An 887,443-nucleotide genomic window follows, 5' to 3' on the forward strand; every position below is an offset into this window, starting at 1 on the left:
CCAAGCGTTGCTGCAAAACCTTTCACCAAGCCCGTCCCGAGGAAAAACAGCGCAGCGCAACTAATCAGCGTGGTGATGTGACCATCAACGATCGAGGAGAAAGCTTGAGAGAAGCCTGTTTCGATCGATCGGATCAAGGTGTTGCCTCGACGTAATTCGTCTTTGATGCGCTCAAAGATCAACACGTTGGCATCCACTGCCATACCAATACTGAGGATGAATCCGGCCGTTCCAGGCAATGTAAGGGTCACTCCGATCAGCTCATAGGCCGCCAGGTTGAACAGGGCGTAAAGACTGAGTGCCAGCACAGCCACGACACCTGCAAGTCGATAAACGAGCAGCATGAAAATGGCGACCAACACCAAACCCGCAAGTGCGGCGATCAGGCTGCGACGCACATTTTCAGCGCCAAGACTGGGTCCAATCGTGCGCACCTCAAGGATTTCTACCGGCAAAGGGAGGGAACCTCCGCGAATTTTGACTTCTAGGTCGCGAGCCTCTTCTGCGGTGAAGTTTCCAGTGATAACAGCGGAGCCTCCTGTAATGCCAGCGGCTTTGAACTGCTCACCCACGCCCGCTTCGCTAATTGAGGACCCATCAAGCACGATTCCGAGCAGACGCCCGGTGCCTGCGATTGAGCGGGTGAGCTCTGCAAATTTGTCACCACCCTCTCGATTGAAAGTGAGCGTCACTTCCCAGCTACTGCCGTTTTGCTGCTGTTGACGCCCAGCAGTGACGAGATCCTTACCGGTGAGGCCCGCCGGCTCGAACCGATCCACAATTTCTTCGTTGGCACGAGCCAGGAGTTGTTCCAGCTGCTCTTGTTCAGAATCAGCAGTTCCTTCAAGACCCAACTCTTTTTGGGCCTTGGCTAACTGCTCAGGGGAGGGGCCATCGTTTTGATCGCCTGAATCAGAGTTGTCCTTGCTTTTGTTCAACTCCAGCACGCTTTCCAATTGAGCTCTTAACTGCATCAATCCACGCAATTCCTCATCAGTGCCAGGTTTCTGCGCTCTGAACTCAAGCAACGCTGTACTTCCAAGAACTTCAGCTGCTCGGGTGGGATCAGTTTCTCCAGGAAGTTGTAAAACCAATTGATTGTCTCCAACGGTTTGGAGAGTCGACTCGGCCACACCCAAGCCGTTGACGCGGCGATCCAGCACGGCCTTCACGGCTTCCAGCTGCTCGGGTTTCACTTTGGTGATTTCACCGGAGGGCTGCACTTCCAAAGTGAGTTGACTCCCACCACGGAGATCTAAGCCAAGCTCTAGAGGAAAACCGGGACTGATAAGGACAGATCCGGCAGCGATGGCCAGAGCGAGGATGAGGGCGAACCACCCTTGTTGACGGGCCATGAATCAGAGCCCCTTGCGCACGATGGCCTGGGCCGTTTCCACGATTTGATGGGGCTGGATAATCGTCAGATTTTCAAGATTGCCGTTGTACGGCGTGGGAATGTCCTGGCTGGACAAGCGAATTGGCCGGGCATCGAGATCGTCGAAGCAGTGCTCCGTGATCAGGGCAATCAATTCAGCACCGATTCCGCCTGTTTTCATGCACTCCTCCACCACGATCACGCGATGGGTCTTCCGGATCGATTTGGCAATTGTTGCCATATCGAACGGCTTAAGACTGATCAGGTCGATCAACTCAACACTGATGCCATCCGCTTCCAGCTGCTCCACCGCTTTCAAGCAATGGTGGCGCATGCGTGAGTAAGTCAGGATCGTGACGTCGCTGCCTTCTTGCACTAGATCGGCTTGATCTAAAGCACAGATGTAATCACCATCTGGCAATTCTTCTGTGAGGTTGTAGAGCAACACGTGCTCAAAGAAGAGCACAGGGTTGTTGTCGCGGATCGCAGCCTTCATCAGCCCCTTGGCATTGGTAGGCGTGCTGCAAGCCACAATCTTGATGCCAGGGACGGCATGGAAATAGGCCTCAAGGCGCTGACTATGTTCTGCTCCCAGCTGACGGCCCACACCGCCTGGTCCACGCACCACTGTGGGAATCGTGAAATTGCCGCCACTTGTGTAACGCAGCATCCCCATGTTGTTGGAGATCTGATTGAACGCCAAAAGTAGGAAGCCCATGTTCATGCCTTCCACGATTGGCCTCAGGCCTGTCATGGCTGCACCAACAGCCATGCCCGTGAAACTGTTTTCAGCAATTGGCGTGTCGAGCACACGCAACTCACCGTATTTCTCGTAAAGGTCCTTTGTGACCTTGTAAGAGCCGCCGTATTGACCGACGTCTTCACCCATCACGCAAACGTGGGGGTCTCGGGCCATCTCCTCGTCGATGGCCTCACGAAGTGCGTTGAAGAGAAGAGTCCCTGCCACGGCTTTTCTGCAATCCCGGCCAAGCCGGCGTGAGTGGCCAAGCTATCTCAGCAACGAAAAAATCAGCCCCCTGCAGCAAACGTCGTGAGCAAGAGCACCGAGAGAAGCAACCCCGGAGAAAGCAGCAGGATCAGCTGACCAAGATCGTGGGGAGTCATTACCAATAACTGCCTATAGCAGTTCAGGACAGTGATCTGAGGCTAGACAGCATCAGCTTCTTTGCCTGTGAAAAGACTGCGAAGAAACACCAAAAACAGGCCAACACCAATAAAAGCAAAGCTGAATGTGGCCAGGAAACACATGCCGGTAAACAGCGTCTTTAGCGCTGAGGTGATGCTTTGAGCGATGGCAGAACTGGACGTTGATGGATGCTTTGCGAAATAGGCCACCATCCCTTTGCTTAGACCCAGGCTGAGCCAGCTCAACATCAAGCTTGTCAACGAGCCCGAAAGGAAACTGATTGGCCCCTTCTTGCGTTCTGAAGGTGCCTCTGGCGTTTGGCTGTCATTGCTGGTCATGGCATCAGCTTGGCGCCATGAGCCACGAATGAACAACTCCATGCATCCAAACCGGCCTCAACGAAGGAATCACGCGCTGCATTCAGAGCCTGATCAGCATCCAAGCGATTTGGGAATAGGGCGAAGCAGCTAGGGCCGGAACCACTCATCGCTGTTCTCAGTTGGCCGGGAAGATTTTGGAGCAAACGCAGTGACGTTTGCACTGAGGCTGTTTGAGGTGCCACAACATCCTGCAAATCATTGCGAAGCGGCGGTGGCTCAGCCGCTCGCAGGGGGTTCAACCACGACGCTGCACGCAGATCCTGCCGCCGTTGTGCAAAAGCCTTTTCACCACTTAAATAGTGGTCGCCCTTGAGACGACGACACTCGCCATAGGCCCAGGGCGTCGAAACACTGACGCTGGGATCTTTCACCAGCACCACCCCTAAAGACTGCGCTGCAGCCGGGACGGATTCCAGACATTCGCCTCGACCGAAGCAGAGCTGAATCCCACCGGCAAGACAAAACGGCATATCGGAGCCAAGTTCAGCGGCCATGGCTCGTAAAGAGTCCTCGGTGTGTCCGAGCCCCCAGAGCGTATTGAGCGCCAGAAGAGCTGCAGCACCATCACTCGAACCTCCGGCAAGACCAGCGCCAATGGGGATCCGTTTGCGCAGATGCAGGTGAGCGCCAAGCTCATTGAAACCAGACCGCTGCCGGAGCAGTTCGGCGGCACGCATCACCAGATTGTCGCTGCCGCAACTGAGTCCAGGCTGATCACAGCTCAGTTGAATCAAGCCATCAGCGCTGTTCGAACAGTCCAGTTGATCAGCGAGGTCGATGCTTTGCATCACCATCGCCAATTCATGAAACCCATCCGAGCGCTGACCGAGCACCTCAAGATGAAGATTGATTTTGGCGGGAGCGGTGACGCGAACGGTGGCGGTCATCCGATCAAGCAGCAGAGTCCAACTGATTCAAACCTTTCGCTAAGGCAACCCAGGCATCTGGTGCCACGTCCTGGGGTCGTTGCTGAAGGCTGATGCCGGCCTCTTCTGCCAACGATTGCAAGTGGTCTGGGGAACACACCGGGGCCAGGGTGTTGCGCAGCATTTTGCGGCGGCTCAAGAAAGCCATCTTCAGCAACCGTTCCACCCCACGGGCTAAGGCAGCGCTGGGCCGCAGCTCAGGAGGAAAGGGATCGATGCAGATCACCTCCGACTGCACTTTGGGGGGTGGCTGAAAGCAGCGGGGGGGCACTGGGCAGACGTGGCTGCACCGTCCCAATAGCTGCATGCGCACACTCAAAGCACTGAAATTGCTATGCCCAGGACGAGCACGAATGCGTTGAGCAACCTCATGCTGAACGAGTAAAACCAGTCGTTGATACGAGGGATCGACGGGACGATCGAGACGACCGATCAAACGATCTAGTAGGGGTCCGGTGATGTTGTAAGGGATATTGGCCACAACTTTGTCGGCAGGAACCCCATCGGATAGGTCCAAGGGAACGGACAACACATCTCCCTCACGCAAGGAGAACTTTGGATGGCGTCCAAAGGTCTGCTGAAGCCCAGCGACGAGGTCACGGTCAAGCTCCACTGCATGGATCGCAGCTGCCGCTGAGGCCAGGAGACGATCGGTCAGAGCCCCGCGACCGGGACCCACCTCAAGGACGCGATCCCCGTCTTCTAGTTCGGCGGCCTCAACGATTCGATCCAGCACTCGCTCATTGATCAGCCAGTGCTGGCCAAAACGCTTGCGGGCCGTGTGCCCTGAAAAAGTCATGACATTCACAGCGTTGATTCACTGTGCCCTATGCAGGATTGATCGACTGGGGCGACGGCGTGATGGCAAAGGTTCCTGTGGTTTGCATCACTGGCCCTTCCGCGGTTGGGAAAACCAGCTTCACCCTGGCCCTGGCACAAGCACTGGGCACTATTGGGCTTGAAGTGCTCGTGATCTGCTGCGATGACTACTACAGGCACCACTGGCGCCCTCACCCACGCTTTGGATTCGACACAGCGGCAGCTATCGACATCGACGCGTTGCGCGCTGAGCTGGATGAGGTCAAGCACCACACTGCAAGCAGCTTGCGCACCTACGACATGGGCACGCGTGATGTAGCGCGCAAACCGCTGAACCAGAGCTACCAGCTTGTCTTGCTCGAAGGAGCCTATGGACCGCAAGAGCTGCTCGACGATGGCTCGATCACAGCACTGTTTTATCTCGAAGCACCCTTGCTGCTGCGCATGATTCGACGGCTACGACGAGATCAACAAGAGCGCGGTCGTCATCCAATTCAGATCATCCAACACATGCTGATGCACATGATTCCTGGTGAATGGAGTTTTATCCGCCCACTGCGATCGGTCTCGGGGCTTGTCATCACCAACCCACGCCAGGGACAAGTGGCTGCGATTGCGCTCATCCAGGCCCTGATGACTGAATCATCAGCAAGGTGATCACCGACTCATGTGATCGAGACCGTCGATGCGGATCCAACGCACGCAATGTCTGTGCACTGGAAGTGCGACGAGAGCCAGCACAACTTCGAAATAGCAGGTCTCACTCCAGGGGTTGGCGGATTGCCAGCAAGACACACTGCGAGCCAGACGCCTCCGTTTGGCTTGATGAAATGCAGCGAGACCCCAGCCATCCAACCCTGAACGGCGACGCGCCTTCACCTCAACAACCAAAATTCGATTGTTCAGGAAAGACTGTTTCAACAAAAGCAGATCAATTTCTCCATACCGACAGCTCCAGTTCTGCTCCAGCAAGCGCCATCCATGACGCAGCAAGATTTCTTTCGCATAGTGCTCTGCTTGAGCTCCTTGCAGTTGAGAGTGAGGCAACAAGGTATGGCAGTACAACGTGCTCTCAACCATTCCCCCGCTCAGCACGATTGAAGGACGGCGCTTGGGGGCTATAACTCTTCAAAGCTAAATCTTCGTATGCGCATTGCGATTAGTGGCACACATTCACAGGGAAAAAGCACATTCGTGCACGACTGGATTAAGCGACATCATCACTACATTCGCGAAGAAGAACCTTTTCGAGCATTGCATAGAGAAGGCTATGATATTCGCTTTCGCCAAGAAAGCACCAGACTTCACAACGGAATCCAGATGTATTACAACATAAGCAGATTGATGCATTACCAGCAGGAAAGTGACTGCGTTATTTTTGATCGCTGCCCAGTTGATTACATCGCATATTCACAATACACAGCCAATCATAAAACCACCGATATCGACAACGATTTTGTTGAATCACTAGCGGCAAGAGTGCGAAACTCTCTTCAACAACTTGATCTAATAATCTTCTTACCGATTACAGAGCATTGGCCAATTGCGATGGAAAATGACGGAATTCGTCCGATTGATCTCCCTTATCGCGACGAAGTTGATTCCATCTTTAAACAAATTTATAGGGATCAGCGGTTTTCTTTGATGCCAAGCAATCATCCACCAGTCTTGATTGAGCTTTGGGGCGCTAGAGACGATCGTCTAGACAGCTTGGATCAGGCGATTCAAGACGAAAAAAACAAACCGATCCAAAAGTCCTAGGCTGAACAACAGTTGGTTCACTCCTAATGCGATTGCGCTTGTTGGCTGCGCTGATGGTTCTTTGGGTCACGCTGGCCCTGCCGATGCAACCGGCATTCGCAGCGATGGATTACGCCAAGCAGGTGTTGATCGGAGCCGATTTTGCTAATCGGGAGATGCAAGGTGTGACGTTTAACCTCACCAACCTTCGAGAAGCTGACCTCTCGGGGAGTGATTTGCAGGGTGCCAGCCTTTATGGGGCCAAACTTCAAGACGCCAATCTGAGCGACACCAATCTCCGTGACGCCACGCTTGATTCAGCGGTCTTTGATGGCACCAACCTCAGTAATGCAGTGTTGGAAGACGCGTTTGCATTCAACACGCGCTTCATCAACGTCACCATTACTGGCGCCGATTTCACCAATGTGCCTCTGCGCGCTGATGCGCTGAAAGTGTTGTGCGCCAACGCTGAGGGGGTGAACCCCGTCACCGGTCGAGACACGCGCGAAACCCTTGGCTGCTCATGAGCTTTGATCCCCGCAGCCTGGAGCGCCTGAAGGAGTTGGGCCGCTCCTTGCCTGAGCCGATTGCGCCGCCCCAACACACCACCAATCGCCCCGTGAAGGCGACCGAGAAGCGCCATCGCATTGAAACCGAAGACAATCCAGAACGCCTGTTTCAAGAGCTGATGAAAGCGAGCAGTGATGGCACTGTTCCCGAGCATTTGATGGCACGGCTCAAGGATGCTGAGCGCCACATTGCGACTCAGAACAAAGTGAAAGCAAACGCGCAGACGCTGCCGTCATCGCAGACTCTCTCCAGACAACCGCTGCGCGGCGGCCAAGGAAAAACCACCCGTCCCACTCGCCCGAATGTGGCGGCTGGCAGCGAAGAAGAATCGCTTTACGTGGCGTTTGGGCAGCTTCTTCTGGAAGATGACGAAGACTGAGTCCGACTCCTGCATGCGTTTGGATCTCCAAGGATGAATCCATCTCGCTGCCGCATTATCGCCATCGGGAAAGTTCGAAAGACCTGGGTTCAGGAAGGAATCGAGCTCTATCGCAAACGCCTTCCTGGACTCACAATCGTTGAGTTGCGGGATGGAAATCCTGAGAAAGAGGCTGACTTGATTCGTCAAACGCTGCGAAGCGATGAATGGCCAGTGATGTTGATGGAACAGGGTGAAACCCTGACGTCGATCAGCTTTTCTGAGCGGCTCCGCAGCCTTGGATCGCAACGACTGGCCTTCGTGATTGGTGGTGCTGATGGATTAACAGCCGAGCTGAAAGCCCTGGCCCATTGGAAACTCAGCCTCTCACCGATGACATTCCCCCATGAGCTTGCAAGACTTCTCTTAATTGAACAATTGTTCAGAGCCCAAGCCATCCAGCAAGGGAGTCCCTATCACCGTGCCTAAGCAAGAGACACCATTGTTGGCCTACTGCTAAACCAAATCATCATGGAGCCAAAAAGTATTTTGTGTTTTGGAGACTCCAACACCTGGGGAATGGCTCCTGATGGAAGTGGGCGCCTGCCATTTGAAACACGCTGGCCCAATCGCCTCCAACAGATTCTGAATCAGCGGAATCCCAATCATCAGCCATGGGTTGTCTTTGAACAAGGCTTGAATTCCAGAACTTGGGTGATGGATGATCCTCTTGGAGCCGTTAATTATGGTGGCGACTACAGCTGCAATGGCAGGAAAGATTTACCCGTGATTTTGCATAGCTGCAAACCCCTTAACGTTGTTATTCTTGCACTTGGATGCAACGATTGCAAAAGCCATCTACATCTTTCTCCAGAAGAAATTACATCAGGAGCAAAAATTCTGATCCACGATGTGCGCATGTCCTATCAATGTGGACCACGCCATTCTAATCAACCCCCCACGATTATTTTAGTCCCTCCTGGAGTGATTCAAACCACACCAGAATCTCTTGATTGGGGCTTTAAAGGTGCACATGAAAAGTCTCGATTGCTTCCCTCTCTTTATTGGAATCTTGCTGAACAAGAGTCGGTGTTCTTTTTTGATATACAAGCTGTTGCGGAAACCTCTCCCCTCGATGGCGTTCACTTCGATGCCGATCAGCAGGACTCCATTGCGTCTGGATTAGCAGATCTGATTCAAGCGATTCCATCCTGAAACCGTTTTCAACGGCCCGTTCAGCCTTCCGCCTGTGACGCCGACACCTCAAGTGCGGTGAATGCAATGGGCTCAAATTTGGCCACGCTCACACTCCAACAGCGTGAGGTGATCGCCAACAGTCCTCGCCGAAAGGCTGGGCTATCCCCAGTGGTGAGCCAGGCCGCTTTAAGCAGGGGCAAATCCTCCGGCAAATGCTCCATGCCTAATTCAGCCAGCAGCAAACTTCCTGGCGCCGCTTCGCGTTGCACAGGTCCCTGATCGCTGCGTTGCCAAACGCGAAGCAGGAGTTCAAAAGCCAGCTCACTCGCCAGCTGTGCAGGAACCCCCCGCTCATCTTGCGTGACATCCTTCGGCAGGGAGCGACCGCCAAGAGGCATGGCTCGTTTCCCATTCTGTGTAAACAGGGCAATGGCGAGGAGGTAGGGAGAGTCGGCCATCAGCAGCAGCTGCAGAGGCAGCCATCTTGATCGATTCGAACTCCATGCCTCGCTTTGGCGCCTGCAGAGAACGCTTACAACTCCAATCAGGCAAGCCAAAACGATGCCCAGAAGCGCTCGATCGGCCTATGGGCGCGGCGAAGATCAAGTCATGGCTTATCTCAGGGCTCATGCCCGCCTGGACGCCACAATCATTGGATTAAGTTAACAATCTCGTTAATTTCTGCAAGCTAATAGTGGAGAATGACGCAAAGCTTCAGCAATATAAAATAAACTTTTATATTGCTTTATGCGCCACGAGCTGTTTACCGCCAAAACTATTGAATAAGCCAATCTTCTCACTTGAAAAAGCCTGAAATCCCCATAAATGAAACGGAACGGCTGAAAGCGCTTAGTGAATACAAAATTCTTGGGACAAAGCCTGAGGAAAACTATAATGACATTACAAAAATAGCTTCCCTTACTTGTGGCACTCCAATTGCCCTTTTAAGCCTTGTTGACTCCAATCGCCAATGGTTTAAGGCCAAGGTTGGTATTGAAGCTGAAGAGACTGTTCGCGATTGGTCATTCTGCGCTCATGCGATTCACTCCTCTGAACCTTTAATCGTTGAAGATGCGTTAAAAGACGAACGATTTTTTGACAACCCCTTAGTTCGAGGAGAGCCTAAAATTAGATTGTATGCAGGCTTCCCGCTGCAAAATGACAAAAACCTCAGAATCGGGACGCTTTGCGTGATCGATAGAGAGCCCCATGGGCTGACTGATAAGCAGTTCAGCATCATGCAATCTCTTTCAAGACAAGCTGTTGCCTTTCTTGAACTGAGGAAGAGATCGATCAATTTAATTGAATCTTATTGCTCACTAGAAGATTCTGGCAATATCATTTCAACCTGTTCTTATTGCCGAAAAGCAAAAGATACTTCTGGCCACTGGTCACACCTAGATCAGTATTTATCTGCACGTACAAACTTAAATTTCAGCCACGGGATCTGTGATACATGCATCGAAGAGCATTTCCCCGACGTCCTCGAGGTCTGGGAAGCAGAAGAGAAGGACAAGGTCCTGCAAAATCCAACTCCATGAAAGAGACCCTGCTCCATGACTGCTTCCATGACCTAACCAAGGAGCAACGGGCCCTCGGGAACCAGCCACAGCACATGCGCTAGAACACTTGTACTATTAAAGGGCCGTCATTGCGCTTCCGTGAGAGTGGATCGGATCTCGCTTCAGCCACCCCAGCCTCTGCGGCTCCAGCGTCAAAGGCTCAGCCTTCCTCTAGCAAGTGACCAGGTTGCCGCAGGGTTCCCCTCCCCTGCCGATGACTACATCGACGTGGGGATCGATCTCAATGAACAACTGATTCGCCATCCAAGCAGCACCTTTTTTCTGCGTGTGAGCGGCGACTCCATGACTGGCGCGGGCATTCACCATGGCGATCTCCTACTCGTCGATCGCAGCCTCGATCCTCGCCCTGGACGAGTGGTGGTAGCCGTCCTGGATGGGGCCTTCACTCTCAAACGCCTCGCTCGCTATCGCGGCCATCTACGCCTGGAAGCGGCCAACCCTGACTATCCCCATTTAGATCTCCATCGTTGCGGAGATGTGCAGATCTGGGGCGTCGCCATTCACGTCATCCATCCGCTCTAGAGCTCAGGTCCTCGCGATGAACCAGGTCACGGCTCTCATTGATGCCAACAATTTTTATGCCTCATGCGAGCAGAGCCTGGATCCGGCCCTGATCGGCAGGCCAGTGGTGGTGCTCTCAAATAATGATGGCTGCATCGTGGCCCGTAGCGCTGAAGCACGAGCTCTTGGCATCGCCATGGGCACTCCCTATTTCAAGGCGAAACGAGATCTGGAACAGAACCATGTTGTGATTCGCAGCTCGAATTACGCGCTCTACGCCGACATGAGTCAGCGGCTGATGAGTTTGTTGGAAAGCCAGGTTGAGGATCTGGAGATTTACTCCATCGATGAGGCTTTTGCCCGGCTCAGCCGCCCATCGGACGGAAATCTGCGTCCATGGGCCCAGCAGTTGCGAACCTTGGCTCGACGCAACCTCGGATTACCCATTGCCATTGGTCTCGGAGCCAGCAAAGGACAGGCCAAGCTCGCCAACCGCCTCGCGAAAGTGGTGCCGGCCCACGCTGGACTCTTTGATCTTGGATTGTGTCGCGATCCCGATCGCTGGCTGGAAACAATTTCGATTGAAGACGTCTGGGGCATCGGCCGCAAACTCGCTGTCTGGTGCCGAATGCGGGGAGTGGTGAACGCACGGGAGCTGCGTGATATGCCCAGCGGATGCCTGCGCGCAAAGGCCGGTGTGGTGGGAGTTCGACTCCAAAGAGAACTGCAAGGTCATGCCTGCCTACCGCTTGATCTCCAACCCTCTGCAAAGCAGGAAACCTGCGTAAGCCGCAGTTTCAGTCATCCAATCACCAGCCTGGGAGAGCTCCGTGAAGCGATAGCGACCTATGTAGTGCGAGCAGCTGAGAAGCTGCGAAAACAGCATCAACGCACAGCGGCTCTCACCATTTATACGCGCACCAGCCCATTCATTCCAGGCTTTTACAGCCGAGCTGCCAGCACCAGCCTTGATCTACCCAGCAACGACACACGCGTGTTGTTGGACGCTGCATTACCCCTAGTGGACCGAATTTTCCAACCGCACCGACCGCTGGCGAAGGCAGGTGTTCTGATGCAACACCTGCAGGGAATCGATCAACTTCAACAGCATCTATGGGTGCCCTGCACAGAGGAAGAGCAACGGAAACGGGAGAGCTTGATGGCAACAGTCGATCGCCTCAATCACCGCTACGGGCGAGGTACGGTGCAATGGGCTGCCTGCGGTCTGGATCCGAGCTGGGCCATGCGACGCGAACGGCTGGGTCGGGCAGCCACAACTCGCCTGAGCGACGTGCCTGTGGTGCAGGCATAAGAAACGATGGAATTGTTCAATGACCAGTCACCATGTCAGTCATGATCTGATTCCATTTCTTCTCTGGCATATTCCTAAACATCCAATCGCGAACCCAGCCTTTGAGATCACCACAAGTGGATAAATCAAGGCCACGTCGTGATTCCTTAATCACCGAATCCGCTGCATGCTTACGCACCGCCTGGAAATCTTGAAAGATGGCAGGAATAGACCGACCAGAACCAATTAAATCGGCAAGGAATGCGGCATCAGCAATCGCTGAACAGGCTCCCATTCCGGCATACGGACTAGTGGCATGGGCAGCATCACCAATCATCAAGACGCGATCACGGTACCAAGGAGACAAGGCCAAAAGATCTCCGGCCTGAGTAGGCACCATTTGATCTTCATCAGTACATTCCAAACAGGACTTGATCATCTCTGGAAGAGGCTTCATACGATTGAAAATCTGATCTTTTTTTGATTCAACTGCACTAGGAATATAATTTTTAAAAGCAACATACCAGCGTGTTTCACCATGCCCAAGATCAGCAACTCCTGCTTTCACACCCGGCTGCCAAAACTCCATTTGAGTGTTTAATGGCAACAAGGGAGGACGTTGATTGATCACTGAGATCCAACCACCAGAGCCAAGCATTCTGAGCTGAACACCTGGATGAATAAACATCCTAACAACACTATTAGATCCATCACAGGCAATCAAAATATCGCCTTGATCTGAGCTACCATCAGCAAAAGTTGCTATCGCTTTCTCCTCAAGACTAGAGACAGAAATACATTCACTACCAAGAATTAAATCATCACCGACCATTCTAGATAGCAATTCAGAAAGGCGATATCGATTGATTTCATAACTATTTGCTCCATGCAATCGCGACACTGAGCCGATTGGCATCTCACAAACAAATCTTCCCTTTCGACCATGGATTTGGAATGATTCGAGGGGCGCACCTACCTCATCAACAGGAATGCCCAAGTCCTGCAAGATTTTGATCGCATAACTCCAAATCAGAAATCCTGTTTGCTGATTTTGGTAATGATCATACTTTTCATGAACAACAACAGGGATTCCGAGTTTCTTAAGGGACAAGGCAAGCGTTAGACCAGCAATCCCACCACCAATAATCAACACCTTCTTCATCATTCAATACCAAAAGAAAAGATGAACCCAGCAGACGAAAGTCGGCTAATCTGAATAATCAAGATTATTTTACAAGCAAAATTATTCAAGATCAACACCAGCAAAAACAACTTAATGCTACCAGCAGCAGCTTCAGCTATCACAATTAAGCATCTGGGCTTACATCCGTTAAAGCAAATATAGATTATGGCAACAGAAAATTGACAGTGCCACTTTTTACGCCTTAAGTAAAGGATCAGAAATAGGCAAAAATGCCAGGATCAATCCTTAAGGCAATCTTTCCAGTCATTGCATACTTATGCATTGGCTACATCGCAAAACGAACCAAAAAATTCGACCCGAGCAATAGCGGAATCTTAATTGGCTACGTCTTAAACATCTCAATTCCTTGCATGATTGTCCTTGACATGACAAGGCAGGACATGTTCAAAGACCTTTCAAAGTATGCTGAATTCTTCGGCGGTTATCTATTAGTATCCGCCATTGTATTCACCATAGCCTATTCATATGCACGGATCGTTAAGCGCCAAAATCTATTGATTGGATCTTACTTTTCCGCTGCCGCTTCCTATTCAAATACCTGCATGATTGCACTGCCAATCCTTGCCATAATGCTTCCAGTTGGCGGTGCAACGTATGGCGTGATTGGAGTAATGGTTTTGATCATTGGATTGCAAACAACATCTATCATCTACGAATACACCTCAGAAGAAAACGCAAAACTAGATGTACGAAAAATACTCATTTCAATCGGCAAAGCCATGAAAGCGAATTACTTCATTGCCATGGTGTTGGGCTTAATTCTTTCTTTCCTAGGTTTCCAATTTCCGAGCGTCTTAAGTACGAGCTTGAACGCAGTGGGCATGACAACAGCACCAGTCGCACTCTTTGCCATTGGAGCTCAGTTGAATTTCACACTTTTCAAAAATCACATTCGCATCGTGAGTGAATGTACATTTTTCAAATTATTCCTGATGCCAGCGCTTGCTTGGTTTATTTGTGACCTCGTGAAGTTACCACCAGCACCTTCGGTTGCCGTGATTCTATGCAGCGCAGTACCTACAGCAAAATGCCAATATGCCGTAGCCCGATCACACGATGTCTATGTTGAAGAAACTGAGTCCATTGTAGCCGGAACAACAATTCTTTCCATGGTCACACTGGCGGTTGTCATTGCCATGCTTGCCAAGGAATACCCAACATTAGTGACCTAAGTTTGCACCAAGCAATAGACATGAATTCACAACGTATCTTGCAAGAGCTGCACTTCTAATTCACGTCGACTGAGCAATAAAACCATGCGATATCCGTGGCTATTAAGACCTGTTTGTTCTCGCACAAGATCTGTATGAGCGAGAGCCAGGCCACAGGTTTCAACGAACAAAACGGGAAGACTGCCGGCATTCCCACTCATGCCTTGAAGATCCAAAGCCTGACGCACTGCTTGCTGTGCTTTCTCAGATCCCAATAGTTCCACAAAAGCGGGCCAGAGGTGGTTCACTGGCGTGTAGGTCGAGAAGTCAATCGTGGAATCAGCCATCAAACAGGCAACTGCTCAATCGCAACTGCAATCATCTGAGGAGTCACCGTAATCACTTCAAGGGCATCTTGATTATCAAGATAGGAGTCAAAGGAGGCGAAACGCTCAATACGAGGATTAGCCCCCTCAACAGCACAGGCCTCGATCCAATCATTATTCTCAGGCTTCACAACCACGAAGGCCTGAAGGGCTTCATCGAGATCGCCGCCATCGCCGATGCCTTCTCCATGCCAGATCGCTTCAAAAAATTCAGACATCTCTGAGGAAAGCTGTTCAGCCATTATCAGCGATGCAAGATCTCCAGGACTATTGCAAGCCCTTCTCAAAGGCTGACGCCATCTGGCCCGCGCTTCCGCTTCCGCCAGACGCCATTGAACTGTGGTGGCGTCGTTGGCTGATTGCCACAGCAAACACGGATGGCAGGTCTCAGTGATCGCTATCAACGCTTGGTGCTTCGGGGTGAATCACCGCAGCCAAAGGACCTTGAGGTTGCTCCACGCTTGCGGGACCCGAAAGGGTTTTCCATCACCATCGCAAACCATCCGTGCGGAGCAAAGCCGGTTCTATCTGTTAGCGATCACGATGACTTTGTGCTGATCATGCGTTGCCTCGCCCATCGCTGTGAACCTATTCCAGTACAAGGAACAGTGCATGCACAAGCTGTTGCAGGCTTGATTCATTGGGGCTTGATCAGAGAGCTCGATGTGAAAGATCGCTGTCAGATCTTGATTCTGCATCGAGCCCCATACAGCAGTCTCTCAGCTTCAAGCATTCCTGGCAGCCCCAGTCTCGATCAATGGATCAAGCAGTCTCAGATCTGGCGACTGGAACATGAGCTAGCCCATATCGCTTGCCGCAAACTTGTAGGGGAAATGAGAATCAACCTTTTCGACGAGTTGCTCGCTGATGCCATTGGCATGAAAACTGCTCTTGGCCACTTTCAGGCAGAATTATTCAGGCAAGGCCTTGGACTGAATCTTGATGGCACAATCCAAGACGATGCCCGTGCTCATATCTATGTTCAACAGTTAGATCCCAATGATCATGTTGCAGCCTGCCAAATGGTGCTGGCACGGGCAAACGAACTTGAACAAATGCTGAATACAAAGCAATTACCCTCTGACTCCATCAAGCTGCTGAAGTCCCTAACAAGGTCAACTCTTGATCAAGCACTTAAATCAAACGTTAAGACTCCCAATACATCAAGATTGTCAAACAAACAACCCTGCTGAAAGCAGGGCTTAAAAACCAAAATTGAGGTATGGGCCGAGAAAAAACTCAGGCTCAACTCCTATCACTTGGACCAGCATTGACTGATGGTCCTATCAGTTGGATTTCTTGTAAGCCTCCACAGCTCTAGCGATGCAGTTTTCATCGGATGCAGTTGCTTGACTATTTCCAGCAACCGCTTCGTTGCAATTCTCAGTAATTTCACTCATGACTGAGTCAGGCACCCCAGGAGCAGCTGTAACAGCAATGGGTGCGGCAAGGGCAACAACAAGTGTGGCGAGCGCAGTTTTCATTGGTCTTGAAGAACACCCTCAAGGTCTAGCTCTAAAAAAATACTGCGGCATCCTCTACCAAGCCAATCGGACGGATAGATAGCTCTGGACTTCATTTTGAACACCTCATCGAATCAAATGACACATTTTCAAAACGGCCTGCATAAGCTGATACAAGAGTGAGGCCCACTATTGTCGCAACATCAAGATCTATAGGTCATTGGGCTAGCACCAATGCATCAAGCCGCAGGAGGAATGGATTCAGGGGGATTAGCAACAGCAACCTCATAGCCAGCACAACGTTGTTGATCAAGATGCTGAATATGCTTCCTCTCGGAGTAATACAGCTCTTGCAATCGAAGGGCATCTGCATTCAACTGTTCAAACATCTCCTGAATACGACCTTCCATATCCACTCCCTCGGCTGTCGCCGTCTGCTCTTGCTCATTCGCAATCAGGGAAGCAATGCACCGTTCCAGAGTCTCAAGCCGTTGACCACCCCATGCCTCTAGTAAGTGACGGCAGCGTTTATGGCTCTTCTGCCGCTCCAAAATGGCCGCGGTACCTCGTAAAACGTCCATAGGACGTGCCAACGCCAAACGCTGCAGTTCTGCAGGCTCTAAAAGTGGCGTCAACCTGGCCACCAACGCGCTGTTTTCGAGCAGCAGCTGGTCGGTGAGCAAACGCGGAAGATCAAGGTCGGCCAACTCATGACCAGGATCTTTCCCCCGACTGATCGCCTCAAGCCGACCGGAGCCGATATTGCCTTCCTCAAGATCGGTGATCGCAGACCACAACAGACGGTGGTGCTGAAGAGCGAAGTCTTCCAACTCCCGTTGGCGTAATTCGCAACGCACCTGCGAGCGATGAATCGGACAGTGCAAGTAAATGCGCAGGATCTCGGCTTCACAACGCTCTCGTTGGCTGACTTCACCAGCCTTTTCATGCCGGGCTGAACGACCATGCCAGCGCTGACCTTGCACCTGTTGGCGCAAATCCTGCTCCAACTGCAACGCCAAACGGCCTTGACCACCGCTTAGCCGCTCCGCGACTTGCTGGAGGTAGTGCGTACGAATTGCAGATTGAGGCAGCTTGCCTAACAGCTCCACCAACCCGCTAACAGCTTGTTGGAACTGATCAGCCTTGGTCAGGTCACGACCTTCCAGCACCTGTTCGATCTGCCAATCGAGCCAAAGCGGTGCCTGATCAAGCAGGGCGCGATAGTCCCCAGCTCCGTGATCCTTGAGGTACTCATCTGGATCCTTCCCGGAGGGTGTATGGAGCACGCGCAGCTCCAGCTGTCCTTGAAGCGCAAGTTGCTCCACCTCGCCGATCGCCCTATTCGCAGCTCGGATCCCCGCACGATCGGCATCAAAATTGAGAACGATGCGCTTGCCGTCACTACACCGGCACAGTTGGGTGATCTGTTGACTGCTGAGGGCGGTACCAAGCGATGCCACAGCGTTGGTGACGCCCGCCGCATGCAAGGCAATGACATCGAAATACCCCTCCACCACCACAGCTCGATCGTCCTTGCGGATCGCATTGGCCGCCTGATCCAGACCGAAGAGGTGCTTGCCTTTTTCAAAGACCTCTGTTTCGGGAGAATTCAGATACTTGGGATCGCTGCCATCAAGGCTTCGACCGCCAAAGCCAATGACCCGTCCCTGCCGATCGCGAATCGGAACGATCACCCGGCCACGGAAGCGGTCATAGAACCCGTTGCCTCCTTTTCTTGGCACGACAAGGCCCGCTGACTCAAGCAGCTCTGGCGATAACCCCTCAACGTGTTGAAGATGCTTGAGCAAACCGTCCCACTGATCGGGGGCATAGCCGAGCTCGAAGGTCTCCATCGTGGCTTCGCTCAAGCCACGCTGATCGCGCAGGTAAGCCAGGGCATCGGCGCCCGATGCACTCTTGAGCTGACTGCGAAACCAACCGGAAGCGAGGGCCAACGCACGATGCAGGTGATCCCGCCTTGAGAGTTGTTGACGGAGACGCTCCTGTTGAGGACCATCAACCGTTTCCACCGGGAGTTGATACCGGCGCGCCAAATCCAGAACAACGTCGCTGAAGCTCTGCCGCTGAAACTCCATCAAAAACTTGATGGAATTGCCACCCGCTCCGCAGGAGAAGCAGTAATAAAACTGCTTCTGCGGCGACACCGTCATCGACGGCTTGCTGTCGTCATGAAACGGGCAGACACCAACGAATTCCCGTCCCTTTTTTTTGAGCACCACGTGCTCGCCCACAACATCAACGATGTCGGCACGCTCCTTAACGGCGTCGATCGTGCGGGGGTGAAGACGGGGCATCGCCATGACGCCATTCTGCGAGCCCCGATGCCGTTCTGGCTGTTCAGCGCGATGCGCCATGGTTGGCAGGTGTCGTCGTGAACCACCATGCAGGGGCTGTTAGGCGCGATACGAGGCAGCCAGTCCACGAAGGAATGGCGAGCCTGCGGAGCCCTGATCGCCTGTGCGTTGGCGTTCAGTTTGATGACCGTTTGCGTGAAACACCTAGGGGGACGGCTGCCCGTGGCAGAAGTCGTGCTGGTGCGCTCCTTGATCAGCATTGCCATCACCCTGGCGATGTTGCGTCGTCTCAAGGTCTCGCCATGGGGCGAACAACGTGGGTTGTTATTGATCCGTGGGGGATTAGGGACGGCGGCCTTGTTGTGTTTCTTTGAGGCTCTCGCTCGGCTTCCACTCGCGGCAGCAACCCTGCTCCAATACACCTATCCAACCCTGACGGCACTCGCGGCATGGCTGCTGTTAGGCGAGCCCATCCGACGCCGAATCGGCATCGCTGTGTTGCTAGGGCTGCTGGGGGTCACATTGGTGGTGCAGCCGGAATGGGTCGGAGGCACGATGGGAAGCCTGCCTGCCATGGCGGCTCTGATTGGCCTAGGCGGTGCGTTACTGACGGCACTGGCTTACGTGAGTGTGCGCCAGCTATCGGTTCAAGAGCACCCTCTGGTGATCGTCTTTTACTTCCCCTTGGTGTCTGTGCCTGCAACCCTGCCCTTGCTATGGGGGCAGGCCACGCTGTGGCCCAATCCAACGGAGTGGGTCTGGCTGATCGGAGTTGGGTTGTTCACTCAGATCGGGCAGATCTGGTTAACAGAAGGCCTATCTGCCCTGCCTGCAGCCCGCGCCACCTCGATCAATTACGTCCAAGTGGTGTTTGCGTCACTGTGGGGCGTGCTCTTTTTTGCTGAGCCAATTACGAGCGCTGTAGTGCTTGGAGCCTTATGCGTCTTGGGGGCAACATTGATCAGCCTGAGCGCCAGGACGGCTCGAAAAGCAGGAGCCTGAATCCTTTCGAGCCTGGAATTCAGAGCGAATCAATCGGCAAAGGATGGGTAATCCAATCTTGAGAGGTGCCATCGCTCGAGCCAACCGGTTGGGCTAGACGCCAGCTTTGGCCGCGTTCACCTCGCTCTAAAAAGAGCTCAAAAGGACTATCAACACGCACGGAATCGGAAGGAAGCCTCCAATCAAAACGCCCGGTGAGATGGATCCCACGTTGCTCTCCGAGGCGAATCGACTCCTGCTCTTCCACCCGCACACGACTCACTTCAGGCACCCCAACAGGCTCTAACTCCAGGGAGCGCGCAATTGCTGTTTGGGTTAATTGAATTTGCAGTCCCAACGCTTTCAGCAACACACCGCGTGGAGGTTGATCGGAGGGACCACATCCAGTTAATCCAAGGTTCAAAAGCAACACCATGCAAACAACAAGCAAATGCCGAACGCTGCGCTTGAGCGGTGTGATCCAAACATTCAGTCTTGGCAGGGCAGGCGGCATGAGCAGCCAATCAATGCTGACAACGATAGTTGCCGATTGGATCCATCTTGTTGGCCATAAAACGAGAGCCGTGAAGGTGCAAAAAAAAATCCGCACAAGGCGGATGGGTGCTGAATCATTGGTGGGGCAGGAGCCAATTACTTTTTCTTGGCAATCCGCACGGATTGAGGATTGAGAGGGCAGGCCAAGGCGTGAAATGGCTTGTGATGACCTTCAAAAATCAAGCTCCCCATCGGTTGAGCATGAGCAGTATGAATTTCCATGAGTGAGTGTTTCGCTGTACTAGTTCTACAAAGGCGCTGAACAAGGTGCGATAGGTAAAACCGCCCATCCATGGGGCTATTGCGACCATGGCAATGGTCGTCTAATTGCATCCTTCGTTGATCCAACAGGATCCAGAGTTGGCACTCAGAAAAGATTGATCAGACGCTGCGAATCACGCGTGTGCCTTTGCGATGCTCTCATCCACAAAAGATTCATCAACGCGTCTTAATAGCTGATGAGGCACGCCATTTCTAATTTCGGTGGTTTTCGCTGTGAAGGCAATGCGCCTTTACACCGATGGCAAGGGTGCGCTGTTGGCACAAACTATGGACATCGAGATCGGAGGCGCTTTTGACAGACGACACTCCACCTGAGTTATCAGCAGAAGCAAGCTGACTTCAGGTCCCTGCTCCAACAGTCTCAACAAGACGTGGGTTGTTCCTTTGGTAGGCAAGGCCTTGCGCGCCACGCCAATCGATGCTCCATCTGCACCGTCTTAGGTGCCCTACGGAGAACACGACCCCACACCTAGAGCCCCGGCCCCAGGTGATCCTGCAGACAGTCGCTTCGCACCACCCTTTCAGTTCACTGTTTTCGATACGAGGTTCAGACTTCAGCGATACAGGTTCACTGATTAATGGTTTGCGATATGCATAAACGAGCGAGTTAGGCCGTCTCTTCCATCCGGGAGGGGCGGCCTCTCTTTATTCATTGGCAATGTTGAAGTACAGCTGCATCAAGTTGTCTTTTCAGCCACTTAACCACCCCGCCGTTCACCTAATACGAGAGGGTTATAAGCAATCGAGACACCGAATTCCTCAGCAAATTCCACCACCCGGCACCAAGCGCGGGCGGTCTGAACAGGGCGATCACTCGTAGGCCTCATGATTCCAGTGAGAATCACAGGAGCATTGCCGGTTTGCAACGACATCTCAAACAATGCCCAGCCCACATCAGCCTGAATGGCATCAGCACGGTAGGTGGGCGCAACATCAAGGGCACCCACTAAAAGCCGCTGCAAACTGGTATCCCAAACATAAGGAATGTCATAACGAGCCAATAGATCAGCCGCTAGAGCCCATGACGTGCCATTCGCATCAATTTGGACAGGTAAATCATCACCACGCGCCTTGATTGTCGTATGACCACGAAACAACAGTGGTTCAAGCTTGTCAGATCTGGTAGTGAAGCCAGCACTTGGTTCACCGCGCATGAGTGCCTGAATACCGGCGCGAAGTTGTTCACCACCATCCGTGGCACCATTCCGCTTCAATTGCAAAAGATCCCAACGCTCGCCGCTGCCACCCCAAATCACCGGTCCATAGTTGTCATGCATTGATCTGCCATCGCGATTGGATGCGGCTTCGGCATGGGTCATCACTGTGGTGATGTTGATATCAGCCGCACTCCAACCCCAGCTCCGAGCGATCGAAGCCGTTTCTGCGCAAAGGCTTTCGAGCTGTGATGGAGTTGGTGGTTGCGTCCAAGGATCAGGGGTACCACCCATGCAGGAGCAAGAGAGGGCAACGGCATTGCTATTGCGCTGCCAGGTGTGAGCTGGCAAATCCACGCTGTAGGAATGCAAACGGTGCACAAGACCATCACCAGTGATGATCGAGTGATAGTGCCCAGGGCGAATCCAGTCGTAGGCAGTGGCGGTCCAATGCAGATAAATCGTGGCGGCCATGCCGATTGCGTCCCATCCGTTCAACTATGACAAGCAGGGATTGTCCGCCAAGTTCTCTGCACTCTCTCGATGCACAAACTTTCGGCAATGAGTGTGTATCGCTACAAACAAAAACACGGACATAGAAGATCCTTTCCCCAGTGGCATCGAGCTGCTGAAAAAGGGAGAGCACGAGCGGCCTGAGAAACCGCTCGTTTTTTTGTCCTGTTATTCCTAACTGATTCCGCAAATTGACGGAATCCGATCAAGCTGCCTTTTGGACCTCAAGACAACGCAAAGCAAAAGAAAACCCCGCCAAAGGCAGGGTTTCTCGGCTTCTCTTTGGGCGTGTTGCCTTGTTTCCACTCCGTGAAGAAGCCCTCCTCACGAATGAATTATGTCTCAGAAATCTTGCTGAGCAAGTCCCCACGTATCAGTTGCTTGACTGATCTACAGAGACCTCATCATCATGGGGGAGGCCAACTCCTCACAAGGTTTGGCTCCTCACACCCCCCGAAGAAGGCTTAGTCGCCTTCTTTTTTTATGCCTTGACTCAACCCATCTCAGATGCACTGCCAGGTTCGAGCACGAAGCGACAATCTCCTAGGCGTTCGCCAAGTTTGCGAACGCTGCCATGACCATGATTGCAATGATCACTGTGCCGCCAAAGAAAGCGATGTTTGGTGATCGGTTCATTTGTAGACCTTGAATTGCGAGAGACTAACCAGTGAACTTTACAAACCGTTACCAAGCTGTTACATTACGCAAAGCGTTCCTTGGACGGGATCTGCGCACGAATGTCGCTTGAGGGAGCGGTCTTCAAATCAATAAAGAAAGGTCTGTGTGGAAGCAGATCTTTTTTTATGCCTTGGCTCAACCCATCTCAGGAGCCCAGCCTGCTGTGCTTTGCCAGGTGGGCGCCCAGAGCTTGCAGGTCTTGGTGAGATGCTGGCCCTGCTGCAGCAATTGCTGCCTGATGTTGCACGCCACCAAGGTGCGGCAGTGCTGATCAACCCCATGCCGAAAGTGCTGACAAGCCACACAAACGCTTGAACATCGGCAGTTGCTCAACTCCCGCTCGTCCACATAGCTCCACTCCTCCACAAACCCTCGGCATTAATACAGCTGTACTAGCAGAGCTTTGTCGACATCGCTGCTCGCAGGGGAATGCTTTAAGAAACCACCTTGTTGCCATGTGCCTCTCAACACTTGGAGGACACTGAATCTGCGTAGGGAGCTGCTGATCGCAATAAGGGCTAATGACGCTAATGGCATCAATCACTGGCCAATTGCACTCGCTTCATCAGCACTCGAAATCATGATCTCGATCGGAATCAGCCATCAGCTCAGACGGATTCCATCTGTAGCCAGGATCATCCAGATCACAAATCACCTGCCTTTAACCCATTATTTTCTGTTACCGCTTCAGCAGGGAGCGTAGGTTCGCTATCGATCAACCAACAAAATACTAATTAACCCCACCAAGGGCGCTACCTTCAGCAACCAATGACAAGAACTAAGGCCAGTCTTCAGGATACTCAATAATTGTCTCTGGCACTTTAGCTTTAGACTGACATTCTTCATTGACTATCCTATCCACAAACCTTCTAGACCATTTTTCGTGTCTCCTAGCGTATGTAGTCTTGCATTCCTCTATATAGTCCTTTTTAGGATCAGAATGTTTCACCTCTGATTTAGTAAGGCACGTATATTGATACTCTCCCTCTATCAAATCGTAAACTTCTCGACTGCATTGCTTGATAGAGCTCTTCAATCCCTGAGAGTTAACCGTACAAGGGATAATCAAAAATGCTAGCAATAGAGCTGTAGCCGCTTTCATCGTTAGCGCAATAGGTGATCAAAGAGTTCTGGGCTTATGGTTGGATTAATCAACTACAAAAACGGAAAAGGCCAAGTGAAGTGAAGTAATGATGAATTATACCCAAAGCCACTGCCACTGTAGACATTTTTTATAACTTCAGCTAGCGTCATAGATCCCTAAATAAAACTCAAACAGCTGGTACTAACCAATACTTAGCCCCGCACGGGCGGAGACTTTGTTTAAGGGTAACTCTTTTACCAGATGCATCCCTCAGCCATCGCAAGCTTCTGAGCCAAAACGCATAATCAGAATCACATGGGATCAAACATATAAACGATGGCACTCTGTCATAATAAAATCACAAATATATTGGGCACAATTAATGGTTAAAGTTGAGCTTCGGGCTGCCAAGATTCCTGGATTGCCTGGCATCTTTGCAGATCATTATTGGCTTCTTGTTCTTCGTGGTGTCGAGAGCAGTCACAACCAAACGTGTGATCGTTGGGAGATATGGCAACATCCTCACCAAAACAATTCTTGCTGGGGGCATCTTCATAAAAACCTCTTGGATCCCTATCAGGGAGTGGGAAATGGACAATCTCGATTAATACAAAAATGGTTAAATGATGATGCTTTATTGATGGTTAAAAAGATTGAATCATCCCCAAGTAATTATCCATTCATTCAAAAATATAGATACTGGCCAGGCCCCAACAGCAACACTTTTGCTCAATGGGTCGTAAGCGATAAAATGGAATTAGGTGCTCGCGCAATTGGCAAAAGCTTTCCTCTTCCAGAATGAGCTAGATGACAATGCGATCAAGGTCTCGCTTTTTTTTCATTGATCTAGAAAGAGTGGCGTCATCACCTGCCCACCAAATGATCGTAAATCAATGACTTCCGTCAATATCCCTGATAGAAGAGGGCATGAATGACCAGCAACAAAACCACTCAACTTGGTCGGGCCGAGTTGGGAGCTAAGCACATCAACTGCTGTCTCGATTCATTGCCAACAGAACGATTAAGCGTATGGGGCAGAACGTTCAAGACACGTCTTGTCACTTGTTGGATTACCACCCAGCTTGGCTATTGACTTATAAAGATAGGGTCAACTCCTGACAAAGGATTGACTCCTCACACCCCCCAAAGAAGGCGTCAAACACCTTCTTTTTTTATGCCAAGCGGGTGGCCTACGTGGCACGCAAACTCTGGAAAACAGCCAAACAGAGCCGATCAACACTCATGTTTGTGAGGGGAGGTCTTGAATGAAAACACCATAAAAGGCGCAGACATCAGTACAACCAAGTCTGTACGTATCAGTTGGTTGACTGAGTGGCACGTGTTTATTAGTCATGGAGAAAGCCATCTCCTCACAAGATTTGGCTCCTCACACCCCCGAAGAAGGCGGATTCGCCTTCTTTTTTTATGACCTGGCATGGCACCAAGCCTGTCATCTGTGTGACCTTGCGATCAATGCATGGCTCTTCGCGGTGGTTGTCGGATGTTGACTCCCGTTCAAGATGGAGCTGTCAGCCATCGGTGGCTTGCCTTGTCTGATGTCTTTCCCCACCACACGCCCCCAGCAGCCTCGATGGGGCCATTAAAAGGATTCGCATGATTGGCTGGCTTCAAGGAGAACGAATCGAACACTGGAGTCAGGGCGGGCGTCAGGGATTGGTCATTGCTTGCGCCGGTGTGGGGTACGAAGTTCAACTTGCGTCGAGGTACTTGCAACCTCTCTCAGCAGGGACAACCTGCACCGTCTGGATTCATCAGGTGCAGAGAGACGATGGCTCGAGTTTATTTGGCTTCCCGGACCGAAGAGAACGGGACCTATTTCGAGTTCTGATCAGCGTGAATGGCGTTGGGCCTCAGGTGGGACTGGCGTTGCTGGAGAGCTGCAGCGCTGCAGACTTGATCGAAGCGATCATCGATGGAGACCTGCGTCGCCTCACCCAAGCGCAAGGTGTGGGCAAACGAACAGCAGAACGCCTTGCGGTAGAGCTTCGCGATCGTCTGAGTGCATGGAGTGCGGAGCGAGAAAGTGATCGTTCCGACCTCTCCCTTGTGGATAGGAGTGATCTCAAATCACTGCCAATTGAACCTGACCCACTGCAGGATTTACAGCTCACCCTCAGCACACTGGGATATGAGGATCTAGAGATCCGTCGCGCGATGCGCGCAGTGGCCACAGGGGCAGAAGTCCCGGCGTCGGATGACGGAGATGGGTGGTTACGCGCCAGTCTGCGTTGGTTGAACCGCCCTTCGGCGTAATCGTGCCCACGACAAGGTAAATTGGTTCTTTGCACAAGTAGGGCCGGACGCTTCGCATGTCGCTCGATACAACTGAAAAGCAGCAACTCATCAACAGTCACCAAACTCATGCCACCGACACCGGATCGGCAGAGGTTCAGGTCGCCATGCTCAGCGAGCGCATCTCCAAGCTCAGCGGCCATCTTCAGCAAAACATCCACGACTTTTCATCCCGCCAGGGTCTCCTGAAGATGATTGGACGTCGCAAGCGTCTGCTTGGTTACGTCCGTGGCAAGAGCGAGCAGCGCTATAGCGATCTCATTTCTAAACTTGGAATCCGCGGCTAAGCAAGCTGCACAGGACTTCAGGAGCCCATGGCTGATCGACGCAACTCTCTGCCCTTCGAGCCGCGCCGGTCAGCTGAAGGAACGAAATCACAATCCAAATCCAAACGAGCTGCTTCTGAATCAGGAAGTAGCCAACCCATTCCCAAGTCGGTGGCCAACCGAATGGCACGACGCGTGGCTATCGCCACAGGAATCCCTTCAATTATGGGGATGGGTGTTTTTGTAGGAAGCTATTTCCTGGTCTCACGGCAAATCATGGATGTTCCGCCAGGGATCACCTTGTTGGGCTCTGGCGGCTTCTTTTTGTTGGGTCTCGGAGGGCTGAGTTATGGCGTTCTATCAGCCAGCTGGGAACAAAATGCCGGAACTTTGCTTGGACTTGAGCACATCAAGCCAAATATTCAGCGCATGCGCGAATCCATTCGGGCTCAAAAGCAGAGTTAACTAATACTGTTATTCACACCGCAATTAATTCAATAGAGGTTCGCTGCATTTCACATTGAAGGCCTTTTCTTGGAGATGAAGAGCGGCAGCTGAAGCATCGCGTACACAAAACTGAGGCCCAAGTCGCACATAGCGAACCGTATTGCCCTGTCGAACGGCAGCAACAACGGGGACTCGAACTCCCAACTGTTCCTGATCTGGACGGAAAGCCTGCAAACATTCACGCAATTTGTGTTGGACGGCCACATCGCTGGCCTGTTCGGGATCAAGTTCCACCATCAGTAGACGCAGATCATCGATGGCTCGGCAGTCATCCACGATCAATTGCACGCGCTCGTCGCGGCGATCCACCGCTGCCCATACCAGCAAACGAGCCTCAGCCATCAAATGATCAGCCAAGCGTGCATAGCTCTTAGGAAAAACCACCGCTTCACAGGATCCAGTGAGGTCTTCCAGAGTCAACACCGCCATTCGATCTCCTTTGCGCGTAGTGACCTGACGCATCTCACTGATCATCGCGATTGCGCTGACCTTGGCTTTATCCGCTTGTTCTTCAAGACTCCCGAGCCCAATGGGAGCTAGAAGCTTCGCGGGAGGAGTGAGCTGTTTTAGCGGATGATCAGAGAGATAGAAACCAACAAGATCCTTCTCCAAACGGAGCTTTTCGGTGGGGTGGTAATCCTTCACCGCAGGAGCCTTTGGCGCCAAGCTGAGGTCGGTTGCCGCGTCATCCGCGCCGTCACTGGATGCCGCCATCAGATCAAACAAATTGCCTTGTCCACTGGCGCGATCTTTAGCCCTTGACGTGGCCCAATCAAGAAGAAGATCTAAATCAGCCATCAGTTGGGCCCGATTCGCCTCGGGCTCAAGAGCATCCATCGCTCCGCAATGGATCAGCGACTCCATACTTCTGCGATTGAGCACTGCAGAGGGAAGACGATCACACAGATCAGCAAGAGATTGGAACGCCCCCTCGGATTCCCTAGACCCAATCACGGCACGGATCGCGCCATCGCCAAGATTACGAACAGCAGACAACCCAAACAAAATGCGATCACCCTTAGGCGTGAAATCGATACCTGATGCATTGATATCAGGAGGCATCACTTCAATGCCCATCGCATTGCAATTGGAGATATAGCGCTGCACTTTGTCGCTGGCTCCAGCATTCACTGTGAGCAAAGCAGCCATATAAGCAACTGGGTAATGCGCTTTTAAATAGGCCGTTTGATAAGTAACAGCTCCATAGGCTGTGGAGTGGCTTTTATTAAAACAATATTCAGCAAACAACACCATCTGGTCAAAGAGTTCGTCAGCAATTTTTTGATCCACACCTCGATCGGAAGCACCCTGCACGAAGATCCCCCGATGTTTTTGCATTTCTGACACTTTTTTCTTTCCCATCGCGCGACGAAGCAGATCAGCTTCACCCAATGAATACCCGGCCATATCTTGAGCAATTTTCATGATTTGCTCTTGATAAACCATAATCCCATAGGTTTCTTGAAGGATCGGCTCAATGGAATGATGCGCAAAATCAATAGCCTCACGACCATGCTTTCGGTTAATAAATTTAGGAATTAATCCCGCATCTAAAGGACCAGGTCGATAAAGAGCCAAAATCGAAGAAATATCCTCCAAAGATGAGGGCTTTAGATCGCGAACGATCTGGCGCATTCCAGTGGATTCAAGCTGGAAGATTCCTTCCAAGTCACCACGGGCAAGCAGGGCATACGTTTCAGGGTCTTCAATTGGAAGCTTGTCTGGATCTATCCTTTCTCCACTCGTGGCAGCAACGAGCTCCAGAGTTTTATCGATCATCGTAAGGTTTTTAAGGCCTAGGAAGTCCATCTTCAGGAGTCCCATGGACTCCACATCTTCCATAAAGTACTGAGTAATAACCTGTCCATCGTTATTTCTCTGCAGAGGAACAAGTTCATCGAGAGGATCCGCTGCGATCACAACTCCAGCAGCATGAACTCCGTATGTTTTGTTAGTCCCTTCAATGCGCATCGCCATATCGACCCAGCGCTTGACGACTGGATCTTTCTTGTACTTCTCGCGAAATTCTGGATTGGGCGATTCCTCACCGATCATCGCTGCCAACTTGGCAGGCTTACCGCGTACGACCGGAATCAGTTTGGCTAGTCGATCAGCATCGCCATAGGGAATATCCAGCACTCTGGCCACATCTTTCAAGACCGCCTTGGAGGTCATACGGTTAAATGTGATGATCTGAGCCACCTTGTCTTCGCCGTAACGGCGGGTGACGTAATCAATCACTTCACCCCGACGTTCGATACAGAAATCGGTATCAATATCAGGCATCGACTTCCGTTCTGGATTCAGGAATCGCTCGAACAAGAGGCCATTACTAACAGGATCAATATTGGTAATTCCAAGGGCATAGGCCACCAGCGATCCAGCCGCTGAGCCTCGCCCAGGTCCAACGGGGATTCCCTGCTCCCTCGCAAAGCGGATGTAATCCCACACCACAAGGAAATAGGTAGGAAATCCCATCTGTTCCATGATCTTTAATTCATGGGACAACCGATCTCCATAGATGGGATCAATGGCTGTTTCGGAATCAATCTCCAAACGATTGCGTAAACCCTGCTCTGTTACTTCCTGCAAATAACTCACCGGAGTGTGTGGCTCTGGAATTGGGAAACGCGGCATCTGATACCGGCCAAGGATGTCGTAATCCTCAACCTTTTCAGCAACTAGAACAGTGTTGCTAATCGCTTCTGAGACCACATCTGGTTCGAGATGATCAGCAAAGAGTCGTGACATCTCCTCTTCACTTTTAAGATATTCAGTGCCTGTATAACGCAACCTTTTAACATCACTAATCAGCTTGCCGGTCAAAACACAGAGCAAAGCATCATGCGCTTCTACATCATTACGCGTGAGGTAATGAGCATCATTGGTAGCAATCAAACGAATTCCTAACTCTTTAGCAATTCGAACAATTTCTACATTGACAATGCGATCTTCAGGTGAGCCATGATCCTGAATTTCCAAGTAAAAGTCATCGCCAAAAGTCTCCTGATACCAAAGCGCCACATCACGTGCCACATCAGGGCGATCACGCATAATCGCCTGGGGAATTTCACCCCCGAGACAAGCGGTGGCCACAATTAAACCTTCGCCATATTGCTTCAGCAACTGTTTATCAACGCAGGCGCGGGAAAAGATTCCTCGTCCTCGCATCCCACGCAAATGGCTGATGCTGGTGAGCTTCACCAAATTGCGGTAGCCAGTGGCGTTCTTCGCCAACACCACGAGGTGATAGCGGCGCTCCTTTTTGGGTTGTGGGTCATCAATCGAACCGTTGATGACGTACATCTCATTGCCGATAATCGGCTTGATGCCTGCTCCTTTGCACAGCTTGAGAAGCTCTACGGCTCCATACATCACCCCGTGATCCGTGAGTGCCAGTGCCGGCATCCCTAATTCTTTGGCACGTTCCACCATCTGGGGAAGCTGTGAGGCTCCGTCCAAAAGGCTGTAGTCGCTGTGGTTATGGAGGGGAACAAATGCCATGCCACCAGCGTAAACGCATGCGCAAGATGTAGGGGTATCAACCCCTGCAAGCACTACATGCAGGGTGATGAGGAGATTTGATGCGGCTTCAAGCGGGAATAAAGCTTCCCTCAGGGCGTCGAGCCATCACATCTGCAGACTGCTCGTACTGATGGGCCACCTGGAGAAGCAAAGGTTCCTCGAGCACGTTGCCGATCAGTTGAACTCCGATCGGCAGCCCCGCGCTATCAAAACCACAAGGCACGTTGATGGCGGGTAGACCGGCCAGATTGGCAGGAATGGTGAGTAGATCCGCCAGGTACATCGCCAGGGGATCGTCTGCATGGGCACCCGCGGCAAAGGCGGTGGACGGAGCAGTGGGAGTGAGCAACACATCCACTGAGGCAAATGCCGTCTCGAAGTCTCGACGGATCAAGGTGCGAACCTGCTGAGCCTTGCGGTAGTAAGCGTCCACATATCCGGCAGAAAGGGCATAGGTCCCGATCAAAATGCGCCGTTGCACTTCACTACCAAAGCCTTCAGCTCGGCTTCGAGCTGTCATCGCAGCAAGGCTGGAAGCATCGTCAGCTCGAAAGCCGTACTTCACGCCGTCGTAGCGAGCCAAGTTGGCTGAAGCTTCGGATGGAGCGATGACGTAGTAGGTGGCAATCCCGTCGTTGAAACGAGGGCAGCTCACATCCACAAGCTCAGCCCCTAGAGACTGCAGAAGATCCGCAGCGGCAAGAACCGAAGCTTTGACCTGAGGATCGAGTCCGTCTTGATCAAAGCACTCACGCACCACTCCGATGCGCAGCCCACTCACCGAGCGACCAAGACGCTCGCGGTAATCGGGGACAGGGGCCTTAAGGCAGGTCGAATCTCGAGGATCTTCCCCAGCGATCGCTTGCAGCAGCTCGGCTGCATCCGACACAGATGTCGCAAAGGGGCCCACTTGGTCAAGCGAACTTGCAAAGGCCACAAGCCCATACCGACTCACGCGGCCATAGGTGGGCTTTAGACCCACCACGCCACAAAAGGATGCTGGTTGTCGGATGGATCCACCCGTATCAGACCCCAAGGACGCCATGCATTCACCCGCCGCAACGGCTGCTGCACTGCCTCCAGAACTCCCTCCAGGCACGTGCTCCGTGTTCCAGGGATTGGCTGTGGGTCCAAAAGCTGATGTTTCGGTTGAGCCGCCCATGGCGAACTCATCCAAATTGGTCTTTCCGATCAAAACAGCTCCAGAACGCCAGAGGCGATCCGTAACGGTGGATTCGTAGGGCGGAACAAAAGACTCCAGCATCCGGCTAGAGCAAGTTGTACGAATGCCTTTCGTGCAGAGGTTGTCCTTGATGGCGATCGGCACACCCGCCAAGGGCGGAAGATCCTCCCCTGAAGCACGAGCCTCATCTAAACGATCGGCATCGGCGCGAGCGCGATCGGCTGTGACCTCCAAAAAGGCATGAACGCTTGAATCAACTGCCTCAATTCGGGCCAGATGATGATCTGTCAGCTCCCTTGCGGAGACTTCACCGCGTTCAAGTTGCTGACGCCACTCGGCAATCGCCATCTGCAGGATTTGGGTTCCAACATTGACGCTATCAGCCGCAGCATCACCCTTGAGCGTTGATGGTTAGAGGTTCGGATCGACGGCAACGGAGAACCGAGTGATCCATCGAGGACGGTGCTTCTGAGGAAAGGTCGTCGAGAAAGGCCGGCAGGACTTGTTCGAGACCATTCTTGGTCACAAAAGGACCGAACCAATACGTGACATCAGGCCCATGAGTTTGGACACGAGCCCACCATGCAAAGCCAAGACCATTGGCGAGACTGCGGAGGGGCCTGATCAAGGGGCTCATGGAAGAGCGGTCGAGGTCAATATATTTTGCACTGCTTCAAGACATTTGCTCGAAATTAGAGATCAATACTCACTGCAAAAGCATCAGTTCCTGACATTTCAGACTCCTGCTCTAAATCAACACTGACCAGTGGACCCTCTGAGGCCTGCTCAGAAACGTGCTCATAAACCGCACCAGAGGGCTTTTCTGAGGGCTGATCAGAAGGCTGATCAGAAGGCTGATCAGAGATCTTGGCGTCGCCAAGCTCTGGAACGACAGGGGCCGTTTCGACAGCTGGACCGGCCAACTTCGGCCTCGTAATTCGTGGCGATGGGTTCTGTCCCTTGAGACCCTTCATCCAGCCGCGACGCGCCACCTCATACACACAAAGGGCCGTAGCAACGGATGCATTCAAGCTGGGGGTCACGCCTCGCAAGGGAATGCGGATCAACTGATCGCAATGACGACGCGTCAACATCGAAAGTCCTTGCCCTTCAGAGCCAGTCACAATCACCAACGGACCATCCAGATCCACCTCCTCAAGGGTGAGATCACCTTCCTCAGCCAAGCCGATAACCCGATAACCAGACGATTTCAAGGTCTCAAGGGAACGGTTGAGATTGACGACCCGAGCAACAGGTAAGTGCTCAAGCGCACCGGCAGCAACCTTCGCGACAGAGCCCGTTAATCCAGCACTTCTTCGCTGAGGAAGCACAACACCATGAGCTCCAAGCGCTTCAGCTGAGCGCACAATGGCGCCCAAATTATGGGGATCGGTTAAACCATCCAGGGCTAACAACAGCGGTGCCTCGTCCAAGGCGCTGCATCCATTCACCAAATCATCAAGGTCAAAGGTTTCAGCTGCGGCAGTTTGCAAAACAATGCCCTGGTGCACAGCGCCACCGGTGAGCTGGCCAAGCCTTGCCCAGGTGACCTCCTCAACCAATACTCCGGACGATTTGGCATCCCTGAGCAGCTGAAGGAATTTCGCGGCACTGCGCAGCTCAGAGGTGCACCAAATGCGATGAATGGGTCTTCCTGCCTCTAAAGCCGCCTGAGTGGCATGACGCCCCCAGAGCAAGTCATCGGCAACAGCCTCCGCGGCATGAGGACTGGACTCACCAGAGGGTTTGTCGTCCAAGCGTGCTGAAAAGCTTTTACCACCGCTGCCGCCCTGACCACGACGCTCCGCAAAACGCGCTCGACGCTCTCCATAGGAGCGATCAGACGAGCGGCGATCAGTAGAACGGCGATCAGAAGAAGGACGACGATCCGTTGAGCCCGAATCTTTAAAACGACGTTCGGAAAAACGTTGATCTGAGAAAGAGCCTTCAGGGGGGCGACTGTCATTGAACCGGTCTGAGGAGGAGCGATCCACTGAGGAGCGATCCCCAGTGGAACGATCTGAGGTGCGATCTGAAGACCGATCAAATGAGGGTCGACGATCGAATGAAGAACGGCGGTCACTCGAGACCGAATCTCTTGAGCGACGATCTGAAAAACGGTTGCCTGGAGAGCGACCCTCAGCGGAGCGACGATCAAAGGAGGGCCTGCGATCAGAAGATTGCCGTTCCGAAGAATATCGATCTGAAGAATATCGATCTGAAGAATATCGATCTGAAGACTTTCGATCCGAAAACTGTCGATCTGAAGGGCTTCGATCGGACGAGCGGCGATCAAAAGCAGGTCGACGGTCCTTTCCATACGCGTCGCCAGAACGACGTTCTGAAAAGCGCCGATCCGAGGGACGACGGTCACTGGAACGTCGCTCGCTGTTTCCGTTTTCAGGACGTCCCCCCCAGCTGTCATCCCGATCGCGACGGATGGGTGGTGATCCATCACGAAACGGACGTCGACCGCGTGAACCTGAGCCGCTGCCAGAGCCAGAGGGAGGGCGGCGATCGAATCGTGAGCTCATAGCAGGGGTGGTTATGACAGGGCGGTGTCGGTCTCCTCAAGTCGATCCAAGAGCTGCGCAAGCCGCGCCGGATTCTGCAAAAAGAGCCAGCCAATCATTGTCTCAAATCCCGTAGCTCTGCCATACACGCCGGCATCAGCTCGCTTGGGTCCACGGCCAGCCCGATTGCGTCCACGCCTTACATAATCGCGTTCCTGATCTGTCAAAAACGGATCCAGTTTCTCTAATGCGGCCGCCTGAGCATCAGCCCTGACGAGAGAAACGACCGCTTGGTGAAGATCCTGGGATCGTCCTGGAGTTTTGCAAAACCTCAGTCTTTGATGCAATTCCCAAACAGCATCTCCAAGCCAAGCAAGCTGTAACGATCCAAGATCACGCTCAGGCTCTTGTGGCAACTGAGAACGAATCCAGTCACTCAAGTTGCCAATTGGCTAACAGCCTTATCGAGATCTTCCGATAGGTGGAGAAACTCCTCAAGTTTCACCAATTTGACGGTTTGAACAACGCGGGCATTGCCAACAACCGCAAAGCGTCGCTTGGAGTCTTTGCATTGTTTGGCAAATTGCACAAGAACACCCAGGCCAGACGAGTCAAGAAAATCAATCTTGATGAGATCAATCACGGCCGGTGACTTATTCGGTTTCAAAACATCAGTCACGTAGGTCAGAAACTGACTCTCGGAATAGGCATCAAGCTGACCGGTGAAATGAAACACCACACAGCCACCCTTTTGCTCGAAGCCACCCCGAAGCGAAACGGTTAATCGCTGCAGTTCAGTAATGGGACTCATCCCCCGAAATTCTGTTGGACAAAATTCTAGGGAGATTGGCTGCTTCTCACCACGATCTGATCAAGATTCAACGGCGATCTGCCATCAAGCCCGTAAAGCGGGCGAAATGATGATCTGCATCATGGGGGCCTGGACTTGCTTCAGGGTGATATTGAACGCCAAACACCGGTTGATTCCGATGGGCAAATGCCGCCACTGTGCGGTCGTTCAAGTTGAAATGAGTCACCTCTATTTTGTCCTCGGGCAATGAACCAGCGTCAAGAGCAAAGCCATGATTTTGGCTTGTGATTTCCACCTGACCGGTGCTGCCACAGGGATGATTAAGGCCTCGATGTCCATAGGCCAACTTGAACGTTGTGCCCCCGAGGGCCAACCCCAGAATTTGATGCCCCAAACAGATCCCAAACATCGGCAGCTGACGATGTTCCAGCAAACGTTGGGCCAGCGTGATGCCTGATTGCACAGCCGCTGGATCACCAGGACCGTTGGAGAGGAAAACACCTTCAGGCTCGTGAGAGAGCACGGTATCGAGATCTGTATTGGCGGGCAAAACAGTTAGGTCACAGCCGTGGCTAACCAATCGCTCAAGAATGGCTCGCTTAATCCCGAAATCGATAGCGACAACCCGATAAGGACGCTCAGGACGCGTTTGAAACCGTTGGTCAAAAGCAACGCTGCAGGACTTGGTCCAGCGGTACGCGGTTGGGGTGGTCACCTGATCAGCCAGGTTGAGCCCTTCCATCGAGGGGGCTTGCTTGAGATCCTCTAAAAGCTCAAGAGGCGGGCGACCGTCGCTGCTGATCACACCATTCATGGGGCCCAATTCGCGCAGATGCCTCACCAGAGCACGGGTATCCACACCATGAATTCCGATCACACCGTTTTGCTCCAGCCATTCAGGAAGAGACTGTTTGCTCCGCCAATTGCTCGCCTGTGGAGCCATCTGCCTCACGATCAATCCACGGGCATGAGGCTGATCCGCCTCTTGATCATCTGGATTAACACCGGTATTGCCGATCTCTGGGTACGTAAAAGTGATGAGCTGACCGGAATAACTCGGATCCGTTAGGACCTCTTGGTATCCCGTCATCCCGGTGTTGAACACCACCTCGCCGATCACGCTGCCGCGCCGACCGCAGGCAAAGCCCTCGAGAACCGTGCCGTCCTGCAGGACCAGACGCGCTGTGAATGGGTTAGGAGCGGTCATTAGCAGAAGCGAGTGTCAGCCATGGCCTCCTCATTCTTCCTTGCGACCTTCCAGGGCATCACGCAGAGACACAAGCCGATGCCACGGCTGACCTTCCCCCAAGCTTGTCAAAGCCTGCTTCACTCCTTCAGACAAATCAGACTGAATGCCTGCAGCCCAAAGGACCAGCGCGGTGTTCAAGGCAACTGCATCACGATGCGCAGCAGGCGCTTCACCCTTTAAGACCGCCTTAAGAATCTGCTGATTGGTCACCAAATCCCCACCCCGCAGTGCATCAAGGGGAGCAGGTGTCAAACCAAAGTCAGAGGCGCTGAGTTGATCGGCATGAACGTTCCCATTCTCAAGAATGCGCACTTGGTTGGGCCCCTCTAGCGAGGCTTCATCCAGCCCTCCTGCACCATGCACCACAACAGCACGGGTGAGCCCGAGCTGTTGCAACGCCTCCGCCATCGGATCCAACAGTTCAGCTTTTGCAACACCGAGAACTTGAGCTTCTGGTGTGAGTGGATTCACGAGAGGGCCAAGCAGGTTGAACACCGTTCGCACCCCCAAGCTGCGGCGAAGCGGAGCGAGATTCACGAGTGCTGGATGCCATGCGGGTGCAAAGAGAAACGTCACTCCAGACGCAGACAAGGCGCCCACCACTGTTTCCAATGGAGCCTTGAGTTGCAAGCCCAATCCCTCAAGAACATCCGCTGAGCCAACCTTTCCACTAGCGCTGCGGTTGCCATGTTTCGCGACAGTGGCCCCACAGGCCGCCGCTGTGAAAGCCACAGCTGTTGAAATATTGAAGGTATTGGCCCCATCACCACCCGTTCCACAGGTGTCGACAAGAGCAAGGTTTGGTTTCGCGTCTGGGAGCGCACACGCCTTGCGCAACACCTGGGCCATCGCAGCGAGTTCTGTGCCCTGAACGTTGCGTGCACGCAATGCAGCGAGGAATGCACCTGTCTGAACTGGCGTGAGCTCCTCCGCCAGCCAAGCCTCCATAAGCGCAGCAGCGTTCTCCTTAGACAGAACGTTTCCAGCCAACAATTGCTCAAGCAGTTGGGGCCAGGACGCTGATGCAGTGACCATGAAAGAAACGCGATTGAATGTGCTGGTCAGAAAAAAGCCCGGTGTGCAAATGCACGCCGGGCCGAGTGATGGGGACTTCTCCACTATCACCCACAAACGAGGCAATGACCAGATCGATAAGTAACCAGCTATGACTCGCGGTGGTGAGGTTGCGAACCAACTTTTGACCAAGACGAATGCCTAGGTTGATAGCTGTTCTGCACCAGGCATGGCCGCCTTCCGTCTCGATTTAATCGGTCGCTATTTGCGTCCGCACCGTCGCACGGTTGTGGTGGGAGCCCTGACTCTGGTCGTGGTGAATATTCTCAGTGTCACGATCCCGCTCGAAGTAAGGCGGGTGATTGATGACTTACAAGACGGGTTCGCAATCTCCGACGTTCTGCGTCAAGCCGGTTTCATCGTGCTGCTGGCCACGAGTATGGGCATTGCCAGGCTGATTTCTCGCCAGTTGGTGTTTGGGGTTGGACGGCAAGTTGAAGTGGAATTACGCCAAAAACTATTTGATCAAATGCTGCTGCAGGAGCCCGGCTGGGTGCAGCAAACGGGTAGCGGCGAAATCATTAGCCGTGCCACGAGTGATGTTGAAAATGTAAGGAGGCTTCTTGGCTTTGCTGTCCTCAGCCTTACCAACACTGTTTTGGCTTATGCCTTCACGCTCCCAGCAATGTTGGCGATTGATCCAGGACTAACCGTTGCAGCAATCGCCCTCTATCCAGTGATGCTCGGCTCAGTGCGCTTGTTTGGCGGCCGGATGATGCGCCAACAGCGACGCCAACAGGAAGATTTGGCTGGTCTGAGTGAGCTCATCCAAGAAGATCTCTCCGGCATCGCAGCGATCAAGATTTACGGACAGGAGGCTCCAGAATTGGACGCCTTTAGCGCTCGGAATAAAAATTACAGGGATTCGGCCATTCGCTTGGCTCGCACCCGCAGCACCCTTTTCCCATTACTAGAAGGGATTTCCTCCATCTCCTTGCTGCTGTTGATTGCCCTCGGAAGTGGGCAGCTTGAGCGAGGGGCTCTCACCATCGGGAGTTTGGTTGCTCTCATCCTTTACGTAGAGCGTCTGGTCTTTCCAACGGCCTTATTGGGCTTCACGCTCAACACCTTTCAAACCGGTCAGGTCAGTCTGGAGCGAGTCGAGGAGCTCCTTTCACGCCGTCCTCGTGTTGCTGATCCATTGGAGCCCGTCGCTGTTAAAGAGCAAATGCAGGGCGAACTAGAAGCAAGAAATTTGCATGTTCGTTATGACGGCAGCGATCAAGACACCTTGAGGGGCCTTTCATTCCGCATTGCACCGGGCGAGTTGGTGGCGGTCGTTGGTCCTGTTGGTTGTGGGAAAACCACCTTGGCCCGCGCCCTTGGTCGGATGGTGGAAGTCCCCGAGGGACAGCTGTTTTTAGATGGCTGCGATCTCACACAACTGCGACTGCAAGACCTCAGAGAACAGATTGCACTCGTTCCACAGGAGGGCTACTTGTTCACCAGCAGCCTTGCCGACAATCTTCGTTACGGAGATCCAGAAGCAGGAATGGATCAGGTGGAAGCAGCGGCAGATCAAGCGCGCCTGCTTGCTGATGTGAAGGGCTTTCCTGATGGTTTTGACACCTTGGTGGGAGAAAGAGGGATCACACTCAGCGGGGGGCAACGACAACGAACGGCCCTGGGCAGAGCCTTGTTGATGACGTCACCGCTGCTGGTGCTGGATGACGCTTTAGCCAGCGTTGACAACAACACGGCCGCAGAAATTCTCGCCTCCGTCCGTCGCCAAACCCAGCGCACAATTGTGATGATCAGCCATCAATTGTCGGCAGCGGCAGCTTGCGATCGGATTCTTGTGATGGAGCGGGGACGCCTCGTTCAGCAGGGGCATCACAACGAACTCATTACCATCAAAGGTCCTTACCGCAGCCTTTGGGAGCGGGAGCAGGCCGCAGAACGATTAGATGCCGTGGCATGAAACATGAAACGCTTATCCATAAAGTCACGACAAATGATGCGTTCGGGGCTTAGCTGGAGCAAAAGGTTTTAGCGATGTCTTCCAGCCCTCCTTTCGCAGTGCGCTGCACCCTCACCTTCGGCGACGTTTACGGCCAAATCTTGGCCTGGATGGCAGTGATTTTTGTGAGTTTGGCCTCTGGTCTGGCTCTCATGGGGTCGTCCAAACCGCTGTTCGCTCTTGTGGGAGTCGGTCTCATTCTTGTGTTGAGCTTGCCTTTTCTGCTGTTCGCCTTTGTGACGACCTTGCTGAATCACATCCAACTGGAACCCAAATCAGTTGCCTAGGGTTTTGGCACTGACTTAATCGCGATGCTGCCCTCCTGGCTTACCGGACAAACAACATCGTCACAGCCGTCCAGCGATCAAGGGCGGCATGTGGTGCTCGGAACTGCACTCAATGCGCCTCTGATGGACGATCAGGAAGAAGCCCTGTTTGGTTGCGGCTGCTTCTGGGGAGCTGAGAAAGGCTTTTGGAGACTTCCTGGAGTGGTTTCAACAGCCGTTGGCTATGCGGGAGGAAACGTCGAAAATCCAACCTACGAACAAGTTTGTAGCGGCCGCACAGGCCACTCGGAAGTGGTGCGCGTGGTGTGGAGCACGACGGCGATTGATTTCAGTGATCTCCTGAAGCTGTTTTGGGAATGCCACAACCCAACGCAAGGGGATCAACAAGGCAACGACAGAGGCAGTCAGTATCGATCCGCGATCTACACGAGCACCGAACATCAAGCAAAGCTGGCAAGCGCAAGCCGTGATTGGTATCAAACAGCCTTAAACCAACAAGACAGTGCCGCAATCACAACGGAGATCGCGGCCGATCAAGTGTTTTTTAAAGCTGAGGAGTATCACCAGCAATACCTAGCCCGACCAGGCAGCCGGCCCTATTGCTCAGCCATGCCCAGCGGTGTCTTGCTTGGCGACTTTGCGGGTGCAAACTACAAGCTTCCTAGTTCTGTTTGGAGCCACTACGACTGGTCCATCAGTCACTGTGTTTTGCGCGGTGACAACAGCCCGATTTCTCTGAAGGCATAAACCCATGAACAACGCCTTGCCAGACAGGGTCGTCATGGCCGCGATTGCTCTCACGCTCGTTTTGGTGTTCGTTTTGATCTTCAGTCTGAGGCCCAATGACAACAACGCCGAGCCATTTCTTTGGAAAGAGCAATCCACCCCTAACGGGAGCTCCTTGGCGATTTGATCACAAACAGAGTTTTGACTGTGAAAATTCGCTTATTTAGATCCATCAAGGCACCTAAAAAAGGTTCGTGAAGCCCTCACCTGACCCACGCCAGCGCCGTCGGCTTCACCCATTGCCTAAGGGATTGGTGGAGCTCTACGGCTTGATTGCCGTTTTGGTTGTACTCATACCTGAGTGGCTAGCGGATGGAACGCTTGCCTTGAACGAGCGTCCTAACCTCTCTGCGATGCCGATGACCAGTCGAGCTTGGCGCACCCTGCCTGAACTCCAGTTGGCTTCGATGACACTCTGTGAGTTGCGTCTCCTTGCAAGGGATTTGCGAGTTTGGGGGTATAGCAGCGACGCCCGCAGCGAATTAACAGACCGCCTGCTGAAACGTTCCACACGCTTCAACAAAACTGGGAATGCGCTGTGATAGTTTCCTTCTGACGGGGCGTAGCGCAGCTTGGTAGCGCACCACTTTGGGGTAGTGGGGGTCGTGGGTTCAAATCCCGCCGCTCCGATTTCAAACAAAAACAAAATCCCTACTCAAAAGCTGGCTTTTTAAAGCCGGCTTTTTTATGGGCAGCACTCTCACTCTTAAAGCCTTGAATCTGCGCTGAAAAGCACAGGTTGCTGTGTCTTCACTCCCAGGTCGCTGTGCAGCGATAGGAGGTCTCGCCACCCATACCGATCTCGATGGAGATGCATGACGTACTAGTCACTTTTTGACCTTGGGGCACTTTGGACAACGCCCTGTTGGTCGCAACCTCTTCATCCATCGCCTCTTGAGTTGCTGATCCGGCAAAAGCAACCCCGCAGGTACCAAGCACCATGGCGGCCGTTGCAAGCGAAAGGATGACTTTCATCGAAAAAAATAGTGATAACCCTCTCTCTAGCAACACATCAACCAGATAACTGGAGGAGCGCCTGTTTGACATTCAACCGACGGCAAAGGAGGGAGCTTATCCAAAAACAAAACATCATCAAGCAAAACCCAAATCGAAGCAAAAACTCTTCGTCAGAACGAATCTAGTCATTGTCTCACAAGCTCTTGCAAAACAATTTTTGGACTGCTCTTAAGAAGAAGACAAGTTAATGAAAACTTCTAAGAATTATTTGGTAACGAATAGCTCTCCTGCCATTGTTTTATAGCGTTTCAACGATGCACCAGGGCGACGCTTACGACTTGGCACACCTTGACCAGGCAAAAGTATTTCTGGCGCAAAATTTACCGGGGGAGCGGTGTCAATTAACTTTTGCGATTCGGCCAGTTCTCGAGCGATGGATTCGGCTGTAGTCAGAGCCTGCTCAGACGCAGCTACAGGAGACTCCGATCCTGTGGCGACAGATTCACTCAGAACTGACGATGGGGATGGCTTGGGAAGTGATGTTGATGTACGAGCCAGGGGGCGTAGAAGCACGACCCCAAGCATCAACACAACAAGAGAGGCCACTGTGCTGGGGAGACCAAGGGAACGACCTAGGAAATTCCAAACAATCCCTGATCCAGCGAGGCCAAACACACCAATTGCCGCAAACAACGGACCGATCAGTTTGAGAAGCAATTTTTTCATGGGAATACCTTGGCAAATTTCGACCCTGCGCCGCGAGTCAGCTCACCAGTCACTGCAATCTCCACAGACAAAGTATCCATACGTCACACAAAAACTTGATCACCAACGCTAAAAAGTTGGTGCAGGTCGACCAGCCGACAGAGAAGAGAAGGCTCCGCCCCCCAGCCTGCAATGCACGCAATAGCAAGTGAGTCATACATCGCGTTGCCTTCAAACATTCATTTGATACTGGACTCTTTTTCTTTTGAATGAAAAGAATCAGATATGTCTCCATATCCTGAGTTATCCGTCACGGATGCATTCATGCACTTGCAGATCGGCAGGCTCAACAGACTCGATCAAATTTCATTGGCCCATCCATGGATTCCCAAGCGCGATTTAATTTTAATACTGCATCACACATTTCACAGATTTGCAGATAAATACTCTGGCCAAGAACTACAGATGCATTTGGATCGATGGACAGACTTAGCGTGCAGCATCTCAGAGCATGAAATGAAGGATTTCATGTCACGGGTCAAAGAATTTGCGGTTTTTAACGATTAATGCTTTTTGCTGGAACCAAAAAGCTACCAATCAATAATTAACTCGTTGAACTCAAAAGACGTCTTCTCAAGCGATTAAAAGCCTGCTCAGCAAGAATGATTTTGCTGGTCTGATTCAAGAAGAACTCCAATCTTGCAAAGACTCAGCGCTGATCAAGTGCTTGTTTCCATCGATCAGCCAATGATTCGATGGCAGATTTTGGTCCACAGAGACTGAGAAGTGGATTGGCCAGATGGCGGGATGCAGCCAAACGCAATGCCTTGCCATCAAGGGTCTCCAAAACCTCCATACAGCGATGGTCGTGATTGTCGGGTAGGCCGAGACCTCTGAGCTGAGCACGACGTTCGGCTCTCTGACCTGTTGTTTGTGAGGCATGAGCCAACTGACCACGAAATTTGGCACGCGCCAGGTTGAGGTCTGCTGCCTCCAGCGTGTGTTCCATCAATTCCTGCCAACTCATGATCAGCAGGTCCAAGGTGGTTAAGGCCTTATCAACTGCAGTGGATGCATGCAAAACAAAAGGTGAGGCCTTCGCTCTTGCTGGATGGTGCACGCCGACGTCGTAGGCCACGCCATGGTCTTCGCGAAGGCGGCGGAATAGCAAGCTGGACATCCCTGTACCCAAATGGGTTTGCAACAAACGAAGGGCAAGGTCATCTGGGTGTCCGTGAGGAAGCGTTGGCTGACCGAGCATCAGCACGACCTGCTCGGTGGACTGCGGGTGGAGATAAACCGTTTGTTCCGCACTCATAGATGCTTGATCACTCAAATCTTTGGCGTCCGGATCAAGATCAGCAGAATTGGATTGAGGGGAAATACCGTCTGCTTGGAGCTGGTCCAATAATCCGGCTGGAATCGAACCCGACAACGCCAAAATCGCTCCTTCGGCGCTGAGGGATTGTGCAATCGGCCGAAGAGATGCTGCGGTGAGTTGCTCCAACTCACCAGCAACTCCCAAGGGGTCATGGCCATAAGGGCCCAGCCCGTAGGCCAGATGGCGCCAACCATCAAAGGCCAGATGGAAGGGATCTTCTCGCTGACGTTGCAGTGCTTGAAGACTCAACTCCCGCTCGAGGTTCACCTGATCGGCTTGCAGATGGGGTTCATGCACCATCGAGGTCAACAAGGGAAGCAATTGAGGGCTATCGAGATCCCTGCATTTCAAGCTGATCAGCAAGCCATCTTCGTTGGTATCACAGCGAAGTCCAGCGCCACAACCCTCAACGAGATCGGCCATTTGCATGGCATCAAGGGAGCCACACCCGCGAGTCAACACGGATGCCAGCAATTGATGTGCGCCCCTCTGGCCGATCGGATCAGCAGCGCTTCCACGACCGATCCACAATTTGGCGGCCAACACCCCTGGTGTCTGAACCGGATCTAAAACCAAATCAGTCGGGCTCATTCAGAGTCCTCCGGTAAGGCCAGAAGCGTGAACGCTTGTTCAGGTTGCAAACGAGGCAAAAGGGACTGTTGCAAGCGCTCAACCGTCCAGGTCTGCAGATGACTGAGCGGAGACAACAACGTTTGGTTGCGCCCCCATAAGGATTGGGATCCAGCAATTGCAGCAACGGATCCTGGTGCTTCCAAGCTGAATCGAAGCCCATTCCCCACCAATTGCTTTGCGCGATGCAGTTCGTCATCACCGATGGCATCCACCGTTGCCCGGTTCAATTCCTCTGCGATCACGGTTTCCACCTGCTCGATCTGGTCTTCAGGGCAGCAGGCCTCCAGCATCACCACACTTCCCTGTTCCATCACCGTGACATCCATATCAATGGATTCCACAATTTGTAGGTCTTCCCTCAAGCGTTGCACCAAACGACTGCGCCTCCCCTCCGCCAGAAGGGTGGTCGCCAGATCGGCTCCCATCACGCTGTCTTGATCATTGGCTGCAGCCATCGGCCACGCCATCAACAAACGAGCTGCTTCCAGGCGAGGAAATCGGATGCTTTGACGTCCGCTGTGAAATGCAAGCGAACGTGAAGCGGATGCGGTTTCGTCCCCCTGATCAAGATTGGCTTCGAGCTCGGCGAGGCGGCTCGAGTGAATCTGCTCCAACAGATTCGATGTCACAGCGCCACTGATGGCCAAACAACAGTTGGGTCCGCGATACCTCCTGTTGTGAAATTGGCGCATCGCCTCTGGAGTGCTGTCGAGCAAACTCTGTTCCCAGCCAAGAATTGGACGGCCATAGGGGTGCTTTCCAAAACCCTGAGAGAGAAGGGTTTGGAACACTTGTTCGTCGGGTTGATCTCGGTACTGGGCAATTTCTTCCAGCACCACATCCCTCTCCATGCCGTAGGCGTCCTCTCTCAGGGCAGGATTGAGCACGAGGTCCAGCAACAGGTCGAGGGCGTTCTGTGCGCAGCTGGACGGCACCAACACGTGAAAGTGCACATCATCGAAACCTGTTGCCGCATTACTGCTGCCACCAAGAGCCTCAATCCGACGATCGAATTCTCCAGCCTGCAAGGTTGCACTGCCCTTAAACACCATGTGCTCTAAAAAGTGGGCAAGACCCTCTTCCCCATGGTCTTCAAAGGTGCTTCCTCCTCGACACCAAAAGTCGAGGCAAGTGAGGTCTGCATCTGGCATCAGTGCACTCACGGTTCGGCAACCGTTTTTCAAGAGCTGATGCTGCAGCTCAGGGCCGGAGGCGATCTCGTTCAGGGTCCCGTGTCAAAGTCCCATTCTGTGTTGTCCCTTGCTGGACTGATGTCCGAATCCACCAACGGTCTTGAATTGCATCCGCTGGTGACCTCATTAGCGGAGCAAATTCGTACGTGTCGGACAGCCCTACCTGACCTGTCTCCTCTGGCTGTAGACCCGGCACTAGAGGCGATCAGCGGAATGTTGGATGGTGAAACGCTCTTCATTCGCAACGAGCTGCATCAATGCCTTGGTCTACGCAAACTGCATCTCGAGATTGCTCGGCTGGGCATGGGATTGCAGATCCTTCACTGCGTTTTTTTTCCAGATCCCAGATTCGACTTACCCGTCTTTGGAGCCGATATTGTTGCCAGCAAAGCTGGAATTTCAGCGGCCATTGTTGATCTCTCTCCCGTATGCGATGCCTTACCTGATGCGGTGAGTCAACCACTCAGTGCGCTGAAATTGCCACCGTTTCAGCAAGTAAGAGACCTACCTGCATGGGGGACCATTTTTTCCCCTTATGTGAAATTCATACGCCCCGTGGATGAGCAAGAGGAGACATGGTTCGTTGGCCTTGTCGCTGACTACCTCAACATTCTTCGCCAGGCAATTCTGGCAACAGCTCCCGATGCTGTTAATGAACTCCCTACGATCAATCGTCAGCAAGGACAACTCTCCTATTGCCGGCAGCAGAAACGCAACGACAAAACTCGACGCGTCTTAGAGAAGGCCTTCGGGAGCGCTTGGGCCGATCGCTACATCGAAGAGATGCTGTTCGACGATCCTCCACCTCTCCCATGAAACAAATCCGTCTCTGGGTGATGGTCGGGGTGCTCGGTGCTGCTGTTGTCGGTGCCGGAGTCTGGGTCACCCGCCGGCCGGCACCAGAAGCCCTACCAGCGGCTGCAGTTCCAAAAGTTCGAGCTCCGGAAGCAGTTGCTGCCCTTGGCCAACTCAAGCCAGCTGGTGAAGTCCGTCGCTTGGCGGCCCCGGCCAGTGGAGTCGGCGGAACGCCGCGCATTGCTGCGCTTCTCGTGAAGGAAGGAGACCAAATTCGCAAGGGTCAGCCCCTGGCCATTTTTGACAACCGACCCCAACTAGAAGCTGAAATCGCTGAGATTGACGCCCAAATCGAATCGACTGCGATCGAAGTGCAACTTCAACAGCGAGAGGTGTCCCGCTATGCAGCCGCGGCCAAGGTAGGAGCCGCTGCGATGGTGGCTCTTGAGGAAAAACAAGATGAACTCAGACGCTTCCAACGCAAAGGCGTCGAGCTGATCGCGAAGCGACGGAGCCTCGAAACGGATCTTGCTGACAGCGAGTTGCTGTCTCCGATTAATGGTGTGGTGCTCAAAATTCACAGTCGCGTCGGAGAACGTCCTGGCAGTGACGGTGTGATGGAGGTCGGAGCGAGCCAAAGCATGGAGGCCTTGGTTGAGGTGTATGAGTCGGATATCAATCGCATTTCAATTGGCCAATCCGTCAGCTTGATTAGCGAAAACGGCGGATTCAAAGGAACACTCGAGGGACGCGTCGAACGCATCACCCCCCAGGTGCGACAGCGAAAAGTGCTTTCAACCGATCCCACCGGTGATGCCGATGCAAGGGTCATCGAAGTGGATGTTGTTCTTACGCCAGAGTCGGCAAAAACAGTGACGCAACTCTCCGGTTTGAAAGTGATTGCCCGCTTCAAGACCCCATGATCCGAGCCTTTTGGCGGAAGCGCAGAATTCCGTTGGCATCCTTGATGCTGATCCGTCAGCCCGTTCGTCTAGCTGTTGCTCTGGCCGGTATCAGCTTCGCCGGAATTCTGATGTTTATGCAGCTGGGCTTCCGCGACGGCTTGTTTGACGCCAGCGTCACCGTGCATCGCCTATTTGATGCAGACATCGTCCTAATCAGCCCACGCTCTACCAGTTCCGTGAGCATGGCCGGCTTCCCTCGTAGACGACTGATTCAAGCCATGGCCTCTCCTGAGGTTGAAGGGATTACTCCCGTCCACTGGAATCTGCTGCTTTGGAGGAATCCAGAAACCCTTGGGACACGATCCATTCTTGCGTTGGGATTTGAACCAGGCCATCCTCTTTTCACCGATCCAACGCTGGCAGAAAAAGCCAAGCTGCTCACACAGAAAGGCCGGGTCTTATTTGACGAAAAATCGCGAGCAGAATTTGGTCCCGTAGCCGAATGGTTTCGTGAGGGACGCACTGTTGAAAGTGAAATCAATGGCAAAAGAGTTCGCGTAGCAGGCCTGATTGGCCTTGGGGCGTCGTTTGGTGCTGATGGCAACTTATTAACGAGCAGCGAAACATTTTTGGATTTAATTCCAAACACCCCCTCGGGAAGCATCGAAGTGGGCTTGGTTCGCCTTAAGCCTGGAAGTGATGCAGAGCAGGTGGCTCAACGCCTTCAATCTCAATTACCAGATGATGTGACCGTGCTGACCAAGCAAGGATTCATCGATTTCGAGCAAAATTACTGGCGTACAAGCACATCCATTGGCTTCATTTTTACCCTTGGTGCCGCCATGGGTTTCGTGGTGGGCTGCGTCATTGTTTATCAAGTTCTGTATTCAGATGTCAGCGATCATTTGCCCGAATACGCCACCCTGATGGCGATGGGTTACAAGCTCAATAGTTTGCTGGGAGTTGTGGTCAGAGAAGGCCTGTTGCTTGCTCTGTTTGGTTACTTACCGGCCTACGCCGCCGGACAGGGCCTGTACCTCTTGGTGCGAAACGCCACCCAGTTGCCAGTGGCGATGAACACGGTTCGAGCCGTGAGCGTGTTCAGCATGATCTTGATCATGTGCATGCTCTCAGCAGGTCTTGCCATGCGCCGACTCGTTGATGCCGATCCCGCGGAGATCTTTTAAAGCAATGGCAACGAGCTCACTCACCATTGATATCCAGGCACTGAGCCATTGGTATGGCAAAGGCTCAACCCGCAGGCAGGTTTTGCAAGGTGTGGACCTGCAAATTTCTGCAGGTGAGGTGGTCTTACTCACGGGTCCGTCCGGCTGTGGCAAAACAACCTTGCTCACCTTGATCGGAGCGTTACGAAAGGTTCAGGAGGGTGATGTTGAAGTGTTTGGACAGCAGCTACGCGGAGCGGCTCGAGGCCAGCGTCAGCGCTTGCGCCGTCGCATCGGCATGATTTTCCAGGGCCACAATCTTTTGCGCTGTCTCACCGCTGAACAAAATGTTCAGATGGGAGCTGATTTGTTGCCGAATCTTGGCTACAGGGCTCGTCGCGATCAAGCACGGGAGTGGTTGCGGTCTGTGGGACTAGAGGACGAATTGGGAAAACTTCCCCATGACCTGTCCGGGGGACAAAAGCAGCGCGTAGCGATCGCCAGAGCTCTTGCAGCCAAACCTCAGCTCCTCTTAGCCGATGAACCAACCGCTGCTCTCGACAGCGGCACAGGCCGAGAAGTTGTTGAGTTGTTGAAGCGCCTCGCGCGAGAACAGTCGTGTTCTGTCCTGATGGTGACGCACGATCCGCGCATCCTTGATGTGGCAGATCGTCTTGTTCGAATGGAAGATGGGCGTCTTTACCAGACGATTAGTTAAGTTGGTCTGAGTTTAAGAATTGGAATTTTCCAAAACGCATGGCTAAGCGCAGAAACCTCAAGAAGGAAAAGCAGGAGCGCAATCGCGCTTACGCCCGCAAATTTAAAAAGCGCAAGCTTCGCAACGATGGCCGTGGTGAAGGTGCTGGTAACGGAGTGACCGGTACGGCAAATAATGGTGGTGCTGCTGATTGAACGCTTTGGCGTGACCCTGCATCGTTTCTATTAAGAGAGGGGGAGACCCCTCTCTTTTTAATGGCTTTAGGCTGAATCCTTAATGCCTCTGTTTCGCGCGGATGTTCATCAGCGTCGTCATCCCCACTTACAACCGGCGCTCCATTCTTGAGAAGTGTCTGCAGGCACTGGAACACCAGGATCCCAGCGGAGAGATCGAGACCTACGAAGTGGTTGTCGTCGATGACGGTTCCAGCGATGGCACTCCCGACTGGTTGCGTCAAAACGCAGCTCACTTCCCCCATGTCCGCCTTGTGGAACAACAACATGGCGGACCTGCTGAGGGTCGTAATCGCGGCGTTGATCATGCCAAAGGAGATGTGATCGTCTTTATCGATAGCGATTTAGTGGTCACATCAAGCTTCCTGGCATCCCATGCCCGAGCTTTAAGTCGACGTTGGAATCAGCAGGACAATCGTCTCTGTTTCACTTACGGGGCCGTCATCAATACGGCCAACTTTGATCAGCCAACGGCAGAACGGCACAAACTGCGGGATCTCTCCTGGGCGTACTTCGCAACAGGAAACGTGGCGATCGACCGTGAGGTTTTGGAACGATCCGGGTTATTTGATCTTGGGTTCCGCCTCTACGGATGGGAAGACCTAGAGCTCGGAGAGCGACTCAGGCAAATGGGTGTGGAACTGGTGAAGTGTCCAGAAGCGGTTGGCTATCACTGGCATCCAGCCTTTCGCCTGGAGCAAATCCCAGACCTGATTCGTGTGGAGCGGGAACGCGCTCGCATGGGATTGGTTTTTTATCGCAAGCACCCCAGTAGGCGGGTCCGCTTCATCATTCAGTTCACCTGGTTGCATCGCGTGCTTTGGTCCTTGCTCACGCTCGGAGGCCTTCTCAATGAACACAGCCTGCGGCCGCTCATGGCTTGGCTGATTCAACGGGGCCAACCATCCCTGGCTTTGGAGTTGCTGCGTCTTCCCCTGAACAGGATTGGTGTTGAGGCGCTGTATCGCGAAGCCCGACAAGCTGGCTTGAACTGAACCGAATGGTGGCAGAGCTGCGTCGGTTACTGATCGAGCCCAAACGATTGGCCGATCGTGATAGCAATGGATGCCTTGTGCTGCGTGATGACGAACGTCATTACCTTCGCCGGGTTTTACGGCTGCGTGCTGGATCACCAGTGGCGGTAGTGGATGGCCGCGGCCATCTTTGGGAGGGATGGTTTCAGGGGGAGGAACAGCTTCTTCTCCCCAACAATTGTGAAACCACAAGCCCAGCCAAAAGCCCTCAGCTCGGTCTTGCGATTGCATTAGTGCGTCGAGGCATGGATGACGTGATGCGCATGGCTTGTGAGTTGGGCGTGGATTGGATCCAGCCCTTGCAAGCAAAGCGATGTACACCCCAAGCGGACTTCAAACCAGAGCGCTGGCAGCTGATCCTCAAGGAGGCAGTCGAGCAATGCGAGCGGCTCTGGATGCCCCAGCTCCTACCACTTGCATCGTCGGATCACTGGTGGTCGATGCCGGGAAACGGCGATACGCGGGCGATTGCCACTACACGAGTAGAGGGGCTCATGGCATTAGAGCCTTGGTTGCAGCGCCAGACCCCTGAAAGCAACTGCATCTGGCTTGCGATTGGTCCGGAGGGAGGCTGGGACCCTCAAGAACAGGCGCAGGCCTTAACCGAAGGATGGTCGCCGGTCAGTCTCAGTGAGGACATTTTGCGCTCTTCCACAGCAGCAATTGCTGGGGTGGCAACGCTCAACAGTTGGCGTCGTACGACGCTGACCACTGAGCCAACCGACTGCTGAGAACAACTGAAGTGGCTTCAGCTACTGAACAGTTCGGAGGCCATGTCCTTGAAACCCTTCAAATTGCGCCCAGGACGACGCGGCTCAGAACGAAGGGCACGACCAGGCTGAAGCATGTCTGGAGCGAAGGTGCTGAGCGTCGCGACAGGACGGGCCGCTTCAGCCTCAGCAAGAGCAGATGCGATCGCTTCCGCCGTGGTCAGGGAGCCTGCTGCAGCTGCCGGAGCCGCTGGAGCTGGTGCAGATGCTGTAACTGGAGTAGCAGCCGTGACTGGAGCAGCAGCCGTGACTGGAGTGCTCACCGCTGAAGCTGGCTTAGCGGTCTCAGCCGTGCCACTTCCATCCGTTGTTTTAGAAATGGCGGGAATCGGCGCAAGAGACTCCTCTTCACCCTCCTCGACAGGGAGATCGCGCACAGGCGCTATCTGAAGCACCTGGTCGGTCGAAGCGCCTTCCTCGAGGTTGAGGAAAAAGCCTTTGCTCTTCAGCGCCATGCCAGGTTCCGGTGAACAACGTGGGCTGATTATCCAACCCAAACAGTCTGAAAGGACTGATGCTTAGGGCAGTGCAACACAGCTCGATGGTTTTGCCCGACCAAAGCATCACGATGTGGGGGATTGCTCTGCTTCTCAATGGCGTGCTGATCGCTATTGCGCAGCGCCTTCCCCTCCTGACACCAAAAGGTTGGGTGCATGCAGGAATCCTGGGAACAATCCTCTGGGGCTGCCTTGGCTGGAGGGGCTGGGTCGCAGTAGTGATCTACCTGGTATTGGGATCACTGGTCACACGCCTTGGCTTTGCCCAAAAACAAAAGCAGGGGCTTGCGGAGGCGCGTGGAGGCCGAAGAGGACCAGCAAACGTTTGGGGATCTGCCTTCACTGGCACGGTGATCGCCCTCTTGATTGGAGCAGGCATCGGCTCCACAACGCTGTTGCTCATTGGATTTGCAGCAAGCTTCGCGGCCAAACTTGCTGACACCTTTGGCAGTGAGATCGGCAAACGCTGGGGACGAACCACCGTTTTGATTACCAGTCTTCGCAGAGTGCCAGCAGGAACGGAAGGTGCCGTGAGCTTGGAGGGCACCCTGGCGAGCGCCGCCGGCAGCCTGCTGATGATGCTGGTGATGGCCGGGCTATCGGTGTTGACCACACCCACGGCAATGATCGTGGTCGCGATTGTGGGTCTGATCGCAACCCTGTTGGAAAGCCTGCTGGGAGCTTTGGCTCAAGAGAAGGTCAGTTGGTTAACGAATGAAATCGTCAATGGGTTGCAAACCGCTTGGGCCGCCGTCTTGGCGATGCTGATCGCGGTTTCTTTAGGACTTGGTGGCTGACGGAAGGATGGGCAGTAGAGGATTGCGCTGCCTGCCGCAAGATGCTTAAAGCCGCGCGAATGGATTGGCGAAGCACGCCTGGCTGAACCTTCTCTCTCAAGGCAAGATCTTTGATTGAAATGTTGTCGACATAACGAGCAAGAAGCCAACAACGCTGTTGCGGCTCAAGGGTCTTCAACGCATCCTGCAACCACAGAAGTGTCGGTTCATCCAGCGATACAGGCATGGAGGAAGGATCCTCGATCTGATCGAGCAGGGAGCTTCTCAGCTCGCCTTCTAAGGCCTGCATGGAAGGAGCAACATCCAGCGATTCCACATGGCCGAAAGCATGAGCGATCAGGGCCTCTCGCCAACGCTGAGGGCTCACTTGGAGGGATGCCGCGAGGCCTTGCTCATCCAGTGGCTCGAGTCCCTGCTGCAAGCGTTGAGCCTGAAGACGCACACCCTTGCTATGCAAGTCCTTCAAGCGCCAAGGAATCCTCAGCGCATGTTGACGATCACGGCGGAAATGCAGAATTTGGCCGTTGACTCTGGTCAACACGTAGGTGCTGATACGAAATCCACGTTGAGGATCAAAGTTGGCCACTCCATGGATCAAACCCACGCGACCTTCTTGGATTAAATCGTCTTGCTCGCCTGGATAGCGAGCCGCTTGATGGATAGCGGCATGGTGCGCCAATCCAAGATGTTCAAGAACAGAATCGTTGCGCTCAAGGATGGGCTTGGGCAACGATCTGCGCTGCTCGCGCCGTCGAAGACTTTGGGTGGAAGGCATGAAGCATGGGTATGTACGACCCTTTCAACGTCGCTTTGTTCGCCGTTTCCACCCTCCTCCTTTTCAATGAAAGGTGCCACTCGAAAGGATGAAAAACAGTTCATCCTTTCGATGCCATTCCTCACACTGGGGAAGATGGATTAATCCATAAGCCCACATACCCCACTTAAACAATGAATCAATGAAAATCCTAGATGGACTCAAAAAAAAGAATTGCACTAATGATAGAATAGCTCTCATCGATTATCTTTTACCTTTTCCATCTTCTTTAGCCATTACTTGCTAGTTCAATTGTTACTGCCCAGGCCAACTAAACTGGCTAATACTTACCAGCCTGCACCAAGAAACATAGCAACACGCCAAAAATAAACCAAAGATGTGTAGCAGTAACCTCTGGTCTTCTCACGGCAACAATGAAGCGAGGAAGGAAAATATAAAAAGAGCAAATAAGATTTGGCGGAATCTCATTACCCTTGTTTTTGGTGCCCGCATATGTTAATCGGCTCTACTTCAACGCTGGTAGTAATCAGCACTAATCCTTGTAGCAAAAAACACCCTTAGCGAGGATTACAGGAATGAAGGGTTCAACAACTAAATAGTGGGTGTGAGCTGACGGTGGGGCTCGAGACCAGCCCAATTGAGAAGGGGCTTCCACCCCTGAAGACGTTGATGAATCCAGTAATGACCAGTGCTGTTGAGATGAATCCCATCGGGTTCCAACCAGGTGAGCCAATCAGGCTCTGCTGCCATCGCTCGGTGCAGGCTTAAAAACGGAACATCGGCCTCCAGGCATGTTTCCTCCAATTGCGCTTCATGGATGGCCACTGCCTCATTGCTGTACCAAAGACAGTCAGCAAAAGGCATGACCGCTTCATCAACAACGCTGAGCCCCATCACCATGACTTGGGTGGCAGGCGTCATCGCCGCAAGCAATTGCTCCAGCCCGAAGCGAAACGCTTCAGCGCTCAATTGCTGCCGTCCATCGAGCCTCCCAACCCGTGCACTGTCATTCAGTCCCACCGAAAGGAGCAGACCATCGGGCTTCTGACGACGGAGTTCACCGCGGCAACTCCACTCTTGCTGCCAACGCTGAGCGACGCGCTCCAGTCCATCCCCACGAATGCCAAGCCCGTACACCACTGGGGCAGAGGGCATCGTCATCCATTGACGCCTCAAGCGTTCACACCATCCACCCCCCTCTGGATCACCCCATCCGTACACACCGCTATCACCAATCACGACAAGCTTGCGGGGCGCTGTTGTCATCACTAGCGGTCACGCAATCCAGATGTCAGCTTTGCAGCCAGAGCGAACGGCAACGATCACTGAGTGACTCCCCAGTGATCGTGAGGGCGCAGTAGCAACAAAGCACTAACACCACCGCGGCCCAATGAAAGGAACTGAGTGATTCCAGCAGCTGCCAGCCCAAACCACTTCCACCGATCACTCCCACCACCACTGTTTCGCGGAGAATCACATCGCTGCGGTAGGCCCCGTAAGCCAGATAACTAGGGCTTTGGGGACTGAGCAGGCCGTACAACCAACTGATCCGCTCCGAACTCCCCATCGCTCTGAGGGCCTCTTGATGCTGGCCACTTTGTTGCTGAAGGCCTTCGAGCAGCAAACGCCCCATCACCCCACTGTTGTGAAGACCAATCGCTAGGGCACCAATCGCCAGGCTCGGCCGATTGCTGAGCAACAGCAGAAGCACCATCAGTGGCGGGGGAATCCAGCGCATGCAAGCCCAAAACATGGAGCAGCATTGATGCCACCTTGGTGACGGCCAAAGGAGCAAGGCCAGAGGTGGGAGTCCAATGGCAATCCCCGCTGCCAACACGGTGAGACCCAGCGTTTCCAAAATCATGCGCAACCAAGGAAGTTCCTGGGCGGCGGCATTCAGTTGGGTCCAAGAAGGAACCTCTAGCCCGAACCAACTGAGCCCTGAAAACTGATCGGGGACGATGTGCCGTAGCCAAAACGTGCCGATCACCCCAAAAGCAATCGCCAATAGTCCAAACAACAGGATTCGACGCTGACCATGCACACCCACTCCGGACCGTTTTCGCCAAAACCTCAACAGCTGCTCAAGAATCAACATCACGGCCGCTAGAACCCACAAACCTGTCCACAGCTCACGGAACTGCAACGACTGCAGGGTGAGCTGCAGTTCGGTGCCAAGCCCTCCCAAGCCAAAAACCCCCAGCAAGGTGGCGCTGCGCAAGGCACACTCGAGCCGGTACCCCCCGTAGCTCATCAAAACGCTGCCCATCCCTGGGTTGAGAGCCGTCATCAGAGCAGACAGCGGATGCACCCCAGCGCTGATGAGGGCATGGAGAGGACGGTGGTCTGCGCTGTCGAGATGATCTCGCCAAATCCTTGCAACCAGAGCGCTGTACGGAATCGCGATAGCAGCGACAGCAACGTAAGGATGGAGCCCAAACACCTGCAGTAGCAACAGTCCCCAAACCAGCTCATGCACGGCTCTTGGGATCGCAAGGCCCCGGCGAAGCCCTATCGCTGGCCAGGTAGGCAGAGACCAGCTTCTCCAAACCACATCCGCACAAACGCTGCCGAGCAGCACGCCAAACAACAAACTGAGACTCCAGCTCAGAAAAGCCGTGGCCATGGTGACGCCAAGACCATGCCAAACCGCATGCAGGACATCGGGATCCAACGATGGATGCAGCGCCCCTGAAAGGAATTGCTGCCAAATCGAGAGCCCGCCTCCATGCAGCCCTGTCCAAGTCACGATGAAGACGGGCACCAGCGCCATGGCAGGCAACAAGGTGAGCAGGGGTGCCGCTGGTTTCAGGAGGTTCATCCGGCCTCGTACAACCTCGACAGGTCAGCAGCATTGAGTTGCTCTGAGGGTTGATCCATCACAAGCTCCCCATTCTGCAAACCGATCACACGATCAAAGCGATGAACGAGTTGGGGTTGATGCAAGCTGATCACAATCGCCTTAGCGCCACAATTCAGCGGCCCCTCTTGCGAACGATTCAGCAAGTGATCCAATAAGTCAGAGGCGATTGCAGGATCCAAATTGGCGATCGGCTCATCGGCCAGGATCAGTTGCGGTTGCTGACGCAGCAAACGGGCAAGAGCCACGCGTTGTCTCTGCCCTCCGGACAACTGGCGGATCGGAGCATCGATCAACCCGCGTTCGATGAGATCGGCATCCAGCCCTGCGCGCTGAAGACAATGCTTGCAAGCCGATTGATCCACGTTGAATAACAGATTGGCCAATCCCCAGATCAAGTTGTGGCGCCCCAAGGCGCCGCTATTGACGTTTTGTCCAACGCTGAGCTCTTCCACAAGCAGCAAGTCTTGCCAGAGCATTCCGATCTCCCTTTTCTTGCGGCGAGGCATGGTGCAAACCGACGCACCGCGCCAACGCACCTCTCCCTGGTCCACACGAAGACTGCCATTGGCGATGGCAAGCAAGGTGCTCTTGCCAGCCCCACTTCGTCCCAACAAGGCAATTCGCTCCCCCTCAAACACCGAGAGGGAAATCGAGCGCAGTCGATCTCCTCTTGGGCCACTCAGGCTTACATTTACCAACTCAAGGAGAGAGGTCAACGGATCTTGCCGAGCTGACGACCCACCTTCTCAATGGGTTGATATTGAGATTCCTGCGCTGGAACAAAACGTTTGGCTGCAAACAACTCCAAAATGGTTTTCTGCCGCTCGTTGGTGGGGGTTAAACCCAAAATGGCCTTTTGGAGTTTGGTGGTGAATCCCTTCCCAAAACGTTGATCAAGATTGGGGCGTACCACCCAGTGGTAATTCCCAAAAGGAGGAGTTTTCCAAATCACTTTCACCTTGTTGGGATCCACTTTCCCGTTCTTAACAGCCACATTCCAAACGGGCTCACTAACAGCACCAGCCTGATAAGAGCCGCTCTGCACCAAAGCGATCGTGGCATCGTGGCTGCCACTGAAGCCTGCTTGTCCTCCAGCGAATTGCTTCGGGGTCACTCCTGCTTGGGCCAGAAAATGCTGAGGCATCAATCGCCCCGACGTGGAGCTTTCTGATCCAAAGGTGAAGCGCTTTCCTTTCAGGGATTTCAAACCATCAATGCTGCTGATAGGTTGTAAACCCGCTGAAGTATTAGCAATAAAGACACTGTTGAACTTTGCGTCGATCGCCCGTTGTGCCAAAACCTGAGCACCTGGTGTTTGAAGACGAGCCTGAATACCTGTGAGCCCTCCGAACCAAACAAGGTCCAAACTTCCGGTCCTAAAAGCACTCACGGCTGCTGGGTAATTGCTCACTGGCACGTACCGCACAGAAACCTTGAGTTGGTCGCTTAATTCAGTGGCGAGTTGGCCGTAACGACGATTTAAACGTTCTGGGTTTTGATCAGGTATGGCCCCGATCCGAAGTGTTGCTTGCGCATTAGCAGGAAGGACCGTTGCGCCTTGACCACAAAAAAGGGCCAAAAGAACAACGGCCCCTTTTTTTCGGACCCGCGTCAAAGGATTGACCATGCTTGACAAATAATGGTGTTAGGGATTTGTCAGCAAACGCTGAAACCGACTCAGTCCCTCTGAAATCGTCTCACGCGAGACGGCACAAGAAAGCCTGACGCAACGATCATCGCCAAAGGCACCACCAGGAACAATCGCCAGTCCCTCCTGCTCGAGAGCACGCTCACAAAAGGCCAGTGAATCGGTAATGGCATCGGGCAAGCGAGGGAACGCATAAAACGCACCTCTGGGTGGCACGAGGGTGATGCCTTCCATCTGTTGCAGCCCCGTACAGAGCTCAGCACGCCGCGTGTTGTAGCTCACAGCCATCGCACGGACGCAGTCCCGTGACCCCTGAAGCGCTGCCAATGCTCCCCGTTGGGCAAAGCTGCACACATTGCTGGTGCTTTGGCTTTGAAGGGCAGCCGCGGCCTTAATCACCGTGCTGTCACCACTGAGATATCCGAGTCGCCATCCGGTCATCGCCCAACCTTTGGCAAAACCATTCACCACAAAACAACGCTCTCTGAGATCTGGCGCGACGGCGGCAAAGCTGTGGTGAGATTCTCCGTCTTCCAATAAATATTCGTAGATCTCGTCGCTCATCACCATCAGGTTTGGATGCTTTCGCACCAGCTCTGCCAAGGCTTCCAATTCACTGAGACACAACACACGCCCCGTTGGGTTACCCGGTGAATTGAGCACCAAAACCTTGGTTGCTGGGGTGATGGATTGTTCGATCAAGTTCAGATCAAGGCCAAACCCATCGCTTGCTGACGACAGAACTGTGACGGGCGTTCCCCCGGCCAAGCGAACAATTTCTGGATAACTCAACCAGTAGGGGGCCGGAATGATGACTTCATCACCTGGGTTCAAAAGAACTTGGAACAGGTTGTAGATCGCCTGCTTGCCGCCATTGGTCACCAAGACCTGATCGGCGGTAGTGGGGATCTTGTTTTCAAGACTCAATTTCTGAGCAATGGCAGCGCGAAGCTCCGGATCGCCAGCAGCGGGGCCGTACCGGGTGATGCCATCCCTGAGGGCCTGGATCGTTGCCTCAACAATGAATTCTGGCGTGCCGAAATCCGGCTCCCCTGCACTCAGGCTGCAAACGTCTACACCCTGCTGCTGCAGAGCTTTTGCTCGGGCGCTGATGGCAAGTGTGAGCGATGGCTGCAGAGCCAAGGCTCGGTGCGAGAGAGATGGGGGGCCTGGCATCAGCACGGCACCCCCTCGATGGATGCTCAGATATGTGAACCAACATCCTGCCTGATGTGGCGTCCGTGACAACACCGATGTGCTGATGACAGCCTGGAACGAAATGTTGACCACGACGAACATGTCAGCTGAAAAGGCCTCTCTGAGTTGGGTGTTGGCGGCCAACAATCCCCAATCGCTGGCTGAGTTTTATGCGAAAGCTTTGGGATGTTCATGCCGTGCAGGACTGTCTGACCAGCACTGGATGGTGTCTCTACCAACCGGAGGAACGCTTCAGATTTATTGCCCTTCTCGTCAACGGCCTTGGCCCGTTCGAGGTGCGGCCCTGTCCCCTTGTTTTCAACGGATCGGAACCGACCATCCAGAGACGGAGCTCGGAGGTTGGATCCAACAACTGGAAGCGTTGGGAGCGCGGCGGCGCGAAGCCGCTCGTCTCGAATCGTTTGGAGCGGAATGCTGGATGGAGGATCCGGAAGGGCAGCCCTTTCTCACCTTGGTGCTGCCGCAAGGTGCCCTGAACTCATAGGGTTTGAGCCGAGCAAGCCAAGCGCGTGTCCTTAGAAGACTTAGAGGCGTCCTGTCTCCAGTGTCAACGCTGTGACTTAGCGAAAGAACGCCAGCATGTTGTGGTCAGTCGCGGGAATCCTTCAGCGCGGCTGATGGTGATTGGTGAAGCACCAGGGGCTGATGAGGATGCTCAGGGGCGTCCCTTTGTTGGGCGTTCCGGCCGACTTTTGGATGCCTGCCTGGCGGAGGTCGGTCTTGATCAAACCGACGACATCTACATCTGCAACTTGATCAAATGCCGGCCCCCTGGCAATCGACGTCCAAGCCCAGCTGAGCTCAAGGCCTGCAGACCGTGGCTGGATCGTCAAATTCTTGAGGTCAATCCGGAGATCCTGTTCATTCTTGGAGCAACAGCCACAGCAACACTGCTCGAATGCCGCACCCCGATTAGTCGCTTAAGGGGGCAGTGGACGGAATGGCAAGGGCGTTATGTGATGCCGAGTTTTCATCCCTCCTACCTCTTGCGCAATCCTTCACGAGACCCTGGCAAGCCCCGCTCGCTGTTCATGACTGATCTAGCCAACGTCAAGCACGCCCTGAACGGGGTTGTGTCAGGGTTAACTCCAGATTCGAGCGATCCTTGATGACCGCCTCGCAGCGTTACGACACCAAGATTCACCGCCGGGTGACGCGCACGGTGATGGTCGGCGATGTTCCGATCGGAAGTGAGCACCCGATCGCGGTGCAATCGATGATCAATGAAGACACGCTTGATATCGACGGATCGGTCGCAGGAATCCGACGTCTTGTCGATGCAGGATGCGAAATCGTGCGCGTCACGACGCCGTCGATCGGACATGCCAAAGCGATGGGGAAGATTCGCTCAGCGCTTCGAGCTCAGGGATGCATGGTCCCACTTGTGGCCGATGTCCATCACAACGGCACGCGCATCGCCCTCGAAGTCGCCAAGCACGTCGACAAAGTGCGCATCAATCCTGGGCTGTTTGTTTTCGATAAACCAGATCCCGATCGCCAGGAGTTCAGCCAAGACGAGTTTGATGCGATTGGAGATCGGATCAAGGACACATTTGCTCCTCTCGTGAAGGTGCTGAAAGAGCAAAACAAGGCCTTGAGGATTGGTGTGAATCACGGCTCCTTGGCTGAACGCATGCTGTTTACCTACGGAGACACCCCCCAGGGCATGGTCGAGTCGGCCATGGAGTTCGTGCGCATTTGCGATTCACTCGATTTTCACAACATCGTGATTTCGATGAAGGCATCCCGTGCACCCGTGATGCTGGCGGCGTACCGATTGATGGCCGACACCATGGATCGGGAAGGATTCAACTACCCACTGCACTTGGGTGTCACCGAAGCAGGGGATGGCGACTACGGCCGCATTAAGAGCACGGCCGGAATCGCAACGCTGCTGGCGGAAGGCCTTGGAGACACCATCCGGGTGTCCCTAACAGAAGCCCCTGAAAAGGAAATTCCTGTGTGCTTCTCGATCTTGCAGGCGCTGGGCATCCGCAAGACGATGGTCGAGTACGTGGCATGTCCGAGCTGCGGTCGCACTTTGTTTAATCTCGAGGAGGTCCTCCATCAGGTCCGAAACGCCACCTGCCATCTCACCGGTCTCGACATTGCTGTGATGGGTTGCATCGTCAACGGTCCTGGCGAGATGGCTGATGCGGACTACGGTTACGTCGGCAAAGGGCCTGGGGTGATCGCGCTCTACCGCAATCGTGATGAGATCCGAAAAGTACCCGAGTCGGAAGGTGTGGCCGCCTTGGTTCAGTTGATCAAAGACGACGGTCGCTGGGTTGAACCCGACTGATGTCGTTAAGGTGCTGAAAAGGTCCTTGTGGACGGCATGCGCGCTAAAAAATTCGGCATCAAAGGATCCCAACGCAGCAGCTGGTTTGTTGCCCTAGGCGCAGGGGCTGTCACAGCGGCAGTGGTGGTGGCCAATCCTGGGTTGGGTTTACCAAGCACGACCTCGTCGTCCATCACCAACAGCCCGAAAGAGGTCATTGATCAGGTATGGCAGATCGTCTATCGAGATTTCCTGGATTCATCCGGGGGTTATGACCTCGATCAGTGGTCCATTCTTCGCAAGGACTTGCTCTCCAAGTCCTATGCCGGAACAGCGGAATCGTATGAAGCGATTCGCGGCATGTTGGCGAGTCTTGATGACCCTTACACCCGATTCCTGGACCCGAAAGAGTTCAAGGAAATGCAAATCGACACGTCAGGTGAATTAACCGGTGTCGGCATTCAAATCTCACTGGACAAAGACACCAAAGAGATCGTGGTGGTGTCTCCAATCGAGGGCACGCCTGCCTCAAAAGCCGGGGTGCAACCCAAAGACGTCATCGTTTCGATTGATGGTCAACTCACCAAAGGGATGACCACGGAAGATGCTGTGAAGCTCATTCGTGGAACGGAAGGAAGTGACGTCGTCCTGGGCTTGCGCAGGAATGGCTCCATCATCGACGTACCTCTTGTGCGGGCTCGCATTGAAATTCAGGCCGTTGACAGTCAGCTCAATACCAGTGCCAATGGCACCAAGGTGGGTTACATCCGCCTGAAGCAGTTCAATGCCAATGCATCCAAAGAGATGCGTGCAGCGATTCGCGAACTGGAGAAGCAAGGATCTCAGGGTTACGTCCTTGATTTACGCAGCAATCCAGGGGGATTGCTCGAAGCCAGTGTCGACATTGCGCGTCAGTGGCTGGATGAAGGCACAATCGTCAGCACAAAAACCCGTGAGGGCATTCAAGATGTGCGCCGCGCCACTGGCAATGCGTTAACCGACCGTCCAGTCGTGGTGTTGGTAAACGAAGGCTCAGCAAGTGCAAGCGAAATCCTTTCAGGAGCGCTGCAAGACAACGAGCGTGGACTTCTGGTGGGCCAAAAAACATTTGGCAAAGGACTCGTCCAATCCGTGAGAGGTCTCTCTGACGGTTCTGGGATGACTGTGACGATTGCGAAATACCTCACACCCAAGGGCACCGATATCCACAAAAACGGCATCCAACCGGATGTTCCGGTGGAGATGAGCGAGAAGGAAATTAAAACCCTCACTGTTGAACAATTGGGGACCAACAAAGATGGGCAATACCGCGTAGCAGAAACCACCCTGCTCAAAGCGTTGCAAGCTCCGAAAACTGGAAGCACCTATCAACCAGGAGCGGCCAACCTTCAGTCGGCACTTCAGCGATAAGGGGCCAATCCAAACCCTTCGCGTTCGCTTTGATTCCCTCCAGAATTGCGGCCTCGGTGCGTTGCAGAAATCGTGGCTGTCCTTCCTGGAGCGGCCTCACGAGCCCTCTGGACAAGAGCATTGCAGCCACCAGCCGATTGGATCGCCTGATCCACGTTGTTCAAAGGAATGCGTTGCCCCCAAGTCCTAGGCCATCCCCAGGTCTTTCCTTGACGTTCCAACAAGGTGATCGCCTCTCCACGCCCGATGGAACCTGATCGCATCAAACAAGTGGTCGTTGCCAAGGTGGCAACCTGAAGATCGACCGCCTGAGTGGAGCGCGTGGGATACACAGGTCGGCTCTGGCGGCTCACTGGGAAAGGCCTCGATGGAATGTTGAGCGGCAATTGAGGTAGTCCACCTCCAGACATTTGCCCAAGGGCTGCCATGGCTAATTGGAGAAGAAGGTTATTCATCAGTCAGTTGGTATTTGTTAGGGAGCGAGATGGTCTTAGACGCGAACTGTTGAGCCGCAGTAGCGATCGAAGAGCTTCAAGACATCTTTGGCAGGAAGCTTTGCCGTATAGCGAGCCTCAAGTTCTGCAAGATGCTGACCACGGGGATACGCCCTAATCGATTTCCATTCCTGTGGTGTTTCCCGTCTCAACACGCGAGACATCATGCGATGTTGGCTCGGAAGTGTGATCGATCCACCGGCGCAGCTTTGCATTCTGTGGGTGGCTTCGTGAGCCAGGGTGTTCCAAACTTGTGCCGCATTGCGGTGCGTACGACACACAATCAAGGTGTCATTTTTTGGGTGGTAAGCCCCTTGCAACCCCGGGGTTGAGCAATCCCGTTGAACCACCCTGACGCCGTGAGACGTGAGCTTGGTGCGTAAGGCATCAACCGCGGCCCAGGATTGCGCGTGGACAGGTGCTGGAACCAGCAGCACTAGAGGTGTGAAGCAAGCAAGCAATGTCCATCGTTTAAAGGGGTCAAGCGGCTGTATTGGCATGGTCCGCCTTCGGGTCACCTCATCAGGGTCGGACATCAATGCATAAAAAAAATCACCCAGATGGGTGATTTGTATGACCAAATGTGAGGGAAGAGCAGCTCAGGCCACGGGCTGCATCAGACCACCACCTGGAGAAGAGTCGTCGTCATCGTTTTCCGTGTCGTTCTGCCACAGAGCAAAAATTCCAAGTGCGGCTGCACCAACCAAACTGCCTAGAAGACTGAGGGAACTTCCCGAAGCAATTGGATCGATGAATTCAGCCACAGGGGTATCACGTCGTAGGCCCACATGGTAACGAAGGATTGCGAATTGTGTTGGACTTTCTCATCTTTCCAGCGCAGGCTTGGGCTCAAACCGTCAAAACAGCCTCGTTACGGTCTTTTTGCTGTCGGTCGCGCTGCTCACGCGTCAGTCCATCCGGATCAGGAATCTGTGATGCCATCTGCTCTAGCCAGCCTTTGAGTTCATCAAGCTGCCTCTCCACAGGCAAGACGCCAAGACCTCGTGCGACGACCTTGGCAACGCTTCCACTTCCCGCCTGATAAACAAGTCGGCCATGAAGATGTTGGGGCAAACCCTGACGAAGAAGACGAAATGCGGGTTCCTCCATCGGCGTTTCGAGCGCAATATTTGGTTTGTCAGGACGAATCCGCGCAAATCCACAGCGTTTCGCAAGCAGCTTGAGGTCCATCAACTGCAGCAGGGATTGAACAGGTCCAGGCAAGGCCCCGTAGCGATCAGCCCAACCAGCAGCCAGTTCCACAAGGGCTTCTGAACTCAGGCACTCGGATGCAGCTCGATACGCAGACATCTTCTCGTCGGCATCCACGATCCAATCCGCAGGAATAAAGGCCGTGACCTGCAGATCCACCTGCGTGTCATCCACTGCGGGAATGTCTTGTCCCTGAATTTCAGCCAACGACTCTTGCAACATCTCCATGTAGAGATCGAAACCAATGGCCTCCATCTGACCGCTTTGCTCCACACCCAACAAGTTGCCCACCCCGCGGATCTCCATATCCCGCATCGCCAATTGATACCCACTGCCGAGCTGGGCGAATTCCTGGATGGCCCGTAAGCGCTGACGTGCCGCTTCACTGAGTGAGGCATCTCCTGGATAAAACAACCAGGCATGGGCTTGGACGCCACTGCGCCCGACCCGTCCCCTGAGCTGATAGAGCTGAGCGAGTCCAAACCGGTGGGCATCCTCAATCAAGATCGTGTTGACACGAGGAATGTCGAGGCCGCTCTCCACAATCGTGGTGCAGAGCATCACGTCGGCTTCCCCTCCGTTGAACGCCACCATCGCGCTCTCGAGCTCACCTTCGGCCATTTGTCCATGGGCCACGAGGAGCTTGAGACCAGGAAGCATTTCACGAAGCTTGCCAGCCACCTCTTCAATCCCTTCCACTCGAGGAACCACATAAAACACCTGCCCACCACGATCAAGTTCTTGGCGGATGGAACTCCGCACCGCCTCATCATCCAGAGCTGCTAGATGGGTTTTGATCGGACGGCGCAACGGTGGTGGAGTGGTAATCAAACTCATCTCGCGCACTCCAGACAAGCTCATGTAAAGGGTTCTCGGTATGGGCGTCGCCGAGAGCGTCAAAACATCCACGTCCTTGCGCAAGGCCTTGATTTTTTCCTTTTGATTCACACCAAAACGTTGTTCCTCATCCACCACCAGCAAACCAAGCTTGTCAAAGGCGGTGTTCTTGCTGAGCAGCTGGTGTGTGCCCACCACCGCATCGATGGTGCCAGCCTTGAGTTCCTCAAGAATTGTTTTGCGCTCACCTGTCGTGCGGAAACGATTGAGCAGTGCCACCTTGATCGGGTAGGGGGCAAAACGTTCTGAGAGCGTGCGCCAATGCTGTTGCGCTAACACCGTTGTGGGAGCCAGCATGGCCACTTGTTTGCCAGCGGTAATGGCTTTAAAAATCGCTCGGATGGCCACCTCTGTTTTCCCGAAACCCACATCACCGCAAACCAACCGGTCCATCGGCTCTGGTTTCTCCATGTCTCGCTTGACATCAACCGTGGCCTTGAGTTGGTCAGAGGTGGGTTCGTAGGGGAAGGAATCCTCGAGTTCAACCTGCCATGGCCCATCGATCGGAAAGGCAAACCCTGCAGCTTGATGGCGTTCGGCGTACAACTTCACCAGATCAAGAGCAACTTTGCGAACCGCCTTGGTGGCCCTCTCCTTCGCCTTCACCCAAGCGGAGCCGCCCATTTTGCTGAGCTGCGGCGGAGTATCACTATTGGCGCGAAACCGACCGAGGCTTCCCAGCTGATCGGCGGCCACCCGCAAGATGCCATCGGAATACTGAACAACGAGGTAATCGCGAACCTCCCCGCTAATCGCTAATTTTTCGAGCTTTTTAAAGCGACCAATTCCATGGTTGCGATGCACCACAAAATCCCCTTGCTGCATCTTGTTGGGATCAACGGTGCGGCTGGCCGCTTTGCGCCGCCTACGCACGTAACCGCTGCTGGTGAGCGACTGCTGTCCAAAAAATTCGCGATCCGTAAGAAGAACCACCCTCCACGCAGGAAGTTGCAGTCCTTCGAGCTCAGCTGTTCCTCGGGTTTTTAAGGCCACAGGTGTGCCCTGCTCAATTAAGCGATCGATCGCTTGCGTATCGGCTGCATTGGGGACAAAGCGCGTGATGCAGTCGTGTTCTTCAAGCAGAGCCACAGCGCGGCTGGGCTGGGCTGACAACAACCAAACAGCCTGACGCTCCCGTTGGTGCTGTTTGATCAATTCACCGAGTTTTCCGAATTGATTGGGATAAGAAGGAACGGGCCGACTGGCGAGATCGAAGGCATTGGGGTGGCTGTCGTGTTCCTGAAGTTCTGCAAGATCGAAACCAGCAAACGCCTCGGCAAGCTCCATCGCCTCCTTGATGGGCCGATGCAAAGAGGGAATGGGAACAGGAAGCTCGGCGTGTTGCTCTTCAGCGTGATCAAGCCACTGCTGCCCATGGGCGCTGCCATGCCGTCGCTCATCGATAGCGATGCAGCAGTCTGCAGGCAAATAATCGAGTAGGGACGCAGGTGCATCCCAGGCCAATCCCATCAATCGACGCATCCCCTCAGGGGTTCCGCCCTCCAGCAGCTCAGTGATCTGCGCCTCATTCAGCAATTGGTCAAGGTCATCAGGCACCTGCTCGCGCAGACGTTCAGCAATCAGAGGACTGAAACCAGTTGGGGTGAGCTTGAGCGTGTCGACGGCATCGAGGGAACGCTGACTAGCTGGATCAAATTCGCGAAGTTTGTCGAGTTCATTCCCAAAGAACTCCAAACGCACAGGAAGCTCACTACTCACGGGATAAACGTCAACGATGTCGCCACGACGACTCCAGGTTCCTTCCTGATCAATCGTCGAGACGCGCTCATAGCCGAGTTGACTCAGGTAGGTCGATAGCTCTTCGAGATCCACAACATCGCCCTTCTTCAAGGCCCGGCAATGCTCTGCAAGTGCCAGCGGAGGTGGCAAGTGGGGCTGCAGACAGCGCTCTGTGGCAACGATCGCCAAATCACTTTTGCTGCGGTCTGTTTGCAGTTCGCTTATCACCTGCAGTTGGCCCCAGGTGATTTCGGTTGTGGAGTCAAAAGGTTCGTATGGAGACCCTTCACTGGTGGGATAAAGCTGCGCACGGGACCAACCCATCAGCTCCAAGAGAGCTGTCCAACGTCCGGCCTCCTCCAACGTGGGAACGACCACCAGCAGCGGCTGATCCATGCGTCGCGCCAATGCACTGGCCACCAACGCCCGAGCGGCTCGGCCAGCGCCGCGCATCAACAGCCTTTGGTCCCGTTCCGCTCGTTCGCACAACTCACCGCTCAGCGCTGAGGTCTGCAACAGACGCACCAAAGAGCTGAGGGGCATGGCGGAACAACTGTCGGCAACGCACGATTCTGTCAAGGACTAGGCCCCAACCGCAGGTTTCTACCCTTTGCCTTTGCCTTTGCCTGCTAATTGAATCCCTGCTTTAAAATAAAAAAGTATTTAGAGGTTTTTTATGCATCCAAAAAATCTATACATCGGCCTACCTCTTCATTAGATATAGAACAGATAAATCATGTTCATAAACTCAAAATTAGCCACGAACGAATCAACAGAAATCAACGAACCATTGGCTTCAAAAGATTCCAACCACACAAAGTTGGCAGCGACGAATTAATCTGTGGCAGCAAGAGATCAGCATCTATAAAATAAACCCATGCCACGTTTTCGCTGCCCAGAATGCTGTTGTGGACCAGCCGTTGTCCTATACCCACCCGCTGGAGCCACGCCAATCTGTGTGCGCTGTGGAACGGTCCTAGAGAAGCAGCCCCTCGTCAAACCGTTGCCCCTCCTCGTGCTGCTGGCCGTTGGTAGCGCCTTGATCACGCTGTCTATTCCGGCACTCTTTACACCGCGTCCGCTTCCGCCACCAACCAATCCACCAGCCGCAACCGTTTAATGAAAAGAACCAAAGCATTAACAATCAACCATGAATGAGCAAATGGCAGAACTTAAAATCAAAAAGAGTCGGAGAGCCCGATTCGAGTCACGTTTTGAACATTTGCTGTGGCGATTCCGATTGGTGACCATCCTGCCTGTCGTGATGAGCCTCCTTGGCAGTGTTAGCTGTTTCATCCTTGGAACCCAAGAGGAGATTCATGCACTCAGTCATTTGTTCAAAGGATCCTTCAATCCAGATCAAAGCATTATCTTGCTTGGCAAAGTGGTAGGCGGAATTGATTACTACGTGATCGGAATTGCCCTACTTATTTTCGGATATGGGATCTATGAGTTGATCATTTCTGACATCGATCCACGACTTCAAGATCTATCAAAAGAGAGGCGAAACATACTCAGCATTACCTCACTTGAATCTCTCAAGCAGAAATTGACAAATGTCATCATCGTCGCATTAATCGTAACAGCATTTAAGCTAATGATTAGCTATGAAGTGCAATCAATATCAGACATACTCCAATACTGTGGATGCGTACTCATGCTTGCGTTTAGTGCTTGGCTTGTTGGCAAAAACCAAAAAAACACATAGGGACTTCATTTCAGCCAGCCAACACCTGAAAAACATACCCCCCACCCCAAAACAGACTCAAACTGAAGACCTTGATCTTTCATTCTTTACATCTCAATATTAGCGCCCTAAACTCATTCAACACATGACCCAGAAGCGATGAAGCTGTACCCAAAAGGCACGGGAGCAGGGATTTCACTATTCATCTTGATTGTGCTCGGCATTTACGCTGTCTCTCAAATCGAAGCCATGAAGCGTGCTGCTTTCAGAGAAGGTTTTAACTGTGCAATCGACGAAACAACCCAAAGCCTTCACTCCTCCTACCAGTGCAGGCATTACAGAAAAGCCTTCAAAGAAAAAATCTAAGACTGAACGGGCGCATCACAGAGCAAGCAAGACAGGCCCTTAACGGCCTAAGGAACGATCGTGGAAGCAAAAATAACGTGCGGTAAATGTTTTCATAAAACCCTCTTTGGGTTCAAACTATCAAGGTCCTTTACCCCTAAAAAAGGCGATTTAAACACTTTCAAGCATTTCACTCGCCAGACGTTCGAAGCAAAAGATGATCCACTCACACAACTGATAGAACCTTGAAATAGCAAAGAAGGTACATCACTTAAAATCATTATGCATTCACCAGTGCATCAAAAAACCCCTGCGATTTGCAGGGGTCATAGAGAAAAGAGTTGGGTCTAAACGAGCAACATTGAATTCCTTGCTAAACGCCAAACAACTAAGGGCGCTTGCTGTTACGGATTCCCTGAATTGCCGCTGCGTAATCGGGTTGGTTGAACACACCAGAACCACTCACGATGGCGTTCGCACCAGCTTCAATCACTTTCCATGCATTAGCACCTTTGACGCCTCCATCCACTTCAATCCATGGATCAAGGCCTTTTTCATCGCACATACGGCGAAGATCACTAATTTTCTTGACTTGATTATCAATAAAGCTCTGACCACCAAAACCTGGATTCACACTCATGATCAAAACAAGATCACAGAGCTCTAAGCAGTACTCAAGCGTGTCGAGTGGAGTGCTGGGGTTAAGCACAGCCCCCGCCATTTTGCCGAGATCCTTAATTTGAGCAAGATTGCGATGCAGGTGAGGACAGGCCTCAACTTGCACAGAAATAATGTCTGCCCCAGCTTTTGCGAAGTCTTCTACATAATTTTCAGGCTGCACAATCATGAGGTGCACGTCCAAAGGTTTTTTAGTTACCGGACGCAAGGCCTCCACAATCAGCGGGCCAATCGTGATGTTGGGAACAAATCGGCCATCCATGACGTCGACATGAATCCAGTCAGCACCCGCCTCGTCAACAGCTTTGACGTCTTCACCCAAGCGGGAAAAGTCAGCAGACAAGATCGATGGAGAGATCACCAGGGGTTTGGTGCTCATGACGGAGTGCGCTAAGGGATAGGCCGATTGTAAAGAGCGCTGATACCACTGATACAGTGAGCCGCGCATCTGAGACAGAAATCCCTGCTGTTGCAGGCTTTCTCCTCAAAGCCTCTCTTTAACCCCCGCAGCACTTACGTGGATCGCACTCTCATCCAGGAAATTCTCGAGATCGTCGAGCAGGCCGCCATCGCTTCCGCCACGCTCTCCGGCAAAGGTCTGAAGGATGAAGCGGATGCATTGGCTGTTGATGCCATGCGCAAGCGCATGAATCAGATCCAAATGCAGGGCCGCATTGTGATCGGCGAGGGGGAACGCGACGAAGCTCCCATGCTCTACATCGGCGAAGAAGTCGGTACCGGCACTGGCCCTGGCGTGGATTTCGCCGTTGACCCTTGTGAAGGAACCAATCTTTGTGCCTACAGCCAGCGCGGCTCCATGGCCGTTTTGGCTGCTTCCGACCGCGGTGGTTTGTTCAACGCTCCCGACTTCTACATGAAGAAATTGGCTGCTCCTCCAGCAGCTAAGGGCAAGGTTGACATTCGCAAATCTGCGACTGAAAACATCAAAATCCTGAGCGAGTGCTTGGGTCTTGCTCCTGACGAGCTCACCATCGTTGTGATGGATCGTGCCCGTCACAAAGATCTGATCACTGAAATCCGCGCCACCGGTGCTCGTATTCAACCCATTTCAGATGGTGATGTGCAGGCCGCTATCGCTTGTGGTTTTGCTGGAACCGGAACGCATTGCTTGATGGGCATTGGTGCTGCGCCTGAGGGTGTGATCTCAGCTGCCGCGATGCGCGCACTTGGCGGACACTTCCAAGGACAACTGGTGTATGACCCAGCCATTGCTCAGACATCTGAGTGGGCAGATATGACGAAGGAAGGCAATCTCGCCCGCCTCGCAGAAATGGGGATTACCGACCCCGATAAGGTGTACGAAGCCAGTGAGCTCGCCTGCGGAGAGCACGTTGTGTTCGCCGGCAGCGGCATCACAGATGGTCTTCTTTTCAACGGAGTGAAGTTCGAAACTGATTGCACCCGCACGAGCAGCTTGATCATCAGCAACCTGAACAACACCTGCAGTTTCACAAACACCATTCACATGAAGGATGGTGCTCAAAGCATCGCTTTGAACTGATTCACGCAGCAACAGAGGGATTTCTCTATGCATATCGCCGTAGTCGGCCTCAGTCATCGAACGGCTCCGGTCGAAGTGCGCGAAAAGCTCAGCATTCCTGAGCAAACCATGGAGGAATCCCTACAAAACCTGCGAAATCATGAGCAGGTGTTGGAGGCATCAATCCTCAGCACCTGCAACCGACTTGAGATTTACACCTTGGTGCGCAACCCCGATTTAGGGATTGCTGCTGTACGTGATTTTCTGAGTGGCCACTCCGGTTTGGAAAGCCGTGATCTATCTCCACACCTGTTCACCTATCACCACGATGAAGCCATCGCGCATTTGATGCGCGTGACGGCAGGACTCGACAGCCTTGTTCTTGGTGAGGGACAAATCTTGTCCCAGGTCAAGAAAATGATGCGCCTGGGGCAAGAGCACAAATCGATTGGGCCCATTCTCAATCGTCTGCTAACCCAAGCTGTCAGCACAGGAAAGCGAGTCCGTTCTGAAACCAATCTCAGCACCGGTGCTGTGTCTGTGAGCTCAGCAGCGGTTGAATTGGCTCAACTCAAACTTGGACAATCTCGCGGCCAGGATGCATTAGTAACGCTTGAAACGGAGCAGATCGCCGTTGTCGGCGCTGGACGCATGAGCCGGTTACTCCTCCAACACCTTCAAGCCAAGGGAGCCTCTGGAGTGGTGTTGCTGAATCGCACGATTGAGCGGGCCTCAGCGTTAGCAACAGACTTCCCAAATCTGCCCATTCAGTGCCGTGGGCTTGATGATCTTGATCAGTGCTTGAGCACCTGTTCGCTGGTCTTTACAAGCACAGCCGCTGATGATCCAATCATCGATGCCAACAGATTGAACGCTCTCAATCGCCGCAGCTCATTGCGACTGGTTGATATCGGCGTGCCTCGCAATATCGCCTCCGACGTGCATGCGGTATCTGGAGTGGAATCCCACGATGTGGATGATCTTCAAGAGGTTGTAGAGCGCAACCAAGAGGCCCGACAACAGGTTGCTCGAGAGGCTGAAGGGTTGCTTCTAGAAGAGAGCCGCCTTTTCCTCGAGTGGTGGGACAGCCTGGAGGCCGTTCCCACCATCAACCGTTTGAGGGCCTCGCTTGAGGAGATCCGAGTGGAGGAACTCACCAAAGCGCTGAGCCGCATGGGTCCTGATTTCTCAGCACGAGAACGCAAGGTTGTGGAGGCCTTAACCAAGGGAATGATCAACAAGATCCTTCACACCCCTGTGACTCAGCTCCGCAGTGCACAGCAACGCAGCGAGCGACAACAGGCTCTTCAGGTCGTTGAAAGAATTTTTGATTTGGAATCTGGAGCGCCCTCGCAAGATTAATTTCCTGCAATCTCCACCATCTGGCCCACGGGTTGGTTTTGAACGCGAAAAATCCAGTAAGTTTACCCGGCATAGCCGAAAGGCGGGAGCGGCATGAAGCGAGTACTGGCAATCATTCTCGGGGGAGGGGCTGGCACCCGTCTCCAACCACTCACAAAGATGAGAGCCAAGCCAGCAGTGCCTTTGGCGGGCAAATACCGCCTGATTGATATTCCAATCAGCAATTGCATCAACTCCAGCATCAACAAGATGTATGTGTTGACGCAGTTCAATAGCGCTTCGCTGAATCGCCATCTCAGCCAGACTTACAACCTCAATGCTGGATTTGGACAAGGGTTTGTCGAAGTTCTAGCGGCGCAACAGACGCTCGATAGCCCGTCTTGGTTCGAAGGAACAGCTGATGCGGTGCGCCAGTACCAAACCCTGTTTAGCGAATGGGATGTTGATGAATACTTGATCCTCTCCGGTGATCAGCTCTACCGGATGGATTACAGCCGTTTTGTGGAGCATCACCGCAGTACGGGAGCAGACCTCACGGTTGCAGCACTGCCTGTAGACGCTGCACAAGCAGAAGCTTTCGGTTTGATGCGTACCGATGAGAACGGAAACATCAAGGAGTTCCGCGAGAAGCCCAAGGGCGATTCCTTGAAGGAAATGGCCGTTGACACATCTCGCTTTGGCCTCAGCGCTGAGTCCTCTAAGGAGCGTCCTTACCTCGCTTCCATGGGCATTTACGTCTTCAGTCGTAAAACCCTTTTTGATCTCCTCGATTCAAATCCTGGACATAAGGATTTCGGCAAGGAGGTCATCCCAGAAGCGCTCTCTCGTGGTGACACCCTCAAGAGCTATGTCTTTGATGATTACTGGGAAGACATCGGTACCATCGGAGCCTTCTATGAAGCCAATCTGGCCCTAACGCAGCAGCCAACTCCTCCATTCAGCTTCTACGACGAAGCGTTCCCGATTTACACACGCCCGCGGTATTTGCCACCTAGCAAGTTCGTGGACAGTCAGATCACAGATTCGATCATTAGTGAGGGATCGATTATCAAGGCCTGCAGCATTCACCACTCCGTCCTTGGTGTGCGTAGTCGCGTGGAAAACAATGTGGTCCTCCAGGATTCATTGTTGATGGGAGCTGACTTCTTTGAATCTCAAAGCGAACGCGAAACCCTGAGAGCGCGAGGCGGTATTCCTGTCGGCGTTGGCGAGGGCACCACTGTGAAACGAGCCATTCTTGATAAGAATGCTCGGATCGGTAAGAACGTCACCATTGTGAATAAGGATCACGTGGAAGAAGCTGATCGTCCTGACCAAGGCTTCTACATCCGTAACGGAATCATCGTTGTCGTTAAAAACGCATCGATTGCCGACGACACAGTGATTTGACGACAAAGTGATTTGAGGATCGGCGCTTCCATCTCTTATCCCTGACAGAGGCGGACCAGTTCGCAGCCGATCTTTGATCCTGTGGTCACACTGACTTCAGTGAATGCAGTTTTTGATGTCCAAGTCTCACTTTGGTCTTATCGGTCTAGGCGTGATGGGCGAAAATCTTGTTCTCAATGCTGAGAGCAACGGTTTTTCGAGTGTTGTTTACAACCGCACTTATTCAAAGACAGAAGACTTTCTGAAAGGTCTTGGTGCCGGTAAAAACATTCAAGGTGCCACCGACCTGCAGGATTTTGTCAACAAATTGGAACGACCTCGCCGCATCTTGATGATGGTGAAAGCAGGGGGTCCTGTTGATGCTGTGATTGAACAGATTTCTCCTTTTTTAGACGAAGGTGATCTCTTGATTGATGGTGGCAACTCGGAATATCACGACACGGAGCGTCGCGTAGCCGAGTTGGAAAGCAAGAGCTTTGGCTTTATTGGCATGGGCGTGTCTGGCGGTGCCAAAGGTGCTCTTGAGGGTCCGAGCATGATGCCTGGGGGCACCAAAGCCTCCTACGACGCCATTGAGAGCCTCGTCACAAAAATGGCGGCCCAAGTCGAAGACGGTCCATGTGTCACCTACATCGGCCCAGGAGGATCCGGGCACTTTGTCAAAACAGTGCACAACGGCATTGAGTACGGGATCGAGCAAATCCTTGCTGAGGGCTATGACCTCATGAAGAGGGTGGGGGGCATGAATGGCACACAGATGGCCGACGTTTTTGCCCATTGGAACAACACAGAGGAGCTCGCCTCTTACCTCGTTGAGATCACAGAAGTCTGCTTGCGTACCAAGGATCCCGAGGATGGGAGCGATCTGATCGAGAAGATTCAGGACAAAGCTGGCCAAAAAGGCACGGGTTTGTGGACTGTGGTGAGCGCCCTGCAGATGGGTGCGTCTGTGCCAACCATCTACGCAGCTCTCAATGGTCGCGTGATGAGTTCAATGAAAGATCAGCGCGTCAAAGCGGAAACCGTCCTCAAAGGCCCCGCCGTCAAGTCCTTTGATTTGGGCACCCCTGCCGATGGAATGGCGCCTCTGATGGATGCGATGGTGCTCGCCTGCATGGCCAGCTACGCCCAAGGGATGGAGCTTCTGCGGATCGCTTCCGCTGAGCATGATTACAACTTAAATATGCCCTCCATCGCTCAGATCTGGAAGGGTGGCTGCATCATTCGCGCGCGACTGCTCAAGCGGATTCAGGATGCATTCACGACCGATCCGCAGCTCAACAATCTGCTCATTGATCCTTGGTTTGCCAATCAAGTCAACACCCGACTTCCTGGCTTAGCCAAAGTCGTTGCAGGAGCCGCAGAAGCAGGAATTCCCGTGCCCTGCCTGAGCAACACCCTCGACTACATCAACAGCTACCGCACAGCTCGTCTGCCTCAAAATGCAGTTCAAGCCATGCGCGACTGCTTTGGCTCACACACCTATCAACGCGTTGATAAAGAAGGCAGTTTTCACACCGAGTGGTTGGATTGATCTGAGCGATGACCTCCTATCGAATCGAACGGGCCCGAGATCCCCAGGATCTAGCTCTGCGGGCCGCTGAATACATCGCCACAGCGATACAACTGGCGCTCGATCAACGCGATCGTGCTCAGATTGCTCTGTCGGGAGGGACGACTCCCTCCAAGGCTTATCAGCGGTTAGGCCAACAACATTTGCCCTGGAATCGAGTGGATGTGTTTCTTGGAGACGAACGCTGGGTGTCTGCTGATGACGAGTCCAGCAATGCCCGCATGCTTCGCTCCACGTTGCTCCTAGCCGGCGAGCCCGCGGCAGCGGCCTGCTTTCATCCTGTTCCAACGGTTGAGCTGCCCTCGCCAGAAGCCAGTGCCGATGCTTTCGCAAAGCTGATAGCCAACAGCTGTAGTGGCGAACCACCCATCTTCGACATGATGGTGTTGGGCCTTGGTGATGACGGTCACACCGCCTCACTCTTCCCCGGCACTGACGCTCCTGAGGTTCGTGATCGCTGGACCACGATTGGACGGGGTAAGGGATTGGAGCGCATCACACTGACTGCACCAGTACTCAGCGCGTCTCGAACCGTGATGTTCCTGGTTAGTGGTGCCAACAAAAGGGAAGCCCTGCGACGCTTGCTCGATCCAGCTGAATCCCCACTACGCACTCCCGCAAAATTGGCCCAACCAGAGGCTGAAATTATTGTGCTCGCCGACGAAGCTGCCAGTGAAGGTCTTTAAATAAGCTTTCCTTGTGCAGGGTTGAGATGACCACCTCCCGCGTCTCATTCGATTCCTGGGCCACGCTCAACGACACGATCATGGGTGGGACAAGCCAAGCCGGCTGCCGCCTCACTCCTGAAGGTCTGTTACTGGAGGGTGAGGTGGTTGCTGATGGCGGCGGTTTTGTGAGCTGCCGTTCCCCCTTATTCAGACCCCCCCTCGATCTTTCGGCTTTCAGCGGCTTGCGCATAGCGATCGAAGCAGAAGGGCGAACTTTGAAATTTGCAGTGGCCTGCTCTGATGGATTGATGGGACTCACAGAAATGATTCCTGGCGGATTGCGCTGGGTGACACCCGTTCCAACAGAGGTGGAAGGAACCACTGTTGTGGAGGTTGCTTTTAAAAATCTTCAGCCCGTGGTCCGTGCCAAACCGGTGGGACTTCCTTTGCGCTTTGATGCGTCAGCAATCACGCGCTTACAAGTGCTCCATTCGCGGTTTGATGAGGCGGGATCCACCAATCCAGGCTTCCGTGCGGGTGCAATCCGACTTCTGATTCATTCGATCGAAGCCTACAAATGATCGATTTAGCAGTTGTGATTGCCCACACGGCTGATCTCTGCCGTAAGCCATACCAGCATGCTGTTGTTCCAATTCACGAGGATGAAGGACCATCCAGCATTGATGATCTCTTTGTTCGCATCGAAACCCGTGATGCGTCTGGATCTCGGATGGAGGACATGGACCTCGAACTCGAGATCTATCGAAGCGGCAGTGATGTGAATCTCATGCTGAGTTGGTGTGATCAAGCTGAGCGCCCCATGCTTTGGCAGGGGCAGCATCCCGTTTGGATGCATGGAGATAACGGCATGCGCTGCACGGCACCAGCCGACGGCCAACCCTTAGAAGCGATGGCACGACGGCTCAGAGCACAACTCGTGAGTCAATCTCGATTGGATTGATCTAACGATCTCAGCTCAAGACAATCCTGCAGCAAACATAGTTCAAACATATTAATGGCGTAGATGTCCATCAACCATGCCACTACTAATGAATCAATTAAAACCCTCCTTAAGAGAGCATTAATCAGGCTGATCTGTCACGGCACCAAGGCTCGAACTCGAAACGAGTCGAGCATATTTGCCAAGAACTCCTGTCTTATATTTAGGCTGATGCCCTGACCACATGCTGCGGCGGCGTTCGAGTTCAATCTCATTCACATTGAGTTGAAGAAGATTTTGATTGGCATCCACTGTGATGCTATCTCCCTCCATCACTAGGCCGATTGCTCCCCCAACGGCAGCCTCTGGTGCCACGTGGCCAACAACTAAACCGTACGTTCCACCGCTGAAGCGCCCATCCGTAATCAGCGCCACCTTATCCCCGAGTCCCTGACCAACAATGGCAGCAGTTGGTGCAAGCATTTCACGCATTCCAGGTCCTCCTACAGGACCTTCCTGGCGAATCACGATGACATCGCCGGCATGAATATGTTTGCCAATAATTGAAGCCAAACAATCCTCTTCGCTTTCAAAAACCCGAGCAGGGCCAGTGAGAACGGGGGTTTTAATACCGCTGATTTTGGCGACAGCTCCCTCGCATGCCAAATTTCCCTTCAGGATCGCCAAGTGGCCTTTCGCATAAAGAGGATCACTCAGTGGCCTGATCACTTCTTGTCCTTCAGGAGGTGTGGAAGGAACATTCGCCAAGAGTTCTTCCAGTGTTTTGCCTTCAATCGTGCGGCAATGGCCATGAAGCAGTCCTGCGTCCAATAGCAATTTCATCACCTGGGGAATACCACCTGCCTGATGAAGATCCACGGTGACAAAACGACCACTCGGCTTGAGATCGCAAATCACTGGCACCCGCTCTCGGATCATTTCAAAATCATCAATACTGAGATCAACGCCAGATGTGCGCGCGATCGCGAGCAAATGCAACACAGAGTTGGTGGACCCGCCCACCGCCATGATCACACTGATCGCATTCTCAAAAGCTTCACGCGTGAGTAAATCAAGGGGGCGAATATTAGATTTAATGGCTTCAACAAGAATTTCACCGGAACGGGCTGCACTCTCTGCCTTTTCCTCATCTTCAGCAGCCATCGTTGAGCTGTGGGGAAGACTCAGCCCCATCGTTTCAATCGCAGCACTCATCGTATTAGCGGTGAACATACCTCCACAGCTTCCAGCTCCTGGGCAGGCATTTTTTTCAATCGCTGTCAGCTGCTCTTCATCAATCTTCCCGCTCGTAATCTGACCTACAGCCTCAAAAGCACTCACAACAGTGAGGTCACAGCCTCCAAGTTTCCCAGGCTTAATGGTTCCCCCATACACAAAGATCGAGGGAATATTCATACGTGCCATCGCCAACATGGCGCCAGGCATATTTTTATCGCAGCCACCAACGGCCAGAACACCATCCATGCTCTGGCCATTGCATGCCGTTTCAATCGCATCAGCGATGACCTCACGGCTCACCAAGGAATATTTCATTCCCTCGGTGCCCATAGAAATGCCATCACTGACAGTGATCGTGCCAAACATCTGAGGCATTCCGCCTGCCTTTCGAGCAGCGTCTTCTGCACGACGGGACAGGGCATCCAATCCCATGTTGCACGGTGTAATCGTGCTGAAACCGTTTGCGATCCCGATGATTGGCTTGCCAAAATCATGATCACCAAAGCCAACTGCTCTCAGCATTGCTCGATTGGGTGAGCGCTGAATGCCTTGAGTAACGGCGTCTGAGCGAAGCATGGCAACGACTGGATCGCAGATGGGGACAAGCCCCAACTTACCGGCCGTGGTGGTTACGACTTGGAGCCGAGGTCTTCAAGCTGACGACGGACATCAGAGATAGCTGAATTGAGCTGCTCAACGCGATGTTCCAGTTGATCGTCACGATCGGCGTATTGATTGGCCTCAAAGGCCTCACTGCCGTCTTGCATCCTTGGCGCATAGAGCATGGAGCGCTGACGCTTGATCCGCTGACGCCGTTCTGCTTCGGTGAGCAGCCACCAACCCACACCTGCTGCCCCAATAAGGGCTCCGCTCAGGAGTGTGAAGAGTGTTCCTGAGGTGGATTCTTGCTGCCTGCTCATCGCCGCCGATGGATTTTTTCAAGCCTAGGTCGAGGGAGCTGTTCTGATTTGCAGCCTTTGAGATGTGTTGCCAATCCCTGGAGAAATCTGCCCATCTGCATTGAGTTCTTCATCAATGCAGGCGGTGTGGATGGTGAGTTCGGGGAATGTTTCACCCAGTCGTTTGAGCCCAGGGCTGGCTGTTAAGGCTGAAATCACACGAAGCCTTCGACTCTCAACACCTTTTGAGACAAGCTCCTCCATCAGCCCGACAAGCTCTTCCCCATCACTGATTTGATCGATCAGCAAAACCAGCCCAGCGTTGGCTTCAATCGTTTCAGGCAAACCACCCAGGCAGAGCTCTGCGTGGGGCAGCACTTGCCTAGCCCCTTCCCAGAGCATCAACCCGCCAGGGAGAGAAGGCACAGCAAGCAAGGGAACACCCGTTTCAATCACAGTTCCTTCCGTGAGCTCTAGGGCGGTTTGCACCTCTTCGCGGCGATGGGGGAGCCAATCCCTCAAGGCCTCATAGGTGAGCCAACGTCCCAACTCCTCAAGCGCTGTTCGGTACAGCGACGGCGGGGTCCCGGCATGGCGCAACATCGTGAGCCAGTGAGCAATCAGTGGATGGGGGGGAACAATCACCCTCAAGGTTTTGGCCATGGCACGTAGCTGGGCAGCTGTCTGCCATAACGTGAAAGTTAAGTTACGGCAGCTGCAACCTGATGCCGGCTGCATCCTTCTCTGATGCCCCTTCCCGATTTGTTCCACAAGCACCTGTTACCCGTTCTGTTCGGGGTGCTTCTTGCGTCGAGCTTGATCTCCCTTCCTCATCCTGTTCAGGCCATTACCGCCCCTGAATTACGTGGTCAGTTCGCGGTGCAAGACATCAGCAACGACATGCATGGCCGGGATTTAAAAGAAAAAGAATTTTTAAAAGCTGATCTCCGCGGTGTTGATCTCAGTGAAACCGACCTGCGCGGAGCTGTGATCAACACCTCTCAACTACAGGGAGCTGATCTTCATGGAGCCAACCTTGAAGATGTGGTGGCGTTCTCAAGCCGATTTGATGAAACCGATCTAAGCGACGCAAACTTCACAAACGCAATGCTGATGCAAAGCCGCTTTGTGGATGCGCGCATTGAGGGAACGGATTTCACCAACGCCGTGATCGATCTCACTCAGATGAAGGCTTTATGCGGTCGTGCCAGTGGCGTGAATAGTGTGAGCGGCGTGAGCACCCGCGAAAGCCTGGGGTGCCGCTGATGTCTGAACGCCTTCCCGTCACCGTGATTACCGGCTTTCTTGGAGCCGGGAAAACAACGCTGTTGCGCCATCTCTTGATCAACAGCGGCCAACGCCTCGCCGTGATGGTCAACGAATTCGGAACCGTGGGCCTGGATGGCGATCTCATCCGAAGCTGCGGCTTCTGCCCAGAGGATGAAATCGAGGGGCGTCTCGTTGAACTGAACAACGGGTGCCTCTGCTGCACCGTGCAGGACGATTTTCTACCCACGATGGAAACGCTGCTCGCTCGCGCTGATCAGCTCGATGGAATTGTTGTTGAAACCAGTGGTTTAGCTCTTCCAAGACCCCTACTTCAGGCCCTCGAATGGCCCGCAATCCGGGCCCGGGTGCACGTGAACGGTGTTGTCACTGTTGTGGATGGGGAAGCCCTGAACAACGGAAGTCCTGTGGGAGATACGGAGGCGTTGGAGCGGCAACGACAGGAGGATCCAAGCCTCGACCACCTCACGGCCATTGATGAATTGTTCGCCGATCAACTTCAATCCGCTGACCTCGTATTAGTTAGCCGTTCAGATTGCTTAGAGCCCACCGAGCTGGACAAGATCCAGCAATCACTGGTCGCCAAGATCCGAACCGGTACAACAGTGATCCCCATGACTCGCGGCCAAGTCGACCCGAGTTTGCTGCTGGGAGTGGAGCGTGAGACGTCTGCCAATCACGAGCATCATGAGCACGATCACCATGACCATGACCATGATGCGCATGATCACCACGATCACACGCATTTAGATGTTGTGGGCGGCAATGTTCGGTTTGAAGGTGTGATTCAACGGTCAGATTTTGAACGGATCCTTCCTGCATTTGTGACTGAACATCAGGTGGTACGCCTAAAAGGACGGGTCTGGTTACCTGGCAAATCCCTTCCTCTGCAAGTGCAAATGGTTGGACCCCGCTTAGAGACTTGGTTTGAAGCTGCTCCTGACCAGGCCTGGACTCCCGAAAGCCGCTCAGGAGTGGATCTGGTTGTGATTGGATTTGATCCAACTGCCTCTGAAAAACTCACAACCCTCCTGCTTGCTTCGGCTGCTTAAGGTAATGAGTGAAAGAAAATTCTCTCAGTGATTGAGCCATTGCAAGACTACTTTTTAACGAATTAATTAATTTAAACTTAGCTAGCTATAACTATAAACAAGTACAGCTTTGACTCGAAAGTCAAAGCTAATTGAGTCCATTTCTTTAGTCTTCAACAACCAATAAGCGCACATCACTGGCTTGAATCAACTGAGATAGTTCGAGTAAGTCATGTTCATGAATCAGTCCAATACATCCCAAGGTGCCGCTATTTCCATTGAGACCCACGCTTGGGTCTTGATGGATCCCAAGCACCCTTCGGCCTGTAATGAAGGTCGGTTCGATGCCGATCCAAACCGGACCTAGTTCTGGATAAGCACCTTTGGCAAGAGGCTCCACTGGCCCAAGGGTGTAACTACCTGTCGGCAGGGGAGCCTTACTGCCCATCTGATCACGGTCCGCATCCTGGCGATGGGCTCGACCGCTAACTGCATCGAAATGACGCGCCGGTTCTCCAGGAATCTCAAGCCGCAAGTCCCAGATGGGATCTCCTGTGGAACGAATCTGTCTCTTAGTGCGGTTAAGGACGAGCTGAGGCTCAGGATCCGGGATGCTGATCGGAGGCTCAAGAATCGCTAAGAGCCTTGAACTGACCTCAACAGGTTGGGGGATGTTCGGCACAAATTCGTTGGCCTGACTTGGGGCGCTGAATTCGAGACCTGCGCAGACAGCACTGAGGAGCAACACGGAAGGCGTCGCTTTGCTTGCCAGCAACTGCAAGGGCGCAGACAGAACCATCCGAAGCGATCAAAAGCGATCTTGTCTTAAGGGGTTTATTTATTGTTTTTGGAAAAAATAAACGGTTGTTCAGCTGGCCCTAATCCTGGCGCCAATCCAAGCCAGGAAGACCGGGAAGGATTGCTGGGGTATTGGAGCGATACGTCAAATAGTCGGGATGGACTCTGCAGAGGCGCTTTTCTTCTCGATGAGCCTTGCCATTGAGCACCGCAACCAAGATCAATAACAGCGCCAGGTGAAGCAGGCTTCCCTTGGCAAGGACCACACCAACGGAGCAAATCAAAACAGCTCGATAGAGAGGGTGCCGGCAATGGCGATACACCCCTGTGGTGATCAAAACGGCATTGGGCTTTGGATCAGGTAAAGGGGAAAGGCTGGGGCCTAAAGCCAGAAAACCCTGCAAGGCCAAGCCAAGCCCAACAGCAAACACCATCAACCCCGTGACATGAAGCACAACAGGCCAACTCCAAGCCTGGAGGAGCTCAGAGGGCCAGGTCGGAAGGATATGAGCGCAGATCAGAACCACTTGAGCCAACAACCACCACTCACCCTTTTGATTGTTGAGCAATCCTGACCAGCTCAGACCCCAACCCTGAAAACTCTCACGCCAATCGCCCTGCTGCCTTGGCTCCTTGAACGGAAGACCTTTGTTGTCCATGGTGATCTGCAGGGGTTAGTCCATCGGCAGGTCGCCTCGAGCGCAGACCTCACCCCAGCAAAGCGCACCCTCCTCACTCCAACTGGCCTGAACACGATTCCAAGCAGAGCGTTCATTCATCCGCATCCGCATCAAACCGCTGCCGTCATGCTCAAACTGAATTCTGTGAGCATTGAATGCCAAATTCCAACGGCTGCCCACCGGATCGGCCACAAAACGGCATGGCTCCCAAGCCTCATGGCTCCAGCGACACTCCACATCAACGGCCACCGGCTCAGCCTGTGCGAGCTGCGCGAAGCCAGGGGCGATCAGCAGAAGTGGTGTGATCAACCTGATTGTGAATCCGATGGATTGGATCACAGAAAAAGGACATGGAGACGTGGTCTGTTTTCAACGTGAATAGAAAGCGCCTGGAACGGGACTGCGGCCTGCGAAGATTTAACAATTCCTGCTCCGAGCCCGTGCCGCGTTATCAAGCTCGTGTTCTGGTGCATCTGCGCCCTTCTGTCCTCGATCCAGCCGGTGAGGCCACGCGTTCAGCTGCCAGCCGATTAGGGGTGGAAGGCATCGAACGCCTACGCATCGGCAAGGCGGTCGAGCTGGAGCTGGAGGCGTCTGACGAAGCTGATGCGCGCCAACAGGTTGAACTGTTGAGTGATCGACTCCTGGCCAACCCTGTGATTGAAAACTGGACCCTGGAACTCAAGTTGTCATGAGCATTGGTGTTGTTGTCTTTCCTGGTTCCAATTGCGACCGGGATGTTCGTTGGGCGACGCAGGGATGCCTTGGCATGCAAACCCGTTACCTCTGGCATGAGGAGACAGATCTCAGCGGCTTAGATGCTGTAGTCCTACCCGGAGGCTTTAGTTATGGCGACTATTTGCGTTGCGGAGCCATCGCCAGGTTTGCCCCAGTGCTGGAATCCCTGATCGATTTCGCGAACAAAGGCGGGCGGGTGCTGGGCATCTGCAATGGATTTCAGGTGCTCACTGAACTCGGCTTATTGCCAGGAGCACTCACGCGCAATAGCGGTCTTCATTTCATCTGCGAAGACACCCCACTCAATGTGGTGAGTGCGCGCACCCCCTGGCTCTCTCACTTAACAGCCGGAAGTGAGCTCCAACTGCCAATTGCCCATGGAGAAGGCCGTTATCAATGCAGCGAAGACACACTAAAAGCGCTTCAAGATAAAGACAGCATCGCACTGAAATACAACAGCAATCCCAATAGCTCCATTGCCGACATTGCCGGCATCACGAATCCAGCTGGCAATGTGCTCGGTTTGATGCCCCATCCTGAACGGGCTTGTGATCCAGTCACTGGATGCACCGATGGACGGAAATTGATTGAAGCTCTGATCCAGTCATCATGACCTGTCCTTATTAGTTTTGAGACAAGACCGGAAGATCGAGAACATCAGCTGATCAACATTTACTGAAGTAAATTCAACCATTGAACATATTCACTGAGCCAATAAAGCAGGACTTTATCCAGTAGATACTGGCGACAGGGCCTCTAAAAAACATAAACTATACCTAACTCCATACATTAATACAAACCTCTCTATTGCAATTTATGTTCTAAATGGGTTTTCAGGAATCACTTAAAGCTTTAACCCGCTCGAATTGGCAGACTAAAGCTCATTAGAGTTGAAGCTCTTTAATGCATCGTCGATCATTTTTAACGTTGGGAGTCCCAACGGCCGTAGCAATAGCCGTTTCATCATCCGCTAGTGGTTTAGCGGCATCGACTCAAAAGAACTCCACTCTTCACTCGTTACAAAAGGGCTCAAGGCTTCGAGCCGTTAATGCCGGAACTTGGCTCGATCCGGAAACAGACTTTGGCCCGTTGGTGGAACGCTGTGAAGCTGAGGGTTGGACCTTAGAAGTCCCAGAATCAGTAAAACGCCAATGGCGATGGTTTTCAGGAACCGATCAGCAACGAGCGGATGATCTTGAGCGTGCCTGGAACAATCCTTCCCTGGATGGTCTGATTTATGTCGGTGCTGGCTGGGGAGGCGCCAGGGTGTTAGAAGCTGGCTTTCGCTTCCCCAAGCGATCGCTCTGGACCCTGGGGTTTTCTGACACCAGCTCGATGCTGATGGCGCAATGGTCAGCTGGCTTGCAGGGCGCCATCCACGGATCCACCGCGGGACCTGATCCACAATGGGAACGGACGGTCCGCCTCCTGAAAGGGGAACTGGTCGCCCCTCTGCAGGGGCGTGCGGTTCGCGCCGGGGTGGCCAGAGGTCCGCTCGTGGTGACCAATCTCACGGTTGCGACCCATTTGATTGGGACACCCTGGTTCCCTGATCTACGCGGATCCATCCTGGTGCTGGAAGATGTTGGAGAGGCTCCCTACAGAGTGGATCGCATGCTGACGCAGTGGCGCAGCTCTGGCGTGCTCCGTGGCCTTGCTGGGGTAGCAACGGGACGATTCAGCTGGAAAGGGGAGGTCGAACCAGGTGATTTTTCAATGGATGGGATCCTCGAGGAGCGACTCTCTGATCTAGGCATCCCCTTGGTCATGAATCTGCCCCTTGGGCATGGACTTCCCAACATGGCTCTCCCCCTTGGTGCAGCAGCAACACTCGACGCCAATCAAGGAACGCTGAAACTCATTCCTGATCGAGCACATGAATGAAGCCATCAAAAAAGGGGGCTGATGCCCCCCCGATTGGTTGGTTTTGACCGAATAATCAGGCAGCAACTGCTGTCTTGGGGTCAAGGGTGCCTTTTGCATAAAGGCCGGAATAGAAGTTGATGTCGCGCTGCTTGATCTTGCTGGCGTTACCCGCAGCCCAGAACTGCTGGAAGCGATCCAAACAAACCTGCTTCATGTACTTACGAGCCGGCTTGTTGAAGTGCCGAGGGTCGAAGTTGGCAGGATCAGCCATGGCTGCTTCTCTTACGGCAGCCGTGAAAGCCAAACGGCAGTCGGTATCGATGTTCACTTTGCGAACACCATTACGGATGCCTTCCTGAATTTCTTCCACGGGAACGCCGTAGGTCTCAGGAATCGCGCCGCCGTACTTGTTGATCATTGCCAACCATTCCTGGGGAACGGAGGAGGAGCCATGCATCACCAGGTGGGTGTTGGGGATGACTTTGTGAATTTCAGCGATGCGGCTGATAGCCAGCACTTCACCCGTGGGCTTGCGGGTGAACTTATAAGCACCGTGGCTGGTACCGATAGCGATAGCCAGGGCATCAACCTTGGTCTTGGCCACAAAATCAGCAGCTTCAGCAGGATCGGTTAGCAACTGATCCTTAGAGAGCTCACCTTCGAAACCATGGCCGTCCTCGGCTTCGCCTTTACCGGTTTCAAGGGAACCAAGGCAACCCAGTTCACCTTCAACGCTCACGCCGATGGCATGGGCAACGTCCACCACTTCCTTGGTGACGTTGACGTTGTAGTCGTAACTCGCAGGAGTCTTGGCATCAGCCTCAAGAGAGCCGTCCATCATCACGGAGGTAAAACCGTTAGCCGCCGCTCCGAAGCATGTTGCGGGGCTATTGCCATGGTCCTGGTGCATCACGACAGGGATGTCGGGATAGGTCTCAACAGCCGCCAGGATCAAATGACGCAAGAAATTCTCGCCTGCATAAGCACGAGCTCCACGTGATGCCTGCAGGATCACAGGAGAGTCAGTCTCGTGAGCCGCCTCCATGATCGACTGCACCTGCTCAAGATTGTTGACGTTGAAAGCAGGGATGCCGTAGCCGTTTTCCGCGGCATGGTCGAGCAGAAGTCGAAGCGGAACGAGCGCCATAGTGAAGTCCTAACGAAGGCAGATAAACGGACATGTGTCCGTAGCCGCGCGACTTTACAGTTGAGTCGTGTGAATGTCACGACACTCCGTGGCAGAAAGCACGCCGGAATGTCAGCAAATGATGGGTCAGTAGGTGTATCCAGCTACAAAAAGCTGCTCGTCCGATGACGGCTGAGAGCCGGGGACGTAACGCCCCTGTGAGGCCTCAGAGTTCGCTTTCGCCCGCGCAAACAACGCTGCCTGGCCTGCCTCTTTGTCCTTACCAGCCCATGCCTTCAGGCAGGAATGCTGCAAGGCACGTCCATAGGAAAAGCCAATATTCCATTGCGCTTTTCTTGAAATTGTATTCATGTTGTTGAGGTACACCGACGCCGCTTCTTCACTCAAACCACCTGATAAAAAGACAATTCCAGGAACACTGGCAGGAACACAACGCTCCAGTGTTCTCACGGTCATTTCGGCAACGATTTGGGGATCTGATTTCTGCGCACAATCGGCTCCTTGAATCGTCATCGAAGGCTTGAGAAGAGTTCCCTCAAGAAGAACTCCGTTGAGCTGACAAGCGAAGTACACCTCCTTAAGGATTTGTTCTTGCACCGCTGACGTGACTTCAATGGAATGATCACCATCCATCAAGATTTCAGGCTCAATGATTGGCACAAGACCTGATTCCTGAACGGAACGTGCATAACGCGCTAGGCCCCATGCATTTTCACGAATGGCCAGATCAGAGGGGCATCCATCAGCCGTGATCTGCAGTACGGCGCGCCATTTTGCAAAACGCGCACCTTGGGCGTAATAATCTGCCGCTCGTTCTACCAAGCCATCCAGACCCGTACAAACGGTTTCTACGGACTGGGCACCAGGCAATGGGCGAAGACCCTTATCAACTTTGATACCAGGAACAATTCCCGCTTTGTTTAACTTCTGAACCATTGTTTCGCCATCGAGATGACTCTGAAACAGGGTTTCTTCGTACAAGATTGCGCCACTAATAAAATCACCAAGACCTACTGTTGTAAACAGCATTCCTCGATAGGCCTGGCGATTAGTCTCAGTATTTTCAACTTGGATTGCGCCTAGTCGCTTACCGATAGTCTTTGTGGACTCATCAACAGCAAGAATCCCCTTCCCCGACACTGCCAAAGAGTTGGCTGTTGCAATTAATTCTTTGGAGTATGTGGAAAGAGACATAGGGACGACGCAACAACAAAGAAAGTCTCAGAATTTTACACACCTAATCGTGGTAAGAAACAAAAACTTATTACCCCAGCATGTATCAAAAACTCTAGAAAATACGATTACTTGTTGGTCAATCTGTTACATCTGATCGGATCATTGAATCGATTGATCACATGCTTGCTGACTGATCAACCCCTCTGAAAGGCCAGGCACCATGGGAGCACCGGTTTGAATGCTGTGAGCCCACCAGCTCTGAATGCGGGCCACCGGTGCCACACGGCCATCACTCCAGGTCGTGGGGAAGATGAACTCAGCGTCCGCTTCAATATTGCGGGTGGGTTCTCCCATGGGCGTATGCCACAGCCCAAAGCCATGGACATAATCCTTTTGGTTCGCGCTACCGAGAGTGAGGCTCCCATCAGATCCGTAGATCTCGAGCCAGCAGCCTCGGCCGTTGCGAGCCACAGACGCCAAATTGACCTGAGCTGGAACCCTCTGGTCCGTGCGGCCCTGCCAATCAAGTTGCATCTGAATCAGGGAAACATCTTCGGCATCAACGGAAGCCATGCCTCCGCTGGGATGAGGACGCTCCTTGATCGACACGCTATTGAGACCTTGGACGGATCGAATCGGTCCGACTAACCAAGCCAGCATGTCGAAGGCATGGGTACCAAGGGCACCCAGCACACCACCACCAGCATCCCGTTGGGAATACCAGCTCCAAGGTCGGGACGCATCCGCACGGCTGCTCATCAACCAGTCGAGTTTCACTAGCCAGGGAGTGCCGACAGCACCTGCCTCCAACATCCTGGCGGCCTGCATGAACAGAGGCACGGCCCGGTACTCATAATCCACCGCAACACTGAGCCGGTTTTGGATGGCGACGCGTTGGAGCTCTGCCACCAATTCAGCCTTGAGAGCAACAGGCTTTTCAAGCAACAAGTGTTTGCCCGCTTTCAGCGCTTGAAGGGCCAAGGCAAAGCGTGGCTCCGGAGGGGTGGCAATGATCACGGCTTGCACGCGAGGGTCGCTGAGCAAAGCCTCCCAATCGTCATAACCAGGGAGATTGTGCTCAAGGCAGGCCTGATCTAAACGTTCCCGACGGGGATGCCAGAGCGCCACCGCCTGGAGATCAGGTTGAGAGGCAAGGGCTTTCAGATGAACCGATTCACCAAAGCCGAGACCCGCAATTGCCACTCCAATCGGGGAAGGGCTTGAGGATGAAAGAGCCATAAGGGAAGCGTTGGGATCAGGAAAGCGACAAAAGCTCGTCCGATGAGCACACACCGGAAAGAACACCGTCGATCAAAGGATCGGAACCAGAAGGTTGCCATTCGGCCCTGAATTGGGGCAATCCATTCTTTTGCTTGTCTCGATACAGCTGCTGGCTGCAGTCGATCTCCATCACGACCAGCGTTCCCAACGCGGGGCTGTCATCCTCCTGACGCAAGCTGTAGCGGCTCAGCACTGACACGGTGCCATCCTTCTTCAGACGCAAACTCCCGGCGTCCCACCATTGCTGTCCCTCCGTACTAGATGGCACTTCGCGCCATTCAACCTGACCCGCAACAACAGGAGCGGTGCAAAGGATCAGAGCTAAAGCAACAGCAGCCAAGCTCCGAAAACATGAAGACAAAACCTGAATCATGAGCTAGCAACCCGAGATTCACAGCCATGCAATCTGAGCAGACTCGCAAGAGTGGAACGCAATTGCGTACGCGGAACAATCGAATCAACGAATCCGTGGTCTTGTAGGTATTCGGCGGTTTGAAAATTATCCGGTAATTTTTCGCGCAGCGTCTGTTCAATCACGCGACGCCCAGCAAAGCCAATCAGAGCTTTTGGCTCCGCCAAAATCAGATCACCAAGCATCGCAAAACTTGCTGTGACGCCCCCAGTGGTGGGGTGAGTGAGTAAGGGCATGTACAACACGCCAGCTTCACGGTGGCGTTCCAAAGCTCCGGAAATCTTGGCCATCTGCATGAGGCTGAGCATTCCCTCTTGCATCCTTGCTCCACCCGACGCACACACAATGAGGAGTGGCAGCTTTTTGGCGGTTGCTGCTTCCACCAAGCGAGTGATCTTTTCACCGACCACCGACCCCATCGAACCGCCCATAAAACGGAAATCCATCACGGCAAGAGCCATAGGAATCCCCTCGACCTCACAGAGTCCAGTGATGACACCATCACGAAGCCCTGTACTGGCCTGCGTTTCGCGCAGTCGATCCGCATAGGCCCGGCGATCTTTAAAGCCCAATGGATCCGTGGGTTGAAGCTCTTGATCCATCGCCACAAAAGTGTTGGGATCCACCAACACCGCAATGCGCTCGGTGCTATCGATGCGGTGGTGATAGCCACAGTTGCTGCAAACGCTGGCGTTGCTCAGCAGATCCTTGCGATACACCACCTGACCGCACTCGGGGCACTTGCTCCACAGGCCATCCCCTTCATCGGGTTCTTGATTCACCTTGCCGACGTACTGACCCTTACGGCGGTCAGCGAACCAGTCGAACAAACTCAAGGTTGATTACTCCTTAATGGCAACAGCAGATCTCAGTTGGCATTGGGGCTTTCGGTTTGTACGAGCGCCACATTGGGGAGATCCGAGGGAACAAATAATCAAGCCAAGGGCCTGAATCTTGCACCAACCACATCAGGCTAGGACAGGGATGTTGCAATCTCTCTGCACAACAGACATTGAGCTGATTTCTGTTCTTTTAAAGGCCACCAAACAGGCTGAACCATTGCTGCCCCCACCACTCAGAACCTCCGATCCAGGTCAGCCAGATGCCAAGGGCAATAAAAGGGCCAAATGGGAAGGGTTGTCTCGGCCCTAAGCGTCCAGAGAGACGTCCAACCGTGCCAAAGAATGCGCCGCTAAAAACGGCGATTGCTAAAGCAACCAAAACACCTCCCAAGCCAAGCCAAGCGCCTGCGACAGCTGCCAATTTGGCGTCACCAAGTCCGAGAGCAGGTTGGCCAAGCATGCGCTCCGCGAGAGCGCTTAATCCCTCGAGCGCCAGCAATCCCGCTGATGCCGCCAACAGATGATTGAGAAGCACGGAACTGGCTTCTGGAGCAGGGATCACCAGATAGAGAGCCCCGGTGAAGGCAAGGCCGAGCAACACGCCGATCCGGCAAAGAGGTTCGGGGAGCCAGAGATGGTCGATATCGATCAACACCAGTGGCAGCAGCACACTGATTAGAACAATCCCCGCCAGCAGATTGAGCAACGCCAGGCCTAATTGATCCGAAGCGGCGAGCAATCCATGGCCCCACAACGCGCTCAACCAAAGGAGGGCGCTAAAAAATTCCACGAATGGGTAGCGGCTTGAGATGCCTTGGTGGCAATCGCGACAACGTCCCCGAAGCCAGACCCAGCCCAACACCGGCACATTGTCGTGCCAGCGCACCGCCTGACCACACTTTGGGCAGTGGCTGCCAGGCCAAACCACTGATTCTTCGCGAGGCAATCGCCAGGCCACCACATTGGCGAAACTACCCACACACGCACCAGCCACCACAAGGATCAGACCCAGCACACTTGTCAAAGCCCAGACCCCCTGGGTCGGTCTCGCCAACCACGCGGACGCCGCAATCGTCGACCGATGAGATCGATGCTGATGAAATGTTCTTGAAGCAACAGTGTGGGGCTTGCGAACACAACCCTGCCCTCATCTAACCGCTCATTCACAACAACACCCATCGGTTCCAGCTGCTGCCCAGACTCAGTTAAGAAGCGGAAGTAGATCCGTCGTGCCAACGCGATCAGACGACGACTATCCACTCTGTCCCAACGCGGTGGAGCAGTTGTTGATCCACTGGCACCTGCAATCTCAAAGGAGGGAGAGGACAAAAAAAGGACCCACCTGATCATTCAGATGAGTCCACGATAGATGTAATCGCTCGATGTGTATCAAGCAAAGCAATCAGGAGAGTTTGCTTTGGTCTTCAATCATGCGATGAATGATGGGGGTCAAGATGAGTTCCATCGCGAAGCCCATTTTCCCTCCATTCACAACAATGCTGGTGGGACTGCTCATGAAGGAGTCATGAATCATGCTCAGCAGGTAGCTGAAATCAATGCCCCACTTCTCACGCGCTCCCTTGCGGAAGTGAATGATCACAAAACTTTCATCAGGCGTTGGGATATTGCGACAGATGAATGGGTTGGAGGTGTCAACCGTGGGCACCCGCTGAAAATTGATGTCCGTGAGGCTGAATTGGGGACAGATGTGATTGATGTAGTCCGGCATGCGGCGCAGGATCGTGTCCACGATCGCTTCGGCTGAATAGCCACGCTCGGCATTGTCACGCTGAATCTTTTGGATCCACTCGAGATTGGTGATCGGAACCACACCTACGAGGAGATCGGCGAGGGACGCCACGTCGTAGCCGTCTCCGACAACGCCACCGTGGAGGCCTTCATAGAACAGGACGTCGGTGCCACCAGGAATGTCTTCCCAGGGGGTGAACTGACCTGGATCCAAGCTCACGCCAAGGCGAGCATTGTGTTCAGCAGCTTCTTCTGGACTGTGGAGGTAATAACGCTTCTGACCTCCACCGGTTGCGCCATAGACGCGGAAGAGCTCTTCGAGCTTGTCGAAGAGGTTGGCTTCTGGACCGAAGTGCGAGAAATTCTCACCCTTCGCAAGCGATTCAGACATGGCGGTCTTCATCGCCATCCGCTCGAAGCGGTGGTAGCTATCGCCCTCCACCACTGCAGGAGTGATGTTCTCCCGAGCGAAGATGTGCTCAAAAGCCCTCTTAACAGTGCTGGTGCCTGCACCTGAGGAACCCGTGACAGCCACGACGGGGTGACGCTTCGACATCGACGGAGGAAGATCTGGCCCGATGAGTTTGGCAGGTCAAAGGGCAAATTCCACATATTTCCTGCCAGGTTGCATCACAGTGTCTTGAGAAGTTCCTCCCCCATCGCCTGACAGCCCAGGGAAGTACAGCCTTCAGACATCAGATCTCCAGTGCGGAATCCGGCTGCCAAAACGCGATCCACAGCATGTTCCAGATCGTCCGCAGCTGCGTTTTGCTTGAGACCAGTCCGCAACATCATCGCTGCGGAGAGCACCATGGCCATTGGATTGGCCTTGTCTTGACCAGCGAGGTCAGGAGCTGAACCATGAACGGGTTCATACAAACCAGGCCCTTCGCTTCCCAAAGAGGCTGAGGGAAGCATGCCGATCGAGCCGGTGAGCATGGCCGAAATATCGCTGAGAATGTCTCCGAAAAGATTGCCCGTGAGCACCACATCGAACTGGCGAGGATCTCTCACCAGTTGCATCGCCGCATTGTCCACATACAGGTGACTGACATACACTGCGGCGTACTCACCTTTCATGCCCTCCACGCGATCACGCCACAGTTGGCTGACATCGAGCACATTGGCCTTATCCACCGAGCAAAGCTGCCCGCGACGCTCACAGGCGAGCTTGAACGCCACCCTGGCGATTCTGTCGACCTCTGAATCCGAGTAGGTCATGGTGTTGAACGCTCTCTCTTCGCCATCGGCCTGCACACGACCTTTCGGCTTCCCGAAATAAATACCTCCGGTGAGCTCCCTCACCACCATCAGATCCACCCCTTCCACAACTTCAGGTCGCAGGCTGCTGGCACCAATCAGGGCTGGAACAATCTTGACTGGACGGAGATTGGCGAAGAGCTCCATTCCAGAGCGCAGGGCTAGCAATCCACTCTCAGGCCGTTGTTCACGTGGCAAGGCATCAAATCGAGGGCTCCCGATCGCTGCAAGCAAGACGGCATCGGCTGCCTTACAAGCTTCAAGGGTGCTCGCCGGCAAGGGTTCACCAGTGGCATCGATGGCAGAGCCACCAATCGGCGCTTCACTGAATTCGAGCGTGAACCCATGTCGAACCGACACGGCTTCCAGGAGCTGCCTCGCCACGGCAGTGATCTCTGGACCAATGCCGTCACCCGGAAGCAAAACAACGCGATGCTGTGGCATTGGGTTTCAGAGGGAGGAACCAGAGAGGCTACTGAGTGGCTTTCTTAAGTTCGCGAATCTGTTTCGCCATCTCAGGCAATTTGCTGAAGGCTGCTGAACAACGCAGCCAAAGCCTGTTGGGAATAGCCGGATAGCCACTCACCACTTCACCGGGCTCCACCTCACCATGAATCCCGCTCTTGGAACTCGCGATCGCACGATCACCAATCACCGCTCGGTTGGCCACACCAACCTGTCCAGCCAAAATCACCCCATGTCCAAGGCGAGCGCCGCCCGCGATACCCACCTGCGAGGCCAGGGCACAGCCCCGGCCGGTGACAACGCCATGACCGATTTGCACGAGATTATCGATCTTTGTTCCCGCACCAATTCGGGTTTCACCTACAGACGGGCGATCAATCGTGCTGCCGCAACCCACTTCAACACCCTCCTCAAGGATCACCAGACCGGTTTGAGGCATTTTTCGCCAACCACTAGCAGTCGGAACAAATCCAAACCCCTCTGAGCCCACCACCGCGTTGGAGTGAACCACGCAATGGTTGGCTAAACGCACTCCTGGGTGAAGCACCGCATTGGCATGCAATTCACAGGACTGACCGACCCTCACATCGCCATAAATCACAACACCGGCATGAATGGTGCTGTTGGCACTGATGCGTGTGTCATCGCCAATACAAACGTGAGGGCCAATCGAGACCCCAGCATCGATCTGAACCCGGTCACCGATCACCGCAGAAGGATGAATGGTTGCTTCTGTTCTGGGCCGAGGATGCAGACGCTCGAGAGCTTCTGCGAAGGCCAAGCGAGGATCACGCATCACGGCCCAAGCCAGACCACGCTGCTCTGCCATGGCCTTGAGGTCATCCTGATTGGGAATCAAAACGGCGCCAACATGGCTGGTTTCTAAGCTCTGAATCAGAGCGTTGCCCTTTTCAAGGAAGCTGAGTTGATCGGCACCGGCTCTCTCCAAAGATGCAGCACCACGGAGCTCAGGATCACTGCTGAGCTGATGCTCCAGCAGACCTGCCTCTCCGTCCTTAAGGACGGCGATTAACTGGCTGAAACGCATCGATTCAGGGGTCTGGTTGGCGGATCGTAGGCGTGCTGAGGACAAGCACGTCTCGATGCACCACAACAGGCGAGCTCCCTTGCCGATCAGTCCGCGCTGGCTCATGAACAAGACGTCGAAGCGCCTCACTGCTCAGGGAGCTCAAGCCACGGGCCATTTCATGGCCTTCCTGATCGAGGATCCGTACGGGTTGATTGGCCTGAAACTCTCCTGTTAAGTGCGTAATGCCAACCAAAAGCAACGAGGCGCCTTTGTCGCAAAGCGCTTGGCAGGCACCACCATCGATGTGAAGGCTGCCTTGGGGTTGCAAGGCATGGGCCAGCCAGCTTTTGCGATGACCCAGGGGCTGAGGATGGGGATGAAAGACCGTGCCTCCACGCCCCCCAGCCAGCATCGTTTCAAGCGTGTGCTGATCATGACCATCCGCCAGATGCACGGTGATTCCACTCGCGGTGGCAATCCGAGCGGCCGCGAGTTTGGTGGTCATCCCGCCGGTTCCCCAACGACCTCCATCTCCTGCGCCCTGTTCAAGCGCCTGCAAGTCTGCTGGGTGATGCACGTCCGAAATCGGACGAGCGGAGGCATCACTGCGCGGATCAGCGGAATAGAGCCGGTCGATATCGGTTAACAGGATCAAATCATCCGCATCAATCGCTGCTGCCACCAAGGCTGAGAGCGTGTCGTTATCGCCAAAACGCAGCTCAGCGGAAGACACCGTGTCGTTTTCATTAATGACGGGTAAAACCTTCCATTCGATCAACTGGTGCAGGGTTGCCGAAGCGTTCTGATAACTGCGACTGTCGGCTAAGTCAGATCGGGTGAGAAGAACCTGCGCAACGGGGATGCCATGGGCGGCCATCGCGTCTTCGTACAGAGCCATCAGATGGCCTTGACCGATCGCCGCGGCCGCTTGAAGACCTCTGAGCGTGGAGGGTCTTGTCTTCAGGCCTAGGCGCTGGCATCCAAGTCCAACCGCACCACTCGTGACTAAGACAACACGATCACCCCGCTGAAGACATTGGGCGAGATTCAGGCATAGAGCTGAAATGGCTTCAGCAGTGCTGCGAGCTTCCGTGCTGCGCAGCAAACTGGTTCCAACCTTCACGACCCGCAGGCTCATGCCTGGCCTGCTCCAAGCCATCGAGCGAGTTGTCGCTCCAACACTTGAACGCGATCGTGACGACAGGGCGTTCCGTCTGCACTTAGGGGTCTCACCAAAACGGTATAGAGACCAAGACGGTTTCCTGCAAGAACATCCGTAAACACGCGATCCCCAACCATTGCGATCTGCTCTGGCTTGAGATCGAGGGTCTCCATCACACGTCGGATCGCACCGCGACGCGGTTTAGCTGCTGAGCTGGTGAAGCCAATTCCAAGCTGCTCAGCCACAGCCCCAATCCGCTCGCGGGAGGGATTGTTACTGATCAAATAGAGATGCGTATGGCGTTGAGCCGATTGGGCCCAGCGAAGGACAGAGGCAGGCAACGCCACATCACGTCCTGGAAGAAGGGTGCGATCAACGTCAAGCAATAAGGCTTTGATCCCTCTGCCAAGCAAGGGTTCCAACGGAAGATGGGCCAGCGTTAAGCCTGGATCCCAATCAGGTCGCAGCCAATCACGACGCATCACTCGGAGAGCTCACGCTCATCAAGCTCAGCCTCGATTCGAGGTTGAATTTGATCGAACTCATCCCCTTCCACCAAAACTGCTGCGCCATCATCCATTCGGGCTACAACAAAGAAGGGATCTAAAGGGATGTAGAGCCCATATTCCAATTCATCGACCAAAAAACTCACCAGCAATTCATAGGTCTCCGATTCATCGTCACCCGCCTCATCCTCATCGAGATCTTCAGGATCGGGCTCATCGAGCTCACCATTCACCGTGAGGGTGACTGCGGAGCGGACAAGGGTGAGGTCATGCTCTTGAAGAACCACATCAGCCACCGAGAGAATCGGTTCATTGCTTGTGATGCTGTCGATGACTTCAGGCTCATCTCCATCCTTCAACCTGAACAAACAGACCGGAGTATCGACAGGGGTCAGTAACGCGTAATCCTTACCATCGAGTGGGATGAGCTGCTCTAGGAAACAAAGAAGATCACGGCCTTCACTGTCTTTAACCAGCAGCGTTGGCACGTCTCCGCTGTTGTTAGGCCCGCTAGAACTCATTGCTAAAGAATCAATACCCTCAGGATCCTTCATCGCCGTCCGTCTTGCTAGCAGACGGGGTCGCCATGTCGACCGGTTCAGGCTCTGGCCCATCAGCGAGCCATTGCTCAAGGAGGAGTGAAGCGGCAGCACTGTCAAGTCTTCCGCTGCGATCCCCTTGCAAGCCATGACGTTCGGCCGCGGCCCAACTACTGCTGTGTTCATTCACGAGCGCCAAAGGCAGTTTTAAAGCCATGGCCAGGCGCTGACCGTAACGCTGGCAATGGGCTGCTTGCTCTGTGAATTGACCTTCTGCATCAAGGGGTAAACCCACAACCAGGCCCTGCACGCGACGGGTCAGGCAAATCTGTTCCAAATGCCCAAGGTCTTGCTTAAACGCTCTGCGTAAAAGAGCTGGGAGGGGGCTCACCGTGATCCCCAGAGCATCACACCCTGCCAAGCCGATGCGCTTGCGCCCCACATCCAGGCTCAACATCGAACGGGGAGATGGACTCACGATGAGCGCTCACGACCCAGTGATGGCGTCGGCAAGGGCGGCTGTTGTGGTTGGAGACGACCCAGCATCGATTCCAGAGGACGGATACCACTGAGCTCTCGGCTACCAAGCTTGCGCCAGAGACTGCGGCCCAGGACGAGTTGGGTTTGCTGCGACTGGAATCCACAACGCTGAACGATGGACTGGAGACGGGCATCATCGTCATCAACCAGGAGTTCAGGGGTTGGTTGAAGTCGGGACAAACGCGCCAAAGCGGGAGGCAAGGCATCCTTGAGGCGATCATCCCAGGCCAAACCTCGCAACAGTTCAAGCCTTGGTCTGGCAAAACCAGAGGGTCTGGCAACAAGTCCTGCCAGCACCTGATTTTGATCGGAATCGATCCGCTCTAAGAGGCCGCAACCCTTCGCGCGTTGATCGACAAGGTCCTGCCATTGGCGATCAAGAATTTGGCGATGATGCGTTGAACAACAGGCTTGCTCGAGAGCGAGCAGTTGTCTTGCGGTGCTCTTGTCGAGAGCGCTCCAACGACAATGAGGTGGCATCTCGGAGGTTGGTATCCCTGAGAGGGAGGAGGGATCAAGCCGCCAAACCCCAAACCTCCTGAGCGGTTGAAATCCCAGTTCACGAACCAAATCAAGCTGGTCTTGATCGTTGCTATCGCAGCGGATCAACCAACTCTGTGAACGGGCGACCCCATCGCTAAGCGCTTCATGAAGCAACCTCCGGATCACAGAAATCCTGCTCGTGCCCGTTGGTTCCTGCCGTTCCTCGAGTTCGAGTTGCCAACAGCTGCTACGGCGGTTTAGAGAGCGCAAAACCACAATAGAGAGCAATCGCTCAGCCCTTGCATCGTCTTGCTCCAGAGCGACCAGCACCCGCAACTTGCGGAGCAGCCAAGCCTGGGGAATCATGGCTTGCGGTTGATCGGCCCATTGGTTCGATGAACTGATCTGAGCAGATGTCAACAGCAAGCGCAAATGGGATGCGTTGAGAGCTTCCACCCGAGGAGAGCTGCCGGATGCTTGATCCACATCGCGTCCGCTGTAGATCATTAATGTATCGCTCACCTCGAGCAGCCGAGGATTTAGGCAGGTCGAACCAACACAAGGGGGGTCCGTTCGTTGGCATTGCCAGCAGGGTTTGGCTTCAGGGCACGGTGAAGCAATGCTTCATCGCAACCACGACTGGAAGCCAGCACTTTGACTCGACCTAGATCATTGACATCAACGATCGCCACCGCAACGCCAAGCGTCTGAGCGGCAGCATTGCAAAGCTCTGCTGGAGAATCCGGACCAAGAACAATGGTTTGGTCATAGGGAGGTGTGGTGCCGGTGATGTCGTCAATCAGTCGTGCTTGGTCACCGGCAAGTCGATAGAACCAACCCTTCTGACCCAAGAGTTTTAAAACGAACCCCACACTCCAAGCCACCAAAACGCGTGTAGGACCAACCTGATCGATCAACGTTTGAAGGCCGCAGGCTGTTGCCAAGCTGCTCGTGGGATGAAACACACGGCACAGCAAGCGGGCAATCCAACTTGGCTGGACCGTGGAGGGATGAGCGTATCGGCCCTGAATCACAGCAACAGGAGTTTCCCCAATCGTGAGGACATCTCCGGGCTGAATCAGACCACCTGCGTAGTGCCTCAGCACATCAACCGTGTCATCTAAGGGACCCAGCAAGTGCGTTTTGATGGGCAAAACCGCGCAGCCATCTCCTTGACGGAAGGAAGCATCAGCCAGCTGGAGCGGTTCGGGTTGACGGGTTGGAACAACCATCCCTTGACGGCGATGTAAGCGGCCAAACGGCCCGTAATTCACCCAGTGCACATCAACCCAAACGCTGTCGACGCGATCGTTGATCGCGACCTCTTGATCCGAACTAAATGTGAGTTGCACCTTCACCTGAGTGCTCTTGCGGCCTTTCACGATGTAAGCGGCCCAATATCCATCCGGGCGGGCCTCCTCATCGGGGTGATGCGGAGTGATTTTGGTCTGAACGTTGACAGAACTCAGGTCGCTATTCCCGAGCAATGTGGGGTCCACTCCAAGCTCTGGAACCATCACTTCCATGCGCTGATGCGGATTCGTGATTGTCAACCAACCCTCAAGAACGAGGCTTTTTGGCGTGTGTTGCACTTGCCAATCGTGGGCGCGTAATTGAAGGGGTGACGAAGGCCTGAGCCTGTGCCGCGCCTCAATCCAAAGCACACCGATGCCGAGCAGGAGCAAGATCAGCAACAGCGTGCACATAGGAAAACGGTCAGCTGACCGGAAACAATCAAGCAGCGTAAGGCGTTCCGGTGGATTGATCAGCGCGACATCACTTCTGTATTGAGCTCGTTGAAACTGATTGTGATGCTGCCCTCGGAAGGTGCCTCAATTCCAGTGGCTGCACTGACGGCAGCATTGATGACTTCAAGAGGAACCTGTCCATCCTCATCGAGCAAAACCGTGCCTTTGCCATCGATGACGACGACCTGCGGAATGGTGCCATGCCAATAGGTCGCTGGATCGGATGGGTCTTGGCTGTCATCTCCCTGAAAGGCATCGGTGGTGAAGGGCAACAGTTCCACCTCTCGCCCCCACAAACGCTGCAGTTCAGACACAACAGGCGCAAAAATCTTGCTGGTACTGCTGTCATCCAAATAGAAGACGATCACGCTGGTGCGTTCTTTCTCTAAAGCGTCCTTCAGGGTTGTAGCGGGTGGGACCAGTGATCCATTGCCTGCATACAACGCAAAAATATTGCCGTCGTAACTATCGGTGTCCCTAGCTGCCTCGGCTGGGCCTGCAATCAGCAGCAAGCACAATCCCGCAGCGAATAGAGAACGCAGGACCGGGCGCATGATGCTGAGCAAAGGCATGGTGCTGAACAGTGGATGCAGCATTCTGACCGCTTGGATCAGCTGCGGTTGAAGCTGCGGCCCATCCCTTGAGCGATACCTCGACCCACCAGTCCGATCGCTCGACCAATCACTTGGGTCAGGACCACCGCTAACAGATCACCCACTCTGCGGACCAGAAGTTGAACCTGAGGAGCCAAGGCATCCCGCGCTTCTAGCAGAAGAGCAACCTGTTGTTGCCACCAGCCGAGACGACGCAACTCTTCGTCTCTGGGTTCCATTAACAACAGCGGTGCGATCGTTCCGTCATTGAGCTGATACAGAAGACGCTGGCTTTCGTACAGGCGAATCGGACGTTGAATCCAAGCTTGCCAGCGAGACTGGGTGTTGAGTTGGTTGCGTAGACGTTCCAGCTCTCGGGTGGAAATCAAGCGTTGATCTAATAAGTAGCGTCTCAACTCAGGCCAGTCTCCGCAAACGCCAAGCAGCTCAGATCCAATCAGTTCGGCTGTGCGCACCAACCAATTGCTCACCAACGTTTCGAGCTGCAGCAACGCGCGGGGATCATCGGCAGGCAGCAATTGCCCATCGACCAAAACGGGCTGATCGTCAAGAAAAGGGGCAAGCATCCGCTTTGGATTCGGCAGTTCCTCATCGATGTCTTCCAGCTCTGTATTCAGAACCAGGTGATCGGCCACGCCGCTGAGTTCCTCTCCCATAGGAAGGCGTACGTAATGGCCCGCCATCGTGCACAACGCCTGCTTGCGCAATTCCGGTTGCAAAGCCTGCCAGTGCTCCGAGAGCGCGCGATCCGACCGCTTTTCAGCGGAAGCCTGCTGATCCAAACGCAACCTTTGCAGCACAGCGTTGAGCTGTCGCAACAGGGCAAGCAAGAGCTCGCGTCGTCGCTCAGGGTGGAGACCTTCAATCGCCAGCATCTGACCGGTGGCGTTGCTTAAACCTCCCGTCACCGCCATTTCAAGGCGTTGATGAATGGCATCCCACACCGCAGCACCATTTCTCTGTTTCAACTGAATCGATGTTCCTGACGGTTCGTTGAAGGGAGACGATTGCTGGAGAGGAAGAGCACCTTCCAGCCCTAATTGCAATGGTCCCCAAAGCCAAAGCAACAGCTGACGAGCACTGTTCAATTCACGACAGCGACCCTCCAGCATGAATCGCAACATCGGATTCTCTGGCGGTGGGTTCAACAGGACCTCAATCATGCGCAGGTCGTGATTGATTTGCTGAAGACCAGTCATCAACAACCAGGGGCCCAGCCCTGGTGACTGAAACGATCCAATCGTCTCGGACGAAGCGTGCGCCGACAGTTCGACCACCCTGCCCCCAGACAGCAACGTTGCAATGCTCAGCTGCAATTGCTCAAGATCAGGATCCTGAAGCAATCCCGCACAATCCAGGGAAAGAAGCTCTGTGGGATCGCAAGGAAGTTTTGCAGGAAGCAACAACAACAGTGGAGCGGATCCCCAACGGCTTTGCAGTTTCAAAACCTCAAGCTGGAGCAGTGCCGGCGATGCAATCGTTTCGATGGACCAGATCACAAGATCAGGTTGTCCATCCAGCTGATTCGCGGAAACAGATATTTCTAACTCTTTGTTGCCAGCGAGCCCCGACAAAAGAGATTCAGCAAGCAGATTCCTTGCGATAAGCAAAATCTTGTTTGGAATCCCGTTCACCGCTGTAATCCATCCCTCACGAATGATCGCAGGGAAATGGTGAAGGAGCAAATGCTCCAGCACGAATCATCGCCGTCCATCTAATGCTGCTGGACGTCCACTGAGTTGAAGGGTGTAGGTCTCAATTGTGTAGCCAGTGCGCTCTTCGATTTCCCGCACGAGTTCATCAGGCAGTTGAACATCGAGGTCCTCGATTCGTCCGCTCTCGAGGCAAGTGAGATGGCTGTGGGGGTCACTTCGATAGCCATAAAGGCGGCCACTCGCCCGATCCAGACATTCGATCACACCAGCTCTCTGGAGAGCCTCGAGATTTTGGTACACCGATGTATGGCCAATCCGTCGCCCCTGATCATTCAATTTTTCAAAAATATCCCGCGCACTTAAATGGCTGGCTTCAGTCCAAAGCAGATCCAAGACCATCCGCCTTTGCTGACTCAAGCGCATCCCAAGTTTTCGGCACAACTCAAAAGTGGCTTGGAGTCCACTGGAAGCAGCGGACAAATCCGAACTTAGATGGGTGCTTCCGACCGCCACTAATGCAACTTTATTAATTGCATCTTAAAACCTTATTCAAGACTTCGTCGCTCTCAAGCTGAAGCGAGCGCTCCAACCAATCCAATTCGTCTCAAGCGATCGTGCGGCACTGATCACTCAAAGGGTCTTGCAGACGGCCATCCGCCATCGCCTGGATCGCTTCATGCAAGTCGACGCGGCCGTCGTAGAGCGCTCGACCCACGATCACCCCCTCCACACCCAGTGGTTCTAGGGCGAGTAGCGATAGCAGATCTGCCATGCAACCCACGCCGCCAGAGGCGATCACAGGAACCTCACTCGCTTGAGCCATGGCGCGCAAGGCATCGAGATTCGGCCCAGCCAACGTGCCATCGGTAGCGATATCGGTGCTGATGATGGCCGCAATCCCTGCGGAACTGAACCGTTGAGCCAGAGCCGTGGCTTCCACGGTGCTCTCCTCAACCCATCCACGGGTGGCGACAAAACCGTTGCGTGCATCGATGCCCACCACAATTTTGTGAGGATGACGGCTGGCAAGCTCCATCACCAACTCGGGGTTCTCGATCGCCACGGTGCCGAGAATGACTCGATCCAGTCCACAGCTGAGCAGCTCTTCAGCCCTCTCCAACGAGCGCACTCCGCCACCAAGTTGCACAGGAATGGAGAGCTCTTTTGCAATCAAGCGCACCGCTTGATCATTGATGGGCTCACCGCTTCGAGCACCATCGAGATCCACTAAATGCAAACGGGTTGCACCCTGCTTGACCCACTGTTGAGCCTGCGCGAGTGGGTCGTCGCTAAAGCGAGTGACCTGGTCGTAGTCACCCTGATGCAAACGAACACAGTTGCCCTGCAAGAGGTCAATGGCGGGAATGATCTCCATGACGCCGGTGGCACCTTTCACTGTCTCCATCCTGCAGGCCGGGGGGCAAGCGTGATGTCTGCTGTGGAATGGCCGCGCTTCAATGGCTGGGTTGAGCGCCTTGCTGATGAAGATTCTCGTAATGGGTGGCACCCGCTTTGTTGGGAAGCCATTGGTGGCAAGGCTTCAAGACCAGGGGCATGCACTCACCCTGTTCACACGAGGTCGACTTCCCTCACCCAAAGGAGTGGAGTCAATCCAAGGAGATCGCAGTGTTGATGCCGATCTCGACCAACTCAAGGGACGTGACTTTGAGGTAATCATCGACAGCTCCGGCCGCAGTTTGGACGACAGTCGTCGCGTCTTAGCGGTAACGGGCACGCCGACGCATCGCTTTCTGTATGTGAGTTCTGCTGGGGTCTATGCCGCCTCCACGCAGTGGCCGCTGGATGAAACAGCTGCGATCGATCCCGCCAGTCGACATTCAGGCAAGGCCGACACCGAACAATGGCTGCAAGAGCAGGGGATTCCCTTCACCAGCTTCCGTCCCACCTACATCGTGGGACCTGGGAATTACAACCCCGTAGAGCGCTGGTTCTTTGACCGAATCGTGAATGATCGCCCGATTCCCCTTCCAGGATCAGGTGAGACCATCACCCAGATCGGCCACGCTGAAGACCTGGCTGAGGCCATGGCGCGCTCGCTTGAGGTGGATGCCGCTAGCAATCGGATCTACAACTGCAGCGCAAGCCGAGGCATCACCTTCCGTGGCTTGATTGAGGCGGCAGCCGTGGCCTGTGGCCGAGACCCCAAGCAATTGGATTTACGACCGTTTGACCCCAGTGGACTAGATCCCAAAGCCCGCAAGGCCTTTCCTTTAAGGCTCAGTCATTTTTTAACCGACACCACCCGCGTCAGGCGTGAACTGGCTTGGGAACCCCGGTTTGATGCCTGTGCCTCCCTCCTTGACAGCTATCAGCGGGACTACAAAGGCAAGCCGACACCCGATCCTGACTTCAGCGCTGACCAGGCTCTGATCGGCGAGGTTTGAGATAGCCCCAGGCTGACCACAACGCCAAAAACAACGAGGGCCAAAACAAACCCACACCAACCCCTCTCAAACCCTGAACCAGTGCTGCATCTCCCCACAGAGGGGGCCAAAGCATGAGCGCAAGGCTGAGAAATTGGAGGATTGTTTTGGCTTTCCCTGCAGCGGATGCTGGTGCCCCATCACTGCTTCCACCACGCCAGCCAGAGATCAGCAATTCACGGGCCAGCAACAGCCAGACAGCCCAAACAGGAAGGGTTCCCTCTGACGCCAACCAGATCAGAGGAGCACTGATCAACAACTTGTCAGCGAGAGGGTCCAGCCGAGCGCCCCACGTGCTGCCACCACCGGCACGTCTCGCCAACCAGCCATCCGCTGCATCGCTCCAGCCTCCAATCAGCAATAACCACCAGGCCAACGCGTCGTAATGCGTCGCCAAGGCAAGCAGAAGCGGGAGCCCCATCAGGGCTCGAGCCAAGGTGAGTCGATCAGCCCAGAGGCGCCAGGGAGAGATCAAGGCTCAGAATGCATTGAGATGCGTGGATTCCATGGTGCTTCAGCAGACGGTCAAAGAGGTGATGTCATCGCCCGTATTGACTGTGACACCAGAAACGGCATTAAAAGATGCCGTGAGTCTGCTGAGCGATCACCACATCAGTGGCCTGCCGGTGGTGGATCAGAACGGACTTCTGATCGGTGAGCTCACCGAGCAAGACCTCATGGTGCGTGAAAGCGGAGTTGATGCCGGCCCCTACGTGATGCTGTTGGACAGCGTGATTTATCTGAAGAATCCACTCAACTGGGACAAGCAGGTTCATCAAGTGCTGGGCACCACGGTGGCCGATCTGATGGGACGTGACCTTCACAGCTGCTCAGAGAGTCTCCCTCTCCCCAAAGCTGCATCGTTGCTGCATGAACGCAGCACCCAGAGACTGATCGTGGTGGACGACAACAAACACCCCGTGGGAGTGTTAACGCGGGGTGACATCGTCCGAGCCTTGGCGTCAGGACAGTCTTAGCGAGAACAGTCTTAGCGAGAAGCGAGTGGCGTGATTCGAATCGCCACAGGCTTGATGAAACGGAACTCCACCAGATCCCCGAGAGCTAGCTCATCGAACACCATTCCAGGCATTCGCTTGCTGACGTCAAGATTGTGAACCTTCCCGAATGGTCCGCGGAGACTCAAGGTGCGATCGGTTCGCGAGATCCTCACCACCTCGGCGCTGCCCGTAGCCATCGCCACACGAGTGCCCTTCGGCACAGGGCCAAAATCTCCAGCAATCTCAACATCCTGGCGCTCAAAACTGAGGGCTTTGCTCGTGGCAGGGCGAAGGTCAACCACCAAACCATCCAAAATATCCATTGAAATCTCTGTGCCTGGACTCAACTTCAAGCTGTTGAGATCCACGGCCGACGTCACAAGGATGTTATGTCCCTCTGGGCCTTCAATTTCCAGCACCTTCTGATCTGGAAGCAGGCGGGTCACGATGGCGTGGAGATGGGTGATCTCAAACGACTCCAGAAGTTCCGCCTTCAGGGTCATTCCAGACCGAAGCAGATCGCTCGCTAAGGGAGGCCTTAGGGCCGAAGGACGGCTCAGCGAACGAGACAGTTTGCGGACATCAACCGCGACGGGCTGGACCAAGCGGAAATCCACGAGGTCGCCAACGTTCAAATCCTTAAGAGGATCATTCTCTGGCGTCACTAACACGTCGAGATTATTGATGCCGCCAAAGGGACCCATCAGGCTCAGGCTTCCATCCTGACGATCGAGCTTGATCACCCTTCCCGTTCCTGAGGCAAGGGCGACGCGCATGCCTTTCTTCAACTTGCCCATATCACTGGGAAGGATGATGTCTTCACGACTAAAGCTCAGATCTTGATCGTCGCTTGGTTCAAGGTCGACCAACAATCCATCGAGAACGGAGAGGCTCACCTCATCTCCAGGTTCTAAGCCAAGCGGCTCTAGATCCAGGCCAACCGTATAAACCTCCGTATGCCCCTCTGGATCCACAATTTCGATCACCTTTTCTTTGGCTAGAGCTTCGCTAACGGTTCCTTTCAGCTCCGTCACCTCAAAACCAGCCAGTTGCTCTTTATCGAATCCAGCAAGAGCACGCTGAGGGCAGAGCACAGCTGAGGCCAGCAAGGTGCAGATCAGCAGCACTCGGCCATGGAGTTGTTGACGGGTCTTCTGGCGCGACGTGCGGATCATTGGTTGGTGATTAAACGTGCAGAGACGGTAGCTCCCTATTCTGATGAGTCAAAATACGCACAGTTTTGCGTGCGGCGCATGTCAAGTTCATGGATGCGCCAGGTGGCGCTTTGCATTGGTGTCGCTGTTGTTGCTTCAGCAACTCAGCTGCCTGCCCGCGCTGAGAAGACGATCGAAATCAGCTTGAAGGATCGCTATTTGAAGCTGCTGGATTCCGGGGTTGTTGTCGCTCGCTTTCCCGTTGCGATAGGCGCTCCTGAATCACCAACGCCCGCGGGGAACTACGCAATCACCCGCATGGAAGATGCGCCGATCTATCACAAGAAAGGGAAGGTCATCGCGCCAGGTCCCAAGAATCCTGTTGGAGTGCGCTACATGGCTTACTTCCAGCTTGGGACTGGTGAATACGCCATTCACGGAACAGCCTGGCCCAACTGGGTCAATCTGAGAGCTGCTGTCAGCCTTGGCTGCATTCGCATGCTCAACAAAGATGTGATCAGCCTGTTCAATCAAGTCGACGTCGGGACGCCCGTCGTTGTGACATCCAAATAACCACTCCATTAAGCCATGCGTTTAAATCCACTCCTTCTGGTTGCGATTTCAGCCTGCATCGCCGCCCCCCTTTCAGCTCAAGGCTCATCAAGCCAAGAGATGCCGGAGCAAAAGTTTTTAGATCAGGTTGAAGCCCCTGGCCATGTGCTGATTACAGCCCGTGGTGCTGATGCGGTGAACGCTGAAGCCCGCCGCAAAGGCCTGAAATTTCCTGCCGTGGGCTATTGGTCTCCAGACAATGTGTGTTTCAGCAATCCTCCCAAAGGTGATTGCAATGGATTGTTCACCCGTTGAAGCGCATCAAGAGAACGATCAGGGCAAAGGTGGAGGAGGGAGCACCGGCGGAGGTGGTGCTCCATAGATGATGCTCTTCTCGTCTTCAGCTGACGACACCGATTCCTCTTCGTTCAGTCCAGGGGTTGGAGGGATGGGCTCAGGCCAGGCTTCAGGATCCTCCGGAAGGATCTGATCCTCCTGAAGCAAAACCGGTGGCGGTAGATCCGGAGGTAAATCGAAATCCCATGGCTGAGTCTCAGCATCTGAGTTGGACAGGTCGTCCTGTTCCCTCTCAACGTCGGACCGTTCTCGGAGCACGAGTGGGTCCGCGGTAATCGGAGGTTCCCGCAGCGGTTGCCTCGTCGGAACGATTTCGGTGACAGGTGTGGTCTGGTTGTAATCGAGGCGTGGTGAGGGCTTAGGTGCCCAGATCATGCGCGCAATCGGCTCAACACCCTGCTCCATCACACGGTTCAAACCAGCCAAAGCACGATCCATGAGTTGCCCCCCATAGAAAAACGCACAGTCAGACGCACCCTCGCAGCGCTGGCTGGTCTCGATGCGTCTGGTCAAATCAGCGATCAACCCTCCTTCCAGTCGGACACGACGCTCACTCAATCGGAGTAAATAGGGAACGTGCACAAAGCTGGTGGCGCCACCACTAATCCAGTTGGCATCTTCTTCTGTGAAACCTTTCACTCCAGGAATGATGAGACGACTCTTCGAGGCGTGATCTGGCATGTAGGCAGCAACAAGACCCCGCCGACGTGCCAGATCCTTTGTTTGCTCGAGAGTGAGGCCGTCTTTGCTCATCAACATTTCGATGCGCCCGTCAGCCTTCAAGCCGTAGACCATGCGAATGCGTGGCAGGTAATAACGAATACGTTGGCCCATGCTGATGCTGTAAGCCCCCTTGTAGCTCTCAGGTGGCTCCTCCAGGTCGTTGTAGATGCTGTGCAGACCCCCAACAAACATGTCGTAGGCCTTGGCACGATCGGGGGTTAATTCTCCATATCCGAAATCAACGGTTCCATCCTTGAGGATGCCAATGAAGGCGCGTTGTCTAGAAGCCGTTCGATTGCGTCCGCGCCAAACTCTGCTGCCGAGTTTCAAATCACCGAGTGGAACAGTAATTTCCTGTCCAAACTCATCAATATGCCGCTCGTACATCGGTCCAGAGACGTAGGCGAGAGCGGCAGTGTCCTCAAAGGCATCCTGCTCACGATCCCAACCTTCAAGGAGGCCTAGCCGCACGTCGCGGGGGTCAAAATCGAGGGCATAGACCTCATCGTCGGGCTGGTAGGCAAAAGGCCCTGCCACAGAATTGGCCAGATCGATTGGCTTGGGCTCTGTCGAAATCTCCCGTTTTTCGGAAGTTCTAGGCGCAAGCGCAATTAAACCCATGAAGACCGTTATCGGGATCACCACAATCAGCCAACGCTTGCGCCAGAGGCTGGAACGCTGGGGGACGGGCTTGGGCTTACGTCTCTTCTTTTGAGCCGGGATGTCTGCAGCAGAAGCTGAAGTCCGATTTCGAATCACCGGACCAGCCTTTTTTTTCGAACGCGGGATTCGGGGTTCTGCCAAGGAACGATGGTGCCCTCAGCCACCAACCATTTGCGGTAAAGCTGACTGCATTCATGCCCTCCCGTCAACTCACCAAAGGCTGGAATCAACAATCTTTCCTCCATAGCGTCGTAGGCAAAACAGGGAAGACGAAGGCGATCACTACCAGAGCTGAGGCTCGCAACCGGGTGAATATGGCCGCAAACGTTAAGCAAATGGGCTTGTTGGCAGGAAAGATCGAATGAAGAATCCGCTGCATGCTCAGGTTCATGACTGAGCCAAAGTTGTCCGAGTCGATAACTCGGCTGCTGGGGCAGACCCAACGTGCGGCAGTGACGATCATGATTGCCACCCACCAGGGTGACGGGACAACCCGCGAGCTCAGGAAGTGCCTCCAGGGTCTCGCGAAGGGTCTCGGTCAAACCAAGGGGACCATGCACCAGATCACCAAGAATGATGAGAGTCTCGGGCTGAACGCGCGCGCAAAGCTCCAACAATGGATTCAACGTGCCGCGATCCCCATCACTGGGCAGAGGGATTCCATGGGCTTGAAACACCTCGGCTTTGCCCAAATGCAGATCGGCAATCAGGAGTTCACGGCCTTTAGGACGCCAGAGAGCCTTCTCCGGGAGAAATTCGAGTCGCTCCTGCCCCCAAGTCCAGGTCAGGCCATAACCAGTGCCCTGAAGATCAGCGCTCGTTGAAGGGATCAACTCTGAACTCAAAAGGTGCTCCCCCAACAACAACCAGACGTCATCAGACCCCTAAAGGACAAAGCAACCGTTTGATTGCCGTTATCACACATACGTTGCTTCGAGAGTTCCTTCCAGACCGCCGCAGTGAGAGTCTTTGACGTAAGACGCATTGGAACGATGACCCTGGCATTGCTACTTGCACTCCTTGGATCGCTGATGGCTATGGGTTTCATTATTCGCCGGCTAGAAAAGGGCTAAACAGGCGGGGATCGTCATGATACGTACGCTTGTACTCACTGGAATCGTTCTGATTTCACTGCCGATTCAGACACTCGCAAAAGAAGTCGCAAACGAGTTGCAGATTGGGGTCAGTGGGTCACCACCATTTGTGATCGAAGAGGATGGTGTGCTGAGTGGGATCAGTGTCGAGATTTGGAAGGACGTCGCAGAGCGTCTCGAGCAGCCTTACAAATTTGTTGTTCAGCCGAACACCAATGCAAATGTAGAAGCTGTCGCTGATGGCAGCGTTGATCTAGCCATCGGTCCAATCAGCATTACGCCAACCCGCCTAGCCAATCCGAAAATAGATTTTACGCAACCTTATTATCACGGATACGAAGGTTTACTGATCCCTCAGAAACCACCTGGACTGATAACGCGGCTTCGCCCATTCATTGGTTGGGCTGCTTTATCATCAGTGGGCATACTGATCACACTTCTGTTTATTTTTGGCAATCTCATTTGGTTGGCTGAGCGACGCAAAAACACCGAACAATTTCCTCGCCACTATTTTCATGGCGTAGGAAATGGAATGTGGTTTGGGCTCGTTACACTCACAACCGTTGGTTACGGTGATCGAGCACCACTATCACGAAGTGGCCGCATCATCGCTGGCATTTGGATGGTGATCTCACTCGTAGCAGTCTCGTCAATCACCGCAGGGCTTGCATCGGCTTTTACATTATCCCTCGCTGAAATAGCACCTTCAGCTATTCGCGAAAAAGCCGATTTAAGAGGTAAAGAAATAGCCGTTGTAGAAGGAACAACGAGCCTAAGATGGGGAAAACTATATGAAATCAACGCCTTCCTCACCAAAGACTTAAACGGAGCAATCAAAATCCTTAATCAAGGAAAAGTAGAAGGCATTATTTTTGACGAAGCTCCGCTTCGACACTATCTCAAGCAAAACAAAAAGAGCAAGCTAAAACTTGCAAACTTTCCATTAGCGATACAAACCTATGGATTCGTACTACCGATGGGAAGTCCATTAAGAAACCAATTAAATATTGAGCTTCTAGATATGGAACGGAACGGAGTCACAGAAAGAATTAAAACAAGATTATTGGATTAAGAGGATATTTATTGAATCACAGTGTGGCGTCGCAACCCATCTTCAATTAGAAATGTTGCCAAGCTGCTACAACTCCTACCTTCCTGAAGTGCTTGCTGCTTAAGCCGACTCATAATGCCAGCGGGAAGTGTCACATTAAGACGCTCCGACGTGGCAGCCTCGGCCACTTGGCCAGCACTAATCGAAGCATCTACAGGAACGAGCTGGTCCTGCAACTCATGCAAAAGACTTTCAAGAAATGACACGGTTAAGTTACGGTACCGTTACTAAGACGTATCTTAGCAGGGGATCCAGCTCCGGTTAGTCTCTTACCTAATAAAGGGAAGACCAATTCGACGAATGGATACGCTGACGCTTCATCTTGAGCCAGGACAAGACCTACTGCTATCGCTTTCAGAGGTAGCCCAAGAGAAGCAGATCAGCGGATTCCTATTAGGAGTCGTGGGAAATTTGTCAAAAGCATCATTTCAATGTCCAGGACGCGATCAACCAACAGTTTTAGAGGGTGAGCTAGAAATCATCACCTTAAATGGAACCTTTGATGCAGACGGAGTTCATCTCCACTTAAGTCTTTCAGATGGCGCATGTCAGGTTTGGGGAGGCCATCTAGAAAAAGGCTCACTGATACTGAAAGGGGCGGATCTTCTTCTGGGAATTCTCAAACAAGGTCAAGCAGCGCGAAGCAGAACCAAAACACGCTTAGAGATTGCGGTCCTTCCTGGATGTCCATGGTGCGCTAGTGCACTCAGGCTCTTAGAGGCTTATAACATTCCTCACCTGGTCATCACTGTTGACAATGACGTCACCTTCCAACAGTGTCAGCAACGTAGTGGGATGAATACCTTTCCACAAGTCTTTATTGATGGAACAACTATTGGCGGCTTCGATAGCCTTGAAAAACTACAACGTTCCGGCGAATTGCTCACACTCAAATGAGCACAACCATTCTCAAAAGCAATCTAACAAAAACGATTTTTACTTCTCTCTAAACTGCTGCTTCTCATGAAGTAGCTCAGTTTCTAGTTGATGAATCAACTTCGTAACAAGCGCCTGAAATTCAGGCTGACAACCACGGAAAGCTGCTTTATGACGAATCGGCTCGTTTCGCGTTCTTAGATCCGTCAGCATCAGCTGCAAGGCATCAATTTTTGCTGAAAAATTCATGGCTGAGTGGGTCTCATCAAATGAGGCTATGACACCGTTGGGTCCTTGAGAAGCATTTGTAACCGAAGCATTGAAACTAGCTCTAGCAAAAGCAAAAAGCATGCAACAAACGATCAAAGAACATTAAATCTCTAAAGCCAAGATCAATGAACGTAGTAAACGACCACAAGATCAGGAATAAATGATCAAGACAATCAACAACCAACCGTTCTGTTAATCAGCAAATCAGGGATTCTAAATAGTATAATTACAAAGTTCAAGTCATACCCATCAGGGATAATAATTTCAGGAGAAACCTGTCAATGTCCATCAGAAGCTGCCCGCGCTGTGGATCAACCTCCATCAGAGCTGATCGCTCCCTTGGTGGACGCTTGGTCTGCATGAACTGCGGTGCAGCAGTTGGGCAGGGACAAACCACGCGAACCAATCAAAATTCAATGCGTCAAGTCAATCGGCAATGGATTTGGTGGGCTATTGGTCTTGGCACACTGCTCATTGTGATCGCCATTCAATCAAGCTGACTTTATTTATTAGGAACGAATCAGAGATTAAAGTTGTACGTATCAAGCAAGACAAAATCCAGGCATCACAACACTCCTAAATTTACTACAAAAAGTGCAAAGAGATTGAAATTTCAAGCAAGATCATAAACATCAAGAGGGTAAGCTATCTGTTCAATGAATAACTCAACCCTAAGACAATTGATAGAAGCACAAAGAATAGTCAAAGGGGAGTGAAATATCTCCATGGAATACCAAACGTCGCAAGTGCATGACCATTATCGCCCAAATCTGCAGGAAAGACGGCTGCAATCGCTAACTCATCATCCTCAAAGCATGTACGAGATTTAACAACAAAACTAGCTAGATCGTCAGCACCCCACATCAAGGTCCCCGCTTTTTTTTCTTCTTGATAGTCCGCAAAAACATCTGCGAACTCATTTCCATGCTGACCATTGAGCATCTCATCAATAGCAGCATCAGGCCCACGGTCTGGGTAAATATCAAACAATTGACGGATTAAGGGATGATCAATTTTAGTTGAAACGCGCAAAACATTTCCCAAACTACCAACTGACGATTGCATCAACACGGGTGGCTCAAGTCGAGCATCGATAACAGCAACTGGAAGGTTGAAATCCCATACCAGACGCTCTCTCACATCAGCAGCTATCACAGTCAGTGGTTGAGAAAACTGCTCCACCAATCGTTTAACGCGGTCTTCTGAAATAGTCATGCATACAAAATAACGCTTAAAAACGACTGCTGTTAAGGCCTATCAAATTGAGAACAACAGAAGTGCTCACGCCAACGAGCCATCGAATTGCTCAACAGCAACCAAAAGCACAAATCCAGTCTCAATACACTCAGATCCAAAAATTGAGATGCAAAGATTAATTCTTCATCAATCAAACATCACAAAGTTGAGAGAATAAAGAGCAATTGTTTAAATGAAGATTCTAAATAAAATCCACTAGCAACACAAGTATGCCCTGGCAGTTTGTTTTAAAAAATCAAACGATTGAATCGGCATACATCCACATGGCTGTCATCACTCCTACAGCAATTGTGATCATCAGTACGCTCATGCTGATGGTATTAAAACGGATTCGCCTTTGAATTTCTGCCATAATTTTTATGCCTAGAGCTTCCATGACAATACGACGAAAAAAAGATTGTGACGAATTCTTATTATTCCTTCGTGAAAGAGTTAACTCAGTGGATCTTATCCGAGCAAAAAACCAGTGAGGCCAACGGGTCTCAGCCATTACAAGCCAGGCCGGATGAGAGGAAACTTGAGCAAAGGCTAGATCCATTGAGCAGTGCGCTCAAAATAGATGGATCAGTAAAGACAGGAACCATCAATGGATCAAACAGTCAATTCAGATTCAGAGCCATTGATCCAATGCCTCTGAATCCATGTTTTAACAGCTAAGTTTGACCGGCCTTCAAATGATGAAACGAATTCTGACTCAAGGACAAGACCAATTCCAAGAGTATGGAATCAATCATCTGTAGAATTTAAAAAGAGACAGCAATGGGATGCAGATTCTCAACCATAAAAATCAGGCCCTCGTAATAGCACTGCTGGCAGGATTAACGGTACTCAACCCTGTATCTGCAGACGATGAACAAAAGGGAGATCAAATTAACATAGGATTATCAGAAGAACTCAGCAAAATCTCAATCAAGAAAATTCGGAAACTGGGAGGTAAAGAGTTTTCCTATCAAAATGCAGACAACAATATCATCCTTGTAAAATGTAATTCAGACATGATCTTGGTAAAATACTGGTATGTCAATAAGCTGGATAGTTCCACCCGGCAAGAAGCTACAAGCAAGATGCACTGGCATAGGGCAGCGCCCAAATCTCAAACACAACGAGAGAGCGAATTATTATGCAGTTCCAACAACAATCAGAGGAAATGAATCCCCCACGCGCTAACAAGTCAAGACAGATTTAAAATACCGAGCAAACAAAAAATATTGATAAAATAGCTTACATTACAATGCAAAGTCCGCATTCTATTCAGATTTAAGCACTTTTCTTGAATTTGAATTACACACAGCCAATCAAGCATGTGGTCAACTCTTAGGCACCAAAGCTGTTATCACATTGTACAAGCCTCCAATCATAATAAAATGCAAAGAATATAGAATCAATCTCATCTAAAATCACAAGCCATGGATATTATTATTTCAAAGCTCCTATCTAAACACATTGCCACCACCCATGTGCCATGCAGCGCAATTAGCAGAAAACAACTGCCCTCCATCATCCACATCTGCAGCAATAGCGAATGAAGGCATCATGAGGCTAAGAAGGGCTACTAAAGCGATTGAACTGATGTGACACATGACAAGACGAAAAAACAGTTGGATTTTTCTCAAATGACAGCTTTTTCAATGCAAGCCGAGTAGAGCTTCATTTTTGTTTTGTAAAGTCGAACCAAAAACCGAACAGACTGGTACAGAACGTTTGATCCACTGAGCCATGATTCGAAATGTGCTGTCTGCACTTTTCGCCTTTGTACTGGTGGCCTGCTTCCTCATGAGTCCTTCAACAGCTAACGCTTGTGTGGAAGGATTGGCCTGGGGTATGCCCCAATCAGAGATCAACGACCACCTCAATGGTGCGGTCAGGCAAGAAGACTTGAACCATCAACGCTTGATCGCTCGTAACATCCATCTCGATCAATTACCTGTTTCTCAGCTCACGTTGGACATGAACGAGCAGGGAGGGCTTGCATCACTGGCCTACGAATTCAGCATGGATGACATGACCGAGGTTCTTGCTGGTTTGAGTGCTCGGCACGGCAAGCCAATCAGCACATCGATCAAAGAAGACCACTATGAGGATCAGCTCTGGGTTTGGAACACAGGTGAGGACCTGATTACAGCCGTAAAACGAACGAGCGGCAATGTACAGAAATTTTTGATTTCCTACCGACCAAGTCGACTCAACCCCAAAACGCTTTAACCCCGGCTTGTTTTGAATCTTTATAGATCGAAGCTGGTTTCGTGTACATCGTTGGAAGCCTTTAAATCATCTAGCAAAGTGCAAAGCCTTGATCAAAAATTCCAATGAAGCGTTTCTTCCCCTGAAAATATTGCTATCACTAGAAAGAAGATACAATTACATCAGCTGATGAGCGATTTTTTTTACTTTCTAGAAAGCTGGAGATGGCCTTTAGCAATCGTTCTTTCCATCTTTTTTGTTAGTCGTGCCCTCATCGTGGTTGCAAGAATTGGAATCCGAGTTGAAATCTTCACGCGTCTACCCATTCTTGTAGGAACTGGAAGCGAGCCGATCCAAGCGGAAGTAGGAAAAGTGCGGATCTAGGAGACACGCACTTAAGACTTTTTCATTTCAGCTCTGCTCGATCTCTCTCTTGATCTCCTCTTCACTAAAGGAGTGTCGATGAGGATGGGTGATTTTCCATCCTTGAATCAAAAGAGCGCCCCCCCAACCGATAAGTGGATAGATCGGCCAAAAAAAGCCAAACCCAGAAAAAGCCCACACCACAATTAAGAGACCATTCACCCAGAGGTAATTGATCACTTGATGGCGATAGGACCTCTTGCGGCTAAGACGGCTGATGGCATGACGCCGAGATTCTTCGTCGATTGTCATCTGGCTATAGAGAATCCTTGGTGCTCTCTATAGCCAGTCATCCCCTTAAAAGCTAAAACTCACACCAGTTCCCACATGATGACTCCAGCCCTTACCCCAGCCTTCTCCACCTGCGGTGCTGTAGATAGGCTTCCAATGGGCAAATAACACCACACTGTCTGCAAGTGGATATTCCATCCCAATCTCGCCGCCCCAATCTGTCCTCTGGGAAAGACCTGAGTAATCACCAGGTGAGTAAAAACGAGGCCCAGCAGTAAGGGTCACATTGAGCTGGTCAACAAAGAAGCCGAATCCAAGCCAGGTATCCGTATAATTTCCAATAAAAAGGCCGTCGGTCTCCCAACCGCTTCGATTTTCAACAGACACAAACACGCCATCTAGAACGGATTCAAGTCCATCTCCAAGGGCAAAGTTGAGATCGCCATCTCCAAAGGCATAAACGAGCTTGGCTCCCACCTCATTTTTCAGACCAACACTGTCTTCACCCTCATTACCGGTGACGTAATAAGGCCACCAAGACAATGACAATTCGAGGCGATCATTCGGTTGATAACGGGCCTGCATAAAGCCCTTGATATCTGTACGACGGAACGGTGCTCCTGATCCATGGCCATGGCCTTCATGTCCAGCATGGGAATCGCCATGACCCTCCTCATGATCACCATGATCATCACCATGATCTTCAGCGTGATCCCCATGATCATCGCCGTGTTCATCGCCATGGCCGCCATGACCTCCCTCCTCAACATGCACGCGACCATAAAAATGCTCTGCTTCTCCCCAAACCAGGGAGGGACCGATCTGTGCTTCGATCGCGAAACTTCCCTTATTGGGTAAGCCCCATTCCAGAACAGCACCGAACTGGCCATCAATGGCGTAGTGCTCTGGACGCCCCTCCAGATTGGTTTCGAAGCCGCCGTGGCCTTCAATCGTGACCACTGGCCGGGCCTTAAATTCACCCGGTTTGAGCTCCTCACCACCACCTCCGTGTGCTCCATGAGCTCGAACAGGATGAAAGGCAAGATCGCCTCCTAATAAAAGTCCTGCAACAGCACCACCTTGAAGAACTCGACGCAAAATTAAATTCATGACAATAAGAAATAGTTAGAAAAGAAGATAGAAATAGTTATTAAATTGCAGCCCAACGCTGCTGAAGTTGAGACGCTCCCTTCTGATCACATTTGCCTCCTTGAGCATTTACAAAAATGCAAACATTGCTCGTTGCCGTTTGCACCAAGCTCTTCCCTGGTGCTTGCCCATCACCAAAAGGTACTTGCTTGGCAATCGGAAGCCCGCTACTCCGACTAATCCGTCGCATCGTTTTAGAAGGAGGAAGTGACTCGGGAAAGATGGCCTTACTTCCAGAAGCTTTGATCGACTTGCTGATTGCAGACAAGCTCGAAGGACGCAATGTTCCCCCCGTGGTGTAATCATCCAGAACGGGAAGTTCACGAACGCCGTAACGCTTAGCCAAAAAATCGTAAGTGCGGTGACCGGTCACAAGCACACGCTGCTTTTCTGGAACGGTGGCAACTTGTTGACCGATCCAAACGCCAAGAGAAGCAAGAACGCGATCAGCCTTCGCGCGGCGCTGGTCAATTTGAGCATCACCGTTGGCATCAAACAAGGGTTTCAATCTCGATGCAACGGTGTTGGCCATTGCAATCACATTGGCTGGGTCATGCCAGATGTGGGGATCTTTTGCGGGGTTGTTGGGGACAGCAATATTTCCAACCTTTACAACGGTGCCTGGAATTCTGATCTTGTTTAACGCCGGCGTGAGGTTGTACCCGTTCAAGAGCACAATTTTTGCTTTCGCAAGATTTTGGCGATCAGCTGGGCGCAATGCCATGGAGTGCGGATCTGTGCCCGGCTTGATCAAACAGATCACTTTTGCTTGATTTCCCACCAAAGTGCGCGTGAGATCGCAAAGAATCCCGTCGGCAGCCACCACGGTGGGAGTTGCCGTATTAGCTGCCGCCAGCAAAACACTTGCAAACGGTAAAGAAGCGATCAGGGGCACTTGCGAGAGGAGAATTTCTAGAAACGATAATCATTCTCATGAAAATGGCTAGGTACTTCTTCTTGCCAATGGGCAAAGCAACACAACGCAAGCCACACCAATCAAAGGACCTGGGGGGAGATTGAGAGGCAAGGCCAAAAGGAAGCCACCGCCACTCAGGGCCAAACCCACAACAGCTGCCTGAACCATTGCGGCACGAAGACTTTTTACCCGGCGTAGCCCTGGAAGAACCGGTGCGCATAGCAAGCCAATCACCAGAATCACTCCCACTGCTGCCATTGCACTGACAATCACCGCAGCAGTAACCGCAGACATGGCAAGCCGTAGACCTCGCACCGGCAGCCCCGCCGCCGCTGCACCCTCTGGATCAACACCCAAATAGACAAGCTGCCTATAGCGAGTGCCAAGAAGCAAGGCCACCGCAAGACACGCCACCAAAACCCGGCATATATCAAGCCAACCCACCGTGAGCAAATCACCAAACAGCAAGGCCTCAAGATCCAGGCGCAAACCCAGCAAAGGGATCAGCAAAACGCCGAGCCCAAGAAAACCGGCAAGCACGGTATTGATCACAGCTTCCTCATTCAGCTTCGAGCTGCGCTGCAATCGTTCCGCCAGCAGGGAACCAAGAATGCCGCTGATGATGCCCCCCACTGCTGGGTCAAAACCAAACGCAACGGATACCGCCAGTCCTGGAAGAACGGCATGGGAAATGAGGTTGGCCTGAAGCACCCGGCGCTGGGTCACTAACAGAGTTCCCATGACAGGACACAAAATCCCCACCAAAAGTGCCATCAACAGAGGCAACAACCAAAAAACGATCTCATCCACAGTGATGATTCCCCGGATTGACTAAACCTTTAAGAGAGCTCCTCACCTCCGCAGGTGGGCCATCAGCAAGAACACGCCGATCAACCACGATCACGCGGTCATAGGAATCGAGCGCCTCACCCCAGTCATGACTACTCACCAGCAAGGTATGACCAGCATCAGCCAATTGGCGCATCAGGAATAACAACTGATCACGAGAGGGCGGATCAATCGCAGCACAGGGTTCATCGAGAAGAAGCATGCGAGAGGGTTGTACCAAAGCGCGGGCCAGCAAAGCGCGTTGCTGCTGCCCACCTGAGAGTGCATCAAGGCGTCTGTTTCCAAGGTCTGCCAGCCCAACCCGTTGCATCGCAGCCTCCCGATCGCAGCACCCAAAGGCTTGACCGTTCATGGCTCCAAGATCCACGAGATCACGAACACTGATTGGGAACGACCAATCAATCCGACTGCGCTGAGGCATCAACACCACCCGTTCGCGGCAAGTTTCGATCGGATCCCCATCGCAATAAACCGAGCCACTTGTCGGACGTAATTGCCCCTTAAGCACATGCAACAGAGTGGATTTACCGGCTCCATTTGCACCAACTAGAGCTGTCAATGTCCCTGATTGCAGCGACAGCGAGACGTTTTCCAAGACAACGTTATCGCCATATTGAACATTCACATCCCTTGCTCTGAGAACTGGCTCTTCCAAAAATTGAAACGTCAAGTTGGCTCAACCTATCGACGGACCTTGGAGAATTCATCCAATTCGCCACCTGCCGGTAACCATCGCGCCAACACAACCTGAGGCTTAAGAAGCTCAAACTCAAGGCTGCTGCCATCAATTAGGGCAGCTCGGCGTTGCACACCATCCCCATCTGTCATCACCGTAAGAAGACGATTCGTGGCGGGATCAACATCAAGAATCGCGCCTGAAGCCAGATACCATCCAGGCAAAGACCTTCGCTTGAGCACTGTTCCAGAGCTGTTCAGAAGCAGTAATTCATCTCGAAGAGTCGGCGATGCATCACGCAGAACAATCCAAATCTTTTCTCCCCGGTTATCGCAAGCCGTTGCCATCACCCCCGCCTCCCCCAACCAAACCTGTCGTGGGGGCTGTCCTGGAATAACGAGCTCTATCGACCGTCGATAATCAGGCCAGTTCCTTAACAACACCGCGCGACCGGAGCCAGTGCAAAACGACTTGAGCTCCCTGCTTCCAGGCAGGCTCTGCGAAGCATTCCTATTTCGATCAGGGTTCATTGGTAAAAGATCAAGCCCGTCGTAAGAGGGAACAACCATTCCGCTTCCATCAGGAAGAAGACGAATTGCGCCTGCAACCTCGAGGTTGAGATCCCGTCGCTTGGAGCTAACCGAACGAATCCAGGTTCGATCGCTACCAGCTTCAATACCACCAACTTGCACGAGTAATTCCCCGCGCTGATTGCTACTTAAGTGGGCAAACAAAAGTGACCCAGATGCCAATGATTGGATGGCACCTGGCAACGGTTCAGCTAATTGTTGCGCTTGATCGCTAATCGCCCTTGGGGTGAGCTGGCGAAGCAACACCTCCAGCTTGGAAGGATCGTTATCGGTCACGAAGGCAACGCCCTCTCCATTGCCAAGCGGCTCAAGCTGAAGAATGCGCTGCTCAATAGACGACAACGGCAACCAACTGCCATCCTTACGACGCAGTTTCAACTGCTCTCCCTCCTCCTCGACCACCACTGCAACGAGAGTGGAACGAGGGTCCCACCAAAGCGAGTGGTTAGGCAGAGCAAGCCCCCGTTGATCATCCCCAGCAAGAACAAGCCTCTGAGGCGAACGAATGAGGGCGCCAGGATCGAGAAGCAAGCGGAACTGATCCTGTTGACCAAACCACTGATGGGGCTGATCGGGGAACAGACCACTATTTTCAGCCACCGACTTGCGGTTCATCGTTCGGCTGAAACGAACGTCAAGTGCTGCAGCACCTGAACGCATGGATTGAATCGCAACGGATCGCAAACGCGGCGGACGACGCAACAAAATCTGCTGCTGAACCAAAGCGACCAGGCCCAAGCCCATCAATGCGACGCTTAAAAGTCGAATCTTTGCGCTCGATGAGCCCAAACCCTTAGAGCTCATGGTTCCAAAGGCCGTTCAGGCCTAGGGATGGATTGAATTGTGATGGGCTTCACCATGTTGATAAGCAGTCCATCCATGGTCTTTGTTGTCATCGTTCCCTCGATAGCCAGCCATTCATCCGGCTTCGGATCCGCGTTTGCAGGCCATTCAATGGGGAGGCCAGCAGGGGTGGCATCAGCCAGACAGCACCGAACCGTGAGACGGGCGAGCTGGGGCTGCATCCCAGGGCGTTGAAGCACAAAACCACTAATTCTCACAGGATCACCCGCATGCAAATTGGGATCGGGCTGACTGCGCAGCAGCCGAACCCATTCCGTCAACGTGCGTTGTTCCGGCGGAAGGAAAAAACTCAATCGCGGCGCCTCAGGCAAGGTTTCGCTGCGATTCGCAGCCAAATCACTGAAAGAAGGTGCGGGGGGAAACAGCAAAACCAACAAGGCCACCGCAACCGAAACCAACCAACTCAAAGGAGTTAGAGGAGTTTTCAAGCGTGGAGCAGAGCGAAGCTGTATGGCTCCGAGCACCATCAGAACAACTCCTGCAATCGCAACCACCGGATGGAAAACCGCATTCAGCAGTAGATCCAAACGAGCCGACACACTGCTCCAAACCAACAACCATCCCCAAAGCAGCAAAACAAGGGGAGGGACGTATCGCGCTTGTCGAATCCGGTTCAGACGTGGCATTGCGTTACAGCAGCACAAGATTGACCCATTGCCCGATCAAGAGAACGAGCAACGATGCTGCAACTGCGGTGATGGCAATGGCTCGCGTTGAAAGAAGCACAGTGAACAAGCCAGCAAGCTTGAGATCCACCACTGGACCAAGCAGCAGAAAGGCCAACAAGGCACCAGGCGTGACCTGGGCGGCAAAGCCAAGCGCAAGAAATGCATCAACGCTGGAACAAACCGAAACCACGAGTGCCAAGAGCATCAGAGCTAGCACCGAAACGGTGGGGCCTGAGCCCAAAGCCAGCAGCCAACTGCGCGGCAACCAGGTTTGCACCGCAGCGGCAAGGGCACAGCCAAACACGAGCAGGGTGAGCAGGCTCAAGAATTCACGCGTGCTGTGTTGGAGCAGCTCCGCAGGCCGAAGCGGCACCTCCTCGAACCGACGTTCAGAAGCATTGAAGCTCACACCAACCAGTCCACTGCCACGTTCAAGCAGTCCCACCCGAGAAAGGGGTTGACTCAGTCTTCTTTCCTCGAGCAAGGCAGACGCCAACAACCTCGACTCAGGCAGCAGCCCCAGCAGAGCGCTGAGCGCGATCGCAATCAGAAAAGCACCGATTGGTCGCCCCCAAAGCAACCAGGTCTGATCAGGGAAGGCAGCCCAAGTGCTCGCCAACACAATCGGATTGAGAACCGGCGCTGCGAACAAAAAACCAAAACCAGTCCCCAACGGCGCTCCGCTTGCAAGCAAACGTCTCGCGACAGGAACGTTCCCACATTCACAAGCCGGCAAAGCGAAACCAAGCAAGGCTCCAACCACTGGCGCCAAGAGTGGATGGCGAGGCAGGCGCTTAATCCAAGTGGACTGGGGGACAAGCCATCTCGCCAGGCCAGCAATCGAAACGCCCAAAAGCAAAAAAGGAAGCGCTTCGATTAAGAGGCCTTGAAAGATGGCCCAGCCTGTAGCGAAGCGTGTCATCAAGCGGTGAAGCTGTTAACTCCAGCCATGGCTGGCTTGATCTTCAACGTAGGCAGCAACATCAGCAATTTCATTCTCACTAAGCACATCCAGGAATGCAGGCATCGCGTTACGCCCATAGGTGACCTGAGCCACGATTCCGGTCTCATGACCAGTCAAGTAGTTAGGAAGGAACGCCTCAAGGTCGGCCTGCCGCAACGTGCGCTCACTCTTCACAATGTTTCCACCGCCGGCATGGCATGCGGCGCAATTGGTATTAAAAATCTGACCGCCCCTAACGGTGTCAGAGGCCATCGCACGCATGGGCATGCTCAAGACCAGCACCAAAGCAAAAACAGCGGATAGCAAAAAACGCATGGTGCCCCAAATCAATTGTCACCATTCTCAGGAGATCTGAAGCACCGGTGGTGACGTTGCTGCAGATCGTTATGGAATGAATCTGAGAGTCGTCAAGCCACCAGGGCAGCCCAGGCGAATGCTCCACCGATACCAATCCAAATCCCTGCTGCCACACGCTTGCCCTCAGCTCCAAGAGCATCCAGCAATCGCTTCGAGGCAAGGCTGACAGCAAGAAGTAAGGCACCTTGGGCAATCAAAAGACCCAAGAAGTAAGTGAATAGAGGCGTGGATTCAGCTCCAACGATCGCGCCACCGAGCAGATATCCGTGCAATCCAATAACCGGCAGCAAGATTCCTGCAGGAATGATGTTGAGAGCGATCAAACCCTCAACCGCCAAAGTCAGTGAAACAAGCACCTCAGCAGCAGGCGCAAGACTGGAGGGCAGAGGAAAGATTTGCGTTAATACCGCCCCTCCAAGGGCGAAAGCCAAAAGGGGAAGAACCCAAGCCACTGGGCGCCTAAGTCCGATCAATCCAATCGCCAGAAGAAAGAGGAGATGGTCAGGTCCGAGCAGGGGGTGGCCAATCCCACTGATCAATCCTTGAAGCGCATTCATGTCACCCCCTTCAGCCATCGCAAAGGGATGGTGGGCAACAGCGGGCCCTGCAAACGTGAGTAACAATCCGGTTACAGCAACAACTCCGAGACCGAAAAGGGCTCTGGTGCTTCTTTTGAACATCAATGGTCGATCCTCGTCGGTTAAAAAATCGGCGGGCGTTCTGACTTCTGCTGATGAATTTCAGCAGTTCACAGCTGCGGGACAGCGACGGATTTTCACCGCTCTTTCCCCGTTACCTCTAGTGACTGAATCCCACTAGAACCGAAATAATGTTCTACCTCAGTTCAAGGTCAGTGCCCTGCACTTGAGCCATGGTTATGAGCGTTGCAAGGCATCCATTTCGCCCCCATCTGGTGGGCCCCCTTGCAGTTGAACAAAGCTGCGGCCTCCTCGGCTTCTGCCTTGGTGTCATACATCGCTTTGATGGGCTCCGTTCCAGCTTTTGATGCGGAAGGCTCCATCTCCATCGACAGCAACGTGTCGCTGTGGTCAGAACCTATCTCGTGATGAGCGATTGCTGGAGTCGTCAAAGCCAGCAAGCCCAAAAGCAGTCCAGCGGAGGGAGAGAGACGCATCTCAGATTTGATTGCAACCAGTTGAGTTTGATGCATCAGGCCGCGCTAGACAGCTGCGCTACACATCAAGCCTCAAATGGTGCTGAAGTGCGATACAAAACGATCCAACCAGTGCAGATCCAAGTCTTAAATCAGGATCTCACCGATTGGGCAAGGTTGAAATGGGCAGCGACGATGCGAATCGATGGCGCAAGATCCCGTGCTTAGGAGCAAAGAGGAAAGCAATCACAAACAAACCTGTCTGGACAAGAACGATGCAACCAGCTGTTGAACTATCAGTCCAATAACTTGTATACACCCCAAGAAGGCTGGAAAGAATGCTGCTGCCAATCGCCAACCAACTCATTCGATCAAAGCGATCGGTTAATAGGTAAGCGGTAGCCCCAGGCGTGACCAGCATGGCCACCACCAAAATGATGCCTACCGTTTGCAATCCAGCAACCGCAGCAAGAGAAAGTACGGAGAGAAGGAGGTAGTGGAGAACACCCGTGTTGATTCCAATCGAGCGTGCATGCGTGGGGTCAAAACAAAACAACAACAGATCACGACGAAACAACAAAAGAACAGCCGTGACCAGAACTGATATCAGAACCGTTTGTTGAATATCAGCAATAGAGATCCCAAGTACATTGCCAAAAAGAATATGGGTGAGATCAATATTGCTACGCGTCTTCGAAACCAACACCAGTCCTAGAGCGAAGAAACCCGTAAACACAAGGCCAATCACCGTATCTTCTTTGATTCGGGATTTCTGCTTCACAAAACCAATCGTGGCGACTGATCCCACACCAAACACAAAGGCCCCAACTGAAAAAGGCAACCCAATGGCATAGGCAAGGATGACTCCTGGCAACACAGAATGAGATACCGCATCACCCATCAGCGCCCATCCCTTGAGGGTCATGTAGCAAGAGAGGAGACCGCAGACGCCACCAACGGTGGCGCTGATTAGCAGTGCCCGCACCATGAAGGCATGCTGAAGAGGCTCGAGCAAAAATGTGGTCAAGCGTCCTCCGAGGAACTATTTCCGGTTAATAAGTCCGGAGGGAGGCCCCCAAAGGCCAAAGAAAGATTTTCCGGAGTGAACACCTCCGATGTTTCACCGTAAGCCAAAACCGTTTTATTGATCAGAACCGTGAGATCGCAGAAGTCTCTGACATGACTGAGATCATGCGTTGAAATCAAAATGGTGCGTCCTTCCGTACGCAACTGAAAAAACAGTTCTGCCATCAACTTTTCCGTACGAACATCCACACCATTGAAGGGTTCGTCCAACAACAAAACCGATGCGCGCTGTGCAATAGCTCTTGCCAAAAATGTCCGTTTGCGTTGACCTCCAGAGAGAGCAGCGATCGGACGATCCCTGAGATCAAGAAGCTCAACGCGCTCAAGAGCATCCCGAACCGCAACCCTGTCTGACTGCCGTGGAATCCGGAGCACATTCATGGCTCCATAGCGGCCCATCATCACCACATCCCAAACAGAGACGGGGAAATCGCAATCGATCCCTTCACTCTGAGGCACATAGGCAACGGCTTGATCGCGCTGAGCCCGGGCAACGCTGCGACCGTTAATTCTGATGTGTCCACGCGAAGGGCGAATGAAACCAGTCAGAGCCTTGAAAAGGGTCGACTTACCGGACCCATTCATCCCTACCAATCCACAGATGCACCCCGAAGGAAGATGAAGAGAAGCGTCGTAGAGGGCAACTGTGCCGTTGTAGTCAACACAGATCTGATCGGCCTCGATCCGCATCAATTCACTTTGGGTCATAAGGACGTTTCGGCGGATGCAGCCAACCCCTGCCTAATAAGTTTCACATTGTGGCGTTGAAGGTCGAGCAGAGTTGGTGCAGGACCGTTGCGTTTTGATAAAGAGTCCACATAGAAGCTGCCACCGAAACGAGCTCCCGAGGCACGAGCCACCTCCCGTTGAGCTTTATCACTCACTGTTGTTTCACAAAACACCGCGGGGACCTGATCTTTCTTCACACGCTCGATTAATCGAGCCATACGTCTTGGAGTGATCTGGCTCTCAGCATTAACCGGCCACAAATAGGCCTCATCAAATCCATAGTCTTGAGCTAAATAAGAAAAGGCCCCTTCACAGCTCACGAGAACGCGCTGCTGCTGGGGAATGACAGCGAGGAGGTTACGTAATTCAGCATCCAGGTTTTCCAACTGGAGCTTGTAGCTATCACCATTGTTGCGATACAACTGGGCTCCCTCTGGATCGAGTTGAGAAAACGCATCCACAAGTCGATCCACATATCCCTGAGCTCTCAGGGGTGACATCCAGGCATGGGGATTGGGCTTACCGGCATAGGCATCACCCTCAATGAGCAATGGCTGCATTCCCTCGGTGAGAGTGACAGTGGGCACATCACCAGCGGATTGAACAAAGCGGCGAGCCCATAGCTCCAAACCCAACCCATTTTCAACAATTAAGTCTGCACCTGAGGCTTGCTCTAAATCCCGCGGTGAAGGCTCATATCCATGAATTTCTGCACCCGGCTTGGTAATCGATCTAACTTGCAAACGATCACCAGCCACCTGACGTGCCATATCAGCGAGGATCGTGAATGTTGTCAGAACAACTGGACGATTATCAGCACTATTTCCTGATTTATTAGACAACGTACCCTGACTTGAGCAGGCAACAGCCATAGGCAAAGCGAGAATAATCGTAGCCACCTGACGCAAAATACGTCTCCCCAATATTCCCGCCAAAAAGTTGTTAATGATGCTCATATTAGCCATATCTGTGATTGGATGAGCTTGTATTCACGAGGATGGTTTTGCTGCAGTGGCTCCGCGCCGGCGCCTGCAGCGCTCAGAGCAGTAACGCACTTCATCCCAAACATCTTTCCATTTACGACGCCATTGGAATGGGCGCCCACAGACGGCACAGATTTTTGTTGGGCGATCCAGTGATGGCGCCATCAGACAAAACATCCCAGGGAACAGCTGATCAGGCATTAAAAACCTGCAGATTGCCACCATAAGGCCGATGACGCTTGATTGAGACTTGTCAAGCGATCAATGAAATCAGCAGTCCACATCTATTGCGTCTTAACTAAACAACAACACCCAACATTTTCTATTGCGAAAAGTGTCTTCAAAATCATCTATGAGAAACATTCATAGCTGCTGCATCACAACCCCAAGCGGCATCCAATTAATAGGACTAAAAGTTATTACCAACGAATGTCCAGGAGTCATCAAAATCTCAGCCGAAATCAAGGGCTGAGCCGAAGGCCCATTCATCATGAGCAAAAATCAGTCGCTTTCAGATTGATCGGTCCAACGTCGCTCAACTTGAACAAACAGGAACCAGGCCAACGACGCTCCTGCTCCCGCCGCCCATTCTGAGCGCAGCAACGAAACCAACGCCAAAGTGCTTGCCCCGATTCGCAAACCCCTTAGGCCAAAACGGCTGTATTGACGCAGGCGATGATCCATAAGCGAAAGATACAAGCAACGGAGTTCAAGCTTCAGCTGAACCGGGACCATCAAGCTGCTGCTATCACTGAGCCGGGGAGAACCGAACGAAAAATTTGCACGCAGTCGCCGATTAAGACGCGTAGCTTTACAGAACTTCATGTCTACGCGTCATGGTTGAGCTTTACTTGGATGCCACCTTGCACAACCAAATCAGTGTTGAGCACTATCGCGAAGTTTTGCTGAACCACGGATTGGATGAACAGGATCAAAAACTGAGGAGCAATCTTTTGAAACGCGTTGAAGCCGGAACGATCCAGCTGTCATCCTGACGGACCTGGTCAGCACCTTCCCATGTTTCAAACAAATGATCCTCGCTTCTGGAAAGCGGTTGCTGGAATCATTTCATTGGTATTGAGCTGCTCACTCGCTTGGCTAATTCTTAAGCTTTGAATCCCTCTATCCATTGCAGCTAGAAGATTCAGTATCAACAGAGTGCACCAACCACGTTTCTAAAAATTTATTATTCAAAAAAGTAGGTACATAATACTCATTATTATCAATCCCATTGTTAAAGCGGATAAAACTGAAAGGAGAATAAGACCACCTCCAGCAATCAAGGCCACTCGTTTAGCTGTTTCTGGGAATAACAAGTAAAAACTAAGTCCTGCCGCAAGTCCCCATAAAGGAGGAATCAGCACACAAACACCTGTCAAAATGATCAAACGCACACGTCTCTGACGTTGCTGTTCGATCACCCTCAACGCTTTGGTCTCCTCCTCTTCCAAAGCCAAACGCTCTTCATCGCTCAGCCAACGTCCAAATTGTTGTGCTTGCTTGAACTCACGTTCAAGTTTGTCCGTACTGGAAGAAGGATCCATATCCCCACGGTATCTCCGTTCTCAACGGGGACTTCGCTCCCATGCCCGTTCCAGTGACTCTCTCATCGCTTTGCTAGAGGGCTCAGCCAGCCCATTGTTTCGACGAAAGGCTGCTGTGATCCGCCAGAAACGTGTTGCGCAAGCAATCGCGACGACGAACCAAGCCAACAAGATCCAGGCAGAACCGTGCACGACAAAGTTGTGAATACCTCCATGATGGTGGCTGCGGAGAATTCGTCGATGAACGGCAAGCTTGTAGTTGGAGCTATTGGACTCTTGGTGGGCGCAGTCGCGATCTATGAATTCCTGTTGTTGAGAGGGTTAGCACCCTCCAGTTGAGCCTCACAGGCATAGGTTTCAATCGACGCTTTCCTTTGGCGGAATTCAGGATGATCCGCATCCTCCACCCGCCACCACCAACGTCCATCGGTGTAGCTGGGTGGTCCAGCATTGTTGGTGCGGGGCAGTTGCAGATTGAGGTCCCGCCAATGCAAAAGGATTCCATCGCCAGGAACCGTTCCATCAGCACTGTTCGGGATCGGTTCCAAAACAGCGCCGATCGCCTCCTGACCCAAATTGGTTCGCTCCGCAGTGAGCAGATCTCCTTCACACCAATAGCTAGTGGCTAGCGCAGGAGAGCATGGCGCAAGCCACAACAACGCCACCAAGCAAAACGAGAGCAGAGAGCGCAAGGCAGGAGAAGCCGTTCACCCCACCCAAGCACCTCACACGACAGAGTGTTGTCAAGAAGGAGCGTTTTGATGACACCGACAAAAGATCAGGTGCTCGCTGCATCAGCTGGCTGGGTAGCGGTTGTGCTGAACGTGGTGCCCGGTCTTGGAGCTGGTTATTTGTATCAGCGACGTTGGAAGGCTTACTGGATCACCTCCCTACTCGCCACGACCTGGTTTGTGGTGGGAGCCGTTTTAGCTCAAAACTCCGCAGCTGAAGCTGAACCACAAAACCAACTCGTTGGGCTCATTGGCTTGATTGCTCTGGCCGCTGTGACCAGCGCGGAAGCAGGCTTGGCCGTAAAGGCAGTGCGTCAAAGCAGCTAATGGAGACCAGGCCGAATGCGGTTCTCCGCTTCTGGTTTCAAGATTGTCGCCCGCACCAATGGTTTCGCAGAAATGCGGACTTTGACACCGTGGTGTTGGACCGCTTCGGCAAGCTCACATGTTCAGCATTGAACGGTGAACTGAGTCACTGGGAGAAGCACCCAACCAGCGCATTAGCGCTGGTTTTGATGATGGATCAATTCACCCGGCAGATCTGGAGACATGAACCCAAAGCGTTTGCAGGCGATCCTTACGCCCTGAGACTGACCCGCCAAGCGATTGCAGAGGGATGGCTCGATGAAGAACCAGAACGGGTGCGTCGGCAGTTCTGGTTGATGCCAATGCTTCACAGCGAGGAGCTGGGGGTGATCCTGGATGCGATCTCGTTCATGGAGCGCTGGAGCGACCCCGCCACGGTTGCAGTCGCTGATCGCAACAAGACCTTGATCCAGCGATATGGACGTTATCCCCAACGCAATGCCGCACTGGGGAGAGACTCCACAAAGGAAGAGTTGAAGTTTTTAAAGGATTGGCACTCCCGTGGCAAACACAAACGATCCCAATCTCATGCTTGTGATCAATGCTCCAGTCACGGGCCCATTCACTACAGAATAAAAATTACAGGCCAACCCAACTGGCAATTTGCATGCCCCAGCTGCTGGAACAAGCTGCAACACCAGCCTGGTTATCAATACGGGGGAACGAGAAAAGAAAATCGTCGTGAACGAAAACGTCGATAAGCAACGAATCACGCATCGCTCAAAACAACAAACAGTGGGACGAGCACTGGGGACGAAAGAAGACGCTGAAGACATGAAGAGCGAGGCATCGTCAAATCGCATCTGCATGAACAAAACGTGGATCGGGCACGTGGGATAAGAGGGAAGCGTGATGGAATTGAAAATCATGAGCCCCATGTTTCAGTGTTTGATCTGCAGGCAAACGATCGAACGTTCCACCCGTACCTACTGGAAACACAAGGGTCATCTGCTTTGCTCGACCTGCAAAGACAACATCGAGGCAGGCGTTGGTCAAAGTAGTCAGCAGACGCCGCCTAGCTCTTGAACCTGCTCCAGATTGTGGCTTTGGTTGCAGGAGTCACAGCTCTAGCGGCCGCGATTGGATTGAGCATCCTTCTTTTAGGCCTACAACGCGTGTTTGCCTCTGCTCCAACGCTCTGGGACAGCAACGATCGGGACATCACGGACACCAGTCTCAGCGTTGTAATCCCAGCCTTCGATGAAGAACAAAACATTGAGGGTTGCCTGACTCACGTCCTGATGTCTGAACGGCCTTGCTCTCGATGGGAGGTCATCGTTGTCGATGATCAGTCCAGCGACAACACCGTCAAGATTGCAGAACAGGCGATTGTTACCGTCGCTGGAGCTGACCAACCTGGTGCAACGGTTCTCCAAGCTGGCCATCGACCAAAAGGAGAGCGCTGGGTTGGAAAAAACTGGGGTTGCTGTCAAGCGATGGAGCAGGTCAACAGCGAGTGGGTGCTGTTCATCGACGCAGATGTGACCCTGGCACCCGATGCCATCCGTCGCGCACTCCATCAGAGCATCAATGAGAACGCCGATTTATTCAGCCTGGCTCCACGCCTGACCTGTGGCTGTCTCGCCGAATGGATGGTCCAACCGATCATGGCGAGCTTGTTAGGGCTTGGGTTTCCGATTCTTGAAGCCAACGACCCTGCCTCAACGGTGGCCTTTGCCGCAGGACCCTTCATGTTGTTCCGCAGGGACAGCTACAACGCGATTGGCGGCCACAGGGCCCTTGCCGGAGAGGTTGTAGAAGATCTCGCGTTAGCGCGTCGGATTAAAGAGGGGGGATTTCGCTTGCGATACGTGCTTGGAATCGATGCAGTCGACCTGCAGATGTACGCCAATCTCCAGGCTCTTTGGGAAGGCTGGAGCAAAAACTGGTATCTCGGTCTTGATCGCAGCATCAGCAAATCCCTTGGAGCTGGCGGAGTGGTGCTGTTGATGTTCACGCTGCCATGGCTGCTTTTGCCAGCCAGCCTGACGATGGCATGTCTGAGCAGCCAGGATCAGATCCTTTGGCTTAGTGATGCTGGTCTCGGATTGATCGCAATCCTGATGCAGCTGAGCGTTCGCCTCTGGACCCGTGCTCGTTTTTCGGTGCCTTTACGCCATTGGTGGCTCATGGGGTTAGGCGGCATGATCATCGGTCTGATCGCACCCACATCCGTTTGGAAGAGCCTTACGGGAAGGGGCTGGACCTGGAAAGGCCGCTCCCTTGCTGATGCACAAGCGCGCTAGCAGTTAGAGCCATCATCCAGACAAAATGAGTGCATCCGTAGAAACCCCATGTACCGACTTGGTGCGCTCCTAGCTTTGTGCCTGGCATTGCTGCTGCCTTCAGCCGTACAAGCGAGCACGATTGAAGTCACGATGAACAGCATCAACGCCGAGGGAATCGGTGAATCCATTGGCACGATCAGTGCCCGAGACACAGACCAAGGGTTGGTGATTATTCCTGAACTCAGCGGCCTGAGCGAGGGCGAGCATGGGTTCCACTTGCATGCTGGAGCTCAGTGTGATCCACAAACCAACGCTGAAGGGGCCTCCATTGCCGGTCTGGCAGCACTCGGACATTGGGATCCTGACCAAACAGACACCCATCTCGGACCTTTCGGCAATGGCCATCGCGGTGACCTCAGCCGATTAGTGGTGGACCGAGATGGAAATACCACCACAAGCGTTGTGGCACCCAGGCTCAAGGCCTCTGACCTGCGTGGCCGTGCCCTTGTGGTGCATGCAGGGGGTGACACTTACACCGACACGCCTCCCCTAGGCGGAGGCGGTGCTCGTATTGCCTGCGGTGTCGGGTCTTGAAGGCAGAACGCTTGCTCCTCATCCATCCCATTGGCGTTGGCTTATCCAGTCGGTTTTGGGATCGTTTTATCACCTGTTGGCGAGCCTCAGACAACACGACAGCCCTGCTCGCTCCAGACCTACTCGGATGCGGTGGGAGCGAGCATCCAAATCAACAGCTTGCCCCTGAGGATTGGGCAGCACACCTCATCGATCTACTGAAAGAACACAACAACGCCCCAGCGGTTCTGGTCTCGCAAGGCGCCTCTCTTCCAATCGCTTTAGCTGTGCTCGAGACCGCACCGGAACTCGTCTCAGGCTTGGTCGCCATCAGCCCACCAAGTTGGCGCATTCTTGAGGAACCTTTTCCAAAAATGCAATCTCAACTGCTTTGGAGATTGCTGTTTCAAGGACCCATCGGTTCTTTGTTTTACCGCTATGCACGCCGCCGTGCATTTTTAAAATCATTTTCAATCAATAATTTATTTGCTAACCACAAAGATGTTGACTCCGAATGGCTCGACACGTTGGGACAAGAAGCAGCCAATATGACAACACGCTGGGCAACATTTTCTTTTTTAGCTGGTTTTTGGAGACGCAACTGGACCAAGCAATGGCAAGACATCAAACAACCGATTTGGCTGTTGTTTGGGCTCAAGGCAACCGGTATCGGCCGTTCCAAGAATTGGGATGATGCTCAAGAACGTATCCACGCCTATGCGCAGCAGCTGCCGAATGCTGTAAGCGCAAGTATTGATGGGCGCAACGTTCTTCCCTATGAATCAACCGATGCGTGCGTGACCCAACTCCAAAGCTGGTTGCTACATCAAGAAACTGCGTCAAGCCGTTTCAAACCACAGTTCGATCCAGCTTCTCGTCTCTAATCATTCGTCTGAAACCCGTTCTTCGACTGAACCACTCCACGTCCAGGTCCAGGTCCAGGTCGAAGGCTCAAGCATTTGGCTTAGCCAACGGGTGACGTGCATGGGCTGAAACATCACGCATGGCCCCAGTTGGATTCAATGAGCGGGCCAGCGCCAACAATCCAGCAGCAAGAACCGTTTCACCTTCAAGCTGCATCATTCGGTGGAGACTGATGACCTCGCTGTAGTCAGCAGCAGCCGTTCCATTGATCAAACCGCGAGCGGTGCATCGGGCCACAGCCAATTGAAGAGAGATCGTCATGTCCCAAAGCTGACTCAAAGCAAGGGCAAAACCAAGGAAACTTCCAGTTTCCAGCTGATTCAGAAACGCGAAGCAGCAAGAAACCCGTTAACGTTTCGTAACAATAGGGTTTTATGTCATGCTTTCTGCGCTTTTCCCCTTGGTCTATGGATCCGTTTTTGTCTTTCTGTTAGTTCAGGCTTTCCGAATGATGCGCTTGAGCTCTGGGCCAGCCAAATCAACGCGTCGCACAGACCGCACAGGCTTGCTGACCACCCATCCTGAACTTCTTGACGCCAATGGCTCCATCACAGGTGAAGACCTTCTGGTTGTCCGTTTCCCAAGCCAGGATCAACCGGAAGTTTCGATCACAGATTGAAGAGCGCCGGGTTGCATTCAGAATGAAGAACCACCTGTAGAGCCCATGACCCTCAATCAATTTTTAATCTTCTTGGTTGTGGGGATTGCGCTTGCAGTCGTAACAAGCGCAACTTGGATTTGGTGGATACTCGCAATCTGCACAACTCTAGTTGTAATCAAACTGTTAAAAAAATAATACCTAGCCTATAATGCAAACCCAACTTACAGCGATTAACTGGGCAAAAGTAATCACGATTGCAGTCATCATTGGTTTATCTTTATTTTTTGGCATCAATGGGCAGAGGCAAATCCTCTACGCATGCATGCACATCAGCTATTGCTTATGGTGGCTCTTAGAACAAAAGATATATCCAGAACGCCGCAAGCAAATTTTCACAGAAAAGGTTGATGCAGCCGGTTTCATAGGTGCAATCATTATCGTGGGCATCTTTTATTCATTACCAGCATTTTTGGCTTTTACAAATCCAACAAAGTTATCAATCGCAGCCACAGCAACAGCTCTTCCACTTTTTTACTTTGGTAGCTTAATCAATACTGCCGCCGACATACAAAAAACAACAGAAAAAACAAGCGGTGTGGGCTTAGTGCGCTCCGGGATCTGGAGTGGGGTAAGGCATGTCAATTACACAGGTGATCTAATGCGCTACCTAAGCTTTAGCGTGGTAGCAGGTTCATTGTGGGCCTTTTTAGTGCCACTTTCCATCTTCTTTTTATACATTCAACGCATTCGAGACAAAGAATCTTCAATGAAATTTAAATATCAAGACTTTTCAGATTACAAATCAAAAAGTTTTTATCTAATTCCCGGAATCTGGTGAGAATGAGAGAATGCTCAAATCTATTCTCAATATTCTTTGGGTCGTCCTTGGAGGCCTGCCGATGGCCTTGGGCTGGTGGCTGGTGGGACTGATCTCAGCCGTCAGCATCGTGGGATTGCCATGGAGCCGATCATGTTTTGTGATTGGTACATTTGCTCTGTGGCCCTTTGGTTTTGAGGCCATAAACCGACGCGACCTCAGCAGACGTGTTGATCTAGGCACCGGCCCGTTAGGACTGATCGGAAACATAATTTGGTTTTTAGTGGCTGGATGGTGGCTTGCAATTGGCCATCTCACCTCGGCACTCGCCTGTTTCGTGACCGTTATTGGGATTCCTTTCGGAATTCAGCACATCAAACTCGCTCTCATTGCCATCGCTCCGATTGGAATGACGATCGTTCCAGCGCATCGCACTGACGAATAGCAAGCAGCTAACCAAGAGGAACTGAAACAATGGATCCAGAAGTACGCCAATTGGTGATCGGTCAACTCCTCGTGATCGTGATCCCGGTTGGGACCCTGTTTGCAATCTGGATCAGCATGCTGCGATGGACAGCAAAACGATAAGGGAAGAGATAAGACAGCTTGCAACTGATGTGGTCCATCAAGACATCCGTTGCCAAACTGCAAACAACGAGCATGCCAATAATCAGAATCGCAATGAACATTCCTAGTGAATTTCAAGCCTTCTCCAACGTCCACGCCATCAGGGATGGCAGCGCTTTCATTAATGTGCTCGGCTGGATGTGGAGCGAGGATAAAGGCATTCAATATCTGGCCTGGGACGGGAGCATCTATTCAGCGAGTTCCATTGACGGAATCAGCCCACAGGCTTCACACCAGATGTATCGAACAGCTAACTCCCTGGAAAAACTTGCGGACCAGTAGGCAGAAGCGCATCAACAAGAAGAAATGCCTGTCAGCTAGATCCCAAAAGGGTTGCAAGGCAAAGGGAAGGGAGCTGTAGGGACTCCGTTGAAAAGCGACAGCTATGCAGCAGTTGATTGGGCACAGAAACCAGGTTTGCAAATTGAAGGCAAGACGTGCCAGAACAAAGGAACGAAAGCCTTTGGCAGATGACCAGCACAGCTCAACGCACGATTCAAGCCACAACAGGCGAAGACATGCTGATTGATGCCTTACGAGGAATCAAAACGAAGCAAGAGCTCATGCTCTTGCAAAGTCGGCTGACCTCGAACCCAGCCAACCCCCCTTTGTTCAATTGGGTTTGCAACTTATTGATCGAACGCAGGATTTCACGAGGTCTAGCCGCGAGGGTTCTATCCCAATTGCACGAGGATGGGTAGGAAAGCTGAGACCAAAAGCAGGTGGATCCAAAGACTTCTATGTTCCTCCTGCTCGCTGTGAGCACACAACCCTCAAGCCAAATGTCATTGGAGTGCCTAACACAAGCTGGATACACAAGAGTCGAGCATCAAATTCACAAAAGAAAATCAAATGAATGCATAGAATTAACTTGAACGGGGAAGCCCATTCAACAATGCTTGAACTCAACCCAGGCGATCATTTCAGCAGCAGACAAGGTTGAGAAAAATTCGGCTCATCCCTGGGATGCTGAAGACATAGAAGAAAGATTATTACTAGAAAAAAACGAAGGCTCAGGTAGCCTCATATTTTATTGAAAGAGTATTGAAAAATTCAACAATGGCTTACTCAAGCAGCCAGACAATCAAAAACCACAACGTATAGAGACCCATCAAACGAACTAGGTCAAACATTTAAAGGTCTGATGCTTGGTTACGACTAAGGAAGTTGATGATGCCAATCCCTGTCGTGCCAAACAATCAAATCAGGCGTTATCCCATTTAATTTTGCCATCAAGGAGTTCCATGAGTTCCTCAAGCTTTTGGTTGGTCACGCGAACATCTGCTGCATCAGGCATGGTGCCCTCCTCAATGAGCACGTTGTAGTGCTCACGACACATATTGCGCAGTTCCTGTAGGCGCTTCTTCGTAATGGTGCGCTTCTCTTCTGCTGTTGCCATGATTGGATCCTTGACCTAAGCCCAGTCTGCCTTACCGACTGCAGCAGTTGACCAGTCTGAGCCAGTTAGGTCATCAACCTAAAACGGAGACGCATCTCGGCAAAGAGCGTACAGGTTCCTCAAGAAACCCACGAAAGATCAATGGAAAGACTGAAGAAACAAAACTGAAAGGAATACATCAGAAGAGACTAACCGCTCAGAGAAAACATCAGTCATTCCACAAAGCCAATAAAGAGTTACTTAAAATGAACGCTTAACAAGCAAATGTATACAACAACAAGGGCGACTAAGCGTATTAATCTTAAAAATCAAGCAATTTCGCAAACAATTTCAATGAAACATAGAAAGAACATGCGCAGGGCTTCATCAATCCGCGAATAAAACAACTGAGTATCGTCTGTCATTGGCCATGACGAGTTGCCCACTTGGCGTGGCGACTGCGACTCTCAATGTCCCAACGACGCCATTCCGTGGACGAGGCAGGCGTAGCAGATGACATCAAGGCTGGATCTGTCCAATAGTCAGGTGAATCGAGAGTGGATTGATGAATGGGGCAGCAGGGTCCATGGTTCACGGCGGAAAACTACATATTTTCTTCATCATGCTCCCCCGAGCTGCCGATGCGCAATGCCCAGGCGATACAGCTCACGCTGCACTCAACAACCCCCACCACCAGAAACCGACGAGCAAGGAGAGAACGCATCAGCTAACAACGAATTACAGAATTTCTGAAGGGCAAAACAAAGGATGAGCCTGTTCTGATTTCAAGATTCAACGTAAGCTCAAATACCTAATCAAATGGTCGATGCCAGCCCCTCTTCAAAAATACGAATTGTCATCAATGAAGTGGGCTTCGAATGGAGAACTCTCCACCCATGACATCCATAAGCTGCTCAACAAAATGAGTCAGGCACAAGCCTTTGATCGCCAAACCAGGTGCCTGGAGCCAATAGAAAGTCCAAAATAATTAGATCACCAGTGTTCAGAAAGCCGTTCAAACTCTTGGCATAAGTGCATGGAGATCAAATCGAAATCAAATAAAAAATAAAGAAACGCGTTGGAACAATTAAAAATGCCTTTGTGATCCCAAGGTTAATCAGTAGATTCCACACTTTTGTCCCATTAGAGGCCAGCATATCCATAACGCTTAGATCTTGATGTACACGATTGAACACCTGTCCGATGAAAACTGGACACCTGAAGTAACCAGAAAGACAGAGTTCAAAGCATTTGTAGATGCTCGGACAAAATGTATGGCTACGGGAAAGATTTACAGAGTTGTAGACGACAAGCAGAATGTAAGATACACAATCACACTCGATACGTGCAAAAAACAACTTTTTTCAAGTCATTAACAGGCATCTCTCTAAAAATCATTGCTGTAAGGCCGGCATAGCCTCTTGAAGCTCAGTAGAAGGCTCAGAATTGCTCACTCCACTGGTCAACTGGATCGCCAAAACGGACAATCCAAGAAAAGCCACAATAATAAGTATACGTAAAATCTTTGTTGGAGTCATAAAGAGCAAAAAATTGAATCAACGATAGAACAATATTAAAACGATAAGACAGCACGTAACCAATCCAATAAGCCAAATTGGGCAAGCACAAAAAAACCGCTCGAAACAAGAGCGGTCATCCGCCAAGTAATCCCCATCACCCGGCCTTTTGCATCACATTGAGATGTGATGAGCAGATCATAGTGACGACTCTTACCAACAGAGCGTGAGTATCGATTCACTCAAGATTGTGACTACGTTGTGTGAAGCCATTGAAGGGAACAATAATCAAGGAGCATGGCGTTCGCACCAACGAATAACCAGTTGGTGGCGAATGCAGCACGAAATAAACTCACTAGCGAAATCCAAGACAACGCAACAACAAATCATTCTCATCACATACTTAGTCTCAACACATCAAAAACAAATCAGCTCGCCCAAGAGCACATAATGTAAACATAGCTCATAAAGTTAATCGGCTGGAAGTTTACGTAAACAGGACAAACAATCAAATAGATACAATTGAGTATTCGATTCTCTCATCTGAGCAGCACAAATCGCCATAATAGCGCTCTAGCTCATCATAAGCGCTATTGTAACAATTGAACTGTAGCTTAGTGATCGCATCTTCCTGAAGATCATCACGAACAATGCGGTACAAAGGAACACTTACGCTCAAATTTTTGAAACCAGATTCTAAAGCTTCAAATGATTCGTTTTCCATATAAGCACACAATGAAAAAATGATTATAGGTCAGCAATAGAGAATGGACAGGATTGCAAACAACATAGTCAAACTAAAAGCACTTAGTACGGTCGTCAAAAAACTACGAATCCACTACGACTAATGGAATAGAACCATGAGCAGAGCGAAGCATTATTCTTAGTACATATTAAAACCAGTAAGACGTAAATTTACAGGCCACCATTTCTTGCTAAAAACAAATGTAGCTCAAATCCATCAAGATATGATGATGCCCTTTCCGGAATAGAAAGCAACCCGATAACGGATGGCTTCTGCGTCAGGCTTTGGTGTCTCATAGCTCCAAGCCACATTGGTAATAATCTGATCATCAGCAATCAAGTCCCAGTAGCGCGCCTTACCCTTCCAACCACACACCGTTGTGTGTCTAGAATCGCGGAAATATTGGTCGTACATTGCTTCACGAGGGAAATAGGGATTTCCATCCACATAGACAATATCGTTGCTTTCAGCAAGAATGTTATCGTTAAAAACTGCTTTCATGGAGAATAGTCTTTTCACCATATTAAGTAGCAATGCGCTGAAGTGTGAACATTGCCGTCATGCATCAAATGGATCGAAGAGAAAGTAGGTAAAGACTAACCAATAAAATGAAGTGGAGACAGCAAATGCTATTGAAAGTGAATCAGTCTCTGTTAATTTCAAATCTGATCAAAAATGTTTTATTCATAAAAGGCATCTCAAGGACAAAGCAAAAGCCACAAAAGGATGGACTAAAGCGAAATAAAAACTAGATAGTCAAACCTATCAGTTCTCGCCACAAAAACTTTATTATGGGGAATAGAAAAATCATCGATTCAACCCAAACAATAAGAGTAAAGCTGGTAGGCATGTCATCAAGATCAAAAGATGAAGCATTGCTCCAAGTCTTTATTCTCTGCAAGAATCTATTTCGATCTGAAAAGGAATAGGTGCAAAACGGGCACAATGCCCCGATGCTGACCTAGACCATGGATAACTGAGTCAATCCAGTGGCCTTTCTCAGCAGAATCTGCGCAACATCCAAGGGTTCAACAATCGATGCCGTTGGAAATGGGAAATATCGAGTTTGTGACAAGCAATTCACATGCTCAGAGGTTGATGGGTTATGGAAAGCTTATGAAATTCTAAGAACTCAGGAGCAACGTGTGAGCTGATAGATGTGTGGCCATCTATGCATTTGAATAGACGGCCACATAAACCAAGCGATTAAGGGAGCAACAATCACAAGAGCAACAAAAAAACAATGACTTTCCACCCAGCTCTTAGGGTCATGGAAACAGTCTAAAAAGCTTTTTTGGTTAAGAGCGGAGTCTGAAGAGAGCGCTTCCAAACTCCAGACTTTGTAACTTCACGAAAGAACCATTCAGTTCATTGTTGATTTCAAATAGCAATAAAAGTGCAATGAAAAGAGTAATCATCATGGATTAGTAACATGCATCACCTTGCTTGAGCTTATAAGCAGCTTCAGGATATGCATTCTTCCAAATAACACAATTCTTCTCTTCTTGAGACAAACTCGTAAATCCATTAGAGGGAGAGGTAGAAGCGGTTTGTTGCTCTTTTTTTCGTAATTGTTGAACGCTCTCTACTTGAGGATTGGAAACATTTGGAATTTCACTATCATGAGCAATCTCACTTAAATAAGGTCTAGAGTTATTGTCGCTGATTTCCTTAGGTGAATCCAGCTGAATTTTACTATTCAATGTGTTTCCCATCAAAAGTGAGCCAATGAAGAACCCAATCAAAGAGAAACCAATTCCAACTAATAATTCTAGTTTCTTCAATGGACGTAATTTTTTCATCAAATTTCACCAATTACGTTATCAATATAGTAAAGATGGAATTAATTTTCAACCAAAGCAGAAGTCAAAAATTAATGCCGTCTCTCAAAAATAAGCAAAATCACCTAAAGATGGATGAAATCGCTTCGTGTGAAGAGACAAAATTCCATTAGCAATAAAATGCAAAATAGATGTACATAATGCCAAAAGCGATTAAAGATTCAGGGCTTCATTCGCAAAAGATAAAATAGTCGACAGACCTGATCAATAATGAGTGAAAAATGGGCAACTTATAAGAGAAAATATAGTTCAAAGGCTGAGCTAATAGTGAGTCAGAAATTGGTATGAGGCTTTGGAAAATGAGCGACTCAGCCTTGCGCTCCTTAAATCAGAGCTATCACTAAACTTGATCTAAAGTAGCGGCATTCGAGTCGCCACACTCAACACTGATCAGCTGTGACGACCGAGTGGTTCAATCCAGTCCACAAGAACCTCCCGATGATGCAGCCAGCGCTTCGAGACACGGCAACCGAGATTGACTTGACCTTCATCCATAAGACGACCCAAGCGAATGGCAGCTGCTTCTTCAGGCCGCGTAAATGTCTGCAGGTGATCAGTTAGCCAAGTGACCTCATCTTCCGTAATCACACCAGTGGAGAGGGTTTCGAGCACGAGTTCGCCAACAGTCATGAGCTTTGTAACGATTTCGTTACATCCTGGCGCCTCCATTGGCCAACCGTGGCCCGCAGTCTCCGTAAAGAGTTTTTAAAGTAGTGAGATCAGCAGGCATTTTTATGCAAGCAACTCTCGCTCAGCAGTTCGAAACCGAGTCAATTAAGCGTCAAATTGACGCCACTACTGACGTTGTGGCGCTTCAAGAGCTTGCGAGGCATCTGGCAGATCTCTATCTCAAGCAACGTGTTGCCACTGCTTGGGTGATTGCAAATAAATGATCCTTCATTTGCCTTGCCTGAAAGAAAGGATCTAATTCATTCCACAATTAATTCAATTTTGAGCTGATTTTTAAAGCTACATATCGAAACGAGCCTATTTTTATCATATTTAACATTCAAACGTCTCGTTAAATATTTAGAGTAAAATTCTCAAAAGCCATAAATATTATTCCGCAATCACGCAGAATATAAATACTTTGAAAGTCTAGACTCAAATATTCAGCTCGAAACCAATACTTAATCCTCATATGCAACTTTGGATATATTCTATGTTGATTATCTACTTTGTGTTCAGCCTTATTTTTTAAAACATGCTGATCTATCTGACCCATTGTGATGCCAGATCACGTATAAACCCGTCGTTTGAACGAGCGGCCTCCGATAAAAAGGAGCAAAGATGGTGAGGTCCTAAGTCCTCGAGTGGCTTCCACTGGTGGAAAACCACCACTGGCTCCATGAAACTCCCTTTGATCAACAGAATGTGACCACTGCTTCTCTACTCAAACTGAGGAGATCATCTGTTGCCAATTTCAAAGTTGAAATACGGTACCCAGCACACTTGCTGGATGCTCAAACTTCTCTGCAGTTCGACGCTCGAGTTGAGCAATCATCACGAGATGAGCCGTAGTGCGAATCGCTGAAAGCAGCGCTAAGCCAATACAAAGCGGACAGTGCGTCAAAGTCATGAACCCAATCTTGGAGCCAGTTCATGCCTCTGGCCCCATTCGTTGCCATTTCTTGACTTAATGGGCGATTCGGCTGGCCATGATCAGAAGCGACAACCCACTTCATGGATTAAGTCGATGCTGTTGGGCCATCGCCGAATGTGCTCGTAAAACTCCATAGCAAGGATGCGGGCCTCCCAAGCGTCAGAGGCATAGAAACAAGCCTCCTGCTTGCTGCCATCAGACATCTTGTAGCGAATCGTGAAATGTTTGTAGTGACTGAAATAAGCCATCGGTTAAGCCACCAATTCGTGATCAGTTTGGATCGCAGTCGATCCAGAGCGGTTCATGATGCAAACCATCTCATCCAAAGGGTTGAGGACTCTCGCAGATTGTCCTTCCTGCTGGCTGAGGGCATGAGCAGCCCAAAAGGCCTCAATTTCAGTTGTTCTGGCTCCATGATCCGTCCAGCCGGAAGAGCTCAGTTCTTGAATTCTGTACATCAATGACGTTTCGTATGTACTCAACTTATGCACCCAACCTGCAAAACATGGTGCAAACCACGCATATACATCAGAAGTCTTCGGGATCAGGCATGATTCATGTGGTGATAAAGACAAATAACCGCGATTTTTCAAGCTTTCAGCACATTCAAGGGAATAACAGACGACGAACAGAAATCCTCCACCATGGATACAACAGACCAATGAAAAGGCCGTAACCCCCCGGCCACGGCCCACGAGACGCATTCATTGGACTTGATCTAAGCCCTTCCCATCGGGCTCTTTCGTTATGGCGCATGCCATCTCTCAGAAACATCAGTGTTTGTACTCAGCAGCTTCACTCAATAACGGTGTGGGTATTCACCAGGATGATCGATACGAACAACCCGCATCCCTGTCAGTGACTTGCCAGATAGCAACAGGAGCTCACTTCCTGAAACGGCGTAACCAAGCTCCTGAGCGATCATCGCAACCTCAGCTGCTGTCATTGCTGACTGGACGCGGCTTTGCAACCGAGCATCGCGTTGCAAGTGTTCCAAAAATGAATGGAGAGCGCTCAAAACAGATAGCCCATGCCCCTTTTCTCCGTTAGTGAATCACGAAAGGAAACCACAATGAGACCCCATGCAAGCGAAACCCAAGAACAGAAATGAGCTGCTGAATCGATCGTGACATGACGTCCAAGCCTCGATGGAGTACGAATCAAGCCATGACACAACACCAATCTCCAGCAATCGCTGGCCGAGAAACCGATCTGCATTCCCTTTTGCAAAATCGCGAGCCTGTCTGGATCCAGCACACAAATCTGCGGATTGAGGGGATCCGCTCAGCGTTCGCCTGTGCGCTGCACATGCATCAGCCAACAATCCCGGCAGGAAGAAGCGGAGAACTGGTTTCCCATCTGCAATACATGGTTGAGAACCAGGGAGAGGGAGACAACCACAACGCGGAACCCTTCGCCCAGTGCTACCGACGCATGGCTGATCTCATACCGCAGCTGATCAGCGAAGGATGCAATCCCCGGATCATGCTCGATTATTCCGGCAACCTCCTCTGGGGAGTTCACCAGATGGGGCGTAAAGACATCACAGACGCGCTGCGCTATCTCGCCTGTGATCCAGACATGCAACGCCATGTGGAATGGCTAGGTACGTTCTGGAGCCATGCGGTGGCTCCATCCACACCAATTCCCGATCTCAAGCTTCAGATCAGTGCTTGGCAGCACCAGTTCGTTGATCTTTTCGGCGAGGACGCGCTCAAACGGGTGAAAGGGTTTTCACCCCCCGAAATGCATCTTCCAAACCACCCAGATACTCTTCATGCCTTCATCCAGGCTCTTCTTGATTGCGGTTACAGCTGGTTGATGGTTCAAGAACACAGCGTAGAAAACCCGGATGGCTCACCTCTTAGCCATGCACAGAGGTACCTCCCCAATCAACTGGTCGCAAGGAGCTCAACAGGAGACACCGCAAGGATCACTGTATTAATCAAGACACAAGGTTCTGACACCAAACTTGTGGGCCAAATGCAGCCCTATTACGAGGCGCTCACCCTTGAACAACAACCGCTTGGAAGCAGGCACATTCCATCAGTGGTGACGCAAATCGCTGATGGCGAAAACGGGGGGGTGATGATGAATGAATTCCCGGAAGCGTTTCTTCAAGCACACCGCAAAGCGCGCCAGCAAAACCCAGTGGGAGAGGGGCACACCCAAACGGTGGCAATCAACGGAAGCGAATGGCTTGAGCTTCTCGAACAGGCAGGAGTAACGGCGACCGATTTCCCCGAAGTGCAGGCGGTGCAGCAGCACCGGCTATGGCAACAGGTAGGAAGCGATTCGAATCGTGAGACTGTCAACGCCGCAATCGAAGAACTCAAAGCCAATAACAATGGCTTCTCAATGGAGGGGGCCTCTTGGACCAACAACCTCAGTTGGGTTGAGGGGTACGACAACGTTTTGGAGCCGATGAACCAACTCAGCGCAGCCTTTCATCAACGTTTCGACCAGCAGACAGAAGAAAATCCATCGTTCACGAAGGATGAGAGATATCAAAAAGCACTTCTGCACCTGCTTTTACTGGAAACAAGCTGTTTTCGCTATTGGGGCCAAGGCACGTGGACTGAGTACGCCCGCAACATTCACAGCCGAGGGAAGGCTTTGCTGAACTAACGCACGTAACGAGCTAATCGCTAATAGAAAGCCCTGCAACACAGATGTTGCAGGGCTTTCTTGCCCCTTGGAACAGCACATTCATAGGAAATACAAGATCCAAGGCCAAAAAATGCTCGATCGGCTGATGCTGATCAAGCATTCCTTTTCTGCTTAACCGGCAGCACGCGAGCGACGACGCACCACGCGACGACCATCCGGTGTTTGCTCCACCTCCGGCTCGCTGTCAGCACTGGTTGTGACATCTTTGCCCTCAGGTTCGTTTTCGGGCGGTTCTTGCTCCGCAATAAGCCCTACAACAACTGCAGCCTGAATTTGATCAGACAGATCGCCAATCACCATCAGTGCCTTGAGGGTGAGCTCCAAACGAGATTCACGAGGCAAGCCGGGGCGGAGCTTCTTGACAGACCCCCACAGTTCCTGTCCGACCTCTTTGAGTAGCTCCTTGTCCGCCATCTAAATTACTGTCAATCACATCAACTTACCGAACGAACGGTTGGAGGGGTTGCTGAAAACGCTGGTTTACGACGGTGGCTGTCCTTTCTGCGAAGCATTTGCCCTGCGCAGCGAACTAAAAGGTGGCATTCCAGATCTAATGATCCGAGACGGAAGGCTCGACGATGATCTTCGCAACGACTTGCGTCGACGGGGATTCAATTTGAGTCAAGGAGCTGTGTTGATCGACGGAGATCAGATCTGGCATGGAAGCGAAGCTATCTCTGTTCTCTGCAGTCAACTCAAACCAAGCGATCATTTGTTGGCTTTACTGAACGGACTCTTTGGTAATAGCAAACGAGCCAGTTTTCTATACCCGGGGTTGCTCGCAGCCCGTCAATTAGCGCTCACACTAAAAGGACTACCTGTAGACCCAGATCGTGCTTGAGCAGCTTGACAGCGCTGCTCCTCAAGATCCATTTGATATGAGAACTCGCGAATCTCTGCCTGCATCTCCAAGAGCATGACCACGAGTGATTGAGCAAGTTCCCTGCTGAAACTATTCTGCATGGCTGAAGCTCGATACAGGTCAAGACTCTTCTAAGTGACTTGAACGACCGTTCGTGGACAAGGTGAGCTTGCTGTTACACAGCTCAATGCTTTTTAATTCAATGGCGATGTAGCTCCAGTAAAAAAGGGCGCGGACATCGCACGAAAAGATGAAATAAAAACACCCGCTAACCTCAACAACTGCTCAAGCCGACTCTCTCTTCACACCGAATTCGATTAGCACAATTCAAAAACTGGCAAGTTCAACCATTGTCTTTTGAAGACAATCTCAAGCCAGGCTCAAATATTGTCTTGATTCCTACAACAACAGCCCATGCTGCGAAGGAGTTTGCTTCGGAAGCTGAAACCGTTCTGGCGAGCGTTGTGGCACAACCCGATAGCGAACACGCACTTGAGTTTTGGATGCACAATACGTGAGCACACCCAGGAGCAACACCACGAAAACACCCCTCACCACACGACGATTCACCCACTCACCTCATAATTCAGGGTTAAAAATCGAACAAAACCACCAATGGTGACTTGGAGCAGGTTATTCAAACAAACCTGGTACTCGAAATTTTAAAGGTTTTTCAGCAAGAAAAAAGCGAACATGTTGCTCGAGGCCGTTCTTCATCGAAAACAAAGGTCATCGCTGTGTGCACATTACAGATTTTAAGAAAACATACAATAAATACAATTTCTGCATCCTGCGATAAGTTATACCCTCAACCCAAGACCTAAAGCCCAAGACTTCAACAATTTGAATTAATAAAATGAATATCACAAAAGATTTGCAACATTCATTTTATTAATGTTTTAACCCATAGACCAGCTAAGTGACTATTTGCGTGATCCAACGATTACGGAAGGCATTCCACCATTGGTGCCAGGCAAACCAGGAACAACTTGAGTCATACCGTCCCACTTATCAAGGAATAATTTGTACAACACACGATCATCAAGACTTTTATTCAAAGTGTCGTAGCGCAAAGCCTCTTGCTCAGCAATAAGCACCTCGGTTTGAGCCCTGAGAAGTTGTTGCTCAGCAATCTGTTTCTGCTCAATCGCTGCACGATATTCTTCGGCAATTTCTAGTCCAGTGAGATCAAGGCCTAACACCTTGACGTAGTCAAATTGATCAAGCTCATCAGCAACCGTTTCTGCTACAAGAGTCGAAATATCATTCCACTCAGATGCGATTGTGACCAATTCATATTGAGAAAACACAGATTTAAGTGCTTTCAGCAAGGAAGGCTGAATAATTCGAGGATAAATATCACGATCACTGCTCGCAATCGTGCTGTAAGCACGACCAGCTTGATCAGCACGCAACGCGTATTTGATTGTGGCCGTGGCCTCAATCACCTGCAAATCCTTTGTGAGAGTTGCAAAATTTTCAGGGCGAACCTGGGTGCGAACACTGAAAGGCCAAACCTGCTGCACCAGGGGAAGCTTGGTGTTCAAACCAGGCTGGCGTGACGAGCCACTGACCTTACCAAGTGTTGTCACAACAGCAACTTCACCAGCTGGCACCACAAATAAAGCCTGAGAAAGCAACAACAAAGCAGCTAAGACGAGACCAAGGATCGCGACCAGTCCTCCTTCAGGCCCGCCTGGGGTCACCGAACGCATCTGAGATGGGGTCTGCATAGGAAATGTTGTCCGCTAGAACTTTTCTGACCCTTCTCTAGCGAAAATGTGCGGACATGAGGCGGTGATCGTGCTCAAAATGCCACAGTGACATTGGAATCGACTGGAGAACGATGTCCCAGCGATTCACCGTTTTTTTCAAACTCACGGGTGAGAGTGTCGGCTCCATCACAGTGTTTGCCTCAGACCATGCAGCAGCTTGGGCTGCAGCTCTTGATGAATTCGGATCTCGAACCATCTCCGTCGTTCGAACCGCTGACGACGACAGCGCCCTATGAGCGCCGATTAAGCGACGCTTTCCATTGGTCCCATAATTTTTGCTGCCAGGGAGTGACATCCGTTGGAATCCGTTCGGCAGATGTTTTCTGCACTTGATCCAGTTGCTCGAGTTCACTGCGCAATTGACGCAGGATCGGGATCAGGGCTAGTGCGGCAAGCAACCCAGCGATCAACATGATCGGCAACAAGATGGGTAGCAACGCCACCATCACCACCAATCCCAAGCCAATCACAAGACCTGAAATAAGTTGTTGCTGCCAACGAGGTCGCGTGCGACCTGGAAGCTGTTTCATGACATCGCTGTCAGCCTGAGCGCACTCTTCCATATCAAGGCTGGATGACCAAGCCTCAACGCACCGTATTGATCACAGGGGCATCCAGCGGGATTGGTAAAGCAACTGCTCAACTCCTCCTCCTTCATGGGTGGAAGGTCATCGCGGCAGCACGGAGAACTGATGAGATGACTGATCTTTGCGCTTCAGGTGCCGAAATCTTTCCCCTCGACATCACGGACATCCAATCAAGGCAATCCCTTGTCACGCATGTTCATGAACAATTTGGAGTTCTTGATGCCCTTGTAAACAATGCAGGGTTTGGAGAGGTAGGACCGATCGAAACCATGCCAATACAATCAGCTCAGAGTCTTTTTGAGGTAAACGTCTTCGGGCTCATCGGTCTCACCCAAATGGTTTTGCCGGAAATGAGGAAGCATGGCAAAGGGCGAATCATCAATGTGTCATCGATTGCCGGACGATTTGTGACCCCTGGGTCCGGTTGGTATGCAGCAAGCAAGTATGCGCTTGAGGCCCTTAGCGACGCCTTGCGTCTTGAGCTTCATCAATTCGGAATCCAAGTCGTCATTGTCGAACCAGGCTTAATTGCCACCGGCTTCGAAAATATCGCTAAGGCATCCATGCTTGAAGCCCAAAGCGATCCGGCTTGGACAGCAATGATGAGAAAAGTGGAGCAAAACTGGATGGAAGGGTTTAGGCGTGCATCTCCAGCGGATGTCGTTGCTAAAACCATCAGAAAGGCCCTTGAGGCTCGCGCACCGAATGCGCGTTATCGATGCGGCCACCGTTCGGAATCTGTCGTTATTCAAAAATTGCTCCCCACCAATGTGTGGGACAGCATCATTCGCAGCCAAATGATTTAGCTCGTACCAAATCAACGTCTCAAGCGCGACCCCAACGATACAGAGTGTTACACTATCTTCATCTTCAGGCGCGGTACTTCCATGTTTACGATCGATAAGGCCGCGCAGATATTCCCAGATACACGTACAGCAGATGCAGTCCCGGCCATCACTGCCCGCTACAAGTTGCTAAGTGCAGAGGATCAACTCGCCCTTATCTGGTTCGCCTATCTAGAGATGGGACGCACGATCACTGTTGCTGCTCCGGGTGCCGCACGAATGGCAATCGCACAGCCAACACTCGATGAAATTACTGGGATGGGTTTCAGCGAGCAAAGCCGCGTGATGTGCGACTTAGCTGGAAAAGTGGATGCTCCTATTTCTACGCGTTATGCCTTCTGGTCGATCAACGTAAAGCTCGGTTTCTGGTACGAACTTGGTGAACTGATGAATCAAGGGAAAGTCGCACCGATTCCCGAAGGTTATAAATTGTCTTCCAACGCCAACGCTGTTCTTGAGTCCGTCAAGAAAGTTGAGCAAGGCCAACAAATCAGTATTCTGCGAAACTTTGTTGTTGACATGGGTTTTGACCCTGACAACGACGATTCAGCGATTGTTTCCGAACCGATCGTTGAGCCCACACCTGCAGAAGCTCGCGTAAAAGTTTTCATTCCTGGAGTCTTGAATCAAACGATTCTGGATTACATGGAACTACTCAATTCCAACGATTTTGACGGTCTGATTAAATTATTCTTATCTGATGGTGCTCTCCAACCACCATTTCAAAGGCCGATCGTTGGAACAGATGCCATTCTCAAGTTCTTCAAGCGGGACTGTCAGAACCTAAAACTGCTGCCTCAAGGTGGTTACGGAGAACCCACGGATGGTGGTTTTAATCAAATTAAAGTCACGGGACAGGTTCAAACTCCTTGGTTTGGAGGAGAAGTTGGCATGAATGTTGCCTGGCGTTTCCTGCTAGACGAAAACGATAAGATCTATTTTGTTGCCATCGATCTCTTGGCATCACCAGCCGAACTCCTGAAACTTGGTGGTAGCTGAATCTGATCAGCAGCGTGATCTCGGATTAGTGTTCGCAGCAGTAATCACAGCGATTTGGCTCATTTCACTCGTGGGATGTCTTTCGTTAAATCTTGATTTACTGCCGATCTCAACATTAATCCCTCTTGTTTTATTGAGAACATTTGTACAGACGGGATTATTCATCATCGGCCATGACGCCATGCATGGAACCCTCTCACCAAACCGTTCTAAATTAAACAACTTCATTGGTACTGCTTCCCTCATTCTTTATGCGGGTCTCAGTTATCAACGATGCAAGAGCAATCACGATCTTCACCATTTAAAGGCTGAAACCGAACGAGACCCTGATTATCTCAATCACCCAGACCATTCAGCCTTGCGCTGGTTCTGGGACTTTCTCAGGCGGTACATGAGTGTTAGACCGCTCACGATTTTGATTTCGTGTTGGTTGGTCCTTATCACTCTCATTCCGTCAACAGGCCAACAAGCCATTTTATCGGTCACGCTTTTCTGTACTCTTCCTCTGATTTTGAGCGCTCTGCAGCTCTTTTTCGTAGGCACTTGGTTTCCCCACCACCTCAACAAGAACAATCCTCATCGTCAAACACCTAGAAGTCTGACGGTTCATCCATTGCTCTCGTTCGCAGCTTGCTATCACTTTGGATATCATCGCGAACATCACCTATCACCGTCCACACCCTGGTTTGATCTTCCGCGTCTGCGTCAACGATCCCCATTGAGTCAGACGGCCTGAACCACCGGCTAACACCATCCCTTTTGATTCTCGTCATGACGCAAGTTGACTGGCCTTCCACCGAAACAGAGATTGCTCGTAAAGCCTTCCTCAAAGGCAACGAGCGCGCTGTGACCGTTTTGATTAGTGCCATCCAAAACAAGAGTCAGTCTCTGAACTCACTCGAATCTGTTTGCTCACTTCACGACTATCTCAGTACGGAGAGATTCGAGTTAGAAGGAAGAATGGATTTCAACTACGACACCATTCTCTTCTCTCTCGCTGAAATGATGAAAAGAGATCTGATCGAAGCCAATGATCTTCAGGGATTAGACCCCAAAAAAGTTTCAAAGATCAAAGCTATGTCTCTCTTTTAAATGTGCAGTCAATTGAAGCGATTTAATTGATAAAAACTATTATTAAAATACTGTTCTCTTCCAACATTTACTGAAGTTCAGCATTGCGAAACTGGCACTTATTAAAATACTATATGGTACTAATTTGCAAATTTGGTTCTTCACCAGTTTCAGGTGAAGGACCTTTTTCAAGTTTGCGTTGAGTTTTTGCAGCTTTCTTCAAGATTTTCTGAGCTTCGTCTCTCGTGAGACACACTTCAGCCTTTGAGAGAAGTTTATGTAACTTGCGATGCTGTTTAGCCGGATTCATTTTTCACCTACTGACTTATATTCTATCCTTTCTAAGGGTCTTGGGGCAACTGCGTGGTTCATACCGCCACTTTTCAACAAAATCAGTAACCATCTGAACGCATCAGCCCCATTGCGACAGCCATTCACAGCATGCTGAGAGCGCACTGGAACAGTCGCCGTGGTGCCTTGGTGGGATATACCGATCTTGATCAGCCTCGGACTCCTGGCAGGAGGCTTGGCTGGATTGTTAGGAATCGGCGGCGGTTTGATCTTTGCTCCTGTTCTGCTCTGGCTCAACCTGCCGCCTCATCAGGCACTCGCTACTAGCAGCTTTGCGATTGTGCCAACCGCTTTAGCTGGGACAATCGTGCACCTGCAAAGTGGAAGCCTGCCAACAAGGTCGGCTTTAGCCATTGGCCTAGCAGGCTTCGGATCAGCGTTGATCTTTGGAGGACTCGGTGGCCTTGCTGCTGGATGGATGCTGTTAGCCATGCAGACAGCGGTGTATGTGTTGTTGGCTTTTTCCATCAAAGAGGCGCCAAAAGCTGAGACAAATGAAGATGCAGAAACAGACGAAGCCGAAGAAAAAATCGAAGACGCAGAGATAGAGCAAGAGCTCGAGAAACCACTCTGCTTGGAACCAGAAGAAACGCCCGCGCCCCTGCTAGCTGGAGTGGGCTGCATCGCGGGCTGGACAGCAGGAATGCTTGGCCTCGGGGGGGGACTCGTTCTCGTACCACTCATGAGTGGGCCTTTTGCAGTCCCTATCCATCGGGCCATTCGCCTGAGCACAGTGGCCGTGCTCTGCTCAGCCAGTGCAGCGTCACTCCAATTTCTGCACGAAGGACGGGGGATTCCCTGGATGGGACTCACTCTGGGCAGCGTTGCGGCAATAGCTGCTCAATGGACTGCGAGACGCCTCGATCTTTTTGATTCATTAGTTTTGGTGCGTTGCTTACGAGGACTAGCCATTGTCTTGGCCATCGACAGCAGCCGCCGCGCGATTCAACTTGTACTGAATTGATCTCATCGATCATATTGAGAACAATAGGAGTGGTTAAAACACATTTTCAATGCAAGGAAGACAAGCTCAAAGGATTGATTCATATATTGGAAAATATCATTATTCATTGGCACTTAATAGAACTTTCAGCCAACTCTAAGATCAAGAAAACATGATTCGGTACGATTATTAGAATGCAATCATACCGATGACGAGTGCAATTAAGGGCTTTCACTATGGCCAATCCAAACACAATGAGCTGCAGCAGCTCATAACCAAGACAATTGTCATAGGTGTGGTTGCACCAGTGCTAGCAGCCGTTGCTCTTAGCCAAAAACTGTCCGCATCTTCTACTGATACAACAAAATTTCAACTCTGGTAAGCAAAATATACTGGAGGCCAAGGGGGGAGATTGCAAATTGCTCGCAAAGAAGAGAGAATGAATCTGCAGCCAGAAACCTCAGATGAGCAACGATTCTGCAAAAGGCAAAGACTATTGGATCGACGAAATTGCCTTCCTGGAAGCACGACTAAATGGAAGTCAGGGGGATATCGATGCGGAGGATCGATCGGCTTGCGAGGTTGCTCTAAAGACAGCAAAAGCAAACCTTTCCTCCTGTAGCAGTGGCTAGAGAACCAGTAATGCCTTCAAATCATCCAATCGTGAGTGCCGTAGTCGCTTATTGTTAAGCCTATTAGAGACTAGGCTTACTATTGCAATATAAAGCAAACATTCTAGCAACTAGCAGATAATCTTTAAGAACTCTCATTTTTCATTGAGCAGATCCTGGTGGCCCTGAAGATTCAAATGTGAAACAAACGAGCCATTGCACTCTCCAATATCAGCAAAGATCAAGGCTGACATAACCAACCAAAAATCCATCATCTCGTGATTGTTAGCTCATGAATAGGCCACTAATCACCCCCAAATAGGGACTAACAAAATCGCCTTACATAGAGCATGCTCCATCCACAGCTCAGTACAAGGGCCCTCTCGAAGCAAAAAAATGACTTTCTCAATGGATGGATGGACGTTCACAATCGTCTTATTAGGTAGCAGGGTCATCCTTGAAGGATGCTGCGGCACAAGGTCCATTAGTTCAGAACTCCACCCACTATCTTTACCTAAGCAAACTGCACATGAACTTCTATCCGAGACTTGCGCATCATGACCACTCCAACATTCAGCACCACTCAAAGCATTTCCGAACTACGTGATCAGCAATCGATCTATTTAAAAGCATTACAAATTCTCATTCAGGATGGATCCTCAATGGAGAAGGCTCAAAAGACTGTTTGCTGGAATCGACTGAGCAGACTCCACGAAGCAATGCCAAACCAATACTTAAATCCAGAACACCTCTTCTTGCAAATGCTTGCCGATACAGCAGCAATTAACCCAAGTAAAAGAAAAAGTCGTTAATCAGAAAGTCATTAGATCTCCCTGAGACGAGTTTTTAATCTCCCAAATCCCTCTGGATAAGACGTAACAAATGCGAAGGAGCCTTATAACGACGAGGGAGAGACAGGTGTAGTGTCTCCAGCCTTTCCCAACACAAAGTTTTCTTCATTTGCAGGGGTGAGCGGCCTTCTGAAAGCAAAAGACGCATCGCCTTGCAATAAAGGGGATACTTTGCTTCTAATTCTCCAATCGTGATTGCTGGGCTCGTGCTCATTAGCTAAGCCTTATTGTGAATCAACTTCACATTGCCTTAGCAAAGGACATCTCTTCGACCCCCATTTGGGGTCAATTCAAAGGTCCCCATCTGGGGGTATCTGCCCAAAGCCGGAAAGCTTTGAATATTGAATGATCATTTGATTTCTATATGGAAAGCATTGAAAACCATATCTCCAAAGACCGAGCAGATCTTGAAAAAGCAAAGAGAGATGGTGATGCTGGCAAACAAGCTCATCTAAAAGAAGAACTTGAAAGGCTCGAGACCTATAAGCGAAACCACCCTGATGAGCATAAAGACCCCTCTCCTTTGGAGTTGCATTGCGAAATTAATCCCGATGCCCCTGAATGCCTCGTTTATGACGACTAAGCCCCCATCGAACCGATGACGTCGTAAATTTTTTGCGAGGATCGCTGAGAACGTTCCTGCGCTTAAAGATGTCCGGACCATGGATCTGACCCCCTATATCCAGAACCAAGAGCAGCGCGAAAATGAAGATCGCCTTCTTACGGTCACGGTGACAGGGAAGGTCGCCCTTGCGATGAAGGGGCGCTTTTTTCTCCGTTGTTTTTGTGATTCATTTCAAGACACAGGATGCATTGGCTGTGCAGTAACTGATGAAGACAGTTGTATTAAATACCTAGAAAAAGAACCCTTTGAGCTTCTGATTTGCACCGATCGGCTGGAAAAGGGAAATGGTTTCGAATTAACTCGCAAAGCACGCGAGCAGCAACCTTCGCTCAAGGTCGTCGTCCTGGCTCTCGGAGATGCCATCCCTGTTGAATACGCCAACGCCTCCTGGCTTGAAGCGGTTGTCGCGGAAGCCGACATCATTGAAGATCGCAAGCCCCTTGAGGCAGCTGTGCTCGCGGTCTTAGGGCACCACTCCTACCGGAGTGCCTCTCTTCGCTCAGGTCATTTGCCCTATTTGAGCTGTCCCAGACTCACGCCGAGAGAATATGAAGTTCTCGATCTTCTTGCACAGGGAATGACAGATCGGGAGATTGCAGAGGCCTTAACCGTGAGTGAACAAACCTCACGGACTTACACCAAGCGACTGCTAAAAATTCTTGGGGTCAACAATCGGGTGCAAGCTGTCCTTAAAGGCATGCGCTGCGGCATGGTGCAGATCTGAACCCCGTCCAAGCCATGATTCAGCGCTCACTTATTTCACTTCTGATCGCAATGTGTTTGCTGATCAGTACCCCCGTTCTGGCAGCTGAACTGCGGTTGAGTGACGTGGCCTTAGCTCCTTGCGATGCCAGTGACCCAGGGGCACAACCAGGACAGGCGCAAGGGAATACGCGCAACAACATCACAAGTCCTGAGGGAGCCAGCTGCTACGTGCTCAGCGGCACAGTCGATAATCCAAGCAAACGCGCTGTTGTCGATACAGATGTTTATGCACGCATTCTTGATCGCAGCGGTGAGCCAGTGCTTCAAAACCGCACACGTGTTGGATCGATTGGAGATGTAGACCCAGGAGCCCATCCATTCGCCCTCCGACTCGCTGTGCCCAGAGGCACTCCAGGCCCTTTTGAGGTCAAGAACCCACGAGCTCGTGGGTTCAATGCTCCTGTTCGTACTCGTGCAAACGACGACGATGAATTACTACCACTCGAACAGAATGTGGTGACGTCAGTGGAGGATTGAAAATGATCTCACCGATTCGGTCTGGGATCACATTGCTGGGCTTGATTGCTTTGATGGCGCTCATCAGCTTGAACCCAAGAACAGCGAATCGAGACGCCCCTCTTCGTTCACTCAAAGACAATCGGATCATGCCCCGCAACAGCATGCGACGCCTCAGGGAGCAACGAATTCGAGATTGATCAGCAAGGAGCGGGGATCACTGGATGTCAAACAGCGAACCCTGGACAGCAGATGGAGATGGTTGGTTCCCGCTCGATTGAATCGGTTCAACAATCCAACCTTGAGGATCCCAACCCATCAGGAGTGGTTCTAAAGCGCGGAGGTCATGGCCATCAGCAACGGCCAGCCATGCCTCTTCCAGACCATCAGGAATCAAAACAGGCATTCGATCGTGCAGCGGCTGAATCAGAGAATTCGGTGCCGTGGTGAGAATCGTGCAGGTGTCAAGTTCACTTCCATCCGAACCAAGCCAGCGCTCCCACAACCCAGCCATCCAAAAGGAACCTTGATCTCGACGGCGAACCAAATAGTTTTTTTCGAAAAATCCAGTGGCTGGAATCAAACATCGCCGGTGGCGCCAGGCTGCTCGAAAGCTCGCTTTCTCGGCAACGGTTTCAGAGCGAGCATTGATGGGGCGAGGTCCTGCGGAGGGGTCTTTCGCCCAGGAAGGAATCAAGCCCCAAAGCATGAGCGCGGCTTCGGTCTTGCACTCCTCACGACGCAATCCCAACACGGGTTCAGAAGGGCGGATCAGTTGCCGTGGTGCATAGCGCGAGAGATGCACATCATCCATTCGCTCCCGAATCGCCGCCGGGAGCTGAAGAGCATCCGCAGTGAGTGAAAAACGTCCACACATGCCATCCATCATCGATGGCGGATGCTCGCGATGGAAGATCTCACAGATGAGAGATCAAACTCGTCAGAATCGGCGAAACCTAAAATGCGAAAAAATGCTTCCTGTTAATCCGTTCTGCCTGATCAATGCCGGCAAGGTGGCTGGCCTCAAAGCCACCATCATGATCTTGATGGTGATGTTGATGAAGTCCAAGCTTCTACGCATCAAGATGTCGCTGCTTGGTTCCTTGATTGGTTTCACCCTGTTGGTTGGATTCCTACTTACCACTGGCGCCCTGACGCTCGTTGCAGGTGGAGCCGTCGTCTATGCGGCTAAGAAGTAAAGCCAAGCCACTCAACCCAATTCCAGACAGGCCAAAGCAAAAACATCAGTTAAATCAACTTCTGGTAAACCACCTCGATACATCCGCATTGTTTCCGATTCAGCCCTAAATCCGAGCGTAAGCATGAGCTCTTTCGCTGCAGAATTAAATCCAGGGGTATCAATCAATAATGCCCCTGGGTGGCGTTGTTGAAGCTTCCGGATAAGATACGCGGCTAAGCCAGGAGAATCAGCGAGGAGTGGACCGATCCGCCAACCTTCTCCATCTTGCAAAAGGCAAGGGCGAATACGGCCAAATCCGTGGCAGTTGCCGTTCTCATCAAGAAGGGCAAGAACCTGACCCGATTGGTGTCCAAGCCAATCGGCAAGAAAGTGGGGTCTGGGGCTTGGCTCCCGCTGAGCGTCATACAGCTGAACAGCTTCTGAAGGCACATCGCTTCCCTCCACCACCTGCAAACCGGGTGGAAGACCGCCCCATAAGTCATCTAATTCACCCTTGTTGAAGCAGCTCCATCGGGTGGTCATTGAAGACGATTCAAATCCCCAGCCCGCATAGTCCAAAATTCGAGCCGGGGCTGCCTCTAATCCGATACAGGTGAGGTCAGCAAGGTGGTCGAGAGCATGCTTCCAAAGCTGTTTTCCATAGCCATGACCTCTCTGATGTGGAACAACGAGATAGAGGCCAATAAATCCATAATCAAGGTTGTAACGAACGCCCGCAATGCAACCAATCGGCTCGCGATCAAGCCAGGCAATCCACAACCCCTGACGATCGGTATGCCGATAAATCTCAATGTCCCCAAGACCTGGAGCAAATCCCTCGCGTCGGGACCAATCGGTCACGATTGGAATCTGGTCTGACTCCAATTCATAGATTTGAAGAGAGCCCATCCAACCAATAGACACGTGACGCGTCCTCAATCATGGGGAAGAACCTGCCTGAGGACTCAGAATTCATTCTTGAATATTCGTTCCAAATCCTTTCGAAACTGTTTGGAGCTCAAGGGTTGAGCTTTTTGACGCGCTGCATTTCTAAACCACAAGGAGCGAATCCACCAGACCTGAAGAACCCCAAAGAAAACCCCCACAATCAAAAGGCTGACTGAGGGGGAATTAAGAGGAATGGTCATTGGTGTCACTGATCAAGCAGGATGGAGGCTGATCGGGACAGAACCTTGCGAGAGATGAGTGTTGGCGAACTGCTACTTCGCAACGTAGGCAAATTTGCTGCAGTGTCAGGGGTGATTGGCGTGGTGATTTGGCTGAGCTGGGTCATGCTCGACGTCAAACATCTCCAGTCCGGCTTCACCCTTCCATGAGACTGACTAAAAGCTAAGCAGCTCCACCTTCTGATACAACTGTGTCGATGGAGCCAGACTGCTCACGCTCTAGCTCAGGACTAAAGCGGCGCACAATCAATTCGTCAATTGCGAACAGTCCTGGGCCTACAGCCAAAATCGCCACGGCGGCCCCGAAGTACAGACCCAGTAGCTCCAGCAAATAGATGTTGAATCCTGCTGTGATGATGGCGTGATAGATGGCAACTGAGATCGTTCCCATGATCGCCAGTGCACCGAAGCGTGTCAGGAAACCCGTAATCAACAGCCAACTACCGATAACTTCAGAAAAAGCGGCTACATATGAGAGAAGGATTGGGAAGGGGAGGTGAAGTGGGCGGACGAATGCGTCAGCAAAATTCTCGATATTGGCCAACTTCTCGTAACCATGGTGAATGAGAAGGGTGCCTGTGACGACACGCAGAATCAGAATTCCGAAATCCGAGAGAAAAGGTTTCGTCGCAATGGATCTCAGCATTTGGTTTACGTTTCTCAACACACCCTAATCAAAACACGCTCCTTTGTGAAGAAGTGCGTAGCTAGGGGCGAGGCAATTAGGAATAATTACTCACTCGCGCACGGCTAGCGGATGCGCCATGATGACATTTGTAACGAATGCTTAACATGTCAAGCGAAGCGTTGATCACAGTCTTCCTCGGTTTTGGAGCTGCCGTGACCAGCCTCACGTTTTGGAAGCTGAGCCAAAGCCGTTCACCCCAAAATTCTTCTACGCGTTGAACCTGCCAGAGCGAGGTCAAATTTGTGCAGCCCCCTAATGGTGATCAATCCACAAATTTCTTATAGAGCCATCTGACGAAACCGCCAAGGACTGGGACTGGACCAAAAGTGGGACCAATAAAATCAAAATAATCCCTGTGGCTGATGACCTTTCCCTCAGCGTTGATCTTTAGCCGAGAAACACCAGGGTATATAAATTCTATTCCCTTAATTTTTAAGCCCATTTCCCATTCAATAAAAGCAATATTTTCATTGACGGATATTGCGCCAGGTACAAGATAAATGTCGTCGCACCGCTTCATCAAACCATCTTGAGCAGCGATGTAGGCATCAATGCCTTGACGCTCCTGAGTTGGATCCTGAAAGAGAACCTGATCGTCATACAACTCTCTCCATTGAGACTCCGTGGGTGCCGACTGTCCATAGGGTTTAGTAAAAAGTGCTTTTAAACGAACAGAGTCCATGGGTTCGGGCCTAAGGGTGTCCCAAGCTTATGAAAAGAAGCTGGATCTCTGCATACAGTCATCGGAGATTTGATGGAGACGATTTGTCACCCCAAAATTTTCAGTACGAACCTTTAGAAGCTTTCGGTGAAGGCCTAACGACGAAACGCCCCTGGAATCAAGGATCCTTGGGCTTTGTTGAACGACTCAACGGAAGAGTGGCGATGTTGGGTTTTATGGCTGCCATCATCGGAGAACTGATTAGTGGTCATGGACCTGCAGGCCAAGTTGCAGATGTGATCCGCTGGTATTTATCTCTATAAATCTCATCACAAAAACATCTTTTACATTTCACTTAAGCTTTATCAGCAACAATAGATTGCAAAAATTCTGCTCACAAAAATTATTCGCATGCAGAAACCAAAACCAGCCAACAAAAAATCTATTTCAACAGAAAGCTTGATGGTCACCCTCACACTTTAGCTTAAAACGATAGTAATTGACCGCCCTAAAGACAGGGATAAATTATTACTTCACTTACTTGTATCAACCTAATCACAGAGATAATATTTACCTTTGCCTAAAGCCTTAAAGCAATCATTAGGTGACAGAGAGATTGTCATGCTTATCACCCTAGACGCATGCGAAAGGAGGAAAAATACAATCTTGATTGATTGCCAGAATAGGCAACAATTAAAGACGTAGGAACATTGGCCACAAGTAGGTCATATGTCTACTTTTAGCCATTCCACAAGGCGCTAAAAAGCAACAAAAACAAAAGAAGAAGGCCAAGTACAGAAGAAGAATAGATCAAATTCAAGCGTTTACTATTAGTCTGCAACCAACCGCTATAACGCTGGCTCAACCATGGCACAAGCCACCAACCCGTTACTGCAACAGTAATGGCATTACTGATTAACATATTTAGCGGCAAGGGCAGAACATCCAAGGTATTCTGACCAATCACAATCAGAATCATCACTGAAGGATAAAGCGCCAACCAAACTAATAAATTAATTTTCCAAATAGGTGTTTGCATACCTTTTCGACAGTTGAGCCACTGATCAAAAGAATGAGGCTCTAACAACGAATAATACTTATAACCAAGTGAAGCCTCTGCCTCATTTAAGATCTGACGACGCTCAGTACTATCCAACCAAGCCAAGCAAAGCTGAAGACTGACAAACGTTACTCTTGCAGTACAAAGGTATCCACTACTTGATGGAAGTGGGGAGAAGCCAAGATCCTGCCCAAGATAACCCTCAAACTTCATGGCAACATGATTAATTTTCTCCTGAAGCGCCTTATAGCCATCGAGCTGAAGCATGGAAATTTCGCTCTTAAACGTATACGTAAACTCCTCTCCAGTAAGCATCGAAACCATTGCTTAATCTCCCTTGAAATTGCCTTAACAGCATCATTGTGCAGAAGTCCAAGCTTCAGGCATACTGCAATTATCTCCACATCCTAAAACACGAAACATTAATTCCATATCATTATCAATTCCGGTTGGCAGTTGACCAGCATGCGCGTCAAAAGAGACGAAATCGGCCTCCTTCCATTGCAAAAATTACCAATCCGACTATCCAGGTCAATCGCTCATGCACCACCAAGCATTGCTGCATAAAAAACACGAACGGCTAATTAGGATCCATGACTTTTCCTACTCTCAATAATCAACTGCCAAAAAAAATTAAACAAACCATAGAAACAGACTGAAGTACCTGCATTCGTAAAGCATCCAGAGTCTGTATTTAAGTCAACCTCGATGTCACGGCGCAACGATGTCTGACATCTCAGGCTGGAGCAACACGTCGCGGGCGTTGTTCAAACGCGTCATCGTTTCGGGATCGCCACCCTTATCTGGGTGATGCTGCACAGCGAGAGCTTTGTGCACCCTCTTCACCAGCTGTTCTGTTAACCGACCCGAGAGAGCCAAGCCCAGGGTCTGCCTCGCGCAAATCGCTTCATAATCAGGATCCCTACCTAAGGGCTGCCGCTCGCGGCCATGGTTGGAGTGACCATGTTTGCGCTTGCTCTTTCTGTTGCGCTTGCTCCTGCCAGCGTTACCGGTTCCGAAACCAGAGCCCGCTTGAGCCTCTTGAGCGCTCGACATAGTGATCTCACATATGAAACCAGCCTGCCGGATCGCGATCACCGGAACAAACGCAAACCCTCACAGGGACAAAAATGGCCTTGGGTCTTGATCAAAACGATGCTCAAAGGGCGGTGGGGCTGATTGAGCCTCACCATCAAGAGCTGCTGTTGCTTCAAGGGCCGCTCTCAATAACCGAGCACTCTGCAGAGGCATATCTCTCGGCACCGAAATTCGATCTCTCAAGTAACGCAGACCGCTTGCAGTGTCAGCATTTGGCTGACAAAGATCACCTGACACTAAAGAGGTCAGTGCAGCCCGCAGAGGCTGATCAAAAGCAGCACCAAGAGGGTTGCGATCCATCAGCGCAGAACGATGGCGCAACACTCTCTCTAGTGCCCTGTAAGAAGACATCACACCGTCGTCATCGATCAGCGCTGACCAGCTTGTTTCGAGTTCAGCGAGACCAGCACCTTGATCCACCGCACGCGCCATCGCTTGCTGTTCAGGACGTCCATTACTCCAACAACCACCCATTTGTGGGGGCAAGTCGTGGGCATGCGTATGGACATCACTCTGGGTACCGCGATAGGTCGAAAGCTGCTCCAAAGCCTTGAACCATCGATCGATGCCTGGATGCTCTTGCCGAAGTGCAAAGCCCTTGAAGTAAGCCAAGGAGGCATTCATCCGCTCCACGTAAGGAACGAACACCAGATCTGCCGTTCCGGGGTGAGCTCCACCCGGACAATCAGGATCAAGCCAATGGCCACCTCCCGCCATGAGAGCCGCCTCCATTTGACGAGCCACAGTCTGAAACTGATCACGCGCTTGAACCTCCTGCCGATTGTTCAGCCTGGGGGTGCAAAGCCACATGCACCAAGCACGAAACAAAAGACGCTCGAGATCGCGCAACCGGCGCACCCGTTGGTCATGCATCCCTGCGCCTAAAGCGCCAAAGGCATGCTCCAACGCTTCCAGGATGCGATCACTTTCTGTGAGGAGCCGTCCATCTAACTCAAGGGCCGGAAGCATTCCTGACGGCACCTTGGCGGTAAACCAGGGCTCCTTCGGCCCGTAGCAGCGCATGGTGACTTTTCGAATCCGATAGGGGACTCGACGAAACTCCAGCCATAGCCATACCTTCTGGCAATAGGGGCACCAAGCATGATGATCACGAAACAACGTGACTCGCACCTGAGACTCAGGCTGTCCAAACAAGCGCAATGTGGCTTGGGCATTCGCTGGGCCTTCACAACGCTCCGCAGGAGCAGGAGCCAAAGCTTTTAGCTGCTCCCAACTCAGGGCAACAGAATCAGCGAGCAAATCGGCCATAGCCCACATTCAGATCTATGCATGATCAAGGATCACCCAGCCTGTGGTGGCTCAGGAGGGCATAGTCCTTAGCCTCGGCCGTGGTGTGCAGCATGGGCTCGCCGCCATTCAACAACCAGAATTCAAGGCGAGCCTCATCGGGCGCCTCAAACAAGTACACCTCAGATGGCATCAAAACTTTTTCACAAAAGAATTGACTTTCGCCAATACATTTGAGGATTAACATTTTTGATGAATCATTCCGATAGCAACATTCACCCATCCAAGAATTCCATTCACGATCGTTAAAACATCCCTTGAAAACCTCTTAAGAGTTGTCTAACTCAACACCAAAACAGAAGCATCTTTAGATTTTTTCAATGCGACGACTCCTTGCTCCCTCCCCGCTCTCATGAACTTCGCCATTCTGAATGTCAGGGAAAAGGCCGTCCGCCTGACAGGCACTGGTCTCAAGAGCAGCGATCTGTTGGGATGCTGGCACTTACAAACGGTTTGGTCGAAGGGAGACCAGAACGCCAATCCATTCAGCAGCTGGATGCTGAGAAGCCTGGATGCCCGCCTGGAGATCGAAGCAGATTTCGAGGGGCAAAGCAGTGAAATACGTCTTTCTAACGCCGTCAACTTTGGACCTCTTGAACTCAAATTCCAAGGCCCAGGTTTCTTGAAAGGAAAGCGCCCACTACTAATCTTTCACTTCGACTCGCTGGCGCTGCGCATTGGTGGCATTGTCTTGCTCAAAAAAGTATTGCCCACGCCAGATCAAAAACGTATGCCTTTTTTTGCTCTTATCGAACGCAACCCTGATGGCTGGATGGCGGCCCGTGGACGGGGAGGCGGACTCGCACTCTGGGTACTCAAGGATTAATCCTTTGTTCTTGCCATTGCCTGGAAGAGGTCCACAACCGTCGCAAATGCGGGTGTGGCTTGAGATCGAGCTGCTCAACGAGGTGCAACGAAATCCGAAGCAGGCGCAAATGCTCTGGCGTAGCTGAATCATCTGACACCTCCTGCGGCCATGGGCCTTGAGGATCAAACGGATCACCGGGAGGAGGCCAAGCCCAGACAGATCGGCCAGAAGCTGGGAGCCGCTTCCAGTGCTGATCCAAATCCACAGAATCCCCTGTGGGAGAGATCATCGTTGCCGTTCCACGAAGGCGAAACTGCTCACGGGCCTTACGAAACAACCAGCACAACTCCACCTCAGGCGTTCTTTCAATCTCTAAGCACTTCTCACTTCGGGCGTCCGTGAGCAGATCTAGCGTCGCCGCAGCACTCCAATCGCGGAACACGAGCGTGCGCACCCTCGGGTAACCATCCACGGAAAGAGTTGCAAGCTGCAACCAGCGACCACCCGGTAAGCGACCTTCTCTCTTACGCGCCGCAGTTAAGAGCGGTCTCCAAGGAGGGAGCGGCTGCTCTGCATCCATTTCAGTGCTCACCTTCAGTCCTCACGATCCAGCCAAGGATCAAGGAAAGTAAGCGGCTTATTCATTGTTTCCGAGAAGCCCAAGATGCCCTTGTCGCGGTGGACGTAGAGAACGGAATCATCCTCATCCAAAAGAAATGTGCCGCCTCGCTGCGTGATGTAGGCGTTGTTGGGGACATAAGTCCCCCACTTCGAGAGCACTTCATTCATGTTGCGAAGACGAACCGTGGCCAGCTCAAATGGCCGTTGGAATCCGCTGCCCCCAGCCAGGCGAAACAGGGAAGAGTCATCAAAACGGGCTGGTGCACTGCGGTCCCCCGTATATCCCCTCAGCACTTCAGCAAGAGTGCCTGGCGAGCCAATCCCTGCACACATCAGCAAAAGGGATGGCCAAGGACCGCCAGCAGCCTGAAGACCGGGTGAGAGACCAACACTGCGATGCAGCTCTGCATCAGGAACCACCCGAAGCTGAGATCTTGGGAATCCGGTAAAAACGCAAAAACGATCAGCACCGGCTTGATCCCCGATCGCGATGCCCAAAGTCTGGATTCCTACCTGCTCCAAATGAGAGAGCGTAGGCACGAGGGCTTGGGCATATTCCATTGAGTCGAAATCACCCAGCTGAGTGAACAGCAACACCAAACGCTTGGAACCTGATTCCATGCCAGGGGTTTGTTGGAGATAAGCGAGTAAGGCTTCTGGTGCTTTCATGTTGGATCGAGCCCTATCAGCGCAATTCGATGCTGAAGATCCAAACCTTAATCAAAATCTGTCCAATGACCTGACCTACAAATTCATGCACCAGCTCAGTGCTGGGAGGGGTAGGGCGAACCCCCATCGATCCATGATTGAGCCACTAAGAGCAATCCAACAAGATTAGGCAAACACCAAAGATTGCTTCCAGGTTTGGCCACATTCGAGCTGAGTCTTCTTTGCGCTATCACGTCGCCTTTGCTCAATCGGTATGGGTCTCCACAACGTGATTAAGGCTCATCACTGCGACCTCCAAAATCGGAGATCATCGACCGGATCGCTTCTTCAATATTTAATTCTTCAAGCCGCCACTGCTTGGAGGGAGCATTTGGCATGTCAATGCGTTTGTAAATGTGACCATCAGTCACAAGGTACTGGCTGGGATCAACCATCTTTTTAGAGGTGACGATCAACGAGAGGTCTCCATCAACAAATCAAATCTGATCGGACCAGGTAGGAAGTCACAAGGGTTTGTCTTGGGGAGCACATCAACAGTGGATGGCCTCTCCCTACCGCTACCACGATCCCAAGCCATCGCGATCAGAAATCCAGGCCTGAGATTCGAGAGCCATAGAGCGATGATGATCCATCTATGAATGCAGCATTCAGCATGAAAACCCAACATCTTTGCCTTCCGATGCTGCTGCTTGCGCTGGGAGTATCCAGCTCAGTTCATGCCAGTTGCGACACCCTTTCAACCAAGCTGAGCAGGATCAATGCTGAAGAGAAAGAGTCCTTGAAAAAAGCACGAAAAAAGCACGTCAAAAAGAAATGCGGATCTCAAAGTCAATCTTGGATTGGAGGAGCAGCAGGTTCCAGACGATTTGAATATCTAAATTGCAAACTCAGCGCACGGAATAGTGAAGAGTTCAAAAACAAGTGGTCTAACGAATCTGCGACTTGGCAGGCCAAGCGAGAGAAATTAGAGACTGAACTCCTCTCCTCTGGTTGTGCTGAATGATGGATTCTGCAAGACCAACCAGACAACCAAGCGCAGACTCAGCCATCCATTAGGCCGTCTGTCTGATCAAGCACGAAGCGGTAACGCACATCACCACGATGCAAGCGTTCAATCGCTTGATTGACCTGATCGAACGGAAGATGCTCCACCTGAGGTTTGATGGCATGCCTCACGCAGAACTCCATCATTTTTCGAAGACTCCCAGGCGACGACGTGGGACTACCCGTGATCGACCGACGAAAGGAAATCAAATCGAAAGCACCAACTTGTATGGGCTGCAAGACGGCTCCCAGCTGATGCAAGCGACCCCGTGGGGCCAGAGATCCCATCACGGCAGACCAGTCGAGCGGTTGATTCGCGGTGTTAATCACGAGATCGAAGCGTCCAGCCAATGCGGGGAGCTCTTCTAAGAGCATCACATTGTGAGCCCCAAACCCCCTGGCCTCATGAGCCTTGGTGAGGTCGGTGGTGAGAGCGGTGACCTCACACCCCCAGGCCTTAGCGAACTGCAGCGCCATATGACCGAGTCCACCAATCCCCACAACCGCCACATGGGCCATAGGCGACACCTGCTCATCCAGAAGCGGAGCAAAAACTGTGATGCCACCGCAGAACAACGGTCCTGCCACGGCAGGATCCATCCCTTTTGGCAGAACAATTGTCCAGTCCTGGTGGGCTTTGACATGGCTGGCAAGCCCGCCCTGGCGGCCCACAATCGTCGCCTCCAGGGACGGACAAAGATTGCTGGTTCCAGCCAAACATTGATCGCAGCGAAAACAACTGCCACTGATCCAGCCCAAGCCACGAATCTGCCCGATCACGCTTGAGTCCACGCCAGCGCCAACAGACACCACCCTGCCCACAACTTCATGGCCAGGGACTAGCGGGTACTGGCTGATGCCCCAGCTGTTGTCGATCATCGACAGGTCGCTATGGCAAAGACCGCAGTGAAGGACCTCTAAAACAAGTTCGTCAGCACCCGGCTCAAGCAGGACTCTCTTGACCTTTTGCAGAGGCGCCGATGCACTCTCAGCTTCCCAGACATCTATATCCACGATGAATCCAGCCAGCCTGATTCAGCCTTAGCCAGAAAAACAAAAAGTGCGTTGACGCACGCGCAGAACTCAACTAGAACATCTGTACCAGCGACAGATTCTTGGCTCCGTGTTCGCCCTACGCCCCTTTCCAGGCTGAAGCGTGGATGCATGACTCTGTCATCAGCCCTCGAAAGACATGCCACACCAGGACTGGATCCAGGATCCAAACTCCACGGACACGAAACGTTTCCACCCCGATGAAAAAAGTTGGAGCCGTGATCCACACGTCTTCGTGGATTCAGGGCGACCTCTTTCAGGTGACCCTCCCCTGTTGAAGACGCGTGTGCATTTGAGCCAGCAAACAGCTGATCAACTTTGGCGCGAGCTCGTACGCGTTGGCTGGAGGCCCTGCGGCCCACAGTGGAGCTCAGACTCAGACATTTGAGCCACCTCCATCACAATCAACGCTTGATTAGGAATGCCTGTTTCGCTGCACCTAACCGAATTGGTAATGCTTACGCACAGGTTGGTGAACTTCCCAAGTGCAGCTCATCCCCTTCGGAAACACAACAAGATCTCCCGCCCCAAATCTCACGGGCTCGCCGCCATCCGGAGTCACCGTCACATCCCCGTCAAGCAACAAGCAAGTTTCGCGCTGGTCATAGGTCCAAGGGAATCTGCTGATGTCGCAGCCCCAAATCGGCCAATCTCGTAAACCAAGAGCCAGGATCGTGCTCTCGGGACAAGGCGATGTGACACTGATCATCGTGGTAATTGAACAGAGCTTCTCAGATTCGCTGATTTCGGGGCGCCTGACCATCCCCAACGAGCAATCCCCGCTGCCAACGAGACGTTTGGCGGAGCGAGACACCACTCAGTGCAGCGAGAGTTACACCCAACCAAAGCAGCCAACTCAACTGACCCGCTCCGATCAACACGGCAGACAGCCACAGCGAACCCCAGAGCCAAGGCCGTAGTGAACGAATCCGTCGCAGAGCAACCGAGCAGCTGCGACAGTGCTTGGTATGACTGTGATATCGATCCATTAAAACCTCTACATCCTGACGCGGCGGCAGCGGCCGGCCAGCGAAGGGGCCACCTCCTTCGCGGTTGACCCAGCGATGTAGCGCCTTGACATACACATCAGCTGATGTGGGAAGGACAAAAGCCTGTTCAGCGGAAGCACTGCCACCAGCGGCTTCAAGGACCCTTTCTTGCCAGTGCAGAAAGACCTGATCGTCCTCTAAGACCTTGTGGTTGCCGATGTGCTGCAACCAGCGAGGCCGCAACCCCACCAAGACGCGAGGAGCAACAGCCTTGAACTGGAAGGGGAACCGAGCAAACAAACGACATTTCCCTCGGCTGATCGGTACGGCATAAACCACCGTCAAAATGCGCGCAAACCCCTTAGCCGTGAGGTCATGCCACATCAACTGGGGAGCTCGAAAATGTGTGTCCTGTGAACCGAGCTTTCCCTTTCGAGGACCCTCCTGCCAAAACGCTTCAAACCCTTGGGAGTCCTCGCGGGTGATCACTGCCTCCACTGGAGAGGCATTCTCCCTTTTGCCCACGGTGCGGTGATGCGTGAAGGGAACATGACTCACATCCAAAACATTCTCAAGGAGGGTGAGAGCATCCATCGGCAAATCGCGGAATGTGTCTTGCACAATCCAGCCATCCGCCCAACCATCTCCCTGCTCCTTCAAAACTGGAACCAAGGGAAGCGCTGCAGGATCAGCAGCTGTAGCCGTGCCGCTCCAGACAAACAACAATCCCTGGCCTATCGCAGTGGGCAAGCTCCCACATTCCGTTCGCTGGGCTTGCGAGCGAGCTCCTTCCCCCATTTGAGGAATCGCCCGACACGTACCCTCCCCGTCAAAACTCCAACCGTGATATGGACATTCCAATTGACCGGCCTCATTGATCCGGCCTTCACTCAATGGAACAAGTCGGTGAGGGCAGACATCTTTAAAGGCTCTCCAGCTGTCGCCAGGAGCATCCCACCACAGCACCAAATCTTGATCAAGAAGCGTGAATCGCTGGGGACGGGTTGGGTCAAGATCGCGCGTATAGGCCACGGGCCACCACTGTTCACTCCAGCTGGGGTGCATGGTTGCTTCACGACTGACACCATGATCGTCGGATCTTGATCCGTATCGTGAGGCTGTACGCCGTACCGAGCAGATTGAACGTTCAGCTCGATGGCCATCGGCTCCCAAACTCACTTGAACAACGCTGAGACAGCTTCCCTATGGTTTTGACCGTTTTTTCAATCCTTCTAGCTCTGTTTCACTTCGTCGGGCCGATGCCCACCGATCTGGGCATCCATCAAGGTCAACTCAGTTCGTGCGAATCACCCGCTCACTGCGCACGACTCGAGTGGGAGCGAAACGATCCAGTCGAAAGCCTAAGGGAACTCGCCGAAGTCATCCAACAAACCCCTCGATCCGAGATCGTCGAACAGCGAGCGGATTATCTCCATGCCACCGCAAGCAGTCAGATTTTCGGCTTCGTTGATGATTTAGAGCTCTACGCGGATTCAGAACGATCTGTACTCCAGGCACGCTCAGTTTCAAGACTTGGAGAATCAGATCTTGGGGTCAACGAACAACGTCTTCGAAGCTTGGAAGCTGCCTTGTCCAATCAAGAGTGAATGAGATCGTGTCGCATTTAACGTTAAGCGTCCACGTAAATCAGTGCAGCTCAAACACATACAAGGGTCATCATCATGCACGCTGGCATGGAGCTGAACAGGGCGATAACTCGGGCGCATGTGTGATCCGCTTTGAACTGTTTTGACGCATCAATGAACCGCTCACCAGGTCTGGCAATCCATTCTGAAATTGTTGTTATCAATGCATCCGCGACCCATCTTTATTCGGTCAGTTGGGCAGCGAGATCAACCGCACTTTGGAGAGCCCCTTCAGCCATGCCAAAACCAGGGCCGGCAATCCAGTCCCCACAAAAGCCAACAGCACTGGGCCCGCACCATTGAAGGGACGTTGGGAGCGGGTAATCCAGGGGCTGAGATGCTCCCCAACGCATGACCCCTAAAGAACGCGCCAGAGGAAGTGCCTGAGCCAACTCTGGCCAAGGCAGCAACAGCTCAGTGAGAGCCTTTCGTTGACGTAATTCCTGCGACACCAACAAACCAGGCTGGCTGTCTGGCGTGATCGGGGACCCGTCATCTAATCCATGGACCACTAAGCCCAGCTTTTGATCCTGCTGACGATGAAGAACGATTCGTTCAATGCCAAATGTTTCTTGAGCTTCAGACGTCAACCAAATTTGCCTAGGGAGATGGTCGGCACATCGAGGGAATTCGAGCATCAAATTCCAGCGCACCGATGCACGCATCTCAGCAATTTGCTCGAGTGCAGCGTCCAGGAAGGGATCCACATTCAACGGAACTGCCGAACGCAAAGGCACATCGCGCCACCCCAACATCGCCAGGGAGCGGGGATGCGCCAAAAGATTTCCAGTGACCACTAAAGAACGCGCACGGTGCTGACCGGAGAAGCACCACCATCCATTTTCCCTACTCAAGCCACTGATTCGTTCTCCAAACACCCCGTGCGTTTTTGAGCCTGCAGCCTGCAGCAAAGCTTCTGGCACCGATGCCATGGTTGGCACACCACGAAAACGAGGGCCCTGCAGCAGTGGGTGATCCGGTGGGTCAACGAGGCAACCCGTCTCATTTAACCCAACAACAATTCCTCGATCAGGCTGGACAATCCCCTTCTCCAGAAGAGGATTCCACAATTCAGCGAGACGACCCTTCGGTGGTTGGCTGAAGCTGAAACAAGGCGCACCATGGTCGAGCCGCCAGAGCAAATCGTCGCGTCGGCGCCGCGACGCGGCTCGACCACCAGGACCTCGACCAGCTTCTAAGAGCAAAATGGTGCCGTCAAAACCGGCTTGACGAAGCGAAGCAGCAAGACCAGTGCCGGCCAGACCAGCTCCGATCACAGCAAGATCAAAATCTGAATGCGGAGAGTCAGCTAATAGGGTCATAAAGCGCCAATGGCCGCGGGATTAAGTCAAAGCGAATCATGGGGAACGCCATGCCAATTAAGTCTGGGACCTACGGCGATCCACCGCGTACAGCTCGACGGGACTATTTCGTTGTTTTGTTGCTGTTGCTGTGGCGTATGCGCTACGACCTCTTGCTGTTGGCGGTGGTTGGCACTCTGATCTTGAGTGACACAGTGCCCACCAATTGGCAACAAAGCGGCAGCGTGGTCTCAATTATGGGAATTACGGTATCGATCTTTATAGGTTTTAGAAATACTCAGGCGATTGGCCGTTGGTGGGAAGCACGGCAATTATGGGGAGCAATCGTTAACCACAGCCGCAATTGGACAGACATTTTAACAAGTCTGCTTCCAGAAGATCACTTAGCGAGTGCAGATGGACGCAACCTAGTGCGTTATCAAGTTGCAATGGTTTGGCAGCTCAATTTTCAGTTAAGAAATTTTTACCATCAAGATCTAAGGCGCTTCCAAGACTACCTCTTGGAGAATCTAGAGATGAAACCAACAACAACACTAAGACAATTAGGGCAGGCTAGAGCCATTGCAGTTCGCAAACTATATGAAAACAAAAGCATCAATGCTCGTGGCAGAGAACAATTAATGAACATTGCCAATGCCACCGTTGACGCAATCGGTGGCCTTGAGAGAATTAGAAATACGCCATTGCCTGCAAGTTACGACGTTTTTGTTCGCATGTTGAGCTGGATCTTCGGGTTTCAGCTCCTGTTGAACTTCAAAACAGATGGGACATCTGTAGTCGGCAGCATCACCGGGATCGTGTTGTTCCTTGGCTTTTTAATGGCCGAACGCATTGGTGCCTACGTTGAAGGTCCATTCGATGGAGATGGAAGCACATTTGCATTGCCTCTCAATGCAATCTGTCTCACGATTAGCCGCGACTTACTAGGGAATGAAACCGATTCATGCCTCCATCATTTCTCCAAAGACCCTGTTCGATGGACGTAAAATAGTTAAAATCAAGGTCACAAGCCCTCATTCGTTAGGGCAAAACATAAGAAAAAATGACACAAGCAAAAGGCCTTAAAGCGGTTAATCCTGCCACCGGAGAAATCATTAACACGTATCCATTAATGGATCAAGTTCAGATCATTCAAGCCATAGAGCAGGCGCATTCTGGATACCAACAATGGAAAACCTCTGCTTTTAGCGTAAGAGCAAAAGCTCTTACTCAGGCCTCACAGGCATTAAAAGCAAACAATATTGCCTTGGCAGAATGTATCACCCAAGAAATGGGAAAGCCTATTCAGCAATCATTAGCGGAGGTAGAAAAATGTGCCTGGGTCTGCGAGTATTTCGCAGCGAATGGTCAACAGCACCTTGCTGACGAAATGATCGATCTGGGTGAGAAGAAGGCCGTCGTAACGGCGCAACCGCTCGGAATTCTTTTTGCAGTGATGCCCTGGAATTTCCCTCTATGGCAAGCCTTCAGAGCAATTGCCCCTGCCTTAATGGCAGGAAATACGCTCCTTCTAAAAGGTGCATCCAATGTGCCGGGATGCAGCAAGGCCATTCAAAAAATCTTTGACAGCTGCGACATCCCTCAAGGGGTCTTCACGAATTTGCCCATTCGATCAACAGATGCACAACTCGTCATTGCGCATCCAAAAGTACGCGCTGTCACCCTTACAGGGAGCGAGGAGGCCGGTCGTGCTGTGGCATCAATTGCAGGCGCCAATCTAAAAAAATGTGTTTTAGAGCTAGGGGGACAAGATCCCTATCTAATCCTTCACGATGCAGATCTTGATTTAGCAGCAGATCGTTGTGCAGCAAGTCGGATGCTTTGCTCAGGACAAGTTTGCATTGCAGCAAAACGCCTGATTATTGTCAATGATGTCTACGATCAATTCTTCAACCTTCTGCAGGAAAAACTGAATTCTTACGTGATGGGAGACCCAATGAATCCCGCATTTAATATTGGACCAATAGCAAGATTAGATCTCCGTCAAAAAATTCATCTGCAGGTTGAAAAAAGCATTAAACAGGGAGCCACTCTTCGCAAAGGTGGGAGAATACCAGAACAACAAGGCTGGTGGTATCCCATCACAGTCCTCGAAGATGTCACACCGGGGATGCCCGCATTTGATGATGAAATTTTTGGGCCAGTGCTTAGCCTTGTCCGTGCAGAAAATGACAAGCATGCGATTGAACTTGCCTCCGAAACTCGCTTTGGATTGGGAGCAGCCATTTTTTCAGCAAACACCGCCAATGCCAAGCGAATCGCAGTCGAAGACATTGAAGCAGGATGCGTGGCAATCAATGATTTTGTAAGAAGTGATCCTCGGGTTCCCTTCGGAGGGATTAAAGACAGTGGCTATGGCAGAGAACTGGGTAAACTTGGTATCCATGAATTTATCAACAGCAAAAGCATTGTAGGAGCTTGATTAAATTAAAAAGCAACAACAACAACCATGGGGCATTAAAAAAGATGGGTGGCGGCCCATCTTCTCAACTTGATTGCAATGATCAGAAGTCAAACTCTGATCACTGATTTATCGCATATATAGAGGACCTGGTCTCTAGGAATCAATACTCAATAATGCTTCGGGAAGAGCGATCAGTGGGCGAGAGGCACTGCTTGTCACTTCAAGAATCTTCCCGATCGAAGCCGGAGTATTCAATGCCTCCACGCAGCAACGGGCAACAAGACGCCTTGGAATGGAATCCTTCTCCTGCTGATTAGGACCTGTCCAATACACCCCCTCTTCCTCCAGTGATTGCTCTCTTTCACTGAGACCACCTGGCCTAATGACCGTCCAATCCAGCCCGCTGTTCTCCAGAGCCTGCTCCCCAATTCGTTTCCAGACAAGAATCAGACCAAACAAGTTCAGGGGGTGACGCCACCGCCCCGCACATAAAGAACTCACGAGAATCACCCTAGACACTCCAACTCTCAAACAACTCTCCACTTGAGAACGTACTCCCCAAGCGTCAACTCGCATCGGACCTAACAAATCAATCGAAGGCCTGGCACCCGTTGCAATCACTAAGGCATCCACACCCTTTAAGGCTGCATCCAAAGCGCTTGGGTCTTGCAAGCTGATCCGAACTTGCTCAGCCTTGCTAAGGGTTTCGGGAATCACCGACTCAGACCTCAGCAACAAACGCGGACAGTCTCCATAAGCCATCAACTCCTCAGCAATCCGAAACCCTGTTTTTCCAGAGGCTCCAGTAATCGCAATTGTTCGCTGACTCATGAGAAGGTGTTATTGCAATAATTCTAAAATTGATGATAAGGGAGATCTAAGGTAAAGCGCACAGCAACGCATCAACATCAACGTCAAAACTGACGCATCAAACCATGAGAATCTCAATAGCTGCAGCAATTCTGGCCCTTATGAGCTTGCAAGCAGGCAAAAGCCAAGCGACAACAGAATGCGAGCTACTCACAAGAATCATGAATAGCCTTGGCTCAAGAATGAGCATCAATCGCTACATCATTTCTAGCAAGGGAGATAGTGAAGCCGCAAAAAAAGCTAGCGATGAGCTATCAGAACAAAACAAAAGCTATCGCAAAGCAAAATCACAATATAAAAAAGCAAACTGCAAGAGTGTGTGGGACAAATAAGGTAAGGTTAAGGTCATTCTGAATACTCAAAATAAAAGCCCGATTGCAATTAAGCAACCGGGCAACAAACTCAATCACCGAAAATGATGACTATGGGAGCTTAGTTACTTGGAGTAACGAACGCCTCGGTAGCTCAAAACTGGATGTTGTTGCATTTCAGCTCTGACCTTTTCACGGCAAGTGTTGTAGTGCTCGTGGCGATAGGTGAGCTCCACACAGGTTTTAGCCGCAGAGGGCTGATGGGCTGCGTAGGACTGACCTCTGTACAGAAGAGTTCTCATGATGTTCTCCGAGAAAACCCAAGTCCCCGTTCCTTGGCTTGGGCTGGTCTGCGCCTCGTAAAAACGAGGTGAACGATGCAATGCGTAGCTGTTGCTACTGCACAAACATAGGGATTGGTCAAGGAGATCGGCGTTCATCACGATACAAAGACACAAATCAGGTCAAAGGAAACCATTGGGATGGGTGTGCTCCACGTCCACCACATGACCGTCACCATTCACACGGCAAAGCCAGGGCGCCTTTGTACGAGGAACATTGACGCGTACTGAAAATCCTCCCTTATACGATTCAGTCCCAACGATCTGGAGGGAATCACGCCTTCGCCCAACCTGATTCGATACCGCGCGAAGACAGGTTGACTCTGCATGCTGGCGCTGATTTCCCCCGCCATGACCAGAGTGACCTTGAATCAAACTTCCGATCAAAGCTCCAGCAAACGCTCCAATTGCAGACCCCGTACTCGTTGAAGAAGAATTGTCATAGCGAGGACTCGGATCATGCGCGGTTTCTAGACGAACAGCAAGGCGTTGCGCTTGACCTCTGTCGTTCCATGCAAAAACATTGCTATTGCCGCCATCACGAAATTGCGCGTTGTGCAAGCCAGAGGATGTTTCAATTTGCAGAGCCTCCTTGGAAGGTCCGCGAAAGCGATAGGTGGAGCCATTGTCAAGCTTGATCACCAACACAGTGTTGCCAGCATTGACCTTTTGTTGACTTACGCAATGCCCCTGAAAGGCAACAGCACCACCACTCATCAATCGGCACACTCCCTGTGCACGAGCAATCGTTTTTGCAGAGACCATTGCAGGACCCGCAAACAATTGCAGGGATGAAATCGTGACTACCCCAGACACCACAACACCAACACGAACCAAATGCTTCATATCACTAAAAAAGAACACCACTTCTTGGTAGCAAGACCTCTCGTTCATAGCCAAAAAACCGACATGAACCGAAGCCGATTATTTAGCAGGTGATCATGCAATACTTAGGTTCAAAACAGCTAGTCCTAAAAAGTCTCAAAAGGTAATGCATGGCTTACAAAGGAGCAAATCATCAAAACTTACCAAAAAACAAGCACAAAAGCCTAACTATAAAAAGTTTTTTAGGTCAAAGCACAGAGAAACTAACAGCAAAGCCATGCATTACAAAGCAACCCTTCACATCATCAAAGGCTTGTTCTTAGCAGCTCCCTTGCTGTTGATCATGAGCTGCGAGCCAGGAATTTCCGCAAAGCAGTCCGCAAGCAAAGATGAAATCAAACGAAGCAATACGCAAAAACCACACAATCTTGATTCTGGCCAAACAGGTCCAAATCCAGCCCTTCTTCAGAGTCATCACGATAGCTTTTCGCTCAAAGCAAGGCGTCTATCCAGCACAGGCGCAGCCAACAATGGCCAATGGCTGGTCGAATTATTTCGAGGAAGCGAACGCCTTGCCCGCTGGCCTGCCATCAGCGGATACAACACGAAGCCAACGGCTGATCGACGCTGGAGTCCAGGAAATGGAGCAGCTCTACCAATTGGAGATTATCTGCTGGGGCAGCCCGAGCCATGGGGAACAGACATCTGGTTGAACCTACAGCCACAATTCAAAACAGACCGAAGCGGACTCGGTATCCATCATTGCAACCCAGGTAGTGGATGCTTATGCATTCCTAGTCGCAATGACCTTGAAGCGATTGCCGCGTGGGTAAAAGCCACTGGGATCGATAAGTTAACCGTTCAGAATTGAGAAAAACTATAATTATAGATTCCATAGACTAATAATACAAATCTTTTTCCGCCCGCAAGCAAGGGTTAAAATTATTAACCGAAAAGACTAGATCAAAAGAGCATATTAAACTAATATACAGTTTCAATGAAGTTCATAGTAAAGACAGATTGCAACCATTGTAAGAACGATTCCCTTTAGAAAGGAAAGCCATAAGAGTTGATACGTTGAGAGGCCAAACTTTCTAATTAATCCATTCAAAATAGACTTATGAAATGCAACAATTCGGCCATTTCCTGCTGTATTGAATTGCTGAAGACTTTTAACTCCAGTTTCTGCTAGCTTGGCCAATGTACCGATTCAATTCACTTGATTGTAGACTCAAACAGACTCCCCAGAGCATTGACTGTCTTACAATCGAAACAATTTATTTTCACAGCGGAATCTCACGACTTATACTCTTAAGAGTCAAAATAGTTTGATAAGTCACCAACGCTGAAAACTCACAATTGATGAGCCAGAATCAGAACTTTTTAAAAACAAATCGCTAGGCCTCAACCATGAGCTGGACTGTTGCTAAATCCTGGACAAGCGTTACGCCCCAGAAGGGCTTCCGCCATTTTCGCCTAATCCTTCAGGGAGGGAAAGGACAATCCCGATGGGTGGAATTAGAAGCAGTGCTTGATTCAAGCGTTCGTCTACGCATCCACTGGAACGAACTCAAGAACCAAGAGCTTTGGACCAGCGGTTGGCAACAGCTTCCACCAGACGAGTGAGGGCTTCGAACTCGCAGGGCAGCCAACAAACTCGCCAAAATACATCGATGGCAGTTCAAATTCTCACTGAAGACCAGCGATACAAGCTCGACCGCGAGCCTGATCGCGTTTTTTATTCAGAACCACGCTTCGTCCAGCATTTAGATGAAGGCTTTAGGACACGTCTCACCAGCTTTTACAGAGAGCACATTCCATCTGGAGCTGTTGTGCTTGATCTGGGATCGTCTTGGGTGAGTCACCTACCAGAAGACATTCATTACGAGCGCGTAATCGGCCATGGCATGAACGAGGCAGAACTCGTGGCCAACCCAAGACTCGACAGCCACTACGTTCAAGACATGAATCTGGAGCCCACGATCCCCCTAAAGGATGCATCCGTTGATGTCTGCCTGGCCGTTGCTGCTTGGCAGTACTGGACACAACCAGAAAATGTCGCGTCAGAGATGCTCCGAGTCACGAGACCCAATGGAACAGCAATCGTTGCATTCTCGAATCGGATGTTTTTTACGAAAGCACCACAGGTTTGGACAGATAACGACGACAAACAGCATCTCGACTACGTGGGCACAGTGCTGCAAGCCAATGGTTGGTCTGACGTACGCGTGTTTGCGGAAGAAACAAAAGCCGCTGGTTTGATGGGAATAGTTGGCGGGAAAGGTGATCCATTTTTTGCAGTTGTTGCGCGCAAAAGTATCGGTTAATTATCATTTAAACCACCAACTCAAGAGAAATCAATAATTAATTAACTTTGCGCATAAAGACAGCGCTGGAGTTAAATAAGGTTTTTGATGTTTGCCCCATGATTAGACATTAAAAGCATAATTGAAGAGCCAACAGCTACAATCTTATGTAATCAAGGATTAAGCCATTTATGCATTTCCTTTCCTGACACATACAAGTATTTTTACCGTTAAAAATTAATCTTTCTGAGTTTTCTATCAACTAACTCCCTAAAGATCTAGTGAGCGAAGCAAGTCCTTCTGAGCCCTGCGACCTGTGATCGCATGCGCTGCCATAGCACCACTCGCAGCAACGGGTGGAATACCAATTCCAGGAAAACAACTCGATCCACATTGCAGCAATCCCTGAACGGGAGTGGTGACCCCAGGAAACAGCCCCTTGGCTGCTGACATTGCAGGGCCATAGCTCCCCTGATCCGTGGATAGGTAATGACGGTGAGTGATAGGGGTCCCCTCCATCACCACTTGGCAACGACTGCGCAGATCGGGAATGCGTTGCTCCAACACATCCCAAAACACCTGACAGCGTTGTCCACGTTTCTCCCGATAGGCCGCAGTTCCCCGCTGGAGATCCGCCCATTCTGACCAGGGCTCATTGGCCGGGGTATAGGCGTGGAGCACATGATGTCCCTCCGGTGCCATCGAGGGATCGAGCACAGATGGAATCGACACCACCACAGCATTGCGATCAGCGTCGATCCCACGTTCCCAGTCTCCGACCCAAACGGTATGAATCGGTAGGTCCTCAAGACCACTCGCATCAAATCCCAGATGAAGATGCAAAAAAGAACGACAACGAGGAGTAGACAGCCTGTCCTGTCTCCAAGCCTTCGCAGCCGTCTCTGGCAAAAGAGCCGCTGTACCCCAGGCATCCGCATTGCTCACCACAACGTCGGCATAAAGCGTCTCGCCATTGCTGAGTTCCACGCCAATGGCCCGGTCACCATCGAGTAACACCTGATGAACCCTTGCGCCAAGCCTCAAGCTGCCGCCATGAGCCTCAAGGCCACGCACGAGTGCATCAACCACGGCCGCACTGCCTCCTTTCGGAAAATCAAGGCAAGATTGAGGGTCAAACCACTCACCAAACAAGGTGGCCATCGCGGCTGCGTTGGTATCAGCCATCGGCATACCGCTGATCAAAAAACAGAGCAAATCCACCCAATGACGCAGGAATGGATCCTGCAAGTGACGGTCCACTAGAGGTCCGAATGCACCACTTAAATGGCGGATGGCTGGAAGATGCTGCACCAGGCGTCCACTCCGTCTCAACAGAGGACCAATCCCATCAACGGATGCTGGCAATGCCAGCAACGGCAAGGCATCTGCGGCGGCTGCGATCGGCTGCAGCACCTCTGTAAAACGCTGCCACTCAGCCACAGCCTCAGGTCCACGCAGCCTTTGCACCACGCGTTCAAAGCCATCGCCTCCCACCCCAACACGGAGATGGCCTTCCGGAAACAAGACATCCCAATCCTTGTAACTCACCACATCCAAGGGCTGATCCAAGGCACGCAGGATCTGGGCGAGCGGGTTACTGCTTGGCCACCGCGACAACCCACTCCATAGGGATGGACCAGATTCAAAGCGATAGCCCTGGCGTTCAAAGCCATGAGCAGCCCCGCCTGGCTGACTATGAGCTTCAAGAACCAAAACCTCCTTACCAGCTCGAGCAGTGAGTCCGGCACAGCACAAGCCGCCAATCCCACTGCCGATCACGATCACCTCAGTGCTTTTTGGCATCAATGACTTATGGGTCTTGATTTGGGTCATAGCCAGTCACAGTTGTGATCGCGAAAAACACATCCCAATCCACAGATCGGTTGGAATGGTTGAAAGTCCAAAGTCCGTGCCAGAACAATCGTCCCCAGGTCCGAACCGGCTTTCACTATGGCGTCGAACGCCTCCTCTGGTGTTGCCGATGCTGGTGCTGAGCTGCGGTCTTGTTGTGGCTGGAGCTGTTGCCGTGAAAGGGATTCGAACCGCAACAGACACCGTGACCGTGACCGGTGCCAGCACCGAAAGGCTTCGTAGCGATTATGCAGATTGGACCGTGACCGTGAGTGGCAACGGTCTAAGCCAGCAGCAGGCCTATCAAAATCTGCAACCTGATTTGAAGCGGACGCTCGCTTTTCTGCAAGATGCGGGCATCCCCGAAAACAGCACCCAACTCACCGTTTTACGGACTGATCGCAACGACATTCGCAACCGTGTTACCGGGATGCTGACCAACACAGAGTGGACAGCACGTCAGTCCATCCACGTTGGCAGCTCAGATGTGGCCTTAATCCGTAAGGCATCAAACACCATTAGCAACCTGATTGGCGACGGAGTGTCGTTAGCAATTCAGCCACCGGCTTATACCTACACAAAGCTGGCTGAAAAACGCGTCGACATGCTTGCCAAAGCAACTGCCGATGCTCGAGATCGAGCGATTGCGATCGCAGGTCAGGCTGGCTCCGGTATTGGAGCCATTACCAATGCAGACACAGGCACCTTCCAAATCACCGTGCCGAACTCCACAAAAATGGGGAGCTATGGCTCCTATGACACCAGCACCATCGACAAAGACATCACCGCGGTGATGGGAGTGACCTTCAGAGTGCAGTGATCCTTCTTCCTTTGGTCCTATTAGGTCTGTCCTGGCTGCAGGAAGGCATCGATCAACTCTTGCTAGGCGGACGATGGAATTTGGCCATGGGGCCTGGAACGCCTTGGTGGACCCTGCTCACCGCACCATTCAGCCATGGAGATCTAGGTCATCTCATCGGCAACAGCATCGTTTTTTTACCCCTCAGCTATCTCGTGCTGTTGAAAAGCCTGCGCGGTTATGTGGCGGTTTGGATTGCCGTCATTCTTCTCGAAATTCCGCTCTGGATGTTTTGGCCTGTGGGCAGCCACGGACTCTCAGGAGTCGTCTATGGACTCCTTGGCTACCTCCTGCTCATTGGGTTCCTTGAACGCAGACCGCTGGCCATCGCATTAAGCGTGATTGCCGTTGCCTTCTACGGAAGCGCCTTACCTGGATTGCTGCCCTGGGCCTCACCTGCAGGAGTGAGCTGGATTGGTCACGCGAGTGGATTCATCGCTGGGCTTTTGGCAGCTGGCGCTGTGTCACGTGAACCCCATCAACCGTCAGCCTGATCCTCAGCTGATTTAAGAAAGCGACCAGACAAGCGAACAGCCAAGACAGAACAAGCGGCTCCATAGCCGACAAATGTGGCCACTTGACCAAAAGATCCCATCTCATAGACCTCTCCGCCTAACAACACCCAATCCACGAGTGATGAGGCGACACCCCACACAACAACCCAAATCGAAACATAGAGAATCCCCCTCACGGCGGTGTTCACGGCAGCTCCTTTTGAAAATGCTTGTTCAACTCGACGCTAGGGCAAGCGTCAATCCAAGTCTTTCAGTGCTGATCAATGGCCGATCAATTACCTGGTCACTGATTCCACTGATGGAGAGGTTTCTTTCAAAGCTTCTTGAAGCAACCTGACAATTAACCGTCACCTCGCTAGGACCTTTGGGTGATCACTTTGATAAAAGCAGAAAGGTCCTCTTATGTCTGAAAACAATCAGCAGCAACCTGTTGTGATCAAGCAAGGAGGCGGCGGCACTGGCATTGGCCTGGTTCTAGCGGCGTTAATTCTTGGCGGTGCTCTGGTCTATGCCGTCACAATCTGGTCAAACACGCAGAAAAAAATGATCGAAGCGCCCAAAGAAGCGATCCAGAAAGGCGTGGACACCCTGAAAAAAGCCATTCAGCCTGGGTCTTAAAGGCAGCCCCCTTCACCCCCCTTCCGCCGATTGCTGCTGGCTGTGATGGCGGTAGAGATCGCTATCTCCATCACTGTCGCTCTCGGCTTTCGCTTGGTAATGGGGACCGGGTCTTGGCTGGGGGGACTCCACTGCCAAGAGATCGTCATCCGAACTCACGCCCTTTTCTTCGCGCGCGATCGCACGCTGATAAGCGGAACTGACGTCTGATAAACCGTCGTTACGAACAGATGTCATGGCCGCAAAAGCAGTGAGGCCATGATGGCAGTCCTGCAACTCGATGACCATTGCTCAAAAAAGAGCGTGCTTCCCACCTGCTCTGCCGCCTGGATGAGCACTATCCAGATCCACCGATCCCTCTGGATCACAGCGACCCTTTCAGCCTGCTGATCGCTGTGCTTCTCAGTGCACAGTGCACCGACAAAAAGGTCAATGAAGTGACTCCGGCCTTGTTTGCAGCTGGACCAACTCCAAGTGCCATGGCGGCCTTAACAGAAGCAGAGATTTACGAACACATCCGCCAGCTCGGGCTCGCCAAAACCAAGGCCCGCAATGTGCACAAACTCGCTCACCTATTGATCACAGTGCACGGAGGGAAAGTACCAAGCAGCTTTGAAGAGCTGGAGGCGCTGCCTGGCGTAGGTCACAAAACCGCCAGCGTGGTGATGGCCCAAGCTTTCGGAGTACCGGCCTTCCCTGTGGACACGCATATTCATCGGTTAGCGCAGCGCTGGGGGCTTAGCAATGGAGACAGCGTTGAGCGAACCGAAAAGGATCTGAAATCCCTATTCCCCCCGAAGAGCTGGAACAAGCTTCACTTGCAAATCATCTTTTATGGACGTGAGCACTGCACTGCTCGTGGATGCGATGGAACCGTTTGCCCAATGTGCCGCGAGCTGTACCCAAAACGAAGACAGCCGGTGATCTGGAGAAGGCCTTAGCCGCAAGACGCTCCAACGTCAAACCTCTGTTACAGTTCGTTTCAATTGAAAGATCATCATGGACCGCACTCCCGCTACCGACACCTGGTTCCAAAGCAAGGCAGCTCGCTCCATTCACGAAGATCAACTCAAGAAAGTTGAACTTTTTAATGGTCGTGCCGCGATGATCGGATTTGTGATCGGGGTGATTACCGAAGGTCTCACAGGTCAAGGAATCCTCCATCAAATCGGCCTCGGCCCCCTTGTTGATGGGTACACAGCTTGCAGCGCTCAGATGCTTCCCTTCTGTTTCTGATCTGACTAGTCAATGCCTGTCAGCCCCCTGGCCTTAGGATTAAGGGCTGACAGTGCAGGCCAATGGCTCGAAAGCGGCGCAAACTCAGCAAAGACATGGAAGCCGAAATCAAAGCGGCCCATAAGAAAGTTGAGTTTATTTCTGCGTTAATTCGAGACATCCGAGAAGAAGATATTCAAAACGAATACGCAGAAGCCTTTGCTCAAGTGCACGCTGCATGCACCCACCTCTCCCAGCTGTACGACGCTGAGGGCATCACTGAGGAAAGCGAAGGCACACTCGTTCTCTACAAAGGTCTTCTCAATCAATTTGAAGAAGATTACGAGCTCTAGGGAATTTTCAAGATCTGGACCTTATCCACTAATTTTTTTCTAAAAATCCGGTAAAACCGGAACGGTATTTAGAAATAGTTTGATGCCAGACAAGAACGATCCGCGCTGGTTCACCCTGGCGATGGCTAGCCGCTGGCCGCTCGCAGTTGTGATTGCGGCGGGGTCAGTTGCCGTGGCTGCGACCCAAATACTCCGTCAACCAATCCCGATCGGACTGCCCCTCGGACAGCCGTTTCCAGTGCGTCTCGTTGGCGGCGTCATTGTTGATGAAATCAAGGAACCTGTAAGGGTGAAGAGTGAGGGTTCGATCGCCATAGAGGCCTCTGAAGCTCTCCCCGTGCAAGGCCAAGTTTCCGTCACCAAGCCCGTGTTGATTGAATCAAACCGATCACTTGACGTGCAAGGACAGGTTTCAGTCAACGAAGTGACAGCTCCCGTCAAAGTGCAAGGGTTGGATGAAGGTCCTGTTCTTGTCGGAACATCCGACGAAGATCAGTTGAACGTCGGTGGAGCGGTAGACGTCACCGAGATCGGCGGTCGGATCAATGTGCGCCTGCGTGATGCGGCTCAATCTGTTCTGCCAATTCCTTAAATGAGATCACTTCCAACTGATCTCACTCTGGCTGTTGTCGGGCATCTCGAGTGGGTTACTTTTCTTGCCGTTAATGAGCTCCCTTCACCTGGGCAGATCAGCCGTGCCCATCGCTCCCTCGAAGAGCCAGCGGGTGCTGGCGCTGTCGTAGCTGTTCAATTGGCCAGGCTGACGGGCCAAAAAGTGGCCTTCTTTACAGCCCTTGGGAAGGATGAAATCGGCGCGCGGAGCGAAGCACGCCTGCATGAGTTAGGTGTCACACCCATCATTGCCTGGCGCGACCAACCCACCCGCCGCGGTATCAGCTTGGTTGATAGCAGCAGCGATCGAGCGATCACGGTCATTGGGGAGCGACTGACACCAGTCGCTCATGATCCATTGCCGTGGGAGCATCTCGCCAATTGTGCCGGGGTGTTTGTCTCTGCAACCGATCCGCAAGGACTCAAGCTGGCGCGCGCAGCCAAAGTTTTAACGGCTTCGCCCCGGCTTCGACTACCCGTTCTTCAAGAGGCCGGAGTCAGTCTCGATGCCCTGATCGGCAGCAATCTTGATCCAGGCGAATGCATCGAAGAGGGTGCATTCACCCCAGCGCCAACCTTGAGGATCGCCACAGAAGGAGAGAGGGGAGGGGTCCTCATTCCAGGAGGACGATTTGAAGCCCAACCTCTGCCTGGCCCTCTTGCAGAAACCTATGGATGCGGCGACAGCTTTGCCGCTGGCGTGACAGCCGGACTCGCTGCAGGATGGTCCACCACTGAAGCGATCAAGCTTGGGGCCCAGTGCGGAGCAACCTGTGCAACACACTTCGGTCCCTACGCCTAGCGCCAAAGGAACTGCGCCCAAACGCTGTGGGCGGAAGTCTTGTCTATGCATAATCTCGAGGAGACAGGAACCAAGCAACACCACTGGCAATCAAAAGTATTGGGCTAATCAGATCGATCTCAAGATCCTGAATCAATACTTTTCCGCCTTAAAAAGGACCGCTTTGTTCGCAATTTCATGAAGACCTGGATCAAAGGGATAAACCTCGATCGCTTTGATTTTCATTGAGCTGCAGTCATCAAATTGTTGAGGAAGAAAGGAAGGCACAAAAAAGCCCCCTCTGTGAGGAGGGGGCTTTCTAGTTCAGTTGATCTGAACTTTGAAGGGGTTCCAGATCAACCGATTGCAGGTGCTTGAAGTGCCACAGGTGTGGACTCAGCAGCTGCCAGGTCGAGGGGGAAGTTATGAGCGTTGCGCTCGTGCATCACTTCCATACCAAGTCCAGCTCTGTTAAGAACGTCGGCCCAGGTGTTCAGGACGCGGCCCTGACCATCAAGGATTGACTGGTTGAAGTTGAAGCCGTTCAAGTTGAAGGCCATGGTTGACACGCCAAGGGCGGTGAACCAGATGCCGACCACAGGCCAGGCTGCAAGGAAGAAGTGAAGGCTACGGCTGTTGTTGAACGAGGCGTATTGGAAGATCAGGCGACCGAAGTAGCCGTGAGCAGCCACGATGTTGTACGTCTCTTCTTCTTGGCCGAACTTATAGCCGTAGTTCTGGGACTCGGTCTCGGTTGTTTCACGAACCAAGGATGAGGTCACCAATGAACCGTGCATGGCGGAGAACAGTGAACCACCGAAGACACCAGCCACTCCAAGCATGTGGAAGGGGTGCATCAGGATGTTGTGCTCAGCCTGGAAGACCAACATGTAGTTGAAGGTTCCAGAGATGCCCAAAGGCATGGCGTCAGAGAAAGAACCCTGACCGAAGGGGTAGACCAGGAACACTGCAGATGCAGCAGCAACAGGTGCGCTGTATGCAACACAGATCCAAGGGCGCATGCCCAAGCGGTAGGAAAGTTCCCACTCACGTCCCATATAGGCGTAGATGCCGATCAGGAAGTGGAAGACAACCAGTTGGAAAGGACCGCCGTTGTAGAGCCACTCGTCGAGTGAGGCAGCTTCCCAGATTGGGTAGAAGTGCAAGCCAATGGCGTTGCTGGAAGGAACAACAGCACCAGAGATGATGTTGTTGCCATACATCAGTGAACCTGCAACAGGCTCGCGGATGCCGTCGATATCAACCGGAGGAGCGGCGATAAAAGCAACGATGAAGCAAGTGGTAGCGGCAAGCAGTGTGGGGATCATCAACACACCGAACCAACCGACATAAAGACGGTTGTTGGTGGAGGTGACCCACTCACAGAACTGCTGCCAGCCGTTAGCGCCGGAGCGCTGCTGGATGGTGGTAGTCATGAGAACGGATATAGATGCCTTAGGAGACGAGCTCAAGAGGCGAAGAAAGACTGGAATCACCCAGTGAACAAAATTTAATTGAGTTGTGTTGCTTTGTGTTGCCCCTGAGATTGCGGCTGGTCATCACGCCCATAAGCCCGGCTAATTAATGGCCTTCTTGCTGGTGTGCTCATACCGTTGGAACGATGCAAACAAGTCGGCGTTACTTTCTGAGGCTGTTAGCAACCACGGCAGTAAGTCGGTGTTTGCTTCATGCCGTTCAAGCAGCGCCCAATCAAAAAACGTTTCACTCAGTGGCAGCCTCAGAGCGGGGAGATCTTCGCCTGGCCTTGATCAGTGATCTCAACGGTCCTTACGGATCAACCCGCTACAGCCCAACCGTGACAGCAGGGATTGATCTGCTTTCTGAACTGAAACCAGATCTGGTGCTTTGCGCAGGGGACATGGTGGCCGGCCAGAAGATCAGCCTGACGGATTCTCAGCTTGAGGCGATGTGGAGCAGCTTCCAATCCACGATTCTCAATCCCCTCCTCCAGCAGGGGATTGGAATGATTCCAACGATGGGAAATCACGACGCATCCAGTCAAACAAAGGCTTCTCAGTACGTTTTTGCAAGAGAGCGCCATCAGGCAGAAGCCTTTTGGGACCATCAGAAGAACCGGCTTGGGCTCAAGTTCATCGATGCGTCGCAGTACCCCTTTCAGTTCAGTGTTAAACAACCTGGCTTATTCGTGGTCGTAATTGATGCTTCATCCGCCACTGTTGATCAAGGTCAACGGCAGTGGCTGGAGCAAGCACTGGCATCAGAGTCCAGATCACCAGACGATTGCTGCATCGTGATGGGACATCTCCCACTCACCGCCATCAGTGTTGGCAGGGATCGTGCCGGCGAGTGCATCGAAGATGCTGTGAACATTATCGATTTGATGCGACGTCATCAGGTTGACCTCTATCTCTCAGGACATCACCACGCCTGGTATCCGGGCGAACTCAAGAGACAGCGCATGCTCAGCCTTGGTGCCATGGGGAACGGACCTCGTCGGTTATTGGGGACGCAACGCACATCTGATCCGAGCCTCACAGTGCTTGATCTTTTTCAAACGACGAGGGTAGTTCGTGAAACCACATTCAGTTTGAAAACATTGGAGTCAATCAGCCTTGACTCCTTGCCAAAGCAGTTGAGCGCAAATTCATTTCCAACCTTGAATCGGCGGGACACCAATTGGTCTTATGGCGCCTAAAAACGCTTCCTGAATTGAAGAAGTTAAGTCTTCTTGATGCTGTCATAAGCGCACAAAAAAGCCCCCTCCGTCAGGAGGGGGGGGGCTTTCTAGTTCAGTTGATCTGAACGTTTAAGGGGTTCCAGATCAACCGATTGCAGGTGCTTGAAGTGCCACAGGTGTGGACTCAACAGTTGCCAGGTCGAGGGGGAAGTTATGAGCGTTGCGCTCGTGCATCACTTCCATGCCGAGACCGGCACGGTTCACCAAGTCAGCCCAGGTGTTCAGGACGCGGCCCTGACTATCAAGGATGGACTGGTTGAAGTTGAAGCCGTTCAAGTTGAAGGCCATGGTTGACACGCCCATGGACGTAAACCAAATGCCCACAACGGGCCAGGCTCCCAACAAGAAATGAAGGCTACGGCTGTTGTTGAACGAGGCGTATTGGAAGATCAGGCGACCGAAGTAGCCGTGAGCAGCCACGATGTTGTACGTCTCTTCCTCTTGGCCGAACTTATAGCCGTAGTTGTGGGACTCGTTCTCGGTTGTTTCACGAACCAAGGATGAGGTCACCAGTGAGCCGTGCATGGCGGAGAACAGTGAACCACCGAAGACACCAGCCACTCCAAGCATGTGGAAGGGGTGCATCAGGATGTTGTGCTCAGCCTGGAAGACCAACATGAAGTTGAAGGTTCCAGAGATGCCCAAAGGCATGCCGTCAGAGAAAGAACCCTGACCGAAGGGGTACACCAGGAAAACAGCCATGGCTGCAGACAGCGGTGCGCTGTATGCAACACAGATCCAAGGGCGCATGCCCAAGCGGTAGGACAATTCCCACTGACGGCCCATGTAAGCCGAAATGCCGATCAGGAAGTGGAAGACAACCAGCTGATAGGTGCCGCCGTTGTAGAGCCACTCGTCGAGTGAGGCAGCATCCCAGATTGGGTAGAAGTGCAAGCCAATGGCGTTGCTGGAAGGAACAACAGCACCAGAAATGATGTTGTTGCCGTACAACAAAGAGCCAGCCACGGGCTCGCGGATGCCGTCGATATCAACCGGAGGAGCGGCGATAAAAGCGACGATGAAGCAAGTGGTAGCGGCAAGCAGACAAGGGATCATCAGCACACCGAACCAACCAACATAGATGCGGTTGTTGGTATCAGTGACCCACTGACAAAAGTTTTGCCAGCTGCTTAAGCGACCGCTGCGAACGGCAGTTGCCATGAGAAAAAATAAGAACGGGATCGATCAATCAATCCTCAAAAGAGGAGCCATGATCACAGTCAACATGATGAAAAGGGGTCCACAATTCAAGCAAAACCAACGGATCTCATTATCTCGACAACATTTTTCATGACAACTTCATGAATGATTCATGAAGTTGTGTCATGCACCGGCGAATTGATTCGTCTTGAGCCATGCCCTGGCCTGATCAGCAAAACCGGGAAGATCCATTCGCTCACGCTCTGCCGCCTTCGCAACCAACAGCGGGGCCTGTCGCTTGAGATCATCGAGGTCAGGCTGGGCAACACCGGCATTAAGGGCCATCCAATCAGCCATTGATGCACCCACTACGCGAGTGAGATAGGCAGCGCTAAGGCCTTGAAGCATCCCTGCCGCCAACCAAGTACCACCGTCAAGTTTGGCCATGCCAAGCAATGCTTGACCACTCCACTCCACAACCCCCTGCCCAAGGGCGGCCGTCCCCAACTGGCGAGCCACAACCTGCAACACCTCAGAGCTCCAGGAGCAGCCCCAAATTTGAGCCATTTCCTTCACCATCAAGCCGTTCACCACAGCCACAGCAAGAAGATCAACGCTTGGGACAGGGGAGGCAATCACCACACCCGCCACAATCCACTGACTCCTTTGAAGCAGGGAACGGAATCGCTCACGACGCAACTGCTCTAGCTCTGCTTGCCAACGGCGATGAAGAGAGGTCAACAAGCGTTGCTTGGTGATCTCGCGGCTCCGAGAAGGCTGAGCAAAATGGCGTCGCACTGGATGCAAGCCTCTCCGTAGATCAGCTGACTCACCACTCCAAAACAACAGTCGATCGCACCATGGCTTGGGTAATTGACAGCTCAAGGCTTGCTGTCGAGCTTCGCGAGAGTCGTGAACAGAATCCTTAATGAGCAACCAAGCGGGGCGATCCGTGGGCAATTGTTCCAATCGCAAAAGATCAGCTGCCCTCAGCGGCATTGGAAGTCCGTACAAGATCACATCAAGCAGCTCAAGCTCCTGAGGCCAGTTCCAAGCATCAGCAACCACTGGCAACGGCTTTGCGATGCACAGCTCAAGTGAATTGGAACCTTCCAAAGCGTTGTGAAGCTCGGAAGTACTCGGATGAGTCCCGCCCTCACTAATTACCACACCCACACTGAGAGGCGCATGCTGAGCTTTCAACAGATCCAACTCCTGTTCGCGAGGACATCGCAAACCATCGAGACCTAACGCCAGCTCGAGCTCAGTGAACTGCGCCAGCACCGCCTCACAACGACGGATCCATCCAGAGATTGAGGACGGCTCTGAAAATTGAGGAGGCCGAGAAGGACGGGACATCCACCAGAAACCAGCTCCCAAGACCAAGAAGCCGGCGCCTCCACCGGGGAGGTGAACCAGGTCGCTGAACAGCCAACTTCCAAAAGCCAGGGTCCCTCCAGCCAGAGCAAGTTTCCCTGCGATGGATGGAATCAGCTTGATGGTGCTGATTGATGGAACCGGCATCAGCACAACAAATCCATAACTTGGGGCTTTCCTAGCTCAACCTGTCTAGTCAGGGCCAGCACTTGCGTACGTATGAAAACTGGCAGCGTCCAGTCCGTCCCTCATAACGAGACCTCTGAACGAGAAATTTATATGGTTAGGGGACCTGTGTCTCACATCGATGGCCCGCGATCGTCGCCATGAGGTCAAACGGGTCCTAATGGTGGCCCTCACCATCAACGTGGCCATGACGTTGCTGAAGATGGTGGTGGGACTAGCCAGTGGATCACTGGCTGTGGTTGCTGATGCAATGCACAGCGCAACCGATGCTCTCTCAAGCTTGACGGGACTGATCACCAATGGGCTCTCGGATCCCAAACCAGACCGAGATCATCCCTACGGCCATCACAAATACGAAGGAATTGGGGCTCTGGCGGTTGCTGGCTTCATCTTTTTCACAGCAATCGAAATCCTGATCACCTCAAGTGAACGCCTTACCGAGGGATTGCCTGAACTACGGATTAACGCAACGGAGCTGTTGCTGCTGCTTCTAGTGCTCGTCTTCAATCTTCTGCTCGCCGGCTACGAGCGACGAGAGGGGCGCCGATTAAACAGTCCACTGCTCCTAGCCGATGCCCATCACACCACGAGTGACATCTGGACCACCGTGATTGTCCTGGTGGGGCTGACAGGGGCCTGGCTGCTCAAGATCAGCTGGCTTGACGTCGCGCTCGCCATGCCCCTTGCCGTGCTTCTGATTCGTGTCTGCTGGCAGGTTTTGCGCGACAACCTGCCCTGGCTTGTGGATCACATTGCGATTGCCCCTGAAGCCATCAACGAACAGGCGTTGGGTGTACCTGGAGTCCTCAATTGCCATGACATCGCCAGCAGAGGGATCCTGGGCCAACAGGTCTTCATTGATATGCACATGGTGGTGGATGTCGATGACCTGATTGCAGCGCATCAGATCACTGAACGCGTTGAAGAGCGCCTTGAATCCCGGTTCGGCCCCGTTCGCTGCACCATTCACCTCGAGCCAAGAGACTATGCAGAACAAGTGATCACCTTCCGTGGAACCCACGGTTAAGCACGGAGATCAAGAAAGGATGCCTCTAGGAGTTCGATGATGCGTCACACTTGCGCCTGATTCCAGGCCTCGGGCCATGACTGATTCCAACAGCGATTCCCGTCAACAGGGCAGACAAGGTGAGGGCGGCGGGGGCTCCCGTGGCGGCCGCAATTCCGGCAACCGAGAGGGGGGCGGATTCCGTATTCGACTCAGTGACAACGAGATGCGTGCAGTGAGAGCCCTCCAAGAGGCTTTCAATCTGCGTTCAACCGTTGCAGTGCTGGGTTTTGCCGTTCGCGCTCTTGCTCAGATGCTGGAGGACGGCCAGCTCACTGAGTTGATCGCTCAGCAACGAGCCCAAGGTGGCGGGCGACGATCCGAAGACGGACGAGGAGAAGGCAATCGGGGTGAACGGAATCGGACACCACGTCCTGATCCTTTTGCACGGCCAGCCAAACCCCAACCTCCTGCCCCTGATCCAGAACCTGCAGCGGAACCAGAACCTGCAGTAGAAGCAGAGGCTTCACCAGAGACAGAAGCTTCAACAGACGCCAGCGCTAGCGATGGGACTTCCACGCCAGCAAGCGACGACAACACCGAGACTGGAGCCTGATCGATGGGGCGGCCGAGGGTTCTCTCCGGCGTTCAACCAACAGGTGCTCTTCATTTGGGCAACTGGTTGGGCGCCATTCGCAATTGGGTGGATCTGCAGCACGACAACGACACATTCTTTTGTGTCGTTGATCTGCATGCCGTCACCGTTCCACACCAACCAAATCGTTTAGCGGAGGACACCCTCAGCACGGCAGCCCTTTATCTGGCTTGCGGTCTCGACCCTGATCAATCCACCGTTTTTGTCCAAAGTCACGTCAAAGCTCACAGCGAGCTGTGCTGGCTCCTGAACTGCGTCACTCCCTTGAACTGGCTGGAGCGCATGATTCAGTTCAAAGAAAAAGCCGTCAAGCAAGGCGACAACGTCTCAGTAGGCCTTCTTGACTATCCAGTTCTGATGGCCGCAGACATCCTTCTCTATGACGCAGACCTTGTGCCTGTTGGGGAAGATCAGAAACAACATCTGGAATTAGCGCGCGACATCGCCCAACAACGCATCAACGCTCGCTTCGGCTCAGAGGATCAACCGCTCCTGCAAGTTCCCAAGCCATTGATCATGCGCGAAGGGGCGAGGGTGATGAGCCTGATGGATGGCCGCAGCAAAATGAGCAAAAGCGATCCGAACGACAACAGTCGGATCACGCTTCTTGACCCACCTGCACTGATCACGAAGAAGATCAAGCGGGCCAAAACAGACCCTCAAATGGGTCTTGAATTCAGCAACCCGGATCGACCGGAAACCGACAACCTCCTCGGCCTTTATGCGCTGCTGAGCGGCAAGGGCCGAACAGCCGTTGCTGAAGAATGCGCAGCGATGGGCTGGGGAACCTTCAAGCCTCTGCTGGCAGAGGCCGCCGTGAGCGCCTTAGAGCCGATTCAAAGCAGATATAGCGAGCTCATGGATGATCGGGCCGAATTAGAGAACGTGCTGCAACAAGGCCGTATCCGGGCTGAAGGCGTGGCAACAGCCACCGTGGATCGCGTACGCAAGGCCATGGGCTTTCTGACGGCCTAATCATTTGGGAGGCCTTTGAAAAGATTCTCTAATACTTAAGGCTTCCTGAGAAGCCTTGACTCCAGATCCAAGGAATGCCAGCAAAAACGAGCAAAAACGGCGCGTCTCGCGAGTCTTGAGGAGAGATTAATTAAGTGTTTCTGCTCATGCACAACTGATACTCAGTCGTCAAGGCCGGTACCAAAGGACTCGCCAAAAGCTTCCCATCCTGACGAAGGTGGCAGTCTCGTTACGGAACGTCACCTTTTGCTGAGCTCCTTCTCCAAGCTGCCCCGCGCCGTATTACCCACTTTCCGTCAAGCCAGTGGTATCGGTGTTGTCAGCATGGGGCTAATGCTTGGCCTAGGACACAGCATTCATGCTGAACGCTCCAGCGAAAGGATTGAACAAGCAGAAAAGTTGGCATTGGCACTCCAACAAGACGTCAATACCGACCAACAAGCATCTCCTTATTCGATCACTCCTGAACGACGCGCCCTGCTCAACACCATTCGCTTCGCAGAAGGGACTTGGAAGGACGGTCACGACCTTGGGTATCGCACCCTCTACGGAGGTGGCCAGTTTGAAGATCTCTCCAAACATCCAGAAAGGGTTGTCGTGAAGCGTTATGTCAGCGCCGCGGCCGGGGCCTATCAATTTTTGCCCACTACCTGGCAAGAGGTTTCAGGCCGATTAGACCTGCCCAGTTTCTCTCCAGAACATCAAGACCAAGCGGCTCTTCATCTGGTCAAGAGACGCGGAGCTCTCAACGAAGTGGATCAGAAAGGTCTCACGGCTGAAGCCATGAATAGCCTCGCCCCGGAATGGGCTTCTTTTCCCACCCACTCAGGACGAAGTGCTTACGGTCAACCCGTCAAAAGCCATGCTGAGCTAGCAAGTTTTTATTCAAAAAATCTTCAGACGCTTCGTCAAGGCGCCTAGAGCGACTTTTTCGCATTCGCCTCCGACACACGAGCTGCGAGACCCCAGATCTCGATCACAAGTTGGTGCCACGGCGTCATCGCCTCCATTGAGATAGCCATTGCCGCAGGGGTGGCACTGACCAGGGCTCTTGTGGCAGCAATCGCCTTAAGGCCCTCGTCAATCCGAACTCCCATCGCCTCACGATCATCCGGAGTCAAGACTGAATCTGGACAGGCCGCCAAAAGCTCCTGACCACGCTTGAACCAGTGGTTGAAGTCATTGAGCAACGAGTCCAACAACGACTCGAGCAGAGCGTTTGCCTCTTGATTCATGACCTGTTCAACGCACCCCAATAGGATGGCGGGCCCTGAACAGGAAACGGTGAGCAGCGTCGCAGCAACCACCCCAGCCCCTACCGCGCCTGTGGTTCTGCCCAAGACCAGCGATAGCGAGACCCTGCTGAAGATTCGCCACTCGATGAGCCACGTGATGGCCATGGCAGTTCAGAAGCTATTTCCTAAGGCCCAAGTGACCATTGGTCCCTGGACTGAATCAGGGTTTTATTACGACTTCGACAATCCGGAACCCTTCACGGAAGCCGATCTCAAGGCAATCAAGAAGGAGATGGGGAAAATTATTGGCCGCAAGCTCCCGTTGGAGCGGATTGAAGTCAGTCGTGACGAAGCAGAACGTCGAATCAAGGCTCAAAACGAACCCTACAAACTGGAAATTCTCGAAAGACTGGTTGAGCCAATCACGCTCTACACCCTGGGTGAGCAGTGGTGGGATCTCTGTGCTGGACCGCATGTGGCCAACACGAGCGAACTCAATCCAAAAGCGTTTGAGCTCGAAAGTGTGGCTGGTGCTTACTGGCGTGGCGACGAAACAAAAGCTCAGCTGCAGCGCATTTACGGGACTGCCTGGGAGACCGCCGATCAACTGTCAGAGCACAGACGCCGCAAAGAAGAAGCACTGCGTCGTGATCATCGCCGCCTCGGCAAAGACCTCGATCTGTTCTCCATCGAAGACGAAGCTGGAGCCGGGCTTGTGTTCTGGCATCCCCGGGGCGCACGCATGCGTCTTCTGATTGAAGATTTCTGGAGGCAAGCGCACTTCGAAGGGGATTACGAGCTCCTCTACACACCACACGTTGCGGATATCAGCCTCTGGAAGACCTCAGGACACTTGGACTTCTATGCAGAGAGCATGTTTGGCCCCATGGAGGTGGATGAGAGGCAATATCAGCTCAAGCCAATGAACTGTCCGTTCCACGTTCTGACCTACGCCAGCAAACTTCGTAGCTACAGAGAACTCCCCATCAGATGGGCAGAGCTAGGGACCGTTTACCGCTACGAGCGACCCGGGGTAATGCATGGGCTGATGAGAGTCCGTGGCTTCACGCAAGACGATGCCCACGTGTTTTGTCTACCCGAACAGATCAGTGATGAGATCTTGCGAATCCTGAATCTCACAGAACGGATCCTGTCAACATTCGATTTCAGCAACTATGAGATCAACCTTTCAACAAAACCAGACAAAGCCATCGGAGAAGACGCTGTCTGGGATCTCGCCACCAAAGGCCTAATCGAAGCCTTAGAGCGCAAGGGCTGGAACTACAAAATTGATGAGGGTGGGGGAGCGTTTTACGGACCCAAGATCGACTTGAAAATCGAGGATGCGATTGGTCGGATGTGGCAGTGCTCAACCATCCAGCTTGATTTCAACTTGCCTGAGCGCTTCGAACTGGACTACATCGCAGCGGATGGCAGCAAACAGCGCCCAATCATGATTCACCGGGCCATTTTTGGGTCACTGGAACGATTTTTCGGAATCATGACCGAAAACTACGCGGGAGATTTTCCGTTTTGGCTCGCGCCTGAACAGATCCGGCTGCTTCCAGTAACTGATGACGTTTTGGGATACGCGGAAGAGCTTCAAAACCAGCTCAAAGCAGCTGGTATTCGCGCCAGCATTGATCGCAGCGGAGATCGACTTGGCAAGTTGATTCGCACGGGAGAACAAATGAAAATCCCAGTGCTTGCTGTGATTGGAGCCAAAGAAGCTGAACAGGGCGCCGCGAGTCTGCGCAGCCGCCGCGATGGGGACCTTGGCGTGATTACGAGGGAACTACTGGTCACGACAGCACAATCGGCCAACCAAGAACGGCTCGCATCACTTTGTTTTGCAGACAGTGGGAGTATCGGGGTATGAGCGACCCAGCAATCACGTCTCTTGCGGATCTCAATCGATTTCGTAGTGCTCCTCAGCTGAGTTCACATGAGCGCAAGGATCTCAAAAACGAGCTCATCGCTGAGATGCGTCACTTTGCCTGGTTCACTGTTGGCGTTATGGCTCCCTCGTCCACTGACGCCATGACATGCCTCCGCGACCTTGAGCTGGCGATGGGTTGGCCTCCCATGAAGTGCGAGGAGGGAACACGCATTGAGAGCGGGGTTTTCCTAAAAGCCAACCAATCCACCGGTTGCATTCGCATCCGAGCAGAGGCGGGGCTGGGTGAAGGCTTCTTAATCAGCGGCCATCAAGCTGAGTCTCAACAATTGGGCCCACAGTCAGGCCCCACATGGGGACCCCTGCCTCTCGACTTTTTTCATGACTGAGTGTTCTAGAGCCTCTTGAAGACTTGTCGATTCCGATCAAAGCCATCAGCCTTCAGCTGAGATGCGCCAATCGATCCAATGCAGGCAACCACATACCTGGCCGGTGATCTCGGTGGCACCAAAACGCTCTTAGCGATCTACAGCGATCAAAACGGCAAGCTGAAACGAGAGTATGTCCAGCGTTACGTGTCGGCGGAATGGACGTCTCTGGACTCCATGCTCAAGCACTTCCTCCAATCACGACCTGACGCCAACTCCACTCCTCAAACCAGCTGCTTCGCAGTCGCTGGACCGGTTAGAGACCGTGCCGTTGAACTCACCAATTTGGGATGGAGTATCAACCAAGAGTCGCTGAAAAAATCTGCCGGTTTGGAGGAAGTCGAACTCGTGAATGATTTCGCTGTCCTGATCTATGGCTTACCGCATTTCAGCGACAGTCAACAGATCACACTTCAAAAAGGATCGAGATTGGCTTCTGATGGCACCCGGTACCAGCAAGGTCCCGTGGCCATTCTTGGAGCAGGGACGGGCTTGGGAATGGCTCGGGGACTTCCCACCAGCACAGGATGGATTGCACTACCGAGCGAGGGTGGTCATCGAGAGTTCGCTCCACGTTGCAACGACGAATGGGCACTGGTGCAATGGCTCAAGCGCGATCTATCCCTAGAGCGAATCTCCGTGGAGAGGGTTGTCAGCGGAACCGGATTGGGGCACGTCATGAACTGGATGCTGCAGCAGTCAGACAATGCGATGCACCCACTTCTAGAGAAGGCCAAGGCCTGGAGATACAACACACCAGATCATCCTGAGTATCACGATCTCCCTGCTTCCACATGCCAATACGCCAAAGCAGGCGACCAGCTCGCGAACGCTGCGATGACGCTTTGGCTTAGTGCCTATGGAGCAGCAGCAGGTGACCTGGCCTTACAAGAATTGTGTAGTGGGGGACTGTGGATCGGTGGAGGAACAGCCGAAAAAAACCAGGATGGTTTGAAGTCCATGGACTTCTTAAATGCCATGCATCAGAAGGGGCGCTTTCAGCCTTTTTTGGAAGGTTTGACGGTGCGTGCCGTGATCGATCCGGAAGCTGGTCTGTTCAGTGCTGCTTGCAGAGCGCGGGAACTGGCTGAGTCGAGTGGGACACTGGCCTGAGTGGAAACGCAGGGATGGCGCAGCCGCGTATCGGCCAAACAGTGGTGGTGGATGTTCCCGCTACCACCGCCAACATTGGACCAGGATTCGACTGTCTAGGCGCTGCTCTGGATCTCAATAACCGTTTCACCATGCGTCGAATCGATGGCGATGGAGAGCGATTTGAATTGATCATCGAGGGGCAGGAGGGGTCTCATTTACGGGGAGGGCCAGACAACCTCGTCTATCGAGCCGCGCAGCGGGTCTGGAAAGCAGCAGGCCAAGAGCCCGTAGCGATCGAGGCTCGAGTGCGTTTAGCCGTTCCTCCAGCCAGGGGGCTAGGCAGCAGCGCCACAGCCATCGTGGCGGGGCTTGTCGGTGCCAATGCCTTGGTGGGAGAGCCACTCAGTCGAGAAAAACTGTTGGAGCTCGCGATCGATATCGAAGGACACCCAGACAATGTTGTGCCTTCGCTACTGGGGGGGCTTTGCATGACAGCAAAGGCTGCGTCGCAACGCTGGCGAGTGGTGCGTTGCGAATGGATGCACAGCATCAAGGCAGTCGTTGCGATCCCAGCCATGCGTCTCAGCACCAGCGAAGCGAGGCGGGCCATGCCCAAATCGGTTCCCATTGGTGACGCAGTGGTCAACCTCGGTGCCCTCACCCTGCTGCTGCAAGGCCTGAGGACCGGAAACGGCGATTTGATCTCAGATGGAATGCATGACCGCTTACACGAGCCCTATCGCTGGAGACTGATCAAAGGTGGACAGGACGTCAAAGAGGCTGCTCTAGCGGCTGGAGCCTGGGGGTGTGCCATCAGTGGAGCGGGGCCAAGCATTTTGGCGTTATGCGCAGAAGAACGAGGGCCAGCAGTGAGTAATGCCATGGTGAAGGCTTGGGAAGCGGCTGGCGTCGCTAGTCGCGCTCCACTGCTTAACCTTCAGACGACAGGGAGCCACTGGCACCCCAAAGACGCTGAGTAGAATTACTCAGCAGGGCCCCAAGGGCTGATAAGTTCAATCACAATCTTGCGAATGCCATGGACGCCAATTTGCCGCTGACGGCTGCGTCTCAGGCAGCGTTCCCCTGGCTATCGCTCATCGTTTTACTACCAGCGGCGATGGCTTTGTTGATGCCATTGCTTCCAGGTGATGACTCGCAGCAATCACCGTTGCCGCGAAATCTGGCCATCGGCGTCCTTCTCGTCGATCTCGTGCTGATGCTGGTGGTCTTCAGCCAGCATTTCGACCCGAGTAATAGCAGTCTCCAGCTCGTTGAGAGAGTCAGCTGGGTTCCATCGATTGGATTGGAATGGTCCCTAGGCGCTGATGGCCTGTCAGCACCACTTGTTGTGCTGAGTGGATTGGTCACGCTCTTATCCGTTGCCGCCAGCTGGAACGTCCAACACAAGACCAAGTTGTATTTCGGTCTCTTGCTCGTTCAGGCCTCCGCTCAGGGGCTGGTTTTCCTTTCCCAGGATTTTCTGCTGTTCTTCCTCGCTTGGGAGCTAGAACTCGTGCCTGTTTATCTCCTCATAGCGATCTGGGGTGGAAGCAATCGTCAATATGCAGCCACAAAATTCATCCTCTACACCGCTGTCGCATCCCTCCTGATTTTGATCAGCGGTCTTGCGCTAGCCCTATCCGGAGACACCTTCACACTCAACCTGACTGAACTCGCTGCACGTTCGCCAGGCGGAACCTTTGGGTTGCTCTGTTATCTGGGCTTCTTGATTGGTTTTGGGGTGAAGCTACCGATGTTTCCGCTTCACACTTGGCTCCCAGACGCCCACGGAGAAGCCAATGCGCCTGTGTCGATGTTGCTAGCTGGTGTGCTCTTAAAAATGGGCGGTTATGCCCTTCTGCGTTTCAACGTTCAGATGCTTCCCGATGCGCATCTCGTTCTTGCACCAGCCCTCATCGTTCTTGGCATCGTCAACATCATCTACGGAGCGCTGAACGCTTTTGCTCAAGACAATGTCAAACGGCGTATCGCCTGCAGCTCAGTAAGCCATATGGGCTTTGTGTTGCTTGGAATCGGTGCGGTAGATGCCCTGAGCCTGAGTGGTGCCATGCTCCAAATGATCAGTCATGGACTGATTGCAGCAGCCATGTTCTTCGTAACAGGCTGTTTCTACGAACGCACCAAAACCCTGTCGATTCCAAACATGGGCGGTCTTGCCAAGGTGCTTCCGATCACCTTTGCTTTCTTTCTTGCAAGCTCCCTGGCCTCCCTTGCCCTTCCAGGCATGAGCGGATTCATCAGTGAAATCACGATTTTCCTAGGAATCACAAGTCAGGAAAATTTCACCACCTTGTTCCGCGTTACCGCTGTTGCCATTGCAGCGATTGGACTCGTGCTCACCCCGATGTACCTCCTCTCAATGTGCAGGAGAGTGTTCTTCGGCCCACGAATTCCAGCTTTGGCCTTCATCGATGACATGCGTCCTCGAGAACTCGTGATCGGGCTCACCCTGATGGTTCCAACTTTGGTGATTGGAATTTGGCCTCGTATCGCCATGGATTTCTACGAAGCAGCCACCGATGCTCTCGCCAGTGATCTCGGCACTCATAGCCTGGTAGCCCTCACAACCCTGCTGCCGGCGGGCTGACAGCGATGACCAACCCAGAACTCTTGCGCGGACAGGGCCTTCCACGCTTCGAGGCCATCGATGCATCCCAGGTAGAAACTCATATCCCAGCACTGATTCAGGACTTGGGAGAACAGCTCAGCGCGCTGGAATCCACGCTGCAACAACGCCTCTCTGACACCACTGCCCTGAGCTGGGATGAGGTGATGACTCCACTGCACAATCTTGGAGAACGTTTGCGCTGGAGCTGGGGAGTTGTAAGTCATCTCAACGGCGTCTGCAACAGCTCCGAGCTGCGCGAAGCCCATGCGGCACAGCAACCGGAGGTGGTGCGCTTTAGCAACCGCGCGGGGCAAAGCCAAGTGATCCACCAAGCCCTGGAAAGTCTTCAACGCAACCCCAGTCATCCGCTTGACTCCACTCAAATCCGCATCCTTGATGCCGAGCTGTTGTCGATGCGCCATCGGGGGGTGGGATTAAGCGGAGCTGCCAAAGAGTCCTTTAACGCAGCCAGCGAACAACTCGCTTCCCTGTCCACTCGATTCAGCAATCACGTTCTCGATGCCACCCAGGGCTGGACCCTGTTGGTGCATGACGCTGAACAACTCAAAGGCATACCGGAACGGGCCCTTCAAGCCCTGGCTGGTGCCGCCAAGGATGCTGGAGATCAACATCGCGATGGCCAAGATCCCACGGCCTTGGAAGGGCCTTGGCGTCTTGGTCTCGATATGCCCCGATACCTACCCGTACTGACCTATGCCGACAAGCGAACACTGAGAGAAACGGTCTACAGGGCACAGGTGAGTCGGGCGAGCTCAGGGGATCTCGACAACACTCCTCTCATCGAGGAGATCCTTGACCTACGCACCCATCAGGCTGCACGCCTTGGCTATCAAAACTGGGCCGAACGAAGCCTGGCCTCAAAAATGGCCGACAACGTAGAAGCTGTTGAACAGCTTCTTGAAGAACTTCGTGCTGCAGCCCTCCCCGTCGCGGAACAAGAGATTGACGAACTGAGGGACTGTGCCCGTCGTCATGGGGCAACAGAAGCGGATGAGTTCAGCCCCTGGGATGTGAGCTATTGGGCGGAGAAACTTCGTCAAGAGCGGTTCAACCTCAATCAAGAGGAGTTGCGTCCATGGTTTCCACTTCCACAAGTGCTCGATGGCCTTTTCCATCTTTGCGAACGCTTGTTCTCCATCGAGATTGAGCCTGCTGATGGCGAAGCACCGATCTGGCATCAGGATGTGCGCTTTTTCAGAGTCAGCGATCAAGAGGGCCAGCCACTCGCAGCGTTTTATCTCGATCCCTTCAGCCGACCCGCCAGCAAACGAGGTGGAGCCTGGATGGATGAATGTTTGAACCGGTCTCGCAATTCTGAGGGTGAGCTCATCCACCCTGTGGCCTATCTGATTTGCAACCAGACCCCACCCGCTGGAGACGTCCCAAGTTTGATGAGTTTTGAAGAGGTTGAGACCCTTTTTCATGAGTTTGGCCATGGGCTTCAACACATGCTCACCACGGTGGACCATCCTCAAGCCGCCGGAATTAACAATGTGGAATGGGACGCGGTGGAGCTTCCTAGTCAGTTCATGGAGAACTGGTGCCTTGATCGCCAGACCCTGATGGGAATGGCCCGTCATTGGAAAACAGGGGAACCATTACCCGAAGAGGACTACAACAAATTGCGCAACAGCCGCACCTTCATGCAGGGATGTGGAACCCTCCGCCAGGTTCATTTCGCGTTGACCGATTTACGACTTCACAGCGCTTGGAGCCCTGATCTTGGTCAATCCCCGGATGCATTCAGGCGCTCGATTGCGGACAACACAACCGTGTTGCCACCGATCCCGGAAGACCGATTCCTCTGTGCCTTCGGCCATATTTTTGCTGGTGGCTACTCCGCTGGTTACTACTCCTACAAATGGGCAGAGGTCTTAAGCGCCGATGCTTTTGCCGCTTTCGAGGAAGTTGGCCTCGATCAAGAAGCGGAGGTACAAGCCACCGGTGAACGCTTCCGCAACACGGTTCTGAGCCTGGGAGGAAGTCAGCGACCAGCTGATGTCTACAAGTCTTTCAGGGGTCGAACAGCCAGCACTGACGCATTAATACGCCATTCCGGACTGGCAGCAGCCGGTCGTTGAGCTTGCAGACATGGATCACGACCTGCTTGCGCTCAGTTCCATCTGGGACCCTTCTCAATCCGATCGATCTACGCATATTCCGCTGGTATCGCTGGAAGAAGCTCTAGAGCACAGCAGTTTGAAAAAAGGGATTAGCCGTAGAGATTTTCTTGCGGAGCTCCTGAAAGATGTTCACCATCAACGCTTGCTTCCTCTGCTCGCCATGCTTCCACGCGGCTGGCGGCAAGAGCCCGCATCACTGCCAGAACAAATAAGAGGCCTAGGGATCTTGCTTGGAGAGGGCCTGATCAGTCCCCTTCTCCTGGCGGCATTCGCTGATGACTTACAGCACCTTCTCCCTCCAACAACAAGCCAAAAGCCCTCAGCATTGGATCTTTGGTGCCAGCGCTCTTACAACGGTGCCGACCGCAACCAATTACCACTTCCTGATGGACTGGAGACATGGAGGTCCCAAGCAACGGCATCCCTCCAATCACAAAACAAACAACATGAACCAAATCCTCGATCAGGGCTAGCCGGACTGACTTCACTCGGAGGAGAGATTGCCTGGTGCAATCACGGACTCTCCTATCTCCAATCCGCAGCGTCCAGAGATCAGAACCAGCAGATGGCTCAAGTGTTCAACGCTCTTGGCAGCAATCTTTTGAAGGGACAGGGCCTCAACATCGAGACATATCGGTTCGAAGGTCAATCCTGCGGAAAAAATCTCATCCACTGGCTTCAAGCCAAAGGTTGGAGTTGCAAGGCAAGAGTGCGGACCAGCGTGGCCAGCTTCGGCCTTGGAGCGAGTACACCCAGTGCTAACAGCAATCAGTGGAGTCAAATCCCCCTCGCCGTTCCTTACCGAACGGGCTTGCAAGAGCCGAACCAAAAAGAGATCAACGCCTTGCTCCCCCATGCCTGCCTGGAGATGGAATTACAACCGCCGGAGGGAGAAACCGTTCTTCTGCAGTACTACCAGGGCACAGAAGGGCTGAATGGCTGGGCCGCAATGAATGACTTGGATCGACCGTGGCAAAACGGACGCTCTAACGGCACCGTCCATTACTCCCCAACGGTCTTTCAAGATCAACAACTAACCGACGCTATTGATCTCTGCGAACTGATGGGCGCCATCCACAACAGCGAGGCAAGCATGGAAAAGCTTCATCTCGGCGGGTACGGAGCGATCGGTTTCTGCATCGACTCCACCGCACTGCTGGAGCAAGCACTGACAGGCAGTACCAGCCTGTTTCCACTCACGCTCGGAGGGTTATGGCGAGAAAGACTCAGTGCACAGCTGAATCATTTACTCGACCACAAAATGAGACCTAATGATGAAGCTGTTGATCGCTATAAGGTGGCAATCGAAGAGATGCCTCAAGACCTCTATCACAATTCAGAGACCCGCAAAGATGCACGGCGGCGCCTTCTAGCTAGTCAGCCAAGACATTCACCTTTCTTACTCATTCAACGCCTCAACCAGGAGAGGAGCTAACCAAACTGCGCTCAAGTTCACGACAAATTGCAGCTACAACCTGCTGACGGAAGGCCACACTAAAAGGACCCGACGAACCGTTATGGCTCATACGATCGATGAGATAACGATGCAAGGAATGCGTTCGCTGCCAACGATTCCAGTTCGTGAGAGGCAATAAGCTCAAGCGACCGGGATAGGCGAGACGACCGAAAGCAGCAACAGGATCCTTACTTCCAACCACCATGGCAACATCCTGGATGCTTTCAAGAGCAGCATTTCCACTAAAGACCCCACAGATAGAAATAACTTGAACAGAGCTACAGCAAAGCTTTTGCAACATTTCTGCTGTACCAATAGCCATTTCAGCCCCGCCGCTATAACCCACTAAAACCACACGGGATGCATGCGAAGGATGAAATCCTAACGCCTCTAATCGTCGTGCAATTTTTAAAGCTAATTCGTAATTCATAACAGGGCCATAACGACGATCGGACGAAATGCCTACCTTGATGACATTATTTGCTTGAATACAAAATGCACAAACAAACTGCACAAAACCGCTAGGGTGATGCTCTTGAAGAGAAAACAACCACTGCCAAAACCATCGAGAGTAAGAAGCAGCACGGAGCCCAACATTCGTGATGGTATAGGCCTCAATTCCTTTTACCAATAGGGAATCATTATCAATTTCAGACTCTAAACAATTCAGAAACTCTTGAACTCTTGGCGGGTGATTCTCTTCACTTTGATGAATGCCATCGAGATACACCAAAAAGTGGCGATGCGATGACTGCTTCTCCTCATTGCCAACAAACAAACCGCTGGCATCTGGAAAACTTTGCATCCAACCTTCCCAGAACACAAAATCAACCATCACCGAATACACACCCACCAAAGCAAGTACAACAACAATCGCCCCTCCTGACACGCCAAGCAGCTCTAAGAGAGACCCTGATTGCAAAAGAGAGGCTGCATCCCGCCGAACCACACCGACACCGATCAACATCAAAATGCCCACAAGAACCAACACGCCAATCAAGACACGTGCCCCAAGGCGAATGCTGTGTCTATGGCCATGAATGACGGCGTTACTTCTAGTCATCGTTGGATTTGAAGTGCAACTTCTTTAGCCAAAGTGTCATAACTCGATCGCCATCTTTGAGAGAACAAGGCCCCTACAAGTAGCAGAGCAATCACATAGCCAGGAAGGCAAACAAAGAGGGCATGAGAGAAAGGGATTCCGTACATTGCATTCACCAAAATCATCATATTGAGATGCATCCACGCCAGAATTGTGACGGCAATCAGATCACTCACATAAGGAGCTGCAACCAGTACGTAAAAAAGGCCTGGCCAAAGTGCCACAGCCATCCGATTACCAAACGTGATGGGCTGCAAGGGAACCCCTTCCATCAAGGCCAGCATCAGAGAATGACAAACAAGGCAAAGCAAAAGAGCCAAGCTAAGGACCAGAGCATCTACCACCATATGGAGCAAGATTTGCCTGGGTGTGAGTCGATTAGCAAGCAGAGAAAACAGGTGGGAGGCAGACATTGAAAAACCAACAGCCACAAGAAGGCCGACACCAGTATCAAGGGCCAGGAGAACCTGGCCCATCGAAACAAGTTGCTCGCTAAGTTGCTGAATCATCAGCTCAGGAGCGCTGAACTTGGGGACGATTTACAATCCAGACCACCATGATTGAAAGCACAGCACAGTAGAAGCACCAAACAGAATTAAATGTTGCGCTATAAGTGATCCAGGTAAGGAAGATCGAGACAAAGATCAATACACCAAATAGTTTCACAGCCTTATCACTCACAGCAACTAGCGGCAGAACAATAAATCCCCAGTAAACAAGCTCACCAACGGGCTCAGTATTGACAAAATTATGGAAAATACTTTGGAGATTAGAGACGTCATACATCAATCGACCGTTGCTAAATACGGAAGGCTGAAGAGCTGGGGGGTTCAGCAGCAGAGGAAGATAGAAAGAGATGCCTAAAACAGTTGCAACAATCGCCACCCATTTCAGACGTCTTTGCAAACCCGTTGAATCTGTCGTTCGACTAATAGACCAGGCACTCCACGGAATCCAAATCATCCAAAAACAATAAGCAAAAAATAGAAATCCAAGGCCAGCCATTGATGTCAATGGCTCAATCTTTCCACCAACGATTCCTGTCCACTCCAACCCCTCTACAAATTGCTGAACACCAAAGAAGAAAGGAACGAGTGCTAACGGTTTGTATCCAGGCCGTTCAGCCTTAGACGCGAGGTGATGGGAATACAGCCCCAATGGCATGAGGACCGCAGACGCAGTGAAACTCGCAGAAGCCGAGAAGCACATGAGCTTTAATTGAAACCAACGAACGACCAAGCTTGGACACGCACGCCAGCATTGTCAGTTAATCAATAAGAAGTGATTCGATCAACAGATCAAGCGACTTGGGATGGGACATCAATTGCTGATGCGTCCAGACGGGCACAGCTGTGCTCTTCCCGATTGGAAGCACGGCTTGCCACCCAGGGCACACCATCAAATCCCAACGGCAGAAGAAGCTCAGGCACTCCACAGACTGCAACTCGGCGTAATCGCCATTAAGGGAGCGCAGCAGGGGACTTCCGCGCTTCATGTCCGCCAAACCAGCGAACAAACAGGCGGGAACGCACTGTGCTGTGAGCGTTCCCTGTTGGGGGCTACCAACGCTAAAGAATCGATGCGTTCGCTTGGCACCATCCAATTCTTGGAGCCAAGTGCGGGCAATGACCCCACCCATCGAAAAGCCAAGAAGGTCAATCGGCGTTTTCGGACCCCAACGTTCTTGAATCAGGCCATCTAGCTGATGAGCGAGCTTGCGGAGCGGAATCGCACCAAAGCGATGGGGCAAATGCGGAGACAACACAGGACGATCTTGTCCTTCAAGGCGACGCTCCAGGCGAGAAAACAACCGGGGCGTATCGAGAAGTCCATGCACCAAAACGAGGGGTCGGTTAGCAGCTTCAGATGGCATCAAAAATCCTGCTGACCTGACCAATTACGCCGCCGCTCGATAGCAACTGTGCCTGTAAAACCAGCGATAGGAGGGTTGCACTTTTGCAAGAGCAAATGCATTGGCAAAGGGCCATAGAGACGTTCCAGCACCTCAAAGACCTCCTCACTGAAACGTTCAATGGTGAGGCAACACAGCTCTCTCACCAAGGCCTGAAGCGCCAGCACTGCCAGGCTGTAATCGGCGGTTGCACTGAGATCATCGGACTTGGCCGATTCACTGAGATCTAAGCCCAATGTGATGTCGAGTTGAAACCATTGACCATCCCGTCGTTCATGGTCCAGCACTCCAACATGAGCCCAGAGGCGCAGATCATGGATATGAATCAAATCTCCAGCTGTCATGTCGTACCGCTGGGTAGGTCGCGATGGCTGAACTGTTCCCGTCCCTCAGCAAAATCAGCAGCGATATGCCCCTCACCGCGCAACCGATAGCGATAGGTCACCAATCCTTCCAGCCCTACAGGCCCACGGGGCGGCACGGTCTGGGTGCTGATACCAACCTCTGCACCAAAGCCGTAGCGAAAACCATCAGCGAAACGGGTTGAGCAGTTGTGGTACACCCCGGCGCTATCCACTGCTCGCAAGAAGCGTTCTGCAGTGGCTTGATTCACCGTTGCAATGGCCTCGGTATGGCGTGAGCCATATCTCCTGATGTGTTCGAGGGCTTCGTCGACATCTTTCACCACTCGCACTGCGAGCACGAGATCTAGATATTCCTGGCTCCAATCATCACTGGTTGCAACCTGCTCCACCCCTAAGCCTCTACTCGCCTCATCGCCGCGTAAGCACACGCCAACATTTTTAAAGGCAGGAACAGCCTCTTTCAGAAAAGTAGAAGCAATCTGCTCATGAACCAGGAGCGTCTCGATCGCATTGCAAGCCGCCGGATATTGGGTCTTGCTATCGATCGCAATGCGCAAAGCCTGGGCACAATCGACCTCTTCATCCACATACAAATGACAAACACCATCGGCATGGCCAAGGACCGGAATTCTGGTGTTGTCCTGAATGAAACGGACCAGCTCGTTGCTACCCCGAGGAATAATTAAGTCCACAAGACCATCGAGCCGGAGTAGAGCCAAGCTCTCTGCTCGGGTTGTAAGCAAATCCAAGGAATCTGCAGACACTCCTGTGCCAGTGAGGCCCTCTTTTAACGACTGCATCACAGCTTGATTGGTGCACTTCGCCTCGCTACCACCTTTCAGAATTGCGCCGTTGCCTGAACGAATCGCCAGTGCAGCGATTTGGATCACAGCGTCAGGCCTCGCCTCAAAAATCACACCTAAAACCCCGAGAGGGACTGTGACGCGCTCCAACACCAAGCCATCGGCAAGCTCGCGATACAACTGCCTCTCTCCCAAAGGATCATTCAGAGCCGACAATTGACGGACGCCATCAATGGCTCCGGCCAGCTTGCTCGCATCCAACTTGAGACGAGCAACCAAGGCAGGAGCTAAGCCATTAGCGGAGGCCTGAGCGAGATCTTCTGAATTCGCAGCAACAATGCGATCCGCATGGGCCTCGAGTGAGGAGGCCATGGACAACAACGCTTGTTGGCGTTCTTGATTTGAACTCTGTCCCAAGCCAACAGCAGCACGCCGAACCGCTGTAGCCAGAAGCAATAGATCTGCTGATGGTTCGGGCACACCTTGACTGGTCATCGTCGCGCGCTTGTTCTTTTGTTCATCATCTCGTTTCGCCTCACGTCAAGCGCTCGATAGCCAGTCGTGCAGCCCCGAGACGACCTGCACCATTACCTAAAGCACAGGCTTCAATGCGCAGCCCTTCCCGACTTACGGCCTGAACCCGTTGCTGAATTTCCTTGCGCAGCGAGGGAAGGAAATGGGAGGCAGCTCCAGAAATTCCGCCACCAAGCAGAACCACTTCTGGCGTGAACATGTACACCAACGAGCTGATTCCGACACCGAGTGTGGTCCCATATCGAGACCACACAGCTTGCGCTTCGGAATCACCATTCGCAGCCAAGGCTGCCAACTCAGCCGGATCTCCATCCCACAATCTCCTCAGCGCCGAAATGCTGGCAAATTGTTCAAGGCTGCCACTATTTCCGCTGTTGCAAGGTGGTCCGTTGGGATCCAGACCGATCAGACCTGGTTCAGCCGCGGCCCCATTGTGCCCCGTGAATAAACGGCCAGACAGCATTACACCACCACCTACTCCAGTGCCGAGAGTGAGCATCACCACATCAGAGCAACCCTGCGCCGCCCCCTTCCACGCCTCTCCGACCAAGGCACAGTTGCCGTCATTGGCAAGGGTGACGCGACGCTGAAGACGGGGCTCCAACCAGTCAGCAAGAGGCACCTCCTCCCAACCGGGCAGGTTGATACAAACCCTTGAAACCCGTGCACTCACATCCATAGGACCGGGCAAACCGATCCCAACAAGCAAGGCGCGGCGATCGGGATCCAAGGCTTCAATCGCTTCTACTAATGCGATACAAACAGCACCTGGTGTTGCTGGCTGAGGAGTTTGTACCTGCTGCTTCTGAAGAAGTTTGCCATCTGCTGAGAAGCGACCAAGCTTGATCGCAGTTCCACCTATATCAACTCCAATCACTTCCGGGAAATGCATGACCTAAAACCGAAAGAAAAGCTGCAGTTGGCTTTGCCAAGTGCCCTGTGCATCAACAGATCCAGAAATACTCAAGTTTGGATCTATTTGATATCCAAGGCTTCCCTGGGGAGGAATATCATTGCGGTTGGGTGCAGCCAGAAAAGACAAATCAAAACGGTCAGTAATATTCACTCCAAAATCAGTCAAAATTGCCAATTGAGGCGGAACACGACCCGAAACCCTTTCACCTTTGTTATCAACAGTAGGCGTCACATATGTGGGGTAGAAAGCAAATTGAAGCCTTTGGTTAAAAGCATCAGTAAACGTACCCAACACAGGCGAAAGCAGTGATTGGCCAAGCACCGCCGCTAGAGCAGTGCCTGCACCTGCGCCAGTAAGTCCAGCCAATGAGTTTCCACCAATCAAACCAAACAATTGAGGCTGAGACATCGGCGGAGAGCTACGAAGCTGAACGCTGTCGGAGAGGCGATTGGCAGGCCCTTCAGCCTGGAGCATCACTTTTACCAAACGCAATTGACCTCCAGCACCAAGGGTTCCTGTGCCATTGGCATCAAAGACGGTTGTGTTCGACGTATTACTACCAATCCCAAGATTCACACTGTCTGAGACCCTCGTCTCCATGGCGATGTCCACGTAAGGCATCAGACCCTGCGAAGGCGTGAAAACTGCCACATTCGGAGCTTTGCGATCCAAGTTAAAGGTGCTCGTAAACACCGAAACACGCCCTGTGAGCAATTGCAGAACACCTCTTAATTTAATGTCTTGATCCAAAGGACCGTTGACAGAGATTAATCCTGCTGTGGTGAAATTAGCCAAGTCAGGCAAATTGGTGACAGGTTTTACTTGAACTTTCAAACCAGGTCCAAACCGAACCCGAAATTCATCAAAAGTGATAAAAGACAACCTGGGGATAGAGGCTTTAAGGCTCTTATTTGGGTCCTCCTCAACATTGGGGCCGAGCAAGACAAGAGGTTCCTTGAAATCCCAATCCTCTTCGAGAAGAGCATTGGCTGAAACTAAAGGTCCGGCAACTAACGGATCATTTGTATCTCCACTCTTTCCATCACTCTTCTTAAATCTTGAGAACAAAGATGGTTCGGGAGTAATCGCCCCATCACTCACCTGAAGATCCCCTTGCAAATCGGGGCTTACAAGTGCTCCATTCACGCGAAGGTCAGCAGCAAGAGCTACATCCGCGGTAGGCACCTTGATTCTCGCCTTCTTAACGGTGATCGCCAATGGAACGTCTTCAGGCGCAGGCTTAAATAATTTCAGAGCGCCACTGGCCTGAATAGTTCCTGAACGACCAATTCGACCCTTGAATTCCTGCACCTCTAACCGATCAAAGTCAAACAAAACGGAACTTTTAACCTTGCTAATAATTTGGTCTCGAACAACAAATTTTCCATCATTCATCACGATGAATCCATTGGCCTCCGGGGCCAGAAGACTGCCGCCAATTAACAAGCGGAGATCGGTATTTCCCTCACTCCAAGCGACCACATCTCTCGAGAATCCAGCCAGGAAGTGAAGACCATCACCATGACTTTCAACCCTGACGTCCAAGGGTCGATCGGACTTCAAGGGGACTTGCCCAATCACCGTCAGCGGCTCCTCAGCCCCCTCTGCCCGCAAAGCCAAATCAAGCTGCAACGTCTCATTAGCAAGCAAAACCTGACCACGATCGAGTGCAATCGGCTCCTGGCCAACACGTGCCTCCTCCAGCACAAGCTCAGTCGTCAGGACCGGTGCCCCTTCACCCAATCGATAGCGACCTGAAAGCCCCAAGGCCCCTTGCAAAGCTGGAGGGACGGGTGCCACCAGCGCAAGAAGACTGAACGGCAAATGTGCCAAAGAAAAGCTTCCTTTACCGGCCTGCAGGGGACCCTTGAGCTCAGCGATGAACGGCTTCACCTGCAGGGCAATATCTTTGTCATCACCATCGATCCAAAGATGACCTCGCGCGGTGAGATCCAGATCGAGGCGATTAAGGCTTGGCCCCTGAACATCAACAACAGCGTCGACTTGCCCCCGTAGATCTTCAGGATGAAACGCTTCTTTCTCTCTACGAAGACGACGGGCATCTGCTAGTGCCAATTGAGATCCTCTAAGGGCCCTCAACTGACCATCCAGCGATCCACCAAAGGTATTCACCAACAAGCTGCCTAGGTCAGTGGCATCGCCCTGATACGGAGGAAGAGACTGAGAGAGTTGCGGGAGGCTGAGCGCACTAGCTGTTAGCCAGCGCGCACTCAGGCCACGGGCCTGAAGCTTGGCGTTCAGTCCAGCGTTTCGATATCCATCCGCCTCAAATGTGATCTGCCCGCTATCGCGAGGCAAAAGCTCGCCGCTGACGTCATACCGATCATTTTTGTACTTAGCCGTCAGCAGAGCTTGGCGCAACTGAATTCCCAGCAATCCTGGTTGCGCGAGCTTCAGATCGGCCGACATGCTCCAAGGCTGCAAGCTCAAATCACCGGAACCACTTAAACGTCCATACACCCCTTCCCAGCGCTGTTTCGGAGGCAACACCAACTCCAAACCATCCATGCTCAGGTCGTTGGCTGTCCAGCGGTAAAGAGCAGGGCTACCACTGATCTGGAGCTCACCGTTCCTGCGCTGCAAGCGAACGCTTTCGGGCAACCAATTACCCCCAAATTGAGCATCTAAGGAGCCAGAAATCACAGCTCCAACGGATGCCATCTGGAGTTGTCCACCACCACCCTGGCGTCCTTCAAAGCGGCCTTCCCAACGTTCAACCAGGCGAATAGCACCTGCACGAGGACTATTAATTTCGAGGTGAAGGTCAGGCTGCAAAGACTGAAGAGGGCCACGGACCTCCCCGTCCGCCGCAATCGTGCCGTCCATCTCCGTCCCAAGGAGGGGCCCAATCCTGCTGAGGGGATAGTCCTGTACACGCACATTGGATTCCAACGCGCCAACCTGCAGCCCACCCTTCCCGATTTGAAGGGGCAAGACAGCATCTGCATTGAGTTGAGGGCTACTGAAGCGATTCAGACTCAACAGTCCCTGATCTGAAGACCAATCGGCCTGTAGAGACCATCGCTCTAGCAAAGGATTGCTGTCTTGCTTGAGCGCCAACTGAAGTCGAGGGGACAGGCTGGGGCCCGACGCACGCAACTCACCATTGAGAGGGGCTTTCGTCCCCAATAGCTCAGGAATCAAAGGCAGTCCCTTCCAGGCCTTCCCCACCAGTTGAAGCTGCTTGGTTTTGATATCAAGCAGCGGGTACAGCGCACCCTCCGCCTTTACCGATACACCAGGAGCCTTTAAAGCCAATGTTTCGAGGCTGGCTTTCCATGCCTTTGCGCGACGCCCATCGCCCCGCACCTGCAGATCAATCGCAATGGGTTGCTCCAGGACATTGGCCTCAGGGAGTCGCCATCGCCCTGAAAGGTTGAAACGGGGCTGAGACCAGTCACCATCAAGGCGCATCGCCAGCTGATTATCCTGATTCAGCTCCTTCAGGGTGGCGCTTAAATCAAAGCTCTGATTCAGATGAAGGCGTCCGCCCAAACTTGCCCGATAGGGGCCATAACGCCACTGACTGCGGGGAATCGAGAGTCGGTCATCATCACATTGGAGACGCAGCTGTCTGGATGCAAGCGCGTGCTGAAGCGGCTTGCCGCTGACCTTCAAGCCCACGACCGACAGTCCACCACCACAGCTGGTTTGACCTCGATTCCATTCGAAACTGAGATCACCACCCACTTGCCCCCTCAACTGGATGGGCTGCTCCATGGGGAGCAACCCTTGCAAGCGGTCCAGGCGAATCCGCTTCAGACGCGTCGCTAGCTGAAATTCAGGACGGTCCCAGTGAGCCCGCCCTTTCAGCGTCACCGAGCCTCGATCAGGAAGACCCATTTGGAAGGCACCATCTGCCCATTTCTCATTGAGACGAAGGCGCGCAGCTCCCGCCAAAGAAAGCTGAAGGTTCGCTGGCTCAACACGGATTTTGGCTGGATCGACAAGCCGAACACGAAGGTCCACGCGATGCAGAAACTCACCGTTTGGCTTTGGTCCTGGCACCCAAAACTGCCCTTGTTGATTGCGGCTTAGGTTGACGGTTGCCCCGTTCAGTCGGGCCACGACCACCAGGCGCAAATGGCGAATGCTGGAGAGAGGATCAATCCCCAAGCTGAGTTTCTGAACACGAAGGGTTGAGGCATCCTTCGTTCCAGGACGAATGCTGATCGGCCCGATCCCGATCCCATCAAGGCCAAGGCCGCGATAAGGGCCGATCTCAATCGGATGCCCCAGAGGTATGGAAAGTTGCTGTTCGAGGGAGGGGCGCAGTCCATTCACAGCCCGTGCAATCAATCGGTCAGCGGTGAGCCAAACCGCAGCTGCAGCCACAACTGTGAGACCTAGTCCAGAGATCATCACTCGTGGAGCCATCGCGCCTTTGCCAGTGCTCCCCATTGATGACCGTCATCCCTGCCAAGGTCGACGCAATATAGAGAGGAGATTTGTCCCTAACCAGCCCATGCCGCTTCCGGAATTATTGGAGGGTTCGAGCAAATGGCTGGCCTGGAGTGGCCTCGGCCTATCTGTTCTGACGGTGATTGCGTTCGTGACCCGTTGGGGACTGCGTTTTCGCCTTGTTGGCGTCAGCAGTTTTACGTTCTTGTTAGCGGTGAGTTGTTGGGCGTTTTCAATCAGCTATTCGCCCCCGGTGCGCGTGGAAGGAGCTTTACAAGTGCCGATTGTGTATGACAACGGCACCGACCTTGTCGTGGCACAAGCTTCCAGTGATTTTGCAGACGGTGCCATTGCACCAACCCTGGACCAGATCGCTGCAAACCTCCGTCCGGGTGGTCGCAATCGTGAAGTGCGCGTTCGACTTCGGCAGCTTCAGGCCGTGAGCGAGGGCACTTCAAGACCTGTTGTGTTGGGAGAAACCAAACGAGACTTCAGCCAGGGATGAACGCGAATGCCCCTCTCCATGCGTTACCCCAAGGTTTTCGCGATGAGCAGCATGATTTAAAACAGGCTGGCATCAGCAACTGGGGGCAGCTCCGTGATCTCACAGATCAAAATCTGAGCCGTCTTGTCGCAACGGGGCGATCCACAGCTCGCAATCTCAAACGCCTACGCGGAATCGCTGAATTGGTGTGCTGTTTGGAACTTGCCCCAGCCGATGCGGCCTTATTAATGCACGCAGGCTTTGCAACGGTCGCAGCGATCGCAACCTCTTCGCCGCAGGAGATTACAAACTGCACAGGGCGCCTGGAACGCCAATTAGGGAGTGGCAGAGCTCCGGTTGTGGATCTTGCGATTGCCAAACAATGGATCATGCAAGCAAAAGCCAGGCAAACCACGAACTGACCGCTCCAAGCTGCAGCCCCGGACTTACTCCTTTGAAATAGTTTCAGTTATTCAAGGAGGAACCTTGCGTCCCCTCCAACAAGGTCTCGTTAAAACTTGGTTTATGCGCCAGCTGACGATTCCATTCCTTTCACTCTCATTATTGATATCCGCTTCACCAGGGTTCGCTCAATCCAGCCTTCTAGAGAGCGTGAAGAGAAACCCAGCGGAAGCCAAAGCGCTCTGCCAGTCGTTCAAAGCCATGAACAACAATGGCCAGTCCGCACTCTCATCTGAAGCCATCAATCAGCTGGCAAATCAACGCAACATGAGTCCAGGTAATGCAGAAATCTTGGCTACTTATGTGATCGGACTGCACTGCTCGGATGTTCGCTGATCAGTGCTTCATAGACGCGAGATTGATCACCCCTGATGGGGTGAGTTTGGTGTCACGCATTTGGACTCCACAGGGCTCTGGTCCATGGCCCACCCTGCTGATGAGACAGCCCTACGGGCGGGCGATTGCTTCCACCGTGACCCTCCCCCACCCGCTTTGGTGGAGCGACCAAGGATTTGCAGTCGTCGTCCAAGACGTGCGCGGACAGGGCAGCTCGGAAGGAACATTTCAAGGCTTTGGCCAGGAAGCCGCTGACACCGCAGCCACCCTGACTTGGCTCCGCGAACGGCCCGAATGCAACGGCCGCATTGGCCTTTACGGATTGTCTTACCAAGGGCTGACCCAATTGCTCGCCCCACCGGATTGCCCAGCACCTGATTGCCTGGCACCAGCCATGTGCGGGTTGGATGAACGGGAGCATTGGAGTTGCGAAGGCGGCGCTCATTGGTGGCACCTCGGCCTCGGCTGGGGCTTGCAGCTTGCAGCCCTGCAAGCCAAGCGCCGCAACGATCCAGGCGGCTGGAACGAGATCCACAGCGCATTGGTCGATGGTCGCTATCTGCGCGAGGGAGTCGGACTCTTGGAGCGACATGACCCCAAGGGGATGGCCTTGCGCTGGTTGCAACAACCTGCTGATCAAGCCAAAGGCTGGACTCTCCATCGCCCAACGGATGCCTGGCTCCGCAAACCCATGCTTCTGATCGGAGGGTGGTGGGATCCCCATCTGCGAGGTCTCCTCGACCTTCTCACAACAGCCCGATCCAGCGGCGGCAATCCAGAACTGCACATTGGCCCCGCCACCCATCTGCAGTGGTGGCCAGAAACCAACCAGCTCCTCCTGGATTTTTTCAATCAACATCTTAAAAATTCTCCGCCCCACAGCCAAGGCAAGACAACAGAGATCAGACTGTGGGATCAAGGCGATGCCACCTGGTCTCGTCAAAGCGGAAGCCAATGGTCCAGTGCCTGTTGGCACCTCAGCAGCCAAGGTTTGGCCTGCCTTGATCCCACAGATGGGCAATTGCTCGATGCAGCCATCCCTGGATCAGGAACCTGCGTCATCGTTCATGACCCGTGGCGACCCGCACCAGCCGTTGGTGGTCATTTGAGTCCTACGGCTGGGCCCTGCGATCGGAGGATCGTGGATCAACGATCGGACGTGGCCGTGTTTAGTTCCGCGCCACTCAAAACGGGGCTCCAGCTTTGTGGTCGCCCTGTTTTGAAATTAAAAGTATCCGCCGATCAGCCAGCCTTTGATCTGTGCGCTGCACTATCAAAACTCCCCGCTGGTGAAGAGGAGGTGCAGCAACTCTCAACAGGTGTGTTGCGAGTGCGACAAGCCACTCACAGCGAGAGCGACAGTGACATCCCATTCATCAACATCACGCTCGAACTACAACCACTGCTTGTGAGCTTCCAACCTGGAGATCGACTAAGGCTCTCGCTTGCGGGGGCCTCATGGCCAGCGATTGCGATCAATCCAGGCGATGGGAAGCAACGCTTTGGCCCCCCCAACAGCGATTGCCGTGTCATCACTCTTTGTTTACAGCTGGATGAGGCGACACTGCAAATGGCGCCACTGCTTGTTCCCCAAGCCGCATGAACTCCGGCAAACTGATTCCATTGTTGCCCCACATTCATGAAGCTCTCCTCCTGCCTTCTGGTCTGCGCTCTCGCGGCACCGATGCTGCAGGCGTTCCCGGTGCCAGCGGCACGAGGTGAACAGCTTTTAGCCCAGGGAGCACTGGCCCCAAGGACACCTTTAAGCACCAGTGAGGCCAGCAAGGCAGCAGATTTTTTACTGACAGCTCTACAAACCCGTAACGCCCAGGCTTTGTTTGATCGCCTGTCCGCCCCACTACAAAACGCAACCACCGTTGAAGCAGTGAAGGGTCGACTAAATCAGGCCCATCGCATCCAATCCACGCGTGTTGTAGCGATTTATCCAGGAATCGATGACACCACCGTAGATGTGATTGCCCAAACCGAGCAGGGGAGCAAGGAGCTGCTGCTCGTTCTTGATGATGAAGGCAAGCTTGTGGCCTGGAAATGGCTGGGTGAAACGCTGCCGATCGAGACAACCGCCCTGACATTTGTTCGCGATCTCGACGCAAAACGCTGGATTGCTGCTCGCTACTACCTGTCGCTTGATTTTCAAAAAGAAATTTCCCCAGAGGATCTGGAACGAAAGTGGAGCAAATTGAGCCGCATCCTCGGTGGAGTGAAGCGGGTTAAAAACGCTGTTGTCTCAAGCAGAGGAGCCGAACAACAACTCGTTTTGGTCACCATTGAATTTGGAACTGTGACCGACAACTTGTTCGTGATTTTCGATGCTCAAGGCCGGATCATCAACGTGGACTTCTCAGAGGATCTGGTCTGATCCCAAAAACTCGAGCGAATCCATGCAGCCATGGCGGCTTTTCCGCCTAAGCTCCCGGCCTAACGAAGACCATCCCCCTGCATGACCGGCGCTGTTCTCGACTGGATGGTTCAGGACAGCCAGAGGCTGGCTGAATGCCGACACGATCATCCCTTCTCTCTTCTGGGGCCCCAACAGCTGGAGTCGGGTCAATGGATTGTTAGGGCTTGGGTTCCAGAAGCAGAAACCGTGGAGATGATCCTCGATGGCGAACGCCTCTCAATGCAAACGCCTCATCACCCATGGGTGTTCGAAGCTCAATGCTCAAGGGATCCAGGGCATAACTACAAATTGAAGATCCGCCGAGGCGGGCTCGAGCACGAGCAATTCGATCCTTGGGCCTTTCGGCATGAATGGATGGGCGAAATGGATCGCCATCTGTTTGCAGAAGGCAATCACCATCACATTTGGCGCCGGATGGGGGCCCACCAATGCCAACAAGGCGGCATCCAAGGTGTGATGTTCTGCCTCTGGGCACCGAACGCCCTCACCGTCAGCGTGATCGGAAATCTCAATTCCTGGGATGGCCGCTATCACCCCATGCAGCAAAGGCTGGGAGGTATCTGGGAACTATTTATTCCTGAGCTTGAGGAAGGACATTTCTATAAATATGAAATCCGTACCCAAGATGGGCACTGTTATCAGAAGGCTGACCCCTACGGCTTTCAGCATGAAGTTAGGCCTGATACCAGCTCGATTGTTAGTCATCTCGACGGATTTCAGTGGAATGATGACGCCTGGATCAGCAGCCGAGACAGACGCAACCCTCTCGATCAGCCGATCTCGGTTTACGAGATGCACCTTGGTAGCTGGATTCACGCCGCCGCCGACGATCCATTCATCGAAGCCGATGGAACGCCTCGCCCACCGGTGCCTGCTGCTGATCTAAAACCAGGTGCCCGCCTGCTCACCTATCCCGAGCTTGCCGATCGTCTGATTCCTTACGTCAAAGAGCAAGGCTTCAGCCACATCGAATTGATGCCAATCACAGAGCATCCCTTCGATGGGTCATGGGGATACCAAGTCACTGGCTGGTATGCACCCACAAGCCGCTACGGCACTCCCGACGAATTTCGCGCCTTCGTGGATCGCTGCCACGCCGAGGGCATCGGGGTGATCATCGATTGGGTGCCTGGCCACTTCCCCAAAGACAGTCATGGGCTTGCCTTCTTCGATGGCTGCCATCTTTACGAACATGCCGACCCACGAATTGGCGAGCACAAGGAATGGGGGACGCTGATCTTCAACTACAGCAGGAATGAGGTAAGAAACTTCCTCGTTGCCAATCTCGTCTTCTGGTTTGACCAGTTCCACATCGATGGCATCCGGGTTGATGCAGTGGCATCAATGCTCTACCGAGATTATTTACGGCCCGATGGTGAGTGGTTAGCCAACGAACAAGGGGGTAGAGAAAACACCGAAGCCGTTCGCTTCCTTCAGCAAGCCAATCACGTTCTGTTCGAGCATTTCCCAGGTGCTCTCTCTATCGCAGAGGAATCCACCACCTGGCCCATGGTGACTCAGCCCACGGAGAACGGTGGACTTGGCTTCAATCTCAAATGGAACATGGGTTGGATGCACGACATGCTCGATTACTTCGAGCTGGATCCGTGGTTCCGCCAGTTTCACCAAAACAACATCACGTTTTCGATCTGGTACACCTACACCGAAAACTTCATGCTTGCCCTTAGTCACGACGAAGTCGTGCATGGCAAGAGCCATCTCCTTCACAAGATGCCAGGCGATGACTGGCAGAAGTACGCCAACACGCGCGCCTTGCTGGCCTACATGTGGACGCACCCAGGCAAGAAAACGATCTTCATGGGTATGGAGTTCGGTCAACGTTCTGAATGGAACGTTTGGGGGGATTTGCAGTGGGATTTGCTGAACTATGAGCCGCACGCGGGTGTTCACCTCATGGTGAAAGAACTCAACGCGCTCTATAAGCAAGAGCCAGCTCTCTGGAAAGACGACTTTGATCAGTACGGCTTCCAGTGGATCGACTGCAATGACAATCGCCATTCCGTGATTAGCTTCATGCGACGGGAAAGCACAAGTGGCTCTTGGTTAGTCGTCGTGGCCAACTTCACGCCCCAAAGCCACTCCCATTACAAAGTGGGAGTTCCAATCTCTGGCTTCTACGAAGAAATCTTCAATACCGATGCTGCCAAATACGGTGGCAGCAACCTAGGAAATCTTGGTGGGAAGCTAAGCGATGAATGGGGAATCCATGGCTATGAAAATTCCTTGGATCTCTGCCTGCCGCCACTCAGCGTGATGGTGTTTAAGCACGATGCCAAGAAAAGTTTGGCTGAAGCCAGCAAAAAAGAGAGTGATTAGGTTCAGGTGATGTGACAAAACTGGCCGAATCGCCGAAAAGCACAGCGTTTTGGTCAGTTTCGTCAGGTAGGTTGCCGCCTGGATCTTCACGCATTCATGAGCGACACCCTGCCCCTACTGCTCCGTGCCGCCCGCGGAGAATCGGTAGAGCGTCCTCCAGTCTGGATGATGCGCCAAGCAGGGCGCTACATGAAGGTCTACCGCGACCTTCGCGACCGCCACCCCAGCTTCCGAGAACGATCTGAAAACCCCGATCTCTCGTACGAGATCTCCATGCAGCCCTTTAAGGCCTTCCAGCCTGATGGGGTGATCCTTTTCTCAGACATCCTGACCCCACTGCCTGGCATGGGGATCGAGTTCGACATTGTTGAGAGCAAAGGCCCTCAAATTGGTGATCCAATCAGGAACCTCAGTCAAGTTGAAGCGCTCAGGCCTTTGCAGCCAGAAGAGAGCATGCCCTTTGTGGGCGAAGTCCTGGGCCGGCTGCGCAGCAGCGTTGGCAACCAGGCCGCAGTCCTTGGCTTCGTAGGCGCCCCCTGGACCCTGGCGGCATACGTCGTGGAAGGAAAAAGCAGCAAGAACTATGCCGTCATCAAAAAGATGGCCTTTCAGGAGCCAGAACTCCTGCATAAACTCCTCGATCACTTCGCGACTTCGATTGCTACCTACCTGCGTTATCAAATTGATTCCGGAGCGCAGGTTGTCCAGATGTTTGACTCCTGGGCAGGGCAACTCAGCCCCGCCGATTACGACACGTTTGCTGCGCCCTATCAGAAAAAAGTTGTTGATCTCGTCAAACAAACGCATCCCGACACCCCATTCATCCTTTACATCTCTGGAAGCGCAGGGGTTTTAGAACGAATGGGTCGCACAGGTGTCGACATCATTTCTTTGGATTGGACCGTGGATATGGCTGAGGGCCTCGCCCGCCTTCCTGACCACATCGGCGTACAAGGCAATGTCGATCCTGGATTGCTGTTTGGCACACCTGAGGCCATTCGCGATCGCATCGATGATTGCGTACGCAAGGCCCGTGGTCGCCGCCACATCCTGAATCTTGGCCATGGAATTTTGCCTGGCACGCCTGAGGAGAATGGCCGCGCATTCTTTGAAGCTGGTAAGACTGTGATGGATCGAATCGGGGAGGGCTGATTGATCCCGTCACCCGCTCGAATCTTGATTACCGGCGCAAGTGGTTGCGTCGGCCAATACACAACGGCTTGGCTCCTGGAAAATTCCGATGCCGAGTTGCTGCTTTGGCTGCGAGATCCAGCCAAACTTTCGGCAATCTCAGCAGATCAACCACGTGTCCGCTTGTTAGTAGGAGATCTGCGTGAAACAGATCGATTTGCGAGCGAACTCTCCACCGTGACCAGGGTGATTCATACGGCTACTGCATGGGGAGATCCTGAGCGTGCCCATCAGGTGAATGTCGTGGCCGTCAAAAGGATGCTGGCCCTTCTGAATCCAGCTGTCGTTGAGCAGATCATCTATTTCTCAACCGCCAGCATTCTCGATCGTTCCCTGCAACCGCTTCAAGAAGCTCTGGCCTACGGCACCGAATACATCCAAACCAAAGCTCAATGCCTAAGGGAGCTTGAACAACATCCATTGGCTGAACGCATTGTGGCGGTGTTTCCAACACTGGTATTCGGCGGAAGGGTAGATGGAACAAGTCCCTTCCCGACCAGTTACCTAACGGAAGGCTTAGCGGAAGCAAGCAAATGGTTATGGCTCGCTCGCTGGCTGAGAGCCGATGCCAGCTTCCATTTCATCCATGCTGCTGACATTGCTGAAATCTGCGGGATCCTGGCTACCACGCCTCACCAACCCAATCCAGAACCTGGGCAGGGACCGGTCCGCAGAATCGTGATGGGACAACCGTGGATCAGCGTGAACGATGCCGTTGCCACGCTCTGTCGCTGGAGAGGTGTGTCGCGAACTCCTGGGATACCCCTTTGGAGCTGGTTAATTGAAGGCCTGATCAAAATCCTTCCCATCGAAATCAACGCATGGGATCGATTTTCAATTCATCAACGTCACTTCGTTCATGATCCCGTTACCCAGCCTGAACGCTTCGGTGGTCGAAGCTATGGACCAGACCTTGAAACAGTTCTGATGAATTCAGGACTTCCACATCGTGGAAGCATCTGAACAGCGTTAAACTCACAACAGTGTTTATGAGCTCATGATCAGCCGTTTGCGTTCTCTCCTCTCAGCCGCGATTGCTTTGGCACTCGTCCTGGGTATCGGTGTTGGTACAGCCAATGCTGCCACTGTTGAAGTGAAGCTCGGTACAGATTCCGGCATGCTTGCATTCGAACCCAGCACCCTCAACATCAAAGCTGGTGACACCGTCAAATTTGTCAACAACAAGCTGGCACCTCACAACGCCGTTTTTGATGGCCACGACGAGCTCAGCCACAGCGATCTAGCGTTTGCTCCCGGCGAATCATGGGAAGAAACCTTCACTGAAGCTGGAACTTTTGACTTCTACTGCGAGCCCCACCGTGGTGCTGGCATGGTTGGCAAAGTTATCGTTGAGTGATCGCTTAGATCAGCAGTTGAACACAAGTCCGGCGAGCGTTTTAACAGATGCTCACCGGGCTCTTTTTTTGTCAACCGAAATGGATAGGGTTGTAGAAATTGAAGTTGGTGGTGATGCTCCATCCCATGTCCCTGTTCGCATTGCTGCTTTGCATCGGCCTCAACCTGTTGGGAGTCTCACCTGCAGTTGCGGTGGCCAGCACTTCTGGCGTTGACGTCGAACATGGTGGGCAACTCTTTTCTGCGAATTGCGCTGCATGCCACATGGGTGGTGGCAATGTGATCAGTGCCTCCAGAACATTGAGTCAAAGGGATCTTCAAGCTCATCTCAATGAGTACGGCGACGATCACATTGAGGCCATCGAGCACCAAATTGAAAATGGAAAGAATGCGATGCCCTCGTTTGAAGGAAAATTGAGCGAACAAGACATCATTGATGTAGCCGCCTACGTAGAACTCAAGGCTGAAAAAGGCTGGCAGCGATGAGCCGAGAGGGTTGGAAAGATTTCTTGCGTGCTGCAGAACGCAGTCCAGCTCTTCAACGGGAACTCAGCGTCTGTATTGAAACAAAAGACATCGTTGCGCTTGGCAAAAGACTAGGTTTCTCATTGTGCCTAGACGACCTCAACCAAGACCCTCAAGCCGAAGCCATCAGCAAATGGTTCGAGCAGAGCACGATCCAATAACCGGACAACCCTCTACATCACGGCGTACATATCTCACCTTTATCCTGATAACTCTGGAGCGACATCAGGCGTTGATCAAAGCAAATGCAATGACTAGCGAACAGTTGGATCGGGTCATTGAGATGGCATGGGAAGACCGCACACCCTTTGAAGCGATTGAATATCAGTTCGGTCTGAGGGAGAAAGATGTGATCAGCTTGATGCGCCAGTCGTTAAAACCAGGATCCTTCCGTAGCTGGCGTAAACGTGTCTCAGGCCGCAAAACCAAGCATGCAGCCACGAGCCATGCCGACCGATTCAGAGCAGCTTGCCACCACTAGGCAACATCGAAAAATCAATCGTCAGATTGGTTGCTCGAGCGGCTCTCAATCTTGGCATCAGCCCAACGTGAGAAGAAATAAACAGCAATAAACATCGGCAAGTAGGCAACCCACATGTTGTCGAGCTGCAGACCACTGTTATTAATGAGAACCAAGCCTCCATAGCCCACAACAAAGTAAATACCAGCCCTGCGAAGAGCTCCAATCTGTTTAGGCTTCATCGAGATCAGTACCATTTTCCCTAAGCTAAGAGATCACTCAGCCGATGGCATCGTTCCGGCTTCGACCTAGATGCAGCAACCGCAATCGGGACAATTCTCACGGATGACATTGTCTCCGTAGCAAATACTGTCATCGAGGAGAGGCTTCCCATAAAAGAGGCAAACAAGCTGCTACAAACAAGCATTCCAAGTTGTAGCTTCATCTATTACCAGCATTACATGTTAAAGATTGCAAGGAACTGTGAAGGCAGGCTCAACAGTACTGATCCGGCATTAAATCTAAGCTGGAGTCACCTAAAGCCTAAGAACTTCAATAATCTGAGGGGAAGATTGGTAGGCAGAAAGAGTCGCCTTGGCAGGATGCCTAAAGTCCACATTCAAGGATTGATCACCCAATCGATGGGCGTAAAACGCAAATTACCTCTTTAGGAATCTCCAACTTTAGTTAGCAACCAACATCCCAAACCATGACACGGATATGGACCGCAAAAGAGTTGAGCACAAACAGAAAAAGAGGGGGGATTATTTTCAGAGTTCCTGGGGAAAGGCGGTAGAACTACGCGAGCAACTGCCAACAAGCACAACAGAGATCACAACAAAAGATGACTAGAATTCGCGCTCCCCATTCCTCAAAGACCTAACAAAACCGCTTTTACATGAAAATGTATTGATGATGACAGCACTACGACCAGAAATGTCAAGCGCGAAAGCTTGATATCAGAATGCAAGGTCTTAACCAACAAATGATCCGCACAAAAGCAAAACACTAGAAACATTCAAGAATAAATACTAAACAATAAAAGCTCTTGCCAAGCAATGAATGACTAAAGTTAGGTTCGCAGAACTAGAAACAAAGAAATGACTGACGTCAACAACCTACCAAGCCCCAGCGAAATGACCTATGCCCAAGCCTGGGAGGAATATCAAAACAATGGAGAGACCTGGAGAACAGAGCATGACGAAGCCCTACAGCAAGTGCGCTTAGAAATGCCTGAGGCCGGCTCTGGAGCCCTTGTCGAGGCAGGACTGATCATGGCAACCCGTCCAATTGGTCAACGCCAAGAGGCACTTAGCCGATGGCACGAATTTTTCGAAAGCGACAAACGAGCAAATGCTTTGAATGGCTATCCATCTGGACATCCAAAATCAATCACATGAGCATATGAAAGCAGAAACTCTATCTAACGAAGAGGTATAGATCAGCACTTTTCAGCTTTCAAAATCTTCGCAGCAACAAATCAGCGCTCTTCGTTCAAGCCAAGAGAGCCATCTAAGCAATTAATCTATTCCGCCAAAAGAGTCACTAACAACTCTATGCTCCCTACAACAAATTGATCTTTTACGAAGTGAATACTGAGAAATACTTCTAGAGCTTAATACACATAATACAGTGCCGCATTCCATAAATCCTCAATTATAGACAATAGAATTATTGCCGGATATTGGTAACGCATCATTTATTGAGACAACTCCCCTGAGTTCCTGAGGGGCCTTCAAATTAACTGCGAACTGCCTCCAGCACCGCAAGATACAGATCCTCGTCGATCTCCCGGATGTCGTATTCCGTAGGCATGGCGCCATGGTGATGTTCATGCACCACGGTCCAACACTTGCGCTCCACATCACTCAGTTCGGCTCCGTACACGGCATGGACACGCTCCACCAAAGCCTTGACCAAAGCTGAATCTGTTGCCATCCCTATCTCCCATTCAACGTTGAGGATCGGCTGACCCTACAAGTGCAGGTCGGGATACCGCATGGTGGCGCAAAGACCGACCGAGCCGGATCGGTTCTCCGCTCTACAAATGCAAAAGATCCACATACGGTTCCAAGCAATAAAACGTAGAAATCGCCATGCAACCCACAGCCGAACTATTCACCGAAAAAGCCTGGTCCGCGATCATGTCAGCCCAGCAGCTGGCGCAAAACCGCCGGCATCAACAGCTTGAAAGTGAGCACCTGTTGCGGGCTTTGTTGGACCAAGAAGGTTTGGCTGGCCGGATCCTCGATAAGGCTGGGGTGTCTCCACCCGCTCTGCAAACGGCTGTAGAGACCTATCTCAGTCAGCAACCCTCACTCACCAACGCCCCAGACTCGGTGTTTCTAGGCAAAGGCCTCAATGCCTTGCTCGATCGCGCTGAAACGCTGAAGCAAAGTTATGGCGATAGCTTTATTTCAATTGAGCATCTGCTGCTGGCCCTCGCCGACGATGGTCGCTGTGGCCGTCAGCTTCTTAGCCAAGCTGGCACCGATAGCTCTCGTTTAAAAACCGCCATTAATGCCGTGCGTGGCAGTCAGAAAGTGACCGACCAAAACCCAGAGGGAACCTACGAATCTCTCGAAAAATATGGTCGAGATCTCACGAGCGCTGCCCGAGACGGCAAGCTCGATCCGGTGATTGGTCGTGATGAAGAAATCCGCAGAACGATTCAAATCCTCAGCCGACGCACCAAAAACAACCCTGTCCTGATTGGTGAACCAGGGGTCGGCAAGACAGCGATTGTGGAAGGGCTTGCCCAACGCATCGTCAATGGGGATGTGCCTCAAGCCTTGCAAAATCGTCAGTTGATCGCCCTCGATATGGGAGCACTGATCGCTGGAGCCAAATATCGCGGTGAATTTGAGGAACGCCTTAAAGCCGTGCTCAAGGAGGTCACCAACTCCGAAGGACAAATTGTGTTGTTCATCGATGAAATTCACACCGTGGTCGGTGCAGGTGCCACCGGTGGCGCCATGGACGCCAGCAACCTGTTGAAGCCCATGCTTGCGCGAGGCGAACTGCGCTGCATCGGGGCCACCACCCTGGACGAGCACAGACAACACATCGAGAAAGACCCCGCCCTAGAGCGTCGCTTTCAGCAAGTGCTGGTCGATCAACCCACCGTTGAAGACACCATTTCAATTTTGCGTGGACTTAAAGAGCGCTACGAAGTGCACCACGGCGTCCGCATTGCAGACAGCGCGCTCGTAGCAGCAGCCGTTTTGAGTAGTCGATACATCGCCGATCGCTTCCTTCCAGACAAAGCGATCGACCTTGTGGATGAATCAGCCGCCAGGCTTAAGATGGAGATCACCTCCAAACCAGAGGAGATCGACGAAATCGATCGCAAAATCCTTCAGTTAGAAATGGAGAAGCTCTCGTTAGGACGCGAGTCTGATGCGGCGAGTCAAGAGCGACTGCAGCGATTGGAACGAGAACTTGCGGAATTATCCGAACAACAAAGCACCCTCAATGCTCAATGGCAGCAAGAAAAAGGTGCCATTGATGAGCTCTCGGCTCTGAAAGAAGAGATCGAACGCGTGCAACTACAGGTGGAACAAGCCAAGCGGAGTTATGACCTCAACAAGGCTGCAGAGTTGGAATACGGAACGCTCGCTGGACTTCAAAAGCAACTGCACGCCCAGGAACATGCCTTGGCAGAAACCGATGACACTGGCGAAAAATCACTGCTAAGAGAGGAGGTCAGCGAAGACGACATCGCTGAGGTGATTGCGAAGTGGACAGGAATTCCTGTGGCAAGGCTTGTTCAATCCGAGATGGAGAAACTACTCAAACTCGAAGACCAACTCCATGAACGCGTCGTCGGACAACACCAAGCAGTGACGGCTGTAGCCGACGCCATCCAGCGATCCAGAGCCGGGCTCAGCGACCCAAATCAACCCATCGCTAGTTTTTTATTTTTGGGACCCACCGGTGTGGGCAAAACAGAGTTGTCAAAAGCCTTGGCAGCCCAATTGTTTGATAGCGAAGACGCCTTGGTGCGCATCGACATGTCGGAATACATGGAGAAACATACGGTGAGCCGATTAATCGGTGCACCTCCCGGATATGTGGGATACGAGGCTGGAGGACAGCTCACAGAAGCGATACGGCGCAGACCATACGCGGTGATCTTGTTTGATGAAGTGGAAAAAGCTCATCCAGACGTCTTCAATGTGATGCTCCAAATCCTCGATGATGGTCGCGTCACCGACGGCCAAGGCCGCACTGTTGATTTTACCAATGCTGTGTTAATTCTCACCAGCAACATCGGCAGTCAATCCATCCTCGATTTAGGAGGTGATGACAACCAATATCAAGAGATGGAGAGTCGGGTCAATGAAGCTCTACGCAGCCATTTCCGTCCAGAGTTCCTAAACCGAATCGACGACACCATCATTTTTCATAGTCTTCGTCGCGATGAATTGCGCCAAATCATTGGCCTTCAAGTAGAACGATTAAGACAACGTCTCAGTGAACGCAAGCTCGATCTCAACATCAGCGAAGAAGCCACCGACTGGTTAGCCAATGCCGGTTATGACCCTGTTTATGGCGCGAGGCCCCTCAAGCGAGCGATTCAGCGGGAACTGGAAACACCCATTGCGAAAGCGATCCTCGCAGGTCGCTACGAAGAAGGCAGCACAGCCCAAGTAGACGTTGAAGAAGAACAACTCAGTATTAACTGAACCTCTACTCAACTCACTGCTTGTGCGAGTGCATTCACAACCAGCTTAAAGTTCGCTTCAATGGTGGCAAAGAAGGTTGAAAGGATGGATTCAGAGGTCAATGGTGAAATCGCATCAACAGGACGCGTAGATCTCAGTGGTTTCTGGGGAACAAATCGGGCAGTTCTCACCATGGCTATTCTCTGTACACAACTAATCTTTCTCCTAACAGACACCATTGGCGTTCCTGACCATCTTTATTCCAGAGGCTACCTGGGAGGTACGCCATACGAGAGCATTTGGTCGGATGCTCTTTTCCTAATTCCTGCGGCTTTAATCATGCCGCTCGTTGGAAACTTACAGCAAAAAGTTGGTCCCAAAGCCATCACAGTTCTTGGCTTTGGATTGTTTGGAATTAGTCTGATAGCCGCATCCATATCAACAGAACAACACGTCTTTAATTTTTTCAGGATCTTGCAGGGCCTTGGAGGAGGTGTCTCGCTACCCATTGCTGGCGGCCACATGGGTGGGCGCATCGGGAAGGCCTACATCCCACTAGGAAAATCGCTTCTCGTCTTTTTCTTTGCCATTGGGGCTACAGGCGGGATCGCCATCTCAGCATTCATCACTTGGAATATTGGGTGGAGATATATTTATGGATTATTCGGTCTATTAATATTAATTTCTTTAGGCGTCATCATCAAACTCATGCCGAGCACGCCTGGTGATACGAGAATTAAAATTGATTGGCTAACGTATAGCTTGCTAGCCGGAGGCTTTGGTCTTTTCAGCATGTCCCTAGTGTATGGCAATCAAAAAGAATGGTTTCAAAGCTCTATATATATCATCGCAGTATGGACTTCAGTTCTGTTAATAGGATTCTTTTTCTGGAGGCTAAGCAAAGGTCCACCTTTGATCAACCCAAGAATATTCAATGATATCAATTACTGCGTCAGCCTAATCAACCTTTCAGTGATCTTATTTTTTGTTTTCATGATTTTCGGCACAGTCCCACATTTCATGATGCAGGTAATGGGAAATACGATTGGAAGTTATTCAATCCCATTTACTTTTTTCTCATTAGGAACTGTTACTGGCACTTTCCTTACCACTCCAATCATAAATCCTTTTTATATAGGCAGAAGCATAATGCAAAAGAAGATAATCTCTAGCCTTGGCATTCTTATCTTTGCAACTGCTGCACTTTGGATCAGTGGAACCAATTCGCACCAAGACAATCAGACCCTCACAAAGCAACTCTTTATGCTTGGATTTGGACTCGGTTTCATCATTATGGAATTACAGCTTTGCTTTAAAACAATGCCTGCAGAACTAATGACTGGAGCAAGCGCCGTTTCTTTTTTCTGCACGAATATAACAAAAGCAATTTCAGGGGGAATCAGCCAAGCATTAATCACAACATCAAGCCAAGGCAGTTGGGATCGATTCCGCTCTCAAATTTTTGAATCAAATAATGCTCTTGAAATCTTCCAAGCACCATTTCTGAATATAAATAGTGGGTTAACCACAGACACATGGTCACAAGCATCTCTTGAGATCATAAATGAAGCAATAAGCAAGCAGGTAGACGTCGTAAGCATTATCAATTTATCGACTACTGCTGGATTGATCTTAATCCCTCTCAGCCTCCTTCCCTTCCTGCACAAAGAAGCCAGTGCAAAAACCTGAGCTAGATGTATCATAAAACAACTAATAAATCTTATCCTACAAAATTTTGCAATGACCAACCCCCAAAAAAAATCAAGCCAAGCTAATAACAATAAGAGGACTATTCTGATTGCATCATGCTCAAGTGGAACCTTAGCGCTGGGAATCTCAGCATTTTTTGTCTATGGCCACTATTATCCAAATACCCCAGACGCATACGTTCACGCTTATACCATCACAGTCGCACCCTATGTCGCTGGTTATATAAAAAACATCCATATTCAACCTAATCAGTTTGTCAAAAAAGGAGAGCTTATATATGAGATTGTTCCTGATTCCTTTCAGGTAATTGTTGATCAAAAAACAAGCAAACTTGAAGCCAGTAAGAAAAACTTAAAAAGCATGCATCAAGAGCTTCAAAAAGCAAAAGACGATCTCAAAAGTAAAAAGGCTTCTCGTTGGCTAGTTGGTTTAAACCAAAAACGCTATGCCTTCCTTTTGGAGAAAGATGTCGTTTCCCTTGAAAAAGAACAAGAGCTCCAAGCTTCCACCATTGAAGCAGATGCAGATGTCACTCGAGCCATAGCAGAGATACGAAGAATTTCGCAAAAGCTTCTCGAGCAGGAATCACTAATTGATGCAAATTCAAGCGAATTAGGAACTGCAAAGATTAACTTCAATTACGCAAAATATCATGCCCCTTTTGATGGTTTCATCAGCAACAAATTCACGATCAGAACAGGGCAGTATGTAAAACCTGGGCAAGCTCTCTTCCAAATCGTCGACAACAGTCAATGGTGGGTTGATGCGAACTACAAAGAATCACAAATTCATCGAATACGTCCTGGCATGAAAGCATCGATCAAGCTTGATATGTACCCAGGCAAGAAATTCGAAGGGACTGTTATTAATATTAGCTCAGGTAGTGGAGCCTATTACTCCCTTCTCCCACCTCAGAATGCCACTGGTAATTGGGTGAAAGTGCCACAACGTTTCCCTGTGCGCATCAAAATAAAGCAATCATCAAATCATCCACTTCGAGCAGGATCTACGGCTCACAGCACGATCAATACGATGCAAGCTGTAAAAAGCAATAGTTCGATGCAGAAAGTTACTTCTCCGGATCAGTAGACTCAAACCAGTGTGGGACTGAATAATATGTTGCTTCATTACTAATATTTTCTCTCGCTTCTACTTTCCAACAACAGGTTCGGCCAAGATCACGTTCATTCAGGAGTTCATTGGCCCAGTTCCACAATAATTGTGCCGTATTTTCCATTCCCACATTTTTCATCACGCGAAGATCGATGGCTCCCTGCTCATGCAGAGAACGCCACTGTTCAAGCAAGGGATCATCATCATTGACCAAAAAAGTGTGATCAAACTGATCTCTCAACTGTTTCTCTAAGGGACGCAAACTTGAGAAATCCACCACAAAGCCACATGCATCAAGCTCCTTAGCGGCAAACCAAAAGGTGAAGCTTCGGCTGTAGCCATGGACGAAATGACAATGTCCTTCGTGTTGCCACTGCCTATGACAGCAGGGATACCCCTCGAAATGCTTGCTGCAGGTGAAGCCGGCGGGAGGCAGAAACATCAGCTCAAAAGAGGGAGCACACTGCGGGAGAATTGACCTTGTCTACATCTAAATGCACCGAGGCCCGATGCCAGCCGCTGATATCGCCTTCATTGACGAACTCCGCTTCAATGAGAAGGGGCTCATCCCTGCGATCGCTCAAGACTGGCTTGATGGTGCCATCCTCATGCAGGCCTGGATGAATCGTGCGGCACTAGAACTCACACTGAGCACCGGTGAAGTGCACTACTGGAGTCGGTCTCGACAAGAGATGTGGCATAAGGGAGCAACCAGCGGTCACATTCAACGTCTCAAGGGCTTTCGCTACGACTGCGACGCTGATGTATTGCTTCTCACGATCGAACAAACCGGCGATGTGGCGTGTCACACAGGAGCACGCAGCTGTTTCTATGACGATGGTCCAGTTCCTAGCCAAGGAGGACACGAGGCATTACCCCCACCGGCCGATGCTTGCACCGAATTGATGCGCGTGATTGAAGATCGCCGCAACTGCCCAGACGAAGGGAGTTACACCAACCGATTGCTTGAAGGGGGTGACAATCGAATTCTCAAAAAAATCGGTGAAGAAAGCGCAGAATTCGTAATGGCATGCAAAGACAACAACGCCAACGAAATCGCAGGTGAAGCTGCTGATTTAATTTTTCACCTCCAAGTGGCTCTAGCCCATCACAACGTCAGCTGGCGAGACGTCCAAGCTGTTCTCGCCAGTCGACGTGGAGCGCCCAGGCGTTCCTAAGGCCTTGCAGGCGCAGGCAAAGGCAGTCCAAATCGAGTGGGCTGCCGTCGCATCCACTCCAGAGTGAGCTGATCACGGGGCGACAGCTTCAACACCGGGGACGCTCCTTGGACAGGTGCCATCGCATCATTCGGCGCCAAGCTATGGGCCCATAGTCCGAACGCATGTCCTAACTCATGAAGCGCTGTGGCCTGTTGAGATTCCGATCTCAACTCAGGTGACACCATCACGGTGACTTGGGGCTCAAGACGCCACACCCCCTGCCGTTGTACCTCCAACACCTGAAGGACGCTTCTGCCATTGCTCGCTCGCCATCCATCAGCCAGACGTCGCCGGGGCGGCCTGCGACGTTCCACTCGGACATGAGCCCGCTCAGGGTCGTCAACCCGGATGATCGGCAAAACAGCAGACCACTCATCAAGAGCACGATCTACAGCGCCGAACCATCGTCTTTCCCAGCGATTGGGCTCAGTGCTTTCAGCTGGCTGAACCCAGACGCACCAGCGCTGCAGCACAGGGAATCCAGATGAGCTAATCGCCAATCTGGAGCCGTACCCTGGCGCATTGGTCAGATCACTAGCTCGCAACGAGTCGGTCCTGATCTGCTGAGCCTGGACTGGGGGACAGGGGTCAACTTGCATGCTTCAAATCACGATGCCGGTAGTCCGACACCACGCGCCATCAGTGTTGCCAACAAGGGCACAAGGGCAAAACCCGCCAACTCAATGTTGACAATCCAGCCCAGGCGAGTAGCGAGCGCTTCAGACACCTTTGGGAGTTCTCCCTTACGCAAAGGAATTGCCCAGAGGATGTAAGTCACTGTTGGGTACAACGACAAGGCACCCACGGATAGGTACAGACCCACCTTCCACCAGAACAAAGGATTCGTCGTGTAAAACTCGCTGCCTTGCCCGAAGTACAAGACACGAAAAATGCCACTCACCAGCAGGGCCAAAGCGGCGATCCCGTAAATGATGTCAGTGATCACCATGGCCGTAGCTGCCCGTCGATCGGGATCTGGACGCAACAAGCGACGCTCCACCACGAGAGCGGCAAAACAAAGCATGAAACTTAGATAGTGCACATAGGCCACACCAGCGCTTTTGGCGATTTCTGGAGTCAGCAAAGTGGCCAGCGGCATAACAAATGATTCAGTGGGGCTGACCGTAGCTGCTGGCTTGCCAGCGCGCTGGCGTAAGGACCACCTGCAGGCCTCTGGCTAACGCGCAACAAAAAGAAATCATGGAGCAATAATGAATAACGATAAAAACATGAATTAAGGTATAAATATAAATTCCGCAGTCTTTATTACGCAATCTGGATAGAAAGACTTTCGCCCTAAGTTCAAGAAAACCAGGAGTCACAGATGGTGAGTTCTCTGAGTGCTTTTCTCGGCGAAATCGGTCGGCATCAACTGTTGACGCCTGAACAGGAATTAACCCTGGGCCGCAAGGTGCAGGCTATGGCAGCTCTGACTGAGCGCTGCACAATCGCAGGTGGCGAAGGAGATGCGTGCGTTTACAACGACGAAGAGAAGCGCACAATCAAACGGGGAGAAAAGGCAAAAAATCAAATGATTACGGCCAATTTAAGGTTGGTTGTCAATCTTGCGAAGCGTTACCAAGGCAAGGGACTTGATCTTCTTGACCTCATCCAAGAGGGCACGCTCGGACTGACCAGAGCTGTAGAAAAATACGATCCCACCCGAGGCCATCGTTTTTCTACCTATGCCTATTGGTGGATTCGCCAAGGCTTGAATCGCGCCCTTTCTACGCAAAGTAGAACGATTCGCATCCCTGTCAATGTCAATGAAAAACTGACGAAATTACGTGCTGCGAAAGCGCGTCTCATGCAAAGCAATGGGCTTGCCCCATCCGCGGAGCAATTGGCCGAAAGCATGAAGTTGCCGATCAGCGAGGTTGAGGACTTGTTGGGCTGTGAACTCCGCAGTGTCACGGTGAGCCTTCAGGGTGTTGTGAAGTCGAAATCCGATCCATCCGAATTGGTGGATGTGCTGCCAAGCGATGAAATCCCACCGATGGAGCGGGCTGAAATCGCTGAGCGCACAGACTCCGCCTGGAAACTGCTCGACAATTCGAACCTGACCCCAAAGGAGAGAACCATCGTCATGCTGCGGTTTGGCCTTGATGGAAGCCACGAGTGGCGCACCCTTGCCGAAGTTGCCCGACAGATGAATTGCAGCAGAGAATATTGCCGCCAGGTGGTTCAAAGAGCATTACGCAAACTGCGTAAAACCAGCATCCAACAGGGCTTGGTGGAACCCGCCTACTAAAAATCCAGCGATTTAAGTGATAGTGGAGGCACCTTGACTGCTCAATGCTGCATCGTTCATGTCTGATGCCTCTTCTTGCACCGATTCCGTTTTTGAAGCTGATGTGATCGACAGCTCCGTCATTGATGAAGGAGTCTTTCAGCGGTTACTCAGGCGTGCTGGAAGAACGATTGCGGCTCCAGCCCTTGAAGCCCTTGAGATGGTGATCGATCAGGCCACTCCTCCTCAAGCCAGACTCACCATGCTGGCAGCGCTCACCTACCTGCTCATACCGACCGATCTCATTCCCGACTTTCTTCCTGTCGCGGGGTTCAGCGATGACCTTGTTGCGTTGACAGCTGTGATCGGTTTATGCAGCAAACACATCACACCAGACATCCGTCTACGGGCACAACGCAGACTGGATCGATGGTTCCCCCTCGGACGCTCATGAATCCCTGGTCTCCAGACGTTGAGGAAGAGCTTGCTCTCGTTCTGAAGGATTGGCTGAAACAACAGGGTCGAACCCAAGCCGATCTTCGCCGTAGCCTTCGAGCAACCTCAACTCGCATGCCCGCTCTGATGGAAGTGCTTGAAAGAGAGCATCGGCTCGGAGGGCTACCCCGTCTCGCTGCGAAGCTTTGCAGCATCGAAGCCGATTGGATCAATAACGCTCCAGCGCATGCCAACGCCTCCGCAGGAGATTTAACAACAGACACCGATCCATTTGGCCAACTCGATCTCCTTCTGCGCGAAATCCGCGACGATCGCGGCAACTGAACGCAATCACAGGCAAAGTGGTTTTAGATGCCTTCCTGCCTTGCGTTTATCCGCTTCCCTCGTCTTCAGCGTTGGACTTATGGCTGGTGCTGGTCTCTGTGTTGGTGCGCCCCAGATCGCGCAGGCTCAAACAGAAACATGGCTGCTTGGTCCCAACAGCCGTTCAGGGCCAGGCAGCACTGTGGTGCCAACTGATTGCGTAACGGGAGACGACGGTTCGATCACCTGTAATACCAAGATCGAAAACCCAGCAGGTACGACCCCTGCCAAGCCTTACTACAACCCATTCACCAACTGATCAGCCGTGCCTCAGGCCCGTCGCAAGCGTCGATCCTTCCTGCTGCTCGTTGACTCCGCAGAGCAACAAGTCGCCAAGCTGCTCACAGTCATCACAGCTGTGGTGATTGTGGCGGCCCTGATCCAACTCACCATTCGCGTCAGCCTTGCGCTGATTTACACCGATCGCAATTCCTACTGGCTCGGCGATGGACTGATCAAAATTCTTGGAGATCTCCTAACCGTCCTGATTGCCCTTGAAGTTCTTCAGAACGTCACCAGCTACCTCAGGAAACATATCATCCAGATTGAACTCGTTCTGGTCACAGCTTTAACGGCTGTTGCCCGAAAAGTGATTGTTTTACCTTCAGGGTCTGAGAACAAACCACAACTGCTCATTGGGCTTGGTGTCGCTTCGATTGCCCTTGCCGGCTCCTACTGGCTCGTCAAACGCTCAACCCCTCTTGATTCAGCGACAAGACAGGAGGACTGGAGTTCACAGGCCAATACAGAGCAAGCCATAACGTTCCAGGGTGCGGATCTGTCCTCACGAGACGGTGGCGACGATGGGCTGGAATCAAGAGCTGATCACCCACACTGAGATCAAAACATTCCTCGGGATCCTTGAATTGCAATCTGGCGCTGCCACGCATCAGGGTCAGCCACTCGTTTTCAGCCTGGTCGTACCAGAACCCTTCAGGGCTGGAAGCCGCGCATGACTCGATCCGCATCAAGCGCCAATCAGGACCTTGGCAAAGCATCCGCTCGTGCTCCTCGCCATCATCTAAATCCTGACCATGAAACAGGTTGTTAAACGGCCTATCAATCGTTTCCCCCTCTCCATCACCCCATCGTCGAGCGATCTCGAACCCCCAGGAACGGGCAAGTTGCACAACTGAGTTGTGATCGTCACAAGCGGCGAGCTGCTCACGTCGCTCAGGATGCTCGTGAAGGGACTGAACCAAGCCATTCAGATGATTCACCTTTTGCAGGAATCGCTGAAGATCCTTTTCGGCCAAGGGGAATGTCCATCAATTCTCTAATCCTGCCAACAATCGAGACAAGCATCAGCACGTCGCCGAACAAGGAAGCAAACTATTGCTCTACCACCCTCTGTGAGCATGATTCGACTCCTCTCATCAATCCTGCTTGCCGTAATGCTCTTGTGGCCTTCAACTGCACTTGCCGTTGAGTCGGGAGCCTCGTTGTTTCAAAACAATTGCGCGAGTTGCCACCCCAATGGCGAAAACATTATTCGTCGAGGACGCACTCTCAAGATCAAAGCGCTATCAAAGCGTGGACTCGATAGCAGTGAGGCCATCGCGCAAGTCGCCCGAGAAGGAATCGGACAAATGAGTGGTTACGCCGAAACCCTTGGTGAGGGTGGTGATGTGATTGTGGGTGAATGGGTTTGGCAACAAGCTCAAAAGGCCTGGACCCAGGGATAAACATCAAGCTGTGTCCAGATCCCTTCACGCCAGTACACGTCTTGCTCAAGTAGGGCACAAACGCTTGCTTTGCTGTCTGATTCAAAAATCGCAAACACGTGCGTACTGCCTTCTGTAGGGCCCAGCGTGATTAATGTTCCCTGTTCTTTGAGCGCACGCAGTCCAGCAAGATGCTCATCTCGAAAAGGCTCACGCTTTTGAAGTGCGCCATAGCAATATGTTCCCCAAAGAACAAAACGTGCCACTAGTCCATCCCCCTTTAAGTATTTTGTTGACAATAGAATGGCATCTTCTGGTTGCACAAACGACTTGTATTCATTGAATCGTTATTAACGATCTGCCTAAGGAACCTTCGATTCGATGCCTTTGCAACAACGGCATCGATCAGCTAGCCAGATCATCCAGCGGCATCCCTAAGTTGCCGACAAAACTCTCCAGCTTCAAGAGCAGCGTTTCCGGGCGAAGCAGCGGCAATTCGTTTAACCAAAGCACTACCAACAATTGCACCATCAGCCCCCCACTGTTTCACTTGCAAAACTTGGTCAGGTCCAGAAATCCCAAACCCAACAGCCACCGGACGGCTGTTACACGCCTTCAAATCGCTAACCAACGTCGCTACGCGATCCTGGAGCTTGACGCGCTCACCGGTCACACCGGTCACACTCACCAAATAAGTGAAACCACGACTGGATTCAGCAATCCTCTGCATCCGATTTTGCGGTGTTGTTGGTGCAACGAGTAAGACCAAATCCAATCCAAACGATGCAGCTAAAGGAGACAATCTCTCTGCTTCCTCTAAAGGAAGATCAGGCACCACTAAGCCTGCCGCACCAGCAGCAGCAGCTTCCGCAAAGAAGCGCTCCGGTCCACGATTAAGAAGAGGGTTCGTGTAAGTGAACAGAATCACGGGCATGCTGAGCTGATCTTTCAAGCCAGCCAACATTTCGATCACTTTCGCTGGCGTGGTCTTTTGCGCCAAGGCCCGAAAGGCAGCAGCCTGAATCACAGGCCCATCCGCTAATGGATCCGTATAGGGGATGCCAAGCTCCACAATGTCAGCGCCATTGGCTTGAAGGCTCAGGAGAACTTCAGCCGTCGCGCTCAAATCAGGATCCCCTGCCATCAGAAACGGCATCAATGCCATCCGTTGTTCCTGAGCCGTTCGGGAAAAAACAGCTTCAATCCTGGAAAGTTGTTCCGTCACAGAAAGCAGAGGGTCTGATTAACGGAGCCTACGGTTCTGTGGTCTGTTCCGATTCAGACTCATCCAAATTGAGAGATGCGAGCAGGGCTTGCTGCTCATCTGGACTCAAAGCATCAAAACGAGCCTGAAGCTGATCGGTTGTGAGTTGGTCGTACTCCTTTCGATAGCGGCGACGCTGCTGCATGTACGTCATCTGCCCCGTCACCACCCTGAAGAGGTAAGAACCTGTCCAGACCACGACAATCACCACCAACACGGCCTCAGCAGCGATTCCTGCTGAAAACCCCTCAAACCCTGCGGCCTTAAATAGCCAAAATCCAACACCCCCAGCGAGTAAGAGACCTAAACCAAGCTTGAGAACACCGGCACGCGTCAAAGACTTAAACCTCCCCTTGACCGCTGAGGCGGAGATTGAGGAATGGTGCGAACACAATCATTCCTGGAAAGAAGAAAAACACCAGCCCATACACAGAGAAGCGCTCAATCTTCCCCATGACATGCCAGCGCCGATTCATCCAAAAGAAGAGTGCAAGTGGCATCACGACTAGGTAGAGGCCACCCAAAGCCGCATAGCCACCGATCACAAGCAGCGTGTCTGACGAGACCGAAGACAGGAGATTATCGATGGACACAGAAGACGACCTGATTGGGGTGAATCTAAGATGTCGGAGCGAGCCTGCATGGCACGCGGGGGCGTGGCGGAATCGGTAGACGCACGCGACTTAAAATCGTTTGGGCAGAAATGTCTGTGGGGGTTCAAGTCCCCCCGCCCCCATCAGTCAAGACATGGTCGTAACAGATCACACATCTAGTTTTAAGAGCTGAAGACAGAGGGAGCCCCTCTGGACCCATTCCGTCAAAGCGTCGAACCTGTTGCAGATCCCTTAAGCCCGACCCATCAAGTCAACAGACCAAGCCAGAGACTCACCGGCATGAAAGAAGACAGGCGCCTCTTCAGAGTCGAATGCTTCGAAACCACCTTGAGGAAGAGTGAGCTGCTGGGGCACAATCTGCGGCTGACGCACCAATGCAATGGTGTCGTTGTTTAAGGGCAAGCCGTAAAAGCGCGGACCGAATTCACTCGCAAAAGCCTCTAAACGATCCAGTGCACCCTCCTGTTCAAACACAGCGGCATAGCTCTCCATGGCATGCATAGCGTTGAAAATCCCGGCACAACCGCAGGCTGACTCCTTACCCGATCGGGGATGGGGAGCTGAATCCGTCCCTAGAAAAAAGCAAGGAAGGCCGCTCGTCGCCGCCTTTACCAGGGCGCGACGATGACATTCTCTCTTGACGACTGGAAGACAATAAAAATCACTTTTCAAACCACCCACAAACATCGCATTGCGATTGAGATGGAGGTGATGGGGCGTGATTGTGGCTGCCAAACGCTGGTCTCCATTGGCGACGTAATCCACGGCCTGCTCTGTAGTGATGTGCTCTAAAACAATCCGCAATCCAGGGTGACGCTCACGCAAAGGGATGAGATGCCGTTCGATAAAAACTGCCTCCCGATCAAACACATCCACATCTGGATCGGTGACCTCTCCATGAATGAGCAAGGGCATATCGATCGCCTCCATCCTTTCCAGCAAAGGCGCAATCAACGCCAGATCGCTTACCCCAGCTGCTGAATTGGTCGTGGCATTGGCTGGGTAAAGCTTCGCTGCTGCAAACACCCCCTCAACAAAACCTCGTTCCAACTCGTTGGGGTCAAGATCATCCGTTAGGTACGCAGTCATCAATGGCGTAAACATCACGCCGTGGTTCAGCGCATCCACAATCCTCTGGCGGTAGCCACGCGCAGCTTCCACAGTTGTGATGGGTGGTCGCAAGTTCGGCATCACCACCGCCCTTCCAAAGACCCTGGCCGTTGCAAACAGCACCGCTTCCAACATGGGGCCATCTCGGAGATGGACATGCCAGTCATCCGGACGACGCATGACCAGACGATCTGAGGCCATCTAAGAGGAGAGCTCCTGTAACTGAGGCAATTGATTGACGGCATGCAACAACACCTCATAGCGATTTGCGCTGACATGGTGTTCTGGGAGGAGATCCAGAAGCTTGAGTTTTTCTAAGCGCTTGCGCGTCGCCCCAGGGAGTACAACCACATACACCAAACGGCCCACTTCAATGGCTTCTTTGATTGCATTTTCAAGTGCTAGGGATGCTGTGACACCCAGGTGAGAAACTTCACTCAGATCAAACAACACAGCCTCACATTCTTCAATCGCGTTGTGCTCTCGATTGATCGTTTTGGCAACACCAAAAATCATTGGACCGGTGAGCTGGAAGAGCAGTAATCGACCGGAAGCCCGATCAAGAAGTTCCTGCTCATAAGGTGGAAGAATCACATCATCATCAGTGGTGCTAATCGTCTTAACGCCCTTGGACTGAAGAGCAGTCATCCGCTCAATCGTTAGAACATTGGCAACAAACACACCAATAAAAACTGCCCAAATCAGATCAACAAGTACCGTGAGGCCAATCACTCCGTAAGTAATACAAGCCGCCTTCATCGACAAATGGTGCGCTCGCCTCAAAAAGCTCCAATCGATAATGTCAAAACCAACCTTCAGGGCAATACCTGCAAGCACCGCCAGGGGAATGCGCGAAGCCAAGGGTGCTGCTACCAAAATAACAAGCATCAAAATGATGGCTCTCACAATTCCCGAAAGAGCAGAACGACCGCCTGCCTGAATATTGACAACCGTTCCCATCGTGGCGCCAGCACCTGGCAAGCCGCCAAAAAGACCAGACACCAAATTTCCCAAACCCTGACCAATTAATTCTTTATTGGAATCATGTTCTGTCCTAGTCAGACTATCTGCCACAACAGAAGTAAGCAGAGCATCTATGCAACCGAGCATTCCTAATACAGCTCCATTCACCACCATTAATCGAAGCAAATCTGGAGTAATTGCCGAAAAAGTAGGAGGCTGAAAACTAGGAAAATCAGCTGAAAACTCAGGGATTCGACTTAAACCCACATTCGAAAACACTGTGAGCGAAAGAATTGTTCCCACAACAAGAGCGAGAAGCTGGGGAGGACAAAAACGCTTCCAATTTTCAGGGGTAAACCAAAGGATTAGCAGAGTAATCAGCGCTAATAAAAACTCAAGTGGTTGTGCACCAGAAATCAATTGAGGCAGGCTGGTCAGCGTCCCAATCACACCACCGGTTGGACTGCTCTGACCTAAAAATGGGGCCAACTGAAGAATGACCAGAATCACACCAATGCCAGACATAAAGCCTGAAATCACGGTGTAAGGCATCATCGTGATGTATCTGCCTAATCGACACAACCCAAAGAGGATTTGGAAAAGGCCTGCGAGCATCACCACCATGAAAGCCAGAGCTAACGCTGTGGCTCGGTCTGGGATTTGGCTGGTGAAATTGAGAATCACGGCAGTAAACACCACCGTCATCGGACCAGTGGGCTCAGAGATCAGCGTGGATGTCCCGCCAAACAGTGCCGCCACCAGGCCAATAATCACGGCACCCCAGAGGCCCGCAGCCGCACCAGCGCCAGAAGCAACTCCAAAAGCCAATGCCATCGGAAGGGCAACCACAGCTGCCGTCAGCCCACCAAAGGCATCACCTCGGAGGTTGCGGGTGCTGATGTAATTCAGGAGCACCAGGGTCTCTCCTTAGAAGTTGGATAATGCTAAGTCTATTCCCCTTTGCAGCCGTCGAGGCCAGCAGGGAAGATAGTTTCTGATAAAGCAAGGAGTCGATGCCTGACTTTCTGATCTCTACCCTCGAGCTCTTGGTGGGAATCGGACTGCTCTTCGGAGGGGGAGAATTATTCGTACAAGGTGCGGTGATTCTTGCCGTCATCCTCGGCGTCCCTCAGCTGGTCATTGGCCTGACAGTGGTTTCGCTTGGAACGAGCGCGCCAGAATTTTTCGTCAGCATCAGTTCAGTGATGCAAGGGGCTGATGCGCTCGCCGTCAGCAACGTGGTGGGAAGCAACATTTTCAATGTGTTGGTCGTGCTCGGCTGCAGCGCCCTAGTTCTTCCTCTGAGAGTCGAAAGCCGCTTGGTGAGAAGGGATGTCCCCCTTCTGCTCGCCGTGTCGGCTGCTGCTTGGGGGATGGCATCTGCAGGACGTGTGACCTGGCAATCAGGCGTTGCTCTGTTGCTGGCCCTTGTCATTAACACCGTCTGGGAGATCCGAACCGCACGGGAGGAACCAGAGGAGATGGAGCCTGCCGAACCAGAGATTGACCTAGAGACAGCTAAAGAGGGTTGGATCAAGGCCATGGTGCGCCTTGTCGTTGGCATTGTTGTTCTCGGATTTGGCGCCAATCTGCTTGTGAATGGAGCCAGTGGAGTTGCCGAGATCCTCAAGGTTCCTCAACCCATCATCGGTCTCACCATTGTTTCTGCAGGCACTTCCATGCCTGAACTGATCACTTCAGTGGTCGCAGCATTGAAAGGAAGAACGGATCTCGCAATCGGAAACGTTGTTGGCAGCTGTCTTCTCAATCTTCTTCTTGTCCTTGCTGGAGGAGCATTGGCTGCTGGATCAGACGGCTTAAGTGTGAGCCAGGATTTAATTCATGACGACATGCCAGTGATGATTCTGACAAGCCTGGCTTGCCTACCAATCTTCTGGACCAAAGGACGAATCAGCAGACTTGAAGGGGGCTTACTGGTTGGCCTTTACGTCCTGTACATCACTGACAACGTTCTTCCCCGCACAGGGCTGTCGTCATGGTCAGACGAATTTCGCCTCATCATGCTTTGCGTTGTACTGCCTGCTGTTGTCGTGCTCATCACGGTGCAGGCAGCTCGCTATTGGAGACAGCTCAAACGAAAGGGCGCATAACGTTCAACAAGGGCTTCTGCTTCTCTTCCGTTATGGAGGGATGACTGCGGAGCAAAAGCTATCCATGCTTAAAGAGCACGATCGGCATGCCGATGATTGGGCTGCTGCTCCCCCCGCTCAACGACAAGAATCTCCCCTGGCTGGATGTCATCCATCCAATCGTGGTTCATTTCGTGATTGCCATGGCGCTGATCACGGTGGTCTTTGACCTGATTGGAGTGCTCACACGGCGGCGCAACCTGTTTGAGGTGAGCTTCTGGAACTTGTTGGTGGCGACCGTGGCCATCTTTGTGGCCATCATCTTTGGGCAGATTGAAGCGGGCTTAGCCACTCCTTATGGAGCTTCAAGAGACATTTTGAATTACCACAGCACGCTTGGCTGGTCGCTCGCCGCGATTCTCAGCCTCCTGACGGGGTGGCGATACGTCGCAAGACAAAAAGACCCCACCGTGCTGCCGCGAGGATTTCTGATTATTGACGCCGTACTTGCAGTGCTGGTGTTCTGCCAGGTTTACCTAGGCGACAAACTCGTTTGGGTGTACGGCCTCCATACGGTCCCGGTGGTGGAAGCAGTCCGTAGTGGAGCACTGTCATGAATGTAATCAGCACGATTCTCTCGCCGGTAAATGAAATTGCCGACCAACTTGGGGCGAATAATCTCCCTTACTCAATCCCGATCCATCCCAATTTGGTGCACTTCACCATTGGCCTATTTGCCATCGGGATTGCCTTTGATTTTGCCGGAGCCTTTTACCCCCTAGAGAAACGAGTTTTTCGTTTCCTGGCACTACCCGCAACACGAAGCGGTTTTCACGATGTTGGCTGGTACAACGTTCTCGCTTGCAGCGTGATCACCTTTTTCACTGTTGCAGCTGGCTTTTACGAAATGCTCTTGGCCGTTCCATTGCCAGGAATTCGCAGCATCATCGGCCAAAATGCAATCGACACCATGTTGTGGCACGCGATCGGAGGGGTCGCACTGCTGCTCATCATTGTGGTGATGACCATCTGGCGGGGATTTCAAAGATTTTTATGGCGTAAAGATTACGGTCGCCAGGTGAGCTGGCTCTATCTGGGATGCGGAGCCGTAGTGCTCCTGGCCATGGGCGTGCATGGAAGCCTTGGCGCCTGGCTTGCGAGTGAATTTGGTGTTCACATCACAGCCGATCAGCTGCTTGCTTCAGGGACGGACCTAAGACAAGTATTGCCATGACATCCACAACCCCTAAACCCAAGAAAGGTCTATCGCTCAGGTTGATACTTATCTTGCTGAGTCTTGTGGGACTGAATCTGCTTGTCAGTCTTCAAATTGCACAATGGTCATTTTCGTGGCTACCTGTGGCTGCCTCTACGGCAGCTCCCTATGTTGATGGGCTCTTCTCCCTAGAAGTAGGGATGGGTGCGTTTCTATTCAACGGTTGCGTCGGCTTCATCTTGTGGTCGGTCATTGCGAATCGTGCGGAGAAATATGATGAGAGCGATGGACTTCCTATCGAAGGAAACACCAAGCTCGAAATTATCTGGACTGTCATTCCATTCATCATCGTGATGGCTCTAGCCATCTACTCCATTGATGTGAATGGAAAACTCGACACGCTGGGGCCTAAGAATAAATACGACATGGCTGTCAATCAGTCAGCAAAAACGGTTGCCAGTCTCGATGGACTGAGCGAGGTAGGTCCGATCGAAGTAATTTCAAGGCAATGGAATTGGGAATTCGTCTATCCAAATGGTGTACGAAGTTCGGAATTGCATTTACCAATCAATCAACGCGCAAATTTCTTACTCACATCAAAAGATGTAATCCACAGTTTCTACATCCCAGCATTCCGGCTCAAGCAAGACATCATTCCGGGAAGCGTCATTTCTTACAGCATCACCCCAACGAGAGAAGGCCGCTATCGCCTTCGTGATGCCCACTTCAGCGGTGCTTACTTCTCTGATAATCAAACCCATGTCATCGTCCAATCCAAAGACGATTACTCAAATTGGCTTCAATCCACAAATGAGAAGCCACTGGTTCCTGGATTGAGTCCGGGAACAGTTCAATACCAAAAAAGGCTCTCCAAAGGAAACAAAGGTTGGGCAACAGTTCCACCTGCACCACCTCCGATGGTCAACGATCCCGGCAACCCTGACGATCCCCACGAAGCCTGACACTAATGACTAGTACAAAATACGATCCACGCATCCTTAAAACACAACATCCGGTTCCTGGAGCGCCGGACAACTGGAAGAGATTTTTCACATTCAACACCGATGCCAAAGTGATCGGCATCCAGTACATGTGCCTAGCTCTGATCTTCCTTCTCATCGGTGGATTATTAGCCATGGTGATGCGCGGAGAATTGATTACACCTCCCGCCGATTTAGTGGACCCCTCTGTTTACAACGGGCTCTACACCATGCATGGAACAATCATGCTGTTTCTCTTTCTGTTTCCCGTCCTGAATGGATTCAACAATTTGTTGATTCCAACCATGATCGGCGCACCCGACATGGCCTTCCCAAAACTAAATGCAGCAGCATTTTGGTTGGTGCCAGTGTTTGCCATCGTTCTTTTGGCCAGCTTTTTTGTACCCGGTGGCCCTGCGTCCTCAGGATGGTGGTCCTATCCGCCTGTGAGCATCCAGAATCCCTTAGGCAATTTCATTAACGGTCAATTTCTATGGATCCTCGCCGTCGCTTTATCCGGTGTTTCATCGATCATGGGAGCGATTAATTTCGTTACCACAATCATTCGCATGCGAGCTCCTGGGATGGGCTATTTCCGGATGCCCGTTTTCATCTGGACTGCATGGGCTGCTCAAACGCTGCAACTGATTGGACTCCCCGCATTAACAGGTGGAGCCATCATGCTTCTATTTGATCTCAGCTTTGGAACGAGCTTCTTCCGTCCAGAAGGAGGCGGTGATCCCGTTCTCTATCAACACTTTTTCTGGTTCTATTCCCATCCAGCAGTTTATGTGATGGTGCTTCCCGTTTTCGGTATTTTTTCGGAAGTGATTACGGTTTATTCGCGCAAACCCCTCTTCGGCTACAAATTTGTTGCCCTTGCTTCATTTATCATCACTTTCTTGGGGCTCATTGTTTGGGTTCACCATATGTTCTATTCCGGAACACCACAGTGGATGCGAAACCTTTTCATGGTGACCACCATGTTGATTGCTGTTCCCACTGGGGTTAAAGTCTTTGCTTGGTTGGGAACTCTATGGGGAGGAAAAATACGGCTCAGTACACCCATGCTATTCGTGCTTGGCGGACTTATAAATTTCATCTTTGGAGGGATTACTGGGGTCATGCTTGGCACCGCACCCATTGACATCCACGTAGGCAATACTTATTTCGTTGTCGCTCATTTCCACTACATCATTTTCAATACCATTGGCTTTGGTATTTTCGCAGGAATTTACCACTGGTTTCCTAAATTTACGGGACGCATGTATTACGAAGGACTGGGCAAAGTTCACTTTGTATTGACATTTATTGGCGCCACACTGAATTGGTTGCCTTTGCATTGGGCAGGATTACTGGGCATGCCAAGACGAGTGGCTTCCTATGACCCGGAATTTGCCATCTGGAACGTGATTGCAAGCATTGGGGCATTCATGCTGGGCGTGGCCTCCATTCCCTTCATTCTCAACATTGTGAGCTCCTGGGCCAGAGGACCGAAAGCACCTGCCAATCCCTGGAATGCTATTGGCTTGGAGTGGTTGTTACCTTCCCCGCCTCCAGCCGAAAACTTCGAAGACGATGTCCCAACCGTTATCAGCGAGCCCTACGGCTATGGCTTGGGCAAACCCTTAGTCGAAGACCAAGCCTTCTACGTCCATCGCTCCATGGAGGCCTGAAGCAATGACCACAACCAATCCCGACTTACCGCTCAATCACCAACCCGGTCACATCAAGCACGATGGGCACAACCTCACAGGTTTTATCATTTTCCTGTGTTCAGAAAGTATTATTTTTCTAGCCTTTTTTATTGGCTTTGCGCTTTTAAAAACCACCGCTCCAGAGTGGCTTCCTGAAGGTGTTGAGGGGCTAGAAACACGCATGCCTTTGATCAACACAATCGTGCTGGTCAGTTCAAGCTTTGTAGCCTATTTTGCAGAGCGCTATTTGCATCAGAAAAACCTTTGGGGCTTTCGAGCCTTATGGCTCCTCACGATGGCCATGGGAGCATACTTTGTTTATGGACAATATGTGGAATGGTCCGAACTTCAATTCGGCCTTAGCAGTGGAGTCTTTGGTGGTACATTTTTTCTTTTAACAGGATTTCACGGCCTGCATGTCATAACAGGCATTCTGTTAATGGGATTGATGCTGATTCGATCTTTCAGGCCAAATAATTATGAGAAGGGGGATATGGGCGTCACATCAGTAAGTCTTTTCTGGCATTTTGTTGATGTTATTTGGATCATTCTTTACCTTTTAATTTACGTCTGGCAACGCACGACCTGATCCATCCGAGTTTTCAGATCTGATCTGCCCTCAATCTTTCCATCATGATCATCGACGACAGCCATTACGACGTGATCATCATCGGCAGTGGTGCCGGTGGTGGAACCCTTGCCGGTGCCCTGAGCCGAAAGGGTCACTCGGTGCTGATGCTTGAGCGAGGAGAGGCCATGGCTCTCGAAGATCAAAATGTGGCCGATGTGGATCTATTCCGGAAAGATCGTTATCACCCAAAAAATGAGCGCTGGTTTGGGCCTGACGGTGATCCATTCGCACCACAAACCACCTACTCCCTCGGCGGCAACACAAAAATCTGGGGTGCAGTGCTGGAGCGCATGCGCGAACAGGATTTTGATGAAGTCCCGCTGCAAGAAGGGGTTTCACCGTCCTGGCCCATCAACTACAACCAGCTCTCTCCTTATTACTCAGCAGCTGAAAAGTTGTACCGAGTGCATGGTCGCTCAGGAATCGACCCCACTGAACCAACCCGCTCTTCCCCTTTTGAGCATGAGCCAAAACCACTGGTTCCTTTTCTTGAGCCCCTACGAGAAGCGCTCAAACGCCAGGGATGTCAGCCCTATGACCTTCCGCTGAGCTGGTCCAACAGCCAGGAAGATCCAAGTGGAGATTCTCAGCTGTATGGCATCGACAATGCCGATCCTTCCAAACTGGAAATCCGAACGCAAGCCGCAGTGAAGCGTTTGCACTTAAATCCTCTCGGCAGCTGCGTAAAGGGGGTGGAAGTTGACGTAGCCGGTGAAGCCTGGCTGTTCAAGGCGGATCTCATCGTGCTGGCCGCAGGAGCCATCAACTCTCCGGCCATCCTGCTGCGATCGCATTCCAGCCATCACCCCCGAGGCCTCAGTAATGGGTCCGACCAGGTCGGTCGCAACCTGATGAATCTGCAACTCACCTCCATCCTGCAGCTCGCAACCGAACGCAACGACGGACGCTATGCCCGATCGCTTGGAATCAATGACTATTACTGGGGAGACAAAAACGTCTCGTTCCCGCTGGGCCACATTCAAGCCGCAGGAGGTGTCTTGCAGGACGCCCTATTTGCAGAGTCACCGCCAGTGCTGTCCCTTGTTACCAAAATGATTCCTGATTTTGGACTGGAGCGACTGGCGTCCCGATCGGTGGCTTGGTGGGCCATGTCTGAAGTCTTGCCCGACACCCACAACAAGGTGTGGCTAAACAACGATCAGCTCCGCATCAACTACATCCATAACAATCGCGAAGCTCATGATCGACTGGTCTATCGCTGGATTGACACCCTCAAAGCGATCGAAGCCGACCCACTCACTCGGGTGGTGAGTACCGCACCGACCCACCCAAGGGGCGAAGCACCTTTAAGCGTTGTGGGCTATGCATGCGGCACCTGTTGCATGGGCACCGATCCAGCGGCCTCTGTGGTCGACCCATCAGGGAAGTGCCATGAACTCGACAATCTTTATATCGCCGACTCAAGTGTGTTTCCTAGCTGTCCCAGCGTGGGGCCGGGTCTGACCACCATCGCCTTAGCCCTGCGATTAGCTGACACTCTCAGCCAGCGCATGACCTGACCCAACAAAAGGCTGAACGGATCAAGCCATCGTCACAAACTCCTCTGAAACCGTCGGGTGCAAGGCCATCGTGCGATCGAAATCGGCCTTGGTCGCCCCCATTCCCACGGCGATAGCAGCCATCTGGATAATTTCTGCCGCATGCTCACCAACCATGTGACATCCGAGCACCTTCCCGCTGTTCAATTCCAAGACCAACTTCAACAAGCAACGGGGACCGTGTTGAGGCAACGCCTGAGCCATGGAGCGAAAACGCGCGCGATGAACCACAACCTGATCCGCACCGAGCTGGGCAATCGCTGCCTCCTCTGATAAGCCCACTGTGGCTAGCTCCGGCTGACTGAACACAGCACTTGCAACCAAGTTGTGATTGACCTGCCGAGGAGTGCTTCCAAACACACTGTCTGCAAAAGCACGCCCCTCATCCACCGCGACAGGGGTCAAGCAAATGCGATCCGTCACATCTCCAACCGCAAAAACATGGGGAAGGTTGGTGACTTGATCGGCATCAACTGGGATTCGATGCCCCTCGACCACCACGCCAGCGGCATCGAGACCCAGGCCTGAAAGGAATGGTTGACGCCCCGTCGCCAACAGGACCCCACCACACGGCAGACGATCACCGCTCTTGGTCACGACAGTCAAATCATTTGATTGACCCTCAATCGCAGCAAGGCCTTGTCCAAAGCGCAGGTCGATGCCCTTGGACTGCATACCCTCCTGCACAACTCCTGACAGTTCGCTGTCAAACCCTCGCAAAAGCTGTTCGCCACGCACCAATTGGGTCACCGCAACACCAAGGCCTCGCAGGATGCCAGCAAATTCACATGCAATGAACCCAGCTCCCACCACTACAACCCGGTCTGGGAAACGCTGCTGCAAAAACATGTCATCGCTGATCCAAGCAAGCTCAGCCCCTGGAATGTTCGGCCGAAAAGGTCGCCCACCCACTGCAATCATCACCCGCTTGGCCTGCAGCACCTGATCGATCTCACCCTCGCGCGCCTTAGACACACCAATGCGATGCGGGTCAAGAAAACGGCCCCAACCTGTGATCAACTCCACTCCAGCTTTGGCCAAAAAATCGATATGAAGTGCATTGAGGCGATCCACCTCTTGACGCACATTGCGCAAAAGCACAGACGTATCAAACGTTGCCCCCGCAACACTCACGCCATAACTCGACGCACCCTCGAGTTGTTCGGAGAGAAGAGAGCCGTACACCAGCAGCTTTTTCGGCACGCAACCACGAATGACACAGGTACCGCCAACGCGATCTCCCTCCACAATCGCCACCTTGGCTCCATAACGGGCAGCACGTTTGGCAGCAGCTAAGCCTCCAGACCCAGCACCGAGAACCACAAGATCAAAGATTTGTTCCATGGGGTTCACTGTTTTCTCACATTTTGCCCGCTGCCTTCGATGCACGAGTACACCAACAATCAGAGCCAAGTCAGCTCAGGAGTGATCAGCGAGTCAATTCACAACTCAACCTCGGCATAGTGGATGGATGCAGCGTTGAGGCCTGCCCTCTGCATCTTCCTGATTACGCCCCAATACCTGATCACAACAAAGGTCTCAAGCTTTTTGAGGTGGCCGTTGCTGACCTTCAGCCCACACAGATGTGTGTGGGGATGGCTGAGGTATGGAACCGGCAACGTGATTTCCGTGAGGAAAGTCCCGAAGAACGTCGCCGGTATCTCAATCGCAAGCCAGTGCCATTGGTACGCAATCAGCTTGGACACCTTTGGATGGTGGATCGACATCACCGCCTCCGAGCCTTGCTCGAAATGGTTCCAACGATTACGACTTACGGCTACGTGATCGACGACCTAACCACTAGCACCAGGGAGGAGGCTCTCCAGGCTCTACACAACAAGGGTTGGCTCTATCTTCAAGACGGCAGAGGCAATGGCCCGTGGCCAGCGAAAGACCTGCCCGCCACATTGCTTGGCCTTCAGGATGATCCTTACCGCAGCCTTGTTTGGAAACTGAAGCAGGAGGGAGTGATCAAGCCACAGCCCTTGATTCCTTATCACGAGTTTCGTTGGGGCCTCTGGTTGCGAACGAGGCCCATGCCTCCTTTTAGCTCAAAACATTTGGATCCAGCCCTACCTGCAGCGCGCAGGCTCGCTCGCTCATCAGCGGCATCCCACTTGGCAGGCTGGAAAGGCAGTGATGCCTGATGATTCCTAGCGACGACGGCGAGAGTCGATTTGCAAAAGATCCTTCACCCTTTGCACCTGACTCGCTAGGTGCGGATCAGTAGCAAGCTTCTTTTCCACTTGTTCAATGGCATAAATCACGGTGGTGTGATCCTTACCTCCGAAGGTGTCGCCGATTCTCGGCAAGCTCAAATCTGTGCCTTGCCGCATCAAGAACATCCCCACCTGACGAGCCTGACTCACCGCTCGCCGTCGGCTGCTGCTGCGCATATCTTCTGCCGTGACGTCGAACACCTCAGACACCTTTTCAATCACTTGCTGCGGTGTGACATCAACACCTTGGCCACTGGGATCAAGCATCGGCGCGACCGATTCAACGGTCATCGGAATTCCTGTGATCGAAGAAAACGCAACAGCCCGAGTGAGCGCTCCCTCAAGTTCACGAATATTGGAGGTAAAGCGGCCAGAGATGTATTGAATTAAGTCGCGAGGAAGAGCAACGCGTTCTTGCTCAGCTTTTTTCTGAAGAATCGCCATTCGTGTTTCCAGATCAGGGGCCTGGATATCCGCGATTAATCCCATCGAGAAGCGAGAAATTAATCGCTCCTGCAGCCGAGGAATTTGGCTAGGAGGCCGATCACTCGCAATCACAATCTGTCGCCCTGCATCGTGCAAAGCATTGAACGTATGGAAGAACTCTTCTTGGGTGTATTCCTTGCCTTCGATGAATTGAATGTCATCAACCAAGATGAGATCCGCGGCCCGATAACGGTCTCGGAAAGCCTGCATACCGTCCTTACGAATCGCAGTAATCAGATCATTCGTAAACGTTTCCGTCGACACATAAAACACGCGCGCTTCAGGATCAATCTCTAGGCGGTAATGACCAATCGCCTGCATTAGATGGGTCTTGCCTAGGCCCACACCTCCACAGATGAATAGCGGATTGAATTCACGGCCTGGGGCCTCGGCTACTGCCAAAGCAGCCGCATGCGCCATCCGACTGTTGGGGCCAACGACAAAACGATTGAACACATAGCGCATGTTCAAGCCGGGGAGCCGACGGGGAGCGGTGCTCGGCGGGGCAGCGACTCCAGCCGTCGTTGGTGCCAAAGCCTGCTGGCTGGAAGGCGACACCCGAGCCTCGAGAGTCGACCCAGGCGCCCCATCTTCATCGTCTTGAGCAAGCACGATCACCTCGATCGGATGCCCCGTGATCTCCTGCGCCACTTCAGCAATGGTGCTGACGTAGTTCTTACGCAGCCAATTGCTAGCAAAACGATTGGGAGCCTGCAGGGTCAGCCTCCGATCTTGGAAGGAGTTACAGCGCGCAGGACGAATCCACGTTTCAAAGGTGGGCTTGCTGAGGTTGCTCTGAAGAGCGTGCTGCACCTTGTTCCAGAGCTCACTGCCCGTCAGCACCACATTCCACCTTCTGCGAATGACGAATCTACGCGCCTTATGCCGAGTGGCCCGTCTTTAATGAAACCAGTTTCAACACGTTTCTGTTCATGGCAGCTGCCGCCTCCCGCGCCCTGGCACGATCCCTGCCCTGGATCGGGATCGGAATCGGAATCGGAATCGTCAGCTTGACGATGGGAGGGTGTGGATCATCCATGCGTCAACGGCTTGGCTTAGAGCCAGAAGCGAAGGCACCCGCAACCCTTCCCGAAGTGAGTGATGGGCCTCGTTCGGCCCCTCTACAACCCGGTCGCAACGTGATCGTCCAAGCCGTTGAACGGGTTGGTCCGTCGGTCGTACGCATCGACACCGTGAAACGGGTATCCAATCCACTAGGCAACCTGTTTGGAGGTGGGCCAACCACCCAAAAACAAGCCGGTCAAGGTTCAGGATTCATCACACGCTCTGACGGCCTGATTTTCACGAATGCGCACGTGGTGGAAGGCGCGGACAAAGTGGCCGTCACCTTGCCTGACGGTCGCAGCTTCAGTGGACGCGTTCTTGGCGGCGACCCCTTAACGGATGTGGCGGTGGTGAGAGTCGTAGCTGAAAAGCTACCTGTCGCACCCCTTGGGAACTCAAACGACCTAAAACCCGGTGAATGGGCCATCGCGATCGGCAATCCGCTTGGGCTCAACAACACGGTCACAGCGGGCATCATCAGTGCTGTGGATCGGACCAATGCCGTAGGAGAAGGCCAGCGTGTCCCCTACATCCAAACCGACGCTGCAGTAAACCCAGGAAACAGCGGTGGTCCCCTCATTAACGCCGCTGGGCAAGTGATCGGCATCAACACAGCGATTCGCCAAGCACCTGGCGCAGGACTGAGTTTTGCCATCCCGATCAACTTGGCCAAGCGCATTGCCCAACAAATCATCAGCACTGGTCAGGCCTCCCACCCCTATATCGGTGTACGACTGCAGAGCCTGACCCCCCAATTGGCCAAAGAAATCAACGCCACGAGCAACCTTTGCACCGTGCCCGAGCTCAACGGCGTGCTCGTGATTGAAGTGGTGGAGGGCAGCCCCGCAGCCAAGGCTGGTATTGAGCCTTGTGATTTAATCCGCAACGTGAATGGCTCCGCCGTCAACGACCCCTCTGAAGTGCAGCTGGCCGTTGACCGAGGACAGGTGGGTCAGGTCATGCCGCTGATTGTGGAACGAGCTGGGGAACAGCAAACCCTGGATGTCACACCTGAGGAGCTACCACGCCAAAGATGATTCAATCACCCATCCCAACACTCGTTGTGATGGCTCGCTGGCCAGCTAGCGGTCGCTGCAAGCGTCGCCTGGCCGTCGACATCGGAAGCGAGCAGGCGGCCATCATTCAGCAACGCCTCACCGCCCATACCTTCGCTGTTTCTGAAGCACTCAACGAGCAGGGTGACGTGGATGTGCAGGTGGCAATGAGCGGCGTGAGTCTGCGATCAGCCCAACGCTGTCTGCCCTCCTTACCGCCCTGCACCCTCGTGGATCAGGGACGGGGATCGCTTGGGGCTCGCATGCTCCGTCAGATTCATCGCGCGCGCTTCAGGCAGCAGAACAAGCCTGTGATCGTGATCGGAACCGATCTTGCAGATCTTTGTCAAAACGATCTGCGCCATGCGATCCAAAAGCTCCAAAACCAACCCTTGGTGCTGGGCCCCTCCGCAGACGGTGGGTATTGGTTGCTGGGGCTGGGCGCTGCATTAACGCAGCAACAGCTCGATGCACTCTTTGCGGCCGTGCCATGGGGAAGCAACAAGGTGTTGGACATCACTTGCGCTCGCGCTCGGGGGCTGGGTCTCACACCCCATCTACTCAGCATGAAAAACGACATTGATTGTCTTGCTGATCTTCATTCATGGCAGCGATGAGCGCTGACCCACTCATGCTCAGCGTGGTGATTCCCTGCCTTAATGAGGCGGAGCGTCTTCCACTTCTCCTCGCTGACCTGCAGCGCTGGCCTCTTCCGATCGAGATCACGGTGGTGGATGGTGGCAGCAACGATCACAGCCATCGCATCAGCGCTCTCGCTGGTGGACGCTTCATCACGGAGCATCCACCTGGTCGAGGCAAGCAACTGGCTGCAGGTGCCCAGCACTCCATCCAGCAAAACCAAGGCAAATGGCTCCTTTTTCTCCATGCTGATAGCCGTCTGCCAAGACACTGGGGCAGCAGCGTGCTGCGTCGGATTCAGCATCCCGATGCACAACGATTCGCATGGTTTTTTGACTTACACATTCACCCCAGCACTCCAGCCCGACGCCTGCTGGAAGGGGTGATCGCTCTTCGTAGTCGCTGGTGCCAACAACCCTACGGAGATCAGGGCCTCCTGCTCCATAGGTCTCTGTATGAACGCAGTGGTGGATACGCAGCCTTGCCGTTAATGGAGGATCTTGAGTTCGTACAGCGACTTAGCCAACTCACACGCTTACGTCCCCTTGGCCTGGCGATCACCACCGATGGCCGGCGCTGGCAGCGGGGAGGCGTGCTGCGCCGCAGCCTTGAAAATGCCTGGTTGCGGCATCGCTGGCGACGTGGGGAATCTCCAGCACGCTTGGCAGCTGAGTACTACGGAAAGCCCTTTTCAACAATTCAATTGGAATACCAAAAACCACAACGGTGACCATTGGGCTCTAGGTCCCAACCAAGACGGTCATAAAAGGGCAGCACCCCTGGATCGGCGAACAGCGTGGCGCGCTCCGTTCCCATCTCTGTTAGTGCATCGAGGATGTAATCCATCAACTGACGACCAAGCCCAGCACCTTGATACAAGGGGTGAACGGCCACATCCCAAACCGTGGCTTCAAGAACACCATCTCCAGTGCAGCGTGCGAAACCCACAAGGCGTGGAATGCGTGGGTCATGGCGCCATAACCCCACCCTGAGCAAGCTGTTATCGAGGGCCTTGCGAACGCGGCGAACTGGCCTGCGACTCCACCCCACCGCCTCTAAGAGCTGTTCCAGCTCAACTAAATCCATTGGACGAGACTGGCTGAATACCAGGCTTAGCTTGGTATTGGCCGTTTCACAGATCCGAGCCTCTTTCCCGTAGGAATGCACCAAAATCTCTTGGGTGAGAGAGGGAGTACTAGTCACCCTGTCCTGCGACGATGCCTTAATCCTGACGCACCGATGACCTCTGATCTGCTGCTGATCGCCGTACACGGTTGGATGCTCAGCCGCAAGGTTTGGGCACCGTTTGAAGAAAGCTGGACACGCTTAGGCACCTCTATCCCTTTGTGGTGTCCTGATTTACCAGGATTTGGACTGGAGTCTCGCCCTCCTCAGCTTCGACCAACCTTGGCGTCCTACGGCCAATGGCTTGCGGAGCAGATTCGAGCTCAAGCCAAGGGCCACCACGTGGTGTTGATGGGTCACTCACTGGGAGGAAGCATTGCCCTGCATGCAGAAACCTATCTACGTCGACAGTGGGATCAGCCTCTCTCGGGTCTTGTGATGTTGGCGGCAGGAGGTGGGATCTACCAACCCAGACCGTTTCGACGCCTCAGGTTTGGAGGGCAATTGATTCTGAAACTCCGTCCCACCTCACTTCCAGGGCCCATCGGCCAGTTGGGGCCATTTCAAGCGGAGCAACGCGCGGCACTGGGTCTGCTGGTGAACAGCACCACACGAGGAGCTGTCAAACAGATTCCAAACCTGGTTGCAGATTTGGAGGCTAAGAACCTGTGGATTAGCGGTGAGCAGGACCGCGTGATGGAACCCGGCTATGTGCAACATCTTGCCGAATACAGCGACAAGCACTGCCTAAAAGAACTCAAACAGTGCGGACATCTGGCCATGCAGAGCCATCCCGACCTACTGGCTCAAACGATCCATCACTGGCTCATCGATCAAAGCCTGGCGAGTCCTCGCTCCTGAAGATCGGCAAGTTCGGCGTACAAACCACCACTGGCACGCAACTGAAGGTGGGTGCCCTGCTCGATCAGGCTCCCTCGACGAAGCACCAAAATCCTGTCAGCCGCCTCAACGGTGGCAAGCCGGTGGGCAATCACCACTGCCGTGCGCCTGTTGAGGAGACGATCTAGGTCCCGCTGCAGGGTGGCTTCCGTAGAAGGGTCCATAAACGCAGTCGCTTCATCCATCACCAGGACCGTTGGGTTGCGAATCGCCACCCTGGCTACGGCTAGCAGCTGTCTTTCCCCAGAGCTGAGATTCCCTCCCCGCTCTCTCAATGCGGTATCCAAACCTTCAGGCAATCGACCGAGCAGGGGATCAAGCCCTAAATCACGGCAAACCTCCTGCAGTTTCTGGTCATCGAGGGGCCGATCCAACCGCAAATTGTCGGCCACCGTTCCACTAAAGAGAAAAGTGTCTTGAAGCACCACACCCAGCTGACGACGCAGCTCTTGCAAAGGCAAGCTGCGGATGTCCTGGCCATCCAGAAGGATTCGTCCACGCTGGGGCTCATACAACCGGCAGAGGAGCCGAATCACCGTAGTCTTGCCAGATCCGGTGGGTCCAACAAGAGCAACATGCTCACCAGGTGCAATCCGGAAACTGAGATCGCGCAGGATCGGCTCATCTTTTCGGTAAGCAAAGTCCACGTCTTCAAAAATCACTTCACCACGAGCTTGTGAAGATGAAGCGTTCTGGAGGAGCGTGGGATCAACCGTTGATCCACCTGTCGAACCAAAGCTTGAACCGCTGGCAGCACCATGGTCAACAATCTCGAGAGGCTCCTCCAGGAGCTCGCCAATCCGTTCCACAGCAGTGAGTCCTCCTTGGATCTGGGTAAACCGCTCAGCCATTTGGCGAAGGGGGTCAAACAGGCGCTGTGAGTAGAGGATGAAGGTTGTGAGCGTGCCAAGGCCCATCGCTCCTGATGTGACCATCCATCCGCCAAGCGCAAGAACGAGGGCAACGGCACCTAACGACACCCACTCCAAAAAGGCAGAGATGCTGCTGTCAAAAAAAATCGTGCCATTCACTGCACTTCGATACGCCAAACCGGTTCTCTGAAACCGATCTCCGTTGACGGCTTCACGGCGAAACATCTGCACAACCTCAAGACCTTGGAGGTTCTCCTGAAAATCAGCGTTAAGTTGAGAAAGCTCCTCTCTCACACGATAGTTGGCCTTTCGATAGCGCCTCTGAAGCCAAACAATCACGAAGGTGACAGGCAGTTGGGTCACGAGCAACAACAAACCCAAACGCCACTCGATCAGCAGCATCGAAACCGCAATCACCAGCAAGCTGACGAGATCTCCGAGCACACCAACGGCACCGCTTCCAAACACCTCGGCTAATGCATCCACATCGCTGGTGAGGCGAGTCAGCAGCTTGCCCACGGGCATGCGGTCATGAAACCGCAGAGACAAACTCATCGCATGGGCAAACAAATCCTTGCGGATGCGAGCGGTGAGCCGCTGGCCGACGGCTTGAATATTGAACGACTGAACTCCCTGAAGAGCCAAGCGAACCAGAACCGATCCCAACAACATCAGGATGATCAGTCGGATCGCAACCGTGCTGTCGAGACCCTGAAAAAGAGGAATCACCGACTCGTTGGCGGCCCCTCCAACACGGCGCAAAACGGCAATCGCCTGCCCAACCAACAGCGGCTGAATCGCGCCGGCAACAGCCACTGGAATGAGCAGCACCAACGTGAGCGTGAGTCGTCGTCGATCTCGACCTAAGTAACGACCAAGCCGCTTAACCCGCTGAAAATCGGAACCAGCCATCAGCTGGTCACCTTGGACACTGGTGTTGTAGATCGCATCGCCTCAACGATCTGGCGCAGATCGCCTTGATCAAGGCGCAATGACAGGGGGTGGCCCACCAAACGAGCCGTCGTAAGGAAAAGATCTTCGATTGCAACTAACCCGTTATCGCGGAGCGTCCTGCCCGTAGCCACCAAATCAACAATCGCTTCAGCGATCCCGGTAATCGGACCTAGCTCCACCGAACCCGTGAGGTGGACAAGTTCCACAGGCAAATCGATGGCATCGAAGTAGTCGCGTGCACAGCGGGTGAATTTGCTTGCCACTCGGCAATGGGGAGGAAGATCCGTCGCCCGCTGATATCCACTGCTGGCCTTCACAGCCACTGCCATACGGCACCCTCCAAAGCCCAGGTCAACCAATTGCGCGACAGGCATCTGGTGCTCCCGCAAAACGTCGTACCCAACCACTCCAAGTTGAGCTTGCCCATAGGCCACGTAGACAGGAACATCTCCGTTCCTCACAAGCAAAGCTCTGGCTCGACCACATGCAGATGGAACCATCAGTTGCCTGTTATCGGGGTCGAGAACTGCAGAAAAGTCGAGCCCGGCCGCCGCAAATCGGGCCACTGAATCTTTCAGAAGTGCTCCCTTGGCTAGGGCAACAGTGATCATGGAATCAAGCGTTGAGCAGAACTTTAACGATGGCGATGGCCTCCACGATTGATGGCATCCACCCAGTAGCCGTCCTCAGCGACAACATCGTCTGGGTTTGGGTGCATGGCAATCAGGCCATCGTCATCGATCCTGCCGTCTCTGAACCCATCATCGACTGGCTCGACACGCGTGGGCTGCAGCTCGTCGCAGTGCTTCAGACCCATCACCACTCCGACCATATCGGCGGCACCCCTGGACTTCTTCAACGCTGGTCATCAGCTGAAGTCGTGGCCGCTGCGGACGACCTAGAGCGCATCCCATTTCAAACGCTGTCCGTCCACGACGGTGACGCCATTGAGCTCCTGGGCAGGCCCGTAAGGGTTATGGATGTGCATGCCCATACCCGAGCTCACATTGCTTACTGGTTGCCAGAGGGAGCGTCCTCAACCTCTCAGACCAGTGCGTTGTTCTGCGGCGACACCATGTTCAGCGGCGGATGTGGACGGCTCTTTGAGGGAACCCCTGCAGACATGCACCGCGCTCTGCAAAGGCTGGGGTCCCTGCCCCCAGACACCTTGGTCTGCTGCGCTCACGAATACACCGAGGGAAATCTTCGCTGGGCCGCGCAACAGGTGCCTAACGATGCCCTCATCACAAACCGACTGCAGGAGGTTCAGGCGAAACGTCGGTCAGGTTCCCTAACCCTTCCCAGCAGCATTGCCGAGGAGTGGCGCTCCAATTTGTTCTTACGGGCGACCAGCGCCGAACAATTGGGACGTCTGCGTCAACACAAAGACAATTGGAGAGGTTGATCACATCAATTCAAAACTTGAAGTGATAGGCACTGAGGATGGAGCAGAACCTCACTGTTTTGTTGCAAAGAAAGCTTGCAGCGCAATCCCCTCTGATGGTCTTCAGCAAGAGGCCTGATGAGCCGCAACTGCTGATCTCCAATCTGAATGCGATACAGCCAGGAGCGACCCAAAAACTCCCGCCCCATCACATAGGCATCTCCTGCAGGATCAGGAGCCAAATCGATCAATGCCGGATCAACTAAAACGGTGGCGTCATCAGGAAGCGCCATAGACCGCTGCCCTTCTGGAATCTCCAGATCACCAAGCAAACAACGGCACAACGACGTGGATCCGTCCCTCCAAACCGGAAGCACATTGCGTTGAAGCACAAACCGGCCCACAAAGGGTGTTGCCGGGACTTCCACGAGCTCACGGGGAGTAGCGCATTGATGAAGTTGACCGTCACGAAGAATGGCAACCCGCCCGCAGATAGCAAGGGCCTCCTCCGGGTCGTGGGTCACCAACAAACCGCTGGCCCCGCACGCACTGAGCACTCCGGGTAGCTCACTGCGCAAGCGCAAACGCACTTCAACATCAAGGTTGGAGAAGGGTTCGTCCAGCAACAAAACAGAGGGCGCAGGCGCGAGAGCCCTTGCGAGAGCCAAACGCTGACGTTGCCCCCCCGATAATTCATGCGGGTAGCGTCCTTTGAGATCGGTCAGCCCCAAAAGTTCGAGCAACCATGAGGCACGGCTGGTGTCCTGTCCACGACGAAGGCCAAAGCATGTGTTCTCCCAAGCGTTGAGATGGGGAAAGAGGGCGTAGTCCTGAAAGACCATGCCCACGCCACGGCGCTCTGGAGCGAGGCGCAAGCGCGACGACGCGACGTCATTCCCATGCAGTCGAACCACGCCCTTGCTGGGATGTTCAAAACCAGCGATCAAACGCAAAAGCGTGGTTTTTCCGCAGCCTGATGGCCCCAGCAAACCCACAAGCTCACCCGTCTTCAACTGAAGATTGATGTCTTTCAAAATCCAAGCTTCATCTGCACCGCCGTAGCGGTGCCAGAGACCCTCAAGCTCAACCGGCCACGACTCCATCAACACGGAACGCGAAAATGAGATTTCATTCTGAGCCGTAACCATGTCATCCACCCCACTTAAGGCTGTCATCACCCAAGAGGCACCAGCTCCAGTGGGGCCTTACAACCAGGCTGTGATCGCCGGTGGTTGGCTGTATTGCTCCGGACAAATTCCGCTTGATCCTGCAACTGGAGCGATGGTGGGAGACGGAAATGTGGAGGCTGAGACCCGCCAAGTGCTGAGAAACTTAAAAGCTGTACTTCAAGAGGCCGGCACCGACCCCTCAAAAGTCGTTCGCACCACAGTATTTCTGGTGGATCTTGGTGATTTTCAAGCCGTCAATGCCATTTATGCCGAGGTATTTGGTGATGGAGTTAGCCCTGCCAGAGCTTGCGTGCAGGTTGCAGCATTGCCAAAAGGCTCAAAAGTAGAAATTGATTGCATTGCCTGGTTGAACTGAGCATGGAATGGGCTCTCCACAAGAGGGGGGGCCCACGGTTTCTTAGGTTGAGACGATGCTGAGAGACCCCATGGCCCAAGCCAAGCTGACCATTGGCGAACTCGAAGCGGGCTACCCCCTGTACTGCAAAGCCCTCCGGAGACTTCTCAAAGAGGGGCGAAGCATTAAGGACATTGAACGAACCGTGTGCTGGGGGCACCTGGAAACACTGAATCGCTGCCTTCCAGGTCGCTACAAAGCACCGTCCTATTTGTTGGCATTGATTCGGCGGGATCTGGATCAACCCAAGCACTGACGGCTCAAGGAGAACCCGAAATCTTTGTCAAGGGCTGAGAAGGATCGCGACCCTCAATTTCACCCTGGAACACGCGACTTGCAAAAACATCTTCTGCTTCGATGGTGGTCAGATCATCACGACTAAGAGATTGATCGAGGCGAGAAAATAACCGATTCGCTTGACGAAGCCTCAGACGATCAAGGGCATTCCGAATGGAACGAGCATTCGCAAAGTGTGGCAACTGACATCTCCTCTTGATGTAAAGGCTGAAGGCATCATGCGCTGATTCGCTGAAGTGGTAATCCTGCTGAGTGAGCAACAACAGGGCAATCGCCATGAGCTCATCTTCGCTGTAATCAGGAAAGTCGATGTGATGAGCCACTCGCGAGGAAAGCCCCGAATTGGATTGGTAAAAACTGGCCATACGATCCTTATAACCAGCAAAAATCACCACAAAGTCTGATCGCTGATTCTCCATATCTTGCAAGAGTATTTCAATCGCTTCGGCCCCATAGTCACGTTCGTTATCAGACTTATAGAGATAATAGGCTTCATCAATGAATAGAACACCACCCAGAGAACGCTTGATCATCTCACGCGTTTTAGGAGCAGTATGACCAACATATTGACCCACGAGATCATCTCGAGTCACGGTGACAACATGTCCCTTTCGCAAATAGCCAAGCCGATAAAGAATTTGCGAAATTCGTTTAGCGACCGTGGTCTTCCCCGTCCCTGGTCTTCCAGTAAACGACATATGTAGTCCGGGAGCAGTGCTTTGCAAATCCAACTGTTGACGGGCACGATCCACCAAAAGCAAAGCCGCGATTTCACGAATGCGCGTCTTCACTGGCAGCAAACCAATGAGCTCCTGGTCAAGCTGGTCAAGAACCTCCGCAACGCCTGACTCGGCATAAGCAGCCGCCAGATCAACAGAAGAGGGCATCAATCTCTAAAGCGAAGCTACGATCATCATCGCTGAGCTGACTATCATCGCCCTCAGCCTCTGGGCGCAGAGTGATGTTCACATAGGTTCGGCCAAAACTAATATCAGGAAATCTCTGTTTCGCTTCGCTGAAATCGCCGAGACGATCAAGAAAATCACGTGTGTCACTGTAGCTTTCAAACTCAAATCGGCGCTCGAGGCAAACTGGCCTTTTGCGCTCATGCCATTGGTCCATAAGACAATCCCTTCATCACCTACAAACCTAGTAGAGAGCGGTCCGATAACCTAACAAATAAATCTTAAAGTTCAACCGACACTCAAAGAGAAAACCAAACGGCTCATCGAACAGAAAAACTGCATAACACAGAAAACAAGAGGAAGACAGGATAAAAATAAACAATCAATCAGAGTTCAAGCACAGTGGCCAGAAAAAAGACAAACACACGGCGCAAGAGAGATGACTATGAAAATCACACCTCACTGCAAAAAAGCAGAATAATCCAACAGCTTGCAAACTTAAAATAGATACACAGCAACGACAATTATGATACAGAATATAAGACACAAGCAAACAGAATTGATGTTGTCAAACCATAAGGTTGTAAAAAATTGGAAATGGAAAACTTAGAAGCATTTCGACAAGCACTCGAGAATCGTCATCGAAAAAACGATGCAAGTCAAGCAATCAATTTAGTAGCCATCAACCTTACAAAGGCAAAATCAGAGTTAAGCCATGCAACCACATCTCTTGCTGAGCTGATGGATATTGCAGATGAGCAAAACTGTAAATCATGCCTTGTATTTCTTGCGGAACTCAGAGCAACAGCAATTTCTGCCTACAACACGATTAATTCAGCAGAAAAAGAACTACAAAACAGAGGCGGCTGTCAGAGCAGCGGAACCTAAGCAAAACCAAGGAAAGGAAACAAATCCATGAAAGAAAAACACATCAGTCTTCTTGAATCATTCATTGAGACCATTGAGTCAAGCAGAATCAATCGGGAGCGCTGGCTTAAAAAGGTTGGACAGAACGGGCTTGAACAAACGCTCGGAGAATACAATGAGTCCATACAAATTAATCCAATAGAAGTATCGTATGATCACAAAACAAGAATGCAATGAACCTGTAAAATCATAAGAATAAACAGCAAACAACATTCAATCGCACAAATCGGGAAGACAAAAACATTGAGAATAGATGCGTCAACGATAACGTCATGGCTTACACCATTTTTTTTGCAACCTCCACAGGAAAGACTGAGGATGTTGCCGACAAACTCAAAGAGCTATTACCAGGTACAGAAAGCAAAGATGTAGACAGCATCGGATCTGCAGCAGAACTGGCTGAAGCAGAGGCACTCATTTGCTGTGTTCCTACATGGAATACAGGGGCAGATGAAGGTCGCTCTGGTACTGCCTGGGATACTTATGCCGAAGAAATACCAAGCATGGATTTCAGCGGAAAATCAGTAGCAATTTTAGGCCTTGGAGATTCATCTTCCTATTCAGATTACTTCTGTGATGCAATGGAAGAGTTATATACTGCCTTCCTACAAGCCGGTGCAAAACTAATTGGAAAAGTACCAACAGACAGCTATACATTTGCAGAATCAAAAAGTGTGATTGACGGAAAATTTTGCGGCTTAGCAATTGACGAAGATAATGAGTCTGATTTAACAGATCAACGCCTAAGTGACTGGGTCAAACAAATAAATTTAGAAGCATAAAAGCCAAAACAAAAGGCGCCCACAATGAGCGCCTTTTGTCTGTCATTTGTGGACCCAATCAACACGAAACTCAGTTCTAGAGTTTAGATATTTATCAATTGACATTGCAGCTATACAACCATCTGAGCACGCAACAACAGCCTGCTTAAAAGGGGTATTACGAATGTCACCTATAGCCCAAACACCTGGAACAGAAGTCATCATATTGTCATCCACATCAACTCCACCATCGGCACGAAGTGGAATAAGTCCATGAAGGAAATCGGTGATCGGAAGCGTACCTGTAGAGTATAAAAAAGCTCCGGTAACATCCAAAGTAAAAGTTACCTTGTCTTTCATGGATTGAACTTTTGCAAAATTCAATCCAGCATCATTCCCGTGAATAGATAATAACTTAGTGCGTTCCCATTGCTTGACATTGGGAAGATCAGTGAGTAATTCAACCCGATTCGTAGATCGACTTGGTTTACCACTGGTAACCCAATGAACAGTGTTGGCGAATTTAGTAAGAACAAGTGCCTCATCAACGGCTTCTTGATTTGAACCATAAACCAAGACATCCTCATTGCGATAAAAAGCGGCATCACAGGTTGCACAGTAACTAACACCGCGACCTAAAAACTCTTTTTCACCGGGAAGAGTCGATGTCCGACCCATCGCGCCAGTCGCTAAAACGATCGTACGAGAACGGAAGACACCTTCCGGTGTATAAACAAGTTTATGCTCTCCAGACAAATCCAGACTAAAAACCTGAGCTCGTATATAGTTTGTTCCATAAGAAGTAGCTTGATCTCTCATCATATCAAGCAGATCAGACCCAGAAATCTCATTAGAGACACCCGGATAATTAGCAATTTTATGGGTAATAGCTAAAGCCCCTACAGATTTATTTTTGTCTAAGATATAGGTCTTCAAGGATGACCTTGATGTGTAAAGAGCACAAGAACAACCAGCCGGACCACCACCAATAATCAAAACATCGGTATCAATAAACTCTGTCATGTTGAAATCTTTCTCGAAAGTGAACTATGAAATTGACTAGGGAAAACAGGTGAAAAAGAAGTTGGAATCATCTCAAGAAAAGAGTTGATCAAGCTTCCATACAGCCTGGGCTGAGTAAAGTGAGAAAAATGATGTCCCCCTGGCAATGAATAGAAGCGATCACCATTCTTCAAATGAGGCTGCCAACGCAAAGAAGAATTCTGATCCACTACAAAATCATCAGAACCATTAATGACCGACATGGGTATGTCAATCGAAGAAAGGTTAGGAAGAAGAGAATGAGAAGCAATTGAACCAGGTATGAAATCAGAATCAAGACATTTTTCAAAAAAACCAGAAAGAGCTAAATTAGTTTGATTGAATTGTTTATCGAACAAAAGTGGCACAATATGGGACAAAATAGAAGATCTTGAGCAGGGTAATTTTCGTCTCATTTCCAAGTAATGACTCGACCATTGATTAGTAGAGATTGGGTCTACAGAAATCAAGGTGAGAGACCCAAATAATGTTGGGAATTGACGCGCAAATAACGAAGCAATAGTGCCACTAAGCCCATGTGCTACAACATGAGGGGGTGAATCTAATTCATCAACAGTTTCCCTAAGAAAATCAAAAATTGTTGACAATGAACAGATCTCATCAAGATCATGCTGAAAAGACCAACGGCGTACATGCCTTGACTGACTTAAAATGCAAGCAAGCTTCTTATTAAAGCAAAAAACAGAAGGCTGCAAATCAATCCAAAAAATTGATGACATGCGTTAATGATGCTTTTACAATAATGCCGTAATAGCGGCTATGACTCGAGTGAAGAGGCACCGAAATAAGGTTAATATGTTACAAAGGAATCAGGCGAATGATCACCATTCATCACAGGAATAACTTGAATGACTCCTTGCCTTACCTTTAATTCTAATGTAGAAATTAATCGATATTCAGCATTGTCCGCTGTTTTCTTTAAAAAAGAAAGCGCATTCAATGCAGAGAGAGGAATCACCATAGAAGTGACTGCTTCAAGATAGATTGCAACAATAGATGAAATTTTCATGGAATAGAAGCAGGAGAGGGGGCGTAATTAGAAGCCAATGAAATAGTGAGTCAATTAGAAGTGATCGCAGAAAGAAGGCATCACCAAAGTTCTTCTTCACAATCAGTCTTGACGATCAAATCAGAAGTGGCATATGATACACATAAGAGTGCATATTTATCTTTAATTTGTTCCTCGTCTAGAAAACTTTGATCACTCTGATCTAATGTTCCTTGAATCAACCGGCCTACGCATGAACTACATGCGCCAGCGCGACATGAGTACGACATATCAATACCCGCTTGCTCTGCAGCATCCAGAATATATTCATCATCAGGACATTGAAATGACACCTCTCCTTGAGGAGTCATTAGCTGAACATTAAAAAATGTCATCACAAGAATAGTCCAACAATTACTTTATTACATTCATCAATGAATTCGAAACAACGATTGGCCCATAATGTATCATAAAGCACTTCTAGCTCAACAACGGTAACAGTCAGTCCGACAATTAGACGCCCTATTCCTCCTTAAAAGGTGCTCAAAGAGATTAATCTGATAGAACGGAGAAGATCATCCTATCAATCAGAAATGGATCTGATTGATAGCCTTGAGGAGTAAATTAAATCACTATGAAAGAAGAAAGATTCTCTCGTTTTCTTGGTTCAGCCAGCGGATGGAGATCCAAGCGCCTAAGGCTTGCAATCGCCCTAAGGAAGCAAGGATGGTCATATCAGCAAATAGGAGATCACCTAAGTACAACCCCACGCTCGATAGGAAGAGATATCAAGTGCTTTGTTATTAAATCAAAAGAGAAGCTGGCCCTACAAATCCAAGCCACGTGAAAGCCTTAAAGTCAAAGCAATTCCCAACAAAAATACAAAGTCTTGTCATCCATCAGAGACGGGAGGATTAGATACTTTTTTTCTGGACTTTTTTATTCATATCAGAATAAAGCTTATTCAATTGAGCATGATCCTCTGATGTTGTGCGATTGATCCAATCTTCAAGGATCTGAGCAGACTCATCAAATCTAGATAAAAATGCAGCATCATCATAAATTCTCATCAAATGGCAATCAGCTATTTAGCAATCATCAACCACTTAAAAGCGAACATACATGCAAATGTTCCACAATGACTGCATTCTTTGATACGGAGAGTACAACGAAATGTAAGATTTAAAAATCAGCATCCCATGCTTTTAGGGTATTCACAGCAGATGATCTCTTTACATAATATTGATTAGAGAAGAGCTCCTCGCTGACATCCCATCAACCGCTCAGACCATGATTCAGCGTAAGCACGATTGGCTTGTTGCTGATCAGCATCTGTCGTATCAAGGGGATGAGGCATGGTGCCTGAGATCGCACCATTCGTGACACAAAACATCGATTTTTGAAAACTGATGCAGATCTGAACATGAACATCATGCATGCCCCTGCCATGCGACATGTACCAATCACTGAGCTCCTCAGGAAGATTTCGGTACATGTCTTGCATGCACAAACTTGGAGGAATCCCCGCTCCCATGCTCGGGATGGGATCTGCGTACAAGGCTCCGTACTTGAAATCGCCGATGTCAGCTGAAATCTGTCGCGCCTGAGCGTTGTAGGACACAGTCCCAAGGAAGGGCATACCCCTAAAAAAGACAGCCTCCACGTAAGGCACCGCCACATCAACCAAAAATGTCAGTCCTGCCTCTGGTGGTAGAACCCAAACCTCTTCATTCCCCACCGTGACTTTGTAAGTCATCGGATCTCCAGCGGCAGCAACTAAACCATCTCTGATGTGATGAACAGCATCATTAACAGACACAATTTCACCATTGCGATATTTACGAGACAGGTCAAGGAAGAGGTCACTCATCACCCGCCAAAACAGACCAAGGGCATAAATGGTGGCCATCGATCGAATGGCCTCAGGCGCAAAGCCTGGATAAAGCCGATGCACCAATGCCAACAATGGATCCCTGCGACTTCGCAAAGCAATGATTTTCTGACAGGTCTCCAGAAAAGGCTCGGAATCGAAATAAGCATCCATTCCGCCAGTACCGTGCCAAAACATTGCTTTCTGGCAATACTCGGCATACTCAAAGTTGATGCGATCACCGCGAAGGTGCTGCCATAAGCGTTCAACACTGAAACCCTCGTGAAAGAATCGCATCACTGGAAATGGATTCAAAAGCTGAGTTTCGCCCTGATTCACAAGGTTGCGGCTGTAGGCATCAAGAACGATCCCGTAGCTATCGAGAACATTAACAATCTGGAGAAGATGATCAGGCGTATCAGCCAATAAAGGTTGGTCAGAAAGCAAGCGACGAATCAGCTCTTCACGATCAGGGAGGGTGGGAATTGTTGGGACATCAGTGATCTTGGAAGCAGTCATGAAAGTCCTCCTGTGATGGGTAAGAGCGCTAATTCGCTGAGACCTGTTGTTGCCGCCTGACTCATTCCAACCAAAAGATCTGGAGCAAGACCCAGGAGCAGCACGATGAAGGACAGTGCAATCGCCGGAAGCTGCTCATGGAGCGGCACAACGGAAAGAATGGTGGGATTAGAGACTCGGCCTGCAGCAATAGCCAAGCGTCCAAAGAAGGCTCGATTCACAAGCAACAAGAAATACACAGCTGTCAAACCTGACCCCACCATGCAAAGCAAAGTGGCGATTGGAAAGGGCTGAAGACTTCCTCTGAAAACAAGGAATTCAGATATAAAACCTGCCATGCCTGGGATTCCAGCACTTGCCATCACACCCACAATCATCAGGGTTCCAGTGAGGGGTAAGCCACGCTGAGGATTAAGGAGTCCCCGAAGAACATTCAGATCTCTTGTGCCTGTTCGTTCATAAACAACACCTACAGCGAGAAAAAGGATCGCTGAAATCAAACCGTGGCTCACCATTTGGAAGAGCGCACCGATCAAACCCAATGGCGTTGCAGCGGCAGCAGCAAGCAAGACGTATCCCATATGTCCCACAGAGCTGTAAGCCACCATGCGCTTCATATCCGATTGAGCAATTGCAGCTAAGGAGCCATACAGCACAGAAATCGCTGCCCAGAGAGCCAACCAGGGGGCTGCAACCTCCCAAGCCTCAGGGAAGAGACCCAGACAAAACCGCAACAACCCATAGGTCCCGAGCTTGAGGAGAACTCCTGCCAAAAGAACCGACACTGGAGTTGACGCTTCAGTGTGAGCATCAGGAAGCCAGGTGTGAAATGGAAAGAGAGGGATCTTGATCCCAAACCCGATCAACAGTGCCCCCATCAGCAACAATTGTGAGGTGAGACCCATCTCTCCCGACAAGATCGGTCGGATTCCAAAATCAACGCTTCCAGTGACGAGTGCAATCCCAAGGAATGCTCCCAAAATCAAGATCCCAGAAACTGCAGTAACAATCAGAAACTTCGTGGACGCATAGGCTCGATTGGCACCACCCCAGATCGCGATCAAGAGCCAAAGCGGGATGAGTTCAAGCTCATAAAACAAGAAAAAGAGCAAAAGATTTTGAGCTAAAAAGGCTCCATTGACAGCGCCACTGATGATTAATAAAAGCGCAAAATAAATTCTTGGACGATTCTCAATCTTTCTCGATGCCACAGCTGCCACAAGACAGAGCACTGCATTCATCAAAACTAAAGGTAGGGAAATTCCATCGATCGCCAGGGAATAGTCGAGCCCAACACTGGGAAGCCACGGCAATTGCTCCTGAAGCTGCAAGCCAGGGTTGCTCGGATCAAACCAGAACAGCACCGCAAAACTGGCAAGGCATTGAACGGAAAGGATGACCAGGGTCAGACGTCTTAGTTGAGCTGGCGTTGATCCTTGAGGCCATAGGGACAGCAACAGAGCCCCGAGGAAAGGAATAACAAGTAGCAGGGTAAGAATCATCATTAATTCAGTTCAGCCACCAGCTCAGTGATGACAAAAGCAACACGATCGCCGCGATGACCGTTAAAAGATAGCTTTGGCTTCGACCACTAATGCTCAACTTCAAGCCTTCAGCACTCTGAAGTGAGAATCGAGCAAGTCCATGGAGAACTCCATCAACAACATTTCGATCGAAGCTATAAGCAAGCTTTGAGAATAAGGCCACTACATTAACGATCGTCAAGCGATAGAACCTCTCTGTATAAAAATCATTTTCAAGAAGGTCCTGGATCCAACGCAGCACGGGATTGAGAGATCGAGACCAGGCTTTGTTGAGGGGGATGAAAGCTCCTACCAACAAGCCAATCAAACCACTCCCCACCACAACACCAGCAGCCCACAGAGGGAACGCAAGCAAACCATCCAGAGACTCCAGGCGAATCAACAACAGCGGAGTTAAGACAACGATGACGGCAAGAGACACCATCGGGAAGGCCATCTGCCAGTTCACCTCTGCCGCTCGACGCGTCTTTGTTAGGGAGCGGCCAAGAAAAACCTGTCGGTAAATCCTGGTGAGATTGAGGGCGGTTAGCGCATTGGTGAGAAGGAAAACTGGTACAAAAATCACTGAGCGAGCTCCCACTAACTCAACGGCTTGCGCCAGGCAAAGGAATCCCCCAAGGGGGAGAAGACCCACAAGCCCCGCACTTCCCACCAAATAAGAACCAGTTGTGGCAGGCATTCTCCCGCCAAGGCCACCAAGCTCAGTGATGTCCTGGCAATTCGTGGAAGCAATCACGCCACCCACACTCATCGAAAGCAGTGCCTTCGAGACAGCATGGGCAAACAGGAGCAGCAGGGCCAGTACGGGCACCTGCAAAGAAATCGCGATGAAAACAAGCCCGAGATAAGCAGTTGTGGAATACGACAGCGTGCGTTTGATATCCACCTGAGCAATCGAGACCAGAGACCCCCCAATCGCACTAATCGTTCCAATCACCTGGAGAACAACGAGTGTGACGGGCGCGTTCTGCAGCAGAGGCATCACCTTCAGCAAAACAAGAGCACCGCAGGTCACAACCACAGAGTTCCGAAGAATCGAGGCTGGGTTAGGACCTTCCATGGCTTCATCAAGCCAGAGATGCATTGGGAATTGGGCGCACTTACCCGTTGGGCCAGCAATCAGGCCTAGCCCGAGCAATGTTGCCGCAAGTGGACTGATTGTGTCTGCAGCAGACCAGGCATAGAGGTCGTCAAAGCTGGTGACACCCGACCACGTTGCTAGGGCAACCATCCCCATCAAGAGCATCACATCACCAACGCGCTTGGTGAGGAATGCATCCCTTGCTGCAGTCACCACGAGGGGTTGGGCGTACCAGAACCCCACCAAGAGGTAGGTCGAGAGCGTGAGCATTTCCAGCAGGAAATAGCTCTGGAACAAGGAGTCGCTCAAAACAACCCCGGACATCGCCCCCTCGAAGAAGCCCAGCAATGCAAAGAACCTGGCTAACGCCCACTCCTTATCGAGATAGCCAAGGGAATACAACTGAGAGAAGAAACTCAAACCAGTGATCAGCTCAAGAGCAGACACATTGGTGAGAGAGAGGCTGAAGCTGATCTCAAGATTGAGATCAGCCACGTTGAGCCATGGAAACGTCAGAAGGGTGGGTCCACCTGCCATAACGTCGCGCAGCACAAGGCTTCCATGGATGAAAGCAAGCAATGTGAGCAGGATGTTGAGGTAGGCCGCAGGGCGATGGGAATCACGACGAAAGACCCCCAAAGCCCAAGGCAGTGAAACCAACATCCCGGCGAACCCATAGAGCGGGATCAACCAGGCGGTTTGCAGAGGCAGCGTTGCAGCTGAAATCAAGAGAAACGGGGCGGTTGCGCCGTTGAAGAGGAATGTTGGGCCGGGAATCTAAACGGAGTTGAACAGAGGTGACGTATTGCTCACATCCGCCGCGTCACGTTCGTACATGAGAGAGCTGGTTCCACTTCATCGTGAGGACGAGCAATGATGTGTGCCGCAACAAGGCCGTCTCCAACCCGTTCACAGGCATCAGCACCTGCGCGCACGGCAGCATTCACCGCTCCGGTCTCTCCACGCACCATCACCGTGACGTATCCACCGCCGACGTATTCACGACTGATCAGCTGCACCTCTGCAGCTTTCGTCATTGCATCAGCTGCCTCAATGGCAGGCACCATGCCTCTGGTCTCAATCATGCCAAGGGCGATACCAAACGGACGTCTCGGAGAAGGGCTCGCAGAAGCCTGAAGGGAGGACCCTTTTCCACTGCCTCCACTTGGTGGTGTCCGTCGGGAGGTGCTGCGAGCAGGGGAGCTCGCTACAGGAGCAGAAGCGCTCTCGACAGGCTTCACATCAACGGTGGCTTTCGCAGCGGCTGAAGTGGGGGTAGCGGCTTTATTCGTTGGGGTTGATGCGGCGGAGTCGGCGCTGGAACGACGACGGGGTGAAGGGGTGGCCATTGGACGGATTGGGTTGAGGTGGGACGGAGAGCAGAACGTGAATTAGTTATCCATCTGGCATCCAGTGGTCGATGATTCCACCGATGGTGAGATCTGTGAGCACCGTGTTGTCAGGACAGGCATGTCGTGCGGCAGAACCACTAGCGGTAAAAACCCAATTGCCTTCTCGAGCGCCAACAGGATCGACAGCAACGAGTTGTTTGCCCTTGTTGTTTTTCAGAATTCGCAGGTGCATATGGTCCAAACCTCCGACGCGGAAGGTACAGACAAGAGTCCCCATCACCTGCATGATTTCCACTAGCTCTTCGCCCCCTTCAATGGAGACGATGGCTTCGGTGGATCGGGATCCCAATGGTCAATGATCCCAACAATGGTGAGATCGCTTGGATACGACTTACTTCCTGCAGCTTCCCTAGCGGCAGAGCTACTGACACAAATCACCCAATCGCCTGGCTTCGCGCCAACAGCATCAACGGCAACCTTTTGGGTGCTGCCGTCTAGAACAACCTGAAGGTGCTTGTGTTCGAAATCAGGAATGCGATTGGTAGAAACCAGTGGCTTAATAACCTTGACGATAAGCATGATCAGTGAGCCTCCTGAACATCTGGATCGAGTGTGGACCCTACAACTTCTGCTGGAGAAGTTTGACTTCGATCTCGGATGGTTAAACAGGTATGAATTAAACCATCACCAACGAGATCTGGGTATCGATTCGCAATAGCCGAATCCACTCTCTGACAATCTGAAATCGCTCGTTCACGCGCACCCGGTACTGAACTGGAGTAATCAAAACGGATTACAACGGGGATAGGTAGATCATGCAAAACATTTAAACCTTTGAAAATTTTCACGCCAACGTCCAAATCTGGAGCCCCTTCTTCGACGGTATCTAGGTGGGCAAAATAAGTGAGATTTCGTAAATGAACTTCTTTAAAACCGATTCCTACACCAATAAAACGTTCCGCATGGCCAGCATCTGGATAGGGACCACCATGAAGCTCAGATACATAATCAATTTGAGAAATATTATTGGCCAATAAGCGAGACAATAAAGACACCATTCCCGAGTCCATCGCCCCGGGAGCACCAGATTCAACAGCTTCAGCGATTTGAATCAAGGCTTGATCGGGAGACATCGTTGACGTTGCCTCATACAGATCTTGAGCTGACACCCAACGATCCAACTGAGTTGAACTATCGCTTGCGGGTGGATGAACCCTGATTGCATCGGTATCGGTATCGAGTCCAATCAATAACAAATCAACGGAAGCACCACAACAAAAGCTATTTTCAACAGCTTGTCGGAAATCAAGCAGTCGCTGATATCCAGCGGAGGCAGCCAATTTGTCATCACTTCCATGGGCAGCACAGCCCTGATGGCTTGGATCCAAGGAGCTGAAGTGATAGGTCACAACCTTGAGATAACGGGTGTCTTGGCTGACAGCGTTAGGGATGGACTCGCGATAACGCCGATGTTCTGTTTTGACCCATCGGTTGACGGTATTTTCAACATCAAACATGGCTCCGGCATGGCTCCGGCGACGCACTGAACTGAACGGAATCCGTAAGGCGTAAGCAATGGAATGAGCCAGCCGACCATCCGCACAAGGTGTCACATCGAGGAGATGGAAACCGCAATCAAGAAGGAAGCGCTCAAACGTCTTTGCCGCTTCACTCCCTGAAGAGGCCGCGAGAGGATCGTTCTGAAAAAAGCAATCACTAAAAACACGGTGCGACTCAAAAACGCACCATGCATAAAGCGCTCTCATATCTAATGGACGTACCCAAGCACGCTCAAGAATGTGCTTGGGCAGGTCAAAACCAAGTTCACGACAGGCTAGTAGCTGTGCCTGATCGATAAAATCAGCGTGATGTTGAAGCGCTGAAATCTTTTGGAGAACAGGAACAATTCTTTCGAAGCGCCCTTTAACTTCCAGCTCGTAAGCCCGTAAATGGTCATTAGCAACCGAATCGGTTAAAGGATGCAGGCGTTTGGAGCCTGGACGGTTGGATGTTGGACGGTTGGATATTGGACGGCTAGACCTTGAGCGATTCGAACTGCTCGACATTGCAATTGACGTCTTTTGATCGCGACGCACCCAGCCGGGCTGTTGCGGCACCGAACGCCTGCTGTCTTGGCTTGTCCTGACGCGACCGGCACCTAGCGTGCCTTGAGCCAAAACAGCTGCCTTGCCCGATGTTGTCAGCGCTCTCCGTCTTTCAAGGGAGGCAGCACGGGCTGAAAGCGAATTGGAATCAGCTTGCTTGGGCTCAGAGGAAACAGAAGACTCAGCTCTCTCTTGTTGCAGCTGACGTCGTGTAGGTGCGGAGGGAGACAGAGGTCGCCCTCCGCGGGAGGGCACAGAGCGGACCATCAGGCGATCAGCCCCGCGCTCCGCCGGAGACGGTAATCAGTGAACCCTTTGAGGTACTGCCACTGGAACCCGTCACACGACTTTCAGGCCATTCAGACTGCTCGTTGCGCTTTCGTTCGAACGGAGGCATAGCTTCCCTCCCACCGGAGCGGCTTGGATTACGACGACGCGCGGAGACGCCTTCCGTACCCGTCACATGCTCGCCCCGATCCCAGTCGTCACCTGTAACTTTGGTGGAAGAGCCTTCTCCGGTGACCCGGGAGGCTGGTTCCTGCACAGCGACTTCAACCTCAGGGGTGGTGGGTTGAAATTGACGCTGGCCTTTGCTTTGGCTGTGACGCTCCTGAAATTCGCGATTATCGAATCGGAATTGTTCCGTGCCGGTGATTTTGCCACCGGCCAAATCAAAAGGGCCTGTTATGCGGCTGCTGTCTTCGTAAGCCGTGCCGGTAACACCTTTGCTGATCTCACGCTGTTGCTGCGCAGCCCGGGCAGGAGAAACCACGCTGAATCGAGTCCAGCTCGACCCTTCTGGCGATTGACCATGCGTCTCTGTTCCTAGAGGTGCCTCAGCACCACAAGCAGATGAGAGCTGATCAGCACCGATATAAGGCGTACCTGTTACGGCTTCACAAGCGCCGCGTTCGCCGCCTGTCATCACCCCTCCAATGCCTGGTTGCAGGCCTGTCATTGGGGAGGAAGGTGTCCCGGGGCGGACAGGAGTCCGTTCGCGGATCGCCTGAACCGCTGAGTTTCCGCAGTAATTGCCGGCTTGCTCGAGACCTGCGTAGGGAGTCCCCGTCACGGCTTTGCACGTACCGGGTTCGTCTCCTGTTACACGCTCCGACCGTCCAGTTTGGGTTCCACTCACTACAAGGTTGCGGTTGGTGACGCTGAAACCAACTTTGGGAGCTTCTGCTTCTTGCTTGGAACCACAGAAAGTAGAGAACTGTTCAGAACTCAGGTACTGATTGCCAGTGACGCGGTGGCAAGAACCAAATTCATCACCAGTTACCGCCGATGACCGGCCAACAAGAGTGCCAGTAACACCTGTACCAGAAAGAGTTTCGGATAAACCAACCTTGGTGGCTGGGCGTCCTTCGGGCAAAGGATCAGACCCGAGATATTGATCACCCGTCAGGCTGCGGTTTGCACCGGCCTCGTTACCAGTGACATTGGAGGACTGGCCAACCATGACACCACTAATGGGTCTGCCCTGTTGGCTTTTGCTGTGACCAACTTTCCGAGGTGATGGGGTCGTGCCACCGCAATAGGCAGCGCTTTGATTCGCCGAGATGTATTCAGTACCTGTCACGCTTTTGCAGGTGCCGGGCTCATCCCCAGTCACTTTCTCCGAGCGGCCAACTTCATTACCTGTGACCCGATTGCCATGGGTGGTGGCAGACACACGAACCTTGGCAGGGGTCGTTGGTGTTGGAGCGCTCTGACAGAAGGTCTGGAACACCTCAGCACCGAGATATTCAGTGCCAGTAATCGAACGACATGTGCTGGCTTCGTTGCCCGTCGTCTTGACAGAACGATTCGCCTGAGTACCGGTCACGGTCTGACCTCCAGTGGTCTCTGACTCACCGACCTTCCAGTGAGCATCAGCGGAGGCGGCTTGCTTGGATCCGTTGCGATTCGGGCCTGTTGGACGTGTGACTCCGGCGCTTTGCTTGCTACGAGCTCCGGACTTCGCACGCAGCTCACGCACTTGCTGAGCCAGCTCCCGGCTGGTGAGATCAGGATTCGCCTGACGGGCTACCGCAGCAGCGCTTGTGGGTTGTTTACCGGCTGTCTTCCCATGTTTAGACATCGCTTCACGACGGGCTAACACGAGAGCGCGGCTGGGATTATCGATGGCACGTCGCTTTGGAGCCTTGCTGCGGCGGGAGGAACTCTTGGTTGAGAGGTCAACAGATACGGCCTGACGACTCAAACGAGTTGGTGTTTCAGCTGCAGCACTACCTCCACAACCACAATCTTTCTGGCTGACTGAGGGGGCTGTTGTGGATGTTGTTGTCGCTGTTTTGCGAGCGACCTCAGCTCGATTTCTATCTTTAGTGGTATCTGCTGATTTCCCACGACGTGAAAGGGCTTCTCTGCGAGCCACCACGAGCTCACGACTTGGGTGACTGACAGGTTTCACCCGAGAACGATGGGAACTGGAAGAAGCGGTCAGTGATTGATGTTTTGGTCGCTGAGTAGCGACGGGGGTTGCGGCTTGAGAACGAGCTGCCGGAATTGGATCTGCGTTGGTGCGCGTCTTACGGGCATCGTCGGCCGACCGAACGCGATTCGCACCTGCTGAAACAGCAACGGATGCCTTTTTGCCAGCAGTCGTGAGGGCCTTACGGCGCTCGAGTGCTAGTTCGCGACTAGAAAGTCTTGCCATGTCCGCCCGAGAATGTCGTCGTGAGTTGAAGGGAGCAAGTCCCTACAGGAAAAGTTGAGCCCTGATCAAGCCAGGGCTCGAAATCGTGAAGCCGAAAGATCAGCGTCCTTCGAAAACCACGAAGCAGGAACCTTGGCCCTGGGTGTAGGCGTCGTAGCCAACGATGCGAACGTGATGGTCGGGGTATGCACGATGGCAAGCCTCGAGTTCACTCACAACAACGTTGAGATCCTTCTCACCGAAGAACGGGAGCTTCCAATAGGACCAGTAAGTGGCCATGGAATTGGAAGGATGGACGTGCTCAACGAGCGGGCTCCAACCTTGGGCAATGATGTAAGCGATCTGGTCATAGATCTCGTCCTGGGTCATCGGCGGAAGGAAGCCGAATGTCTCCAGGGTGGCGACTGTTTGGTAGTCACCCACGGTGCTCTGAAAAGGCATGGGGATCACGCTTTAGAAAAATGTTTTGGCCGGATCAAATATTTCCGGCCGGAGTCATATCGAGGTTCGGTTAAGGGGTGAACAAGTCACCCCTTGCACCGATCACTGAACGTCGTGCTTGTCGACGGTGTCGAACTCAAACTTGATCTCCTTCCAGGTCTCGAGAGCGATGGCCAGCTCAGGGCTGTGCTTACCGGCTTCCATAAGGATGTCGCGGCTTTCTTTCTCGATCTCACGACCCGCGTTGCGTGCCTTGACGCAGGCCTCGAGGGCCACACGGTTGGCAGCAGCACCAGCTGCGGAGCCCCAGGGGTGACCGTGGGTACCACCACCAAACTGAAGGACGGAGTCGTCTCCGAAGATGGCAACCAGTGCTGGCATGTGCCAAACGTGGATACCGCCGGAAGCAACGGCGAACACACCAGGCATGGAACCCCAGTCCTGATCGAAGAAGTTGCCGCGGCTGCGATCTTCAGGAACGAAGGATTCGCGGAGTTGGTCGATATAGCCGAGGGTGGTCTGACGATCACCTTCCAACTTGCCGACCACGGTGCCGGTGTGGAGTTGGTCACCACCTGACAAGCGCAAACACTTAGCGAGAACGCGGAAGTGAATGCCGTGCTTGGGGTGACGGTCAATCACAGCGTGCATGGCACGGTGAATGTGCAGCAACATGCCGTTGGCGCGGCACCACTTCGACAAACCAGTGTTGGCTGTAAAGCCACCAGTGATGAAGTCGTGCATGATGATCGGCTGATTGAGTTCTTTAGCGAACTCAGCGCGCTCATACATCTCTTCGGGAGTGTTAGCAGTCACGTTGAGGTAGTGACCCTTGCGCTCGCCCGTTTCCTGTTCAGCAATCTTGATGGCTTCCGCAACGAATTCGAAGCGGTTCTGCCAGCGCTGGAAAGGCTGAGAGTTGATGTTCTCGTCGTCTTTGGTGAAGTCCAGACCGCCGCGAAGGCACTCATAGACAACACGGCCGTAGTTCTTACCGCTCAAGCCAAGCTTTGGCTTGATGGTGCAACCCAGAAGAGGGCGGCCGTACTTGTTCATCCGGTCACGCTCAACGGCAATACCGTTTGGCGGGCCTGCGCAGCACTTGATGAAGGCAATCGGGAAGCGAATGTCTTCCAGACGCAGGTGGCGCAGAGCTTTGAATCCGAACACGTTGCCGACCAGAGAGGTCAGAACGTTGGTGATTGAACCCTCTTCGAACAAGTCGAGGGGGTAAGCGATGAAGGCATAGAAGGCTTCCTTGTCACCAGGAACGTCTTCGATGCGATAGCAACGCCCTTTGTAGAAGTCGAGATCGGTGAGGAGCTCGGACCACACAGTGGACCAGGTACCAGTTGAAGATTCAGCGGCAACAGCAGCTGCAACTTCTTCTTTGGGGACACCTTCTTGGCCGGTGCACTTAAAGCAGGCCAGCAGGTCGGTGTCTAGGGGAACGTAATCGGGAGTCCAGTAAGTGTCCCTGTACTCCTTGACGCCAGCGTCGTACTTCTTGCTCATGGATTAATTCCGTTAAGTCGGTAAGAGAAATGAGAGGCGCAACCCCATCAAGGGGTTAGCGGCTGATCTCAGTCCTTCTGTCCGAGGAAGTTGCCGTTGCCGAGTGCTGGCTCAACTTCGCGGTGAGGGCGAGCAATGATGTGCGCCGCCACGAGGCCGTCGCCAACACGTTCGCAAGCGTCTGCACCTGCACGCACAGCTGCGTTCACAGCACCTGTTTCGCCACGCACCAAAACTGTGACGTAGCCACCGCCGACGAATTCACGACCAATCAGGCGCACTTCAGCAGCCTTGGTCATTGCATCAGCTGCTTCGATCGCTGGGACCAGGCCGCGTGTCTCGATCATGCCGAGAGCGATACCCATGGTTTCGTTAGCCATTGCCTACCGAGTAAGGGGGGTGGAATGTTCGGGGATGACATTGGTCTGCCAGAGGCCAACTCGTCAAGCGGTTTGGGGGCTTTGCAAGATCATTGTCCATGCTGAACCTCATAAGCAATACTGATCAGCCTTGCCTGGACTGATCTGAAGCCCTGTGCGGGTTCGAGTGAGCACACCAACACAAGCGGTAGGCAAGGGCCCTAAGACCCCATAACTTTCCCCACGAAGCAAAGCTTTCGCGTAAGCGGAGTGGAATGTTCAACCCCTGCTGAGCTTCATTTTCGAATCTGATCGATATTTTTACCCTTACCCCACACAATGGGACTCACTCGATCCCCTTCAGTGCTCAACCTGACGATTGCCAGTGGCAATCCACACAAAGTTGCTGAAATAGAGGAGATGCTCGGGCCTCTCCCTCTCAATGTGCTGAGACAGCCTGCCGAGCTGGACGTTGAAGAGACAGGTACCACCTATCTCGAAAATGCTCTCCTCAAGGCTTCTGCGGCCGCACAGCTAACGGGAAACTGGGCTCTTGCTGATGATTCTGGATTGGAGGTTGATGCGCTTAATGGGGCGCCTGGCCTCTACACAGCACGACTCGCGCCCACGGATAACGAGAAAATATCCAAGTTGCTTCGATCGATGGCTGAGCAGCCTTATCGCAGTGCTCGATTTCGCAGCTCCATGGTTCTTTGTTCCCCTGACGGGGCGTCGATTGAAAGCTCTGAAGGAGTGTGCTGGGGAGAACTCCTCCAACGCCCTGCCTATTCAGGTGGTGGATTGGAGTCACTGTTCTGGCTGCGCGAAACACGATGCAGCTACGGCGAAATGACGGCAGCCCAACTCAGTCGACTGGGAAGCCGCGGAAAAGCAGCAAGAGACATGGCTCCTCGCCTACGTCAGCAGCTAGGGATTCGTTGACCCCCACCTTGATCCTTTGTAAGGATCAGCGGGCTAACCCATCAACGTGACGAACAATTTCGATTGATCGATTCAATCGCGCGCATGGCGGCTGCCGCAGCCTCTTCCACATCACCTTCTCTCCCCGCAAGCGTAAGGCGACCAAACGCTCCAACCGCTTTGACATCCACCAGGGTGATGTTCGAAGACTTCTCAGCCTCATTCGCAGCAATCAGAACATATCCAGCAGGCTCTGTCTCGAGAATGAACATGCTCATTCCGGCTTCGATCATCGAGCCCCTGCGGTTCAGACGATTAATGAGGACGGCATGATCAGGGGTGATGGCACGAATCACTTCGGTCCAACTGACATCGGCGGGGGTTCGTCGGTCGATGGAACTACCAATCGCCTCTAGAACCACATCACCGGAATGAATCACGGTGCTTTGGTCTCGGTGATAAAGAGCCATGGAGCCAAAAGCACGCTCCACCACCATCTGCCCAAGACGAACATTGCTGGCCTTGAGAGCAATATCAGTAACGCGATGCACCGCCATCCCTGGTGAAACTTCCATCCATAAACAGGCATCGCCTGGGATCGGTAAAAAGCCCTGACTCACCGTCCCCATATAGGCAGCGAGTTGGGGTTGAAGAGAATCTAGAAAGACATATGTGCGCAGTTCAATGGACTGCACGTGGCTGTTTTGTCTCAACAACCGTGGGGATTCGCTGTCGGTCGTGACGACACAACTTGCTCCACTCGCCGAGGTGTGTACCTCAGTTCCGGTGACGAGAGCGCTTCCGCCTACTCGCCGCTCCCGGGCATCGAAGCTGGCGAAGCGATTCATTGCGGCGATGTTACCGGAAGGTTGCTCACAAAATTCGTCTCGCGACTTGCATCAGCCAACGGAACCGATACCGTCCGCGCAAATCGGGAGTGCAGCATGGCAGCCAATCAAACCCATAGCCCAGAAACAACCTCCTTGAGTTCTGAGCTCAGCGCCGAGCAAGCGCTGGGAATGATCGGAATGGGCTTAATGCAAAAGCTCAATCAGGAAGGCCCAGGTCGTTGGATTTGGAGCGATGCTGAAGATGGTGGTGCTGCCAATCTTGTTGAGCTGCGCCAGAGACTCGAACTGACATCTCTTGCGATTAAGACAGGGGCTCCACTGAGTACGGCGGAAGTGACCCAATTGCTTGGCATCCGCCCTGGTTCGGAACAAGTTGAAAGGGGAGGCCTACGGGCGAGCCGATTGAGCAGAAACGTGTGGCGTCTCACCCAGATCGGCATGGATTCATCTCAGTCAACAGGTGGATTCGGCGACGATCGTTTCCGTCGTCGCCTTTGAACAGCTCCGTTGATTGCAAGGATTAGGAATCAGCCTTTTCGGGGCCGTCATCCTTTGACGTATCCCGAGAACGGTCATCACTTGAATCCGTTAGCTCTTCAACTTCAAGACAAGCGGTGGTTTCGGCAAGTTGCTCGTGAGCAGCAATCACAGGCGCAGCTTTTGCTTTCAGTTGCTTAGCTGCTTCCTCGAGGGTCATGGTTTTGTTCTGTCTGATCTGACCAACAAACGTTTCGTAAATCGCAACCTGATCGCGATATTCCTTGAGTTGAGCGGTTTGGAGTTCAGTTTCAGCCTGATCAAGCGTGGCGAGAGCTTTTTTTAGCGACGCACCAGCAACCTCAGCGATTGCTTTGCAAACGAGATCGGAGTCTGAGACCACCTCGGCTTGATCTACGACTGCTTTTTTTCCACCGACTGACAGGCCGCCAGTGCCAAACCCAGAGCCAAAACAGCAGGCAAAGCTCGCAAAGACAACATCAGGATATTGGCGTCATTTTCATCGAAATTTAGTCTTCTCCAGCAAATCGGGTCCAACTGGAAATCAACACCGATCCCGAAGAATTTTGTTAAGTCTGAGCACTACGTGATTCTGGCGTCATCGTGATGGATAGGAACCTGGCTTAAAAGCGATGAGCGTGAATCTGCTCAAGGAAACAGGACCACGGGAGGTGTTCTGTGGTCTGACCTCGATCGTCTGGCTGCACCGAAGGATGCCTGATGCATTTTTCTTGGTGGTGGGCTCACGCACCTGCGCCCATTTGATTCAAAGCGCTGCTGGCGTGATGATTTTCGCTGAGCCTCGCTTTGGAACAGCGATCCTGAGCGAACGCGACCTTGCAGGCCTCGCCGATGCTCAAGACGAACTGGATCGCGTCGCTCGTGAGCTGCTGGAGCGAAGGCCCGAGATCCGCACCTTGTTTTTGGTTGGTTCATGCCCCAGCGAAGTGATCAAGCTGGATTTGGCGCGGGCAGCAGAACGGCTCAACGATGAGTTGAGAGGCCGAGTGCAGGTCGTGAATTATTCGGGAAGCGGCATTGAAACAACGTTTACCCAAGGAGAAGACGGAGCACTTTCAGCCTTAGTTCCCCTCCTGCCCTCGACAGATCAACGCCAGCTGTTGATGGTCGGAACGCTCGCCGATGCCGTCGAAGATCGCCTCATTCACCTCTTTGGTCGAATTGGCATCGACTCGGTTTGCAGCTTGCCCCCACGCCAGTCCACCGAACTGCCCGCTGTTGGACCAGGGACAACGGTCTTGTTGACGCAGCCTTACCTCACGACAACAGCGCGCTTGTTGCGCGATCGTGGTGCTCGCGTCCTGACAGCTCCCTTCCCTTTGGGCGCGGAAGGAAGCCGCAGCTGGATGGAAGCCGCAGCGAAAGACTTCCAAATCAACGCTGACCAAGTCGCCTCCGTGCTCGATCCTCTGGTAGCTCGAGCCCAAAGCGCTCTTGCTCCGCATCGAGACATCCTTAACGGCAAACGAATTTTTCTGCTGCCGGAATCTCAACTCGAACTTCCGCTCGCTCGTTTCTTGCAAAGAGAGTGCGGCATGGAACTAGTGGAAGTAGGGACTCCCTACTTGAACCGCGAGCAGATGGCTGAGGAGCTCGCGCTTCTCCCTGAGGGCACCACTGTCATGGAGGGACAGCACGTCGAGAAACAACTGGATCGCGTCCGTGCCACTCAACCCGATCTCGTGGTTTGCGGCATGGGGCTTGCCAATCCGCTCGAAGCGGAGGGAATCGCCACAAAGTGGTCGATTGAATTGGTCTTTAGTCCCATTCATGGCATCGATCAGGCCGGAGAACTGGCCGAGTTGTTCTCCCGCCCGCTCAGACGACGCGAACTCATTCGCCAAGCGCTGAACCCGCCCAGTAGCGCCCCTATCGACTCTGACCCTGTTCACGCTTAAAGCCATGCAACTCACCCTCTGGACATACGAAGGACCACCTCACGTCGGTGCCATGCGCATTGCGGCATCAATGGAAGGTGTCCATTACGTGCTGCACGCGCCCCAGGGCGACACCTATGCCGATCTTCTGTTCACGATGATCGAGCGGCGAGATCAACGGCCTCCCGTCACCTACACCACCTTTCAAGCCAGAGATCTCGGCGGTGACACCGCGGAACTGGTCAAGCGCCACGTCAGAGAGGCCGTGGATCGCTTCCAACCCGATGCCCTTCTCGTTGGAGAAAGCTGCACCGCAGAATTAATCCAGGACCAAGCCGGCGCCTTGGCCAACAGCATGGGATTGAGCATGCCGGTCGTGAACCTGGAGCTGCCGGCCTACAGCAAAAAAGAGAATTGGGGTGCAGCAGAAACCTTCTATCAACTGATTCGGACTCTGCTGAAAGATCAGGCTCCTGCTGAACTCACCCATGACCCCAAGGCATGGCAGCAGCAGGGACGTCGTCCCCGCGTGAATCTGCTGGGTCCTTCGCTGCTCGGCTTTCGCTGTCGAGACGATGTCCTCGAGATTCAACGGCTGCTGAGCATGCATGGCATCGACGTGGGAGTGGTCGCTCCGTTGGGAGCCACGGTGGCAGATGTACTTCGCCTTCCAGAAGCCGACCTCAATGTCTGCCTCTACCCAGAGGTCGGGGAATCCAGCTGCGCTTGGCTTGAGCGCAGTTTTGGAATCCCGTTCACCAGCACCGTGCCGATTGGGATCGGCGCAACTCAAGACTTCCTTGTTGAAGTTCACAATTTGCTGGGGATGACACCACCATCCCCCCAGGCGGGGATTCGTCAGTCCAGACTGCCCTGGTACTCGGAATCCGTCGACTCCACCTACCTCACAGGGAAAAGGGTGTTCATTTTTGGAGATGGAACCCATGCCTTGGCAGCAGCACGGATCTGCAAAGACGAGCTTGGCTTTGAAGTGGTTGGCCTCGGCACCTACAGCAGAGAAATGGCTCGACCCGTGCGAGCGGCAGCAAAAGCGATGGGTCTTGAGGCCCTAATCAGTGATGACTACCTCGCTGTTGAGGCAGCGATGGCCGCAGCTGCACCAGAACTGGTGCTTGGCACCCAAATGGAACGGCACAGCGCCAAACGACTGGGCCTCCCCTGTGCAGTGATCAGTACACCGATGCATGTTCAAGACGTGCCTGCCCGCAACAGTCCTCAAATGGGCTGGGAAGGAGCAAACGTGATCTTCGACAGCTGGGTGCACCCGCTGATGATGGGTTTAGAGGAACATCTCATCGGCATGTTCCGGCACGATTTTGAGTTCGTGGATGGGCATCAAAGCCACCTCGGCCATTCGGGAGGCTCTGGAGCTGTTGCAGAAACGGAGGCGGCGGTCAGCACTCTCAAGGACGAGCTTGTCTGGACTGCGGACGGAGAAGCCGAGCTGAAAAAGATTCCCTTCTTCGTTCGGGGAAAAGTACGCCGAAACACCGAAACATTTGCCAAATCCAATGGGCGAAACCAAATCGACAGCGAAACGCTTTATGACGCGAAAGCCCACTTCAGCGCCTAACCACCAAACAAAGCATTCCTGGCTTTAATTTCTTACCCACAACAAGGCATGATCGGCTGAGTCTTTTTACTCAATGATCCAGCTATTTTCATGCCAATTCACTCAATCCTCGTCAGTATTTCAACACCATCAGTCCTGATGTTTCGATCACGAATTGAAAGCTGACTGTTCAACCTTGCTGAAGTAAAAATGAAAGCAACATCCATGAAGCAGGTCTCTGCATGACCACAACTCTCACCCGTCCGGCGGATGGTGACGGCAGTGTTCAGGTTCATCAGGAACCAGGGACAAAAATTGAAGAGGGAGCTCTTGTCATTGCCGTCTATGGCAAAGGTGGCATTGGCAAATCCACCACCTCATCCAACCTGTCTGCCGCATTTTCAAAATTAGGAAAACGCGTGCTCCAGATTGGCTGTGATCCCAAGCACGACAGCACTTTCACCCTCACCCATAAAATGGTGCCAACGGTGATTGACATCCTCGAGGAGGTGGACTTTCACAGCGAGGAGCTCCGCCCCGAAGACTTCATGTTCACGGGATACAACGGCGTGAAATGCGTGGAGAGCGGAGGGCCGCCTGCAGGAACCGGTTGCGGTGGCTACGTCACCGGCCAAACCGTGAAGTTGCTTAAAGAGCACCATCTTCTTGAAGACACCGATGTGGTGATCTTTGACGTGCTGGGAGACGTGGTCTGCGGAGGCTTCGCTGCACCGCTTCAACATGCGAACTATTGCTTGATCGTGACCGCCAACGATTTTGATTCCATCTTCGCGATGAACCGAATCGTGCAAGCGATCCAAGCCAAGGCGAAGAATTACAAAGTACGCCTGGGAGGAGTAATAGCCAATCGCTCCGTTGGTACGGACCAGATCGATAAATTCAATGAACGTACGGGCCTGCGTACGATGGCTCATTTCCAGGATGTGGACGCTATTCGACGTTCACGCCTGAAGAAATGCACCATTTTTGAAATGGATGAAAACGAGGAAGGAGTGAAAGCTGTTCAAGAGGAATACATCCGCTTGGCCAACAACATGCTCCACAATGTTGAACCCCTAGAAGCCGTCTCCCTGAAAGACAGGGAGATCTTCGACCTTCTGGGTTTCGACTGATCAGAGGCCCACGAGTTTCATCGAAAGCTCCCAAACCCGACGGGCGACATCTGGATTTGTCGCCTTGTCAGACAGTTCTTGACTGAACTGTTTGCCATCTTTCTTTTGACGATTTCCCCAACTCCAATGCACACCTGACTGGCTGAACTCGGCGTTCGCCACCACCATTGCGACGCGTTCACCAGCCAGAGCCTGAGAGACATAACCACCCGTAATCTTTTTCTGAAACCAAGGGAAAATGACTTGAAAGGCCTTAGGGGTGTTTCTAAATAAAGGCGTGTCAGCCACGCAACCGGGGTACAGAGACGTACAGCTAATCCCGGTGTCGTCGTGGATCCGTCGATGCAGTTCCTGGGTGGTGATCATGTTGCAGAGCTTGCTGTCTTTGTACGCCTTGCCTGGCTTAAACACCTGTCCACTCGCCATCGAGACCGGATCTTTAAAGCCAGCTTCGAAACCGGAAAGGTCTCCTAGATCAGCCGGAGCTGGAATAGGAATTTTCCCTCCAAGTTCCTTCGAATTAGCAGTCACAGTGCCAAGAATGACGATCCGTTTTGAGGGATGGCTTGATGCCTTCAACCGGTCAAGAAGCAACTGAATCAACAAAAAATGGCCCAAATGGTTCGTGGCCATCGACAGTTCGTAACCCTGCGGCGAACGCTTCGGCTCTTTCAACTTGGGGTCATAGACCGCTGCGTTACAGACCAGCGCATCCACCCCGCCGGGAAGGCTCTCAACCGCATGACGGACACTCTCTAAATCCCCTAAATCCATGAGGATGTGCTGAAGACGATCACTAGGAATACCAAGCTCATCTGCAGCTCCAGCAGCTCGCTGTGGGTTGCGATTAGCCGTAATCACAGTCCACCCCTGTTGGACCAGAGCACGCGTGGCGTTCAAGCCCACACCGGACGTGGTTCCGGTAATGAGAACGGTTCCGGGTGTTCCCATCTTGATCTGCCTTTATCTGATTCCAGTTTGACCTTTCAAGCGTTGCTGCGAAGACATCGCATAAAACCAAAAGTTCTCAGCGCCAAATAATGCGAAGACGGTTTGGAGCAATCCATTGATCCTGTTCATCCATCAGGCGATCTCTTCCACCGAGAGTGAACAAACGATCAAAACGTTGCTGTAAGCCACGAAGCTTGTTGGTCTCCACAGCCACAACAGCAGCAAGCTCTCCATGGCGGTCTAAGCGCTCCTGGTAAGCCATCGAAAGCCTGACAAGACTGACGCCACCAAGACTAATCAGACCGATTTTCACAGCCAATGCAAGGCCGCTGCACAGCATGTCTCTGCGATCACCCTGATTTTGAATCAGGGCAGCACGGGTCACAGCATCAACCGGTTCCTTAGCGGAGCGATCAGATGACCTGGGTCGTTGTCGTGTTGGCGATGGAGCTGCCTTAGCCATGTCCGCTTTTAACGCAGCGGACAAAGACTGCAAGAGGCCGTCGCTCAATCACGACGTCAGTTTCACGCCCGATACAAGCTCACACAAAGGCGCACAGCCAACACTCCGGCATGGGCAGCCACCACCAAAGCGATGAAAATTTCAGTTTGAGTAATAGAACTGACCATGACGGATTCATAACGCCCCACCATTCTTTCTCCTCAACCCCTCTCCAAGCCATCATTCGCAAAGGCCTGTCACACCCCCATGGATGTCCAAAGTCAAATGCAACCCGTTGTTATCGATGCCGTTGCCATTCAGACGCTTGATCTCAAGGCGCTGAACCCATGGATGGCGCGCTCGATCACAGACCTTCTCAGCGATGGAGCCGGGTTAGAGCTCCAGTACAACTGGCCACGGGATGCCAATGACCCCAGAGAGCTCAGTGAATGTCCGGAGCCCCGTCTTTGGGCCCTAAGGGCAGATGCTGTTCACCCCTGGCTCCCTCTCGTATTGGAACGATCTGGCGGAAGCCTGATCCAACACGTGGCGATGGTGGTTCCCCACGACTTCAGTCCGAGTGAAGGGATTCGCTTCGACCCTCAGGCTCTGGAGATCTGGATCACCCACCGGTTCATGCTGCTCGATCACCTGGGACAACACCTTCCTCAATCTCAGCGGGGGAACTTGCTTCAAATGGCCGCCACCATTGGCTATGAGGTGGATGCAGCGTTCTGGACTCTCCTTGATCAACGCTGATGGAGATCACACCGTGGATGGTGATCTGGTTGCCTCACCGTTGCCCATCAATCAACGAATTCAACCGATGAGCGCAAGCTGAAAGGCTCTCCGAGCACTATCAAAGGCCAACAGGATGGCCAACCCACGCAGCATCCAGGCCAGCCGATCAGCCCTCACGTCATCCAAACGCGATGCGCTCCACTGCGCCCCCACTGCAGCCACTCCACCCAGAATCAGGCCCAGCGTGGGTTGCCCTCTCCCTTCAGAAAGAAACTGAAGAGACGCCGCTGCGGTGGAACAGGCCACTGCCACCGTGCTGAATCGGATCGCGAGTCGAATCGGGACGGCCAACCCCCGCACCATCACGGGCACCATCACGAGGCCGCCGCCTAAGCCCAACATTCCACCGGCAAATCCTGCCAAGCCACCCACGGCGGTCAGTCCTGGCAACGAAAACGTCTGATCCGTATCTGACCCCGAATCATTGGAGCGTGACTGAATCGTGCAAGCCAAAAACAGATAGAGAAGCGCTTGAAGCGCTAACAAATGCCAGCCAGCAACCAAGCGCCCCAAACGACTGAAGATCAACGCCGTCACAAAAGCGGCGATACCAATGGCCAATCCAGCCTGAGCAGGCACAGTTCGAGCGCGAAGGTGCGCTGCCGTGCCGCTGAGCGCCGTTGGCACAATGGCAAAGGTGCTGGTCGCCAGAGCCTGATGCGGGGTTAACCCCATCCAGAGCAACAAAGGGGCAAAAATCAAACCACCTCCAATCCCCAGCAGTCCGGCCAATCCCCCGGCAAGCAGTCCCAGAGGCACTACCAGCAGCCAATCCAAAATCTCCATTCCGGCCATGTCGATACCTGCATCCTGCCGGTCTGAGTTCGGAACCCACGGCCGACTGATCCCAGCTGTCGCCGGCCAAGGTCCAGACCATATGGCCTTTGACGCCCTGTTGCTGGAACAGTGCCAAACCACAAACAACCCTGGCCCCGTGCTCCGCTTTTATCTCTGGGAAGGGTCCTGGTTGTCACTCGGGCGCCACCAGACACCACGGTCGAATCAATGGCTCGATCTGGTAAGCAATGGACGCTTGAAAATGGTCCGACGCCCTAGCGGTGGTGGGGCTGTTTTGCATGGCGGCGGCCTGACCTACGCCCTGATCTGGCCGCATCCACCCCGACAGCGGCGCGAAGCGTATCGCAGGGTGAACGCCTGGATCTCCTCTGGATTAGCGCGACTCGGCCTTGAGCTTCATCCAGGGGATGATCCAGCCCTCGCTGGAAGCCAAAATTGCTTCGCCAGCGCCACCACGGCAGATCTCGTGGATCCTTTGGGGCATAAACGCATTGGCAGTGCCCAGTTTTGGCAAAGGGGCCACCTCCTGCAGCACGGTGAAATCCCCTTGGCGCCGTCCCAACAGCTTTGGGAAGACGTCTTTGGAGCAGCTCCACCTTGCTGGCAGCCCACAGCACCGTCTGCTGCCCGTGTTGAAGCAGCTCTTACCGAGGCGATTGCGGAGCTCTGGCCAGAACTCAGCTGGTGCGTGACGCCAATAAGCGGCAGGGAACAGCAGCTCGTAACGGAACGGGCTGCTGATTATGAGGTCAACGATTCAGCGGTCTCATCCAACAATCCCGAGGCACGCATCGATGTCACCGCCTGGAGAAGCGGCAAGCCGAAGGGATAGTCGTTTCGACGCCTAGAGGCTTCGAGAAGGGGAGCCGGCAATTTGAGGGACAACCCCTTCAAAACCGCTTCGCCCACATCACTGCGATCGAGAGTTCCGGAGGGCAGACCAGCAGCACCAGTCACAAGCAATCGTCCATGCTCACTTTGCTCGAGTGCGAGAACGGCTTTCCAGAGTGGATCTGACTCTTGAAGAGAGGGAAGTTCAGCCAGCGGTCGCATGTGCTCCCCCACGGTCTGTCGATCCCAGTACTGAACGGAGAGGTCTTTGAGTGGCTGATCAGTGACGTATCCGAGCCAGCGCCCAGACCGGCAAACAAGCACCCAGTCGGGCAGGAGATCCGTCTCAGACTCAGCTCCTCTCAGACGCATTTGGCTCAGGCTGCGCAAGCTCTGATCGGCTTCCAACACCCGAAAACGCTTGGAGGACGCAGGGCCAACCGTCAGGCGCATCAAAAGTTGCTGCAACGCCAAGGTCTGGGTTTGTGAACGAGAGGCTCCCATTCCGAACCAGCCCAGCATCACAAGCCAAAGAGCCGTGAACCCACCACCACGAAGGAAGAGATAGACGCCCAGCATGATCGCGGTCAGCGAGAGAAGCCGCCCAGTGGCCGTTGCCACCTGAATCCCGCGGCGTTGGCTACCAGTGAATTGCCAAACCAAGGCTTTGAGAATCAAGCCTCCATCGAGGGGCAGTCCGGGCAGAAGGTTGAATAAAGCCAGAACCAAATTGAGATAGCCAAGTCTTTCAACAAGATTGCCCAGCAAGGGATTCGCATGACCCGCAGCATGCTGACTTGCCAGAAGAAAGCCAGCCAGCAGAAAGCTGACAGCTGGTCCTGCCGCGGCCACCCGAAACGATCCCATCGGCGTGGAGCATTCCCTCTCCACGCGAGCCACACCACCGAGCAGAAAAAGAGTGATGCTGACAACCTTGACGCCTTCTCTAAGCGCAACCAGAGAATGGCCGAGTTCGTGCAACAGCACCGAAACGAACAGTAGAAGGGCAGTGGCCAAACCCAACAACCAGCTCAAACCGGGGGAACCAGATGCACCCGGCAGAAGAGCTGCGTCTTGCTGAAAAACCAGGGTGAACAACACCAAAATGATGAACCAGCTGGGGTGGACCCTTAGCGGAATGCCGCGAATCCGCATCAGCTGCCAGCCATCGCCCATGGGCTCCTCCGTTGGGCACTGCCGTGGCCCGATCGCCCAATCCTAGAAAGGAACCACTCGAGCTCCTCGATCGAATGTCCGAAGCGGCTCTCGCTCTGAAAATCTGTGGGCTCACCGACCGCTCTCAAGCCTGTTCCATCGCTGCTATGGGAGTGCAAGCGATCGGCGTGATCGGCGTGGACAAAACACCCCGTTTCGCCGCGGAGCCGCTCCGACGTGCCATCTTTGCGGAATTGAAAAAGCGGCATCCGGACGTCGAGCGCGTCTGGGTTGTCGCGGATCCCTCCGATCAAGCCATCCAAAGCGCACTTCAAGGCGATGGGGCACCAACGATCGTTCAACTGCATGGATCGGAAACGCCAGAGCGCTGCCTTCAGCTGAAGCAGCAGCATCCATCAGTGCGCTGGTGGAAAGCCCTGAGACTGCGCACAGAACAAGATTTGAGTGAACTGAGCTCCTTTGAATCCCACAGTGATGCCCTGTTACTCGATGCCTGGAGCCCTGATCAACTTGGCGGCACAGGCCATCGCCTGGACCCAAGCTGGTTTACCCACTTGCATGACCAGCTCAAACCCAACACCGTTTGGTGGTTAGCTGGAGGAATCAGCGCTGAATGGGTCCCTGAACTTCTCAGGCTCGTTTTGCCCTACGGACTCGATGCCTCAAGCCGTCTTGAAGTGAAACCAGGAGTGAAAGACCTCAACAAAGTGCGCGCTCTTGTTCAAACCGTTCATGACAACAGACGACTTCGGCAATAAGTTGCGGTCAATTCAACCCATTTCCATGGCCTATCGGGCTGCAGCATCTGTATTGCTTCTCTCATGGATCAGCCTTTTACCTGCAGCAACGCAAGCGCAGGGAATGCTTCCGGGTTGTCGCCTGGAAGGCGGAAGCTTGCAATGCGTGCCTGGGTTAACGGCAGATCCAGAACAACAAATCAACGTTCTCAATCAAGAGATCTCAATAGATGTCCAGAGGGAAGGGAGGTTCACACAAACCATCCAAGGACTCAAGACATTTGTCTTGATCGGAGAGGCAAAGGAAGGAGAACTTCTTAAAGCAAAATTTGATCTCCAGGGAGAGAAAATCAACAGCGTTGATATTCACTGGTACCAACGCCAAGGGGATGGTCATTGGAAATTAGTGTCTAATCGCAGCGAAGAAAACTATCGAATCAGCCAAGCCGATCGTGGTGGATCAGTCATGGCTGTGATGGTTGTCACAACTAATGATGGAGACGTGAAGAGGGTGAGCAGCAACGTAATCGGTCCAATTCGATAACACCGTTTCAATCGTGCTGATCACCGTCAACTCAGCTTATAAATCAGGTGCTGAGCATTGCTTCTTGGTGGCGAACCAACTCAAAGAATTCTTGCTTAAGGCTGGGATCATGACGGAAATCACCACGAACCACTGAGTTCACCATGCTGGTTTGTGGTTCTTTGACACCTCTCCATTTCATGCAGTAATGCTGAGCCTTGATGATGATGCCCAGACCCTGGGGAGCACACAGCCGCTCAATTTCGTCGGCAAGGATCATCACTGCCTCTTCCTGGATATGAGGCCTAGAGAACACCCAATCAGCCACACGGGTGAACTTTGAAAGACCAATCACACGCTCACCGGGCTTGATCCCGATCCAGCAATTCCCCATGATTGGAACGAGGTGGTGGGAACAAGCAGAGCGAACGCTTATGGGGCCAACGGTATAAATTTCGTCGAGTTGCTTGACGTTTGGAAAACTCGCAACTTTGGGTTGATGGTTGTAGCGACCCTTAAACACCTCACGGAGATACATCCGCGCCACACGCTCTGCCGTTTCAGCAGTGTTGTGATCGTTGTCGATGTCAATGACAAGGCTGCGCAGAAGCTCCCTGACTCGATCAGCAACCTCGTGCTCGAGCTCATCGAGCTCACCGGTTTCGATGAAGGCCGCAACGTTGTCATTCGCCAAGAAAGAAATACCCTGATCAACGAGGCGTTGGCGGATTCTCTGTGAAACGGGTTGGACTCCAGCATTAAGTGAAGTCAAAGTCCCGTCTGAGATAGCAGGAATAGTAGAAGTCATGTCAGGGGTGTTTTAAAAGGCACCAGTAGCTGGCATCAAAGTGAGGTCTTCAACAATTTGCGTGGAAGGCTGTTGCGCTAGATGAAGAAGCGTAACAGCAACTTGTTCTGCTGGAAGCATGGCACGGCGGTCGAACGTGCTCTGGACGGTTGGCGAATCCCAAAGTGGCGTATCAACAGCACCGAGGGTGAGCGTGCAGGCACGGATGCTGTGCACCCTTTCTTCTTCAGCGAGACAGCGCGTAAAGCTGGCTAAGGCTGCCTTCACCGTGCAGTAAGCACCCCAATTCGGGAAAGCATTTCGGGCCGCATGACTGCTGATGTTGATCACCAGTCCGCCTGCAGGGCGCATGGCAGGAACCACCTCAGCGCACATTTGAAACACACTGGTGAGATTGAGCTGCATCAACCAATTCCAGCGGTCCAAGGGCATCTCAAGCAACCCTCCTGTCCATGCAGCACCTGCGTTGTTGATCAATACAGATGGTGTAAGCCCCTGACTCAGCAATGTTTTGACCCCAGGAGCAATCTCCTCAGGCTTGGTGAGATCAACGGCTCCGTAAACGATGCGTTGACCTGTCGATGCCAATTCAGTCGCCAGAGATTGGAGAGAGGCTTCGCTGCGTGACAAGAGAATCAAATCCCAGCCAGCTTCAGCAAAAGCGAAAGCAGCACTGCGGCCAATGCCGCGCGATGCTCCGGTAATTAGTACAGAGGGCAACGAGCCTCAGCGATCACGTCGATCCTAAGAAGCTGGATCGGCATTCGACGAGCTCGGATCAATGAAACGGCCCATCGCCCGAAACTTTCCGTAGCGCTGATCCCGCAATTCTTCGGGCGGAAGTGCCAAAAGCTCAGACAGATTCCGTTCGAGAGCTTCCCGCAGGGTTGCTCCCGCCTCAAGGGGGGCCCAATTGTTTCCACCTGATGGTTCCGCAAGCACCTCGTCAACCACACCAAGGCTGAGTAAGTCTTTGCCAGTAATTCGCAATGCCGCAGCCGCTTCCGGTGCTTTGGCTGCATCGCGCCAAAGGATCGAGGCGCAGGCCTCTGGACTCGCCACCGTATAAACGCTGTGTTCAAACATCAGCAGCCGGTCAGCAACACCAATTCCAAGTGCACCGCCAGATCCGCCTTCGCCAATCACCGTGGCAATAATTGGCACTCTCAGGCGGAACATCTCGCGGAGGTTGACAGCGATCGCTTCACCCTGCCCCTGCTCTTCGGCCAGCAAGCCGGCATAAGCACCAGGAGTATCGATAAAAGTAAGAATCGGCAGACCAAAACGATCGGCATGCTCCATCAATCGCAGGGCCTTGCGATATCCACCTGGGGTTGCCATCCCAAAGTTACGAGCCACGTTTTCCTTGGTATCACGCCCCTTTTGATGGCCCAAAACCACCACCGAGCGTTCACCTAAGCGACCGAGGCCACCCACCAAAGCCTGATCGTCGCTCCCACGACGATCACCATGAAGCTCAATCCAGTCATCGCAGAACATCTGAATAAAATCCAGAGTGCTCGGACGATGAGGATGGCGAGCTACCTGAATTTTCTGCGCAGGAGTCAGATTTTGAAAAATCTCTTCGCGTCTGCGAGCAGCAAGAGTTTCCAGCTGAAGCAACTGCTGGCTTACATCGACTTCTGAGTCCCTAGCTAACTGGCGGATCTGCTCAATCTGCTGTTCAAGCTCAATCAGGGGCTTTTCAAACTCAAGCAGGGGGCGACGTGCCATGAAAACCGAATCTGTGAACGTCAGGCAGCGGCAGCCTGAAGCTGCCCCTGAAGATTGAGGGTCTTGAAACCATGCCGCATCGAGGCAGCACCAATGAAATCCATTTTTTCAAGGGTGATGTTGTTCCTACCCCAGCTGAAGTTGGTATGACAAGCCTCAAACTCCAAAAGAATCGCCTCAGCAAAGCAAGCAAACATCTGACGTTGGGGCTTCTCCATCTCAGCAATTTCCATCATCGTCCAGCCGATATCTGATCCAAATTCGACAATGCCTCCCTTTAAGACGTGAACACCACCTTCACCTGCAACCCGCGAATCAAGATTTTTGGGGTAGCCGCCATCGATCATCAAGCAGGGTTTTTGCAAGCGATCCGCATCAATTTCCAAGGTGCGGGGCATGCTTGCCACCCAAACCACAACATCAGCCTCTGGAAGCGCTTCATCCAAGCTGAGGATGCGGCCGCCACCCAATTCCTCGCGTAGATCGGTAAGTGGCTGCTGCTGACGCGCGACCATAAGCAGCTCTTTAATTCCGGTGCGTTGCGTTAACCACCGACAAACTGCACTACCAATATCTCCTGTTGCTCCCACCACAGCAACCCGAGCCTTACTGAGGTCAATACCAAGCAAAGGAGCATTGATTTCAACCTGTCGACTGATGACCCATGCCGTATGGGTGTTTCCAGTCGTAAACCGCTCCCATTCCAGCGTGGTACTGCGAATCGTTTGATGCTTTAGAAGGTTGAAGTTCTCGAAAATAATCGAGGTAAACCCCCCCAGAGCCGTGATGTTGATGCCTTTCTTTTGAGCCAACTCCATGGCGTTCAGCACCTTGCGCCTCGCTGTTTTAAAGCGGCTCAGCATCTCTGGCACAAAGCAGGAATCGATATAGGCCCCTTCGATCGTTTTGCCTGTCAGGCTCGTGACTTCAAGATGCTCTACCAACTGAGGCGGTGCACTGCACCAAACATCTAGATCACCCTCGGCGATGTGATCGAAACCCAGCTCCAAAGCCTTACGCCTAGCAGCTTCAAAACTGGTGGAATGTCCGATCAGACCAAACATGTGCTGCCGACGGTCGTACTTAAAAGTAGAAATCTGAACCGCATCAACCGAATCAGGCGATGGATTTCGCATCCACCTAAGCACGGGTCGGGTTCAGGGTGAACGGACAGGGTGGAAATTGACGCCTGTCAAACCCGACACCATTGGAGGTGAGCGCAGCTAGATCGCCAGTGCGGCTGCTGCCATGCGAGCAATGTCGCGGGAGCTAAACCCAATCTCGTTCAAAGCTTCCTGATAGGCAATCAGAAAATCTTCGATCAGATCTTCTTTTTCCATGTGCAGAACAGAAGCATCAGCAGCCACCTGCTCAAGCATCGAACGGATCAGCGGAAGATTCACTTTGTTCGCTTCCATCAACTCATCGCGGCTTGACTCGAAATTGGCTTTCAACCACTCTTGGCCGTAGTTGAGGTGGGTGTACTCATCCTTGACAACTCCTTCAGTGATTTTGCGGGCGAAGGGGTCTGCGACAGGGATATAAATGTGGTAAGCGGAGATAGCAAAGGCCTCAATCAACAGGGCCTGAATTAGCAGACAGCTGACCACCTTCCCCTCTTTCAGAGCAGATTGGAAATTTCCATGCAGGGGAGCAAAAAACTCGTGGGCGAAGGGCATGTCAGCCACAACGTCAAGGTTTTTTGCACAGGCGGTGAAGCCCTTCATGTGCTTCATTTCCATCTTCGCCAGCTTGGCGAGTTCCTCGGCCTGATCTGGGATCAGCGTGCCTAGGGACAGGTAGTTGTCATGTGCTTCCTGCTCACCTTCGATCACGATGGCATTGATGCGGCTGTAAGCATCCTTATAAGCATCCGTCGTGAAATCAGGTAGCTCTGCCAAACCCTGCTGATCGTCGAGCACAGCTACTGCTGTGGAGTCAAGGGTTGACATGATTCGCTTCCGGTTATCAGCAATGTTGACGACTGTAACCAGGGTTCACCTCAACGGACGTGCTTTAAGGGTCAGTTGCTAACCGCAACAGGTTGAGAAGGGGGCCATTCACTAGCCAACAAACTGCCAAAAAGGTTCAGCCAATGGCTCACCAGGCAGCGTTCCAACGCTTCACCGCATTCGGCACTTGCGGCGCGTGAATCACCGATCACACCACTAGTACTCAAGTCAGTCGTTAACCAAGCCGTAGGAGCCGCTCCTTCAAGACTCCAACCAGGCGGAGGAGTAGCGAGAGAGGAGGGCTGGCGATGGTCACCGTCAACAGGCCTTGCATCACCCACCAACTCCGGCTCAAGCGCGAGCATCAAACTTGTCTCAGCCTGAGCGGCATGCAATCCGCCCCGTAACTCATCCCCAGGAATCAACGCATCCAAACCGGGAACACCACTCCACAAGAAGCAGGGAAGAATCGCCATCGACGGCGATTGAACACGCAGTTCCCTAGCTGCAGCCTGCAGCAATCCGATTTGCCCACCATGGGCGTTGAACAACACCAAGCGCTTCACCCCTTGGGCACACAACTGCGTTCCCACCTCGATAATGAGCTGGGTTAACAATCCAGAGGTCAGGCTCAAGGTTCCAGGAAAACCTGAATGTTCTGGAGAGAACCCGATGGATTGTGAGGGAAGACTCCAAATCGGGGCGTGGGGCGCGAGCTGTGACAACACAGTGTCCAAAATCTGCTCAGCAAACAGAGCGTCTGTGGCAAGAGGGAGATGGGGGCCATGTTGTTCAAACGCTCCCATCGGCCAAACCACCGTTGAACGGGATTGCTGCAAGGCCTTCTCCGCCTCAGGCCAACTCAACCTGTCCAGGCGACGTGTCGCTGAAAGACCCAAGTGAGCTTGTGCAGTCATGAGCCGACATGCCTCCCATTTCCTGCCAGACTGGCTGATCGAGGATATTGAGACCCATGGCGGGATCAGAAAGCCAACATTCCATAGACAGCAAAGGGCAAAGCCCGGCAGCGCAGCCGCCTCGCAAGCCGTTGCAGGTGATGCATATCAGCCGCAAAGACGAACAGGACCGCCTCCATCGTGAGGCGGAAGAAGCACGGGCGGCCGCAGATGTGGCGATGGCACGGGCTGTTGAGTTAGAGCAGGCTGCACAAAGAGCTCAGAACACAACGGCTAGACCTCCAACCGCCCCAACCACGACGGCCAAGCCATCAGCGGTTGATGACGACGCTCGTTTTGGGACCGATGAGCTCAGTGGCATGAGCATGGCCGACCTACTCGGCCCATCCGACGCGAATGGAAAAGCTTCGAAGTCCAAGCCAAGTCCTGCCAAAACCTCAAGTCGAAGCGTCGACGACTTCGACTTTGACGAAGGTGCTTTTCTCGCCGCCCTCGATGCCAACGAACCGGTGGGCACCACAGGGGAAGTAGTGACTGGAACAGTGATCGCGATGGAAAGCGATGGTGTTTACGTCGACATCGGCGGCAAGGCCCCAGGCTTTATGCCCAAAAACGAATGTGGTCTGGGAGTGATCACCAACCTGAAGGAGAGATTCCCTAAGGGCCTCGAGATTGAAGTCTTGGTGACGCGTGAGCAAAATGCTGATGGGATGGTCACCATCAGCTGCCGCGCCCTCGCCTTACGTCAGAGCTGGGACAAGGTCAAACAGCTTGAGAAAGAGGGCAGGGTCGCTCAAGTCAAAGTCACCGGTTTTAACCGCGGTGGTGTGACTTGCGATTTAGAAGGATTACGAGGCTTTATCCCCCGTTCCCAATTGCAGGACGGTGAAAACCATGAAGCCTTAGTTGGCAAAACCTTGGGTGTGGCTTTCCTCGAGGTCAATTCTGAAACGCGAAAATTGGTCCTTTCTGAGAAGAGAGCAGCCACTGCCGCTCGGTTCTCAGAACTAGAAATTGGACAACTGGTTGAAGGCCATGTGGCGGCCATCAAGCCCTACGGACTTTTCGTAGATCTCGGAGGGATCAGCGGGCTTCTCCATCAATCCTCCATTACCGGAGGCAGCATGCGGTCAATGCGTGAAATCTTTGATCAAGGCGATGCGGTGAAAGCTTTAATTACGGACTTGGATCCAGGTCGCGGGCGAATCGCTCTCAATACCGCAATGCTTGAAGGACAGCCTGGTGAATTACTTGTTGATAAAGACAAAGTGATGGCAGAAGCGACCGATCGAGCCAATAGAGCTCGTAACGTCCTGAAGCAACAGGAACAATCAGCTGGATGATCTCCGCCGAACAGACCCAGAACGATGCAAGTGAACGTTCAAGCGGGACTTTTTCAGGCGACTGGGAACTCGATTTCTATTCCAGACCCATCCTCGAACCTGATGGCAAAAAACGTTGGGAGCTGCTGATCATCAGCTCCCCCTGCGAAGGAACGACCGCCAGTTTTCGTTTCGAAAAACGTTGCCCAGCCGGCAGCGTGAACTCCACCTGGTTAACCAGCGCTCTTTCGGAAGCGATTGCAGCTGCTCAACACCAAGGCTGGTCCGCACCCCGAAAGCTGCGTTCGTGGAGAAGCTCGATGCGCACCATGATTCAGAGGGCTGCGTCTGAACTGGGTCTCGAGATGGTGCCAAGCCGTCGCACCTACTCCCTATTCGATTGGATCGCTGAGCGCGAAGAAGATCTTTACCCCAACCAAGAGGGCTATATGGCAGGACCTCTTGCTCCCCCGCCAGTACCCATCAGCACGCCGCCTCGTCCCCTACCCGAATCTGTTCGTGGTGATGCCTGGAATTGGGCCGAACTCCCAGCTTCAGCCTTACGTGAAGCCGCCGGATGGCCCATCGGATTCCGAGGACTGCTGCCAGTTCCCACCACAATTCAGGATGACCAAGTCATCCCAGGATTGCGCCTTTTCAGCAAAACCAGGGGATTAGCCCTGGCTGGTCTCCTCGGTGGGATTGAACCTGTGCGCCTCAGAGTGAGCGGCACCCAACTTCTCCTGGAGGCTGGTCAGGATGACTGCTGGCTTGTAAGCGATCTCAGCGCCGAGGAAGCCACCCATGTTTCAGGACTGATGACACAAACGTCTGAGCGCGCTGACGGGTTGCAGTTCATCGCTGTTCAAACCTCACCGGAAGCTGAGCGTTTTGAAGGGTTTTGGATGTTGCGGGATCAAGCAGAACCATGACCGCTGCTGCCGATCCGTTCCGCCAGCCCGACAATCTGTTCAACACTCTTGAGCATTGGACATGGGTGGGCTGCTACGGCGGTTATTACCTCACCTCGGACGCGATGCAGACCGCAGGGTTCGAGCATGGCTTTTTCACCCGTCTTTGGCAAAACCGCGGGCCTGATGCCTTAGCGGCCTATCTATCTGCGGGAGTGAGTGTCCACCGCCCCCAACAAGTTCACGGCAACCGAGTTCTCGATGCTGGAGAAGCGATCGGTTCTCCCTGGCCTGATGCCGACGGTTTAGTCAGCGACCGTGGTGGGCAAAGTCTCTGGGTTTGCGGTGCCGATTGCACCCCCGTTCTTTTTGCAGACCCCACCAGCGGCAACGTTGCTGCTTGTCATGCGGGCTGGAGAGGGGTCGCCAGCGGCATTCTGCCTGCAGCAATACGGCGTTTAGCCACGCTAGGAGCGAAACCAGACCAACTCATTGTGGCCCTAGGTCCAGCAGTTAGTGGGGTGAATTATCAGGTGGAAACCGACGTAGCGGAGCAGGTAGGACAAGCTCTCCATTCAGATCGATCGTTAGATCTCAGCGAACTGGAGGCCCTGGGCATCCTTTTGCCCGATCCAGCCCCCAACAAGTGTCGCCTCGATATTCGTCTTGCCGCCCTTGAACAGCTGCAATGCTGCGGCATACCAGAGCAACAGATCAATCTCTGCCCTCTCTGCACCGTTTCAGAGCCAAGTCTGTTCCACTCCTGGCGTCGCGATCAGGTAAGAGCAGTGCAATGGAGTGGAATCGTTGGTCAAGCGGCGGACTCCTCAGCGTGAGGAACCCAGCCGCAAGCCCACGGCCTCTGCGACTCGTATCCCATCAATCGCCGCAGACAGGATCCCCCCCGCATAGCCGGCCCCTTCGCCAGCAGGCGTAAGACCCACCGTATTGATCGACTCGAAATGTTCGTCACGAGGAATACGCAGCGGTGACGATGTGCGCGTTTCCACTGCTGTTAGTAACGCATCGGGATGGTCATACCCCTTGATGCGACGAGCAAAACGAGGCAAAGCCTCTTGCAATGCTGCCACCATTGGGGGTGGCAGCAGGCTGCGTAAATCACTTGGTGACACACCAGGTTGGTAAGAAGCGCCGATTGCACCAAGTTCCGTTGTGGAACGTCCAGCCAAAAAGTCCTGGAGCCGCTGCACTGGAGCGCTGTAATCAGCCCCCCCGAGAACAAACGCTTTTTGTTCCAGCGCACGCTGGAAGGCAAGACCAGCCAAGGGATCCCCTGGCCAGGCGGCATAGGCCGCCAGGTCGTCCTCATCCACAGGAACAACCAATGCGGCGTTGGCATTGCGCTCATTTCGTGAATGCTGGCTCATGCCATTGGTGACGACCCGGCCCTTCTCCGAGGTTGCGCCAACCACCAGTCCGCCTGGACACATACAAAAGCTGTAAACACAACGGCCATTTTCAGCATGGTGAACGAGCTTGTATTCCGCCGCCCCAAGGAGTGGATGTCCTGCGTTCAGCCCCCAGCGCGCTTCGTCGACCAAGGCCTGGGGATGTTCAATACGAAATCCGACCGCAAACGGCTTGGCTTCAAGAGCCACTCCAGCCTCCTGAAGCATCTGGAAGCTGTCCCGTGCTGAATGCCCTGGAGCAAACACCACCTGACGGCAACGCAATGAAGTCCCATCCGACAAGGACAGACCCACCACTTGCTGGGACTTACCTGAACCATGAGGTCCAGCGCAAGGTTTGAGCAAGATCTGATCAACCCTGCTGCCGAAACGAACCTCGCCACCGAGAGCCTCAATTTTGGCCCGCAGCCCCCTCACCACCGTGGCCAGTTTGAAGGTGCCGATATGGGGTCGGTGCTGCGTGAGAATCTCGCGATTTGCACCACAGGCCACCAGTTCTTCCAGGACTTTGCAGCCGTAATGATCAGGATCACTGACCTGGCTGTAGAGCTTCCCATCCGAAAATGTTCCTGCACCGCCCTCCCCAAACTGGGCATTGGATTCTGGATTGAACTCAGCTGTTCGACGCCAAAATCCAAACGTATCGGCCGTTCTTTGTTTCACGGGCTGTCCCCGTTCCAGCAACAACGGACGAAATCCCATCTGAGCCAGAAGGAGAGCAGCAAAATAACCACACGGACCAGCTCCGACCACCACAGGCCGCTGCTCGGAGTCCCAGACACTCCCTTCCGGAGCCTGGGCGACATATTTGTAGTGGGTGTCTGGGGTCGGACGAATTCTTCGATCGCCGTGTCTTCGCCGCAACAGCGCTGCTTCTCCATCCAGTGCTACATCCACGGAATAAATCAGCTGAATGCGATCGCGACGACGGGCATCAACACTCCGCTTCACCAACTGACAACGAAGCAGACGCGCCGGTGGAATCTTCAGGCAACGCAGAACCGCTTGCTCCAGATCATCAGGACCGTGATCCAAAGGAAGTCGGAGTTCACTAAGACGCAACACCGGCTTTAAAGACCCCTGCCACGGTTAGACCCCGACTGCGGAGCAATCACCCGGGTAGTCGCCTGTCCCGACGGAATCTGTCCTGGTCTCAACGCCAGATCACTGGCGGCTCCCTCTAAAAGAACAGCCTTGCCTTGCTGACGAAGGGCAATCGCCTGACATAAAGGCTGCACCTCGGCATCCGGATCAAGCCAACCGATGGGGTCACGGAGCCCTTCCGATGACATAGGCGCGGGGGCGAGCGTAGCCAAAGCCACAACACGGGCAGCATCAAAACCAGAGGCCGCCAACAGATCAGGAGCCTGCCCCCAGCGCTGCTGGTAAGACGTCGCGAATGAAGACCAACCGGGACCGTGCGCCTGTTGATCAGGACTCAATTGTGTCCAAGGTCTTTGAGAGACAGCATCAAGACGGGTCACGGGCAACAGCCAAATCCTGGCCGGTGACGCAAGCGAAGCTCCCATCAGCCGACCGTCGTTCTGTGCTTGATCCAACAGCCTCGCCAACTGTCCAGAAGGATCAGCGGCCAGAGCAATGGCAGCAGGACGTTTCCAAGCCACGTCTTGAATCAATTGATTCACAGCGGACGGATCGCCTGCGTTGACCTGCTGCACCAAAGACTTCTCATAGGATTCGACCTTGCCCCCTAATTGCTCGAAAGCCTCCGTATAGGTCACTGCCATGCCTGCAGCGCGGTCAGCCGGATCGGCAACCACCATGATTCTTCGCCATCCCTGCGCAAGCGTATCGATTGCCAGTTGATCGATTTCAGACTGTTGGGAAGGGCTCAAAGGATGCAGCAATCCCTGCGGATCAAGCGGCACCAATTGATTTAAAGACGCACCGCGTTGATACGGAAGGATCACATTGATCTGGTGGTCCTGGGCCAGTCGAGAAAAACGAGAGAGTTCCGTTGCAAAAGGTGCGATCACCACAGAACGCGTTGAACCAAGAAATGGAGCCGGGTCGTCATCGAGACCAATCGTGCGCCACTCCACATCCGCGGGGGAACTTCCACACTCTCGAACCTGCTCTTCCCCGAGAGCAAAACCTTGCCGAAACACAGCATGCGCAGGCATCAACCCGTCTGACAAGAGCGCAAGCACGGGGGCTCTTTCCTGCGTGCTTGCAGCGAGGGCTTGGCATCCCAGCAGACTTGCCACCACGATTAAGCCTTGACCAATGCTGAAACGCTTCCAAAAGTTCCCTAATTTTGAATCAGAAGCACGGTCACTCATGGGGGCCTCAGTTGGAGGGGTCATGAGAGAACCGCTCTTTGTCAAAACCTAGGTAGATGGATCGGTTTCGTCCTCTTTTGTCTCAGGATTTGTCGATGGGATTAACAGGGCCAGCAAACCTGCAGCCAACAACAACCCGCCCAGTCCTAGGGCGAGGGATTGATTCTCTCCTGGCACATCGCCCCAAACCGCCGTACTAAAAAAAGCAGCTGATAGAAGCAAACAGGGCACCATCACAATGCCGGCAGCGAAGCGATTTTTTCCCATCTCAGCTTGCGTTGCAACTTTGCGTAGCCAAGCCGTTGGTGACCAGTGAAAGGCCAAGATCCTGATCGGCATCTAGAGGGGTAACGCGGGCAATCAAAACACCGTCTTCATTTCCCTCTGGACGAAGGTTCACCCGTTTGCGTCGAGGCACTGCTTTCTTTAAAAGATCAACAGCAGCCTCTTCATTGGCGGGATCAACTGCAACACAAGCCAAACGAACGCTGTAATTGCGATTGCGATCTCCAATTTGAAGAAGAGTGGACGAACGCACTTGCAAGACTTCTGCTGCCACAGATGGCAATGGTGAAGCCAGCATCACGACCAACAGAATTAAAAAACTGGAGCCAAGACGGATCAGAGCTGCTCTTCGCAAACGGGGCAGCAATGGGGATTGCTGGCTGTGACGGTGAAGCAGTCCGGGCATGATCATCTGGAATCCTGGGCCAACTCAGGATGGGAGGGGAGACCCACCATCTGCGCATTGCTGGCGCCTGGTGGCACCATCGGGTAACAATTTTCCCCACGTCTGACGTGGACATCAATCAGGGTCGGACGTGGTGATGCAAACGCTTCACTGAGCTTGGTATGAAGATCATCTCGTTCGGTGATCTTGACGCCATCAACGCCAAAAGCCCTTGCTAATGCACTGAAGTCAGGCATGCCGTTGAGCATGTCGGATGCTGAATATCGCTCCTCGTAAAAGCTTTCCTGCCACTGCCGAACCATTCCCTGCCAGTGATTATTCACAATCACAACTTTCACAGGAAGTGAATACTGAGCCAAGGTTCCAAGTTCCTGAATATTCATCAGGATGCTTGCATCACCAGCAATGCAAACCACTTTCTGATCCGGGAACGCCACCTGAGCCCCGAGAGCGGCTGGCATTCCAAATCCCATGGTTCCCAATCCAGCGCTGCTGATCCAACAACGCGGCCCGTTACGCAAGTACTGAGCAGCCCACATCTGATGTTGGCCTACATCTGTCGTGATGATGGCGTCACTGGCCAGATCACGGACAGCCAAAAGCACTTCTTGCGGAAAAATCGCTCCTTCCTTGGCAGGGATGGTGAGTGGGTAAAGCGTCTTCCAAGTCTTGATTTGTTCCAGCCAAGACGAGGTCTTCAACTCGGCGGAATGCGGTCGACTCTGATCAACAAGTTGAGCAAGGCTTAAACCCAAATCACCCAGCACAACCACATCGGGACGTCGGTTTTTACCAACCTCCGCAGGATCAATCTCAAAATGAATAACCTTGGCCTTGGGAGCAAACGTGTCGAGCTTGCCCGTCACGCGGTCGTCAAAACGAGCCCCAACTGCGATCAACAGATCGCAGTCTGTAACTGCAAAGTTGGCATACGCAGTTCCATGCATCCCCAACATGCCTAAGGCGAGTGAATGATTCTCGTCAAAAGCTCCCTTCCCCATCAACGTGGTGGTCACAGGGATCTGGAAGCGCTCAGCCAAGACTTGGAGGCTGTCATGGGCACCTGCGCTGACCGCACCACCCCCCACATAAAAGAGGGGACGACTCGACTCACGAATCAAGGCAAGCGCATCGGTAACCGCATCAACCGCAGGATGAGCCGGCTGCCTGAACCCAGGCGGATGGATCGATCCTGGTTGAACTGGGATGTAATCAAATTCTTCTTGACCTACATCTTTGGGGATATCGATCAATACAGGGCCAGGACGTCCTGAAGAAGCGATCAGGAACGCTTGAGCGACCACGGAAGCGAGATCCGCTGGGTCACGAACCACCCAGGAGTGCTTCACGATTGGCAACGTAATGCCAAAAATATCTGTTTCCTGAAACGCATCAGTGCCGATCGCAGGCCTAGGGACTTGGCCTGTGATGACCACCATTGGAACGGAGTCCATTTGGGCCGTAGCAATGCCCGTGACCAGATTGGTGGCACCAGGGCCAGACGTTCCAAAACAGACGCCAACCCGACCAGTGGCACGGGCATAGGCATCAGCGGCATGGGTGCCACCCTGCTCATGACGCACCAAAATGTGCTTTAGCCAGCCTTCGCTTTCGGCGATGTGCAGAGCGTCATAGATCGGCAGGATCGCACCGCCGGGGTAGCCAAAAATGGTGTCGACGCCATGGAGCCTGAGGGCATTCATCAGGGCGTGGGCGCCGGTGATACGGCGTTGACCGTTCCAATCCAACGCATCCGCGGCCGTGGGAACGGATGTCAGGGTCACGGCTGCCTCATAAGGATCTGACCCTCAAGATTAAGTGGCCATCTCACCAATTGGCACTGTTTAAAGCAAACCAACAGCATGCAGTGGGCCATGGCCGCTGATCAGCTCGAGAAGGAAGGCAGAAAAACCAACCATGGCCAGGCGTCCATTCCACACTTCGGAGCTGTTATTCCAACCCCACTCCCACTTCTCCTGGGGATAGAGCTTCACGGTGGTGGCCAGTTCAGCCGCCTGGTCGAGATTCACTTCTGGACCCTCAAGGCTGGCCTCGACTAAATCAGCCAATCCGGCAATAAAGGGTGGGTAGGTGTCCAGAGCCCTAACGCGACGGAAGTTCACGACACCTGACTCAGTCGCAAGTTCGCGGTATTCGATGTCAATTTCCTCGAGCGTTTCAATGTGCTCACTCACAAAACTGATAGGGACCACCACCAGATCTTGCGTCTTCGCCCGGCCGAGTTCTTCGAGGGCCTCCTCGGTATATGGCTTGAGCCATTCCACCGGCCCAACTCGGCTCTGATAGGCGAGGGTATGGGGATTGGAGTGGCCAACAATGGTCTCCAATTCAGCCATGATCAGAGCCGCGCAAGCTTGAATCTCCTGCTGATAGGGATCGCCGGCCTCTTCCACATAGCTCTTCGGCACGCCATGGGCGCTGAAGAAGATATGGGCTTTTTCGACGTCGTCACTGGCGCGAACTTGCTCGGCGATGAGTTCAGCCATCGAGCGCACATAGCCTGGATGGTCGTACCAACTGCGAATGCAGCGCAAAGGCAACGCCTCAAAGCGTTCGTCCATTTGCCGAAGACGTTGGAGCTCACGGAAGCTCGAGCCGCTGGTACTGATTGAAAAGTGGGGGTAAAGGGGAAGAACGACAACTTCGTCAATGCCATCAGCTTTGAGATCAGCCACAGCCGATTCGGTAAATGGGTGCCAATAGCGCATGGCCACGTAGCTGGTGGCGTCCACCCCACGCTGGCGCAGAAGACTCTGGAGCTCTCGCGCTTGCTGCTCAGTGATTCGGCGGAGAGGAGAACCTCCTCCGATTGATCGATACGCCTCCTGCGACTTACTACTGCGCAACGTGCTGATCAACCAAGCGAGGGGTTTCTGCAGGATCGGGTTGGGCAGCCGAATAATTTCTGGATCCGCAAACAGGTTGTACAGAAAGGGGCCAACATCCTGAATCCGTTCTGGACCACCCAGATTGAGCAGAAGAATGCCAACCCGAGCCATGGAAAATTCTTGATTCTTAGGGGTTGAGCGTAACTCCCATCAACGTCATGGTGACGCTGTCTTTACAGGGTCATGAACTTCGACACCGCGATCGTGGCCGCCAATGCGGCTTTGGCCGAGCAGGGCTGTGGTCTTCGTGTGGAGCGCCGAGGGCAAAAACTCAATCTGCGTGGACGGCTGCCATGCCGTAAGCAACCCAACCACTGGAAAACCCAGCGCCTGAGTCTTGGACTCCTGGCCGACCTGAATGGGTTGAAAGAGGCTGAGCGCATGGCGCAGCTTGTGGAGCTGCAAATAAAGCGACAGCTTTTTGTATGGGACCAGTGGTTACCGAAGCAAAAAGTTCAGCACCACAACACTCCAAATGGCGAAGCCACTTCAGTTGCCGATCCCTTGGATCGCGATCTGGATACGTTTAAGGAGGCATTCTTCGCAGACCCCCGTCGTCGTCGCTCCCCAGCTGGTAGCCGCACCACCTGGAGCGGGGCCTACCAGCCCTACCTGCGACGCCTCAAGGCCTTGGCTCTTGAACAACACTCGCTCCTCACTCCCGACTTATTACTGCTGACGCTGAACAGCTATCCCGATGGAAGCCGAAGTCGCCAGCAGTGTTCCACTGCCCTAGGGGCACTCGCCCGGCATCAAAATCTGCCCCTTCCAGATGCATGGCGTGCAGAGGCGGGGGGATACGGCCTGCACCGCGCTCGTTTTCGGCAGTTACCCAGCGACCCGCAAATTGTTGAGGCCATGCTGCGCATTCCCAATCCGGGTTGGCGTCTGGTTTATGGACTGATGGCCACCTATGGACTTCGCAACCATGAGGTGTTTTTCACGGATGTTTCGGCTTTAGCGGATGGAGGAGACAGGGTCATCCGCGTTCTTCCCACCACCAAAACCGGTGAGCATCAGGTTTGGCCCTTCCATCCGGAATGGGTGGATCGCTTCAACTTGACGCATCTGGCCTCCAATGCCGCGGCCCTCCCTCCTGTTTGCACCGATCTCCGCCACACCACACTCCAACAAGTCGGACGGCGTGTTGCCGAGCAGTTCAGGAGATACGACGTTCCCCTCACGCCCTACGACCTTCGCCACGCCTGGGCCGTACGCACCATCCACATCGGACTCCCCGATACCGTGGCCGCCAGGATGATGGGACATTCCGTGGCGATTCACACCCGCACCTATCACCACTGGATCACCAGACGAGATCAACAACAGGCCGTCGATGCCGCGCTAGCTAGGAGAGAAGCCTGATGACATCACCCCTTCGCCAACTGGCCTACCGCCACCGTTGGATCTACGACACCGTCACCGCGATCTCTGCCCTGAGTGTTGGAGGTGTCGATCGACTGCGATGCCTTGGATTAGCAGCGCTCGATCCTGTTCTGCCAAGGGGGGCCACGGTGCTCGACTTTTGCTGCGGCTCAGGAGAAGCGGCAGCGCCATGGATCGAAGCAGGGTTTCAGGTCACCGGTCTCGATGTCTCACCCAAGGTTCTCGAACTCGCCGCAACCCGTCATCCACTCCTCACTTGCATTGAGGGGCTCGCAGAAGATCCGCCATGCACGCCAGCCAGCTTTGATGCCATTCAAATCAGCCTTGCGCTGCATGAATTTCCTCGAGCCGAGCGGCATCAAGTGTTGTTGTCCTGTTTGAAATTGCTGAAACCAGGCGGATGGCTCGTTGTTGTTGATCTCCACCCCGCTGGTCCTCTCTTGCAACTCCCCCAACAACTGTTTTGCGCTTTGTTCGAGACAGAAACTGCGATTGCTTTGCTTGAGGACAACATCCCCGAGCAATTGCAGCAGATCGGCTTCACCACGGTTGAGCAGTCTGTTTTGGCCGGGGCTGCTCTGCAGCGCATCACAGCAAGGTGCCCCGATAGCGGCATGCTGGAGGGAACTGGGGAGTTGTCATGAGCTCGGATCAAACATCAGCCGCAAAGCCAACACCTGTGAACCCATCATCCTTGGACCAATCGGCCGAATCTCTTGGCATGGGAGGCGATTTAGCCCCAGAGAAAGACGCTGATGCCTACCGAAAGCGCATGGCACGGCGTCAAGACGTGCAGCGCAAACGGGTCTCAGAAAGAAGTGTTGAAAAGGGATTGGTCTTGGTCTTCACCGGCCACGGCAAGGGAAAGACCACTGCGTCTCTTGGCTTGGCCTTACGAACCCTCGGTCACGGCCACCAGGTTGCAGTTGTGCAATTCATCAAAGGGGGCTGGGAGCCTGGAGAAGCCAAAGCACTCAAAGCCTTTGGAGATGCCCTGAGTTGGCATGCCCTCGGAGAGGGCTTCACCTGGGAAACCCAAGATCGTGAGCGTGATCGTCAGTTGGTCCAAGCGGCTTGGGAGACCTCGCTCTCTTACCTCAGAGACCCCAAGCAAAAACTTGTCGTGCTGGACGAAGTGAACGTGGCGTTAAAACTTGGCTATCTCGAACTGGATCAAGTCCTGCAAGGCCTTGATGAAAGGCCTGAACTCACGCATGTTGCCCTCACTGGCAGAGGAGCTCCAGATGGGCTGATTGAAAGAGCCGATTTGGTCACGGAAATGTCCCTCGTCAAACACCCCTTTCGTGAACAGGGCGTCAAAGCACAACAAGGAATTGAGTTCTGAAGGAAGGCAGGGCTTGATCAGAAGTCGATCAGTTCTCCCGATCTCCCAGAAACAGCCTTGCTACTGTCCTACAGATAAGGATATCGAATGGCCTACGCGCGTGCCCTCCTGAAGATCAGCGGTGAAGCGCTGATGGGCAATCAGGGCTACGGAATTGATCCTGAAATTGTTTCGGCCATCGCCACAGATGTTGCCAAAGTTGTTGCCACTGGCACGCAGTTGGCGATTGTCGTCGGCGGCGGAAACATTTTCAGAGGTTTGAAGGGTTCCGCCGCCGGTATGGATCGCGCCACAGCTGACTACGTCGGCATGCTCGCCACCGTGATGAATGCCATCACCCTGCAAGACGGACTGGAGCGAGCCGGAATTCCCACCCGCGTACAAACCGCCATTGAGATGCAAGAAGTGGCTGAGCCCTACATCCGCAGGCGCGCAATGCGACACCTAGAAAAAGGCAGGGTGGTCGTGTTTGGAGCAGGTTGTGGCAATCCGTTTTTCACCACCGACACCACAGCTGCTTTACGCGCAGCCGAAATCAGTGCTGATGTGGTGTTCAAAGCCACCAAGGTTGACGGTGTGTATGACAAAGATCCCCATCAATTCCCTGATGCCGTCCGCTACGACTCCTTGACCTTCCAACAGGTACTCAGCGGCGAGCTCGCGGTAATGGACAGCACTGCCATCGCTCTTTGCAAAGACAACAACATCCCAATTGTTGTTTTTAATTTGTTTGAACCTGGCAACATCGGCAGAGCCGTGGCCGGTGAGCCCATCGGTTCTCGTATCAGCAACTAGTCATCGTCATGTCGCAATCCGATCTCGAAGCCAACATGCGCAAGTCGGTGGAAGCCACCCAGCGCAACTTCAACACCATCCGCACGGGCCGAGCCAATCCCTCGCTATTGGATCGAGTGAGTGTGGAGTACTACGGCGCTGATACACCACTGAAATCACTGGCGAGTCTCTCGACTCCCGATTCACAGACGATTGCCGTTCAACCCTTCGATATGGGATCTCTAGCGCTGATCGAAAAAGCAATCGCCACCAGTGATTTGGGATTCACGCCCAACAACGACGGCAAGGTCATCCGCATCAATGTGCCTCCACTCACAGAAGAGCGCCGTAAAGAGTTCTGCAAACTTGCCGCAAAGTATTCAGAGGAGGGGAAGGTGGCCTTGCGCAGCGTGCGTCGCGACGCCATCGACAAAATCAAGAAACAAGAGAAGGAAGGAGATCTTTCAGAGGATCAAAGCCGAGATGAGCAAGATCAAATTCAGAAAACAACCGATCGTTTCATCGCAGAACTGGAAAAACATTTAGCGGATAAAGAGGTTGAAATCCTCAAGGTTTGAGCACCACTGACGTTGCTGTTATCGGGGCCGGTGCAGCCGGCTCCAGCACGGCTTTCCATCTCGCCCGCTTAGGTCATCGCGTCACCGTTTTGGAACGGGACCGATCAGAGCGGCTGAAGCCATGCGCTGGTGGGATGGCGGCCTCCGTTCAGCAGTGGTTCCCCTTCGACTTACAACCAGCCGTTGATGACGTCATCCAACAGGTGGATTTCAGCTGGTGTCTCACTGATCCTGTGGTCGCGGAGCTTCCAGGCTCTGCACCCTTCTGGATCGTCAAGCGTGAGCGGCTCGACGCACTCTTGCTGGAGCAAGCGATCGCTTTAGGGGCAGAGCTGCGGCAGCCCTTCGAGGTTGTGGACCTTCAGCAGGATGAAAGCCATTGGCTTGTACGCAGCAAGGGCGGGGAGGTGATCGAGGCCAAAGCCGTGGTTCTGGCCGATGGCTCCGGTTCTCCTTGGCCCACACGCTTAGGAATCGGCCCTCGATCTCTGCACATGGCCAAGACGCTCTCTGTTCGCCTCGAAGGAATGGGAAGCTTGCAACCTGGCACCGCCAGGTTTGAATTTGGGCTCGTCCACCATGGTTTCGCCTGGGCGTTTCCACTGGCAAACGGCATCAATGTGGGAGTGGGCACGTTTATTGGACGCCGGGCCAGTGACGCGGAAGCCGTGCTCGAACAACTCCTACCGGATTTAGGGTTTGCCTCCACAGACGGGCTGCGACAAAACTCCGAATTAAGAGTCTGGAATGGCCACACACCCCTCCACGGCAAAGGCGTAGTGGCAGTCGGTGATGCTGCATCGCTCTGCGACCCCTTTCTTGCCGAAGGCCTCAGGCCGTCGCTGATGAGCGGCTGCGAAGCAGCGGCCAGTCTCGATTCTTGGCTGAACGGAACTCAGCCTGACCTTTCCAACTACTCAAAACGGATGCGCGAACGCTGGGGCGATTCAATGGCTTGGGGGCGTCGCATTGCCCAGGTGTTTTATCGCTTTCCAAACGTGGGCTATCAACTCGGCATCAAACGTCCCACTGCTCCGCAGCGCATTGCCCAAATTCTCTCTGGTGAAATGGGATACGGGGACATCGCCCAGAGGGTCATCCGCCGCTTGATGCTGCAAAGGGGTTAGAGATCAAGCGTGAGCTGTTGGGAATCATCGAGCGTAGGGTTTCGCCGTCGCCGGCGGCGACCTTGACCCGTTGGCGCTAAACCTGAACGTCTCGACCCATGGCGCTGCTGAATTCCATCAGCAATAGCAGAAAATCCAGAGCGCTCCCTGATCGCCCAAATCCTCTGCTTCGCCTCCCGAGCTGCAAGCGCAGGTTCCACCATGGGCAGGGGATAGTCCACTCCAAGCTCGAGCCCTGCCTGACGTTGCGCTGCCATCGACAACTTCCACGGCTCATGCACGTAGACATCGGGAACCAGGTGGAGTTCAGGACACCAAGTGCGAATGAATTCACCCTTCAAGTCATGGTCTTGCCCCTGCTTGATCGGGTTGTAGACCCGCACGGTATTGATGGCTGTGCTGCCTGACTGCATTTGGCACTGGCTCCAGTGGATCCCGGGCTCGTAGTCCACAAACTGTCGCGCCAGATGAAGTCCGCTGTCCCGCCACGGCAACCAGAGGTGGTAGCTGGCAAACGACATCAACATCGCTCGCATCCTGAAGTTGATCCAACCGTGGGCCCGCAATGCGCGCATGCAAGCATCCACGAAAGGCACTCCAGTGAGTCCCTCCGACCAGGCAGAGAGTCGCTCATCATCCGCGCAGCGCAGCCCACGCATGAACGGATGAAAATCTTCGAATTCAATCGCTGGCTGCGCTTCTAGCTTTTGGATGAAGTGGCAATGCCAATGCAGGCGTGACTCAAAACTGCTTATTCCACGACCGCTAAAGCCACGGCTTGTTTGGATTACCTCTCGCATCGAGAGACATCCCCAAGTGAGATAAGCAGAGAGGCGTGAACACCCGGTAAACGCGGTGTTGGGGCTGGAGATGGAGCGTGCATAGCCGGACGCCCGATGTTCGAGGAAATCGTCCAGCTCCAGCAAGGCCATGGAACGACCACCGCTTTGACGATGCGGGCATGGATCGGCTGCCAGCTCCGGATGGGGTCGATCAGGAATGATGCCGGCCTCGATCCCCTCGATCGATGGCAGCCCTAACGGGGAAGGCGTGATTGGCTCAGCCATCTGCGCCTCCCAGCGCTTGGCCCATCGATTGCGGGACCGCAGACGGCGGATCACGCCAAATTGGGGAATCTCCTTCCAAGCGATGCCGTGCTGCCGGCACCAGAGAGCGACGCGTTGGTCACGCTGATACGTCCAACCATTTCCGGTTTCTTCATGGCTCCAGAGCCCATCAAGACCAAATTGACGATGGGCACGCTCAAACACCTCCAACACATCACCACGGCGCACCAGCAGCGGTTGACCCAGCTCCGCCAACGCGAGCCGCAAATCCAGCAAAGACTCTCGGCAAAACAACCACTGCCGCTCGGAGACATCTTGCTGCTGCCACAACTCAGGCTCAACGACATAAAGCGGCAGCACTGGCCCCCTAAGCAAGGCCTGCTGCAAGGGCTGGTGATCCTTCACCCGGAGGTCTCGCTTGAACCAGACAAGCTGGAGCGCCATTGCAGCCAACCCCCCTAAATCTCCCGACGAATGACCCTAACGATTGAATATGGACTCAGCGAGCCTCTGTTGCAAGCCACTAAAAAACACGCCTTCACTCCATAGAGCGAGGGCGTGCTTGCTGTCTGGAGCCTTAAACAAGCTCGATCAAACGGCGGTCAAAGACAAGGCGCCACCGAAACCCAAGCGCACATCGTCTGGTGTCAAACGACCGTCATGATCCTGATCTAAGGCATCAAAGACCGCATCACTTCCCAACCATTCATCGCGGGTGATGCAGCCATCACCGTTGAAATCGTTCAGCAGGAAAATCTCTTGAACGGCATGGCTGAACGCAGAGCCACCCTCGATCTGAGCCAAACGGTGAGCAAGTTGCTGCTCGAGAGTTTCAATCGCTTTGCTGAAACCTTTGATGCCTTCACTGAGCTTGTCAGTAGCCATCCGATCCTCAGCCATCATGGAGACGAAGCGCTCCTGATCCACGTTCATTTGCTCTGCAACAGGAGCAAGATTGGAAGGATCTAACTTGCGAATCAGCGAAGCATCACTACTACGCAATTGATCCAACAATTTCGGGGAAATGGTCAATAGATCACAACCTGCAAGCTCAGTGATTTCATCAAGATTGCGGAAGCTGGCCCCCATGATTTCGGTTTTGTAGCCGTATGTCTTGAAGTAGTTGAAGATGCTGGTCACTGAAATCACACCAGGATCTTCTGGACCTGGATAGGAATCGCGCCCTGTATCGGCCTTGAACCAATCAAGAATGCGACCAACAAACGGCGAGATCAACGTGACGCTTGCTTCGGCGCAGGCCACAGCCTGAGAGAAACCAAACAGCAGAGTGAGGTTGCAATGAATGCCATCCTTCTCAAGAACTTCAGCCGCTTTGATTCCTTCCCACGTGGAGGCAATTTTGATCAAGACACGTTCATTACTGATTCCCGAGTCGTTGTAAAGGCGAATAAGTTTCCGACCTTTTTCAATCGTGGCCTCTGTGTCGTAACTGAGGCGGGCATCAACCTCCGTTGAAACACGGCCAGGAACGATCTTCAGAATTTCCTTTCCAAATATCACGCTGATTTCATCGAGCGCTTCATGCACCACTTGCTCCACCGGAGCGCTCTCTCCTAGAAGCCGGCGTGACGAACGCAAGGCTTCATCGATGAGATTCTCGTAAGCAGGAATCTGTGCTGCAGCAAGGATCAGGGAGGGATTGGTGGTCGCATCACGGGGAGTGAAACGCCTGATCGCTTCGAGATCACCCGTATCGGCCACCACCACGGTCATGGCGGAAAGCTGCTCAAGGAGGGTGGCCATAGCGCACTAAAACTCTATGAATTCAACGTAGCGACGATTTTCAAACTGACAGCTCAAGGAGGAGGTGTGTCCGTTTGTGCAGATTTAACCCGACCACTTGGTGGGATTTTTTCAATCACCAGGAGCCCATCAATGATGGATTTAGCCACAGGCAAAGCCACAGTTGAGCCATAGGCGTGCTCCCCCTGTGGTTCATCAACCACCACCAGCACGACATAACGAGGGTCCTCGATCGGAAGCGTTGCGACAAAACTGCAAATCAAGGCCCCAGGGACATACACACCATTCACTGCCTTTTGGGCTGTGCCTGTTTTGCCGCCAATGCGATAACCAGGGGTGCGCACCCCCTTACCGCTGCCTTTTTCCACCACGGATTCCATCCAGTTCAGCACTGTGCGCGTGACCTCTGGGCGAAGCAAGGGTTGCCCCATGCGCTCACCACTCGGAGCCAATGCATGGCCAGCCCGTAAACCACGGGTGATGTGAGGACTCACAAGCCTCCCGCCATTGGCGATCAGTGCATGCAATTGAACAAGCTTGAGAGGTGTCAGCGAGAAGCCTTGACCGAATGCTGCTGTAGCTGGCTCGATGGGCTGCGTCGTGAATTGTTCCTTGGTCTTCAGCTGGCCCGCTACTGCACCTGGAAGGTCTGTGTCCGGCTTCGCATCGAGCCCAAGCCGACTCAACCAGTCCCAATAATTAGAGGGACGCATTTTGCGCATCGCCTGCACCATGCCGACATTGCTTGAAACCTGAAGCACGGTTGCGAAATCCACGACGCCATTGCCCTTGCGGTCGTGGTTGCGAATCGGCCAGCCACCAATTGTGAGGGCCCCACTGTCGTAAACCGTCTCGTTGGGTTGGATCACACCTTCTTGAAGCGCTAAAGCCAAATTGATCGGCTTAAAAGTCGAACCCGGTTCGTAAAGGTCTTGAACAGACCATTCGCGAAAACGCTCTGGATTGAAATCCCAATAGCGATTCGCGTCGTACGTCGGCGTTGAGGCCAGCGCCATTAATTCGCCATTGGTGACATCCATCACGATCGCCACTCCCTTTTTGGCTTTCCAGGTCTTGACCTGTGCCGACAGGGCCTTGGCAGCCAGCTCCTGTAAGCGGGCATCCAAGGTGAGCTGCAATCTCAAGTCATCCCCGAAAAACACGCCTGGCGCGAGGTTGTCTGGCAACGGGGTTCCGTCTGCTCCGCGACGAAGACTCCTGGCCTGTTCGTGACGCTGCAGGTCATCGTCACGACTCTGTTCCAGCCCCGCCTGGGGCTGACGCTCTTGATTGAGGAAACCAACGACATTGGCAAAAAGAGATCCCTGCGGATAGACGCGGTAGGGATAGGGCTCAAGATCGATGCCGCTGATTCCAAGGGAACGAACTGTTGTTGCCGTTTCAGGGTCAACGCCCTCAGCCAACTTGATGCCAGACGCTCTGTCTCCCATCCTTTTGTTGAGCTCGCCAGAGGAAAGGGCCAACACGGGGGAGAGGCGTGCAGCAACCTCTTGACGGTCACGAATGAGCGTCGGCTCGTCGCCAGGAAAGTTGAAGTAACGAGGGTGAGCCCAGATTCGATAACGCTCCTCGTCTAAGGCCACAAGCCTGCCGTTGCGATCCACAATCGGCCGGCGGCTGCCCAGGGGCTTGGTGCGTTGGGTTTGCACCACACGGGCCCGCGCCTCCAACTCGGAGGCTTGAACAATCTGTAACCAGGCCATACGCCCAACCAAACCCAATAAACCTGCACACAGCAGCACAAAGACCACTTTCATGCGACCCGCGGGCACCGGCTCAAGACGAATGACCCTTCGTCGTTCACGACGCGCCTTAGGGGTCGAGCCTTGCCGCTTGGCTGGCATCTGTTTAATACCCGTGATGAATTGAACGATCCATCAAGGAGCCAATGAAAGCGAGATGATCGTGGGAACCACCGGACTCCTCTTCATTGGGACGTTCGAGATACACCAATTTTTCAGCGGTCGTCGGAACCATCGACTTTGGAGTCTGGGTTCGATCGAGGAGATAACGCTCAAGCATTGCTGTGGACTCCGTCAGTCGGTGGCCCACGCCTCGGGTGTCCTCCAAGCGTTCAAAAGCAACCGTCCAGCGATATTGCCAGTGAAGCGTGAGTCCACTGAGAGCCAGAACAGCTGTGAACACCCCAATCAAACTGCCATCAGCCGCACGATGAAGACCGGCAAGCAGGGGAGAGCGGCGTGCAACACGCTTGGCGGACAGTGACCCCTGAATGAGCTCAAAGGCACCAGTGGCAGATGCGTGTTCCTGTGGGGCAGGTTGAGTTTGGGGAACCGCGACCACGTTGAACGATTAGGGCAATGCGCCAGTGAACCACCCGTATGGTCCGCCCGCAAGGCTGAAATGTCTTACAGCATCAGGGAAATCAACTCAAGTTCCCAGCAAGACAAGATTCAGGAAAGTGACACCGTTCCAGAGAGCATGCATCACCACACAAGGAAGGAGTCGACCACTGCTTAAACGCAGCAATGCCAAACCCAAACCAAGAACCAACAAAGGAAGTAACTCACCAATGCTGAGGTGAGCAACCGCAAACACAAGGGCGCTGCCAAAAACGCTCCAACCCCGCCCGAAGGAGCGTCCTAAAACGGGCAACAGCACCCCACGGAACACTGTTTCTTCAAACAGAGGGGCGAGCACAACCGCGGTGATGGCCAGCAGGAACAAGGCCAACGGATCGCTGCCGTTCAGCACCATTTCCAGCAATGGATTACTGCCTCCCTGATCGCCGATAAAGCGACTCATCAGCCAACCGGTTAACACCACAGGCGGCATCACCATCAACCAGGCGCGGCCGCCCTGAAACAGTGCCGTCCACCATGGGCTCACGCGCCACTGAAGCCAACCACCTGCAGGCAGCAAACGCTGATCAAGACCATCAAGCTGACTTTTGAGGATGAGCAACGGCGGCGTCGCGAGAGCGCAATAGCCAATCAGCACAGCCACCGACTGGTTGAGTGGCGCCGCAATGCTCCGAGCCACCAAGGCTGAAAGAGGAGTGACTAAAAGTGGGACCAGCACCTCGCCCAGCACCACAAAACCCCCAGCGATCAGCAGCACCATGTCCACCAAACCAAGGGGTGCGGCTTGCAGTTCAGGCCAGGACGATTGCTTGCGGCGCAGAAGCAACCAAAGCTGACGAACCAGCAGAAGAGAACCCAACAACAGTGCTCCGAGCGGCATCAGCTCACTCAGAACAAGACGTCGAGCCGCGGCCTTGGATGCAGCCTTGGCTGCAGAGCTTTCAAGGCAATCGGACGGTTCACCTCCCAATGCTTGGCACACCAAACGCCGGGTTAAGGGATCAGGACTGTTGTCAGACAACAACTCCTGGTCCTGTGAGGAGAGGTCACGAGGCCGCGGCTCGATGGCCAAAGTTTCCTGAAGCGTCCGAAGGTTTGGGGTTTGAAGTGGAGTCTCCAACAAGGTCTTACGACGCCCTGGATCGTTTTCTAACGATGCAAATAACAGTGTTTGGCGTTCGCTGAGGCTGTCGAGAGGGGTCTCTCTCAACGTTTCAAGCAAGCTTTTGGCAGGATCTTGGCCAACAAGCAGAGGTTTGAGCGATGGCATCAAGGCGGGATCCGCCAACAACGCCAGCTCTTGCTGCTCCAACGACAAAGCGGGAGCCACAGATGGGCGCCCGAGGCTGTCCATCAAGCCGAGGAACCAAACGCTGCAAGCCAGCACCATCGAAACGACAGCTAGAAGGACTTTCCACTTAGGTGCTGCGTTTGAACGTCCGTTCAGCGGGCTGGTCAACAGACGATGCGCAACTGCAAGTGATTCTCTCCGGCGAAGGGCAACCAACGACCGATTTTGACCATTTCGGCGTGATTGGACCGTGCGCCCATACGATGACCGCGCCTTTCCCCCTTGTTGCGGTGTCACTGCGTCTCCTCCTGGTCCGCCACGGCCTGAGCAGCTTCAACATTGAGCGCCGCATCCAGGGGCGCAACGATCTATCAACACTCACAGCCACTGGCGAAGACCAGGCGCGACGCATGGGCGTGGCCTTGGCCGACGTCCCGATTGATGCGGCCTACAGCTCACCTCTTCAACGTGCTGCCGCTACCACAGCCGGAGTGCTGAGCGTGCGTCAAGACGGCCTGGCCCCCGTTCTGGATAACGGACTGCTGGAGATTGATCTCGAGCCCTGGAGCGGGCTAACAGCCGATGAACGGGCGATCCAGGATCCAGAGGGCTACGCCACCTGGCGTCAACGACCGGAAGAGCTAGAACTCACCCGCGCTGACGGCACCCGGTATCAACCGCTAACCGAGTTGATGGTTCAGGCGCGGGCGTTCTTGAAAGGCCTCATGGAACGGCATCCAGTGACTGGCGACGACACCGTTCTGGTCGTGGGTCACAACGCCATTCTTCGCTGCTTAATTCTGGTGTTGTTGGGCGAGCCTCAAGGAGGCTTCAGGCGGCTACGCCTGGACAATGCATCGTTGTCGGTGTTCAACCTCTCTTCCGGGCCTAATGGCTACCAAGTCCAGATCGAATGCTTAAACAGCATTGCCCACTTAGAGCCGGCTCTGCCAGCCAAAGGCACCAAGGCGCGTCTGGTGCTTGTCCGCCACGGTGAAACAGATTGGAACAGGCAGGGGCGATTCCAAGGACAGATTGATATTCCCCTCAATAGCAACGGCCATGCCCAAGCAGAGGCGGCTCGCTCCTTCCTCGAGGCTGTGACTCTGGATCGGGCTTACAGCAGCTCGATGTCTCGTCCAAGAGAAACCGCTGAGGGGATTTTGAAATCGCACGCCGGCGTACCGCTCACCGTGACTGATGGCCTGATGGAAATCGGCCACGGGCTTTGGGAGGGAAAGCTGGAATCAGAAATTCGAGAGGGCTGGGAAGAGTTACTCCAGGCCTGGAAGGACGCTCCCGAGACGGTGCAAATGCCCGAAGGCGAAACGATTCAAGACGTATGGGAACGCTCTGTGGCCTGCTGGAACAGCATCGCGGATGGGCTCGATCCTTCAGAGACAGCCTTAGTTGTGGCGCATGATGCAGTGAACAAAACAATCCTGTGTCACCTCTTAGGCCTTGCCCCCAAAGACATTTGGGCCGTGAAACAAGGCAACGGAGGCGTCACGGTGATCGACATGCCAGAAGATCCAAGCCAACCTGCAGTGGTGAGTTGCCTTAATCTCACCTCCCACCTCGGTGGGGTTCTGGATCGAACAGCAGCGGGAGCACTCTGAACCCATGACTGAGACGATGCTGCTCGACCCCGTGCAGGTTCTAGTCGCAAGCGATCAGCCGCTCCAAGTAGGAAGTGCTGCTCTCTTTGAAGATGATCGTCTTATCGCCCTAGGGGAAGAGGCAAGGCAGCGAGCCGCTGAGCGAGGTGTTTCGGGGCATAACCGGGCCCAGCAACTCCTCGCCCCATGTCTTGTCGACCCACATTCAAGCCTTCCCAGTCCATTTACAGGAAGCGGAGAGACGCTCAAAACCCTCATCAACTCCGCAGGGCGAGCCGGTTATGGACAGCTCGCACTGCTTCCAAACGGTGAATCGGAACGGGATAGCCCAGAACGCTTAAAGGGATTCCAGCCGAGCGATTGCGATCTCAAAATTCACTTATGGGGAAGCTTCACCCATCACGGAGAAGGCGAACGCCTCAGCCTCCACGCCGATCTGCTTGAAGCAGGTGCCATCGGTCTGAGCGCTGGGGAGCAGATGCCGTCTGCCAACCTCATCGACCGCGCCTTACTGCTCGGAGAAATGGATGGAGCCCCTGTGCTGATTGCACCCAATGACTCCAACCTGGGCGGAGACGGAATGATCCGGGAAGGCGTGGAGACACTACGAGCCGGATGGCCTGCAGATCCAACCATCAGCGAAACGCTACCCATGGGGCAGCTCCTGGAATTGCAGCGCCGCCATAGCAATCGCAAGCTTGTGCTCATGAATCTTTCCACCGCTGCTGGAGTGGAGATGTTGAGCCATGCAACGTCATCTCCTCTGGCAACTGTCAGCTGGTGGCACCTCGTGCAGGATCGATCCAGCCAACCAGCTGAAGCGACCCATTGGTTTGTCACCCCTTCCATTGGTGGACAACGTGATCGCTGGGCCTTAATTCAGGCCTTAGGAGAAGGAAAGATCAACGCCGTTGCTGTTCATGGCATTCCTCTCGACGATGAGGAGTGTCTATTGCCTCCCGATCAACGTCCAAAAGGGTTATCCGGTCATCACTTAGTGCTGCCAACCCTCTGGCAGCATCTCGTGGTCGATTTGAACTGGAGTGTGAACCAACTCTGGCAGGCGCTCAGTTTCGGCCCAGCACGGTTGCTTGGACAGGAGGAAGAACGACTGAGCATCGGAAGCAACCGCTGGTTGCTCTTTGATCCTGACCAAATATGGGATCAAACCCGTGCTGCTTCCCAAGCCCCGAGAGCTGCCAACCAGCCTTGGCTCGGCATGCGCATGCGAGGGCAAGTGGTGAGTTGTGGACTCAGGATCCCAACGAACCAAGTCGATTAAATGGCCAGAAACGCCAGACCGCTCGACCAATAATCTGATCTTCAGGCAGGAAGGCTCCACCCGGCCAATAGCGCCCATCCCAGCTGTTACTACGGTTGTCACCAAGAACGAGGACACGTCCCTCCGGAACCGTGGCATTCAGGGTGCGGCAAAGGCTCATACCCCGCTTGTCCAGAGGGCAGTAATTAGTCACATATGGTTCGTCGAGATCAACACCGTTCACACGCACCTGTCCTCGAGGGTTGACGACCACCTGATCACCCGCCACAGCCACAACGCGTTTGATGTAGGCATCACAGGCCGGATGACTGACGCCAGGAATCAACCCAATCAAAGGGATATTTGCGAGAACGCATTGAAAAGGTGGGGGTGACGTTGTTGAGCGCAGTGCAGGATCGAAGGCATAGGGGGAATTGAACACAACAATTTCTCCGCGCCGAGGTTTGCGGCCGCGATAGGTGAGCTTCTCGACAAGCAAGCGATCTTGGATCTGCAAGCCAGGAAGCATCGAGCCTGAGGGAATGAAGCGTGCCTCGGCCAGATAGTGACGAATCCCGAAATAGAGAGCCATCGTGAACAACAACGGGCCCCAAAAATCCCAGAGCGGATGTCCAGAACCTCGTTCCTTTTTTTGATCCTTATGGCCCTCCTGAAGAGTCTCGCTGCTGTTGGGCCGCTCGTCGTCAGAACGACTGTTGTGTTGCTTGTCTACCAACAGGCACCTTGCTTCAATCCTGAAGCTCACGATAGGCGCGATCAGCCTTCGCTTATAGCCTGAAACCAGGCACGGTGATCCATGGTCCGACCCCGCTGGCAGGGCGTGAAACCCCGCACCATCCAATTGTTCTGGAACCGCTGGGATCAGGTCTTAGCCCTGATTGCAGCGCTCAATCTGATCTGGGTGATTTTCGATGTCACCTACATTCCGCTGCGAAATTTCTGGCTGCAGAGAACGCTCTATCCCGTTCCATCGATCAACTTGGCCTTGCCACTGCCGTGGCTGCCAGACATCACACCCCTCTACGACCCGCTGAAGGGCATCGAAGTTCACCGAGACACGATGTCCTACGTCGAGCACTTCCGCAGACTCGAGACCACCGCTTCAACGTTGGGAATTAACAGTCCAGCCGCACGACAAATGCGGCTGGAATTGGTTGTTAAAAACAGCCAATTAGTCGATGAAAACCCGTTCATCAGCTCTGGCAACGTTGGAGCATTCGAAAAGCTCAAGAACCGTCTTAGAGCGAGAGCTGAGATGGATTCAGCCAAACAAGCGGCGGCTTATCTCCTCAGCGACCGCTACTTGAGCAAGCACGACTGGGGGCAAGAGCGTCAGTTTTGGAACACCAAAATTCTTCCGCTAGCGGAGACCAATTACTCACGCGGAATTGATGAAAACGGAATGCCTATCGACCTGTCCTGGCGGATCGACATTCCTTTTCAAATCCTGTTTTTACTGGACATCCTGGTTCGTACGCTTCGACTGAAACGTCGATTTCCTGCGATTGCCTGGAGAGACGCCTTACTCAGACGTTGGATTGATCTTCCACTGTTAATTCCATTTTGGCGTCTATTGCGAGTCGTTCCAGTCACAGAACGGCTGTCCCGCGCTCAGCTTCTCAATCTTGAGCCCCTTCGAGCAGCCGTCAGTCGCGGCGTTGTCGCAGTCCTGGCGCTCGAATTATTTGAAGTGATCACGCTGCGTGTTCTGGATGCCATGCAAGGCATCGTGCGCTCGCCGAATCTTCCCGACAGGATTCTCCGGCTTTGTAGTCATCAATCTGTGGACAGCAGCGAAGAAAGAGAACTCGCGGAGCTGCTTCGGCTCTGGCTCCCTCTCATCCTCACGCAAGTGGGTCCAGGGATGCGGCCACAACTTGTGGCGCTATTCGGCCACGCTCTGCAACGAAATTTGGATGGTCTGGTCTTACCGGCACCGCTGAGGGAGCTGCCTGGAGTGCAAAAGGCGGAATCCGAACTGAGCCGTCAGCTCGCTACGGGAATGGTGGATTCGCTGTTGGGGCTTTCAAAAAGTGCGGCAGACCAACTTGGTCAGAAAGATCAAGTTCTCGAAGATCTTGGGATCCAAACGCTCGATCGGTTTTGGGAGGAGCTCGCTCGCACGCTCGAACAAGGCGTGGTGCTGGAACGGAGCCAGGAACTTTTGGTGGCGTTTCTCGAAGAATTCAAACGCACCAGCATGTTCCAACTTCACACGCAAGGTGGCGTCGATGAACTAATAACCGAGCTCGATGGGCTGAATTTCAACCCAAAAGAGCCTGGTTCCAATCCTCGGTCTTGAAACCCACCAAAAAATCGCCGCTGGGCAAGGCAACAAAAGGGCGTTTAATCAAACGCCCATCTGCAGCCAACGCGGCGAGTGCATCATCGTCATTCATCGCTTTAACAACAGCTGCTCCCAGGGCTCGATAGCTCTGGCCGCTGGTGTTGAAGAGACGTTGACGAAGACCCAAACGCTCGAAGGCAAGAGAAAGAACCTCTTTGGAAGGAGGAGCAGTTGTGATGTCAACAACCTCGTAAGCCAAGTTATTGGCATCCAACCAAGCCAGGGCCTTACGGCACGTTGAACATCGGGAGTAGCTGTAAACCTTGATGGTTGGAGCCAAGCTCAACGTCCAAACAAGTTCTTCACAGCACCAAGCAGGCTGTTTGAACCCTTACCAACGCCTTCGTCAGGGCGAGTCTTGATGGTGACATCGCCATTCACACTTGTGCGGCAGCTCAGGCGATAATTTGCGGGGCGATCCGAGAGATAAACCTCTTCAACATCGCTACGGGGGGAGAGGTTCTGGGCTCCTTCAAGAACCTCGATCACGCAGGTTCCGCACTGGCCAACCCCGCCACAATTATTGAGGTTGTTCAGACCTTTGTATGGGTTGATCCCAGATGACAGGGCTGCTTTGCGTAAATTCGCTCCTTCGATGCAACCGACCTGTTGGCCTTCCTGCTCAAAACGGATGGTGGGCACGGGTCGTTCACAATCTAGGCGCGAACCAACTTACAAGAAGTAAGGCCTCAATAGCGCCCCAATCACAGATCTTGCCCAGAAAAGCTGGATTCAGCTCCATGAGGCCTTAACCACCGGCCGCTCGAACGCATGCCTCCAACAGGGGAGCAACGGCATCAGAGTCACGCCAACCTCCAATCGAAATGACGCGACCATCCATATTTTTGTAAGTACGGAAAAACTCAGCCACATCCTCAAGCTGGCTGGGTGCAATTTGTTGGATGCTCTTAATCCCTGCTTGCCGCGGGTCAGCAACCGGAACACAAAGAATCTTGCCGTCGTAATGCCCCGTGTCGTCCATGTCGAGCACCCCGATCGGCCTGGCTTTGATCAAACATCCCGCAAAGGTAGGTTCCGCCATGATCACCATGGCATCGAGAGGTGAGCCGTCCTCGGCAAGCGTATTGGGAACAAATCCGTAATCAAAGGGATATCGAATCGAAGGGTGAAGCACACGGTCCAGTGCCATCACGCCAACGTCTTCTGAAAACTCATATTTGTTGCAACTACCCGCTGGAATCTCAACGATCAGATTGAGTAGCCCCGGAGAGGGAGAAGGAGGCAGGGACCTCAGATCCATGGCGATCTTGCGCAGTGAGTGGTGTCAAAGAACCCATTGGAGGGCGATCGGTCAATACAGCCGCCAAGGGAATTCCAAGGCTGGTGCAAGCAAGGATGAACCCTAAAAAGGCAAGTGTTGGAGCAGCAACTTGAAACGAGGGTTGCTGAGAAAGTTCGCGGGCAGGCTCGGGGTCCATTCAGGCAGGATTAAGGACATCCGGGAAGGGTTTTGACCCTGCGCAAACCACACCTAATGGCATGAAAAGCTCCGGAAAGGCGTTATCAAAAGGCTAGAGATGATTCTCGCACCATTGCAGCTCTAGGCGGCTGGACGTTCTTGTCGATCGCGACGGGCCGCAAGATCAGACGGTGCTGCAGGAAGGTCTTCAAGGTGCGTTCTGATCTGGCGTAACTCCTCGAGGATGGCGCTTAGAACTTGCTGAGTCGCTGTCGATGGAGAATTGAGAACTTCAACTGTGACCTCCTTAATCCTCAATACATCCTTGGCAAAACGCGCCACTTCGTTCGGATGAAACAGAAGAGGATCTTTTTGATCGCTTCGATATTCGGGATTTAACTTCTTGGGATTAAAAGGAGGATTTAAATTGCGGGAATCAGTATTTGTATAACGATAAACAGATGCTCTGGATCGGTTCAAGGATTTTTGAACATCATCGATTGCAACTAACGCATCTGATTGAGCCATCACCGCGTCAACATCTGTTGTGGATAGAGAGGCATCCTCAGCAACAGAAACGGGACTTTCGATCGACCTAGGAAACATGAGACTGATTTAGGACGCACTGGATTGGGCAGACAGTAGCAGCTGAGAATCAGGATGCCAGCGACGTTCCAGGCGATCGGGACACTTCCTTAAGCGACCATTTTCTCGCAGCGATGGTAGCTTCCAATCTCATTCAACACTTATTGCTATGCGCGTCTCCCGCCTGATGCTGGTGACGCTGCGGGATGTTCCCGCTGACGCCGAAATCGCTTCGCAACAACTGCTAATTCGTGGCGGGTATATCCGACGCGTTGGCTCAGGAATTTATGCCTATCTCCCACTGATGTGGAGGGTCCTTCAAAGGGTGATGAGAATCGTCAGGGAGGAGATGAATCAAATTGGTGCACTTGAAACGTTGTTACCTCAACTTCAACCAGCCGAATTGTGGGAAAAAAGTGGCCGTTGGCAGGGATACACCGCTGGAGAGGGGATCATGTTCCACCTTGAAGATCGCCAGGAACGCTCCCTTGGCCTGGGTCCCACCCATGAAGAAGTGATCACGGAATTGGCCAGTGATCTACTGAAGTCATATCGCCAGCTCCCAGTCACCCTTTATCAAATTCAAAGCAAATTCAGGGACGAGATTCGCCCCCGCTTTGGCTTGATGCGGAGCCGCGAATTCATCATGAAAGATGCCTATTCCTTCCATGGAGATGAAGGAGACCTGGCCAGCATGTACACGCAGATGGAGAGGGCCTACACCCAAGTCTTCCAACGTTGCGGCCTGACGGCTGTCGGAGTTGATGCCGACAGTGGAGCCATCGGCGGCGCCGCATCCCAGGAATTCATGGTGACAGCCGATGCAGGAGAAGATTTGATCCTCATCAGTCCTGATGGTGATTACGCAGCCAATCAAGAAAAAGCCGTCTCAATCGCACCACCTGCTCTGCCCTTACCCAGCGGGAAATCACAGGTCATTGCCACTCCAGGGCAGCTCACGATTGATGCTCTGTGTTCAGCCCATGCGCTTGATCCCAGTCAGGTGGTCAAAGTGCTGCTACTCCTCGCCAAGCTTGAGTCCGGCGATGAACAGCCGGTTCTTGTCTGTCTGCGCGGAGACCAGGAACTCAACGAGGTGAAGCTTGTTAACGCACTCACAAAACAACTCGACAGCCCCGTTCTCGATCTCAACCCGATCAATGCCGAACAACTGAAATATCAAGGACTGGAGCCCTTCCCGTTTGGCTCCATCGGCCCCGACCTCTCAGATCACCTCCTCGCTGGGGCGCGCAGCTGGCGGAACACGTTCTACAAGCTCGCTGACACAACAGCTGCAGAGCTCGACCGTTTTGTCTGCGGAGCCAACACAAGCGACGAACACCGTTGGGGCTGCAACTGGTCTGATCTCGGCGCCATCCCCACGATGGATCTCCGTAATGCCAGAGCAGGCGATCACTGTGTCCATAGGCCAGAACAGAGCCTCGAAGAACGACGCGGGATCGAGGTGGGACATATTTTTCAGCTTGGCCGCAAGTACTCCCAATCGATGGGAGCGCAAATCACCACAAACGAGGGCAAACAGGAGCACCTCTGGATGGGGTGTTACGGCATCGGAATCTCACGACTAGCCCAGGCCGCCGTTGAGCAGCATCACGATGACGCCGGAATGATCTGGCCGCTCAGCATTGCCCCGTTTCAGGTGATCGTGGTGGTGGCCAATATTCAAGATGAGGTCCAAATGGCCCTCGGTGAGGAGATTTACAACGAGCTCCGTGCCTCCGGGATCGATGCCCTACTGGACGATCGTGGAGAGCGGGCCGGGGTGAAATTCAAAGATGCCGATCTCATCGGCATCCCTTGGAGAGTTGTCGTTGGTCGTGCTGCCGCCGAGGGAAACGTGGAACTGGTGCAACGTTCAAAACGAGACGCCAACGTTTTAAGCAAGGCCGACGCCATCTCGTCCCTTTTTAAAGCGATCCCAACCGAGCTTCGGGTCCAGCTCTAACCCGCGTAAAGTCCACCAAATTTCCTCCGGTCATGATCGCCGTACTGAAACGCCTCACTCGCCGTCTAACCAATGTGACCTTGGCCCTTTGCCTTGGGCTTGCTTTGCTCGTGACGGCTTGCGGGAACGAATCGTCCACCCTTACCGGGGACTACGTCCAAGACACCGTTGCTGTAGCCCACACCATTCACGACACTTTGGCGTTGCCCCAGGACGCGGCGAATCGCCAAGAAGCTGAAGGCGAGGCCCGCGACTTGATCACCGAGTACGTCTCTCGTTACAGAGCACGTCCCAAGGTGAACGGCTTGAGTTCATTCACGACCATGCAGACCGCACTCAATTCCTTGGCTGGTCACTACAACAATTACACCAACCGTCCCGTTCCCGATGCGCTGAGAGCCAGGATCGACAAGGAATTGGGCAAGGCCGAGAAAGCAGCAGTTCGCGGCACTTGATCACAAAATCGAACAGCACTTTGACCGCAGGCACGACTGTCTGCGAAAGTGCTGGATTGTGCAGAAATGCGGCTTCGGGCCGCCGATTCTTTGGCCAATGTTGTCGTCATCGGTGCTCAATGGGGTGACGAGGGAAAAGGAAAGATCACCGATCTTCTGAGCCGCTCCGCCGATGTCGTGGTGCGTTATCAGGGAGGCGTTAACGCTGGTCACACCATCGTGGTGGACGGTCGAGTGCTCAAACTCCACCTGATCCCTTCCGGAATCCTCTACCCAGACACCACGTGCCTGATCGGCTCCGGGACCGTTGTTGATCCCAAGGTGATGCTTGGAGAACTCGACATGCTGATCTCCAACGGGATCGACATTTCAGGCCTCAAGTTGGCATCGACTGCGCACGTCACGATGCCTTACCACCGCCTCTTGGATCTGGCGATGGAAAAGCAACGAGGTGAACGCAAAATCGGCACCACCGGCCGCGGCATCGGTCCCACTTACGCAGACAAGTCTCAGCGAAGTGGCATCCGTGTTCTCGACCTGCTCGATGAAGATCGGCTGCGTGATCGGCTTGAAGGCCCGCTGAGCGAAAAAAATCAACTGCTCGAAACCATCTATGGCGAAAAGCCATTGGATGCTGAAGAAATCATCCGTGAATATCTGGCTTACGGAAAACGACTAGCCCCTCATGTGGTGGATTGCACCCGCGCCATCCATGAAGCCGCAAGCGACCGCAAAAATATTCTTTTTGAGGGTGCACAAGGCACTCTGCTCGACCTCGATCACGGCACCTATCCCTATGTGACCTCCTCCAACCCAGTGTCAGGAGGTGCCTGCATCGGTGCTGGCGTCGGTCCGACCCTGATCGACAGAGTGATTGGAGTCGCCAAGGCCTACACCACTCGGGTTGGAGAAGGTCCCTTCCCCACAGAACTCTCTGGAAGCTTGAACGACCAGCTGTGTGATCGAGGCGGAGAATTTGGAACAACCACGGGCCGCCGTCGCCGCTGTGGCTGGTTTGATGGCGTGATTGGGCGCTACGCCGTTCAAGTCAACGGACTGGACTGCCTTGCGATCACCAAGCTCGATGTGCTGGATGAAATGGATGAAATCCAAGTGTCAGTGGCCTACGAGCTTGATGGCGAACGCATCGATTACTTCCCCAGCAGCTCCGAAGATTTCGCTCGTTGCAAGCCAATCTTTGAGACCCTCCCTGGTTGGCAATGTTCCACGGCTGAATGCCGTCGACTCGAAGACCTTCCTGCCCCAGCGATGGCTTACCTACGCTTCCTAGCCGACCTGATGGACGTGCCGATTGCGATCGTTTCCCTCGGTGCCAGCCGAGACCAAACGATCGTGGTGGAGGATCCGATCCATGGTCCTAAGCGCGCTCTCCTCAGCGCCTAAGCGCACTCGCATCGCCCCCTCAGAGCAGCGATCCAACGAACAGCCATACTTTCGCTGTATTAACGACAGCAGAGATGTCCTCCACTCCCCGGTTCAGCACTGCAAGTTCTCTCGACGTGGTGGGCATCGGTAACGCCATCGTCGACGTGTTGGTTCAAACCGAGGACCAGTTTCTGAGCGATCACAACCTCAGCAAGGGCAGCATGGCCCTTGTGGATGAAGACCAAGCCAAAAGCCTCTACGAAGCCAGCGGTCCAGGTCTCGAAACCTCCGGAGGTTCAGCTGCAAACACACTGGCTGGCCTCGCTCAACTCGGAAGCAAGGCCGGTTTCATTGGTCGTGTTCGTGACGACCAACTCGGGACCATCTTTATCCACGACATCCAGTCTGTTGGGACCCGTTTCGAGACACCGGCTGCCGTGAGCGGTGCGAGCACGGCCCGTTGCCTCATTCTCGTGACCTCGGATGCTGAACGCACCATGTGCACCTATCTCGGTGCCTCAACCCAACTGGACCCTGATGATCTTGACCTCTCCATGGTTCGCGACACCAAGGTGCTCTATCTCGAGGGCTACCTCTGGGACAGTCCTGCAGCAAAAAAGGCCTTCATCACAGCCGCAGAAGCCTGCCGGGAAAGCGGCGGGCAAGTAGCCCTGTCGCTTTCCGATGGCTTCTGCGTTGACCGTCACCGTGAAAGCTTTCTCGAGCTTGTTGACGGACATGTGGATGTGCTCTTTGCCAACGAGGATGAGATCAAATCTCTGTACGGAGCAGCTGACTTCGAGAGCGCGCTTGAGCAAGTCAAAGGTCGCTGCAGCGTGGCCGTCTTAACCCGCAGCGCTCAAGGCTCTGTCGTGCTCTGCGGGGATCAGCGCTGGGAAATCCCCTCCTACAAGCTCGGAGATCTCGTCGACACCACGGGAGCCGGCGATCTCTATGCGGGTGGTTTTCTGCATGGCTACACCCATGACTTCCCTTTAGACGTCTGCGGCAAAATGGGGTCCATCTGTGCCGGGCAGGTCGTGACCCAATTAGGACCTCGCTCAAAGGTTTCACTGCCTGATCTGATCGCTAAGCATCTGGATTGATCGACGCCGCGGCCCAAGCGCCATAGGCGTGCGATGGCCGAGCCTGCCAGTGAAGAATCTCGGGGTTGTTGTAGCTGTGGAGCGCCTCAATAGCCCCGAGCACCGCGTTCAAACCGGGTGCCGTGGTCTTGATCAAAAGCTGCACTTCATCGGCACGTTCAACCCGTCCTTCCCAGCGATAGCAAGACTGAATGGCCTGAAAGCTCACACAAGCGGCGAGCTCACGGCTGATCAGCTGCTCAGCGAGTGCAGAGGCTCTCTGTTGATCAGCCTCGGTGGTTAAGACCAACCACAAAGGATCAGGGTGTTGTGCCATTCAGATGCGCCAGAAGCTGGCTCACGCTATGCACGACAGGAACTTCAGCAATGGGTGAAGGTCGGCGCAGGAGCCATAACGCAAACCCCATTTCCATCGAAAGGCTCGCCCAGAGCGCCTCAGTCGCTCCTCCCGACTGCCTACAGACCACGTCTGTGATCGCCCAGCGCCTGCAAACAGCAGCTTCCAGTGCACCTGGCTGGGGACCCTGAAGTGGTCGCACCACCGCTAGGTGTTCTGGTGGAACGCCTGCTGCCGCTGCCTTCATGAGAGACATTGGCGAAGGAAGAACTCGGGCAAACACTGTGGCCCCTGCGTCACGAGCGACCTGCGCTGCTTCAACCAACTGGCGGGCACCAAGGGCCAGGAGAAGTCGTCGTCCCGATAGGCCGTGATCAGCAAGGTCAGCCATGGAGCCGAGTACAACCGCCTTGCCCGAGGCCTCCATCCGCCGTTCGAATCGCACCAACCCCTGGCCCGAGACCTTGCAAGCCTGGTTCAACTGGTCACTGATCCTCAGCGCAAACGGGTGCGTGGCATCCACAACCCAATCCACAGGAATCGTCTGCAGCCATTGAGAAATTCCCTGTGAACCACCCAGAGCACCCACGTGGATCTCGTCCACATCCATTCCTCGATAGGGATGGGCCGCCATGGCGCCCACGACGCTGACATGGACATGCCATCCCTGCGAGATCAAAGCCTCAGCTAAGTGCGGGCCATCACCCGTCCCTGCCAGCAACCAGACAGTCCCCTGGCGATTCTCCTGTCGGTGCATCAGGATGGCGCTCACTGTCATAGCTGAGAATGAACCACTGCGTGCTCGAGGTGGATGTCCTTCAAGCTCCCACCCTGCGATACACCCAAGACAATCAAACGCCCATTGCTGAGATGGACGTGTCCTTCGATGCCCTCAGGCCCGATGACCCCAAAGGGCAGTTGAAAGTGGTGGGATGGGGCAACCTCGCTCAAGACCTTCAAAACCGAGTGCAGGTCGGGCAACGTCTCGTCATTGAAGGCCGACTGCGTATGAATACTGTTCCCCGTCAAGACGGCACGAAAGAGAAAAAAGCTGAGTTCACCCTTTCGCGGCTGCATTCAGTAGGCGCGGCTGGATCCACGACAGCATCAAGCCAAGGCCAGCCCCCTGCCGCAGCGCGCACAGCTCCAGCTCGACCCGTACCAGCTCAAATGCCTCAGTCCTCCGAATCAGCGGGCAAGCCAGCGCCGGCCGGCCAGGATTCAGCGGCTCAGTGGAACACCTCTCCCCTCGTTCCCGAGACCGACGACATTCCCTTTTAAGACCAAGGGGCTGCAAAGTTTTCACTGACTTTTGTCAGAACATTGCTCTGCAGCACGCAACAGCAGCTGACCGAGCTCTCGCTCGAGAGCCGCTAAATCCAGTCTTAACTCTGGCCAGCGGCCGCGATCAATTTGTTCGAGCAACCACGCACGATCGGCCTCCAGCTGAGCAATCAGCTCTCGGCTATCTACAGGCTGCACGGAGGGGATGTTCATGTTTATTGGACTTCTCCACCCATCCTGCAGCCCTCTTGGTCACAATGGCTTCAATGCACGGGCCCCCATGAACGAGCTCATTTCGCCCGGAAGTCTGATCACCATCGCTGGCGGTGTCCTCACCGTGGTTGGTGCACTGGCCTACGGAGCTGGCAATGCCAATCTCAGCTTGCCCACCATTTTTTATGGAATTCCGATTCTTCTCGGGGGTCTTGCGCTCAAATCCTCAGAACTTCCCCCAGCACGCCGGGTGACACCCAAAGCAAAATTTCGCGAGGAACGCGAGGCTGCATCTCCTGAACTGGTCAAGCTGCTAAATGACGTCACGCGCTGGCGCTATGGGCAGAAAGCTCACCTCGAGAGCTCTCTCGAAGCGTTGAAACTCTGGGACGAGGACAAGCCTTCACAGCTGCTGGAAATTGAAGAGATCAGTAGTGAGGGTGGATATGGCCTCAGAATGCGTTTTGCCTGTGAAGCCGTCGGTCTCGAGCGCTGGCAAGAACGCCGCGAGCGCTTAGGTCGTTTTTTCGCTAAGGGTTTAGAGGCGCAAATCCTGCCGTTGGAGAACGATCAACTCGATTTGAAGCTGCTTCCAAAGAGTGACGCCACGACAAGCGAGCATGGAGAGCCCTGAGCAGCTTCAAATGGATGATTCCCTAAGGGTCTCCGTCCTGAGCGAGGCCCTCCCTTACATCCAACGTTTTGCTGGGAGACGGATCGTAGTCAAGTACGGCGGTGCAGCCATGGTCCACGCAGAGTTGCGTGATGCCGTCTTTCGCGACATCGCCTTGCTGGCCAGTGTGGGTGTGCAACCTGTGGTTGTTCATGGCGGAGGCCCAGAGATCAACACCTGGCTGAAGCGGCTCAATATTCCCTCTGAATTTCGTGACGGCTTGCGCGTCACCGATGCCGACACTATGGACGTGGTGGAAATGGTTCTTGTCGGCCGCGTGAACAAACAGATCGTCAATGGACTCAACCGACTGGGAGCAAGTGCTGTAGGTCTCAGCGGTAGTGACGGCCGACTGGTCGAGGCACGTCCCTGGGGTGATGGCAACCACGGCTTGGTCGGCGATGTGGCACGGGTGAATCCAGATGTGTTGGAACCACTCCTGGCACGGGGATACGTTCCGGTGATTTCAAGCGTGGCTGCCAACCCGGAAGGGGAATCTCACAACATCAATGCCGACACAGTTGCTGGTGAGCTTGCTGCCGCACTCGAAGCGGAAAAATTGGTTTTGCTAACGGACACCCCAGGAATCCTTCGCGATCGTGACAACCCCGACTCCCTGATCCGACAACTCCGGCTGTCTGAGGCACGGCAATTGATCCACGACGGTGTTGTTGCCGGTGGGATGACGCCAAAAACCGAATGTTGTATTCGTGCCCTGGCTCAAGGGGTTGCTGCAGCGCACATCCTGGATGGTCGTGTCCCCCACGCCTTGCTCCTTGAAGTGTTTACAGATGCAGGCATCGGAACGATGGTTCTGGGCCGCGGTTAATCGATGACCAATGCACTGGCAGCCGCGGAAGCCGCTCTCGAGCGTGGCGATTACGGCCAGTGCATCGCACTGTTGGAGCCGCTAGCAGAAGCCAACCCGATCACGAACAGTCAAGGGGCTGAGATCCGCATGCTGTTGGTCACAGCTTGGATGGGGAAGGGAGATGAAAGCAAGGCGCTGAGCATCTGCCGACTGCTCACGCGTTGCAAGGATCTAGAGGTGCGCAACAGGGCGCGGCAGTTGCTGGATGTTCTTGAGGCGCCAAGCCTGGCAAGACCTGAGAGCTGGTCGATGCAACTCCCGACTTTGGAGATGGATCCAAGTGTGGGCAAACGTCCAAAGCTGTTGAGTCGCCGCAAGCTGCCGCCGCCGCCGCCATCACCTCCCACCGGTCCAACCAGGGCCCCAGCAGCAGGCTTCGCGGTGCTGGTCATCACCGTGCTGGTGGGGTTAACACTCTTGTTGAGTGGCTGCGTACGCATCACCGCAGACCTCAGTCTCCCTGGACCAGACAGGGTGGAGATGGCTTGGACAATCGACAGCCGCAGTGGCTTACAACTTCCTTGGCAGGACGCATTCAGCCAGGAGTTGAAGGCGAGGCAGCTGCCTTGGAACATTCGAAACGCAGGCAACGGTCACCTTGAGGTGAAAGCACCAACTCAAAACAGTGAAGAGGCCTCTGCACTCCTTAGCCAAACGGTTGCGGCAGCAGGGCGAACCGCCGGCCTTCTCTTGCCGGCACCCACCCTCAAACTGGATGAGCGCAATTGGCTTGTCGGTCTTAAGCAGGAGCTGCTCTTGGAGCTGGATCTCAGCGCTCTTGACAGCCTGAATGAGCTACAAATCGCGGTACGCCTTAGGGACCAAGCGAGCTTGCGCAGCTTGCAAAGCAGCCCTGCCATGGCGAGCAAAAATGCCAAGGGTGAGCTCATCTGGCCGCTCACAATTGGCGTTCAGAATCGTTTGCAGTGGAGTCAATGGCGCTGGAGCCGCCTTGGACTCGGCAGTCTTGCGATCTTGGCGCTGCTTGTGTTGACCGCCGGCCTGCAACGGCTTCGGCTGCTCATGGGTTTCGGCTACCCGGAATTACCGTCTTGAGTTCAGAGCTGCAGTGGGTCTGGATCAACAGCCAGGGCTACACCACTGGGTAAGCCATCCCAGAGAGAGCTCCCGGGTGGCAAAGGCAAAGGCGAAGCTTGTGGACCATGCATTAATAGCTGCCAGCGACTGCGACCAGCAACCCGTGCCACCGGAGCTGGAGCAGGGCCAATCAGCTGCCAACCGGCGTTAATACAACCGGGGCGCAGTTGTTCCGCCAACACAGCTGCTGCTGTTGCCGTTGTAGATGCGGACGTCCCAGACAACCGCAACACGCACGCCCTGGCATAGGGCACCAATCCGGCTTCGCGGCGCTCTTGAGCTTCCTCCTCCAGAAAACGCTCATAACGGCCATCCACTAAATGCAAGATCACCGGATGATCAGGGCTATAGGTCTGAACGAGCACTTGCCCAGGACGCTCTCCACGGCCAGCCCTGCCTGCCAATTGCAACAACAACTGAAGCGCCTGCTCCCCAGCCCGGAGATCGGGACGATGCAACAGGCCATCAGCGGCCAACACGGCGGCAAGCGTGACGCGCGGTAAATCCATCCCTTTCGCCAGCATTTGGGTTCCAACCAAGACATCGGCTTCACCAGCTGCAAATTGATCCAACAAACGCCGATGTCCGTCGCGTCCACCCGTGGTGTCGCGATCAAAGCGCAACAACCTCAGTCCCTCCAACTCAGACTCCAGCTGTTCCAAAACCCTTTGCGTGCCAGCGCCGAAGGGCTTAAAAGCCGACGAGCCACAGTGCCCGCAGTTGGCTGCGACCGGGGCTCGATGATCACACCAGTGGCAACGCAGCCACTGGTGACCGGTGCTTTTCCCATGAACGGTTAACGCCACATCGCAGTGAGGACACTGGACGACCTCACCACAGCTGCGGCAGCTCACAAACGTGCTGTAACCACGGCGTGGCACCAAGACAACCGCCTGCTCCCCCTGTTCGGGAAGTTTCGACAACCGATCCATCAGCGCCCTGCTGATCAAGCGCCGATGGCCATCGGCGAGCTCATGGCGCATGTCAATGATCTGAACCGGGGGCAAAGGTTGAGCCGAGATGCGCTGTTGAAGCCGAGCCAAGGCCAACGGTCCTTCTGGGGCTAGCTGAATCCAGGTTTCAAGGGAGGGTGTTGCACTTCCAAGCAACAGACGACCTCCCTCCCGTTGCACTCTCGCCATCGCGAGGTCACGGGCGTGATAGCAGGGCATCGGGGACTCCTGCTTATAGGAGCTGTCGTGCTCCTCGTCCAACACGATCAAACCCAAGGGGCTAAGCGGCAGAAAGATGGAGGAGCGGGTGCCAACGATGACGAGTGGCTCCTCTGCATCCAGGCTGTTGCGCCAGGTGCGGACCCGTTCTCGTTCCGTGCAACCACTGTGATATTCGAGCACTCGAGAACCAAATCGACTCCGACAGCGATCCACCAGTTGGGGAATGAGACCAATTTCAGGCGTCAGCAACAACACATGCCGTCCTGCAGCCAACTCATCAGCAGCGAGCTGGAGATACACCTCGGTCTTGCCTGAACCGGTGATCCCCCAAAGCAGCACACCCCCACCATCGGGCTGATCTTTAAAGGTGTCGATCGCAACCTGCTGCTCGTCAGTGAGCGTTCTTGGCGCTTCGGTCGCCGCAGCCAAGCCCAGCGACAGCGTGCTTCGTTGCCCATCAGTGGCGAGACGCAACTCACGAACCAGACGCTCTCGGCGCACCAGAGCTTGGACAAGTCCTGCTTGAAAACCTGCAGCAACGAGATCTCGCTGCCACGCGCCTCCTCCTAACTCCTGCAACTTGGCGACCAAGCAGGCCTGTCGCTCAGGCAAGTCAGCCTCCAAACTGGCGCTGCTTTCAGACAAAGACACCCACCACAGCCTGCGTTCCTTCACGGTTGAAACCACGCGCTGCCCCAACCAACCAGGAGGGAGAGCTGCTTTCAACATTCGAAACGGGCTGGTGTGGCAACGCTGCGCCATCTCCTCAAGCCACAACCTCCAGGCCTTTCCGACAGCAACGGGTTGAAGGAGAGCTTCCACCGGCTGAAGCGGGCGATTCTCATCCTCAGGTTGTGTGCGGCAAGCCGTGACCAACCCTTGAATGCGACGACCGCGAAGAGACACCTGAACAAGGTCCCCTAAACGGACATTCAGCTGCTTGCGATCGCAGTAGGTGAAGGTGCGACCATCCCGACCAGCCTCAAGCCAAACATCGACCACCACTAGAACTGGCGGAGGGCGAACGGGGTTTTCTGAAAAATCGGTTATTGGGGTTGCGTTCATGACACCTTTTTTTTAAAATAAAAGGGTTGGACAGCTGAAAGGCTGTTGTTGGAACAAGCAGAGTTCCTTCCAAAGGGAAGATCCGAAGTTCGAGCCATGGGATTCCATGAAGCCGACCGGTCTGAGAATGCCCTTGACAGTTCTGCATCGGACCACTCCAGCTCTCTCAATTTTGCTTAACGCTCCGCGTTTTTCGTTGCGCACCGTTTCTATGACGGGAAGGTGACGCCACAAAAGCATCCGCCCTCATCCGGCCGGGTGCATTGACTGTTGATGACATTCGCTTCCTGTCCCGCTCTCTCCTTCGTTACTGACCGCCATGAGTCCTGCCGCGACCAAATTGGCACAGGCCAAAGCAACACCAGCGCCTTCGATCATGATGCTGGCCGATGAAAACGGTCAAGCAAAGCAGGTGAAGGCCAAAGCAAAGCCTGCCTCGAAAGCCAAAGCAGCAACAAAGGCCACCACCAAAACAAAAGCGAGTAAAATCGCCCCCAAAGCCAAAACCAGCAAAGCCAGCAGCAAAGCAAAAGCCACCACGACTGCAGCCAACCTGGACGCATCAGCGGATCAACTGCTTGCTGCTACGGAGACAACAGCAAGCGCAGCAAAAGCCATTGAAGCGGCTGCAACTAAAGCCAAAGCAGAAGCGAAAGCCAAGGTTTTGGCGAGCATCAAAGTAGGGCCTAAAGGCGTTTACACCGAAGACTCCATTCGGGTTTACCTTCAAGAGATCGGACGCATTCGCCTACTGCGGCCGGACGAAGAGATTGAATTGGCTCGCAAAATTGCGGACCTCCTGCATCTCGAGGAACTCGCTGCACAGTTTGAAAGCGACAACGGAAAACTTCCTGATACCAAGGAATGGGCAGCACTGGTTGAGATGCCAGTGATCCGCTTCCGTAGAAGATTGATGCTCGGGCGACGCGCCAAAGAAAAAATGGTGCAATCGAACTTGCGCCTGGTGGTGTCAATTGCAAAGAAATATATGAACCGAGGCCTGAGCTTTCAGGACCTCATTCAGGAAGGCAGCCTCGGTCTGATTCGTGCCGCAGAAAAATTCGATCACGAAAAAGGATACAAATTCTCGACCTATGCCACTTGGTGGATCCGTCAGGCCATCACCCGCGCCATCGCCGATCAGTCGCGAACCATCCGACTACCCGTTCACCTCTACGAGACCATTTCCAGGATCAAGAAAACCACCAAAGTCCTCAGCCAGGAGTTTGGACGCAAACCAACAGAGGAAGAAATCGCTGAATCGATGGAAATGACCATCGAGAAATTGAGATTCATCGCCAAGAGTGCCCAACTTCCAATTTCCCTCGAAACACCTATTGGCAAAGAAGAGGATTCACGACTAGGCGACTTCATCGAAGCCGATATCGAAAATCCAGAGCAAGATGTTGCCAAGAATCTTCTTCGCGAAGACCTTGAGGGAGTTCTTGCCACTCTGAGCCCTCGCGAGCGGGATGTCCTGCGCCTTCGCTACGGCCTTGACGATGGACGCATGAAGACATTGGAAGAGATTGGACAAATCTTTGATGTCACCCGTGAGCGGATTCGTCAAATCGAAGCCAAAGCTCTGCGAAAATTACGCCATCCCAATAGGAATGGCGTGCTCAAGGAGTACATCAAATAACAAGTCAAGTTTGAGGTTGTATCTCTCCTACCCCCTACCAAAGACAGGGGGTTTTTTAATGCTCCATGGCACGTAGGTCTATATCCACCAAAGCGGTATTAGTCATCGATACCCCTGAGAAAACCTTGCCCGAAAGACGTGCATAAAATCAAACGCAACGGACAGAGCTCTTTCTCGTCAACCATGACATCGATCAGCTCCTCACACTCATACAAAACCTCCTCTCAAAGCAAATGACTATCAACAACATAAACACATCACAAGAATTCCTAGAGGCCCTGGAATCACTTAAGCAAGCAAGACTTGTTACCCACTCATTTATGACGCATGACCACCAATTCAAAGGCCTGACCGAAGCCGAACAGAATGACCTTCAAAACAGCATCACGCCCTTTTTTAATGCCATTTTCGAAATCGAAGACCGGATCCTGTCTTGGTATCGCGAAATACATCCAGAACTCGCAGATGATGACGACTTGATTGAATCAATCGAAGACGAGCTTGGTTATGAAACGCTACTTTCCGAAAAGGGAAAAATAGACTTGGAAAAACTTTTCAAAGAGGACACTGAAAAAAGCAATCAAAACTGAATACAATTTTCTTTAAAAGCATCATCCCGCGCTGCGGCCTATGAAGCATCCTCAATGCATTCAGTAAATTCTTGAAAAGCTCGCTTTAGTCGTTCAACAGGTGTCTCTGAAGGCGGACACTCCTGGGATGTATTGCGTGCATAGACCTGAAGCAGCCGAGGATCAGGGTCAAGAATGGATGCCACTGCAGCTTTGTAAACCACAATATTTTTTTGCGACGTCAAGCCCTCTAAATAAGGCTGCAATTGCCAAGGCTGATCCGAGCTGGCTTGGATCACACTGAGCGGACGGATCAATTGGTACGCCCGTTCGCCATCTGGATCGGTTGTGTTCCTAAGCCGCGCCATCAAGACACCGCCACTGCTCAACAGGATCAATTTGATCGTGCCCTCATTCAAGAGTGGCAAAAATGGGAGGACCTCCTTAGCAGACGTTGCCTGATCCAGAGCAGGCAGACCGTCTTTACGAACTCCGTTAACCACAGGCCCTGGCATGGCATTCACTCAACTATGTTGAATTGTAAATCTGAGCGCTTGTGCAAGGCGACAAACAGCCAGGCCTTTGGGTAGCAAGCGCAACGACCCATGCCAATTTTCATAGACATGCACGTGACGGCGGGGGCACGTTTGCGTAATCTGGCGGATTGAAGTCTCTCAAACATGGCCCTAGAGCATCTGCGCATCGCCTCCCGCCGCAGCCAGCTGGCCATGGTTCAGACCAATTGGGTCAAAGCAGAATTAGAAAAAGCCCACCCCGGCCTTGCCATATCAGTTGAGGCAATGGCAACCCAAGGGGACAAAATTCTCGACGTTGCCCTCGCGAAGATCGGAGATAAAGGCTTATTCACCAAAGAGCTGGAAGCTCAAATGCTGGTGGGCCGTGCCGAGATCGCCGTTCACTCCCTAAAAGACCTGCCCACGAATCTTCCCGAGGGGCTGATGCTGGGTTGCATCACCGAACGGGAAGACCCCGCCGATGCCTTGGTGGTGAACAGCAAGAACGCTGAGTACAAACTCGAGACACTGCCAGAGGGTTCCATCGTTGGAACGAGCTCTCTACGTCGCCTTGCCCAACTGCGCTACCACTATCCCCATCTTCAGTTCAAAGACGTTCGTGGAAACGTCATTACGAGACTTGAGAAGCTCGACTCAGGCAATTACGACTGTTTAATTTTGGCCGCAGCTGGCCTCAGTCGACTCGGCTTCGGCGATCGAATTCACCAAAGCATCCCCGGAAACATCTCTCTTCATGCAGTGGGACAAGGAGCTCTAGGGATTGAATGCGTTTGCGATCGTCCCGAAGTGATGGAGCTGATTCAAGTGCTAAACCATGAACCAACTTCAGCCCGCTGCTTAGCAGAACGAGCATTCCTGAGAGTTCTGGAGGGCGGTTGCCAAGTGCCAATCGGCGTCAATAGCCATATTCAGGGGGACACAATCCAGCTCACTGGAATGGTGGCCAGCCTTGATGGCAAACGACTCATCCGTGACGAGCAAGCTGGCCCCCTAGCCGACCCTGAAGCGGTGGGACGAGACCTCGCCCACAAGCTCAAGGATCAAGGAGCCGGCGAGATCCTTCAGGAGATCTTTGAACAGGAACGAGGCCAGTGATCGCTGGGGGTCAACGCTTAATTTCCACTGCCATCCCCACTTCCACGTGGTCATACAGCTTCTGAACATGCGCATTCAACATGCGTACACAGCCGTTGGATACCGACGCTCTGGTTTTCACCCAATGAGGCCAGGGAGTGCCATGAATTCCGAATTGATTGGGTCCACTTCGCAGGAAACCAATCCAGCGATGCCCCAACGGGCTTTGAAGACCACGTTTGGGATGCAGCTTCCCTGACTTAGTGCTCTGGTACTGAGGGTTCATCATCATGTTCTCGACCTTGAACAGCCCAGAGGGCGTAGGGGTCTTGGGATCACCAATGGCTACCGGCCATGGGCCAAGGGTCTGGCCCTGGCGCACAACGCTGATTTGCCTGCGGCCCAGATCCAAGACAACACGCCCTTGCTCTGGAGGACGAACAGCCATCGACACTTGGATGGGCTGGGCCTGAGACAGCGCTGGAGCCGCCACGAGAAGAGAGGAAGCGAGCAATCCCAGTGAAGACAAAGGAACGCAAGAGGCGCATTTGAGACCCATGGATGGACAACCAAGACTCACTGGTCTCAACGTATGCACTGTGCGAAAAAAAAACCGCACACTGCGAGGAGTGAAACCTTAAGGATTTCAGAAATGTGCTACGCAAGCCCTAATTCATCAAATCTGGAATGAAGAACCAACCGTGCTGGCCCGAAGCAGACGCAAAGCTGTTCTTGCAAGCCATGCACGAAGTGGGCTCCATGGGAGGCATTGCAGACGTTGAGCCCATCACCATCGAAATGATGGAATCCATTCAGAACTTTGTTCTGAAGTCGTCCGTCGACCTGAACCATCTAAAGGGCATCGCACCAGCAGATTTATCAGAAAAGATATCCGATCAAAAGAAACGCGAACAACTCCTTCAAATCCTCATTCTTCTTCCTTATGTTGACATGAAGGTCGACCCGAGGATGGTAGAAACTGTAGATAAATTCGCAGAACATCTAGAGATTCATCCCAATACAATCAAAGACTTACATCGAGTTCGAGACAACCACTTAAAGCGACTTTTACTCGATTATGGACGCAGGAGCTTAGGCGAATTCCTAGGCCTTGATTCAGCACCTAAAGTGATCAAAGGTGTCATCACAATGTTCCATCAAGCCATCGGAGATAGGGGTGTTTCTGAGCGCTACCAGCAATTAGAGTCCTATCCAGAAGGCAGCCTCGGCCACACTGTGTTCCATTGGTACCGGGATAGAAATTGGGCACTACCAGGAGAGAAAAAAAGCACATCTGAATTGCTCTTAAATCACGATTGCTGCCACATTCTTGGAGGATTTAATACGGATGTCCAAGGCGAAATGAATGTAGCAGCCTTTCAGGCTGGGCTTTTTGATGATGGCTTTGGATTTGAATCACTTCTAGAGGTTATTCTCGACTTTCACTTGGGAAAAGCTTTCAGCACTGTTGGAGATATCATTCCACCCTCAACGGGAGCCTTTCACCCTAACGATGCAATGGCAGGATATGAAAAGGGTTTAGCTTGCAATGTAAACCTCGTTAGGGATTTAAACTTCTGGTCAGAAGCAGAACAATCCGTTTTCACTCTCAGAGAGAAGTTTAATATTCCAGCCTCCTCTGGCCCTCTTTTGATTAAGCCCTAAATCAGAGATTAAGCAATAAAAAGCGGGGTATCACCCCGCTTTTACCTACTTGTTCAACGAGAACACGAGGAGATCAGTCAACCAACTTAGGGTCGATGTCAGTCATGTAGCGAGCTTCGCAGCTCTTGATAATCTCCACAGCCTTTTCGGTACCAAAAAATCCATTCACCGTGCAGGTTCCTGGCTTCTTCAAATCCTTGTAGTGCTCCCAGTAATAAGTGGTTTCTTTCTTCCATTGCTCACCAAGATCTTCAAAGCTCTTGATGTGATCAACACGCTTGTCATCGGCCAATACGGCGATCACCTTGTCATCAACCTCACCACCATCATCAAAGGTCATGATGCCGATGATCCTTGCTTCCACGATCGAACCTGGAATTAAGGGTTCGGTCACATTCACGATCTCAATATCAAGAGGATCTCCGTCCTCGTCCCAGGTACGAGGAATACAGCCATAGGCAAAGGGATAAGCCAGAGAGGAGTAACCGACCCGATCCAACTTGAGATGGCCTGTTTCCGTAATGAGCTCGTACTTGTTGATCGTGTTGGAGTTGAGCTCCACGATGGTGTTGAGGCGTAGCTCAGCCTCATCAGCAAAGGCCGGCAGCACATGAAGCAGGTTGGGCATGCTGCGGCTTGGAGCCTGGTCGAGATTGGCCATGGAAGAGGACGATCAGCGCCGGAATCCTACGGGGAGCCAGATCCCAGCAATAAAGCACGCTGGCGCGTCATAAACGTAACTTTTACGTGCCGCCGACTGGGCTCGTCGCTAAAACCCGGTCGAGTTTGTCTTCCAAGTAGCGCAAGAATGGTTCAGGCGTCAGGGCTCGACCACTCACGGACTGAACCAATTGTTCGGCATTCATGGCCCGTCCGACGGGATGCACATGCTGACGGAGCCAGTCCAGCAAGGGTGAGACATCACCCCGACGAACATGGTCCTCGGGGCAACCAATCGCAGCGGCCATTGCCTCGCTCAGCTGAGCACTGATCAGATGTCCAAGCAGATACGAAGGGAAGTATCCAAACAGTCCTTCGCTCCAGTGAACATCCTGAAGGCAGCCCTCTGCATCATTGGCTGGTGTCACGCCAAGAAGCTCGCCGTAACGCCGATTCCATTCAGCAGGAAGCTCCTCCACCGGAAGGCCTTGCTCGAGCAAGGCAATTTCTAGATCCGTTCGAATCATGATGTGCAATCCATAGCTGAGCTCATCGGCCTCCACCCGGTTCAAACCAGGAGCTAAAGGATTCATCGCCCTCCAGAGAGCGTCTGCTGATGGGAGAGGAGCCCCGGCAGCCTCAAACTCCTTCCACCACTGCTGCGCAAACGGTTGACTTCTTGCAACCCGATTTTCCCAAAATAGAGATTGACTTTCGTGCACGGCCATGGATGTCGCCTGCCCCAAAGGCCAGGCGAACCATTGATGTTTCTGATCTGGAAGACCCTGCTCATACAGTGAGTGGCCCCATTCATGGGCCGTAGCCAGGAAACAGGACAGCGGTTGCCCTGGAACAACTCTGGTCGTGATTCTGTAGTCGCTCGGACCAAGCGTGATCGAGAAGGGATGGGGGGATCGCGCAACACAGGTGATCGACGCATCCCGTCCCCAGGAGCTCAACAACGTGTCGCAGAGCTGTTGCTGTGATGGTTCAGGGAGATCCCAACTGAGCTCTCTCTGACGTGGCTGCCCTCCAGCGCGTTGCAACAACTCTGGCAAGCGCTGGCGAAGCGGTGCAAACAACTCCTGCAAACGCTTCAAGGTGAGATCCGGCTCAAATGGTTGAGCCAGTGTTTCCCAACAACTGCGCGGCTCAGCAAGCTGTCGAGCCTGTTCTTGACGCAATCCAATGATGGAGCGCAAGGAGGGAGCAAATAAGCCGAAATCCGATTTGGCACGAGCTTGTTGCCAGTTGTTGTAGCCGTCGGCTTTGGCCGTTGCCAACGCTGCTACCAAAGCAGGATCTAACGCCTGTTGCCGGCCCAGATCCTGCTCGAGCAAGTCAAGATTCCTGCCGCAAGCCAACTTTTCCGTCGTTGAAAGCCCTGACTGGCTCCACTCAACACGAGCTTCCTGAATTAAATCGGCATACTCCCGAGAGCTTTGCCGGGAATGCAATTGAATCGCCAGTAGTGCCAGTTGCTCTCCACGCCAGGAGGCCCCGGCGGAGGGCATGCGCGTGTTTTGGTCCCAGTACAGCGTGCTCGCAATGGAGCCCGTGATTTTGGTCTGATGCAGGTAATCGCCTAACCGATCCCAGGCCGTGGTCCTGGATCCCATCTGGGCTCCAACTCTGGTTAAACCTTATACAGCTCGGTGCTTTGAGGTGAAGACACCCACACATTTCAGCGAAGCAAATTCACCACACCCGTGGTGGTGATTGGATTCAAGGCAGGAGTTGAATCTCCTCTTGCCTTCTGTACGCAGTGGGCACAATCACCAGAAACAACATCCACCAGGCCAAAATTGCCAGGGTGATGGGAAGCGTGATCCAAAGTCGATGTAGGAATTGCCAGCTGCCAAGTGTGATGACAACGCCTGTGAGCACAATGCTCCAGGGCTGACACCACCACGGTTTCAGAGACCAAAAAGCAACTGGCTGTTGATTCACGTTCAGACCTACTTTTTCCTGCAATAACCAGCCCCAACATTCATCCAACCGGAGTCGCAAGCCTCACCATTTGTAGGCCTCATTTGATAATTAATAGGCGAAACGCAGGTGCTACCAAGAGTATTCACATAACCCAACGGGCACTGATCATGACCCTGTGCTTTGGGGATTTTTTTCTGAGCAAGGGCGTCGGTGGGTGCAACCAGAGACAACAACACCCCGAGAGCAAATAAACGGACCATTCGAGTTGAGTTAGCTATCGGCAGCTTAGTGATGACGTTGTTGGGCGTCAGAAAGCAACAACTCATTGTTTGCGGCAATACCCTCCACCCACATCCAGCCATCCAGATGGGCAGGCTCGACCATCGATGGCTTGAACTGTATGAGTCCTCATCCCGAGTGTGCTGCATTTTCCATTGAGCATGTCCACATAGCCCAAAGGGCAACGGCTCTCGATTTTTTCAACAATTCGCTGCGCCGAAGCGGATGGTGCCTGACAGGCCCACAACACAATCGATGCTGTGGCAAGGACAGCACTCACACTCCAGGTCCGCAAAGAGGACGAACGACCAGACAAGGGCGTCATCGCCATCGGCACTCAAAACGCCCTAAAACATTAGTGGTGGTTTTAGCTCTGTTTTGGGTCTGAACCAAACTCCAGACACCTCAAAATCCAGATTCATCTATGTCAAAGCAAGCTGTTTTGCTCGATGACGCGGCACGTCAAAGCCTCTGCTCCTCTTGTCCTTCCTGGACGATTGCAGCTGATGGACTGGAGAGGGAATGGCGCTTCCAATCCTTCATTGAAGCCTTTGGCTTCATGACTCAGGTCGCACTTCTAGCCGAATGCGCCAATCACCACCCTGAGTGGAGCAATGTTTACAACCGTGTCACCATTCGTCTTACGACCCATGATCTTGGCGGACTCTCCAGCCGTGATGCCGAATTAGCCCAAGCGATCGACTCTCTCTCTCCAACCTTTTAAATCCGGCCATGTCAGCGACTGCTTCCAACCAAAGGATTCAGACCAACGGAACTCCTGTCACTATTCTCACCGGATTTCTAGGCGCAGGAAAGACCACTCTTCTCAATCACATTCTCAGCAATCAAGACGGTCTCAAAACAGCTGTTCTGGTCAACGAGTTCGGAGAGATTGGCATCGACAACGATCTTGTGGTGAGCACCAGCGCAGACATGGTGGAACTCAGCAATGGCTGCATCTGCTGCACGATTAACGGCGAATTGCTGGAAGCTGTCGATCGCATCTTGAAGCGCCCCGAACCTTTGGACTATTTGGTTGTGGAGACGACAGGTCTTGCCGATCCACTTCCCGTAGCCATGACATTTCTAGGCAGTGAATTGCGAGATCAGACCAGGTTGGATTCAATCATCACCCTGGTTGATGCTGAAAATTGCAATGCTCGCGTTTTTGAAAGTGAAGTGGGTCGCTCCCAAATTATTTACGGAGACATTCTTCTTCTCAACAAAACAGATTTGGTATCCACAGAGCGTGTCAAAGAATTAGAAGAAAGCCTGCGCAGTATCAAAAAAGACGCTCGCATCCTTCATTCCGTAAAGGGAGATGTTCCCCTGCCTCTCTTGATGAGTGTTGGATTATTTGAGAGTGATCGCGTGGCGACCAAAGCCGATCACGACCATCACGATCACGGGCACGATCACGCGCATGCGCACCACGACCACGACCACGCGCATCATGACCATGCGCACCACGACCATGCGGACCATCTCGACATCGAGGGATACACCTCCCTCTCATTCAGTAGCGATGGACCCTTCTCGCTCCGTAAATTTCAAAACTTCCTCGACAATCAATTGCCCGAGAGCGTCTTTCGCGCCAAGGGCATCCTTTGGTTTAACGAAAGTGAAAAGCGCCATGTTTTTCACTTAGCTGGCAAACGCTTCTCTATCGATGACAGCGACTGGGATGGCGAACGCAAAAATCAACTGGTGTTGATCGGTCAGGAGATGGATCACAGCACCCTCAGGAGGCAACTCCAAGCCTGTGTCGCCAAAGATGCTGGCCAAGGCTTTTCCTAAGCCAACCAACCCATTCCAACGGTTGAAATCCGATTGAGATGTCGATACCGAATCATTCTGATTAGAGTTTCCCCAGCTTTGGGTTGGCGATGTTTGAGCTCACCCTTCTGGGGACTTGTTGCATTCTGATTGGCATCCTCCTTTGGTTTAACGCCAACTCTGACGATGACGACAACAGCGGTGGCGGCTTGATGGAACCCGCACTCGTCCCGATCCCTGTACGGCAATACCGACGCTAATAGCGTGATTTCGGCTCAGTGAACCTCTTAAACAAGGGATTGATTGGGCAGAAGGACCAAGCCAAACAATCCACTCTTGAGTATCGTTCTCAACATGCTCTTGGTGCGAATGCAAGTCAGTAGCAATCCATTGCGTGGACGTGGACCTGACTGCTTCCTCCTTGTGAATGTTCGAGCCCTAGGCCTTCGCTACCACTCATGACAAGCAAGAGCTTGCAAGCCCAGTGGCAGCAAGGGAGGACCCTATTGGCAGTCGTGGCCTGCCTCCTCGCAGCGCTCGCGCTCTTTCCCTTAGGCGGATTAATCGGCGAGGGCGTCAGAGGCCTTCTTCTTGGTTCGGCCAGCCTGGGCGCCGATGGTCTGATCCAAATCCGAGGAACAACCCTCCTGCTGCTTGGCACCGCGAGCCTCGGAGCGATTCTTGGCTCCGCAAATGGCTGGCTCCTCGCCAATTGCCGCTTTCCAGGCCGACGCCTTCTTCGGATTGCCCAGCTTCTCCCGCTCGCCAGCCCCTCGTATCTTCTCGCCGCAACGCTCGTGGATCTGGGCAGCATCCATGGGATCCGAATTTATGGACTGGGTTGGGGTGTACTGGTCATGGCCTTGAGCACCTATCCCTACGTTTTCCTGCTCAGCACTGAAAGCTTCAGCATCTGCGGTCGCCGTCAACTAGAAGCCTGCCGTTGCCTCGGAGTGGGTCCATGGGAAAGCTTTCGACGCATCGCCCTCCCGATGGCTCTCCCTGCCATAGGAGCGGGAATCGCCCTGATGGGAATGGAGGTGGTCAACGAACTTGGGGCCGTTCAACTCCTAGGCATTCCAAGTCTCTCCGCTGGAATTCTCCAAGCCTGGCAACTCGAAGGAAACCCAGCAGGAGCGGTAGGACTTGCCCTAGTCACGCTGATCATCGTGACGGGTCTGTTGATTGGCGAACGCAAACTGCGTCGTCGTAGCCGTCGATGGTCGGAAGGCCTAACGGGTGGAGAATCCCCGAACTGGACTCTCACTGGAACGAGAGCCTTGGCCGCTCAGGCCTTGGGGTTCATTCCACCGTTTCTCAGTCTTGGCACGCCCTTGATCTGGGCCTGCTTGAACCTTGATCAACTTCAAACCGGTTTGCAACCAGAACTGTTGCTGTTGACCTTGCGCAGTCTTGGTCTCGCCCTCGCCGCGGCAGGTTTGGCCTTGGCAGCGGCCTTGCTCCTGGCGATCACAAAACGCTGGACCACGGCCCCTTGGCTGCACAGCCTCACCTTTCTCGCCGGACTCGGATACGCGATTCCAGGTGCGGTGCTCGCCCTGGCCTTACTGCTCATCGGTGGGCCCTGGCAGCTCTCACCCATCCTGCTGTTGCTCTGGGGCTACAGCGATCGCTTCCTTGCCGTTGCCAAAGGGGGACTTGATGCAGGCTTGGAACGCATGTCACCCAGCCTGGACGAGGCAGCCACCGGCCTGGGCTGTCGCTGGCCGGATGTGCTCCGTCGCATTCACATCCCCCTGCTGCGGGGCCCGCTCGCGGTCGGTGCACTGCTTGTCTTTGTGGACACGGTGAAGGAGCTACCTCTCACCTTCGCGCTTCGCCCCTTTGATTTCGACACCCTTTCCGTGCGGGTCTTTCAATACGCGAGCGACGAACGGCTCGCCGCAGCGCTTTGGCCTGCCTTGATGATCCTGGGACTCGGACTCATTGCTGCAGCGGCCCTGATTCCAGGCCTCGATCACACAACTGAGACTTAATCCTTCGGTAATGACCGGCATCGAGGGCTACGGCGCGGAGCCAACAGTCCCACCAAATTTCGCTGAATCAGACTGAAATTATCGTCACTGACGATCACGAGAGTGCGACGCCCATCGTCAAGCTTTGGCCCCCAAGCCAGACCCTCCCAATTTTCGCGAGGAACCTCCTCAGTTGTGAAATCCCAACCCGTGATGGGCTGCAAAGCCAACGGAGACGGACGTGCAGGCCAAGAGAACAATTGAAGCTTGGCCGTCCAATGAAGTGGCCGATGACGACGAATCAGTGCCAACAATGCTGGTGGGCCATCCAATGCAAGAAGTTCGGTGAGTCCCACCGTTTCTTCTGAATCGGTTTCTTCTGGATCTGTTTCTGCTGGATCTGAGTCGCTGGAATCGAGAGGCAAGCGACCACGCTCTTCCAGGACACCTTCCCGGTCCAAATGCGCTAACCGAACGCCATCCGTATCCCCTTGAGCGAGATCCTGAAGCAACGGAGCCTCTGCTGCCAGCACAAGTCCCCCATCGCTGGATCGCGTTAAAGACTCGGGCCCTTGATTCACAGCGAGTCCCTGACCAGGACGAGCTGTCCATGCAGGAGGCAGACGCTTGGTCTCCAATAACCATCCATTGCGAAGCGAAAAGCGCTGAAGACGCGCCTGGTGCCCTGCTTGACGGCGCCCCTCGCTAACAATCCAAACCCCGTGGTTGCCCGTCAGCACCAAACCCTCTGCGTCAAAAGAGGGAGGAAGAGGAGTTCCACTTTGGTCACGCAAAACCAAGCGAGGACCAACCTGCAATGGATCGCCTGTTCGTAATGCTTTTGCAAGAGGGCCAACTGGCAACAAATATCCCCGAGACGCATCACTCACCAACCAAAGCCGGTCATCCGAAGCCTGGTAGGCAGCTGCTGAAAACCCTCCAAGGGACAGCCCGTTATCGGCTCGTTTTGGGAGTTCCCACAGACGAATCAGAGCCCAGCCAGCCTCCAGCGGACAGGGCAAAGCCTCCCAGCGCATTGGGAGTTCAGGGAGCGGCCACACCATCAGAACAGCCGATTAAACGCGAACCTTTGCTGCCATCCAGGCATCACCCTTCACAGCAGCGGCAGCGATCAGATCGGCCAAGGTCACGAGCAATCTGTAACTGAGTGCCACCGCAAGCAACGGCGCCTCCGGCACCATCGTGCCCATACGAAACAACAGAACCACCTCAAACACCCCCAAACCACCTGGAGCAGCAGGAACAACCAGGCCAGCCGTCCAGGCGAGGGCAAAGGCCGCAAGCCAAAGGCCTAGAGGCTGCCCAGCCAGGAGTCCGAACGTCTGCAAGCAGCACCAAAACCCCGCAAATCGACAGAGCACGAACAACAGTTCAGTGACCAGGGGCCACCAGGGGTAAGACGTTCTGCCGCTGCCCAATTCCTCATCCTCAATGGAGGTCGTACTCCCAGGGTCCACGCGATTGAGCTGGCGCAACTTGCTGGTCTCCAGCCGACGCAACAAAGGCTCACGCCAACGCGGCATCAGCAGCGCGGAAGGAAGAACACAGAGCAACGCCAACCCGTTTTGAAACCCACCAAATGGCACCCACAGCAAGGCAGCAACGGCCATCACCATCGGCTCCATCAACACCGACACCAAAGCTTTGCCGCCACCAAGTTGAGGCCTGAGAGCACGAAAACGATCGAGGAAATGCCAAATGCCACCAGGCAGATATTTGAGCAAGTTGCTGCGGAGATAAAGCGGCACCAAGGCCAAGCGTCCAGGCTGATGCCCGAGCCAAACCACCAAGACCTTCCAAGCCAGGGCATTGACCACCAAACTGAGCCAACTCAAGCCAAGCCCCATCAACAACCACCACCATCCCTGTCGGCTAATGGTGAGAGCGCGCAATCCTGTGGCATGGCTTGCCAATGCCACTCCTACAAAGGCGAGGGTGAGCAGGGTGATCCAAAGCCGTAAACCACCAGGCAAAGAAAGCCGTTTCAGCACTGCCAGTCCTCCTCAGGCACAAAAGCATGGGCCTCGAGAGCGAGGCGATCACGAAGCTCCATCACGGTGAGACCAGCCTCAGCAGACACACGCTGGAGCTCGTCTTGCTCCCACTTAAGAGTGAAAGTCCCATCCGGTCGGCGCGTCTGCTTGGCGCGAATCATGCCCCAAGGGGTTGCACTTGCCCCACATCGACGGGGCAGCACCCAGCGACCCTGTTCTCTCTCCCTTAAGCCGATGGTTGGACTATGGCGCCACCACACCTCCCGCAAGGCAGCAGCCTGATCTGGCGTTGTAAGGGCGATCACCGAAGTACCAGGCCTTTGCTTTTTCATCAACACGGCTCCCTGAACCACATCCAACGCGCCAGCCAAACGCAAGTGCTGAGCCAGGCTTGCCAACTCTTCGGCAGTGGCATCGTCAATCCAAGCCTCCTGCACCACAAGCTCCTGCCAACCAGGCTGTGTTCTGCTCGCAGCACGAATGCGGATCAAGCGCAGGAGGTTGGGACGATCCAAACAGCGATGGCCGAGACCAACTCCGACGGCTTCAACCTCCATTCTTGAGGGGCGTTGAAAGTGATCCGCCAACACAGCCACCAAGGCCAACCCGGTGGGTGTGGTGAGCTCAGCAGCAGGAAGATCTTCCCCCGTGAGGAGCGGCAGCTGATGACGCTTCGCCAATTCGAGTACTGCTGGCACCGGAACAGGAAGCACCCCATGGGCCGTTGTCACTCGACCATGGCCGGAGGGAGGGGCTGTGCAATAAATCGACTCAGGGGCAAGGTTCTCGATGCCAGCGCAGACGCCGATCACATCCACCAAGCTGTCGATCGCCCCAATCTCATGGAAGTGAACTTGATCAGGGGCACAACCGTGCACCGTGGCTTCCGCATCCGCCAGGGCCTGGAACACCTGCAACACCTTTGTCTTTAGGGAAGGTGACAGCGAAGCCTCCGAGATCAACGCGCGCAGATCTAACCAGCGACGATGGGGAGGGTTGGCTTCCTCGCTGCTCACCGAGAGCCGAAGCCCCCGCAATCCTCCACTCTGAGATTCCTCAACGTTGAGCCCGTAGGCCTTGGCGAGACCAAGAGCATGCAAGGGCTCATGAACAACCGACTCCGGCACTCCTAAATCCAGGACTGCCGACAACAACATGTCCCCGGCAAGACCGGTTGGACAATCAATCACCAGGGCGCTCATGCTGGCTCTGGAGGCATGCCGTCCAGCAACCTGTTGGCGATCGATTCGAGCTCAGTGCGTCGCAAACGCAACAGCTGCTCCACTTCCCGACGTGCCCGGCGTTGCTCTCGCTGAGCCGTATCAACATCTTGTCCAGACACCCCCCAGATCCGTCCCAACAGAGCCTTGTCATCTTCCCCACCTTGAGGGGGCCCCTCAAGCAGCGTTTCCGCAGCCATTCCGGCCTGAAGAACCCGGCTCCAGCGACGCAAGTCTTCTAGAGACAAACGGGCCCGATCGGGTAGAGCAAATTCGGTGACACCATTGCAACGCAACCCTGCCTGAAGACAACCACGGGTTCCAACAAGAACCCGTTTGACCTCGAGATTTTCCTCTTGAGCAACCAACCAGTGACCAGCCTCGTGAAACGCAACTCTGCGCAATCTGTTGCGTCCTCCGGGCAGTGATTCCGCCAAAAGGTGACCTCCCATCCCGTTGAACTGAGCAGCGTCAACGGTGAGGCCCAAAAGGGCACCTCCCAACCCGAGGGCAATCCATGCAGTCGACAGTCCGATCAATGGTCCAAACACTGCCAAACCAGTAGCGCTAGCCACCGCGACACCGGCAGTGGTGTTGAAGGTGGGGGAAGAGGGCATCAGGTCAGGTTTTGGCAGGTCGAGGACGGGCGCCTCCCTTACCGGATCCCTCCCGACCTTTTCCGCCTCGCGTCGGCATCGGTGCAATCACTTCAACGGACTCAACAGAGAGGATCTGTCCTTGACGGCGCACATCCAAGCTGACGAAATGCCTTAGATGCTCGAGGGACAGTTCTCCTGTGAGCTGAACTTTGAAGGGCAAAGGACGGAATCCATCAGCTCGAGGGAGCTGGCGCACCTTCACGACGAGCTCATTCGCTTCTGGCTTCGTAAAAATCAATTCGCCACGAATCGAGAAGAAGTCGTCACCTTCGGGCAGTTGATCCAGGGAACCCTTGGTCTCTGAGGCTTCGGCATCCACGCTCTCGGCATCCGAGGCCTCAGCTGTCGCCAGCGTGCTCGGCTCCCAAATTCCTGCAATTTGGAGATGCAGCTGATCTGACTCACGGCAGCGGGGATACACCACCCACAGGTGAGGCGTTGACATATCGAGATGACGACGCATGAGGGTGAGCATCCTGCCAAGAACGACAGCCTCTAATTCATTGCCATCGGAATCAATCAAGACCCCCCGGGTCAGCTGATCGTCAGATTCCGGTCGATAGATCCCCCTAACAACACCGATCGCCCGGTACTGGAGGGGTTCTGTAACCGGGGAAATCGGATGGTCGCGCATTGATGTGAGTGGCTTCCATTGGCCTTAAGTGACTCTAGCCAGCTCGGGGGATTCGAATCAGAGTGAGCTGAGCACTCCCCATGCAGATTGCCCGGCGCTAACCGATTACAGGAGGTTCGACATCGATGGATGATGGGGTTGGGACTTCCTTTGGCCCTGATCGCAGGCTGGCTTGTAGCCCAAGCACTGAATCAATATCCAAAAGTCGATCAAAAGGCCGATCAAAAGACCAATCAACAGCAGCTGTCAGGCGTCAAGCCTGTCGAACATCCAGCCAAGAGAAAAGCTCCTCAAGCCATTGAGCCAGAGCAAAGGCTTGAGGAACTCGCCCTCTCCCATCTGCGCGAGTGGCCGTGGCGCATGCTCCTGGCCCAAAGAAAGCTCCAACGCGGTGATCGCGATGGAGCAGGGCGTGAGCTCATCACTCTTCAAGCGCTATGGCCAAATCGCCCAGAAGTGCAGAACCTCCAACTGCTGTTGGATCTGGGAACAAAGCGTCAGGCCACCGCTTTGGAACAGACAAACGATCGTTTTAAGAAAACACCCAAAGGTCAACGACTCACGCTTGGATTACGCCTTGCTGATTTGCAACGCCTCTCCGGACAAGACAACGCAGCCATCGCCACCTACCGCCTCATTGCCGCAGAGTCTCCAAAGGACATGAAACCTCTGCTCGCCCTCGCCCTACTCCATCGAGACAAGGGACAGCGAGAGCTATCGCAAAAGGTATTGCTAAGGGTCAGGAATCGTCTTTCTGTCAGTGAACAGAACAAACAAGCCCTGGATCAGCTAGCGGTGCGCTGGCAACTTGACTCCTTCCGAAAAAGTGAGGACAGAACGGCAAATCGTCGCCCAAACGTGCTGCTCCCTCCTCCTAAGGCGCAGGCTGAGACGACTCCAAAGCCTTAAGCGCCGCATCGATGGCGTCTGCGGGTGGTGTGGCGTCATTCATCGCATTGGCCCTGCGCAACCGATTCATCAAGTCCATGGGATTGGTGGCATCAAGCACCGACTCCTGGTCGTTCTTGCCTGGCACGGTCTGGAACACATCACGCTGCTGGGGAGACTGATAGCCGCTACCCATCGAGCTTTCCTGAGCCAAAACATCGACGGAAATGAGCAGCGACATCGCGCTGATGAGGCCAAGAAGATGAGGTCTAAACGCGGTAAGCGATGGCACGTTCTCAGCTCCCAAATAACGGTTCGATGCTAAGGGTCACCTTCAGAAGCCGCATCATCCGTGCAAATCGCCAGCTGGAATGTCAATTCAGTGCGAACCCGACTGGATCATGTTCTGAATTGGCTTGAACACTCGCAAGCAGACCTGCTGGCGTTGCAGGAAACCAAGGTGGATGATCCTCAATTTCCGCTAGAGCCCTTTCTCCAGAGGGGATATGAGGTTCAGTTTTACGGACAGAAGGCCTACAACGGCGTTGCACTGATCAGTCGCACACCCGTTGAAGACGTGCGCATGGGTTTCAGTGCAGAGCTCATTGACGACGCAGAAGCAGAGGAGCTTAGTGCTCAAAAACGCGTCATCAGCGCACTCATCGATGGCGTTCGAGTGGTGAATTTGTACGTCCCCAATGGATCGAGTCTCAGCTCGGATAAATACAACTACAAACTCAAATGGCTGTCCTGCCTCGAGCGCTACCTCAGGGCCATCCAAACCAGAGACGAACCGCTCTGCGTGGTGGGGGATTTCAATATCGGGCTTGAAGCGCGAGACCTACCTGATCCGGATCGCTTGTCCGGGGGGATCATGGCCTCAGATCGCGAACGGGACGCGTTAAGAGCGGCCTTAGGTCCTGATCTTCAAGACGCCTTTCGTCTGTTTGAACCCAACAGCGGCCATTGGAGCTGGTGGGATTACCGCAGTGGTGCTTGGGACCGAGATCGTGGCTGGCGAATCGATCACGTGTATCTCGATGAAACACTTCGGGGGGTGGCGCGGAGCTGTTCGATCGACAAGCAAGAACGAGGACGGATCCAACCCAGCGACCACGCACCTGTGGTGGTTGACCTGGCCTGGGATTTAGAGGACGACGACGAGGTTGAAGACTAATTTCAATAAACAATCGCTTCTTCGGGAAGCGTTTGCCCTTCAACCTGCAATTGCACGGAACGTCGCATTGACTCGCCACAGCTTTGTGGTGTTGGAAAAATTTTTCCGGGATTGGCACGGCCAAGCGGATCAAAAGCAAGCCGAACCCATTGCATGCTGACCAGATCATCAGCGCTGAACATTTGGTCGAGATAACAGCGCTTATCGCTGCCAACTCCGTGTTCTCCGCTAATGCTGCCGCCCACCTCAAGGCAAAGATGCATGATCGCGCCTCCGAGTGCCTTTACCCGTTCATTTACACCCGGCTCTGATGCGCGATACAGGATTAGCGGATGCAGGTTGCCATCACCGGCATGAAACACATTGGCCACCACCAGACCATGGTCCGCACTGAGTTGATCGATCGCCTTAAGAACCCTGGGAAGAGCCGTACGTGGCACCACCCCATCCTGGAGGTAATAGCTGGGGTATTGCCTGCCAAGCGCTGAGATGGCACTTTTTCGTCCCTTCCAGAGACGGGCTCGATCCTCTTCACTCCAGGCCTCACGGATATCGCCGGCCCCAGCCTCTCGACAAAGGGACGAGGTGACCGTGACGGCTTGCTGGACCTCCGGTTCCTGGCCATCAAGCTCAATCAATAAAACAGCTCCAGCCTCCGGCGGATACTCCTCTTCTCCAAACGCTTCATTCACCGCTTTGATGCAGGTTTGATCCATGATTTCCAACCCAGCCGGTAACACCCCAGCGCGAGTGATCAAGCGCACAGCCTCTCCAGCGGCCTGCATAGATGGGAAATCTGCCAGCAACACACCAACGGCATCGGGAGCACGCAGCAAGCGGAGCGTGATCGCCGTGGCGATTCCAAGCGTGCCCTCACTGCCAATAAACACGCCCCGCAGATCCAGCTCAGCCGCATCGCATAACGAGGTTCCAAGGCGCGTGGGTGTGCCATCCGGCAGCACAACATCCAAGGCGAGCACATGGTTGCTGGTGACGCCGTACTTCAAGCAATGCACACCACCTGAATTTTCAGCGACATTGCCGCCGATGCTGCAGACCACCTGACTCGAAGGATCTGGGGCGTAATAAAAGCCATCTCCAACCACCGCACGGCTCACCCAACTATTGATTACACCGGGCTCCACCGTGATCGTCTGATTCTCGAGATCAATCTGGAGAATTCGGCGCATACGACTGGTCACCACCAAAAGCGCTTCTTGCTCCACCAACGCACCACCTGAAAGCCCAGTACCACTCCCTCGAGCCACAAAAGGAATGCCCTGGCGGTGGCAACACGCCAAAATTTTGGCCACCTGATCGGCCGTTTCTGGCAACACCGCAAGCTTCGGCATGTGCCGATCCATGGTGAGACCATCACAGTCGTAAGTCAGCAATTCCTGCCGCCTCGCGACGACTGATTTGGACGGAAGGAACCCTCTCAACTCCCGCTCAAGCGCTGGCCAGTCGTAGTTCACTGATGACGTGCCGTACTGCCGCAACTTAGGCAGTTTTGTCATCAATTCTTTGGCTTCAAGTACAGAAAAAACACATCGGGCCGATCTTGGGTCAAGATGTTGCACGGTTTGCAACTGCCCTTTGGCTCCCGTCCCCGTGACTGCTTCCACTCTGAACACCAGCCACTCCGAGGCCATCTTCAATGCGGCCAAGGCTCTGATGCCCGGCGGCGTGAGCTCTCCGGTGCGCGCCTTCAAGTCGGTCGGCGGACAACCCATCGTGTTCGATCGGGTCAAAGGGCCTTATGCCTGGGATGTAGATGGCAATAAATATGTGGACTACATCGGCAGTTGGGGACCAGCCATCTGCGGTCATGCCCATCCAGAGGTCATTAGCGCTCTCCAAGAAGCCATCGAGAAAGGCACGAGCTTTGGTGCTCCTTGCGCTTTAGAAAACACCCTGGCGGAGATGGTGATTGAAGCCGTCCCAAGCGTGGAGATGGTGCGCTTCGTGAACAGCGGCACAGAAGCCTGCATGTCGATGCTGCGCTTGATTCGAGCCTTCACGGGGCGCGACAAGATCATCAAGTTCGAAGGCTGCTACCACGGCCATGCGGACATGTTCCTTGTCAAAGCTGGCTCAGGAGTCGCCACACTCGGGCTACCGGATTCACCCGGAGTGCCACGGAGCACGACAGCCAACACGTTGACCGCTCCTTACAACGATTTGGAATCGGTGAAGCAGCTCTTCGCTGAAAACCCCGACGCGATCGCCGGAGTGATTCTCGAACCGATTGTTGGCAACGCAGGGTTCATCCAACCTGAACCAGGATTCCTGGAGGGTTTGCGAGAACTCACAAAAGAAAACGGTGCACTTCTGGTCTTTGATGAAGTGATGACTGGATTCCGCATCAGTTACGGCGGTGCCCAAGCACACTTTGGAGTGACTCCAGATCTCACCACGATGGGCAAGGTGATTGGAGGAGGTTTGCCCGTTGGTGCCTATGGCGGCCGCAGAGAGATTATGGAAATGGTGTCACCAGCTGGTCCTATGTATCAAGCAGGCACATTGAGTGGCAATCCATTGGCGATGACGGCTGGAATCAAAACACTCGAGTTGCTCAAGCAGCCAGGCAGCTACGAGAAGCTCACCGCTACAACAGAACGCTTAATTCAAGGAATCCTGGAAGCGGGCCGCGAGGCTGGTCTTCCGATCACCGGAGGCAGCGTTGGTGCGATGTTTGGTTTCTTCCTCTGCGAAGGTCCAGTCCGAAATTTCGAAGAAGCAAAAACAACCGATGCCGCACGATTTGGCCAACTGCATAGAGCGATGCTCGAACGCGGGGTCTACCTTGCACCATCTGCATTTGAAGCAGGCTTCACATCGCTTGCACATTCCGATGAAGACATCGACGCAACCATCAAGGCATTCCGAGAAAGCTTCGCTGCCATTGCATGAATAGAACGAGATGAAAGCTCAACGTGTCGCCAATGCGATGCTGAGCTTTGGTCTTTGGATCACTGGGGCTCAAGCCAGCGAAGCAGAGCCATCTAGGCCACAAACGGACTGGATTGATTTAAATCTGGATTTCACAGCTCAACCCGTGGTGGGAGTTGCAGGTGGGCAAGATCCATCCTCGAGTAGTTGGTTACAACAAGTTGCCGTAGGGCTCACCCTCGGGACGGGCCTCAACAAAAGCCGGAGCAACTGGACAGGCTTAGATCACTGGCAGATTCAGCTGGAACTGAGCCAGTTCGCAGGCAATCTGAATCTCAGTGAACAATTAGGAACAGAGTATCCGCTGCAAAGCCTGGTCAATCCACTTGGAACGTGGATCACAAATGCATCATTAGAACGAATAGAAGGTGAAAAAAAAATCGACTGGAGCATGAATGCTGGCGTCATTTCGATCGGGAACAATGCCATGGAAATACCTGCCCTGAATTACTACACAAATTACACCTTAAATACACCCTACAACCTATCCGTGATTGGACTTCCAATCACGCCACTTACATCTCTTGGAGCACAAATAGGACTGCATCACAAACAGCTAGGTAGCATTGATTATGGTTATTACAATCTGAACAACGCACACCAAATTGCAGCCTCACTGGGAGTCACACCGTTCACACCAAAGCTCGAAGGCGATCTTCACATTGCCCAGTGGTCGATCAATCCATTGACCAACTCAAAACTACAAAAAATAGATGAATCAGAACAAATTCTGCCAGATCCGCTCATTCAACTAGGAAGCTACATTGCAAGCACAAGCCTAAACATCAATCCAAACAAGAACCTGGGTGATGGCACCAATCGAGGCATTTACGCGACTGTTACTTGGCCATTGCCCTTACTACCCATCGGGAAAGACAACCGGATCTGGATATCCAGCAGCCTCAGCCTCAATACAAACAACAATCCACTAACAAGCTATGCATCTGCTGGACTGCTCAGCCAAGGCGTCATTCCTGGCAGGCCCCAAGACGTACTAGCGCTGGGGTTAAACAGGAGCGGATTCAGTCGAAACATTGCCCCCAGCCAAAGCTACGAAGGGGTCGTTGAACTCAACTACAAGATACAAATCTCTGAACGACTGCAAATACAGCCGCTCATGCAATGGATCATCAATCCCTCTGGAGAAGGGCCTCGGCCAACAATCTGGGCAACAGGTGCGCAATTAAACCTGTCAATATAATGTAAAATAAAAAGCATGAATTAACCCTTCCTCTTTGATAAAATCAGGATTCCTTTCAATCGCCCTAAACGCAACAGCGCTGCTGCTATTAGAAAGTGGAATACGCATCGCTTCCGCAGAAACGATTACACTGACTCTAAGCAATGGCGACAAGATTCAAGGGACATTAGTTAAGAGTGAAAGCACTGATACGGTTACGGTCATTGACCATCCAAGCTTGGGGAAACTTAAAATTCAATCAACAGCCCTGAAAGCCAAAACAAAAAAAAAGCGATGGACAGGAAGCTTTTCAGCAGGAATTACAGGATCAAATACAGATCGAGACCAAGATCTCGACAGCACATCTCAACTCATCACTCAATACAAGGATGAAGTCAACCTGTTTTCCTTTAAAGCCAATACAGAATATGGATTTTCAAAAAGTGTAGGTGAACAAGAAGGGGCTACTGACACGAACCAAGGACAACTAGACCTACGCTATTCGTACACATTTTCAGGAAAAACGAATACTTATATTTCAAATATTTACGACTATGACACTCTGAATCAAGTAGGATCTAGCAATCTCGTCAATTCAATTGGAATTGGATATGACTTCATCAAGACAGATACTATGACCCTTAATGTATCCGCGGGGCCTTCAGTGCAAAGCATATGGGGAGGGGACTTTTGCAAGGCTGACAAGTACTGTGGGAATACATTTGCAGCAAGTAGCGCACGAATTAGCTTTGACTGGGACCCAAACAATTACTTCAATCTTTCACTAAGCAATCAATTCACAGGGGCTTATATAGATGGCTTATCTCCAAGCAATAATTTTTCAGGAACAATCAAAATATACCCTTTGGGAGACAAAAAGCTATTCACGTCTCTGAATGGCCAGCTCATCTATAACTCACTTACATCTCCACAAATCGACAATAGCTTTTCATTGCAGCTCGGCACACAGCTTTTTTAACATTATTCAGCGATTGCAGCACCTTCAGGCCTACGAGGATCGGCAACTCCAAAACTCCCGCCATTTGGTTTGAACTCAACACTATTAGCGGATCCCATCGAACGCGTGAATCGCAACGCATGGCCTCGCTGTTTCAAAAGCTCAAGTGTGTCGGGACTAAGACCCTGCTCAAGCTGCAAAGAATCAGGCCACAACTGACTATGAATCCTGGGTGTAGCGACACTTGTTGCAAGATTGAGACCGTGAATAATCCTATTCAAAAGAACTTGAACAACGGTCGTAATAATTCGACTCCCACCAGGACTACCCGTGGCCAACCAAGAATCACCCTCTTGATTTAGAACAATTGTGGGCGTCATTGAACTGAGGGGTCTTCGACTTGGGGCAACTGCATTTTGCTCTCCTTGCACCAAACCATAGGCATTGGGCACACCAGGCTTCGCCGTAAAATCTGCCAACTCATTGTTCAAAAGAAAGCCAGCACCTGGAACGGCGATTCCATTGCCATAGGCAAAATTCAATGTCGTGGTTAATGCCACCAATGAACCATCACGATCAGCCACAGAAAGGTGCGTTGTATTGACACCAGACGACAGCGGCGCTTGACCAGCCAAATCGACTGCAGAAGTATGCGAGCCAAGATTTAATTGATTGCGCAGGCTATCAATATATGAATGAGAGAGAAGCCTACGAACAGGAATATCAATCTGATCTGGATCTCCTAGGAACTGATTACGGTCTCGATAAGCAAGGTTCATGCTCTCTGTAAGCAAATGAATCGAGTCTGCACTATTAGTACCTAATGATTCGAGATCAAAAGGCTCAATCAGCTTCAAAATTTGAAGGAGGGTAATACCACCACTACTTGGCGGTGGCATGGAAATCACGGTATGATCACGAAAGATTCCCTTCACAGGCTCCACCCAAGGAGCAGTGAAATCAGTTAAATCACGATAGTCAATAAGACCCCCCTGAGACTTCATTAAAGCCACAATCTGATGAGCAGTCGTTCCTTCATAAAAACCCGCGCTTCCCTTAGAAGAAATGAGTTTTAAGGACTGAGCAAGCTCAGGCTGACGCAGCTGTTCACCCGATTGATAAGGAATCCATTGAGGTCCACCATCAGGGAGCTCGACTTGTCGATAAAAAAGTGATCGAGCTGTGGGATCCTTGCTCAGACGTGGAAATGCTCTCTTAAGAGAGTCGGCCAATTGCGGATAAATCACAAAACCTTCATCCGCAAGTTGTATCGATGGGGCCATCACTTCTACCCGACTCAAACGACCAAAACGCTCCTGAGCCTTGAGGAGACCAGCCACACTTCCGGGGACGCCAGTACTTAATAAACTAAAAAATTCCTTGTTCTTACTCACTTCTCCATCAGCATCAAGGAAAAGGTCTCGATGCGCTAAGTGAGGAGCCATTTCACGAAAATTAAGCGCATAGGCCTTGCGCTCCGGTGCATGCCAGAACACAAGAAATCCCCCTCCACCAAGATTTCCAGCCTGGGGCAACGTTACAGATAGGGCAAAGGCCGTAGCGACAGCAGCATCCATGGCATTCCCACCCTTCCGAAGCATGAAGGCACCGACCTCACTCGCCAGTCGCTCCTGGCTACTAACAATTCCGAGTGAGGAATGAACGGGGTGAAACCGCTGACCAGACTCCTGCAGGAGATTTTCGGAGATCGGCCTGGCCAAACGAACTTGTTCAGCACAAACCGAAGATGAGCCTAAGAGAACAGAAATGCCTGTACATAGATTGACAGCAAAAAAAGTCGCAAGCTCGCGAGTCACGAAGGAATCAAACACAGGCTTCACAAGCTTGATTCAGTATCAATAATAACCAATACAAAAAATACAACTATGATTCAGCTAAACAGCCTAAGCCATATTGACATCATCCTGAGAGGCTCAATTCATGACTGACAGATTCTTGCAAAAGAAGACAACCCAGTCCAACTTCCCTCAACAAAGAATCAAAGAAAGTAATTGATACGCTTGCTTGAAGGAAGAGAAAAAATTGATTAAATGATACGATCGTAAAAACAATAGTCTTAGCTTTTGAAGTAAAAGACTTTATGCTTAGCAAGCTATTGAGTAACCCTCCAAAGAGCATACGACCAGAGCAAGTCCTAAGGGAAGGAAGCTCAGAATCCATAATCTACTAGGCGTCAAGCTTTAAACATCAACACCGGAGAGAGAATCTTAAAGATTTAGCGATAGTTTTCAAATTGAAGCGGAACATCTAACTCTTCCTCTTTGCTTTTCACGAGTTGAATCGCTACCTGAAGGTCATCCTTACTTTTACCAGTAATACGAAGACTTTCCCCTTGGATAGCAACCGTGACCTTTTTCAATTCATCACGAACCATTTTGCTCAGCTTTTTCGCAAGCTCTTGACTAAGGCCCTTTCGCAATTGAATAACCTGCTTCACGCGATTCCCACCCACAGCCTCAGGAGTTTGGAAGTCAAAAATCTTTAAAGAAAGATCTCGCTTCGTCGCTTTAGTCCGCAAGATATCTTCGACAGCCTGCAATGTCATGTCACTCGCCGTGGTGATCACCACTTCCGTTTCCGCTAGATCAATTTCTGTGCCGGAGTCCTTAAGGTCATAACGATTTCCAACATCCCTGCGGACTTGATCCAGAGTATTGACCAGCTCCTGGCGGTCAAAATCAGAAACCACATCAAATGAATATGACGCCATAGTGCTGTGCTGCGGTTCCGAACAGGTCTTTGCTCAACTTACTCACGTTGAGCGATCATGGCAGGGTTAATAAACAAACGCACAGCATCACTGCTGCTTTTGGTGCTACAAACCAGAGTGTTTCAAGCCCCCAAGCCGTAAGCAGATGCAACATCCATTCCACAACATCGCAAGCAATGTCACTCGGTAGTAGTCCGACGCAGATCTAAACTATCGAAAAAGTATGAATTAAAAAACTTACAAATGCTTGCTATGAACACAATCTCAAACCTAATTTATAATTAGGAAGGCTTACCAACGCAAAATCCCAGGCTGTTCATGACAACACCACTCGATCAGGCTCGCTTCATTGCCGATGAAATGGAAAACCTTGCTGATCAGCTGAAGCCTGACGTGATTCGAGCAGCTCGAGCTGATGAGGAAGGGCGCAAGAATCTCGATCGTCTTGAATATGCCCTTGGAACGATTGGGAAAGCACTCATCCTTACTGACTACAGCGTAGATGAACAAAAAGATCTCGATAAACTCGAAGCGTTCAGGGAACTGCATGGAAAGCAGTGACGTCCTAAAACATTCTCCTCAGGCTAGTGACCAGGCTATGAGTTAGACCCATCGGATGCAGCTTGCTCTAAATCTTTCCAAGTCAAATCAATCAGGGGCAGCGCTTCATCAATTTCTGTTTTCAAGACTGAGGCCTCATCAGTCAGCCCCTGCTCGATCAGCTGCTGGTATTTCTTGTATTGGTTGACCCAAATCAGGATCGTGGGGGTGCTGTTTGTCATGCGTCTAGTGTGGCGCGACATTTCAAAACATCCCATAGACAGAGGATGTCAGTGAAATGTCATTGAGCATCAAATCAAGACCAAAGCTAATCGATTTATACGCTGGTAAGGCCTGGATGCTCGAGACCTCCCTCATACATGAGCGCGTCAATCCTGACATCAACGAGTGCTGATAACGGATCTCAGCTGAAATGGCGTTCCGATAGCCAATGGAGTCCATCCATCAAAGTGTTTTCAAAGACACAGTTCTGAACCCGCGCAGGCAAAACGTTGAAAGACAATCCAAGACGTCAGAACAATCTGATCAATCAGATAAACAAATCAAAAGCATGAAACAAATTTCAAGCAATCCAACCATTCCTTCCAACATAGTTCTCACTCAAATTCTCATTCAACTGTATTGATTGAGCAAAAAAAACCCCAAACACAACACTAGAAGTCATGTTTTTCCCCCTCAACTACCATCGCAACCAATAAAGGCCAGTAGCGATAACTCGATCGAATCAAGAGGGCCCAAATGAACCAGAGAAGCCAAAAATTCACGCTTTCATCAGCGGCCTGACGGCAGTCCTGCTGCAACCGCTTCGCCACAGAACCTGATACTTGCTCTTGCAAGGAGCGATTCATTGCTGAACACACCCTCCCGACGGGAAGGCGGAATAATTCTGCAGAGAGCCAGGCCGGAGCTAAAGCCACTGGGATAGCAACCAACCATCTACCGACAAATCGCTCTAGAGAACGACTCGGCACGATGCGTCTCGGCTTGGGAGAGGGCATCAAACGCCAATCCAGACGCGCACTGTCCTGAAATTAGAAAAGGCTGGACAACAAGACCAGCGCATTGACATCAAGCGACAACTTTTCCGCCGATGACGCGTTGATGAACCACGCTCCTCAAGGCTTAAGGACTGACTATCACGCAGCTTGATTCGAGAAAGTCAGGATGCTGGCGTCGATAGCTGGCGGCATCCTCTGCCCAAAACTCACTCCAGCCGGCAGTTCCCACGTAATTGGTGTAAAGCCATACGCCGTTTCGCCCGAAGTTCATCCAAGGACTTTCTGGTGTTTGACTGATGGGGCTGAAAAATGTCATTGATCCTCCACTCATGGTGCCTGACCAACGTTGATCGCCATAAACAACGACCGCTTTTGTTGGATGTGCCCTGGAACGATCCACACTCACCTCACCTAGTGATCCGCAGCGATACCTCACCGGCTCCAAGGCCATGGCACGTAAAGGGAGAGTCCATACAACCGCAAGCAATGACCAACGGGCAATTTTGTTCCAAAACATCATTGCCGACAAGAAAGAGACCATCATCACATAAACGATTACCAGTACATTTCCGACTGTTGAGGATATAAATAGGCAACAGTCCCGCAATCAGGACAACAATTTACGCTCCAGAAAGCCAATTAGGACCGCCAAACGAAATCACATTAGCGAACATTCTTGCCCCCAAAATACAATCAGCTTGTGACGCAACTTAGATCACGGAACTTTCTGTCAGGCCGGATTTTTTTATCCATCCATTATGATGTTTTGCGCTTAAATGTATAGCAGCCTCCGTGGTACCCAGTGAAGGGTTGCGCATAGGTAATCAGCTCCCATCCTTGCTGTCCAAGCTCATTCATTAATCCCACCAAAGTGACCTCATGCTGTGGATTCCTGCGAGAGATCAACTGCTTTTCATCAAGCCAAAGCTCTTCTATTTCTCCAGTCCACGACTTTCCTTTCGGAACAAAACGCAATTGCGTGTATTCCCACGTCATTGAGGTCAGCCGAAACCGTGCTGACTGTAAAGCAAGGATCGAGCTGACTAACCATCGAAAGCACAATCGAAATGCAACACAAAGCCGCAACCGCAACTGAAGATCGCGCGACCTTAATCAAACGGGGGCTTTTGCACGAGGCAACATCGCAAAATACGGTTGCCTCAAGGCCGTTCAGACCAGAGCTGGGCGATCAGGCCTCTGCTTCAGCCAACGACAACCATGGCCGTAATAAAGACAGCAGAAATAGCTGCTAAAAAGCTGCCGATACCGGCGGCTTGGATCAAGTTTGGGTTCATCGGAAGTCCTCGATACCCATGGTCTGGCTCAAGCCAAGCCATCACATCAAGCTCTGTCGTGAAATGGAAACGAAAGCGCATCTAAAAGAAGAGAGGCAGCCCCTCCCGGATGGAAGAGACGGCCTAGCTCGCTCGTTTATGCATAGCGCTAACCAAGATCCAGTGAATCTGTATCGGAGAAGCGTGAACCTCGAAACGACAACAGTGAACTGAAGGAGGAATGCGAAGCGTCTGGCGTTTGGCGCCTGGGGCCTGGTTCCTAAGTGGTGAGTGGTTGAACTCCTTAGGGCACCTGATTCGGTGCAGATGGAGTGTCGATCGACGTGGCGCTCAAGAGCTTGCCTACCGAAGGACGGAACTCGCCGTTGGGTGAAAAAACTGTTGGAGCAGGGGCCAAGTGGTCAGGCTGCTTCTTTGATCTGCTGAGGTGGAGTGTCGGCCGTCATGGCTCCTCCGATTTCGATACACAAAGTGTGGCGCAGGCGAGCAAAAAGCACATCAGTGCAATCGCGCATTGCCATCAGAACCAAAACCGACGACATTGGAAATGGCGTGGTTGTGGCTCCCGCTTGAAGGGTTGGGTGGGGTTAGGTAGCGTCCCGACTCAAATCAAACGCACCACGGGGCAAGCGTTCTTTCCAGGGAGCCAACACACATAACAAGAGCAGGGATGGAACGGCCGCCGCAATCGTGAGAGCGAAGAAAGTACTCCAGCCCACCTGACCTGCAATCACTCCTCCAGGTGTGGACAACAGTGATCTGCTGAGGGCATAAATTCCAGTTAAAAGTGCATATTGAGCAGCAGAAAAACGAGGGTTACACAAACTCATCAGAAGTGCCAAAAAGGCACTAACCATCATTCCGCTGCAGAAGTTTTCAACGCTCACTGCCATTAAAAGACCTTTGAATCCTCCCCCAAATCGAGCTAGTGCCCAGTAAGCGAGATTGCTGAAGGCACCGATTACGCCATAGACCCATAGAGCACGATTGAGCCCCAACTTGGAAAAAAAGAGTCCACCGACCGCAGTGCCCGCGATTGCAGCGCCAATGCCCCAGCCTCCCTGAACCGTGCCAATCGTTTCTGGTGAGAACCCGCTTTGGATCAGGAATGGAACGGCCATCAAACCCAAAAGCCCATCGGGCCAGCGATACAGCATCACAAGGAGCAAAATCAGGACTCCACGTTGACGGCCTGTTCGAGTGATGAATTCACGGGCAGGTCCAAGAACGGCTCCCCTGAGGGTTGGAACCGGGTTTTGGATTGCAGGGAGTGTTGGAGCAGCAAGGGTGATGGGAACGATGATCAACATGGCGGTGCCAGCCGTGATGAAAGCTGATTGCCAGCCAAATTGGCCCGCAATCACGAAGCAGCCGGCGCCAATAAACAACATGGCGCCTCGGTAACCGAGTGTTGCTGATGCCGCACCCCCGCCCCGTTCGGGTGGTGCAAGCAGGTCCGTCCGATAAGCATCAACGACAACATCTTGCGATGCACTCAAAATGGCAATTACAAAAGCTGCGAAGCCGATCGCGACAATCTCATTCGTTGAAACTGTTGCTCCGAAACGAGCGAAACTCACCAAGCCAATGCCGATCATCAGCTGTAAAAGTGCGATCCAACCCCTGCGTCGGTCAGGCCAAGGGATGGCCCAATGATCCATCAGGGGCGCCCAAAAAAGTTTGAGCGTGTAAGGCAGTTCTATGAGTCCTAGAAGACCAATCGTCGCAATAGGTATCCCATTAGCGGTTAGCCACCCCTGAAGTAGCGTGCTGACTGACATCAGTGGAAGACCACTAGCAAAGCCCTCCACGCCTACGGCCACAATCCGTTTCCAGCTTGAAGTGCTTCTGTTTTTCTCTCTTGAATTGGACATCTTGGCTGAGAGTTTCTCTGAAAAAAATTAAGCTGATTGCCTTGCTCATGCACGCTAGGCAATTTGTTGTTGGGTTTATATTACGCTAATGTCTGATAAGGAATGATTCAGAATGAATAGGATTGATTCACGTATTTTGATGATTGCTATTCGTATAGAGTACGCAAAATTTACACTGAAAGGAATGAGTCGATTCAATGCCAAGGCTTGCTCGTTTCCTTTGGATTCTGCTTTCTCTGGGTAAAAAGCAGAGAGTGGAAACTTCAAGCACTGCACTTGGTAGATGTATTAGTGGCTATTCATCACTAGGTTTTGATGCTTTTTGCCTCTTCTCTTGGATTTTTTTGGCTCGCTGTTGTACCTCATAGTTGGAATTTCGCGTAAAGGAATAGAAAAAGACCACGAGAACCGCTGCTAGTCCTAGTGCCAAGAAAACAATATAATATCCAGGTAAAATATCTAGCATGTGGGTTATATTTTTCTTGAATCTAGCATGAACGCCGCTATGGCTTAGTGCCCCACCTGTTGTTGCGTTGGAGGCACTTGTCACATCAAAGCTGCTGAATGCATAGGATCCATTATTAATTTTCTTGCTCTTTGGCTGATTTGATTAATGTTGATGTTGAGTTCCTTTGCCCGCTTTGGTTGCAGACGACGTCTCTCATCAGAGCCAGTTCACTGGGGTTGTCTCGATTGAACTCCGAACAGGTCTCTCGATTTGGAGGTCAACCTTTTGAGTGAAGGGCGAGAGATGGAGCTTCGGCCTCTACACCCGTTGGATGAGACTGACTTGTCCAGAGTGATCCGGGCGGCACTTGTTGAATTTGGTGCTGATCGCCCTGGTTTTGCTTGGCAAGACCCTGAGCTAGATGCCATGAGCAAAACTTACGCCGCGTCTGGACGGATTTATTTAGTCGTAGCGGAGGGTGGGAATGTTCTTGGGGGAGCTGGAATTGGCCCCTTAAGTGGTGTGGATGCGACTTGTGAATTGCAGAAGATGTACTTAGCTCCGTCAGCGCGGGGGAAGGGTGTTGGTTGGCGGCTTATGGAGAGCCTGTTGGAACACGCTCGTGTGCTTGGCTATCGCTGGGTTTATCTCGAAACTCTTTCTGGAATGGTGGCGGCTCAACGGCTTTATCGGGCTTGGGGATTCCTAAGGATTGAACAACCTCTTGGTCAAACCGGGCATGGTGGTTGTGACTGCTGGTTCCTCAAGGAACTGCATGGAGCTGGGGGTTCTAGTAAGCAAAGATCTCCTTCTTCTTGATGAGTTGGACCCTGCAAGAGCTTTATTGGTTCTTCTTTGTCTCCTCTTTCAGGTCGATGCCAAGATCTTTCATGGCTGAAATCGTATCGCTTACGGCTGGTACATAAGCAATCTTTCGTCTGACTTTGTCGAGTAGATCCCTGAGTTTAGGCGGCATTAGTGCTCTTGTTTTCATAGGGATTCTCTAATCACAGATGATTTATCTTGAAATTATGGCAAGTTTAGCGTTCTCGATCGCCCGTTGTTAATGTCCTTTATGGAATTTTATTTTGATCTAGGAATCGTGATCGTTCCCCTAAACGGGTGAGGCGAGTGCTGTCTCCTATCACCCGTTTGGGGGAGTCTTTTTGACTGTTAGCGGACGATAGTGATCTCATCCATCACTACCGCCTCGATGCCTGAACTACCAGTTTTTTCAATGAAGAAAGAGCGGAGAGAGCTCGTTGAATTAATGTCTACTCCCTTTAAATGCGAACCCAACTATTGCCAAACGAAGACATCTTTCGTGAAGTTTGTGTCTGAGATGGCAGCACCAACCCTGCTTCACTCTCTCTCTATGATTCGGGGGTAAGGGGCGTTGGATCAAAAGCAACGGGCAGCTGCATATCGATTACTTGCAGCAATAGAAGCCAATGAAATCACTAAAGAAGATGCCATTGCACATGGTAATTGGTATTCATATTTACTTGAGCATCTGAAAGCTGATGAGCAGGAGTGTGATGAATGAACAAACATCGTCAAATAGTGATGCCGTTCAATGTGTTCCTTTTGCGATCTATTCTTAATGGCTTACGTGTTTTCAGCTGTGTCTAGACGGGCTTCTGCAGATGGTTGCTGAGTACTAATTACTGCTAGGGATTGGTCTGGGGATCGGTGAGTACTGTTGTGGGCATCGCTTCCTCTCCTGCATAGAACACAATCAGGTCTACATCTTTAGTTCCCAATGCGTCGCCTTTTTGATAAATTTTTTGGCTGCTATCTTTTAATTTGAGTTCTAATGTTCCCTGCAAAATCACGGCTGCATTGATCACAGGATGGTAGTGCCACGGTAAGGTTGTATCTTTTAGATAAGGCTTATGCTTGATCTTACTCATTATTCGTCGATCGTTAATACAAGTTATTTCTGCCGCTTAAAGAGTATTTGGTGATGTTTGGGAAGGAATTGAACCCGTACGGACAAGGCTAAGGCTCTGCTGGTGGCGGGAGTTCCTTCCTCAGAACTGAGATTAGCTGTAAGCCTTTGCCATTAAGGGACCTGCTTGATCGTCAGTGAGAACGGGCGTCACCTTCCAATCCAAGCACTCAGCCCATTCAGCAGCATGTTCGTAGCAGGCATCTGCATTATCTGCTTCAACCAAAATCCAGCCCTCTAATGATCCAGGAGCATGAAACCGCTTCCATGATTTGCATTCCGGGAATGGAGCACCAGTGGATAAAAACTTCTTAGCCGCAATTGCGTGGTAACCGGTTTTGAATGTCCAATGCATCAAGAATGTCATGAAGTCTGTTCAATGAAGACATCCCTATTCTGCATGGCTTGTTGGAGCATCATGTAGTCTGCGATACCGAAGCTGGTCTCCTCGCGGCATGTTGTGGTATTTGCTTTTGGGTGAAGAGCTATTAAATAATCTGCCTAATGGCCTGAATTTTGCGCAGTTGATGACTTGCGATAAATGATAAGAAGATAGCCATTATTGTTGATCCTAGCCCAAGTATCCAGATGTTTTTGATTCCTAGTGAATAAAAGGTAACCATCGCTCCAGCAAGGAGCGGTATGTGAATTAAATAGGCGCCAAAACTATCCTTTCCTGCTTTGATCAGCCAATGGCTATCCAACTGTTCGTGGGCTTGGCTCCAGGTTAAAACTGCAGCGATAAATCCCCAGCCGATGAGCGGTGTTAAAAATGCCATCAATGGCGAAATAAACTCCCAGGATGTTTTGTTATGACGTGGTATGAGTGCTACATAGTTTGACGCTAGGAGGGCAAGTGTGATCAAAAGAGAGAGGCGTAGCCATGAAAATGCAAACTGCTTGTTAATCCGTTCTAGCCATTGGTGTGATGCTGCTTTGCAGCCAATAAAGAACAAAAATACATAGGTCCATAGATGCATTCCTTGATAGCCAAGTCCATCAAGACTTGAGTCTTTTAAGCCAGCCCAATGTCCAGAAAAGTAACCCATGATCACCTCTAGTGTCCCAAGAACTGCAGCGCTGATCAGCCATGATCGCCAGCCGGGTACGGATTTTGAATTATCGATTGTAAATTGCTTTTTTCGAATGAAAACCCAAAAGCAGTATATTATATTCAATATTATGAGGACTAAAATAAACCATTGTGGGCCAATCCTGTTGAGTGGAAGATCGTTGAAGCCTTGTCCAAAGACATTGCTGTTTGGAATTAGTAGCCCCGCTAATGGGGTGATATTATTAAGCAAAAAAGTTGCAAGAATGAGAGGGATTCCAAGCCGGAGTATTCGTTGCCTGGCGTAGTTAGCGACCCCGCGTTTATGTACTGAGCTCGGTACAAGATACCCTGAGATTAGGAATAGGATATTCATGTAAAAAGTGTTGCAGATCCAGCCAAACCAAAAGCTTATCGCTTCATAGTTGGGTGCTGACTCGATGATCTGCTTGAGATCAGTTGAGAATAGTGTGCCCACTAATATTGTATGAGTGGCAATCACCAGGGCTATCATTATCGCTTTGATTTGATCTAAAAAGACCAGTCTTCTTGTTTGGTGCGTCGCCCTGCTGTGCATGATGTGATCTTGGCTTTCGGTGGCTCGCTGGCTTGTGTGGGGGGAGCGCTCAAGCATGCAGTATGGGCTGTGTGCGTCCCTAATGGGATTGTTGTTGTTTTGGTTTACCCTTACTCCATAACGATAATAAAAGCATTGCGATAAGGATAATCATGAGCGGCACATTCATGATTGCCCCTGGGGCATCGCCAATGGTTGCAATGGGTTTGTAGCTGCCAATATAAAAAGCGCGAAGTCCGTATTCAAGGATTCCAAGGAGATACAGCAGAGGGATGAGTGCTTTGTATTTCAAGCATGCTGCGAGATAAATCAAGCTAATGATGAATTGGGATAGGCCCCAAAGTGCAAATATTCCAATCACTGCTGCTGTCGCCTCTGTTGAATAGGTGTCCAGGGGAATGTTGGCTATCGACTGCGCACCTCCGTCAGCCGCTAGAACATGATGTTGGCTGCGCCAAAGCGTTACGGCAGTCAGCAAGTAAAAGAACCAAAGTGCAATTTTTTTTCCTGAAAAGCTATCATCTATTGTTTTAGGTAAAAGTAAATTAAAATCCAGCATGGATTGGTGTTGTTGGATAAGTTGAAGTGAATGGTAGGCTACTAATGGCTCCTTGAGGGGTTTCGTGATGGCCTATCTTCTGGCCCGCATCTTGGCTTTCGAAGTAGCCGCAAGCGGAGCAATGGATTGATTGATATGCGGCTGAGGTTTGGTGAGATCTTGTCGTTCATCTGTTAGTAAGCATCTCTGTGGCATTAGGGTTGACCCATTAAAACGTTTACATCATCGTGGCAAAGCTCGGCGAGATTAAGCTCAAGCAAATTCAACAGCTTCATACCACTGATAGTCCCCTCCTTATTCGTAAACACAAGGAAGTGCTTAATCTAATGATGAGAACTCTCCAGCTCGATACTTATGGTCTGACTTGGGCTCAATTCTTTAAGGGTGTAGGCATTGGTGGCCTATCTGTGTGGTTTCTAATGCGTTAGTGCTTGGATTGGCTGCTAGATCGTAACTGTGTTCAACGTTTTTTCCCCTTCGTGCAGATCTCAAGCTGTTGTCACGATCTATGGCGAAAGGGATGCTGATTTGATTTTGTTTTGACTTCTCATTTGGGGTTTTGTTCTGTCGATGTTGTGTCATTCATCAACATGTTTATTGGTGGCATGCTTGAACCTTCCTAACCAATAGGCAGCTTCCATGAGTAGTTACTCCAGCCTTAGTGGCATGAATCGCCTCTTGCTTATTAGACAATCCCCATCATTGGGGCCATCCATTCCGCATGCATTGCTGTGAGCATGGACATATTGAACTGATGAACAGCAGGGTTGGTTTTGTCGGCAACCCATAAAAGGCCAAATGGAGCATTTAGGGCCAGTTGCATCCGCCACCGCCAAGTGATGATCTTCCAGATTTTGCTGAACAATGGCTTTGGCACGAGATCGAAATCGTTCATCTTTTTTGCGTCATCGAACGTGACTATGGCGAATCTCGTCCATGGATGGAGCCCTGGGCTGAATGGGGAAGGAGATGGAGGCAGCTTTATCGACCAGTCGAGGTGTTTCCTGCCGGTTTCGCAAGGAGGCGTGGGTTTCATCCCTAATCGAATTGGAGTTCGGTTGATCCGTTATTAGTGGTTCACGATCTGGGAGCTGATGCCAGTTTTCTGATGTTGGCTAGTTTGGTTGATAATTCGATATTAAAAAATGCAGTATCTTGTGTTTCCTCTTGTCACTCTTTTGGCCTGTAGCGGTGCACAATCAATGGCCCATGATTATGAAGGTGGTATTACGGCTGAGCTGGTCAGTCTTCAGCACAATTCTACTTATTTTTCGAAGCAACCTTTCAACTACACATAAGGTTCCCCCAGTATTAATCCTCTTAATGTCATGCTCGATGAGCATGAAGAGACCAGCTGTCACAATTATTCCGTGCCCCCTGTGGATGTATATCACTGAAGGCATTTTCACCGTTGATTACGGCTTCAGAGTTAAAAAATAGTCATCAATAAGGGCATGATCAACCTTCTGACCGCACAGCGTTTCCCGCCAGGCATGGGGTTATATTGTCTCAATAAGAATTATTTAGGGGCCTTGATCTGACTTCTCCATCGGTCCAATAAGAGACTAGATCCGTCAACGCTTACCGCATATAAATCCATCGCGGCGTGCATCGTTCAGATTTGCCTCGCCTAGTGCCGGGATCGACTGACCGGTTCGAAAGCTCCGGAAGGGCCAGCCCGGTCTGGTGTCGCAACTTTCACGGTCACACGTGCAGATATAAGTGTTGGCGTTATTCCCGTTTTCGCGCCATTCGCTGAAGATCAGCGAAAGCGGTACATCTCTTTGCTCAAACGTTTTCGTGGGAGGTTCCTGGGCCTGGGTTGTTGGTACAAGGACCCATTGGATTGCCACCAACGATGCAAGGGGAATGAGGCGAAGGGAACGAGGCATTGGTTCGGGGTGCGCGAGCGCTTTCTGGCAACATCGCATGGAAGAGCGGGCATGCAGGAGCGAAGTCGCACCCAGATGGTGAATCGGTAGTAATTGCCCCCGTTGGGGAGATGGTCAATTTAATAATTTCCTGTTTCGTAATACGACTTAGTAAGAACGAGCTCAAGGACGCTCAATTCTCTTTTTTTCAGCTTTCTCGTGTGCAATAAGAAATTCTTTTATTCGCTCACGACTTGAACTTCTTGTCGACTCGTCTTTGGGAATTTAAGAGTGAGTTATTGAGCTTAAGAACAGTGTTGCTCGATTGTGACTAGCAATGAAGTAGTACTGCAATCCAGATGTTGCACCCGGATTTAGTCTGGTTCGCGATTGCAGATGGCAATCATTGAAGCCATCATCCAGGCCCAGGCTTTGATGTTTGCTGTTGTCCAGCTATGCATCTTGAGGATCTTGAATCGTGACCCCAACAGCAGATACCGCCGCGCACTTACGGGCGTTGCTGTCGCAACAGTCCTGTCACGTGATGCCGTGCTGTTTTGATGCCTTATCGGCAAGGATTGTTGAACAGGCGGGCTGCCCGCTCACGTTTATGAGTGGGTTCTCCGTTGCCGCAGCCCGCGCCGGTTTGCCTGATACGGGCCTGATCACGGTGACAGAAATGCTGGATCAAGGCCGTCAGCTCTGTGATGCCGTTTCGATTCCAGTGATTGGTGATGGTGATACGGGCCATGGCAATGCGGCCAATGTGCAACGCACCATGCACCAGTTCAAGCAGGCAGGTTTTGCCGGGATCATGCTTGAAGATCAGGTTTCTCCTAAACGCTGTGGCCATACCGGAGTGAAGGAGGTCGTTGCCCGTGATGTTGCGATCCAGCGGATTAGCGCTGCTGTTGAAGCCCGCCGTCAGGGCGCTGATCTCGTGATCGTGGCGCGAACCGATGCCCGATCGGCGTTTGCGCAAAGCTATGGAGAGCGCGGTGCACTGGATGAAGCGTTGTGGCGATTAAAAGCCTTTGCCGAGCTTGGCGCTGATGTGCTGTTTCTGGAAGCGCCTCGCTCAGAAGAAGAGATGCTCCGCTTTTGCAATGAGGTTCCCGGAAAGCGCATGGCGAACATGTTGGAGGGAGGCGTGACTCCGTTGCTTTTGCCAGATCATCTCGGAGCCATGGGTTTCCATCTAGTGGCCTATCCCCTCACCCTGCTTGCATCTGCAGCATTTGCAATGCGCCAAGCGGTGACGGATCTTCAGTTCGGAAAAACTCCCGAAAGGATGCTCAGCTTTTCTGAACTTAAGGCTCTGGTGAATTTTGATGCTTATGACGATGCGGTGAGCAAGCGAATTTAATGATCTTGCCTCTCTCTAGGCAAGAATCATCCATCGGCCTTAATGTTCAAGGGTTATTGACAACGACATCAAGAATGAGCCGAACTTACGCAGTCCTATGAAGACATTAGGGAATGGAAGAGGGCACACCGCTGTGGGGACATCTGCCGCCTGGGCTAATGGTTTCGAAAAATAGATGGGGATTAATTTGTATGGCTATTAAATTCAACCTTGAGTCTATGAGGTTTTGATCAACAAATAGAGCTAAAGGAAAAGCAATGGCCAGAATGCAACGAAACTCTCGATTAACTCACCCAGCGCGTGATTGATGTTCCGTCATAGATGTGACCTGAGGCTTCAACGATGGGCTTGGTTTCAGGATTGGTGAAAATAGTGTAAAGAACACCTTCTGGACCTTGGAATATCACTGTTGCTCTCTTGGGGTCGTCCTTGCAAGCTCCCATGTAGAATACTTGAACACCCATCTCTTGAAACATCGCTTGCTGCTCAGGTGCACTCATGTGATTGCGATATTCATCGAAAGAATTGCTTAGTTTGAAGTCAAGAATGGTTGTTTCAGTCATTTGGGTAAAAATAAACGAGTGAATTGTGGATTTGAGGGTCAGAAGTTGTGAAGCAAAATCGGTCCTGATACTGGGTCGGTTACACCAAGTTCAGGGGATAATTCATCGAGAAAGCCGCGTACTGAGTTCAGATGTTCAATCATGAAAGGGCGAGCGGCGATGAGCTTTTCTTCACTCTCCCATAATCCAACAAAGCAATAGCGGCGTTCTCCAGTTTTAGCCAAATAGCGATCAGACATGCCATCTGGAGTAGCCCATGCTTCGACTGCTTTTAGATAGTCATCTTCGCAGCCATCCTTGACAAGCACACGAACATTATTCAGGAATTTGGCAGCCACTAGACGTGTCATTGAAAGCAATTTATTATCTCACAGCTGTAGACGAAGGTGGTGCTCTATTACACAAACGAGCTGATAATGCGAGGGCTGCTTGGCTTGGCTAGCGAATGGTATTGAACGGCTTGGAAGGGAAGCAGAGGATGGGGTTGAGCTTCTCGTTCGCTTATTGATGTGGTGATCGAGGTGCTGTTGTATTTGTGCCTTTGGCTCTTGCTTTGCTTCGCCAAATGTTTTCTTAATCGCTGCATCTTCCCTGAGGAGAGGTGATTCGCAAACAGAATTATTTTGGTTTTGTAGCCACCTCGATTGGTGCAAGGTTCGTGCTCACGCTGCAGACATCATCGAGCGACTCCAAGGCCTCTTGTAATCGTTGGCAGGTTTCGGAAAGCTGTTCGTCCTGGATCTCTACAAGCGCTAGGGGGTGCCAGCAGTGCCCCCAATCGATCACAGCCCAGCCACGATCTTGTAATTCCTGTTGAAGCTGCTCCAGGGCTTCGAAACCACCATGAACCATGGTGCTGCCATCGCTTTGCAACACATATCCCTCTGCATCGAGTTCGAGAAGGGTCTCCAGGAGAGCTTCTTCTTCGCAATGTCCCTCCAGTCGCACCTCGCTGCGATGCTGAAAGAGATAACTCACGCATCCGGTTTCTCCGAGCTTGCCGCCGTGTTTGCTGAAGGCCAGACGTACCTCGGCCGCCGTTCGGTTGCGGTTGTCGCTGAGTGCTTCCACAAGGACTGCCATGCCTTCGGGGCCATACCCCTCGTAGCGAATCACTTCCAGGCTGGAGCCTGCTTCCCCTTGCCCCGATCCTTTGGCTATGGCCCGCTCAATATTGCCTGCCGGTAATCCGGCTGATCGTGCTTTCGTGATGGCTGTTCGTAGTTGGAAATTGCCGTTTGGGTCAGCTCCATTGCGTGCGGCCACGGTGATCTCGCGCCCAAGCCTGGTAAAAAGTGCGCCTCGCTTCCCATCCACCACCGCCTTGGTGCGTTTGATTTGAGACCATTTGCTGTGGCCGGCCATAGGGAGCAGGAGGGGGATCAGCCGCGCGCTTCAAACACGACCTTGGGTCTGAGCTGGTCTTCGCTATTGGCGATTCCAATTCCCAGCATGATGTTGTCTGCGCTGAGAACAACGGTGGGACCGTCTCCATTTTGATGGGAGATCGTGCGACCGCAGCTCCAGTCGTCCCGTTCGAGCTCAGAGAGCGTTCGGATTGGTAGGTGGGTTAAGGCGCGTTGGGGAGGGATGAGGGTGAGGGAACCGACCATTGGAGTGGTTTGTTCATTGGGATGCTCTGGCAGGGCAATCGCATGGGCCTCCACGAATCCCAGCGCTTGGGTGCGCCGCAGCCAGTCCAGGCAGCCGCCACACCCGAGGGCTTGACCAAGATCTCGGGCCAACGAACGGATGTAGGTGCCAGCAGAGCAGTGCACCTCAAGGCTGAGCTTGCCTTGCTCTGAATCCCAATGCTGAAGAGAGAGGGAGTGGATGGTCACATTGCGGGCCGGTAAGTCCATCACTTCACCGCGGCGGGCCCTGGCATAGGCCCTTTCGCCGTTCACGTGAACCGCTGAAACCTGTGGTGGAAACTGCTCGATGCCACCGCGGAAGGGGTTGAGGGCCTGATCCATCTCCTCAAGGCTTAAACGCGGCCAATCCTGAAGCGCAACGACTTCTCCCTGTAGGTCATCGGTGCTGGTGCTGGTTCCCAGCTGGATCACACCGCGATAGGTTTTCTCTCCTGGGAGGTAGGGAAGCAGTCGGGTGGCCTGACCCACTGCAATCGGCAGAACGCCGGTTACGGCTGGGTCCAGGGTGCCTCCATGCCCCACTCTTTTGGTTTGGAGCACGCGACGCATCCGGCTCACGCAGGCGTGGGAGGTGAGACCTGAAGGCTTGTCGATCACCACGAAGCCGAGTGGTGCATCCAAGGGGGTGTAATCGCAGTTGTTCTGAATGTGGCATCCGGCCTGCACGTAAATTGACGATGTCCGACCGGTAGAAGATGCAACGTCTGAGCAATTCTCCCCGCGTGGACATCGAGACCTTCTTGGACAACGGCTTTTCTGTTCGTGACCATTTGGCTGAATACCTTCAGCTCACGTTGGAGCAGGTGGATCAGCGCTTACCCGATGGGAAGGATGATTTAGCCGCACTGCATCCGGGTGCTTTTCAAGCGGATCAAGCCACGGAGTTTTACGAGACCACCGTGGGAACGGGGCATCTCTTTGAATTGGCGGCTTGGCATCTCAGCAGCTCCGACTACATCGCGGACACGCTTCGTTTGCAGGAGGATTTCGCTCGAGGCACAGTCCTTGATTTTGGAGGAGGGATAGGAACGCATGCTTTAGCGGCAGCGGCATTAGACAATGTTGATCGGGTCCATTTTGTTGATCTGAATCCACAGAACAGGGCATTCGTCTCGTCGAGGGCTCTTGCTCTAGGTTTGGATCAAAAAATGTCGGTTCATCGTGATCTTTCAGATCTCAGCGGCCAACGTTTCGATACAGTTGTTTGTCTTGATGTATTGGAGCATCTGCCTGATCCATCTGATCAGCTCATGCAATTCCATTCGTTCATGAACGAAGACGGAAGGGCCTTATTAAACTGGTATTTCTTCAAAGGATATAGCGGCGAATATCCGTTTCACTTTGATGATCCCAACCTTGTTGATTGCTTTTTCCGTACGTTGCAATCGCATTTTCTTGAAGTTTTTCATCCACTGTTAATTACGACGAGGGTGTACAAGCCCGTGGAAGAGACCAACGCTTTTAGTTGCTAATTTAGACAATGCATTCATCACATTGCTTTCTAGTGATGTATTGCTTAGGGGATTAATGATTGCCGTGAAGCCTTCTCAGCCAGCTCTTGCATGAGAAATGAATTGGAAGATTGGCTTGATTCGCCTTTAATAGCCTCTGTCAAGCCTAGTCTTTAGATGCATGAGTTGCTGTAACCTTAATGAGTGATTAGATGGCTTTAGTTCTTTTCGTTAGATGTCATTTCACGTTAATAGGCAAGTTAAAATACTCCCGAATTGGGAAATGAAGGGAGAGTCAGTCTGTCTATTTATCGTCCTATAATTCAGCTCAATCGGTTTAGTCTAATAAATTCCGCCTGCTCTGAAATCATGCTCTTCTTCTTTAAGATTTGAAGAACTACATGTAGATTGAGAATAGTGAAGAAGATTTTTATAGCCATCTGGCACTAATCCTGGACATAGGATTCCAACCTCAATAGCCTGAGGGCAAAAATAAACTCCCTTCCAACGGTTGATAAATCTCCCTTTGATTTCATCTGAGAATTGAAAGCCATTCTCTGCGGCAAAATCTATGATCTGTTTAGGATTTAATGATGAGAGCCCAGAGCGAAATTGCTTGTCATTACGTGCTCGATCAATGAATGCATGTAGTTGAGACTTAGACATAACATAATCATCTCTTCTCGATATATACACTGCATTAACTCAAGATTGAGGCAAAACCATATTCACTGTGTATAATATTAAGTACAATGCAGATATAGTGAATGTGACTTTTCGGTTCTATGAATTCTGCAAGGCACATTGCCGTGAATCCGTATTAATAATTGTCACACTATGTTTGCTTGCCTGAGCTCTGTAGATTTCTAAGATCTGAGTTTTAAATTTAAAAAGTCATAGATCCTCACAATATCTCAGCGAGAAGCGAATAGAGATTATAGTTTTCGCCTGCTTGATTTTCATAGGCATCACGCCAAGGTAGCAACCAGATGAAGGCAAGGAAGGCAAAAGAATATGTTTTCAGTAACTTGCTTGGAATGGAAACATATTGCAAGAATCATTATAATGAATATTATTCCACCTCGAATTTTTCTTGCAATATCACCCAGCTCAGCAAAGGTGAATTGCAAACGAGTTCGATATGCGCCCCGATTAATAATGTTCACCTTGAAATTTTTAAGTCAAATCAAACCTTGCTTTACGAAGAAGAAGCCAATCAAAATTCAATTGCATTTTGCTGGATAAATAATCAAGGCAAAAAGCCAGGCAGTAACACTATTATTAGTGGTCACAAGATGAAGGATTTAAGCATAGCAGGATTTAATCGTTTAAATAAAACTGGTGGCAATACATGGGATATTGTTGGGGCCAATACTCTCCTCTGCTGTATGAGCCTGAAGTGGAAAATAATGAAAGAAAAAATAGACAAAATGAATGCTTATAATGCATATGCAAGAATCGAAGAATGTATCGGCATTGATTCCAATAGCACGGCTAGCTTTCAGCTCAAAAATTTGTTTGAAAAGCATTTTACGAAAGGAATCACTACAGCTAGTGGATTTTATGATTTAGCCATTGCAACTTTAGAGGATTCTTGCGAGCTACAAAATCAGATCACCGAGAGATCTGAATCCACTGAACTGATAGAGGATCTTGTTAAATTATTGCATGAAGATAGATCAGGTTTGCCACCCTTGACGATTGGAGAAATTACTAAATACTTGAATTCTGAGCAAGAATCTGTAGGCCAAGCGTGTATATCTACCTTTAATATGAATATTCTTGATTTGATTAAAAGTATCCGTCTAGAGCAAGTCAAGAAGTCTTATCTAAATCCACACGTTCCCCGTGGCTTAAAGCAATTTACTAAACAGCATAATGCTTTATATTATGGGTTCAAAAATTGGGATTCTTTTCAACGACTGTATTTTAGGACTTTTCTAGAGAGTCCTGAAGACACAATTGATAAAGCAAGCAAGATGAGTGTTCTTGTTTCTGACTTGCGTAGAGGAAGTATGTCATGAAAATCAAATTTGCCTATACAGATCCATTGCAATTATCTGAGACTCTTCAGGAATATGGTCAAGTCACCAGAATTTCTCAACTTGAAAGTGGTGAAGGTAGTTATTCTATGTCTCATCAAAAATCAACTGGTATGGCTATTGCTGAGATCAGTGCCTCAAAACCCCTTCTATACGAGGGATGGGGTACAAGTTGGTCAGTTGATTTTAATTGGATAACACCAATTCGCAAAGCAAATTCTCCTTTTGGATACTGCGAAGGTTTTGACATGAATGATAATAGTCTTGGAGGTTTTAATACTTTTCATTCAAACCCAGGTGACTCATGGGGGAAATATTCTGAATCATGCTCTTCAACTGCATGTATGTTAGACAAGAAAATACTCCTCGATAAGCTTCAAGAATGCAAGGCAAGTCATGCTATTGATAATTTAAATCAATCCATGGGTTTAGTGATTGACCATGAAGCCTTCACGCAATTGCGGAAACTTACTCGAAGAGATCTTGTTAAAGGAATTTCTAATCCTTCTAAGTACTATGATTTAATGACTATCTGTCTCGAAGAAGGAAATCGTAGACTGTTTAAAAAGAAACAGGCAAAGAATCAGCGTTTGCTTGGTGAGATTGTTGATCTTGCACATGATCTTGATCAAATGAGCTCACCAATGTCCTTGTCAGACGTTTGTCGGCATTTAAACTCTGGCCAAGCTTCTTTATATCGAGTATGCCAAGATTACTTCGGCATGGGTATCATAGAAATGATGACTCAGGTAAGACTTGAAGAAGCCAGAAGATCAATGATTTATTATTCTACGACATCAGATTATGATAATAATACTATCCGTGAAATAGCAATTCGTTTTGGATTTAAGCATCAAGGTAGATTTTCGAGAAGGTACTTTACCAGTTTTGGAGAATTGCCAAGCCAAACACTTAAGCGCTCTAAGCTTTTATAAACAGGCATGCAAGTACTGACCTTGCCCTGCTTCAACAATGAAATTAATTTAAAGACCGTAGGGTTTTGCCTCCAATCCTGAAGCTAAGAGAAAGGTTAAGCTTTTTCTTGCTCTTATCCGATTCTTACCAAAAAGAGTAGAATTTGGAAAATATGGTGACCTTTACGAGTTATCGAAAAATTTATGTTCATCAAGAATGAAACGAATCACCTTTGAGTTGAATGATGAGCTTCATAAAAAGCTCAAGCTTCTTTGCTATACAGAGTCTTTATCTATAGGCCATATTCTTAGGCAATGTGTTTCGGACTTTTGCGATAAACATGATGCTCATTTGATTGAACTAATCGATAAGCGATCAAAGTAGTTTGTTGGACTCCTGAATTAGGCTAATCCATCTTGCTCTTGATTTTAGTAAGTTTCCACATTCTTGAATAGTCTCGATATAGTTTGATTGATTAATTTGGTAAAGCTGAAAAATCTCTTTGGGGTGGCTTTTGGTTTGCCCTGTATGTCTCTATTGTCTATGAAATCTGAAATTCTGCATTTGCATGTTTCTTATGGACTGCTTGTGTAAATAAAAATTGTCAACATGATGCATATTAAATGTGTTTTTACCGTTTGCAATGGATTATTTAGATAGAATTATTTATTCGTTTTATTCTTATGGCTGAAAGGTTTGATATTCTTGTTCACGGGATGAGCGAAAGTGATGCCTCAAGGCTCTTGTTTGAGAATACTTTAAATGTTAAGAGACCCGCAGATCGTTATTTTGCTGCCACTAGGCTTGGCTTGAGCGCAACAGATGCATCATTTGAGTTACTTCTTCATGCTGTTGAGAAGCTTTCCGTCGATGAATTGTACGACAGGATTACGCGTAGAAAATCTATTGAAGCTCTTGGAAGGAGAAAAGATGTGCGAGCCATACCAACTTTAGTTGGTGTTTTGAATTGTACTGATAGCGAGGCTGTCATTAATGCAATTACTTCCTTGGTTCGCATTGGTTGGCAGCCACTCTCCGATGACATAGATCTACTCCTTTCACTCTTGAATGGCGAAGTTACGCAGATGCGTGCTGTTATTCAAGCTCATACCAGACTAAAAATTATGAATCCAAAATCTCATTCTGTCATCTACAATCTTTGTTCTCATGAGAGTGTCTTGGTTTCTGGTGCAGTACGCGCGTATCAGGCAAGGATATATGGAAGAGTTGATCTCTTAGGCCCTTTGATTCCACAGCTTACTGATTTAGTGGCTGGAAAAAGACGCTCGGCCGTGATTGATTTAGGTGATGCTGGTGATGAAAGCAGACTATCAGATTTGGTGCGTGCACCAGTTTCTATGTCTCTTAGGGCAAAAAGTTTTTTTGATATCGTTGATGTTAATCATTCAATTCTTACTTCTGAAAATTACACTCTGTTAGAACAGCTTTTAACTGACAATCCTCAATATCTTGATTTAAAATCTGAGTGGCAGTGTGATATGAATCCTAATGAAATAGAGAGGAATCTCAGTCATAGAGACGAAGCGCGTCAATATGGTGCGGCATTGAGCCTCATGACTATCGATTCTCAGAGTTGTCTTGAAATAGTTGATAGTATGCAAGAAAGGCTTTGGTCTGATTACGTTACTCACTATTACCTTACATGCATTATTGGTTTGCGCAGATTCCACCAAAAAAGTGATTTGGTTCGAGCTGCTCTTTCAGAAACAACTCCTCAATACACAAAATCAAGGATAGCGGCAGCTTGGGCTTGTCTCGAGCTAGAACTCTTTGATCAAATGGAGCTGATCTACGAACTTTCTAATTCTGCTTTTTGGAGGCCGCTTCGCTGGACTTGTCAACAGGTGATGGCACGGCTAGTTGAGAAGCAGCAGTTTAATTATCAACCTTAGGAAGATTGAATTCGATGATAAATTGTATATAGATGATTGGCTGATTGCGCATTGGAGTGGCAAGAACGAAAGATCTTTCCCGAAGAACTTTAGTTTAAATTTTACTTGTATGGATTACTTGAATGAGATTGGTGAGAATATAAAATAATTAGCTACTATTGTTTTAAGCTGTTTTGTGATTGCTTTAGTGTGCTTAGGGTTGAAGATGATCTATTTGCCTGGTTGGCTTTGAATGTTTTGGGCTGCCTTTCGTTCCAGGTTCCGGAAATTTTATAAAGCCGAATTGGAACGTTGTGTATCAGTCATGCTTGGTAAAAATGAGAGTTTATGATTTGTCTGTTCGGTGCTCATGTCATCCAGCCACGGCTGAGATGCTGTGGGGTGCTTGAGGAAAGCTTGTTGGCATTGGATCAGGCTTTCCTTCTGCCAACGCTTTGGCGCGAATATACATTTGGCTTGACGTTGATCCAGCTGCTTCCATCGCCTTGGCGACAAGATCCCAGTTGCGGATTTCGGTAGACATCTTTGAGATTTGAAAACGAATGGTTTATAAAACTTAAAGCCTTTTGGGAGTGCCTGTGGCTTCAGCGGTATCAATATCGTCTTGATTGAGAAAAGGAATGCGCTAAGACCAATCAGCTCAGTTGATCATGGGCATTGGCCTCAAGCTTTCTTTCACCTGCTACGGCTCCACTCACTCCAGATGTCTAGGTTTGTGCCTCTGAGAAGGGCAAGGGGTGCCAGTAATGCTTTCTCTATCAGCTCACCGCAAAAGTTCAAAATCTCTCTTTGCAGTTGTTCCCGTCTTGGAACGGAACGTCTTGTTGACGAGCGCTTTCGGTTGTCACCTTCTCTTTCGCCTCTCCCCTTCGTCTCTTTAGATTCCAATCTGCTGAACATTGTCTGCTGATTACTCTTCTCAGCACTCCGCTTTGAGATACTTCAGCCGCGGTAGATATGAATGGAGTTGAATTGCTTATTCATTGGAACTTTGCTAACAAGATGAAAGTTGCCCTGCACTATTTGCATTGACGGTGTTCATGATGAGTGGTTCGGAAGTGCAAGCACACAAACTATTTTCATGATGGGTCGAACAAAAAAAGAGCAACAATCTTTCGATCATTGCTCTTTGCTGAGGACTCTGTCTTTTGTCAGTCGCTTGATCAGTCTGGATTACTGAGCTGCTGCTGCAACCGTGATGCGCTTGCGATTGCGAAGCCCGCGGCGGATCGACTCAAATTTGACGATCCCGTCGGTCAAGGCAAACAAGGTGTCATCCTTGCCGCGACCAACATTGACGCCTGGCATAACGGAGGTGCCACGTTGGCGGATCAGAATGGAACCAGCCGTTACGCTTTCACCGCCGTAGGCCTTCACGCCGAGGCGTTTGGAATTGGAGTCACGTCCGTTGCGGGTTGAACCTGTGCCTTTCTTGTGGGCCATGGAAAATCAAAGAGATGGAGAGAGGGAAGCTGGTTGAGGCAATCAGCTGATGGCTTTACCGCCGACGGAAATGGATTCGACCATCACTCGGGTGAGCTCCTGTCTATGACCATTCTTACGGCGTGTTTTCTTTTTAGGGCGCATTTTGTAAACGATCACTTTTTGACCGCGACGGTGAGCCATCACTTTGAGTTCCACACTGGCGCCCTGGACATAGGGCTTGCCGACGGTGGCTGCGTCACCGTCTTTGACCAGAAGCACCTTGTCGAGGGTGATCTTGGCGTCGACTTCGGCATGCAGCCGGTCGAGGTCGTAATAACGGTTGGGTTGCACCCAAAATTGCTGTCCAGAGGCCTCGACGATGGCGTACGAGCCTGTTTCTGGAGTGGTTTGTGAGCTGCTGCTGCTGGTTTCTGCCATGGGCTACGGGACGCGAACAGGCTCGGAGACTTGGAAGCCGCCGATTTGGCCTGTGCCGCAATCGAAAGACAAACAAAGATCTTCGACCTTCGTGCTCTCTTTCGTCAAGATTCACTTGAACACTTTTCGTTTTGGATGACCAGGCCGGCCCTCACGATCGCCTTGTTATTGAGGTCGCCTGAGCTCGAATCGGCTTGCTGTCAGTGGTTGCCTGGCAATCGCTACACCCAGGTGGATCTAGGCCTTGAGGACTCAGCGGTGGATGTCGTCTCCGCGTTGGAACGACAACGCGAGGCTGTCGATGCTGTAGTGATTGAGCAATCTCTCCTGCAAGACAAGACACGTGAAGACCTACTAGCTCGTGGTTTGCTCTTTCCTGCCGTTGTGGTGGGCGAATTGATGGGCCGTGTCGATTACCACCCTGAAGAGGTTCATCTGCCAGACGATCAGCTTGAGCAGCTTGGTTACAACGTTGACGCAGCGATCTCACGCTTTCTTCGCCACGGTCAGAAAGATATTCGCCCTGAAGATGGATCCACCGAATCGGATCAGGTTGGTGGGCAGCCTGAGGGACGTGCTTGGAAGTTGTCGAGCCGCTTGCAGGAGAGGCTTGGTTACCTCGGGGTGTTCTACAAGCGAGATCCCTCGCGATTCTTGGCCAATCTTCCTCCCCATGAACAGCGTGAGCTGCTGCAGTCGCTGCAGCGCACCTATCGAGATCTGTTGATTGGTTACTTCCGTGACCCTGCTGCTGCCAACCAGGCGTTAGAGAGTTTTGTAAATACCGCTTTTTTTGGCGACCTGCCCATTACTCAAACCGTTGAGATTCACATGAATCTGATTGACGACTTTTGGAAACAACTCAGACTTGAAGGGCATAAAGACGACTTCCTTCAGGATTACCGCCTTGCACTGTTGGATGTCATGGCTCACCTTTGCGAAATGTACCGACGGTCAGTCCCTGGAGATATTCCCTTGGCTTCTGCTGGATCTAAGCGCCGTCAGCTTCAGGATTCGGAAGTGATCTTATGAGCCCGCGCAAGACTTATATCCTCAAGCTTTATGTAGCTGGGAATACTCCGAATTCGATGCGTGCACTCAAAACGCTTCGGAATATTCTTGAAACGGAATTCAAGGGTGTCTATGCCTTGAAGGTCATTGATGTCTTGAAAAATCCTCAGCTTGCAGAAGAAGACAAAATTCTGGCAACTCCCACGTTGTCCAAAATTCTCCCCCCTCCTGTGCGTCGTATTATTGGCGACCTTTCTGATCGTGAACGAGTGCTGATCGGCCTTGATCTTCTTTACGACGAGCTTGTTGACAACGACCTCAGCTCTTCGCTGATGGATGCGTTGGAAGTTCCGGACATCGAAGAGGCAGATTCTTAAGTCACGGGGTGATCTAGAGGGTACTGAGGATTTTCCTTATTAACGTTGGAGAGCAAGGTCGCAGTTATGCAGATTTCTAGCTCAAGCGGTTCTCCTCAGATGCAGGTCCAGAAGCTCCCCACTGGAATTGAGGGCTTTGATGATGTGTGTCATGGCGGCTTGCCAATTGGACGCAGCACCCTGATTAGCGGAACGTCCGGAACGGGTAAAACTGTTTTTTCCTTGCACTTTCTCCACAATGGAATTGCTCATTACGATGAGCCCGGAATTTTTGTCACGTTTGAAGAGTCGCCACTCGATATTCTGCGTAACGCTGCAAGTTTCGGTTGGAACCTGCAGGAGATGGTGGAGCAAGATAAGCTCTTTATTCTTGATGCTTCACCGGATCCTGATGGTCAGGATGTGGCGGGCAGTTTCGATCTGTCTGGCCTGATTGAAAGAATTAATTACGCCATCCGAAAGTACAAAGCCAAAAGGGTGGCAATCGATTCGATTACGGCTGTATTTCAACAATATGATGCGGTGTTTGTTGTGCGCCGGGAGATCTTCCGTCTCATCGCACGCTTGAAGGAGATCGGTGTCACAACTGTGATGACCACTGAACGAATCGATGAATACGGGCCAATCGCGCGTTACGGCGTTGAAGAGTTTGTCTCTGACAATGTTGTGATTCTCCGTAATGTGCTTGAGGGCGAGCGCCGAAGAAGGACTGTTGAGATTCTCAAATTGCGAGGCACCACCCATATGAAGGGTGAGTTCCCGTTCACGATGGGGGCCCATGGGATCAGCATCTTCCCTCTTGGTGCGATGAGACTCACGCAGCGCTCATCCAATGTGCGCGTGAGTTCTGGTGTGCCACGGCTCGATGAGATGTGTGGTGGCGGCTACTTCAAGGATTCAATCATTCTCGCGACGGGAGCGACTGGTACAGGGAAGACCTTGCTGGTTTCGAAATTTATTGAGGATGCCTGCAGTAATAAAGAGCGAGCAATTTTGTTTGCCTATGAAGAATCACGTGCTCAATTGATGCGTAATGGCACAAGTTGGGGTATTGATTTTGAGCAGATGGAGCAAGATGGCCTGCTGAAGATTATTTGCGCCTACCCAGAGTCCACTGGCTTAGAAGACCACTTACAGATTATTAAAACTGAGATCAGTCAATTCAAGCCAACGCGAATGGCGATTGACTCATTATCTGCGTTGGCGCGTGGTGTAAGCCGCAATGCCTTTAGGCAGTTTGTGATCGCATTGACTGGATATGCAAAGCAAGAAGAAATTGCTGGCTTCTTTACCAATACATCAGAAGAATTCATGGGGAGTCATTCGATCACTGATTCCCATATCTCAACCATCACTGACACGATTTTATTGCTCCAGTATGTTGAGATACGTGGTGAGATGGCTAGAGCGATCAATGTTTTCAAGATGCGTGGGTCCTGGCATGATCGCGGCATTCGAGAATTCTTGATCACTGGTAACGGACCGCAAATTCAAGATTCTTTCTCCAATTTCGAGAGAATTATCAGCGGCGTTCCTCATCGCGTAACGATGGATGAACGGAGCGAACTATCGCGTATCGCTCGTGGAGTGGCTCCAGAATAGGAATGATTAGAACTTGAAATATCAAGGCTAAATTGAAGCGACTTTTCTTCAGTCAACCTCAAATTCTTCTTGCTCATAGCGACTTTGTCGCTCAGCTTGCAATTTGATTTCGTCTTGGTCGGATTGGGCTAGAGGTAAGTCAAACCAGAATGTTGTTCCTACATCCGGTTCGCTTGCCATACGAATCACACTGCTGTGTTTCTCTAAAATTCCCCTCACGATGGAGAGTCCTAAGCCCGTCCCCACTTCCGTATGAACTGCATTCTCTACGCGATAAAACCGTTCAAAGATTCGTTGTTGTTTGTCTTCGCTGATTCCATAACCTGTGTCACCCACTTCCACTCGTAATTTTGGAAGAGGTGAAATCATTTCGCATTGTGGTGCTTGAAGTGAATCTTCTGGAAGAGGTCCCATCCAGCAGCTGTCGGGCCAGGCGTAGGCGCGTATCACGATGCGGCTGCCACTCCGGCTGAACTTGAGAGCATTTCCAACGAGATTATCCAGCACCTGGAGGAGCAGGTCCCAATTGCCAAGAATGTCTGGCAGATCGATTGATGCCTCCAGGTCAAGTTCCACTTGTTTGTCTGATGCGTTCAGTTGGTAGCTGCGCAGGGTTTGTTCTAGGCCAGGCCTCAGATCGAGTTCAGAAAACTGAACGCTGGGATGGGCTTCGAGCCTTGAAAGATCCAGTACATCGTTGACGAGTCGAGTGAGTCGATCTGTTTCGTCATTGGCAATGCCCAGAAACTCTTGCTTATCTTTCTCGCTGAGTTGATCCCCCATTTCGTACAGGGTTTCGACGTAGCTCTTGATGTTGAACAGCGGAGTGCGCAGTTCATGGGACACGTTGCTGATGAAGCGGCTCTGGGCCGCGTTCAGCTCCACTTCGCGGGTGAGGTCCTGCATGGTTACGGCGATTCCCTTTAGGTTTTCGCCGCTGGGTTCGCGTACGGCTTGAAGCACGAAGCGCAGGGTGCGAGGCGGCTCCCCGATGCTGCTTCGAAGATCATTGCTGTCACGGCCTTGGTTCAGGACTCCATCAAGAGGCTCATGGAGCTCGTTGGCTAGCAAGTCTGGGATTGCATTGAGAAAATCCTGTCCTTCGAGATTGCGTCCCTCCCAGCGAAATAAGCGTCGAGCCGTTGGATTGGCCAACACAATTTGACCTTTCTCATCCAGCAACACCGCACCATCCGCCATCGTTGCGATCAGCGAGGCCTGCTTGACCTGGGCAGCCTGCAACTCTTCGATGTTGGCTGCGTCGTAGTCCTGAAGCTGCGAGGCCATCGCATTAAATCCATCCAACAACTCGCCAAGTTCGCCGCCAACAGGGAGGCCAATACGGGCCTGGAAATCTCCAGAAGCAATCGAGCGAACGCCGCGTAGCAGTTCCTTGACGGGGCGGGTGATGGTCAGCGCGTTGAAAACAGCCCCAAGAATCACCAGGACCCAAATTGAAATAAAGACGGCCACGGTGACCTCTCGGGTCAAGGAGGCACTAGCAAGAGCCGAGTCATTCGGATTCACCCCGAGGGCGAGAACGCCGAGATAGCGACCCTCATGAATCAAGGGCACAAAAACATCAGTGACCTGACCCTCAGGGGTCAGGTGTTGACGGACGAGGGGATTTTTAGGCCTCGATCTCAGTTCACTCGGGAGTTCGAGGCGTCTATTGAGACGTAGGTTTCCCCTGGTATCAGCGTCATTCCCACTGATGGGAATGCCGAGGTACACAACGCCTTCTGGATCTGCAAAAAAGATGTAGCGCAGGCTGCGGCTTGAACGCCAAAACTGTTCGGCCACATTGGCCAGTTCTCGGTCGTGTCCTTCTGCAACCAGCTCGGTGACATTGCCCGCTAGAAGCAGCCCTAAATCGCGGGCGTAACGCGTGTCATTCATCACTGCATCACGTTGGATGCCGTTGAGCGCGAAAAAGGTGATGCTGGTCATCATCAGGCTCACCACCAGCGTGGCGATGGCCAGAAGTTTGGTCTGAAGGCTGAATTCGGCCCACCAGAGGCGGATGCCACTCCAAAGGCCCTCCTGCTCTGCGGCCGTATCAGAAGAGGCTGACCCTGCCCATGAGGACGCAGTCGAGTTCGCAGAAGCTGGTGCCGAACCGCTACTCATGGCGCATCAATGCTTAACAAAGCTTAGGTGCGCACTTGATGGCCAATGTCTGTTCTGAATTGCATGCCGTTGTATCGGACCTGCCTTAATCCTTCGTAGGCCTTTGCGAAGGCCTGATCGAAATCTGTTGCTTGAGCCACCATCGCCAGAACGCGGCCGCCGGAGGTTTCCAGCACCCCCTCAATGCTGTGTCTCGTCCCTGCGTGGAACAACTGACGTTGTTCCGTGTTGGTTGGGTTGGGGCTGAATGCAACCGCAATCGGATCACCTTTCCGGGGCCTGTCTGGATAGCCCGCTGCTGCTGCCACAACACAGGCACTGCACAGCTCTACCTGTGTGAGCGCTGGGGCATCTGCAAGACGTCCGAGCGCACAAGCCTGGAGCACGCGAGCGAGTTCAGGTCCCATGAGAGGCATCAGGGTTTGACATTCAGGATCGCCAAAGCGGCAATTGAATTCGATCACCTGCGGCCCCTCCTCAGTCAGCATGAGACCCGCATAAATCACCCCCCGGTAGTGGATTCCTCGCTTGCGCAAAGCCGCAAGGGTTGGTTTCAGGATTTGTTTGCGCGCCTGCTCTAGGCCCGCTTGATCGAGGAGGGGGGCCGGTGCATAGGCCCCCATTCCCCCGGTATTCGGTCCATGGTCACCATCTAAAAGTCGTTTGTGATCCTGCGCGGGCGGTAGCAAAACCATGTCCTCGCCATCGCATAGGGCAAACACGGAAACTTCAGGACCGGTGAGGCGTTCTTCCAGCACAAGCTGTTCGCCTGCTCGTCCGAATCGCCCTTGAAAAGCCTCTTGAATGGCGGCGGCCGTCTCCTCCACGGTGTTCGCCACCGTTACCCCTTTCCCAGCTGCGAGCCCATCCGCCTTCACAACCAAGGGACGCTGCAGTCGCTGGAGAAGGGCAAGCCCCTCCTGTTCGTTGGTCACGGTCCAGTACCCAGCTGTGGGAATTCCTGCTTCTTGCATGAGTTGCTTTGCCCAGGCTTTGCTCGCTTCGAGCTGTGCACCCTCCGCACTCGGGCCGAAGACTGCGATGCCTTGTCCACGAAGCGTGTCTGCGAGACCAGCGGCCAAGGGTGCTTCTGGACCGATCACCACGAGATCGATGGCGTGCCTGCTGCACGCCGTAACCATGCCTTCGTGGTCCGTTTCTGCGATCGCCAGGGGAGTGCAGCCTTCCAAATCGCTAGTGCCAGCGTTTCCAGGACTGATCCAAATGTCTTCGATCTCTGGGCAGCGTCTGAACGCCCAGGCCAACGCCTGCTCTCGTCCGCCACCTCCGACCACGAGCACATTGCGCAACGGTGGCAGCGAGAGGGGACGGGAACTGGAGATGGACATGGGCGGGTGCGGAACGGGGGGTGACTCCTAGGTTTGGAGTTCAGGCGCAATGCTCGACGCATTGCCCTGATCTGTCCATCTTTGTTGAACGACTGTCAGCCCATGGGGCTTTCCTCTCTGCCACTGGTGTTTTTATTGGCGTCAGCACCGCCGTTGGGCGCTGCTGTTCTGCCTCCTGTTGCTTTGCCGATGTCCCTTGAGACCTTTGAAACGGTTCTCCAAGAAGGTGACATATCCCAGCTGTCGGCGGCTTGTGCTGATGCGGATCGTTTTGGCCTGCAAGAGCGCCTGCGTCTGCTGCGCAATCGTTTGATGCTGGTGGCGCCTTCCCCGCAACCGTTTGCTGTTGTGATGGCGAATGCCCGGGCGCTGCTGGCCTGTAAGGCTCCCGACAGCACCCAGATTGTGCTTAGTCGATATGGCCCTGGACCAGGATTACAGCGCAGGGAGTGGTTGCTGCTGTCGTGGCAAGCCGCCAGTGCGGCCCTCGATCAAGATCGCGCTGTGCTGGCCCTGCGGCGTTTGGCTAATGGAGATCTCACGCGTCTCGATACCGAGCTGTTGATCGTGGGCCAATCGGAGGATGGTTTGCCGCTTACGCGTTCAGCTCTTGATCTTCTGGCGAACCATGAGCTGGCAGCTGGCCGGCCGGAGGAAGCCGTCACGGTGCTTCTAGCGGGACGTACTCCAGGGGTAGTGGCATCGCGCAGGCTTGGCCAAGTTGCTGAACTGTTGGCGCCGCTTGATCCAGAGCGCAGTGATCTGTTGTTGGAAGCGGCCTTGGATCAAGCGGCAGCTGAGCAAGCCTGGGGTTTGGCGGAAGATCTGCTCCGCCTGCAGTTGCGTTTGGCGTTGCAACGGGGGGGCGATGCTGAGCGACCTCGCGAACGGTTGCGTCGTTTGGCGAGCCGGGTTGATGACCGCTTAACGCTGCTTGAGCTCGAACAGATTTCCCCTGACTGGGATCAACAGCGTTTGCAAGACCTTGAGGATCAGCTGCGCTCACCTCGCGCTGCCGGTGGCCATGCCTCCCTGGGAGAATCGGACTCATCTGAAGCTCCTGCTTCCAATCCTTTGGCCACGCCATGACCAGCTCCCATGGACCGCTCCTCTATGAGGGCAAGGCCAAACGCATTTATGCCTCAAACAATGAGGCTGAGGTTTTGGTCGAATTCAAAAATGATGCCACCGCTTTTAATGCCCAAAAGCGTGCACAACTGGAAGACAAAGGCCGACTTAATTGTCAGATCTCAGCGTGTCTGTTTGAGTTGCTTGAACGGGAAGGGATACCAACCCATTACTGCGGATTGGAGTCGGATCATTGGATGGTGGTCCAACGGGTCAAGGTGATCCCGATCGAAGTGGTGCTGCGCAATGTGGCCACCGGATCACTCTGCCATCAAACCCCTATTTCTCAAGGCACTCGCTTGGATCCAGCTTTGCTGGATTTGTACTACAAAGATGATGATCTTGGTGATCCTCTGCTAACAGAGTCTCGCCTCTTTTTACTTGACTTAGTCAGTCCAGAAAGTCGTCAGGAAATCGAGACGTTGGCAAGGAGGGTGAATACTGTTTTGATCCCTTTCTTCTCTGCTCTCAATCTGCAATTGGTGGATTTCAAGCTCGAGCTGGGACACAATGCAGCGGGTGAATTACTTGTTGCTGACGAGATCAGCCCAGACACCTGCCGCCTTTGGGACATGAACAGTCGGGATGAAAAGGAGCGCATTTTGGATAAGGATCGCTTCCGTCAAGACCTTGGCGGAGTGATCGAGGCCTACGGGGAGGTCTGCAAACGGGTCCAAGGGGCAACCCCCAAACCCCGCAACTACAAGTAAGGTCACCGGACATTTGCGGCCATTTTGGCCGGTATCCGCACCACCTCATGGTCAATCCCTCCTCATCCCGAACCAGGAACGCCGTTCGGCGAGGAGCTTTGGGGCTTGCACTTGCCCTGCCGCTTCTGACCACTCTTCCTGCTCGAGCGCAAGCTGAGGCTGACTCCGATCAGAGTTCTGAGGAGCAGATTCAGCTTGAAGAAGCCTTAACTGGGGATGACACTGATTCTCAAGAATCTGCACCTCAAGCTGTGGAGGTGGAATCGTTTGAAGGTTTAGAAGAGGCGCCTGTCGCTGTAGAAGACCAGAGCCCTGCGCAGCCGAGAGTGCTGATTACAGAGGTGATAATTGATGGGATCGATGGCCACCCTGAGCAAGAGCGGGTGGAATTGGCTGCTTATGACGCCATGACCGTTCGCCCTGGTAGTCGCGTCACCAGGGATGAGCTCAAGGTTGATTTGGAGGCGATCTACGCCACTGGCTGGTTCTCGGATGTGCGGATTGAACCGGTTAATGGTCCTCTCGGTGTACAGCTTGTTGTTCAAGTTGTACCCAATCCTGTGCTTACAAAGGTTGAGCTGCTTCCTGAAGACAATGTGGTCCCCCCACAGGTCATTGAGGACGCCTTCAGCTCTGACTACGGGCGCACGCTGAATCTCTCTGAACTTCAGCTTCGGATGAAGGAACTTCAGACGTGGTACACAAGCGAGGGTTACGCCCTTGCAAGGGTCACAGGTCCCACGCGTGTTAGTCCAGATGGGGTCGTCCAGCTCAAGGTTGTGGTCGGCACAGTTGCTGGCGTTGAGGTGCAGTTCCTCAATAAAGAAGGTGAAACGACCAATGAAAAAGGCGAGCCAATTCGCGGGAAGACGAAACCCTGGGTTGTTACGAGAGAAATCTCGATCAAGCCAGGTGAGGCCTTTAATCGCAATCAACTTGAGGGCGATATCAAGCGTCTATATGGAACATCGTTGTTCAGTGATGTCAAAGTCACACTGAAGCCCGTTGCAGGGAATCCAGGCGAAGTCAATATTGTTTTGGGGATCGTTGAGCAGTCAACCGGTTCTCTTTCAGGCGGCTTGGGCTACAGCCAAAGTCAAGGTGTGTTTGGACAAGTTCAAGTCCAGGACAGCAATTTATTTGGACGGGCTTGGAACTTAGCTCTCAACCTCACCTACGGCCAGTACGGCGGTTTAGCGAATTTCACGTTTACTGATCCATGGATCAAGGGTGATGCGCATCGCACATCGTTCCGTACTTCTTTGTTCTTGAGCCGTGAAGTGCCTCAGGTGTTTCAGAGCCAAAACAATGGAGATATTGTTACCGTTACTGATTACCAAGACAACAAGTCTTCCCGCGCTTACGAAATTAACACCAACAATAATCCTGCTGGCAGGAAATTTGACGACGTTGGAGAGGCTTCTGATCTCTTCCCTGAGTACAGCTGGTTCGATTATCAGGGCGACTCTGTTGCCTTGCAAAGGGTTGGCGGAAATATCATTTTTGCAAGGCCTCTCAACGGAGGCGACCCCTATAAGAATGCTCCATGGCAGATTCTTGCGGGCTTAAATGTCCAGAGCGTTCGGCCTATTAACTTCGAGGGCACGTCGCGTGTTTACGGCACCCCGAGTGAGGGTGATGACGATAGCGTTCCAAACGAAAATATTATATGTATCTCGTATAATTGTGCCAATGAAAACAATCTTGCTGGCCTAAGATTTGCGGCTACGTATAACACTCTCAATGATCCCCGAAACCCAACCTCAGGTAACTTCTTTAGTTTTGGTACTGAGCAATTCTTGTCAGTTGGGGAGAATTCTCCAACTTTCAATCGTGTGAAAGCAAGCTATACACAATTTTTTCCGGTGAACTGGCTGAAAATTGCGAAAGGCTGCAGGCCCAAGCCAGGTGAAAAAGCAAATTGTCCGCAAGCAATTGGTATTCAATTAAAGGCAGGTTCCATCGTTGGAGATCTGCCTCCCTATGAAGCCTTTTGTTTGGGTGGTTCGAATTCAGTGCGTGGTTGGTATGACTGCGACCTAGCTGTTGGGCGTAGTTACGGGGAAGCAACCCTGGAATATCGCTTCCCGATCATCAGTATTTTTGCGGGTGAATTGTTCGTTGATGCAGGTACCGATTTCGGTTCTCAGAGCAATGTTCCTGGTAAGCCCGGCACTCTTCTGAAAAAGCCTGGTTCGGGTTTCTCCATCGGTACAGGTGTGATCGTGACAACGCCCGTTGGACCTCTGCGTCTTGAGGTTGCCAGTCAGGATTTCACCGGTGAGTGGAGATTCAACTTAGGAGTGGGCTGGAAGTTTTAATGGGGGCCTGGCCTGCTGATTACAACAACTCATGGACGTTGGCATCCAGTGTGTCGCGCTCAGGGATTGGATTGCATAGCGGAAAGCAGTGTGACGTCACTCTCTTTCCCTCAGAGCAAGAGGGGTTTTATGTGCGCTGGCTTGATCAAACGTCAAAGCCTGTCCGTTTAGACCCCTCACAGGTGCGCGATAGCCAGCTGTGTACCACCCTGGACTTTGGAGACAGACAGCTCTCCACCGTGGAACATCTGCTCGCTGCTCTCGCTGGCTGCGGGGTATCCCACGTTGAGCTCCAGGTTTCGGGTACAGAAATTCCGCTTCTTGATGGGTCAGCTTTGGGCTGGGTAGAGGCCATTGCTGAAGCCGGATTAACCGAAGCATCAACACCACGACGCCCCCCTTTGGTGCTGTCTGAACCGCTGGCCTTTCATCGCGGGACCAGTGTCATTGCTGCGACCCCTGCTGATCGCTTCACGCTCGTTGGCGTGATTGATTTTCCTCAACAAGCCATTGGCCGACAGCAGTTAACCCTCGAGCTCTCTCCTCAAACGTTTATGGATGAGATCGCTCCGGCTCGGACCTTTGGTTTTCGCGAGCAAGTGGAACAACTCCGCTCCTCTGGTCTCATTCGTGGAGGTGCTTTAGATAATGCCCTCGTCTGTGATGGAGATTCCTGGATGAACCCCCCGCTGCGTTTTCCAGATGAACCAGTGCGCCATAAGATCTTGGATCTAATCGGAGATCTGGCTCTTGTGGGTTTTCCTCAAGCCCAGGTGCTGGTCTATCGAGGATCCCACGGCCTTCATACTGAGTTGGCCGCGGCACTTGCCGATCAACTCGTTCCCCAACGCTGAGCCACTTGACCGTTCTTGCCTCTACCGACTCGCCTTCTGCGGTGCTCAATGCCGAGCAGATCATGGGGTTGCTGCCCCATCGTTATCCATTCGCGTTGGTGGATCGGGTGCTTGAGCACGTTCCAGGTGAACGCGCAGTCGCCATCAAGAACGTCACCCTGAATGAGCCACAGTTTCAGGGGCATTTCCCTGATCGTCCTTTAATGCCAGGGGTGTTGATCGTGGAAGCGATGGCACAGGTGGGGGGCTTGATCGTGACCCAAATGCCAGATCTTCCGAAGGGCTTGTTCGTGTTCGCCGGAATTGATGGCGTTCGTTTTCGTCGGCCGGTGGTCCCGGGTGATCAATTGAGAATTACCTGTGAGTTGCTCAGTCTTAAACGAAAGCGTTTTGGCAAAGTGAAGGCGGAGGCCACGGTGGACGGACAGCTTGTCTGCTCCGGTGAGCTGATGTTCTCTCTGGTGGATTGAGCGTGATGAGTGATGAGCTCTCCACATCAGTGATCACGGACGATCGCCCCGCTCAGGTCCATCCGATGGCGGTGGTTGATCCCCGAGCAGAACTAGCCCATGGCGTTGTGATCGGACCTGGAGCCGTGATTGGTCCTGAGGTGAGTATCGGGGCTAACACCTGGATTGGTCCCCATGTGGTGCTCGATGGTCTGCTGCGCATTGGCGCTCACAACCGCATTTACCCCGGCGCTTGTTTGGGGCAAGAACCTCAGGATTTGAAATACAAAGGGGCTCCAACAGAAGTTGTGATTGGTGATCACAACACCATTCGTGAATGCGTCACCATTAATCGTGCCACTGATGAAGGTGAGCAGACTCGGATTGGTGACAACAACTTGCTGATGGCCTATTGCCATCTTGGCCATAATTGTTTGCTTGGAAACAACATCGTGATGTCGAATGGCATCCAAGTGGCAGGCCACGTGTTGATTGAAGATCGGGCCGTGATCGGTGGTTGTTTAGGGATTCATCAATTTGTTCACATCGGCGGCATGGCGATGGTTGGCGGCATGACCCGTGTGGATCGTGATGTTCCTCCTTACTGTCTTGTCGAAGGCCATCCAGGCAGGGTGCGGGGTCTGAATCGTGTGGGTTTGAGACGTCAAGGCCTGCATCGCCTTGAGGGGGGTCAGGAATTCAAACAGCTTCAAGAGGTTTGGTCCTTGCTTTATCGCTCCGATCACGTCATTGCTGACGGCTTAAACCTTGCGAGGCAGCAGGCTCTGCTGCCTGCCGCCAACCACCTCTGTACCTTTTTGGAGGATTCCTTGTCGACAGGTCGACGGGGGCCCATGCCTCCTCCCTCGAGTCGCTGATGGTGCGTCTGCTCATCAGCACCGGCGAGGTGTCTGGAGATCTGCAGGGAAGCTTGTTGATTCAGGCCCTATGGCGTGTCGCGAAGCGTCGTGGACTCGATTTAGAAGTCCTTGCTCTGGGGGGTGAGCGGATGCAGGCTGCTGGAGCTGAATTGCTAGCCGATACTTCGCCGATGGGCGCGATTGGCCTCTGGGAAGCCCTCCCTTTGGTTCTCCCCACGATTCGATTGCAAGCCAGGGTTGATCGGGTCTTAAAAGAGCGCCCACCCGATGGGGTGGTGTTGATCGATTACATGGGTGCCAATGTGCGCTTAGGCCACAGCCTCAGAGATCGTCTGCCGGATGTGCCAATCACCTATTACATCGCCCCCCAGGAATGGGCTTGGCGCATTGGGGAAGGAGGTACCAAAAGTTTGCTGCAGTTCACAGATCGAATCCTGGCGATTTTTCCTGAAGAAGCCGAGTTCTATGCAGGTCGAGGCGCTGACGTCACCTGGGTGGGGCATCCCCTCCTCGATATGGTTCCGGTCTCCCCCGATCGTCAGGCTGCTCGGCGTGCGTTGGGCTTGCCCTCGGAAGGAGCCTTGTTGCTTTTGATGCCTGCATCACGGCCTCAGGAACTGCGATACCTCATGCCTGAATTGGTGCAGGCTGCCGCCACCCTTCAAGCGCGTGACCCATCACTCCATGTGATCGTGCCGGCCGGATTGGAGCGCTTTGAAGAGCCATTGCAGCAGGCCCTGGATCAAGCGGGGGTTCGAGGGACGGTGATTCCAGCTGATCAGGCCGATGCCATGAAGCCCCACCTATTTGCCGCTGCCGACTTGGCCTTGGGTAAATCGGGCACGGTGAATTTGGAACTAGCGCTTCAGGGTGTTCCGCAAGTGGTTGGTTATCGGGTTAGCCGTGTCACCGCCTGGGTGGCGCGGCGAATTCTCCGTTTCCACGTGGATCACATCTCGCCGGTCAATCTTTTACTGAAGGAGCGTCTGGTGCCTGAGCTGTTGCAGGAGGATTTCAATGCCGATCAGCTTGTGGCGTTGGCCATTCCTTTGTTAGATAACCAAACGGATCGGCAAAGGGTTTTGGATGGGTATCAGCGCTTGCGTGACACCCTTGGTGAACCGGGTGTGACCGATCGTGCTGCCGAAGCCATTCTTGACCAGATCCAACAGCCCTCTTGAGCTCATGCGTGCGTTGATCCCGCTGGTTTTGACCAGCATCATGTTGTTAAGCCCGATGTCAGCGATGGCAGCTGTTCAGGATGCTGTTCTTGCGGGTGGTTGTTTTTGGTGCCTCGAACATGATTTAGAGGATGTTGAAGGTGTGATTTCGGCTGAAAGTGGGTATAGCGGTGGCCATGTGGAGAATCCCACGTATCAACAAGTGAGTGGTGAAAAAAGTGGGCATCAAGAAGTGGTACGTGTGCGATTTGATGCCGATAAAATTAGCTATGCCACCCTTTTGCAACATTATTGGCGCAATATTGACCCCCTTGATGGTCAAGGTCAGTTTTGTGATCGTGGTGACTCGTATCGACCCGTGATTTTCACCGCTGGTGAGCAGCAGGCCACCGCCGCTCAAGCAAGTTCTGCTTCTGCTGCAAGTGAATTAGGGGTCTCAAAATCTAAGATTAAAGTGCAGATTCGTGATGCAGTTCAGTTCTGGCCGGCGGAGGATTACCACCAAAATTATGCCAATAATAATGAGCTTCGTTATCGTTATTACCGCTTCAGTTGTGGGCGAGATCGCCGCCTCGATGCCGTGTGGGGCGAGCGCGCAAGATCGGGTGCATCCTGGGTTGCTCCCCTAACGCCATGACATCTTCCTGAAAACCGAAGAAAATCTGTAATTAAATCTTTGGTCCCATTCAGGCGTTTCTCAGTGAAGATGCGGGTATTCCCCTCTCGACGCTCTAGGACTTTGTCCTTACCATTGGCCCAAGATTTGTGGAGGGGCTGTATGTATCTGCTGACGATCAAGGATGGTCTGGTGACGCGTCACGTTGGTCCTTATCCGTCGACGAAGCAGGCTTCAGACGATTTGGATCGTGTGTTGTCAACTTGTTCTGAGCGGGCGCGCTGGCAAATTCATGCCCTTGAATGCCCACGTGTGATGACTGCGGTTGCGTCTTAATCCGCTCGTCGGCCGGGATACCCGCTGAGAAGACCGCTTTCGATCATTAAGCCGATTCCCGCGTTGATGCAGATCAGGCTCAGCGTTCCATACCAGAACCAAGGGCCCCGGTCCTGTCCGAGCAGCTGAATAATGCGTCGACTGATGGCTTCCCCAAAGAGGCAGAGTCCAGCAGGCAAGAGCAAGACTCCAAGTTGAGCTCGCACGTACCAGCGCAAGGGTCTGGAAGCCATCGGTTTCGGTTGGTTCACAGTTGTGAAAACCCTAGGTCTCAGCCTGCTGCGATTGCTTGCATACCCAATTCACCAAGGTGCGGACTCCGTAGCCCGTCGCTCCAGCCGGATCTAGTGCTCTCCCTTTGTCGCTCCAAACCGTTCCGGCGATATCGATGTGGGCCCATGGGATGGAGCTTTTGACAAATTCCTTGAGGAATAAAGCGGCGGTAATCGAGCCACCTGGACGGGGACCTGTGTTTTTCAAGTCCGCAAGTAGTGACTTGAGGCCTTTGCGATAAGCCTGGTGCATTGGCATGCGCCAGAGCCCCTCTCCTGCGTCCTTTGCGGCGCCCTCTAAGGAGCTGGCAAGCGAGTCGTCTCCAGTCCACAGCCCAGCAATTTCGTCGCCAAGGGCAACCACGCAGGCACCGGTCAATGTGGCCAAGTCAACGATGGCGTCGGGTTCGAGCTCGGAGGCGTAAACCAAGGCATCAGCGAGGGTGAGCCGGCCTTCTGCATCTGTGTTGTTGATTTCGATCGTGGTGCCATTGGACGCGGTGACGATGTCACCTGGATGCACGGCAGAACCGTTGATCATGTTTTCGCATGACGCCACCAGCATGTGCACTTCCACACCCTTGGGACGGAGCTCAGCGATTGAGCGCATCGCGCCAAGTACCGCTGCACTTCCTCCCATATCGAATTTCATCATGTCGATTTGAGCAGCACCCACTTTCAGGTTGTAACCACCGGAATCAAAGGTGAGGCCCTTGCCAACCAAGACCACCCGTCTGGTGGCAGGACCGGAGGGGCGGTAGGTGAGATGGATGAACTTGGGATCCATATCCGAGCCTTGGCAGACGGAGAGGAACGACCCCATCCCCCTGGCTTCACAGTCGCTGCGCTCGAGCACCTTCAAGTCCAAGCCGTGCTCATGCGCCATATGAGCGGCGCTATCGGCAAGAGCGGTTGGGGTGACACTGTTCGGAGGAGCCGCAACGAGCTCTCTTGCCAGTTCTACCCCCGCGCAAATGGGATGCACCGCTTCGAGGGCGCTGCTGAGGGTGTTGGGGAGCGGGCCGAGCAGTTCAAGCCGCTCGGGGTGGACGCTTGGCTCGGGTTTGCTGCGGAAGCGTTGATCGCTGTAGAGAGCGAGCCTGACCGCTTGCGCTGCCACGGTCACCGCTTCTGCAGGGTCAACAGCATTCCATGGCAATAGCAATCCGAGACTGCCTGTTTGGTCCTTGCTCGCTCTGGCGGCAGTAGCCCCAGCCTGCCGAAAGCTATTTACATCCAATGCTTCAAGAGGCCCCATGCCTACGAGCACGAGCGATGCGCAGTCGGGGTTGAGAAGTTGAAGACTTGCGCTCTCTCCATTTTTCCCTTGGAACTTGCGTTGTTCCAACCAATCGCCAAGGGAGATGGAAAAGCGTTCCTCCATCGCTGGTATCAAGCCATTGGGATCTCCCTCTGCAATGCCTAGGGCCAACACGGTTCCCGACCAGGCCTGTGGCTGGGCCGACGAGAGGGAGATCTGCATGAAGATTTGGCGCGTGAGTCGATGCTACGGGGCACCCTTAATCGGCATGGAACGGTGTGGACCATCGCTCACGGGTTTCCTTATTGAATGGCGGTTGCCAAAGGCGAATCAAGGTTTGTTCCAGTTGTCGTCGAGGACGGGTGTCCTGCGGGACATCGGCCCAGAAACGAATGCTTGTGCTGCAGGACAAGCCCGTGCTCATGCAGGCCTCTTGGTAACTCGCCAAGTAGGCCTTGCAATCGTGCTCGCCTTTCCAGCGCCGATCAGCCGCCTTGGTTTCTCCGACGTAAAGAAGGATGGGTTGTTCGAGTTCTTTCGGGCGATCCATTACGAGATAGATGGCCGCCCCTTGATGGGGACTGCTCGGCCAACGCCAGAAGCTCAACGGTAAGGGCTTGAGCTGAAGAGGTTGGAAGCCACTCAGCGGGTTGGGGTTGTCTCCGGGAAACAGCTGCTGTTGTTCTGCTTGTTGATTCCGATGCCCAAGCTGAGACGCCAACTTGGGGGAGAAAAGAGGTTCCTGGAACTGATGGATTCGCTCTTGCCAGCTTCGTAAAAGCTCTGCGCTCAGAGGTAGGGACTGTTCGATCAGCCCATTGTTTGCTGCCACGGGCTGCTCGAAAAGGTTGCCCTGCCCGGAGGGAGTGGCCATGGGATTAACTCCTTGGCGGCAGGCTGGGGCCGGATGGTCGTGCCCCAAAACTCACGCGGCCAATCAGCTGTTCCACAGCATCAGGGGGTAGACACACGCGTTCCTGGAGATCAGCGAGATGCTCGAAGGGCTTCAGTCGTCGCTCGTGAATGAGGCGTTGGAGTCGGGGTTTTGGCCAGTTGAGGGTTTGCTCTAACAAGCTGGGTGCCGCGGCATTGACATCCAGGGGTGGCCGTTCAGGCAGCACTGGAGCATCCCCATGCCAGCGAAACACCAGGTGGGGAGTCCAGAGCTTCACGAGATCCGTCGGAAGGTTGAGCAGGAGAGCAAGATCATCCAGCTGGCTGAATTGCACTCCACCGCGTTGGAGGCGCATCAGCACATCCACCATCGCTTCACTACAACCGGGCAATTGTTGCCATTGCTCAGGCGTCGCCCTGTTGACATCCAGGCTCCAGGTTTCAACCGGGTTTGGGGTCGCTCTCGGCGCTGGTTTCGGTTGGACCGGGTCTGGAGGCAGATCACCTGTGGCCTGCAAGAGTTTGCGAGCCAGGGGGTCAAGCCAGTGCTGGCGCGCCATTGATTCAGGATCTTGCTTCTTGGCCAGGACCATACCGAGCCCAAGCCTCCGGTGTTAGGGGGTCCAGCGCGGAGGCAGGCTTGGAAGATCGATCAGTCCTTGTTGAAAGGCAACCACCACGGCGTGCGTGCGGTTGTTGGCTTGCAATTTGCGTAGCAGGCTGGCGATGTGCGATTTCACCGTGTCAATCGAGACCACAAGGCTGTCTGCGATCTCCTGGTTGCTCATGCCTTTACAAAGTCCACGCAGCACGTCTTCTTCCTTCAGGCTCAGCTCGGGCGGAATGGAGCCAGAGGCTGTGCGTCCCAGTCGACCGTGCCGAAGGATGTCGGCGATCACCGAATCGTGATACATCCCGTCGGATTCCATTGCGGTCAGCGCTGCCGTGACGCCACCCATTCCGACGTTTTGGTGGGAGCACAATCCATCGCAGGGTGCGTCAATCGCCTGAAGGATCGTTCGCAAAATTGGACGTTGAACCAGAAGCAATGCTTTCAAGGAGAGATTGTTTTGTTTGGCGCGCCGAATCAGGCTTGGGCCATTGCCAGCCTCGAGTTGGTCTGTGCAGATCAAGAGGTTGACATCATCTTTTTGCAACCTCTCAAGACAGTCTTCTTCTGTGGTGGCGGCAGCAACAAGGGGGCCAAGATCTTGAAACCAGCCCATCCAGCTGGCTAACAACACGCGGTCGCCACTGGCAATCGCTGTGCGACTACTGCGCAGAAGACTGTGTCCCTGCTTGCTGCGGGTCTGAAGTCTGGGGATCTGGGAGGTGAGATCCACGCCATTTCGAAACTCTCCACATCTTGGCTTTGGTGAGGGGGCGTGGATCCGCACTGTGAGGGATTGCGTGAATTGTTCAAAATGTGAGTCAATCTTTTTCAGGACCATGGCCTTCTTCGATTCCGAAATCGTGCAGGAGGAGGCCAAGCATCTTTTTGGCGACTATCAGCAGTTGATGCAGTTGGGGTCGGATTATGGAAAGTTCGACCGAGAAGGGAAGAAGAAATTCATCAATACGATGGAAGATCTGATGGAGCGCTACCGCGTTTTTATGAAACGCTTTGAGCTCTCGGAAGACTTCCAAGCCAAGCTCACCGTTGAACAGTTGCGGACGCAGCTCGGGCAGTTTGGGATCACCCCTGAGCAAATGTTCGAACAGATGAATCAAACCTTGGAGCGGATGAAAACTCAGCTCGAGCAATCAGAAGGTCAGTGAGCCGTACGATCCGTCGCACAGCACAGTTCTCCTTAAATGACAGGCAACCCCCATTCACTGCCGAACTGGTTGGCGCGGGGGATGGCCGATTTATTTCCGGACGGAAATCCTGACGATGCTGATCAGGCCTTAGCTGCTCGCTTGGCCGCGGCTGAAACGGAGGGCCGTCCTCTGCGGGTGAAGTTGGGCATTGACCCCACGGGAAGTGATATTCACCTGGGCCACAGCATTTTGTTTCGCAAGCTGCGCGCCTTTCAGGATGCGGGCCATACAGCCGTGCTGATCATTGGTGATTTCACGGCCCGGATCGGCGATCCAACGGGCAAGAGCGCCACGCGCGTGCAGCTCACAACCGAACAGGTGAAGGCCAACGCGACCACCTATTTGCGCCAGCTGGGCGAAGGACAGCCCAAGGAGCAGGCGCTGCTTGATTTTGAGACTCCCGGACGGTTGGAGGTACGACGCAATAGTGAATGGCTTGAAGGTCTTGATCTGCCCCAAGTGATTGGTTTGCTGGGAACGGCCACGGTGGGCCAAATGCTGGCCAAAGATGATTTTGCCAAGCGCTACGGGAGCGGCACCCCCATCGCCCTGCATGAGTTCCTTTACCCCTTGCTTCAGGGGTATGACTCCGTGGCTGTGGATGCCGATGTGGAGTTGGGTGGTACGGATCAGAAATTCAATGTGGCGATGGGACGTGACTTGCAGCGTCATTTCAGCCAAACAACGCAGTTCGGCCTTCTCTTGCCAATCCTCGTTGGTCTTGATGGAGTGCAGAAGATGAGCAAGAGCCTCGGCAACACGGTGGGTCTGGAGGAGGATCCGTTGTCGATGTACTCGAAGCTCGAAAAAGTTGGTGATGCTGCGATTAACGACTACGTGACGTTGCTCACCGACTTAGCGGTTGAAGCGTTGCCAGACAATCCTCGTGACAAGCAAAAAGCGATGGCTCTGGCGGTAACGGCAAGCCGCTATGGAATGGACGTGGCCCAAAAAGCCCAGGAAGACGCTGCCACGTTGGTGGCTGGATCGGCTGCCGCCGCTGCAGATGTGCCCGAGGCATCGCTTTCTGCCGTGAATTTTCCCGCTAAAGCGTTTTATCTGTTTAGTGCGGTGGGCATGTGTGCCAGCAGTAGTGAGGCGCGGAGGCAGATCAAAGGGGGTGCAGCACGGCTTGAGGGAGAGAAAATCATCGATCCCAATCAGGAATTTGCTTCGGTATCCGATTTAGAAGGGAAGGTTCTTCAGCTCGGTAAAAAGACATTTAGGCGCTTGGTTCCTTGATGTGCTGCTATGACTGCCACAGCTGAAAATCCGCGGAATCATGCTTGATGTGACCTCTTCTCGTTTAATCGTGGGGGCGGTCCTCAGCGTTTTGGTGGGTGCGGGAATGGCAGTACCGGCCAATGCGGGGATCAAGGATGAATATCAGCGCGCTCAGGAATGCGACTACAGCAAGGCTGAATATGGAAGTGATGTTGGTGTTTTTGATGAGGTGAAGGTGAGATTTTGCATCAGCGAAGATCGTCGTTTTGTTGTGTATGTGATGCGAAGTGGTAAGTCATGGGCCTTGCCGTTTGATCGTGATTATCGCCAGGCAGGAGTGATGAGTTTGAATACCATTGAGGACGATAAATTAGTTCATTACACCAAGAAAAAAGGTGTTGTGGATCGCGTGATTTTGGGTAGAAAACGCATCGAAAGGCCAGTTTTATATTGATGGATTGTCGTTGTGTGTTGAATGTTGGCGCAGGATTGGCAGAGTGCCCTTGTTGGTGGGCTGAGAAGCAAGTTCTTCTTTGGGTGGATATTGAAGCTTCAAGAATTGGCCTGTTTGATCCTCAAACGGGTAGGAATAATTTCTTGCATCTTCCCGCCCATGTGGGTGCGGTTGTTCCCACCTCTGCAGGGGACTTGCTCCTAGCAACCGCAACGGGGTTTCTGAGGCTGGATCCGAGCACGGAAGCGGTGACCTTGTTGTCTGATCCAGAGGCCGACCGGCCTGGCAATCGTTTCAATGACGGCAAATGTGATCCATGGGGGCGCTTTTGGGCCGGCACGATGGCCTATGACTTTGAGCCACAGGCTGGAGCCCTATGGCGGGTCAATGCCGATTTCAGCTGCGTTCGTCAATGGCAGGGGCTCACGATTTCCAACGGACTGGCCTGGAGCCAAGACCGACGGACGCTCTATTTGATTGACTCGCCAACGCTGAATGTGCTGGCCTTCCCGCTCACCAACGCCGGTGAGATTGCAGGAGAACCCAGCATCTGTGTGCAGATTCCAGAAGCTTGGGATGCCGTTCCAGATGGCATGTGCATCGATGCGGAGGGAATGCTTTGGATCGCCCTGTTTGGCGGTGGTTGCGTGACGCGTTGGGATCCAATCAGCGGCCAACGGCTCGAACGGCTGGCGTTGCCTTGCCGTCAGGTCACCTCCTGTTGTTTTGGCGGCCCCAACTTGGATCAGTTGTTTATGACGACCGCAAGACGGGAGATGGATGCTGCTGCCATCAAGGCCGAGCCGTTGGCCGGTGGACTGTTTCAGGCTGATGTGGGTGTGAAAGGGTTGCCGGCCGATTGCTTTCAAGTGGCTTCTTGATCAGTGATCTGTGGGGTTGCCCATGACCAATCACGATGAGGGCTCTGCGGAGATGGTGTGTGGCTACTTCTTTCTCGGCTGAAGCAGCGGAACGGATCATCGTGGCCCTCGACGGCATGGCCCCTGATCAGGCTTTGGCCCTCAGCGCTCAAGTGGAAGGGCTGCGTTGGGTGAAGGTGGGGCTGGAGTTGTTCGTGCAGGCAGGGCCGGAGGTGGTGGCTCAGTTGCGTGAGCAGGGCCTGCGAGTGTTTCTCGATCTCAAATTTCACGACATCCCGGCCACGATGGCCGGTGCTTGCCGGCGGGCGGCGGCGCTGGGGGCGGAGCTGATCACCGTGCATGCCTGTGCCGGCAGTGAAGCGTTAAAGGCGGCTCAGGCTGCAGCGGAAGAAGGCGCTCAGCAGGCAGGCTTGGCTACTCCAACTCTGCTGGCGGTGACGGTGCTCACCAGTTGGGAGGAACAGCGGCTGCAACGGGAACTTTCCATCAGCCAGGGCATCGCTGAACGGGTGCCGGGCTTGGCCCAGCTATCGGCGAGTGCTGGAATCGGCGGTTGCGTGTGTTCACCGTTGGAAGTCGCGGCGCTACGGGCTCAACATCCGGAGCCCTTTTCCTTGGTAACGCCTGGGATCCGCCCCAAAGGTGCTGCAGTGGGCGATCAGGCTCGGGTGATGGGACCGGCTGAGGCGATGGCTGCTGGCGCCAGCAAGCTGGTGATCGGCCGGCCGATCACTCAGGCTGAGAATTCAAGCGGAGCGTTTGCGACGTGCTGTGCTGCGTTGATGGTGTGATCCGGGTATCCGTTCCGTGCACCCCTCTTGTTCGCTCAGCTCCACTTCAGTCCTTCTGGTTCAGCTTTGGTTCGGTGCCGTTGATCAACCGCTTGATGTTGCTGCGGTGACGCCAGAGCACCAGCAGCATCGCCACCAGGGCCACCACCAAATTGGCGTTGCTGTCAGTGCCGGCGGCCATCAGCAGCGGCAGGCTGATCGCGGCCAACACGCTCGCCAGCGACACGTAACGACTCAGGCTGAACACGGCCAGGAACACGCCAAAACTGGCCAGTCCCACGGGCCAGGCTAGGCCGAGAAACAGCCCCAATCCGGTGGCGACAGCCTTGCCGCCCTTGAAGCCCAGCCAAACAGGCCAAATATGACCAGCTAGGGCGGTCAGGCCTGCCAGCACCTGAATCCAATCCCCTAGGCCAAGAGCGCGGGCGATCAAAACAGCGGCGGCGCCTTTGCCCACATCGATCAAAAAGACAACCAACGCGGGACCTTTGCCCACTTGCCTGAGCACATTGGTGGCTCCCGTGGAGCCTGAACCGAGCTCGCGCAAGTCAATGCCTTTGAGCCAGCGTCCTGCGAGCCAGCCACTGGGGATGGATCCGAGCAAGTAGCCGAGAACTAGAGAAAAGAAACCCATCAGAGCAGTTCGTTATCGTCGTCGTAGATCTCACCGGGGCCAGCCGCAAAGGCCATCCACAGCGGAAACTGAAGCACAGGGATGTCGACGACGCGTTCAGCGGCATCAATCAAAATCAGCGGCACTTCACCGCGTTCCTCCAGGCGGTCGGCACGTTCCACTAGGGCATCACCCCGTTCAAACAGCACGATGCCGCTGTTGGGACCAAAGTCTTCACGGCCTAATCCCAGGGCGTCTTGCAACCCACGCCGCCATTCGCCAAGACGCTCGGGTTGCCCTGCCAAAACAAGGGTCTGGAATTGATCGCCATAAAGATCGCTGAGAATGGCGATCAGGGCACTCCCGATCAAAACGTTGCGCGGGCGATTACCACGACTGGACTGGGCTCCCCGTCCGCCCTGATTGAAAAACCAGTCTTCAAGGACGGCGATATCGCTTTGGTCAAGGCTGCGGCGCAGCTTCCATGGATCGGCATAAAAGTCGGGCTGCTCGGTAAAACGCTCAAAGCTGGCGCGAATCAGCGCTTCATCGGGCCGGAAGGTGTCGGCAACCGCTGGTGTGGGATCTGCCGTATTGGCATCTTCCTGGCCGTTGGCCGCCTGTTGATCCAGAGGAGAGGGCTGCACCACCACCGGCTGAGACACCAGCTCCAGCTGCTCAACCGACTGAGCCATGCCTTGAAGCGCACCACTCAGATACTCCTGGAATCCCTTCACGCGCCGAGCAATCGCATCGGATTGGCCAACGAAGGTTCCTGCAATCTCCTGTTCAAGCTGCAGTTTGCGTTGGTTAAGGCTATCGATGTCTTGCTGCAATGCATCACGGCGTTGCTGCAGCTCGGTCAGGGCGAGCCTGATCAAGGCATCGCGACCTGGGTCTGCAGGTGTTTCTGCTGCAGAATCGTCGCTCTGTGGTGTTTCAGGTTCAGGTGACGACGCTTCGGCCGTCTCGCCGGAATGGTCCTGGGGCGTCAGATCGGTGTCGTCAGGCATGGTCCGCTCGTCCTTGGGGTATTTCAGCTGATTGCGCGACGCAAGTCGAATCTTCTGTCCAAACGTGTGCAAAGCATTTCGTTTTCGTTACGCCAGTGCGTGAAAACAGAGGTCATCGAAGGTTGATCAAGGCTTGGCTTGTTGTAGGTGCCCCACACGACGTTCCAGTTGCTCTTGAAGTTCCTTTGGATTGAACAGGATGGGAAGAAAGTGAATGCTTTTGGTCTCTCGGAAGTAAAACAGTCCGGGCAGCCAAGGAGCGAAGAGTCGCCAAGACATCCACTCACTGAATGGGAAACGGCGTAACTCCTCTTGCCCGCGCCACACCACGAGATCGTCTTCGCTGAATTCAAGCTTCAGGATGTAGGTCTGCACCAGAAGAAACACACTGAACAACCCCACGACAAGAGTTGGCCAGGGACTGAGCGGTAAGGGCCAAAGGCATGCGCTCAGTAAAAAAATCGCAAGCGGAAGCCTCGGGCTTGGGCGAATGATCACGTTGTTGGTCTGTGGGGAGGGTGTCATGGGATTGGGCAATCAGCCGAACAAAATCTGGGTGAGCAGGACATCCATCAGCGCCACGGTGACAAGAATCATGACCACAGCTCCAGTGGTGCTGGTGCCAACCTCTTTGGCGCCGCCCTTGGTGGTCATGCCCCATCCGCAGGCGATGACGCCAATTTGAAGACCAAAGACCAGCGCTTTGATCAGCATGAAGGGCAGGTCATCAGGGGCTAGCCAGGTCCTGACGGCTGTCCAAAACACGGCTGGAGGAATGCTGTAAAGGTTGGTGCTGCTGATTTGAGCGCTCCAGATCGCAACCCCAAAAAACAGGAGGCATTGCACCGGTGCCATCACCACCATGGCGATGAGGCGCGGCACCACCAAGTACTCCACAGGATCGGTGCGCAGCATCGTGATGGCATCGATCTGCTCGGTGACCTTCATCGTTCCTAGTTGGGCGGCATAGGCAGTTGCCACTTTTCCAGTCAGCAGCGTGGCGGTGAGCAGGGGAGCAATCTCCCTGGCTAGGCCAATGGCGAGAACACCCCCCACGGTGGATCCGGCGCCCATGCTGTTGAGCTCCGCTGTGATTTGAATGTTGAACACGGTGCCTGCCGCTAAGGCCGTGATGATCACGATCAAAAAGCTTCCAGGTCCTGCTTCCTGGAGCTGATCCAATAGATCAATGGTGTTGATGCGGCCTTTGGTTGTGGCTGAAACAGCTTGTCCACCGATCAGCAGGCTGCTGCCAAGTCGGTTCAGCCAGCGAGGGGACTTCATTAAAAGGAGATCAGAGAAAAGATTTAAGCGCTGTGTAGATGAGCGCCGCGATCAGGCCAGCGTCGCATCAACAGAAGCCCGAGCACGACTAACACAGCTGGAATGAAGCCCATGCAAAGCCGAATGGCAATCAGTGCTGTTTCAGGCTGTTGGACAGAACTCAAGGCGCCATCGGCTGTCTTCGTGGAGATGTATCCAGTGAGCGAGAGCAAGGTTCCAAACACGCTCATGCTGAGGCCAATGATTAATTTTTGCCCAAACACCATCCAAGCGGTGTAGAGGCCCGCTGGGCGGGTGGGATCCGCGTCGATCGCATCGGGAAGCAGGGACCAGGGGATGAGATAAGCGGTTGAGGCTCCCAATCCCACAAGCATGATCAAGCCGATCACAGGGATCAGAGCAACCACTCCACTGTTTTCAGGGATCGGGTTGAGGAGCGTGGAAAGAAGGCAGCCGGCAATCCAGATGCTCGAGCCCCAACCGAGAGCTGTGATGCGTCCATGTCGGTTCGACACCACGCTCCAAACCTGGAGACCCACCAATGCTGCGACATTGAAGCCAAGCAAGAGCAACGTGGCGATTCCAGCTGGAACGTGGATGACTTGGACGAGCCAAATCAAGGCAACCACCTGCATCAGCTGGAGGCCAAACCACAGCAGCAAATACAGCCCCAGCACCATCAGAAATCGTGAGTTTGAGCGAATGCGCCGCAGTTGTTGCAGCAAGGGCTCTTTGTTGCCACTGGGGCGTTGTGCTTTTTTGGCGTAGGGGGCCAGACCCCAGCAGCAAACCAGGGTTGCCACTGCTGCGATCGTTCCTGAGATTTGTCCCATCAATAGGTAGCCACCACTGCCCTCTCGCAAGACGAAAACAGCGATGAGCAACCCGATGGTTCCCGCCATGATGGATCCGGTAAATCGAGCTGCATTCAGCCGCGTGCGAATCGCCGTATCCGGTGTGAGCTCGGTGGAAAGCGCCGCGTAGGGCAGATTCACGCTTGTGTAGGCCGTCATTAGCAGGATGGCCATCAGCACGTAATACGCCGTGCGTTGCAACGTGCTGCCCTCAGGGACCCACCACATCGCTGCCAGGCTGATGCCTAACGGCAGCGCTGCTGCAAACATCCAGGGAAGTCTTGGGCCCCATCGACTGTTGGTGTGATCGCTCATCCAACCGATCAGGGGATCATTGATGGCATCCCAAAGTTTGATCACGGTGAGCAGGGAGCCTGCAATAAAAGCTGGCAACCCTGCTGCAGAGGTGAAGAAGGGAAACAGGTAAAAACCCAGCGTCGTGGCGGCTAGTCCGGTTCCAGCATCTCCGAGCCCATACGCGAGCATGAGACGGCGACGGGAGCCCTCGGGGCGAGCTGTTGAAGAGGTCAATCCGGAACAGGGGGCACGCGGACCGTCATAATGATTGGGCACGCGACTTAACGGCTACCATTACGAGTAAGCAGTTCAAGCGTACTAGTGCGGGCGTAGTTTAGTGGTAAAACCTCAGCCTTCCAAGCTGATGATGCGGGTTCGATTCCCGCCGCCCGCTTGATTCAAGAGCTCAGTCGGTCGGCGTACTCCTGAGCCACCATCACCACGAGGCTGCGCGCTTCTAATGGAACTCCAGACGGAGTCCAGCGTTCGATGTGGCTGGGTAGATCTTCTCCAGCAGGTAATGCTGTATCGATCAAGCGACACCATGGAGAGGCTGCTTCCGGCAGGTCGAAGTGCATGGATTTGAAATAGGCGTTGAAGCCCATCCACAAAACGGCACCTTGATGTCCTTGCTGCAGGCTCATCGCTAAACAGTGGGACCAGTTAGCCCAGTCAGGCTTGCTGAGCTCTACTCCGTGCCACTGACGCCACAACTCGTTTGAGTCGCTTGATCGGATTGGTTTCTTTTCGTTGTGAGCTCGGATCGGATTGAACAAGACAGCAAGTTGTTGGCGCACATCGAGTAGGCGTCTCACGTAGGTCTGCAACTCGTGATCGCAATGATCGTCTCCCCAGATCATCCAGCTGAGAGGGCTGTCCTGGCACCAGGTGTTGTTATTCCCTCCCTGACTGCGCCCTACTTCATCGCCCATCAGCAGCATCGGGACACCACGACTCAGCAGCAATGTGCTGAGCAGATTGCGTTGTTGGCGCCGCCGCAGAGCAGCGATGGCGCGATCGCTGCTCGGTCCTTCTACACCGTGGTTCCAACTGTTGTTGTGGTTCTCACCATCCCTGTTGTTTTCACCATTGGCCAAGTTGTGTTTGTTGTTGAAGCTCACCAGGTCCAAGAGGCTGAAGCCGTCATGGGCCGTAATCAGGTTCACTGAGCTACCAAGGCTTGCCGCTTTTCCGTTGTACAAATCGGGGCTGCCACGGAAGCGTTGTCCGAGAGGCCAGGTGCTGCCCTCATCCCCTTTCCAAAAGCTCCGCAATGCATCGCGGAAGTGTCCGTTCCAGGTGCCAATCCGTTTGGCTGGAAAATCACTCAGCCGGTACAGCCCTCCACAATCCCAGGGCTCGCTCACCAGTTTGAGTTCACTCAGCTGCGGATCAGCTTCCATCGCTTCAAACAAGGGAGGGTTCTCCAGGGGTTTCAGCTTCTCTCCGCGGCTGAGAGCAATTCCCAAATCGAAACGGAACCCGTCGATGCCAAGTTCCGTGGCCCAGCAGCGAAGTGATTCAAGAATGAGTTGTCTGGAGAGCGGGTCGTTTGCGGCAATGCTGTTGCCACATCCGCTCACATCCATGTACTCACCTGCCTCGCTCTGGTGGTAGTAATTGCGATCGGCAAACCCCCTCCAGCTCAAGGTGGGACCGTTTCGGTTCCCTTCAGTGGTGTGGTTGTAAACGACATCCAAAAGGACCTCTATGCCGGCGTCATGGCAGGCCGCCACGAGGTCACGCACCTGGTCTCGAGCCGAATGGGGATCCGAGCCCACTGCGTATTCGTGATGTGGTGCAAACCAACTGAGAGGGCTATATCCCCAAACGTTGTCCCGTCCAGCGGGGGCGTCGTTGGGATCGAAGGCTTGGATCGGAAGCAGTTCGATGGTGGTGACCCCGAGCTCCTTTAGGTAGGGGATCTTTTCGATCACACCTAAATAGGTTCCGCGCCGATCTGGGCTGACACCGCTGTTGGGGCGTTTGGTGAACCCGCCGATGTGGAGTTCGTAGATCACGGTCTCTTGCCAGCTATGGCGAGGCCGCGGATGGGTTTGGAAATCGAACGGATCTCGCTCGCAAACCACCGATTTCAAGCATCTATCGGAGTTGGGTGATGCACCAGTCGCGGCTGCGCGCTGATAAATGTCCCAGCCATCAATGGCGCGGGCGCACGGGTCAACAAGAACCTTGGCGGGCCGAAAACCATGGCCACCCGGCTCAATGGGGCCAAACACCCGATAGCAGTAGCAACATCCGGCACCAAGGCCTTCGACCTCAACATGCCAATAATTGGCTGAGCGATGCTGCTCCGACAGCTCAATTACCTGCTCGGGTGCTGTTGCCTCTGCATGGGAAAAGATCAGCAATTCGAGCCGATTGGCCGTTGGCGCCGCAACAGAAAAATTCACACCTCTAGGTGTGATCGTGCTGCCTAGTGGCCAGGGACTGCCGCGATGGATCGTGCTCAAAGATCCGCCCGCAGATCGCAGGACGTACTTCCCTCAAAGTAGAGGGTGTGATGGAACTCCACCGAAATGACGATGACCTCGGCTTTGGAGTCAGGCCGACCACCTCAGCAAATCTTGAACAACCTTTGGTTGTTTCCTCCCAATCGAGACTGTCGCGGCGGGTCGTCTTGGTGGCTCGATGTGGATCCAGAACCCGTTCTGATCGATTGCCCGCCGCTGACCGAGGCCACCCTTCAAGCCCTGCATGACCTGGCTTCTGATCGTCCAGCGCGGATTCTTTTGACGAGTCGAGAGGGGCATGGACGCCTTCGTCGTTTGCAAGAAAGATTGGGATGGCCTGTGTTGGTTCAGGAGCAAGAGGCTTACTTGTTGCCAGGCGTTCAACCCCTTGAGACTTTTGTTGATTCCCACATCACAACCTCCGGTTTAAGGCTGCTTTGGACGCCAGGACCGACACCAGGAAGCTGTGTTGTGCACGCTCCAGCCCCTCTGGATGTGCTGTTTTGCGGACGATTGTTAATTCCGGTTCAGGAAAATCAGCTGGCTCCTCTGCGTCATCGACGCACGTTTCATTGGCCGAGACAGCTGATCAGTCTTCAGCGACTGCGCGACTGGATTCCTCCAGAATCCAGTCCAGCACTTGCTTCTGGAGCAGGGCTTGGGGCTCTGCGAGGTGGGCGTTTAGCTCCTTTTGATCATTGGAGTCTTGATCAATCAGACCTGATTTCTCAAGACTGATTCGGTGAATGCATTGCGGCACAGTGTTTTTCGGTTGCCTCTAGGCGCTGAACTCCATACGATTGGCACGCTCAGGGAAGCCGTGCGGATGTTGATCTCCGCAACGTCAACCAGCGCGCTCTCGCTCCAAACCACTCCTTCCATGAACAAAGCTGACCTCGTCAACCTGGTTGCTGCTCGCACCGAACTCACCAAAACGGACGTCTCCCTCGTCGTTGACGCCGCTATCGACACCATCATTGATTCCGTTGTCGAAGGGAAAAAAGTTTCAATCCTTGGTTTTGGTTCCTTTGAACCACGCGAGCGTTCTGCTCGTCAGGGCCTGAACCCTAAAACTGGTGAAAAAATCAAAATCCCTGCCAAGCGTGTACCCGCATTTACTGCTGGCAAAATGTTCAAAGACCGTGTCCAGGGCTAGGTCACAGCTCTTTCGATGATGATGGTGGGGTGGTCGTTGGATCACCCTTTTTTGTTGATCTGAATGATCAGCAGTATCGATGGCTATTCAGCTGCCCGATCATCTAAGTCAAGTCCTGCAAAACGGCCAGAGACTTCGCCAACAGTGCTATCGGGGCCGCTTTGCACCGACTCCCTCCGGTCCACTGCATCTCGGCAATGTGAGGACGGCCCTGCTGTCTTGGTTGCGTGCCCGACTCAGCAATGGGCAATGGCTATTGCGGGTCGATGATCTTGATACCCCAAGGATTCGTCCTGGAGCCATTGAGTCTGTGCTGCAAGATCTTCGCTGGCTAGGACTCAACTGGGATGGCCCCCTCGTCCTGCAGAGCAGACGACGGGGACTATATGGATCCTTCCTCTCAACCTTTCGGAGGCAGGGTTATCTCTATCCCTGTCGCTGCAGTCGCCGTGAGCTTGGTGGTGCAGCCATTTATCCGGGAACATGCAGCCGGCTTGATCAAGGCTGGGGCTTGAGGGATGCGCGATTACCGGCCTGGAGACTGCGCGTTGCTGAGCCTTTCGACACAGTGGTTGGAGATGTCGTTCTTCGTCGCGCTGATGGAGTGATCGCTTATCACTTGGCAACGTCCATAGACGAATTGGCGTTGGGCATCAACGAGGTGATGCGAGGGGAAGATCTGGTGTCGGTCTGCGCTGCCCAAAGGGCTGTTATTACGTCGTTGGGGATGACCTCTCCGCGCTATGGGCATGTGCCGTTGCTCCTTGATGCCTCCGGCCAAAAACTGTCAAAACGCGATCATGCGACAGGTCTGAGCTCGCTGCGTGATCGTGGAGAAGCGGCCGCACAAGTGATTGGCCAATTGGCCGCATCTCTTGGTCTGGTGTCTCCCGCTTGTGCGATTTCAGCTGAAGAATTGCTGGAGGAGCTGAGAGTGCGTGAGGACAAGCTCACGTCATTCATTGTTGGGGCTGATTCTTCAGGAAAAGTTCGGGATTACAGCTGAAAAAAGGCCTCAAACTAAAAGTCTTGAAATGGCAACAGGAACGATGACCTGCAGAAGCTGCGGCGGTAGTGGAATTCAGCGGATCAATGACAAGCGTTTTCGCACCTGTCTCGATTGTTTGGGTCAAGGCGAGCCCATTAAGAGTCACAATCAAGAGCTAGGCATGCCGCTGCCAGCACTTGGACTTCAGAACTCTGCGGCCCGCTCTGAGCCCCTTAACGCAGTTGTTTCTTCCTCTGTTGCCAAATAAAGAAGGCGGCGGTCACCACGACGGCCAGCAAGGGCACAGTGGTGAACAGCAGAAGGGCGACAGCAGTCCAGTCGGTGTACATCCGATCCGAGAAATAGCTGCCGCATCCTCTCAGGAGATTGCGATTTCTGGGGCAATTCTGTTGGTCGTTGGTGGTGCTTTCGTGGGCGCCGCCTCAGCGGCCTCGCTGAGGAGCGTGAATCCTGTGGCGTTGGACTGTTTTCGCTTCGAGCGAATCGCTAGCTGTCAGCAGGCCCTGATTCGTTCTGAACAGCTGCAGCGCAGTGCGTCAGCTCGCGATCGTTATCCGTGTCAAACCATGCTTTTGGGCCTTCAATCTGATCTCGTCATGGTGCAGCTCCGTGCTGGACGTGGGAAAGATGCTGTCAAGTTTTTGACGGCTGTCAATGTTCAGTGTCAGGGCTTTTGATGGTCGATGGCGTCAAACTGGCTTTAGTTGTCCATCAGCTCATGCCGATCTATCGACGTTTTAATGCGCGTTGCAAGGCAGTTGTTCCTCTTGTTATTGGCTTCGTTTCACTGGTTGGTGTCTCAGTAGAGGGTCAGGTTCGCTTCAACGACTGCCAGCCTGTTGCTGGGGGAGGCGTGACCTGCAACACCGTCCCTTACGGGAATACAAGGACACAGATGATTGATGGCCAATACGGACTTTTGGATCAAGCCAGTCCTGGATGGGCTGAATATGACCCCTACGAGGGGTATGAAGACATGTTTGGTGGCAACCAGACCTGATTCAATCGATCGTGAAAACGAGGTGGATCTCGAGGTAAAAGTCTTGGCTTATTCCTGCCTACCTATTAGCAATTTGTAGATGATCTAGAACGGCATATTGGAGCAAGCATCGCCCTTAAAACAGGGCAGAAAAGCGGTGATCTCAAACGTTCCCATGACTTTCCACAACTTTTCCACAGGCGTTGATGGCGGCTGTTTTGGAGGTCGAGCTCAGCTTTCAGGGCTTGGTTTGAGAGCTCTTTTCGTGCGTGCAGCACGATTTATTTCGTTATTCCCTTTTGAAGTATTCAAGCTTATTTAGTTCATGATCCAGTCATAGAAAGGGTTTATTACGTGTAATAGGCGACTTCTTGTTCTAACTCCGAAGTTGCGACATTTCATGACTGATCATGCGCTCACTGCGTGATGGATTTTGGTAGAAGCAATTTCTCGAGGAAAGGTCTGTCTCGATTTAGAAATCGTGTGGAAAAACAGATACAGCGTGAGGGGCGAGGCTCAACGCTCTGCGGTTCGCGATAGGGGTATGACTCAGTCCAATAGTTTTTCCATCTGGAAACGCACGAAAGGCACACCAGCGATCGTGAATGGCTCAGGAGCGATCATCAGCCAGCCCCTTTGTTCCAGCATGGGCAGGCTGAGGAGACTGGCCTCTGTCTGCAACCGTTTGATTCCCATACGTTGGGCGTCGCATTCAATGGCCTTAAGAAGAGCTGAGCCATGCCCCTGTCGAGATGACCGACCTCGGCAGTACAGCATTGACAGTCGGTTGGCGGGATAGCGAATCGCGAATGCAGCATCGACCCCACTGATCCAGCCTTGGCCTTCTTCAAAGGTGCGATCTAAAAGCCCTGGTAGCCAAGCAAGGTTTGCCCAAGCTTTTATTTGTTCAGGGCTGTAGGTCTGACAAGCCTGCGTTTGAATGGCGTCCACGTAAATCTCGCGCAACAACAAGGAGTCAGTGGGTTGGATGGGGCGCATGGCGCTGCTTCGTAAAACGTTGCAAAGCGGGTAAAGTGTATGTATGTATTCAAAGCCGATGGACTCCTCCTCTCAGTCCCAAGCCGTTTGGTTCCAGGATGACGCTTCAGAGAAAAATAGTTCTAGGCAATTTGTTGCGGCTGAGCTTCTCAACGGTCGCTTGGCCATGCTCGGATTTGCAATTGGTCTACTCACGGAAGCCTTGACAGGTCATGGCATTGTGAGTCAATTCACTTTTGGCGTTTTAGGGATTAACTGATGACTGATTATTCTGTTTGGATTTACGCAATGCTGGCCGTAGGTGCATTGATTACAGCAGCTGTTGTCTATACCCTCTCTCAGCCAAGTGACTTGCCTTATTTGAAGAAAAAATAATTCACCCATTTATTTTAATAGTCTGGGACTTCGTTTTGGGCTATTTATTGGAATCTTTTAATGGGTTTAATATATGTCGTTCACAAGCTGAACAATCGACGGATAGAGAAGATTTCGTGTGGATACTCTTTCTGCAAACGTTTTGATGTGTCTGAAACATTGCAATTTTGCTCTGTTGAGAGGCTTGAATTAACTTTTTAGTTGATTGGATTTTAATATGTTTTTGACTTAGGGGTTTGAAATTGTGAATCTCCAAGGAATCAATCCGAAACAACTTTTTCCAGCCTGATAATCAGGCCGATGTATTGATAATGTTGACTATGCCGATTCGGGATTGGAATAGATTCATTCCGTACGCACTATTCAAATTGATTAACTAAAGCTCTTTCCTTATTGGATAAGACTTGGACACGCTGAGATTTGCTTCGATAAAAAACAAAGAGATAGTATTCTTGCTTAGTATCAAAGGCAGGTAAACTGAATAGATCTAGATTTTGAACTATTCAGTTCCCGATTACTGTAAAAAAGTAAGCGCAGTCCTAAAAGCGACGCAGCATTGTTTTGGTTCCGTATGTTTGATTAAGCGTTTTCAACGGCTCCGAGGTGAATGTTGCTCATGGTGTCAGTGAGATCGCCGATATCCAGGAGTCCTTCGGCGCTAAACCAGGGAGCGTTGGCCCAGCTGAATCCTTCGCCAAAGGTGTTGTCAGGTGCAACGACATACCAGTGGCATGCCGTATCAGGAACGTCTACGGCGCACTTTGACCAATCGTTTGACCATTGTGGAACCTGTACCCACATCACTGCAGCGAAGATCAGCGAAACAATCGATCTGAGCATCTCAATCCAAGACGGTTCAATATCGTAATGGGATTTTACGGATTTCAAACATTCGAATTGGACCCAATGGAATCCAATCGCATCAAAACCCAGCTGCCGCAGTCTTCTAGGCCTTCAACAGACCTCCCCTTAGGACACGGATGGCCTCGAGATGGATCAGAGAGAGTGATCTCAGCTTGTAGTCGAGGTGTGATCGCTACGGAGCACCACCGACCTAACGCCTCGGTGATCATGGGACAAAGATGTCATGTCAACGATCAAAAATAAGATCAAAAAATAAAGTGACAAGACAATATTTTGAAATTATGACAATTAAAGATAGATGTTTATCCATTTTGAGTTATTTAAATAATATTTTATTGCTGAATCAACTTTATGTTTAGAGGTTCTGAGGCTAGGGAATCATTCTTTCTTCATGGTTCCGCTTGAAGCAGCTGTTTTCGCTGGAAAGCGGGATGTGGAGGCGTCTCAGCTTCCTTTCCGGGCATGCTTTTCGCGGGCCTGGCGCCGCTTCATCGCGTGCAAGAAGCCCTTTTCAAGGGAGGTGAGTTTTGGATTGGATTCACCAATTGCATCGTGGGCGCGTTGCTTCGCGTCATCGATGAACTTATCTCCTTTGTCGAAGCCCATTTAGATCTCACGTTTCGCGCAACTTAGACACACTCTTTCAGCTTGACATCATTGTCAGCTAACCCTGTGAATTGCTTGCGACCAGTGACGGGCGCTGTCAGTAAAGGGGTTGAGGGACTTATCGAATGAATCACCAGCTTGTACTTCCAAAGAATGAAAACAGATTTCGTTTGCTTGGAGCGTCCCTTTTGGTTTGGGGCAGTGTCGCTGCTTTTATTTGTTGGGGTGTTATGAGTGCGTACCCAGCACTTTGATAGTGCTTCGGTCAGCAGTGTTTTCCCCTGAGTTGGGTTGATTCAAGTCACGAAGCGTGGCCGTTGACGACTTGGCTGTGTATTCCTCATGCGCTTGAGTGTCTTCAGGGATGTCTGGCTCTTCCTGCGTCGTCGCTTTGAGGCTCAATTTTTATGGCAGAAGAGATTCAGCAAACCCATCCGCTCTATGCGTCTGATCGGGACATTTTGGATTCCTTGCTTGGTTTTGAGGGCGCTCCAGGCCCCGATCAGCTCACCTCCGCAGCAAGACTTGCCACGCGTTACGGAGAGTTCCCTGGAGCTGATGACATCAAGACAGACTTAGGGAAAGTTGTTGCTGGCTGGGGCTTAACGCGGGACACCCTCAATACTCAATGCAGGGAGATCTGGGAAAGCGGTTGGCGTCCAGGTCAAAGCCTCAGTGAGGAAGTTGGCTCTGGGTCCGATGTGAGCGATTCGGAAGCCCCTTAGCGATTGAAAACACGACTTGATGGAAAACTTTTAGTTGTTCTTGTTGCATACGTAAAAATATTTCATGAAAGTGCTGCAGCTGATTGATATGTTTCCAGGTAACTCTTGAAAATTTTAGTATTGATTTAGAGTTGTTTTGTTCGGTTTGGTGGCCTTTCTAAGTCATTGATAATAGCTGAGCTTTGGCAATTGATTTAACTTGCCTAAACAATTGAAGTTGTGACTTTCGCGAAGCCTCATAGATAGGCTTACTTTCCTCGCTTTTAGATCTGTCTCCTGTTCGGGTCTTGTCCTTGGCTCTCGCTGAGGCCTTGCATCGAACCGTTGGACGGGAAAACTTGGGTGGTGGAAGGACGTCACAATCAGGACGATTGCTGTTTAGAAAGGATTTGCTTTTGGCATGCCCATGGATTTAATTGCGTTGTTTACAGCTGCTCCAGCTGCTCCCTACGCCTGGTCCCTTGTGCTGGCTGGTGCTGTTGTGATTGCAAGCATCGTTCCTCTAGGTGCGGCGCGCTCCCAGGCTGACTTCACCATGGCTGACATGGATGCGCCAAGGGCGATGTTTGATCGTCTGCCGGCCTGGGGCAAGCGGGCCAGTTGGGCCCATCAGAACAGTTTTGAATCATTTGGCCTGCATGCTCCCGCTGCGTTATTGGCTTTAATCGCTGCTCTTCAAACCGGACCTTTGCCGGGCATCGCAGCTGTTGTTGCGCTGATTCAACCGATCTTGCGTCTTATTTATATCGGTGCCTATGTCGGCAACATTGCACCCTTGAGAGGTTTGTGTTGGGCTTCGGCGCTCTTTTGCACGGGCATTTTGTACTTAGAAGGTCTGAAGGCCCTCCTTCAAGCGGCTTGACCGGCCAAACGATCAATCCTTGGTTCGTAGAGCTGGAGCCCCACTGAAGGGATCGAAATGATTAGTCGAAGAACAGAAGACTGACCACTTTCCCCATGTCTTCTGCGCTCCTGCAACTCGCTAAAAGCGTTTCGCTGTCATGAAACGCCAGACAAATCAATTGATCACAACGGTTAATGATTTCTTGGTTGCAGAGACTGCTGGCAATAGGGAGTGGCAAATCATCATGCTCCGGTTTTTCGATCAGATGGAGGACTTGATCCAGCTGGTCACGAATTTCCGGGACTTGTCGATCGAGGCTCTGGGGGAGCAGTACGGTCAGTCGCTCTCGATCAACGGCTACAACACCCCGAATCACGGCTGCGTTCACACCCTGAGAGCCAGAGGTCAGCAACGTATGCCCCTCTTGCGCCAGGGACCGAGCAATTAGTTCTACTAAGTGAATCGCGACGACGGGCACGTGGCGGCTGCCAAGAATTGCAATTCTCCGCTTCCCCTTGTCCTGAAGAAGGGCAAGTTCTTGGGCAAGTGTGTCGACCCTGTCAAGTGCAGGAAGATCAAGAGAGCGGCTCAATGACATCCCACTGGCGATTGCAAACGCTAGCAGCGCCCCTCGAGAGAAGCGTGCTGCGTTGAACGCTGCGTCAATGCTCAGCTAATCGCACGAAATAATTCACCCAGGTTGCAATGCTCTTCAACGAGTCGGAAGGCATAGGTGGCCTTCACTGTTTCATGGAGACGCACGTGTCCAAAGGCCTGTTCGATCACTTCAACGGTGGCCAGGGTGTCGTGTTCAACCTTCAGAAGTGGGACCTCTAATTCATCGGCACGATTGACGAGTTGGGGGAGAGGCTCTCCAGCGCCGGTGAGGATCAGGCACTGTGTTGAGGCCTCCAATGCTGCGAGTTGAATGTCGGTGCGATCGGCTCCGGTCACGACCGCCATGTTGCGCCGCCTCCTGAAGAATTCCATCGCAGAATTCACATTCATGGCTCCGATACTCAGGGTCTCAACCAGGAGTTCGAGGCGTTCTTTGCAACAAATCACTCGGGCATCAAGACGTCGCACCAGCTCTCCAACGGTGACGCTGCGCAGAAGTGGAGATCGGGGCATGACCCCGAAAACCTTCAATCCCAGTGCCTGTAGAGCCGGCACAACGTGTTGGTTCAACTCCTCAACTTCATCGGGCGTCACCGCATTCAAAACAACACCGGCTAGTCGATCGCCGAGCTGTTGCTGCGCTGCAAGTAGGGCATCAACACTGCGGCTGTCTTGCCAAAGATGCACAAGGATCACAGGGGCATCAAGTCCCTGAGCGAGTTGTACGAGGCTGAGGCCGTACATCAGGCCTTCATGCAGGCTTCCCGCTGCCTCGAGCATCGTGAAGCTGTTTGGATCATTTTGAAGATCCTTCAGCAACATCTCGAGTCCTGTTCCCGCATCCAAATTCCCCTGCCGCAAGCGGGTGTCGGCGGTTTCTGGAGAGAGCAGATGAAGAGAAGGTATCAAGCGGGTCTCATCGAGCCCAAGGGTTGTGCCAACGAAACGCACGTCGTCATCGATGAGCGGATCAGGCAGAGGAGAGCCTTTGGCCGTCCACTCGAGACTCGTGGCGAGTGGTTTGCCAAAGCGCACAGTCCGTCCTTCAGACAAAAGATGGCGGGCTAATCCGAGTACGAGAGCGGATTTGCCGCTGAACGGCTCACAGGATCCGATCAGCAGTGTGTTGCCCATGCAGGAGGTCCCGGCGTGTTCAGCAATTTAGAGGTCAAGCCCCGTCGTGCTGTCATCGTTGAGGCGGTGAAGAGCTGAATGGTTTCGGCCAGGTTGCTTCCCCCCGATTCAAAATCCCTTTCATGGCCAATCAGGCATCTCCTTCCTCCGCTCCACTCCAGTCAGGACGTTGGGCCGGCCGAACGGTGGGAATCACTGGAGCGAGCGGCGCGCTTGGACGGGCTTTAACCAAGGCACTGATCGGAGAGGGTGCCTGGGTGATTGGCCTGAGCCACAGTCCGCCTCCAAAAGTCCAAGCGTCGATTGATGAGGCTCAAGAGTGGGTTCGTTGGTCTTGCGGAGAGGAGCGTCAGCTGGAGCCCATTCTTAAAAATGTTGATGTGCTGGTCTTGAACCACGGCATGAACCCAGGGGGTGATCAGTGTCCAGAGACTCTCTCCAAAACCCTTGAGGTGAATGCATTCAGCCATTGGCGTTTGATGCAGCAATTCGAGACCATTGCTGATCAAGACCAAAATCGCGAAAAGCCACGGGAGCTCTGGGTCAACACCTCAGAGGCTGAAATCCAACCGGCCTTGAGCCCTGGCTATGAGTTGAGCAAGAGATTGATCGGTGAGTTGGTCAGCTTGCGTTGGAACAATCGCAGCGCATCGCAAGGAAAGGCCCTGCGGTTACGCAAACTCATCCTCGGGCCGTTTCGGTCCAATCTCAATCCGATTGGTCTATTGACCTCTGGATTTGTCGCCAATCAGGTGATTTGGCAAGCAAACCTAGGGGTGAACTTGATCATCGTCACCCCCAATCCACTCACTTACCTTCTAATGCCTTTCGTCGAATTGGTTCGAAGGGTTTATTGCCGCGCCTTGAGGATCAATCCCCCCGATCGGTGAGGATTTCGCATCCATCAGACGTCACCACGATGGTGTGTTCCCACTGAGCAGAAAGACTGCCGTCCTTGGTGACGACGGTCCAGCGGTCTTTGAGGGTGCGACAGGCATTGCTTCCTGCGTTGAGGATGGGCTCAACGGCAAGGGTCATGCCTGGACGCAATTTGACGTTAGGAAGATCGTTCGTGCGGAAGTTAAACACTGATGGCTCTTCGTGGAGATTCCGTCCCACTCCATGGCCGGTGTAATCCTCCACCACACTGAATTGGTTGGCTTTGACGTGATCTTCGACTGCTCCAGCAATATCTAGAAGCGTGTTCCCGGCACGGATCTGGGAGAGTCCAGCCATGAGTGACTCCTGGGCGACCCGACTGAGCTTGCGGGCATCTTCAGAGACGTCACCAACGCAAACGGTGATGCAGCTATCTCCGTGGTAACCGTCGAAATAGGCCCCCGTATCCACTTTGAGTAGATCTCCAGCATGGATCACACGCTTGTTGCTGGGGATGCCGTGCACCACCTCGTTGTTGATGCTGGCGCAGATGCTGGCTGGGAAGCCGTGGTAACCCATAAAGCTTGGGGTTGCGCCCATCTCCCGGATGCGTCGCTCCGCATGGGCATCAAGGTCACCTGTGGTTTGGCCGGGCTCCACCAGTTCCATAATTTCGCGCAGAACTGTGGCGACGATGGAACTGGCTTTTGCCATGATCTTCAGCTCGCGAGCTGATTTGATTTCTACGCCACGTCGCTGCTGGATGCGGGGGCCGGTGGAGGTGACAGGGGAGACCTTTGTGGAGGCCAGGAGGTCAGCGAACAAATTCATCGTGTTTCGGCGTTTCTTGTTTCAGGCCGTTAAAGCAAGCCGCGTCAGCGGAAGCTCTACAGACAGTCTTCCTGTCACGCTATCAATTGCAATGGAGGGATCGACGGTGGCCCGCTTATTGGTTCGCGTACGCCAATGGCATCGCTGGATGGCGCCTCTTGTTGTGCTCCCTCTGCTGGTCACTGTCAGTACAGGCGTGACCTATCGATTGGCTAAGGACTGGGGAGGATTGAGTCGTGAGCAGGTCCACTGGTTGATGACCATCCACGAGGGTGAGTGGCTTGGGCCTGTCCTTGAGCCCATCGTGGTCCTTCTCAACGCGGTCGGGTTGTTATGGATGCTTGCGACTGGAGCCTGGCTCCTCTTGCAAAGCTTTCGAAGGCAGTGGATTGCGTCTCGGAAGGAGGCTGGGGGGTAAGGTGGTTGTTTGGCGTGTTACCAGGAGCTGGGATGGCGGTTGACCCGATAGAGACGTCTGTGGACGAAGCCACTGAGGCGACCAGCGGTGCAACTGCTGTTGCTGAAAAATCAACGTCGAAAAATTCGAAGAAGTTGAGTGCTGCTGCGCTGATTCAAGAATTCGAAGACGCTCAATTGAAGAGTGATCTTCCTGAGATTTACGTCGGTGACACCGTTCGTGTTGGTGTTCGCATCAGCGAGGGCAACAAAGACCGTGTTCAGCCCTATGAGGGCGTCGTAATCGCTAAGCGCCACGGGAGTCTCAACCAAACCATCACGGTGCGACGCATCTTCCAAGGAATTGGTGTAGAGCGGGTTTTCATGCTGCATAGCCCTCAAGTGGCTTCGGTCAAAATTGAGCGTCGCGGTAAAGTAAGGCGTGCGAAGCTCTTTTATCTGCGAGACCGGGTGGGCAAGGCCACTCGCGTGAAGCAGCGCTTCGATCGCTGAGGCTTTCGCTTCAACGAATTAATGCCATCGTTTTTCGATGGCTTAGGGGTTCATCGCCTTGCGCCGTTAGTTCAGTTGGTAGAACGCAGGTCTCCAAAACCTGATGTCGGGGGTTCAAGTCCTCCACGGCGCGTCCGATGACCCCTTACTTGCAGTTTTCTTGATTTCGAGCATGGAGTTAGATCTTCAACCTGGTGATGTGGTCAAAGTGCTCGAATCAGCCGCTCTCGGCTGGGTTCGTGCACGAGTGATTCGCGTCAAGTCCGGTGGACGAGTCGTTGTCCAAAGCGATCAAGGCCGTGAATTCACGGCTCGAGGTAATCAAGTGCGTTTGATTGAACCAGCTGGATTTAGTAGTCCCTAAGCCAATTGTTTCTGACCTGTTTTGGTTCTTAAGCCTCCCCAGACGGGGAGGCTTTTTTTGTCAACGCGTTCACGATCACTGAGGAAGGGTTCGATCTCGCAACGATGGGGTTGCGTGCATTCACCAAAACCATGGCCTTTTCAGGGCTACATCCCTGGTGGTTTGTCTTGAGCCTGGCCAGTGGAGAAGCGTCGTGCTGTTTCGATTAGACCAGTGAGCCTCAAGATCAAAGCTGAAAAGCTCAGGAAACATTGGTGTCTCCTCGAGTGTGTTGACGGAGGGCAGGGCGGCAGTTGATACTGACCAAGTCCGCGTGAGCGGCAAAGGTCACTCTTTGTGGGTAGTTCTCCCTCAACTGAGTCCAGCCTGGGACCGTAGTTCAATCGGTTAGAGCACCGCCCTGTCACGGCGGAAGTTGCGGGTTCGAATCCCGTCGGTCCCGTTTTCATTCCCCCGGCTTAGTGACGGTTCGCGTTCGTCTGGCCCCAAGCCCCACCGGCACGCTTCACATCGGAACGGCTCGTACGGCTGTTTTTAACTGGTTGTTTGCCCGTCACCAAGACGGCAAATTTTTGCTGAGAATTGAAGATACGGATAAGGAGCGCTCCAAGCCAGAGTTCACCCAAAACATTCTTGATGGTTTGCGTTGGCTTGGCCTGGACTGGGATGAGGAACCGGTCATTCAAAGCGAGCGGATCGAAGCCCATCGCCTTGCAATCAGCCAATTGCTCGCTCAAGGTCTTGCCTATCGCTGTTATGCCAGCGAGCAGGAATTGGATGCCATGCGTGAAGCCCAGAGGGCTTCAGGTAAGCCTCCCCGTTATGACAACCGTCATCGTCAACTCAGTGCTGAACAGGAAGAGGGCTATCGCGCTGAAGGGCGCGAGGCGGTGATTCGTTTTCGGATTGAGGACGAAGCCACCATCGCTTGGACCGACATGGTGCGTGGTCCGATGCAATGGCGTGGCGCCGACCTCGGTGGAGACATGGTGATCGCCAGACGTGCTCCTGCGAACACGATTGGTAACCCCCTTTACAACCTTGTTGTGGTGGTTGATGACGCCGCTATGGCCATCAGCCATGTCATTCGCGGTGAAGATCACATTTCTAATACGGCCAAACAACTGCTGCTTTACCAGGCTCTCCAGTTGAACTGCCCAAGTTTTGCTCATACGCCTTTGATCCTCAATCCAGAAGGACGCAAGCTCTCCAAGCGTGATGGCGTGACCTCCATTGGTGATTTTCAGGCGATGGGTTACACAGCAGAGGCCTTAGCCAATTACATGACCCTGCTTGGTTGGTCTGTCCCAGAGGGAATGGAGGAGCGGTTCACGCTCCGAGATGCAGCCGAGGTTTTTAGTTTTGATCGGGTGAATAAAGCCGGCGCCAAATTCGATTGGGACAAGCTCAACTGGCTGAATGCTCAGGTCTTACATGGTTGGTCTCCAGCTGAACTTCTCGCAGCACTGCAGCCTCGCTGGCAGCAACAAGGTTGGGTTGTCAACGATCCTCTTTGGGCTCACGACTTAGCCGTTTTGCTCGGGCCGTCGCTCACCTTGATCGAAGACGGAGTCACACAAGCTCGGCCGTTTTTTGAAGAACCTCCCTTGGAAGAGGACGGATTGAAGCAACTTGAGCAAGCAGGAGCTCGTCCTGCTCTTCAAGCTCTGCTGTCCGCTCTTGAACTGAATGCATGGGACGGCCTTGATCTGGAGCGCGCCCAAACCTTGCTCAAAGAGGCCGCCGCCGCCGCTGGTGTGAAGAAGGGCGTCTTGATGAAGAGTCTCAGGGCTGCCTTGCTCGGTGGCCTTCAGGGGCCAGACCTCATTACCACTTGGGCGTTACTGGCCAGACTCGGGAACGATCGGGAGCGCTTGCGTCGCTGCTTCTGATGAAACAGAAGCCGAGGATTCGGAGTCTTCTGGACTCTCGGCAATCAGCCCAAGAACGCGCGCCAAGGGTTGTGCTGTTAATCCTTGGATACCCACGGTCATCAAGATGGTGAGGAAGACCAACCCTTGCAGTCGCCCTGCACCCAAAATTCCAGCTTGCTCAAGGCGGATGGCAAACAATGAGGCCACGGCTGCTGTCACGATTCCTCGTGGGGCCAGCCAGGCCATGAATAATTTTTGACGCCAAACCAAGGGCAATCCGACTGTGGCCACACTCACGGCGACTGGACGGACCACAAACATGAGCAGCAGGACACAGCTCACACCACCCCATCCGAGTGGGCTGAGCTCAGCCCAGGACACGTCTGCTGCCAACAGAGGAAACAGCATGGTGATGGCGAGTGAAGCCAACTCTCGGATCAATTCATCGAGCTGACCGGCTTCTTCGGTTGAGCGACGACCGACTACGACGCCCGCTGCAACGGATGCCGGTAGCCCTGATTCTGGAAGGAGCCATTCGGCTATCCCAAACATGAGGAATAGTGCCCCAAGCGTCAGCTGTAGGCGCAATCCGACGGCTTGAGAAGGTGTCAGGCGGCGTAATCCTTCTGACAACAGCCAGCCAACTGTGACACCAATCAGCACGCCCCCTCCGAGGCGTGCAAGCAGGCCCTGCACCAACTCACGCCAGCCGTGTAGGTCGCCCAGCGCTAGTTCCAGAAGCAGCAGTGCCAACACAGCGCCGATGGGCTCGAGCAGCAGTCCTTCCGCTTCCAGCACATCGCCAAGGGGATGGGCCAAGCGAATTTGTTTCACGATCGGGGTCACCACGGTGGGCCCAGTGGCCAGCACGATGGCGCTAAACACGGCAGCTAAGGACCAGCTCAGGCCTGCGAGCCAATGTGCCGCCAGGATTCCCGCACCGAGAGAAATAAAGATTCTCAGGACTGAGATGCGCAGCACGGTGGCTTTGATCGTGTCTCCTGGCAGGCGAAGGTTGAGACCTCCGTCAAATAACACCAAGCTCACCAATAGGCCAACGATGGTTTGCAGTCCTTGTCCAAGATCGAGAGGTTCAACGAGCCCTAGGCCAGAGCGCCCGATCAGCAATCCTGAAAGCAGCAGCAAAACCACGCCAGGAAGATTGGATAAAGCAGCTAGCAGTCGCGCCCCTGCACCCGCAAAGACAGTGATGCCCCAAAGCAGCCCTAAGCGCTCAGGCGTCATCGATCAAGGCGTATTGCGGTTCAACCCGCATTCCGATGACGGCATCCGGACGCACAACCAGAAATTCGCCGTCTAGATCACTGAGGGGAACATTGACAAAAGCCCCTTCAGCACTGGCATTGACCAGGCCTTGATACCAATCCTGGAATTGCTCAAGGGATGTGAAATGCACCACTTCGCTCTGCCCCCCAGACAGGTGAAGGGAGATCCGATACCGGCGCGGAGTGCGGTTCATCTAGGAACCGTACTGCCCAGGCAACTCTCTGCACCTCACTTGGAAGATAGAGAGGGTGACGGGGGTAGCCCGCTTTGGTCAATCCAGTCACAAAGGGGGGTGGAAGCACTCCTCGTTGATCGCTGACGTCGTTCAACATGTTCAACACGGCCTCATCCCTTTGCCTAAAACCGCCGCCAACCCCCCATCCCAGCCAGAGATCCCATGTGGGATGTTGAGCCCACTGTTGGAACCAGCTGCGCAAGGTCTGATCATTGTCAGCGCCAATGGGCTCTGCGCACCTGCATAGAAGGGAGGGGGATGGGGAGATGCGGGCAAACAGATTGAGGACCACGAGATGGTGATACCCCCAGTGGTGTGCAAATCCTTGAAGCCGTCTCAGGGTGGGGTCGTCTCGACGTCCATCGGCGCGTGACGGATTCAGACCAATGAACAGCAGCAACCGTCTCTGTCCCGCGCTTGGTTCACGGGATGGAATGGGCCGATGCAACAACCAGCGGTAGGCACCGCAAGAACTCAGTGTTGCTTCAGCTTGCCAAGAGTTCAAGGGCAGCCTCGAGGATCCTTCCACTCGCCTGGCCATCGCCAAAGGGATTCACGGCTTTTGCCATGGCGTTATAGGCCTCGCTGTTCTCTAATAACAGGGATGCTTCACGGTGAATCGTTGTTGGGTCAGTCCCCACCAATCGGGCTGTTCCAGCTTCAACGGCTTCGGGGCGTTCCGTGGTTTCACGGAGAACAAGAACCGGTTTCCCGAGAGCTGGTGCTTCCTCTTGCAACCCACCGGAGTCAGTGAGTAGAAGAGTGCAGCCTTTCATGGCTGCGACCAAGCGGTCGTAATCCAGTGGCTCGGTCAGCACTACACGTGGATGGTCCCCCAGTAATTCCTGGAGGGGCTCACGCACGGTTGGGTTGCGATGCAAGGGCAACAGCAACACGGTGTCGGGATGGCTATCGAGGACACGCAGCATTCCATCCGCAATGTTCTTGAGGCGTTCACCCCAATTCTCGCGGCGGTGAACGGTGGCCAAAATCACCCTTTGCGCGTCCCAATCGATGCTTAAGTCGCTCAAGGTTGGAGCGCGTTCAGACATGCGCAACAGGGCATCGATCACGGTGTTGCCCGTGAGCAGCACGCGCCCAACAACCCCAGATGCTTGAAGGTTTGCTTCTGATTGCTTAGTGGGAGCAAAGTGAAGATGGGCAATTTGCGAGATCAAGCGACGGTTGGCTTCCTCAGGGAAAGGATCAAGAAGATTGTCCGTACGCAGTCCGGCCTCGACGTGACCAACAGGGATTTGTTCGTAGAAGGCGGAGAGAGCAGCAGCAAAGGCCGTGGTTGTGTCTCCTTGAACCAGTACGAGATTTGGAGGAAATGCTTGAAAGTCATCACGCAAGCCCTGCAGCGCCGCACAGGTCACATGTGTGAGGGTTTGCCGTGGCGTCATCAGATTGAGATCCAGATCAGCGCTCAGGCCAAACAAATCCATGACTTGAGACACCATCTCCCTGTGCTGACCTGTCAGTACGACTCGGGTTTCGAGAGACTTGCAGGCCCGGAATTCTTGGATCACAGGCGCCAATTTGATGGCTTCAGGCCTCGTGCCCAAGACAATTGTCACGCGTGGCAGGCGAGCCATAACCATCAAGATTGTGAGTCAATCCTACGAGTGCTTCCCCCGGGAAGACTTGGCATCAACTTGCCAGATCGTGCAGCATCGCGATGCTGCACGTCGCGGACACCATCAGCATGAGTCAGCCCGTATTTCCTCCTGGTCTCCCAGCGCGGCCAACGTTCACACCATCTCAATCTCCTTCTCCAGCTTCAGAGTCATTGGCTTCACAAGCCCCGTCTTTAGAGCAGATCGTTCGTGTCGCTCACGAACAGGGGCATTCCGACGTTCATCTTGGAATCGGGGAGAGTCCAAGATTTCGAGCTCGAGGTGAGATTATTTGCTCCGATTGGCCTCCCACCGAACCCGGTGAGTTTCAGGACTGGCTTGGAGAATTACTGACTCCCCAACAGATCGACCACTTCAGACAGTGCAAAGAGTTCGATGGGGCTCATGCCTTTTCTTTTGTGAGGGTACGCATCAATTTGTTTGATGCTTTACAGGGTGCGGCGATGGTGTTGCGGCTCATTCCTCAAAAGATCCTGTCACTGAATGATCTAAAGCTGCCACCTGTGCTGCAAGATCTTTGTGCATATCCCAAAGGCTTGCTGCTTGTAACTGGCCCAACCGGTTCAGGTAAAAGCACTACGTTGGCAGCGATGATTGATTGGATTAACAACAATCAGAGTAGGCATATCCTTACCATTGAGGATCCCATCGAATTCGTGCATCAAAGCCGGCAATCTTTAATCCGACAGCGTGAGGTGGGGCGTCATACGCTCCAGTTTCATCATGCTTTGAGAGCAGCGCTGCGTGAAGATCCTGATGTGATTTTGGTTGGTGAAATACGTGACAAAGAAACGCTCAGTACCGCCATGGAAGCAGCTCAGACTGGACATCTTGTGTTTGGAACTTTGCATACAAACTCTGCGGTTAAAACCGTTGAACGTGTCCTTGGGATGTACCAACCTGAGGAGCAGGAAAGTATCCGTCTATCTTTGGCAGAATCACTGATGGGAATTATTTCACAAGGATTAATTCAAAGTCATGGCGGAAAACGTGCCGCCTATCATGACCTAATGATTAATACTGATGCCTGCAAGGATTACATTAAGAAAGGGGCGCTAGATGATGTCGAAGACATCATGCAGAGAAGCGAGTTTGATGGAATGATGACTGCCAACCAGTCATTGCAGCGTTTAGTTGAATCTGGGCAAGTCGAAGCTGAAAAGGCCATCGCCGTCAGTCCTCGTCCTAATGAACTGACTCAGGCGTTAAGAGGTAGGAGTTAAGAGTATTCAGGCTGCGCTGTTAAACATCCGGACAATTAAGAGTGTTGCCATGCCGATGGATAGTCCGAGCATGGCGAGGCGTCCATTCCAAATTTCAGCTTGAGGAGTAAATCCTCGCTTCCAAGCATTTAATTCGATGGGATCGATGGGCTCTGACGCAACTTTTGCTTGGAGATCGGTTTTCGGAGCCATCGGTGAGATCTCGGGGGACGTCACCTTAAGAGAATAATTTTAAAAGGGGGGCTTTGAGCCATAAAGGCTTAATGCTTGCTCTAATGGCCACCGCGCTGCGACTCCGAGCTCTAGAGAGCTGGGTTGAACGCCGTTAGAGAGTCGACGCAATGCCGCTACGGCAACCATTGCTGCGTTGTCTGTGCAATAGGCCAATGGGGCGATGTGCACGGACACCCCTTTTGATTGACCAACAGCTTGCATTTGGGAACGCAGGCGATGGTTGGCGGCAACGCCCCCGACCATCACTAAGTGATCAATCCCCTGCTCCTGGCAGCAGCGCAGGCTTCGCTCAACCAACACATCGGCCACGATCTGTTCAAAGCTGGCCGCGAGATCAGCAAGAGGAAGATCCTCCGACTCACGCCTTAACGCTTCCACGTGTCGAAGCACCGCAGTTTTCAGCCCACTGAATGAAAAGTCATAGGGGTAGAAGCCTCCTCCTGGTTTGGAAACGCGTCCTTTTGGTAACCGAAACCGTTTGGCATCACCCTCGACGGCAATGGCCTGAATCGCAGGACCGCCGGGGTAGCCCAGGCCCATGAGTCGAGCCACTTTGTCGAAAGCTTCGCCGGCCGCATCGTCATGGCTGCGTCCTAGGCGTTCCATTGCTCCAACTTCATCCACCCGAATGAGTTCGGTGTGCCCGCCACTCACGAGAAGCACCAGATAGGGCGCATGTGGTGGGTGATCTGCCAAGAACACGGATGCCAGGTGTGCCTCGAGATGGTGCACGGCGAGAAAAGGTTTCTGATGGAGGGCGGCCAATGTTCGCCCTGTGATGGAGCCCACCATGAGGGCTCCCACCAGGCCAGGTGCCACGGTCGCCGCGATGGCATCGAGGTCGGCAGCAACGAGACCGGCGTCTTTTAAAGCGTGTTCTACGAGGTTTGGGAGCGCTTCCACATGCCGGCGCGAGGCAATCTCAGGAACGACCCCACCCCATTGCGCATGTTCTTCCACCTGGGAGGCGATGCCATGGGACAACACCGTGAGCTGGTCGCCCTCCTGACGGAGCACCGCCGCGGCTGACTCGTCACAACTTGTTTCGAGGGCAAGCACTGTGGGCATGAAGATGGAGGGGGCTCCCCTACTGTCCGTTTGTGACATCCTGCCGCTTTAGGGCAGGCTCAACAGGAACCGTTCCGATGCGTCGTCTCTTCGCTCTTGCGCTCTCGGCCCTGCTGGTGTTCGGCTTTGCACCCGTCGCCAAGGCTGATGTAGCGGGTTTGACACCCTGCGCCGAAAGTGCCCGTTTTCAGCAGCGTGCAAGCGCTGCCGCCACACCTCAAGCTAAGGCTCGTTTCGAGATGTATAGCGAAGCCGTTTGCGGTGAAGATGGCTTGCCTCATTTGATCGTGGATGGCCGTTGGAGCCATGCCGGTGACTTCGTCCTTCCAGGCCTGATGTTCCTCTACATCACTGGCTGCATTGGCTGGGCAGGTCGTGAGTATCTCAAAGGCACTCGCGGTACCAAGGAGCAGTACATGAAAGAGATTCAAATCGATGTCTCTCTTGCCTTCAAGTCCTTGTTGGCATCCGCCACTTGGCCTATCGCTGCTTTTGGTGAGCTTACGAGCGGCAAATTGCTTGAAAGCGATGACAAGGTGACCATCTCTCCTCGCTGAACTCGCACCACGACGTCCTTATCTTTCTCACGATGAAGAAATTTCTTACTACTGCACCAGTCGTTGCCGCGATTTGGTTCACTCTCACCGCCGGAATCTTGATCGAGTGGAATCGTTTTTTCCCTGATCTCCTCTTCCACCCCATGGGCTGATCGTTCAGTTCATAAAGTGATCAAAAGGGGCCGAAAGGCCCCTTTTTTAGTTAAGAGATGGTCAGGTTCATCTGCTTTTCTAAAGCGACTAAAGCTGTTTCAAGATCGTCGTTGACGATTACAGCATCAAATTCTGTTTGTGCTGCTAACTCTTCTTGTGCTCGCTTAAGACGACGCTGGATCGCCTCTTCTGCTTCGGTTCCGCGGCCGCGAATTCGTTTCTCAAGCTCTTCAACGCTTGGTGGTGCAAGAAAAATTTGGATTGCTTCCGGCAAACTGTTTCTCACCTGCCTTGCCCCCTCTAATTCAATTTCAAGCAGCACGGGAATTCCATTGGCTAGGCGTTCGCTGACGGGTTGTCGAGGTGTGCCGTAGCAGTTTCCAGCGAATTCAGCCCACTCCAGCAAACCGCCGCTTTGAACGAGTTCGTTAAACCGATCTTTGGAGTGAAAAAAATAGTGAATTCCATCGATTTCTCCACTGCGCGGAGCGCGCGTAGTGGCCGACACGGAGAGCCATATCTCTGGATGACGTTCTCTTAGGCGAGCGACCAAGGTGCCCTTACCGACGCCGCTTGGGCCGGTGAGCACCGTGGGCCTGGCGATTGATCGATCAGGAGCCATACGTTGCTTGAGACTGCATCGCAGGGTAGGAAGGCTTCCTGTTCAGCCTGCTTCTCAGGCAAGTCATGGCCAGCCAAAGTCCGCAAGTGATGGATCTCACCAGCCTGAGGGCTGTGCTGGCGGATTTACGTGCCCGATTGCTGCCCAGCCGGTTTGAGAAAGCTCAACAGCCCGATCCTCAGACGCTTCAGCTCGGATTTCGCACCCTGCGAGGAATGATTTGGTTGGAACTGAGCTGGAAAGCAGAAGTTCCCCGACTGGTTGAAATCTCCGCGCCACCGAAGCAGGGTGCAGGAAGCACGCTGGCGCAACAGATTCAGCATGGACTCCGCCAACTCGCGCTGACAGAGCTGTGTCAGGAAGGGTTTGAACGGGTCGTGCACTTTCAGTTGGCACCTCGACCTGGACAGGCTCCCCAGCGCACCTTGGTGCTCGAACTCATGGGGCGTCACAGCAATTTGTTGTTGCTGGATGACCGGCAACGCATCACTGCGATCGCACGCCAGGTCCGCACGCACCAGTCGAGAGTGAGGCCGATTGGCACGGGTGATCTCTACAGCTCTCCTCCGGCCCTTCAAGGCATTGCTCCTCGGCTGGATGAGCCTGAGCAGCGCTGGAGAGAGCGCTTGGAACTGTTGCCGTTAAGCCTGGAAAAGGCGATGCGCAGTGCCTACCAGGGCATCAGTCCGGTGTTGGCGAGATATCTGGCTGACGAGCATGAAGACGCTGCCAGAGCGCGATTGGCGACCAGCGTTCATGAGCTGAGCGAGCAGGAGTGGCAGGTGTTGCGACAGCGTTGGCAGTGCTGGTTGCAGGCGCTTGAAACCGACAGCTTTGCTCTGCAATTTGATGGGCCCAATTCCTATCGCGTATGGAAGCCTGCGTCAGCAGCGAGGTCTGAAGGGGAGTTGTTGGCCGATCTTGCAAAACAGGGGCAGCCCCTCAGCCTGCGTTTGGGCGAGTACTACGCCACCGTTCTTCAACGTCAGGAGTTGAATCGTGCCACTCAGGATTTGCAAAAGCAGCTCAAGCAGTTAAGGACCCGTGAGGAGGCCCTGTTAGCCGACCAGAGAGCTGGCTTGGAGGAGACGGGCGGTGCCGATGACTTGCAACAACAGGGTGATGCGTTGTTGTGTCAGGTGAGTCCGAATCGGGAGACCATCGATCGCGCCCAGAAGCTATACGGCAGAGCGCGAAAACTTAGACGGGCTATCCCGGCGTTGGAAGAACGGCTGCAGCATCACCAAAGCCGGCTGGTGTTACTCGAGGGCAGTGAAAGCTTTCTCGAAGAGCTGATTGGTGCTGATTGGGATGGGATGGAGGCGCGTACAAAAAGCCTTTTAGACCTGCGAGAAGAGTTGGATGATCTGTTGGCTCCAAAACGGCTTCGCCGCCGCCGTCGTCAGGGATCGCGTCGCGTGGACCCTCAGCCCCTCGAGATCCGAAGCCCGGCGGGATTATTGATCCAAGTGGGCCGAAATCATCGTCAAAACGACTGGATCAGTCTTCGGCGGGCACGACCTGGTGACCTTTGGTTTCATGCCCAGGAATGTCCAGGAAGTCACGTGGTGTTGAAGGCATCGGCGGGCTTTGCAGATGACGACGACGTCACCCTTGCGGCTGACATGGCTGCATGGTTTAGCCGCGCGCGTGGAAATCGCCGGGTTGCTGTGGTCAGAGCCCCTGTGGAGCATCTCCAACGCATTGCTGGTGCAGCGCTTGGGACGGTGCAACACAAAGAGGGTGAGGTTGTCTGGGCCGAGCCAGATCGAGCAAGACAGCGACTGATCGCCGGCAAGCTCTTAGCCTGAGTTGACTTATTAGCAGTCGGACTGATCCCTCCCGAGCCGAACGAGAAAACAGTGCTTCCCGCCCCCGAGCCGATTCGGGTGACCCTCCAACCTGAGCAGCTTCCACCCAACGATGTGGAAATGTCTTTGGTGGATCACCTGGAGGAGCTTCGTCAGCGTGTTTTTCGCAGCCTGATTGCGATTGTGCTCGGTGCTTTGGCATGCCTTCTCGCCGTGAAACCCCTGGTGAGGCTCTTGGAGGAACCAGCGGGATCGATTCGATTTCTTCAGTTGGCGCCTGGAGAATTCCTGTTCGTTTCGTTCAAGGTTGCCGGTTACGCAGGGCTCACCTTGGCGATTCCTTACGTTTTGTATCAAGGCTTGGCCTTCGTTTTGCCCGGTCTCACGCGGAATGAGCGTCGTCTCATCGCTCCCGCTGTGGCGGGTTCAGCAGTGCTGTTTTTCGCAGGAATTGCTTTTTCTTGGTGGGCACTCATCCCTGCGGCCCTTGGTTTCTTGGTGAGCTATGGGGCTGATGTGGTGGAGCCGATTTGGTCGATCGAGCGCTACCTCGATTTTGTGCTTCTGCTGATGCTCTCCACAGGACTGGCGTTTCAGTTGCCCGTTCTGCAGTTGTTGCTTGGGTTGTTTGGGTTGGTCCGTTGGAAGCGGATGCTCTCGGCCTGGCGTTGGGTCGTATTGATTGCTGCGCTGGCAGGCGCCGTGCTGACCCCATCCACTGATCCGATCACGATGTCGTTGCTAGCCGGTGCGATTTCAGGCTTGTTTTTTGTTGGCGTTGCTCTCGTTGCGGCCGTTGAACGGTTCAGACCAGAAACTCCTCCAGGCGCCCCTCCCCCTGCAGCTGCAGGCTGAGGGCTTTCCCGAGTCGGGGACGGTCTCGCGTGTCGGTTAACCACGAACGCACGGCGCCTGCTTGACCTAGCCGATTCACCACGTCCAAGACTTGGGCTAGATGGGTGCGGTACTCCTCCTCGTTTAAAGGAAAGGATTGCTGCTCCAGATAGGCCCACATCACCTGGAGATACATCCGCTTGCGCCTTACAACGAGTTGCATGTCGTAGCTGGCTTGCCAGCGCTCCCGCAGCAGATCGATCACCTCATCGACTGTCAATGGAGGGATGGATTGTTCGATGGGTGGGTCTACAAGCACGGAAACGGCTGAGTGGATCATGTAAAAGTCCAGTCGTCGCAAAGCTTGACGGGACCTTTACCCTCCATAATGGACCTCATTAAGTGTCGATTGAGCGTCAGCTATGACTCAGATCCCAGCCAGTGATGTGCCCGGTATGGGCCGTAGGCAGTTCATGAATCTGCTGACCTTCGGATCCGTCACAGGCGTGGCCCTGGGTGCGCTTTATCCGGTGGCGAATTACTTCATCCCGCCCAGAGCTGCCGGGGGTGGTGGTGGAACCACTGCCAAAGACGAGCTCGGTAATGCCGTTACGGCTAGCGGTTGGTTGAGTAGCCACGGAGAGGGTGATCGCAGTCTTGTCCAAGGCTTGAAAGGTGATCCCACCTACTTGATTGTTGAAGGCTCTGACGCGATTGGGAGCTACGGCATTAATGCCATTTGCACTCACCTGGGATGTGTCGTGCCCTGGAACAGTGGTGCTAACAAATTCATGTGCCCTTGCCACGGCAGTCAGTACGACGCCACAGGCAAGGTGGTTCGCGGCCCCGCACCTCTGTCTTTGGCGTTGGCCAATGTCAGCGTTGACAACGACAACGTGTTTGTCAGCCAATGGACTGAAACCGATTTCCGGACGGGCGAAAAGCCCTGGTGGTCCTGATCAGCCCCTCCTTTTTGCTGTCTCTCCCCTACCTCGCTTTCCCATGCGTCGCCTGCTCTCTTCCACTTTTGCCGCACTGATCGTCGGCCTTGCTGTCTTCAGTGCACCCGCTGCAAGTTGGGCCTATCCCTTCTGGGCACAACAAAATTACGATTCTCCCCGAGAGGCCACTGGCAAGATCGTTTGTGCGAACTGCCACCTGGCCCAAAAGCTCACTCAGGCAGAAGTTCCCCAGTCCGTGCTGCCTGACAGCGTCTTCAAGGCAGTTGTCAAGATCCCTTACGACACCGGCGTTCAAGAACTCGGTGCTGATGGCAGTCAGGTCCCCCTCCAAGTGGGGGCTGTTGTGATGCTTCCTGATGGTTTCACGCTGGCTCCTCAGGATCGCTGGACCGATGAGATCAAGGAAGAAACAGAGGGTGTTTATTTCAGCGAGTACAGCGATGACCAACCCAACATCATTTTGGTTGGTCCGATTCCTGGTGACGAGCATCAGGAGATTGTCTTCCCAGTGCTGGCCCCTGATCCTGCAACCGATAGCAGCATCAGTTTTGGTAAGTACTCCATCCACGTTGGTGGCAACCGCGGCCGCGGCCAGGTGTACCCAACCGGTGAAAAGAGCAACAACACCGTCTATACGGCGCCGGCCTCAGGCTCGGTTAGTTCCATTGAGCCTGGTGACAATGGGGCAAGCCTGGTCACCGTGACGTCTGCTGATGGTTCTGAAATCACAGAGACCGTTCCAGTGGGCCCCGCCCTTCTGGTCTCTGTTGGCGATGTCGTTGAAGCTGGTGCTCCAATCACTGACGATCCCAATGTTGGTGGATTCGGTCAGCTTGATACAGAAGTCGTTCTGCAAAATCCTGTTCGCATCTACGGCATGCTTGCGTTCTTCGCAGCAGTTGCTTTGGCTCAGATCATGCTGGTTCTGAAAAAGAGGCAGATTGAGAAGGTTCAAGCTGCAGAAGGCGTCTGATCGAGGTGATCATTCCCGCTGTATTTACATCACCTGGGCCCGTGCTTTTTCAGCTCGGGCCTATTACTTTGCGCTGGTACGGGCTGCTTATTGCACTTGCCGTGCTCATTGGCCTCAATTTATCGAGTTGGTTGGCTAAGCAAAGAAATCTCGAATCGGGATTGATTAGCGATCTTCTCCCCATTCTTGTGTTGGCTGCCATTATCGGCGCGCGTCTCTACTACGTGGCCTTTGAATGGCGCTCCTATCAAAACTCCTGGTGGGATGTATTTGCGATTTGGCAAGGGGGAATTGCGATCCATGGTGCATTGATCGGGGGCACGATCGCTGTGATTTTGTTCTGTCGTTGGCGGAGAGTCCCCTTTTGGGATCTGCTCGATGTTTTGGTTCCATCCGTGATTCTTGGCCAAACAATCGGTCGCTGGGGAAATTTTTTCAATTCAGAAGCTTTTGGGGTTCCCACCCAATTGCCTTGGAAATTATTCATTCCTTATTCAAGCCGTCCTCAGATATTCGCTGATTCAGAATTCTTTCATCCCACATTCCTTTATGAATCGATTTGGAATTTGGTGGTCTTTATGTTGTTGATAACGTTGTTTCGATTGGGGCGTAGCGGGCGACTTTCCCTCCCGTCGGGAGCTCTAAGTTGCTTTTATCTGCTCTCTTACAGCCTTGGTCGTATCTGGATTGAGGGTCTGCGCATTGACCCGCTTTGTTTAGGTGGTGTTCCCCCATTTTGTGACGGTGGTTTGAGGATTGCTCAGTTGATGAGCCTCTCGTTGCTGCTGCTTGCGGGCTTTGGTTTGTTTTGGCTATACGGGAAACGAAAGTCTTTGCCTGATCCAGGCTTACGCACCCCAGGTACTTCATGACCACAGTGTCGATCGTCGGTGCAGGGCCCGGAGCTCCTGATCTTTTAACGCGACGTGCTGAGAACCGGTTGCAGTCTGCTCAGGTTTTGATTTGGACAGACTCCTTGGTTTCGCCTCAGATTGCGGCTCTAGCTCCTGATCACTGCGAAACGATCCGAAGCAGCACGCTCACGCTTGAGGATGTGCTCCCACTGATGATTGATCGTGCCAAAAAAGGCCTGCAGGTTGTTCGTCTTCATGACGGTGATCCCTGCCTGTATGGAGCGCTTTCAGAGCAAATTTGTGGCTTAAACGATGCTGGGATCTCTGTCGATGTGGTTCCAGGAATCAGCGCTTATCAGGCAACCGCTTCAGCTTTAGGGGCTGAACTCACGATTCCTGGGCTCGTTCAGACCATTGTTTTAGGGAGGGCTGGTGGCCGCACTGGGGTTCCGGAAACGGAGAGTTTGGAGAATCTTGCTCGCCTCAAGGCATCGCTCTGCCTCTACCTCAGTGCTCGCCATGTTGAGGAGGTACAAGCAACATTGTTGAAGCATTATTCGCCTGATACACCGGTTGCGATCGGTCACCGTGTGAGTTGGCCCGATGAATGGCTGCAAGTCGTCCCGCTGGAGCGCATGGCGGCGATCTCTCGAGAGCGAAATCTGATCCGGACCACGCTTTATGTCGTAAGTCCAGCGTTGAAGGCAGGTCGCCAGCGCTCAAAGCTTTACTCGCCAGACCACGATCACCTATTCCGCCCTAGTCATTAAGTATCAGGCTTCCCCGTTGTGGTTTAAGATTTGCATTCGGGGCGATTAGCACAGTGGTAGCGCACTTCCTTCACACGGAAGGGGTCACTGGTTCGAATCCAGTATCGCCCATTTTATTCTCTTGATTTCAAATTTACTTCGTTTATTGACGATGTGAAAATTTGATTTCTCTGACAGTTTGGCGAAACGCAACTAAAATTTCTTATCGGTAAATGCATGGAATGTCTGAAGTTAGGGACGCTATCGATCATTCAGACTCCCGTCAGGACGACCTCGCTTCACTTGGCCGAGTCTTAAGGGAAGAGCGGGAAAGGCAAGGGATGACTTGCCAAGCTTTTGCTGATTCGCTCCATATGGGGAAAGAGCAGCTTGCAGCGTTAGAAAATGGAGATCGGGACAACCTGCCAGAACCCGTTTTTATTTGCGCGATGCTGCGAAGAGTCGCGCAGAAATTGGGATTGGATCCCGCTCCATTGGTTCAACAATTCCAATCTCAGCTTCCTGAGATGAAGGGGGCGCCTGCAAAGCGTGTGAGTCGCGAGCGCTCCGGTTTTTCAGATCCAGCGCAAGGCAAGCAGGACTCCCAACCGAAGGGTCGCTGGATCAGCAGTGCAGCTGTGCTTTTGCTTCTTGTTGGAGTGACAGCGGTTAGCGCCATTGCATTTCGTGGCAACCGTCAGCAACAAGCAGCCGTGAGCACCGTGGCTGCGCAGGACCAACCTGTGCCTCAGCCCTCTCCAGCCAGAGACAACAATTCAGACATCAACGTTCCTGTTGATGGTGACAACAAGAGTTCAGGAGCGATTGTGCTTGTCAGTTCAAAACCGAGCTGGGTTTCTGTCCGCAATCGAAGCGGGGAGGTGATCTTTGAGGGCACTCTGAATGAACCGAAACGGTTTGAGGGCGAGCAGGGTCTAGAAGTCTTCGCGGGACGACCTGATTTGGTCCGATTTAGTTACGGGGATGACTCTCCTCGTGTCTTGGGCAGCATCGATCAGTTGCGTTGGTACCCCCTCACTCCTGAACCTTGAGCTTGAGATTTAAACCGGTGACCTCCTTGAGAATGGGGGCACAGCTTTCCATGCTCCACTGCTCGAGACTCAAATCCTGATCAGCCTGTTCTCCGACTAATTCCAGGACAAGATCTTCGTTTTTGACTTTGACCAGCAAGCTTTTGATCACCGGCTCTGGACGTCGATCGAGGGCAACCGCCAATCTGAGCAACAAGGCCATCTCTGAGACCGTGCGTCGATGATCACGGCTTTGAAGCGCTTGCCAAGACTCATGCCTTTTTTTGGGAAGGCTGCGGCGGTGATAGCGCGCGATGGCAGCCACCATCAAATGTTCCGCTTCTGAATAGCCCAGAAGCTCGCCATGGCGAATCAGATACCAGGAGTGCTTGTGATATGCGCTGAGATTGATGTGTTGGCCGCAGGCGTGAAGCATTGCTGCAGCCCATAGCAAGTCACGGCCTGAGCCATCATCACGATGCAGATGGTGTTTGGTGGAGTCATAAAGAGTGAGTGCATGGGAGGCCACACGCTCGGCTCGTTGTTGATTGACGGCAAAACGCTGCACCTGATGGATCACGGTGCGCTGTCGAATGCTGCTTTGAAAGCTGAAACGGTCTTCTAGTAGGCCCTGACGCAACATCCAATCAACGATGAGGCCTTCGCGGAGGGCTCGTTCACTCAGAACCAGCTCATTCACTCCCAACATCTGCATGCTGGTTTGCAGAATTAAGGCACCTGGAACAATGATCTCCGCGCGCCGATCATTGATGGGTGCCAGCGCTTTGCGTTGCTCCGGTGTCATCACCACCAAGCGATCCACAACCTTGTCGAGGCGTTGTTTGCTGACTCGATAGCCATGAAGCTTCAGCGGTGGGCGATTTTCCTCGCTGGCGGCCAGGGCTCCTATGGCCATCGCGGTGCCACTGGTGGCCACCATGACTGGGGTTTCTTCTGGGGTGATCCGTCTCAACACTTTGTTGACCGCAGGCTCTAATGAGCCTTGGATGAAGGCTTGAAGAAAGGTCCGACGCTGCGGGGGCATCGGGTCAGCTTCAACAAAATCCCGCTGGAGTCGCACCGCGCCAACCCTTGTGCTGGTAAGTGCTCGAGCATCACGACCATCCGCAAGGATCAACTCTGTGGATCCGCCGCCGATGTCCAGCACAAGATGCGGACAGTCTCCAAAAGGCATGCCTGAGAGCACGCCTAGGTAGATCAAACGAGCTTCTTCTGGTCCACTGACAAGATCAACTTCGAGATCAAACTGATTCTGAATTTCTTGTAAAAAGTCTCGACCATTCGGGGCTTCACGCACCGCGCTGGTGGCTGCGGTCACGATCTGTTCAACCTGATGACTTAGAGCGAGCTCGCGAAAACGACGCAACGCTTCGAGCCCGCGTTCTATGGCGGCCGCTGAGAGGTTGCCGGTCTCGGGATCTCTTTCACCTAGCCGAGTGGTTGACTTCTCAGCTAATTCGATGCTGAAGGTTCGTAGCTCAGGATCAACAGAGGCCACCAGAAGGTGGGTGGAATTGGTGCCGATATCAATCGCGGCAATCTTTCGCAAGGCTCGACCCTTTTGAACGCTCGGCCCTGCTGTCACTTGAAGCACCGTGCTGAAAGCCCATCCACTTTGCCCTAAACAGACAGCAAGAACCTCTGCTTAAGGTTCAACAACTGGAGTTCTTTTTGTCAGTCAGCTCCGCCAAGCGCATGTTGTTTTCTCAAACCCTGGCTCCATGGGTTGCCCTGTTGCGTTGGAACAAACCCAGCGGAAGACTGATTTTGCTGATTCCAGCAGGCTGGAGTCTCTGGCTTACTCCGAATGCACCGCCCTCAGCAACCCTCGTGGTGATGATCGTGCTTGGCGGCCTGGCGGTGAGTGGGGCTGGCTGTATTGCCAATGACTTATGGGATCGGCGCATCGATCGCAATGTGGAACGCACGAAGCAGCGTCCACTTGCGCAAGGAAGTTTGCGTGTTGGACAGGCCGTCGTTGCTTTGATCGTGCTGCTGATCATCAGTTTGATCGTGGTGCTGAGCTTGCCGAATTCCGTGCGCAACCTCTGCCTATTGCTGGCTTGTCTCGCCCTGCCGCCGATCTTGATCTATCCGTCCGCTAAGCGATGGTTTGCCTACCCCCAAGCGGTCTTGGCCTTGTGTTGGGGTTTCGCGGTGTTGATTCCTTGGGCCGCTCAAACCGGAGCTCTTAATGGGGGTTGGCCCTTGGCCGGTTGTTGGCTTGCCACCCTGCTTTGGACGTTTTCTTTTGACACGGTGTACGCGATGGCGGATCGTCCGGATGATGCCCGGATGGCTCTAAACAGCAGCGCACTGAGTCTTGGCTCGTCCGCATTGCGCGTGGTGGCTGTCACCTATGCGCTCTCGATGCTGGCCCTTGCTGTTGCCGCCTCCTTTGCAGGAATCGGAGTCATTTTCTGGCCGTTCTGGTTGGTGGTGGCCTTCGGGATGCAGCGTGCAACCCGAGCGCTCAAAAGCGTTCAGCAGCAGCCCATGTCGGCGTATGGCGTTCATTTCAGTCACCAGGTGCGCTTGGGCGCACTGTTGTTGTTGGGTTTCGTTCTCGGGCGGCTGGGTTGATGCACCACACCGAGCGGTCTGAGTGGTTGCTATCCCCTCTTCAGAGGGGTGATGAGGTGGCTGTCGTGGCCACCAGCTCTGCACTTGACAACACAGACAACCTTTTGCGAGGGATCTCGATCCTGGACAGCTGGGGATTGCGAATCCGTCCGGATGTGATCAGCCAAAGGCGCTGGGGCTATCTGGCCGGACGGGATGACGAACGTCGGAGTGATTTTCAAGCGGTTCCCAATGCACCCCTCTTGGCTTGCGCTCGCGGTGGTTGGGGCGCTGCCAGGCTGTTGGAACGCCCCTTCGTTTGGCAGCAAGGATGGTTGCTGGGCTTCTCAGATGTGACCGCCCTGCTCTGCGCTCGCATGGCAGCAGGTGTAAGCGGTGGGGTCCATGGGCCCTTAATTACGACCCTCGCCGATGAACCCGAGTGGAGCCAGCGGCGTCTGCATGATCTGCTCTTTGGCCATCCTCTGCCGGATCTTCAAGGGGTGTCTTGGCGGGGAGGCGTAGCGGTTGGCCCGTTGTTAACGCTGAATTTAACGGTGGCTTCCCATTTGATCGGGACTCCTTTCCTGCCGGATCTGAGTGGAGTTGTGTTGGTTATCGAAGACATCGGCGAAGCTCCCTATCGGATTGATCGCATGCTCACGCAGTGGCGATTAGCCGGACTGCTGCAATCGCTTGCCGGTCTTGGCTTCGGTCGATTCCTGGGCTGCGATCACGAGTCGGACTCGGGTGGTTTCAGCTTGGAGGAGGTGTTGCGAGAGCGCACTGCAGACTTGGAAATCCCGGTAGTGGCCAATCTGCTTGTGGGGCACGGCCCGGGGGGGAATGCAGCGTTGCCGGTTGGTGCGATCGCGACCCTCGATGGCGATCAGGGTGTCTTGAGCGTGGGGGCTAACCCTGGCGTTCAGCCAGCACCGCAGCAGCCACAGTGAGATCAAAAGGGGTCGTGACTTTGATATTGGAAGGACCAGCATCAAGAACGTTGACCGGCCATCCCAAGCGCTCGTAAAGGGAGGCGTCATCGGTGACAGTCCAGCCATTCGCGCGGGCCTCACGATGACCTTGGCGGAGTTCATCCACTGAGAAGGCTTGCGGAGTCTGGGCCGCCCACAGCTCTGCGCGATTCGGGGTCGCTGTGATCAGGCCTGATTCGTCCACTTGTTTAATCGTGTCGGTGACAGGGGTCGCTGCAATCACCGCCTTGCCGCCGCGAACGGCGTCTGAACAGCGGTTAAACAAGTCGGGTGAGGCGAGGCAGCGGGCTCCGTCATGGATCAACACGTGTTGTGCTTGGTTTGGTAGCCCGGCCAATCCCCGTTCGACTGACTCCTGACGGCTGTCTCCGCCGGCAATCCAAGCGACGGGTTTGGGAGCGCCTTCAACGAGAGCAAGAATCGCGGAACGGTCAATCTCCTGACCAATGATGCCGATCCAATCGATCGTCTCAGCTTCAAAAGCTGCTTGCAGTGTCCATGCCAGTACGGGTTGTCCTGAGAGCGGCAGCAGCAGCTTGTTGCGGGTTGCCCCCATCCGCCGCCCACTACCAGCGGCTGCGATCAACAGATGCATAAGCGACTCCTGTATTCAGCAACCTGAAACGGCCTCCATACAATCAGCTCGCACCACTTGTGCTGTTGTTTCATGCGCCTTCTCGTTTTAAGCCCAGGAACAGCTCAACAGCAGCTTGAGCGTATGCCTGCCATAGCAGCCTGTGCCAACGAGCTTGGAGCTTCGATCCAAGTGGCCTGTTCCCCTGTCTACCGATCGCTGTGGACGTTGCTGCCCTCGGTCGAAAAAATCATTCCCTTTGATTTTTCTGCAAGTTTGACCATGGCCGATTGGGCCAATCTTCTTGGCTCTGTCCGAGAACCTGATTTCCAGGTTTGCCTCAATTTTGCTGAAGGGCGGCAGGTGAACCTGATGCTGTCGATGAGCCATATCCCGACGCGGGTTTCAGAAGCTGGATTTGCTTCTACGGCTGTGGCCAGCCAGGCTGAAGGCTGGAGTGCGCAACGCCTTTCAGGATTTCTGGCTCCGATTGGTCTCAGCTTGGATGCCGGGGCATTTCGGATCAGCTTGCCTGCAGAGTTGATGAACAGCGCGCGCGAACGGCAGCCACAGGGAGATGGTCCGTTGTTGTTGCTCCAACCCGCGGCAACCCCGGGAGATTGGCCAGCAGAACGCTGGAAGCAATTGCCGCTCACCATCAAAGACAAGCTTCCAGGTTTGCGAACCATTCAGCTCGAAGACAACAGCGCGCTTTCAGAGAGAGCAGCTCAGATTGCCTGTGCCGACGTGGTGTTGACCAGTTGTGCTGTGACCAGTTTGTTGGCAGCATTTTGCGGAGTGCCATTGGTTGCACTGGGACTATCTGACGATCAACTGCCGGAGCGGGATGTGATTCGGCATCTTGGCGATGACGATCTCCGATCCCTCTCTGAAGCGGATGTGTTGCAGGCGATGGGCTTCTGATGAAGAGGCCACGACGGAGATCGCAACAACGCCGTCGGCTTCAGCGCTATCCCGCTCAGTTTTATCGCCCTCAGCTACGCCAGCTGGCCAGGCCATGGCTGTTACCCGTTGTCGCTCTAACCATCGTGATTTTGGGCGGGGCCATCGGGTACCGGATCACGGAGGGATGGGACTGGGGTGATTGCTTGTGGATGGTGCTAATCACGATCAGCACCATCGGTTACGGAGAAGTGGAGCCCCTCTCCCAGGCCGGACGGCTGGTGACGGTTTTGATCGTGGCAGGGGGCATCGTGGTGGTGCAGCTCTCGATTCAAAAGATTCTTGGCCTGACAGAATCTGGATACTTCCGCCAGCTGCGGGAATTGAGCTTTCGCCGAAAGCTGCGGCGTATGAACAACCATGTGATTCTTTGCGGGTATGGCCGCATTGGCCGGGAGATTGCCGAACAGCTGCTCCTGGAGACCGTTCCTGTGCTGGTTGTGGAGATGGATTCGGCTCGTCGGCAGGCGGCTGAGGAACGCGGTTTGCCCGTGCTCCAGGCTGACGCGACTCTCGATGAGACCCTTCTTGAGGCTGGACTCCATCGCTGTCGCAGCCTGGTGGCGGCTCTGCCTAGCGATGCCGCCAATCTGTATGTCACCCTCAGTGCCCGAGGCTTGGAGCCTGGATGCCGGCTCATCGCTCGTGCTGATAGCGAGGAAGCGGCAGCAAAGCTTGAACTTGCTGGAGCCACGGTTGTGGTGAGTCCCTACGTCGCTGGGGGCAGGGTGATGGCAGCAACAGCGCTTCGGCCTTTGGCGGTGGATTTTATGGACCTATTGTCTGGGTCTGAATTCGAAATTGAAGAATTTCGGTTAAGTCGTGATCCACTCCTTGTGGGTCATCTGGCTAGCAAGAGCTTGTCGGAGCTCCAGCTGGGCCGCCGCAGTGGGGCCATGGTGCTGGCCATCCGTGACGGCAGCGCATTAAAGGGAAATCCCAGCGGGGAAGAACGGCTTGGTCCTGGTCAACTTCTTGTGGTGATGGGCAGCCAGAAGCAGCTGGAGTTATTCCGCAATTTGCTGGGTGATGCCATCGACACGATTGAAACGATGCGGGGCGTCTAGCCGACCTTGATGACTGAAGGGGCAAACGATCCCTACGATCACACGATCGTAAAAACAAGCGTTCATGAGTTCATCCGCTTCTCTTGACGGTCAAATCGCCCTTGTCACCGGTGCAAGCCGTGGCATCGGTCGTGCAGTGGCCTTGGCTTTGGCCGGTGAGGGCGCAGAAGTGGTGGTGAATTACGCCAGTTCTCCAGACGCGGCTGAGGCAGTGGTTGCCGAGATTCAGGCCAATGGAGGCTCCGCTTATGCCCTCCAGGCCGACGTCGCCGATGAGGCTTCAGTCGAAGAGTTGTTCAAAACTGTGTTGACGCGTAGTGGACGCATTGACGTGCTGGTGAATAACGCGGGGATTACGCGGGACGGCTTGTTGATGAGGATGAAAACCGAGGATTGGCAGGCGGTGATCAATCTCAATCTCACCGGAGTCTTCCTCTGCACAAGGGCCGTGACACGCCCAATGTTGAAGCAGCGGAGTGGTCGCATCATCAACATCACCTCGGTGGTTGGGCTGATGGGCAACGCCGGACAAGCCAATTACGCAGCAGCCAAAGCCGGCGTTGTGGGACTCACGCGAAGCAGCGCGAAAGAGATGGCGAGCCGGGGAATCACGGTGAATGCTGTTGCACCTGGCTTCATTGCCACCGATATGACAAAAGATCTTGAGGCGGACGCCATCCTTTCCGCTATTCCTTTGGGACGGTTTGGGACCCCAGATCAGGTGGCTGGAACCGTGAGGTTCTTAGCTGCTGACCCCGCTGCCGCCTACATCACGGGACAGGTGCTGCAGGTGGACGGTGGGATGGTGATGAGTTGATGTTCAGCTTTGGAGAGGCTGACCAAGCTCCTCTCTTAAGCGGCGAATGCGCTGAAGCAACTTCAATCTCCGACTGCGATCCGTCGCTGTGAGATAAATGCGCAATGGCACATAGACCAATGTCATGGTTGCCGCGGTCGCAGACATGAAAACGAAGAACAGCGCGCCGGAATCCTTCATTCCTAAACATTAACGAGCCCCTTTGCGCTGTTGGTCGATGGATTCGGCTTTCCCCACTTCCGAGAGGAGTGGGTGGTCGTAGACGCTGGAGGGGATTGACCCTCGGGCTTAGTTCACTATGGCCAAACTTCTCAGCTTCTCGAACGAATCACGGGAGTCCCTCGAACGAGGCATGAATGCTCTTGCTGATGCCGTTCGGGTCACGATCGGACCTCGTGGCCGCAATGTGGTGCTCGAGAAGTCCTACGGCTCGCCCGACATCGTCAATGACGGTGACACGATCGCCAAAGAAATCGAACTTGCAGATCCGTTCGAAAACATTGGCGCCAAGCTGATCCAACAGGTGGCGTCCAAGACCAAGGACAAAGCAGGAGATGGCACCACAACGGCCACCGTGCTCGCCCAGGCGATGGTCGAGGAGGGGCTTCGTAACACAGCTGCTGGTGCCAGTCCGATCGAACTGCGCCGGGGCATGGAAAAAGCTGTGGCTGCAGTGGTGACGAGCCTGAATCAGCGCAGTCAGTCCGTGAGCGGAGATGCGATTCGCCAGGTCGCCACGGTGAGTTCCGGCGGTGATGAAGAGGTGGGTCGCATGGTTGCCGAGGCCATGGACAGGGTGAGCTTTGACGGTGTGATCACCGTTGAGGAGTCCAAGTCTTTGGCCACTGAGCTTGAAGTGACAGAGGGCATGGCCTTCGATCGCGGCTACAGCTCCCCCTACTTCGTCACCGATGGTGACCGCCAGATTTGTGAATTCGAGAATGCGTTACTGCTGCTCACCGATCGCAAGATCAGCTCGGTGACCGATTTGGTGCCGGTGTTGGAAACGGTTCAGAAATCAGGCTCCCCTTTGGTCATTTTGGCTGAAGAAGTGGATGGGGAAGCCCTCGCAACCCTGGTCGTTAATAAGAACCGAGGGGTGCTGCAGGTGGCTGCAGTGCGCGCCCCATCGTTTGGCGAGCGTCGTAAGGCGGCTCTTGCTGACATCGCAGTGCTCACTGGTGGTCAAGTCATCAGTGAAGACAGGGCGATGACCCTCGACAAGGTGACGATGGAGGACCTAGGACGGGCACGCCGGATCACGATCAGCAAGGACAGCACCACGATCGTGGCTAGTGATGACAGCAAAGATGCCGTCAGCGACCGCGTTGCCTCGATCAGGCGCGAGCTCGAGAACACGGATTCGGAGTACGACCAAGAGAAACTCAACGAGCGCATCGCCAAGCTCGCTGGAGGAGTGGCCGTCATCAAGGTTGGCGCCCCGACAGAGACGGAACTCAAAAACCGCAAGCTACGCATCGAGGATGCTCTCAATGCCACCCGTGCCGCTGTGGAGGAAGGCATTGTTGCTGGAGGTGGATCCACCCTTCTGCACATCGCCTCAGAACTCGATGTCCTGGCCTCTGGGTTGGAAGGTGATCAAAAGACTGGGGTGGAAATCGTTCAGCGTGCCCTGAGCGCTCCCCTGCGTCAGATCGCTGAAAATGCAGGCTCTAACGGTGATGTGGTGGTGGATCGCGTCCGTAATAGCGGACAGGGGTTCAACGCGCTCACCGGAACCTATGAAGACCTGATGAGTGCCGGAATTCTGGATGCATCCAAGGTGGTTCGTCTTGCGCTTCAGGATGCGGTCTCGATTGCATCGCTGGTGGTGACCACTGAAGTTGTGGTCGCAGATAAGCCTGAGCCCCCTGCTCCTGCAGGTGGCGGTGGTGACCCCATGGGCGGTATGGGAGGGATGGATCCCATGGGCGGCATGGGCGGTATGGGAATGATGTAATTCCAGGATTGGGATCCCTTAAAGGGATCCCACCAGTCGAGCGTGGATTCGGCACACCGATAAAGCTTCACGGGGCGGCTGGCTGCACAGTCTCCCCAACTCTCGATTAAGGGCCTGTAGTTCTGTCATCGGCAACCCTGCAATGGGCAGTCCGAAGAAGGCACCGCTGAGGACGACAGGAAACGCAAATTTAAGCAACATGCCTGAGTCTTGTGAGACTCACCCACTCTGCCTGTTCAAGGTCTTGAGGTATTCGGCCACTTGGAGGTCGACGCCAGTAATCGCCGTGCCAACGACAACGAGATCGGCTCCATGCTCAAGGGCCTGGGACGCTGAATCTGGCGACTTGATGCCCCCCTCACAAATCAACGTCACTTGGTCGGAAAGTTGCGCTCTCAAAGGCGAGATCAATCCGTAGCCGGGGGGATTTAGTTGTGCTGTTTGCTCTGTATATCCATAGAGGGTGGTGCCCACCCATTCGCATCCCAGTGATGCCGCGATCAAGCCGTTCTCGATGGAGTCCACATCGGCCATGAGTGGTGCTCCAAGGTCTTCTTTTGACCTTTGAATAAGTGCAGCAAGGTCGTCCTTCCCTGGCCTTTGGCGCGCCGTGGCATCGAGGGCGATGACGTCAGCACCGGCTGCCCAGACCGCTTGAATGTCGTCCCAGCGAGGAGTGATGTAGACCGAGCTCTCTGGAAAGGTGCGCTTCCATAGGCCAATGATCAGGGCGTTAGGACAGCGGTTGCGTACAGCTCCGATGTGCTCTGGGCTCTCGAGGCGCACACCAGTTGCTCCGTTGCGAAGACTGGCTTCAGCCATGGCCGCAATCACATCGGGATGCCGCATGGGAGATCCTTCTGGAGCCTGAACGGATACGATCAAACCACCCTGAAGTTGGGTGCGGGATGGGACGGGCATAGTCCTCAGGATGCCTGTAGATCTTGGACTGCTGAGGACGCCACCATCCAGCGACGAAAGCGCTGAGCACCGAGTGCAATCGGAGGTGGTGCGACTGCGAGTGGCGGATTGGAAGAACGATCAGCTAAGTCTTCAATCACCCCAGTTTCATCTTCATTGGAGTCACTCGGAAGGGGTGCCACGTGTAGGACCCGTGTCTCGGCTGCGACGGTTGGATCACTAACGATGGACAACCCTTGGATCTTTGGCTCCTCCTCTGAAGGCATGGGAGAGGGGAGAACGTCCGGGGTGGCTTCTACCGTTCGCTGGGGAAGAGAGCTCACCCCATAGCGATGCACCCACTGCAGTTCTAATTGCGCGATCAGGGAGATTTCTCTTAATTCATTGGCGACCAGCAAGCGACGTTGCAGGTCTAATTGGCGGGGGTTCAGGGGCTGAAACGAAGAGACAGACACGGAATCAAGAGAGTTTTCGATTGAGCAGTGGTCGGATGAGGAGAAACAGTCCCACGGTGAGCCCGGTCAAGACCAACAAGCAGGTCTGTCCCGTGACTGATCCGTAGGGTGCATCCAAAAGAACCAGTGAAAGATCGAGAGGGCCTGCATAGGCTGCTCGAATTGGTTCTATCGCGAAGGTAAGGGGATTTAGGGCTGCTAGCCAGCCCATCCACACAGGCATAAAGCTGAGAGGTGCTAACGCGGTGCTTGCAAAGAGCAGAGGAAGATTGGCGACAAAGATCACCGCAATTAACTCAATGTGACCAGGCAAGGCAAAGGCCAAACCCAGACTTAAGGCCGTAACGGCAAACACCAACAGCAGCAGGGTGAATAGAACGAGCAACAGACCACCAGCTCCAGGCCATCCATAGCCGAGCAATGCCGCTGTCACCATGATCGCCAAACTCTGCACGAGGCTCAACGTGGTGATGAAAATCACCGAAGCGAAGACAATCGAACTTCGACTTCTTAATGGCGCAACAAGAAGTCGGTTGAGAAAGCCAAATTCGCGGTCAAACATGACCGGAAGCCCTGCATTGAGTGCACCGCTGAAGGCTGTGAACACAATCACTCCAGCCCCCAGAAAACGCCCGTAGCTCATGCCGCCGGGCAATAGACCCTCTGGAGCCTTAGAGAACAGAGCTCCAAACAAAATCAACCAGATCAGTGGCTGTAGAACGCCGGCAATCAGCGTGGATGGACGCCGTTTGAGCTGCACGAAGAGGCGACGCGTTAGAGCCGTCGTTTCCTGGATGATCTCGGTCAAAGCTCCTCTGGAGGACGCTTGACTCGCATCGATCTGAAGAAGGGGTGTGGTCATGGGGCGCACTGATGGAAATCGGATGGTGAAAGCAGGTCGTTACCGCATGGCTTGCTTGCGCTCTTGCTTCGGATCACGCTGACCGGCAATGGCCAGCTCGGCATCCATCAGGGTTCGTCCTGTGGCCTGAAGGTAAACATCGTCAAGACTGGGCCTGCTTTGGGCCAGTGCAAACACGGGAAGCCCTGCTTCTTCTAAACAAAGGCGAAGTCGAGGAAGAACCTGTTCTCCATCCACCACAAGGTTCAGAGAGTGGCCCTGCGAACGATTAATCACAATGTTTTGGACGCCATCAAGGGGTTGAAGCAAGTCGCGAATGGTCTCTGCTTCCTGCTCGTTGCTGAACTCACGCACACGCAAGGTGACCCGATCTCCTCCCAAACGTTTCTTGAGTTCGTTTGGAGTTCCCTCTGCAATCACCGTTCCGGCATCAATAATCGCCATTCGATCTGCGAGTGCTTCCACTTCCTCGAGATAATGGGTGCTGAGCAAGACCGTTGTGCCCTGGTCCCTCAAGTCACGGAGCACGTTCCAGATCACGGCTCGACTTTCGATGTCAAGTCCGACGGTGGGCTCATCGAGGATGAGGAGTTGGGGGCGATGTAAGAGGCCAGCCGCTAGGTCAAGTCGACGACGCATGCCTCCGGAATAGGTACCGCATCGACGGTCGATCCAGGGATCCATGCCCAACATCTCGATCAGCTCGTCGATCCGCTGATTCCTCTGCTTCGGTCGTAAGTGATAGAGGTCGCCTTGAAGTTCAAGGAGCTCTCGCCCGGTGAGGATTTTGTCAATCGCTACCTCTTGAGCGACGTAACCAATCAGGCGTCGAATGTCCCGTTGGTCCTTCAAGGCATCTAGACCAGCAATGCGGACATCGCCAAGATCTGGAGCCAGCAGAGTGGCAAGAATTCTCAGTGTTGTGGTTTTGCCAGCACCATTCGGTCCCAGCAAGCCATACAGGCATCCTTCAGGGACTTGCAAGCTCAAGTCCCTGAGCGCTGGAATCGTCCCGTAAGACTTTTCCAGGTGATCGAGCACGATCAGGGACATGGAACCGTCCTCAAGCGAGAGTAAAGAATCTAGGAAGCGACAGGAAGAAATCCGCCCGCGAGGATGTCAATGACGGCCCTCACTTGCAGATCAAACTGAGCGGAACCAGACATTCGGCTCATGACAAGCAAGAGACAGATTCCGAACAGATAAAGGATTGACCAACGAAACAACCCCTTGGCGCGATCTCGATTGTTGGGTTCAGCAGCGAGACGCTCCACCATCTGCAAAAGGCGACCGTTGAAGGGAAGGATTAGCAGCCCATACAAGGCACCACCTTCCGGTAAGGCCCAAATGCCTAAAAAGCTCAGCACGATCGTGGCCCATCCGTAGCGTCGAATCGCCCTCGTGGTGACTAAAGGCCCTTTGACGACTGGGAGCATTGGAATCCCAACGGCGCGATAGTCGTCATGCAAAAGCAGGGCTAGTGCCCAGAAGTGGGCTGGAGTCCACACCATCACAAGCGCGAAAAGCCACCATCCACCTAGGCCGATGTGGCCTGTTGCTGCAGCCGCTCCAACCAGGGGTGGGATGGCGCCAGCAACACCGCCAACCACGATGTTTTGTGTGGTGCGGGGCTTAAGAAGTGCGGTGTAAAGCAGGACATAACTGCAGAGCCCTAAAAGGGAGAGTCCAGCCGCAAGGCAATTCACCCCGCTCACAAGAAGAGCAGCTGCAGCGAGCGTGCAGGACACTGCCCCAATAAAGGCCGCGGACGGAGACAACCGTCCAGAGGGAAGTGCTCGACCGCTTGTGCGCAGCATGCGTCCGTCTAGCTCTTGCTCCCACAAACAGTTGAGAACTCCTGCTGCGGCTGCCGCTAACGCACCACCACCAAGGGTGCATGCCAGCCTTGGTGACGAGAGGGGCCAGCCTTCTGTGAGCGCCATGCCTCCCAGCGTGGTGGCGAGGAGAAGAGGGATCAGCCTTGGTTTGGCAACCTCAAGCCAGGGGGGAAGTTTGATTCTCTTGCGAGATGGCACCACCTCCTCTCTTGTGAGGGATGGGGGCATTGGAGCAACGGAAGCTGAACTAGCCATGACAGGGCTCCAGGGTTGAAGAATCGCGAGCGATCGTGAGAGGGGAGTCGGTTGCTGAGGGGCGTCTCCAGGTGAGAGCCGCGAGAACGGCCACGAGCAGACAGGCAACGAGTTGATGACACACGGTCACCGCGGGCTGACTCAGACCAAGCCGCAAGGTGAAAACACCCAAAGCAATCTGTGTTGAGACCAGGAGGATGGCTGTGATGAGCAGAGGCCATTGCTGACGAGCCCAGCCGCCGGCGATCAGAGCTGTGGTAACGAACAGCAAAACGCAGACGGCCGCTGGGGTTGCTGCACTGCGATGCCAATGGAGCCATTGGCAGGATTGACCCTCCTGTAAGCAGCGTTGGGCTGCCCATGAAGTTGCCATCCGTCCTCCGAGAAGGCACTGGCCTGAAACGGCTGCAAGGCTGATTCCGCCGAGCAAGGGCCACCAGCGAGGTGCTGCAGATCGTTTGGATCCTGAGTGCAGCAGTCTTTGTGTCAGTGCACTCATCCCAATGACCAAGGTCAGAGCCAGAACGAGATGGGCTGTGACTACCGCGGAGGGGAGCAGTTGAAGCACGGTCAGAGCACCAAGACCGCCCTGAAGAACCACTAAGAGAACCAACAGGAACGACAGCGGCAGCAACCATCGGGGTAAGTCCTTCCTCCAGAACCAGGCGGCACCGAGTTGGACCAGCAGCGCGATGCCTACAACAAAAGCATCAAGGCGGTGAAACCACTCCAAGAACACCTTGAGATTCATCTGGCGCCCGGGCAGAAGGCTTCCGTAACAAAGAGGCCAATCAGGACAGGCCAGCCCTGCCTCCATCACACGGGTTGCGCCTCCAATCACCACAAGGGCAATCAGAGCCACGACCAGGTGAGCAGAGAGCTGCGCTAGACGCAAACGAATCGGAACTGTTGCCGATGAAGTCAACGACTGTTCCTCCTAATCGCATGGTTTATTTTTGTAAACTAGCGATTTGATCTCAAACGGCACCCTAATTACAGGTCTCCAACATTTTTAAGATCGCCAACATCTCCCTTTGCTGACAACAACGCCCTAAAACAGCTTTGCTAGCAGGAACTACAGGCTGCTTTAACAATCACGGCATGAAGAAGGGCTGGGATCTCCATAGTCTGATGAGACATGTACCAGGAGTTTCGTGCCTATCCCCTCGGCAATTATCACTCTTGCACTGGGAATGATCCTTGTGCTTGGTGGGTTGTGGATTGGCCAAAACATCAACCTCCTTCCTGTTGATGCCAGCGTCAACGCACCCATCTACGACGAACTGTTTCGTGTTCTGTTCAGCATCGGAACGATTTTGTTCGTAGGAATCGTTGGGGTGGTTGTGTTCAGCCTTGTTCGTTTCCGCCGCAAACCTGGACAGATTGGTGACGGGATTGCACTGGAAGGCAATTTGCCTCTTGAGATCTTTTGGACGGCTGTCCCGGCCATTGTTGTGCTGTTTGTGGGCTTATTCAGCTACGACATCTACGAGCGAATGGGAGGAATGGTTCCCCTCGGTCATGGTGGACACGGCGATTCTCAAGCCACTGAGGAGAGGGTATGGGGAGGCATTGGCACGGCAGGGGCGATGCAAGCCAGTTCTGAAATGGCGATATCGCCTCTTCCAGTTGAGGTCACTGCGATGCAATTTGCCTTCCTATTCCACTACCCAGATGGCGACATTATTTCTGGAGAATTGCATGTTCCATCAGGACGACCTATTTCATTGAAAATGGAGGCTAAAGATGTGATCCATGCGTTCTGGGTTCCAGAATTCAGGCTCAAGCAAGACATCATTCCAGGCCAGCCAACATTGCTTAATTTCACTCCCACTCGCCCAGGGAGGTATCCAGTTGTTTGCGCTGAACTCTGCGGCCCATATCACGGTGGTATGCGCTCCACGGTGGTGGTTGAGTCGGCCGATGACTACGACGCCTGGTTCCAAGCCAATCGCAAGCTCCCTGTATCTGAGGCATGACACTTACTCTTCCGCAGCAAAGCAAACCCCCCTCGTTGCAACCCACTGGGTGGCTTCGCTATCTCAGTTTTAGCGTCGATCACAAAGTGATCGGACTTCAATATCTTGTTTGTGGCTTTGCTTTTTACCTCATTGGTGGTGCCCTTGCTGGCGCTATCCGTACAGAGCTGACCAGTCCCGTGTCAGATTTTATGCCACGGGAGGTTTACAACCAGGTGCTTACCTTGCATGGCACTGTGATGATCTTTCTTTGGATTGTCCCAGTCGTCAATGGTGCCTTTGGAAATTATCTGATTCCGTTTTATGTCGGGGCCAGGGACATGGCTTTCCCAAGGCTAAATGCAGTTGCTTTTTGGCTGATTCCGCCTGCTGGTTTACTCCTGATCACCAGTTACTTTATTACCGGTGCAGCTCAGTCGGGTTGGACAGCCTATCCACCACTCAGTCTTACAACTCCTGCGACTGGTCAGATTATTTGGATCCTGAGCGTTTTATTGCTTGGGGGTAGTTCAATTTTTGGTGGTATTAACTTTATAGCCACCATTCTGAAATTGCGTCGGCCTGGCTTGAAGCTGATGCAATTGCCGATGTACTGCTGGGCCATGCTTGGAACGAGCATTCTTGTGGTTCTTTCGACACCTGTTCTTGCTGGTACTTTGATTCTTCTGAGCTTTGATATCGTTGCGCACACGGGATTCTTTAATCCAGGAATGGGTGGAAACGTTGTTGTTTATCAGCACCTCTTCTGGTTTTACTCTCATCCAGCCGTCTACATCATGGTGTTGCCGGCATTTGGTTTGGTGAGTGAAATTCTTCCGATTCATTGTCGGAAACCACTTTTTGGATACACCACGATGGTGTATTCGATCATGGCGATCGTTGTTCTTGGGCTTGTTGTTTGGGCCCATCACATGTTTACCAGTGGTACGCCTCCATGGATGCGTCTGTTTTTCACAATCGCAACGGCCTTTATTGCTGTTCCGACTGGCATTAAATTCTTTAACTGGATAGCTACTTTGTGGGGAGGAAAAATCAGCCTTAATAGTGCAATCCTGTTCTCTTGCGGTTTTATTGTCAACTTTGTTTTGGGTGGGATTACTGGAGTGGCACTAGCTCAAGTGCCCTTTGATGTCCACGTTCATGACACCTACTTCGTCGTTGCTCATTTCCATTACATCGTTTATGGAGGATCGGTTTTTGTGATCTTCGCGTCTGTTTATCACTGGTTCCCGAAAGTGACCGGCAGGATGATGGATGAAAATCTCGGACGTTTTCACTTCTTGCTGACGTTTATAGGATTCAATCTTTGCTTTGCCCCCCAGCATTGGCTTGGCCTCAATGGCATGCCTAGGCGTGTTGCTGAATACGATCCGCAATTTGCATTTGTGAATCAGATCAGCAGTGTTGGCGCTCTGCTGATGGCCCTAAGCACCCTGCCCTTCCTATGGAACGTGTTCGCAAGTGCACGCTCTGGTGAGATTGCTGGAGATAACCCTTGGCGTGCCTTGACCCCTGAATGGTTGACCAGCTCTCCACCTCCTGTAGAGAACTGGAAAGGTGAACCTCCTTTGGTCACGCACCCCTATGGGTATGGAATCCCTGCAGACCAGATCGATTTGAAAGATGCCAGTGGCAGTGATTTATGGAGCAACGGCCGATGACTTCCCTATCCCCTAAAGACCAAGCAGTTGAAATTCAAGAGCATCACGAAGAAAGCCACCCCGACCACCGCATGTTTGGCCTAGCCACCTTCTTGGTGGCTGACGCGATGACATTTGCAGGCTTTTTTGCCGCTTATCTCACGTTTAAGGCTGTTAATCCCCTCCTGCCTGGTGCTGTGTATGAGTTGGAGCTTCCTCTCCCCACGCTGAACACCATTCTCTTGCTTGTTAGTAGTGCCACCTTTCATCGCGCTGGTGTCAATCTGCGCCGCAGTGACATGCAACGCTGCAGGCGCTGGTTACTGCTGACAGCCATTTTGGGCTTGGCCTTTTTGGTGAGTCAGATGGTGGAGTATTTCACCTTGCCATTTGGGTTGACTGACAACCTTTACGCCAGCACTTTCTATGCTCTCACTGGATTCCACGGTCTGCATGTGACCCTGGGCGCCCTAATGATTCTGATTGTGTGGTGGCAATGTCGCACTCCTGAGGGGCGCGTCACCGCCGATAATCACTTCCCCCTTGAAGCGGCAGAGCTCTATTGGCACTTCGTTGACGGCATCTGGGTTGTCTTATTTGTGATTCTGTATCTCATCTGAGCGAGCTTGATCGCTAATGCCTCTTATGTGCTTTCGATACTTTTGTTGCTTCATAAGAGAGTTATGGCCAGAATCAAAGCAAATTTCTTGAGTTAGATGCTCACTGGCCAGGAATTGCTGAACAGGGCCCGGTCACTCAGCAATCGCTCTGAAGACGAAATTGCGCGGGGATGCGGGTATGTCGGTCCCAGTGGTCGCGTGCTGCGCAAGGGCTTTTACAAAGCCTTAGTGGAAGCGAAGGGTTACAAGCTGCCCTCGTCCAGTTCTAGTGGCGGGGGTGGAACCAGAGGTCGCCAAGCCGAATTCAAGACCCGCGTTCATGGGAATGGAAATCTGCTGATCGGTCATGCCTATACCCGTCGTCTTGGCCTAGAGCCCGGTCAAGAGTTTCGGATTGAGCTGCGTCAAGACTCCCGCTCCATTTGGCTTCTCCCCATGAATAACGAGGAGCTCAAGGTTGCAGAGGTGGGCTCTGAGCCGGATCAAGACACAAACAAGGACCCAAGTTGAAGCTCGGGCCCTTGTGCTCACTGGTGTTTAGACGCTGACTGCGAGCTGATCAGGCAGCAGCTGGTGGTTCTTGATCGTTGTGAATGGTTGAGCTCAAGGCAATCAGATCGATGCCGCTGAATAGGAAGCTGATGCCTACGAGTACGCCCAGGACCCAAAGCAAGCCCCAGAACTTCAAAGTCACGATCAGGAGCCCAAGGATGAAGGTGATGACTCCATTGGCAATCGCCCAGCCCGCTCCAGGACGGTTGCTATGAGATAGGCCGTTGAAAAAGGCCACAACACCCTCTACAAGAAAAACGATTCCGATCGCTAGCGATAGCGTTGCGACCTGTTCCGCAGCGTCTGCAGGACTTCGGAAATTGCTGATCATCGAAGCACCCGCAACGATGAACAAGGTTGAAACCACTAGTCGCCAGAAGCAAATCCAGCGCCCCATGCGTTTGGAGCGGGCCAGATTGCTGATCCAACCCACCACGCCTCCAACGAGAAAGACAACGGCGATCACTCCAGTGACCCATACGGATGCAATCACCGGAAAAATCAGGGAGAGAACGCCCAAGATGATCAGCAGAATGCCTTCGGCAATGGCGAAAGCTTTAAAGGTCCCAACGGAATCGGGACGATCGTCAGCGGTCATGAATTGTGTAACAGAGACAACTCTCGCAAGGTATTGATTCCCAGAAGCGCTGACCCGGTTTTGTGATGTTCCCTCAGCTCCAACCCTCAGCTCCAACCCTCAGCTCCAACCCTCAGCTCCAACCGTGAGAGGCAAGCCATTCAGAGCTCAGAGAGCTGTGGTTCCCAGCGGTGGAGGCTGTTCCCTCCTGCGCATGGCCGAGCAAGCGTTCCGTATAGCGAGCGAGAAGATCGATTTCTAAATTCACTTCATCCCCTGGCGCGAGATCGCGCAATGCCGTGGCCATCCAGGTGTGAGGAATGACGGCGATCCAAAATTGCGCGCCTTTATCGGCAGACCCCGCCACTGTGAGGCTGATGCCATTGACGGCAACACTGGCTTTTTCACAGATGTACCGGCCATAGGCGGCATCTCGCCAGCGCAGCGCAAGTTTCCAGGATTGGCTGAGGGCTTCGATGCCCACCACCTCGCCAATGCTGTCGACATGACCACTGACGAGATGTCCGCCAAGGCGATCGGACAAGCGGAGGGCTGGCTCCAAATTGACCGAACCGCCAGAAGTGGATTTGCGTCCGAGTGTGCTGCGCTGCAGCGTTTCCTCGCTGACATTGGCCAGAAATCCATCACCGACCAATTCCGCCACCGTGAGACAGACGCCATCAACGGCAACGCTGTCTCCCAGCTGGAGGGGAGCGAACGGAGCGCAGCCACTCACGACAAGGCCACTGCCGCGGCGCTCAATCCGACCAACAGCTTGGACCAGACCCGTGAACATGCTGTGCTTTCAGCGTGAGTTCACTGGTCATAATCGAAGAAGGGGGGGAGAGCTGCCGATGGTGGAAATGAGTGTGATCGGGATTGCGTTGGATGCCGCTAGCCGAAGTCCAATCGTTCTGCTTCGAGATCCATCTCGACGGCGACAAGTTCCGATCTGGATCGACCAGGCCCAGGCCCACAACATCATGGCCGGATTGAATGGAGACCCTTCTCCTCGCCCCTTAAGCCATGACTTGATGGTGCAGCTGTTGGCTGCTGGTGATCTACATCTCGAGCGGGTCATCATCCATGCGATTGAAGACAGCACATTTCGTGCGGTCTTGAAACTCAGCCATGACGCCCCAATCGACGCGATCGAAGGGGCCCCAGACCATGAGCCGATTGAGGAGATCGAGTCGAGGGAGGAGCTTTTAGATATTGATGCCAGGCCCAGTGATGCCATTGCGCTTGCCATCCGCACTGGCAGCAGCATTTGGATGTTGGAGGAAGTTGTTGCTGAAGCCTCAATCGCTGTCGATGCCGAAGCGGATGCAGAGGATCGAAACGAGTTTCGTCGATTTCTAGATCAGGTCAGTCCTGCCGCCATGGTCCGGCACCTTCAGTCAAGACATCCCAAGGACGAGGAAACGGATAAGGAAGCGGACAAAGAAACGGATGTCGACAATTTGTGATGTCAACAGAGCCTTTGGCTGGTGCTGGGGTCCGTCGTGCCTTTGGTACTGGTCCTGCGGTGAGCTTGTTCACCTTGGGGACGATGCGCGCTCTGAAAGACCGCGAGCAAATGGTTGCAATTGTGCGAGCAGCCCATGCCGCTGGGATCAATCACTTAGAGACGGCACCCGCCTATGGCCCTGCTGAAATCTTTTTGGGGCAGGCCTTGGATCAGCTTGCACAAGAAGGGATTGCCCCTGAGGGGGGATGGTTAATCACCAGCAAACTCCTTCCAGGCCTGTCTTTGGACCAAGGGCAACGCGCTTTATCGGCATGCCTAGAACGGTTGGGACGTCCCTTTTTGAATGGCTTGGCCATTCACGGTCTTAATCGAGAGGAACACCTGCATTGGGCGATCGAAGGGGATGGAGCCAGGCTCTTGGACTGGGCCCTGAAATCTGGGCTTGTGGGGCAGGTGGGTTTCAGCAGCCATGGCTCTAATCCACTGATCGCTCGTGCCATCGCAAGTGGTCGCTTTCGGTTTTGCAGCCTGCATCTTCATTTGTTGGATCCAGCACGGCTCCCCTTGGCATTGGAGGCGCTGGATGCAGGCATGGGAGTGATGGCGATCTCCCCCGCGGATAAGGGTGGCCGCTTGCAAGCACCAAGCCCGTTGCTACAGGCAGATTGCCAGCCGTGGGAACCCTTAGCTCTTGCTTACCGCTACCTCTTGGCCACTGGGGTCAGCACCCTCACGGTTGGGGCCAGCAGCCCGTGCGATCTCAACCTTGCCGCCTCCATGGCCAGCAGCGATGGGGCGCTCACCCCTGCAGAACAGACCGCTTTGTCCCGTCTGGAACTATTGCGTCAACAGCGGCTTGGTGAAACGCTTTGCCATCAGTGCAGAGCCTGTCTCCCCTGTCCAAAGGAGGTGCCCATCCCTGAGTTGCTACGACTGCGCAATTTGCGGCTCGCCCATGACCTCCAGGAGTTCACAGAAGAGCGTTACAACTTGATTGGGCGCGCTGGCCACTGGTGGGAGGAGGTGAATGCCGAAGGGTGTGAGACCTGTGGAGATTGCCTCCCCCGATGTCCCCATCAACTGGCGATCCCTGATCTGTTGGCGGAGACCCATCAGTTGTTGGCCGCGGCCCCGCGACGACGTCTATGGGGTTGAGGCCTTCCACTTGGCTTTCAGAGCGTCTTGTTCTGACAGATCCAGAGGAGCAAGATTCCAGCAGTGTTGCCAGACCTCGTTGGAGGGAAGAACCAGGGCGCGAAGCCGTTTTGGTACTCGCGACATGGCGATGCTGAGTTGAGAACGAGCCAGGGGAGGAACCCATCCTGCAGAGAGCAGCCGACTGAGCAGGGGTTCTTCCCAGGCTTTTTTGACCCAGTCTTGAGGTAAGGGCTCTTTGCTTGAACTTGGGCGCAGCATCAGGGTCCAGTTCAGAGGCGCTCCCTGTGTGGGCAGCACTGCATGCAGCCTTTGATCTCGAAGGAGCGCTCCCATGCACCGTTGCAGAGGCAGCACTGCAACTTGTGCATCGCCTTGCAGCAACCAGTTGAGGGCATGTCGATCATCAAAACTGATCGCTGCTGCTCGGAGTTGTCGCAGCGCATCAGGGGTCTGCATCTGCGCTGCCAGCGAGATCACCAACCGCGGGCTTGATGGCAAAAGGACTTTTCCCTTGAGTTCTGGATCCAGAAGAACGTCCCAGCTATTGACCGCTTGGTTCTTGAGGTCTGGTTCTCCTCGAAACAGCATGACCCAGGGGCTGACGCCCACAGGGAAAATTTTGCCTTTCCAGTCGGTAGGCAGTTCAGAGAGAAACCGCTCTGATGGAGGTCCTAGTTGCGCTTGTAGAGGAGCGGCATCAATGGCTTGAAACGATCCTGGGTTAAGACTCGATAACCAACCATCCCCAATCGTGAGTAGATCGGTGGACGACAGCCACGGGGGATCGTCGGAGCTGGTAATGGCTTTCAGCTCTGCAATGCGCCAAGGAGCTTTGAGCTGCTTCTGCCACAGTGCAGGAAGGCTTTTCGTTGAGGCTCGCAAGAGGGGCGAACCATTGGATCGCGCACAGCCTGCGAGCGATGAGAGTCCGGCAATGAAGCCAGCCTGAAGCAGCTGTCGCCGGCGAAACGAAACGGGCTGAGCAGATGGGCCGATCATTCTCAAACCTTACGGGGCTGGATCCCTTCGGGATTCGTTGGCGATTCAGGGGGGTTGAGCTTGGATTCGAGCAATTGATCCATGGCGTTGTCGCATGCCTGGCTGATGCGATCTAGGGACAGTCCCCGCAGTTGAGCAAGCAACGCGAGACCGCCGGCACCTACACCTTCTTTGACATGACCGAGCTCGTAGTCACGCAGCGAGCGGTGTCGACTGTCGCCAAAGCGAAGACCACTCGCCAGGGCAGAGATGCAAACATCGAAATGATCTTCTAGCAATGCCAGCAGCTCCATCAGGGATGGGCGCTTGCTCCCGGTTGGCGTCAGAATTTCCCCAGCCAACCAAGCCGTTGTGCCGATCAGCACCTGATTGGAAAGCAAGCGACGCTCTCTGGTCGACACCATGTTGAGGGCGAGTGCCAGCACGGCAGCCATCTGACTGCCCCCAGCCAAGAGGAGGGGTTGACTGCTCGAAAGGGATCCGATCAGTAATCCGGTTGCAAAGGCCTGAAATGGATCTCCCACGGCAGCTAAGAGCTCCTGAGAGGAAGGCGTTGCGCTGAGCTCTGCCGATTGCAGCCCCTGCTGGACAAGGTCTTGTTTCAACGCCATCGGCGGATGGATGGCACTACCACTGATCAGGTCATTGGCGGGAAGTCCAAGACCACAAAGAACGGCTAACGCTGTGGTGGTTCCTCCGGGGATACATTCAGCAAGAACCAGTGGGTGCCGCAAACGCTCACCGAAACGTTGGCCTTTGCGGAGCAGCTGCTGGACTCGCTGAGGCGTCATGGCGTGCCCGGTGCTGATGCAGGCGGCTGGACCAAACTGCGGATCCTCAAAGCGCAGATGAGGGAAGGGAGGCAGCTTTGACAGCCCAATTGATCCCACCCAGGGCTGAATCTGGATGGCCTCCGCAGCAACCCAACTGATCAATGCTGGCGAGACACCCGCGGGCAAAGGCGGCAATGGCCAGCGAGGTTGATGTGAGGGCCCATAAAGAAGCAACTCAGCGTCAGCAATGGCGGTGTAGCGCCGTGATTCAGATGTTGCACCGGCAGCAGAGATGCCTTCCACCTCTGCGGTCAAAGTGGATGAAAGCAGCAGTAAGAGGCTGGGAGCGGGTTCGGGGTCGGACCAAAAGCGGTGCGTGGCGCCCAACCAAAACTCGGATGCTGGGCCCGAAAGGCGTGTGCATCCCTCTGGGAGCTCAAAGAGGGTCGAGGGCGACCAGGCCATGGAGCACGGGAGGAGGTTCAGGAATCGGAGCTTGGAGACGGGGAAAGATCCAGTAGGCCAAGGCGTGTAGAGCCAGGACGTAAATGAGCTGCTGCACCACAACGAGCGTGATTGCCATGGATTGCACCAACAGCAGATCAGGGGCGAGGGGCAACTGCATCAGTTCAAGGACACGATCGAGCAGTCCAGCGCCGGCCCTTGTAATCACCACCCAAAGGTTCTCTCCCACCATCAAGGACAGAGCGACCACCCTCACCAGGAATCCAGCCGCTCCAATAACGACACCTAGCCCCCAACTGATCCACCAGCTCAGCCTTTTGTGCCAGCACCAGCCGAGCCAAAGGGATAGCAATCCGTAGGGGAACAGCATCAGGGGCCCGCGCAGAGGCCCCATGAGCACCACCAGCAGAAGAATCGCTACAACGACGCCCTCCAGCCCGGCCCGACTGCCTCGACGGACAAGAAGCAGCGCTAAGGGCAGCGGTAGGGCAAGACGGAACAGGGCTCCACCGATGGGTAAGTAATAAAGAGCTAGCCAAATCAAGGCCGCCGCCGCCGCCAGGTATGAGGCCTCCATCATGCGTAGAGCTTGTCGACGGCTGAGGCGTGGTTCCATCACGTTTAGGGCTGCCTTTCGATGTCGTTGGTGGCTTCTTTTGAGACTTGAAGCGAAGGGATCTTCTCAATCGTTTCGACCTCGAAACCAATTCCGGCGCGACGTAAGGCATCCGTGACACTTTCTGCAGGTGCGGCAGGATCAGCAGCTGCCAAGCGAATCGTGATGCGATAGGGCCGAGGTGCGGCGGGCTGCGAACGGATGGTGGCTGACTCTTTTTTGGCGGGTTGGACGTTGGTCAACGCTTGTTTCGGCGTCTGCGGTTCCGATGGGTCTGTGGGCTCCGCGTCCGAATCCGAGGTCGTCTTGTCCTGGACGCCCTCGTCTTCAGCCTTCGCGGGTTCTTTTAAGGCGGAATCTGGTTCCTGCTTGAGCTTGGAGTTTGGTGTCTGCTGGGCCGCGGCGGGTGTGGGTGGTGAATCGAAGCTATCGGCAAGCTTCTGCCCAAATGTCGTCCCTGAGCAGGCCTGCAAGGCAAGCAGCAGCGGCATCAGCAACCACTGCGCTCGCATTACGCGTCACCAGGACGGATGACGCGCACGGCACTCGCGCGAAGGCGCCCGGTCTTGGTCGTTGCCGGTGCTTTACGGGCAGCAGGTTTGGCGGTTGCACCCTTGGCGGCGGAACTCTTGGTGCTTTTGGCTTTGCTGGCGCTTTTGGTCGTTGAGGTTTTGCGCCTTGCCGTTTTTTTGGTGGCGGCTTTTGCGTCGAGGAGCTCGATCGCTTCTTTCAAGGTGATGTCGTCGGCCACTTTGCCTTCAGGCAATGAGGCATTCACTTTTCCCTGTTTGACGTAGAGGCCATAGGGACCATCGAAGACCTGCACGGTCTCTTCGCTTCCCTCGGGTTTCCCAAGGTCCTTGAGCGCCGTTCTTCCTCCTCGTCCCCGCTTCGGCATGGCCAGCAGTTCCAGGGCTCGACTCAGACCAATAGCGAGGACGTCGTCTTCGCCCTTGAGGGAGCGATAGTCCTTTTCGCCTTTTCCTTTGTCCCAAACCACGTAGGGGCCAAAGCGACCCAAGCCAGCCTGAACCTTTCCGCTTTCTGGATGTTCGCCCAGGAGACGGGGCAAGCGCAGTAGCCCGAGTGCATCATCAAGTTTCAGCTCTTCGGGCTTCACTCCTTTCGGTAAAGAGGCCCGTTTCGGCTTGGGGTTTTCGTCGCTGACCTGACCCTTTTGCACATAGGGGCCGTACTGACCGAAGAGCAGATAAACAAGATCACCCGTTTCGGGATCTTCACCGAGCGCTTCTGGACCATCAGCCTTGTGCTTAAGGATCAGTTCTGCTTGTTCCTGATCCAATTCACCAGGGGTGATCTCTTTGGGAAGGGTTGCTTTGATGAGCTCCTCTTCTCCGTCGTCACCAACGCGTTTGGATTCGAGATAGGCCCCAAAGCGCCCGATCCTGACCACGCACGGCAAGCCCTCGAGGTCAATCGTGCGTGATGCTCCAGGGTCGATGTCTCCCTCACGCTTGTGGACCAAGGACTCAAGTCCTTCATCGCCTTTGAAAAATCCATCCAGATAGGGAAGCCATTGCACTTTTCCGGTGGAGATTTCATCCAACGTGGTTTCCATGCGGGCGGTGAATCCGGTATCCACCAAGTCGGGGAAATGCTCCTCAAGCAGGGCGGTCACTGCAAAGGCTGTGAAACTTGGTGTGAGCGAATTGTTGTTGAGCGAGGAATACCCTCGATCCACGATCGTGCCGATGATGCTGGCGTAGGTGGAAGGACGGCCGATCCCTTCTTTCTCCAGCATTTTCACCAGGGAGGCTTCGCTGAAGCGGGCGGGCGGCTGGGTTTGGTGTCCGAGCGCTTCAACGTCATGAACCTTGGGTGAATCGCCAACGTTCAGGGCGGGCAACAACACTTCCTGACCTTCCAAAGCCGCATCAGGGTCATCGCTGCCCTCGACGTAAGCGCGGAAAAAGCCGGGGAAATCAATGCGCTTTCCACTGGAGCGGAACAGGGCTTCTCCAACCGTGAGGTCCACGGAGAGCATGGTGAGTCGTGCTTCTGCCATCTGGCTAGCGACTGTGCGCTTCCAAATCAGCTCGTACAAGGACAGATCACGCCCTTCTAAACCAGTTTCGGAGGGGGCTCGGAAGCTCTCACCTGAAGGACGGATCGCCTCATGGGCTTCCTGAGCATTGCGAGACTTGGTACTGAACTGCCTGGGCCCGTTGCTCAGATATTCCTTGCCGTAGCGCGATTCCACACAGCTGCGTGCAGCCGTAATCGCTTGATCGGAGAGATGCACCGAATCGGTGCGCATGTAGGTGATGTAACCGCGTTCATAAAGGCCCTGAGCGCAGCGCATTGTCTCTCGCGCTGACAGACGTAATTTGCGATTGGATTCCTGCTGCAGCGTGCTGGTGGTGAACGGCGGAACGGGCCTGCGCACCGTGGGTTTTTCTTCGACGGAAGAGACGCTCCAATCCGACGATTGAAGGGCAATCGATAGGGAGCGAGCGTCGTCTTCGCTCAGGAGGCGCACCTTGCTGCCTTGCTTGAGGCTGCCTGTGCTTTCGTCGAAATCATTGCCAGTGGCGACTTTCGTCCCTCCGAGGTGCGTGAGCTTGGCATCAAAGCGGATGCTCTGCTGCTCGAGCGCAGCTTTCAGATCCCAGTAGCTCCCACTGCGAAAGGCGCGCCTAGCCCGCTCTCGCTGCACGAGCAGGCGAACAGCCACGGATTGAACACGTCCTGCCGAAAGTCCCCAAGCAACCTTCTTCCACAACAGCGGCGAGAGGGTGTAGCCCACCAATCGATCGAGGATTCTTCGGGTTTCCTGGGCATGCACCAGCTCCATATCGAGCTCACGTGTGTCATCAAGTGCCCGGGAGATCGCCTCTTTCGTGATCTCGTGAAACACCATTCGCTTCACAGGGACCTTGGGTGACAACAGCTGGAGCAGATGCCAACTGATGCTTTCACCTTCTCGATCTTCGTCAGTCGCTAGCAGCAGTTCATCAACGCCCTTCAGGGCATCTTTGAGCTCGCGCACAATTTTTTTCTTGTCCTTCGGAACCACGTAGAGGGGTTCAAAGTTCGCCTCGGTGTTGACTCCGAGGTTGGCCCATTTCTGCCCTTTTTGAGCTGCAGGGATCTCACTTGCGTTGTTCGGCAGATCCCGCACATGGCCCATCGAAGCTTCCACCCGATAGCCCTTGGGAAGGAATCCACGGATGGTGCGGGCCTTTGTGGGGCTCTCAACGATGACCAGGGTGTTCGCCACGTGGGGTCGGTAACCGTCCCCTTCTTTATCGCACCGCCGAGCTTTCTGCAGCGAAATCAGGGAATTCACTCAGGGAAGAGCAGGAGCGCAGCTACAGTCCCTCCAATTGGTTTGACCACACTCGCCATGCCCGAGTTGGGTGCTCTGTTTCTCTCCAGCCAGGCCGTGGCAGCTCCTGGGGAGCTGCTCAACCTTGCTTTGCATGCCGGCACGGTTGGGCCTGAGGCAGCTGTTTTGGTGGCGATGATCGCCACGTTGTTGGTTGATTTAGCCGGAGAAAAAGTTTCAGTTCGTTGGGTTCCACCCATTTGTTACGCGGGCTTAGGTACGGCTCTGGTTTTGCTGGCCCTGCAGTGGAATGCACCCCTCGAGCCTTCGTTTTTAGGCGCTTTTCTCTCCGATCACCTCGCGATTGCGTTCCGAGCGATTGTTGCTCTTTCAACGCTTTTGTCTCTCCTTATTAGTTGGAGATATGCCGAACAAAGCGGCACTCCTGTTGGGGAATACGCGGCCATCTTGCTCGCCGCCACCCTTGGCGGAATGATGCTTTGCGGCGCAACAGACCTGGTGAGCGTTTTCGTGTCGCTCGAGACGCTTTCCGTGGCCAGTTATCTGTTGTCGGGATACATGAAGCGTGATGCGCGTAGTTCCGAAGCAGCACTCAAATATTTGTTGGTGGGTTCGGCCGCGGCTGCCGTGTTCCTTTACGGAGCTTCCCTTCTGTATGGCCTGAGTGGCTCAACCAGCCTGGAAGTGATCGGTGAGGCTTTGGTCACGAGTCCCACACCATTAGCCGCTCTAGCTCTGGTCTTTGTCCTTGCCACGGTGGCTTTCAAGATCGCCGCAGTCCCTTTCCACCAGTGGACGCCTGATGTTTATGAGGGGTCACCGACCCCGGTTGTGGCCTTCTTGTCGGTGGGATCTAAAGCTGCAGGTTTTGCCCTAGCCCTCAGGCTTCTCGTTGGCTGTTTTGGAAGTTTTGATACGCAATGGAAACTTCTATTCACCGTTTTGGCGATTCTCAGCATGACGCTGGGCAACGTGGTGGCGTTAGCCCAGACCTCGATGAAGAGGATGCTGGCCTACAGCTCGATTGGACAGGCCGGCTTTGTGATGATCGGCCTTGTGTGCGGCACTGAAGACGGCTTTGCCGCAATGGTGCTCTACATGGCCACCTATCTCTTCATGAATCTTGGTGCATTCGCTTGCATCATCCTGTTCTCGATCAGAACGGGTAGTGACCGGATTTCTGACTATGCGGGCTTGTATCAAAAAGATCCCTTGATTACGCTCGGCCTGAGTCTCTGCCTCCTTTCCCTTGGTGGAATTCCACCGATGCTTGGTTTCTTCGGGAAGATTTATTTATTTTTCGCTGGTTGGGCAGACCACCAATATGTCTTGGTCGTGGTCGGTCTTGTGACATCGGTCATTTCGATCTACTACTACATCGGTGTGATCAAGATGATGGTGGTGAAGGAGCCTCAAGAGGCTTCAGAGGTTGTGAAGGCCTATCCGCCGATCAACTGGAGCACCATTGGGCTTCCTCCCTTGAGAGTGGCTCTCGTGCTTTGCGTCGTCGTGACTGCCGTGGGCGGAATTCTTTCCAACCCGCTGTTTGAGTGGGCCAGCAGCACGGTGGCTGGCACACCTTTGCTTCAGCAGGCAATTGCTACTTCCTCAGGCGCTTCTCTTGGCTGATCTCTTCGATGAAGGCCGACCGGCGGTGGCTCAGCTCCGAGATGTCAGCAAGGTCTATGGATCTGGAGAAACGGAGGTTAGAGCTCTCAATGGGTTGGATCTGGATGTGCTGCGCGGCGACTACTTGGCTGTGATGGGAGCGAGTGGATCGGGCAAGAGCACAGCGATGAATGTTTTGGGCTGCTTGGACCGCCCCACCAGCGGCTCCTATTGGCTCAACGGGAGTGCTGTTGAGCGGCTAGATGACGATGCTTTAGCAGATCTGCGCAACAAGGAGCTGGGTTTTGTGTTTCAGCAGTTCCATCTCCTCCCCCATGCGACAGCACTGGAGAACGTAATGCTGCCAATGATTTATGCCGGCCTTCCATCCTCGGAGCGCGAGCAAAGGGCTGTTGCAGCTCTTGAACAGGTGGGCCTTGGCAAAAGGATGGAAAATCGCCCTAACCAATTGTCGGGTGGTCAGCAGCAGCGGGTGGCCATCGCTAGAGCGATTATCAATAAGCCTGCTCTGCTGTTGGCTGATGAGCCCACCGGTGCTTTGGATTCACGCACCACGCATGATGTTTTGAATTTGTTTGATGAATTGCATGCTCAAGGCATCACAATTGTTCTCGTCACCCATGAAGACGATGTGGCAGCTCGTGCACAGACTGTGATTCACTTTCATGACGGCAAGGTTGAGAGAGTGGCACAAAACCGCATGAATCCAGGCCTTAAAACGCCTTCACCTCATTGAGTTGGGGAGTTATTGAGAATGGCTCAGTTGCCAGAACCTTCTGATCAAACGATTCGAATTCTGCTTGTGGATGACGAAGTCCGCTTAACGGAGTTGTTGCGATTGGAGTTGGACGTTGAGGGGTATGACGTTGAGGTCGCATCTGATGGCGCCACTGGATTAATTAAAGCCAGAAGTCACCCAGAGCCTGAGCTCATTGTTCTGGATTGGAACCTTCCCGATTTCTCCGGTGTGGACATATGCCAGCGAATTCGTAGTAGTGGAGTGACGACTCCAATCTTAATGTTGACGGGTCACGATGATATTGCTGATCGCGTTAAAGCTCTTGATGCTGGTGTTGATGATTATTTGGTGAAACCTTTTTCGATTGAAGAATTAATGGCTCGGTTGAGAGCGATGCAGCGAAGAGCACAAGGCTTTTCGGGCTCAGGGCAGGGGAAGGATGCCGAGTTAACTTTTTTGGCGGTTGGAGGTTTAACAATCAATACCCAAACAAGGGATGTTCATCGTTCTGGGCAAAGAATTCAGCTTTCGGTGAAGGAGTATGAGCTGCTTTGCTTCTTGATGCGTGGAAGCGGAAAAGTCTTGGAACGATCAGAGATTATGAAGGGTGTCTGGGGTGAAGACTTTTACGGAGACGATAACTTGCTTGATGTTTATATCCGCTACTTAAGGCAAAAAGTGGAAAGCAAGGATCTTCCACCTTTAATCCATACCGTTCGTGGCGTTGGATTCATCTTGAGGGATGAAAGTGTTTCCTCCGGCTCTTAAGCAGGTCAGGCTTTGTCTCTCTCGAGACTGTTCATGAGTTGACCAACAAGCAGAGATACGGCATCAGTGCCAGATGCTGTGATCGGGTTGAGATCCAGTTCGCCAGGATCTTTTGCCACCCACCCGTTGCCCTGCTTTGTTCTCAGTTCAAAATGAAGATGGGGTCCCGTGCTGAGGCCGGTGCTTCCGACTCTTCCGATCACCTCACCTTGTTGGACCTTCTGTCCAGATTTCACGTAGATCTCTGAGAGATGTCCATAGAGCGTCCGCCGCCTGGGGGACTTGTGCTCTAACTCCACAGCGATGCCATAGCCCCCGGCGAGTCCACTACTCATGACCGTGCCTGAGAGTGCCGCAATGACAGGCGTTCCTTCTGGGGCAGCCAGGTCTTTTCCTGCATGCATCAACCAACGGCCGATCACGGGATGCTGGCGCATCCCGAATTCACTGGTGGTGATGGCAGAGCCAATGATGGGGAAGAGCAAGCGCTGATCACCATTGCCTGCGATCGCAAGAGGTCTGGGTGAAACGGAGAAAACGGACTCCAAACGAAAGCCATGTCCGGCTCCGGCAAGAAGCGCAGAAACGGGGACCGAGATCGGAGCGAGACGCCGCTGTCTTTGGCTGAACGTTGCACGATTGGAGCGCCCGCGAAAGGCAATGCCAGTGGCGCATTCACGCTTGGAGAGAGCGCCACTTCGACAAGCTTGTTGAAAGCGCGGCACATTGATGGGCTTGGCAACCGCTCCTCTTTCGAGCGTTCGACGCTCTTGCGGAGTGATGATTTGATTGCGTTCGAGGGACTCCAACGAGCGATCGAAGCGCTGGGGTGGCTTGACGCGAAGTTCAGCGGGAGGAAGTAGGGGCGCCTGAGGCGCAGGAAGGCCTTGAGGACTCTGAGGAGCAGAGGGAAGGGTCAGCACCAAGGGAGCAGCAAGCCAGCGCAGGACCACTTCGTTTCAATAGGGTTCTTAAGCGAGATTGTAGAGATTGTCATGGTTGCCATCCGGCCAGCGGGTCCAGCTAGCGCTCCGGGCTCCTTGGCAAAGCTGAAGCGCTCCATTCAGGGCCAATCCTTGGATCTCCCAGATCTCTCCGCTCTGAGGATCCTTAACCTGATTGGCCCAAAGCCGCTTCTCTATCTCACGACGCACAAGCTCTGGACGGTTTGCCAGGGTCTGGATTCTCTCTAAGGCTCTTAATACCTCCACCGTCCAAACGTCTCGACGGGCGCATCCACGTGGCAAGAGGTCGCGAAGGGCAATGGCCCCAACGGGAACCGGGTTGGCCACATTCATCCCAACGCCAATGCGCACCATGCGTAAACGACCACCACGAAAAACCAGTCGAGGAAGCAATCCAGCCAATTTTCGGGAATCGATGAGGAGATCGTTGGGCCATTTGATCCGCACGGGTAGACCCTTCCGTTCCAAGCGTTCACTTAGGGCTAGCGCCACCATCAGGCCGAGCATGTCGGCATGACCGCTGCTCGAATCCCAGGGAAGAGCAGCGCTGATCCAGACCCCTCCGCGGGCTGCCTCCCAGCGGCGGCCACGCTGGCCCTGTCCTTTGGTTTGGTGATCGGCCAGAACAGCTCGAGGACGTTCTCCGCGCCAGGGCACTGACTGAAGCCATTGGCTCAGTTCAAGTTCAGTGCTTGCACAAACTGGTTTGCATTTCAGCCTCCAACCATCAGCTTGTTGTCTGCGCAGGCGATGGATGACTCCTCCTGCCCGTTGGTGATGGTTCAGCACTGCTGTTGCCACCAAGGCGTCAGCCGTGCAACTGCAGCCTCAAGTTCGGCGACTGGACGGACTAAGGCAAGGCGTAGCCAATCACGCCCAGCCTCTCCAAACCCGGAGCCCGGTGTGACCACAACCCCGCAATGCTCGAGAAGCTGAGCGGCCATCTGCTCGTCTCCCCATCCTTGGGCGCGGGCCCAGGCAGGAAGAGGCATCCAGAGATAAAGGGCCATCGATGGCGATGGGACCGACCATCCAAGTCCTGTCAGTGCCGCAAGGGTGCGATCACGCCGTTCGCGGTAGATCGGCAAGAGATTGGCTGGCCAATCGGCGTGATCCGAGAGGGCCACCACAGCGCCCTGCTGAAGCGCCTGACATTGATTGAAATCGATCACGCTTTTGATCTGCCTCAAGGCCGTAATCAGGGGTTCGGCTCCGATTGCGAATGCCAGACGAAAGCCACCAAGGCACCACCCCTTGGAGAGAGAAAAGAACTCGATCCCGCGTTCGCGCCATTGAGGACAACGCAGAAGGGAAGGGGCCTCTCCCTCAAGCGCTAGATCTAGATAAGGGTTGTCGTGGGCGACCACCAGGTCATGGTGTTGGGCCTGACTCATCGCTTCGTCAAGCCAGGATTGTTGACCAACACAGGCTGTGGGGTTATGGGGAAAACCCAGCATCAAGAGTCGCAGTTGATCCCACTGACTGGCTGTGATCGCTTGGAAGTCCGGTGCCCAACCTTGTTCTGGGGTGAGGGGCAGGGTCTGGATGGAAGCATCTGCTAGTTCAAGCCCTCCGCGATGGGAGGGGTAAGACGGATCAAGAATGAGGGCTTGGTCACCTGGGTCTAAGACCGTCAGTGGGAAATGGGCGGTCCCCTCTTGAGATCCAACCAGGAGAAGGACCTCACGCTCAGGATCCACCTTCACATCCAGACGCTGCTCGCACCAGGCTGCTGCGGCCTCTCGAAACGAGGCTGTTGCGGCGTGCAGGCAGTAGGCCGCGCTCCTTGGCTCCTGGAGGTGATCCCCCATGGCCTGCACTGCAGCAGGCGGGGGAAGCAAATCGGTGCATCCCAGGGAGAGGTCGATCAGCGGTTGCTGTTGGTGTGTTGCTCCGAGCTTGTAAGAGCGTTTGCGCTGATCATTCCGATCAAAAACTCCGCTCCCAAGGCGAGCCAGTCGCTTAGAGGTGAGCATCCACAAAGGCTTGTAACTGGGGGCGGGCAATGGCCCCTTCGTGTCGAGCAATTTCCTGGCCGTTCCGGAACAGGATCAGGGTTGGAATGCCTTGAACTTTGAAACCATCGCGGGTGATCGGGTTGCCATCGACTTCGAGCTTGCCCACCAAAAGGCGGCCGGCATAGGTCTCAGAGGCCCAGTCCATCAACGGCGCCATCAACCGGCATGGGCCACACCATGGGGCCCAGAAGTCAACCAAAACGGTCGTGGACGCCTTCAATACCTCCTGCTCGAACGCTGCATCTGTGAAGTCGGAAACAGCTGAAGACACGGGCGGTAGTTGAACTGAATGAATCCTATGAACTCGGCTGCTGAAGGCGCTGATTCATCACAGTTTGTCGATAGATCGACGCAGCTCTTCTAAATCGGCATCCACCTCTTCCACCTTGACCGGTTTCACCTCGGAGTCGGCTGCTGGGAGAGCTGCAGCCTCCGAGCCTCCTTTGACCTGCTTTCGTAAGGCTGCCAATTCATCATCTACATCGTCGCCGCCTTCCAGAGCCGCGAACTGACTATCGAGGTCAGCACCAGCGAGCTCAGCGGCTGCTTGGCTACTGGCTTCGAGAGATTGAACCTTGTCTTCCATGCGCTCGAAGGCAGCCATGGCTGAATTGGTTCCCATGCTGCCAACGGCGCTCTGGAGCTGCTGTTGGGCCTGGGCGGCTTGAGCCCGGGCTTTGAGCATGTCTTTTTTCGTTCGAGCCTCGGCAATCTTTCCCTCTAAAGCGACCAAGCTTTTTTTGAGCGTTTCAACTTGAGCGCTTTGAGCCTGAACTTGTGTGCCAAGAGATGTGGCTGTCTCTTGGAAGGTTTTGCGACGGGTCAGGGCCTCACGCGCTAGTTCATCCTCATTTTTCTTGAGAGCAAGTTCGGCGCGCTCATACCAGGTACGGGCTTGAGACTCGGCCTGCTCTGCCTGGTTTTTGAGCCGTTTTTGACTGGCGATCGCCATGGCAACAGCCTGTCGGAGCTTGACCAGGTCGTCTTGCATATCAGAGACGGCTTGGTCGAGGATCTTGACGGGATCCTCAGCTTTGCTAACGAGATCATTCAGGTTGGCGCGCAGCAGACGGCTGAGCCGGTCGAAGAAACCCATGAATCGTTGCGAGCACTGCCAGAGATTAGCGAGCTGGACCACCTATCCCCACTAAGGTCCAATTTCATTGGATGACGTTATGGGGCGAGCCCCTCGATCCCAACGGCGCCGTTTTGGTCGTGGAGAGGTGTTGGTGCCGCCGCCACCGCCGCCGGTTCAACCTCTTCAGGAGTGCCTGGAGTTTTTGCGGAGCAAATGGAGACGAGAGGGATCACTGGCTGCGCTTTGGCAGGACTGGCCCCAATTGGCGGGGCGTCCCTTGGCGGATCACTGCAAGCCTTTGAATTTGAGCCACGGCGTCCTCACGGTGGGAGCGCGTCACCCGCAATGGCGACAAGCTCTTCAGTACAGCAAACCTCAACTTTTGGCAGCAGTGCGAAGCGCTGGCCATGCCGTGCGCGATCTGAGGATTCAGCAACATCACCCTTCCCCTACGGCAGAGTTAGAGACAGAAGAGAGTGTTTGGGCTCGCCATCCGAGCCGGATCGATGTGCACGGAATGGCGTCATGCCCTTGCTGTGACAGCCCAGCTCCTGCAGGCGAGATGGCGCTCTGGGGCCACTGCGGGTTCTGCCGAAGACTGAAGCTTTCAGAGTCGCTCGGAAGCAGTCAGTAACGTTCAGCCCGAGGCCGTTCCCATGTTGAATGAGCCCCTCTGGAATGGAGCTTTAAAGCTCTTTTATCCAATTCCCTCCTGTCGAATCGAAGAACTTGATAAATTCCAAATTGTCCGAGGGGCTCTGGATTGAGACCCTTCCAATGTTTCTTTTTCATTGTCAGTGAATCAATAACAATTATCGCCGTCTGTGACCCTCCTTTCTTGCTGGTTGGAAACCCTTGCCATCCCTTTCTTTTCTCCTTGCTGAAGCGATCCGCAACATTGATAAAGGCGTTCTTAGATGTTCCTTCGTAGACAACAACCTGATCTGTGTAGAAGTGCAAAGAGGGTTTCATCACCCCAACCATCGCCAAAGGTTCATCAGGACCTTGATGTTCCAACACAGTGGCGGCTACTTCACGGATTGGAAGTTGGCGTACACGATCGCCGAGGTCAACCATCGGGATGAGAGCAATGAGCTGGAACATCACCAGCGGTCCCTGAACGGCTAGCAAGCGACCAGAGGCCTTTCGCCTGATCATCCAGAGGCCCAAAACGCCAGCGATCGAGAAGCACACCGCTGCTCTTAAAACCAAGCGGCTTGCCAGCAGTTCGGCTGGCAGCGTTGGCATTTCGGGGTCATCGATGAGAGGAACCCAGATCGAAGAACTCCAGAACCCCACTGCCAACACAAACGTGAGCAGGATTGTTGTGCCCCAGGCCCAATCCAAAGGAGGTCGGTTCCTTCGTTCGGAAGGCCTTGCTGCAAGGGCGATGAGAATGGCAGCAGCAGGCGTTGCAGGAATCCAGTAGCTCGGAAGCTTCGTGGCCGCGGTGGTGAACAGCAGCAATACAGAAAGAAGCCAGCAACTGGCAAAACTCTGAAGAGACAAGTTTGCGCTGGATTGGACAGATGAAAAGGCACGCTTCAGGTTTGAAGGGTGCAGGGTTTGCCCCAGCCCAAGCAGCAATAGGGGGGTGAAGGGCAGGGATGCCACAACCAAAATCACCCCGAAAAACCACCAGGGTTGGAGGTGGCTGTTCACGACCGATGTGAAGCGTTGCAGGTTGTGATAACCAAAAAAGCTATCCCAAAAAGGCTGGCCTTCGACCAGCAGTTCTGCGACATACCAAGGCAGGCTGATCAAGGCGGTGAGTGCAAGGCCGCGAAGCGGTTTGATGCATTGCGAGATGCCCTTCAGATCCCAGCGCACCAGAGCAAACAGCACCAGGGTCATGCCACTGAGGACCACGGCCACAGGCCCTTTCGTGAGCACGGCTGAGGCGAGCAGAACCCAGGCGAGCCACCATCGTCGAGACGTTCCACTGGCATAACAACGCCACTGGCAGAGGAGGCTCAGAGCGAGGGTGCCGCTGAGTAAGGGATCACTGACGGCCGTCCGACTCCAGAGCTGTACTAATGGAGAGAGCGCGAAGGCCAGTGCTGCTGCGACTGCGGTGCGGCGAGGGTGATTGTCATTTTCGGCCGGATGCACCATCAAGGTGTCCCCAAGCATCAGCATGGTTGCCACACTCGCCAGGGCTGAGGGAAGCCTCCCAGCCCAGGTGCCGAGTGGGTCCCAGAGCTCATTGGCAGGAATCGAGTACCCCAACCCCATAAGCCAGTACACCAGGGGCGGTTTGTCGAATCTTGGCAATCCATTAACCCGAGGGGTTAACCAGTCACCGGTGCGAGCCATGGCACGACCGGCAGCTGCAAAGAGCGGTGGGGTTTCATCGACCAGGCCAGTGGAACCCAGTTGCCAGCAGCACATCGCAAGGCCAAGCGCCAAGATCAGCAGCAGACCTCGGCTGCGCTGTCGTGGCGAGATCCGTGGGTCGGCAGGGGCGTTGATCATCGACATGGGGCGATCGTGCCATCCCTTGCAGAGAGTCCCTGCCTGATCCAAGCCTCAACGCGTTGTGCAAACACCGTATGGCTGGCGTTCTGTTCCACCCAACGGCGACAAGCTTGTCGATCGATTTGATCGACTTTGCTGCTTGCCATTTTTAGGGCCTCGAGATCATCGGGATGCACAAGCCATCCCGTGACTCCGTTTTGAATCAGTTCGCCCGGACCACCGCGGTCGTAGGCCACAACAGGGACACCGCAGGCCATGGCTTCCACCACCACATTGCCGTAGGCCTCATTCCATTTGGGCGTATTCAGGAGAGCGCGGCAGCAGCCAAGCTCTTTCTGAAGTTGGTGTGTCGGCTGAAAACCGCGCCAATTAATGGTTCCTGGAGGCACGGCGGCTTCCACCGATTGTGCATAGTCAGCATCTTCGACCAAGCCCCAAACCAGAAGCGTTTCTCCCAGAGCAGCGGCAACAGCTGCAGCATCTTCGAGGCCTTTTTCAGGCGCGATGCGTCCGGCCCATCCGAGTGGGCCATGGAGGGACAACTGCAACTGATAACGCGTGAGGTCAAAGCCATTCCCCACAATTGAAGGTGGCATGGGCAATGAAAAATCCCCTGCCTGTCGTTGGGTATGGAATGACATTCGCCTTTGGTCCCAGCGCGCGAGTTGAGAGATGACTTCATCCATCGCCTGCGAGACCGACCCCATGCTCACCAAATGAAATAACGAGCACTTCGCATGGGGAGTGAGCCAGAGCGGTAACCAGTCGTAGCTGAAGTTGATCACTGCATCGGCGTCCTCGCCCAAGGACAAAGCAAGGTCCCACAAATGTGGAAGCACACCATCAAAGGGAATTTGAACGGAAGCGTCTTTTGCGGCATGTTGCCAGCTGGGTTGATCGCTGCCCCCAGCGGTGTGTAGTGAGAGTTCAGGGCAGTCGTCAGGCGCAACCGATCCGTTAGGGGCGACCAGGGTGATCCGATGCCCTCTTGCGGCTAGACCGCGCAATAACGAGGTCAGCGTTAGTTCCACACCACCACCGCGTCCACTGCCTAAATGTCCGATGGGTGTACTGACCAGTACCAAATGCAGAGGGGTGATGCTCATGCTCCGAGATCGCCCTGCTGGGTTTCGTTTATGAGAGCAACCGGTTCCCAGAAACGTTTGCGTTGGCTCACCAATACCACCGAAATTAGAACCAAAAGCACTGCCAACCATTGAAGGTTGTTGAGTCGTTCTTGCAACAACAGCCCGCCGGAAGCAAGTGCAAAAACGGGTGTGAGAAATCCAAGTGTGGTGAACCCTGTCAGGTCCTCACGACTGGCAAACCAGAAAAATAGGGCGTAGGCCACGGCGCCCCCCATCAGAGATGCATAGGCCATTTGCGTCCAAGCAGAGACGGACCAAGGAGGTATTAGCGGGAAGGCTCCGTCGAGCCCATGCCAAACCAGCAAGGGCAGTCCACCCAGCAGCATGTGCCATCCCGTGACGGCTACAGGATCACTATTTCGGCAGGCAAATCGACTCAGAACGGTGCCGACAGCCATCGCAATGGCAGCCGCCAACATCCAGCCCGTTCCAGCCTGCCAACCCGATTGAAACGACACTCCCTCACCCAATAGCCACCAGTGCCGTAGAAGCGGTTGGGGAACACCTAGACAGATAATTCCCACCAGGCCAAGAACCAATCCCACCCAACCGATGGGATTGATTGTTTCTGCAAAAAGCCAGCGGGCGAGCAGGGCAACCATCAACGGCTGAGAATCAATCAACACTGACCCGAGGCCGGCGCCAGTGCCTTCGAGTCCGCGTGCCAGGCAGATCTGAAACAGCACGGCATCAATCAGGGTGAATAGGAGAAACCAGCCCCGATCCCCAGGATCAATCGCTAACGAACGCCCGAGCAGCGGAACAAAGGCGATCACGACGATTCCAGCCGGGAGCAGCCTCAGGCAGGACACCAGAATCGGCCCTCCTGTGCTGACCAGGGGAGCCATTGCTGTCATCGCCGTTCCCCAGAGGACGAACGGCAGGACCATCAGCAGCCCTCGGCGGAGAGATCCCATGGGGTGCTGCGAACAGGCTCCTTTTTAAGATCTAATCGTGTTTGATTGACTGTCATGATCTGGCCCTGGCGCCGCAAGTCCCGGCGAACGATGGCGAGGATCGCCATTGAAGGGGCGATCACTGGCTCCACCCGCCGTCGCGTCCTTAAAGCCTTAAAGGAGGTTCAGGAGAGGGAATTCCCTGCACTGTTGCTGCGAATTGATAGTCCTGGAGGGACTGTTGGCGACAGCCAGGAGATCCATGCAGCCTTGCTGAGGCTGCGCGAAAAAGGCTGTCATGTTGTTGCCAGCTTTGGAAATATTTCTGCATCTGGTGGGGTTTATGTCGGTGTTGCCGCAGACAGGATCGTGTCCAATCCAGGCACGATTACCGGTTCCATCGGCGTGATTCTTCGCGGCAACAACCTGTCCAAATTGCTGGATCGTGTTGGGGTCAAATTTGAAACGGTCAAAAGTGGAGCCTTTAAAGACATCCTTTCTCCAGATCGTGCCCTTGGCTCAGAAGAACGTGAGCTGCTTCAAGCTCTGATTGACAGCAGCTATGAGCAATTTGTGGCGGCCGTTGCAGAAGGACGAAAGCTTGATCCAAGCTGTGTTCGCGAGTTTGCTGACGGACGGGTGTTCAGTGGTGCGCAGGCCAAAGATCTTGGGCTCGTGGATGAACTGGGTGACGAAGAGTGCGCAAGGGTGCTTGCGGCACAGTTGGCTGATCTGGATGAGGAGCGCTGCCGCGTGGTGACACTTGGAAAACCCCGAAAGCCATTGCTGCAAGGGTTGTCAGGGTCCAATCTGCTCGCCCGAATTCAGGAGCTCGTCACGGTTGAAATGGAGCTCAGCGGTCAACCTTTGTGGTTGTTTCGGCCATGACCATGGGGAGCGGATTGACCTTGCGCGGTTTACGTGGTGCGACCACCTGCAGCACCAACACAGTTGTTGCGATTGAGCAGGCGGTCTCTGAACTGATGGACGCCCTGGTGAAACACAACGCTCTGAAGCCGGACTGCATCGTGTCGATCACGTTCTCTGTGACGACCGATCTGGATGCGTGTTTCCCGGCTGCTGTTGCAAGGCGCCGCGAAGGTTGGGATGGGGTGGCCCTCCTCGACTGTCAGCAGATGGCTGTTGAGGGCGATCTGGATAGGTGCATTCGTCTTCTGGCCCACACCTGGATGCCAGCAGATCAAGAGCTTCGCCACGTCTATCTGGGGGAAGCCAGCCGCCTCAGGCCAGATAGATCCAGTCACAACTGACAGATGCCACGCCGGCCCTTCGAACCCCTTGCCGCTGCCTGTCCTTAGGACAATCATGGGACATAACCACTGCGGTGATTGTTTTCACCAGCTGAATTAATGGACTTTTTGCCCACGACCCCGATCCGCCGCCTCGCTGTTGTTGCAGGGGTGATCGGTTGCGGAGTCGTTGCTTCTGCTTCGGTGGTCGAGATGCTCCAACCCGTTGCAGTTCAAGCTCAGAACACTCCCTCTTTGATGGAGTTTCGCTGGGAAAGCGATAGAAATTATCGCAAGTTGTACTACGTCCAAACGAGCACTCGTACGCGCGAGCGTTCGGAATACTTCCTGGTGCTTCGGCCGAAAGATCGCAAAACCGCGATCCTCAAACTCACCATCACTATTCCTGATTACTTCAACGCAAAGATCCGCCCCAACAAATTGAAGCTCTGCAAGATGAAGAAGGGCGGCATGCTCAGCAGAAGCCGTTGTGAAGAGGTCATCCCTGCTGTTTTTGAGGTCAGCGAGAACCAAACGGCAATTGAGGTTTTCCCTGAAACTCCGATTCCCACTGAAGACACCTATGCCGTGTCGATGACGATCTTCAATCCCAATAAATCTGGGATGTTTCAGTTGAATGCTCTGGCACAGGCGCCTGGAGACGTTCCAGTGGCGGGCTACTTAGGGAGTTGGAACTTCAGTATCGACTAAGCATTGGCTGATAAGCTCTTCTACTGATGAAAGGCTGGGCGCCGGAGTGAATCCATGACCAAACGAACTTTTGGTGGCACCAGCCGTAAGCGCAAACGCGTTTCGGGTTTCCGTGTTCGCATGCGTTCTCACACCGGCCGTCGCGTGATTCGTACGCGTCGTAAGCGTGGACGTTCACGCTTGGCTGCTTGAGCCTGATCAGCAACGCCTAGCCCCTTGAAGGGGTGACGTTTGAAAGAATTTCGATGGTGCTTCCCACGTCAATGCGATTGCGGGGTCATCGCTGTTTCGATTATCTGCATCGCAGGGGTCAGCGCTTCCACGGATCGCTGATGACTCTGCGTAAAGCCTCGGCGATGCCGAGGCTTCTGCGTTGGGAGTGCCGCCCTGTTGGGGAGAGTGGCGAAACGGCTGTTTGCCGATGCGCTGTGGTGATCAGTAGCAAGGTCAGTAAACGGGCTGTCATCCGCAATCGGCTCAGACGCTTGTTGCACGACCACTTACGTGAGCATTTTGAGCAGTCGTTTCAGCACTCCAATACCTGGGTTCTGATCAGCCTTAAACCCGGTGCAGAGGCCAAAGATGCTCCTGTCCTGGAAGAATGCGACAGATTGCTCCAACAAGCAGGGTATTAGCCATGCCAACTTCCATCCAAGAAGAGACCTTCTACGAAGGCGGTCCAGCTCGCGGTGACTTGATCTTCAATCTTTTGCTTGGGCTGACCTTGATCGGTCTGCCCTTTGCTGTTGGAGCGATTGTTCGTGCGGTCTGGTTGCGTTTCAACATCACCAGTCGTCGCATTTCTGTGACCGGTGGCTGGATGGGACGGGATCGCAGTCAGGTGGCCTTTAGCCAGGTGCGTGAAGTCCGCAGCGTGTCGCGCGGTTTTGGCGCCTGGGGCGACATGGTTCTTGTCTTGACAGACGGATCACGCCTGGAGTTGCGCTCGGTCCCACGCTTCCGGGAGCTCGAGGCTTTCATCGAAGAGCGCATCCGTGTCCGACGTGAAAACGCGAGTGAGAAAGATGCAGACAGCAAGGGCTTCGCTGCCTGAGTTAGGTGTTCGCCTCAAGCGAATTGCCACAGAAGCCCCTGTGCTGTTGCACACTGGCAACAACATTCACCAATCACTCGGAACGCCATCGTGATCGGGTACATCTCCGACAATCTGCTGCTGCCAATCCTGGATTTTTTCTACGGATTGGTCCCGAGCTATGGCCTGGCGATCGTGGCCCTCACGGTGGTAATTCGCCTGGCGTTGTTCCCTCTCAGCGCAGGGTCGATTCGTAGCGCCAGACGCATGCGCATCGCTCAGCCTGTGATGCAGAAGCGCCAGGCTGAGATCAAAGCCCGTTACGCAAGCGATCCTAAAAAGCAGCAAGCCGAACTCGGAAAGCTGATGAAGGAGTTCGGTAGCCCCCTGGCGGGCTGCTTGCCGCTCCTCGTTCAAATGCCGATTTTGTTTGCGCTGTTCGCAACTTTGAGGGGATCACCCTTTGCGGATGTGCCTTACACCCTCAATCTCAAAGTGCTTCCCGCTGATCAGATTGCGGCTGTTGAGCCCAAGCCTTTCACCAGCGCCAGTCATTCGATCTTCATTACGGAAACGAATCACGTTCCCATCATCGCGAGCCTTCCTGGCGGTACCAAGATCGGCGCTGGAGAGACTGTTCCGATTCAGCTCGAGACCCGTGGTGGAGAAAGTTTCCGCGATGTGATTTCTGGCGTCGATAACGGCCAAAGGTTTCTTCCAACTTGGACGGTTACCAAGGGAGAGGGAATTGTCAGCGTGAGTGAGACGGGAACGATTACAGCCCTCACGACTGGCGATGCAACCGTTGAAGGGAAAATTACAGGTTTGGCCGCTCGCAGCGGCTTCTTGTTCATCAAAGCCCTAGGTCAGGTTGGCTTTTACACCGAGGGTGCGATCAATTGGGACATCGCAATTCTCATTGGCGCATTCGGTCTGAGTTTGTTTGCTTCTCAGCTTCTCTCCGGGATGGGGATGCCTGCCAATCCGCAGCAGTCCACCGCTAACAAGATCACTCCAGTGATGATTACTGGGATGTTCCTGTTTTTCCCACTCCCTGCCGGTGTTTTGCTTTACATGGTGATTGCCAATATTTTCCAGGCACTGCAAACGTTTTTGCTCACGCGCGAGGCTTTGCCGGAAAATCTTCAGTCGATTCTTGATGACCAAAGGCTGCAAAATTCTCAGCCTGCAGCGGCCTCCGCAGGTGGCGGATCCACGTCTGGACGCATGCCGTTTGAGCCCAAAGGCGGAAACAAATGATTCCTGGGCTTGAGCCCGTTCCCCTTCGCGAGCTGCAAGCTCTTGGTTCCGTTCGTGAGTGGGAATTCGAAGGCCCACTTGAGGAGCTGCCCTCCCTCACCCCAGTTCGCGGAACCATTCGGGCCGAGCATCGCGGCAATATTCTTGAAGTTTCCGGTTCAGCTCAGACCATCGTTTGTTTGTGTTGCGATCGCTGTCTGAAGCATTTCAACCGCGAATTGTCCACGGGAACGAATGAGTTGATCTGGCTTGGAGATCGTGAAGATGAAGCGGAGATGGCGGAAGAGGGCCTGGATGCATCTTCAGTGGATGGACTTGTGGAGTGTCTGGATCCAAGGGGCCTTTTTGAACCAGAGCGATGGGTGTTTGAACAGTTGAGTCTTCAAATGCCAGCTGTAAATTTCTGCGGTGATGGTTGCTCAGGAATGCCTCAATCGGTCAACCCAGAGCAGACAGCTTCGGTGACGCCGTCTGCCGATCCGCGTTGGGAGGCTCTCTTGAGCCTGCGCTCTGACCCAGGCGAGGAGTCGGAGGTGACGCGTGACTGAACAGTGGGCACAACAACTCGATCTTCTGATTCGTGCGGGCACCCCTCTGATTTGGATTCGCAGCCACGAGGAGGAGCGCGTTGAATCTCTGCTGAGACAAGCGGCCGAACGCTTGCCTGGGCGTCGACTGGCGTCATGGGACTTTGTGAGTGGCCTGTCCGGCGTGCTTGGCAGCGAGGGACTTGGTGCGCGCCAGCCCATGCTGGTTTTGCAGTGGTTGCAGGATCTCGATGGCAACAGCCCCACGCTGCTGTTGCTCAAAGATGTGCATCGCTTCTGCGATGACCCGGGCATCGCCCGCATGCTTCGCAATCTCACAAGCTTGTTGCGTGGCCGCCCTCATACGCTCGTGCTCGGTTGTGGTAGCTGGACGCCGCCACCCGATTTAGAAGAGGCCCTCACCCTGCTCGACTTGCCGCTTCCGCAAGAGCAGGAATTGATGACCTTGCTTGGCAATATTTCCAAGGCAACAGGATCGCCTCTCAATAGCGAGGTGCTTGAGGAGCTCACCCATGCCTGCTGCGGATTAAGTGAATCACGGGTTCGTCACGTTGCAGCGAAGGCGCTGGCTCAGCGCGGTGAGCTCGGACGCCAGGACCTTGCTGACGTGCTGGAGGAGAAGCGCCTCGCGCTGGCTCGCAGCGAAGTGCTGGAGTTCTGCCGTACCGATGCCACCCCTGCAGATATTGGTGGGCTGGAGGCTCTCAAGCAGTGGTTAGAACAGCGCCATCGTGCCTTCAGTGATGAAGCCCGGCGCTTCGGCTTGCCCCTCCCTCGTGGTGTTTTATTGGTCGGGCCGCAGGGAACGGGTAAATCGCTGACGGCGCGAGTGATTGCCCACAGCTGGTCCATGCCACTCCTGCGCTTGGATGTGGGGCGTCTTTTTGCTGGCCTCGTTGGAGCGAGCGAAGCACGAACACGCGAAATGATTCAAAGGGCTGAAGCGATGGCTCCTTGCGTGCTTTGGATTGATGAGATTGACAAAGGCTTTGGAAGCGACGGCCGAAGTGATGGCGGAACCAGCCAACGGGTGTTGGCCACCGTGCTGACATGGATGGCGGAGAAAACGTCTCCCGTTTTTGTTGTGGCTACAGCCAATGGAGTGGAAAGGCTTCCCGCTGAACTCCTAAGAAAGGGCCGCTTCGACGAGATTTTTCTCCTTGATATGCCAGCTCGCTCTGAACGTCAGAGCATCATGGAATTGCATATCAGTCGCAGACGCCCAGGTCTTCGCCTTCCTGTTGAAACTGTCGTGGACCGGACGGATGGTTACTCCGGTGCAGAGCTAGAGCAAACGGTGATCGAAGCCATGCACCTTGCCTTTGCAGAGAGCCGTGAATTGGCGGAGTCCGACTTAATTCAAGCCGCTGCTCAATTGGTTCCTCTCTCGCGTACCGCTAAAGAACAATTGGAAGGCCTCAAGCAATGGGCTAGTAGCGGCAGGGCGCGGCCAGCTTCATTGCGACTGGTAACGAACCCTGACAGGGCGTAACAAACAAGGGGCCTGCGTCCAGACAAGGCTTGGCGACCTCCGTATGTTTCGTGAATAGCGCCTTTTTGTCCGTGAATCGTTTTTCGGATCTCACCACCCAACTCGCTGCTGCCTGTCTTGGTGCTGGTGTCATTACAACCGTCGCGGTCGCTCAGGGGCAGAACCCAATTACCGCTCTTGGCATCACGTTGTTCTCGGCTGTTGCCGCGGTAATGGTTGGACAAGTTCTCTAAGAACCTTGATTGTTCGTTCTGAACCGAGACGTAGGCTTTTTAGCCAGTCCTCTTCAGAATTTCCGTGCTTGACCAGCGCCTGGTGCGTGACAACCCCGAACTGATTTCCCGTGAGTTGGGACGTAGGGGGATGGATGTTGATCTCACAGGTCTTCAGCTGATTGCACAGCAGCAACGCGATCTCGAGGAGCGTCGCAGCGGCCTTCAAGCCGATGGCAACCGCATTGGCAAAGAGGTTGGTCAGCGCATTCAAGCCGGGGCCGATCCCAAGGGGGCTGAGGTTGCAGAGCTTCGCCTGCAAGGCAATCAAATTAAGCAGACAGTGGCCGTTCTCGAGGATGAGGAGAAGCAGCTCACCGCGCGGCTGCGTGAAGAGCTACTTAGCTACCCCAATCTGCCTTCAAAGGCCTGTCCAGACGGTCGCAGCGAAGACGACAACAAAGAAGTGCGTCGCTGGGGTGATCCCAGGGTGGAAGACGGGCTCATGGAGCATTGGCAAATTGCAGAGCAGCTGTCTTTGCTCGACACGGAGCGTTCCGTGAGAATTGCCCAGAGTCGTTTTGTGACCCTGTTTGGGCAAGGCGCTCGGCTAGAGCGATCGCTCATCAACTTCATGCTGGACCTGCACACGGGGAAGGGGTACCGCGAGGTGCTCCCTCCGGTTTTGGTGAATAGCGCAAGCCTGAAGGGATCAGGGCAACTGCCCAAATTTGCTGAAGAGAGTTTTCGTTGTGCAGACGATGACCTCTGGTTGACCCCAACCGCTGAGGTTCCGCTGACCTCTCTGCATCGCGACGAAATTATTCCTTCGGAACAATTGCCACTGCGTTACGTGGCTTACAGCCCCTGCTTTCGCAGGGAGGCCGGTAGCTATGGACGTGACACGCGGGGCCTGATCCGACTGCATCAATTCAACAAAGTGGAGCTGTATTGGTTTGTCCATCCCGAGCACTCTGAGGAGGCTCATGCGCAGATCACCGCCGACGCCGAGGCCGTGCTTCAGGCTTTGGAGCTGCCCTATCGCGTGCTTGAGCTCTGCACGGGTGATCTGGGCTTCTCCGCCGCCCGCACCTATGACCTCGAAGTTTGGTTGGCGGGAGCGGGTGCTTTCAGGGAGATCTCGAGCTGCAGTGTCTGTTCTGATTTCCAGGCTCGTCGTTCCTCGATTCGCACGAAAGACGGCAAGACCACACGTTTGGTTCACACGCTCAACGGCAGTGGCCTCGCGATTGGCCGCACCATGGCTGCTCTGCTTGAGAACGGGCAACAGCCTGACGGGAGCGTGAAACTTCCCCAGGCTTTGGTTCCTTACTTCGGTTGCGATCGTCTCCAGCCAGAATGAATCGATTATTGGGTCCGATATGAACGTTCTGGCAGCACTATTGGTTCTGGGGCTGCTGATCGTGATCCATGAGGCTGGTCACTTTCTTGCAGCCAGAGTTCAGGGGATCCGTGTGAATGGATTTTCCATTGGGTTTGGACCTGCCCTCTGGAAACTTGAGCGTGGAGGCGTGACCTATGCCCTGCGCGCTCTCCCTCTTGGCGGATTCGTGTCCTTCCCTGACGACGAAGAAGACAGTCCAATCCCTGCCGATGATCCAGATCTTCTTCGCAACCGCCCGATTCCACAGAGAGCCCTTGTTATTAGCGCAGGGGTGCTCGCCAACTTGCTGCTCGCCTGGGTGGTTCTCGTTGGACATACGGCATTGGCAGGAGTTCCAGGCGACCCTGATCCCGGGGTGATGGTGATGGCAGTTCAGCAGGGAGAGCCCGCTGAGATCGCGGGTTTGCAAGCCGGTGATCAAATTTTGAGCATCGAAGGATTGCCACTGGGTCGCGGCGAGAAGGCTGTGAAAGAGGCTGTTACGCCAGTGCGAGACAGCCCTTCCAAAGCACTGTCACTTGAAGTGCAGAGAAATGGATTGGTGCGAGTGATCCAGCTCACTCCGGAAGACCATCAAGGGCAGGGACGCATCGGTGCTCAGCTTCAGGCCAATTTCAGTGGAACCACGCGCGCTGTCACTGGCTTGGGCGAAGCGATCGCCAGTGGATCAGAGCAGTTCGGTGGACTTTTGCAGCGCACCGTGGCCGGATATGGAGCCTTGTTCACTGATTTTGGAACGACGGCTCAGCAGGTGAGTGGCCCGGTCAAGATTGTGGAGATGGGCGCCCAGCTCTCCAGTCAGGGAGGAAGTGGTCTTGCCCTCTTCATGGCTTTGATTTCGATCAACCTCGCGGTGCTCAATGCGCTCCCATTGCCGCTTCTTGATGGTGGTCAATTGGTGTTCATTCTTTTGGAGGGGGTCCGCGGACGGCCTATCCCAGAGCGCTTTCAGTTGATCGTGATGCAATCCAGCTTTTTGCTCGTCGTTGGCCTGAGTGTTCTTTTGATCGTGCGCGATACAAGTCAACTCTCGGTTGTTCAGCGCTTGCTTGGTCAGTGAACCGATAGAGTGCCTTCACTAGACGTCTGATCTAACCAGCTGCATGGCCAAGAAGTCGATGATTGCCCGAGATGTGAAGCGGAAAAAGATAGTCGCGCGCTTTTCGGACAGGCGCGCAGCTCTCATGTCTGCGTTCCATGCCGCTAAGGATCCGATGGAGCGTCTTGAGATCCATCGCAAGATCCAGGGGTTGCCTCGTAACAGCGCCCCAAACCGTGTGCGCAATCGTTGCTGGGCGACTGGAAAGCCCCGCGGCGTTTATCGCGATTTTGGGCTGTGCCGCAATCAGCTTCGTGAACGTGCTCACAAAGGTGAGCTCCCCGGTGTTGTGAAGTCCAGCTGGTGATTTGAGTTCGGTCTTTTCCAATCCATCGAATGAAGAGGTGATTGATCACCTCTTTTTTTATGTCGTTTTTTATGGCGATGGATCTGTTGGATTTTGTGGATCTAACCGGATAACCCCAACAATGGGTTCCGCTCAAATGTAAGAATCAGAATTGACAGAAAGACATAAACCAACGTGCAAGGTCAGACGCAGTCGATCTCCTTTGACGGTCGGGAGATACGGCTGACCACAGGGCGGTATGCCCCCCAAGCCGGCGGCTCGGTGATGATTGAGTGCGGAGACACCTCCGTCTTGGTCACGGCTACACGCTCCACAGGTCGAGATGGAATTGATTTTCTCCCGCTGATCTGTGACTACGAAGAGCGCCTCTATGCAGCAGGCAGGATTCCTGGAAGTTTTATGCGGCGCGAAAGTCGTCCTCCTGAGCGCGCCACGCTGATTTGCCGTCTCATCGATCGGCCGATGCGTCCGTTGTTCCCAAGTTGGCTTCGCGACGATTTGCAGATTGTTGCGACTTGCATGTCGCTTGATGAGCGGGTTCCGGCTGATGTGCTCGCCGTTACAGGGGCCTCCATGGCCACCCTCTTGGCAAAGATTCCCTTCTATGGGCCGATGGCCGCTGTTCGCGTCGGTTTGCTGGGTGACGATTTTGTGCTGAATCCCAGCTACCGGGAGATTGAGCGCGGCGATCTAGACCTCGTTGTTGCAGGCACCCCACAAGGTGTAGTGATGGTGGAAGCTGGTGCGAATCAGCTCCCTGAGGGAGATGTGATTGAAGCGATCGACTTTGGCTACGAAGCTGTTTCTGAGTTGATCAAAGCTCAGCAATCCATCCTCAAAGAGGCTGGGATCGAGCAAGTGATTCCTGAGGTTCCTGAGCAAGACAAAACGCTGCCTGTCTATCTAGAGAAAGCCTGCAGTAAATCGATTGGCGAGGTGCTTGGCCAGTTCGAGCAAACCAAGGCTGAGCGTGACGAAAAGCTGGATGCGATTCGCAGCACAACCGCGGAAACGATCAAGGGCCTCAAGGACTCCGATCCTGTTCGCGTTGCGGTTAGTGCCAACGGCAAGGCCCTTCCAAACAGTTTTAAGGCGCTCACCAAAACCTTGATGCGCCAGCAGATCCTTAAGGACGGAAAACGGGTGGATGGTCGCACCCTGGATCAGGTGCGTCCGATTAGCGCTGCTGCAGGAGTGCTTCCGAAGCGAGTACACGGCTCAGGTTTGTTTCAACGCGGACTCACCCAGGTGTTGTCGACCGCCACTCTTGGCACCCCAAGTGACGCTCAGGAGATGGATGATCTCAATCCAAGCAACGAAAAAACCTACCTGCACCACTACAACTTCCCGGCCTATTCCGTCGGTGAGACCCGTCCGATGCGCTCTCCGGGACGCCGTGAAATTGGTCACGGTGCTCTAGCTGAACGCGCCATCGTGCCCGTCCTCCCCGCGAAAGACACCTTCCCTTACGTGGTGCGTGTTGTCAGCGAAGTGTTGAGCTCTAATGGCTCCACTTCAATGGGCTCCGTGTGCGGCAGCACCTTGGCTCTGATGGATGCCGGTGTTCCTCTGAAGGCGCCTGTGAGTGGTGCGGCGATGGGCCTGATCAAGGAGGGGGATGAGGTCAAAATCCTCACCGACATTCAAGGCATTGAAGACTTCCTTGGCGACATGGACTTCAAAGTGGCGGGTACCGATAAGGGGATTACCGCGCTGCAGATGGACATGAAGATCACGGGTCTGCCCGTAAGCATCATTGCTGAGGCTGTGAATCAGGCGCGTCCTGCGCGTCTACACATCCTTGAAAAGATGATGGAAGCGATCGAGAGTCCGCGTGAAGGGCTATCTCCTCATGCGCCTCGCCTGCTGAGTTTCCGCATTGATCCTGAGCTGATTGGCACGGTGATCGGACCTGGTGGGCGCACCATCAAGAACATCACGGAGCGCACCAACACCAAGATCGACATTGAGGACAGTGGCATTGTCACCATTGCTTCTCATGATGGTGCGGCGGCAGAGGAAGCCCAGAAAATCATTGAAGGCCTCACCCGCAAGGTGAATGAGGGTGAAGTGTTTACGGGTTCCATTACCCGCATCATTCCGATCGGTGCCTTTGTTGAAATTCTTCCGGGTAAAGAGGGAATGATTCACATCTCACAGCTTTCTGAGGCGAGAGTCGAGAAAGTGGAAGATGTGGTGAAGGTGGGAGATGAGGTCACAGTGCGTGTCCGTGAAATAGACAATCGCGGTCGTATCAACCTCACCCTGCGTGGCGTTCCCCAGAACGGTGAGTCGCCTGACTCCCAACCGGCTCCAACACCAGTAGCGCCTCTCTCCTGAGAGGCGCCTAACCAGGCTCAGACCTGAAAACCGGGATCAATCAGTCCCATCGCCCGTGTCGCTTTTTCACATAAAGCGGCATGGGTTTTTCCATGGCTAGCGATCAAGCAACCTGCCTGGCGAACATCTCCGGTGTTGTACGTGAGCTCTGCGCCATCGGCATGGGTAAAGGCACCACCAGCAGCGAGAAGGACGGCCTCTGGTGCGGCCATATCCCAATCTTTCGGAGCACTTTTCCCAGATAGGGAAATGTACAAATCGGTTTCGCCACGAAGGATCGTGGCCACTTTGCAGCCGACACTGCCCACTGCCTTTGATTCGCCGAGTTCTAGGGCGGTGATCAACTGTTCAAGTCGTTGATCCCTGTGACTGCGGCTTGCCACCAAGATGAGCTCATTTGTGATCGCGCGCGCACTGAAACGAACCGGTGCTCGCTCACCGGAGCGGTTTTCGCACCAGGTGCCGCTACCCACCACACCAATCCAAAGCTCTTCTCGTTCTGGAACCAGAACGACCCCAAGCACAGGGCGCTGTTGATGCACCAAGGCCAGATGGACGGCATATTCCCCTGTGCCTTGCAAGAAATCTTTGGTTCCATCGAGTGGATCCAAAATCCATAGCCACTCAGCAGCTAAGGGTTGTCCCTCAATTAGTTGCTCCTTGGCGGTTTCTTCACTGAGAAGGGTCCAACCAGCGGTGGGGAAAGATTGTTTTAAGCCATCCAGGAGCCATTGATTGACCGCTAGATCAGCAGCGGACACTGGGCCTTCGCCGCCATTGTCAACGCTGAGGGCTTTCGGAAACCCGTGGGGTGGCTGTTCTCCACGGGCATAGGCGCGCAGGATGTCTGCAGCCCCCCAGCTGAGAGGGCGAAGAACCTTTAAAACATCTTCCAGGTTGATACCGGCAAGAAGGGTCGGCGAGCTCGGCATCATGGTTTGATCTGGGCGGAGCCATTGTGAAGCAACGCGCTGAACCTGCGGCTGGAGTGCTTTATGTCGTAGGCACTCCGATTGGCCATCTCGGTGACCTGTCGCCTCGAGCGCGTGATCTGTTGATCGCTGTGGACACGATTGCTTGTGAGGACACGCGTCATAGCGGACAGCTGCTGAGCCGTATCGGTTCAACAGCAAGGCGGTGCTCGTTCCATCAGCACAACACCCGCACGCGAATTCCCCAGCTGTTACTGGAACTGGACGAGGGCCGCAGCGTTGCGGTGATTAGTGATGCAGGCTTGCCCGGAATTAGTGATCCTGGGCAGGAGTTGGTCGCTGCCGCGCGCCTGTCGGGTTGTGAGGTGATTTCTATTCCCGGTCCCTGTGCGGCGACGACAGCCTTGGTAAGCAGCGGGCTTCCTAGCGATCGGTTTTGTTTTGAGGGTTTTCTCCCCGCTAAGGGCAAGGAACGCCGAGAGCGGCTGGCCTTCATTGCTAGCGAGCAGCGCACCAGCGTGATTTATGAAGCCCCTCATCGTTTGTGCCAACTTCTCGACGAGCTGTTTGAGCTCTGCGGTGAGGAGCGACCATTACAAGTGGCTCGAGAACTCACGAAGCGGCATGAGCAACAGGTGGGCCCAACCGTTGGAGTAGCGCGGAATCATTTTCAAGAACACACCCCCCAGGGGGAATGCACGGTGGTGTTGGGTGGAGCCGTACCCGTCGAGATCGAAGCCTTCACTGACAAACAGTGTTGTCAGCAGTTATTAGCACTCACGGCAGAGGGGATGAGTGCCAAAGATGCGGCCAAGCTGTTGTCCAGCAAAATTGGACGTTCCAAACGCGAGCTCTATGCGTTGCTTCACGCGGAGACCGAACAGGCAGACTGATGCTGGCAAAAGCGATTGTGATGTTCATCCGCCTGAGACTGCTCTTGTTGAGTTTGGGGAGTGGGCTAACGCTCCTGTTGGTTCTCTGCCTTGGTGCTCAGAACCTCAATGATCGCCATCGCCTCAATCTTGGCGTTGGTCAGTCTGCACCCCTTCCCTCAGGCTTCATTGTTGGAATCAGCTTGGTGCTTGGGATTGTCAGCGGCGGCAGTGTGGCGGCGGTGTTGGCTCCAGCTCCTGATCCAGATCGCTGAATTAGGACTTGAGTGCAAACAGGGATCCCTCAACCACCAAGTGCGTGATCCCACGGGCGAGCAGGTAAGAGGTTGTTTGCTCAAAGACCTGGGTGTGTGGCACTTTGATCACGCGCTGATTGCGGCCGCATTGGCGTTTAGCAGCGCGTGGACTTGCGAAGAGGCATAAGGCCTGCCGTTGCTGCTCTGAAGGATCACTGAGGCCCAATTCAGGGAACTCACTGAGTGGCCGTGGATCGAGCTCCACCGTTTTGTCGACAAGCATGTACACGCTGTCTGGCAACAGTTCAGATGCAAAGGGTCGGCAAATGACTTGTTGGGTGGTGACCTGAGGTAGGTCGACCGGCAGCACTGCTATTTCATGGAAGACATTTTCATCGTCCGTGTTGAAGGTCTCGTTGTCGTTGAGATCGGCGCTACTGAAATCCTCGCCCTCTCCCTTGGAGCTTGGTACTTCTATTCCGGAGTCTTCGAGGCTGGTTTGTGGATTCTCGGGACGGCTGACCTCAGCAGTCTCGATTTCAGGCACGCTGCTCGCTAAGCCAGAGTTTTTGGCAGAACGCTGGGCTTTGAGCTCGGCATACTCCTCAGGGCTGAGCAGGGACCTTACGGTTCGACTCACCGTGTTGGTGCTGCAGCCGTAGGCCGCGGCGATCTGGGCGCTTGTGTCCCCAGCGCGGTACCGCTCCACAATTTCCTGCTTGTGGCTGTCGTTGAGCCGGCTGGGGGCCATTGTCCGTACCGCACAGCTTTCAAGCTTAAGCGGGGTGGCGTACGTCGACTGTCAAAATGAGTGGATGCTCCCTTAGCTCAGCTGGATAGAGCAACTGCCTTCTAAGCAGTCGGTCGTGTGTTCGAATCACACAGGGGGCGCTAATCACAGCAAAGGGTTTCAGCGAAAGCTGAGGCCCTTTTTTTATGCTGCCGCGCATTCGAGCAACGGTTGCCTAAGTCTTTGTTAGGCGGCGATAGCCAAACTCTTTTGACTGATTCAGCCGTAATTGGCCTGGCGAATCATGTCGAAATCGATCCCCACGACCTTCGTTAGAACGAAGTAAAGGCCCCATGCGGCGAGGTTGGCTCCGATGACCCAGGCAAAAGTAGTTCGTCTGGCTTTTCTGCTGTCTTCGTCCATGCCTCACCGGCGCTTGATCTTGAGGCTACGGAAGGAGGGGACCATGGTGAGGCTGGATTTTTTAGCTTCAGTTTCCGCGTCATTGTCTTCAGTGCTGCGTCCATACTTCAAAGGCTGCTGGAGACCTCAATGGATTTAGCCAAACAGACCTGTATCCCCTGCCAAGAAGGCGCTCCCAAGCTCACTGAAATGGAACTTGCTGATCTTCTGCCTCAATTGCCTGGGTGGGAGGTGGTTGATCACCATCACCTCGCTCGCTCGCTGCGATTCATCGACTTCCAGACTGCTCTCGATTGGGTGAATGCAGCTGGAGCAATCTGTGAGGTTGAGGGACACCATGCTGAGTTTTCCCTGGGCTGGGCCCATGCGGAAGCGGTGATTTACACCCACAAGGTGGATGGCTTAACGCAAGCCGATGTGGTCTTGGCCGCAAAACTAAATGGAATTGATGTTTAGAAGGTTTTCTTCAGGAAGGTGATCTGAATCAAGCGGAAGGCTTCTCTTCTGCATGCCAATTTTTTCCTCCTCCAACAAAACCCTGTTCCTTGCTTTTACATGCGGGTGTTGTGACGTTCTCTCAGCTAGCAGATTTCCCAACATGCAATGAATCAACTGACAGAAGAGCAAGCTGCTCCTCCCTTAGCCCAGATTGGCTTTCGGCGCAGCCTTGGTTCCGCGGAGACCGTGATGCGAAGACGCTCCTCCTGCTCAAGGCGGGCTGCATCTGCGGGGGAATTGGCTGCGACAGTTCTTAAATTGCGATCGACTGACAAAAGGACAATCGGATAGGTGGCCTAGTTTGCCAAGCGAAAACCAGAAAGCAAGGCAATCAAGGGGCAAAAAAGCTTTTCGCTCTCAGGGCAACCACCAAAACTTCGGAGAAGCCAGTAATTTGCAGCAGATCAGGCTGATGTCTTGCACAATCGCTGGTCCATACCACTAGCCAAAACAAGAGTGTGGGCTAGAAGAGCTGAGTTCGTCACATGGTGTAGACAAAGCAGCCGATGAATTTTTTCTTGCAAGATATGAATAGAAACATTGCACTGAGGAGCTAAAAGCGCGCGTTTTTAAGCCTTCTTCATGAAATTGCGTAAAGCCATCCTCTGATGGCCGCCAGATCGATAGATTTCTAAATATTGGAGCTTCAGATTTCCTTTAGATTCTTTGGAGCGTTGCTGATGGGTTCGTCCCTTCTCTCTATGGCAAGTTCTAAAAAAGAGTTGGCACTGCTTGGAAGCACCTTCCTTTTTGGTTATGGGGCCCTAGAGCTCGCTCTGCGTTTTGGTGGTTATTAAGAGCTCTCCGCACTGCGGATGTACTGGCTTGTTGATGTGCCCTATGCCCTGTTTCTTCGTCGCCCTCCACATTGGTTCGATACGCATCAGCGGGAAGCAGCCAAAAGGCATGATCCAAAGGGTCTCGATTTAGGTTTTAGCCGTGTGTTGGGTTATGGATAAGCGATGAGGCCGTTCGAAAGATCACAGGAAATGGCTCACTCGGCTTCTGATGCATTTGGGTTCTGTTAGATCTCTGCCTGATGTGTGGGGTTATGTCTTGGTGGGATGCAGACTTGATTGACAAGGAGATGACTTCCCTCCAGCGCGGTGGCCCTGTTCTGCTGCTCTATGGATGCATCTGCCCTCTCTCATGATTATGCTCTTTGCTTCTTCCCTTAATGGTCTACTAGAATCTAAAGAAAAGGACCTGTGAATAAAGCTGTCACTCTTTCTCTTCTTTTTCTTTGTGCTCAGCCATTGAGCTCGCAATCGACAGAGCTATATGGTCAGGAGTTTTTTGAAAGTCCTCCTAGAAATATTTCAATTCATAATTCATATTCTAATGCGTATCAGAGGTCTTATCCCGTTATTTCATTGGAGCTACCTGCAAATGCTGGGGCGAACCTTGAAAGAATCGCTTTGTCGCAAATTAATGGTACTGAGAGGTGGAAATGGGGAGGTAAGGATCTCACTGTTTATTCTGGATTTTATAATATGAGAAAGCGTGGAGAAAAAGGTCTTGCAAATATACAATTCAATGATGAGAGTGGAACTACTGAAATTGTCTTCAATCCTTCTGTTAAGCCTGGTCAGATCGTTAGCGTGGTTATTCCAAGTATCAATCCAAAGCAGGGGGTTTACGAATGGTCGGCAAGTTTTTACCCTGAGTCTCCTTCCTTGCCTCCCTCCCAAACGCTTGGTCCAGTCTTGCGCTTGGATATTTATCGGTCAAACATTCGTTTTTAATTGTCATTGAAATTAGTCCCTTTGGTTCCGCTTACTCCTGTTTTGATGGGAGTCAGTGGTGGTTTGATTGCGATGGGATCTGGCTTGGAATTGAGAGGAATCTGACCATGTCTTTGAAAGGATTGAAGATGGTTCAGGTGTGATACAACCAGGAGCCCCTATCACTTCCAGCCGAATCACCCAGCTCCTTTTGGCAGCTTTGGTTCTTACGCAAGTTCCCCATTTCATTAATTTTATTGATGGTCTCAACCGCTATGAGTCGCCAGAGGCTGCACTTAGGGCATGTAATCAATGGGCAGAGAGTGCTGGTCAATACACAGTGAAGAGAACGGGGATCTGGACCAGTTACTCGCAGTCTCCAGCGCGTTTATGCCGTAAGGAAGGTGATCACTACGTGGGGTCCGAGATTCCTCTCGAGGAAGCAAAGGAGATCGGTCAAGGCCCTGATGATCCCAATGGCTTCCATGTCGACAGTGTTCCGAAGGCTGAGGATTCGGGGAAGCGTTGGAGGTTTAGACGCAACAAGTGGTCGATCACGATTCCCTTTTGAGGAAGCGACTCAGTGCTCTTCCTTTCAGGGCTTGTTTTAATCCTGGCGAGACAAGCGGTTGATCACATCATGTGAATGTGGCCTCGTTTTGTGCTGTGCGGTTTTGCCTGAGCTTGCAACTGGCGCCGATGCTCGCCTCAGACGCTAAAACGATCCTCTTAAAAGCCGATTTGGTTCAAGATGCCCTGCCGTTTTCCATTGTGTTTGCCATGACCTGTAGAACTGGCATTGTCTCCAAGAGTTAAGGACCAACCTCTTCTCCCCCTATGGCTGTGCGAATGGGAGCGCATGATGATCTTGGTAACGCCCTGAGAAGGGGCTTGACCAACTGAGGCAGCCGCCCTAGAACGTGAGAAGTAGTTCAGGTGTATTAGTGAGCGTCGACCACTCTCTTCAGGGCAGGAGTCCGTTTGCGAGCAAGGATGCTCCCGCATTCCTGAGCGTTAGTTCTGGCGACTTTGTGATTGTCCAGGCGGAGCAGTTGGTTGCGCGAAAGGTTGATAGCAATTGGTGGATGGGACAGGTGGTGTTCTGTGAAGGGGGAGCTAGGGACCCGATGGTGAACACAATGTTCCAAGTCTCCAACGTCGATGATGGTGTTATCCATTGGGTCAATGGTGATGAGGTCACGCATATTGTCCGTTCGTTGGACGGCCTACAGCTGATGGCTTGATAGATATTTTTTCCATGCTAGTTCCATCTTTTTATGCATTTTTTCATAGAACTAACCCCATGTGATCCTTTGACTCTGTTGGTAATTGTCAATGGTTAGATGTCTTTAATGCTAGTCGTTGTGAAAAAATAGTGCCAGGGTTTATAGGTGCTTAGGGAGTTATCTCTCTTGACCGTGTTCTCATTGTTCAGGGGTTTGTTGTTGCTCATCCAGGTGACTTGGGTCTCAATCAGTCCTTGATGCCCCAGGCTTCTTGCAGGTCAACCAACGGTTGATCAGCAACGCTGAAGTAATCGATTGCTAGTAAGTCCTGTTTGCATTGCGTCCCGCGCCGCAGTGCGTGGGCGACGCGTTCCGGGCTCCCCGCTGCTGAGATTTGGTGAGGTTGGCAACCGGCTACGACACTGTCAAAGAGTCCTCCTTCGAACATCGCCATAGCACCTAAAAACCAGAGTGTTGAGCCTGGGACACTGCTGCTACCAGCTCCAAATGCGGCGTTCTCCACCTCACCGATGACATCCACCTTGTACCCACCCAGAACGTGTAACCAGTCGTGATGAGCAAGGGCTGCATTGGCGCCGCCCAGCTCTCCAGGTGTGGTGAAGCTATGGCTCTGGTAATGCTGCCAAACAGCAGCGCCTAGCGTGCCTCCCGGTAGCTGAGCTAGGGAGCGCCACTGAGCTGCTAGCTCTGGATCTTCTTCCACCGTGAAGGTCCAAGCTTGCGTTCCATGCTTCTCCAGAAGAAGTTCAAAATTGGCTTTCTGAAGATCCTCTTCCCCCATCCAGAACAGTCGATAAAAATCACTCTGAGCTTGAGCCCTGGCTTGGATTGCTACATCTCTGGCCAAGACAAGGGATCGGTCGTGGACATTGAGCGCATTTGCCCAGTGTTCCAGCGACCTCTCCAGCTCGACTGGGATGGGATTGACCATCATTTCTGTGAGTACGAGCAGTTCGATCAGCTCCCGCCGCTGCAAGGGGTCCGGAAAAATCACGCTGGCCTCTGCGACGCTTAGGCCAGGGATTCGTTGAAAGTCGATCTCTACTTCCAGGAGCTCTCGGAAGATCAAAGACAGGAAATGGGGCTGGAATTGGGAACACCAACCACTGGGGGGTCGCATGGCACCTACAACAGCTGCAGCAAGTTGGTCGGCCTGATTTGCAGAGGTATGAGCGAGAAACATTTTGCCGAAACTCCCTTACCGTTAAATATCTCTATTAAAAAGTTTAAGGCTTGTCAGCATTGAAAATTAAAATAATCCGTGAGCTGATTTGTTAATTCTTTTGATTCAGCTCAAGATGTTCAGCGTAGGTTTGCCATCCGGTCAACACTTGAGCCGATGCTCTCAACGACGAAAGCTTCCATCCCATCGTGATCGATGCCTGGCTTGAGTCGAAATAGGAATGCATTCACCCAGGCTGTTTCCTTGTTATTCACTTCATGCCCTCGGTCAACAAATCCGGGTTTTTGCCGAAACAGATGTAGAAGTATCTCTAATACATCTTGGGGTGAGAGATTTTCAGGATCAACGAAAGGCAGATTTTCTCTAACGTCCATCATTGAAATGGAGGCCGAATAGTCGAAGTCCTCTGGAATCACTGAAGAATTGATGCTGTGCTTATTGACGGAGCGTAGCGATAAATTCCTCTGTGCGTTGCAATACTGCAGCTCCATGGACTGATCGGTAATCAGCTCTGCTTTTTGTTGAGGACCTTCCAGCCCACATAGCCCGCACCGCCGAGGAACATGATTGGAAGGATTGCTTTGATGAACCCCAAGGCAACCCAAACCACCAAGATGCCAGCACCGATTCCAATACCAGTTTTCTTAACCATCGCTTGACTTTCGTCCGTCATCGTTTCCCATTTTGGTAGTGGCATGTCAGGTACTGCTGCGTCTCCTCTTTATGGCCCAAGCTTTGGTTGTTGTCATGGAGTTCTACCGGTAAGTGTGCAGATGCCCTCAGAGTGGATGTTTGATCTAAGTCATAAACTGAATTTTAAACCCCTTAAGTCTTGACTGCTAATAACGAAAATAATGCATTTACGTTTATTCGAGAAACAAGAAAATATTTCTTGGGGTTGGTGAAGCTGTAGTTCAATCAACGATTAAAATTATTTATTCGCAAAGAAGGGAATATGATCTATTAGCAACAGGTTCTTATTGTCCAGCGGCGCGATTGAAGCCAAAGCTAGAACTTGCTTGTACTTCTATTTCTTGACGCATTCGTGAAATGGCTTCTCTTGCAAAAGCCTTCTCATTTTCTTGAGCCGTGATGATAGCTTTAGTGATCTCGCGAAGTTTGCCAATGTCATCGCAAGCATCAATGTCTCTAAAAGCCGCCTCTAGTTGAAACTTTTGTTCAATTGATAAGCGATGGTTGGTCATTGAAGGGATCAATATTTTTTTAAAATCTATAGAGTTTTATCGGTGACTGCTGTTCGGTTGAAGGTACGGTCTCGAGATATGAGGTGCTTCGATTTCTTCCTTGGCAGAGAGCGGTAGGGGTGAGGGGTTGGTCGTAGGTGGGCTCGACGATGAGAGGGTGGATTAAACTCACCATCAATTGCATAGAGATCCTGACTGTGCGAAGAGACTCGAACTGACATGGATGTTGAGCTAAACGGGACAACGATCTATTTTGATCGCCCTAGTGATAAAGCTGTTGTTCAACGCGTAGCAGCTCATATTCAGCGTCGCATCGATGAAGATGATTGGAGACCTTATGCCTCCAAGGCTGATGCCTTAGCGGCTTGGGTAAAACTTGGAGGAATTCGCTTGAAAGTCCTTCAAGCCTTCGACTTGGTTGAGTAAGTGATCGGTCTTCTTGAACCGTTCATCGCTTTCTGCTGGATATCTCACTCTTTGCTTAGTTGGCGTCGTGAAAAAGCGAGATGATAAGAAAAACGGAGAGAGGCCATGATTTGTCCTCGCTATGGCTCTTCTGTATGCGGTCCCCATTGTTCCTTGGTAACAGCCGAAATCTTTGCTATGTACACGCAAAGTGAACCTAGCTTTATGAGCTTCTGTCCTGTTGCTTCTCGCTTGAGTGAGTGGATCGTCGATGACGAGTCTCTCAGGGATTCACCACTCGAAACTGGATGATGGCCGGGATTTTTACCGCAAACCTTCGCTGCACTTATGAGTTGCTCTACCTAGGGAATATGCCAAGGTGACCACGCCATTTCCAATGTCGTCGGTTTTGGTTCTGATCGCAATGCGCGATTGCACTGATGTGCTTTTTGCTCGCCTGCGCCACACTTTGTGTATCGAAATCGGAGGAGCCATGACGGCCGACACTCCACCTCAGCAGATCAAAGAAGCAGCCTGACCACTTGGCCCCTGCTCCAACAGTTTTTTCACCCAACGGCGAGTTCCGTCCTTCGGTAGGCAAGCTCTTGAGCGCCACGTCGATCGACACTCCATCTGCACCGAATCAGGTGCCCTAAGGAGTTCAACCACTCACCACTTAGGAACCAGGCCCCAGGCGCCAAACGCCAGACGCTTCGCATTCCTCCTTCAGTTCACTGTTGTCGTTTCGAGGTTCACGCTTCTCCGATACAGATTCACTGGATCTTGGTTAGCGCTATGCATAAACGAGCGAGCTAGGCCGTCTCTTCCATCCGGGAGGGGCGGCCTCTCTTCTTTTCCACCACAATTCGAAGTCATAGACAAAGATTTGAGGTATTTTCACTAAGCCAGCATCAGCCTCAAAATAAAATCAACAAGCAATAATATTGATTTTTCGTGAAACAAGCAACTAAGATAGTGATCAGCAATCAATACAAGCTGATCCCCAGCCCTAGATGCGTAGACGACCAGATGGAACTATAAAGGGCAATATAAACTCCTGAAATCACAATCCCACCCGAAGAACCCATAAAAACAAGAGCGAAATACAAATTAGCCCATAGGACGAATAAGAATTTGCCTACTTCACTCTCATCTCACTTCCTTTCAGATTGGGGGTATAAATCAATCCCTCTCCGCAGGCACATCTTTTATTTTTTTCCCGTCAGCTCATCCCAACTAACCTCAGCCTCAATATTCTCAATGCTTTGATTCAATCGACAGCGAGGATTCTGATGACGGCCAGAAAGAGAATGCTCCTCAATCCCTTTAGGGTGGATCAACCCGAGCCTACTTAGAGGCTCCTGCTTTGCATCAATACAATCAGGCATACAACCATCTTCATCAAGAGCCATGAATTCAGCCTCAAAACAAACTTTTTCGAAAAATATTGGAATTAAAATCATTTAGACAGCTCAATTCCATCGTGATAATCATCCAAGAGCAAAGACAACCCATTAAAGTAAGCACACAATTCACCGCGCAATCCTGCGTAATAGCTCAAAGCTTCATTGCTATAAGCCTGGCGCATTTCCTTTTGAAGATTATCAGTGAGTCTATCCAATGCCTGGTGGGCGACAACCAAATCAACATGGATCAGATCCCTCCTTTCGTTCGAAGTGATTGGATCATTACTGCTAGAAGCACAGCGAGGATTAGCCTCTATCAATTGCTGTCGAAATGCTTCAATTTCGCTCATCGGATCATGAACCCGTTGCTCTACAAAAATATGACATCCGTTTCTATCAACTTGGTTAATCCAGATACGCGACAACGTATTAAAAAACACGCATCATCATTGCTTCCTTTCCATTGGAGCTCTTTTCGCAGCTATTACTACGCTGTGACTCTCACTATTCCAGCTGGGAGCCACACGAGCTACCAGTCCAGAGCCTTGCCAAGACTGATCTAGCCAAAGCGTATCTCGCGAATTCATTAACTCTGCATCGAATCCATCTAACGAGCTCTCAATCAGGAAAAGCAAGGGAGGTAATAGATCCACTGCACTAGACCAATCCGCTTACAAAGAGCAGAGCAAATTTTGCATCAATCATGACAAGATCCCTGAAAGCAAAGATACTCATCCCAGCAATTCAGCATCAGATTTAACCAAAAAAGACAATCCAGGTAACAACGAATACGCCCCCTCACAACGACTGCAGTTCATGGTGGATAGACACCAGACCGTGTCCCATGGAATTGTTCGTTGGAATCTGCATCATCCCATTTCTGAGCGCTCTATTTATTCAAGCCGGTCAAGATGAAAATTCTGAAGACCATGATTTTCTCTAGTCTATATATTCAAGACTCTTTTCAAGTTGATCTGGACACCAAGTCCAATCCCACTAAAAACCACATAAAAGGTGATTACTGCGAAGCAATTCGAAGAAAGTTATTCTCCGATTCATAGCGTCCGTTCCACCATTCCCCAACCACCGCCACCAGGCGTTGCAATCCAAAGTCGCTCTCCGGTTTGAACGCTCTGCTCAAAGCAACCTGGTTGCTTTCGCCAGGGGCCTCCCTCTTCACGCAAGCAAGCCATTCCCAGAGCACCAGCTTCTCCGCCAGCCAAACCAAATGGCGCGACGCGGCGCGACCCAGACAGCAAAGCCACCGTCATCGGTGCAAGAAAACGAATCTCACGCTCCAGTCCATCACCACCTGACCAGCGTCCTTTCCCCCCACTGCCTCGGCGCAACTGGAAACGTTCCAAACGCACAGGGAATCGTTGTTCGAGGATTTCCGGATCGGTGAGCCTGGAGTTCGTCATGTGGGTCTGTACCCCAAACGAACCCTGAAACCCCGGACCTGCCCCACCGCCTCCGGCAATCGTTTCGTAATACTGAGAATGTTCATCTCCAAAGGTGAGATTGTTCATCGTTCCCTGCGCCGCGGCCATCACCCCCATCGCAGCGAATAACAGGTTGCAGAGCGCCTGAGAGGTCTCCACATTGCCTGCCACCACAGCCGCTGGGGGGAGGGGATTCAACAGTGATCCCTGCGGGACGATCAAAGTAAGCGGCTCAAAACAGCCTGCATTGAGGGGGATTGATTCATCCACCAAGCAGCGCAGCACATACAACACAGCGGCTTTGGTGACCGCTAGCGGAGCATGAAAGTTGTGGTCTCCTTGGGGGCTCGTCCCAGTGAAATCGAGGCAAGCCGTACGCGCTTTGTGGTCCACATGCAAAGCAAGCTGCAAACGGCCGCCATGGTCTAGCTCCACGCTGAACTGCTGATCCGCCAAACGACTGATCACACGACGCACCGCTTCCGCCGCATGGGTTTGAACAAAGCGCATATAGCGACTGACCCGCCTTGGTCCCTCCTGCAGCATCAACGTCTCGAGCCGGTCCACGCCGAGGAGGTTGGCCGCCACCTGAGCCTGCAGATCCGCCCAAAGCACATCGGGAGAGCGCGGCGGCTGCCGCTCCGCTCTCAAAATCGCGTTCCAGCCATCCACATCCAAGACCCCACCACGCAGAAGTGACCAGTTGCGGAGCCGTAGGCCTTCCTCTCCGATCTCACGACTGAAAGGAGGCATGGAGCCAGGCGTAAGGCCCCCGACATCAGCGTGGTGTCCGCGACAAGCAACGTAGTAACTGGGTCGTTCCCCGTCACCGAAGACGGGGGTCATCGCCGTGATGTCTGGGAGATGGGTACCTCCGTGATACGGGTCGTTGCTCAGCACTGTTTCGCCCGGTTCCAGTGGAGGGCGTTCACCGCGTTGGATCTGGTGCAGAAGATCCAACACCGCCTCACCCATAGAGCCCAAATGCACTGGGATATGGGGAGCATTGGCAACCAATGCTCCGTCTTGATCGAACAACGCACAGGAAAAGTCCAAGCGCTCGCGGATATTCACAGAGCGGCTCGTCTGCCGAAGCCGCTCCCCCATCTGCTCAGCAATCACCATGAAGCGGTGATGAAACAGGCTCAGGTCCACCGGATCTGGAACATCTACAACCTGATCTCGAGCTGACCTTTGAACCGGTAGCTCAGCAGCAGTGAGTAGCAAGCTTCCTTCGGAGTCGCAGCAGGCTGACCAACCAGGCTCCAGCACGGTGCAACCCGTGGCATCAAGGATTAAGGCTGGCCCCGGCAAGGGCTCACGCAACAAAGCATCACAGCGTTGCACCACCGGAACCTCCTGCCAACCCAGCCCAGCCCAGTGAATGGTGGCTGTTGTGCTGAGAGCTCCAGACACCGGCTGCGTGGCTGATGCCATCTGGGTGTCGTGCTGAATGGGTGCTGGTGCCGTTAAAACTTCTACCTCCAACCGCTCCAACATCAAGGCAGTGGTGCGAGGAGGCTTGTAGCCAAAACGCTGACAGTGGGCTTGGTCAAAAGCACCTTCCAACTGCGAACGTTGCAAGGGTGAGGTGAGATCAGTGATCGGGATCAGCAATCCCTGTTCGGACGAAGCCTCCCGAAGTTCAAGACGAATGCGGTGCTCCCATTGGGACGCATGGCCCGCTCCAGCGGCCTGCAGCTTCGCCTCCGCAACAGCCAACTCCTGGCGAATCCTTCCAGGAAGTGACACCAACAAGTCCGTTTCAAGAGGGCGCCGCACCACCACCTGACGCCATTCGCGCAGGCGCGCCTGACCCAGACCAAAAGCCGACAACACGCCAGCAAGTGGATGGATCAACACTTGGCGAAGACCCAACACTTGCGCGACTCGGCAGGCCAATTGCCCGGCCGCTCCGCCGTAGGCCACAAGCGCCCCAGCACGAATGTCGTGACCACGAAGCAACGACACCTGCTGAATGGCACCAGCCATCGTTTCCACGGCGAGGTCAAGCGCTCCTTCCGCAAGCGACTCCGGATCGCATCCCAATCGGCAGGCAAGCTCCCCAAAGCGCTGCTGTACCACCTCCAGATCCGGAGGCAAATCCGCCGCAGGACCAAACACGGGGGGGAAGGCTTCCACCTGTAATCGACCCAGAAAAAGATGGGCGTCTGTGATGGTTAAGGGACCGCCATGGCGATAGCAAGCTGGTCCAGGGCTAGCGCCTGCAGAGCGAGGGCCGACCTGCAAACCATCGCCATCACTGCGAATGATCGAGCCCCCACCTGCGGCGACGGTATGGATCGGAAGTCGTGCAGCCGTCAGTTCGAGACCTGCAATTTTGGTCTCAGCGCTGCGCTCCCAGTCCTGGTCTGAGGCTCCTGCTGGCAAACAAAACACGTCGGTGCTGGTGCCACCCATGTCCACCCCTACGAGCGCCTGACCTGCCAAACCAGCAGCCTCTGCTGCAGCAACCGCCCCGACCATTCCGCCAGCAGGCCCAGACAGGATGGTGTCCTTCGCGAGCAGTTGTTCAAGACCTTGTAAGGCACCACTTGAGGACATCACCCGCAGTCGTGCTTGCCCACCAAGTGACTGCCTCACCTGTTGGAGATAGCGAAAAAGCACCTGTTCCACCGCCGCCTCAACGACGCTGGTCTGCGACCGGGGGACCAAGCGCGGCAGTGGGCTTACCTGATGGGAACAAACCACCGTGGTGAATCCGATCGTTTGCGCCAACTCAGCCAGTCGCCGCTCATGGCAAGGCTCACGCCACGCATGCATCAGGGCAATGGCGCAGGCATGAATACCAGAACTGCGATACGCGCGCAGCGTTGTCTCCAGTTCTGCATCAAGACAAAGCGGTTCTACCTCCTCCCCATCGGCATTCAATCGCCCTCTGGATTCAACAACCGCCACAGCAAGCGACTGCGGAGCAGGAATCTCCAAGGCGAATAGATCAGGGCGATGCTGATCACCGATCAACAACAAATCCGACAGACCCTGGTTCGTGATCAACAGAACAGGCTCCCCTGCACCCTCCAAAAGGGCATTGGTCGCGACTGTTGTCCCCAATCGCACCTCCTGAATCAAACCCGGCGGGATCTGGGCCGCCACAGACAAACCCATGACCTCTCGGATGGCACAAACAGCGGGATCACCACGATCGATCGCTGGCTCTGAAAGCACTTTGCGAACCACAAGCTCACCAGTCGGGGCGCGACCCACGAGATCCGTGAAGGTTCCGCCTCGATCAATCCAAAATTGCCATTGGGTTGTCATCGGTTCAGGGCCCTTCCTCTCCCCATGCCGCATCATCCACCCACAACCAAAGGTTTGGGTGACGCCGTAGCCAGCTGGCAGGCACCTCCGGATCACCATCAAGATCCAACGCCTTGCGCAGAATCGCCGCCTTAGGCGCACCCGTCACGATCAGGTGCAGTTCCTTCGCCTCAAGGATCTCGCGCAAACCCAGGGTGATCGCTTGCTCCGGCACCAACGCTGGACTGCCCTGGAACGCAGGAGCATTTTGCGATCGCGTAGCGGGGCTGAGTTTCACCACACGACAGCGCACATCTGGACCGCACGGGGGCTCGTTGAATCCCACATGACCATTGCTGCCCAATCCCAATAGCTGCGAGCCAATCCCCCCAGCGCTGCGGATCTCGGCTGCAAAGCGATCAGCCGCCACCTGAGGGTTTGCAGCAGCTCCATCTGGCAACACCACCTGCGCAGGATTAAGCCCTAAAGGCCGCACCAGGTGATGCCCCATAAAGGCAGAGAACGAGCTGGGATGCTCCGGTGCCAAACCCACATATTCATCAAGATTGAAACTGCGCCAGCGCTGACGCAACAGCTGCAGACGATCCGTAGGCCAAGCCCTTAAACGCGAGACCAAGGCGGCATAAAACGGCTCCATGGTGCGTCCTGTCGCCAATCCCAGGGGCCGAAATGCCTGATGTTCAAAAGAGTCCAGCAACCCTTGCTCCAGCTGATCAACAACAGAATCCATGAGCTGCAGCGGATTGCGCCTGCGCACGATGGTGATCGTGTCTGAAATCTTGAGCACGATGAACTGCTACTTACATCAACCCCACCAGGCTGACTCTGAACGAAGCCGCAGCGCCACCGCTGGGTCATCACTAGAGCGATAGGGGCGAATTTCTGCACCGCGGTAGTAGTGCAAAAGGATCTCGCGAAAGTCAGCACCCTGAAGCGCCAGTCCATGGGCTCCCCACTGACTCATCCCAACCCCATGTCCAAAGCCTTGACCACGCGCTTCGAGAACGATCTCACCCACCTTGAGGTCAGGACGAAGCTGATTAAAGGCTGATGGGTTGAGAAGGGGGAGCGGCGGCGGTGGTGGTGGTGGCAGTAGGGACGCCAGTCGACCTGAGCTGCGGGACGCGGTCTTGGTGGAAGTGATGTCAGGACCACTCGCAGAGTCTTGCCACAGACCGATCAAAGAAGGAGCCGCTTGAGAGGTTGCTTGAGGAGCTTTCTGGGCAGTTGCAATTGCAGAGGCAGTTGAAGAATCGGTGGAGCCATTGATCAGCTCGAATTGAACCATCGTGCTTTTGAGGCCCAGACGCTTGCGTAGCTCCCTGCCCGTTAACACCAAAGAGCCACGTGGGCCCTGCACTCGCGCCGTACGAACCCGACCGGTTGAACTTGTCTTGAGGACCTGCAAGCGCTTGACACCTCCGGTTTCACGGAAGAGATCACGCAGCGCATCATCATCAAAACGTTTGTTCCAGCGATGCACCGGACTGTGCTGGTCGTGATCGGCAACGCTGACCAGGTAAGGAAGTTGATTGCGCCAAACCTCACCACTGGGTTCCGTTGCACCACCAGAGCTGCTGTGAAACACAGCATTAATCAGCCGGCCAGCATGGACTAAGACCAATGAGCGCGTGCTTTCCACGGCTTCGATTGTGCTGGGGGTTTCGGATTCAACCCCGCGATACACCTGGCTGGACACGGTGGCCTTCACATCGAAGTCTCCAGCCTTGCCGCGCTGTCTAAGGGCATAGGTGCGCGCCGCGACAGCCTGAGCTTGCAAGGCCGGCAACGGCCACCGATGGGGCATTTCACTCCCCACAACACTGGCCAAATAGGTCTCAATCCCAAGGTGGTTCACCACCTGCACCTGGCCACCACGCACTAAAAACTGCAACCGGCCGCGATAACGCCGGGAGCCAAGCCAAATCCCGCGGGGATCCTCGCTTTGCACCTCGATCGCAGAACGAGCTGCCAGGGAGCGGAACGACCCATCGCTCAATTGGCCACGAATCCTGAGGCGCCCCGCTCGCAGACTCACCTCCATCGAGCGCATGCCTTGATCACCACGGCCAAGACCTCGCACCAGGAATGGCTGATCTCCATCAGCACGAAGCCGAACCACCGAGGCTTGAGACAGCAGCACCCGCATCGACGGCTCCTGCGCCGCCACCACAACCCGCTGATCAAAGCTGACCGCCAGCACAGCGATCGGCATTGTCAAAGCAGCAGTCAGCACAGGGAAGAACGCTGACGTACGAGTGAGCACTGCAAGCTGAACCAGGCAGCTCAGTGTGACCTGATGATTCGGACGCGGCTAGGTCCCCGTGGCAGATTTGATCGTTGAGCGCGTTGAGACGTGCAGGTCACCTTCCTTGGAACCAGTTCAGGCGTGCCCACCCGAGGTCGCAATGTTTCGTCTGTGGCGCTGCGTTTGCCACAGCGATCGGAGCTGTGGCTGTTCGACTGCGGAGAAGGGACCCAACATCAGTTTTTACGCTGCGACTTGCGCCTCTCTCAACTGAGAAGGGTGTTCATCACCCATATGCATGGTGACCATGTCTTTGGCCTGCCAGGGCTGTTGGCGAGTTTGGGACTAGGCGGCACAAGCAATGGGGTGGACCTCTACGGCCCTGATCCCTTAGATGCCTATCTCCAAGGGGTTTTGCGTACGAGTTCAACTCGCATCGGCTATCCGCTTGCGGTCCATCGCGTACGCGAAGCAGCCGAACAGAACACCGTCGTGTTCGAAGACGACGATCTGATTGTGACCGCGGCTCCCCTCAACCATCGCGTTCCGGCCTACGCCTATCGAGCGGAACAAAAACCAAGAGCAGGTCGCTTTGACATCGACAAGGCCCGAGAGCTACAGATTCCACCAGGACCTGTTTATGCAGCTCTGAAGCGCGGCGAATCGGTCACGCTCGACGACGGTCGCACCATCGATGGCCGGACCTTGTGCGGTCCAGAACAACCTGGTGTGAGCGTTGTGTATTGCACCGATACCGTCTTCTGTGAAGCAGCAGTGCAGTTGGCTCGAGGAGCCGACCTGTTGATCCATGAATCCACCTTCTCCCATGCGGAAGCCGACATGGCTTTCAAAAGGCAACACTCCACAAGCACCATGGCGGCACAGACCGCTGCAGAGGCCGGCGTTAAGCAGTTAGCACTGACCCACCTCAGCCCTCGCTACGCCCCTGGAAACGCAGTCACCGCCGACGATTTAGTCGCCGAGGCTCGGGCCATTTTTCCGAACACAATTTTGGCCAAGGATTTCCTCAATGTGGACGTGAATCCCTCTTCATGAGCGGGCGCTTGCTGCAACAGTTCGTGATCACTAGGTCCTCTAGGGCCTCATCCGCATCCCACCCCGTGATACAAGGGCTTGGTGCGCTGTCTACGTCAGTCTCTGACATCTTTCATGGCCTCTTTTTTCTCCACATTGCGTCGATCTTTGAATCGACTGCTGATCGCCCTGCCAGTGCTGCTTGGACTGTTGATCAGTGCCCCCGCCCAGGCCGCCCAGTGGGATGCCGAGACCCTCACGGTGCCAGCTGACGGCGATGGCGCCCTGGTCACCTTCAGTGAGCAGGAAATCAAGACAGGACGGAAGGTGTTCAACGTCAGCTGCGGCACCTGTCACGCTGGCGGGATCACTAAAACCAACCAAAATGTTGGCCTGGATACTGAAACGCTTGCGCTGGCCACTCCAGTCCGTGACAACGTTGCTGCTCTCGTGGATTACATCCAAGACCCAACGTCCTATGACGGGGAGTACAGCATCGCCGATCTGCATCCCAGCATGCGCAGTCGTGATCTGTACCCCGCTATGCGTGATCTCACCGATGAAGATCTTCGCCTGATGTCTGGATACATCCTGGTGGCCCCCAAAGTCTTGGGTGTCGAATGGGGCGGTGGAAAAATCTACTTCTAATTTTTGATTAGATAATCACGCCACACAAACTAGAAAAAGGGCCTCAGGAAATCCTGGGGCCCTTTTTTATACATAGAAAACGCATCGGCCCCATGCAATGAAGTGCGTCCAGAGATGAAAGCTAACTCTCCTCAAGGTGAGATCCACCAAAGCCCAAAGAAACAAAGCAACAAACGTCTATTAACTTAATTTAAATAAGATGATGGCACCTTACGAAACAAAAAATTTCGAAAAAGCGCCTAATCCATTCAATCAATTCAAGATAAATTATACCGAAAGAAATCTGAATCCTCCTCAACAATGCTCTCCTCAACATCCGTCATCACAAGCTTTGGCGGTGAACGCGAAGCCAAACCTTCGACCTCATACAAAAGTGTACAGAATAAATCTTCTCAGTCAGCAGCACTATGTAATAGTGAATTCAAGCGAAGACAGTGCGAGGAAATGAAAATAGCCATAGGCCCTCGTCTTCATGATCAATGCGAGAGAACAGTCACTTTCGAGGAATATCCAGACATGTCGTCGGAAGCATTAGAGAGCGCCCTAGGCAGTGCCTATAAACACGTCTATGGGAATGCACATGTCATGGATAACGAGAGATCCACTTCTCTTGAAGCACAATTAAAAGATGGGCGTATTTCGATTCAAGATTTCGTACGTGGACTCGCAAAATCTGACTTCTACAAGAAAAATTTCTACGACAAGTGTTCGCCAGAAAGAACCATTGAACTTGACTTCAAACATATCCTAGGCAGGACACCTCATGATCAACGTGAGATCACAAAATACATTGAGATCCAAGCATCAAAGGGGCATCATGCTGTGATTGATTCAATGGTGGACTCAGCCGAATATTCAGAAACATTCGGACGCTATACAGTTCCCTTCATGAGGTCTTGGCTTTCCCAAGCAGGATCAGCTCAATCAGCATTCAATAGAACAGCTGCAGTTTGCCTTGGATATGCATATAGCGACAAAGCGATCGGAATCAACTCAAAGCTAAGTCAAGGCTTAAAAACAGGGCAAGCAGACAAAATTGTCTTCCCACACGCATCAAAACTGAATTTCTCAGGAGCAAACCTGATCCTGAAGAAAGGAAAGCCAGCAGCATGGATCAGAAAATCAGCAACTATTCTAACAATCGCTGGTGCAATCGAAGTCACCCGAATCATTCTCACGATTGCCTTTAGCGCCTTCGCTTCTTGACGAAACGATTCAGACGAACGCATCCTGACAACAAAATGCAGGACACGTTCGTCTCCAAATAAGAACATCTCTTGAGAAAAAGAAAAGAGAGCAATTAAACCCTTAGGCCTCGTAGCGTATTATTATTCTTGTTATTGCATGTCGCTCAGTTCCTTTTGACACGTCGATTGGAACTGAGTATTAATTTGCTGTTCCAAGCTTTAAAATCATGTCGAAAGGCTACTGGGTTGTGACTGGCAATATTCACACTCCACTCGGAATGGTTCCGTATATCAACAAATTCACGGCTTGGCTTCCAACAGTCGGAGCACGTTTATTAATACGCGATCTTCAGAGTGAGGTACGGGAAGGGACTCCTGGTTCAGTCAATATTATTGTTGAATTTGATTCAAAAGAGAAAGCAGTCACTGCGTACGAATCAACAAAATACCAAGAATTACTCAACCTCAGGCTTCAGAATTCAGATCTCAGCCTCACCATTACGGAAGAATTGATCAACTAAATACCCATAGAGCATTTCTCTTCCGGCAAATCCTGACTTTTAGCCTTTACCTGAAAGCAAATATTTTGTAACCGCTAGAAGGCCAGAACTATTCCCTGCCTGCCTGCCACTGAGGCAAAATCGTAAAAATTCAGAATGGCAGTATTCTTTACACCTTAAAGAATACTGCCATTCTCAACAAGATCGATTGAAGGATTAAGCCGTCCGATCAGAATTCTTTCAGCACTGGTCTTCAACAAATGACACCGAAGGCGTGTGATTCAAAGCAACCATTGATTTCGGTAGACGGCTGTACCACCATTCCTGCAACTCAGGCGTCAAACGCATCGAAAAAAGCGTTAGGAGCGTGACCGTAGGGCGAGAGCCGGGCTGGAGCAGCTCAACGGAATAGGAAGGACAGCGCCTAGAAGCCAGATCTGGAACAAACCGGCGACCCACCCGGCGCCAACTCGGCTCCTTGCTGCGCCAAGCCAAGCGGCAGCATGGCCAGGGCAGCTCCTCACGGTCAAACAAGCGACAACAAGGCCCAATCACCCGAAAGCTGTACTGTCCGCCTGGACTGGCATGCACCGATCCATGCTCCAGCAGTGCCTGAACATCAGAACGCAAGGCAGAAACAGGTGTCACGGTGATGACCAAAGCCTAAGAGCCGTATTCACATTAAAAAGCCACCCGCGAGGGTGGCAAAACGATCGCTTTGGTTTGGCGAAATCAGCTCATGGCTGAAGGGCTCAATACAGCTCTTCTTCAGCGTGAGTTTTGATGGTGCAATCTGAGGTGGGGTAAGCCACACAGGTCAGAACGAAACCAGCTTCGATCTGGTCGTCGTCCAGGAAGCTCTGGTCGGACTGATCAACGGTGCCGGCAGTGATTTTGCCTGCGCAGGTGGAACAAGCGCCTGCACGGCAGGAATAGGGAAGATCGATACCTTGCTCTTCAGCAGCATCAAGGATGTACTGATCGTCAGGAACTTCGATGGTCTTGTTGAGGCCTTCGCTCTCGCTGACCAGGGTGACCTTATAAGAAGCCATGATTGGATGTAATGCGCAGAGATCGAATCGATCTGAACCTGCTGGACGGAACCCTTCTACATCGGACAGACGGCTTGATACGGGATTCATCAGGGTTTTCTGTTCAAGCCCAATCAAAGAAGAAGAATTAATAAGAAGGGCTTATTGAAAAATGTGCCTGATTTCGAGCAGGCCCCAGCGACCTTGTTCCCCGATTGGCCTTGCCTGCCAGCCATATTCAGCCAAGACCTCCATCAGACGAGGCGCCTGATCCACCAAAAGACCACTGAGAAGTCCGCGACCCGTGGACTTCAGCACAGAAGCGAACTGCGGGGCTAAAGCTTCAATCACCGGAGCCAGGATGTTGCAGAGGAGCAAATCCGCTTCCTCTCCGTTCAACAAGGTCGCCAGCGTGTCGATCGATCCATGGCTGACGCGTAGTTGCTCGGCCTTCAAACCATTGAGAGCAGCGTTATCTGTCGTGGCTCGAACCGCCAGTGAGTCGGTGTCGGCGGCCAAGACCTCACTGGCACCTAGAGCCAAAGAAGCCAGGCCCAAAACTCCACTCCCACAGCCCAAATCGGCCACCCGCTGATCGTGGGGAGGCATCTCCTCCAGAGCTTCCAGGCAGAGGCGAGTAGTGGGATGACTCCCGGTCCCAAAAGCACTTCCAGGGTCCATCTTCAAAACCAAGCGGTCAGCATGCTCTTCAGGGACCTCCAGCCATGCCGGAAGGATCAACAAGCGCTGACCCACGGGGTCGGGTTGCCAGTGTTTTTTCCAACTAAGGCTCCAGTCTTCATCGGCCAACTCCTCCCACAGCGGCTCTGCCAAAGCCAGTCCAAACGTGTCCGCCATCGGGCGAAGGCTGTACAGCAACTGATCCCGTTGATCCTGCGGCCACTCCGACGCGGGAAGCCATGCCAGCAACGTGCGCTGATCGGGCGACTCTGGGGCATGTTGAACGGCCAAGCGATGCAGTCCCAAAGACTCCAACTTCCAGAGAAGGGACTCCTCAAGGACGGGAGGCAGGGGCAGGGAGAGGCGCCACCACATCACAACGTGACGGGGTGAGCTTCCTGAATGCCGTTAATGCCGTGGATGGTGGTCAACAGAGCGGGCGGAATCGGGTCATCAATGCTGAGCACCATCACGGCATCACCACGGACGATGCGACGCCCCACCTGCATTGATGCGATGTTGACGTTGTGCTCTCCAAGCAGAGAGCCAAGGTGGCCAATGATTCCAGGCATATCGCGATGCCTGGTGAACAGCATGTGACGGCTTGGCGGGACATTCACGGGGAACTCATCAATGCTGGTCACACGCAAATCACCGTCTGCGAACACCGCACCGGTCACGCTGTGACCTCCCTGACCACCGCGAGTGGTGAGCTGCAGCGACCCACCTGCAAAATCGCGACTGGCATCGTCTTTAATTTCCAGCACATGAATGCCACGGCCCTTGGCCTCCAGGGACGCATTCACGTAGTTGATCCGATCTCCCAGCGCAGTGCTGAGCAAGCCTTTGAGAGCAGCCACCACAAGGGGTTGTGACGGGTGGCTAGCGAATTCACCTTGCAAGCGCACCTCCAACTCCTGAATCTGACCGCCACTGAGTTGGCTCACCAGCAAACCGAGGGTTTCCGCAAGCTGGAGATGGGGCTTGAGGCGCTCCATGATCTCGGCACTGAGCCCTGGGATATTCACGGCGCTGCGGGCAGGCAGCCCCAGCAACACATCACGAATTTGTTCGGCGACATCAACCGCCACATTTTCCTGCGCCTCTTCCGTCGATGCTCCGAGATGAGGGGTCAAGACAAGTCCTCGCTCCACGGCGCGCAGAGGGGAGTCCTGAGCTAACGGTTCCGACGCAAACACATCCAGACCGGCGCCAGCGATCACCCCGGATTCAATCGCTTCCGCGATCGCAGGCTCATCGACAATTCCACCGCGCGCACAATTCACAATCCGTGCCGTACTTTTCATCGTGCGCAACAGCTCGGCATTCACCAGATTTTCTGTATCAGGTGTGCGGGGAATGTGCAGGGTGATGTAATCGGCCTGCTGGAACAGAGCCTCCAGAGTGGTGAGCCGCACCTGCATCTGTTGGGCACGCTCTGCGGAGATGAACGGATCAAACGCGATCACATCCATGCCCATCGCTTTGGCGACGCGTGCGACGTGAGAGCCAATTTTGCCTAACCCCACCACGCCAAGAATTTTCTTGTAGAGCTCATTTCCCACATATTTTTTGCGATCCCACGCCCCAGACCGCATCGATCCATGGGCTTGCGGCACATGACGAGACACCGACAGCAACATCGCAAGCGCATGCTCTGCTGCTGCGATCGTGTTGCCCTCGGGTGAGTTCACCACCAACACCCCGCGTTGCGTAGCCGCAGGGACGTCCACATTGTCGACACCCACGCCGGCACGGCCGATAATCCGCAACCGATCAGCAGCCTCAATTACATCGGCTGTGACCTGGGTCCCAGAACGGATCATTAGGGCGTCGTACTCACCAATGATCGATTTGAGTTCTTCCGGTGACAACCCAATGCGCTCATCCACTTGAGCCACTTGGCCAAGGATGTCGAGCCCCGCCTGATCAATGGGGTCTGAAACAAGAACTTTTGTCATCCAGCGGCGGGAGAGAGCCACCACGAACTGTAGTGAGCAGCCCGAAGGTTCACCTCTAAGTGTCTGCCAGCCCGAACAGTTCCAAGAGAATCGGCTCCAAGGGCAACGATTCCGAGAGAGAATGATGACTCGGCTGCTGTTGTTTCATGCCCGTTTGCGTTCTGGTTCTCAATGAGCGCATTGCTGCCGACCGTCTTCGCCTCTCACTCCAAGAGTTAGGCACGCCATTGCTTCGCGTTGCCCTCGTCGCCCCCGCCCCTGGGGAAGGAGCCAAACCACAGGAAGCTGAATCCATCTCTGGTTCTGATTTGCCCGCAGAAGCGATGGACGATGTCGACCTGCTCAACCCCAGCCTGGCGCGCCGTCGACGTCAGAAGTCAATGGCGCGCTGGTTGATGCCCTTCGGATTTTTTGCTGGCTGCACCTTCACCCAGATCACCACACTCGACACTTTTGCAAGCTTTGGTCCCTGGGGCGCAGCCTTTATTGGAGGACTGCTTGGCATGGGATCAGGCCTGATGGGCAGCTATGCAGCGGCTGCCAGCGTTCCATCTGAAAACGAGGACGGTGTCAGGATCCTGCGCAATCGAAATCTAGAAGGCTGCTGGCTACTGCTCTTAGAAACGAGGCCCGGGATGGAATTGCCTTGGCAAACCGTTCAAAAGGCACGCCCCCAGCAAGTGGTTCGCCTCAGCGAACTGTGAGCCTTCCTCGCGAAGCGCTGCTTCGGTCTTGCGGGCATCCCACAACGATGGCCGCCTTGATCGACATTGCAGAAGACGTTCTGCGGACCCGGCAACCGCGATGGAGTCCCTTTTTGTCCGCCTTGATGCTGGAAGATGCCAATCAGCTTGAGTCACTGGCAGAACTAAAGATCAGCCGAGATGGCGGCTACCCAGGAGCAGAGCGCAAACGGTTGCTGATCCAACACGCAACCTCCCTAGAACCGGAGCCCCCTTGCCCTCTAGCGGGTCTCAACGTGGAGGGGAACTTCCTGTTCGATCCAACCTCACCCGACGAGATGCGTCTGGCCCTGCAACGCATCGGGATCGCAGACGAGTCCCTCGGCGATCTATGGATTCGTGGAGACAGAGGTGCCCAGGCCATTTGCACAGCGGACGCCGCCGCCCTGCTGCAGGGACAACAAGGCAGCCTTCGCGAGGTGATCATCTCCTGCGAATCCTTGCCCCTCGAGGCACTGCAATGGCCTGTTCAGAGAGTCGCTCGCCGGTTGAGCAGCGTTGAGGCCTCATGCCGCCTTGATGCCATTGCCTCTGCAGGCTTTGGCATCTCCCGATCCAAAGTCGTCAAACAAATCAAAGAAGGGCGCTTGCGGCTCAACTGGGAACCCGTGCGGCTAGCGAGTCGCGATTTAAAAGTTGGAGACCGCCTGCAACTTCAAGAGAGAGGCAGCATTGAGGTCCTAAACATCGAACGCACGAAACGCGAGAGATGGCGTGTTGACATCCTCCGCCAGTGAGAGGAGTGGATTCAAACGGCACTCCAACTGCTAACTTCAGTTGCTGGTTGAGACATTCATCAACCACCCACCTCAAAGAACAAACTTGAGAACTGGGGGCGATTAGCTCAGAGGTAGAGCACTACCTTGACACGGTAGGGGTCACTGGTTCGATTCCAGTATCGCCCACTTCCCTTTAGGGACAGGAGCAGGAAAATGGCATGCAGCTTGATCGTGGGGCTTGGTCGCTCCGGGGTCGGCGCAGCGCGCCTACTTCATGCCCAGGGCCATCATGTCGTCGTGCTTGAAAGAGACGATGGACCCGAACAACAATCCAAGGCGAAACAACTAAGAACCCAAGGCATCCAAACCGAATTGGGGTGCCCTCTGGAGTTCTCCAGCTTTCAACGCTGGTTGGATCAAATTGAGCAAGTCGTGATCAGCCCAGGGATTCCCTGGGACCATCCCACCTTGATGCAGCTGCGTGATCACGGCGTCACCGTGAGAGGTGAAATGGCCGTGGCATGGCAAGCCCTCCAGCATTGCCCTTGGATTGGCATCACAGGTACTAACGGCAAAACCACGGTGACGCATTTGCTGCATCACGTGCTCAACCAAGCGGGACTGCATGCGCCGATGGCCGGAAATGTGGGCCATTCCGCCGCCGAATTAGGGCTGCAATGCATGGATCCAGCCCAGACCAAACCGGATTGGATCGTGATGGAGATGAGTAGCTACCAAATTGAATCAGCCAACGAAGTAAGACCAACCATCGGCATTTGGACCACGCTGACTCCAGACCATTTGGAGCGCCACGGCTCCATGGATGCCTACAGAGACATCAAACAAGGCCTGCTTCAACGCTCCGAGCATGTGGTTCTCAATGCAGACGACGCTGATCTAAAGAGCAGGCAAGCTGACTGGCCAGATGCCCAGTGGGTGAGCTCTGCGCAGACGAGACCGGAGTCATCAAGTCTTGAGCTTTGGATTAATGAAAACGATTTGGTCTGCAGCAACAAAGGGGCACTCTTTGCAGCCAATGCTCTAGCCATGCCTGGCGAACACAATCGCCAAAACATGCTGCTTGTGACAGCAGCTGCGCTGCAAGCTGGGTTAGGGGCGATTGCGATTGAGCGTGGGTTGCGCAGCTTCCCGGGAGTGCCGCATCGCCTAGAGAATTTGGGGTCAATTCATGGAATGCACGTGTTCAACGACAGCAAAGCCACGAATTACGACGCGGCTGCCGTTGCACTTCAAGCTGTACCGGGCCCGATCGCTTTACTTGCCGGTGGATTATCCAAACAAGGTGATGCCAGCGGATGGCTGCAACTGCTCCACGACAGGGTTTGTTCGATCGCTCTCTTTGGAAGCGATCGAGAGGTTTTAAGGGACCTGATTCGTAGGTCTGGCTATACAGGAAATGTGATATCTCACCCAACCATGGCGGATGCCGTAACGGCAGCGATCGCGCAGGGAAAAAACGAGAAAGCCTCCTCTCTATTATTATCGCCAGCCTGCGCAAGCTTCGATCAATACAAAGATTTTGAAGCTCGCGGAAATCATTTCAGAGACATCATTCAGCAACACTCACAAAACCAATCGACGTGACCAGACCAAGCATCTGCAAGTGATTATTTCGTAAAATTGATCAATAGTGAATTCAAATAAAAACTTCCACACAAGCGACAAAAGAAATGGTTGTCCCATCATTTGTATAACAAAAATCAGGAGAAGGAAAGCATCCAAATCCTCGCACCAAAAATATTCAAAAACACACCATTCATAACGATAGATTCTTGATCGCATGGCCAATCATTATCCTAAAGATCCAAGCGCATACCAGACGAAGTGAATATCAGGCAATATGCCCTAAATTCATCACATGAAGACATCAAAACGACGACTACTTCTCACTCTCATCGCCCTTCTAGCGTGTTGCAACTCCCAGGGAGCCAGAGATAAGCAAACCTGCGCTCTATACAACGCTGACAAAATTGATGCTGTGGAAGCACTCGAACGCTTAGGACTTAAAGCCAATGAGAACGGGCAGAGATTTGAACCAGTCGCAACCACCTGCGCTCAGACCAGACAATCTCCGTAAAAGAGCCAAAACCTTTCTACTAACTCAAATATGGCTTCCTTTTTCAACGAGTTAAGCTAGATCATGACGAAAGGACAAGCAAGCCATGATTGCCCACATTTAGGGGCAATCCAAGGCTGTCCTAGAACACTTCACCGCAAGAGCTTAATTCCTTAAAATCACTTGACATGACTGACACCTCATATTGGCTCATGAAAAGCGAGCCAAATGTTTACGGCATTGAGCATCTGAAGGAAGAAAAAGTTACCTTATGGGATGGAATTAGAAATTATCAAGCCCGTAACTTCATGCGAGAGATGAAGGTCGGAGATCAAGCCTTTTTCTATCACTCCAATTGCAAACCGCCGGGGATTATCGGCCTGATGGAGGTCACAGAAACCGGCCTCGTCGATCCAACGCAGTTTGATATCAACTCTAAGTATCACGATCCAGCCTCCAAGCAGGACTCTCCACGCTGGGATTGCGTGAAACTCGCCTATCGGGGTCAGTTTTCTGACATGCTGACCCTTGACGATCTTCGCGAGTCGTACCAAGCAGACCAACTGACTGTTGTTCGTCGAGGGAATCGACTGTCCATTCTTCCTGTTGACACAAAAATCGCTCTGGATTTATTAAAGAGACTTGGACCACTTCAATGATCCGCTAGCAAGCATCTCTGCTGAGCGGCTGCCGATTGCCACCATTATTCCGAGGGCATGGATCGGCTTCAGGAAAGCTCCCTGGTCCTTCATCGGGCTCACAGCATTGATGCTGACCTGCTTGATGGGCTTAGGTGTGGTCGCAAGAGATCTCCAACTCAGCAGCAATCGCTTCTTTCAATACACCGGCGATCTTGTACTCGTCATGGCAGCACTTGTTCCTCTAGCCCCCCTATTGGCTCTGCTGCAACTGGCAGACGAACACCTGCCCGGGGGATTGGATCGAGACCCAGAACAACCCGCTTCAAGACGCCGTTTCCTGTGGCTGCTGAAGCAGACCTGCGGCCTTGTGGTTTTAGAAGTCCTCATCGGCATTGGCGGAATCAGTTCGATTCGTCTTTTGAGTCAATTTTTGGCACCCCATAGCGGCGTTCTCGCCAGCTTGGTTGTCGTGTTGGGTGGTTTCGGGATCGCCATCTGGTTGGTCGGCCAACTCCTCTCCATTCCATTGCTGATCCATCACGGCTATCGCCCCCTCCGAGCGATGGAGCACAGTCGCAAACTTGTTCAAGCCAATCGCCTCAAAGTATTGGCGTTGCTTGGACTTCTTCTAGGAATTAACTTGCTTGGCCTCATGGCTGCGAGCCTCGGACTGCTCTTCAGTGTTCCGTTTAGCGCCCTGCTGTTGATGGCCAGTTGCCGGACTCACACACCGGGGCGAAGAGAGTCGCGACGAAACATGTTACCGACATAAAGGCGGGTGAGCTCTCTGGAGTCCACACCGTTCTGAACAAGAAATCCTGCCAAAGCAGCCTGAACGAGCCGGTACTGATCCCAGTTTGGACAACGCTCAATAAAGTCCGCCATGGCCTGGTGCAAAGGCAAGGGCATCTCGGCTTGAAAACTAACGATGTCCTCACCCTGGACGGGCTCCGGCATTGCTTGGCCAGCAACAACAACTGGGGAAACGACAACCTGATCGGTCAACAATTGGCCCTGAACCACTCCAAACTCCTTCATCACCACGCCCCGAATCTATGGCCTGTTCTCCACAAGCACAAGGGGCATTGAAGAGAGGTCGACCAAGCGGTCTCCGCCCACTCGACCGATGAAATCGAGACCACAAATGCAGTCCACACCTTGCTTTACCCCTTATCCAGGGATCCCATGCACTGCACTCGGTTGATACCACACAAGCTCCAAAATTTATGTTTTTCCACAGGGCGAAGCCCGCAACTCAAAAAAGGCGTGTCAGCCTGTGGAAAAGCTGTGCAGTCTGCCCGCGCCAACGTGGAGAAATCAATAAAACCGGATTGATTAGACCAACTAATCCAATGTTCAATCCAAGACCGTTTTCAAAGCAGCCAAAAATGCTTGCGCCGCTGGAGCAGGCCAAGCGCCCTCTAGTCCTCGGCGTTGCATCTCATTGCCTTGAAGCACCACTTGCAGCCCCCAGCGTTCACGGGTGCCATCGAGGCACCCCCACCACTCCTGCTGTTCCAACTCCAGGGTGATGGATTCCTCCTCCATCAACTGATCACGGATTTGCGTGTGTTGGTGATCGAGCTCTACGAGAAGAGCATGCAGCCCCTCTACCTCTATCGCGGTGAGCTCGACAGCCCAAAATTCCCCTCCAATCAGAAAGGGAAAGCCATGACGGCTTGCGTCATGGGCGAGACGCCAGCCAGGCCCCTCTTGTTGGATCATCCAGGCAGGAGATCAGGCTGATCCTGCTCATCGGAGAGCTCAACGATGGCGCGATGAACCGGCTTCACACTGGATTCCTCTAGAAGACCGTCAAAGTCATCAAAACGACGCTGCTTGGCACGAAAAGCGATCTTGACTGTGGTCAGATAACGGTTGGTGGACTGACGAATCAAGCTTTCGCCTCGCTTCGCGAGGTCCTTTGAGTCCACACCTGCAGAAATCATCTCTGTCCAATCAACGCCTCTTCACTCTAAGTGAGCAAATCGCTGTGAAAGGGAACCTGCATGGGATAAGCACGCTGGGGGCGACCTGGCACTCGCAAAACGATCTGGCGGCCCAAGCCCATCGCAAGGAGAGGACGTCTCAGATGCGTCATCAGACCACTCACCTGTTCCAGGTGTGGGCCATCGATGCAATCAATACGAATGCATCCCCAACTACGGGACATGCGGCAATCACGCAACGGTTCCAACTCCGCTTCAATCTCTGGTTCCTCCCTGTAGAAAGAAAACACCAGGCGTCTCAACCGATCCATCGCTAGGCCCCGTAGCCTTGACTCCTTAACAAGATGGCCATGGCTGAGGTTCAGCCCCCAAAGGACGAACAAAACCTTCATCTTTCCGCTCAGGGAACTCTTGCCATCGACCTTGGGAGCACCAACACCGTGGTGGCCTTTCAGGACGGCAGCGCGTCGCCCCCTCAACTTCTAGACCTCCCACCGATCAGTCGATGCATAGGGGAAGTCCCGAGCCTTATCTGGAGCAACGCTCGAGCCGACTCTCAACCGCTTGTTGGCCGGCAAGTCCTCGATGGCGGACTCTCCGATGGATCATCCCTAGAGCTGCATCGTGACTTCAAACGCTGGATTGGAGTTTTAGATCGATCCGACCTGCCATCCCATCCCCTGAGCCCTGAGCAAGCTGGTGAAATTCTGTTGCACCAGATCTGGAAATGCTTGCCAAAGACACTGTCGGTGAAGCGGCTGGTGCTTACAGCTCCGGTTGATCAGGCGTTTGGTTATCGCCAATGGCTGATGCAGGCCTGCACAAGCCTTCCGGTTGACGAGGTGGCGCTCGTGGATGAGCCAACAGCGGCAGCCATGGGCGCAGGACTGCCTGCAGGCTCCAAGTTGTTGGTGGTGGACCTAGGCGGGGGCACATTGGACCTCTCCCTTGTCGCTTTAGAGGGAGGCGAGGGAAGAGCAGCTCCGTTAGCGCAGCTGTTGCGCTTTCGGGGACGTGATCTCAAAAACAGCAAGCAAACCTTGCGCTCGGCAAGGGTCTTGGGAAAAGCCGGCATCGCTCTTGGCGGAAGGGATTTGGATCACTGGATCCTGGATCACCTACTCCCCAACGATCCCGAACTGATTCTGAGAAGTCAGACGAGCCTTTTAAATGCAGCTGAACGCTTGAAATGCCGCCTCAGCAACCCCGATCTCGGAGAGGAAGAGACCCTGAGTGAGTTAGCCAGCGGCATCGACCTCACCCAACCCATCACCTTGTCGCTCAATCGCAACCAACTCCACGCACTTCTTGAACGCCGTGGATTGCTCAAGGTTCTTGAAGGACTGCTCGATCGCACGTTGGCCTCGGCCCGCCAGCAGGGCTGCACACCAGAAGACCTCAACGCCGTCGTCGCAGTTGGTGGTGGAGCCCAACTTCCACTGATGCGCCAATGGTTATCAGAGACGATGAAGCCGGTGCCTTTGCTGACCCCACCACCTGTTCAAGCCGTGGCCACCGGTGCGCTCAATCTCACCCCTGGGGTAAGGATCAGAGATCTCCTTCAAAAAGGTGTGTATTTGCGCTGCTGGGACCGTCGGAGTAACGCCCATCACTGGCATCCCTTATTTCTGAGCGGCCAGCCATGGCCCTCTCTTCAACCTTTGATACTGAAGCTCAGCGCAAGCCGCAGCAATCAAAAAGATCTTGAACTCGTACTCGGGGAACCCCAAGGCGAACGGCGACACGAAGTGGTGTTCGTCGGAGGGCTCCCCACCGTTAGAGACAACAGCAATGTTCCAGACACCATTAGGCCTCTTTTGAGCCAGACCATTCGCCTTGAGCTCAATCCACTTGGCCAACCAGGAGAAGACTGCCTGCGCCTCGCTTTTCACCTTAATGACGACGCTCAACTCGTCATGAGCGGAGACGATTTAAGAACGGGTTTGGCCATCGAAACGAGCACGCTGATAACGGTGCAGTGAACGGTCCGTCCACACACCGTTGAGAGTCCTTTCTCTCCTCCATAGAAAGGAGTTCATATAAAGAGGCTTTGGACTTTGGCGCTGCGTCGCCACCTGCCCCATTTTTGGATCATCGCGACCCTTGGAGGAGTCGCGGCACTTTGCGCTGGAGCTTATTTGTGGGAGCAACAGCTGCCGCGAAAATTAAGCCGAGCGCTCGCCACGGATGACCTCCCAGCCTGCCTGCGCTATGGAGAGCAACTAGCGGCCTTGCGTTGGCTCGGGCAAAAGGCGCCTGAAGAGCTTGCCATTTGTCGACGAAAGCTGGCTCAACAAACTTGGGACCAAGCTGATCCAGGTCAAGCTCTGCTCCTTCAAGAACAGCTCGTGAATTCAGGTGTTGGCTCTCCACAGCAAAAAGAGCAAGATCAAAAGCAGCTAAAACTCTGGCGTGATGAGCTGCGTGAACAGGCACTCTCTCAATTTCGCGCTGGACATTTAAACGAGGCATTGACCATGCTTCGTCCGCTGGAGAAGCACGATGGTCGCCCCGGAAGCCGCTTGAGTAACAGCCTCAAGGAAAGCTGGAATCGCAATCGCCTTCAGCTTGAAAAGCTGAAAGAGCATGTGAACGAAGATCAGTGGTGGGAAGCACTCAGCGCCCTCAACCAGCTCGATCATCCCTGGTGGCAACGCCAAGCAGAACCCATCCGTCAGGAAGTAGAGCAGGCCATTGACGATTTAAGGGACCAGAAAGAACACCACAGCCATGGAGCCTTGCCGGCTCACACTGTGGCGAGAGATCTCTTGAACGACGTGGTCGAAGCCCATATCCGCGAAGGGATGCCTCCTTGGGAAGCATTTATGGCCGGTTGCAGTGATCTAGGCGGCACCATCATTGAGGATGGCCCTGAGACCCTGTGTCAGGCCAAGAACTAAAGGGTCTTGGCCTGACTCTCCGTGAGACAATCGCCTGACTTGAACGGACGTCCATGCAGCCGGGTGACAAGGTTGTCGTCTCCACCAGTGTTGTTGTTTTCAACCACCCCCAACATCGTGGAGAAAGTTTCGATATGGAAGGAAGTGAGGGAGAGGTTTTCAAGGTGCTCGACGATTGGAAGGGACGTCCAATCAGCCCAACGCTTCCTGTCGTTGTGGCTTTTGGCCGTTACAAGGCCCACTTCCGAGCTGACGAGCTGACCCCGGCGAGTTAAGGCAAGCCTGAGGCTTCAGGGTTGTTTTCATTGACGCGTCGAAGGAAAACGCCCTCCTCCCCATCCAAGCCAAGCAGGCGCAGTTCAATGCTTTCCGATCGACGCGTCGGTACCACCCTCCCGCAAAAATCCGGCTGAATTGGCAATTCACGATGGCCTCGGTCCACCATGACGAGCAGGGAAACTCGGCGTGGTCTGCCCCAGGCTTGAATCGCCTCCAAGGCAGCTCTCACGGTTCGCCCCGTGAAGACAACGTCATCCACGAGCACAACATCCCTTCCCTCCACACTCACGGGGAGATCGGTGGCCTGGACCATGCGCACACCCACTCGACCTAAATCGTCGCGGTGGAAGGTGGGGTCGAGGGTGCCAGTGGCCACAGCCTGACCGCTCTGATCTTTCAATGAGCTAGCAATAACACCAGCCAATTGAACGCCGCGGGTTGGGATCCCCAAAAGCACCAGAGATTCAACGGTTGGCACAGACTCCAAAACCTGAGATGCCAAGCGGGTCACAGTTTTTCGCAATTCATCGGCAGAGAGAATTTCAATCCGATTATCCCCAGCCTCTCGATCTGCCATCGCTTCCTTTCGAGGGAATCAGTGTATGAACGATTTTCCCCAACACGATCAGCTTTTGCAAACCTGAACGGTACGAATCAAAACCTTTTGGGCATCAAGGAAGTAACTTGCTCCTGAAGAGGGACTTAAGAACTGAGATTGACGGAGTGAACGTACCGAACAACCTCGAAACAAATCTTCCCCGCAACGTTTCCGTTGCACCTGTGGTTCTTGCGATCCTTGATGGTTGGGGAATTTGTGACTCGACTGAGCACAACGCCATCCGCAGTGCTTCCACTCCTGTCATCGATGCGCTCTGGCATGCCTATCCCCACGCCCTTATTGAAGCGAGCGGATCTCACGTGGGTCTCCCCGACGGTCAGATGGGGAATTCAGAAGTTGGCCATCTCACGATTGGAGCCGGTCGGATCATCCGTCAGGAATTGGTGCGTATCAGTGAAACCGTGCGCGAGAAGCGGCTTGGCAGGACCTCAGCTCTTCAATCGGTCGCCGAACGTCTACGCAGCACCAGTGGCACCCTCCATCTGCTCGGTCTCTGCTCCGATGGTGGCGTGCACAGCCATGTCGATCACGTTTGTGGATTACTCGAATGGGCAGAAGAAGAGGGTCTGAAGAACGTCGCCATCCATGCAATCACCGACGGACGAGACACGCCGACCCAAAGTGCACCAACACACCTGAGCAAAATCCAAGACGCGATTAGCCGTCATGGGATTGGCCGCATTTCAAGTCTCTGTGGGCGCTACTGGGCGATGGATCGAGACCATCGCTGGGAGAGAACAGAGCGGGCTTATGCCCTACTGACCGATCCTGATGTGGAGCTCCACAACGATGAACCGTCGTCTGTCTTAGCCAGCAGCTACGCCAACGGAATCACCGACGAATTCTTAGAGCCCGTTCGCCTCTGCGGCGATCCACTGCGAGATGGTGATGCGTTGCTGATGTTTAACTTCCGACCAGATCGGGCCAGACAGATTGTTCAGGCTCTTTCATTGCCAGAGTTTGAAGGTTTCAAGCGCGTTCATCAGCCAACACTCGACTTGGTGACGTTTACCCAATATGAAACTGACCTTCCTGTCTCAGTGGTCTTTCCACCCGAATCACTCGATCAGCTTTTGGGGCAGGTGGTCGCTGATGCCGGCCTGAAGCAGTACCGCACAGCAGAAACGGAGAAATATCCCCATGTCACCTACTTCATGAATGGGGGAATCGAACAGCCCCTTCCAGGAGAAAAGAGGCACCTCGTTCCCTCTCCCCGAGTCGCCACCTACGACCAAGCTCCAGAGATGTCAGCCGACACTCTCACTGAAAGCTGTGTTGCGGCAATCCAGCAGGGCGAACACTCCCTTGTTGTGATCAACTATGCCAACCCCGACATGGTGGGACATACCGGGATGATGGAAGCGGCGACGCAAGCGATTGAAACAGTTGATCGCTGTATCGGAAAACTTCTGGATGCAGTGGGTCGAATGGGTGGAACGTTGCTGATCACCGCAGACCACGGAAATGCCGAACGTATGCAAGGTCCGGATGGTCAAGCCTGGACCGCACACACCACCAATCCTGTACCCGTCATTTTGATCGAAGGAGAACAACGCAAGGTTCCAGGGTTGGGGAATTCAATTCGCCTCCGTGAAAATGGTGGGCTTGCCGATATTGCGCCAACGCTTCTTCAGCTGCTCAATTTAGACAAACCGGAGGCCATGACTGGCATCTCCTTGATTGAACCGATCGAAGCCTCAGCTCCATCTGTGACCAAGCTGCCTCAACCCGTTTAAGTAAGATCAAGCCATGCTTACGACTGTTCTCTCTTGGGTTTGGATCGGCAGTGGTGCCGTTCTGATTCTTCTTGTTCTCTTGCATAGTCCCAAAGGTGATGGGATGGGAGGGATAGCAGCAAGTGGAAGTTCATCGTTCACCAGCTCTAGTAGTGCAGAGGCAACCCTGAATCGCATTACCTGGACAATGCTTTCATTTTTCTTGGCACTAGCTGTGATTCTGAGCGCTGGCTGGCTGAACTAAATCAAGTTCATCCGACCAATTATCTTTCACAAACGCTTGAATGAAGGCTTATAAAAAGCCCTAGAGACAACAAAAGCAGCTGATATCGTTTTGATGGGAATCAAGAAGACTTACCCATTCGGCGTAGGCCTTTTTTTCTCCATGGGACTGCACGTTAATTCCCAGGTTTTCCGCTTCTTCTTCGACCCGGAGTTTCAGACCCAGTCTTTGAGTTCTGTTCATTGCCTTCAAAAGCAAACACAGATGGATTGCTGGCAACCCATCCCATTAAAAAAGCCCCCGCGTAAACGGAGGCTAAAAACACAGTTCGGAAACTTGTTTTAGTAGTCGAAGTCGCCGCCCATACCGCCACCAGCAGCAGCTTCTTTCTTCTCTGGCATATCAGCCACGATGCATTCGGTGGTTAGCACCATGCCGGCAATCGAAGCAGCATTTTGTAAACCAGAGCGAGTCACCTTGGCAGGATCAACAATGCCTGCAGCGAGCATGTCGACATACTCACCATTGGCAGCGTTGTAGCCCTCGTTAAAGGACTTGGACTTGACGTTTTCAGCAACGACAGCGCCATTCACGCCAGCATTTTCAGCGATGCGCATCAAGGGAGCAGTCAGCGCTGAGGCCACAATGTTGGCACCGATCAACTCTTCGCCGGAAAGGTTGGCGGCTGCCCACTCTTCCAAGATTGGTGCCATATGAGCCAAGGTTGTACCGCCACCAGGAACGATGCCCTCCTCAACAGCTGCCTTTGTGGCGTTGATGGCATCTTCCAAACGAAGTTTCTTGTCCTTCATCTCTGTTTCGGTTGCTGCTCCCACCTTCACAACAGCAACGCCACCGGCCAACTTGGCTAAGCGCTCTTGGAGCTTCTCCTTGTCGTAGGTGGAGTCGGTCTCGTCCATCTGCTTCTTGATCTGCTCGCAACGCGTTTTCACAGCCACCTCATTGCCTTCGGCAACAATCGTGGTGGTGTCTTTGTTGATGGTCACGCGGCGGGCAGTGCCCAACATCTCCAGCTTGGCGTTTTCAAGCTTCAGACCTTGGTCTTCCGTAATCAACTGGCCGTTGGTCAACACCGCCATGTCTTCGATCATCGCTTTGCGACGATCACCGAAACCAGGAGCCTTGACTGCAGCCACATTGAGTACGCCGCGCAAGCGGTTCACCACCAAGGTGGCAAGAGCTTCTTTCTCAATGTCCTCAGCAATAATCAGGAGAGGCTTACCAGTGCGAGCAATTTGCTCAAGGACAGGTACCAAGTCTTGTACCAAGCCGATCTTCTTATCAGTTAAGAGGATGTAGGGCTCGTCCAGAACCGCTTCCATCCGCTCAGTATCTGTTGCGAAGTAAGGGGAGATATAACCCTTATCGAAACGCATACCCTCGGTGACTTCAAGCTCGGTCTCCATAGATTTCCCTTCTTCAAGAGAAATCACACCTTCTTTACCAACTTTATCCATAGCGTCGGCAATCATTTTGCCAACTTCTTCGTCGTTACCAGCAGAGATCGTGCCAACCTGAGCGATGGCATTGCTGTCTGCAATCGGCTTAGCGTTTTCTTGGATCTTCCCAACCAAGAAATCGGAAGCCTTATCAATACCCTTCTTCAGAGTGATTGCGTTGGCGCCGGCTGCCACGTTACGAAGGCCAGCTTTCACCATGGCATGAGCCAAAACGGTGGCTGTTGTGGTGCCATCACCAGCAGCATCGTTGGTTTTGGATGCGGCCTGACGAATGAGAGCAACACCGGTGTTTTCGATGTGATCCTCAAGCTCGATCTCTTTGGCAATCGTGACTCCATCATTAATGATCTGAGGAGCGCCAAATTTCTTCTCAAGAACCACATTGCGGCCTTTAGGACCGAGGGTTACTGCTACAGCTTCGGTGAGAATGTCGATGCCTTTTTCGAGAGCACGGCGAGCATTCTCGCTATAAATAATTCGCTTAGCCATAGGAGGCAATTAAAAAAAGTTAAGAGGAAAATTCAGTCGTTTCTGAGATAAATCTCAGAGGAAATTGCGGTTAGCCCACAACAGCGAGAATGTCTTTCTCAGACAGAAGCACGTACTCGTCGCTACCAAGCTTGATGTCTGTACCGGCGTACTTGCTGTACAGAACCTTGTCGCCAATTCCGACTTCAGGAGCCTGACGACTTCCATCGTCGTTGGACTTACCAGGACCAACCTGGACGACTTCGCCAACTTGGGGCTTTTCTTTGGCTGTATCTGGAAGAAGGATGCCGCCTGCAGTCTTTTCCTCGGATTCAGAGATTTTTACGAAGACGCGATCTCCAAGAGGCTTAACGGTGGAAACGCTGAGGGAAACAGCTGCCATGAGTATTTGAAGAGCAAGAACAGGGCGCTCGGCGCCGCACAAACGATGCGAGTTAGCACTCGAGGTCGTTGAGTGCCAAAGCTAGGTCCGTTGGTGGGCGAAGCACCAGCCGTGACGTGTGCGGGTGACCGAACAGACGTTTGACTTCAAGACGGTGGTAAGGTTCTGCCGCTCAGGAAGGGTTCGTCCTGTTGCGCGTCCCTCTCTCTTCTCCTTACTTATGGCCGCTGCTGCTCCCGCCTCCACCGGTTCCAAGGGCGTTGTCCGTCAGGTAATCGGACCGGTTCTGGACGTGGAATTCCCAGCCGGCAAGCTTCCAAAAATTCTGAATGCATTGCGGATCGAAGGCACTAACCCTGCTGGAGAAACGATTGGCTTAACCGCCGAAGTTCAGCAACTCCTCGGCGATCACAGAGTTCGTGCGGTGGCCATGAGTGGCACCGATGGTCTCGTGCGCGGAATGGAAGCCCTCGATACAGGCTCACCGATCTCAGTTCCAGTTGGCGAAGCCACCTTGGGCCGAATTTTCAACGTGCTCGGTGAACCAGTTGATGAGCAAGGCCCCGTCAAAACAGATCTCACTGCACCGATTCACCGAGAAGCTCCAAAGCTCACTGAGCTAGAGACAAAGCCCAAAGTGTTCGAAACGGGCATCAAGGTGATTGATCTCTTGGCTCCGTATCGCGAGGGAGGAAAAATTGGCCTCTTCGGCGGTGCTGGAGTTGGCAAAACCGTGTTGATTCAGGAGCTGATCAACAACATCGCTAAAGAGCATGGGGGCGTGTCCGTCTTCGGCGGCGTGGGAGAGCGCACCCGTGAGGGGAATGATCTCTACGAAGAATTCAAAGAGTCAGGCGTGATCAATGCCGATGATCTCTCGAAGTCCAAAGTGGCCCTCTGTTACGGGCAGATGAATGAGCCCCCTGGCGCACGCATGCGCGTGGGTCTCTCAGCGTTAACCATGGCCGAGCACTTCCGCGATGTGAACAAGCAGGACGTTCTGCTGTTCGTGGATAACATCTTCCGCTTCGTCCAAGCCGGATCTGAGGTTTCTGCTCTGCTGGGCCGCATGCCATCAGCTGTTGGCTACCAGCCCACTCTGGGAACCGACGTGGGAACACTCCAAGAGAGAGTTGCTTCCACACTGGAAGGATCGATCACGTCGATTCAGGCCGTCTATGTCCCCGCTGACGACCTAACGGACCCAGCTCCAGCGACGACCTTTGCTCACCTTGATGCCACCACGGTGTTGAACAGGGCATTGGCTTCCAAAGGCATCTATCCAGCTGTGGATCCCCTCGATTCCACAAGCACCATGCTGCAACCAGCAGTGGTGGGTGACGAGCACTACCGAACTGCACGCGCTGTTCAATCAACGCTTCAGCGTTACAAAGAACTTCAAGACATCATCGCCATTCTTGGTTTAGATGAACTGTCTGAAGATGACCGCCAGACAGTAGACCGGGCTCGCAAAATCGAGAAATTCCTGTCTCAGCCCTTCTTTGTTGCTCAAATCTTCACCGGTATGCCTGGCAAGTACGTGAAGCTTGAGGACACCATCAGCGGCTTCAATCAAATTCTCGCCGGCGAACTCGACAGCCTTCCAGAGCAGTCCTTCTATCTGGTCGGTAACATCGACGAAGTCAAAGCCAAAGCCGAGAAGATCGCGGCTGAAGCTAACTGATCGTCATCGGAGCGCTTGCGCTCCGATCATGACCAGCATTTCGCTTTCCCATTCTTCGCAGCCTCCCTTTCATGTCACTCACCCTCCGCGTTCTGGCACCAGACCAGAGTGTGTTCGATGGCTCGGCTGATGAGGTCATCCTCCCCAGCACCACCGGCCAAGTCGGCATCCTTCCAGGTCATGTCTCTCTGCTTGCTGCTCTCGACGTTGGGGTCCTCAGAGTGCGTACCAATAGCGATTGGCAATCCATTGCCTTGATGGGTGGCTTCGCAGAGATCGAATCCGATGACGTCACCGTTCTGGTGAATTCAGCTGAACTCGGCGTCAACATTGATTCCACATCAGCTGAAAGCGATCTTTCAGCTGCACGCACTGCCGTCACGAAGTTAGATGGCCAGCCTTCCTCTCCTGAAAAAGTAAAAGCCCAGCAACTTTTCGAACGGGCTAGGGCGCGTGCCCAAGCGAGCCAACCAACTTAAGTTGTAGAAAACAACGATCGATTTCATAAAAGCACCCCTTTAAGGGTGCTTTTTTGTGAATTAGGTTTTACTTTCGAAGCTGTTTTTGCAATATGCAACATCAAAAACAGCATTAAAAAGCCCCGTCGAAACGGGGCGCGGGGCTAAGGCTAAAACCTGGATCACGGAACAACGAAAACAATCGTTGGATCAGGCGGTACCGCAGAACGTAACGTCAGGAAACTTGAGCTTCGCTTCGTCAAGGCTCTTGCCTTTGCCTTCTTCTTGCCAGTAGTTGATAACTTCGGTGGCTTTATTCAAAACTTCAACACGCTCATTATCTGTGATCCAGCTTTTTGCTTCCAACTCACTCTTGAGAGTCTCCCAAGCATCTTCACGAGGCCAGAAGAAATAAGCCGTCAGCGGGCTGGGGCCACCGCCAACAATCTGATCAACGGCCAAAGCAACGTTATCGGGAAGCCAGAGGATCTTCAACAAGAAGCGTCCTTCATCGGCTTTTGGGGTGTAGCCAGAGGGAACTCCATCAGCATCAATGGTGGCAGAAGCAAGTGCTGCACTGCCACCGCGCATCACTGGACGGCCCTCTTTCGGCTCTTGCTGCTGCTCGGAAACTTCACCCTTTGGCGTTGCATCTTCACCCTGGGGAGCGGCATCACCCGCGGGTGTTGCGTCGGCCTGGGGTGCTGCATCAGCTGCTGCTGCCTCTGTTGCGACCTCCTGGTCGACGGCAGCGCCTTCGGAAACCGTCATGGTGTCAGGGCTCAAGGATGAAGGACAAAGAACTAACTTACCAGTTGTTGACGCCAAATCCCCCTGCAATCCTCAGGATCAAAGCCACAAGCAATCCTGCTTTTCGACATTGATGGCGTCATTCGGGATGTAGCAGGCAGTTATCGCCGTGCTCTCCAGGCCACCGTGCATCACTACTGCGGGTGGGAGCCTGGTCACGAGACGGTTGACGCACTGAAAGGAGAAGGACGCTGGAACAATGACTGGGACGCGAGCCTCGAACTGCTCCGTCGGCACGCACTGACCCATCGCTCAAACACGCCTTCTTCCCATTCAGATGCACTGCCAAGTCGCGCTGATCTGATCGAGGTGTTCAGCCGTTTTTACTTTGGATCTGATCCAGAGGGAGATCCCTTCACTTGGGATGGTTTCATCTGCGATGAACCCCTCCTCGTCGATCCAAACTTTTTTGCAGCACTAACGAATCGGGACATCCGTTGGGGGTTTGTGAGCGGTGCAGAGCCACCGTCCGCGCGCTTTCTTCTCGAGCAGCGTCTCGGTTTGCAGAACCCTCCCCTAATTGCAATGGGAGATGCACCAGACAAACCAGATCCCGAAGGGCTCATCAGGTTGGCAAGCACCCTTTTGGATTGCAGCCTCGGTTCCGACGCACCACTCATTGCCTATCTCGGGGACACCGTCGCCGACGTCCACACCGTGATGCGCGCCCAGGAGCAGGTCCCTCAGCAGCGTTGGATGAGCTTGGCTGTTGTTCCTCCCCACCTCCAAAGCCCAGGGCAATCTGAGGCGCGAGCGCATTACGAAGAGAACCTACGAGCTGCGGGAGCAGAGGTGATCTTCCCCACGACCCAGGCGGCACTCAACTGGGATCCCAATCAAGATTGATGCGCAAAGAGTGGCCCGTGCTTCTTGGAGCGGTCGTCCTAATCGGCCTCCAAACCACCCATCTTCTGGATTGGCTCTTGCTGCAGTCGGCAACGCTCGTCTTGGGGGGATTAGGAGGACTCAGTCTTTTGATTTTGCTGCTGGCGAGGCGCATTGCCAGCCAAGCCGATCATCTCGCCGAAATGCTCGGTGAGCCGATTGGCACGCTTGTGCTGACAGGCTCCGTGATCCTGATTGAGCTGGCTCTGGTCACCAGCACCATGTTGAGCGGCGAGAGCAATCCCACCTTGGCAAGGGATTCGATGTTCTCGGTGTTGATGATTGTTCTCACCGGGGTGAAAGGAATCACCTTGATCTTGGCGTCACGCTTTCAAACATCTGGGTTCACGGAACCCTTCCGGCCAGAAGACATGGCCACCGTCAACCAGAGCGGTGCTTCCACCTACATCAACTTGATCACGACGATGAGCGTGCTTGTGTTGGTGCTCCCTAATTTCAGCTCTGATAGCTCGGAAGCCAACTTTTCCCTTCCGATCAACTGGCTTCTCACCGTTGTGGCCATTGGGCTCTATGCAGCTTTCCTGCGCTTCCAAACCGGCTCCTATCGCAATCTGTTTCTTGAAGCCCCCAGGCAACTGGAGTTGCAGGAAACCGAAGCAACCAATGGGCTGCAGGAGGCAGCAGACGGCGACAACGACTCGGCGCTTCGTAGCGGTCTTCTCATGGCGATTGGCCTCTTGGTCTTGGTCCTGATCGCTGAATCCATGGGGAACTTGATCGAAGTGGGTATCACCGACCTCGGGCTCCCCAGCTCCCTGGGTGGTGTGTTGGTGGGCCTTCTCGTCGTGGCTCCGGAAGCTCTCAATGCATTCCAAGCTGCGAATCGAGGAGAGGTGCAACGGTCTCTCAATACGCTCTACGGATCGTCCTTATCCACTCTTTGCCTCACCGTTCCAGCGGTGCTCTTCATTGGAGAACTGACAAACACCAACGTGATCCTTGGGCTCAATCCGATGGAATCCGTATTGCTAGTTCTCACACTGATCCTGGTCCGCCCTCTGAGCGGCAGGGTCAGCGAACTCGATGGCCTGATGCTCTTATCCGTTGGTTTGGTCTGGATCTCACTGCAAGTGGTGAGCTAAACGTCATCAGCGCTCCATCGAAGCAATGTCTTTCAAAGCCGTAGCCGTTAAAACCTCGTAGCCATCCTTGAGAACGGCAACATCATCTTCAATGCGAATGCCGATCCCTTTCCAGCGTTCGTCGATTTCAGGCTGACCATCCGGGACCGGTAGCCGGTCACTGACATAGAGACCAGGCTCCACTGTGAGCACCATGCCTGGATCAAGCTCCACATGATGCTCACCAAGCCTGTAGGCACCAACGTCGTGCACATCCAAACCAAGCCAGTGCCCAGTGCGGTGCATATACAGATGGCGGTAGGCACCCTGCTCGATGATCCCGTCTGCCTCTCCAGCCAAAAGGCCTAGATCCAGCAAACCATCGACAAGCTGGCGCAAAGCGGTCTGGTGCACCTCTTCCGCGGTTCCTCCAGGCCTAACGGTGGCAATAGCCGATTCCTGAGCGCTCAGAACAAGTTCATAGAGAGCTCGCTGTTCACCGCTGAAACGACCATTCACGGGAAAGGTGCGGGTGATATCTCCGTTGTAGTAGTCACCGATTGAGCAGCCGGCGTCAATCAGCAACAGATCACCGTCTTTGAGCAGATCTTGATTGTCGATGTAATGCAGGACGCAAGCGTTATCTCCTCCTGCAACGATTGAGCCATAGGCAGGGCCCCTGGCCCCTTGATCAAGGAAGTGAAACTCGATCAGGGCTTGTACCTGTCGCTCGCTCATCCCAGGCTTTACTGCTGCACGCGCCAACTCATGAGCCTCCGCTGAGATGCGGCACGCTTCACGCATCCGATCGAGCTCCGCTGGATCTTTGCGCAAGCGCAGTTCATGCAAGACAGGGCAGGGCGCAACCAGCCCAAGAGCCGCGGCTCCCCGTCGCGAGGCGCGATCCAATTGTTCAGCCCAAACCTCGAGCACCACGGACTCCACCGCCGGGTGATGTCCGGTACGGAAGGCGATGCCCTCAGCATCTTTCAGGTACCCACGCAGATGGGTGGCCAACTCAGAGCGCGGGTGAGCCACATCAGCGCCGAACTGATCCACCGCACCCTCGGTGCCCCAACGCCGTCCTGTCCACACCTCGGCCCCTGGCTCTCGAGGATTCACAAACAACACATAGCGCTCGCCTTCAGGCCGATGCGGCAAAAACAGGGCGACGGCATCCGGCTCATCAAATCCGGTGAGATACCAAAAGTCGCTGTTCTGACGAAAGGGCCACTCACAGTCGGCATGGTGTGTAACCAGAGTTGCCGCTGGAATCACAGCAGCCGCGCCGCCAAGATGGGCCATGAAGCGCTGACGGCGCTCGGCGTAACCCTGAGCATCAATAGGGAGAGAACTATGAACCACGACGGAGACAGGGCACCAGATAGACGTCAGGATGGCAGGCAAAGCATCCAGGCATGACTCACGACCTGCTGATCCTGATTCTGCTGGTGGTCGTGGTCCTCACCGGATCCGCCTTGTGTTCTGGCGTCGAGGCGGCTCTGCTCTCCGTCAACCCTGTTCGCGTTGTCGAACTCGCGGGTCGATCCAAACCTGTTGCCGGTGCTCGGCGCTTAGCCCAGCTCCGTCAGCGACTCGGCCGAACCCTGTCGGTGCTGGTGATTGCCAACAACGGCTTCAATATTTTCGGCAGTTTGATGCTCGGTGGATACGCCGCTTGGCTGTTCGAAGATATGGGGATCAGCGCGGTGGCTCTCCCTCTCTTCTCCATCGGTCTCACCGTGCTGGTGATTCTTTTAGGAGAAATTCTCCCCAAGGCGATCGGCACCCGACTGGCGCTGCCTGTCTCCCTCGCTAGTGCACCGGTTTTGCACCTGCTTGGCGTTCTGATGCGTCCGCTCGTTCTTCTGCTGGAGAGACTGCTGCCGGCCATTACTCAGGAAAGTGAACTCAATACCGACGAAGAGGAGATTCGACTGCTGGCCCGGATGGGATCCCAAACCGGCCAAATCGAAGCGGATGAGGCGGCGATGATCGCCAAGGTGTTCCAGCTCAACGACCTCACCGCGAGGGATTTGATGACACCAAGGGTTGCTGCTCCGAGCCTGGACGGTGCAAGCACATTGCTGCAGCTAAGGTCTGCCCTACTCGAAAACGAAGCCCAATGGTGGGTGGTCTTAGGTGATGCGGTGGACAAGGTTTTAGGTGTCGCCAGTCGCGATCGATTGTTGGCGGCACTCGTCCAAAACCAAGGTCAACTCACCCCAGCAGATCTGAGCGAACCCGTCGAATTTGTGCCTGAAATGATTCGCGCCGATCGATTACTAACAGCCTTCCGTCGCGATAACAGCGGGGTCAGAGTTGTGGTGGATGAATTCGGAGGGTTTGTTGGCGTCATTGGCCCTGATGCAGTTCTGGCCGTGCTCGCTGGCTGGTGGCGCAAGTCAGCAGGAGCCAATGGGGCGTCATGACGACGTCCTCGCCTCCATCCACTACGGAGCGGTGCCTCTCACTGCTACAAACCTGGAGATCTCAGCTCCAGCTCAATCGCCGAGAACAAACCGTGTTGGCGGGCTCGCTCAGGAGCTTGGACCTGCAATTGGACCGCCTGTCGAATCGCAACCTGCGCGTCGCGGTCTTCGGCCGCGTGGGAGTGGGGAAATCAAGCCTCGTCAATGCCCTGATCGGCCAAGAACTCCTGGCCACTGACGTAGCTCACGGCTGCACCAGACAGCAACAAGCTTTGCCTTGGACGATCTCCATTCCTGGTCTCAACACGGTCGAACTCGTCGACACGCCAGGAATCGATGAGGTTGCAGCAGCGGCGCGTGCGCGACTGGCAGCGCGGGTAGCCCTGCAGTCCGATCTTGTGCTGCTTGTGTTGGATGCCGACATCAGCAGGGTTGAGCTCGATGCCTTGGAGACCTTGATGAGCAGTGGAAAACCGGTCCTTCCGGTGCTGAACCGCAGTGATTGTTGTCCCCCAGAACAACTCGAGTGCCTCCTGCAAAGCATCAGCCAAAGGATCCAGGAGCGTTGCTATCGCAACCATCGCGCGAAAATCCCTCAACCGATTTCCGTTTCAGCAGCCCCTCGCAAAGCCTGCCAACAGTCCGACGGCAGGGTTCGCAGCGAGCGCCAACCAGCGGTCGTGAACCCGCTATGCACTGCTGTGATCCATCTGCTGCAAGAGCAAGGCCAAGCCCTCTTGGCCTTGAATGCGCTCCGTCAAGCAGAACGGCTCCAACAACAACTGGAACTCGGTCGACTGGAGCGCCGACGACATGATGCGCAAAGCCTGATCGGCCGCTACGCAGCGCTCAAGGCCACAGGGGTTGCAGCCAATCCTCTGGTGTTACTCGATCTAGCCGGAGGTATGGCCTGCGATACCGCCCTGGTGGTGCAGCTTTGCAAGCTCTATGACCTGCCGATGGGAGGACCAGCAGCACGACGGCTGATGCAACGGCTCTCGGGGCATAACGCCATGTTGGGAGGCGTCCAACTGGGACTTCAGCTGGCGCTCTCGGGTCTTCGACAGCTGTTGCTCATCGCTGCCCCTTTTTCCGGGGGATTAAGCCTCGGTCCAGCTGCGCCCGTCGCCTTAGCCCAGGCGGCTCTCGCTGTGCACACAACGCGCAGGACTGGCCGGCTCACAGCACGCTGGCTGGTCGATCAACGCGGTCGAGGGCGGCGGGGCAATCCAGCACCGACAACCCTCATGCGACGCCTTATTCGCAGCGATACCAACATGCAACGCCTGATTGCAGATTGGCCACAGCCATCAAGTCGGCCCCGGCGCGACGGGCTCCTGCCATGACCGCAACCATCGCCCTGCTTGGCACCAGCGCTGATCCACCAACGCTCGGGCATCAGGGTCTCCTCGAGGGCCTTTTAGATCACTTTCAACGTGTCGCAACCTGGGCTAGCGACAACCCAATGAAACGCCACGATGCCTGCCTAGAGCTCCGCAGCGAGCTGCTCCAGGCCTTGGTCATGGCCATCGACAATCCACGGTTGAGCATCGACCAAACACTCAGTAGCCCATACACCATCACCACGGTTGAACGTGCAGCACGTCTGTGGCCCCATCACGAGCTCTGCTTTGTTGTGGGCAGTGATCTGGCTGCTCAGATCCCCCATTGGAAGCAAAGCGAGCTTTGGCTCAAGCGCTGCCGGCTGGGAGTCGTGCCGCGAAAGGGTTGGCCGCTGGAGCCCCAACACCTCGAAGGACTCCGCCACCTCGGTGCACAGATCACTGTGCTGCCCTTGGAGATTCCTGAAACAGCCAGCTCAAGCATTCGCAAGACGAGTAAGGCGGATCAAATCCCAAAACCGCTCTGGCCCCTCCTTTTGCAGCACAATCTTTATGGACTCCAAGACGCTCCCTCCTGAACTGCCATGCGCATCGCCCTGGCCCAGACCAATCCTCTGGTGGGCGATCTGTCCGGGAACGCCAAACGGCTACTAGAGGCTTGTCTCAAAATCAGCCAGCAGGCGCAGGGCACTTCCCCCGCGTTAGTGGTGAGCCCAGAACTTTCCCTTTGGGGCTACCCACCTCGAGACCTGCTGTTAAGTCCTGAGCATCTTCAGCAGCAAAGCGAGGCCCTCAATCAGCTGCAACAGGGACTCAGCCATGCCCTGCCGCAAACGGCCCTGCTGGTAGGGGTTGTGGAGCCTGCTCCAGACCAGCAGCATCCACGACTCTTCAATGCGGTAGCCCTGGTGGAGGCAAACGGTTGGCGTGTTGTAGCCCGCAAACAACTCCTCCCCACCTATGACGTCTTTGATGAATCGCGGTATTTCAGGCCTGCCAACCAACCCAGTGTTCTGAGCTTTCAAGCCGAAGGACAGCATTGGCGCCTAGGGATCACCATCTGCGAAGACCTCTGGGTTGAGGACGCGCTTCAAACACAACGCCTGGTGGGACCGGATCCAATCGCCAACCTCATCCCAGAGCAAGTGGATATGTTGCTGAACCTCTCCGCGTCCCCTTTCGGCAGAACCAAAGCATCGATCCGGCATCAGCTCGCCGCCCGCGCCGCCAAACGTCTTCATTGCCCAGTGATTTATGTGAACCAGGTGGGCGGCAATGACGAGTTGGTGTTCGATGGCGGCAGTTTCGTGATGGCAGCTACCGGTGAGGTGGAATTGCAACTTCCGGCCTGCCGTGAAGCCATCGATTGCTGGGACAGCAGCAATCCCAGTTCTGAAACAACCACAGGTACGACATACCCCTCGGAAAGCGCAGATCTCGAGCAACTGTTCAAGGCCCTTGTGCTGGGCGTACATGACTACGCCGATAAATGCGGTTTTCAACGCGCCCTGCTCGGTCTTAGTGGCGGCATCGACTCAGCGCTTGTGGCTGTGATTGCGGCAGCGGCACTCGGATCAGATCGCGTGCAGGCAATGCTGATGCCCTCTCCTTGGAGCTCTGATGGGTCCATTGATGATGCAGAAGCGCTTGCAAACCGTCTGGGGGCTTCCACTAAAACAGTGCCGATTCAAGGCTTGATGCAGGGCTTTGAAGCAAGCCTCACCCCAGCACTGGATCAAGCCCCATCGGGCATTACGGCGGAAAATCTGCAATCGCGCATTCGAGGCACCTTGCTCATGGCCGTTGCCAATCAACAAGGGCAGCTCTTGCTTGCGACGGGCAACAAATCAGAACTTGCCGTGGGGTACTGCACCCTTTACGGCGACATGAATGGCGGGCTGGCAGTGATCGGTGATCTCTATAAGTCAACGGTGTTTTCCCTCTGCCGCTGGTTAGACAGCCCTGATGCCATGGGGTGTCGCAAAGAGCTTGGCCTTCCAGAGCACAGCGACTTGATCGGACCGGAGATCCTGAACAAGCCGCCTAGCGCGGAGCTACGTCCTGACCAACAAGACAGTGACTCGCTTCCCGACTACGCAACACTCGATCCACTTCTGAATGATCTGATCGAAAAGCACAGTTCAGGCGCTCAATTGATCGCAGCTGGACATGATCCGGCTGACGTGAAACGGATTGAGAAACTCTTTCGACGCGCGGAATTTAAACGCCGCCAAGCTCCTCCAGTCTTGAAAGTGAGCCGACAGGCCTTTGGGACTGGTTGGAGGCTCCCAATCGCCGCCCGCTGATTTCAAGACACTTAGACCAGTGGCCAATCCGGCCAAGCAGGGTCAGATTGAAGAATCGTCTTCGGCAGCCATGGCCCAATCCGTACTGACGGCTCCGATGGCCACCATCGGAGTCCCAAAAGAAATCAAGGTTGATGAGCAACGCGTCGCGCTCACACCCGATGCTGTCAAAGAGCTCGTGACCCACGGACTGGAGGTGCGGATCCAGAGCGGTGCCGGTTCCGGCGCAGGAATTGATGATGAGGCCTTCGCGGCTGCAGGCGCACAGATCGTGGACCAAGAACAAGCTTGGGGCGCTCACTTGGTCGTAAAGGTGAAAGAACCGCAGCCTGAAGAATTCCGCTTTTTACGGAATGACATGGTGCTGTTCACATACCTGCACCTAGCGGCATACCCAGAGGTGGGCGAGGCCCTTCTTGCCGCTGGCACCACGGGCGTTGCCTACGAAACAGTGCAACTAGAAAACGGAACCCTGCCACTGCTGGCGCCGATGAGCGAAATCGCTGGCAGGCTTGCCGCACAAGTAGGGGCTCGATTGCTCGAGCGCCCGCAAGGAGGCCGAGGGGTACTGATCGGAGGTTGCACTGGTGTGCAACCAGCCCGCGTGGTGGTTCTTGGTGCAGGCACCGTGGGTTGGAACGCGGCACGTCTGGCGGCTGCCATGGATGCCGAAGTGATGCTTCTAGATCGCTCTCCCGAACGGTTGCGCAGCCTGGAGGCCTATCGGAGCGGACGCCTGATGAGCATTGTGAGCAGCCGCGGGCTCCTCGAGAGACTGATCCCCACTGCTGATCTTCTGATTGGAGCCGTTTTGACGCCTGGAGGCAGGGCACCAACGCTGGTGGATGAAGAGATGGTGAAAGGGATGAAACCAGGCTCAGCAATCGTTGATGTGGCCATCGATCAAGGAGGCTGCATCGCCACAAGCCGCGAGACAACGCATACAAACCCCACCGTGACCATCCACGGTGTTCAGCATTACGCCGTAGGCAACATGCCCGGCGCCGTGCCGTTCACCTCCACCGAAGCCCTCGTGAGCGTGACCTTGCCTTACATCGTTGGCATCGCAGGGCGCGGCTTGGAGGAGGCGGTGACAGAACGGCCTGAATTGCTTTCTGGTCTCAATACGGTGCAGGGCTCTGTTTGCCATCCAGGTGTCGCCAAAGCACTCGATGTGCCACCTCGTCATCCCATGGCCTGCTTGCGCTAATCAAGATCTGCTTTTTTTCTGGACAAAAACGATCTTCAAGACGCAAAAAATAGCGCAAATCGAGCGCAGATATAGCACACAATTAGATAGCTTCCGACAGATAACTTTTAATGCATAATTACCAACGGATAACATCCAACAGAAGGCTTCCAGTCAAGGTCAAAAGGTCACAGACATGCCTAGATACTTATTTCGTGAAGGGGTAGACATCAGCGCAGATGGCAACGACATGGTTGTCACAACCCCTTATGCCACACGAGCAAATCCCAATCGACAGACATTGCGCTTCAAAGGCGTAAAAGAATCACTAAAAAAAATTCTCAAAGAGCTATCTCAAGCTGGAATCGAAAGCAATCAATATTTAGCCATACCAGAAAAGATAGAATCTACAGCTCCGCATTTAGCTCTTGAGCCCCAACTCAAGATGCTCTACAAGAACGGCTTACTGATTCACGAAATCGATGGATGCAATGGCATTGCCATGCGCCTCCTACCGATCCATCCCGGACTCGATCAGCATCCCTATCCAGAAACTGAAAAAGAATTCAAACTCTCAAAGTTTATAAGCATTCAGCCCTGCATAGAAGGCCTAGATATCACAACACCCTTATCTCCCACAACATTACGCCTGCAAGATCATCGGCTTTACCCACTGATCCAGAAGCTCGTATCGCCTTGCACAACGGAAGACATCAGGACCTTCCTACCCGAAGAATTACGCATTCAACATCGAGATGTTATTGCATTCTTACTGTCATCTGGCGTGGTTGGAATCTGCAACACCAGTAACAACGTAGAGATCGACCAAGAGGCCATCACAGCCGGTTGGAGCAGGCAAGACCTGAGCTTCCATACGCACACGCGTGGCCATTTTATTGATCGATGCAAAGAAGAGTTATTGCCGAAAACAATCGACAAGAAAACCCCGCCAGCTAAGCATCAAAGAATCATTCTGAGCAAAGTGTCCCTACCAAAACCATCGATCAACAATCAGATTTCAAATTTCTATCAAATCATTCAGGCAAGGCAAACCATTCGCGCCTACAGCTCCATGCCTATCACCGCCAAAGCATTAGGGAGCCTACTCTGGTATTCCATGCATACCCGAGAAGAGATCACCTGCGACCCAGGATTACCTCGATCTTACGAAGGCTTACTGAGGCCTACTGCAAGTGCTGGAGGCCTCCATTCCATCGAGCTTTATCTATGCATTAAACAGTGCATCGGCATTAGCCCTGGCTTTTATCATTACGACTCTTTTGATCACACTCTTGGGAAGATGAGTGATCTCAACAAACCATGCCAAAGCATGCTCGAGATGGCAGTGAATACAACATGTCGAGCCCCTCAGGCGGCTTCTGTATCACCTAGCCAGGGCCAGCAGCCTGATGTCCTGATCGTAATGGCTACGCGCTACGCAAGGAATGCAAGCCTTCATTCAGAAACCGGGCTTGCCTATGCCCTGATCCTAAAAGATGCAGGATCAATTTATCAACAACTTTATCTTGTTGCCACAGCGTTGGGGCTCGCACCGTGCGGGCTTAGCTTTGGAAGCAGTGAATTATTCGAACAGGTTTCCGGAATATCAGGCAAGAGCGAATGCTCCGTCGGTGAATTCATGATTGGCAATCCTAAATAAAGACTCATAACCCTTCCAAACAAAAAACAGGCAATTAAATAGTTGCGAAAGCAGAAAAAAAGGGCACGGCCAGCCACAAAGGCAATCCGAACATGTCCATCGAGCTCCTCTTCACTGCGCAGCACTTGTCAGCAGACGAGAAAAGCACTGCTTGAAAGGCCACTGCTTGGCGCTGGCATGTGGCCAGAAGCGCCTCGACAGAACCGTCACTAGCTCGAATCAGCCGCAAAACGGGAACCTTTGCGCCAAGCAGCTAAAACACGCAACAGTCTGTTACAGTCTGTTCAACTTTCTTAACGATCCATGAACGACTCCAAATTCGGTTTTTCGTCATTTGCAGAGCAGTGGAACGGAAGACTGGCCATGATGGGCTTCGTGATCGGCCTCGGCACAGAACTCCTAACGGGACAAGGAATTCTTTCCCAAATCGGTCTCGGTTGAATTATTGAATTAATTCAATAATTCAAGTTTTAAGAAGAGCTGGTCAGTGGCCAGCTCTTTTTTTTGCAAATAATGCTGTCACTAGCTCGCAAGTACAGACTTTCACGTACAAGAAGTTTTAGTAATCCGTTAAGGGGCGATGGGAATTGATTTCGGAACACCCTTATATTCTTCGACGCCACAGAAGCATTTATCGGCAACGATTCAGTGATCACCCGTTAACAACTGAAGAGACTTCTTTGATTCTCGACAGGATCATATTTTGAATTTGCATTAGATAAAGGCGTTGTACTTTTTTGGAGAGAATAATTTCTCCTTTCATAAAACATGCATGGAAGCATTAAAAACCATTGTTAATTATCCCTTCTGTTGCACCACTCAGGGGTTATTGAGTCATAGCGGCTTGATATAAAGCCAGTTCTTTTTCAGGCTCCCATCCCTTCGTTGAAACAATGACGTTTCAGTCATCACATTGCGTTGGCCACCCGCTCCAAATGTCGCCTCGAACGTCACCGTGCCTTCAAGATCTTCCACACCGCCAGCCTCCACGGCCTTGATCTTCAGTCCCAACCAACGCACCTCGCGGCAATTCTTACGTAACTCTTTGCGGCGTAGCAGCAAAGGTGTCAATGAATCCGGATGCGTTGCGATTAAATAATCCACTTCAGCAAGAGCAAAAGCCGAATAGCGCGAACGCATCAACTGTTCAGCAGTGATCGCCCATTGCCTCCCGCGATGCAGAGGTTCGCAACAGCTTTCGTAGTTCATTCCACTCAAGCAAGGGCATGGTTCACTGCTTTTTGATGATCCAAAACCAGCAGCGCTTGCCATTACTCCAGCTCCTTCAAGGCAGATAAGGGTCGCATCAATGCAGATAAAGCAACACCTTCGCGTAAGGCCAGCACCAATCCAGCCGCCTCGGCATAAGAGCCTGCATGCAACACCTCCGAGCCCACACCAAGGGCTGTTGATGTGACCTCCAGGACGGACGGATTGGCAACACTGATCACAGGAACCCTGCGCTCCAGGCAAGCCAACGCGGCTTCTCCTCCCAAAGAGCCCTCTGGGACAACCAACACTCCCAAATCATCAGCCAAAAGATCACTTGCTTTGGCGGCTGAACTCTGAACCAACGCTGGTGCCTGATTTAAACCCACCAACACGCACGCCAAAAAGGTGTAACCCAACTCCTCCCCTGCAGCACGAGGATCCAGCTGCGGATCCAGCGGCAAAACCGATAAAGCCGGTGCATGGGCGCAGGGAATCTGCAGGTGGCGCACGAGTAGATGGCTGATCACGGCTTCGGCTCCCGCCAAGGCGTCCACACCACTGCCATGGCGATAGGCCTGCAAAGCCTCACTGCCCTGGTCGTCGGGGAAGCGAGCAACCACCGCAATCGCCGTTGCACCGCTGGCTTTTAAGCGTTCACCCGCCCTCAATAAGGAATCGGGGCGCTCAAGAGTGCCCCAACTCGCTCCACTGTGGCCCAAGCCCAAATGAACGCCTAAGGGCTCATCGCTAGTCACCACAGGGCCGATTTCAAGGCCCAGCGTTGCCCTACAACCATCGGCCACCTGTAGGTGGCGGTGACGCAGTTCCGGCTCAATACTGGCATCCAAAAGCAAACCAATCCGCTGCTGACGAACAGATCGCAGCGCCCAATCGCCTGCGGCAAAGCGGTCGAGACCATACCCCTCCACATAGTGAATGCGCTGGTCTTTCCAATACAAAGAAGCCCCATTCATCACATTGGGATGGGTGATCAAACACCCGGAGGCCGCAGCCAAAAGCCTGGCACTCGGAAGGGCATCGCCGGCATACCCGCCGATCGCACAACCAATACCCGTTGGGACCACCATCAACGTGGGCAGGGGAGATCCCAAAGCCAGCCCCTCACTCACTCGATCCACACCGCTTCAACCTGCAAGACAGCCCCGTGATCTTGCTCGGAATGATGGACAGCAGTAATCGCCCAACGCAGGGGGGCACCATGAATGCGCAATTGATCCTTTAACCAACCACGTAAATCAGACGCCTTTAGATCTTTCGGCCAAGGCAATTGCAACGTTTTCGACGCCAACCTCATTTTTGGTACTGACCAAACTGAGCCTCATAGAGCGCATCCTCTTGACCCGCTAGTAGCTGAAGATCGGAACAAGGAAGCGCAACGCACAGCAACGTAAAACCATCAGCGCGTAGGTCTTCTCTTACCCCCATTGCATCAGATTGCTCCACAGATCCACTTTTGAGGCGGGCTGCACAGGTGGTGCAAACCCCAGAACAGCAAGAACTGGGAAGCATCACCCCTGCCGCTTCCGCAGCCGCCAAAACGGTCTGATCACTGCGACAGGAAAAACTGTGCTCAGAACCATCGATCTCGATGCTGACGTTGAAAGTAGCGGCAGCAATGGCGTTATCGCTCATCCTTAAAGAGAAGCCTTGGTCATTCATCTTCTCAGGGCAACAGGCCTTATGACGACAGATCGGAGCAGGGATTCCATTGCGAGGGATGGGGCGCTAGGTATTCCGGTGGATTCCCATGCTCGGGAGCTGTGATCACAAAATCGAAACTGATCGAGCAGCGAAGCGATTCAGGATCGCCATTCGCCAACACGCTGTGATCAAGCCTGGAAGGAAACAGCACGAGTAAGCCAACCTCAGGAGCCAAATCCCACCGTTCAGAATTCAAAGGGTGATCAGAAGCAATTGGCCCGCCATGGCCAGCGACGAGTCCTGGAACGAGCTCATTGCTTTGATGAGGGGCATGCACGCGAAGCACACCCTCCTCCCCTGAACCATCTCCGGTGAGATAGAGCACCGCACTGAGATGGGCATTGGGGTGGTGATGGCGGCCAACGAGCTGATCCCAATCGCTTAGCACAGGCCAGCAGCGCTGGAGATGCAAAGCCACTTGGCTGCGATCAAAGCCAACGGACTCAAGGTAACCCGTGGCCTGCTCTGACACCTTGTGAACCAATGGAGCAAATTCGGCTTGGTGATGCAACTGCCAAACACCGTTGATATCCCCAGTCCAAGCGCATCCCTCACTGGGATTGCCAACAGCCCCACCCCTAAGAGCCAGCAGCGTCTGCAAATGTCCAGCAAGATCCAGTGGATCGATGACCAGCTTGGTTGTCGCCACAACCGTTGGGAAAAGCTGGTGAAGAGTGAAAGTCATCACTCCATTAAAAAAGCCGGCCCACAGGACCGGCTTTTTTAATGATCACAAGGGAGCTAGCCCCCTGCAGCCGCCGAGCCACCAACAACTTCCAGAATTTCCTGGGTAATCGCTGCCTGACGCGCCTTGTTGTAATCAAGAGTGAGCGTTTTTGCCAATTCCTTGGCATTATCACTGGCATTATTCATTGCAGTCATACGACTGGCCAGCTCAGACGCTGCCGATTCCTGCAACGAACGCAAAAGTTGATTCTGTAAATACAGAGGCAACAACGCATTCAAAAGCTGATCAGGACTTTGCTCAAAGACGATGTCTGAGGGCAGAGCAGGTTGAGAATTAGCAGGAGCATCTCCTGTCTCAACAGTCAGACGACCTTCTTTGGTTGTGAGACGGAAGATTTCATCCTCTGCCTCAGCAATCCCTTGGGGATCAAGAGGCAAAAGCGTCTGAACGACGGGCTTACAGCTCACCAAATTAATAAACTTGGTGTAAACGATCTCAACACGATCTGATGTTTCAGAAAGAAACTCAGCAAAGATTTCGCTAGCGATTGAACCAGCTTCGTCTGCCGTAGGTACTTGCTCCAAGCCCGTGAAAGTAGCTTGAATGGGATAACTACGATTGGTGAAATAACTAATCGCTTTGCGACCAATCAACACAAGAGTGACTTTGTAACCCTGGCGTTGAAGCTCAGCGAAACGTTTCTCAGTGCGTCTGATGATATTGGAGTTGTAGCCACCACAAAGACCACGATCGCCAGTGACGGCCATCAAGGTGATGGTTTCAACAGGGCGCTGCTCGAGCAGTGGAGCATCAGCATCTTCAAAGCGCATACGCGCTTGAAGATTCTCTAGTAAGCGCGCGAGTCGATCCGCAAACGGACGACTTCGCAAGACTTGTTCTTGAGCTCGACGAACTTTGGCCGCAGCCACGAGGCGCATGGCCTCTGTGATCTTGCGGGTGTTCTTGACCGATTTAATTCGGTCACGGATCGCTTTTAGATTTGCCATGGCTTAAGCCCTCAGTTGGCGGAGGCCATCATGGTGGACACAACTTCAGCAATCGCCTCTTTCAGAGTGGTCTCAGCTTCAGGGCTCAAGACCTTCTCTGTTTGGATTTTGCTGATGAACTCAGGCTTATTGCTCTTGAGATACTCGCGCAATTCGCGTGAGAACTGAACAACTTCTTCAACGGGCACATCGTCGATCAGGCCTTTAACGCCTGCATAAACGATCGCCACCTGCTCAGCCAAAATCAGAGGGCTGAACTGAGACTGCTTGAGCAGCTCACGAAGACGCTTGCCCCTGCTGAGCTGCTGCTGTGTCGCTGCATCAAGATCAGAAGCAAACTGTGAGAAAGCAGCCAGTTCGTCAAACTGCGCCAATTCCAGCTTCAGGGTTCCAGCAATCTTCTTAATCGCCTTGGTCTGGGCTGCGCCCCCAACACGGCTCACAGAGATACCCACGTTGATCGCAGGACGTAGGCCGGAGTTGAACAGGTCAGAACTGAGGAAGACCTGACCATCCGTGATCGAAATCACGTTTGTAGGAATGTAAGCAGAAACGTCACCGGCCTGAGTCTCAATGATCGGCAGGGCGGTCATCGAACCTTTACCCATGGCATCGGAAAGCTTGGCAGCACGCTCAAGCAAACGACTGTGGCAATAGAACACGTCACCGGGATAAGCCTCACGACCGGGTGGGCGACGCAGGAGCAGAGACATCTGGCGGTAAGCCTGAGCCTGCTTGGTCAGATCGTCATAGATGACCAAGGTGGCCTTGCCTTTGTACATGAAGTACTCAGCAATCGACGCTCCGGTGTAAGGAGCCAGGTACTGAAGAGCAGCAGGATCCGATGCGTTTGCAGCCACTACCACGGTGTAATCCAGAGCACCACGCTCGCGCAGCACTTCCGTGACCTGGGCAACAGAAGCTGCCTTCTGTCCAATTGCCACATAGACACAGACCACATCCTGATCTGCCTGATTCAGGATCGTGTCAATACAAATAGCTGTCTTACCGGTTTGACGATCACCAATGATCAGCTCCCGCTGGCCACGGCCAATGGGGATCATGGCGTCGATCGCGGTAATACCAGTCTGCATGGGCTCATGCACAGACTTGCGCTGAATGATTCCTGGAGCCGGTGACTCAATCAGGCGCGTTTCATTAGAGGGAAGATCACCCTTGCCATCAATGGCTTCACCAAGAGGGTTCACAACCCGTCCGAGCAGGGCATCACCCACAGGAACTGAGGCGATCTTGCCGGTCGCACGCACAGTGCTTCCTTCCTGGATACCAATGCCCTGACCCATCAGCACAATGCCGACGTTGTCGTCTTCGAGGTTGAGGGCAATCCCTTCAGTACCGTCTTCGAACTCAACTAGCTCACCAGCCATCACCTGTTGCAGGCCGTAAACACGGGCGATTCCGTCGCCTACCTGCAGGACTGAGCCGACGTTGCTGACCGATACGGACTTGTCATAGTCCTCGATCTGCTGCTTGAGGATGGCGCTGATCTCGTCGGGTCTGATGGAAACCATGTCGGGAAAACCCAGGGGCGGGTGGTGAGTGGAAGGGCGAGATGAAGGTGGGGCTTAGCTCAGCTCGCCTTAGCGAGGGCAAGACCTAGGCGTCGAACCTGACCAGAAAGGCTGGCATCGATCACCTGAGAACCGAGATTGACGATGAAACCACCAATCAACGAAGGATCAACCTCTAGATCGATTTCGACGTCATTGGTTCCAGCCATTGACTGGACTTTGGTGGTTAATGCGGCCTGCTGCTCATCAGTTAAAGGTTGAGCAGAGCGAACATGCGCCAAAGCAATATTTCGAGACTCTCGATAAAGCTCGAGGTAGCGCAGGAGCACTGCTTCAAGCGCTGGAAGGCGCTGGCGATCAGCCAAAACCTTGAGCAAATTCATCAACGAAGGAGTGATTTGCTCAGCAAGAAGGCTTGTTAAAGCTTTTTTCTTTGCATCAGGCTCAAGCACAGGAGAGGTCATCGCGTCGCGAAGCGGCTCAGAACTCTCCCAAGCAGTAAGAAGCGTTTTGCATTGCGCTGCGACTTCATCCGACTCTTTGCGGGCGTCGGTGACCTGAAGTAAGGCGTCTGCGTATGGGGTGGCTAGAGAATTAAGAAGAGGCATCAGGAATCCCCCAGATTTTGAATGGAGGAATCGATAAGCCGGCCTTGCGCATTGCTGTCAAGACGATTCGGCAATTCGATCATCGCCTGATCGATAGCAGCTAACGCTGCTTGACGTCGTAGCTGTTCTGTCAGGCGTGCACCTTCGGCATTGAGATCAGCCAGGGCGTCTTGCTTCAGAGCAGCCATGGCCTGAATCGTGCGCTTTTCGCCGTCTAAGCGAATGGCTTGTGCACGAGCAGTGCCGTCAACTCGGATCTTGTCAGCTTTTTGCTGAGCGACTGAAAGCTCTTGTTGGGCTTCAGCCAGCTCAGCAGTAGCAGACTTAAGACGACTCTCGGCATCTTCGAGATCACGAAGAATGGTCTCGCGTCGGCGCTGAAGCATGCCGCCAAGGAATCCTTTTAGGAACCAATACAGAACTCCGATCACAATGACCAGGTTGATCAGATTGGTTTCAAGCAGATTGAGGTTGATTCCAAAACCACCCTCAGCAGCCATCAAGGGAAAGAAAACAGTCATCAGGCAGCCATCAATCGTTGGATGATCTGGGAGCTGAGCTGATCGACCTGACTCATCAAGCTGGCTTGTGCAGCATCACGCTGAGATTCGATCTCTCTGCGGGCTTGCTCGCGAGTGCGATTGGCCTCAGCTTCCGCTTCGGCTAATGCCTCGCGGTAGAGAGCATCAACTTCCGATTCAGCTTCAACAATTGCTGACTGGGCAGCTTGTCGGGCACCGCGGAGTTGATCTTGAAGGTCAGCTTCAAGTCGCTTAATTTGCTCAAGCTTTTGCTTGGCATCAGCACGACTCGTAGAGATGTAACCCTCACGATCTTCCACGACCTTGCCAACTGGCCGGAAGAACAGGGAATTAAGCAGGAAGGTAAGGAGAACCACCTGAACCGCCATGAGCGGAAGGGTGGCATCGAGGTCAAAGAGACCTCCCTCCGGAACAGCTGCTTCAGCGAGCAGAAGCCAGGTCATGGAAGGGTGCGCTGGGGTAAATCAAATCGATCGGAATGCGGCTACAGCGAAGACCACAGGGGGAAGACTTCTCTGTAGCCGCAATCTCAATCAGCCTGCGAAAGGGTTGGCGAACAGTAGAACCAGTGCCACAACGAGGCCATAGATGGTCAATGCCTCCATGAAAGCCAGGGAGAGCAACAGGGTGCCGCGGATCTTGCCTTCAGCTTCAGGCTGGCGGGCGATCCCTTCCACAGCCTTGCCGGCTGCGGTGCCTTGGCCGATACCAGGGCCGATAGCGGCAAGACCCACTGCTAAAGCAGCGGCCAGAACGGAGGCGGCGGAGGTCAGATCACTCATTAGTGGAAAGCGGTTTGGGGTGCGCAGGATGAGCGCGAATAGGACAGGGCGCGCCCGGGACATCCTCTCTAGAGAGAATGGGCCCGGTTCCACCCGGACCTGCGCGCGAATTGTTTAGCAGATCGCCGAGAATCGGCGATAGGGGTGAAAAGACCTAGTGGGCCTCTTCGTGCACTGCTTCACCGATGTAATTAGCGGCGAGAGTTGCAAAAATCAGAGCCTGAATGGCACTGGTAAACAGACCAAGGAACATGGCTGGAAGTGGAACAAGTACAGGGACCAAGAAGGCCAGCACTGCCACAACCAATTCATCGGCCAAAATATTTCCGAACAAACGGAAAGAAAGAGAGAGGGGCTTCGTGAAGTCCTCAATGATTTTGAACGGGAGCATGATCGGGGTTGGCTCCACGTAGTACTCGAAGTAGCGCAACCCCTTTCGGCTCAATCCTGCATAAAAGTAGGAAAGAGACACCAGCAAAGCCATCGCCACGGTGGTGTTGATGTCTGCGGTTGGAGCACCCAACTCACCGTTGGGAAGTTCGATTAAGCGCCAAGGAATTAGCGCTCCACCCCAATTGCAGACAAAGATGAAAAGGAACAGGGTCCCAATGAATGGAAGCCAGTCTCGGTAGGCCTTTTCACCAATTTGTTCACGGGCGAGATCACGTAAATAATCCCAAAGGAATTCCAGAAAGTTCTGGACACCACTCGGATCACGCTCCATCTTGCGAGTACCAATCACGATCAGAGCAAGCAATGCTCCAATCACAACCCAAGAGCTGAGAAAAACTTGACCGTGAAGGTTGATGTTGCCGATCTGCCAATACAGATGTTGACCGACCTCAAGTTCGGCGAACGGCAGATTGAGGGGAGTCAGAACCATGGCAGAAGCGAAGTTGCTCGAGGTCAGCCGTCAATGACGGTCTGAAGAATCAAGGCTGGCTTGTAAAGCAGAAATCCAAGAAAGGCAGGAAGCAATTCCAACTGTGGAAGTTTTGCCGCTGCTACGACGAGAAGCACCGGCACCACAATCTGAAATCGACCAACCTGACGAGAACCGCCACCGAGCCGAGCCACGCTGCGAGCTAGAAGGCGCAGGTAAAGAAGACCGGCGCAGGATCCAACAAGCAGGCTGCGGGCCACCAATAAGTCAAATCTGAGATATGCGAACAAAGCCGCACACAATGAAATAACAAGGGTGACCAACATCAAGCGTCGCTGAAGTCGGGCATAGCCCTCCATTCCGGAGTCGGTCGGGGCAGTTGCCTCGTCCAAGTCAGTGGAGGTCGGTGCCTGCAAGCAGCGCCTGAGAAAGCGCGCGGAATCTATCACGCGTTTCCGCCAGATCCTCCATGACCAACCTCCAGCAAAAGCAATCTTTTGCTCATGAGATCTCTCGCCAGAGGGACTGTTTTCTCTGTCCCACTAAGGATTCCGAGTGGAACTTCAGGGTTTTCATCCACCAAACGGAGCAGGTTTAATTCCTCATCTGAAATAGAGATGGGTTCAAAATCTGGCCCCAACATGCTGTTGGAAGGCCACCCCCAAAGACATGGCTGGCGTCGACCACTTGCTTGGAGCAGCGTTTCGTCGTTGTCCCAAAGCAACGGCTGAACAGGTTGGGCACTTACAAAAAACTCAAAATGACTGATATCGGGGTCAAGCTGTTCGACCAGTGCCCATTGGTCCGCAAGCGGTAAAGATTGTGCTCGGGATAGCAATTCACCCTTGAGCAATCGAGCAGGGTCCCAGACAGATGGGTTCGAGAAACCAGCGAAGTAGAGCCCCGATGCCTCGATCAAAGCCATCAACCTTTCGAGGTCATAACTAGTTTCCTGAGGATGCAAATACATATCGGCAAAGTTGGCATCAGCGTGGGTATCGAGCGCCCATCGCTGTTCATGGGTGCGACGCAACCGATTGGTCTCAGGCAAGCCTGAAAACAACTCACGACCCAACATCAAGCCGTTGGCGCCTGTCCCCGCATCCAAAAGCTCCAGGGCTTGCTGCGTGCGATGAATCTCCCAACGGCCTGCATCGGCATAGAGAAACAAATGCAAAAGCCCCTGAGGGGCTAGTCGCTGTCCAAGCGCCTTCAATCCAGCCAACGGGTCGCGCAAGTGATGCAGAACCCCTACGGAGTTGATGTAATCAAAACGGCCTTCCTCTTGAAGATCCAACAGGCTGCATTGTTCTTGGCGAAGAGATCTGACCTGGTCAGCGCCTCCAGAACGGCGCAGCCGCTCCCGCGCCACATCGAGCGCTCCCGCACTGATGTCTACGGCCAAAATCTCTGCCCCTGAATTGAGGTGGCAGAGATAGTCCGTGCTGACACCTGTGCCACACCCGGCATCAAGGATGCGAATGGAACCCGGATTGGAATCCTGCGCTTTGAGCCCACCTCTCACCGCAGCGAGCACGCTGTCGTGGCACCAGCGCCAGTTGTATCCAGGAGGAGGGCCGTCTTGAAGCGGATCTGCTGGATAGGGAAAGCGGTCATAAAAGTCGCTCACCACAGGGGTAGCCACATCCGAGGGTGGGGTGTTCATAAGGCCGCCGATTCTGGGAGTAAACGCTCAAGGGAGCATTTCATGGGAGATCGCCATCGCACCCGAAAGCTCATCAGAGCTGCAAACATTTGTTCATGGCTGCCCAGAAGGCTGAGTGATGGGCCGTAACCTGACTCGATCCGGCTTGCTCTCGTTCATGACAGTGACCGCTAGTAGCGGCAGCCCAAGGGTTTCCCCTCAGCTGTACGACACCCTGCCGCTCTCCAGTGTCCGTCGGGCTGAGCAACAAGACCGCTTTCCAGACGGTGGTGAACTCGACACCCTGATCACCTTTTTCAGAAGTGGAAACGATCGGCTTGATGCAGCTCGGCTACTAGCCAGCAATGCGGAATCGATCGTTGCCCGTGCCGCCAATCGAATCTTTGTAGGTGGCACCCCTCTCTCGTTTTTGGAGGAACCACTCAGCACTGGAGAAGTGGCAGCCACTAGCGCTACTCCATTGGCAGCTGATCAGGTTGCGTTTCAAGACTCGGTCCGCACCTTTACGGGCAGCGAGTCTGGAAATACAAATGGAAATTTCATCAGCAGACTGCTTCAAAGCAGCGATGACGGCGATGTACGCGTCGTTTTACCCACAGGCTTTACCGCCATCAGCGTGGCGAAATATGGCCCAGGGAATATGCGTAAATCCGTGCGCGACCTGGGATGGTTCCTGCGTTACGTGGGGTATGCCTTAGTTGCCGGAGACCCAAGCATTCTCGCGGTGAACACTCGGGGGTTGCGAGACGTTCTTGAAAAGGGCTGCTCCCTTCTCGCAACAAACGTGGCACTGCAAGAAATGCGGGCGGCGGCAGCGGCTCTCTTGAAAGAGCGGCCTGAGGCACGTCGACTAGCGATCGAATGCTTTGACGTGCTGCTCAAAGAGCTTGCTGTTCCAACACCTTCAACGCGCCAGAAACTAGGAAGCTCTGTTCGTCAGGGACTTCAGCTCCCTGCGATCTATGCCTTAGCTGCTGAAACAGCTCAGCGCTTTGAAATGCGTCCGGGACTATCCGGAGCTGAAAAGGCAGAGGTTGTTCGCGCCGCCTATCGGCAGGTGTTCGAACGTGACATCGCCAAGGGCTACTCACAAACACCCAGTGAAGTGGAAGCCAGCCAGCTCGTCCAAGGCAAATTGTCCATGCGCGAATTTATTCGTGCTCTGGGGAAAAGCAACGAATACAGAACCCAATTTTATGGACCCTTTGTTAACAGCCGGGTCGTCGAGCTTGCTTATAGACATTTTCTAGGCCGTGGGATTAGTTCTCTGGAAGAATTCCGCAAGGCGTTCTCGATCGTCAGCAACCAGGGGCTCAACGGGCTTGTTGATGTGCTGATTAATGGAGCTGAGTACGCCCAAACCTTTGGGGAGGAAACCGTTCCTTACCTGCGCGATCTCGGTGAAGAAGCCCAAGAAAGTGCTGGCTGGGGTTCCAATCGCCGTTTGTTCCGTTTCAGCGCTCCCTTTGAATCGGCACCCCAATACGTCACTCTCTACGCGTCCTACCGCCAGCCCCTAGGAGACCAGCACGTCTATGGCGGCGGAAATGATCCGATCGGCAATCAATACGGCGCAATTTTCCCGTCTTCCACAGCATCGGTTTCAACACGCCCAGCGCCGTTTAGCTACAGCACCCGTCGCCTGCTTGTAAGCAATGGCCTCGCCCAACCTGGGCAAATGGACAGTCCACAGTTCCGCAGCAGCCGGCCGCGCCGACTTGGGCCCACTGTTGTACGCCTACAGCAGATCGCCACTGGGGGAAATTCGCTTCCACGCCGAGGCGGACAACCCAGTATTCGCGGCACAGAATCCAGCACCCAAGCTGTGATTAAAGCTGTTTACGTGCAGGTCCTTGGAAACACCGGCTACTCCGGAGAAAGAGTTGAAAGCGCTGAGAACAGACTGGAGAACGGCGATATCAACTTGCGTGAGTTCATTCGCCAAGTCGCCTGCTCCAACCCCTTCCGTCGTCGCTATTGGGAAGGCCTCTACATCACGAAGGCCATCGAAGTGATCCATCGGCGGTTACTCGGCCGACCCACCTTTGGCCGCTGGGAAATTGATGCTCTGTTCGACACCGCTGCTCGCAAAGGCTTCTACGGCGTTGTTGAGGCCCTCATTAACGGCAAAGAGTTTTCTGACTGCTTCGGTGATGACACGGTTCCCTATGAACGCTTTATCACCCCTAATGACCTCACCGTAAGGCGCGCTCCAGGGCTTCGCCGAGACGTGCAGGTTGAGCGCATAGCCGATACGACCCTGCGCCAGCGCCCCGATCCCATTCGAAGCGACAAGTTTGTGGGTTCTAGCGATGTCACGACAAGAAATCTGAGTTCAGGTAAAGACGTGAGCGACATGTGGGCAACTGGCTTAAAAAGTGCCTCCCCTGCCACGCAATGGAAGATCTTGATGCGCACTCGTGGAAGGCAATCCACCTCACCCGGCACATCTCCATTCGTTCCGATCAGTAGCAAAAAGACTGGTAGCACTAAGTCCAATACAGCCGATGCTCAGCTGCGTGCAGCCCTTCCCATTGGCAAGGCAGAAGGCTATCTCTTCCGCGGTGGTCTCCCAACAATCCCAACGCTACGAAGACCTTTTGACGAAAGCGATTTGCGCCAAGTCGTCGACGCTACTTATCAACAATTGCTCAACAAAGTTCCGCTCGAACAACAAAGAATGGTTATCGCCGAGTCCAAGCTTCGCGATGGGCAGATTGACCTGGCTGGATTTGTTGAAGCCGTAGCACTTGGCGATGAGTTCCAGGAGCGACTGTTCTGCATGGCACCTCTTCGAGCCGCCACCGCAGCTTCATTGGCTTTATTGGGAAGAGCCTCAACGCCTTCAGAGACCAGTCGCTTCTTGAGAATCCGATTTGAATCAGGTCAGCCAGCTGCCGTCAGTGACTTCTTAGCCCAAAGGACTGCAAACACAGAATCATCAAGCCTTCCGGGGCTCGATGGAATGAACACCCAACAAGGAGTCCCTCAGGAAACGATCACTCGCACCGCATCTCTCTATCGAGGCCCAGCGGGCATGACTCCGCCACCACAAAAAGCTCTTTGATGTTATTTATTTCCTAAAAAATCACAGGAAGCAATAAAAACGCCGGAATTAAATCTCCGGCTTTTTTATTGCTTTGTTGTCAAAAACTCTAAGCGAAAGCCCTTTGACTCCATCACATTTTCGCTTTCCGAACAAGCAGTGAAGATCTGTTACCGATGTCAATTCAGATGGGCAGATTGCACGAAAATATCTTTGGAAGAGGCCGGCTCAACTTCATCAAGTCGACCCAGCCCCGACCCGCGGAACGTCAACAGATACAACATCTGCAGGCCTTTCGTCTCGGATCTTCTGATCCACCCCCTTGCGGCCTTTAAGCTGCTCCACGATCTCCTCGGAGATCTACCAACCACACCCATCACTCACCGGATATCGGTCTCCTACGGGTGGCCGCTTGTTTCGAGGTAGAACTGCATGAGCATCGTCTCCAACTCGATCATCAACGCGGACGCCGAAGCCCGCTACTTAAGCCCTGGCGAACTGGACCAAATCAAGTCCTTCGTCACCGGCGGCCAGCGGCGCCTGCGTGTAGCCCAGGTTCTCAGCGAGAGCCGGGAACGCATCGTCAAAACAGCAGGCGGCCAGCTGTTCCAGAAGCGTCCTGATGTCATCTCTCCAGGCGGTAACGCCTACGGCGAAGAGATGACCGCAACCTGTTTGCGGGACATGGATTACTACCTCCGCCTGGTCACCTACGGCGTAGTGGCAGGCGATGTCACTCCGATCGAAGAGATTGGCGTCATTGGCGCCCGTGAGCTCTATCGCTCACTTGGCACTCCACTCGAAGCCATGGCTGAGTCTGTGCGCGAAATGAAGTCAGTCGCCATGGGCATCCTCACCGGCTCAGACGCCGAAGAGGCTGGTTTTTACTTCGATTACGTGATTGGCTCCCTCGCCTAAATCAACGGAACCATCACCTCTCCACGTCACTTCTCTGATCCATGCAAGACGCGATCACCAACGTCATCAACAAGTCGGACGTTCAGGGCCTGTATTTGGACACCACGTCCATGAGCAGCCTCGAGTCGTATTTCGCCAGTGGCGAACTACGCGTCAAGGCTGCAACAACGATTAGCACTAACGCATCTTTGATCATCAAAGATGCTGTTGCTAATGCTCTGCTGTATTCGGACATCACCCGTCCAGGCGGCAACATGTACACCACGCGTCGCTATGCAGCCTGCATTCGCGACCTGGATTACTACCTGCGCTATTCCACCTACGCGATGCTCGCCGGTGATACCTCAATCCTTGATGAGCGTGTTCTGAACGGTCTTAAGGAGACCTACAACTCCTTGGGCGTGCCAATCGGCGCAACCGTCCAGGCCATTCAAGCCATGAAGCAAGTCACGGCTTCCCTCGTCGGCCCCGATGCCGGCAAGGAGATGGGTGTCTACTTCGACTACATCTGTTCTGGACTTGGCAACTGATGCGTCTCTTCAAGGTCACAGCCTGCATCCCCTCTCCTGAGAAGGTTCGTTCACAGCGTGAGTTGCAGAACACCTTTTTCACCAAGTGGGTTCCCTACGAGAGCTGGTTCGCTGAACAACAGCGCATCCAGAAGCAAGGTGGCCGCATCATCAAAGTTGAACTTTGTACCGGTGGCCGTCAGGTCAACGTTGGAAATTAACAACCAACACCTTTCATTGCAACACCACAACCCGGCCTAGGTCGGGTTTTTTTGTTGTATTGGCTTGGCAAAACGTTCAGAGGGCGGCTCAATAGAAGCCGGACTCTTCATCACTTCATCTCTTGAGCGACACCAGCGTGACCTCCAGAAGGAGCCGGCCCACGCGGAAGAGGGCTCTACAAGGCCCTAAGAACTCGGCATCTAATCCGCGTAGCTTCTGGCAACGTTTGCTGCCTCTTGATTGGTCCCTTTGGCCAACAGAGGCGAGGCTCCTGCTGAGTCTCACAGCCATCTGGTGCGTTGCTGGATTGTTGGTGTTGGCATCCGCCAGCTGGTGGGTTGCCGCTCGCGAACAAGGAGAAGGGGCGTACTACCTGAAACGCCAGCTGGTCTGGATGGTGGCTAGCTGGAGCCTGATGGCGTTCGTTGCTTCCACAACGCTTAGACGTTGGCTCAAAATCGCCGGCCCTGGCCTATGGATCGGCTGCCTGATGGTGGCAGCCACCTTGGTCATGGGCACCACGGTGAATGGAGCAAGTCGCTGGCTGGTGATCGGTCCCATCCAGATCCAACCATCAGAGTTGGTGAAGCCATTTGTCGTTCTTCAGGCTGCCAATCTCTTCGCCCATTGGAAGCGGAACGCACTCGATCAAAAACTGCTCTGGCTAGCAAGCTTCGCCATCCTCGTTCTGCTGATCCTCAAACAGCCGAACCTGAGCACCGCGGCCCTGATCGGTCTGTTGATCTGGTTGATGGCTTTTTCAGCAGGGCTTCCCCTGCTTCAACTGTTTGGAACCGCACTGGCCGGAGGCATGCTCGGGATCAGCAGCATCCTGATCAATGAATACCAGCGCATCAGGGTGATCTCGTTTCTAAATCCTTGGAACGATCCCCAGGGGGATGGCTATCAACTCATTCAAAGCCTGCTGGCGATTGGATCAGGGGGAACTTTTGGCCAGGGATTCGGGCTATCAACCCAGAAACTTCAATATCTGCCCATCCAAAGCACAGATTTTATTTTCGCTGTCTATGCCGAAGAGTTCGGGTTCGTCGGGTCTGTGATGTTGCTGGTCTTTCTAATGTTGATGGGCTTCTTGGGGCTACGTGTTGCCTTGCGCTGCCGAAGCAACCAGGCAAGGCTTACAGCCATTGGCTGTTCAACCCTGCTGGTTGGACAGTCCCTGATGAATATTGCAGTGGCCTCAGGGGCCATGCCCACAACAGGCCTCCCACTCCCACTGGTCAGCTACGGAGGAAATTCGTTGCTCTCCAGCATGGTGATTATTGGCTTATTGATCCGATGCTCACTCGAGTCCACCGGCTTAATCGGTGGTCGCAGCCTCCGCGAGCAACAGCGTCGTGGATAAGGTGATCTTGAATTGAGCCCGGCCTCACCGGTACAACCATTTCCTCATTCGAGCTGGCATTGTCCGACCTTGCGCGCAGCAGCGAGCAACTGCTCAACCATGCGCTGCAGCAGCCTGGTCCCATCACCGTGGCTCTTGTCTTTGCAGGAGGAGCCTTAACCAGCCTGGGCCCTTGTTCCCTGTCTTTGCTGCCGGTCACGCTCGCCTACCTAGCCGGATTCGATAGCAAGCAGAAACCTTGGCAACGCAGCCTGTCATTTTGCGCTGGCATCGTTGGTGCCCTGGTTGTTCTGGGAAGCCTGAGTGGATTGCTCGGCCGCATTTACGGTCAAGTTCCTGGTTTAGTCCCAACCGTTGTTGCGGTCTTAGCAGTGGTGATGGGACTGAATCTGCTTGGAGTCGTTCGAATCCCCCTTCCCGCCGGGCCAGACCCGATGCATTGGACTAGCAAGGTGCCAGCTCCGCTAGCACCGGTCGCTGCAGGGTTGGCATTTGGGCTCGCTGCATCACCCTGCACAACACCCGTACTGGCCGTTCTACTGGGCTGGATTGCCAGCACAGGACGCCCACTCCTCGGCGTACTGATGCTCACAAGCTTCGGGGTCGGTCAAGTGTTACCTCTGCTGCTCGCAGGCAATTTGGCAGCCTCGCTGCCACGGTTGCTGGCGTTGCGGCCCATCGGCCGGTGGGTTCCACCGATCAGTGGCGTGATCCTGCTTGCCACAGGCACTCTCACCTTATTAGCGAGACTGACCTGAGCCGATGCCTGCACTACGTCGACTCTTCGCCCTGCTCTCAGATCTTCGTTTGGCGATCCTGCTTCTGCTGCTGATTGCAGGAGCCAGCGCCCTAGGAACCATTCTTCCGCAGAACGAAGCGCCTGATTTGTATCTCGAGCGTTTCAATGCGGACCCATGGCTCGGATTGATCAATGGCGAACAGATGTTGCAACTGCAGCTGGACAGCATCTATTCCAGCGTGTGGTTTTTAAGCCTTTTGGCTTGGCTGGGATTGGCCTTGATCTTGTGCAGCTGGCGTCGTCAATGGCCAGCACTGCTCGCCACCACGCGCTGGATTGACTACCGCCAACCCAGGCAACTAAGCAAGCTGGCATTGGCCGAATCGATTCACTGTTCCGACGGTGAGTCGGCCTTAGACATGCTGAGTTCACAACTCCAGAAGCAAGGCTGGCAGGTCCAAAGGCATGAAGATCGCCTGGCTGCGAGGCGCGGCGTGATTGGCAAGGTTGGACCCCTATTGGTTCACACCGGCTTGGTGCTGCTGTTGATTGGAGCCGCATGGGGGGCACTGTCTGGAAACCGGCTGGAACGCTTCCTTGCGCCAGGCCGAGCTCTTGATCTGCTTGACCCGTCTGGCAACAACCGGCTTTCGCTCACCCTCGAGCGCTTCGCGATTGAGCGTGATCCAGCGGGACGCACCGAACAATTCCGATCAACGCTGAGGCTCGATCCACCAGGGGGCCCTTCAGAGCAGCGCATGATCAGCGTGAATCATCCACTCCGCTATCGAGGGATGACCGTTTATCAAGCGGATTGGTCTCTAGCTGCGATCACCGTGCAGATCGGCAAGAGTCCGCAACTGCAATTACCCCTCCGTAGTTTTCCCGAACTCGGCGAACAAATTTGGGGTCTTGTGCTTCCCACACGGCCAGATGGATCCGAACCAGTACTGATGAGCACGAGCAGTGAGCAAGGCCCTGTTCAGGTGTTCGATGCCGACGGATCGCTGCTTGGCAACCTGCGACCAGGCGGAGCATCCACTGAAATCAAAGGACTGCCTCTGAGGGTGGCCGAAATCATGCCTGCGAGCGGACTGCTCCTTAAGCGTGACCCTGGGGTTCCACTCGTTTATGCAGGATTCGCGATCACACTGCTTGGCGGGGGCCTCAGCTTGATCGCAACCCGACAACTATGGGCCGTGCTCGACCCCCCACCGTTTCAAGCCTCTAACAGAAAGCTTCACATCGGTGGGCTTTGCAATCGAAATCTCGCTGGCTTCGCTGCTGAATTACCAATCCTGATCAGCAGGGTTGACGGGTCCCATGACTGACTCTCACAACCGTATGAACGTTGCCACGAGGGTTGAAATCAGCCTCTAGCTGCATCCAAACGGGAGCACAGGCCGTCACTAAATCATCCAATATTTGATTTGCCACCTCTTCATGGGAGATCGAAGTGTTGCGAAAGTGATTGATGTACAACTTGATCGCTTTCAGCTCAACGACTCGAGGTCCTGGCTGATAAATCAAGCGCATCACCGCGAAATCCGGATAACCCGAGAACGGGCAGAGGCAAGTAAATTCCGGCAATTCGATCGACACCTCATAAGGGCGCCCGACCCTGGGATTGTCGAAACAGATCAACTCCGCATCTGCAATAGCCCTTTCGCCGTAGAGCGGAGTTTTGGTGAGCTCAGTGCCTGGGTTGCTCATGAAACGAGTAAGGAAAACTCCAGCAAAAGACCCTAAAGCCACCCTTCCAAGACCGTTGAGCGGATCTCAGCACCGCCTGATTTGGTATCAAGGCGTACAACTCATCGGCCGGAATGCAGGCCTAATGGGGAGGTATTCGGCTTGCTTGCAATGGATCTGAGTCTGATAAGCGAAGGACAGGCTTTCCGACTTCAGCCTGAGAGCGTTCACGGCATGCTTTGGCTCCAGACTCATTTCGAGATGTCCCATTGGGAGCTTCTCGCTGAGGGACTTGCCACGGTGAGTCACTCCAATGCCGATGAGCTCATTGAGGATGCCTCGAACGCCGGATTGAATCTTTCTCCTCTCCCGGCCCTGTCATCTCAGCGCAATTCCTGACACACTCGAAGAATCGATTCCTCAACAACCCATGAAAAAGGTCGAAGCCGTCATCCGTCCCTTCAAGCTTGAAGATGTGAAATTGGCTTTGGTTAATGCTGGCATCGTTGGCATGACCGTGAGCGAAGTGCGCGGATTTGGTCGTCAGAAGGGGCAAGTGGAGCGATATCGCGGTTCTGAATTCACTGTTGAGTTTTTGCAGAAGCTGAAAGTTGAGGTTGTGATTGACGATGACCGCGTCGATGCTGTGATCAACGCCATTGCAGAAGCAGCGAAAACAGGCGAGATCGGCGACGGCAAGATTTTTGTCTCCTCTGTCGACACCGTCGTGCGCATTCGCACCGGTGATCGTGACAGCTCAGCCCTCTGATTCCAGCGTGTCCTGAACCACCTGCTGAACCTTTTCGTCCGAGATCTGTTGTGGCTCAAGCTCGCTTAACCACAACAGATATTCGTGGTTGCCAGCGGGACCGGTAATCGGAGACCCCACCACTCCCTGGGCATTCCATCCCAGGGAATCTGCTGCAGAGATCACTGATGCAATCGCGTCCCGGTGAGCTAAACCATCTCTCACCACCCCCCCTTTTCCCACCCGATCGCGTCCCACCTCAAACTGGGGCTTCACCAACACCAACGCTTCGCTCCCTTGGGGTTGCAGCAAGGCGCGAATTGCTGGAAGGACGAGTGCGAGGGATATAAACGACACGTCTGCGACAGCCAGAGTGGGGAGGACGTCATTAGGCCCATACAGCTCAGCTGCGCTAAGTCGACGCAAATTGGTGCGCTCTCTGAGAACAACACGTTCATCGATGCGCAAACTCCAGGCCGTCTGGCCATAGCCAACGTCGATTCCATAAACCCGACTGGCCCCGTGTTGCAGCAAACAATCGGTGAAGCCACCCGTCGAAATTCCGCCATCAAGGCAGGTGCGCCCCTCCACCGAGACAGGGAAAGCCTCCAGCGCTGCCAGCAACTTTTCACCCCCTCTTGAAACAAACCGGGGAGGCTGCTCCACGATCAATTCGAGATCGGGCAAAACCGTGTGACCTGGCTTGTCGAGCAGCTGGCCCCGATGGTCTCTGACCTTGCCGGCACGAATCAGCTGTTGTGCTTGCTGACGGGATGCCGCCAAGCCCAACGTCAGCATGTGGAGATCTAAACGCTGTTTACGAGCCATTTCGACATAAAAGCACCGTGAAACCGAAACAAATACCGGAGTTCCACCAGGAGTTCCGCAGACCTCCCTGAAAATCTTGCGAAGCCGCACGCAAGTCCGTGTCAGCCAACAACGTTGTCAACATCAAAAGCGGACGTCGCCCATCCCTTCGGGCCAAATTTTGTCTCAAATCCAGCGAGGCGTCGAACCGCGTTCTCGAACTGCTCGCTCCAGGCTCATTCGTCACCCTCGATAACCAACCTACAGATCTGCCTCCCTTTCAAGTGATCGAATGTCGTGGCGGCCTTTGCTGGGTGCGTCAGCAAGCCTGGGGACAGAACGTTCAGTGGGAAGTTGAGCATCGCCGTCTCACCTCCGCTTGACGCCACGCGCAATGTCCAAGCCTTCAGCGCCATACATTGGTTGAGTTGTCGCCACGCGCTGGCCCTTGATCGAGAGATACACCCTGCCCGAGATGGGCGAGATCTGGACAGACCGGGCCAAATACCAAAGTTGGCTGGATGTTGAGGTTGCAGCCTGTGAGGCCAACTGCAGGCTTGGTCGTGTTCCAAAGGACGCGATGCAAACGATTCGCGAACAGTCGGCGTTTGAACCGGAGCGGATCCTTGAGATCGAGGCGGAGGTCCGCCACGACGTGATCGCCTTCTTGACCAATGTGAATGAGCACGTTGGTGATGCCGGGCGTTACATCCATGTCGGCATGACAAGTAGCGACGTGCTTGATACGGGCCTGGCGCTGCAGTTGAAAGCCTCCGTCGCGCTGCTGCGCCAAGAGTTGGCAGGCTTAGACGCCGCGATTGCCAAGCTGGCGGCGGAACACAAAGCCACCGTGATGATCGGCCGTTCTCATGCGATCCATGGCGAACCGATCACCTTTGGATTCAAGCTGGCTGGCTGGTTGGCCGAAACCCGCCGCAATCATGAGCGTCTGGCTCGCCTAGAGCGTGATGTGGCGGTAGGGCAGGTGAGCGGAGCGATGGGCACCTACGCCAATACGGATCCAGAGGTGGAAAAGCTCACCTGCGAGATCCTCGGCCTCACTCCCGACACAGCGAGCACCCAGGTGATCTCCCGCGATCGCCATGCCGACTACGTGCAGATCCTCGCCCTGGTTGGAGCCTCGCTCGATCGCTTCTCCACCGAGATTCGCAACCTGCAGCGCACCGATGTTCTGGAGGTTGAAGAAAGCTTCGCCAAAGGACAGAAAGGAAGCTCGGCCATGCCCCATAAACGCAACCCGATTCGCAGCGAACGAATCAGCGGTTTAGCGCGCGTGCTGCGCAGCTACGTGGTAGCAGCCCTTGAAAACGTGGCTCTCTGGCACGAACGTGACATCAGCCACAGCTCAACAGAACGGATGATGCTGCCGGACTGCTCTGTGACCCTGCACTTCATGCTGCGTGAGATGACCGCCGTCATCTCTGGCCTCGGCGTGTACCCAGAAAACATGGTCCGCAACATGAACGTCTATGGAGGCGTGGTCTTCAGCCAACGAGTCCTGCTCGCCCTGGTGGATGGTGGAATGAGCCGTGAGGATGCCTACGCCGTGGTGCAGCGCAATGCCCATAGCGCTTGGAACACCAATGGTGGTGACTTCCGCGCCAACCTTCAGAGCGATCCTGAGGTGAGCAACAAGCTCAATGCAGACCAACTGGCGGAGTGCTTCAGCACCGAGCTGCACCAAGCCAACCTGGGGGTGGTCTGGGACCGACTCGGACTCTGAGTGAATGTTCTGGACTCCCTATGCCGACTGGATTTACGTGGTGGTGAGCGTCAGCGGGATGCTGCTCATCATCGTGATGGTGCTTCGCCCTGACGCAAAGTCATGACCCAAACAACTAGGACCGAACACGACAGCATGGGGCCGGTGGAGGTGCCGACTGAGGCCCTCTGGGGGGCACAGACCCAGCGCTCTCTCCAGAACTTCGCCATCAGCGATGACCGCGTTCCTGTTGATCTGATCCATGCCCTAGCGCAAATCAAACAGGCGGCGGCGATCGTGAACGCTCGCCTTGGCGTGTTGGATAACCACCGACGCGACCTGATCGTGAAGGTGGCTGCTGAGATTGCCGAGGGGCATCACGACGATCAATTCCCCCTGAGGGTTTGGCAAACCGGTAGCGGCACCCAAACGAACATGAACGTCAATGAGGTGATCAGCAACCTGGTTTCGCGGAGCGAAGGGGAGCCATTAGGAAGCCATCAGCCGGTCCACCCCAACGATCACGTCAACCGCTCTCAGTCGACCAACGACGCCTTCCCAGCAGCGATCCACATCGCTGCTGCCGCCGGCATTGAACACCGACTGTTGCCGGAAGTCCAACGTCTCAGCGATGCTTTTGCCGCCAAGAGTGTGGCCTGGCAAGACATCGTGAAGATTGGCCGCACCCACCTGCAGGATGCGGTGCCGCTCACCCTTGGCCAAGAAGCTTCGGCCTGGCGCGATCAACTCAGAAGTGCCAGGAACCGGATCGAACGATCACTGCAGGAGCTGTACCCGCTCCCGCTCGGCGGCACCGCCGTTGGAACGGGCCTCAATGCCCCAGACGGATTTGCAGACCAGGCCGCGACTGAACTGGCACGCCTGAGCGGCTTGCCCTTGGTCTCGGCACCAAACAAATTTGCTGTGATGGCAAGCCATGACGGACTGGTGAATGCCATGGGCCAGCTGCGACTCCTCGCGGTGAGCTTGCTGAAGATCGCCAACGACCTCCGTCTCCTCGCCTGCGGCCCACGTGCCGGCTTAGCGGAGCTGCACTTACCTGAGAACGAACCCGGCAGTTCGATCATGCCTGGAAAGGTGAACCCCACCCAGTGCGAAGCGATGGCCATGGTTTGCACCCAAGTGATCGGCCTCGATGCGGCCGTTGCGATCGCCGGGGCAGGCGGCCACCTGCAGATGAATGTCTACAAACCTCTGATCGGCTTCAACCTGCTGCAGACGATCAAGCTGCTCACCGATGCCTGCCATTTCTTCAGGGTGGCCATGGTGGAGGGCATCGAACCCAACCGCAGTCGCATCCAACGCGACGTGGAGCAATCCCTGATGCTCGTAACTCCTCTGGCACCTGTGATCGGTTACGACAAGGCCAGTGCGATCGCTAAGTACGCCCACGAGCAGGGATCAAGCCTGCGCGATGCGGCCCTAGAGCTGGGCTATGTGAGTGCGACGGAGTTCGATCGCATTATTGACCCTGCAGCCATGACAAACCCTTGATCCGTTCAGGCCGCCCGTTCAGTCGCTGCATTGAGGCCACTGGATTCGGCAGCCGCGGCCTTAAGCACCTGATCAGCCTCGGCAACCGGGAAACGATTAATCGCGGTTAACGCCGCACGGGCGTTCTTGCGCAGCTGCTCACTAATCGCCTCGCAATAAGGCACCTGGGCTAAGAGATCCACTGTGCGCCGCATGATCCGCACGACATCGCCTTCATCCAAAGAGGTGTTAGCGATCAGATCATTCCAGGTTGTCCCCTTGGCCCAAGCCTCAACCAAGCCCATCAATTCAGGCTCCCACCAAGCGGGCACCACCACCTTGAAGCGCTCCTGAGCCCGCAGAAGCTCCCGACGGATCCCTGACAACTCATGCAGGGCCTCTTCGGCAAGAGGAGGGGCCGGGAATGCACTCCATAGATCTGGGCGGTTCACCTCCGTGCTGATCGCCTCAAACACAGCGGCCAGTTCTGCTGGAGGCAATTCATCGAGATGACCGCTCATCAGTGCCAGGCCTAGCCAGAGCTCGTTGTCGCCACGAAGAGCGGCAACGGTGCGACCAATCTCCGTGGGCTCCAAGTCATCCAGGCAGCCAAAATGCCGCAGGATCTCAATGAGAGCCAGGAATGTCTCCCAATGCCGGTTGGAACGGTGATGGAGCAATTGCTGACGCTCACCGATTTCATGTTCAAGATCTTCCATGCGTCGCCGGTGCTTCTTGAGTTGCTTGCGATCTCCCCAGCGATGAGCCGGATGCCCCTCTAGCTGATCTTCCAACTCCTGGACGAGGCGCACTTGAGCCAACACTTCGCCCGCCAAGTCGTACTGAGCGGTGGTCATGTCATGACGACGTGCCATATGTGCCACCGCCAAAGCCAAACGTCCACTCTCCTGATCGCCATGACGGAGCTCACCGGAACGGCTGAGATCAGGTGACATCACGCCATCAACTTGCAAACAGCTCAATTCCGCATGCAAACTCACGACCCCCTGACAGGGCAACAGGATCCAAACGTTGTCTTGCGTTAAACAAAGCAACAAGGGGAACTGCCCAGGGCCATCGCATTTCTCCACGATCACGGCCGGCGTTACCCCCCCACGCAGCCGAGGGGATTTAAGGCTGACCAACGATCCAACGCTTGCAAACTGAAGGGCAATCGTCAGTTCGTGGGCCAGGGTTTCTTCAGCCTGCTGCTGAAGAATCCTGAGCAGACGTCTCTCCTCGCGGAGACGGCCACGATGTTTCTCGTATTCCTCAAAGTCTTCCCACGGCACATCACCGGCCGTGCCTTGCAGTTGGGCCAGCTGCATCCGCAACTCACCAAGATGATCTTCTTCATCTACCAGATCCAAACTGGCGAGATAGCGGCCAAAGCTGCGCTCCACCAGCTCTCTTGCCTTAGCTAGGTCATGACGCTGCAACAGGTTGAGCACCATGCCGTAGCTGGGGGTGAATTGACTCACCAACGGATCAGAAGGGCTTGTGGCCAACTGAGCCGCCTCACGTACCCCCTCAAATCGACTCTGAACAGTCACCACGTAGCCCTGCGTGTCTAAACCGCGACGGCCCGCGCGACCAGCCATTTGCAGAAACTCACTGGCCATTAAGGGGCGATGCCCCCGTTCTGTGCGCTTCGAGAGCGATGCGATCACCGTGCTGCGCGCCGGCATATTGATGCCCGCCGCCAATGTTTCGGTGGCAAACACCACCTTTACCAACCCCTGCTGAAATAACTCCTCAATCAACTCTTTCCAAGCAGGCAGCACTCCGGCGTGATGGGAAGCAATCCCGCGTAGCAACGCGTCTGCATGCAGGCCATCGCGTACAGCCTCAGGATTTGCGGCTGTATAGGCCTCAAGCCGATCGCGAATGATGGCTTGCTCGGCCTCTGTGACCAAACACTGCACCCCAAGGTCGCGCACGGCCTTGTCACAATTACGTCGACTGAAAATGAAATAGATGGCGGGGAGCATCTCCCTTTGCGCCATTTGGGCCACCACAAAGCTGATCGGCGGTGCTTCCGGCTGAGGCGGCCTTGGCGAACGACCTTTGCGCTTGTGCCCTTTTGGAGCACGCCAAACCTTGCAATTGGGATGGATTCCAGTCCCCTGTTCATTCAAAAGCGGATGGAGACCCTTCGCACTACAAAAACTGAACTGCAGAGGAACCGGACGAAAATCACTGAGCACCAAACGTGTCGGACCGTGCACCTTCTCGATCCAATCGGTGAGTTGCCCCGCATTGGCAACGGTGGCGGATAACGCCACCAATTGGACTGAAGGTGGACAGTGAATGATCGATTCTTCCCAGACGGTGCCCCGCTGAGAATCATTCATGTAGTGGCATTCATCGAGAACGACCGACTCCACATCGGCAAGCGGATCGTCATGCTCATCCACCTCGGCATAAAGCATGTTGCGGAAAATCTCGGTGGTCATCACCACCACTCGAGCCTCACGGTTAACGCTCAGGTCACCCGTCATCAAGCCAACATTTTCCGCTCCAAACTCTTCGCGAAAATCGCGCAACTTTTGATTGGATAAGGCCTTTAGAGGTGTTGTGTAGAACACTTTTTGACCATGGGCAATCGCCCGATGAATGGCGTACTCGCCTACCAGCGTCTTGCCAGATCCCGTGGGAGCACTCACCACAACGGAATGCCCTTGATTCAAGGCATCAATCGATTCCAACTGAAACCCATCTAAAGGGAATGGAAACAGCTGGGAAACATCCGGTGACACCATCGTTGAATCCTAGGGATTGCGCGAGCAGGGAGCAGCAAACTGGCCAACATGAGCAGCCCGTCTCAAGCACGCCGACGTCAACTCCGCACGTGGAGGCCCAATCCAAATGGATCAGGGCTGCTTCCAGTCCATGCCACCGATCAAGGCGATGAGGAGCCGCGTTGTCTGGTGGATTTAGCCAGCAACGATTACCTCAATCTGGCTCAGCACCCAGAGCTCATCGCGGCAGCAACAGAAGAAATCAAGCGAAGCGGGGTAGGAGCCGGTGGGTCCCGGCTCGTGAGCGGCAGCCGCCCGGTGCATGACCAACTGGAACACCAGCTAGCGCAGTGGTTGAACCGAGATCGCGTTCTGCTCTACCCAAGCGGATTTCAAGCCAATCTTGCCGCCGTTCTTGCACTCGCCGACCGCCGTACGCCAGTACTGGCTGACCGGCTCTGTCATCACTCCTTACTCACTGGAGTGCAAGCCAGTGGTGCGCGCCTACAGCGCTTTGCCCACAACGACCTCATCGATCTCAACCGCAAACTGGAGCGCTGCCGGGACCGGCACCCAGGACAACAACCGCTGGTGATCACGGAAAGCCTATTCAGCATGGAGGGCACCAGTCCCAACCTGAGCGCCATGGCTGAGCTCTGCTCCAGCCACGCTGCCCGACTCCTGGTGGATGAAGCCCATGCCCTGGGCGTCCTGGGAGATGGGGGACGTGGTCTCAGCCATGCCCTCCCTCACAAGGCTGTGACCATGCTCAGTGGCACCTTTGGGAAGGCCTTTGGAAGCGGTGGAGCCTTTCTGGCCTGCGATGCAGACCTCGGCGAAACCCTGCTCCAAACCAGTGGCGCCTTTCGCTACACCACAGCGTTAGCACCATCCCTTGCCGCAGCAGCTCTTGCAGCATTAACGCTGATGCAACGCCATCCCAATTGGTCGGAGGAACTCCTAGCAACGAGCCAACAGTGGCGCTCCGCTCTCGCTGCCGCTGGATGGACCCGTCCAGGCGGAGCAGGTCCGATTCTCCCCCTCGTGATCGGTTCAGACCAAGCAGCTCTTGATCGCCAACAAACCCTCGAAGCCGCAGGGCTGTTGAGCATTGCCATCCGTCCCCCCACCGTTCCCGAAGGAACGGCCCGACTTCGCCTTGTCGTACGTCGGCTCCTGCCCGATGGGACATTGGACACGCTGCTTCAAGCCCTCTCTCTGAGCCGATAGGTCCCGATGAAACAGGTCATCGCTATGCACGGCTGGAGCGGAGACAGCCATTCATGGGCGCCCTGGATCCGGCATTTCAAGCATCACCATTGGTCTTGGCAAAGCGGTGAGCGTGGTTATGGCAAGCGCCAGGAGCACATGCCCTTTTGGCAAGACGACCAAGATCCAATAAAGCTGCAACGCCGCGTAGTAATTGCCCACTCCCTAGGGCCGCATCTGCTCCCAGATGCCGTATTTGCCAAGGCCACCGATGTGGTGTTGCTGGCAAGTTTTTCCAGATTTGTGCCGCAAGGAGCCAAAGGTCGCGCGCTCAACACCGGCTTGAAGAGCATGCGCCGCTGCCTTGGTAGCGAGGCTGAGGCCGAGATGCTCACGACCTTTTTAAGGCGGGCGGCAGCGCCATCGCCGCCAGACGGCCTCCCACGCGGCCCCATTCACGAAGGACTGTCCAGCCAGGGGCGTCAACGCTTAACCGACGACTTAGATCGGCTGATCGCAAGCGCAGAGTTACCGCCAGGGCTGCAAGCAACAACCAGAGTGTTGGTGGTAGAGGCAGAACAAGACGCAATCGTGGTGCCAGTCGCCAGACAAGAGCTGCGCGATGCAGTTGAGACCCGACTGCAGCATCCAGCAGAGCACTGGTGCATGCCCGATAGCGGGCATGCACTGTTGGTGCCAGATCTACTGATGCGCATCCAGCGATGGCTCGATCAGGCCCCTGAAGAGCGATGAGCAACTCCTGGGGGGCAAAGGTTCTACAACGCTTCGATGGCGCAGCAGCCCAATACAACAAGGCAGCCCGTCTGCAAACGGCTATGGCCTGGCGACTCGCCGGGTGCTGCAAGCGACTCCCCATTCCATCAGGTCGATGGCTGGATCTCGGAAGTGGAACGGGATTGCTTGCCGATGCCATCGAACAACGGAACCCCGGCAGGGTGGTGGAACGCATCGATGGAAGCCCATCCATGCTGGCCCGCAACTCCCGTCCAGACCACACGCAGCTGTGGGATTTAAATCAGCCCCTCCAATCCTGGGACGACGCACCAACGCTGATCGCCTCCAGTTTCTGCCTCCACTGGTTGTCCGATCCCGGCACAAGACTGCAGAACTGGTTCGAGTGTCTAGCCCCTGGTGGGTGGTTAATCGTGGCGCTGCCGGTTGAAGGCTGCTTCCCGCAATGGCAGGCAGCGGCACACCAAGCGGCAGTCCCCTGCTCGGCCTTGTCCTTTCCAACGACCCAAGCGTTGCTGGCCTCGATACCGAAACAGCAGGTCAGGCAACAACAACAGCTCTGCTTTAGCGAACAAGCCAGCCACATCACGGCTCTCTTAAGGCCCATGCAAAACATTGGCGCCGGAACCAGCACCCACTCAGCTCTCAGCGTGAAGCAATGGCGTCAGCTCAGCGCCCACTGGCCTGAGCGATCTGCTGAAGGGCAAGTCAGATTGACCTGGTTGATCCAAATCCTGGTGATCGAGCGATGAATACGCCTCCCCTTCGTTTGGTGATCTGCGGAACAGACACCGATGTCGGAAAAACAATCGTTAGCGCCCTCTTTGTTCAAGGCTTAGAAGCCACCTATTGGAAACCGGTCCAAAGCGGAACGGAAGGCGGTGGTGATCGTCAACGGGTCATCGATCTTCTGGAGCTTCCCGAGGAGCGTTGGCAACCAGAAGCCTATGCATTCCAAGCTCCCGTTTCACCGCACTGGGCTGCTGAACAAGAGAGGCGATGCATTGACCCCGAGCAGCTCCAGTTGCCAGCCATCGATCAACCGTTGGTGGTGGAGACCGCTGGAGGCCTGATGGTGCCACTCACACGCCACTGGCTGCAAATCCAACAATTGCAACGGTGGCAGCTTCCGGTGGTGTTGGTAGCCCGCAGTGAGCTGGGAACCTTGAACCACACGCTTCTCAGTTTGGAAGCACTGAGAAGTCGGCACATTCCAATCCTTGGGCTGGTGATCAATGGCCCTTCCCATGCCGATAATCCCCGCACCCTGAATGAACTCGGCGATGTCCCTTTGCTCTGCGAATTACCACCACTGGAACAACTAAATGCCGCGGCCCTTGCCAGGCAATGGCAGGTTCAGAACGTGAAAGCTAAGGTCGAAACCGAGATCAATCGTTTACAGGCTTCTTGATGAATCGCCGTCAAACCGGAGCCGCTGTGGCTGTTGCCTTCCTTTGCGCAGGAATTTTGGTGTTATTCACCGATGTGGAAGTCGGGTTTGTGCGTTGGTTTAACTGTGGCCCGATCGCCACGGAATCTGAACAAAACAGTGAAATGTGCCGCTGAGCTCAGCAAAGACGAATTCATCCACTGGCAGTTGCGACGACGAAGTGCCTCAGAACCACCATCCCCACCTCTGGCCTCCGTTCACCCAGGTCTCGACAACGCCTCCCTTAGAGAGGGTGCTTCGAGGGGAGGGGGCTCTTCTCTACCGCGATGAAGGGCCTCCATTAATTGATGCGATTAGCAGCTGGTGGGTCACCTTGCATGGCCATGCCCACCCTCATGTTGCAGACGCAATCGCTCGTCAGGCCGAGACCCTTGAGCAAGTCATCTTCGCTGAATTCACCCACCCTCAAGCCGAACGTCTCGCCGATCGATTAGCAGCCAAAACTGGATTAGAGAGAGTCTTTTTCTCCGACAACGGCTCTACCGCCGTGGAGGTGGCACTCAAAATCGCCATTCAGTGGTGGCACAACAAAGGAGAGCCCAGACAGCAGATCATCGCCTTCGACGGCGCCTATCACGGAGATACGTTTGGTGCGATGGCCGTCGGAGCTCGCAGCCTTTTCAGTGAACCCTTTGACCCACTGTTATTTCCGGTCGCCCGCATTCCATGGCCAGCGACGTGGTGGGACGACGATCACGTTGAACAGCATGAACAAACAGCACTGAACCAGCTCGAAGAAGCTCTCAAGACACCAACCGCTGCTGTGATCCTCGAGCCGCTTGTCCAAGGCGCCGGCGGGATGAGCATGGTGCGTCCCACCTTTCTTCAAGAAGTAGAAAAGCGCGTTCGCAACGCTGAAACCTTGTTGATTGCCGACGAAGTCCTTACAGGATTTGGGCGTTGCGGCGATTTTTTGGCGACCCAGCGGGCAGGCGTCAAACCTGATCTTGTCGCGCTATCCAAAGGACTAACCGCTGGATTCCTTCCCATGGGAGTGACCATGGCAAGCGGCGCTGTCTTTGACGCCTTTGTTGGCAAGGACCCGAGCTTGACGCTTTGGCATGGCCACAGTTTCACCGCCAACCCCCTGGGCTGCGCCGCAGCGAACGCCAGTCTGGATCTACTCGAAGCAGAACCTGACAGGTACCTGGGGTTCGAAGCGAGGCATCGATCGCGCTTAGAGGTTTTGGCACGCCACCCAGGAATCAGGCGTGTTCGCGTGACAGGAACGATTGCAGCTTTTGATCTCGTGGTCAGCGACCAAGAGGGCTACCTAAACCCTGCAGGAAAAGTGCTGCGCCGGCTGGCAAGAGAGCGGGGTGTACTGGTGCGGCCCCTCGGCCAAGTGGTGTATCTACTTCCACCTCTTTGCATCAGCGATGAGCAGCTCGATCACTGCTATTCCGTTCTGCAGGAAGCGCTCGACCTTTTAGGGACCTAGCCGCAGGGCCGCCTCGACGTCGGCTCGAGACAGTCCGTAAGGAAACACGCAAGGGCGAGGCGCTTCTTTTGGGCTCCAGATCACCGCGAGATCCGTTTGTTGCAGACGTATCTCAGCCATCCATCCCTGTTCCTTCCATAACCAGCCACAGGGATCATCCTCTAGCCGCTGCGCTCCAAGCTGCTGAAGCCAGAGCTCAAGAGCCTGCAGCGAATGCTGATTCAAAGGAGTTTCTGCTGGAGGCATCGACACCATCAAGGACATCCCTAATCAACGGCTCCTTTGGAGTCTGCTCGGCCACCAGCCAACTCGGCTGAACCTGAAGTTCCATACCACGACTCCAGGCCACCCCGACCCCTAGCGATAAACACAAAAGCAAGGCCCCAAGCAACATCAACAGCGATAACCACTCTCCTCCTGAGAGCGGTCGTCGCTCACCAATCGCCGTTGGAGACGCCGTTGCTGGGGAAGGCAGCGGAGCGTACTGCTGTTGAAAGAGCTGATCTTGCTGGATTAATTGAGCGTCATAGAGCCGACGCAACGAAGGATCAGACAAGTGGTCATAGGCCTCACGCAGCAGCTGGAATTGGCGAGCTGCTTCCACGGCAGGCAACGTCGTGGTGTCGGGATGAACCGACTTGCTGAGACGTCGAAAGGCGCGTCGCAAGGTCTCGGCGTCGACTCCGCGGCCGACTCCTAACCGTTCGTAATGGGTCGAGGCCGACATCACGTCCCTTTCGAGCCGAATCACGAGGGTGCATTGTAGGAAGAGTCGCTGCCCTGGCAGCCATGTCAGAAGCAAACAGCTTTTCTGATGCCGGGCCTGACCTTTGGCACTGTCTGGGCTGGCAGCCCAATGACACCCAGCTCTCTCAACTCAAAGAGCTGCAATCCCTGCTGCGTCATTGGAACAGCAGGGTGAATCTCACCCGCTTGGTGGAAAACGAAGAGTTCTGGATCGCCCAGGTCTTTGACAGTCTTTGGCCGCTCAAGCATGAGCTACGTGCCCCAGATCTACCGCGTCGCTGCATTGACGTAGGCACTGGAGGCGGGTTTCCTGGCCTCGCTGTCGCCATCGCCCTACCCGCTACCACTCTCACTCTTGTCGATTCAGTCGGCCGCAAAACTGCTGCGGTGGAATCAATGGCTAACTCGCTTGGTTTAGGAGCTCGCGTGGACGTCCGCACCGAGCGCATTGAGATCACGGGTCAGGAGCGCTCCTGTCGTGGGAGGTTCGATTTAGCGATGGCCAGAGCTGTAGCCACACCCCCCGTCGTGGCGGAGTATCTCGTGCCCCTTCTGGCCCATCAAGGCCAGGCGCTGCTCTATCGCGGCCACTGGAGTCACGACGACGAAGCCAACCTGAAGCGAGCTTTGGTTCCTCTCAAGGCCAAGCTTGCCGACTGCAAGCAGATCAACCTGCCGGCTGGTCGGGGGCTGCGCACATTGGTTCGCATTGAGCCCTTGGCACCCTGCCCCAAGATCTATCCCCGACCCGTTGGTCTCCCTAGCCGTCTTCCCCTTGGTGATCAGGCAGACGACAAACGTTCCTGAGGAACACCGCCAACCCGTTCCTTTAAACCCCTTAGCAATCCTGGGATCGTTTCAGCCCAGGGACTTTGGCCCAAAGCACTGCGGAGGTCTGTCTCACTAACCTCTTGATCCAGGGCATCGGCGTTGGCACCAGGCGCCCAATGTCCTGCATGACCAAGAATTCCGTAACGCGCCCTGGCATACCCCTCGAGGTCCCAAGCTTCAATCAAATTGTGGAGCCAGAGCAACACGGGGAGATTGATACCCCCGGGAGTGTCTTTCCAATGGGGCAACCCTTCACGCCAGGTCATCAACCAAGGCTCACCAAGGGCCCGTAGAGCCTGAGTCTGCAACCGATCATGAATCGGGGCGATGAGCGCTCCAGCTGTATCGAGTTGACGCACAGCTTCAAGATGAAGATCGAGGTCACTTGGCCTGGATGCACCAACACTGATGGTGTGAACGCGTGGATCACGCAGGCAAAACAGATCGTTAAACACGATCGGGTGAAGGGGGGCGCAGAGTTGCTTCAACAGCAGCGAAGGGGTATGCAGATGCCCACCTTTATCGGTGGGACTAATGATGAACACGCCCATGTCATGCCGTTGGGCTGCGGCCAACGCTGGTTCGTTGTCTTGCCGGATGTAGTACCAATGCAAATTCACATAATCGAAGGCGTCAGAGTTGATCGCAGCTTCGATGACGCTTGTTTCACCATGGGTCGAGAAGCCCACATGGTCGATACGGCCCTCTCGCTGCCAGCGGCGCACCACCTCCATACAGCCGCCTGGTCGCAGCGTTTGCTCCAAATGATCGAGCCTGTTGATGCCATGAATCGCCAGCAACTCGATTCGCTGAACGTTTAAGCGCTCCAGGCTGAGTTCAAGCTCAGCTTCAAACACCGCAGGATCGTCCCGGGGAGGCACCTTCGTTTGAAGAATGCGATCTGGATCAGGCGAATGCGGGAGAGCCCAGCCAAGTTGCCGCTCGGAGCTGCCGTAATGACGGGCCGTTTCCAGATGGTGAAATCCAAGCTCCACCGCATGGTGGAGGGTGTTTTCCACCGTGCTTTGAGCCTCCTGAGTAATCACGTCAGCCTCAAGATCCGACCAACTTTGCTGAAACCTCATACCCCCTAGGGAAAGCACGGGCATGGCCAGCTCAGTGCGACCAAAGCGGCGGGTTGGTAATGCCAGGGAAGCCGTTGATGTCATCGCAGTTCAGTCTTGCGGCTGCCGGGGGAGAATCCGTCGTGGGCGCGCGGGCGAAGGCAACCCGAGCGGAAGAAGCTCCTGAGAATCGAGCTGCGCTTGTAGGCCCATGAGATCATCAAAGGCGACCCAGTGAATGCAATCCACAGGGCATGTTTCGATCGCCTCTTGAATGCGCTCAGAGCTATCACCGTCCTGGCGAATCGCTCGGGAACGTCCCAAATTGGGCTCAATAATGAAGGTGTTGCAGGCCACGTGAGCGCAATACCTGCAGCCAATACAAACAGCTTCATCAACCCAGACAGCTTTTTCGGCAAGGGCACCACCCAGAACCGGTTCCATGCCAGTGGATTGATCATCCTCAAGAGAGGACGCGCTGTAAGCAGCAGAGGGGTTACCGGACGAGTCGTTCACGGATTGATCCCTCGCCCGCTGCGAATCAGGCATCCCAACGGGTCACAACAAGTTCGATCGACCCATCTTGGCAATCACGCTGCTCAGCAACAGCAAAGCCCTCGGTAAGAGAGGCATTTAATACCGTGTTGAGGGCATAACGCTGTGTAAGACGAGATAAAAACCGCTCGATCGGCATGGACTGGCGCCACAGATCCAAATCGGTCACGAACTCATAGGCACCATTGGCTTCATTCCAAACAAAACCAAAATCAGCAGAATCCTGAAGCGTGACCGCCAATTCGGCTTCCACGGTTTGGCCGCGATAACCCCGGACGGGATGGCCCCCCTGTTTGGGCTCGTAGCCAAGATCCTCGAGGGCGGAGACCAAGGACTCACGCTGGCGAAGTTCTGTTTTGACAGTGCTGAAATGGGACATCAGGAGGGCTCTACGAACTGTGACTGGGACTGGGTTTGGGTTGTAACGAAGGCATCAGACGTTGGCTGACGGCGTTCCACCGTGCCTAAGGCTGATTCCAACCGTTCCGTCAGTTGCAGACAAGCGTCACCTTCAACGCCTTCCACCTGTTCCTCGACGCGACCGTCAGGACGAATTCGGAAACGAAGCGTGCGCTCAGGCATGCACCACAACATCCAACAATGAACACATGTTAAGGGCGAGAACGCGAAGCTGATGGGGGGTCGTGTCAGTTCGTCCTATCAGCTGAACAATCCTTCGTCCATCAAGGTTTGGAGGCGATCCAATACATCGGGGGATTCCATCTGCTCGAGAGCCGTGCGGGCTTCATCGCGAACAGACCTTTCACGATCATGCAAAAGCGCACGGACAAACACCTCAATCACCTCGAGGCGACGGGGTTCAACAAGATGTTCAAGCAAGCGGCCGAGAGCCCAGATGCAATTGCTTCGCACCACGGACTCACTGTCGATTCGCAAGCTAATCAGCAACTGGCCTGCCGCCGGATCTGCCTTTGCCGCAGAGGTCACACCAGCTTCAGCGAGAGAAACAGACGCCCACAAGCGCACAGCCGCCACATCGGTCTGCAAGGCGCGAATCAAGGGATTCAGCACTGGTGCATCCGGATAATTACCAAGACTCCATGCCGTGGCTTTGCGCACATAGGCATTGCTGTCCTCTTGCAGCAATTTCAGAAGGGGTCCCACAGCAGGGGGGGAGGGATTCCGACCGAGGGCGTAGACAGCGCTCATGCGCACAACGGGGCACACCTCCTCTAAGAGGGGCAGCAGAAGCGAAACCGAACGGGGATCTCGATGTTCACAAAACACGCGCAACCCTTGGAGCCGCTGATCATGACCTTGCTGCAACCAATTCAGAGCCTCATCACACTGACGAATGGCCTCTAGAGCATCCTGCTCTGGATCATCGAGATCAATTTCATCAAGGGGATCACCCACCTGTTCAGCTTCAAGCTCACGGGCGAGCACGTCAGGATCAATGGCCAGATTGGCCACACGTGATTCACGATCCAGGGGCGGGAGATCGGTCATGGCATTGATCGTAGAAGCATCGGGTCAACGGACCAGGTCAACTGATTGGAGCTGGCGCAAGCATGTCGCCAGGCAACCAGATACGTGCACTCACCGCAAACAGAGCGAGGCCAAATAAAGCCACGATCAAAATAGGAAGAATGGTGCTGCGAAAAAAACTCACGGTTCTAGTTTTCCATTCATTCTGAAGGGTCACTCAACGGCAAGGCGCGACTGCCGCCCTCGCAAAAGGAGAGAGAGGGACACAACCGTGAGGATTAAACCGGACCAACCTGCAACTTGCTGGTGCAGAAGGAAGGCACCCGAGCCAAGCAGCGCCCCAAACAGAACACAACTACTCAGCACAAACCGAGTGAGGAGATCTCGCAGTGATTCAGAAGCCTCCACCTCACAGCGCCGACGCCAACGACTCCAGCCAGGTCCTGGGGGCTGAACGCGCTGGACGAACCCTTCAAGCACCTCCGCTGACTCCGGAGGAGTGAGCAACATCACCACCACCCAAACCACTGCCGTGATGGCAGTCGTCACCATCAACCTGAGCCCGTAGTCCGAAATTTGAAGAACGGGGATCACAGAGGTGGCCAAGCCAACAAAGAATCCACACACCATCGATGACAGCTCTGCAGCAGCATTAATTCGCCACCAGAACCAACGCAAGACCAGGACCACACCAGGCCCAGTCCCGATCGCGATCACCAGGCGGAACACGGTGCCGATGCTGTCACTGATCAAAGCCGTTAACACCCCCAAAACCAACAAAAGAACGCTGGTGGCCTGTCCAACAAAGAGCAGCTCTTTCTGAGAAGCATCAGGCTTCACAAAGCGCTGATAGAGGTCATGGGTGAGATAACTGGCACCCCAGTTCACAGAGGTGCTAACCGTGCTCATAAAGGCAGCCACTAAGGAAACCACTACGAGACCAAGCACCACAGGCGGGAGGTAGGCCACCGCCAGAGCCGGATAACTCAATTCCCAATCCGCCTGATCGGGCAGCAGCACCAGAGCCGCAAGAGCCACCAAAACCCACAGCCAGCTGCGCAGCAGGTAATTCACCACAAGGAACACCCAGCCGGCCAACCGCGCCTGACGTTCATCGCGGGTGGCAAGCATCCGTTGAATGAATTCACCACCGCCATCGCTACGTCGAAAACTCCACCACTGCACCGTGAGGTAAGCCAAGAAGGTGGAAGCACTGATGCCTGCCCCTCCAATCCAATCGAAACCAGAGTCAGTCCAGCGCCAAGGGACAAGCGACAACACCTCGGGACGACCCAATTCGTTGAGGCTGGTGAGCAGTGCATCCATCCCGCCAGCGGCATGAATGGCAGCCCAAGCCACAGCAAGAGCCCCCACCATCGCCAAAATCAACTGCACAAAATCAGTGATCACAACGGCCCAAAGGCCACCAGCCACCGTGTACACGAGGACCAACAAAGCCACGATCATCAACAACAGCACCGTGTCGGGAAGACCGCCGAGTGCTGGCATGGGCTGATCGGACACAATCCCCAGCGCTTGCACCACCTTTCGCATGGCCAAAAACGCATAACCGATGCCGATGCAATTGATCGGAAGGGCCAGCAAAAAGGCTTTCGTGCCCCGCAGCCAAGCCGCCGTCGCTCCTCCGTAGCGGAGTTCTGTAAAGGCTGCGTCTGTCATCACGCCGCTGCGGCGCCAAAGAGGAGCAAACACCACAGCCATCGCCACATGAGCAAGACCGAACCCCCACCACTCCCAATTCGCTGCCAGGCCTCTAGTGCCCACCAAGCCCGCGACATACAACGGTGTATCGATCGAGAAAGTAGTGGCAGCCATCGAAGCGCCTGCCAACCAACCACTCAGGCTGCGTCCAGCAACGAAATAATCATCTTCCCCCTGATTGCGTCGAGCCAGCCAAAGCCCAAGAAGCAAGGTTCCAATTAGATAAAAGACCAGCAAAAACCAGTCAATCGGTGCCATCGGATCCAATTAAGTCTGCTTTCGCAGTCTCCTCTAAGACCGTCGATTGCGCCGCAACTGTCCACAAGCAGCATCCTGATCCAAGCCGCGGCTAGCTCGCAAACTCACAGCGACGCCACGACGCTCAAGAACGCGCCGAAAGCCCTCAATCCTCTGAGCGGTAGGTCGCTGAAACTCTTCTTCCTCAATGGGGTTGTAGGCAATCAGATTCACATGGCTCTGAAAACCACCCACCCGATCAGCGAGTTCGGCTGCGTGATGCGGATGATCATTGACCCCACCAAGCAGGATGTACTCAAAACTCACCCTCCGCCCCGTCTTGTGGAGGTAATAACGACAATCGTCCAGAAGTGCGTCGTAGGGATAGGTCTTCGCCGTAGGAATCAACTCTTCCCTCAACGCTTGATTAGGCGCATGAAGACTCACAGCCAGCGTGAACTGAGCCCGCCCCAACTGTTTGAGCGCTAGGTCTGCAAGCCGAGGAAGGGTGTGCGGCACTCCAACGGTGCTCACTGTGATCCGGCGTTGACCAATGCCCAGATCGTCATTGATGCAGCGAATCGACTCGAGCACAGCCTCAATGTTGAGCAAAGGCTCACCCATACCCATGAACACCACATGAGAGGGACGACGCTCCATCACCTCTCGGATACTGAGCACCTGGGCAACAATTTCATGGCCCGCTAGGGAGCGTTGCAACCCTCCTTTGCCAGTGGCACAAAAACGACAGGCCATCGGGCATCCGACCTGGCTCGATACACACACCGTGAGACGTTGATCGGTAGGGATTCCAACCGTTTCTAAGGTTTCTCCGTCCTCGGTACCCAACAGCAATTTTGTGGTGGCATCAGCTGCCACACGTCGCTCTCGCTCATGCAAACGCCCCACTGACACCCCATTCTCTTGAAGGGATGCACGCCATGCCTTGGGCAGCACCGTGATGCCCTGAAGATCCTGAGCCCCTTTGGCGTAAAGCCAATCATGGAGCTGCCGGCCGCGAAATGCTGGCTGGCCCTGGGCAACAGCCCACTCTTCAAGCTCGGACTTACTTCGACCGAGAAGCGCGCTGATCACCAGATCAACAAGCCATGACCAATTTTGAACTCCACAATCAAAAGGGAAATGAAGCCGAGCATGGCGGCCCGACCATTCAGCTTTTCAGTGTGGGTATGGAACCCAAAACGGGGAAGTTTCCGCTTTGGGATCAAGGAGGGCTCAATCATGAGCAACACCGGTAAGGAGCAACAGTTTGAAGCGGCAAGAGCCGCTCATACAAAAGGAGCGAAAGAATCATTCATCGCTTAGGAGACCTTGCTCCTGCAGATTTTCAACCGCTGCCGGGTCAAGAACTTGCTCTTCTGCAAGCTCGTTATCGGCATCTGGACGGGTAAAGGCAGCAAAATTGCTGGCCTCTGCCTCAATGCCATGGCGGCTTCGAGTGGCCTCTAGGTCTGCGGCGCTGGGATCGTCCAACAAAGCTGTCGATTTGGCGGCAGGAGCTGCAGGCATATCAACGGTGTAATCAGGGCGAAGATTCTGCATACGGCGATAGCCGGCAGGATCTTCCGAGAGGATATCGGGATGAGGACCAGCTTCCGCTCTTAACTCCTCTTCAAAACCGCTGAAGCCTGTACCTGCGGGAATCAAGCGACCGATGATCACGTTCTCCTTGAGACCACGTAACCAATCGCTCTTACCCTCAATCGCCGCTTCAGTGAGCACACGCGTGGTTTCTTGGAAAGAAGCCGCAGAGATGAAGCTGTCGGTGTTGAGCGATGCCTTAGTAATACCGAGCAAAACTGGCGTGAATTCGGCAGGTGCTCCACCCGTAATCGACATCGCCTGATTGGTGTTTTCCACCTGACGGAGTTCGATCAACTCTCCGGGAAGAAGCGTGGTATCACCAGCATCCTCGATCCGAACTTTGCTGGTCATCTGGCGAACAATCACCTCGATGTGCTTGTCGTGAATCGACACGCCCTGCGACTTGTAGACGTTCTGGACTTCGGTCACAAGGCGATGCTGAAGCTTGGCAATCGCTTCCTGAGCCGCATCCATCAAAGGCTTACGGCTGCGCAGGTCCTCAAAGAAGCACTCAAGCAACTCATGGGGATTGATAGGACCGTCAGTCAGAAGTTCACCAGCGTTCACCTGCTGGCTATCACTCACCATCACGTTCCGACCAAGCAGGATCGGGTATTCAGCGATCGCATCGTCGGACTCGATCACGGTCACCGTGGTGAACTCATCGTCTTCTCCCTGTTTGATTTCTACGGTGCCTGGCTTTTTGCAAAGGATCGAAGACTCACGGGGACGCCTTGCCTCGAGCAACTCCTCAATACGAGGAAGACCCTGAACAATGTCACCAGTTTTCTGACGTTCAAAGACCAGAAGAGCCAAGCCATCACCGCGCTGGACAAGATCTCCATCGCGAACATGCAACAACGAGTCGGGCGAAATCATGTAAGGACGCCCCAAACGCATGGTGACGGAGCTAGCGCTCACCTGCTCCACCTCACCACAGCAATCTGAAGGCTGACCCTGAGCCAGCTCTTCGCCATCCACCACACGCTGTCCAACGGTGACGACAGGCGCTCCAGAGGTCTTGATCGTGATCGTGTCCTCAGGCCTTTCAACGATCAAACGTCTGACAGGCTCCTCTTCTGTGGCTTCTGGCATCTCAGCGACACCAGCCTGCTTACAGAGAATCTGCGTGGTTGCAACCACATCACCCGCCTTGATGGACTGTCCGTCTTCGACCTGGAGCTCCGTATGAGTGGAGCCATGACTGGAATCAGAAATGGTGTCACGACGCACCAAGATGCTTTCCAGGATCACGAGTTGGAGACGCTCAATCGTTTTGGCCCTCTTATCGGGAATCGCTTCCACATCCACAGTCATCTGTGGAGTGGTCTCAAACGTTTCCAAAATCAATTGAGTTCGCAGCAACTCAACCCCTTCAACTGATTTGACCAACTCGTTGTCTTTAAAGGCCAAACGTTGCGTCGCTTTGATCCCGAGATGGGGACCATTGGGCTGCTTGACATGGCCCAAATCAGGAAGCTGGGCCTCATTGGGGATGGTGTATTCCTCAACAGGACGGAGCAATAGGCCAGTGCCCTCAGGGGTTTCAACGGCCTGAACAAACACCATGGCCTCGGTACTGATGCCCTTGGCGATTGCTTCGCCTGGATTCACCATGACGCCATCGCCCTGAAAACGCTCGAGCGCTTTCTTCTCTGTGCAGAGATGGAAACTGCCGCTGCGAACAATGATTTCGCGAAGAATATCGTTCTTCTGAGTCACACTCACGATGCCTGCGGTCTGACTGAAAATGTCCTTCACCACTTCGGTGCCGGCTTCAATCCATTGACCATCAGTAATCATCAACAAAGAAATATCTTTGTTGATTTCATGCGTTTCCTGAGGAATCCACAACAAGGTGCCGCCCTTATTGACCTCATAGCCATTTTTGGCGGAACGAGCTTTCTTAATTGCAAGTCCCGGTGCGAATTTCACTAATCCGCCGGTTTGTGTGCGGAAGCGATCATCAGCCAGTTCAGCAATCACCTCTGCGTTGCCGATTTTGCTTCCAGGGATGGTATTCAGGCGATAACGGGTACCATCCTTGGCTTCAAGATTCCAGATCTCACCAGCGTGGGTTGATTCGCCGAGAAGTTTGAAATCGCGGAGCGTCATTGAAGTCGTAACGATCTGCACCTCACGCGAATCACCCAAGGCTTCACGCAAGCGAATCGCACCGCCATACTCACTGGCTTGACTGGCTTCAGCAAGCACCTGAGCAGGGATGACGGACCCACCTGACGAAACAACTGGGCGCGCATTTGGAGGCAAGTTGTATACATCACCAGCAAGAACCCACATCCGGCCCAGACGCTGAGCTTTATGGGTGATGTTGCCCTGCCTGTCAGTCACCTCGCGGGGCTGAATCGTGGGGTCGTAGCTGACCTGACCTGCCAGGTCGCAGATCACATCTTTAGTGGCTTTCTCAACACTCTTCTGCACGGCGCCAGCCGCAATGGTTGCCACCGTCACGTCAGAGGCGATCTTCTGACCGTCGTCAACAAACAGAAGCGAACCCGTAGTGATTTCGATCTTCTGTGGCTTACCACTTCCATTGGGCTTAATCGTGAGCGAGAAGTCCACATCGGACTGCTGTGCATTCACACCATGGGGTGTGCGGTAAGGACGAACTCTCGCTTTCGAGCCAAATTCAACGGTGCCTTCCAATTTTGAGCGAACCACGCCACTCTCAGCCGTTGACACGCCACCGGTGTGGAACGTTCTCATCGTGAGCTGGGTACCAGGCTCGCCAATGGATTGAGCCGCGATGATTCCAACCGCTTCGCCCAAGTCAACCAAGTGATTATGGGCAAGAGCCCAGCCGTAGCACTTCCGGCATACGGAACGATTGGCTTCACAAGTCAGCGGAGAACGAACCGTCAGCGCGGAGACACCTGCAGCTTCAAAGCGTTTTGAGAGGGGTGGATCAATTTCGGTGTTGCGCTCAACGATCACCTCACCATCAGCTCCAAGTACCTGATCAGCGGTCAATCGTCCGACCAGGCGATTACCAAAACGACCGTCCTCTGCCTTAACCACGATCGAACGCATGGTGCCGCAGTCGTCCTCACGAACAATCACGTCTTGAGCGACGTCCACCAAACGGCGGGTGAGGTAGCCAGAGTCAGCCGTACGCAGCGCGGTGTCAACAAGTCCCTTACGGGCGCCGTAGGAGGAGATCACGTATTCCGTGACCGTGAGTCCCTCACGGAAATTGGTGCGGATCGGCAGGTCAATGATCTCCCCTTGAGGGTTCGCCATCAAACCGCGCATGCCCACCAGCTGACGGACTTGGGACATATTGCCCCGAGCCCCAGAGTTGGCCATCATCCAGACCGAGTTGAGCGGATCGTTTTCGTTGAAGTTCTTTTTGACAGCATCAACCAAACGCTCGTTGGTCTCCGTCCAGGTGTCGATCACCTTGGTGTGACGCTCAACCTCTGTGATCACCCCGAGCCGGTAGGACTCCTCGGTCTCCGTAATCAGCTCTTCAGCTTGAGCGAGCAGCTCTTTCTTTGCAGCAGGAACCTTCAGGTCGTTGACCGAAATCGAAACGGCAGCCTGAGTGGCGTACTTGAAACCCAGATCTTTCAGTTGATCCGCCATCGACGCGGTAACAGCCGTTCCGTGATTCTTAAAGGCCCATGCAACAAGTTCCTTTAGGACCTTCTTATCAACAACGCGGTTGCGGAAGGGAGGCGGTGTTTTGGTTAGTGCTCGAGATTTTGCATGAGCAGCTGCTGCTGCCTTAGCGGCCTTGGCAGCTTTCGCAGACTTGCGGGATTTGGAGGGTGTAGAGGTCATGACAGCGCTTAAACAGAAGGAAAGGGAAGGCTTTGTGAGAGGGGCTTCAGGTGGCTGCCACCGCGTCGATGATCGTGTAATTCATCACCACACGTCCAACGGTCGTCAGGATGTATCGGCTGATCAAAGCGCCGTCTTCGTCAAAGCGGTCACGGCGATACGTCCATTGTTCAAAACGAGTGCCATCACTGAGGGTTTCGCTTTTGATGGGCTCTTCACGCTCGTCTTCGTCATCAACCTCACCGTTAAACCGAACCCAAACCCAGTCATGCAAGGTGATTCGATTGTCTTCATAGGCATGAATCACATCTTCAAGACTGGAGTAGGTGCGAGAGCGATCACCAAACTCAATCGGATGCATGTGGGGCTGCAAAGCCGTTAGGTAATAAGAACCAAGCACCATGTCTTGGGATGGCGTGATGATCGGATCACCAGTGGCTGGAGACAGAATGTTGTTGCTCGCCAACATCAACATGCGGGCTTCCGTTTGTGCCTCGATAGCGAGTGGCACGTGAACGGCCATCTGGTCTCCATCAAAGTCAGCGTTGAACGCGGGACAAACGAGGGGGTGAAGTTGGATCGCTCTGCCATCCACCAATTTGGGTTCAAAAGCTTGAATTCCTAAGCGGTGGAGCGTGGGAGCTCGGTTCAGCATGATTGGGTGACCGTCGATCACCTCCTGAAGAACCTGCATCACTTCATCGTCAGCGCGCTGAATCAGCTTTTTCGCTGCCTTGATGTTGTTAACGATGTTTTGACGAATCAGGCGATGAATCACAAACGGCTGGAAGAGCTCGATTGCCATCTCTTTAGGCAAACCACACTGGTGCATCTTCAGCTTGGGTCCCACCACGATGACGGAACGACCTGAATAATCCACACGCTTGCCAAGCAAGTTTTGGCGGAAACGACCCTGCTTACCTTCGATAATGTCGCTTAATGACTTAAGCGGGCGATTATTAGCTCCAACAACAGTTCGACCACGTCGGCCATTATCTATTAAGGCATCAACCGCTTCTTGAAGCATCCGCTTTTCATTGCGAACAATGATCTCCGGAGCAAGGATTTCCTGAAGGCGGGCTAGACGATTATTGCGATTAATAACCCGTCGATAGAGATCATTGAGGTCAGAGGTCGCAAAACGACCACCATCCAGCTGCACCATCGGCCGCAGATCTGGCGGAATAACAGGAATGGCATCCAACACCATCCACTCAGGGCGAGCGTTGGTGGCAATGAAGTTATCAATTACACGAAGGCGCTTAATCAACTTGGCGCGTTTCTGTCCCTTACTACCAGCAATCTCCTCACGTAATTGCTCCGCTACAGCATTGAGTTGAAGATCTTCAAGCAGCTGCTTCAGCGCCTCGGCACCAATCCCAACGACGGGTTCGTTCTCAATTTCCGAATCTTCTGCATAAATCTCATCTTCGATTTCAAGCCACTCATCTTCCGTGAGCAACTGCTTGTACTTCAGATCTTTGTGATCGCCAGCATCCAGGACCACATAACAGTTGAAATAAACAATCTGCTCAACATCCCGCAGAGGCATATCCAAAAGGATGGCCACATAACTTGGGATCCCTTTCAGGTACCAAACATGAGAGACGGGGGCCGCCAACTTAATGAAGCCCATGCGGTGACGTCGCACCCGACTCTCTGTGACCTCAACGCCACAGCGCTCACAAACGATGCCGCGGTGACGAACTCGCTTGTACTTACCGCAATGGCATTCCCAATCCTTGGAGGGACCAAAGATCTTTTCGCAGAACAAGCCATCCATCTCCGGCTTGAGCGTGCGGTAGTTGATGGTTTCAGGCTTGGTCACTTCTCCAACCACCTGTCCATTCGGCAAGGTGCGCTGACCCCACTCCATGACCCGATCGGGTGATGCGAGTGTGATTTTGACGTAGTCGAAGTGGTTCTCTGTACGCAGATTGCTGTTGGTCATTGGCGTTTAAGAAAAAAGGCGGTTGTGTCGTTTCGTTCGTTGATCCGTCAGTCCTCGTCGTAATCCGCGACGCCTAAGGATTCGTATGTGGGCCTGCTTGGGGTACTGCGGCGTGGATTCACGTCTTGCATGAGATCCACTTCCTTGCCCTCATCGGTAAACACAGCAATATCCAAGCCAAGAGACTGGAGTTCGCGCATCAGCACCTTGAAGGACTCGGGTGTACCGGGACGTGGAATCGGCTTGCCTTTCACGATGGCGTTGAGAGCTTCGTTGCGTCCCTGCATATCGTCCGACTTGACCGTGAGCAGTTCCTGCAACGTGTAGGCGGCGCCGTAGGCCTCGAGCGCCCACACCTCCATTTCACCCAAACGCTGGCCGCCTTGCTGGGCCTTACCACCCAATGGCTGCTGAGTCACCAAGGAGTAAGGGCCGGTAGAGCGGGCATGAATTTTGTCGTCCACCAGGTGGACCAGCTTGAGGAAGTGGGAATATCCAACCGCTACAGGTTGGTCAAAGGGTTCACCGGTCCTTCCATCTCTCAGCAGGAGTTTTCCTGGATTTTCCGGGTTGAAGATCCAATCTTTTCCTGGCTGACTCGCCGCTTCCTTGAGGTACGCCTGAACAGTCTGTTGAGACTTCTCAGCGCCATACATCTCGTCGAAAGGAACAATTTTCACGCGGCAATCGAGGTTGTGAGCAGCCCAACCCATAAGCAGCTCAAACACCTGCCCCACGTTCATACGGCTCGGTACTCCCAAAGGATTCAGACAGATGTCCACTGGGGTGCCATCCGGCAAGTAGGGCATATCTTCACGAGGAAGAATGCGGCTGATGATGCCTTTGTTGCCATGGCGACCAGCCATTTTGTCGCCAACCTGAATTTTGCGACGCTGGGCGACATAGACCCGCACCACCATGTTGGCGCCAGGGGGTAATTCGTCTCCCTGTTCACGGGTGTAAATCCTTACGTCAACAACACGACCGCGTTCAGTGCTGGGAACGCGCAAAGAGTTGTCACGAACATCACGAGCTTTTTCCCCGAAAATCGCACGCAACAGTTTCTCTTCAGGCGGTTGATCAGATTCACCTTTCGGCGTCACTTTGCCGACAAGGATGTCTCCACTTTCCACAAAGGCGCCGATACGAATAATCCCCATCTCATCGAGATTGCCGAGACTTTCTTCTGCGACATTGGGGATTTCGCGGGTGATCTCTTCAGGACCCAATTTGGTCTGACGAGCCTCAATCTCATACTTCTCGATATGAACGGAAGTATAAAGATCATCATTTACCAATCGCTCACTGACAAGGATCGCATCCTCATAGTTATATCCCTCCCAGGGCATATAAGCGATGAGGACATTCTGGCCGAGAGCAATCTCTCCACCTTCACATGCTGAACCGTCCGCAAGAACCTGACCGATAATGACCGGATCACCCTGTCGAACGATGGGGCGCTGGTTTAAGCAGGTGTCTTGATTGGAGCGCTGATATTTCTGCAGAAAATGCGTGTGGTCGTAGCCCTCTTCATCACGCACCACGATTGCAGTTGCATCAACGAAGGTAACCGACCCATTCACTCGCGAGATTGGGACCATTCCTGAGTCACGGGCCACCTGAGTTTCCAGGCCAGTACCAACAAGAGGTCGCTCTGGACGAAGCAAAGGCACCGCCTGACGCTGCATGTTGGACCCCATCAAGGCACGGTTGGCATCGTCATGTTCCAGGAAAGGAATCAGTGACGTCGCCACCGAAATCACCTGCACCGGTGACAACTGCACATAATCGACCTGCTCAGGAGGAACCTTTTCGAAGTCCTGCCTATAACGAACGGGGATGAGCTCAGCCAAGATTTGACCATCGGCATCTGTCGCAACGTCACCAGGAGCGACACGACACTCATCTTCAAGATCAGCAGAGAGGTAGATCGGGTCTCCGCTCTTTTGAACGACTCCGTTCTCGACTCTCCAGAACGGAGTTTCGATGAAGCCATATTCATTCACTCGGGCATGGGTGGCCAGAGAGTTAATGAGACCAGCGTTCGGGCCTTCTGGAGTCTCAATCGGACAAAGACGTCCGTAATGAGAAGGATGAATATCTCGCACAGCAAAGCCTGCGCGTTCTCGGGTGAGGCCGCCTGGACCAAGAGCAGAAATCCTGCGCTTGTGCGTGAGCTCAGCCAGAGGATTCGTCTGATCCATGAACTGGCTCAGCTGACTGGAGCCGAAGAACTCTTTAATCGCCGCAACAAGTGGCTTGGGATTCACCAATTGAGCGGGGGTGAGTGAGTCGGTTTCACCAACTGTCATCCGCTCCTTGATAATCCGCTCAAGGCGATTTAAGCCAACGCGAACCTGGTTCTGAAGAAGCTCGCCAACAGAGCGAACGCGTCGATTACCCAGGTGATCGATGTCATCAAGGCTTGCGCCACCCACATCAAGCTCAAGATTGATGAGGTAATCGAGAGTCGACAGAACATCCTCGTGGGTGAGGGTGCGAACCGAATCAGGAATCGTGAGCCGCAGCTTTTTGTTGATCTTGTAGCGACCAACACGCCCAAGGTCGTAACGCTTGGGGTCAAAGAATCGGGTTTGCAATAGCTGCTGGCCACCGCTCACCGAGGGTGGTTCCCCTGGACGCAACTTTTTATACAGCTCAAGAAGCGCTTGATCCTCGGAGCTAATGCCCTCGTCGTTCGCGGCCTCGATCGATTTTTTGTAGTACTCGGGATGTCTGAGCTTATCGACAACATCGTTGTCGGATAATCCCATCGCCCGCATTAAAACGTGAGCATTAATTTTTCGTGTCTTATCAACACGAACATGAAGCAAATCATTTTTATCCGTCTCAAACTTCAACCAAGCCCCACGATTGGGAATCACGCTTGCATTGTAAGTACGACGACCGTTCTTATCCTGCTCATCCTTAAAATAAACACCTGGGCTACGAACAATCTGGTTAACAATGACCCGTTCGGCACCATTAATGATGAACGTTCCACGTTCAGTCATCAATGGAAGTTCTCCAATGAAAACTTCCTGTTCTTTGATTTCGCCGGTTTCTTTATTAACCAAACGGCATGTCACATACATCTGTGATGCAAAAGTCGCATCACGACGTTTTGCTTCTTCCACATCGTGCCGAGGCCGCTTAAGGCGATACTCACTTCCTACGAAGTGCAGCTCCAACTTGCCGGTGTAATCCGTAATGGGTGAGAAGCTCTCCAGCTCCTCGATAAGGCCCTTATCCAGAAACCACTTAAAACTTGCCCGCTGCACCTCCACCAAATCGGGCAGATAGGTGACGGTCTTGGCGACTTGAATCGCGCTGCTGCTCATGCGGAGACCTGCAGTTGAAAAGTGGGAACAAAGGCCTGAAGGATCGTCAGATACTCAAAATCAAAATCTCGTCGCCACAAGAAGATGCAGTCATCCCGATCAAGGAATGACTGCCGTACTCCATGGCTTTAGAGGTTTTTGGTCTGAACAGATGACGTCGTCAATGAACCGGAAGGAAATGGACGCTTCTGGGGCCGAAAACACAGAGTCTGCATTTTGGCCAGGCCGATTGAACATCTTACACTTTCATGCCTACCTCAATGGAGCCTTTGTCAGGGAAGCGCGAACAAGCTTCTGGCATTGGCGGTGCTGGCATCAGCCACTTCCATCACGGTCTGCCCCCTCAGCTCGGCCACGCGTTCGGCAACTGATGCCACAAAAGCAGGTTCATTTCTCTTGCCGCGCCTGGGGACTGGGGCAAGAAATGGGCAATCGGTCTCAACAAGAAATCGATCTTGCGGTACGTCTTTGGCGCAGATATGCGTATCAACGGCTTTCGGGAAGGTCACCGTTCCACTGAAACTGATGTAGAAACCAAATTCGAGAAAAGCGGCCATTTCCGAAGGAGTCCCGCCCCAGCAATGCATCACGCCCCGTGGGCACGTTCCCCTGAGTTGTCTCTCACGGAGTTCAGCCAGCATCGGTTCAGCAGCATCACGGCAGTGAACAATCACAGGCAGATCCAGCTCCACAGCGAGATCCAGTTGAGGCTTCAGCACAGACAGCTGCTGATCCAGGTTTTTATCTCGAAACAGATCGAGACCAAGCTCACCAATGGCCACGACACGGGAATCGTCTTTGGCTGCGGCGCGTAAGACATCAACGGTATCGGTAGCCCAATGCTCCGTATCAAGCGGATGAACTCCGACGGAGTAACGCATTTCAGGGAAACGGTCGGCCAAAGCTCGAATCGCCGGAATCTCCGAAGGCTCAACGCAGGCGTGTAGCAATGATGTGACACCAGCTTCTCGCCATCGAGAAGCAACCTCATCAAGATCGTCCTCAAACGTACGGAAGACGATGTGACAGTGGCTGTCGATCAGGGTTGGAATGGACATCAGATCAGGACCTGAAACGCGCCTTCAGGCCCCATTGTGCCGGGGAGAGATCAGCTAACGCTGGGCTCGATAGCGCTCTTCACAGCAGTACTCAAACGAGACTTTTGATGCGCTCCGGTGTTGCGGTGCATCACTCCGCGCTTAACCGCTTTATCGATTTTACTAAAAGCAGCGTTCAGGCTGGCTGTCAGCGTGGTTTTAGCCTCTTCACCTGGGGCCTCGCTGTAGGCACTGCATGCGGTGAAACAGCGCTTCATGAGGGTACGCAGCGCTGATTTATACGCTTTGTTCTGTAAGCGATTGCGCTCGCCGATCTCGACGCGCTTCTTCGATGACTTGTTATTGGCCACAGAGCCGGATTTCAGTTCAACAATCTGTGACCATAACCCACCGCGCCTCCAATCATCGAGCACATGGTTCATGGGCCACTTAGTTTGATCAAGAACAACGAACAGGTGATGACAGTGCTGAGCAATGAGCATCCGCCTGCCGGTCTCATGCGCTGCATCAGCACCGCTAAGCAAGCCGAACAAGAACTTGATCGGATTGCAACCAGAACCACCGGAGCAACCCAGCGAGAAGCGGAGCAACGGGTTCAAGAGATTTTGGAGCAGGTCAGGAGGGATGGGGATCAAGCGCTCATCTTCCTCACAGAGCAATTTGACGGCTTCCGTCCAGAACCTCTGCGCATCGATCCAGGCCTGCTGGAACAAGCCTGGATCGACACGCCTGCCAACCTTCGCGACGCCTTGGATCTCGCGCACCGACGAATCCAAGATTTTCATCAGCGACAACGTCCCTCTGACCTCAGTGTCTCCGGGATTCACGGGGAACAGCTCGGGCGGCGATGGCGCCCGGTTGAGGCAGCCGGTCTCTACATCCCCGGGGGCAGAGCTGCATACCCCAGCACAGTTTTGATGAATGCTGTGCCTGCAAAAGCTGCGGGCGTGAAGCGAATTGCGATGGTCACCCCTGCTGGGGCGAACGGATTGATTAACACCACTGTTCTTGCAGCAGCTCACATTGCTGGGATCCGCGAGGTGTATCGAGTGGGCGGTGCACAAGCAATCGCAGCGCTTGCTTATGGAACAGAAACCATCCAAAAGGTTGATGTCATCAGTGGTCCAGGAAATCTTTTTGTGACCTTGGCCAAAAAATCGGTCTATGGGCAGGTGGGAATTGATTCTCTGGCAGGCCCAAGTGAAGTCCTGGTGATCGCCGACCAAACAGCCAAGCCAGAGCAGGTGGCGGCTGACCTCCTAGCTCAGGCAGAACATGACCCACTTGCTGCAGCCATCTTGCTCACCACGGAAGAGGAGCTCTCTCGATCTGTTCCCGTAGAGATTGAACGTCAACTTGCGTCCCATCCACGCGAAAACATTTGCAGGCAATCTTTAAATCAATGGGGGCTGATTGTGACTTGCAACAGCCTTGAGCAGTGCGCAAGCCTCAGCGATCGCTTCGCTCCTGAGCATTTAGAACTCCTTGTGGAGCGACCAAGAATGATGGCTGACCGCATTAACCACGCAGGTGCCATTTTTATTGGCCCATGGAGCCCGGAAGCAGTCGGAGATTATTTAGCCGGTCCCAATCACACACTTCCCACCTGTGGCGCTGCTCGATTTAGTGGTGCGCTCAGTGTTGAGACGTTCATGAGTCATACCTCGCTCATCGAGTTCAACAAGGAAGCCCTTGATGCAACCGGCGTGGCTGTGGAGACCTTGGCGATGAGCGAAGGTCTCCACAGCCACGCCAATTCGGTAAGGGTCCGTCTTCAGTGAGGGGCGTTATCCCACACGTTCCAAGCTGCGCACTCCAGCAACACCATCGTTGATTTCACCAACGAGAACTTCGTCAGCAAGGTTGACGAAGAGGCCGTTCTCCAAAACACCTGGAAGATTGTTGATGTCACGCTCAAGGGCAATCGGATCAGAGATTCCAGCCTCAAATCGCACATCCAGAACAAGATTGCCCTGGTCGGTCACCACAGGCCCTGCTTTACGGGTTGCCATGCGGAGTTCTGCAACTCCTCCCATTGATTTCAAACGGGATTGAACTTGCACCCATGCGCCAGGAAGCACTTCAACCGGTAATAAAAAGTCGAGGTTTAGACGCTGAACAAGCTTTGTCGAATCAACCACAACGATGAAGCGTTCTGCTCGGTCAGCAACAAGCTTTTCTTGCACATGGCAGGCACCACCACCTTTAATTAACTGAAAGGAAGGATCCACTTCATCAGCACCGTCGATCGCCAAATCGATGCGATCAATGGCGTTCAAAGCACGCAAGGGAATCCCCAACTCAGCGGCAAGAACTTCTCCTTGAAACGAGGTGGTCACCCCGACAATGTCGTGAAGCTGACCTGCTGCCAGTCGTGCCCCGAGGCCTTGAATCATCAAAGCTGCAGTGGACCCCGAGCCAAGGCCAACGACCATGCCGTCACGAATCTGGGCAACAGCCGCCTCCGCGACGGCTTCCTTCATTTGAGTTTGGAGATCCGACATCGATCAACTGCTGAGGGCGAGACCGTAGCAAGAGCTCTCAGCTCATTCCTGGCAAAGGAGCCGGTTTCACCGACAGCTGCAGATCTCCCCCGCTGCGAAGAATCTGCAACAGCAACGGCTGGTCGATTTCAGCTTGGTCGACCTGTTTCAACAAATCCTGAGGATCTCGAATGGTGTCGTCGCCAGCTTGAATAATGAGATCACCGCGCCGTAATCCTGCACGTTGAGCAGGGCTATCGGGCAGAACCGATTGAACCAACGCACCGGAGCGTTCCGGCAATTCAACGAGAGCGTTGGGGTCACGATTGTGTTCTCGCGCAATTCGAGCCGTAAGAGGAACAAGTTGAACTCCCAAGTAGGGATGTACAACCTCACCATCCTTTTGGAGTTGATCAGCAACTCGGGAAGCCAAATTGATCGGGATCGCGAAGCCCAATCCGGCGCCTGGACCAGAGCGGACCAGCGTGTTGATCCCAATCACTTCACCGGAAGCATTCACAAGCGGCCCGCCTGAATTACCAGGATTAATGGCGGCATCGGTCTGGATCAGATCCAGCCGCTTGTCGGAAAAGCCAAGGCTGCTGATATTGCGATGAAGACTGCTGACAATCCCCAACGTGACCGTTCGCTCCAAGCCGTAGGGAGTACCTAACGCAATCGCCCAATCACCCACCTCCAAGGCCTCGGAGTCACCCAACGTTGCAGGTGAGGGCAGGGCTCGTCCGGACAATTTGACCAGCGCGAGATCGGTGACCGGATCTTGTCCAATCACTTCCCCATCTCTCTGTTCCCCATCAGACAACGTCACATTCACAGTGGTGACTTGATCAACAACGTGGGCATTCGTCAAAACCAGACCACGCCCATCGATCACAACCCCTGACCCCTGACCCCTCTGTCGCTCAGGGCCGATCCCATAGCCCGGTTCTCCCAGGAGATCACGAAGGAGGGGATCGATCAAATTCGGATCAAACGGCTGCCGCTCGATCAAGCGCTCGGTGTCAATCCGTACAACCGACGGCGCCACCTCGCGGACGGCGTTGGCAACAAAGCTGTGGCCACCGGCTGTAAACGACAGATCAGCAGCGTGAACAGGAAGGCTTCCAAAGCAAGACATGACCAATAGGGCTGTCAGGCAACAACAGCGAATGATTTGCAAAACCTTCATGCCGGCGGCCAAGGGTCGTGAATACTTAAGAATCGTCACGCTAGTGGCCCCACTCTTGTGAACGGCGCACGCTCACCATGCAACTCACTTGAAGAGGAAGCACGGCATTAGTTTGTTCAACTCTTTCTTCACTGCAGAGCTATGACCGTGTCGTCAAAAGCACAACTTCGATGCGAGCTCTGTCAGATCGAGATCAATGAAAACGCTGATCAAGGCGACGAGGTTTTGTTCAGTCGTGGTGCCACCGGGAGTCGCAGCAAACTTTGGGCTCGCGTGTGTCAGTACCTAAAAACAGGTGAGCAGAAGGCTGCTTGCATCAATCAAGACGCATCCCAACGCGGCACCGAGAAGCCTGGTGATCGCTACGAAGACGTCGCCCCTGTTGAAGTCGGAGGCACTCAGGCCGAAAACTGATCCCGATCGTGCATGATCCAATCCTGGACTGGTACAGGTCCCAAATTCGTGTTTATGACTACCGTTAGGTACGACATCAACGATCAATCATGCGCTTGCTTAAAGCGGCCGCTACTGGCCTGATCGCCCTCACTTCGGTGGGCCTTGTGGCTTGCCAAAAGTCAGCTCCTACAAACGAGAGTGGAGCGTCAGGTCAGACGGGCAACGTGTTTGAGACAGGAAAGCTCAGAGCAGTCGTCGTTGACGATGTGCTTCCCATGGTTGATGAAAAAGATGGCAAGTACGAAGGTCTTTCTTTCGTGGTGCTTAATGCCATCCGCGATCAGCTGAAATCAGCGACCGAAAACAAGTCCGACGACATCGTGATCGAGCCTGTTTCGATCAAGTCTGCCCAGGATGGACTGAACAAAATTCGTTCCGGAGAAGCTGATATCGCCTGTGGCGTTGCCTTTACTTGGGAGAGACAAAGAACACTGACTTACAGCTTGCCCTTTGCAACAAGTGGTGTACGTCTACTGGCACCCAAGGGGAATGATGGAACACCAGAGAGTCTCAAGGGAAAAACAATTGGCGTCGTAAAAGACACGGCTGCAGCAGCAGTGTTAGCCAAATCGGTAGATGAAGCCCAATTTCAATTCTTCTCGACTCCCACAGAAGCTCTCGCAGGCCTGAAAGAGGGAACCGTTGAATTCCTTGGTGGGGACACTCTCTGGCTGAAAGCAAGTCGAGCAGCCACAGCTCCGGATGCTGATCTCGTCCCCACATTCCCTTATGCACGATCCAGCGTGGGCTGTGTTGTTGCAGACACCACCCCTCACCTTCTGAATTACAGCAACTTGGCCATCGGTCGGATGCTGACCGCCTACGTGGACGACAACAAGGACGTACGCACAGCCGTCAACAAGTGGATTGGTCCCGATAGTCAAGTTGGACTCAGCGAAAACATGATTGGCGATTTCTTCACCATCGTGCTCGCAACGACAGCTGAATTATCAAAAGGCTCCTGAGCTTTATTCCTCAAAACCATTCAAATTTCACTTCTTCCATGAAAAAAACAACTCTGCTGAGCATCGCTGCAATCCTCGCCTCAAGCACTGTCTTGACCGACGCATCACACTCAGCTGTCCTCAGCGAGCCCGATCTAGGAAATGCTCTAGAGCAGCGCATTGAGAAGCTCTCGAGTGACGCTTGGGAGCGATTAGGGGCCAGTGATCACAACGAGGGCCAAACCATTGCCAGAGCTTGGGGCAACGGCAACGGCCGCGCCTTCGGCAACGGTGGTGGCCGTGGACGCGCCTTTGGCAATGGCGGCGGCCGCGGCTTCGCCAATGGCTATCGCGCAGGTTTCGCCAATTGGTGAATCATTCTGATTACGGACCTATCGGCCTCTTGGTGATTCAGGCCACATCACTCTGCAATCTTGATTGCAGTTACTGCTACCTGCCTGATCGCCAAAAACGAAGGATCTTTGATCTCAACCAATTACCTGTGTTGCTGAACAGGGTGTACGAGAGCCCCTTCTGGGGCCCTCATCTTTCAATCCTTTGGCATGCAGGTGAACCGCTCACATTGCCCTGCAGTTTTTACGACGAGGCCAGTGCCATCGTGCGTGAACAAACAGCTGAGCTGCAGGAGCAAGGGGTTCAGATTGAGCAGCATGTGCAAACCAATGCGACGTTGATTAACGACGCCTGGTGTGAATGCTTTAAGCGCAATCAAATTGTGGTTGGAGTCAGCGTTGATGGACCAGAAGAGATCCATGATTCCCATCGCCGTTTTCGCAATGGCAGTGGCTCTCATGCTCTAACAATGCGTGGCATTCGAAAACTTCAAGATCACGCGATTCCCATCCATGCGATCGCCGTACTCACGAGTGCGGCCATGGAAGATCCAGAGAGGATGTATTCCTTTTTCCGTGACAATGGGATTCATGATCTCGGCTTCAATGTGGAAGAGCAGGAGGGCGTTAACGCAAGCTCATCCATGCAGGGACTGAGCAGAGAAAAGCAATATCACAACTTCTTAAAGTGCTTTTGGCAGTGCAATCAAAGAGACGGATTTCCAATTCGCCTGCGTGAATTTGATCAAATCACTGAAATGATGGCTGGCGGGCAAAGACTGCTTCAAAACGAAATGAATCGCCCATACTCGATCTTGAGTGTGGACTCAGCTGGCAATTTTTCCACGTTTGACCCTGAATTGCTCTCCGTTGAAACGAAGAAGTATGGATTATTTAATTTAGGAAATATTCGTGATCAATCTCTTATCGGTGCTGCTGAGACTGAGACGTTTCGCCGATTGCTTCAAGACATGACAATTGGCACATCGCTTTGCCGTGATCAATGCGACTACTACGGATTTTGCGGAGGCGGTACTGGAAGCAACAAATACTGGGAGCATGGAACTTTGGCTTCCAGTGAAACTTGTGCCTGCCGCTTTTCAACCCAAATTCCCGTCAACGTTCTTCTCGAACAAATTGAAGACAAGGGCGTAAAAACGCCCTAACAATTTCAACAACAAACATGCCTTCACTTGCGCTTAAAGATTTTCGATTGGCCACCACTTTTGGGGTGGTTGCTGCTTGCTCGTCGCTGATTTTTGCTCACGCGCCCTCTGCTCAAGCGGGTTGCACCTTTTTGATGCCAATCGGCGGAAATGGCGACGGTCCTAAGCCCTACATCGTCAAAAAGAGAGTTCAACGCAACAAGGCATTGATAGGCCGTACGAACTGGAATACCGACTTTGTCGTGAACCAACCTTTTGCCTCTTACAAACTCTTCTTCACGGCAGACTCAACAGATAGCAACCCAGGGTCCTATCCAATCGAAGCCTTTCTGAAATTTTCAGACGGCAGCAATTTAAGAGTTGTCAACGAATTCATGAAGCCACCTACGGGAACTGGAGCTCAGTTCGGTCCATTCCAGACTCCTCAAGGGAAAGCTGTCAGCCAAGTGAACTTCAAAATTGGTGCTGGCAACGATCCTGGAGCAACGGGATTCAGCTACCGCATTTCGGTACAAGGTTGCGACTGAACCGCGAAAGGCCAATCAACTATATTTTTGATTGGCCTGGTGAGTTCCTCTCTCCGGGAGGGTGATCGCTGTATCAACCATCGGGCCGGTGCCCGACAACCTTCCGATTGTTCTTGCCCCATCCCTTACTCCCTGATCTAAAGGAATTGGCGTCTGCCACAGCCCTAGACCATGGGTTTGAGCTGGCTGATTTGCAGGCCCTAGCCCACATGCAACCGATGACGGTGCAGATCCAAATTCGCCGTCCCAGCGGAGACGATGTGACGTTGGATGATTGCGCTGGTTTCAGTGCACCGATGGGACAAGCCCTGGAGAATTCTGCTCTTCTCACCGAGGCTTATGTCCTCGAAATCAGCAGCCCAGGGATCGGAGAGCATCTTCAATCGGATCGCGATTTCCAGACTTTTCGTCGCTATCCGGTCGACGTGATTCAACGTGACACTGAAGGGACGCAACAAAGGCATTCCGGGACCCTTTTAGAGCGAACGGAAGATCACATCAAGATCAGTATTCACGGGCGAATTAAACAGATCTCTCGAGACTCTGTGATTTCTGTTGAGCTCACCAGTCCCACAGGCTGACCCCTTTAAGCCTCTTTTCAACCTCACTCACTTCCCAGACTTTCACTCACGTCCTCGATGGCTCTCGTCCTTCTCCCCGGCCTCAGCAACCTGATCGATGACATCAGCGAGGAAAAGAAACTCGCCCCTCAGGTCGTTGAAGCTGCCCTCCGGGAAGCGCTCTTAAAAGGCTACGAGCGCTATCGGCGCACTCTTTACTTAGGAATCAGTGAAGATCCGTTTGACGAGGAATACTTCAGCAATTTTGATGTTGCCCTCGATCTTGACGAAGAGGGCTATCGGGTCCTCGCCAGCAAAATCATTGTTGACGACGTTGAAAGTGAGGACCACCAGATTGCATTAGCCGAGGTAATGCAGGTGGCTGAAGACGCCCAAGCTGGCGACACTGTGGTCCTCGACGTCACTCCCGAGAAAGAGGATTTCGGTCGCATGGCAGCTGCCACGACCAAACAGGTCCTAGCTCAAAAGCTGCGTGATCAGCAGCGAAGGATGATCCAGGAGGAATTCGCTGATCTTGAGGACCCAGTCCTGACCGCGCGCGTGATTCGATTCGAGCGTCAGTCGATCATCATGGCCGTGAGTTCAGGTCTCGGACGTCCCGAGGTGGAAGCTGAATTACCCAGGCGCGATCAGCTCCCTAACGACAACTACCGCGCCAACGCGACCTTCAAAGTCTTCCTTAAAGAGGTGAGCGAGGTGCCTCGTCGTGGGCCTCAACTCTTTGTGAGTCGAGCCAATGCAGGGCTAGTGGTGTATCTGTTTGAAAACGAAGTTCCTGAAATTCAGGAGGGCTCCGTTCGCATCGTTGCCGTCGCTCGTGAAGCCAATCCTCCATCCAGATCAGTAGGACCACGCACCAAGGTTGCCGTCGACAGCATCGAGAGAGAGGTTGATCCTGTTGGAGCCTGCATCGGAGCTCGGGGCTCACGCATTCAACAAGTTGTTAATGAACTCCGTGGCGAAAAAATTGATGTCATCCGCTGGTCTCAAGATCCCGGCCAATACATTGCCAACTCGCTGAGTCCAGCTCGAGTCGAAGTGGTGCGTCTCGTTGATCCCGAGGGGCAACATGCCCATGTTTTAGTGCCACCCGATCAACTCAGTCTTGCGATCGGGCGAGAAGGACAAAACGTTCGTCTTGCTGCTCGATTAACGGGTTGGAAAATTGATATCAAGAATTCAACTGAATATGACCAAAGCTCAGAAGATGCTGTTGTTGCTGAGCTCATCTCCCAGAGAGAGGAAGAAGAAGCTCTTCAGCGCGAGGCGGAAGAGCGCATAGCCGTTGAACAGGCAGCCAGGGCCGAAGAAGATGCTCGACTTCGTGAGCTCTATCCCCTTCCCGAAGACGAGGAGGGATATACGGAAGATGGAGAGTATTACCAGGACGCTGAAGCTTCAGGAGAAGAGCCAGTAGCAGAAGCTGTTGAGGAGACAGTCGAAACAGCTGACACTGAAATACAGGCTGAAGATCAGTCCGAACAACAGGGCGATGCTTCCGATTCTGAGCTTGCACCCAGCGCAAGCGATGACGAGGAAGGAGCCCGGTGAACGTTTCGCGCCCCGTCCTCCGTCGCTGTGTCGCTTGCCGTGAGCTGCTCGACCGAAGCATGCTTTTGCGAGTGATTCGTGACCATCAGGAGGGGGTCCTCCTCGATCAGGGAATGGGCCGATCGGCCTACCTCTGTCCGACTGAGGCCTGTTTTGAAGAGGCTCGCCGCCGCAAAAAGCTTCAGAAATCCCTGCGTTGCCAGGTTTCTGACGACTTAATGACGGCGCTGCAAGGGCGGCTCACCGAATCTCGGGTTGCAGCCGCTGAGGCAAGATGAACACTGGCACCACGTGTGTGGAGCCCCGAGGCACACCGTGCCCGGACCGACCGGAGACCTGAATGACCAGCAGCGGCAAAGTCAGAATTTATGAGTTGTCCAAGGACCTTGGCTTGGAGAACAAAGATGTCCTGGATGCCGCCGAGAAGCTGTCCATCGCGGCAAGGAGCCATAGCAGCTCCATCAGCGATACAGAAGCCGGCAAAATCCGAAACCTTTTAAAGCAAGGTGGGAGTGCAGTTGCGTCTGCTCCTACCAAGCCAGCGCCTGGAAAAGCAATTCTCTCGGTCAAAAAGGCATCTAGTCCAGCAGCCCCTTCGATGCCCAGCAAACCTGTGGCTCCTGCGGCAGCAAAACCATCGCCCAAACCGTCTGCACCTTCACGACCAGGGGCACCCCTGCCCCAAATCGTGCAGCAGCCCGTGTCGCGTCAAGCAGCACCACAAAAGCCGGTGAGCAGACCAAGCGCCCCCGCAGGGGCAGCGCCAGCACCTTCTGCAGCAACACCTTCTGCAGCAACACCGTCTGCGCCCACACCACGGCCCAAGCCTGCGGCAGCGCCCTCAGCTCCAAAGCCTTCAGCTCCCGCTCCTACCGCTTCTGCTCCATCAGCTCCTGCAAGGCCCACCTCGGCCAAACCTGCACCTGTTCCTTCAAGGCCAACAGGCACCTCACCGGTGAAGCGTCCTGGCAGCGAAGCCAGCAGCCCCCGACCTACCGCTCCGCCATCGCGTCCGCAACCGAAAGCGCCAGTGAACCGAGGGGCGCCGCAGCGACCCGCACCCAAACCAGAACTCGTTGGCCGGCCACAGCCCAAGCGTGCTGCTCCTGGTGCCCCCGTCCGTCAGATCGGACAACGCCCAGGCGTGAGTCCACGGCCAAGCGGGCCTCCAGGCCAGCGCTCCAACATGCCGCAACGCCCTGCAGGAGCTCAACGTCCAGGGGCCCCAACACGTCCTGGAGATGCTCCCTCTAAGCCGGGGCAACCCCGCTCAGCCGCGAGTTCGCTGGAATTGGTCGGCAAACCCATCCGAAGAGATGGCAGTAACGACGGCGCCGGTGGCCGCGGCGACGGACAAGGTCGTCCCCCTGGTGCAGCAAGACCGGGAGCCCCCCGTCCTGGTGGCATGCCAGGGATGCGTAAGCCGGTAGCCCCCGGTGAGCTCATGCAGCTCCAAAAACCGAATAACCGACCGTCAGCGCCACCACCGAGACGTGTTGATGGCACACCTGTGGCCACGCGTAGCGGCGAGGCTGCCGCTGGAGGAGCCAAGGCCACAGCGCCTGTTTCACGTCCTACAGCCACGCCACCATCAGCACCAAGGCGTCCAGGCTTCAGGCCTGGCCCAGGAGCTGGTGGTCAGCGCAGGCCTGGACGGCCTGACTGGGATGACAGCGCAAAACTGGAAGCGCTTCGCAGTAAATCACCTCAAAAACAGCGTCAAAAGGTCCACATCATCGGCGAAAACGATGATGCCCTAACCGCTGAGACCGGAGGCTTCGCTGGTGAACGCCAGGCGATGGTGCTATCGGCCAGCTTGGCCCGTCCTTCCAAGCCAAGAACAAAGCACAAGCCAGCTCCGAAGCCAGTTGCTGCCATCAGGAAGCGGCGTAAGGAAACCGCACGTCAGCGTCAGCGTCGCCGCGCGATGGAACTTCGTGCCGCAAGGGAAGCCAAACAGGTACGGCCCGAGATGATCGTGGTCCCAGAGGACAACCTGACGGTGCAAGAGCTCGCTGACATGCTCAGCATCGAGAGCTCTGAAATCATCAAATCCCTGTTTTTCAAAGGTGTCATTGCCACGGTCACGCAGACCTTGGATATGCCCACCATTGAAGCTGTGGCTCAGGAATTCGGCGTACCTGTGCTTCAGGATGATGTCGAAGAGGCGGCCAAGAAGACCGTCGAGATGATCGAAGAGAAAGACCGCGCCCATCTCATTCGCCGTCCCCCCGTCGTCACCGTCATGGGTCACGTCGACCACGGCAAGACGAGCCTTCTCGATGCGATTCGCCAAGCCCGTGTCGCCGCTGGAGAAGCTGGAGGAATCACCCAACACATTGGTGCCTATCAAGTAGAGATTCAGCACAACGATGCCCCTCAGAGGCTCACCTTCCTGGACACCCCAGGGCACGAGGCGTTCACCGCCATGCGGGCTCGAGGCACCAAAGTCACCGACGTTGCAGTCTTGGTGGTTGCGGCTGACGATGGGGTCCGTCCTCAGACCCTTGAAGCGATCAGCCACGCACGGGCGGCAGAAGTGCCGGTTGTTGTGGCCATCAACAAGATCGACAAAGAGGGAGCCTCTCCCGATCGCGTCAAACAGGAACTCTCTGAACAGAACCTGCTGGCGGAAGATTGGGGAGGCGATGTGGTGATGGTTCCCGTCAGTGCCCTGCGCGGTGAAAACATCGACAAGTTGCTTGAAATGATCCTCCTCGTCACCGAGGTTGAGGATCTACAAGCCAACCCCGATCGACTCGCAAAAGGCACTGTGATCGAGGCCCATCTCGACAAGGCCAAAGGTCCTGTGGCCACATTGCTGGTTCAAAACGGCACGCTCCGTACTGGTGATGTGCTTGCCGCAGGCCCCGTTCTCGGCAAAGTGCGCGCCATGGTGGATGACGGCGGCGGCCGTTTGAAAGAAGCCGGTCCTTCCTGTGCTGTGGAAGCACTTGGTTTCAGCGAAGTGCCCACTGCAGGCGACGAGTTTGAGGTCTACCCCGACGAGAAGTCAGCACGCGCTGTCGTCGGCGATCGTGCCTCCGATGCCCGCGCGAGTCGCCTGGCCCAACAAATGGCGTCACGTCGCGTGTCACTCACGGCCATGTCTGGCCAGGCCAAAGAGGGCGAGCTCAAAGAGCTCAATCTCATTCTTAAGGCCGACGTTCAAGGCAGTGTGGAAGCGATCCTTGGCTCGCTTGAACAGCTACCGAAAGACGAAGTACAGGTCCGTGTCCTGCTGTCCGCACCTGGCGAAGTCACGGAAACGGACGTCGATTTAGCGGCAGCCTCTGGCGCTGTGATCGTGGGCTTCAACACCTCGATGGCCTCAGGCGCAAAACGAGCGGCAGACGCCAATAGCGTTGACGTTCGCGACTACGACGTCATCTACAAGCTGCTGGAGGACATCCAGTTGGCCATGGAAGGCCTCCTGGAACCAGAACTTGTGGAAGAGTCCCTTGGAGAAGCAGAGGTTCGAGCCGTTTTCACAATCGGCAAGAGCGCTGTGGCTGGTTGTTATGTCACAACTGGAAAACTTCAACGCAACTGCAAGGTGCGCGTGCGTCGCGGCAAAGAAATCGTCTTCGCTGGAGATCTCGATTCCCTACGCCGCAACAAAGACGACGTTAAGGATGTAGCCACAGGGTTCGAATGCGGTATTGGCTGTGATCGCTTCGCCAATTGGAAGGACGGCGACATTGTTGAGGGCTACAAGCTCGTGACCCAGCGCCGCAAGCTCGCCACCTAATGTCGCCTCGCAACGAGCCGCTTCTATGGCTCCAGTTGGTGGCGATTGGAGCCATCCCACTGGAGCTACAGCTGCTTCGGTTGATCTTGGCTGGCTCGGATCTCGGTCCGGTGCCCTCTGTGGAACGCTTTCTCTGCTGGGGGATCGCCGTTGTTGCTCCTGCCGTTTTGCTCTGGAAACGCCCTGTTGATTGGGGCTCCCTTCTCCTCGTGCGTCAACCCTTAAAAGGGCGGACAACCTGGCAACGAAAAATCAGTCACTGCCAAGACAACCTACTTTTAAAAATGAGTGGAGCGGCGGGGGCACTTCTTCTGCTCGTCCTGTTCTGGTGGATCGATCGATCCTCTCTGTTGATTGCTGATCTTTCTCCTTTAAGAAGTGGGCATCGCCTTCAAAGCCTGCTGATCGCAACACCACTGCTGGCCATCATTTTTTGGCAATGGAATCAGCTGGTTCAGTCCATCTGGCTTCTCACTCGTCCTTCGATGGCCATTGAAGGGGCTGTAGCGATGAGTGACCGCCAGCTAGAAGACTCAAGGCTTTCACTCGGATTGGGACTTCTACGCCTGGAGTCGTTGGATTGGGACGCGGCAGACGTCAACACATCAACAGTTGATGAACCGAAGGAACCTCAAAAGACCATCGAGACGCCTCCACCTCCTGAGCCATCCATCGAGCAGGACGAGGAGGATCTCTCAGACTCTGACTCCAACGCTTTGAACGACCCAAACGCAGAAGGACTGAATCTCCCTAAGGCGCCAGATTCAAGTCTCTCGAGTTCGATCGAACCAGAGCAAGCTGCCGAAGAGAGCAACAGCGCTGATCTGGATGACCAGATCACTGAGAACAACATCATTTCCAGCAGTGACTCTGAAGGTCATAACGAACAGACCAAGACCTCCGGAAGCGAAGAGAGCGAGCCAGAGCAAGCGCCTTAGCGACCGCCAAGGCGTGCGCGCTTCCTGTAAGAGCCTCGCCTTCAGTTCTGGATCCAACTGTCTTTGAGAGTCGCGGTCGCTCAAACCCTGTGCTGCGCAATGCCAAATGTTAAGTTCCTAAAGCTGCCGATGTAGCTCAGCTGGTAGAGCAACGCTTTCGTAAAGCGTGGGTCGCCTGTTCAAGTCAGGTCATCGGCTTCAAACACCAACCCAGTTGCAGCATGACATTTGCGCTGTAGCTGTTTTTTATGCTCCTGCACTTTCAAGCCATAAAGGCATCTTCACTTTGCGATCAATTCTGCTTTAGCAAAATATCCAGGGCTAAATACTTTCAACATCGAATCAACGACGGGTAACCGGTAAAAGCAATCGGTACCACACAACTAATAAAGCCCTTGAGCGAGCTCAAGTTGTACCGATGCTTTTTATCTCAGTTGAAACGTATCCGCATGATCCAACTGATCACCACTAGAGATGACGACGAACCCAAGCCAATAGAAGGGGTGCATCAACCCTTGAAATTCCACAGTGAATCCCAGGTCATAAGGGAGCAATCTGCAGATTGAGTCCGGAAGGGCAATGCGCCGAACGATCTAAAGATCAGCAGCAATCGCAACTGTTGCAGCACTCCTCGGAACCGGCGTGTCCGTCAGCGCAAGGCTGTGAGCAATACACCTTGCCATCTTTCTCGACAGCGGATTCAACAGACACTGCGCAGGTGCAGGGAGCACAGGCACAAATTTGATTACTGGTTGCCATGCCTTGAGTGGACGTCTCCCACTTTCATAAAACGGAAATGCGTCCAAGTCCATCACCCATCTGGGGGAAAGCACACTCCTTCAAACTGAAACCATCTAAACCAGAGTTCATGGCCAGCATCGAACCCAGCAAGCTCGATCGCATGAAACGCAGCTTTGGGAACGATGCCGCACTCGATGAAGTGTTCATCGTGCTGAGTATCGGTGCAGGGCTCATCGCAACTCTGGGGTTACTCGCCAACAGCCCCGCCGTCGTGATCGGGGCGATGGTCGTGGCTCCATGGATCATGCCGCTAAGAGCCGCCGCTTTTGCCGTGCTTTTTGGTGACATCCCCCTGCTCACCCGTTCCTTGCGGACATTATTCGTGGGCGTATGCGCTACCACTTTCCTATCCATTGTGTTGGGAAAGCTGGCAGGGTTGCCTCAATTCGGCTCGGAAGTCGCAGCGCGGACATCGCCAAACCTTCTTGATTTAGGGATCGCTCTTGTGGCCGGCGGACTGGCCACTTACGCCAAGCTTCGCAGTGATGCCGTGAGCTCACTGGCAGGAACTGCCATTGCCGTTGCTCTTGTACCACCGGTCTGCGTGATGGGCCTTCTCCTGTCCCATGCGTATTGGGAAGACGCTTTGGGAGCCGGCCTCCTGTTTGCCACCAACCTTCTTGGCATTTTGACCGGGGGATTGGTCCTCATGGCCTGCAGGGACTCCTACTTTCGCCAGGAACTCAAGCGAAGCCATTTAGGAGCCGCAAGCTTTGCGCTCACCGGTTTATTGCTGATTCCCCTAGGGACTAGTTTTATCAATCTTCTTAGCCAGGCAAGACAAGAGAGCACACGCGATTCAGTGGAAAAAACCATTGAACAATTTCTAACGCAGCAAACCTTGACTTTTGGAGACAAAGAGAAAGTTGACGTCGAGAGAGTTGATATTGACTGGGAGCAAAATCCACCGGTCGTCCAAGTGATGGTGCGTGTTGCAGATCCAGAACGTCCAACCTTCAAACAAGTTTCCGCCGTTCAAGAAGAAATCAATAAAAGACAAGGGCTTCGATTTCGACTTGTCGTTCAACGGACAGCTATTGACATTGTCGGTCCCAAAGAAAAGCCCAACACTCAAACTCCAATCTCCAAAAAACTCATCGATTCAAACACCCAACCATTTAATGAAACAGAACCCATTGATGGCGCTAGAACCTTCAAGGAAGTACCAAAAATTGACAACATGCCCTTCCTTGACAACATGCAACCGTTGATGAATGACAACAAAAACAGCCCCAACTCAACATCTGAGCTTGAAGAGATCAAGGCAGAAGAAGAGTTGTCTCTTGACATTCAACCTACAGGCAAAACCTTAGACTAATTTCTATTGGATGAATTCATAAAACCCTTTTGAGATTGAAGGCGAGCAGCTGCTAGAAATTTTTCAACAGATTTAAACTGAGCAGGCAGCTCTCGACCATTTTCTACATCGCGATAGAGATCAGCCACACTCCATGCCGCACTGCGCTGATCCTCCTGAAACCTAGGGATCAGATGCAAGTGCAGATGTCGAGCGCCCTCCCCAAAGGCAATCAAATACACCCGGTCGCAACCACTCACCTTTTGAACGAACTTGGACGCTTGCTGAACAACTGTTCCCCATTCAGCCGCTTCATCGCCCAAAAAATCGACTGCGCCAGCGAGATGGCGACGAGCATCGAGCAAACACCAACCAAGCAATGGAGAAGGATGCGGATGGTGACGCAACAACCAATGCCGACTGCGCCAAATTTCGAGTTCGCGCAGATGTTCTATATCGGAATGAATCTCACAAATCCCACAGTGTTCTGAACGCTCAATCAAATCAACAGAAATAGGCGTGTCTGGATTGATTGCCATCGGTTAATGATTGTGGTCGCTCCATGATCCTGATCGAAGGCTAGTCATCATGGTTGGGATCAAAGCCTCACCAAGGCACAAAAAAGCCCCCTCTGTGAGGAGGGGGCTTTCTAGTTCAGTTGATCTGAACTTTGAAGGGGTTCCAGATCAACCGATTGCAGGTGCTTGAAGTGCCACAGGTGTGGACTCAGCAGCTGCCAGGTCGAGGGGGAAGTTATGAGCGTTGCGCTCGTGCATCACTTCCATACCAAGTCCAGCTCTGTTAAGAACGTCGGCCCAGGTGTTCAGGACGCGGCCCTGACCATCAAGGATTGACTGGTTGAAGTTGAAGCCGTTCAAGTTGAAGGCCATGGTTGACACGCCAAGGGCGGTGAACCAGATGCCGACCACAGGCCAGGCTGCAAGGAAGAAGTGAAGGCTACGGCTGTTGTTGAACGAGGCGTATTGGAAGATCAGGCGACCGAAGTAGCCGTGAGCAGCCACGATGTTGTACGTCTCTTCTTCTTGGCCGAACTTATAGCCGTAGTTCTGGGACTCGGTCTCGGTTGTTTCACGAACCAAGGATGAGGTCACCAATGAACCGTGCATGGCGGAGAACAGTGAACCACCGAAGACACCAGCCACTCCAAGCATGTGGAAGGGGTGCATCAGGATGTTGTGCTCAGCCTGGAAGACCAACATGTAGTTGAAGGTTCCAGAGATGCCCAAAGGCATGGCGTCAGAGAAAGAACCCTGACCGAAGGGGTAGACCAGGAACACTGCAGATGCAGCAGCAACAGGTGCGCTGTATGCAACACAGATCCAAGGGCGCATGCCCAAGCGGTAGGAAAGTTCCCACTCACGTCCCATATAGGCGTAGATGCCGATCAGGAAGTGGAAGACAACCAGTTGGAAAGGACCGCCGTTGTAGAGCCACTCGTCGAGTGAGGCAGCTTCCCAGATTGGGTAGAAGTGCAAGCCAATGGCGTTGCTGGAAGGAACAACAGCACCAGAGATGATGTTGTTGCCATACATCAGTGAACCTGCAACAGGCTCGCGGATGCCGTCGATATCAACCGGAGGAGCGGCGATAAAAGCAACGATGAAGCAAGTGGTAGCGGCAAGCAGTGTGGGGATCATCAACACACCGAACCAACCGACATAAAGACGGTTGTTGGTGGAGGTGACCCACTCACAGAACTGCTGCCAGCCGTTAGCGCCGGAGCGCTGCTGGATGGTGGTAGTCATGAATACGGAAAAGAAGGTCTCGCAAGGAGACGGTTACGGAAGGGCAGGACGCCCTGCCGAATGCATTGTAAAGCAAGTTTGCGGTTTGTAACCACTTATTCATGCGGTAATCCTTAAGCCCGCTGCCGGGCGTTGCAGCAGATGCAGTTGTTAGCGTCCGCACATGAGCAATGCCAGAAGAGCAGCTTCAGAAAGGCTTAAGATTTGAACGGACTCCCTTAGGACAGTCGCGTGGTTTTGATTCGATGGCACCAGGCTGGTCGGCGCACGGAGGAAACCGTTCCTGTCGCCATGGCCCGACATAGAAGGAATGAGCTTGAAGCTCAAGGAGCGGTTGTGTACTGGAGCGAACGACTAGGCAACGCCTTTTAGCCATCCAAACCGGTTTCATCGCAACAGGAACAATGACCATCAGCTCCAAGGCATCCCGCTTTCAAAGAGGGGTCATCACTGTTGCGATAGCCAGTTCTGCGGCAATGGCTCTCAGCGCCTGCGGGTCAAAAACAATGCCCGTCAACAAAACACAGAGCGAAACGATCAATCGCTTGGAACAACGCATCGAGCAGCTCGAACGCCAAGTCGGAGAACAGCTCCCAACGCCTTCAGACACCAGCAGCAAGGTTCCTACCGGACCTGTTAGTTCCATCACGATGAGGACAGGAACTTCTGATGACAGGTTGAGGATCTACTGGGCTGACGGCACGCGCAGTGACCTCCCCTGCACCAAAGAACAAAACACTTGGGCCTGTGGGTAGAGCTATCCCTGGAAATCCAGTCACAACTACCAATACATGCAACGCTCTTTGACCGTTGAAGAAGTGATGCATCGCGTCAAAATTACGCCATGAATCAGTTCAAAACGGTGTTGGCGCTCATCAGCAGCATTGGGCTATTGGCTCCAAATGCTGCAACAGCACAGGGTTCCAGACCAATACCATTGGCGCAACCAAAGGCAGCCAATCTCGCGCGCATGCGCGCAGAGTCGCTGAATGGGGGGTTAGGTCAATACAGAGCAGCAAGCTGCATGTACGAAACCGGAGCTGGATCCTGTCTCGAGTCCGTGAGCGAAAGCGGCTTCCTGTTTCGGTTTCGAGGTGGAGCGCCAGGTTGGCAACAGCAAACCCCACCCGAACCAACCATCGAGACGTCAGTGCTTGTCTCCAGGGATGGCGACCGAATCCTGGAGGTTTCTTACAACGGAACGATCCGTTAAGTGCAAGATCCAGTTGACAGATCAGACCGCCGTGATTCCGATGTGATGGCACTACCTGGTTCTGCATGAATCTCCGTACCCTTTCGGCCATGGCCGTGATCACTGGTGCAAGCGTGATAGGCGCAACACCAGCCCTCGCTCAAGGCACCATCCCGGCGTCGCAAGTGAGAGCGATCAACTTGGCTCGCAACACTGCTGTTGCCGAAAATGGTGGCCTTACGGCTTATCGCCCTCAGCCATGCATGTTTCAGACCAGTGCTGGAGGCGGGGATTGCCTTGTCAATCAGGACGCCAACGGATACACCTTTCAATTTCTTGGTGGAGCCCCAGGCTGGCCTGAAGATGGCAGCTCACCCACCACTGAGACAGAGATCCAGATTGCTCCAGATGGGCGAACTGTGAATGAGGTCCTCTACAACGGATCACCCCGCTGATAGCTGCGCTTGAAGTGCCTCTGTCCATTCAAAAGACAGGGGCCAGCTCTCTCTAAGCGTGAGACTTAACGCAATGGCCTTCTCTGCATAAGCCGCTTCGTTGATAAAAAGGGGGACATGTCCATCGGCCCCCTCATAGGCAACGCAGCTGCCATCAGCCTTTTGAAAGAGCGGATCGCCGTGACGCATGGGCTGCCAGTCCGAACCCTGACGCTGAGGGTGAACGAAGGCGTCGGGTGAACACGATGAAGAACGCGGTAGGTCAAGACTCCCCAGATGGCGATGAACCACCAATTGCCTGGGGTAGCGGGCTCGGCCAGCCAGCACATCTGAGCAGCCCTCAAAGACGGCCTCGAGAGCCAGGCGAGTTTGCGTCAGGATTTTGTGATGACGCACCATCTGAGGGACGGGCCCCACTTCAATCACCAGGCCACAGGGCCAGCTCTCCACCAAAAATCCTTGCTGAGCCTGATCGGCTTCATGGAGATAAACCGGTAAGCCAAGACGTCCCTGAACAAGCGCCGCCAAGGCCAAATCAGCAGGCCTACGGCCATAGACCACCAATGAGCTTCCCATCGAAGACGTGGTGCTGTGGAGATCGATCACAAACCCACAGGCCTCGATGCCTTCAGGGCCGTAACGGCTCACCAGGTCGAAGGCACGCTGAACTTCGAGATCCACCTTGGACGATGTAATCCGCCCTAAACCAACCTGCTGCAGAAGACCAGGCTGGAACGAACGATTGAGATCTCGGTCGATGTAACGACAACCTTTGGCATAGGCATCGGGATTGCCAATCACCGCAAGCGCCTCGCATCCATGGGTCTGAATCAATTGCGGCTGCTGCTGCCACTGCTCCAACAGCCAGGGAGCATTGATCTCATTCCCATGGGTTCCAGCCACCACAAGCACTCGAGGGCTTGGCATCAACTCTCAGCAGCCTCAATCAATCTGATGGAAGATAAGTGGAAATGGAACAACGATGGCGATCCATCCACTGATTGTGCGCAGCGCTCGTCAAGGATGGCGCTGGCAATGGCTCCGCTTGATGGGAGGACTTGGCCCTGCCGACCAAGGAGGTCACTATCGGCGACCAACCAGCACGCCGATGCAAACCCTCGTCTTAGGGGAGAGGGAGCTTGAAGCGAGGGACAGCACAACAAAACCCCAGCTGATCGTTGGACGAAGTTGCCCATGGGCCCATCGGGTCTGGCTGGTGTTTCAACTGAGAGGGCTCAGCGCAAGCATCAACCTGCTGATGGCCGATGCCGATCACGACGAAGGGCGTTGGCGACTGGAGCCGACCTGGCTTGGCTGCGACAGCCTCCTTGATCTTTACAAGTTGTGCGGAGCACCACCCAGCTACAGGGCCACGGTGCCGGTCCTGGTTGATCCGGGTGCATGCGCATCCGATCAACCCCGATTGCTGGGGAATGACAGCACCCCCCTGAGCGAAGCACTGTGTTCATGGCCAGCCGAGGCGACGGCACTCAATCTCGCCCCAAGCGAATTGAAAGCTTCCATTGCGTCATGGCAGGAGTTGATCCAACCCTCCATCAATGACGGCGTCTATCGCTGTGGATTTGCAAGGAACCAAAGGGCCTTTGATCAAGCCAGCCAAGCCTTGTTTTCAGCTTTGGAACAAGTGGAAGAGAGCTTGCAAACCAAAGGACCATGGCTCTGCGGCGAGCAACTCACATTGGCGGACGTCCGTCTTTTTCCCACCTTGATCCGTTGGGAAATGGTCTATGCACCCCTATTTGGCTGTAGTGCCAGACCGCTTTGGATGTTTCCTGCACTTTGGGGTTGGCGCCAACGATTTTTTGCGCTTGCTGGAGTCAGCGAGAGTTGCAACAGTCAAAAGTGGAAACGGGATTATTTCGGGGCACTCTTTCCGCTCAACCCAAGTGGAATTGTTCCAGATAGCCCTGACCTGAGCAGACTGATTGGGGCGGGAGTGGCACAACCGAAATGACGACCAACAGCAAAACAAGAGCAGAACAATCAGAACCCTGCTTTGAGGGGATGTATGGCCCCTATTGCATCACTCTCCAGGATCAGCGAGAGGTTCAGCTCTACCGAATCTGCTTGCTGGTCTGTGGTCTGAGCTTCAGTGCCGGACTCGGACAATGGATCCTCATAGGCCCCCAGCTAGCGACCCTATGGCTGTTGCCCCTTGCCGTATCACTAGGTCTTGCCTTGCGCTGGATTCACATCTATTTGCGCCCTCTCCATCAAGCCCTTCAACTGTTTTGGGCCGCTGGATGCATCGGCTGGCTGGTCTTAGCCATGCAGGCCGGTCCATCCAACATCTTCAACACGCTTGAGAGCCAACGTCTTTGGACCTTGGCGATTGGTCCTCTGTTTGCATCCCTGGCAGGCATCGGCTTCAAGGAGTTCTTTTGCTTCAGACGTCCAGAAGCAATCGGACTCACCCTGCTTCTACCAGTAGCACTCCTCGGTCATTTGAGTGGCCTGATTCCAGGGCCAGTAGCCATCAGCATGCTTGCGATTTGCTCCTCTCTTCTCGTGCTTCTTGCCTTACGCAAATTCGGAATGGAGGCCGCTGCTGACGTTGGCGATAAGAGCGTATTTGCTTATCTAGAAGACCTGCGAAAGGCCAAGAGCGCGTGAGCCTGATCAGTCTTGTCGATGCATCTAAAGACTTCGGCATCCGCACGCTGTTTGCCGACCTAACCCTCCACATTCGGGAAGGTGATCGCCTGGGACTGATCGGCCCCAATGGGTCAGGGAAATCAACCTTGCTGAAAGTGCTTGCAGGCGAGGAGCCTCTTGGGGGAGGAGAACGACGCTGCTCGTCGCGGTTGAGGGTCGAGCTGGTAGGCCAAGAGAGCAGCGTGGACCCGGGCCTCACCGTCTTGGAACAGGTGTTGGCAGGGTGCGGAGAGAAACGTGATCTGCTGCTGCGTTTCAGTGAACTCAGCGAAGCCGTTGCCGACAATCCGGACAATGCAGTGCTCCTAGCCGAGCTGGGCGTCCTGAGCCAAAGAATGGATGAATCCGAGGCTTGGAGTCTCGAACAACAATGCCAGGAAGTCCTGCAAAGGCTTGGGATCACTGATCTACACAGCCCTGTGGAGGCTCTTTCCGGTGGGTATCGCAAACGGGTAGGTCTGGCATCGGCCCTTGTGGCTTGTCCTGATGTCCTGCTTCTCGATGAGCCCACCAACCACCTCGATGCCGCAGCTGTCGAGTGGTTGCAAAGCTGGCTGGATCGCTATCCAGGAGCGGTCGTCCTCGTTACCCATGACCGCTATGTACTGGATCGCGTGACCCGCAGGATCGTGGAAGTTGAGCTGGGGGAAGCCCACAGTATTGACGGCAATTACAGCGCTTATCTGCAGCGAAAAGCCGAACAAAATCTCGCCGATGCCGCTGGTGCTGCCAAATTCAAAAGCGTGCTCCGGCGCGAATTGGCGTGGTTACGCCAAGGGCCAAAGGCACGCAGCACCAAACAAAAGGCGCGGCTGCAACGCATCGATGAGATGCAGAATGCGCCCACGAAACAGAGTCGTAGCCAGCTGGAGATGGCCAGCGTGAGTCGTCGTATTGGGAAGGTCGCGATCGAGGCGGAGCATCTCTCCGTCTCAGCTGACGGCAGCAAAGACGGCCCCTTATTGCTCTCAGACTTCAGTTACAGCTTCAGCCCAGAGGATCGTGTCGGAATCATTGGCCCCAATGGAAGTGGCAAATCAACCCTGCTTGATCTGATCGCGGGACGCCGTCAGCCAACTGGCGGGTCCCTACAGATTGGAGAAACTGTTCATCTTGGATATCTCGACCAACACACCGATGTCCTCAGCGATGGAAAAGGACTAGAGCGCAAAGTGATCGACTTTGTCGAGGAAGCGGCGTCAACCATTGACCTGGGGAATGAGCAACTCAGTGCATCTCAGCTGCTGGAACGCTTTTTGTTCCCACCAGCACAACAACACAGCCCCCTCAGCAAACTTTCTGGTGGAGAGAGACGGCGCTTAAGCCTGTGCCGCATGTTGATTCAGGCACCCAATGTCTTGCTGCTCGACGAACCAACCAACGACTTGGATGTCCAGACCCTGAGTGTCCTCGAAGACCTTCTCGAGGACTTCCGTGGCTGTGTTGTGGTCGTGTCCCACGATCGCTATTTCCTAGACCGCACCGTTGACCGTCTCTTTTGTTTTGAGAACGGACGCCTGCAGCGTTTTGAAGGGAACTACAGCGCATTTCTAGATCACCGACGTGATCTGGAAAAAGCGCAAAGCGAAGCACTGGCAGCGCAGGAAAACACCCAACGTTCGTCAAAAGCAGCTTCGAAACAGGGTTCAATTCCAGACAACAAGCCGAAACGGCGCAGCTTTAAAGAATCGAAGGAGCTGGAGCGCCTTGACAGCGACCTCCCCGCCCTGGAGCTGAGAAAACAGGAGCTGGAACAGGCCATGGCTAGTGGTGGCGGAGATCTCAGCTCTCTGAGCTTGGAACTCGCAGCTTTACTGGACTCGATTCATACCAGTGAGGAGCGCTGGCTTGAACTCAGCGAACTCGAGCCGTAAGCCTTATTACTCATGATGTAGATCGCATCGCCCTTCTTCACTGATGCCCTCCCACAAGAGATTCAGCCCCTTGAGAGATGCCCGCCATGTTGTTAAGGAAACCATCGCGCCAGCAGAATCATTGGCACTAGAAGAAACCAGCCGTAAAATACTTACATCGCAATTGGCTTTTAAGAGCCGCCGATTCCATGAAATCCATCGACGAGCACATCAAGAAAGATCAGTCAGAGATTGAAGCAGCTCGCGCTTCAGGCGACCAAGCAAAGGTGCGTCACCTGACTGACGAGCTTCATTCTCTTGAGGAATACAAGGAGCACAATCCTGAGGACAAGCACGATCCCACCTCACTCGAGCTGTATTGCGATGCAAACCCAGACGCCGACGAGTGCCGCGTCTACGACGACTGAGCCATCGAGCCCCTCTTGGTAATGAACCTGCCTCTCAAGGCAGGTTTTTTTATGCAGCGCCTTCGATCCAGCATCCAGCCCTAGATCCCCAATTCGCTCCAAACACGATCCAACATCTGAGTCAAGCCGCGACTCATCGCTGCCGAGATCAGGAGAGGAGTGCGCCCGCTGGCATCGGTCAAAGCAGAAACGATCCCCTCCAGATCCTCTTCCTGAATGAGCTCTTGTTTGTTAATAACCAGAATTCTGGGGCGCTCAACCAGCCCATGTCCATAAGCTTCAAGTTCCTTTTCAACAACGCGGAGATCCAGCAAGGGATCTTCGGCTCCGCCATCCACAAGGTGAATGAGGAGTCGGGTGCGTTCGATATGGCGCAGGAAATCGTGGCCCAAGCCCGCGCCCTGGGCTGCACCAGCAATCAAGCCTGGAATATCAGCAAACACGGTGCCGTCTCCTGTCGGGCGGCGCACCACACCAAGATTCGGGATCAAGGTTGTGAACGGGTAGTCGGCAATTTTGGGTCGAGCGGCAGACAAAACACTGATCAAGGTGCTTTTCCCTGCATTCGGGAGCCCAATAATCCCCACTTCGGCTAAAAGCTTGAGTTCCAGCTGCAACGGCCACTCTTCGCCGTCACGGCCCTCAGTGAATTTTTCTGGAGCACGGTTTCTATTGCTCAGGTAATGGGCATTGCCAAGGCCGCCCCGCCCCCCAAACGCCACGGTGAGACGTTCTCCTGGTGTCGTGAGGTCACCGAGCACGACTCCCGTACTCATATGACGAACCTCCGTGCCACATGGAACCTTGATCACCAACGGCGGGCCTGATGCCCCAGTGCAGCGGTTGGGACCTCCCCTGCGCCCATCATCTCCTGCGAACAACCGTTTGTATTTGAAATCCAAAAGGGTTTGCAGGTTGGAATCTGCCTCCAACACCACATCCGCGCCCTGGCCTCCATCACCACCAGAAGGCCCTCCAGCTGGAACATATTTTTCTCGACGGAAGGCCATGATGCCGTCACCACCACGGCCACCCCGCACGGAAATGCGCGCTTGGTCGATGAACTGCACAGCAAGCCTCAGTTGGGGCCAATTCCCAACCCTAGGATCGAAGAGTACGAGGACAAGAGCTTGGCCGGAGTTCGCTTCGAGGCACTCAGCAAGAACTATCCGTCCCGTGGGGGGGGCAAGCCTGTTGAGGTGATTCGTGATCTCTCCCTCAGCATCGCTGACGGCGAATTTCTGGTGCTGGTGGGTCCCTCTGGCTGCGGCAAAAGCACACTTCTGCGACTGATGGCAGGTCTTGAATCCCCCAGCTCTGGAGAAATCCTGGTGGGAGACCAACCCGTATCAGGCCTGAGGCCAGCGAAGCGCAATGTGGCGATGGTGTTTCAAAGCTATGCGCTCTATCCCCATCTGAGCGTTCGCGACAACTTGGCCTTCGGCCTGAGGAGAAGCCAACAGCGCACGAATTTGCAGCAGCTCCAGGACCAACTGCATCGCAACACACGCCGTCTCCCTGCTGCTCTAAGGATTCCCTCGCATCGAGAGCAACAGCTCGAGAAGCGCATTCAGGATGTGGCGCAATCTCTCGAATTGGATCAGCTCCTCGATCGCCGACCAAAGGAACTCTCTGGGGGACAAAAACAACGGGTGGCGCTGGGCCGGGCCATGGCCCGCAAGCCAGAGGTGTTCCTGATGGATGAACCGCTGAGCAATCTCGACGCAAAATTACGCGGGAGCACTCGCGCCCGGATCGTTGACCTCCAGCGACAACTCGGGACCACCACCATCTACGTCACCCACGACCAGGTGGAGGCGATGACCATGGGCCACCGCATCGCCGTGCTTAACCAGGGACACTTGCAGCAATTGGGTACTCCGATGGAGTTGTACCGCTGGCCTTCCAATCTGTTTGTGGCCCAATTCATCGGTAGCCCACCGATGAACGTACTGCCCGTCCATGTTGGGCCTGGTGCCACATTGATGCTGAAGGACCGACGCCTCAATGTGGAGGGGCCCACCAGGGCCCTACTTCAGAACCTCGAAGGCCAACGGCTAAGTGGAGGGATCCGTCCTGAGCATCTGCATGTTGCACCAGCAACCAACCGAAATCTTCCAGCGGAAGTAAGTCACAGTGAGGTATTAGGGAACGAGCAACTGCTCACCTGCCGCCTGCTGGATGGGGACCACCTCGTACAAGTGCGAGCCGATCCAAGCCTGAACGTTTCGATTGGTGGATCGATTCACTTAGAAGCCGATCCAGATGGCTGGAGGTTATTTGATGAGGCTGGGGACGCCATTGCTTTACAAGAGCTCCCGACCGTCGATAGCGATGAGCCTCAACTACCCCTACTGAGCTGAGATCAGCGATCAGCGATCAGCGCACCCAAACAACGCTGCAACCTGGACCGCCATCTCCCTGATCAGCATCACCAACCCGTTCCACATACGGGAGTGAATCGAGCCACTGACGCAAGCCGCGCTTCAGGCGACCCGTCCCGATCCCGTGGATCACCCAAACCGGACCATTGGCACCACGAAGCAGCTCTTCCACAGCGGCTTCAGCTTCATGCACTCTCTGGCCGCGAACATCCACCGTGTTCCGAGCGGTACGCACCTGGGAGCCGCCGACTCCTCTCCGCGCTTTCACTTGCACCACAGGTTTCTCAGGCGGTGCAGCTCGGCGACCATCCAGGCTTTCCACCGATTGAAGATCCACCATGCTGCGCATCACGCCACAGCGCACACTCAGTTGCTGACCATCGTCTGACACCTCCAGCACCTCGGCTGCTTTGTCGAGAGCAAGCAGGCGAATGCGCTCGCCCACAGAGGGGCGCCATTCCGGATGCAGACGACGCTCTGGAACGGAGCGATGGTTGGATTCAAGCTTGCGCAGCCGCTGACCAGCGCGACGAGCGGTTTCACCATCGGCCTTCTGATCCCGCAACCTGCGAATCAAACGACGCACCTCTTGTTGACCATCACGAATCGAACTCTCCAAACGCTGCCGTCCCAACTCCTGCTGCTGCGCAGAGTTTTTGCGTTGCTGCTCCCAGCGTTGAAGGAGCTCCTCATGCAGCAATTCAGTCCGAGCCAAGAGTGCAGCCGCATCTTCCGCCGCGGCCTGTTGGCGTTGCCGCTGCTCTTCCAAACCACGGATCACAGCGTTGACATCGCCATCCCCACTTGGCTTCAACAGTTGCCTGGCTTGTTCAATCACGCCGCTGTCAAAACCAAGACGCGTTGCGATCGCCAACGCATTGCTGCGTCCTGGGATCCCCCAAAGCAGCTGATACGTAGGAGAAAGGGAATCGCTATCAAAGGCCACCGAAGCGTTTTCAAAGCGTGAATCGCTGTACTTGAGTGCTTTGAGCTCCCCAAAGTGGGTGGTGGCAATCGTGAGTCGGGCGCAATTGGCCAAATTGCGCAGCAACGCAATCGCCAGGGCTGTGCCTTCACTGGGATCGGTACCAGCGCCCACCTCATCGAGCAGCACCAATGCCGGAGACGGTCCAGAAGCGATGGATTGAAGGATGCTTCCGATCCTTTTCACATGACCACTAAACGTGGACAAACTCTGCTGAAGCGACTGTTCGTCGCCGATATCTGCAAGAACCTGTGCACACCAAGGGAGTGAGGGACTGCCGTTGCACGGAATCCACATGCCGGCTCTGGCCATCAATGCAGCTAAGCCAATGCTCTTCAACGTCACTGTTTTGCCACCGGTATTGGGTCCAGTAATGGCAACAACCCGCAACTGCTCCGACACCTCAACGCTCACGGGCACCACAGGTGCGCCACCCTCCTTGCGCTGCTGCCAAACCAATAGGGGATGGCGCAGCTCCAGAATTTGAAATGGAGCATCAGCTTGAGCATCAAGCCGGGGTGGTACGGCACCAAGCCATTGGCCGTAACGCCCCCTCGCCAAGGCCAGATCTAACTTCAACAGCACAGCCATCAAGCGAGCGATCGCATCGATTTGCTCTGCAACGGCAGCACTGAGCTCCGCCAGAACCCGACGCTCCTCCTCTCTGATTCGGCCATCGAGGGCGGCCAGACGATTGCCGAGACCAATCACAGTCTTCGGTTCAACAAACACAGTGTTGCCAGACGAAGAGCTGTCGTGAACCATTCCTGGACATTGAGAGGCGGCACCAGCCTTCACCGCTAAAACCGGCCTTCCATGGCGTTCGGCAATCACGGTGTCTTGCAACAGAGACGCCCAGCGCCTCACAACCGCCTGCAAACGATCACGCCGTTCCTGGCGTGCAACCTGCCATTGGAGACGCAACTCTTCCAACGATTCACTCGCTCGGTTCGCAACGCGCCCCCCCTCTTCCAGGGCAAATTTCAAACGCTGTTCGAGCTCAGGAAGTGTCGCCACGTTCTCTAGCAGAGCTGAACAGTCAGGTCTTAAGTCAGGGTCATCGATCTGACGGCGTAGGCGTCGGGCGGCGGCGAGTGTGTGCGCCACAGACAACAACTCCTCGCCTGACGCCGCTCCTCCTTTGGAGCAGCGGAGCACCACCATCTCGAGGTCGTACACCCCTTGAAAACTCAATCCGCCATCAAGGAGCCCGTCCAGGCTGGCGAGCTCCATACTCCTTGCTTGAAGGGTCAGCGTGGTTTCGAGGTCAGCTGGCAGCTGCCCCTTCAAACAGTGCTGACGCCCTTGTGGTGTACTGGCAAATGTTGAAAAGTGCTGGCACAACCGTGGCCACTCCAGCAACTCCAGTGTCTCTTCCAGGATCGAAACCGAAGGAGGAGCTGATGTCGTGCGGGATTCAGACGTCATTAAGAGAGACCCGCCGATGCCTCCATCTGGTTGGAAGGGATTCCACCGGGAGGTTCATACAACATCTCAAGCCAGTTCCCGTCTGGATCCCGTAAGTAAAAGGAGGCTGTGCCATCTCTGTGGTCATGCACCGCCCCAACGCTGGCCCCAGACGCTTTCAAGTGATCATGGACCACATCAACCTCAGCGCGATCGCGAAAGTGAAAGGCAAAATGCGGCCCTGCAGCTTTGTAGGTGGGGCCCAGGAGTGCTAATCCATCTCGACTCTCTCCCGCCTCGAGGTAACACCAGTCGTCCGCCTTCCATACCAAGCGCATGCCGAGATCACAGTAAAAAGCGATCGCACGTGACAGATCCTGCACACGGATGGCGACGTGGCCAAGGCGCTGTACTGCTGGCATAGATGCGATGAAAGATGAGGATCATTCTGGTGTGTCAATCACCATCTGTGAGTGACTCCACGAGCCAGACCGTTTCTTGACCCAGACCGTTTCTTGAGCCAGACCGCCTTGACCAAGCCGCCTTCAACGCGTCTGAAGCCACTCGGCAGCATCACAAGCGTGATAAGTGAGGATCAAATCGGCACCTGCACGCTTGAAGCTCAGCAAGGTCTCGAGGACCACCGCACGTTCATCAATCCATCCACGTTCGGCAGCCGCCTTCACCATGGAGTATTCGCCACTGACGTTATAAGCAGCGATCGGCAGCTCTGATTCATCACGCAGGCGGCAGATGATGTCCAAATAAGCCAACCCTGGCTTCACCATCATGATGTCGGAACCTTCTTGTTCATCAAGCTGGGCCTCCGTGATGGCCTCACGAGCATTGGCCGGATCCATCTGATAGGTGTCTTTGTTTTTAGGGATGACCTTCTCAGTAGTTGCTCGTGGAGCGGAATCGAGCGCCTCGCGAAACGGGCCGTAATAAGCAGAGGAATACTTTGCGGTGTAACTGATGATTCCAACGTGCTCGAAACCGGCGTCATCTAGGGCTTCACGAATGGCGCCAACGCGGCCATCCATCATGTCGCTCGGTCCAATGAGATCAGCCCCGGCCTCCGCCTGCATCACGGCCTGCTTGCACAACTGCTCAATGGTTTCGTCGTTCAACACGATGCCTTCTTGGCTCACAATCCCGTCGTGGCCATCACAGGAGTAAGGGTCGAGGGCAACGTCGGTCATGATCGCCATATCGGGAACATCCCTCTTGAGCTGACGAATCGCCCTGGGGATCAAACCGTTGGCATTGAAACTTTCTGAACCGTCTTCAGTTTTCAGGCCTTCAGCCACCTTGGGGAAAAGCACCACGCAGCGAATCCCTAGATTCCAGGCACGCTGAACCTCAGCACTCAAGCGATCGAGACTCCAGCGATTTGCACCTGGCATGGCACCGATCGGCTCAACCTCAGCGCCTTCGTGCACAAACAGCGGATAAATGAAATCAGCTGGAAGCAATTGGTTTTCGCGCACCATTGCCCTTAGGGCAGGCGTGCGACGCAAGCGGCGGGGGCGATAGGTGATCTCCATTAATAAGGTCTGACAACAGATGCTGAAATCGTAAATCCCGCCTCAAAGGCTGGCGTTCTGGATCCATTGTTGGCGGGGATCTCCGTCTCGGCTGGTCTGAAGCTGTTCAAGCAGCTCACGCTGTTCGTCTGACCACTGCTTGGGCCATTGAAGATCCAGGGTGAGTAAGAGATCTCCACGGCCTGACTTTCCTGGCCAGCCTTTTCCTCGTAAGCGAAGGCTCTTCCCTGGAGCCGTGCCAGCGGGAATGTTGACGTCCGCCTCACCATCGGGCGTCATGACCTTGACCATGCCACCAAGAGCAAGTTCGTCGAAGGCAACGGGCAATTCAGCTCGCAACTGATCACCCTCCAGGGTCCAGATCGGATGCGATTGAACCTCAATCACAAGATAAAGATCACCCCGACGACCCGTACCCGGTTGAACATTTCCCTTGCCCTTCAGCCGAAGCTTCGAACCACTTTTCACGCCAGGGGGGATCCGAACTTGAACCCGCTCATCGTTGACAGACAAGGTGCGCTCTCCGCCTCGAAACGCTTCCGAGAACGTCACTTTGACCGAAGCTTCTGCATCAAGGTTGATTGGGGCTCTCGATCCACCGCGAGGAAATCCGCCACCGGGAAAGCCACCTCCTGCAAATCCTCCGCCATATCCGGCAGGACCAGAGCCACCTCCAGCCCCACCTCCGAAGCGGCCCAGGAGGTCATTGATGAAATCATCAAAGTTCCCGTAGCGGCCAAAGTCAACATCAACTCCTGCAGGGCCTGAGCCACCACCGGGCATGCCTGCCTGGTTCCAATACTGGCCAAATTGTTCATAGCGACGGCGCTTCTCAGGATCGGAAAGCACCTCATAGGCTTCACTGACCTCTTTAAAGCGCGCTTCTGCGTCCTGATCGTCCGGATTCACATCGGGGTGATACTGACGAGCCAATTTGCGAAAAGCACGCTTCACCGTGTCGGCGTCAGCACTGCGTTCCACACCCAGCACTTTGAAGTAATCGCGGTAGCCACTGCCGGCCATGGAATTCATCAACCCGTAGGGCTGCGCATCAGATCCAAAGAACAGTTTCGTCCGTGGATGCGAACCGGAGCAATGGCGGGATGCCCGAACGGCAGAGCGTTCTTAGATTTAGAAGATGGTTGAAATCAACAAATTGTTGCCCGTATTGGCATCTCTGGCGGCTTTCGCGCTGCCATTTCCAGTGGCCGCATCACCCAATGCGACAGACCTGGCAGACCACCTCAAGACAAGCAAGGCGCTGTACTACGGCTCTTGGCGCTGTCCTGCCTGCATCACGCAAACCAGATTGTTTGGCGATGCAGCCAACAAACTTCCTTACGTGGAATGCGCGAAACCCAAGGAACTTCCAATTCAAGCGGCAGCCTGTAAAACAGCCGAGATTCGCGCATATCCCACCTGGATTCTTGAGAACGGGGAGCGCAGAGAAGGAGTTCAAACCCTCGAGCAACTCAAGGTGTGGACGTCCATGCCAGCCCGTCCTTAATCCATGGCGCTTCCAAAACTGGCCTTAGTTCACGGCTTCAGCTGGAGGCACTGGAGAGGAGATTTACTGGGCGGCCTCACGGCAGCCGTAGTGGCCCTACCCCTAGCCCTTGCATTCGGAAATGCAGCACTGGGACCAGGCGGAGCCATTTACGGGCTGTACGGAGCCATCATTACGGGCTTTCTAGCCGCTCTTTTTGGCGGTACCCCTGCGCAAGTCACAGGGCCTACTGGACCGATGAGCGTCACCGTTGCCGGTGTGATTGGCACACTCGCAGCCGTTGGAATCTCTCGAGAGCTTGGGAGCAATGAGCTTCTCCCACTTGTCATGGGAGCCGTCTTAATCGGCGGCCTCATTCAGATCCTGATGGGGGTTCTGCGCCTCGGTCGCTACATCACTCTGGTTCCTTACTCCGTGGTATCGGGGTTCATGTCTGGCATTGGGGTAATTATTCTTTGCCTACAAATTGGGCCCTTATTAGGAATCAAAACCCAGGGAGGAGTAATCACTTCGCTCGGAACAGTCTTTGGTCAATTTAATCCCAATACAGCTGCATTACTAGTAGGCGCATTGACGCTAGCAGTAGTGTTTTTAACCCCCAAGAGAATCAGCACCTGGGTTCCATCACCACTGATTGCATTGGTAGTGATTACACCTCTTTCCATGCTGCTGTTTCAAGACGGGATCCCCCGAATTGGAACCATTCCAGAAGGCGGATTGAATTTCAGCCTGCCGAATCTCAAAGATCACTTCCCCGTCTTATTACGCGCTGGTCTTGTGCTCGCGGTACTCGGTGCCATTGACTCGTTGCTCACATCATTAGTGGCCGACAACATCAGCCAAACTCGTCACCACTCCAATCGAGAGCTGATCGGACAAGGAATTGCCAACAGCGTTGCTGGACTGTTCAACGGCCTACCTGGGGCCGGAGCAACGATGCGAACGGTAATAAACATCAAGTCAGGAGGACGAACTCCACTCTCAGGGATGGCACATTCAGTCTTTTTGCTGGTGCTGCTGCTAGGCGCTGGGCCACTAGCCGAAAGCATTCCAGAGTCATTGCTAGCTGGGATATTAATTAAAGTAGGCCTGGATATTATCGACTGGGGATTCCTATTAAGAGCACACCGTCTATCCATCAAAACGGCACTTGTGATGTGGGGTGTTTTACTGATGACCGTGTTCTGGGATCTCATTGGTGCAGTCCTCGTTGGCATGTTCGTTGCCAACCTTTTGACCATTGAATCGATCACAACGCATCAGTTGGAAAGCATGAGTTCAGAAGACAGTTCTCAGCTCGATCAAGAAGAGAAACGTCTACTCGATCGTTGCGGAGATGCACTGATGCTGTTTCGCTTGGAGGGACCACTGAGCTTTGGAGCCGCAAAAGGGATTAGCGAGCGCATGACCCAAATCAGGCAATACAAAATACTTTTACTTGATGTAACAGACGTTCCACATCTTGGAATCACTGCCACATTGGCGATCGAAAGAATGGTGGAGGAAGCAGAGCACCACGAACGTCAAGTCCTGATCGCGGGCGCCAATACAAAGGTCAAAGCGCGTCTGGAACAATTCCGTATCCAGGAACTCACTGGAAGCAGAAGAGAAGCTTTGACCTATGCAGCTCAAGAACTAGATCCGCACTAAAGGCATCAAAACAGCAGCAGATGGAAGTATTTATACTCAACAATCAGGCGCTGTAGCTTTGAGCACGCGGCAGATAGGGATTCTCGACAAAATGTTTAGACGAATAAAGATTCCATGGAAATCCTCACAGCTCTTGCCATTGCGCCATTTTTAGCTGCTCTCGTCCTCGGCGCTAAAGAAGCCGAGCTCGAAGAGCAAAACAACCGATAAACGCAGAGAGCGATCGGTTGTGCAAAACCATTTGACCATCTCGCATACTCATATCCCTTAGACATCCAACACCTAAGAAACCACCAGCAAAGCCAATAAACAACGGCCTCAAAACTAAGGTACAATTTTTATTGTTCATGCCTTTCTTTTCAACGAAGTTAGACAAACTAAAGAGTGAAAAGTATTGGTCAAGCCAACAGGTAGTAACGAAGACAAATATTAAACGTCTAAGTAATTTCTAAACAAAAAAAGTCAGAAGAAGATTTGTCCGGAAAGCCAATGGCCGAAGGGTCTCGATGATGCCTCAGCGAATGCCAAGAACATCGTGGCACCAATACCGAGGAGGGTAATGGAAATGCCACCGGTGATGGCAATATCATAAACATCACGGGTCGCAGAAGGGCTTCGGTCAGAAAGTGAAGAACGATGAGCCATTGACCAGAACGACAAGCTACAAATCAGTTATGAAGCACCCAAGTCAATAAAACAGGCTTCATTGATGAAGCTCATCAATTCGTTTCATGGCGCAACATGCATTTGTAAATTGCTGAGAACGAAGCTATCCAATAAAAAGCAACGATCTGCGAAACCTCTACTCAACGAGGACCAAACAAAATCAAGGGTTCTTGGCCATCCATCAAAAAATGTTGGTTCCAACCTTGAAGCAAAATCTCCATCATCTTCCAGGACTATCTTGACTTCCTTTATCGAACCGGAGGGTAACAGCGCTGCCACCCGGCCTCGCGCATGGTGTCCCAGGTATCGACGGCCTGATGACGAAGCATCCGACGGCGTGAAAGGGGAACTGGCGGATAGGGCGGTTTCCATTGAAACGTCCTTAAAGCAATCAATTCGCCATCAGCAGAGTTGCCAGCAGACTGAAAATGCACCAGCTGCTGTTGAAGCTCGTTGGAGAGCCAACCCTCACCACCAGGAATGTCTGGCAAACGCTTGGAATCGGGGCGAAGACGTGGCATCCATTAATTATGACAGCCTTAACGGAAATCGGCAGAATTAATAATCATCAAAAGATATACGTACTGATTCAGGAGCAAATCAACCACATCCATTGACGCCATTACAAAACCACAGCATTCCGAATGGGGAACCTCCCTATCGAATCACAACAGGAGTGCCTACCTCGACCTGATTAAAAACCTCAATGACGTCACTATTCAGCATTCTGATACAACCCAAACTGGCAGCCGCACGAAGATGAACCCACCTTGGCCATGCCGTTCCGTGAACCGCATAAACTTTTCCATCCGTAGCAGACTTTAAGTAAGGCATAAAGCGAACACCAACTGGGTCATTTGGTCCAGCAGGGAAGACTTTATGATGAGACTTTGAATAGTAAGTAGGGTCTTTTACTTTTTTGAGGATGCTAAAGACACCTGGAATCGTTGGTGACTCAGGCGCCCCAATCGCAATCGGATATCTTTTAACCACATTTCCTGAGTCCTTAAGCCAAAGGTAGCGTTCTTTGAGGCTCACCTCAATTTCGATCTCAGCTTTAGCCTCAGGCGCAGCAGAACTAACCAAGGCAATGCAGCCAACCGACATGGCCAAAAACACATTCAAAAGAGGCTTTGGCAGACGCATTGAGTCAATAGGAGGGTTTTGAGAACTCTACATCCATCAACAACCCAAAGAAGCAACAATCAAACGAAGGCAAATTGAAAAACAAGAGTCAAGAATCAACCATTTGATCGCCTTCTTCAAGACGCTTAGACTCCTCATATTCTTTGATAATTCTTTTATAGATACTTGCTAACACCTGACCATCAGCATTTCGCAAAACCACAGCGTCGATCCCAACAGAGCTTTTAGACAAATCAACTTCATCCTCATGCTTAATCTTGTCTTGGGATATTGCAAATTCAATTGCTGGCTTAAATGAGAATGAATTAGACATCAACCCGGTGCATCTTCATCCAAGCTGACAGGCAGACCCAACACTGGCAGCAAATACAGTTTTACTTAAGACAACAAAGGACAATCCCGACAAGTGGGCCAACCAGCGATCGAACAAAGATGGCCACTGATGGCCGCAGCAATTTGTTGAAATAATGACCTTAAGGAATGCCCTTGGAACAGCCCCTACCGGTTGTATGACAAGCATCGCAGGGGCTGCATCAAAGATGGGCAGATATGCCTATCGCCGAAGGGATACTCGGCTCATTAGAACAATTAGGTGATATTTCCACGCAATGAAGCTCGATAGTGCAAACGCCCATCCAATGGGAAGCCTGATCCATGACGGAACACATACACCCTTCCACGCCTTGGCCTGCCCGCTGAATCCACGCATGGTCCGAATCGGCAAAAAGAGATAAGCGGCCAAGAACACGAAAACGGGCTAATGCCTTAAGAACAACCAAAGGGTTTGTCGTAGAAGCCCTTTGGTTGTGACAGATCACATCTTCGAGCGCAAAGAAGTAGAGCTTCCTTCAAGGCTCAGACATCTACGCAATCGCCAAACCGATCAAACAATAAAAAACCCCACTGAAAGCGGGGTGAATCTTAAAGATCGGAGCAAAATCAGCTTCCAACAGAAGCAAGCTTCGTTGGGGAAAGATGCGCAGAGGTGTAATCAATGCCCTCTGAATGAGCAGCAAAACAGCGCTGAGCATCCTGTAGGCGTTGTGCCTTCAGCTCTTTCTCTTTGATCAGGAGGAGGGTGTTCATGGGAACGACCGACAGCGTCTCAAACCCCGTTGCTTGTTTGAGATCGAACTGCGTCCCCTATGGGGGGACCAACGTCCTTTGAATATAAGGTGGAAAACGCAAATCTGAAAGCCATGGACCGAACATTCGATGGTGTAACAACCGCTCCTTGGTCATTCCACTGCGTTCGAAACCCCAAAAGATCATCACAGCGAGCTGTTAGCGGATCAAAAGCAGCGATCCATGGTCCGTGGGGAGCACACAACATTTGTAGACCGTGGGCTGAGCCCTGAGATACTTGGTACTGAAGTCGGGAAAACCTTTAGTGGCAGGAAAATCTGGCTTCACTCAAAGCGAATTTGAAGAAATCAAGCGCCTTTACCTTGAAGAAGGAAGAACCTTTTCTCAAATCGCCAAAGTCATCGGGAAAGGAAGCGAAAATTCAGTTCGGAATTGCTTAGTTAAAGCACGGGTCAATCGAGCTTCACTTGGAGAAAGGAAACTCGAAAGATTCAAATCAGGACAGAAATATGGAAGGATCACCCTACTCACAAGACTCGTCAAATCAAAAAAGCTTCGATACCACGTCGTTTGTGATTGCGGCTATGAATTCGACATAGATCCATATTTTCTAACACTTCCCGATGATCACAAAAATAGCATTTCCCAATGTCAAAAGTGCAGGCCTCAAAAGTAGAAGTCTCTAGTTCAAAACAAGCTCTATAAAGCAGACAGATTTCACTTAGATTGAAACTTAATCGACAAAATAATCGCCCCAAACTGCTCTTGCTTTGCTTCTTTTAAATCCAGAGCAAACTTTTGCCCACAGCCATATTCACCTTGAAGGTTTAACGCCAATACTCCTTCTATACCGATGCATCACATCAAATGAAGACGGAACGTAGCCCGGTCAACATGGCGGATATTCGCCTGAATCATCGTCCAGCCCAGACGCTTATGTGCTGTGTACCGATGGCAACCATTGAATCCATACAACTTACCCTCAAACTCAATGAGATCAACAGGCTCCAGAAGCCCAATCTCACTAATACTTTTCATCAGATCAACGACTTTGCCTTCATCGATCAAGCTCTCATGAGGACGATTAATGGCCTCAATCGGCACTGGAACGCACCTTTTCATCAATCGGCCTTTTGTTGGAATGAAGTGATGTCGCCATCTCTAACAACCGTCACCGCCAAGAGCAAACGGATGCAAAGAGGTTGCGGGCCTGTTTCAGCCACTGCTGCAGAAGGCTGCGCTGTTGAGGCCCCCTTGGCCGTTGCAAAACGGTGGACTGCAGTACTGGGCCTGCAGATTCGAAACCATCAAAGGCTGCCAGGGCTTCCGTAGCCCCTTCCAGATCATGTTGAAGAACGCGCTGATTCACCTGAGGTCTGAAGTGCGATTGCGAGCGGTTGCGTACGGAAGACATTCGCTGCTCCTGAACTGTCTCCGTTCTGCCTGAACGGCAATGAAAAGACAAGTCAATTGAGATGCTTCTTTAAATCCAATTCACTATCTCGATGCCCACAAGATCTCAGGTACCCTCCTGAAATACCTAACAGAATCACTCTATCGGCAAGCACAGAGTCATTGTAACAACAGTAACCAACGGAGCCAAAATGCATGTGCTCTAATGATCGAAATAGTGTCAACCATGGAAACCACGATCTGGACTTTCAGTCTGAACGTTCCTTTTGCAACATGGGCTGCTATATATGACAGCGAAGACGTCGCAAAGATGCACGAGGCAGTTGGTATAAAATCAATCTTTCGTGGAATTAGCAAAGACGACCCATCCAAGATCTGTGCAATCCAACAAGCCCCCATTGGTGTGGCTCAGAAGATCTTTGAGGACAACAAAGAGATGATTCGCAGCTCAGGGCACATTATTGAAAGTACAGTGATCAGAGCTTATTCAGACCATTAATTTGTTAGTGCTTGACACACCATCAGCCCACCCAAACAGAGTATGCCTGATGGTTTAGGAGCTAAGAGTGAGCGTTTCGCCCTTGTGGACGGCTGTAAGGATAGGCCTCTTGAGATGCACAGACTTTGGAGCCCTGTGACCATTGCGGAACTCACCTAGTGCTTGCAAAGCGCGATGGCATCGAAACCAGAAATGAAGGCAAAGTACCCCTATCTGTAGAGAGCGTCTTCCTTGGAGCACTTGGAGGCGAGGGTGTGTTCCTCAGCGTGATTTTGGGTCATCACCACACCAATCCGCAATGCACCCACTGAATCCAAACCAATGGAACAGCCCAACCAATCAGCAGGACACCTACCAGTCATGGCTGCTGCTTTTTTGGCTCTGGTTCTTGCTCTAGTTGGTGTTTTTTTAGGGCAAAGAGCGTGGAGCCATCAGACGACGCTGACTAAAAACTTTGAGGTGTGCATGGAAGCCGCTCCCTTTAAGCACGCCTTGAACACAGCCAAGACGGAGGCGTCGGTAACACCAGAAGAACTACCTAAACACTTTGAGAAGTTTGATCAGATCTTTAGAGAAACAGGGCTCCCACCCATTTGGAATGGTGAAACTTTGGTGCCTTGGACGATCTACCACAAAGAATCAATTCTTGTCGCGAAGCAATGCCACGAATCACTTGAAATCAAGCAACCGCAGAAAGAATTAAGGGGCACATACTCCAAACCTGTTTGGGATCCCAACTCAGAAATCTGGCAAAAGGAATTGAACAACCTTGCTCAATACCAACCCGATGATTAATGACAATGAGCAAGACCTCTTAAGCCCTGAATGACCATTCATTGACAGCGTGAAGATGAGCCGTCTACAAACTGTGCCTTGGCTCTGGAGCCAGACGCACACCATATATAGGCGCGCATCTAGCCAGTCGAGGGGGCCCCGGAGATGATTTAATCCGGCAGTATTGCTCAGGCCATTTTAGCGAACAGTTTTTTGTGATGGTCCACAACGTCTTGGCAGCCGATCACAGGGGTGAAATCCATCTCAATGCCGAATTGAGCGCGCCAAGGAGCAAAGTGCTCAAAAATCTGTGCGTCACTTTCGGCTTTAAACAAACATGTCACACGACCAGCTCCTGGTGCATGGACGCGAAACAGCATTTCAAAGCCAGGAAAGGTGTCTGCCTTTGCCATTTCACCTGAATCCCACAACTCACAAAAACTCTTGTAAGCAGCGAGCTGCCCTTCAATATCAGGAAAGATACAATCCGCAAGATACATCTGCATGGCGTGTCAAAGACAAGTTCAATCTTTTGATAGCAAGTGCAACTTAAAAATACTGCCTAAGTCACCACTTACTGACTGATGAACCCGTTAGTACTAGATGTTACGAGGTGTATCTCATATAACAAATCAATCAAGATCATGGGAGTCAACACGAAACTTGATCACTCAACACGAACCATATTTGGCATTCCCTCCACACTGGCAAAGGTGACCAGGCTTATTGCTGGTTCAGTTCCTGTGTTGATGACGTAATGCGGTTCACCTGGGTGGCCTTCAAGAAAGCCTTCTCCTGCAGTAATAATGTCAGTCACCTCAGCACCATCGACGATCCTCACATTGCTGAGTTTTCCCTGCTCAACCATCACCACAACAGGTGATGGATGGATATGCAAAGGGATCTTGGCCCCAACAGGAACAGTGATCCGATAAACCCGCATCTCTGGGGTTCCCTCGGGATAGGCAACACTTCTCCCCCCAAGAGTTCGATTGGCCGTGAAAAGCTCCTCCACAACTGGATTGGGTGATGCCAGTGCATGGCCCGAATAAAGCAGCAGGGACGCAGCCGCAATACCAAAGAGCTTAGAAACCATAATCTTTGCAAAAACGAGCTATTTAGTCTCAGGCTAAATGCAATGGATGCATTATGCAGTGGCTGACGGATTATTTCTATTATCAACGGCTTTCATCACGTCATAAGCCAATATCAAGATTAAACTTTTAGAGCTTCCGTGCGAACTGAGGTTACCCTAGAATTAATACTTTGCGATCAAAGATCTAAATATGCTACAAAATCAAAAGCAGTCCGCTTACGCAGACTCTTACTCAAAGCGCTACTAAAAGGATATCATCAAGCGACCATTACCCTGCTTGTTAGAAGGGTGCAGATTAATATTAGGAGACAAATATCGCGCCAAAGCAGGCATCAGCTGCAACACACAACCATAAAGACACACTGAATTACATCGGAGAGGATGAGATAACCCTGAGAACAGATGAGGACTCTTTAGACGTGATCTCAGAAGGTGATGTCAGCGCCTGTATTGACTGCTGGTGAGAGAAGCGCCATGTAGAAGCTACCGAGCACCGAGTTGGTGTTTTGAGCCAAGTGCTTCTAGACATCGGTTCCTTAGAAACTGAAAGCACTCTCGAGCACATCAGATATTTTGTCGGTTAGCCCCGAACATATTTCTCTGATCAAGCCAGCAACAAGATGACATTTGATTTTTTTTCGGGGGGGGGGGGCTACGTACTTTCTGGCTTGATCATCCTGATTCAGGTCTTCTGAATCAGTTCGTTCGCGATTGTGAGCCGACAGCTGGGGCCGATTGGGCAAGCCAATGCACGAAATGGCTTGTGACGACCTTCACAAATGAACTCGCCAATGGGTTCGCCATGGGCTGTGTGAATTTCCATGAGGGCAAGCTTCTCTCTCCTTGTTCTAGATAGTTGTCTGGGCTAGCCGTGGTGCAAATCACTACTGTTTTCCGCCAAAGGCATCACAAGAGCTGCTCAACTCTCAGTCGCTTCCAACTGATTTCAATTGGCATTGAGCTGATGCCCCTAGAAGCGCTGCCTAGGCAAGGACTGTCAGGCTTGACGAAAGAAATGACGACTAGGTGACTAAAAACCAGGGTTGGAGCCAAGCGACTGATTCCTCCCAGATGATCGGTTCAATAGACAGAAGCCACCGACGGCCTAGCCGGAGCGGATTGCAGCCTAATTGGCGGGAATAGGGCACAACGGGCTTATGACTTCAAACCAGAGGGAAGTCTCGGGAACTTTCAGTCTGATCGATAACATTCAGTAATTTAAGCAACTAGTAAGGTTTTAATTTATTGGGTTTCAATGCAGCACTATCTAATTGCCTGGAACTTCCCAACAGTAGAAGGATCTTGGGATGCCTGCACTCCATTTGCTGAATACATCAACGCTGGTGGGCCTGGAGATTGTTTTGAAGGCTTTGAGCTCAAATATCGAATCTGTGAACCAATTGGTGGAACAGGGATAGCGATTGCAGTTGCAAGCGATATCGGCAAGGTATGGGCTCATCTTGCTCCTTGGATCAAGGGCTTTGGAATCGAGTTCGAAGTCACCCCTGTTGTCTCTGATAAAGAGTTCGCAGCGATGTGGCCTGGAGTTCAAGCGGCTGCCGCAACAGACTGAATTTCACCAACCCAAAACAAGTACGGAATGGATCCATTCGAGTTTGTGCGTTGCGCCCCGCCACCAGCGGGGTTTTTAGTGACCAATGCCGTACAGCACACGTTGCCGAGGCAGAGTTGGCTGCAAGGTCGTTAAACCACAGCATTCACCCGTCAGTGATGAAAGCATCGTGGATGAGCACAAGCGAACGGCACGGGCTTCGGTGTGCACAAGCAAAAAGAAAACCCCGCCAAAGGCAGGGTTTCTCGGCTTCTCTTTGGGCGTGTTGCCTTGTTTCCACTCCGTGAAGAAGCCCTCCTCACAAATGAATCATGCCTCAGAAATCTTGTTGGGCAAGCCACCGCGTATCAGTTGGTTGACTGATCTGCAGAGACCTCATCATCATGGAGGAGGCCAACTCCTCACAAGGTTTGGCTCCTCACACCCCCTGAAGAAGGCTTAGTCGCCTTCTTTTTTTATGCCTGATTACTCGAGTCAGAAGCTGGGTCTTGACCATCGACCGAGCGGCTAAGGACAACCAAGCCTGAGCGGCAAGCTTTACAAAGCGTTACCAAACCCCTTAAGATCTGTTGTATAAGTTCACAGACGCTTCCGATGACCGACTACTCAACTGCCATCTTTGGCCTGATTGCATTCACAGGAGTTGTCTCCGCTGCAGTCGTCTACATCCTTGCCCAGCCTTCAGACCTGCCAGTCGTGAAGAAAGCAAAAGCAGCGCAAAACTGAGTCTCAGCCCAAAACATTTTCAACGGTACAAACAATGAGCACACAAGACCTTCTCGTTCTTCTGGTGAGCTTCGGGACCGCCTGCTTCGCTTTGAACATCTATAAGCTCAACCAAGAGCCTCAGCAGTGAGCTTTACAGGCCGTTACTAAAGTGTTACAGTGTGCGAAGCGTTCTTTGGACGGGATTCGCAAAACAAATCCTCTGGGAAGAGGCATAACAAATACAAAGGTCTCTGTGGAAGGAGATCTTTTTTTATGGCATCTCCCTCAGAGAGCTGTAGGTGAGGGGCTTTTCTAACTTCACTTCCCCGTAGCCGAGAGCAACCAGCTCTTTAACCGCCGCTGCAAACTTCTTAGATCCCATGCTTCGGATCGCTCTGTCGCCACGCTGTTTGGCCAGTTGCCAAGTGCAGCCATCAGCCTGAAATCCGTGTGCATGAACGTGGCGCTTCAGGATCATCTCTGTGGAGTCAACACAAAACTCGTCAGATTTCAATTGAGACATCAGTTCTCCTCTTCGGTCAAGGTAAGCATTTCGTCCTTTTAGACGCATGTGGAGATCAACCCCTCATGCTGCAGTGACCTGAGCGCCTTGTAAAAAAGATCAAAGCACTTCTTGATCCCAATCATCACTTGTGGACACCATCTTTCTTGATTGGATCGTCGGCGAGAGCAAGAGCAATGGCTTGCTAATCGGATTCCCCCTTGACAACCTCAGCCTGTATCACAACTAAAACAACATTTTTAGCCATAAGACTCCGCCAAGAGCAGATTCTTCGAAGCAGAGAATGCTTTCATCAGTTACCTCATACCAATGCCCTTCGATGCTTAGATCACTATAGATCTGCTTCAGAGCAACTAATGGCGACGAAGCTTATCAATAGGTTTATCCTCCAACCAGGAGGAGTGAAGACATCTATTTAATTCTTTATTCTCTGTTTTGGAGAAAGGTCATTAAAAAGCACATGCCTTTGCGACAGAACCAACCCTGAACTCAAGGCGACAAGAGAAATAATCGTTGTGATCAAAATTGTTTTCCTAGAAACGAACAAACTTGCATGACCATCTATAAGTCTTTTGTTAAGTTGAGCTCGCTGTTCAGAAAGCCCTTTGATTTCAAGACTAAAGGCCTGTTCTTCTTTGTCTAGGCGTTCCATTCTCGAAGTAAAATCATCTTGATTGCTTTCGATACTCAAGTCTTTGCTGGCCATATTCCTTCGCATTCCCTCCATCGCCTCAATATATGACTGCCTTAAATCTTGCTTTTGGTCAATAACTTTTTGAACGAGCTTCTCTTTAGCTTTTATTTGCTGATCAAGAGAAGAGATATTTTGCTTTATATGAATTGGCTTTTCGCTCTTTCCTGTCATCTGTGTGCTGAACGTATTGACCAAAGTATACCGTTCTCAAGACACTTACAAACTAGATCTCAAAACTCGAATCGCAGAAACTAGTCCCAAACAATTGAGCTCTTACTCTCTCGACAATCCTGCAGGCTCGATGATGTTCTCACTCAACCCACTCGTCATTTCCTATTTCCACAAACGGCCAACGAGGGCTGAGGGTATAGCGCAAAGAGCAACACGACACAAACTCATGCCAATCGTTATTCCATAAAAAAGAACGGTCGCATTCTCAAGACCGTTCCTCTTCTTAAGAAGCCGAAACTCCCCAGTCCTGGCTTCACTCCAAAGATGCCTCTTCGACAAGGGAATGTCCGTAGAGATACATACTCATTTTTCTATACGCACAAAAAAAGGACAGTCGTCCGCTGCTGACTGTCCCCTTCAGCGAGCACGGGGGTGCTTCGCCTTGCTATCAACTTGGCGATAAAGCATGAAGACGTCAGTAGTGACAAGTGCTTATTTCTGAAAAAAAGCCGCCCTGTCCAGGAGCGACTTATTGCATGCGCCACCAAGTCATCCAAACCGGGTGCCTAACCATCAAAGCCAAGCGAAGGTCGATCGTCAGAGCCAACTGCACATTTTGGCTGAGCACTTGTTGTCAGATGGTGTAGCCAATGAAGTGTATTCAGCTGCTATTCGATGCAGGCAACAAGCTGCCCATTTGATCAACCCGCTTTAGAGGGATGATGTTCAGCAGCAGTCGAATCGGAATGGACGGTCCCCTTTCACCTTTGGGGGATAGGTCAGCTGAAAAAGGTCCCACGAATGGGAGGCTGGGAGATAGGGGTGCGTACTGTTACTCAGCTGCTTGGATGAATGTCTTGAGCCTCTTAATCAGCTCAGGATTGACTTTCCCCCTGAATTGAGAGTCGGTTGTGTGCCGAGACCCATCCGTTAGAAACGTCACCAATTCACAAGGGTCTGACTTCTGCACGGCGTCGATGTCGATCAGACCAGCACCATGCTCAATCGCCTTTGTGAGCCATTCTTCTGAGCTTTGACCCTTGTTGCCAAAAACCTCGACAGTAAAGGTGACAGGGATTGTGATTTCGGTCTTCCACATCCCATCACATCCAAACTCTTTACGGATTTGTTCGCTCTCTTCGAGCCTGGGCCTTGAGACTTTCATTGATTAGTCGTGAATACTTGCGAGAACCTAGTCGCCATTACAGAAGCTGACCTCCTTAGCTGCTTCATTGTCGTGCAAGATCGCAATAGTGAAATTTGCACGCCGATAGAACTTGATCCGTCTCTCGAGGATCAGAGATGAGGTATCGGGAAGCCTGAGCCCTACTCGCTGCGCACCAGTTCCTTGCGTGAGCGTGAAAGCTAAGCGGGGCAGGAATAGATACCCAATAGTCTTCCTTCATCCGTTCTCTCCTGTCCGATTTGCCTGCAGCCAGACTCTGCAGGAGGAGTCCTTGCGCCGATATGGATTGTGTTGTTGTCCTTCGCACTGGTGACTAGAACAAAAAAGAGTGCTGCCAGGGACAGCAGAGCGGGAACGACAAATCGCATTGGCCTGGTTCTAATTCCATCATTCTGGCGGTTTCGAAAGGGCATCTGTTGTCTATATGACAGCTGCTGTTCAAACCAGATACAAGATTTGATTGAAGGGGTAAATGCTGTATGCAGTTACCACCTATTGATAATTTTGGGGACATGATGCCTTGTTATTTCTCTCGATCTGAATAGTCACGATCATGAACCTGTTCCCCTCCACCAGCGCTCCTTGCCAAGCTCATGGCTGTTAGTCAATTGGCTCAGTTCTTCTGACCGTTTTCTTTTCCCAGATTGGTACCTAGTGCACCGAATACCACTCAATGGACAATGCCAAGCCAGAATGTGTAAGTCAGTCACTTGCCATTCCTGATGCCATCCAAGCCCCGGAATCGAGTTGGTGAGGTGTACGGAAAACTCACGGTCATCCGTGCCTCAGACCGACGTACCAAAAGCGGAAATGCCTATTGGTGGTGTCGATGCTCTTGTGGTCAGGATCGTGAGGTGCCAGGCGACAAGCTTTCGCATAATTCAGCCCGTAAAAAGCCTTTAGTAACTGCCTGTTTGGATTGTTCACGAGAATTTCAAGTTGAAGGTGTCTGCGCCAAGAATGACCGTGAAGAGCGTCAACGACGGATTGATGCGGAGGCGCGTCGGTCTCTACTGAAAGGCGATGTCCCAGACGGATGGCTATCTCTACCCCTTACAGACGCCCATGCAAGGGAGTTAGGGCAGGTGTTGTTTTTTCGTGGCACGTTATGTCTCAGAGGGCATCTTGCGCCATATCGAATTAATGGGGGGTGCTTAACCTGCTCTGGACAAAAGCCTTCTGCGGCTGTTCAGCATGACGACGCATCAGGTTGATTCCAAACAACCGGATTGGCAGAAGCTGAAACAGACCTGCGAAGAGCGTGGGGAATCAAAACCAAGCCCTCCATTACATCGCGCAGATATTCGGCTGAAAAGATAATGAGCTCATGCTCAACCTCATCAGCCAACTTGAGAGAGACATGATAATGAATTAACAGAAAGCGCTCGCCATGTGTACTCCCTTCAGATGAGCAGTAAAAGAAACCTCAAATCTCAACAATCCATATCATGAATCAGTATCGCCACATTAACCACCAATAAAGACCAGAGAAAGATCACGCGCCAATCCTTTAGTCAACTCAAGCAAAAGTTAGTGAGCCAGCAGCCTCTAAACAAAGCAAATAAACAGAGACAGTTAAACCATGAACAACGCGAGTGAGTCAGACGACTGATGGCGCACGATAAGCATTTCTGTATTGAAAGCTACGAACATACTGCTATTCAATCGTATACTGAAAAAAGAAAATAAAAGGAGAGCAAGCATGGAAATAGAGGCATTCCGCAAGCAATTGATCGATGCCAACCCAAAAACGGCTTCACCCACAAAAAAGGAGCTGCTATCAGAAGATTTAGCCATCGCCTACGAAGCATTAGACCGTATAACTGACAACCTCGGGGAGTTAATAAATGAAACAAATGATACGGACGAACTCATTTATTATGCACAAATCAGAGGCGAACTATGCTCTCACTTCAATGGGATAGCTATGTTACTAGAAGATCACAACCAAGACATTTCGTAATCGCTGAATGAACTGACGCTCCATTTTGTATTGATCATTACCCAGAGCAAGCATGAGATGCCGATAAGCTCCATGTTGATAAGTCAGAGACAAATGACGACAGCTCCAATCACTCGTATGCCGATACGCCACTCAGAGCCAGAAATCCATAAGAAGTTTCATCCTATAAATCCAACCACAATTACACCCTCAATGACGCATCAAGAAGCAATATCAAAAGATTTAGTTATTGCGCTTGAAGCAACTGAAAGGCTAAACAAGAGCCTTGACAGATTGGCTGAAGAAAACGGATGCAGTGAGTTCCTTTCTTCCCATAGATTACTTGGAGAAAAGATTACCTCCAACCGCAACATCCTACTGATGCTGATTGGGAATGCTATGGATATAAGCATAAAGACTAATAAGCCAGGATTTAAAGCTGACTACCCTGATTACTTCACAAAATGATCAAGCGCTATAGCTATAGACACTAAAACATTACCTATCATAGGCATTTTTCTTAGTGGCAACCATGAAATCTAGGCAAACTGATAAAAGAGTAGCGCGACAAAAAGCCTCTCAAACATTTTAAACAGTTAATTTCAAAAAGCCTCTCAATATCAATTCCCGTCAGATTGATTACCGAGAATAAACCCATTCACAAACCCACGTTTCATATTTCCATTTTGCCATTACTGGTAGTGGAATAAAGAAGCAAAAAACAAGACATCTACATACCTATGATTTTGGTGTGAGAGGGAGACCGAACCAGGCGTGGTTGCCTTGGCTTCGTGAATGGGATAATGCCTACTCCCTCTATCACACATCTTTAACAGGTTGGAACATCCGGCCTTTCTGGATCCATAACCAGTTAAGCCAACATCGCATAGTTTCTAATCAGGCCGATTTAGGTATTAATTCAGAAACGGTTGGCATCGGGTCCGGCTTTCCATCAGCAATAGCTCTGGCACGGAGATAAAACCAGCTTTCGGTGTCTCCGCTCGCTTCCATCTTTTCTGCGATTACTTTCCAATTGCTGATTTCGGCTTGATCCATGGGAATCTCTTAATCCAAATAATTCTGGAAAACGATTGATGTTTCCGCGAATGCTCTCAGTCGTGATGACCGTCACCCCGCTCGAAACGGGGCAACCTGTCAATTCTGCATTTTGAACATTGGTGAGCTCCACCACAGGTATTAAGCATCACTCCCCGATCGAAAGAGCAAAGAGCCCCACTCCAACAACGAGAAAGAGCCCGAGTGCAACAAACATTTCTTTAAGACGACTGGATCAGGTCTAAGTAGAAACACTTGCTCACTGTGAGCCTTGTCTTGAAAGTGATCCTTACGTTTCTGATAGGCCAAATAGAAGACCGCCCTCGCTAGTGGAAAGACAACCTAACTCGTTCGTTGATTCATGAATCAACGATCAGAGCTCGTTCTTCATAACGGATCTTGGCTCATTTAATGGGAGAAATAAGATGCTGGGTAACGAGTGCACCGTCACTGTTGCTCAGTAGCTGACAGGCTGGACTGATGAAACGTATCTTGTTGCTTCTTTCGCTGATCGGAACATCCGCATTGGCTCAGAATTTCCAGACGATTGATCGCGTTGATGGTTGGTTGATTGAGCGCAAGCTGGATAGCGAACAAAATCATGTTTGCCGTGCTTCTGTTGTCGGCGGTGGATCCTGGTTCTCTGCGCGGGTTCACCTGAATCGCAATGATGCACTAGTCGTGCCAAATGGTTTGACCTCTCCTAACGAGGCATCAGTGGCTTCGGCACGTGAGGCGCTTCGTTTGTGCCGATCAAGCCTTCTTTATTTCTAAGGAAATGTGAGGCGAATCAGCGGACGGACGAGTGAGGACTCAGTGCGGTCAGCGGTGGCTATCAGGATTGTCCAAAGATCTTCTCCAGAGCATTGCGTTTGTTTTGGAGGGAATTGGCTCGCATTGGCTTTGAAGCCCCCATTGGTCTCGGCTGCCGTGGACGATTCAAAAAGACTTTGCTGAGCCACCAAACCTGAAGGCCGAGAAAAAGCAAGGCAAACAGCCCTAATTCAAATGCGCCCTGCATCAGTAGTGCTTGCCACGGTTTTCAATGGCGTCCCTTTTGAAGCACTCCAATTCCTCCGGCGTATGAAGCGGTGGTTTTTGCGTTTTGCCTGTTAGTCGGTTGATGAGTCGCAATAGAGGTTTCATCTCGTCAGTCTGGCTCAGGCCATCTCCCTTGGGGATCTCGAACCCGGTTACTTGCGGTTGAGGACCTTCCAGCCTGCCCAAATGATCACGGCAAGAACAATCCACCCGAAAAAGGCTCGGAGGAGCACCAATCCGATTAAGAGCACAGCTGCCGAACCAGCAACGCTTTTAACGATGGCCTTGCTCTTCTCAGACATGTACTGCCAACGAGGAATTAAAGCCATGAGCACACGCAAAAAGCCACAGTGCCACCGGAATCCCTTTTTGTCATCGAAAGACCAGTGGGTGCTACCGCTTTCATTGACAGACACGCTGAATAGATAGGACAGCTCAGCTGTGCAGCAATTATTCGATTCGTACCGCTAGTAGGGCTACTGAATATTCAGTCAGGATGATCGACTAGCAAAAGCCGAAACAGAAGAGAAGCAAATATTTCTAAAAATTTAGTTTTCGTAAGTTTACCTGTTGCAGGAGTCAAGATAGTCCTTTCGATTAGCAATGAGGAATCTTCATGGTTGGCGAATTACAGCCTTAGTCACGTCATTCATTTTAATTTTCCTAACCCTCTACTTCACATTGGCGGGGTGGAATGCCGTAGCTATTAAGCATGCGATTGATGCCACTGGACGAAGTTCCCTGATCCTTTTTGCGATTGCCTTCACAGCATCAAGCCTTGAAAGTCTTTGGGCTTCTTCTATTACCCGTTGGTCCCTACGGAATAGGCGTTGGATTGGTTTAAGTTTCGCCGCCTCCCATTTCATTCATCTTGGACTCATCATCTCAATATCCTTATTGTTTCCAGATCCATTTTTGAGAGAACAGTCATTGGGACAATGGTTGTTTGGTGGTCTTGCCTATATGTTTGTGTTTCTTATGGCTTTAACGTCCACCAATCAGGCCCAGCACTGGATGGGCATGAAGAGCTGGAAACGGCTTCATTACGTTGGAAGTCATTGGATATGGACGGTGTTCTTATTTACTTATTTAAAACATGTAAAGGAGGGACCTTTTTGGTTTTATCTCCCCTTCCTAGTCTTCACGTTGCTCATGATTCCTATTCGATTTGCGAAACATCGTCCTCTAAGCGCGACCATCCGCAGCTCCTGAAGTAGAGCCAAGCTCATCTGAGTGTCGAGGGTCATTTCATTGGGTAAGGGCAACTGCTTAAAGCATTCCCCTTTGCACTGAAAAACCCCGCTCGTGGCGGGGCTAGTGAATATTCAGTCGGGAGATTGATAGCCACAATCAGCGAACCTGATCGTTTATGGAATGGGACGTACTCAACGCAAGCTTCCAGCAGGTCATTCATTTCACATCACACTCAGATGCAATAGCCGTCAGTTTCTGATTGCCAAAGGATTGAGACGTGATGTTCTGTTAGCTGTGCTCGCTAAGGCCAAGCAGAAGGTGCCTCATCGCTTGTATGCGGTGTGTCTGATGGCTAATCACCTGCATCTGCTTCTGCGTCCCGATGATGCATCACAGCTGCCAAAGCTGATGCACTGGAATGGTTTAAGGGGGCATTCCACCCCCACGAGTCACTTGGGTGATACGAGCGACATATCACAGGCTATCGCCGAAACTCATTGCTAGTACTACGCTCTATCAAGACTTATACGGACCTACATTGACCTGTTGTCACGCTTATGTCACGCTTTTGTCACGGGTAAGTCAGAAGTGACCCATGCCAAAAACCAATGTGGGCTCACCCTGGGAAGCTAATTTCCGTTCATCCATACGCACTACGCCTGGCCTCGAAAACTGGACCGTCAGCAATGCGGGCGGGAAAATGCAGGTTCGATTTCGTCCCTCTGAGGGGAAGGCTCAAGCCGCACGTCTGCCACTTCTTTGGGAGCAAGGCAATGTCAATAGAGCAACGCTGCTGATTAACCGTGCAGCCAAGGCTCTTCTAGAAGGAAGTACTGATTCGCTTGCTGCTGCAATCGCGATAGCCCAGAGCAACAGCACCACCATGCGCATAGGCGTGAATTGGGAAGAAGTGGCTGAGGGTCTACGCGACGTTCTAATGAACCATCGAAACGAAATTCTGGCCAAAACCTGGAGTGACAACTACGAGCCATATATCAACGAGGCACTGCGTCTTATCAATTCAGGGGACGCCACTGATGGCCACACTCTCCTTAAAAACACCTTGAGCAAGTGGGCGGGGAAAGCACCATCAAGAGCGGCTTGTTGCATCGCATTGCGCAACCTGAGCGATCACGCCATATCGCGATTTGGAGCAGCCAAGTCTTGGCAGATCACATCACTAGACATCAAGGAACTTCGAGGCAAACCAGCCAGGAAACGCCGTAAGGCAACGCTCTCCGACACCGAGCTTCAGTTCCTGATCGACGGCATAGCCAATCGGAATCCCCGTTGGGCGAACGTGCTGCGGATTCTGACCCTATTTGGATTGCGTCCGATTGAGCTGCAATACCTCTCTCCAAATACAAGAGAGGACGGAAGCCTCGGGCTCTGGTGCAGTTATGAGAAAACCTGCGGAGGGAGCCAAACAGACCAACGCCAACTGGAGCCTTGCTGGCTGCAAGACAGCGATGGCTCGCCAATCAAATGGACTGTCATCGAGCAAATGCACGCTGGGCTTCTTGAGTTACCGCTGGGAAATGATGGTGAACCACGAAAACTGGATGGCCACTACGTCGAAACCTTCCTGAAACGACAACTGGAATGGAACCAACTCAAACAAATATGCGAAGAGCGTGGTGAATGGCTTCGGGCGTACAGCTTCAGGGACACATTCAGCCTGCGCTGCCATCGTCAAAAAATCGAACTAGGTGCGATCTGCGCCGCTATGGGCCACAACCTTGAAGCTCATGCCAGGGCTTACCGCTGGGAATCCCAACAAACCACAGCAAAGGCATTTGCTTCAGCAGCTGAACCAGCAAGTTGGCAAAGATAAATCGTATACAAGCCATTCGATATATCGAGCAGGCTTCTGAGAAGGAAGAACTAGGGAAGGCGAGTAATCGTTTTAAGAATGATGTAACAGACCTTCGCCGGAGACTTACAGCCCAAAATGGTCCAATAAATATAAACAAATAGCACATTCTTGAGCCAGATAGCCATGATTCATGGTATGACTTAATTAACGGAAAGCGTTAGATGACAATTAAGCTTCAAAAGCTATTGAGCATTATCTTATTTGCATGTGGAGCTGGAGCGATTTCACTGGCTGCACCAGCTCATGCTGAATACTGCAACAACGAGGGAAAGCAGGCTTGGTGCGGCGGCGGTAGCACCGCAGGGAACGCTCTTGATCAAATGAGTTGCACGCCATTTGCCTACAAGCCTTGGTCATTTAATAATGCAAATGGGCTCGGAGGATATAAAAATAGTTTTTGCACGTCAGATACAGTCAAAGATGTAGCTGGTGGGCCATATCAATCTCAGGCTTGGATGTACAACAAGGGTGATGGCACTAAAGACACTAGTTATTGGGTATTTCACGGCTGCGATGGAGCCGGAATCATGCCAGATTGCTTAGGCGATGTTTTATTTTTGGAGCGTTTTTACGGGTATGCAAAAGATCAATCAAAGGTTTGGTGCCAAGGTGGAATAACGGTCAACCAAGTGGCTTCGCATACAACCGATAAAAACTCCAACCGCAGACAATGCAAGTTCAAGCATCCAGGTACTGGCCATATTTACGAGAATTACGAAGCAGGAATTTGGCAATGGGGCAAACAATTCGATATAGACAAGTTTCGATCAGCAGCTACAGGGAAATGGTCTCAACGTGCAGAAAATGCAGTTCGCTCGGTACAAAATCCATTTCCTAATGCTGAAAATAAAAATGTTCTATATATGATGACATTCCCTTGGGTATGCACAGGAATCGGCAGAGGAGGAGCCACTGAAGGTGAAGGAGATGCGACTAATGGCTTGTTTACGCAAACCAATACTCCCGGCGTCAAGTGCTATTGGGACAACGAAAGTGGAGCTTCTTCTAATACACCAGATAGCGAAAGGGGGCCTTACTGGCCTCCACAAATGAATCTTTATTGGATGAATCTAAGAACAGACAATGGAAATAAATATCTTGACGTTAGAGGTTATACCTTAGACAACAACAGTATGACGATGAAATCATTAGGCCAATGGACACTAGAGCCATACGGAAGCCCTTGGTAGAAAGAAGAAGCAGACGACAAAGATTTGTTTATCGCTCGTGAAAGAAATAATTGAATAAATTCTACAATTAGAGTAAATCACTCTCCTCCAAGCTCTCCTTCACTGATTTGTCAAAAACTTTTAAAACCAACAATCGCTTTATTTGATTGGTTAGCGAATATACATTGTTTCAAACCATGAGTTAACACGGTTTTCTTTATTGGATAAATGTACAATACGTGAATCATTATTAAAGTCTAATTAGCATAATGCGAGCAATTAATTTAACAGCGTGCTTGGCTCTTAGTGTTTTAAGTCTTTCCTCAATCCCAAAGGCTTCTGCTGAAATCGGAATTGATTTGAAACTTGGGGGAGGAAAGCCTGAACTTGAAATTAATGACGGAAATTCTGACTCAAGCTCGGATAATTATAATTCTGACTCAAGCAACAATAACTCTGACTCAAGCAACAATAACTCTGACTCAAGCAACAATAACTCTGACTCAAGCAACGATAGCTCTGACTCTTCATCTGTTGATGGGAATTACGACCCATGCTTTATACATCCAAACTGCACGGCTGGTGCTGGATACAGCAGTGATAACAAAAACAGTATGGGAGCTGGCTGGTATTGCAAAGACGGAAAAGTTGTCAATACAAATACTAGTTTTGATAAATGCAATATCCGCAAGGGCTGCACAAGCGACAAGAACTACGTTGGCTATGTAGCTAATAGTAAAAGCTGGGAATGCCTTGAGAAGGCTTATATCCATAAAGGTTGCTCCAGTACTCCCGGCTTTACTAACAAGGGTTCTTTAGGTGCAGGCTGGTATTGCAGTGACAAAAAAGAAGTAAATCAAAAGACTCAATTCGATCCGGCTTCGATTAAAAAGGGCTGCTCCGATCAAGGATCAGGAATTAAATACACTGATGGGATCTGGACATGTAATTAACTTGTATATCGTCACAAAAGCATCCCTTGAATCAGCATTAAGTCTTAGTCTCTATTCCAAAGCCCTTTGTCCTGAATCACTTATGCAATTTTTCGCGCTCAACATCGAGCAGAGTAGTTGCCATTAGCCGTGACAGACGAAAAAAACTGACTATCGTGCGGCATTGAACAATAATTAAGACGACCGAACTGTTAGCTCACCACCTGAGCGGGCATAGCCTTTTTACCGCCTGAATAACTATCTCCAGGCTTGAGATACTCAAGCTAAGTCATGATCTACCCAATGAAACTATTCACAGCACTTGCTACAGCTTCAATATGTATTTCTGCCATGCCTGCTTTTGCAGACAATGACTATGAATTTTTCACCACACCATCTAAAAATATTTGGTGTGTTAGGAGGCATGACTTTTCGACCAAAATACCCTTATCTGTCTCATGTGATGTTGCCCATCATGCCTGGAAGGAGTGGATTCAAGGAGATCAGAATGGTTCTCACGGCAATAGATTTATGATTCCTGGTAATGGCCCTGCAGAAGCCATAGGGAGTTCAGATACATTGGTTGGAAGTGCAGGTCCTGTTTTGCAATATGGAAGTAAGTTAACCTTTGCAGACCGTCCCGAAGACGGGACAATTACCTGCATCTCCGAAAAGATCGGGCTTACATGCACGAATACGAGTGGTGGTTTACTGCATTTAAACCGTGAGTTCTATGTCCTCAATAAGCCAGTGCCTAGATAAGTATGTTGTCTTCTATGTCTCGCAGGACTACTGCCATTGCTGCTGCACTGTCTGTGCTTGCTCTTGGATCTCCGTTGGTTATTGCAAACGCGAACCCATTGGCAACTCAGTATTTCAATCAAGGAGTAGAGAAATACGAGGTAGGCAATTATCAAGGTGCAATTGCTGATTGGAATAAGGCAATAGAGATTAATCCTCAGGATGCTCTTGCCTACTACAATCGTGGTCTTGCCAAGTATGATTCAGGAGATCATCAAGGAGCAATTGTTGATTATAATAAGGCAATAAATATTAATCCGCACCTTCCTGAAACGACAACCGGAATGGAACCAACTCAAGCAAGCTTGCGAAGACCGTGGTGAATGGCTTCGGGCGTACAGCTTCAGAGACACATTCAGCCTGCGCTGTCATCGTCAAAAAATCGAACTAGGTGCGATCTGTGCAGCTATGGGCCACAACCTAGAAGCTCATGCCAGGGCTTACCGCTGGGAGTCCCAACAAACCACTGCAAAAGCATTTGCTTCAGCAGCTGAAACAGCAGGTTGACAAAGATTGAAGTTATTGCATCGAGCCTTGGGACCGATTGAAGCATTCACCACTGCTTGGAGAAAGTCATTCACCTACGGCGGCAAGGCAACAAGAGCCGAGTATGGGTGGTTCAATCTCATCAACTTCATTGCCATATTCGGGGGTTATGTGCTGATATGTGCTGCTGCCATTTTCTCTGTAGATATCGAGGAACTACAGATCCTTTTTAATCTATTACTTATTTATGTAATCGCAAGCGCTTTCCCCAATCAATCGATTGTGGTTCGTCGCCTTCGTGATATTGGCAAAAAATGGACGTGGATTTTATTAGCCTTGTCCCTTTCATTGGTTTCATCTGGTTAATTGTTTTGATGTGCCAACCTAGTGGGCATTATGGACTAAAGAAAGTGTCTGACCTGTAAAACAGTAAGAGTGATCAATGGCATCTAAAGAAGAGATCCGCGCTGTATTTGCTGACCCTCAACTAGACGGGATGGATGAGCTGTATCAATGCATTGGAGAGATGCTGCAAGACGGGGCGGTTTTTGAGAATGCCTATTCATTAGTGATCGCTGCAGGCGGTACCCCAGCCGACACCTGGATCAGGTTCTGCGTGCAATGCGCCACACGGTTTGATGATCCACCCGAGGAATCAGAGTTCCTTGCGGTATTAGAAGAGTTCAGCCGTTAGCACGCCTTGGGAAACCCATCAGGCAGCAAAGGATGCTCAGGCACCTAGGCATCAAGATGTGGATCAATCTGCAGAAGATCGGTTGGCAACGCTGCACACCGCCTAACTAAATACCCAATCGGGGGATAGGCGAGCAGCGAAGACCACTCGGATGGGGAATTCGGATTCGTTCTGTTTGAGAGATGATGATGAGGTCCAGGAGGTATGACCTCATCACAGCATGACCAACCTTGAAACTCTTAACCGTAATTGCTCTTATTTCTTGAGCCCTTCCAGTCCTGGCTGCCGGTGATAATTATTAGTTTAATATCAATGAAAAATAAATTGTAAATCGGACTTCTCTGTTAAAGGTGATATGACTGGAATTAGTGAAAATATGAAGATTGAGGATTCATGCAAATGCTGCCGGCCAAAGCATATGCGAAATATGTATCCAGACTGGAATAGTGAATACAGATAAAGCCGTAGAATAGGAAATTACTTGCGCAGTTTCCTGGTCAAAAATATTACATTTTCCTGCGACAACATAAATAGACTTTGCCAGCGGAATGGACATGAATATTACAAGAGTAACAGAATAAAAATCATTGAGAGCGAATATTTTGCTGATAATAATAGCTACGATAGGAGCGACTGCTAACTTGGTAATTACAACCATTAAAACGTCTAAGTTAAATGACTTTACTTTTAATTCGCTCATACTCAGGCCAACAGCAAAAAGGGCTACCGGAACAAGGCTCCCTGAGATATAAATGAGGAATTTGGTGACAACTTGATTTGATTCAATGCCTACAGATCTAGCCAAAATACCAATAAAGGTTGCGATAACGATTGGATTTAGTAAGGTTGCTTTTGTTGCTTTTTTGAAAACATTATTTTGATATTTATACTCATTCTTGATATTTCGAGCGCGCTCAAATTCCAGCAGAAGAATCCAAGATGGCATAAAAATAATATTCACAACGATAACCGAAATTGCCATCGGGACGGCAGCCCTTGCTCCAGTAATTCCAATTAGTATTGGGTACGCAACAAGGACTGTATTTCCGAGACTTGCGCAAAACCCCAATGCAAGACTAATACCTGTTTCTCTTCTTCTTAAAAATCTAAATACAAAATAACTTCCAATTATAATAACAAGATAGCAGACGGGATAAGCGATCCAAAATGGCCAATAAAAAAAACCCGCAGAACTATTGCCAGTTAACGCATAATATACTGTAAAGGGTGCTGCACAGTAGAAGACATACTTCATTAGTTGAGCACCAGAGCTTGCATCGATAATCTTTATTCGTGCAAAGAAAAAGCCAGTGGCAATGATCATGAAGATTGGCAGGATTATCGTCAATGAGACTGTCATAGCTTTTCTAATTCACGTACACATTATTATGGATGAAAGTTAAGTCATTTCGAGGATATGTTCATGTATCCTTTTGAAGAGCTATATAAAAGTTTAGATGATTCAGCTTATTGCTTTAGCAGTGATGCGATTATTGATTTGATTGTTAGTGTGCTGGCGAGAGCGTATACGAGCCGTGTGAGCAACATCACAGTACTACTTCAAGTTTTGTTATGACCAAAGACTTCATGCAGCTGCTGCCAATTTAGGTAAATATTTAACCTCTAATAATATGCATTTGTCGTGCTCGATGTATACTTTACCAGCCCCTTCGTGAGTGGGATTTGTATTGCGTGTAAAGATGCAGCAATGCTAAAATTTAATGCTAAAATACACAAAATAGCAGCCTTAGTATTGCTACTTGTGGAATTTCAAAATAATGGTTGCTTATGATTTAGCTGCAAATGTCAATTTTTAACATTCTAAATACCTTGGCAGACATATTGTCAAGTTAAGATCAAGCAATACTGCAGGCAAAGCATGAAGCTTCGATCAAATCTGTCAAAGCATCTGACTCTAAGCCTATTAGCTTTATTTGCAACTTTATTGAATCCTAGGGGTATCCCCGAAGCCTTAGCGGATCAGACTAGCTACACTGGGACTGGTCCTTTTTCTGTTTCAGTTTCAATAGTCGAAGGGCAGGGTTTGTTATTTAAACCATCAGATTCTGATGAGAGTAGAAAGAATTGGCCTGGAGTGGTATTTGCTCACGGAATATGTGGACCGGCGGAAAAATATTCATCCTCGTTATCTCGTTTAGCGAGTTGGGGATTTATGGTGATCGCAAATCAAAAGCAAGGGGATTGCGGGGTAATGAATGTAAATCATCCATTAGCCACACTAGGAAATTTCTTCCAACTACGACTGAAATTTCATAATGCCGCCGACTTTTCGTTGATGGCTGACGATATTCGTTCCAATTTAAACTATCTCATTGGACGTTTTGATGTTGATTCAGATCGAATTGCTCTTATGGGCCACAGCATGGGGGGAGGCATGGTTATCGATGTCGCCTCTGAACTTGGAAAGCAGCAATCAAACATTGTCAAAGCCGTTGTGGCGATTGCTCCTTGGAATGGTGTACACCCAACACCAAGTTCAATTGTCAATGATTCAAATGCCCCTATATTAATTTTTTGTTCAATGACAGATGCGCTCTGCCCTTGCTCAGGAGAAGTACAGTTAAGCGATACTCAGGGTATCTTCACTAAAAAGCTGTCGCCTATCATTCCTCTATTATTTGGACCACAATCTAATCCAACATGGAATGGTGGCTCTATGGCGATACTTAAAAACTCAAAAGATCTAATTTTAATGAATGTAAGCCAAGTCAGTCATCTTTCAATTGCAGGAATAGATCATGGAGATAAAATGCAAAGCTTTGCTGAGTGGGCGCGAAGCGAATATGGTCTTAACTTTAATCGTCCAAGTCGATCATATTCGGATATTCCCACAATGGAGTACTCAGTAGCCTTTTTAAATCAGTTTCTAAATCTTGACGTAAAGAAAGGACAATCCACTCTTGAACAGTCTTCATCAGATTCACGTATCTTGAAAGTTTTGAGGTCAAACTAATAACTGGATGTTTAATGTATTTTAAAAGTTTCTGTTAGAGGCTTTGATTAAGCATTTAATTGTAGCATCAGTGTCTTTGATCATCAGCTGGAATAGCTCTGACTTAATCTCTGATACGACTAAATGCCCTTACCTGCTTCAACTTCTCAAGGGTGGTCACGGCTAAAGGCCCAGCCCCTTCGTGAGTGGGTTTTTTTATTTTAGCGGGTAATACATAAAGGAGATGCCAGGTATAAAAGGTGATCATCAAGCCTCACGAGGCTCAGTATTCAGTTCTTTTCTAAAAGTTAAACCATTCAGATTGAAATTGTACCCAAAAACTGGATGAAGCTATTAGAATAAGAAGAAGCCTCATTCATTCAAACCAGGTGCTCTTCTGAGCCACCAATTAATCTACTTCTACTTGCTATTTCATACATTTCTTGGTGAATGCCTTCTGATTCTACTTCAAACCAATCAGAGTATTTACGGGTTTCGTCTTTTTTGACTCCAAAGTCATATATTTTATATTCTAGAGTAATGAATTCGCCTCCATCAGTCTTATAGCCCAGCTCCACTAATACTTTTCCTCCATCAGTGGGGAGATTGATCTTGGTATTGTTTTGCCTAGTTGTTGTTTCTACTGATAATGAAGCACTTGTACCGTCTCCAGAGATGTCTCGCATTCTTAAGAATAGAGCTGAATTATATTGTCTGTCTATTAAGTCCTTTGTGTCTCTCCTGATCTTCCAAGTACAGTTGATCTCCCCAGAAAGAATACTGCATTCAAAATTAGAGGAGTCTTTCGCTACAATCTTCCTAAAAGGAGCCTTCAGCAGCAATCGCATCTTAGAAAACAACTTTTTCATTGCAAAGAAAGTTTCATTTTGCATATTCTTAGGACAGACAGTGAATCCATTGTTGCAATCTTTTAATAGCTTAACGCGTGTATCGAGAGATACACTTATGGGGATGCGCCGTTATTTGATTTACTGACATTGATGCATGCATCACTTTAATATTAGGCCTGGAATAGTATTTCAGGAAAACAATTCATGCACTCTTAGTAAAATTTGAATTACATGAGAAAGAAAGTCAGAATTTTGGATATTCCGCCCCCGCCACGAGCGGGGTTTTTAATTGACTCACTCCTTTGGGGGACAACTCAGCAGCGAAGACCACCCGGATGGGGGATTCGGATTCAATTCGTTTCAGCGATGGTGAAGAGGTCAACAAAAGTAGATCCCTTAAATGCCACCTATTGCTATTACTCGAAACCGCTACCCACAACAGCCGGGCAGAGAGACTCTCCGGCTCTACAACCAACTGTTCGATGAAGCCCAATATCTAAATCGTGCACGTGGTCAGTACAAGGGGATCGTAGAACGCCAGCGAACTCATATTGCGGAGCTGCAAGGTGAGTTGCAGCAATTCAGCAAAGATATGGCTTTAACTCTCCAACAAAAGGCAGAGCTAAACAAAATTCTTCTTGGGTATGCCGATGTAATCGGCGAGTTGGAGAAAGCTGGTAGCACCCTGGAAAACGCGTTCGAACAGAATGGTGCCTGGGGCCTTTTCTCTGGATCAGCCTTGGTTGAAGCGGTTCGAGCATTTATTCAAACCTTCCGTCTTGCCACCCAGCAAGCAAAAGAAGTGAAAAAAGCCAAGGCTTTGGAGGCATCCCGTGTCGATAGCTGAGGGGCTAAGGAACACTGTTCAAGAAGCGAACGACCTTGATCAAAAACTGGCCAAGCGCATTGGTCAGCATATTGATCATCAATCACAAGCATTAGCAGCTCTAAGAGAAACTACAGATGCCAAATCATTTGCCCCACAGGCGTTTAGAGCTTTACCTCCAGCGATAGAGGAGCAGTTTCAGAGTCTGAGAGTGACTGAACTCAAAGCCATTGCCACACGCATGGCTCTTCCAAATAGGAGCAAAGTCAAACGTAAAGCCGACATCATTCAGTTCCTGATCAGTCATCAGGCTCCACTCGCTCCTTCTTACGAGCAACTATTGGCATTTTGGGTTGAGCACACTCAATAACAAGAAAAGTTCTTCCGGTAGATGATTTAGGAATGTTCTACATGTAGGGCAACATCATCAAAAGCACAACTATCGGTGGTGCCCTGACATGAAAGGACTCGCTAGAATATGAACAACCGATGAATGGACCACTAGGTATCTAGTCCTCCATTCCATGTCGCTCCATCAGGCGCGATGTCGGGCCTGCAGGGGTGGCACCCTGATGTGGAACCGAGTTGGGGTTTGCCGCTGTCGCTGTTTCTTTGCGTTGGCCTTGACCCGTCCAAATCGACTTTCTCCACGAAGCCTTCGTCTTCCACAATCTGCTGAGTATTCCGTTCAGGTTGTTCAGCAAATGCTTGATGAAGAGGAATCAAAGGGCTTCAAAACGGATATTCCTGAAGGTTGCAACTGTGTAATCGTCACGATGCCTAAGGCTGTTATGCGGGCTTATCGCCAACGTGAGCAAGCCTGGCTTAAACGATTAAGAAACAAGCGGTAGCGACAAACAGCCGGTTTTTCTATCCGGTGATCGACATGTCTACAAGCGTCCGCGAGACGTTAAGCACCGCCGATATGGCAAAGGCGCTTGGCATCTCCGAAAAATTGCTGCTGAAAATTCGTAAGCAAGCAATTAGTCCATTTGAACTTGGTACTCACTATCGATTTCAAGGGGTCACAACCGCAGCTCCCGTCCGCTGGTTTCCAGGGCCAACCGATGAAGCATTCAGCAGCTTCACTCGTGTAGATCCTGCATCTATCGAAACGATGAGGGGGGCATGAACAATGCTTTCCTCAGGAAAACAAACCCCCTGTCCAAGTTGCGGCAGGACAAAAGATGGCGATTGCAGATTCAACGACGAAGTAATCCTTTGCCATTCAGGTGAAAGCGGCGGGCCGAACCCAGCCCTCAGGATTGGAGAGGTCGTCAACATCGAAGGGCGTTCATGGGCACTGGTTAAAACCGGTGCAGGGCACTCCGGTTCAGCACATGTCTTCAAGCCTCACCAACCCAAAAGACAAAAGCCCCAAAAAGCGACACGAACAGGACGACAGCAAGAGCAACAAGCGAAAGCTGAAGTGGCTTCAATTGCCATAGAACGCTTCTTTGATGAGTTCGACCTGGCCTGGAATGTCATGGATTTTCATTCCCTTAGCCCTCAAGAACTCAAAGAAGGCATCGATGCAATTGAAACAGCGCATCAAACAGGACAAGAACTCTCAGATTTGATCCAGTCGATCTGGAGTGAGAACCATGATCTTCGGAGTCGCCACAGAGACCGGTTCAACGCTTGTATCCGCAACCTGGGTTATCAAGTCGACGACCTGCGCCACTTTCGCAATCACTACCTCGGGGAGATCATCTGATGTCCGTCGAAAAATTTGATGCAAACCGTCTAACCAAAGAAGAGCGCCTTGCAGTTCTGAATGGCAGCAAATCACTTGTCGATCTCGGAGCTATCGAACGACCCCATAAAGGTTTACCTGTACTACTTACAGACCTCTCACCACCTGATAACCCGAGAAACAAAAATGGAGAAGAAAAAAACCATACAGCAGGAAGTTGGGCGAATTTCGTTGCTGATCGACTCGGAAAGAAGCTCCGCTTCAACGACCTCACAGGACTAATGGAATACGAAGGAACCTCACTTCCAGTAGATGAAACGAGCCTCCTATATGTCCGAGCCCAACAGGATGGACACAAGGTTCAAGAGAAGCAATGCAACGATGCGCTGCTCACTAATGCATATCACAATCGATTTGATCCCATCCGCGATTACCTAGAACACCTTGAACGGGACGAAACTATACAGCCCGCCTGCCTCAAAAGCCTAAGCAGCTCCTATCTAGGTACAGATGATCCGCTCTATGACGACATACTCCGCGTGGCACTTCTTGGTGCTGTTCACCGACGACTAGACCCTGGCTGTCAGTACGACGTAGTTGCTGTCCTCAAAGGGGATCAAGGAATCCGTAAATCAACCTTCTGGAAAGTTTTGGCCTCTCCAAAGTGGTATTGCTCCAGTGTCCCTGACTCCGACAAAGACCTGCTATTGAACGTTCACTCAACCTGGATCTTCGAGCTAGCGGAGCTTGAGAACGTGACAACCAAACGTGAAGTCGGGCAGCTCAAAAACCTAATCACTACCTCAAGCGATCACATCCGTATTCCCTACGGGAAGGCAACCGAAGAAAAAGAACGCAACAGCATCTTTGTTTCCTCGGTCAATGGCGATGCCTTCCTTCGGGATGAAACAGGGCACCGTCGATTCCTAGTCATCGAATGCCCTCAAAGTTTTAAAGACGGTGAATCAATTGATATTGAAGCTGTGGTTCGAGACCGTAACCAGATCTGGAAGGCTGCCTTGCTCGCATACCGCCAAGGGGATCTACCCATGCTCAATACAGAACAACAATTGGAATCCAACCGACGCTGCGGAGATTATGAAATCAGCTCCCCATTCGAAGGGCTAATTGAACGCTGGCTGTCTTTGCCCAGCTCACCAACTCGTTTCACCAGTGATGAAGCTCTCATCCAGTCAGGCTGCAGAACCGAAGGAAATATCAAGCGTGCTGACCAGCAGGAAGTGACCAATGTCCTGACCAAACTCGGTTGGTCAAAACCTATAAACAAGGAAACCATCAACGGATTCAGAGGCCGCTTCTGGCAAAAAACGACCAACCCAACCCACAAGAATGACATTGGTCAGGGGGTTGGTCAGCAGGTTGGTCATCTATAAAACAAGCTCGTGAATGGCATCTCACTATTAGTGACCAAACTGACCAAACAATTTCAAGAGAAATAGATAGAGCATCAAAAGAAGAGGATTGACCGGATACGCAAAAGTTTCAGAAAGAGATTGGTCGGCTGGTCACTTTGGTCACCCGCCATAATGTATGCATGGCTAAATGCACCAAAAAAGAGAAGTTAAGGCGTGTCGAAGAGCTAGCTGACTTACTTGTCAAAGGGCTATCTCAACGTCAGCTGATCAACCATGTGCGGGACGATTGGGGGCTCTCAGGAGATCAAGCCACGAGATACATCCGTGAAGCACGAGACCTCGTCAAATCAGACCTAGATGACGTTGACCGCGCTGATCTACTTGCAGCAAAGATTCAGATGCTCGAACAAATCGCATCTGATGCAGTCGCAGCAGGACGGGAGAACAACGCAATTGGAGCAATCAGGTTGCTTGACGAGCTTGTTGGCCTGGGACGCGGGTAGTTGCACAGCAACAACGCATAGAGAAGGCGACTCTCTCCGCACTCACAAGTCAGAGCAGCAATTCAGACGAGGGCATGGCGATCCCCCCTCGAATGCTGCTGATCGAAGTCAAATTCTCAATAAGCGGGCATCTGGATACCTCCATTGAGGAGATAGGAGCAAGAGGCTCGTTTGTCACGCAGAGGCAGGAGAAAGTCCTGTTGTCACGAATTTGTCACGCGGACCCTAAACAACAAAAAAGCGGACCCTTGAGATCCGCTGTCCTGGAATGGTTTAAGGGGGCATTCCACCCCCACGAGTCACTTGGGTGATAAGGCTGACTTCACCCCATCTCCCTTAATAGGGTCAGGCAGCAACAGGGGCTGTCTGACGGGAGAAACGTACGATGTTGTTCGCAGTTACGGAATTTGCTCTTACCGAGCAGGCTTCAGTCACCCTCCTTATGCCCCGTCGAAACCATTGCAGCCCCGAAGGGAGAATGGAGCTGAGCGGAATCGAACCGCTGTCCGAAACACCGGTGTGGACCACCTAGTCCGTTCAAGAACGGACCTAATCATTCTGGCATCAAGACCGACAGACGTCGCCTCCTGAAGAGAAAAAACACCAGTGCTCCTGCGACGCAGCAAGTAAGCAGGGTAATTATTCAGAAAAACAAAATATTGATACCAACCAAAAGCCAGATTTCAGATACCCACTCCATGCAGTTTTCTTGATATTAAAGAAGGTAAAACAGTCAAGAAACCATCAACAAGATCATTATTTTGATAGATACATTTAATAAATCAAACAGTAACTTCTCTGCAATTTCGCCACCGCTTTTATCAAGGCGAGTGCATGTACCGGAGGCTCTCTGGGCTTACAACCAAGACAAGAGACTTAGGCTCAGATACTGTGTCAATCAGTAGGTATAAGTCGAGACGTAGTAGTGAACAAAAAGCAAGCAAAATCTGAGCGCATTAAAGGCGTCTCCGTACTACCTCAAGGCTTAGAGGAAGCTGGAGTCACTGAGCTTCTTGGCTTAGGAGCGAAAGCAGTGAAACCGCTGCGTAGGGCCGTCTCATTCGAGGCCGATATGGCTTGTTTGTATCGACTTCATTTGCAATGCCGTCTTCCTTTTCGATTGCTCCGGGAAGTAGCTCGTTTTCCATGCGATGGCCGCGAATCGCTGTATTCAGGGATTCAGGAAGGACTGAACTGGGAACGCTGGCTGCATCCCTCAATGAGTTTCCGAGTGGACGTCACCGGAACGGCTCCCGGCCTCAATCACAGCCACTACTCCGCACTTCAGGTCAAAAACGCGATCGTTGATCGACAACGCGACATCTGGGGGCAAAGGTCCTCGATCGATCTGGAAGAACCCGATGTTTGCCTGCATGTGCATCTCGATCGAGAGGGTGGGGTGCTGAGTCTCGATGGATCGGGCGGCAGTCTCCACCGCCGCGGCTATCGCGCAGAAATGGGGGATGCTCCACTAAAAGAGAATCTCGCTGCTGGTTTGATCCGCCTAAGCGGATGGACAGGAACCACTCCACTCGTGGATCCCCTCTGTGGTTCAGGGACCCTGCTGATCGAAGCGGCATCAATGGCTGCGGGGCATGCCCCTGGGCTGAACCGCAGCTTTGCCCTTGAAGGCTGGGCTGATTTTGATGACGACCTCTGGAGAGAGGAAAAAGAACGCGCACGCACGCGCCAAGAGCAAGGTCAATTCCAGCCCATGATCATTGGCTGCGAGCAGGATCCATCGATCGCCAAACAGGCTCGCAACAACGCAGAGGCCGCTGGCCTTTCCCACTTGATCTCCATCCAAACGGGAGATTTCAGAGATCTCCAACTTCCAGAAGGACCGGGAACGATTGTTTGCAATCCTCCCTATGGCTTACGCATCGGAGCCGATCAGGATCTCGAGGCGCTCTACGGAGATCTCGGAGCAATGGTGAAAACCCAAGCCTCAGGATGGGATTTCTGGCTGCTCAGCGGAAATGCCGGCGTCACGGGAGCCCTCCGGATGAGAGCATCGCGACGCATCCCCATCAACAACGGTGGACTCGATTGCCGTTGGCTCCATTACCAAGTGCGTTAGCCGAGACCGATCAACGACCCATTACGGCACGGGTGGTTTTGGACAAACCTTCAAGGGTCTGGGGCAAATAGGGGCCCTTCGCCAGCTGTCCTCCAATCCGCAAGCTCGCTCCAGCAACCACCACATTCAAAACAGCAAGGGTGAGCAACGACTGCAGCAACGTCCAACTGAAAGCGGTCAACGACCAAACAACAAAAGCCGTTTCAGCAGCCACAAGAGCCAGCAGCATCAAGGTTCCGCCCATGGCCAAAAACACACCGCCGCCAATCAGGCGACGCTTCTCGCGACTAACTTCTTGCAGAGCAATACGCACATGCAGGTCCATCACCGAACCGGCTAGCGCTGTCACTCGAGCCGCAGCGCCGAGGCCCCTTGGGCGGCTCTCTTGAGATCCTGGAAGTTCACTCATCAGGAACGACGACCTCCCATAAGCAGGGCACCGACAAGTACGCCGACCCCAGCAGCGATGGCCAACGACAACAGCGGCCGCTTCCGCACGGGACGCTCAATCTTGGGTCGCAAGGTGGAATTGAGATCATCAAGCAGCTGCTCGAGTTGCTCTTCAAGGGGTTCGAGGGTGTCGGCAAAACTGCGCACGCTCTCACCGGGATGATGCATCAGATCTTCCAGCTGTTGCTGCACGGTTTGCACCGCACGATCGCCTTGGGAGGCAATCAAGTGCACAACCTCATCAAAGCTGCCCCGGGTGGCCTCTAAGGCTTGATGCGTCACCTCGGGCCAACGACGCTGGATTTCAGGAACGAGAGTCTCAAAATGATCCCGAAACCGTTGCGCAAAATCCTTGTCTTCTTCTTGGGATGGAGCTGAGTCCATGGGTAGGGGTAACGCCTTCCTCAGCCTAGAGATGGTGTCTAGAAGATGACACCCATAACTAAGCAACTGTCTCGATATCTATTCCTGGAACACACGAATGCTCCAGATGATCCGGCATGCCGGCATGTGGATTTACTCCTGGAAGATGGCGAAAGCTGCCGCACCTGGCGTCTGAGCAGTGTTCCCCTTCCAAACGGCCCCAGCCTCCAGGCCATCCCCTTACCAAGGCACCGGCTGATCTGGCTTGAACGAACCTCAGCGGCTGTCTCTGGAGGACGCGGCTGGGGACGTCGCATTGTGGGAGGCGCTTTTCAAGGGGTCTTGCCCGATGACCCAAACGAGCTGATCAAGGTTGATCTACGCGGCACTGCCGCCCTCCACTTCCCCGACCCATTAACCCTCGAACTGGCCGATGGAAGATGCCGGCTGCACGCATCGGCTCATAACGCTCCAGCACAAAGCACTTGAGCTTTTCAGAGGCTTCGCTAGTTTTGAGTCGCTGACAGCTGTATCACCTGTTGGTCCATATCAATCAGGTCGGACTGACCCACTTCAAGTCCTTCGGTGGGGCGATGACCATCCCCCTCGAGACCGGTTTCACTGTCGTGACCGGTCCCAATGGGTCTGGAAAGAGCAATATTCTCGACGGCGTCTTGTTTTGCCTAGGCCTGGCCAATAGCCGTGGGATGCGTGCTGATCGCTTACCCGATCTGGTCAACAGCGGCATGCTCAAAGCTGGAAAATCAGCTGAGACCACCGTTAGCGTGCGTTTTGATCTGAGCGACTGGCAGCCAGATGCAGCAGAGGAGGGGATTGAACCCCCTGAGGACGGTCCCTGGATTCAGGCTGATGCCAATGAATGGACGGTGACTCGCAAGCTGCGCGTGATGCCTGGAGGCTCGTACAGCAGCACATACAGCTCAGACGGGGAGCCGTGCAACCTGCAGCAGCTGCAAACCCAGCTGCGCCGATTACGCATCGATCCGGAAGGCAGCAATGTCGTGATGCAAGGCGACGTGACTCGGATTGTCTCGATGAGCAATCGGGATCGCCGCGGCCTGATTGACGAGCTGGCGGGTGTGGCACTCTTCGACACCCGAATCGAACAAAGCCGCCGCAAGCTCGACGATGTGCAAGAGCGGCAAGATCGCTGCCGCATCGTTGAACAAGAACTACTCGCCGCGCGCCAACGTCTTGAAAAGGACTGCGCGAAAGCACGGGCCTATCAGGACCTACGTGATCAAGTGCAGCGTGGCAGGCAGCAAGAGCTGGTGCTGGCCTTCGAAGCAGCGGAAGCGGAGCTGAAGCAGCTCAAAGCCCGCCAACAACACCTCAGCGAAAAGGAGATCCGCGACAGCGCGACGATCACCGAGAAGGAAGCAACCCTGTCTGCAGAAGCAGCACGCCTGCAAACCCTTCAGGAGAGCGTCAAAGCTCTAGGCGAAGACCAACTGCTCAGCGTTCAGGCTGAATTGGCCGGCCTCGATCCCCAGAATCGCGCGCTCGAACGTCAAGCCACGCAACATCAGCAAGAAGGAGAACGCTTACAAGGGCTGCGCCACAACCTCACCTCCCGCCGTCACCAACTTCAAGCAGATAGCGAAGGCCTTAAGCAAGCCAACAACCCAGAGGTGCTCCAGGCCGCCGAGCAAGCCTGCCGCGACGCCGAAGCTGCCGTTGAAATCTCGCGCAGGCGCCTCGGCGATGTCGCGGGACGATCTGGAGCCTGGCTCGATGAGCAACGCCAACGGGCAGCACGCCGCTCAGACCTGCAGACCACGCTCACGCCTCTTCAGGAGGAGCAACAGCAATTACAAGAGCGTTTGCGTCAGGACGAAGCCCGTCAATCCGAGCTGCAGCTGGAACGGGACGAAGCCGGTGCCGAAGACCGTGAAGTCCAAGACCAGCTGGAACAACTGGAGCAGGAGTGGCAATCGCTGCTGGAAAGCCTTCGAAGCGGCAAAGAACAGCTGCAAGAACGCGCTGAAGCCGTTGCGATTCAACAACGCACCCGCACCAGGCTTGAAGAGGAGCAGACCCGCCTGGAACGGGAAATCGCCCGTTTAGAGAGTCGACGCGAGGCCTTGCAGGAAACACGCGGCACGGGAGCCTTACGCCTCTTGCTGGAGGCGGGACTGGATGGCATCCATGGAGCGGTCGCCCAACTTGGCGAAGTAGAAGATCGTCATCGTTTAGCCCTAGAGGTCGCGGCCGGCGCACGCATGGCCCAAGTGGTCGTTGACGACGACAGGATTGCGGCCCGTGCCATTGACCTACTGAAAAGCAGGCGCGCAGGCCGTTTAACGTTTCTACCCCTCAACAAAATTCGCTCGCAGGCCGCAGGTGGTGGCGCGGCGATGGCCCGTGGCCGCCGACCGGAGGGAGGCATTGGCACCGGCCTCATTGGTCGCGCAGTGGAATTGATCCGCTACGAGCCGATCTACAGCGACGTGTTCGGGTATGTCTTTGGCGACACTCAAGTGTTCAGCGACTTAGGCAGTGCTCGAGAACAGCTCGGGCGTTTCCGTGCCGTCACCCTCGAAGGTGAACTGCTCGAAAAAAGTGGCGCGATGACGGGTGGAAGCTTCAGCCAGCGCAGCGGTGGGATGAGTTTCGGAGTGAGCAGTGATAGCGATGAGGCCGAGCCCCTCCGGCAGCGGCTGCTCGAGCTCGGCGAGACCCTGGTCGCCTGCAGACGCGAAGAAAGCCGACTACTCCAATCTCTTGAGCACGAACGTCCACTGCTGCGTCAGCTGGAACAGAGGCAAGCGGCTCTCGATGCGGAGCGAACAGCAGCCAAGCGAGCCCATGGACCACTGCTGGAGCGTTGCCGCCAACGCAGTGAGCGTCTCCACAGCCTTCAAGCCAACCGCACGGAACAGGAACAGCGGCTCCAAGTTCTCAAAACCACCATCACCCCTCTACTGGAAGAACTCGAAAGAATCTCCACAGAGGAACGAAAAGTTCAAGCCGAGGCCGATGCCGGGAATTGGCAACAACTCCAGACTGAACTCGAACAGTCGGACACCGCCTTAGAGCAGGCCCGCCGCCATCGTGATGATCGCCTTCAGCATCAGCGTGAACGCGAGCTGGCGCAGACCCGAATCGGTGACCAACAACAGGCCATCGAAGAGGAAGAAAACACCCTCCAATTAGCCGTCACAGCACTCGCCGAAGCGCATCAAAGCTGGCGTAACGAACAAAAGGAGCTGCAAGAACGTCGCCAGACGTTGGAAAGCCAGCAACAAATCCTCCAAACCAAATTTGGGGAAGAGCGTCGCGCTCGGGATGCAGCAGAGGCTTCAGTGGCCGAGCTGCGACAGAACCTCCAGCAAGCCCGCTGGGAACTTGAACGCTTGCAGGAAGAGCGTCAAGCGATTCAAGAGCAACTGCGCAGCGGTGGAATCCGCCTAGAGGAACTCAAGCCAACACTGCCCAACCCCCTTCCAGAGATCCCAGAGGAGATCCGCAATGCCGGCCTTGCGGCACTGCAGGAACAGCTGCAGCAACTTCTGAAACGAATGGAAGCTCTTGAACCGGTCAACATGCTGGCCCTCGAAGAACTAACAGCACTGGAAGAAAGACTTGGTGACCTAGGAGAACGCCTGGATGTGCTCAGCCAGGAGCGCGAGGAACTGCTCCTGAGGATTGAAACGGTGGCCACACTCAGGCAAGAGGCATTTATGGAAGCCTTTGAAGCCGTGGATGGGCATTTCTCAGAGATCTTTGCAAGCCTGTCCGAGGGCGACGGCAAGCTGCAACTCGACAATCCGGATGACCCCCTCGAGGGAGGGCTCACCCTGGTCGCTCACCCGAAAGGGAAGGCCGTGCGCCGCCTGGCGGCGATGTCTGGTGGGGAAAAGTCACTGACAGCACTCAGTTTTCTGTTTGCTCTTCAGCGCTTCCGCCCCTCACCGTTTTATGCCCTCGACGAGGTGGACAGCTTCCTCGATGGCGTGAATGTGGAGCGGCTTGCGGCGTTGATTGCTCGTCAAGCCGAACAAGCCCAGTTCCTTGTCGTGAGCCACAGGCGACCGATGATTGGCGCCTCACATCGCACCATTGGTGTCACCCAAGCGCGTGGCGCTCATACCCAAGTAGTGGGATTACCCGATGCAGCCTGAACAACGGGCTCCCTGGCCTTGCGTCAAAATGAGTCGAATTGCTTCGGCTGAGGCCTGCGTTTGAGCTCGTCCCCGTCCCCCAACGACCCACTGGCAACCGTCCCCAGCGACAGGCTGTGGCTTCGCTCGGAATTAATGGGGACCCAAGTGATCACCCGCGACTCCGGCAGACGCCTGGGTGTTGTTGGGGAAGTGGTTGTCGATATCGACCGACGCGAAGTGGTGGCCCTCGGCTTGAGAGATAACCCGCTCACCCGTTTCTTGCCGGGACTCCCCCGTTGGATGCCCCTTGATCGCATTCGCCAGGTGGGCGATGTGATCCTTGTTGATTCCGCAGACTCGCTCAGCGAGGGCTTTTCCCCAGACCGATACAGCCGGGTGATCAACTGCCAAGTGATTACGGAATCCGGGCAAACACTCGGCCGCGTGTTGGGTTTTTCCTTCGACATCGAGACGGGCGAACTCACCACACTTGTGATGGGAGCTGTTGGCGTCCCCCTCCTGGGAGAAGGCGTACTGAGCACCTGGGAAATCCCTGTCGATGAAATCGTTAGCAGTGGAGCCGACCGAATCATTGTTTACGAGGGCGCCGAAGACAAACTCAAACAACTGAGCAGCGGCGTTCTGGAAAAACTGGGAGTCGGAGGACCGAGCTGGGAGGAGCAGGAACGGGAGCGTTACAGGGTGAACATCGTCCCTGTCGAAAACCAGCTCAGTTCAGGGCAAGCGGTGGAAGAGGCACCCAGGATGCTGGAGGCTTCCGATTCACAACGCTTCGAAACGGAACGGGAACTTGAGTACGTCGAACTCGAAGATCGCCGTAGTGACAACACGCGTGAGCGTCGCTATCTCGATGAAGCGCCGATGCAGGAGCGAAACAACTCCTATCGAGAGCCGTACCGCGAACCCGAGAGATACAACGAGCCCCAGCGATTCAACGAGCGACAGCCGTTTGATGAAAGGCAACCGTTCGATGAAAATCAGGCATTTGATGAAAGACAGCCGCTGAATGAGCCTTACCGCGAAGCCAGCAGGTTCCCTGAACCGGAGCCAGAGCGTTTTCGCGAACCCGAGCCGTTTCAGCGCGAAGACCGCTACCAAGAGCCCCAGCGCACATCAGCGCAATATCAGGAACGGGATGCAGCTCCTCGCATCGAGCAGCGTCCAAGACCGGCTTCACGTCGTCCGATCGAACGCCCCGGCGAACCACTGGATGTCGAACCCATCGAACGTCGCTCTCCCCAAGATCAGGACAGCCAACCGCTTGATGATCCCTGGTAAAACCAGGGATCATCCTCTCCTCAGCTCAATGAATCGCTTTTTTTGAACTCGAGTGAAGCGCTGTTCGTGCAGTAGCGCTGCCCCGTGGGTGCAGGTCCATCGTTGAACACATGCCCTAAGTGGGCATCACAACGCGAGCAGAGAATCTCGGTTCGAACCATCCCATGACTTCGATCCTCATGGGTGCGAATCGCACCCTCGGTCACACCATTCCAGAAGCTTGGCCAGCCCGTACCAGACTCAAATTTTGTGCTGGAACTAAATAGGGGCGCATCGCAACAGACGCAGTGATACATGCCGTCTTCCTTGTGATTCCAATAGGCACCAGTGAACGCAGCTTCAGTACCGCCCTGACGCGCCACTTGAAACTGGCTTGGGCTGAGTTTCTCTTTCCATTCCTCAGGAGTGCGTTCCACCCGATCTCCACCTGCGATTGGCGCACTCGTCATGACTGAACTTTTTAACTGGCGCGGACACTAGTCGGAAAGAGCCAAAGGCAAGAGTCCCTGAACCTCCTCAGCAAGGGCTCTAACGGCACCAGGTTCGCCGCGAAGGCCCCGCAAGTCATCGCGTTGACCCTGCAGCCTGTCCGGGGTTGCAAGCCAGGACTCGGCCTCTAGGGCGATTTGCTCAGGCGTGATCGGACCCACACGTTCAGGAACCACCATGCGACCTGCGCTGATGTTCGGCCAAGCCATCAATCCGTGGTTGCGGAGACGCCAGGCGCTGAGCAACAAACCGATCAGACGCCGCAGTCCAGGCAAACGGGCCAGGAGCCCGAGCCAACCATCCCAAGCCTGCATCACTCCCAAATGCTGGGTGGGCACCAACACGATCATGGGCACACCAAGAGCACCGAGTTCAGCCGTGTTGGCTCCCACCGTGGTGAGCGCAAGCTGGCACTGGCTCAGGGCTCCGTGGGCTGGAGGGTTTTCCTGCAAGTGAATCTCCGTGCCATGGCGCGTAATGATCCGCCGCAATCCCTCGCCCGATCGAGCCGGTTCAATCGAAGCAATATCGGTGTCATACCAAGCAGCGATGGGATTCGAGCGACTGGCGTAACGCTCCAAGTCTTCGACGGTGGTGGTGGGTGCCACCGGCAATAAAAAGCGGCAGCCAGGGCGTTGAGCCGCCAAACGATCGGCGGTTTCAAGTAAAAACGGAACACCCACACTGAGTTTGGCCGGTTTCGAACCAGGCAACAAAGCCACCCACTCACCCGATGGGAGTGGGGCCTCTTCTCTTGCATGGCTGGAAAGATCCGCCATCAAGTCGCCCACCACACGGCAGCGGCTGCGAAAGCGTCTGGGCAGCTGATCCCGCACCGCTGGTGCCATGGCGGCGATTCGATCGTTCCAACGCGGCCAACGCGCCACCCATTCGGCGTAGGTGATGTGGCGATAGCCCAGCCGAGCTGATAGCAGCACACTCCAAAATTGATCCCCACCTAAAAAAACCACCACACCTCGGTCTGGCCATACCCCAAACCGAGAAGGCCTGAACAACAACAACCAAAATTGCCGGGCCAGCGTGATGCGATCAAACAAACCCCAACGGGAGGCTGCGGTGGCTTCTGTTCCGGTGGCATTGGGACAGGGGACCAAAACGAGCCGCAGGCTCAATAACGATCCAGGAGCCCTGGGCCGCATCAGTAGGCGGCGATGCAGCTGCTCTGCCAGGGGGCGAACCCAGGTCGTGAGTTCACCGGGGCCGTTGGAGACAAACACAACAGCCAGGGTTTGGTCCTTGGTGTGTGACGTCACTCAGTGCCGGTGGGGCTGGGAAAGAATGATGCGGATGGCGAGACTTGAACTCGCAAGGCCGAAGCCACACGCTCCTTAGACGTGCGTGTCTACCAATTCCACCACATCCGCGTGGCGACGCTGCCGAGATGGCTCGTCGATGGATGAGTATACCGAGAGGCCTAAAAGTCCCAACCGCTGATACGATCCGCGCTGGCTCGGATGCTGCGGAATGCCCATCGGCAAGGTGCTGATCGCCAACCGCGGCGAGATTGCCCTAAGAATTCTGAGAAGTTGTCGTGAACTCGGCATCAGCACGGTTGCGGTGTACAGCACCGTGGATCGCTCTGCACTGCACGTGCAGCTCGCTGATGAAGCGGTCTGCGTCGGCGAAGGCCCTAGCAACAAGAGCTACCTCAACATCCCCAACATCCTGGCGGCAGCCACCTCTCGCGGTGTGGATGCCATTCACCCCGGCTATGGATTTTTGGCGGAAAACGACCGCTTCGCCGAGATGTGCCGCGATCACGGCATCACCTTTATCGGCCCCTCTCCCCACGCCATCCGCTCGATGGGGGACAAATCAACGGCGAAATCCACCATGCAGGCTGTTGGCGTGCCAACGGTGCCTGGTAGCGAAGGCCTGTTACCCAACCCGGAGGCAGCTGCTGAGCTCGCTGCTGCCATGGGATATCCCGTCATGATCAAGGCCACCGCTGGAGGCGGTGGTCGTGGCATGCGGCTCGTCCCCAGTCCTGATCAGTTGGTGAAGCTGTACAAAGCGGCTCAAGGGGAAGCCGATGCAGCGTTTGGGAATCCGGGGCTGTACATGGAAAAATTCATCGACCGTCCCCGGCACGTCGAGGTGCAGATCCTCGCGGACCGGCACGGCAACGTGGTTCATCTCGGCGAACGGGACTGTTCGATCCAACGACGTCATCAGAAACTTCTCGAGGAAGCGCCAAGCCCTGCCCTCGACCCTGAGCTGCGTCGTCAGATGGGAGATGCAGCAGTGGCAGCGGCGCGAAGCATCAATTACGAGGGGGCCGGAACGGTGGAATTCCTCCTGGACAGAAACGGTGGCTTTTATTTCATGGAAATGAATACCCGCATCCAGGTCGAGCATCCCGTCACGGAAATGGTGACGGGTATCGACCTGATTGCTGAGCAGCTACGCATCGCCGGAGGCGAACCGATCAGCGTGCGCCAAGAAGACATTCAGATGAACGGTCATGCGATCGAATGCCGAATCAATGCCGAAGATGCGCAGCACAATTTTCGGCCAGCCCCTGGACGAATCACTGGATGGTTGCCTCCTGGAGGACCTGGAGTACGGGTCGACAGCCACGTGTACACGGGCTACGACATTCCGCCCTTCTATGACTCCCTGATTGGCAAACTGATCATCTGGGCGCCCAATCGTCCTGCTGCACTCGCACGCATGAAACGAGCTCTCAACGAGTGCGCCATCACAGGGATCCCAACAACGGTGGACTTCCATCTGCGCATGCTCGACCGCCCTGAATTCCAAAGGGGTGACGTGCACACCAAATTCGTCGAAGAGGAGATGCTTTAAGGCAGCTCACTTATGCCGGGCACTGCTTCCCCAGAGTGATTTAGGCGATGGACTGGGCGCGGAGCAGCACCAGTGAGAGCAACCCCTGCTGGCCCACCAACAGTTCGCGCAGCAGGCTGAGCAGCCCAACCCAGATCACGGGAGTGACATCCACGCCCCCGATGGGAGAGACAACCCGGCGGGTCAACCCCAAAATCGCCTCAGTGGGCCAGGCCACAAGGGGCCAGAAGCCTTTGGAAAGATCCACCTGGGGGTACCAAGTGAGCACGATGCGCGCCAGGAAGGTGAGGGTCCATGCGGCCAACAGCAAACCCAGTGCCACGTTGAGCAGCGGAAGGATGGCGATAAGCGTTGGCGTCACAAAGCCCTAAGCAATGGAGCTGTCATCGTAGAAACTTGACCCTGATCCCTAGGATCGCAGCGAATCAGGCCTCGCTGTACGCATTCGGTCCTAATCCCCTATGACGCCTTCCCTCTCCAATTTTCTTACCAGCCTTGTTGCTGGTGTAGCGATCGTTGTGATCCCTGCTTCTATCGGGCTCTTTTTTCTCAGCCAAACCGACCAGGTTGATCGCAAACTTTGAAGACCCTTTCACGCTCCGTAGACTGAGCTCACTCGACCCGAGCTTCGGTTCCACGCAGGTCCTTATCAGAGAGCTTCACTGTGGTTAATGCCAGTCTGAATTGGGCCAGCATTGTTGGCATTGTGCTGGCTGTGGGTGGAGCACTGCTCTACTTCATGCGCACCTTCAAGCCCGCTCTCGCCCGTGATTACGACGTGTTCTTCGCGGCGATCGGCTTGCTCTGCGGAGGAATTCTTTTCTTCCAGGGCTGGAGGCTTGATCCAATTCTCCAGTTTGGGCAATTCTTGTTGGCTGGAACCACCGTGTTTTTTGCCTACGAGAGCGTGCGCCTTCGGGGGATTTCAGCGGAACAGGCCAGACGCTCGGCCTATTTCGATGACGAACCTGAAGCCGCAAGCCCCGCTGGAGGCGGAGGCCTGCGAGGTGGTTATGACGATCCCTACGAGCGTTTCGACGAGCCTCAGCCGATTCGACGCAGGTTTGGCGGTCAGGGTTCTGATGAAGATGAAAGGCCTGAACAGGATTTTTATCGCCCCCGTCGCACCTCCAGAGCTGCGATTCCCGAGCAAGCCGCAAGTCGGAGCCGTCAGCGGCCCGATCCCTCCTCCGATTGGTCAGAGAGCAGCGAACGAGATCGGCGCATGGCTCGATTCGGCCGCAGTGAAGACTCTGCACCGAGTGGCCCAAGTTTTGGGGAGCGCCGCAGCCAACGCCAGGATCAGCGCAGAGGTTCCAGACCTACCCCTGTTGCATCATCAAGGCCTGAGCCCTCTTCCCGAGCCTCTGCTGGGTCAGCTGGCATCAATCAGCGTGGGGCGGCGACTGCGCGCAGCAGCAGTCGTGGCTTAGAGGGACCACCTGGCATTCCTCAAGGCAGCCCACTGCGACGAGAACCCGAAGATGCCGCTTACTCCCCAAGCACGCGTCAACCCTCGAGCTCTTCGCCATTCATCAGCCGCAACCCAGGGTCTGAACAAGGTCCAACGACGACACGTGAGAGCAACCGCACTCCTCCTCGCAGTTCCCGCCCAAGGGATAACAGCTCCCGCTTCGACGACTGATCAGCCTGAGCATTTACCCCGGCATGACCAGACACCTCCTCCTCGTGTGGCTCGCACTGGGAGTGGTGGCCTGTGAAGGTCGTTCAACTCGAGCACCATCTGGCCTGCTTTCACCACAACAACAAGACCCTGCCCTGAGCGGTAACGGGCGGTTGTTAGCCGTGATCGAAGATCAAAACGGCAGGCCGACCGTCCAATTACGGAACGTGGAAGGTGGGGGTTCATTGCGATTGCGCCACCTCTCGCGTCATCAGCCCCACAGCTCACCGTCCTTGAGCTGGAACGGCCGTTATTTAGCTGTGATCACCCAACGCGGCAACCACAGACTGGTCTTAATTGAAGACCGGCTGAGCGGCAAAGCTCACCCCCTACGCTTGCCCTCCGGTCGAGATCCCGTGCAGGTCAGCCTCGCTCCTGATGCACGCAAACTGGCGATTCAAACCGCGGATCAAGGGCGTTGGCGGGTCGAAGTGATTGACCTGAGCGGATTACTGGAGCCCGACGGACCTGGAGGCCAGCGACGCACCACTCCAAGCGAACCAAACCGATGAAAAAGAGATGCCTCACATCGGCTCTACTGCTTTGCTTCGTCGCTTTGGGGTGCAGTCAAAACGGCATCCGCCCCATGTCCCGGGTCGGGGCATCCCTACGACGCAGCGCCGAGAGCCGGCGCCTGCCCTCGATGGGACAACGTTGGCTTGCCAGCCTGGCCAGTCGCAACGGCAGAGAGCGTGTGGAGCTTATTGACCTGAGCAACGACACACCGGTGCCACTCAATGGAATCAATCAGGCCGATTCCCAGACCATCAGCCTCAGTGTGAGTGGGGATGGTCAGAGGATCGCCCTGGTCCGCCAACGCGAAGAGCGAACCGAATTAATGCTCTACCGACGCAGTGTGAGCGCTTTGCAACGACTGCCGATTAATCCTCCTGGTGTGCCCCGTTCGGTCAGCCTCAATGAAAACGGCCGACTGTTAGCCGTTCAGGTGAGCCGAAGAGGACGTTGGGATGTGGACTTGATTCGCCTCCCCTAGTTAGGGAATCAGCCCTGCCCAATGCAAAAAGGTGTCAGCACTGAGGGCTTCCGTGAGCACTACAGCTAAAAATCCGATCATGGCGAAGCGACCATTAATCCGCTCGGCATAGGCACTCCAGCCAAAGGCAGGCACGTCTTTTGTTGTGGCACTGGTCTCTGGAGCGGTCGACGCAGAGGAAGGCTCCTCAGGAGTGCGATCCATGGCTTGATCAGATTTGGTCATGGTTGATAGCTACTGGCGGGGATCAGGCTCCAATCGCCATCCCCCCGCAGTTCAAGCACGTTGTCATGGAAGTGCTTGAGGGAAGGACGATGGCCAACACTAATAAACGAGAGATCTCGATCAACGAGCAACTCATAAAGCTGCTTCTCCGTCTTCACATCAAGGGCACTGGTTGCCTCATCTAGGACCACAAAACTCGGAGAGTTCAACAACAACCTTCCAAAGGCCAATCGCTGCTGTTCTCCTAAGGAAAGGATTCGAGGCCAATCCTGCTTGATATCCAAGTCGGGATAACGGGTCACGAGCTTTTGCAAGCTGACCTGCTCAAGCACACTTCGGAGCTGTTCATCACTAAAACGGTTTTCGTCTGCTGGATAGCAAAGCTGCTCTCTGAGCGAGCCCAGCAACATGTAAGGCTTTTGAGGAATGAACAGAAGGTCACCCATCGATGGCCTCTCCACGCTGCCCCGAGTGGGCTCCCAAAGGCCGCTAATCATCCTCAAGAGTGATGTCTTTCCGCATCCGGATGGCCCAACAACTAACAACTTCTCGTGGTCACCGATATCAATCGTGAGATCTTCAATAACCGGGTTCTTTCCATTGGGAGGGTAAAGATCAGCAGAACGAATCACGATGCTGTTACTTCCAGGAACAACACGGCTATTGCTACTAGGGGCCTGCTTGCTCACCTGCTCAATCTTGGTTTGGAATCCCTCGAGACGACTAATACCTGCAGCGAACTGAGCAAGTTGCTCAATTCGAGCCACAATGAAGAACAACGATCCCTCCACCATGTTGAAGGCAAAGTTGGCCTGATTGAAAACCCCAAAATCAATCTCACCGGCAAAATAAACAGGCGCCATCACCAAAAACGGAAGGAAAACTCCTGCGTAGGAGACCGATCGACGCATCACATCAATGATCACCTGCCAAATAATCAGCAGGTTGTAATTTTTAACAACTGAGCCAAGACGCCTGTACGACTCTTGCTTTTCTTGCCCCTCCCCCGAATAAAAAGCAATCGATTCAGCGTTGTCTCTGATATGAACCAAGCCATAGCGAAAATCAGCTTCATAACGAAGTTGGTCGTAATTGATTCTGACCAGATTGCGCCCTGAAACAATTAACAGAGTTGTGGCGACTGCCGAATATCCAAATAGGGCAAAAGTAAGCCTAGAGCTGATACTCCAAAGCACCAAAATGTTAAGCGAAAACGTTAAAAGCGCATCAAAGAGACCCAGAGCAAGACTTAAACTTTGTGCCGTAAAAGATTCTGTGTCCTGAGTGATCCTTTGATCAGGGTTATCAACATCTGTTTCATCCTCACTATTTGGATTAAGAACATAATACGCCTTATTTTTCATGTAATCGCCAATCAGCGATTTAGACAGCCACTCTCTCCAGATAATCCCCAGCTTTGCGGTGATATAAACCTGAGTCACCCGGATAGGGAGAGCAATCACAAAACAGGCACCATAAATCGCCAATCGCCCATAAAAGCCTCCTTGATCCTTATCAACTAAGGCATTCGTAATGTCTCGATAGATAAACCCAATCCCAGTATTGATTCCATTCACGGCAAGCAACATGAACACAATCGTTGCGAGCAAGCCCCAATTGAGCCAACGCCTCTGGCGCAATTGCTGGCGGAAAGCCACAAAACTGGCCAAACCAACCAGAAAGAGCGTCACAAAAGCCGCGCCCCACCAACTCGACCAAATCGTGGCGATCGTTCCCGAAACACCAGAGAGATATTTGTCCGTTAAATCCGGCTGAAACCGATCCAGGCTGCGAATCAATGCGGTGAGCACCGCAAGCACCAAACCGCCCACACAAAACAGAAGGCATACCAACAGCCAAATGAACTGCCATCCGCTCGCTTGATCGAGCGGCAAAAAGAAGGGTTGGGCCAGGTGACGAAGCTTGGTCAGCTGATTACGCAGATTTTTAAACGGACCGCTGCTGGCGAAAGTTGACGCTGTCATGCCGTCATTCTCACAAGCCAAACCTTCATCCGGGAGGCCATTCCAGGGAACGCCCACCGATCACATGCACATGCAAGTGGAAGACGGTCTGTCCTGCACCCTCTCCGCTGTTAATCACCGTTCGCCAATCGCTTAATCCTTCTTGCTTGGCAACCTTCGCCGCCACGACCAACAGATGCCCAAGCAGCTCCTCATCCGCTGTCTCCGCTTCGCGCAAGCTCTCTAGTGGCTTGCGCGGAATCACCAGCAGATGAACAGGAGCGGCCGGAGCAACGTCACGGAACGCCAGACAGCTGTCATCGCTGTACACCTCATCGCATGGAATCTCTCCACGCAAGATGCGGGCAAAAATCGTGTCGCCAGCCATGGTCACAACCCTGGGCAAAACAGTGGATGAGACGGGTGGGGCATCAGATGCTTACCCCGCAACCATCCAATGCTGGCACGCTGCTCAAGTGCATCCATTCAAGGAATGGAGGCGCTTCCCGTCACGGTGGAAGTGGATCTAGCCCCAGGGCTTCCAGGCTTGCAGCTTGTGGGACTTCCAGATGCTGCCATTCAAGAATCGCGCGAACGCGTTCGAGCAGCGCTGCGCAACAGTGGCTTTCGCGGCCCCCTCGTGCGGGTCATCGTCAATCTGGCACCAGCGGATCGACGCAAGGAAGGACCCGCCTTCGATCTCCCGATCGCGCTGGCCTTGCTCGTCGCCAGCGGTCAGCTTGATCCCCAAAAACTGGAGGGGCTGTGCTGCGCAGGAGAACTGGGCCTGGATGGAAGTTTGAGGCCCTGCCGCGGCATTCTGGCCATCGCCTGCCAAGCAAAGACCCAGCAAGCCAAGGCGTTTGTGGTGCCATCCGCCAACGCGGCAGAAGCCTCTCTGGTGGCCGGACTCCCCATCGTGAGCGCCCAGACGCTGGGGCAACTCGTTGAGCAGTTACGGCATGGCATCGAGCACAACTCTTGCCCTCAGCCCACAAGGGAGCAGCCTGCAACGACAACGAGCCCTTCCAGCGCCTCAGCTCCCTCGTCCGCAGCCCCCCTAACGATTCAGCATTTCGCGCGAAAGGCACTGGCGATTGCTGCCGCCGGTGGACACCACCTCCTGATGGTGGGGCCTCCCGGCTGTGGCAAAACAATGTTGGCGCGCCAGCTCCCCAAGATTCTTCCGCCGTTAAGCGACTCAGAGGCTCTGGAGCTCACCCGCCTTCAATCCATTGCTGGCACGCTCGGCAGCGTGACAAGCCTGGTGCGGCAACGACCATTCCGTGCACCGCATCACAGCACCACGGCAGCGGGGCTTCTCGGCGGCGGCACCAATCCTCGGCCCGGTGAATTGAGCCTGGCCCATGGAGGCGTGCTTTTTCTCGATGAGCTCACCGAATTCCCAAGATCCATCCTCGATCAGTTGCGTCAGCCTTTGGAGGAGGGGGTTCTCTGGATGAGCCGAGCGCGATTGCGCTGCGCCTTCCCCTGCAGGGTGACCCTGGTGGCTGCCACCAATCCCTGCCCTTGCGGCTGGCATGGTGATCCTTCCAACCGCTGCCGTTGTTCGGAGCTGCAACGGCAGCGCTACTGGAACCGCCTATCAGGTCCATTTTTGGATCGTCTTGATCTTCAATGCCGCCTTGAACCTGTGCCAACAGGCCAACTACGCCGTTGCTTCAAAACAACAGCAGATTCAACAGAGAACCAAACGGAAGAGAGCGTCTCCCCCGAAGCCATCCAGGCCGCGCGCATCAAAATGTGCCAACGCAACCCGAGCGGCCAACTCAACAGCCAACTCAGCGCGCTCGAGCTCGGCCGCTACGGCCAGATCGAAGAACGGGCCTTTCAATGCTGGGAGCAGGTGGTGTCGAAACGGCAGCTGAGCATGCGCAGCAGCTTGAGGCTTCTGCGCGTTGCCCGAACCATTGCCGACTTAGACGCTGTGCCAAAAGTGGGCGAACAACATCTTGCAGAAGCAATCTGCTTCCGTAGCTATGACCAAACGCCCAAAGCCACTATTTGAGCCGATCGCCGCTTAGCGCGATCCCTCTTCAGGAACGTCTCGGTACGGCTGAAATCCAATCGCAGGAGGAACCGTCTTCTTCTCCTCACTTGGATTTCCAAGGGCGTGGGAGAGGGTTTCACCCACCCAGTCGCGAAGCGATTTAAACATCAATGCCATGGTGGATCCCATTCGAGATGCTTCTAGTCTCGGAACGCACCTAAAAAAAAGAACCAGTCAAAATACCGATCCTTTGATATTTCGACAGAACAGAGGGCTTAAAACTAAAAATGCGGACCGATCAACGGCGGCGGCGGCGCTGCTGAGCTTTGCGCTTGTACTTCTCGATTGGAGTCTCGTGATGGCGCAGGCGCTTGAGATCCGCAAAGATCCCGGCCTTGGAGACCTGACGCTTAAAGCGACGTAGGGCCGATTCGATGCCTTCGTTTTCTCCAACCGTGACCTGAGTCATTCAAAAAGCGAGGATTTCCAGCTCAGCAATGTAGCAAGCGATCGGCAAATGGCTCAAAGAGCGCCGGGCGATCCAGGCATGCCATCCCGGTAAACATAAAGATGTCCCAGCGTGCGCTTGCCGTATTGACGCCTCATCAGCTTCCAGCCCGGTTCAAGATTCAGCTTGAGGAAACCGTTTCCAGGCCCTCCTGAGCGAGCCACCACCATGGTGGGGCGGGAGGGATCACGCGTCGGGACGGCCAAGAGCTCGATATCGGAACCGGTTTTGACCACGGAGAGTCGATAACGCGTTCCAAGGTCATCGCCGCCAATGCGCAGGGAATACCCATTGCCATCGATGTAGCGGTTACAGATTCCGGTGAAGTCAAAACTGGCCAACAGGGGATCAACCACTGCAGGGGAAGCGCCTGACACCGCAAAACAAGGCCGGACACTGCTCCGCTGCTCATAAATATTCAGCTGAGAGCTCTCACCCTTACCGATGGGAGCCGACACCATCACAAATTGGCTTTCGTCAACGTCTGCAGCAGTGAAGACGGATCCTTGAGCTTTCGCTGCTTGCGGCAGACCTGTGGCGACAGCTGCCGTAAACACAGCACAAGCAACAGCAGCGTTCCAAGGACGGCCCATCAATCAAATCCGATCATTAAGGGGATCGTATTAGTCCCTTTGCGTCTGAGCACGTGCCATCAGGCCGGTTTGTTGAGACGAATCGCGACTAAAAGTGACCCAAGCGTTGCCGGAAGACTCAAACCAAGGATCCATCGCGTTGGATTCACGCCCAGATCAGGATCTCCATATGCCAATTCAAAAACACAGCCTGTAGCTGCGATTCCGAGCACACATGCCAGGGCCAGGAACAGGCCAGAAAGGGGTTTCATCGGCATCGGTTTAAGGCGTCATGGGGCGGACGTCCTTGGCGAGGAAGCCATGGTCCTTTAGCTCCTTGTTGAGGCCACTGGAATCGGTCACACGATCGACAAACAGCACCCCACGGAGATGGTCCATCTCGTGCTGAATACAACGCGCCATCAGACCATCAGCCTTCATCGTGCGGGGTCGCCCCATCTCATCTCTGAAACTCAATTGAATAGCCGTCGGACGGACCACATCGAGATACACCCCAGGGATGCTTAGGCAGCCCTCCTCATAGGTATCCACAGATGCGCTGCAGGTTGTGATTTCAGGGTTGATCAGGACAAGGGGTGGGGTGCTTGGCGTCTCAAGGTCGAGGTCAATCACCAGTAATTGCTGATGCACCCCAACTTGAGGAGCTGCTAAGCCGATGCCACGGGCGGTGTACATGCTGCGCAACATGTCGCGGACCAAGTCGCGCACGCGCTCGTCAACCTTGCCGATCCGGCGAGCATCTGCCCGTAGCGCATCATCGCCAAGAGTATGGATATTGAGCGGAGCACTTTCTAAGGGCTCTTTAGGCACGGCAATGGAGGAGCTGCTTTTCTCAGCCGATCGTGCCAACTGGGCGAAGCTCCTAGCCAAAACCCCTCCTACCTTGAAGTTGTGCTGATCTTAGGCAGGCCTGATCTCTGCTTGATCCGTTCGACATGTCTCTGCAACAGCCCCTGCCCGCCACAACCGCGCTCGGACGCACTCCGGTGCTGCGAGCTCCGCAACTCCTTGGCGATTGGGTGCTCTGGCTCGAGCAGCGGCCCCACGAAAAAGGCCGCACCACAGCATTCATTCGCCGCTGGGGGGAGACAGAAACCACACCCCTGGAACTCACGCCAACGCCAATTAATTTGCGCAGCAGAGTGCACGACTACGGGGGAGCGCCGCTGACGGCGACCCTCACGGCAGAAACACTCCAGCTGGTTTGGGTCGATGACAACGACGGTTGCCTCTGGTTCCAAGCCTGGACAGGCCTGGATGGGGCTAACGCCCAATCGCTGCAAGCCATAGCCAGCCCCCAACGGCTCACCTCCCCCAGCGACAGCGCGCTGGGGGGCGGCGTGATCGACCATGCCCGATCTCGATGGTTGGGCGTCATCGAGGAGGCCGGTTGTGATCGCTTGGTGAGCGTGGACCTTGATCAACGCAATCAAACCCCTGTTGTCGTGCATCAGCCGGCTGATTTCGCGGGCTATCTCGCCCTCAGCGCAGACGGAGCCCAGCTTGCCTGGGTGGAATGGCGGCAACCCTCCATGCCCTGGGATTGCTCCCAGCTGGTTGTGGCGCGGCTTAAGACCTCTGGAGCACTGGAGGATTGCCACATGATCGCCGGCGGTGAACCTTCACAGCCTCAGGGGATCTCAGTGTTTCAACCCCAATGGCTGCCGGATGGAAGCCTCGTCGTAGCTGAGGACAGCAGCGGCTGGTGGAATCTGATGCGCCATCCCAGCGCCGAGAACTTCAGCAGCCACTGGCAACGTCTCTGGCCGATGGCCAAGGAGACGGCCATGCCCCAGTGGGTGTTTGGGATGAGTACCACCGCTTGGGATGGGGACAAGCTCTTAGCTGCCGTCTGCGATCAAGGTGAATGGCAGTTGCAACGACTTGGGCTCGACGGCTCTGCAGAGAGGGTGGAACAACCCTTCAACGATCTCGCCGATCTGAACGCATCCAATGGCAGGGCTGTTGCCATCACAAGCAACAGCACCACAGGCCAAGGGCTTCTGGAGCTCGACTTGGGCTTAGGAACCTGGAAACACACTCCAGCCGCCGCTGCAGCCATGGAGGTCAACGAGATCAGCGTGGCCCAGTCGTTGTGGTTTGACGGGTCTGGCGGGCAACGCACCCATGCCTGGTACTACCCCCCAAGCGGGGGAGCAGATGCATCATCCCCCCTGCTGGTGAAAAGTCACAGCGGGCCTTCGTCGATGGCCCGCCGCGGCCTCAGCCTCGCGATTCAGTTCTGGACCTCCCGGGGCTGGGGAGTGGTGGACGTGAATTACGGGGGGTCCACAGGATTTGGCCGGTCCTACCGAAACAGGCTGCAGGGGGGTTGGGGCGTGGTGGATGTCAACGATTGCGCAGCAGCAGCCAAAACCTTGATTGCTGCGAAGCATGCCGATCCGAATCGCATCGCCATCGAAGGAGGAAGCGCCGGTGGCTTCACCACGCTGGCCTGCCTCTGCTTCACCGATGTCTTCCGCGCTGGTGCCTGCCGCTATGCCGTGAGCGATCCCAGCGCTTTAGCCACCGAGACCCATCGCTTTGAAGCCCGCTATCTCGATGGACTGATCGGCCCCTGGCCCCAGGAGCGGGATCTTTATGAGCAGCGATCGCCGCTGCGCCATGCACAACAGATCCGCTGTCCTGTGATCTTTTTCCAGGGCCTCAAAGACAAGGTCGTCCTGCCACAGCAAACCGAACGCATGGCCGATGCCTTACGCCGCAATGCCATCCCAGTGGAAGTGCACACGTTCCCTGAGGAAGGTCATGGCTTCCGAGATAGCAGCGTGCAGGTAGCCGTTTTGGAGGCAACAGAGCGCTTTTTCCGGCAACACCTCAATTGTTAGAGGCTTGGCCATATCCCAACCCACGGAACTGGCGATGCACCTCTTCCATTTGTAATGACGACAACAGCGGCGGCTCCCCGAGCTGCAGAGCTTGCAAATACATCTGTGCCAGCGTTTCCACCTCAACGGCAATCTTCAGCGCCTGATCAAGATCCCGTCCCAAACTGACCAATCCATGGTGAGCCAGCAAACAGGCCTGGCGGTCCTGCAGAGCTTGCACCGTATGGGCCGACAGTTCTGCGGTGCCGAAGGTGGCATAGGGAGCACAACGAATGTCGTCACCACCAGCCGCTGCTGTCATGTAGTGGAACGGTGGAATCCCCCGGTCATGGCAGGCCAGCGCGGTTGCATGAATGGGATGGCAATGCAACACCGCCATGGCATCGGGCCGATCAGCGAAGACATCGGCATGCAATCGCCACTCTGAAGACGGTCTGCGCTCATGACCAGGGAGCCCGCTTGGCAAAGGTTGGCCGCAAAAATCGATTGCCACCAGATCCTCCGGCTCCATCAGGTCGTAGGCCAAGGAGCTGGGGGTCACCAGCAATCCCCCCTCAATCCGCAGCGACAGGTTGCCGGATGTGCCCTGATTCAAGCCGCTGCTGTTCATGGCACGGGCGACGTCCACGAGCTCACAGCGCAACGCCCGATCGTTCTCGTTCATCCCTCTCCCTGAATCAGCCACGGTTGTAGAGCTCCTTCAGGCAAACTTCACTGGCCTTCGCTACGCCACGGTCGGTGATCAGAGCCGTGACAAGCCGCGCCGGGGTGACGTCGAACGCCGGATTAAACCCGGCACAACCATCAGGCGTGAGCTGCACGCTCACAATTTCACCAGCCGACTCCCCAGTGATGACCCGCCCCTGAATGGCGGTCACTTCCTCAGCGGAACGCGCCTCAATCGGGATCTCTGCCACCCCATCCGCAAGGCGCCAGTCGATCGTGGACGTCGGCAGGGCGACATAAAAGGGAACGTTGTTGTCGTGAGCCGCCAGAGCCTTGAGGTAGGTGCCAACTTTGTTGCACACATCGCCGCAGCGCGTGGTTCGATCCGTCCCAACGATCACAGCATCCACCTGGCCATGCTGCATCAGGTGACCACCTGCGTTATCCACGATCACGGTGTGCGACACACCCTCACGCGCCAACTCATAGGCCGTGAGCGATGCCCCTTGATTGCGCGGCCGGGTCTCATCCACCCAAACATGAATGTTCAACCCGGCGCGATGGGCCTTATAAATCGGCGCCAACGCCGTTCCCCAGTCAACGGTCGCCAACCAGCCCGCATTGCAGTGGGTGAGCACCTGAAGCGGCTCATTTCGCCGTTCACGCGGTCGCTGCTCTGCCAGCGTTCGGAATAGATCGAGGCCATGCTCCCCAATCGCCTCGCACATCGCCACATCTTCATCAGCAATCAGCGCCGCCTCCCGCCGAGCCGCTGCCGCTCGCTCCGCTTCCGGCAACGGTTGCACCAAATCACGAACCCGTTCCAAAGCCCAACGCAGGTTCACGGCTGTGGGGCGACTGGCGTTGAGCTGATCAAAGGCTTGGGCCAAGCCCGCATCGCTGGCGTCGTCTTGAAGCGCGAGCATTAAGCCATAGGCGCCTGTCACCCCAATTAATGGCGCACCCCGCACCACCATCGTGCTGATCGCATCTGCCGCCTGATCACAACGCGTCAGCGTTCGGGTGATCAGGCGATGGGGCAACAGGGTTTGATCGATCACACCCACGGAGCGCTGATCGGCTTCAAGCCAAATCGTCCGCCAGGCCTGGCCATCAATGTTCATGGTCGAAACGCGCCAGTTCTCCGGAACAATTGTTCTACCACTCACGTTTGCTGATCAAATCGGTCGATATCCAAACCAGTCAGGCACCTGGTGCTGACTTTCACCATCGAGCTGGCGATGGAGATGCACATACACACTGTTGCTCTCTGTCAAAGACAACTGTTCAATCGCCAAACAATCATCCACGGAACTGAGATCGTCCTTGTGCTGCTCAAGCGCATCCAGCAACCAGCGCTTCTTGGCTGCTGATTTAGCGGCTTGCAGCGAAGGGGCCACCACAAGTCCAATGTGATGCAATTCCGCAAGCGAATCGGGTTGATAGCCCCCGAGGTTGACGAACCACAGCCGCTGCTTCTCGGAAGGAGGCTCCCGCTCAAGGGTGACGCGCCAGCCATCAATGCAATGCACGGCCATGTAGCTGTCGAGATGCAACCCACGACGGCGACCAAACCACTGCCGACGAAGCTCGGGATAGGTGTCCTCGATGCAGCGGCCGACCACAAACCTCACATCGTGAAGCTCAATCAAACTTCGATCCGTGCGCCCACCAAGGACAACCAAAAACAAGGTGGACTGTTCCAAGCGCTAACGGGGAGCGGAGCTAGCCATGCTCACGAAAAAAGCTGATCACACTGACGAGCTCATCAGCGAACCGATCAATCTCAGCATGCGTTGTACAAAAACTAAGGCTCGCGCGAGCTGATCCGGTCACGCCATACAGCCGGTGCAGCGGTTGGCAGCAATGGTGACCACTACGAATACAAACACCGGAGAGATCAAGCATCGCGGCGATGTCATTGGCATGAACACCCTCCACCACAAACGTGGCCAGGGCTCCTCGATCAGGCTGCTGCTCTGGCGTGGGACCAAGAATGCTCAGGCCATCGATCGATTGAAGCCGGCCAAACAGATGGGTGGTGAGCTCCGCCTCCCAGGCCTGAATCGCATCGAGTCCAAGGGTTTGCAAATAAGTAATTGCAGCACCCATGCCGATCGCTTCACCAATAGCTGGTGTGCCCGCTTCAAACTTATGAGGGAGTTCCGCCCAGGTGCTGTGATCCAAGAACACCTCTTGAATCATCTCGCCACCACCAAGGAAGGGTGGCATCCCCATCAAGGTTTGCTCCGATGCCCATAGAAACCCCATTCCGGTGGGGCCACATAGCTTGTGAGAGGAGCCCACAAGGAAATCAGCCCCGAGACTCTGCACGGCAATGGATTTGTGAGCCAGGCTTTGGCAAGCGTCCACCAAAACCTTGGCACCCACCGCATGGGCGAGGGTTGCAATCTCTTCAATCGGGTTGCAGCAGCCAAGAGTGTTGCTGATGTGGACCAAGCTCACCAAGCGCGTTTTCTCCGAGAGCTGATCGCGCAAGTCGGCGAGGTCGAGGGTGCCTTCAGGGGTCACACCCACATGCCTGAGTACGCAACCGGTGCGCTCAGCGAGCAACTGCCAAGGCACCAAGTTGCTGTGGTGCTCCATCACGGTGAGCAGCACCTCATCACCGGCCTTCAGCTGGGCATCACCCCAACTGCGCGCCACCAGATTGATGGCTTCCGTCGCATTGCGGGTGAACACAATCTCCTTTGAACTCGATGCACCGATCAAGCCAGCGGTCGTGGCACGAGCCGCTTCAAACGACTCCGTCGCACGTGCGCTGAGCTGGTGGGCACCTCGATGCACATTGGCGTTGTCGCAGGCGTAGTAATGCTGAATCGCGTCGAGCACCACATGAGGCTTCTGACTGGTGGCCGCATGATCCAAATAGATCAGGGGCTGACCAGAACTTGAAACCTGATCAAGGATCGGGAAGTCGGCACGCACTCGCTCCGCAAGGGTAACGGCAGCGTTACGGGGAAGTGTCGTCATGACGTCATCCCTCCCACCTGCAAGCTGTCGCCCAGCCAGCGCTGCGAGCCCTCGAGAGGCAAACGATCCAGCACTTCCTTGCAGTAACCACGCAGCAGCAGGGCTGCCGCAGAGGACTGCGTAATGCCACGGCTACGCAGATAAAAGAGCTGATCCTCCTGGAGCTGACTCACGGTGGCCCCGTGCGTGCAACGAACGTCATCGGCCACAATTTCCAACTCGGGCTTGGCATCAACGCGGGCGCGTCCCGACAGCAACAAGTTCCTGCTGAGCTGGGAGGCGTTGGTGCGCTGCGCCGGCCTCGGCACTTGAATCGCTCCGTTGAAAATACTGTGAGAGCGATCCGCTGCAATCGTTTTTTGCACTTGATCCAGCGTGCCTTCCGGGCCCTCAAAACGCATCGCGGTATGGACCGCAAACTGCTCATCAGCAGCGGTGACGGAAAGGCCATGAATCGACGTAGAAGCCTGGCCATCCACCTGCACAACACGCGGCTCCAGCCGTCCAAACGACCAGCCCTGCGACACCGAAACTAGGGAGTAGTGACTCCGTGACTCTTGCTCCACAGCCAGGTTGGCGAGCAGAGACTCTTGGCCTTCGCCCAAGGCAAGCAAGCCATGGTTCACCTTGGATTCCTGGCCAAGATGAATCTCGAGAAGATGACTGTGGGCAGCCTGACCCTGAGCACTCACAACCTGGAGAAGCTCAAGCTCTGCTTTTTCCTCAATTAGCAGCAAAACCCTGGTTGGAACCAACATGGCGTTGGCTGCGAGCATGACCAACTCAACCGGTGGAACGTTGCCACGAATGCGTAACGCCAGAATCTGCTGACTCACTCCGTGGTTGAGCTCCACCGGCCAATCCGACGCGCAACGACAACGGGACAAGGTATGGCCGAGAGCTTGCTGCAACTCAGCACCTTCAAGCTGCGAAATCCCTGCCGGCAAGGTCACACCCTGCAAGGGATCCAGGCTGCCATCAATCACAAGTCTCAGAGCCTGCTCAGGAACACGGGGCAAGCTGTCAGCACTTGAGCGATCACTTTTTTGATCTGCAATCGACAGCTGAAACAGCGCCTCAAGGCGCGTGAGATCTGTAAGCCTCCACGACTCCTGCTTCCTGCTGGGAAAGCCCTGCTCTGACAGAGCCAAGCGTCCCCGGCGCTGAACCGGCTCCAGTGTCCCTGCTGGTGCAGGAAGCTGCGTCAACCAACCCTCGGGCATCGCCATCGTTAGGCCACCCCCTCGGCCGCGAGCTGCTGATCCACCCAGTCGTAACCAATTTTTTCCAACTCCAGAGCCAATTCACTACCCCCGGTTCGCAAGATGCGACCAGCCCCCATCACATGCACGTAGTCCGGAGTGATCTCATCCAAAAGCCGCTGATAGTGAGTGATCAGCAACGTGCAGTTGTCGGGACTCGCCAACTCATTCACACCTCCAGCAACGATGCGCAAGGCATCAATGTCAAGCCCAGAGTCGGTTTCATCGAGGATCGCAACCACGGGATCCAGCAGAGCCATCTGAAGAATCTCATTGCGCTTTTTCTCCCCACCAGAGAAACCCTCATTCACGCTGCGCTCAAGAAACGCAGGGTCCATTTGCACCACTTGCAAGCGGTTACGCACGTGATCATCGAAATCAAACGTGTCAAATTCTTCCTTCCCTTGCTTCTCGCGCCGGGCATTTGTGGAGACCCGGAGAAACTCAAGATTGCTGACTCCAGGGATCTCAATCGGGTACTGGAATCCCAAGAACACGCCAAGTCGAGAGCGCTCTTCAGGCTCCAACTCAAGAAGGTCACGACCGAGGTAACGCACAGACCCAGACGTCACGCGGTAGGCGGGATGACCAGCCAAAACCTTGGACAACGTGCTCTTCCCGCTTCCGTTACGCCCCATCACGGCGTGAATCTCACCGGCTTTCACCTGCAGGTTCACCCCATTCAGGATCGGCTTGTCCTCCACGGACGCATGCAGATCATTGATTTCAAGGAGAAGCTCGGCGTCGGGACGAATCACGTCAGAAGAAAACGAAGAAAAAAACGAGTATTAAAAGTTTGGCGCTGGGATTAACCCACCGACCCCTCAAGCTTGAGAGCGAGAAGCTTGTCGGCCTCGGCCGCAAACTCCATGGGGAGTTGGTTGAACACATCCCGACAAAATCCGCTCACCATCATCGAGACGGCTTCTTCGAAGCCGATGCCACGGCTTTGGAGGTAAAACAGTTGGTCTTCCGACATGCGGCAAGTACTGGCCTCATGTTCGATCGCAGCTTGAGGTTGCTGGGAGCGGATATATGGATAAGTGTTTGCTGCAGCCTGATCTCCGATCAGCATCGAATCGCATTGGCTGTAATTTCGAGCACCCTTGGCATTCGGGCCAACTTGAACAAGCCCTCGATAACTATTGCTTGAGTGACCAGCGCTGATCCCTTTGCTCACGATCGTGGAACGGGTGCGTGGACCGACATGCACCATTTTCGTTCCCGTATCAGCTTGCTGGCGATTATTCGTGAGCGCCACTGAGTAAAACTCACCCACGGAATCAGCACCTTGCAACACACAACTTGGATATTTCCAGGTGATCGCTGAACCAGTTTCAACCTGCGTCCAACTGATACGGCTGCGAGCACCTCGGCAGTGGCCACGCTTGGTCACAAAGTTATAGATACCGCCAACACCATTCTCATCACCAGCGTACCAATTTTGGACCGTGGAATACTTAATCGAAGCATCATCCAAAACGACAAGTTCGACAACAGCAGCATGAAGCTGATTTGTATCGAACATCGGCGCCGTACAACCTTCCAAATAACTCACCGATGCTCCTTCTTCAGCAACAATCAGCGTGCGCTCAAACTGTCCGGTATCGCCAGAATTAATTCGAAAATATGTAGAGAGCTCCATTGGACATTCCACACCTTTAGGGATGAATACGAATGATCCATCACTAAAAACGGCAGAATTTAAAGCTGCAAAGTAATTATCATTACTTGGAACAACTGAGCCGAGATACTTCTCAATCAACTCGGGATGCTCAGCAACCGCCTCAGTGAAGGAGCAAAACACCACTCCATGTTCAGCAAGCTTTTCTTTGTAGGTGGTTGCGATCGAAACACTGTCAAAGACAGCATCCACAGCAACATTGCTAAGCCTTTTTTGCTCACTTAGAGGAATCCCCAACTTTTCGAATGTTTCGAGAAGCTTGGGATCAACTTCATCAAGGCTTTGCTTTTTCTCTTGCTGCTTTGGAGCAGCGTAATAAACAATATCCTGGTAATCAATAGCTTTATAACCCAATGCAGCCCAGTCAGGCTCTTGCAACTTGAGCCAATGGCGATAGGCCTTGAGCCGGAAATCGAGGAGGAATTCAGGCTCATTCTTCTTAGAAGAAATCAGTCGCACCACCTCCTCACTAAGACCTTTTGCGATCTTCTCGGTTTCAATGTCAGTAATAAAACCGTACTTGTACGGCTGACTAACAAGATCGCGTGTGGAGGTACTGGTCATGGACTTCAACCTGCCGTGGCGTGAATCGTTTCAGTGCTGATGGTCTGGTCTTCACCGCGGAAAGGATTGTCCTCGGTGAGAAACAACATGCAATGGCAATCATTGCGCTCTCGCATTGGCACGCAAGGACAGTTCCAAAAGGCCTGAGACACTTCAGCTTCCTTGTCTTCGTAGTGACGGCATGGGCACAGCGCACCACCCAAATCGTCTTTGTGCTTAGCAAGACCCTTTAAAACAACAGCCGTGACGCCGGGATCACTACAAAAGTAGGTTCCGGTCCGTTGGGCGTACGTTTCGGCAAATTTGCGAATGACCTCAAGGCTTTCAGCTGTCGGCTCTGTGCTGCCAGCGGACGCATCGGACATTGGGCTCAAGGGGGGAAAGAAGAGGACGTAGTCAGAACGAAAGTCTGAATACACTCCGGTCAGGAGTCAGGCCTAGACCGAGATACGAAACAAAAGGGTTTCGTTTCTAGGAGACTAAGGCACAGATCCATCGTCCGGAGACCCCAGCATTCTGAAGGGGCAGGCACCCGCTGAGCGGACTTCCATCCAATCATTCGTTAACCGAGGCAAAGGCCAGAGGGAACTCACACGACGGTTGCGGCCTTCCCGTGGCATCGTGAGTTCAATAGCTTCAATCCATGGGAGCTCAAGCGCAGGCCCCTACTCGCGAAACGACGCTCACCTTGCTTCTGCGGCAGGGCGAGACCAGCGCGGCCTCATTGGCAGAGACACTGGGAATTTCTGTGCAAGCGATGCGCAGGCATCTGCGCAGCCTCGAAGACGATGAACTTGTTGAGGCCAGCCCCACCCCAGCGGGTCCAGGTCGTCCTTCCAACCTGTGGAGACTCACCTCGAAAGGGCACCAACACTTCCCCGATGGCAGCGAGAATTTCGCCTTAGGTCTTCTTGAGTCCATGGCAGCAACCTTGTCGCCTGAGGTCATGGCTGATCTCCTGCGTCAGCAAGCCATAGAGAAAGCCACCCTCTATCGCAAACAGCTGGGGAACGCACCGCTCGAAGAGCGCGTCCGTGCGCTTGTGAATCTTCGCTTTAAAGAGGGTTACGTCAGCGACATGCAGCCAGCCCCAACTGGTCCGGGTTGGTGCGTCAGTGAATTTCACTGCTCCGTGCAGAGGATTGCTGAGGAATACCCAGCGGTCTGTGATCAAGAGCTACAGCTCATCAGGCACACCTTTCCCGACTGTCTTGTCGAACGGGTGCATTGGCGCCTGGAATCAGGACATTCCTGTGGTTTCAGCATCGCCCCTAAGCAGGACTGATTCATGGCTGAACGGCCACCCTTCGGCTCGGGGCCCCTATCTCGCGCTGATGCCCAGCAGATTGAAGCCACGTTGCTTCCCAACCTTGATCGCCACCACCTTCGCCTCCTAGCCCATTGTTTACGCAGCTTTCAAGTGATCGCAAAACCGCGACAATCAGGTCCACTTCCAGACCAACAAGCGCTCGAGCAATGGCTCTTGGAGCAGCCACAATTGGTTGAAGAGCCTCAATTCCGCGACTTACTGATCCAGCAATTTCTTACCGCAGCACAGCAGCTGGAAGACCTCGCCAAACAGCGAGACCTCTCACCTTTGGAACTGAACCTGGGGGAACTCATTGAGGCCAGCACCACGGCATGCAAAGCCAGGCTCGAGGCGCCGCACAACCATCCCTCGGACTGCGATCATCCACTACAAGAGTCATCCCCCTCATGACCTCGGCCATTCCCAACGCGGTCCATTTCTTTCAACTGAGTTGCGGTCGCTGGCGATCACAACGGAGTGTTCATCACCTCTTGCACCGACGTGCAGAAGCGGGTGGATCGCTCATCGTTGTGGAAGATCTCGATCCGAATGACCCACGGCTGCAAACACTGGCGGAACAACACGGCCAATCCCCGGGGAGCATTGCAGGAGGCAGCTTTGTGCGCTGGAGCGCCTCGATGGCATGGGATCAAAACGGTGATGCCCATGACGGCGAAACCGTCTTTGGCCTGATCCCTGATGGGGATGACGGCCGCAGCGGAACCCTGCTTCGCGATTTGGGCTACGCCGAAAAAGCGCCGGCCACCTCCACCTTCCAAATGGATCAGCAGGACGGTCTCATTCTCTGCACCAGCTACGAAACCATGACCGTCTGGGAACGCTTCTGGTTCACCGGCCCAAATGTGAGGTTGCGATCCAGCACGGTGGAAGGCCTTTCGAACAACGCATCCTTTTGCATGGAAACGCGTTTGAGCGAAGAAACCGAGGACATCACAGAGGCGCCAGCAGGGTCAAAAGATGAGTCCTTGGAAGCACTTTCAGCCCCATTTGGCTGGTGAGATCGGGCGGCATGACTATTACGGACTGTGAGTGCTGACCTGCGAAGAAGAGGTCTACCGGACTCTTCTTCTACGATCGCAGGCGAAGGATGATGAAGTTTGCGTGGCCATTCCTCTATTGCAGTACGCACCGATCACCCAAAATTCAAGGGTGGCGGCGCTGCGGGTCGCATCCGAAGAAGTGCCACGGGCGTATTCCATGGACATCGCCATGGATGCCGACAATCTGAAAACGGTGATTGAAAGCGGCTACCGGCAGATTTATTTCCACGCCTTCAAGTCAGATCGGGACGTCAATCTGGAATCCCAGCTGCGAGACGGTCAGATCACTGTCCGCGATTTCGTTCGTGGACTCTGCCTCTCCGACACGTTTCAAAGAAGCTTTTATGGCTTCAACAGCAACTACAAGGTGGTTCGCCACCTTGTAGAGAAGCTCTTAGGCCGAAAGACAAGTGGTAAATCAGAAGAGATCGCTTGGTCGATCTTGATTGCCACCAAAGGCGTGACCGGGATGGTGGATGCGCTGCTCGACAGTGAGGAATACCTCGACGCCTTTGGGTATGACACGGTCCCCTATCAACGCAACAGGGTGCTCCCTGGACGAGATCTAGGAGACACACCCTTCAACATCACCAGTCCTCGCTACGACGAGTACTACCGCGGAATCCTTGGGTTCCCCCAATTCATCTACACCGGCGGTCCAGGCAAAACGATCCCAGCCCGCGCCAAGATCAAGCGCGGCGGCTTCCCAGAGGACTACCTCCCTTGGGTTCGTGGCATGGGAAGCGCTCGCGGGGCCTCACCCAGCGGCAGTGCCGATATCGATTACCTCGCCAAGGTTCCTTATCGCAGCGTTGGTCGCTGAACCACAAGAAAAAACAGCAAACGTCGCGGGGGCCAATAGGCCCTCTTTTTTTGTGTGTCCAGCTGTTGAAAGCAGCCAACTGAGGCCTTAAACGCGCTGGTCTGGAGTCAGAAGATGCTGACCACAGCAGTGGGAGATGTCAGAAAAATAGAAGTTGGCTGCAAACTGATCCCGAAGAAACTCGGTTGGTTGTCCGTGACGCAAGCCCTCTCATCTCTAGCCCGCCTGACGCTGCGTCAGCTCCGCCAAATGGCGAGTGATTTGGGGGTAACCCTCTACAGCAGGAAGAGCAAGGAGGACCTTGTAAGCGCTATTGCTGAGCGGCAAGATCGTCGCGATGGCGATCTCAAGGCAGTGGAGGCTGAGCTCCATGCCCCCTCCATGCCCGAGGCATCGACCCGCGTGGTCTTCCTGCCTAGAGACCCGCAGTGGGCTTACGTTTTTTGGGAAATATCCGATAGCGATCGACGGCAAGCTCAATCAGAGGGAGCAGCGTTCCTCTGCCTGCGCCTCGCCGATGTGACCGGACTCGCCAACGGCTCATCCCACCCTCACACGCTCCAGGAAGTGCCTGTTGATAGCCACAGCACTGAGTGGTATTTGCCTGTTCCTCTTTGCGACCGTGATTACAGGGTTGAACTTGGATATAAGTCTGAGAACAAATGGATCTCCCTTGCATTCTCTTCAGTAGCAAGGGTGCCAGCACTTCACCCAAGCGATCAAATTCTTGATCAGTTTGTCCCTTTCAGCCTGGAAGCCACACCGACGGTTGCTCCCACGCAGCCGATGAACACTCCGGCTCCTGATCCAGACGCAACCGACAGCAGGCTGCACGAGCGCCTCTACCAAAGCGCAACAACCCACTTCCGCAGTCGCCGCGTTGGCTCCGAGATCCTGCATGAAAGGGATTCGATAGGGCCTGATCAGCGTGGACTCAATGATTCAGGTGTTGGCCTATGGGCCAGCGGGCGCAATGAATCTGGCCTCGGTGGAGTGGCTCCGCGTCAGCGGTCGTTCTGGCTTGTTGCCGATGCTGAGTTGATCGTTTACGGCGCAACAGATCCCTCTGCCCGCCTCACCATTGGGAAAGAAGATGTGCCCCTTTCAAGCGATGGCACCTTCCGCATTCAAGTGCCATTCCGCGATGGCGAGCAGGTGTATGCCATCGAAGCCACAGCGGCAGACGGCGAACAAAAGCGCAACATCACCCTCAATTTTGAGCGTGTAACACCGGAAGACAACAGCAATCCCGCCAGCGAAGCTCGCGCTGAGTGGTTCTGATTCTGAACTCCTCAATGTTGCGTTGGTTCGTTGCGATCACTCCCCTGGCAGGCGCCATGGCCTTCCCAATCCTGGTGCCAATCACCATGGCAAAAGTGAGTATTGGCGCGGGTGTGGGTGTTGCTCTTGTTCTCAGCACTCTTTGGTTTGTCGCCATGTTGCGGACATCAGAGATGCCGCACTAAGGGTGGAATCCTCAGACTGAGGAGTCCCATTTCCCTGTGAAACGAACACCACACATGCTTCCTTTGCGGGGCTTGATTGTGACTGGGCTGCTTGGCCTGGTCGCGAGTAGTTGCAGCCAAGCAGGTGTTGTGCTCGGTCAGAAGCCAGTCGATCTGACTGTGCCAAACGGTATCGACGTCGGTTTCAACCACCGCGCGGTTAGTCGTTATCGCAGTCCGCTCAGTGGCGCCTGGAGGAATGGCGACAATCTCGAACAGATGCTGATCAATGCAATCAATTCTGCCGGGAAAGAGATCTTGGTGGCAGTCCAAGAGCTTTCTCTGCCTCGCATCGCTGAGAGTCTTGTTGCCGCCTCACGCCGAGGCGTGAACGTGAAAGTGATTTTAGAAAACAACTACAGCACTCCCTGGAGCCAGCAACACGAGCTGGATCTGAGCCGTCATGGGCGCAAACGACTCCAGCGCCTGAAAGTTGAGGCCGATCAAGATCAAAGCGGTGTTGTGAGTCCAGAAGAAGAACGAAAGAGCGATGCGCTACTGATCCTTCAGAACGGACAGATTGCTTGGATTGATGACACCGAAGACGGCAGCAAGGGCAGCGGCCTGATGCACCACAAGTTTGTCGTCATCGATGGTGAACGCGTGATCACTGGCAGCGCCAACTTCACCAATTCCGGAATTCATGGTGATGCTGGAGCCACACAAACTCGCGGCAATGTGAATCACCTAATCAACATTCAAAGTCCGGCTCTGGCATCTATTTTTAAAGAAGAGTTTGCTCAGATGTGGGGAGATGGCCCTGGCGGCTCGAAAAACAGTCGCTTTGGACGCAATAAAACCGCCCAGCCTCTGCGGACCATCAAGGTGGGCTCCATGAATGTCAGCGTGCTGTTTCCGCCCCATGCCAAAACACATTCAGGCCATGGACTTGATCTGATTGAGGATCAGCTGGGAAGGGCCAAAAAGACCATTGACCTCGCCTTATTTGTCTTCTCTGCACAGCAACTCACCAACAAACTTGCAGAGCGGATATCCGCTGGGGTGAAGCTGCGGCTGCTTGCCGATCCTGGATTTGCCAGCCGCTCCTTTTCAGAAGTGCTTGATCTTCTCGGCGTCGCCCTGCCCGATCGCTTCTGCAAACTAGAGGCAGGCAATCAACCCTTAACCAAACCACTCAAGGGCATTGGCACTCCACGCCTCGCCCGTGGCGACAAATTGCATCACAAGTTCGCCGTGATCGACAACAAAACAGTGATCACAGGATCCTTCAACTGGTCACCCTCTGCCGCCCACACCAACGACGAAACCCTGCTGGTCATTGAGTCACCACAACTTGCAGCACATTTCACCCGTGAGATGGATCGAATGTGGCGAGGAGCTGAACTGGGGATCACAGCTCGAATGCAGCGCAAGCTCGATCGACAAACAAGAAAATGCGGGAGTGGAGTCCAGCGCAAGGAGACAAACACCAGCACTGGTGCAAAAGGATAAAACTTGTTTGGCTTTGACGCTTAGTCCAGAGCACCTTGCATGACATCACCAACGCTGAACTGCACATTCTTGCGGAACCCAGCAACATCTAATCGGTGCATTAGCAAAGCCGCCGCGAGGAAGCCGATCATCTGCAAGCCAAAGACACCGCCATAGGCACCAAACATATCGCCACCATTCCATGTTTTAAACAGCGTAAGAAGCCCACCACCACTGATCGTGGCAAATCCCCGGGAGTAGGCATACAACGCCCCCCAGATCCCGAGCAATAAGCCCACCCTTCCTGGCTCCACAAAGCTAAACATCAACGTGAAGCTTGCATGAATGCAGATTCCAAGCGACACACCAAAAAGGGTTAATGAAAAATACAAGCTTTCAAACGACTGCCATGGCGCCGACAGCAACATCAGAGCGAGGGAAATCGAAGCAAAAACCGCCCCAAACTGGGCTGTACGAATGTTGCCAATCCTGTGGACTAACTGAAAACCACTGAGGCCAAGTCCAACAAAAAAGCCCACTGCCAAGAAGGCATTCAGTGCCGTTGTGGCACAGATACTCATGTCAAAGACCGCGGCGCCATAGGGCTCAAGCACCGCGTCATTGAGAAACATGCTGAAGGTGAACAGGCACAAAGCACCCGTAAATCGTCCGAACTGAGGAATCGATCGCAAACGACCAATCAATTCAAGCAACGTCAGGGATTCACGCCCGTCCCTGGAGTTGTCTGCCACATCCTGATCGTCCACATCTAGAGATTCTGTTTCCTGATTTGGCAGATCACGTCGCTCCAAACCAAAGACTGACAACACACCAAGACCAAACAGCAGCAGGGGAGTCACCACAATCAGCCGTTCGAGTCCAGCGATGACGGCAGCTTGACCGGCCTCCAAACCACAAGCAGCACCAAAGATCCGATTCACAAGAGCGGTTCCTAACAGAACCCCAAGCAGCCGCATGCCCCAAACCACAGACAACACACGGGGACGCTCGCGGTCCGTCGTGAGATCAACGATCAGAGCAGAGAATGCCGTTCCCCCAGCCGCAACGGCTGTACCGATGGCGATGGAAATCAAGGTCAGAAGTCCCATCCAGGCACCAAAGAAAGGCTGCTCTGCTGAGGGCATGGTTCTGGCGAGTTGCAGCACCACCCATCCCGCGCCTCCAAACAGCAACGACAAGGCAAGCGAACTCAACACGATGAAAGGGGTTCGCCGCAATCGCCCCGGAGGGATTCGATCCGAACGATCACCGAACCAAGCCCGGCTGAACCCCATCAGTTGCTGGGCCCCGAAGGCCAGAGCCGTCAATGCAGCAGAGACGCCAATCTCAGTAATCAGGAGACGATTCAGGAGCCCAAGAATGAGAACCCCGAGGATGCCAAGGCTGAGCTGAAACAAGCCCAGACGCAGACCTAGACGTACGACACGCACAACTGACAAGGGCTGAGCCAATCCATCCATTCACCGAGATGGTAGGCAATGCGAAAAGGACGACCTGGCGGCGTGCGTCCATGCGCTTGTTCTGGCGCCAGAATGGCCCCATGACGTCTCTTCTGCCCGTGCGACTCTCGCCACTCTTTCTTGGGTTAGCGATCCTGGCGCCTTGTTCTGTCCGCGCACAACTGAAATACGTTCCCTTTCCCACGAAGAGTGAATTGAGGTCCCTGCAGCTGCTGGCCTATTCCTGCTCAAGGGAAAACACGGTGGACACCTGTACGCGCACGCGCGAGCTTGCCAATCCACTGATGGACCATCCACGGCTTCCAGCCGCCTGCAAAGACACGGTATGGGAGCTCATGCAAGAAGCAAAACCAGCTACCAACAACAGCTCTCAACGTCGCGACGGCATTGACAGCCCCGCTCGCCGGCTGACCATGGTCTGTGCGGATCCAGAAAAGCGCAATAAACCAAACAATCCCCCTTCAGCGGGATCTACGCCGAGTCAAACCTGAGAAGCTCATCAACAGCTGTAATAACTGGCCTGATCTAAGGCAAGGAACGCACCTGAACAGGTTTAGGTTTTGGGGAACGATGCTGCCTCGTCATGACCCCTTCAATGCCGACGGAACCCACCCAGCGGCAGGTGCAGCTCGAGGCGCCTTTCACCGACCAAAAACCAGGCACCTCTGGTCTACGCAAAAGCAGCCAACAGTTTGAACAGCCTCACTATTTAGAGAGTTTCATCGAAGCCTCTTTCCGCACCCTCCCTGGAATGAAGGGCGGAACCTTGGTTCTCGGTGGAGATGGCCGCTACGGAAACCTCCGCGCCATCGATGTGATCTTGCGCATGGGTGCAGCTCACGGATTGCAGAAGGTGATCGTCACCACAGGCGGCATCCTCTCCACACCTGCCGCCTCAAACCTGATTCGACAACGTCAAGCCATCGGCGGGATCATCCTTTCCGCCAGCCACAACCCCGGTGGGCCTGATGGTGACTTCGGCGTCAAGGTAAACGGAGCCAACGGAGGCCCCACTCCGGCGTCCTTTACGGATGCGGTCTACGACTGCAGCAAAACCCTTAAGAGCTATTCGATTGTTGACGCCCCAGCCATCAGCCTGCAGTCCCCAGGGCAGCACACGATCGGCGAGATGCAGGTCGAGGTGATCGATGGCGTTGATGACTTCGTGTTGTTGATGAAGCAGTTGTTTGACTTCGACAGCATCAGCGCTCTGATTCGCAACGACTTCCCGTTGGCCTTCGATGCCATGCATGCGGTCACCGGCCCCTATGCCAAAACATTGCTGGAAGAGGTCTTAGGCGCACCGGCTGGCAGCGTCCGCAATGGGACTCCCTTGGAAGATTTCGGCGGTGGGCATCCCGATCCCAACCTCACCTACGCGCACGAACTCGCCGACCTTCTCATGAAAGGTGATGCCTATCAATTCGGTGCTGCGTGTGATGGCGATGGCGACCGCAACATGATTCTGGGCAACCGTTGCTTTGTGAACCCAAGCGACAGCCTGGCCGTCCTGACGGCCAACGCCACCTTGGCCCCTGGTTACGCCTCAGGCCTGGCCGGCGTAGCTCGCTCCATGCCCACCAGTGCTGCTGTGGACGTTGTCGCCAAAGATTTGGGGATCAAGTGCTTCGAGACGCCGACCGGCTGGAAATTCTTCGGAAACCTGCTGGATGCTGGCGACATCACGCTCTGCGGCGAAGAAAGCTTCGGAACAGGCAGCAACCACGTGCGCGAAAAGGATGGGCTGTGGGCGGTGCTGTTTTGGCTTCAGATCTTGGCGAAGCGACGCTGCAGCGTCGCCGAGATCATGGCCGAACACTGGAAGCGTTACGGGCGTCACTACTACTCACGCCACGACTACGAAGCCGTTGCCAGCGAGGCAGCGCACGGGTTGTATGACCGCTTGGAAGCCATGCTTCCAAGCCTCATTGGTCAGCCATTTGCAGGCCGCAGGATCAGTGCCGCTGACAACTTCAGCTACACCGATCCGGTGGATCAATCCGTCACCAAAGGGCAGGGACTGCGTGTCCTGCTCGACGATGGAAGCCGAGTGGTGCTGCGCCTATCTGGCACCGGCACCAAGGGGGCAACCTTGAGGGTGTATCTCGAGAGCTACGTCCCAACCACGGGTGATCTTGATCAGGATCCACAGATTGCGTTAGGAGACATGATCCAAGCCATCAATCAGCTCGCCGAGATCACAGAACGCACCGGAATGGATCGTCCAACCGTGATCACCTGATTGGGCTCAGGCGTGCGTGGGTTATTTCTTGAGTGACCCGCGCCTGCCTCGATGGGCATTGGCATGGCGATACAGGGGGTCAACAGCTTCTTCCTGAAGTTGACGGGTGCTTTCAATCGCAAAACCAGCGAGTCCAGACGATGTAATCACCATTAAATAAAACAATCGCATCCTGCGGAGATCAATCTCTGCTGGGGTGTTCTCAATTAAAACCTTCAAGAAGTAGGCAATTGCACAACCAATGATGAGTCCAATCGCAATTGCCACCAACACCCTTGAACCACTAAAAGTCTTTTTAGTCATTAGCTGAGCTGAGGATCAGCAGCAGGCTTGGCATCCGCCTGACCTAGAAGCGTCTTCATCACCACGTAGAACACAGGAACCACCAGGGTGGAAAGGAACGTGGCAACCAAGAGACCGCCAAACACAACCAAACCGAGCGAAGACTGGCTCTGCGCACCAGCTCCACTCGCCAGCATCAAAGGCAAGAATCCCGTTAAAGACGAAATGGCAGTCATCAAGATCGGTCTTAAACGAGATTGAGCAGCAAATCGAGCAGCTTCAAGGGCTGAAATGCCCTCGCCCATTTTTTGGTTGGCAAGATCCACAATCAAAATCGCATTACCACCGGCTAAACCGATCAGCATCACAAGACCCACCTGGGCGTAAATATTCAGAACCTGACCGGCAGCACCTAGAAACACCAAGGCACCAAGTAGAGCAGTTGGTACCGTCAACAAAATGATGATGGGATCCGAATAACTTTCATATTGTGCTGAGAGCACCAAGAACACCGCCAAAATACCAAGGGCAAAAATCACAACAGCCAAGGACCCGGCCTTCACCTCTTCTCTTGAAATACCAGTCCAATCAAATCCCAACCCTTGCAAGTTGGCATCTTTAAAGATCGTCTTCATCGCTGTAATCGCCTGACCTGAGCTTTTACCAACAGCAGGTGTTCCATCAATCTTGATTGAACGATAGAGATTGAAGTGAGGGATGACGCTAGGACCACTGGTGGACTTCACAGTGAAAAACTCAGACAAGGGGATCTGCTCCCCTTTCATGCTGTTCACATAAACTGCCGAAAGCTGCTCAGGAGTGGCCCGGTTGACATCATCAGCCTGCACGTAGACACGTCGAACCTTGCCCTCCTGGAACGTGTCATTCACATACGCCCCACCAAAATTGACGCTAAAGGATTGCATGGCGGAGCCAAAATCAACTCCTAAGGAAGCCATCTTTTCGCGATTTACCTTGATCTCAATCTGAGGTGACTCTGGTGAAAACAAGGTATAGACACGGTTCAGCAATGGATTAGCGTTGCCCGCCTGCATGATCTGACCGGCAGAAGCAAAGAATTGGTTCAATCCATAGGCGCCACTGCTTTGATCCAACAACTGGAATTCAAAGCCACCACCAGCGCCATAACCAGGAATCGAGGGGGGCTCCACCACAAACACCCGAGCACCATCAATCGACATCAACAGTTTTTTGTTCAAGCGTTCAACAATCGCCGCTACAGAGTGATCACTTCCTTGCCGCTCATCCCAATGCTTTGTTCCAAAGAAGAACAAGCCTTTGTTTGGAGCATTTCCATCCAAGCTGGCCCCACTGAATAAGGCTGCAGCAGAAATATCATCCTCAGATCGCAAAACCGCAGCGACTTTTCGGTTGATCGCAAGGGTCGTCTCGTTCGAAACACCATCGGGAGCCTGCACGAAACCGATGGCATAACCCTGATCTTCAATCGGAACAAATCCTCCGGGGATGCGTGTGAATGCAAAACCAGTGAGCAGGATTCCAGCAGCAAGGGCCGCCATCACGATCGGGCGAGCTTTAAGCACCTGATCAAGAACTTTCGAATAGCGCTTTTCAAAGCCTGAGTAAAAGCGATTGAAGTGAATGAAGATCTGAGGAACAAACCAGCCCACAACAAGACCGATTCCCGTGAACAAGATCACAGGGATGAGATTGGTCACACCAACGAGAATCAATCCAACAACCGCACCACCTACGGCTCCAGGCATCCGCAATGGAATCGAGGTGAGCTTCATCGCAACGAAGCCAACCAACGCTCCAACAATCACAGGGACCAGCACCAACGCGGCACCATCTCCCGCACTCAAAAGGCCGTAAGCAAATCCAAGAAACACACCAGCAGTGGCGTATTGCTGTTTGCTCAGCTGTTTTGTGTCCTTCTCCAGAAGAAGGGCAGCGAGCATTGGCGAGAACGTCAGGGCATTGAAGGTGGAGATCCCGATCGAGAACAGAATCGTGGCAGCAAACTGTTTATAAATCGTTCCTGTTGCTCCGGGGAAAAACAACACAGGAAGGAAAACAGCCATCTTCACCAGTGATGTTGCAATCACAGCGCTAAAGAGTTCATCCATGGTGGCCATCGCCGCCTGAACCGATGTCATCCCTTCTGCTTTTTTTGCTGAGGTGTCTTCGACCACCGTGATCGCATCATCAACAACTAAACCTGTTGCCAGAACAAGGCCAAACAAGGTGAGCTGATTAAGGGAGAAGCCGAAGGCGAGCACAAGAGCGAACGTGCCAATCAAGGCCACAGGAATGGCAATGGCCGGGACAAGAGTTGCTTTCCAGTTCTGAAGGAATAAGAACAGAATCAAGACCACGAGAATCACTGCGTCCCGCAGAGAATTGGTTACGCCCTTGATTGATTGGTTGATGAAATCAGTGGTGTCGTAAATAACCTGGGTATCAAGGCCAACAGGAAGCGTCTGTTCAAATTTCTCGATCACCTCCTTCACGCCGTTAGACACTTGAATGGCGTTACTACCAGACAACTGATAAACAGCAACGCCAACAGAAGGTGTGCCCTTGAGATCCATTGCGTCGACCCCATAGGCCTCTCCACCCAGGCTCACGCGACCAACGTCCTTGAGCTTGATCAAGCCACCAGCGTCGGTGGTTTTTAAAACAATATTTTCAAACTCGGATTCCGTGGTCAAACGACCTTGCAATTGCACGGTAAATGTATATTGCTGACCTTTAGGAGCAGGAGAACCTCCGATCTTGCCCGCGGGGACTAGTCGGTTTTGACTCTGAAGTTGCTGAACAACATCAGTTGACGTAAGACTATTTGCCGCGAGCTTTTCCGGATCGAGCCATAACCTGAAAGCAACCTTACGGTTGCCAAAATAGGTAACTTCTCCAACACCAGGGACGCGCTTGATATTATCAGTTAGATTTTTATCTAAATAGCCACTAATCGTTTCAACACTGTATTCAGTTTTAGAAGGATCACTGTTGACAATATTATAAACAAGCAAGGTAGAGTTCGAAGCCTTATTAACCGTGACGCCGGCCTTGCGAACCTCCTCAGGAAGCTGGGGTTCGGCTAGAGAGACTCTATTTTGAACATTAACCTGGTTAATATTACCGTCAGTTCCGCTGTCAAAGGAAACAGAAATAGAACTTACACCATCAGACGAGCTGTTGGAGGTAATGAAATCCATATTCTCCACACCATTAATCTGCTGTTCAAGAACAGTGGTCACACCCTGCTCAACCGAAACGGCATCAGCTCCTACATAAGTAGCCTGTACTTTGACCGTTGGAGGGGCAATGTCGGGAAGATTCTCAATCGGGAGGATTGGAATTGCAATCAATCCCACGATCACAATCAAAAGGCTGCAAACGGTACTAAGAACCGGTCGCGCAATAAAATTATTCGATGCAGACATGAATCAACCTCAGTTTTTAGCTGCAGCAGGTTGTGACCCCGTGCGCTGTGTTTTCACCTGAATCGGCATTCCATGCTTGAGATTGAGGAGATTACTTGTAATCACCTTCTGATTGAGCTTCAACCCTTTTATAACCGGATAACGATTGTTCTGAACCTCACCAATATTGACCGGTGTCTGAAGCGCAAATAGAGCATTTTCTGGCAATTTACCCCTTTCGATACCTTTACCAATCCGTTCGATATCAGCCTTGCCTGGATTTGCCTTTAAGTCGGAGAAGGTACCAACACGAAAGACAAAGCTTTGCCCAGAAGTTTGCGTTACGGCCGCGAATGGAACTGAGATCTGTTGACCTGATTTCAATTGAACTCTGGTCCGAAGACGTTGACCACTCCGCAGTTTGCCATCAGCATTTTTAAATAAAGCCTTCACCAAGAGGCCCTGGGTTTGAGGATTCACTTGCGGATCAATCGACTCGATCTGACTCGTCGCTAAGGGCTTAACCGTGCCAGGCACGCTCAAAATGACGGGTTGACCGATGGCGAGACGATCGCCATAGACCGCCGGGACTTCAACCTTCGCCTCGAGAATATTATTTTGCACCACACTGGTGAAGGGCTGATTTTGTTGCACCACATCACCAACCTTCACCTGAACATTTGCCACGGTCCCTGCGGTTGGTGAGAGCAAATTGCTGTAGCTGAGCTCTGCTTCTAGAGCTTTAACTTTTTCAACCGCCGCAATGTATTTCAAGCGGTAAGAGTCGCGCTGACGCAGCGAAGCAGCTCCAGCATTTGCGAGAAATTCTTCGCGCTCCCAATCCACTTTGGCTGTTGCCGCTCTCGCCCGTTGTTCCGCCAAGGCCGCCCGTGCTTGAACTTGATCCAATACGACGAGCAACTGCCCCGCCTCAATACGATCGCCTTGAGACACCTTGAGCTCAGTGACACGACCTGATGTTTGCGCGGCCAGCTCAACCAACGCATTGGCCTCGAGCGTGCTCACCGTATCAATATCGTCAGTAAATGGAGCTTCAAGGACAGATACTTGCTGGACCGGCAGTGCGGGCGTCTTTTCATCAGAGCCTCCACAAGCACTAACGGAAATGGCTGTTAAGAGCACAGGCAGCAGTGGACGAAAACGCAGCACAAATCCTGTGACAAACGATCGGATTATGGTCGAACTTGAACCCAGTTTCGGTTCGGATCAGGCAAGAATCCATACACCAAGACCATTTAAAGGAGATTGGTCGGTTGGTTGAAGATCTATTCAGCCACCACGGCAACCAGCTAAGACGACGTCAGGCGCCCTTGGCTGACCGTTTAAGGCCCAAATCACTCGAAGAATTTGAGGGCCAAAACGCGATCCTCGCCGAAGGCCGTTTGCTGCGCCGGGCGATCACCGCTGACCGTGTGGGCAATCTGATCCTGCACGGACCGCCTGGCGTCGGAAAAACAACCCTTGCCAGAATCATTGCCACCCACACCCGTGCGCAGTTCAGCAGCCTGAATGCTGTTCTGGCCGGCGTGAAGGACCTTCGTGAGCAAGTGGACGCCGCCAAGAAGCGATTGGAGAACCATGGCTTGAGAACCATCCTGTTCATTGATGAGGTCCATCGCTTCAACAGTGCTCAACAGGATGCGCTGCTCCCTTGGGTCGAAAACGGCACTCTCACCTTGATCGGTGCCACCACTGAGAACCCTTACTTCGAAGTCAACAAAGCCCTCGTGAGTCGTTCACGCCTGTTTCGACTGCAGAGCCTCGAAGCCAACGATCTACGTCAATTGCTCCATCGAGCCCTTCACGACAAAGAACGGGGCTATGGCAATCGTTCGATCACGATCACTCCCGATGCCGAAGCCCACATGGTGGATGTGGCCAACGGTGACGCGCGCAGCCTTCTCAATGCCCTCGAGCTGGCGGTGGAAAGCTCAACGCCTTCCGATCCAGAGGCCACGATTGAGATCGATTTGACCATCGCCGAGGAGTCGATTCAAGAGCGAGCTGTGCTCTACGACAAACAGGGAGATGCCCACTTCGACACGATTAGCGCTTTCATCAAATCCCTTCGGGGCTCCGATGCAGACGCAGCCCTGTTTTGGCTGGCGCGAATGTTGGAAGCAGGGGAAAACCCAAGGTTCATCTTTCGACGGATGTTGATTTCAGCGGGAGAGGACATCGGGCTAGCCGACCCCCAGGCTGTGGTCGTCGTGGAAGCCTGTGCAGCAGCCTTCGAACGCATTGGCCTGCCAGAGGGGCTTTATCCGCTTGCCCAGGCAGCCCTTTACCTCGCCTGCGCCGAAAAAAGCAACAGCACGATGGGACTGTTCGAAGCCATCCGCCTTGTGCGCAGTACACAGAACCAAAATGTGCCAAGCCACCTCCGCGATGCCCATCGCGATGGTGAAGCCTTCGGAGACGGAAAGGGATATCGCTACCCCCACGCCTACAAAGAGCATTGGATCGCACAGAATTACCTTCCCGATGCGCTGCAGGGAGAGGTCTTTTGGACACCGAGCAAGCAGGGGTGGGAGGGGGAACGGCGAGGAAGGATGCTCGAACGTCGGGCTGCTCAGCTCGCCGTCGCAGCAGAGGTGGCCCAAACGCACCCCCTACTCCTCAGTAGTGGTCCAGACCTGCCTGAGATGGAGCGCTGGCTGCATCGACAGCTCGCCCAAAACGATGAGCGTTTGCAAGATCTGCAGCAGCGACTCTGGACCGCAGCGACCTTTCAACGCACCGACAGGGTGCTGGTGCTCGGGGGACGATCCCTGCTCTGGGCCCTGGGTCCCCTGAATGCGGTGCAGGAGGGGAGCGTCACAATCTTGTGCAGCAGCGCTGAAGAACGCGCCCGACTTGAAGCACAGGTGGATCTATTGGATCCACTTCATCGTCCCAACCTCCTCACAGGAGGGTTCAAGGCGTTGCAGGGGCTTCCTCAAGACTGGCAATTCGAAGTTGTGGGAGGTCGATTCAGCAGTGATGATCGCGCTTGGATCGAATCGCCACCGTTTTGGCAGCAACTCCAATGGAAGCTGTCACCTGGCGCTCAGCTCCACGTCCTACTCAGCCAAACAGCCATCGGTCCAGCGGCAGCGCTCTCAGAGCAATGCCCTGGGTTCAGTGAAGTCCTGTCGGAACTCATCGAAAAGGAACAGCAGTGGCTTCTAACCCAGCAGCTTGATCAGCTCGTCCGGCAGCAGCTCGAAAACCTCTCAACCGCAGTCACCACAGAGCAGTGGCAGGAATCTCTATCACTCCCAATAGACGAACGCCTGTTGAAACGCTGGCTGGGAGAGGACCGTCCTTATCGATCTCTGATCAATCGCTGCTGCCAGCCAGAAAAAGTGCTCAGCACACTGCAGCAGCTCTTGCAAGCGAAACGGGGAGGGCAACTTCCACAGCCCCTGATTCATCAGCGGCTTGACTGCACGATGTTGTCCTCGTAGCAGCCAGCCATAAAAAAAGCCCCGGCATTGCCGAGGCTTGAAAGGGCCGAAGCCGTTCGATCACCAGAGGCCGCGAACTGGAGCTGCCATAGGAGCAGCAGCGCGAGGAGCGGGAGCAGCAGGAAGGATCTGCTTGGCTTGCACACAAGCGGGCAGGAAGACGTACCAAGACATCAGTGAAGTGGCCTGGGCGCCATCAAGACCGTCCTTACAGACGTTCTGGGAGCCATCAGATGCACCGTTGTCAGCCAGAGCGAAATCAACGGGGAGAGCATTCAGGATGCCGGCAGAAGAGATCTGGCCGTCAGCAGCATCAAGGATGATGGCGGAGCGAAGAGCAACAACGGCTGTCTTTTGCTTCATCCAGTAGGGGTAGTAGCTCTTGGTCTGATCTTCCAAGAATGCAACGCCATCGCTGGAATACAGGAAGCGTGAAACGCCAACGAGGTCAACCTCGTAGGAGCGAGTCATGCCCTCTTGGATTTCTTCTGCAGTCCAACCGGAGTTGTTGATTCCACCTTGGAGGCCGCGATCGGTGATTTCACCGTCAGCGAAGAAGGTTTTGAAGGCTGAAGAATTGGTGGACCAAACAGCACCACCGGTTTTCCAGCGCACAGGGTGCTTGGCGGCTTCGGCTGAAACAGCCAGAGTTGTGAGAGAAGCGGCGGCAAGAACGCCAGCAGCAAGACGTGTGAACACGGACGATGGAGATATAGACATCCCTTAAAATTTAGGCGCAGGAAAATAAAATGCCAACAAAAATGTAGGGACCAGTACAGAAAACTGTCCCTAACACGCACTAACAGGATCATCCCACTAGGGGTATCAAAACGAGACTCGCGACTCTCGCTCTAACAGCGCCTTGCAGGGCTCAGAGCTCTGGGATCTCAAACGCCCTCCATCCTTCGGGGCAAACCGCAGCCATCTGCTCAGTGGAAGCAGGGGGTAGGCCTCGACACTGAACGCGCACAAGCTTGGAGCCATTGAAATGAACGATCGCAACGTAGCTTTCACTCCCGCGCTTGGGAGTTAGCCAGAGGCGCGTACTGCTGGCTTGCGTTTCAACTCTGACGTCCATGGTTTCATCGCTGCTCAAACCGAGATCAATCAGTGATGACGCAAATTGTCCCCAGTAGAAGCTGGCGAGCTGGCCGCGAACGAACGCCCTAAGCAAGGTTTCGGCTTGGCGACGTTGATTCAAGGTTGCCTCTTGATCATCGAGCTGCTCAACAAGACGCGCATCCATTGGGAGACCTACATCTCCTGGAGAGAACACCTGCGTTTGACGGGTCGCGATCAGGCCAAGGCCCCCTAATAGCAAGGCGGCCACCGCCGTGGGCAAAGATCGCATCCAAGATTGAGTCACGCCAACAAGGATCTCGATCCCGATTGAGATTTCAACCTAAGCAGACCGTTGCTCCAATCAAGTTCTGTTCGCAAGCTGACACGATCGCCATGCCCCATGGCCCTAGTTGGCGACAGCGCGCAGCCACCTGAACAGCTCTGCACTGGTGGCTTGCACTCAGCCCATCGGCCGCCACAACCCAGTGCGTCAGATCCTGAGCCAATGATCCCTGTTGCCACTTAATCGCAGCTTCCTTGATCAGCCAGTGCTCCAAAACAGCCTGGTGAAACGCGTGCTTAGGAAGACTTCTAAGACGACGCTGCTCGCTCGATGCGTAGTAACGGTTCATCAGAGCGTCAGAAGAAAACGGACGATCCAACCGCTCTAAATCAACCCCGACGGGAGCAGAAGACCAGGCCATCAACGCAGAACCCTTGCTATGGCTGAGGCTGACAAATCCCCAACCTGAGTGCAGAGCTGGAGGCTTGCCCGGAGGAGCATGCAGAGGAATGTCCTGCGCCGGCACTCCCCACAAATCACTCAGGCAGGAACGCATCCAGGAACGGGAGCCAAGGAAGCGCCTCTGACGGGTCTGGCTCAAGTTGCAGGCCCAGGCTTGTTCCTGATCCGACACGCAAGGATCTGTTGGGGAAGCCGGCCCGAGCCACATCACGGTTACGCTTCCGCTCCGGTTGAAGCCTTCCTCCATGACTTTGCAGATCGGCGATCTCGCGCCTGATTTCACACTTCCTGACCAAAACGGAGAGCCCGTGCAGCTGTCCTCCTTGCGGGGGCAGCGCGTGGTGATCTATTTCTATCCCAAAGACGCCACCCCTGGTTGCACGAAAGAGGCCTGCAACTTTCGAGATCGCTGGTCGTCCTTTAAGGAGCATGGAATTCTCGTCTTAGGGATCAGCAAGGACAACGCCTCATCCCATACGCGCTTTATCGCCAAACAGGACTTGCCCTTCACGCTGTTGAGTGATGAGGAGCCTTGCCCCGTTGCCAGCAGCTTTGAGAGTTACGGCCTGAAAAAGTTCATGGGTCGCGAATCCATCGGAATGATGCGACACACCTTCGTCGTCGACGCAGAAGGACGGTTGGAATTGATCTACCGAAAAGTGAAATCTGATTCGATGGCCGATCAAATCCTCAATGACTTAGGGATCAGCTGATCAGCTCGACCATCGCCTCCATCACCAAATTCGGTGAATGAATCACTTCAACACCCAATTGCTCTTGAAGTTTCGGGAGCAATTGGGGGGCATCTCCTCCACATAGCCAAATCTCCCAGGGGCTTTGGGCATGCGCTTGACGGATGAGGCCCACCAAACTTTGTTGTGCTCCAGAGCGCATCGCTGCCTGCGTCTCGAAAGGGAAAGGCTCCAGCTCTTCTGGTTCTTGAACCAAGGGCGAGGTCGCTTTGAGACCCGCGGTGGCCTCAGCCATCGCACGCAACTGCAGGCCATATCCAGCCGCCAACAACCCACCAGCGAACGAGCCATTCGCCGAAATTCTGGTCAGACTGAGAACCGTGCCTGCATCCACCACCAGCACGCCCACACGATTGTGATTGGCACGCCAAGCCCCCCATCCGGCGAGCGCTCGATCGATCCCTAACCAAGAGGGAATCCCCTGAAGAGGGATTTCACTGAGCTTCAAGCGTCGGCTGGACTGCAGAGAAGAATGGCTTGGGATTGGTCCCACAGCCGCCCAGGCGAGGAGATCGCTCGCTGCATCCAATCCCTCAGGGGACGCGGCCTCATGCTGATAGGTCCAGTGAGAAGCCCCCCTCTGCTCTGCCCAGTGCCAGCGGCTGTTCCCAATCAACAAGCAACGGGATGGAAGGTCCTCGCTAGATGCCATCACCCATAACACCCGGCACGTGGATGCCACATTCCTGCTTAAGGCCAGCAAAGCGGGTATCTCGTCCCGACGCCTCTAGCCCATCCGGGCCACTGGAATGCCAATCCCCAACTGTGGAATACCCCTTCTCAAATAAGGGGTGTTGGGGGAGGTCATTCTCCTGCATGTAATAGAAAACATCTCTTGAGGTCCACTCCAACAGCGGCCTCAGAGACATGCGCCCGCGAATGGGATCGAGGGAAGTCATGGTCCTACGTGTATCCGTCTGCGCACGGCGCACACCACTCGCCCAACAGGACACCTGCAGACGATGCATCGCTGCTTCGAGTGGCTCCACCTTGCGGATTTTGAGGTAGAGCTCCATATCCTCAACCACACCTGATTCCCAGAGGCGGCCATGGAGCGCCTCCATCCGCGCTGCAGATGAGGAGGACTGTGCGATGTGGAGATTCAGATCAAAGCGCTGGCAAAGATCCTCGGCGTAGCGATAGGTCTCGGGGGGGAGATAGCCGGTATCAACCCAGATCACCGGAATATCTCGGCCTCGATCCATCCCGCTCAACAGGTGGAGCAACACAGAGGATTGGATTCCGAAGCTCGTGGTCAAGGCAAAACCCGACCCAAATTGCTCATGAGCCCACAGCAACCTTGCACGCGCATCCAACGGCTCAAGCTGCTGACGGGCCTCTTGAAGGTCTCCCGCATCAGCCTTGGGGCCAGCGGCAACGACAGGTTGATTCTTGGAGGTAGAGACATCCCTCATCTCTCCATCTTCCAACGCCGAGGGGCATGGTGTCATGTCTATGGTTTCAAGACCGTTTTCGAAGCTCTGACTTCCGACACCACCATGCACAACGATCCAATCATTGTTGTGGGCGGTGGCTTTGCAGGTTTAACAACGGCATTAGCGCTCAGTAATCAACGGCCCCGTCCGCAGTTATTACTGATTGAACCGCGTCAGCAATTTCTCTTTTTACCTCTTCTTTACGAGCTTCTCAGCGGCGAAATGAAGAGTTGGGAGGTTGCTCCCAGCTACGACAGCCTTCTTCAAGGACGACGCATTCCCCACCTGGATGACCGGGTGATATCAATCAATACAGCGCAGAAATCCCTTCAAACCAGCCGCGGCCAGGTTCTGAACTACAGCCAGCTGGTGCTCGCCACTGGCTCAGAGCCCGATGACTTTGGGATTGCAGGAGTCAAGGAGCATGCCCTCACCTTCCATTCCCTGGCTGATATTTCTCCCCTTAAAGAACGCGTTCACAGTCTTCGCAACCGAGCCTCCAAAGACGGGGCACTGGTCATCGTTGGAGCGGGTGCCACAGGCGTTGAGTTGGCTTGCAAGCTCAGCGACATGTTGGAGGGATCAGCCGCGATTCACCTCGTTGAACTAGGAGACAGCGTTCTTTCACGCTCCCGAGCCTTCAACCGTGAACAAGCGCAAAAGGCACTGGACAAAAAGGGCGTGCATCGACACCTCAACACCCGCGTGACCTCCGTATCAGCCAATGCCGTTCAGCTGCTTGAAAACGACTTACCGCAAACTCTCCACCATGACGGTTTGATCTGGACGGCAGGGACCAAACCGGTGCTGCCCACCTTGATCCCCAACCCCACCAGGGAGCGAGGGCTTCTGAGTGTTGACGATGGATTGCAACTAACGACAGATCCGAATGTTGTGGTTCTTGGGGATGTTGCCTGTCACACCGATGCAGACGCCCCTTGGCCCCGCTCTGCCCAATCGGCACTCCAGCAAGGAACGGCGGCGGCCCGAACGCTTCAGGCCATTCGCATGGGACAGGCTGTTCCCAGTTTTCACTTCCAAGATCTTGGCGAGATGCTCAGCCTTGGCCTGGGAGATGCCTCGATTACAGGCATGGGACTCACCCTCGCCGGCCCTCTCGCCTACCGCATGAGGCGACTCACATACCTTGCTCGAATGCCAGGACTCTCCCTGGGCTTGAGGTCTGCAGGCGCCTGGCTGGTTCATTCTTGAAGCAGGCTCACCTAGCAGGCCGAACCAACGGCCTACGCCCATCTCTGAACCGTCAGCTTGAGCGATTGAGTCAGAGGAGGCACCCGAGCTCGAGCGGCGCCGATCCGCTCACCTTGGAACGACTGTCTGAGCTGGTGCTCGATCTAGGTCAGCCGTTGCATTTGATCGTCGATGAACGGGGACTCTGCAGACTGCTCTGGGTTGGCCCCCTGAGCGAATCAGACCAATTACGCAGCCATTTACCTGGGGGGCCACGGCGGATCAAGCGACGCTGGAGGTTGATCAGCAGCCTGCAGGGAAAAGCGGGGACGGATCTGAAGCCCGATGGCAGAGATGCCGTCGTCGCCCTCGACCTCAAGCCCGACACCTGGCTTCGTTTTCAGGCCTCGCCCTCCACAGGGGGTGGGCATCTCGCCTCGCTTTGGCAACCAGATCCAGGACAGCAGTCCGGCTGGCATCAAGCCGCGCTTGGCACGCTCAAGGAGCTCTGCGACCGTCCCGCTCCAGAGACCTCCAAAGGCCTTGATTCCACTCGCCCCGCAACAGCTCCCTCTGATGTGCAAGAACGGGTCTTGCTACTCGTCCTCACGGGTGCTGACACACAGCGAAGTGAAAGGGATCTAGCCGAATTAGAGGGGCTCGTTCGAAGCGCAGGTGCTCTGCCCGTTGCTGTCTGCCGGCAGCGGCAGGGACAACCCAACCCTCAGACCCTCTGGGGCACAGGAAAATTACAAGAGGCGGCGCTCGAAGCGAGACGCCATCAAGCCACCCTCGTGATCACAGATCGGGAACTCTCTCCCGTTCAAGCTCGCAATCTTGAGTCACTCATTGACTGCCCAGTGATGGACCGCAGTGAGTTAATTCTGGATATTTTTGCCCAGCGAGCGGCGAGCGCTGCTGGACGTCTGCAAGTGGAGCTCGCTCAATTGCGCTATCGACTTCCACGGCTGAAGGGCCGCGGCCTCAGCCTCTCGCGTCAAGGGGGAGGGATTGGCACGCGCGGACCCGGTGAAACCCAATTGGAAAAGGATCGCCGAGCGATCAGCCGTCGCATCGAACATCTCGGGCGATCACTGCTCCAGCTGGGCGCCCATCGCGCCCGCTTGCGCGACCGCAGAGACGGCCTACCTCGCGTCGCTCTTGTTGGATATACGAATGCTGGCAAATCGTCTCTTTTAAATGCGCTGTGCTGCCGCAATCCAGGGCTTGAGGTGTTAGCGGAAAACAAGTTATTTGCCACGCTGGATCCCACCACCCGGAGACTCAGCCTTCCCCAAACATCAGCGGCACCGAGAGAGCTGCTGCTAACGGACACCGTGGGATTCATTCGTGAACTTCCCAAACCACTCATAGAAGCGTTCAGAGCCACGTTGGAAGAAACACGCGAGGCCGATGTGTTGCTTCTCGTGGTGGATCTCGCAGACCCCGATTGGCAGTCACAATTGGAGGCGGTTCATCAACTCTTGGATGGCCTCAGCTGTGACCAACTGCGCAAAGTGGTTGCCAATCAAATCGACCGTTGTGACGCTTCGGCGATCGAAGCGATGCGCACTCTCGAGCCGGATGTGATCTATCTATCAGCCACTGAAGGTACGGGATTGAAAGGTCTGCGAAGCTGGCTGGAAAAGCAGTTCTGGGACGGCGCACAAACCCCTGAATCCTTCACCCAACAGACGTCATTTTCCGACCATGGCTGAGCTAAACAATGGCTGAGCTCATCTCCCAAACGCTAGGTCGGCCTGGTTTGATGCTGACGCGCAGGAGTGCTGCATTGGGCGTTTCGCCACAGGAAGGAAGGTAAGCGCAATGCCGATTCCCTACGCCATTCACCGCACTCAGGCCTGGTACCGCCGCCTCACGATTCCACAGTTCACCGTTGTGACGGGGTTACTTGTCATCGCAGCCGGCACACTGATCCTCGCGACGCCGCTGTGTTCAAGCTCCAGAGTGGGCCTTTGGGAAGCCTTCTTCACAGCCACATCAGCCGTGACCGTGACAGGGCTTTCAGTGATCGACATCCGCGAAGATCTGACCCGCCCCGGGCAGATCGTGCTGGCCATGATGATCATGGTCGGAGGCCTGGGATTGATGGCGGTCACCACGTTTCTGCAGGGGTTTGTGGTTCGCGGAACCGCTCTTCGACGTCGCCTCGATCGTGGTCAAACCCTCGATGAGTTTGGGGTTGGGGGCGTCGGAACCACCTTTCGCGGAATTGCGCTCACCGCCGTGGTGCTGATCTTGTTTGGGGCGTTCATGCTCTACGTCTTTGGGTTCACAGACATTGCTCCTGGAGGCGAACGCCTGTGGGCAGCGCTCTTTCACAGCATTTCTGCATACAACAACGCTGGCTTTGGACTGTGGAATGACAGTCTTGAGACGTATCGCACAAACAGCACGGTCAACGCAGTGATCATGGTGTTGGTGGTCCTGGGCGGACTTGGATGGCGTGTCACCAATGACCTTTGGATCAACCGTCAACGGCTAAGACGGCGTCATCTCAGCCTTCACACTCGGCTCGTTCTGCGTACCTCTGGCCTTCTGATCCTGATCGGGACCTTCGGATTAATGCTGACAGAATCACTCTCGAGGGGCCATGTGCTCACAGGGATGGGTTGGGGCGAACGGTTGATGAGCGCCCTTTTTGAATCAGTGAGTTCTAGAACCGCTGGATTCACGACGGTGCCCCTCTCTCTGAACAGCATTTCTGATTCAGGCCTGTTGTTGGTAATGACCCTGATGTTCATCGGTGCGAGTCCAGGCGGAACAGGTGGCGGGATCAAAACCACAACGGTGGCGGCCCTCATGGCCGCTACGCGCTCCACCCTTCGCGGTCACAACGATGTGGTGATTCGTCATCGACAAATCTCAGACAAAGTGGTGCTGCGCGCTCTGAGCATCACGGTTGCCTCCCTACTCTTTGTGCTGGGGATGGCTTTGTTATTGGCTTTAAGCAGCAATATCAGCGGAGAAGAACCCTTCACCTTCCTGGAGCTGATATTTACGTGTATTTCCGCCTTTGCCACCGTTGGATTGGATCTAGGTGTCACGCGCCAACTGGCTCCTTTTGGACAGTTTGTGCTGGTGATAGGAATGTTTGTGGGACGACTGGGCATCCTTTTACTTTTAAGCGCCATTTGGGAGAGTTTTAACCGCGGACATCTACAGCGCGAGAATCGTGTTGGTTATCCCCGTGAGGATCTCTATGTCTGATCACCGATCCCTAGGAGAAATGCAGTGAGGGAGTGGTGGCATTGGTCCCAATCCAACCAGGCAGAACCTTCAAGCTTTGGGATTGTGGGCTTGGGTCGTTTCGGAAGTGCTGTCTGCAAGGAACTGATGCAAAACGGTGCTGAAGTTCTTGCTGTGGACCGTTCTTCAAAGGCCATCGAGGAACTACGCCAACTCGAGCCGTCGATCGAAGCGCGCATCGTGGACTGCACCGATGAGGAAGCGCTTCGTGAAGCGGGGATTCTCGATATGGAAACCGTGGTTGTCGCCATCAGCGAACCCATTGAAGCCAGCATCACGGCCACCCTGATTGCCAAAGACAGTGCAGGGAGCAAAGTTCGTCGCGTGATTGCAAGAGCCACCAGCGATTTGCACGAAAAAATGCTCAAGCGCGTGGGGGCTGATCGGGTGGTCTTTCCCTCCCGAATGCAGGGAGAACGCTTGGGTGTGGAATTGGTGCGCCCCAACTTGATGGAGCGGCTTGAACTCGATAAGCATCATTCAATTGAAGAGATCAAGGTCCCAGGCCGGTTCGTGGGACGCTCGCTTCGAGACCTAAACCTGCGCAAGAACTTCCGAGTGAATGTTCTTGCGGCAGGTCCTGCAAAAGAACTCATGGTCAACCCACCGGCGTCCCACGTCCTTCAAGACGGTCATGTCCTTGTGGTGATGGGTTTGACCGACGATCTCCAAGAGCTGCCAAAAACCTGAGCCATGCGCGTTCTCGGTCTGATGAGCGGCACAAGCGCCGATGGCGTGGATGCTGTCCTTGTCGAGCTCTCAGGGTCCGCCGAACATCCCCATTGGACACTGCTGCGATCAGCGTCGCTGGACTATCCAGCCTCAACACGGCAACTGATCTTGGCCGTAGGACAAGGCGAAGCCAAAACCGCGTCAACGCTCCTCAATCTTTCCGAGACGATCACCAAGATTCAGGCCGCAGCAGCGCGTCAGTGCGATCCAGAAGGACAGGCGCAGCTGGTGGGATGTCATGGCCAAACCCTCTGGCATCGCCCACCGGAAAATGCCGAAACTGGCGCACTTCAGCCCGGAGCAAGCTGGCAGATGTTGCAAGCACCCCTGCTGGCACAACTGCTGAAACGCCCTGTGATCTTTGACTTTCGGGCTGCTGATCTAGCCCTTGGAGGTCAAGGAGCACCACTTGTTCCCAAAGCTGATGCGGCCCTATTGGGACGAACCAAAGGTTGGAGAGCCTTGCTCAATTTGGGTGGCATTGCCAATCTCACCCTCATTCCACCCGACGCAGGTCCTGATCGACTCCAACCCGTCAGGGGCTGGGATTGCGGGCCTGCAAATAGCTTGATCGACTTGGCAATGGAGCAGTTCAGCGAAGGCAAGGAAAGCTGCGACGAGAGCGGCCGATTGGCAGAGACAGGTCAATGCGATGAAGCATTGATTCTCCGCTGGCTCGCTGAGCCTTACTTCCAGCTCAGCCCCCCCAAGTCCACAGGTCGTGAATTATTCGGGCGAGCTGACTTAACAAGACGCCTGCAGGAGATGCAAGGACAAGCGATTGCCGATCAAATCGCAACGCTCACAGCCTTCTCAGCCGCTGTCGTAGCGCAGGATCTGCAACAGCTCTCCAACCAAAACCATCCGCTCCCCATCGAGCTCTTGGTCGCTGGAGGTGGCAGCCAGAACCTCACGTTGATGCGAGAACTCACCAAACGCTGCCGAGGCCTAAGACTGCGTCGCAGCGACGAGCTAAGACTTCCCAGTCAAAGCCGCGAAGCCATGGTGTTTGCTCTTTTGGCGTGGTGGCATCACTTGGGATATCCAGGGAATGCACCAGCGATTACGGGTGCAGAGCACGAGGCCGTCCTCGGAGTACGCGTCAATCCGGCTTGATCTCGGATTAATTCGGGCGGTGAAGCCTGACCCGACGCGGTGCGCCCCGCAACCGACCGGTTTGCTTCGACTCCAGGGCGTTGCGCAATTGCTCCGTTGACGCCTGATGTGCGTCCGCAACGGGAGCCGAAGCCTGTCTGTCGCCTCCCTGTTCGTACCGCTGAACCCCTTGCTGAATCAACACTTTGGCCATGTTGCTGACCGTGCGCGATTCATCCTCAGCCAATGCAGTCAAGCGGAGGCAAAGATCTTCGGGGAGCACCACCTGAATACGAGGTGACTTTGGCTTCCCACTGGATGAATTTTGGCGAGTGGCCACGACCCAGAAAGAGGCAGAGCTACTTAAAAGTGTACAGAGATGCGCAAGGGTAGTATCCAGCACTATGCTGCTGTCATTGATCAGATCTCTGATCCATCTGCAGGCCAGGCCCTCGGCCGACCCATTCCAGGAGTGCCATGCCCCATTCCCAAAGCCCGGACGTCAGCTCCCCCCAGCTACCAAGCCGCAGCAAGCCGGTCGCTCGTCAAAGCAATCGCCAAGGCAACGAACCTCGAAAGAAGCGACGCCCAAGCCGCACCCCTGAGAACAGCGAGGTGCTCGTCTCGGCTGTCATCAGCACCTATCTGCTCACCCATCTTCATCACGTGCTCCAACGCGCTGAATACGGCGCCGTTCAAGACGGACGCCGATCACAAGCAGCGAATTACGCCCAACTGCGCAAAGTGCTTTGCATGGACGCTCGAAGTATGGAAGACGCCTCAGCCTCCGGTCTCAAGGCGACAGAGCTCGACCAAGCGGCATAAGGAGCAGCATGGGGAAGGGATGGGGAAGGGATGGCAGTTCGTGATGGCGTGAATAAGGTTTCGTCAGAAGCATCACGATCATGTCCAACGCAGCTGCTCTGTACGCACGCATTGAGAATGATCGAGACCTCAGCAAGGGATTGTTCAGGCAGGCACTTCAAAATCCTTCTGGAGCCCTCGATTCCATCTGTGAGATCGGCAATCAACTCAACTTGCCTGTCACGCTCCAAGAGGTGAAGGATCACCTCAATAGCCTCGACGACGAGATCACCAAGCAATGGCTGATCAAGGCGAGGGGAGGGCTTTGATTTCAGCTGCTTCCAGCGAGTCTTTGGACGTCCTGGATTGATCAGAAATGGATTGATCAGAGGGCGCTAAGACTGGCTTGGGTGTCGAACGTTCTCGCACTCCTCCTCCTCCTGCCCAACTAAAAAACAACCAATAACTAATCACGGCAAGACCGGCTGCCACCACAAGGGCCGTGACCTGCTCCAGTCTTCGCATTGAGCCTGCTCCCAGCCCCAGCAGTCTGCCTGGAAACCTCGACACGGGATGATGGGCTTTCCCTGCCTCCACTCCGTGCTGCGACTTGAGCGAGTCGGCAAGATTTATCCCACCGGAGAAGTTCTGCGGGATGTGACCTGGGAGGTCAAACCCGGTGACCGTATCGGCCTCGTTGGCGTGAATGGGGCAGGGAAGTCAACTCAGCTCAGGCTGATTGCTGGCATGGAAGAAGCCAGCAGTGGGCAAGTCGTGAAACAAGGTGAGCCAAGAATCGCTTACCTGCAGCAAGAATTCGATGTTGACCCCAGCCGCACGGTCCGCGAAGAGCTGTTTCAAGCCTTTGGGGAGGCCGCCATTGTGCTGGACAAACAAAAAAAAGTTGAATTGGAGATGGGGTCAGACCGCGCAGCGGCAGACCCCGATCATCTCGATGAGCTCATTCACGAACTAGGGCGACTGCAGACCCGATTTGAAGGACTGCATGGCTATGAGCTCGATGCACGCATCGACAAACTTCTCCCCACTATCGGGTTCAAACTCGATGAGGCAGACCGCCTGGTTTCGGATTACTCCGGTGGCTGGCAAATGCGCCTAGCACTGGGGAAAATCCTCTTACAAGACCCTGATCTTCTTCTGTTAGACGAGCCAACCAACCATCTCGATGTCGAAACGATTCAGTGGCTCGAGGGATATCTCATCGAACAAAAAGCTGCACTGGTCGTCATCAGTCATGACCGCACGTTTCTGGATCGCGTCTGCAATCAAATTGTGAGTACTGAGCGAGGTGTGTCGAGGGCGTACTTAGGCAATTACACCTCGCACCTCGAGCAAAAAGCACTCGAGAAAGAGGCCTCACAAGCAGCTTTTGAACGGCAGCAGAAAGAGATCGCAACCCAACAGGCCTATATCGATCGATTCCGTGCCAGTGCAACGCGCAGCACCCAGGCAAAAAGCCGAGAGAAGCAGTTGGACAAAGTCGAAAGGGTTGATGCCCCGGTTGAGTCAGTGGGTGGACCCAGTTTCCGCTTCCCCCCGGCACCACGATCTGGCGCTCAGGTCGCTGTGATCGAAAACATGACCCATTGCTACGGGGAAAACATCCTTTTCATGGAAGCTGATCTCGAAATCGAGAGAGGTGATCGGATCGCCTTTGTCGGTCCCAACGGAGCCGGAAAGTCCACCCTGCTCCGATTGATCATGGGGGTCGAAACTCCCGAAGAAGGTTCAGCAAGGCTCGGGGAACACAACGTCATTGCCAGCTATTTCGAACAAAACCAAGCCGAAGCCCTCGATCTCAACAAGACGGTGATCGAAACCATGTTCGAAGCCGTTCCTGATTGGACGCAAACTCAAGTGCGCTCATTGCTGGGGAGTTTCTGTTTCAGCAATGACAGTGTTTTTAAAGACGTTGGCAAACTTAGTGGCGGAGAGAAAGCACGTCTTGCTCTTGCTCTGATGTTGCTCAGTCCCTGCAATTTGCTGGTTCTCGATGAACCAACAAACCATCTCGACATCCCCGCCAAACAGATGCTTGAAGATGCACTATGCGCCTACGAGGGAGCCGCATTATTGGTATCGCATGACCGTTACTTCATCTCACGTGTAGCGAACAGGATCGTGGAAATTCGCGACGGAGAACTTGTGGTCTATCGCGGAAATTACGCGTATTACCAAGAGAAAAAGGTAGAGGAAAAGGCCGAAGCGGAGGCAAACCGGCTGAGTGCTGAGAAAGAAGCCAAGCGCAAAGCGAACACCGCCAAGCAAAAACAGCGCGCCTCTCGCAAAAAGAACGCTGCGTAGCAAAGCATCTCGGCGATCGCAAGACGAAACTTCACACTTGGTTAGGCAGGAAGACTCATTTCCCTTTACCAGTCCAGACGGTGTGGATAGGCTGACATCACTGATCCCCAGTCGGCCATGAACAACACGCAGTCACGTCATGTCACTCCCGCTGGAACCCCCGCGTCCATGACTGAAAGCGCTGAGCATGCCCAGACCTGGGACGCGGTTGAAACCTACTTCGAGTGCATCACAACATGCTCCCTCGATGATGGGGAATGCATCACACAGTGCGTAGAACAACTCAAAGACACCGACAGCTAACGAACAGCATTGAGATGACTATTGACGCAAAGATGTCATCTCAACAGGTGTCATTGAAAGCGTAATACGTTGACCAGAACGCATCACATCAAGAGTTAAAGGACGATCCACGCCATGCCTATCAATCGCTGAAACAACTTCAGCGGGATTGTTAATGGATTTTCCATCGATCGACACGATCACATCGTTGACGCGCAAGTTTCCACGATCTGCAGGGCCACCCGGCACAACGGATCGAATCACAGCTCCAGGAGGAGCACTCGATCCTGGTGTAGGAGCAGGAACCGTTGAAAGGCCGACACCCACCATGGGATGACTCGCCCTTCCCTGCTTAACGAGCTGACTGGCGATCGACCGTGCCCTGTTGATGGGAATTGCGAAACCGAGGCCAGCCCCTGGTCCTGAGCGCACGAGGGTATTGATCCCAATGACATCACCACGGGCGTTCAACAGCGGGCCACCCGAATTACCAGGATTGATCGCAGCGTCTGTCTGGATGAGATCCAGACGCTTTCCTGAAATGCCCAGTTGGGACATGTTGCGATTGAGGTTGCTGACAATCCCCATCGTCACTGTGTTTTCAAGGCCGTATGGATTTCCTACAGCGATCGCCCAATCCCCCACCTGAAGACGATCTGAGTTGCCCAAGGGAGCCGTAGGCCATGGCCCTCTGGTTTCCAACTGCACCACTGCCAGGTCCGTCAGCGAGTCTTGTCCAATCACCCGACCAGCAACGCGTCTGCCATCAGGCAGTCCCACCATCACGCGATCCGCATTCTCCACAACATGAGCGTTGGTCAGGACCAACCCTTGTTCATCAAAAATCACCCCGCTGCCCTGCCCGCGCTCGACCCGTGAACGCGGGGCCGTTTGAGATTGCATCCCAAAAAAACGGCGCAGGAATGGATCCGCCATCACGCTCCGAGGGAGCCCATTTCCACCAGCCGTCCGGACCGTTCGCTGTGTTTCAAGTGTGACAACAGCCGGTCCACTGCGTGCAACGGCTTGAGCAACGAACGATTTTGGTGCGACAGCCTGTGGGGGAGCCGATGCGAAGGCTCGCGGCGGTTGCATCAACATCCCTGGAACGGTCAACGCACCAGCGCAAACCAGGGGAAGCAAAGGATTAAACACCGCCATGTCCCTATGTCATCAATGATCTGAGTCAACGTGACCGTAAGCAGTGAATCCCTACAAAAACAGACCCATTTCCAGTGATTTCATGACTGGATGCGACCAGGGTCCACAAAATCAGCGTCCCTATGTCCAAAAAGAGCGATGATGCATGGGATGGTTCGGCCCATCTCCGAGTTCAGCGGTGATTGCCATGCTCAGTAGCCTGTTTCCTCTCATCTATGGACTGATCTTCATCGTCCTGTTGTGGCAAGCCTTTCGCGTCATGGGACGCGGATTCAACGCTGCTGGCAAACCCCTTGTCGCGGAACAAGTCGACCGGACAGGTCGCCTGACGATTCATCCAGAGCTCCTTGATGGAGAAGGACGTCTTACAGAAGAGGATCTTTTGACTGTGCGATTTGGCGGAGATAGTGAGCCTCCAAATCCAACTGCGAAGCCCGGTGAATAGGTTGGGTTAATGGCAACTGCTTAAGTTGCTCGATTGACTCGTAGAGGGGACTCCTAGGTGGACCAACGAACACGGATTGTGGCGGCGGTAATTAAATCCGTGAAACTGCCACCCCGCTTCCGATTAAGGCTGATGAAAGAAGATCCTGTTCGGCTTGAGCTCAGCCTGACTCCTGCCTACGGGAAAGATCCCATTCAGGTAGGGCTGGTGGAATCGTTGGATTTAGTGGCGCGCCGAGATCGTGAAGGCCGCATTCCACGAGACCTACAAGGCACCTGGGACTGGACCGTGCGTCATGGCGATGTCAGCACCGGCGGCTGGAATCCCTATCTCAAAGAAGCGCTGCAAACAATGTTTGAAACAGGACTCCCCGCCATCGTTTACGAGGAGCTGACGGGGGAGGAATACCACCCGGTTGACGGCGCACGGCACATTCGCTGACGTCTGAGTTTGGACAAGTTGTGAAGCACTGCAACCAGGGAGTGAGAATCCTCCCTGAGCTCAGCTAAAAATGAATTCAAACCGGCCTTAAGGTTTTCTTCATGGCCTCCATTCCTGTTCGCGTTGGTTCACTGGTGCGCCTCTTGGCTGCCTTCGGAGCCCTCAGCAGCATTTTGCTCGTTGGGATGATCAACTTTTTCAGCTAAGGGCGAGAGGCGTTGGGCGAGTACCCGATTGATCCCTTACTACCAAGACTGCGGGCCAGTCTTGTTCCAGGTGCCACGGTCTTACTGCAGTCCCCGCCAGGTGCGGGTAAAACAACGCGGGTGCCCTTGGCACTTCTTGGAGAAATTGCAGGGACGGAGCCTCTTCCGGGTCGCTCCCTGATGCTTGAGCCCAGGCGACTTGCGGCAAGGGCTGCCGCAACCAGGCTCGCGCTCAGCCTGAATGAACCGATTGGCGAGCGGGTGGGCTATTCCGTGCGGCATGAGCAAAAGCGCTCCTCTCGCACGCGGATGGAAGCGATGACGGATGGCCTCTTCCTCCGTCGACTGCAAAACGATCCCGAGCTCACAGGGATTAACTGCGTGATCTTTGATGAATTCCATGAGCGCAGTCGAAACAGTGAATTAGCGCTTGCGTTGGTTCGGGAAGCGCAGGAACTGCTCAGGCCAGATCTTTGCCTGCTGCTGATGTCGGCCACGCTGGATCTCACCAACCTGCGCGCCCGATTACCTCATGCGCAAGTCCTCACGAGCGAGGGGAAGGCCTTCCCTGTTGAGACGCAACACCTCTCGCCCCGACCGAATGAACCTCTCGAGGCACGCGTTCTACGAGCGATTGAGCAGGAGATCACCCACCTGCTAATCACTGAAGAAAGTCGCAATCATCCGCCCACCGTCTTGGTTTTTTTACCTGGATTACGGGAGATCGAACGTTGCCGGCAACGTTTACTCAAGTCAGGCTTGCTGAGCCAATGGGAGGTCATCGCTCTGCATGGAAGGCAATCCCTCGCTGAGCAGGGGAGAGCCCTAAAACCTTGCAACCACAAGCACGACGGACGCGTGATTTTGGCAACGTCCATCGCTGAAAGTTCCCTCACTCTGGATGGTGTTCGCCTTGTGATCGATTGCGGACTCACGCGACACACCCAATTTGATCCTGGAACCGGAATGGAGGGACTGATCACAGTGCCAGCCAGTCAGGCCAGTGCTGATCAGCGGCGAGGCCGTGCTGGACGCCAAAACGCTGGTCGTTGCATCAGGCTCTGGTCTCCTGCCGAACAGCAACGAAGGCCAGCCCATGACATCCCTGAATTGCAGCGAGCTGACCCTCAACCCACGGTTCTTGATCTTGCACTCTGGGGTGCTGGTCTAGGCGAATCTTTGCCATGGCTGGAGCCCCCTCCGAGGGCCGCACTTCAGGAAGGCCGACGGCAATTGATTGAGCTGGGAGCACTAACTCAAGAGGGACGTCCCACGGACACCGGGCAGAAATTGGCTCGATTTGGTGCCCATCCGCGCCTGGGATTGCTTCTTCTGAAAGCGCGTGCCATGGGGAGACCACAACTAGGAGCCGATCTCGCTTCCATCCTCAATGAACGCGATCTATTAAGCCACAACAACCACGGCAGCGACCTCTGGGCTCGCATGCTCTTGCTCCGAGACCACCGGAGCTCAACACGAATTTCAGGGGATCGGGCAGCAGCCGATCGCCTCAGGACAGTCCTCGATCAGAGCCGTCGTTGGGTTCAACAACTTGGTCAATTCGAACAGGAGCAAGCGCCCCAAACCATTGAGGCCACAGACGAGCAACTCGCAGCACAGCTGATTGCAACAGCTTTTCCAGAATGGATTGCAGTGGCCCGTCCAGGACAACGCGGACAATTTCTGCTGCGCCAAGGGCGCGGTGCGGCTCTGCAGGTCAGCGATCCACTCGATGGAGCTGAGGCACTTGCGATTGCACAGCTTGACCTCGGTGACACGAGAGCCAAGATCCGTTTAGCGCTACCCCTGACACATCAGTGGGTTAGGGACCTTGCAGATCAAAACGGTGACTGGCAAGAGCGTGTGCTGTGGGACGAGCTAACCAAGCGGATCAGAGCTGAACGGGTCTTGCAGCTTGGTGCGCTGGAACTTGAGCGTCAGCCTCAACAACATGCGTCTTGTGAACAAAGCCGGGACGTCTTGGTCAAGCAACTCAGCAAGGATGGTCTGTCGGCACTGCCCTGGAGCCAGCGAACGGAACAACTTCGCAGTCGTCTCGCTTTAGCCCACCATCAGCTAGGGAAGCCGTGGCCGCTACGCAACCTTCAACACCTGGTAAAGCATCCAGACTCCTGGATTGGAGACACTTTGATGGGTTGCAGAGGCTGGGACGACGTCAAGGAAGAGCAACTGATGGAAGCTCTTTGGGGTGATCTCACCTGGTCGAACCGGCAGCAACTCGATCAGCTTTTACCAACGCAGATCAAAATCCCATCAGGGCGCAATGCAGCACTGGATTATCAAAACGACGACATTGTGCTGTCGGTCAAGCTGCAAGAAATGTTTGGCTGCCTTGAGGGACCTGCTGTTTTAAATGGCCAACTCCTCGTGACCATTGAATTGTTATCCCCCGCAGGACGCCCGCTTCAACGCACCCGAGACCTCGCTGGGTTTTGGCAGGGAAGCTACCAACAGGTGCGAAAGGAAATGCGCGGTCGCTACCCAAAGCATCCATGGCCAGAGGATCCAGCCCATGCCGAACCCACAGCGAAAAGGAAGGCCCGCCCTTGAGGTGCTCATCGCATCCCTATAAATGTATCCAAAGGAACAGTCAAGAGATCGCTACGGTTTGTTACGATGCAGGAGTAACGGAGTTTCACATGTCTGACAACGCAGCCCGCTTTGGATTCGTAAATTTTGCTGAAACCTGGAATGGCCGTCTTGCCATGCTTGGTTTCGTCATCGGACTTGGCACCGAGCTTCTCACCGGTCAAGGCATCCTGACTCAGGTTGGCCTCGGTTGATTCGGCCGCTGCTGGGGATGAGTCCCAGCTTTGAATCCCATCATTCATTTGATGGGATTTTTTAATGGGATCCACCCGTTAGGCCAAACTGGTGAGATTCGCGTCGTTAGCAATGCTTCCCTTCTTTGCTAGCAGTCGCCGTGAAGGCGCCAGGCTGCTGAGCAGCATGCTCGTTTTCTTAGCCATCGGATTGACGCAGGTTCACCAGACGTGGGGAATCATCCTGAGCATTGTTTCTGGGATCATCTGCGTTTACTGGGGATTGGCATACCAACGTCTTGAGCGCTGAATCACTTCCTACCTACTCCGTCCGCGAACTCAACAACGCGATTGGAATGCTGTTGGAGCGGGGTTTTGCGCCTCGATTTGTGATCCAATCAACAGCATCGAGGCCTCAAGTCAAAAAGGGCCATCTCTGGCTCACCTTGAGTGATGGAGATGCCAGCATCACTGCCGTGGCCTGGGCTTCAAAGTTAAAACAGTTGGACTTTGTTCCTGCCGACGGCGACGGAGTCACCGTGATTGGCAGGCTCAATTTTTGGTCAGCACGAGCGAGCCTTGCTGTTCAGGTTCTCGATATGAGGCCCAGCTTGACCACCGTGTTGCGACGGTTTGAAACGGTCAAAGCACAGTTGCTCGAGGAGGGCGTCATTGATCCCGGCCGGCGTCGAAAATTGCCGGCTTACCCCAAACGATTAGCCGTCCTCACAAGCGTTCCAAGCTCAGCCCTCGCAGACATGCTGCGTACCGCACAAGAGCGATGGCCTTTGAGCGAGCTTCTTGTGGTTCCGATCCCCGTCCAAGGGGAGGTCGCGCCGGTCATTTGCGGGGTTCTAAGTCGCCTTGCGGAACAACATCATCAGCTCAGATTGGACGCGATCGTGCTCGCCCGCGGGGGAGGAAGCCGAGAAGATTTGATGGTCTTTGATGATGCGGACGTTTGCCGAATCTTGGCCAGCTTCCCACTGCCAGTTGTAACTGGGCTGGGCCATGAAGATGATCTCACCGTTGCTGATCTCGTGGCAGACCATCGAGCCGCAACGCCAACAGCCGCCATGGTCACACTGATGCCGAGCAAGGAGTCGGCACAACAAACCATCAGCCAAAGGCGCACACGCCTTAGCGAATACAAACGCTGGCGACTAGAGCAAGCCAGCTCACGACTAAAAGAACGACACCTGCAACTCCATACACTTCGGCCTGCTGTGGCCCTACAACGTCGACGCAATCAATGGGAACAGCGGCAGCAATTGTTGCTCGCTCTTTCACCCCAACGATGGCTCCATCGGGGCTTTGCGATGCTCCATACAGCAAACGGACAACCCGTTCAAAGCATTGATGACATCTGCCTCAATGAACAGGTACACATTCGCCTCAAGGATGGTGTGGTTCAAGCCATCACCAAAACCATTCAAGCGAATGAAAGTTCTAACTCACAAGCATCTCTCTAACTGACATGCCACGAAAAAAGCCCGAACCATCAAAGACATCTGAACAGGACACTTGGAGAGAAGATGCATCCCAGCTCAGCTATGAAGAGGCCTTACAGGCTCTCGATGTACTGCTTGGCCAATTGCAAGACGATTCCATTCCATTAGCGGATCTACAGAAAAATCATGCGCATGCGTCGATCTACCTCGATCGCTGTGACTTACTTCTCAGCCAGGTAGAGCAATCAGTACGCCAACTCGATCCGAATACGATGGAAGAACGCACGCTCGACACAAGCAACAATGAATAAATCTCTCCCATGGATTTACCTCTTGCTTGCCATCCTTGGAGCCATCCTCCCTTGGCAAGCCAATCTCGAATTCATGCAAATGAATCCTGGTGGTGGATTTGATCTCCAAACTTTCATCCAAGATGCCAATATCAATGCAGCCTCCCGCTCTTTAAACAGAGATCTCGTGATTGCCGCATCAGCCTTCAGTATTTGGATCGTTACCGAAGGAAGAAAGCTACAGATCAAGGGTTGGTGGATCGCTTTAATCGTGAGCTTCAGCATTTCATTCGCATGTGGAGGCCCACTCTTCCTGTATTTGCGGGAACGCAAATTAATGGCAATCAATTCAGAACAAGATACAAATTGAGAGCTAGGGATCTACATCCTCAGCTTTGATATCGATAGTGACATCACTTGCTGGCAGTGAATCATCAACGGCTTTCTCCTTTGATGCACCAGATGTTCTTGCCGGGAGAGGAGATCCGCAAGCAGGGCATTGAGCGTCTCTCGTCATCGTGCTCAAGCCACAAGCCTCACACGTTCTTACCCGGCTCTGCAACACCTTCCAACCAATCCACCCCAAACCACCGAGGACAACGGGCAAAGCAAGCAGTGTGATCAGGAGACCTCCAGCCAAATCAAGCAGAACACGGCCTGCTGCCGTAGGTAGCAGCAACAGCGCTAGTAAAAGCAACCAGAGGAGTGGAGGGAAACGTCCCATCAATCAACACTCCATACGAACGATGCTCTCATAATCGCTGTTTTTTTGCATTCAGGCACGGATGGATTTATTTGGATTCCTGGTATGACTGGCAGAGGCCTTCGCAAGCTCAACGCTCCAACATTGGCCAAAATAAATCACAACACCCACCATCCAAACCCACAAGGTGAGAACCAGAACACTGCCAATCACTCCATAGGCCTGAAAGCGAGACCCCAGGGAGAGGATGCTACGACTCACCGCAAGATTAAGAACAGTAAGAGCAAAGCCAATCAATAACGAACCTGGGATGAGCGGCCTAAATGGGACTCGACGACTAGGCAGCAAAAATTGAAGCGATAGTGCTGAAAGTGAAAACCCAAAGAATGGAACCATCAACCGACCAAATTGCAAGACTGGGATATGAGAAAGGAGAGTCCCAAGCCAAGGGATCGTCAATGACAACTCGGACAAAGCATCAGCAGGAATCATGCGGACATTGGCACTGAGCTGATCAAGGACAACCAAGAGTCCTATCAAGATCACAACAAAAAAGGCTTCAAGCCTGTTCCGAATAAACTGAACAGCTTGAAGCTTGAAGGGCAAGTTTCGCTGTTGGGGTGCAATCACACCATTCCAAAGTCTTTCCGATCCACGTTGCAATGTCAGATATACATTGCCTGCAGTAAGTAACAACACACCCGCACCCAGCAAACCAGCGCCAAACCCCTGACGGACTAACTGCATCAGCGTGTTTTGCACAATCACAACTGCTGATGGCGGCAAGACACCACTTGCATACGCAACAATCTTGCTCTCCAAGGCATCTTGCCGCCCAAGAAACCACGAGGCAATTGATAACGAAATCAGCAAAATAGGGAAGATTGACTGCAGCGTGTAGTAAGCGAATGCAGCACTCAGATCCACACAATCGCACTTCGCCCAACGCAAACAGGCGCACCAAAGGCTACGAACCAACCTTTTCAGTGGTTTATAAGTAGCCATGGCAGGTGCTGGCACCAATGAATACCAAACTAACAAGACAATAAGCACAAAAAAAGCCACCCCTTCAAGGGATGGCTTTCTTCGTTTGGAATGTTTTTACCTGGCATCGAGCTATTTTCTCAGGGGGCTACCCCCCAAATATCGTCGCCGCTGCTGCGTTTCACAACCGAGTTCGAGATGGATCGGAGTGGTTCCACAGCGCTATGGACACCAGGATAGAAAATTCCCAAGGTTTGACCCCTGAGAACTGCATAGCGGCATCAACTCAACTTTCGTTTTATTGATGCAATCTGGATTAAATAAAGTCTTTAAAGGCAAGAACCAAGTGTTGGTCAAGCCCTCGGTCTATTAGTACTCCTCCGCTGCATCCATTACTGAACTTCGACGTAGAGCCTATCAACGGGTGTTCTTCCCGTGACCTTACTGGGTTACCCCATGGGAATACTCATCTTGAGGTGGGCTTCCCACTTAGATGCTTTCAGCGGTTATCCACTCCGCACATGGCTACCCAGCGTTTACCGTTGGCACGATAACTGGTACACCAGAGGTGCGTTCCTCCCGGTCCTCTCGTACTAGGGAGAAATCCTCTCAATATTCCTACGCATACACCGGATATGGACCGAACTGTCTCACGACGTTCTGAACCCAGCTCGCGTACCGCTTTAATGGGCGAACAGCCCAACCCTTGGGACCGACTTCAGCCCCAGGTTGCGATGAGCCGACATCGAGGTGCCAAACCTCCCCGTCGATGTGAACTCTTGGGGGAGATCAGCCTGTTATCCCTAGAGTAACTTTTATCCGTTGAGCGACGGCCCTTCCACTCAGAACCGTCGGATCACTAAAGCCGACTTTCGTCCCTGTTCGACTTGTAGGTCTCACAGTCAAGCTTCCTTCTGCTTTTGCACTCGTCGGCTGATTTCCAACCAGCCTGAGGAAACCTTTGCGCGCCTCCGTTACCTTTTAGGAGGCGACCGCCCCAGTCAAACTGCCCACCTGATACTGTCCGCTCCCCGGATAACGGGTGAACGTTAGAACCCTAGCTCTGAAAGAGTGGTATCTCACCATTGACTCCCTAGTACCCACGAGCACTAGATCAACGTCTCCCACCTATCCTGCGCATTCAGAGCCCGGGCACAATACCAAGCTACAGTAAAGCTTCATAGGGTCTTTCTGTCCGGGTGTATGTAGTCCGCATCTTCACAGACAATTCTATTTCGCCGAGCCTCTCTCCGAGACAGCGCCCTGATCGTTACGCCTTTCGTGCGGGTCGGAACTTACCCGACAAGGAATTTCGCTACCTTAGGACCGTTATAGTTACGGCCGCCGTTCACCGGGGCTTCAGTCGCCAGCTTCGCTTACGCTGACCGGCTTCCTTAACCTTCCGGCACTGGGCAGGCGTCAGCCCCCATACATCGTCTTGCGACTTAGCGGAGACCTGTGTTTTTGGTAAACAGTCGCCAGGGCCTCTTCACTGCGACCACATTGCTGTGGCACCCCTTCTCCCGAAGTTACGGGGCCATTTTGCCGAGTTCCTTAGAGAGAGTTACCTCGCGCACCTCGGTATTCTCTACCACCCCACCTGTGTCGGTTTCGGGTACTGGCAGTTATGCCTTAACGGGTATAGAGCTTTTCTTGGAAGCATGACATCACCAACTTCGCTGCCGTAGCAGCTCGTACTCACGCCTCAGCTCGGATCGTTTTCGCCGATCCTCAACGCCTCGAACGCTTGAACCAGTAACCAACATCTGGCTTGGCTAGCCTTCTCCGTCCCTCTTCCCAAAACATAACCGGTACAGGAATGTTGACCTGTTATCCATCGACTACGCCTTTCGGCCTCGCCTTAGGTCCAGACTAACCCTCCGCGGACGAGCCTGCCGGAGGAACCCTTAGGGTTTCGGTGCATGGGATTCTCACCCATGTTTTCGCTACTCAAGCCGACATTCTCACTTCTATGCAGTCCACGCCCGCTCACGCTAACGCTTCGCCCCACATAGAACGCTCCCCTACCATAAATCCGCAGCTTCGGTACAACACTTAGCCCCATTCATTTTCGGCGCAGGATCGCTCGACCAGTGAGCTATTACGCACTCCTTTGAGGATGGCTGCTTCTAGGCAAACCTCCTGGTTGTCTGGGCAATCCCACCTCCTTTATCACTTAGTGTTGATTTGGGGACCTTAGCTGGCGGTCTGGGCTGTTTCCCTCTCGACCATGGAGCTTATCCCCCACAGTCTGACTGCCTCGCTACACACAGGGTATTCAGAGTTCATCTCGATTTGGTACCGCTCTCGCAGCCCGCACCGAAATGGTGGCTTTACCCCCCTGCTGGAGCACGAGACGCTACGCCTCAACGTATTTCGGGGAGAACCAGCTAGCTCCGGGTTCGATTGGCATTTCACCCCTAACCACAGCTCATCCGCTGACTTTTCAACGTCAGTCGGTTCGGACCTCCACTTGGTATCACCCAAGCTTCATCCTGGCCATGGTTAGATCACCCGGGTTCGGGTCTATAAACACTGACAAACGCCCTATTCAGACTCGCTTTCGCTATGGCTCCACCATTTCCGGTTTAACCCGCCAGTGCCTATAAGTCGCCGGCTCATTCTTCAACAGGCACACGGTCACCCTATTAGTAGGGCTCCCATTGCTTGTAGGCTCACGGTTTCATGTTCTATTTCACTCCCCTCCCGGGGTTCTTTTCACCTTTCCCTCGCGGTACTGTTTCGCTATCGGTCACACAGGAGTACTTAGCCTTACGAGGTGGTCCTCGCTGATTCACACGGAATTCCACGTGCTCCGTGCTACTCGGGATACAGCTAGGTCAGTTCAGTTTTCGTGTACGGGGCTTTCACCTTCTATGGCGTGTCTTTCAAACACTTCCACTAACATTCCTGATCCACGTTGCTGTCCCACAACCCCAATGGTCGAAACCATTGGTTTAGGCTCTTCCCCGTTCGCTCGCCGCTACTTAGGGAGTCGTTTTTACTTTCCTTTCCTCCAGCTACTAAGATGTTTCAGTTCGCTGGGTTGGCTCGCGCCAGCCTATAGATTCAGCTGGCCGTTCTAAGGGTTGCCCCATTCGGAAATTCCCGGATCAAAGCGTGTTTCCAGCTCCCCGAGACTTATCGCAGGTAACCACGTCCTTCATCGCCTCTGTGTGCCAAGGTATCCGCCGTGAGCCCTTTGTAGCTTGACCAATGTATCTCCAACACGCTTGCTGTCGTTGAAACAGATTCTTCTAACTTCTACAAGTAGAAATTAAAATCAAACTCTCAAATGCTCGACACATTTGAAAGAACATGCTGGAGTCTCGGCTCTTGCTTAGAATTAACACCATCCCATCGTGAATTAACACTCAAGAATGATGCATCCATAAAGATGCTTTATTCTTTCCAGACTTACTATGCAGTTGTCAAGGTTCGGCCAGACATCAAAACAATGCATTGATCTCTCAATACATTGCATCGAGCCCAGCATCCTATCAATTAAACATCATGGAATCATTTCCATGCCTTAAAATGACAAGAAGCTAGGGTCATCTAGCGGACACATCTAAATCACAATCCATACGAGTTCATACTCCAGGCTTTGGAGATGGGGATTTTGGTAGTCAGTGGAGGTTAGGAGACTCGAACTCCTGACATCCTGCTTGCAAAGCAGGCGCTCTACCAACTGAGCTAAACCCCCTACACCGAATGGGCCATCCTGGACTTGAACCAGGGACCTCACCCTTATCAGGGGTGCGCTCTAACCACCTGAGCTAATGGCCCAGGAGTCTCATCCCTAATGGGTTGTGAACTAGACAAAGTTTAGGAACTAAAAATCTCCACTAAGCAGAGATCCATTGCTGGATTCTCTTAGCTTCAAAGTTGAGGTACCGATCGACCTAAGGTGACAGGATTTTGGCCTAAGAATAAATAAACTCAGACATCAAAATCGTTGTTTGTCTCCCTGTTAGGAGGTGATCCAGCCGCACCTTCCGGTACGGCTACCTTGTTACGACTTCACCCCAGTCATCAGCCCCACCTTCGACGTCCTCCTCCACAAGGGTTGGAGTAACGGCTTCGGGCGTGGCCAACTTCCATGGTGTGACGGGCGGTGTGTACAAGGCCCGGGAACGTATTCACCGCAGTATGCTGACCTGCGATTACTAGCGATTCCTCCTTCACGTAGGCGAGTTGCAGCCTACGATCTGAACTGAGCTACGGTTTATGGGATTTGCTTGTCCTCGCGAACTTGCTGCCCTTTGTCCGTAGCATTGTAGTACGTGTGTAGCCCAGGATGTAAGGGGCATGATGACTTGACGTCATCCACACCTTCCTCCGGTTTATCACCGGCGGTCTCTCTAGAGTGCCCAACTAAATGCTGGCAACTAAAGACGTGGGTTGCGCTCGTTGCGGGACTTAACCCAACATCTCACGACACGAGCTGACGACAGCCATGCACCACCTGTCACTGCGTTCCCGAAGGCACTCTCAAGTTTCCAAGAGATTCGCAGGATGTCAAACCCTGGTAAGGTTCTTCGCGTTGCATCGAATTAAACCACATACTCCACCGCTTGTGCGGGCCCCCGTCAATTCCTTTGAGTTTCACACTTGCGTGCGTACTCCCCAGGCGGAACACTTAACGCGTTGGCTACGACACCGGAGGGGTCGATTCCCCCGACACCTAGTGTTCATCGTTTACGGCCAGGACTACAGGGGTATCTAATCCCTTTCGCTCCCCTGGCTTTCGTCCATGAGCGTCAGTGATGGCCCAGCAGAGCGCCTTCGCCACTGGTGTTCTTCCCGATATCTACGCATTTCACCGCTACACCGGGAATTCCCTCTGCCCCTACCACACTCTAGCCCAACAGTTTCCACTGCCATGATGGAGTTAAGCTCCACTTTTTAACAGCAGACTTTTTGGGCCGCCTGCGGACGCTTTACGCCCAATAATTCCGGATAACGCTTGCCACTCCCGTATTACCGCGGCTGCTGGCACGGAATTAGCCGTGGCTTATTCATCAAGTACCGTCAGATCTTCTTCCTTGATAAAAGAGGTTTACAGCCCAGAGGCCTTCATCCCTCACGCGGCGTTGCTCCGTCAGGCTTTCGCCCATTGCGGAAAATTCCCCACTGCTGCCTCCCGTAGGAGTCTGGGCCGTGTCTCAGTCCCAGTGTGGCTGATCATCCTCTCAGACCAGCTACTGATCGATGCCTTGGTGAGCTCTTACCTCACCAACTAGCTAATCAGACGCGGGCTCATCCTCAGGCGAAATTCATTTCACCTCTCGGCATATGGGGTATTAGCGGCCGTTTCCGGCCGTTATCCCCCTCCTGAGGGCAGATTCCCACGCGTTACTCACCCGTCCGCCACTAACCCGAAGGTTCGTTCGACTTGCATGTGTTAAGCACGCCGCCAGCGTTCATCCTGAGCCAGGATCAAACTCTCCGTTGTAGATCAATCCCTTTTGGCTCTCACCTCAGATTGACTTGCTTCACCCACTCCACAGCACTGGCGTACTGCTTGCAGTTGTCGCACCCTTCCTCTGACAGAAGGATTCACAAGAGTGCAAATCTAGAATTTCTTCCTCGTTTGACTTTCCAGGATCTCAGATCCGGTCGTTGCTCCACATTGCGCACACCGACAACAAAAAGGTTCGTGAAAACCTTCAAGTTGTAAGCACAATGCTTCGACGCAACTAAAATTTTGTTGACGGGACCTCACACCTCTATCGCAATATCATTTAGCTCTCATTAAAACCTTGCGGTCCTAACTCAAACTAAACGCGATAAAAGCGTCAGTTCCTAAACTTTTCGGTTGTCCAGGTTCTAGCTTTGCGTCCCCTTTCAGAGACGGTCGGCCTGCGGTCTCGCGACCGCCTTTGAAACTTACAACATCGTGGGATCGCTCCCTCAATCTCGTAAGAACCCCCAGAACACTCCAAGCTTTCGCTCTTTACGTCCCGCGGCTGCGCGTCGGAGCAGTGCTCCCCTGCGCAGTCCAAAATCATAACCCAATCACTGCCCTTTTCGCAACTCTCACTCTTCCTTCAGCATCTCAAGACTTGAGCAGAAACTCTCCCCAGGGCGCCAAGCGTTCCAGCTGCTTCCGAGAGCCCGCAGCCACCACAGGGAAGCCCATCTCCGAAAGATCACGACCTGGTTCCAAATGAGCGGGGTGAGGGCCCAGCCAGATCAGCGGGCAGTCCAGTTCCGTGAGCACGAGCCAAGCTGCTGCTAGATCCCAAATTTTCGGAGTGGCCTCGAGCGCACCCGCGGTTTGGCCCATCGCCACACTGACCAAATTGAGGCTTGCTACACCCAAGAGACGAATTTTTCCAGGAAAGGACTGATCGGGCCTTTTTTGGAGAATACGAATCGATCGACTGCAAAGCGATACGCAAGAGCTTCCAGCCGCAACCCTGCTCTCAGGGGTCAAACGTTTTTGATTCCGCCAAGCCCCTTGTCCTCGAATTGCAACGATCCGCTGGCGCAAGGATGGGATGTCGAGAAACGCCTCCGCTGGCTCTCCATCGACGAATCTTGCAATCGAAATAGCCCAGTAGGGAATCCCAGCAGCAAAATTGGTGGTGCCATCCAACGGATCAACCACCCAGTACGCAGGAGTCGTCGGACACTGCTGACTTCCCTCTTCGCTGAGCACACCCTCGCCAGGGGCAATCTCGGCTAGTCCCTCAACGAAGGCAGCATCACTCCATCGATCACAGGCTGTGATCAGGGTTCCATCAGGTTTGACATCAGACACGATGTGACCAAAATCATTGCGCTGACGTTCAGCGACCCGATCGATCAGGCGATGCACTCTCTGCAGTTGCTGGGGAGTAAGCGGATCGGGCACCCTCAATCAGCCTTGAAGGACAGGAACAGGAGCTTCACAAGCAGGACGATTAGGTTGCGGCTCAATAGGAATATCAAGATCGACTTGATTTGGCTTTGTAGCAGGCAGATTTAGAGCTGGGCAAGCCAGCACTTGATCAAGACCAGTACGACGTCGTAGTTCAGCAATACTGACGTTGTAATCGGTGATCGCGTTGGCGTAACTCACCTCGGCTTTTGTGAGGTCACGCTGCGTGTCCACAACCTCACGTTGGGTGGTTACACCGGCTTGAAAGCGCAGACGAGCCAAGCGCAGTGACTCAGCCGTTGAGAGAACCTCGCTAGCGGAAGTATGGATATTTTGCGACGCTTTACGAAGGCTGAAAAAGCTGTCCTCAACCTCAGAACGTATGCGATCCCGCTCTGAGGCAAAATTGAATTTGCTCTCTTCAGCGCGCTGCTTGTTTTGACGATATTGAGCACGGGCTCGCCCACCATCAAATATGGCCCAAGTAGCGTTTAAACCAACAGCATTGCTGTAGTTCCAGTTGTAATCATCCATATCAATCGAGCCAGATTTGTTGGCTTGCCCTTGGTTCCTACTTGTATCAAACCGATTAAAAATACTCAGAACTGGCTGAACGGCAGCAAGTGCTGCATTGGCATTGCTGTTATTGATTGAGATATCGAGAATGAACTGATCCAGTTCTTCCCGAAACGCATACGCCGCGATAATGCTTTCTTGCAGTGATGGTTGCCAAATTCCGAGCACGCGAGAGGGATTCGCTGCTGTAGGGGTGACATCCTGTGGTAGAGCAAGCAGCGCAGCTAAGGCTCTGCGGGCCTGGGATTGACCAGCCAAACCATCGGTGAGAACTAATCGGTCTCTGGATAACTGCGTTTGCGCTTCCAACACTTCCAGTTTGGTCGCGACTCCAGCCTGATAACGAGCACGTGCATCACGCAGGCTGACAAGCGAAGCGCGCACCGATTGCTGTCCAATCCGGACCTGTTCATCCTGACGCTGCAGTTGGAAATAAGCCGTAGAAGCTCGAAGCCTGAGTTCTCTCAAGGCAATGAGATAGGCATCACTGGCCTTCTCAAAGTTGTCACGGGCTGCAGAGATTTGGGGAACTCGTGCAGGATCGATCAAATTCCACTGCACTTGAGCAGAGAAACTGGCCGACCAGCGTTTTGTGTAGGTATTGGGGTCCCTCTCAAGAAGCGGCTCTCCTGTTAAGGGGTTCTGTTCAGGAGTGGCAAGAAATTTAGGGTTTCGATATTGCTCACCCTCTAGATATTGAGGCAGACCATTTGCTGTGAGATTCACAGTGGGGTACCAAGCTGAAATCGCAGCAAGAACTCCTGATTTGGCCTGTTCAACCTGACTTGCAGCAGCCTTCAAGCTGGGGTTATTGACTTCAACAATTTGCTCTACTTCTTGAAGAGTTAAAGGACGTAATTCGCGAATCGTGACGTGAGAAGGGAGATCGGGTAGAGCAAGACTATCTGGTGATTTCAGCGCATCCAAATCCTCAGGAAGCGTTGTCGCAGCAGGAGGCATGACCGATGGATCGGCCTTAGGTCGTGATCCTTTGACATCGAGAGCATTGGGGAGGGTCGACTGATCCATCAGTGACGACTCAGCCAATGATGGTTCAGAGGAGGGGGACTCGCCCTCCTCAATCTGAGCAAAGGCAGTCGAAACTGCAAAAACAGGCAAACAACCTGCAACTAGAAAAATATGAGCAGCTGTCCGAAGCACAACAAAACTGGAACTCAGCGGAGCTTAAGTGCTTTTCTCAAGGGAACCGAGTGCAGAGGCCACGATTTCAGCTGCTCCATGCACGATTCGCACCGAAACCGGCAAACTTGCCCGCAATTGATCCAAGGTCATGTCATCTAAAAACACAGGATCGCCTTGACGGAGCATGACGGAAGGCAGCAAAAGCTGCTCACCAAGGTCCTGATCTAACAGGCCATCAAGGAGGTCTTGTCCCGTTAGCAAGCCAGTCACAACCTGATCTTGCCCCCAGTAAGGGCTCGGGAGGCCATGCAAGGTCAACTGAACACCCTCCACTGCATTAAGCCTCTTCAGAACAGGTTCCAGGGCGGTTTCGACCAAACGTCCAACCACCCAGCTGCTCTTCACTGGTTTCTCAACAGACTGGGGGAGATTGATGGTGGCTTCATCCAACGCAGCGAGGAACGCTCGGATACTGCCAACCCCATTTTCCTGCTGAGGGAAGTCTTCGTAGCTCGCGCGCGAGGGCAACGACAAGCCAGCAATCAGGTACCACTCATCCGAAAGCCAGACAAAATTGCTCTCCAAACTGGCCCGAAACTTTGTCTGAAGAGGTTCCACCGCTGCAATCACCTTTCTGGCATCCTCTGGAGTGACAGCACGAAGGCCATCAGCTGCTGGCCTGAACCGGGTCAGGCCCACAGGAACAACGGCGACAGAGAGAACTGCCGGCCACTCACCGCCTCCAAATTGAGCCAAATCCTGAATGGTGCGTAGCAATGCAGCTCCATCGTTTTGATCAGGACAGACCACCACCTGCGCGTGGATCTGAAGATCACGTTCAGAGAACCAGGCCAGCTGCTGCAGGAGCTGACCTGCTCGTGGATTCTGCAAAAGGCTCGAGCGCAGATCGGGATCAGTGGCATGGACAGAAACAAATAAGGGCGACAGACGCTGTTGTTCGATCCTTTGCCAATCGGCATCACTGAGATTCGTCAGGGTGAGATAGGAGCCGTAAAGAAAACTCAAGCGATAGTCGTCGTCCTTGAGGTAGAGGCTGCTGCGATGGCCGGGTGGCTGCTGATCGATGAAGCAGAACGCACAGGCATTGCTGCACTGACGCAATCCATCGAACAATGCTTCTGTGAAGGCCAAACCCAGGCCGTCATCCACATCCTTTTCCAGATCCAGCTGATGGAGCACCCCTGCTGCATCGCGAATCTCTAAGTGCAACTCCTCCTCAACGATCAAATAGCGGTAATCGATCAGATCTCTGGGACGGACGCCATTAATGCTCAACAACTGATCGCCGGGCTCAAAGCCAAGGTCCTCTCCAATCGATCCCGGCTCGACCGATGCCACCACAGCCGGTGCGGGCTGGCGGGAGCCACGATCTGGATCAAGAGCCGCAACAGCCACACCGGCAGAAGGTTCATTCCACACGGAGCTGTCGGTCAACTCCGATCAGTTTGATGCCGAACCAGACCACCAGACCAAAAGGAGCACACCAAAGAGCAACCTATACACAACAAAAATCCAGGTGCTGTGGCTCTGGAGATATTTAATGAGCCAGTCGATGGCCAGCCATGACACCACTGCGGCAGAACAGATCCCCACAAAAACAGGCAAAACTCCCCCCACGCTGGGCTCTGAAAAGGCGTCCTTCAATTCCACCAATCCTGCGATCGTGATGGCAGGAATCCCTAACAAAAAAGAGAAGCGAGCGGCATCCTCCCTCTTCCATCCATCAAATAGTGATGCCGTCAGCGTGCTTCCGGAACGAGAAACACCTGGGATCAAAGCCAGGACTTGAGCCAAGCCAACCACCAGACCATCGCGTCCTTTCACCTGTGTGAGCTGCTTCAATCGCGGCCCCAGCCGTTCAGCGAGACCCAACAAAAGCGCCATCACAATCGAGACCACAGCAATGGCAGGAACACTTCGCAAAGGGGAGGTTGCATAGCTAGGCCAAAACAATTTGATGCAAAAACCAGCAATCAAAATGGGCACGGTGCCGATCGCCATCGCAACTCCAAGTCGGGCCTCAGGCTCACGCCATTGACCGCGCCTCACTGCTCTACTGATGCCTTTGAGAACTCCCGCCAAATCAGCACGGAAGTAGGCAATGACAGCCATGATGCTGCCCAGTTGAATCACCGCGGTTACCGAAACGCCAGGGTCGCCCCATCCGGCAAGAACAGGAACAACCTTGAGGTGGGCCGTGCTGCTAATTGGCAGAAATTCCGTTAGGCCCTGCACGACACCGAGCACAAAATCACGCCAACAGGCCTCAAGCAGTCCAGGATCTGTCGACAAAGTGCTCTTCGGCGTGAGTGATACGACTATGCGCCATTACGCACAAAAAGACAGGTGTTTAAGACCACGAGATAGGCGACATTTTCATCATTACTTGGGCGCCAGATCCCGAAGATGGCTTCAAATCTTCTAATCTTCGAGTCCTTTCGTTACCTCATCCGGGGAAGCCCTTTTGCTGAGTGGTCTGATTCAGACGCCATCAACAGAGACGAAGACCCTGGAGATGTCCCAGGGTCCAACGTTTTCGTTACCTCGCTCGCTGTCATTATGGGCAGGGGCTTTGGTTGTTCTACCGGTCTTTCTTCAGGCGCCCTGGGTGCGCGTTCACCCCTTTAGTTCTTGTCTATTCACCGCAATTCTTCTAGCAACAGGGATAGTGGCGGTACAGCTTGGCGATACATCTTGGAAGCAATCCGGAACCCTGTTGGTTGGATTCAGTGGGAGTTGGCTTGCTGGCACGCTGTTTTGGGGATGGCTTCGCATGCATCCGGTCTTGCATATCCCTGTGGAGGCCATTGCCCTACCGCTAGCCATTGGCGGGCTTAACAGTCGCTGGAAGTTGAGCTGCTCCTTTTACCTAGCTTCACTTCTAGGCACAGCCATTACTGACATCACAATGGCTCTGACCGGGGTGATGTCGTTTTGGCCAGAAGTTGTTAATGCCTCATCAAACGAAGCCCCTCATCTCCTCAACGAAGCAGCAAAGTTGGTTTTACAACCAACGTCTCTCTTGATCCTTGTTTCAGCCGCAGGGCTTGTTCTGTGGTTGGCAAAGCAGTTTTGGACCCAAGCAGCAAGGCCTTCAGAGCATCAAAAGGCTTGGAGCGTGGCAGCTGCTGTCCTCTCCACCACCATCTTGATCGATGCATTGTTTCTCGTGCTCTCCCTGTCAGTTCCAAGTCTGAGCGGTCTGATCTGAAACGAACTGCGAACGCCTGACAGTGCTGAGGCAGCAAAAGGGTTCTGCACTTGTAAGGTTTCCGTACCGGCGCTGCCGGAAGTTCAGTTCCGAATCCCGACGGAGAGTTCAGATGAAGCGCCTGTTGTCCTGGCTGACGGGCTTGGTAGTGATCGGTGGCCTATTGATAGGCCTTCTCGTTCCCCCCAGTGTTTCTGCCGCTGAGATCAGAAATGTCGCAGACGACAAACTCGCCGAACGCGGCGACAAGGTTGATTTAAACAATTCCTCGGTGCGTCGCTTTCAGCAATTCCCTGGGATGTATCCCACGTTCGCGGGAAAGATTGTTCTCGGTGGTCCCTACGAGAACGTCGATGACGTTCTGGATCTAGACCTTTCAGAGCGTCAGAAAGAATTGTTTGAGAAATACCGCGACAATTTCGTGGTCACAGCTCCATCGATTGCTCTCAACGAAGGCTTCGATCGCATCAACGACGGTCAGTACCGTTGACGTTGACCCAAGCTTGAACCGCCAGGAGCGCTGGCGGTTTTTGCTCCTATGAGCAGCCACGCAACCTCTATCGATCCGATTGCGCCTGGACCCTGGGATGTGATCGTGATTGGCGCCGGTGCTGCCGGACTGATGACATGTTTAGAGCTTCCAGAGGGTCTGCGCGTCCTGCTCCTCAATCGAAACACGAGCAGGCGATCGTCTAGTCGCTGGGCTCAAGGAGGAATCGCAGCCGTCACCCGTTCCAACGACAACGCTGGAAGCCACGGCGAAGACACCGTGCAAGCAGGGGCTGGGCTGTGTGATGGCGATGCCGTGCGTCTTCTGGTTGATGAAGCTCCGCAAAGCGTGCTCAGACTTCAAGAGGTCGGCATGGAGTTTGATCGCAACCCGGATGGGTCACTCGCGACCACCCTCGAGGCAGCCCATAGTCATCGAAGGGTTCTCCACGTGCAAGACCGCACAGGCAAAGCCTTGGTGGATGTCTTGAGAGACCGGGTGGATGCTCGTCCTGGTTTGCAACATCGCCGTGGCGTTCGGGTGACCCAGCTGTGGGTGCAAAACAATCGCTGCTGTGGCGTCCAAGTCCTAGAAGGCCCTCGGCTTCACTGGATTCCGGCCCGTGCAGTGGTATTAGCCACCGGAGGTGGCGGCCACCTTTACACCAACACCACCAACCCAGCACAAGCCTGCGGCGAAGGTGTAGCGCTGGCTTGGCAAGCCGGAGCCGCAATCGAAGATCTGGAATTCATTCAGTTCCATCCCACAGCCCTCAAGCTTGAGCATGCACCTTGCTTCTTGATCTCTGAGGCCGTCCGCGGGGAGGGGGCTCTCCTCGTCGACGCCTTGGGGCAAAGCCCCGTCCATGAACTAGTAGGAAAAGACTTAGCCCCAAGAGATCAAGTCAGTCGCGCTCTGGTTCGTTGCATGCAGGCCCAAGGGGTCGCGCATATGGGGCTGGATCTCACCCCCATCAACACTGAGACGTTGCTGCGGCGCTTTCCCACCATCCTGGAACGCTGCCACAGCTTTGGGATTAACCCAGAACAACAGCCAATTCCAGTGGCTCCAGCAGCCCACTATTGGATGGGAGGTGTTGCCACCAACTTGAAAGCTGCTACCAGCCTTCCTGGCCTCTACGCCGTTGGTGAAGTGGCCTGCACCGGTTTGCATGGAGCCAATCGACTCGCCAGCAACTCATTGATGGAATGCCTGGTGTTCGCAAGGCAACTGCGTGACATCGACCTTGGCAATCCACTCCCTAAAACAACCACAACGGAACAACAAACAGAAGCAACTTCAACCAACGATCACGATCATGGAGCGTTCAGCAAACAAGAACTCACCCAATCCATCCAGTGGCTGAGATCAGAATGCTGGCGGGTCGCGGGCGTTGATCGATCAGCCCAAGGCATGCAAGACGTGTTGAAAACACTGCAGAAAGCCACGCCACTCCTCGAAGCGATGACTCCTCTCAAGCTGATGCAGCAACAACATCCTGAGCGGAGCACCCTTCTCGATGAAAGCAGGCGTGCGGAGCTGAACCTGATGTTGGATCTTCTTCATCGCCAGCAATCGAGTTCATTGCTACTGGAAGCTTGTTTGTTCCGGAAAGAAAGCAGGGGTGGACATTTCCGTAACGACACCCCTGCTCCTATGCCTCAATGGTGCCGTCATAGCCGCCAAGTGAAAGGCCAGGCCATCGGGACGAGAGCTGTGACCTCTTAAGCGTGGCTATGGCACTTAGAAGTCCTCAGGTCCCTTGTATCCGGAGAGACGAGCAAGATCAGGAAGTTTTTTCACGCCAGAGTCGAGCTCGCCGTTGATCTCCCACGTCGGGAATCCCTCAATGCCCTTGCTCTGACAGAGCTTGGCATCGTTGTTTTGACCTGTTGGAGCACACTCAACAACCTTGAGGGTTTTTGCAGCCTCCTTCCCGAACATCTCCTTCTGTTCGTGGCAATGGGGGCACCAATAGGCGCTGTACATGACGGCTCCAGAGGCCGTGAGGTGTTCTGCAAGGGAGATTTTGGCTGGGTTGCTCTCCGAAACAACCGCTGGAGCTGCACCTGGACCTGTTGCGGCGGCATCCGGACGTGCAGGATCAAGTACCGAAGCCCAAATCAGGCCACCAAGCAACACTGCTAGGGCGAGCAAGAAACCGCGAAACAGCAGTTGAGAGGGTTCGTCCCATCCTCCTCCGATGACAGACAACACCAACAAGGTGAGGGAGAGAAGAGCCGAGAGAACGCAGAAAAAGCAGAAGGCCTGGATCTTGATCACCATCAGGCCCACCAACACCAGGCTGAACACAGCCATGACGAGTGAGACCGTGAACAAGCCCCACCAGGTGCGACGCGACAAGTCAGCTTTGTTCTCTGACAACCCTGGAAGCAAGGGCACAACCGCCATGACCAGAACCGCGAGATACGCGATCAAGCCGGCAAAAGAGAGGGGAAGACTGAACCCATCCCCCTGAAACAAAGTGCCCCATGGACTATTCAGGACCTTGTCACAACCACCAGCGCCCATCGGGCAGGTGAGATTCCCTAGCACTCCCCAAAACTTCAGAGTGATCGAGCCGGTATCGATAACGCCGACCGTGGCCAAAACGGCCATGACAATCCGAACCCATTTCGAACCTTGGTCCTGCCGGCGTCGGCTGGTGAGACGCTGAGTTGCCATTAAGGCTGATCAATTACCCATGATTTTGACAGCAAAGCGTGAGCAATTCAGCGTTTAAACATGGGTGTCATCCGTTCATCCGCTCCTAAAGTGGGGGATTGCAGGGTCATGCCATGGCCGGGAACGCCAAAACAGGCAACAGCCTCTCGGAACGGCCCACGGTGGCCTTCGCCCATTTGGGCTGCGAAAAAAATCGCGTGGATACAGAGCACATGCTTGGACTTCTCGCTGAGGCCGGCTATGGGGTGAGCAGCGATGAGAACGACGCCAACCTTGTGGTGGTCAATACCTGCAGCTTCATTCAAGACGCCCGCGAAGAGTCGGTACGAACTCTTGTAGGACTTGCAGAGCAAGGCAAGGAGCTGATCATTGCTGGATGCTTGGCCCAGCATTTTCAAGACGAGCTCCTGGAGTCGATCCCAGAGGCAAAAGCGATCGTTGGCACAGGCGACTATCAGCACATTGTGGAAGTGCTGCAGCAGGTAGAAGCTGGCGAACGGGTGAACCGCGTGAGTGAAACGCCAACGTTTGTGGCAGACGAAAACCTGCCTCGTTACCGCACCACGGGTGAAGCCGTTGCCTACTTGAAAGTTGCTGAAGGCTGCGACTATCGCTGCGCGTTTTGCATCATTCCGCATCTAAGGGGGAATCAGCGCTCACGAACGATCGAATCGATCGTGGCTGAAGCCCATCAGTTGGCAGCACAAGGGGTTCAAGAACTGATCCTGATCAGTCAGATCACCACCAATTACGGCCTTGATCTCTACGGCAAGCCTCGGCTTGCAGATCTTCTGAAGGCCCTAGGCGACGTAGAAATCCCTTGGATCCGCGTGCATTACGCCTATCCCACAGGCCTCACCCCAGACGTACTTGCGGCCTACCGCGATGTTCCCAATGTGCTGCCCTATCTCGATTTACCGCTTCAGCACAGCCATCCTGAAGTCTTGCGAGCGATGAATCGCCCTTGGCAGGCTGATGTGAATGATCGATTGCTCGATCAGATTCGTGAACAACTCCCTGACGCGATCCTGCGCACCACATTGATTGTGGGCTTCCCCGGCGAAACAGAAGCCCAATTCGAACATCTGGCCGGTTTCTTAGAACGTCAACGCTTTGATCATGTTGGGATTTTCACCTTCTCGCCAGAAGACGGCACGGCTGCAGCAACACTTCCTGATGCAGTACCTGACGAGATTGCCATCGCACGCAAGGACAAGTTAATGACCTTGCAACAGCCCATTTCTGCCGCTCGTAATGCGTCCTGGATTGGCAAAACTGTGGATGTCTTAGTGGAGCAACACAATCCCTCCACCGGAGAAATGATCGGTCGTTGCTCCCGTTTCGCTCCAGAAGTGGATGGGGACGTGCTCGTCCAACCTGGGGAGAACGGACTGCAAGTGAATCCGGGAACCATGGTGCCCGTTCAGATCACAGGAGCAGATATCTATGACCTCACCGGCAGAGTTGTTGGCGCTTCGCACATGGTTGCCGCAGCACGCGCTGCTACGTGAACAGAAGCCCTAGCTGGCATCAACGTCAACGCACTATTTTTCTTCTTGCTTCCGGCTTGAGCACAGCGGGATCCTTTGCTGGGCTCACCGCAAAGGGCTGGATCCTGATGAGCGGCACAGACAGCGCCATGTTGCTCGCCCTGCATTTCGCCGCACTCTCCCTACCAACTCTGTTGGTCAGCGGTCCTGCGGGTGTGCGAACGGACCGAATCGGCTGTGAGAAGGTTTTGATTCAGGCGCAGTGGGCCCTACTAGGAGCAGGCCTACTTGGTGCCCTTTCCATTCCTCTCCTTGCAGGCACCGCCCAGGTTGCAATGCTGCTCGCGAGCACACTGCTCATGGGGATTGCCAGTGCCTACGAACTCACGGCCCGCAATAAGTACTGCGCATTGCTTGTGGATGATCCACGCACATTGGCGCCCTACCTCACCAGCTTTTCGGTGGTTTTCAATGTTGGGAAATTAGTCGGTCCTCCCCTGGGGGGATGGCTTGTGGCTTTGACCGGACCAGCCACAGCCCTCAGCCTCGATGCCCTCACCTATCTCTTACCGATTGCCAGCGTGATCTGGTTGTTAAAGCCCAACAGATCTCTCGAACAACTGAGTAGCAACACGCGTGCCGCCACGTTGAAGTCCGCATGGCAAGAGTGCGGTCCAGTGCTGAGGCATGTGCTGAAATTCACCGGCTTGATCTGTGTTGTTGGCTTCTTTCACCCAGGCCTAGCACCACTCATTGCCGCAAACACGCTTGGACCAAGCCCCCAAGATCTTGGACTCTTCACCAGTGTGCTGGCCGCAGGAAGCATCACCGGTGGAATCGTTCTGCAAAGGAACAGCCACAAATTCAGCAGCCGGCCTGGTCTCACGCTGGGTTGTTTCGCCCTAATTACAGCAGTGGCTCAGCTTGGAATGGCAAGCAGCACATGGATTCCCATCGTGCTGCTGATGGTTTGGCTCATTGGTGCCGGAACAGCTGGTCTGCTCAGTAGCGCCAATTTGATCACCCAGGTTGGCTCGAAGCAGGTGATTAGGGGCCGTATGGCCGGGTTAAGTCAAATCGCTTTTTTGGGTGGTGGAGGCTTAAGTGGACTGATCGCAGCTCAGCTCACGATCACCCTTGGCCTCCAAGCAACATTTGCGATTGCAGGGGGAATTGGCCTGATTCTCTCCGTAGGGGAGATCTGGCGACGCGGCGGAATGCCGATGAACGAGGTCAAATCAGCTTGATGCCGCGCAGGAGAGTGCTGAAGACAAAAGCTGCGACCAAACCGGCGCCCACAAGACCCAAATAGATAACGACGCCCATAACAGACACAGGTTGCAGCAACCATTAGATCAGAAACAGTGCCGAGATACGTGCAAACGCGCTTAAGCTTGTACGCATCGAAATCTTCGGATTTATAACCGGTCTGCATTGAGGGTTGGCCGGCTTCCACGAACGCTTAGCTCTCCCGATACCACCATGCGCACTCTTTTCGTCTATCCACAATTTCCCAAGACGTTCTGGAGTTACGAAAAAATTCTGGAACTGGTGAACCGAAAGGTGTTGCTGCCGCCTTTAGGCCTGGTAACGGTTGCAGCCCTGCTGCCCCAGGAATGGGAGATGAAGTTGGTCGATCGCAATGTGCGCGAAGTCGCCGATGCCGAATGGGATTGGGCAGAGCTGGTGGTGATCTCAGGAATGATTGTCCAGAAGGACGACATGCAACAGCAGATCAATGAAGCAAGGCGCCGTGGCATTCCAGTGGCGGTGGGAGGCCCTTACGCCAGTTCCACCCCTGATGCGCCTGAAATTGCTGACGCCGACTTCAAGATCTTGGATGAGGGCGAAATCACCCTGCCTCTATTTATCGAAGCCATCCAAAGGGGTGATAGCAGCGGTCGATTTAGCGCAGAAGGAGAAAAACCCGATGTGACCTCCACCCCAATTCCCCGGTTTGACCTGCTGCAGCTCGATGCCTACGACTCAATGAGCGTGCAGTTCTCTCGAGGATGTCCGTTTAATTGCGAATTTTGCGACATCATCGTTCTCTACGGTCGCAAACCACGAACAAAAACACCTGAGCAATTGATTGCTGAATTGCAATCTCTTTATGACCTGGGCTGGAGACGTTCGATCTTCCTGGTAGATGACAATTTCATTGGCAATAAGCGCAACGCGAAGCTTTTGCTCCCAGAAATCAAATCCTGGCAGGAAGATCGGGGCTACCCATTTAGTTTTGCCACTGAAGCCTCAGTCGATTTAGCAGACGACGACGAAATGATGCGAATGATGCACGAAGCTCGCTTTGAAAGCGTGTTTCTGGGCATCGAAACTCCTGACGAAGCAAGTTTAGAAATTGCGAGAAAAGTTCAAAACACTCGCAACCCCCTTGATGCTGCTGTTGACCGCATTACCGCAAACGGCATTCGGGTCATGGCTGGATTCATCATTGGTTTTGACGGAGAAAAAGATGGTGCTGGTCTACGGATCGTTGATTTCGTGACCCGTACAGGTATCCCCGCAGCAATGATGGGAATGCTTCAAGCTCTTCCTCAAACAGCCCTATGGCATCGCCTTGAGAAAGAAGGTCGTTTGATTCAAGACGAATCAGCAGCCAAAGGAGTGAATCAAACCAATTTGCTTAATTTCAAACCAACCAGGCCCATTCGTGACATCGCCAACGAATATGTTGAAGCATTTTGTGCGCTGTATGAACCCAATGCCTACATGGATCGGGTTTACTCCTATTACTTAAAAATGGGTGCTCCCCGCTGGAAAGGCACCAGCAAATTGCCAACCTGGACTGATGTAAAGGCCCTATCCATCGTGATCTGGCGCCAAGGCCTAAAACGCGATACTCGCGGACGCTTCTGGCGCTATCTCTTTGGGATGGCACGTCAGAATCCAGCCATGCTTGAGCAGTTCATCGTTGTACTCGCGCACAACGAGCATTTCATGGAATACAGAGCGATTGTGCAACAGGAGATCCGTGAGCAGCTGGAATCGTTGCCCCCAGAAGAACCCAGCAATTCTCGCGAACTTCAGCCTGTTTGATGAATTAATCCTGAACGTAAGTGCTTCCGTCTCGTAAGCACTGTTCGGCCTTCTGAAGTTCCCGGCCTAGATACAACGCATGATCTAAACAGCTAATGGGATGGTTCTCCTCCCCTTCGCTTAAAGCAATCCCCACCTCTTTTGCAGTACGCCCTCGCCACACGGCCGACGGTGTTCTCGGTCCACCCTGGCGGCAAGCGATCACTTCACCGGAATCGGGGTCTCGAGCAAGGCCTCGCTCATCAATCGTGTTTCCGTAGTGCTCAACAACTAAGTCATCGGCAGCAACATCCACGCGAATCAAGAAATAGCCCAACGGATCCAAAGCGATAAACCGCTGAGACAGCTCATCATCCAGCTGGGCACGCGCGTCTCGGGCAATGGCGGTATTGATCTGGTTCAATCTGGCGGCGATTCTCTTCTTAACTTACAGAGCAAGTGAAGGTGTCTCTTTTCGAAAAGGGAGCTCAGCATTGATTGCCTCAATCTCCTCGAGCATCATTGGATTGACCGTGCCAAGCCAGCCACGAATCAGTCCATTCATCTGGGGCTCATACCAGCGATGGAGGCTCGTATGAGGTCGAGCAACAAACCCACGCCGTCGTTTATGGCTCCCTCCTGCCCCTGGATCAAAACTCTTCAGCCCTTGCTTCAGCGCCCACTCGATCGGGGCGTAGTAGCAAACCTCAAAATGCAAACAATCAATGTCTTCATTGCTACCCCAGTAACGGCCCCAGAGCGACGCATCATCGTGAACGCAAAGTGACATGGCAACGGGCTCATGGGGGTTGCCACGATGAGCACTAAAGAGAACAATCTGCTCACGCAACGCGTTCGTAGCCAAAGCATCGAAAAATGATGCGTCGAGGTACTTACTACCCCACATTCCCCAACGCGCACAGTGCTGTTCATAGAACCTATGCATGCATTGCATCAACGAAGGGTCGAGATCATCACCAGAAAGTGGCGTGATCTCTAGACCTGCTTCACGGACTGCCTTCCGCTCTCGCTTGATATTGCGGCGCTGATTAGCATTAAATCCTGCTAGATAGTCACTGAAATCAGCCTGACCATCAGATGTCCAAAGACTCTGCTGATTCAACCAAGAGGCGCAACCTGCCGCTTCTGCCAAAGGGCGCCAAAGCGGATCGACATAGAGAAAGTTGCAGCTGAGGATGCCATTTTTATGAGCGAAGGTATCAATTAACTCCAGCATGAGTTGAGTTAATGCCGCAAGATCTTCATCTGCCGCCACATGAAAGCGATAGCCCTGTACCGGGCTTACGGGGCTCATCCCAATCAATTTTGGGTAATAACGAAGACCAAGATCGCCAGCAAGCCGTGCGAACGCTTGGTCAAATACAAATTCCCCGTAGCTATGGCCCTTGAGATACAGAGGCGCAAGCGCACAAAGCTGGTCCTCTCCACGCCACAGGGAAAGGTGCAGTGGCTGCCATCCCTGATCGGGCGCCACGCTCCCAGAATCCTCAAGAGCAGCGAGCCAATTCCAGCGATAGAAGGGACTGACTTCAGGACCAAGCAGTTGCTCCCACTGCTGTTCGGGTATCTCCCGAATCGAGCGATGCCAACGAGCCTTCAGGGATGCCATAACCGGCGAAGACAGCGGCGAAGGTCAAGACCCTAACCAGTGAGCGCCAACAGAGTCACACTGAACGAAGGTCAGTTCTTTCCAAGCTGCTGTGAACCGTTCAACACCACGAAAAAAGCTGGTGGTTTTCACGTTCTTGGCCTTTAGCTTGATGCTCAGCGGAGGTGCAGTCCAAGCAGGGCTACTGCAGCCATTGCTGCAAATGATGCGCCCAAAACTAGAGCGTGAGCTTGCTGATCAATGTGAGGCACTCGCGAAACAAGCTCTCCAGAGCGCAGAACTCGACCTGGAACCACTTAGCAGCATGGGGAAGCAGCCTTGTCAGGCGTTGGCCAAACCTGTCAGTGAATGCCTGATTCGTGAAACCAGTCGTAGTGGCAGAGAGCTTGGTGTGATGAGCGAGCTGTTATCAGGCCGAATTGGAGATGACGTCGAAGTTGTGATCAAACGCTGTCTGGCGTCGCTGCTGGGACTCCAGGCAACTGACCTACAAGATGTCCCCCTCAGCGAGCTCTTTCAGCGACTGCGTCCATAACGCACCACAAGCTCACTGCCGCTCAGTCGATCGGCCGATAACAGCGTCCAAGCGTCGGGCTGCGACAACGCCGTTGGCATGCTGAATCCATCAATCGGAATCCAGCTGAACCGCCCTCCCAGAAGGCATGGGCTCAGGGTGAGCTGCAGCTCATCCACCTGATCGGCTTCCAATAGAGATCCGCAGAGGCCCGCCCCTCCAAGAAGAACAAGGCGATGAAAGCCCAATGCAGCGAGCTCAACCAAGGTGGTCTCCCAAGACGCTTGCAACGGATGAATGACGGAGAAACCCTCCACTGACAACCGATCTGGGGTCAAGAGATGACGTTCAAGCTTTTGTTGAAAAAACGGCCACTCCAGACAAAAATCTGGGCTGCGACTCACCACGAGAGCCGTTGGCTGCAGGGGCCGTCCGTCTTGCTTGCGCTGAGCCAAAAGCTGTTGCTCATGAATCAAACAGGTGCAGCGGTGGGCCCGCAGTGTTCCTGCACCGATCAGGACAGCATCGGACCAAGCCAAAGCCTGCTCAAGCACGTGCCGATCACCAGCACCGCCCAGCTGAGCGGCCCCTCCAGAGGCAGGTGCAAGCCGTCCATCAAGGCTGACGGCAAGAACCAGGCGAACCGACGGTCGCTCCACGTTGAAACAGCCTCAGTTAAGACAGCCTTAGCCGTTAACGGCGGAATGCATTGCTTCGGGCATCGCGTTGAGCGCAGGAGCTTCGGCGTACACCTCAGCAGCGTTATTAGGACTCTCCTGAAGCCGCACCTTGTGAAGCTGAGCGCCAATGGCACGCACAGGAGTGGTCAGTCGATCAACGATGTGAAGAGCAATGTTCTCAGCGGTAGGAACACATTCGGCGAAGTGGGCAACGTCTTTGTTGAGGAACGTGTGATCAAAAGGCTCAACGACCAGATCGCTCACGAGACGCTGAAGGGCTGCTAGATCGCAAACCATCCCAGTGCGGGGATCAATGCTTCCGCGAACAGTGACATCCACTAGGTAGTTGTGGCCATGACCATGGGGTCGGGCACATTTGCCGTAGATCTGCTCATTTTCCTCTTGGCTCAACTCTGGTCTTGCCAAACGGTGCGCAGCGGCGAAGTGAGTGCGGATGGTGAGATAGGCGTCCATGGTTTGTCCGAGGTAGTCGGCCCACAGGCCTGATGATTCATAGAGGCGCAGCGCCACAAGCGGGAGCTGATTGGCCAACCGAGACCAGATGATCCGAACAAGAGCTTCGGTGGTTGGCAGGCAACCCTCCGAACTGGTGACATCGAATTCTGGCCAAGCCTCATTGAGGAAGCGGAAATCGAGTTGTTCAGTGATCCCCGAGCGAATCGCATGCTTCACCTCAGAGAGGTTCAGCACCATGCCGTTGGCGTCTAGGCCACCGGCCATGGACACAATCAATTCGTAGTTGTGTCCATGGCCAGGGGCTATGGCACAGGATCCAAAGCGGGCCGCATTGTCATCAGCACTTAATTCCGGCAACCAATAACGGTGGCTGGAGCTGAAACAGGCTCGGCGGGTGATGACACAGCCACGACCTTGGCCGTGCGGTGCCGTCGTGATGGCATCAGTCATGACATGGTCTGACCAACGATCATCCTAGTGAGTTCACCCACCTGCCGAACCGATGGCTGACGGCGCGACCACGACACCACACCCTTTGAAGGCCCGTTTGGGCGGCCGCAACCTCTACCTGATCGGAATGATGGGAAGCGGCAAAAGCAGCACAGGGCGCCCCCTGGCTCAACGCCTGGGCTATGGCTTCGTCGACGCCGACGGAGTCGTGGAAGCTTTAGCTGGCCGCCCCATTCCCCAAATCTTTGAGACAGACGGTGAGCAAGGGTTCCGAACACTCGAAAGGCAGGTGCTGCAGGCCATTGGCGAGCGCCATTCGCTCGTGGTTGCGACCGGTGGTGGGGTGATCACACAACCAGAAAACTGGGGCGTTCTGCATCAAGGGATCGTGATCTGGCTTGCCCCTGAGCGGGACCAACTTCTGGCGCGTCTGCATCAAGATCCAGGCGCAAGGCCCCTGCTCCAGGAGCGCGATCCTGCTGCGGCACTAGACGCACTTCTTGAAGCTCGCACCCCTCTTTATGCCGAGGCCGATTTACGGATCACGGTGGGCAACGAAACGGTCAACGCTGTGACAGAGCGAATCCTTGAAGCCATCCCTGGCATTCTCCAACCCGATGAGCTCATGTTCCAGGCTCCAAACGCACCGCAAACCACTGAAGATTGAACCCGGGAGCCAATTCGAGATCGCACGCCGTATCTAACAGCCTTTCTGCGGCAGCAGACGAGGAGCCAAAATCACGCAAATCACTCGGTAGCACTGACATGTTTTCCAGCTGTTCGGTCAGCCATGTCAGGGTGTCTTCGGAACTGAGCAGTCGTTCTGGCTTGCCCGGTTCAAGCACCACATAGTGATCACAAGCACGGATGAGGGGATCGGACATAACTCGGCCACTGCTGGCAATGATCATGGCCGTGCTTCTTCTCAGTGGGCCCTCAAAACCAGCCCTAGCGGACAACAGTCAAAACAATCAGCAACTCGAAGCCCGCCTCGAAGCATGGCCCGCCTGGTCGGATCCTGCGCCTCTGCCGCGGCCACGAGCCAAGCAGGACTTGGTATATCCCGTTTGGTTTGAAGGACTTTGGGAGGTGGAAAGTCTTGATCTTTTGGCGGACGGAACGGTGAACGCAAGCGTGCCTCCCTTGCAGCATCTGGCGCAGTTTCAGCGCAATCAGCACGACGATGTGGTGGGAAATCGACCGTTTAATGCCAGGGCCGTTGGACAGGCGCTTTTAGGCGAGCAACTGATCAGCGTGGAGCAAGCCCCTCATCAAGTGAACCGTCAGCTCGCTCGACTGAGCGACGATCGACTGCTGGAAACGACCGTGATCGGGAGGCAACAAACATCGATCAACGCCGCAGCCTTTCTGAGTGATGAACTTGTTCTCCAGGTCATGCATGGGGCAAGGGCACCAAGGCTCAGCAGGATTGAAACCCTGAGTCGGTATCAACCATGCCCAGATGTTCCAACCGCTGAAATCATCAACCGAATCTGTGTGGAGCAATGGCAGCAGACCTATCCAGCTCCCGGGGAAGCCAGCACATCATTTACGCAACGAGCAAGCCGTTACAAGCTCACGCTCACACGGCTGCAGGATCTGGCTGAAACACGCGAGCCTCAAGCTGATCGCGCCATTCAAACAATGGCTGAAGGCGGGGATGATCACTGAGACCAGCAACGCCGCGGCCAGCCAATTGAGACCCTGCTGAGGCGGGGAAGCGCAACAGGGATAGCTGCGCCGCTACTGCCAAATCAGCCAGGCTGAGGGAATCTCCAACCAAGAAGCCGCCTGGAGTCAGGCCATCTGCAATCGCGATCAGGTTGTGGAGCATGGCGGAACGCTCCTCCTGGCCAAACAGCTCATTGACCCCACTCAGCCAACCGGTTGGAACTCCGCTCATCACCTGCCGAATCGGACCCGGTACGTCATCAGGCAAAAGAGCCGCACGCAGATCAGGGTCATCCACCGCTGCCTGAAGCAAAGCAGCGCGGACGGATCCTGCCAGGGTTGTATCGGCCCAATCTTCGATCAAATGAATCTGGGCCGCAGCTCGACGATCCTTCGGGACAAGCGGCGGCTCGGGCTGCAGCTCGTCCAAGTAACCACAGATCGCACTGGAATCTGAAACCACCGTGTCGCCATCGACAAGCACAGGAACTTGCCTTTGCCCCGACAAACGGAACACGGCAAGTTGACCGATTCCAGGTGTGACCTCCACTTCTCGGAAGCTCAAACCCTTGGCATGCAACGCCATTCGCACCTTGAGGCAGAAGGCGGAATGACGGAATTGATGCAGCTCCAGCATGACCGTCTTTGCCCTAAGCCGGCAGAGTAGCTATCAGATTCATATCCCTGCCAGGACCATGCGCGAGTTTTTCGTCAATGTGACGCGTTACCCGCGCTATCTCATTGCCTTCAGTCTTGGAGTCCTTAACTCCGTTGCCGAGCCCCTGGCTCAGCGGCGCAGCAATCCCGTCACTGCAGTTGCTCTGATCGGGGCTTTGATTAGTGGATTTATCACGCTTGGATTAGTGCTGCGTGCCATGGTGACTACTACAGCACCACTGAGCTGACGATGGCCCAGGGACGTCGAGTTGAACGGGTTGCCGCCTTAATCCGCAAGGAAACCAGCGAGCTGCTCATTAATGGAATCCGTGACGAACGGGTCCATCAAGGAATGGTGAGCATCACCGAAGTAGAGGTCAGCGGCGACCTTCAACATTGTCGAATTTTCGTCAGTGTCTTCGGCGAACAAGCGCAAAAAGATGAGGTCATGGAGGGCCTTGAGGCTGCAAGAGGGTTTCTCCGTGGGGAACTAGGCCGTCGATTGCAAATGCGCCGAGCCCCTGAAATCGTTTTCAAACTCGATCTTGGAATTGAGAAAGGCACCACAGTGCTCCATTTGCTTGGGGAGCTCGGACGGGAGCGGGATGTACGAGGAGACGTACCGGAGGGAACAGATCTCCCAGACAATCCATGAAAGCGGGAGAGCTCCGTCAAGCCGTCGCCAGCTTGTTGGTTGTGCGCGCCAGCGGTCATGCCACAGACAGGCAAAGGCGATACCCACGCTGGGAGCTCAGCAATAACGAGCTTGAGCAGCTCTTAGGCGCTGGAGTCGGGGGCGTGATCCTGCTCGGGGGAACAGCCACAGAGTTGCAACAACGCTGCCGCACACTGCAACGCTGGGCTGGGCAACCGATTCTGTTATGCGCTGACGTTGAGGAAGGCGTGGGCCAACGCTTTGAGGGGGCCAGCTGGCTTGTACCTCCAATGGCGCTCGGACGGTTGCATCGGAGAGCTCCGCAACAGGCGGTGCAGCTTGCAGAAAACTACGGACGTTGTTGCGGCAATCAGGCAAAGCGTTGCGGGCTCAATTGGGTGCTAGCGCCTGTTTGCGATGTGAACAGCAACCCCGACAATCCCGTCATCAACGTGCGGGCATGGGGAGAAGATCCACACACTGTGGGGCAGTTAACAGGAGCCTTTCAGCGTGGACTGGCCGCTACAGGTGTTTTGGGCTGCGCCAAGCATTTCCCTGGGCATGGCGACACCGCCACCGACTCCCACCTGGAACTTCCTCTGCTGCAACACAGTCGCGAACGCCTAGAGAGCCTTGAACTTCAACCGTTTCGCACCCTGATTCAAGAGGGAATCAGCAGTGTGATGACCGCCCATCTGCTGATTCCAGCGTTGGATGAACAGTGGCCAGCCACCCTCTCCGCCAACGTGCTCACCACGCTTTTGCGCGTTGATCTTGGCTTCAAGGGACTTGTTGTCACCGATGCCTTGGTGATGGAGGCCATAGCGGCTCGCTACGGAGCAGGCGAAGCCGCAGTGCTCGCATTCGCCGCAGGTGCTGACCTCATCTTGATGCCGGCCGATGCCGTAGCGGCCATCGATGCCCTCTGTGATGCACTCCGTTCTGGTCGTGTGCCGATGGCCCGATTACACGACTCTCTGGAACGCCGCCAGGCTGCTGTGCAGTCGATCCCGCCGGCGCTCGATTCGGACAACAACGACCACAGGATCGAAACAGCAGAAGAAAGAGCCCTCACGTTGGAGCTCGTAACGCAGTCGCTGGAGATCTCCAACTCTCCAACCGCCAAGGCCTCAACTCAGCCCAACGGGTCAACCGAGGCCAACCGGATCGATGGCATCAACCTGATCCGGGTGGATGGTGTTCTTCCCTGCCCGGTGCTTCCTGCTGACGCCCCTGCAATCCTTCTCCCCAAGAGGCTTGGATTCCACTCCGTGCTGAGTCATCCCCTCGGGATTTCTCCGTGGGCAGACCCTGCAGACCCCCTGGCACCTCTGGCGCTCGATCGCCTCGGGCATGGGCCTCTGCTCCTGCAATTGTTTGTGCGCGGCAATCCATTTCAAGCAAACCGCAGCATTCGGGAACCCTGGACTGACGCCATCCAACAACTGATTGACTTGAACCGACTGTTTGGATTGGTGGTCTATGGAAGTCCCTATGTCTGGGAGGCCCTGAGCGCACTCCTGCCGAGCTCTATTCCAGCGGCTTACAGCCCGGGCCAAATGCCTGACGCACAGCAACAGCTGCTTCAACGTCTGTTGAATCCCGATCCTTCTCCAGCTCTATCCAGGTTGGGCATCAATGAATTCACCGACTGAACGGGCCTAGCCTCTGCCCCAGACCTGCCCAAGACAAGACCATGCTCAGCCTCTCAATGATCGTGCGAAACGAGCAGGAGCGGCTGGGGGCCTGCCTGGACTCCGTAAAGGCCTTTACCGACGAAATGGTCATCGTTGATACGGGCTCTACCGACAACACGATTGCGATTGCAAAAGCAGCTGGTGCGCGGGTCGAGCAGATGCCTTGGCCAGGGGATTTCGCTCCCGCACGCAATGTTGCCCTGGGCTTTGTAACCGGCGACTGGGTGCTCGTGCTTGATGCGGATGAGTGCCTAAGAGCTGAAGCGGTCCCTGCTCTTAAGGCGCTCATGGCCCAGCCGGATGTGCTGGTCATCAATCTGCTGCGCCATGAGCAGGGTGCTGCGATGGCGCCTTACTCCAGTGTGAGTCGCCTATTTCGCCGGCATCCACGCATCCGCTGGAGCCGCCCCTATCACTCGATGGTGGATGACAGCGTGCGCGAACTGCTCCAGGACGAACCCCACTGGCGAATCGCCGACTGCCCAGAACCAGCCCTAGTTCACGACGGTTACAGGCCCGAACAACTGCAAGGAACGGATAAAGCAGATCGTCTCCGCCGGTCCATGCAGGAATGGCTGGAGCAGGAACCTGGACATCCCTACGCCTGCGCCAAGCTCGGGGCCCTCGAGGTGGCGGATGGAGATCGGCTGCACGGCATCGCCCTTCTACGCGAAGGACTTGCCAACCTTGGCGAGGGTGATGAGAACGCTGCAGAGCGCTATGAACTGTTGCTCCATCTGGGCATCGCCTTGAGCACAGAGGACACCGACCAGGCCATCGGGTTCTACAAACAAGCCTTGTCGCAGGCTTTGGACGTCCGTCTCGGCCTTGGCGCCAGGCTGAATTTGGCCGCCCTGCTGCTCCAGACCAACAAGATCGATGAGGCGATCCAACTGACCAAAACAGCGTGCCAGCGTGCTCCTGAAGTGGCCCTTGCTTGGTACAACCTGGGGCTGATGCAACGCCGCAAGGGTGAGATCAAGGATGCCTTGCAGTCCTATGAACGAGCGATCAGCCTGGAACCCAACCATGCCGAATGCCATCAGAACCTTGCCGTTGCGCGGCTCGTCGGTGGAGACATCGACGGAGCGAGAACGTCATTCCGTGAGGCAATTGCCCTACTCAACAGCCAGGGGAAAGGCGACCAGGCCAAAGCCTTGCACGATCAGGTGAGCGGACTGGTGAAACTCAATGAGGTGAATGCATGATTGCTGGAGGCAGTCCAGGTCTGAAAGGGCGCACCATCGTCGTTACAAGGGCTCGGGAACAACTGGGAGAAGCCAGAAAGCTTTTGGAACAACAAGGTGCCAGGGTTCTCGACCTACCGGCTTTAGAAATCGGCCCTCCTGATGAATGGGGGCCTCTAGATGATGCCCTGGCTGAATTGGATGAATTCCACTGGGTGGTCTTCTCCAGTGCCAATGGGGTGCAGGCCGTTGATGAACGCCTGCGGCTACAAGGCAGCAGCCTCGGACGTAGGCCTGCTGGGCTGCGTATTGCTGCTGTGGGACGCAAAACAGCACGCCTGCTGGATCACCTGGGAGCTCCCGCTGATTTCGTCCCACCTGACTTCGTGGCCGACAGCCTGATCGAACACTTCCCTGTTTCAGGTTGGGGGCTCAGGCTCCTGTTGCCGCGGGTGCAAAGCGGAGGCCGCTCGCTGCTCGCTGAAGCCTTTGGAGAAGCGGGTGCGAGGGTCGTGGAAGTAGCTGCCTACGAATCCCGCTGTCCAGCGGACATGCCAGAAACCACGGCCACCGCGTTGGCTTCTGGGGAGGTGGATGCGATCACGTTCAGCAGTGGAAAAACAGTTCTCCATACGGCTGCACTGCTGGAGCAAACACTGGGAGCTGAGACAGCAGCCCATGCGATGAGCTCCATCGCACTTGTATCGATTGGGCCCCAAACCAGTCAGCGTTGTCTGGACCAATTCGGACGGGTCGACCAAGAAGCCAACCCTCACGATCTCGATGGTTTAACCCAGGCCTGCCTTCAGGTGATGCAAACCCGCTGAGACTGCCCGGACTGAATCACGGTTAGGCAGCCTGTGCGGATATTGATGGCTTGCACCTCAAGGTCCGTGGGGAAAAGCTGCTGAGCCTCGCCAGGGCAACGGCCTCCTGCCCCCAAACACACCACTCCCGATCCATCCGCAGTACTGATCAAGGCACGCAACTGATCAGCCACAGAGAGCACTCCAAGGACCTTCCAATCCCGTTCTCCCGAGGCACCGAGCTCGGGCCCAGACGTACGTTTCGGGAAAGGGGCAAAGGGATCGATGCGCCCCTCTGGAACAGCGACCAAAACCTCATCAACACTGGGCAAAACGGTTAAAGAGGTTGCCGGTGGCAGCGACACAACCTTGGACTCAGGCAATGCCAAAGGGTTTGCATTAACGCGATTGGTTTGAGTTCCATCCGTTGAATCAGCAGAACATCCACCGATCAAGGCACCAAGCAACAGCGTTGAAAGAGCAAGGCTCGAAGCTTGCCTCAACTCAAGGCTCCGACCGTGGCGTGTAACCGCTTTCCACCAAATCCCTAAAACGATCAAGGTTGGCCTGGAGCTCCTTGGTAACAATCCCCCCCAGGATGCTCGGTTCCATCAACGGTGCCAAGATTCCGGGCAGTTCGTAGCCCACGCTCAACTTCACCGCTGTGAGTTCAGGCTGCTCTTGATAAAAACGGACACCACCTTTGGTGGGAAGTCCCCCCACCGATTCCCACAGCAGTTGCTGCTGGTCAATGCGGCTGGTAATGCGCGCTTTCCAGTGGAAACGAAAACCTTGGGCTGCCAGGGTCCAATCGGTTAAGTCAGGGTCCTCTTGAGTTTTGACAGATTCGATCCAGCGCATCCAGCGAGGCATCGCTTCCAGATCACTCCAAACGGTCCAAACCTGCTCCACAGGGGCTTGAATTTCGGTGGTTACGGTGTGGTCAAGCCAGCGTCCCATCGGTTCAGGCCACCGCGGTGTTGGTGGCCAGCTTTGCTTGCGTTCCAAGAATGGCTGCAGCAGCAAGGTGGCCACTCATCGTTGCTCCCTCCATCGAATCGATGTAGTCCTGTCGGGTGTAACTACCGGCAAGGAAAAAATTGCTAACCGGAGTGCGTTGATCAGGGCGATAGGGCTCCATTCCAGGTGCTTCTCGGTACAGAGACTGGGCCAACTTCACAACGTTGCTCCAAGTGAGGTTCAAGTGCTGGGCTGATGGGAAAAGGTTGCGCACCTGAGCATCGGTGTGAGCAACGATGTCGCTCACTGATTTTGGAATCCAGGGATCACCAGGCGTCAAGACGCACTGCAACAGGGATCCCTCCCCTGGCTTTCGATAGTCCTCAGGACTCGCCAATGCCAAATCAGCGAAACAGCTGAAGTCTGCGTCAGCGGTATAGAGCAAGTTATTTAAACCAATCGGATTGGACAAATCCGTTCGACGGGTGTCGGCGACATCTCCTTCCGCCAGTTCCGTCACCCAACCGTCGTAGCGCAACTGCACCGTGGCCACAGGAACAGCTTCTAAGCGATGAATGGCATCAAATTGCTCATGTTTACGCCATGCATCAGGGAGAAGGCGCTGGATCCCAGGAACATCACAGGCTGCCAGGTACACATCAGCCTGAACATTGCACTCACCCTCGGGAGTACTCAAGGTTAAGGACGTCACCTTTGGGATCTCACCTTCCTCGTAATGCACCTCCTTCACACGGTGACGAAGATGCAATGTGGCACCGCGTTCCTGGATGTACTCCAAAATTGGTCCAGTAAGCCATCGATGTGGTGAACCCTTCAGCAAATTGAGCTTTGAAGCCTCTGTTTTGGACGCAAACATCATGAAAATGGTCAACATGCATCGCGCTGAAATGGCTTCACAATCGATAAATCCCAAGGCATAAGCAATCGGATTCCACATTCTGCGAATGCTCTCCAAACTGCCGCCATGGCTAACAAACCAGGTCTGAAAACTCACTGAATCCAAGGCGCGAATCGTGCGCATCGCCCCTTCGTAATCAACGAGACCTCGAACGATTGGACTCGTGCCCAATGCCAATGCATTGCGCAGCTTGTCGACCCAGGTCAGCTGCGGAGTTGTGAAAAAAGCCTTGAGGCCATTGAACGGAGCACCGATCGGGAAACGAAAATCCAGTTCGCGCAGATCACCTCCACTATTCACAAACAAATGCGTGTGATCTTTTGGCAGGAGATTATCAATCGCACCCACCTTGCGCATCAGCGCAAACAGATTTGCGTAATTGAAAAAGAATACGTGCAATCCCATTTCGATGTGATTGTCGTTTTCGTCAACCCAGCTCCCGACCTTGCCCCCCATGAATGGACGCGCTTCATACAGATCGACTTTGTGACCTGCATCCACGAGGTCGACGGCAGCGGCTAGGCCGGCCAGTCCTGAGCCCACAATCGCGACCTGCACCAGCGCTTCTACCAAGAATTCAATGACTCTATGAATCCGAACGCCTTAACTGCTTTGAGCAAGAGACGCGTGGGTTCAATACAGTGACGTCAGGCCAGCTGGACTCTTGACTCATGACCACCTCCACCCCCAGTACAGCGACCCACACAGCAAAGGGTGGAAAAGGCATTCAGATCACAGATCCAGCGATGCTGCAACTCTCAAAGCTCTGCAGGGAGCAAGGTGACGAGCAAATCCTCCGTGTTGGTGTGCGCTCCGGGGGTTGCAGCGGAATGAGCTACACCATGGATTTTGTGCCCGCCTCTGAGATCGAGGAAGGCGATGAGGTGTACGACTATGCAGCCCCCTCTGGTGCTGCATTTCGGGTGGTCTGTGATCCCAAAAGCCTCCTTTACATCTATGGCATGCAGCTGGATTTCAGCACTGCCTTGATCGGGGGTGGGTTCAACTTCACCAACCCAAATGCCACCCAAACCTGCGGATGCGGGAGTTCCTTTGCGGTCTGAACAACACCGCATGGGAATCTGTTGACAATTTCTAGAGAATCAGAATCAGCGATGGAGTCCCAGGAATCTCAGGAATCCAGCCTGTTCGAGCAGGCCATGGCCCGCTATCAAGCTGGAGAGCCGGCGGCCAATTTGATCGACGATTTTGTCGCGATCACCGAAGCCGCACCCCGTCAATCGTCGGGCTGGACTTGCTTGGCATGGCTTCTCTTGCTCTGTGACAAGCCAGACGATGCGCTGCGTTCTGCTCGGTTGGCGGTCAAACTCAATAGCCAGGATCCTCAGGCACGGATCAACCTGACCCTGGCCATGCTTGAAACCAAAGCGAAGGGAGTTCGTGACCAAATTGCTGTGGTGCAACAGGTTTTAGCTGTTGCGCCCGAGATGGGAGATGAACTGAGAGAGTCCATCAACGATGGCTTTAAACGTCGGCCGGACTGGCCCGCCCTTCTCAAAGTGAAGAGTTGGTTGGAGCTCTGAGGTGGCTCGGCTGCTGCTTCTAAGCAATGGTCATGGCGAAGACCTCTCTGGGGCTCTGCTTGGACAAGTTTTAAAAGCGCAAGGGCACGACGTGGAAGCACTTCCCTTGGTGGGTCGCGGCAATCCCTACAGCGATGCAACCATCCCGCTCGTTGGTCGCACGCGCGAATTCAGCACTGGTGGGCTTGGCTACACAACCTTGCGCGGGCGTCTCACGGAGCTTGTCCAAGGCCAAGTGATCTATCTCCTAAGGCGCCTGCTACGGCTGATTCGTATCGCCGGCCGTTATGACCTAGTGGTGGTGATCGGGGATGTGATCCCCGTGATGGCGGCATGGCTCTGCCAGCGGCCAGTCGCAACGTATCTCGTGGCCTACTCCAGTCATTACGAGGGTCGACTGCGACTTCCATGGCCCTGCGGAAGCTGCCTCAGGTCGCAGAGATTTCAAGCGGTGTTCAGCCGAGATGCCCTTACAGCTCAAGATCTCAGCGAACAGCTGAAGCGAGAGGTGGTGTTCGTTGGCAATCCTTTTATGGATTCTGTCTTGAGCCCCAGCAATCGCCTGCCCTACGCCAAAAGACGCCTTGGACTCTTGCCAGGCAGCCGTAGACCAGAACTTGAACACAATCTGCTGCTGCTTCTGGGCGTGATCGACCAGATCCCGATCTCGCAGCCCAGCCCTGGAGACCTTGAAATCGACCTGGCACTCGTTGGAGCACTGGGAGATGACCACTTGAACACACTTGCCCAATCCCATGGCTGGTCTCTTGTGCTGGGGCATGGCAACGCCCCAGCACGGTTAGAGAAGGGCGGTCGGCAGATTCAGGTGCGACGGAAGGGGTTCACCTCCGTACTTCTCAGCTCAGACCTCTTGCTGTGTATGGCCGGCACAGCTGCAGAACAGGCCGTAGGTATGGCCAAGCCAGTGCTGCAACTCCCTGGCCAAGGCCCTCAATTCACCGCTGGTTTCGCGGAAGCCCAGCGCCGGTTGCTTGGTCCAACCGTTTTTTGCGCTGCCTCCCCTTGTGAAGGGAAAGAGCTTCTAAAAGCAACAGCCAACCTGGCAATCGAGCTACTAGAGCGAAGCGTGAATGATCCAGCCCTTCGTCGTGATTGCAGAGAGCAAGCGATGCAACGGCTAGGTCCCCAAGGCGGAGGCAGCAAAATGGCTGGATTGATCAGTGGGCTACTGCAAAAGAGCTAGATGACGTCAAAGAACATTGAACCCCCATGGAAACGCTGGCTGGATCGGCTGCTTGTGACTGATGTGTTTTTGGTGTTGGGGGGTGCTGTTTGGTTTGCCGTGGCGGTCATCGCGGATGGACAAGGCTTCACAGCGCCCATGCAGCAATTTCAGCGGCTCTGGGACCCACTGTTCACTCCAGCGATTGGGCTACTCATGGCGGCCGCACTGATCAACGGCCTGTGGAGCTGGTGGCAGCGTCGAATGCTGCAGGCAGCTCAGAAAAACGACAGCTGAAATCCAACGCTGCCTGACGCGCTGACTGGACCCGCTGTCCTTCCAGCACCACCCGCGCTCCATCTCCAAGCAGCAATTTCAAAAGCGGTCCGGGGACCGGCAGCAGGCTTGGACGCCCCAAACAACGACCGAGACCTGCTGAGAACGTGGCCATCGTGACCGGCGTGGGCGCCACGGCATTCACTGCACCCGACCAAGCGTCGTTCTCCAAAGCGGCCAAGATCATCCGACACAGATCGCTGCGCTCAATCCAACTCATCCACTGACGTCCTGATCCAATCGGTCCACCGAAACCGATCCGAAAGATCGGCAGCATTTTGCCTAGCGCACCACCGTCGGCCGCCAGCACGATCCCAATGCGCAACACCACCAATCGAGTGGCATCAGGCTTTTCCGCCGCTACCGCTTCCCAGCGTTGACAGAGGCCAGCAAGCACATCGTTGCCACAAGGGCTGGATTCTTCAAAGCACTGGTCTGCACTGGTGCCGTAATACCCAACAGCGGAGGCGTTAATCAACACGCCCGGAGGCTGTGCCAAAGCCGCCATCGCCTTCACTAGCTGACGTGTGGTCTGTAGGCGACTGTCTTCCAACAATTGAAGATGCGTTGAGGTCCAACGCTTCTCTGCAATCGGCTCGCCTGCCAAGTTCACAACTCCTTCTGTTTGCGCCAATGCCTGCTGCAGAGGGCTAGACGGCGCCCAACTGCTCGAATCAGCTGGATTGCACTGCACCCACGCCAGACCTGCAAGGCAACTGGTAGGAAGTCCGGCCGGAGCTGATCTGCGACTCACAATGGTGAGATCGTGCCCAGCGGTTTGAAGCATGGGAACCAGGGCACGACCGACCAATCCGGTGCATCCGATCAGCAAAAGGCGCATGGAGTTTCCATCCTGTCAGCGTCGAAAGGCTAGGCAGCAGCGCCCGGATCATGCTGAGGGAAAGGCATGAGGGTGGGAGAAACATCAGCCTTGTTGATAGGGAGGTTTTAGCCTGGGATGGATTGATCGTCTCTTTATGGCTGAACCATCCGCTGAGCCCACCCCGATCGCTAAACCAGCGGCGACGCTCAAAAAGGGGGCGCTGGTTCGCGTCAACCGCTCTGCCTATACGGGGAGCGTGGAAGCGTCAGCTAGTGATCCAAGACCACCCGAATACATTTTCGAAGGCCCGGGAGAACTTCTGTTAGTGAAAGGGGACTACGGCCAAGTGCGCTGGAGGCGTCCCGTTCCAGACGTCTGGCTGAAACTTGCTCAATTAGAGGTGTTCTCCTGACTGTTTAAGGACTCATCCACCTCACGCACGGCCGGCGGTAATGACTGCACGGCCTCCGGCAACCTTCAGAGAGCCCCTCCCAAAACGGCAGAGATCGCATCCAATCCCACCAAATCAGGCTGATCGCCATGCTGTTGAAGCACGGTGGAGAGCGGCCAGGTCGAAGCCAACAGACCCCGAAACAGCCAAGGCCTCATTAACCGATCTCCAAGCGGCGGCGTTCCTCCTGAAGACGCTTGCGCCGTTGCTTGGCTTCTCGCAACATCTCACGACCATCGTGGAGATAGCCATCCACATAACCCATGGTGTATCGCTCCAATTCGCCGATCGCATCTTCCACCTCCGACAGACAGTGATAAAGACTCAGCCCGAAGCCTTTTGCGGATGATGGCGTAGGAATGGATTGGAAAAGATCTTTCACCTTGTCCAACTTGCTGCGACTTTGCTCCAAGTAATGGCAAAAGCCTTCCATCAAACTGTCGTCATAAGGATCCGCCGAAAGCTCACGCAACTGGGCAGCAAAGGGATTGATCACCTGCCCGAGCATGCGATCAATCGGCGAGTACACCATCTTCAACCAATTTGCTAAGGCATCATCCTCAGCGGCAGCCTGTCCAGAGGCACGTCGAGCAGCCTGGCTCGCTCGAGCATTTCTGACACCACGGCGACGAGCTTCTTCCTTCTCTCCAGCTTTAGGGGGCACTTGCTGGTCGAAGACGCGCCGCCGATCGCGATCGCCCAGCACCTCCCAAGCCGCATTCAGAGCAAGGATGCGTTCAGAATCACCACCCGCATCAGGGTGATGCCTCTTCACAAGTTGGCGATAGGCCGCCTTGATTTCAGTCGCAGTGGCGCTGCGGGTTACGCCGAGCACGCGATAGGGATCACCACCTTTGGTCTCAAGCTGGGGAGAGTGGCTCAAAGCTGACCATCCCGCCGCGCCGGTGCCTCAGCCGATGCACTGAACATGGGCGTAGACAGATAACGCTCACCGAAACTGGCGAGAATCACAACGATCCTTTTTCCGGCCATCTCAGGTCTTTGGCCAAGTCGCAGAGCAGCAGCCACAGCAGCTCCACTACTGACTCCGGAAAGCAGGCCTTCTTCCTTGGCCAAACGGCGCCCAATCTCCATCGCTTCTTGATCACTGACTCCCAGGATTTCATCAATCAAGCTTTGATCAAAGACAGAGGGAACAAAACCAGCACCAATGCCCTGAATTCGATGGGGGCCAGGGGCTCCACCGGCCAAGACTGGACTTGCTGCCGGTTCTACGGCAATCACTTTCAGATCAGGATTGCGCTGCTTAAGAACCCTGGCACAGCCTGTGATCGTGCCGCCCGTCCCGACGCCCGCCACAAGAGCATCAATCTCACCTCCAGTATCACTCCAGATCTCTTCTGCCGTCGTAGCCGCATGCACTGCTGGATTGGCAGGATTATCAAACTGCTGCAGGAGATAGGCCTCGGGAATCTCAGAGACCAGCTCTCTGGCGAGATCTAGAGCCCCTTGCATTCCTTCATTGCCTGGGGTGAGCTGCAACTCAGCTCCGTAGGCCCGGAGCATGGCGCGACGCTCCGTGCTCATCGTGTCCGGCATGGTGAGGATTAAGCGGTAGCCCCGAGCTGCCGCAACCATGGCCAGAGCAATCCCAGTGTTTCCACTGGTGGGCTCGACAAGCACGGTGCGTCCTGGAGCGATGGTTCCAGCTTGTTCAGCAGCCTGAACCATCGAACCCGCAATCCGATCCTTCACCGAAGCCGTGGGATTGAAGCTTTCCAGCTTTGCCACCAATTCAGCCAGACAGCCACTGCGCGCGGGAAGGCGGTTCAAACGTACAAGAGGAGTACGACCCACCAGATCTGTGATGTCCGGAGCAATTGACATTCTTCTATCCAATCAAATAAAGCCCGAGATCTATGGCCTAAGCCACCAACAGAAATCATAAAAAAAGACTTTCACGACTGGGGCATGCCCCGCAGAAGATCATTTTAAGGACAGAATCTCCATTAAAAAACTCCCAAATTGCAGAAGCAATATGGGAGAAAAAGCATCAAAGAAGATCCCTCTGAAGAGGGATCAAGCTTTAAGTGATCAGAACTTGAAGGTGGTCTTCACAAGTCCACCGAAGTTGCTGAAGGTGGAATCATTACGATCTCCACCAACAACGGTTCCACGGCCATCAGTCAGATCGCCATAAGGGCGGCTGAGGTAGTAGATCGCAGGAGTCACAGAGATGTTGTCGGTGACTTGGAACTGATACCACCACTCCCAGGCGTAGTTGCCATCAGCAACGAAGTCTGAGTTGTTGTTGAAGTCGTTGCGGTAGTCGACTGAGGTCACGAAGGTGGGCTGACCAACGGCCATGCCCAAGGTGTTGCCCTTCATGAAGGCATCAGCCCACTGAAGGCCCACATACCAGGACTGAGTGTCAACAGACCGGTAGAGATTGGAGTCATCATTAGTGATGCTGTTGAAGCCGTAACCTGCGCTAACGCTAGGAATCCAACCAGCTTCTTCAGGAGACCACCAAGCACTCAAGCCGAAAGAGGAATTATTTCCATCTCCGGTTGCGGAAACCGCAAGAGGTGTTCCATTTCCGGCGTAAAGGGTGCCAGCGTTTTGAGAGGTGTAGTTGTATGCAGCAGCTAAACCCCAGTTTTCAGGTGCATAAGCAATCTGAACGGTACCGTTTGAACCAGCTGCGTCAGTGGCAAAACCACCTGCATTTGGATCAGACAAGAACCCGTTTGTACTCAGGTAGTTAGCACTGATACTGAAATCATCGGATTCCCAAGAAATACCAGCACCTTGGCCTAGGCCGAGGTTGTAAGTCGCAGGTGCACCGGCGTAAGTGAAGAAGTCAAGAACGGTGTCGGCAGGATATGCACTTGGCCATACAGCCAACATGTCGTCCTGACGAACAAGTCCACCAACGGTTGCAGTGAAGCTGTCACCAATGGGGAACTGATACCAAAGGCGGTTTACGCCGACGCTGTTAATACCAGAACCCTCTTCGAATGCAGTCTCCATTGCATCGAGGCCGACATAGCCGCCGCCACTGAAAGCTGAATCACCGAAGTTGCCAGCACGCAACATCGTGCGCAGCAAGTCCTTACCAGTGAAGCTGGTGTCTAAGAAAAGACGCAGGTCATAGTTGAAGGACGTAGCGCCGGAAGTTGCGGCAGCTGCACGAGCACGCTTGGTTCCATTAACACCGTTGCGGAAACCCTCTCCTTCATCAACGGTAGAACCAAGATCTGTTCCGGTGAAGGTGGCCACCGCTAAATCCTGCGCACCTTGCTCTGCATTACCAGAGAAAGAGTTAGCGCCAAGCACGAAGGTGGCTTGACCCTTCAGCTTGGTGGTGGTGGAGAACTGAGTTGCTTCCAGTTCACCAACGCGGGCTTCAAGTCCGTCAACACGGCCCTTGAGGATGGCGAGTTCCTTTTCGAACTCTTTCATCAGGCGCTTGAGCTCGTCGGTCACTTCAGTGACGCGGTCGAGGCAAGCGTTCAACAGAGCAGCCGCTTCAAAGCGGGTCATCGCCCTGTTACCGCGGTAGGTGCCGTTGGGGTAACCAGCAACACAGCCGTAGCGCTCGATCAGGTTGCTAAGTGCCTGATAAGCCCAGTCGGTTGGGTAGACGTCTGAAAACTGAGTGATGCTGGTGACTTGCTCGCCTGTAGCGGCGTAGTCAGAAACACCGTTGATGTTCAGCTCAGTGGCGTTAGCAGCCACAGGTGCCAAAAGGCCCAGGGCTGCTGGGGCCACCAGCAGTTGATGGAAAAGTTTCATTTCGGCCTCACACCAGAAATTGAGGTACTAAGACGCAATGCGTCGGATCCAAATTGGACCAATAAGAGGTCATAGCCAACTCAACCTGTGCCAGAAGAGACAATGGCATGTATCTTGCGCTACAAAAATGGAGCGGCGATGTGGCTAGAGCCACACTGCCAGTTAATTATATTGACGGATACACCCAAATATTCATGCTCAGATAAGTCCAAAAAAGCAATTAGCATTCTGCGCTATAAAAACAGCTTGCAATATCTGCTTCAACAAAACACCTACTGTTAAATAAATTTAAATCAATGAATGGCCAATAAGGCTTTCACATCCGACTTCAAAAGAACTTTTATGGGCCTTGAGCATCAACTAAAAGGAGCGGCGTAAGATTGCCTCCGAATCAACTTGAGAATCTTTGCGGGAAAGCTTCAATCAAGCCCTACGTTGGGCTCTGATCCCTGCGCTATCGGTTTATGTTGCGGCCTTGAGCCTCAGCAATATGGCTGGGATCAAGGCGCAGTCTGTGCTGCGCGATCTGGCACAGACCTGCAGCACCCCAGCAGGTGTAGGACTGCTGTCGAACCTCGGCTACCTGCTCTGGCTCGCCGCCGCCGCAGTAGCCCTGTTTACAGCCCATTCAAGACTCCCTGGCATTAGAGGCAAACAACTGCAATTACTGGCCTGCGGCGGATGGTTTTCCCTCATCCTCTGCATCGATGACATGTTTCTGCTCCACGATCGCTACATCGGACAGACCTTCCTTTATGTGACGTACGCAATATTCGCCGCACTGATCGCCATTCGCTATCGCAGGCAGCTGATGGCCAGTAAAGGTGAGATTTTCGTGCTCTCCGCGGCACTACTCGGAGCATCCATTGGCATCGATCAAATTCAACCCAGTGAAATTGACCATCCAATGGCTTACAGGACCTATCAACTTCTGGAGGAGGGCGCCAAATTCCTTGGTATTGCCACCTGGGTTCTGTTTTGGAGCCAAGCCTGTGCGCTAAGCATCAAATCCGTTCGACCTGCTCAAGACGCCTAATTACCACCTGCGATGAAAGCGAGAAAATTTCTTCATGACCTTCAAAAGCTGCAGGTTCATCTTGACCTCAGACCTGTTCTATTTCTCACCTTGATGTACGGCGTCGTCGCCTTTCTTCCCTTTGGCATCTTTGGGTGGCTTCAGAACGAGGATGGGCTGATGGAGTGGGGAAGCGTGGCCCTGCTGATCCTCTCGGCCATCAACGCTTTTCGCCTTCAAAAGCAATCACCGCAGGGATGGGAGCGACTGGGCTGGCTGTTGTTTTTGCTTCTCTGCTGTCTGTTCATCGGAGAAGAAATCAGCTGGGGCGAGCGACTCCACGGTGCCGGCATCGACGCCATCCGATCGATTAACACCCAGGGCGAAACGAACCTGCACAACATCGCCGTCTTCCAGGGGAAAGGGCTCCTGCATCTCGGATGGGCAGGCCTCGGGCTGATCCTCGGCCTGGCGGGATTCGTATTCCGCACCGCACCGCTTATCCCCGCAACGCGGTTCACGCTCTATTTCACAGTGCCAGCGATCTGGTACTTGGGGTTCGAATTCTGCAGGAAAGCTGGCGAATGCCTGATCACTGTCGCCAATCATCAGGAGATTTATGAGCTGCTGATCATCGCTGGGCTCTACCTGCACACGCGCAACTGGTGCCGAAAGCGTGGCATTTCAACCCGTATTTTGGCCACTGGCTGATGCTCCTTCGCTATCAAAACCTGATCTGGTGGATCGCCCTCGGCCTGATCTGGTCGCTGAGCTGTGTGCTCGACCACACCTGGCTGCAGCTAGATCAACGCCTGCCCTCTTGGGATCAGGCCGAGTACCTCAGCAGCGCAATTGAGCATGGCCGGCAGCTGGGAGTGCTCGGCCCGGGCCGGTGGGATGGGTTGCAGGCGCTCCTGGATCTCTCACCAAAAATCCCTCCTCTGTCATCCATTCTCAGCGGAAGCCTGATGGCCATCGTCGGGCAAACCCCTGATCAAGCCGGATGGATCCTGAGCTTCTGGCATGGGGTCTTGTTGCTGACAGTGGCGAGCTGGGGCAGGTGCATTGGCGGCCGACGTCTTGGATTCCTCGCGGCGCTCTTTCTCGCCATCGCTCCGGGCATGGCAGAACATCGCGTTGAATTCAAACTTGACCTAGCGCTAACCGCAACAACAACGCTGGCCTTGTTCCTGCTGTACCGCTGGCAGCGACCTGGTTCGCAAGGTGGCCAATGGCCTCAGGCCATCGTCGCTGCCACGGCCCTTGCCGCTTCAGTTCTCACCAAACAGAGTGCACTCCTAGTGGTGGCTCTCCCTGCGATCTGGGCCGGACTGCAAGCTCTGAGAGAGCCCAAACGCAGCCTTCAGCTCGTGACAGGTCTTGGAATCACGTTGATCGCGATCATTCCCTGGCTTCAGCACAACTGGATCACGACACTTGGCGGAACACAACGCGCCGTGATTGCGTCGGCAGCCGAGGAAGGCGACCCCGGCCTGCTGCAGTTTGAAGCGTGGATCTGGTACCCACGACTGCTACCGAAACAGGTGGGAGGTTTGGTGCTTGGCGGCGGACTTGCTGGGTGTCTGCTGCAAGCGATGAAGCGAAACAAGTCCGGTGGAATCGAGAAAACGGAAGGGATGGGCTGGCTTACAGGCACGGCAATCTGTGTGCTGATTGCGACGAGCCTGAGCCCCAACAAGGATGCTCGTTATATCGCACCCCTATTGCCGCTGCTGAGCATCATCCTGGCCAGGGGCTGGCTGCTACTACTGCAGGCCTTCGGCAAACGGCCATGGCAACGAGCCATCGGCCCGATCCTGCTGCTGCTGGCCTCCTTGCTCAGCGCAATCGAGCTCATCCGGATCCAGTGGAGTGACATCCGATATGCGCCGGGATCTCCAGCGGCGGACGTGATTGCAAGCCTCAGAGAGCGAGAAGGGAGTGATCACGTCACCGTTCTGATGGCCGCCAGTGACCGCTATCTCAATGAACAGACCCTGAGCTACCTCGGCAATCTTGATGGCGGAGCCATCGATGTAAGACGACTGGGCCGCTCCAAGGATCAGAGCACTCTCGCAAGACAACAGGCTGAGTGGTGGATTCTGGCCACAGGTGATCAGGGCACCTCTCGCAAATCAGCCCGTCAACTGAGCAGAGAAGTACGACAGGATCCTCGCTTTGAACGGGTTCAGACCTGGCCCTGGAGCAAGGGGAGGGATATCGAGCTCTGGAAACGCAAGACGACGGCTCCCAAACCGGAACGCTTTGACAAGCGCTTCATTGCACTGGCACGAAGCATGGAAGAAGGCCCTGCAGCACTCGAAGCCATCTTTGGCTCCATTGAGCCCTGGCACTTGCTGGATCCGACATTCGCATACCAAGAGCGCGTTGAGACCTGGGCATTCGCGCAGCTAGAAGAAAGCCCTGATGACCGGGACGCTCTCTGGAGCCTGGCCTTGATCAACGTTCTGCGCAACCGACCGAACAAGGCCGCTGACTGGTTTGAGCGCATCCAAAAAGTCGATGGAGAAGAGAGCTGGGCTCGTTCATACCGACTCGTCGTCTTGATCGCGAATTGGCAGACCTGCAAAGCATCGTGGTCGGCCTCCATTCAAATGGAAAACCTTCAATCCGGTCAGCAGCGAGACATCATCACGGCTCTGCGAGATCTTGCACGAACAGCATGCTTTGACCCTCGCGGGCCGATTGGACTGGTCTCCAGCCTCAATCCAGCCGTGACAACCATCATTGATTCAATCGAAGGTAGATCACGATAAAGAGACTCCTAAAACACCAAGCAACCATGAATGCAAAAGCCTTCAGACAACGCCACAAGCTCTTCATCATCACAACAGCAGCACTTGTCGGAGCTTCAGCACTCCACATTCTCAGCCTGATCGACGCAAGATCTTTATGGGCGGACGAACTAAGCACTATTTACAAATCGGCTGTTCTTAACGCACCGCACATGCTCAATTATCTGCGCACCGATGCACATCCGCCTCTTTACTATCTTTACCTTAAGTGTTGGTTTATTTTTTTTGAACCCAGCACAACAACACTAAGACTCGCCTCCTGGATTCCTTACCTAATTGGCGGCATTTTGATAACCATACAGACACTTCAGCTCGGCCGAAACGAATCAAATCGAAAGGCATGGATAGCGGCTTGCCTCGGAGCCCTCATAGCTTTCAGCTCTCCGATCGCTCTTCGTTTTTCAATTGAAGGTAAAGGCTACAGCCTCATGGTTATGCTGATCACCGCTGGGCTTCTCTGCAGACAGAACTATCTTGCGGGCAACAACAAGTTTCAATACAAGCAATTTTTCCTAGCAGGAACCTCTATTTTTTTGGGCTGTGCAGCACTAACTCATTACTACGGCTTATTTCTCATCCTTGGCTTTCTAATAGCAGATAGCACCTGGATCTTTGCCAAAAAAAATCTAAATCAAACGCCCAGGGTATACGTTGCAATCAGCGAAGCAGCAGCTTGCTTGCCTGCTGCAATCTGGGCACTGATCAATGTCTCACATCTCTCGAGCGGCAGAGGCATCGGCTGGATCGGGAGACCAGACTACGGATTATTTGAATCAACTTTAGCAAGTTTTATAGGCCCATTTCCAATACCTAAGATCGCCATACTGATAATTAGTCTCTACCTCTTGCAGCGAAAAAAATTAATTAGTTTCAACAAAAAGCCATTAGCGAACTCAAGGAAATATTCAACCACGGACCTAGCAGGCGTCCCTGGAGGACTTTTCATGGTTTTTGCAATAACAGCCATATCATTTCTACATCCAGTTGCTTATTCAAGGTATTTTGTCGTGCTTTTACCGATCATCGCCCCGTTCTCAGCGGTCTTGGTTTCACGAATTGAACCAAAAAATACAATTGCGTGGCTTGCCTTACTGAGCCTTTTAACGTCAATTTGGATTGTCGCCTGGAACGACACATTTAGCATTTTCAGAAATCAAGCCCTTGAATCAGGCTCAAATAAGACTACCAATTACAGGGCAATGTCAATACTGACCGCCAATGACATTAACCGCTTTACAGTCAATCGTCTTGGACATGCAAGAACTTCTGACTTGGTAGCAAAAATGGACAATCTTGTTGAAAATCAAACGCTTGAGCCTTGGGATTTCATCTCAGTGAATCACTCAAACAGCACGAAGCTTCTCCCCAACACCATGGTCGTTGCCGCCACAGGAAAATCAGAGATGAAAGCCCTTAAGCATGTAATCAGGTGGCTTAGCGCAAAAGAATTTGAATGCAAAAAAAGAACACACGAGTATGCTTATGTTGAAATTAACGACTGCTTGCGCTAATTTCCTCTAGACGGACAAGACAATGAGCATTAATCATCGCCAAGCTCTCTACAAATGAACCCATCAAAGCTCATGCAACAATGTAAACATGAGCAGGAAATATACGTTGCACAATACTCTTAAATACAAGAAAAGGGCAAGCCAATTATTGATCAACAAGATGCCTATGGCGAAGCACTTCCTCACATTTCAACGGACACATCATCAAAGCCATTGCCCCCACCAACTCGAGACACTCTTCAACTGCTCGATAAGCAAATATTTTTATTTCAAAAGTATCAATTGCTTGTGATGCTGCAATGCAGAACAGAAGTACAAGCACAAGGTCACCGACTCCATAGCTTGATAACGAATTAACTATTTCATGACGACTTTTTGCTGCCTTCATCCAAACAAATACTGTTAACATCACAAGAATACAGGCGACAACAATTGTCTCGACAGGATGATATGTAAAGTTTGTATTTGCAACATTTTTAATTAAATGCAGAAGGTCGTGAACGCCATCTATTGTGAGGCCATGGGATTTTGGCATCGGTACAGGCAATAAACGGCGACCAAAGCTAATCTCATCCAAAAAGCCAATAAGCCCAAGGGAGGCAAAAATTAAGAAAATTTTAGCCCTTTTGCTGCCCCTAAAATACAAAAATATTGACAAAAAAGTAGTTGCTAATAGTATCCCGGCTGTTAAATTTTCTATTTGACGATCTTCCCCCGAAAGAGCGATCAAAGAAACTGGGCTCACAGTCAACATGACTGCAAATAGCACCAAAACCAGAAGAGTGAATCCTATAAAAATGCGTTTAGCCTGAGATTTTGGAGACATTTTCCTCCATGTAGATTGGATTATCACTTAGTCTAGAATATCGTCTTTGCAGGGAGACATTGGAAAGAAAAGGATGTTTAAGAAAGATCGATCAAAAGAACGGATGCCATAAACCCCTATGAAGAAGCGGACCTAAACCAATACAAGATCAATGAGCTGTCGATGTATTGGGAAATCTGTTCGTAGAAAGGCACAGGTTTTGTGATGGCAGCTTGAGCAAGGAGATGATGTGTCCAATTACCACGATTGAAACTCAAGTCCGTGTCAGATGACAAGAAACATGAGCTGATCGATCCATCTCGAGATGGCCTTGGAGTAGATCAAGCGAAAAAACAGGTCTATCAATTTTATGGGACACTCAAAATCCTGTTACCAAGAATCTCCCTAACGCGGCAGTGACTGCTTCGAACCCAGGGATCGTCGCAGTGAGGTGAAGCAGTGCATCCAGAGACCCAAAGCCATCAGCAGCTCGATCGCCTCCTGATCATTGCGGATGCGATCGCCATGAGTAATCCATGAAACATCCCAGTAGAAATAAAATGTGGCAACAATCAGAAAATAAAGACTAAATCGACGCGCAGGGAAAGCCTCAATCGCCGGAAAAAATCGCCATCCCAGCCAACCCAGAAAAACTCCTGCAGCCATGAAGGACACATGCAGATAATTCTGAACACCCTCAAGATTATGCAAATTGGATTCGCTCTGGGAATTGATCTGCCGCAGATAATCAGAACCCAGACCTGTCAGCCTTTCTCCCCAGCTGATCTCCTCTCCGGCTACGTAGAAGCAGAACAAGGCCATCAGAAGCCACCAAATCCACTGCCTGGCAGCGCCCTTAGCCAACGAGCGAATGAAGCAAGTTGCGGCACAAACAGCCGCCCCTAAATACGCCGAAAACTGCAGCCATTCTGCCAATCCATCCTCACCTTTGCGCCAAAGATCAAACAGACCAAAGGGCAGAAAATACAAAATGCCGTATAACAGGAGCAGATAAACGAGAGGAAACAAATCAACCCTCGGTGCAAGATCCCCCCACGGAGTTTGAATCAGACGGGAAGGTTCATGCCCTGAAGTCTCGTTCATAATTTCAGAGTTAACAGGTCAAGACTACTACCGAGCCCCAAAGGAAGTAGCAATACACAACTAAAACGATGCCCCTAAGTGAGTAATTAAATTACTCACTTAGGGGCTCTCGCCGGGTCCGCTTTGTCGCGGAACCGAATGATCTAGGAATTAGATGCCGATATCAGCCGGCATTCTCCACGATCAGCAGACCCTGCATTGAATAACTTGGACTCATGGACACCTCCTTCCAAATGGATTGGTGAACGCCGGCGATGCATCCGAAAGACAAAAAGGAATTACCATTTTCAGCTTTCACATCACTGCGAACTGTACCCTTTCACTATAACGGAAACAAAGGCCAATCCGCACTACATATTTACTCAAAGCCGTGAGCCAGTCATGCGCCCCTTAGACGCGGGAGAAAGATAAAGAAATACACAATGAATAAAGATTCCTATCGCAGCTAAGCATTCTGCGATTTCCTGTTCCCTGGTATGCAAAAAAGAAACGTTAACACCAGATTTTTCGATCACAACACCCCAATACATAATAGCAGCAATCAGAAAATAGCTAAAGCAACAACTCAAAGGCAACACAACTCTGACTACATGACTTCTTTTTAAAAGAGATTCCCAGGGCTGGAAGTAACTGATTGCTGATAAAAAACTAAGGAGGGTGAAAACCAGTGAAAGAGTGAGCCATGTGTAATCATGAAAAAATGCCAGATTATGCATATTTGTCTCCTGCTGGCGATTCACAACATCAAATACCTCGGGCGTCCTCCAATTAAAAATCATTTGCCCCCAGCTCATCTCTTCCATCGAAGCCACAAACAAACAGATGGCAATAAATCGTGCAATAAGCTTTCCTCTCCAGGAGCTCCAATTAGAAACTGCCTTCCAAAGGAGAAAAGCGGAAAACAACAAAAAGATAAAGCTTAACCACTCAACAATACTTCCCTCTGTGATCCTACGGAGATAGGGTTTTACCTCTCCACTCTGTTCAATAGAAAAGCGATAGACCAAAAAGAAAGGCCAGACTAACAAGGGAAATAAAAACACTCTCAACTGATTTTTTTGCCTAGCGAAAGCACTTAAAAAAAAGTTTTTCGCCTTGCCATTAAATAAAGAAAAAACAAAAAACAAACCGACAACGCCTTGCAGTCCCTGTCCCAGAGAAAAGGTACCCACTGAAGACGTTGACCCAAACAACAAATTCACTAGTGAGACACCTATCAAAGATGCACCCATCAATCCCAAGGATGCCGCAAAAAAACGTGACAAAAATTCACGCCGGTCATTTGCCAATTGAATGTCACTATCAAGCACTAGCTTCTCGACCAATAGACATCACTTTTACCAAAAGACAGCGCAAACCTGAATTCAAAACAAAAAAACCTCTCAAAGAGAGGTTTTTAATTTAACTCACTTTGAACAAATTATCAAAGGGCGTTTCCACGGGGCAGAACCTCTTCAGGGAAGACGAAGTTTTCGTGCGGCTGGTCAGCCGGTGCCATCCAGGCACGCAGACCTTCATTCAGAAGAATGTTCTTCGTGTAGAAGGTTTCAAATTCAGGATCCTCAGCAGCGCGGATTTCCTGTGACACGAAGTCATAGGCACGCAAGTTGAGTGCAAGGCCGATGATGCCGATGGAACTGGTCCACAAGCCCATCACTGGCACAAACAGCATGAAGAAGTGCAGCCAACGCTTGTTGGAGAACGCAATTCCGAAGATTTGGCTCCAGAAACGGTTGGCGGTGACCATTGAATAGGTCTCTTCTTCTTGGGTGGGTTCGAACGCCTTAAAGGTGTTCGACTGTTCACCATCCTCAAAAAGGGTGTTTTCCACGGTTGCGCCGTGAATGGCGCAAAGCAGTGCGCCGCCAAGAATGCCGGCCACTCCCATCATGTGGAAGGGATTCAGAGTCCAGTTATGGAAGCCCTGGAGGAACAACAGGAAGCGGAAAATTGCAGCCACACCAAAGGAGGGTGCAAAGAACCAGCTGCTCTGTCCCAAGGGGTACATCAGGAAGACACTGACGAACACCGCAATCGGACCTGAGAAGGCGATGGCGTTGTAAGGACGAATGCCGACGAGACGAGCAATTTCAAACTGACGGAGCATGAAGCCGATCAGTGCAAAAGCGCCGTGGAGAGCAACGAAAGCCCAAAGGCCTCCAAGTTGTATCCAGCGGACAAAATCACCCTGGGCTTCTGGGCCCCAGAGCAACAGCAAGCTGTGACCCATCGCATCAGCGGGGGTGGACACAGCAGCGGTCAAGAAGTTGCAACCTTCGAGGTACGACGACGCAATGCCGTGGGTGTACCAGGAAGTTACAAATGTGGTTCCCGTTAACCAGCCACCAATCGAGAGGTAGGCCGTGGGAAGAAGAAGAATGCCGGACCAGCCGACAAAAACAAATCGGTCGCGTTTGAGCCAATCATCGAGGACGTCGAACCATCCCCGCTGCGGCATGCGACCTGCAGCGATCGTCATGAGGTTGCTTCATGAAGCTTTACATGCGGAGACTAATGGCTTCCGCTGTTTTTGCAGGGGCGACACAGCCGGACAGCCCATAGATGAGTGAAAATACCCAGGACTCCGTTTCGCGCTTCTGATGAGGAGAATGGAGCCACAACCATTTTCTTTAGCTGTGTACGTCGTCGAATTAGCTCTTCGCATGAGCCCGATGCCCATCTCTGTTCAACGCAAGGAATCGGGAGATGCCGAATCCGTCTATCAACAGGTTCGCCAAGCCCTTGAACAGGGACAGCCTCGATTGCTTGAAATGACCTGCGAAAAAGTAGAAGGCAAACGACTCAGCGTTCTTACGAGCGACGTTTTAGCTGTTCAGATCTATGAGAAGACGGCGGCATCCGGGGGAAGCAAACGCCCTGGCTTTTCACTCGACAGCTAACCGCTGTGGGCACGGACACCAACGAACGGATACTTCAATTTGAGAAGGTCAGTTTTTGCTGGCCCTGCGGGACCCGCGCTCTGGACCGCTGCAGCTTCAGCGTTCCAGGGCCAGGCCTATGGATGCTGGTAGGTAGCAATGGCAGTGGGAAAAGCACCCTATTTCGAATGATCGGCGGGTTGCTCCAACCTCAATCAGGACGAGTGGATTGCAATGTCCAAACGGCCTTGGTGTTTCAAAATCCCGATCATCAATTGCTGCTTCCAAGTTGCGGCAGCGACCTTCTGCTCAACCTTCCCCCCACACTTGCTCCTTCCCTGAAACGCAAGCGAATCGCCCACCTGCTGGAGCAGGTGGGCCTCGCCGGCATGGCTGGGAGGCAAATTCACACCTTGAGTGGGGGCCAAAAGCAGCGTTTAGCTATTGCTGGTGCTCTAGCCAGTGACGCAAAACTGATGCTGCTTGATGAACCGACAGCACTGTTGGACCCATCAAGCCAAAGCTCAGTCTTGGCAACGGTTCAACAGCTTTGTCACCGCTCGCTCAATCCACTCACAGCTCTTTGGATCACCCATCGACTAGATGAACTGGACCATGCTGACGGCGCAGCACTCATGAAAAAGGGCGCGATTGGTCCTTGGGAGAAAGGTCTCGCTTTGCGCCGCAAACTCAAGGCACTTGCCTAAGTCAGGGCCAGACAGTTAAGGTCTCCTGGTCTCAATCCTCGGTAGCTCAGCGGTAGAGCGGTCGACTGTTAATCGATTGGTCGCAGGTTCGAATCCCGCCCGGGGAGTTTCAAGCGAATGTCATCACCCTCAAGGTGGTGACTTTTTTTTGCCCTTAGCAGCACTATTTTTTCTCTAATCAGAAGAAAATCGCCGATAGAGGCCATTCAAATCAAAAGATTTCCTGTAGAGCCGCCCGAGCTGATCTCCGAGTTACTGCGCCAAATCCCAGTCAGGCAAACAATTGTCAGGGACATGCCAACCATGAAGGGAAGAACCTGAATTCTGCACAAACTGATTGATCTTGAGAGAATTACTCCTTAATGACGCGGCCCTACCTCGTCCACTTGTTTTTTTCGCCAGCACTTAGATGAAGCCTTCCATCCTGCTGATCGAAGACGACCGGGATATGAGCGAATTAGTAGGTGGGCACCTCGAGCACAGTGGTTTTGATGTTCAACGAGCCGACGACGGCATTAAGGGACAAGCGCTCGCACTGCAATACACCCCAGATTTAATTCTTCTGGATTTAATGCTCCCCAATGTGGATGGACTCACCCTTTGCCAACGACTGCGCCGAGATGAAAGGACAGCCTCCATTCCGATCCTGATGCTGACAGCTCTGGGCGGTACGAAAGACAAAGTGAGCGGATTCAACTCAGGCGCTGATGATTACCTCACAAAACCATTTGATCTCGAGGAGCTCCAAGCGCGAGTGAAAGCGCTACTGAGGCGTAGTGATAGAGCGCCTATTGGAACATCGGGTAACCATCACGAAATCCTTAGTTATGGACCTCTGACCTTGGTGCCCGAGCGCTTTGAAGCGATCTGGTTCGATCATCCGGTACGACTCACCCACTTGGAATTCGAGCTTCTGCATTGTTTGCTCCAGCGCCACGGCCAAACGGTTGCTCCCTCTCTCATCCTCAAAGAAGTGTGGGGTTATGAACCAGACGACGACATTGAAACGATTCGCGTTCACGTTCGTCACCTACGTACGAAATTAGAACCAGATCCACGCAAACCCCGTTTCATCAAAACGGTTTATGGAGCCGGCTATTGCCTTGAGCTGCCCACTGGATCTCAACTCGATGGACTTCAGGATGTCCTCGCTCAAGCGCGCCAAGATCGAGAGCAAAAAACTGAGGCAGCGAATCGGGCTACGGCCTGATTAATAACGATCAAAGTTCCATCAAATCCAGAAATGTGACTTCCCAAGCCAATCTGGGCTGCACAAACGAAAGCAATTGAACGCGTAGCCTCTCGAGTTTTCGGAGAACTCGCTCACTTTGTTGCAGCCTCCAAAGGTGCTGCTGCAGCCAATTGATGAGCCACAGCTGTTGCTCACCATCGAGAGCCTCAGTGAGATCACGGGCGAGCGCAAGGGCTTCGATCGGTTGGGTTGGCAAGGAATGCAAACGTCCGATCAGTTCGGGTGAAACACGTAACCACTGCCTGACATGGCCCAATAGCGCACCTGGAGAACCCCCAGCCATTGCAACCAACTCAGGCTGCATGAGCCCTTGCCTGACAGCCTCTTGATCGACATCAGCGGGCAAACGTTGGAGAACGGACTGCATATCTTCAGCACTGAGCTGGATCAAGCGAATCAGCTGACAGCGCGAACGAATGGTGGAGAGCAGCCGTTCGGGAGCCGCTGAGAGCAGGATCAACACTCCATGGCCTGGTTCCTCAAGAGTTTTGAGCAAAGCATTGGCAGCGGCTTCCGCCATCGCTTCCGGCTCCTCAAGCACCACAAGGCCACGCGACGACTCCAGCGGTTGCCGTGACAAGAAACGGCTGATGTCTCGAATCTGATCCAACCTCACGAGGGGAGGGGTTCGCCGACTGACGCCCGCCTCCTCAGCTTCAGAGCGGGAGATCAAACGCCCCTGGTGGCTGTAGCTGGGTTCGACCCAGAGGAGATCAGGGTGGTTGCGTTCTGCCAAGCGCCGCCGCTGGCGTTGATTGCACTGGCCCTCACTGATCACGCCTTCGAGGAAGCGCAGAACAGCCAGGCGACGGCCAACACCTTCTGGGCCAGCGAAAACATAGGCAGGAGCGAGGCGCCCTTGCATCAGGGCTGCCTTTAAAAGGGTCACAGCCAGAGGCTGGCCCACCAGATCAGCAAACAGATCTTGCTCTTCGAGCAACACGTCGCTCATCGCTGCCAAGACGCCGCTCGGGTAAGCAACGCGGTTTGAATCGCCTCAGCAACCTCCAAAAGCGGACGGTCAGCCATAACCGACACCCAGCCATGCGCCTTAGCCAAGTTAGAAAAACCATTGGAAACACGCTCTAAGAAAGCAAAACCTTCCGCTTCGATGCGGTCTTCCTCGCGACTACCGCGTCGCTGAACACTCAATGCCAAAGGGATATCAAGCCAAACCGTCACATCGGGGCTGAGCCCTCTCGTGGCAATGCGCTCGAGATCAGTGATGAGCTCCCGATCGAGACCTCGTCCGTATCCCTGATAAGCCATCGTCGATCCCGTGAAGCGATCACTGAGCACCCAATCACCCCTCTCCAAGGCAGGCTGAATGACTCGGTCTACGTGTTGGGCACGATCCGCTGCATACATCAACAACTCTGCTGTTGGACCCGGGTCAGCATCTTGAGGGGGGTGGAGCAGAAGCTCACGCAGGCTTTTTCCCAAGGCCGTTCCTCCCGGTTCTCGAGTCACAATCAGCTGAGACCCCGCGGGCATCAGTCCGCTCGTCGGGAGCCAACTGGACAGCTGCTGAAGCTGGCTGGTTTTTCCACAACCATCAATGCCCTCCAGCACCAGCAGTCGTCCCTTGCTCCTGGCCATGGTTAACGAAGCCGCAAGCTGAGGGCATTCAGCACAACAGACACCGAGCTAAACGCCATAAGCAGTGCTGCCAGGGGAGGTGACAACAAAAGACCAAATCCGGGCAAAAGCACACCAGCCGCAATCGGCAAGGCAATGAGGTTGTAACCAAAAGCCCAAATCAAATTCTGACGAATCTTGGACATCGTTCGCCTGGCCAAGCAAAGCGCCTCAGGCACAGCCTCAAGCCGATCTCCGAGCAGCACCAGATCGGCCGTGTCCTGAGCGATCTGAGTTCCTGTGCCGACTGCAATGCCGAGGTCTGCTGCCGCCAAAGCGGGGGCATCGTTGATTCCGTCACCCACCATCGCTACAGAACCCTGCTCTCGCAAAAGCTCAAGGCGTTCAAGTTTTTGATGCGGCAACAGTTGCCATGCCAAATCGGCGTCGGCGAAACCAAGCTCACGCCCCACCCGTTCAACGGTCTGGCGACGATCGCCACTCAACATGGCAACCGACTGACCCTGGTCTCGTAAGCGCTGGATGGCGAGCGATGCATCCGGGCGAAGTCGATCGTCAACAGTCACGAGGCCAAGCGGAGTCTCAGCCAAAGCAACAGCCACTAACGACTGCCCACGCTGCACAACCGAATCAAGCGCTTGTTGCTGTTGCTCCGTCCAGAACACACCTTGATCACGCAGCCATTCCGGTGAGCCAACACGCACCAGGCCATCCACGCCTTGCAACCGACCTTCCATCCCTGCACCAGGAGTGGTGCGGCTGGATTCAACCCCTAAAAGAGGCAACTGAAGCCTTTGTGCCTCCTGCAGCAACGCATGGGCGAGTGGATGCCGGCTCGTCTGTTCAAGGCTTGCCGCCAGCTGAAGCGCTTGAGGGGGATCCTCGCTGGCCAACACCGAATCAACCAGGGGCCGCCCGAGCGTGAGCGTGCCTGTTTTATCGAACACCATGCGCTGGACAGAGGCTGCTAACTCGATCACATCTCCACCTCGAAACAACCAGCCCTGCTTCGCTGCCAAACCTGAGGACACGGTGATCACGGTGGGAGTGGCCAATCCCAAAGCACAAGGGCAAGCCACAACAAGCACCGCAATGGAGAGTTGGAGAGCGAGACCAAGCGACGTCTCAGCTCCCGCACCAAGAGAGCCATGCAGACCATGCGCATGGCCGTGATCCATCAACGCGACAGGCACATCAAGGACATGAGGCCAAAGTCGACAACCGACCTGCCACCAAAACAGGAACGTGAGAATGGCAAAACTCACCACCGCATAACAAAACTGGCCTGCCACGCGATCGGCAAGACCCTGAATCGGTGCCTTCCTTGCTTGGGCCTGCTCCACCAAATCAATGATCCGAGCAAGAGCGGTTTCACGACCAATCCGCTGCACCTCAACGATCAAGGTGGCCTCAAGATTGAGGCTGCCTGAACTGAGCTCAGCGCCTGGAGAGGCATCCAAAGGCAAGGGTTCCCCAGTGAGGCTGGAAAGATCCACAGCCGAATGCCCTTCACGCACGATTCCGTCCACCGGGACGCGGTCGCCAGCCAGGAGCTGCACACACTCTCCTGGGCGCAGCGCCGAAACCGATACTTCACGGATCGTGCCATCGTCCATCAACAGTCGAGCACCATCTGGCTGGAGAGCCGCTAGGTCCTGCAGTGCTCGGCCCGTGCGACGGCGCGCCCGCTCTTCAAGAAAGCGTCCCAGCAACACAAAACCCAAGAGCATCACCGGCTCGTTAAAGAAGCAGGGCCAACCCACCTGAGGCCAAACCAAAGCGACCAAGCTGGCCAGGTAGGCACTTCCAACACCAAGGCTCACCAAGGTGTCCATCGTTGGCACCCCCATGCGAGCGGATCGCCAACCTGCGATCAGGATGGGTCGGCCCGGTCCCACCAAAGCAACAGTGGCCAAACCGGCATGAAAAGGAAGCGAACCAAGTGGTGGAACCTGGACAGTTCCGGCTTCAGCCAGGTGACCCACCACGGACAACACGAGCAGGACCAGCGCGACGATTAGCTGACGCCACTGCTGCCACCAACCCCAGCTGCGATCTGCCTCAACCGATGAACCAAATGCATCAGTCTCTCGAGGATGGGCACTAAAACCTCGCGCCGTTAAAGCCTCAACGACGCCAGCAAGATCAGCAACGGCATCTTCTTCAAAGCGAAGCCAAGCACTGCGAGTGACCAGATTCACGCTGGCTTCGCACACCCCGGGTTGATCCAGAAGCGTGCGCTCGACCGAACGCACGCAACCACCGCACTTCATGCCATCCACGTCTAAAAGCATCGTGGGGGACGACTTTGTGGCGTTAGCGGAATTTGTCACAACTGCAGAACGCATCAAGGAACGCTAGGCAGGGCTGCTGATTCCAGTCAGGATGGAGTCACACCTTTTTTGGCTTCCTGTGCCGCGCAGCAACCGAAACGACAATTTTATCGACAAAAGCTTCACGGTCATGGCCGATCTCATCGTGAAGCTACTGCCGATTAACGCCCGTGCCAAAGAAGCTTATGTGTATTACCGCGACGGGCTCTCAGCCCAGAACGACGGTGATTACGCGGAAGCCTTGGAAAACTACGAGGAAAGCCTGAAGCTGGAGGAGAACGCGATCGACAGGGGCGAAACCCTTAAAAACATTGCCATCATCTATATGAGCAATGGAGAAGAAGAGCGAGCGCTGGAGACCTACCAAAAGGCCTTGGAGGAGAACCCCAAGCAACCGTCATGCCTGAAAAACATGGGCCTGATTTATGAAAAACGCGGTCGCACGGCGGAAGAAGATGGTCGTCGTGATGATGCGGATGGCTGGTTTGACTTAGCAGCAGATGTTGGACCCAAGCCGTCAGGCTGAATCCAGGTGGCTATCTCGATATCGAAAACTGGCTGAAATCAACCGGCCGCAGCAACGTGGACGTGTATTTCTGACGGTCATGCTTGGTCATCGGAAGGGTTAACACCAAGGGCAAGGACCAGCGCTTCCGTGATCGAACCAGCTTCGTGCAGCTCCAAGTTCAAGCTGGCCTCCCCCTTTCCGAGTCCGCACCCTTTCGGAACCACCGCTCGTCTGAAGCCAAGACGGACCGCCTCTTGCAAGCGCAACTCCAACTGACCAACAGGCCTGAGCTGCCCACCAAGGCCAAGTTCACCTAGCAGGACGGTGCCTGCCGGCAAGATGAGATCGCGATAACTCGCAACTACAGCTGCAGCTACGCCCAAATCAGCCGCAGGCTCCTCCACATCGAGACCACCCGCTACAGCGAGGTAACAGTCGAAACGGGACAGCGGCAGGCCCATGTGCTTTTCCAGCACCGCCAAGATCTGATGCAAACGATTCACAGCAATCCCTGTGGCCGTCCTTCTGGGGCTCGCATAGCTCGTGGTACTGACCAAAGCCTGCAGATCCACAACAAGAGGCCTGGTGCCTTCACAGGCCACAATCGTGGCGACTCCGCTGGCCTCATCTCCACTCAGGAATAACTCGCTCGGGTTATTAACCTCAACAAGACCTTGGCCCTGCATTTCAAACACGCCAAGTTCATGGGTAGCGCCAAAACGATTTTTAACGGCACGCAGGAGTCGATGACTGGCAAAACGATCCCCCTCAAAGGTGAGCACGGCATCTACCAGATGTTCGAGAACCTTCGGTCCTGCCAACATCCCCTCTTTAGTGACGTGGCCGACAAGCAGCAAAGCCGTGTTCTGTCGCTTGGCTAATCGCTGCAGAGACGCGGCACATTCCCGCACTTGAGCCACTGATCCCGGAGCGCTCGACAGGTTGGCGTCATGCAACGCCTGAATGCTGTCGATGATCGCCACATCGGGCCGTAGAGCCTCGAGCTCTTCCAACACCAACTCCAGATCTGTTTCAGCAAGCAGTTGGAGCCCCTCGCTCTCTCCACCCAAACGCAACCAGCGCAACTTCACTTGCTGGGCTGATTCCTCAGCGCTGACATACAAAACGGACAGGCGGTTCGCCATGACTGATGCGCTTTGCAGAAGCAGCGTGCTTTTGCCGATCCCTGGGTCACCCCCAACGAGCACGAGCGAGCCGGGTACAACGCCACCGCCCAAGACTCGATCCAATTCTGGGTAACCGCTCTCAAGGCGTTGAATCGGCCGATCACCCAGATCGGCCATGGCGGTGGAACGTCGCGCCACTGGCGCTGCTGCTGACTCAGCAGGAGCGCGTCTGCGCCGGCCGTCGGGTTTCGGAGCGGTTTGTTCGACCAGAGAATTCCAGCTGCCGCAACTGCTGCAGCGACCAAAAAACTGCCGTGTCTGCGCACCACAGCTCTGGCAAACGAAGATTGAAACGGGTCGGGACACGTAGAACTATGAAGAAAGTTGGCTTTCGGTGAATGAACGGGGCCTCCGTCCATTTATCTGTAAGCAATACCAGTACGAAATAAGTTCGGATATGACGGCCACAGCCGCCAGCAAAGAAACCATTCTCGTTGTCGACGACGAGGCCAGTATTCGACGCATTCTGGAAACTCGTCTGTCGATGATTGGTTACAACGTAGTAACCGCCTGCGACGGCACTGAAGCTCTCGAAAGCTTTGAAAAGTGCAATCCAGATCTGGTGGTCTTGGACGTGATGATGCCAAAGCTTGACGGCTACGGCGTCTGCCAAGAGTTGCGCAAGGAGTCGGATGTTCCGATCGTGATGCTCACCGCCTTGGGTGACGTCGCAGACAGAATTACTGGCCTTGAACTCGGTGCTGACGACTATGTCGTCAAACCGTTTAGTCCCAAAGAACTTGAAGCAAGAATCCGCTGCGTTCTTCGCCGAATTGAGAAAGAACAAGTCGCTGGCATCCCCAACTCTGGGGTGATTCAAGTGGCAGATCTACGCATCGACACCAATAAGCGTCAGGTGTTCCGGGCGGATGAACGGATTCGCCTCACCGGAATGGAGTTCAGCCTCCTTGAATTGCTCGTGGGTCGCTCCGGTGAGCCATTCAGCCGCGGAGAGATCTTGAAGGATGTGTGGGGATATACACCTGAACGTCACGTGGACACCAGGGTCGTGGATGTTCATATCTCACGGCTTCGCTCCAAACTCGAAGACGATCCGGCCAATCCCGAGCTAATCCTGACGGCTCGGGGAACCGGTTACTTGTTCCAGCGCATCATCGATTCCGTTGCACCCGAAGGATCCTGAATTCAGCCCGGCCGACGAAGCCCGGAGCAAAGCACGCCGATCCAAGGCGGTGAGAAGACTTGTGATTTGGTATCGGCGCAATAGCGCCGTGACCAGTCTCGTCGACACCGCTACCACCTCTGCCAACGCTGCAGGGAACGTGGCTGAATCGGTCGGATCGATGGCAGGAAGCGTCGTCACCAACGCGGGGAGCATGGCTGGACAGATGCTCCAACCGGTGATGGACCCTCTGCGCCGCCTGCAAACCACAGAGACCGGTGATGACAGACTGATCAATGACAGTGATCGCCTTTGGGTCGCGGTGGATGGGATGGGTGGAGACCATTCCCCTGGGCAGATTCTGGAGGGCTCTCTTCAAGCCATCGATCGGCTTCCTTTGCGGATTCGCTTTGTGGGCGAAACCAACCGGATCATGGAGGCGGCTGAGACCTATGGACTCACAGAACCGCTCAACAACGCGATCAATGCCGGGCACCTGGAGCTGATCCCCAGCGGACCTTCAGTGGAGATGCACGAGGAAGCCACTGTTGTGCGCCGGAAGCGTGATGCCAGCGTCAATGTGGCCATGGATTTAGTGAAACGCGGAGACGCCTTAGCGATTTACTCCGCGGGAAATTCTGGTGCTGTGATGGCTTCGGCCATCTTTCGCCTCGGTCGCCTAGCCGGGATCGATCGACCCGCCATTGGAGCCCTGTTCCCCACCAAGGACCCCGGCCAGCCAGTCCTGGTGCTGGATGTGGGAGCAAATATGGATTGCAAGCCTACCTACATGCATCAATTTGCTTTGCTCGGCAACATTTATTGCCGCGACGTCCTCCAAGTCGATCGCCCTCGCGTTGGCTTACTCAACATTGGCGAAGAGGAATGCAAGGGCAATGAACTAGCTCTACGCACCCACGAATTACTCCGGGAGGAAACCCGTCTTCATTTCGCAGGAAATTGCGAAGGAAGAGATGTTCTATCCGGTGAATTTGATGTGGTGGTTTGCGATGGCTTTACGGGCAATGTGCTGCTGAAATTCCTTGAATCCGTCGGCAGTGTTCTGCTCGGCGTGCTCAGGGCTGAATTACCCAGGGGACGCCGCGGCAAAGTTGGTTCAGCCTTCCTACGCAGCAATCTCAAACGCATCAAAAAACGACTCGACCATGCTGAACATGGCGGAGCTCTTCTCCTTGGGGTGAATGGGATTTGCGTTATTGGTCATGGAAGCAGCAAAGCCCTATCCGTGGTGAGCGCTCTGCGCTTAGCTCACTCCGCTGCAAGTCATGGCGTGATGGACGATCTCGCCGAACTCAGCAAGCCAGCACCTGTCAAAAGCTGAAGCACCTTGTCTGGACTGTGATTGACTGACGCCACTCAAAGCACTTCCACTTTGGCTGGTTCTCCCCCACCCTTCCGTGGCATGGCTCTGGTCGCAAGTGGCAGCGCCCAGGCGAACCAAACCATCAGCAATGCTGCCCTAAGCGAGCGGGTGCAGACCAGTGACGAATGGATTCGCACCCGCACCGGAATCCAGTCTCGGCGCGTCAGCACCCCGGACGAATCTCTGAACGATCTCGCTGTTCGTGCTGGGCAACAGGCTCTAGCGATGGCCCAGTGGGAGCCAGACAGCCTGGACCTGGTGTTACTTGCCACCTCCACCCCTGACGACCTGTTTGGATCTGCACCAAGGGTTCAGGCCGGATTGAAAGCGCGCAATGCCGTTGCCTTTGACCTCACAGCGGCCTGCAGCGGCTTTCTTTTCGCACTCGTGACAGCCGCCCAGTACCTACGCACAGGCGCCATGCAGCGGGTGCTGGTAATCGGCGCCGACCAGTTGAGCCGCTTTGTCGACTGGGACGACAGGAGCACCTGTGTGCTCTTCGGTGATGGTGCTGGAGCCGTTGCCCTCGAAGCCACCTCTACAGAGGCCGACGGATTACTGGGTTTCCGGTTGCGCAGCGACGGCAGCCGCGGCCATTCCCTGACCTTGCCGCAGATCCCCACCAGTCTTCCCTTGGTCAACACCACTCGCCATCAATGCGGTGGCTACCTGCCGATTCAGATGAATGGACAAGAGGTCTACAAATTTGCCGTGCGCGAAGTGCCAGCCATCCTCAAAGAGCTACTAGAGCAAACAGAAACAACCCCGGACCAACTGGACTGGCTTCTGCTTCATCAAGCCAACCAGCGCATTTTGGATGCCGTGGCGGATCGCTTTTCCATCCCGCACTCCAAAGTCTTAAGCAACTTGGCGAACTACGGCAACACCTCGGCCTCCACGATCCCGCTCATGCTTGACGAAGCCGTGCGCGACGGCCGCGTGGCCCCTGGTCACCTTTTAGCGAGTAGTGGCTTTGGAGCTGGCCTCAGCTGGGGAGCCGCATTGTTGCGTTGGCAAGGTCCCGCCTAGGCTCCCAGCCATCTCTACCTGCCAACGATGACGATTGCCTGGGTGTTCCCCGGACAGGGGTCTCAGAAGTCGGGCATGGCTGCGCCCGTGCTGACCCTTCCCGGAGCGGAAGAACGATTTGCACTTGCTTCCCGACTGCTTGGCAGAGATTTACTGGCGATCTGCCAAGGGGAGGCCGATGCGCAAGCCGATCCCGCTGATCTCAACGACACCCGCAACACCCAGCCAGCACTCTTCGTCGTTGAAAGCCTGATTGTGGATGAACTGCGCAGGCAGGAGCGCGAGCCAGCGTTTGTCGCTGGCCACAGCCTCGGAGAACTTGTGGCGCTGTACGCCGCCGGTGTCTTTGATGTGTCCACAGGCCTTGCCTTGATGCAGCGGCGCTCCGAGCTCATGGCAGCCGCTGGAGGAGGGGCGATGACGGCCGTCATCGGTTTTGACCGCGATCAGCTTGAAAGCCTTGTCAACAAAACAGATGGCGTGGTGATCGCCAATGACAACAGCGCTGCGCAGGTCGTGATCTCAGGGAACCCTGAAGCTGTGAAAAGCGTGAGTGAGCAACTCACCTGCAAGCGCGCAATTCCCCTCGCCGTCTCCGGAGCTTTCCACTCTCCCTTGATGGCAGAAGCGGCTGCGGCCTTCAAGGTCCACCTGGAAGGCCTGGCTTTCGAAGATGCTCGCTTCCCTGTGCTGAGCAACACCGATCCAACCCCCTGCAGCGACGCCTCTCAATTGAAGCAACGCTTGTCTCAGCAGATGACCACGGGCGTTCGCTGGAGAGAAACCATGGAGACGCTGACATCAGCGGGGGTCGACACTTTGATCGAAGTGGGGCCTGGAAATGTGCTCAGTGGCCTAGCCAAAAGGGGCATGACGGGTGTCACAACCGTCCAGCTTTCAAGCTCTGCTGATTTAGGTCGCTAAGAAGCCATGCCCCCTCTTGTGCCAAGCCCGAGCGACGGCTCTGCTGTTGTGACGTCCGTCACGCCAAAACCGAGCCTGATGTACCAGCTCGTGAGCTACTTGCTTGTGTTTCCTGTCTTTCGAGGTCTCTTAAGAGGGCACACCAGTGGCAACGCCTTGGTGCCGCTTCAAGGCCCCTTGGTTGTAGTCGCAAATCACGGATCCCATCTCGACCCACCATTCCTTGGCCACGCACTGGGCCGTCCTGTTGCGTTCATGGCCAAAGCCGAACTGTTCCGAATTCCAATCTTGGGGAGCATTATCCGCGCCTGCGGCGCTTACCCGGTGAAACGGGGAGCAAGTGATCGAGAAGCGATCCGTACAGCAACGGCTCGACTTGATGAGGGCTGGGCGATCGGTGTCTTTCTTGATGGCACGCGCCAATCGGACGGCCGCGTCAATCAACCAAGACCAGGTGCAGCCTTGCTTGCTGCGCGCAGTGGAGCGCCCCTTCTCCCTGTGGCAATCATCAACAGCCATCGAGTCCTCGGCACAGGGAGGGGCTGGCCAAGGCTTCTTCCCGTTGCCCTTCGCATCGGAGAGCCAATCCCTGCGCCAACCGGTCGGAAAAAGCCTGAGCTAGAGGCCACCACCCGTGAGCTTCAGCGGCGAATTAATGCCTTAATCGATCAAGGCGTGGGAAATCCCTGAGGCCAATTCCGAAGAGCCCAAGGCTTGAGATCTCGACCTGTGATGACCCAGGTCAGCGCTCTGATCCCATCACCCAAGCGCTTGCCTAACGTCTCCTTCCGGCAGGAAGGTTGACAAGCAACGGGCACCCCAGTGAGACGAATTCCTCGGCTTCCCGCCACCAGCCGTCCCACGGTCATGGCACGGGGCAAATGATCTTCGCTCGTCACCAGATAGACGTGCCTCACACCATCGCGTTTCAAGTCATCCACCAAAGATGTGAAATTCGTGAAGGTGTCTTTGGCTCTGTAATCGAGCACAACCCGGCTTTGGTCCATCCCCGCATCCCGTAAAAGCCATTGCGCATACTCCGGATTACTGCCGCCACTTACCACCAAAGGAAGCTCCAACTGCTGCGCCAAGCGCAGTCCTACCCGTTCGCGATCGAGATCTCCACCCAGTACGAGGATGCGTTGCGGAGGCTCAACCGTTGAGATGGCCTCACGGAATGGCTTTAAAGGGCCCGCAGTGCTGGCCCACACCAGAGCAGCAAGGACGACTAGCGAGGAGCGCCAACCTGGGGCCATTAGACGGGTCCCACAGGCGATGTGGGGTAGATGGGCAGAACAGGCTCCCATGGGCCAGGAGTGTCCTCCAGATCCCATTGGCAACAAAGCTCAAGCAGATGCTGCACATCCGACGCAACATCAAGCTCCATGGTCAACGCAGGAGATGGGTCCTCGTCCTCTCTGAGTAGACGCGGACGTTCCAGCTCCTCCACAGGATCTGAATTTGAACGCAGGCGGTAGCGCCCAGCTACGCGACCCCGACGGGGAAGGGTCTGCACAATCGAGAACGGCTCCAATGCCTGACTAGCCGGCAAGGCCACGGATAAGCGTGCGGCCATCAAAGCGAAACTGCTCTCACCATGGAGAGGGCACCCCAACTGCTGGGCCAGAGTGCGTGCCATCACCACGGTCAAGCGAGTCCCCGTGAACCCTCCCGGACCTGTACTCACTGCCAAACGGCCAATCGAAGCCCATTCCGCGCGAGGGAGCACTTCCTCGACAGCAGAAATCAAACCATTCGTGAGCTGACGTCCCATCGGGCGAGACAGGATGCGAGTTCCCCCAGCGGGGGCTTCAGCGTCGCAAACGGCAAGGCCAAGGGTTTCACTCGAGCTATGCATAGCCAGCAGCCAACGACTCATCGAGGCAACTCCTGCTCAGGACGCAATCGCTGCCATCGTCCGTCATCAGCCTCAAAGCTGGCGCAAGCTCGCACATCCCATTCCACGCCAACGCCACCCCCGCTGAGGTCATGAAGACTGATATGAATGCGTGGATCTTGGGGACTCACGTCAGGGTTGTTAGTGAGGTGAGCCACACCATGCTGACGTTCCACCGCGTGATAGGCCTGACAACGATCCACCCAGCGGCAATTCACGCAGATGCACATGCACCCCACCTCTGTAGAGGACTCCATCTTGGAGGGGGAGGGCGGCCACATGGCGCGTCAACTTATGACACGGCTGCAGCCGGAACGCTGGCCGATCCCACTCGACCGCCTACCCGCAGGGACGGTGCTGGTAGGCGGAGCCGTCCGTGACGGATTGCTGAACCGTTTGCCAGACCATCCAGATCTGGACATGGTGGTTCCAGCGGATGCGCTGGAACAGGTCCGCAAACTGTCTCGAGAGTTCGGTGGCGCCTGCGTGGTGCTCGATCGTGAAAGAGATATGGCCCGCCTGGTGCTGGGGAGCTGGACCATCGATCTTGCAAGACAAGACGGTGATGACCTCACCGCTGATCTCTTGCGACGTGATTATCGAATCAACGCGATTGCTCTCACCCTCACTCCTGACCCAAAGCTCTTGGATCCCAGCGGCGGTCTTGCTGATCTACGCGCTCGACGCATCACTGCTGTCAACGAACAGAACCTGCTGAATGATCCCCTCCGGCTGTTGAGAGCCCTAAGACTGGCTGCCGAGCTCTCGATGACGATTGACGAGACCACTCTTGAGATGATTGCCCGCCATCGCCACCTCTTACCCAAAGTGGCACCAGAGCGCATTCAGGCTGAAGTTCTGAAGCTGGTTCAAGCCAACAGCGCCGATCAGGCGATCCATTTGCTGCACTCGTTGCAATTGATCGCGCCATGGTGCTCCGATCAACCGCAAAGAACGTTCAACGCAGACGCATTGACAAAACAAGAACAACAACTCGCCTTGCCACTCGCACGCTTAACGCAGTTGCTCAGCGATCAAGGCGTGAACGAATTGCGGTTCAGCCGGAAGCAAATCCAACGCAGTAAGCGACTGCGGAGGTGGTGGATGCGAGATCAACAGCAAGGCGCCGACACTCTGAATGAGAGGGAGCGATTAATCCTGCATCAAGAGCTTGAAGAAGATCTTCCTGCGTTCACACTGGCTTGGCCCATGGAGCAACAAAGGGAATGGCTGAGTCGGTGGCGTGATCAGGAAGACAAACTATTTCATCCCAGTGCACCACTCAATGGTCGAACATTGCAGACGAAGCTTGGCTTGCCTCCAGGGCCCCGATTAGGGGAACTCATTGATCATCTTTGCCTGGAACAAGCCTTTGGTCGAATTCGCAGCCAAGACGACGCCATTCAGTGCGCGCGCGCCTGGATTCACAAGCCGCTGTGATTAACTGACTTGCCTTAACGACAGCGATCGGCCTGATAGGCAGTTTTCTTCTCTCTCTCCCCCCCGTCTCATGAGCGTGCGTCTTTACATCGGCAACTTGCCGCAAACCTTTGAAGCGAAAGAGTTGGAAACCCAACTCACCAGCGTGGGAGAGGGAATCCGCTTCAAGACCGTTCTCGATCGAGAAACGGGCGCATGCCGCGGCTTTGGTTTCGCCAATGTCGACGATGAAAAAGTTGCTGATGCTTTGATCGAGCAATTCAACGGCAAGGACTTCAATGGCAACACCCTGCGCGTAGAACGCTCTGAACGACGCGAGAGCAACGCAGGTGGCGCAGGTGGTCGCCGTGGTGGCCCCGGCGGCCCTGGCAACGCCCCAGGCTCAGCACGCAAGGCCGTGAACAAAGTGGTTCACAGCGACGCCAAAGCCGAATCAGCCCCAGACCCACGCTGGGCCGGAGAATTATCCAAACTTAAGGATTTACTCGCGGATCAGAAAACAACAGTCTGATTTTCTTGAGCTTTGTGATCACTTAGCGGGACTGAGCGATCACAAAGCATCTCGGAAGTTCGAGGGCTTTACCTAATTTACCCACAAAAGCACGTTGATTAAAGACGTCATAGTTATTGCGTTCTATTGCGTCCAGGATTCCTCTATAAAGTCGAAGAGAAGTCCAAACAGGCCAGCGCGCATCGGCAGACAACCAACGCACTCCAGCTTCTGAGCGGACAAACCATTCCCTGGCACGGGACAGTTGAAACGTCATCAGCTCAATCCAGGCCTCGTTGATCCTTCCAGCCAAGAGATCATCTTCACTCACTCCAAAGTGGCGCAGATCTTCTTGGGGAAGATAGATTCGCCCGCGCGAACGATCTTCTCCTACGTCGCGGAGAATATTGGTGAGTTGATTCGCAATCCCCAAAGCAACGGCTGCATCGGAGGGGTCAGGGCATTCACTCCATGGAGCAGATGTATACGCCTCGTCGACTCCCATGACCCCCTGGGTCATCAAGCCAACTGTTCCAGCCACGCGGTAGCAGTAAAGCTTTAAATCTTCAAAAGTGGGATAGCGAGTCCAAGATAAATCCATCCGCTGTCCTTCGATCATGTCGAGGTAAGGCTGAATATCCTGCGGAAACTTTTGCAAGGTGTCGAGCATCACCGCATCTAGATCATCTACGACATGGCCGTTAAAAAGTGCTCTGGTTTTTTCTTCCCAACGATTGAGTCGCTCGGCAAGCTCATCAACAGAATGTGATTGAGCCTCCTCGCTATCCATAAGCTCGTCGGTTCGTCGACACCAGACGTAAATGGCCCAAATCGCACGTCTCTTCTCAAGCGGCAGCAACAAAGTGCCCAAATAAAATGTCTTTGCCCACTCGGCCGTCTCAGAGCGACAGGCCTCGAAGGCAGCATCGAGATCCGAAGCTGCGAGAGTCATGACTCAGGCCGAGACCGGCTCACTAACAGATGATGATGACAGTTGGTCATGCTTGCGGTCCACAGCCTCAGCACATAGTTTGCCGCTTAACACAGCCCCCTCCATGGAAGCCAAGTAACGCTGCATCGTATAATCTCCGGCCAAGAAAAAGTTTTTAATTGGGGTTGTTTGATCAGGCCGCAGCTGCTGACAACCAGGCGTCGTTTTGTACACCGATAAAGGAGTTTTTACAACTTTAGACTTACGGAGTTTGGCAGGGTTATCAGTCCCAAAATGCATCGGGAATAACTTCTGGAGCTCTCCCATAGTGGCTTCAATGATGTCTTCATCACTACGACCAATCCAATCCTTCGCAGGAGCGAAGACAAGCTCAAGCATTGATCGATCAGGATCTTCGTACTCCTTACAAGCGATGCTCATATCGGCATAAACACTGAGCAGGGGCGAACGACTGAACAGCAAATGATCAATATCAGTGAGCTTGCGGTCAAACCAGAGATGAATATTGATCACCGGCACGCCGCGGAGACCATCCAATTTGCGGAATACATCCATTTGCTGCCATGGCTCTGGGATCAACAGCTTGAAGGGATCCACAGGAAGGGCACTGACGTAAGCATCTGCAACGAGATCAAAACTTTCCTTTCCTTTCACTCCTCCAATATGGAAAGCAGCAACGCTTCCATCAGGGTTGAGCTTGATCTCTCTCAAGGGACTATCCAGGTGCACTTCACCACCGAGCGATTGAACATGCTCGACGATCGGATCGCATAAACGCTCTGGGGGGGCTCCATCTAGGAATGCCATCCGAGAGCCATTCTTTTCCTGCAAAAACCGATTCAAAGCAGTGAGCAGCACGGTTGATGATATTTCATCAGGGTCAATAAAGTTCAAAGCCTTGCTCATGGCAATAAAGACTTCGTCATTCACGCGTTCTGGAATGTTGTGCAGCTTGAGCCACTCGGTCCAAGAATATTTATCGCACTCCTCCACATAACCCTGCCCTCTGAGCATCGCTGGCACCAAGCCAAGGCCAAAGCTGATCTTTTCAGGCCAAGACAACATGTCGTTATTGCCGAGAATTGCCGCGACACCATTAATAGGAGCCGGCAAGTCTGGGAAATCAAAGCGGCTGTAAGTACCAGGCTCCTCTGGCTGATTGAAGATCATCGAATGGCTCTTCCATTGGAGCCTGTCTTCAATATTTAGCTCTTTGAACAACTGCAGCATGTTCGGGTAAGCACCGAAAAAAATATGCAATCCCGTTTCGTACCAATCGCCGTCTTCATCTTTCCAAGCCGCAACTTTGCCGCCAAGAACGTCCCTGGCTTCCATGAGGATGGGGGTATGACCCGCGTCCGCCAGATATTTCGCACAGGAGAGACCAGCCAGACCTGCTCCTGCAATGGCGATACGCATGCTTCAAACCAGAATTTGAAGACAACCTTAAAAGGATCACGACCCCGTTCGCTTCCTAAAGTCGTCACCAACCGCAAGCGCGGTGTCCTTACGCAATACAAGCCCCCATGGCCGACACCCTGCTGAAGAGCACCACTCGCCACGTGCGCCTGTTCACAGCTCGCGTGAATGACGGGCGGCTCATACCAGACCCCAATCAGCTCACTCTCGACCTGGATCCAGACAATGAATTCCTATGGAACGACAGCTGCGTTCAAACCGTTCAACAACGCTTCCGTGAGCTAGTTGACGCCCATGCCGGCCAGCCTCTGAACGATTACAACCTCCGACGGATCGGCTCTGAATTAGAAGGAACGATTCGCCAGCTCCTTCAGGCAGGCCAGCTGAGCTACAACCCTGATTGCCGGGTTCTGAATTACTCCATGGGCCTGCCCCGCACACCTGAACTGCTGTGAGCCGCTCCCCCTACGACCGTCCACGGGGCGGAAATCCACGTCGGCCTGATGAGCGAAGAGGAGCTCGGTACAGCCCCCCTCCACAGGGCAACAACGATGGTGGCGATGGAGGAGGTCGTTTCAACACCACCAGGATTGCTGTGCTCGCCGGAGTTTTGGTGGTGGGGATCGGCATTGGCAGTGCCGTCACGAGCACCACAGGGGGCGATCAAGGCAACATCGCCAGCAGCCAACAGTTGGATATGGCGGTGCCTGATCCGGAGTTTTGCAGGCAGTGGGGAGCGAGTGCTTTTGTGATGGACATAGAGATGTACACCACACTCAACCCATCCAGCAGCTTTGTCACACAGCCCACCCTCCAGCCTGGCTGCGTGATTCGCCGAGAAAACTGGTCTGTTTTACGCAAAGAAGGTGCCGTCACCGCTGCTCAGGAAAGGCAGTGCAAACAGAGAATGAACACCTTCGCTTACATCGGATCCGTGAGGGACAAACCCGTCGTTCGCTGTGTTTATCAAACCGATATCACACAAAACAAATTTCTGACCAAAGGGATCGCCGACGACACCGTTGGAATCACGCCGGAAGCTGATCAGTTTTAGGGAGAGTCGAGCTCTGCGACCAAGGGCTCTGTCCCTATGGCCGCAGTCCTTGGCTGACGCAAAGGACTATCGGCGCTGGCAAACACCGGCAAAACGTCGCAGCGAAATGCTTCTGCAGCCCGAGAGCAGTAGCGAGCGGGATGGGTAATCAGCCTTAATTGGCGCCGCACCTGCAAGCCCACCACTGATGGCTTGTGCAAACTGCCTGCTGTGAGCTCCCGCTCAATCGAAACCACAGGAAGGAAAGCAGCTCCCAAACCCGATTGCACAGCATTTTTGATGGCCTCAAGGGAATTGAGCTCCATCTCAATCCTCAACCTCTGCACATCCAAACCAGAACGAGACAGGAGCTGGTCCACCATTTTCCGAGTGGTGGACTGAGCATCTAAACAAACAAAACCCAATCGATACAGATCTTCCTTGCTGAGTTCTGGCAAGCGAGCCAGGGGATGTTTCACAGGAAGCACAAGTGCCAATTCATCACTTGCGTAAGGAACCACCTGAAGCAACTCATTCAACTCAGCAGGTAATTCACCGCCGATGATCGCTAAATCGATCTGACCATTCGCCACGCTCCAGCCCGTTCGTCTCGTGCTGTGAACATGCAGCTGCACTGCCACATCCGGAAATTTTTGCCGAAACAGACCAATCATTCGGGGCATTAAATAGGTCCCCGTGGTTTGGCTTGCACCCACCACGAGAGATCCGCCCTTCAAGTTATGCAAGTCATCCAAAGCACGACATGCCTCATGGCATTGACTCAGAATTCGGTCGCAGTAACTCAGAAGCAAGTGACCGGCTTCTGTGAGCTGAGCCTTGCGACCGCCTCGATCAAACAAGGACACCTCAAGTTGCTTCTCCAGGTTCTGGATCTGCAAACTGACCGCTGGCTGCGTGACGTAAAGACTATCGGCAGCTTTTTTAAAGCTGCCTTCGCTCACGATGGCGCGAAGGATGCGCAGCTGATCCAGTGTGAAAGGCAGATCGGCCATAAGCGACAGCCGACCCGGCAGGGATAGCTCCAAAACTTTAGAGGGGAGGAACCCACCGCCCTTCAGAATCACCCTTCATGCAGCAACTCTTTGGATGAGCTCCTAAGCGGCGGAATGCATCAGTCCAGCTTGGTGATGCTGTTGCTGCTCTTGGTTTTCGCTGTCATTCACAGCGGTGGGGCTGCCCTTCGCACTCGCGCTGAAGCCAAAATCGGGGCCAGAGCCTGGCGCGTATTGTTCGCCGCCTTGAGCATTCCCTCAGCGATTGTCGTGATCGGCTATTTCCTTGCCCATCGGTATGACGGCATCAGGCTCTGGAATCTTCAAGGTGTACCTGGCTTGGTACCAGTGATCTGGGTGCTAACGGCCATCAGTTTTCTGTTCCTGTATCCAGCCACTTACAACCTGCTTGAGATTCCCGCTGTCCTGAAGCCGCAAGTGCGTCTCTATGCCACCGGGATCATCCGGATTAGCCGACACCCTCAGGCCGTTGGTCAGGTTCTCTGGTGCTTTAGCCATGCCCTTTGGATCGGAAGCAGCTTCATGGTCGTGACCTGCATCGGCCTGATCGGACATCACCTTTTTTCGGTGTGGCATGGAGACCGACGCCTACAGGCTCGATTTGGTGATGACTTCTTAAAGCTGAAACAAAGCACCTCTGTGCTGCCTTTTGCAGCTGTTTTAGATGGACGCCAGACCCTGGTTTGGAGTGAGTTTCTGCGGCCTGCACAACTCGGCATCGCGATCGCCGTGGGAGTTTTTTGGTGGGCTCATCGCTTTATCTCCTTAGGAAGCATCGCGTTCCTTCACTCACGACTTGAAGGGCTTTTGAGCTGAGCTGCCTACACTCAAAACACTCTGCTTCACTCGGATGCCTTCGGCTGCCGATTTTGCCTGGCTGATCCCAGTGCTCCCTCTCGTTGGGGCATTGATCACAGGGCTTGGTCTGATTAGCTTCAATCGCACCATCAACCGGCTTAAAAAACCCGTTGCCTTGCTGCTGATCAGCTGCATTGGAGCTGCAGCGGTCATTAGCTATGCCGTTCTGTTCGAGCAGTTGGGTGGAGCACCCCCCGCAGAGCATCTGTTCATTTGGGCGAGTGCTGGAGACTTCAGCCTTCCGATGGGGTACGTCGTCGACCCTCTTGCAGCTGTGATGCTCGCCTTGGTGACAACGGTGGCGCTGCTGGTGATGATTTATTCCCACGGCTACATGGCCCACGACAAGGGCTATGTGCGCTTCTTCACCTATCTAGCCATCTTCAGCAGCTCCATGTTGGGGCTCGTGGTGAGCCCCAATCTTCTGGAGATCTATGTGTTCTGGGAGCTGGTGGGGATGGCGTCCTACCTCCTGGTTGGCTTCTGGTACGACCGCGAAGGCGCCGCTCATGCAGCCCAGAAAGCGTTTGTCGTGAATCGCGTTGGCGATTTCGGACTTCTGCTCGGCATTCTTGGGCTCTATTGGGCCACCGGAAGCTTTGGATTCCAAGGCATTGCCGATGGATTATCAGCAGCGGTCAGCAGTGGAGTGGTGCCTGGATGGGCAGCGCTCGCTCTCTGCCTGTTCGTGTTTATGGGGCCAATGGCCAAGTCGGCCCAATTTCCTCTCCATGTTTGGCTGCCTGATGCCATGGAAGGTCCTACACCGATCTCTGCTTTGATCCACGCGGCCACCATGGTCGCTGCAGGCGTTTTCCTTGTTGCCAGGCTGGAACCTCTGTATAGCCAGTTCCCGGCTGTGGGCACGTTCATCGCCGTGATTGGAACGATCACTTGCTTCTTAGGCGCCTCCATTGCTCTGACCCAGATGGATCTCAAAAAGGGGCTTGCTTACAGCACTGTGTCGCAGTTGGGATACATGATGCTGGCCATGGGTTGCGGCGCTCCCGTTGCTGGCATGTTCCACCTGGTGACCCATGCCTTTTTCAAAGCGATGTTGTTCCTTGGCTCTGGATCTGTGATCCACGCCATGGAGGATGTGGTGGGTCACGAACCTGTCCTCGCCCAAGACATGCGACTGATGGGCGGACTTCGCAAAAAGATGCCGATTACGGCCATCACCTTCTTAATCGGTTGTGTTGCCATTAGTGGCATCCCACCCCTAGCTGGCTTCTGGAGCAAGGACGAGATCCTTGGCCAAGCCTTCAACAGTTTCCCGTTGCTCTGGGCAGTTGGCTTTGCCACTGCGGGCATGACCGCCTTTTATATGTTCCGCCTCTACTTCCTCACCTTTGAAGGTGAGTTCCGAGGCAATGATTCAGCTCTGCAACAAGAACTCATGGCTGCCTCCGGCAAGAACGTCGAAGAGGGTCATGATCACCATGCCGCCGGAAGTGTCCATGAGTCGCCGTGGTCGATGACCCTTCCGCTCGCTGTTCTCGCGGTTCCCTCAGCCCTGATCGGCTTGCTTGGAACACCCTGGAACAGTCGCTTTGCTGGGCTGCTGAATCCCGAAGAGGCAGCGGAAATGGCCGAACATTTCAGCTGGGGAGAATTCCTTCCGCTCGCAGGCGCCTCCGTCGCCATTTCAGTCACCGGCCTAACAGTGGCCGTCCTCGCCTATGCACTGCGCCGCATCGACCTTGGCGAACTGGTTGCCGCTCGCTTCCCAACCATCAACGCCTTCTTGGCAAACAAGTGGTACCTAGATGCCATTAACGAGAAATTGTTCGTTCGCAGCAGCCGCAAGTTGGCCCGTGAAGTCCTGGAAGTGGATGCAAAGGTTGTGGACGGGGTGGTGAATCTCACCGGTCTGCTCACCCTTGGTAGTGGCGAAGGTCTCAAATACTTCGAGACCGGCAGAGCCCAGTTCTATGCCCTCATTGTGTTTGGTGGAGTGATTGCCTTAGTGGTCCTCTTCGGGGCCCTGGGCTGAGCGATCTTCGAATTCCGAGCCTTCAGGGGTGAGGGTTATGTGTGTCAACGCCTATCGAGTGGATGCGCGTTCGCCCAAGATTTCTACACTCCGAGCAGTGGTGAAAGACCTGTCCCGTGCTCGAGTTTGCCGTTAGTGCACCGTTTGATCCGGCATTCGACATCTCAAGCGGTATCGTTCCGGCCACGTTCCCCTGGTTGAGCCTTTCGATCCTGTTCCCCATCGTTGGGGCCTTCATCGTTCCATTCGTGCCAGACGAGGGTGATGGCAAACAAGTGCGCTGGTTTGCGCTCGGTATTGCCCTCACCACCTTCCTCATCACTGCTGCGGCCTATCTCACGGGATATGACCCCAGTTACAGCGGACTCCAACTGTCGGAACGGGTGAGCTGGCTGCCCAATCTTGGGCTCACATGGGCTGTCGGGGCTGATGGCCTCTCGATGCCGCTGATCCTGCTCACAAGCTTCATCACAGCCTTGGCGGTTCTGGCCGCCTGGCCTGTGACCTTTAAACCCAAGCTGTTCTTCTTCTTGATCCTGGCGATGGATGGCGGCCAAATTGCCGTCTTCGCTGTCCAAGACATGCTGCTTTTCTTCCTCGCCTGGGAACTAGAGCTGCTTCCGGTTTATCTCTTATTGGCCATCTGGGGCGGAAAGAAACGTCAATACGCGGCTACAAAGTTCATTCTCTACACAGCTGGCAGCTCACTGTTCATCCTCTTGGCGGCCCTGGCCATGGGCTTTTTTGGCGGTGGAGTGCCCAATTTTGAATACAGCGTTTTAGCCCAAAAGGGATTCAGCACTGGATTTGAGCTGCTCTGTTACGCGGGGTTGTTGATTGCATTCGGGGTGAAATTACCGATTGTTCCCCTCCACACCTGGCTTCCTGATGCCCATGGGGAGGCCACCGCACCAGTACACATGTTGCTGGCAGGCATTTTGCTCAAAATGGGTGGCTATGCATTGATGCGCTTTAACGCCGAAATCCTGCCCGGAGCACATGCCCAATTCGCACCCCTTCTGGTGGTGCTGGGAGTCGTAAACATCATTTACGCAGCGCTCACATCCTTCGCGCAACGCAACCTCAAACGCAAGATCGCTTATAGCTCCATCAGCCATATGGGCTTCGTGCTGATTGGCATTGGCAGCTTCAGCGAGTTAGGGACGAGTGGCGCCATGCTTCAGATGATCAGTCATGGACTGATCGGAGCCAGTCTGTTCTTTCTTGTGGGTGCCACCTACGACCGTACCCACACCCTCCAGCTGGATGAAATGGGTGGCATTGGCCAAAAAATGCGCATCATGTTTGCCCTCTGGACTGTTTGCTGCCTCGCCTCCCTCGCCCTGCCTGGCATGAGCGGATTCGTCAGCGAGCTGATGGTGTTCACAGGCTTTGCCACCGATGAGGCTTACACCCTCAGCTTCCGCATCGTGATTGATGGGTTAGCTGCCATCGGGGTGATCCTGACTCCGATCTACCTGCTGTCGATGTTGAGAGAGATCTTTTTCGGGAAAGAAAACAGTGAACTGGTGTCTCACTCCAATCTTGTGGATGCTGAGCCCAGGGAGGTCTACATCATTGGTTGCCTGCTCGTTCCAATCATTGGGATCGGGCTCTATCCAAAACTGATGACTGACAGCTACAGCAATACGATCTCAGCTCTTGTGAAGCGGGACGTCGATGCGATGGAAAGGATCAAACGACCAACAGCACCTTTAATCCGCAGCACTTCCCTTGTGCCAGCGCTGTTCTCAGCACCAAAACTGACAGAGGCCACCCAGCCCATCTCGTAAAGATCTTCGTCCTTTCTCTGCGAATGCGATTCAGAGCCTGAATCGCTCCTTAATTTTCAGACGCTTGTCGCACACTCTGTTCGCCATGCGTCAGATCAATTTCAGTCTGATTTTCATCTTCGGACTCGGCACGGTGTTTTTCACGTTGGAAAACACCAACCCCACCACGGTCAACGTTTTGCCGTGGATGCACTACACCTTGCCTCTGGCCGCCCTGCTGCTGCTATCGGCGGGCATCGGAGCTGCTGCTGCCTGGCTTTTTGCAAGCTGGAGCGGAATGCTCAACACGGTGGAACGCTTAGGCAAAGCCACTGACTTCGAAGCCCAGCAGGTTCGCATTCAAGAGCTGGAAACCGACCTCGATCGCTACCGCTCAACGGTGCAGACCCAATTAGGGCTCCTGCCCTCAGCCAACGCTGAATCGACCTCAAGCTCAACGGTGAATCCGACCGTCGACATCGATTCCCAGTCCTAAAGGGGACTGGCATCCACGGGATTGGACCGATACCTTTCGATCAGATTGAGGTTGTTTGTGTCTGATGCCGGCCTGACCTCGAAAGCTGATGCCGGCGCCCGTCTCGCGATCCGTCTTCTTCAGGACGCCGCCCAAAGCGGCACTCTCGATCCATGGGATGTGGACGTTATTTCGGTCGTAGACGGATTCTTAGATCAACTCAGACAACGCATCGAAGTTCCTAGACGCGTTGCCGCTCAGCTGGGCCAACAGGGAGGCAGCTACGAGCGTGATTTAGCCGAGAGCAGCGAAGCCTTTCTCGCTGCTTCCGTGTTGGTGGGGCTTAAAGCAGAAGTGCTTGAAGCCAGCACTCTCCCTCCAGAACCAATGCTGGAAGACGCCTTCGACGCTGACTTGATGGAGCAGGGTTGGCTGGATCCCCGCTTCAATTTGCCCAGACACCCTGAACGCCACCTTCTAAGGCGTCCTGTTGCTCCACCTCCCCTAAGGCGGCCCGTCACCCTTGGGGAACTGATCGAACAGTTGGAGACCATTGCCGAGCAATTAGAGACAGACGAACTAGACATGCGCCGGCGGCAGCGGCAAAAGCGCTTCAGCAATCGCGAGGCGATCGCCCAAGTAGCGGCGTTGGCTCACCGAGAAAAACTCCCTGAAACCACCGCAGCCTTAGGAATTTTCTTGAAAGGATGGGAGCAGGCCTTGCACTGGATTGATTTCGAGTTTCTTGTCAGCCGCTGGGCAGAGGCGGCTGAACCTGACCTGGACACCGACCGCGTCGGGGTGTTTTGGGCCCTTTTATTTCTGTCCTCTCAGAGTCAGGTGGAACTAGAGCAAGTGGGCTCGCTGCATGCACCCATTCGTTTAAAACGACTGCTCGTTGCCGGTGAAATCACTCAGTTGCCGATCAAAAGTCTGGAAGTGCCAGATATCACGCCGACCTTGCCCGCGATTGCCGCTTAATCACCCTCGTATGTTGAGGAATACGTTTTCAAGCTTGGTACGTCAATGAAGGCCATGATCCTGGCCGCAGGCAAGGGAACCCGGGTACAGCCGATCACGCATGTGATCCCGAAACCGATGATTCCGATCCTGCAGAAACCGGTGATGGAGTTCCTGCTGGAGCTCCTCAAAGAACATGGTTTCACTGAGGTCATGGTCAACGTGTCTCACTTGGCCGAGGAAATAGAGAATTATTTCCGCGATGGCCAGCGCTTCGGGGTTGAAATCGCCTACAGCTTCGAAGGCAGTATTCAAGATGGTGAACTGATCGGAGACGCCCTGGGGTCTGCGGGAGGCCTCAAAAAAATCCAAGATTTTCAGACCTTTTTTGACGACACCTTTGTGGTGTTATGTGGCGACGCTCTGATCGACCTCGACCTCACCGAGGCCGTTAGGCGTCATCGTGCCAAAGGGGCTCTTGCCAGTCTTGTCACCAAAACGGTCCCCAAGGATCAGGTGAGCAGTTATGGCGTGGTAGTAAGTGATGACGACGGCAAAATCCAAGCTTTCCAAGAGAAGCCAAATGTTGAAGAAGCTTTAAGCGACACGATTAACACCGGTATCTATCTGTTCGAACCTGAGATTTTTGAGCACATTCCCTCAGGGACATCCTTCGACATCGGAGCTGATCTATTCCCCGCTTTAGTGAAGCAAGGGGCTCCTTTTTATGCGCTGCCCATGGATTTTGAATGGGTCGACATTGGCAAAGTGCCTGATTACTGGCAAGCCATTCGCAGCGTTCTCCAAGGAGACGTTCGCCAAGTTGGCGTCCCTGGGAAAGAGGTCAAGCCTGGGGTCTTTACGGGCCTAAACGTGGCGGCCAACTGGGACAAAATCAACGTTGAAGGCCCGATCTACGTGGGAGGAATGACCAAAATTGAGGATGGTGCCTCATTGATCGGTCCCACGATGATTGGACCAAGTTGCTACATCTGCGAAGGCGCAACAATCGACAACTCGATCATTTTTGATTACTCCAGGATCGGGGCAGGCGTGCAATTAGTCGAGAAACTTGTGTTTGGCCGCTATTGCGTTGACAAAGAAGGCGATCACATTGATCTCCAAGAAGCGGCACTTGATTGGTTGATCACGGATGCACGTCGCCAGGACTTGGTGGAGCCTTCTCCTCAACAGAAAGCTATGGCAGAACTGCTAGGCACCGATCTCACCCAGGCAAGCTGACGCCAGCTTGTTTCAAAATCGCTGGGATGCGTTCCTCTGCCTTGATGGCCATTAAATGAACGCCTTGAGCCACTCCTAGGTATTGCTGAACCTGCTCAGCGGCAATTTGGATTCCCTCTGCCGCAGGGTCTGCTGCGGCCTTTAATCGGGCGATCAGGTTCTCGGGAATGCAAGCACCAGGAACCATCCGATTGATGAAACTTGCATTGCGCGCCGACTTCAGCAAGAACACACCAGCGAGGACTGGAAGCTGCATGGGTTCGGCTATCTCACGGCAAAACCGCTCCAAAACCGCAGCATCCATCACCATCTGCGTCTGAATAAAACGTGCTCCTGCAGCTTTTTTTCGCTGCATGCGTCGTACCAAGCCCGACCAGCTCGCACACTGGGGATCAGCAGCCGCTCCAGCGAAGATGTCGGTCGCGCCATCGGCAAGCTGACCCTTCACCGGATCATCGCCCCGATTGAAGCTCGTGACCTGCTGTAGCAATCGCACGGATTCCAGTTCATTCACAGGACGTGCTTTGGGCTGATCACCAGCACGAACAGGGTCACCTGTGAGGCAAAGAAGATTGCGAATCCCCAAAGCATGGGCACCCAAGAGATCAGCTTGAATCGCTATGCGATTGCGATCGCGACAGGCCATCTGCAGTACGGGCTCGATGCCCTCGTCCAACAGGAGGCGAGCCAGCGCAAGACTGCTCATCCGCATGACCGCTCGACTGCCATCCGTGACATTGACGGCATGGACATGACCTTTTAAGACCCTTGCCATCTCGAGAGCATGGGATGGGTCTCCACCCCGTGGAGGCATCACTTCAGCCGTAATGGTGACGGTCCCAGCCTCGAGGCTGCTTTGCAGCGCTGAACTCAAATGAACGATCGCTACTACAGAACACTATGGAAGATCAGGTTCTCCATACCTGCTTAAGATGCAAACCATGGTCCAAGAAGAATGGCCATCGGCTAGGAGCCCTGTTCAATGACTGTTTCCCTCTCCAGCCGCGAAATCGAGATCATCGAACTGGTGGCCGAAGGGCTGACCAATCAAGAGATCGCTGAACGACTAACGATCAGCAAGCGCACGGTCGACAACCACGTCAGCAACGTGTTCACGAAAACCGGCTCAAAGAATCGAGTGGCCCTGTTGAACTGGGCGATGGATCACGGGAAAATTTGTCGAGACGGCTTTAATTGCTGTGTCCTTCCCCCTGATTCCTCCGACGAGACCTAACCGGAAGAGGTTGAGGGATGGGGATGTCTGTAAGCGAGCAGCTCGCCAAAGAAAGGCCAAATAAGCTGGCGTAAGCGAGACAGGCTTCTCGATCTAAGCCTGTGAAACGCAGGATGCCATCAGAGTCGTAAAGACCAAGCATGCCGTTTCCCTCGCGAGCCATGCTCCAAACCTAAAGGAAATCGAAAGAATTTTTAGGTTTGGAGGCGATATTGGTCAATCCAATCCTTGGGCCACATGGAAAGTGGTTGACAGGCGAGTGCTGCATTGCTCCAGCGCTGATCCCCTGTAATTTCAACGCCACACCAGTCGGGGATGGTCAAGGGGCTATCCGGGGTCTCGAGCTCAACCTCAGCCAGGATTAAGGGTGAATTACTTCCTTCAAAGCAATCAACGACCCAGTCGCCGCCTTCCTGTTGAAGGCAGTAGCGCGTTTTAACCACGCGATGGGGCGTCAGTGCCCAAAGCTCCTCCGCATCCCTCTCCGGAATGTCGTATTCGAATTCATGGCGAGCAATCCCGGCGGCAGGAGCCTTCAACGTCAGCCATGCCCTGCCATCTGCGCGCAAGCGCATGCGAACAGTGAATCCATCGGGCGAGGCGGACAAATATCCCTGTCGTAGCGCTTGCGGGGGTCCCGCCAGAAGACGCCAACCGGAATTTGCAACCAGGAAGCGCCGTTCAATCTCCAATGCCATCTCAGTTTGCGGAGGGAGCACTATCCAGCAAACTCCCCGCCCAGTGAAGTTTGCGTGACAGCGTTCGGTAATAGGAGGGACTTTGCTCCAACTGCACCATCAGCGCGTGATGAGCGGCCTGCTGAATCACGCAGCATTCACCTGGACCAAAAACCTCTCCAGCAGACCCATCTTTCCAAAGTTTCACCTGCCGGCTGGCATCACCAAGAGGCCAGATCACAACCCTGGATCGGGGAGGCAATACAACAGCACGACTCGACAGACTCATCGGACAAATCGGACTGACGACAATTGCATCGATGCCTGGATGCAAGATCGGGCCGCCCGCCGCCATCGCATAACCCGTCGAGCCCGTAGGCGAGGCCAAAATCAAACCATCTCCGCGGACTTGGTCAACAACCTCTCCATCAATCTCCATTTCCAGAATGCAGGTTGGAGACAAATCCTCGTGATAAGGCTTGAGGTAAAGGTCATTCAGGGCCCAGTGAATCTCTTGATGGTCAGAAGGACCAACTTCTATGTCAGAGGCCCCCTCCGAACCATGCAGATCACCCATGCGCTGGATCACCGCCTGCAACATCATGCGGCGTTCCAAGGCGAAGCGATCTTCCAGCACGCGCTGCCAGAGCCCTTCACTCCTGAGCAAGCCGGGATCATGCGTCAGAAAGCCAAGATGGCCTCCCACGTTGAAACTCAGAATCGGGACATCAAGAACAGCGAGGTGTCGGGCAGCACCCAGCACGGTTCCATCACCACCGAGCACCACCGCCAGATCCGGTAGCCGAGGCTCAGAGGCCAGCAGCCCTGGGAAAGGGTCTGCCGTTAGGCCACTCATCGCCAAGACGCAGGTCACACCGATCGTCTCGAGTTCATCGGCGCATCGACGCGCTTCTTTCAACGCCAGTGGGCTATCTGCGCGATATATCAGCCAGACCCGTTGAAGACGCATAACAGCGTGTCGCTTTTACCAGCGCAAAAGGTTGAAGCGCTCCATGTCCACAGTGACTCTGTTCCGGTACAGCGATAACAAGATCGCCAGACCGACCGCAGCCTCAGCTGCTGCAACTGTGATCACAAACACCGAGAAAACTTGGCCACGAATGAGTTGGCCATCCACATAGGACGAAAACGCCATCAGGTTGATGTTCACTGCATTGAGCATCAACTCAATGCTCATCAACACGCGGACAGCATTACGGCTGTTGATCAGACCCCAGACCCCTGTACAAAACAGGACTGCCGCCAACAGCAGGTAGGCCTGGAGAGGAACGGAACCGGCAAGAAGCTCAGAGAGCATCACAAAAAAGAAGAAAGGATTCAGGCGCGAGGCTGGTCGACAAGCAAAGGGGTACGTGCCTTCTCAATCAGGCCCTGATCAACCTCTTCACCAGTCACTGGATCCTCCGATTGAACGTCACGACGGGCCAGAACAATCGCTCCAATCATGGCCATCAACAATAAAACAGATGCCAACTCAAAAGGCAGCAAATAATCGGTGAACAAGTGCTCACCAATGCGCACAGTTGCTTCCTCCCCGATCGGCGTTGGACCCTTGGCCCAGGGAGTGGTGACAACCACACGGGTCAAAAGAGCAAAGAGGCCCAGGCATACACCTCCAGACAGAAGACGGCGTATGAGGAGTCCAGGGATCGGAGCTAGATCCTCCTTCTTGTTGACCAGCATGATCGCAAACAGGATCAAGACGTTGACGGCACCCACGTACACCAGCACTTGGGCCGCTGCCACAAAACTGGCGTTCAACAGCAGGTAGAGACCTGCCACAGCCAAAAACACACCACCAAGAAGGAAGGCTGAATACACGATGTTGCTTAGGAGCACAACACCGAGAGCTCCGAGCACGATGACGGCACTCAGTGCCAAAAAACTAATGAGCTGCGTTGACGCGGCGATCGTCATCCTGCGCTCTCCTCCTCATTGGAAGCTGATGAAGATGATTCTCTCCCATCCTCGGCAACCTTCATGGATCCAGCTGCCTTGAGTTCCTCAAGAATTTGCTCAGGGAGCTTGCCCGCTCTTGGACGATCAGGAGAAACGCCATGGGGATGAACTTCTCCAGCAGGCAAATACACCAGTTCCCGCAACGGCTGGACCGATGGATCTGTCGTCACACTGGTAGGCAGGCGACCTAAAGCAACATTGTCGTAATTCAGGCTGTGGCGATCGAAGGCGGCCAATTCATATTCTTCAGTCATCGACAAGCAATTGGTGGGGCAGTACTCCACACAATTGCCACAGAAAATACAAACTCCGAAATCAATTGAATAGTTGCGTAGCTCTTTCTTCTTCGTCTCCTTGTTCATCACCCAATCAACCACCGGGAGATTGATGGGACACACACGCACACAGACCTCACAGGCGATGCACTTGTCGAATTCGTAATGAATACGTCCTCGATACCGCTCCGAAGGAATCAGCTTTTCGTAGGGGTACTGCACCGTGACCGGACGGCGCTTCATGTGATCGAAGGTGACCGACAGGCCTTGCGTGAGATTACGGGCCGCATCCACTGCATCCCTGGTGTAATCACCAACCTGTTTAAGGAAGCCGAACATGGTTTGGAATCGGGGAAGTGAACGATCGAGGAGTCAAAACCCGGCTTTCATGATGCCGCCGGGAAAGAAGAAGTGACGAGTTCAGCCGCCAAAAGCGACCGGGAAGGCCAGCTTGAGAGCGGCTGTGACCAGGAGGTTGACCAAGGCCAGAGGCAACAGAAATTTCCAGCCAAGGTCCAATAACTGATCGATCCTGACCCGTGGGGTGGTCCATCGCAAAAGGATTGCGATGAAGACCAGCAGGTAGGCCTTCAAGACAGTCATCACAATGCCCACAGTGCCTGTGATCAGTTGCACGAGAGGAGCGTCAATAGGCTGACCTAACCACGAAGCAAGCCATTCAACCGGGATCGGGAAGCCCCAACCACCCAGATAAAGGATGGAAACGAGGAGAGCCGATAGAACGAGATTGATGTAACTGCCCAGATAGAAGAGGGCAAATTTCATTCCCGAGTATTCGGTCTGATAGCCAGCGACGAGTTCTTCTTCCGCTTCTGGGAGGTCAAAAGGCAAACGCTCACATTCAGCGAGCGCACAGATCCAGAAAATCAAGAAGCCCACGGGCTGGCGCCAGATGTTCCAACTCAGAACACCAGCTCCAGTTTGTTGATTGACAATATCGACGGTGCTTAGGGAGTTACTCATCATCACGACGGCCAGTACGGCCAACGCGAGGGGGATCTCGTAACTGATCGACTGGGCTGCTGCACGGAGGCCGCCCAACAACGAATATTTGTTGTTTGAGGCGTAGCCACTCATCAAAAGGCCAATGGGCTGAACGCTGCTGAGCGAGATCCAAAGAAAAATGCCAACGCCCACATCACTGATCAACAGGTTCTGGCCGAAGGGCACGATCAACCAGGACAAAATGACTGGCACCACCACCAGCACAGGGCCAAGGGTGAAGAGAATGCTGTCTGCGCGATCCGGAATGATGTCTTCCTTAACGAGCAATTTGAGGCCATCGGCAAGAGGCTGAAGAACGCCGAGGGCTCCGGCGTACTCAGGCCCAACCCTTTGTTGCACGGCCGCAGAAATTTTTCGTTCCAGCCACACCGTGACCAGAACCCCAACAACGGCGGCCACAAGGACCAGCAACATCGGGAAGGGAAGCCAGAGCATGCGTGCAGCCTGGGCCGAGAGCCCAAGACCCTCCAGTGCCTGACTGAAGCTCTGCTCAAGATCAAGACCCGGGCTCACCAGAGCCGGCGCGGTGGTGGCGAGGGAAGTCACCATGGTCGGAGAACAGATTGATGCAACTTAAGCGCCCGCGGCATTCACCCGCTCGTCTGCAGGGACCCAATGACGTGCAGACGAGCCGGTGTAAATCTGAGATGGGCGGAAAATTCGATTGGCACCGAGCTGTTCCCTCCAGTGGGCCAGCCAACCAGCCACACGGGAAATCGCAAACACAGGGGTGAACAGATCTCTTGGAATCCCAAGTTTCCGGTAAACAAGGCCTGAATAAAAATCAACGTTGGGATAAATCCCTTTAGGCCCTAGGCGAATGGCGGCAGCCGTCTCAAGGGCATGGGCTACGTCGTAGAGATCGTCGTGACCAAACCGAGCAAACAACTCCTCAGCCAAGGACTGAAGGATCACCGCCCGAGGGTCTTTGACTTTGTACTCCCGGTGTCCAAAACCCATCACTTTGCGCTTATTTGCCACGGCTGACTCGAGGTAGGAGTCGGCCTGTTCCGGAGTCCCGATCTCCTCCAACATCGCGAGCACATCTTCGTTGGCACCTCCATGAAGAGGACCCGCCAACGTTCCTACGGCCGATGCCACGACGGCATACGGGTCCGTCAGCGTGCTTGCCGTCACTCTGGCGCTGAAGGTGCTGGCATTAAGGCTGTGCTCAGCGTGAAGGATCAAACAGCGATCAAAGATTCGAGAGGCAAGAGGGTCGGGCTCTTGTTCCGTAAGCATGTACAAGAAATTGGCGGAGTACGCCAAGTCGTCACGCGGCTGGATTGGATCCTGGCCCTTACGGATCAACTGGAAGGCCGCCACCATCGTTGGAATCTTGGCAATCAGCCTGACAACAGCGTCATAGATGTATTGAGGATCATCAATGGCCCGACGGGAATAAAAAAGCCCTAATGACGCCGCGCTCGACTGAAGAGCATCCATCGGATGCCCGTTGGCAGGGAAGCACTTCATCATGTCGCGCACTCGAAAGCTGACGCGACGATGCATCTGCACTTCGTGCTCGAAATCACGAAATTGCTGAGGTGTTGGCAGTTCCCCCCAGATCAACAGATACGTGGTCTCCAGGAAACTGCTGTGGACCGCGAGGTCATCAAGGGAGTAGCCCCGATAGGAGAGGCGCCCCTGCAGGCCGTCAATGTCGCAAATCGAAGATTGGGTGGCCGGGACACCCTCCAGGCCGGGTCTAAACACCAACCCCGTGCGTTCATGCCTGATTTCGCTCCCGCCGGTCTGACTCACCACCACCCACAACGACAACTCATCAACGCAACTTAAACGCAGCCCGGCAACAACAGACGTGGCCTGAGTAACCCCTGCAGCTGCGCTATTCCACGGGGATCTTGATGGGATGGGTCCCAACGGAGATGGCAGAGCCCTGCCTTGCGCAGGCGCAGGGCATCCGATCGCGCACCTATCAGCTCCGCAGCCAGCTGGCTCAAATCAGGTTCGTGACCCACAAGCAAACACGAGCCTTGCAAGCTCTGAACCAAGGGCCATGGATCCCCTCCAGGCTCAAGACAACGGACGAGCTCAAGCTCAGGAGCCAAACCACTTTTCACCGCCAGCTCAGCTGTTTCACGTGCTCGGCGATAAGAACTGCTGTACAAGCGGTCAGCGATCAATCCGAGATCGCGCAGACGGCAGCACACCTTGAATGTGCGATCGACTCCCAAAGGCGTCAGACAACGATCTGGATGATCCACGCCTTGGTGGCGCTCAACCGCGATGCCGTGACGCAACAGCAGCAGGTCAACCAAATCGCAGCTGAGCGCGGAGTCGTAAGCGGTTAGAGCCTGCTTGACCAGCGCCTTCCTCTTGGTCCGGACCAGCAGCCAAAGCAAGTTCCTGCACCGCCGGGAGCAGGGGCTGGCCAGCCACCGACTGAATCAAACTCCAGGGCCGCCACTTTTGGAGCTGAGCGCGGCTGGGCTCTGTCGCCAATGCCAACTGCTGTGCCAGAGGCGCCGCCCCTTCGTCCTGCAAGGCCCGTAGTTGATCCAAACGAGGCTCGAGGGCTGCGTGATCTTGACGCGTTGTTAAAGCATCTAACGTCTGCCCCCACCAGTCTTGGCCGGATTCACGTTCTAAAGCCACCGCAAGTTGGGCCTGTAGAGAAGCTTCACCCCGCTGCCTCTGCCGAGCTAGTCGGGTCCACACCTCAAGGGCGGAGCCCTCAGAGGGCAGGGCCGAGCGCACGAGACCCTTGGCCTGGAGGTCCGCATCCACCGCCTCCAAACCGGGCTGATCAGAGGATGTTCCCAACAGCCAACCCTCTTCTCCCTGCTCCCAGAGCAGTGGGCCCGCATCCAACCCCACCACAGCTGAAGCCCCCTCGGCTCCAAGGGTTTGGAGAGTCTCCTTAAGAACAGGCGCTAACCATTGAGCAACGGGGGCGTCACTTTGAGGGCTTAGGAGAGCGGCAGGATCCGAGAGCACAGCCAGGGCCGATGCCGACCCACCAGCTGAACGCATCAAGGAATGCGACAGGGTTATCCCATTCCCGGCACTTCCAAGTGGCTGACGGAAACGCAAGACTGCGTCCAGATTGAGCGCAGTCCCTTTGGGGTCCAGTGCTGCCACTAGACCGACAAGGTCATCGCGATCAGAGATGGAGCTCGGCATTCCAAGCCAGGTCGCCATCGCAGCGGGATCGGCAGTCAGCAGAGCCGCACCCCGACCGAGCTGCTTCAAATCAGCTTCCAGAGCTAAGTCGCCCAGCTGGTGCAGAGCATCCAGCTGGGACACATCCAGGGACTGTTCCAACACACCACGACTGGACGCAATCAAAAGCAGGTCATCATCGATTAAGGCTGTAGCGATGGGTTGTGGGTCTCGTCCGAGCAGCGCTCCGCGGCCGCTGATCACGCCCATTCCCCGATAACGACTGATTTGCAGATCGGTTCCAGCCAAACTCCGCGTTTGCCAAAAGCGTTGGAGAAAGCGCTTGGCACCGTCTTGATCGAGGCTGGTGAGCGCAAGCACCCAGCCCGCCGGCGCATCGGCGACGGGAGCAAGCAAAGAGAGACTGACCTGAGGACCGATCCAATCCGCGAGTTCTCCCACAAAATCCAAGCCCGCCAACGCAAAGGCGCCATCCCGCAATTGCTGCGTGCTGTCCCGTGCTTGGCGACGGCGTGACACCGGTGCCACCGCTTGGGCATAGGCAGGCATGCGCACAGGATCAGAGAGCCAATGCAAACTGAGCGATGCATCTTTCGGGACGAACCGAGCGGCTCGTGGCAACACCAGCGCTTGGCCAACAATTTTCAGAGGGCTCTGCTGTGCCATCGCCCACCACAAGCCCAATGCGGTGGTGAGCAGCACTAGCACCGCTGCAGCGACAGCTAAAAGGAAGGAACGCGCCTTCATGAAGCAGCAGGCGTGGGACTGGCCTCATCTTTATTCATGATGAATCCCATGACATCCTCTTCGCCCCAATCCATAAGCGCCAGAGACCTTCACGAGTGGCTGTCGAGCGGCAGCGCCCTTCAGCTCGTTGATGTTCGCGAGCACTCCGAACTGGAGATCGCGTCCTTCCCCGGAGAGGTGGAACATCTACCGCTGAGTGAATCCAATCTCTGGCTTTCCGATCTACCCGCAAGGCTGACAACCAACAAACCCATCGTGGTGATTTGTCATGCCGGGATCCGCAGCAGAAACTTTGGCTGCTGGCTCTTAGAGCAAGGGCCGGATTACGACGTCTGGAACTTAGAAGGTGGCATTCATGCCTGGAGTGTGGAAGTCGATCCGAGCGTTCCTCGTTACTGAGCAGCGGTTCATGACAACGCCACCAATCCAAGAGAAAACCTCCGTACGATTGATGAGCTGATTGTGTGCATGTGCAGCCGCTGCCCCGCCGACAACAGGAGGTGCTCAAGGCCACGGTGCATCACTACGTTGACACGATTGAGCCAGTAGGGAGCAGAACCCTCGTTCAGAGGTTTGATCTACAAGCCAGTGCTGCCACGGTGCGTTCAGCCATGGGGGCTCTAGAGCAGCGAGGTCTACTGACCCAACCACATACGTCTGCAGGACGGGTACCAAGCCCCAGTGGATACCGGCATTACGTGGATTGCCTTCTCCCCAGACCTGGAACGATCGCCCAGCATCTCGATCAGGAATTAACCCAGCTCAGCCTTCGCTGGGCGGCTCTTGATGATTTGCTCCAAAACATGGCAAGACGGCTCACCGATTTCACGGGACTGATGAGCCTGATCACGCACCCCACCCAGAGGCAACCCGCGCTGGAAGCCATCCGACTGGTTCGCAGCGAAGAGCGCTTGCTGGTGATGTTGGTGGAGAATTCCAGCCAAGCCAGTCACCTCAACCTGCGGCTGCCCCACGGCAGTGAACATCAAATTGAAGCGATGGATCAGTGGGCGCGCCGGCAGCTCGATAGCAATGGCAGTTTGAATTGGAATTCACTCCCAAGGGAACTGCAGGCCTGCGGCAGGGCTCTCCGCGATGCCATTCACAGTCATCAGACCTTGCAGACCTCTCAAGAGACCAAGGCCTTGTTTCATGGAGTGTCTCGGCTCGTTGCCGAGCCTGAATTCAGCCAAAGCGCCAAAGTCAGACCACTCCTGGAACTGATGGATCAAAGCCCCGCATCCCTGACCCTCTCCGCTCCCGGTCCTGGATATGGCGTGTGGATTGGCCAAGAACATCCCGAGCAAGCCCTTCACCACTGCTCAGTGGTCCAAGCCACCTACACAAGCGCCACTGACGGAGTGGGATACGTGGCGCTTGTGGGTCCAATGCGCATGGCCTACGCCACAGCCCTTGCTGCTGTGAAGAGTGCTGCTCATCATCTCGACCATCTCCTGAACTGACATGCGGTTCCAAGGGGGACGATTCAAAACACGCCACCCCATCGCCCTCAGACTCAGCAGGGCAAGGGCGTTGCTTGACAGGAGTTCAATAACCACCGTTAGACCATCGAACGATCCACTAAAAGCTTGGCGTATTCACGAATGGATACGAGCTAGGCAAAAAATATTTTTGACGCAAAGACCTGCATGAAACATATGTTGATTCACCCCTAGAAGTTCAGAGTCATGCAGAAGATCGGCACCTTTTGATGACCGCCTACGCGCCACAGCATCCCGACCTTCATTGCGAATACGCGGAGTACTCATAAACGAACGCAGTATCAAAAAGTGATCAAATCAAGACTTTCTCATCCAAGAAATTGAACAAGAAAGATCTTCGCGAAAGCGATCACAAAACCAGGGGAGAAGCTTAAAAATTAAAAACTAATGTCCAGCTTCTTTGAATCCTTCAACGAACACTGAAGGACAGTCTTCAAAGCTTATTTCCGAGTTTTTCTGCCACAGTGTTCACATCTTTGTCACCACGACCTGAGCAATTAATCACGATTTCGCTGCCATCGGCAAGCGTTGGGCACAACGTGTCGAGCCAAGCAAACGCATGGGCCGTTTCTAACGCTGGGATGATTCCCTCCAACTCACTTACGAGCCGTAACGCTGAGATCGCCTCATCGTCCGTCACGGCACCATATTCAGCACGACCAATTTCCCGCAGATAGCTGTGCTCTGGCCCCACACCGGGGTAGTCAAGGCCGGCGCTGATGGAATGCGCTTCCTGCACCTGGCCGTCCTGATCTTGAAGCAAAAGGCTCATCGCCCCATGCAACACACCCACGCGACCCTCAGTAATCGTGGCGGCATGACGCCCGGTTGCGACTCCGTCACCAGCAGCCTCAACCCCAATCAGGCGCACAGAGGTGTCTTGCACGAACGGATGAAATAGACCCATCGCATTGGAACCTCCACCCACACACGCCAACAACACATCAGGGAGCCGCCCAAAGGACTCCATGCATTGCTCACGCGCTTCATTGCCGATGACCGCATGGAAGTCACGCACCAACATCGGATAGGGATGGGGACCAGCCACAGATCCAAGGATGTAGTGGGTGCTTTCCACATTGGTCACCCAATCGCGGATGGCTTCGCTCGTGGCATCCTTCAAAGTTGCGGTCCCTGCCGTGACGGGCTGAACGGTGGCTCCCAATAAGCGCATGCGGAAAACGTTTAGCGCCTGACGACGCATGTCTTCTGCACCCATATAAACCACGCACTCCAGGCCAAAACGAGCACAAACCGTTGCCGTGGCCACGCCATGCTGACCGGCACCGGTTTCAGCAATGATCCGCTTCTTGCCCATACGCAAGGCCAACAAAGCCTGACCGAGGGCATTGTTGATTTTGTGCGCACCCGTGTGGTTTAGATCTTCTCGCTTCAACCAGATGCGTGGACCACCATCGGAACGGCGGTAGTGAGCGGTTAGACGCTCAGCTTCGTAGAGCGGAGTGGCTCGCCCTACATACGATTTCAACAGCCGATTTAGCTCAGTCGTGAAGGCTGGGTCCTTCCACGCTTCAGCCGCCGCCTTCTCAAGCTCCGCCAGTGCCGGCATCAGCGTTTCAGGGACGTACTGCCCCCCATAACGTCCAAACCGGCCATGCGCTTCAGGACGAACCGAAGGCGTCAGGCTGGCGGGGTCGGGTGTGTTGGCAGTCGGCAGAGTGCTTGTCACAGGTCTTGCAGGCCGCTGAAACGGCGTCTTGCGATGCGTCAGCGTAAACAGGCGATCACACGATGTCGTGGATCACAGGCCTCAATGCGTAGATCTCGAAACCCAGCCTGGAGGAGGGTGGCGTTCATATTCAGACCGAAATAGTCCTCGATGTAAGGCTCCGTACTCTTCAGGAGGGTTGCAACGGCGGCTGGCAGACGTTGCAACACCGATGACGCTGGATCCTGATCCACCATCAGCAGCACCCCCCCAGGCTTGAGAAGACGCGCTGCTTCCTCCAGGACCTCACGGGTGGCGTTTTGAGGCAGCTCATGACAGACGAACTGAAGACTGATGAAATCGACCGTCTCGTTCGCCAAAGCGGTGTGTTCGGCAGCGGCATGGCGCCACTCACTGATCAAATTGTCGCGATCTCTGACCCGTGCCACAGCCAGCATCTCGGGGGAGAGATCTAAACCGGTCAGCCGTGGCCTCTCCAGGCCCCGTTGATCTGCCCGGTGGTTCAACCAGCGAGCAAGCGCCTGGGTGCTGACTCCAACGGAACAACCCAAATCCAAAACCTCATGGATGGAATCGCTGAGGAGCGGTTCCACCACTGCATGGATTGCATCGCGGAGTCGTGTTTGAGCCTGCAGCGGTTCAAGCTTTTCCTCTGGCCAAATGCGCAAGGCCATCGCATCGGTGGCTTGCTCCGCCTCCGCTGCGGCCTGCCAACAGAGGTTGCCCTGCTCATAAGCATGGAAGCGCGCTTGGTAATAGGCGGGAAGAATCACACCCTCGCTGCGGCTCTGCGCCAGAAGAGGAGCAGCCGCCTCCCGTAATTCAGACCGTCGCTTTCGCCATGGAATCCCGTTGCGCTCAGCCGTTCGGATGATCAGCTGTCGTGCTTGAAAAAACAGCGGTCGACGCAACAGACGTATGCCGATCAACCGTTCAATCCAACGGCCGAGCCCCCGACTGGAATCGGCCCATTGAGGAGCAGGAGCAGACTCACTCATCGTGAGGAGCGGCAGAATAAGAAGGGATGCGAAAGGCTCATGCGCAAGGGAGGTTGGCAAGAATTCAGCAGTGCTGACAGTCTGCAACGCCCCGCCGGACCCTCAGCAGGCGTCACACCCAAGGGTGAGCAGGTCGTTCGCGTGCAGCCCACGCGAGGCGGTAAAGGGGGCAAGACCGTCACGGTGATCCGAGGCCTTGAGTTGGATCCAGATGGCCTGAAAGCCCTTTTGAAAAAGCTGAAAACGCGGATTGGCAGTGGCGGCACCGCAAAGGATGGGGTGATCGAATTACAAGGTGATCAGGTTGAGCTCAGTCTCGAGTACCTCAAGAAGGAGGGTTACAAACCCAAGAGGGCTGGAGGCTGAAACCTCGCCGGCTTCGCGCAGAGATTGTGCCGTGATCGTTTGCTCCACGAGACAATGCCATCTTTCGCGTTCCGTTCATGGCCGCCGCCGACAATCCAAAAGCCACCAACATCGTTTGGCACCAGGCCTCGGTCGATCGCGACACGCGCGCTGAGCAACGCGGGCACCGCAGTTCGATCCTCTGGTTTACAGGCTTAAGCGGTGCGGGCAAAAGCACCTTGGCCAATGCCGTGAACGCCGCTTTGTTTGAACGCGGCCTTGCTACCTACGTGTTGGACGGCGACAACGTTCGCCACGGCCTCTGCAAGGACTTGGGCTTTTCCGACGCCGACCGAGAAGAAAACATCCGTCGCATCGGCGAAGTAGCCAAACTGTTCCTGGATGCAGGCGTGATTGTGCTGACGGCGTTTGTGTCCCCTTTTCGGGCTGATCGCGACAAAGCCAGAGCGCTTGTAAGCACGGGAGACTTCATCGAGATCCACTGCGCAGCCGATCTCAGCGTTTGCGAAGAACGCGATACCAAAGGGCTCTATGCCAAGGCGCGTACGGGAGAAATTAAAGAATTCACTGGAATCTCCAGCCCCTATGAGGCACCCGAACAGCCTGAGCTCAACGTCAACACAGGCAACAACAGCCTGGACAGTTGCGTTGAGCAGGTTGTCGCATATCTGGTCGACAAAAAAATCATTCCTGCGCAGAGCTGATCGTTCTTAATGGGAGATCAAAGCCCTGACGATCAGCCCAAGCATCGATCAGGGTTTTGATGCAGCTGGCCACTGGCACGGCTAGCAACAACCCCAGAAGCTCTCCAAAGCCAAACAAGGCACCCGCTCGCGCACCAAGCGGCAGAGCAATGAGCAGCCAAGCCGGCTGCAAGCCAACGATGCTTCCCATTAAGCGTGGCTGGATCACCTGATCCACAATCTGACCCACGCCAATCGCTGCCGCCAAAATGGCGAGGCCCATTCCGGGATCTTGCACTGCCAACAAAACACTCACCGCAACGATGGTGAATGCACTGGCATAGGGGATCAACGTGGTTAAGCCAATCAAGACGGCAAACAACACGCCATAAGGGATCTTCAGCAACGTGAACACCGCAATCTGACCTGCGCTCAAAATCAAGGCGAGCACGACCTGACCAGCGAAGTAGCCCCGAAAGGTGCGCGTGATTGTGGTCACAACCAGCTGCCGCCACTCCTGAGGCAACCAACGCACCAACCCTGCCGTGATGGACTCTCCTCCCAGCAGAAAGAACACCGCCAATACCAGGACGATGACAGTGTTGATCGTGGTGCCGAGGGTTGCACCAAGGATGCTGAGCAACTGTTGACTGAATTGACTGGCTACGCGACTGGCACGTGTCAGCACATCGCTGCTCAGATCTCCAAATTCACTCGGCAAACCACGGGCCATTGCCCATTCCTGAAGACGACTGATCAAACCTTGGGATGCTTCAAGCCAACCCGGCAAGGCATTGATCAATTGCGCAAGCTGATCAATCAGTAGGGGCACCAACGTGATGCCTGAGATCACCAGGATTCCGACAGCCACCAAAAACACAAGGGTGATCGCAAGCCAACCCGGCAGACCCCGAGCACGAAGCCAGCGGGAGGGGATGTTGAGCAGGAAGGCGATCAGAGCCGCCGTCAAGAACAACCCCGGGAAGGGCGCTAGCGGCACAAGCAGCTGACGCAGCACAAATAAGTTGAGCGTTAGGAGGGGCAGAGCAAGTCCCCAACGCATCCAGGCAGGACCGAACATCAAACGTTTCGTTGAGAATGAATTGTGAAGCGGACCACGACCAAAGCTGTGTGATCAGTTACTCGACATGGAATCCAGATACGCGTCAGCACCGAGTGCTTTGAGGCGAGCATCCTTGGCAACCACCACGTCGTGGAGTTGCTGGCGGTAAGCCTCCAATCGTTCAGAGAGGGCCGAATCACTGATCGCCAGGATCTGAGCGGCCAGCAAACCAGCATTTAATCCTCCGCCGATCGCAACCGTGGCCACAGGGATTCCCCCAGGCATCTGAACAATGGAATGCAGGGAGTCCACTCCCGAGAGAGCTGGACTTTTCACAGGAACACCGATCACAGGAAGCGTGGTGAGTGAGGCCACCATTCCTGGCAGGTGCGCAGCACCACCGGCACCAGCCACGATCACCCGAAATCCCAGATGTTTGGCCTGACGGGCAAAGTCCACCATTTCGAGCGGAGTGCGATGGGCCGAAAGCACACGCACCTCAACGTTGACGCCTAAATCCTCAAGAGCCGAAACCGCTGGCTTCAGGGTGGGCAAATCAGAGTCACTTCCCATGATCACTGCAACACGGGGAGTGACGAAGATTGTGGGCTCCGATGGCTTGGACACAGCAAGCTTGCAGCGAGACTGCCATCGTCCCGCACTGGCATCAAAGGACCATTCCCCATGCGCCGGATCACACACGTCTGCCTGCCCCACAGCACGAGCAAAGACGGGCACTCTCAGCAGTGGTGGCTTCAAATCGATCAGCAAGACCGCATTGTTGATCTGGGACTCATGCCTGATGGGTCTGCCCTGGCCGGTGAAAGCTGGAGGGGAGATGTGCTCAGCCCGATGGGTGTGGACCTCCAGATCAATGGAGGCTTTGGACTGCCGTTCCCAGAGCTGACAGAGGCGGCGTTGCCGCAACTCTTGCAACTCCTCGATCAGCTCTGGCGTGATGGCGTGGGAGCGATCAGTCCCACTCTGGTGACGTGTGGCGTTGAGCCCTTACGCCGAGCCCTTGCTGTGCTCAGGCAGGCGCGTGGCGCTCACCAGCCCTATCGCTGCCAGCTGCTTGGTGCCCATTTAGAGGGCCCTTTTCTTGCCGATGCAAGGCGGGGAGCCCATCCACGCCAACACCTCGCCAGCCCAACCGTGGTCGAACTCAAGGCACGCATCAGCGGCTTTGAACAGGAGATTGCCCTGGTCACGCTCGCGCCAGAACTCGATGGGGCCGCAGCCGTGATCGAACATCTTTGTGACCTGGGCATTCGCATAGCCCTTGGTCACAGCACAGCGGATGCAACCACGGCCAATGAAGCCTTTAACAGGGGCGTATCGATGCTGACCCACAGCTTCAATGCGATGCCAGGGTTGCATCACCGCAATCCCGGACCGATCGGAGCCGCCTGCCAACGGAATGACATTGCCCTCGGCCTGATTGCTGATGGGGTTCACGTAGACCCCACGATGGCGGTTCTCTTGCAGCGGCTGGCGGGCGATCAACTCGTGCTTGTCAGCGATGCACTCGCCCCTTATGGATTAGAAGATGGTGTTCACCACTGGGATGAGCGTGCGCTTCTGGTGGCAGATGGCACCTGCCGGCTTGAGGATGGAACCCTTGCAGGCGTGACCTTGCCGCTGCTTGAAGGAGTAAAGCGGCTCGCGCGCTGGAGCTCCCATCCAAGTGCTGCAATTTATGCCGCAACCGTTGCACCCAGGAAGGCCTTGAAGTCCCAAGAAACGTTCCAACTGCTGGGACGACCTCTAAACGAGCTATTGCGCTGGCATTGGGATGCCGAAACCAACAACCTGAGCTGGCAACACGCTGCCTAAAATTCCGCGACCCTTCTGTCTGATGCCATGCCACCCGAGTCCCTGCTGGACGACACGCAGGCTGAAAAGCAGGAGGTGAAGGGGTACTTCGAAACCACAGGGTTCGAGCGCTGGAATCGCATCTACAGCGATACAGATGAAGTGAACAAGGTGCAGCGCAACATTCGCATTGGTCACCAGAAGACTGTGGATCAGGTGTTGAGCTGGATCAAGGAAAGCGGCGAGCTCAGCAACGTGAGCTTCTGCGATGCGGGGTGCGGAGTAGGCAGTCTTAGCTTGCCTTTAGCAGAGATGGGAGCTGGCTCCATCGATGCCAGCGACATTTCTGAGGCGATGGCCCAGGAAGCGGAGCGCCGGGCCCGCGACGTCGACCTCGACATGGCCAAGCTGAACTTCTTCGCCAGCGACCTGGAGAGCCTGAGCGGCTCCTTCCACACGGTGTGCTGCCTGGATGTGTTCATTCATTACCCCCAGCAACCTGCAGAAGAGATGGTGAAACACCTCTGCAGCCTCACGGAGCAGCGTCTGATCGTGAGCTTTGCACCGTATACGCCGCTGCTGGCGCTGTTGAAAGGGATCGGCCAACTGTTCCCTGGCCCCAGCAAAACCACCCGCGCTTACACCCTGAGAGAAGCAGGAATTGTGCAAGCTGCTGAGTCCTGTGGATTCAAATTGGTGCGCCGCAGCTTGAACAAGGCACCCTTCTATTTTTCGCGTCTCGTGGAGTTCCAAAGGGTCTGATCGCACTGAACTGATTTCAAAAAGCTCGAATCAGGTCAACAGCCTGCCTCGAGTTGATCTCTCAACAACTTGGGCGGCTGAGCACGGAGCAATAGCAACTTGGTAGGCGGCCAAGCCAAACCCTCCAGTCGCCAAGCGTGCAATTGATACCCACCATCACCTGGCGTTGCTGATGCAGACAGCCCCTGATCGGATTGATATAAGGGATCTCCGAGCAAGGGGCACCCCTGTTGGGCGAGATGAATGCGGATCTGATGGGGGCGGCCCGTACGGATCAACACTTCAACAAGATCTCCTGTCTCCCGTCGCTCCCTGAGTTTCACTGAAGAGTGAGCTGATAGGCGCTTACGCAATGGCTCCGGCGTTGTTGGTTCTGGTCCCCAAATCCAACCGAGCAACGGATGTTGCCTCTCCACAACATCGGTTTGGATGACAAGCGTCTGACCTTGTTGAAGACGTTCCAAACGTTGCGTCAAGGCCAGGTACGTTTTTCGGCAATCACCCTCAGGTTGAAATTGCTTCGATAAGGCGGCCCGGGTTTCGGGCCGACGGGCACAAACCTGAAGGCCAGAGGTGAACCGTCCGAGGCGATGAATCGGCTTAGGCACCAAGGCCTCTCCAACAGAGCGGCTCCTCCGCTCCAACAAGGACGTCAGCGTGTGGGAAAGGAAGCCGCCACCTGGCATCACCGGCAGTCCTGAGGGCTTATTCACGATCAGCAGATCGCCGTCATCGTGAATGACCTCCCATTGATCGGGAACCGCAGCCTCCACCCAGGGAGGGCGCTGCCAACGAATCCAATCGCCAGTTTTCACCTCAACGTCATCGGGACAAGCCAAACCATTCAGGGTGATTTCCCCTCTCGCTAAGCGCTGCTGCCAGGTCGCCGAAGAGGAATGGCGATAGCGGTTTGCCAGCACATCACTCAATCGAGACGACTGCTCCCCTGCTCGAACCCGATCGCAGTACGTCCAGCCGTTGTTCAACGCAGCCGGCCGCCATCCCGCCGGCTCATCCATCAGGTCACAAGGTGATGTTGGAGGGCATAACGCACGAGCTCCGTGCGGCTGGAAGTTTCCGTTTTGATAAAGAGCCTGCTCACGTATTTCTCCACATTGCGAATCGAGGTCTCGAGCTGGCGCGCGATCTCCTTATTCATCAGGCCCTCAGCCACAAGCTGCAACACGCTTGCCTCCCTTGGCGTGAAATTGTGTTGGACCGGATCCTGATTGGGTAGGGCATCGGCCTGGGCGAGGAGCGAACGGATCTCTGTGATCTGCTTGGCCATCTGGCCCATATCGGTGTCAGCGAAGCGAGCAGCCTCCTGCAACAACCGCTGCTGCCGCTGGGCAACATTTCGGACCCTCGCAACAAGTTCATCAGGATCAAATGGTTTGGGAATGTAGTCATCCACGCCGGCGAGATAGCCCTGCGTGCGATCCGCCGTCATCCCTTTGGCGGTCAGAAAAATCACTGGCGTTCCCCCCAAACGCTCGTCTTCGCGGAGCTTACGAAGCAAGCCATAGCCATCGAGGCGAGGCATCATCACGTCACTAATGACGACATCGGGCAGCATTTGCTGGGCTTTGCTGAATCCTTCTTCCCCGTCCTCGGCCGTTGTGACATCAAACCCTTCATCCTCGAGATAGGCCTGAACGGCAGTGCGCAAACCAGGCTCGTCATCGACGAGCAGCAACCGTGGGGTCAGAGCCTCGCTTGGGGTCTCCGTCATGGACCTGACGCATCTGCGTGAAATCTAGAGGCGCTATTGCATTGGCAACTGCAAAATTTCTTGGGATTCCTTTTGGAGGGTGGAGAAGCCCAATGCTTTGGCCTTCTCTGTCAACAGAGAGGGATCTTCACCAGCATGCTTTGGCTCGCAGGCAGCCCACCACACCAGATGATGCTCCCGATTCGCCGAAGTAATCGAACCGCCAGGGTTGAGTCGGTTTAAGTAGATCGCGGTCTGATCGCGGGTGACACGCATCGGCTCATTCCGACTGCAACGCACCGATTCCGTTGGGATGATCAGATTCTCAGGCGATTCCCTCCAAAGCTTGTAACCCCTTAAATCAGGATCAGACGAATCCACCTGGATGGCAAAAATCCCTAGAAGGGACGTGCCTCCCCGCTCACGCGTCTCGAGCACGACCAGATCGGCAGGCCGCGAGGCCCGCATCTGTTCAAGGACCTTTTCACGCAGAGACGGCTCTGCCAAGCCTGGCTGCACAGCACTGATCGCAAGCAGACTCAAGCTGGTTATCCAATAAGCCGCACGCATCAGATAGGACGACAGACTCACACCATGCTGCCAAGTTCCGACACCGTCTTGACTCAATCGGCACCGATTGCCCTCGACCATCAAGCCACAACCCCATGTCACCCTGACGTGATTGAGGCCATGGAGCCCTGGTGGCGTGAACAGTGGGGCAATCCTTCAAGCCGGCAGCATCGGCTCGGGCTCACGGCTGCCGCCGCCGTGCAATTGGCCCGAGAGCAATTAAGCGATTGCTTGAACTGTTCCAGTGAACAGCTGATCTTCACCAGCGGGGCCACAGAGGCCAACAACATCGCCCTGCTCGGACATGCGCGAGCCGTGGCACGCCAGAAGGGAAAACCAGGGCATCTGATCAGCATGGTCAGCGAACATCACGCTGTTCTCGACCCCCTGTGGCAGCTTCAGCGCGAGGGCTTTGGCATCACCCTTCTCTCGCCAGAGCCAGATGGTCTCCTCGACCCCAAAAAGCTTGAGGCCGCCATCACTGAAGACACCCAATTGGTGAGTGTGATGCTGGCCAATAACGAAATCGGCGTCATCCAGCCACTCCCTGAAATCGCGGCCATTTGCAGAGATCAAGGGGTATCGCTGCATAGCGATGCCGCACAAGCCTTCGGCCACATCCCCCTGGACAGCCAACGCCTTGGCGCCGATTTTCTCAGCCTGAGCGCCCATAAACTGAACGGACCGAAAGGGATCGGCGCCCTGATCTACAACCCAGATCTAGAGGTGGAGCCGCTGCAATGGGGAGGAGGGCAAGAACGGGGGTTAAGACCTGGCACCTTGCCGGTGCCGTTGATCATCGGATTTGCCAAAGCGGCCGAGTTGGCACTTAGCGATCTCGCTAGCCGCAGTCAACGCCTCAAAGGTTTGCGCAATCAACTTTGGGAGGGCTTGAAGCAGAGGCAGCCAACGCTGCTTCTCAATGGACATGCCACGGCTCGACTGCCACACAACCTCAACATCACCATTCCAGATGTCTCCGGAAGCAAGCTGCATCGAGCACTGCGATCCCGCGTGTCCTGTAGCAGTGGTTCGGCCTGTAGTCGCGGTGAACCGTCCCATGTGCTGATGGCCTTAGGGCGAAGCCGCCAAGAGGCCGAAGCCTCCCTGCGACTGAGCCTGGGGCGCAGCAGCACGGAGCACGACATTGACCAAGCCGTGGAGGCCATCAACGACGTCATCCACCAATTGCGTCATAAAGCATGAAATATATGGTGCGTGTCGCTACTTTCCGGCCAAGCCTTTCAATCAACATCTGGCAATGAGCGAAATCACGGAGAGCAGCAGGCTCCACGTCCTACAAGCCATCGAAGATGGCTGGTCTGGCTTCTGCAAAGCGCCATTGCCCTTTGTGCTTTTCACCCTGTTATCCGGGGCGTTAGGGCTGATCTTTCAGGCGATGAGTCATGCAGCCGCCATCAGATCCTCTGCAGGATCAGGCTTCGATCCGGGCACCGTCCTGCTGATGATTGTCTCCGTGATTGGCAGCACCGTGATCAGCCTCTGGGCGGTCACAGGTCTGATTCGAGGAGCATGGAAGGCCCTTAGTGGCCATAAGCCCTCCTTTAGAGACCTCACCCACTGGGATGGCCAAGCGGCAGGTCGCCTGTTCATTAACCAGTTGGTGCTGGCCGTTGTTCTTGCGATCATTGTGTTCATCGCCGTTGCCATCGGCACCGGCCTGTTCCAAATCAATCAGGCCTTGGCCGTGATTCCTGGCCTCGTGGCTGGCATCGTGTTCCTGTATTTGGGAGTGAACCAAAAGTTCCTTCCCTTCATCGCGATCATGGGAGAGGGCAATCCTCTTCAAAAAATCCAGAGCGGTAGAGCCGTCGTAGATCCCAGCTGGGGGTGGATGCTCTTGCTCCTGATCGTGGAAGTGGTGATCATGGGCATTGGACTCCTACTCAATGGAGTGGGCCTCCTGGTTGCTAGCCCCTTGGTGATCTGCATCTCAACAGCGGCCTACCGCCAACTGTTTGGCACAGAAGACCAAACCGGTTTTCTTAGCGAAGGCTGAGTCCGACAAAGGCCGCTACACCGAGCAGTGCCAAGAGCAATTGAGCCAGACGACTCACGAGCAGTCCGGCCACTACCGCCAAGCCCACCACGGCTCCTTGGCGTAAGGCTTTAAGCCACCCGAAATTCACGGGTGGCTTTTTTTTGACCCAGGTCTCCACCACTAGAGCCCCAAGCCAGGGGCCAAATAAGGCCCCAAGCAATGGACCTCCAAAGGGGAGGGCCGGAAGAAGGCCGAACACCCCTAAGAGCAGACCCACCCCCGCCCCCGCCGCTGACCAACGGCTGGCCTTAAGGCGCATCGAGGCCAGGCCCAATGCCAACAGGTCGGCCACAAGGCCCAGCCCGAACAAGACCAAAGCAACAATGAGCTCAGGCCAGGCCTGTTGCCAGCCGACAGCAACGGTCCAAATCAATCCGCCTACAGGAAGCCAGATCAAGCCAGGAAGCAGGGGCAAGAGCGTGCCAGGAATCGCCAGCAGCTGCACCAACAGAGCAATCCACCACCACCAATCGGAAGACCAAGGGATACTCATCGCTCAGACCGAGCAGTGTCGGGCCTCCGTCTGGCAATTCGGAGTTTTGCGCTGCGGCTGCGCGGGTTGTCCGCCTGCTCCTGTTCTGACGCCATCAACGGTTTGCGCGTGACCCGTTCGAGCCGCTCCTCTTGAAGGAAAGCGGTTTTAACCCGACGATCTTCCAACGAATGAAAACTGATAATCGCGAGGAGACCGTCAGGCTTCAGCCATCCAGGCGCAATCTGAAGCAATCGGTCCAGCACTCCCAGTTCATCGTTCACAGCAATCCGCAATGCCTGAAAGGTGCGCGTGGCGGGATGAATCCTTCCCCGCCTGGCTTTCGGGGGGTAACAACCAGCAACGGCATAGGCCAACGCCGCCGTGCCTGCATAGGCGCCTTCTGCATCCAGATCCGCCTTGATCCGTCGCGCAATCCTGCGAGACAAGCGTTCCTCGCCAAAGGCATAAATCAAGTCAGCCAGGGCATTCACATCCAGCCGCTCGATCAGCTCCGCTGCCGTTTCACCCCCAGCCGCTGGGTTCATGCGCATATCTAAGGGCCCGTCCAGCCGGAAGCTGAATCCTCTGGAAGCCACATCCAATTGGGGACTACTCACCCCAAGGTCTGCCAGCACCAGCGACACCGGTTCCTGTGGTTCAAACGCAGCAAAGTTGACCGGAACGATCTGGACGCGCTCCAGGAAGGGTTCCAGTCTTGAAGCAGCAGCAGCCCTGGCTGTGGGGTCCTGATCCAAACCAATCAAATGCACGCCAGGACAGCGTTCCAGGATGAGTTCGCTATGACCGCCACCGCCAAGAGTGGCGTCAATCACAGCTGTGTTCTGCCAAAGGGATGGGGGCTGCTCAGACAAAATCTGCAGCAGCGTTTCAGCCAATACGGGCACGTGGCTGAAGGCCACACCAGAAGACAGCGAGTGATCGGGCATCGGTCCTTCCTAAGATCCCGATAACGCAATGAACCTCGGCTCACCATGACGCAGCTGGAAACGCGCACCGAGCCGATGGTGGTCAACTTCGGCCCCCATCACCCCTCGATGCATGGGGTGCTGAGGCTCGTCGTAACCCTGGACGGTGAAGACGTTGTGGATTGCGAGCCGGTGATCGGCTATCTCCATCGCGGCATGGAGAAGATCGCCGAAAACCGCACCAACGTGATGTACGTGCCCTACGTGAGCCGTATGGACTACGCCGCGGGCATGTTTTATGAAGCCATCGTGGTGAACGCTCCAGAGCGCCTCGCCAATATCCCGGTGCCCAAGAGAGCCAGCTACATCAGGGTGTTGATGCTGGAGCTCAACCGGATCGCAAACCATTTGCTCTGGCTTGGCCCCTTCCTCGCTGATGTTGGCGCTCAAACACCGTTCTTTTACATCTTCCGTGAACGGGAGATGATTTACGACCTCTGGGAAGCGGCCACAGGCCAGCGACTGATCAACAACAACTATTTCCGCATCGGTGGTGTGGCCGCCGATTTGCCCTGGGGCTGGCTGGAAAAATGTAAGGATTTTTGCGACTGGTTTGGTCCAAAAATCGATGAGTACGAAAAACTCATCACCAACAACCCAATTTTCCGTCGACGCATTGAAGGGCTTGGCGTGATCGGCCGAGAAGAGGCGATCAATTGGAGCTTGTCAGGTCCAATGCTGCGGGCTTCCGGTGTGCCGTGGGATCTCCGCAAGGTGGATCACTACGAGTGTTACGACGATTTCGATTGGGATGTGGTCTGCGAGAAGGAGGGTGATTGCTTTGCTCGCTATCGGGTGCGCATTGAAGAGATGCGTCAATCGCTAAAAATCCTGCGCCAAGCCTGCGACATGATCCCCGGCGGCCCCACCGAGAATCTCGAAGCCCACCGCATGGCGGAAGGTAAAGAAAGCCCCTTTGCCGGATTCGACTATCAATATGTGGCCAAAAAAGTGGCGCCTACGTTCAAGATCCCGAATGGCGAGCTGTACACCCGCCTGGAATCAGGCAAAGGCGAAATCGGAGTGTTCATCCAGGGCAACAACGATGTGACCCCCTGGCGCTTCAAGATCAGGGCCGCTGATAGCAACAACCTCCAGATCCTTCCTCACATCCTCAAGGGACACAAAGTTGCCGACATCATGGCGATCTTGGGCTCCATCGACGTGATCATGGGATCCGTTGATCGCTGATCCATCTAGATCCAACTTGTCATTAATCCTTGGCTTTTCGATCGCCAGATGAGTGGTTAAAGCTTGAGCGCATCGTGCGTTTTGGCGATACCGATGCTGCTGGTGTGATGCACTTCCACCAGCTGTTGCGCTGGTGCCATGAAGCCTGGGAAGACAGTCTTGAGCGCTACGGGATTGCCGCAGCGGATGTTTTTCCAGGATGCAGGGCAGCAGATGTTCCACCAACCATCGCTTTGCCGGTGGTGCACTGCGCAGCCGATTTTTTACGACCCATCCATGGTGGTGATCACTTGGTCGTGACACTGAAGCCGACCAGGGTGGATCCCAGCCAATACGAGGTGCGTTTCCTCTTTCAACTCGAGGAAATCGACGTAGCCCAAGGGATCATCCGCCAGCTAGCAATCCACTCTGAAACGCGCCGGCGCTGTGCCTTGCCAGAAGCAATCGATCGCTGGCTTGAAGCATCAGCAATCGGCACCGTCGGAACGCTCTAGATCCTTGAGCCAGGCCCGCCATCGAGCTCGCTCCCACTTGCCAGCGTTGGTTGACGCAAGCTCAGCACAGTGATGCCATCGCTGGGGGCGCTCTGCAGGCAACCATCGATCCGTCAAGGCCTTAAGCCGCAGCAGAAACGCGTCTGCGGCTCCGGGCAGATGAGCTGCATCTTGCCAACGCACCAAAACCACCAGACGTTCTCCCCATTCGGGGTCGTGAACGCCAAGAAACAGCACTGCTTTGAGAGGGAGGCCAACCTCTCGCGCAGCAGCCATCAAGCGAACCTCTAGCTGCTCTGGAAAGACCGTGACTCCACCGGAGTGAATCGCACCATCGAGGCGGCCCAGCAGCGTGAGCTGTGGAGTTGACGCAGGCCCTTGAAGACGCGCAGCATCACCAGAGCGCCACCAGCCATCCACATCGGTCAGGGGGCTAACGGACGGCTCCGTTGATCGTTCAGCCAGCGATCCATCCCCATCAGGCTTCCAACGTCCTATTGCTAAACGCCTGCAACGCACTGCAAGCGCACCATTTCCCTCCACCCGAAGCTCAATGTCATCGAGAGGCTCACCCACTCCTTCTTCCCCATCCAGAAAGCGCTCAGGGGATTGAGCCACGACCATCGCGGCCGTCTCTGTGGCCCCATAACAAGGCGCCAGCTTGATCCCCAAGGCGCGGGCCCTCTCCGCAAGCTCATCTGGCAACGCTGCTCCACCCACCCAGATCAGCGCCATCGCTTGCAACCAGCGCACACCTGCCGGATCGGCCAACAAGCGCCCGAGCTGAGTGGGCACGAGCGAGAGCAACATCGGCATCGAGTCCCAATCCGAACGCTGACAGGACTCCTCCAACAAAGCCTGAGGACTTTTCATCAACGCTGGAGACAGCCAAACATGGGCCACATTCCACTGCTGAGCTCGCCACCAAGGCATCAAGCCACTGATGTGCTGAAAGGGCAGCGGATTCCAAATGATCACTTCCGATGCATTCAGTCCAAGCGCATGCAACCAACGGCCTGTCGCCGCGGCCGATTGATCCAAATGGATTGATGGCTGAAGACAAAGCTGTCGGCCACCGCTGCTTCCGCCTGTAGAAAGCACCAATCCAGGACCCTCCGGTAGAGCCTTAGGAGCCTCAAGCGGAACATCCTGGGGACCCATTAGACGCACCCAATTTCCCCGCTCGAGAGCAGGCAGGAGAAATCCAGCAACAATGGATGGGCTCTGTGGATCACAACACAACTGTTCAAGACTGCTCATCGCGCTCCTCGCTCACTTCAGCTGCGGCCAACACATCAGCCGCGGCCCACACCTCTGCCGGATCGGAACTAAACAACGGGCTAGCCGGACACCACCCTGGAGCCAGCCCAGGCGCCGCCGGTGTTTCCCCTTGAGCCTGGAGGGCCGCCAAGTGCGCCAACCAGCGCCCACCAATCCCGGTTTCAAACGTGGTGCTCAGCATGAGGCGAGGCTTGCCCCGAAGCAAATCCCGCAAAAGAGGCCTTGGGTCTCCTTCCAGCAACGGTCGACGCACCTGCCAGCCCTCCCACTGATCGCGCCAGGTGGGATGCACCTGCAAGGACTCATCCAAAGCGACAGGCACCACAGCAGCGATCGCCTCAAGGCCCTCCCAATCATCAGCGGCAAGCGGTTGCTCGAACCACTCCAGCCGTGAATCCCCGCGCAGCTGCTCCACCCATCGCCAAGCCTGCAGCCTGTCCCAGCCGCCATTGGCATCAAGCCGCAATCGCGCTGAAACCGGAAGCTTGTCGAGCAGACCCTGCAGCAAGCCCATCTCCTCATCGTGGTCGCAGACCGCCACCTTCCACTTCAGCGTGAACGGCAGGTTGGGATCCACTGAGGTCAGCAGGCAATCCAGTGCATCCCGCATCGCGACTCCTGCCGGCAACAAGAACGCCGAGGTTGGCACCTGTAGCCAACCAGCAGAGGAGGCACTCCCAAGCTGGCCATCCAGCTCAGCCAGGGCAGCCCCAAGGGCGAAAGCCAACGCCGCTGGAACAGATGCGAGCAAGTGTTCAAGGCTGCTGACAGTCCAGACCACCCCAAGATCCATCATCCGAACCAAGGCGGACTGGCAATCCTCATGCTGTTCAGCCTCCAAGGGCGACACCTCTCCCCATCCAAGACGGCCAGCCGAGTCCTCCAAGCGCAACAACCAACCTCGACGCTGCTGCAACACCCCGGCAGCGGTGTGCAAAGGCCGGTTGAGCTGGAACCCATAGGGCTTGATCTGCAACCGAAGCTCCATCCCTTTCAACTCAGTAAGGGGCCCAGCGCTAATCCCGCACTTAAGCCAAGACCGTTGAGAGCCTGAAAACGGAGCGCCAAAAATTTGCTGCCGGCGATTCGATCGGGTTCGGCATGGTGATCACGCAGCAAACGAATCAGCGCTGCTGCAGCTGGTAGGCCAATCGCGCCAAACAGGGCCGTGAGCGGCCAATCACCGTGAAGAACTGGCACCCATTCGAGCGCAAGAGTTCCGGCAACAAACCAAGGCACCAAACTCGCAGCTTTGGCCGTACCCAAGCGCACCACTGGGGAGCGTTTGCCATGGGCTGCGTCCTCATCCACCTGATGAAAATGGGAGCAAAACAACACCAGAGACGTGGCCAACGCAGGTCCTGAGCCAAGCATCAGCGCAAGCTGCCAAGGCACTGCTGCTTGATCAGAAGGAGCCAGCACCAGCAGTGCAGCCGCCGTTGCAAACGGACCAAAAGCCAACCAACAAATCGGCTCCCCCCATCCCCGATAGGCCAAGCGAAAGGGTGGACCCTGATACAGGTATCCGAGTCCACAGCTCACCAGCACAAGGGGGAGCACCACGAACGAGCTGCGCAGGGCGAGGATCAGCATCAGGCCTAAGCCCAGCATCAACGCCAAACAGGCCCAACGACGGACAGACCTTCGCTGCCCTACCAGCGCCACGATCGAATGGGGCTTGCCAACAACATCCACACCGGTGTCGGCATCAAACAGATCATTGCTGAGGTTTTCCCAAAGAAGCAGCAGCACCGCCGCGAGCAAAAAGCCTGAGAACTGGGACCAACGCACCGACTCCTGGGCCCCCAGGCGCCAACCTGCCGCCAACAGCACGGGCATCACAGCAACCGAGTACATCCGCCACTTGATGGCGGCCTTCCACAAACGTCGGCGATCGGACATGGAGTAACGGGTTGCAACAGCCTGGGGACCTGGCATGGGCAGGATCCAGACACACTGCGATGTGGCTCATACATTTGAGCAGGACGCTGCACTGATTCGCCGGGCCATGACAGCCGCACTTCAACAACCAACGGCTGCTCAGCGTTTCGGCACGCTGCTCGACACCGCTCAGCGCGCTTGGAATCAGCGCCAAGTGGAGGAGGGCACATTCAGCATCGCCGTGCAGGTTCCCGCTCAGGATCCGCTCAAGCAATTGCCATGCCTGGCGGGAGAAAGCGCTTTCCGGTTCCTATGGGACAGCGCCCCAGGCCTCTGCCTTGCTGCGGCCGGTCAATGCCAAAACCTTGAGCTAGCAGGTCCGCGGCGATTTGAGCTGGCCCAACGTTTCAGCGACACCACCCTGCAACGCCTGATCGATGCCAGCCCTGAGGCGCCGTGCCAGGCCCGCTCCCGGGTTTTGCTCGCCTTCAGTTTTTTCGAGCAGAACCGCGAACAGCAGGGCAGTCTGGACACAGTCCCCTGCCTGCATGCGCTGCTCCCCCGCTGGCAACTCAGCAGACATGGTCAACAAAGCTGGTTGCGGATGCATGGCCATGCATCCGATGCATCTGATGTGCGTGTCCTCGTGGAAGCGCTGTGGCAGATGGCCGAAGCGCTCAACACAACGTCGCCTCAAGAGGAGCCAGACGATCCAACAATCCTGGGTACCCCCGTGGGCTGCTGGCAAGAGCGCTATCAACCAGCACTCGAGCAAGGATTGGCGTTGGTGAATGAGGGAGCCCTACACAAGCTGGTGCTGGCCGTGCGTCAGTCGATTGAACTCACCACTCCTCTCTCCCCCTTACCCCTGTTGGAGAGGCTGCGGCATCAGCAAACCGGGAGCTGCCGCTTCCTCTGGCAACGAGGACTCAATGATGCTTTTTTTGGAGCCTCGCCAGAGAGGCTGCTCAGCCTGCGCAACGGACGGTTGCGGAGCGATGCCCTAGCCGGCACTGCAGGTCGAGGTGAAGGCGGCGACACCCTGATGCAATCGAGCAAGGACCGCCACGAACATGAGCTCGTCGTGAAGGCAATCAGCGAGAGCCTCCGCGAGGAAGGACTGCAACCGCAAAGCCCTCGGCGGCCCCAATTGTCGCGCCATGGCCAGCTGATCCATTTACACACCCCGATCAGTGCCGATGCTGCAGGGCACCAGGCCCTTGCCCTCGCGGCTGCGCTTCATCCGACCCCAGCGGTAGCAGGCCTACCAAGGAGAGAGGCCATGCATTGGCTGCAAACACTTGAGCCATTCGAGCGCGGTGGCTATGCAGCGCCCATCGGTTGGATCGACAAGGCCGGTGATGCGGAATTGCGCGTTGCCATCCGCTGCGGACACCTGCGCGGCAGCCAACTTGACCTCACCGCAGGAGCTGGCCTTGTGCGCGGATCGATTGCGGAGCGGGAACTACAAGAGGTCAGCCAAAAGCTGGCCGTCCTCGCCGACCAGCTTGATCTTCACTCAGGGAGCCTGGAGCGAACGCAGACGCCACTCCATCGATGACTGCTTGAGGATGTCTCCTTCCTGAAATCAGGTCGAAGACGCACTCAGACGAGCAATCACCATGTCGGCCAAGGGCACGTTCATCAAACGCTCCACTTCGCGAATACCGGTTGGACTGGTGACATTGATTTCACTCAGCATTCCGCCGATCACATCAATCCCCACAAAAAACAAACCCTCCGAACGCAAGGCCGGAGCCAAGGCCTCACAAATCAAGCGTTCACGCTCCGTGAGCTCCGTGGCCTCAGGAAATCCCCCCACAGCCAGGTTGCTCCGAAACTCCCCCTCTTTGGGCTTGCGGTTCACAGCTCCCAGTGGTTCTCCATCCACGAGCAGGATCCGTTTGTCGCCATCGGTAACGGCCGGTAAAAAACGTTGAGCCATCACTGGAAGCGAACCCTGTTCCGTCACCAGTTCAAGCAATGCACCGAGTCCGGGTGCTGACGCTGAAACGCGCACAACACCTAAACCAGCCCGGCCACCGAGGGGCTTCAAAACCACTTCCTCTTGTTCGCGCGCAAAGGCCGATAGCTCCGAAATTCGGCCCGACACCAACGTTGGGGCCATCCAGCGGCTGAAGCGCAGAGCACCAAGCTTTTCGTTCCAACTGCGCAGCGATGCCGGACGGTTCAGCACCAGGGCACCCGCTCGCTCGGCCACATCGAGCAGATGGGTGGCATAGAGATAGGCCTCATCAACGGGAGGATCCTTCCGCATCCAGATCGCTCCAAAGCGATTGAGAGGACAGCGTTCTGGTTCGCCGATCTCAATCCAGGGATCGGGCTGCACTGGCACCGCAACCGCTAAGGGCTCATCACCCAATGCAATCAAATCAGCAGGCGTGGACGCCCAGACCTCATGGCCAGCACGCTGGGCCGCCTGCATCAAGGCGGCTGTGGAATCTTTTGCAGGGTTGATCCGATCGAGCGGATCCAACACGAAGAGGTGGCGCATGGCTGACACCGATTCAGGCCTGACCGGCGAGCAGGGCATCCAGTTTCCCCGCACGCTCGAGGCCATGAAGTTCGTCGCAGCCCCCTACGTGTTGGTCATCGATAAAAATCTGAGGAACACTGCGTTTGCCGTTGCCTCGGGCCGCCATCGCATCACGTCCAGGCTCATCCCCATCCACCGAGACTTCGCTGTAGGCCACACCCTTTCGATCGAGCAGACCCTTTGCGCGCACACAAAACGGACAGGTGCTCCAGGTGTAGATCTCAACCTTGGCCATCGAACTGCCGCATGGGAAGGCTGAATCTTATGCAGGACGACCGCGCTGATAGCGTCAAGTTCCGAAGACTCCCTTGCTCCATTGCTGGACCTCACAGACTTCAAACGCGATCTTTCCGAGCTCACTGACCGCCTGGGCCATGCCCAGGACTGTCTTTGACGTCCCTGCACTGAACGCCAGGCAGCAAGATCTCGAGCAACTCGCAGCTCAACCCGAGTTTTGGAACGACCAGCAAAACGCCCAGAAGCAGATGCGGCGCCTGGACGAAGTCAAGGCACAGCTGCAGCAACTGGTGGATTGGCGTGGTGCGATCGACGATGGGCAAGCCACCCTTGAGCTCTATGACTTAGAGCCTGACGAAGACCTCCTCGGTGAAGCTCAGCAGGGACTCGATCAGCTGCGACACGCTTTGGATCGCTGGGAGCTGGAGCGCCTGCTCAGCGGTGAATATGACAAAGAAGGTGCTGTTCTAAGCATCAACGCCGGTGCCGGGGGCACTGACGCCCAGGACTGGGCCCAGATGCTGCTGCGCATGTACACCCGCTGGGCCGAAGACCAAGGGATGAGCGTGCGCGTCAATGAGTTGTCGGAAGGTGAGGAAGCAGGCATCAAAAGCACCACGATTGAAATCGAAGGTCGTTACGCCTACGGCTATTTACGCAACGAAAAGGGCACCCATCGGTTGGTGCGGATCTCGCCCTTTAATGCCAATGACAAGCGGCAAACGAGCTTCGCGGGTGTGGAAGTGATGCCCAAGCTGGATGAAGATGTAGAGCTCAATATTCCTGAAAAAGATCTCGAGGTCACCACCTCCCGCTCCGGCGGGGCCGGTGGGCAGAACGTCAACAAAGTGGAAACGGCCGTTCGCATCCTTCACGTACCCACCGGTCTGGCGGTGCGCTGCACCCAAGAGCGCTCCCAGCTTCAGAACAAAGAGAAGGCCATGGCCCTGCTCAAGGCGAAGTTGCTGGTGATTGCCCAGGAGCAGCGTGCAGCGGAAATTGCCGACATTCGCGGCGACATTGTGGAAGCCGCCTGGGGAAATCAGATCCGCAATTACGTGTTTCACCCGTACCAAATGGTGAAAGACCTGCGCACCCAAGAAGAGACCACAGATGTGCAAGGCGTGATGGATGGAGATCTCAACCCCTTCATCCAGGCGTTATTGCGCCAAGGTGTGGATCGCCCAGGCAGCGACGACGACACATGACTCAGGCTCCCAACAACAACAGCACCCCTTCCACAGCACAAAGCGACGACAAGGGAGCGCCACCGCCGAGCTTCGTAAAATTGGCCATGCGCAACATGGTGCGCAAAGGGGGGCAGAGCCTGTTCCATTTCGGCCTGACCGCTGCAGGCTTCATTGGTTTCATTCTTGTGGTGGCCTGGTTGGGGCGACCAACACTCCCGCAATGATCAGCCTCGATCTGGCCTTCAGCCCCGCAGCCGCTGACCTCATTGATGCAGCGGATGACGAAAGCACGCGCTCGAGGCTGCTACAAGCCAGCGATTGGGAGGGTGAATTAAGCGCCTGGATCGAAGCCCTTCGTCAGGACCTCGACAACCACTGTCCCGATGCCGTGAGGACCTGCGACACGGTCAGTTTGGGAGTCTCGCTGCTCGATGACGCCAGCATCGCCGAACTCAATCTGCGCTGGCGCCAGAAAGCCACTCCAACGGATGTGCTCTCCTTTGCTGCTCTGGAGAGTGAAATGCCGATGGGTGCAGGCCAAGAGCTTGAACTAGGTGACATCGTCGTGTCGGTGCCCACCGCCCGTCGTCAAGCTCTGGAGCAGGAGCATGGCCTGGAACGGGAACTGCGCTGGTTGGTCAGTCACGGGCTTCTGCACTTGCTGAGCTGGGATCATCCCGATGAAGACTCGCTCGCTGCAATGCTGCAAAAACAGGAGCACCTACTTGGCATGGGCGGTAACGTTCCCTCCTGAGGTGAGATCAACTGTGAATCAGCAGATGAAGTCACTGCTGAACCCTGAAGACGGAGCACCGGTGCCTGAGGAGATCAGCCAGCGCAGCACCCAACGCGCCCATCGCGCAGCCAAACGGGGTGCCTGGCGGATCGCCGGGGACCTCCCCTCGAGCTTCCGATACGCGGCCCAAGGTCTGGGCTACGGCTTCGTGAGCCAGAGGAACTTCCGGATCCACGTTTGTACGGGAGCTGTGGTCTTAGGGATGGGGATTTGGCTCCAGCTTCCCTCCATCCAGCTGGCGGTGTTGGTGCTCACGGTGGCTGTTGTGTTGGTGTTGGAGCTGCTCAATACGGCCATCGAAGCTGCGGTGGACTTGGCAATCGGCCGCCGGTTCCATCCCCTTGCCAGGGTTGCCAAGGATTGTGCGGCTGCCGCTGTTCTCGTCTCTGCAATCAGCTCAATGCTGATCGCGCTCCTGCTTCTCCTTCCACCCCTGATCCTGCGCCTGGGCCTCTGACCATGCTCTTGGTTATCGATAACTACGACAGTTTCACCTTCAACCTGGTGCAATACCTGGGGGAGCTCGCCAGCCAGTTCCCGGTGGCCACCGACTGTCGCGTCGAGCGAAACGACGCCCTCAGCCTTGAGGAGATTCGCGACCTGAATCCATCCGCGATTTTGCTTTCACCTGGCCCAGGCGATCCGGATCAAGCCGGTGTTTGCCTCGAGGTCTTAAGCCAACTCTCACCCACCATTCCAACCCTTGGCGTCTGCCTCGGGCATCAGTCCATAGCGCAGGCGTACGGCGGACGCGTTGTGAGAGCCCGCGAACTGATGCATGGGAAAACATCTCCTGTTCAGCATCGCGGTGAAGGCGTCTTCGCGGGGCTCCCCCAACCCCTTACTGCGACCCGGTATCACAGCCTGATTGCGGAACGAGACACGCTTCCTGAGTGCCTTGAAGTCACCGCCTGGCTAGAGGATGGAACGATCATGGGTCTGCGCCATCGCGACTACCCCCATCTGCAGGGGGTGCAATTCCATCCGGAGAGCGTGCTCACAGAAGCAGGGCACCAGCTGCTGGCCAACTTCCTGCGTCAAGCAGAACCCCAGTGACATCACTGCTAGCTTCCTGAGCACAAAGACGAGCAGCAATGTCGGTCCACGAACGGGTTCAGAGTCTTTTCAGCATTGTTGTGCGTGGATCTGCTCTGCTGGCGATCGGCACGATTGCTCCAGTTCGGGCCGCGGGCGTCAGCGTGACCAATTACGGCCATAGCGCCTTGCTGATCCGCGGAGGCGGCCAATCCGTGATGGTGAATCCATTTCGGGCCGTGGGCTGCGCCAAAGGACTCGCTGAACCACGCGTGAACGCAACGGTGACTCTTGCCAGTTCGGAATTACCCGATGAGGGGGCCCGCATCGGTGGAGGCACCTATCTGGTCAAACCCGGTTCCTATCGTGTCGGCGGTCTCAAGATCGAAGGGTTCGCCGCTCCCCACGACCGCGTGGGTGGCCGTCGTTTTGGCCAAGCCACGGTGTGGCGCTGGCAACAGGCAGGCCTCAGCTTTGCCCATCTCGGAGGCACCGCCGCCACACTCAGCGGTGAGGACAAGGTGCTTCTCGGTCGCCCCGACGTCTTAATCATCGGCGTCGGCGGCGGCGGCAAGGTCTACAACGCAGAGGAGGCGGCGAAGGTTGTACGGGAACTCAATCCCCGCAGGGTGATCCCAGTCCAATACGTGAATGGGGAGGCGCCGTCCGGCTGTGACCTCGGCGGAGTCCAGCCTTTTTTGGACGCGATGTCCGGTACAAAGGTGCGCAAGGTGGGGCCAAACCTCAACCTGCCTGGAACCCTTGGTGACACGACCGTGATCGATGTCATGCGTTGATCGCGACCGACGCCAACAGCGCTGACAGCTCGGCTCGCTCCATCCCAGCGATCAAGGACAAAAGCAGCAGAATTCTTGCCTTCTGAGGGCTGAGGGTTCCCGCCGGCAACAAACCAAGTTCGTCCTGCAGCGCACAGGGATGAACAGGCCCGCTACCGCAACGATTCGCGCGCAGCATCAGGGGCAACACACCTGGCCAGGCTTTGATCGCCTGACGTTCTCCCGCAGACAACTGACCGGCCCCGGTGCCGGTCCAGACCAGCCCCTTCACCCCTGCATGGGAAAGGGCCGACACCATGGCTAATGGGGGATCCACACAGCCATAAAGAATGGCCACTTCGGGCCACTGAGGCGGCAAGGCCAGCGTCGCGAAGGGAACGGTACGGGACCCCGACGCCACCGGCACATGCACCCCGCTGTCATCCACCCAGCCCAGGGGGCCCACGTCTGGGCTTTGAAAGGCACCCACACCCTGGGTGGCCACCTTGGTGACAGCCCCAGCTCCATGGATCTGGCCATCCATCACCACCAGCACCCCGTGGCCACAGGCCTGAGGGCTACAGGCCACTTGCACCGCCTGAAACAGATTCAGCGGACCATCGGCACTGAGCGCTGTAGCCGGACGCATCGCTCCCACCAACACCACGGGCCGCGGATCATCAATGAGTAACTCCAACAACCAGGCGGTTTCTTCCAAGGTGTTGGTGCCGTGGGTGATCACCACTCCCACCAGCTCGGGAGACGCAGAAAACGCCTCACGGATGCGCTTCACCAGTTGGATCCAATGCTGAAACTGCAGATCCGCACTATCCAGATTGGTGAGTTGCTCCACCTGAATCTGAGCCAGCTCCTGCAGCTGCGGCAGCTCCTGGAGCAGTTCCGATCCCGCCATCGCCCCCGCGGTGTAGGCGTTGACAGAGGTGCTTTTGTCAGCGCGGCCAGCGATCGTGCCGCCCGTGGCAAGCAGGAGCAACTGCGGGGATGATGCGGACTGATCGACCATCAAGACTCTGAATCGATCGCTTGATAAGCCTGCCAAAAGCGCTGCATCTGCTCAGTGGTGCCAATGCTGATGCGCAGCGAACCATTGATCTGAGGCTTCCCCGCCATCGATCTCACCAAAATCCCTGCCGCCCGCAGCTCCGCTTCAACCGTTTCAGACGAACGATGGGGCCAAAGCAACAGATAATTGCCGCCAGCGGCATGATGAATAGCATGCTGACGCGTTAGTTGAGTAACGATCCAGTTACGGGCTCGTAACACTTCGGCAACATAGGCATCGGTATAGGGCTGATCGGCCAAAGCCGCCATCGCCGCCGTCACGGCCAAACTATTGACGTCATAGGGACCCGTGACCCTTCCCACCCGGTCCACGACATCCGGATGGCCAAGGGCAAACCCGATTCGCAAGCCAGCAAGGCCAGCGGTTTTCGCCAACGACCGGAGCACGAGCAGGTTTGGAACGACGCGAAAATCAACGGACGGCAAGACGCTGTCTCCCGTGAACGCCTCATACAACTCATCCACCACCACGAGCGTTTCAGGCGCCGCAGCCGCTAGTTCCAACACTTGAGCCGCCGGCAAACGGGTTCCCGTGGGGTTGTTGGGATTGCAGAGCATCAAGATGCGCGGCTTGCGCAACAAAGCGGCGCGAATCGCCTCCATCGGAAACACAAATCCGGGCAGCTCATGGGGCACGGCCTCAATCGCCATCCCCTGCATGCCCGCACAGGGGGCGTAATACCCAAAGGTGGGACTGGTGGTCAGCAGCGTGTCACCGGCCGCGCCATAGGCATGAATCACGGCATGGATCGCAGCGTCGACCCCGTTAAAGATCCCAACATGCGCAGCCGATAACGCAGAGGTCAAACCTGCTGGCGACGACACCAGGTTGGCAATCAGGGCTTCGCGGAGGCCGTCGTACTCGGGATAAATCGCGATCTGATCGGCCGGGAAAGCGCGAATCGCCTCCGTGACCCTGGGACTGGGGCCCATCGTGTTTTCGTTGAAGTCGAGCCGCAACAAGTCGCGTCGTCCTTCAAGCGGAGCGCTGTAGGCCTTGAGCTGCTCGACCTCGGGCCGGGCGCTGGGTGCATTGCTTTGAGGGTGTCCGTTCACAGCCAATCCCAAGTCACGAAACAATCAAAACGTGAAAACGAATTCGAACCACAGCTGCTGCATTTGGCCAACTTGGTGTCACTACATCCGTTCCAACGTTGCAATGCCCAATAATCCCAATCCTGAATTCAGGGTATCGGCGGTGAGACGGCACAACGCCAAACGGGATGACAAAGACTTGCCCTCAGCCTTGAGAACTGGAACCTGGTCATAAAAGCGATTGAACACTTGCGATAACTCGAACAAATAACTGCAGAGGCGATTGGGCAGCAACTCCTCTTCCACCTCGGCGATCACCGCATCGAATTTGAGCAGCTCCCGCACCAGGGCCCACTCCTGGGGCTCGCTGAACTGCAGCATTCCGGCCTCGGCCTCAAGGTCTCCACCCTTGCGCGCAATTCCAGCAATCCTCACCACCGCATACAGCAGATAGGGGGCTGTGTTGCCTTGTAAGGCCAGCATCCGATCGAAGCTGAACTGGTAATTGGTGATCCGGTTTTGGCTGAGGTCGGCGTACTTCACCGCCGCCAGCCCCACCGTGCCAGCCACATGCGCAATGAACTGATCGTCCTCGCTACGCCCCTCCTCCTCCAAGCGCCGACGGAGATCGGCTTCTGAGCGTTCCACCGCTTCGTCGAGCAGATCCCGCAGCCGAACCGTGTCACCCGAACGGGTTTTGAGTTTTTTGCCGTCTTCGCCCTGGACCAGCCCAAAGGGCACATGCTCCAGTCGGCCGCCTTCTGGAATCCAATTGGCCCGTTTCGCCACTTGAAACACGCCTGCGAAATGATTCGCCTGACCCGCATCGGTCACATAAATCACGCGGCGTGCACCATCTCCATCCGAGGCCAGCGCAAAGCGATAGCGGATCGCTGCCAGGTCGGTGGTGGCGTAGTTGAACCCTCCATCACTCTTGCGAACAATCACGGGCAAGGGCTTGCCATCCTTCCCATTCACGCCCTCAAGGAAGACACACTCCGCACCGTCATCGGTGACGAGCAAGCCAGCCTCCTTCAAACCAGTGAGGACTGAGGCCAAATAAGGGTTGTAGAACGATTCGCCCCGTTCGCTCAGACGAATATCAAGCCGGTCGTAAATCTTCTGGAACTCACGCCGCGACTGATCACAGAGCAATCCCCACGCCTTGAGTGACACAGGATCGCCGCCTTGAAGCTTCACCACCTCCTCTCGAGACGTGGTCTGAAAGGCTTCGTCTTCGTCGAAACGCTTCTTGGCCTCGCGATAAAAGGCCACCAAATCACCAAGGTCCACCGCATCGGCCGTGTTGAGGGTCTCGGGGGCTACCTGTTTGAGATGGGTGATCAGCATCCCGAACTGGGTTCCCCAATCACCCACATGGTTGAGGCGCAGCACCCGATGGCCGCGGAACTCGAGCACCCGAGCCAGAGAATCGCCAATGATCGTGGAGCGCAGGTGGCCGACGTGCATCTCCTTAGCGATGTTGGGGCTGGAAAAGTCCACCACCACGGCGGCATCGCTGTGCACCTCAGGCACACCCAGGCGCGGATCGCCCAGCCGTGCTGACACCTCAGCCACTAAGCGCTCCGGCCGAATGGTGAGGTTGATAAATCCAGGACCAGCGATCTGGGGCTCCAAGCACAGGTCAGTGAACGCTGGATCTGCCTGAAGCGCCTCCACAATCGCCCCGGCAATTTGGCGTGGAGCCTGCTTGAGAGGCTTCGCCAAGGGCAAGGCGCCATTGGCCTGGAAATCACCGAATTCCGGCTTGCTCGCTGGCGCCAGCTGAGGATCGAGCAGGGCATCCACCTCCGGGAAGGCCCGCTGCATCGCCTCGCGCAACTGGGCTTCAAGGGCGTTGGCGATGCAAAGCATGAAAGGCAGCAAAAGCGCAGCCCTTAATCATCTCCCGGCGGGGGTGAAACGCATGCTCAGATCTAGCCAGGAGCTGCGGGTCATCGGCGCACTCGTGGAAATCAGATCCACCCCCGTTGCCGCATACAGCTTCAAGTCGGCAGGGTTCACCCCAGACGCTTCCAACACAACGGACGTCCGAGCAGGGCGCACTGCCGCCTGCGCCCGTAGCAAGGGAACCAACCTGGTCAACGCCTCCGGGCTGAACTCATCGAGTAGCAGCGCATCCGCACCCGCCACCACCGCAGCCTGGGCTTCCTCTGCCGTTTCCGCTTCCACAATCACCCTGGCAGGCCAGGGTGCATCTGCTCGCACCGCTGCAATCGCGGCGGTGACGCCACCAGCCCAAGCCAGATGATTTTCCTTGAGCATGGCTGCGTCATCGAGTCCCATGCGGTGATTGATCCCCCCACCACAACGGACGGCATATTTTTCCAGCTCCCGAAGCCCAGGTGTGGTTTTACGGGTGTCGGCTAAGGCCACGCCAGTGCCTTCCAACTGGGCCACAAGAGCGGCCGTTGCCGTGGCAATGCCAGACAGACGCATCACCAAATTGAGTGCCGTGCGTTCCATTGCCACCAACATCTCCGCCGGTCCAGATAGTTCCAAGAGTCGATCCCCAGCCGCAACGGATGCGCCATCACAAACCAGCAGTTGAAGCTCCACCTGATGCCCACCAGGTCCAACCAGCTCAGATAGCAGCGGCTTTAAAAGAACACCTCCGCAGAACACACCATTGGCTTTGGCGAGCCAATACGCCTCGCCAGCTTGTCCTTGCAGCGCACGGGCAGAAAGATCTCCGCGACCCAGATCCTCCTGTAACCATTCCCCTAGCTTGCGACGAAGCCCAGGGGTTATTGCCAGCGTGCTGGACGCCATCAGAGAAGGTGCACAGAAGTCACTTCATGATGATCCGCAATCCTTCGTTCGATACCAAAGGGCATCAGGATCATTTACCGATGCAGAAACGAGAAAAGATCCGGTCCAACACCGACTCCGTGAGTTGCTCACCGGTGATCTCACCCAGGCTGCAAATCGCCTGACGCAAGTCAATCGTCCAAAAATCCCAAGGGAGGCCATCGGCCGCCACCTGCTCACTGCGGGCCAGGGCCTCAGCCGCAGTGGCAGCCAAATCAGATTGACGCTGATTCAAGGCCAAGAGCAGGGGCTGCTCGCTCAAGGCACCACAACGCTCCAACACCGCACGGACGAGATCCTGCTCCCCCTCTCCAGTGACGGCGCTGAGGCGCACATCGGCAACTGACGCAGCCTCCACATCAACGTCACGCCGAAGGTCTGCTTTGTTGCCCACCCGCAAGCAGGGAACTCCCTCAGGGATCTGGGCAAACAGGGCTTGATCCTCCTCCGACCACCCCTGGGCGAGATCAAACAACAGCAGCACCAGATCGGCACTGGCCAGGGCATCGCGGCTGCGAGCAATCCCCAACTGCTCCACGGCATCACTGGTGGCCCTGATCCCTGCGGTGTCGAGAAGGGTGATCGGAACGCCATCCAGCACGATCTCACTTTCCAGCAAATCCCGCGTGGTGCCTGGCAAGTCGGTCACGATCGCCCGCTCCCGGCGACTCAACAGGTTGAGCAAGGAGCTTTTGCCAACGTTGGGCCGGCCTACAAGCGCCACCCTCAATCCATGGCGCACAACCGATCCCCGCTCGCCATCGGCCACGAGCGTGAGCAACTCCAGGCGAACTGCTTGCAACTCCTGCAAGAGCGCCTCACCATTCAAGGGAGGAAGATCCTCTTCAAAGTCCACGCGAGCCTCCAACTCACTGAGCTGATCGAGCAAGCGCTCGCGCAAGACCACCATTTTTTTCTGGATCCCGCCATCGAGACCAGCCATCGCCAGCTGCGCTGCCCTCTGGCTGCGCGCTCCCACCAGATCACCAATCGCTTCCGCCCGGGTGAGATCAAGACGACCATTCAGCACCGCGCGTTGGCTGAATTCACCGGGCAGGGCCCGACGCACGCCCGGCTGCTCCAAGACGCGTGCCAAAACCTGCTGCACAGCGATCACCCCGCCGTGACAATGAATCTCCACAACGTCTTCGCCGGTGAAACTGCGCGGCGCCAACATCACCAGCACCAGCACCTCATCGAGCCGTTCCACACCACCGGCAGCCACAACATGTCCATAGAGAACCCGGTGGCTCTCCCACTCCTGTTGCCCAGGAATCACCGTGATCGCTGCAACAGCGCGCACAGCACTCGGACCCGACAACCGAATCACGGCGATGCCACCCTGCCCTGGCGCCACAGCGGTAGCGATCGCAGCGATCGAAAGCGCCTGATCTGGCCCATTCCCAGACATTCCCTGATCCCTGCCGCCATCACGCACTCCTTCCTACGATCCCGAAGCTTCCTCAGCCGCACTGGCGGCAAGCAGTTTCGATGAAGCGGTTGCGGAACAACTTGCAGCGACGCTTGAACCGATGGCTGCAATGGATCTGGCAGCAGGAGGGAACCCCAGGCCAACGCGCCCGAGGACTGGCAGCAGGCGTGTTTTGCGGCTGCTTTCCCTTCTTTGGATTTCAAACCCTGCTGGGAATTGGCTTGGCCAGCGTGGTGCGCGGCAACCATTTGCTCGCCGCCGCAGGCACCTGGATCAGCAACCCATTCACCTATGTGCCGCTGTTTTGGTTCAACTACCGCTTAGGCGCACTGCTCCTCGGTGAAGGCGCTGGCTGGCCAGGGCTCAACAATCTCAATCAAGAGCTGCTCGCCACAGCGGGGTGGGACGTGATGAGCCGTCTCTTGCTTGGCTCCGGCCTGACCGGAGCTGTGTTTGGCGGCTTGAGCTGGTGGCTCACCCTTCACTGCCTCCAGCCCCAAAGAGCCGGCAGCATCAACCCTCGTCATCGGGAGCGCCGGCGGAGATAAGCCATCCTTTAAGCGGCCGCCAATCGTCGTCTTGATCGATGGGCTCCCAAAGCGATTCAATCAAAGGCCGCGTTGGCGTCTGGCTCAAGTTCCATCGCCTCAACCGCTCAGAAACTGAGGCGACCGGCTCAGACCCAGGAACCGCTCTGGCCTGGGTTTGCCACCACCAGGCGTCACGCCAGTTTTGCCACAGCTGCCTGGCAGGTGCTGAACAGTCGGGCAACACAACAGGCAAGCCGTCAGGTTCCTGGGGTAGGCCAGCGGATTGAACAACCGACGCCAGACCCGCAAAAAAGTCTCCATAGCCCACGGGCCAGTTCGCGATTAACTCCAGCGTTGCGCTCACCAAGCGCTCATCACTGTCCAGATCAGGATTAGGCGTCAATCCCAATCGCCTCAACAGGCAGAAGCGATAGTGATTTTGATAAGTGCTTGCATAGCGTTCAAGCGACTGTTCCATCGGCTGCCGAGGCAGCAACATCGCCAACGGGTTTTGGAGAAGCTGCAAGTTCTTTCGGCAGATGGCTGGCTGACGCCCATAGGAGTACAGGCCGGTCTGATCGAAATAAGCCGCCGTGAAGCTCGGATCCCAACGGTCTAAAAAAGCAAACGGTCCGTAGTCAAAGCTTTCACCCGCGAGCGACATGTTGTCGGTGTTGAGCACGCCATGCACAAAACCTGCTGCCATCCATTCCGCTGCCAAGCGAGCCACGCGCTCCACCAGCTCGCCATAGAACGCGAGCAGCTGATGCTCCAGAGCCAGGCGATCTCCATCAGGCGCGGGATGGGCTGCCGCAACATCGGGGTAATACACAGCCACCACATGGCGCAGCAAGCGCTCCAGCCCTTGAGGATCACGCAAATACAGCAGCCGTTCACAGCTCCCGAAACGCAGATGGGTGCGTGCCATCCGAACCATTACCGCACTTCGCGTCGGCGATGGTTCATCACTCCGCCAAAGCTCCTCACCCGTTTCGATCAACGACAACGTGCGGCTCGTGGTCACACCAAGACGATGCAACGCCTGGGAGGCGATAAGTTCGCGCACGCCTCCTTTCAAGGTGAGGCGTCCATCCCCACCACGACTCCAAGGCGTGGTGCCACTGCCCTTGCTGCCAAGGTCTTGCAGCTGGCCGGTTCGATCACGCAGCTGGCCATAGAGAAAGCCGCGGCCATCGCCAAGCTGGGGGTTGTAGGTGCCGAACTGATAGCCGTGATAACGGAGAGCAAGCAGGGGAACGCGCTCTTCAAAACGGCCATAGGCCCCTTCGAAGTCTTGATCCGACACACCATCTGGCTCCAACCCCAGTTGACGCAGCAATGCTTCATTGCGAAAGCGCAGCTGGGTTTGCGGAAACACTGCAGCCTCCACCACATCCCAGTAATCCCCACCCAAACCCTCGATTGAGGGTTCAAATGGCAAGGCCAAAAGCGGATTGCTCAACTCTGGCCAGTACGCGCGATGTCGATCACATCGGCCATCGAGCGGATCTGGTCCATGGTGCGCTGCAACTGCACTGCACTTCCCAGTTCCACCATCAAATCAATACGAGCCGGCTTGCCATAGGCCGTTCTCACCTGCGCATCACTGACATTGATCGAGCCATCGGACAAGCGCATCAGGATGTCTTTCAAAATTCCAACGCGATCAATCACCTCAATGCGCAAGTGAGCAGGGAATCGAGACCCGGCTTCCTGCAGCGCTGGATTCCATCGCACAGGCAAGCGACGTTCCGTCGGGATCGCTTCCAGATTGGCGCAGTCTTGACGATGAATGGTGATGCCGTGATTACCAAGCGCCACAGCACCCAAGATCGGTTCTCCTGGAAGCGGACTACAACATCCACCAAGGCGATGATCCAAGCCTTCAACACCAAGGATGGGCGCCGTTCCTGCAGACGTAAGTTCACGATGGAGCGCTTGCTCGGACTGCTTGACCAGTTGCTTGGCAACATCCTCATTGCTCAGAGGTGCCTCCACCGCAGCCGTTTGCAGACGAATTTCTTCGCGCAGACGGTTGAGAACCTGATGCAGCGTTAAAGCACCAAACCCAAGACCAGCAAGCAGATCTTCGGTGGTTTGTAAGTTGCAGCGCTCAGCCACCCTGAGCATCGCTTCACTACCAAGCAGAGCATCAAAACCACTACGACCAAGCTCGCGTTCAAGCAGCTCTTTACCGCGATCGATCGTCTCATCACGATGGCTGCGTTTGTACCACTGCCGAATGCGATTTCGTGCCGTTGGAGTGGCTACAAAATTGAGCCAATCCAAACTTGGATGGGCATTTTTTGTGGTGAGAATATCAATGAAGTCACCATTTTGAAGCGGAGTTGACAAGGGCAAAAGCCGATCGTTAATCCTCACGCCATGGCAATGATTTCCCACCTCAGAGTGAATGCGAAAGGCAAAATCAACTGCGGTTGAGCCCTTACGAAGCCCCACTACATCGCCCTTAGGCGTGAATACAAACACCTCTTCATCAAATAAATCTTCCTTGATCGAAGCCAGGTAGTCGTTGTGATCATCGGCGCCTCCCTCCTGCTGCCAATCCACAAGCTGACGCAGCCAGTTGAAACGCTCCGTATCACCACCGGTTGCGGGGGATCCACCCTCTTTGTATTTCCAGTGCGCAGCAATGCCGAACTCCGAGACCTGATGCATCTCCCAGGTGCGAATCTGCACCTCGATCGGACGATGGCGTCCGATGACAGCGGTATGAAGGGATTGATAGCCATTGGGCTTCGGGAGCCCGATGTAGTCCTTAAACCGTCCTGGAATTGGCCTAAAGGTGTCATGGACAACGGCCAAAGCGCGATAACAGCTCTCCACATTCGGCGTAAGGATCCTCAACGCGGCCACGTCGTAGATCTCGTGGAACTCTTTCTGCTGGCGCTGCATCTTTGTCCAGATGCCATAAAGGTGCTTGGGACGACCACTCACTTCACAGCTGTCGAGGCCCACGGCAGCCAAACGATCACAGAGCAACTGCACCGTGACGGAGAGGCGCTCTTCGCGCTCGCTGCGCTTGGTTGAAACCTCCTGCTGCATCTCGCGGAAGGCCTCCGGCTCCAGCAACTTGAACGAGAGATCTTCGAGTTCCCACTTGAAGCGACCAATCCCCAAGCGATTGGCAAGCGGCGCGTAGATCTCACGCGTTTCCCTGGCGATGCGCTGTCGCTTCTCTTCTTTGAGCGCGCCAATCGTGCGCATGTTGTGCAGACGGTCCGCCAGCTTCACCAACACCACACGAATATCACTGGCCATCGCCAGAAACATCTTGCGCAGATTCTCTGCTTGGGCCTCCGTGCGATTGGTGAAATGAAGGCCCCCCAACTTGGTGACGCCTTCGACCAACTCACGCACCTCAGGTCCGAAATGGCTTTCGAGCTGATCTGGTGTCACATCGGTGTCTTCCACCACATCGTGGAGGAAACCCGCTGCAATCACGCTGGCGCTCGCCCCGATATCCCGCAGCAAGTCCGCCACGGCCACCGGATGCACGATGTAAGGGTCACCACTGGCGCGGAACTGCCCCTCATGCAGCTGAAACGCAAAATCAAAAGCAGCCGCTAATAGGGCCTCTGGATCGGTCGGACAACTGTGTCCGATTCCAGGAGGAACGTGAATCAAACATTGCTGCAACCACTCGGGAAGCTCGATGCCGTAGCCATCCGGTGAGCGGAGCGGACGTTCGCGTAATGCCGTTAAACCGCAGGCCGCAAGAGTTGATCCAGACCGAGTCTGGGAGGGATCGGGTGCAGAGGTTGCGTTGAGCATCCAACCCGGCGGGTGCATCCATGGTATGTAGGCATGAGGCTTCTTGCTTTCTTTCATGCCCAACGCGCCAGGAACGGTTCTGACGCTGAATCAGTTGCGTCTGCGCTACCCAGGAAGTGAGTCCTGGACGCTGGATGGATTGGATCTCAGCTTGAAATCAGGAGATCGCTTGGCACTTGTTGGGCCCTCTGGATGCGGGAAAAGCACCGTGGCGCGAGCCGCCTTGCAGCTCTTACCTCCAGGGAGCTGCTGCGAAGGAGACCTACTTCTCAATGGTCAAGATCCACGCCAACTCAGCCGACCTGCCTTACGCGCCCTGCGCGGGGAAGCGGTAGGCCTGGTGTTTCAAGACCCGATGACTCGGCTCAATCCACTGATGACCGTGGGTGGCCACCTCCTCGATACCTTCGCCGCTCACCGGCCAGCGATGGGGTATCAAGAGCGGAAAGACCGTGCTGAAAGCCTGCTGGAACAGGTGGGCATCGGGGCCGAGCGCTTTCGGGCCTATCCCCATGAATTCAGTGGTGGCATGCGCCAGCGCTTAGCCATCGCGCTTGCCATTGCCCTCGCGCCACCGCTGGTCATCGCCGACGAGCCAACCACCAGCCTTGATGTTGCGGTAGCAGGGCAGGTGATGGCGGTGCTGCGCGATCTCTGCGAAGAGCTGGGAAGCGCCCTCCTGCTCATCACCCATGACTTGGCCATGGCCAACCGCTGGTGTGAAGACATGGCGGTGCTGGATGGGGGCCGTCTTGTGGAACAAAACAGCAGCGCTCAAGTGCTCACCCATCCCCAATCCGACATCGGCAAGCGGCTCGTCAAAGCGGCCAGGGCCAGAGAAGGAGGCGATACGCCGGAAACACCTGACGGCACAGCCGTCCTGCGAGTGGAAGGATTGCGCTGCTGGCACAACCTCGGAGGAGCTCCCTGGTCTCCCAACTGGCTAAAAGCGGTGGATGGCGTGAGCTTCAGCTTGCAATCCGGTGAATCGCTGGGCGTGGTGGGCGGCTCTGGCTGCGGGAAAAGCACTCTTTGTCGCGCCTTGATGGGGCTCACCCCGATTCGGGGAGGCGACGTTTGGCTGCAAACACAAAACCTGCTCCAACTGCGCGGCAGCGCTGAACGACAAGCAAGACGCACCATTCAGATGGTGTTTCAAGACCCGCTGGCCTGCCTAAATCCAGCCCTCAGCGTCGCCGACGCCATCGCAGACCCTCTGCTGATCCATGGTCTCGCCTCTCGGGCAGCAGCTCGAGAACGGGCACGGGAGCTTCTGGAGCTTGTGGGATTGTCACCAGCGGATCATTTTCAAAACCGACTACCGAAGCAACTCTCTGGTGGACAGCAACAACGCGTCGCCATCGCTCGCGCCTTGGCGCTACGCCCGCAGGTGCTGATCTGCGACGAAAGCGTGAGCATGCTTGATGCGGAGATCCAAGCTGAAGTGCTGGCATTGCTGAGACGTTTGCAGCAAGACCTTGGCCTGGCGATGATTTTCGTCACCCATGACCTTTCAGTGGCGAGTGGCTTCTGCCATCGCGTGATCGTGCTGGATCGAGGGCATGTGGTGGAAGAAGGTCCTGGAGATCAATTGCTTCGCCACCCAGAAGCGGCCATTACCCGCACATTGGTAGAAGCCTGTCCGCTGCTGCCAACCAGCAACCCATGAGCACCAGCCAGCGCCCTCTCAGCGATGCCACAAAAGCTTTATGCATCAAATGAGACAAAAATAGGGCTTTAAAACTACTCATTTTTTTCCAAAAACATTCAGACACAGGTTCTGCTTTAGGAGTCAGAACTTGGTTGGAATTCAGAGCTGAGATGACATCGTTCCCCCATATCGAGAACCATGACATCCACAAATTCCCTGCGAGCCTCCATCAGCGGTGAGCGCTGGTGGGGAGGCTTCACAGCTGAAATAACGCTTACCAACACATCCACACAAGACCTTTCGAGCTGGAGCTACAGCTTTGACAGCCCCCACCTCCTCAACACAGCTCCTTGGGGGGCCGAGATCAGTGCAGTTCTGCTCGACAACGGGCTAACGCGCTACACCCTGACCGGAGAAGACTGGGGAGAACGGATTCCGGCAGGAGAGTCGGTCACCGTTGGATTCAATGGCACCCAAGGCACTGAGCTAGGCAATGAGGGCGAGCTTTCGGCGGCCATGCTCTTCGCCTCAGACAGCGGGGAAGCCGTGACGTCTCAGGCAGGCCAAGAGAGCGCTGAGAGCTCTGACACGACGACGAATCCAGCCCTTGAACCAGTGATTGCGACCCCAGAGATGACATCACCGATGGAGTCATCCATGGCGTCACCGATGTCGGAACACGGCATGGGAAATCACGGGATGAACCATGGTTCCAGTTCTGGGGATTACATCGACATCAACACCTGGGGTTCCTTTCATGGCTCCAATCACAACTCCGAGCAGAACGAACTCGTGGGAGGACGAACAGCCATCACCACCGAAGCACTGCTCGCCTACAACGGTCTCAGAGATTTCGCAGGGTTAGCCCCAGCCAGCATCGAAGCTGTTGGCTCCTGGGCTTTTGAGAATGGGCTCACCAATAACAGCCAGCCCGGGGGCAACGATCTGCAAGGGGTTGGGCTGTGGTTTGCCATGCAGGGAGCCAAGGTGGGCTGGATCGCCGATGCGTCCTACGACCCGCAAATTCTGGCCGACATTCAACGCACGGCCCGCTTAGGCAGCAGTGGCGAGGTCATGCAGATGATTGAGCAGTTTGGCCATGAAGGGTTTGCCAACTATCTAACAACCAATCAACTCGAAGAACATTTCATCAATACCCTCAAAATGGAACCGCACTATGGCGGCTGGATGCATGGACGCACCCACGGCTTTCGTGACATCGAAGGCGTAGCTATTGCCCACGATATTCATCACTTAACAGTCTTGGGATGGGATCAAAATGAACCCTTCATGAATGACACCTTTGACTGGCCCCAGTGGCCTGCTCTTGATGTAAGTGACAACACAGTGATCAACTATTACCAAGGAATTGTTGCGTTAGAAGATCCACTCTCAGAGAACCTAGAAAACTTTGCGGGAAGCTCCTCACCGTCTGCTTCCGGAACGATGCAATCCGATTCCCTCACTGGCTCCCCTCTGGAGGTTCAGGTGAGTGGAGACCTTTGGGAGGGTGGCTTCACCGCCTCGATAAACGTGACCAATCAAAGCAACCAATCATTAGACGACTGGGGGGTGAGTTTCATCAGCGCTCATCAGTTTTACGGGGAATCCTGGGGGGTTGATATCTCCACGCAAGATCTTGGAGACGGCCTTTACCGCTACGAGCTCACAGGTGCTGATTGGGCGCAATCACTCGCTGCTGGTCAAGCCATGACAGTGGGTTTCAATGCGTTGAGCGGAGAGGACCTCAGCGGGGATTCGTCTCTCACATCCGAACTGCTGATGGCCCCTGGCACAGAGCTCGCGCTCCTCTAAGCACTCCTTTTGCGCAGCACGTTCAACAGTTTCTCCATCACAGGAGGCGTTGGGGCTTCAAACAACATCCGCTCTTTCGTAATCGGATGATCGAGGCCCAACTGAAAGGCATGCAGGGCTTGTCCAGGAAGCTCCACCGGCAGTTTCCTGCAACGGCTATAGGTGATATCTCCCACCACGGGGTGATTGATGTGGGCGCAATGCACGCGGATCTGGTGCGTGCGTCCCGTATCGAGCTTGAAGCGCAACAACGAATAATCGCCGAGTCGCTCTTGGAGGGTCCAGTGCGTGCGGGCATAGCGACCGCTTTCTTCACTCACTACGGCATATTTTTTGCGATCCACAGGATGACGGCCGATCGCTCCAAGGATCGTTCCTGAATCTCCTTGCGGCACCCCATGCACCACTGCCAAGTACTCGCGTGAAGCAATCCGTTGTTGGATCTGCGCCTGCAGACGCACCAACGCCTCCTGAGATTTCGCCACCACGATGCAGCCCGTCGTGTCTTTATCGAGGCGATGGACCACACCAGGCCGTAATTTGCCGCTGATTCCAGGTAAGTCCTGGCAGTGATGCAGGAGACCATTCACCAGTGTTCCATCTTTATTTCCAGGGGCCGGGTGCACGGTCAACCCGGCTGGCTTGTTGATCACAATCAAGTGCTCGTCTTCAAAGATCACATCGAGATCCATCGGCTCGGGCTTGAGGTATGGCAGCGGTTCTGGCGGTGGCATCCAGAGCTGCACCTGATCTCCCTCGCGTAGCGGTGTTTTCGCCTTCCCCGTCTTGCCATTCACGCGCACGTATCCGGCATCAATAAACTTTTGGATCCGAGACCGGCTTTGCTCAGACCGCTGACTCACCAGCCAGCGATCCAGCCGCATCGGAAGGGGCTTGGGATAGGTGAGGGTGACGAGTTCTCCTTCCCCCTCTCCGAACCCATCCGTAAACACTTCCTCAGGCAAGGGGGGGCGCACAAACCCTTGGCCTTGAACGTTCAAGACTCCCCCTGTTCCGGTAATTCCAAAGCGATCGAACCCAACAGCGAACGTCGGAAATCATCCAGCAAACGCTGTGCCATTCGTGCCGTATCCCCAGAGGTATGGCGTTCGGCTGTGGCCTCCAGCCAAAACGCTGGATCAGCCGTATGCCCAGCCACTGGGGTTCCATAACGCTGCTCCAAAACCGACAGCACAACCCCGGAAGCCTCCCGTCCCTGCGCATCAATCAAGATTCTCAAGAACGCCTGAGCCACCAACTCGCCGTCATAGGCCGCTTGGCCGATGTCATCACAGAGGGCGAGATGCAACGCCGCCCGTTGATCATCCAAACGAGGTGGCAAGACGCCAGGGGCATCGAGCAAATCCAAGTCCTGACCAAGCCGCACCCAGCGCAAGGTGCGCGTCACACCGGCCCGGCGGGCACTCGCTACCACCTTTTTCTTGACCAGCCGATTGATCAAGGCCGACTTGCCCACATTGGGAAAGCCGAGGGTGAGGGCGCGCACCGCCCGCGGGCGCATCCCCCGAGTCTTCCGCCTCTCATTGAGCTGATTTCCAGCCCGAATTGCTGCCTGCTGCACCAGCTTCACTCCAGTACCGGCCTTGGCATCACACCAAACCGTGCGCTGCCCCTGCGCCTTGAACCACTGATCCCAGGCCTCCCATGCCGCAGTCGTGACCATGTCGCGTCGATTGATCACCAGCAAATGCTGCTTCCCTTTCAACCAACGGTCGAGATGGGGGTGTCCGGTGGCAAGAGGGATGCGGGCATCACGCACCTCAATCACCAAATCCACCTTGTCGAGGTTTCGCTTGAGCTGCTGTTCCGCCTTAGCAATGTGCCCTGGATACCACTGAATCGGAGGTGTTTTCACGGCACCACCAAAACTGGACAAGGCGCGAGCTGAATCACCCGCGCTGCCGTGCTGCCGCTCTCGGCTTCAAGATTCACGCCGCGGGTGCCCATCACAATCACATCCACATTCAACTCGTCTGCCACGTCGCAAATCACAAACGCTGGCATCCCCTCACGCTCCACCACCTCACAGGACACCCCGACCTGCTCAAAACGGGCTTGAGTTTCGGCCAATAACGTGGCCACCACTGCATGGTCATGCATCTCGGGGCGCTCGGACTGAACCACGGACAACAGGATCAGCCTGCTGTTGTGACTGCGTGCCAAGTCCAGGGCTTTGGTCGCCGCTTCCACTGCTTCTCGGCTGTGATCAAGCGGAAATAAGACGGTTTCAAACATTGGGCCACCTCCGGTAGTACCCCTCTTTTGCAGTGCTAGCGCGTAATCGGGTTAATCTCGCCCCGATTTCACACCTCACGACATAACCACATGCCGAAGCGTTCCCTGGCAAAACTGAATACCGGCGACTTGAGCGGAAAACGCGTTCTTGTGCGGGTCGATTTCAACGTGCCTCTGAACGACGCCGGTGCGATCACTGACGACACGCGCATTCGTGCAGCACTGCCAACGATCAATGATCTGATCGGCAAAGGCGCCAAGGTGATCCTGGCGGCTCACTTCGGCCGCCCCAAGGGTCAGGTGAACGACGCGATGCGCCTCACCCCAGTGGCCGCACGGTTAAGCGAGCTGCTCAGCAAGCCTGTGACCAAAACCGACAGCTGCATCGGACCGGACGCCGAAGCCAAGGTGAACGCCATGGCCAACGGCGATGTGGTTCTGCTCGAGAACGTGCGCTTCTTCGCGGAAGAAGAAAAAAATGATCCCGCCTTCGCTGAGAAGCTTGCCGGCCTCGCCGACGTTTATGTGAACGACGCCTTTGGTGCCGCTCACCGTGCCCATGCCTCCACACAAGGCGTGACCAAGTTCCTCAAGCCTTCCGTGGCTGGCTTCTTGATGGAGAAGGAACTTCAGTACCTACAAGGCGCCGTGGATGAGCCCAAGCGTCCTTTGGCTGCGATCGTTGGTGGCTCCAAGGTGAGTAGCAAGATCGGCGTCCTCGAAGCCTTGATCGACAAGTGCGACAAGGTGCTGATCGGTGGCGGCATGATTTTCACCTTCTACAAAGCCCGCGGCCTGGCTGTCGGCAAAAGCCTCGTGGAAGAAGACAAGCTGGAACTTGCCAAGGAATTGGAAGCCAAAGCAAAGGCCAAAGGCGTTGAGCTGCTACTCCCCACCGATGTGTTGCTTGCCGACAACTTCGCTCCTGATGCCAACAGTCAAGTGGCAGACGTCACAGCGATTCCCGACGGCTGGATGGGACTCGACATCGGGCCTGATGCCATCAAGGTGTTCCAAGCAGCTCTGGCTGATTGCAAGACCGTGATCTGGAATGGCCCCATGGGCGTGTTCGAGTTCGACAAGTTCGCGGCAGGAACCAACGCCATTGCCACAACCCTGGCTGAAATCGGTGGGAAAGGCTGCTGCACAATCATTGGCGGTGGCGATTCCGTTGCGGCTGTTGAGAAAGCAGGCCTGGCCGAAAAGATGTCTCACATCTCCACCGGTGGTGGCGCCAGCCTCGAGCTCCTGGAAGGCAAGGTGCTTCCCGGCGTCGCCGCACTGGACGACGCCGCTTGATTCAAGCCGCCATACAAAACAGCTGAACGATTAGCTGAATTCAGGGCCGTTCCAATTGGAGCGGCCTTTTTTTTGCACTCTTCGACGCTCTGGCCTAGGCGGAAGTCCCAGTCGCTGCCGCTCAGCCGTCATGGCAGCGCGTGCCTCCCGAAACAGTTCGCGTCGGCCTTGGCGTTGCTCCTGCTTACACACCCGAAAGGCATCGATGGTGTTGGCCGATTGAAGACATCGCTGCTTGGCTGCCAACAACGCTTTTTGCTGGTCCATGCTGCTCAGCTCCCAACGGCGCCGTACTTCAAACAACTGCTGCTTTTGCGCATCCGTCAGCGTTGATCGAACAGCACGCGACTGCATTGGAGACTCAGCCCATCCTGTAGCGGGGTGGAGAGCGGCGGCGGCAAATGCGGCACAAGGGATCACCAGATAACGCTTCCAAGGCTTCGGCGTAACCATGGGAATCATTCACAGAACGCACTCATGCTGAAAGCAAGCTTCCGTTGAAATCTGACCCACATGGGGCTCATGCATGACCGGATCTAACTGATCCAATCAGCCTTTGAGCCATAAACCCAACGAGAGCAGACCGGCTGCAGCAATCCAACTGCCCATCACCCGCACCGCGATTTTGACCGCTGGGCTTCGCATCACCACCACCTGGCCGCTGATCAGCACCGACAGCACAGCCACGGCAGTCACCACCCCGAGCATGTCGAGCGAGACCCCCTGGCGAACAGCCGGCATGGTGAAGCCATTCACCACACCAAACAACAAGCCAAAGCTGGTGACCAGCGAAGCGAACACAGCAGAACGGAGCTTCTGGGCGAGGGCCACCAACACCCCCACCACAGTCACCATCAACGTGGTGATGAGGCTCAGCGTTTGATCCAGGCCCCAAAGTTGGCCAACCGAACCACCGAGCCACCAGCTCACAGGCAACAGAGCAAGCAGTAAACGCCCTCCAGCTGCACCCTGCTGACCCGCCAACAGGGCCAGACCAAGAACCAGCAAGACATCCGCTGGAGTGATCAGGAGATGGGCGATGCCGTCATAAAAGCCACCGAAACCGGTCTCCATGAGATGGGCAAAAAGCAATGGCATCAGGAACCTCCGAGCTGCATTAAGGACCACACCCCCACCACGGCGATCACCCCCCCACAAGCCCGCTGCACCCCCCGGCCCCAGGGGAAGCGAGCTAGTTCACCGAGAGCAATACCCACCAAGTGCAGCAAGCCAGTCGCCACAACAAAAGCGAGGCTGAACAGCAGAGCATCCGCTCCATCGGGCAACTCCAGGCCATGGGCATAGCCATGAAAGAGGGCGAACAGCCCCACCAACCCGGCAGCGACCATCAAGGGCAAACGCTGCTGAAGCATCACCATCACCCCGAGCACCAATGCAGACAGAGCAATTCCCGTTTCCACACCCGGCAGGGGTAAACCCACCATTCCGGCCAAGCCGCCGAAGGCCATCACCATCGGGAAGGCCACGGGCAACAACCAAACGGCTGGCATCCCCAGGACAGCCCCCCAAAGACCAACAGCCACCATCGCCACCACATGATCCAATCCGGTGACGGGATGTAGTAGTCCAGCCATCACGCTGCCGGCGCCTCCTTCGGCGACATGGGCCTGCGCCGCCGGTGCCATCACCAAGGCCACCAGCGCTAACAGCACAAACCCATGCTTGAACAGCCTCCGCTGAGCCATCTCAAGCACCTCCACTGAGCATCGCCAGGGTGGTCTCGATCGTCCAATAGGCACCAGCACAGCCGATCGCCCAGGCCGGCAGGCGCTGCATCCAAAGCGGCCAGCGGATCTGCACCTGCCGGAAGCTGCGCTGCAGGCCCAGCACCAGCACCACAAAGACATCTTGGCCAATCTCAATCCCCACGTTGAACAGCAGCAACGCCAGCAGCAGCTCATGGTGCGGGAGACCCAGGTCCGCTAGCCCCCTGGCATATCCAAACCCGTGCAGAAGACCAAAAGCGCAGGCCAGAAGCCAGGGATGGCGCAGGGTGATGCTGGTGCGCCCGCGCCGAAAGCGGACCACTTCCGTGCCCATGAACAGGATCGAAAGGGCAATCGCAGCATTGAGAGGTGCCGCCGGAATCTGCACGATCCCCACCGCTGAAACCGACAAGGTGATGCTGTTGGCGAGCGTGAAGGCTGTGACCGTTTTCAGCAGCATCCAACCATCGCGCACGATCAGCACGAGACCGAGCAGTAACAACAGGTGATCGCCCCCCAGCAGGATGTGCTCGATCCCGAGACGCAAATAAGACCACGCCCCTGGTTGGGCATCGGCCTCGGAGGCGGTTGGAATCACAGCCGAGGGCCTTTCCGGCTGAATCAATAGGGTCTGGGGAGAGTCCGACTGCCATGCCTTCACCCGCAGCAGCACCTCGGTGCCGGCTCCTGCCAAGCCATCGATGCTGATGGCGCGTCCCTCGAGGGGCTCTCGGCAACGGAGCTGAGCGCGATACACCAAGGCCCGAGCCTCTCGCCTTGTGGCCCAATCGCCGTTGAGGGCGCAGTCGTCCGGGAAGCGAGGCGCAATCGGCAGTTCCTGACCCTGGAGCAAGGGCAACTTCCAGAGCATCTGGTAGTTGCTAGGCCCGCTGGCCTCGAGCTCCAGGAAGCCAGGAAAAAGGTCGTGAGCGGTCGCCCAACGCGGCAGCAGCAACGCCGCAACCAGCAATAAGGGAAGTAGAAAGCGACGCACCATGATCAGGGCTGCGGCATGCGCACGCTGTATTTCGCCAGCAGCTGGCGGTACAGCTCCTCCTGCTGGTCTTGACGCTGGTCAGCCTGCCAATCGCGTTGAACCGCATCAAGCACCTGTTCCAGAGGCGGAAGCGCCCCTGGCTTCACAGACGACACCCGCACAAGATGCATCCCATAGGCGGAGGGGATGGGCCCGACCCAACTGCCGCGCGGTTGCTCAAGCAAGGCATCGGTGAAGGTGGAGCCGAATTGGGCCACGAGTTCACTGCGACGTTCTTCGCTCCAACGGCTCTCAATCATCGCCAGAGGGTCGCCAAGGGCCGAGGGGTTCAAGCCTTGGCCCTTGCTATTGAGCTGGGCTTTGAAAGCTGCGGCGTCACGATTCAAGCGGTCACCGCGGCGGGCAGGGTCAAGAAACACCTGTTCAAAACTCACCAGCGGTTCACTGCGAAAGCTATCGGCATGGGCCATGAGATGGCCCTGCAACTCTTGATTGCTCGCCAGCGACAGCTTGAGCTCTCCCTCGTTCACAAACTCCATCTTCTGGCGCAGACGGCGGCGCACGATCGTGTCGTTGCGATCAAGACCGAGAGCCATCGCCTCCCGCACCAGCACCTCAGTGCGCACATGATCGTCAAACAGCCGCTGCAATTCCTCCTGGGAGGGAGGCCGTTGCCAGGTGCGCACGAACGCCTTCACCATCGTGGCCGCCTGCTCATCACTGACAACAATCTCCGCCGAGCCCTGACTCCCGCCAGGGCTCCAAAACGCCTGCAACCCGAACAGGGCGGCACCCACCATCAGAAAAGGGATGATGGGTTCCTTCAAGAGAAGGTGCAGGCGTTCGCGCCAGGACATCAGGCCGGGTTGTACCAAATAGGGCTGGTGTAGGCCCGTTCCTGACTGGTGTATGGAGCCTTGTCCGGCATCTCGTCGTAAAGGTTGAAATTCTTGCGGTCGTAGGCCAACCAGGTGGGTGTGGGGATTTCGAGCACACGCACGTAATAGAAAGCCTTTTGGCTGGGATCGAAGGAGGGATCGGTCCAATGGGCCGTGAGATTGGTGGCGCCAATGGTGTTGGTGTAGGTCGCTTCGCGCACGTTCACGCTGCTTCCAACCGAGGGGACCTTGCCGTCGGCACCGCGGGTGCGCTGGTCGGCGTCACTCCAAGAAACATCGAACACCTGCTCGTGGGTCTGACCAGACGCATCCAGCCAGCCTTTAACAATCTGAATGCGATCAAGGTTGGCGCCATCAGGATCTTTGCGGGCCTGGATGAGGAAGGAGGGGACCTGACCCTCGGCAGCCGCCATCAGATCACCACCCATGGGAACCCCCTTGGCACAGGCGGACTTCGCCCAGTCCGCGGAGTTGATCTCCTCACCGGTGTAGTCGTAGCCGCCGTACACCCGGGCGGTCAGGCGGGTGCCGCTGGTCCCGAAGACTTCCTTGCGGGCCATGGCATCCCAGAGCGCCGTCCGGCTGTTACCCGAGGCCCACACGCCTGCCAAACCGGATGCCCCGAGCTGAAGAGCGGTGAGGTCGAGGGACGCATCTTTCGACGACTTGATCAACACATCTTTCCAGCGCTCCGGGCTGGGCTCAAGGGCAGGAGATTTGCCCCACCAGTTGTCTTCCGCTGTGGAGGGAAGGCTGGAGTGCGAATCGGTGGAGCCGATCAAGCCAAACTTGAACGGATTCACCCCGAGCTCCTGTTCGAGCTGCAGGCCCCTCCGCAGGGCCTCTCGGGCGTACTCGTAGGGAATCATCTCCGGCGTGGTCGGCTTGATCCCGCCGAGGTTGGAGTTATCGACGATGTTGAAGTTGGCGAACTCATCCTCCGGCGACAGCAGTGGATGGGTCTCACCGGTGCCCTTCGCCTGCGTCACCTCGGTGATCGGCTCGAAGCGTTGACGCATGCGGGCGTAGTCCGCATCGATCGCCATCCGGCTCTTCTGGTGCTGCGGCAAGAACATCGTGCCGCTGGAGAGATTGCCGTTATGGGGAATGGCCAGCACCCGACCGCCGAGCTGCGACTCATAGGCCGCCATGAACGCCCACAGATCCTCGACATCTTCCGAATCGAAAGCGGAGAACGGCAGGATCCTGTCCGTCAGGGCTTTGTCGTCGCGGAAGATCACGACGCGGTGGAGATTGCCTCCGCCGGGCTGACTGGTCCACTCGTAGCCAATCAGGCTGGTGAAGGTACCGGGATTGTTGTAGCGCTCAGCCACCGCGTTGTTCATCTCCCAGACGCTGGTCAAGTAGGCGTCATTGGAGACGAGGGCCTCAGAGCCCTTGGCCATCCACTGCACAAGCAGATAAAAGGCCTCACGGCCCTTGCCTGCCTTGAGCAAGTCGTGAAGTTGCTGGCCTAACGACGACTTGAGCAGTTCCGGATTGGATGCTTCTAGTCCCTGCGCAAGACCGAGATTCTCGGAGTGGTCGGCGACCACCAGGAAATCGAGGGGGCGCTTAAGAGCTGCCTGCTGACCCGAATTACTCGTGACCGTTTCGCCGCGGGCAAAGCGGTACGCCTCATCGAGCCCGAGCTTGGTGCCCGCCAAACCCGCGTCCGGCGACAGAGCGGTGTGCAGATGGGTGTCCCCAAAGAAGGGACGGTTGCCAATGGCGCACTGGGCATCTGGCCCCGTCTGTGCTGACGCATTCGCTTTGCTCTCCAATGGAGAGATTGGCCCATTGGCGCAGGAGGCGAGCCCAGGCAGCAGGGCAAGCACGCCAGTGAGCGCTAAGGAGCGAAGTCGTCTGGCCACAAAGACCCCATTGAACTGTTGAGCCAGCCTCTTCAAAAACGGCGCCATTTCCTACCAAGAACAGACTCAACGCCACTGGATCTCGCACAATTGGGATCATCTTCATCGGATTGACCTCGTTCTTAATGCCCGGATCTCCGCTCATCGCTCCCGCCCAGCTGGCCGTGGTGGGGCTCGGCGCTCTGGGGCTACCCATGGCGATCAACCTGCGCGAAGCCGGCTACAGGCTTCATGTGCACACCCGCAGTCGAAGCGCGGAGAGCGATCCCAGCCTGCAAGCGGGTGACTCCTCAGCAGCGGCGGTCTGCTGCGATTCCCCCGCCGAAGCCGCCGGCGGCTGCCAGGCCCTGTTGCTTTGCGTCAGCGATGACGCCGCAGTGGAAGCGGTGCTCTGGGGAGATGGCGGAGCTGGCTATGCCCTCACACCTGGAAGCTTGGTGATCGATTGCTCCACGATCGCGCCAGCCACAGCGGAGGCGATGGCCAAGCGGCTGGCGGAACGCAACGTGCCCTATATCGATGCTCCTGTGACAGGAGGGACAGAAGGCGCCAAAGCCGGCACGCTCACCGTGCTCTGTGGTGGCGAAACGAACGCACTCGCGCAGGCCCGTCCTCTCTTGGAGGTGATCGGTGGCTCGATCCATCACTTCGGGCCCGTGGGAAGTGGCCAACAGGTGAAAGCGGTGAACCAGGTTCTGGTGGCCGGAAGCTATGCCGCTGTCGCAGAAGCGATCGCCCTGGGGCAACATCTCCAGCTCCCCATGGAACAGGTTGTAGCGGCACTCGTTGGAGGCGCTGCCGGATCGTGGGCCCTGCAACATCGTTCAGCGGCCATGCTTGCCGATCAATACCCGCTCGGCTTCAAGCTCGCTCTCCATCACAAGGATCTGAAGATCGCGCTCGATGCCGCCAAGGAACAGCAATTAGAACTTCCTATTACCCAACGTGTGCTTGAACAGGAGTCGGAACTGATGCAACAGGGACTCGGGAACGCCGATGTATCCGCCCTAAGGCGCTGCTACCCAGCGAATCCCAATCAAGGCTGAAGCTGACTTTTGTCATCCACCACACGCACCTGCTTGCTCACACTCACCACACCCTCGGGATGCACCAACAGAGCAGCCCAGGTTTGGATGCCCGGCTTGAACGGAGCTTGAACAGACTTGAACAGGCCGCCGCCGCCGAGGGGCTGGAGCTGGATATCAGGACTTTCCTGCCCCAACACCTGCTCAGGGGTGAGCGCGATCAAACCACCCGCCAACAGGGCATCACCCAAGGGCTTTTCCACCACCACATCCACGTCGTAGCGACTTCCGGTGAGGACGCTATCGGGGATGAGCAAACTGATCGGCAGTGACTCCTTGGCACTGGTCATCACCGATTGATCGCTCAGGATTTCCTGGTTGGTAATCAAGCCGCTCTCGGTGGTCACCGCGAGACGCTGATTGGCATAAAAGGAATAACTCAGGCCGTCCTGCTGGCGTCTGCCGCTCACACCGATCTGCATAGTCGAACGACCGTCTGATGTGGGAGTACCGGGCCTCACCGACCAGTTCAGCTGAGGAAAACGGCTGCTGAACTGGCGATAACGCTCCTCCAAACCACCAAATTGCTCAGGGGTAAATAGAGACCTCAGCGCTGCAACATTGCCTTCCGATTGATTGAGGGCGACTTCCAAGCGCTCACTTAAATCAAACGGAGCCTGGGTCACAGCCCGACCGGTCAAGGGCAAAGCCAGGGCGGAGCCAACCAGCAATGACACCAACGAGGCACGGAGAGCCCGTGACATAAAGAAAACCCTGAATCCAACTAAGTTAGGGCGCTCTTTCTCATCCCGCTCGCGCTCATGCCACGGCTTCTGATTGCTGCCAGCGGCACCGGCGGGCACTTGTTTCCAGCCCTCTCCGTTGCTGATGCCCTGCCGGAGCCATGGAGCGTGCGCTGGGTGGGCGTTCCCGACCGCCTGGAGACAAGCCTTGTTCCAGAGCGTTATCCCCTCACCACGGTGAAAGCCGGTGGATTGCAAGGTCGCGGACTGCGCAAACTCATCCAACTGATCCAATTGCTGGCCGCCAGCGGCGGCATCCGCCGCCTGATCCAAAGTGAACGCATCGATGCTGTCTTCACCACAGGCGGATACATCGCTGCACCAGCAATCCTGGCGGCACGGTGGTGCGGCATCCCCGTGGTGCTGCATGAATCCAATGCCATTCCCGGCCGGGTGACACGCTTGCTAGGACGCTTTTGCACCCGCGTTGCTGTTGGGCTTGAAGCTGCCGCACCACGCATCCCCGGCTGCCGTGCGGTGGTGACTGGCACCCCGGTGCGAGCTGCTTTTCTCCAGCAACACGCCCTTCCGACGTGGGTTCCTCCGGGCAACGGCCCCCTGCTTGTGGTGATCGGCGGAAGCCAAGGCGCTCTGGGGCTGAATCGGATGACGCGCGTGATCTTTCCCTCCCTACTCAATAGCGGCTGCCGCGTCGTGCATCTCACCGGCAGCAACGACCCTGATGTGGGTTGCATCGCACACCCCTTGCTGGTGGAGCGAGCGTTCAGCGATGAGATTCCAGCCCTGCTCCAACACGCCGACCTCGCCATCAGCAGAGCCGGTGCCGGCAGCTTGAGCGAACTTGCTGTGAGCGGAACACCCACCGTGCTGGTGCCCTTCCCCCAAGCCGCCGATCGCCATCAAGACGCCAACGCTGTGTGTGCCGCCGCCGTCGCTGCTGCCGTGATCGTGCATCAGCACGACCCGAGCGAGACGACTCTTCGCGACACGGTTTGGCGCCTGCTCGGATCCAGACTTCAAGGAGGCGATTCAGGCGCTAACCCACTGCCCGAGATGGGGCAGGCCATGCGCGAGCTTGGCGTAGAGGATGCGGATCAAAAACTCGTGACCCTGCTCGAAGACCTGGTGGCTGAAGCGCGCTGAAGCGCGCGAAGAATGCGTTGATTCCCTCTTCGGTCTTGCAAACCAATGCGCAACCATCGCTCCCCCAACCCTTGGAAAGAACGGCAATCCCGAAGCAAAACGCCCTGACGCGCTAGCTGCTCGCGCAGCTCCAGCAAGGACTGCTCACCTTGGATCAGCAAATAATTAGCCGCCGAGGGGTAGGTCTGGAATCCAGGGATGGCATCAAGTTGGGCCCGAAGCCAGGTGCCTTCCTGTTGCACCCACTGCTGAACGCGCCCTTGCCAACGCTGCAAGCCAACTGGGTCGTTCATCACAGCTACTCCAGCCGCAATCGCCAAGCCATTCACAGGCCAGGGATCTCTCCATCCATGCCATCGCTGCAGACGATCGGGTGCCGCCACGGCATAGCCAAGCCGCAAACCCGCAATCGCAAACAATTTCGTAAGACTGCGGATCACCACAAGATTGGGGTGATCTTCCACCAAAGGCAGTAGCGACTGATCTTCCCCCCCTGGCACCAGGGGCAGGAAGGCCTCATCACAGATCACCAGCGCGTATTGAGCCAGCAAGGGTTCCAACGAAGCACGGCTCCAAAGCTGACCGGTGGGGTTATGGGGATTGGTGATCCACACCACATCAGTCGTTGCCTTGAGCGAGGCCAGCGGAAAGGGTTGCGGCCAGCCATCGCCCCACACCAAAGGCAAGGGCAGCTCCTCGATCACGCCACCCCAACAGGCCAAAGCGCGGGAATAGTCAGCAAAACCGGGCTGCGGCACAGCATTACGACCGGTGGCGGTCGCATCACGAGCTGCCCAGGTGAACAATTCCGCGGCCCCATTCCCTGCGAGCACCTGCTCAGGATCTAGCCCATGCCATGAGGCGATCGCAGAGCGCAAATCAGCCTGAGCGCGGTCGGGATAATCACGCAGGGATGGGCCGTGAATGGCGGCAGCAAGAGCTCTACGCAGCGCGCGAGGCGGACGAAATGGCACCAACGAAGCGCTGGCATCCAGCAACTGGGAGGGCTTCATCCCCAGCCGCCGGGCTTCCTGGCTGAGATTGCCTCCATGGGGAGGAAGGCCGTTGCTCACGCCGACTGGTGCTGGATTCCCCCATCCTGCCCCGACTCCTCTCGGAGCCAAGGTCGACGCAGACCAAGAAGACCGATACAACGCTTTTACAACCAAGCAAGCCCACGTGTTGAAGCCGTCTCGCTGGATGCCCTTGCTGGGGTTATGGCTGATCGCCAGCCCCATGCAAGCGGAAAGCATGGATGACCTCATCAAGGTGCTCCAGGACGGCGAGTGCCGCAACTGCCGCCTAGCCGATGCCGACCTTGTGCATGCCGATCTTCGCGATGCCGATCTACGCGATGCGCGCTTGCAACGAGCCAATCTCGGCGAAGCCAAATTGGATGGGGCTGACTTGCGCGGAGCCAATCTCAGTTTCACCAGCTTGCGTGGGGCTTCCCTCCGTGGAGCCAATCTCGAAGGCAGCGTCCTGCATGGCACCGACCTGCGCGATGCCGATCTCAGTGGCGCTCGCCTGAGCCCCAATGCTTTGGAGGAGGCACATTGGCAAGGATCTAAGGGCATTACCAAAGGCATTCAAAGCCATGCCGCTCTACACAATGCCGGCGTGGAGGCTTCTCAATCAGGTCGTTGGTCTCAGGCTGAACAACTATTTGGCGCCGCAATTCTTCGTTCACCAGAGGAACCATTGAGCTGGGTTGCTCGAGGGATCAGTCGCAGTGAACAAGCAAAAGATGATCTAGCAAGTCAAGACTTCGGTTATGCCGCTTTGCTTTTTGAACAACAAGGAGCCAAGGATTGGGCAGAACAACTCAATCAAGCTTCGGACTCAATCGGCTCACGCCGCTACCAACAAAACAAAAAACAATCTGGGAATGGCGTAGGCAACCAACTTCTTCAAGGCACGATCAGCGGCCTCAGGATGCTTGCCCCATTGGCAGCGAAAGCTCTGATTCCACTTGGATTGGGAATTTAAATTTACAAGCCGAATTCAATCAGAATCCGCTCATTACTTGCTTAGCAGCAGGAAGACTCGGCTTATATCCATAGCCAAAGCGACCACCTTGTCGATCATTCATGATTCGTGGAGTAACCAGAATGACCAACTCACGCTTACTTCTATCCCCTGTAGAAGAACGGAAGAATTGACCGATCAAGGGCAAGTCGCCAAGGATCGGCCACTTACTGACTGCTTGAACGTCAGTATCAGAAATGACACCTGTAAGCACAAGAGTTTGGCCATCACGCACACGAACGCGTCCGGTATCAAGAGTACGACTATTAATTATGTCTACGTTGCCACAGTTTCCTGCAGGCTGCGAACCAATAGCGACCGATATCTCTGGAGAGAGAGAAAAAGAAACAAATCCATTATCATCAATTTTCTCCACTCTTGCTCCAAAAGTCAGCCCTGCGTTGTCGAAAGTCGGCTCACAGAATGAATTTCCATTCACATCCTGTTTTACGCTGTATCCAGTAATAAGTCGGCTGCCCACAGAAACAAGGGCTTCATTACTTTTCTCTCTTCCAATCTTTCCATCTGCAGAGATTTTCCCAGAGTCACTGCCAACGGACTTCTCATCTCCCTCTTGAAGAATCAAAGTAGGATTAGCCAAAACTTTAGTAGAACTTGATGTAATGCTGGCCCTTAAGAAATCAAAAAATTGATCCTCTGGATAACGGAAGCGGGTGGGAGAACTTAAAGAAGTTTTCCCGTCATCACTCTCAGTAATACCTGGCTGGAGAGGATTATCATACGTTCCAAAATCAGGTCGGTATGGACCAAGAGGCACTCCATTAATGGTCGTAGATGATCCAGGAAGAGGGAAGGATGCTTGAGGCTCATCCTTAAACGGCTCGCCACCGCTTAGAGATCCAGTCCCTGAGACGGGGGTGGTGTCAGCAGCTCCTGCATAGGTCCCTGGCAAGCCACCCTCAGGACTTCCTGGAGGCTTGTAGGCACCATAATTAGCAAGCAATTGTCCACTTTGACTCACAATAAATGCATTTCCAGAGCGGAAAGCAAAGCTATTAGAGATTTGAGAATCATTGTCCAAATTAATATCAAGGATCTGAACTGATAGCGCAACCTGCCTTTGACGGAGATCAATTTGCTTGAGGTAGCTTTCACCAACAGCAACAAGCCTTGAATCACCTACAAGAGTAATCGCCTGCAAACGAGAATCAGTGGTTCCAGAAAGCCCTCTTAAAGGCCCCATTGCTGATCCATATGTTTCAACGCTTGTAAGCGTTGACGTGCTAGCCGTAACGTTGGCTGTGCTGTTAGCTGGCGTTCCAGTTGATGCTGTTTCTTGAGATGTCAGCCGAGTGGTATTCACTTTGCTAATTGAAGCTCCCAAACTTGCCAGATAATCAGCAGCGGAGGCCGCGCTCGCCTGGTTCAGTCGGTACACCTTTGAGACTTGAGGCCCGAAGGTCTTTGCTGAGACCGCAGAACCAACCAGTAGGGTTTTGCCATCCAGCTTTCCCTGAAGTCCAGCTGCCAACAACACTCCGTTCAAGGCTCTGGAGTAAGTCTCATTTTGAAACGCTATTGACACCGAATTGGCAGTTGATACCGCATCGGGATCACGACCAGACTCAGCACTATCTGATACATAGACAAAGCCATAACCACCAAGCCTTGCCAAAGCCATCAAGGCATCTTTTGCTGGCGCATTATTAAGCGTGAGGGTTACCGGCGGCCCGCTCACATTCACGTAACTGCGGTTCTGCAACACCATGGTTCCCACTGCCATATCACCTAATGGCGGGGCAACGGCGCGAGGACGCAAGGGAGGGGCGTACTGGGCTTGGGGGACACGCCCTGGCGTGTTCAGATTGAGGCGACCTGTTTGCAAGGTGGGAGCAACGCCTAAACCTGAAAACTGGAGAATGAGATCCCGACCATCGGCACTGACCACAGGATCTTTCAAAGGACGGCCAGGACTAGGCGTGACCTTCAACGCGTAGGAGCTTCCGCTACCAACCAACGTGGCGGACTGAATTCCAGTAACTGGATCGGTGAGCCGCACCTGACCATTGCGCACCCCGGGCGCACCCCGAGTCTGCAAACTCCCTTCCCAAACTTGCCCATTCATGCGCTGCTGAAGCTGAGGCTGCGCTCCAACTCCTTCAATCACAAGTTCCACGCCTGCGTTGCCGCGGCGCAAGCGCAAGTTCATGGAGCCCTGGCTCTGAGCTCTGATCGCCCCAGCCCCTCCAAGCCCAAACACCACGTCGCATTCAGCGAGGGCAAGGCTGCCAATCAACGCCAATGGAATCAGCCGGGAGGGTCTCGAGGGGATGCCCACGCCTGATTCACAAACACTGTGAGCGGATGGTATCGAGCGAAACCCTTAGGAGCTAGCCCCAAAACACAGCATTTGGACGATCAGGATGGTGCCCTGACCCTGGACTGAGGAGCGGATTCAATCGGTTCTTTGGCGTCTTGATCCCCCTTAGTTGTCTTGTCAAAAAAGCTCAACCTGAGCTTGAGCTCGGTCAGCGGTGGGCCCGCAGGGGCCGCGTCGGCGTTGGTCTCTGGCGGGACGGCCTTGAGCTCTAGATCACTGGGCTGCACCAGGAGTTCCAGTTTCTCCATAGCGCGCAAGAACTGCAGCACTCCCACATAGGGGCCACTCACTTGCAGCAGCACCGCCGTTTTCTCATATCCCTTCATGTCTGGAGGGGCTTGGGCCTTGCCCTCACCTTCTTCCTCCTGATTGTTGGTTCCCTGCTCGGGAGGATCCGTCACACCAGGAGCTGCTGCAGCGGGCTCGTAGCGTTCGATCACCACACCCGTCTCCGCCGCCGTACGACTCAACTGAGTGAGGAAGGTCTCGATCTGGCCGCGGCCCGCCACCAAATTCACCACCAAATCTTGCTGTTGCTCGGCCGCCACAAGCTTTTGCTGCTCTTGCTTCGCCCGAGCTTCGATCAACGGCAGAGACTGCTGCTGCACTTTGAGCTCAGCGATTCGACGCGTCCGTTCCCCTGATGCCAGCCAATGGGGAAGTCCGGCAATCGCAAACACACCAGCACCGATCAGCACACCTACGAGGAGTGGGGTGCCGACCAACACCCGCTGACGGGTGAAGGAGTGCTGCCAAGGGCTGCCTGTTCCACTCAAGTTCGTCATAACTTCACCCCACGCTGTTCGATCAGGCGGTAGCGCTCTGCCAGGCCGATGGCTCCCAGCTCCTGAAGTTGGACCAGAGATAAGCGCACCTTCGGATTGAGCGCCCACTCCATGCTGAAAGTCACAGCAGGATCATCCCCGTCCTCCCTGGTGATCTTCATCACCTTGACGCCCTGTTCTCGGGTAATGGGAAGTTGAGACAGGGAGAGCGCAAAGGCATTGATGCGTTCCAGAGGCCCTGGATTGTCTCCGATCTGCACCCGACCAGATAGTTGAATTTGCGCTTCACCAACCGACAACTCCTGCAATTGAACGCCAACAGGCGTTACGCGTCGGAGCTGCTCCAACAGGGGAGATCCGCCGGGAAAAGCCACCAGCTGTTGCGCAATCCTGATGGTCTCCTTGTTCACCGCAGCGCTCTTCGTTCTTAGCCGCCTCATCTGGGCTTCTGCCGCTGTGAGCCGTTGTGCCAACGGCGCCAGCGACTCCAACTGCTGCTGCTGCTGCTGCCCCCGCCAGTTCAAGACAGCTGTCAAGACAAGGCTTATTAAAAGAGCAGCCCCACCCAGCAATGCACCCCGCCTGAGCAAAAGTCGGGCAGGAACATACGGGTCGGGCTGAGCAGGCAAGCCCAACTCGATGCGCCGCTCTCGGAGCAAATCAACGGGCGCTTCTACATGCTTCCTCACGACTTGTTCTCCGCGGGAGGAGCCCTCAAGGCCAACTGAAGCAGTGACATCTCACCATCGGAAACAAGCGGGCCATGGAGACCCGCACCATGACCTTCCTGCCAACGTCCCTTCCAGCTTGGCCCCGCTGTAATCCACCAGCTGCGCCTAACACCGATCTGCCGTTGTTTCTGGTCCCATGCATCGAGAAGGAACAACACCTCATCTCTGACAGATGGGAGCTGCGTGGCTTTCAAGGCAACATCCAGTTCAGGCAGTCCCTCGCGCAGCAACACAAGACGCCAAATCCCTTCGGACTCAATTAACCAAACCCACTCTCCCTCAAGTGATGCGTTGAGAGCCTGCAGGGCTCGCCAAGCAGCAACCAAAAGCCACTCCGCTTGGCAGAGATTGAGATCTGCTGACGCCACCGTATCGATCCAGGCCTGCAGGATCAACCGATCAGCGCCCACAACAATCGCCATATGCCTGTCGGTCAATGCGGTCAATGCGACATAGGACTCCTGCCATTGCAGCGGCCAGGTCATCTCGGGCGCAAGCGCTCGCAGGGAAGTGGCATCACCCAGACCAGCAGCACCCTCCAACAATCGCCAGTCGCAAATCGGCAGAGGCAGCAACAGTTCCAACTCCACAGACACAGAGGAAATGCCCTGTTCGATCAGCAGATCCGCAACCATCTCAGCCAGCACCTCGCGTTGAAGCGGCACCCCTCCCTGACAAAGATCCGGAGGAAGATCGGTAGTGATGATGCGCTGCTCACCCTGTTCCCACCACGCCAAACTCAGAACACGATCAGAAGCAGCAAGAACCACTCGCCGCCGAGTGAGCAAGCCGGTGATCTGAACCAGCAGGCCATCGAGGGCAGGGAAGCGATCACGCAGATCAGCCAGCTCCAAGTTCTGCTCCTCGATGCGTCATAAAGGATGTGCAGGAAGCGTATCGACTACTTCCAGGGCGCGCCGCTTCCGATCGCCTCACTCAGATGGCGAAAGCCATGGAGATCGAGCTGGCTGATCAAACCCTCCAGGATGCGCGGAACCAAATCGGGACCTTCAAAAATCCAACCGGTGTAGAGCTGCACGAGAGAAGCGCCAGCAGCAATGCGTTCCCAGGCCGCCTCGGCCGATGAGATTCCCCCCACTCCAATCAACGGCAAAGCCGGACCGGCGCTGGCACGCAGTCGCCGAATCACCTCTACAGCGCGATGGCGCAGAGGGTCACCGCTGAGGCCACCCGCCTCTTCCGCAAGGGTTCGGCCGGTCTGCACGATGAGCCGCTGTCCCAAGCCCAGTCGATCCAGACTGGTATTGACAGCGATGACGCCAGCCAAGCCCTCCTCGTAGGCCAATCGAGCGATGCCATCAATGGCATCATCTTCAAGATCCGGCGCGATCTTCACCAGCAGGGGCGGGCAAGCTGGCAGCCGACGCAAGCGCTCAACCAAACGACGCAATTGCGTTGAATCCTGCAGATCTCGCAAGCCAGGAGTATTGGGAGAGCTCACATTGATCACGGCGTAGTCCGCCATGGGCGCAAGACATTCCAATGACGCGGCGTAGTCATCAGGGGCCTGGTCCAGAGGCGTGAGTTTCGACTTCCCAAAATTGATCCCAAGCACCGCTGGGCGATGACCTGGCGCCGGCAACGCCTGCCGCTCAAGGGTGCGTTGCATCGCCTCAGCACCGTTGTTGTTGAACCCCATGCGATTAAGAGCAGCCCGTTCCGCGGCTAAACGAAACAGACGGGGCCTGGGGTTGCCTGGTTGACCATGCCAAGTGACGGTGCCCACTTCGGCAAATCCGAACCCAAAGCAATCCCACACCCCAGCGGCAACTCCGTTTTTATCGAACCCCGCCGCCAAACCCACTGGATTGCTGAATCGACAGCCAAACAAAACTTGCTCAAGTCGCAGATCCCGACGTTGAAGCTCCGTGGTCACACCATCCAGCACGGAGGAGATCCCAGGCCAACGACGGCGCAAGCTCACCTGAGCGAGAGCCTGCAACGCCGTTTGGCTGAGCTGTTCGGCATCCACCCCATCATCCCGGGACAATTGCGGACCCAACCAGCGCCGATAAAAACCAGCGGTGGATAACACCCCGGGGGATGACGCATCAGCCATCTGGGCTCCTAGGTCTGTTTCGATCCTGACGGATCGCGTCGCAACCGCCAACGATCAGTCTCTACAGGCTCCACCAGCCAGTCACGCCATCGCCAAGAACCTTGTCGTTCTGCCAGACGATTGAGGGGCTGCTCCACCAACTGAGCCAACTCCACAGCCGATAACGCATACCCTCCGGATGCCAAGCGATCAGCCAATTCCATGCGTGTGAGGAGCTTCTGCAGGGACACCGGTGCGGCATCCACCACGAGCTCAGGTTGAGAAGCTGAACGTTGGGCAGCTGAAGCTGGAGGCGTTTGCTTCCGTCCTTTGGAGTAGGCCACAGCAATTTGATCCACCCGGTCGTTGTCCGGGTCTCCGCTGTGACCTTTCACATAGCTGAGCGGCACCTCAGCAAGCCGAGCCTGATCCAGCGCCTGCCAAAGGTCCTGATTGAGCACTGGCTTGCCTGCCGCAGTGCGCCAGCCCTTGCGCTTCCAACCGGGCATCCAACTGCCGAGTCCGTCGATCAAATATTTGCTGTCGGTGCGCAGGGTGAGATCCGGATGAAGGGGCAATTCAGCCAAGCGTTGCAAGGTGGCAAGCGCCGCCTGTAACTCCATACGGTTGTTGGTCGTGGCAGGATCCGCACCGCCAAATTCCTCCACGCTGCCGTCCTCGAAACGAATCAACGCACCCCAACCGCCTGGGCCTGGATTACCACTACAGGCACCATCGGTGGCTGCAGCCACGACGCGACCACGTCCATCAGGTCCATCAGCCATTGATTCCACCACCGGATGTTCGGTACAACAGGTCGTTGTTCTCCAATTTGGAGCCCCCGTTTATGCGGCGAACCTACCTCCGGCGGCTCCTTCTGAGCGGAACAGCAGTGATGTTGGCGGCCAGTTCCTCTGCGCTGCCTGGGTGGACTCGTTCGCTGTTTGACAGCAAGCCCCTCAAGCAAGACCAGTTTGCGATCCTGGCCCGCGCCGTTGGCCGAGACGGTTGGAAACTCTTGGTCCTTGAGCAGATCAAAGCCCGTCCACTTTGTTGGAAAGATCAAGCCGATGGATTGGTTGAACCATCGCTGAACAGCTTTGATTTCACAGGCATTTGCAGCCGATATCTCGACAGCAATGGCTACTCACTGCGTACAGCAGGAGAAGACACAAAAAAATCCGTTCGCTTACGGCTTCGGCAAGGGCGCAATGGACTCGAGCTTCACGCATTAGACCCCAACCGCAACACAGCCGTTGTGGTGGCCACGGCCAGACAAGCCAGACGCAACAAAAATGCTTTCGTCAAGCTCAAACTGGAGCCGGGTTGGCAACTTGAGCGTCGGGCCTATCAAGGGCGAACCCTGAGCCACGTGTATTTCGCCAACAGTGACTCGTTAAATCAATTAATAGCGAAGGCCTCAAAGCGTCCCAGCCCTTCGGTGCGGATGTCGACAGTGGCCGGATTGCCGAGGGCACCAAGACCACCATCCTCGTATGCCGGCAAAGGGCCCATCCCGCTCGAAGTCATTCCATTCCGCCCCTGAACAAAGCATTGAGGACAGTTGGATGAGCGACATCCTGCAATCACCCCAGCCAAGCAATTCTGCCTAGGTTCATGCTGTGAGGAGTGCTGTACGCCTCTTCAGGGTCGAAACAAGGAAAGACTCCTGAATGCGTTGTTCTTAAAAAGCCTTGCCTTTGGCAGGGTTTTTTTATTGGCGAACAGCAGCCCGCGTTACGCCATAAAAAAGCCGGCTTAAAAAACCGGCTCGGGAGAATCGATTGAGTGGAGCGCTGATGCTTAAAAGCAGGGGCTCCAATAGATCACTTGATGGTGACCTTGCCACCCACCTCTTCGATGGCCTTTTTCAAGGCTTCAGCGTCATCCTTGGAGACACCTTCCTTGATGGCCTTTGGAGCAGCCTCGACCATGGCCTTTGCATCGCCCAGGCCGAGACCTGTGGCTTCGCGAACAGCCTTGAGCACTTTGATCTTGGCGGCAGCATCAAAGCTTTCCAGCACAACATCAAATTCGGTCTTCTCTTCAGCCGCTTCACCACCACCGGCAGCGCCAGGAGCAGCCATCACTACACCAGCAGATGCAGCAGCAGACACACCAAAAGCGTCCTCGATTTGCTTGACAAGCTCGGAAGCTTCAAGCAATGAGAGCTTTTTCAGTGATTCAAGAATTTCGTCGGTTTTTGCAGACATGATTGGGAATCAGCAACAGATCAGGAAAAAAAAGTGAGGTCGAAGACGTTCAGCTTTCGCCGCTATCGGCGTGCTGCTTGAGCGCTCTTGCAAGACCGGATGGAACCTCGTTGACACCCACAGCAACCTTGGTGGTAACTGCGTTGATGGCGCCTGCGATCTGGGCCATGAGTGCTTCCTTGGAAGGAAGTTCCCCAATAGCTTTGATCTCATCCTGAGACAGAAGCTTGCCTTCAAAAAGGCCGCCCTTAGTCTCGGATTTTTTCGTCTCTTTCTGGAAAGCTTGAACAGCTTTACAAGCACCGCCAACATCACCCTTAATGAGGATGAAAGCGTTGGTGCCACTCAGAAGAGAGTCGAGGCTTGACCAGACACTGTCGCCATCAATGGCACGACGCATCAAGGTGTTTTTAGTCACCTTGCAAACGCCGTTGCTGGCCTGCAGACGAGTCCGCAAATCAGACATTTCCTTGATGGAGAGGCCCTGATAATCCAGGACCAGTGCCATTTCGGCCTCGCCAAGAAGCTGTTTAAGCTCCTCGACGATCTGTTGCTTGCTCTCCAGAGTGCGGCCCATAGGGATTAGATCGGAGGAACAAGCTGGACACGCGGACGTTCAGTGCTCCCGAGGGAGACGAGGCCGCGTGTCGATCCAACCCAATGGGAAAAAATCGTCGCATTTTCCTCGGCAGGGCTTATGAAACATGCTCAACGCTGTTGAGATGGAACAACCTGCTGTCTTAGGCCGGGCGCGTGCCCGTGGACTGGCTATTGCCAGTCCACAAATTTACATCACTGTGTTCAAGCTTCCTGCTCGATGTCCTGCAGCAAAGCGATATCAACTTCGACAGAAGGTCCCATCGTGGATGTGACATACAAACTTTTCCAGTAACGACCTTTAGCGCCACTGGGCTTGTTGCGATCAATGGTTTCCTGCAAGGTCTTGAGGTTTTCCAACAAGGCCTCAGCCGTGAAACTTGCTTTGCCAAAGCGGACGTGGACAATTCCGGTGCGATCAGCACGGAATTCAAGCTTGCCTGCCTTGAATTCCTGAATCGCTCCAGCCAAATCGGTGGTAACCGTTCCGGCTTTGGGATTAGGCATCAAGCCCCGTGGACCAAGAACACGACCCAATTTGGCCACCTTCGGCATCATGTCCGGGGTCGCGATCAGAAGGTCGAAATTCATTTCGCCCTTGGAGATGGCCTCAACAAGGTCCTCATCACCAGAAAGTTCAGCGCCGGCGGCCTTGGCCTCAGCAACTTTTTCACCGCGGGTGATCACCGCGATACGAACGGTCTGACCCGTTCCCTGAGGAAGCGCAACCGTCGTCCGCAGTTGCTGGTCGGTGTATTTGGGATCGATACCAAGGCGCACATGCGCCTCCATGGTTTCGTCAAATTTGGCGTTGGCGTTCTCTTTCACCAACTGAATGGCTTCAAGAGGCTGATAGGCACGGTCCTCGATTTTGGTAACGAGGCTGGCCAGGCGTTTGGAAAGTTTTGGCATGTCAGGTGTGGGGTTCAAGCGGCACTGAGGCCTCCCCCGAAATCAGTGAACGGAACAAACAACGAACGCAATGCGTTCAGTCGCTAACGGCAACACCCATGTTGCGGGCGGTGCCTTCAATGATGCGCATGGCCGACTCAACGCTGGAGCAGTTGAGGTCGGGAAGCTTGGTCTTGGCAATCTCCTCAAGTTGGGAGCGATTGATGGAGCCAACACTGCCCTTAGCGGACTCACCGGAACCCTTTTGAATTCCAGCGGCCTTGGTAATCAGAACCGAGGCAGGCGGAGTTTTGGTGATGAAGGTGAAACTGCGGTCTTCGAAAACCGAAATTTCAACCGGAATCACATATCCGGCCTTGTCCTGGGTGCGAGCGTTGTACTCCTTGCAGAACGCCATGATGTTGACCCCGTGCTGACCGAGGGCAGGACCCACCGGCGGTGCGGGGTTGGCTTTGCCGGCCTGAAGGGCCAGCTTGATCACAGCTACGACTTTCTTGGCCATCGGCAAGCGGAGTTAAACATCTGCGGATCACCGACCCCGGAGGGCGGTGCGGCGAAATGGCGAACCATCTCTAAGGCCGTCCTCCGCAGGAAACGGCCGCCGAATCAATCAGTTCTGTTTACTGATTTGAGAAAACTCAAGTTCAACTGGGGTTTCTCGACCAAAGATCGATAACAACGCTTTTAGCTTGCTGCGTTCCCCAGACACTTCGATGACCTCTCCTTGGAAGTCTTTGAAAGGACCAGCGGTCACAAGAATTTGATCGCCCTCTGCGAGATCGACTTTGACAACCGTCTTCTTCTCGGCGGCGCGCTTGAAAATCCGATCCACCTCCTGACGACTGAGGGGACGGGGCTTGATATGGCCCCGGGCCTTGCCGGTGGCACGACGGTCTTCCGCACCAACAAAATTGATGACGTTTGGCGTGCTTCTCACCGCCATCATCGTGTCTTCATCAAGGACCATCCGGACCAACACGTAACCCGGGAAAACTTTCTCCTCGGTGGATTGACGACTGCCGTCTTTTTTAACTTTGATCGCCGGTGTCTCAGGAATCTCGATTTCAAGGATGCGAGTACTCACCCCCAGCGTCACGGCGCGCTGCTCAAGGGTGGCCTTGACCTTTTTCTCACAGCTTGAGGCCACCTGCACCGCGTACCAACGGGCAACGGATGTACGTGCAGGCATCGACTCAAGCGTGCCGTCCTCTCCCTCATTGGGCGCTGGCAGATCAAGCACCTCGGTGCTCTCCTGCTGGGTGGTTTCGAGGTCAGACACGGATGCGGACGAACAATTGGGACAAAGGCGATCTGTTGCAAAAGCAACAGATCAACGGAACACCTGAGAAGCGGCCCAACCGTAGAAACGGCTGAGGGCTGAGATAGCCGCGGCCGAAAGGCTCACCATCAAGATCACAGCCACTGATTCACTGAATAGCTGCTGACGGCTGGGCCAGACCACCAACTTCAGCTCTTCAAAAGTGGCAGCTAAAAAACCACCCCTTCGGCCTGTTTCAGCCGGTGTTTGCGGGGAAGCTGTTTCGGTGTCCTCGGAAGTAGGGCTGGTCACGAATCTTGCGATGCCGGAACTGACGCCGGTGCCTTGGGCACGTGACGGCAAACAAGCATCCTACTGGACGCTTAACAAGCATTTATTCAGCTTCGAATCGAAACGCTTCCGTCGAGGTGTCTCCGGAGTAGACCCGAACCGCCTGAGCCCCGTTGAATCGCTCTTCAAGCAATTCGGTCGCCAGCGGATTTTCGATGCGACGGCGCAGCACCCGACGCAATGGCCTGGCCCCATATTCCGGCTCATAGCCCAGGGTCGCCAATTCATGCGCCACCGCATCATCCACCCGCAGTTCAAGTCCTTGTTCGGCCAGCAAGCTGGCTAGATCGGCGAGCTGCAAACGCACAATCCGTTCCAGGTCTTCCACTCCAAGCGGACGGAAGCGAATCACTTCATCGATCCGATTCAAAAACTCTGGTCTGAAATGGTGAGCCAATGCACTCTCCACTGCGGCGTCTAGCGCCTGAGCTGCTCCGGACGCATCCCCCGATTGGGCTTGCCTGGCCGAATCGAGAATGGCCCTGCTGGCCAAATTGCTGGTCATCACCACCACGGTGTGGCGGAAGTCAACGGTGCGGCCCTGCGAGTCGGTGAGCCGTCCATCGTCAAGCACTTGCAGCAGCACGTTGAACACATCCGGATGGGCTTTCTCCACTTCATCCAGCAGCAACAGCGCGTAGGGACGCCGGCGCACAGCCTCGGTGAGCTGGCCGCCCTCCTCGTAGCCCACATACCCCGGAGGAGCACCAAGCAAGCGAGCCACGGCATTGCGCTCCATGAACTCACTCATATCCAGGCGAATGAGGGCCTCCTCCTCATCGAACAACAGAGCTCCAAGCGCTTTCGCGAGCTCCGTCTTGCCCACTCCTGTCGGTCCTAAAAACAAGAATGAGCCCACCGGACGGCGTGGATCTTTCATGCCAGCACGGGCACGACGAATAGCCGCTGCAACAGCCTGCACCGCCTCCGGCTGGCCAATCACCCGTTCAGCAAGACGCTGCTCAAGTTCCAACAGCTTTTGACGCTCACCAGCGAGAAGACGCTGGATCGGAATCCCAGTCCAACGCGCCACAACATCAGCAATATCAGCCGCCTCCACCTGTTCTCGCAACAGGGCAGACCCTTCCTCTTGTGCCTCATTCAGCGACTGTTCAAGATCGGCGCGGCGTTGCTGAACGCGATGCAATTGGTCGTACTGAAGACGGGCAGCCTCCTCCAAATTTCCATCTCGTTCTGCTTCGGCCATGGCATGGCGGAGGTCTTCATCGTCCTGGAGCAACTGACGCAACTCCTCCAGCTGCTCTCGTTCCGCCTGCCAACGCTCCCGGAGCTGACTCAGACGGTCCGACGCCTCAAGACGATTGCGCTGAAGCTGAACCCGCTCCCCTTCTGGTGCCTGCTCCGCAGCGAGAACCGCCAACTCCACTCGGCGTAGCTCAGCCTCTGCATCCTCTACCACCTGAGGCTTGGAGGTCACATCCATTTTTAACTGAGCGGCAGCTTCATCGATCAAATCGATCGCCTTATCCGGCAAACAGCGGTCACTGATGTAGCGATCCGCCAACCGGGCTGCCGCCAGCACCGCCTCATCGGTGATGGTCACCCCGTGATGCAACTCGTAGCGCTCCTTCAAGCCCCGGAGGATATCCACGCTGAGTTCTATCGATGGCTCCTGAATCGGCACCTTCTGAAAGCGCCTGTTCAAAGCCGGATCCTTTTCCACGGTGCGGCGATAGTCCTCTGGAGTGGTGGCGGCGATACAACGCAACTCCCCGCGTGCCAGGGCTGGCTTCAACAAACTGGCTGCATCCGCACTAGATCGATCACTGTTCACCACGGTGTGGAGTTCATCAATGAACAGCACAACGGCCGCTTCCGGGTCGCTCACCTCATCAAGAACGGCCCGAAGGCGTTCCTCAAACTGACCGCGAAACTTGGCTCCGGCGATCAAGGCACCTCCATCCAGGGCAACAAGCCGCAAACCCTGCAGTGATTCAGGGACCTCACCAGCAACGATCCGTTGCGCCAGGAGCTCTGCCACCGCGGTTTTACCGACGCCAGGCGCACCAATCAGCACAGGGTTGTTTTTGCCGCGTCGGGACAGCACCTTGATCAAGCTGCGAATCTCGCCATCCCTGCCGATCACGGGATCGAGCAGTCCAGCGGCCGCAGCAGCGGTGAGGTCACGGCCGTAGCTCTCCAGCGCAGACGGCTCGCTGATCAGCTCATCAGACCGATCGATTCCATCGCCCTGGGGCGGAGGCGAGATAGCCGTTTGCCCCTGCCGTAACTGAGTTGAAGACTGTCTCGCGGAAAGCTGTTGAACTGGCGGCATCTGCGCAGAAGGCATCTG

At 53.8% G+C, this 887,443-nt stretch carries 994 protein-coding genes, 13 tRNA genes, 3 rRNA genes, 4 pseudogenes and 1 riboswitch (2 of these 1015 only partly in view); of the genes and pseudogenes, 500 read left to right on the forward strand and 514 right to left on the reverse strand.

The window, feature by feature from the left end; translation table 11 throughout:
* The 5 genes from secD to rsmA all read right to left on the reverse strand — a co-directional run.
* Positions 1-1,355, reverse strand: the 5' portion of a protein-coding gene (gene secD / locus SynMVIR181_RS07265; RefSeq protein WP_186522929.1) for a protein translocase subunit SecD. Its footprint begins 136 nt before the window's first position; only the first 1,355 of its 1,491 coding nucleotides appear in the window; it begins with the start codon at positions 1,353-1,355; its stop codon lies off the left edge, out of view.
* Positions 1,356-1,358: 3 nt separating this feature from the next.
* The gene (locus SynMVIR181_RS07270; protein ID WP_186588778.1) at positions 1,359-2,342 is read right to left on the reverse strand and encodes a pyruvate dehydrogenase complex E1 component subunit beta; all 984 of its coding nucleotides are present in this window, start codon (positions 2,340-2,342) and stop codon (positions 1,359-1,361) included.
* A gap of 200 nt (positions 2,343-2,542) precedes the next feature.
* Positions 2,543-2,860 (reverse strand): DUF3082 domain-containing protein, encoded by a 318-nt coding sequence (locus SynMVIR181_RS07275; protein ID WP_186522931.1) that lies wholly within the window; start codon positions 2,858-2,860, stop codon positions 2,543-2,545.
* The gene (gene ispE, locus SynMVIR181_RS07280) at positions 2,857-3,789 is read right to left on the reverse strand and encodes a 4-(cytidine 5'-diphospho)-2-C-methyl-D-erythritol kinase (RefSeq protein WP_186588779.1); all 933 of its coding nucleotides are present in this window, start codon (positions 3,787-3,789) and stop codon (positions 2,857-2,859) included. The genes SynMVIR181_RS07275 and ispE overlap by 4 nt, the downstream gene beginning before the upstream one ends.
* Positions 3,790-3,793: 4 nt before the next feature.
* Positions 3,794-4,627, reverse strand: a complete 834-nt coding sequence (rsmA, locus tag SynMVIR181_RS07285) for a 16S rRNA (adenine(1518)-N(6)/adenine(1519)-N(6))-dimethyltransferase RsmA (RefSeq protein WP_186588780.1) — start codon at positions 4,625-4,627, stop codon at positions 3,794-3,796.
* A gap of 62 nt (positions 4,628-4,689) precedes the next feature.
* Between rsmA and SynMVIR181_RS07290 the strand changes: the two genes are divergently transcribed.
* A complete protein-coding gene (locus SynMVIR181_RS07290; RefSeq protein ID WP_186588781.1) occupies positions 4,690-5,304 on the forward strand; it encodes a uridine kinase in 615 nt (204 codons plus the stop codon).
* On the opposite strand, the gene SynMVIR181_RS07295 is transcribed toward SynMVIR181_RS07290, so the two are convergent.
* Positions 5,305-5,727 carry a YraN family protein gene (locus SynMVIR181_RS07295; RefSeq protein WP_186588782.1) on the reverse strand — a complete coding sequence of 141 codons (423 nt, stop codon included), beginning with the start codon at positions 5,725-5,727 and terminating at the stop codon, positions 5,305-5,307.
* A 66-nt stretch (positions 5,728-5,793) separates the two neighbouring features.
* Between SynMVIR181_RS07295 and SynMVIR181_RS07300 the strand changes: the two genes are divergently transcribed.
* From SynMVIR181_RS07300 to SynMVIR181_RS07320, 5 genes are read left to right on the forward strand one after another with little or no spacing between them, the layout of a single operon-like run.
* Positions 5,794-6,408, forward strand: a complete 615-nt coding sequence (locus tag SynMVIR181_RS07300; RefSeq protein ID WP_186588783.1) for an AAA family ATPase — start codon at positions 5,794-5,796, stop codon at positions 6,406-6,408.
* A 26-nt stretch (positions 6,409-6,434) separates the two neighbouring features.
* Positions 6,435-6,914 (forward strand): pentapeptide repeat-containing protein, encoded by a 480-nt coding sequence (locus tag SynMVIR181_RS07305; RefSeq protein WP_186588784.1) that lies wholly within the window; start codon positions 6,435-6,437, stop codon positions 6,912-6,914.
* On the forward strand, positions 6,911-7,336 hold the full coding sequence (locus SynMVIR181_RS07310) for a hypothetical protein (protein ID WP_186588785.1): 426 nt from the start codon (positions 6,911-6,913) through the stop codon (positions 7,334-7,336). Before SynMVIR181_RS07305 ends, SynMVIR181_RS07310 begins: the two co-directional genes overlap by 4 nt.
* A gap of 33 nt (positions 7,337-7,369) precedes the next feature.
* Complete coding sequence (locus SynMVIR181_RS07315; RefSeq protein WP_186588786.1) at positions 7,370-7,804, forward strand: 23S rRNA (pseudouridine(1915)-N(3))-methyltransferase RlmH; 435 nt, start codon at positions 7,370-7,372, stop codon at positions 7,802-7,804.
* 42 nt (positions 7,805-7,846) lie between these two features.
* Positions 7,847-8,530 carry an SGNH/GDSL hydrolase family protein gene (locus SynMVIR181_RS07320; protein ID WP_186588787.1) on the forward strand — a complete coding sequence of 228 codons (684 nt, stop codon included), beginning with the start codon at positions 7,847-7,849 and terminating at the stop codon, positions 8,528-8,530.
* Positions 8,531-8,550: 20 nt separating this feature from the next.
* Here the strand turns inward: SynMVIR181_RS07320 and SynMVIR181_RS07325 are convergent, their stop codons facing one another.
* Positions 8,551-8,970, reverse strand: coding sequence for a hypothetical protein (locus SynMVIR181_RS07325; protein ID WP_186525537.1), 420 nt, complete (start codon positions 8,968-8,970; stop codon positions 8,551-8,553).
* Positions 8,971-9,312: 342 nt separating this feature from the next.
* Here SynMVIR181_RS07325 and SynMVIR181_RS07330 point away from each other — a divergent pair, with 342 nt between their 5' ends.
* The 3 genes from SynMVIR181_RS07330 (at position 9,313) to SynMVIR181_RS07340 (ending at position 11,908) form a co-directional block, all read left to right on the forward strand.
* A complete protein-coding gene (locus SynMVIR181_RS07330) occupies positions 9,313-10,053 on the forward strand; it encodes a GAF domain-containing protein (protein WP_186588788.1) in 741 nt (246 codons plus the stop codon).
* A gap of 120 nt (positions 10,054-10,173) precedes the next feature.
* Complete coding sequence (locus tag SynMVIR181_RS07335; protein ID WP_186522946.1) at positions 10,174-10,617, forward strand: LexA family transcriptional regulator; 444 nt, start codon at positions 10,174-10,176, stop codon at positions 10,615-10,617.
* 16 nt (positions 10,618-10,633) lie between these two features.
* A complete protein-coding gene (locus SynMVIR181_RS07340; protein ID WP_186588789.1) occupies positions 10,634-11,908 on the forward strand; it encodes a Y-family DNA polymerase in 1,275 nt (424 codons plus the stop codon).
* Between the two features lie 16 nt (positions 11,909-11,924).
* On the opposite strand, the gene SynMVIR181_RS07345 is transcribed toward SynMVIR181_RS07340, so the two are convergent.
* The gene (locus tag SynMVIR181_RS07345; RefSeq protein WP_255444197.1) at positions 11,925-13,052 is read right to left on the reverse strand and encodes an NAD(P)/FAD-dependent oxidoreductase; all 1,128 of its coding nucleotides are present in this window, start codon (positions 13,050-13,052) and stop codon (positions 11,925-11,927) included.
* Positions 13,053-13,300: 248 nt separating this feature from the next.
* On the opposite strand from SynMVIR181_RS07345, the gene SynMVIR181_RS07350 reads away from it, so the two are divergent.
* Entirely contained in the window at positions 13,301-14,263 is a 963-nt protein-coding gene (locus SynMVIR181_RS07350) for an AEC family transporter (protein ID WP_186588790.1), read from the forward strand.
* A 26-nt stretch (positions 14,264-14,289) separates the two neighbouring features.
* On the opposite strand, the gene SynMVIR181_RS07355 is transcribed toward SynMVIR181_RS07350, so the two are convergent.
* Positions 14,290-14,589 (reverse strand): hypothetical protein, encoded by a 300-nt coding sequence (locus tag SynMVIR181_RS07355; protein ID WP_186588791.1) that lies wholly within the window; start codon positions 14,587-14,589, stop codon positions 14,290-14,292.
* The gene (locus SynMVIR181_RS07360) at positions 14,589-14,846 is read right to left on the reverse strand and encodes a hypothetical protein (RefSeq protein WP_186525538.1); all 258 of its coding nucleotides are present in this window, start codon (positions 14,844-14,846) and stop codon (positions 14,589-14,591) included. Before SynMVIR181_RS07360 ends, SynMVIR181_RS07355 begins: the two co-directional genes overlap by 1 nt.
* Positions 14,847-15,005: 159 nt before the next feature.
* Between SynMVIR181_RS07360 and SynMVIR181_RS07365 the strand changes: the two genes are divergently transcribed.
* The gene (locus SynMVIR181_RS07365; RefSeq protein ID WP_255444198.1) at positions 15,006-15,821 is read left to right on the forward strand and encodes a hypothetical protein; all 816 of its coding nucleotides are present in this window, start codon (positions 15,006-15,008) and stop codon (positions 15,819-15,821) included.
* Between the two features lie 93 nt (positions 15,822-15,914).
* Here SynMVIR181_RS07365 and SynMVIR181_RS07370 read toward each other — a convergent pair whose 3' ends face one another.
* Together SynMVIR181_RS07370 and dnaG are read right to left on the reverse strand one after the other, a co-directional pair.
* Positions 15,915-16,112 carry a hypothetical protein gene (locus tag SynMVIR181_RS07370; RefSeq protein ID WP_186588792.1) on the reverse strand — a complete coding sequence of 66 codons (198 nt, stop codon included), beginning with the start codon at positions 16,110-16,112 and terminating at the stop codon, positions 15,915-15,917.
* Positions 16,113-16,330: 218 nt separating this feature from the next.
* Positions 16,331-18,412, reverse strand: a complete 2,082-nt coding sequence (gene dnaG, locus SynMVIR181_RS07375; protein WP_186522958.1) for a DNA primase — start codon at positions 18,410-18,412, stop codon at positions 16,331-16,333.
* An 81-nt stretch (positions 18,413-18,493) separates the two neighbouring features.
* Here dnaG and SynMVIR181_RS07380 point away from each other — a divergent pair, with 81 nt between their 5' ends.
* Entirely contained in the window at positions 18,494-19,408 is a 915-nt protein-coding gene (locus SynMVIR181_RS07380; RefSeq protein WP_186522961.1) for a DMT family transporter, read from the forward strand.
* 19 nt (positions 19,409-19,427) lie between these two features.
* Here the strand turns inward: SynMVIR181_RS07380 and SynMVIR181_RS07385 are convergent, their stop codons facing one another.
* On the reverse strand, positions 19,428-19,901 hold the full coding sequence (locus tag SynMVIR181_RS07385) for a hypothetical protein (protein WP_186588793.1): 474 nt from the start codon (positions 19,899-19,901) through the stop codon (positions 19,428-19,430).
* Here SynMVIR181_RS07385 and SynMVIR181_RS07390 point away from each other — a divergent pair.
* Positions 19,900-20,076 carry a hypothetical protein gene (locus tag SynMVIR181_RS07390; protein WP_186588794.1) on the forward strand — a complete coding sequence of 59 codons (177 nt, stop codon included), beginning with the start codon at positions 19,900-19,902 and terminating at the stop codon, positions 20,074-20,076. The two genes, SynMVIR181_RS07385 and SynMVIR181_RS07390, sit on opposite strands and share 2 nt — an antisense overlap.
* A gap of 846 nt (positions 20,077-20,922) precedes the next feature.
* Here SynMVIR181_RS07390 and SynMVIR181_RS07395 read toward each other — a convergent pair.
* The gene (locus SynMVIR181_RS07395) at positions 20,923-21,852 is read right to left on the reverse strand and encodes an N-acetylmuramoyl-L-alanine amidase (protein WP_186588795.1); all 930 of its coding nucleotides are present in this window, start codon (positions 21,850-21,852) and stop codon (positions 20,923-20,925) included.
* Positions 21,853-22,082: 230 nt separating this feature from the next.
* Between SynMVIR181_RS07395 and SynMVIR181_RS07400 the strand changes: the two genes are divergently transcribed.
* Positions 22,083-22,280 (forward strand): hypothetical protein, encoded by a 198-nt coding sequence (locus tag SynMVIR181_RS07400; protein WP_186588796.1) that lies wholly within the window; start codon positions 22,083-22,085, stop codon positions 22,278-22,280.
* A 424-nt stretch (positions 22,281-22,704) separates the two neighbouring features.
* Here the strand turns inward: SynMVIR181_RS07400 and SynMVIR181_RS07405 are convergent, their stop codons facing one another.
* Positions 22,705-22,935 carry a hypothetical protein gene (locus SynMVIR181_RS07405; protein WP_186522963.1) on the reverse strand — a complete coding sequence of 77 codons (231 nt, stop codon included), beginning with the start codon at positions 22,933-22,935 and terminating at the stop codon, positions 22,705-22,707.
* Positions 22,936-24,035: 1,100 nt separating this feature from the next.
* Here SynMVIR181_RS07405 and SynMVIR181_RS07410 point away from each other — a divergent pair.
* The 4 genes from SynMVIR181_RS07410 (at position 24,036) to SynMVIR181_RS07425 (ending at position 26,697) form a co-directional block, all read left to right on the forward strand.
* Entirely contained in the window at positions 24,036-24,455 is a 420-nt protein-coding gene (locus SynMVIR181_RS07410; RefSeq protein ID WP_186588797.1) for a DUF3750 domain-containing protein, read from the forward strand.
* 812 nt (positions 24,456-25,267) lie between these two features.
* Entirely contained in the window at positions 25,268-25,927 is a 660-nt protein-coding gene (ruvA, locus tag SynMVIR181_RS07415) for a Holliday junction branch migration protein RuvA (protein ID WP_186588798.1), read from the forward strand.
* A gap of 56 nt (positions 25,928-25,983) precedes the next feature.
* On the forward strand, positions 25,984-26,253 hold the full coding sequence (gene rpsO / locus SynMVIR181_RS07420) for a 30S ribosomal protein S15 (RefSeq protein WP_186515734.1): 270 nt from the start codon (positions 25,984-25,986) through the stop codon (positions 26,251-26,253).
* A 27-nt stretch (positions 26,254-26,280) separates the two neighbouring features.
* A complete protein-coding gene (locus SynMVIR181_RS07425) occupies positions 26,281-26,697 on the forward strand; it encodes a PAM68 family protein (RefSeq protein WP_186588799.1) in 417 nt (138 codons plus the stop codon).
* A 24-nt stretch (positions 26,698-26,721) separates the two neighbouring features.
* Here the strand turns inward: SynMVIR181_RS07425 and SynMVIR181_RS07430 are convergent, their stop codons facing one another.
* From SynMVIR181_RS07430 to trpD, 8 genes are all read right to left on the reverse strand, one after another.
* Complete coding sequence (locus tag SynMVIR181_RS07430; protein ID WP_186588800.1) at positions 26,722-30,243, reverse strand: DNA polymerase III subunit alpha; 3,522 nt, start codon at positions 30,241-30,243, stop codon at positions 26,722-26,724.
* A gap of 88 nt (positions 30,244-30,331) precedes the next feature.
* Positions 30,332-31,795, reverse strand: a complete 1,464-nt coding sequence (gene gatA, locus SynMVIR181_RS07435; RefSeq protein ID WP_186588801.1) for an Asp-tRNA(Asn)/Glu-tRNA(Gln) amidotransferase subunit GatA — start codon at positions 31,793-31,795, stop codon at positions 30,332-30,334.
* A 43-nt stretch (positions 31,796-31,838) separates the two neighbouring features.
* On the reverse strand, positions 31,839-32,084 hold the full coding sequence (locus tag SynMVIR181_RS07440; RefSeq protein WP_186522974.1) for a DUF1816 domain-containing protein: 246 nt from the start codon (positions 32,082-32,084) through the stop codon (positions 31,839-31,841).
* A gap of 55 nt (positions 32,085-32,139) precedes the next feature.
* Positions 32,140-33,981 carry a 23S rRNA (guanosine(2251)-2'-O)-methyltransferase RlmB gene (gene rlmB, locus SynMVIR181_RS07445; RefSeq protein ID WP_186588802.1) on the reverse strand — a complete coding sequence of 614 codons (1,842 nt, stop codon included), beginning with the start codon at positions 33,979-33,981 and terminating at the stop codon, positions 32,140-32,142.
* Positions 33,982-33,992: 11 nt separating this feature from the next.
* On the reverse strand, positions 33,993-34,400 hold the full coding sequence (locus SynMVIR181_RS07450) for a Mini-ribonuclease 3 (protein WP_186543706.1): 408 nt from the start codon (positions 34,398-34,400) through the stop codon (positions 33,993-33,995).
* Positions 34,397-34,771, reverse strand: coding sequence for an STAS domain-containing protein (locus SynMVIR181_RS07455; protein WP_186522980.1), 375 nt, complete (start codon positions 34,769-34,771; stop codon positions 34,397-34,399). The genes SynMVIR181_RS07450 and SynMVIR181_RS07455 overlap by 4 nt, the downstream gene beginning before the upstream one ends.
* Before the next feature lie 67 nt (positions 34,772-34,838).
* Positions 34,839-35,978, reverse strand: coding sequence for a glutamine-hydrolyzing carbamoyl-phosphate synthase small subunit (gene carA, locus SynMVIR181_RS07460; RefSeq protein WP_186522983.1), 1,140 nt, complete (start codon positions 35,976-35,978; stop codon positions 34,839-34,841).
* A 30-nt stretch (positions 35,979-36,008) separates the two neighbouring features.
* On the reverse strand, positions 36,009-37,055 hold the full coding sequence (gene trpD / locus SynMVIR181_RS07465; protein ID WP_186588803.1) for an anthranilate phosphoribosyltransferase: 1,047 nt from the start codon (positions 37,053-37,055) through the stop codon (positions 36,009-36,011).
* A gap of 208 nt (positions 37,056-37,263) precedes the next feature.
* Between trpD and SynMVIR181_RS07470 the strand changes: the two genes are divergently transcribed.
* From SynMVIR181_RS07470 to SynMVIR181_RS07495, 6 genes are all read left to right on the forward strand, one after another.
* Positions 37,264-39,015, forward strand: coding sequence for an ABC transporter ATP-binding protein (locus SynMVIR181_RS07470; RefSeq protein ID WP_186588804.1), 1,752 nt, complete (start codon positions 37,264-37,266; stop codon positions 39,013-39,015).
* Between the two features lie 74 nt (positions 39,016-39,089).
* Positions 39,090-39,341 (forward strand): hypothetical protein, encoded by a 252-nt coding sequence (locus SynMVIR181_RS07475; RefSeq protein ID WP_048346672.1) that lies wholly within the window; start codon positions 39,090-39,092, stop codon positions 39,339-39,341.
* 24 nt (positions 39,342-39,365) lie between these two features.
* Positions 39,366-40,088, forward strand: a complete 723-nt coding sequence (msrA, locus tag SynMVIR181_RS07480) for a peptide-methionine (S)-S-oxide reductase MsrA (protein WP_186588805.1) — start codon at positions 39,366-39,368, stop codon at positions 40,086-40,088.
* Positions 40,089-40,092: 4 nt separating this feature from the next.
* Complete coding sequence (locus tag SynMVIR181_RS07485) at positions 40,093-40,254, forward strand: hypothetical protein (protein ID WP_186522991.1); 162 nt, start codon at positions 40,093-40,095, stop codon at positions 40,252-40,254.
* Positions 40,255-40,321: 67 nt separating this feature from the next.
* On the forward strand, positions 40,322-40,669 hold the full coding sequence (locus tag SynMVIR181_RS07490) for a hypothetical protein (RefSeq protein ID WP_186588806.1): 348 nt from the start codon (positions 40,322-40,324) through the stop codon (positions 40,667-40,669).
* Positions 40,670-40,683: 14 nt separating this feature from the next.
* Positions 40,684-40,757, forward strand: a tRNA-Pro gene (locus tag SynMVIR181_RS07495).
* Between the two features lie 120 nt (positions 40,758-40,877).
* Here the strand turns inward: SynMVIR181_RS07495 and SynMVIR181_RS07500 are convergent.
* From SynMVIR181_RS07500 to SynMVIR181_RS07515, 4 genes are all read right to left on the reverse strand, one after another.
* Positions 40,878-41,102, reverse strand: coding sequence for a hypothetical protein (locus tag SynMVIR181_RS07500; RefSeq protein ID WP_186588807.1), 225 nt, complete (start codon positions 41,100-41,102; stop codon positions 40,878-40,880).
* Between the two features lie 246 nt (positions 41,103-41,348).
* Positions 41,349-41,810, reverse strand: coding sequence for a hypothetical protein (locus SynMVIR181_RS07505; RefSeq protein ID WP_186522997.1), 462 nt, complete (start codon positions 41,808-41,810; stop codon positions 41,349-41,351).
* A 688-nt stretch (positions 41,811-42,498) separates the two neighbouring features.
* On the reverse strand, positions 42,499-43,761 hold the full coding sequence (locus SynMVIR181_RS07510) for a pitrilysin family protein (protein ID WP_186588808.1): 1,263 nt from the start codon (positions 43,759-43,761) through the stop codon (positions 42,499-42,501).
* A complete protein-coding gene (locus SynMVIR181_RS07515) occupies positions 43,758-44,954 on the reverse strand; it encodes a pitrilysin family protein (protein ID WP_186590559.1) in 1,197 nt (398 codons plus the stop codon). The genes SynMVIR181_RS07510 and SynMVIR181_RS07515 overlap by 4 nt, the downstream gene beginning before the upstream one ends.
* Before the next feature lie 120 nt (positions 44,955-45,074).
* Here SynMVIR181_RS07515 and SynMVIR181_RS07520 point away from each other — a divergent pair, with 120 nt between their 5' ends.
* The 7 genes from SynMVIR181_RS07520 to SynMVIR181_RS07550 all read left to right on the forward strand — a co-directional run bounded on the left by SynMVIR181_RS07520 (position 45,075) and on the right by SynMVIR181_RS07550 (position 50,578).
* A complete protein-coding gene (locus SynMVIR181_RS07520; RefSeq protein WP_186590558.1) occupies positions 45,075-45,812 on the forward strand; it encodes a phycocyanobilin:ferredoxin oxidoreductase in 738 nt (245 codons plus the stop codon).
* Positions 45,809-46,714, forward strand: coding sequence for an HlyD family efflux transporter periplasmic adaptor subunit (locus SynMVIR181_RS07525; RefSeq protein WP_186588809.1), 906 nt, complete (start codon positions 45,809-45,811; stop codon positions 46,712-46,714). Before SynMVIR181_RS07520 ends, SynMVIR181_RS07525 begins: the two co-directional genes overlap by 4 nt.
* On the forward strand, positions 46,711-47,883 hold the full coding sequence (gene devC, locus SynMVIR181_RS07530) for an ABC transporter permease DevC (protein ID WP_186588810.1): 1,173 nt from the start codon (positions 46,711-46,713) through the stop codon (positions 47,881-47,883). The genes SynMVIR181_RS07525 and devC overlap by 4 nt, the downstream gene beginning before the upstream one ends.
* Before the next feature lie 4 nt (positions 47,884-47,887).
* On the forward strand, positions 47,888-48,580 hold the full coding sequence (locus SynMVIR181_RS07535; RefSeq protein ID WP_186588811.1) for a DevA family ABC transporter ATP-binding protein: 693 nt from the start codon (positions 47,888-47,890) through the stop codon (positions 48,578-48,580).
* A 38-nt stretch (positions 48,581-48,618) separates the two neighbouring features.
* Complete coding sequence (locus SynMVIR181_RS07540) at positions 48,619-48,774, forward strand: hypothetical protein (protein ID WP_006171625.1); 156 nt, start codon at positions 48,619-48,621, stop codon at positions 48,772-48,774.
* Positions 48,775-48,875: 101 nt separating this feature from the next.
* Positions 48,876-49,808 carry a glycosyltransferase family 2 protein gene (locus SynMVIR181_RS07545; protein ID WP_186523006.1) on the forward strand — a complete coding sequence of 311 codons (933 nt, stop codon included), beginning with the start codon at positions 48,876-48,878 and terminating at the stop codon, positions 49,806-49,808.
* A 5-nt stretch (positions 49,809-49,813) separates the two neighbouring features.
* Positions 49,814-50,578, forward strand: coding sequence for a 16S rRNA (uracil(1498)-N(3))-methyltransferase (locus SynMVIR181_RS07550; RefSeq protein ID WP_186588812.1), 765 nt, complete (start codon positions 49,814-49,816; stop codon positions 50,576-50,578).
* A gap of 17 nt (positions 50,579-50,595) precedes the next feature.
* On the opposite strand, the gene SynMVIR181_RS07555 is transcribed toward SynMVIR181_RS07550, so the two are convergent.
* Entirely contained in the window at positions 50,596-51,072 is a 477-nt protein-coding gene (locus SynMVIR181_RS07555) for a translation initiation factor 2 (protein WP_186588813.1), read from the reverse strand.
* An 86-nt stretch (positions 51,073-51,158) separates the two neighbouring features.
* Here SynMVIR181_RS07555 and SynMVIR181_RS07560 point away from each other — a divergent pair, with 86 nt between their 5' ends.
* A complete protein-coding gene (locus tag SynMVIR181_RS07560; RefSeq protein ID WP_255444201.1) occupies positions 51,159-51,911 on the forward strand; it encodes a DUF92 domain-containing protein in 753 nt (250 codons plus the stop codon).
* Here SynMVIR181_RS07560 and SynMVIR181_RS07565 read toward each other — a convergent pair.
* The 6 genes from SynMVIR181_RS07565 to SynMVIR181_RS07590 all read right to left on the reverse strand — a co-directional run bounded on the left by SynMVIR181_RS07565 (position 51,838) and on the right by SynMVIR181_RS07590 (position 58,373).
* Entirely contained in the window at positions 51,838-52,686 is an 849-nt protein-coding gene (locus tag SynMVIR181_RS07565) for a sigma-70 family RNA polymerase sigma factor (RefSeq protein ID WP_186588814.1), read from the reverse strand. The two genes, SynMVIR181_RS07560 and SynMVIR181_RS07565, sit on opposite strands and share 74 nt — an antisense overlap.
* Before the next feature lie 591 nt (positions 52,687-53,277).
* Positions 53,278-53,952 carry a GDSL-type esterase/lipase family protein gene (locus SynMVIR181_RS07570; protein WP_186588815.1) on the reverse strand — a complete coding sequence of 225 codons (675 nt, stop codon included), beginning with the start codon at positions 53,950-53,952 and terminating at the stop codon, positions 53,278-53,280.
* Positions 53,953-53,977: 25 nt separating this feature from the next.
* The gene (locus SynMVIR181_RS07575) at positions 53,978-55,507 is read right to left on the reverse strand and encodes a phosphonate ABC transporter (protein ID WP_186588816.1); all 1,530 of its coding nucleotides are present in this window, start codon (positions 55,505-55,507) and stop codon (positions 53,978-53,980) included.
* Entirely contained in the window at positions 55,504-56,265 is a 762-nt protein-coding gene (locus SynMVIR181_RS07580) for a phosphonate ABC transporter ATP-binding protein (RefSeq protein WP_186588817.1), read from the reverse strand. Before SynMVIR181_RS07580 ends, SynMVIR181_RS07575 begins: the two co-directional genes overlap by 4 nt.
* Complete coding sequence (locus tag SynMVIR181_RS07585) at positions 56,262-57,176, reverse strand: putative selenate ABC transporter substrate-binding protein (protein ID WP_186588818.1); 915 nt, start codon at positions 57,174-57,176, stop codon at positions 56,262-56,264. Before SynMVIR181_RS07585 ends, SynMVIR181_RS07580 begins: the two co-directional genes overlap by 4 nt.
* A gap of 18 nt (positions 57,177-57,194) precedes the next feature.
* Complete coding sequence (locus SynMVIR181_RS07590; RefSeq protein ID WP_186588819.1) at positions 57,195-58,373, reverse strand: pyridoxal phosphate-dependent aminotransferase; 1,179 nt, start codon at positions 58,371-58,373, stop codon at positions 57,195-57,197.
* Positions 58,374-58,494: 121 nt separating this feature from the next.
* Here SynMVIR181_RS07590 and SynMVIR181_RS07595 point away from each other — a divergent pair, with 121 nt between their 5' ends.
* Genes SynMVIR181_RS07595 through SynMVIR181_RS07610 form a run of 4 tightly spaced genes read left to right on the forward strand, consistent with a single transcriptional unit; the run spans position 58,495 to position 62,106 of the window.
* Positions 58,495-58,899 carry a VOC family protein gene (locus SynMVIR181_RS07595; protein ID WP_255444202.1) on the forward strand — a complete coding sequence of 135 codons (405 nt, stop codon included), beginning with the start codon at positions 58,495-58,497 and terminating at the stop codon, positions 58,897-58,899.
* Between the two features lie 25 nt (positions 58,900-58,924).
* On the forward strand, positions 58,925-59,524 hold the full coding sequence (locus SynMVIR181_RS07600; RefSeq protein WP_186523029.1) for a uracil-DNA glycosylase: 600 nt from the start codon (positions 58,925-58,927) through the stop codon (positions 59,522-59,524).
* On the forward strand, positions 59,524-60,717 hold the full coding sequence (gene ispG / locus SynMVIR181_RS07605; RefSeq protein ID WP_186523039.1) for a (E)-4-hydroxy-3-methylbut-2-enyl-diphosphate synthase: 1,194 nt from the start codon (positions 59,524-59,526) through the stop codon (positions 60,715-60,717). The genes SynMVIR181_RS07600 and ispG overlap by 1 nt, the downstream gene beginning before the upstream one ends.
* 36 nt (positions 60,718-60,753) lie before the next feature.
* Positions 60,754-62,106 carry a S41 family peptidase gene (locus tag SynMVIR181_RS07610; RefSeq protein WP_186523042.1) on the forward strand — a complete coding sequence of 451 codons (1,353 nt, stop codon included), beginning with the start codon at positions 60,754-60,756 and terminating at the stop codon, positions 62,104-62,106.
* Here the strand turns inward: SynMVIR181_RS07610 and SynMVIR181_RS07615 are convergent.
* The 4 genes from SynMVIR181_RS07615 to mfd form a co-directional block, all read right to left on the reverse strand.
* Positions 62,097-62,561, reverse strand: coding sequence for a hypothetical protein (locus tag SynMVIR181_RS07615; RefSeq protein ID WP_186588820.1), 465 nt, complete (start codon positions 62,559-62,561; stop codon positions 62,097-62,099). The genes SynMVIR181_RS07610 and SynMVIR181_RS07615 overlap by 10 nt on opposite strands.
* A gap of 35 nt (positions 62,562-62,596) precedes the next feature.
* Positions 62,597-63,118, reverse strand: coding sequence for a hypothetical protein (locus SynMVIR181_RS07620; protein ID WP_255444203.1), 522 nt, complete (start codon positions 63,116-63,118; stop codon positions 62,597-62,599).
* 81 nt (positions 63,119-63,199) lie between these two features.
* Positions 63,200-63,388 carry a hypothetical protein gene (locus tag SynMVIR181_RS07625; RefSeq protein ID WP_186525725.1) on the reverse strand — a complete coding sequence of 63 codons (189 nt, stop codon included), beginning with the start codon at positions 63,386-63,388 and terminating at the stop codon, positions 63,200-63,202.
* 61 nt (positions 63,389-63,449) lie between these two features.
* Positions 63,450-66,992 (reverse strand): transcription-repair coupling factor, encoded by a 3,543-nt coding sequence (mfd, locus tag SynMVIR181_RS07630; protein ID WP_186588821.1) that lies wholly within the window; start codon positions 66,990-66,992, stop codon positions 63,450-63,452.
* 334 nt (positions 66,993-67,326) lie between these two features.
* Between mfd and SynMVIR181_RS07635 the strand changes: the two genes are divergently transcribed.
* From SynMVIR181_RS07635 to SynMVIR181_RS07645, 3 genes are all read left to right on the forward strand, one after another.
* Entirely contained in the window at positions 67,327-67,569 is a 243-nt protein-coding gene (locus tag SynMVIR181_RS07635) for a hypothetical protein (protein WP_186588822.1), read from the forward strand.
* 30 nt (positions 67,570-67,599) lie between these two features.
* Positions 67,600-68,157 carry a YqhA family protein gene (locus SynMVIR181_RS07640; RefSeq protein ID WP_186588823.1) on the forward strand — a complete coding sequence of 186 codons (558 nt, stop codon included), beginning with the start codon at positions 67,600-67,602 and terminating at the stop codon, positions 68,155-68,157.
* A gap of 138 nt (positions 68,158-68,295) precedes the next feature.
* Positions 68,296-68,502 (forward strand): hypothetical protein, encoded by a 207-nt coding sequence (locus SynMVIR181_RS07645; protein ID WP_186588824.1) that lies wholly within the window; start codon positions 68,296-68,298, stop codon positions 68,500-68,502.
* Positions 68,503-68,869: 367 nt separating this feature from the next.
* Here SynMVIR181_RS07645 and rpe read toward each other — a convergent pair whose 3' ends face one another.
* Entirely contained in the window at positions 68,870-69,538 is a 669-nt protein-coding gene (gene rpe, locus SynMVIR181_RS07650) for a ribulose-phosphate 3-epimerase (RefSeq protein ID WP_186515771.1), read from the reverse strand.
* Between the two features lie 138 nt (positions 69,539-69,676).
* Here rpe and glpX point away from each other — a divergent pair, with 138 nt between their 5' ends.
* From glpX to SynMVIR181_RS07685, 7 genes are all read left to right on the forward strand, one after another.
* Positions 69,677-70,681 carry a class II fructose-bisphosphatase gene (glpX, locus tag SynMVIR181_RS07655; protein ID WP_048348193.1) on the forward strand — a complete coding sequence of 335 codons (1,005 nt, stop codon included), beginning with the start codon at positions 69,677-69,679 and terminating at the stop codon, positions 70,679-70,681.
* A 27-nt stretch (positions 70,682-70,708) separates the two neighbouring features.
* Positions 70,709-72,022 carry a glutamyl-tRNA reductase gene (locus SynMVIR181_RS07660; protein WP_186588825.1) on the forward strand — a complete coding sequence of 438 codons (1,314 nt, stop codon included), beginning with the start codon at positions 70,709-70,711 and terminating at the stop codon, positions 72,020-72,022.
* Positions 72,023-72,115: 93 nt separating this feature from the next.
* Positions 72,116-73,411: a glucose-1-phosphate adenylyltransferase gene (locus tag SynMVIR181_RS07665; protein ID WP_186523055.1), complete on the forward strand. Its 1,296-nt coding sequence runs from the start codon at positions 72,116-72,118 to the stop codon at positions 73,409-73,411.
* Between the two features lie 115 nt (positions 73,412-73,526).
* Positions 73,527-74,945, forward strand: a complete 1,419-nt coding sequence (gene gndA, locus SynMVIR181_RS07670) for an NADP-dependent phosphogluconate dehydrogenase (RefSeq protein ID WP_186588826.1) — start codon at positions 73,527-73,529, stop codon at positions 74,943-74,945.
* A gap of 8 nt (positions 74,946-74,953) precedes the next feature.
* Positions 74,954-75,670, forward strand: coding sequence for a 6-phosphogluconolactonase (gene pgl / locus SynMVIR181_RS07675; RefSeq protein WP_186588827.1), 717 nt, complete (start codon positions 74,954-74,956; stop codon positions 75,668-75,670).
* 26 nt (positions 75,671-75,696) lie between these two features.
* Complete coding sequence (locus SynMVIR181_RS07680) at positions 75,697-76,233, forward strand: CIA30 family protein (RefSeq protein WP_186588828.1); 537 nt, start codon at positions 75,697-75,699, stop codon at positions 76,231-76,233.
* Complete coding sequence (locus SynMVIR181_RS07685; RefSeq protein WP_186523066.1) at positions 76,230-76,613, forward strand: hypothetical protein; 384 nt, start codon at positions 76,230-76,232, stop codon at positions 76,611-76,613. Before SynMVIR181_RS07680 ends, SynMVIR181_RS07685 begins: the two co-directional genes overlap by 4 nt.
* A gap of 120 nt (positions 76,614-76,733) precedes the next feature.
* Here SynMVIR181_RS07685 and ilvD read toward each other — a convergent pair whose 3' ends face one another.
* Genes ilvD through SynMVIR181_RS07700 form a run of 3 tightly spaced genes read right to left on the reverse strand, consistent with a single transcriptional unit; the run spans position 76,734 to position 79,393 of the window.
* The gene (gene ilvD / locus SynMVIR181_RS07690) at positions 76,734-78,407 is read right to left on the reverse strand and encodes a dihydroxy-acid dehydratase (RefSeq protein ID WP_186588829.1); all 1,674 of its coding nucleotides are present in this window, start codon (positions 78,405-78,407) and stop codon (positions 76,734-76,736) included.
* A 53-nt stretch (positions 78,408-78,460) separates the two neighbouring features.
* Entirely contained in the window at positions 78,461-78,751 is a 291-nt protein-coding gene (locus SynMVIR181_RS07695) for a hypothetical protein (RefSeq protein WP_186523070.1), read from the reverse strand.
* A gap of 24 nt (positions 78,752-78,775) precedes the next feature.
* Positions 78,776-79,393: a uracil phosphoribosyltransferase gene (locus SynMVIR181_RS07700; protein WP_186588830.1), complete on the reverse strand. Its 618-nt coding sequence runs from the start codon at positions 79,391-79,393 to the stop codon at positions 78,776-78,778.
* 84 nt (positions 79,394-79,477) lie between these two features.
* Here SynMVIR181_RS07700 and SynMVIR181_RS07705 point away from each other — a divergent pair, with 84 nt between their 5' ends.
* Both SynMVIR181_RS07705 and cobW read left to right on the forward strand, forming a co-directional pair.
* A complete protein-coding gene (locus SynMVIR181_RS07705; protein WP_186588831.1) occupies positions 79,478-79,996 on the forward strand; it encodes a pentapeptide repeat-containing protein in 519 nt (172 codons plus the stop codon).
* On the forward strand, positions 79,996-81,069 hold the full coding sequence (cobW, locus tag SynMVIR181_RS07710; RefSeq protein ID WP_186588832.1) for a cobalamin biosynthesis protein CobW: 1,074 nt from the start codon (positions 79,996-79,998) through the stop codon (positions 81,067-81,069). Before SynMVIR181_RS07705 ends, cobW begins: the two co-directional genes overlap by 1 nt.
* A gap of 145 nt (positions 81,070-81,214) precedes the next feature.
* Here cobW and SynMVIR181_RS07715 read toward each other — a convergent pair whose 3' ends face one another.
* From SynMVIR181_RS07715 to SynMVIR181_RS07725, 3 genes are all read right to left on the reverse strand, one after another.
* On the reverse strand, positions 81,215-81,847 hold the full coding sequence (locus tag SynMVIR181_RS07715; protein WP_186588833.1) for a L,D-transpeptidase: 633 nt from the start codon (positions 81,845-81,847) through the stop codon (positions 81,215-81,217).
* A 79-nt stretch (positions 81,848-81,926) separates the two neighbouring features.
* Positions 81,927-82,505, reverse strand: a complete 579-nt coding sequence (locus SynMVIR181_RS07720) for an isoprenylcysteine carboxylmethyltransferase family protein (protein ID WP_186588834.1) — start codon at positions 82,503-82,505, stop codon at positions 81,927-81,929.
* 15 nt (positions 82,506-82,520) lie between these two features.
* Positions 82,521-82,835, reverse strand: coding sequence for a hypothetical protein (locus tag SynMVIR181_RS07725; protein WP_255444205.1), 315 nt, complete (start codon positions 82,833-82,835; stop codon positions 82,521-82,523).
* A 131-nt stretch (positions 82,836-82,966) separates the two neighbouring features.
* On the opposite strand from SynMVIR181_RS07725, the gene purS reads away from it, so the two are divergent.
* The 3 genes from purS to SynMVIR181_RS07740 all read left to right on the forward strand — a co-directional run bounded on the left by purS (position 82,967) and on the right by SynMVIR181_RS07740 (position 85,148).
* Positions 82,967-83,221 carry a phosphoribosylformylglycinamidine synthase subunit PurS gene (gene purS / locus SynMVIR181_RS07730; RefSeq protein ID WP_186515784.1) on the forward strand — a complete coding sequence of 85 codons (255 nt, stop codon included), beginning with the start codon at positions 82,967-82,969 and terminating at the stop codon, positions 83,219-83,221.
* Positions 83,218-83,877 (forward strand): phosphoribosylformylglycinamidine synthase subunit PurQ, encoded by a 660-nt coding sequence (gene purQ / locus SynMVIR181_RS07735; protein ID WP_186588835.1) that lies wholly within the window; start codon positions 83,218-83,220, stop codon positions 83,875-83,877. Before purS ends, purQ begins: the two co-directional genes overlap by 4 nt.
* A gap of 290 nt (positions 83,878-84,167) precedes the next feature.
* Positions 84,168-85,148, forward strand: coding sequence for an LD-carboxypeptidase (locus SynMVIR181_RS07740; protein WP_186523081.1), 981 nt, complete (start codon positions 84,168-84,170; stop codon positions 85,146-85,148).
* Positions 85,149-85,203: 55 nt separating this feature from the next.
* On the opposite strand, the gene fba is transcribed toward SynMVIR181_RS07740, so the two are convergent.
* From fba to hisA, 20 genes are all read right to left on the reverse strand, one after another.
* Positions 85,204-86,277, reverse strand: coding sequence for a class II fructose-bisphosphate aldolase (gene fba / locus SynMVIR181_RS07745; RefSeq protein WP_186515786.1), 1,074 nt, complete (start codon positions 86,275-86,277; stop codon positions 85,204-85,206).
* Between the two features lie 126 nt (positions 86,278-86,403).
* Positions 86,404-87,471, reverse strand: coding sequence for a class I fructose-bisphosphate aldolase (locus tag SynMVIR181_RS07750; protein ID WP_186588836.1), 1,068 nt, complete (start codon positions 87,469-87,471; stop codon positions 86,404-86,406).
* A 141-nt stretch (positions 87,472-87,612) separates the two neighbouring features.
* Complete coding sequence (locus SynMVIR181_RS07755) at positions 87,613-88,692, reverse strand: Gfo/Idh/MocA family protein (protein ID WP_186588837.1); 1,080 nt, start codon at positions 88,690-88,692, stop codon at positions 87,613-87,615.
* A 16-nt stretch (positions 88,693-88,708) separates the two neighbouring features.
* Positions 88,709-89,107 (reverse strand): hypothetical protein, encoded by a 399-nt coding sequence (locus tag SynMVIR181_RS07760; RefSeq protein ID WP_186588838.1) that lies wholly within the window; start codon positions 89,105-89,107, stop codon positions 88,709-88,711.
* Positions 89,104-89,982, reverse strand: coding sequence for an acetyl-CoA carboxylase, carboxyltransferase subunit beta (gene accD, locus SynMVIR181_RS07765; RefSeq protein ID WP_186588839.1), 879 nt, complete (start codon positions 89,980-89,982; stop codon positions 89,104-89,106). The genes SynMVIR181_RS07760 and accD overlap by 4 nt, the downstream gene beginning before the upstream one ends.
* A gap of 196 nt (positions 89,983-90,178) precedes the next feature.
* Positions 90,179-91,012, reverse strand: a complete 834-nt coding sequence (locus SynMVIR181_RS07770) for an A24 family peptidase (RefSeq protein WP_186590561.1) — start codon at positions 91,010-91,012, stop codon at positions 90,179-90,181.
* Positions 91,009-91,338 carry a hypothetical protein gene (locus SynMVIR181_RS07775; RefSeq protein WP_186523090.1) on the reverse strand — a complete coding sequence of 110 codons (330 nt, stop codon included), beginning with the start codon at positions 91,336-91,338 and terminating at the stop codon, positions 91,009-91,011. The genes SynMVIR181_RS07770 and SynMVIR181_RS07775 overlap by 4 nt, the downstream gene beginning before the upstream one ends.
* A 52-nt stretch (positions 91,339-91,390) precedes the next feature.
* Positions 91,391-92,293 (reverse strand): phosphoribulokinase, encoded by a 903-nt coding sequence (locus tag SynMVIR181_RS07780; protein ID WP_186523092.1) that lies wholly within the window; start codon positions 92,291-92,293, stop codon positions 91,391-91,393.
* Between the two features lie 74 nt (positions 92,294-92,367).
* Complete coding sequence (leuB, locus tag SynMVIR181_RS07785; protein WP_186588840.1) at positions 92,368-93,441, reverse strand: 3-isopropylmalate dehydrogenase; 1,074 nt, start codon at positions 93,439-93,441, stop codon at positions 92,368-92,370.
* A gap of 28 nt (positions 93,442-93,469) precedes the next feature.
* Positions 93,470-94,510, reverse strand: coding sequence for a UDP-3-O-(3-hydroxymyristoyl)glucosamine N-acyltransferase (lpxD, locus tag SynMVIR181_RS07790; protein WP_186525547.1), 1,041 nt, complete (start codon positions 94,508-94,510; stop codon positions 93,470-93,472).
* 4 nt (positions 94,511-94,514) lie between these two features.
* On the reverse strand, positions 94,515-95,630 hold the full coding sequence (gene proB, locus SynMVIR181_RS07795) for a glutamate 5-kinase (protein WP_186590562.1): 1,116 nt from the start codon (positions 95,628-95,630) through the stop codon (positions 94,515-94,517).
* Entirely contained in the window at positions 95,627-96,136 is a 510-nt protein-coding gene (locus SynMVIR181_RS07800; protein ID WP_186523098.1) for a YqeG family HAD IIIA-type phosphatase, read from the reverse strand. Before SynMVIR181_RS07800 ends, proB begins: the two co-directional genes overlap by 4 nt.
* Positions 96,136-96,681, reverse strand: a complete 546-nt coding sequence (locus SynMVIR181_RS07805) for a DUF3727 domain-containing protein (RefSeq protein WP_186588841.1) — start codon at positions 96,679-96,681, stop codon at positions 96,136-96,138. The genes SynMVIR181_RS07800 and SynMVIR181_RS07805 overlap by 1 nt, the downstream gene beginning before the upstream one ends.
* A 19-nt stretch (positions 96,682-96,700) precedes the next feature.
* Positions 96,701-97,156 (reverse strand): Holliday junction resolvase RuvX, encoded by a 456-nt coding sequence (gene ruvX / locus SynMVIR181_RS07810; RefSeq protein ID WP_186590563.1) that lies wholly within the window; start codon positions 97,154-97,156, stop codon positions 96,701-96,703.
* Positions 97,157-97,173: 17 nt separating this feature from the next.
* A complete protein-coding gene (locus tag SynMVIR181_RS07815) occupies positions 97,174-98,244 on the reverse strand; it encodes a hypothetical protein (RefSeq protein ID WP_255444207.1) in 1,071 nt (356 codons plus the stop codon).
* A 17-nt stretch (positions 98,245-98,261) separates the two neighbouring features.
* Entirely contained in the window at positions 98,262-99,428 is a 1,167-nt protein-coding gene (locus tag SynMVIR181_RS07820; RefSeq protein ID WP_186588842.1) for a F420-0:Gamma-glutamyl ligase, read from the reverse strand.
* A gap of 59 nt (positions 99,429-99,487) precedes the next feature.
* The gene (locus SynMVIR181_RS07825) at positions 99,488-100,066 is read right to left on the reverse strand and encodes a thylakoid membrane photosystem I accumulation factor (protein ID WP_255444208.1); all 579 of its coding nucleotides are present in this window, start codon (positions 100,064-100,066) and stop codon (positions 99,488-99,490) included.
* Positions 100,067-100,080: 14 nt separating this feature from the next.
* The gene (locus tag SynMVIR181_RS07830) at positions 100,081-101,718 is read right to left on the reverse strand and encodes a DUF3685 domain-containing protein (RefSeq protein ID WP_186590566.1); all 1,638 of its coding nucleotides are present in this window, start codon (positions 101,716-101,718) and stop codon (positions 100,081-100,083) included.
* Between the two features lie 66 nt (positions 101,719-101,784).
* The gene (locus SynMVIR181_RS07835; RefSeq protein ID WP_186588843.1) at positions 101,785-102,219 is read right to left on the reverse strand and encodes a Fur family transcriptional regulator; all 435 of its coding nucleotides are present in this window, start codon (positions 102,217-102,219) and stop codon (positions 101,785-101,787) included.
* 124 nt (positions 102,220-102,343) lie between these two features.
* On the reverse strand, positions 102,344-103,114 hold the full coding sequence (gene hisA / locus SynMVIR181_RS07840; RefSeq protein WP_186590567.1) for a 1-(5-phosphoribosyl)-5-[(5-phosphoribosylamino)methylideneamino]imidazole-4-carboxamide isomerase: 771 nt from the start codon (positions 103,112-103,114) through the stop codon (positions 102,344-102,346).
* 106 nt (positions 103,115-103,220) lie between these two features.
* Here hisA and SynMVIR181_RS07845 point away from each other — a divergent pair, with 106 nt between their 5' ends.
* Complete coding sequence (locus SynMVIR181_RS07845) at positions 103,221-104,144, forward strand: NAD-dependent epimerase/dehydratase family protein (RefSeq protein ID WP_186590568.1); 924 nt, start codon at positions 103,221-103,223, stop codon at positions 104,142-104,144.
* Here SynMVIR181_RS07845 and SynMVIR181_RS07850 read toward each other — a convergent pair.
* Positions 104,110-104,658: a CDP-alcohol phosphatidyltransferase family protein gene (locus SynMVIR181_RS07850; RefSeq protein WP_186588844.1), complete on the reverse strand. Its 549-nt coding sequence runs from the start codon at positions 104,656-104,658 to the stop codon at positions 104,110-104,112. The two genes, SynMVIR181_RS07845 and SynMVIR181_RS07850, sit on opposite strands and share 35 nt — an antisense overlap.
* Positions 104,659-104,689: 31 nt before the next feature.
* On the opposite strand from SynMVIR181_RS07850, the gene SynMVIR181_RS07855 reads away from it, so the two are divergent.
* A complete protein-coding gene (locus SynMVIR181_RS07855) occupies positions 104,690-105,160 on the forward strand; it encodes a CBS domain-containing protein (protein WP_186523109.1) in 471 nt (156 codons plus the stop codon).
* An 11-nt stretch (positions 105,161-105,171) separates the two neighbouring features.
* Here SynMVIR181_RS07855 and SynMVIR181_RS07860 read toward each other — a convergent pair whose 3' ends face one another.
* Positions 105,172-106,356, reverse strand: coding sequence for a hypothetical protein (locus SynMVIR181_RS07860; RefSeq protein ID WP_186588845.1), 1,185 nt, complete (start codon positions 106,354-106,356; stop codon positions 105,172-105,174).
* Here SynMVIR181_RS07860 and SynMVIR181_RS07865 point away from each other — a divergent pair.
* Entirely contained in the window at positions 106,315-106,908 is a 594-nt protein-coding gene (locus SynMVIR181_RS07865; protein WP_186588846.1) for a L,D-transpeptidase, read from the forward strand. The two genes, SynMVIR181_RS07860 and SynMVIR181_RS07865, sit on opposite strands and share 42 nt — an antisense overlap.
* A gap of 15 nt (positions 106,909-106,923) precedes the next feature.
* Positions 106,924-107,202: a hypothetical protein gene (locus SynMVIR181_RS07870; protein ID WP_115070157.1), complete on the forward strand. Its 279-nt coding sequence runs from the start codon at positions 106,924-106,926 to the stop codon at positions 107,200-107,202.
* An 18-nt stretch (positions 107,203-107,220) separates the two neighbouring features.
* Here SynMVIR181_RS07870 and SynMVIR181_RS07875 read toward each other — a convergent pair whose 3' ends face one another.
* Both SynMVIR181_RS07875 and pdeM read right to left on the reverse strand, forming a co-directional pair.
* Positions 107,221-108,726 (reverse strand): hypothetical protein, encoded by a 1,506-nt coding sequence (locus SynMVIR181_RS07875; protein ID WP_370593835.1) that lies wholly within the window; start codon positions 108,724-108,726, stop codon positions 107,221-107,223.
* A complete protein-coding gene (gene pdeM / locus SynMVIR181_RS07880) occupies positions 108,723-109,463 on the reverse strand; it encodes a ligase-associated DNA damage response endonuclease PdeM (RefSeq protein ID WP_370593836.1) in 741 nt (246 codons plus the stop codon). Before pdeM ends, SynMVIR181_RS07875 begins: the two co-directional genes overlap by 4 nt.
* Positions 109,464-109,719: 256 nt before the next feature.
* On the opposite strand from pdeM, the gene SynMVIR181_RS07885 reads away from it, so the two are divergent.
* Entirely contained in the window at positions 109,720-110,796 is a 1,077-nt protein-coding gene (locus tag SynMVIR181_RS07885) for a transporter substrate-binding domain-containing protein (RefSeq protein WP_186588848.1), read from the forward strand.
* Between the two features lie 8 nt (positions 110,797-110,804).
* Here the strand turns inward: SynMVIR181_RS07885 and SynMVIR181_RS07890 are convergent, their stop codons facing one another.
* Complete coding sequence (locus SynMVIR181_RS07890; RefSeq protein ID WP_186523117.1) at positions 110,805-111,041, reverse strand: CopG family transcriptional regulator; 237 nt, start codon at positions 111,039-111,041, stop codon at positions 110,805-110,807.
* A 94-nt stretch (positions 111,042-111,135) separates the two neighbouring features.
* On the opposite strand from SynMVIR181_RS07890, the gene SynMVIR181_RS07895 reads away from it, so the two are divergent.
* Positions 111,136-111,732 carry a PCC domain-containing protein gene (locus SynMVIR181_RS07895; RefSeq protein WP_186588849.1) on the forward strand — a complete coding sequence of 199 codons (597 nt, stop codon included), beginning with the start codon at positions 111,136-111,138 and terminating at the stop codon, positions 111,730-111,732.
* A 39-nt stretch (positions 111,733-111,771) separates the two neighbouring features.
* On the opposite strand, the gene SynMVIR181_RS07900 is transcribed toward SynMVIR181_RS07895, so the two are convergent.
* The 3 genes from SynMVIR181_RS07900 to SynMVIR181_RS07910 form a co-directional block, all read right to left on the reverse strand.
* Positions 111,772-111,960 (reverse strand): hypothetical protein, encoded by a 189-nt coding sequence (locus tag SynMVIR181_RS07900; RefSeq protein WP_186519590.1) that lies wholly within the window; start codon positions 111,958-111,960, stop codon positions 111,772-111,774.
* A 723-nt stretch (positions 111,961-112,683) separates the two neighbouring features.
* Positions 112,684-113,196, reverse strand: a complete 513-nt coding sequence (locus SynMVIR181_RS07905) for a hypothetical protein (protein WP_186588850.1) — start codon at positions 113,194-113,196, stop codon at positions 112,684-112,686.
* Between the two features lie 277 nt (positions 113,197-113,473).
* Complete coding sequence (locus SynMVIR181_RS07910) at positions 113,474-113,776, reverse strand: hypothetical protein (protein ID WP_186590703.1); 303 nt, start codon at positions 113,774-113,776, stop codon at positions 113,474-113,476.
* Positions 113,777-114,002: 226 nt separating this feature from the next.
* On the opposite strand from SynMVIR181_RS07910, the gene SynMVIR181_RS07915 reads away from it, so the two are divergent.
* The 3 genes from SynMVIR181_RS07915 (at position 114,003) to SynMVIR181_RS07925 (ending at position 115,803) form a co-directional block, all read left to right on the forward strand.
* Positions 114,003-114,389, forward strand: a complete 387-nt coding sequence (locus tag SynMVIR181_RS07915; RefSeq protein WP_186588851.1) for a hypothetical protein — start codon at positions 114,003-114,005, stop codon at positions 114,387-114,389.
* A gap of 565 nt (positions 114,390-114,954) precedes the next feature.
* A complete protein-coding gene (locus SynMVIR181_RS07920; RefSeq protein WP_186588852.1) occupies positions 114,955-115,440 on the forward strand; it encodes a hypothetical protein in 486 nt (161 codons plus the stop codon).
* Positions 115,441-115,608: 168 nt separating this feature from the next.
* Positions 115,609-115,803 carry a hypothetical protein gene (locus SynMVIR181_RS07925; RefSeq protein WP_186588853.1) on the forward strand — a complete coding sequence of 65 codons (195 nt, stop codon included), beginning with the start codon at positions 115,609-115,611 and terminating at the stop codon, positions 115,801-115,803.
* Positions 115,804-115,830: 27 nt separating this feature from the next.
* Here the strand turns inward: SynMVIR181_RS07925 and SynMVIR181_RS07930 are convergent, their stop codons facing one another.
* The 16 genes from SynMVIR181_RS07930 to SynMVIR181_RS08005 form a co-directional block, all read right to left on the reverse strand.
* A complete protein-coding gene (locus SynMVIR181_RS07930) occupies positions 115,831-116,094 on the reverse strand; it encodes a 2TM domain-containing protein (protein WP_186588854.1) in 264 nt (87 codons plus the stop codon).
* Positions 116,095-116,139: 45 nt separating this feature from the next.
* The gene (locus SynMVIR181_RS07935) at positions 116,140-117,183 is read right to left on the reverse strand and encodes a hypothetical protein (RefSeq protein WP_186588855.1); all 1,044 of its coding nucleotides are present in this window, start codon (positions 117,181-117,183) and stop codon (positions 116,140-116,142) included.
* A gap of 40 nt (positions 117,184-117,223) precedes the next feature.
* Positions 117,224-118,117: a metal ABC transporter substrate-binding protein gene (locus SynMVIR181_RS07940; protein ID WP_186588856.1), complete on the reverse strand. Its 894-nt coding sequence runs from the start codon at positions 118,115-118,117 to the stop codon at positions 117,224-117,226.
* A gap of 48 nt (positions 118,118-118,165) precedes the next feature.
* Positions 118,166-118,948, reverse strand: a complete 783-nt coding sequence (locus SynMVIR181_RS07945; RefSeq protein ID WP_186588857.1) for a metal ABC transporter permease — start codon at positions 118,946-118,948, stop codon at positions 118,166-118,168.
* Positions 118,941-119,657, reverse strand: coding sequence for a metal ABC transporter ATP-binding protein (locus tag SynMVIR181_RS07950; RefSeq protein WP_255444212.1), 717 nt, complete (start codon positions 119,655-119,657; stop codon positions 118,941-118,943). Before SynMVIR181_RS07950 ends, SynMVIR181_RS07945 begins: the two co-directional genes overlap by 8 nt.
* An 11-nt stretch (positions 119,658-119,668) precedes the next feature.
* Complete coding sequence (locus SynMVIR181_RS07955) at positions 119,669-121,057, reverse strand: hypothetical protein (protein ID WP_186588858.1); 1,389 nt, start codon at positions 121,055-121,057, stop codon at positions 119,669-119,671.
* Entirely contained in the window at positions 121,054-121,743 is a 690-nt protein-coding gene (locus SynMVIR181_RS07960; protein ID WP_186588859.1) for a TIGR03943 family protein, read from the reverse strand. The genes SynMVIR181_RS07955 and SynMVIR181_RS07960 overlap by 4 nt, the downstream gene beginning before the upstream one ends.
* Before the next feature lie 4 nt (positions 121,744-121,747).
* The gene (locus tag SynMVIR181_RS07965) at positions 121,748-122,707 is read right to left on the reverse strand and encodes a permease (protein ID WP_186588860.1); all 960 of its coding nucleotides are present in this window, start codon (positions 122,705-122,707) and stop codon (positions 121,748-121,750) included.
* Positions 122,708-122,722: 15 nt separating this feature from the next.
* Positions 122,723-123,064 carry a c-type cytochrome gene (locus SynMVIR181_RS07970; RefSeq protein WP_186523141.1) on the reverse strand — a complete coding sequence of 114 codons (342 nt, stop codon included), beginning with the start codon at positions 123,062-123,064 and terminating at the stop codon, positions 122,723-122,725.
* A 92-nt stretch (positions 123,065-123,156) separates the two neighbouring features.
* Positions 123,157-123,786: a HupE/UreJ family protein gene (locus tag SynMVIR181_RS07975; protein WP_186523142.1), complete on the reverse strand. Its 630-nt coding sequence runs from the start codon at positions 123,784-123,786 to the stop codon at positions 123,157-123,159.
* Between the two features lie 12 nt (positions 123,787-123,798).
* A riboswitch (cobalamin riboswitch) is annotated at positions 123,799-123,947 on the reverse strand.
* Positions 123,948-123,956: 9 nt separating this feature from the next.
* The gene (locus SynMVIR181_RS07980; protein WP_255444213.1) at positions 123,957-124,241 is read right to left on the reverse strand and encodes a DUF3721 domain-containing protein; all 285 of its coding nucleotides are present in this window, start codon (positions 124,239-124,241) and stop codon (positions 123,957-123,959) included.
* Between the two features lie 139 nt (positions 124,242-124,380).
* Complete coding sequence (locus SynMVIR181_RS07985) at positions 124,381-125,208, reverse strand: metal ABC transporter permease (protein ID WP_186590571.1); 828 nt, start codon at positions 125,206-125,208, stop codon at positions 124,381-124,383.
* A 35-nt stretch (positions 125,209-125,243) separates the two neighbouring features.
* Complete coding sequence (locus tag SynMVIR181_RS07990) at positions 125,244-125,996, reverse strand: metal ABC transporter ATP-binding protein (protein ID WP_186525556.1); 753 nt, start codon at positions 125,994-125,996, stop codon at positions 125,244-125,246.
* Positions 125,997-126,010: 14 nt separating this feature from the next.
* The gene (locus SynMVIR181_RS07995) at positions 126,011-126,907 is read right to left on the reverse strand and encodes a metal ABC transporter substrate-binding protein (RefSeq protein WP_255444511.1); all 897 of its coding nucleotides are present in this window, start codon (positions 126,905-126,907) and stop codon (positions 126,011-126,013) included.
* Positions 126,908-127,024: 117 nt separating this feature from the next.
* Positions 127,025-127,219, reverse strand: a complete 195-nt coding sequence (locus SynMVIR181_RS08000) for a DUF2256 domain-containing protein (RefSeq protein ID WP_255444214.1) — start codon at positions 127,217-127,219, stop codon at positions 127,025-127,027.
* Between the two features lie 300 nt (positions 127,220-127,519).
* Entirely contained in the window at positions 127,520-127,702 is a 183-nt protein-coding gene (locus tag SynMVIR181_RS08005) for a hypothetical protein (RefSeq protein WP_186588862.1), read from the reverse strand.
* A gap of 152 nt (positions 127,703-127,854) precedes the next feature.
* Between SynMVIR181_RS08005 and SynMVIR181_RS08010 the strand changes: the two genes are divergently transcribed.
* A complete protein-coding gene (locus SynMVIR181_RS08010; protein ID WP_186523145.1) occupies positions 127,855-128,013 on the forward strand; it encodes a hypothetical protein in 159 nt (52 codons plus the stop codon).
* A 195-nt stretch (positions 128,014-128,208) separates the two neighbouring features.
* Here the strand turns inward: SynMVIR181_RS08010 and SynMVIR181_RS08015 are convergent, their stop codons facing one another.
* The 3 genes from SynMVIR181_RS08015 to SynMVIR181_RS08025 all read right to left on the reverse strand — a co-directional run bounded on the left by SynMVIR181_RS08015 (position 128,209) and on the right by SynMVIR181_RS08025 (position 129,254).
* Positions 128,209-128,562, reverse strand: a complete 354-nt coding sequence (locus SynMVIR181_RS08015; RefSeq protein ID WP_186588863.1) for a hypothetical protein — start codon at positions 128,560-128,562, stop codon at positions 128,209-128,211.
* A 21-nt stretch (positions 128,563-128,583) separates the two neighbouring features.
* Positions 128,584-128,754, reverse strand: a complete 171-nt coding sequence (locus SynMVIR181_RS08020; protein WP_186523147.1) for a hypothetical protein — start codon at positions 128,752-128,754, stop codon at positions 128,584-128,586.
* Positions 128,755-128,858: 104 nt separating this feature from the next.
* On the reverse strand, positions 128,859-129,254 hold the full coding sequence (locus SynMVIR181_RS08025) for a hypothetical protein (protein WP_255444216.1): 396 nt from the start codon (positions 129,252-129,254) through the stop codon (positions 128,859-128,861).
* 69 nt (positions 129,255-129,323) lie between these two features.
* Between SynMVIR181_RS08025 and SynMVIR181_RS08030 the strand changes: the two genes are divergently transcribed.
* The 5 genes from SynMVIR181_RS08030 (at position 129,324) to SynMVIR181_RS08050 (ending at position 133,344) form a co-directional block, all read left to right on the forward strand.
* A complete protein-coding gene (locus SynMVIR181_RS08030; RefSeq protein WP_186523150.1) occupies positions 129,324-129,620 on the forward strand; it encodes a hypothetical protein in 297 nt (98 codons plus the stop codon).
* Positions 129,620-130,360, forward strand: a complete 741-nt coding sequence (locus tag SynMVIR181_RS08035; RefSeq protein ID WP_186588864.1) for a DUF924 family protein — start codon at positions 129,620-129,622, stop codon at positions 130,358-130,360. The genes SynMVIR181_RS08030 and SynMVIR181_RS08035 overlap by 1 nt, the downstream gene beginning before the upstream one ends.
* Before the next feature lie 336 nt (positions 130,361-130,696).
* Positions 130,697-131,905, forward strand: coding sequence for a glycosyltransferase family 2 protein (locus SynMVIR181_RS08040; RefSeq protein WP_255444512.1), 1,209 nt, complete (start codon positions 130,697-130,699; stop codon positions 131,903-131,905).
* Positions 131,906-131,953: 48 nt separating this feature from the next.
* On the forward strand, positions 131,954-132,481 hold the full coding sequence (gene sodC / locus SynMVIR181_RS08045) for a superoxide dismutase family protein (RefSeq protein ID WP_186588866.1): 528 nt from the start codon (positions 131,954-131,956) through the stop codon (positions 132,479-132,481).
* Complete coding sequence (locus tag SynMVIR181_RS08050) at positions 132,478-133,344, forward strand: alpha/beta fold hydrolase (RefSeq protein ID WP_255444217.1); 867 nt, start codon at positions 132,478-132,480, stop codon at positions 133,342-133,344. Before sodC ends, SynMVIR181_RS08050 begins: the two co-directional genes overlap by 4 nt.
* A 67-nt stretch (positions 133,345-133,411) precedes the next feature.
* On the opposite strand, the gene SynMVIR181_RS08055 is transcribed toward SynMVIR181_RS08050, so the two are convergent.
* On the reverse strand, positions 133,412-133,645 hold the full coding sequence (locus SynMVIR181_RS08055; RefSeq protein WP_186588867.1) for a hypothetical protein: 234 nt from the start codon (positions 133,643-133,645) through the stop codon (positions 133,412-133,414).
* 118 nt (positions 133,646-133,763) lie between these two features.
* Here SynMVIR181_RS08055 and SynMVIR181_RS08060 point away from each other — a divergent pair, with 118 nt between their 5' ends.
* From SynMVIR181_RS08060 to SynMVIR181_RS08085, 6 genes are all read left to right on the forward strand, one after another.
* Complete coding sequence (locus SynMVIR181_RS08060; protein WP_186588868.1) at positions 133,764-134,003, forward strand: DUF2973 domain-containing protein; 240 nt, start codon at positions 133,764-133,766, stop codon at positions 134,001-134,003.
* A 190-nt stretch (positions 134,004-134,193) separates the two neighbouring features.
* Complete coding sequence (locus tag SynMVIR181_RS08065; RefSeq protein WP_186588869.1) at positions 134,194-134,823, forward strand: isoprenylcysteine carboxylmethyltransferase family protein; 630 nt, start codon at positions 134,194-134,196, stop codon at positions 134,821-134,823.
* Positions 134,824-134,833: 10 nt separating this feature from the next.
* Positions 134,834-135,247, forward strand: coding sequence for a YccF domain-containing protein (locus tag SynMVIR181_RS08070; RefSeq protein WP_186523158.1), 414 nt, complete (start codon positions 134,834-134,836; stop codon positions 135,245-135,247).
* Between the two features lie 170 nt (positions 135,248-135,417).
* On the forward strand, positions 135,418-135,711 hold the full coding sequence (locus SynMVIR181_RS08075; RefSeq protein ID WP_186588870.1) for a hypothetical protein: 294 nt from the start codon (positions 135,418-135,420) through the stop codon (positions 135,709-135,711).
* Positions 135,712-135,899: 188 nt separating this feature from the next.
* Positions 135,900-136,130 carry a hypothetical protein gene (locus tag SynMVIR181_RS08080; protein WP_186588871.1) on the forward strand — a complete coding sequence of 77 codons (231 nt, stop codon included), beginning with the start codon at positions 135,900-135,902 and terminating at the stop codon, positions 136,128-136,130.
* A 198-nt stretch (positions 136,131-136,328) separates the two neighbouring features.
* Positions 136,329-136,466 carry a hypothetical protein gene (locus SynMVIR181_RS08085; protein WP_186588872.1) on the forward strand — a complete coding sequence of 46 codons (138 nt, stop codon included), beginning with the start codon at positions 136,329-136,331 and terminating at the stop codon, positions 136,464-136,466.
* A gap of 167 nt (positions 136,467-136,633) precedes the next feature.
* Here the strand turns inward: SynMVIR181_RS08085 and SynMVIR181_RS08090 are convergent, their stop codons facing one another.
* The 4 genes from SynMVIR181_RS08090 to SynMVIR181_RS08105 form a co-directional block, all read right to left on the reverse strand.
* A complete protein-coding gene (locus SynMVIR181_RS08090; protein ID WP_006853133.1) occupies positions 136,634-136,828 on the reverse strand; it encodes a hypothetical protein in 195 nt (64 codons plus the stop codon).
* 2,457 nt (positions 136,829-139,285) lie between these two features.
* Complete coding sequence (locus SynMVIR181_RS08095) at positions 139,286-139,570, reverse strand: DUF427 domain-containing protein (protein WP_186588873.1); 285 nt, start codon at positions 139,568-139,570, stop codon at positions 139,286-139,288.
* A gap of 923 nt (positions 139,571-140,493) precedes the next feature.
* Positions 140,494-140,871 (reverse strand): hypothetical protein, encoded by a 378-nt coding sequence (locus tag SynMVIR181_RS08100; RefSeq protein WP_186588874.1) that lies wholly within the window; start codon positions 140,869-140,871, stop codon positions 140,494-140,496.
* A 429-nt stretch (positions 140,872-141,300) separates the two neighbouring features.
* Positions 141,301-141,540: a hypothetical protein gene (locus SynMVIR181_RS08105; protein WP_186523168.1), complete on the reverse strand. Its 240-nt coding sequence runs from the start codon at positions 141,538-141,540 to the stop codon at positions 141,301-141,303.
* Positions 141,541-141,644: 104 nt separating this feature from the next.
* Here SynMVIR181_RS08105 and SynMVIR181_RS08110 point away from each other — a divergent pair, with 104 nt between their 5' ends.
* Positions 141,645-141,803 (forward strand): hypothetical protein, encoded by a 159-nt coding sequence (locus SynMVIR181_RS08110; protein WP_186523169.1) that lies wholly within the window; start codon positions 141,645-141,647, stop codon positions 141,801-141,803.
* A gap of 530 nt (positions 141,804-142,333) precedes the next feature.
* On the opposite strand, the gene SynMVIR181_RS08115 is transcribed toward SynMVIR181_RS08110, so the two are convergent.
* From SynMVIR181_RS08115 to SynMVIR181_RS08130, 4 genes are all read right to left on the reverse strand, one after another.
* Entirely contained in the window at positions 142,334-142,489 is a 156-nt protein-coding gene (locus SynMVIR181_RS08115; RefSeq protein WP_186523170.1) for a hypothetical protein, read from the reverse strand.
* Positions 142,490-142,572: 83 nt separating this feature from the next.
* Entirely contained in the window at positions 142,573-142,761 is a 189-nt protein-coding gene (locus SynMVIR181_RS08120) for a hypothetical protein (RefSeq protein ID WP_006853144.1), read from the reverse strand.
* Positions 142,762-142,764: 3 nt separating this feature from the next.
* Positions 142,765-143,208, reverse strand: coding sequence for a hypothetical protein (locus tag SynMVIR181_RS08125; RefSeq protein WP_222929410.1), 444 nt, complete (start codon positions 143,206-143,208; stop codon positions 142,765-142,767).
* A 104-nt stretch (positions 143,209-143,312) separates the two neighbouring features.
* A complete protein-coding gene (locus SynMVIR181_RS08130; RefSeq protein ID WP_186523180.1) occupies positions 143,313-143,531 on the reverse strand; it encodes a Nif11-like leader peptide family natural product precursor in 219 nt (72 codons plus the stop codon).
* 149 nt (positions 143,532-143,680) lie between these two features.
* Here SynMVIR181_RS08130 and SynMVIR181_RS08135 point away from each other — a divergent pair, with 149 nt between their 5' ends.
* Positions 143,681-145,141, forward strand: a complete 1,461-nt coding sequence (locus SynMVIR181_RS08135) for a glycosyl hydrolase family 57 (RefSeq protein ID WP_186590574.1) — start codon at positions 143,681-143,683, stop codon at positions 145,139-145,141.
* Between the two features lie 153 nt (positions 145,142-145,294).
* Here the strand turns inward: SynMVIR181_RS08135 and SynMVIR181_RS08140 are convergent, their stop codons facing one another.
* The gene (locus SynMVIR181_RS08140) at positions 145,295-145,597 is read right to left on the reverse strand and encodes a TIGR03894 family protein (protein WP_186588876.1); all 303 of its coding nucleotides are present in this window, start codon (positions 145,595-145,597) and stop codon (positions 145,295-145,297) included.
* A gap of 49 nt (positions 145,598-145,646) precedes the next feature.
* On the opposite strand from SynMVIR181_RS08140, the gene SynMVIR181_RS08145 reads away from it, so the two are divergent.
* Together SynMVIR181_RS08145 and SynMVIR181_RS08150 are read left to right on the forward strand one after the other, a co-directional pair.
* Entirely contained in the window at positions 145,647-146,024 is a 378-nt protein-coding gene (locus tag SynMVIR181_RS08145; RefSeq protein ID WP_186588877.1) for a DCC1-like thiol-disulfide oxidoreductase family protein, read from the forward strand.
* 371 nt (positions 146,025-146,395) lie between these two features.
* A complete protein-coding gene (locus tag SynMVIR181_RS08150; protein ID WP_186588878.1) occupies positions 146,396-146,563 on the forward strand; it encodes a hypothetical protein in 168 nt (55 codons plus the stop codon).
* A gap of 405 nt (positions 146,564-146,968) precedes the next feature.
* Here the strand turns inward: SynMVIR181_RS08150 and SynMVIR181_RS08155 are convergent, their stop codons facing one another.
* Positions 146,969-147,778 carry a prohibitin family protein gene (locus SynMVIR181_RS08155; protein ID WP_255444220.1) on the reverse strand — a complete coding sequence of 270 codons (810 nt, stop codon included), beginning with the start codon at positions 147,776-147,778 and terminating at the stop codon, positions 146,969-146,971.
* Between the two features lie 113 nt (positions 147,779-147,891).
* On the opposite strand from SynMVIR181_RS08155, the gene SynMVIR181_RS08160 reads away from it, so the two are divergent.
* Entirely contained in the window at positions 147,892-148,056 is a 165-nt protein-coding gene (locus SynMVIR181_RS08160; RefSeq protein WP_186523186.1) for a hypothetical protein, read from the forward strand.
* Here SynMVIR181_RS08160 and SynMVIR181_RS08165 read toward each other — a convergent pair.
* Positions 148,051-148,350: a hypothetical protein gene (locus SynMVIR181_RS08165; protein WP_255444221.1), complete on the reverse strand. Its 300-nt coding sequence runs from the start codon at positions 148,348-148,350 to the stop codon at positions 148,051-148,053. The genes SynMVIR181_RS08160 and SynMVIR181_RS08165 overlap by 6 nt on opposite strands.
* A 44-nt stretch (positions 148,351-148,394) precedes the next feature.
* On the opposite strand from SynMVIR181_RS08165, the gene SynMVIR181_RS08170 reads away from it, so the two are divergent.
* The 7 genes from SynMVIR181_RS08170 to SynMVIR181_RS08200 all read left to right on the forward strand — a co-directional run bounded on the left by SynMVIR181_RS08170 (position 148,395) and on the right by SynMVIR181_RS08200 (position 154,039).
* Positions 148,395-149,213 (forward strand): SDR family NAD(P)-dependent oxidoreductase, encoded by an 819-nt coding sequence (locus tag SynMVIR181_RS08170; RefSeq protein WP_186588880.1) that lies wholly within the window; start codon positions 148,395-148,397, stop codon positions 149,211-149,213.
* Between the two features lie 81 nt (positions 149,214-149,294).
* The gene (locus SynMVIR181_RS08175; protein WP_186523204.1) at positions 149,295-150,251 is read left to right on the forward strand and encodes an orange carotenoid-binding protein; all 957 of its coding nucleotides are present in this window, start codon (positions 149,295-149,297) and stop codon (positions 150,249-150,251) included.
* Positions 150,252-150,321: 70 nt separating this feature from the next.
* Positions 150,322-150,987 carry a fatty acid desaturase gene (locus SynMVIR181_RS08180; protein WP_255444513.1) on the forward strand — a complete coding sequence of 222 codons (666 nt, stop codon included), beginning with the start codon at positions 150,322-150,324 and terminating at the stop codon, positions 150,985-150,987.
* Between the two features lie 35 nt (positions 150,988-151,022).
* On the forward strand, positions 151,023-151,343 hold the full coding sequence (locus SynMVIR181_RS08185; RefSeq protein ID WP_186590575.1) for a hypothetical protein: 321 nt from the start codon (positions 151,023-151,025) through the stop codon (positions 151,341-151,343).
* 448 nt (positions 151,344-151,791) lie between these two features.
* The gene (locus SynMVIR181_RS08190; protein ID WP_186588882.1) at positions 151,792-152,637 is read left to right on the forward strand and encodes a sulfite exporter TauE/SafE family protein; all 846 of its coding nucleotides are present in this window, start codon (positions 151,792-151,794) and stop codon (positions 152,635-152,637) included.
* 443 nt (positions 152,638-153,080) lie between these two features.
* Positions 153,081-153,248, forward strand: coding sequence for a hypothetical protein (locus SynMVIR181_RS08195; protein ID WP_186588883.1), 168 nt, complete (start codon positions 153,081-153,083; stop codon positions 153,246-153,248).
* Positions 153,249-153,784: 536 nt separating this feature from the next.
* Positions 153,785-154,039 (forward strand): DUF3136 domain-containing protein, encoded by a 255-nt coding sequence (locus SynMVIR181_RS08200; protein WP_186588884.1) that lies wholly within the window; start codon positions 153,785-153,787, stop codon positions 154,037-154,039.
* A gap of 34 nt (positions 154,040-154,073) precedes the next feature.
* On the opposite strand, the gene SynMVIR181_RS08205 is transcribed toward SynMVIR181_RS08200, so the two are convergent.
* Positions 154,074-154,292: a DUF3136 domain-containing protein gene (locus SynMVIR181_RS08205; RefSeq protein ID WP_186588885.1), complete on the reverse strand. Its 219-nt coding sequence runs from the start codon at positions 154,290-154,292 to the stop codon at positions 154,074-154,076.
* A gap of 150 nt (positions 154,293-154,442) precedes the next feature.
* Between SynMVIR181_RS08205 and SynMVIR181_RS08210 the strand changes: the two genes are divergently transcribed.
* The 4 genes from SynMVIR181_RS08210 to SynMVIR181_RS08225 all read left to right on the forward strand — a co-directional run bounded on the left by SynMVIR181_RS08210 (position 154,443) and on the right by SynMVIR181_RS08225 (position 156,124).
* Positions 154,443-154,661, forward strand: coding sequence for a CP12 domain-containing protein (locus tag SynMVIR181_RS08210; RefSeq protein WP_186588886.1), 219 nt, complete (start codon positions 154,443-154,445; stop codon positions 154,659-154,661).
* Between the two features lie 79 nt (positions 154,662-154,740).
* The gene (locus SynMVIR181_RS08215) at positions 154,741-155,427 is read left to right on the forward strand and encodes a response regulator transcription factor (RefSeq protein WP_186588887.1); all 687 of its coding nucleotides are present in this window, start codon (positions 154,741-154,743) and stop codon (positions 155,425-155,427) included.
* A 14-nt stretch (positions 155,428-155,441) separates the two neighbouring features.
* Positions 155,442-155,945: a hypothetical protein gene (locus SynMVIR181_RS08220; protein WP_186523215.1), complete on the forward strand. Its 504-nt coding sequence runs from the start codon at positions 155,442-155,444 to the stop codon at positions 155,943-155,945.
* A 2-nt stretch (positions 155,946-155,947) separates the two neighbouring features.
* A complete protein-coding gene (locus tag SynMVIR181_RS08225; RefSeq protein ID WP_186588888.1) occupies positions 155,948-156,124 on the forward strand; it encodes a hypothetical protein in 177 nt (58 codons plus the stop codon).
* Positions 156,125-156,141: 17 nt separating this feature from the next.
* Here the strand turns inward: SynMVIR181_RS08225 and SynMVIR181_RS08230 are convergent, their stop codons facing one another.
* Entirely contained in the window at positions 156,142-156,801 is a 660-nt protein-coding gene (locus tag SynMVIR181_RS08230; protein WP_186590576.1) for an SOS response-associated peptidase, read from the reverse strand.
* A gap of 94 nt (positions 156,802-156,895) precedes the next feature.
* On the opposite strand from SynMVIR181_RS08230, the gene SynMVIR181_RS08235 reads away from it, so the two are divergent.
* Positions 156,896-157,123, forward strand: coding sequence for a hypothetical protein (locus SynMVIR181_RS08235; protein ID WP_186523218.1), 228 nt, complete (start codon positions 156,896-156,898; stop codon positions 157,121-157,123).
* Between the two features lie 11 nt (positions 157,124-157,134).
* Here SynMVIR181_RS08235 and SynMVIR181_RS08240 read toward each other — a convergent pair whose 3' ends face one another.
* Positions 157,135-158,013, reverse strand: coding sequence for a GNAT family N-acetyltransferase (locus SynMVIR181_RS08240; protein ID WP_186588889.1), 879 nt, complete (start codon positions 158,011-158,013; stop codon positions 157,135-157,137).
* Between the two features lie 260 nt (positions 158,014-158,273).
* On the opposite strand from SynMVIR181_RS08240, the gene SynMVIR181_RS08245 reads away from it, so the two are divergent.
* Positions 158,274-158,441, forward strand: a complete 168-nt coding sequence (locus SynMVIR181_RS08245) for a hypothetical protein (protein WP_186523223.1) — start codon at positions 158,274-158,276, stop codon at positions 158,439-158,441.
* A gap of 13 nt (positions 158,442-158,454) precedes the next feature.
* On the opposite strand, the gene SynMVIR181_RS08250 is transcribed toward SynMVIR181_RS08245, so the two are convergent.
* Together SynMVIR181_RS08250 and SynMVIR181_RS08255 are read right to left on the reverse strand one after the other, a co-directional pair.
* Positions 158,455-158,937, reverse strand: a complete 483-nt coding sequence (locus tag SynMVIR181_RS08250; RefSeq protein ID WP_186588890.1) for a DoxX family protein — start codon at positions 158,935-158,937, stop codon at positions 158,455-158,457.
* A 304-nt stretch (positions 158,938-159,241) separates the two neighbouring features.
* On the reverse strand, positions 159,242-159,661 hold the full coding sequence (locus tag SynMVIR181_RS08255) for a nuclear transport factor 2 family protein (RefSeq protein WP_186588891.1): 420 nt from the start codon (positions 159,659-159,661) through the stop codon (positions 159,242-159,244).
* An 83-nt stretch (positions 159,662-159,744) separates the two neighbouring features.
* On the opposite strand from SynMVIR181_RS08255, the gene SynMVIR181_RS08260 reads away from it, so the two are divergent.
* Positions 159,745-159,963 (forward strand): chlorophyll a/b-binding protein, encoded by a 219-nt coding sequence (locus SynMVIR181_RS08260; RefSeq protein WP_186515851.1) that lies wholly within the window; start codon positions 159,745-159,747, stop codon positions 159,961-159,963.
* Positions 159,964-160,379: 416 nt separating this feature from the next.
* Here SynMVIR181_RS08260 and SynMVIR181_RS08265 read toward each other — a convergent pair whose 3' ends face one another.
* The 4 genes from SynMVIR181_RS08265 to SynMVIR181_RS08280 all read right to left on the reverse strand — a co-directional run bounded on the left by SynMVIR181_RS08265 (position 160,380) and on the right by SynMVIR181_RS08280 (position 163,329).
* On the reverse strand, positions 160,380-161,024 hold the full coding sequence (locus SynMVIR181_RS08265; protein WP_186588892.1) for a hypothetical protein: 645 nt from the start codon (positions 161,022-161,024) through the stop codon (positions 160,380-160,382).
* 387 nt (positions 161,025-161,411) lie between these two features.
* Positions 161,412-161,756, reverse strand: a complete 345-nt coding sequence (locus SynMVIR181_RS08270) for a molecular chaperone DnaJ (RefSeq protein ID WP_186588893.1) — start codon at positions 161,754-161,756, stop codon at positions 161,412-161,414.
* Positions 161,757-161,816: 60 nt separating this feature from the next.
* Positions 161,817-163,067 carry a glutathione S-transferase gene (locus SynMVIR181_RS08275; RefSeq protein WP_186588894.1) on the reverse strand — a complete coding sequence of 417 codons (1,251 nt, stop codon included), beginning with the start codon at positions 163,065-163,067 and terminating at the stop codon, positions 161,817-161,819.
* Positions 163,068-163,092: 25 nt separating this feature from the next.
* Positions 163,093-163,329: a DUF1830 domain-containing protein gene (locus SynMVIR181_RS08280; RefSeq protein WP_186588895.1), complete on the reverse strand. Its 237-nt coding sequence runs from the start codon at positions 163,327-163,329 to the stop codon at positions 163,093-163,095.
* Between the two features lie 129 nt (positions 163,330-163,458).
* Here SynMVIR181_RS08280 and SynMVIR181_RS08285 point away from each other — a divergent pair, with 129 nt between their 5' ends.
* Positions 163,459-163,932 carry a hypothetical protein gene (locus SynMVIR181_RS08285; RefSeq protein ID WP_186588896.1) on the forward strand — a complete coding sequence of 158 codons (474 nt, stop codon included), beginning with the start codon at positions 163,459-163,461 and terminating at the stop codon, positions 163,930-163,932.
* On the opposite strand, the gene SynMVIR181_RS08290 is transcribed toward SynMVIR181_RS08285, so the two are convergent.
* The 3 genes from SynMVIR181_RS08290 to SynMVIR181_RS08300 form a co-directional block, all read right to left on the reverse strand.
* Positions 163,922-164,506 carry a pyridoxamine 5'-phosphate oxidase family protein gene (locus tag SynMVIR181_RS08290; protein ID WP_370593838.1) on the reverse strand — a complete coding sequence of 195 codons (585 nt, stop codon included), beginning with the start codon at positions 164,504-164,506 and terminating at the stop codon, positions 163,922-163,924. The two genes, SynMVIR181_RS08285 and SynMVIR181_RS08290, sit on opposite strands and share 11 nt — an antisense overlap.
* Positions 164,507-164,508: 2 nt before the next feature.
* Positions 164,509-165,204, reverse strand: coding sequence for an AhpC/TSA family protein (locus SynMVIR181_RS08295; RefSeq protein WP_186588897.1), 696 nt, complete (start codon positions 165,202-165,204; stop codon positions 164,509-164,511).
* A gap of 272 nt (positions 165,205-165,476) precedes the next feature.
* Entirely contained in the window at positions 165,477-165,659 is a 183-nt protein-coding gene (locus SynMVIR181_RS08300) for a hypothetical protein (protein WP_186525729.1), read from the reverse strand.
* A 224-nt stretch (positions 165,660-165,883) separates the two neighbouring features.
* Here SynMVIR181_RS08300 and SynMVIR181_RS08305 point away from each other — a divergent pair, with 224 nt between their 5' ends.
* Entirely contained in the window at positions 165,884-166,207 is a 324-nt protein-coding gene (locus tag SynMVIR181_RS08305) for a hypothetical protein (RefSeq protein WP_186588898.1), read from the forward strand.
* A 38-nt stretch (positions 166,208-166,245) separates the two neighbouring features.
* Here the strand turns inward: SynMVIR181_RS08305 and SynMVIR181_RS08310 are convergent, their stop codons facing one another.
* Positions 166,246-167,262 (reverse strand): NAD(P)-dependent alcohol dehydrogenase, encoded by a 1,017-nt coding sequence (locus SynMVIR181_RS08310; protein ID WP_186588899.1) that lies wholly within the window; start codon positions 167,260-167,262, stop codon positions 166,246-166,248.
* A 178-nt stretch (positions 167,263-167,440) separates the two neighbouring features.
* On the opposite strand from SynMVIR181_RS08310, the gene SynMVIR181_RS08315 reads away from it, so the two are divergent.
* The gene (locus SynMVIR181_RS08315; protein WP_186588900.1) at positions 167,441-167,689 is read left to right on the forward strand and encodes a DUF1651 domain-containing protein; all 249 of its coding nucleotides are present in this window, start codon (positions 167,441-167,443) and stop codon (positions 167,687-167,689) included.
* Positions 167,690-167,740: 51 nt separating this feature from the next.
* On the opposite strand, the gene SynMVIR181_RS08320 is transcribed toward SynMVIR181_RS08315, so the two are convergent.
* Positions 167,741-168,064 (reverse strand): cupin domain-containing protein, encoded by a 324-nt coding sequence (locus tag SynMVIR181_RS08320; protein ID WP_186588901.1) that lies wholly within the window; start codon positions 168,062-168,064, stop codon positions 167,741-167,743.
* Positions 168,033-169,355, reverse strand: a complete 1,323-nt coding sequence (locus SynMVIR181_RS08325) for a Rieske 2Fe-2S domain-containing protein (RefSeq protein WP_186590578.1) — start codon at positions 169,353-169,355, stop codon at positions 168,033-168,035. Before SynMVIR181_RS08325 ends, SynMVIR181_RS08320 begins: the two co-directional genes overlap by 32 nt.
* Positions 169,356-169,495: 140 nt before the next feature.
* On the opposite strand from SynMVIR181_RS08325, the gene SynMVIR181_RS08330 reads away from it, so the two are divergent.
* Positions 169,496-169,897: a DUF1499 domain-containing protein gene (locus tag SynMVIR181_RS08330; protein WP_186588902.1), complete on the forward strand. Its 402-nt coding sequence runs from the start codon at positions 169,496-169,498 to the stop codon at positions 169,895-169,897.
* A 221-nt stretch (positions 169,898-170,118) separates the two neighbouring features.
* Here the strand turns inward: SynMVIR181_RS08330 and SynMVIR181_RS08335 are convergent, their stop codons facing one another.
* Positions 170,119-171,258 carry an NAD(P)-binding protein gene (locus tag SynMVIR181_RS08335; RefSeq protein WP_186588903.1) on the reverse strand — a complete coding sequence of 380 codons (1,140 nt, stop codon included), beginning with the start codon at positions 171,256-171,258 and terminating at the stop codon, positions 170,119-170,121.
* Between the two features lie 116 nt (positions 171,259-171,374).
* On the opposite strand from SynMVIR181_RS08335, the gene SynMVIR181_RS08340 reads away from it, so the two are divergent.
* Positions 171,375-172,244, forward strand: a complete 870-nt coding sequence (locus SynMVIR181_RS08340; RefSeq protein WP_255444222.1) for a bestrophin family ion channel — start codon at positions 171,375-171,377, stop codon at positions 172,242-172,244.
* 56 nt (positions 172,245-172,300) lie between these two features.
* Positions 172,301-173,680 (forward strand): NAD-dependent succinate-semialdehyde dehydrogenase, encoded by a 1,380-nt coding sequence (locus SynMVIR181_RS08345; RefSeq protein ID WP_186588905.1) that lies wholly within the window; start codon positions 172,301-172,303, stop codon positions 173,678-173,680.
* Between the two features lie 135 nt (positions 173,681-173,815).
* On the opposite strand, the gene SynMVIR181_RS08350 is transcribed toward SynMVIR181_RS08345, so the two are convergent.
* On the reverse strand, positions 173,816-174,493 hold the full coding sequence (locus SynMVIR181_RS08350) for an SDR family oxidoreductase (protein WP_186588906.1): 678 nt from the start codon (positions 174,491-174,493) through the stop codon (positions 173,816-173,818).
* 146 nt (positions 174,494-174,639) lie between these two features.
* Between SynMVIR181_RS08350 and SynMVIR181_RS08355 the strand changes: the two genes are divergently transcribed.
* On the forward strand, positions 174,640-174,864 hold the full coding sequence (locus SynMVIR181_RS08355) for a hypothetical protein (protein ID WP_255444223.1): 225 nt from the start codon (positions 174,640-174,642) through the stop codon (positions 174,862-174,864).
* A 104-nt stretch (positions 174,865-174,968) separates the two neighbouring features.
* Here the strand turns inward: SynMVIR181_RS08355 and SynMVIR181_RS13305 are convergent, their stop codons facing one another.
* Entirely contained in the window at positions 174,969-175,283 is a 315-nt protein-coding gene (locus SynMVIR181_RS13305; protein WP_255444224.1) for a DUF4278 domain-containing protein, read from the reverse strand.
* Between the two features lie 24 nt (positions 175,284-175,307).
* Positions 175,308-176,078, reverse strand: coding sequence for a hypothetical protein (locus SynMVIR181_RS08365; protein ID WP_186588908.1), 771 nt, complete (start codon positions 176,076-176,078; stop codon positions 175,308-175,310).
* 274 nt (positions 176,079-176,352) lie between these two features.
* Between SynMVIR181_RS08365 and SynMVIR181_RS08370 the strand changes: the two genes are divergently transcribed.
* The 3 genes from SynMVIR181_RS08370 to SynMVIR181_RS08380 all read left to right on the forward strand — a co-directional run bounded on the left by SynMVIR181_RS08370 (position 176,353) and on the right by SynMVIR181_RS08380 (position 178,336).
* The gene (locus tag SynMVIR181_RS08370) at positions 176,353-176,880 is read left to right on the forward strand and encodes a hypothetical protein (RefSeq protein ID WP_255444225.1); all 528 of its coding nucleotides are present in this window, start codon (positions 176,353-176,355) and stop codon (positions 176,878-176,880) included.
* Positions 176,881-177,419: 539 nt separating this feature from the next.
* Positions 177,420-177,635: a TIGR02450 family Trp-rich protein gene (locus SynMVIR181_RS08375; protein WP_186588910.1), complete on the forward strand. Its 216-nt coding sequence runs from the start codon at positions 177,420-177,422 to the stop codon at positions 177,633-177,635.
* A gap of 47 nt (positions 177,636-177,682) precedes the next feature.
* A complete protein-coding gene (locus tag SynMVIR181_RS08380; protein WP_186588911.1) occupies positions 177,683-178,336 on the forward strand; it encodes a methyltransferase domain-containing protein in 654 nt (217 codons plus the stop codon).
* A 249-nt stretch (positions 178,337-178,585) separates the two neighbouring features.
* Here the strand turns inward: SynMVIR181_RS08380 and SynMVIR181_RS08385 are convergent, their stop codons facing one another.
* Positions 178,586-180,118: an NAD(P)/FAD-dependent oxidoreductase gene (locus tag SynMVIR181_RS08385; protein WP_186588912.1), complete on the reverse strand. Its 1,533-nt coding sequence runs from the start codon at positions 180,116-180,118 to the stop codon at positions 178,586-178,588.
* Between the two features lie 85 nt (positions 180,119-180,203).
* Between SynMVIR181_RS08385 and SynMVIR181_RS08390 the strand changes: the two genes are divergently transcribed.
* Both SynMVIR181_RS08390 and SynMVIR181_RS08395 read left to right on the forward strand, forming a co-directional pair.
* On the forward strand, positions 180,204-180,986 hold the full coding sequence (locus SynMVIR181_RS08390; protein ID WP_370593839.1) for an SIMPL domain-containing protein: 783 nt from the start codon (positions 180,204-180,206) through the stop codon (positions 180,984-180,986).
* On the forward strand, positions 180,983-181,519 hold the full coding sequence (locus SynMVIR181_RS08395; protein ID WP_186588913.1) for a rhomboid family intramembrane serine protease: 537 nt from the start codon (positions 180,983-180,985) through the stop codon (positions 181,517-181,519). The genes SynMVIR181_RS08390 and SynMVIR181_RS08395 overlap by 4 nt, the downstream gene beginning before the upstream one ends.
* On the opposite strand, the gene SynMVIR181_RS08400 is transcribed toward SynMVIR181_RS08395, so the two are convergent.
* Positions 181,504-181,728 (reverse strand): hypothetical protein, encoded by a 225-nt coding sequence (locus SynMVIR181_RS08400; RefSeq protein WP_186588914.1) that lies wholly within the window; start codon positions 181,726-181,728, stop codon positions 181,504-181,506. The genes SynMVIR181_RS08395 and SynMVIR181_RS08400 overlap by 16 nt on opposite strands.
* A gap of 214 nt (positions 181,729-181,942) precedes the next feature.
* Between SynMVIR181_RS08400 and SynMVIR181_RS08405 the strand changes: the two genes are divergently transcribed.
* Complete coding sequence (locus SynMVIR181_RS08405) at positions 181,943-182,158, forward strand: hypothetical protein (protein WP_186588915.1); 216 nt, start codon at positions 181,943-181,945, stop codon at positions 182,156-182,158.
* Between the two features lie 12 nt (positions 182,159-182,170).
* On the opposite strand, the gene SynMVIR181_RS08410 is transcribed toward SynMVIR181_RS08405, so the two are convergent.
* Entirely contained in the window at positions 182,171-182,446 is a 276-nt protein-coding gene (locus SynMVIR181_RS08410) for a hypothetical protein (RefSeq protein WP_186588916.1), read from the reverse strand.
* Here SynMVIR181_RS08410 and nth point away from each other — a divergent pair.
* The 5 genes from nth (at position 182,446) to SynMVIR181_RS08435 (ending at position 185,140) form a co-directional block, all read left to right on the forward strand.
* Positions 182,446-183,099, forward strand: a complete 654-nt coding sequence (gene nth, locus SynMVIR181_RS08415) for an endonuclease III (RefSeq protein WP_186588917.1) — start codon at positions 182,446-182,448, stop codon at positions 183,097-183,099. The genes SynMVIR181_RS08410 and nth overlap by 1 nt on opposite strands.
* 58 nt (positions 183,100-183,157) lie before the next feature.
* Positions 183,158-183,394, forward strand: a complete 237-nt coding sequence (locus SynMVIR181_RS08420; RefSeq protein ID WP_186588918.1) for a high light inducible protein — start codon at positions 183,158-183,160, stop codon at positions 183,392-183,394.
* 62 nt (positions 183,395-183,456) lie between these two features.
* Positions 183,457-183,726: a hypothetical protein gene (locus SynMVIR181_RS08425; protein WP_186588919.1), complete on the forward strand. Its 270-nt coding sequence runs from the start codon at positions 183,457-183,459 to the stop codon at positions 183,724-183,726.
* A gap of 82 nt (positions 183,727-183,808) precedes the next feature.
* Positions 183,809-184,318, forward strand: coding sequence for a hypothetical protein (locus SynMVIR181_RS08430; RefSeq protein WP_186588920.1), 510 nt, complete (start codon positions 183,809-183,811; stop codon positions 184,316-184,318).
* A complete protein-coding gene (locus SynMVIR181_RS08435) occupies positions 184,319-185,140 on the forward strand; it encodes a PfkB family carbohydrate kinase (protein WP_186588921.1) in 822 nt (273 codons plus the stop codon). It begins immediately after the preceding gene.
* A 335-nt stretch (positions 185,141-185,475) separates the two neighbouring features.
* Here the strand turns inward: SynMVIR181_RS08435 and psbA (SynMVIR181_RS08440) are convergent, their stop codons facing one another.
* Positions 185,476-186,555, reverse strand: coding sequence for a photosystem II q(b) protein (gene psbA / locus SynMVIR181_RS08440; RefSeq protein ID WP_006854385.1), 1,080 nt, complete (start codon positions 186,553-186,555; stop codon positions 185,476-185,478).
* 185 nt (positions 186,556-186,740) lie between these two features.
* On the opposite strand from psbA (SynMVIR181_RS08440), the gene SynMVIR181_RS08445 reads away from it, so the two are divergent.
* Positions 186,741-187,796, forward strand: coding sequence for a metallophosphoesterase (locus tag SynMVIR181_RS08445; protein ID WP_186588922.1), 1,056 nt, complete (start codon positions 186,741-186,743; stop codon positions 187,794-187,796).
* Positions 187,797-187,922: 126 nt separating this feature from the next.
* Here SynMVIR181_RS08445 and psbA (SynMVIR181_RS08450) read toward each other — a convergent pair whose 3' ends face one another.
* On the reverse strand, positions 187,923-188,999 hold the full coding sequence (gene psbA, locus SynMVIR181_RS08450) for a photosystem II q(b) protein (protein WP_186588923.1): 1,077 nt from the start codon (positions 188,997-188,999) through the stop codon (positions 187,923-187,925).
* A gap of 162 nt (positions 189,000-189,161) precedes the next feature.
* Positions 189,162-190,502 (reverse strand): YcjF family protein, encoded by a 1,341-nt coding sequence (locus tag SynMVIR181_RS08455; protein ID WP_186588924.1) that lies wholly within the window; start codon positions 190,500-190,502, stop codon positions 189,162-189,164.
* A 160-nt stretch (positions 190,503-190,662) separates the two neighbouring features.
* Here SynMVIR181_RS08455 and SynMVIR181_RS08460 point away from each other — a divergent pair, with 160 nt between their 5' ends.
* The 4 genes from SynMVIR181_RS08460 (at position 190,663) to SynMVIR181_RS08475 (ending at position 194,098) form a co-directional block, all read left to right on the forward strand.
* Complete coding sequence (locus SynMVIR181_RS08460; RefSeq protein WP_186523283.1) at positions 190,663-191,568, forward strand: cation diffusion facilitator family transporter; 906 nt, start codon at positions 190,663-190,665, stop codon at positions 191,566-191,568.
* 76 nt (positions 191,569-191,644) lie between these two features.
* Positions 191,645-192,163, forward strand: a complete 519-nt coding sequence (locus SynMVIR181_RS08465; protein WP_186588925.1) for a hypothetical protein — start codon at positions 191,645-191,647, stop codon at positions 192,161-192,163.
* A 3-nt stretch (positions 192,164-192,166) separates the two neighbouring features.
* A complete protein-coding gene (gene trpS, locus SynMVIR181_RS08470; protein WP_186523287.1) occupies positions 192,167-193,177 on the forward strand; it encodes a tryptophan--tRNA ligase in 1,011 nt (336 codons plus the stop codon).
* Positions 193,178-193,423: 246 nt separating this feature from the next.
* The gene (locus SynMVIR181_RS08475; RefSeq protein ID WP_186588926.1) at positions 193,424-194,098 is read left to right on the forward strand and encodes a glycoside hydrolase family 104 protein; all 675 of its coding nucleotides are present in this window, start codon (positions 193,424-193,426) and stop codon (positions 194,096-194,098) included.
* Here the strand turns inward: SynMVIR181_RS08475 and SynMVIR181_RS08480 are convergent.
* Positions 194,095-194,412, reverse strand: coding sequence for a DUF2605 family protein (locus tag SynMVIR181_RS08480; RefSeq protein WP_186588927.1), 318 nt, complete (start codon positions 194,410-194,412; stop codon positions 194,095-194,097). The genes SynMVIR181_RS08475 and SynMVIR181_RS08480 overlap by 4 nt on opposite strands.
* A 25-nt stretch (positions 194,413-194,437) precedes the next feature.
* Here SynMVIR181_RS08480 and thrS point away from each other — a divergent pair, with 25 nt between their 5' ends.
* The 7 genes from thrS (at position 194,438) to SynMVIR181_RS08515 (ending at position 204,040) form a co-directional block, all read left to right on the forward strand.
* On the forward strand, positions 194,438-196,291 hold the full coding sequence (gene thrS / locus SynMVIR181_RS08485; protein WP_186588928.1) for a threonine--tRNA ligase: 1,854 nt from the start codon (positions 194,438-194,440) through the stop codon (positions 196,289-196,291).
* Complete coding sequence (locus SynMVIR181_RS08490; RefSeq protein ID WP_186588929.1) at positions 196,288-196,698, forward strand: DUF1824 family protein; 411 nt, start codon at positions 196,288-196,290, stop codon at positions 196,696-196,698. The genes thrS and SynMVIR181_RS08490 overlap by 4 nt, the downstream gene beginning before the upstream one ends.
* Positions 196,699-196,776: 78 nt before the next feature.
* On the forward strand, positions 196,777-197,850 hold the full coding sequence (locus tag SynMVIR181_RS08495) for a glucokinase (protein ID WP_186588930.1): 1,074 nt from the start codon (positions 196,777-196,779) through the stop codon (positions 197,848-197,850).
* A 14-nt stretch (positions 197,851-197,864) separates the two neighbouring features.
* Positions 197,865-198,812, forward strand: coding sequence for a homoserine kinase (thrB, locus tag SynMVIR181_RS08500; protein ID WP_186588931.1), 948 nt, complete (start codon positions 197,865-197,867; stop codon positions 198,810-198,812).
* Between the two features lie 56 nt (positions 198,813-198,868).
* Entirely contained in the window at positions 198,869-200,440 is a 1,572-nt protein-coding gene (locus SynMVIR181_RS08505) for an NAD(P)H-quinone oxidoreductase subunit 4 (RefSeq protein WP_186588932.1), read from the forward strand.
* Positions 200,441-200,445: 5 nt separating this feature from the next.
* Positions 200,446-202,563 carry a M3 family metallopeptidase gene (locus SynMVIR181_RS08510; protein ID WP_186588933.1) on the forward strand — a complete coding sequence of 706 codons (2,118 nt, stop codon included), beginning with the start codon at positions 200,446-200,448 and terminating at the stop codon, positions 202,561-202,563.
* A 10-nt stretch (positions 202,564-202,573) separates the two neighbouring features.
* Positions 202,574-204,040: an ArgR family transcriptional regulator gene (locus SynMVIR181_RS08515; RefSeq protein ID WP_186588934.1), complete on the forward strand. Its 1,467-nt coding sequence runs from the start codon at positions 202,574-202,576 to the stop codon at positions 204,038-204,040.
* On the opposite strand, the gene SynMVIR181_RS08520 is transcribed toward SynMVIR181_RS08515, so the two are convergent.
* The 8 genes from SynMVIR181_RS08520 to SynMVIR181_RS08555 are packed head-to-tail and all read right to left on the reverse strand — an operon-like array spanning position 204,021 to position 214,115.
* Entirely contained in the window at positions 204,021-205,124 is a 1,104-nt protein-coding gene (locus SynMVIR181_RS08520) for an alpha/beta hydrolase (RefSeq protein ID WP_186588935.1), read from the reverse strand. The genes SynMVIR181_RS08515 and SynMVIR181_RS08520 overlap by 20 nt on opposite strands.
* Positions 205,121-205,672 carry a hypothetical protein gene (locus SynMVIR181_RS08525; protein WP_186588936.1) on the reverse strand — a complete coding sequence of 184 codons (552 nt, stop codon included), beginning with the start codon at positions 205,670-205,672 and terminating at the stop codon, positions 205,121-205,123. The genes SynMVIR181_RS08520 and SynMVIR181_RS08525 overlap by 4 nt, the downstream gene beginning before the upstream one ends.
* 4 nt (positions 205,673-205,676) lie before the next feature.
* Complete coding sequence (locus SynMVIR181_RS08530) at positions 205,677-206,372, reverse strand: hypothetical protein (RefSeq protein ID WP_186590581.1); 696 nt, start codon at positions 206,370-206,372, stop codon at positions 205,677-205,679.
* A gap of 58 nt (positions 206,373-206,430) precedes the next feature.
* Positions 206,431-207,036 carry a triacylglycerol lipase gene (locus SynMVIR181_RS08535; protein WP_186588937.1) on the reverse strand — a complete coding sequence of 202 codons (606 nt, stop codon included), beginning with the start codon at positions 207,034-207,036 and terminating at the stop codon, positions 206,431-206,433.
* The gene (locus tag SynMVIR181_RS08540) at positions 207,036-207,419 is read right to left on the reverse strand and encodes a dihydroneopterin aldolase (RefSeq protein WP_186523303.1); all 384 of its coding nucleotides are present in this window, start codon (positions 207,417-207,419) and stop codon (positions 207,036-207,038) included. The genes SynMVIR181_RS08535 and SynMVIR181_RS08540 overlap by 1 nt, the downstream gene beginning before the upstream one ends.
* Positions 207,416-208,738, reverse strand: coding sequence for a glutamate-5-semialdehyde dehydrogenase (locus SynMVIR181_RS08545; protein ID WP_186588938.1), 1,323 nt, complete (start codon positions 208,736-208,738; stop codon positions 207,416-207,418). Before SynMVIR181_RS08545 ends, SynMVIR181_RS08540 begins: the two co-directional genes overlap by 4 nt.
* Positions 208,739-208,778: 40 nt before the next feature.
* A complete protein-coding gene (locus tag SynMVIR181_RS08550; protein WP_186588939.1) occupies positions 208,779-209,669 on the reverse strand; it encodes an ROK family protein in 891 nt (296 codons plus the stop codon).
* 3 nt (positions 209,670-209,672) lie between these two features.
* Complete coding sequence (locus tag SynMVIR181_RS08555) at positions 209,673-214,115, reverse strand: translocation/assembly module TamB domain-containing protein (RefSeq protein WP_255444226.1); 4,443 nt, start codon at positions 214,113-214,115, stop codon at positions 209,673-209,675.
* Positions 214,116-214,179: 64 nt separating this feature from the next.
* Between SynMVIR181_RS08555 and SynMVIR181_RS08560 the strand changes: the two genes are divergently transcribed.
* The 12 genes from SynMVIR181_RS08560 to SynMVIR181_RS08615 all read left to right on the forward strand — a co-directional run bounded on the left by SynMVIR181_RS08560 (position 214,180) and on the right by SynMVIR181_RS08615 (position 223,709).
* Positions 214,180-214,620, forward strand: a complete 441-nt coding sequence (locus tag SynMVIR181_RS08560; protein ID WP_186588940.1) for a Ycf51 family protein — start codon at positions 214,180-214,182, stop codon at positions 214,618-214,620.
* Entirely contained in the window at positions 214,617-215,021 is a 405-nt protein-coding gene (locus SynMVIR181_RS08565) for a DUF4332 domain-containing protein (protein ID WP_186588941.1), read from the forward strand. Before SynMVIR181_RS08560 ends, SynMVIR181_RS08565 begins: the two co-directional genes overlap by 4 nt.
* 103 nt (positions 215,022-215,124) lie before the next feature.
* The gene (locus SynMVIR181_RS08570; protein WP_186588942.1) at positions 215,125-215,397 is read left to right on the forward strand and encodes a hypothetical protein; all 273 of its coding nucleotides are present in this window, start codon (positions 215,125-215,127) and stop codon (positions 215,395-215,397) included.
* Positions 215,387-217,000, forward strand: coding sequence for a CocE/NonD family hydrolase (locus SynMVIR181_RS08575; RefSeq protein WP_186588943.1), 1,614 nt, complete (start codon positions 215,387-215,389; stop codon positions 216,998-217,000). The genes SynMVIR181_RS08570 and SynMVIR181_RS08575 overlap by 11 nt, the downstream gene beginning before the upstream one ends.
* A gap of 36 nt (positions 217,001-217,036) precedes the next feature.
* Positions 217,037-217,777 (forward strand): DUF3887 domain-containing protein, encoded by a 741-nt coding sequence (locus tag SynMVIR181_RS08580; protein ID WP_186588944.1) that lies wholly within the window; start codon positions 217,037-217,039, stop codon positions 217,775-217,777.
* Between the two features lie 81 nt (positions 217,778-217,858).
* Entirely contained in the window at positions 217,859-220,156 is a 2,298-nt protein-coding gene (gene glgB, locus SynMVIR181_RS08585; protein ID WP_186588945.1) for a 1,4-alpha-glucan branching protein GlgB, read from the forward strand.
* A gap of 96 nt (positions 220,157-220,252) precedes the next feature.
* Positions 220,253-221,308: a uroporphyrinogen decarboxylase gene (gene hemE / locus SynMVIR181_RS08590; RefSeq protein WP_186523317.1), complete on the forward strand. Its 1,056-nt coding sequence runs from the start codon at positions 220,253-220,255 to the stop codon at positions 221,306-221,308.
* Positions 221,309-222,310: an NAD(P)-dependent oxidoreductase gene (locus tag SynMVIR181_RS08595; protein WP_186588946.1), complete on the forward strand. Its 1,002-nt coding sequence runs from the start codon at positions 221,309-221,311 to the stop codon at positions 222,308-222,310. It begins immediately after the preceding gene.
* Between the two features lie 34 nt (positions 222,311-222,344).
* On the forward strand, positions 222,345-222,704 hold the full coding sequence (gene petE / locus SynMVIR181_RS08600) for a plastocyanin (protein WP_186523319.1): 360 nt from the start codon (positions 222,345-222,347) through the stop codon (positions 222,702-222,704).
* A 113-nt stretch (positions 222,705-222,817) separates the two neighbouring features.
* The gene (locus SynMVIR181_RS08605) at positions 222,818-223,189 is read left to right on the forward strand and encodes a c-type cytochrome (protein WP_186590583.1); all 372 of its coding nucleotides are present in this window, start codon (positions 222,818-222,820) and stop codon (positions 223,187-223,189) included.
* Positions 223,186-223,389 carry a Nif11-like leader peptide family natural product precursor gene (locus tag SynMVIR181_RS08610; protein WP_186588947.1) on the forward strand — a complete coding sequence of 68 codons (204 nt, stop codon included), beginning with the start codon at positions 223,186-223,188 and terminating at the stop codon, positions 223,387-223,389. Before SynMVIR181_RS08605 ends, SynMVIR181_RS08610 begins: the two co-directional genes overlap by 4 nt.
* A gap of 89 nt (positions 223,390-223,478) precedes the next feature.
* Positions 223,479-223,709 carry a TIGR03643 family protein gene (locus SynMVIR181_RS08615; RefSeq protein WP_186588948.1) on the forward strand — a complete coding sequence of 77 codons (231 nt, stop codon included), beginning with the start codon at positions 223,479-223,481 and terminating at the stop codon, positions 223,707-223,709.
* Positions 223,710-223,723: 14 nt separating this feature from the next.
* Here the strand turns inward: SynMVIR181_RS08615 and SynMVIR181_RS08620 are convergent, their stop codons facing one another.
* Positions 223,724-223,930 carry a hypothetical protein gene (locus SynMVIR181_RS08620; RefSeq protein WP_186588949.1) on the reverse strand — a complete coding sequence of 69 codons (207 nt, stop codon included), beginning with the start codon at positions 223,928-223,930 and terminating at the stop codon, positions 223,724-223,726.
* A gap of 858 nt (positions 223,931-224,788) precedes the next feature.
* Here SynMVIR181_RS08620 and SynMVIR181_RS08625 point away from each other — a divergent pair.
* Positions 224,789-225,088 carry a hypothetical protein gene (locus SynMVIR181_RS08625; protein ID WP_186588950.1) on the forward strand — a complete coding sequence of 100 codons (300 nt, stop codon included), beginning with the start codon at positions 224,789-224,791 and terminating at the stop codon, positions 225,086-225,088.
* Positions 225,089-225,428: 340 nt separating this feature from the next.
* Here the strand turns inward: SynMVIR181_RS08625 and SynMVIR181_RS08630 are convergent, their stop codons facing one another.
* Positions 225,429-225,626: a hypothetical protein gene (locus SynMVIR181_RS08630; RefSeq protein WP_186588951.1), complete on the reverse strand. Its 198-nt coding sequence runs from the start codon at positions 225,624-225,626 to the stop codon at positions 225,429-225,431.
* A gap of 158 nt (positions 225,627-225,784) precedes the next feature.
* Here SynMVIR181_RS08630 and clpB point away from each other — a divergent pair, with 158 nt between their 5' ends.
* From clpB to SynMVIR181_RS08645, 3 genes are all read left to right on the forward strand, one after another.
* Entirely contained in the window at positions 225,785-228,376 is a 2,592-nt protein-coding gene (gene clpB / locus SynMVIR181_RS08635) for an ATP-dependent chaperone ClpB (protein ID WP_186588952.1), read from the forward strand.
* Positions 228,377-228,460: 84 nt separating this feature from the next.
* Positions 228,461-230,044 carry an MFS transporter gene (locus SynMVIR181_RS08640; RefSeq protein WP_255444228.1) on the forward strand — a complete coding sequence of 528 codons (1,584 nt, stop codon included), beginning with the start codon at positions 228,461-228,463 and terminating at the stop codon, positions 230,042-230,044.
* A 51-nt stretch (positions 230,045-230,095) separates the two neighbouring features.
* On the forward strand, positions 230,096-231,154 hold the full coding sequence (locus SynMVIR181_RS08645; protein ID WP_186588953.1) for an HlyD family secretion protein: 1,059 nt from the start codon (positions 230,096-230,098) through the stop codon (positions 231,152-231,154).
* Here the strand turns inward: SynMVIR181_RS08645 and SynMVIR181_RS08650 are convergent.
* Positions 231,135-231,620: a 6-carboxytetrahydropterin synthase gene (locus SynMVIR181_RS08650; protein WP_186523340.1), complete on the reverse strand. Its 486-nt coding sequence runs from the start codon at positions 231,618-231,620 to the stop codon at positions 231,135-231,137. The two genes, SynMVIR181_RS08645 and SynMVIR181_RS08650, sit on opposite strands and share 20 nt — an antisense overlap.
* 67 nt (positions 231,621-231,687) lie before the next feature.
* Between SynMVIR181_RS08650 and hisIE the strand changes: the two genes are divergently transcribed.
* Entirely contained in the window at positions 231,688-232,356 is a 669-nt protein-coding gene (hisIE, locus tag SynMVIR181_RS08655; protein WP_186523344.1) for a bifunctional phosphoribosyl-AMP cyclohydrolase/phosphoribosyl-ATP diphosphatase HisIE, read from the forward strand.
* Here hisIE and SynMVIR181_RS08660 read toward each other — a convergent pair.
* Both SynMVIR181_RS08660 and SynMVIR181_RS08665 read right to left on the reverse strand, forming a co-directional pair.
* Complete coding sequence (locus SynMVIR181_RS08660; protein WP_186523346.1) at positions 232,353-232,997, reverse strand: peptidase; 645 nt, start codon at positions 232,995-232,997, stop codon at positions 232,353-232,355. The two genes, hisIE and SynMVIR181_RS08660, sit on opposite strands and share 4 nt — an antisense overlap.
* An 8-nt stretch (positions 232,998-233,005) precedes the next feature.
* Complete coding sequence (locus SynMVIR181_RS08665) at positions 233,006-233,497, reverse strand: DUF2214 family protein (protein ID WP_186588954.1); 492 nt, start codon at positions 233,495-233,497, stop codon at positions 233,006-233,008.
* Between the two features lie 225 nt (positions 233,498-233,722).
* On the opposite strand from SynMVIR181_RS08665, the gene SynMVIR181_RS08670 reads away from it, so the two are divergent.
* From SynMVIR181_RS08670 to SynMVIR181_RS08690, 5 genes are read left to right on the forward strand one after another with little or no spacing between them, the layout of a single operon-like run.
* On the forward strand, positions 233,723-234,649 hold the full coding sequence (locus SynMVIR181_RS08670) for an RNA polymerase sigma factor RpoD/SigA (protein WP_186588955.1): 927 nt from the start codon (positions 233,723-233,725) through the stop codon (positions 234,647-234,649).
* Positions 234,650-234,707: 58 nt separating this feature from the next.
* Complete coding sequence (locus tag SynMVIR181_RS08675; protein ID WP_186588956.1) at positions 234,708-235,082, forward strand: YkvA family protein; 375 nt, start codon at positions 234,708-234,710, stop codon at positions 235,080-235,082.
* The gene (locus SynMVIR181_RS08680) at positions 235,079-235,408 is read left to right on the forward strand and encodes a hypothetical protein (RefSeq protein ID WP_186590585.1); all 330 of its coding nucleotides are present in this window, start codon (positions 235,079-235,081) and stop codon (positions 235,406-235,408) included. Before SynMVIR181_RS08675 ends, SynMVIR181_RS08680 begins: the two co-directional genes overlap by 4 nt.
* 40 nt (positions 235,409-235,448) lie before the next feature.
* Positions 235,449-235,706: a hypothetical protein gene (locus SynMVIR181_RS08685; RefSeq protein WP_186588957.1), complete on the forward strand. Its 258-nt coding sequence runs from the start codon at positions 235,449-235,451 to the stop codon at positions 235,704-235,706.
* Positions 235,707-235,712: 6 nt separating this feature from the next.
* Positions 235,713-236,285 carry a phosphate-starvation-inducible PsiE family protein gene (locus SynMVIR181_RS08690; protein WP_255444229.1) on the forward strand — a complete coding sequence of 191 codons (573 nt, stop codon included), beginning with the start codon at positions 235,713-235,715 and terminating at the stop codon, positions 236,283-236,285.
* Here SynMVIR181_RS08690 and SynMVIR181_RS08695 read toward each other — a convergent pair.
* Positions 236,248-236,649 (reverse strand): annotated as a pseudogene (locus SynMVIR181_RS08695) (Nif11 domain/cupin domain-containing protein); the annotation flags it as partial. The gene SynMVIR181_RS08690 and the pseudogene SynMVIR181_RS08695 overlap by 38 nt on opposite strands.
* On the opposite strand from SynMVIR181_RS08695, the gene SynMVIR181_RS13310 reads away from it, so the two are divergent.
* The gene (locus tag SynMVIR181_RS13310; protein WP_255444533.1) at positions 236,587-236,727 is read left to right on the forward strand and encodes a hypothetical protein; all 141 of its coding nucleotides are present in this window, start codon (positions 236,587-236,589) and stop codon (positions 236,725-236,727) included. The pseudogene SynMVIR181_RS08695 and the gene SynMVIR181_RS13310 sit on opposite strands and share 63 nt — an antisense overlap.
* Positions 236,728-236,805: 78 nt before the next feature.
* Positions 236,806-237,132, forward strand: coding sequence for a c-type cytochrome (locus SynMVIR181_RS08700; protein WP_186588959.1), 327 nt, complete (start codon positions 236,806-236,808; stop codon positions 237,130-237,132).
* Here SynMVIR181_RS08700 and SynMVIR181_RS08705 read toward each other — a convergent pair.
* From SynMVIR181_RS08705 to SynMVIR181_RS08720, 4 genes are all read right to left on the reverse strand, one after another.
* Entirely contained in the window at positions 237,108-237,377 is a 270-nt protein-coding gene (locus tag SynMVIR181_RS08705) for a YciI family protein (protein ID WP_186588960.1), read from the reverse strand. The genes SynMVIR181_RS08700 and SynMVIR181_RS08705 overlap by 25 nt on opposite strands.
* 152 nt (positions 237,378-237,529) lie before the next feature.
* Complete coding sequence (gene trpA, locus SynMVIR181_RS08710) at positions 237,530-238,336, reverse strand: tryptophan synthase subunit alpha (RefSeq protein WP_186588961.1); 807 nt, start codon at positions 238,334-238,336, stop codon at positions 237,530-237,532.
* A 28-nt stretch (positions 238,337-238,364) separates the two neighbouring features.
* The gene (locus SynMVIR181_RS08715) at positions 238,365-238,712 is read right to left on the reverse strand and encodes a DUF3007 family protein (protein ID WP_186588962.1); all 348 of its coding nucleotides are present in this window, start codon (positions 238,710-238,712) and stop codon (positions 238,365-238,367) included.
* Positions 238,713-238,716: 4 nt separating this feature from the next.
* Complete coding sequence (locus SynMVIR181_RS08720) at positions 238,717-238,968, reverse strand: NAD(P)H-quinone oxidoreductase subunit L (RefSeq protein WP_186523357.1); 252 nt, start codon at positions 238,966-238,968, stop codon at positions 238,717-238,719.
* A 57-nt stretch (positions 238,969-239,025) separates the two neighbouring features.
* On the opposite strand from SynMVIR181_RS08720, the gene SynMVIR181_RS08725 reads away from it, so the two are divergent.
* Positions 239,026-239,111, forward strand: a tRNA-Leu gene (locus SynMVIR181_RS08725).
* A 109-nt stretch (positions 239,112-239,220) separates the two neighbouring features.
* Here the strand turns inward: SynMVIR181_RS08725 and pyrC are convergent.
* Complete coding sequence (gene pyrC, locus SynMVIR181_RS08730; RefSeq protein WP_186588963.1) at positions 239,221-240,300, reverse strand: dihydroorotase; 1,080 nt, start codon at positions 240,298-240,300, stop codon at positions 239,221-239,223.
* On the reverse strand, positions 240,301-241,977 hold the full coding sequence (locus tag SynMVIR181_RS08735; protein WP_186588964.1) for a SulP family inorganic anion transporter: 1,677 nt from the start codon (positions 241,975-241,977) through the stop codon (positions 240,301-240,303).
* 98 nt (positions 241,978-242,075) lie between these two features.
* Here SynMVIR181_RS08735 and SynMVIR181_RS08740 point away from each other — a divergent pair, with 98 nt between their 5' ends.
* The 7 genes from SynMVIR181_RS08740 (at position 242,076) to SynMVIR181_RS08770 (ending at position 249,196) form a co-directional block, all read left to right on the forward strand.
* Positions 242,076-243,173, forward strand: a complete 1,098-nt coding sequence (locus tag SynMVIR181_RS08740) for a calcium/sodium antiporter (protein ID WP_186588965.1) — start codon at positions 242,076-242,078, stop codon at positions 243,171-243,173.
* Between the two features lie 86 nt (positions 243,174-243,259).
* Positions 243,260-243,769: a DUF2231 domain-containing protein gene (locus SynMVIR181_RS08745; RefSeq protein WP_186588966.1), complete on the forward strand. Its 510-nt coding sequence runs from the start codon at positions 243,260-243,262 to the stop codon at positions 243,767-243,769.
* Positions 243,766-244,386 carry a DUF2231 domain-containing protein gene (locus SynMVIR181_RS08750; RefSeq protein WP_186523367.1) on the forward strand — a complete coding sequence of 207 codons (621 nt, stop codon included), beginning with the start codon at positions 243,766-243,768 and terminating at the stop codon, positions 244,384-244,386. The genes SynMVIR181_RS08745 and SynMVIR181_RS08750 overlap by 4 nt, the downstream gene beginning before the upstream one ends.
* Positions 244,383-245,330, forward strand: a complete 948-nt coding sequence (locus SynMVIR181_RS08755; RefSeq protein ID WP_186588967.1) for a cytochrome c oxidase subunit II — start codon at positions 244,383-244,385, stop codon at positions 245,328-245,330. The genes SynMVIR181_RS08750 and SynMVIR181_RS08755 overlap by 4 nt, the downstream gene beginning before the upstream one ends.
* Before the next feature lie 5 nt (positions 245,331-245,335).
* Positions 245,336-247,024, forward strand: a complete 1,689-nt coding sequence (locus SynMVIR181_RS08760; protein ID WP_186588968.1) for a cbb3-type cytochrome c oxidase subunit I — start codon at positions 245,336-245,338, stop codon at positions 247,022-247,024.
* A 4-nt stretch (positions 247,025-247,028) separates the two neighbouring features.
* A complete protein-coding gene (locus SynMVIR181_RS08765; protein ID WP_186523370.1) occupies positions 247,029-247,634 on the forward strand; it encodes a heme-copper oxidase subunit III in 606 nt (201 codons plus the stop codon).
* A 44-nt stretch (positions 247,635-247,678) separates the two neighbouring features.
* Complete coding sequence (locus SynMVIR181_RS08770; protein WP_186588969.1) at positions 247,679-249,196, forward strand: GMC oxidoreductase; 1,518 nt, start codon at positions 247,679-247,681, stop codon at positions 249,194-249,196.
* Positions 249,197-249,217: 21 nt separating this feature from the next.
* Here the strand turns inward: SynMVIR181_RS08770 and gorA are convergent, their stop codons facing one another.
* Positions 249,218-250,579, reverse strand: coding sequence for a glutathione-disulfide reductase (gene gorA, locus SynMVIR181_RS08775; RefSeq protein WP_186588970.1), 1,362 nt, complete (start codon positions 250,577-250,579; stop codon positions 249,218-249,220).
* Between the two features lie 119 nt (positions 250,580-250,698).
* Here gorA and SynMVIR181_RS08780 point away from each other — a divergent pair, with 119 nt between their 5' ends.
* Positions 250,699-251,382, forward strand: a complete 684-nt coding sequence (locus tag SynMVIR181_RS08780; protein ID WP_370593895.1) for a ParB-like protein — start codon at positions 250,699-250,701, stop codon at positions 251,380-251,382.
* A gap of 6 nt (positions 251,383-251,388) precedes the next feature.
* Here SynMVIR181_RS08780 and dnaA read toward each other — a convergent pair whose 3' ends face one another.
* On the reverse strand, positions 251,389-252,786 hold the full coding sequence (gene dnaA, locus SynMVIR181_RS08785) for a chromosomal replication initiator protein DnaA (RefSeq protein WP_186588971.1): 1,398 nt from the start codon (positions 252,784-252,786) through the stop codon (positions 251,389-251,391).
* A gap of 86 nt (positions 252,787-252,872) precedes the next feature.
* On the opposite strand from dnaA, the gene SynMVIR181_RS08790 reads away from it, so the two are divergent.
* From SynMVIR181_RS08790 to SynMVIR181_RS08800, 3 genes are read left to right on the forward strand one after another with little or no spacing between them, the layout of a single operon-like run.
* Positions 252,873-254,042, forward strand: coding sequence for a trypsin-like peptidase domain-containing protein (locus tag SynMVIR181_RS08790; protein ID WP_186588972.1), 1,170 nt, complete (start codon positions 252,873-252,875; stop codon positions 254,040-254,042).
* Positions 254,039-254,677: a TIGR04282 family arsenosugar biosynthesis glycosyltransferase gene (locus tag SynMVIR181_RS08795; protein ID WP_186588973.1), complete on the forward strand. Its 639-nt coding sequence runs from the start codon at positions 254,039-254,041 to the stop codon at positions 254,675-254,677. Before SynMVIR181_RS08790 ends, SynMVIR181_RS08795 begins: the two co-directional genes overlap by 4 nt.
* Positions 254,674-255,429, forward strand: a complete 756-nt coding sequence (locus SynMVIR181_RS08800; protein ID WP_186590587.1) for a TIGR04283 family arsenosugar biosynthesis glycosyltransferase — start codon at positions 254,674-254,676, stop codon at positions 255,427-255,429. Before SynMVIR181_RS08795 ends, SynMVIR181_RS08800 begins: the two co-directional genes overlap by 4 nt.
* On the opposite strand, the gene SynMVIR181_RS08805 is transcribed toward SynMVIR181_RS08800, so the two are convergent.
* Positions 255,399-255,902 carry a GNAT family N-acetyltransferase gene (locus SynMVIR181_RS08805; protein WP_186588974.1) on the reverse strand — a complete coding sequence of 168 codons (504 nt, stop codon included), beginning with the start codon at positions 255,900-255,902 and terminating at the stop codon, positions 255,399-255,401. The two genes, SynMVIR181_RS08800 and SynMVIR181_RS08805, sit on opposite strands and share 31 nt — an antisense overlap.
* A gap of 36 nt (positions 255,903-255,938) precedes the next feature.
* On the opposite strand from SynMVIR181_RS08805, the gene SynMVIR181_RS08810 reads away from it, so the two are divergent.
* Positions 255,939-256,685 (forward strand): alpha/beta fold hydrolase, encoded by a 747-nt coding sequence (locus tag SynMVIR181_RS08810; protein WP_186588975.1) that lies wholly within the window; start codon positions 255,939-255,941, stop codon positions 256,683-256,685.
* Here the strand turns inward: SynMVIR181_RS08810 and SynMVIR181_RS08815 are convergent.
* Together SynMVIR181_RS08815 and hisG are read right to left on the reverse strand one after the other, a co-directional pair.
* Positions 256,658-258,508 (reverse strand): ABC transporter ATP-binding protein, encoded by a 1,851-nt coding sequence (locus SynMVIR181_RS08815; protein ID WP_186588976.1) that lies wholly within the window; start codon positions 258,506-258,508, stop codon positions 256,658-256,660. The two genes, SynMVIR181_RS08810 and SynMVIR181_RS08815, sit on opposite strands and share 28 nt — an antisense overlap.
* A complete protein-coding gene (hisG, locus tag SynMVIR181_RS08820; RefSeq protein WP_186588977.1) occupies positions 258,508-259,161 on the reverse strand; it encodes an ATP phosphoribosyltransferase in 654 nt (217 codons plus the stop codon). The genes SynMVIR181_RS08815 and hisG overlap by 1 nt, the downstream gene beginning before the upstream one ends.
* A 29-nt stretch (positions 259,162-259,190) precedes the next feature.
* On the opposite strand from hisG, the gene gloB reads away from it, so the two are divergent.
* Positions 259,191-259,955, forward strand: coding sequence for a hydroxyacylglutathione hydrolase (gene gloB, locus SynMVIR181_RS08825; RefSeq protein ID WP_186588978.1), 765 nt, complete (start codon positions 259,191-259,193; stop codon positions 259,953-259,955).
* A 5-nt stretch (positions 259,956-259,960) separates the two neighbouring features.
* Here the strand turns inward: gloB and SynMVIR181_RS08830 are convergent, their stop codons facing one another.
* On the reverse strand, positions 259,961-261,082 hold the full coding sequence (locus tag SynMVIR181_RS08830) for an ABC transporter ATP-binding protein (RefSeq protein WP_186588979.1): 1,122 nt from the start codon (positions 261,080-261,082) through the stop codon (positions 259,961-259,963).
* On the opposite strand from SynMVIR181_RS08830, the gene SynMVIR181_RS08835 reads away from it, so the two are divergent.
* Both SynMVIR181_RS08835 and SynMVIR181_RS08840 read left to right on the forward strand, forming a co-directional pair.
* Entirely contained in the window at positions 261,081-261,479 is a 399-nt protein-coding gene (locus tag SynMVIR181_RS08835; RefSeq protein ID WP_186588980.1) for a RidA family protein, read from the forward strand. The two genes, SynMVIR181_RS08830 and SynMVIR181_RS08835, sit on opposite strands and share 2 nt — an antisense overlap.
* A gap of 70 nt (positions 261,480-261,549) precedes the next feature.
* Entirely contained in the window at positions 261,550-261,774 is a 225-nt protein-coding gene (locus SynMVIR181_RS08840) for a DUF3136 domain-containing protein (protein ID WP_006853336.1), read from the forward strand.
* Positions 261,775-261,778: 4 nt separating this feature from the next.
* On the opposite strand, the gene cbbX is transcribed toward SynMVIR181_RS08840, so the two are convergent.
* Complete coding sequence (gene cbbX, locus SynMVIR181_RS08845) at positions 261,779-262,702, reverse strand: CbbX protein (RefSeq protein ID WP_186588981.1); 924 nt, start codon at positions 262,700-262,702, stop codon at positions 261,779-261,781.
* Positions 262,686-262,937 carry a 4a-hydroxytetrahydrobiopterin dehydratase gene (locus SynMVIR181_RS08850; RefSeq protein WP_186588982.1) on the reverse strand — a complete coding sequence of 84 codons (252 nt, stop codon included), beginning with the start codon at positions 262,935-262,937 and terminating at the stop codon, positions 262,686-262,688. Before SynMVIR181_RS08850 ends, cbbX begins: the two co-directional genes overlap by 17 nt.
* Positions 262,938-263,311: 374 nt before the next feature.
* Between SynMVIR181_RS08850 and SynMVIR181_RS08855 the strand changes: the two genes are divergently transcribed.
* Positions 263,312-263,608 carry a hypothetical protein gene (locus SynMVIR181_RS08855; RefSeq protein WP_186588983.1) on the forward strand — a complete coding sequence of 99 codons (297 nt, stop codon included), beginning with the start codon at positions 263,312-263,314 and terminating at the stop codon, positions 263,606-263,608.
* Positions 263,609-263,919: 311 nt separating this feature from the next.
* Complete coding sequence (gene fldA, locus SynMVIR181_RS08860) at positions 263,920-264,429, forward strand: flavodoxin FldA (protein WP_186588984.1); 510 nt, start codon at positions 263,920-263,922, stop codon at positions 264,427-264,429.
* Between the two features lie 42 nt (positions 264,430-264,471).
* Here the strand turns inward: fldA and SynMVIR181_RS08865 are convergent, their stop codons facing one another.
* The 15 genes from SynMVIR181_RS08865 to SynMVIR181_RS08935 all read right to left on the reverse strand — a co-directional run bounded on the left by SynMVIR181_RS08865 (position 264,472) and on the right by SynMVIR181_RS08935 (position 279,927).
* A complete protein-coding gene (locus SynMVIR181_RS08865) occupies positions 264,472-265,431 on the reverse strand; it encodes an NAD(P)/FAD-dependent oxidoreductase (protein WP_186588985.1) in 960 nt (319 codons plus the stop codon).
* Positions 265,428-266,189: an alpha/beta fold hydrolase gene (locus SynMVIR181_RS08870; RefSeq protein ID WP_186588986.1), complete on the reverse strand. Its 762-nt coding sequence runs from the start codon at positions 266,187-266,189 to the stop codon at positions 265,428-265,430. Before SynMVIR181_RS08870 ends, SynMVIR181_RS08865 begins: the two co-directional genes overlap by 4 nt.
* Positions 266,190-266,260: 71 nt before the next feature.
* On the reverse strand, positions 266,261-266,479 hold the full coding sequence (locus SynMVIR181_RS08875) for a hypothetical protein (protein WP_186588987.1): 219 nt from the start codon (positions 266,477-266,479) through the stop codon (positions 266,261-266,263).
* Between the two features lie 80 nt (positions 266,480-266,559).
* Entirely contained in the window at positions 266,560-266,853 is a 294-nt protein-coding gene (locus SynMVIR181_RS08880) for a 2Fe-2S iron-sulfur cluster-binding protein (RefSeq protein ID WP_186588988.1), read from the reverse strand.
* Positions 266,854-267,704: 851 nt separating this feature from the next.
* Positions 267,705-268,847, reverse strand: coding sequence for a CO2 hydration protein (locus SynMVIR181_RS08885; protein ID WP_186588989.1), 1,143 nt, complete (start codon positions 268,845-268,847; stop codon positions 267,705-267,707).
* Positions 268,844-270,349 carry an NADH-quinone oxidoreductase subunit M gene (locus tag SynMVIR181_RS08890; RefSeq protein ID WP_186590588.1) on the reverse strand — a complete coding sequence of 502 codons (1,506 nt, stop codon included), beginning with the start codon at positions 270,347-270,349 and terminating at the stop codon, positions 268,844-268,846. Before SynMVIR181_RS08890 ends, SynMVIR181_RS08885 begins: the two co-directional genes overlap by 4 nt.
* A gap of 7 nt (positions 270,350-270,356) precedes the next feature.
* Positions 270,357-272,201, reverse strand: a complete 1,845-nt coding sequence (locus SynMVIR181_RS08895; protein WP_186523411.1) for an NAD(P)H-quinone oxidoreductase subunit F — start codon at positions 272,199-272,201, stop codon at positions 270,357-270,359.
* A gap of 80 nt (positions 272,202-272,281) precedes the next feature.
* A complete protein-coding gene (locus SynMVIR181_RS13420; RefSeq protein ID WP_272158940.1) occupies positions 272,282-272,821 on the reverse strand; it encodes a BMC domain-containing protein in 540 nt (179 codons plus the stop codon).
* A gap of 46 nt (positions 272,822-272,867) precedes the next feature.
* Complete coding sequence (locus SynMVIR181_RS08905) at positions 272,868-273,119, reverse strand: carboxysome peptide B (protein WP_115071559.1); 252 nt, start codon at positions 273,117-273,119, stop codon at positions 272,868-272,870.
* On the reverse strand, positions 273,119-273,403 hold the full coding sequence (locus tag SynMVIR181_RS08910; RefSeq protein WP_186588990.1) for a carboxysome peptide A: 285 nt from the start codon (positions 273,401-273,403) through the stop codon (positions 273,119-273,121). The genes SynMVIR181_RS08905 and SynMVIR181_RS08910 overlap by 1 nt, the downstream gene beginning before the upstream one ends.
* A 2-nt stretch (positions 273,404-273,405) precedes the next feature.
* The gene (locus tag SynMVIR181_RS08915; protein ID WP_186588991.1) at positions 273,406-275,196 is read right to left on the reverse strand and encodes a carboxysome shell carbonic anhydrase; all 1,791 of its coding nucleotides are present in this window, start codon (positions 275,194-275,196) and stop codon (positions 273,406-273,408) included.
* Positions 275,197-275,203: 7 nt separating this feature from the next.
* On the reverse strand, positions 275,204-277,591 hold the full coding sequence (locus tag SynMVIR181_RS08920) for a CsoS2 family carboxysome shell protein (protein ID WP_186588992.1): 2,388 nt from the start codon (positions 277,589-277,591) through the stop codon (positions 275,204-275,206).
* Between the two features lie 99 nt (positions 277,592-277,690).
* Positions 277,691-278,032, reverse strand: a complete 342-nt coding sequence (locus SynMVIR181_RS08925) for a ribulose bisphosphate carboxylase small subunit (RefSeq protein WP_006853347.1) — start codon at positions 278,030-278,032, stop codon at positions 277,691-277,693.
* 102 nt (positions 278,033-278,134) lie between these two features.
* Positions 278,135-279,547, reverse strand: a complete 1,413-nt coding sequence (locus SynMVIR181_RS08930; protein WP_186588993.1) for a form I ribulose bisphosphate carboxylase large subunit — start codon at positions 279,545-279,547, stop codon at positions 278,135-278,137.
* Between the two features lie 68 nt (positions 279,548-279,615).
* On the reverse strand, positions 279,616-279,927 hold the full coding sequence (locus SynMVIR181_RS08935) for a BMC domain-containing protein (protein ID WP_006169870.1): 312 nt from the start codon (positions 279,925-279,927) through the stop codon (positions 279,616-279,618).
* 318 nt (positions 279,928-280,245) lie between these two features.
* On the opposite strand from SynMVIR181_RS08935, the gene SynMVIR181_RS08940 reads away from it, so the two are divergent.
* Positions 280,246-280,848, forward strand: a complete 603-nt coding sequence (locus SynMVIR181_RS08940) for a non-canonical purine NTP pyrophosphatase (protein ID WP_186588994.1) — start codon at positions 280,246-280,248, stop codon at positions 280,846-280,848.
* Positions 280,849-280,889: 41 nt separating this feature from the next.
* Here SynMVIR181_RS08940 and SynMVIR181_RS08945 read toward each other — a convergent pair whose 3' ends face one another.
* The gene (locus SynMVIR181_RS08945; RefSeq protein WP_115071553.1) at positions 280,890-281,675 is read right to left on the reverse strand and encodes a BMC domain-containing protein; all 786 of its coding nucleotides are present in this window, start codon (positions 281,673-281,675) and stop codon (positions 280,890-280,892) included.
* 96 nt (positions 281,676-281,771) lie between these two features.
* On the opposite strand from SynMVIR181_RS08945, the gene SynMVIR181_RS08950 reads away from it, so the two are divergent.
* Positions 281,772-282,176 carry a hypothetical protein gene (locus SynMVIR181_RS08950; RefSeq protein ID WP_186523418.1) on the forward strand — a complete coding sequence of 135 codons (405 nt, stop codon included), beginning with the start codon at positions 281,772-281,774 and terminating at the stop codon, positions 282,174-282,176.
* A 22-nt stretch (positions 282,177-282,198) separates the two neighbouring features.
* On the opposite strand, the gene SynMVIR181_RS08955 is transcribed toward SynMVIR181_RS08950, so the two are convergent.
* Positions 282,199-282,558 carry a hypothetical protein gene (locus tag SynMVIR181_RS08955; protein WP_255444230.1) on the reverse strand — a complete coding sequence of 120 codons (360 nt, stop codon included), beginning with the start codon at positions 282,556-282,558 and terminating at the stop codon, positions 282,199-282,201.
* A 250-nt stretch (positions 282,559-282,808) separates the two neighbouring features.
* Here SynMVIR181_RS08955 and SynMVIR181_RS08960 point away from each other — a divergent pair, with 250 nt between their 5' ends.
* The 3 genes from SynMVIR181_RS08960 (at position 282,809) to bchL (ending at position 286,780) form a co-directional block, all read left to right on the forward strand.
* A complete protein-coding gene (locus SynMVIR181_RS08960; protein WP_186588995.1) occupies positions 282,809-284,095 on the forward strand; it encodes a ferredoxin:protochlorophyllide reductase (ATP-dependent) subunit N in 1,287 nt (428 codons plus the stop codon).
* A 4-nt stretch (positions 284,096-284,099) separates the two neighbouring features.
* On the forward strand, positions 284,100-285,668 hold the full coding sequence (locus tag SynMVIR181_RS08965; RefSeq protein WP_186588996.1) for a ferredoxin:protochlorophyllide reductase (ATP-dependent) subunit B: 1,569 nt from the start codon (positions 284,100-284,102) through the stop codon (positions 285,666-285,668).
* 221 nt (positions 285,669-285,889) lie between these two features.
* Positions 285,890-286,780 carry a ferredoxin:protochlorophyllide reductase (ATP-dependent) iron-sulfur ATP-binding protein gene (gene bchL / locus SynMVIR181_RS08970; RefSeq protein WP_186588997.1) on the forward strand — a complete coding sequence of 297 codons (891 nt, stop codon included), beginning with the start codon at positions 285,890-285,892 and terminating at the stop codon, positions 286,778-286,780.
* On the opposite strand, the gene SynMVIR181_RS08975 is transcribed toward bchL, so the two are convergent.
* The 3 genes from SynMVIR181_RS08975 to psaM all read right to left on the reverse strand — a co-directional run bounded on the left by SynMVIR181_RS08975 (position 286,781) and on the right by psaM (position 288,361).
* Entirely contained in the window at positions 286,781-287,731 is a 951-nt protein-coding gene (locus SynMVIR181_RS08975; RefSeq protein ID WP_186588998.1) for a protochlorophyllide reductase, read from the reverse strand.
* Positions 287,732-287,807: 76 nt separating this feature from the next.
* Positions 287,808-288,242 (reverse strand): hypothetical protein, encoded by a 435-nt coding sequence (locus SynMVIR181_RS08980; protein ID WP_370593840.1) that lies wholly within the window; start codon positions 288,240-288,242, stop codon positions 287,808-287,810.
* A 14-nt stretch (positions 288,243-288,256) separates the two neighbouring features.
* On the reverse strand, positions 288,257-288,361 hold the full coding sequence (gene psaM / locus SynMVIR181_RS08985) for a photosystem I reaction center subunit XII (RefSeq protein ID WP_071778033.1): 105 nt from the start codon (positions 288,359-288,361) through the stop codon (positions 288,257-288,259).
* Between the two features lie 79 nt (positions 288,362-288,440).
* On the opposite strand from psaM, the gene SynMVIR181_RS08990 reads away from it, so the two are divergent.
* The gene (locus tag SynMVIR181_RS08990; RefSeq protein WP_186588999.1) at positions 288,441-288,932 is read left to right on the forward strand and encodes a CRR6 family NdhI maturation factor; all 492 of its coding nucleotides are present in this window, start codon (positions 288,441-288,443) and stop codon (positions 288,930-288,932) included.
* Positions 288,933-288,992: 60 nt separating this feature from the next.
* Here SynMVIR181_RS08990 and SynMVIR181_RS08995 read toward each other — a convergent pair whose 3' ends face one another.
* Complete coding sequence (locus SynMVIR181_RS08995) at positions 288,993-289,760, reverse strand: sulfite exporter TauE/SafE family protein (RefSeq protein WP_186589000.1); 768 nt, start codon at positions 289,758-289,760, stop codon at positions 288,993-288,995.
* A 7-nt stretch (positions 289,761-289,767) separates the two neighbouring features.
* On the opposite strand from SynMVIR181_RS08995, the gene SynMVIR181_RS09000 reads away from it, so the two are divergent.
* A complete protein-coding gene (locus SynMVIR181_RS09000) occupies positions 289,768-290,604 on the forward strand; it encodes a lipoate--protein ligase family protein (protein ID WP_186589001.1) in 837 nt (278 codons plus the stop codon).
* Here SynMVIR181_RS09000 and SynMVIR181_RS09005 read toward each other — a convergent pair.
* Positions 290,514-291,779, reverse strand: coding sequence for a site-2 protease family protein (locus tag SynMVIR181_RS09005; protein WP_186589002.1), 1,266 nt, complete (start codon positions 291,777-291,779; stop codon positions 290,514-290,516). The genes SynMVIR181_RS09000 and SynMVIR181_RS09005 overlap by 91 nt on opposite strands.
* A 74-nt stretch (positions 291,780-291,853) precedes the next feature.
* On the opposite strand from SynMVIR181_RS09005, the gene SynMVIR181_RS09010 reads away from it, so the two are divergent.
* Both SynMVIR181_RS09010 and SynMVIR181_RS09015 read left to right on the forward strand, forming a co-directional pair.
* On the forward strand, positions 291,854-292,537 hold the full coding sequence (locus SynMVIR181_RS09010) for a phosphoribosylanthranilate isomerase (RefSeq protein ID WP_186590590.1): 684 nt from the start codon (positions 291,854-291,856) through the stop codon (positions 292,535-292,537).
* Positions 292,512-293,060, forward strand: coding sequence for a hypothetical protein (locus tag SynMVIR181_RS09015; protein WP_255444231.1), 549 nt, complete (start codon positions 292,512-292,514; stop codon positions 293,058-293,060). Before SynMVIR181_RS09010 ends, SynMVIR181_RS09015 begins: the two co-directional genes overlap by 26 nt.
* A gap of 43 nt (positions 293,061-293,103) precedes the next feature.
* Here the strand turns inward: SynMVIR181_RS09015 and folE are convergent, their stop codons facing one another.
* The 6 genes from folE to SynMVIR181_RS09045 all read right to left on the reverse strand — a co-directional run bounded on the left by folE (position 293,104) and on the right by SynMVIR181_RS09045 (position 298,450).
* Entirely contained in the window at positions 293,104-293,847 is a 744-nt protein-coding gene (folE, locus tag SynMVIR181_RS09020; RefSeq protein ID WP_186589003.1) for a GTP cyclohydrolase I, read from the reverse strand.
* A 12-nt stretch (positions 293,848-293,859) separates the two neighbouring features.
* On the reverse strand, positions 293,860-294,567 hold the full coding sequence (locus tag SynMVIR181_RS09025; RefSeq protein ID WP_186589004.1) for an SDR family oxidoreductase: 708 nt from the start codon (positions 294,565-294,567) through the stop codon (positions 293,860-293,862).
* Positions 294,568-294,591: 24 nt separating this feature from the next.
* Positions 294,592-295,581: an acetyl-CoA carboxylase carboxyltransferase subunit alpha gene (locus SynMVIR181_RS09030; RefSeq protein WP_186523433.1), complete on the reverse strand. Its 990-nt coding sequence runs from the start codon at positions 295,579-295,581 to the stop codon at positions 294,592-294,594.
* A 20-nt stretch (positions 295,582-295,601) separates the two neighbouring features.
* Positions 295,602-296,645 (reverse strand): long-chain acyl-[acyl-carrier-protein] reductase, encoded by a 1,044-nt coding sequence (locus SynMVIR181_RS09035; RefSeq protein WP_186590592.1) that lies wholly within the window; start codon positions 296,643-296,645, stop codon positions 295,602-295,604.
* A gap of 159 nt (positions 296,646-296,804) precedes the next feature.
* The gene (locus tag SynMVIR181_RS09040) at positions 296,805-297,533 is read right to left on the reverse strand and encodes an aldehyde oxygenase (deformylating) (RefSeq protein ID WP_186589005.1); all 729 of its coding nucleotides are present in this window, start codon (positions 297,531-297,533) and stop codon (positions 296,805-296,807) included.
* 71 nt (positions 297,534-297,604) lie between these two features.
* The gene (locus SynMVIR181_RS09045) at positions 297,605-298,450 is read right to left on the reverse strand and encodes a creatininase family protein (protein WP_186589006.1); all 846 of its coding nucleotides are present in this window, start codon (positions 298,448-298,450) and stop codon (positions 297,605-297,607) included.
* A gap of 56 nt (positions 298,451-298,506) precedes the next feature.
* Between SynMVIR181_RS09045 and SynMVIR181_RS09050 the strand changes: the two genes are divergently transcribed.
* From SynMVIR181_RS09050 to pgeF, 3 genes are read left to right on the forward strand one after another with little or no spacing between them, the layout of a single operon-like run.
* Complete coding sequence (locus SynMVIR181_RS09050) at positions 298,507-299,793, forward strand: S1 RNA-binding domain-containing protein (protein ID WP_186523437.1); 1,287 nt, start codon at positions 298,507-298,509, stop codon at positions 299,791-299,793.
* Positions 299,790-300,704: a Tab2 family RNA-binding protein gene (locus SynMVIR181_RS09055; protein WP_186589007.1), complete on the forward strand. Its 915-nt coding sequence runs from the start codon at positions 299,790-299,792 to the stop codon at positions 300,702-300,704. Before SynMVIR181_RS09050 ends, SynMVIR181_RS09055 begins: the two co-directional genes overlap by 4 nt.
* The gene (gene pgeF / locus SynMVIR181_RS09060; RefSeq protein WP_186589008.1) at positions 300,701-301,519 is read left to right on the forward strand and encodes a peptidoglycan editing factor PgeF; all 819 of its coding nucleotides are present in this window, start codon (positions 300,701-300,703) and stop codon (positions 301,517-301,519) included. Before SynMVIR181_RS09055 ends, pgeF begins: the two co-directional genes overlap by 4 nt.
* Here pgeF and SynMVIR181_RS09065 read toward each other — a convergent pair.
* Genes SynMVIR181_RS09065 through hemH form a run of 6 tightly spaced genes read right to left on the reverse strand, consistent with a single transcriptional unit; the run spans position 301,511 to position 308,127 of the window.
* Positions 301,511-303,178, reverse strand: a complete 1,668-nt coding sequence (locus SynMVIR181_RS09065; RefSeq protein WP_186589009.1) for an NAD(P)/FAD-dependent oxidoreductase — start codon at positions 303,176-303,178, stop codon at positions 301,511-301,513. The two genes, pgeF and SynMVIR181_RS09065, sit on opposite strands and share 9 nt — an antisense overlap.
* Before the next feature lie 5 nt (positions 303,179-303,183).
* On the reverse strand, positions 303,184-304,416 hold the full coding sequence (locus tag SynMVIR181_RS09070) for an ABC transporter substrate-binding protein (protein WP_186589010.1): 1,233 nt from the start codon (positions 304,414-304,416) through the stop codon (positions 303,184-303,186).
* A 48-nt stretch (positions 304,417-304,464) separates the two neighbouring features.
* Positions 304,465-304,683: a GIVxVP protein gene (locus tag SynMVIR181_RS09075; RefSeq protein ID WP_186589011.1), complete on the reverse strand. Its 219-nt coding sequence runs from the start codon at positions 304,681-304,683 to the stop codon at positions 304,465-304,467.
* A gap of 1 nt (position 304,684) precedes the next feature.
* Entirely contained in the window at positions 304,685-305,113 is a 429-nt protein-coding gene (locus SynMVIR181_RS09080; RefSeq protein ID WP_186589012.1) for a thermonuclease, read from the reverse strand.
* A complete protein-coding gene (gene ilvB, locus SynMVIR181_RS09085; RefSeq protein ID WP_186589013.1) occupies positions 305,110-306,891 on the reverse strand; it encodes a biosynthetic-type acetolactate synthase large subunit in 1,782 nt (593 codons plus the stop codon). Before ilvB ends, SynMVIR181_RS09080 begins: the two co-directional genes overlap by 4 nt.
* 60 nt (positions 306,892-306,951) lie before the next feature.
* A complete protein-coding gene (gene hemH, locus SynMVIR181_RS09090) occupies positions 306,952-308,127 on the reverse strand; it encodes a ferrochelatase (RefSeq protein WP_186523455.1) in 1,176 nt (391 codons plus the stop codon).
* 72 nt (positions 308,128-308,199) lie between these two features.
* Between hemH and SynMVIR181_RS09095 the strand changes: the two genes are divergently transcribed.
* The 6 genes from SynMVIR181_RS09095 (at position 308,200) to SynMVIR181_RS09120 (ending at position 313,226) form a co-directional block, all read left to right on the forward strand.
* Entirely contained in the window at positions 308,200-309,381 is a 1,182-nt protein-coding gene (locus SynMVIR181_RS09095) for a site-specific integrase (RefSeq protein ID WP_186589014.1), read from the forward strand.
* Positions 309,381-310,046, forward strand: a complete 666-nt coding sequence (locus SynMVIR181_RS09100; protein ID WP_186589015.1) for a class I SAM-dependent methyltransferase — start codon at positions 309,381-309,383, stop codon at positions 310,044-310,046. The genes SynMVIR181_RS09095 and SynMVIR181_RS09100 overlap by 1 nt, the downstream gene beginning before the upstream one ends.
* Positions 310,043-310,747: a cob(I)yrinic acid a,c-diamide adenosyltransferase gene (gene cobO / locus SynMVIR181_RS09105; protein WP_186589016.1), complete on the forward strand. Its 705-nt coding sequence runs from the start codon at positions 310,043-310,045 to the stop codon at positions 310,745-310,747. Before SynMVIR181_RS09100 ends, cobO begins: the two co-directional genes overlap by 4 nt.
* Positions 310,748-310,834: 87 nt before the next feature.
* Complete coding sequence (pyrH, locus tag SynMVIR181_RS09110; protein WP_186523462.1) at positions 310,835-311,542, forward strand: UMP kinase; 708 nt, start codon at positions 310,835-310,837, stop codon at positions 311,540-311,542.
* An 8-nt stretch (positions 311,543-311,550) separates the two neighbouring features.
* Positions 311,551-312,099: a ribosome recycling factor gene (frr, locus tag SynMVIR181_RS09115; RefSeq protein ID WP_186589017.1), complete on the forward strand. Its 549-nt coding sequence runs from the start codon at positions 311,551-311,553 to the stop codon at positions 312,097-312,099.
* Complete coding sequence (locus SynMVIR181_RS09120) at positions 312,096-313,226, forward strand: NAD(P)/FAD-dependent oxidoreductase (RefSeq protein WP_186589018.1); 1,131 nt, start codon at positions 312,096-312,098, stop codon at positions 313,224-313,226. The genes frr and SynMVIR181_RS09120 overlap by 4 nt, the downstream gene beginning before the upstream one ends.
* Here the strand turns inward: SynMVIR181_RS09120 and SynMVIR181_RS09125 are convergent.
* The 5 genes from SynMVIR181_RS09125 to SynMVIR181_RS09145 form a co-directional block, all read right to left on the reverse strand.
* Complete coding sequence (locus SynMVIR181_RS09125) at positions 313,223-314,737, reverse strand: deoxyribodipyrimidine photo-lyase (protein WP_186589019.1); 1,515 nt, start codon at positions 314,735-314,737, stop codon at positions 313,223-313,225. The genes SynMVIR181_RS09120 and SynMVIR181_RS09125 overlap by 4 nt on opposite strands.
* Positions 314,738-314,884: 147 nt before the next feature.
* Positions 314,885-316,057 (reverse strand): transaldolase, encoded by a 1,173-nt coding sequence (locus SynMVIR181_RS09130; protein WP_186589020.1) that lies wholly within the window; start codon positions 316,055-316,057, stop codon positions 314,885-314,887.
* A 53-nt stretch (positions 316,058-316,110) separates the two neighbouring features.
* Complete coding sequence (locus SynMVIR181_RS09135; protein ID WP_186589021.1) at positions 316,111-317,922, reverse strand: penicillin-binding protein 2; 1,812 nt, start codon at positions 317,920-317,922, stop codon at positions 316,111-316,113.
* A 4-nt stretch (positions 317,923-317,926) separates the two neighbouring features.
* Positions 317,927-318,382, reverse strand: a complete 456-nt coding sequence (locus SynMVIR181_RS09140; RefSeq protein ID WP_186589022.1) for a hypothetical protein — start codon at positions 318,380-318,382, stop codon at positions 317,927-317,929.
* 87 nt (positions 318,383-318,469) lie between these two features.
* A complete protein-coding gene (locus tag SynMVIR181_RS09145) occupies positions 318,470-319,861 on the reverse strand; it encodes a CPBP family intramembrane glutamic endopeptidase (RefSeq protein ID WP_304623032.1) in 1,392 nt (463 codons plus the stop codon).
* Between the two features lie 122 nt (positions 319,862-319,983).
* Between SynMVIR181_RS09145 and SynMVIR181_RS09150 the strand changes: the two genes are divergently transcribed.
* Entirely contained in the window at positions 319,984-321,312 is a 1,329-nt protein-coding gene (locus SynMVIR181_RS09150) for a histidine phosphatase family protein (RefSeq protein ID WP_222929434.1), read from the forward strand.
* Positions 321,313-321,316: 4 nt separating this feature from the next.
* The gene (locus SynMVIR181_RS09155) at positions 321,317-322,594 is read left to right on the forward strand and encodes a dihydroorotase (RefSeq protein ID WP_186589023.1); all 1,278 of its coding nucleotides are present in this window, start codon (positions 321,317-321,319) and stop codon (positions 322,592-322,594) included.
* On the opposite strand, the gene lepB is transcribed toward SynMVIR181_RS09155, so the two are convergent.
* On the reverse strand, positions 322,566-323,339 hold the full coding sequence (lepB, locus tag SynMVIR181_RS09160; RefSeq protein ID WP_186589024.1) for a signal peptidase I: 774 nt from the start codon (positions 323,337-323,339) through the stop codon (positions 322,566-322,568). The two genes, SynMVIR181_RS09155 and lepB, sit on opposite strands and share 29 nt — an antisense overlap.
* A gap of 51 nt (positions 323,340-323,390) precedes the next feature.
* Between lepB and SynMVIR181_RS09165 the strand changes: the two genes are divergently transcribed.
* The gene (locus tag SynMVIR181_RS09165) at positions 323,391-324,896 is read left to right on the forward strand and encodes a hypothetical protein (protein WP_186589025.1); all 1,506 of its coding nucleotides are present in this window, start codon (positions 323,391-323,393) and stop codon (positions 324,894-324,896) included.
* Here SynMVIR181_RS09165 and SynMVIR181_RS09170 read toward each other — a convergent pair.
* The 4 genes from SynMVIR181_RS09170 to SynMVIR181_RS09185 all read right to left on the reverse strand — a co-directional run bounded on the left by SynMVIR181_RS09170 (position 324,859) and on the right by SynMVIR181_RS09185 (position 326,967).
* The gene (locus tag SynMVIR181_RS09170) at positions 324,859-325,221 is read right to left on the reverse strand and encodes a Spx/MgsR family RNA polymerase-binding regulatory protein (RefSeq protein WP_186589026.1); all 363 of its coding nucleotides are present in this window, start codon (positions 325,219-325,221) and stop codon (positions 324,859-324,861) included. The genes SynMVIR181_RS09165 and SynMVIR181_RS09170 overlap by 38 nt on opposite strands.
* A gap of 2 nt (positions 325,222-325,223) precedes the next feature.
* A complete protein-coding gene (locus SynMVIR181_RS09175; protein WP_186515992.1) occupies positions 325,224-325,583 on the reverse strand; it encodes a 2Fe-2S iron-sulfur cluster-binding protein in 360 nt (119 codons plus the stop codon).
* Between the two features lie 106 nt (positions 325,584-325,689).
* Entirely contained in the window at positions 325,690-326,202 is a 513-nt protein-coding gene (locus tag SynMVIR181_RS09180) for an inorganic diphosphatase (RefSeq protein WP_186523489.1), read from the reverse strand.
* A 300-nt stretch (positions 326,203-326,502) separates the two neighbouring features.
* Entirely contained in the window at positions 326,503-326,967 is a 465-nt protein-coding gene (locus SynMVIR181_RS09185) for a resolvase (protein WP_186589027.1), read from the reverse strand.
* Between the two features lie 148 nt (positions 326,968-327,115).
* Here SynMVIR181_RS09185 and SynMVIR181_RS09190 point away from each other — a divergent pair, with 148 nt between their 5' ends.
* The 4 genes from SynMVIR181_RS09190 (at position 327,116) to SynMVIR181_RS09205 (ending at position 331,859) form a co-directional block, all read left to right on the forward strand.
* Positions 327,116-328,912: a proline--tRNA ligase gene (locus tag SynMVIR181_RS09190; protein ID WP_186589028.1), complete on the forward strand. Its 1,797-nt coding sequence runs from the start codon at positions 327,116-327,118 to the stop codon at positions 328,910-328,912.
* A 32-nt stretch (positions 328,913-328,944) separates the two neighbouring features.
* Positions 328,945-329,367 carry a photosystem II protein Psb27 gene (psb27, locus tag SynMVIR181_RS09195; protein ID WP_186523494.1) on the forward strand — a complete coding sequence of 141 codons (423 nt, stop codon included), beginning with the start codon at positions 328,945-328,947 and terminating at the stop codon, positions 329,365-329,367.
* A 66-nt stretch (positions 329,368-329,433) separates the two neighbouring features.
* Positions 329,434-330,771 (forward strand): adenylosuccinate synthase, encoded by a 1,338-nt coding sequence (locus tag SynMVIR181_RS09200; RefSeq protein WP_186589029.1) that lies wholly within the window; start codon positions 329,434-329,436, stop codon positions 330,769-330,771.
* 74 nt (positions 330,772-330,845) lie between these two features.
* Complete coding sequence (locus SynMVIR181_RS09205) at positions 330,846-331,859, forward strand: adenosine kinase (protein WP_186589030.1); 1,014 nt, start codon at positions 330,846-330,848, stop codon at positions 331,857-331,859.
* Here SynMVIR181_RS09205 and cutA read toward each other — a convergent pair.
* Both cutA and cobK read right to left on the reverse strand, forming a co-directional pair.
* The gene (cutA, locus tag SynMVIR181_RS09210) at positions 331,843-332,175 is read right to left on the reverse strand and encodes a divalent-cation tolerance protein CutA (protein ID WP_186589031.1); all 333 of its coding nucleotides are present in this window, start codon (positions 332,173-332,175) and stop codon (positions 331,843-331,845) included. The two genes, SynMVIR181_RS09205 and cutA, sit on opposite strands and share 17 nt — an antisense overlap.
* Complete coding sequence (gene cobK, locus SynMVIR181_RS09215; RefSeq protein ID WP_186590595.1) at positions 332,159-332,953, reverse strand: precorrin-6A reductase; 795 nt, start codon at positions 332,951-332,953, stop codon at positions 332,159-332,161. Before cobK ends, cutA begins: the two co-directional genes overlap by 17 nt.
* Before the next feature lie 29 nt (positions 332,954-332,982).
* On the opposite strand from cobK, the gene SynMVIR181_RS09220 reads away from it, so the two are divergent.
* Positions 332,983-333,477 carry a single-stranded DNA-binding protein gene (locus SynMVIR181_RS09220; protein ID WP_186589032.1) on the forward strand — a complete coding sequence of 165 codons (495 nt, stop codon included), beginning with the start codon at positions 332,983-332,985 and terminating at the stop codon, positions 333,475-333,477.
* A 21-nt stretch (positions 333,478-333,498) separates the two neighbouring features.
* Here the strand turns inward: SynMVIR181_RS09220 and SynMVIR181_RS09225 are convergent, their stop codons facing one another.
* Positions 333,499-333,693 (reverse strand): hypothetical protein, encoded by a 195-nt coding sequence (locus SynMVIR181_RS09225; protein ID WP_186589033.1) that lies wholly within the window; start codon positions 333,691-333,693, stop codon positions 333,499-333,501.
* A 67-nt stretch (positions 333,694-333,760) separates the two neighbouring features.
* Here SynMVIR181_RS09225 and SynMVIR181_RS09230 point away from each other — a divergent pair, with 67 nt between their 5' ends.
* The 3 genes from SynMVIR181_RS09230 to SynMVIR181_RS09240 are packed head-to-tail and all read left to right on the forward strand — an operon-like array spanning position 333,761 to position 336,293.
* Positions 333,761-334,327 carry a DUF2854 domain-containing protein gene (locus SynMVIR181_RS09230; RefSeq protein WP_186589034.1) on the forward strand — a complete coding sequence of 189 codons (567 nt, stop codon included), beginning with the start codon at positions 333,761-333,763 and terminating at the stop codon, positions 334,325-334,327.
* A 10-nt stretch (positions 334,328-334,337) separates the two neighbouring features.
* Positions 334,338-335,195, forward strand: coding sequence for an acetylglutamate kinase (gene argB / locus SynMVIR181_RS09235; protein WP_370593896.1), 858 nt, complete (start codon positions 334,338-334,340; stop codon positions 335,193-335,195).
* A 3-nt stretch (positions 335,196-335,198) separates the two neighbouring features.
* A complete protein-coding gene (locus tag SynMVIR181_RS09240; RefSeq protein WP_186589035.1) occupies positions 335,199-336,293 on the forward strand; it encodes a DUF3153 domain-containing protein in 1,095 nt (364 codons plus the stop codon).
* Between the two features lie 2 nt (positions 336,294-336,295).
* On the opposite strand, the gene priA is transcribed toward SynMVIR181_RS09240, so the two are convergent.
* Entirely contained in the window at positions 336,296-338,575 is a 2,280-nt protein-coding gene (gene priA, locus SynMVIR181_RS09245; protein ID WP_186589036.1) for a primosomal protein N', read from the reverse strand.
* Between the two features lie 319 nt (positions 338,576-338,894).
* Between priA and rpoD the strand changes: the two genes are divergently transcribed.
* Entirely contained in the window at positions 338,895-340,217 is a 1,323-nt protein-coding gene (gene rpoD, locus SynMVIR181_RS09250; protein WP_186589037.1) for an RNA polymerase sigma factor RpoD, read from the forward strand.
* Between the two features lie 233 nt (positions 340,218-340,450).
* On the forward strand, positions 340,451-340,807 hold the full coding sequence (locus SynMVIR181_RS09255) for a hypothetical protein (RefSeq protein WP_186589038.1): 357 nt from the start codon (positions 340,451-340,453) through the stop codon (positions 340,805-340,807).
* Between the two features lie 38 nt (positions 340,808-340,845).
* Here the strand turns inward: SynMVIR181_RS09255 and SynMVIR181_RS09260 are convergent, their stop codons facing one another.
* On the reverse strand, positions 340,846-341,301 hold the full coding sequence (locus tag SynMVIR181_RS09260; protein ID WP_186589039.1) for a DUF6561 domain-containing protein: 456 nt from the start codon (positions 341,299-341,301) through the stop codon (positions 340,846-340,848).
* 165 nt (positions 341,302-341,466) lie between these two features.
* Here SynMVIR181_RS09260 and hemC point away from each other — a divergent pair, with 165 nt between their 5' ends.
* The gene (gene hemC, locus SynMVIR181_RS09265) at positions 341,467-342,417 is read left to right on the forward strand and encodes a hydroxymethylbilane synthase (protein WP_186523515.1); all 951 of its coding nucleotides are present in this window, start codon (positions 341,467-341,469) and stop codon (positions 342,415-342,417) included.
* 10 nt (positions 342,418-342,427) lie between these two features.
* On the opposite strand, the gene SynMVIR181_RS09270 is transcribed toward hemC, so the two are convergent.
* On the reverse strand, positions 342,428-342,955 hold the full coding sequence (locus tag SynMVIR181_RS09270; RefSeq protein ID WP_186589040.1) for a L,D-transpeptidase: 528 nt from the start codon (positions 342,953-342,955) through the stop codon (positions 342,428-342,430).
* 128 nt (positions 342,956-343,083) lie between these two features.
* Here SynMVIR181_RS09270 and SynMVIR181_RS09275 point away from each other — a divergent pair, with 128 nt between their 5' ends.
* Positions 343,084-344,061 (forward strand): hypothetical protein, encoded by a 978-nt coding sequence (locus tag SynMVIR181_RS09275; protein WP_186589041.1) that lies wholly within the window; start codon positions 343,084-343,086, stop codon positions 344,059-344,061.
* A gap of 73 nt (positions 344,062-344,134) precedes the next feature.
* Here the strand turns inward: SynMVIR181_RS09275 and SynMVIR181_RS09280 are convergent, their stop codons facing one another.
* The 5 genes from SynMVIR181_RS09280 to SynMVIR181_RS09295 form a co-directional block, all read right to left on the reverse strand.
* Complete coding sequence (locus SynMVIR181_RS09280; protein WP_048346946.1) at positions 344,135-344,722, reverse strand: inorganic diphosphatase; 588 nt, start codon at positions 344,720-344,722, stop codon at positions 344,135-344,137.
* An 82-nt stretch (positions 344,723-344,804) separates the two neighbouring features.
* Complete coding sequence (locus SynMVIR181_RS09285; protein ID WP_186589042.1) at positions 344,805-346,340, reverse strand: carboxypeptidase M32; 1,536 nt, start codon at positions 346,338-346,340, stop codon at positions 344,805-344,807.
* Between the two features lie 106 nt (positions 346,341-346,446).
* Positions 346,447-346,731, reverse strand: a complete 285-nt coding sequence (locus tag SynMVIR181_RS09290; protein WP_370593841.1) for a DUF6737 family protein — start codon at positions 346,729-346,731, stop codon at positions 346,447-346,449.
* Positions 346,680-346,913, reverse strand: coding sequence for a hypothetical protein (locus tag SynMVIR181_RS13315; RefSeq protein WP_255444234.1), 234 nt, complete (start codon positions 346,911-346,913; stop codon positions 346,680-346,682). Before SynMVIR181_RS13315 ends, SynMVIR181_RS09290 begins: the two co-directional genes overlap by 52 nt.
* A gap of 62 nt (positions 346,914-346,975) precedes the next feature.
* Positions 346,976-347,263 (reverse strand): hypothetical protein, encoded by a 288-nt coding sequence (locus tag SynMVIR181_RS09295; RefSeq protein WP_186589044.1) that lies wholly within the window; start codon positions 347,261-347,263, stop codon positions 346,976-346,978.
* Positions 347,264-347,356: 93 nt separating this feature from the next.
* On the opposite strand from SynMVIR181_RS09295, the gene SynMVIR181_RS09300 reads away from it, so the two are divergent.
* From SynMVIR181_RS09300 to SynMVIR181_RS09315, 4 genes are all read left to right on the forward strand, one after another.
* A complete protein-coding gene (locus SynMVIR181_RS09300; RefSeq protein WP_186589045.1) occupies positions 347,357-347,656 on the forward strand; it encodes a 4a-hydroxytetrahydrobiopterin dehydratase in 300 nt (99 codons plus the stop codon).
* A gap of 8 nt (positions 347,657-347,664) precedes the next feature.
* On the forward strand, positions 347,665-348,729 hold the full coding sequence (locus SynMVIR181_RS09305; protein ID WP_186589046.1) for a GTP-binding protein: 1,065 nt from the start codon (positions 347,665-347,667) through the stop codon (positions 348,727-348,729).
* An 83-nt stretch (positions 348,730-348,812) separates the two neighbouring features.
* Entirely contained in the window at positions 348,813-348,968 is a 156-nt protein-coding gene (locus SynMVIR181_RS09310; protein ID WP_186590704.1) for a hypothetical protein, read from the forward strand.
* Positions 348,969-349,166: 198 nt separating this feature from the next.
* On the forward strand, positions 349,167-350,705 hold the full coding sequence (locus tag SynMVIR181_RS09315) for an iron ABC transporter permease (protein WP_186589047.1): 1,539 nt from the start codon (positions 349,167-349,169) through the stop codon (positions 350,703-350,705).
* Here the strand turns inward: SynMVIR181_RS09315 and SynMVIR181_RS09320 are convergent.
* The 5 genes from SynMVIR181_RS09320 to SynMVIR181_RS09340 are packed head-to-tail and all read right to left on the reverse strand — an operon-like array spanning position 350,702 to position 355,212.
* The gene (locus SynMVIR181_RS09320) at positions 350,702-351,748 is read right to left on the reverse strand and encodes an esterase-like activity of phytase family protein (protein WP_186589048.1); all 1,047 of its coding nucleotides are present in this window, start codon (positions 351,746-351,748) and stop codon (positions 350,702-350,704) included. The two genes, SynMVIR181_RS09315 and SynMVIR181_RS09320, sit on opposite strands and share 4 nt — an antisense overlap.
* Before the next feature lie 12 nt (positions 351,749-351,760).
* Positions 351,761-352,696: a lysylphosphatidylglycerol synthase transmembrane domain-containing protein gene (locus tag SynMVIR181_RS09325; RefSeq protein WP_186589049.1), complete on the reverse strand. Its 936-nt coding sequence runs from the start codon at positions 352,694-352,696 to the stop codon at positions 351,761-351,763.
* The gene (larC, locus tag SynMVIR181_RS09330) at positions 352,690-353,901 is read right to left on the reverse strand and encodes a nickel pincer cofactor biosynthesis protein LarC (RefSeq protein ID WP_186589050.1); all 1,212 of its coding nucleotides are present in this window, start codon (positions 353,899-353,901) and stop codon (positions 352,690-352,692) included. The genes SynMVIR181_RS09325 and larC overlap by 7 nt, the downstream gene beginning before the upstream one ends.
* Positions 353,898-354,536: a hypothetical protein gene (locus SynMVIR181_RS09335; protein WP_186523536.1), complete on the reverse strand. Its 639-nt coding sequence runs from the start codon at positions 354,534-354,536 to the stop codon at positions 353,898-353,900. The genes larC and SynMVIR181_RS09335 overlap by 4 nt, the downstream gene beginning before the upstream one ends.
* A gap of 4 nt (positions 354,537-354,540) precedes the next feature.
* A complete protein-coding gene (locus SynMVIR181_RS09340) occupies positions 354,541-355,212 on the reverse strand; it encodes a hypothetical protein (protein WP_186589051.1) in 672 nt (223 codons plus the stop codon).
* Between the two features lie 87 nt (positions 355,213-355,299).
* On the opposite strand from SynMVIR181_RS09340, the gene SynMVIR181_RS09345 reads away from it, so the two are divergent.
* Complete coding sequence (locus tag SynMVIR181_RS09345; protein WP_255444235.1) at positions 355,300-356,121, forward strand: lipopolysaccharide assembly protein LapB; 822 nt, start codon at positions 355,300-355,302, stop codon at positions 356,119-356,121.
* On the opposite strand, the gene SynMVIR181_RS09350 is transcribed toward SynMVIR181_RS09345, so the two are convergent.
* Entirely contained in the window at positions 356,087-356,341 is a 255-nt protein-coding gene (locus SynMVIR181_RS09350; protein WP_370593842.1) for a hypothetical protein, read from the reverse strand. The genes SynMVIR181_RS09345 and SynMVIR181_RS09350 overlap by 35 nt on opposite strands.
* 111 nt (positions 356,342-356,452) lie before the next feature.
* Between SynMVIR181_RS09350 and xth the strand changes: the two genes are divergently transcribed.
* Positions 356,453-357,277: an exodeoxyribonuclease III gene (xth, locus tag SynMVIR181_RS09355; protein ID WP_186589053.1), complete on the forward strand. Its 825-nt coding sequence runs from the start codon at positions 356,453-356,455 to the stop codon at positions 357,275-357,277.
* A 2-nt stretch (positions 357,278-357,279) separates the two neighbouring features.
* On the opposite strand, the gene SynMVIR181_RS09360 is transcribed toward xth, so the two are convergent.
* Entirely contained in the window at positions 357,280-358,794 is a 1,515-nt protein-coding gene (locus tag SynMVIR181_RS09360) for an FAD-linked oxidase C-terminal domain-containing protein (RefSeq protein ID WP_255444515.1), read from the reverse strand.
* Positions 358,795-358,888: 94 nt separating this feature from the next.
* On the opposite strand from SynMVIR181_RS09360, the gene hemL reads away from it, so the two are divergent.
* The 3 genes from hemL (at position 358,889) to SynMVIR181_RS09375 (ending at position 362,388) form a co-directional block, all read left to right on the forward strand.
* Positions 358,889-360,190, forward strand: coding sequence for a glutamate-1-semialdehyde 2,1-aminomutase (gene hemL / locus SynMVIR181_RS09365; protein ID WP_186589054.1), 1,302 nt, complete (start codon positions 358,889-358,891; stop codon positions 360,188-360,190).
* 148 nt (positions 360,191-360,338) lie between these two features.
* The gene (locus tag SynMVIR181_RS09370; protein ID WP_255444237.1) at positions 360,339-361,430 is read left to right on the forward strand and encodes a carbohydrate porin; all 1,092 of its coding nucleotides are present in this window, start codon (positions 360,339-360,341) and stop codon (positions 361,428-361,430) included.
* Between the two features lie 34 nt (positions 361,431-361,464).
* Positions 361,465-362,388: a DUF481 domain-containing protein gene (locus SynMVIR181_RS09375; protein WP_255444238.1), complete on the forward strand. Its 924-nt coding sequence runs from the start codon at positions 361,465-361,467 to the stop codon at positions 362,386-362,388.
* A 2-nt stretch (positions 362,389-362,390) separates the two neighbouring features.
* Here SynMVIR181_RS09375 and ggt read toward each other — a convergent pair whose 3' ends face one another.
* Positions 362,391-364,088, reverse strand: a complete 1,698-nt coding sequence (gene ggt / locus SynMVIR181_RS09380; RefSeq protein WP_186589055.1) for a gamma-glutamyltransferase — start codon at positions 364,086-364,088, stop codon at positions 362,391-362,393.
* A gap of 515 nt (positions 364,089-364,603) precedes the next feature.
* Positions 364,604-365,098 carry a YajQ family cyclic di-GMP-binding protein gene (locus SynMVIR181_RS09385; protein WP_186523570.1) on the reverse strand — a complete coding sequence of 165 codons (495 nt, stop codon included), beginning with the start codon at positions 365,096-365,098 and terminating at the stop codon, positions 364,604-364,606.
* 318 nt (positions 365,099-365,416) lie between these two features.
* On the opposite strand from SynMVIR181_RS09385, the gene SynMVIR181_RS09390 reads away from it, so the two are divergent.
* Positions 365,417-365,659, forward strand: a complete 243-nt coding sequence (locus tag SynMVIR181_RS09390; RefSeq protein ID WP_186589056.1) for a hypothetical protein — start codon at positions 365,417-365,419, stop codon at positions 365,657-365,659.
* Positions 365,660-365,694: 35 nt separating this feature from the next.
* On the opposite strand, the gene SynMVIR181_RS09395 is transcribed toward SynMVIR181_RS09390, so the two are convergent.
* The 5 genes from SynMVIR181_RS09395 to SynMVIR181_RS09415 all read right to left on the reverse strand — a co-directional run bounded on the left by SynMVIR181_RS09395 (position 365,695) and on the right by SynMVIR181_RS09415 (position 368,033).
* Positions 365,695-365,880 (reverse strand): hypothetical protein, encoded by a 186-nt coding sequence (locus SynMVIR181_RS09395; RefSeq protein WP_255444239.1) that lies wholly within the window; start codon positions 365,878-365,880, stop codon positions 365,695-365,697.
* Between the two features lie 432 nt (positions 365,881-366,312).
* Positions 366,313-366,657 (reverse strand): hypothetical protein, encoded by a 345-nt coding sequence (locus SynMVIR181_RS09400; protein ID WP_186589058.1) that lies wholly within the window; start codon positions 366,655-366,657, stop codon positions 366,313-366,315.
* Positions 366,658-366,781: 124 nt separating this feature from the next.
* Entirely contained in the window at positions 366,782-367,174 is a 393-nt protein-coding gene (locus SynMVIR181_RS09405) for a hypothetical protein (RefSeq protein WP_222929411.1), read from the reverse strand.
* 239 nt (positions 367,175-367,413) lie between these two features.
* Positions 367,414-367,653 carry a hypothetical protein gene (locus tag SynMVIR181_RS09410; RefSeq protein ID WP_186589060.1) on the reverse strand — a complete coding sequence of 80 codons (240 nt, stop codon included), beginning with the start codon at positions 367,651-367,653 and terminating at the stop codon, positions 367,414-367,416.
* 206 nt (positions 367,654-367,859) lie between these two features.
* Positions 367,860-368,033 (reverse strand): hypothetical protein, encoded by a 174-nt coding sequence (locus SynMVIR181_RS09415; RefSeq protein WP_186589061.1) that lies wholly within the window; start codon positions 368,031-368,033, stop codon positions 367,860-367,862.
* Positions 368,034-368,172: 139 nt separating this feature from the next.
* Between SynMVIR181_RS09415 and SynMVIR181_RS09420 the strand changes: the two genes are divergently transcribed.
* Positions 368,173-368,325: a hypothetical protein gene (locus SynMVIR181_RS09420; RefSeq protein WP_186589062.1), complete on the forward strand. Its 153-nt coding sequence runs from the start codon at positions 368,173-368,175 to the stop codon at positions 368,323-368,325.
* A gap of 28 nt (positions 368,326-368,353) precedes the next feature.
* On the opposite strand, the gene SynMVIR181_RS09425 is transcribed toward SynMVIR181_RS09420, so the two are convergent.
* Together SynMVIR181_RS09425 and SynMVIR181_RS09430 are read right to left on the reverse strand one after the other, a co-directional pair.
* Complete coding sequence (locus SynMVIR181_RS09425; RefSeq protein WP_186589063.1) at positions 368,354-368,494, reverse strand: hypothetical protein; 141 nt, start codon at positions 368,492-368,494, stop codon at positions 368,354-368,356.
* Between the two features lie 45 nt (positions 368,495-368,539).
* Positions 368,540-369,826, reverse strand: a complete 1,287-nt coding sequence (locus SynMVIR181_RS09430; RefSeq protein WP_186589064.1) for an MFS transporter — start codon at positions 369,824-369,826, stop codon at positions 368,540-368,542.
* A 751-nt stretch (positions 369,827-370,577) separates the two neighbouring features.
* Here SynMVIR181_RS09430 and SynMVIR181_RS09435 point away from each other — a divergent pair.
* A complete protein-coding gene (locus SynMVIR181_RS09435; protein WP_186589065.1) occupies positions 370,578-371,093 on the forward strand; it encodes a GNAT family N-acetyltransferase in 516 nt (171 codons plus the stop codon).
* 577 nt (positions 371,094-371,670) lie between these two features.
* Complete coding sequence (locus SynMVIR181_RS09440; protein ID WP_186589066.1) at positions 371,671-371,820, forward strand: hypothetical protein; 150 nt, start codon at positions 371,671-371,673, stop codon at positions 371,818-371,820.
* A gap of 124 nt (positions 371,821-371,944) precedes the next feature.
* On the opposite strand, the gene SynMVIR181_RS09445 is transcribed toward SynMVIR181_RS09440, so the two are convergent.
* From SynMVIR181_RS09445 to SynMVIR181_RS09470, 6 genes are all read right to left on the reverse strand, one after another.
* The gene (locus SynMVIR181_RS09445; RefSeq protein ID WP_186589067.1) at positions 371,945-372,187 is read right to left on the reverse strand and encodes a hypothetical protein; all 243 of its coding nucleotides are present in this window, start codon (positions 372,185-372,187) and stop codon (positions 371,945-371,947) included.
* Positions 372,188-372,319: 132 nt separating this feature from the next.
* Positions 372,320-372,592, reverse strand: coding sequence for a DUF3303 domain-containing protein (locus tag SynMVIR181_RS09450; RefSeq protein ID WP_186523750.1), 273 nt, complete (start codon positions 372,590-372,592; stop codon positions 372,320-372,322).
* A gap of 121 nt (positions 372,593-372,713) precedes the next feature.
* Entirely contained in the window at positions 372,714-373,910 is a 1,197-nt protein-coding gene (locus tag SynMVIR181_RS09455; RefSeq protein ID WP_255444240.1) for an acyltransferase, read from the reverse strand.
* 22 nt (positions 373,911-373,932) lie between these two features.
* Complete coding sequence (locus SynMVIR181_RS09460) at positions 373,933-374,412, reverse strand: hypothetical protein (RefSeq protein WP_186589068.1); 480 nt, start codon at positions 374,410-374,412, stop codon at positions 373,933-373,935.
* Positions 374,413-375,097: 685 nt separating this feature from the next.
* Entirely contained in the window at positions 375,098-375,448 is a 351-nt protein-coding gene (locus tag SynMVIR181_RS13320) for a hypothetical protein (protein ID WP_255444241.1), read from the reverse strand.
* A gap of 538 nt (positions 375,449-375,986) precedes the next feature.
* Entirely contained in the window at positions 375,987-376,304 is a 318-nt protein-coding gene (locus SynMVIR181_RS09470) for a hypothetical protein (protein ID WP_186589069.1), read from the reverse strand.
* A 457-nt stretch (positions 376,305-376,761) separates the two neighbouring features.
* Between SynMVIR181_RS09470 and SynMVIR181_RS09475 the strand changes: the two genes are divergently transcribed.
* Entirely contained in the window at positions 376,762-377,649 is an 888-nt protein-coding gene (locus tag SynMVIR181_RS09475; RefSeq protein WP_186589070.1) for an oxaloacetate decarboxylase, read from the forward strand.
* Positions 377,650-377,933: 284 nt separating this feature from the next.
* Here SynMVIR181_RS09475 and SynMVIR181_RS09480 read toward each other — a convergent pair whose 3' ends face one another.
* The 4 genes from SynMVIR181_RS09480 to truB form a co-directional block, all read right to left on the reverse strand.
* On the reverse strand, positions 377,934-378,212 hold the full coding sequence (locus SynMVIR181_RS09480; protein WP_186589071.1) for a DUF3764 family protein: 279 nt from the start codon (positions 378,210-378,212) through the stop codon (positions 377,934-377,936).
* Between the two features lie 38 nt (positions 378,213-378,250).
* Positions 378,251-378,550 carry a hypothetical protein gene (locus SynMVIR181_RS09485; RefSeq protein ID WP_255444242.1) on the reverse strand — a complete coding sequence of 100 codons (300 nt, stop codon included), beginning with the start codon at positions 378,548-378,550 and terminating at the stop codon, positions 378,251-378,253.
* Positions 378,551-378,830: 280 nt separating this feature from the next.
* Positions 378,831-379,577, reverse strand: coding sequence for a YebC/PmpR family DNA-binding transcriptional regulator (locus tag SynMVIR181_RS09490; RefSeq protein WP_186589073.1), 747 nt, complete (start codon positions 379,575-379,577; stop codon positions 378,831-378,833).
* 17 nt (positions 379,578-379,594) lie between these two features.
* Positions 379,595-380,488, reverse strand: coding sequence for a tRNA pseudouridine(55) synthase TruB (gene truB / locus SynMVIR181_RS09495; protein WP_186590603.1), 894 nt, complete (start codon positions 380,486-380,488; stop codon positions 379,595-379,597).
* Positions 380,489-380,562: 74 nt separating this feature from the next.
* Here truB and SynMVIR181_RS09500 point away from each other — a divergent pair, with 74 nt between their 5' ends.
* Positions 380,563-381,339, forward strand: a complete 777-nt coding sequence (locus SynMVIR181_RS09500; RefSeq protein ID WP_186589074.1) for a bifunctional 2-polyprenyl-6-hydroxyphenol methylase/3-demethylubiquinol 3-O-methyltransferase UbiG — start codon at positions 380,563-380,565, stop codon at positions 381,337-381,339.
* A gap of 321 nt (positions 381,340-381,660) precedes the next feature.
* Here the strand turns inward: SynMVIR181_RS09500 and SynMVIR181_RS09505 are convergent, their stop codons facing one another.
* A complete protein-coding gene (locus tag SynMVIR181_RS09505) occupies positions 381,661-381,984 on the reverse strand; it encodes a Nif11-like leader peptide family natural product precursor (RefSeq protein WP_186589075.1) in 324 nt (107 codons plus the stop codon).
* 323 nt (positions 381,985-382,307) lie between these two features.
* Here SynMVIR181_RS09505 and SynMVIR181_RS09510 point away from each other — a divergent pair, with 323 nt between their 5' ends.
* The 4 genes from SynMVIR181_RS09510 (at position 382,308) to SynMVIR181_RS09525 (ending at position 386,188) form a co-directional block, all read left to right on the forward strand.
* The gene (locus SynMVIR181_RS09510) at positions 382,308-383,342 is read left to right on the forward strand and encodes an AraC family transcriptional regulator (RefSeq protein WP_186589076.1); all 1,035 of its coding nucleotides are present in this window, start codon (positions 382,308-382,310) and stop codon (positions 383,340-383,342) included.
* Positions 383,339-384,295 (forward strand): helix-turn-helix domain-containing protein, encoded by a 957-nt coding sequence (locus SynMVIR181_RS09515; protein ID WP_186589077.1) that lies wholly within the window; start codon positions 383,339-383,341, stop codon positions 384,293-384,295. The genes SynMVIR181_RS09510 and SynMVIR181_RS09515 overlap by 4 nt, the downstream gene beginning before the upstream one ends.
* Before the next feature lie 115 nt (positions 384,296-384,410).
* Positions 384,411-384,659 (forward strand): plasmid partition protein ParG, encoded by a 249-nt coding sequence (locus tag SynMVIR181_RS09520; RefSeq protein ID WP_186590604.1) that lies wholly within the window; start codon positions 384,411-384,413, stop codon positions 384,657-384,659.
* A 299-nt stretch (positions 384,660-384,958) separates the two neighbouring features.
* Complete coding sequence (locus tag SynMVIR181_RS09525) at positions 384,959-386,188, forward strand: HEAT repeat domain-containing protein (protein WP_186589078.1); 1,230 nt, start codon at positions 384,959-384,961, stop codon at positions 386,186-386,188.
* A 352-nt stretch (positions 386,189-386,540) separates the two neighbouring features.
* Here the strand turns inward: SynMVIR181_RS09525 and SynMVIR181_RS09530 are convergent, their stop codons facing one another.
* The 3 genes from SynMVIR181_RS09530 to rplU form a co-directional block, all read right to left on the reverse strand.
* The gene (locus SynMVIR181_RS09530) at positions 386,541-386,711 is read right to left on the reverse strand and encodes a hypothetical protein (protein ID WP_186589079.1); all 171 of its coding nucleotides are present in this window, start codon (positions 386,709-386,711) and stop codon (positions 386,541-386,543) included.
* Positions 386,712-387,361: 650 nt separating this feature from the next.
* Complete coding sequence (gene rpmA, locus SynMVIR181_RS09535) at positions 387,362-387,631, reverse strand: 50S ribosomal protein L27 (protein ID WP_006853593.1); 270 nt, start codon at positions 387,629-387,631, stop codon at positions 387,362-387,364.
* Positions 387,632-387,673: 42 nt separating this feature from the next.
* A complete protein-coding gene (gene rplU / locus SynMVIR181_RS09540) occupies positions 387,674-388,051 on the reverse strand; it encodes a 50S ribosomal protein L21 (protein WP_186589080.1) in 378 nt (125 codons plus the stop codon).
* A gap of 135 nt (positions 388,052-388,186) precedes the next feature.
* Between rplU and SynMVIR181_RS09545 the strand changes: the two genes are divergently transcribed.
* From SynMVIR181_RS09545 to kaiC, 3 genes are all read left to right on the forward strand, one after another.
* The gene (locus SynMVIR181_RS09545; RefSeq protein ID WP_186589081.1) at positions 388,187-389,083 is read left to right on the forward strand and encodes a circadian clock protein KaiA; all 897 of its coding nucleotides are present in this window, start codon (positions 388,187-388,189) and stop codon (positions 389,081-389,083) included.
* The gene (gene kaiB, locus SynMVIR181_RS09550) at positions 389,080-389,439 is read left to right on the forward strand and encodes a circadian clock protein KaiB (protein ID WP_048347100.1); all 360 of its coding nucleotides are present in this window, start codon (positions 389,080-389,082) and stop codon (positions 389,437-389,439) included. The genes SynMVIR181_RS09545 and kaiB overlap by 4 nt, the downstream gene beginning before the upstream one ends.
* 66 nt (positions 389,440-389,505) lie before the next feature.
* Positions 389,506-391,041 (forward strand): circadian clock protein KaiC, encoded by a 1,536-nt coding sequence (gene kaiC, locus SynMVIR181_RS09555; RefSeq protein WP_186589082.1) that lies wholly within the window; start codon positions 389,506-389,508, stop codon positions 391,039-391,041.
* A gap of 48 nt (positions 391,042-391,089) precedes the next feature.
* Here kaiC and SynMVIR181_RS09560 read toward each other — a convergent pair whose 3' ends face one another.
* Both SynMVIR181_RS09560 and purD read right to left on the reverse strand, forming a co-directional pair.
* On the reverse strand, positions 391,090-393,171 hold the full coding sequence (locus SynMVIR181_RS09560) for an ATP-binding protein (protein ID WP_186589083.1): 2,082 nt from the start codon (positions 393,169-393,171) through the stop codon (positions 391,090-391,092).
* Between the two features lie 23 nt (positions 393,172-393,194).
* Complete coding sequence (purD, locus tag SynMVIR181_RS09565; RefSeq protein WP_186589084.1) at positions 393,195-394,520, reverse strand: phosphoribosylamine--glycine ligase; 1,326 nt, start codon at positions 394,518-394,520, stop codon at positions 393,195-393,197.
* A gap of 102 nt (positions 394,521-394,622) precedes the next feature.
* Here purD and SynMVIR181_RS09570 point away from each other — a divergent pair, with 102 nt between their 5' ends.
* Genes SynMVIR181_RS09570 through msrA (SynMVIR181_RS09605) form a run of 8 tightly spaced genes read left to right on the forward strand, consistent with a single transcriptional unit; the run spans position 394,623 to position 402,681 of the window.
* Complete coding sequence (locus SynMVIR181_RS09570) at positions 394,623-395,609, forward strand: hypothetical protein (protein ID WP_186589085.1); 987 nt, start codon at positions 394,623-394,625, stop codon at positions 395,607-395,609.
* Positions 395,606-396,358, forward strand: a complete 753-nt coding sequence (gene purC / locus SynMVIR181_RS09575) for a phosphoribosylaminoimidazolesuccinocarboxamide synthase (RefSeq protein ID WP_186589086.1) — start codon at positions 395,606-395,608, stop codon at positions 396,356-396,358. Before SynMVIR181_RS09570 ends, purC begins: the two co-directional genes overlap by 4 nt.
* Positions 396,359-396,405: 47 nt before the next feature.
* Positions 396,406-398,679 carry a BamA/TamA family outer membrane protein gene (locus SynMVIR181_RS09580; protein WP_186589087.1) on the forward strand — a complete coding sequence of 758 codons (2,274 nt, stop codon included), beginning with the start codon at positions 396,406-396,408 and terminating at the stop codon, positions 398,677-398,679.
* Complete coding sequence (gene lpxC / locus SynMVIR181_RS09585) at positions 398,679-399,533, forward strand: UDP-3-O-acyl-N-acetylglucosamine deacetylase (RefSeq protein ID WP_186590605.1); 855 nt, start codon at positions 398,679-398,681, stop codon at positions 399,531-399,533. Before SynMVIR181_RS09580 ends, lpxC begins: the two co-directional genes overlap by 1 nt.
* A 5-nt stretch (positions 399,534-399,538) precedes the next feature.
* Complete coding sequence (fabZ, locus tag SynMVIR181_RS09590; RefSeq protein WP_255444244.1) at positions 399,539-400,003, forward strand: 3-hydroxyacyl-ACP dehydratase FabZ; 465 nt, start codon at positions 399,539-399,541, stop codon at positions 400,001-400,003.
* Positions 400,004-400,008: 5 nt separating this feature from the next.
* Positions 400,009-400,860, forward strand: coding sequence for an acyl-ACP--UDP-N-acetylglucosamine O-acyltransferase (lpxA, locus tag SynMVIR181_RS09595; RefSeq protein WP_186589088.1), 852 nt, complete (start codon positions 400,009-400,011; stop codon positions 400,858-400,860).
* A complete protein-coding gene (lpxB, locus tag SynMVIR181_RS09600; RefSeq protein ID WP_186589089.1) occupies positions 400,860-402,044 on the forward strand; it encodes a lipid-A-disaccharide synthase in 1,185 nt (394 codons plus the stop codon). The genes lpxA and lpxB overlap by 1 nt, the downstream gene beginning before the upstream one ends.
* A 4-nt stretch (positions 402,045-402,048) precedes the next feature.
* Entirely contained in the window at positions 402,049-402,681 is a 633-nt protein-coding gene (gene msrA / locus SynMVIR181_RS09605; RefSeq protein WP_186589090.1) for a peptide-methionine (S)-S-oxide reductase MsrA, read from the forward strand.
* 311 nt (positions 402,682-402,992) lie between these two features.
* On the opposite strand, the gene SynMVIR181_RS09610 is transcribed toward msrA (SynMVIR181_RS09605), so the two are convergent.
* From SynMVIR181_RS09610 to SynMVIR181_RS09630, 5 genes are read right to left on the reverse strand one after another with little or no spacing between them, the layout of a single operon-like run.
* Positions 402,993-403,229: a hypothetical protein gene (locus SynMVIR181_RS09610; RefSeq protein WP_006853577.1), complete on the reverse strand. Its 237-nt coding sequence runs from the start codon at positions 403,227-403,229 to the stop codon at positions 402,993-402,995.
* Between the two features lie 31 nt (positions 403,230-403,260).
* Positions 403,261-404,751, reverse strand: a complete 1,491-nt coding sequence (locus SynMVIR181_RS09615) for a leucyl aminopeptidase (protein ID WP_186589091.1) — start codon at positions 404,749-404,751, stop codon at positions 403,261-403,263.
* Positions 404,752-404,788: 37 nt separating this feature from the next.
* Positions 404,789-405,403, reverse strand: coding sequence for a GIY-YIG nuclease family protein (locus tag SynMVIR181_RS09620; protein ID WP_186589092.1), 615 nt, complete (start codon positions 405,401-405,403; stop codon positions 404,789-404,791).
* A gap of 4 nt (positions 405,404-405,407) precedes the next feature.
* Positions 405,408-405,983, reverse strand: coding sequence for a hypothetical protein (locus SynMVIR181_RS09625; RefSeq protein WP_186590606.1), 576 nt, complete (start codon positions 405,981-405,983; stop codon positions 405,408-405,410).
* A 54-nt stretch (positions 405,984-406,037) separates the two neighbouring features.
* A complete protein-coding gene (locus tag SynMVIR181_RS09630) occupies positions 406,038-406,766 on the reverse strand; it encodes a response regulator transcription factor (RefSeq protein ID WP_186589093.1) in 729 nt (242 codons plus the stop codon).
* Positions 406,767-406,872: 106 nt separating this feature from the next.
* On the opposite strand from SynMVIR181_RS09630, the gene SynMVIR181_RS09635 reads away from it, so the two are divergent.
* Genes SynMVIR181_RS09635 through pyrF form a run of 5 tightly spaced genes read left to right on the forward strand, consistent with a single transcriptional unit; the run spans position 406,873 to position 410,594 of the window.
* The gene (locus SynMVIR181_RS09635; protein ID WP_186523732.1) at positions 406,873-407,202 is read left to right on the forward strand and encodes a DUF1825 family protein; all 330 of its coding nucleotides are present in this window, start codon (positions 406,873-406,875) and stop codon (positions 407,200-407,202) included.
* A gap of 36 nt (positions 407,203-407,238) precedes the next feature.
* Positions 407,239-408,486, forward strand: a complete 1,248-nt coding sequence (gene tyrS, locus SynMVIR181_RS09640; protein ID WP_186589094.1) for a tyrosine--tRNA ligase — start codon at positions 407,239-407,241, stop codon at positions 408,484-408,486.
* Between the two features lie 40 nt (positions 408,487-408,526).
* Entirely contained in the window at positions 408,527-408,922 is a 396-nt protein-coding gene (locus SynMVIR181_RS09645) for a hypothetical protein (protein WP_255444245.1), read from the forward strand.
* The gene (locus SynMVIR181_RS09650; protein ID WP_186589095.1) at positions 408,922-409,803 is read left to right on the forward strand and encodes an SMP-30/gluconolactonase/LRE family protein; all 882 of its coding nucleotides are present in this window, start codon (positions 408,922-408,924) and stop codon (positions 409,801-409,803) included. The genes SynMVIR181_RS09645 and SynMVIR181_RS09650 overlap by 1 nt, the downstream gene beginning before the upstream one ends.
* A gap of 35 nt (positions 409,804-409,838) precedes the next feature.
* Complete coding sequence (pyrF, locus tag SynMVIR181_RS09655; RefSeq protein WP_186589096.1) at positions 409,839-410,594, forward strand: orotidine-5'-phosphate decarboxylase; 756 nt, start codon at positions 409,839-409,841, stop codon at positions 410,592-410,594.
* A gap of 46 nt (positions 410,595-410,640) precedes the next feature.
* Here the strand turns inward: pyrF and plsY are convergent, their stop codons facing one another.
* The 5 genes from plsY to SynMVIR181_RS09680 form a co-directional block, all read right to left on the reverse strand.
* The gene (gene plsY, locus SynMVIR181_RS09660) at positions 410,641-411,228 is read right to left on the reverse strand and encodes a glycerol-3-phosphate 1-O-acyltransferase PlsY (protein WP_186589097.1); all 588 of its coding nucleotides are present in this window, start codon (positions 411,226-411,228) and stop codon (positions 410,641-410,643) included.
* On the reverse strand, positions 411,228-412,220 hold the full coding sequence (locus SynMVIR181_RS09665; RefSeq protein WP_186589098.1) for a DUF3086 domain-containing protein: 993 nt from the start codon (positions 412,218-412,220) through the stop codon (positions 411,228-411,230). The genes plsY and SynMVIR181_RS09665 overlap by 1 nt, the downstream gene beginning before the upstream one ends.
* Before the next feature lie 126 nt (positions 412,221-412,346).
* On the reverse strand, positions 412,347-412,745 hold the full coding sequence (locus SynMVIR181_RS09670) for a DUF3119 family protein (protein ID WP_186589099.1): 399 nt from the start codon (positions 412,743-412,745) through the stop codon (positions 412,347-412,349).
* A gap of 12 nt (positions 412,746-412,757) precedes the next feature.
* The gene (locus SynMVIR181_RS09675; RefSeq protein WP_186589100.1) at positions 412,758-413,504 is read right to left on the reverse strand and encodes an ABC transporter permease; all 747 of its coding nucleotides are present in this window, start codon (positions 413,502-413,504) and stop codon (positions 412,758-412,760) included.
* A 23-nt stretch (positions 413,505-413,527) separates the two neighbouring features.
* Positions 413,528-414,844, reverse strand: coding sequence for an MFS transporter (locus SynMVIR181_RS09680; protein ID WP_186590608.1), 1,317 nt, complete (start codon positions 414,842-414,844; stop codon positions 413,528-413,530).
* 134 nt (positions 414,845-414,978) lie between these two features.
* Here SynMVIR181_RS09680 and SynMVIR181_RS09685 point away from each other — a divergent pair.
* Positions 414,979-415,049: transfer RNA gene (locus SynMVIR181_RS09685), tRNA-Gly, on the forward strand.
* A 4-nt stretch (positions 415,050-415,053) separates the two neighbouring features.
* Here the strand turns inward: SynMVIR181_RS09685 and SynMVIR181_RS09690 are convergent.
* Complete coding sequence (locus tag SynMVIR181_RS09690) at positions 415,054-417,129, reverse strand: glycogen-debranching protein (protein WP_186589101.1); 2,076 nt, start codon at positions 417,127-417,129, stop codon at positions 415,054-415,056.
* Positions 417,130-417,195: 66 nt separating this feature from the next.
* Here SynMVIR181_RS09690 and SynMVIR181_RS09695 point away from each other — a divergent pair, with 66 nt between their 5' ends.
* The 5 genes from SynMVIR181_RS09695 to SynMVIR181_RS09715 all read left to right on the forward strand — a co-directional run bounded on the left by SynMVIR181_RS09695 (position 417,196) and on the right by SynMVIR181_RS09715 (position 420,294).
* The gene (locus SynMVIR181_RS09695) at positions 417,196-417,867 is read left to right on the forward strand and encodes an MBL fold metallo-hydrolase (protein WP_186589102.1); all 672 of its coding nucleotides are present in this window, start codon (positions 417,196-417,198) and stop codon (positions 417,865-417,867) included.
* Between the two features lie 142 nt (positions 417,868-418,009).
* A complete protein-coding gene (locus tag SynMVIR181_RS09700) occupies positions 418,010-418,285 on the forward strand; it encodes an HU family DNA-binding protein (protein WP_011620102.1) in 276 nt (91 codons plus the stop codon).
* 79 nt (positions 418,286-418,364) lie between these two features.
* The gene (gluQRS, locus tag SynMVIR181_RS09705; RefSeq protein WP_186589103.1) at positions 418,365-419,291 is read left to right on the forward strand and encodes a tRNA glutamyl-Q(34) synthetase GluQRS; all 927 of its coding nucleotides are present in this window, start codon (positions 418,365-418,367) and stop codon (positions 419,289-419,291) included.
* 224 nt (positions 419,292-419,515) lie between these two features.
* Positions 419,516-419,971 (forward strand): hypothetical protein, encoded by a 456-nt coding sequence (locus tag SynMVIR181_RS09710; protein ID WP_186589104.1) that lies wholly within the window; start codon positions 419,516-419,518, stop codon positions 419,969-419,971.
* Between the two features lie 41 nt (positions 419,972-420,012).
* The gene (locus SynMVIR181_RS09715; protein WP_186590609.1) at positions 420,013-420,294 is read left to right on the forward strand and encodes a hypothetical protein; all 282 of its coding nucleotides are present in this window, start codon (positions 420,013-420,015) and stop codon (positions 420,292-420,294) included.
* A 528-nt stretch (positions 420,295-420,822) separates the two neighbouring features.
* Here SynMVIR181_RS09715 and SynMVIR181_RS09720 read toward each other — a convergent pair.
* Complete coding sequence (locus SynMVIR181_RS09720; RefSeq protein ID WP_186589105.1) at positions 420,823-421,272, reverse strand: GNAT family N-acetyltransferase; 450 nt, start codon at positions 421,270-421,272, stop codon at positions 420,823-420,825.
* A 58-nt stretch (positions 421,273-421,330) separates the two neighbouring features.
* Here SynMVIR181_RS09720 and SynMVIR181_RS09725 point away from each other — a divergent pair, with 58 nt between their 5' ends.
* The gene (locus SynMVIR181_RS09725) at positions 421,331-421,531 is read left to right on the forward strand and encodes a chlorophyll a/b-binding protein (RefSeq protein ID WP_186523719.1); all 201 of its coding nucleotides are present in this window, start codon (positions 421,331-421,333) and stop codon (positions 421,529-421,531) included.
* A gap of 695 nt (positions 421,532-422,226) precedes the next feature.
* Here SynMVIR181_RS09725 and SynMVIR181_RS09730 read toward each other — a convergent pair.
* Positions 422,227-422,487, reverse strand: coding sequence for a hypothetical protein (locus tag SynMVIR181_RS09730; protein ID WP_186589106.1), 261 nt, complete (start codon positions 422,485-422,487; stop codon positions 422,227-422,229).
* A gap of 468 nt (positions 422,488-422,955) precedes the next feature.
* Complete coding sequence (locus SynMVIR181_RS09735) at positions 422,956-423,117, reverse strand: hypothetical protein (RefSeq protein ID WP_006853551.1); 162 nt, start codon at positions 423,115-423,117, stop codon at positions 422,956-422,958.
* A gap of 407 nt (positions 423,118-423,524) precedes the next feature.
* Between SynMVIR181_RS09735 and SynMVIR181_RS09740 the strand changes: the two genes are divergently transcribed.
* Entirely contained in the window at positions 423,525-423,842 is a 318-nt protein-coding gene (locus SynMVIR181_RS09740) for a DUF3288 family protein (protein ID WP_186523717.1), read from the forward strand.
* Positions 423,843-424,248: 406 nt separating this feature from the next.
* Positions 424,249-424,704 (forward strand): MAPEG family protein, encoded by a 456-nt coding sequence (locus tag SynMVIR181_RS09745; RefSeq protein ID WP_186589107.1) that lies wholly within the window; start codon positions 424,249-424,251, stop codon positions 424,702-424,704.
* A gap of 61 nt (positions 424,705-424,765) precedes the next feature.
* Here SynMVIR181_RS09745 and SynMVIR181_RS09750 read toward each other — a convergent pair whose 3' ends face one another.
* The gene (locus SynMVIR181_RS09750) at positions 424,766-425,284 is read right to left on the reverse strand and encodes a DNA recombination-mediator protein A (protein WP_186525605.1); all 519 of its coding nucleotides are present in this window, start codon (positions 425,282-425,284) and stop codon (positions 424,766-424,768) included.
* Between the two features lie 71 nt (positions 425,285-425,355).
* The gene (locus tag SynMVIR181_RS09755; RefSeq protein ID WP_186589108.1) at positions 425,356-426,438 is read right to left on the reverse strand and encodes a phosphotransacetylase family protein; all 1,083 of its coding nucleotides are present in this window, start codon (positions 426,436-426,438) and stop codon (positions 425,356-425,358) included.
* A gap of 122 nt (positions 426,439-426,560) precedes the next feature.
* Between SynMVIR181_RS09755 and SynMVIR181_RS09760 the strand changes: the two genes are divergently transcribed.
* Positions 426,561-427,328 (forward strand): SDR family oxidoreductase, encoded by a 768-nt coding sequence (locus SynMVIR181_RS09760; protein WP_186589109.1) that lies wholly within the window; start codon positions 426,561-426,563, stop codon positions 427,326-427,328.
* On the opposite strand, the gene map is transcribed toward SynMVIR181_RS09760, so the two are convergent.
* A complete protein-coding gene (map, locus tag SynMVIR181_RS09765; RefSeq protein ID WP_186523714.1) occupies positions 427,309-428,148 on the reverse strand; it encodes a type I methionyl aminopeptidase in 840 nt (279 codons plus the stop codon). The genes SynMVIR181_RS09760 and map overlap by 20 nt on opposite strands.
* A gap of 91 nt (positions 428,149-428,239) precedes the next feature.
* Between map and SynMVIR181_RS09770 the strand changes: the two genes are divergently transcribed.
* The 6 genes from SynMVIR181_RS09770 to gltX all read left to right on the forward strand — a co-directional run bounded on the left by SynMVIR181_RS09770 (position 428,240) and on the right by gltX (position 431,313).
* Entirely contained in the window at positions 428,240-428,566 is a 327-nt protein-coding gene (locus SynMVIR181_RS09770) for a PepSY domain-containing protein (RefSeq protein ID WP_186590610.1), read from the forward strand.
* A 32-nt stretch (positions 428,567-428,598) separates the two neighbouring features.
* Positions 428,599-429,057 (forward strand): 50S ribosomal protein L19, encoded by a 459-nt coding sequence (rplS, locus tag SynMVIR181_RS09775; RefSeq protein WP_186589110.1) that lies wholly within the window; start codon positions 428,599-428,601, stop codon positions 429,055-429,057.
* Between the two features lie 60 nt (positions 429,058-429,117).
* A tRNA-Trp gene (locus SynMVIR181_RS09780) sits at positions 429,118-429,190 on the forward strand.
* Between the two features lie 39 nt (positions 429,191-429,229).
* A complete protein-coding gene (locus SynMVIR181_RS09785; protein WP_186516106.1) occupies positions 429,230-429,421 on the forward strand; it encodes a hypothetical protein in 192 nt (63 codons plus the stop codon).
* A 368-nt stretch (positions 429,422-429,789) separates the two neighbouring features.
* Positions 429,790-429,863 (forward strand) — tRNA-Asp (locus SynMVIR181_RS09790).
* Positions 429,864-429,882: 19 nt separating this feature from the next.
* Positions 429,883-431,313, forward strand: coding sequence for a glutamate--tRNA ligase (gene gltX, locus SynMVIR181_RS09795; RefSeq protein ID WP_186589111.1), 1,431 nt, complete (start codon positions 429,883-429,885; stop codon positions 431,311-431,313).
* On the opposite strand, the gene SynMVIR181_RS09800 is transcribed toward gltX, so the two are convergent.
* From SynMVIR181_RS09800 to wecB, 4 genes are read right to left on the reverse strand one after another with little or no spacing between them, the layout of a single operon-like run.
* Positions 431,263-432,540 carry a sodium:proton antiporter gene (locus SynMVIR181_RS09800; protein ID WP_186589112.1) on the reverse strand — a complete coding sequence of 426 codons (1,278 nt, stop codon included), beginning with the start codon at positions 432,538-432,540 and terminating at the stop codon, positions 431,263-431,265. The genes gltX and SynMVIR181_RS09800 overlap by 51 nt on opposite strands.
* Positions 432,530-432,775, reverse strand: a complete 246-nt coding sequence (locus SynMVIR181_RS09805) for a hypothetical protein (protein ID WP_186516103.1) — start codon at positions 432,773-432,775, stop codon at positions 432,530-432,532. The genes SynMVIR181_RS09800 and SynMVIR181_RS09805 overlap by 11 nt, the downstream gene beginning before the upstream one ends.
* Positions 432,693-433,322, reverse strand: coding sequence for a DUF1643 domain-containing protein (locus SynMVIR181_RS09810; protein ID WP_255444247.1), 630 nt, complete (start codon positions 433,320-433,322; stop codon positions 432,693-432,695). The genes SynMVIR181_RS09805 and SynMVIR181_RS09810 overlap by 83 nt, the downstream gene beginning before the upstream one ends.
* Positions 433,303-434,415: a non-hydrolyzing UDP-N-acetylglucosamine 2-epimerase gene (gene wecB / locus SynMVIR181_RS09815; RefSeq protein ID WP_186589114.1), complete on the reverse strand. Its 1,113-nt coding sequence runs from the start codon at positions 434,413-434,415 to the stop codon at positions 433,303-433,305. The genes SynMVIR181_RS09810 and wecB overlap by 20 nt, the downstream gene beginning before the upstream one ends.
* A gap of 110 nt (positions 434,416-434,525) precedes the next feature.
* Between wecB and SynMVIR181_RS09820 the strand changes: the two genes are divergently transcribed.
* Positions 434,526-435,680, forward strand: a complete 1,155-nt coding sequence (locus SynMVIR181_RS09820) for a type IV pilus twitching motility protein PilT (RefSeq protein WP_186590611.1) — start codon at positions 434,526-434,528, stop codon at positions 435,678-435,680.
* A gap of 6 nt (positions 435,681-435,686) precedes the next feature.
* On the opposite strand, the gene SynMVIR181_RS09825 is transcribed toward SynMVIR181_RS09820, so the two are convergent.
* Positions 435,687-435,872, reverse strand: coding sequence for a chlorophyll a/b-binding protein (locus SynMVIR181_RS09825; protein ID WP_186589115.1), 186 nt, complete (start codon positions 435,870-435,872; stop codon positions 435,687-435,689).
* A gap of 39 nt (positions 435,873-435,911) precedes the next feature.
* A complete protein-coding gene (tsaD, locus tag SynMVIR181_RS09830) occupies positions 435,912-436,982 on the reverse strand; it encodes a tRNA (adenosine(37)-N6)-threonylcarbamoyltransferase complex transferase subunit TsaD (protein WP_186589116.1) in 1,071 nt (356 codons plus the stop codon).
* A gap of 77 nt (positions 436,983-437,059) precedes the next feature.
* Here tsaD and SynMVIR181_RS09835 point away from each other — a divergent pair, with 77 nt between their 5' ends.
* Together SynMVIR181_RS09835 and psaJ are read left to right on the forward strand one after the other, a co-directional pair.
* Entirely contained in the window at positions 437,060-437,539 is a 480-nt protein-coding gene (locus SynMVIR181_RS09835) for a Photosystem I reaction center subunit III (RefSeq protein ID WP_186523707.1), read from the forward strand.
* A gap of 32 nt (positions 437,540-437,571) precedes the next feature.
* Positions 437,572-437,691, forward strand: a complete 120-nt coding sequence (gene psaJ / locus SynMVIR181_RS09840; protein WP_011620067.1) for a photosystem I reaction center subunit IX — start codon at positions 437,572-437,574, stop codon at positions 437,689-437,691.
* Positions 437,692-437,741: 50 nt separating this feature from the next.
* On the opposite strand, the gene gmk is transcribed toward psaJ, so the two are convergent.
* Positions 437,742-438,314, reverse strand: coding sequence for a guanylate kinase (gene gmk / locus SynMVIR181_RS09845; protein WP_186523706.1), 573 nt, complete (start codon positions 438,312-438,314; stop codon positions 437,742-437,744).
* Positions 438,315-438,379: 65 nt separating this feature from the next.
* Here gmk and SynMVIR181_RS09850 point away from each other — a divergent pair, with 65 nt between their 5' ends.
* The gene (locus SynMVIR181_RS09850; protein ID WP_186589117.1) at positions 438,380-440,125 is read left to right on the forward strand and encodes an NFACT family protein; all 1,746 of its coding nucleotides are present in this window, start codon (positions 438,380-438,382) and stop codon (positions 440,123-440,125) included.
* A gap of 120 nt (positions 440,126-440,245) precedes the next feature.
* Complete coding sequence (gene tatC, locus SynMVIR181_RS09855) at positions 440,246-440,980, forward strand: twin-arginine translocase subunit TatC (protein WP_186525601.1); 735 nt, start codon at positions 440,246-440,248, stop codon at positions 440,978-440,980.
* On the opposite strand, the gene SynMVIR181_RS09860 is transcribed toward tatC, so the two are convergent.
* Positions 440,931-441,299, reverse strand: a complete 369-nt coding sequence (locus SynMVIR181_RS09860; RefSeq protein WP_186589118.1) for a DUF3067 family protein — start codon at positions 441,297-441,299, stop codon at positions 440,931-440,933. The two genes, tatC and SynMVIR181_RS09860, sit on opposite strands and share 50 nt — an antisense overlap.
* An 82-nt stretch (positions 441,300-441,381) precedes the next feature.
* On the opposite strand from SynMVIR181_RS09860, the gene petC reads away from it, so the two are divergent.
* From petC to SynMVIR181_RS09890, 6 genes are all read left to right on the forward strand, one after another.
* A complete protein-coding gene (petC, locus tag SynMVIR181_RS09865) occupies positions 441,382-441,918 on the forward strand; it encodes a cytochrome b6-f complex iron-sulfur subunit (RefSeq protein ID WP_186589119.1) in 537 nt (178 codons plus the stop codon).
* A 43-nt stretch (positions 441,919-441,961) separates the two neighbouring features.
* On the forward strand, positions 441,962-442,894 hold the full coding sequence (gene petA, locus SynMVIR181_RS09870) for a cytochrome f (RefSeq protein ID WP_186590612.1): 933 nt from the start codon (positions 441,962-441,964) through the stop codon (positions 442,892-442,894).
* Between the two features lie 5 nt (positions 442,895-442,899).
* The gene (gene lgt, locus SynMVIR181_RS09875; protein WP_370593844.1) at positions 442,900-443,766 is read left to right on the forward strand and encodes a prolipoprotein diacylglyceryl transferase; all 867 of its coding nucleotides are present in this window, start codon (positions 442,900-442,902) and stop codon (positions 443,764-443,766) included.
* Positions 443,763-444,518 carry a precorrin-4 C(11)-methyltransferase gene (gene cobM, locus SynMVIR181_RS09880; RefSeq protein ID WP_186523701.1) on the forward strand — a complete coding sequence of 252 codons (756 nt, stop codon included), beginning with the start codon at positions 443,763-443,765 and terminating at the stop codon, positions 444,516-444,518. The genes lgt and cobM overlap by 4 nt, the downstream gene beginning before the upstream one ends.
* Before the next feature lie 39 nt (positions 444,519-444,557).
* Positions 444,558-444,629: transfer RNA gene (locus SynMVIR181_RS09885), tRNA-Val, on the forward strand.
* 110 nt (positions 444,630-444,739) lie between these two features.
* A complete protein-coding gene (locus tag SynMVIR181_RS09890) occupies positions 444,740-445,549 on the forward strand; it encodes a helix-turn-helix domain-containing protein (protein WP_186589120.1) in 810 nt (269 codons plus the stop codon).
* Here the strand turns inward: SynMVIR181_RS09890 and SynMVIR181_RS09895 are convergent.
* On the reverse strand, positions 445,533-447,143 hold the full coding sequence (locus SynMVIR181_RS09895; RefSeq protein ID WP_186589121.1) for a Ppx/GppA phosphatase family protein: 1,611 nt from the start codon (positions 447,141-447,143) through the stop codon (positions 445,533-445,535). The two genes, SynMVIR181_RS09890 and SynMVIR181_RS09895, sit on opposite strands and share 17 nt — an antisense overlap.
* 101 nt (positions 447,144-447,244) lie before the next feature.
* Between SynMVIR181_RS09895 and SynMVIR181_RS09900 the strand changes: the two genes are divergently transcribed.
* Entirely contained in the window at positions 447,245-448,132 is an 888-nt protein-coding gene (locus SynMVIR181_RS09900) for a 4-hydroxybenzoate polyprenyltransferase (protein ID WP_186590614.1), read from the forward strand.
* On the forward strand, positions 448,132-449,064 hold the full coding sequence (locus tag SynMVIR181_RS09905) for an LD-carboxypeptidase (protein ID WP_186589122.1): 933 nt from the start codon (positions 448,132-448,134) through the stop codon (positions 449,062-449,064). The genes SynMVIR181_RS09900 and SynMVIR181_RS09905 overlap by 1 nt, the downstream gene beginning before the upstream one ends.
* Here the strand turns inward: SynMVIR181_RS09905 and ispD are convergent.
* On the reverse strand, positions 449,024-449,701 hold the full coding sequence (gene ispD, locus SynMVIR181_RS09910) for a 2-C-methyl-D-erythritol 4-phosphate cytidylyltransferase (protein ID WP_186589123.1): 678 nt from the start codon (positions 449,699-449,701) through the stop codon (positions 449,024-449,026). The two genes, SynMVIR181_RS09905 and ispD, sit on opposite strands and share 41 nt — an antisense overlap.
* Positions 449,702-449,773: 72 nt before the next feature.
* On the opposite strand from ispD, the gene SynMVIR181_RS09915 reads away from it, so the two are divergent.
* The 3 genes from SynMVIR181_RS09915 to fabG all read left to right on the forward strand — a co-directional run bounded on the left by SynMVIR181_RS09915 (position 449,774) and on the right by fabG (position 452,527).
* Positions 449,774-450,604 (forward strand): glycosyltransferase family 9 protein, encoded by an 831-nt coding sequence (locus tag SynMVIR181_RS09915; protein ID WP_186589124.1) that lies wholly within the window; start codon positions 449,774-449,776, stop codon positions 450,602-450,604.
* Positions 450,604-451,710, forward strand: a complete 1,107-nt coding sequence (locus SynMVIR181_RS09920) for a TrkA family potassium uptake protein (protein ID WP_255444249.1) — start codon at positions 450,604-450,606, stop codon at positions 451,708-451,710. The genes SynMVIR181_RS09915 and SynMVIR181_RS09920 overlap by 1 nt, the downstream gene beginning before the upstream one ends.
* A gap of 64 nt (positions 451,711-451,774) precedes the next feature.
* A complete protein-coding gene (fabG, locus tag SynMVIR181_RS09925; protein WP_186589125.1) occupies positions 451,775-452,527 on the forward strand; it encodes a 3-oxoacyl-[acyl-carrier-protein] reductase in 753 nt (250 codons plus the stop codon).
* Between the two features lie 3 nt (positions 452,528-452,530).
* Here the strand turns inward: fabG and SynMVIR181_RS09930 are convergent, their stop codons facing one another.
* Entirely contained in the window at positions 452,531-452,674 is a 144-nt protein-coding gene (locus SynMVIR181_RS09930; RefSeq protein WP_186525734.1) for a hypothetical protein, read from the reverse strand.
* A gap of 151 nt (positions 452,675-452,825) precedes the next feature.
* Here SynMVIR181_RS09930 and groL (SynMVIR181_RS09935) point away from each other — a divergent pair, with 151 nt between their 5' ends.
* Positions 452,826-454,487, forward strand: coding sequence for a chaperonin GroEL (gene groL / locus SynMVIR181_RS09935; RefSeq protein WP_186589126.1), 1,662 nt, complete (start codon positions 452,826-452,828; stop codon positions 454,485-454,487).
* Between the two features lie 18 nt (positions 454,488-454,505).
* Here groL (SynMVIR181_RS09935) and SynMVIR181_RS09940 read toward each other — a convergent pair whose 3' ends face one another.
* Genes SynMVIR181_RS09940 through SynMVIR181_RS09970 form a run of 7 tightly spaced genes read right to left on the reverse strand, consistent with a single transcriptional unit; the run spans position 454,506 to position 459,743 of the window.
* On the reverse strand, positions 454,506-454,688 hold the full coding sequence (locus tag SynMVIR181_RS09940) for a hypothetical protein (RefSeq protein WP_186589127.1): 183 nt from the start codon (positions 454,686-454,688) through the stop codon (positions 454,506-454,508).
* Between the two features lie 18 nt (positions 454,689-454,706).
* Positions 454,707-455,408 carry an N-acetylmannosamine-6-phosphate 2-epimerase gene (locus SynMVIR181_RS09945; protein WP_186589128.1) on the reverse strand — a complete coding sequence of 234 codons (702 nt, stop codon included), beginning with the start codon at positions 455,406-455,408 and terminating at the stop codon, positions 454,707-454,709.
* A 5-nt stretch (positions 455,409-455,413) separates the two neighbouring features.
* Positions 455,414-455,863 (reverse strand): hypothetical protein, encoded by a 450-nt coding sequence (locus tag SynMVIR181_RS09950; RefSeq protein WP_186589129.1) that lies wholly within the window; start codon positions 455,861-455,863, stop codon positions 455,414-455,416.
* A 4-nt stretch (positions 455,864-455,867) separates the two neighbouring features.
* Positions 455,868-456,725, reverse strand: a complete 858-nt coding sequence (locus tag SynMVIR181_RS09955) for an ABC transporter permease (RefSeq protein WP_186523691.1) — start codon at positions 456,723-456,725, stop codon at positions 455,868-455,870.
* A 39-nt stretch (positions 456,726-456,764) separates the two neighbouring features.
* On the reverse strand, positions 456,765-457,778 hold the full coding sequence (locus SynMVIR181_RS09960) for an ATP-binding cassette domain-containing protein (protein ID WP_186589130.1): 1,014 nt from the start codon (positions 457,776-457,778) through the stop codon (positions 456,765-456,767).
* A 29-nt stretch (positions 457,779-457,807) separates the two neighbouring features.
* Positions 457,808-458,791: a heme o synthase gene (locus SynMVIR181_RS09965; protein ID WP_370593897.1), complete on the reverse strand. Its 984-nt coding sequence runs from the start codon at positions 458,789-458,791 to the stop codon at positions 457,808-457,810.
* Between the two features lie 19 nt (positions 458,792-458,810).
* Positions 458,811-459,743, reverse strand: a complete 933-nt coding sequence (locus tag SynMVIR181_RS09970; RefSeq protein WP_186589132.1) for a heme A synthase — start codon at positions 459,741-459,743, stop codon at positions 458,811-458,813.
* Between the two features lie 229 nt (positions 459,744-459,972).
* Between SynMVIR181_RS09970 and SynMVIR181_RS09975 the strand changes: the two genes are divergently transcribed.
* The 4 genes from SynMVIR181_RS09975 (at position 459,973) to SynMVIR181_RS09990 (ending at position 463,567) form a co-directional block, all read left to right on the forward strand.
* Positions 459,973-460,797, forward strand: a complete 825-nt coding sequence (locus tag SynMVIR181_RS09975) for a cytochrome c oxidase subunit II (protein ID WP_186589133.1) — start codon at positions 459,973-459,975, stop codon at positions 460,795-460,797.
* Positions 460,794-462,458, forward strand: a complete 1,665-nt coding sequence (ctaD, locus tag SynMVIR181_RS09980) for a cytochrome c oxidase subunit I (protein ID WP_186589134.1) — start codon at positions 460,794-460,796, stop codon at positions 462,456-462,458. Before SynMVIR181_RS09975 ends, ctaD begins: the two co-directional genes overlap by 4 nt.
* Complete coding sequence (locus SynMVIR181_RS09985; RefSeq protein ID WP_186589135.1) at positions 462,455-463,057, forward strand: cytochrome c oxidase subunit 3; 603 nt, start codon at positions 462,455-462,457, stop codon at positions 463,055-463,057. The genes ctaD and SynMVIR181_RS09985 overlap by 4 nt, the downstream gene beginning before the upstream one ends.
* Positions 463,058-463,153: 96 nt before the next feature.
* Positions 463,154-463,567, forward strand: a complete 414-nt coding sequence (locus SynMVIR181_RS09990; RefSeq protein WP_186589136.1) for an AbrB family transcriptional regulator — start codon at positions 463,154-463,156, stop codon at positions 463,565-463,567.
* Between the two features lie 49 nt (positions 463,568-463,616).
* On the opposite strand, the gene SynMVIR181_RS09995 is transcribed toward SynMVIR181_RS09990, so the two are convergent.
* The gene (locus SynMVIR181_RS09995; RefSeq protein ID WP_186589137.1) at positions 463,617-464,207 is read right to left on the reverse strand and encodes an HdeD family acid-resistance protein; all 591 of its coding nucleotides are present in this window, start codon (positions 464,205-464,207) and stop codon (positions 463,617-463,619) included.
* A gap of 112 nt (positions 464,208-464,319) precedes the next feature.
* Complete coding sequence (locus SynMVIR181_RS10000) at positions 464,320-464,982, reverse strand: riboflavin synthase (RefSeq protein WP_186589138.1); 663 nt, start codon at positions 464,980-464,982, stop codon at positions 464,320-464,322.
* A 58-nt stretch (positions 464,983-465,040) separates the two neighbouring features.
* Here SynMVIR181_RS10000 and SynMVIR181_RS10005 point away from each other — a divergent pair, with 58 nt between their 5' ends.
* Both SynMVIR181_RS10005 and SynMVIR181_RS10010 read left to right on the forward strand, forming a co-directional pair.
* Positions 465,041-465,655 carry a bifunctional nuclease family protein gene (locus SynMVIR181_RS10005; RefSeq protein WP_186590616.1) on the forward strand — a complete coding sequence of 205 codons (615 nt, stop codon included), beginning with the start codon at positions 465,041-465,043 and terminating at the stop codon, positions 465,653-465,655.
* Positions 465,655-466,812, forward strand: a complete 1,158-nt coding sequence (locus SynMVIR181_RS10010) for an aldo/keto reductase (RefSeq protein ID WP_186589139.1) — start codon at positions 465,655-465,657, stop codon at positions 466,810-466,812. The genes SynMVIR181_RS10005 and SynMVIR181_RS10010 overlap by 1 nt, the downstream gene beginning before the upstream one ends.
* Here SynMVIR181_RS10010 and SynMVIR181_RS10015 read toward each other — a convergent pair.
* The 5 genes from SynMVIR181_RS10015 to topA are packed head-to-tail and all read right to left on the reverse strand — an operon-like array spanning position 466,801 to position 472,909.
* Positions 466,801-467,814: an ABC transporter substrate-binding protein gene (locus SynMVIR181_RS10015; RefSeq protein ID WP_186589140.1), complete on the reverse strand. Its 1,014-nt coding sequence runs from the start codon at positions 467,812-467,814 to the stop codon at positions 466,801-466,803. The two genes, SynMVIR181_RS10010 and SynMVIR181_RS10015, sit on opposite strands and share 12 nt — an antisense overlap.
* A gap of 2 nt (positions 467,815-467,816) precedes the next feature.
* Positions 467,817-469,052, reverse strand: coding sequence for a nicotinate-nucleotide--dimethylbenzimidazole phosphoribosyltransferase (locus SynMVIR181_RS10020; RefSeq protein WP_186589141.1), 1,236 nt, complete (start codon positions 469,050-469,052; stop codon positions 467,817-467,819).
* Positions 469,024-469,668, reverse strand: a complete 645-nt coding sequence (locus SynMVIR181_RS10025; RefSeq protein ID WP_186589142.1) for a DUF2232 domain-containing protein — start codon at positions 469,666-469,668, stop codon at positions 469,024-469,026. Before SynMVIR181_RS10025 ends, SynMVIR181_RS10020 begins: the two co-directional genes overlap by 29 nt.
* Before the next feature lie 5 nt (positions 469,669-469,673).
* Complete coding sequence (locus SynMVIR181_RS10030; RefSeq protein WP_255444253.1) at positions 469,674-470,159, reverse strand: hypothetical protein; 486 nt, start codon at positions 470,157-470,159, stop codon at positions 469,674-469,676.
* A 20-nt stretch (positions 470,160-470,179) separates the two neighbouring features.
* Complete coding sequence (gene topA / locus SynMVIR181_RS10035) at positions 470,180-472,909, reverse strand: type I DNA topoisomerase (protein WP_186590617.1); 2,730 nt, start codon at positions 472,907-472,909, stop codon at positions 470,180-470,182.
* Between the two features lie 126 nt (positions 472,910-473,035).
* Between topA and SynMVIR181_RS10040 the strand changes: the two genes are divergently transcribed.
* The 3 genes from SynMVIR181_RS10040 to SynMVIR181_RS10050 are packed head-to-tail and all read left to right on the forward strand — an operon-like array spanning position 473,036 to position 476,114.
* Positions 473,036-474,607, forward strand: coding sequence for an NAD(P)H-quinone oxidoreductase subunit N (locus SynMVIR181_RS10040; protein WP_186525595.1), 1,572 nt, complete (start codon positions 473,036-473,038; stop codon positions 474,605-474,607).
* A complete protein-coding gene (locus SynMVIR181_RS10045; protein ID WP_186589144.1) occupies positions 474,600-475,343 on the forward strand; it encodes an ABC transporter ATP-binding protein in 744 nt (247 codons plus the stop codon). The genes SynMVIR181_RS10040 and SynMVIR181_RS10045 overlap by 8 nt, the downstream gene beginning before the upstream one ends.
* An 18-nt stretch (positions 475,344-475,361) precedes the next feature.
* Complete coding sequence (locus SynMVIR181_RS10050) at positions 475,362-476,114, forward strand: response regulator transcription factor (RefSeq protein WP_186589145.1); 753 nt, start codon at positions 475,362-475,364, stop codon at positions 476,112-476,114.
* A gap of 5 nt (positions 476,115-476,119) precedes the next feature.
* On the opposite strand, the gene SynMVIR181_RS10055 is transcribed toward SynMVIR181_RS10050, so the two are convergent.
* The 5 genes from SynMVIR181_RS10055 to SynMVIR181_RS10075 are packed head-to-tail and all read right to left on the reverse strand — an operon-like array spanning position 476,120 to position 480,193.
* On the reverse strand, positions 476,120-477,067 hold the full coding sequence (locus tag SynMVIR181_RS10055; RefSeq protein ID WP_186589146.1) for a M23 family metallopeptidase: 948 nt from the start codon (positions 477,065-477,067) through the stop codon (positions 476,120-476,122).
* An 18-nt stretch (positions 477,068-477,085) separates the two neighbouring features.
* On the reverse strand, positions 477,086-477,883 hold the full coding sequence (locus SynMVIR181_RS10060; protein ID WP_186589147.1) for a biotin--[acetyl-CoA-carboxylase] ligase: 798 nt from the start codon (positions 477,881-477,883) through the stop codon (positions 477,086-477,088).
* The gene (locus SynMVIR181_RS10065; protein WP_186589148.1) at positions 477,862-479,055 is read right to left on the reverse strand and encodes an aminotransferase class I/II-fold pyridoxal phosphate-dependent enzyme; all 1,194 of its coding nucleotides are present in this window, start codon (positions 479,053-479,055) and stop codon (positions 477,862-477,864) included. The genes SynMVIR181_RS10060 and SynMVIR181_RS10065 overlap by 22 nt, the downstream gene beginning before the upstream one ends.
* The gene (gene trxA / locus SynMVIR181_RS10070; protein WP_186523672.1) at positions 479,042-479,368 is read right to left on the reverse strand and encodes a thioredoxin; all 327 of its coding nucleotides are present in this window, start codon (positions 479,366-479,368) and stop codon (positions 479,042-479,044) included. Before trxA ends, SynMVIR181_RS10065 begins: the two co-directional genes overlap by 14 nt.
* Before the next feature lie 57 nt (positions 479,369-479,425).
* A complete protein-coding gene (locus SynMVIR181_RS10075) occupies positions 479,426-480,193 on the reverse strand; it encodes a PspA/IM30 family protein (RefSeq protein ID WP_186523671.1) in 768 nt (255 codons plus the stop codon).
* A 79-nt stretch (positions 480,194-480,272) separates the two neighbouring features.
* On the opposite strand from SynMVIR181_RS10075, the gene SynMVIR181_RS10080 reads away from it, so the two are divergent.
* A complete protein-coding gene (locus SynMVIR181_RS10080; protein ID WP_186590618.1) occupies positions 480,273-480,809 on the forward strand; it encodes a DUF721 domain-containing protein in 537 nt (178 codons plus the stop codon).
* Here SynMVIR181_RS10080 and SynMVIR181_RS10085 read toward each other — a convergent pair.
* From SynMVIR181_RS10085 to SynMVIR181_RS10095, 3 genes are read right to left on the reverse strand one after another with little or no spacing between them, the layout of a single operon-like run.
* Positions 480,803-482,656: a glycosyltransferase family 39 protein gene (locus SynMVIR181_RS10085; RefSeq protein WP_186589149.1), complete on the reverse strand. Its 1,854-nt coding sequence runs from the start codon at positions 482,654-482,656 to the stop codon at positions 480,803-480,805. The genes SynMVIR181_RS10080 and SynMVIR181_RS10085 overlap by 7 nt on opposite strands.
* A complete protein-coding gene (locus SynMVIR181_RS10090) occupies positions 482,647-483,759 on the reverse strand; it encodes a glycosyltransferase (RefSeq protein WP_186589150.1) in 1,113 nt (370 codons plus the stop codon). The genes SynMVIR181_RS10085 and SynMVIR181_RS10090 overlap by 10 nt, the downstream gene beginning before the upstream one ends.
* On the reverse strand, positions 483,756-484,718 hold the full coding sequence (locus tag SynMVIR181_RS10095) for a DMT family transporter (protein WP_186589151.1): 963 nt from the start codon (positions 484,716-484,718) through the stop codon (positions 483,756-483,758). The genes SynMVIR181_RS10090 and SynMVIR181_RS10095 overlap by 4 nt, the downstream gene beginning before the upstream one ends.
* 54 nt (positions 484,719-484,772) lie before the next feature.
* Between SynMVIR181_RS10095 and sppA the strand changes: the two genes are divergently transcribed.
* The 14 genes from sppA to SynMVIR181_RS10165 all read left to right on the forward strand — a co-directional run bounded on the left by sppA (position 484,773) and on the right by SynMVIR181_RS10165 (position 496,354).
* Positions 484,773-485,585, forward strand: a complete 813-nt coding sequence (gene sppA / locus SynMVIR181_RS10100) for a signal peptide peptidase SppA (RefSeq protein ID WP_186523667.1) — start codon at positions 484,773-484,775, stop codon at positions 485,583-485,585.
* Positions 485,582-485,968, forward strand: coding sequence for a chorismate mutase (gene aroH, locus SynMVIR181_RS10105; RefSeq protein ID WP_370593846.1), 387 nt, complete (start codon positions 485,582-485,584; stop codon positions 485,966-485,968). The genes sppA and aroH overlap by 4 nt, the downstream gene beginning before the upstream one ends.
* 99 nt (positions 485,969-486,067) lie before the next feature.
* The gene (locus SynMVIR181_RS10110; RefSeq protein ID WP_255444256.1) at positions 486,068-486,658 is read left to right on the forward strand and encodes a DUF2808 domain-containing protein; all 591 of its coding nucleotides are present in this window, start codon (positions 486,068-486,070) and stop codon (positions 486,656-486,658) included.
* Between the two features lie 54 nt (positions 486,659-486,712).
* Complete coding sequence (gene rpmH / locus SynMVIR181_RS10115) at positions 486,713-486,850, forward strand: 50S ribosomal protein L34 (RefSeq protein WP_011620012.1); 138 nt, start codon at positions 486,713-486,715, stop codon at positions 486,848-486,850.
* A gap of 53 nt (positions 486,851-486,903) precedes the next feature.
* Entirely contained in the window at positions 486,904-487,293 is a 390-nt protein-coding gene (locus tag SynMVIR181_RS10120; protein WP_186590620.1) for a ribonuclease P protein component, read from the forward strand.
* 2 nt (positions 487,294-487,295) lie between these two features.
* Complete coding sequence (locus tag SynMVIR181_RS10125; protein ID WP_186589152.1) at positions 487,296-487,712, forward strand: PH domain-containing protein; 417 nt, start codon at positions 487,296-487,298, stop codon at positions 487,710-487,712.
* Between the two features lie 90 nt (positions 487,713-487,802).
* Complete coding sequence (gene yidC / locus SynMVIR181_RS10130; RefSeq protein ID WP_186589153.1) at positions 487,803-488,951, forward strand: membrane protein insertase YidC; 1,149 nt, start codon at positions 487,803-487,805, stop codon at positions 488,949-488,951.
* The gene (locus SynMVIR181_RS10135) at positions 488,948-489,499 is read left to right on the forward strand and encodes a DUF177 domain-containing protein (protein ID WP_186589154.1); all 552 of its coding nucleotides are present in this window, start codon (positions 488,948-488,950) and stop codon (positions 489,497-489,499) included. Before yidC ends, SynMVIR181_RS10135 begins: the two co-directional genes overlap by 4 nt.
* Positions 489,492-490,991 (forward strand): AAA family ATPase, encoded by a 1,500-nt coding sequence (locus SynMVIR181_RS10140; protein WP_186589155.1) that lies wholly within the window; start codon positions 489,492-489,494, stop codon positions 490,989-490,991. Before SynMVIR181_RS10135 ends, SynMVIR181_RS10140 begins: the two co-directional genes overlap by 8 nt.
* A 50-nt stretch (positions 490,992-491,041) precedes the next feature.
* The gene (locus tag SynMVIR181_RS10145) at positions 491,042-491,224 is read left to right on the forward strand and encodes a hypothetical protein (RefSeq protein ID WP_186525733.1); all 183 of its coding nucleotides are present in this window, start codon (positions 491,042-491,044) and stop codon (positions 491,222-491,224) included.
* Between the two features lie 64 nt (positions 491,225-491,288).
* Positions 491,289-492,566, forward strand: a complete 1,278-nt coding sequence (gene serS / locus SynMVIR181_RS10150) for a serine--tRNA ligase (protein WP_186589156.1) — start codon at positions 491,289-491,291, stop codon at positions 492,564-492,566.
* 19 nt (positions 492,567-492,585) lie between these two features.
* Positions 492,586-493,668: an RIP metalloprotease RseP gene (gene rseP, locus SynMVIR181_RS10155; RefSeq protein ID WP_186589157.1), complete on the forward strand. Its 1,083-nt coding sequence runs from the start codon at positions 492,586-492,588 to the stop codon at positions 493,666-493,668.
* 43 nt (positions 493,669-493,711) lie between these two features.
* Positions 493,712-494,014, forward strand: coding sequence for a 30S ribosomal protein S14 (gene rpsN, locus SynMVIR181_RS10160; RefSeq protein ID WP_186589158.1), 303 nt, complete (start codon positions 493,712-493,714; stop codon positions 494,012-494,014).
* A gap of 174 nt (positions 494,015-494,188) precedes the next feature.
* Positions 494,189-496,354, forward strand: a complete 2,166-nt coding sequence (locus SynMVIR181_RS10165) for a polyribonucleotide nucleotidyltransferase (RefSeq protein ID WP_186589159.1) — start codon at positions 494,189-494,191, stop codon at positions 496,352-496,354.
* A gap of 17 nt (positions 496,355-496,371) precedes the next feature.
* On the opposite strand, the gene SynMVIR181_RS10170 is transcribed toward SynMVIR181_RS10165, so the two are convergent.
* Complete coding sequence (locus SynMVIR181_RS10170) at positions 496,372-497,289, reverse strand: 3'(2'),5'-bisphosphate nucleotidase CysQ (protein WP_186589160.1); 918 nt, start codon at positions 497,287-497,289, stop codon at positions 496,372-496,374.
* 23 nt (positions 497,290-497,312) lie between these two features.
* Here SynMVIR181_RS10170 and rsmI point away from each other — a divergent pair, with 23 nt between their 5' ends.
* Together rsmI and SynMVIR181_RS10180 are read left to right on the forward strand one after the other, a co-directional pair.
* Positions 497,313-498,179: a 16S rRNA (cytidine(1402)-2'-O)-methyltransferase gene (rsmI, locus tag SynMVIR181_RS10175; RefSeq protein WP_186589161.1), complete on the forward strand. Its 867-nt coding sequence runs from the start codon at positions 497,313-497,315 to the stop codon at positions 498,177-498,179.
* Between the two features lie 20 nt (positions 498,180-498,199).
* A complete protein-coding gene (locus tag SynMVIR181_RS10180) occupies positions 498,200-498,433 on the forward strand; it encodes a hypothetical protein (RefSeq protein WP_186590621.1) in 234 nt (77 codons plus the stop codon).
* Between the two features lies 1 nt (position 498,434).
* Here the strand turns inward: SynMVIR181_RS10180 and SynMVIR181_RS10185 are convergent, their stop codons facing one another.
* On the reverse strand, positions 498,435-499,166 hold the full coding sequence (locus tag SynMVIR181_RS10185) for a helix-turn-helix domain-containing protein (RefSeq protein WP_186589162.1): 732 nt from the start codon (positions 499,164-499,166) through the stop codon (positions 498,435-498,437).
* A 66-nt stretch (positions 499,167-499,232) separates the two neighbouring features.
* On the opposite strand from SynMVIR181_RS10185, the gene SynMVIR181_RS10190 reads away from it, so the two are divergent.
* Positions 499,233-499,306: transfer RNA gene (locus SynMVIR181_RS10190), tRNA-Arg, on the forward strand.
* A gap of 118 nt (positions 499,307-499,424) precedes the next feature.
* Here SynMVIR181_RS10190 and SynMVIR181_RS10195 read toward each other — a convergent pair.
* Positions 499,425-499,568: a hypothetical protein gene (locus SynMVIR181_RS10195; RefSeq protein WP_186523596.1), complete on the reverse strand. Its 144-nt coding sequence runs from the start codon at positions 499,566-499,568 to the stop codon at positions 499,425-499,427.
* Positions 499,569-499,697: 129 nt separating this feature from the next.
* Between SynMVIR181_RS10195 and SynMVIR181_RS10200 the strand changes: the two genes are divergently transcribed.
* The 5 genes from SynMVIR181_RS10200 (at position 499,698) to SynMVIR181_RS10220 (ending at position 503,034) form a co-directional block, all read left to right on the forward strand.
* Positions 499,698-500,024, forward strand: a complete 327-nt coding sequence (locus SynMVIR181_RS10200) for a 4a-hydroxytetrahydrobiopterin dehydratase (RefSeq protein WP_186523595.1) — start codon at positions 499,698-499,700, stop codon at positions 500,022-500,024.
* Positions 500,025-500,881: 857 nt separating this feature from the next.
* Positions 500,882-501,025, forward strand: coding sequence for a hypothetical protein (locus SynMVIR181_RS10205; protein WP_186589163.1), 144 nt, complete (start codon positions 500,882-500,884; stop codon positions 501,023-501,025).
* A 249-nt stretch (positions 501,026-501,274) separates the two neighbouring features.
* Positions 501,275-501,811 (forward strand): DUF2808 domain-containing protein, encoded by a 537-nt coding sequence (locus tag SynMVIR181_RS10210; RefSeq protein ID WP_186589164.1) that lies wholly within the window; start codon positions 501,275-501,277, stop codon positions 501,809-501,811.
* A 190-nt stretch (positions 501,812-502,001) separates the two neighbouring features.
* Positions 502,002-502,361, forward strand: a complete 360-nt coding sequence (locus tag SynMVIR181_RS10215; protein ID WP_222929412.1) for a hypothetical protein — start codon at positions 502,002-502,004, stop codon at positions 502,359-502,361.
* Positions 502,362-502,734: 373 nt separating this feature from the next.
* Positions 502,735-503,034: a DUF3104 domain-containing protein gene (locus SynMVIR181_RS10220; protein WP_186589166.1), complete on the forward strand. Its 300-nt coding sequence runs from the start codon at positions 502,735-502,737 to the stop codon at positions 503,032-503,034.
* A gap of 229 nt (positions 503,035-503,263) precedes the next feature.
* On the opposite strand, the gene SynMVIR181_RS10225 is transcribed toward SynMVIR181_RS10220, so the two are convergent.
* The 4 genes from SynMVIR181_RS10225 to SynMVIR181_RS10240 all read right to left on the reverse strand — a co-directional run bounded on the left by SynMVIR181_RS10225 (position 503,264) and on the right by SynMVIR181_RS10240 (position 505,425).
* A complete protein-coding gene (locus SynMVIR181_RS10225) occupies positions 503,264-504,220 on the reverse strand; it encodes a hypothetical protein (RefSeq protein WP_186589167.1) in 957 nt (318 codons plus the stop codon).
* Between the two features lie 119 nt (positions 504,221-504,339).
* A complete protein-coding gene (locus tag SynMVIR181_RS10230; protein ID WP_255444258.1) occupies positions 504,340-504,711 on the reverse strand; it encodes a hypothetical protein in 372 nt (123 codons plus the stop codon).
* Between the two features lie 14 nt (positions 504,712-504,725).
* Positions 504,726-504,893: a hypothetical protein gene (locus SynMVIR181_RS10235; protein ID WP_255444259.1), complete on the reverse strand. Its 168-nt coding sequence runs from the start codon at positions 504,891-504,893 to the stop codon at positions 504,726-504,728.
* 304 nt (positions 504,894-505,197) lie between these two features.
* The gene (locus SynMVIR181_RS10240; RefSeq protein WP_186589169.1) at positions 505,198-505,425 is read right to left on the reverse strand and encodes a hypothetical protein; all 228 of its coding nucleotides are present in this window, start codon (positions 505,423-505,425) and stop codon (positions 505,198-505,200) included.
* 219 nt (positions 505,426-505,644) lie between these two features.
* Here SynMVIR181_RS10240 and SynMVIR181_RS10245 point away from each other — a divergent pair, with 219 nt between their 5' ends.
* Together SynMVIR181_RS10245 and SynMVIR181_RS10250 are read left to right on the forward strand one after the other, a co-directional pair.
* Positions 505,645-505,851 (forward strand): hypothetical protein, encoded by a 207-nt coding sequence (locus SynMVIR181_RS10245; protein WP_186523576.1) that lies wholly within the window; start codon positions 505,645-505,647, stop codon positions 505,849-505,851.
* A gap of 358 nt (positions 505,852-506,209) precedes the next feature.
* Positions 506,210-506,368: a hypothetical protein gene (locus SynMVIR181_RS10250; protein ID WP_186589170.1), complete on the forward strand. Its 159-nt coding sequence runs from the start codon at positions 506,210-506,212 to the stop codon at positions 506,366-506,368.
* A 28-nt stretch (positions 506,369-506,396) separates the two neighbouring features.
* Here the strand turns inward: SynMVIR181_RS10250 and SynMVIR181_RS10255 are convergent, their stop codons facing one another.
* The 6 genes from SynMVIR181_RS10255 to SynMVIR181_RS10280 form a co-directional block, all read right to left on the reverse strand.
* Positions 506,397-506,549 (reverse strand): hypothetical protein, encoded by a 153-nt coding sequence (locus tag SynMVIR181_RS10255; protein ID WP_186589062.1) that lies wholly within the window; start codon positions 506,547-506,549, stop codon positions 506,397-506,399.
* A gap of 489 nt (positions 506,550-507,038) precedes the next feature.
* Positions 507,039-507,293: a hypothetical protein gene (locus SynMVIR181_RS10260; protein ID WP_186589171.1), complete on the reverse strand. Its 255-nt coding sequence runs from the start codon at positions 507,291-507,293 to the stop codon at positions 507,039-507,041.
* Positions 507,290-507,661, reverse strand: coding sequence for a hypothetical protein (locus SynMVIR181_RS10265; RefSeq protein WP_255444260.1), 372 nt, complete (start codon positions 507,659-507,661; stop codon positions 507,290-507,292). The genes SynMVIR181_RS10260 and SynMVIR181_RS10265 overlap by 4 nt, the downstream gene beginning before the upstream one ends.
* Positions 507,662-508,291: 630 nt before the next feature.
* Positions 508,292-511,960 (reverse strand): hydantoinase B/oxoprolinase family protein, encoded by a 3,669-nt coding sequence (locus SynMVIR181_RS10270; RefSeq protein WP_186589172.1) that lies wholly within the window; start codon positions 511,958-511,960, stop codon positions 508,292-508,294.
* 4 nt (positions 511,961-511,964) lie between these two features.
* Entirely contained in the window at positions 511,965-512,690 is a 726-nt protein-coding gene (locus SynMVIR181_RS10275; protein WP_186590624.1) for a glucosamine-6-phosphate deaminase, read from the reverse strand.
* A gap of 75 nt (positions 512,691-512,765) precedes the next feature.
* Positions 512,766-514,175 carry a SpoIID/LytB domain-containing protein gene (locus SynMVIR181_RS10280; RefSeq protein ID WP_186589173.1) on the reverse strand — a complete coding sequence of 470 codons (1,410 nt, stop codon included), beginning with the start codon at positions 514,173-514,175 and terminating at the stop codon, positions 512,766-512,768.
* 141 nt (positions 514,176-514,316) lie between these two features.
* On the opposite strand from SynMVIR181_RS10280, the gene SynMVIR181_RS10285 reads away from it, so the two are divergent.
* The 4 genes from SynMVIR181_RS10285 (at position 514,317) to SynMVIR181_RS10300 (ending at position 517,599) form a co-directional block, all read left to right on the forward strand.
* Positions 514,317-515,264, forward strand: coding sequence for a ribonuclease Z (locus tag SynMVIR181_RS10285; protein WP_186589174.1), 948 nt, complete (start codon positions 514,317-514,319; stop codon positions 515,262-515,264).
* A 114-nt stretch (positions 515,265-515,378) separates the two neighbouring features.
* Positions 515,379-515,891: a photosystem II cytochrome c-550 gene (gene psbV / locus SynMVIR181_RS10290; RefSeq protein WP_222929390.1), complete on the forward strand. Its 513-nt coding sequence runs from the start codon at positions 515,379-515,381 to the stop codon at positions 515,889-515,891.
* A 300-nt stretch (positions 515,892-516,191) separates the two neighbouring features.
* The gene (locus SynMVIR181_RS10295; RefSeq protein ID WP_186589175.1) at positions 516,192-517,097 is read left to right on the forward strand and encodes a phycobilisome rod-core linker polypeptide; all 906 of its coding nucleotides are present in this window, start codon (positions 516,192-516,194) and stop codon (positions 517,095-517,097) included.
* Positions 517,098-517,305: 208 nt separating this feature from the next.
* Complete coding sequence (locus SynMVIR181_RS10300) at positions 517,306-517,599, forward strand: DUF1330 domain-containing protein (RefSeq protein WP_186589176.1); 294 nt, start codon at positions 517,306-517,308, stop codon at positions 517,597-517,599.
* A gap of 219 nt (positions 517,600-517,818) precedes the next feature.
* Here the strand turns inward: SynMVIR181_RS10300 and SynMVIR181_RS10305 are convergent, their stop codons facing one another.
* From SynMVIR181_RS10305 to serA, 4 genes are all read right to left on the reverse strand, one after another.
* Positions 517,819-518,226, reverse strand: coding sequence for a hypothetical protein (locus tag SynMVIR181_RS10305; protein WP_186589177.1), 408 nt, complete (start codon positions 518,224-518,226; stop codon positions 517,819-517,821).
* Between the two features lie 104 nt (positions 518,227-518,330).
* The gene (locus SynMVIR181_RS10310) at positions 518,331-518,630 is read right to left on the reverse strand and encodes a ferredoxin (protein ID WP_006043345.1); all 300 of its coding nucleotides are present in this window, start codon (positions 518,628-518,630) and stop codon (positions 518,331-518,333) included.
* Between the two features lie 141 nt (positions 518,631-518,771).
* The gene (prmA, locus tag SynMVIR181_RS10315; RefSeq protein ID WP_186589178.1) at positions 518,772-519,665 is read right to left on the reverse strand and encodes a 50S ribosomal protein L11 methyltransferase; all 894 of its coding nucleotides are present in this window, start codon (positions 519,663-519,665) and stop codon (positions 518,772-518,774) included.
* Entirely contained in the window at positions 519,665-521,251 is a 1,587-nt protein-coding gene (serA, locus tag SynMVIR181_RS10320; RefSeq protein ID WP_186590625.1) for a phosphoglycerate dehydrogenase, read from the reverse strand. Before serA ends, prmA begins: the two co-directional genes overlap by 1 nt.
* 146 nt (positions 521,252-521,397) lie before the next feature.
* Between serA and SynMVIR181_RS10325 the strand changes: the two genes are divergently transcribed.
* The 6 genes from SynMVIR181_RS10325 to SynMVIR181_RS10350 all read left to right on the forward strand — a co-directional run bounded on the left by SynMVIR181_RS10325 (position 521,398) and on the right by SynMVIR181_RS10350 (position 526,203).
* Entirely contained in the window at positions 521,398-521,955 is a 558-nt protein-coding gene (locus tag SynMVIR181_RS10325; RefSeq protein WP_186523758.1) for a hypothetical protein, read from the forward strand.
* Complete coding sequence (locus SynMVIR181_RS10330) at positions 521,952-522,731, forward strand: photosystem II S4 domain protein (protein WP_186589179.1); 780 nt, start codon at positions 521,952-521,954, stop codon at positions 522,729-522,731. The genes SynMVIR181_RS10325 and SynMVIR181_RS10330 overlap by 4 nt, the downstream gene beginning before the upstream one ends.
* A 96-nt stretch (positions 522,732-522,827) precedes the next feature.
* Positions 522,828-522,899 (forward strand) — tRNA-Val (locus tag SynMVIR181_RS10335).
* Between the two features lie 27 nt (positions 522,900-522,926).
* Complete coding sequence (gene murD / locus SynMVIR181_RS10340; RefSeq protein ID WP_186589180.1) at positions 522,927-524,318, forward strand: UDP-N-acetylmuramoyl-L-alanine--D-glutamate ligase; 1,392 nt, start codon at positions 522,927-522,929, stop codon at positions 524,316-524,318.
* A gap of 660 nt (positions 524,319-524,978) precedes the next feature.
* The gene (locus SynMVIR181_RS10345; protein WP_186589181.1) at positions 524,979-525,449 is read left to right on the forward strand and encodes an EVE domain-containing protein; all 471 of its coding nucleotides are present in this window, start codon (positions 524,979-524,981) and stop codon (positions 525,447-525,449) included.
* Positions 525,433-526,203 (forward strand): hypothetical protein, encoded by a 771-nt coding sequence (locus tag SynMVIR181_RS10350; RefSeq protein ID WP_186589182.1) that lies wholly within the window; start codon positions 525,433-525,435, stop codon positions 526,201-526,203. The genes SynMVIR181_RS10345 and SynMVIR181_RS10350 overlap by 17 nt, the downstream gene beginning before the upstream one ends.
* Here SynMVIR181_RS10350 and SynMVIR181_RS10355 read toward each other — a convergent pair.
* The 4 genes from SynMVIR181_RS10355 to SynMVIR181_RS10370 all read right to left on the reverse strand — a co-directional run bounded on the left by SynMVIR181_RS10355 (position 526,155) and on the right by SynMVIR181_RS10370 (position 527,691).
* Complete coding sequence (locus SynMVIR181_RS10355; protein WP_255444518.1) at positions 526,155-526,388, reverse strand: DUF2811 domain-containing protein; 234 nt, start codon at positions 526,386-526,388, stop codon at positions 526,155-526,157. The two genes, SynMVIR181_RS10350 and SynMVIR181_RS10355, sit on opposite strands and share 49 nt — an antisense overlap.
* Before the next feature lie 399 nt (positions 526,389-526,787).
* Complete coding sequence (locus tag SynMVIR181_RS10360; RefSeq protein WP_186589183.1) at positions 526,788-527,156, reverse strand: DUF1818 family protein; 369 nt, start codon at positions 527,154-527,156, stop codon at positions 526,788-526,790.
* Complete coding sequence (locus SynMVIR181_RS10365; protein WP_011620178.1) at positions 527,153-527,380, reverse strand: DNA-directed RNA polymerase subunit omega; 228 nt, start codon at positions 527,378-527,380, stop codon at positions 527,153-527,155. The genes SynMVIR181_RS10360 and SynMVIR181_RS10365 overlap by 4 nt, the downstream gene beginning before the upstream one ends.
* 26 nt (positions 527,381-527,406) lie before the next feature.
* Positions 527,407-527,691: a hypothetical protein gene (locus SynMVIR181_RS10370; RefSeq protein WP_186525622.1), complete on the reverse strand. Its 285-nt coding sequence runs from the start codon at positions 527,689-527,691 to the stop codon at positions 527,407-527,409.
* Positions 527,692-527,730: 39 nt separating this feature from the next.
* Between SynMVIR181_RS10370 and SynMVIR181_RS10375 the strand changes: the two genes are divergently transcribed.
* From SynMVIR181_RS10375 to SynMVIR181_RS10385, 3 genes are all read left to right on the forward strand, one after another.
* Entirely contained in the window at positions 527,731-529,362 is a 1,632-nt protein-coding gene (locus tag SynMVIR181_RS10375) for an Hsp70 family protein (RefSeq protein ID WP_186589184.1), read from the forward strand.
* Positions 529,363-529,437: 75 nt separating this feature from the next.
* On the forward strand, positions 529,438-530,280 hold the full coding sequence (locus SynMVIR181_RS10380; RefSeq protein WP_186589185.1) for a hypothetical protein: 843 nt from the start codon (positions 529,438-529,440) through the stop codon (positions 530,278-530,280).
* Between the two features lie 53 nt (positions 530,281-530,333).
* Positions 530,334-530,555, forward strand: coding sequence for a ferredoxin-thioredoxin reductase variable chain (locus tag SynMVIR181_RS10385; RefSeq protein WP_186516228.1), 222 nt, complete (start codon positions 530,334-530,336; stop codon positions 530,553-530,555).
* Here the strand turns inward: SynMVIR181_RS10385 and pyrR are convergent.
* Positions 530,552-531,136: a bifunctional pyr operon transcriptional regulator/uracil phosphoribosyltransferase PyrR gene (pyrR, locus tag SynMVIR181_RS10390; protein ID WP_186523767.1), complete on the reverse strand. Its 585-nt coding sequence runs from the start codon at positions 531,134-531,136 to the stop codon at positions 530,552-530,554. The two genes, SynMVIR181_RS10385 and pyrR, sit on opposite strands and share 4 nt — an antisense overlap.
* Before the next feature lie 146 nt (positions 531,137-531,282).
* Here pyrR and gpmI point away from each other — a divergent pair, with 146 nt between their 5' ends.
* Positions 531,283-532,914 carry a 2,3-bisphosphoglycerate-independent phosphoglycerate mutase gene (gene gpmI / locus SynMVIR181_RS10395; RefSeq protein ID WP_186523768.1) on the forward strand — a complete coding sequence of 544 codons (1,632 nt, stop codon included), beginning with the start codon at positions 531,283-531,285 and terminating at the stop codon, positions 532,912-532,914.
* Positions 532,915-532,927: 13 nt separating this feature from the next.
* Positions 532,928-533,158: a preprotein translocase subunit SecG gene (gene secG, locus SynMVIR181_RS10400; protein ID WP_186523769.1), complete on the forward strand. Its 231-nt coding sequence runs from the start codon at positions 532,928-532,930 to the stop codon at positions 533,156-533,158.
* A 320-nt stretch (positions 533,159-533,478) separates the two neighbouring features.
* Here the strand turns inward: secG and groL (SynMVIR181_RS10405) are convergent, their stop codons facing one another.
* Complete coding sequence (gene groL, locus SynMVIR181_RS10405) at positions 533,479-535,107, reverse strand: chaperonin GroEL (protein ID WP_186523771.1); 1,629 nt, start codon at positions 535,105-535,107, stop codon at positions 533,479-533,481.
* A gap of 70 nt (positions 535,108-535,177) precedes the next feature.
* A complete protein-coding gene (gene groES / locus SynMVIR181_RS10410; RefSeq protein ID WP_011620192.1) occupies positions 535,178-535,489 on the reverse strand; it encodes a co-chaperone GroES in 312 nt (103 codons plus the stop codon).
* 220 nt (positions 535,490-535,709) lie between these two features.
* Between groES and atpD the strand changes: the two genes are divergently transcribed.
* Together atpD and atpC are read left to right on the forward strand one after the other, a co-directional pair.
* A complete protein-coding gene (gene atpD, locus SynMVIR181_RS10415; protein ID WP_186523772.1) occupies positions 535,710-537,173 on the forward strand; it encodes a F0F1 ATP synthase subunit beta in 1,464 nt (487 codons plus the stop codon).
* Between the two features lie 71 nt (positions 537,174-537,244).
* The gene (atpC, locus tag SynMVIR181_RS10420) at positions 537,245-537,652 is read left to right on the forward strand and encodes an ATP synthase F1 subunit epsilon (RefSeq protein ID WP_186523773.1); all 408 of its coding nucleotides are present in this window, start codon (positions 537,245-537,247) and stop codon (positions 537,650-537,652) included.
* A 189-nt stretch (positions 537,653-537,841) separates the two neighbouring features.
* On the opposite strand, the gene SynMVIR181_RS10425 is transcribed toward atpC, so the two are convergent.
* A complete protein-coding gene (locus tag SynMVIR181_RS10425) occupies positions 537,842-538,402 on the reverse strand; it encodes a 30S ribosomal protein PSRP-3 (protein ID WP_186523774.1) in 561 nt (186 codons plus the stop codon).
* Between the two features lie 93 nt (positions 538,403-538,495).
* Between SynMVIR181_RS10425 and SynMVIR181_RS10430 the strand changes: the two genes are divergently transcribed.
* Together SynMVIR181_RS10430 and SynMVIR181_RS10435 are read left to right on the forward strand one after the other, a co-directional pair.
* Positions 538,496-539,287, forward strand: coding sequence for a TIGR01548 family HAD-type hydrolase (locus SynMVIR181_RS10430; RefSeq protein ID WP_186590626.1), 792 nt, complete (start codon positions 538,496-538,498; stop codon positions 539,285-539,287).
* Entirely contained in the window at positions 539,287-540,429 is a 1,143-nt protein-coding gene (locus SynMVIR181_RS10435; RefSeq protein WP_186523775.1) for a calcium:proton antiporter, read from the forward strand. The genes SynMVIR181_RS10430 and SynMVIR181_RS10435 overlap by 1 nt, the downstream gene beginning before the upstream one ends.
* A 6-nt stretch (positions 540,430-540,435) precedes the next feature.
* On the opposite strand, the gene SynMVIR181_RS10440 is transcribed toward SynMVIR181_RS10435, so the two are convergent.
* A complete protein-coding gene (locus SynMVIR181_RS10440; protein ID WP_186589186.1) occupies positions 540,436-541,773 on the reverse strand; it encodes an aminopeptidase P N-terminal domain-containing protein in 1,338 nt (445 codons plus the stop codon).
* 53 nt (positions 541,774-541,826) lie between these two features.
* On the opposite strand from SynMVIR181_RS10440, the gene SynMVIR181_RS10445 reads away from it, so the two are divergent.
* From SynMVIR181_RS10445 to SynMVIR181_RS10475, 7 genes are all read left to right on the forward strand, one after another.
* Entirely contained in the window at positions 541,827-542,840 is a 1,014-nt protein-coding gene (locus SynMVIR181_RS10445) for a CNNM domain-containing protein (RefSeq protein WP_186523777.1), read from the forward strand.
* The gene (locus SynMVIR181_RS10450) at positions 542,837-544,186 is read left to right on the forward strand and encodes a GTP-binding protein (RefSeq protein ID WP_186523778.1); all 1,350 of its coding nucleotides are present in this window, start codon (positions 542,837-542,839) and stop codon (positions 544,184-544,186) included. The genes SynMVIR181_RS10445 and SynMVIR181_RS10450 overlap by 4 nt, the downstream gene beginning before the upstream one ends.
* On the forward strand, positions 544,183-544,761 hold the full coding sequence (locus SynMVIR181_RS10455; RefSeq protein WP_186523779.1) for a nicotinate-nucleotide adenylyltransferase: 579 nt from the start codon (positions 544,183-544,185) through the stop codon (positions 544,759-544,761). The genes SynMVIR181_RS10450 and SynMVIR181_RS10455 overlap by 4 nt, the downstream gene beginning before the upstream one ends.
* Positions 544,762-544,767: 6 nt before the next feature.
* Entirely contained in the window at positions 544,768-546,489 is a 1,722-nt protein-coding gene (locus SynMVIR181_RS10460) for an NAD+ synthase (RefSeq protein ID WP_186589187.1), read from the forward strand.
* Positions 546,490-546,559: 70 nt separating this feature from the next.
* A complete protein-coding gene (gene ald / locus SynMVIR181_RS10465) occupies positions 546,560-547,699 on the forward strand; it encodes an alanine dehydrogenase (RefSeq protein ID WP_186590627.1) in 1,140 nt (379 codons plus the stop codon).
* A gap of 229 nt (positions 547,700-547,928) precedes the next feature.
* Positions 547,929-549,338, forward strand: a complete 1,410-nt coding sequence (locus SynMVIR181_RS10470) for a SagB family peptide dehydrogenase (RefSeq protein ID WP_255444262.1) — start codon at positions 547,929-547,931, stop codon at positions 549,336-549,338.
* 303 nt (positions 549,339-549,641) lie between these two features.
* The gene (locus tag SynMVIR181_RS10475; RefSeq protein WP_006854313.1) at positions 549,642-549,779 is read left to right on the forward strand and encodes a hypothetical protein; all 138 of its coding nucleotides are present in this window, start codon (positions 549,642-549,644) and stop codon (positions 549,777-549,779) included.
* Positions 549,780-550,172: 393 nt separating this feature from the next.
* Here SynMVIR181_RS10475 and SynMVIR181_RS10480 read toward each other — a convergent pair whose 3' ends face one another.
* The 14 genes from SynMVIR181_RS10480 to SynMVIR181_RS10545 form a co-directional block, all read right to left on the reverse strand.
* Positions 550,173-550,610 carry a YchJ family protein gene (locus tag SynMVIR181_RS10480; protein WP_186589189.1) on the reverse strand — a complete coding sequence of 146 codons (438 nt, stop codon included), beginning with the start codon at positions 550,608-550,610 and terminating at the stop codon, positions 550,173-550,175.
* Entirely contained in the window at positions 550,610-551,638 is a 1,029-nt protein-coding gene (locus SynMVIR181_RS10485; protein WP_186590628.1) for a DUF3326 domain-containing protein, read from the reverse strand. Before SynMVIR181_RS10485 ends, SynMVIR181_RS10480 begins: the two co-directional genes overlap by 1 nt.
* A gap of 38 nt (positions 551,639-551,676) precedes the next feature.
* The gene (locus tag SynMVIR181_RS10490; protein ID WP_186589190.1) at positions 551,677-551,865 is read right to left on the reverse strand and encodes a hypothetical protein; all 189 of its coding nucleotides are present in this window, start codon (positions 551,863-551,865) and stop codon (positions 551,677-551,679) included.
* Positions 551,862-552,203, reverse strand: a complete 342-nt coding sequence (locus tag SynMVIR181_RS10495; protein ID WP_255444263.1) for a 2Fe-2S iron-sulfur cluster-binding protein — start codon at positions 552,201-552,203, stop codon at positions 551,862-551,864. Before SynMVIR181_RS10495 ends, SynMVIR181_RS10490 begins: the two co-directional genes overlap by 4 nt.
* A gap of 46 nt (positions 552,204-552,249) precedes the next feature.
* Positions 552,250-552,957, reverse strand: coding sequence for a putative 2OG-Fe(II) oxygenase (locus SynMVIR181_RS10500; RefSeq protein ID WP_186589191.1), 708 nt, complete (start codon positions 552,955-552,957; stop codon positions 552,250-552,252).
* A 56-nt stretch (positions 552,958-553,013) separates the two neighbouring features.
* Complete coding sequence (locus SynMVIR181_RS10505) at positions 553,014-553,967, reverse strand: F0F1 ATP synthase subunit gamma (protein WP_186589192.1); 954 nt, start codon at positions 553,965-553,967, stop codon at positions 553,014-553,016.
* A gap of 11 nt (positions 553,968-553,978) precedes the next feature.
* Entirely contained in the window at positions 553,979-555,499 is a 1,521-nt protein-coding gene (gene atpA, locus SynMVIR181_RS10510; protein ID WP_186589193.1) for a F0F1 ATP synthase subunit alpha, read from the reverse strand.
* A gap of 59 nt (positions 555,500-555,558) precedes the next feature.
* Positions 555,559-556,107 (reverse strand): ATP synthase F1 subunit delta, encoded by a 549-nt coding sequence (atpH, locus tag SynMVIR181_RS10515; protein WP_186523789.1) that lies wholly within the window; start codon positions 556,105-556,107, stop codon positions 555,559-555,561.
* Positions 556,107-556,628 carry a F0F1 ATP synthase subunit B gene (locus SynMVIR181_RS10520; RefSeq protein ID WP_186589194.1) on the reverse strand — a complete coding sequence of 174 codons (522 nt, stop codon included), beginning with the start codon at positions 556,626-556,628 and terminating at the stop codon, positions 556,107-556,109. Before SynMVIR181_RS10520 ends, atpH begins: the two co-directional genes overlap by 1 nt.
* Positions 556,628-557,092 (reverse strand): F0F1 ATP synthase subunit B', encoded by a 465-nt coding sequence (locus SynMVIR181_RS10525; RefSeq protein WP_186523791.1) that lies wholly within the window; start codon positions 557,090-557,092, stop codon positions 556,628-556,630. The genes SynMVIR181_RS10520 and SynMVIR181_RS10525 overlap by 1 nt, the downstream gene beginning before the upstream one ends.
* A gap of 90 nt (positions 557,093-557,182) precedes the next feature.
* On the reverse strand, positions 557,183-557,431 hold the full coding sequence (atpE, locus tag SynMVIR181_RS10530) for an ATP synthase F0 subunit C (protein ID WP_186525626.1): 249 nt from the start codon (positions 557,429-557,431) through the stop codon (positions 557,183-557,185).
* 154 nt (positions 557,432-557,585) lie between these two features.
* Complete coding sequence (gene atpB / locus SynMVIR181_RS10535) at positions 557,586-558,314, reverse strand: F0F1 ATP synthase subunit A (protein WP_186523792.1); 729 nt, start codon at positions 558,312-558,314, stop codon at positions 557,586-557,588.
* 23 nt (positions 558,315-558,337) lie between these two features.
* Positions 558,338-558,673 carry a hypothetical protein gene (locus tag SynMVIR181_RS10540; protein ID WP_186590630.1) on the reverse strand — a complete coding sequence of 112 codons (336 nt, stop codon included), beginning with the start codon at positions 558,671-558,673 and terminating at the stop codon, positions 558,338-558,340.
* 86 nt (positions 558,674-558,759) lie between these two features.
* Positions 558,760-559,980: a bifunctional 2-polyprenyl-6-hydroxyphenol methylase/3-demethylubiquinol 3-O-methyltransferase UbiG gene (locus SynMVIR181_RS10545; RefSeq protein WP_186589195.1), complete on the reverse strand. Its 1,221-nt coding sequence runs from the start codon at positions 559,978-559,980 to the stop codon at positions 558,760-558,762.
* A gap of 118 nt (positions 559,981-560,098) precedes the next feature.
* Between SynMVIR181_RS10545 and SynMVIR181_RS10550 the strand changes: the two genes are divergently transcribed.
* The 7 genes from SynMVIR181_RS10550 (at position 560,099) to SynMVIR181_RS10580 (ending at position 568,111) form a co-directional block, all read left to right on the forward strand.
* A complete protein-coding gene (locus tag SynMVIR181_RS10550; RefSeq protein WP_255444264.1) occupies positions 560,099-563,047 on the forward strand; it encodes a phycobilisome rod-core linker polypeptide in 2,949 nt (982 codons plus the stop codon).
* A gap of 411 nt (positions 563,048-563,458) precedes the next feature.
* On the forward strand, positions 563,459-563,944 hold the full coding sequence (locus SynMVIR181_RS10555; RefSeq protein ID WP_186589197.1) for an allophycocyanin: 486 nt from the start codon (positions 563,459-563,461) through the stop codon (positions 563,942-563,944).
* Between the two features lie 41 nt (positions 563,945-563,985).
* The gene (gene apcB / locus SynMVIR181_RS10560) at positions 563,986-564,474 is read left to right on the forward strand and encodes an allophycocyanin subunit beta (RefSeq protein ID WP_186589198.1); all 489 of its coding nucleotides are present in this window, start codon (positions 563,986-563,988) and stop codon (positions 564,472-564,474) included.
* On the forward strand, positions 564,474-564,674 hold the full coding sequence (locus SynMVIR181_RS10565) for a phycobilisome linker polypeptide (protein WP_006854332.1): 201 nt from the start codon (positions 564,474-564,476) through the stop codon (positions 564,672-564,674). The genes apcB and SynMVIR181_RS10565 overlap by 1 nt, the downstream gene beginning before the upstream one ends.
* A gap of 122 nt (positions 564,675-564,796) precedes the next feature.
* On the forward strand, positions 564,797-566,041 hold the full coding sequence (locus SynMVIR181_RS10570) for an FtsW/RodA/SpoVE family cell cycle protein (protein ID WP_186589199.1): 1,245 nt from the start codon (positions 564,797-564,799) through the stop codon (positions 566,039-566,041).
* Between the two features lie 89 nt (positions 566,042-566,130).
* Positions 566,131-566,799 carry a cytochrome c biogenesis CcdA family protein gene (locus SynMVIR181_RS10575; RefSeq protein ID WP_186590631.1) on the forward strand — a complete coding sequence of 223 codons (669 nt, stop codon included), beginning with the start codon at positions 566,131-566,133 and terminating at the stop codon, positions 566,797-566,799.
* A gap of 4 nt (positions 566,800-566,803) precedes the next feature.
* On the forward strand, positions 566,804-568,111 hold the full coding sequence (locus SynMVIR181_RS10580; RefSeq protein ID WP_186589200.1) for a cytochrome c biogenesis protein ResB: 1,308 nt from the start codon (positions 566,804-566,806) through the stop codon (positions 568,109-568,111).
* Here SynMVIR181_RS10580 and queF read toward each other — a convergent pair.
* Positions 568,083-568,493 carry a preQ(1) synthase gene (gene queF / locus SynMVIR181_RS10585; RefSeq protein WP_186523799.1) on the reverse strand — a complete coding sequence of 137 codons (411 nt, stop codon included), beginning with the start codon at positions 568,491-568,493 and terminating at the stop codon, positions 568,083-568,085. The two genes, SynMVIR181_RS10580 and queF, sit on opposite strands and share 29 nt — an antisense overlap.
* A gap of 150 nt (positions 568,494-568,643) precedes the next feature.
* On the opposite strand from queF, the gene SynMVIR181_RS10590 reads away from it, so the two are divergent.
* Together SynMVIR181_RS10590 and SynMVIR181_RS10595 are read left to right on the forward strand one after the other, a co-directional pair.
* A complete protein-coding gene (locus SynMVIR181_RS10590; RefSeq protein WP_186523800.1) occupies positions 568,644-568,871 on the forward strand; it encodes a hypothetical protein in 228 nt (75 codons plus the stop codon).
* Between the two features lie 31 nt (positions 568,872-568,902).
* Positions 568,903-569,241: a P-II family nitrogen regulator gene (locus SynMVIR181_RS10595; protein ID WP_186523801.1), complete on the forward strand. Its 339-nt coding sequence runs from the start codon at positions 568,903-568,905 to the stop codon at positions 569,239-569,241.
* Here the strand turns inward: SynMVIR181_RS10595 and SynMVIR181_RS10600 are convergent.
* Positions 569,230-570,048 carry a TlyA family RNA methyltransferase gene (locus SynMVIR181_RS10600; RefSeq protein ID WP_186589201.1) on the reverse strand — a complete coding sequence of 273 codons (819 nt, stop codon included), beginning with the start codon at positions 570,046-570,048 and terminating at the stop codon, positions 569,230-569,232. The two genes, SynMVIR181_RS10595 and SynMVIR181_RS10600, sit on opposite strands and share 12 nt — an antisense overlap.
* 98 nt (positions 570,049-570,146) lie before the next feature.
* Between SynMVIR181_RS10600 and SynMVIR181_RS10605 the strand changes: the two genes are divergently transcribed.
* The 4 genes from SynMVIR181_RS10605 to fumC all read left to right on the forward strand — a co-directional run bounded on the left by SynMVIR181_RS10605 (position 570,147) and on the right by fumC (position 573,265).
* Positions 570,147-570,410: a hypothetical protein gene (locus SynMVIR181_RS10605; RefSeq protein WP_186590705.1), complete on the forward strand. Its 264-nt coding sequence runs from the start codon at positions 570,147-570,149 to the stop codon at positions 570,408-570,410.
* A gap of 65 nt (positions 570,411-570,475) precedes the next feature.
* Complete coding sequence (gene purB / locus SynMVIR181_RS10610; RefSeq protein ID WP_186589202.1) at positions 570,476-571,771, forward strand: adenylosuccinate lyase; 1,296 nt, start codon at positions 570,476-570,478, stop codon at positions 571,769-571,771.
* A gap of 4 nt (positions 571,772-571,775) precedes the next feature.
* The gene (locus tag SynMVIR181_RS10615) at positions 571,776-571,877 is read left to right on the forward strand and encodes an adenylosuccinate lyase (protein WP_186589203.1); all 102 of its coding nucleotides are present in this window, start codon (positions 571,776-571,778) and stop codon (positions 571,875-571,877) included.
* A complete protein-coding gene (fumC, locus tag SynMVIR181_RS10620; RefSeq protein ID WP_186589204.1) occupies positions 571,874-573,265 on the forward strand; it encodes a class II fumarate hydratase in 1,392 nt (463 codons plus the stop codon). Before SynMVIR181_RS10615 ends, fumC begins: the two co-directional genes overlap by 4 nt.
* A 5-nt stretch (positions 573,266-573,270) precedes the next feature.
* On the opposite strand, the gene SynMVIR181_RS10625 is transcribed toward fumC, so the two are convergent.
* Positions 573,271-576,006, reverse strand: a complete 2,736-nt coding sequence (locus tag SynMVIR181_RS10625; RefSeq protein ID WP_186589205.1) for an RNA helicase — start codon at positions 576,004-576,006, stop codon at positions 573,271-573,273.
* Between the two features lie 48 nt (positions 576,007-576,054).
* On the opposite strand from SynMVIR181_RS10625, the gene SynMVIR181_RS10630 reads away from it, so the two are divergent.
* From SynMVIR181_RS10630 to bioA, 6 genes are read left to right on the forward strand one after another with little or no spacing between them, the layout of a single operon-like run.
* Entirely contained in the window at positions 576,055-577,215 is a 1,161-nt protein-coding gene (locus tag SynMVIR181_RS10630) for an aminotransferase class I/II-fold pyridoxal phosphate-dependent enzyme (RefSeq protein ID WP_186589206.1), read from the forward strand.
* 6 nt (positions 577,216-577,221) lie between these two features.
* Positions 577,222-577,947 carry an alpha/beta fold hydrolase gene (locus SynMVIR181_RS10635; RefSeq protein WP_186589207.1) on the forward strand — a complete coding sequence of 242 codons (726 nt, stop codon included), beginning with the start codon at positions 577,222-577,224 and terminating at the stop codon, positions 577,945-577,947.
* Positions 577,944-578,699, forward strand: a complete 756-nt coding sequence (locus SynMVIR181_RS10640; protein WP_186589208.1) for a methyltransferase domain-containing protein — start codon at positions 577,944-577,946, stop codon at positions 578,697-578,699. The genes SynMVIR181_RS10635 and SynMVIR181_RS10640 overlap by 4 nt, the downstream gene beginning before the upstream one ends.
* Positions 578,696-579,358 (forward strand): dethiobiotin synthase, encoded by a 663-nt coding sequence (gene bioD / locus SynMVIR181_RS10645; RefSeq protein WP_186589209.1) that lies wholly within the window; start codon positions 578,696-578,698, stop codon positions 579,356-579,358. Before SynMVIR181_RS10640 ends, bioD begins: the two co-directional genes overlap by 4 nt.
* Complete coding sequence (locus tag SynMVIR181_RS10650) at positions 579,358-579,513, forward strand: hypothetical protein (protein WP_186523810.1); 156 nt, start codon at positions 579,358-579,360, stop codon at positions 579,511-579,513. The genes bioD and SynMVIR181_RS10650 overlap by 1 nt, the downstream gene beginning before the upstream one ends.
* Positions 579,514-579,557: 44 nt before the next feature.
* Positions 579,558-580,838, forward strand: coding sequence for an adenosylmethionine--8-amino-7-oxononanoate transaminase (bioA, locus tag SynMVIR181_RS10655; protein WP_186590632.1), 1,281 nt, complete (start codon positions 579,558-579,560; stop codon positions 580,836-580,838).
* On the opposite strand, the gene SynMVIR181_RS10660 is transcribed toward bioA, so the two are convergent.
* Both SynMVIR181_RS10660 and SynMVIR181_RS10665 read right to left on the reverse strand, forming a co-directional pair.
* The gene (locus SynMVIR181_RS10660; protein WP_186589210.1) at positions 580,827-581,084 is read right to left on the reverse strand and encodes a DUF3143 domain-containing protein; all 258 of its coding nucleotides are present in this window, start codon (positions 581,082-581,084) and stop codon (positions 580,827-580,829) included. The genes bioA and SynMVIR181_RS10660 overlap by 12 nt on opposite strands.
* Positions 581,035-581,565, reverse strand: coding sequence for a J domain-containing protein (locus tag SynMVIR181_RS10665; RefSeq protein WP_186589211.1), 531 nt, complete (start codon positions 581,563-581,565; stop codon positions 581,035-581,037). The genes SynMVIR181_RS10660 and SynMVIR181_RS10665 overlap by 50 nt, the downstream gene beginning before the upstream one ends.
* A 62-nt stretch (positions 581,566-581,627) precedes the next feature.
* Here SynMVIR181_RS10665 and rsmG point away from each other — a divergent pair, with 62 nt between their 5' ends.
* A complete protein-coding gene (gene rsmG, locus SynMVIR181_RS10670; RefSeq protein WP_186589212.1) occupies positions 581,628-582,392 on the forward strand; it encodes a 16S rRNA (guanine(527)-N(7))-methyltransferase RsmG in 765 nt (254 codons plus the stop codon).
* Here the strand turns inward: rsmG and SynMVIR181_RS10675 are convergent.
* The 14 genes from SynMVIR181_RS10675 to rpsT form a co-directional block, all read right to left on the reverse strand.
* Complete coding sequence (locus SynMVIR181_RS10675; RefSeq protein WP_186589213.1) at positions 582,368-583,585, reverse strand: aldo/keto reductase; 1,218 nt, start codon at positions 583,583-583,585, stop codon at positions 582,368-582,370. The genes rsmG and SynMVIR181_RS10675 overlap by 25 nt on opposite strands.
* Positions 583,586-583,591: 6 nt before the next feature.
* The gene (locus SynMVIR181_RS10680; RefSeq protein WP_186589214.1) at positions 583,592-584,029 is read right to left on the reverse strand and encodes a ferredoxin; all 438 of its coding nucleotides are present in this window, start codon (positions 584,027-584,029) and stop codon (positions 583,592-583,594) included.
* Entirely contained in the window at positions 584,022-584,414 is a 393-nt protein-coding gene (locus SynMVIR181_RS10685; RefSeq protein ID WP_186589215.1) for a DUF1257 domain-containing protein, read from the reverse strand. Before SynMVIR181_RS10685 ends, SynMVIR181_RS10680 begins: the two co-directional genes overlap by 8 nt.
* Positions 584,414-584,617 carry a DUF2997 domain-containing protein gene (locus tag SynMVIR181_RS10690; RefSeq protein ID WP_186589216.1) on the reverse strand — a complete coding sequence of 68 codons (204 nt, stop codon included), beginning with the start codon at positions 584,615-584,617 and terminating at the stop codon, positions 584,414-584,416. The genes SynMVIR181_RS10685 and SynMVIR181_RS10690 overlap by 1 nt, the downstream gene beginning before the upstream one ends.
* A 78-nt stretch (positions 584,618-584,695) precedes the next feature.
* Complete coding sequence (locus SynMVIR181_RS10695; RefSeq protein WP_186589217.1) at positions 584,696-585,505, reverse strand: HEAT repeat domain-containing protein; 810 nt, start codon at positions 585,503-585,505, stop codon at positions 584,696-584,698.
* A 37-nt stretch (positions 585,506-585,542) separates the two neighbouring features.
* Positions 585,543-585,668 (reverse strand): hypothetical protein, encoded by a 126-nt coding sequence (locus tag SynMVIR181_RS13325; protein ID WP_255444268.1) that lies wholly within the window; start codon positions 585,666-585,668, stop codon positions 585,543-585,545.
* 29 nt (positions 585,669-585,697) lie between these two features.
* The gene (locus SynMVIR181_RS10700; protein ID WP_186589218.1) at positions 585,698-587,464 is read right to left on the reverse strand and encodes a sodium:solute symporter family protein; all 1,767 of its coding nucleotides are present in this window, start codon (positions 587,462-587,464) and stop codon (positions 585,698-585,700) included.
* Between the two features lie 33 nt (positions 587,465-587,497).
* Positions 587,498-588,538 (reverse strand): 23S rRNA (adenine(2503)-C(2))-methyltransferase RlmN, encoded by a 1,041-nt coding sequence (gene rlmN, locus SynMVIR181_RS10705; RefSeq protein ID WP_186589219.1) that lies wholly within the window; start codon positions 588,536-588,538, stop codon positions 587,498-587,500.
* The gene (locus tag SynMVIR181_RS10710; protein ID WP_186589220.1) at positions 588,535-588,687 is read right to left on the reverse strand and encodes a high light inducible protein; all 153 of its coding nucleotides are present in this window, start codon (positions 588,685-588,687) and stop codon (positions 588,535-588,537) included. The genes rlmN and SynMVIR181_RS10710 overlap by 4 nt, the downstream gene beginning before the upstream one ends.
* Positions 588,688-588,754: 67 nt before the next feature.
* On the reverse strand, positions 588,755-592,852 hold the full coding sequence (locus SynMVIR181_RS10715; protein ID WP_186589221.1) for a DNA-directed RNA polymerase subunit beta': 4,098 nt from the start codon (positions 592,850-592,852) through the stop codon (positions 588,755-588,757).
* A gap of 46 nt (positions 592,853-592,898) precedes the next feature.
* Positions 592,899-594,803 carry a DNA-directed RNA polymerase subunit gamma gene (locus SynMVIR181_RS10720; protein ID WP_186589222.1) on the reverse strand — a complete coding sequence of 635 codons (1,905 nt, stop codon included), beginning with the start codon at positions 594,801-594,803 and terminating at the stop codon, positions 592,899-592,901.
* Positions 594,804-594,850: 47 nt separating this feature from the next.
* Positions 594,851-598,144 (reverse strand): DNA-directed RNA polymerase subunit beta, encoded by a 3,294-nt coding sequence (rpoB, locus tag SynMVIR181_RS10725; protein WP_186523824.1) that lies wholly within the window; start codon positions 598,142-598,144, stop codon positions 594,851-594,853.
* A 272-nt stretch (positions 598,145-598,416) separates the two neighbouring features.
* Positions 598,417-599,202, reverse strand: coding sequence for a TatD family hydrolase (locus tag SynMVIR181_RS10730; RefSeq protein WP_186589223.1), 786 nt, complete (start codon positions 599,200-599,202; stop codon positions 598,417-598,419).
* A 50-nt stretch (positions 599,203-599,252) separates the two neighbouring features.
* Positions 599,253-599,552, reverse strand: coding sequence for a 30S ribosomal protein S20 (gene rpsT / locus SynMVIR181_RS10735; protein ID WP_186590633.1), 300 nt, complete (start codon positions 599,550-599,552; stop codon positions 599,253-599,255).
* A 147-nt stretch (positions 599,553-599,699) separates the two neighbouring features.
* Here rpsT and hisD point away from each other — a divergent pair, with 147 nt between their 5' ends.
* On the forward strand, positions 599,700-600,983 hold the full coding sequence (hisD, locus tag SynMVIR181_RS10740) for a histidinol dehydrogenase (RefSeq protein ID WP_186590634.1): 1,284 nt from the start codon (positions 599,700-599,702) through the stop codon (positions 600,981-600,983).
* Between the two features lie 6 nt (positions 600,984-600,989).
* On the opposite strand, the gene rpiA is transcribed toward hisD, so the two are convergent.
* Together rpiA and SynMVIR181_RS10750 are read right to left on the reverse strand one after the other, a co-directional pair.
* On the reverse strand, positions 600,990-601,706 hold the full coding sequence (rpiA, locus tag SynMVIR181_RS10745) for a ribose-5-phosphate isomerase RpiA (protein ID WP_186589224.1): 717 nt from the start codon (positions 601,704-601,706) through the stop codon (positions 600,990-600,992).
* 37 nt (positions 601,707-601,743) lie between these two features.
* Entirely contained in the window at positions 601,744-602,874 is a 1,131-nt protein-coding gene (locus SynMVIR181_RS10750) for a trypsin-like peptidase domain-containing protein (RefSeq protein WP_186590635.1), read from the reverse strand.
* 141 nt (positions 602,875-603,015) lie between these two features.
* Between SynMVIR181_RS10750 and SynMVIR181_RS10755 the strand changes: the two genes are divergently transcribed.
* From SynMVIR181_RS10755 to SynMVIR181_RS13330, 10 genes and pseudogenes are all read left to right on the forward strand, one after another.
* Complete coding sequence (locus tag SynMVIR181_RS10755; protein ID WP_186523827.1) at positions 603,016-603,288, forward strand: hypothetical protein; 273 nt, start codon at positions 603,016-603,018, stop codon at positions 603,286-603,288.
* Between the two features lie 89 nt (positions 603,289-603,377).
* Positions 603,378-604,295 carry an extracellular substrate binding-like orphan protein GrrP gene (grrP, locus tag SynMVIR181_RS10760; protein ID WP_186589225.1) on the forward strand — a complete coding sequence of 306 codons (918 nt, stop codon included), beginning with the start codon at positions 603,378-603,380 and terminating at the stop codon, positions 604,293-604,295.
* A 38-nt stretch (positions 604,296-604,333) separates the two neighbouring features.
* Entirely contained in the window at positions 604,334-604,648 is a 315-nt protein-coding gene (grrA, locus tag SynMVIR181_RS10765) for a GrrA/OscA1 family cyclophane-containing rSAM-modified RiPP (RefSeq protein ID WP_186589226.1), read from the forward strand.
* A complete protein-coding gene (gene grrM / locus SynMVIR181_RS10770; RefSeq protein WP_186589227.1) occupies positions 604,645-605,793 on the forward strand; it encodes a cyclophane-forming radical SAM/SPASM peptide maturase GrrM/OscB in 1,149 nt (382 codons plus the stop codon). Before grrA ends, grrM begins: the two co-directional genes overlap by 4 nt.
* Before the next feature lie 17 nt (positions 605,794-605,810).
* On the forward strand, positions 605,811-606,320 hold the full coding sequence (locus SynMVIR181_RS10775; RefSeq protein ID WP_186589228.1) for a hypothetical protein: 510 nt from the start codon (positions 605,811-605,813) through the stop codon (positions 606,318-606,320).
* A 113-nt stretch (positions 606,321-606,433) separates the two neighbouring features.
* Positions 606,434-606,901, forward strand: coding sequence for a ribosome maturation factor RimP (rimP, locus tag SynMVIR181_RS10780; protein ID WP_186589229.1), 468 nt, complete (start codon positions 606,434-606,436; stop codon positions 606,899-606,901).
* Positions 606,902-606,958: 57 nt separating this feature from the next.
* Positions 606,959-608,452, forward strand: coding sequence for a transcription termination factor NusA (nusA, locus tag SynMVIR181_RS10785; protein ID WP_186589230.1), 1,494 nt, complete (start codon positions 606,959-606,961; stop codon positions 608,450-608,452).
* Positions 608,449-608,730 carry a YlxR family protein gene (locus SynMVIR181_RS10790; protein WP_186589231.1) on the forward strand — a complete coding sequence of 94 codons (282 nt, stop codon included), beginning with the start codon at positions 608,449-608,451 and terminating at the stop codon, positions 608,728-608,730. The genes nusA and SynMVIR181_RS10790 overlap by 4 nt, the downstream gene beginning before the upstream one ends.
* 62 nt (positions 608,731-608,792) lie before the next feature.
* Positions 608,793-612,203 (forward strand): translation initiation factor IF-2, encoded by a 3,411-nt coding sequence (gene infB / locus SynMVIR181_RS10795; RefSeq protein WP_186589232.1) that lies wholly within the window; start codon positions 608,793-608,795, stop codon positions 612,201-612,203.
* Positions 612,203-612,763 (forward strand): annotated as a pseudogene (locus tag SynMVIR181_RS13330) (low-complexity tail membrane protein); the annotation flags it as partial. The gene infB and the pseudogene SynMVIR181_RS13330, both read left to right, overlap by 1 nt.
* A 204-nt stretch (positions 612,764-612,967) precedes the next feature.
* Here SynMVIR181_RS13330 and SynMVIR181_RS10800 read toward each other — a convergent pair.
* A complete protein-coding gene (locus tag SynMVIR181_RS10800; RefSeq protein WP_370593847.1) occupies positions 612,968-613,225 on the reverse strand; it encodes a DUF3493 domain-containing protein in 258 nt (85 codons plus the stop codon).
* 41 nt (positions 613,226-613,266) lie between these two features.
* On the opposite strand from SynMVIR181_RS10800, the gene SynMVIR181_RS10805 reads away from it, so the two are divergent.
* Positions 613,267-613,339: transfer RNA gene (locus SynMVIR181_RS10805), tRNA-Thr, on the forward strand.
* A 402-nt stretch (positions 613,340-613,741) separates the two neighbouring features.
* Here the strand turns inward: SynMVIR181_RS10805 and SynMVIR181_RS10810 are convergent.
* Positions 613,742-613,900, reverse strand: coding sequence for a metallothionein (locus SynMVIR181_RS10810; RefSeq protein ID WP_186523836.1), 159 nt, complete (start codon positions 613,898-613,900; stop codon positions 613,742-613,744).
* A gap of 109 nt (positions 613,901-614,009) precedes the next feature.
* Here SynMVIR181_RS10810 and SynMVIR181_RS10815 point away from each other — a divergent pair, with 109 nt between their 5' ends.
* Entirely contained in the window at positions 614,010-615,260 is a 1,251-nt protein-coding gene (locus SynMVIR181_RS10815) for a DUF389 domain-containing protein (RefSeq protein WP_186589233.1), read from the forward strand.
* Here the strand turns inward: SynMVIR181_RS10815 and SynMVIR181_RS10820 are convergent.
* Both SynMVIR181_RS10820 and psbA (SynMVIR181_RS10825) read right to left on the reverse strand, forming a co-directional pair.
* Positions 615,257-615,778 (reverse strand): HIT family protein, encoded by a 522-nt coding sequence (locus SynMVIR181_RS10820; RefSeq protein WP_255444271.1) that lies wholly within the window; start codon positions 615,776-615,778, stop codon positions 615,257-615,259. The genes SynMVIR181_RS10815 and SynMVIR181_RS10820 overlap by 4 nt on opposite strands.
* Before the next feature lie 147 nt (positions 615,779-615,925).
* A complete protein-coding gene (gene psbA, locus SynMVIR181_RS10825; protein WP_006854385.1) occupies positions 615,926-617,005 on the reverse strand; it encodes a photosystem II q(b) protein in 1,080 nt (359 codons plus the stop codon).
* Between the two features lie 231 nt (positions 617,006-617,236).
* Here psbA (SynMVIR181_RS10825) and SynMVIR181_RS10830 point away from each other — a divergent pair, with 231 nt between their 5' ends.
* From SynMVIR181_RS10830 to SynMVIR181_RS10845, 4 genes are all read left to right on the forward strand, one after another.
* Complete coding sequence (locus SynMVIR181_RS10830) at positions 617,237-617,377, forward strand: hypothetical protein (protein WP_186589234.1); 141 nt, start codon at positions 617,237-617,239, stop codon at positions 617,375-617,377.
* Positions 617,378-617,409: 32 nt separating this feature from the next.
* The gene (locus SynMVIR181_RS10835; protein WP_186589235.1) at positions 617,410-617,760 is read left to right on the forward strand and encodes a hypothetical protein; all 351 of its coding nucleotides are present in this window, start codon (positions 617,410-617,412) and stop codon (positions 617,758-617,760) included.
* Positions 617,761-617,849: 89 nt separating this feature from the next.
* A complete protein-coding gene (locus SynMVIR181_RS10840; RefSeq protein WP_186589236.1) occupies positions 617,850-618,218 on the forward strand; it encodes a hypothetical protein in 369 nt (122 codons plus the stop codon).
* Between the two features lie 65 nt (positions 618,219-618,283).
* A complete protein-coding gene (locus tag SynMVIR181_RS10845) occupies positions 618,284-618,652 on the forward strand; it encodes a hypothetical protein (protein ID WP_186589237.1) in 369 nt (122 codons plus the stop codon).
* On the opposite strand, the gene SynMVIR181_RS10850 is transcribed toward SynMVIR181_RS10845, so the two are convergent.
* Entirely contained in the window at positions 618,641-619,579 is a 939-nt protein-coding gene (locus SynMVIR181_RS10850; protein WP_186589238.1) for an aspartoacylase, read from the reverse strand. The genes SynMVIR181_RS10845 and SynMVIR181_RS10850 overlap by 12 nt on opposite strands.
* A 55-nt stretch (positions 619,580-619,634) precedes the next feature.
* Here SynMVIR181_RS10850 and SynMVIR181_RS10855 point away from each other — a divergent pair, with 55 nt between their 5' ends.
* The 4 genes from SynMVIR181_RS10855 (at position 619,635) to SynMVIR181_RS10870 (ending at position 623,609) form a co-directional block, all read left to right on the forward strand.
* Positions 619,635-620,627, forward strand: a complete 993-nt coding sequence (locus SynMVIR181_RS10855; protein WP_186589239.1) for a glutathione S-transferase C-terminal domain-containing protein — start codon at positions 619,635-619,637, stop codon at positions 620,625-620,627.
* On the forward strand, positions 620,624-621,286 hold the full coding sequence (locus SynMVIR181_RS10860; RefSeq protein ID WP_186589240.1) for a DUF2301 domain-containing membrane protein: 663 nt from the start codon (positions 620,624-620,626) through the stop codon (positions 621,284-621,286). Before SynMVIR181_RS10855 ends, SynMVIR181_RS10860 begins: the two co-directional genes overlap by 4 nt.
* On the forward strand, positions 621,283-623,202 hold the full coding sequence (locus SynMVIR181_RS10865; protein WP_186589241.1) for an ATP-binding cassette domain-containing protein: 1,920 nt from the start codon (positions 621,283-621,285) through the stop codon (positions 623,200-623,202). Before SynMVIR181_RS10860 ends, SynMVIR181_RS10865 begins: the two co-directional genes overlap by 4 nt.
* Positions 623,203-623,390: 188 nt before the next feature.
* Positions 623,391-623,609, forward strand: coding sequence for a CP12 domain-containing protein (locus SynMVIR181_RS10870; RefSeq protein ID WP_186523845.1), 219 nt, complete (start codon positions 623,391-623,393; stop codon positions 623,607-623,609).
* 80 nt (positions 623,610-623,689) lie between these two features.
* Here SynMVIR181_RS10870 and cgtA read toward each other — a convergent pair whose 3' ends face one another.
* Entirely contained in the window at positions 623,690-624,679 is a 990-nt protein-coding gene (gene cgtA / locus SynMVIR181_RS10875) for an Obg family GTPase CgtA (protein WP_186523846.1), read from the reverse strand.
* A gap of 60 nt (positions 624,680-624,739) precedes the next feature.
* Between cgtA and SynMVIR181_RS10880 the strand changes: the two genes are divergently transcribed.
* Complete coding sequence (locus SynMVIR181_RS10880) at positions 624,740-625,972, forward strand: ABC transporter ATP-binding protein (RefSeq protein ID WP_186590638.1); 1,233 nt, start codon at positions 624,740-624,742, stop codon at positions 625,970-625,972.
* Positions 625,973-625,988: 16 nt separating this feature from the next.
* Here SynMVIR181_RS10880 and SynMVIR181_RS10885 read toward each other — a convergent pair whose 3' ends face one another.
* The 4 genes from SynMVIR181_RS10885 to SynMVIR181_RS10900 all read right to left on the reverse strand — a co-directional run bounded on the left by SynMVIR181_RS10885 (position 625,989) and on the right by SynMVIR181_RS10900 (position 630,955).
* Positions 625,989-628,406: an endonuclease MutS2 gene (locus SynMVIR181_RS10885; protein WP_186589242.1), complete on the reverse strand. Its 2,418-nt coding sequence runs from the start codon at positions 628,404-628,406 to the stop codon at positions 625,989-625,991.
* Entirely contained in the window at positions 628,406-628,807 is a 402-nt protein-coding gene (locus tag SynMVIR181_RS10890; RefSeq protein WP_186589243.1) for a VOC family protein, read from the reverse strand. The genes SynMVIR181_RS10885 and SynMVIR181_RS10890 overlap by 1 nt, the downstream gene beginning before the upstream one ends.
* Positions 628,808-628,930: 123 nt before the next feature.
* Positions 628,931-629,932 carry a porphobilinogen synthase gene (gene hemB / locus SynMVIR181_RS10895; protein WP_186589244.1) on the reverse strand — a complete coding sequence of 334 codons (1,002 nt, stop codon included), beginning with the start codon at positions 629,930-629,932 and terminating at the stop codon, positions 628,931-628,933.
* Positions 629,933-629,974: 42 nt separating this feature from the next.
* Positions 629,975-630,955, reverse strand: coding sequence for a DnaJ C-terminal domain-containing protein (locus tag SynMVIR181_RS10900; protein WP_186590639.1), 981 nt, complete (start codon positions 630,953-630,955; stop codon positions 629,975-629,977).
* 115 nt (positions 630,956-631,070) lie between these two features.
* On the opposite strand from SynMVIR181_RS10900, the gene SynMVIR181_RS10905 reads away from it, so the two are divergent.
* Positions 631,071-631,439 carry a hypothetical protein gene (locus SynMVIR181_RS10905; protein ID WP_186523850.1) on the forward strand — a complete coding sequence of 123 codons (369 nt, stop codon included), beginning with the start codon at positions 631,071-631,073 and terminating at the stop codon, positions 631,437-631,439.
* A 3-nt stretch (positions 631,440-631,442) separates the two neighbouring features.
* Entirely contained in the window at positions 631,443-633,089 is a 1,647-nt protein-coding gene (locus SynMVIR181_RS10910) for a SulP family inorganic anion transporter (RefSeq protein WP_186589245.1), read from the forward strand.
* A 462-nt stretch (positions 633,090-633,551) separates the two neighbouring features.
* Here the strand turns inward: SynMVIR181_RS10910 and SynMVIR181_RS10915 are convergent, their stop codons facing one another.
* The 5 genes from SynMVIR181_RS10915 to SynMVIR181_RS10935 all read right to left on the reverse strand — a co-directional run bounded on the left by SynMVIR181_RS10915 (position 633,552) and on the right by SynMVIR181_RS10935 (position 635,987).
* Entirely contained in the window at positions 633,552-633,734 is a 183-nt protein-coding gene (locus SynMVIR181_RS10915) for a hypothetical protein (RefSeq protein ID WP_186589246.1), read from the reverse strand.
* A gap of 269 nt (positions 633,735-634,003) precedes the next feature.
* On the reverse strand, positions 634,004-634,276 hold the full coding sequence (locus SynMVIR181_RS10920; RefSeq protein ID WP_006854405.1) for a DUF1651 domain-containing protein: 273 nt from the start codon (positions 634,274-634,276) through the stop codon (positions 634,004-634,006).
* Positions 634,277-634,412: 136 nt separating this feature from the next.
* Positions 634,413-634,901, reverse strand: coding sequence for a L,D-transpeptidase (locus SynMVIR181_RS10925; protein ID WP_186589247.1), 489 nt, complete (start codon positions 634,899-634,901; stop codon positions 634,413-634,415).
* Between the two features lie 88 nt (positions 634,902-634,989).
* Positions 634,990-635,214 carry a hypothetical protein gene (locus SynMVIR181_RS10930; protein WP_186523853.1) on the reverse strand — a complete coding sequence of 75 codons (225 nt, stop codon included), beginning with the start codon at positions 635,212-635,214 and terminating at the stop codon, positions 634,990-634,992.
* Positions 635,215-635,840: 626 nt separating this feature from the next.
* Positions 635,841-635,987 carry a hypothetical protein gene (locus tag SynMVIR181_RS10935; protein WP_011620313.1) on the reverse strand — a complete coding sequence of 49 codons (147 nt, stop codon included), beginning with the start codon at positions 635,985-635,987 and terminating at the stop codon, positions 635,841-635,843.
* Between the two features lie 277 nt (positions 635,988-636,264).
* On the opposite strand from SynMVIR181_RS10935, the gene SynMVIR181_RS10940 reads away from it, so the two are divergent.
* Positions 636,265-636,663 (forward strand): hypothetical protein, encoded by a 399-nt coding sequence (locus SynMVIR181_RS10940; protein ID WP_255444272.1) that lies wholly within the window; start codon positions 636,265-636,267, stop codon positions 636,661-636,663.
* A 182-nt stretch (positions 636,664-636,845) separates the two neighbouring features.
* Here the strand turns inward: SynMVIR181_RS10940 and SynMVIR181_RS10945 are convergent, their stop codons facing one another.
* The gene (locus SynMVIR181_RS10945; RefSeq protein WP_255444273.1) at positions 636,846-637,091 is read right to left on the reverse strand and encodes a sulfiredoxin; all 246 of its coding nucleotides are present in this window, start codon (positions 637,089-637,091) and stop codon (positions 636,846-636,848) included.
* A 67-nt stretch (positions 637,092-637,158) separates the two neighbouring features.
* Positions 637,159-637,401: a hypothetical protein gene (locus SynMVIR181_RS10950; RefSeq protein ID WP_186589249.1), complete on the reverse strand. Its 243-nt coding sequence runs from the start codon at positions 637,399-637,401 to the stop codon at positions 637,159-637,161.
* A 225-nt stretch (positions 637,402-637,626) separates the two neighbouring features.
* Between SynMVIR181_RS10950 and SynMVIR181_RS10955 the strand changes: the two genes are divergently transcribed.
* Positions 637,627-637,899 carry a DUF3764 family protein gene (locus SynMVIR181_RS10955; protein ID WP_186589250.1) on the forward strand — a complete coding sequence of 91 codons (273 nt, stop codon included), beginning with the start codon at positions 637,627-637,629 and terminating at the stop codon, positions 637,897-637,899.
* A gap of 209 nt (positions 637,900-638,108) precedes the next feature.
* Here SynMVIR181_RS10955 and SynMVIR181_RS10960 read toward each other — a convergent pair whose 3' ends face one another.
* A complete protein-coding gene (locus tag SynMVIR181_RS10960) occupies positions 638,109-638,261 on the reverse strand; it encodes a hypothetical protein (protein WP_186589251.1) in 153 nt (50 codons plus the stop codon).
* On the opposite strand from SynMVIR181_RS10960, the gene SynMVIR181_RS10965 reads away from it, so the two are divergent.
* A complete protein-coding gene (locus SynMVIR181_RS10965; protein WP_186589252.1) occupies positions 638,260-638,694 on the forward strand; it encodes a hypothetical protein in 435 nt (144 codons plus the stop codon). The two genes, SynMVIR181_RS10960 and SynMVIR181_RS10965, sit on opposite strands and share 2 nt — an antisense overlap.
* A 167-nt stretch (positions 638,695-638,861) precedes the next feature.
* On the opposite strand, the gene SynMVIR181_RS10970 is transcribed toward SynMVIR181_RS10965, so the two are convergent.
* Together SynMVIR181_RS10970 and SynMVIR181_RS10975 are read right to left on the reverse strand one after the other, a co-directional pair.
* Positions 638,862-639,179: a DUF3303 domain-containing protein gene (locus SynMVIR181_RS10970; protein WP_186589253.1), complete on the reverse strand. Its 318-nt coding sequence runs from the start codon at positions 639,177-639,179 to the stop codon at positions 638,862-638,864.
* A 161-nt stretch (positions 639,180-639,340) separates the two neighbouring features.
* On the reverse strand, positions 639,341-639,769 hold the full coding sequence (locus tag SynMVIR181_RS10975) for a cupin domain-containing protein (protein ID WP_186589254.1): 429 nt from the start codon (positions 639,767-639,769) through the stop codon (positions 639,341-639,343).
* Positions 639,770-641,024: 1,255 nt separating this feature from the next.
* On the opposite strand from SynMVIR181_RS10975, the gene SynMVIR181_RS10980 reads away from it, so the two are divergent.
* A complete protein-coding gene (locus SynMVIR181_RS10980; RefSeq protein WP_186589255.1) occupies positions 641,025-641,342 on the forward strand; it encodes a DUF3303 domain-containing protein in 318 nt (105 codons plus the stop codon).
* 594 nt (positions 641,343-641,936) lie between these two features.
* On the forward strand, positions 641,937-642,068 hold the full coding sequence (locus tag SynMVIR181_RS13335; RefSeq protein WP_255444274.1) for a hypothetical protein: 132 nt from the start codon (positions 641,937-641,939) through the stop codon (positions 642,066-642,068).
* 253 nt (positions 642,069-642,321) lie between these two features.
* Here SynMVIR181_RS13335 and SynMVIR181_RS10985 read toward each other — a convergent pair whose 3' ends face one another.
* From SynMVIR181_RS10985 to SynMVIR181_RS10995, 3 genes are all read right to left on the reverse strand, one after another.
* The gene (locus SynMVIR181_RS10985) at positions 642,322-642,564 is read right to left on the reverse strand and encodes a hypothetical protein (RefSeq protein ID WP_255444275.1); all 243 of its coding nucleotides are present in this window, start codon (positions 642,562-642,564) and stop codon (positions 642,322-642,324) included.
* 424 nt (positions 642,565-642,988) lie between these two features.
* Positions 642,989-643,438 carry a hypothetical protein gene (locus SynMVIR181_RS10990; protein WP_186589257.1) on the reverse strand — a complete coding sequence of 150 codons (450 nt, stop codon included), beginning with the start codon at positions 643,436-643,438 and terminating at the stop codon, positions 642,989-642,991.
* Positions 643,439-644,270: 832 nt separating this feature from the next.
* Positions 644,271-644,603, reverse strand: a complete 333-nt coding sequence (locus SynMVIR181_RS10995; protein WP_186589258.1) for a hypothetical protein — start codon at positions 644,601-644,603, stop codon at positions 644,271-644,273.
* 743 nt (positions 644,604-645,346) lie between these two features.
* Here SynMVIR181_RS10995 and SynMVIR181_RS11000 point away from each other — a divergent pair.
* The 3 genes from SynMVIR181_RS11000 (at position 645,347) to SynMVIR181_RS11010 (ending at position 647,034) form a co-directional block, all read left to right on the forward strand.
* Positions 645,347-645,838: an early protein (E6) gene (locus tag SynMVIR181_RS11000; RefSeq protein ID WP_186589259.1), complete on the forward strand. Its 492-nt coding sequence runs from the start codon at positions 645,347-645,349 to the stop codon at positions 645,836-645,838.
* A 488-nt stretch (positions 645,839-646,326) separates the two neighbouring features.
* Positions 646,327-646,587 carry a hypothetical protein gene (locus tag SynMVIR181_RS11005; RefSeq protein ID WP_255444276.1) on the forward strand — a complete coding sequence of 87 codons (261 nt, stop codon included), beginning with the start codon at positions 646,327-646,329 and terminating at the stop codon, positions 646,585-646,587.
* 93 nt (positions 646,588-646,680) lie between these two features.
* Positions 646,681-647,034 (forward strand): hypothetical protein, encoded by a 354-nt coding sequence (locus SynMVIR181_RS11010; RefSeq protein WP_186589260.1) that lies wholly within the window; start codon positions 646,681-646,683, stop codon positions 647,032-647,034.
* A gap of 429 nt (positions 647,035-647,463) precedes the next feature.
* Here the strand turns inward: SynMVIR181_RS11010 and SynMVIR181_RS11015 are convergent, their stop codons facing one another.
* Positions 647,464-647,622: a hypothetical protein gene (locus SynMVIR181_RS11015; RefSeq protein WP_186589261.1), complete on the reverse strand. Its 159-nt coding sequence runs from the start codon at positions 647,620-647,622 to the stop codon at positions 647,464-647,466.
* 480 nt (positions 647,623-648,102) lie between these two features.
* On the opposite strand from SynMVIR181_RS11015, the gene SynMVIR181_RS11020 reads away from it, so the two are divergent.
* Positions 648,103-648,396, forward strand: a complete 294-nt coding sequence (locus tag SynMVIR181_RS11020) for a hypothetical protein (RefSeq protein WP_186589262.1) — start codon at positions 648,103-648,105, stop codon at positions 648,394-648,396.
* A gap of 246 nt (positions 648,397-648,642) precedes the next feature.
* On the opposite strand, the gene SynMVIR181_RS13340 is transcribed toward SynMVIR181_RS11020, so the two are convergent.
* Positions 648,643-648,768, reverse strand: coding sequence for a hypothetical protein (locus tag SynMVIR181_RS13340; protein ID WP_255444277.1), 126 nt, complete (start codon positions 648,766-648,768; stop codon positions 648,643-648,645).
* 47 nt (positions 648,769-648,815) lie between these two features.
* Complete coding sequence (locus SynMVIR181_RS11025) at positions 648,816-648,992, reverse strand: hypothetical protein (RefSeq protein WP_186589263.1); 177 nt, start codon at positions 648,990-648,992, stop codon at positions 648,816-648,818.
* A 274-nt stretch (positions 648,993-649,266) separates the two neighbouring features.
* Here SynMVIR181_RS11025 and SynMVIR181_RS11030 point away from each other — a divergent pair, with 274 nt between their 5' ends.
* The 9 genes and pseudogenes from SynMVIR181_RS11030 (at position 649,267) to SynMVIR181_RS11070 (ending at position 655,815) form a co-directional block, all read left to right on the forward strand.
* A complete protein-coding gene (locus tag SynMVIR181_RS11030; RefSeq protein WP_186589264.1) occupies positions 649,267-649,875 on the forward strand; it encodes a hypothetical protein in 609 nt (202 codons plus the stop codon).
* Between the two features lie 162 nt (positions 649,876-650,037).
* Positions 650,038-650,280, forward strand: a pseudogene (locus tag SynMVIR181_RS11035) (transposase); the annotation flags it as partial.
* A 172-nt stretch (positions 650,281-650,452) separates the two neighbouring features.
* The gene (locus SynMVIR181_RS11040) at positions 650,453-651,691 is read left to right on the forward strand and encodes a site-specific integrase (RefSeq protein ID WP_186589265.1); all 1,239 of its coding nucleotides are present in this window, start codon (positions 650,453-650,455) and stop codon (positions 651,689-651,691) included.
* A 203-nt stretch (positions 651,692-651,894) separates the two neighbouring features.
* Entirely contained in the window at positions 651,895-652,923 is a 1,029-nt protein-coding gene (locus tag SynMVIR181_RS11045; protein WP_186589266.1) for a hypothetical protein, read from the forward strand.
* A 248-nt stretch (positions 652,924-653,171) separates the two neighbouring features.
* Positions 653,172-653,855 carry a hypothetical protein gene (locus SynMVIR181_RS11050; protein ID WP_222929413.1) on the forward strand — a complete coding sequence of 228 codons (684 nt, stop codon included), beginning with the start codon at positions 653,172-653,174 and terminating at the stop codon, positions 653,853-653,855.
* A 270-nt stretch (positions 653,856-654,125) separates the two neighbouring features.
* The gene (locus SynMVIR181_RS11055; RefSeq protein WP_186589268.1) at positions 654,126-654,596 is read left to right on the forward strand and encodes a DUF6636 domain-containing protein; all 471 of its coding nucleotides are present in this window, start codon (positions 654,126-654,128) and stop codon (positions 654,594-654,596) included.
* 74 nt (positions 654,597-654,670) lie between these two features.
* Positions 654,671-654,958: a tetratricopeptide repeat protein gene (locus SynMVIR181_RS11060; RefSeq protein ID WP_255444278.1), complete on the forward strand. Its 288-nt coding sequence runs from the start codon at positions 654,671-654,673 to the stop codon at positions 654,956-654,958.
* A gap of 211 nt (positions 654,959-655,169) precedes the next feature.
* Entirely contained in the window at positions 655,170-655,487 is a 318-nt protein-coding gene (locus SynMVIR181_RS11065) for a DUF805 domain-containing protein (protein ID WP_255444279.1), read from the forward strand.
* 76 nt (positions 655,488-655,563) lie between these two features.
* Positions 655,564-655,815, forward strand: a complete 252-nt coding sequence (locus SynMVIR181_RS11070) for a hypothetical protein (protein ID WP_186589270.1) — start codon at positions 655,564-655,566, stop codon at positions 655,813-655,815.
* Between the two features lie 391 nt (positions 655,816-656,206).
* Here the strand turns inward: SynMVIR181_RS11070 and SynMVIR181_RS11080 are convergent, their stop codons facing one another.
* Complete coding sequence (locus tag SynMVIR181_RS11080) at positions 656,207-657,175, reverse strand: AEC family transporter (protein ID WP_255444280.1); 969 nt, start codon at positions 657,173-657,175, stop codon at positions 656,207-656,209.
* Positions 657,176-657,694: 519 nt separating this feature from the next.
* Between SynMVIR181_RS11080 and SynMVIR181_RS11085 the strand changes: the two genes are divergently transcribed.
* Positions 657,695-658,789, forward strand: coding sequence for a dienelactone hydrolase family protein (locus SynMVIR181_RS11085; RefSeq protein ID WP_186589272.1), 1,095 nt, complete (start codon positions 657,695-657,697; stop codon positions 658,787-658,789).
* 359 nt (positions 658,790-659,148) lie between these two features.
* Here SynMVIR181_RS11085 and SynMVIR181_RS11090 read toward each other — a convergent pair whose 3' ends face one another.
* Positions 659,149-659,661 (reverse strand): DUF4912 domain-containing protein, encoded by a 513-nt coding sequence (locus tag SynMVIR181_RS11090; protein WP_255444281.1) that lies wholly within the window; start codon positions 659,659-659,661, stop codon positions 659,149-659,151.
* Positions 659,662-660,019: 358 nt separating this feature from the next.
* On the opposite strand from SynMVIR181_RS11090, the gene SynMVIR181_RS13345 reads away from it, so the two are divergent.
* The 7 genes from SynMVIR181_RS13345 to SynMVIR181_RS11130 all read left to right on the forward strand — a co-directional run bounded on the left by SynMVIR181_RS13345 (position 660,020) and on the right by SynMVIR181_RS11130 (position 666,100).
* The gene (locus SynMVIR181_RS13345) at positions 660,020-660,466 is read left to right on the forward strand and encodes a hypothetical protein (RefSeq protein ID WP_255444282.1); all 447 of its coding nucleotides are present in this window, start codon (positions 660,020-660,022) and stop codon (positions 660,464-660,466) included.
* The gene (locus tag SynMVIR181_RS11100; RefSeq protein ID WP_186589273.1) at positions 660,453-660,815 is read left to right on the forward strand and encodes a hypothetical protein; all 363 of its coding nucleotides are present in this window, start codon (positions 660,453-660,455) and stop codon (positions 660,813-660,815) included. Before SynMVIR181_RS13345 ends, SynMVIR181_RS11100 begins: the two co-directional genes overlap by 14 nt.
* Positions 660,816-661,331: 516 nt before the next feature.
* Complete coding sequence (locus tag SynMVIR181_RS11105; RefSeq protein WP_186589274.1) at positions 661,332-661,577, forward strand: hypothetical protein; 246 nt, start codon at positions 661,332-661,334, stop codon at positions 661,575-661,577.
* A gap of 3 nt (positions 661,578-661,580) precedes the next feature.
* The gene (locus tag SynMVIR181_RS11110) at positions 661,581-662,162 is read left to right on the forward strand and encodes a hypothetical protein (RefSeq protein ID WP_186589275.1); all 582 of its coding nucleotides are present in this window, start codon (positions 661,581-661,583) and stop codon (positions 662,160-662,162) included.
* The gene (locus tag SynMVIR181_RS11115) at positions 662,162-663,535 is read left to right on the forward strand and encodes a virulence-associated E family protein (protein ID WP_222929414.1); all 1,374 of its coding nucleotides are present in this window, start codon (positions 662,162-662,164) and stop codon (positions 663,533-663,535) included. Before SynMVIR181_RS11110 ends, SynMVIR181_RS11115 begins: the two co-directional genes overlap by 1 nt.
* Before the next feature lie 161 nt (positions 663,536-663,696).
* On the forward strand, positions 663,697-664,020 hold the full coding sequence (locus SynMVIR181_RS11120; protein WP_186589277.1) for a hypothetical protein: 324 nt from the start codon (positions 663,697-663,699) through the stop codon (positions 664,018-664,020).
* Between the two features lie 925 nt (positions 664,021-664,945).
* Positions 664,946-666,100, forward strand: a complete 1,155-nt coding sequence (locus SynMVIR181_RS11130) for a class I SAM-dependent RNA methyltransferase (RefSeq protein ID WP_186589278.1) — start codon at positions 664,946-664,948, stop codon at positions 666,098-666,100.
* Positions 666,101-666,110: 10 nt separating this feature from the next.
* Here SynMVIR181_RS11130 and SynMVIR181_RS11135 read toward each other — a convergent pair whose 3' ends face one another.
* Positions 666,111-666,509, reverse strand: a complete 399-nt coding sequence (locus tag SynMVIR181_RS11135) for a phage holin family protein (protein WP_186589279.1) — start codon at positions 666,507-666,509, stop codon at positions 666,111-666,113.
* A complete protein-coding gene (locus SynMVIR181_RS11140; RefSeq protein ID WP_186589280.1) occupies positions 666,509-666,934 on the reverse strand; it encodes a hypothetical protein in 426 nt (141 codons plus the stop codon). Before SynMVIR181_RS11140 ends, SynMVIR181_RS11135 begins: the two co-directional genes overlap by 1 nt.
* Before the next feature lie 45 nt (positions 666,935-666,979).
* Here SynMVIR181_RS11140 and SynMVIR181_RS11145 point away from each other — a divergent pair, with 45 nt between their 5' ends.
* The 3 genes from SynMVIR181_RS11145 (at position 666,980) to SynMVIR181_RS11155 (ending at position 672,339) form a co-directional block, all read left to right on the forward strand.
* Positions 666,980-667,402, forward strand: a complete 423-nt coding sequence (locus SynMVIR181_RS11145; protein ID WP_186589281.1) for a hypothetical protein — start codon at positions 666,980-666,982, stop codon at positions 667,400-667,402.
* Between the two features lie 104 nt (positions 667,403-667,506).
* The gene (gene smc / locus SynMVIR181_RS11150) at positions 667,507-671,058 is read left to right on the forward strand and encodes a chromosome segregation protein SMC (protein ID WP_370593848.1); all 3,552 of its coding nucleotides are present in this window, start codon (positions 667,507-667,509) and stop codon (positions 671,056-671,058) included.
* Between the two features lie 60 nt (positions 671,059-671,118).
* Positions 671,119-672,339: a PRC-barrel domain-containing protein gene (locus SynMVIR181_RS11155; protein ID WP_186589283.1), complete on the forward strand. Its 1,221-nt coding sequence runs from the start codon at positions 671,119-671,121 to the stop codon at positions 672,337-672,339.
* 20 nt (positions 672,340-672,359) lie between these two features.
* Here SynMVIR181_RS11155 and msrB read toward each other — a convergent pair whose 3' ends face one another.
* The 3 genes from msrB to SynMVIR181_RS11170 form a co-directional block, all read right to left on the reverse strand.
* Positions 672,360-672,788, reverse strand: a complete 429-nt coding sequence (msrB, locus tag SynMVIR181_RS11160) for a peptide-methionine (R)-S-oxide reductase MsrB (RefSeq protein WP_186589284.1) — start codon at positions 672,786-672,788, stop codon at positions 672,360-672,362.
* Between the two features lie 27 nt (positions 672,789-672,815).
* A complete protein-coding gene (locus tag SynMVIR181_RS11165; protein WP_186589285.1) occupies positions 672,816-674,102 on the reverse strand; it encodes a glycosyl transferase in 1,287 nt (428 codons plus the stop codon).
* 29 nt (positions 674,103-674,131) lie between these two features.
* Positions 674,132-674,213: transfer RNA gene (locus SynMVIR181_RS11170), tRNA-Leu, on the reverse strand.
* Positions 674,214-674,313: 100 nt separating this feature from the next.
* On the opposite strand from SynMVIR181_RS11170, the gene accC reads away from it, so the two are divergent.
* Entirely contained in the window at positions 674,314-675,657 is a 1,344-nt protein-coding gene (accC, locus tag SynMVIR181_RS11175) for an acetyl-CoA carboxylase biotin carboxylase subunit (RefSeq protein WP_186589286.1), read from the forward strand.
* A 40-nt stretch (positions 675,658-675,697) separates the two neighbouring features.
* Here the strand turns inward: accC and SynMVIR181_RS11180 are convergent, their stop codons facing one another.
* Complete coding sequence (locus SynMVIR181_RS11180) at positions 675,698-676,018, reverse strand: YggT family protein (RefSeq protein ID WP_186523892.1); 321 nt, start codon at positions 676,016-676,018, stop codon at positions 675,698-675,700.
* Positions 676,019-676,118: 100 nt separating this feature from the next.
* Between SynMVIR181_RS11180 and psbX the strand changes: the two genes are divergently transcribed.
* From psbX to SynMVIR181_RS11200, 4 genes are all read left to right on the forward strand, one after another.
* Positions 676,119-676,241 (forward strand): photosystem II reaction center X protein, encoded by a 123-nt coding sequence (gene psbX, locus SynMVIR181_RS11185; RefSeq protein ID WP_011620364.1) that lies wholly within the window; start codon positions 676,119-676,121, stop codon positions 676,239-676,241.
* Between the two features lie 80 nt (positions 676,242-676,321).
* Positions 676,322-677,302 carry a Ycf66 family protein gene (locus SynMVIR181_RS11190; RefSeq protein WP_186589287.1) on the forward strand — a complete coding sequence of 327 codons (981 nt, stop codon included), beginning with the start codon at positions 676,322-676,324 and terminating at the stop codon, positions 677,300-677,302.
* A 23-nt stretch (positions 677,303-677,325) separates the two neighbouring features.
* On the forward strand, positions 677,326-677,853 hold the full coding sequence (locus SynMVIR181_RS11195; protein WP_186589288.1) for a Tol biopolymer transporter periplasmic protein: 528 nt from the start codon (positions 677,326-677,328) through the stop codon (positions 677,851-677,853).
* Positions 677,850-678,335, forward strand: coding sequence for a hypothetical protein (locus SynMVIR181_RS11200; protein ID WP_186589289.1), 486 nt, complete (start codon positions 677,850-677,852; stop codon positions 678,333-678,335). The genes SynMVIR181_RS11195 and SynMVIR181_RS11200 overlap by 4 nt, the downstream gene beginning before the upstream one ends.
* Here SynMVIR181_RS11200 and SynMVIR181_RS11205 read toward each other — a convergent pair whose 3' ends face one another.
* Genes SynMVIR181_RS11205 through SynMVIR181_RS11215 form a run of 3 tightly spaced genes read right to left on the reverse strand, consistent with a single transcriptional unit; the run spans position 678,336 to position 680,912 of the window.
* Entirely contained in the window at positions 678,336-678,560 is a 225-nt protein-coding gene (locus tag SynMVIR181_RS11205) for a chlorophyll a/b-binding protein (RefSeq protein ID WP_255444283.1), read from the reverse strand.
* Positions 678,557-680,545 carry an ATP-binding cassette domain-containing protein gene (locus SynMVIR181_RS11210; protein ID WP_186590646.1) on the reverse strand — a complete coding sequence of 663 codons (1,989 nt, stop codon included), beginning with the start codon at positions 680,543-680,545 and terminating at the stop codon, positions 678,557-678,559. The genes SynMVIR181_RS11205 and SynMVIR181_RS11210 overlap by 4 nt, the downstream gene beginning before the upstream one ends.
* 25 nt (positions 680,546-680,570) lie before the next feature.
* Positions 680,571-680,912 (reverse strand): histidine triad nucleotide-binding protein, encoded by a 342-nt coding sequence (locus SynMVIR181_RS11215; RefSeq protein ID WP_186590645.1) that lies wholly within the window; start codon positions 680,910-680,912, stop codon positions 680,571-680,573.
* 69 nt (positions 680,913-680,981) lie between these two features.
* Between SynMVIR181_RS11215 and SynMVIR181_RS11220 the strand changes: the two genes are divergently transcribed.
* Positions 680,982-682,553: a YifB family Mg chelatase-like AAA ATPase gene (locus tag SynMVIR181_RS11220; protein ID WP_186589290.1), complete on the forward strand. Its 1,572-nt coding sequence runs from the start codon at positions 680,982-680,984 to the stop codon at positions 682,551-682,553.
* 12 nt (positions 682,554-682,565) lie between these two features.
* Here the strand turns inward: SynMVIR181_RS11220 and SynMVIR181_RS11225 are convergent, their stop codons facing one another.
* From SynMVIR181_RS11225 to def, 5 genes are all read right to left on the reverse strand, one after another.
* Positions 682,566-682,724, reverse strand: a complete 159-nt coding sequence (locus SynMVIR181_RS11225; RefSeq protein ID WP_186523900.1) for a hypothetical protein — start codon at positions 682,722-682,724, stop codon at positions 682,566-682,568.
* Between the two features lie 109 nt (positions 682,725-682,833).
* Positions 682,834-683,004, reverse strand: coding sequence for a 30S ribosomal protein S21 (gene rpsU, locus SynMVIR181_RS11230; protein WP_006043142.1), 171 nt, complete (start codon positions 683,002-683,004; stop codon positions 682,834-682,836).
* A 53-nt stretch (positions 683,005-683,057) separates the two neighbouring features.
* A complete protein-coding gene (locus tag SynMVIR181_RS11235) occupies positions 683,058-683,636 on the reverse strand; it encodes a DUF3747 domain-containing protein (RefSeq protein WP_186589291.1) in 579 nt (192 codons plus the stop codon).
* 59 nt (positions 683,637-683,695) lie between these two features.
* Complete coding sequence (locus SynMVIR181_RS11240; RefSeq protein WP_006854479.1) at positions 683,696-683,893, reverse strand: hypothetical protein; 198 nt, start codon at positions 683,891-683,893, stop codon at positions 683,696-683,698.
* 4 nt (positions 683,894-683,897) lie between these two features.
* A complete protein-coding gene (gene def / locus SynMVIR181_RS11245) occupies positions 683,898-684,506 on the reverse strand; it encodes a peptide deformylase (RefSeq protein ID WP_186589292.1) in 609 nt (202 codons plus the stop codon).
* 65 nt (positions 684,507-684,571) lie between these two features.
* Here def and SynMVIR181_RS11250 point away from each other — a divergent pair, with 65 nt between their 5' ends.
* Positions 684,572-686,485, forward strand: a complete 1,914-nt coding sequence (locus SynMVIR181_RS11250; RefSeq protein ID WP_186589293.1) for a prolyl oligopeptidase family serine peptidase — start codon at positions 684,572-684,574, stop codon at positions 686,483-686,485.
* Here SynMVIR181_RS11250 and SynMVIR181_RS11255 read toward each other — a convergent pair.
* From SynMVIR181_RS11255 to SynMVIR181_RS11290, 8 genes are read right to left on the reverse strand one after another with little or no spacing between them, the layout of a single operon-like run.
* Positions 686,475-687,149, reverse strand: coding sequence for a class II aldolase/adducin family protein (locus SynMVIR181_RS11255; protein WP_186590647.1), 675 nt, complete (start codon positions 687,147-687,149; stop codon positions 686,475-686,477). The two genes, SynMVIR181_RS11250 and SynMVIR181_RS11255, sit on opposite strands and share 11 nt — an antisense overlap.
* A 13-nt stretch (positions 687,150-687,162) precedes the next feature.
* Entirely contained in the window at positions 687,163-688,275 is a 1,113-nt protein-coding gene (gene mtnA / locus SynMVIR181_RS11260) for an S-methyl-5-thioribose-1-phosphate isomerase (protein WP_186590648.1), read from the reverse strand.
* A 54-nt stretch (positions 688,276-688,329) separates the two neighbouring features.
* Positions 688,330-688,857 (reverse strand): DUF1543 domain-containing protein, encoded by a 528-nt coding sequence (locus tag SynMVIR181_RS11265; RefSeq protein ID WP_186589294.1) that lies wholly within the window; start codon positions 688,855-688,857, stop codon positions 688,330-688,332.
* A 19-nt stretch (positions 688,858-688,876) separates the two neighbouring features.
* On the reverse strand, positions 688,877-690,145 hold the full coding sequence (locus SynMVIR181_RS11270) for a SufS family cysteine desulfurase (protein WP_186589295.1): 1,269 nt from the start codon (positions 690,143-690,145) through the stop codon (positions 688,877-688,879).
* Positions 690,142-691,374, reverse strand: coding sequence for a Fe-S cluster assembly protein SufD (gene sufD / locus SynMVIR181_RS11275; protein ID WP_186589296.1), 1,233 nt, complete (start codon positions 691,372-691,374; stop codon positions 690,142-690,144). The genes SynMVIR181_RS11270 and sufD overlap by 4 nt, the downstream gene beginning before the upstream one ends.
* A gap of 2 nt (positions 691,375-691,376) precedes the next feature.
* The gene (sufC, locus tag SynMVIR181_RS11280; RefSeq protein ID WP_186523909.1) at positions 691,377-692,165 is read right to left on the reverse strand and encodes a Fe-S cluster assembly ATPase SufC; all 789 of its coding nucleotides are present in this window, start codon (positions 692,163-692,165) and stop codon (positions 691,377-691,379) included.
* 50 nt (positions 692,166-692,215) lie between these two features.
* Positions 692,216-693,655, reverse strand: coding sequence for a Fe-S cluster assembly protein SufB (gene sufB / locus SynMVIR181_RS11285; protein WP_186589297.1), 1,440 nt, complete (start codon positions 693,653-693,655; stop codon positions 692,216-692,218).
* 5 nt (positions 693,656-693,660) lie between these two features.
* Positions 693,661-694,020: a ferredoxin-thioredoxin reductase catalytic domain-containing protein gene (locus SynMVIR181_RS11290; RefSeq protein WP_186589298.1), complete on the reverse strand. Its 360-nt coding sequence runs from the start codon at positions 694,018-694,020 to the stop codon at positions 693,661-693,663.
* A 278-nt stretch (positions 694,021-694,298) separates the two neighbouring features.
* Here SynMVIR181_RS11290 and sufR point away from each other — a divergent pair, with 278 nt between their 5' ends.
* The 7 genes from sufR to SynMVIR181_RS11325 all read left to right on the forward strand — a co-directional run bounded on the left by sufR (position 694,299) and on the right by SynMVIR181_RS11325 (position 699,805).
* Positions 694,299-694,940 (forward strand): iron-sulfur cluster biosynthesis transcriptional regulator SufR, encoded by a 642-nt coding sequence (sufR, locus tag SynMVIR181_RS11295; protein WP_186523912.1) that lies wholly within the window; start codon positions 694,299-694,301, stop codon positions 694,938-694,940.
* A gap of 3 nt (positions 694,941-694,943) precedes the next feature.
* A complete protein-coding gene (locus tag SynMVIR181_RS11300; RefSeq protein ID WP_186523913.1) occupies positions 694,944-695,375 on the forward strand; it encodes a hypothetical protein in 432 nt (143 codons plus the stop codon).
* Positions 695,372-695,983, forward strand: a complete 612-nt coding sequence (locus tag SynMVIR181_RS11305; protein WP_186523914.1) for a phycobiliprotein lyase — start codon at positions 695,372-695,374, stop codon at positions 695,981-695,983. The genes SynMVIR181_RS11300 and SynMVIR181_RS11305 overlap by 4 nt, the downstream gene beginning before the upstream one ends.
* 103 nt (positions 695,984-696,086) lie before the next feature.
* Positions 696,087-696,848, forward strand: coding sequence for a phycobilisome rod-core linker polypeptide (locus SynMVIR181_RS11310; RefSeq protein WP_186523915.1), 762 nt, complete (start codon positions 696,087-696,089; stop codon positions 696,846-696,848).
* A 195-nt stretch (positions 696,849-697,043) separates the two neighbouring features.
* Complete coding sequence (locus tag SynMVIR181_RS11315; protein ID WP_186590649.1) at positions 697,044-698,129, forward strand: DUF4912 domain-containing protein; 1,086 nt, start codon at positions 697,044-697,046, stop codon at positions 698,127-698,129.
* A 14-nt stretch (positions 698,130-698,143) separates the two neighbouring features.
* Positions 698,144-698,314 (forward strand): hypothetical protein, encoded by a 171-nt coding sequence (locus SynMVIR181_RS11320; protein WP_186589299.1) that lies wholly within the window; start codon positions 698,144-698,146, stop codon positions 698,312-698,314.
* Positions 698,315-698,368: 54 nt separating this feature from the next.
* Positions 698,369-699,805: a phosphatidylserine/phosphatidylglycerophosphate/cardiolipin synthase family protein gene (locus tag SynMVIR181_RS11325; protein WP_186590650.1), complete on the forward strand. Its 1,437-nt coding sequence runs from the start codon at positions 698,369-698,371 to the stop codon at positions 699,803-699,805.
* Positions 699,806-699,825: 20 nt separating this feature from the next.
* On the opposite strand, the gene SynMVIR181_RS11330 is transcribed toward SynMVIR181_RS11325, so the two are convergent.
* Positions 699,826-701,256, reverse strand: a complete 1,431-nt coding sequence (locus tag SynMVIR181_RS11330) for an MFS transporter (RefSeq protein ID WP_370593849.1) — start codon at positions 701,254-701,256, stop codon at positions 699,826-699,828.
* 89 nt (positions 701,257-701,345) lie between these two features.
* Between SynMVIR181_RS11330 and SynMVIR181_RS11335 the strand changes: the two genes are divergently transcribed.
* On the forward strand, positions 701,346-701,756 hold the full coding sequence (locus SynMVIR181_RS11335; protein WP_186589301.1) for a hypothetical protein: 411 nt from the start codon (positions 701,346-701,348) through the stop codon (positions 701,754-701,756).
* Between the two features lie 92 nt (positions 701,757-701,848).
* Positions 701,849-703,507, forward strand: a complete 1,659-nt coding sequence (locus SynMVIR181_RS11340) for an alpha-D-glucose phosphate-specific phosphoglucomutase (RefSeq protein WP_186589302.1) — start codon at positions 701,849-701,851, stop codon at positions 703,505-703,507.
* A 21-nt stretch (positions 703,508-703,528) separates the two neighbouring features.
* Here the strand turns inward: SynMVIR181_RS11340 and SynMVIR181_RS11345 are convergent, their stop codons facing one another.
* The 3 genes from SynMVIR181_RS11345 to SynMVIR181_RS11355 are packed head-to-tail and all read right to left on the reverse strand — an operon-like array spanning position 703,529 to position 708,369.
* Entirely contained in the window at positions 703,529-703,810 is a 282-nt protein-coding gene (locus SynMVIR181_RS11345) for a hypothetical protein (RefSeq protein WP_186589303.1), read from the reverse strand.
* Positions 703,810-707,220, reverse strand: a complete 3,411-nt coding sequence (locus SynMVIR181_RS11350) for an efflux RND transporter permease subunit (RefSeq protein ID WP_186589304.1) — start codon at positions 707,218-707,220, stop codon at positions 703,810-703,812. The genes SynMVIR181_RS11345 and SynMVIR181_RS11350 overlap by 1 nt, the downstream gene beginning before the upstream one ends.
* A gap of 9 nt (positions 707,221-707,229) precedes the next feature.
* Entirely contained in the window at positions 707,230-708,369 is a 1,140-nt protein-coding gene (locus tag SynMVIR181_RS11355) for an efflux RND transporter periplasmic adaptor subunit (RefSeq protein WP_186589305.1), read from the reverse strand.
* Between the two features lie 104 nt (positions 708,370-708,473).
* On the opposite strand from SynMVIR181_RS11355, the gene SynMVIR181_RS11360 reads away from it, so the two are divergent.
* Positions 708,474-710,669, forward strand: coding sequence for an AAA family ATPase (locus SynMVIR181_RS11360; RefSeq protein WP_186589306.1), 2,196 nt, complete (start codon positions 708,474-708,476; stop codon positions 710,667-710,669).
* A gap of 60 nt (positions 710,670-710,729) precedes the next feature.
* On the opposite strand, the gene SynMVIR181_RS11365 is transcribed toward SynMVIR181_RS11360, so the two are convergent.
* The 3 genes from SynMVIR181_RS11365 to SynMVIR181_RS11375 form a co-directional block, all read right to left on the reverse strand.
* The gene (locus SynMVIR181_RS11365; protein ID WP_186589307.1) at positions 710,730-711,389 is read right to left on the reverse strand and encodes an alpha/beta hydrolase; all 660 of its coding nucleotides are present in this window, start codon (positions 711,387-711,389) and stop codon (positions 710,730-710,732) included.
* Positions 711,390-711,540: 151 nt separating this feature from the next.
* Positions 711,541-712,020, reverse strand: a complete 480-nt coding sequence (locus SynMVIR181_RS11370; protein WP_186589308.1) for a thymidylate synthase — start codon at positions 712,018-712,020, stop codon at positions 711,541-711,543.
* A gap of 46 nt (positions 712,021-712,066) precedes the next feature.
* A complete protein-coding gene (locus SynMVIR181_RS11375) occupies positions 712,067-712,684 on the reverse strand; it encodes a 4'-phosphopantetheinyl transferase superfamily protein (RefSeq protein ID WP_186589309.1) in 618 nt (205 codons plus the stop codon).
* Positions 712,685-712,721: 37 nt separating this feature from the next.
* On the opposite strand from SynMVIR181_RS11375, the gene bcp reads away from it, so the two are divergent.
* Positions 712,722-713,189 carry a thioredoxin-dependent thiol peroxidase gene (gene bcp, locus SynMVIR181_RS11380; RefSeq protein ID WP_186523924.1) on the forward strand — a complete coding sequence of 156 codons (468 nt, stop codon included), beginning with the start codon at positions 712,722-712,724 and terminating at the stop codon, positions 713,187-713,189.
* On the opposite strand, the gene SynMVIR181_RS11385 is transcribed toward bcp, so the two are convergent.
* Positions 713,182-713,880 (reverse strand): type III pantothenate kinase, encoded by a 699-nt coding sequence (locus SynMVIR181_RS11385; RefSeq protein WP_186589310.1) that lies wholly within the window; start codon positions 713,878-713,880, stop codon positions 713,182-713,184. The genes bcp and SynMVIR181_RS11385 overlap by 8 nt on opposite strands.
* Positions 713,870-714,679, reverse strand: a complete 810-nt coding sequence (locus tag SynMVIR181_RS11390; protein ID WP_255444291.1) for a phosphoadenylyl-sulfate reductase — start codon at positions 714,677-714,679, stop codon at positions 713,870-713,872. Before SynMVIR181_RS11390 ends, SynMVIR181_RS11385 begins: the two co-directional genes overlap by 11 nt.
* A 48-nt stretch (positions 714,680-714,727) precedes the next feature.
* Between SynMVIR181_RS11390 and SynMVIR181_RS11395 the strand changes: the two genes are divergently transcribed.
* The 5 genes from SynMVIR181_RS11395 to SynMVIR181_RS11415 all read left to right on the forward strand — a co-directional run bounded on the left by SynMVIR181_RS11395 (position 714,728) and on the right by SynMVIR181_RS11415 (position 720,973).
* Positions 714,728-715,876 (forward strand): NAD(P)/FAD-dependent oxidoreductase, encoded by a 1,149-nt coding sequence (locus tag SynMVIR181_RS11395; protein ID WP_186589311.1) that lies wholly within the window; start codon positions 714,728-714,730, stop codon positions 715,874-715,876.
* Complete coding sequence (gene hflX, locus SynMVIR181_RS11400) at positions 715,873-717,573, forward strand: GTPase HflX (protein WP_186589312.1); 1,701 nt, start codon at positions 715,873-715,875, stop codon at positions 717,571-717,573. Before SynMVIR181_RS11395 ends, hflX begins: the two co-directional genes overlap by 4 nt.
* A 109-nt stretch (positions 717,574-717,682) precedes the next feature.
* Complete coding sequence (locus SynMVIR181_RS11405) at positions 717,683-719,086, forward strand: TrkH family potassium uptake protein (RefSeq protein ID WP_186589313.1); 1,404 nt, start codon at positions 717,683-717,685, stop codon at positions 719,084-719,086.
* A gap of 24 nt (positions 719,087-719,110) precedes the next feature.
* On the forward strand, positions 719,111-719,815 hold the full coding sequence (locus SynMVIR181_RS11410; RefSeq protein WP_186523929.1) for a TrkA family potassium uptake protein: 705 nt from the start codon (positions 719,111-719,113) through the stop codon (positions 719,813-719,815).
* 3 nt (positions 719,816-719,818) lie between these two features.
* Positions 719,819-720,973: an anhydro-N-acetylmuramic acid kinase gene (locus SynMVIR181_RS11415; protein WP_186589314.1), complete on the forward strand. Its 1,155-nt coding sequence runs from the start codon at positions 719,819-719,821 to the stop codon at positions 720,971-720,973.
* Positions 720,974-720,980: 7 nt separating this feature from the next.
* Here SynMVIR181_RS11415 and SynMVIR181_RS11420 read toward each other — a convergent pair whose 3' ends face one another.
* The gene (locus SynMVIR181_RS11420) at positions 720,981-721,292 is read right to left on the reverse strand and encodes a hypothetical protein (protein ID WP_186523931.1); all 312 of its coding nucleotides are present in this window, start codon (positions 721,290-721,292) and stop codon (positions 720,981-720,983) included.
* Positions 721,293-721,429: 137 nt separating this feature from the next.
* On the opposite strand from SynMVIR181_RS11420, the gene SynMVIR181_RS11425 reads away from it, so the two are divergent.
* Positions 721,430-721,777 (forward strand): hypothetical protein, encoded by a 348-nt coding sequence (locus SynMVIR181_RS11425; protein ID WP_186523932.1) that lies wholly within the window; start codon positions 721,430-721,432, stop codon positions 721,775-721,777.
* 80 nt (positions 721,778-721,857) lie between these two features.
* Positions 721,858-722,085: a hypothetical protein gene (locus SynMVIR181_RS11430; RefSeq protein ID WP_006854525.1), complete on the forward strand. Its 228-nt coding sequence runs from the start codon at positions 721,858-721,860 to the stop codon at positions 722,083-722,085.
* Here SynMVIR181_RS11430 and SynMVIR181_RS11435 read toward each other — a convergent pair.
* Entirely contained in the window at positions 722,063-722,326 is a 264-nt protein-coding gene (locus SynMVIR181_RS11435) for a hypothetical protein (protein ID WP_370593851.1), read from the reverse strand. The two genes, SynMVIR181_RS11430 and SynMVIR181_RS11435, sit on opposite strands and share 23 nt — an antisense overlap.
* Before the next feature lie 30 nt (positions 722,327-722,356).
* Here SynMVIR181_RS11435 and SynMVIR181_RS11440 point away from each other — a divergent pair, with 30 nt between their 5' ends.
* Both SynMVIR181_RS11440 and SynMVIR181_RS11445 read left to right on the forward strand, forming a co-directional pair.
* Positions 722,357-724,081, forward strand: a complete 1,725-nt coding sequence (locus SynMVIR181_RS11440; RefSeq protein ID WP_186590651.1) for an ATP-binding cassette domain-containing protein — start codon at positions 722,357-722,359, stop codon at positions 724,079-724,081.
* A gap of 117 nt (positions 724,082-724,198) precedes the next feature.
* The gene (locus SynMVIR181_RS11445) at positions 724,199-724,384 is read left to right on the forward strand and encodes a hypothetical protein (RefSeq protein WP_186525744.1); all 186 of its coding nucleotides are present in this window, start codon (positions 724,199-724,201) and stop codon (positions 724,382-724,384) included.
* An 18-nt stretch (positions 724,385-724,402) separates the two neighbouring features.
* Here the strand turns inward: SynMVIR181_RS11445 and SynMVIR181_RS11450 are convergent, their stop codons facing one another.
* Positions 724,403-725,464, reverse strand: a complete 1,062-nt coding sequence (locus SynMVIR181_RS11450) for a trypsin-like peptidase domain-containing protein (protein ID WP_255444521.1) — start codon at positions 725,462-725,464, stop codon at positions 724,403-724,405.
* A 247-nt stretch (positions 725,465-725,711) separates the two neighbouring features.
* Here SynMVIR181_RS11450 and SynMVIR181_RS11455 point away from each other — a divergent pair, with 247 nt between their 5' ends.
* The 7 genes from SynMVIR181_RS11455 to SynMVIR181_RS11485 all read left to right on the forward strand — a co-directional run bounded on the left by SynMVIR181_RS11455 (position 725,712) and on the right by SynMVIR181_RS11485 (position 731,510).
* Positions 725,712-725,969 (forward strand): DUF2973 domain-containing protein, encoded by a 258-nt coding sequence (locus SynMVIR181_RS11455; protein WP_186525645.1) that lies wholly within the window; start codon positions 725,712-725,714, stop codon positions 725,967-725,969.
* Positions 725,970-726,026: 57 nt separating this feature from the next.
* A complete protein-coding gene (locus tag SynMVIR181_RS11460) occupies positions 726,027-726,410 on the forward strand; it encodes a hypothetical protein (protein ID WP_186523934.1) in 384 nt (127 codons plus the stop codon).
* Positions 726,411-726,628: 218 nt separating this feature from the next.
* Positions 726,629-729,187 (forward strand): ATP-dependent helicase HrpB, encoded by a 2,559-nt coding sequence (hrpB, locus tag SynMVIR181_RS11465; protein ID WP_186589316.1) that lies wholly within the window; start codon positions 726,629-726,631, stop codon positions 729,185-729,187.
* Positions 729,130-729,420 (forward strand): chlorophyll a/b-binding protein, encoded by a 291-nt coding sequence (locus SynMVIR181_RS13350; RefSeq protein ID WP_255444292.1) that lies wholly within the window; start codon positions 729,130-729,132, stop codon positions 729,418-729,420. The genes hrpB and SynMVIR181_RS13350 overlap by 58 nt, the downstream gene beginning before the upstream one ends.
* A 278-nt stretch (positions 729,421-729,698) precedes the next feature.
* On the forward strand, positions 729,699-730,871 hold the full coding sequence (xseA, locus tag SynMVIR181_RS11475) for an exodeoxyribonuclease VII large subunit (protein ID WP_186590652.1): 1,173 nt from the start codon (positions 729,699-729,701) through the stop codon (positions 730,869-730,871).
* Between the two features lie 5 nt (positions 730,872-730,876).
* The gene (xseB, locus tag SynMVIR181_RS11480) at positions 730,877-731,161 is read left to right on the forward strand and encodes an exodeoxyribonuclease VII small subunit (RefSeq protein ID WP_186589318.1); all 285 of its coding nucleotides are present in this window, start codon (positions 730,877-730,879) and stop codon (positions 731,159-731,161) included.
* Positions 731,154-731,510, forward strand: coding sequence for a DUF2834 domain-containing protein (locus SynMVIR181_RS11485; protein ID WP_186589319.1), 357 nt, complete (start codon positions 731,154-731,156; stop codon positions 731,508-731,510). Before xseB ends, SynMVIR181_RS11485 begins: the two co-directional genes overlap by 8 nt.
* A 3-nt stretch (positions 731,511-731,513) precedes the next feature.
* Here the strand turns inward: SynMVIR181_RS11485 and SynMVIR181_RS11490 are convergent, their stop codons facing one another.
* From SynMVIR181_RS11490 to SynMVIR181_RS11540, 11 genes are all read right to left on the reverse strand, one after another.
* Positions 731,514-731,864, reverse strand: a complete 351-nt coding sequence (locus SynMVIR181_RS11490; RefSeq protein ID WP_186589320.1) for a hypothetical protein — start codon at positions 731,862-731,864, stop codon at positions 731,514-731,516.
* Positions 731,865-731,915: 51 nt separating this feature from the next.
* Entirely contained in the window at positions 731,916-732,848 is a 933-nt protein-coding gene (locus SynMVIR181_RS11495) for a YihY/virulence factor BrkB family protein (RefSeq protein ID WP_186590653.1), read from the reverse strand.
* 98 nt (positions 732,849-732,946) lie between these two features.
* Positions 732,947-733,063: ribosomal RNA gene (gene rrf / locus SynMVIR181_RS11500) — 5S ribosomal RNA — on the reverse strand.
* Between the two features lie 113 nt (positions 733,064-733,176).
* Positions 733,177-736,042, reverse strand: a 23S ribosomal RNA gene (locus SynMVIR181_RS11505).
* Between the two features lie 418 nt (positions 736,043-736,460).
* Positions 736,461-736,533: transfer RNA gene (locus tag SynMVIR181_RS11510), tRNA-Ala, on the reverse strand.
* 9 nt (positions 736,534-736,542) lie between these two features.
* Positions 736,543-736,616: transfer RNA gene (locus tag SynMVIR181_RS11515), tRNA-Ile, on the reverse strand.
* Positions 736,617-736,800: 184 nt separating this feature from the next.
* Positions 736,801-738,285, reverse strand: a 16S ribosomal RNA gene (locus tag SynMVIR181_RS11520).
* The 16S, 23S and 5S rRNA genes sit together here with 2 tRNA genes alongside, the layout of an rRNA operon.
* 603 nt (positions 738,286-738,888) lie before the next feature.
* Positions 738,889-739,689, reverse strand: a complete 801-nt coding sequence (locus SynMVIR181_RS11525) for an inositol monophosphatase family protein (protein WP_186589321.1) — start codon at positions 739,687-739,689, stop codon at positions 738,889-738,891.
* Between the two features lie 6 nt (positions 739,690-739,695).
* Entirely contained in the window at positions 739,696-741,300 is a 1,605-nt protein-coding gene (locus SynMVIR181_RS11530) for a TolC family protein (protein ID WP_186589322.1), read from the reverse strand.
* Positions 741,301-741,456: 156 nt separating this feature from the next.
* Positions 741,457-742,854 (reverse strand): TIGR03279 family radical SAM protein, encoded by a 1,398-nt coding sequence (locus SynMVIR181_RS11535; RefSeq protein WP_186590654.1) that lies wholly within the window; start codon positions 742,852-742,854, stop codon positions 741,457-741,459.
* 21 nt (positions 742,855-742,875) lie between these two features.
* Positions 742,876-743,727, reverse strand: coding sequence for an undecaprenyl-diphosphate phosphatase (locus SynMVIR181_RS11540; protein WP_186589323.1), 852 nt, complete (start codon positions 743,725-743,727; stop codon positions 742,876-742,878).
* A gap of 223 nt (positions 743,728-743,950) precedes the next feature.
* On the opposite strand from SynMVIR181_RS11540, the gene SynMVIR181_RS11545 reads away from it, so the two are divergent.
* The 3 genes from SynMVIR181_RS11545 (at position 743,951) to nadB (ending at position 746,864) form a co-directional block, all read left to right on the forward strand.
* Positions 743,951-744,646 (forward strand): DUF3120 domain-containing protein, encoded by a 696-nt coding sequence (locus SynMVIR181_RS11545; RefSeq protein WP_186589324.1) that lies wholly within the window; start codon positions 743,951-743,953, stop codon positions 744,644-744,646.
* Positions 744,647-744,758: 112 nt separating this feature from the next.
* On the forward strand, positions 744,759-745,136 hold the full coding sequence (psbU, locus tag SynMVIR181_RS11550) for a photosystem II complex extrinsic protein PsbU (protein ID WP_186523946.1): 378 nt from the start codon (positions 744,759-744,761) through the stop codon (positions 745,134-745,136).
* A gap of 48 nt (positions 745,137-745,184) precedes the next feature.
* Positions 745,185-746,864 carry an L-aspartate oxidase gene (nadB, locus tag SynMVIR181_RS11555; protein ID WP_186589325.1) on the forward strand — a complete coding sequence of 560 codons (1,680 nt, stop codon included), beginning with the start codon at positions 745,185-745,187 and terminating at the stop codon, positions 746,862-746,864.
* Between the two features lie 15 nt (positions 746,865-746,879).
* Here the strand turns inward: nadB and SynMVIR181_RS11560 are convergent, their stop codons facing one another.
* Positions 746,880-747,821: a vitamin K epoxide reductase family protein gene (locus SynMVIR181_RS11560; RefSeq protein WP_186589326.1), complete on the reverse strand. Its 942-nt coding sequence runs from the start codon at positions 747,819-747,821 to the stop codon at positions 746,880-746,882.
* A 113-nt stretch (positions 747,822-747,934) separates the two neighbouring features.
* Here SynMVIR181_RS11560 and rimO point away from each other — a divergent pair, with 113 nt between their 5' ends.
* Entirely contained in the window at positions 747,935-749,332 is a 1,398-nt protein-coding gene (gene rimO / locus SynMVIR181_RS11565) for a 30S ribosomal protein S12 methylthiotransferase RimO (protein WP_186589327.1), read from the forward strand.
* Positions 749,329-750,558, forward strand: a complete 1,230-nt coding sequence (locus SynMVIR181_RS11570; protein WP_186589328.1) for an MFS transporter — start codon at positions 749,329-749,331, stop codon at positions 750,556-750,558. The genes rimO and SynMVIR181_RS11570 overlap by 4 nt, the downstream gene beginning before the upstream one ends.
* On the opposite strand, the gene SynMVIR181_RS11575 is transcribed toward SynMVIR181_RS11570, so the two are convergent.
* Positions 750,545-750,658 (reverse strand): cytochrome B6, encoded by a 114-nt coding sequence (locus tag SynMVIR181_RS11575; protein ID WP_255444293.1) that lies wholly within the window; start codon positions 750,656-750,658, stop codon positions 750,545-750,547. The genes SynMVIR181_RS11570 and SynMVIR181_RS11575 overlap by 14 nt on opposite strands.
* Before the next feature lie 135 nt (positions 750,659-750,793).
* Here SynMVIR181_RS11575 and SynMVIR181_RS11580 point away from each other — a divergent pair, with 135 nt between their 5' ends.
* Entirely contained in the window at positions 750,794-752,368 is a 1,575-nt protein-coding gene (locus tag SynMVIR181_RS11580) for a B12-binding domain-containing radical SAM protein (protein WP_186589329.1), read from the forward strand.
* Between the two features lie 4 nt (positions 752,369-752,372).
* Here SynMVIR181_RS11580 and SynMVIR181_RS11585 read toward each other — a convergent pair whose 3' ends face one another.
* A complete protein-coding gene (locus SynMVIR181_RS11585) occupies positions 752,373-752,771 on the reverse strand; it encodes a DUF4346 domain-containing protein (protein ID WP_186589330.1) in 399 nt (132 codons plus the stop codon).
* Between the two features lie 24 nt (positions 752,772-752,795).
* Positions 752,796-753,977, reverse strand: a complete 1,182-nt coding sequence (locus SynMVIR181_RS11590) for a GNAT family N-acetyltransferase (RefSeq protein WP_186589331.1) — start codon at positions 753,975-753,977, stop codon at positions 752,796-752,798.
* Between the two features lie 121 nt (positions 753,978-754,098).
* Here SynMVIR181_RS11590 and SynMVIR181_RS11595 point away from each other — a divergent pair, with 121 nt between their 5' ends.
* Positions 754,099-754,512, forward strand: a complete 414-nt coding sequence (locus tag SynMVIR181_RS11595; RefSeq protein WP_186589332.1) for a hypothetical protein — start codon at positions 754,099-754,101, stop codon at positions 754,510-754,512.
* Here the strand turns inward: SynMVIR181_RS11595 and SynMVIR181_RS11600 are convergent.
* Positions 754,494-755,150: a dihydrofolate reductase family protein gene (locus SynMVIR181_RS11600; protein WP_186589333.1), complete on the reverse strand. Its 657-nt coding sequence runs from the start codon at positions 755,148-755,150 to the stop codon at positions 754,494-754,496. The genes SynMVIR181_RS11595 and SynMVIR181_RS11600 overlap by 19 nt on opposite strands.
* A 27-nt stretch (positions 755,151-755,177) precedes the next feature.
* Positions 755,178-756,098, reverse strand: coding sequence for a 6-carboxytetrahydropterin synthase (locus tag SynMVIR181_RS11605; protein ID WP_186589334.1), 921 nt, complete (start codon positions 756,096-756,098; stop codon positions 755,178-755,180).
* Positions 756,099-756,150: 52 nt separating this feature from the next.
* On the opposite strand from SynMVIR181_RS11605, the gene SynMVIR181_RS11610 reads away from it, so the two are divergent.
* Positions 756,151-756,765, forward strand: coding sequence for a shikimate kinase (locus SynMVIR181_RS11610; protein WP_186589335.1), 615 nt, complete (start codon positions 756,151-756,153; stop codon positions 756,763-756,765).
* Here SynMVIR181_RS11610 and SynMVIR181_RS11615 read toward each other — a convergent pair.
* Positions 756,722-756,982, reverse strand: a complete 261-nt coding sequence (locus tag SynMVIR181_RS11615) for a chlororespiratory reduction protein 7 (protein WP_186523958.1) — start codon at positions 756,980-756,982, stop codon at positions 756,722-756,724. The genes SynMVIR181_RS11610 and SynMVIR181_RS11615 overlap by 44 nt on opposite strands.
* 25 nt (positions 756,983-757,007) lie before the next feature.
* Here SynMVIR181_RS11615 and SynMVIR181_RS11620 point away from each other — a divergent pair, with 25 nt between their 5' ends.
* A complete protein-coding gene (locus SynMVIR181_RS11620) occupies positions 757,008-757,769 on the forward strand; it encodes a DUF6816 family protein (protein ID WP_186589336.1) in 762 nt (253 codons plus the stop codon).
* On the opposite strand, the gene SynMVIR181_RS11625 is transcribed toward SynMVIR181_RS11620, so the two are convergent.
* Positions 757,681-758,406 carry a glutathione S-transferase family protein gene (locus tag SynMVIR181_RS11625; protein ID WP_186589337.1) on the reverse strand — a complete coding sequence of 242 codons (726 nt, stop codon included), beginning with the start codon at positions 758,404-758,406 and terminating at the stop codon, positions 757,681-757,683. The genes SynMVIR181_RS11620 and SynMVIR181_RS11625 overlap by 89 nt on opposite strands.
* 58 nt (positions 758,407-758,464) lie before the next feature.
* Between SynMVIR181_RS11625 and SynMVIR181_RS11630 the strand changes: the two genes are divergently transcribed.
* The 5 genes from SynMVIR181_RS11630 to SynMVIR181_RS11650 are packed head-to-tail and all read left to right on the forward strand — an operon-like array spanning position 758,465 to position 762,792.
* Positions 758,465-758,674, forward strand: coding sequence for a DUF751 family protein (locus tag SynMVIR181_RS11630; protein WP_186590656.1), 210 nt, complete (start codon positions 758,465-758,467; stop codon positions 758,672-758,674).
* A 2-nt stretch (positions 758,675-758,676) separates the two neighbouring features.
* A complete protein-coding gene (gene rbfA, locus SynMVIR181_RS11635; RefSeq protein WP_186589338.1) occupies positions 758,677-759,081 on the forward strand; it encodes a 30S ribosome-binding factor RbfA in 405 nt (134 codons plus the stop codon).
* Positions 759,078-760,736, forward strand: coding sequence for a glycoside hydrolase family 3 N-terminal domain-containing protein (locus SynMVIR181_RS11640; protein ID WP_186589339.1), 1,659 nt, complete (start codon positions 759,078-759,080; stop codon positions 760,734-760,736). Before rbfA ends, SynMVIR181_RS11640 begins: the two co-directional genes overlap by 4 nt.
* A 41-nt stretch (positions 760,737-760,777) precedes the next feature.
* The gene (locus tag SynMVIR181_RS11645; RefSeq protein ID WP_186589340.1) at positions 760,778-761,986 is read left to right on the forward strand and encodes a glycosyltransferase; all 1,209 of its coding nucleotides are present in this window, start codon (positions 760,778-760,780) and stop codon (positions 761,984-761,986) included.
* Positions 761,983-762,792, forward strand: coding sequence for a uroporphyrinogen-III synthase (locus SynMVIR181_RS11650; protein WP_186589341.1), 810 nt, complete (start codon positions 761,983-761,985; stop codon positions 762,790-762,792). Before SynMVIR181_RS11645 ends, SynMVIR181_RS11650 begins: the two co-directional genes overlap by 4 nt.
* On the opposite strand, the gene SynMVIR181_RS11655 is transcribed toward SynMVIR181_RS11650, so the two are convergent.
* From SynMVIR181_RS11655 to zds, 3 genes are read right to left on the reverse strand one after another with little or no spacing between them, the layout of a single operon-like run.
* Positions 762,771-763,274: a hypothetical protein gene (locus SynMVIR181_RS11655; protein ID WP_255444297.1), complete on the reverse strand. Its 504-nt coding sequence runs from the start codon at positions 763,272-763,274 to the stop codon at positions 762,771-762,773. The two genes, SynMVIR181_RS11650 and SynMVIR181_RS11655, sit on opposite strands and share 22 nt — an antisense overlap.
* 1 nt (position 763,275) lies before the next feature.
* Positions 763,276-763,731, reverse strand: a complete 456-nt coding sequence (locus SynMVIR181_RS11660) for an SRPBCC family protein (protein WP_186589342.1) — start codon at positions 763,729-763,731, stop codon at positions 763,276-763,278.
* Between the two features lie 4 nt (positions 763,732-763,735).
* A complete protein-coding gene (zds, locus tag SynMVIR181_RS11665) occupies positions 763,736-765,208 on the reverse strand; it encodes a 9,9'-di-cis-zeta-carotene desaturase (protein WP_186590658.1) in 1,473 nt (490 codons plus the stop codon).
* A 113-nt stretch (positions 765,209-765,321) separates the two neighbouring features.
* Between zds and SynMVIR181_RS11670 the strand changes: the two genes are divergently transcribed.
* The 4 genes from SynMVIR181_RS11670 to SynMVIR181_RS11685 are packed head-to-tail and all read left to right on the forward strand — an operon-like array spanning position 765,322 to position 767,674.
* A complete protein-coding gene (locus SynMVIR181_RS11670) occupies positions 765,322-765,714 on the forward strand; it encodes an iron-sulfur cluster assembly accessory protein (RefSeq protein WP_115070966.1) in 393 nt (130 codons plus the stop codon).
* A 51-nt stretch (positions 765,715-765,765) separates the two neighbouring features.
* Complete coding sequence (locus SynMVIR181_RS11675; RefSeq protein ID WP_186523968.1) at positions 765,766-766,194, forward strand: M48 family metallopeptidase; 429 nt, start codon at positions 765,766-765,768, stop codon at positions 766,192-766,194.
* A 1-nt stretch (position 766,195) separates the two neighbouring features.
* Positions 766,196-767,398, forward strand: coding sequence for a lipid-A-disaccharide synthase-related protein (locus SynMVIR181_RS11680; protein ID WP_186589343.1), 1,203 nt, complete (start codon positions 766,196-766,198; stop codon positions 767,396-767,398).
* Complete coding sequence (locus SynMVIR181_RS11685) at positions 767,399-767,674, forward strand: hypothetical protein (RefSeq protein ID WP_186589344.1); 276 nt, start codon at positions 767,399-767,401, stop codon at positions 767,672-767,674. It abuts the gene before it with no gap.
* Here the strand turns inward: SynMVIR181_RS11685 and SynMVIR181_RS11690 are convergent.
* A complete protein-coding gene (locus SynMVIR181_RS11690; protein ID WP_186589345.1) occupies positions 767,610-768,554 on the reverse strand; it encodes a TIGR01777 family oxidoreductase in 945 nt (314 codons plus the stop codon). The genes SynMVIR181_RS11685 and SynMVIR181_RS11690 overlap by 65 nt on opposite strands.
* Positions 768,555-768,690: 136 nt before the next feature.
* Here SynMVIR181_RS11690 and ndhO point away from each other — a divergent pair, with 136 nt between their 5' ends.
* Complete coding sequence (ndhO, locus tag SynMVIR181_RS11695; RefSeq protein WP_186589346.1) at positions 768,691-768,948, forward strand: NAD(P)H-quinone oxidoreductase subunit O; 258 nt, start codon at positions 768,691-768,693, stop codon at positions 768,946-768,948.
* Between the two features lie 196 nt (positions 768,949-769,144).
* Here ndhO and SynMVIR181_RS11700 read toward each other — a convergent pair whose 3' ends face one another.
* The 3 genes from SynMVIR181_RS11700 to SynMVIR181_RS11710 all read right to left on the reverse strand — a co-directional run bounded on the left by SynMVIR181_RS11700 (position 769,145) and on the right by SynMVIR181_RS11710 (position 772,746).
* Positions 769,145-769,870, reverse strand: coding sequence for a J domain-containing protein (locus SynMVIR181_RS11700; RefSeq protein WP_186589347.1), 726 nt, complete (start codon positions 769,868-769,870; stop codon positions 769,145-769,147).
* Positions 769,867-770,835, reverse strand: a complete 969-nt coding sequence (cysK, locus tag SynMVIR181_RS11705) for a cysteine synthase A (protein WP_186589348.1) — start codon at positions 770,833-770,835, stop codon at positions 769,867-769,869. Before cysK ends, SynMVIR181_RS11700 begins: the two co-directional genes overlap by 4 nt.
* Positions 770,836-771,042: 207 nt before the next feature.
* Complete coding sequence (locus tag SynMVIR181_RS11710) at positions 771,043-772,746, reverse strand: iron uptake porin (protein WP_186589349.1); 1,704 nt, start codon at positions 772,744-772,746, stop codon at positions 771,043-771,045.
* Between the two features lie 475 nt (positions 772,747-773,221).
* Between SynMVIR181_RS11710 and SynMVIR181_RS11715 the strand changes: the two genes are divergently transcribed.
* The 4 genes from SynMVIR181_RS11715 to SynMVIR181_RS11730 are packed head-to-tail and all read left to right on the forward strand — an operon-like array spanning position 773,222 to position 778,088.
* The gene (locus SynMVIR181_RS11715; RefSeq protein WP_255444298.1) at positions 773,222-773,782 is read left to right on the forward strand and encodes an oxidoreductase; all 561 of its coding nucleotides are present in this window, start codon (positions 773,222-773,224) and stop codon (positions 773,780-773,782) included.
* Positions 773,783-773,794: 12 nt separating this feature from the next.
* Positions 773,795-774,472: a pectate lyase gene (locus tag SynMVIR181_RS11720; RefSeq protein WP_186589351.1), complete on the forward strand. Its 678-nt coding sequence runs from the start codon at positions 773,795-773,797 to the stop codon at positions 774,470-774,472.
* Complete coding sequence (locus tag SynMVIR181_RS11725) at positions 774,427-776,538, forward strand: glycosyltransferase family 39 protein (protein ID WP_255444299.1); 2,112 nt, start codon at positions 774,427-774,429, stop codon at positions 776,536-776,538. Before SynMVIR181_RS11720 ends, SynMVIR181_RS11725 begins: the two co-directional genes overlap by 46 nt.
* A 26-nt stretch (positions 776,539-776,564) precedes the next feature.
* Positions 776,565-778,088, forward strand: a complete 1,524-nt coding sequence (locus tag SynMVIR181_RS11730; RefSeq protein ID WP_186589352.1) for a hypothetical protein — start codon at positions 776,565-776,567, stop codon at positions 778,086-778,088.
* A gap of 145 nt (positions 778,089-778,233) precedes the next feature.
* On the opposite strand, the gene SynMVIR181_RS11735 is transcribed toward SynMVIR181_RS11730, so the two are convergent.
* The 4 genes from SynMVIR181_RS11735 to psbD form a co-directional block, all read right to left on the reverse strand.
* Positions 778,234-778,914, reverse strand: coding sequence for a hypothetical protein (locus tag SynMVIR181_RS11735; RefSeq protein ID WP_186589353.1), 681 nt, complete (start codon positions 778,912-778,914; stop codon positions 778,234-778,236).
* A 384-nt stretch (positions 778,915-779,298) separates the two neighbouring features.
* A complete protein-coding gene (locus SynMVIR181_RS11740) occupies positions 779,299-779,997 on the reverse strand; it encodes a pectate lyase (RefSeq protein WP_186589354.1) in 699 nt (232 codons plus the stop codon).
* A gap of 362 nt (positions 779,998-780,359) precedes the next feature.
* Complete coding sequence (locus SynMVIR181_RS11745) at positions 780,360-781,307, reverse strand: hypothetical protein (RefSeq protein ID WP_186589355.1); 948 nt, start codon at positions 781,305-781,307, stop codon at positions 780,360-780,362.
* Between the two features lie 113 nt (positions 781,308-781,420).
* Entirely contained in the window at positions 781,421-782,476 is a 1,056-nt protein-coding gene (gene psbD, locus SynMVIR181_RS11750) for a photosystem II D2 protein (photosystem q(a) protein) (protein WP_115071676.1), read from the reverse strand.
* 157 nt (positions 782,477-782,633) lie between these two features.
* Here psbD and SynMVIR181_RS11755 point away from each other — a divergent pair, with 157 nt between their 5' ends.
* The 4 genes from SynMVIR181_RS11755 (at position 782,634) to SynMVIR181_RS11770 (ending at position 784,793) form a co-directional block, all read left to right on the forward strand.
* Complete coding sequence (locus SynMVIR181_RS11755; RefSeq protein ID WP_041426744.1) at positions 782,634-782,897, forward strand: hypothetical protein; 264 nt, start codon at positions 782,634-782,636, stop codon at positions 782,895-782,897.
* A 5-nt stretch (positions 782,898-782,902) separates the two neighbouring features.
* Positions 782,903-783,583, forward strand: coding sequence for an ABC transporter ATP-binding protein (locus tag SynMVIR181_RS11760; RefSeq protein WP_186589356.1), 681 nt, complete (start codon positions 782,903-782,905; stop codon positions 783,581-783,583).
* 35 nt (positions 783,584-783,618) lie between these two features.
* Positions 783,619-783,690: transfer RNA gene (locus tag SynMVIR181_RS11765), tRNA-Asn, on the forward strand.
* Positions 783,691-783,992: 302 nt separating this feature from the next.
* Complete coding sequence (locus SynMVIR181_RS11770) at positions 783,993-784,793, forward strand: response regulator transcription factor (protein ID WP_186523982.1); 801 nt, start codon at positions 783,993-783,995, stop codon at positions 784,791-784,793.
* A gap of 10 nt (positions 784,794-784,803) precedes the next feature.
* Here the strand turns inward: SynMVIR181_RS11770 and SynMVIR181_RS11775 are convergent, their stop codons facing one another.
* The 3 genes from SynMVIR181_RS11775 to SynMVIR181_RS11785 are packed head-to-tail and all read right to left on the reverse strand — an operon-like array spanning position 784,804 to position 788,782.
* Positions 784,804-785,787 (reverse strand): DNA polymerase III subunit delta', encoded by a 984-nt coding sequence (locus SynMVIR181_RS11775; RefSeq protein ID WP_186590660.1) that lies wholly within the window; start codon positions 785,785-785,787, stop codon positions 784,804-784,806.
* On the reverse strand, positions 785,784-786,434 hold the full coding sequence (gene tmk / locus SynMVIR181_RS11780) for a dTMP kinase (RefSeq protein WP_186589357.1): 651 nt from the start codon (positions 786,432-786,434) through the stop codon (positions 785,784-785,786). The genes SynMVIR181_RS11775 and tmk overlap by 4 nt, the downstream gene beginning before the upstream one ends.
* 2 nt (positions 786,435-786,436) lie before the next feature.
* Positions 786,437-788,782 carry a cation-translocating P-type ATPase gene (locus tag SynMVIR181_RS11785; RefSeq protein WP_255476276.1) on the reverse strand — a complete coding sequence of 782 codons (2,346 nt, stop codon included), beginning with the start codon at positions 788,780-788,782 and terminating at the stop codon, positions 786,437-786,439.
* Between the two features lie 37 nt (positions 788,783-788,819).
* Here SynMVIR181_RS11785 and SynMVIR181_RS11790 point away from each other — a divergent pair.
* Positions 788,820-789,367, forward strand: a pseudogene (locus SynMVIR181_RS11790) (photosystem I assembly protein Ycf3).
* 3 nt (positions 789,368-789,370) lie between these two features.
* Here SynMVIR181_RS11790 and radA read toward each other — a convergent pair.
* Positions 789,371-790,768, reverse strand: a complete 1,398-nt coding sequence (gene radA / locus SynMVIR181_RS11795) for a DNA repair protein RadA (protein WP_186589358.1) — start codon at positions 790,766-790,768, stop codon at positions 789,371-789,373.
* A 91-nt stretch (positions 790,769-790,859) separates the two neighbouring features.
* Between radA and rpaB the strand changes: the two genes are divergently transcribed.
* The 5 genes from rpaB to SynMVIR181_RS11820 all read left to right on the forward strand — a co-directional run bounded on the left by rpaB (position 790,860) and on the right by SynMVIR181_RS11820 (position 795,612).
* Complete coding sequence (rpaB, locus tag SynMVIR181_RS11800) at positions 790,860-791,606, forward strand: response regulator transcription factor RpaB (protein ID WP_186589359.1); 747 nt, start codon at positions 790,860-790,862, stop codon at positions 791,604-791,606.
* Positions 791,587-792,927 (forward strand): phosphate acyltransferase PlsX, encoded by a 1,341-nt coding sequence (plsX, locus tag SynMVIR181_RS11805; RefSeq protein ID WP_186589360.1) that lies wholly within the window; start codon positions 791,587-791,589, stop codon positions 792,925-792,927. Before rpaB ends, plsX begins: the two co-directional genes overlap by 20 nt.
* An 81-nt stretch (positions 792,928-793,008) precedes the next feature.
* Entirely contained in the window at positions 793,009-793,998 is a 990-nt protein-coding gene (locus SynMVIR181_RS11810) for a beta-ketoacyl-ACP synthase III (RefSeq protein WP_186589361.1), read from the forward strand.
* Between the two features lie 27 nt (positions 793,999-794,025).
* Positions 794,026-794,922: an ACP S-malonyltransferase gene (gene fabD, locus SynMVIR181_RS11815; RefSeq protein WP_186589362.1), complete on the forward strand. Its 897-nt coding sequence runs from the start codon at positions 794,026-794,028 to the stop codon at positions 794,920-794,922.
* 6 nt (positions 794,923-794,928) lie between these two features.
* Positions 794,929-795,612, forward strand: coding sequence for a 1-acyl-sn-glycerol-3-phosphate acyltransferase (locus SynMVIR181_RS11820; protein ID WP_186589363.1), 684 nt, complete (start codon positions 794,929-794,931; stop codon positions 795,610-795,612).
* Here SynMVIR181_RS11820 and SynMVIR181_RS11825 read toward each other — a convergent pair.
* The 3 genes from SynMVIR181_RS11825 to SynMVIR181_RS11835 are packed head-to-tail and all read right to left on the reverse strand — an operon-like array spanning position 795,591 to position 797,049.
* A complete protein-coding gene (locus SynMVIR181_RS11825; protein WP_186590661.1) occupies positions 795,591-796,178 on the reverse strand; it encodes a YdcF family protein in 588 nt (195 codons plus the stop codon). The two genes, SynMVIR181_RS11820 and SynMVIR181_RS11825, sit on opposite strands and share 22 nt — an antisense overlap.
* On the reverse strand, positions 796,178-796,801 hold the full coding sequence (gene tsaB / locus SynMVIR181_RS11830) for a tRNA (adenosine(37)-N6)-threonylcarbamoyltransferase complex dimerization subunit type 1 TsaB (RefSeq protein WP_186589364.1): 624 nt from the start codon (positions 796,799-796,801) through the stop codon (positions 796,178-796,180). The genes SynMVIR181_RS11825 and tsaB overlap by 1 nt, the downstream gene beginning before the upstream one ends.
* Entirely contained in the window at positions 796,798-797,049 is a 252-nt protein-coding gene (locus tag SynMVIR181_RS11835; RefSeq protein ID WP_186590662.1) for a Ycf34 family protein, read from the reverse strand. The genes tsaB and SynMVIR181_RS11835 overlap by 4 nt, the downstream gene beginning before the upstream one ends.
* Positions 797,050-797,098: 49 nt before the next feature.
* Here SynMVIR181_RS11835 and SynMVIR181_RS11840 point away from each other — a divergent pair, with 49 nt between their 5' ends.
* Together SynMVIR181_RS11840 and SynMVIR181_RS11845 are read left to right on the forward strand one after the other, a co-directional pair.
* The gene (locus tag SynMVIR181_RS11840) at positions 797,099-798,259 is read left to right on the forward strand and encodes a CCA tRNA nucleotidyltransferase (protein WP_186589365.1); all 1,161 of its coding nucleotides are present in this window, start codon (positions 797,099-797,101) and stop codon (positions 798,257-798,259) included.
* Positions 798,260-798,329: 70 nt separating this feature from the next.
* Positions 798,330-798,770: an RNA-binding protein gene (locus tag SynMVIR181_RS11845; protein ID WP_186544448.1), complete on the forward strand. Its 441-nt coding sequence runs from the start codon at positions 798,330-798,332 to the stop codon at positions 798,768-798,770.
* Between the two features lie 22 nt (positions 798,771-798,792).
* On the opposite strand, the gene SynMVIR181_RS11850 is transcribed toward SynMVIR181_RS11845, so the two are convergent.
* Both SynMVIR181_RS11850 and pds read right to left on the reverse strand, forming a co-directional pair.
* Positions 798,793-799,701 (reverse strand): phytoene synthase, encoded by a 909-nt coding sequence (locus tag SynMVIR181_RS11850; RefSeq protein WP_186589366.1) that lies wholly within the window; start codon positions 799,699-799,701, stop codon positions 798,793-798,795.
* A gap of 3 nt (positions 799,702-799,704) precedes the next feature.
* The gene (gene pds / locus SynMVIR181_RS11855) at positions 799,705-801,120 is read right to left on the reverse strand and encodes a 15-cis-phytoene desaturase (protein WP_186589367.1); all 1,416 of its coding nucleotides are present in this window, start codon (positions 801,118-801,120) and stop codon (positions 799,705-799,707) included.
* Between the two features lie 107 nt (positions 801,121-801,227).
* Between pds and SynMVIR181_RS11860 the strand changes: the two genes are divergently transcribed.
* Positions 801,228-801,575, forward strand: a complete 348-nt coding sequence (locus SynMVIR181_RS11860) for an NAD(P)H-quinone oxidoreductase subunit M (protein WP_186523997.1) — start codon at positions 801,228-801,230, stop codon at positions 801,573-801,575.
* Positions 801,572-802,174, forward strand: coding sequence for a DUF3172 domain-containing protein (locus tag SynMVIR181_RS11865; RefSeq protein ID WP_186589368.1), 603 nt, complete (start codon positions 801,572-801,574; stop codon positions 802,172-802,174). Before SynMVIR181_RS11860 ends, SynMVIR181_RS11865 begins: the two co-directional genes overlap by 4 nt.
* Here the strand turns inward: SynMVIR181_RS11865 and SynMVIR181_RS11870 are convergent.
* Positions 802,171-803,166, reverse strand: a complete 996-nt coding sequence (locus tag SynMVIR181_RS11870; protein WP_186590663.1) for a LysR family transcriptional regulator — start codon at positions 803,164-803,166, stop codon at positions 802,171-802,173. The genes SynMVIR181_RS11865 and SynMVIR181_RS11870 overlap by 4 nt on opposite strands.
* 114 nt (positions 803,167-803,280) lie before the next feature.
* On the opposite strand from SynMVIR181_RS11870, the gene SynMVIR181_RS11875 reads away from it, so the two are divergent.
* The 6 genes from SynMVIR181_RS11875 (at position 803,281) to SynMVIR181_RS11900 (ending at position 810,490) form a co-directional block, all read left to right on the forward strand.
* The gene (locus SynMVIR181_RS11875) at positions 803,281-804,003 is read left to right on the forward strand and encodes an NnrU family protein (protein WP_186589369.1); all 723 of its coding nucleotides are present in this window, start codon (positions 803,281-803,283) and stop codon (positions 804,001-804,003) included.
* A 34-nt stretch (positions 804,004-804,037) separates the two neighbouring features.
* Entirely contained in the window at positions 804,038-806,041 is a 2,004-nt protein-coding gene (locus SynMVIR181_RS11880; protein ID WP_186589370.1) for an NAD(P)H-quinone oxidoreductase subunit 5, read from the forward strand.
* A 116-nt stretch (positions 806,042-806,157) separates the two neighbouring features.
* On the forward strand, positions 806,158-807,834 hold the full coding sequence (locus SynMVIR181_RS11885) for an NAD(P)H-quinone oxidoreductase subunit 4 (protein ID WP_186524001.1): 1,677 nt from the start codon (positions 806,158-806,160) through the stop codon (positions 807,832-807,834).
* 85 nt (positions 807,835-807,919) lie between these two features.
* Positions 807,920-808,309, forward strand: a complete 390-nt coding sequence (locus tag SynMVIR181_RS11890) for a lipopolysaccharide assembly protein LapA domain-containing protein (protein WP_186590664.1) — start codon at positions 807,920-807,922, stop codon at positions 808,307-808,309.
* Between the two features lie 57 nt (positions 808,310-808,366).
* Positions 808,367-809,269 (forward strand): segregation/condensation protein A, encoded by a 903-nt coding sequence (locus SynMVIR181_RS11895; protein ID WP_186589371.1) that lies wholly within the window; start codon positions 808,367-808,369, stop codon positions 809,267-809,269.
* A 45-nt stretch (positions 809,270-809,314) separates the two neighbouring features.
* Positions 809,315-810,490: an NDP-sugar synthase gene (locus SynMVIR181_RS11900; RefSeq protein WP_186589372.1), complete on the forward strand. Its 1,176-nt coding sequence runs from the start codon at positions 809,315-809,317 to the stop codon at positions 810,488-810,490.
* Here SynMVIR181_RS11900 and SynMVIR181_RS11905 read toward each other — a convergent pair.
* Positions 810,474-811,364, reverse strand: a complete 891-nt coding sequence (locus tag SynMVIR181_RS11905) for a methylenetetrahydrofolate reductase (RefSeq protein WP_186589373.1) — start codon at positions 811,362-811,364, stop codon at positions 810,474-810,476. The genes SynMVIR181_RS11900 and SynMVIR181_RS11905 overlap by 17 nt on opposite strands.
* A 108-nt stretch (positions 811,365-811,472) precedes the next feature.
* Here SynMVIR181_RS11905 and SynMVIR181_RS11910 point away from each other — a divergent pair, with 108 nt between their 5' ends.
* The gene (locus SynMVIR181_RS11910) at positions 811,473-811,724 is read left to right on the forward strand and encodes a helix-turn-helix transcriptional regulator (protein WP_186589374.1); all 252 of its coding nucleotides are present in this window, start codon (positions 811,473-811,475) and stop codon (positions 811,722-811,724) included.
* 194 nt (positions 811,725-811,918) lie between these two features.
* On the opposite strand, the gene SynMVIR181_RS11915 is transcribed toward SynMVIR181_RS11910, so the two are convergent.
* The 9 genes from SynMVIR181_RS11915 to SynMVIR181_RS11955 all read right to left on the reverse strand — a co-directional run bounded on the left by SynMVIR181_RS11915 (position 811,919) and on the right by SynMVIR181_RS11955 (position 819,576).
* Positions 811,919-812,422, reverse strand: coding sequence for a CYTH domain-containing protein (locus SynMVIR181_RS11915; protein ID WP_186589375.1), 504 nt, complete (start codon positions 812,420-812,422; stop codon positions 811,919-811,921).
* Position 812,423: 1 nt separating this feature from the next.
* Complete coding sequence (locus SynMVIR181_RS11920) at positions 812,424-813,371, reverse strand: NAD(+) kinase (protein ID WP_186589376.1); 948 nt, start codon at positions 813,369-813,371, stop codon at positions 812,424-812,426.
* Between the two features lie 15 nt (positions 813,372-813,386).
* Positions 813,387-813,719 carry an NADH-quinone oxidoreductase subunit NuoK gene (nuoK, locus tag SynMVIR181_RS11925; RefSeq protein ID WP_048347370.1) on the reverse strand — a complete coding sequence of 111 codons (333 nt, stop codon included), beginning with the start codon at positions 813,717-813,719 and terminating at the stop codon, positions 813,387-813,389.
* A gap of 20 nt (positions 813,720-813,739) precedes the next feature.
* Positions 813,740-814,339: an NADH-quinone oxidoreductase subunit J gene (locus tag SynMVIR181_RS11930; RefSeq protein ID WP_186589377.1), complete on the reverse strand. Its 600-nt coding sequence runs from the start codon at positions 814,337-814,339 to the stop codon at positions 813,740-813,742.
* Positions 814,336-814,995: an NAD(P)H-quinone oxidoreductase subunit I gene (ndhI, locus tag SynMVIR181_RS11935; protein ID WP_186524009.1), complete on the reverse strand. Its 660-nt coding sequence runs from the start codon at positions 814,993-814,995 to the stop codon at positions 814,336-814,338. The genes SynMVIR181_RS11930 and ndhI overlap by 4 nt, the downstream gene beginning before the upstream one ends.
* 81 nt (positions 814,996-815,076) lie before the next feature.
* Positions 815,077-816,195, reverse strand: a complete 1,119-nt coding sequence (gene nuoH, locus SynMVIR181_RS11940) for an NADH-quinone oxidoreductase subunit NuoH (RefSeq protein WP_011620517.1) — start codon at positions 816,193-816,195, stop codon at positions 815,077-815,079.
* A gap of 60 nt (positions 816,196-816,255) precedes the next feature.
* Positions 816,256-817,446, reverse strand: coding sequence for a citrate synthase (locus tag SynMVIR181_RS11945; RefSeq protein ID WP_370586736.1), 1,191 nt, complete (start codon positions 817,444-817,446; stop codon positions 816,256-816,258).
* Positions 817,447-817,478: 32 nt separating this feature from the next.
* Positions 817,479-817,964 (reverse strand): histidine phosphatase family protein, encoded by a 486-nt coding sequence (locus SynMVIR181_RS11950; RefSeq protein WP_255444301.1) that lies wholly within the window; start codon positions 817,962-817,964, stop codon positions 817,479-817,481.
* Complete coding sequence (locus SynMVIR181_RS11955) at positions 817,957-819,576, reverse strand: DUF3352 domain-containing protein (protein WP_186589378.1); 1,620 nt, start codon at positions 819,574-819,576, stop codon at positions 817,957-817,959. The genes SynMVIR181_RS11950 and SynMVIR181_RS11955 overlap by 8 nt, the downstream gene beginning before the upstream one ends.
* Positions 819,577-819,624: 48 nt before the next feature.
* On the opposite strand from SynMVIR181_RS11955, the gene SynMVIR181_RS11960 reads away from it, so the two are divergent.
* Together SynMVIR181_RS11960 and hrcA are read left to right on the forward strand one after the other, a co-directional pair.
* Complete coding sequence (locus tag SynMVIR181_RS11960) at positions 819,625-819,975, forward strand: rhodanese-like domain-containing protein (RefSeq protein WP_186589379.1); 351 nt, start codon at positions 819,625-819,627, stop codon at positions 819,973-819,975.
* Between the two features lie 71 nt (positions 819,976-820,046).
* Positions 820,047-821,039, forward strand: coding sequence for a heat-inducible transcriptional repressor HrcA (gene hrcA / locus SynMVIR181_RS11965; RefSeq protein ID WP_186589380.1), 993 nt, complete (start codon positions 820,047-820,049; stop codon positions 821,037-821,039).
* Positions 821,040-821,511: 472 nt separating this feature from the next.
* On the opposite strand, the gene trpB is transcribed toward hrcA, so the two are convergent.
* Positions 821,512-822,768 carry a tryptophan synthase subunit beta gene (gene trpB, locus SynMVIR181_RS11970; protein ID WP_186589381.1) on the reverse strand — a complete coding sequence of 419 codons (1,257 nt, stop codon included), beginning with the start codon at positions 822,766-822,768 and terminating at the stop codon, positions 821,512-821,514.
* A gap of 38 nt (positions 822,769-822,806) precedes the next feature.
* Complete coding sequence (locus tag SynMVIR181_RS11975; RefSeq protein ID WP_186590666.1) at positions 822,807-823,766, reverse strand: class I SAM-dependent methyltransferase; 960 nt, start codon at positions 823,764-823,766, stop codon at positions 822,807-822,809.
* Positions 823,767-823,805: 39 nt separating this feature from the next.
* On the opposite strand from SynMVIR181_RS11975, the gene SynMVIR181_RS11980 reads away from it, so the two are divergent.
* Both SynMVIR181_RS11980 and cysC read left to right on the forward strand, forming a co-directional pair.
* The gene (locus SynMVIR181_RS11980; protein ID WP_186589382.1) at positions 823,806-824,132 is read left to right on the forward strand and encodes a translation initiation factor; all 327 of its coding nucleotides are present in this window, start codon (positions 823,806-823,808) and stop codon (positions 824,130-824,132) included.
* A gap of 77 nt (positions 824,133-824,209) precedes the next feature.
* Positions 824,210-824,836: an adenylyl-sulfate kinase gene (gene cysC / locus SynMVIR181_RS11985; RefSeq protein ID WP_186589383.1), complete on the forward strand. Its 627-nt coding sequence runs from the start codon at positions 824,210-824,212 to the stop codon at positions 824,834-824,836.
* Here the strand turns inward: cysC and SynMVIR181_RS11990 are convergent.
* Both SynMVIR181_RS11990 and purE read right to left on the reverse strand, forming a co-directional pair.
* Positions 824,817-825,896: an AI-2E family transporter gene (locus SynMVIR181_RS11990; protein ID WP_186524019.1), complete on the reverse strand. Its 1,080-nt coding sequence runs from the start codon at positions 825,894-825,896 to the stop codon at positions 824,817-824,819. The two genes, cysC and SynMVIR181_RS11990, sit on opposite strands and share 20 nt — an antisense overlap.
* A 54-nt stretch (positions 825,897-825,950) precedes the next feature.
* A complete protein-coding gene (gene purE, locus SynMVIR181_RS11995; RefSeq protein ID WP_255444524.1) occupies positions 825,951-826,505 on the reverse strand; it encodes a 5-(carboxyamino)imidazole ribonucleotide mutase in 555 nt (184 codons plus the stop codon).
* 57 nt (positions 826,506-826,562) lie between these two features.
* Between purE and SynMVIR181_RS12000 the strand changes: the two genes are divergently transcribed.
* Both SynMVIR181_RS12000 and bchM read left to right on the forward strand, forming a co-directional pair.
* Complete coding sequence (locus SynMVIR181_RS12000; RefSeq protein WP_186589384.1) at positions 826,563-827,714, forward strand: amidohydrolase family protein; 1,152 nt, start codon at positions 826,563-826,565, stop codon at positions 827,712-827,714.
* Between the two features lie 27 nt (positions 827,715-827,741).
* On the forward strand, positions 827,742-828,455 hold the full coding sequence (gene bchM / locus SynMVIR181_RS12005) for a magnesium protoporphyrin IX methyltransferase (protein ID WP_186589385.1): 714 nt from the start codon (positions 827,742-827,744) through the stop codon (positions 828,453-828,455).
* A gap of 35 nt (positions 828,456-828,490) precedes the next feature.
* On the opposite strand, the gene SynMVIR181_RS12010 is transcribed toward bchM, so the two are convergent.
* Genes SynMVIR181_RS12010 through SynMVIR181_RS12020 form a run of 3 tightly spaced genes read right to left on the reverse strand, consistent with a single transcriptional unit; the run spans position 828,491 to position 830,757 of the window.
* Complete coding sequence (locus SynMVIR181_RS12010) at positions 828,491-829,474, reverse strand: RNA pseudouridine synthase (protein WP_186589386.1); 984 nt, start codon at positions 829,472-829,474, stop codon at positions 828,491-828,493.
* Entirely contained in the window at positions 829,474-830,187 is a 714-nt protein-coding gene (locus SynMVIR181_RS12015) for a response regulator transcription factor (RefSeq protein ID WP_186589387.1), read from the reverse strand. The genes SynMVIR181_RS12010 and SynMVIR181_RS12015 overlap by 1 nt, the downstream gene beginning before the upstream one ends.
* Before the next feature lie 33 nt (positions 830,188-830,220).
* On the reverse strand, positions 830,221-830,757 hold the full coding sequence (locus SynMVIR181_RS12020) for a hypothetical protein (protein WP_255444302.1): 537 nt from the start codon (positions 830,755-830,757) through the stop codon (positions 830,221-830,223).
* A gap of 3 nt (positions 830,758-830,760) precedes the next feature.
* Between SynMVIR181_RS12020 and SynMVIR181_RS12025 the strand changes: the two genes are divergently transcribed.
* A complete protein-coding gene (locus tag SynMVIR181_RS12025; RefSeq protein WP_186589388.1) occupies positions 830,761-831,942 on the forward strand; it encodes a cysteine desulfurase family protein in 1,182 nt (393 codons plus the stop codon).
* A 55-nt stretch (positions 831,943-831,997) separates the two neighbouring features.
* Positions 831,998-832,756: a hypothetical protein gene (locus tag SynMVIR181_RS12030; protein WP_186589389.1), complete on the forward strand. Its 759-nt coding sequence runs from the start codon at positions 831,998-832,000 to the stop codon at positions 832,754-832,756.
* Here SynMVIR181_RS12030 and SynMVIR181_RS12035 read toward each other — a convergent pair.
* Together SynMVIR181_RS12035 and rsmH are read right to left on the reverse strand one after the other, a co-directional pair.
* Positions 832,743-833,291 carry a DUF456 family protein gene (locus SynMVIR181_RS12035; protein ID WP_186589390.1) on the reverse strand — a complete coding sequence of 183 codons (549 nt, stop codon included), beginning with the start codon at positions 833,289-833,291 and terminating at the stop codon, positions 832,743-832,745. The genes SynMVIR181_RS12030 and SynMVIR181_RS12035 overlap by 14 nt on opposite strands.
* Positions 833,288-834,220, reverse strand: a complete 933-nt coding sequence (gene rsmH, locus SynMVIR181_RS12040) for a 16S rRNA (cytosine(1402)-N(4))-methyltransferase RsmH (RefSeq protein WP_186589391.1) — start codon at positions 834,218-834,220, stop codon at positions 833,288-833,290. Before rsmH ends, SynMVIR181_RS12035 begins: the two co-directional genes overlap by 4 nt.
* Before the next feature lie 45 nt (positions 834,221-834,265).
* Here rsmH and SynMVIR181_RS12045 point away from each other — a divergent pair, with 45 nt between their 5' ends.
* Both SynMVIR181_RS12045 and SynMVIR181_RS12050 read left to right on the forward strand, forming a co-directional pair.
* Positions 834,266-835,450, forward strand: a complete 1,185-nt coding sequence (locus SynMVIR181_RS12045; protein ID WP_186589392.1) for an NAD(P)H-quinone oxidoreductase subunit H — start codon at positions 834,266-834,268, stop codon at positions 835,448-835,450.
* A 29-nt stretch (positions 835,451-835,479) separates the two neighbouring features.
* Positions 835,480-835,944, forward strand: coding sequence for a thioesterase family protein (locus SynMVIR181_RS12050; RefSeq protein WP_186589393.1), 465 nt, complete (start codon positions 835,480-835,482; stop codon positions 835,942-835,944).
* On the opposite strand, the gene SynMVIR181_RS12055 is transcribed toward SynMVIR181_RS12050, so the two are convergent.
* From SynMVIR181_RS12055 to menA, 3 genes are read right to left on the reverse strand one after another with little or no spacing between them, the layout of a single operon-like run.
* On the reverse strand, positions 835,915-837,204 hold the full coding sequence (locus tag SynMVIR181_RS12055) for an AMP-binding protein (protein ID WP_186589394.1): 1,290 nt from the start codon (positions 837,202-837,204) through the stop codon (positions 835,915-835,917). The genes SynMVIR181_RS12050 and SynMVIR181_RS12055 overlap by 30 nt on opposite strands.
* Complete coding sequence (locus SynMVIR181_RS12060) at positions 837,191-838,213, reverse strand: o-succinylbenzoate synthase (protein ID WP_186589395.1); 1,023 nt, start codon at positions 838,211-838,213, stop codon at positions 837,191-837,193. The genes SynMVIR181_RS12055 and SynMVIR181_RS12060 overlap by 14 nt, the downstream gene beginning before the upstream one ends.
* Before the next feature lie 5 nt (positions 838,214-838,218).
* Positions 838,219-839,163, reverse strand: coding sequence for a 2-carboxy-1,4-naphthoquinone phytyltransferase (gene menA, locus SynMVIR181_RS12065; protein WP_186589396.1), 945 nt, complete (start codon positions 839,161-839,163; stop codon positions 838,219-838,221).
* Between the two features lie 70 nt (positions 839,164-839,233).
* On the opposite strand from menA, the gene SynMVIR181_RS12070 reads away from it, so the two are divergent.
* Positions 839,234-840,667 carry an isochorismate synthase MenF gene (locus SynMVIR181_RS12070; RefSeq protein WP_186590669.1) on the forward strand — a complete coding sequence of 478 codons (1,434 nt, stop codon included), beginning with the start codon at positions 839,234-839,236 and terminating at the stop codon, positions 840,665-840,667.
* Between the two features lie 27 nt (positions 840,668-840,694).
* Here SynMVIR181_RS12070 and gshB read toward each other — a convergent pair whose 3' ends face one another.
* The gene (gshB, locus tag SynMVIR181_RS12075) at positions 840,695-841,621 is read right to left on the reverse strand and encodes a glutathione synthase (protein ID WP_186525658.1); all 927 of its coding nucleotides are present in this window, start codon (positions 841,619-841,621) and stop codon (positions 840,695-840,697) included.
* Between the two features lie 13 nt (positions 841,622-841,634).
* On the reverse strand, positions 841,635-841,898 hold the full coding sequence (gene grxC / locus SynMVIR181_RS12080) for a glutaredoxin 3 (protein WP_186524032.1): 264 nt from the start codon (positions 841,896-841,898) through the stop codon (positions 841,635-841,637).
* A gap of 81 nt (positions 841,899-841,979) precedes the next feature.
* Here grxC and prfB point away from each other — a divergent pair.
* The 6 genes from prfB to SynMVIR181_RS12110 all read left to right on the forward strand — a co-directional run bounded on the left by prfB (position 841,980) and on the right by SynMVIR181_RS12110 (position 845,718).
* A protein-coding gene (gene prfB, locus SynMVIR181_RS12085; RefSeq protein ID WP_186589397.1) for a peptide chain release factor 2 occupies positions 841,980-843,108 on the forward strand; the annotation gives its coding sequence in 2 pieces (ribosomal slippage) (positions 841,980-842,054 and positions 842,056-843,108; 1,128 coding nt in all).
* Positions 843,105-843,314 (forward strand): DUF3285 domain-containing protein, encoded by a 210-nt coding sequence (locus SynMVIR181_RS12090; RefSeq protein WP_186589398.1) that lies wholly within the window; start codon positions 843,105-843,107, stop codon positions 843,312-843,314. Before prfB ends, SynMVIR181_RS12090 begins: the two co-directional genes overlap by 4 nt.
* Positions 843,311-843,844: an rRNA maturation RNase YbeY gene (gene ybeY, locus SynMVIR181_RS12095; protein WP_186589399.1), complete on the forward strand. Its 534-nt coding sequence runs from the start codon at positions 843,311-843,313 to the stop codon at positions 843,842-843,844. The genes SynMVIR181_RS12090 and ybeY overlap by 4 nt, the downstream gene beginning before the upstream one ends.
* Positions 843,845-843,869: 25 nt before the next feature.
* Entirely contained in the window at positions 843,870-844,343 is a 474-nt protein-coding gene (locus SynMVIR181_RS12100) for a diacylglycerol kinase family protein (RefSeq protein ID WP_186589400.1), read from the forward strand.
* 2 nt (positions 844,344-844,345) lie between these two features.
* A complete protein-coding gene (locus SynMVIR181_RS12105) occupies positions 844,346-844,942 on the forward strand; it encodes an aminodeoxychorismate/anthranilate synthase component II (protein WP_186589401.1) in 597 nt (198 codons plus the stop codon).
* 38 nt (positions 844,943-844,980) lie between these two features.
* Positions 844,981-845,718, forward strand: a complete 738-nt coding sequence (locus SynMVIR181_RS12110) for an MBL fold metallo-hydrolase (RefSeq protein ID WP_186589402.1) — start codon at positions 844,981-844,983, stop codon at positions 845,716-845,718.
* Here the strand turns inward: SynMVIR181_RS12110 and SynMVIR181_RS12115 are convergent.
* The 5 genes from SynMVIR181_RS12115 to mnmE all read right to left on the reverse strand — a co-directional run bounded on the left by SynMVIR181_RS12115 (position 845,708) and on the right by mnmE (position 852,058).
* Positions 845,708-846,721 carry an asparaginase gene (locus tag SynMVIR181_RS12115; RefSeq protein ID WP_186589403.1) on the reverse strand — a complete coding sequence of 338 codons (1,014 nt, stop codon included), beginning with the start codon at positions 846,719-846,721 and terminating at the stop codon, positions 845,708-845,710. The genes SynMVIR181_RS12110 and SynMVIR181_RS12115 overlap by 11 nt on opposite strands.
* On the reverse strand, positions 846,721-847,848 hold the full coding sequence (locus SynMVIR181_RS12120) for a histidinol-phosphate transaminase (RefSeq protein WP_186589404.1): 1,128 nt from the start codon (positions 847,846-847,848) through the stop codon (positions 846,721-846,723). Before SynMVIR181_RS12120 ends, SynMVIR181_RS12115 begins: the two co-directional genes overlap by 1 nt.
* A 69-nt stretch (positions 847,849-847,917) precedes the next feature.
* Positions 847,918-849,690, reverse strand: a complete 1,773-nt coding sequence (argS, locus tag SynMVIR181_RS12125) for an arginine--tRNA ligase (protein ID WP_186590670.1) — start codon at positions 849,688-849,690, stop codon at positions 847,918-847,920.
* Between the two features lie 27 nt (positions 849,691-849,717).
* A complete protein-coding gene (gene nadC / locus SynMVIR181_RS12130; protein WP_186589405.1) occupies positions 849,718-850,608 on the reverse strand; it encodes a carboxylating nicotinate-nucleotide diphosphorylase in 891 nt (296 codons plus the stop codon).
* A gap of 70 nt (positions 850,609-850,678) precedes the next feature.
* Complete coding sequence (mnmE, locus tag SynMVIR181_RS12135) at positions 850,679-852,058, reverse strand: tRNA uridine-5-carboxymethylaminomethyl(34) synthesis GTPase MnmE (protein ID WP_186590671.1); 1,380 nt, start codon at positions 852,056-852,058, stop codon at positions 850,679-850,681.
* Positions 852,059-852,138: 80 nt separating this feature from the next.
* On the opposite strand from mnmE, the gene SynMVIR181_RS12140 reads away from it, so the two are divergent.
* Positions 852,139-852,627, forward strand: coding sequence for a DUF2062 domain-containing protein (locus SynMVIR181_RS12140; RefSeq protein WP_186589406.1), 489 nt, complete (start codon positions 852,139-852,141; stop codon positions 852,625-852,627).
* Here the strand turns inward: SynMVIR181_RS12140 and SynMVIR181_RS12145 are convergent.
* Both SynMVIR181_RS12145 and SynMVIR181_RS12150 read right to left on the reverse strand, forming a co-directional pair.
* Positions 852,593-854,071 carry a YdiU family protein gene (locus SynMVIR181_RS12145; protein ID WP_186589407.1) on the reverse strand — a complete coding sequence of 493 codons (1,479 nt, stop codon included), beginning with the start codon at positions 854,069-854,071 and terminating at the stop codon, positions 852,593-852,595. The genes SynMVIR181_RS12140 and SynMVIR181_RS12145 overlap by 35 nt on opposite strands.
* Complete coding sequence (locus SynMVIR181_RS12150) at positions 854,068-856,404, reverse strand: bifunctional (p)ppGpp synthetase/guanosine-3',5'-bis(diphosphate) 3'-pyrophosphohydrolase (RefSeq protein ID WP_186589408.1); 2,337 nt, start codon at positions 856,402-856,404, stop codon at positions 854,068-854,070. The genes SynMVIR181_RS12145 and SynMVIR181_RS12150 overlap by 4 nt, the downstream gene beginning before the upstream one ends.
* Before the next feature lie 55 nt (positions 856,405-856,459).
* On the opposite strand from SynMVIR181_RS12150, the gene SynMVIR181_RS12155 reads away from it, so the two are divergent.
* Together SynMVIR181_RS12155 and SynMVIR181_RS12160 are read left to right on the forward strand one after the other, a co-directional pair.
* Positions 856,460-858,073 carry an ABC transporter ATP-binding protein gene (locus tag SynMVIR181_RS12155; RefSeq protein ID WP_186589409.1) on the forward strand — a complete coding sequence of 538 codons (1,614 nt, stop codon included), beginning with the start codon at positions 856,460-856,462 and terminating at the stop codon, positions 858,071-858,073.
* Between the two features lie 180 nt (positions 858,074-858,253).
* Entirely contained in the window at positions 858,254-859,870 is a 1,617-nt protein-coding gene (locus SynMVIR181_RS12160; protein ID WP_186589410.1) for a cellulose binding domain-containing protein, read from the forward strand.
* Here the strand turns inward: SynMVIR181_RS12160 and SynMVIR181_RS12165 are convergent.
* Genes SynMVIR181_RS12165 through SynMVIR181_RS12175 form a run of 3 tightly spaced genes read right to left on the reverse strand, consistent with a single transcriptional unit; the run spans position 859,867 to position 862,126 of the window.
* On the reverse strand, positions 859,867-860,871 hold the full coding sequence (locus SynMVIR181_RS12165) for an RluA family pseudouridine synthase (protein WP_186589411.1): 1,005 nt from the start codon (positions 860,869-860,871) through the stop codon (positions 859,867-859,869). The genes SynMVIR181_RS12160 and SynMVIR181_RS12165 overlap by 4 nt on opposite strands.
* Positions 860,868-861,746 (reverse strand): ribosome biogenesis GTPase YlqF, encoded by an 879-nt coding sequence (gene ylqF, locus SynMVIR181_RS12170; protein ID WP_186590672.1) that lies wholly within the window; start codon positions 861,744-861,746, stop codon positions 860,868-860,870. The genes SynMVIR181_RS12165 and ylqF overlap by 4 nt, the downstream gene beginning before the upstream one ends.
* Positions 861,743-862,126: a universal stress protein gene (locus tag SynMVIR181_RS12175; protein ID WP_186524062.1), complete on the reverse strand. Its 384-nt coding sequence runs from the start codon at positions 862,124-862,126 to the stop codon at positions 861,743-861,745. Before SynMVIR181_RS12175 ends, ylqF begins: the two co-directional genes overlap by 4 nt.
* A gap of 90 nt (positions 862,127-862,216) precedes the next feature.
* Between SynMVIR181_RS12175 and pgk the strand changes: the two genes are divergently transcribed.
* Positions 862,217-863,425 carry a phosphoglycerate kinase gene (gene pgk, locus SynMVIR181_RS12180; protein ID WP_186589412.1) on the forward strand — a complete coding sequence of 403 codons (1,209 nt, stop codon included), beginning with the start codon at positions 862,217-862,219 and terminating at the stop codon, positions 863,423-863,425.
* Between the two features lie 30 nt (positions 863,426-863,455).
* Here the strand turns inward: pgk and SynMVIR181_RS12185 are convergent, their stop codons facing one another.
* The 7 genes from SynMVIR181_RS12185 to SynMVIR181_RS13355 form a co-directional block, all read right to left on the reverse strand.
* Positions 863,456-863,878: a hypothetical protein gene (locus tag SynMVIR181_RS12185; protein ID WP_186589413.1), complete on the reverse strand. Its 423-nt coding sequence runs from the start codon at positions 863,876-863,878 to the stop codon at positions 863,456-863,458.
* Positions 863,879-863,974: 96 nt separating this feature from the next.
* Positions 863,975-864,523, reverse strand: coding sequence for a HupE/UreJ family protein (locus SynMVIR181_RS12190; RefSeq protein ID WP_186589414.1), 549 nt, complete (start codon positions 864,521-864,523; stop codon positions 863,975-863,977).
* Positions 864,523-865,131, reverse strand: a complete 609-nt coding sequence (locus tag SynMVIR181_RS12195) for a HupE/UreJ family protein (protein ID WP_186524066.1) — start codon at positions 865,129-865,131, stop codon at positions 864,523-864,525. The genes SynMVIR181_RS12190 and SynMVIR181_RS12195 overlap by 1 nt, the downstream gene beginning before the upstream one ends.
* 1 nt (position 865,132) lies before the next feature.
* Positions 865,133-866,149 carry a HupE/UreJ family protein gene (locus SynMVIR181_RS12200; RefSeq protein WP_255444306.1) on the reverse strand — a complete coding sequence of 339 codons (1,017 nt, stop codon included), beginning with the start codon at positions 866,147-866,149 and terminating at the stop codon, positions 865,133-865,135.
* A 2-nt stretch (positions 866,150-866,151) separates the two neighbouring features.
* Positions 866,152-867,006, reverse strand: coding sequence for a peptidyl-prolyl cis-trans isomerase (locus tag SynMVIR181_RS12205; protein ID WP_186589415.1), 855 nt, complete (start codon positions 867,004-867,006; stop codon positions 866,152-866,154).
* Positions 867,006-868,715: a DUF3604 domain-containing protein gene (locus tag SynMVIR181_RS12210; RefSeq protein ID WP_255444307.1), complete on the reverse strand. Its 1,710-nt coding sequence runs from the start codon at positions 868,713-868,715 to the stop codon at positions 867,006-867,008. The genes SynMVIR181_RS12205 and SynMVIR181_RS12210 overlap by 1 nt, the downstream gene beginning before the upstream one ends.
* The gene (locus SynMVIR181_RS13355) at positions 868,687-869,028 is read right to left on the reverse strand and encodes a hypothetical protein (protein WP_255444308.1); all 342 of its coding nucleotides are present in this window, start codon (positions 869,026-869,028) and stop codon (positions 868,687-868,689) included. The genes SynMVIR181_RS12210 and SynMVIR181_RS13355 overlap by 29 nt, the downstream gene beginning before the upstream one ends.
* 19 nt (positions 869,029-869,047) lie before the next feature.
* On the opposite strand from SynMVIR181_RS13355, the gene SynMVIR181_RS12215 reads away from it, so the two are divergent.
* The gene (locus tag SynMVIR181_RS12215; RefSeq protein ID WP_186589417.1) at positions 869,048-869,968 is read left to right on the forward strand and encodes an NAD(P)-dependent oxidoreductase; all 921 of its coding nucleotides are present in this window, start codon (positions 869,048-869,050) and stop codon (positions 869,966-869,968) included.
* Here SynMVIR181_RS12215 and SynMVIR181_RS12220 read toward each other — a convergent pair.
* Positions 869,959-870,711: a hypothetical protein gene (locus SynMVIR181_RS12220; RefSeq protein WP_186589418.1), complete on the reverse strand. Its 753-nt coding sequence runs from the start codon at positions 870,709-870,711 to the stop codon at positions 869,959-869,961. The genes SynMVIR181_RS12215 and SynMVIR181_RS12220 overlap by 10 nt on opposite strands.
* Before the next feature lie 57 nt (positions 870,712-870,768).
* Between SynMVIR181_RS12220 and SynMVIR181_RS12225 the strand changes: the two genes are divergently transcribed.
* Entirely contained in the window at positions 870,769-871,854 is a 1,086-nt protein-coding gene (locus SynMVIR181_RS12225) for a glycosyltransferase (RefSeq protein ID WP_186589419.1), read from the forward strand.
* Here SynMVIR181_RS12225 and cobD read toward each other — a convergent pair.
* A complete protein-coding gene (gene cobD / locus SynMVIR181_RS12230; RefSeq protein ID WP_186589420.1) occupies positions 871,806-872,927 on the reverse strand; it encodes a threonine-phosphate decarboxylase CobD in 1,122 nt (373 codons plus the stop codon). The two genes, SynMVIR181_RS12225 and cobD, sit on opposite strands and share 49 nt — an antisense overlap.
* Here cobD and SynMVIR181_RS12235 point away from each other — a divergent pair.
* Positions 872,920-873,843, forward strand: a complete 924-nt coding sequence (locus SynMVIR181_RS12235; RefSeq protein ID WP_370593852.1) for a pentapeptide repeat-containing protein — start codon at positions 872,920-872,922, stop codon at positions 873,841-873,843. The genes cobD and SynMVIR181_RS12235 overlap by 8 nt on opposite strands.
* Positions 873,844-873,862: 19 nt before the next feature.
* Here the strand turns inward: SynMVIR181_RS12235 and SynMVIR181_RS12240 are convergent, their stop codons facing one another.
* The 6 genes from SynMVIR181_RS12240 to SynMVIR181_RS12265 form a co-directional block, all read right to left on the reverse strand.
* Positions 873,863-876,181, reverse strand: coding sequence for a hypothetical protein (locus tag SynMVIR181_RS12240; RefSeq protein ID WP_370593853.1), 2,319 nt, complete (start codon positions 876,179-876,181; stop codon positions 873,863-873,865).
* An 80-nt stretch (positions 876,182-876,261) separates the two neighbouring features.
* The gene (locus SynMVIR181_RS12245; protein WP_186589421.1) at positions 876,262-877,008 is read right to left on the reverse strand and encodes a hypothetical protein; all 747 of its coding nucleotides are present in this window, start codon (positions 877,006-877,008) and stop codon (positions 876,262-876,264) included.
* The gene (locus SynMVIR181_RS12250) at positions 877,005-877,697 is read right to left on the reverse strand and encodes a PilN domain-containing protein (protein ID WP_186589422.1); all 693 of its coding nucleotides are present in this window, start codon (positions 877,695-877,697) and stop codon (positions 877,005-877,007) included. Before SynMVIR181_RS12250 ends, SynMVIR181_RS12245 begins: the two co-directional genes overlap by 4 nt.
* Positions 877,694-878,593, reverse strand: coding sequence for a hypothetical protein (locus SynMVIR181_RS12255; protein ID WP_255444309.1), 900 nt, complete (start codon positions 878,591-878,593; stop codon positions 877,694-877,696). Before SynMVIR181_RS12255 ends, SynMVIR181_RS12250 begins: the two co-directional genes overlap by 4 nt.
* Before the next feature lie 47 nt (positions 878,594-878,640).
* Positions 878,641-879,819, reverse strand: a complete 1,179-nt coding sequence (locus tag SynMVIR181_RS12260) for a quinone-dependent dihydroorotate dehydrogenase (protein WP_186546037.1) — start codon at positions 879,817-879,819, stop codon at positions 878,641-878,643.
* 8 nt (positions 879,820-879,827) lie between these two features.
* The gene (locus SynMVIR181_RS12265; protein WP_186589423.1) at positions 879,828-880,583 is read right to left on the reverse strand and encodes a ribonuclease H; all 756 of its coding nucleotides are present in this window, start codon (positions 880,581-880,583) and stop codon (positions 879,828-879,830) included.
* Between the two features lie 62 nt (positions 880,584-880,645).
* Here SynMVIR181_RS12265 and SynMVIR181_RS12270 point away from each other — a divergent pair, with 62 nt between their 5' ends.
* The gene (locus tag SynMVIR181_RS12270) at positions 880,646-881,344 is read left to right on the forward strand and encodes a DUF3747 domain-containing protein (RefSeq protein WP_186589424.1); all 699 of its coding nucleotides are present in this window, start codon (positions 880,646-880,648) and stop codon (positions 881,342-881,344) included.
* Positions 881,345-881,624: 280 nt separating this feature from the next.
* On the opposite strand, the gene rplL is transcribed toward SynMVIR181_RS12270, so the two are convergent.
* The 7 genes from rplL to SynMVIR181_RS12305 form a co-directional block, all read right to left on the reverse strand.
* Entirely contained in the window at positions 881,625-882,011 is a 387-nt protein-coding gene (gene rplL, locus SynMVIR181_RS12275; RefSeq protein ID WP_186589425.1) for a 50S ribosomal protein L7/L12, read from the reverse strand.
* 49 nt (positions 882,012-882,060) lie between these two features.
* Positions 882,061-882,588 carry a 50S ribosomal protein L10 gene (gene rplJ, locus SynMVIR181_RS12280; RefSeq protein WP_186589426.1) on the reverse strand — a complete coding sequence of 176 codons (528 nt, stop codon included), beginning with the start codon at positions 882,586-882,588 and terminating at the stop codon, positions 882,061-882,063.
* A 224-nt stretch (positions 882,589-882,812) separates the two neighbouring features.
* On the reverse strand, positions 882,813-883,520 hold the full coding sequence (gene rplA, locus SynMVIR181_RS12285) for a 50S ribosomal protein L1 (RefSeq protein ID WP_186524079.1): 708 nt from the start codon (positions 883,518-883,520) through the stop codon (positions 882,813-882,815).
* Positions 883,521-883,596: 76 nt separating this feature from the next.
* Positions 883,597-884,022, reverse strand: coding sequence for a 50S ribosomal protein L11 (gene rplK, locus SynMVIR181_RS12290; protein ID WP_186524080.1), 426 nt, complete (start codon positions 884,020-884,022; stop codon positions 883,597-883,599).
* Positions 884,023-884,130: 108 nt separating this feature from the next.
* On the reverse strand, positions 884,131-884,799 hold the full coding sequence (gene nusG, locus SynMVIR181_RS12295) for a transcription termination/antitermination protein NusG (RefSeq protein ID WP_186524081.1): 669 nt from the start codon (positions 884,797-884,799) through the stop codon (positions 884,131-884,133).
* Positions 884,800-884,850: 51 nt separating this feature from the next.
* On the reverse strand, positions 884,851-885,090 hold the full coding sequence (gene secE, locus SynMVIR181_RS12300) for a preprotein translocase subunit SecE (RefSeq protein ID WP_048347450.1): 240 nt from the start codon (positions 885,088-885,090) through the stop codon (positions 884,851-884,853).
* 82 nt (positions 885,091-885,172) lie between these two features.
* Positions 885,173-887,443 carry the 3' portion of an ATP-dependent Clp protease ATP-binding subunit gene (locus SynMVIR181_RS12305; RefSeq protein ID WP_186589427.1) on the reverse strand. Its footprint extends 573 nt past the window's final position, so the window shows 2,271 of its 2,844 coding nt (coding positions 574-2,844); its start codon lies beyond the right edge, outside the window; its stop codon occupies positions 885,173-885,175.

This window comes from Synechococcus sp. MVIR-18-1, assembly GCF_014279835.1.
Taxonomy (GTDB): Bacteria; Cyanobacteriota; Cyanobacteriia; order PCC-6307; family Cyanobiaceae; genus Synechococcus_C.

Coding starts and splice junctions, on each gene's coding strand:
- SynMVIR181_RS08090 (WP_006853133.1), bottom strand. CDS start 136,828: ATGGCAACAGCAGAAGAGAAGCGCACCATTACGAAGAAGCGCCTACAG.
- SynMVIR181_RS09055 (WP_186589007.1), top strand. CDS start 299,790: ATGATCTCCGCCGAACAGACCCAGAACGATGCAAGTGAACGTTCAAGC.
- rsmG (WP_186589212.1), top strand. CDS start 581,628: ATGTCAGAAGCAAACAGCTTTTCTGATGCCGGGCCTGACCTTTGGCAC.
- SynMVIR181_RS09500 (WP_186589074.1), top strand. CDS start 380,563: ATGCAACGTCTGAGCAATTCTCCCCGCGTGGACATCGAGACCTTCTTG.
- SynMVIR181_RS07750 (WP_186588836.1), bottom strand. CDS start 87,471: ATGTCTCTTTCCACATACTCCAAAGAATTAATTGCAACAGCCAACTCT.
- SynMVIR181_RS07820 (WP_186588842.1), bottom strand. CDS start 99,428: ATGTGCACGCTGTTGCTGATCTTGCTCCTGCTCGGCATCGGTGTGCTT.
- SynMVIR181_RS11290 (WP_186589298.1), bottom strand. CDS start 694,020: ATGTCCGATGCGTCCGCTGGCAGCACAGAGCCGACAGCTGAAAGCCTT.
- pgeF (WP_186589008.1), top strand. CDS start 300,701: ATGACCGCTGCTGCCGATCCGTTCCGCCAGCCCGACAATCTGTTCAAC.
- SynMVIR181_RS11580 (WP_186589329.1), top strand. CDS start 750,794: ATGCGCACTCTTTTCGTCTATCCACAATTTCCCAAGACGTTCTGGAGT.
- SynMVIR181_RS07740 (WP_186523081.1), top strand. CDS start 84,168: ATGCATCGTCGATCATTTTTAACGTTGGGAGTCCCAACGGCCGTAGCA.
- SynMVIR181_RS10360 (WP_186589183.1), bottom strand. CDS start 527,156: ATGATCCAACAAGAGGGGCCTGGCTGGCGTCTCGCCCATGACGCAAGC.
- SynMVIR181_RS08265 (WP_186588892.1), bottom strand. CDS start 161,024: ATGGTTTCGATGCTTACTGGAGAGGAGTTTACGTATACGTTTAAGAGC.
- SynMVIR181_RS09395 (WP_255444239.1), bottom strand. CDS start 365,880: ATGACAAACAGCACCCCCACGATCCTGATTTGGGTCAACCAATACAAG.
- SynMVIR181_RS10970 (WP_186589253.1), bottom strand. CDS start 639,179: ATGCAGATGTATCTTGCGGATTGTATCTTTCCTGATATTGAAGGGCAG.
- SynMVIR181_RS10960 (WP_186589251.1), bottom strand. CDS start 638,261: ATGACTGGTAGGTGTCCTGCTGATTGGTTGGGCTGTTCCATTGGTTTG.
- SynMVIR181_RS10205 (WP_186589163.1), top strand. CDS start 500,882: ATGTACTGGCTTGTTGATGTGCCCTATGCCCTGTTTCTTCGTCGCCCT.
- SynMVIR181_RS10545 (WP_186589195.1), bottom strand. CDS start 559,980: ATGAACACCCCACCCTCGGATGTGGCTACCCCTGTGGTGAGCGACTTT.
- SynMVIR181_RS10850 (WP_186589238.1), bottom strand. CDS start 619,579: ATGCCAAGCCCTCGAGTGCTTGTGGTGGCTGGAACCCATGGGAATGAG.
- SynMVIR181_RS07570 (WP_186588815.1), bottom strand. CDS start 53,952: ATGACAACAGCGCCCCGCAAGCTTGTCGTGATTGGTGATAGCGGTGTG.
- SynMVIR181_RS10750 (WP_186590635.1), bottom strand. CDS start 602,874: ATGAAGGTTTTGCAAATCATTCGCTGTTGTTGCCTGACAGCCCTATTG.
- SynMVIR181_RS09965 (WP_370593897.1), bottom strand. CDS start 458,791: ATGCCCCCATCCCTCACAAGAGAGGAGGTGGTGCCATCTCGCAAGAGA.
- SynMVIR181_RS08930 (WP_186588993.1), bottom strand. CDS start 279,547: ATGAGCAAGAAGTACGACGCTGGCGTCAAGGAGTACAGGGACACTTAC.
- SynMVIR181_RS12185 (WP_186589413.1), bottom strand. CDS start 863,878: ATGGTTACGCCGAAGCCTTGGAAGCGTTATCTGGTGATCCCTTGTGCC.
- SynMVIR181_RS10435 (WP_186523775.1), top strand. CDS start 539,287: ATGCGCAAAGAGTGGCCCGTGCTTCTTGGAGCGGTCGTCCTAATCGGC.
- SynMVIR181_RS07760 (WP_186588838.1), bottom strand. CDS start 89,107: ATGATTCAGGTTTTGTCTTCATGTTTTCGGAGCTTGGCTGCTGTTGCT.
- hemB (WP_186589244.1), bottom strand. CDS start 629,932: ATGGAGATCACCTATCGCCCCCGCCGCTTGCGTCGCACGCCTGCCCTA.
- SynMVIR181_RS10840 (WP_186589236.1), top strand. CDS start 617,850: ATGAATCAGTTCAAAACGGTGTTGGCGCTCATCAGCAGCATTGGGCTA.
- SynMVIR181_RS09135 (WP_186589021.1), bottom strand. CDS start 317,922: ATGCCAGCCAAGCGGCAAGGCTCGACCCCTAAGGCGCGTCGTGAACGA.
- SynMVIR181_RS11015 (WP_186589261.1), bottom strand. CDS start 647,622: ATGGATCAAGCCGAAATCAGCAATTGGAAAGTAATCGCAGAAAAGATG.
- SynMVIR181_RS11335 (WP_186589301.1), top strand. CDS start 701,346: ATGACGTCTCTTCTGCCCGTGCGACTCTCGCCACTCTTTCTTGGGTTA.
- SynMVIR181_RS09180 (WP_186523489.1), bottom strand. CDS start 326,202: ATGGATCTGAGGTCCCTGCCTCCTTCTCCCTCTCCGGGGCTACTCAAT.
- SynMVIR181_RS10445 (WP_186523777.1), top strand. CDS start 541,827: ATGACTCACGACCTGCTGATCCTGATTCTGCTGGTGGTCGTGGTCCTC.
- SynMVIR181_RS11140 (WP_186589280.1), bottom strand. CDS start 666,934: ATGGACTCAGCTCCATCCCAAGAAGAAGACAAGGATTTTGCGCAACGG.
- SynMVIR181_RS07555 (WP_186588813.1), bottom strand. CDS start 51,072: ATGGCGCTGAAGAGCAAAGGCTTTTTCCTCAACCTCGAGGAAGGCGCT.
- SynMVIR181_RS10455 (WP_186523779.1), top strand. CDS start 544,183: ATGACCGCAACCATCGCCCTGCTTGGCACCAGCGCTGATCCACCAACG.
- SynMVIR181_RS09420 (WP_186589062.1), top strand. CDS start 368,173: ATGCGAAGCGTCTGGCGTTTGGCGCCTGGGGCCTGGTTCCTAAGTGGT.
- SynMVIR181_RS08480 (WP_186588927.1), bottom strand. CDS start 194,412: ATGAATCAAGAGGCAAACGCTCTGCTCGAGTCGTTGTTGGACTCGTTG.
- SynMVIR181_RS08350 (WP_186588906.1), bottom strand. CDS start 174,493: ATGAGTCAGCGAACAATTGCGATTACTGGAGCCTCTGGAAAAACAGGG.
- lpxD (WP_186525547.1), bottom strand. CDS start 94,510: ATGCGTTTCAGCCAGTTAATCGCCGTCCTTAAGGACGGAGAGGCAGGT.
- SynMVIR181_RS10300 (WP_186589176.1), top strand. CDS start 517,306: ATGTCGAAAGGCTACTGGGTTGTGACTGGCAATATTCACACTCCACTC.
- SynMVIR181_RS10020 (WP_186589141.1), bottom strand. CDS start 469,052: ATGGCCTGGTCGCCCTCGACCCTCTTTGAGCTCCCAGAGGGATGCACA.
- SynMVIR181_RS08640 (WP_255444228.1), top strand. CDS start 228,461: ATGGATTCAGAGGTCAATGGTGAAATCGCATCAACAGGACGCGTAGAT.
- SynMVIR181_RS11145 (WP_186589281.1), top strand. CDS start 666,980: ATGACACCCATAACTAAGCAACTGTCTCGATATCTATTCCTGGAACAC.
- SynMVIR181_RS07695 (WP_186523070.1), bottom strand. CDS start 78,751: ATGAGCAGGCAGCAAGAATCCACCTCAGGAACACTCTTCACACTCCTG.
- SynMVIR181_RS07525 (WP_186588809.1), top strand. CDS start 45,809: ATGAAACAAATCCGTCTCTGGGTGATGGTCGGGGTGCTCGGTGCTGCT.
- SynMVIR181_RS11860 (WP_186523997.1), top strand. CDS start 801,228: ATGGCCGACACCCTGCTGAAGAGCACCACTCGCCACGTGCGCCTGTTC.
- SynMVIR181_RS11040 (WP_186589265.1), top strand. CDS start 650,453: ATGCCAAAAACCAATGTGGGCTCACCCTGGGAAGCTAATTTCCGTTCA.
- SynMVIR181_RS10450 (WP_186523778.1), top strand. CDS start 542,837: ATGACGACGTCCTCGCCTCCATCCACTACGGAGCGGTGCCTCTCACTG.
- SynMVIR181_RS12190 (WP_186589414.1), bottom strand. CDS start 864,523: ATGCCATTGCTTTTTGCCCATCTCATGGAGACCGGTTTCGGTGGCTTT.
- SynMVIR181_RS08315 (WP_186588900.1), top strand. CDS start 167,441: ATGCCACACCAGGACTGGATCCAGGATCCAAACTCCACGGACACGAAA.
- SynMVIR181_RS07540 (WP_006171625.1), top strand. CDS start 48,619: ATGGCTAAGCGCAGAAACCTCAAGAAGGAAAAGCAGGAGCGCAATCGC.
- SynMVIR181_RS10870 (WP_186523845.1), top strand. CDS start 623,391: ATGAAATCCATCGACGAGCACATCAAGAAAGATCAGTCAGAGATTGAA.
- SynMVIR181_RS08230 (WP_186590576.1), bottom strand. CDS start 156,801: ATGTGTGGACGTTTTTCACTCACTGCGGATGCTCTTCAGCTCCCGGCG.
- SynMVIR181_RS10590 (WP_186523800.1), top strand. CDS start 568,644: ATGGATCTGAGTCTGATAAGCGAAGGACAGGCTTTCCGACTTCAGCCT.
- SynMVIR181_RS07635 (WP_186588822.1), top strand. CDS start 67,327: ATGCCACGTTTTCGCTGCCCAGAATGCTGTTGTGGACCAGCCGTTGTC.
- SynMVIR181_RS11545 (WP_186589324.1), top strand. CDS start 743,951: ATGTCCCAGGGTCCAACGTTTTCGTTACCTCGCTCGCTGTCATTATGG.
- SynMVIR181_RS10310 (WP_006043345.1), bottom strand. CDS start 518,630: ATGGCTTCTTATAAGGTCACCCTGGTCAGCGAGAGCGAAGGCCTCAAC.
- cobW (WP_186588832.1), top strand. CDS start 79,996: ATGTCTGAACGCCTTCCCGTCACCGTGATTACCGGCTTTCTTGGAGCC.
- SynMVIR181_RS09960 (WP_186589130.1), bottom strand. CDS start 457,778: ATGTCCCTGATCGTGCTCGATCACCTGGAAAAGTCTTACGGGACGATT.
- hisA (WP_186590567.1), bottom strand. CDS start 103,114: ATGGAGATCATTCCCGCCATTGACCTCTTGCAGGGCAACTGTGTTCGT.
- SynMVIR181_RS10730 (WP_186589223.1), bottom strand. CDS start 599,202: ATGTCCATTCCAACCCTGATCGACAGCCACTGTCACATCGTCTTCCGT.
- SynMVIR181_RS09615 (WP_186589091.1), bottom strand. CDS start 404,751: ATGCAGATCTCCCTCTCGTCGGCCCAGCCACAGGCCTGGTCGGGAACC.
- hisD (WP_186590634.1), top strand. CDS start 599,700: ATGCGCTGCATCAGCACCGCTAAGCAAGCCGAACAAGAACTTGATCGG.
- atpD (WP_186523772.1), top strand. CDS start 535,710: ATGGCCGCTGCTGCTCCCGCCTCCACCGGTTCCAAGGGCGTTGTCCGT.
- SynMVIR181_RS07455 (WP_186522980.1), bottom strand. CDS start 34,771: ATGAGTCCCATTACTGAACTGCAGCGATTAACCGTTTCGCTTCGGGGT.
- glgB (WP_186588945.1), top strand. CDS start 217,859: ATGACCGGCGCTGTTCTCGACTGGATGGTTCAGGACAGCCAGAGGCTG.
- SynMVIR181_RS08120 (WP_006853144.1), bottom strand. CDS start 142,761: ATGGCTTATTTCAGTCACTACAAACATTTCACGATTCGCTACAAGATG.
- atpB (WP_186523792.1), bottom strand. CDS start 558,314: ATGGTTCTGACTCCCCTCAATCTGCCGTTCGCCGAACTTGAGGTCGGT.
- SynMVIR181_RS08015 (WP_186588863.1), bottom strand. CDS start 128,562: ATGGATCCTTCTTCCAGTACGGACAAACTTGAACGTGAGTTCAAGCAA.
- SynMVIR181_RS09050 (WP_186523437.1), top strand. CDS start 298,507: ATGGCGGGATCAGAAAGCCAACATTCCATAGACAGCAAAGGGCAAAGC.
- ispD (WP_186589123.1), bottom strand. CDS start 449,701: ATGCATCTGTTGATCGCAGCCGCTGGTAGTGGGCGGCGGATGGGGGCA.
- SynMVIR181_RS12045 (WP_186589392.1), top strand. CDS start 834,266: ATGACGCAGCTGGAAACGCGCACCGAGCCGATGGTGGTCAACTTCGGC.
- SynMVIR181_RS11255 (WP_186590647.1), bottom strand. CDS start 687,149: ATGAACGAGAACGATCGGGCGTTGCGCTGTGAGCTCGTGGACGTCGCC.
- SynMVIR181_RS09480 (WP_186589071.1), bottom strand. CDS start 378,212: ATGACTGAAACAACCATTCTTGACTTCAAACTAAGCAATTCTTTCGAT.
- SynMVIR181_RS10295 (WP_186589175.1), top strand. CDS start 516,192: ATGCTCTCCTCAACATCCGTCATCACAAGCTTTGGCGGTGAACGCGAA.
- SynMVIR181_RS10890 (WP_186589243.1), bottom strand. CDS start 628,807: ATGCCAGCAGTACAGCGCCTTGGCCACGTCGCCATCCGTGTGCAGGAT.
- SynMVIR181_RS10815 (WP_186589233.1), top strand. CDS start 614,010: ATGGCCAGCATCGAACCCAGCAAGCTCGATCGCATGAAACGCAGCTTT.
- SynMVIR181_RS10690 (WP_186589216.1), bottom strand. CDS start 584,617: ATGCCTGAGCGCACGCTTCGTTTCCGAATTCGTCCTGACGGTCGCGTC.
- SynMVIR181_RS08065 (WP_186588869.1), top strand. CDS start 134,194: ATGCAAACCCAACTTACAGCGATTAACTGGGCAAAAGTAATCACGATT.
- SynMVIR181_RS10555 (WP_186589197.1), top strand. CDS start 563,459: ATGAGCATCGTCTCCAACTCGATCATCAACGCGGACGCCGAAGCCCGC.
- carA (WP_186522983.1), bottom strand. CDS start 35,978: ATGACCGCTCCTAACCCATTCACAGCGCGTCTGGTCCTGCAGGACGGC.
- rpoD (WP_186589037.1), top strand. CDS start 338,895: ATGAGTCCTGCCGCGACCAAATTGGCACAGGCCAAAGCAACACCAGCG.
- purD (WP_186589084.1), bottom strand. CDS start 394,520: ATGTCCATCTCCAGTTCCCGTCCCCTCTCGCTGCCACCGTTGCGCAAT.
- SynMVIR181_RS08940 (WP_186588994.1), top strand. CDS start 280,246: ATGGGACTCACTCGATCCCCTTCAGTGCTCAACCTGACGATTGCCAGT.
- ilvD (WP_186588829.1), bottom strand. CDS start 78,407: ATGCTTCGCTCAGACGCCGTTACTCAAGGCATTCAGCGCTCACCCAAT.
- SynMVIR181_RS11560 (WP_186589326.1), bottom strand. CDS start 747,821: ATGGCAACTCAGCGTCTCACCAGCCGACGCCGGCAGGACCAAGGTTCG.
- SynMVIR181_RS12010 (WP_186589386.1), bottom strand. CDS start 829,474: ATGGATGAGCCGGCGGGATGGCGGCCGGCTGCGTTGAACAACGGCTGG.
- SynMVIR181_RS08370 (WP_255444225.1), top strand. CDS start 176,353: ATGAGCTGCGAGCCAGGAATTTCCGCAAAGCAGTCCGCAAGCAAAGAT.
- SynMVIR181_RS08650 (WP_186523340.1), bottom strand. CDS start 231,620: ATGTTTCTGCCTCCCGCCGGCTTCACCTGCAGCAAGCATTTCGAGGGG.
- SynMVIR181_RS08765 (WP_186523370.1), top strand. CDS start 247,029: ATGACCACAACCAATCCCGACTTACCGCTCAATCACCAACCCGGTCAC.
- SynMVIR181_RS08335 (WP_186588903.1), bottom strand. CDS start 171,258: ATGACCCTATTAGCTGACTCTCCGCATTCAGATTTTGATCTTGCTGTG.
- SynMVIR181_RS08160 (WP_186523186.1), top strand. CDS start 147,892: ATGTCCCAGCGATTCACCGTTTTTTTCAAACTCACGGGTGAGAGTGTC.
- SynMVIR181_RS09545 (WP_186589081.1), top strand. CDS start 388,187: ATGACCAGGCCGGCCCTCACGATCGCCTTGTTATTGAGGTCGCCTGAG.
- SynMVIR181_RS09995 (WP_186589137.1), bottom strand. CDS start 464,207: ATGACCGCTGACGATCGTCCCGATTCCGTTGGGACCTTTAAAGCTTTC.
- SynMVIR181_RS08235 (WP_186523218.1), top strand. CDS start 156,896: ATGCTTCCTGTTAATCCGTTCTGCCTGATCAATGCCGGCAAGGTGGCT.
- ndhI (WP_186524009.1), bottom strand. CDS start 814,995: ATGTTCGGCTTCCTTAAACAGGTTGGTGATTACACCAGGGATGCAGTG.
- SynMVIR181_RS10910 (WP_186589245.1), top strand. CDS start 631,443: ATGGCGCTTCCAAAACTGGCCTTAGTTCACGGCTTCAGCTGGAGGCAC.
- SynMVIR181_RS12055 (WP_186589394.1), bottom strand. CDS start 837,204: ATGAGCAGTCTTGAACAGTTGTGTTGTGATCCACAGAGCCCATCCATT.
- SynMVIR181_RS08830 (WP_186588979.1), bottom strand. CDS start 261,082: ATGGTTACGGCTCAGAATGAAATCTCATTTTCGCGTTCCGTGTTGATG.
- trpD (WP_186588803.1), bottom strand. CDS start 37,055: ATGGTCACTGCATCAGCGTCCTGGCCCCAACTGCTTGAGCAATTGTTG.
- SynMVIR181_RS10675 (WP_186589213.1), bottom strand. CDS start 583,585: ATGACATCAACGGCTTCCCTGGCATTACCAACCCGCCGCTTTGGTCGC.
- aroH (WP_370593846.1), top strand. CDS start 485,582: ATGACCATGGGGAGCGGATTGACCTTGCGCGGTTTACGTGGTGCGACC.
- tsaD (WP_186589116.1), bottom strand. CDS start 436,982: ATGCCCACAGTGCTTGCCCTCGAAACAAGTTGTGACGAGTCAGCCGCG.
- rpsU (WP_006043142.1), bottom strand. CDS start 683,004: ATGACTCAGGTCACGGTTGGAGAAAACGAAGGCATCGAATCGGCCCTA.
- mnmE (WP_186590671.1), bottom strand. CDS start 852,058: ATGTCTGGGAATGGGCCAGATCAGGCGCTTTCGATCGCTGCGATCGCT.
- SynMVIR181_RS10710 (WP_186589220.1), bottom strand. CDS start 588,687: ATGATTGAGCCCTCCTTGATCCCAAAGCGGAAACTTCCCCGTTTTGGG.
- SynMVIR181_RS09645 (WP_255444245.1), top strand. CDS start 408,527: ATGCTTGATGTGACCTCTTCTCGTTTAATCGTGGGGGCGGTCCTCAGC.
- SynMVIR181_RS10640 (WP_186589208.1), top strand. CDS start 577,944: ATGAGCAACTCCTGGGGGGCAAAGGTTCTACAACGCTTCGATGGCGCA.
- SynMVIR181_RS11025 (WP_186589263.1), bottom strand. CDS start 648,992: ATGGCTTTAATTCCTCGTTGGCAGTACATGTCTGAGAAGAGCAAGGCC.
- SynMVIR181_RS09390 (WP_186589056.1), top strand. CDS start 365,417: ATGACAACACCACTCGATCAGGCTCGCTTCATTGCCGATGAAATGGAA.
- SynMVIR181_RS07595 (WP_255444202.1), top strand. CDS start 58,495: ATGTCAGCTGAAAAGGCCTCTCTGAGTTGGGTGTTGGCGGCCAACAAT.
- atpA (WP_186589193.1), bottom strand. CDS start 555,499: ATGGTTTCCATCAGACCCGACGAGATCAGCGCCATCCTCAAGCAGCAG.
- SynMVIR181_RS09580 (WP_186589087.1), top strand. CDS start 396,406: ATGGTCAATCCCTCCTCATCCCGAACCAGGAACGCCGTTCGGCGAGGA.
- SynMVIR181_RS10110 (WP_255444256.1), top strand. CDS start 486,068: ATGGACTTTTTGCCCACGACCCCGATCCGCCGCCTCGCTGTTGTTGCA.
- SynMVIR181_RS09080 (WP_186589012.1), bottom strand. CDS start 305,113: ATGATCATGCCCGGACTGCTTCACCGTCACAGCCAGCAATCCCCATTG.
- SynMVIR181_RS12115 (WP_186589403.1), bottom strand. CDS start 846,721: ATGGTCGATCAGTCCGCATCATCCCCGCAGTTGCTCCTGCTTGCCACG.
- SynMVIR181_RS08225 (WP_186588888.1), top strand. CDS start 155,948: ATGATCTCACCGATTCGGTCTGGGATCACATTGCTGGGCTTGATTGCT.
- SynMVIR181_RS07485 (WP_186522991.1), top strand. CDS start 40,093: ATGAACAACGCCTTGCCAGACAGGGTCGTCATGGCCGCGATTGCTCTC.
- SynMVIR181_RS11070 (WP_186589270.1), top strand. CDS start 655,564: ATGGCATCTAAAGAAGAGATCCGCGCTGTATTTGCTGACCCTCAACTA.
- SynMVIR181_RS10065 (WP_186589148.1), bottom strand. CDS start 479,055: ATGCTCACCTCTAAGCGACTGGCTCGCCTTGGGAGCGGAGTTTTTGAT.
- SynMVIR181_RS10755 (WP_186523827.1), top strand. CDS start 603,016: ATGACCGTGTCGTCAAAAGCACAACTTCGATGCGAGCTCTGTCAGATC.
- cbbX (WP_186588981.1), bottom strand. CDS start 262,702: ATGCCCTCTTCTGTTGATCTGGCGGCTGCTTATGCCGAGTCAGGCGTT.
- lpxC (WP_186590605.1), top strand. CDS start 398,679: ATGGGGGCCTGGCCTGCTGATTACAACAACTCATGGACGTTGGCATCC.
- SynMVIR181_RS09755 (WP_186589108.1), bottom strand. CDS start 426,438: ATGGGCAACACACTGCTGATCGGATCCTGTGAGCCGTTCAGCGGCAAA.
- SynMVIR181_RS09680 (WP_186590608.1), bottom strand. CDS start 414,844: ATGCTCGCGTATGGGCTCGGAGATGCTGGAACCGGACTAGCCGCCACG.
- SynMVIR181_RS10595 (WP_186523801.1), top strand. CDS start 568,903: ATGAAAAAGGTCGAAGCCGTCATCCGTCCCTTCAAGCTTGAAGATGTG.
- SynMVIR181_RS08850 (WP_186588982.1), bottom strand. CDS start 262,937: ATGGACCAATGGCATGAGCGCAAAAGGCCAGTTTGCCTCGAGCGCCGA.
- SynMVIR181_RS11205 (WP_255444283.1), bottom strand. CDS start 678,560: ATGACCAAATCTGATCAAGCCATGGATCGCACTCCTGAGGAGCCTTCC.
- SynMVIR181_RS09045 (WP_186589006.1), bottom strand. CDS start 298,450: ATGACTGCACAAGCTCACTTGGGTCTTTCAGCGACACGTCGCCTGGAC.
- SynMVIR181_RS07300 (WP_186588783.1), top strand. CDS start 5,794: ATGCGCATTGCGATTAGTGGCACACATTCACAGGGAAAAAGCACATTC.
- SynMVIR181_RS09435 (WP_186589065.1), top strand. CDS start 370,578: ATGGAGCTTCGGCCTCTACACCCGTTGGATGAGACTGACTTGTCCAGA.
- SynMVIR181_RS09030 (WP_186523433.1), bottom strand. CDS start 295,581: ATGGCACGTCGCCCCCTGCTTGAGTTTGAAAAGCCCCTGATTGAGCTT.
- smc (WP_370593848.1), top strand. CDS start 667,507: ATGACCATCCCCCTCGAGACCGGTTTCACTGTCGTGACCGGTCCCAAT.
- SynMVIR181_RS11220 (WP_186589290.1), top strand. CDS start 680,982: ATGCTGGCACGCTGCTCAAGTGCATCCATTCAAGGAATGGAGGCGCTT.
- SynMVIR181_RS12245 (WP_186589421.1), bottom strand. CDS start 877,008: ATGACGAACTTGAGTGGAACAGGCAGCCCTTGGCAGCACTCCTTCACC.
- SynMVIR181_RS12030 (WP_186589389.1), top strand. CDS start 831,998: ATGAGCGAAATCACGGAGAGCAGCAGGCTCCACGTCCTACAAGCCATC.
- SynMVIR181_RS08965 (WP_186588996.1), top strand. CDS start 284,100: ATGCAACTCACCCTCTGGACATACGAAGGACCACCTCACGTCGGTGCC.
- SynMVIR181_RS08815 (WP_186588976.1), bottom strand. CDS start 258,508: ATGGCTGGTTCCGATTTTCAGCGGGTTAAGCGGCTTGGTCGTTACTTA.
- SynMVIR181_RS11915 (WP_186589375.1), bottom strand. CDS start 812,422: ATGGCATTGGAGATTGAACGGCGCTTCCTGGTTGCAAATTCCGGTTGG.
- psbA (WP_006854385.1), bottom strand. CDS start 617,005: ATGACTACCACCATCCAGCAGCGCTCCGGCGCTAACGGCTGGCAGCAG.
- SynMVIR181_RS10015 (WP_186589140.1), bottom strand. CDS start 467,814: ATGATCGGCCCATCTGCTCAGCCCGTTTCGTTTCGCCGGCGACAGCTG.
- SynMVIR181_RS08280 (WP_186588895.1), bottom strand. CDS start 163,329: ATGGGTGAATGTTGCTATCGGAATGATTCATCAAAAATGTTAATCCTC.
- SynMVIR181_RS11320 (WP_186589299.1), top strand. CDS start 698,144: ATGTTGCGTTGGTTCGTTGCGATCACTCCCCTGGCAGGCGCCATGGCC.
- SynMVIR181_RS11240 (WP_006854479.1), bottom strand. CDS start 683,893: ATGCCGATGAAACCCCTTTCTGGCCTGTTCCTGGCCCTGGCATGTGTG.
- SynMVIR181_RS09225 (WP_186589033.1), bottom strand. CDS start 333,693: ATGAACATCCCCTCCGTGCAGCCTGTAGATAGCCGAGAGCTGATTGCT.
- SynMVIR181_RS09425 (WP_186589063.1), bottom strand. CDS start 368,494: ATGTCGTCGGTTTTGGTTCTGATGGCAATGCGCGATTGCACTGATGTG.
- SynMVIR181_RS07545 (WP_186523006.1), top strand. CDS start 48,876: ATGTTCATCAGCGTCGTCATCCCCACTTACAACCGGCGCTCCATTCTT.
- SynMVIR181_RS10075 (WP_186523671.1), bottom strand. CDS start 480,193: ATGGGTTTCTTCGACCGGCTCAGCCGTCTGCTGCGCGCCAACCTGAAT.
- SynMVIR181_RS10385 (WP_186516228.1), top strand. CDS start 530,334: ATGCAGCCGGGTGACAAGGTTGTCGTCTCCACCAGTGTTGTTGTTTTC.
- devC (WP_186588810.1), top strand. CDS start 46,711: ATGATCCGAGCCTTTTGGCGGAAGCGCAGAATTCCGTTGGCATCCTTG.
- SynMVIR181_RS11530 (WP_186589322.1), bottom strand. CDS start 741,300: ATGGATCAGTCGACCCTCCCCAATGCTCTCGATGTCAAAGGATCACGA.
- SynMVIR181_RS11210 (WP_186590646.1), bottom strand. CDS start 680,545: ATGACAGCGTCAACTTTCGCCAGCAGCGGTCCGTTTAAAAATCTGCGT.
- SynMVIR181_RS10495 (WP_255444263.1), bottom strand. CDS start 552,203: ATGAGCGATAACGCCATTGCTGCCGCTACTTTCAACGTCAGCATCGAG.
- fldA (WP_186588984.1), top strand. CDS start 263,920: ATGGCTTACACCATTTTTTTTGCAACCTCCACAGGAAAGACTGAGGAT.
- SynMVIR181_RS07610 (WP_186523042.1), top strand. CDS start 60,754: ATGCGCGCTAAAAAATTCGGCATCAAAGGATCCCAACGCAGCAGCTGG.
- ruvA (WP_186588798.1), top strand. CDS start 25,268: ATGATTGGCTGGCTTCAAGGAGAACGAATCGAACACTGGAGTCAGGGC.
- SynMVIR181_RS09205 (WP_186589030.1), top strand. CDS start 330,846: ATGTCCTCCACTCCCCGGTTCAGCACTGCAAGTTCTCTCGACGTGGTG.
- SynMVIR181_RS11010 (WP_186589260.1), top strand. CDS start 646,681: ATGACGACAGCTCCAATCACTCGTATGCCGATACGCCACTCAGAGCCA.
- SynMVIR181_RS10950 (WP_186589249.1), bottom strand. CDS start 637,401: ATGTCTTCCGTACGCAACCGCTCGCAATCGCACTTCAGACCTCAGGTG.
- SynMVIR181_RS08095 (WP_186588873.1), bottom strand. CDS start 139,570: ATGAAAGCAGTTTTTAACGATAACATTCTTGCTGAAAGCAACGATATT.
- SynMVIR181_RS10965 (WP_186589252.1), top strand. CDS start 638,260: ATGGCTGCTGCTTTTTTGGCTCTGGTTCTTGCTCTAGTTGGTGTTTTT.
- SynMVIR181_RS10475 (WP_006854313.1), top strand. CDS start 549,642: ATGAACGACTCCAAATTCGGTTTTTCGTCATTTGCAGAGCAGTGGAAC.
- SynMVIR181_RS09280 (WP_048346946.1), bottom strand. CDS start 344,722: ATGGCCAATCTCGACCAGGCTCCAAGCCGCAGCATGCCCAACCTGCTT.
- SynMVIR181_RS08200 (WP_186588884.1), top strand. CDS start 153,785: ATGACCACTCCAACATTCAGCACCACTCAAAGCATTTCCGAACTACGT.
- petC (WP_186589119.1), top strand. CDS start 441,382: ATGACTCAGATCCCAGCCAGTGATGTGCCCGGTATGGGCCGTAGGCAG.
- atpE (WP_186525626.1), bottom strand. CDS start 557,431: ATGAGTGATCTGACCTCCGCCGCCTCCGTTCTGGCCGCTGCTTTAGCA.
- mtnA (WP_186590648.1), bottom strand. CDS start 688,275: ATGAACATTGATGGCCAGGCCTGGCGGACGATTTGGCTTGAAGCCGAT.
- rbfA (WP_186589338.1), top strand. CDS start 758,677: ATGGCCCAGGGACGTCGAGTTGAACGGGTTGCCGCCTTAATCCGCAAG.
- rpsO (WP_186515734.1), top strand. CDS start 25,984: ATGTCGCTCGATACAACTGAAAAGCAGCAACTCATCAACAGTCACCAA.
- SynMVIR181_RS08375 (WP_186588910.1), top strand. CDS start 177,420: ATGAGCTGGACTGTTGCTAAATCCTGGACAAGCGTTACGCCCCAGAAG.
- SynMVIR181_RS11370 (WP_186589308.1), bottom strand. CDS start 712,020: ATGCGATCTTTGCCCACGGCGGTGGCCGCCTTGCTATTAGGGGGCCTT.
- SynMVIR181_RS08170 (WP_186588880.1), top strand. CDS start 148,395: ATGACCAAGCCTCAACGCACCGTATTGATCACAGGGGCATCCAGCGGG.
- tyrS (WP_186589094.1), top strand. CDS start 407,239: ATGACAGGCAACCCCCATTCACTGCCGAACTGGTTGGCGCGGGGGATG.
- SynMVIR181_RS08665 (WP_186588954.1), bottom strand. CDS start 233,497: ATGCCGCTGGCCACTTTGCTGACTCCAGAAATCGCCAAAAGCGCTGGT.
- SynMVIR181_RS11685 (WP_186589344.1), top strand. CDS start 767,399: ATGACGTCAAAGAACATTGAACCCCCATGGAAACGCTGGCTGGATCGG.
- SynMVIR181_RS09940 (WP_186589127.1), bottom strand. CDS start 454,688: ATGTTGCTTAAATTTGCGTTTCCTGTCGTCCTCAGCGGTGCCTTCTTC.
- SynMVIR181_RS10080 (WP_186590618.1), top strand. CDS start 480,273: ATGGGGCGAGCCCCTCGATCCCAACGGCGCCGTTTTGGTCGTGGAGAG.
- rsmH (WP_186589391.1), bottom strand. CDS start 834,220: ATGCCCGATCACTCGCTGTCTTCTGGTGTGGCCTTCAGCCACGTGCCC.
- SynMVIR181_RS10680 (WP_186589214.1), bottom strand. CDS start 584,029: ATGCCTGATTCGCAGCGGGCGAGGGATCAATCCGTGAACGACTCGTCC.
- SynMVIR181_RS11990 (WP_186524019.1), bottom strand. CDS start 825,896: ATGTTCGGTCCTGCCTGGATGCGTTGGGGACTTGCTCTGCCCCTCCTA.
- SynMVIR181_RS08000 (WP_255444214.1), bottom strand. CDS start 127,219: ATGCCTGATCAGCTGTTCCCTGGGATGTTTTGTCTGATGGCGCCATCA.
- SynMVIR181_RS10245 (WP_186523576.1), top strand. CDS start 505,645: ATGGATGTTGAGCTAAACGGGACAACGATCTATTTTGATCGCCCTAGT.
- SynMVIR181_RS08660 (WP_186523346.1), bottom strand. CDS start 232,997: ATGCAAGTTGACCCCTGTCCCCCAGTCCAGGCTCAGCAGATCAGGACC.
- SynMVIR181_RS10050 (WP_186589145.1), top strand. CDS start 475,362: ATGGCTCAGTTGCCAGAACCTTCTGATCAAACGATTCGAATTCTGCTT.
- SynMVIR181_RS08885 (WP_186588989.1), bottom strand. CDS start 268,847: ATGACTGCTTCCAAGATCACTGATGTCCCAACAATTCCCACCCTCCCT.
- SynMVIR181_RS08680 (WP_186590585.1), top strand. CDS start 235,079: ATGAATCCCTGGTCTCCAGACGTTGAGGAAGAGCTTGCTCTCGTTCTG.
- SynMVIR181_RS08990 (WP_186588999.1), top strand. CDS start 288,441: ATGGATGTCCAAAGTCAAATGCAACCCGTTGTTATCGATGCCGTTGCC.
- SynMVIR181_RS11485 (WP_186589319.1), top strand. CDS start 731,154: ATGAATAAATCTCTCCCATGGATTTACCTCTTGCTTGCCATCCTTGGA.
- SynMVIR181_RS09525 (WP_186589078.1), top strand. CDS start 384,959: ATGGCTGAAAGGTTTGATATTCTTGTTCACGGGATGAGCGAAAGTGAT.
- SynMVIR181_RS10540 (WP_186590630.1), bottom strand. CDS start 558,673: ATGGAGGGCTATGCCCGACTTCAGCGACGCTTGATGTTGGTCACCCTT.
- SynMVIR181_RS08385 (WP_186588912.1), bottom strand. CDS start 180,118: ATGCCAAAAAGCACTGAGGTGATCGTGATCGGCAGTGGGATTGGCGGC.
- SynMVIR181_RS08740 (WP_186588965.1), top strand. CDS start 242,076: ATGCCTGACTTTCTGATCTCTACCCTCGAGCTCTTGGTGGGAATCGGA.
- SynMVIR181_RS11890 (WP_186590664.1), top strand. CDS start 807,920: ATGCGTCAGATCAATTTCAGTCTGATTTTCATCTTCGGACTCGGCACG.
- rseP (WP_186589157.1), top strand. CDS start 492,586: ATGAACGTTCTGGCAGCACTATTGGTTCTGGGGCTGCTGATCGTGATC.
- SynMVIR181_RS07995 (WP_255444511.1), bottom strand. CDS start 126,907: ATGGCTGTTGCCTGCTCAAGTCAGGGTACGTTGTCTAATAAATCAGGA.
- SynMVIR181_RS10980 (WP_186589255.1), top strand. CDS start 641,025: ATGCAGCACTATCTAATTGCCTGGAACTTCCCAACAGTAGAAGGATCT.
- SynMVIR181_RS11425 (WP_186523932.1), top strand. CDS start 721,430: ATGCCCCATTCCCAAAGCCCGGACGTCAGCTCCCCCCAGCTACCAAGC.
- SynMVIR181_RS12110 (WP_186589402.1), top strand. CDS start 844,981: ATGTCGGTCCACGAACGGGTTCAGAGTCTTTTCAGCATTGTTGTGCGT.
- SynMVIR181_RS13320 (WP_255444241.1), bottom strand. CDS start 375,448: ATGAAACCCACGCCTCCTTGCGAAACCGGCAGGAAACACCTCGACTGG.
- SynMVIR181_RS08525 (WP_186588936.1), bottom strand. CDS start 205,672: ATGATTCAGCAACTTAGCGAGCAACTTGTTTCGATGGGCCAGGTTCTC.
- SynMVIR181_RS08320 (WP_186588901.1), bottom strand. CDS start 168,064: ATGGTCAGGCGCCCCGAAATCAGCGAATCTGAGAAGCTCTGTTCAATT.
- bioD (WP_186589209.1), top strand. CDS start 578,696: ATGAATACGCCTCCCCTTCGTTTGGTGATCTGCGGAACAGACACCGAT.
- rplJ (WP_186589426.1), bottom strand. CDS start 882,588: ATGGGCCGCACTCTGGAGAGCAAGCAACAGATCGTCGAGGAGCTTAAA.
- SynMVIR181_RS08865 (WP_186588985.1), bottom strand. CDS start 265,431: ATGACAGAGTTTATTGATACCGATGTTTTGATTATTGGTGGTGGTCCG.
- argB (WP_370593896.1), top strand. CDS start 334,338: ATGGATGATTCCCTAAGGGTCTCCGTCCTGAGCGAGGCCCTCCCTTAC.
- SynMVIR181_RS10720 (WP_186589222.1), bottom strand. CDS start 594,803: ATGACCAACAGCAATCTGCGTACAGAGAACCACTTCGACTACGTCAAA.
- pyrC (WP_186588963.1), bottom strand. CDS start 240,300: ATGGCCTCAGATCGTCTGGTCATGCGTCGTCCGGATGACTGGCATGTC.
- SynMVIR181_RS10520 (WP_186589194.1), bottom strand. CDS start 556,628: ATGACTGTTTTCTTTCCCTTGATGGCTGCTGAGGGTGGTTTTGGAATC.
- SynMVIR181_RS08305 (WP_186588898.1), top strand. CDS start 165,884: ATGCTGCTGCTTGCGCTGGGAGTATCCAGCTCAGTTCATGCCAGTTGC.
- SynMVIR181_RS11850 (WP_186589366.1), bottom strand. CDS start 799,701: ATGACTCTCGCAGCTTCGGATCTCGATGCTGCCTTCGAGGCCTGTCGC.
- SynMVIR181_RS12070 (WP_186590669.1), top strand. CDS start 839,234: ATGACAGCCGCACTTCAACAACCAACGGCTGCTCAGCGTTTCGGCACG.
- tatC (WP_186525601.1), top strand. CDS start 440,246: ATGTCTTTGGTGGATCACCTGGAGGAGCTTCGTCAGCGTGTTTTTCGC.
- SynMVIR181_RS08560 (WP_186588940.1), top strand. CDS start 214,180: ATGCCGCTTCCGGAATTATTGGAGGGTTCGAGCAAATGGCTGGCCTGG.
- SynMVIR181_RS09725 (WP_186523719.1), top strand. CDS start 421,331: ATGGACTCCTCCTCTCAGTCCCAAGCCGTTTGGTTCCAGGATGACGCT.
- SynMVIR181_RS09415 (WP_186589061.1), bottom strand. CDS start 368,033: ATGCGCTTTCGTTTCCATTTCACGACAGAGCTTGATGTGATGGCTTGG.
- SynMVIR181_RS10915 (WP_186589246.1), bottom strand. CDS start 633,734: ATGGCTCATCGTTCTTCACTTTCTGACCGAAGCCCTTCTGCGACCCGT.
- tmk (WP_186589357.1), bottom strand. CDS start 786,434: ATGGCCAGGAGCAAGGGACGACTGCTGGTGCTGGAGGGCATTGATGGT.
- SynMVIR181_RS08420 (WP_186588918.1), top strand. CDS start 183,158: ATGGACCGCACTCCCGCTACCGACACCTGGTTCCAAAGCAAGGCAGCT.
- SynMVIR181_RS11325 (WP_186590650.1), top strand. CDS start 698,369: ATGCTTCCTTTGCGGGGCTTGATTGTGACTGGGCTGCTTGGCCTGGTC.
- SynMVIR181_RS08255 (WP_186588891.1), bottom strand. CDS start 159,661: ATGGACTCTGTTCGTTTAAAAGCACTTTTTACTAAACCCTATGGACAG.
- SynMVIR181_RS07440 (WP_186522974.1), bottom strand. CDS start 32,084: ATGAGCCCCTTGATCAGGCCCCTCCGCAGTCTCGCCAATGGTCTTGGC.
- SynMVIR181_RS09785 (WP_186516106.1), top strand. CDS start 429,230: ATGGAGTTAGATCTTCAACCTGGTGATGTGGTCAAAGTGCTCGAATCA.
- SynMVIR181_RS07470 (WP_186588804.1), top strand. CDS start 37,264: ATGGCCGCCTTCCGTCTCGATTTAATCGGTCGCTATTTGCGTCCGCAC.
- SynMVIR181_RS11880 (WP_186589370.1), top strand. CDS start 804,038: ATGCCTTCGGCTGCCGATTTTGCCTGGCTGATCCCAGTGCTCCCTCTC.
- SynMVIR181_RS07700 (WP_186588830.1), bottom strand. CDS start 79,393: ATGGCCAAAACCTTGAGGGTGATTGTTCCCCCCCATCCACTGATTGCT.
- SynMVIR181_RS12195 (WP_186524066.1), bottom strand. CDS start 865,131: ATGGCTCAGCGGAGGCTGTTCAAGCATGGGTTTGTGCTGTTAGCGCTG.
- SynMVIR181_RS10365 (WP_011620178.1), bottom strand. CDS start 527,380: ATGATTTCTGCAGGTGTGGACTCAAAGGACCTCGCGAAGCGAGGCGAA.
- SynMVIR181_RS08605 (WP_186590583.1), top strand. CDS start 222,818: ATGCTCCATCCCATGTCCCTGTTCGCATTGCTGCTTTGCATCGGCCTC.
- SynMVIR181_RS11200 (WP_186589289.1), top strand. CDS start 677,850: ATGAAAAAGAGATGCCTCACATCGGCTCTACTGCTTTGCTTCGTCGCT.
- SynMVIR181_RS07900 (WP_186519590.1), bottom strand. CDS start 111,960: ATGAATTTTTCAGCAAAAATTGATGCCTTGCAGCTGATGCTGACGGAT.
- SynMVIR181_RS07385 (WP_186588793.1), bottom strand. CDS start 19,901: ATGCCGCCTGCCCTGCCAAGACTGAATGTTTGGATCACACCGCTCAAG.
- SynMVIR181_RS09095 (WP_186589014.1), top strand. CDS start 308,200: ATGAACTTCGACACCGCGATCGTGGCCGCCAATGCGGCTTTGGCCGAG.
- SynMVIR181_RS08245 (WP_186523223.1), top strand. CDS start 158,274: ATGGAGGCTGATCGGGACAGAACCTTGCGAGAGATGAGTGTTGGCGAA.
- SynMVIR181_RS09700 (WP_011620102.1), top strand. CDS start 418,010: ATGAACAAAGCTGACCTCGTCAACCTGGTTGCTGCTCGCACCGAACTC.
- SynMVIR181_RS09825 (WP_186589115.1), bottom strand. CDS start 435,872: ATGGCTCCGAAAACCGATCTCCAAGCAAAAGTTGCGTCAGAGCCCATC.
- SynMVIR181_RS07615 (WP_186588820.1), bottom strand. CDS start 62,561: ATGAATAACCTTCTTCTCCAATTAGCCATGGCAGCCCTTGGGCAAATG.
- SynMVIR181_RS09490 (WP_186589073.1), bottom strand. CDS start 379,577: ATGGCCGGCCACAGCAAATGGTCTCAAATCAAACGCACCAAGGCGGTG.
- SynMVIR181_RS10860 (WP_186589240.1), top strand. CDS start 620,624: ATGACGACCAACAGCAAAACAAGAGCAGAACAATCAGAACCCTGCTTT.
- SynMVIR181_RS10345 (WP_186589181.1), top strand. CDS start 524,979: ATGACTGACACCTCATATTGGCTCATGAAAAGCGAGCCAAATGTTTAC.
- SynMVIR181_RS11710 (WP_186589349.1), bottom strand. CDS start 772,746: ATGAAACTTTTCCATCAACTGCTGGTGGCCCCAGCAGCCCTGGGCCTT.
- SynMVIR181_RS12000 (WP_186589384.1), top strand. CDS start 826,563: ATGCGCCGGATCACACACGTCTGCCTGCCCCACAGCACGAGCAAAGAC.
- SynMVIR181_RS12160 (WP_186589410.1), top strand. CDS start 858,254: ATGACATCCACAAATTCCCTGCGAGCCTCCATCAGCGGTGAGCGCTGG.
- SynMVIR181_RS08760 (WP_186588968.1), top strand. CDS start 245,336: ATGACTAGTACAAAATACGATCCACGCATCCTTAAAACACAACATCCG.
- SynMVIR181_RS08545 (WP_186588938.1), bottom strand. CDS start 208,738: ATGACCAGTCAAGGTGTGCCCGAACCATCAGCAGATCTATTGCTTCTG.
- SynMVIR181_RS11090 (WP_255444281.1), bottom strand. CDS start 659,661: ATGCAAAATGAAACTTTCTTTGCAATGAAAAAGTTGTTTTCTAAGATG.
- SynMVIR181_RS10040 (WP_186525595.1), top strand. CDS start 473,036: ATGCCCGAGTTGGGTGCTCTGTTTCTCTCCAGCCAGGCCGTGGCAGCT.
- SynMVIR181_RS07870 (WP_115070157.1), top strand. CDS start 106,924: ATGCGTTTAAATCCACTCCTTCTGGTTGCGATTTCAGCCTGCATCGCC.
- SynMVIR181_RS10000 (WP_186589138.1), bottom strand. CDS start 464,982: ATGTTCACGGGTCTGGTCCAAGCTGTTGGTCGGATTGAGCGCCGCGGC.
- SynMVIR181_RS08925 (WP_006853347.1), bottom strand. CDS start 278,032: ATGCCTTTTCAGAGCACCGTGGGTGACTACCAAACAGTCGCCACCCTG.
- SynMVIR181_RS10135 (WP_186589154.1), top strand. CDS start 488,948: ATGATTCCTGGGCTTGAGCCCGTTCCCCTTCGCGAGCTGCAAGCTCTT.
- SynMVIR181_RS11730 (WP_186589352.1), top strand. CDS start 776,565: ATGAATGCAAAAGCCTTCAGACAACGCCACAAGCTCTTCATCATCACA.
- SynMVIR181_RS08550 (WP_186588939.1), bottom strand. CDS start 209,669: ATGCATTTCCCGGAAGTGATTGGAGTTGATATAGGTGGAACTGCGATC.
- rpaB (WP_186589359.1), top strand. CDS start 790,860: ATGACGGCCACAGCCGCCAGCAAAGAAACCATTCTCGTTGTCGACGAC.
- SynMVIR181_RS11785 (WP_255476276.1), bottom strand. CDS start 788,782: ATGCGTTCTGCAGTTGTGACAAATTCCGCTAACGCCACAAAGTCGTCC.
- SynMVIR181_RS07640 (WP_186588823.1), top strand. CDS start 67,600: ATGAATGAGCAAATGGCAGAACTTAAAATCAAAAAGAGTCGGAGAGCC.
- SynMVIR181_RS10580 (WP_186589200.1), top strand. CDS start 566,804: ATGCCTGCACTACGTCGACTCTTCGCCCTGCTCTCAGATCTTCGTTTG.
- hisG (WP_186588977.1), bottom strand. CDS start 259,161: ATGATCACTGTTGCCCTAGCCAAGGGAGCACTTCTGAAAGATTCAGTG.
- SynMVIR181_RS10030 (WP_255444253.1), bottom strand. CDS start 470,159: ATGCCGCTGCTGCTTGCCTTGCAGGCCTGCTCAGGGACGACATTTGGG.
- SynMVIR181_RS07350 (WP_186588790.1), top strand. CDS start 13,301: ATGCCAGGATCAATCCTTAAGGCAATCTTTCCAGTCATTGCATACTTA.
- SynMVIR181_RS10995 (WP_186589258.1), bottom strand. CDS start 644,603: ATGAAAGTCTCAAGGCCCAGGCTCGAAGAGAGCGAACAAATCCGTAAA.
- SynMVIR181_RS13305 (WP_255444224.1), bottom strand. CDS start 175,283: ATGAACGCCGATCTCCTTGACCAATCCCTATGTTTGTGCAGTAGCAAC.
- wecB (WP_186589114.1), bottom strand. CDS start 434,415: ATGGCTCGCCTGCCACGCGTGACAATTGTCTTGGGCACGAGGCCTGAA.
- SynMVIR181_RS09515 (WP_186589077.1), top strand. CDS start 383,339: ATGAAAATCAAATTTGCCTATACAGATCCATTGCAATTATCTGAGACT.
- SynMVIR181_RS11395 (WP_186589311.1), top strand. CDS start 714,728: ATGCACAACGATCCAATCATTGTTGTGGGCGGTGGCTTTGCAGGTTTA.
- SynMVIR181_RS10955 (WP_186589250.1), top strand. CDS start 637,627: ATGGAAACCACGATCTGGACTTTCAGTCTGAACGTTCCTTTTGCAACA.
- hisIE (WP_186523344.1), top strand. CDS start 231,688: ATGCCAGCCGCTGATATCGCCTTCATTGACGAACTCCGCTTCAATGAG.
- SynMVIR181_RS08835 (WP_186588980.1), top strand. CDS start 261,081: ATGTCATCCACCCCACTTAAGGCTGTCATCACCCAAGAGGCACCAGCT.
- SynMVIR181_RS10905 (WP_186523850.1), top strand. CDS start 631,071: ATGGTTGAAATCAACAAATTGTTGCCCGTATTGGCATCTCTGGCGGCT.
- SynMVIR181_RS11955 (WP_186589378.1), bottom strand. CDS start 819,576: ATGAAGGCGCGTTCCTTCCTTTTAGCTGTCGCTGCAGCGGTGCTAGTG.
- SynMVIR181_RS08890 (WP_186590588.1), bottom strand. CDS start 270,349: ATGATTCTTACCCTGCTACTTGTTATTCCTTTCCTCGGGGCTCTGTTG.
- SynMVIR181_RS09185 (WP_186589027.1), bottom strand. CDS start 326,967: ATGTTTCCTAGGTCGATCGAAAGTCCCGTTTCTGTTGCTGAGGATGCC.
- SynMVIR181_RS07310 (WP_186588785.1), top strand. CDS start 6,911: ATGAGCTTTGATCCCCGCAGCCTGGAGCGCCTGAAGGAGTTGGGCCGC.
- psbU (WP_186523946.1), top strand. CDS start 744,759: ATGAAGCGCCTGTTGTCCTGGCTGACGGGCTTGGTAGTGATCGGTGGC.
- SynMVIR181_RS11870 (WP_186590663.1), bottom strand. CDS start 803,166: ATGGCCGATCTGCCTTTCACACTGGATCAGCTGCGCATCCTTCGCGCC.
- SynMVIR181_RS11270 (WP_186589295.1), bottom strand. CDS start 690,145: ATGACGACACTTCCCCGTAACGCTGCCGTTACCCTTGCGGAGCGAGTG.
- SynMVIR181_RS09000 (WP_186589001.1), top strand. CDS start 289,768: ATGTCGATACCTGCATCCTGCCGGTCTGAGTTCGGAACCCACGGCCGA.
- SynMVIR181_RS07715 (WP_186588833.1), bottom strand. CDS start 81,847: ATGGTTCTGTCTGCGCCCTTGCAGTTGCTGGCAAGCAAAGCGACGCCT.
- secG (WP_186523769.1), top strand. CDS start 532,928: ATGCTTACGACTGTTCTCTCTTGGGTTTGGATCGGCAGTGGTGCCGTT.
- SynMVIR181_RS09035 (WP_186590592.1), bottom strand. CDS start 296,645: ATGTTTGGTCTGATCGGACATTCCACCAGTTTTGAAGCTGCTAGGCGT.
- ctaD (WP_186589134.1), top strand. CDS start 460,794: ATGACACTTACTCTTCCGCAGCAAAGCAAACCCCCCTCGTTGCAACCC.
- SynMVIR181_RS09675 (WP_186589100.1), bottom strand. CDS start 413,504: ATGAAGTCCCCTCGCTGGCTGAACCGACTTGGCAGCAGCCTGCTGATC.
- SynMVIR181_RS10480 (WP_186589189.1), bottom strand. CDS start 550,610: ATGGCAAGCGCTGCTGGTTTTGGATCATCAAAAAGCAGTGAACCATGC.
- SynMVIR181_RS08520 (WP_186588935.1), bottom strand. CDS start 205,124: ATGACTAGAAGTAACGCCGTCATTCATGGCCATAGACACAGCATTCGC.
- SynMVIR181_RS08195 (WP_186588883.1), top strand. CDS start 153,081: ATGAGCAACGATTCTGCAAAAGGCAAAGACTATTGGATCGACGAAATT.
- sodC (WP_186588866.1), top strand. CDS start 131,954: ATGTACCGACTTGGTGCGCTCCTAGCTTTGTGCCTGGCATTGCTGCTG.
- SynMVIR181_RS11735 (WP_186589353.1), bottom strand. CDS start 778,914: ATGTCTCCAAAATCTCAGGCTAAACGCATTTTTATAGGATTCACTCTT.
- SynMVIR181_RS10935 (WP_011620313.1), bottom strand. CDS start 635,987: ATGAACACCCTCCTCCTGATCAAAGAGAAAGAGCTGAAGGCACAACGC.
- SynMVIR181_RS07535 (WP_186588811.1), top strand. CDS start 47,888: ATGGCAACGAGCTCACTCACCATTGATATCCAGGCACTGAGCCATTGG.
- mfd (WP_186588821.1), bottom strand. CDS start 66,992: ATGCCCCTCAGCTCTTTGGTGCGTCTGTTGCAGACCTCAGCGCTGAGC.
- fabG (WP_186589125.1), top strand. CDS start 451,775: ATGAGTTCATCCGCTTCTCTTGACGGTCAAATCGCCCTTGTCACCGGT.
- SynMVIR181_RS08405 (WP_186588915.1), top strand. CDS start 181,943: ATGTCTGAAAACAATCAGCAGCAACCTGTTGTGATCAAGCAAGGAGGC.
- SynMVIR181_RS11000 (WP_186589259.1), top strand. CDS start 645,347: ATGCCATCCAAGCCCCGGAATCGAGTTGGTGAGGTGTACGGAAAACTC.
- SynMVIR181_RS09335 (WP_186523536.1), bottom strand. CDS start 354,536: ATGCCCTCTTCCCCCACCTTCAACACCACTGCCGGTGTCGCGGTGGCT.
- SynMVIR181_RS11385 (WP_186589310.1), bottom strand. CDS start 713,880: ATGGCATCTAGCGAGGACCTTCCATCCCGTTGCTTGTTGATTGGGAAC.
- pds (WP_186589367.1), bottom strand. CDS start 801,120: ATGCGTATCGCCATTGCAGGAGCAGGTCTGGCTGGTCTCTCCTGTGCG.
- SynMVIR181_RS08115 (WP_186523170.1), bottom strand. CDS start 142,489: ATGACTTTGACGCACTGTCCGCTTTGTATTGGCTTAGCGCTGCTTTCA.
- SynMVIR181_RS09165 (WP_186589025.1), top strand. CDS start 323,391: ATGGTCCGACCCCGCTGGCAGGGCGTGAAACCCCGCACCATCCAATTG.
- SynMVIR181_RS08445 (WP_186588922.1), top strand. CDS start 186,741: ATGCAAACAAGTCGGCGTTACTTTCTGAGGCTGTTAGCAACCACGGCA.
- SynMVIR181_RS08625 (WP_186588950.1), top strand. CDS start 224,789: ATGACTGACGTCAACAACCTACCAAGCCCCAGCGAAATGACCTATGCC.
- SynMVIR181_RS08455 (WP_186588924.1), bottom strand. CDS start 190,502: ATGCCGGTTCCATCAATCAGCACCATCAAGCTGATTCCATCCATCGCA.
- SynMVIR181_RS09760 (WP_186589109.1), top strand. CDS start 426,561: ATGGCCAATCAGGCATCTCCTTCCTCCGCTCCACTCCAGTCAGGACGT.
- SynMVIR181_RS08515 (WP_186588934.1), top strand. CDS start 202,574: ATGGATCACGACCTGCTTGCGCTCAGTTCCATCTGGGACCCTTCTCAA.
- SynMVIR181_RS11110 (WP_186589275.1), top strand. CDS start 661,581: ATGCTTTCCTCAGGAAAACAAACCCCCTGTCCAAGTTGCGGCAGGACA.
- hemE (WP_186523317.1), top strand. CDS start 220,253: ATGAGCGACACCCTGCCCCTACTGCTCCGTGCCGCCCGCGGAGAATCG.
- SynMVIR181_RS07360 (WP_186525538.1), bottom strand. CDS start 14,846: ATGTCTGAATTTTTTGAAGCGATCTGGCATGGAGAAGGCATCGGCGAT.
- SynMVIR181_RS08070 (WP_186523158.1), top strand. CDS start 134,834: ATGCTCAAATCTATTCTCAATATTCTTTGGGTCGTCCTTGGAGGCCTG.
- SynMVIR181_RS09260 (WP_186589039.1), bottom strand. CDS start 341,301: ATGCCAGGGCCTGTGGTTAACGGAGTTCGTAAAGACGGTCTGCCTGCT.
- petA (WP_186590612.1), top strand. CDS start 441,962: ATGCGTCGCCTGCTCTCTTCCACTTTTGCCGCACTGATCGTCGGCCTT.
- SynMVIR181_RS07475 (WP_048346672.1), top strand. CDS start 39,090: ATGTCTTCCAGCCCTCCTTTCGCAGTGCGCTGCACCCTCACCTTCGGC.
- SynMVIR181_RS11900 (WP_186589372.1), top strand. CDS start 809,315: ATGAAGGCCATGATCCTGGCCGCAGGCAAGGGAACCCGGGTACAGCCG.
- SynMVIR181_RS11740 (WP_186589354.1), bottom strand. CDS start 779,997: ATGAACGAGACTTCAGGGCATGAACCTTCCCGTCTGATTCAAACTCCG.
- SynMVIR181_RS10660 (WP_186589210.1), bottom strand. CDS start 581,084: ATGCCTCCAGCAGAAACTCCTTTGAATCAGCATTCGCTGCAGGCTCTT.
- SynMVIR181_RS11810 (WP_186589361.1), top strand. CDS start 793,009: ATGGCTCTGGTCGCAAGTGGCAGCGCCCAGGCGAACCAAACCATCAGC.
- SynMVIR181_RS08580 (WP_186588944.1), top strand. CDS start 217,037: ATGAAGCTCTCCTCCTGCCTTCTGGTCTGCGCTCTCGCGGCACCGATG.
- SynMVIR181_RS10225 (WP_186589167.1), bottom strand. CDS start 504,220: ATGTTTCTCGCTCATACCTCTGCAAATCAGGCCGACCAACTTGCTGCA.
- trpS (WP_186523287.1), top strand. CDS start 192,167: ATGGGGCGGCCGAGGGTTCTCTCCGGCGTTCAACCAACAGGTGCTCTT.
- SynMVIR181_RS11910 (WP_186589374.1), top strand. CDS start 811,473: ATGACTGTTTCCCTCTCCAGCCGCGAAATCGAGATCATCGAACTGGTG.
- SynMVIR181_RS10270 (WP_186589172.1), bottom strand. CDS start 511,960: ATGACAACCCAATGGCAATTTTGGATTGATCGAGGCGGAACCTTCACG.
- SynMVIR181_RS08770 (WP_186588969.1), top strand. CDS start 247,679: ATGATCATCGACGACAGCCATTACGACGTGATCATCATCGGCAGTGGT.
- SynMVIR181_RS11620 (WP_186589336.1), top strand. CDS start 757,008: ATGGCCGTGCTTCTTCTCAGTGGGCCCTCAAAACCAGCCCTAGCGGAC.
- SynMVIR181_RS07980 (WP_255444213.1), bottom strand. CDS start 124,241: ATGCGTCTCTCTCCCTCCGCTGGACTGCTTTTGGGCTTGCTGGCTTTG.
- cobO (WP_186589016.1), top strand. CDS start 310,043: ATGAGCTCGGATCAAACATCAGCCGCAAAGCCAACACCTGTGAACCCA.
- groES (WP_011620192.1), bottom strand. CDS start 535,489: ATGGCAGCTGTTTCCCTCAGCGTTTCCACCGTTAAGCCTCTTGGAGAT.
- SynMVIR181_RS07905 (WP_186588850.1), bottom strand. CDS start 113,196: ATGACTATTTCAGAAGACCGCGTTAAACGATTGGTGGAGCAGTTTTCT.
- bcp (WP_186523924.1), top strand. CDS start 712,722: ATGACTTTGCAGATCGGCGATCTCGCGCCTGATTTCACACTTCCTGAC.
- SynMVIR181_RS11640 (WP_186589339.1), top strand. CDS start 759,078: ATGAAAGCGGGAGAGCTCCGTCAAGCCGTCGCCAGCTTGTTGGTTGTG.
- SynMVIR181_RS09750 (WP_186525605.1), bottom strand. CDS start 425,284: ATGTCATTGAGCCGCTCTCTTGATCTTCCTGCACTTGACAGGGTCGAC.
- SynMVIR181_RS07680 (WP_186588828.1), top strand. CDS start 75,697: ATGACCACCTCCCGCGTCTCATTCGATTCCTGGGCCACGCTCAACGAC.
- SynMVIR181_RS09695 (WP_186589102.1), top strand. CDS start 417,196: ATGACGATGACCTCGGCTTTGGAGTCAGGCCGACCACCTCAGCAAATC.
- SynMVIR181_RS08175 (WP_186523204.1), top strand. CDS start 149,295: ATGTTTACGATCGATAAGGCCGCGCAGATATTCCCAGATACACGTACA.
- psaM (WP_071778033.1), bottom strand. CDS start 288,361: ATGGTCAGTTCTATTACTCAAACTGAAATTTTCATCGCTTTGGTGGTG.
- SynMVIR181_RS11820 (WP_186589363.1), top strand. CDS start 794,929: ATGCCCCCTCTTGTGCCAAGCCCGAGCGACGGCTCTGCTGTTGTGACG.
- SynMVIR181_RS08220 (WP_186523215.1), top strand. CDS start 155,442: ATGATTCAGCGCTCACTTATTTCACTTCTGATCGCAATGTGTTTGCTG.
- psbX (WP_011620364.1), top strand. CDS start 676,119: ATGACGCCTTCCCTCTCCAATTTTCTTACCAGCCTTGTTGCTGGTGTA.
- SynMVIR181_RS10125 (WP_186589152.1), top strand. CDS start 487,296: ATGCCAACTTCCATCCAAGAAGAGACCTTCTACGAAGGCGGTCCAGCT.
- thrS (WP_186588928.1), top strand. CDS start 194,438: ATGGCGGGCCCTGAACAGGAAACGGTGAGCAGCGTCGCAGCAACCACC.
- SynMVIR181_RS10885 (WP_186589242.1), bottom strand. CDS start 628,406: ATGACGTCTGAATCCCGCACGACATCAGCTCCTCCTTCGGTTTCGATC.
- sufD (WP_186589296.1), bottom strand. CDS start 691,374: ATGGCGATGCCCGAGGGTTGGTTGACGCAGCTTCCTGCACCAGCAGGG.
- SynMVIR181_RS10810 (WP_186523836.1), bottom strand. CDS start 613,900: ATGGCAACCAGTAATCAAATTTGTGCCTGTGCTCCCTGCACCTGCGCA.
- SynMVIR181_RS08080 (WP_186588871.1), top strand. CDS start 135,900: ATGACCAGCACAGCTCAACGCACGATTCAAGCCACAACAGGCGAAGAC.
- SynMVIR181_RS08365 (WP_186588908.1), bottom strand. CDS start 176,078: ATGAACGAGAGGTCTTGCTACCAAGAAGTGGTGTTCTTTTTTAGTGAT.
- kaiC (WP_186589082.1), top strand. CDS start 389,506: ATGCAGATTTCTAGCTCAAGCGGTTCTCCTCAGATGCAGGTCCAGAAG.
- SynMVIR181_RS11020 (WP_186589262.1), top strand. CDS start 648,103: ATGAAACGTATCTTGTTGCTTCTTTCGCTGATCGGAACATCCGCATTG.
- SynMVIR181_RS11960 (WP_186589379.1), top strand. CDS start 819,625: ATGACATCCTCTTCGCCCCAATCCATAAGCGCCAGAGACCTTCACGAG.
- SynMVIR181_RS09445 (WP_186589067.1), bottom strand. CDS start 372,187: ATGAGTAAGATCAAGCATAAGCCTTATCTAAAAGATACAACCTTACCG.
- SynMVIR181_RS11775 (WP_186590660.1), bottom strand. CDS start 785,787: ATGAGCGACGTGTTGCTCGAAGAGCAAGATCTGTTTGCTGATCTGGTG.
- kaiB (WP_048347100.1), top strand. CDS start 389,080: ATGAGCCCGCGCAAGACTTATATCCTCAAGCTTTATGTAGCTGGGAAT.
- SynMVIR181_RS09340 (WP_186589051.1), bottom strand. CDS start 355,212: ATGCGCGACCATCCGATTTCCCCGGTTACAGAACCCCTCCAGTACCGG.
- SynMVIR181_RS07340 (WP_186588789.1), top strand. CDS start 10,634: ATGAACCAGGTCACGGCTCTCATTGATGCCAACAATTTTTATGCCTCA.
- SynMVIR181_RS07585 (WP_186588818.1), bottom strand. CDS start 57,176: ATGGTCAATCCTTTGACGCGGGTCCGAAAAAAAGGGGCCGTTGTTCTT.
- lpxA (WP_186589088.1), top strand. CDS start 400,009: ATGAGTGATGAGCTCTCCACATCAGTGATCACGGACGATCGCCCCGCT.
- SynMVIR181_RS09200 (WP_186589029.1), top strand. CDS start 329,434: ATGCGGCTTCGGGCCGCCGATTCTTTGGCCAATGTTGTCGTCATCGGT.
- SynMVIR181_RS13350 (WP_255444292.1), top strand. CDS start 729,130: ATGGCCAGAGGATCCAGCCCATGCCGAACCCACAGCGAAAAGGAAGGC.
- frr (WP_186589017.1), top strand. CDS start 311,551: ATGTCGCAATCCGATCTCGAAGCCAACATGCGCAAGTCGGTGGAAGCC.
- SynMVIR181_RS08285 (WP_186588896.1), top strand. CDS start 163,459: ATGAACTTCGCCATTCTGAATGTCAGGGAAAAGGCCGTCCGCCTGACA.
- SynMVIR181_RS09745 (WP_186589107.1), top strand. CDS start 424,249: ATGGATTTAATTGCGTTGTTTACAGCTGCTCCAGCTGCTCCCTACGCC.
- SynMVIR181_RS07410 (WP_186588797.1), top strand. CDS start 24,036: ATGGTTAAAGTTGAGCTTCGGGCTGCCAAGATTCCTGGATTGCCTGGC.
- psbA (WP_186588923.1), bottom strand. CDS start 188,999: ATGGCAACTGCCGTTCGCAGCGGTCGCTTAAGCAGCTGGCAAAACTTT.
- SynMVIR181_RS07865 (WP_186588846.1), top strand. CDS start 106,315: ATGGAGTTGTTGACGGGTCTTCTGGCGCGACGTGCGGATCATTGGTTG.
- SynMVIR181_RS11630 (WP_186590656.1), top strand. CDS start 758,465: ATGCGCGAGTTTTTCGTCAATGTGACGCGTTACCCGCGCTATCTCATT.
- SynMVIR181_RS12035 (WP_186589390.1), bottom strand. CDS start 833,291: ATGAGTATCCCTTGGTCTTCCGATTGGTGGTGGTGGATTGCTCTGTTG.
- SynMVIR181_RS09075 (WP_186589011.1), bottom strand. CDS start 304,683: ATGGGAAAAAATCGCTTCGCTGCCGGCATTGTGATGGTGCCCTGTTTG.
- SynMVIR181_RS08570 (WP_186588942.1), top strand. CDS start 215,125: ATGCGCCAGCTGACGATTCCATTCCTTTCACTCTCATTATTGATATCC.
- SynMVIR181_RS10370 (WP_186525622.1), bottom strand. CDS start 527,691: ATGGATCGGTTGAGACGCCTGGTGTTTTCTTTCTACAGGGAGGAACCA.
- SynMVIR181_RS09930 (WP_186525734.1), bottom strand. CDS start 452,674: ATGTCTGCGACCGCGGCAACCATGACATTGGTCTATGTGCCATTGCGC.
- SynMVIR181_RS11490 (WP_186589320.1), bottom strand. CDS start 731,864: ATGGGACGTTTCCCTCCACTCCTCTGGTTGCTTTTACTAGCGCTGTTG.
- SynMVIR181_RS12140 (WP_186589406.1), top strand. CDS start 852,139: ATGAAGCGGTTGCGGAACAACTTGCAGCGACGCTTGAACCGATGGCTG.
- SynMVIR181_RS10195 (WP_186523596.1), bottom strand. CDS start 499,568: ATGGACGAAGACAGCAGAAAAGCCAGACGAACTACTTTTGCCTGGGTC.
- apcB (WP_186589198.1), top strand. CDS start 563,986: ATGCAAGACGCGATCACCAACGTCATCAACAAGTCGGACGTTCAGGGC.
- SynMVIR181_RS07290 (WP_186588781.1), top strand. CDS start 4,690: ATGGCAAAGGTTCCTGTGGTTTGCATCACTGGCCCTTCCGCGGTTGGG.
- SynMVIR181_RS09305 (WP_186589046.1), top strand. CDS start 347,665: ATGTCAGCGACTGCTTCCAACCAAAGGATTCAGACCAACGGAACTCCT.
- SynMVIR181_RS10920 (WP_006854405.1), bottom strand. CDS start 634,276: ATGCCACGTCTTCGCCCCGATTCCAAGCGTTTGCCAGACATTCCTGGT.
- SynMVIR181_RS08390 (WP_370593839.1), top strand. CDS start 180,204: ATGGTTGAAAGTCCAAAGTCCGTGCCAGAACAATCGTCCCCAGGTCCG.
- SynMVIR181_RS08135 (WP_186590574.1), top strand. CDS start 143,681: ATGACACAACACCAATCTCCAGCAATCGCTGGCCGAGAAACCGATCTG.
- SynMVIR181_RS09720 (WP_186589105.1), bottom strand. CDS start 421,272: ATGCGCCCCATCCAACCCACTGACTCCTTGTTGTTGCGCGAGATTTAC.
- folE (WP_186589003.1), bottom strand. CDS start 293,847: ATGACTTCTACTATTCCTGCTATCTCAGACGGGACTTTGACTTCACTT.
- SynMVIR181_RS10180 (WP_186590621.1), top strand. CDS start 498,200: ATGTTCATCCGCCTGAGACTGCTCTTGTTGAGTTTGGGGAGTGGGCTA.
- SynMVIR181_RS09625 (WP_186590606.1), bottom strand. CDS start 405,983: ATGGCGCGCCAGCACTGGCTTGACCCCCTGGCTCGCAAACTCTTGCAG.
- SynMVIR181_RS08645 (WP_186588953.1), top strand. CDS start 230,096: ATGACCAACCCCCAAAAAAAATCAAGCCAAGCTAATAACAATAAGAGG.
- argS (WP_186590670.1), bottom strand. CDS start 849,690: ATGCTTTGCATCGCCAACGCCCTTGAAGCCCAGTTGCGCGAGGCGATG.
- SynMVIR181_RS10565 (WP_006854332.1), top strand. CDS start 564,474: ATGCGTCTCTTCAAGGTCACAGCCTGCATCCCCTCTCCTGAGAAGGTT.
- pyrF (WP_186589096.1), top strand. CDS start 409,839: ATGAGGGCTCTGCGGAGATGGTGTGTGGCTACTTCTTTCTCGGCTGAA.
- SynMVIR181_RS09400 (WP_186589058.1), bottom strand. CDS start 366,657: ATGCCCTCTCCCAAGCCGAGACGCATCGTGCCGAGTCGTTCTCTAGAG.
- gloB (WP_186588978.1), top strand. CDS start 259,191: ATGGCGATGGCCTCCACGATTGATGGCATCCACCCAGTAGCCGTCCTC.
- SynMVIR181_RS10355 (WP_255444518.1), bottom strand. CDS start 526,388: ATGCCGGAGCCCGTCCAGGGTGAGGACATCGTTAGTTTTCAAGCCGAG.
- psbV (WP_222929390.1), top strand. CDS start 515,379: ATGGCCTCTTTTTTCTCCACATTGCGTCGATCTTTGAATCGACTGCTG.
- SynMVIR181_RS07370 (WP_186588792.1), bottom strand. CDS start 16,112: ATGAAAACTGCGCTCGCCACACTTGTTGTTGCCCTTGCCGCACCCATT.
- rplL (WP_186589425.1), bottom strand. CDS start 882,011: ATGTCTGCAAAAACCGACGAAATTCTTGAATCACTGAAAAAGCTCTCA.
- SynMVIR181_RS10085 (WP_186589149.1), bottom strand. CDS start 482,656: ATGTCGATGATCAACGCCCCTGCCGACCCACGGATCTCGCCACGACAG.
- SynMVIR181_RS09560 (WP_186589083.1), bottom strand. CDS start 393,171: ATGAGTAGCGGTTCGGCACCAGCTTCTGCGAACTCGACTGCGTCCTCA.
- queF (WP_186523799.1), bottom strand. CDS start 568,493: ATGAGCAACCCAGGCACTGAGCTCACCAAAACTCCGCTCTACGGCGAA.
- rpmA (WP_006853593.1), bottom strand. CDS start 387,631: ATGGCCCACAAGAAAGGCACAGGTTCAACCCGCAACGGACGTGACTCC.
- SynMVIR181_RS07705 (WP_186588831.1), top strand. CDS start 79,478: ATGCCCCTTCCCGATTTGTTCCACAAGCACCTGTTACCCGTTCTGTTC.
- SynMVIR181_RS10600 (WP_186589201.1), bottom strand. CDS start 570,048: ATGGCTCGTAAACAGCGTTTAGATCTCCACATGCTGACGTTGGGCTTG.
- SynMVIR181_RS07685 (WP_186523066.1), top strand. CDS start 76,230: ATGATCGATTTAGCAGTTGTGATTGCCCACACGGCTGATCTCTGCCGT.
- SynMVIR181_RS10820 (WP_255444271.1), bottom strand. CDS start 615,778: ATGGCAATCAATCCAGACACGCCTATTTCTGTTGATTTGATTGAGCGT.
- SynMVIR181_RS11920 (WP_186589376.1), bottom strand. CDS start 813,371: ATGCGTCTTCAACGGGTCTGGCTGATATATCGCGCAGATAGCCCACTG.
- thrB (WP_186588931.1), top strand. CDS start 197,865: ATGGCGCAGCCGCGTATCGGCCAAACAGTGGTGGTGGATGTTCCCGCT.
- SynMVIR181_RS11590 (WP_186589331.1), bottom strand. CDS start 753,977: ATGGCATCCCTGAAGGCTCGTTGGCATCGCTCGATTCGGGAGATACCC.
- SynMVIR181_RS10975 (WP_186589254.1), bottom strand. CDS start 639,769: ATGGTTTCTAAGCTCTTTGGTATTGCGGCTGCGTCCCTGCTGCTTTAT.
- SynMVIR181_RS07895 (WP_186588849.1), top strand. CDS start 111,136: ATGGATACGCTGACGCTTCATCTTGAGCCAGGACAAGACCTACTGCTA.
- SynMVIR181_RS09850 (WP_186589117.1), top strand. CDS start 438,380: ATGGCCAGCCAAAGTCCGCAAGTGATGGATCTCACCAGCCTGAGGGCT.
- rplK (WP_186524080.1), bottom strand. CDS start 884,022: ATGGCCAAGAAAGTCGTAGCTGTGATCAAGCTGGCCCTTCAGGCCGGC.
- SynMVIR181_RS10845 (WP_186589237.1), top strand. CDS start 618,284: ATGAATCTCCGTACCCTTTCGGCCATGGCCGTGATCACTGGTGCAAGC.
- psbA (WP_006854385.1), bottom strand. CDS start 186,555: ATGACTACCACCATCCAGCAGCGCTCCGGCGCTAACGGCTGGCAGCAG.
- SynMVIR181_RS09635 (WP_186523732.1), top strand. CDS start 406,873: ATGGCCTTCTTCGATTCCGAAATCGTGCAGGAGGAGGCCAAGCATCTT.
- SynMVIR181_RS11115 (WP_222929414.1), top strand. CDS start 662,162: ATGTCCGTCGAAAAATTTGATGCAAACCGTCTAACCAAAGAAGAGCGC.
- SynMVIR181_RS10235 (WP_255444259.1), bottom strand. CDS start 504,893: ATGACGGACGAAAGTCAAGCGATGGTTAAGAAAACTGGTATTGGAATC.
- SynMVIR181_RS07965 (WP_186588860.1), bottom strand. CDS start 122,707: ATGACACGCTTCGCTACAGGCTGGGCCATCTTTCAAGGCCTCTTAATC.
- SynMVIR181_RS11770 (WP_186523982.1), top strand. CDS start 783,993: ATGAAGCCTTCCATCCTGCTGATCGAAGACGACCGGGATATGAGCGAA.
- SynMVIR181_RS08530 (WP_186590581.1), bottom strand. CDS start 206,372: ATGTGCTTCTCGGCTTCTGCGAGTTTCACTGCGTCTGCGGTCCTCATG.
- SynMVIR181_RS08615 (WP_186588948.1), top strand. CDS start 223,479: ATGACTAGCGAACAGTTGGATCGGGTCATTGAGATGGCATGGGAAGAC.
- SynMVIR181_RS12100 (WP_186589400.1), top strand. CDS start 843,870: ATGAAGTCACTGCTGAACCCTGAAGACGGAGCACCGGTGCCTGAGGAG.
- SynMVIR181_RS13315 (WP_255444234.1), bottom strand. CDS start 346,913: ATGGTCCGTTTATTTGCTCTCGGGGTGTTGTTGTCTCTGGTTGCACCC.
- rimO (WP_186589327.1), top strand. CDS start 747,935: ATGGCCGGGAACGCCAAAACAGGCAACAGCCTCTCGGAACGGCCCACG.
- SynMVIR181_RS10650 (WP_186523810.1), top strand. CDS start 579,358: ATGAATCGCCGTCAAACCGGAGCCGCTGTGGCTGTTGCCTTCCTTTGC.
- SynMVIR181_RS10550 (WP_255444264.1), top strand. CDS start 560,099: ATGGGCCGTAACCTGACTCGATCCGGCTTGCTCTCGTTCATGACAGTG.
- SynMVIR181_RS08555 (WP_255444226.1), bottom strand. CDS start 214,115: ATGGGGAGCACTGGCAAAGGCGCGATGGCTCCACGAGTGATGATCTCT.
- rpiA (WP_186589224.1), bottom strand. CDS start 601,706: ATGTCGGATCTCCAAACTCAAATGAAGGAAGCCGTCGCGGAGGCGGCT.
- SynMVIR181_RS07315 (WP_186588786.1), top strand. CDS start 7,370: ATGAATCCATCTCGCTGCCGCATTATCGCCATCGGGAAAGTTCGAAAG.
- SynMVIR181_RS07500 (WP_186588807.1), bottom strand. CDS start 41,102: ATGAAAGTCATCCTTTCGCTTGCAACGGCCGCCATGGTGCTTGGTACC.
- SynMVIR181_RS08380 (WP_186588911.1), top strand. CDS start 177,683: ATGGCAGTTCAAATTCTCACTGAAGACCAGCGATACAAGCTCGACCGC.
- fumC (WP_186589204.1), top strand. CDS start 571,874: ATGACCCAAACAACTAGGACCGAACACGACAGCATGGGGCCGGTGGAG.
- SynMVIR181_RS09455 (WP_255444240.1), bottom strand. CDS start 373,910: ATGCTTGAGCGCTCCCCCCACACAAGCCAGCGAGCCACCGAAAGCCAA.
- SynMVIR181_RS07390 (WP_186588794.1), top strand. CDS start 19,900: ATGAGCAGCCAATCAATGCTGACAACGATAGTTGCCGATTGGATCCAT.
- cobK (WP_186590595.1), bottom strand. CDS start 332,953: ATGCACCGACAGGAGAATCGCCAGGGGACTGTCTGGTTGCTGGCAGGG.
- SynMVIR181_RS09650 (WP_186589095.1), top strand. CDS start 408,922: ATGGATTGTCGTTGTGTGTTGAATGTTGGCGCAGGATTGGCAGAGTGC.
- SynMVIR181_RS07380 (WP_186522961.1), top strand. CDS start 18,494: ATGCAGGGGCTGTTAGGCGCGATACGAGGCAGCCAGTCCACGAAGGAA.
- SynMVIR181_RS07855 (WP_186523109.1), top strand. CDS start 104,690: ATGGTGCTTCAGCAGACGGTCAAAGAGGTGATGTCATCGCCCGTATTG.
- gorA (WP_186588970.1), bottom strand. CDS start 250,579: ATGGAACAAATCTTTGATCTTGTGGTTCTCGGTGCTGGGTCTGGAGGC.
- SynMVIR181_RS09890 (WP_186589120.1), top strand. CDS start 444,740: ATGTCTGAAGTTAGGGACGCTATCGATCATTCAGACTCCCGTCAGGAC.
- SynMVIR181_RS08700 (WP_186588959.1), top strand. CDS start 236,806: ATGATTCGACTCCTCTCATCAATCCTGCTTGCCGTAATGCTCTTGTGG.
- SynMVIR181_RS09905 (WP_186589122.1), top strand. CDS start 448,132: ATGCACCACACCGAGCGGTCTGAGTGGTTGCTATCCCCTCTTCAGAGG.
- SynMVIR181_RS09990 (WP_186589136.1), top strand. CDS start 463,154: ATGCTCACTGGCCAGGAATTGCTGAACAGGGCCCGGTCACTCAGCAAT.
- SynMVIR181_RS11300 (WP_186523913.1), top strand. CDS start 694,944: ATGGCTGAACGGCCACCCTTCGGCTCGGGGCCCCTATCTCGCGCTGAT.
- xseB (WP_186589318.1), top strand. CDS start 730,877: ATGCCACGAAAAAAGCCCGAACCATCAAAGACATCTGAACAGGACACT.
- SynMVIR181_RS09620 (WP_186589092.1), bottom strand. CDS start 405,403: ATGGCCACTCCCTCCGGGCAGGGCAACCTTTTCGAGCAGCCCGTGGCA.
- SynMVIR181_RS07430 (WP_186588800.1), bottom strand. CDS start 30,243: ATGGCATTTGTTCCCCTCCATAACCACAGCGACTACAGCCTTTTGGAC.
- infB (WP_186589232.1), top strand. CDS start 608,793: ATGACCAGCAGCGGCAAAGTCAGAATTTATGAGTTGTCCAAGGACCTT.
- SynMVIR181_RS10095 (WP_186589151.1), bottom strand. CDS start 484,718: ATGGGATCTCTCCGCCGAGGGCTGCTGATGGTCCTGCCGTTCGTCCTC.
- SynMVIR181_RS07860 (WP_186588845.1), bottom strand. CDS start 106,356: ATGATCCGCACGTCGCGCCAGAAGACCCGTCAACAACTCCATGGCCGA.
- msrA (WP_186588805.1), top strand. CDS start 39,366: ATGCTGCCCTCCTGGCTTACCGGACAAACAACATCGTCACAGCCGTCC.
- SynMVIR181_RS09130 (WP_186589020.1), bottom strand. CDS start 316,057: ATGGCCACCCTCCTTGAGCAGCTTTCCGCCATGACCGTGGTGGTGGCC.
- murD (WP_186589180.1), top strand. CDS start 522,927: ATGGCATGCAGCTTGATCGTGGGGCTTGGTCGCTCCGGGGTCGGCGCA.
- SynMVIR181_RS09820 (WP_186590611.1), top strand. CDS start 434,526: ATGAGTCAGCCCGTATTTCCTCCTGGTCTCCCAGCGCGGCCAACGTTC.
- gmk (WP_186523706.1), bottom strand. CDS start 438,314: ATGGCTCCTGATCGATCAATCGCCAGGCCCACGGTGCTCACCGGCCCA.
- rlmB (WP_186588802.1), bottom strand. CDS start 33,981: ATGAGCTCACGATTCGATCGCCGCCCTCCCTCTGGCTCTGGCAGCGGC.
- gshB (WP_186525658.1), bottom strand. CDS start 841,621: ATGCGCCACCTCTTCGTGTTGGATCCGCTCGATCGGATCAACCCTGCA.
- SynMVIR181_RS08105 (WP_186523168.1), bottom strand. CDS start 141,540: ATGACTGTTGGCGAACTCGTGCTCGAAACCCTCTCCACTGGTGTGATT.
- SynMVIR181_RS07590 (WP_186588819.1), bottom strand. CDS start 58,373: ATGCCAGGCCCCCCATCTCTCTCGCACCGAGCCTTGGCTCTGCAGCCA.
- SynMVIR181_RS08110 (WP_186523169.1), top strand. CDS start 141,645: ATGCAAGCAACTCTCGCTCAGCAGTTCGAAACCGAGTCAATTAAGCGT.
- SynMVIR181_RS09070 (WP_186589010.1), bottom strand. CDS start 304,416: ATGAGTGACCGTGCTTCTGATTCAAAATTAGGGAACTTTTGGAAGCGT.
- gndA (WP_186588826.1), top strand. CDS start 73,527: ATGTCCAAGTCTCACTTTGGTCTTATCGGTCTAGGCGTGATGGGCGAA.
- cysC (WP_186589383.1), top strand. CDS start 824,210: ATGGCCGCCGCCGACAATCCAAAAGCCACCAACATCGTTTGGCACCAG.
- SynMVIR181_RS08675 (WP_186588956.1), top strand. CDS start 234,708: ATGTCTGATGCCTCTTCTTGCACCGATTCCGTTTTTGAAGCTGATGTG.
- SynMVIR181_RS10775 (WP_186589228.1), top strand. CDS start 605,811: ATGCCTTCACTTGCGCTTAAAGATTTTCGATTGGCCACCACTTTTGGG.
- SynMVIR181_RS07885 (WP_186588848.1), top strand. CDS start 109,720: ATGATACGTACGCTTGTACTCACTGGAATCGTTCTGATTTCACTGCCG.
- SynMVIR181_RS07960 (WP_186588859.1), bottom strand. CDS start 121,743: ATGCCACGTCTGAACCGGATTCGACAAGCGCGATACGTCCCTCCCCTT.
- SynMVIR181_RS08100 (WP_186588874.1), bottom strand. CDS start 140,871: ATGAAAAAATTACGTCCATTGAAGAAACTAGAATTATTAGTTGGAATT.
- rsmA (WP_186588780.1), bottom strand. CDS start 4,627: ATGACTTTTTCAGGGCACACGGCCCGCAAGCGTTTTGGCCAGCACTGG.
- SynMVIR181_RS11085 (WP_186589272.1), top strand. CDS start 657,695: ATGAAGCTTCGATCAAATCTGTCAAAGCATCTGACTCTAAGCCTATTA.
- SynMVIR181_RS08490 (WP_186588929.1), top strand. CDS start 196,288: ATGAGCGACCCAGCAATCACGTCTCTTGCGGATCTCAATCGATTTCGT.
- SynMVIR181_RS08790 (WP_186588972.1), top strand. CDS start 252,873: ATGGCAGCTGCCGCCTCCCGCGCCCTGGCACGATCCCTGCCCTGGATC.
- rplS (WP_186589110.1), top strand. CDS start 428,599: ATGGCGGTTGACCCGATAGAGACGTCTGTGGACGAAGCCACTGAGGCG.
- SynMVIR181_RS11975 (WP_186590666.1), bottom strand. CDS start 823,766: ATGAGTGAGTCTGCTCCTGCTCCTCAATGGGCCGATTCCAGTCGGGGG.
- map (WP_186523714.1), bottom strand. CDS start 428,148: ATGAATTTGTTCGCTGACCTCCTGGCCTCCACAAAGGTCTCCCCTGTC.
- SynMVIR181_RS10490 (WP_186589190.1), bottom strand. CDS start 551,865: ATGAGGTTGGCGTCGAAAACGTTGCAATTGCCTTGGCCGAAAGATCTA.
- SynMVIR181_RS09430 (WP_186589064.1), bottom strand. CDS start 369,826: ATGTCCAATTCAAGAGAGAAAAACAGAAGCACTTCAAGCTGGAAACGG.
- SynMVIR181_RS12105 (WP_186589401.1), top strand. CDS start 844,346: ATGCTCTTGGTTATCGATAACTACGACAGTTTCACCTTCAACCTGGTG.
- SynMVIR181_RS09300 (WP_186589045.1), top strand. CDS start 347,357: ATGTCAAAGCAAGCTGTTTTGCTCGATGACGCGGCACGTCAAAGCCTC.
- SynMVIR181_RS10715 (WP_186589221.1), bottom strand. CDS start 592,852: ATGACCTCTACACCCTCCAAATCCCGCAAGTCTGCGAAAGCTGCCAAG.
- SynMVIR181_RS11225 (WP_186523900.1), bottom strand. CDS start 682,724: ATGGGATCCACCATGGCATTGATGTTTAAATCGCTTCGCGACTGGGTG.
- SynMVIR181_RS07985 (WP_186590571.1), bottom strand. CDS start 125,208: ATGGTGCGGGCACTGCTAATCAGCGCCACCGTTGGTGGCGTCTGCGGT.
- SynMVIR181_RS08060 (WP_186588868.1), top strand. CDS start 133,764: ATGCTTTCTGCGCTTTTCCCCTTGGTCTATGGATCCGTTTTTGTCTTT.
- SynMVIR181_RS11660 (WP_186589342.1), bottom strand. CDS start 763,731: ATGGGACGCTGGCTTGACCACACCGTAACCACCGAAATTCAAGCCCCT.
- SynMVIR181_RS12155 (WP_186589409.1), top strand. CDS start 856,460: ATGCCCAACGCGCCAGGAACGGTTCTGACGCTGAATCAGTTGCGTCTG.
- SynMVIR181_RS09320 (WP_186589048.1), bottom strand. CDS start 351,748: ATGGTGTGGCCGCTCCCTGAACTCCCAATGCGCTGGGAGGCTTTGCCC.
- SynMVIR181_RS10005 (WP_186590616.1), top strand. CDS start 465,041: ATGGTGGAAATGAGTGTGATCGGGATTGCGTTGGATGCCGCTAGCCGA.
- SynMVIR181_RS08910 (WP_186588990.1), bottom strand. CDS start 273,403: ATGCTTATCGTCAAGGTTATTAAGCCACTGGTTTCTACCAATCGCATT.
- SynMVIR181_RS10625 (WP_186589205.1), bottom strand. CDS start 576,006: ATGGTGTCACCGGATGTTTCCCAGCTGTTTCCATTCCCTTTAGATGGG.
- ruvX (WP_186590563.1), bottom strand. CDS start 97,156: ATGTTGAGCCTGGATGTGGGGCGCAAGCGCATCGGCTTGGCAGGGTGT.
- SynMVIR181_RS10260 (WP_186589171.1), bottom strand. CDS start 507,293: ATGATTTTAATTCCAATATTTTTCGAAAAAGTTTGTTTTGAGGCTGAA.
- SynMVIR181_RS08295 (WP_186588897.1), bottom strand. CDS start 165,204: ATGAAAGCACCAGAAGCCTTACTCGCTTATCTCCAACAAACCCCTGGC.
- SynMVIR181_RS09740 (WP_186523717.1), top strand. CDS start 423,525: ATGGCAGAAGAGATTCAGCAAACCCATCCGCTCTATGCGTCTGATCGG.
- SynMVIR181_RS09315 (WP_186589047.1), top strand. CDS start 349,167: ATGACAAGCAAGAGCTTGCAAGCCCAGTGGCAGCAAGGGAGGACCCTA.
- SynMVIR181_RS08495 (WP_186588930.1), top strand. CDS start 196,777: ATGCAGGCAACCACATACCTGGCCGGTGATCTCGGTGGCACCAAAACG.
- SynMVIR181_RS10460 (WP_186589187.1), top strand. CDS start 544,768: ATGCGCATCGCCCTGGCCCAGACCAATCCTCTGGTGGGCGATCTGTCC.
- SynMVIR181_RS10990 (WP_186589257.1), bottom strand. CDS start 643,438: ATGACAGGAAAGAGCGAAAAGCCAATTCATATAAAGCAAAATATCTCT.
- SynMVIR181_RS10635 (WP_186589207.1), top strand. CDS start 577,222: ATGAAACAGGTCATCGCTATGCACGGCTGGAGCGGAGACAGCCATTCA.
- SynMVIR181_RS10280 (WP_186589173.1), bottom strand. CDS start 514,175: ATGCCGATCGCTGTGCTGGCGGTCAGCTTTGATCAGCGGGTTGTGGTG.
- SynMVIR181_RS12175 (WP_186524062.1), bottom strand. CDS start 862,126: ATGTTTGAAACCGTCTTATTTCCGCTTGATCACAGCCGAGAAGCAGTG.
- SynMVIR181_RS08465 (WP_186588925.1), top strand. CDS start 191,645: ATGACTGATTCCAACAGCGATTCCCGTCAACAGGGCAGACAAGGTGAG.
- SynMVIR181_RS13340 (WP_255444277.1), bottom strand. CDS start 648,768: ATGAAACCTCTATTGCGACTCATCAACCGACTAACAGGCAAAACGCAA.
- SynMVIR181_RS07975 (WP_186523142.1), bottom strand. CDS start 123,786: ATGTTCAAAAGAAGCACCAGAGCCCTTTTCGGTCTCGGAGTTGTTGCT.
- SynMVIR181_RS10170 (WP_186589160.1), bottom strand. CDS start 497,289: ATGATGCCGAGCTCGCCGACCCTTCTTGCCGGTATCAACCTGGAAGAT.
- SynMVIR181_RS08960 (WP_186588995.1), top strand. CDS start 282,809: ATGAGCGTGAATCTGCTCAAGGAAACAGGACCACGGGAGGTGTTCTGT.
- larC (WP_186589050.1), bottom strand. CDS start 353,901: ATGAGCGCCCTGGTGATTGATTGTCCAACCGGTCTTGCCGGGGACATG.
- SynMVIR181_RS11690 (WP_186589345.1), bottom strand. CDS start 768,554: ATGCGCCTTTTGCTGATCGGATGCACCGGATTGGTCGGTCGTGCCCTG.
- SynMVIR181_RS12015 (WP_186589387.1), bottom strand. CDS start 830,187: ATGACGGAGACCCCAAGCGAGGCTCTGACCCCACGGTTGCTGCTCGTC.
- SynMVIR181_RS09100 (WP_186589015.1), top strand. CDS start 309,381: ATGACATCACCCCTTCGCCAACTGGCCTACCGCCACCGTTGGATCTAC.
- SynMVIR181_RS08030 (WP_186523150.1), top strand. CDS start 129,324: ATGACACCGACAAAAGATCAGGTGCTCGCTGCATCAGCTGGCTGGGTA.
- SynMVIR181_RS09240 (WP_186589035.1), top strand. CDS start 335,199: ATGACCAATGCACTGGCAGCCGCGGAAGCCGCTCTCGAGCGTGGCGAT.
- SynMVIR181_RS09800 (WP_186589112.1), bottom strand. CDS start 432,540: ATGACGCCTGAGCGCTTAGGGCTGCTTTGGGGCATCACTGTCTTTGCG.
- SynMVIR181_RS07775 (WP_186523090.1), bottom strand. CDS start 91,338: ATGATCAGGTGGGTCCTTTTTTTGTCCTCTCCCTCCTTTGAGATTGCA.
- cysK (WP_186589348.1), bottom strand. CDS start 770,835: ATGTCAATTGCTCCGGACATCACAGATCTGGTGGGTCGTACTCCTCTT.
- SynMVIR181_RS08840 (WP_006853336.1), top strand. CDS start 261,550: ATGGCCCAAGCCAAGCTGACCATTGGCGAACTCGAAGCGGGCTACCCC.
- SynMVIR181_RS07355 (WP_186588791.1), bottom strand. CDS start 14,589: ATGGCTGATTCCACGATTGACTTCTCGACCTACACGCCAGTGAACCAC.
- SynMVIR181_RS09665 (WP_186589098.1), bottom strand. CDS start 412,220: ATGCCTGACGACACCGATCTGACGCCCCAGGACCATTCCGGCGAGACG.
- SynMVIR181_RS11350 (WP_186589304.1), bottom strand. CDS start 707,220: ATGTCTGCATCGAATAATTTTATTGCGCGACCGGTTCTTAGTACCGTT.
- SynMVIR181_RS11105 (WP_186589274.1), top strand. CDS start 661,332: ATGTCTACAAGCGTCCGCGAGACGTTAAGCACCGCCGATATGGCAAAG.
- SynMVIR181_RS09125 (WP_186589019.1), bottom strand. CDS start 314,737: ATGGCGCTCCAGCTTGTCTGGTTCAAGCGAGACCTCCGGGTGAAGGAT.
- SynMVIR181_RS07925 (WP_186588853.1), top strand. CDS start 115,609: ATGAGCGATTTTTTTTACTTTCTAGAAAGCTGGAGATGGCCTTTAGCA.
- SynMVIR181_RS11845 (WP_186544448.1), top strand. CDS start 798,330: ATGAGCGTGCGTCTTTACATCGGCAACTTGCCGCAAACCTTTGAAGCG.
- leuB (WP_186588840.1), bottom strand. CDS start 93,441: ATGCCACAGCATCGCGTTGTTTTGCTTCCGGGTGACGGCATTGGTCCA.
- SynMVIR181_RS11430 (WP_006854525.1), top strand. CDS start 721,858: ATGTCCAACGCAGCTGCTCTGTACGCACGCATTGAGAATGATCGAGAC.
- SynMVIR181_RS11215 (WP_186590645.1), bottom strand. CDS start 680,912: ATGGCTGGCGACACGATTTTTGCCCGCATCTTGCGTGGAGAGATTCCA.
- SynMVIR181_RS08165 (WP_255444221.1), bottom strand. CDS start 148,350: ATGAAACAGCTTCCAGGTCGCACGCGACCTCGTTGGCAGCAACAACTT.
- SynMVIR181_RS10630 (WP_186589206.1), top strand. CDS start 576,055: ATGAGCAGCCCGTCTCAAGCACGCCGACGTCAACTCCGCACGTGGAGG.
- SynMVIR181_RS11610 (WP_186589335.1), top strand. CDS start 756,151: ATGGCTGACGGCGCGACCACGACACCACACCCTTTGAAGGCCCGTTTG.
- SynMVIR181_RS08510 (WP_186588933.1), top strand. CDS start 200,446: ATGACCAACCCAGAACTCTTGCGCGGACAGGGCCTTCCACGCTTCGAG.
- SynMVIR181_RS08755 (WP_186588967.1), top strand. CDS start 244,383: ATGACATCCACAACCCCTAAACCCAAGAAAGGTCTATCGCTCAGGTTG.
- SynMVIR181_RS07275 (WP_186522931.1), bottom strand. CDS start 2,860: ATGACCAGCAATGACAGCCAAACGCCAGAGGCACCTTCAGAACGCAAG.
- SynMVIR181_RS08155 (WP_255444220.1), bottom strand. CDS start 147,778: ATGCAGACCCCATCTCAGATGCGTTCGGTGACCCCAGGCGGGCCTGAA.
- SynMVIR181_RS11840 (WP_186589365.1), top strand. CDS start 797,099: ATGGCGCGTCAACTTATGACACGGCTGCAGCCGGAACGCTGGCCGATC.
- SynMVIR181_RS11045 (WP_186589266.1), top strand. CDS start 651,895: ATGACAATTAAGCTTCAAAAGCTATTGAGCATTATCTTATTTGCATGT.
- SynMVIR181_RS08410 (WP_186588916.1), bottom strand. CDS start 182,446: ATGGTCATCGAGTTGCAGGACTGCCATCATGGCCTCACTGCTTTTGCG.
- SynMVIR181_RS09945 (WP_186589128.1), bottom strand. CDS start 455,408: ATGCCCGTCCCATCCCGCACCCAACTTCAGGGTGGTTTGATCGTATCC.
- SynMVIR181_RS11875 (WP_186589369.1), top strand. CDS start 803,281: ATGCATCAGTCCAGCTTGGTGATGCTGTTGCTGCTCTTGGTTTTCGCT.
- SynMVIR181_RS11390 (WP_255444291.1), bottom strand. CDS start 714,679: ATGACACCATGCCCCTCGGCGTTGGAAGATGGAGAGATGAGGGATGTC.
- ndhO (WP_186589346.1), top strand. CDS start 768,691: ATGGCTGAACCATCCGCTGAGCCCACCCCGATCGCTAAACCAGCGGCG.
- SynMVIR181_RS11365 (WP_186589307.1), bottom strand. CDS start 711,389: ATGTCTATATCTCCATCGTCCGTGTTCACACGTCTTGCTGCTGGCGTT.
- SynMVIR181_RS08995 (WP_186589000.1), bottom strand. CDS start 289,760: ATGGAGATTTTGGATTGGCTGCTGGTAGTGCCTCTGGGACTGCTTGCC.
- SynMVIR181_RS10200 (WP_186523595.1), top strand. CDS start 499,698: ATGGATTTAGCCAAACAGACCTGTATCCCCTGCCAAGAAGGCGCTCCC.
- SynMVIR181_RS08010 (WP_186523145.1), top strand. CDS start 127,855: ATGGTTGAGCTTTACTTGGATGCCACCTTGCACAACCAAATCAGTGTT.
- SynMVIR181_RS12270 (WP_186589424.1), top strand. CDS start 880,646: ATGCGGCGAACCTACCTCCGGCGGCTCCTTCTGAGCGGAACAGCAGTG.
- SynMVIR181_RS10425 (WP_186523774.1), bottom strand. CDS start 538,402: ATGACGGTTTCCGAAGGCGCTGCCGTCGACCAGGAGGTCGCAACAGAG.
- SynMVIR181_RS08800 (WP_186590587.1), top strand. CDS start 254,674: ATGAGCGCTGACCCACTCATGCTCAGCGTGGTGATTCCCTGCCTTAAT.
- SynMVIR181_RS08795 (WP_186588973.1), top strand. CDS start 254,039: ATGATTCAATCACCCATCCCAACACTCGTTGTGATGGCTCGCTGGCCA.
- SynMVIR181_RS07755 (WP_186588837.1), bottom strand. CDS start 88,692: ATGGCTCTTTCATCCTCAAGCCCTTCCCCGATTGGAGTGGCAATTGCG.
- SynMVIR181_RS12215 (WP_186589417.1), top strand. CDS start 869,048: ATGCCCGGATCTCCGCTCATCGCTCCCGCCCAGCTGGCCGTGGTGGGG.
- SynMVIR181_RS07575 (WP_186588816.1), bottom strand. CDS start 55,507: ATGAACCTCCTGAAACCAGCGGCACCCCTGCTCACCTTGTTGCCTGCC.
- rpmH (WP_011620012.1), top strand. CDS start 486,713: ATGACCAAACGAACTTTTGGTGGCACCAGCCGTAAGCGCAAACGCGTT.
- menA (WP_186589396.1), bottom strand. CDS start 839,163: ATGCCAGGTCCCCAGGCTGTTGCAACCCGTTACTCCATGTCCGATCGC.
- SynMVIR181_RS11450 (WP_255444521.1), bottom strand. CDS start 725,464: ATGTTGATGCAACCGCCGCGAGCCTTCGCATCGGCTCCCCCACAGGCT.
- SynMVIR181_RS09470 (WP_186589069.1), bottom strand. CDS start 376,304: ATGCCTCGTTCCCTTCGCCTCATTCCCCTTGCATCGTTGGTGGCAATC.
- proB (WP_186590562.1), bottom strand. CDS start 95,630: ATGAGCCTGCGGGTCGTGAAGGTTGGAACCAGTTTGCTGCGCAGCACG.
- SynMVIR181_RS08250 (WP_186588890.1), bottom strand. CDS start 158,937: ATGCTGAGATCCATTGCGACGAAACCTTTTCTCTCGGATTTCGGAATT.
- petE (WP_186523319.1), top strand. CDS start 222,345: ATGATCAGCCGTTTGCGTTCTCTCCTCTCAGCCGCGATTGCTTTGGCA.
- SynMVIR181_RS07720 (WP_186588834.1), bottom strand. CDS start 82,505: ATGGACAACAAAGGTCTTCCGTTCAAGGAGCCAAGGCAGCAGGGCGAT.
- SynMVIR181_RS11445 (WP_186525744.1), top strand. CDS start 724,199: ATGAACAACACGCAGTCACGTCATGTCACTCCCGCTGGAACCCCCGCG.
- SynMVIR181_RS09270 (WP_186589040.1), bottom strand. CDS start 342,955: ATGGGTCTCAAATGCGCCTCTTGCGTTCCTTTGTCTTCACTGGGATTG.
- SynMVIR181_RS09220 (WP_186589032.1), top strand. CDS start 332,983: ATGAACCACTGCGTGCTCGAGGTGGATGTCCTTCAAGCTCCCACCCTG.
- SynMVIR181_RS08430 (WP_186588920.1), top strand. CDS start 183,809: ATGCCAGACAAGAACGATCCGCGCTGGTTCACCCTGGCGATGGCTAGC.
- SynMVIR181_RS11455 (WP_186525645.1), top strand. CDS start 725,712: ATGCTCAGTAGCCTGTTTCCTCTCATCTATGGACTGATCTTCATCGTC.
- tsaB (WP_186589364.1), bottom strand. CDS start 796,801: ATGAGTCGTTGGCTGCTGGCTATGCATAGCTCGAGTGAAACCCTTGGC.
- sppA (WP_186523667.1), top strand. CDS start 484,773: ATGATCTGGCCCTGGCGCCGCAAGTCCCGGCGAACGATGGCGAGGATC.
- fabD (WP_186589362.1), top strand. CDS start 794,026: ATGACGATTGCCTGGGTGTTCCCCGGACAGGGGTCTCAGAAGTCGGGC.
- SynMVIR181_RS08610 (WP_186588947.1), top strand. CDS start 223,186: ATGAGCCGAGAGGGTTGGAAAGATTTCTTGCGTGCTGCAGAACGCAGT.
- SynMVIR181_RS10665 (WP_186589211.1), bottom strand. CDS start 581,565: ATGTCGGCCTCGACCCATTACGAACGGTTAGGAGTCGGCCGCGGAGTC.
- SynMVIR181_RS10325 (WP_186523758.1), top strand. CDS start 521,398: ATGCCCGTTTGCGTTCTGGTTCTCAATGAGCGCATTGCTGCCGACCGT.
- SynMVIR181_RS11135 (WP_186589279.1), bottom strand. CDS start 666,509: ATGAGTGAACTTCCAGGATCTCAAGAGAGCCGCCCAAGGGGCCTCGGC.
- SynMVIR181_RS08330 (WP_186588902.1), top strand. CDS start 169,496: ATGGTTTTGACCGTTTTTTCAATCCTTCTAGCTCTGTTTCACTTCGTC.
- SynMVIR181_RS11050 (WP_222929413.1), top strand. CDS start 653,172: ATGCGAGCAATTAATTTAACAGCGTGCTTGGCTCTTAGTGTTTTAAGT.
- SynMVIR181_RS07665 (WP_186523055.1), top strand. CDS start 72,116: ATGAAGCGAGTACTGGCAATCATTCTCGGGGGAGGGGCTGGCACCCGT.
- SynMVIR181_RS07645 (WP_186588824.1), top strand. CDS start 68,296: ATGAAGCTGTACCCAAAAGGCACGGGAGCAGGGATTTCACTATTCATC.
- SynMVIR181_RS07825 (WP_255444208.1), bottom strand. CDS start 100,066: ATGCTGCATCCACTGTTCAGCACCATGCCTTTGCTCAGCATCATGCGC.
- SynMVIR181_RS09860 (WP_186589118.1), bottom strand. CDS start 441,299: ATGATCCACTCAGCCGTTTCCGTGCTTGTAGACCCACCCATCGAACAA.
- SynMVIR181_RS07970 (WP_186523141.1), bottom strand. CDS start 123,064: ATGCGTTTTTTGCTATCCGCTGTTTTTGCTTTGGTGCTGGTCTTGAGC.
- SynMVIR181_RS10695 (WP_186589217.1), bottom strand. CDS start 585,505: ATGACCGATCTCCCGCCCCTGGATCGTGAATCACGTGTGGCCAATCTG.
- SynMVIR181_RS09255 (WP_186589038.1), top strand. CDS start 340,451: ATGACTATCAACAACATAAACACATCACAAGAATTCCTAGAGGCCCTG.
- SynMVIR181_RS13420 (WP_272158940.1), bottom strand. CDS start 272,821: ATGGCCACCCCTTCACCCCGTCGTCGTTCCAGCGCCGACTCCGCCGCA.
- nadC (WP_186589405.1), bottom strand. CDS start 850,608: ATGGCGTCCAGCACGCTGGCAATAACCCCTGGGCTTCGTCGCAAGCTA.
- SynMVIR181_RS09010 (WP_186590590.1), top strand. CDS start 291,854: ATGTCCGAAGCGGCTCTCGCTCTGAAAATCTGTGGGCTCACCGACCGC.
- SynMVIR181_RS09295 (WP_186589044.1), bottom strand. CDS start 347,263: ATGGCGATGACGCCCTTGTCTGGTCGTTCGTCCTCTTTGCGGACCTGG.
- SynMVIR181_RS12225 (WP_186589419.1), top strand. CDS start 870,769: ATGCCACGGCTTCTGATTGCTGCCAGCGGCACCGGCGGGCACTTGTTT.
- SynMVIR181_RS07565 (WP_186588814.1), bottom strand. CDS start 52,686: ATGCCTTCCACCCAAAGTCTTCGACGGCGCGAGCAGCGCAGATCGTTG.
- atpH (WP_186523789.1), bottom strand. CDS start 556,107: ATGCCTCTTCTTAATTCTCTAGCCACCCCATACGCAGACGCCTTACTT.
- accC (WP_186589286.1), top strand. CDS start 674,314: ATGCCCATCGGCAAGGTGCTGATCGCCAACCGCGGCGAGATTGCCCTA.
- SynMVIR181_RS10010 (WP_186589139.1), top strand. CDS start 465,655: ATGTCAACAGAGCCTTTGGCTGGTGCTGGGGTCCGTCGTGCCTTTGGT.
- pyrH (WP_186523462.1), top strand. CDS start 310,835: ATGGCCTACGCGCGTGCCCTCCTGAAGATCAGCGGTGAAGCGCTGATG.
- SynMVIR181_RS10930 (WP_186523853.1), bottom strand. CDS start 635,214: ATGTCTAATTCATTCTCATTTAAGCCAGCAATTGAATTTGCAATATCC.
- SynMVIR181_RS08345 (WP_186588905.1), top strand. CDS start 172,301: ATGACACAAGCAAAAGGCCTTAAAGCGGTTAATCCTGCCACCGGAGAA.
- SynMVIR181_RS08870 (WP_186588986.1), bottom strand. CDS start 266,189: ATGTCATCAATTTTTTGGATTGATTTGCAGCCTTCTGTTTTTTGCTTT.
- SynMVIR181_RS10855 (WP_186589239.1), top strand. CDS start 619,635: ATGGCGATCCATCCACTGATTGTGCGCAGCGCTCGTCAAGGATGGCGC.
- SynMVIR181_RS10685 (WP_186589215.1), bottom strand. CDS start 584,414: ATGTCCCATTTCAGCACTGTCAAAACAGAACTTCGCCAGCGTGAGTCC.
- SynMVIR181_RS10615 (WP_186589203.1), top strand. CDS start 571,776: ATGTTCTGGACTCCCTATGCCGACTGGATTTACGTGGTGGTGAGCGTC.
- SynMVIR181_RS07515 (WP_186590559.1), bottom strand. CDS start 44,954: ATGCCAGATGCAGACCTCACTTGCCTCGACTTTTGGTGTCGAGGAGGA.
- SynMVIR181_RS08920 (WP_186588992.1), bottom strand. CDS start 277,591: ATGGCAAGACTTTCTAGTCGCGAACTAGCACTCGAGCGCCGTAAGGCC.
- SynMVIR181_RS11030 (WP_186589264.1), top strand. CDS start 649,267: ATGAGGAATCTTCATGGTTGGCGAATTACAGCCTTAGTCACGTCATTC.
- SynMVIR181_RS07505 (WP_186522997.1), bottom strand. CDS start 41,810: ATGAAAAAATTGCTTCTCAAACTGATCGGTCCGTTGTTTGCGGCAATT.
- psbD (WP_115071676.1), bottom strand. CDS start 782,476: ATGACGATCGCTGCAGGTCGCATGCCGCAGCGGGGATGGTTCGACGTC.
- SynMVIR181_RS09915 (WP_186589124.1), top strand. CDS start 449,774: ATGCGCCTTCTCGTTTTAAGCCCAGGAACAGCTCAACAGCAGCTTGAG.
- SynMVIR181_RS08620 (WP_186588949.1), bottom strand. CDS start 223,930: ATGAAGCCTAAACAGATTGGAGCTCTTCGCAGGGCTGGTATTTACTTT.
- SynMVIR181_RS09505 (WP_186589075.1), bottom strand. CDS start 381,984: ATGTCTAAGTCTCAACTACATGCATTCATTGATCGAGCACGTAATGAC.
- nuoK (WP_048347370.1), bottom strand. CDS start 813,719: ATGCTCTCTGAGCTTCTTGCCGGTTCCGTTCCTCTCCAGGCCTACCTG.
- SynMVIR181_RS08810 (WP_186588975.1), top strand. CDS start 255,939: ATGACCTCTGATCTGCTGCTGATCGCCGTACACGGTTGGATGCTCAGC.
- SynMVIR181_RS08240 (WP_186588889.1), bottom strand. CDS start 158,013: ATGGGCTCTCTTCAAATCTATGAATTGGAGTCAGACCAGATTCCAATC.
- SynMVIR181_RS10120 (WP_186590620.1), top strand. CDS start 486,904: ATGGTGCTTCCCACGTCAATGCGATTGCGGGGTCATCGCTGTTTCGAT.
- SynMVIR181_RS11405 (WP_186589313.1), top strand. CDS start 717,683: ATGCCGATTCCCTACGCCATTCACCGCACTCAGGCCTGGTACCGCCGC.
- cutA (WP_186589031.1), bottom strand. CDS start 332,175: ATGGCACAACACCCTGATCCTTTGTGGTTGGTCTTAACCACCGAGGCT.
- SynMVIR181_RS09385 (WP_186523570.1), bottom strand. CDS start 365,098: ATGGCGTCATATTCATTTGATGTGGTTTCTGATTTTGACCGCCAGGAG.
- SynMVIR181_RS12025 (WP_186589388.1), top strand. CDS start 830,761: ATGCTGCCAAGTTCCGACACCGTCTTGACTCAATCGGCACCGATTGCC.
- SynMVIR181_RS10500 (WP_186589191.1), bottom strand. CDS start 552,957: ATGACTTTCACTCTTCACCAGCTTTTCCCAACGGTTGTGGCGACAACC.
- SynMVIR181_RS12150 (WP_186589408.1), bottom strand. CDS start 856,404: ATGCTCAACGCAACCTCTGCACCCGATCCCTCCCAGACTCGGTCTGGA.
- SynMVIR181_RS09350 (WP_370593842.1), bottom strand. CDS start 356,341: ATGTCGCTGCTCATTTCCGTCGATGTTTTGGCTCAGGAAAGCTCGATG.
- psaJ (WP_011620067.1), top strand. CDS start 437,572: ATGAAGAAATTTCTTACTACTGCACCAGTCGTTGCCGCGATTTGGTTC.
- SynMVIR181_RS08460 (WP_186523283.1), top strand. CDS start 190,663: ATGGCCCGCGATCGTCGCCATGAGGTCAAACGGGTCCTAATGGTGGCC.
- SynMVIR181_RS07365 (WP_255444198.1), top strand. CDS start 15,006: ATGGCAGGTCTCAGTGATCGCTATCAACGCTTGGTGCTTCGGGGTGAA.
- SynMVIR181_RS11645 (WP_186589340.1), top strand. CDS start 760,778: ATGCTCAGCCTCTCAATGATCGTGCGAAACGAGCAGGAGCGGCTGGGG.
- purC (WP_186589086.1), top strand. CDS start 395,606: ATGACCAGCTCCCATGGACCGCTCCTCTATGAGGGCAAGGCCAAACGC.
- SynMVIR181_RS10900 (WP_186590639.1), bottom strand. CDS start 630,955: ATGGCCGGCAGTGGCTACCGCGATTACTTCAAAGTGCTGGGTGTGGAA.
- SynMVIR181_RS09410 (WP_186589060.1), bottom strand. CDS start 367,653: ATGACGTGGGAATACACGCAATTGCGTTTTGTTCCGAAAGGAAAGTCG.
- SynMVIR181_RS08505 (WP_186588932.1), top strand. CDS start 198,869: ATGGACGCCAATTTGCCGCTGACGGCTGCGTCTCAGGCAGCGTTCCCC.
- SynMVIR181_RS11375 (WP_186589309.1), bottom strand. CDS start 712,684: ATGTGGCTCGGGCCGGCTTCCCCAACAGATCCTTGCGTGTCGGATCAG.
- cobM (WP_186523701.1), top strand. CDS start 443,763: ATGACCACAGTGTCGATCGTCGGTGCAGGGCCCGGAGCTCCTGATCTT.
- rpoB (WP_186523824.1), bottom strand. CDS start 598,144: ATGAGCAGCAGCGCGATTCAAGTCGCCAAGACCGTCACCTATCTGCCC.
- gatA (WP_186588801.1), bottom strand. CDS start 31,795: ATGGCGATTGCCGAGTGGCGTCAGCAACTTGAACGCGGTGAAGTCTCC.
- SynMVIR181_RS07935 (WP_186588855.1), bottom strand. CDS start 117,183: ATGAATTTAATTTTGCGTCGAGTTCTTCAAGGTGGTGCTGTTGCAGGA.
- SynMVIR181_RS07915 (WP_186588851.1), top strand. CDS start 114,003: ATGCAGATTCTCAACCATAAAAATCAGGCCCTCGTAATAGCACTGCTG.
- SynMVIR181_RS11340 (WP_186589302.1), top strand. CDS start 701,849: ATGACCCCTTCAATGCCGACGGAACCCACCCAGCGGCAGGTGCAGCTC.
- grrP (WP_186589225.1), top strand. CDS start 603,378: ATGCGCTTGCTTAAAGCGGCCGCTACTGGCCTGATCGCCCTCACTTCG.
- SynMVIR181_RS10525 (WP_186523791.1), bottom strand. CDS start 557,092: ATGACCTGGCTTCTGCTCGCTGAAGCAGCTGTTCCGGAGGGAGGTCTC.
- SynMVIR181_RS08935 (WP_006169870.1), bottom strand. CDS start 279,927: ATGGCTAACGAAACCATGGGTATCGCTCTCGGCATGATCGAGACACGC.
- SynMVIR181_RS07930 (WP_186588854.1), bottom strand. CDS start 116,094: ATGACAATCGACGAAGAATCTCGGCGTCATGCCATCAGCCGTCTTAGC.
- SynMVIR181_RS11305 (WP_186523914.1), top strand. CDS start 695,372: ATGACCTCGGCCATTCCCAACGCGGTCCATTTCTTTCAACTGAGTTGC.
- SynMVIR181_RS09275 (WP_186589041.1), top strand. CDS start 343,084: ATGAAGAACCAACCGTGCTGGCCCGAAGCAGACGCAAAGCTGTTCTTG.
- SynMVIR181_RS13345 (WP_255444282.1), top strand. CDS start 660,020: ATGCCACCTATTGCTATTACTCGAAACCGCTACCCACAACAGCCGGGC.
- SynMVIR181_RS07800 (WP_186523098.1), bottom strand. CDS start 96,136: ATGCGTCGTGATTGGCTGCGACCTGATTGGGATCCAGGCTTAACGCTG.
- SynMVIR181_RS10275 (WP_186590624.1), bottom strand. CDS start 512,690: ATGGATTCTGTTGTTGATCAGCTGGAGCAAGGGTTGCTGGACTCTTTT.
- SynMVIR181_RS11005 (WP_255444276.1), top strand. CDS start 646,327: ATGGAAATAGAGGCATTCCGCAAGCAATTGATCGATGCCAACCCAAAA.
- gluQRS (WP_186589103.1), top strand. CDS start 418,365: ATGGCTATTCAGCTGCCCGATCATCTAAGTCAAGTCCTGCAAAACGGC.
- SynMVIR181_RS13355 (WP_255444308.1), bottom strand. CDS start 869,028: ATGAAGATGATCCCAATTGTGCGAGATCCAGTGGCGTTGAGTCTGTTC.
- SynMVIR181_RS08975 (WP_186588998.1), bottom strand. CDS start 287,731: ATGGGAACACCCGGAACCGTTCTCATTACCGGAACCACGTCCGGTGTG.
- nusA (WP_186589230.1), top strand. CDS start 606,959: ATGGCTCTCGTCCTTCTCCCCGGCCTCAGCAACCTGATCGATGACATC.
- SynMVIR181_RS10470 (WP_255444262.1), top strand. CDS start 547,929: ATGGTTGTCACAACCCCTTATGCCACACGAGCAAATCCCAATCGACAG.
- SynMVIR181_RS08745 (WP_186588966.1), top strand. CDS start 243,260: ATGCCGATGATTGGGCTGCTGCTCCCCCCGCTCAACGACAAGAATCTC.
- pgk (WP_186589412.1), top strand. CDS start 862,217: ATGCCGAAGCGTTCCCTGGCAAAACTGAATACCGGCGACTTGAGCGGA.
- SynMVIR181_RS11495 (WP_186590653.1), bottom strand. CDS start 732,848: ATGGCTACTTATAAACCACTGAAAAGGTTGGTTCGTAGCCTTTGGTGC.
- SynMVIR181_RS10255 (WP_186589062.1), bottom strand. CDS start 506,549: ATGCGAAGCGTCTGGCGTTTGGCGCCTGGGGCCTGGTTCCTAAGTGGT.
- SynMVIR181_RS09530 (WP_186589079.1), bottom strand. CDS start 386,711: ATGTCTACCGAAATCCGCAACTGGGATCTTGTCGCCAAGGCGATGGAA.
- SynMVIR181_RS08435 (WP_186588921.1), top strand. CDS start 184,319: ATGAGATCACTTCCAACTGATCTCACTCTGGCTGTTGTCGGGCATCTC.
- SynMVIR181_RS10090 (WP_186589150.1), bottom strand. CDS start 483,759: ATGAGCATCACCCCTCTGCATTTGGTACTGGTCAGTACACCCATCGGA.
- groL (WP_186589126.1), top strand. CDS start 452,826: ATGGCCAAACTTCTCAGCTTCTCGAACGAATCACGGGAGTCCCTCGAA.
- SynMVIR181_RS07305 (WP_186588784.1), top strand. CDS start 6,435: ATGCGATTGCGCTTGTTGGCTGCGCTGATGGTTCTTTGGGTCACGCTG.
- bchL (WP_186588997.1), top strand. CDS start 285,890: ATGACCACAACTCTCACCCGTCCGGCGGATGGTGACGGCAGTGTTCAG.
- SynMVIR181_RS10375 (WP_186589184.1), top strand. CDS start 527,731: ATGGCTGAGGTTCAGCCCCCAAAGGACGAACAAAACCTTCATCTTTCC.
- SynMVIR181_RS12205 (WP_186589415.1), bottom strand. CDS start 867,006: ATGTCCTGGCGCGAACGCCTGCACCTTCTCTTGAAGGAACCCATCATC.
- SynMVIR181_RS10835 (WP_186589235.1), top strand. CDS start 617,410: ATGACCATCAGCTCCAAGGCATCCCGCTTTCAAAGAGGGGTCATCACT.
- SynMVIR181_RS09015 (WP_255444231.1), top strand. CDS start 292,512: ATGACAACAGACGACTTCGGCAATAAGTTGCGGTCAATTCAACCCATT.
- SynMVIR181_RS08205 (WP_186588885.1), bottom strand. CDS start 154,292: ATGAGCACGAGCCCAGCAATCACGATTGGAGAATTAGAAGCAAAGTAT.
- SynMVIR181_RS10240 (WP_186589169.1), bottom strand. CDS start 505,425: ATGACCAACCATCGCTTATCAATTGAACAAAAGTTTCAACTAGAGGCG.
- SynMVIR181_RS12220 (WP_186589418.1), bottom strand. CDS start 870,711: ATGTCACGGGCTCTCCGTGCCTCGTTGGTGTCATTGCTGGTTGGCTCC.
- SynMVIR181_RS09285 (WP_186589042.1), bottom strand. CDS start 346,340: ATGGGATCCAGGACCACGGCCTGGGATCGGTTAGGCGATTACCTGCAT.
- SynMVIR181_RS11055 (WP_186589268.1), top strand. CDS start 654,126: ATGATCTACCCAATGAAACTATTCACAGCACTTGCTACAGCTTCAATA.
- SynMVIR181_RS08140 (WP_186588876.1), bottom strand. CDS start 145,597: ATGGCGGACAAGGAGCTACTCAAAGAGGTCGGACAGGAACTGTGGGGG.
- SynMVIR181_RS08005 (WP_186588862.1), bottom strand. CDS start 127,702: ATGGATCATCGCCTGCGTCAATACAGCCGTTTTGGCCTAAGGGGTTTG.
- SynMVIR181_RS09460 (WP_186589068.1), bottom strand. CDS start 374,412: ATGCTGGATTTTAATTTACTTTTACCTAAAACAATAGATGATAGCTTT.
- ald (WP_186590627.1), top strand. CDS start 546,560: ATGGCCCAATCCGTACTGACGGCTCCGATGGCCACCATCGGAGTCCCA.
- SynMVIR181_RS08055 (WP_186588867.1), bottom strand. CDS start 133,645: ATGACGATCTCTCTTCAATTGGCTGTGGCCCGATGCACCGCTCGCGGT.
- SynMVIR181_RS07910 (WP_186590703.1), bottom strand. CDS start 113,776: ATGGATCTAGCCTTTGCTCAAGTTTCCTCTCATCCGGCCTGGCTTGTA.
- serA (WP_186590625.1), bottom strand. CDS start 521,251: ATGACAAAAGTTCTTGTTTCAGACCCCATTGATCAGGCGGGGCTCGAC.
- SynMVIR181_RS09230 (WP_186589034.1), top strand. CDS start 333,761: ATGAACGAGCTCATTTCGCCCGGAAGTCTGATCACCATCGCTGGCGGT.
- SynMVIR181_RS09835 (WP_186523707.1), top strand. CDS start 437,060: ATGCGTCGTCTCTTCGCTCTTGCGCTCTCGGCCCTGCTGGTGTTCGGC.
- SynMVIR181_RS08275 (WP_186588894.1), bottom strand. CDS start 163,067: ATGGCCGATTTGCTCGCTGATTCTGTTGCCCTGAGTTGGGAGCAGCTA.
- SynMVIR181_RS11930 (WP_186589377.1), bottom strand. CDS start 814,339: ATGACGATCGCCGCGTCAACGCAGCTCATTAGTTTTTTGGCACTGAGT.
- atpC (WP_186523773.1), top strand. CDS start 537,245: ATGTCACTCACCCTCCGCGTTCTGGCACCAGACCAGAGTGTGTTCGAT.
- SynMVIR181_RS11605 (WP_186589334.1), bottom strand. CDS start 756,098: ATGACTGATGCCATCACGACGGCACCGCACGGCCAAGGTCGTGGCTGT.
- SynMVIR181_RS10505 (WP_186589192.1), bottom strand. CDS start 553,967: ATGGCAAATCTAAAAGCGATCCGTGACCGAATTAAATCGGTCAAGAAC.
- SynMVIR181_RS07550 (WP_186588812.1), top strand. CDS start 49,814: ATGGTGGCAGAGCTGCGTCGGTTACTGATCGAGCCCAAACGATTGGCC.
- msrA (WP_186589090.1), top strand. CDS start 402,049: ATGCGTGCGTTGATCCCGCTGGTTTTGACCAGCATCATGTTGTTAAGC.
- SynMVIR181_RS11195 (WP_186589288.1), top strand. CDS start 677,326: ATGACCAGACACCTCCTCCTCGTGTGGCTCGCACTGGGAGTGGTGGCC.
- psb27 (WP_186523494.1), top strand. CDS start 328,945: ATGATCGCCGTACTGAAACGCCTCACTCGCCGTCTAACCAATGTGACC.
- SynMVIR181_RS07990 (WP_186525556.1), bottom strand. CDS start 125,996: ATGCGGATCGAGGCCGATCAGATCTGTGTTGACTACAACGGCACAGTT.
- SynMVIR181_RS09985 (WP_186589135.1), top strand. CDS start 462,455: ATGACTTCCCTATCCCCTAAAGACCAAGCAGTTGAAATTCAAGAGCAT.
- SynMVIR181_RS07395 (WP_186588795.1), bottom strand. CDS start 21,852: ATGGCCGCCACGATTTATCTGCATTGGACCGCCACTGCCTACGACTGG.
- SynMVIR181_RS09040 (WP_186589005.1), bottom strand. CDS start 297,533: ATGTCAACCCTTGACTCCACAGCAGTAGCTGTGCTCGACGATCAGCAG.
- SynMVIR181_RS08425 (WP_186588919.1), top strand. CDS start 183,457: ATGGCTCGAAAGCGGCGCAAACTCAGCAAAGACATGGAAGCCGAAATC.
- SynMVIR181_RS07425 (WP_186588799.1), top strand. CDS start 26,281: ATGGCTGATCGACGCAACTCTCTGCCCTTCGAGCCGCGCCGGTCAGCT.
- SynMVIR181_RS11980 (WP_186589382.1), top strand. CDS start 823,806: ATGCGCAAGGGAGGTTGGCAAGAATTCAGCAGTGCTGACAGTCTGCAA.
- SynMVIR181_RS08035 (WP_186588864.1), top strand. CDS start 129,620: ATGGAGACCAGGCCGAATGCGGTTCTCCGCTTCTGGTTTCAAGATTGT.
- SynMVIR181_RS09155 (WP_186589023.1), top strand. CDS start 321,317: ATGACTGAGACGATGCTGCTCGACCCCGTGCAGGTTCTAGTCGCAAGC.
- dnaG (WP_186522958.1), bottom strand. CDS start 18,412: ATGGCGATGCCCCGTCTTCACCCCCGCACGATCGACGCCGTTAAGGAG.
- SynMVIR181_RS09510 (WP_186589076.1), top strand. CDS start 382,308: ATGAAGGCAAGGAAGGCAAAAGAATATGTTTTCAGTAACTTGCTTGGA.
- ispG (WP_186523039.1), top strand. CDS start 59,524: ATGACCGCCTCGCAGCGTTACGACACCAAGATTCACCGCCGGGTGACG.
- SynMVIR181_RS07560 (WP_255444201.1), top strand. CDS start 51,159: ATGGTTTTGCCCGACCAAAGCATCACGATGTGGGGGATTGCTCTGCTT.
- rpe (WP_186515771.1), bottom strand. CDS start 69,538: ATGAGCACCAAACCCCTGGTGATCTCTCCATCGATCTTGTCTGCTGAC.
- SynMVIR181_RS08945 (WP_115071553.1), bottom strand. CDS start 281,675: ATGAATCGCTTCGCCAGCTTCGATGCCCGGGAGCGGCGAGTAGGCGGA.
- SynMVIR181_RS07955 (WP_186588858.1), bottom strand. CDS start 121,057: ATGAGCTCTAAGGGTTTGGGCTCATCGAGCGCAAAGATTCGACTTTTA.
- SynMVIR181_RS09730 (WP_186589106.1), bottom strand. CDS start 422,487: ATGCTCAGATCGATTGTTTCGCTGATCTTCGCTGCAGTGATGTGGGTA.
- SynMVIR181_RS09190 (WP_186589028.1), top strand. CDS start 327,116: ATGCGCGTCTCCCGCCTGATGCTGGTGACGCTGCGGGATGTTCCCGCT.
- SynMVIR181_RS08750 (WP_186523367.1), top strand. CDS start 243,766: ATGAATGTAATCAGCACGATTCTCTCGCCGGTAAATGAAATTGCCGAC.
- SynMVIR181_RS10230 (WP_255444258.1), bottom strand. CDS start 504,711: ATGGAGCTGCAGTATTGCAACGCACAGAGGAATTTATCGCTACGCTCC.
- SynMVIR181_RS07510 (WP_186588808.1), bottom strand. CDS start 43,761: ATGAGCCCGACTGATTTGGTTTTAGATCCGGTTCAGACACCAGGGGTG.
- SynMVIR181_RS09670 (WP_186589099.1), bottom strand. CDS start 412,745: ATGACACCCTCCCCACAGACCAACAACGTGATCATTCGCCCAAGCCCG.
- SynMVIR181_RS11625 (WP_186589337.1), bottom strand. CDS start 758,406: ATGCTGGAGCTGCATCAATTCCGTCATTCCGCCTTCTGCCTCAAGGTG.
- SynMVIR181_RS11720 (WP_186589351.1), top strand. CDS start 773,795: ATGAAAGCGAGAAAATTTCTTCATGACCTTCAAAAGCTGCAGGTTCAT.
- SynMVIR181_RS09920 (WP_255444249.1), top strand. CDS start 450,604: ATGAAGAGGCCACGACGGAGATCGCAACAACGCCGTCGGCTTCAGCGC.
- SynMVIR181_RS11825 (WP_186590661.1), bottom strand. CDS start 796,178: ATGGCCCCAGGTTGGCGCTCCTCGCTAGTCGTCCTTGCTGCTCTGGTG.
- SynMVIR181_RS09900 (WP_186590614.1), top strand. CDS start 447,245: ATGTTGTTTTCTCAAACCCTGGCTCCATGGGTTGCCCTGTTGCGTTGG.
- SynMVIR181_RS08215 (WP_186588887.1), top strand. CDS start 154,741: ATGGATCTGACCCCCTATATCCAGAACCAAGAGCAGCGCGAAAATGAA.
- SynMVIR181_RS12200 (WP_255444306.1), bottom strand. CDS start 866,149: ATGGTGCGTCGCTTTCTACTTCCCTTATTGCTGGTTGCGGCGTTGCTG.
- SynMVIR181_RS09450 (WP_186523750.1), bottom strand. CDS start 372,592: ATGACATTCTTGATGCATTGGACATTCAAAACCGGTTACCACGCAATT.
- SynMVIR181_RS07345 (WP_255444197.1), bottom strand. CDS start 13,052: ATGATGAAGAAGGTGTTGATTATTGGTGGTGGGATTGCTGGTCTAACG.
- SynMVIR181_RS07320 (WP_186588787.1), top strand. CDS start 7,847: ATGGAGCCAAAAAGTATTTTGTGTTTTGGAGACTCCAACACCTGGGGA.
- SynMVIR181_RS09610 (WP_006853577.1), bottom strand. CDS start 403,229: ATGGCTTCCAGACCCTTGCGCTGGTACGTGCGAGCTCAACTTGGAGTC.
- hemH (WP_186523455.1), bottom strand. CDS start 308,127: ATGGCTCGGGTTGGCATTCTTCTGCTCAATCTGGGTGGTCCAGAACGG.
- groL (WP_186523771.1), bottom strand. CDS start 535,107: ATGGCTAAGCGAATTATTTATAGCGAGAATGCTCGCCGTGCTCTCGAA.
- SynMVIR181_RS09805 (WP_186516103.1), bottom strand. CDS start 432,775: ATGAACCGCACTCCGCGCCGGTATCGGATCTCCCTTCACCTGTCTGGG.
- rpsN (WP_186589158.1), top strand. CDS start 493,712: ATGGCCAAGAAGTCGATGATTGCCCGAGATGTGAAGCGGAAAAAGATA.
- SynMVIR181_RS09955 (WP_186523691.1), bottom strand. CDS start 456,725: ATGACCACACCCCTTCTTCAGATCGATGCGAGTCAAGCGTCCTCCAGA.
- fba (WP_186515786.1), bottom strand. CDS start 86,277: ATGGCGCTCGTTCCGCTTCGACTTCTGCTCGACCATGCCGCGGAAAAC.
- SynMVIR181_RS11345 (WP_186589303.1), bottom strand. CDS start 703,810: ATGACTAAAAAGACTTTTAGTGGTTCAAGGGTGTTGGTGGCAATTGCG.
- SynMVIR181_RS07780 (WP_186523092.1), bottom strand. CDS start 92,293: ATGTCGAAGCGTCACCCCGTCGTGGCTGTCACGGGTTCCTCAGGTGCA.
- SynMVIR181_RS07295 (WP_186588782.1), bottom strand. CDS start 5,727: ATGGTTGAGAGCACGTTGTACTGCCATACCTTGTTGCCTCACTCTCAA.
- SynMVIR181_RS08535 (WP_186588937.1), bottom strand. CDS start 207,036: ATGCCATCTGAAGCTGCTAACCGACCCCTCGTTTTGGTGCATGGACTT.
- SynMVIR181_RS08185 (WP_186590575.1), top strand. CDS start 151,023: ATGACGCAAGTTGACTGGCCTTCCACCGAAACAGAGATTGCTCGTAAA.
- bchM (WP_186589385.1), top strand. CDS start 827,742: ATGCCACCCGAGTCCCTGCTGGACGACACGCAGGCTGAAAAGCAGGAG.
- SynMVIR181_RS11415 (WP_186589314.1), top strand. CDS start 719,819: ATGCGCGTTCTCGGTCTGATGAGCGGCACAAGCGCCGATGGCGTGGAT.
- SynMVIR181_RS07325 (WP_186525537.1), bottom strand. CDS start 8,970: ATGGCCGACTCTCCCTACCTCCTCGCCATTGCCCTGTTTACACAGAAT.
- SynMVIR181_RS07920 (WP_186588852.1), top strand. CDS start 114,955: ATGATTCGAAATGTGCTGTCTGCACTTTTCGCCTTTGTACTGGTGGCC.
- nadB (WP_186589325.1), top strand. CDS start 745,185: ATGAGCAGCCACGCAACCTCTATCGATCCGATTGCGCCTGGACCCTGG.
- SynMVIR181_RS11235 (WP_186589291.1), bottom strand. CDS start 683,636: ATGGGCCGTCCTTGGAACGCTGCTGTTGCTTGTGCTGTGTTTACGGCA.
- SynMVIR181_RS10025 (WP_186589142.1), bottom strand. CDS start 469,668: ATGGAACCACGCCTCAGCCGTCGACAAGCTCTACGCATGATGGAGGCC.
- SynMVIR181_RS08210 (WP_186588886.1), top strand. CDS start 154,443: ATGGAAAGCATTGAAAACCATATCTCCAAAGACCGAGCAGATCTTGAA.
- SynMVIR181_RS07520 (WP_186590558.1), top strand. CDS start 45,075: ATGTCCGAATCCACCAACGGTCTTGAATTGCATCCGCTGGTGACCTCA.
- SynMVIR181_RS11650 (WP_186589341.1), top strand. CDS start 761,983: ATGATTGCTGGAGGCAGTCCAGGTCTGAAAGGGCGCACCATCGTCGTT.
- SynMVIR181_RS12265 (WP_186589423.1), bottom strand. CDS start 880,583: ATGGCTGATGGACCTGATGGACGTGGTCGCGTCGTGGCTGCAGCCACC.
- SynMVIR181_RS09570 (WP_186589085.1), top strand. CDS start 394,623: ATGGGGCTTTCCTCTCTGCCACTGGTGTTTTTATTGGCGTCAGCACCG.
- SynMVIR181_RS11670 (WP_115070966.1), top strand. CDS start 765,322: ATGACCACCTCCACCCCCAGTACAGCGACCCACACAGCAAAGGGTGGA.
- rplA (WP_186524079.1), bottom strand. CDS start 883,520: ATGCCAAAACTTTCCAAACGCCTGGCCAGCCTCGTTACCAAAATCGAG.
- msrB (WP_186589284.1), bottom strand. CDS start 672,788: ATGACGAGTGCGCCAATCGCAGGTGGAGATCGGGTGGAACGCACTCCT.
- pyrR (WP_186523767.1), bottom strand. CDS start 531,136: ATGGCAGATCGAGAGGCTGGGGATAATCGGATTGAAATTCTCTCTGCC.
- SynMVIR181_RS10185 (WP_186589162.1), bottom strand. CDS start 499,166: ATGGCCCCCAGCCGGCTCAACGACAGCCACAAGCAGGAAATTGTGGAG.
- SynMVIR181_RS08880 (WP_186588988.1), bottom strand. CDS start 266,853: ATGACATTTTTTAATGTTCAGCTAATGACTCCTCAAGGAGAGGTGTCA.
- pgl (WP_186588827.1), top strand. CDS start 74,954: ATGACCTCCTATCGAATCGAACGGGCCCGAGATCCCCAGGATCTAGCT.
- SynMVIR181_RS12090 (WP_186589398.1), top strand. CDS start 843,105: ATGACTCAGGCTCCCAACAACAACAGCACCCCTTCCACAGCACAAAGC.
- ispE (WP_186588779.1), bottom strand. CDS start 3,789: ATGACCGCCACCGTTCGCGTCACCGCTCCCGCCAAAATCAATCTTCAT.
- SynMVIR181_RS09005 (WP_186589002.1), bottom strand. CDS start 291,779: ATGGGCGATGGCTGGCAGCTGATGCGGATTCGCGGCATTCCGCTAAGG.
- SynMVIR181_RS09715 (WP_186590609.1), top strand. CDS start 420,013: ATGCCGATCTATCGACGTTTTAATGCGCGTTGCAAGGCAGTTGTTCCT.
- plsY (WP_186589097.1), bottom strand. CDS start 411,228: ATGGGTTTCTTTTCTCTAGTTCTCGGCTACTTGCTCGGATCCATCCCC.
- ybeY (WP_186589399.1), top strand. CDS start 843,311: ATGATCAGCCTCGATCTGGCCTTCAGCCCCGCAGCCGCTGACCTCATT.
- SynMVIR181_RS08950 (WP_186523418.1), top strand. CDS start 281,772: ATGGCAGCCAATCAAACCCATAGCCCAGAAACAACCTCCTTGAGTTCT.
- rplU (WP_186589080.1), bottom strand. CDS start 388,051: ATGGCAGAAACCAGCAGCAGCAGCTCACAAACCACTCCAGAAACAGGC.
- lpxB (WP_186589089.1), top strand. CDS start 400,860: ATGGTGCGTCTGCTCATCAGCACCGGCGAGGTGTCTGGAGATCTGCAG.
- SynMVIR181_RS08325 (WP_186590578.1), bottom strand. CDS start 169,355: ATGCACCCCAGCTGGAGTGAACAGTGGTGGCCCGTGGCCTATACGCGC.
- SynMVIR181_RS07660 (WP_186588825.1), top strand. CDS start 70,709: ATGCATATCGCCGTAGTCGGCCTCAGTCATCGAACGGCTCCGGTCGAA.
- SynMVIR181_RS08575 (WP_186588943.1), top strand. CDS start 215,387: ATGTTCGCTGATCAGTGCTTCATAGACGCGAGATTGATCACCCCTGAT.
- sufB (WP_186589297.1), bottom strand. CDS start 693,655: ATGACCAGTACCTCCACACGCGATCTTGTTAGTCAGCCGTACAAGTAC.
- SynMVIR181_RS11250 (WP_186589293.1), top strand. CDS start 684,572: ATGTCTCTGCAACAGCCCCTGCCCGCCACAACCGCGCTCGGACGCACT.
- grrA (WP_186589226.1), top strand. CDS start 604,334: ATGAAAAAAACAACTCTGCTGAGCATCGCTGCAATCCTCGCCTCAAGC.
- SynMVIR181_RS11835 (WP_186590662.1), bottom strand. CDS start 797,049: ATGTGCATCTGCGTGAATTGCCGCTGGGTGGATCGTTGTCAGGCCTAT.
- SynMVIR181_RS08875 (WP_186588987.1), bottom strand. CDS start 266,479: ATGAAAATTTCATCTATTGTTGCAATCTATCTTGAAGCAGTCACTTCT.
- SynMVIR181_RS08075 (WP_186588870.1), top strand. CDS start 135,418: ATGTGGTCCATCAAGACATCCGTTGCCAAACTGCAAACAACGAGCATG.
- grxC (WP_186524032.1), bottom strand. CDS start 841,898: ATGGCCAAGGTTGAGATCTACACCTGGAGCACCTGTCCGTTTTGTGTG.
- purQ (WP_186588835.1), top strand. CDS start 83,218: ATGAGCATTGGTGTTGTTGTCTTTCCTGGTTCCAATTGCGACCGGGAT.
- SynMVIR181_RS09770 (WP_186590610.1), top strand. CDS start 428,240: ATGGAGGGATCGACGGTGGCCCGCTTATTGGTTCGCGTACGCCAATGG.
- SynMVIR181_RS08630 (WP_186588951.1), bottom strand. CDS start 225,626: ATGGCAACAGATTCAGCTTTGGTCAAGGCTTTGGTGGAGCGTGTCCAT.
- SynMVIR181_RS12260 (WP_186546037.1), bottom strand. CDS start 879,819: ATGGCTGATGCGTCATCCCCCGGGGTGTTATCCACCGCTGGTTTTTAT.
- SynMVIR181_RS08670 (WP_186588955.1), top strand. CDS start 233,723: ATGGTGAGTTCTCTGAGTGCTTTTCTCGGCGAAATCGGTCGGCATCAA.
- priA (WP_186589036.1), bottom strand. CDS start 338,575: ATGAACGCAACCCCAATAACCGATTTTTCAGAAAACCCCGTTCGCCCT.
- SynMVIR181_RS10925 (WP_186589247.1), bottom strand. CDS start 634,901: ATGCGTCTGCCAAAGCCTCTTTTGAATGTGTTTTTGGCCATGTCGGTT.
- prmA (WP_186589178.1), bottom strand. CDS start 519,665: ATGTGGTGGCGCCTCTCCCTGCCCCTGCCTCCCGTCCTTGAGGAGTCC.
- sufR (WP_186523912.1), top strand. CDS start 694,299: ATGGGAGCTCAAGCGCAGGCCCCTACTCGCGAAACGACGCTCACCTTG.
- SynMVIR181_RS08270 (WP_186588893.1), bottom strand. CDS start 161,756: ATGTCGAGCGCTCAAGAGGCTCAAGCGGGCTCTGGTTTCGGAACCGGT.
- SynMVIR181_RS12060 (WP_186589395.1), bottom strand. CDS start 838,213: ATGGAGCTTCGGTTGCAGATCAAGCCCTATGGGTTCCAGCTCAACCGG.
- SynMVIR181_RS08915 (WP_186588991.1), bottom strand. CDS start 275,196: ATGGTCCGCTCTGTGCCCTCCCGCGGAGGGCGACCTCTGTCTCCCTCC.
- SynMVIR181_RS09360 (WP_255444515.1), bottom strand. CDS start 358,794: ATGACAAAACTGCCTAAGTTGCGGCAGTACGGCACGTCATCAGTGAAC.
- SynMVIR181_RS11120 (WP_186589277.1), top strand. CDS start 663,697: ATGGCTAAATGCACCAAAAAAGAGAAGTTAAGGCGTGTCGAAGAGCTA.
- SynMVIR181_RS13335 (WP_255444274.1), top strand. CDS start 641,937: ATGACCGACTACTCAACTGCCATCTTTGGCCTGATTGCATTCACAGGA.
- SynMVIR181_RS07845 (WP_186590568.1), top strand. CDS start 103,221: ATGAAGATTCTCGTAATGGGTGGCACCCGCTTTGTTGGGAAGCCATTG.
- SynMVIR181_RS08565 (WP_186588941.1), top strand. CDS start 214,617: ATGAACGCGAATGCCCCTCTCCATGCGTTACCCCAAGGTTTTCGCGAT.
- SynMVIR181_RS11080 (WP_255444280.1), bottom strand. CDS start 657,175: ATGACAGTCTCATTGACGATAATCCTGCCAATCTTCATGATCATTGCC.
- SynMVIR181_RS09405 (WP_222929411.1), bottom strand. CDS start 367,174: ATGTTTTGGAACAAAATTGCCCGTTGGTCATTGCTTGCGGTTGTATGG.
- SynMVIR181_RS07805 (WP_186588841.1), bottom strand. CDS start 96,681: ATGAGTTCTAGCGGGCCTAACAACAGCGGAGACGTGCCAACGCTGCTG.
- clpB (WP_186588952.1), top strand. CDS start 225,785: ATGCAACCCACAGCCGAACTATTCACCGAAAAAGCCTGGTCCGCGATC.
- hemC (WP_186523515.1), top strand. CDS start 341,467: ATGGCCCTAGAGCATCTGCGCATCGCCTCCCGCCGCAGCCAGCTGGCC.
- SynMVIR181_RS11615 (WP_186523958.1), bottom strand. CDS start 756,982: ATGTCCGATCCCCTCATCCGTGCTTGTGATCACTATGTGGTGCTTGAA.
- SynMVIR181_RS10485 (WP_186590628.1), bottom strand. CDS start 551,638: ATGGTGGTCCCAACGGGTATTGGTTGTGCGATCGGCGGGTATGCCGGC.
- SynMVIR181_RS11675 (WP_186523968.1), top strand. CDS start 765,766: ATGGAGTCCCAGGAATCTCAGGAATCCAGCCTGTTCGAGCAGGCCATG.
- SynMVIR181_RS10700 (WP_186589218.1), bottom strand. CDS start 587,464: ATGGCACCGATTGACTGGTTTTTGCTGGTCTTTTATCTAATTGGAACC.
- SynMVIR181_RS09735 (WP_006853551.1), bottom strand. CDS start 423,117: ATGGGCTTCGACAAAGGAGATAAGTTCATCGATGACGCGAAGCAACGC.
- SynMVIR181_RS08540 (WP_186523303.1), bottom strand. CDS start 207,419: ATGACAGCTGGAGATTTGATTCATATCCATGATCTGCGCCTCTGGGCT.